This window comes from Gracilimonas sp., assembly GCF_017641085.1.
Classification (GTDB): domain Bacteria; phylum Bacteroidota; class Rhodothermia; order Balneolales; family Balneolaceae; genus Gracilimonas.
In genome coordinates this window covers 115,343-922,351 of record NZ_JAEPPI010000002.1, presented here as the reverse complement: position 1 = coordinate 922,351, position 807,009 = coordinate 115,343, and the positions used below count along the sequence as shown (strand labels likewise).

Sequence of the window (807,009 nt, the reverse complement as noted above, 5' to 3'; positions counted from 1 at the left end):
TTACCATGATCTACGTGTCCAATTGTTCCCACGTTCACATGGGGCTTATTCCGTTCAAAGGTCTCTTTTGCCATGATACTATAGTTTAATCTTAGTGTTTAATTTCTTTTATGTTTGGCTCTCGATGATTTCCTGAGCAATAGCTTCAGGTACTTCAGTGTAATCGTAGAATTCCATCGAATATACCGCGCGGCCCTGAGTAGCAGACCTTAAGTCGGTAGAGTAACCGAACATTTCAGAAAGCGGTACATGAGCCTTAACGACTGAACCTTCATTGTTCGAGTCCATGCTCTGCATGATTCCACGACGACTATTCAAGTCACCGATTACATCTCCCATATATTCTTCAGGAGTAATGATTTCTACTTTCATTACCGGCTCAAGGATTTTAGGCTTGGCCTTACGGGCTGAATTTCTGAAACCGAGTTTTGCACATAACTCAAAGCTCAACTGGTCAGAATCAACATCGTGGTAAGAACCGTCATACAAACGAACTCCGATGTTCTCAACAGAGTAGTTAGCCTGGATACCTGCAGATAACGCCTGCTGGAATCCTTTCATTACAGATGGGATAAATTCACGCGGAATATTACCACCTACAATTTCATTAATAAAAATAAATCCTTCTTCGCGGGTAATTCTGTCTTCATTACCATCGTAATCTTCAAATTCGGCAATTGGCCCAATCTCGAAAGAGATATCAGCAAATTTACCACGACCACCTGTCTGCTTCTTGTAGATTTCGCGGTGATCCACTTTTTGTGAAATGGTTTCACGATAAGAAACCTGCGGGGCACCAACATTAGCTTCTACTTTGAATTCTCGTCTCAGACGATCTACAATAATCTCGAGGTGAAGCTCACCCATTCCGGCAATAGTGGTCTGACCTGTTTCATGGTCAGTTTTAACCTGGAAGGTAGGATCTTCTTCTGCCAGCTTCTGCAATCCAGTAGAAAGCTTTTCACTGTCGGCCTTGGTTTTCGGCTCTACAGCCAGCTTAATAACAGGCTCAGGGAATGTAATTTGCTCCAGAATTACCGGATGATCTTCGTCACACAGAGTATCTCCGGTGTGCACTTCTTTAATTCCGATAATAGCAGCAATATCTCCTGCCTGAATGTAGTCTAAATCTTTTTTGTCGTTAGCGTGCATCTCAAGCAATCGACCAACACGCTCACGATTTCCAGTTGAAGAGTTTAAAATGTACGAACCCTTTTCAAGCCGCCCGGAATATACACGAGCAAACGTAAGCCTACCTACATAAGGATCAGTCATAATCTTGAAAGCAAGAGCTGAGAATGGCGCATTTACATCCGGAGCCTTCTTCACTTCTTCTTCAGTTTCAGGATCTATACCCTTAACTGGAGGAATATCCAGAGGGTTAGGCATGAAATCCAGAACACGATCAAGCAATACCTGAACTCCTTTGTTCTTAAGGGCGGTACCTAACATTACCGGTGTTACATCCTTGGAAATAGTTGCTTCACGAAGAGCTTCAATAATTTCTTCAGCACTAATCTCTTCTTCCATCAGGTACTTTTCCATCAGGGTATCATTATGATCAGCAACCGCCTCAAGCATAATACCTCGATACTCAGCAGCCTTCTCTTTCAGATCTTCCGGAATCTCAACAACCTCATACTTAGCACCAAGAGACTCATCATCCCAAATGATGGCGTTCATATTAATAAGGTCAACAACGCCCTGAAAGTCAGCTTCAGCGCCAATTGGAATCTGAATTGGAATAGGGTTCGCATTCAGTTTTTCATCAAGCTCGTCAATAACATTGTAGAAGTCAGCTCCTACTTTGTCCATTTTATTAACGAAAGCCATACAAGGAACTTCGTACTTATTAGCCTGACGCCAAACTGTTTCTGACTGAGGCTGAACAGCTCCCACAGAGTCAAGCACGAAAACCGCTCCATCCAACACACGCAAAGAACGCTCCACCTCTACGGTAAAGTCAACGTGACCCGGAGTATCAATAATATTAATCCGGTGATCTTTCCAGATACAGTGAGTTGCAGCAGAAGTAATGGTAATACCTCGCTCCTGCTCCTGCTCCATCCAGTCCATAGTAGCAGCACCATCATGCACCTCACCAATTCGGTGACTACGACCGGTGTAAAATAAAATACGCTCGGTTACGGTTGTCTTACCGGCATCGATGTGAGCCATGATACCGATATTCCGCGTCCGGCGGATTTTATCTAAAATTTTTGGATCTGTTTTTTGCTTCGTCTCAGACATAATACTTATTAATCAATAATCTCTTTTAGAATCTAAAGTGAGCAAATGCTTTGTTAGCGTCTGCCATACGGTGCGTTTCATCTTTCTTGCGAACAGCTCCGCCTTCATTATTTGATGCATCAATCAATTCTCTTGAAAGACGAATTGACATCGACTTATCATTTCTGGAGCGTGCTGCTCTAATGAGCCATCTCATTCCAAGAGCCGTTCCTCTTTCCTGACGAACCTCTACAGGCACCTGGTAAGTAGCACCACCAACACGGCGTGACTTAACCTCAACCACCGGTGTTGAATTTTGCAGAGCGTTGCGGAATACATCGATTCCGGTTTCGCCTGTTTTCTCTTCAATAACTTCAAAAGCCTGATATACAATTTTGCGAGCAACATTTTTCTTACCGTCCCGCATCAGGTTGTTCACGAAGCGAGTTACCAGCTTATCCTCAAAGATTGGATCCGCTTGCACATCTCGTTTTTCTGCTGTTTTTCTACGCATGCTCGATTAATCTTAATTTCTTAATGTTACCCTTTCGGCTTCTTAGTGCCATACAAACTACGGCTCTGAGTTCTTCCCTCAACACCCGCAGTATCTAATGTTCCACGAATAATATGGTATCGAACACCAGGCAAATCTTTTACACGACCGCCACGGATCAATACAATACTGTGTTCCTGTAAGTTGTGACCTTCGCCCGGAATGTAAGCCGAAACTTCAATTCCGTTAGTCAAACGTACACGAGCTACCTTACGCAATGCCGAGTTCGGCTTTTTAGGCGTAGTTGTATAAACGCGAGTACAAACACCACGCTTCTGCGGACAATTCTGTAGCGCAGGAGCAGTTGTTTTACTTACTTTGCTTTTTCTACCTTTTCGTATGAGTTGTTGTATTGTAGGCACTGTTCAATTATTTGGTTATTGCCATCGAATCGAGAGCTTGCAAATATAGGCAACGTTACCACATGAATGCAAAAAATTTATCCGAATTATTTCCTCTTTTTTCTGAAATACACCTTGATGCCCCATTATTTAAAAATCGAACCCCAAATTTCGATCTTTAGCATATAGATCGATATATAACTTTATATCAGTTGAAGCTAACCGACTTATCTAACCTGAGTACTAAAAGACTGGATGCTTTAAGCGCTGAGGGCATCCGCTCTGTAAAGGACTTACTTAATTTTTTTCCCCGCCGATACCTGGATCGAAGCAATACCCAGAAGATAAAGCACCTGGCCGGTTCCGGAGAGGAAATTACCGTTGCCGGAAAGGTGACAGATATAAACATGGCCGGCTACGGCAAGAAGAAACGCCTCGAAGTTACCATTAATGATGGATCGGGAGATGTAAAAGGAGTTTGGTTCCGGGGAGTCGGATACTTCCGGAAGTATTTTAAGGAAGGGGATTTCGTGGCTTTTTATGGAGCCGCCAAACGCTACGGCCAATCGATCTCCATTGCTCACCCCGAAGTTGATAAAATCTCTTCCGATGATGACCTCGATTCTTTTTCCCGCATCTTTCCCATCTACCCGGGAAGCAAGGCATTAAGCAAAGCCCGCATTACCAGTAAACTGGTTCAAAGCTGGATGGAACAGATTTTGAACAAGGTAACTCCTGACGAATTTTTACCGGAATCACTTATCGCGGAAATGAAGTTCCCACAACGACCGGAGGCTTACCGGATGATCCACTTTCCGGAAACGCATAATGAATACAAGAATGCCTTGAACAGGTTTAAGTTTGAAGAGCTCTTCTTGTTCGAACTGAGCATGGAGAAGATCAACTATACCGTAAAGGAACGGGCAAACGGTCACCTTTTTAATGAAACCGGCACTTACACTTCCCGCTATTTTAATGAACTGCTTCCGTTTGAATTAACAGACGGTCAGAAAACTTCGCTGGCTGAAATTAAGAAGGATGTCCGCTCCGGCAAGCAAATGAACCGATTGATTCAGGGAGATGTGGGAGCCGGCAAAACCATTGTTGCCATTGGCGCCATGCTCATGGCTTTGGACAACGGCTTCCAGGCTGCCTTCCTCGCTCCAACCGAAATCCTTGCCGAACAGCATTACCGCACACTCCGCGAGCACCTTAAAGAATTAGATGTCAACGTGCGCTTGCTCATCGGTTCACAGAAAAAAGCGTTACGAACCGATATCCTCACTGACATTGAGGGCGGAAATTGCAACATCGTTGTAGGAACACATGCCATCATTCAGGAGACGGTTCGCTTTCATAACCTGGGGTTGGCCGTGATTGATGAGCAGCACCGGTTTGGGGTTAAGCAGCGATCGGATCTGCTTAATAAAGGGAGTCACCCACACATGCTGGTAATGAGTGCCACCCCTATCCCCCGTTCTCTTGCCATGACGGTGTATGCGGATTTGGATGTGTCGGTCATTAAAGATTTGCCGGCCGGAAGAAAGCCTATCAAAACCGCCATTCGATCTCATAAAAAAAGAGATGATGTGTACAGCTTTGTTCAACAGGAAGTAGCTGATGGCGGACAAGTATATGTAGTTTATCCGTTGGTGGAAGAATCGGAGGCACTGGACCTGAAAGATGCAACGGCAGGATTTGAAAAACTAAAAAAGCAGTTCCCTGATTTCAATGTCGGGTTGATTCACGGCCGGATGAAAACTGACGAAAAGGATGAAACCATGAAAGCCTTCATCCATAATGAAATTCAGATTCTGGTTTCTACGACCGTGATCGAAGTTGGGGTGGATGTCCCGAATGCCTCAATTATGATAATCGAACATGCCGAACGTTTTGGTCTTTCGCAGCTTCATCAGCTGCGCGGACGCATTGGCCGGGGGGAACGACAAAGCTATTGCATCCTGATGCCGGACGTGAAAGTGAGCAAAGCCGGAGCCTTTCGCCTGAAAACCATGGAAGAAACCAACGATGGCTTTCGCATTGCCGAAGCCGACCTCAAACTTCGCGGCCCCGGCGATTTCCTGGGCACCAAACAAAGCGGCCTCCCCGATTTCAAGTTTGCTGACATTGTAGAAGACCAGTTCCTGCTTGCCCAGGCTAAAGAACAGGCCAAGGAATTACTGGGAAGTGATCCCAACCTAAAAACTCCTGAGAACACAGATCTTGGTAAAGTGTTCGCCCCCTATTTCAAAGAGAAAGTTCAGTTTTATGGGATGGGGTAGCTTTCTGGTTACCCAAATAGCCTAGGAATATCTTATTAATCAGAATTGCCATTTAATGATACTTTGCTATACTTAGGTATGCTAAGTTAAATGGTCTGCCTGATGAATCAAGAGTTCCTAAATAAATTAGAATCAATTATAGAGTCCAATCTGGATAACGACCAGTTTAGTGTAGAGGATTTAGCGAAAGCAATAGGGCAAAGCAGATCTACCTTACATCGAAAGATTAGTGATCTGACTGGGCAATCTACCAGCCAGTTTATAAGAGAATACCGGCTGCAGAAAGCTCATGAACTACTATTGAAGCAAGAGGGAAATGTATCTGAAATTGCTTTTAAAGTTGGTTTTAATAGCTCCTCCTATTTCAGTAAGTGTTTTCATGATTATTATGGGTATCCACCGAATGAAATTCATTCCAAATCGCAGAAATTTGTTCAGGAGAACCTTGACGAAAACCTTTCAACAAGTATAAACCCTGAAGGTAAAAATAAATTCCGGAGCTCATCCAGGTTACTGATTTTATCCTTAGTAGGTTTTGCCGTTATTCTTTTGACCTTTTTTTCATTAAACCCTATAAAAACCTCTTCTAATCCGCCTTCCTTGGCGGTATTACCGTTGCATAATTTGACTGGTGAAACGGACCAAGATTACTTTGTTGATGGATTACATGATGCGATCACAGGTAAACTCGGTCAGGTAAGTGAACTTCGCGTGATATCGAGAACTTCGACACTCAGATATCGTGATACAGATACTAATATCACAGAAATTGCGCGCGAACTAGGGGTCAGAAATTTAATTGAAGGTTCTGTTTACAAAGCCGGAGATAGTGTTAGAATTCAAATTCAGCTTATTGATGTAGAGCCTGAAGAAAAACACATTTGGGCCAAAAGTTATGCCCGCAATACAGCCAATATCTTTGCTATGCTAAGTGAGGTAACGGTTGATATTGCAGAAGGTGTTCACGTTTCGCTAACACCGGAACAGGAACGGCAACTGGCTGTCCCTCGTGAGGTAAATCCTGAAGCTTATAAAGCTTACCTTCGTGGCAATTATTATCTCAATCAGTATACACCCGAGACTTACGAGAGAGGCATCAGCTACTTACTCGAAGCAACCAGAATCGATCCTGCGGACCCCCTTCCGTGGGCTAGGTTAGCATTAGGATATAATATTGCGGGACACGGCATAACCCCACCGGAAGATGCTTATAAACTTGCTCAGGCAGCCGCAGACCGGGCATTACAAATTGACAGTACGCTTGGTGAGGTTCATTTGGCTCAGGCATTAGTCGATCTTTATGAAACATGGGACTGGGATGCCACAGAAGAAGGATTTAGAAAGGTTTTTAAATACAACCCGAATATTGCAGAAGCATATGCCCATTATTCTTGGTTCCTTGATTTGATAGAGGCAGATTTTCAGCATGTTATTGATCATCAGAAAATAGCTGTTGATTTAGATCCTTTTACTCCTCTTTATTCCACGTATTTAAGTTTTATTTACTCCTCTTATGGTAAATATGATGAAGCCATAAAGGCCGCGGAAAAGTCTTTATCTATAAATCCAGATTATGCTTATGCATATCATGTATTAGGACTCGCATACTCAGGGAAAGAGATGCATAATAAAGCCATAGAAGCTCACAAAAAATCAGTCCAGTTGAACCCAAGATGGACCTATGCACTTGGGGCAGCATATGCCGTTGCTGGAAATGAAGACAAAGCATTGTCTATTGCAGATTCTCTTTCCATGAATCCAATCCCTATCGAGACATGGGGGCTTGCAGAGATTTATGCCACATTAGGCGATTATGAAAAAGCTTTCTCCTGGCTAGATGAATGCTATAGAATCCGTTTTAGCTGGTATCCATGGATCAATCGAAACCCGCGCTTTAACCCACTAAAGAAAGATCCGAGATTTAAAATTCATCTTGAAAGATTAGATTTACCTGAACCTGAAATGCTTACTCTTACACAGTACTGATTTCGTTTATTTGCAACATTTCTACATGTGTTTGCAACAATAGTTAAGCTCATCTAAAAAACTTTAAAGCCTTTTCAACATATGTGAAGGCTTTTCCTTTTGCCCACCTGCATATTGATTTAAGCGTAATTGCTAAGCTAAATCATTTGTAATAAAAGGAACAACATCATTATGAAATCATCAACTATACATACAACCGTAATATTGCTAAGCGGCCTGCTTCTAAGCTGCGCAACAAATTCTGATACAGGGCCAAAACCATTCACCGCTGAATTTTCCACTACCGGAGGAATACAAATGAATATGTCACCTGAAGAAGTCGCCGGATTCTGTGGTGAAGGTCCTTTCGGTTATAACATCCAGGAAGGTACCGGCACTGCTACTGAGTTAGGTACAATCTCATATTACGCAACCTTCTGTGTAGACCTGTCCACATTTGAATCCGGACAAATTGAGTATTTCAGCACCGAAAATACGGAAGCTTATATAATAGCTGAAAACAGCGATACTCTGTTCCTGCCAGCCCAGACCGGAATTATATCAGCCACCCAGGAAGAAGGTTATGATGCTGAATTTGTCGGAGAAATGGTTATCACCGAAGGAACCGGACGTTATCGTGATGTACAGCTCGAAGTCTCTGCAACCGGATTAGTGGTAATGCAACCCGAACGCACTGACCATAACTGGACAGGGACCATCAAATTCTAACTTGACGGGGACACAATAAAGCTGACCAATGGGGGCGCACTTTGATCGGGCACCCCCCTTTCTTAATCGGTCATAATAGGAACTACCTCAAAAAGTCTTTACCCCTTATTTTAAAGAGAAGGTGAAGTTCTATGGGATGGGGTGAGCTACCCGACTGTAATTCCCCTCTTTAATTGTGCCATTCTAAGGCTTAGATAAATCTCTTACTTAAATTGAACTCATTTTGAGCCTTATTTCTATTCTTCTCCGTATGTAAGACTGCCTATTAGTATTAACAAAACTACAACAGTCGACACCATGCATTTTTCGGGATTAAAATTATCAGTTCTCATTTCATTCATTTTTTCATTTCTAATTGTTCATGTAGCCTCGGCACAGCATTGGCAGTCTGCAAATGGAAATATTACTTCGGCAGACTTAAATGAAGTACAGTTCGTAACTGATCTGATAGCCTATGCCATTGGAAATAACGGGACCATCTTAAAGTCAACCGACGGTGGCAGCACCTGGACGGATATCTCTTATGGAGACAGCCGCAATTACCAGGGGCTTTTCTTCTTTGATGCCGAATCAGGTTTTGTAGGCGGACCATTCACTACCGCAGGCGGAGGAAGTTCTGAAATGCTTGCCAAAACAGACGACGGTGGACAAACATGGGATATTCGCTCCTCCTTCAACTTCAACAACTTTAACGATATTGAATTTCTGGATGCCCAAAACGGATGGGTTGCTTCTGCTAATGGAGAAATCCTTTTCACTTCTGATGGCGGAGAAAACTGGAGCTCGGTAACGGCCGGAACTGAAGACCTTTTAGACTTCCACATTGTGAATGATACCACCTTTTGGGTGGCCGGCGAGTCAGGCTCACTCTATAAATCAACCGATGCCGGTTCTACTTGGGAATCTGCCATTCAAATCGATACCGTTTCCTACAGTGGTTTTCAGAACCTGAGAAGCTCGGACGACCTCTACAACATTGCGTTCACTGATGACCAAACCGGCTATGTGATCGGGGAAACATATAACAGCGGATTTGTGGGCTTCATCCTGAAGACGACTGACGGAGGCACTTCCTGGTCTGTAATCGACTATGATTTTGAACACCTCTTTTACGATATCGAACTGGGTAGTAATGGTGAAATCATCCTTGCCGGGGGAGTAAATAACTTTACCGAAACATCACAAAATGCCATCCTTCACTCTTCCGATGACGGCACAACCTGGGGGGTATTATCAGATGGCGCCGGCCCGGTTACCTGGTTTGATATTGATGAGTTTGAGGGAAACTGGCTGGCTGTCGGAGCCTCCGGTGCCACTACAACATTCACTCTTTCCGATGACACATTAAATACTGATTTAATTACCGGGTATAATATTTCTGATGTCTCTTTTGTAAATGAAACTCACGGAGCCTTTGTAACCGAAGAGCGAGTTAATGGAAAAATATTCACCACAACCGACGGCGGTGCTACCTGGGAGAATAACTTAACCCTGGAAGGCAGAAAAGATTTCGCGGCTGTGGCTTATGTGGACAATAACAACATTTGGGCCATTGGAGAGGATCATTTTACCGGCGGTTCTGTATGGTTGATATATCACTCTTCCGATCAGGGGGCAACCTGGAATAAGATAGAGATCGGAATTGCTGAACATGAACAGACCAATAGCCTGGTAGATATCCAGTTTATTGATGATCAAGTCGGTTTTATCAAAGCGGAAGACAAGCTCCTTAAAACTACCGATGGCGGTAGTACCTGGAACACCATATCTGAACCTGATAATATTTCTTACTCCGACTTTGAAATGATTGCTTTTCAAAGTGAAGACAACGGATGGATGGCCGGACAGGAAACGATCGCTTACACTTCGGATGGAGGGGCAACCTGGAGCATAAGGTATGAAGAAGATGGCTTCGCGCCGGAGATCACAAACATATATTTCCTCGACAGCTCTACCGGTTATGTAACCATGGAGCGCGGAGACATGATGAAAACCACAGATGGCGGCGAAAACTGGACGGAACTTACTCCCCTTACCACTTTCGACTTGAATGGTCTGCATTTTTTCTCGGAAGACAGTGGGCTTGTGGTTGGTGAACGCGGCCGGATCCTTAAAACGGTAGATGGCGGAGCGAACTTTGAAACGGACTACAGCCTCACACAAAAAGACTTACATGCTATAGAATTTGCAGGCACTGGTTCCGGTTGGATTGTAGGTGAAAAGGGAACCATCTACTCAACATCAAACAGAGGCGGCATTGCAACTTCAACCGAAGAACCTCTGACCGGCACAATTCCTGTCGATGTTCAGCTCCATCAAAATTATCCAAATCCGTTCAACCCAAGTACCAATATCCGCTATCAGGTTCCATCAAACAGCACGGTCAGCCTGAAGGTGTACGATATGCTGGGGAGAGAAGTAGCCACTTTACTGAACAGGAAAGCACAGCCAGCCGGAGAGTACGAGGTTACATTTAATGCCGGGAACTTATCTTCGGGGATGTATTTATACCGGCTGCAAGTAAACCAAGCCGTAATCACCAAGAAGCTGACACTGATTAAGTAGCGATCAATTTTTATATGCTGAATGTTAAATGGTATCAAGTCCCACTTAACATTCAGCATTCAACATTTAAAATATAGACTAAGCTTTAGCGCTTGCCTTCTGCTTTTCCGCACGCTTGCGATCGTTGTGATCGAGATATGTCTTTCGGATTCGAAGTGCTTTGGGGGTTACCTCGAGTAGTTCATCGTTGTCGATAAACTCAATACATTGCTCCAGGCTAAGCTTTTTGGCCTGATTCAATTTCACAGAATCAGCCGTTTGAGTGGCACGGTGGTTAGTCAGGTTTTTCTTCTTAACCACATTTACTACCATGTCGTCGCTGCGCTTATTCACGCCAACAACCTGCCCCATATAAACGGGATCTCCGGGCTCTACAAAAAACTCACCACGGTCCTGAACACCTTCCAGAGCATAACCGGTTACATCTCCTTGCTCAAGAGCAATGAGTGCGCCACGATTTCGTCCAGGGATTTCACCGGCGTAAGGCTCATAGCCATCAAATTGCTGGTGCATGATTCCTGTTCCACGAGTTTCGGTCAGCATCTCTCCACGGAAGCCAATTAATCCACGGGAAGGTACACGGAATTGAATCCGGTTGTTTTCCCCTTCCTGGCTCATGGAAGTCATGATCCCTTTTCGTTTCTGGAGGTTATCAATCACGCGATTGCTGTAGTCGGTCTGCACATCTACAACCACTTCCTCAACCGGTTCGTGAGTTACCCCATCCACCTCTTTGAAAAGCACTTCCGGTCGGGATACAGAAAATTCGAATCCTTCACGGCGCATGGTTTCAATCAGGATAGCCATTTGTAACTCACCCCGGCCGGAAACTTTATAAATATCAGGACTGTCTGTCGGCTCAACCCGCATCGCCACATTAGTTCGTGTTTCACGGTACAGGCGGTCTTTCAACTGGTTGGAGGTTACATAATCGCCTTCTTTTCCGGCAAACGGAGAGTTGTTTACCCGGAAATACATCGCGATAGTGGGCTGGTCTAAATCCACATATTCGAGTGGAGTCATATCAGCGGTATCCGTCAGCGTATCCCCGATGTTTACCTGTTCATATCCAGCTAATGCAATAATATCTCCGGCCACCGCTTTTTCTACCGGCTCGCGCTGAAGACCATTGAAAGTAAACAGCTTGGTTGCGCGAGCTTTTTCTTTCACCTCGCCTTTGCCATTCATCAGGGCAACTTCCTGGTTTATTTTAATCGTGCCTTGCTCAACACGGCCAACCGCAATTCGCCCCACATAGTCGTTCCAGTCAATGCTGCTTACCAGCATCTTGAATTTAGAATCGGTGTCCTGCTCCGGTGCCGGTACATGCTCCACAATTTTGTTCATGAGCGGGGAAAGGTCTGTGCCTTCCTCCTCCAGCTCTTCCTTGGCGATACCGTCTTTGGCAATGGCATAAAGAACCGGGAAATCAAGCTGCTCGTTGGTGGCATCCAGCATTACAAACAGATCAAAAATCTCATCCAGCACGGCATTGGGACGTGCATCCTTTCGGTCAATTTTATTAATAACCACAATCGGCTGATAGCCTAAACTCAGTGATTTTCTAAGAACAAATTTAGTTTGGGGAAGCGGGCCTTCGGCAGCATCCACCAGAAGAATTACACCATTTACCATTTTCAGAATTCGCTCCACTTCTCCGCCAAAGTCGGCGTGACCAGGGGTATCAACAATGTTAATTTTGGTGCCTTTCCAGTTTACCGCGGTGTTTTTGGAACTGATGGTAATACCGCGCTCTTTCTCCAGGTCGCCGGAGTCCATCACCCGGTCCTCTACCTGCTGGTTCTCTCTGAATGTTCCGCTCTGTTTTAAAATCTGATCAACGAGGGTGGTTTTCCCGTGATCTACGTGAGCGATGATGGCGATATTTCTTAAATCTTGTGACATTTTTGTATTATTTTAAATGAAATTCTCTTCTTGATTAACCCTGTGTCTTCAGCAGTCTATTACCAGAAAAGTTGCAAGCCTTAAAGATACGGGTATTTTGGTCAAATCCTTATTATTAAATTGAGAATTGTTTTAGCTTTTCAGATTGATATGACAAATGTTTAGATAAGATGAATAATATTTACCAACAGTTTAAGTCAACATTTATAAAGCTTTCATTAATTGTATTGCTAAACACTCTCTCCTTCCCAAGTTTAGCCTTAGCACAATCAGTTTTTTCTTTAGATACATTAAAAGCTGGACAAGGTTTTATCCTGCATAGTGATTCTGCAAGAGGTTACGCAGGAAACAGTGTAACTGTGGGTGACATTAATGGAGATAACATTGATGACCTCATTGTTGTTGCATACGTTTTGGAAGTCGAAAAACGCGCCACTTATGTTGTGTTTGGAAGCGAATCAGGCTTCAATCTGAATGTGCAGTATTCTGAACTAGATGGAACCAATGGGTTCAAAATAAATGCTGCAGGTAGAGGTATAACTACTGGAGATATTAATGGAGATGGTATTGATGATATAATTGGCATATCTCCTTCATTCGTTCTATTTGGGAAAAGAGATAGCTTTGAAGCTGAGTTTAATTTGGAAGAATTAAATGGTGAAAATGGATTTACTCTAACCGATTTTTATACCAATATTTCTAGACCTACATCAGTTTCCTCAGGAGATGTAAATGGTGATGGAGTTAAAGATATTATCATTGGTTCACCTAACCCGTCAGATGAATTCACCGGTACATATGGCCAAGTGTTTATCATTTTTGGTAAAGATTCTGCTTTTGATTCTGAATTTAGCCGAAATAGCCTGGACGGTGAAAATGGATTCACAATAAAAGCACCTGAATATTATCTATGGGAGCATTTTGGGCAATTCGTTACCAACGGTGACATTAATGATGATCAAATTGATGATATCGTTATAGGTACAGATAAAACTTTTATACTATTTGGCCGTCAGTCAGGTTTTGAATCTGAGTTTCAGCTGCCTGCTTTAGATGGTGAAAATGGTTTTGTTTTCGGCTCTTCTAAAGCATACTCTTTATACATGGAGGATATAAACGGCGATTCCGTAGATGATTTAATTATCGGGGAACCTTGGATATCCGTAAACAATGTCTTCCTTTCAGGCAGAGTTTCCGTTATTTACGGCTCTGAAGGTGGTTTCCAAGAACTTATTACAATTGATGATATAGATGGTGAAAATGGGTTTTACATAAACGGATCAGACAGTAATGAGTTGCTAGGTATTGTATCTGCCGGAGATATCAATGATGATGGTAAAAAAGACCTTATTGTTTCAGCCGGTAGTACTTACATACTTTTCAATAATGACAAGCCAAAAGCAGAAAATATGTTATCTGATTTTGACCAAAATGAATTATTAGAGATTGTTGGATTTAGCCCAGGCTTTTCGATTGCTAGTGGAGATATTAACAATGATGGCGCTGATGACGTTATCATCGATACATTTGAAAATAAGGGTAACACATATGTTGTTTATGGTTCAGAACAATTAATTGATTCATCGATTAGAAATGCAAACCTACCCTCTGATTTTATTCTGAATAACAATTTTCCAAACCCTTTCAACCCTACTACAAAAATAACCTTTGAGTTACCAAGATCTGCAGAAACTCAGTTAACAGTTTATGATTCTGTTGGTAGAAAAGTCACCACCTTGGTTGATAAAAATCTCAATGCTGGAGCTCATTCTTATAACTTCAACGCTGAGTTTTTAACAAGTGGATTATATGTTTACAGTCTAAAAATCGACGGTGAAGTTGTTAGTACCAAGAAAATGACTTTGATTAAATAATAGATAGAAACATGTTTATTCCCTTTCTATGGCTCACCTTTGGTCTAATACTACTCATCAAAGGAGCCGACTGGCTTGTTGAAGGAGCCACCGTTCTGGCTAAAAAATTCAACGTCTCTGATCTGGCGATTGGTTTAACCATTGTGGCATTTGGTACTTCCGCTCCCGAGCTGGTGGTTAATGTGATGGGCAGCATCGAGGGGCATCACGAAATTGTATTCGCCAATGTAATCGGCAGCAACAACTTTAACCTACTGGTGATCCTGGGTATTTCCGGCCTGATCACCCCACTTGTTGTTCAATCAAGCACCGTATGGAAAGAAATACCGTTCTCCCTTTTTGCTGCGGTGTTACTGTTTTTTCTGGCAAACGACTTATGGCTTCCGGGTTCTTACACGGTATCCCGTTTTGATGGATTCATCTTCCTGGCTTTTTTTGTTGGCTTCTTGTTCTACGTGTATAAACAGCTCTCTTCTGATCCTTCTGAAATACAGACTGAAAACAAATCATATACTCAGTTAAAAATCTGGGGATTTATTATTGTCGGGTTAGCAGGATTAGTTCTAGGCGGACGATTAGTAGTGAATAACGCCATCCAAATTGCGACTGTTCTGGGAGTTAGCGAAAAGATTATCGGTCTAACCATTATCGCCGCCGGCACCTCCCTCCCAGAGCTTGCAACTTCTATTGTAGCGGCTATGCGCAAGAATGTTGACATAGCCGTAGGCAATATTATCGGCTCCAATATCTTCAACATTTTTTTAATTCTCGGGATAAGTGCTGTTGTTAAACCGATTGAATACAATCCGTCCTTTAATTCAGAACTATACCTACTTGCGGGCGGAACATTAATCTTATTTATCGGGATGTTTACCGGGGAAAAGAAAAAACTGGACAGGTGGGAGGCCGGCGTATTACTCATCCTGTTTATCGCCTACACAATGTACCTCATTACCTCTCAGCTATAGATCACTTTAGCCCAACACCCTAAGCGAATCTGGAACGGTTTTCAAAAACCGAATTGTTCTGAAGCCACAAATCAACAGTAACAATTATCCGACTATTCATCCCGATGCGAATTTATTCATTGTTCATCGCCTTAATTATGCTTTCATCCGGCGTGCTGTATGCTCAAACTTCGGGCACCATAACCGGTACCGTTAAAGACGTCAAAACCGGCGAACCTCTGATTGGAGCTACCATCATTCTGGAGGGCACCAATCTCGGAGCAGCTACAAATGCTGAGGGGCGCTACACCATTAATAACATACCTACCAAAACGTATAACGTGAAAGCTTCTTTTGTAGGCTTTATTACGGAAACCAAATTCAATGTTGTGGTCCGCTCGGCCGGAAACATTGAACTGAATTTTGAACTGAAAGAGAATGTCAGCGAATTAGATGAAGTAACGGTAACCCCCAATCCTTTCGAGAAGCTGGAAACCACTCCGCTTTCTATTCAAAATTTGAGTCAGGAGGAAATCGCTGCTTATCCCGGTGGTAATAATGACATCGCGAAGGTTGTTCAATCCCTGCCCGGCGTTTCAGGTTCGGTAGGTGGCTTTCGGAATGATGTGATCATCCCCGGAGGTGCGCCGAATGAGAATGTGTATTTTCTGGACGGAGTGCCTATTCCAAACATCAATCACTTTTCAACACAGGGTAGCGCCGGGGGACCGGTGGGATTGTTGAATGTTTCTTTCTTTGAAGGAGTCACATTAACCGCCAGCTCTTTTGGCGCTGAATATGATAACGTGCTTTCCGGAATCCTACAGTTTAACCAGCGTAACGGAAACCCCAGAGAGTTCACCGGCAATTTGAGAATCAGTTCCAGTGAAGCTGCCCTTACTGCAGAAGGTCCGTTATTCAAAGGCGATCAGGACATAGCAAATACAACTTTCATCGCTTCTGTTCGCCGCTCGTACCTGCAGCTACTTTTTGATGTCATAGGTCTTCCCTTTCTGCCCGATTACTGGGATTTTCAGTACAAGCTGAACCATCAAATTAACCGCGATAATACCATCTACTTAACCGGCGTGGGGGCTATTGACGACCTGGCTATTAATGATCTCGAAGATTTTGATCCTGAGCAGGAAGCCATTCAAAACCAAATTCCGGTTATTCGCCAAAATAGTAACACCGCAGGTATAGGCTGGAAACGGCAATTCAGCGACAATTCCGGATTTATGGAAACCGTGTTAAGCAACAACACGCTGGGTAACCGTTTTTACCGCTACAACGATAACGTGAATGAAACCGGGCTGTATCTCAAAAATGAATCCCGGGAAACCGAAACCCAGCTTCGATATCGAGTGACCAAATTCTTAGGTAACTGGACCGCTTCGGGGGGCTTCCTGCTTATCAATTCAGATTACTCCAACAACACCGAGGATCTAGTCAATAACCGGCAATTTGAAACCGACCTGAACTTCTTTCGCTATGGGTTACACGGGCAGGTAACATCAAATATGCTGAATAACCGGGTTAAATTTTCTCTTGGGTTGCGCGCCGATGGCAACACGTTTACCGACACCGGCAATGAACTTTACCGCACCTTAAGCCCCCGCGCCTCTGCTTCCTATACATTTTCTGAAAACCGTGACTGGACCGTGAACGCCTCGGTTGGCCGCTACTACAAAATCCTGCCTTACACCACCCTCGGATTTCAAGGCAATGACGGATCTTTCGCCAACAAATCAGCTGATTACATCCAAAGTGATCATGCTGTATTAGGGTTAGAATACCTCATCAATCAATCTTCCCGAATCTCTCTGGAAGGCTTTTTTAAAAAGTATGATGACTATCCCATCTCAACTACCGACAGCGTTTCGCTGGCTAACAAAGGCGGGGGATTTGAAGTTTTCGGCAGCGAGCCGGTTATCAGTGAGGGGAAAGGCAGAACCTATGGGGTGGAATTACTATTTCAGCAAAAGTTCACCGGAAATTTTTACGCCGTAACGGCATTCACCTTTTATAAAAGTGAATTCACCAACTTACTGGGCAATGATTATGATCCGGCCGTCTGGGATAATGGAGTTTTAATTTCACTGTTGGGTGGCTATAAATTCGGAAACAACTGGGAGGTCAGCGGCCGCTATCGGTTCCTGGGAAAAGCCCCGTATGCCCCGGTTGATCAACAAGCTACGCTGGATAACTACCCTGCTGTAATTAAAGACTTCAATAAATTGGGGACTGTTCGGTTAGACCCTTTCAGTCAGCTGGATGTGCGTATTGATAAGAAGTGGAGTTTCCAACAATTCAGCCTCGATCTGTTTGTAGAAATTCAGAATGTACTGGCTTCGGCAAACCCCTCTGAACCGAGATATGGCCTTGACAGAAACGAACAGGGAGAAGTGATAATGCCGCGGCAGTTGGTAAGGGTGGATACTTCATCTGAAGGAGCGGTGCTGCCTTCAATTGGAATAGTGCTCAATTTTTAAAAAGAAAAGGGAGTCGTTAAACTCCCTTTTTTACTTTTTAGCTTTAGTTAGAGCTTTCAGTCAAGAAAAGTAACCTTACCTGTTTCCAGATCATAGAAAGCGCCGGCGATTTTTACATCACCGTTCTTTTCCAGTTCAGCAATGGCAGGACTTTCTTTTCTCATCTGCTGAATGGTATGAATCACATTGTTCTTTACAACTTCTGTTACATAGTCATCATTATCTGTTGACTGTTCTCCATCGTAATCAGCAGTCATTTCAACAGCCGGCTTAATCTTGCTCAGCATGGCCGTAATGTTCCCCATTTGTACATCATCGATAGCTGCTTTTACCGCTCCACAGCTCTTGTGGCCCATCACTACGATTACTTTTGAACCGGCAACGGCTGTTCCGTATTCGGTACTACCAAGAATATCCTCATTCACAAAATTACCGGCTACACGGGCCACAAAAATATCGCCCACGCCTTTATCAAACACCTGCTCTACCGGTACACGGCTGTCGATGCAGGAAATGACTACGGCTTCGGGATATTGCCCACTGGTAGTGGCTTTCACTTGTGCCTGGTAATCCCGCGGTGTCAGGTTATTATTGACGAACCGCTTGTTCCCTTCTTTGAGGTTTTGGAGAATTTGTTCGGGCGACAAGCTTGCTTGTTTTTCGCTTGTTAAGACTTCTTTACTTAAAGATGTTTCTTCGCTCATTGTTACGTTTTGTTTATTGATCAATGCTTTTAAAAAATAGGGCAGTTGTTACTGCTTTCACAGTTTAAATCGGTATTAATTTTTATACATACCTAATACTGCCACATGGCCTTGTACTTCTGTAATGGTCAAAAAAAAGGGAGTTAAGAAAACTCCCTTTGTAAATAATTAAGCACTTTAGCTTACTCAAGAAAAGTTACTTTGCCTGTCTCTAAGTCATAGAACGCTCCGGCAATTACTACATCACCGTTTCTTTCCAGCTCGGCAATAATAGGGCTGTTTTCCCGCATTTCGGCAATCGTATTAACTACGTTGTTATTAACCACTTCAGTTACATAGTCATCGTTACTTGTTGAACGCTCGCCCGAATAGTTGGCAGTCATTTCAACAGCCGGTTCAATTTTGTCTAACATAGCGGTAATGTTGCCCATTTCAACTCCGTCGATTGCTGCTTTCACAGCACCGCAGCTTTTATGCCCCATTACTACAACAACTTTTGACCCGGCCACAGCGGTAGCAAACTCAGCACTTCCCAGAATGTCTTCATTAACGAAATTTCCGGCTACGCGGGCTACAAAAACATCGCCAACGCCTTTATCAAAAACTTGCTCTACAGGCACGCGGCTGTCAACACAAGACAATATAATTGCCTCAGGATATTGACCAACTGCGGTTGCTTTCACTTGTTTCTGATAATCGGTTGGCGTGAGGTTGTTGTTAACAAAACTCTCATTACCGGCTTTCAGGCCGTTGAGAATTTGCTGTGGGGTTAATTCGCTCTGAGCCTCACTCGTCAAAACTTCTGATTTAAGTTCATTATTCGATGATTGTTCAGCATTCTGGCTTACACAAGCTGTCGAAAACAAAAGTGTTACTACTAATACCGGTAAAATGTTGGTTAAAAATAATTTTCTCATGGTCTTAAATTTTATTTGATAGCAGATATAATGATTCCATCAAGAGATCATAAACCCTAATCTCCCAGCAACACTTCTATATTCTTCGAGAAGTCTGCTGCAGTTCGTCTTATTCCTTCAGGGAATTGTAGTACAAAATGGATGTATAATTTGCGGGTATGGTCAGACCATGTCGGGTGGCGGGATGAGAACCGGTGGGGTATATAGTTTAATCAATGATATAAACTCACCGGTAAGGTGCCTGTCATTGTAAATGTATGTTGCAGCAATATACTCATGCTCAATTTCATCTTCAGCCCCGGGTTCTTCAACAACATCCGGCATAGGGATAGCCGCTGCCGTTGAGGAAACAGCCGCAGGGTTTGACGGAATCAACCAGTCAAATTCGTGCATCATCGAAAATGCAAAGAACAGCACAGTCGATAGCACCACCTGTAATATGTAAGGCTTTATGAGCTTCATGGGATTTAATTTGCTGTAAGAACTCAGGGTCTGAATCCAGAGTTCCCAAAAAGTTCGGAGATTTTAGTAGGTTATTCAATCCTAAAAAACACAAATTATCTTAAACACGAATGGATCTGAAAATCAACAACCACCTTTTTCTCATCTGCGGAGCGTCCAGCGGTTTTGGACGAGCCGTAGCCGAACGGTTAGTGCAGGAAGAGGCTAAAGTTATTGCCGTAGCCCGGAGGGAAGAGAAACTCAAGGAACTAAAAGATGACTACCCGGAACAGGTTCAGGTTTTTGCCGGCGACCTGACCGACAATCAAACCCTGACCGAGCTGGAGGCTTTGATGAAAGGCCGGAACCTGAGTGGCGTTCTTATAAACGCCGGAGGGCCGCCCGCACTTTCAGCTCTTGAAACTTCCATGGATCAATGGGATGATGCGTACCTCAACGTGCTGCGATGGAAAGTAGATCTCACCAAACGGTTGGTTCCCATCTTCCAGAAACAGAATTACGGGCGTATTCTTTTTGTGGAAAGTCAGTCCATCAAGCAACCCATCCCCTCTTTGGTATTAAGCAATTCGTTGAGGGCTGCCGTGGCCGGTTTTGCAAAAACGCTTTCTCTGGAAATAGCAAAGCAGGGTATTACCGTAAACCTGATCGCGCCTGGATCTCATGAAACGCCAGCCATTCAGAGAGTAATCCAGAAAAGAGCGGAAGAGTCCGGCAAAGCATTGGACGAGGTAATAGCGGACATGGAGGCAAGCATTCCGGTGGGCAGAATGGGAACCGGTGAGGAATTTGCATCGCTTGCAGCATGGCTGCTGTCTCCACATTCCGGATATGTTACCGGCCAAACCATCAGCCACGATGGGGGTAACATTAAAGGGTTGTTTGGGTAAGCTACTCAGACTAACCCACGCAGTTTTTTTAAGGTCAGGCTGAGCGATTAAGTATTTTTCCCTAAAACAGTTTTGCTCATTACGCTTTTAACCTCTTCTGTCTTCTCCTTAACAAGGAGAGGGAGTCTTGATTCTCGGGAGTGCGAAACACAGTCACAGTAATCCTATAATCAAGCTAATCAAGGTTCCTTAGTTTTTGAGTCTTGATTAACAGGATTGAAAGATTGCCTTGATAAAATCTAAGTAGAATACAACTTTGGTCATTGGAGCTTGGAACTTGGGATTTGGGATTTAATCCCTGCAAACCCTCTAATTCAACACCGTAAAATAAGCCACTGCTTTCGGTTGAAAGCTTCGGAGGCGCAGCTCAAATTGTTCGGCTGTCTGTTCAATATCAGGGGTTACGAAACCGGTAGAGTCTTCAAGGATTTTCGCATACGGAACGTACACTTCGTACGGCCTTATTTTTTCTACCTCCGCATACTGCTCGATGGGCACATCAAACCTGATGGTAACAGATGACGGATTATAGTTTACATTCTGTCCACGTGGCAACCCTCTGGTGCGTATATACACAGTGGTTTCCCCTTCGGTAAACTCTGATACATCCGCATTATAGGTAATCTCATTCTCTGAAAGTTCTACCACACCGATTGCATCTTCAAGGGGCAGCGTAACTGAAATATCTTCCCGAATGCCTTCCAACCTCAGCGTATCCTGAACTTCCCATTCCGTAATATCTTCGATGCGTGATTGTGCCCCGGTAACGGTGATACTATCCGGACTGTACGTGGGCTCTCCGACTAATCCAAAACGGGGTTGAAAGTTAAGGTCCGTGTTTATTTTTACCGGGACTCTCTTGGATATCTTTGGTTCCATATTCACCGACAACAACAGGGGCTGAACCTTGGCCACATCTATTTCCTGCAGGTAACTCAAGCGCTGGCGAACCTGATCAAACAGGTTTATCTCACTTTCTTCGATGTTTATGACCACCGTAGGGGGATCGTTATATAAGTTCAGCAGCTGCCAGCCATCACCTGAAACGCTCACCTGCACAAACTCGGGCAGGTCTTCCGTCAGGGCCATGTTTTCAGGCACATTTCCCGGTTCAACCGGAATGTTGATGGTGATGTTAAAGCTCCCGCTCAAATTCACAATAAACCACAGCGAAATTGCCATGATGTAGGCTCCCACAAACACGACCACCTTTTCCCGCCTGATGAAACGCATTTCTGTTTCCTCGGTACCGGGCTTGGTGCCGGGCTTCAAAAAAGCCTTGAGCCGTCTAATAAATTCATTGTCTGTAATGTCAGCCATAGCCGAATATAGATGCAGGATTAAGGTTAATCAACTAACTGCGCACAATGATGTCGCCTATGACATCGCCTTTTACTTTAGCATTCAATTTTTTGGCGATGCTGAACCGGTTTCCGTGAATTTCATGCCGCCACGATGGATGCTTGACTCGCATCACCAATTTATTCCCTTCAAAGTGAAGATCTTCCACCTCCGAGGCCATTCGCTTGCCAACTATATCCTCAAAAGCCGATAAAATCATTCCCTGTTTAAGCTTCTTTTTCTGCGGAAATTTTTCCAGAAACTCTTCAAGAACGGACCCTAATGATTTTGGCGTATCAAATCTCATCTATCTAATCACCTCGTTTATTTCACCGGCTTCTACTTTATACAACCGGTTGTTTGTTCCATCAAAGGTAACATAATCTTCGAAAGGAACCGGATTGGCGGAAGTTATGAATATTTGACCTTTATGTTGTTGAAGGGCATCGAGTAAAATTTCTGTTTTACGGGGATCGAGGTCGCCGAATACATCGTCCAGCATCAGGATGGGCAAGTCGTCCAGTTCATCAGAATAATAGTGAAGCTGGGCCAGCTTCAGCGAAAGTGCAAAAAGCCGGTGCTGCCCCTGCGACCCGTACCGGCGAAGCTCAAAATCATCCAGGTAAAAAACAATTTCATCGCGATGCGGGCCAATGGTGGTGATCTCCCGTTCAATTTCTTTGGGTTGAGCCGATTCCAACTGCTCATAATATTCTTTCTCGATGGCTTCCACATCTTCTGACGGCGAACAAAATGTCTGATATTCAAGGTTCGTAGTAAGGTCCATACCGGATATCATCGCATAGTCTTTCTCCAGGTAAGCCTTCAGATTTTCAAGCACTTCATAGCGTTTGGCAACAATACGGGCTCCTGCTTCCACCAGCTGAACATTCCATGGCTCCAGGTAAGCCTCCAGTACCGAAACCGGACCGCGGTATTCCTGCAGCAACGAATTGCGTTGTTTCCGAACCCGCCGGTATTCAATCAGGTCACGAAGATAGGCAGGCGAAATTTGACTAATGAAGGCATCAATAAAGCTACGCCGTTCTGTAGGCCCTTCCAGCGTCAACTTTTTGTCATCGGGAGTCAGAGTAACAACCGGGACCATACCAATTAAATCTGACAGGCGCTCGAGCGGGGAGTCATTCACGAAAATCTTTTTCCCATCTCCGCGGGAATAGGAGCAGGAAACATCAAATTCCGATCGTATTTGTCCTTCAAAGTGGCCTTTAATCATAAAGTAACTTTCGTCCTGATTAACCACATATATATCGGTATTGGAAACAAAACTTCGCGACATACACAGGTAATGAATGGCGTCAATCAGGCTGGTTTTGCCTGATCCATTTGGGCCGGTGATAACATTGAGATGAGGCGCCCAATCCACCTTGGTTTCCAGGTGATTCCGAAAATTAAGCAGTTCAGTGTGAGTGTTTCGCATACGTTACATGGTACGCATTCTGATGGTTTTACGCAGATTCATTTCACACAAAAAAGAGCCGCCTTTGGCAAGAAAGAACGGCTCTGAAAAAGCTACTATGTATTCAGTAAGAGCGATCTCAAAGCCATTCCTTACAAATTAATTTGTTTTCTCTGCTTTCGGAAAGCTGAAACCGATGCAGCAACCCCTGCAGAGGCAAATAAAATCCCAAACAGTCCTACAAAAATGGAAATGGCCCAATTGAAAATACCTTTATCAATAATGGCATTGTTTGGGTTGTCCGGAGCATGAAGCACTTCTACCACTTCACCCCTGCTGTACGACGGTGGATTGCTGCCGGTATCGTGCCGGAAAGTGATGGCATCAAATGAACCGTTCGGGGAATACTCCACAATGGGATAATACGTATAGCCGTCATCACTTCGGCTTTCATGAAAATCAATTACGGTGCCCGACGCAGGTATTGCTTCCTGTAAAAAATGATAGCGTTCTACTCCTAAATAAACTCCCAATGCCAGCACTCCCAAACCAACAAAGGTAAATACCGGTCCTACGATTTTGGTAGCCTTAGCTTGTTTAGTTTGTACTTCCTGAATTTTTGCAGGTTCTCGGATGATATTCTTTGCAGCATCCTGGGTGTCTTTATTTGCATTCTTTACTACTTCCTTCAGTTCATCCAGCGAGTCGATTCCCTTAGACTTTAGCATTCTTCGGAAAGAAAAGGCAATCAGCATAAAGGTTCCTAGAGAGTACAGGATATTCCATACCGAGAAGTTGAAAATGGAAAAGAAGACAACACAAAAAATACCTCCAAAAACCATCAGGAAAAGCCCAGCATAATAGGGCATATTGGACTTTAAACGGGGAGTTTTACCTGCCACGTAAATAACATCTACTTCCTGCCCTATTTGATATGAAGGATTGCTGCTCCCGTATCTTCCGGTAAATTCCCCAAAATAACTTTGCACTACCGGGTTATAAATGGTGCTGCCTTTGGATCCGGAGGAGGTTTTAAAACCGATTATTTTTCCCCTGGTTTCTGCGGAAATCCGCACATAGCTGATGTGGTCATAAATCAAGTACACCCCAAGCCCGAATACAAAACTTCCGATGATGAAGAATAAAATTTCCATGACCCACATTTAACAAAACTGCATAAAAAAAGCCATCACTAATGTGACGGCTTTCTTTGTGTTAAGTACCTGGGTTTTTTAGAGTCCAAAGGCGTCATGACCCAGGAAAATGGCTGAATCGCCCAGCTGTTCTTCAATACGAATCAGCTGATTGTATTTTGCAATTCGGTCGGTACGGCTCATGGAACCGGTTTTAATCTGGCCGGCATTGGTGGCCACGGCAAGATCCGCGATGGTCACGTCTTCCGTTTCACCAGAACGGTGAGAAATAACGGCGGTGTAGCCATTCTTGTGAGCCATTTCTATGGCATCCAGGGTTTCGGTAATTGTACCAATCTGGTTTACTTTGATAAGAATGGAATTTGCAATGCCCCGTTCAATTCCGGTTGCCAAACGCTCAGTATTGGTCACAAACAAGTCATCACCAACAAGCTGTACTTTATCGCCTACCGCTTCCGTAAGCTTTTTCCAGGCATCCCAGTCGTTTTCAGCTAGTCCGTCTTCAATAGAGATAATCGGGTATTTTTCTACCCACTCACTCCAGAACTCAACCATGGCATCGGTATCTTTTTTGGAACCGTCACTCCATTTGAATTCATACAAACCGGACTCGGTGTTATAAAACTCAGAAGCAGCCGGGTCGAGAGCAATCAGTACATCTTCTTCCGGAGTATAACCGGCTTTCTCAATGGCAGTCAGAATTACCTCAACCGCTTCTTCATTGGATTTCAGGTTTGGAGCAAAACCACCTTCATCCCCTACAGCGGTGCTGTATCCTTTATCAGACAGCACTTTTTTCAAGTTATGAAATACTTCAGCTCCAATTTGAAGGGCGTTACTGAACGACTGAGCTCCTGCCGGCATAATCATAAACTCCTGCAGGTCCACGCTGTTATCGGCGTGGGAGCCTCCGTTAATGATATTCATCATCGGCAGCGGCATTACTTTGGCATTCACTCCGCCAACATATCTCCAAAGCGGCATTCCCAATTCTTCAGCTGCAGCTTTAGCAGTTGCCATAGATACACCAAGGATGGCGTTTGCACCAAGCTTGGCTTTATTCGGGGTTCCGTCCAGCTCCAGCAGCAAGTCGTCTAAATCAATCTGCCCAAAAACAGAAAGACCACGAAATTCTTCAGCTATGATCGTATTTACGTTATCAACCGCTTTTAAAACACTTTTACCCAAATAGTAATCCTTGTCTCCATCGCGTAATTCAACAGCTTCATGTTCACCTGTTGATGCGCCTGAGGGAACGGCAGCCCGACCAACGGTACCCGTATCCAAAGTTACATCTACCTCTACGGTTGGGTTACCCCGCGAATCGATCACTTGTCTTGCATGAACGTCTTCAATAAAACTCATTATAATTTCTCCGATTAATAGTTAGTGAGATTAGTCAATAAAGGTACTACGATTTAACATGTACTTAAAGCCATTTCACATGAACTTTCGTAACTTTGTTGAAGATTATATTAACTCAAAACCATTTTTAGCTTTGTCTTCACATCCCTGGATTATCCTTTTTGATATCGACGGCACCCTTCTCTCAGTAAACAGCAGCTATAACCGAACCCACCTTCGCAGAATTCTGGATGAACTCGGAATTGACTATCCGGATATGGAAAACGATTCATTTTCGGGTAGAACAGATCACGATATCTTCACTTCGTTCTTAGTCAATCATGATTATGATGAAGAATTATATCAGCAGTATAAATCACTCTATCTCGATTATTTGGAGAATCTACTGCTCAAAAAAAAGGAAATGGTAACCCGGCTTCCACATATCGATGAAGCGCTGGAGTATTTTTTTGAAGGGGATTTCATCTGTGGACTTTTAACCGGTAACTACCCACAAGCGGCCCAAATCAAATTGCAGGCAGCAGATATTAACCGGGATTTTTCTTTTGGTGCCTTCGGTGAGTTGGAAAAAGACAGAAATAAACTGCCTCATATTGCAATGGATCAGTTTCATAAACTTTACGATACCAAACCTGATCCATCTCGTTTTATAATCTTGGGTGACACTCCCCGGGATGTTGAATGCGCCAACAAAGCCGGCATGAAGTGTGTAGCAGTAACGACCGGAAAATACAGCAGAGATGAATTAGCTGAACATGAACCGGATTTGGTTATTGACAGCCTATCAAATCCGGACCAATGGTTTGGTAAAGTAGTGGCGGGTGTTTAGGCTACCACATCCACCCGAAGATAAAGGAGATCTGGGCGGTCCCGAAATATTTTCGGGGATCGTTGGCTTTTTCAAGCGGAGCCTGACCTACGCTCCCATCTCCCAAAAGAACCGGAACCGCATTTATATCTGAAAATCCACATGGGTTAACAGGCTGCTGATTGATCCTGCTTAAGTCGGGCTGGCAAGGCTCCAGCACCTGTATTCCATCCGAGAAGTAATTCATCGTATAACCAAACTGTACACTCGACAGGTTGGCAAACTTCTCTCCGAAATCAACCCCTATTACAAATTCCCCGCCAAAACCCCAGTGGGTTTCTGAATCACCCCAACCGGAAAATACATCGTTCACTCTTTCTGACCGGCCATAAATTCCGGTATCATTTTCACGAAAACCATTTTCGGTTACATCATTAAAATAGGCATAGGAAACAGCGAAAGTAGGTCCTGCACTCAGCGAGCTATACACTCTGAAATTGTCGGAAATTTCATCTGCGAAAAACCTTTTCTTCAAACCTATATATAAAGGAACGGCCATCACCCGCTGATACTTCTCCGGAACGGTTTTAAATCCAAAAGTATAGTCAATGAATGTTTGCTCGGTAGGATCTTTGAGGCCTGTCATTTTCAATGTAATCAAGGCTTCGGTATAGGAATTCAACCCAAAACGAAACTGCCCGCCGGCTCCTACCCCGAAATCATTTAGCGAAAAATTAAAGCCAAATCCTGTTCGGTATCCTTCATCATATAAGTTCCTCGGAACTTCCTTTTCCTGCACTTCCGGCTCACCAAATTGCGCAAAAGCATGATTTCCAACCCATAAAAGAGAAAAGAGAAGCGTAAAAAAGATCAATTTTTTCATCAAAAAAGTGGGTTTATGAATGTTTTGAGTGCATTGTCAGTTTTGTAAACGAAAATTTGTCCTTTTTCTTATTGCCTTAAAGCAATAACCTGTTATTTTCAGCACAAATTTCGATATACACACAACATTCCTTTAAAATAATTAATTCAAGCTACAAAGCATGAATTCACACACAACTTATTTTGTATTTGGGCCAACTGCAACGCTTCGCAGAATGTCTTCTAAATTATTCAAAGAACATCCGCCCAAATTTTTGTACGAATACTCACCCGAAGAATCTTCAGAAACGATTTATGTAGCTGTTTATGAAGAGTATGAAAAACAAATCAATTCCAGTGTTACCCTTACCTGCATTGTGGAAAGTTTGGGCAAGCACAACAAAATTGTTCTGAAGAAAACCGGCGGACGTATGGGCTTCCGCGGAAGCTCACTCTCTGAGGAGCGAAATGTAGAGTCTAATGTAATTGACTTTATTTTGGATTTCTCCAAGCGCCATGGTTTAACCCTTCAGGAAGAACAGCCGCCAAAGCAAGCCGAGGAAGAATAGTCCATGCCTAAGGCACCATCCGAATGGACGGTTCTTAGCATGCTGGAGTGGGCTACTGAGTTTTTCGAAGAAAGAAATGTCAAGTCCCCTCGAATGAGCATAGAGTGGCTCCTTGCCGAAGTGCTTTCCGTAAAACGGTTGGATCTTTACTTGATTTACGATCGTCCGCTTACTGCTGAAGAACTGGATGTGCTACGTCCATTGGTTAAACGACGAGCCTCGCACGAGCCTCTTCAATACATCACCGGCCATACCGACTTTTATAATGTTCGCATATTCGTGGAACCCGGGGTGCTAATCCCCAGGCAGGAAACTGAAGAGTTGGTGGCCTGGATTCTGGAACTTTACCCAAAAGGTGAAACATTCTCGGTACTGGATGTTGGGACCGGCTCCGGCTGTATTCCTGTAGCATTGAAAAAAGCCCGGCCGGAATGGGATCTTTTTGCCACTGACATTTCTGACAAAGCATTATCGGTTGCCAAAAATAATGCCGCGCAAAACGAAGTCGATATCAGCTTTGCGCAAGATGATATTTTTAATCCACAAGCTTTTTCGGATCGCACGTTTGATCTCATTATTTCGAACCCGCCTTATATCCTGCACAGCGAAAAATCTACTCTCGACAAAGAGGTAAAAGATTATGAACCTGAAGAGGCCTTATTTTGTGAATCTACAGTTCAAATGTACGGGGCATTAGAGCAGCTGAGTTCGGGGGTATTATCTGCCGATGGAACCGTTTTTTTAGAGCTTCACGAGGATAACAGTGGTGAAGTACTGGATCTGTTTGAGCAGGCAAATTGGTCTGCTGAATTGAAAAATGACTACGGGCAAAAAACCCGTTTTTTAAAAGCAAAAAAAGCTTGATTTAAAGTTCAATTTTATACTCGTTTTTGAGCGGCTTCACATCAACATGTAAATGTGGAAAACTTGTGGAAAAATAATTCAAAATAACTTTTCTGCTTTGTGATTAAGGTTAATTCAGTGTTACGGCATTGTTAACCGCTGTCAAGAAGAACTTTAGAATTTTTTATAGAATCAGCTAAGTGACTGCTGCGCATGCAATTACTTGGTATTTTACAATGTGGATAACTTTTCGGAAATAGGTGCTCTGCCGTTTGACAAGTGCCCGATAAATTGCCATTTTCTCAGCAGAACAAAATCAGCACATACACTTCTTCCTGTGGATAACTGGTTTTGGTTTGATCTGACAATATTAAGTACACCTGTAAGGGGGATTAGGGAAATTGCACGAGCTTTCGGTTGAATCGGCATGGGATAAATGCCTGGATATTATTAAGGACAACATCAGCTATCAGAAGTATAAATCCTGGTTTGAGCCGATTAAGCCGGTGTCTCTGAAAGACAACACGCTCACCGTTCAGGTGCCCAGTCAGTTTTGGTACGAATGGCTGGAAGAGCACTACTATAATATGCTCCGCTCTACCCTCGCAAAAGTACTCGGCCCGGAAGGTAAATTAGAGTACTCTATTGTCATGGAAAAGTCGGACCAGTTTGAGCACAACCGCTCGGTCCGTATGCCACAACGACCGATGGGTCCGGTGCAACCTCAGGAATCAAATGGCTATCCGGAATACCATCCCGATCGCATCGAAAATCCTTTTGTGATTCCGGGCATCCGAAAAACCAAAATCGATTCCAATCTTAATAACAATTACGTTTTTGAGCGCTTTATTGAAGGCGACTGTAACCGGCTTGCACGCTCAGCTGCCATGGCCATTGCTGACAACCCCGGCAGTAATTCTTTTAACCCGTTTTTTGTATATGGGCCTACTGGTTTAGGAAAAACGCATTTGGTGCAAAGCATTGGTAATAAGATTAAGGAGAAGTTCGGAGACGAGAAGTCTGTCCTTTACATATCATCGGAGGCTTTTACGAACGAGTTTGTACACGCCATCCGGAATAACCGCGCCAGCGAGTTTTCCATGTTCTACCGAAATATTGACGTATTAATGGTGGACGACATTCAGTTTTTCAGCGGAAAGGAAAAAACACAAGAGGAGTTCTTCCACATTTTTAACGCGCTTCACCAAGATGGAAAACAGATCATTTTAAGCAGTGACCGCGCTCCTAAAGATGTACCTGATATTGAAGAACGCCTGATTTCCCGCTTTAGCTGGGGATTGAGTGCCGACCTGAAGATGCCGGAATACGAAACCCGTTATGCTATTCTTGAGCGTAAGGCAAACGATAACGGCATAGAGATTGACCCGCAGATTATTGAGTTCATCGCTCATAACTTCAAATCAAACGTTCGGGATTTGGAAGGAGCCATTATCAAACTCCTCGCCCACGCTTCTCTGCAGAATATTGATGACATCGATCTTGCCATGGCCAAGCGCGTGCTTAAAGACATGGTAAAAGAGTCGAACACACAGATTTCTATTGAATCAATTCAGAACTATGTGTGTGATTATTTCGGAATAGACACCAACAAAGTGCGTGAGAAAACCCGGAAGCAAGAAATCGTGGAAGCCCGACAGATTGCGATGTATTTATCCAAGAAGTTTACGAAGTCCAGCTTAAAGACTATCGGGCTTCACTTTGGGGGTCGTGATCACTCTACGGTTATCCATGCCATCTCTACGGTGGAAGAACGGATTTCGACCAGTGCCAAACACAAACGCATGGTAGAAGAACTTCATCAGCGTATTGAAGTAGCCAGCCTGTAATTTATGGATACCCTCACCATCAAAGGGATGAAGTTCAAGGCATTTCACGGAGTGCATGAACACGAAAAAGAAGAGGGCAATGATTTTGAAGTCGATGTAATTTTTGAAGCTGATCTTTCAACGGCCGGCAAAACTGACCGGCTTTCTGATGCCATTGATTATACCAAAGTCCATCAAATTTGTGCTGATGTTATGAGTGGGAAATCGGTTGACCTGATCGAGCACTTATGTTTTCAAATTGGAACAGCTATAGCTGAACAATCCCCTGCACATTCCCGGTTTGAGGTTAGCGTTCGCAAACTTTCACCTCCTCTTTCCTCCACAACCGAATTCACCGAGGCGAGGATGTCATGGCCCAGGTAGTTATTGCGCTGGGTTCAAATCTTCACCATCCTCATCGCCAGCTTCAAAAGGCCGCCTCTTTTCTGGAATCACTTTCTGAGAATGGTATTCTGACTTCCGTGATTTATAAGTCGGAACCCGTTGGTCCTTCCGAGAATGATTTTTTAAACGGAGTGATTGTCATCCAAACCAAATTGCCTCCTGAACAATTATTCAGCGAACTAAAAGCTCAGGAGAAGAAACAGGGACGACCTTCCCGCTACCCGAAGTGGACGGCAAGAACCATCGATTTGGATATAATTGCCTATGATAACTTGGTCGTTGAAACAGATACCCTTATCATTCCCCATCAGGAATATACCCGGCGTTTGTTTGTTCTATTGCCTTTAAAAGACATTTTTCCAGACTGGAAAGATCCCGTTTCCGCTCAGCACGTGGATACCTTGATAGAACAGGCCCCGGATCTCGAAATTGTTAGAACAACCTTGAACTGGTAGCTGATGTCCAATTCTTATGATTTTATTGCCATTGAAGGCGTAATTGGAGCCGGAAAAACTTCGCTCGCGACCTTATTGGCTGAGCGAAGAAACGCCCGATTGGTACTGGAGGAATTTGAAGACAACCCCTTCCTCCCAAAATTTTATGAAGACCGCGAGCGTTATGCCTTCCAGACACAGCTGGCTTTTTTGGCAAGTCGTTTTAAGCAGCAGCAGAATATGATGAGCCAGGATCTGTTCCACCAGTTCACCATCTCTGATTACATTTTTGATAAGGACCGTATTTTTGCCCGGCTTAACCTCGACCAGGACGAACTGGCCCTGTACGACAACATCTTTAATATAATGACGGGTATTGCAGCTCAGCCCGACCTCATTATCTTCATTCAGTCTTCGGTTGACCGGCTCCTGGAGAACATTGAGAGTCGCGGGCGTGATTATGAGCGGAACATCACCCCTGAATACCTTAAAGAGCTAAATGATGCGTACAACCATTTTTTCCATCATTATAACCGGGCTCCTTTAATTGTTCTGAATGCTTCGGAGATAGATTTTGTCAATAATAAAGAGCATCTGGATTACATCGAAGAACAGATTTTTGAAAAGCCGGTTCATACCAATACACACATTCATATTGCACCCTGAGCACCATGCTTAAGTTTATATTTTTTAGCATTGTATTTTTCCTTTTGGTGAGATATATCAATCGATTGTTCTTACCTTCCAACAAGCGCCAGCAAAACTTCAACCCGTTTAGTGGCGGGGCAAGAAACCGGCGAAATCGCTTTGATGAAATTGAAGAAGCCGAATACGAAGATCTTTCAAATAAAGACAATTAAACAAACTCCATGAATTTCGAAGAGAAACTGAATAAAGGATTTGAATTATTAAGGGAAAAAGACATCGATTACGCCCTTGATGTGGCAAGAGAATTACAAAAAGAACAACCGGATTCTCACGAGGCCTGGTATCTTGAAGCTCTGGTTATGCAACAGCTGAACCAGTGGAGCCACAGCATCGAAGCCATTGAAAAGGCACTGGAGCTAGACGATGATAACGCCGCCTATTACAACCTTCGTGGAAATGTTCGCATGCAGCTTGAAAAACTGGATGGAGCTGAAGAAGATTTTGACAAAGCTATTGAACTGAGCGATACCTCAGCGGCTCACCGCAACAAAGTGATGTTGATGCTGATGACCGACCGTGGACAGGAAGCCATTCCTTACCTGATCGAGCGCATCAAAAAAGACCCCAAAGATGCCGAGAACTGGATTCTTATGGGTGATATGATCAATAAAGGCGGCCAAACCGACAAAGCGCGCACTTATTATGAGCAAGCGCTGAAGATTGATCCCGAGAATGAGTATGCCAAGCGCCAGCTTGAAGAAGAGGGCTGAAATTTGAATAATGAACATTCAACATTGAATGTTGAAGTTCATTGTCTTGATCCTGACGGGCTGCGCAGGGACAAATAGCAGAGTATAGAACTTTAGGCAAAAGTGAATCGTCATATGATTGCATAATAACTATTCGCCTAAGCCTGAAGTGTAGTTCTGAACGGATGTACACTCAGCAAAAAACCCATTCATTAAATTGGATGGGTTTTTTTGTGGGAATGCATTGAATTTTGAAAGCTAAAAGTGCTATCTTTGTCGCCCTTCATTTACTACCAATGCTCACGTGGCGGAACTGGTAGACGCGTGCGCTTGAGGGGCGTATGGCCTAACGGCCGTGGAGGTTCGATTCCTCTCGTGAGCACATTTTCAAAAGCCTGTTTCTTTAATAAAGAGACAGGCTTTTTTTATTCATACAATCCCGCCAGTTCCCATTTGGCGATGATCTCCCGGATCAAATTTCCAATTCGCTGATTAACACGCTTGAAATACTCATCGGCCTGATCTTGATCGAAAGTTGGGAACCCTTGCCCCTCTTCATACAAACCAATAGAGGATGGAAATGGGTACCCTGACCATGTACTTCCACTCGGATATGGAGTTGTCATTTCTTCTCCGGAATATCGATCGGGGTGAATATGATCCGGCACAATTGCCTGAACGTAACCGGTTTCATTGTTTCCGGCATGTCCTCCATTTTCACCGAACACCGCAAAGGTATCTTCCGAAGCCACGCTCCACCAGTTAATAACCAGAATACGGACTCGTAGTTTTTGGGATAGTTCACCTGCTACACTTTGAAGAATGGCTGTTTGAGGTCCGCCATGTCCGTTCAGTATAATGATGTTCTTGAATTTATTATTTGCCATCCCATGAATAATATCACCTAAAAACCCCTTGTACGATTCTTCACTTATAGCAAATGTTCCGGGATATCCGGCCATGCTTCCTGTCACACCATAATTGAGAGTCGGTGCAATCATAGCATTAACATCTCCTGCTATTGCCTTTGCCATTGCTTCTGGTGCCAGGTTATCCGAACCATTGGGAATTACTCCATGGGGTTCCAGCGTCCCAACCGGCAACAATACCGTTTCAATTTTATCAGGAACAAATTCAGCAAACTCCATCCAGTTAATCAGGTTCATCTCCCGTGTGGTGGGTTCGTCCTGGGCATGTAAAAATGACGATGATAACACGATGAGGCCGGTCAGTACGAGTATATACTTTTTCATTCCTTTGGGATTTAATGGGAATTCCAATCTGATTTCTGAATGAACGCGTATTTTATGATGAATGCAACGAATTTGATCTGAAACCGGGAAACGAAGTATTGCAGGATAGTTGTTTTGACCACGTAATAGAATCAAGATTAATGTTGTCTAACTCAAGAACCTCAAATAAGTATAGGTTGTTATGGTGAAATCATTTTTTATAACAGGACTGCTATTCAGTCTGTCAACATTATCATTATCAGCTCAGGATATGGATATGAATAAAGAGAAAAATTTAGAGAAAGCTACTTTTGGCGCAGGATGTTTTTGGTGTGTGGAAGCTATTTATGAATTGGTAGAAGGTATCGAGCATGTGGAGTCGGGTTATTCCGGTGGACATGTGGAGAATCCCTCCTATAAAGAAGTGACAACCGGGACGACCGGACATGCCGAAGTGGCCCGAATCCATTTCGACCCGGATGTGATTTCTTACGAGGAATTACTGGAAGTGCTTTGGCACACCCATAACCCAACCACCCTTAACCGGCAGGGAAATGACGTGGGACCACAATACCGTTCGGTGATATTCTATCACAATGAAAAGCAGAAAGAGATTGCCGAGAAATCATTAAAGAAAACCGATGAATCTGACCTTTGGGAAGATCCGATCGTAACCAAAATTCAACCGCTTGAAAACTATTATGTGGCCGAAAACTACCACCAGAATTATTTCGAGAATAACCCCAATGCCGGGTACTGCTCGTTTGTAATTGCTCCGAAGGTGAAGAAATTCAAAAAAGAATTCAGCTATTTGTTAAAGGATGGAGAGAAAGTGAATTAACTTTCTACTCAGTTAATTTTAAGTCCCGCGCTTTAGTAAGGTGCGGGACTTTTTTTATGTCGTAAATGTCATGATCTTTCGGTATTTGGGATAAACTTACTTTAACAGGGAGGTTGACGATCTGTTATACTGATCTCTCTTCTAGCAATTCCAGCAACAAAGCCAGTACCATTTTCAACATTTGAAACTACATCTGGCAGATCAACTTCTAAATCATTGAAATTCATATAATCTGGCCAATCTTCCCCGGCCGTTATTAAAACAAGTTTTCTTTGATTGACCTGAAAACTAAATGGTCCAACATCTAATTTTTCCGCTATTGCCTCTCTATTTATAGATGTAAAACTAAAACTTCCATCTGAACCCTCTGTAATAGCTTCAAGATGAGAAAAACTGACTTCTCTCTCGGGAGTGCACCCAACTTCAACAAATGCTTGTACAATATACCTGGTTTCTAAAAGTATCAAAGAATCTCGCACTACTCCTGAAACTGAAATTTCTTCAAAGTCCTGATCGTATTCAATCTCCGGTACCATAAGCTCAGATGCCGTTCTTACAACCACTGAACTTTGTTTTCCTACCGAATCAGTGGCGGTGATTCTATACTCTTCATCTGCAATGACGGAATCCGGCAACCAATAATTCCAGACGTAAGTGTCGCCACTGAATTTAAAAAGGGAATCATTTAAAACTACCGATTCCCCTGGGGCTTCCCTGGTCAAGCGGACTTGGTTTGAATTGATTGTAGAGTCTTGAGGGAGAAAGGTTTCACCTATTGGCATTACTCGAATCCACTGAGTATCAGCATGTACATCAAGATAGCCATTCATAGAAAAAACATATTTTTCCGTTTTCTCAAAAGGTTCAAATTCATTTTCACAGCTCCCAAAAAAGGCGCTTAAGATAATGAAAGTTAAGAGAGTGCTATTTTTCATTCTATTTATGTCAATCCAAAATTTCAGCCTTTAACATAAAGGTTTACTTAATAATACACTGTATGCTCCGAAGTTCAACTATTGCTTCAAACTAAAAGTAATTTCCTGCCCTAAATACCTGTAACTTTGTACATCACCTTGAATAGTAATAAGAAGCTTTTTTTATAGCTTTTCTACATGTATTATAGGGCGCTGAATTATTTTTTAATGAACTGACTCATGAAGTATTTAATATTTTTGCTCCCCGCCTTGTTTCTCACTACACCGATAACAGCACAGGAAGCTGACACCACCATGACCTTTGAGGAATACGATCCTGAGTCCACCCTTGTGGTTCCGGGCGGGGAAATCACCAAGGCAAAATATCCTTTTGTTGATATCCACAGCCATTTATGGAGAATGGCAACCATGGATCTGAAGGAAACCGCCCGTGAGATGGACAGCCTGAATATGAAGGTGCTGGTAAACTTGAGCGGACGTTCCGGCGAAACTCTAAAAGCCATGGTTGATGCTGCCGAGAAACAGGCCCCCGGTCGATTCATTGTTTTTGCCAATATCGATTTTGATGGCATCGATGAACCCGGCTGGACGGATCGAGCCGTAGCCCAGTTAGAACAAGATTATCGAAATGGAGCCCGTGGGGTTAAGGTTTTTAAGAATTTGGGCCTTACCGTGCTGGATTCAAAAGGAAACCGCGTTCATACCGATGACCCAAGAATAGATCCTGTTTGGGCTAAAGCCGGAGAGCTGGGAATGCCTGTACTCATTCACACCGGAGAGCCCGCTGTATTCTGGGAACCTATTGACAAACACAATGAACGCTGGCTGGAAATGAAGCAGTTCCCAAGCCGGCACCGTGGCGATTCAACCCGTTACCCAAGCTGGGAAGTGGTGATGAAGGAGCAATGGAATGTGTTTCGCAAGCATCCTGAAACTACGTTTATAAACGCTCATTTTGGATGGATGGCCAATGACCTGGAACGACTTGGCAAGCACCTCGATGAATTCCCGAATGTATATACCGAAACGGCAGCCATTATTGCAGAACTCGGCAGGCAGCCTCGTTTTGCCAAAGAGTTTTTCATTAAGTACCAGGATCGCCTGTTATTTGGCAAAGACACCTATCGCCCACACGAGTATCACACCTACTTCAGAGTACTGGAAAGTGATGACGAATATTTTGACTATTTCCGTCGGCGCCATGCTTTTTGGCAAATGTATGGATTGGATTTGCCGGATGAAGTGTTACAAAAAGTGTATTACAAAAACGCTCTGAAGATCATCCCTGATATTGATGACTCTTTATTTGAAACCAACTAATCAAAACTAAAACCAAGGAATCATGAAGAAACTAATACAATGTTCTTTTCTATTAGTACTTGCTACTTTTTTTGTAGCTGGATCTGCCCTAGCTCAAGAGCGGGGTAACTCTGAAACCCGCACAAGCCCCAATGCAACGGTAAGTCAAACCGTTGGAACTACACAAATTACGGTAACATATGGACGACCGGGTATTAAGGACAGAAGTTATTTTACCGATGGTGCCGTTTTAGCTCCAGCCGGATCTGTATGGAGAACCGGGGCGAACGAAGCTACCACCATTACCTTTTCTGACGATGTGATGTTTGGTGGAAAAGAAGTGGGTGCCGGAACCTACACCCTGTTTACGATTCCCGGTGACGACTGGACAATAATCTTAAACAATGACTTAACCCGCGATGATGGAACACCAGCCTGGGGAGCCTATGGTTATGATGAATCACAGGATGAAGTACGTGTTGAGGCCGCTGTAGTTGACACAGATGCCCCTATGGAAGAATGGTTTATGATTTATTTTAATACCCTTTCTGACACGAAGGTACACCTGAATCTGCATTGGGGTAATACTTCAGTCGCCGTTCCGATTACCACCGGTGACATGTAATTTGCTAAACGCATTAAAACAAAAAAGCCCTGCACATAAGCTATGTGCAGGGCTTTTTTATGAAAGCGAATTTCATAAATAAAAAAATGGGCAAGCGACCTATATCACGCCGCTACGACCAGATTACCGCTGCTGCGTTCCCGCCCTGACGGAGTTCAAAGGGAGCTGGCTGTATAGGACTTGCCCAAGGCTTTCAAGATAAGGCTTATTCGGCTCCAGTATCAAGATGAATTTGAAGAAAATTATGTACACTCAATAATGAGCAACCAAAGAAATCTGTTGTGAATGATGTCAGCTTTCGGTAAATGAGAAGACAATATTCACATTTAACGGAGGTGCATTATGTTAGAGGAAATCCAAAGTGTATTAGTAGAGTCGTATAATACTTTTTTCAATGAATTAGCTTCTTTTTTACCCAGCCTGATTGGCGCAATTCTAATCCTGATCGTTGGCTGGATTATTGCCAAATTAGTACAAACAGCTGCAGTAAAACTTCTGAAGTTAATTCGATTAGATGTTGTAACAGAAAAAGCGAAGATCGATAAGTTTCTGAAGGACGGTGGCAGTAAGAAATCGGCCATAGATATTCTCGGCAGTATTATCTACTGGCTTATCATGTTGATCGTAATTTTGGCGGGATTAAATACGCTGGGACTTAGCGTAGCTTCCGAGTTGTTTAACCAAATTATACTCTACATTCCTAATGTTATAGTAGCTGTTCTTGCGCTAATATTCGGAGTGTTCCTGGCAGGTTTTATCGCACAGGTTGTGAGTACTTATTTGAGCAATATTGGGGTAAAACAAGCAAACATGGTTGGAGCTATTGCAAAATATGCCATTATCTTATTTGTTGTTTCTCTTTCTCTTACACAATTAAGTATCGGGGAGCAGTTGGTGACCAATGCCTTCCTGCTCTTGTTTGGAGCTGCTTGCCTGGCGTTAGGCCTTGCCTTTGGGTTAGGCGGTAAAGAATGGGCAGCCGGAGTGATAGAAAAATTAGCCAGTCAGGCTGAAAATAGTCCACCTCATGAATAAGTAAATTCGTATTTTGGATGAGCCTCCCACTTAACCTTGGGAGGCTTTTTTATTATGTTTGAAATCCATTATGACTGAATTATCCTTTTTCGTACTTCCCGTACTCATTTTTTGTGCCCGCATCGCTGATGTATCTCTTGGAACCTTACGTATAACCATGGTTTCGCGGGGTTATAAATGGCAATCAGCCCTTCTCGGTTTTTTTGAAGTGCTGATCTGGGTGATTGTAGTTGCACAGCTTCTCAAAAATCTCAACCACTGGGTAAATTATGTAGCCTACGCTGCCGGATTCTCAGCCGGTACGTTCATCGGATTGTACATTGAAGACAAAATGAAAGTGGGTACCGTCTTAATCCGAATAATCACGCTGGATAAGTCGGATGAGTTAATAGAAGCCTTAAAAGAGGCTGGAGTTGCGATTACCAGTGTGGATGCAAAGGGCGGGTTTAATGACGTAAAAGTTATTTTTACCGTATTAAAGAGGAAAAAGCTCAACAAGGTATATGATATTGTGAAGGAGATTGATCCTGAAGCTTTCTTTTCAACCGAAGATGTAAAGTACTCCAACAAGCATCACGATCATCTGGTTAATCCGAACGACCGGAGCCCCATCGACCGCCTGTTAAGAGTAAGGAAAGGTTTATAGAAGCAGGTGAAATTATTCCCCGCTGAGTGTAACCACCAGCTTCCTGGACCCACCGTGATTGCGGTGCTCGCATAAATAGACCCCCTGCCAGGTTCCGAGATTAAAACGGCCATTTGTGATTGGAATAGAAACAGATGAACCAAGCAAAGAGCTTTTGATATGCGAAGTCATGTCATCGGTGCCTTCCAGTGTGTGCTCGTACAGGGAAGTGTCTTCCGGAACAGCACGATCGAAATGGGATTCAAAATCTCTGCGGACGGATGGATCGGCGTTTTCATTAATAGTAAGTGCGGCACTGGTGTGTTGAATGAAGATGTGCGCCAACCCGGTTTGGATATCTTTTATTTCCGGAATTTCTCTGAGAATTTCATCCGTGACGATGTGGTAGCCTCTTGGCTTAGGCGAAAGTTTAATTTCTTTCTGTATCCACATTTTTCGTTAATTCGTTATTGGTATAATCGTTATTCGTATTTCGCTCCTACCTTAATAACGATAAACCATTCTAAGCTTCTTCTGCTTCCATTTTATCCTCGAATGGAGCTATAACTTCATCTACTTCCCGGGTTCCTTCAAAATAAACGAGCACCTGGAGCAGCACTTCATCTACCAGGATGTCCGGGCAGGAAGCACCGGATGTCAACGCAATTTTCAAAGGTTCTTTACCGGAAGGCAACCATTGGCTGGTCTCCTTCATTTCTTTATCCCACTGGTTGAAGTGTTTGATGGTATCCGGTGAAAGCTCGCCTTTATCCCGAACATGATACGTAGGAAACTGATGTTCTAAAATCTCAACCAGGTGCATGGTGTTGGATGAATTATAGCCACCAACCACAATTGCCAAATCGGCATCAGTTTCAGCAAGGGCTAAGGTTGCCGATTGGTTTTCATTGGTTGCATAACAAAGTGTATCGGATGTGTCTGCAAAATGATCGAGGATATCAGCTTCGCCGTATCGTTTGATGGCGGCTTCCCTTAGAATCTCCATTACCCTTTGGGTTTCAGTAGCCAGCATCGTGGTTTGATTAATCACCCCAAAACGGATCATGTCTTCCAGTGGATTGAATCCGGGGGTTGATTTATGACCAAAGTACTTCTCAAAGTCAGATAAGGGTCGGTCTTCTGTTAAAATGTCTGCCAGGATTTGTGCCTCCTCTGTATTCAAAACCACAACTACTTCAGAGTGATCTGCACTGTGAGAGAAGGTAGCCCGTGTTTCTTCATGCTGATGCTTTCCGTGCACCACAAGGCTATAGTCTTTCTTACCAAGCTGTTTTCCCCGCTTCCATACTTTTTCCACAAACGGACAGGTTGTATTGTATTGATACGGGTCGATTCCCAGCTCTTTCAATTGCTCCTGAATCTCGATGGTAGTCCCAAAGGCGGGCACAATTACAATATCGTCTGCACTAAGTGAAGAAATCGGAATGCGTTCAGAGCCATCTGTATCAAATAAAAACTTCACTCCCTTCTTCAGCAAGTCCTCATTCACCGTTGGGTTGTGAATCATCTCACTGAGCAGGTAAATATTCTTATCCGGGTTTTCGGCCACCGTTCGGTAAGCAATATCAATGGCATTCTCCACGCCGTAGCAGAATCCAAAAAAACGGGGGATATAAAACTGAACCGGACCAAAATCGAGTAAGGTCGGTTCAAGGTCTTTTTTCATCGGATCCATAATTTTTGTCGCCTCTTTCACCTTCCGGATGATCGGCGACTGGTACATTTCCGGTATGTCAAATTTTTTACGTGCCAATATTCGTTAATCGTTTATTTCGTTATTCGTTGGTTCGTTAATCGAGTAGTCGATTTCCGGTTCTTTGACTTTATTCGCTTTCGATTTGTTTAAATAACCAATATATCCGTTAATGAGTTTGATTGTCCTGACGGTTTCTTTTTTAATCTGAGCAACTTCTGATTTGTCGAAATAATTCTCATCAAATCCAACAGACAAATGGTCAATCAATTCATATAAAGAACCACGTGCTTGCCTGCAATATTGAATATTCTCCTGAAAATGAAACCGACCATAGCCTTCCGCTATATTTGCTGTAACCGAGCGCGAAGCTCTAAGCATTTGGTCTTTTAACTTGTAGGTTTCGCTTTTGGGAAGTTTTTCACAAAGTGAAGAAATTCGTTTTCGTAAATCCCTGGAAACCTGCCATACCAGCAAATCTTCAAAAGAGGCTATATCTTTTTTCTTATTTACCAATTACACCACCTTTAACGATTAACGAATCAACGAATAACGCCCGCCTTAACTGCCGATAATCTTCTCCACTTCTTTTCTATCCTTCGGTACATCCGTCAGGTTTTCATATCCGTCGTCAGTTACCACAATGTTATCCTCAATTCTGATGCCACCAAACTCAAACATCTTGGTCAGTTTTTCCGTATTCAGGAATTGGGATTGGTTGTCATCTTCCATAGCCGGTATCAACAGTGCAGGCACGAAATAACAACCTGGTTCAATGGTAATTACCATTCCCGGCTGCAGGTCTCTGCGGGCACGAAGGTATTTAATACCCGGGCGATCAATTCGATCCACTCCTTTTGGATACCCTCCAACATCATGCGTATCCAAACCGAGGAAGTGACCCAGCCCGTGCGGGAAGAAAAGAGCAAAAATATCGTTTTCCATGATATCATCTATTGCGCCTTTCACCAGGCCTGCATCTTTCAACCCCTCCATAATCGTACGGGCAGCATGCATATGCAGGTCTTCCATTTTTACACCCGGCTCAATTTTTTCTATAGATGTATTCAAGGCAGCAAGAACGGCATCATAAACCCCGGCCTGTACATCAGTAAACTTCCCGTTGGCAGGGTACGTCCGTGTAATATCTGACGCATAGCCTTGATACTCGTGTCCGGCATCCAGCAGGAACAAATCACCGTCTTTAATCTGGCTGTTATTTTCTACATAATGGAGAATAGCACTGTTTTTTCCACCGGCAAAAATTCCATTGTAAGCATCTTGCTGCAGGCCGTTTTCATATTGGATTTTTGTGAACAACGCTTTCAGCTCATATTCATACATCCCGGGCTTTATGGCTTTCATTACTTCGGTATGAGCCAGGTTATTCACTGCCGCAGCTTTACGCATGTAGTCCAGCTCTTCGTCTGTTTTCAATACGCGGCAGTAAGTGAGAGCATCATGCAGAGCCTCCACATCAGCTTCAAAGTCCCGATCCAGGTCCTCAATCAGTTCCGCATCGGCCTCGTTCAGGCAGTACACCTTCTCCGGTTTAATTTTATTCAGCACCGTCAGAATTTCATTGGCGTAATGCAGGTGATCCGGCCCGTACTGCTCCTGATAAGTTTCCAGCGATTTCACATATCCGTGCCACACCGCATATTGCGCATCCCGCTTGGGTACAAAAAGGTGATACTCTTCGGTTTTCAGTTCCAGAATAAGGGCACATTCAGGCTCGTTCACACCCGTCAAATACCAGAAATTAGACTCCTGCCGGAAAGGGTATTCGTAATCGGTCTCATTCCGGTACAGGATATCGGATCCCTGAATAAATACCACTCCGTTCTGGCCTTCATCAAATAGTGAAAATAGTTTTTCGCGGTGCTTCTGATGCATCATTGCTGTATAAATTTGATTGATTGTAAGGATGTCAAGAATACCAAAATGCGAGACTAATATCGACTCGCCGGGTCAGGAATATCGGCTCAATACTTCATGAAATCCGTCGGACAAATCCCCGATCTTTTTACTAAAACCAGATTTCATTTCTTCTGCCAGATTCAGCTTGTGAACTCCTTTCCCTGAGTGAACCTCCGCTGCCCGGTTTTCATTCTCTGTAAGCGCATTTAAAGATACGGTACAGAAAGCTGTATTTGCTCCATTCACGTTCAGCACCGTATTCAAACGGGTCTCACCATTTAGATTAGCCGATAAACACAGTCCCACCTTCCGGTTCTCTTTAAACCCAAAAATGCGGTAGTAATGTGCCAGAGCAAACTCGGGAGGGAAATCATCAAACCCCAGATATTTTACGGGTTGATGGGGCTCCTCATACAACTGCATGCATGATTCCAAAGCAAATGATGAAGCTTCCTGATTCAGTTTCTCACCAATGAAACTACGTTCTGTCCAGTATGCTAAATCCCGGGAAACTTTTTTTGTAGAATGGAATAACTCGGGGAGATCCGGTAAAAATTTTACTTCTTCCCCCTCAACTTCAAACCAATAATCAAGGGTTCCGTTGCTGACGAGCAAGTAAGGAGCACCGACTTTCTGGTTATACCTCGCAACTTGTATCGCCGCCTTCTCATCCAGTTTGATATCGGGAGCCTTGCATTCAACCAGTAGTAGTGGCTTGAAATCACTGTCATAACAAATAATATCCGTACGGGAAGAGGATTTGTCGCCGGGAAGTTTTACCGGGCTCTCAAAGGAAATGCGGGAAGCTGACAGCCCTGCTTCTAAAATCAGATAATCCACCAATGCCAAGCGAACTTGCTCCTCCGGACGAATGGCAAACGTCTTTTTCAGAATGGGATTCCAGAGCCGTTTTTCTCCTTCTCTGAACCTGAATTGAGGAAAGTGTGAGAGTGCTTTGCTTAACAATAGTGAGGATTCGGGTTAAAAAAATCACAAAGAACCTACTAATAATTAGAATAGCTTTCAGCACTCAGCTATCAATTCTATTCACTTTACTGATAGCTGAAGTCTGAAAGCTAAAAGCTGACTTACGCCTTGGCTTCTTCTTTGTCTCCATGCAGGCTTCGCTTAATGAAGAACTGCTGGATAATGGAAAGCACGTTGAATACGAGGTAGTATAAACTCAGTCCCGCCGCAAAGTTGTTGAAGATAAATAACAACATTACCGGGAAAATGTATTGAAGCATCTTCATCTGTCCGGCCATCGGGCTGCTTCCGCCACCGCCGCTCATACCGCCGGTAAGTTTACTCTGAACCACCATGGCAGCGGTCATCAGCAATACAAAACCCGCAATTTGTTCTCCCAGAAATGGAATACTGAATGGCAGGCTAAGGATATAATCGGGAGCAGAAAGGTCGGTTGCCCACAGAAATTCTTCCTGTCGGATTAAGATCGAGTTCTGGAAATAACGCCAAAGTGTAATCAGGATTGGAAACTGAAGCAGGTTAGGCAAACATCCGCCGAGCGGATTCACCTTGTTCTTCCGGTACAGATCCATCGTCGCTTTTTGCTGCTTCTGCGGATTGTCTTTGTACTTCTCCTGTATCTCTTTCATCTGGGGCTGCAGCTCACCCATGGCCGCCATACTCTTGTAACTCTTATAAGTTAGCGGAGAGAGAACCAGCTTAACCAGGGCCGCAAACACAATTATGATGACTCCAAAATTGGAAATAAACCCTGACAGAAATTCAAAGAACGGAATCACCAGCCACTTCACAAAAGGATCGGAGAACCAGCGCAACCAGCTCCACCCGATATCCACCATATCGTACGCATGGTCATCCACTTTTACGATTTCACGGTATTTCATAGGACCCACATACAGCTGGAATGAAGTTGCGCCCTGTTCATCCAGGTCGGTACGGATTGATGAACGGTACCGATGCTCAGTATTTTGATTGTCTGCCGCGCCGGTTACTTCTCCAATCAGCATAGCTGCATCGGTTGGCGACATCGGCTTAATAAGCTGCGTAAAAAATTTCGTTTTGGTAGCCGCCCAGTCAATGTTTCCATTGATAGTGGTTTCTTCACGGCCGGCTTCGTCCAGTTTAAATTGCTCCAGCTCGCCTCCGGCATAGACATAGGCTGAGGTTGCGAGTGCATCCTGCGTATGGTCTTTTTCAGTGAAGCGTAGGGGTGATGTCCACCCAAAGTCGATGCTTCTTCCCACCACATAATCCTGAAGGCCTACAAACTGTACATCAACGTCAATCTCATAGTTATTGCCGTTGAGCAAATAGGTGAGAATAACTTCACGCCCATCCTGAAGCTCCAGTTCATAACGAATTTCCCGCTGCTCGCCGGAAGCAATAGCCATACTTGAGCCGGGAGTAACCTGCTCGAATAAAATATTCTGGGTTTCTACGTTGTAATTTTCAGTAGATAAAAATCCGATGTTGTAGGCAGAATGCGCCGTGTCTGCGATTAACTGAACCGGACGTCCATCCCAGGTATCGTAATTGTTGAGGATAAATGAATTAGGCCCTGCCCCGCGATTGGTAAAGGTCACGGTGTATAGCGGAGTAGTAACTTCGATTTCCGTTTCTTCAGTTACCGGGCTGCTGGCAAATAACCCGCGTACTTCAGGTGCATCATCCTGCTCCTGGCTTATGGATTGCTCCCGGGGTTGTGTTTGCTGCTGTTGTTCGTCATCAGCGACCGCTGTGCGGTCTAAAGAGTCCTGTCGGTTTTGTTCAATCTGGGCAAGACTGTCTTGCACGGCCTGCTCTCTTCGCTGGTTTGCCAGTTCTTCTTCGGATGGCATTGTGAAATAAAACCATCCCAGCATGAGTAGAAAAATTAAGACAAATCCGGTTGCGGTATTCTTATCCAAAAGTACAGATGTTTAAATAGGTGAAGGTTTGGAAGTCAGTGTTGAGCGTAACTGCTTGAGTAAGTCGGTGACGCTACGCTCGGCCATATCAAAAGTCAGATTAGCATGTTTTGCCATGAAAACGTAGTGGAGTCCCATTTCTGTTATTTCCGGCAATTCGGTAATGATATGTTGGTTAAGTCGGTAAGCTTCGCGTAGCAGTCGCTTGGTGCGAATACGTTTAACTGCGTTACCGATTTTTTTTGGAGCGATGAAGCCAACAAGAACATTCTTATCGGCATCGGGGTACGTGCGGTATCGAAGGTTTACTTCTTTGGAAGTAAGAAGAGAGGAGCTTGAAAACAGCTCCTCAAAATTTCGCCTGCCACGTAAAATATGAGATTTAGATAAAGTAAATCTGCGATCAGGAGAATCCGTATGGTTACTTGGCTCCTTTTCTCTCATCGCTAACGGTTAGCTTATGACGGCCTTTCTTGCGACGGTTTTTCAATGTCTTACGTCCATTTTTGGTAGACATGCGTTCGCGGAAACCGTGCTTGTTCTTTCGCTTCTTGTTACTTGGTTGGTACGTGCGTTTCATGAATTAGGATATTTTGCATTCAATTTCTTATCCGAAAAAGGCTTTAAATATAAAGAGAATCTCAGAAAAATCAGAACTATTATTTTACTGATTAACCTTCTTCGGGTGTCTTAAGCTTTTCTTGCCTAAATAACTTTAAAAATAACTCAAAATTTGTTCCAATGAGCCGATTGAAGGGCTTAATTCTTACTCAGCTTCACCGACAGATATGGAAACAGTGGTGTTTGGTTTACCCGCTGCAGCGTGTTGATATCAAAATTGAAAAACATACACCCTGTAATAACTTGAGTTATTGACAGCTAACAATCTGGTGGGCATACGCGAGAAGTATCAATTGGTATTGCCAGTGTATCCTCATAATAAGCCCCCAATCTTTGTGTACTCTCAAAAATATCAAATTCTTCTATGAAAATACTTTCAGCAAAACCCTTACTATAATGTGCATAGCTTAAATAGAAATATTCCGAGACAAGATCTGTACACCGGAGCATAGCCCTCGTAAACGGAACTAATTTTAATTCATCTACCGGAATAAATGTTAGAGATAATGAGGTTGTTGTCGAATCAGCACTTAATAAATATTGTCTCGCTCCCCAATAAATACTTCCACTGAGACTAAAACCAATTTTATAAGTAAATGAACTCCCGTTTACAGGATCAAAGCTAACTTGAATGGGAGTGTAACAATCTTGATTAACTGGCTCGGCTACCGGTACCGGATAAGTTGGTGATAATATCGTTTTAGAAACAAAGTGGCCGTCTGGTCGCGTAACTTTAAACTTGTAACGTGTATCAGGAGCGATGGGTTGATTAACTACGTAATTATATTGATACAGTCCTTCATATTCTCTTCGCCGTTGCCCGAGGGTTTCCAAAGATCCATCATCTAAATTTTTTAAAGTAACTTCAAAATTCAATTCACGAGTTGCTTCGGTTGTGAATGGTGCATTTAAGTCCCTCACCCGTATGAAATTGGTTTCTTTATCTAAGTCAAGTGCTCCGTAAAAAGCAATAATTCCATTATTATCAACCGGCTCAAGTGAATTATCACAACTAATCGTGCCAACAAGAAGTAAACAAATAGAAAATGTTTGAATTTTTAGATTACTCATGGAATAAATATAAAGCACCAATTCTAAAGTTTTAGAATTTGTGCTAATTTTTCGTCTAATTATTAGTCAATAGAATCAGCTACGTAATCTACTGGTCCTGTGCTGGCAATAACTACCCCAGAAGAATTTAAAGCCTCAACCCTATAACGAATTTGTTTTAATCCTGTACCCAGCATTGCTCCATTAACATCTACATCAACAAAAGAACTATTAGCAGATACTGAAAACGCTAGCTCTTTATCAACTCCACCCAATGCTGGAGTAGGTAATCTTTTAAAGACATATGAACTAGCTCCTGAATACGATGTCCATGCCAAATCTGGATCACCATAGGAAAGTGTCCCGGTTAATGTAAATGAAGAATCAATATTAATTCTGGGTGAGTCATAGCTTGAACTTGCAGTCGTTATTACCAAAACAGCTGCACTCACAATTACTAAGATTAAATATTTTATATTTCTCATCTGTACCCTTGTATTATTTAAGGTTAAAAGGTTGCATTCTAATTATATATATATATATGTATAAAATCAAATTAAAATTTAACTTTAACCCATAGAGCTAATAATTCATTACCAGGCACCGATTTGAGGCTTTATCAGATCTACATTCAATTCTTACTCAGCTTCACCGACAGATATGGAAACAGTGGTGTTTGGTTCACCCGCTGCAGCGTGTTGATATCAAAATTGAAGACATTGTTCCGGTCATAGGTATTTATCACGCCGGTTTCTGCCTCAAGCAGCCACTGATTGGAAATGGCAAAACCCCTGCCAAGGGATACATCCAGACGATGGTAATAAGGCAGGCGCTCTCCAAACGGGCGACTGTATAGCGTACGTGCCCGGCCCGGTATTTGGGTAACATCCTGCGCCGGAACCAACACTTCAAAATCATACCCGAAAATTTGGGTGTAGGGTTTACCGCTCCCCAGCTCCCACCGGACATTTGCTGTAAATTCCCCAAAGGTGTAGCTGGTTAAAATATTTAGCTTATGGCGCTGGTCGTGCGCCGGAGAGTACTCAAAAATGGGCTCCACAATCCAGGCACCCAGGTCTCCGGTTATGGCCTCGTATGTAATTTTTGACCATCCATACCCGGCCGACATAAAGAAATTTGATTGCTGATAACGGAGCCGGACATCAAACCCATAAGCCAGCCCTTTTGCATTGGCCGTCTCCAGTTGGATGCGAGCCGCGGGCGTCCACTTGGATACCGGGATGTTTTTGTAGGTCTTGGCATAGCCTTCAACATTAGCCACAAAAGCAGCCCCTATTTTTTGTTGATATCCTACAATTCCATGATAGGATTCCGGGACTTTATCAGCCAGCTTAATCGGTTGAAGAACCGTGAACACCGACCCCACATCCCGCTGATCGCCCACACCTGAAAACAGCTGTACATATTTGCCGGCAGCTATACTCAGCTCCTGACGGCTGCTTCCATCCGGTTTCCAGGCAAAGCGTAGCCGCGGCTCCAGCCCGCCAAAATGGTCAACCGAAAAGTGAGTGGTAATTCCCGGCTGCAGCTCAAAGCGGTCACTAATTTCCCAGTTCCCGGAAACAAACATATTCATAATCGGAATCAGGCGGCTTACGGATTCTATTTCGGTAAACTTTTCGTTCAGAATCACATCGTAGGAGCGGAAGTTTACGCCAAAGCCATAAATCAAGGGCACATCCCACAACTGCTCGCGCATATTCACATTCAGGTACACCTGGTTCAGGCTTGAGTATCGTTCGCGCACTTCATTTGATCGCTCTGCATTATAAAACCCGGAATAGCCTGCGGTTATTTCAATAGGATATTTAAGGCCGGGATCGTAGGCAAGGCACCTTCCTCCCAAAACGGTATTCGACCACTCGCTTCGCAGCTGTTGAGAAGGAACCACTTCACCGCTGTCAAATGTATAAATGCCGGTTACATTACAGGTCATATTATCAGCCTGCAGAGTATATCGTCCTACAAAATCAGCAAAATTAATCGGCACCTCATTGTTGATAATGGTCGGTGCCAATCCTTCAATGGTGGATTTCCGGCCCATCAACAGGAACGAATGCCGGTCGTTAACAAGGGGCCCTTCCGCCTGCAGCGAAACCATATACGGACTTACAGCCCCGCTGCCGGTGTATTCCCTGAAATTCCCGGAACGCAGGTTGATGTCGATTACCGCAGACATCGCATTGGTAAATTCGGATCCATATCCCCCGGCATAAACATCCGCACTTTGAATCACCTCGTCTGAAAAGGCCGAGAACAGATTAGAGACATGAAACGGCTTGGCGATGGGCAGGTTATCAACCAAAACAAGATTTTGATCGGGTGTACCTCCCCGAATAAACAAATCGCCCCCTCTGTCACCTGTTGTAACAACGCCCGGCTCGGTTTGCAGGTAGGAAACCAGGTCGCCATCCACGCCCGGGGTTGGAACCCGCGAAATATCTACCGTACTCACTCTCCGTACACCGGCCTCACCGGTGGTAATCACACGCTCGCCCCGCACCGTTAGCTCTTCTCCCATATCGCCTACTGCTTCTTCCAGTTCAACCCGCAGAGTTTTTCGCTCCCCCTGCTCAAAAGTCAGTATTTCGGAATAGCCGGAAAAGCCTACATATGAAATCCGCAGTTCAAGCTCCCGGCCGGCTTCAATGTCCCGAATCTCACAAAAACCGGTGGGATTTGTTACACAATTGAGCAGCAGTTCATCTTCTCCCGGTTCATAGATAAGCACATTGGCGGCTACAAGCGGACTTCCATCTGCTTCGGATATTACCACAATTCGTAACAGTGCTTCATCCTGAGCCCGGAGCTCAGAGAAGCTGAAAATCATCAATAGCAATACGCTGCTAATTGCCTTCATGTATCGGTAATATGTTTGTTTACATCTCATAGAATCATTCATCTTACGCAATCCGGAGGACATACCCGGGAGTCATCGATTGGGATTATCAGCTGATCTTCGTAATAAGCCCCGAAGCGTTGGGTGCTTTCAAAGGCATTGAAAGGATTATCTATTATGGATTCATAAAAACCCGGGCTGTAATGAGCATAGTAAAACTCAAATTGAGGAATTACCAAATCCGTGCAGCGATACCGGCCTAATGTGCCGGGCACCATTTTCATTAAATCTACCGGTGTAAAGGTGTAAGTAGCAGCTTCATTAGCTGACTCAGAGTTGTTCCGTATTACATACGGTCCCAGACGGGTTTTTCTGACATCCCGTGCCTGAAATTCGATAAAAAAAGCGATGGTGCTTTCATATACCGGGTCAAAGGTAACTTCGACCGGTGTATAGCACTGTTCGTTGACAGGCTCGGCCACGGGAGCAGGATAGGTAGGAGTAGTTGTGGTCAGGGTTACCTGCTCTCCGTCAGATCGGGTTACAGTAAGTTGGTATGCTGTGTTGGCTTCAATATTCTGTGTTACGATAAAATTGTGATGATAAACCCCTGCTTCAAAAAAGCGCTCGAAATTGAGAGCCTCCACAAAGCCTGTATTAAGGTTTTCAAGGGTGACTGTAGCATCGATTTCTGTAGTAGCCTCTTCAGTGAACGGAACATTCAAATCCCGAATCCGAATCTCATTGGTACTATTATTCAAATCAAGAGTCCCATAAACAGAATAAACCCCGGTGTCTTTGTCGAGGGGTTCCAGTGAGTTGTCACACCCGGCTACAAGCAAAGCCAAAAGTGAGAAAACAAACCATGCAGCAAACTTTTTCGGGCACAAAGCGGTTTTGATTTAGACTTGAAAGGTCACTGGAATATTAATTGTTTAGCCGATAACTGGCAAGTTTTCAAGTATTTCCTTTGCTTGTAAAAATTAAAGAAACCTGAAGCCTCTGAATCAGTAGAAACACAAAAACCTCTTTATGAAAATTACATTTCGACATTTTATTACGTGTTTTTTGATGTTTTCGGCTGCTGCTACTTCTATTCAGGCACAACAAAGCGCTCACCCGGATTCCCTCTTACAAAAGGCCCATTCTTATTTCAATCAATCTCTTGAGCAACAGGCTCTCGCTGCCTACCTGGATGTCTTAAAAGCAGACGGTGATAACTTCGAAGCTCTTTGGCACACCAGCCTTATTTATGCACGTGTGGGTTACCGCTACGACTCGGAGCAAGAGATGATGGAGAATTACCAAAAGGCGTTAACTTATGCGGAGAAAACGCTTGAGCTCTATCCCGACGAAGGCTATGCTCATTTTGTATATGCTGTTGCCAACGGACGTATTTCTGATCTTTCCGATTCGCAAACACGCATCAAAAAATCTCATGTTGTAAAGAAACATGCTCAAAAGGCCGTTGAGCTGCTTCCCAATTACGCACCTGCCTGGCACCTGCTGGGGTTGTGGCACAGTAAAATAGCAAATGTGGGTTCGGCCCGGCAGTTTGCTGCCGGTTTGTTTTCTGACGGTCTTCCGGAGGGGGCTTCCAACCAAAAAGCAGTGGAGTACATGCAGAAAGCGATCCGCTTGCAACCGGAACAAACCCTTCGCTACAAACTGGATTTAGCCCGCCATTATGAACGAGCCGGAGAAAACAACAAAGCCATTCAAACCCTGAAAGAAATCGTTCAAATCGCCCCAAAGAATGACATTGATAAGTGGAATTTAGAAAGGGCCCGAGATTTATTAAAAAAACTTTCGTAGCAACTTCAAAAAAATACTACTCCTCCATCAATGTACAGAAACCTTTTTGCCATTATCGCTTTATCACTCTTTCTATATTCGTGTGGACCAAGAGTGATGATAAAATATCAAGGCTCCTCCCCTATTTCCCGGCCTTCTTCAACAGTAGAATCAGTAACTCAAGACTCTTCAAAAGAGACACCCCATACTGTGATTGTACTTTCAGTTCCTGTTCTTGAAGGAGGAAACAGAGCTCTGAGAAATAGAATTGAGTATCCAGATGAGGCAATTGAAAACAATATTGAGGGAATTGTAAGTATCCTGTTCACCATAAATGAAGATGGCAGCACTTCAAATTTCGAAGTACTTCAGGAAATCGGATACGGATGTGAAGAAATGGTAATTAAAGCCATTCAGAATTCTAAATTCGAAACAGGTCAACTTAATCACCAGGTAAATGCCCGCTACAGATGGATGGTAAGTGTAGAGTTTAAATTATAGCCAGCTTTTAACCACCAGCTTTGCTGAACCTAAAGCTTTCCTAATGGGGCAGTACTTTCCTTATTCCTTATCTTAATTGTGCATCTGCCGATAAACCTCAGCAAACAACCTGCTAAATAACCCTATGAAAAAATTCTTTTCTACTGTTCTGCTTTTAATGATTGCTTTGAGCACCTCAGCTTTCGCCCAAATTAAAATCAATGAAATTGTTGCCTCTAACGCATCTTCTCATGCTGACCAAAATGGGGATAACGACGATTGGGTTGAGCTCTACAATGCCGGTTCTGTTTCCGTTAACCTTGCGGGGATGTACGTCTCTGATGATTCCTCACAGCTCGACAAATGGCAGATTCCATCCGGACAAAGTGCAACCACCACCATTTCCCCGGGAGAGTTTCTGATTCTTTGGTTTGATAAAGAAACCGAACAAGGCGCACTACATGTGGACATGAAATTAAGCGCCGATGGTGAAGCAGTGATACTCACCGAGCCTGATGGAGAAACCCTTATCGACTCCGTTTCTTTTGGAGCGCAAACGACAGATATAGCCTGGGGAAGAGTGCCCGACGGTAGCGGGACTTTCAAATTCCTGAACCCTACTCCCGAAGCAAGCAATAACGGCAGTCAAATTTCCGAACAAGCCGAGAAACCGGCTTTTTCTCTGGAATCTGGTTTCTATTCAGGCTCAGAAGTCATCGGAATTTCATCAGCTACTGAAAATGCGGAGATACGATACGAAATTGGCGGATCGGCTCCCACTCCCAACTCACCACTATATGAAAACCCTATAACCGTTGATTCCTCTTCCGTGATCCGGGCTATGGCTTTTGCTCCCGGTTTTGCAGCAAGTGAAATCGCGACCAACAGCTATTTCTTTGAAGACCCGCACACCATCCCCCTGGTGTCATTTGTGATGGAACCCGACAGTCTCTTCGATTATGACAAAGGAATGTATGTAATCGGAGATTCCTCAGAAGCCAGTGATGACTATCCGTGGTTTGGAGCCAACTTTTGGGAAGAATGGGAGTACCCGGTGCATATTGAATATATGAAGCCCGGTGGGTCGGTCGAATTTGAATTTGATGCAGGAGCCAGTATCGGTGGCAACTTCAGCCGGGCTTTCCCTAAAAAATCATTCATCATCAATAACAATGCCGATTACGGGATCGATGAGCTGGAGTATGAGCTTTTCCCCGAAAACGATTATGACACTTACGATGGATTTGGCCTGCGGGCCGGAGCCGAAGAACGATCTCGCCTGCTCAATGAATTGATGTACACCATCAACAAACAATGGGGCCACAAAAATGCCATGCAGGCTTATGAGCCGGTGGCAATGTACATCAACGGCAAGTACTGGGGTATTTATAATTTACAGGAGCGCAAAAACGATGATTTTGTTGAATCCCGCTATGGATATGATGACATCGACATGATTAAGGACTACGATGAAGTTAAAGATGGCACCTATGATGCCTACCAGGAGCTACTGGATGTTTTTCAGGATGAATCTCTGACGGAACCGGAATTTTTCATCATGGCGGATTCCCTCATCGACCTGGAAAGCTTTACCGACCACTGGATTTACCAGGTGTACAGTTCTCACGGCGATCCCAACAACTTACGGTACTGGAGGCCGCAAACGGTGGATGGCAAGTGGTATTTTATTTCCCATGATTTTGACTGGTGGAGAAACCTGGACAATGAGCCCGGCACCTACATCCCGGTTTTTACTCAATACTTAAAGAAAGATCCGGCAGGATTCTGGCTCATCGGCCGGATGATGCAAAACCCCACCTACCGGGAAATCTTCCTGAATCGCCTTGCTGATATGCTGAATACCGCTTTTAAGCCGGATTATATGATCAGCTTAATCGATTCCATAGACACCGCCATCAACCCGGAAATGCCGAGAGATATTGAACGCTGGGATGAAGGCTGGTATGACAACAGCGGTCCTACCGATTACAGCATGGAGTATTTTTACTATGGATTGAAAGAAGAAGACTACGGTCTTGCGGTTCCTTATGTGCTCGATTACCCGGACTTCATTTATGCTGAAATTCAGGATACCCTGCAAACCGATACGGTACGGGTGCACCTTGCTCAAACTTCTGAAGGCAGCATACAACTCAATTCCATCACTCCGGATTTATCCAGTCAGGATTGGTCGGGAATTTATTTCGAAGGTACTACCATCACCTTAGAGGTTACGCCGGAGCCCGGACTGGAACTGGAGCACTGGCTGGTTGATGGCGAGCAAGCCGGTCAAAACAATGTACTAACTGTTGAGCTAGGCACAACGCCCGTAGAAATTGAAGCTGCTTTCCAGCCGGTTGTTAACGATGAAATTGTTATCAACGAAATTAACTACAACCCCAGCGATGACTTTGATGCCGGTGACTGGATTGAACTGTACAACTATTCTGAAACCACCATCGATCTTTCTGGTTGGGTGTATAAGGATGAGGACGACGAGCACGAATTTGTAATTCCAAACGGCACTTCTATTGCCTCAGGAGGTTATTTAGTGATCACCAATGATACGGCTGCTTTCAAACAGCTGCACCCAAATGCTGAATTCGTAAAAGGAGAAGCCGATTTCGGATTGAGCGGTTCAGGAGATCAGGTTCGGATTTTTAACCCGAATAATTCTTTAATCGACTTTGTGGAGTATAACGATGAAGAACCATGGCCATTAGAAGCTGACGGAAATGGTGCAACGCTGGCTTTAATAGATTATGAACTTGACAACTCATTGGCCGAAAGCTGGATGGCATCTAAAGAAACAGGCGGCACCCCTTCTGCTTCTAACGATGGAGTCATAAACAGCAGTGAAGAAGATGGGAATGCACCTAAAGCTTTTGCTTTACACCAAAATTACCCAAACCCGTTTAACCCAACAACGCGAATTTCTTTCTCATTGGCCAAGGCCTCGTCGGTGGAGATAATTGTGTATAACATGCTTGGGCAGGAAGTGAAGAAACTTATGAAAGAGCCCATGAAAAGCGGGGAACACACCCTCACTTTTGACGCACGCAACCTGCCGAGTGGAGTGTATATCTACCGACTAACTGCCGGGAAGTTCAGTGAAACCAAAAAAATGATTCTGTTGAAATAACTCACTAAAAAACAAAGAGCGGACAGGCTGTCCGCTCTACGTTTTAGATTGAATAAGTCTGGCAGATCTTAAACTCTACTCCGGTTTCCAGTCCTTCATGCCGTCCCGGATCACTTCTGCAAGTCTGGAAACAGGCACCCGGTCCTGACTCATATCATCGCGGTAACGGATGGTCACGGTATCTTCACCTTCTGATTCCACGCCGTCAAAATCTACGGTTACACAAAACGGCGTCCCGGCTTCATCCTGTCGGCGATAGCGTTTTCCAATGGATCCGGACTCATCATACAGCACTGAAAATTCTTCACGGAGATCTTCTTCAATCTTATGTGCCAGATCCTGAAGCTTGTCTTTTTTGATAAGCGGGAAAATACCAACCTGTGTTGGAGCAATTTTTGGATTCAACTTCAATACAGTTCGGGTATCGCCATCTACCTCTTCCTCACGATAAGCATCACAAAGCACCATCAGCGTCAGTCGATCGAGCCCAACCGAAGTCTCAATCACATAAGGGACAAACCGCTCCTGGTTTTTCTGATCGTAGTAATCCAGTTTTTTACCGGAATGCTCAGTGTGTTGTTTTAAGTCAAAGTCTGTTCGGTTGTGTATACCTTCCACTTCCTGCCAGCCGATGGGGTATTTATACTGAATGTCAGCCGCAGCCCGCGCATAGTGGGCAAGCTTATCTTCCGGATGCGGGGCCGTCCTCAGGTTTTCTTCCCGAATCCCCATTTTCTTATGCCACTCCAGTCGTTTCTCCAGCCATTTCTCATATTCGGCTTCATCGGTGCCCGGTTTCACGAAGTATTGCATTTCCATCTGCTCAAATTCCCGCATACGAAATACAAACTGTCGGGCTACAACCTCATTACGAAATGCCTTTCCGGTTTGGGCGATACCAAACGGAATAGTGGTTCTGGAGGTATCCATTACGTTCTTATAATTCACAAAGATCCCTTGAGCAGTTTCAGGCCGAAGATAAACACCCTCTTCTTCGGTTGAAGTAGAACCAAACTGAGTCTTAAACATCAGGTTGAACTGGCGCACTTCGGTCCAGTCAAAAGCTCCGGACTCTGGGGCACGAATCTCGTTTTCCATGATGATTTCGTGCAGATCTTCCGTTAGGCTTTTTCGGGAACCGCAGGTATCCAGCTTTTCCTGGATAGCATTTGCTTCTTCGTGTTTATCATCTTTTCGCAGCTTCTCAATGTGCTGCTCAATCAGCATATCGGCACGGTAGCGTTTTTTGGACTGCTTGTCGTCGATCATCGGATCGTTAAATCCGCCAACATGGCCACTGGCTTCCCATACTTTGGGATGCATAAAAATAGCTGCATCTACTCCCACGATATTATCGTGGCGGCGTGTCATCTCTTTCCACCAGGCATTACGGATATTTCTTTTGAGTTCTACACCGAGGGGTCCGTAATCATACACGGCACTAAGTCCGCCATAAATTTCCGAGGATTGGAAGATGAAACCACGGGCTTTTGCCAGTGATACAATTTTATCGAGGTTGTCCAGATTCGACATGTGGGTGTTTTTGCAATTCAAAAATCTTGTGAGCATCAAAGATAAGCATATGATCATCGAATGTGGAATATTGAACCGGGAATTTTGAACGGTTCCTTCTCTGTAATGGATTATTTATGTTTGAGGCGTTCATACAATCATCGAATTAAACCTATTCATGTCCAATAAAGACGAACCGAAACTTCCGAAGCTTCCCAGAAAGTCAAATAAGCAGAAAGAGCGAGCGGAAGAAATTCTCCAGGAATTATATGTTCATTACCCAAATCCGCATTGCGAGTTAAATCACCGGAATCCCTTTGAGCTGCTGATTGCAACCATACTGAGTGCCCAGTGCACCGACGTTCGGGTCAACAAAACCACTCCGGCTTTATTTGAGACCTACCCTACACCGGAGCTCATGAAAGACGCACCGCTTGAGGAGCTGGAAGAATTGGTTCGTTCAACCGGCTTCTACCGGAATAAGGCAAAGTCGCTTAAAGAAACCTCGCAGATCTTAGTGGACGAGTTTGACGGTGAAGTTCCGCAAAACATGAAAGATTTATTGAAGCTAAGAGGGGCGGCGAGAAAAACAGCCAATGTAGTATTGGGAAATGCTTTCAATATTAATGTGGGCGTGGTGGTTGATACGCACGTGAAGCGAATTTCGAACCGCTTTGGCCTCACCAAAGAGAAAAAGAATACCAATAAAATTGAGAAGGATTTAATGGCCTTATTTCCCAGGGAGAACTGGACCGACCTTTCGCACCTGATGATCCACCACGGACGTAACGCCTGTAAAGCCCGTATTTCGGAAGCCCCGGATCACCCCTTATGCAAAAAGTACGGTGTGAATTGTGAGTGCCGTAAGATGCGGACGGAAGAACATTGAACAAGGAACACCCAACAATGAACGCTGAAGTATTTTCTTTCTATGGCAGATAAAATTTTTGATTCCTTCACCGATCCCATTCCTCCTCTCAGGTATGAAATTCAGATCATCCCTGTAAAACAGAATGGCGAGACGTTCCTGTATTTTCAGGATCAGCTTGGGTACGCGCAGTCAGATTTTGCCGTTCCTTATTCTGCCCAGTCTCTGTTTTCACTGTTTGATGGCAGCCGGAGCGTGGAAGATATTCTTGAGTTCAGTGACGACCAGATTACCCGGGAACAGGTATTGGAATATGTTCAGTTTTTAGACGAAAAAGCCTTGCTGCATTCTCCTCATTTTAAGGAACACGCCAGGGAAACAGAAAGAACCTACGAGGAGTCTGAAGTTCATCCTTCCAACACCTATGGAATCTCCTATCCGGAAGACCCGGAAGAGCTGGAGCATTTTCTGAACGAAGCTTTTGAGAAACTCCCTACTTCTGAACCGGTTGATTCTGCCAAAGCCCTATATGCACCTCATATTGATTATCGGGTTGGCCTGAACAGCTATGTAAAAGCTTTCTCGGCCATCAAAAACCTGAAACCCAAGCGGGTGGTAGTTATAGCAACTTCCCATTACTCCGGGCTACATCCTGATCTGTATGAAGAGTATCCGTTCGTGGTTTCAAACAAGGATTTTGAGTTGGTAAACGGCACGGTAAAAGCAGACCAGGCGGCCATTCAGGAGATCGAGGATCAAGTCCGCGATGACAAAACTGATAACAAAAGTCATTCCGCGGCGAAAGCCCGAATCTCCAATATTGACTACGGCATCACCTTCCACGACAGGGCGCACCGCATTGAGCACAGCATTGAGCTTCATCTGCTTCTGTTGAATCACTTGTGGGATCATGAATTCAAAATTGTGCCGATAGTTGTAGGCAGCCTGGAAGAGCTTTTCTACAAAGCGGATGGATTTCAGGGGAAACAGGTAGAGAAATTTTCCGGGTTGCTGAATGAGCTTTTTGGAGATGATGAAGATACCTTCTTTTGTATCAGTGGCGATTTAGCTCACGTTGGTAAAAAATTCGGAGATGATAAACCGGCTAAAGAGTTGTTTGAGGAAATCCGCTCTTTTGATGAAGATTTCCTCGATTTTGGGGCTGAAGGAAATCCGGATAAAATTCTTGAGTTGATGAGTCAGAAATATGATCCCTATCGAACCTGTGGCTACCCTCCTTTGTTTTCTTTTCTGAAAGCATTCCCAAACCTATCCGGCGAAATCCTCACCTATGATATCTGGGATGAGGAAGAACGAGAAAGCGGCGTGAGTTTTGGGTCTATTCTCTATCGTTAATTCAAGATGAAAAATTCAGAATTTAAAATTAGTCTCAGCCAATTTTGAATTTTTCATTATTCCTTGATTTCCATTTTCTCAGCGAAATAGTGGCAGAAGTCGCGCATATCGCCGGTAATCCGCTCATCATTTGTAGCTCGTTCTAAGGTATCAGCCATGGTAACAAGGGTTTGGTGGAAGAAAATTTTCATTTCATCCACCGTCATTTCTTTGGTCCACAAATCCAGTTTCAGGGTGTCTTTGTTGTGGGCATCCCAAAGTGACAATAGCATGGCCCGGCACTGTGCCTTGTCTTTACCCTGAAGATCGGAAGCATTCCAAACGATGTCGGTAGGTACATTATCTTTATCCAGTTCAACGGTAATGTTGATTTCTTTCTTCTGCATGATTTCGGTCTTTTTAAATTCACCCCAAAACTAAGGGTTTCTGTATTTATTAACTCACTTCAATTCATAAAAGCATTGCGAAGCCCTGAAGGACTTCGCTTGTGTACTGGAATACGATTGAAACATGTCATTGCGAGGAGCCTCAAAAAGCGAATCCAACTTTGGGATGAATTCCGACGCGGCAATCTCCTGGACACAATATCCCAAACTCTTCAGGGAGATCGCTGCGTCGAAAAAGTTCGGGTTCTGAATATGAGTTATGATGCTCCTCGCGATGACAGTCCTGAATAGATAATTGGGAAAGGATTAATTTCATTCTGAAGACAATTAATCCATATTTTCAGCCTCGCTGCATTTTTTTAACTCATGACTTTCATCAAACTTTGTTAGCACTCGAAAACATTACGTTACATTTGGGCGACCGCGAGCTTCTGGACGGCGTTAGTACGTTCATCAATCCCGGTGAACGCATTGGACTTGTGGGCCCAAACGGCGCCGGGAAATCCACCCTGCTTAAAATTATTATGGGCATCCAAGAATGCGATGAAGGCAGTGTGGCTCTATCTAATGAAGAAAGCCTGGGTTACCTCCCACAGGATGGGGTAGATCCGGATTTTACACTTACCGTAATTGAGGAAGTGGAATCTGCCTTTGCCGAATTATTTGAGCTTGAGATGAAAGTAAAGTCTGTTCAAGAAAAACTGGCCGAGGTTGATCATGACAACAAAGAATATGAGCAACTGATGGAGCGCTACGGCAAGCTTCAAACCGAGCTGGAATCTTCAGGGTTATATGGCTTGCGTTCAGAAGTGGAAAAAGTACTTATGGGACTTGGTTTCAGCGAAGAAGACTTTCACCGCAGTACATCTGAATTCAGCGGGGGCTGGCTGATGCGTATTGCCCTGGCTAAGTTGCTCCTTAAGAGACCAACCTATTTGTTATTGGATGAGCCGACCAACCACCTGGATATTGAATCGCTGCAATGGATGGAAAACTTCCTGAATTCGTATGAAGGCGCTGTAGTTGTGGTTTCTCACGACAAGGCTTTTCTGGACACCATCACCAACCGTACACTGGCATTGAGAAGTGGTGAAATCAGCGATTATGCCGGCAACTATTCATTCTATGAAAAAAAGTGGGAAGAGGAAAAAGAGCTCCTGCAGAATGCCAAGAAGAATCAGGAAAAGAAAATCCAGCAGACCCAGGAATTTATAGACCGATTCCGATATAAAGCTTCGAAAGCCAGTCAGGTGCAAAGCCGGGTGAAGCAGCTTGAGAAAATGGATCGCATTGAACTGGAAGAGGAACAGAGTAAAGTTTCCTTTCGGTTTCCGGAACCTCCCCGAAGCGGACAAGTGGTTATGAAGCTCGAAAATCTTCACAAAAGTTATGATGATACTCAGGTCTTTGAAGGCATTGATTATGAAATTGAACGGGGCGATAAAATTGCGGTGGTTGGACCAAACGGTGCCGGGAAATCAACATTAATCCGGATTCTTGCTGGAATGGAACCCCACCAAAAAGGAGAACGGATTGAAGGGCATAACGTGACGGTAAACTATTTTGCCCAGCACCAGGCCGATGAGCTAAACCCTAAAAAGGATGCCTTGGAAACCCTGAAAGAAGCCGGCTCCGATGCTAAAGAAAGTAGGCTGCGGACCATACTTGGCTGTTTTCTATTTCAGGGAGATGATGTCTTTAAAAAAGTGAAGGTTTTATCCGGTGGAGAGAAAAGCCGGCTGGCACTGGCCAAGATGCTGCTCTCTCCTGCCAACCTCTTGATTTTTGATGAGCCTACCAACCATCTGGATATGAGCAGCAAGAATATCCTGCAACAGGCCATTCAACAGTATGAAGGGACTGTAGTTATTGTATCGCACGACAGGGATTTTCTGGATCCCATCGTTGATAAAGTGCTGGATGTTCAGCCGGGGTACATCAAAACGTATTTGGGGAATGTGTCTTACTATCTCACACGAAAAAGAGAAGAAGCCGAGGCAGCATCAGAGAAGCCCTCACCCCAAAAAGAAACCAAAGAAGACAACCAGCTTTCCCGAAAAGAGCAGCGCCGTATTGAAGCTGAACGCCGGAATGAACTTAGCCGCCGAACAAAACCCATCCGTAAGAAAGCGGAAGCACTGGAGAAAGAGATTGAGGAGAAGGAACTGAGGAAAGCCGAGATTGAAGAAGAGATGACCAAACCGGACTTCTATGACGATGCCGAGAACGTAAAGAAATTCTCATTAGAATATGACCAACTCAAGGCCGACCTTACAGACCATTATTCGAAATGGGAAGAATATCAGAGCCGGATTGAGGTGATTGAACAAGAAATGTCGATTGACAGTTAAAGATTATGGGTAAACAATTCTACATAGCAGGAATTTTATTATTGATGACAGCAATAATCGGTTGCTCATCTTCTGAGAATGCGGTTTCTGTGGCTGATGAAATGGTTCAGGAAGAAGTACAGCCGGATGAGCGTATTTCATTAAACATCAACGAGGCCGTCTATTTTGATTTTTTCAAGAACGACACCACCTGGACCGGTGAATTGACCGTGTACACGCTGAATGCCGAGGGAGAGAAAGTGGTGCAATCGGAATATGTTTCGGCCAACGACAGCTCCTGGAGCGATTTTGACTTGTTTGTTGACTTCCTGAAGCTCTACCAAATTCAGCCTCAAAACGAGATCGAAGGCTGGGTTCCTGATTCCGGTCAGCTGCCCCGTCGGGTGTACAGCTTCGAAGTTTTTAATGGAGACACTACCCGTTCCTATTCTTATCAAGACCCGGAAAAAGACATCCGGGATTACTGGCAGGTACAGAACCTCCTAACCTTTGTTACCTTCATTCAAAACGACCTTCGATGGGTTGAAAAAGAACCTTAAACCGGCAGGCAATCTCCTTAACACTCAAAAGCTTTTAAACTTAACCCTTCCAGGGTTAAACCCCTTTTCCTGAGTCAGGATCATTGCCGTAACCCTGGAAGGGTTATTTGGTTATTCAGGCAACGCCAGTCATCTAATATTAATCGAACTCAGGTTTATAGGTTTCACCCCATCAGCTTTCAAATCCATAGATTTCCGGCAGGTTAAACATATCCCGGAATGCAAACCAATAGCCTGAATAAGATTTGGCAGGAAATAAGCGACCGCCTGCATTCGGGCCGGAAACAGCTTCACCAAACACATTCCACTTAGTACCGCTCTGATCCACCATCACCACGGGGAGCTCGTCCTGCACGGGTTCAAATTCCAGATCTTCGCCATTCAGATCTGATTTATAAGCAATAACAAAACTCAGCTTTGTACTCCCAACAATCACAAATTTCTCTCCCTCAAATTCATCATGAATAGTCTTTATATCCTCACCAAAGGCGCTGTATTCATACACCCGCACATTTGAGTCCTGATCTAAGCCGTCTCCAGTAAAAATGCCATGCACCCTGTCTTTGGCATTCAATCGGGTATCGGTTCTGTTTACGGTTGGAAAAAGGATCACCCCATCCATTTCTTCATACGTTCGGCCATAGGCATATTTCTCATAATCTCTGCTGTAGCCGGTATTGGTATTTAAAACCTTTGACTCAGGAAACATCGACTTCCAGGTTTCCCAGGTCGTATCCAACACATTCAACGGATCAATGCTTGCCCCGAGGTGCTCTCCGTGAATGGCTCTCAGTCTCATTTGCGACCATAACGAGCCTGTTTTCCGGTCATAGGCTATCAGGTTGTTCCTGTATATGAGCCCGGATGTGCCAAAATCGGGGCCTTCTTTGGGGCTCCATGCAATTCCGGTTGCCGTGAGTGGACAAAACGTAATCGTAACCTGACTTTCATCATTCACAATCTCATGCCAGTCCAATATTTGGTAGGGATAGGCGGTAGGTTCTCCATTCTTTATCAATCCAATTACGCGCCTGTTATCCGGGATGAATGTGACTTCTGACGCATCCGAAAACTCAGGTTCTTCGATAGGCGGAATGCCGTCCTTCCCCGGGCCTCCATCAATGATTTCATGTTCAGCTACCAGCCACTCGCTTTCGGTTTGAAAACCGGACCGGGAATCCTCATCACTGCTAACTGTTGTATGATCGCAGGAAAAAACGAATAGTAACAGAACCAGCATTAACGCCTTGCCTGCATTGCCAAAAGTAAATAAGACCAGAGCTTTCATAGCGGTAATTACCTGATGAGAACGTTATCAGATTGTTGACGCATTCAACTACCAATCTCTTACTTCACCCCCCGTCACCTATTCAAAATGTAGAATTTTTCATTTTCAATTCCCCAAAGCGGATTACTTAGCAAAAATCTGATCTTTATTTTGAAAGGCCTTGAACTCCAGCGCATTTCCGGACGGGTCGAGGAAAAACATGGTTGCCTGCTCGCCCGGTTCGCCTTTGAAGCGAATGTACGGCTCTATCACAAATTCGATATCTGCAGCTTTTAGCTTGTCGGCAAGCTTTTGCCATTCGTCCATTTCCAAAATCACCCCAAAGTGACGAACCGGGACTCCGTGTCCATCTACCGCGTTCATGGCGGATTGTTTGGCTTCGTCCGGGCTGAGATGAGCGACTACCTGATGCCCCCACATATTGAAGTCGATCCAGCTGTCGGAACTCCGGCCGGTTTCACATCCCAGAAGATCATGGTAGAACTTATAGGATTCTTCAAGATCTTTAACCGGAAATGCGAGATGGAAAGGATGCGTTGTGTTACTCATAATGTTGATTATCTTAAAAATTACACGCCAATAATACTACACTCATGAAATCAAAGAAAATAGAATTTACCGGCAGTCTCGGGGATACACTTTCTGCCAAACTTGACCTCCCGGAAAATGAACAAAAAGGCACGGTCTTGTTTGCACACTGCTTTACCTGCTCCAAGAACCTGAAAGTAATGAGTAATATCACCTCTATACTCGCCGAACTGGGGTTTGCCACTTTCCGGTTTGATTTTACCGGGCTCGGCGAAAGCGACGGTGACTTTGCTAACACCAATTTCTCATCCAATGTAGATGACCTGGTTGCTGCCTATAAATATTTAGAAGCTGAAGGTAATGCACCCACGATTTTAGCCGGACATTCACTGGGGGGAGCTGCTGTTTTGCAAGCGGCTCATCACATGGATTCTGTGAAAGCCGTAGCAACTATTGCAGCTCCGGCTCACCCCGCTCATGTACGCGAAAATTTCAGTATGCACCTTGCTGAAATTGAGGAAAAGGGAGAGGCTGAAGTCACCCTTGCCGGGCGGAAATTCACCATTAAGAAACAATTTCTGGATGACCTGAAAGAAGCCCGGATGTCGGATTTCATCAAAAAACTGGACCGCGCTTTGATGATCTTCCATTCTCCTCTCGACAATACGGTAGGCATCGATAATGCCTCTATGATTTTTAATGCCGCAAAACATCCCAAAAGTTTTGTATCCTTGGACGAGGCCAGTCACCTGCTTTCCGACGATAAAGACAGCAAATATGTGGGTAAGGTAATGGCCACCTGGGCTGAAAAATACATCTAACGTTAGTATAAAATTATGAGCGAATCGATTGATGCCCTTCAGTTGAACCTGAACAGTGGCGGACTGCACATCATGAATGTGTCGCTGGCGATCATCATGTTTGGGGTAGCTCTGGAACTGACCGTTGAGGACTTCAAGAAAGTAGCCAAGAACCCAAAAGGCACTGTTATCGGTCTTTGCTCCCAGTTTTTTTTACTCCCTGCACTTACTTTTTTATTGGTTGTTTTGATGGAGCCACACCCCAGTTTTGCATTGGGAATGATGATGGTTGCCGCTTGCCCGGGAGGAAATATATCCAACTTTTTCTCTCTTTTAGCGAAAGGAAATGCGGCCTTATCGGTGAGCATGACGGCCTTCGCCACCCTGCTTTCCATATTCATGACCCCCTTTAATTTTGCCTTCTGGGCCAGTTTATACGGCCCCACAAACGCCATCCTTACTGAAATTCACCTCGACCTCTTTGAAGTATTTCGAATTATCATCCTGATTCTCGGGATACCGCTTATCCTGGGGATGACCCTGCGGCACTTCAAAGACACCTTCTCCCAAAAAATATCCCCGTTTATTAAGAACTTCGGAATTATCTTTTTTGCCGGTTTTGTGATTGTGGCCTTCAGCATGAACTTCGAGCACTTTACGAGTTACGTACATCTGGTTATCGCCCTGGTATTTTTCCATAACGCAGTTGCTCTGATGAGCGGTTACGGATTGGGGTATATCTTCAAGCTTCCGAAACCGGATCGTAAGTCCATTGCCATTGAAACCGGAATTCAAAATTCGGGCTTGGGTTTATTGCTGATTTTCAATTTCTTTGACGGGCTCGGCGGTATGGCTTTAGTGGCTGCATGGTGGGGCATTTGGCATATTATTGCCGGTCTCAGTATCGGATGGTACTGGTCAATTGGAAAATCAACTTTACAACGCGTCTTTACTAATGCGTAAAAAAAATTATTTGTGGTACCAGTTTTGGCGACATACTGTAGTAGGAAATGGATTACGCTTTTTTTATTCCACCGTTAAAACTTCCGGCAAGGAGCATCTCCCCAAAGACAAACCCATTCTCTATGTGCCTAATCACCAGAATTCATTCATGGATGCTCTGCATGTGGCAACTACCACCAAACCGGTAATTTACTTTCTTACCCGGGCGCAGGCCTTTAAACCCGATATCATTGGGAAATTCCTATGGTCCATCAATATGATGCCCGTTTACCGTGTGCGCGATGGATTGAAGTCGGTTCAAAAGAACAACGAGATTTTTGAGAAATGCATCCAATACCTCAAAAATAAAGATACCGTTCTGGTTTTTGCCGAAGCCAATCATAATCTAAAACGAAGGATCAGGCCACTAAGTAAGGGTTTTACCCGTATTGCTTTTGGTGCAGAAGAAAAGCACAATTGGGAACTGGATTTACAGATTGTACCGGTTGGGGTGAATTACAGTGAACACCGCACCGGTGGAAATGCGGTTCAGGTTAATTATGGGAAACCCATTCCGGTGAGCAACTTCCGATCTCTGCTTGAAAAAGACGAAAAGGAAGCTGTAGAAACTATGAAAGAGCAGGTTTCAGATGCTATGAAGGAACTTGTATTTCATGTGGAGGACTTAAATGAATATCCCGTACATAAGATTTTGTGGGATGACCTGGAGCCCGATAACTTCAAGATCATTGACCCGGAAATAGCAAATCCAAGAATCCGGAAAACCCACGAGCACATCACTCCTGAACTTATAGAAAAAGCAAAGGAACTGACTAAAATAGCTGATAAACACGATGTGGATCTTAATGAGTTAGCCTGTGGAAAACAGGTTGGGGTGAAAGATTTCGTCCTCTTTCCGTTTTACCTGTTCAGCCTCTTGAACAATATCATCCCTTACCAACCCATTCGTTATTTGATCAGGAATGTGATCAGAGACAATGCTTTTGACTCATCCATAAAATTCCTGAGTAGCTTATTTTTACTGCCGATTTTCTATGTACTGGTCTCTCTGATTTTACTTTTTACCGGAGTTGATGGAGGCTTCATACTTGGATACCTGGCTTTAAGTGTACTTACTGCCCCATTGTTTATCAGGGCTAAGCAGCTTTTTAGTCCGCGTTCCGGGCGCAAATTGAGAAAGAAAAAGCCCGCTTTATATGATAAGCTACAGTCTCACCTTCAATCATTTAAAAAGCTTCGGGAGTCTATACTGAATGAATGAAGCTCTTGGATTTGATGTTGAATTAGCGAATCTCAAAACAACCAAACATTTTATATGAAGCTCTATTCTGTGATTTTCGCTTTCTTACTAATGGTAACCGGATGTACAAAAAACACCGAAACGGAATCCACATCGATGCAGGCAGAGCCGGCTCATTCTGAATTAGTCGCAACTGTAATGCCGGTTGGGGAAAACGATGTCAGCGGGTCTGTAATGTTTTCTGAAGCCGAAAATGGAGTACAGGTCCGAGGTAGTTTTGAAGGGCTCGAGCCCGGAAATCATGGTTTTCACATTCATGAGTACGGAGACTGTACAGCTGATGATGGAACCAGCGCAGGAGGACATTTTAATCCTGCCAATAATCAGCATGGAGCACCATCTGATGCCGAACGGCACATGGGCGACCTCGGAAATATTGAAGCCAATGAAAACGGCAAGGCTACGGTAGATTACACAGACCAAACCGTAACGCTCGATCAGATTTTAGGACGAGGTATCATTATACATGCAGGAGAAGATGATCTCGAGTCACAACCCACAGGAGCTGCCGGAAGTCGCGTTGCTTGTGGTGTGATAGGAGTTGCTCAGAAGTAGGAACTCAGTTCTTCCAGTCTTCAAAAAGTTTTTCAAGCTCTTCAACGGAGGATAGCTCCAGTGCAGATTTTGCAAATTGCTCAAACTCTGCTTTGGTCTTGGAGTGAAGGAGTTCACTGATTTCGGGTATCGACTCAGGCACCATGCTCAACTCCTGAATGCCCATACCGATAAGGCAGGCTGCGCCGATTTCATCACCGGCCAGTTCGCCACATACGCTCACGTCAATGCCGGCTTTTTCCGCTCCCTTAACCGTGTTACTAATCAAGTGCAGCACAGAAGGGTGGTAATGCTGAAATAGATTGCAGATGCGCTCATTTCCGCGATCCACCGCCATCGTATATTGTGTGAGGTCGTTAGTACCCACGCTTAAAAAATCCACTTCTTTGGCAAAGTGATAAGCAGAAAGGGCAACACTCGGTACTTCCACCATCAACCCAAGCGGAATCGATTCACCTAACTCTACACCCTCCGTTTTCAGTTCTGTTATAACGGATTCAAGTTCATTCTTAATCTCAGCTACTTCATCGATCACAGATACCATGGGCACCAAAACCCGAATTCTTCCCGGATATGCAGCTGCAGTTCTAACAATTGCTTTGAGCTGATTTTGGAGGAGTTCTTTTTCGTCCAGCAGCAGGCGTATGCCTCTCCATCCTAAAAACGGGTTCGCCTCTTTCACCGTCCGGCTGCTGGTTTTATCTCCGCCAATGTCGAACAACCGAATCGTAACCGACCCGGTGGATCGTTCTAACACAGCCGAATAAAAAGCTCGTTGTTCTTCCATGCTTTTTCTTAACCGGTGGCCAAATAACAGGCTCTCCGTTCTCAGCAACCCAATACCCTGCGCGCCGTGTTCTTTTATTTTTGGAAGCTCGGCCTCGAATTCAATATTAGCTGTAATTTTCAGGGAAACGCCATCGGCCGTCTCAAAACTGTCGAGGCGCTTTTTCTTTTTCCGGGCAGCTTCTTCAGCTTTTTTACGATATCTGGATATGGTTTTACGCGACGGGTTTAAAATCAAGGTTCCCTCTGCGGCATCCAGAACTAACATCTTATCATTAAGCACTTCCTTGGTCGCTTTTTCGGCACTTACAATACAGGGAATTCCAAGCGATTTGGCGATAATGGCAGCATGAGAGGTTACCCCACCTTTCTCCATGACCAAGCCAATGGCACCGTCTTCATAATAAGAAACCAGGTCGGTTGGGCTGATTTCACGCGCGACGATAAGCGAGCCTTTCTTTACCGATTTCTTTTTCTTTTGATCACAAACCAGGTCTATGAACCGGTCCCGTATGTCCTCAAGATCTACAATGCGCTGCCGGAACAATTCGGAACCACTTTGTTTCAGTCGCTCAATAAACTGGCAGTAGGTTTGATAGATGGCGAAATCAACACTAAGGAGCTTGTCTTCTATGATTTCAAAAACGCTCCTCTCAATTTCGGCATCCAGAATAATTTGCTTCTGCGTATCAATTATTTCTACTGAGCCGGCATCATTCAGTTCATCGGCCATCAGCTGAAGCTCAGCAATAAGACTCTCCTTCGCTTTTAAAAATCGATTTTTATGCTTCTTTACCGCCGATTTATTAATCGAGGTTGGAGTAACCGTCTTGGATTCGGAGCTCAATAAAACAGCTTTACCTATAGCCACACCGGAGCCAACACTTCGGCCTTTTAATGTAATTTCATCGGTGTTTGTGGCTTCCATAGTATATGTATCCGGCTGTTATTCGTCTTCCATTCCAAATTTATTCTCTACCAGATCTACGATGGCTTCCATGGCTTCTTCTTCATCCGGCCCTTCAACCTCCAACTCTAATTCCGCACCGGATTCAGCAGCCAGCGTCATAACTCCCAATATACTTTTCCCGTTAACCCGATATCCATAGCTGTGTATGAAAAAATCGGACTTAAACTTACTGGCAAGTTTAACTAGCTGCGCCGATGGACGCGCATGTAAACCCGCTGAATTTATTATGGTTACTTTCTTTTTGATCATGGAGATAAAATAGTTGCTTAAAATGGAAATAAAATCTGCAAGATGCCAAGTTTGAACCTAAAATATAGAACCTTCATTCTCAAAACAGCCCCTATTTATAACAAATTTAAAAACCGATTAATCTTTCACCCAATGTTTCTTAAATTCAGCCAAAACAAATAAACCATATATATGTCTGTAACTGAAAAAGATGTTCGATACATGGCCGACCTGGCCCGACTCCAACTTTCCGGGGAAGAAGTAAAATCCTTTGCTCAGGATATAAATAAAATTCTGGATTATATGGATCGCCTGGATGAACTGGACACCTCTGATGTTGAGCCGCTGGAGCATGTGATTGACCTAGATAGCCGCCTTCGAAAAGACAAAGCCGAAGCTCCTCTTTCGCATGATGACGCACTCAAAAACGCTCCCGATTCCGACAGCGACTACTTCCGTGTTCCTAAAGTGATTGAATAACCCCTCTTTTATGACAGACCCCAAAAACGCCTCCCAACAGGATTTCTTTGCCAAGCTCCCTGATAGTCGCCAGCATATTATTGCGCTGGTCATTCTATTTCTGATTCCGTTTGTGCTGTTTACTGCTACAACAATAGGAGGCAAAGAATTTAAAAGACACGACATTACCCAGTGGAGAGCCGGTGCGGAGTCTGTAATTGAATACCGCGAAACCTATGACAAGGAGCCGCTGTGGGTTAACAATATGTTTGGCGGCATGCCTTCTTTTGTGGTATCCACAAAGGATGCTGTCCCATATTTAGATCGTATTGCAAGTTTATTTTCCAACATCTACCCGGCTTTTCAATACTGGGTGCTCCTTTCCGGCACCTATTTCCTTTTAGTGATGATGGGTTTCCGGACTTTGACGTCTTTATTTGGCAGCTTGATGTACGGCTTAACCACCTATTTCCCGATTATTATTGTAGCGGGACATACTTCTAAATTTGAAGCCCTGGCCTTTGCTCCCTGGATGATTGCCGGATATTGGCTGCTTACACGAAAAGAAAAGAAACTTCCCGGTCTCCTTCTTTTCTCAGTTGCTGTCACACTTGAGCTTCGGTCTGCCCATCCTCAAATAACGTATTACTTTGCTTATCTGTTAGGATCGCTTTGGGTTTTCGATACCTGGAAGGCTTACAAAGATCACCGGCTTAAAGAATGGGGCTTAACAACAATATTTTTGTTAGCAGGTGGTATTGTTGGGCTGTTAGGCCATGCACAAAAACTTCTTGCTCTTCAGGAATATGCCGAATACAGTATTCGCGGGGGCTCAGCCCTTGATAATTCAACCGGCCTCACCTCCAGCTATGCTTTTGCCTGGTCGCAGGGAATTCGGGAAACCTGGACGCTGATTATGCCCAATATTTTTGGCGGAGCTTCACCGGAATACTGGGGACCCAAATCTGTTACTTCCGGTCCCCACTATTTTGGGGCACTCAGTTTGCCGTTCGTAATCCTTGCATTAATGAAGCGGCGCAGTAAAACCATGTATGCCTTTTTTGCTGCCGGAACGCTCGGCATCCTTTTCTCATGGGGCGGTAACTTCAGATTGCTGAATGAATTTGCCTTCGATTATATCCCCTATTTCGATAAGTTCAGAGCCCCGGAAACCTGGCTGACTTTAGTTGCCTTTTGCTATTCGGTAGTGGCCGTGTATGGGCTTGACTGGTTTGCGGATTTTGTGAGCTCCAAGAAGAATGAATTCAAAAAGCTTTATTTGCCGCTCGGAATAACGGGAGGGGTTTTAGTTGTGCTCTTTATTATGTTGAGTTCAATGGATTTCACTCGCACGGGCGAAGTTTCAAATATTGCCAATCAAATTGCACGGCAGAATCAGGTAAGTGTAGATAATCCTCAGGTTCAGCGAAGAGCTCAGAGTTATGTAAACACCCAGCTTGCTCCCGAACGGGAAGAAAAAGCCAACAGCGACTTAATGAGACTGGCTATTATTTTGATTGTAGCAGCGGGCCTAATGTATCTGACAACCTCAGGCAAAATTCCTGTAAGCGTCAGCCTCATGGGCTTCACCCTTATTCTTGCCGTTGACATGATAAGCGTTGATAAACGCTACATCCCCGAAAACACCATTGTGGCTGGGAATGTCAGCCCGGAGAAAACCCTGGAATCCCAGCGCCGTGATATCGACACTTTTATCGAAGAACGGGTATCAGCTGATACTGAATATCCATACCGGGTTCTACCCATTCTGGACAATCCATACAGCAATGCCACGCCCGCATACTTCTACCCAATGATTGGGGGGTACACCGGAGCCAAGCTGAGTGTGATTCAGGATGTGATGTATGGTCAGGGGCCGTTGAATCTCCAGAATCAGAACTTCAATCCACAGCTACTCGACCTCTTCAATGTAAAGTATGTCACCTATGTTCAGGGGTTACCTTTTGATGGTTACCAGCCGGTTTTTGAAAGCCAGAATGGCGTGGTTTACGAAAACCAAAACGTACTTCCCAAAGCATTTTTTGTGGATTCCGTTATTACGGTTCAGGATCCAAACACAGCCTTCAACTACCTGATGCCTAGGCAACTTGACTTTTCAGAAACAGCCGTAGTTGAAACCAATCAAGCGCTTACTTCATACAATGACACTACTTCTACTGTTGAAGTCACCAACTATACCGGACCGGAAATGACCCTCGAACTTTCGAGAGCCCAACCCGGGTTCCTGGTGCTGAGTGAAGTTTATTATCCCGCTGGATGGACAGCTACATTGAACGGAGAAGAAATTCCGATTTATAAAACGAATTACTTCCTTCGGGGAATGGATATTCCGGCCGGAGAGCATACACTGGAATTGAATTTCATGCCCCGCTCTTATGAAATCGGGGTAATGCTCGGCTGGATTTCTGTAATCATTCAGGCTCTTTTGGCAGCTTTTTGGATATTCACATGGTTCAAAGCCCGCAATTCAAGTGGCTCGTAAAAAAATCCTTATCGTTTCTTACTATTGGTACCCTTTTGCGGACGTAGGTACTTACCGCATTTCCCGTTTTGCAAAGTATTTGGCGAAGTCCGGCTGGGACATTGTAGTTCTCACCTCAAAAAAAGCTGCGGCGGGAATGAAAGGAGAGCCGGATGACCCTGTACTAGAGAACATCAAAGTTTACCGGGCAAACATTATTGAACCCGTGAGTCTTTTGAAGGGTAAAAAAGGGGGTAGTGCTAAAACCAGCAATCCATCTATTTTTTATCAAAAAGATGCCGGCTTTATTTCCCGTTTAGCTGTATGGGCTCGGCTCAATATTATGATTCCGGATGCCAAGTTTACCTGGAAATGGTTTGCTGTACCCCTTGGTAAAAAAGTGATTGAACAGGAAAAGCCTGATGTGATTTTATCAACATCTCCCCCTCCAACTACCAGCCTTATTGCCAGGAAACTGGCTGCATGGAGCGGACTTCCCTGGCATGCTGATTTCAGGGATCCATGGACTAATATCTATTACTATGATGACAATCCACCAAGTGCATGGGCCCGAAAGAGGAATAAAAAGCTTGAGGCTTCTGTCCTCGAAAAAGCTGACCGGTTAACCGTAGTTAATCATGGTTTCTTTCCAAGCTACCATCTTGAGGATAAGCTGACTAAAATCCCCAATGGCTTTGATCCGGATCATGTTCTGAATAAAAAAGAAGTACCTCAAACAAATGATTCCGTTTTTTATATACGGTACTTCGGGAGTATGAAAATCAACCAATACCCTGAAGCCTTCATTAAGGCTTTGCATACCTTGTCTGTTGATTACCCGGAAATAGCCGAAAATATCCATTTTGATTTCTATGGGAATATTGACCCCAACATAAAAGATGATATTAAGTCAGCTTCCCATATCATCAAAACAAGTTTTACAGGTTACATCCCCCATGATGAGATGATGAAGAAAGTGAACTCATCTGATTTGCTTTTACTTCTGATTGGAAGAACGAAGAATAGTAAGTTTGGTCTATCAACAAAAGTATTTGAGTATATGACTTCAGGGAAACCTGTTATGGGTATTGGCCCGGTTGATGGGGCTGCTTCAGAATTAGTTACCAATACCAATATAGGTAAGTTTTTTTCTCATGAAGATGAGAAAGGTGTAGCCAGCTTTATCAAGGAAACCTATCATGCCAAGCAAAAAGAGGAAACCCTTTTTAACCCTTCTCAAAAGGCCATACAGCAGTATGACTTTAGTTATCTTACAAAGAGACTTGAGAAAATATTGGTTGACCTAATTTCGTGACCTATGCCGAACGAGCTTGAAAAACTGAACGAAAAACGAACCGGGAAGTACCACAAGCCGGTTGAAGAGGAGTCTTTCCTTGAAGGCTTGAACAATATCCTCGAGAAAAAGGAAAAAGAAGAATATCAAAACCTTAGCATCAATCACCCTCTGATTTTTGTAATCGGGCTTCCTCGCTCAGGCACTACCTTGTTGACACAGGCTTTGGCACATGGACTTGATATTTCTTATATCAATAACATTGCTGCACGCTTTTGGGCGGCTCCCCTTCATGGGTTAAAACTGTCCGATTCTTTACTTGACGGAAATGATGGCCCTCGCTTCCAATCCGATTATGCAACCACCCATAAGCTTAACGACATCCACGAATTTGGATACTTCTGGAGAAAATGGTTAAAGAAAGACAGTTTTGAGCATATGATTAATGCTCAGGATTATGAGTCAGAAATAGACTGGAATGGGTTAAAAAAAGTGCTGGGCAATTTAACTTCCTTCAGAAACAAAGCATTTATTTTTAAAAACATCTTTGGGGCTTTTCACATATCAAAGCTTAACCAGGTTTTGGGAAAAACACTCTGGATTTATATTGAAAGAGATATTCTGGATGTTGCGGTATCAAATCTGAATGCCCGAAAGAAATTTTATGATGATCCAAATACTTGGTGGAGTACGGTCCCCCCTGAATATCCCAATTTAAAGAGCCTGGATACCTTTCCACAAATTGCCGGTCAGCTACATTACCTGAAAAGGTTTTACCGAAGGGAAATGAATAACCTTATTGCTGAGGGAAATGGACTCCATATTACTTATGACGAACTATGTAAGAACCCTTCTTCTTTTCTGAAAGTAGTGCAAGATAGAGTTGAGGATCTGTATGATTACAAGATCTCAATGAATCATGAGCTTCCAGCTTCTTTCTCTCCTAATAAGCACGATGATGATAAGGACTTAAAAAAAGAATTTGAAAAGTATTTAACTGAATTCCATAAAAATGACCCAATCCCAGAACTCAGCTAAAGTAGTTGGAATCCATCAACCAAACTTTTTACCGTGGCTCGGCTTTTTTGATAAAATTGCCAAATCGGATGTGTTTGTTCTGATTGATAATGTGCAATTTGTGAAAGGCCACATCTGTAACCGAAATAAAATAAAGAACAATCAATCCGAAGCCGTTTGGATTACAGTTCCGGTAAGTAATAAAAAAGGCACGGATGTAAACTTTAATGAGTTGCCCATAGCCTACGAACAACATTGGGGAACCAGTATCATAAATCAAATCAGGGGAAGTTATGGAGGAGCCCCCTATTTTGACCGGTACATGGAAAAGCTATCCCATTATTTTACTGAAAAAGAATACGATTCATTGGGTGATTTAAACATAGCACTCATCAAATTTTGCTGTACTGAGTTGGGTATCACCACTGAACTTATTACTGCCTCACAAATCGATGAAGAATTTGGGACGAATAATGATCTAAATATTGGTATATGTGAGTATTTTGAGGCAGATACCTACTTATCTGGTCAGGGAGCAAAAAAATATAATGACGAAGAACAGTTCCAAAAAGCAGGCATTCAACTAAAGTATCAGCAATTTGACCACCCTGAGTATAAACAACTTTTTAAGGGCTTTATTCCAAATCTGTCGGTTATTGACCTTCTTTTAAATGAGGGGCCGGATGCCGGAAGATTTTTTGAATTTAGTTAGATCTTATAACGAACTACTTCAAAAGCTTCGGCAAAGTCTTCTTTCACCTGCACGCCCCTGACTCTGGCCAGTCCTTCGATAAAGTCGCGTGTGAAGTAATTTCGCTTTTTTATCAGCTGAGATTCGTACACCGACATCATCTCCCATTTTTTACCCATATGCGCTTTGCTTAAGGTAACAAAAGCCTGGGTGGAGAAGTCAACATGGTTCCAGGGCAGCTCATATCCCCAGATACTGCACTCTTTAAAAGCACGCAACCCTTCATTAAATACCACCTGATGATCCTGATGCACATCATTACCGGATGGCAGCAACACCAAATCGGGTTGAATCTCATTTCTGAGCCGCACCATTTCTTCCAATACTTCCTGCCTGAAATAGGAAAGTTTTCTAACCTCGTATTCATAAATAAAATACTGGTCTTCAGGTACTCCCAGGATATCCATGGATGCAATAAACTCTTTTCTCAGGATATCCGGATCAGAGCCCTCCGGCACGGAGGCTCTGGCCGTTGAAAAAGCCGCTACAAAAATTTCAATACCCTCTTCATGAAATCTGGCAAGCGTACCCCCGCATCCTAACTCGGCATCATCTGTATGAGGAGCCAAAACCAATATTTTTTTAATTCCGGTAAATGACATTTTCTAAAATTTTTGGATGTTTGGTATCAAGGATACTGAATTTAACTATGAATTATTACCAAGTTTTAGGCAGGTTTTCTAAAAAAAGAAAAAAGAGTTACTGTATCTTACCCAACGATTTAAATCTAAAAAATACAGCTCGTGAAAACCATATTAACCGTAGTTGGTGCAAGGCCTCAATTTATTAAAGCAGCAGTAGTTTCAAAAGCTTTGACAGATGCGGGCATTACAGAAGAAATCATTCATACCGGTCAACATTACGACCATGAAATGAGTAGCATATTCTGGGAAGAGCTCGACCTTCCGGCTCCAACCGTGAACCTGGAAGTAGGATCCGGACATCATGGTGCTCAAACCGGGATTATGCTTCAAAAAATTGAACAATTTATTCTTAAGTCCGACCAAGCTCCTGATGCCCTTCTTGTTTATGGTGATACAAACTCTACTTTAGCAGGAGCATTAGTGGCTTCAAAACTGCATATACCTGTGATTCACATCGAAGCAGGTTTACGAAGCTTTAATCGTGAAATGCCTGAGGAAACAAACCGGGTTTTAACCGACCACATGTCAACACTTTTATTTTGCTCATCTAAAGGGGGGGTTACACAGCTAGCTAAGGAAGGCATTAAGAAAAATGTTTTTGATGTAGGAGATGTGATGTATGATGCATTGCTTACTTTTTCCAAAATAGCTGAAGAGAAAGTGAATTTTTCAGCTATCATCCCATTTGCCCCTAATAATTTCTACCTGGCTACCGTGCACCGTCCGGCAAACACTGATTCTGAAAATAACCTACGCTCCATTCTGCAAGCATTTTCCGAAATAAATGAACCCGTTGTATGGCCGGTTCACCCCCGAAATAAAAAGAGGCTAAGTAACATTCAGCTGCCTGAAAACCTACACCTGATCGAGCCTGTTTCCTATTTCAAAATGATGACTTTGCTGAAGAACTGCACGAAGGTGATTACTGATTCCGGTGGCCTCCAAAAAGAAGCTTACTGGATGAAGAAGCCGTGCATTACCATCCGGGAGGAAACGGAATGGACAGAGACTTTGGATGGAAACTGGAACCAAATTACAGGAGCTAACACAGACAAAATACTCTCTGCTATACATGCTAACCCGACCTCCGTCTGGAAACCATTATATGGTGAAGGTGATGCAGCTCAAAAAATTGCCGCACACATTAAGAACTATTTCATCTAATTAGAGGCCAGGCTTTTATAGTAACTGATCATAGGCTCTACAGTAGCCTCCCAGTTAAACTCTTTTTCTACAGCGCGCTTTCCGTTTTCAGCCAATATTTTGGCTTCATCAGGATGCGACAATAAATAATTGATTTGATTAGCCAAATCCCTGTCATTTTCGGATTCGAAAATTTTCCCGGCTTCATGTTCGGTTACCATACGTTCGAGAGAGGTACAGTTGGAAGATATAACAGGTAACTCTTCCGACATATAATAACCTAGTTTGTGAGGAATGGACGCATCAGTTTGAACGGACCGAACATGAGGAATCAACCCGATCGTTGCACTTTTCACATAGCTTCGGATATTTGACTGGTCTTGCCACCCTTCGAATATTACAAAATCCCTTAATGCATGTTCATCGGTTAAAGCTTCAAGCTCAGAACGATTTCGTCCGTCCCCAACTAAGAGTAGCAGAGCGTCAGGGTGCTCATCTTTAACAAACTTCATAGCACGGACAGCTGTTTCCAACCCCCGGTGCAGATCAAACCCGCCGGAATACAGCAAAATCTTTCTGTTCTCATACTTTGTGATAATATCTTGCTTGATTGGAAATTCCCGAAATGCCTGGATATTAGGGGTATTGGGAATTACAAGGACTTCATTCTCGCCAAATCCCATCCCTGTATAGCGGTCTTTCATTTCGGCTATAACTGAAATGATACGATCCGATTTTTCCAGCCACTTCTTTTCAAGCTTCTTCCATCTTTCTAAAGAAATTAACCACTTGCCAGGCGGACGTGTACTCCAGGCATACTGCGATAAGGCTTCTACATAATTTTCATGCAGGTCTGCAACCAATGGAATTTCAAATTTTTCCTTTATCATGATCCCCGCTTTCACCAGATATAAATCATGGGCATGAACAGCATCAAAAGGTTTCCTGGCATAAGCTTTTTTTGCATACCGATAGAAAAGGTGGGAGTATAAATCAAAAAAGCCTACTGCTCCCCGCAGCTTTTTTATGATTTTGTTCGATAATTTAAAACGATGAACCCTGACCCCATTCACCATTTCAATTTCGGGCCTGTCATCCTCCGCAAGCGAAAGAACCGTAACCTCTAAACCATTCTTAACAAGTGACTCCGCCTCATTCTCAACTCGCTGATCCGGAGGATAGGCATGATCCAGTAGCATTAGTATATGCATATTACAGTGATAAAAATTTCTTAAACAAGGTTAGTTTTTCCGGTTCAATCAATTCATGATTGTGCCATAAAAGCACAAATTCTCCACCAAGCCGGTTTAATTGATTATGGTAAAACACAATCTTTTGACCGGCCTCCTTTACAGTGTATCCCATATACTTATTTGCCAATAAACTGGCTTCCATTACAATGAGCGGATGAAGTTTAATTTTCAATGATTTTTTTGATTCCCAATCGAATGCTCTGAAAGGAAATGCCACACCAGCCCTGTATCCTGTCCTGTCTGCATAGCCAAGAGTATAATCATGTTTAATACCGGCTTTTTGTAAAATACGAGGCGTATGCCTCCAATCCCACCGTAAATAATGCTTTCTGCTGGTTTCTACAGGAGCATCAATACCAAGCGATTTACATACCTTTTGAAGTTTTTGCACTTCTTTGCGTAGCAGATCAGGATTATGCCTGGTTTTGTAGGAAGGGTGCAACCCGATTTTATGTCCTGCTGTGTGTACCTTCTTTAAAATATCGGATATAGCAGGGTGATTGATATCATAGATAGCATCATATTCACTCTTTGGTTCACCCGAAATAAAAAAGAATGTACTTTTTAAATCATGTTTTTCCAGTAACCGAACAAGCTCATTAAAATTATTATAAGGGTCTACTCGATAATTCCCTTGTTTTACTTTTTTGTAAAGCTGATATCTCTTTTTTGCTTTTTGGGGCTTCTTTCGCACCAGCACATCACCGGCCAGCCTTTTTATTAATCGGGTTTTGGAATAGTTGAGGTATTCAAATGGCTGATCAACATCATGAGAAATATGTTTTGAATAGGCAGGCAATTTCTTTCCCGGCTTTAGTTTTTCATCTCCAAACAAGTGTCCGGCCAATATGGTAAACCATTCCTGAATGATGGGGCGGTCAACCAGATTTTTTTTTACCAGGAATGAAGTAGACCCTATCCGGCGCTGATGCGTATCCTTTTCTGCAAAATGAATATCAGCATACCCGCTCATCAGAAAAAAAGCCATTCCGATAACATCAACGGGTAACGTTCTTATACCGGAGTCATTAGTCCTTTGCTTATTGGCAAACCATCCGGGTAGTTTGTCAAGAGATGCATTGTCATAACCCGTTTGATAGGCTTCTACTTCGGGTAATAATTTATGATCCTTTTTATAAATCTGATCAAAGAAAACGTCTGGTATAAGGATCTGTTTTTCTTCAAAAGTAATGGAATAGTTATCCGCTTCATCCAGTATTTCCAGTGCATAGTCCAGTTTCAGGAAATCCCTTACTAATACATCAAAAACGAATTGCTTTTCTGAAATGTAATCAGGGCTTGAAGTTATCTTAACAATCTGATCCGTCATTCCTTGATTCTCTTTAGCAGTTTCTTTCCATAATGAAAGGGAGCAAATCTCCTACTGACTGCTTGAATATTATGAAAGTATACCTGCTTAGCTCCAAAAGAACTAAAATATCGCTCAATAGATTTAATACTTGAGCCTTCAAAATCAAAGGCATTTTCTCTGCTGTTTGCTTCTTTTATGCCGTTCCAGAGCACCAAAGATACTGCCCCGGGAACATCAGAATCCGGGTCAAATCCCCCCGCCAGATAGTATGTTGCATCATCATCATGAATAAACAATTGAGCAGCATGGAGTTTTCCTTTAGAATCTTTGGCCCCGAAGATACTCGCTCTTTCTCTTGCAGACGCTTGTTTAACCAATTCTGTAATAACTTCTTTTGAATACGATGGCTTTAAACCTTGCCGGTCAAAAGTTTTGACAACCATATCATATAACTCTCCTACTTTGATGTTTTTGCTAACTTCAAGCTCTTCTTCGGCCCGGCGAATATCTCTTCGAACAGAGCTTTTCAATCTCTTCCAGGTTTTGTCGGTATCAAATGGATACTCGAACCTAAACGTAGTTAATGAGTGCTGGGTAAACCCATTCCAAATAAAGGGCAGATAATTGATAATGTCTTCGTTCAGATTGTAAGTAAGTTTATCAAAGGGAGGAAGCTTCCCGATAAGCTTTTCGAGCATGGACCGTTCGGTACTGTGAATCGTTTCAATTTTAGGGCTTGTTTGCTTTATCCACGGCCCTAATTTCTGTGTCAAAACAGGCATTTGTACAAACGTAAAGCCTTTCTCTTTCCTTTTCACTACCGGCCAGCGTGCATAAATTTCCCCGCCTTTCTCAATACGAATATCTTCCCACCGGTTAGGTGCTACAATATCTAACCACCAGGGTTGCATAAATATATTTCCGGGCAACTCATGAGGAGTCATTTCAATCATTCCAGATTTTTTTTAATTCTTCTGCCAATTCATCTTCAGGTGCTTTAGAGTATGGAAAAGATGGAGGTATAAGTTCACCTATTTTTTGAACATAATCATTTAGATGAAACTGATGGGCTACCTCTTCAACCAATTTCCGTGGATTCTCACAAATATCTTTATATGATATTTTCATGAACGATACCCGGGCTTCTGCTAAATCTCTTCGAATAATAGATTCAATTTCATTGATTTGCCAAACCACTTTTTCAATTTCAGGAAGTTTGTTTTTTTCAATCCATCCCGGCGGTTTAACACTCCACCACTGTTCTGATCTAATTCCATTTGCATCCCGTGCATTTATAATCGAATGAGCGGTAGCTACCTTATCTCTTGTTACCCACAAGAAGACAGAATCAGGAAAAAGTTTAGCTAGTGCTTTAATTCTCAGAGAATGGACTGTATTCTTAGAAACAAACAGCTTGTTCGGATAGCTGATTGCTTGTATCACTCTCTTGAATTCTTTAGCATCTTTTTCATCCAAATCATCAGCATCTGTGTATGGATACTCTTTCGGGAAGTACTGGTAAAAAAGCGGACCTCCTTCATGCGGGCCATTGGCAGATTGGGTATATCCATAAGCAGATTCAAATGAGGGAGGGATCAATTTTTTGGAGTAAAGGAATCGTTCTGCCATCCTTGTTAACAGTGCTATCCGATATCTCTTCACAACCCGGTTGCTCAGGTAAGAAGTTTTAAAAGCTGTGCAAAAAAGCTGATAAGCTAATGTAGTTCCTGACCTTGGCACCCCGATGATCCAAACCGGCTTCACATTATGATTATAGGTCAATGATTTTCTGAAATATCTTTCAATCGGCTTCAGTGCTATACTTTGTAAGGATATAAGAAATTGACTGAGCTTCATCGGCTTAAATTAATGAGGCAGCAAAGAAATGATGGTTTCTATATCTGTATGAATAGTCTATAGTATACCCGGCTTCTGAAAGTATCTGCTTAATACTTTCAGTAGTTATATGGTTAATACCTAATTCCCAGTGATGATTCTTTGTATGTATGTATTTGCGTTTCCGTCCAATATGTATAGTTCTTCTACCTAGCTTTGGAATATAAAACTCTGCAAAAAAGTAAGTTTTATACGCATGAGGAATACTGAAAAAAAGCTTATCCACTTTATTCTCAGCTAATTCTTTCCAAACTTTTTTGGCGCTTTCAAATGGAATGTGTTCAAATATTTCGAAGGCTAAATACACGTCAGCCTCCGGCAATTCGTCTTCGATAATATTAGCCTGAATATCAGGATTTTTATTCTCATCAATATCCAGAGTAGTAACCTGGTATCCTTTTCTTCGCAAATAGCTGGATGTTAATCCGCTTCCCACTCCAATCTCTATAATTTTAGCATCTTTTGACAAGCCGCTTGTATTTAATATCAGGTTGAGCTGATGCCAGTAAAGTGTCCAGTGCCCCCTGTTTTCAAGCTTATAAATCCATTCATGGGAAAATGTAATTTCAGAAGAATTTTTCATTAACTTTATTAATCAGGATTTCAGAATGGATTTATATTCGGTAGCTTCACACCACTAAAATAGAAAAAGACAGATAAAATAAAGCCTTAATTAATCAGTTTAAGTCAGCTTGGGAATAATAATAAAACAAAGCTTACGCAATGCAATAATATCCTATATCGGGATTATTATAGGCTTTGTCACCACCATTCAGCTTTATCCGCATATACTTGAGGCTGACCAATTCGGGCTTACCAGGATTTTAATTGCCATTTCTACTATAAGTGTTCAAATCATCACTTTTGGTATTCCAAATTCTGTAATAAAGTTTTTCCCAACACTCTCAAAAAAAACAAATAATCCGTCAGGTATATTTTGGGCCTTTTTAATTCCGCCTGCCATCGGGTTTTTAGCCTACTCATTAATCCTCATCTTTTTTAGAGATTTTGTTATCAGCTTTTATGACTCGGGATCAGGCTTGCTCGGTGAGTACTATCTATACATCATTCCACTTGTATTATTCACCGTATCATTCAGTGTTTTAAATTCCTTCGTAAAGGCCCAATTCAACACTGTTTTTGCCTCTTTTTTGCAAGACATTTTGCTCAGAGTGATGATGATCCTCGATTTAGTTCTCTTCTATTTCGATTTTATTACGTTTGATACTTTTATGCTGATATTTATTGGGAGCTATGCGTTGCTCTACCTGCTTCTTTTTGGCTATGCATTAAAGGAAAAGCTACTGAACTTTGAGCCGGTGTTGCAAATATTTGACAATGATACCCGGCAACAGATACGCAGTTACAGTTTTTACTCCTTTTTCAGCGGTTTAACCATGCTACTAATCGGCAACATTGACCTGATCATGGTTGGTACCTTTAATGGCCTTGAACAAACAGGAATTTACGCTATCGCACTCTATGTTGGTTCGGTTATTACAGTACCCAAAAAATCAATAACCAAGATTTCATTTCCGGTAATAGCAGCAGCTTTTCAAAGAAATGATATACAGAATGTAAAAGAGGTATATAAACAAACCTCTCTCAACCAATTTCTGACCGGTCTTATCATTTATATAGGCGTAATCGCCAATATTGATAATTTATACGAGATGCTACCCAAAGAGTATGTAGATGGCAGCATCGTTATCATCATAATAGGCCTGGGTAATCTTCTGGAAATGGTAACCGGTGCTAATGGACAAATAATAATCGCCTCAAAATACTTTCGGTTCGATTTTTACTCATCCTGGATACTCGTAATACTTGCCATTACCCTCAATGCTGTTCTGATTCCGATGTTTGGATTACAAGGCGCTGCATTAGCCACGGCTGCATCCATTTTTACATACAATATTATCAAGGTGATTTTTGTCTGGGTGAAATTCAAAATGCAACCATTTACATGGAATTTATTGGGATTGCTTGCAACAGGAATAGCCACTCTCCTCCTCTCCTATTTAATACCTCAATTCGAAAACATATATGTAGATATTGCTATCAGGTCCATATGTATGGCTGCTCTCTATTTTGCCGCTGTTTGGATTTTCAAGCTCTCTGATGAAGTGAATAACTTCATATCAGAGCAACTAAAGAGAGTGCTTAAGAACTGATTTGACTCTCCTTCAGCTCAAAGCAATTCACCTTTGGGAACCTTATCTTTAGTGCCAATTAGCACAAGTAATTATCATCTGATTTAACCCATGCCCAAACCCAAATACACTACCCACCTTGGAATGGTGGACATCCTTCCTGACGAATCCCCTAAATGGAGAGCTCTCGAACAGATTATTCAGGAGGAAGCCGCTAAATTTAATTTCGAAGAAATTCGCACTCCCATCATGGAGCAAACCGAGTTGATTGTGCGGGGCGTGGGACAATTGACGGATATTGTATCTAAAGAGATTTTTGCTTTCGAAAAGGGGGACAGTCATTATGTGTTGCGGCCTGAGCTGACCGCTCCCGTGGTACGTGCATTTGTGGAACATCATATGCAGCAGCGCGGCGGTTCTCAGAAGCTTTATTATATAGGACCGATGTTCCGGGCAGAGAAACCTCAGAAAGGGCGACAAAGACAATTCCATCAGTTTGGGCTGGAGATACTGGGCAGCGACGATCCTATCGCTGATGTTGAGTGCATCGCTTTTATGATGCGCATATACCAGCGTATTGGCATTAAGAATTTTGATCTGAAACTCAATTCTGTGGGTGACCCCGAAAGCCGGGAAGCATACAAAGAAGCTTTGCGGGCATACCTGAAGCCAAATCTTGATGAGATGAGCGAGCTTTCTCAAAAACGATTTGAGAAAAACCCGATGCGTATACTCGACTCTAAGGAAGAGGAGGATCAGCCGTTCATCGAACAAGCTCCGGTGATACAGGATTACCTGAATGAGGAATCAAAAGAGCATTTTGAAAAGGTTAAAAGCTACCTGGACGACCTCGGAATCTCCTATTCCCTCGATCCGCATCTTGTCCGCGGTATGGATTACTATACCCGCACAGCTTTTGAGCTTACCAGCCCGGATCTTGGCTCGCAGGATGCTCTGGCCGGTGGTGGTCGCTACGACCTGTTGGTTGAAGAAGTTGGCGGGCCTTCTACTCCTGCTGTAGGATTTGCCGCTGGCATGGAGCGGCTAATGATTGCCTGTGAAGAACTGGGCATTGAACTTGCCGAGGAGAAAGCTGTAGATGTTTACTTTGTGACGCTTGGTGATGCTGCACGAAAATGGGCACTCACCCATCTTCCCAAAACCAGGGAAGCCGGACTTTCAGCTACCATGGATTATATGAGCCGTTCAATGAAAGCTCAGATGAAGGATGCCAACCGGGAGAACGCCCTTTATACACTCATTGTCGGAGACAATGAACTGAATGAAGGCAAGTTCACCCTTCGTAATATGAAGGAAAGTGAAGAGATGTCTCTCAGTTTTGACGAGATCATTGAGAAGCTGACCAAAAAGCTGCTATAGCTTTACTTTAGCAGCTTTTTCAGCTCTTTAATGTCCTCAATCTCTCCGATAATGGAGAGCTCATCCCCTTCCTGGAGTACGGTGATTCCATGCGGGATTTTGATCTGGTCTTTCCTCCGGATAATGGTAATCAGGCTTTGTCCCGGCAAAGACACATCTTTAATCATTTTCCCGATAAACTCATCAGTTTTATCCTCCGGATTCAGGATGAGGCGGATAAAGCGCTCGTCACGCAGCAAAATTTCTTTCAGTTCCGCTTCATTTTCTGCATTCACCCACCGGTCAAGGAAGTTCTTTGTGCCTACCATTTCAGCAACATGAGCCAAAATCCTCAAATGCTGTCCTGAGTTTTCATCTGAACTGATAAAAAATAACAGGCAGCTTAATTTTTCTGCGCCGGCTTTTTTGGAATCCAGATTTTTAAGCTTGTCCACTTCCAATCCGTCTTTTACCCGTACCAGCACCATCTCCGGCTCTACCTTTTCTTTCATCCGGGCATGATTAAGAGCCACCCCTTTAGCAATAGGGATAATTCGGTCTTCTTCCAACTGAGAAAGCATGTCGTACAATTCATTGGGGTTTTTACCCAGTTGTTCGGCAAATTCCTCACTGGTAGCCGTCAGAATTTCATCGTAACTGGTGGATCCTGAGAACTCCAGTACCCTGGCCCTTGAGATCATTTCTTCATAAGGGTCTTCCTGGCGAAGGCCTTTTTCTCTTAAAATGGTTCTCATTTCGTGCTCTAGCCCCTGATCTTTATTTTCCCCCAACCGGGCATGAACATGGAAAATAGCACCTTGACGATCTACCTTGTCAGCTGCATAATACTTGAACCAGATTACACCAAATACACTCACTACAAGAGTAAATAGAATGGAAAGCCCACCCATCTCAAAAATCAATACAATCGACAATATGATCCCGGCAATCTGAATCCATGGGTAGAAAGGTGAATTGAAACCAGGGTCGTATTCCTCAATTTTACTTTCCCGCATCACGATAACGGCAAGGTTCAACAGACCAAATAACAATAACTGGAATGCACTGGCTAACTTGGCCACTTCTGCCACATTAAAAGCAACAAGGAAGAAAATCATCATCAACACGGTTGCTACTACCGACCATAGGGGCGTTCCAAGCTTACTTAGTTTGGCGAAACGTTCATTAATCAGCTTATCTCGTGCCATCGCCATAGGATACCGGGAAGCCGACATAATACCTGCGTTACCTGTTGAGGCAAAAGCAGCCACCGCTGCAATCACTACCAAAATCAGCCCCGTTGGTTCTGGCAGCCAGTCTAAAAATACTTCTCCTGCAGTAGCTACCGGTGTTAAATCCTCACGGAACGCTTCCGGTTCAAGTAGCGCCACCATGATATAAACGCCAATTACATATACAAAAACCGCCGTTGCTATCGCGAGAAACATACCCAGTGGAATATTCCGGTCCGGGTTTTTCACCTCTTCGGCTATACTAGCCACTTTGGTAAGTCCCGCATAAGAAACAAAAACCATCCCTACCGTGGCAAAGAAGCCATAATATCCATCAATAAAGAAAGGGGTGAATTGCTCCCTGGTAATCTTAACGATATCCATATTGAACACAGCAAAAACACCCTGAATAATGTAGAACGCCATTATGGAAACCAATGCAGCAACCAGAACTTTTTGCAAGAATGTAGTCTCTTTGGCTCCTACTACATTTAAAATCCCGAAAACAATCGTCAGGATGATCGCTACAGGAACTATAGGCACTTCATAAAAAATGGAGATGTAGGCCCCCATCCCGATTAAGGCAAACGCACTTTTTAGTACCAGTGCCAGCCACGAACCGTAGCCCCCGATGGTTCCAATCATTGGGCCGAGACTTCTGTCTATGATGTAATAGGTTCCTCCGGCCCTGGGCATGGCAGTAGCCAATTCAGCTACACTAAACATGGTGGGCAATACAATCAACCCGGAAACAAAATAAGCGAGAAATACGGATGGGCCTGTTTCTGCAGCGGCCAGACCAGGTAATAGAAAAAACCCCGAGCTAAACATAGCCCCTGTTGCAATCGCATATACATCTGAGAGGCCTAATTCTTTAGCTAATTTTTCGTGCTTCATATATTATTAAAGTAAGTACAGTTTTTTATCGCGTTTATTTAATGACGTGTTACTTGAAATCCCGATGTCTTAGGGTTATTCGATAACCTCTTTCCCGGTTATATTCGGTAAACTCAAATGTACTATCATTTTTTTACTGGGATAAAATAGGGTGAAAATGAACGTTAAGACATTTCTTTGAGCAATTAAATTTATCAAAGCACTGTATTTTTTTTCGTGCTTGGCCACCACTAATTTCGATCTTTATTATAACATAACCTTATTAGAATTCCATGGAGTTCCACTAAATTCTATTAACCCATTGGTTTTCGTAATCGGTCCGATCAATTATAATTTGTTTAACTTAAAAAGAGTTTCTTTATCTTCGAAAGTGATGTTTGTAAGATTAAAAGCCGTATTCAGCATATACGGCTTTTTATGTTTTAAGATTTTAAAAATTACCGGATAATTTACGCTATAAAGTTCCTCTAAAAATAGAACATGTTTCCTAATATTGTGATTTCTGCGCTACAGGAATTTAAAACCCCTTATTTTTTCTACGATCTTGATGTCCTTCGAAATACTCTTGAACAAGTTAAGAAACATGCCATTTCAAAAGGATTTCACGTCCATTTTGCGCTAAAGGCGAATAACCAAACACGCATTCTTAATGTAATCAGGGAATCAGGCCTCGGCGCCGACTGTGTAAGCGGCGGAGAAGTACAGAGAGCGATAGATTCCGGTTTTTCCCCGGATGAAATTGCCTTTGCCGGGGTTGGTAAAAGTGATGAAGAAATTGAGCTTGGATTGAAGCACGACATTTTTTGCTTTAACTGTGAATCTACCCAGGAACTCGATGTGTTGAATGAACTGGCCGGACAGCATGGGAAGAAAGCACGGGTGGCCTTGCGACTTAACCCCAATGTGGAAGCCGACACTCATAAATACATCACCACCGGGTTGAATGAAAATAAGTTCGGAATTAATGAATCGGATCTGGATACCGTTCTTGACAAATTTCCGGACCTGGAAAACCTGGAGCTCATTGGTATTCACTTTCACATCGGTTCACAAATAGAAAAATTTACCCCTTTTGAGGAGCTCTGCTCCAAAGCCAATGCACTTAATAATTACATTGAAGACAAAGGTTTTAAACTGACCGTGATTAATGTGGGCGGTGGATTTGGTATCAATTATGATCACCCCAATGACCATTCTGTACCTGATTTTGAGCGTTTCTTCAGTCTGTTTGAAGAAAACATCAAGCTTAAAAACCACCAGAGCTTACACTTCGAATTGGGACGTTCAGTAGCCGGGCAATGCGGAAGTCTGATCACGCGTGTTCTCTATACAAAAGAAGGAAAGGCCAAGAACTTTGCTATCGTTGATGCGGGGATGACAGAGCTTATTCGTCCGGCTCTGTATCAGGCCAAACACCGCATTGATGTACTCACCAGCGATAAAGGTGAAAAAACCTATGATGTGGTCGGCCCTATTTGCGAAAGCTCCGATACTTTTCGTAAGGATGTTTCTATACCGGAAGTGCAGCGCGGGGATTTAATTGCCATACGCAGCGCCGGTGCTTATGGAGAAGTGATGCGAAGTGCATATAACCTTCGGGAGGCAAATCCTTCTGTTTATTCAGATGATATTGATGAAATAGAATAGAATCTTTTCAATTCAACTTCCCCGATATATAACCGGTAGTCCATGCAGCCTGAAAGTTGAAACCGCCGGTTACGCCATCGATATCCAGCACTTCACCTGCAAAATAAAGATCCGGTGATTTTCGGCTCTCCATGGTTTTCATATCTACATCCGTCAAACTTATACCACCACAGGTTACAAACTCTTCCTTAAAAGTAGTTTTCCCTTTAACCTGGTACACATCGTTGGTAAGCAAGTGTACCAACCGGTTAATGTTCTTTTTGCCCATGTTTTGCCAGATCATATCATCGCTCAGATCAAGTTTGCCCAGCAGGAATTCCCAAAGCCTTCCCGGCAGCTCAAATGGATTTACATTTGCAATTTTCTTTTTGGGATGGTTGTCTTCCACTTCTTTCAAAATACTCCGCACTTCCTGCTCCGGCCTTTCCCCTGTCCAGTTTAGCAGGATCTTGAAATCGTAATCCATGGCATGAAAGTCCCGTGCCCCAAAAGCCGAAAGTTTCAGCACAGCCGGCCCGCTCATTCCCCAATGCGTAATGAGTAATGGACCACTGCTGCTCAGGTTAGAACCCATAATTTTTATTGCAACCGGTTCCGCCACAACCCCCATTAACTCCTTAATCGGTTCATCCGGCATGTTAAAAGTAAACAGAGAAGGAACCGGCTCTTCGATCTCGTGACCAAGCTCACGCAGCCAATCAAATCCTTTGGTACGTGGACTGCCTCCGGTTGCCACAATTACTTTATCAGCTGATGTACGCCCCCCTCGATGGAATCCCAATTCATACCCATTTTCGGTTTTACTGATGCTCTTAATATTCGACTTGGTTTTGATTCCTATTCCCAACTTTTGCGTTTCCTCCATCAGGCAGTTAATGATGGTTTCGGAATCGTCGGTAACCGGAAACATGCGGCCATCCGATTCGGTTTTGAGCTCTACACCCCGGCTTTCAAACCAATGCACTGTGTCGGTTGGCGACCACATCCCGAATGCCTTTTTCAGAGGCCGCTCTCCTCTCGGATAAAATTTCACCAATTCCCGAATATCAAAACAATGGTGGGTTACATTACATCTTCCGCCCCCGGAAATTCGCACCTTGGCGAGTAGTTTATCCGTTTTTTCATAGATAGTAACTTTGGCTTCAGGATGATGGCGCTTTGCGGAAATGGCACTGAAAAAGCCGGCCGCTCCCCCGCCTATAACCGCAACTTGTAGATTCTCTTCACTCATACCATAAAGATACCGTTTCTTCAGACGAGTATCTTATCTGCCTCAAAATCTCTAAAACACCAATAAATGAACATGGATAAAGGGGATGGGGCAGATGATCGCAGAAAAGTAGTTCAATTATTTCATATTACCTCTGCGAAAATCCGTAAGATCTTCCTCATCCATGTTCTATTCGGAACTTTATTTTAGCAACCTTCTCTCATTTCCTGCTTTAGAGATTTTGTGGCAAACACCCGGAACATAATTCCGGATTTGACATGGAATAGGCAGGGAATCCTCTTATTTTTACCCCTCATTTACAACAAGCCTATTTATGCAGATTAACGTACTTAAATTTGGCGGCACTTCCATGGCCGACCACAAATCCTGGAAGCAGGTATTAGAAATCATCAGCAAATATGAATTTCCGGTAGTGGTGGTATCCGCTACTGCCCGAACCACCCGACTATTGGTGGAGGCCGGTGAACTTGCCGGACAGGGTAAACTAAATGAAGCCCTGGAAATATCTGATGGCATAAAAAACCGACATAACAAAATCGTTGAAGACTTCCTGGAAGAAAATCCGCATGAAAAGAATAAGCTGATTAAAGACAGCTGCCGGAGGAACACAGAAGCTAAAATCGGCAAGCTGAATAAACTACTCACTTACACGGAGCGGCAGGGCACCCTTTCACCGCAAATGAAAGATGCTATAGCCGGGATGGGCGAACAAATCTCATCGTATCTGCTTGCTCAATGTGGACTTGCCCTGAACATGATGACGCAACATATCGAGGCCCGAAAAATCATCAAAACAGACGCTGAGTATGGAAAGGCCAATCCCAATCTGTTGGAAATTAATCAGCGTTGTGGTTCGCTGGAAACTGTTCTTGAAAACGGATTTATCCCCATTATCGGTGGTTTTTATGGGGAATCGCCAAAGAAGACCATTACCACTCTTGGCTTTGAGGGATCAGATTACACCGCCAGCCTGATTGGCGGCGCGGTTAATGCTGAAACCATTGAAATCTGGACCGATGTGAGTGGGATTTACACCAGCGACCCCCGGTTCATACCGGAAGCAAAACCCCTGGATGAGATGAGCTATTTTGATGCCACGGAAATGGCCTATTTCGGAGCAAAAGTGCTTCATCCCTCCACTTTAAAACCGGCGCAGGAGCGGAACATCCCTGTTTTTGTGAAAAACATGTTTGAACCTGAAGCCTCCGGGACTAAGATTATTCGAGAATCTCATCACGACCTGGATGTGCTGGCTATCTCGTTTAAGCAAGATGTAGCTACACTCACTATCAGTGCATATGAAACGGTAATGGGCTACTCTTTTCTCACTAAAGTCTTTTCTGTTTTGGAAAAGCACCGGCTGGCCGTTGATGCCGTAAATACCACCGAAGCTTCTGTTACCATCGCCCTGTCCGATTCTTCTTTACTGGATACTCTTTCCAAAGAGTTTATAGAAGTTGGGAACGTAAGCCTGGCAAAAGACAAGGGTCTTTTAACCTTGATTGGATGCTCTGTAAACTCTGCCCAAAAGCTGACTGAACATATTTTTGGCGCGCTCGGAGACGTCCCGCTTGACCTGATTTCATTCAGCAAGGAAAAACGAATTCTCAACCTGGTGCTAAATAATGAAGAGCTGATCGGGGTTGCTCAGCGAATACATAAAAAGCTGTTTTAAGCTTTCTCGCTCTGCTGTTTTAGCTTTTCCGGAAGAACGATACCGAGGCGTTTAGCCCGCTCTCTCCATTTTTGGCGAGCCAGCTTCTGCATGTCTTCTATGGCGTCAATCTCATCTACGATTTCCATACCCAGCAAGGTTTCTACTACATCCTCCATGGTCACAACACCGGAGAGACCGCCATACTCATCAACCACCACTGCAATGTGCTCCTGTTTCTCGAGAAGGCGTTCAAAAAGGGTTTTCAGGGAAATGGTTTCCGGCACAATCAGCACCTCCCGTTTTATTTCTTTCAGCTTTTTATCCCCGTTCTCTTCCGAAAGATTATAATACAGATCGTTCTTCAACACATAGCCGGTGATGTCTTCATCATCTTCCCCAAAAACAGGCATCCGGGATACCCGCAGCTCGTCTTTTTTATCCAGGATTTCTTTAATGGTTTGATCTTCCTGAAATTTCACCACTACTATACGCGGCGTCATAATATCCTTGACTCGCAGCGACCGAAACCGAATCAGGTTTTTAAAGATATTCGATTCACCTTCTTCAAAAACGCCTTCTTCGAAACCCACGTCCGCCATCGCACTAAATTCTTCGCGACTTACCGTGGGTTGTTTTTCTTCACTGGAAAGTATTTTTGTGATTCCCTGTGACAGCAACACCAAGGGGTATGTAATATAGATGAGTACATTAGTAACACGTGCTGCAAAACCGGATAACTTTTTCCAGTAAGTAGCACCAAGGGTTTTGGGGATGATTTCAGAGAACACCAAAATCAGCAGGGTGAGTATAGCCGAGGTAATACTAACGTAGGCGTTCCCAAATACCACCTGTGCCTGGGCTCCTACTCCGGCAGCACCCACGGTGTGCGCTATGGTGTTAAGGCTTAATATCGCAGAAAGCGGGCGATCGATATCCTGCTTTAAATCGCGCAGTATCTTTCCACTTTTGGCATCTTCCCGCTCCAGCACAGCCACAAATGATGGCGTAATAGAAAGTAGTACGGCTTCCAGAATGGAGCACAAAAAGGAGACTCCAATAGCCAGTATCAAATAAAAAATCAGTAATCCCATGCGTAAAGTATAATTAAATCAGGCTTTGATTGAGAAATGTTAGTATTAGTATTCCTGCTTACAGTTTTCTTGAAGCATCGTTAGTACATGCTGGAAGTCTTTAGGTAACTCCGAATCAAAACTAACCATTTCGCCGGTTGCAGGATGCTCAAAACCAAGGGTTTTGGCATGAAGAGCTTGCCGGCCAAGTCCGGTGATCAGATTATGAAACATGGATTTTCGGGAACCGGTATTGGGACCATAACGTACGGAAGTTCCGCCATAGGTTGGGTCTCCAAATACATGATGACCCATATGGGCAAAGTGCACCCTGATCTGATGTGTGCGTCCGGTTTCGAGCTTTACTTCAACCAGGCTCAGGTAGTCAAAATATTCAAGTACTTTGTAATGGGTGACGGCTGATTTGCCCTGTCCTTCCGGTTTCACGGTCATCAGCTTCCGGTCGCGTTTAGATCTGCCTATATCACCTTCGATGGTGCCTTCTTCTTCCGGTGTTCCCCAGACGATAGCCCAGTAGGTTCGTTCCACATCTTTCTCCTGAAACAAACCGCTGAGTTTAGCCAGTGTTTCATCGTTCTTGGCAACAACCAACAACCCACTGGTGTCTTTATCCAGGCGATGAACGATGCCCGGGCGCAGGTTCTCATCCTCATCATCACCGGCCAGCTCATCCACGTGATACATCAGGCCATTGACCATAGTACCCGACCAGTTTCCATATGCGGGGTGCACCACCATTCCGGCTTCTTTGTTCACGATGATAATCTCATCATCCTCATAAACAATATTAAGATCCATTTTCTCAGGCTTGGCTTCCGGGGGAGGGGGCTGTGGCAGCTCGATGAATATTTCGTCTCCCGGCTGCATGATGTACGACGGTTTTTCCTTATTTCCATTCACTTCCACGTAGCCGTCTTTGATGGCTTCCTGCACTTTCGTTCGTGAAGCATTTTCCACAAAGGAGGTAATATATTTATCCAGACGGATATCAGTATGCTGCCCGTCCGGGACGGTGTGTTCGTAAATTGTACTCTGTCGGTCTTTGCCTGCTTTCTTTTCCATAGCCAAAAGGTAAGCACTTTTAAGCTTTGTTTTATCCGAGAAGATTTTTTGTAAGGAATTGGCTTTTACCTGCTCTTACTTAGTAATTCTAAATTTTAAATGTTGAATTTTAAATTCATTCATTATGGTTAAAAAGAATCTCATCCAGGATAAAAGCTTTGAATTTTCATTGAGTATTATTCACCTTTACAGAAAATTAGTTCAGCAAAAAGAATATATCATTTCAAAGCAACTCTTAAGAAGTGGAACAAGTATCGGAGCGAATATTGAAGAAGCATTAGCCGGATTCTCAAAAAAAGACTTTATCTTTAAGATGTCCATTTCCTCTAAAGAAGCAAGAGAAACCAGATACTGGTTACGCTTATTAAAGGAAAGTGATCTTACAAACATCAACTTAGATTCTTACTTACTTCAGATTGATGAAATAATTAATATTCTAACTTCGATTGTAAAAACCACTCAGAGCAGAAATCCATAATTCCTAATTCAAAATCCATAATTACAATGATAAAAAGCTTATACATAAAAGATTTTGCGCTCATTGATGAGTTGGAGGTCGATTTTGAGGAAGGGTTGAATATTTTGACCGGGCAGACGGGTGCCGGGAAGTCGATTATTATTGGAGCATTGAATATGATTCTGGGTGAACGGGCCGACACCGATGTAATCCGCCAGGGAAAAGACAAAGCCATCTCAGAAGCAACCATACGGGTGGGAGAAGATGCCGACTTAAGAGCCCTGCTTGAAGAAAACGAGGTTGAATTCAGTGAATACCTGATACTGCGCCGGGAAATTCGGAATACAGGAAGTCGTGCTTTCATTAATGATACTCCGGTTAACATAGGTGTACTGAAAGCAGCAGGAGATTTACTGGTAGATTTACACGGTCAGCATGATCATCAGCTTTTGCTGAAAGAAGAGAATCACCAGGGAGTAATTGATGGTTTTGGTGAGGTGGAGCCTATTCTTAAAGATTACAAGGCTGAATACAAGAAAATGACCGAGCTTCAAAAAGAGCTGCGTTTACTTCAAAAGAGAGAAAACGAGCTTCAGGAGAAGACGGAATTGTACCGGTTCCAAGTGCAGGAACTGGAAGAAGCACGGCTTGGGGAAATATACCTGGAACAGCTGGAGTCGGAGATGAATCTGCTGGATAATGCAGAAGTGCTTGATCAGAAGGCAGCCGCTATATCCGAGATGGCGGATACTGATGACGGCAACATCGTACAGCTGTTGAATTTTCTGAAGCTGAACCTGGAAGACCTTGCACGTATTGAACCTGAATTCGAAAATTATCTTAAGGAAATTAACGCCGCAAGGGTAAGTGTGAATGAAGCCATCGCTTTTGCTGAGCGATACCGCAACAGTATTGAGTTCAACCCAAAGAGGCTGGAAGAGCTCCGCCAGCGGCAGTCGGAACTGAACCGCCTTCAGAAAAAATACCAGCGTGATTTACCGGAACTCATCAGCTATCTTCATGAAATTCAGCGTGAGCTTTCCATTGCTGATAACTTCGACCTTGAAATCGAGAAGCTTGAAAATCAAATACAAATGCAGGCGAAGGAGCTGAAAGACAAGGCCATTCTGCTTCACCAAACCCGACTTAAGATTGGAGAAGAGCTCGCTGTTCAAATTCAACAGGAGCTGGCCAAAGTGGGAATTCCTCATTCCAAACTGGATGTACGGGTAGATTGGCTGCTATCCGACAATGGCTGGGTTGAAGTGGAAGGCAAACAGATAGAATGCACCGAAACCGGCTGCGATGACTTGCGCATGTTCATATCCACTAATAAAGGTGAGGAGCCTAAGCCACTGGCCAAAATTGCTTCGGGCGGCGAGATCAGTCGGGTAATGCTGGCGTTGAAATCCATTCTGGCAAAAGAGCAAAGCCTCCCGGTTATGATATTTGATGAAATTGATACCGGAATCAGCGGGGAGATCTCTGAAAAAGTGGGAGCTTCCATGCGTAAATTATCGGAGCACTGCCAGATTATTGCGATCACGCACCAGCCTCAAATTGCAAGTCAGGCCCACAAACACTACAAAGTAGCTAAAGCTGAAGAGGGCGAACGAACCGTTTCGAAAATCATCCCGCTTTCGGATGAAGAGCACATCCATGAAATAGCCAGCTTAATGAGCGGTTCCCAAATTTCAGAATCGGCCCTTAACAGCGCCCGTGAACTTATAGAGAAGAATACCTTTAAAAATTGACAGGAGGTTTTAGGGGCAAGTTTCAAGGTGTTAGGTTTTAGCCGATTCTAAAACCTAACACCTTGAAACTTACACCTATTTGACTAGCGTCATTTTCTCGGAACCCAGCAGGTAGCGTTCGTTAGCGGTAATGGCCACGAGTTGATAAAAGTAGATTCCCGATGGCTGATTGCTAAAACTCACCGGAACCGATGTCTCGCCCGCTGAAGCATTTCCTGCAATCTCCTCAACCAAAGCACCATGAGCTGTATATATTTTCAGCTGATATGAAACCGCTTCGGGTACACTAAAGGTAATATTTGTGGTCGGATTAAATGGATTTGGGTAATTTCCTTTCAGTTCAAAACCGTCGGGTAACTCGGCAATTACTTCATTCGAAGTTGCAACTTCATTAGCTCCCTCAGCTATCCATTGCCTGATGAGACTGATTTGCTGATCACTTAACGACCCTCCCTGTGGCATTCTGGCACCAAACTGTGGGTTCGGTTCAATTTTATCTACCAACGGACTGTTATCCGGTTCTCCCGGTATCACTATTTTCTTGTCATATTGAGAACCTTCACTGTTCATCGTTGCCGAATAGCTGGTAAGGGTGACTCCACTTTGTCCTCCATGGCAACTTGTGCAACTGGCGTTAAAGATCGGTTGTATATCATCCTCATAGTCAACCTGTGCCATAACATTCATGCCGGAAATTCCTAAACATAGAAAAACAGATAGTATAAATCGTTTCATAAACACCTCTCAAATTGGGTTTGTGAACTAAGATTATAAAAATTCGTTTAATATCAAACCATTAATTTGTCAAGACTAACTTTTTAATTAGCCGCAAAAAACGAACAACTCATATCTCTTTAAGACAAGCTACGATGGATAAGTTCCGCCGGATGGTAAGATTTAATATTCACCCCGTCTTTAATTTGATGACGGCAAGAGAAGCCCGGGGCACAAACTAAAGGATCTTTTTGCTTTTGCAGAGTCGGGAATAGAGCCAACCCACCAATTTCCTGAGATACTTCATAATGCTCTTTTTCATACCCAAAACTGCCGGCCATTCCGCAGCAACCTGTCTCCAGAACATCCACGGTATATCCCGCTGCCGATAGGGCCTCAATGGTTGGGTCGTTCCCAACAAGTGCTTTGGCGTGGCAATGACCGTGAAGGGTGACGGTTTGGTTCTGGGCTTTTGGCGACAATCGTGACTTATTCCGGGCTACAAACTCCTCGAAAAGATAGGTTTGACCGGCCAGCTTTTCGGCCAGGGGTAGTTGTTCATCCGAACATAGCTCCAGGAATTCATCCCGGACAGTCAATATTTCCGATGGCTCCAGTCCTACCACCGGTATGCCGGCTTCCACATATTCTGTAAACTCTTCCAGTACTTTCCCGCAAATATTCTTAGCCTCATCAAGAAATCCTTTGGATAGCTGAGGTCGACCGGTTTCCATTGCTTTCGGGATGAGCACCTCATATCCCATATGCTCCAAAACGCTTACCGCTGACTTACCAATTTCAGGATCATTGTAATTTGTGAATACATCCACAAACAGCACTACTTTCTCGTCACTTTTCACTGCTCCATTCCGGCGATGCTTTTTAAACCACCCCCGAAACGTTTGATCGGCGAATTGGGGAAGATCACGCCGGGAATCAATCCCGAATACTCCTTCCAATACTTTTTTACCTATTGCTGAACCCGCCACTTTGTTGGCAATTTTTGGGGTGATAGAAGCCAGTGGAAAAACCTTGGAAGCATCCGCAAAGAAGCGCTCTTTCAATGTTGAGCCATTTTTTTGATGCCAGCCGTTCATAAACTCCGCTTTCATCTTAGCCATATCCACATTGGCAGGGCACTCACTTTTGCAGGCTTTACAGCTCAGGCATAAATCCAGAGCTTCCTTCAGTTCCTCGGATGCATATCCCGCAGGATTTTCTCCCGCAAACACCTGACGAAATACATTTGCCCTTCCCCGGGTTGAATCTTTTTCGTCTTTGGTAGCCTGATAGGAAGGACACATCGTTCCGCCACTTTCAGCCAGCTTGCGGCATACACCGGCTCCATTGCAAAGCTCCATGGCACTACCAAAATCGCCTTCCTTACGCCAGGAAAGTACCGTTTCCGGCTCGGGTTTTTGGTAGGAAGGTGAGAAACGTAAATCCTGATCAATAGGTTTGGGCTTTACGATTTTCCCGGGATTAAAAATATACTCCGGGTCCCAGATTTCTTTTACCTGCCTGAGAACCGGCAGCATTTCTCTGCCCAAAATCTTTTCGATATACGGAGCTCTCACCCGTCCGTCTCCATGTTCTCCAGATAAAGAACCATTGTATTTCTTCACCAGGTCGGCTATTTCATCAGCCATGGTTTTCATGGTATTCAGCCCGGTTTCGGTAGTGATATCAATTTGGGGGCGTAAATGTAATTCTCCAACCGAAGCATGCGCATAAAACACGCACTTTGTGTTGTGCTTATCTAAAATGGCCCGAAATTCCTTTATGTATTCCGGCAAATCCTGAACACGAACGGCGGTGTCTTCACAAAATGACGGAGAACGTCCATCTGATCCGAGGCCCATCAACAACCCAAGACCGGCTCTTCTCAACTCCCATACTCTTTTCATTTTATCTTCTTCCGGGATGATTGGGTAGGCATATCCCAAAGACTTTTCACTCAGCTTAGCCGAAACTTGCTCAGCCCGCTTTTGGAGTTCCTCAGGGTCATTACCTTCAAACTGAGTGATAAGGATATAGTTGGGTTCACCCTCCAAAAAGAACCTGTTCTTGCGCTGTTCTATATTGCCTTTGGTGGCATTCAAAATGATATGATCTACCAGTTCGACAGCTGCCGGATCAAAATTTACAATCTCAACGGCCGCACGCATCGCCTCTTCCAGCGTTTCGAACTGTGGAACGACCACCAGTTTGTGCTGATCCAATGTACTCAGGTTCAGCCTGGCTGAAACGGTCATAGCCAGCGTCCCCTCACTTCCACAAAGCAATTCACAGAGGTTGAATTTTCTACCGTTGGGATCAAACGGCTGCATCTCACAGAGTTTATCCAGAGCGTAACCGGTGTTTCGGCGAATGATTTCCGGATGGGGATAACTGTTCTGAATCAGCTCACGGTTTCGCTCTATCAGCCTGAGCATAGAACGGTAAATATGCCCTTCTAAGTTATCGAGTTTCTTTTTCCCTTCGAGCTCTTCGGATGTCAGCGGTTTAAAAATAGCCGTTGATCCATCACTCAGCACGGCTTCAATTTCAAGAGTATGCTCGCGCGTTGTTTTGTACTTGATGGAATAGGAACCCGAGGAGTTGTTTCCAATCATCCCGCCAATCATGCAGCGGTTGGTCGTAGCTGTGTCGGGCCCGAAAAGAAGCTGATGTTTTGCCGCTTCCCGGTTCAGCGTATCGCGGATAACACCCGGCTGTACATGCGCTATATGTTGCTCGCCATCAAGCGTAAGAATTTGATTCATATAGCGAGATACGTCCATGATGACACCGCCACCGGTAGTCTGCCCGGCCAGGCTGGTTCCCGCACTTCTGGCTGTAATAGTGAACTTATCTTCGTTGGCTTTTATTACCAGTCGCCGGATATCCTCGCCGGATTTGGGAAAAGAAACTCCTTCCGGAAATTCCTGATACATGGAAGCATCCTGTGCATACAGCTGGCGGGTAAGGTTGTCGCGTTGAATCAAAAAAACTCCTGCTTTGTTAGGGCAGAAGTTTGAGGTTAATTCAGGATAATATCAATACTAAGTTCAGTAAACTTTTGTGATTTAAGCAAACACTAAATCATAAACTTCTGCATGTCGAAACCTATCAGTAAATTCATAGCAAATCTAATCAGGAAACAAATAACTTAGGCTGAGGTTTAAAATTAGCTTCCACCCTTTTCACGATTTCATCACCTATAGCAAGGCCGGCTGTAGCGGCCGGACTCGGAGCATTAAGCACATGGATTTGGCGATCAACCACTTCAAAGTAGAAGTCGTCCAGGATTTCTCCGTTCGGTTGAAGTGCCATAGCCCGGATTCCTGCCGGGGATACTTTAAGGTGTTCTTCCCGTACGTCCGGGATTAATTTTTGCAGTCCTTTTACAAAGGCTTTTTTGGAGAAGGAGCGCTTATACTCATCCAAACCCATTCGCCAGTGTTCTTTAGCCATTTTCCAGAAGCCGGGGAAGTTGAAGGTTTCAGTTGTTTCCTTCAGATTGAAGGAAAGCTTTTTATACCCTTCTCTCTTGAAGGCAAACACTGCGTTGGGTCCGCATTCAATTCCACCAAGAGCCATTCGCGTAAAGTGCACCCCCAAAAACGGAAACTCAGGGTTGGGCAGCGGGTAAATCAAATCATTTACAAGATATTCGGCTTCGGGTTTGAGCTCGTAATACTCTCCCTTAAACGGAACAATTTTTACCGGGGAATGAACGCCTGCAAAGCGAGCCACGTGATCAGAATATAACCCTGCACAATTGATTAAGAACCGGGTGCTGATTTTATCGCCGCCGGCTTCGATTATAACTTCATCCCCTTTATTCGAAATATTCGAAACAGCACTGTTAAACCTGACTTTGCCATTTCCCTCTTCCAAAAGCCCCATCAGCTTGCGGCACATGCCTGCGTAATCTACAATACCGGAGCACGGCACATGGATAGCTGCTACTCCCTGCACATAGGGCTCCAGCTCGTTCAGCCGGTCAGCATCAATAAGCTCGATGCCTTCGATTTCATTTTGAAGTCCGCGCTCATAAATCTCTTTAAGTTTGGGTACTTCACTCTCATCAGCAGCAACAATTACCTTGCCGCATATTTCTATGGCCACGCCATGCTTTTTGCAGAAGTCAACCAGCTGATGACGACCATCCACGCAGTTCTTAGCTTTATAACTGCCGGGCTTGTAGTAGATACCCGAATGAATAACCCCGGAGTTTTTTCCTGTTTGGTGAGCCGCCACTTTATTCTCTTTCTCTAAAACGAGAATACGTGCTTCAGGATATTTGAGGGATAATTTATAAGCCGTGGAGAGCCCTACAATTCCGGCTCCAACAATAGTAAAATCGTACATCATAGAGCCAAAGATAAAGTTTATACATAAAAAAAGAGCCCTCAAATTTTTGAGGGCTCTTTAAGCCTTAAATCAACCACATTTGAACTTAAAGTTCAGATTGTGGCCGTGCTATGTATTCGTAAATCTGACCTCCATCCAATGGCAGATCATCCAGACGATCATATCTTCTGGCATCTATCCAGCGATGGCCGCCTTCAAACCACAGTGAGTATCGTCGCTCAAACAGAATTTGATCGATGATATCAGACTGGTTGGCACTTAAGTAGTCACCCAGTCCCCAGGTGTTTCGAACTACGTTGATAGCGTCAACGGCATCAACTAAGTCGGTTCCCTGGTTTCGCTGTGCTAGTGCTTCTGCGTAAATCAGAATCAGCTCCTCATTTCTAAAGAACGGGAATGAATCTCCGGTTCCTGAAAAACGATTATCCTGGTAAGGTGACCCCAAACCCTGAAGGGTTAAGGTATCATTCCTGACAAAGATTTTGTTGTCGATACGCATATCACCTGCTTCTGCACTATCAACCAGTGAAGGATGTGCCATTGGCAACTGAACAGAAGTTGTGTTCGGCACGTAATAGAATGGGTTGAAAATATCAGGTGGATCACCATAAACATGGTACCCGCCTTTATTCATTACATCTGCACCTGTAGCTAACTCAAAGAAAGGAGCAGCATCTTCAACAGCCGTTACTGCTGCATCCCAGTCTTCAGCATAAATTGCAGCTCGTGCTGCGATAGCCCGGTTAAGGTTAACAAATTCAGCCGGTGTGCTAAATTCATCAAAACCATCCGTCAGTACAAAGGCAAAACTTGAGCCTGCTGCATTCAGATCGGTTTGAGCTTCATCCAGAAGATTTCTGATTTCCTGCAGAGCTGCGTCATAATCCAGGAAAGGACCTAAGTCACCCACATTGTCTACATCAATCCGTATACCGTTGGTGTATTGAACATTGAGGGGAATCAGGTAACTGTACGCCTGCAGCGTTTTGGCCACGCCTAAATACCCGTTGCGCTCCTGATCGGAAATCGCATTGGAATTATTGGCAGACTGAATCAGAACATTACCCTGTCTTATAGCCTGATACGGAGTCGTGTATGTTCCGCCTGAGCCAAAGAACGTTGGATCTTCTTCTGCGTTAGCATCAGCACCTACGCCTACCCACTGATTAACAAATCGGGGATCTGAGGCAAAGAGCGGATAAATTTCGCGCCCAAAGGTACTCATGATGTTGTTCGCTCCGGTGGTTGCCCGGTGGCGTTCTGTTAATCCGGTTACAAGGTTTTGAAGCTGTGCTTTGGAAGCATCAGACAATACCCCTTCAATTGATGGATTATTAGGGTCGCTTATTTCATTCGGGTCCAGGAAATCACAGGCCGAAATCCCTGCTGAAAGCAGTACGATTAACAATAGTTTGTTTAAATATTTCATTGTGTTCATTCCTATAAATTAAAAGTCAATATTTACGTGGAACATTACCTGCCGGGAAGTCGGATAAGGAGTTACTTCCACAGAGTTGTTGATGGCCTGAGTACCAAATACGGAGGTTTCCGGATCATAACTTGGGTAGTCAGAGAACAGCAATACATTGTTTGCTGAAGCACCAATCTTTATGTTGCTCACGCTATTGCCAAAAATATTAGTAAGCGTTTCGGTAGGTACGGTGTAGTACAATCCAATCTCACGTAGTTTCACGTAAGACGCATCATATACATATGCTCCGGAACCGCCATTAATTACACGATCAGCTCCTTTTGGAAGGGTTGATCCCTCAACGCTGTCGTTCCAGTCAGGAGATGTACCTCCTGCATCGGTAAGCAGCTGGGAGAGGTTGATATTGTCTCCACCGCTTTTCCAGTGCCACAGGAAGCTGAAATCGAAGTTTTTATAAATGTTGAATTCATTCGAGAATGACATTTCGAAATCAGGCTGTCCGTCACCATAAATAGTGTACAATGAAGGATCACTAACTGCAGGAAGACCTACAATAGTAGATGGTGAGAATCCTTCCTGAATCAGGTAGTTACTCAAACTAGTTCCGAAACCACCGGTTGTATATCCATCAATAGATAGATCTGTGATTTCTGACTCATTCTTCCAGAAAAGTACTGTTGAGAACCAGTTCAGGTTTGGATTGCGAACCGGGTTCAGGTTCAGCGTAAATTCCATTCCTTTGTTTACCAGGTCAGCTGCATTAGTTGCAATCACAGAAATACCGGAAGATGTTGGTACCTGCTCATCCAAAATCAGATCCGCTACTTTTTTGTTGTAATAAGTAGCTTCAAGTGAAATTCGGTTATCAAGCATGGCTACATCAACACCAAACTCAAGCTCCTGAGCACTTTCAGGCTTCAGGTTGGGGTCAATACTACGCCCACCAACTGAAGTGGCTAATAACCCACCGATGTTTCCTGAGTTCAGAGAACTGTAGGTTACACCAAAGTTGGGAAGACCACCCGTCTCGCCATAAGCTATACGCGGCTTCAACTGGTTAAGGAAGTCGCCTTCAATGATGTCGAAGTTTAACAGGTTAATCGCCAACGATGCTTTCGGATAGAAGTAGTATTCATCCTGATCAGCATTTAATGAGGATCGGTCAAAACGACCACCAACGGTAGCAATGATTTTGTCATCCCAGTTAATCTCTTCCTGTCCAAACCAGCTAAGGTCAACAACCTCAACTTCTGTTTGGTTGATTACCGACTGGATAGTGGCATTTGCGATACCGGTTTGTCCGGCAACCAGACCCTGGCCTCGAACTACATTACGTTCCTGGAACTGATCGAACCGGGAAAAACCGAGCTGAGTGTTCAACTGGATATTCGAAGATACCGTTGTTGCATAGCTTAACACAGCCTGCACATTGGAGTTGAAATTATCTTCGATGGTGTGAACCACATCTCCGGGGTTGGCATTACTCTGCTGATTCTGAAGGTAAGTAGGCATCCAAACCATACTCTTAAAGGTCAGGTAGTCAACACCACCGTCCACGGAAAGAGAAACAATATTTGAACCGCTCTTAAACAGGTCAGCATTTACCTGAAGTCCCTGAATCAATCGTTGTACCGTTTGGTCATTCACCGCATTGTTAACGATCGACAACATATTATCACTAAAATATGGGTTGTTAGGATAATCGCCCTGATCGTTCGGGAATAACTGCGCATACGTTGGGGTGTAGGAAAGTGCATAACCAATGGAACCACCCGTACCGTTCTGGTTTCCGGTGAAACCACGCTGGTTTTCGCTGAATGTATAACTGGTGCGACTCGCTACCCTCAGGTTCTCGCTGATACGGTGATCGAGGTTCAAGCGAATGGAGTTTCTGTCAAAACCGGTGTTTTCGATGATCCCGTCTTCGCTTCGGGTTGTACCTGTAATGTAAAAGCTGGTAGCACTGTTACCGCCTGACACGCCCACATTTGTTTGTGTGATCAAGCCTGTGTTTCCATATAACTCTTCTTCATAATCATAAATACGACCGGCATTGGCAGCGGCATTATATGCAGCAATTTCAGCAGCAGTATTACCACCAAAAATGGAGGTATAGGTCGTAATTTTATCGGGATTCCATTCAGCAACACCAACCAGGTTAAGGGCACTATTGAATCCAACATCCTGAGAAACTGAAACCTGAGTATCTCCGGCCTGTCCTTTTTTAGTGGTTATGATAATCACACCGGCATTCGCCCGCTGGCCGTAAATAGCCGCAGCAGAAGGCCCTTTAAGCACCTCGATACTTTCCACGTCTTCCGGGTTAATATCAGAAAGGCGGTTAGCTGAGTTATCTTCCTGGGTACTGTTGGCACCTGTCGTCAGATATCGGGAGTTAGAAATGGCATCGTTGTTCACGTACACACCATCAATGATGTAGAGTGGCTGAGAAGAACCGGCTCCCAGTGTACTTACTCCACGCATCTGTACGTTAATACCACCGCCCGGAGCACCACTTTGTGAACGAATGGATACACCCGGAATCTTCCCTTTAAAGGCTCCATCCAGTGTTTGAGGTTGTGTTCGTTCAACTAAATCTGCAGCATCTACCTTGGTAATGGCATTAGCAAGGTTCTCTCTTTTGATCGAACTTGCTAAACCTGTTACTACCAATTCTTCAAGATTCGCAACATCCGAACGCATCTCAACATCAAGCGTTACTTCCTCTCCATTGGATCCTGATACATCAAGGTTTTGGGTTACATACCCAATAGATGAGAACCGTAAGCTGGTTTCGCCTGTTGGTAACTCAAGAGAATACCGACCATTAATATTGGTTGAAGTACCTGTATTGGTGTTGGCGTCAAAAATAGTAACACCGACCAATGCTTCTCCGGTTGAGGCATCTGTTACCGTACCGGATACTGTATACTGTGCTATTGCAACCTGCGCACAAAAAAATGTGACAGCAAGAACAGCCAGAAATCTTACATAGTAGCTATTTCTCATAGTGTTCTGGTTTTTATTTATGTTTTATTTAATGACCTCATTCAGGAAACGAAAAGCGATTTCCTGTAGATCATGTCCTTTGGCTAATTTTATTAATAATAATACTTGAAGTATGTTAGACTTCACTTCCGAATTAATTAAAATAACATAATTAAATTTAATTGCACCTCCATTTCACTTTTTGTTTAATGAAAAAATAGGTTAGGCATACTCACTTAACTTTTAACCACATTACTGACTTCACCTGTTTAAGAACCATTGCCTATGTTACTATAACTCATCTTTGGCCTTAATAATATGTGCCCGTTTCAAAGTGCTGCTTCGGTTCAATATTTAAAGAACTAAATCGTATCTTGTATTGTTGATGCCAAAAATCAAAAACACGTATATGAAATCTACCTTTTTACCTGCTCTGCTTATTGTAATTTTAACGATTATATCCTGCACCGATTCAACCCGAAAAAATCCTCGCAACCTTTCAGAAGCAAATCAAAAAATTGATGAAGCTATCTGGAATGCCAGCTTTCAGGATCTTGAAGGCAACGAAGTAACAGTAGCAGACCTTAAAGGAAAAGTAGTACTTATTGATTTTTGGGAAACCTGGTGCGGCCCCTGCCTGCAGGTTTTTCCGGCAATGGATTCCCTTCAGAATGAATACCCCGACGACTTTGTTGTAGTTGCCGTAAACCTGAACGATTCAGATACCCTTGAGGACGTCCGGAATTTCAAAGAGAACAATGATTATGATTTCAAATATGTGCTGGACGTCAACAATGTTGGAGATGAAGTCATTACCCTGGGTATCCCCTTTAAAGTATTTGTTGACCCGCAGGGATATTTGATAAAAGCTGAACTTGGATTAAGCGGCAGCGACTATCAGGACACAAAAGAAATTATAGAACAGAACAAAACATCATAAATAACATGCCACAAGTTAAAGAAGAAGAAAAGTTAGCCTATAAAGTTAAAGATATTTCGCAGGCTCGATATGGCCGGCAGGAAATTGAACTTGCCGAGGCGGAAATGCCCGGACTCATGGCCATCCGTGAAGAATACAAAGATGAGCAGCCACTGAAAGGTGCCCGCATTGCCGGTTGCCTTCACATGACCATCCAAACCGCCGTGCTGATTGAAACACTGATTGAGCTTGGCGCGGAAGTAACATGGTCGTCTTGTAACATCTACTCCACGCAGGATCACGCAGCTGCAGCCATTGCCGAAGCCGGAATCCCGGTTTATGCGTGGAAAGGAATGACCGAGGAGGAATTTGACTGGTGTATTGAGCAAACCATCTTTTTCCCGGACGGCCAGCCATTGAATATGATTTTAGATGATGGCGGTGACCTCACCAATATGGTGCTGGACAAATATCCGGAACTGGTGGATGGTATTAACGGGATTTCTGAAGAAACCACAACCGGCGTGCTTCGCCTGATTGAGCGGGAACGCAATGGCACCCTGCCTATCCCGGCTATTAATGTAAACGACTCGGTTACCAAGTCGAAGTTTGACAACAAATATGGCTGCCGCGAGTCTGCTGCCGATGCTATACGCCGTGCCACAGATGTAATGATGGCCGGAAAAGTAGCTGTTGTTGCCGGATACGGTGATGTCGGAAAAGGAACCGCTGCCTCTCTTCAAGGCGCCGGAGCCCGGGTTATTGTAACAGAGATTGACCCGATTTGTGCCCTACAGGCCGCAATGGACGGTTTTGAAGTGAAGAAGATGGACGATGCCGTTGAAGAAGGCGACATCTTCGTTACTGCAACCGGTAACAAAGACATCATCAAAGACCGCCACTTCCTGAATATGAAAGACAAAGCCATTGTAGGAAACATCGGTCACTTTGATAATGAGATTGATGTTGCCTGGCTGAAGAAAAACGCCGAGGAAGAAAACATCAAACCACAGGTAGATGTGTTTACGGTGAATGAAACCGGCCGACAGGTTATTCTGCTGTCGCAAGGTCGCCTGATGAACCTTGGAAATGCAACCGGTCACCCATCCTTTGTGATGAGTAACAGTTTCACCAACCAAACGCTTGCACAGATTGCTCTGTGGAATCGTCCGGAAGAATTTGAGGTAGGCGTTCACGTACTACCAAAATCACTGGATGAGAAAGTAGCCCGACTGCACTTGTCCAAAATTGGCGTAGAACTTGAAACACTGACGGAAGAGCAAGCCGAATACATCGGTGTTCCTATAAAAGGGCCTTATAAGTCAGATCAGTATCGTTATTAATAACGACCCATATTGACAGAAAATAAAAACCCGCATTATTCAGTTAATGCGGGTTTTTTTTGTTTTAGTTTAGTCTTCTTTTCCTTTTTCGTGGAAATAGTCAGCGGCTTCGTCAAGTGTGCGGAAATGGTTAAACACCTTCACAAGCTGGGTTACCATCAAAAGGCTTTCAATTTTCTTGTCGGCCTGGCAGATTACCAACTCTCCACCGGCATTTTTCATAGTCGTAAGTCCGCCAATCAAAATCCCTAACCCGGATGAGTTAATAAACTTCACCTTCCCCAAGTCCACAATGATTTCTTTCTTATCCTTCTCGATCAGTTCATGAAGCTTTTCCCGAAATTGTTCAGCATCGGGTCCACCCATCAAATTCCCCTTAAAAGTAATTACCACACAATTGTACCGTTCCGAAATATCGTATTTCATAATCTTGATGCTTTGTTTGAAATGAAACTAAACAAAGCAAAAAGTGGCATAAAAATCCACTTATCAATATCAATCTTCCGGTTTTGATATCAGAAATTTTCTATTAGCTTACTCAAGCTACTGTTTTGGGTGCAAATAATCGGAAGTGTTTGTTCGTGGTTATAACCAATATCGTTCTTTAGCAATGGGTATTTTTTGGGGACCATGAAGGTGTTGTTGTCCCCGTAACCATCAGCGATGATTATTATCGGAGGTAATATGGGGAAAGAGGTTACTTCAGAGTTGTTACAGCAACGGGAGGCTGAATTAGCTGTAATCAATAATGTTCAGAAAGCTCTTCTTGAACAAAAAGATATGCAGCACATCTATGAGATGGTTGGGGAGCATATCAGAGACTTGTTTGATGCACAGGTTGCAGTTATCTCAACTTTTAATTTGGAGACCGGCACCGAACATTTTCATTATGCTTTTGAAGATGGAGAACGCCATGATCTTAAACCCCGTCCTATCGATAAACTCCGCCAGCGGTTAATAGATACTCAGGAGTTGATTTGCATCAATGAAAATGCAGATGAAGTTTGGACTGAATTGACGGGTGAAGAACCTTCGGTAGCTCCGGGAACAAAACTGACCAAATCTGCTCTGTGGGTACCTATGGTTTCCGGTAAAACAACCTTTGGGTATTTAAGCCTTCAAAATGTTGACCGTGAGCATGCCTTCAGCGATGATGACACCCAATTATTAAGTACTCTTGCAAACAGTCTGGGAATTGCTCTGGAAAGTGCCCGGCTTTTTAACGAAACCGAGCAGCGAAATGCCGAGCTGGCGGTAATAAACAGTGTACAGCAGGGACTTGTAGCCGAAATGGACCTGCAAGGCATTTATAATCTGGTAGGTGATAAAATACGTGACCTATTTGATTCTCAGGTTACCGTTATCGCTGAATTTGATACCGAAAGTAAAATCGAGCACTTCCATTATGTGTTCGAAGATGGAAAGCGGTTCTACCCTGACTCCCGGAAATATGATGGGATTCGGGATTACATCATAAACACTCATCAACTCATTCATATAAACGAAAATGCCCCGGAGGCAACCAAACAGTATGGGGGAACTGGAAAAGCCGCCCCCGGCACTAAGTTTCCAAAATCGATGGTCTATGTTCCGCTCATTTTAGGAGATAAAGTCCGTGGTTATGTGAGTTTGCAAAATCTGGATCGGGAGTTTGCCTTCAGCGATTCGGATGTGCGCCTGCTAAGCACCCTGGCCAACAGCATGAGTGTAGCCCTGGAAAACGCCCGGCTCTTCAACGAAACCGAACAACGGAATGCGGAACTGGCGGTAATCAACAGTGTTCAGCAGGGGCTTGTGGCTGAAATGGATATGCAGGGCATTTATGACTTGGTGGGCGAAAAAGTCAGGGTTTTGTTTGATGCACAGGGCGTTATCATCGGCACCTTTAATCATGAAAGCGAACAAGAACATTTCCAATACGCTTTTGAAAATGGAGAACGTGTTGAGCCCGCTCCCCGCCCCTATGATAAGATTCGCAGACGACTTATTAGCACTCAGAAGTTGATCCATATTGCCGAAAATGCCAAAGAAGCGTACACCACTATCACCGGGGAAGCCCCCAAAGCCGTACCGGGCACAACATTCCCTAAGTCTATGCTCTATGTACCGCTTAAAGTCGGTAACAGCGTCCGGGGTTATGTAAGCCTTCAAAATATTGACAAGGAACATGCCTTCAGTGAATCGGATGTACGGCTGCTAAGTACTCTTGCCAACAGTATGAGTGTAGCGCTGGAAAACGCCCGGCTCTTCAACGAAACCGAGCAACGAAATGCAGAATTAGCTGTAATTAACAGCGTGCAGCAGGGCTTGGTTGCGGAAATGGACATGCAAGGTATTTATGACCTGGTGGGTAACCGAATACACGAACTCTTTGATGCTCAGGTTACCGGTATCGTTACTTTTAATCATGAGGCTAAAACAGAAGATTGGAAATATGCTTTTGAGGATGGCGCCCGAATGTACCCAAAGGTCAGGCGATATGACAAGATCAGAGAGAAGATTATTAAAGAGAAAACCATTCTGAATATCGAAGAAAATGCAGCTGAAATTCTCTCGGAAATAAAGGGTGAGACCATAAAGCCGGTGCCGGGTACCCGACTGGCAAAATCAGCACTATATGTTCCTATGATTGTATCGGACGAAGTGCGGGGATACCTCACTTTGCAAAACAACGACCGGGAACATGCATTCAGCGATTCTGATGTACGGCTGTTAAGTACTCTTGCCAACAGTATGAGTGTTGCGCTGGAAAATGCACGTCTTTTTAACGAAACCGAACAGCGAAATGCAGAGCTTGCCGTTATAAATAGTGTACAACAGGGCCTTGTTGCTGAAATGGACATGCAGGGTATCTATGATTTAGTGGGTTCCCGAATTAGAGATCTTTTTGATGCCCAGGTAACCGGTGTGGTTACTTTTAATCACGAAGTGAAGAAAGAACTATTTAAGTATGTATTTGAAGACGGGGAAAGGCTTTACCCAAAATCAAGATTATACGACAGGCTTAGAGCTAAAATTATTGAAGATAAATCGACGCTGCTGATTAATGAGAATGCAGCAGCTGAAATGGCAAGGATAAATAAGAAACCATTCAAGCCTGTACCCGGAACAAAATTGGCAAAGTCTGCAGTATATGTACCAATGATTGTGGGTGATACCGTTCGCGGGTATGTGACCCTTCAAAACCTGGACCGGGAGAATGCTTTCTCTTCTTCCGACGTAAGTTTACTTACCACCTTGGTTAACAGTATGACGGTGGCCCTCGAAAATGCCCGCCTTTTTAATGAAACCAACCGTCTGCTGGCTGAAACCGAACAGCGTAATGCCGAGCTGGCCGTAATCAACAGTGTGCAGGAAGGATTGGTGCGGGAAATGGACATGCAGGCCATCTACAGCCTGGTTGGCAACCGCATTTGTGAGGTTCTGAATACCCAAACAATGCTCATCCGTACTTTCGACCATGACAAAGAAATTGAGACCTGGGAATACGCCGTTGAAAATGGGGAACGTCTTTATCTAGAACCCCGGCCATTTATCTGGGCAAATAAACATCTCATCAAAACCAAAGAAGCATTACTTATTAATGAAGATTATGTAGAAACGGCTAAAAAATACGGAGACACCGATCATGGTATTAGTAAGGGGTTACCTCCCAAGGCAGCCATCTTTGTACCAATGATCGTGGGTGATAAAGTAATGGGCTCCATCAGCCTTCAGAATGTAGAAAAGGAGCACGCGTTTACAGAATCAGATGTTCGCCTGCTTACCACCCTCACAAACAGTATGAGTGTAGCGCTTGAAAATGCCCGATTGTTTAACGAAACCACCCGGCTATTGGGGGAAACCGAGCAGCGAGCCGCCGAACTTCAAACCGTGAACAGTATCAGTAAGGCGATTGTATCGCAGCTGGAAGTGGATGCGCTTTTTAAACTGGTTGGGGAAAAGATGCGGGAAACATTTAAAGCAGACATTGTTTACCTGGCTATTCATGATAAGAAATCAGACCTGCTTCATTTTCCATATTACTATGGAGATAAATCAGAATCGCGGCCTTTTGGAAATGGAATCACCGAAAAAATCATCACCAGCAAAGAGCCACTGCTGGTGAACCACGACCTCGATGAAACCTACGATAAAATTAAGGCTGAGAAGAAAGGGGAAATGGTGGAGTCTTACCTTGGAGTTCCCATCCTGGCCGGTAAAAAATCACTGGGGGTAATCAGCGTTCAAAGTAAGGAACAGGAAAACCGATTCAGCGAAACTGACCTTCGTTTGCTCTCCACTATTGCAGCCAACGTAGGTATTGCCGTTCAAAATGCAGAAGCCTATCAAAAACTGCAGTCGGCATTAAATGAACTGCGAGCGGCCCAGGAGCAATTGGTTCAGCAGGAAAAACTGGCTTCGCTTGGGCAACTCACCGCCGGCATCGCTCATGAGATTAAAAACCCGCTGAATTTTGTGAATAATTTTTCGGAGTTAAGTGTGGAGTTGATTGAAGAGACGAAGGAGGAGCTGTCAGCTCTCAGTGATCAGCTTTCAGCTGAGGATAAAGGGCGTATTAAAGAGGCTCATGAAATACTGAAGGACATTGACATGAATCTCCGCAAAATTCATGAGCATGGATCACGGGCTGACTCCATCGTTAAATCCATGCTGGAACACAGCCGGGGTGGTTCCGGAAAGATGGAGCCTACCGATTTGAATGCTTTGGTCAAAGAATTTGTGAACCTCTCCTTCCACGGGATGAGAGCAAGCAAGAATCCCATAAATGTAGCTATGGATTTTGAGCTGGATGATTCGATCGGAGAAGTACCGCTGATTGCCGAAGATTTCAGCCGGGTGATCGTGAACCTGTGCAACAATGCCTTTGATGCGATGAGGGAAAAGCTGTCAGCTGACAGACGACAGCATTCAGAAAGTGGTGGTAAAGAATATAGGGCAAAACTAACGGTGCGGACTTCCTTTCAAAACGGGAAAGTATCTATTGAGATTGAAGACAACGGACCGGGAATTCCGGAGGAGATGAGAAGTAAGATATTACAACCATTTTTTACGACCAAGAAAGGTACAGAGGGAACCGGGTTGGGGCTTAGCATCACTAATGATATTGTAAAAGCCCACGGCGGGGAAATACGTATTAATACGAATGGTAATGGCACCTGTTTTATAGTACAATTAAATACAGTGCCATGAATACTTTAGCCATATTTTTCGGGTTACTTCTTTCTGTGGGCATAGCTGAAAACCCTGTCCACCAGGACACAACTTTGACTGCTATCGAAATGGCTGATGTAACTGATACCGGCCGACTGCTTTTAAGCTCTCCCAAGTTCGATAAATCCTGGAGGTACCACCCCGGTGATAACCCGGAATGGGCTGATCCTGATTTTAATGATTCCTCATGGCATAATATCCCGCCGGGCGGGCTCCGGGCAAGCGAAATGCCGGATTCACTCTGGCCGGGTTACGGATGGTGGAGAATTCAGTTTATTGCCGACAGTGCTTTCTATAAAGAAAACTGGAACCTTTATTTTTACGGATTTGGAGCCGCTGAGGTCTATCTGGATGGGAAACTCATAAAAAATTATGGAATCTTCTCGGTTCATCCTGAAAGCGAAACCACTTTTTCACCAAACACTAAGCTCAAAGAGTCTGTCAGTATTGAACCCGGAGGGATACACACATTGGCCGTCAGATACTCATTCCACCAGGCAAAACCATATCAACAGTTATTTGGAAAGACAGCTACAGATTTGGGTTTTACTATGGGTTTTTCCACTGCTTCCTACAATAAGTACTTATCTGCCGAAATTGATTTTAGAATATTTACGGCTTCTTTTACCGGAGGCATTTTATTGATGCTATTTCTAATTCATTTAATGCTCTACCTGAAGTTTCCTGAAGACCCCTCCAACCCTGTAATCATACTCGTCATTTTATGTTTACTTATAGGAAGCCTGACTGTGCACAGTTTTGCTTTCATTGAGTACAAGACATTAGGCTATATTCTTGCAGATTATACCTGGAACCTGTTATGCGCATTTCCATTTACCATTCTTCCTTTTGTGATAGCCCTGCTGTTCCGGTTAAAGAACTACTACCAGGTAATTCATTTTGCCTGGGTTTTTCTGGCTTATGCACTGATTTATCATTTTGATTTTTACCTGGCTTATTCAGCACTGGGTGTTTTATTTATATCGTTTGTATTGAGTGCCTTCCTGATCCGAGTTGCATATCGCAGAAAAAAAACCGGGCTGGTTTATATTGCAGGCGGAATATTAGCGTCTATCATTTGTGTGATCATTTATTGGCTGGAAGTTTTAGGAGTATATACCCTTTCAAGCTTCTTGTCTTATTTAAATACGACATTAGCATTTTCCTCCATCCCTTTTGGTTTAAGCCTGTTTATCTCCCATCGATATGGCGAATTATATGGCACTATGGAAAATCTTGTCAAAAAACGAACCAGGGAATTGGAAGAAAGTCTTGAAAACCTGCAGGCTACACAAGAACAGCTTATACAGCAGGAAAAACTGGCTTCCCTTGGACAACTCACCGCCGGCATTGCCCACGAGATTAAGAACCCGCTGAATTTTGTGAATAATTTTTCGGAGTTGAGTGTGGAGTTGATAGAAGAGACAAAAGAGGAGCTTTCAGCTCTCAGCGATCAGCTTTCAGCGGAGGATAAAGGGCGTATTAAGGAGGCCAATGATAACCTGAATGATATTGACAAGAATCTCCGCAAAATTCATGTACACGGTACACGGGCTGATTCTATCGTCAAATCAATGCTGGAGCATAGCCGGGGTGGTTCCGGAAAGATGGAGCCTACGGATTTGAATGCATTGGTTAAAGAATTTGTAAATCTCTCCTTCCATGGTATGAGGGCAAGCAAGAATCCCATAAACGTAGCTATGGATTTTGAGCTGGATGATTCGATCGGAGAAGTACCGCTGATTCCTGAAGATTTTAGCCGGGTGATAATCAATTTGTGTAATAATGCCTTTGATGCGATGAGGGAAAAGCTGTCAGTTGGCAGCCCACAGCTTTCAGGAAGTGAGGGTAAAGAATATAAGCCAAAGCTGACGGTGAGGACCTATGAGAAGAATCAAGCAACTTTCATAGAAATTGAGGATAATGGTCCGGGTATTTCACCAGATATAAAGGAAAAGATTCTTCAGCCTTTTTTCACGACAAAGAAGGGCACCGAAGGTACGGGGTTGGGGTTAAGCATTACCAACGACATTATTAAAGCACACGGTGGTTTTTTAGAAGTTTCCACTAACCAACATGAGGGTACATGTCTCACCATTAAATTATCCCCGGGGGGATAAACGATGAGCAAAAAAAACATACTATCTTTTAAAACCGGCATTATTTGCCTGGCTGCTTCTGTAGGCCTGGTAACTTCTGTTCATGCCCAAACCGAACAGGAAATAAAACCCACGCTTTTACAAAGTGAAGCTCCTTCCCTGCGCTTTGAGCATACCGGGCTCAGCGATGGGATGAATCAGGCCAGTGCAAATACCATTATGCAGGATAGTAAGGGGTTTCTCTGGATTGCTACTCAGGGTGGTCTCCACCGCTACGATGGCTATGAATTTAAAGTGTACAAGCAAACTCCTTTCGATACCACGTCTCTTTCCGAGAACTGGGTTTGGGGGATGGATGAATCAGCAAACGGGGATATTTGGGTTACAACAGAAGGCGGTGGATTAAACCGACTGAATCAGGCTACAGGAAAATTCACGAAGTTCGTTCACGACCCGAATGACTCTACCAGTATTTCCAGCGACCGTGCTTTTATGCCGTTCGAAGACAGCCGGGGGAACCTGTGGGTGGGCACCTTTGGAGATGGACTGAATCGTATGCCCGCTGGTGAAGACGGCACATTCATACGGTACCAGCATGACCATGAAGATCCAACAACAATTGCAAGCCAAACTGTCTTTTGGATTAACGAAGACTCTGAAGGCAATCTTTGGGCCGGTGGCACTAATGGCATTTCAAGAATTCACCCGGATACTTATGAAATCACCCGCTTTTTGTTTGATATAGATGGCCGTGAGTTTTATGGAGCCCCTCAGAATGTTTTGGATCAATATCTCTCACCTGATATACCCGGTGCTTTGTGGCTGGCAACCGGAAATGGACTGGTATTTTTGGATAGCAAAACCGGGGACTTTGAGCGATATCTGATTGAACCCAATGACGGAGAGAACGTCAACCCGCTTAACTTTCTTCATCAGGTTGTGCCTGATCCAGAGAATCCAAATGTATTATGGGTGGCCGGCCCTGGAACAGGTGTTGCCCGCTTCGACATCGTTGACCGTGAATTCACTTCTTATCGTAACAATCAGCGAGACCCAAATAGCCTCAGCGATAATTTTGCTACATCGATGTATGCCGACCGTTCCGGAACCATCTGGGTGGGTACAGCAACCAGGGGGCTTTCCGCCTTTAATCCCGGCGCGGTAAATTTCACTCACCTGAAGAATAACCCTGATGATGACCAAACCATCTCCCCGGGTATTGTATGGGGTGTTTTTGAAGATAGCGAAGGAACTTTGTGGGTAGGAACAGATATCGGGTCTGCGGGTGATATCCTCACTGAATTCGACATCAACACCGGGAAAGTCTCTCATTATACTTCTAACCCTGATGATACCACATCATTAATATTTGGATCCATACGGGTATTCCATGAAGATGCTAATGGTCGTTTTTGGATAGGCACCAGCGGTGGGCTGAGTTTATTCGATCGCACAACTAAAAAATCTACTTATTTCCGCCACCCGCGGATTGATGGGAACCAGGGCCGAAACAGCCTTTTTGCGATCGTACCAACCGCAACTGATGAGGACGTCTTCTGGATTGGCAGCATTGGCGGGCTCGATCGCTTTAATTCAATCACCGGAGAGTATGAACATATCCCCCTTCCTCAGGAAGAATTAAAAACCGATTTCGGCCCTCCCGTTTTGAGTTTGCATATGGCTGAAGACAGCATGTTGTGGGCAGGTACTACTTTAGGTTTACTCCAAATAACACCCGACGGTATTGCAACTGTAGCTTCTACCTATAAACCTACCGATTCAACAACCATCAACAACAGTCAAATACAAAGCATAACCCAGCTGAATAATGATCCGGGTACACTTTGGCTGGCTACCTCAAATGGTGGGCTGAACCGCTTTGATATACAAACCGGCAAGGCTACGCATTTTACCGAGGAACAAGGTCTTTCTAATAATTCGCTATATGGCTTGTTGGTGGATAATAACAACACCCTTTGGATGAGCTCCAATAAAGGCATCTCTAATTTTGACCCTGCCACTGAGACGTTTAGAAATTACGGGCTCGATGACGGACTTATGGCACTGGAATATTCTCAGAACGGTTATTTCAAAGGAAATAACGGAGTTATGTATTTTGGCAGTGGCGAAGGAGTTACGGCTTTTGTTCCCGAACAGCTGCATGTGAATGAAATCCCACCTCAGGTAGTGCTTTCTGATTTTAAAATATTCAACAAACCCGTAGTGCCCGGACCTGATTCTCCGCTCAAGGATGCACTCAGTAATACTCAAAAAATTACTCTTCCCTATTACCAAAATGAAGTAACTTTTGACTATGTGGCCCTGCATTATGCCAACCCCAAAATGAATACCTACTCCTACCAACTGGAGGGATTTGACCCGGACTGGATTGATGCCGGCAACAAACGTTCGGCAACCTACACCAATCTTCCGGAAGGGGAATATACTTTTAAAGTGAAAGCAGCGAATGCGGATGGAGTCTGGAATCACGAAGGAGCCACAATTGGATTAACCATTTTACCTCCGTGGTACAGAACCTGGTGGGCCTACTCTTTAGGAGTTGGAATGCTGGGCTTTATGGTTTTTGGGGTTGATCGTTTTCAGCGCAGCCGTATTTCTAAAAAGGAACAAGAACGACAGGCACTTCGAGAAGCCGAGCTCCGGGCCGAGGCTGAAAACAAGCGCCGGTCGGATACCGAGCAGCTGAGCCAGATCGGGCGGGCCATTACCTCCACTCTTTCGGTAAACAAAATCATTGACACCGTTTACGAGAATGTGAACGCCCTGATGGATGCTTCCATTTTTGGGGTCGGAATTTATAATGAAGAAAAAAACCGACTCGAGTTCCCGGCTACCAAGGAAAAGGGAAAGATGTTATCTCCTTTTGTAAACAACCTGGACGAAGAAGACCGCCTGGCGGTTTTCTGCTTCAAGAACAAAGAGGAAATTATTGTCGGGGATTACGCCAACGAGCATACCAAGTATGTTAAAACCTATCAGGCGCCTATTGAAGGGGAAGAGTCGAAGTCTATACTCTACCTGCCGCTGGTTCAGCAAGACCGGGTGATAGGTGTTATCACCACTCAAAGCTTCAAGAAAGATGCGTACACCGCTTATCATGTGAACCTGTTGAGAAACCTGGCCACTTATGCTGCCATTGCCCTCGACAATGCTTCAGCCTATCGAAAACTGAATGCAACCTTGAGTGAGTTAAAAGACATGCAGCAACAGCTCATACAGCAGGAAAAACTGGCTTCACTTGGACAGCTTACTGCCGGTATTGCCCATGAGATTAAGAATCCGCTGAATTTCGTGAATAACTTTTCTGACTTGAATGTGGAACTGCTGGAGGAAGCTCGTGAGCTGGCCGGTGATAATACTGACTTAAAGGATCTGTTAGCCGACATTGAAGCGAACCTCAATAAAATTCATGAGCACGGACAAAGGGCTGATTCTATCGTGAAATCGATGTTGCAGCACTCGCGTGGAGGCAGCGGCAGAAAAGAGCCGACCCAGATAAATACGGTAGTCAGAGAGTATGTGAACCTGACTTTCCACGGTATGAGAGCCGGCAAGGAGCCCATCAATTCTGACATCATATTTGACCTGGATGAAAGTATAGATCCAATCCCATTAATAGCCGAAGACTTCAGTCGCGTAATCGTAAACCTGTGCAACAATGCTTTTGATGCGATGAGGGAAAAGCTGAAGTCCAAAGACCAAGCAACAAATTCTAAAGAATACAAAGCCAAGCTTACGGTGAGGACTTCATCAGAAAATGGAAACGTTTTACTTCAAATTGAAGATAACGGGCCGGGAATACCGGACGACATGAGAGACAAAATTATGCAGCCTTTCTTCACTACAAAGAAAGGAACGGAAGGTACCGGACTCGGACTCAGCATTACCAATGATATCATCAAAGCACACGGTGGCACCATTCAGGTAGATTCTGAAAAAGGTAAGGGCACAATATTTACGATCAACCTAAACAAATAGAATAATGAGCGAACCCATGAAATTTTTAGTGGTGGATGATGAAAAAGACGTTGAAATGCTGTTTCGTCAAAAATTCAGAAAAGAAATACGGAGCAATGCCCTGGAACTGGAATTTGCCTTTTCCGGCGATGAAGCCATCGAGATTTTGAGAAGTAATCACCCCCCCGAGGTTGTGTATATATTTTCTGATATCAACATGCCGGGTATGTCGGGACTGGAGCTGCTGGAAAAGGTGAAAACTGATTTCCCGCAAATAAAAGTAAGCATGATATCTGCCTATGGCGACCAGCATAATTACGACAAAGCCATGGAATCGGGCGCAAAGGCATTTTTTACCAAGCCCATCGATTTTGAAGAACTCAGAGAAGAAATCAACCAATTGATTCACCAATAGACGTTTAATTTAACCTAGGGTTATGGAAAAGCACAGAATATTAGTGGTTGATGATGAACCGGATCTGCAAATGTTAATTTTGCAACGGTTCCGCAAACAAATAAAAGAGGATGAATACGAATTTTTCTTTGCCGAAAACGGAGAAGAAGCCCTCGAAATGCTCAGCGAATCGCATAACATTTCCCTGGTTTTATCTGATATCAATATGCCCCGGATGGACGGGCTCACTTTTCTGACGGAGACGCAGAAACTCGAAAACCCCACGTTCAAAACCGTGATTGTTTCCGCCTATGGAGATATGGATAACATCCGCACCGCGATGAACCGGGGTGCTTTTGATTTTGTAACCAAGCCCATCGACTTCACCGACCTGAATGCCACTATCGAAAAAACGCTGAAAGAAATACAACTCATTCAGGATGGCATTCAACACAAAAAAACGCTGGAAGCCGTACAAACCGACCTGGAAACAGCGGCTCGTATTCAGCAGAAGATGCTGCCCCAGGAGTTCCCTCCCTTCCCTGACCGCTCAGAGTTTAGCATTTACGCAGAGATGTACACCGCCAAACAGGTAGGTGGTGATTTTTATGATTTCTTTATGCTGGATGAACACCACCTGGGCTTTGTATGTGCCGACGTTTCCGGCAAAGGAGTTCCGGCCTCTTTATATATGGCGGTTTCCCGGACAACCATCAAAGCGATTGCCTCACAGATTCAGGACCCTGCCCTTTGTCTTTCAACAGTTAATACCATGCTGATCCCGGAAAGTGATCTCACCACTTTTGTTACCGCTTTTTATGGGGTGATGGATGTTCGAACCGGCAAGGTGCAATATTGCAATGGCGGGCATAACCTACCTTACATCGTCCGAAATGACGGGACGATTGAAGAGGTTGAAACTACGGAAGGAATTCTGCTTGGTAAAATTGAACCCTTCAATTTTGAGACGAAAGAATTTACGCTCGAACCGGGTGAAAAAATTCTCCTCTTCACAGATGGCGTTACAGAAGCAACGGCTGTAGATGGCTCCATGTATGAAGAACCCCGCCTTGAAGCCTTTCTGGAAAAGCATAGCAAAGATAACATCAATAAACTGGTGCGCAGCCTGATTGTGGATGTGCTGAAGTTTATGGGCAAAGCCGATCAGTCGGATGATATCACGGTTCTTTCAGTTGGGTATAATGGATAGAAGTATTTTTTTTTGCACATAAAAAAAGCTCCGACGCTGAGCATCGGAGCCAAATTCAGAAGTACTAAGCTGTTGCCTTTCTAACTATCAGTTTTCAAGGCTTAAGCCTGCATCCAGTGCTTTATCTACCCGTGCCTTCACTTCACGCAGATGCGCTTCGGTATAAGCATCGAAGCTGTAAGGTGGTGTCAATCGCCGGGTAATTCGGTTGTTAAGATCCGACAATTGTGCCCGGGCTACCGAACGTGCATCTGCCGGCATATCGGACGGAGCATCTGTAACAATCTCAATCATCAGGTCCAGATATGCACGCTGTACATCACGGCGGTTACTGCTGATGTTTGATCCCGGAGCCGCCCATACTTCACTCCAAACGGCGTTGGTGATGGTTCCCATAAGCTCAGGGATAGTGATCGTGTTTTCTTCCCCAAATTTAACTTCGGTATCCCGAATTCGGGCCAGGCGTGTTCCATCAAGCAGCGCTTCAAGCAGGCTTGATTGCACTCCCAACAAATATTGATGCAACGGATAGTCGATACGGCCGCCATAGGTGTTTGAGTTACCCCAATGGCTCCATCGATCAGCTCCAAATTGCTGATATACTTCCTGAGGAAGTTCAAACGCATCTTCAGCTAAGGCATACTCGATAATCATATCAAGTGCTTCCTGCTGTTTTTCCAGTGGAATTTGTACAAATGGCATCCGCGCATCAGGATCTCCAACATGGTCTCTGTACTGGTATTGGCCCCCAATATATTTCACCGTCGGGCCCAATGCTCTCACATACTGGAAGAAGTACGTGTTGAACAAATCGGTTGCCTCGTAATAAGGCATGTTGTCTGCCAGCGCAATCTCCGGAACTTCCGGAATAAGGTCTCTCAGCAGGGCAGCACGTCCTTTACCCCATGCAAGTGGGTCAGCTCCAAGATCATAAACATTGACATGTGGATCTATTGCACCTGAACCACGGGCATCTTCATCGGTACCGTAGGCATGACCCGGCTGAGCTGCCATTCGGGCAATTTCCGCTGCTTTCTCATCATCCGGCGTGTACCCGTAACTGATTACCCATCGGTCATAAGAACCTACACTGGTGTTATAGTAATGTCCATCATTGTCTTCTCCCTGTGGCGACAAGTTTACCGTTGGATAATCCATCGTTGAACTGAAAACTCCATTTTCCTCAGTCCATTCGGTGTCATATAGTTTGTCAAGAGGAGTATCTACGGAAGAGCGGAAATTGTGACGAAGGCCAAGCGTATGCCCCACTTCGTGCATGGTTACCCATCGCAGTGCCTGATCGGTGAATTCCTTGGGAACAGGGTCGTTGGAAGCAATTTGTCCTCTGGCTACCAGCAGTCCTTTAACCATATCAAGCTGCATGGCCATTTCCGTGTAAAACGACTTCATCTCTGAACGGCTCGACATCGCCACTTCTTCAGCACTCACATTGTAAATTTCATCAATGGCTGCTCTCGGTTCTACCATTTCGCGGTACTCTTCTTTGTCGCCCAGAATCATGTTGGCTTCAAAAAGTATATCCGCATCCAGGATTTCTCCTGTTCTTGGGTCAACCACAGAAGGGCCAATGGCTCCGTACCCCGGCTGGTCCGACACGTTCCATCTCAGGGTTGCATAGCGGATATCTTCCGGCTCAACACCTTCAGGCAACATTTCGGCCTGAACCGCATCTCGGAAACCGGCAGCTTCAAATGCCTTCGACCATTCTTCCACCCCTTCCATCATAGCTTCCCGGTAGGCTTCAGGTACTGTGTGGTCGATATAGTAGGTGATGGGCTCAACCGGATCGCAAAGTCCGTCTGCTCCGGGAGCTCCGTCACATTCCAGTCTCCATTTGTTCACATATCGCTTGAAGAAAGTATCATCGTCATCGTCGGTAAAGTCCTTATGTACCGTCATAAAAAAACCGGTACGGTCATCGGCCATACGCGGACTCATGGGCTCTTCAGGAAGTTCCGCCATGGTATAATGAATGGATACCGGGATATATCGGCTGTCGGCTACGGTTCTCGGACCTCCCAGTTCGCTGTTATTGAATGTAAGCTGAGCGGTCACATTTGTATTCATCGGGAATGACTTAACCGCTTTCAGGTAGCTTCTCGATTTATCAAAAGAAGCACGTCCCGGCTGCCCCGGTCGTGAAGAAACCACAAAGCTCACCCGCTGTCCAATATTGGAAAGGTCGCCTACAAACCAGTCATACACATTTACCAGCATTACGCCGTCATCATTGGTTGTTTCAACCTTGGCGGTTTCCAGAATTGAATTCCCATATCCCAATTCTACCGATACTGCTTCCGGTGTACCTTCTTCAGCCACATAACGGTGTGGTTTTTGAACAAGCATCAACTTTCCTTCCTGCTTTTCAAGTCGTACAAGTAACCCCTCAAACACGCTCAGCATGGTTCCGCCATATAATCCGGATGAACCAATACCTTGCTCAATTTCAAAATTCATGAGAAAGTCATTATTTAGCTGCTCTTCAGTAACAGTCAGGTACAGAGCATCATCTGTTTTATACAGATCAAAGAAACCCTCAATATGTTCGGCATCTTTGGTTAGTTCCGTGAATTTGTCTTCTTCTTTTTTGTCCTTGTCTCCTTTTTGAGCATTCGCCCATGCCGGAACCAGAACAATCAAGCTTAAGAACAGTAGTATTTTCTTCATAGTGTAGCGTCCTGTTTGTTTAAAATTGGTAGTTAGAGTTAGACATTCCTTTACCTTTAAGCAACCCTTCTAACAAAGTTTCATAAAAAAAGACGAAGAGCCAATTTAAATTGTTTTATCTGATTACAGAAAATTTAGGTGAAATACTTTTTAACTAAACGCGATTTTTATTTAACGCGATGCCGTGAACGACTCGCTTGCATACCGGAAATCATTTCGCTTCCTAAATCATAAGCCATTACACAGAAATTTTGCATCAAAAAATCGGTATTTGGCTTTTGCTCTGCAGGTTGTACTTTTGGGATACAAACCACGGGGACAATTTCACCAATTAATTAGGCTAAAGCACATTTGGGGTACTTATGAAGACTTCACTATTTTTTGGACTGGTCATTCTTTTCTTTTCATCGACACACATCACAGCACAAGATGCATCACTCACCTGGGAAGAATACCGGCAGCAACGGCAGCAGCAACTTGATCAAATTCAGGCTGCCCAGGATTCTGCGCTACACCAAAACATCGCCGATTATGAAGCTTTTGTGTTTCAGCATGAAATGGAATTCAACAGCTTCCGGGATGATATGTTACGGCAATGGGGAGATTTTAAAGAGCGAACCAAGACCAACTGGATTGAATACCAAAACGGAGGCAAAGTTCGATGGGACGTAGATTTTGAGGACGGTGAGGGCACTATCGAAGTGTTGGCTGATGAAAACGACACCGAAGACAGCCTGCTCATTACTATAGAAAATACGGTACTGGATTTAATTAGCAGTAAAGGCACCGAATCGGAACTGCCTGATGAAACAGAGAAAGAAGTAATGCAGGAGCCCGTTTTAGCCGGACAGGTTGACATCCCGGAAGACATGGATTCTCTCCAATACGCTAAAGAGGTAGCTGAACAAACCGAGATTAAAGAAGTGGAAGCAGAAGATGGAACCATCCGAAAGGTTGCCGTTTTAAACCTGCAGCTTGTGCCTGATCATCTCCGCACCCGGGCTGAAAAATTCAGAAAAGAAGTGGAAACCTACTCAGATAAGTATGAAATCGATCCTACTCTCGTACTTGCCATTATTCATACCGAGTCGTTTTTCAATCCCATGGCTAAATCTCATGCCAATGCCCTGGGGTTAATGCAAATTGTACCCCGCACCGCCGGTCGGGATGTATATCGGGTATTAAATGGGGAAGACGCCATACCCTCAGCTGAATATTTATTCAATCCCGACCAAAACGTGCATTTCGGTTCTACTTATATCGACATTTTGATGAACCGGTATATGCGCGGAATTGAAGACCGCACGGTACATGAGTACCTGGTGATTTGTGCCTATAACACCGGCGCCGGAAATGTAGCAAGAGCATACATTAACTCCACCAACTTCAATAATGCCCGGGATACCATCAACGGGATGAGCGCCCAGGAAAATTACGATTACCTGCTGGCAAACCTCCCCTGGGACGAAACCAAAAATTACCTGAAAAAGGTAACCGAGCGCCGGGCCCAATACAAGGAGTGGATGTCAACGGATGACTAAAGGAGGCCACAGAAAGCGGAATATATTTCTGCTTTTGAGGCTTTTTTCCTCCTATTAATTATTTTGTGTCTGCAATTCTTCGAAACAAATCTCAGAGTTAAGCAGATCTGAAATCAGGGACCTCATTCGTTCCTGAATATAAAATTCGGCCTCAGGGTACTCTTTGAGTATCATTTCAAGTTGGATTAAAATATGTCGGGATGCATTGTTCATTGTGTTCTCTCCGTGTTAAGGGTTAGCATCAAACCTTCTCTGCCTTTAACAGTTCAACAACCGTGCCAAATGGTTCCTTTGTTAATTGCTGATCATATCCCTCCAACCTCAAAAACTTATTCTTCATTCTGAAGCATAAAATAATTGCCCTGCAGTTATGATCTTCTTATCTTTGATGCTCTCGAATTTTTTGCGCACGTAGCTCAGCTGGATAGAGCGTCTGGCTACGGACCAGAAGGTCAGGGGTTCGAATCCTCTCGTGCGTACATAAATTTTTAAAGCCGCCTTTGTTCAAAAGGTGGCTTTTTTTATACCTCTCCTTCGCGCACAAAAATCCACTTCCCTTTCTTCATAATTCTGTTTGCAAATCCGACTATTTCAAAACAATCGCGCTTAGCAAGCTCACAGAGGCTGATTTTAAACTCAAAATTAATTCCAGAAAAAGTGTAAGGAATTGCTTTGGGATCGCTCTTACTTAATGGTCAAGAGGGCCACTTTGTGGGTTAAGTCGTGGGTACAAATGCAACCATCCTTATCTGCTTTAGATGAGGATGGTTTTTTTATGACGGTAAATTTCTCTTTGTTTGGTTCCCTTAAAATCGTTTAGTGTTAAACATTAAATATTCTTGTGGTTTATTAGAGAAAACAGTTAGTTCAGTTTTGAGGTTTACCATTAAGAGAACGCTAACTATGAAGAGGTTTAATAGACTTTTCCAGCTAAATGCCATTAACATTGCTGTCATTTACGTGGTGTTTGGCGGGTTGTGGATTCTCTTTTCAGACAAGCTATTAAAGCTCTTCATTTCTGACATTGAAACCCTTTCACAATACGGCACCTTCAAAGGTATTTTTTATGTTTTAGTAACCGGAACCCTCCTATATCTGCTTGTCAATTTCAGCAACAAACATATTAAACAGGCTTCAAAAAGAGTGGATAAGGCCCTCGATTCCGTTAAAATTGCCACCTGGAGTATTGATTTGGAAACAGGACGAAATGTTACTTCCAGTCATCACTTTAAACTTTTTGGATTAAAGAAAGAACCAAAGAAGTGGAACGTAAATGACTTCTATAGCCGAATTCATCCCGATGATAAAAACCGGGTTGAACAAGCCTTTAATGAAGCCATAGCAAATAAAGATCCATATAAGGCCGAATATCGTATAATCTGGCCTGATGACAGCATCCGGTGGATGCGAAGCCTGGGCAATGTTCAGAAAAACGCACGCGGTGAAGCTGTTATGATTTCCGGCATCATTCAGGATATCACCGAGCAGGTTGAGCTCGAAGAGCAGCATGAACTTAAGCAAGAATTGTTTGAGCGCATTTTTGAGCAAATTCCTGTAATGGTAGATATCTATGACCCTGAAATAAACGAGATCAGAGTTAATAAAGCATTTGAGAATACCCTTGGGTGGAGCAATGAAGAGATCAAGGAAATAGACTTAATGAGCGCCAGCTATCCTGACCCCAAGGAAAGGGAAAGAGCAGCTAAAGTAATGAAAGAGGCTGACGGACAATGGTATCGGTTTGAGGTTAAAGACAAGCAAGGTAACGCTCATATTCAGGAATGGTCTAATATTCAACTTTCTGATAACAGCATTGTAGGTATAGGACTCGACATAACTGAATTAACTGCTTCGCAGGACAAAATCATTGAGTCGCGACAGTTGCTCCAAAAGACTTTCGAAAGCCTGAAGGAGGCTGTATTTATTCTTGAGCCGTACACCCGCACTATCACCGATTGTAATAAAAGCTGTACCGACTTATTCGGATATACTAAAGAAGAACTGATTGGAAATAATACCCGCCTGCTGCATCTTAATGAGCAAAAATATAATGAGTTTGATGAACTGAGCAGCGGCAGCCTTGAGAAAAACGGGATCTTTCAATCAGAGTTTATGATGCAGAAAAAAGACGGAACCCGGTTCTATTCTGAGCATACTGTTACTTTGGTAAAAAATGAAGCCGGAGAAATTGAGAAGGTTGTAAGTGTGGTACAAGACATCACCAGTCAAAAAGAGTATGAAAAAGAACTAAAGAATCAGATCGATTTTATTGAAACCACGATTGAAAACCTGCCCATTGGAGTGGCTGTAAACCTGATCGATTCCGGAGATGTAACCTTGATGAATAAGAGGTTTTCTGAAATATATGGGTGGCCAAAAAACATCATCAACGATGTACAAACCTTTTTTGAAAAAGTATATCCGGATACCCATTACCGGAAGAAAATGGCGGAAATGATCACTGATGATCTTAAATCCAAAAACCCGGACCGCATGCAATGGAAAGGGATCAAAATAACAACACAGACCGGAGAAGAGCGCATTATTAATGCAAAAAATATTCCTGTTTATGATCAAAACCTGATGATTTCTACAGTAGTGGATGTAACGGCACAGGTTGAGGCCGAGAAAAAACTAGCCGAATCAGAACATAACTACCGCCTGTTATTTCAAAAAAGCCCTCAGCCCATGCTCATTTATAATCCGGAGAACCTGTCAATCGTGGAGGTAAATGAGTCAGCCGTTCGACATTACGGGTATACACGGCAAGAATTTTATACCAAAACGTTACTGGATATTCGCCCGGAGGAGGATAAAGATGAATCGAAGCAGATTATTCAGGGCGACCGAAAGACCGCTTTGTCCGAGTCTTTAGAATCCAGGCATATCAAAAAGAACGGAGAAATCATCAATGTGCGAGTCACCGGTTCAGCTATTAACTATTTTGGCAAAAGCTACCGATTGGTACTGGTGAATGATATTACTGAACAGAAGAAAGCTGAGGAAATGGTGTTGGCTTCACTGGTTGAAGGTGAAAATAAAGAGCGGGCTCGTATTGCTCAGGAACTTCACGACGGGCTCGGGCAGTATCTTGCCGCAGCCAATATGAATTTGGATGCTGTAGAAAGTCAAATTTCTGAGCTGGATGAACGCAAACAAGATCAGTTTAATAAGGGTCTGAATTTGCTGAAGCATGCGGTTAATGAGACAGCGCAGATTTCCCGCAACCTGATGCCCCGCGTGGTTGACGATTACGGGCTGGGATTAGCCATCGAAGCATTGGTGGATAATTACAGCACCGGCAATGAAATGGATATTAGCTTTTATCAAAACATTGACGGCCTGAATTTACCCCGTGAAGTACAATTTAACCTTTACCGCATTGCACAAGAAGCTCTTTCAAATGCCGTTAAATACTCTGAGGCCTCAAAAATTAATGTTCAGCTCATTAAAGATGAGCTTGATTTGATCCTTACGATTGATGATAATGGAATTGGTTTCGACACATCTGATCCGGATTTTAAACCGGGATTGGGGTTACAAACTATTAAAACGAGAACAGGGGCGCTTGGTGGTGACTTTGAATTTGATTCAAAACCCGGAAAAGGAACACTTATCAGCGCAATCGTTCCTATCAACAAACAATCAAATGCTTAATAAATGGCTAATATTAAGATTGCAATAGTCGATGATCATCAGATTGTTAGGGACGGTATAAAAATATTGATTGAAGACGAACCCGGCTTTGAAATCTCATTTGAAGCTGAGAACGGGGAACAAGCAACCAGGCTTTCAAAAGAGCACAAACCGGATCTTATCATCATGGATATCACCATGCCGAAAATGAACGGTATCGAAGCTACTGAACAAATCAAGAAAGAACAGCCGGATGTTAAAGTCCTCGCCTTAACCATGCTCAGCGAAGACCAGCACATCAAGAAAATGATTAAAGCCGGCGCTTCCGGGTATATATTAAAAAGTTCGGGCAAAAAGGAGCTCATTAAAGCCATAAATACCATACTGGATGGTAAGCATTACTTTAGCGATGATGCCACCCAGGCCATATTACAAGAGCTGGTTGAACCTTCTGTTTCAAAAAACAGGGAAGCTAATGAAGTCAATATAACTGAAAGGGAATTGGAGGTTTTAAAACTGATTGTAAACGAGTGTACTAACCAAGAGATCGCCGATCAGTTATTTGTAAGTGTACGAACTGTTGACGCCCATCGCCGCAACCTTCTGCAGAAAACAGGGGCAAAAAATACCGCCGGGCTTGTCAAGTATGCGATCAAAAACCAGCTTTTCGAGAATAATGGAGAATAACGCACATACATTTTGTTCTGCTTCCCTTTGCCACCGGGCGTTTACAGCAATTCTGCTTTTTTTACCTAGGTAAAAACACCTATGCAAATATAGGTGTTAATACTGATTTATTAAGACTTACTAAAGAGTACTTTTGCCATAGCAAGTAATAGTAAAGCTCGTTCACCATTGGCAAAAATAATCTTCATAGGCAAAATCAACCAAACCAACGATATCGTATCGGAGATCTTGCAATCTTCGTTAAACGCGACTGTTGATTTTATTGTACCATCCCAATTTTTTTTGAATAAAGAGTCTGTAACCCGGGATAATGCGGAGATTATAATTTATGACCTAAATACATCACATGGTTACGGTAATGCCCCCGATAATATAAAGGGCATAAAAAAAAGCTCCCCTGACATTCCCGTTTTAGTTTTGAATAATCACGCCGATAAAAGGTTTATTCAGCCGTTAATAGAAGCGGGTGCATCCGGGATCATTTCACACACCCCCACTGAAGCTGAATTGTTTGAAGCGGTATCCCAACTCATGAATGGTAATACCTTTACTGATTGTCCGGACTAATAAGGTCGTTGTTTTACCTTGCCGGGAAAATGAAACATAGGTCTTTTCACCTATTCCCAAAATTAGGCCTTTCACGTCATTCATGGGAAATGAGAGTTGGCTAAATTTACTCTCAGAAAAAAGAATCAATAGCTAGCAACCTGTTGTAGTACAACGAGAGTAAGATTTAAGATTTCATATACATCTACCCTATGAAAAAGAATAATGATAATGTACACACCTTAATTGAATTAGACAGCCTTAGCTCGGCCGTTCTAAATTCGTTAAGTGCCCACGTTGCCATTATGGATTCTGAAGGTACTATAGTTGCTTTCAACAACAACTGGAAGATACACCGGGAAGATTTTGAAGAAAAGTGGACCCATCCTGAACTCAATAAAAATATCTTATCAGTACTTCAACAGCCTCTTGCTGAAGGAAATGATTTTGCCCTGAGACTATTACTGGGTATCAAAGACGTGCTTCATGAAGAAAGAGAAAGCTTTGAGATGAAGTGCCACATTACTTCTTGCGCCCACCGGAAGACTTTTGCTGTTACGGTAAAAACTCTGGGCGAGAATAATGGAGCTATACTGATTTACGAAGACATTAGTGCCCAAATACAGAATCAAACCTACCTGAAAGAAACCCGGGAAAAATTCGAAAAACATTTTCAGAATAGTTTATATGGAATTCTGGTTGCCGATGAATCCAATTCTGTAATCGAAGCCAATAATGTAGCATGTGAAATTCTTCAGGTAAGTCAGAAAGATCTTGTTTTTTCAGATATCACAAACTACCTGAACATTAATATGGATGTTGCTGATATTCAGAAAATGATAAACCGAGAGGGGAACTATATCGGGGAATATGAGATAAAGACAGCAAATGGTTCAATTATTCCTATTGAGCTGTCAGTTACAATATTTCGAAATGAAAACGGGAAACCGGTTACTAGCTGGGCATTTAAGAACATCTCTCAGAAGCGCAATGCAGAGCAGGCTCTTAAAGCTACCGAACAACAGTATAAACTGCAGTTTAATAACACCCTGGAAGGAACAATCATAGGTAGACCGGATGGCCTCATTATTGCAGTCAATCCGGCTGCCTGTGATATGTTGGGGTATGAGCCCGGAGAACTGGAAGGAAAGTACCGGGATTTAGTTTTTGACATGAATAACCCGGTTAATAAAGAAGCCATAGCAAACCGGAGAGAGAATGGGTCTTTCACGGGAGAAGTTGAATTTACCCACAAAGACGGACATAAAATCCCTGTTGAGGTAAGCTCTGTTATATTTGAAGCAGAAGGCGGAGAAGAAAAAACCATTATAAACATCAGAGACATCTCTTCTCGTAAAGCCATACAGCAACAACTTCTTGATGAAAAGGAATTCACGGAATCTGCCATCTCCAGCCTGCCTACAGCATTTTTTGTATTTAACCTGAAGGGAGAAATGATCCGGTGGAACAATATGCTTGAGCAGGATCTGGGCTACACATATGAGGAAATTGCCAATACTAGTGTCACTGAACTTGTTCACCCCAAGGATCAGCCTTTACTTTCGAAAATTCTGGATGGCGTACTACTTGGGAAAAAAATTAGTGTGGAAGCCCGCTGTATAACAAAAAGTGGACAGGTCGTTCATTATTTGCTACAGGGAACCAGTTTTGAGCAAAATGGCGAACATTATATAGTTGGAGGGGGTCTGAACCGCAACAACATCATTGAAATTGAGAATGAACGGCAGCAGGTAAAGAAAGAGCTTCAGCGTACCAAGCACTTTAATGAACTTGCCGTTGATGGGGCAAACCTTGGACTTTTGGAAGTAGATCTTGTTACAGGCTATACCTATTTCAATGAGCGCTGGTTTAAATTACTGGGCTATGACTATGATAAAGACAGTAATGCGTTTACAAAACAATCCTTCTTTTCCATTTTGCATCCCGAAGACAAGGAAATTCCAGAAAGCGAGTTCCTGAGATATAAGAAAGAAGGAGGTAGATATGAAGCTGAGTTTCGCTTAAAATCTGCTGATGGCTCTTACAAATGGATATTGGCCATTGCGAAATTTGTAGACTGGGATGAAGATGGAGAACCTACCAAGCTTGCCGGTTCTCATATGGACATCACCGAACGTAAACTGGCAGAAGTTGAAAGTAAAAGAACCCAGAAGCTTCTGAACCAATTGTTTTTCAATTCTCCAATTGGGATTGTATTGGTAGATGCTGATGGAAGAGTTCAAAAAATTAACCAGAGCTTCAACCATATATTTGGATATACAGATGCAGAAGTCATCGGTAAAAACCTCGATGAAACCATAGTTCCCAAGGCTATGGATCAGCAGGGAGAAAAGCTTTCCAGATTAAGCTTTACAGGAGACAGTTTCCAAACGGAAACTATACGGCTAAACAAAAACGGCAAAGAGATTCCGGTATTGGTAGGGGGCGTACCGGTAGAAATGGACGGAGAAGTGATAGCCATATATGGAATGTATGTGGACATCACTCAAAGAAAATCACTTGAAAACCAGATTGTGAACCTGCTGGAAACGGAGCAGAAAGCCCGGGTTCAAATGCAGGATATGTTTGAAGAGTCTCCTTCAGCCATAGCCATGCTGGAAGGGAAAGAGCATATCTACAACTTTGTAAATCAAAAGTATAAAGAGTTGGTTGGGAAGGAAGATCTGGTCGGCTTATCGGTAAAAGAAGCCCTCCCCGAGATGGATGAGCAAGGCTTCACGGATCTGCTGGATACATGTTATAATGAGGATAAATCGTTCTATTTTAACGAGAAGAAAATTTACTTTAACAATGGAAGCAATGGTGCTTCCAAAAGTCATTATCTCAACTTTGTATATAAGCCCATTCATAATGAAAATGGAGATGTGTACGGCATTTTCGTAGAAGCCATTGATGTGACTGAACAAGTTGAGGCTCGCAATATTATTGAGAAATCGCTTGCCGAGAAAGAAACACTGCTTGGGGAAGTGCACCACCGGGTTAAGAATAACCTGGCCATTATTTCAGGACTGTTAGAACTGGAGATTCTGGATAATCAAGATCAGAAAATATCCAAGCACCTGCATTCAACCCAATCGCGAATTACGACGATTGCCAAAATTCACGAGCTGCTGTACAGAAATGAAAGCCTGACCCATGTGAGTTTCAGAAGATTTATAGAAACGGTTGTTAAAGAAGGTGCTGAGGTGAACGACAACAATGCCTATAAACTCATTACCAGCTTTGATTTGGACGAAGTTGAGCTAAATGTGAACCAAGCCATTCCCGCCGGAATGCTACTTAACGAGGTGCTTGATTACCTGGCCCTGATTAAAAGCAATGAAGGTATGGAGAACGTCAGCCTTTCCTTAAAAATGAAGACTACTAATGATTGCGTAAGAATTGAACTCGAAGACCCATCTGCAACGTTACTTCCTTCGTATGAAGCAGACCACCCGAACACTAATCTTAGAAAGGAACTTATTGATGTATTATCGAGCCAGATTGATGGCTCCGTTATATTAGATAGTGATACAAAAAGCACATTGTCGATTCATTTTGCAAAGAGAGAACTGAAAGGCCCACACAGCGCTCTGAAAAATTAGTGGAGATTGTATATGTCCGAAATTATAGAACAAAAAATAGTCAGCGATTATCCGGTTCCTGAAAACGAATCTGAACGTCAAAAGGAAGTTGAGAAATATGATATACTCGATACATTACCAGAAGAAGAGTTTGATTCGCTGGTAGAACTGGCTGCCATTGTAACGGAAAGCTCTATGTCTCAGATGAATATTCTGGATCATAACCGGCAGTGGACCAAATCGGCTCACGGTCTCGAGTCTGGCACAAATTGCGACCGCTCAGAAGCCGTATGTGCACACACCATTCTTGCTGATGGCAGCATGGAAATCACTGACCTCTCTAAAGATGACCGCTTTAAAAATGCCTCTTTTGTTCAACGTGATCCTCATCACAGGTTTTACAGCGGATATCCGCTAAAAACAAAAGATGGCTTTAATATTGGAGCGCTTTGTGTGCTCGACTCCACCCCAAAAGAGCTCAACGAGACCCAAAGACGAGCACTTAAGACCATTGCCCGTGAAATTGTTTCCCGGCTGGAAATCAGACGCACACAAATAAAGCTGGAAAAATTAAACAGGGAAAAGAATCATTTCCTTCGGGTGGTTAATCACGATATTAAAAGTCCGCTCAGTGGCATCGTAAGTACTGCCCATTACCTTCAGAATGTTTGGGATGGAGATCACGATGAATTGAAAAGTATGCTTTCCATGATTGAAATCAGTGGAAGAAAGCTGGTTACTTACACCAGTGAGTTAGTCTCCAACTCTCTGGAAGAAGGAGATTCCCGGTTAATTGTGGATGAAGTTCAGGTTGATGAACTCATTAAAGACCTGATTCTCATTTATACCCCACTCGCTAAAACCAAGCAAGTGGACATTACAACGAATTTCAATATTTCAGACTCATTTGAGCTTGATAACGAAAAATTTAAGCTGATTGTCAGTAACCTGATTTCTAATGCTCTGAAGTTTAGCTCGGCCGGTGACACCATAACGGTTAAAGCTGAAATTGTGGATACCAAAGAAAACCGGATTCTTCATTGTTCTGTATCTGATACCGGCATTGGCATTCCGGAGCAATATATGGATGGATTGTTTACTCAAAACGAGAAACACCGACGCTCAGGTACACAGGGTGAAATCAGTACCGGGTTAGGCCTTCCGCTTGTAAAACAATTTGTAGAATTACATGGTGGCGGAGTTAAAGTTGAAACGGAAGAGGGCGTTGGCTCTACCTTCTATGTCACCATCCCTGAAAAACAATAACTGTTTGTTCATTTTCATTTGTACCCCGAAAAACCAGGGGCTGTGTTCCGGAAGGAAGGCAGCCCTTTTTTTATAAAAATATTTTTTCCTACGCTCCCTCACCTATTGCTTAATGTCAAAAAAGGTGCGAATATAGTTGTAATGTTTCAGGGTGCTCATCTGCCTGAACATGGGTTAGGGATTTGCCAAAACGGGCGAAAGAACATAACCACAATCTTTTGTTTGGAGACCGAAACCATGGCTAACAAAGAACAAAAACCTGCTCCTAAATCTGCCCCCAAAGCAGCTGCCAAAAAGCAGGCTCCTCAAGCTAAAAAAGCAACCAAGAAGTAATCCTTCCTAAGCTTTTTAATCAACTGTAGATTTAAAGAAAGCCGCTTCTGATTTCAGGAGCGGTTTTTTTATTTTGAAGAGCGGTGCCGGAGAATCAAACAGATTATATCAGCAAAAAAATTAACCGGGCTGTTCTAAATTACTTCTCTATAAACTGAAACAGCTTCTGCTCAAGGTCAGCCGGGTTAAAAGGTTTGGTCACAAAGTCGTTCATGCCCGAGGCATACACTTTCTCCCGCACTTCTTTTAGTGCAGCAGCCGTGAGGGCAATAATCGGCGTGTTTCTCTTGTACGGATCATCCAGTTTTCGAATATGCTCGGAGGCTTCGTATCCATCCATGGTTGGCATCTGAAGGTCCATCAGCACCACATCGTAATTATGTTCTTTAATAGCTTCTACAGCTTCTTTGCCATTATCTACCACCGTCATATCCACATTCCAGCGCTCGAGAAACCTCAGCATTACCTTTTGGTTCACCAGGTTATCTTCAGCAAGCAGAACACGCAGACCGCTTAAACTTTCTGCATTATCTTCATTTTTGGTAATTGCCTTAGCCTCGTCAGTTGAAGATCCTTTTTCGAAGGTTAACTCTACAAAGAAGGTGCTTCCTTCTCCTTCCTCACTTTCAACCGAAATTGCTCCACCCTGAAGTTCCGCCAATTGTTTACTGATGGTAAGCCCAAGCCCCGTACCGCCAAACAAGCGCTTCGTATTCTGGCTGGCCTGAGTAAAGCTTTCAAATATAGTATTTACTCGATCTTCTTCAATTCCAATACCCGTATCTGAAATGGCAAACTGAAGGCGTATTGAGTCATCATCATCCTGAAGAGCATTTACCGATAACCTTACATCTCCCTCTTCAGTAAACTTCAATGCATTACTTACCAGGTTATTCAGGATCTGTGTGAGACGCGCCGGGTCGCCGACTAAGATATTCGGTATCCCTTCTCCTATCTCTGTTTTAAGCTCAATGCCTTTGTTTTTAGCTGTAATTTTGAAGCTCTCTACAATGACATTTACAAGTTTATTCAGCTCAAATTCAATGCTTTCGAATTCGATTTTTCCGGCTTCTATTTTTGAGAAATCAAGGACGTCATCAATCAGCGAAAGCAGCGTTTTACCGGAAAAGTCAAGAATGTTGATCGGCTCGATTTGATCTTCGCGCGGACTGTCTTGCTTCAGCAGGTGCGTCATCCCCAAAATAGCATTCATCGGAGTTCTGATCTCGTGACTCATGGTAGCCAGGAATTCCGATTTGGCTTTTGTACTTTTTGCGAGTTCTTCGGTGGCCACTTCAAGCTGCTCAATGTAGGTTTCCAGCTTTTCCTGTTTCAGGCTCAACTCCTGATTCAATTCCTGCTCTTTTTGCAAAAGCTCCAGCGTCTGGTGCTCGGCATCTTCTTTAAACTGTGAAAAGGTGTTGAAAATTAACCAGGTAGTTACGAAAGAGCCCGTCAAAACACTCCATCTTACCAGCGAGAAGCTGCTTTCAGAAATACTGATTCTCTCGAAGATGATATAATCCAGGATGAAGTATGAAAGGATAGATAACAGAATACCCATATTGCGCAGGTGCACCTGGGTATTATCAAAAAGAAGGATGGAAAGCCCCATGGCGGGTATAAAAAATGCCTGAATCATGGCATCGCCACCGAATACGGAACTAAGAATAATAATACCGACATCGGCATAAGCGATAAGCAGAATCTTAGCGGCTTTCACAAATCCCTGCCTGGCCAGCAAAGGAATTAATAAAAAGGCGATAGCTTCAGACAGAAAAAACCACGTCAGGGATACGGATTCGTTGATCTGAAAGGCAATGAGAAAGAGAATGGAAACGCCGGCTAAAAAGAAAGAAACCGAATTCAGGACGGTCATACCCGCCTTTTTGCCAACAACCTCGTTTTCCGATCTCAGGTCTTTACCCAGAGCGATATCAGAAATGCCGGTGAGAGAAAATTTTGAGCTCATATTCATTGCTTATCCCCGTTAGAGGGGGAAATTAAATGATTTATTATGAGCCTTACAATTAGATTACGATAACGTTTTCTGAGATTTAAAGGCCATGGCATAAATCTTCATCTGTTTTACCATAGAAGCAAGTCCGTTTGCCCGCGTTGGCGAAAGGTGCTGTGCCATCCCGATTTTATCTATGAATTCGGGTTTTTTATTCATGATAACTTCCGGCTCCCGACCTGAATAAAAACGTACCATCAGCGAAACCAGCCCTTTGGTGATCGCTGCATCACTGTCCGCCTTAAATATCACATTCCCATCTTTCATTTCTGCGGTAAGCCAAACCTGGCTCTGACAGCCTTTTACCAGATTCTCTTCGACCCGGGCTTCTTCCGGCAGTGGATCCAGTTTGTCGCCCAGCTTAATGATATACTTATACCGCTCGGGCCAATCCTGCAGTAATTCAAACTCTTTGATAATTCGTTCTTCTGTCGCCTGAATATCCATTTTTATTTTCAATATACGGGTTAACCTGCTCTACATAAAGAAAAAGCCCGCACGTTGGCGGGCTTTCCATATCAATTTTGCTGAAACTTATTTTTCCACTTCCAGCTCTATCATAGCTACGCTTTTAACGCTTTCAACCTTTTCCTTGTCTTTACCAAAATCGGGCTTAAACGACTGTATTACAGACACGTAGTTGTCATCGGAAGTTTTATACTTACAGCTGATGCTGGATGAAGTACCGTTAAATGCTTTCTCCAGAGCTTTTTCAGCTTCTTCCAGATCGTCGGCGTGGATTACGTTCTCAATACCATCATCAAGAATAAGCTCAGGATTGAGGCCGGTGATATTTGTAAAGTTTTCCGATACAAACTTACAGCCTGTTTTGCCGTCACTTCCTGCTACAAACCGAAGGGTGAATTCATCTTTCTTGCCGACAATATTCTCCAGGCTGCTTTTTTTCTTTTTAAGCGTTTCGATAATGCGATTTCTGAGTGAAATATTATCGAAGTGTACCCGGATAACGGTTTCATCATTACTTACAAAGTAATTGATGGTTCCTTCCAGCTTCACGGTTTCGCCATCTTTCTGGATAAACTCCCATGGATATTCTTTGTCTTCAACCATTTTGGAATCAAAATCACCGAACAAGGATTTCATTTCATCCTGGTCCTCGTCAACAACCAAATCCCAAATTTTAACAGTTTTCAATTCATCGGCATCGTAACCCAGTAAACTCTTAAAGGAATTATTGGATGAAATGATGTTGCCCTGAACATCCAGGTCGATAAACGTTTTCTTAGACTCTTCTACCAAATTGTCAAAATCCAGATTAGCATCAAATATCAGCTTACTCGATTCTTTTCTGTCGGTGATATCTCGCTGGTAAGAAACCCAGTGCGTTATTTCACCCTTGCTGTTTGTAAGCGGATGAATGTCCCATTGGTTGATGAACTCCGAGCCGTCTTTCCGGTAATTCACGGTATGCCCAAAAAATGCCTGCCCTTCTATCAATCTTTCTTTGAGCCTGTCGAGCACGTGGCGGTCTGTCTTTTCACCCTGCAAAATTCTTGGTGTTTTGCCCAGCACTTCTTCTTTAGTGTAGCCGGTCATGCGGGTAAAACCTTCATTTACATATACAATTTTTGGCCCCGGCTTTTCTAAATCTAAATCTGTAATGAGTATTGAATCGTAATCGTGTTTTATAGCTTGCTCAACCAGTGAAAGCTGTTTTTTTGTGTTTTGGTATCTCTGAAAAAGTTCTCCAAACAACTCTTCAAGTTTTGAGAATGATGCCTCATCCTTACAACACTTTTTAATTTGTTCTATCACTTCCGGGTCTAACTTCTGATCCATCTTACTACTTTAGGTTTTACATTTTTGACGCACTGATGCCTAATTTTACCACAATAAAACTCTTACTAAATCAACATCATTCCAATTATTTCAGAAATTTTCCCCTATTAATACTATCTTTTTAGTATGTATTATTTCAAGCTATCGCTATACCTGTTATTAATAATCATATTAACCTGTAGCTGCTCCACATTCAAAAAAACACCCCCCATACCCAAGCCTGAAATGGTTAAAGTTGAAGGCGGGACTTTTTTAATGGGAGATATCATCGACAGCACTAATACCGATGCCCTGCCAATTCATGAAGTAAGCCTGGATGACTACTACATCGGTAAGTATGAAGTTACATTTGCCCAATACGATACCTTTGCCAGAGCAACAGACAGGGAACTTCCCCCGGATGAACATTATGGGCGCGGAGATCGCGCCGTTGTTCGTGTAGACTGGCATGATGCCCTCGCTTATTGTAATTATTTTGGCTGGCGGCTCCCCACCGAAACCGAATGGGAATATGCGGCAAGAGCCGGGGGGAGAGCAACCCTATTTGCGGGCACCAACAATCCGGACTCTTTATCGAACTATGCCATTACCGAACAAGATGACCTCTCATTTTCCTTCAGGGTAGGAACCAAAAAGCCAAACAAACTTAGTATTTATGATATGAGTGGAAATGTTTCGGAATGGATCGGCGAGTATTACCAATTCTACCAGCGACCGGAAGAAATGCACGACCTTGAAAACAGTATGGTGCGAATAATCCGCGGCGGAAGTTTTAATTCCTGGGTGAATACCGCTAAGGTGTACTGGCGGGTTGGCGTGTTAAGCGATGCAAAGTTTTATGAGGTGGGATTTCGATGTGCCGTATCCCAAGAAGAGCTCAATAAGCAGCGGTTTTTGAATGGGGCTTTTCACTTCAAACCGGCAAAGCCTTAAAATAAAAAGGGGGCCGAAGCCCCCTTTTTCTCACTCACTCATCGAAGTAGCAACTTAGCTATGGTGCTGAGCTGCATGTTCGTTGTACCCTCGTAGATCTTACCGATCTTAGAATCACGGTAATATTTCTCTACGGGATATTCTTTCACATATCCATATCCTCCAAATAAATCGACCGCTTGCGAACTCACACGTTCAGCAACTTCAGAGGAATAAAATTTTGCCATTGCAGCTTCTTTCAAAAAGTTTTGGCCATTCATTTTCATTCGGGCTGCATTGTAAACCAGTAAACGAGCGGTTTCAATATCTGTTGCCATACGGGCCAGCTGAAACTGAACACCCTGGAATTCAGAAATTGCCTTCCCGAACTGCTTACGTTCCTGCACGTAAGCCAGAGCCGCATCAAAAGCACCCTGGGCAATACCAATCATCTGGGCCCCGATACCGATTCGACCTTCATTCAATGTTTCGATGGCTACTTTATATCCTTTTCCAACTTCACCCAGTACATTTTCTTTAGGCACACGGCAGTCTTCCAGTAAAATTTCGCAGGTGGAGCTCGCTCGAATTCCCAGCTTATTCTCTTTCTTGGATATTGAGAACCCTTCCATTCCGCGTTCAACTACAAACGCTGTAATTCCTTTATATCCGGCTTCGGGATTCACATTAGCCATCACCAAAAAGATGTCTGCCTCGTTGGCATTGGTAATCCACAACTTGGAACCGTTCAGCACAAAATCATCACCGTCTTCTTTAGCGGTGGTTTTAAGGGCAAAAGCATCACTGCCTGATCCGGCTTCTGATAGGCAGTAAGCACCTACTTTTTCGGTGGCTAAGAGAGGTAAATATTTTTCTTTGAGATAGTCGGAGGCAAAGTTTACAAAAGCGTTATTTACCAGGGTATTCTGCACATCCATGAAAACACCCGCCGAGGCGTCAACGCGAGAAATCTGCTCGATAGCTACGATCGACATCATAAAGGTTCCGCCGCCACCGCTATAACGTTCAGGAATGTCAATTCCCATCAAGCCCATTTCAAAAAATTCTTTTACCAGATCTGGGTCGAGCTTGGCATTTTCATCCATTTCTTCGACCAGGGGTTTGATGGAAGCTTCAGCAAAATCAGCTGCCGCTTCTTTAAGCATTTGCTCATCTTCAGTGAGCTGTGTTAGAGGTGGAATTAGTTGCTCGGTTTGTTCCATCTATAAAACTGTGTGAGTAGGTTTTGAGTGAAAGTGAAACAGAATATACAAATTGTAAGCGCTTTTTTACTAATTAAAACCGTATTTTTTGCATCCCGTTAGTAAAGAACTCTCGACCTCTTTATTTTCGTTATAATTACTAAACCTCAAAAATTCTTTAGTCACTCTTGGAAAATTCAGACTTCGAAAAAGCCCTTCATTTTGATGAGTTTCCACCCATATCTACTGAGGAATGGGAAGCCGTAATTGAGAAAGACCTTAAAGGAAAAGATTACAAAGATGTGCTTCGCTGGCAATCCGGCGAAGGGGTCAATCCTCTTCCGTTTTACCGGGAAGAAAACGTACGTGATCTTTCTCTTTCACCTGAGACTGTTGCAGCCCACGGCTCATGGAATGTTATAGAACCCGTGGAAAGTTCGGCGGTATCGGAAGCAAATAAAGAAGCCCTGCATGCACTCGAAAATGGAGCTTCCGGATTATATTTCTGTCCGCCCAAAAACTACCTGCAATCCCGTGAGGATTTGGAGAACTTATTAAAGGACATTCAAATTGAACTTATCGCTCTGAGATTTGGCAGTGCTATTTCTTCAACTGATGCATCTGTTTGGCTAAAGGAAATATGTGATGAACGAAAACTTAATACAGAAGAATTATCGGCAGGCTTTAATTTCGACCCGATGGCAAATGGAGCTTTAACCGGAAATCTGGTTTCAAAAGCTGAGATTAAAAACACGGTTAATACCTTTGATGAATCATTTTCATTTTGTGCCATCGATAGTTCAGTTTTTGCAAACGCCGGTGCGACTATCATTCAGCAGTTGGCCTTTTCTATGGCAGCCGGTAATGAATATCTCGGATTTAACTCAAAACTGGCCGGCAACATGCATTTTAATTTTGCGACCGGTCCCAATTACTTCCTTGAGATAGCAAAGTTCAGAGCTTTTAAGCGAATGTGGGGCCAGGTATTAGGCGAATATGGAGTGGATATCACTCAACCCTCCGTCCATGCTGAAACCAATTTTTGGAATAAATCCCAATCGGATGCCCACAATAACATGCTTCGAACCACGACGGAAGCCATGTCAGCAGCAATCGGGGGTTGCGATACCATCACGGTCCATCGTTATGATGAGCATTTTTCCGATGACTCCGGTTTTGCCTCCCGTATTGCCCGAAATATTCAGCTTATACTCCAGGAAGAGGCGTATTTGGATAAAGTGGCCGATCCAGGTGCCGGCTCATATTATATAGAAGTGCTTACTGATAGCATGGCCCAAAAAAGCTGGGTGTTATTCCAGGAAATTGAAGCCAAGGGTGGTTTTCATGAGGCGCTTAAATCAGGATACATACAAGAATTGGTAGCTGCTTCACGAAAAGAAAAAATCGAGGCTTACCAACAAAAAGAGAAAGTTTTGGTAGGGGTGAATAAATATAAGCCCGACGAAAAGATTCAAAATTTAGAATTCAAAATTCAAAATTTTGCCAGCTTTGACCAAGATATGAATGAATGTATTACGATCGACAAAATATCGCTTTTGAATATTGAAGCAGAACTTAAAAACGGGGAAGGATAATGAAGAAGGATTTCTCCAACATAGATTTTAAAGCAAATGTAAATTCAGAGCATAAGTCCCCAAAGAAAGACGCGTGGGAAACTCCTGAACAAATTCCGGTGAAACCCCGGTTTTCCGCAGAGGATATCGAGAAGCTTGAACATCTCAATTACGCTGCCGGAATTCCACCTTATCTGCGCGGCCCTTATTCTACCATGTATGCTGTTCGTCCGTGGACCATCCGTCAGTACGCCGGATTTTCAACCGCCGAAGAATCCAACGCTTTTTATCGCCGCAACCTGGAAGCCGGACAGAAAGGCTTGTCTGTTGCTTTTGACCTTGCCACGCACCGCGGGTATGATTCCGATCACCCCCGGGTTTCCGGTGATGTAGGCAAAGCCGGGGTAGCCATCGATTCGGTGGAGGACATGAAGATTCTTTTTGATCAGATTCCGCTGGATAAGATGTCGGTTTCCATGACCATGAACGGGGCCGTTATTCCGGTGATGGCATTCTATATTGTTGCAGCTGAAGAACAAGGCGTGAAGCCGGAACAGCTTGCAGGAACCATTCAGAATGATATCCTGAAAGAATTCATGGTTCGGAATACCTATATCTATCCACCCGAACCATCAATGAAAATTATCGGGGATATCTTTGAATATACTTCTCAGAATATGCCTCGCTTCAATTCCATTTCTATCAGTGGTTATCATATGCAGGAGGCAGGGGCTACCTGCGACATTGAGCTCGCTTATACCCTGGCCGATGGCCTTGAATACCTCCGAACCGGAATAGAAGCCGGAATGGATATTGATGATTTTGCCCCGCGGATTTCTTTTTTCTGGGCCATTGGCATGAACCACTTTATGGAGATTGCCAAGATGCGGGCAGCGCGTTTATTATGGGCTAAAATTGTGAAGTCCTTCAACCCAAAAAACCCTAAATCGCTGTCTCTCAGAACGCATTGCCAAACTTCGGGATGGAGCCTTACCGAGCAGGACCCATTCAACAACGTAGCGCGCACTACGGTTGAGGCCATGGCAGCAGCGCTTGGGCATACACAGTCGCTTCATACCAACGCACTGGATGAGGCTATTGCTCTGCCTACCGATTTCTCTGCCCGTATTGCCCGAAATACCCAGCTCTTTCTGCAGGAAGAAACCGGTATCACCAAAGCGGTTGATCCCTGGGCCGGTTCTTATTATGTAGAATACCTGACCGACAAAATTGCACGGCGGGCTTGGACACTGATTGGTGAAGTTGAGGATTTAGGAGGTATGGCCAAAGCAATTGAAACCGGCATCCCTAAGATGCGGATTGAAGAAGCAGCTGCAAGGAAGCAGGCCCGCATCGATTCCGGCAAAGACACCATTGTAGGAGTCAACAAATTCCAGACCGATGAGAAATCGGAAATTGATGTACTGGAAGTGGATAACGTGAAAGTGCGTAAATCCCAGATTGAGCGCATCAACACGATGAAGCAAGAGCGCGATGACAAAGCTGTAGAAGCTGCGCTGAATAAACTGACCGAATGCGCGGAATCGGGTGACGGAAATTTATTAGCTTTAGCCGTTGACGCTGCCCGAAAACGAGCTACTCTTGGCGAAATTTCAGATGCCATGGAGAAAGCATTCGGGCGTTACAAGGCAACCATTAAATCTATTTCCGGCGTGTACTCCTCAGAACTCAAAAATAACGATCAGTTTAAAGCAGCACTGAACCTGGCGGATAAATTTGCTGAGCTGGATGGCCGGCGTCCGCGAATCATGGTCGCTAAAATGGGGCAGGACGGACACGATCGCGGGGCGAAAGTTATTTCAACCAGTTTTGCTGACTTGGGATTTGATGTGGATATCGGGCCTCTTTTCCAGACACCGGAAGAAGCCGCCCGACAAGCCGTGGAAAATGACGTTCACATCCTCGGGGTTTCCAGCCTGGCAGGTGGACACAAAACATTGGTTCCACAGGTCATCAAAGAACTCAGGAAACAAGGGCGCGAAGATATCATTGTTATAGCCGGCGGTGTGATTCCCCAGCAGGATTATGATTTCCTTTATGATGCCGGAGTTACGGCCGTATTCGGTCCCGGAACGGTTATCCCCAAAGCCGCCAAACAAATTCTGGAAGTGCTGATTGAGAATTATTCATCCTCATGAAATTAACTGCAAATTTTTTGTTTAGATCTTCACCCTTAATAACTTTTCCAAAGTTGTTAGGCGACTTTTTCCAGCTAATTCCCCTTTATAACTATGGAAAAGTTAGAGGAGGAAGGGCGCTTTGAGTAAACAACTTCCACCCGCTTCCGAATTTATTGAAGGTATTTTAGATGGCGACCGAATGTTGCTTAGCCGTGCTATTACTTTAATCGAAAGCACCAAACAGGAGCATCAGGAACTGGCTCAGGAAATCATCGAAGGATGTCTTCCTCATTCCGGAGATTCTGTTCGAATTGGTATCACCGGTGTTCCCGGGGTTGGGAAAAGCACCTTTATTGAAGCTTTTGGCAATTATGTAATTGATGAACAGGACCGGAACTTAGCCGTTCTTGCTGTTGATCCCTCCAGCTCCAAAACGCGGGGCAGTATCCTTGGGGATAAAACACGCATGGAGACGCTATCAAATCATCCGAATGCATATATCCGCCCCACCCCCACTTCCGGCTCTCTGGGGGGCGTAGCGAGAAGCACACGGGAAACCATCACCCTTTGTGAGGCAGCAGGCTTTGACACCATCCTCATTGAAACCGTAGGTGTGGGTCAGTCAGAAACAGCTGTTCATTCCATGGTCGATTTCTTTCTATTGTTGATGCTTGCCGGTGCCGGAGATGAACTTCAGGGCATCAAGCGAGGTATCATGGAAATGGCCGACTCCATCGTTATCAACAAAGCCGACTCCGGGAATGAAGATGCTGCCAAACGCGCTATGGCTGAATACAAAAACGCCCTGCACCTCTTCCCACCTACTGAATCTGGCTGGATTCCCAAAGTAACAACCTGTTCTGCATTTCATAACAAAGGCATTCCCGAAGTTTGGGAAATTGTGGATGAGTATGTGCGCCACACCAAAGCCAAAGAGTACTTTGATCACCAACGAAAAGAACAAGCCAACTACTGGCTGAATGAAAGCATCCATCAGGAACTGCACCAGGCATTTTATGGAGATGCTGATCTCAAATCTAAACTGGAAGCCTGCCGAAAGCAGGTTCAGGAAGGAAAAATATCTTCCTACAAAGCCGCCAAAGATTTGATGAAAGAGTTTTTGGAAAGATAGTTCGTTATTCGTGTAATCGTTATTCGGTAACAACCTCGGATTCACGAATAACGATTAACGAAATCAACTAAGCTTCATGTCGGCCTGGGCAGAACTGAAGGCAACGTCTTCATCAAACTTCTGGCTGCCGAAGGTTTCTTCCATTTCAGCTCGCAATTTCTGAATGGTAAGTCCACTGGTAAGAGCCCCGTTTCGGGCGATGGAAATTCGTCCGGTTTCTTCCGATACCACAATTACGAACACATTATTCGACTCACTGATTCCTACTGCAGCGCGGTGCCGTGTCCCGAATGAAGAAGAGATGTTCGGGTTTTGTGAAATGGGCAGATAACAACTTGCTGCCACAATCCGGTTCCCCCTTATGACAACAGCCCCGTCATGAAGCGGGGTTTCCTTTTGGAATATGGTTGTGAGGAGTTCACTTCGGATTTCAGAGTCAATATTTACACCGGCATCTACTAAATCCTGCAGCGAAGAAGTCCGGGCAAATACAATAAGTGCCCCGGTTTTATTTTTCGACATTTCCTTGACGGCGTCGATAATTTCATCGATGGTACGATCGGAATTGGACGTAGAGAAAAAGCGATCCAGACTTGTATTGGTCCCCAGCCGGTACAGCAGTTTCCGGATTTCAGGCTGAAAGAGAATGATGAGCGCGATAATACCGACGTCCAGAATCTGGCTCAGAATGGAATTGATGGTGGTAAAGCCCAAAAGCCCAATCACAACATTAATAATCACCACAAACAAAATTCCCAGGGCCGCTTGAATGGCAAACGTACCCTTGACCCACCGGTACAGATATACCAGCACGAGCGCAATAATGAGCGTCTCGGCAAAATCTTTTAAGCCGAATTCAAGGAAACCAATGGGAAACAAGGCCGCCGGATTTGGTTATTGTTGGGATTGAACTGCGTTGAATATACGAATTGAATCGGAAGCTTCCTTCACATCATGCACACGTAGAATATTTGCTCCTTTTATGAGTGCGTGGTAGTGCAGCGCAACGGTCCCGGTTATGCGATCGTCTGTAGGCCGGTCGTCTAATATTTTACCGATCATGGACTTGCGTGAAGCTCCAACTAATACAGAGAAACCAAATTTTTTGAATTTGTCAAGGTGGGCAATCAATTTAAGGTTGTGCTCCAGCGTTTTCCCGAACCCGATTCCCGGATCTAAAATAAGATGATGGACTCCCCTCTTTTTTGCTTCCGCAGCTTGCCGCTCGAAAAATCCCATCACATCTTCAACCACATCGTTGTACTCCGGGTTTTTCTGCATCGTCTTAGGATCACCCTGAGAATGCATCAAAACATATGCGGCATCATGTTCAGCGCAAAGGTCGGCAAGGCGGGGGTCTTTTTGCAGCCCGCTCACATCATTGACAATTTTAGCACCTGCCTGAAGTGCTTTTTTAGCCACCTCATACTTAGTGGTGTCGATAGAAAATATGGCATCGCTGAAAACCGGGATGGCTTTTTCAAGTAGTGGAATAACCCGGTCTATCTCTTCACTTTCGGAAACCGGATCGGCTCCCGGCCGGGTTGATTCCCCTCCCACATCTATAATCTGTGCCCCGTTTTTAAGCATCAGGTGAATGCGGTCCATAGCCCGGCTATGGTTCAGATATTTACCTCCATCACTGAAGGAGTCGGGCGTAGCATTGATGATCCCCATTATTTTTGGGGATGAAGATGCGCTTAAAATGGAGGTATCGTCAGGCAATAATGAGTGATTCTTGGGAATCGTTAGAGGCTGTGTGACTCAGGGAAAACTCCGGTTACTTACCAGGTTTCTACAAGCTGATCAAGCTTATCTTCTTTGGTGGCCCAATCGTCAGCATCGGGCAGTGCATCCTGAGTTTCATTGATGATGCGGTCTTCCCAGGCTTCGGATAGTCTTTCATTCAGGTCGATGTAATCTTCCCATTTTTCAGGTACTTCATCATCGGGGTAAATAGCTTCTACCGGACATTCAGATACGCATGCATCACAATCAATACATTCCATCGGGTCGATAACCAGGAAGTTAGGTCCTTCGCGGAAAGCATCAACCGGACATACGGCTGCGCAGTTAGTGTATTTACATTGAATGCATGGTTCAGTAACAACGTATGGCATATTTTTAAAACTCTGTTAGGTTGTGAAAGACTGAGTATTTCAGCAAGGGAATATCCCCTCACTTTTAGACAGATGCAATCTTAATAAAGCCCTTGAACCTGTTTTTTTGGCGAAAAAGTTTCCAATTTCACTTTAAAAGTACCGACACACTGTCCAGGCTTCCATCGTTTTGTGCCGGTGTGATCTCCAAAAGATGCGCCATCAAAGAGTACAGGTGTACATTCTGAAAAGGCTTTGCTGTATATCCTTTTTTAAAATCAGGACCATTGGCTACAAACAGAGCGTGCATTTCTTTTGCCTGATTGTCAAAGCCATGGGTTCCTCCTGATGGATAATTCTCACGTTCCTCAAAAAACTCCCTGGTTGTGATGGTATAGCCCACATCGGCAACCAGCAAGAGTTCCGGTACCCTGAGGTGATTCTTCAGGTGATAGCGTTCAGGGATATCTTCCTTTTTATATACTTTAAAATGCTCTTCATTGGCTTTTAATGCCGAATATACTCCTTCTAAATTATCACCCTTTACATTTGTCATCATCGCCGGACTGTAAGAAATAACCTGCAGATCATCCGGGTTTATCATCTCATCAAGAATCACAACCCGGTCCCTGGAAATTTCTGCCATGCCGTGGTCCGATACAATCATCAGGTTCGTTTTGCCGGACAGTCCTTTTTGGTTTATAGATTCTACCAGATAACCCACTAAATTATCCGCCCGCTCAATAGCTTCAACCACTTCCGGGGAATTGGGCCCGAAACGATGACCACGAGCATCCACAAAACTGAAATAGAGCGTGGCAAAATCGACTTCTTTTTCATTGCCGTAAGAGAGCCATTTTACAACCGTGTCGATACGGGCTGAGTCAGGCATGCTTTCATTATATCGTTTCCAGTGGGTGGGGCGCATATCCTGTATGGGAGTTTCTGAACCTACCCAGAACATGGTTCCTGATTTTTTGCCAGCCTTTTCAACCGTATTCCAGATCGGCTCACCCTCGTACCAATCGGGGTTTTCTACCGCATCCCGGTTCGAAATAGTAAATCGGGCATCCATCTCAGGATCGTACATATTGTTGGCAATAAAGCCGTTGTTCTCCGGATACAGACCGGTAGCCATAGCATAATAATTCGGAAACGTTTTTGACGGGAAAATCGGAATCAGGCCTTCACTAAATACGCCGGTTTCCACGAGTTTATCAAAATTTGGGGTATGGGTTTTGGAAAGATAGTCGTACCGAAAGCCGTCGAAGGAAACAAGCAAGACTTTTGCATCCCTTGATTTTTCTTCTTCGATGCACCCCATTAAGACCATCGAAATTAAAGCGCAGACAAGTAGTTTTTTCATGATGATGTACAATAAAAAAGCAGCCTGTCAAAAGACAGGCTGCTTTCAAAATTTAACGTAAAATTGATGATACGTTTGTATTGTTAGAAGTTGATTCTAACTCCAAAGTTGTATCGTCGAGGTAGTCCAAAGAATACTTCCGCGTCATCAGCATCGTGATCGCCGTCATATCCGTTGAATCTACTGTTATCCGTAGCATCCTGAATGTATGTGTTATCAAAAAGATTGAACAGGTTCAGGAACAATGAACTTCCTTCAAATACACCAGGAAGAGCATAATTCAAGTGAGCATTGAACACCGTGTAGTTGGGCACTTGCCATGTCTGTGCACGATCACTTGGGTCGTCTCTGTCAAGCGGATCAAAATCTGACCAGTGGCGCATGAATGTAGTACCTACAAGGGTAACATCCAGATTCTGCATTGGCTCTACTGTAAGTGTATAAGCAAACTGTGTTTGTGGTGCGTTACCTACTTTCAGTCCTTCAACAAAAAGGCTTACGGTATCCTGTACAGAAGGGTTATTCTGATCAGGGGTGTAAAGCGCAGTTACATCATTCTTGTACTCCCACAAGTTGTGAGAAGCAGCCACGTCAAGTCGGGCCCATTCAGCCAGTTTAGCAGATGTTTCAAGCTCAACCCCGGTGTGCATTTGATCCAGGCCGGTGATGTTAATCAAGCCTTCTGTTCCATCCTGAAAGTTGATTCCTCTTGTGAACGAACGGTCGCGACGATCGGTCAGGTAGTAGTTCAGGTTAAAGCCAAATCGTCCGCTTGGGTCTCTGTAACGAGTACCTGCTTCGTAGAAGTAGAACTTCTCGTTTTCAGGGTCTTCGTTGATCGCACCGGTTCCGTCGTTAATAACGTTGTCAAAAATCGGCACTTTAGAGATTGCGCCAACATTCAGGTAAAGGTCCAGATCATCACTCAATCCATAAAGAACACCTGCTTTAGCCTGGTATCCAACAAGATTGTCGCTTTCACGTTCTGTTTCCTGCAATCCTGCTTTGTTAGGATCATCCAGGAAGTAGTTCAAGTGGGAGTATTTTACAGTTGAGATCCCCACCGTAGCATAGGTGCTGAAGTTGTCTTTGGAGTATTCACCCTGCAGGTAACCGCCTAACCAATCTACTGTGTTGTCAAAGTTGTAAGCAACTTTATCTCCCAGACGAGTTTCACGGTTTGGGTTCAGATCGTTGGAGTTGTCGATGTAATAGCGGCCACCGAGAAGGTCACGTACTTCACGATAGTGCTCAATTTCAGCTGTTCTCCAGTCTAAACCGGCTTGCAGTTCAAGGTTTTCATTAGCCTGGTAAGAAAGCTTCAAAATGTCACCTACTGTCCACTGGTTGTTTCGGCTGTTTCTGATAATTCCATTTGCAACAGCATCTCCACTTCCATCCAAATTGGCCAGGTTATCAGCGATAGTCGCATTCCAGTCAACAATTCGCTGAGCGTGGCTGTAATCATACTCGATGTCACCAAGCGTTCCTGTTCCTCCACCTTTACCACCGGAGTAGTACAATACGTTAGTTAGTGTAAGCTTATCAGTCAGTTCACTGTACCAGTTTAAGTTAACCTGTGGCTTATGAAAGAAGTTTTCTCGCTCGTTAAGGAAGTTTTTAGAGTAGCGACTCTGGATGCTTGGATTTAACCATCCGTCTCCTACATATTGATTTCCATCATAACTGTTGGATACTCCGGAAACATTAGAGTTAAACAAACGCCCTTTTTCCCAGAATACATCAGCGGCAGCAGGATCATAGCTATCCAGACCCAGCGCATAACTTCGGTCGTAGGTTGCAATATTTTGGGCATACAGGTTTTGACCGTGACGCTGAGGAGCTCCCAGTGCAAACAGGTCAAGCCTGTTCTCGTCATTAATTTGGTATGAAGCCGCAATATGATAAGCCCAGGCATCTGTCCATGTTCCGTCAACAATACCTTCGCCTTCTTTTCGTACACCCACGGCGCTGATGGCAAACTTGTCGTTAATAAGGCCGGAGTTCAGCATCAGGGTAGTTTTGTTGAAGGCTCCACTACCGTTCTCAAACTTCACCATGCCGCCGGCTTCATTGTTGCTTGGGTCAGTAATAATGTTCAGGGTACCACCCACAGATGGCACAGCCAGGTTTACATTTGAAATACCGCGCTGAACCTGAATGGATCGGGCAGCATCACCAACGCCATCCCAGTTAGACCAGTACACCCAGCCGTTCTCCATATCATTTACAGGAACACCATTAATCATTACAGCCACGTTTCTCTGGCTGAATCCACGAACGTTAATACGGGCATCACCTGCACCGCCACCTGAGTTGGTTGAGTAAACCGAAGGTGTAACGTTTAACACTTCAGGAAGGTCACGAGAACCCAACTGAACTCTGATTTCTTCCTGACTTACATCAGAGAAAGCAACCGGAGTGGTTTGGTCTGAACGAGAAGCAAATACCTCAAGTGAAGTCAATGACTCACTGGTAAGTTGCATTTCAAAATCGAGGGTAAGGGTTCCTTCTCCAACCGTGACTTCTTCCATCAGGGTTACATACCCGATATTAGAAACACGCAGGTTGTAGGTACCCGGATCAACATCGTCAATCTCATATTCACCGTTAAGATCGGTGGCAGCACCTTGGGTGGTTCCCATCACTAATATGTTGGCACCAATAATGGGTTCGCCGGTGCTGGCGTCCGTAACTTTACCCGTAATAGTTGATTGCGCAAGGGCAGAACCTGACACAATCAGACTTAAAAAAACTATAGATAAGTAGCGTAACATTTGTCCGTTTTATTTGAGGTTTTCAGTAGAACCCAAAAATAAAAACTATAAGATTAAGATAATGTTACGATCAGGTTTTATTATAACTTAACAGCTTGACTGAACGGGGATTAAGCCCTATTCAAAGTCAGTAGTAAGCTTATATCGTGCGATACGATTATTGCCTTTGTCGGCTACATATACTACCTGGTTGAAGTAAGCAACTCCGCTCGGGGAATCAAATTCTTTTGGCCCTGAACCAAGCTCACCAAATGACACCAATACTTGTTTGGTTTGATTTTCAGCACCGGGAGGTGGAGGCACTCCTTCTTGACCATTCGACTGGAACTGATATAGTTTATGCTGGGCAGCATCTACCACAAATATGTAGCTGTCATCATCACCGCCGAATGCCACATCGGTTGGCTGCTGAAATTTATCCGGCTCATATAGAAAGCCATCGGCTTGGGTAGTATCCTGGGCAAGCAGCTGTGAGTTTTGTTGAAATACAAGTCCGTCGGGAGTTTCAACAGCATTAATCCATAAAACTCTAAAAGAGATATCCTTTGTCTGATCGGCCTGGGTAATCAGGAAGCTCCGATCTTCTGTAAAAGTATCGCGCTGTGGAGGAGCTACAAAGGTAGCCACTGAACTTAAACCAATTCCACTTCTCAAGGATGGCGTAACGGGATTCAGCGTCCGTATTTGGCGAACGTTTTCCATCTTTCCGGTCAACTCACCGTTTTCCGAAATTCTTCTGAATTCCAGTACGGTATTATCAGGAGCTGCTACCTGATTTGTTTCATTAAAAGGACCTCTTCGTGTGATGTATATGGAGTTATCAGCCATGGCTGAAACCCCGGTAATTTCAACGCGTTCGTAATTGATATTTGAACCGCGGTTGAGGCGGGCATTTTGGGCCGCAGAGGTACTCAAACTGGCATCATCAAATGGGAAAATAAGAGTGTCCACATAGGTGAGAGGTCCGGTCCCGTTCATGTTCTTAATTTTATAAACCGCCGGCAGGTTCCAGGTTATGTTGGGATCAACCGATTCGATCACAGTATCGATGCGGGCAGATACATAAATATTTAGAAGACGGTCTTGCGTAACGGCATTGGCTCCGTCCAACTCAATGGTGATTCTTGGATTCAGGTCGGCCCGGTCCAGCAGGTGGACACCCTGCGCATCCGTTACATATACAAAACGGTCAAAGCCAACGAATACATCGGTTGGAGCATCAAATTCACCCCAGAAAGGAAGCACCGGAGCATATCCTTCTACGGTTTCCAATGTTGGGTCAATACTCCCCTCTTCGAAAATTTCATCTGTTGTGTCGTTATCCTTGGCTCCAAAAATGTTGTCACATCCATACAGAAAACCTGCTGTCAGGATTAATGAACCAATAAAAATTCTGTTTACTGCTTGTTTCATAGCGCTACACTTAAACCAATTCTGTGAATTCCACCTAAACGTTCAAACACGGTGTATCCGTAATCTGCTTTTAATACTTTTTCCATAAATGGGACCTGAACGCCCGCCCCGAAGCTTGGCCAAACTCTTTCTTCAACACCGAATTCGTATCCGCTTCTCACAAAAAACTGGCCGATAAAACCATACTCAACACCCATATTCAACTGCTCAGAGTTATCACTTGGATTAGTGATCTGCGCCGTTACCAGAAGCTCGTGATTTTCATTTTCGATGACATTATAAGCTGCCGCGATATTGAACCTTGTTGGCAGTGATAAATCGCTGGTTGGCTCTTGCTCCACCATACCATCGAGGGTTTCATATTCAGCAGTACCTGAAGGAGCAGCTTCAAAACCAAAGTTATTCAAACTCACTCCAAACCTGAGACCGGTATCGCCCACATAGTAGAGAAAACCAAAGTCAATGGCTCCTGTTTGATAGGTAATGTCGATATAATTTTCGGACAGGTATCTCAGGGTAATTCCATAACTGAAAAGATCCGTAATCTGGTGCGAACCGGTCAGCCCCGCGGAAATGTGGTGCGTACTAAAGGTTCGGCCGGTTCCCAGGGGTTCAAATTCGGTAGTCTCATTTATCTCCCCGGAATTCAGGTATTGGATACTGCCACCAATGGCAAAACGTCCGAGTTTGTGGATATAGCTCAAATACTCAAGGTTGATATCGGCAACATATTGGGTGTGATTCAGCATCACATTGGAACTGCCGAGTACCGATGCATTGGCCGGATTCCAATACAGGCTTGATCCATCAATGGCATCGGCCATATTTGAATTACCCATTGCCGCACTTCGGGCATCTATGGAAATCTTGGCAAACTGAAAGCCTTCCGTCCCTGCCCGGTCATCACCATAGCTGGTTTGGGCATAGGCACTTTGGCTGTAAAGCAACCCTCCGATAAGAAACAACAAACAACTTTTTATCAATGCTTTAATGAATTTCATAATTAAAAGTTTATAGATACTCCAAATACGATGTGTCTCTGTTCCAGGTAATTCGCCGGATTTTCATAAGCCGGCAGGTTATTGTCGGTAGGATCCAGGTAACGCGGGTCTCTTACATTATTGGGCACATCGTAACTTCTGTTATCTCTCAGAGCAATTAAAGAAGACTGATCGGAAGGGTAATTTTTGTATCCTTTGCCGGTTACCGGGTTAATAATTACTGAGCTTTGATTATTTAAAATATTTGTGATTTCGAGGAAAGCCGCGATCCGGGTGTCGTTCACCTCAAACCACTTTCTAATGTTGAAATCCATGTAAAACCAGGCCGGACCTACTTCACTGTATCGTTGAGCAGGATCGTCCAATCGCTCGTAAATAGGACGCCAGTCGCGAACACCGGTTACCGGATTTCTTTCGAAGCCTACAAATTCATAGGGTGTATAACGCTGACCACTTCTCCACACGGCAGACAAAAACATCTGAAACTGATTCAGTGGATTTAAATCAAACAGGGGTTCATCCCGGTCGTAAGTAAAACGGATATTTCCTTTTATATCGAACGGGCGATCCCAGGCCAGCGGGGTCTCAATATTATTACCCACATTTTGGCGGGCATTGATGGCGTTCAGATTATCATCGTTGGTTGAACTCAAACCTTCGGCACGGGAATAGGTGAATGAAACCTGACCCTGCAGCAAGTCCTTATACCGTTTGATGTAACTCACCTCAACCCCACGGGACCGGGCATAGTCACCGTTAATTCGAAATGCCTTGGTGGTTGGTCGGCCATCAATATCCGGTACGGTGATTAGCTCGGAAGTCACAAAATCATATTTATCTCTCCAAAAGGCCGATACATTTAAGGCATCATTTGCTGTAATCTGATTCCGAAGACCGATTTCATACGAGATATCAATTTCACGGTCTAAGTTCGGGTTACCAAGGTTGGGTAGATCTGACTGATCCTGGTAAAAAGGATCGAGCCCGGCATACACAAATCGTGGGTGAGGAATACGTGCCGAATGACCATAGTTAAAGAACAACACCTGGTTCTCTCTCACCGGGAAAGAAACGTTTACCTTTGGCAGGAAAATGAACTTATACCGATTGCCGAAAATCTCGGTCGTCTCATCAAGATAGTCCTGTGCAATAAATTCGGGGATGGTGGAATAGGTATTTGGATCCAACGCCTCTTTCACCCTTTCATCTACATATGAGCCGGGAGACCAATACTCAAATCGCCCGCCGATGTTTGCAATCAGTCCGTTATAACGGATCTTATCTGTTATAAAAAAGGCCCCTCTCGTCGGTTTAACCCTCCAGGCATCAAAACTTTCACCTACACGGAATGTTTCTGAAACCGTGTTTTCATCAATCCGGATAGGGGCACCAATCCATGGGCGGGTGATGTCAATCCACTGGTAGTCATTGAATTTCATTTCAAAGCCAAACACCAGCTGATTATTACGCTCATTGAAATACTTGGTGAGGCTTGACTTCAGCGTAAGTTCTTCTGCAAAGTGATCGTGCCATAATGTTGCGATACCACCGTTATTGATATAACCCGGACCGGCAAGCACATAGGTGAAGTCGTCTGTTCCCTGAAACTCTTCTCCAGGATAGGTGTTGATACTGCCCGGATCAAATTCCCCATCCACATTTTCAGGTCTCCAGTTTCTACCATTGGCATCTGCCCTTAAGCGGGTAAACAACCGACTTGCCTGCACTTCATAAAAAGCGGTTTGAGAAATGGTATGTGTCCACTTCAGGTAGGAAAGGTTGCTGTCGTGAGTGTAGGTGTTTGCGTTGTCGAGAAAGCCGTTTGAGAAAGCAAACTGGAAGCCGGGCTGAATCTGGGTATCAGCACCGGTAATCTGAAGCATCCGCGTATTCTGGTTGATAGTCAACGATCGCTGGTAAGCACCCTGCAGGCGCATCCCCGGCTTGATGTTGTAGGTCAGTTTCATCATCCCGTTCCAGCGGTTCCCTTGTCTGGGCGACCAAAATTCATTGTCAACAATGGATGACCTGATTTGGTCTGCAGATAATTTGGTATAACCGTCGGATGTAGCGAACTGCCCGGTGGCAAAGAAATACACATCACCCGGGATATTGAGGCCTGCCAGCGGCAATAATTTTTGTGTGATAGGTTCCGGCCCGCCGATACTCAATTCATAGACGTCTTCAAAAAAGTTAGACTCGTGAGACATCACGTTGGAACCGAAGTTATCCCGTTTATGAGAAAAGCTGCCTTCGTAGCGGTCGCCACCATCACGGGTTTGAACCGATACCACACCGGATGTTACGTCACCGTATTCAGCACCTACCCCACCGGTTATCACTTCCACATTACTAAATGAGTTGGAACCCAAGTCTAATCCAAATCCGGTTCCTGCCAGCGGATCCTGAGCAGAAACACCATCAACTACATAGCCGGTTTCGTAAGCCCGCCCGCCTTTGATGTATAGTCCGGTTGGATCCTTAACCACTCCGGACTGCAAGGCAACCGCATCCTCCACTTTTTGGATGGGAGCGGCCTCAATATCCGATCGGGAAATGGTGGATGAAGTAGAGGATTTTTCCACGTCAAAAATAGGAGCTTCACCTACTACAATTACTTCTTCCTCAGCACTTAAAACTTGCTCACGCAGTGCATAGTTTAATTCTGTAGTTTCGCCCGCCTCAACCTGAATACCGGTAAGCAAAACGGTCTCAAAACCCACATAGGTGATTTCAATGTTATATTGACCGGGGCGGATATTTCGTATCACATATTCCCCATCAAGATTGGTAGCCGAACCGAAAGAAGTACCAACAATTCGGACATTAACCCCAATAAGCAGCTCTTCAGTTTCATCAGCTGTAATGGTTCCGGAAATAGATCCTGTGTTTTGAGCCCACACCGAAGCCGTTCCCAAAAGCGTAAACAGTAATAAAATCAGATTAAATCTTTTCATAATAACCTCAGTTGCTGAAACCCAGTCTTTGGATACAGATATATTCAATAAAATCGGCCAAATTATTGTTGCCATTTAACAACGTTAGATCCATACCAAAATAGATTACGTTGCCCTCCGGATTTTCAATACCTACCCCTTCGAACTCAGTATAATCCTCAATTCTACCGGTCAACGTTGTTGTTTGAAAATCAGTCTGGTATAGAAGGGTAGCTCCGGGTATTGGTTTTAGTGGAAAGATACTCGTTTGAGTTCTTTCCGTAAGAAGTGACGGCCCGCCGGTCAGGCTGGGAACCTCTGTATTGTTATTGATGATAAAATTAGTACTTCTTGAACTGGCAGAACTATAATCCCCGATGGAATCTACCGGTATGAAATTAAATACATCGTCATCCTGGCCAATTTCCTTCATAGGAATAGTGACAAACATGTTTCCGCCCTGCTCGAAGAACTCTCTGGTAATTTCCAATGCATGTACGATGTTTCTGTCTATATCATTGGATACCCAATAAATATGATCCCACTTTGCAAGCGTTTTCTGTAGTGTTGGATCCACTACCGCAGGAAATTGATCTGAAAGCTCTATAGTACCTAATGAAGGAGTCCCGGTATTAATCAGCCACTGATCCGGCTCAATACCATAGCTATTAAGGTATGAAAGGTGCTCATTTTGTTTTTCCAGAGAATTGTTTGAGCCAATATCATTTAAAAATAGCACTTTTGATCGTTGGGGTTTAATGTACCAACTCACACTATCTAACTGGCTTACAGCACCTGCTGCGTCAATGGAGCGAACGTAAGCTGTATTAGTAGCTCCCACCTCAACACCTGCTATTTGGATAGGATCGCCGGATTCATCAACTCCTCGATTATATGATCTACCCAGAAACACATCAGCTGTTTTTGTACCTGTGCTGCTATTATCCACTTCGAGTGATATAAATATTCGCCCTTCATTTTCTGATGAAACCGGTATTTCTGTCCACCCGTTTATGGTGTCATTAATCGCAATTTCAGTGCTGCGAATGTTTAATAGTCCGTCCGGATCATTGAATCTCCAGCCAAAACTGCTTATTGAAAACAGTGTATCAGGCGGAGTTTCCGTTTCAGAAAATGAAACTGTAGGGTCAGAATTGACTATTGGGTAAACCAGACGTGCGCCCACGGGATCTTTTGCGCCTTCATTATCAACAGCCCTTACTTTGAAAAGAACATCATCAACACTTTGACCTTCAGTAATCGGCAATATAAAGGTACTGTCGGATCGCTCCGTAAAAGTCCAGGCTCCTTCGCTGGTATCGTTTATGGCATACTCATAGCCTACAACATACCCGTCAGGGTCGTTGCCCCACCAGGAAATGTTAATCTGGCTGGATAACCTGAAATCATCTCCCCTGTTAATTCTCTCAACCGTTAAATTAGTTGAAGGAGGCTGATTTTCTGAAGCCGTACCGGATAAACCAGCATCACAGCCCGAAATAAAAAGGCCGGCTGACAATACCGCTAAAATTAAAATGAAGGACTTGTACATCTGAACTATTTAGTTTTTAAAAAAATAGGAATGAGGAGTATTCCATCCTCATTCCAGGAAAATCTAATTTGTTACTTGATCAGCATCATTTTCTTAATGCTTTCGAAAGAACCGGCTTCGATGCGGTAGATATACATACCACTTGCCAGTCTTGAGGCATCAAATGCTGCTGTATGACTACCCGCATTCATTCTTTCGTTCACCAATGTGGCTACTTTTCTACCCAGCATGTCATACACCGTCAGGCTTACATCTGCAGCACGTGGCAGATCAAAGGTGATGTTGGTTGTTGGGTTGAAAGGGTTCGGGTAATTTTGCTTCAGGTCAAAGCTCTTAGGCAAGCCTGTTTCAACTTCACCGGATGTTTCCATAGCTCGTTGCAAAGTCAAGCTGTAGTACAATGTAGAGAATGTATTTGTTTCTACATCATAATCTTCAGCAGCAGCTACAGTATCCACACCGTCGCTTACTCGAACAGTCCATACGAAGTCTTCGCTATCGCCTACTTCTAGGCCTGCTGAAGCTAATAAGCCATCTACGGTTTCGTAGGTCAGAGTTACGGCAGAAGCCGTTGAATCGTCATTTGATGGCACTGATGCAACAACGTTAGCCGTATCGGCTGAGTATAGCACCCATTCGTAAGTTATATCGTTGCCGTCAAAGTCTGATGTAGCTTCCCACTCAACGGTAATATCACCGGTTACTTCAACAGTGGCTTCATCAGCCGGTGTTTCCAGATCAAAACCGGTATCTGGCAGCGTCCAGTCATCAGCCACAACATCATCGAGGGTTCTCAAAATCATTTTCGGATTACCGAAAGAATAATAAAGAACACCTGACAGTGACTGCATTTGAGCACCAACTTTAACATGATCGTTTAAGTCAGAACCATAATTGATTGTGAATGCATCATCTACACGTAGTCCGTCTCCGGCCTCCAGTGTATCTGCAGCACCACCACCTTGAGTAGAACCAAATTCCCACTCACCGAAATCGCTGGAACCATCGGCCTGGTTGGTAGTCACTTTTACGTCGTTAAATTTCAGGTAAACACCTTCGTATTCTTCATACGCAGTAGTAGATCCTGTGATGTCCTGAGTAATAAGCTCTACCGCTAAACTTGCTACAGAATTCCCAGAAGATGCTACTGTAAATTCGTCAAGCGTAGCAAAGGTAACGCCAAACTCCTCAGAGATGGTCAGTTCAGTAACATTAATTTCATCTCCAATATTCAGGCTTTCGGTTTCGCTGTCTTCTTCTACATAAATACCAGACCATGCGGCGGCAGCATCCTGAATGGTAATGAAACCACTTTCGCCGGCACTAGAAACAACTGTGGCCGTGATATTTACAGGAATAGCACCCGCTCCTAATAAAGGACTTGAGCCTGGTTGTCCATCTCCTGTTTCCTGTAGCACTGAAATCGATGAAATCGGATCATCAGCAACGAAGAAACTGAAACCTCCAGAGAAAGGAGCTCTACCAGTCAACCCGTTGTCATCCGATGCTTCGATGTAGAAAGATACGGGTGTGAAGTTATCAAATGTTGGCAGTGTAGCTGAAAACTCATTACCACTTGTGTTTGACATTGTCAGCGTATCCGTAGTATCAGGAGATGTGTAGATTAAACTTACACCAGTCAATGTAGCTCCATCAACAGCTTCGGCACTTGCGGTTACAGTAACCGCATCACTTGAAGTGATCGTAGAGTCTGAAAGTGACACATTCGAAATTACCGGAGGCAGTCCGTTAACCACAAGGTCATTAGGCCACTCAAATCCGTCCTGTCCATCAACGTTTCGGACACCGTTCAGCCAAACAACACCGTCTTCAAATGGGTTGATGCTGAATGCACCGTTTCCACTCGGAACCAGACCATCAGGGTCATCACCAACGTAGTTTACAAAACCACTTATATCTACATTTGCTCCGGAAGCAGGTGCTTCAAATGGTCCGTCCTGGTTAGGATCTATTCTACGAGCGTTATAGGATGGCAGATATCCTTCAGCACCAATGGCATGATCATTTCGGTATCTCAGAGATGTATCATACACATAAATTCTGGAACCGTCTTTATTGATAGCCCAGTCTACACGGTTGCCCTGCGCTACGTTACTTACCGTAGCAGAATTGATTTTAACATAGGCTCCGTTATATACATTGTAGTTCTGAAAATTCATCGATAGCTCGCCATCTTCAAAACTGTTTATATCAGTCAGATCAACTTCCCATGGGTCAAGTAGACTTGCATATTCAGGGAATTCCTGATTTACGTTACCAAGCCTGTTCACTGACTCAACGGCAACCTGAGAAGTTCCACCAAAGAAGCCTAATACTGCATCCAGGGTTACAACATCTCCACGGGTGAACCCATCAAGAAGTGAGTAATCAGACTCAACAAGCTGAATAGACATACCCTGGCGACCCATGCTTGCTGCATTGGTATCTGTAACAAATACATGAATTCGTGAGATTTCATCAATGGTACCGTCATCGTTGGTATCATCCGGGTTAGATAATCCTGAACTTTTCGGATAAGAGGTAATAACAACCGTTAAAGTTACTGTACTATCCGCAAGCGGGTGGTCTTCAATAGCCGCTTCTGAAAACTCAGGCACATTCTGATAGGTGTTAAGATCACGAATAGTAATCGGGGTACCATATTCTCTATGTGCACCTAAGCCACCAAAATCATTTTGAGGATAAACTATCCATTCTGAAGAAGCGTCATCAGTTCCAAAAGAACCAAGAGCAGTAGTATTTCCGGTTGAAACATTAGGCTTTCGAACTAAAGTATGATCTTTAGTAGCCTCAGCAGAATCTCCAACTGCCCAATCAGCATCAGAGTTTGGATCTCCAAATACATCTAAAAAAGTAGTATCCGTTCCTGATATATGAATAAGTGCCCTTGCATCATTCCCATTGTGATGTGTAACACTTGGCCAGCCAAGCACCTCATCTGCAAAATCGGCATTGAATAAAGATGAACTCACTTGGTCGGTAGTAATTACATACGTACCATAACCTGGAATTGAGGCTCCATTTGGAAATGTATGGTAGAATTCCCACCCGTCTCCATTTGAAGATTGCGCAATTTGATAGTTGTCAAGATTTACGGGGGTACTGTTTGGGTTGTAAATCTCCCACGCTTTGTTATTACTCGAGCCTTCAATGTACTCCGAGAAAAACAAGTTGCTCTGTGCATAAGCTGCACCATAACTGAAGAGAAAAGTCAGCACAAACAAGGCTGCACCTTTCACTCCTATTTTTGTAGCATTAATCATAGTTGATCCTCTGTCTTTTGATTATTTGATAATAAGTAGCTTACCCGTTTGTACTTCTCCTGAATCCAAATCCTTAACGGAAAACAGGTATAAACCCGTTGATAAGATTTGATTAGCATCGGACTGTAAATCCCACGCATGCTCTCCCCCGGCCATTACTCTTGGGTCGTCACTAAAATTATCGAACCAAGATATATCACCATTGTATGTAGCCGAGTTATGTTCCAATTCAGCAACAATATCTCCGGCTACGGTATAAACACGCACTTCTGCTCTTGCTGGTAAATTATAGAAATAAAGTTTTCTTGTATTTTCATTGGATCCGTCCCAGGCAGCTTTAATGCGATAGGGGTTTGGATACACCCCTACTTTATACTCCTTGGCATTACTACCAAAATTTTCGTTCACAGGTGTTCCGGGAAAAATCCTAACCGAGTTTGAACTTGTCGAGCTTTCAAGACTCCCTATATCGAAAGTCTCACTACCGCCATCAAAAGCTGTTACTGAAATCTCGTATTGCCATCCACTTAGTAGTCCATCCAGCTCATATCGATACCAGTATTCAGAGGTATCACCCTCAAATGTAACCGGTTCGTCAAGCTCTACTTCTTCAAAACCCGTATCAAAGGCAATCTGGTTTGCAGGTTTGTCAAATTCTCGAATTAACTTAGGGTCTACACCCGGTCCATCTCCAAGCTGAGAGCTATAAATTCTATATCCTTCAAAGTCCATCTCCCCGGATACCCGGTCCACTGAAAACTCGGCTGTTCTGTCCCAATAAATAGAAGCCTTGCCTTCCTCCAGCTGAATACGAACTTTGGGATTGTCTGGTGGGGTGGGGAATAAATACCGGGTAAGCTGACCATCTCCATCTGTATCCTCACCCGGATCCAGAACCCCATTGTCGTTCACATCTTCTCCCTGAAAAACTCTGTTTGCAGAATTAATAGTCTGAGTTAAGATGGCACGCGAATCTTCGGTATCAATTTCTTTAATGCTCTGTATAGTCCCCTGAAATTCCTCCGGCTTTCTGGCCGCTGAGTAAACAAAGTAAACCGTTATGGTTTCTCCGGGCTCAACTACCGGAAATGGCCCCATTGAAAGAAATGATATGTAATTACCCGCAGCATCCTGACCGTCCGTCCTTAAAGCTTCTCGGTATGTTTCACCTTGGGCATTTGTAGAATCAATTGGAAACTGCTCGGCCATTCTGGTGTATCGATCTATGTCATTCGAAGGGGAATCAAACACACCTGTTCCTGCACTAAACAACCAATAACTTGGCCCTACCTGTGGCACGTTAAATCCCTGCTGCTGTAAGTATTCTGAATTTTTGGGATGATAAAACTGATTGCGATATTCAGCCCCAATTAATGAGATTGCACCATATGTGTTAATTGCAGGTTCGCCTGCAGGAGACCCTGCATCAAAAGCATAGGTAGTATATAGAGAGTCCATATACCCTATTCCGTTTTTATTGAAGAATGCTCCACCTGTTTCATTGGTCGTAATATCCCGAACTACTAAATCAGCATACATCCCAACAAATACACTGTCCCAGGTCGCAGCACCGGCATACTGATCGCTGTTATTGGTAATCTCATATTTAAGAATGGAGAAATTCTCTGTAAACGGGAAACCCCAGTTATAGCTCTCTAACCTGACATCAGCGTAAAGAGGGGTATCATGCCCGCTTATAGGTGTTCCCTGAATATCTCTGCGCCGATCTGAAAATTCAGTGATAATATCCTGCTCCCCAACAGATTGAGCAGAGAAAAACTCATCATTCGGGTTGCTGCTTCTTCTCAGAATGATATTATCAGCTGTAAACTCAAAACCGGCACCACCCCTCGAATAGCCACCTGATGTGGTTATAGAAGAAGTGGAAACCCGCAATTGAGAGTTATTGTACAGCGCCCCTATCCAAATCCCCGCTTCAAACAAATGCTCAATTTGGGAGTCGCTTGGGTAGCGCATACTGAAGCCTCCTTCAGGGTTGTTGCGCACATCCGGCTTTCCAATGGTTCCGTAATTTGTGATAGACAGGCCGATAGTCCCAACATTGGTTTCGGCTCTTTCGAATGATGCCTGCGCGTAAAGATTTGCGGCAAATAAAGTTAGGAAAAAAGCGGTTAATCCTGCTCGGATAATTCTCATATAGATTACTAACGGGGTTTTATTTGGGGCCGGTAAATATAGCGATAATGGGGGCCAACCTCTGTGATTACCCTACCTCTTAACACTAACTTAATATGACGAGCCCATCATAAACGATTTATAAAAGTGTGCTATTACCTCTTGGCTAACCTTCAAATAAAAGAGGACCACTATAATAGCAAAAATGAACTGTAATCTGAAAACCCCAAACCGTTGATATTTCCTTGCCGAGGTAACAACCGTCTTTTTAATGATCACAAATTGTGCGCGACTTTTAAGCCGGCTCACGATCTCCTGATCTTCCATAACCAGCAATTTATGATCAAACCCTCCTATTCTTGAGAAAAGCGCTTTTCTGACAAACAAACTCTGATCGCCAAACCTGAAAAAGTTGAGGTCGAAACGGGTAAACCAACTGTAAATTCTCAGCGCCGGATGGTGGTCATCAAAGGCCAGGCGGAAGCAACCGCAATCAAATCCGGCTTGTATTTTTTTTGTGATATCGGCAATAAATGTCGGAGGTGGTGTAGTGTCGGCATGAAGGAAATAAAGCCATTCCCCCCGGGCCTTTTCAGCCCCAAAATTCATTTGATTTGCCCGGCCTCTTAAGGGGCTTCTCACTACTTTCGCTCCCTTTTTTACTGCCACTTTAACTGTATTGTCCGAACTGCCTCCATCAACCACAAGAATTTCCGCCTCCTGCCCCTCACTGTGTTTCCTCAAAAAAGAAAGCAGCTCGCCAATCTTGGCCTCTTCATTATAAGCCGGAATAATAATGCTGATCATTTACTCTATACTCTTTTTGGACCGGATACTTACAAACCGGACTTAACTCTATTCCAGTCTTCGATGGTATCTACATCGTTTAATTCTTTCAGCGTGGTGTGATTTGACCCAATATCCCGAATTTTTTCAACTGTTTTCTGAAATACAGAGCCCGTACTCCATTCGATTTCTTCAAAAACTTCCGGGTGGTAGCTTCGCATGCCTAACAGATAATACCCTCCATCCTCAGCCGGTCCGATTACAAATTCATGTTTTTCCAGCTCCTGAAAAGCCTGCTGAATAATGTCAGAAGTAAGCTCTGCACAATCACTGCCAATGATTACCACTTTTTGGAAAGACTCTTTTAAAAAAGATTCCTGAAAAGCATTCGACATCCTCTTTCCCAGGTTTTCCCCTGACTGAAGCTGCTTTTTAAAATCACCGCCTTCCCAAATGTCCTTTTCCGCGATGAACCGGGAATACCATACTTCTTTGGCCACTTCTAAATTACGGGTTTGCTCAAAGGTCCAGCCTAACAATTTCTGATATACCTTAAGTGCCTTCTCATCTCCGATTGTAGCTGCCAGCCGGGTTTTTGTTTTCCCGGCCTCCTCGTTCTTCACGAAGATGATCAGCTTTTCCCTCGTTCTTCCTTCCTTGTTCAATGTTCCTTGATGGGTGTTCAAGTAGTCGCGCCCCCACAACTGCTGCCTGCTCCGGCTGTGCATCCAAAACAGTGCTGGTTGATCTTAATTTCCCTGTTATTTAACGATTCAAGATCAAAGTCTTTGATGTGTTGAACACTGTCTTCATGGGTTTCCATATCAAGCATTTGGTTGAAATCGCAATCAAACAGGCGGCCGTCCCAGCCAATGGAAATGGTATTGCGGCACATCACCCCGGCTGCAGCTGCCGGATTGAATGACTCAATCAGCTTTTCCATGTACTCTTCCAGGTTACCTGACATCAGCAGAAAATTGAGGAATCGGCTGATGGGTAAATTGGTAATCGTAAAAAGGTCATTGAATACGATGTCATGCTTTCTCTTAAGCTCTTTCTTAAACTCCTGTTTAATTTCTTCCTGATCTCCCGGCAAAAAAGCCCCCACCGGATTATAAACCAGGTTCAACATTAACCCGGTATTTTCGTCTCCATAACCGATTTCATTCAGCCTTTTCAACGCTTTGATAGACTTATCGTACGTGCCTTCTCCCCGCTGGCGATCAGTTCGTGATTTACTGTAGAAAGGGAGCGAACAGGTGACTTCCACACCATGCTTCTTAAAAAACTCGGGGAGGTCGCTGAATTTATTGGTAGTGAGGATGGTAAGATTTGATCTTACAATAACATGTTTCCCTAGCTTTGAAACTTCCTCCACAAACCACCGGAAATGCGGGTTCATTTCGGGAGCTCCTCCGGTCAGGTCCACCGTATCAATGTCGGTTCCCTTCAGCGCTTCAAGACAATGCTCAAAGGTCTCCTTCGTCATGATTTCCTGCCGATCGGGACCGGCATCCACATGGCAATGCTTGCAGGTCATGTTACACATGTAGCCCACATTCATCTGAAAAATATCGATCCCTGTAGGTTTCAGCGGGAATAATCCAATCGGATCAATTTTATCCCTGAACTTCGGCAGGGATTTAATCTTTTCGTTGTGATTGTTAATGATATCGAGTTGAACGCTGGGCTTGGCCAACTCATGAGATTCTGCCAATAAGCTTTTCATAAAACTTCCTTCTGTTATAATATAATATGAGTCATCAGCCCGGAGGAAATAGGGCTGAATCATTCTAACTCTGCTAAATAAAATTACATGGAAAGGTCTTTCACCTTATTCATCATTTGCACGCCATGTACGAGCGATGAACCACCGCGAATGGCTGCCGCAACGTGTACGGCTTCCATCATCTGCTCTTCACTGGCCCCTTTTTCGAGGCTGTCGGTAGTGTAGGCATCAATGCAATATGGGCATTGAACCGTGTGGGCAACGGCAAGTGCAATCAGGGCTTTTTCTCTTTTTGACAGGGCGCCTTCTTCAAAAACCTCACCGTAGTATTCAAAAAATTTATTCCCCAGTTTTTCCTGGAATTCTGTGATATCGCCAAACTTTTTCAGGTCTTCTGCTTTGTAATAAGGATTGTCCATAATGCATTGATTTTTTTAATAGTATTGATTTGAGTGAATCAGCTTAGTTATTCTTACGAAATAAATAGATATGAAGATTGATTTGACTGAATCGACCCTAAGAAATGATTTATCATGCTAAAATTGAAACAATTTCGCCCTATTTTGTATTTAAGGAGGTAGTAAACATAAATAATCAACCAAATATGAACATTAAGAAACTACTTTCTATCCTAACTATAATTTTCGGAGTAGCTATTACTCTGCCAAACACTGCCCAGGCCCAAGCAAACGGTGAAGGCGGAAATCTCGGGCTGGGTGTAATGCTGGGAGAACCGACCGGTATCTCCATTAAGGCGTGGAACAATTCCAAGTCTGCTTTTGGCTTTGGTGCTGCCTGGTCTTTTGGCCGGTATGATGCCATTCACCTGCACAGTGACTACCTGCAGCATTCCTGGCTAAGCGGTGTAGATCAGGGCAGATTGGCTTTTTATTATGGAGTAGGTGCCCGACTGGTTTTAGCAGATGAAGCTGCCATTGGTATTCGCGTTCCCCTGGGACTGAATTACCTGGTCGAAGATGCGCCTATTGACTTATTTGTTGAAGCGGTTCCTATTCTGGATTTAGCTCCCAGCACCGATTTTGATGCTAACGGAGCCATCGGTATCCGCTATTACTTCTAACGAGTAGCTTATCTTAAATTTCAACTGGCTTAACCGGAGGGCAGGGTAATTTCCTGCCCTTCTTTAGCCAGACATACCCTTTCAAAAGAAGACCCGTATAGGTCCTGAATCAACTCTTCTCTTTTTCCCAGAACGTCATCACTGTTATCCGGGTCATGGTGCGTTAAAAATAGTCTTTTAACATTTACTTCCTTAGCCAGTTCCGTAACGGTTTCCCACGAGGAGTGCCCCCAGCCAACGCGCTGCTTATAAAGTTTTTTCGAATACTGGGCATCGTGGATAAGCACATCCGCTCCGCGAATGAATTCTTTAAACTCTTCTCTGAATTGCCGGCTTTTATCGGTATCGTCGTCCATCAATTCATTATCAGGAGCAAAGATGATGGTTCTGTCCTTAACCCTGATCTTATACATAGCTGTTGGAACCGTATGAGTTGCCCACATATACTCAACCGAGTATCCGTCAAAATCTCTTTTTCCGGGCTGAAAGGTTTCACAATCTAAATCGGCCTCCAGCATATCTATGGATACCGGGAAAAAGGTGCTGGACATATGGCCTTGCAAAATTTCTTTACATCCAATTTCACCTTGTGGCGGCAGGTAAATCCGAAACCAGTTATCCCCGTTATAAAACGGTTTAAAGAAAGGAAAACCTTGCAGATGATCCCAGTGGGGGTGTGTTATAAATACCCGTCCGCGAAGCGAAGATCCCCGACCCTGAAGCTCGTTTCCGAGGTTTCGAAATCCGGTTCCGGAATCTAAAATCAGCAGCTCGTCATCACCTTTGATCTGAATTTGCACACACGTTGTGTTACCCCCATAACGCATGTTTTCACTATTAGCGCAAGGTGTAGAACCTCGGACACCCCAAAATTTTATATGTATTGAGCCTTTCAAATTACTTATACACCTCTGCTTACCTATCTATACATGTTCAATCGTGCACCCCTTAATATGTGTAAATCGAACGGTATTTTCTTCCCTGTTAATGTTTTCTAAAACTAAATGAATGCAGGATAATCAGTTAGAATCCAACGCCCAACATTGTATAAAAATATTAAACAAACGGAAAGCGCTTGTTATTCTTCTTCGTCGCTGTCTCCGGTTCGTTTAAGCTGGTCGATTTCTTTATTGATTTCTTTTAGCCGTTCTTCTTTCTCAGCGATTGAGTTTTCGGCTTTATCAATTTTTTCCTGAAGCTCATCCTTCAAGGCATTTCCCCGGTTGGTTGGCTTGAAATAAGTTTTAGCTTCTTGGTACTGGATCATTTCACTTTCCAGTTTAGAAACATCTTTTTTGAGCTTGTCCCGCTCTTTCTGGAGCTTGATAATGTCTTTTCGGGTATCCGGATCAATTCCCTGGTTAGCCAGCTTTTTCTCCATTCCAAGATCGGATCCCAGCGCGCGATAGCGATCATAAATTACATCACACGCTTCCCGATACTGCTTCCAGATCTTGTTCTTCATTTTAATGGGAACGTAGCCAATGTCTTTAAAGTCCTGCTGCAACTTCTTGGCTTCCTGAACAGCCAGTGCGGGATCGTCGTGCTTGCCTAACTCTTTCAGCTTTTCAAGAATTTCCTGTTTTTTCTCCAGGTTTTCCTTCTGGTCTTTTCGCTCTCCTTTGAAAGCTTCCCGGCGGCGATCATAAAACACATCCATCGCGCCTTTAAACTTCTTCCAGATTTTAGAAGATTGTTTTCTGGGAACCGGACCAATTTTCTTCCACCGGCTCATCAGGCTTTGCATTTTCTGGTGGCCAGCATCAAAGTCGTCAGTGTCTTTGGCTTCTTCCGCTTCTTTAATCAGTTCGTATTTCTTTTCGAGATTGGCCTCTTCCTGTTCACGCAGCTTATCAATGTTATCCGACTTCATCTCATTGAATTTGTCGGTGGCTGCTTTAAACAGATCCCACATCTCATTTTCATCTTTCTGCGGGAGGTTACCTGCGTTTTTCCAGGCTTTGTGAAGCTTATTCACCTTACGGGCAGCTTTTGCAATATTTTCCTGATCAACCAACGCTTCGGCTTCTTTCACCAATTTCTTTTTCTTAGAAAGGGCTCTCTCAATCTGTTCGCGGTATTCTTTATCAACTTTGAAGCGAACTTCGTTGAATGTATCCTGCACAGCGTTGAACCGATCCCAGAGCGGCTGATTTTTCTCGGAAGGCACACGCCCCACCTTTCTCCACTGAGAAATCAACTTATTAAACTGATCTTCTAATTCTTCAAAGTCAGGAGTATTCTCATTGAGCTTTTGAGTGAGCGCATCCATTTTATCAAGCAGAAGCAGCTTCAGCTCTAAATTCTCTTCTTCTTTCTGAAGTTTCTTCACGAGCCGATCTACTTTATGATCTTCAAACTCGTCCATCAATTCTTTAAAGCGCTTATCTAAAGCTTCGGCTTCGCCTTGTGGCAGCAGCTTAATGTTTTCCCACTGGCCTTTAATTTTGCCCACCTCTTTGGTTGCCGTCCAGTTTTCCTCATTTATAATGTCGGACAGGGACTTCAGCAGCTCTTTTTTCTTAGCAAGATTTTCTTCTTTCTTGCGGTTCAGCTCTTCGTAATGCTCTTTTTTCTTCTGCTCAAAGTTATCCCGCAGCTCCTGGAATTCATCAATTAGCTGACTGGCCTTTTCACTGGTGGACTTAGGTCCTTCTGTAACATTCTGGGCAAGATTAGCCAGTTCTGTGGTAACAAAGGCCCAGTCTGTCTGTACCACCAGTTCTTTAGCCCGCTCTACAATCTCAGCATAAAACGACTCGGCATCCTCAGCAGTCTCTTCACTTTCTTCCTCAGCTACTTCTGCCTCTGCTTCATCTTCCTCTGTCACCTCATCAGCCTCCGAATCCGGCGCAGCTTCTGATTCCGGCTCACCCGTTTCCTCTGCTTCATCAACGGTCTCTGAATCTTCGGCAGGCGTCTCTTCTTCGGCTGTATTCTCCGGCTTTTCTACCGGCTCGGCTTCTTCTTCTTTTGGAGGCGCAGCCTGCTCCTCATTATCAACTGAAGTTTCTTCTTCGGAAGTAGCTTCTTCAGCACTGTTTTCAAGTTCGTCTTTCTCGGTCTCTTTTTCAGAGTTTGCGTTTTGTTGCTCCAGGTTCTCCACAGTAACCTTCCTTTCCTCGTAGGTCTTTTGATTAACGGCTCGTAGCCTTCTTGCTTAGATTAGTTAAGATAATATATCTGCCTAATCTTTGGCAATATAAAGCAAAAGTCCGGCAAAGTATTTCAGATCAAACAGATAAGCAGGAAAACTTTGAACAAACGAAAATGATTGATGCGTTTTGCAGAGTTGATGATTTGCGAATGATCGAAAGACCGATTTACGATTTTTGAAACAGTCTTGGCATCTGAGTAACTGCAAGCAACGCTCAAAGGACCTTCGGACGCTTTGAGGTGCCATGAAAAATCTGCAATCAAAAATCGATCATTCGACAATCATTCCTTTTCCTGGAATACGTGGATGTCGCGCTGAGGGAATGGAATTTCGATCCCTTCTTTATCCAACTCTTCTTTTATTTTTTCGAGATTATCCCAGAAAAAGCCCCAATAATTTTCGGTTTTAGTCCAGGCGCGGGCAGATAGATCCAGCGAACTGTCTCCAAGGTTTGTGAGCACAACAACCGGAGCCGGGTCTTGCAAAACTCGTTCATCTTCATTCAGCACCCGCAAAATAACTTCACGTGCTTTTTTTACATCCGAACTGTAGCCGATGCCAACCGGGAAAACAGCACGCCGGGTTTCTTTGGCTGAGTAATTGGTTACGGGAGAATTGGCAAGCTGCCCGTTCGGAATTACAATAAGCTGATTATTGGGGGTTTGAAGATGCGTATGCAGAATATCAATCTTTTCAACAGTCCCCGACTCGCTTCCTCTTTCAATAAAATCGCCCACTTTAAACGGCTTAAAGAACAAGATCAACACTCCACCTGCGAAATTCGATAAACTGCCCTGCAGTGCTAACCCCACCGCTAAACCGGCCGCACCCAACACGGCAATAAAAGACGTCATTTCTATGCCCAGCATACCCAGCGCGGAAATATAAACCATGACCTTGAGCAACATGGAAATAAGGCTTCGCAAAAAAGAAACCAGAGCCTCATCCACGCTACTTCGATTCAATACTTTGGTGGCTCCTTTCACAATAAACTTCACAATCCATAGCCCGATTACCAGAGTCGCAACCGCGGCAAGCAACTTTGGACCGAAAGTGGTCACGAGATTCATGATGTCTTCTGTGGTAATGTTAAAATTGTCCATGCTTATTTTTATGATCTTTAATTTTTAATGAAGTGAATATCCTTAAAAATTCACTTACAGTCAGGTTTTGATATACATATAAAAAAGGGAAGGCGTTAACCTTCCCTTCAAGCTACTATGCGATTCTTTTCAGAGCTCTGCTATTTCTTTCTTGATCTCGTCTTTCGTTTTACCAAGTTTGCCTTGAAGACGGCCCAAAAGCTCATCTTCTTTACCCTCGGTAAAAGCGAGATCATCATCAGTCAGCTCTGAATACTTCTGCTTTAATTTTCCTTTTACTTCGTTCCATGTTCCTTTAATGGTTAAATCATTCATGGGATCTCTCCTGTTTATTTAGTTAAAATTCGTGGTGTAGGATAACTGCTTTAGTCTTCTAAATGACTTCTTAACATCCATGCGGTTTTGGAATGAACGGTCAGCCGCTCTGTTAATAAATCAATCGTGGCTTCATCATCAGCTGCTTTAGCGGGCTCTAAGGCCTCTCGTGCTGTTCTGATAACCTGCTCATTCGCTTCTGTGAGGCGCTTGACCATATCCAGTGCTTTCGGCCGGTCGGTGTCTTCTTCGATAGAAGCAATTTCGTTGAACTCCTTAAAAGTACCCGGAGCCCTGAATCCTAACGCCCTGATGCGTTCGGCAATCTCGTCAATAGCTTCCGCGAGTTCAGAATACTGCTCTTCAAACTGCTCGTGCAGCTGATGGAATAGCTCACCGGTTACATTCCAGTGATAGTTATGTGTTTTCAAATACAGCAGGTAAGAATCGGCCAAAACCTTTGACAAGCCTGCCGCAATTTTCTCCCGATGGTCTTCAGAAATTCCAATGTTCACTTTCATTTTTTCGACTCCGTTTAATGTTTCAATATCCATCTGAGTATCATTTTATTCGTGAATATTCAGTTATCAAAACAAAACTGAGCGGCCACGGTTCCAAAATGTAAGTGAATAGTAAAAAGGATTTACAATCAGCATCATCGAGAGTATTTATCACAAAAAAATCCCGCACACTGTTAAGCATGCGGGATTCAATTTGTTTAAATGAAGAATGCTGTTATTCTTCTATGCCATACACTTCTTTCAGTATTCCTTTGGCGTTAGCATCTTTGCCCTGCATCACACGATGCTGCAGGTTGGTAATGATTTCCTGCTCCGCCTTTTCGTAAGCTAATTCCTTAGCTTCATTCTCGGTTCCGGTTCGTACCAGTTCATAAATATCGTCTGCTCGAACTACACTATAAATATCATCATCGTTAAAAGCGTGAGAGCGATATTCTTCATACTCCTTGAACACCCGGGGGAAATCTTCGCTGTTTTCGGCGCGGGTTATGATCTCAACATGTTCAGGACCTTCGGCGCTTAACGGGGTTTTGCAAAGGTAAAAGTAATTTTGTTTGTATTGCATCTGCTGTAGATGTGAGGGTTGAATTTATTTACTTGGCTAATATAACAATTCGTTAGAAAAGTGTGGACTGGTTTTGAGGGATAGGTTTTAGTTTTTAGATGTTAGGTTTTAGGGTTGTTCGTGTTGATTCAAATAACTTAGGCTGAAAGCAGTCGCCGTGTTATATAAGGCTTAATTGTCTGCCCTATTCGCTTATCCTAAAACCTAACACCTAAAACCTTGCCTCTAACACCTCTATAACTTTTTAACCACCTTGGGTATCATCATCCATTTTATCTGACAGGTGCCGGGAGCAATGGTTTCCCAGGAATCAGCAAAACTTTCTAAACACACAATGGCTGCTGTTGGCATGCGAACCGCCGTTTTATCCTGACCGCCTGCCAATACTCCGGTTGTGCTTTCCATTAAAGGATTATGCCCCACCAACATAATTCGCTCAAACTCATCCGAAGCCGATTGTATAGCCCCGAGATAATCCCGCACCGAACCAAAGTAAAGATCGTCATTCCACGTGATCTGTTGTTCATCAAGCTTGGCCGCCTCCATACTCAACTGCGTGGTTTCTTTTGCGCGTTGAGCCGGCGATGAAATCACCAAAGCAGGTTTATACTTAATTTTCTTCAGGTATTTGCCCATTCTGGGAGCGTCATTCAGGCCCCGTTTGGCAAGCGGCCGGTCAAAGTCTTTCAAATCCGGGTTTTCCCAGCTCGACTTAGCATGTCTCATTAATAAAATCTGCTTCATAATTTGTCGGACTCCTTCTTTGTTCCCGGCATTTCCACCATCTTTATTTTTCGGGCAAACCGGCCGGCTTTGATTTCCCCTTCGCCATATTCGGCGAGGGCTTTCACTAACTCAATCCCAAAAAAGATAATATTACTGGAATAGTACACCCACAACATCAAAATAATGATGGAAGAGGAAGCCCCGGAGAGTTGATTCAGCGAGCTGTTTCCAATAATCATCCCCACCCCGAATTTTCCAATCGCCAAAAGCAGCGTAGTGATCAGGCTTCCTATCAATAAGGGTCGCCATCGTACTTTGGCATCCGGCAAGGTGTAAAACATAACCAAGACCGCAAAAAAGACCATGAAAAGCGTAAGAATGTTGCTTCCGAACCCAATCAAATAGAGCTGAGCTGTCTCAAAACTGGAAAGCAGGAATTCAAAGAGCCATACCAGGGTTGAGTCGAGGATCAATGAAAAGATCATGGCTATACCCAATAGCATAATCATTCCAAAGGCCATAACCCGGTCGATCAATACTTTTGAAAACCCGATCTCCGGCTTTGCTACCACATTTAAAACCCGGTTAAAAGAATCTTTGAACTGAATGAACACCGTTGTGGCAGAAATGATGAGAAAAGCGATACTGAGAAATAAGTACAGAATATTCCGCGAATCTGTTTGTATGGTTTCAACCAAAAGCATGACTGCCTCTGAACTTGCCTGACCGATGTTTTTTTCAAGAAAGTTCGTCAGCTCCCGCATCACACTGGCATCACCTATAAAAAAACCTGCGATGTAAACGGCTATCATTACGATGGGAGCAAGAGAAAAAAGCGTATAAAAGGAAACTGCTGCACTGTATTGAAAACAGTTGTCTTCTATAAATGAATTAATCGCACTAAGTACGATTTTGGATGTTCTCTTAAATAGTTTCATCACTTGATTACCTTTTACCAAATATTCGGGACGGTGCATAGACAGACAGCACTACACCTCGAGCTACCATAAATGCCGTCATCGCCATCCATAACGCATGAATGCCTGCAAACGGTTCACTTATAAAATATACCGGAATAAATACCAGAACCGTGGCAACAAGCATGGAATTTCGCATAGCACCGGTTGCTGTCGCTCCTATGTAAATCCCATCCCAAATAAAACATACGCTGTTAACGACCGGAGCTACAATCAGCCAGATGACAACACCCATGGCGACGGTAATCACATTCTCTTTATCTGTAAAAAGGGATATAATTTCTGCATCAAAGAACGCATAAGTGATGGTACCGAGCAGGCCCAGGCCCAATCCCCAAAGCATGTTGGCAGTTACCGCTTTCTTTAGCTTGTCGTCGTCTTTTGCTCCCTTAAACCGACCAACCAAACTCTCAGCTGCGTAAGCAAAACCGTCGGTTCCGTATGAACTGATGTACCACATTTGCAGCAGAATCGTATTTGCAGCCAGCACCACATCTCCCATCGCTGCCGATTTTGCCGTAAAAAAAGCATAGGAGAAAATGAGACATAAGGTCCGGATTACAATATCGCGGTTCACCGAAAAGAATTTTTTCAATTCTTCGGCTTCAATCAGTTCATCCCATTTTATATTGAGCTTAACACCACCGTATCTCCTCTTATATAGAATGAAAGCCAGCCCGAGCGCCAGAAAGCTGGCAACCAAACTACCCGTAGCCACTCCATCCACCGTCATATTGAACCGGAACACAAAAATCAGGTTCAGCGCAATATTTACAAGGTTTAAGAAAATGGTGACGATCATGGGGTAGGTTGAGTTCTGCATTCCCAGGAACCAACCGTTCAACCCAAATAAAGCCAGGGTGGCCGGTGCGGCAAAAATGCGGATGTGATAGTACAGGCGGGTATATTCCTCCACTTCGGGAGAGGCATTTACCAGGTACAGCGAAACTTCAATCAGTGGATACTGAATGAGAAGGATTAACAAACTGCTGGCCGCAGCTACCAGCAATACCCGAAATAGAATGATTCGGGTTTTTCGCTCCTCCTGAGCACCATAAGCCTGCGCAACCATGCCGGTTGTTCCCATCCGTAAAAAGCCGAATCCCCAAAAAATAAAATCAAATATGATGCTCCCTACCGCTATGGCCCCCAGGTAATAAACGTGCTCAAGGCGCCCTACAACCGCCGTATCAATGGCCCCGAGCAGGGGTACCGAAAGATTACTTATGATGTTTGGAATGGCAAGACGGAGTATTTTCCGGTTCAATTAAACGGGGCTTTAGAGATTAATAACGGCAGCCTGAAAATAAGGGCTGAAAAAGAATTATGAATTCATATTTTTCAATCGCCTATAAAGTTGCATATCTATGGGTGTGCGTGTATTTTCTTTTTCCGAAATTTCTTGGGATAAAACTTAATTAATTAACTCATTTGCTTTTCACATGGACATTGAATCGCGTAATAAAATTTTGACAATTGTATTCGGAGTAATCATTCTTGGTCTTTCGTACTATCTGTATGATTCTCTGGTAACCCCTTATCAAGAGGTTAAAGAGCGGGAGGCGTTGGAAGAGAAAGTCAGGCAGCGCCTTATTGACACCAAAGATGCTCTCATCCAGTACCAAACCCGAAACGAGACTTTCCCCCCAACCGAAGGTGGCCTCGACAGCCTTGTGAAATTCCTGAAAACCGATTCATTAATGATCGCAATGGGTGATTCCCTGTTTGGCACTACTTTTGACGTGTACAACCCCGATTCCCTGGTGTATTCTCCTCGTTCTCCGTTCCCAAAATGGGAATACACGTTGAACGATACGCTCAGACCGCAAATTTACCTGCTTGAAGATCCGGGATCTGATGATGCAGTGGGTAGTCTCGAACGTACGACGATGCGTAATGCTCCAAACTGGAATTAATGGATGACGCTTCTGCAAATTTAGGTGTTTGTTTTTTTTCGGATCGCCTGTTCTACTCGATCAATGATCCGGAAAACGACAAACACCTTTTTCGTATAGGCTCCTTTGACTTCAACTTCAACGTGATTGACGCCATCACGCGTCAGCACGAAGATCATTTCCCCCACGTCCTTTCCACTTTCGAACGGTTTCGTACCAATCACAACATAAAGTCGGTGCGTGCGCTCACCCACCCCGCCCACGAATGCTGGACCGTATTTCCCAAAGTTGTTTATGACAATGCCGATGAGCGCGAAGATCACCTCGCTATTTTAATGAAAGGGGTAGAACGCGAACACATTGAACCCACCTGGCATACTGTTCATAATAATGAGTACAAGTTTCTATCGATTCGGCGGCGCAATTTGATGTCCGGCTTTGATGAACTCACCACCCAGGTTGCCACTACCGACTTCAGCAGTGATTTCGAAATGGCCCAGAAGTGGTCCGCCTTTGCTAAACCGGGCGGTTCTTTTTTGATGATCGGCTGCCATGAGAACATAATTTCCATCACTTCTTTTTTACTCGGGAAATTCAGAGCTGCCACCTACATCTCTTTCGATCAACCCGAAGACATGCCTTACCACTGGCTGCAGCATGCCAAGCACTCCAGCTGGATGCGTGGTATACATGAAACCATCTATCTTTTTGGGCACAACTGCCATGAAATTGAGCAGTCTCTTCAGGGTTTTTGGGATGATTCAGCTGAAATCACTAAACTCAATTCCCTGGAAACCATCGGGGTGAAAGCAGAAGAAAAAACCTATGGCTTTGACCTCGCCGCTGCTTTCCCTGCTATTCTATTAAGCCTCGATTTTTAAATATCTGACCCGTATCTATTAGCGCAAAGCCCGCAAAGAAGTCGCAGAGTACGCTAAGAGTATGTAACTTTGCGAACTCTGCGCATCCATAGCGTTCTTTGCGTGAAAAATTACATGTTTGTGATTTCTGATTAAACCCTGACACGTTCGGGAGAATTGCGAGATTATGAATATCTTTATGGATGGTTTTCGATTCCTAATTTCTAATGTAAAACTCCAAACATCCCATGCGGATAATTACCGGAAAACTGAAAGGCCGAAATTTCAACATTCCGAAAGGACTGGATGTCCGCCCTACCACCGATCGCACCAAAGAAAGCATCTTCAACCTGATTGAAGCTCGTGTTTTTATGGAAGGTACCCAGATTCTGGATCTCTTTGCCGGATCGGGGAACCTTGGCTTCGAAGCTATTTCACGGGGAGCGCGGCACGTAACTTCTGTTGAACTGGACCCCCAGAACGTGAAGCAAATTGAAAAGACGGCCGCCGAATTTGGCATTGATGACCAAATGAGGATTGTATGCTCCGATGCTCAACGCTTTCTGAATGGCATGGCTATTCCCTATCACTTTATTTTTTGTGATCCTCCCTACGACTACCCTTTTATGGATGAACTCATCGACCAGGTTTTTGAAGAAAATTGGTTGACGGATGAAGGCTGGTTTATCCTGGAGCACGACAAATACAAGGATTTCACCGATCACCCCAAGTGCACTTTTTCAAAGGCATATGGCCGAACTATCGTTAGCATCTTTCAAAAGCATCCGGTAGATTCGGAATAAATACACCCTATGAAAACAATCGCTTTATATCCCGGGTCGTTTGATCCCATCACCAATGGCCACCTCGACATTCTGGAACGTGCAACCAACCTGTTTGATCATGTGATCGTAACCGTTGCCGTTAACAAAAAAAAGAAAGCCGTTTTTTCAGGGGAAGAACGAGTCAACCTTATTGAGGCCTGCATAGCCAATAAAGCATGGTCAGAAAATGTGGAGGTAAATCAGTTTACGGGTTTGCTGGTTGATCATGCCCAAAAAATGAATGCAGATACACTGGTGCGAGGTGTTCGCCAAATTTCTGATTTCGAATACGAATTCAGGATGGCCCTCACCAACAAGCGCCTCGCCCCCAATGTGGACACCGTTTTCCTGATGCCTGATGAAGAGTTCACGTTCATCTCTGCTTCTATTGTAAAGGAAGTTGCATACTGGGGCGGCGACCTTAGTTCTTTTGTCCCCGAAAATGTAGCCATGGCTCTTAAAGAAAAGTTTAAGGATAAGGGATAGAAACTGCTTTAAACTTGACCAAAGTTACTAAGGCCCCGTTTTATTGCAGGCGCACCACCTGAACTAACTTGTCCAAAGTTATTTAGACACCGTTCTATGGCAGTCGTTCCATTTTAACTTTGGACAAGTTAATTTGGGAAAAAATAATCTACTTTTCTTTCTTTCAGCCTTTATATTTTTATCGTTCTGAATCTCACTCCCACACCATTTTCGAAATTATGATTTCAAATCGCGCACAAAATTTACAGCCATCTGCAACGCTAAAAGTTACCGGCCGGGCCAAGGAGTTAAAGCGACAGGGAAAGTCTATCGTCTCGCTGAGTGCCGGTGAGCCGGATTTCAAAACGCCCAAGCATATTTGCGATGCAGCCATCAAAGCAATTGAAGATGGCTTTCATGGATACACCATGAACCCGGGAACTCCGGAATTACGCGAGGCTATTTGTGCGAAGCTGAAACGCGATAACAACCTGGATTACGACCCTTCCCAAATTATCTGCTCGAACGGGGCTAAGCAGTCGGTTGGGTTCAGCCTGCTCGCGCTGGTCAATCCCGGGGATGAGGTGATCATTCCCGCCCCTTACTGGGTTTCCTATCCTGAAATGACCCGATTGGCCGAAGGAGAATCCGTCACGGTTCGCACTTCCTTCGAGAATAATTTCAAGCTGACTCCTCAACAGCTGGAAGATGCCATCACCGAAAAGACCAAAGCTTTGATTCTGTGTTCCCCATCCAACCCAACCGGGGCCCAGTATACCGCCGATGAGCTTGAGGGATTGGCTGAGGTACTGCGCAAACACCCTCAGGTGTATGTAATTTCTGATGAGATTTATGAGTACATCGTTTTTGAAGGCGACCATGTCAGCATCCTGAACGTGGCGCCGGACCTTAAAGATCGCGTATTGCTGATCAACGGTTTTTCTAAAGGATTCGCGATGACCGGCTGGAGACTGGGCTATCTTGCTGCTTCAAATGAAATTGTGAGTGCAGTTTCGAAAATTCAAAGTCAGGAAACGTCTGCTCCTTCTTCCATCTCCCAAAAAGCAGGAGAGGCCGCTTATAAAGGCAGTCTTGAGGAGGTGGAAACTATGCGGGAACAGTTTAAAAAACGACGTGATTATTTGGTGGAAACGCTCAATTCGCTGGAAGGGGTAAGCTGTTTCACTCCAGGCGGTGCGTTTTACGTGTTCCCGGACATCTCACATTACATCGGCTCCCACAAACCGGATGGTTCAGACATTGAATCTTCCACCGATCTGTGCCTGTACCTGCTGGATGAGTTTGGTCTAGCCCTCGTTCCCGGTGATGCCTTCGGTGAGCCGAGTGGCGTCCGGCTTAGCTACGCAGCCTCGATGGATGATTTGGAAGAAGCGATGAAGCGTTTTGAAAAGGGGTTAAGCAGTTTAAAGTAAGCTACATTAAATAAGTGTTGTCATGCTGAACCTGCCTGCAGATAAGCAGGCTGGATTCAGCATCTGAAGAGGGCAAAATAATGATGGATTTTCCCCGTAGCAAGATGGTAGCCCTATTCAGAACCTGAATTAAATTCAGCTTGACGGTTGACGACCACAACTCATCTTATTATTGATGTAGATTAACCTCTAAATCTTATCAATCGCCAGCTTGTAGGTGGGGTCTTCCATCACATTCACGTCAATGATGGCATCCGCATCCTGAAGGAGTTTTCGACAGTCTTTGCTCAGGTGTTTCAGGTGAACGGTCTTCCCAACTTTGTTATATCGTTCAGTGATTTTATTCAATGCCTCAATGGCTGACATATCTACTACCCGGCTTTCCTCAAAATCGATGATCACTTCGTCCGGGTCGTTCAGTACATCAAACTTTGAATTGAAAACGGTTACGGAACCAAAGAAAAGTGGCCCGTAAATTTCGTAATGCTTAATACCGTCTTCGTCGATATGCTTGCGGGCACGAATTCGCTTGGCATTATCCCAGGCAAAAACGAGAGCAGCGATAATCACCCCAACAATAACGGCCAGCGCCAGGTTATGCAGAACTGCTGTTACTAACGTCACCGTTACCATCACAAATATATCGGAAGCCGGCATTCGGTTGAAGGTCCGAAAACTTGCCCATTCAAAAGTACCGATAGCAACCATAATCATCAGTCCTGTAAGAGCTGCCATTGGCATCAACTCAATTACCGGCGCTCCAAACATGATAAAAACAAGCAGCATCAGCGAGGCAACAATACCCGAGATTCGGGTTCGGGCTCCGGAAGACACGTTAATCAAGCTCTGGCCGATCATGGCGCAACCGCCCATTCCAGAAAACAATCCGGACAGAATATTTGCTGATCCCTGAGCGATGGCTTCCTGATTTCCGCTTCCACGGGTTTCGGTGATTTCATCAATGATGTTCAGCGTTAGCAAACTTTCAATTAAGCCAACCCCGGCAATGATAGCTGAGTAAGGAAGAATGACCATAAAGGCCTCCCAGGTGAAAGGAATTTCAGGTATATGAAACGGAGGAAATCCACCTGAGATAGAAGCAATATCGCCCACGGTCCGGGTTTCTATTCCGAGAACTACCACCACTCCGAAAACGGTTAAAATGGCAACAAGAGATGCAGGCACCGCTTTGGTTAATTTCGGCAGCCCCCAGATAATGAGCATGGTTAAAGCAACCAGACCTAATAACACATACATGCTTTGTCCGGTCATCCATTCCCCTGAAGGTGTTTTAAACTGAGCCAGCTGCGACATAAAAATGATAACTGCCAGTCCGTTTACAAACCCAAAGATTACGGGGTGAGGGACAAGTCGCATCAGTTTACCGAGCTTCAATGCTCCGGCAGCTATCTGAATGATACCGGCTAAAATTACTGCCCCGAATATATATTCCACTCCATGAGATTGTGCAAGTGCAACCAATACCACGGCAATAGCTCCGGTTGCTCCGGAAATCATTCCCGGCCGGCCACCAATAATGGAGGTTACCAACCCCATCATAAAGGCAGCGTACAAGCCCGTTAAAGGAGAAAGGCCGGCAATCATCGCGAATGCCACGGCTTCGGGAATCAGTGCCATAGACACCGTGATACCCGCTAAAATTTCAGTCTTATAGTCTATTTTATCGTTGAGACCGAACAGGTCTAAATACTTCTTCATCTATTTTTTTGGAATACTAAATGGGTTAACTAAATCGATTTTATTGTAGATGTCCGTGCGAAAAGAAAGGCGTATTGGGAAAGGAAAATGCCGGACTGATTCTTTATTTGAAGCAAGTTAAACTACGGACTTTAACTTTCCGAGAGTACCACTTTCTAAACTTTTCGTGTTATGAAATCATGAACTTAGTTGTATCTGTTCGTTTTGAACATGGAAGCGGTTTTCTGAAGAGATAGCCCAGTTCTTTAAAAACCCTGATTCGATTTCATCCTCAAATCGTGACATTAATTCCAAAGTTTCACGACTGTTTTCCTGCTCACCGACTTTCTTTTTCCTGTCTTTTGTGCGAGCCCGCTCCTATGTGTCTATCAAAATTACCGACCAGTTTTCATTGGCACAGAATTTGATAGAAATTGGTTCGTATATTCGACCCGAATTTAAATCAACAGAACAATGCCTACATACGAGTACAAAAGAGAAGACGGAACTACTTTTGAAATCATCCAAAAGATGAGTGAACCTGCTTTGGAAACCTGCCCTACAACCGGACAAAAAGTGAAGCGCATTATTTCCGGTGGCGGAGGCGTGGTTTACAAAGGTGATGGCTGGTATGTAACCGATTACAAGAACGGAGGTAAGAAATCAGCCTCAACTCCTCCCGCCGAAAGTTCAGATAAGGATAATGGAGCTCCGGAAACCAAAGCTGAAGCACCGAAGGCAAAAGCCGACAAAGAAACCAAATCGTAAGTCGTTTATGGTTCATCGTTATTTGTATATTCTGTTTTACACAAATAACGATGAACCCATAACCATTGGATAGCATCATCCCATGGAGCACAGCAAAGCATATCAGGAAGCGTTAGACCAATTTGTCCTACTCTGGGGTGAAATGGCATCGGCATGGGGAATCAATAAAACCATGTCTCAGATTCATGCATTGCTGTATGCGGAATCTCATCCGCTGGATACCGACTCCATCATGGATACGCTCGACATCAGTCGCGGCAATGCCAACATGAATCTCCGCCGGCTGCTGGATTGGGAACTCATCCATAAAAAGAGCTTTCCCGGGGATCGCAAAGATTATTACTCCGCCGAAACCGATGTCTGGAAAATCGTTTCCACCATTATCCGGGAGCGCCAACAGCGCGAAATAGCGCCTATCCGTGAAAACCTGGAAAAGTGTATCCAGACGCTGGAATCGGGAGGACTGACAGACGAGGAAAGCAAAGAGTTCAAAGTCCGCATTGAGAACTACATGGAGTTCCTGGAGATGTTTGAGCGTTTTACCGGAGCCCTTCTCCCCTACATCAACAAAAAGAATTTAAAATTCCTGAAGCAGCTCGTTAAACTTGTAGAAGTAAAAGAATCGCTGACCGGAAAAAAGGATACTGATGACTAAGAAGTCGCACCGAGAAATTGGAAACGATGGGGAAGATCTCGCCTGTGCCTATCTGGAATCCAAAGGATGGAGAATTTTAGAGCGGAACTATTTTTTTGAACACTCTGAAGTGGACATCGTGGCGTATGATGACACCGCTATCGTATTCGTTGAAGTTAAGTACCGTACTAATACAAAATTCGGACAGCCTTTCGAGCACGTAACCGAAGAGAAAGTTCAGCATATCTTCAAAGCTGCCGAGGCATGGATGTACGAACGAAAAATGGAGGGGTCTCCCATGCGATTTGATATCGTCGGGATTGTGCAGAAAAAGAATGAAGCTCCGGAATTCAATCATATTGAGGATGCGTTTAGGTAGAGAGGTTTTAGGTGCAAGGTGTTAGGTTTTAGTGGTAGTCTGAGTGGAAGCAAAGAACCTTTGCCTGAATTGCTCACCAAGCTTCAAAGGCCAAGACCCTAAGACAGTAGCTTCACACTAAAACCTAACACCTAAAACCTTGCCCCTAACACCTACCGAACCTTTTTGAATGCAAATCCATTAGTTACTATCATCCGATAAATTAAATTTTAGCTCATACTTTTTATGCCCTACACCAATCAGGATATCGCCGCCAAACTCCGTGAAGTATCTCAGCTTATGCAGCTCGCCGGAGAGAATCGATTTAAAGTTATTGCCTTTGATAAAGCCGCACAGACGATTGAGGGACTTGGGGATGACATCAACGAGTACATCAAAGAAAAAAACCTGACGGATATAAAAGGGATTGGTAAATCCATTGCTGAAGACATTTATGCGCTGGAAGAAACCGGGGAAATGCCCGTACTGGAAGCGTTCAAAGAAAAAGTACCGGAAGGTTTGATCGATTGGCTGGGAATTTCAGGACTCGGCCCCAAGAACGCTTACAAAATCCATAAAGAGCTGGGTATCAGTACTATTGATGAGCTGAAGGAAAAAATTGAAGATGGCTCGGTGGCATCACTTTCAGGATTGGGGCAAAAATCGGCGGAGAAAATAAAGAAATCCATTGAATGGATGGAGAAGTTTGATGAACGCTGCCGTTTAGATCAGGCCCAAGAAATCGCCAGCACCATTTTTGACAGCCTGAAAGATCAGGAAGGAGTTCAGCAGATCGAAGTGGCCGGCTCCTACCGTCGCGGACTGGAAACCATTGGCGACATCGACATTTTGATTGCCGCTGACGAAAAACACATTAACCCGTTATTCGATGTGTTCACCAATCACGAACGGGTGACGGAAGTACTTGGCAAAGGAGACACCAAGAGCTCGGTTAGAACCAAAGAAGGCCGCCAGGTGGATTTACGCATCGTTAAGCCTGAGGAATTCCCGGCCGCACTTATGTATTTCACCGGAAGTAAAGAACACAATGTGGTGTTAAGGCAGCGTGCCCGCGACCGCGGAATGAGCCTGAATGAATATGGTTTGTTCAAGCTGAACGACAGCGGAGACACCAACTTTGATGCTCCGGTTGAATTTTCGAGTGAGTCGGATATTTACGAGAAGCTGGATATGCACTTTGTGCCGCCTGAGCTTCGCGAAGACCGTGGTGAGTTCGACATCTACGAAGAACAGCAGGATTTTGACCTCGTTTCTAATGAAGATATTCGGGGTGTTATTCATGCTCACAGCACCTGGAGTGATGGAAAGTACTCCATCAAAGAAATGGCCGAAGCATGTATGGAGCGGGGGTATGAATATCTTGGGCTAACCGATCACTCCAAAACGGCGGCTTATGCAGGCGGACTTACAGTGGATGAAATTAAACAGCAGTGGGAAGAAATTGATCAGCTGAACGAGGAGTTCAGGGATGCCGGCAAAAGTTTTGTGATTTTTAAAGGCATTGAATCCGATATTCTGGCCGATGGTTCTTTAGATTATGAGGATGACATCCTGGAAGGCTTTGATTTCGTTATCGCCAGTGTGCACCAGTCACTGGAAATGCCCCGGGATAAAATGATGGAACGGATGCGAAATGCTATCAAAAATCCATACACAAGAATTCTGGGTCACCCAACCGGCCGGTTGCTACTGAAAAGAAACGGCAGCGATTTAGACCTTAACGAACTGGTTGCCCTGGCAGCCGAACATAATACAGCAATTGAAATCAATGCCAATCCGCGCCGGCTTGACCTTGACTGGAGATTTGGCAACAAAGCCATGGAAGTCGGGCTTATGACTTCCATCAACCCTGATGCTCACTCCACCGATGGCATTGATGATATACCCTACGGTGTGCGCATTGCCCGAAAAGGAAAGTATGGGAAAGACCGTGTACTGAATGCGAAAAGTGCGGAAGAGGTAAGGTCATTTTTTGAGGCAAGATAGATAAAGTGTCTATCTCAAAAGCTTCATTCCTTTCAGTTTAGATGCTTTTTTATCGAAAGTATAGGTTGGATCATCTTTCGACGCATTATTTAATTCACTAATTAAACAATCTTCAAAACCTGCATTTGTTTCTTCAAACTCATCAAGTGCTTTTTGAATAACTCTGTCCAACTGAACTTCAAATCCTTGAGTATCTAACAGCATCCGAAAAGTCTCTATGAATTTCATCTTAGAATAGCCGTAAGTAGTAGTAAGTACCCAACAAGATTCCATTATTACAGGCAGATTAATTTTCAATGGAGATTCATGATATTCTTCAAACAAGGTCCGTACTTTTTGAAATTGTTCTTCATCATCTCTAACTAAGAAACGGATCAGGATATTGGTGTCTATTGCAGGCATTACTTTTTGTATTTTTTTCTGAAATACTCCGCAACACCTTTGTTCATTTCTTCAATAGTTTTTGCTTTTTGCCCCGGTCTATGAAGAATACCTGCCATATCCATAATGGAAAATTTCTTTTTGGACACCCCAATTTTTCCTTGTTCATCTATTTCAAAATCGAGCTTATCACCGGGCTTCAAACCCAATTCATCCCGGATTTTTTTGGGGATGGTTACCTGACCTTTGGATGTGATGGTTGCTGTAGGCATAATTCTTACTTTTTGTTCGATATGTAAGGAATTTGTTTATTTCAAGAACCAACTGCAACTACCTTTATTATGCAAGCTTTCCAAAAATAGCTACCTTCGAACACCGATTTTTTAACTCAAAATCTACTTCCGTGATTATAGAAAAGCCTCAGTTTTCTGAACATCAGATTGCCAAACTAGTAAAGGCATCGGTGGTGCCCCGGCCTATTGCATGGATTTCATCGGTTGGCAAAAGCGGGATTCCAAATTTAGCTCCTTACAGTTATTTCAATGTGATTTCCCATAACCCTATCATGTTTATCACCTCCATAGGCCGGGGAGCGAATGTGGGGAAAGATGGCGACAAAGATACCCTGGCGAACATCAAGGACAGCGGTGATTATGTCATCAACCTGGTTTCGGCCCGGCTGGTTAATCACATGCACAAAAGCAGCACCATTTATCCTAAAGAAATCAGTGAGTTTGAGAAGACAGGCCTCACCCCAATAAAAAGCAATCTCGTTACTGCTCCGAGAGTTGAAGAAGCCGTTATCAGTATGGAATGCAGGTTAGACCGTGTGATGGAGCTGGGTGATTTCAATCAGGTGATCGGGGAACTGGTTTGCTATCACATTCAGGATGATGTGTATATGGAAAATGACAAGGTAGATTACGCCAAGTACGATCCGATCGGAAGAATGGCGGCTAATTATACCTATGTGAGAGATCTCTTCTTTCCCGAAGAAATTTAGTCGTAGCTCTCCCTCTTAATCTCATTCCCCAAACTGTCATATTCAATCCAAACCCCGGATTGCTCCCCATCCTTGTACTGTCCGGTTACCTGAACCTGGCCATTGGGGTGCCATCTCCTGACTTGTCCGCTGCGCGGACCCACTTCGGAATAAGGAAATTTAAAGCGCGGCTGGCCGTCGGCATAATACTGAACAAATGAGGTGTCGGTACGAACCGTATAGCTTGTCAGCTCCCCGGATTTGTTGTAATAGCTGGTCATGGTGTCGGTTCGAATTTGAGTGATTTTCTGCGTGGCCGGGTCTATAAAATATAACTCATCGGCATTCCAGCTTATAGCCAGCCGACCCAGTTTATCCCAAATGCTTCCGGTGTTTTTCCGGTAATCGGCATCCATTCCCAACCTTCGGCTTGCGTACCAGTACCGCAGCCGAAACATTTCCCCGTTTTCAAATTCACCCTGCAGGTTATAGTCCCTGCTGTCAAAGGTTCTGATATATCCTCTGTATGGCTCTTTCGCCCGGGTATTAAACAGAATAAGGGTGGTATCTCTGATGTCATACATCCGCACCCCATTTACCTGGGTAGAGACTATGTATTGATTGGGAGGAACCGGCAGCCCGGTTGAATCCCGGAATTCCAGATGATCATACCCATCCAGAAAATAATGCTCTTCCTTAACCTCTTGATCCGAACAAGCGCCGACAATAAGCAAGCATATAAGTGCAGCGAAAAACGATATTACCGGGCTTTGTGCTTTCAAGGTCTAATCTTCATAGTTAACAGAATTACCCAATAAGTATCCATAGGGTTTCATTTCCGGTATTTGATCAAAAATCACTTTCAGAATACCGATTAACGGTACGAACAAAATCATCCCTGAGATTCCCCATAACTCCCCGCCAATAATCAAGGCAATCATAGCTACAAACGGATTGATAGATACTTTAGAGCCGACAATACGGGGAGTGATAAAGTTACCTTCAAGGAATTGCACGGTTCCAAATACAGCCACCACCAACACCGGGGTAATCAGCGAATCGGTAAGCAGCAGGGCAAATAACAACGGCGGCAATGCTCCGATAATAATCCCGATGTAAGGAATGATGGCTAACAGGGAGGCAAAAACTCCAAAGAACAGTGCATGCTCCAGCCCGATGATAAAAAGTCCGGTTGTATTTAGAATGGCTAAAATCCCAATCACCGAGAGCATGCCAACCAGGTAGTTTTGAGTTACATTCTGCACCCGCCCTAATAAATTGTCCACATTGGAATAATCGCCTTTTCTGGACACAAACAGCTTCTGAAAAAAGGTTTGATACATCTCCTGGTAGTACAGCATGAAGAAAATGAAGATGGGCATGAGCGTCATCACCGTAAATATATTAGTGGTAGCACTTACGATGGAACTTACATAATTCCCGCTCTGATCGATGAGGTTGTTTATGCCCTGCTGCAAGTATTCACTTTGTTCTTCCTGGGAAATCCCGGCTGTTTCTTCCAGGTATTGAATGGCATTATTGGAAACGGTCTTCAGCTTTTCGGTTACTTCCGGTATGCGCTCAGCAAACTGCACAAACTGAGCCGATATCAGCGATAAAATGCCTCCAAGAACAACCAATACCACCAACAACGTAAGAATGATGCTGAACGCCCTGCCCAGTTTCCAGCGCTCAAAAAGTTTTACTATAGGACTCAAAAGCATCGCGAAAAATGCCGAAAAAGCAAGCGGCATCAGGATAAACTTGCCATAGCTCATAATCAGAAACAGTAAGTACAGGCCAATTAATGTAACGGTAGTCTTAAACCAGAATGGATATTTTTCTGTAGATTTTATTCGATGATGTGGCATAAAAAACTATATTGTTCAGGGTTCATCGGTGCTGCAAAGGCAATGATAGTTAAAGCATTTCTAAGATGTCGTATAAATAGTGTTGACATCAGCAGCAGCCAATGATATTAAACGATAAGCTATAAAGTGCACAACAACACTGAAATTCTTATTATAGAAATCTGTTGTTCGCCTTGTAATTCGGGTACAAAATGAAAAAAGGAAGAAAACTTAGTAAAGCAGCTCTAGTGAGCTTGGTGTACGCCGCCGTAATCTGCTCACTTTTTATTCTGCAATATGCGGGCTTTTTCAACCCTATTGAGGACTCCCTGCTCGATCAAAAATTCCGTTCTTTCGAGCGGGATGTTCCCAAAGACCGGGTTTCACTGGCTATGATTGACCAAAAAAGCCTGGATACCTTCGCTAAAGAACATGGCATCTACTGGCCCTGGCCCCGTGAAGTGTATGGAACCGTCCACAATTATCTGATGGCCAAACAAGCACGGCTGGTTGTTTATGATGTGCTTTTCGATCAACCCGACTTTGACCGAAACGGCCTTTCCGGTGCGCGGAGTGACCTGTACCTGGAGCAAATGTTTGGCACTTATCAAAACTCTGTCCTGTCTGCACAAACCATTGAAAGTGAAGATGGATATAACCGATCAGACTTGTCCCGCTTTACCTACCCGCTTGCTTTGGAAGACAGTTCGGAGCTCTATTCCGTACATAATGTTCCGATCCCGCGGTTTCTGAATACCGCCCATAAAATTGGATCTGTTGCCATCCCAACTGAAAATGAGTCCATCATTCGCAGGGTGCCTATGTTTTTTAATATTTCCGGGGACCGTGCTCTTCCCTCTCTGGGAGTGGCCGCTTATCTCGGGTATCAACGAGGACAGGTTTCGGTTGAAAGAACCGGCCGTTCGCTTTTACTTGACTCGCTAAAGGTTCCGCTTCAACCCGATGGTAAGTATCTGATTAACTGGTACAAGAAAGGAGGAAGTGAAGACGGTACATTCCGAAACTATTCTTTTTACGGATTGTTTAAAGCCGGGCTCGAATTTCGGCAGACCGGCGACCCCAAAGCTGATTCTTTAATAGAGCTAAAAGACAAAATTGTATTTGTCGGTGCCAATGCTGCCGGATTATCCGATATCAAGTCAACCCCCATGAGCCCGATTGAACCTTTTCCGGGTGTAGAAATTCATGCCGCTGTTACCAACAACCTTCTGGAAAGTGACTTCATAACCACGGTTTCTCCTTTTACCAAAAACATCCTCATTCTCATTTTCACAGCCGTCCTTCTGATCCTGATTTTCTGGACGCCTTCAAAAGTGAACATTTCTTTTTCTGCTGTATTGATGGGAGCAATCATTATTGCCGGGTTAATTCTCTTCAGTGTGTACCGGGTTTGGTTTCCTACAGCTGAAATATTCCTTTCCTCGTTGTTGATGATTATCGTAGGATACACAACCAAATATGTAAGTGAGGATGCCCAGAAGCGTGCCATTCGCAGTGCCTTTGACCTTTACCTTCAAAAAGAACTTGTTGAACAAATAATTGAGCAGCCTGAACTGCTTAAATTAGGCGGGGAGAAAAAAGAACTTACTGTTTTATTCAGCGATTTAGCCGGATTCACTTCGATTTCTGAAGATACCCCTCCCGAAGAGCTGGTTACCTTCCTGAATGAGTATTTAAGTGAAATGACCGATATCGTTTTTAGAAACAAAGGCACGCTGGATAAATATATTGGCGATGCCATCATGGCTTTTTGGGGAGCTCCGGTTCCGGAAGAAGATCACGCTTACTACGCCTGTAAATGTGCCCTGGAGATGGAAGAAAAACTGGCCGAATTACAGGCAAAATGGACGGGTGAAGGGTTACCTGCTCCCCATGTGCGCTATGGTTTAAATTCCGGGCCTATGGTTGTGGGAAATATGGGCTCCAAAGACCGGTTCAGCTATACGGTTTTAGGTGATAATGTGAACCTTGGCGCCCGCCTCGAACCTGCCAACAAGGATTTTGGCACCCGGATTTTAATTTCACAATCAACCCGAGAACAGGTAAAAGACCGCCTTTTGACGCGTGAAGTCGCCCTAATGAAGGCAAAGGGTAAAACAAAACCCATCCGGATTTTTGAACTTATTTGCGAAAAAGGTACAGAAGAGTCCTCAAAATGGGAATCGTTTGTAGAGCTTTTCCATGGTGCGTTAAATCATTATTATAATCGTGAATGGGAAGCGGCAGAAGTTAAGTTCGAAAAAGCACTGGAGCTTAAAGACGGGGACATGCTCTGCCGAATTTATTCAAAAAATATCGAGGTATTTAAAAAGAATCCGCCCGGCGCCAACTGGGAGGGTAGCTATCAACAAACAAATAAATGATGAAAAAACTACTTTCTTCTTTTGGGGTGCTATTGTTTTGCACAGTTATGTTCGGCCAATCTGCTTTGGCCCAGGTAAAATACACGAACCAAACGGCAGATATGCGTAAAGGCCCTGCGGCCTATCATGAGTTTTTACTGCGTCTCTACATCAACAATAAAGTTGAGCTGGATTCCACACAGGGATACTGGGATCGCATCTGGTTCAAAGAAACGTTGGGATGGGTGCCAAGCTACACGCTTTCTGACACTAAGATTAGTGAAGACAAACTTCAGTCCGATTCCCTCCAAAGCCGGATGAACCTGATGTTCTCCCAAATTGACGGTGACGATGCAGACGTAGAAGAGGAACTGGTGGCTTCACCAACTCAGGTGTCGGCTGCAGTAAAAGGCTTTGCTGAAAAATGGCGACGCGCTCGAAACATCGAATACACCGTTGATTTCGAGAAATTTCAGATCGAACCTGCTTCTCCTACTGAGTTTCAAAACTTTATTGGTGTGAGAGAACGGAAAATGAATCCCCAGCAAGAACGAAGACTCTTGTACCCGGATGCTATTTTTGTTCCTTATACCGACCCTGCCATCGACCAGGTGGGCTATGCGGTTGCCAGTGCGGTAGCTCAACGAGGGCTGGTGAGCAACTACCAGCTGCAACGGTATCTGGATCTTCTTTCCGGGCTGATTGTAGAGAACAGCCACAAGCCGGAACTGGACTTTAAAGTCTTTATTCTTGATTCGGAAGCCGTTCAGGGATATTCACTGCCCGGTAACTACATTTTTGTTTCCAAAGGAGCCCTCAAACAAATGCGCTCTGAAGCGGAATTGGTTCACTTCCTGGCTCACGAAATCGCCCACCTTGTATTCAGTCATGGCATGGTTGAGTATAAAGAGCAGGAGCCACGGGTAAAACGCGAGAGCCTGCTGGACGAGATGCGTCGCAAACTGGCTGAAGAAGGAGCTGAAGACCAAGCCACTGAGGAAGAGCGGGAAAATGAGCAGCGCATCACCGATTGGACCGATGGTTTTTATGATGCTGCCAACAGCGAGCGGCTGGAGTCCTATGAGTTTGACGCCGACTACTGGGGTATCATTTATACCTACCTTTCCGGCTACAATCCCAATGAGGCGATTAAATACCTGGACCGAATTCAGATTTCAGAAACCGAAGCCATTACCGAATGGAGCGGTCTTTCCCTGGAACGAAGGATTGAAGCCATTAACGAGCAAATTGATGATCTCAACCTCGGAAGCGGTAACACCAGCAGTGAATTGTTTCAGCGCCTGATGAATTCATTGGATTAACGTAGAAACATATTTGTACCATCTTCTTTACGGGGTAGATAAAAAGTTTTATAACGTCATTGTTTCTTACTTTTTATTTACCCTTTTTTTTGTGTGAAACTTAAACCTCAGTCCTGTAACCATGCCACGCACTCTTCGATTAGCTGTTAGCATCAACAGCCTGTTTCTGTTCTCTGTTTTCTTCGTTTTTTCTGCTTCTTTACAGGCTCAATCTTCAAGCTGGAATCAATCAACCTTAAAAGAAGACCGGGCTTTGTTTTCTGAACACTTCACCCCGGCTGAATTTGCAGAACGGCGAGACAAGGTTTACGAGGCCATCGGAGAAGAGAGCATCGCTATTTTACAGGGTGCCCCAAGCCCGGAAGGATATCTTGATTTCAGACAAAACAACGAGTTCTACTATTTATCCGGTATAGAATCGCCCGATGCCTTCCTGATCCTGAATGGGCAAACCCGGGAGGCCACCGTTTATTTGTATAATCGTAAAGAGCGCCGGGAGTATGGGGAGGGCAAAATACTTTCTTTCGAAGACGCTGAATTAGTAACAGAACTTTCCGGTATTGAGAATGTGGGATCGTACTCAGATTTAATGACCGACCTGGAGTCACTGAATCAATCTGCGGAAATTACCACTATATATACACCTCACAGTCCTTACGAGGAAGTGGCCATGACGCGCAGTATGGCCAACCGCCACATTGAGGATATGAAAGCCAATCCGCTTGACACACGCTTACCCCGTCATCAAAACTTCATTCAGGAAATACAGGAAGCAGCACCGAATTTAGAAATTGAAGATTTAGATTCCGTTATCGACGAACTTCGGAAAATAAAGAGTGTGAAAGAGCTTGAACTTATACGCCGCTCCACCCGCTTGCAGGCAGAAGTTATTATCGAATCGATGAAATCGACCGAACCGGGAGTAAAGCCCTATGAACTGGAGGCTGTCTCAAAATACATTTACTGGAAGCATAATATTCAGGATGATGCCTACTACCCGCTTATCCATGTTGGTCCCGACGCGTACATGAACCACTATCACAACAGCGAGCGAACGGCAAAAGCCGGAGATATGATATTGATGGATTACGGAGCATATGACCGGTACTACTCCAGCGACCTTGGTCGGATGTGGCCCGTTAATGGCACATTCAATCCTGTACAAAGGGAGTTGTACTCATTTTATCTGAAGTTTTACGAGGCTATTCTCTACCATATTAAACTCGGGCTTACACCACAGCAAGTGATGCAAAACGCCCTTAAAGAAATAGACGTCATTTTAGAAGAACACAAGTTTTCCAAACCGCTATATCGAAATGCTGCCGAGCAGTTTGTAGCCGGCTATCATGAAAGAGCCAAAGACCCGGACATGCGATTGGGGCACGGAGTGGGGATGTCCGTTCATGATGTTGGGGACTATGCCGTTCCCATTGAGCCCGGAATGGTATTTGTGATTGAACCTCAGTTTCGGGTACCAGAAGAACGAATTTACATCCGCCTGGAAGACATGATTATTGCTACTGAAGATGGAGTCGAGATTTACAGCGACTTTCTCCCGCGCGATATTGAAAGCATCGAAAAGCTTGTCCGGGAAGATGGGCTGCTTCAGAAAAACCCTATTTCAATCGATAATTAATCTAACGTTAAACTCTTTTTTCATGCATATTGATCACATTGGCATTGCCGTAAAAGACATAAAGAAAGCCACGGAAACCTATTCGAAAATCTTTAACGCCTCCCCCACCAAATCCGAGACCGTAGAAAGCGAAAAAGTAGAAACGGTCTTTTTCCAGACTGGCGAATCGAAAGTGGAACTGCTGGGCCCAACCAGTGATGATTCTGTTATAGCCAAATATGTGGATAAGAAAGGTGAGGGCATTCATCACGTAGCCTTCGAAGTAGATGACATCCATGCCGAACTGGATCGTCTTCGCAAAGAAGGATTCACCATTCTGAATGAACACCCCAAAGACGGAGCTGATAACAAGCTGGTAGCCTTCGTTCACCCTAAAGATAATCACGGAGTTTTGGTGGAATTGTGCCAGAGTAAGAAATGATTGAGTTTTGCCTGATTTGATGCGTATCTTTAGCGCTCATTGATCGGGGCGTGGCTCAGCTAGGTAGAGCGCTCGGCTGGGGGTCGAGAGGTCGCAAGTTCAAATCTTGTCGCCCCGACAAGTATAAGCCTTCAAATGGCCTTTAGGGGTCATCTGAGGGCTTTTCTTTTTTGCCCATTTCTGCTTTTCTCTCTCAAATTGGGGTAAATCTGATCATTTGTTATCCCATTGTTACGCAGAATATTCTCCTAATAAAAATATAAAACCTCCACACGGGCAATAGCTTGGCTTAACAAGCGTGGCTCAGGTGAGTAGAGCGCCCCGACGGTTAGAACAAGGGACGTTGGTTTAAACTGACGTCCCTTTTTTTGTTTGCTCAAATATTTGAATATATAGGCTTACTCAACACTCAAACTATATACCCGGCCGCTTTCAAGGGTAGTTTGAGACAGGTTGATGGTTAGTGGCTTTTTCCCGGGCATGGAAATCCGAAGCTCCTGAACTTCGGGTAGTACATAGACCAGGTAATAGTTTTCCCCTTCCTGAACCTTTAACAATTTATCCGGGTCTGAAACAGAAATTTCCAGGTTTTCCCAGTCTGAATAAATCTTTAACCCTGCAGCCAAAATCCCTTCCGCATTTTTATTATCTCTCCGATTGGCTACCAGTTCATTTTTAAGATATTCCAGCTCCTTTACAATGCTCAACTCATCAGAAGTATTCTTCTTTAGCTGCTCTGTTACCTCAATTTCCCACACTTTACCGCTCTCTAATTCTATGCCCGCCTGGCTCAGTAAAATATCCAGCGGCTCGAGTCCTTCTTTAATGATGGTTACTTTATCTTCCTGTGGTGAAAGGAGAACCAAAACTGAATTTTTGTAACCCATTATACTGAGCACTCCTAAAGTCGACTGTATGGTCAAGTCCATCTGGGAAGCTTTAACTAATAGCCCCGCCGCCAGCTTTCCGTTTACATCGTAGTTCACGTCCCGGTCAGCAATGATCTGGTCGGAAGAAATTACCGGTTCACCCCGAATTACCAACTCTTTCTTATTTGTGTTCTGTGCCAATATAGAGTGGCTTATACAGAACAGAACCCCGGCTATCATAATTTTTTTCTTCAGCAAATCCATGTACCCTTCCCGCTAATTATTTAGTCGTTATGATCACAATCACGAGAAATAAATTTCTAAAATCAATACGTGTTTTCACCTATCTGAACAGGCATTGTATTCCTATGAATCGTTATAGTATATTGACTCTTCTTATTTATATTGAAGTGCTTCTTTTTGGGGTTTGATGCAATTTGATCAAGGTGAGAAACGCTTTGGAGTACGCTTCAAAAGGGGTGAATCTCAAAGAGCTTAACAGAGTAAATTATTATGTACGGGTATCGGGTATGAAAACGACATCACAATCTATCAATATTGAACAGCTTAACCTGCTGATGGAATTGGTTGGAAAAATAAATTCTAACCTTGAGTTGGATAAGCTGCTCCGTGAGATTATGGATTCCGCCAAAATCATTATGGACACGGAGGCAAGCTCGCTTTTTCTGCTTTCCGAAGATAAATCAAAACTCACTTTAACTATACCAACCGGACCTGCTACAGCAGAGTTATCCGGGAAAAGTATGCCCTCCAATCAAGGGTTAAGTGGCTGGGTGGTACAGAATGTGGAACCGGTGTTGGTCAGGGATGTTCAAAAAGATCCCCGGTTTGCCGGAGAGCTCAGTGTGAGTTCTTCATTCACCACCAAAGACCTGATCTGCGTGCCCCTGATAAACCATAACGGAAAGGTGATTGGGGCCCTTCAGGCTATCAACAAAAAGAATCCCGAAGAGCTTTCCGAAGATTTAATTCCTGTTTTTCAGACCATGGCCAATCAGGCCGCTATTGCTATTGAGAATGCCAAACTGCAGCAAGAGCGCATCGAGAAAGAGCTGATGGATAAAGAGCTTGAAGTTGCGCGCACCATCCAATCCGGCTTTTGGCCCAAGGAGGTCCCCAATATTCCCCATTACCGTATTGCCGGATGCAGTAAACCTGCAAAAAGCGTTGGAGGCGATTACTATGATTATATCCCCATCCCCGGGACCAAACGCTGGGGTTTTACCGTGGCTGATGTAACCGGCAAGGGTGTTCCCGCTTCCCTGTTAATGGCTACCATGCGTGCCTCCCTTCGTTCTCATGTGGAGAACAACAAAAATGTTGGAGATTCCATCAACAGCGTAAATAAACTTATCTACGAAGATTCTCCCATCGACAAGTTTATCACCGCTGTTTATGGTGAACTTGATACCGAAACTCACACCTTCAATTACGTGAATGCCGGCCATAATAACCCCTATTTGCTGGATGTACACAACCATAATCTTAGCCAACTCGAAGTGGGTGGTGTGATGCTGGGAATTATGGACCCTGTGGATTTTAAAGGAGATTCGATAAAACTGTATTCAGGCAATAAGCTAATTCTCTTTTCGGATGGAATCCCTGAGGCCCGTAATACGGAGGGAGAATTTTTCTCAGACGAAGGTTTTGAGCAATGGCTTCTGGAACATAAATCCCTCACTCCTTCTCAAATGATGATGAACCTGCTAAAAACAATCGATAATTTTAGTAAAGGTCAGCCCCAAAGTGACGATATAACACTCATCATCATTGAACGCGTACAGTAAGTAATAAGAAACCGCTGAATCAGGAATGGTTCAGCGCATCTGCAAATGAAATAAAAACCTGAATGATCTTTTCAGGCTAAAATAATTTGTAACAAATCAGCTGTACGGAACTTTTACTATAGGCGAAAGTATATATCTACGAGGCAGGCAATATTATGTATATCATTAATAATAAGAGACAAATAGAGCGTATAAAAGACATGGTTACCGTGCGAAAGAATATGGATACCTATGAAGTCTTTTATCACGACCCCTCTACCGGAGAGCTTTGGAAGAGCTTTTTTCCTCGCGGATACCGAAAACACCAGGGCCCAAAATTGCTCCGCCCCGAACCGCTTCCTGAAAACCTGGAACTGCAACTGGAGATTTGCCTCAACAGTCCCGACGACTCAGATGCAATCGGGCTTGGAATTGAATGCTCCGTTAAGCCCAAAAAATGGGAAGAGATCATTGAGGTCCTGGACAAGAACCGGAAGAAGTATCTTCGAAGCAACCTCAATACCTTCATCAAACATCTTGGGATACTCCACCCAATGGACTCCCTTCAAGAGATAGAACTCCATCCGGACGACCTTGAACTGGATGAGGAAAAACTTACCGCTCTCAAAAAGAAAGCAAAAAAGATAAAACTGAAGAGATTCTTCAGAATTTAGTCCCGCCCCCTTCATATAAAAACCTCTGATACTGTCGGGAATCAACGATTCCTCAAGGCAGGCCTTCCTAACATTAGAGAGTTTTAATTTCTAACATTTGTAAATATCCCTCTCCAGGTGTGCTTCAGGGCAGTTTTGCTATAAGCATAGGGAAATTATTTCCGCTTTATTAAAATTAAGATTTTTTAATATTAGAGGAAATTAATATTATTTGGGTGAGATAAATAAAAATGAGAGTAGCAATCACCCACATATTAATTCTCCTGGTTTCCGGCTTTTGGGCTTCCCTTCAGGCACAAACAACTGCTGTTATGCAAGTTCGGGTAGAGATCGTAAGCGGAGCCGGCTTGTCTTCCATTGAAGAAGGGCTTATTGATTTAAGCTCCGTGGATGCAACTAACAATAATGTTAAAGCAGGCGGGTTCTCGCTTCAAACCTCACCGGGCACTGATGTAAGTGTTTCAATCGTTGAAAACGCCGGCATAAAGAATTATGACGGAGAAACCATAGAGTTTGAATCACTTCAGGTAGATAAAAGAACTACGGAGACCGGTGAACACCACATCTCCCTGAACGGTAAAATCAAAGACCTAAGCTCATTAAGAGGTCACTACCAGGGCGATGTAACCGCTGTTATTGAATACCTGTAAGGAATTCCTAAGCACTCAATACCGGTAACCATCACCTCTTCCCCTTGCAGGGATTCTGTACCCGCTTATCGTCCCCTCTTGCAGAATCTTAAATAGTTTTTTCCAATCCGGCGGCCTTTGATTCTCGTACTATTTCAGTGCTGATTTTAAGTGATTAGCAAACATATACTCCGAATAACTCAAATAAAGCCCCGGTTTTGATCGACCAGGGCTTTTTCTATTTCCCCTGTTCAGGCTTGTTTGCGGTGATGAGGTACAAATTCCAATACATGTAGTGCCAGGTTTGTTTGTGCTTAATGTTGAAATGAACTGAACTGAGTAATTTTTCAGCATCATTCACGGAAACGGTTTGAATGGTTTCACGGGTAAGCTTATCGATCCAGTAATTGACTGCCCTGAATAGCCCTTCTTTGTTCCAATCCAGCAAATAAAACATCCCGCCGGGCTTTAGCACCCGATAAACCTCCCGGATGGCACCCTCCTGATTCGGGTAATTGTGAAACGCATTCATTGAAATGACCCGGTCAAAGGAATTGGACTCAAAACTCATCTGCTCTGCACTGTATCCGGTAAAACGATAACGATCATCAGAGCCCACCTTTTCCCGGGCCTTCGCAAGCATTTCAGAGGACACATCATTCAGCACAAACTCACCGAATTCCCGGTCATTCTGCTGAAGATACCTTGCCAGGTAACCGGTTCCGGCACTTATATCCAACACCCGATCGGATGGATGTATTCTAAGCTGACCCAATAATTTTTGATGTGTATTCTCGAGGTACCCCTTCCACCGAACATCGTATTTGGATGCGAGGGCATCGTAGCTCTCGGCGGTTTCATCTTTACTCAACTCTGTTCTGTTGGCCACTTCTCTTGGTTCTATGACTTTAATCTTTTTCTATTTTTGGGACACGACCTTCTGAAAGCATTTTCTTTTCTCATTTACCTGCACACCAAACAGCGGCTTTTCATGTAGCAATCCCTCCAATTATTTCTGAGGGAAAACCATTTTAAATTTTTTGCAATCTGCTTTAAAGATCCGCTCGTATTCTCGAGTGAACAAGTAATAAAATTCATCAAGTAAAAACTATTATGAAATCACTAAACAAACTATTCATTATGCTGGCTGCTGTTGGGCTATCCTTCACAGCTTGTGAAAATAACAATTCGTCGGGAGAAGACGATACAGACATCCCGGCCGTAGAAGCCAATACACAGGGCACCAGTAATGGTAACCAGGTTACCATTTCAAATGTGGTATCCCCCGAAAATGGATGGATCGTTATTCACCGCTCAAACGCTGAGGGCAACGGACCTCAGGTTCCTGAAATCATCGGAAAATCTATGGTTGAAGCCGGTGTAAATACCGATGTAACCATCCAGCTTGAAGAAGGCGTTTCTAATGAAGAAACCCTTTGGGCCATGCTGCATGAAGACACAGGAACTCTGGGTGAATACGAATTTGACGGGCAAAACGGATTAGACCTGCCGGTTACCTTAAATGACGAAATCGTGATGACATCTTTCATGATTTCCCAAACCGATCCGGCTATTACAGTCAGTGATCAGGTTGATCGAGGTAATATTTTCGTTATTGGATCCGTATCTGCTGCTGAAGACGGCTGGATTGTAATTCACGGACCTAATGCCAACAACGATGGACCTCAAATTCCGGAAATCATTGGTAAAGCACCGGTTTCTGCAGGCGTAAATGAGAATGTGGAAATTGTGCTGAATGAAGGTGAAGAAGTATCTACCGGAGACAACCTCTTCCCAATGCTTCATTATGATACCGGAACAGACGGTGAGTATGAGTTTGACGGCCAAAGCGGTTTAGACCAACCTGTTATCACTGCAGAAGGTGACATCGTTCTTGCTTCTTTTGAAGTAATTGAAAATATGTCAACACTGATGGCGGAAGACCAAACCGTTATGAACAATTCTATCATGGTTGATGTGGAATCGGATACCGACGGATGGGTGGTTGTGCATGCTTCTAATGAAGCCAATGACGGTCCCCAGATTCCTGAAATTATTGGTAAAGCACCAATTCAGGAAGGAATGAACACAGACGTTCAAATTACTTTTGATGACGGCGTTGTAGTGGAAGATGGCGACGTGCTATACCCTATGGTTCACTATGATACCGGAACAATCGGTACCTATGAATTTGACGGACAAGGACCGCATGACCAACCGGTTATTACAGCTGATGGAATTCTGCTGACCAGCATTACCGTAAGTGGCTCCGCTGCTCCGGCTGTAGTTGCAGAAGACCAGGCTGTGGAAGACGGAACACTTACCATCTCTGAAACCATGACCGGCCAGATAGGATTCGTAGTACTTCACAGAGATACCGGAAACGATTCTCCTGTAGTACCGGCAAGTATTGGCCACGGACAAGTTTACACCGGCCAAAATACCGACCTTGTTATTGAACTTAACGACGACGAAACCCTGGAGTCAGGAGAGAAAGTATGGGCGATGTTGCACATCGACAACGGAACAATCGGATCTTATGATTTTGATGGTTCTGAAGGAAGTGACGACCCACCCGTATTTGATTCAATGCAAAACATTGTAATGGTTCAGTTTACTATTCAATAAACTGAGGCGTTAAGTGGTTGAGGCTGTCGGAGGACCCGGCAGCCTTTTTTTATTTGAAGGAATTTCAGGGCTGAACCTGAAGCTTTCTAACAACCTCACCGGCTCCTGCAAACTTCAATCTTATAGCCACGGAATCGCCGGCTTTTAATTCCTGGTTCAAGCCCATCAGCATGATGTGAAGGCCTCCCTGCCGGAACCGGATTTCTTGTCCGGGCTGTACCATAACTTCTTTTTGTTCCCGCATCCCCATCATCCCTTCTTCTGTTTCGTAAGACTCATGCACCTGCACCATATCTGCAAAATCTGCCTCAACCGAACGTAAGGTGTCCGCTTTGTCCAGTGAATTTGTATAAACAAAATAAGCTGCACTTGTTCCACCGGAAGCGGCCGGACGAACCCGCTCTCTTATCACATCTGGTTCCTCACTCACATTTTCTTTCTCCGCTTTTTGGTTGGTGCAGGCCACTGAAAGCATCAAACCACTAATCAATAAAAGGAAAACTGTTTTTCTCATCGGACTTTATTTAGATCTTCAACTACAAGAGAAGGAATTATCGGCTGGCTTCCTCCATATTCAAAAATTACCCGCGCCTGTTTATCTAACACCATTATTTTATCGGAGTGATTGATGAAGTAAAGCTCTTTTCCGCTTTCGGTTTGCTGCGTGAAAGAAACCTGGCTTCGAACGCGGGCGCTGTCCATCAAGGCAAAAACCTCGGTTGAATCGCCGGTTATAAAGGTGAAGTTTTCATCAACCTCAAAAGCCTTCCCGTACTGTTTTAGCTTCGATGGAGTATCCCGGACCGGATCAAATGTTGCGGCTACAAATTGCACATCCTCCGGGTAATTCAGCTCTTTCTGAATTTTGACGAGATTTTGCGTGATGAGCGAACAGATATCCGGACAGTTGGTGTATATAAATCCCATCACCACGTAATCGCCTTCAAAGTCATCCGGAAAGACGACTTCGGCACTGTCACTGTTAACCAGCTGAAAAGAGGCGTCACCCATATCCTCAATAACCTCGGGGTTATTGCCACAAGCGATTATAAAAAGGGGGATAAAAAGCAGTATTAATTTCTTCATAGGTTGAATGTAAGAGTATTCACAAATAACTTAGCCATTGTTCCCTCAATTAATCAATATTCATCATTTATCATGGAGTATCGCATCAAGTTAGGTGGCTTTTTATTTTTAGTTTCCACTGTTTTCATCGGCATTTCCTGCCAAACGGATCAAGCTAAATCCAATGATCACCCGGATACCGATGAGCAATATGAGGATACGGTTCCTTTGATTTACCACATGTCTTTTATGCAGCGGTATAGCCATAAATTATATCTTGCAGGTAAGGAAGAAAATTGGGAGCTGGCCTATGTATATTCTCATGAAATCGAAGAACTATCTGAAACCATCATTGACGGCAACCATCTGGATGATGGAGTGAATGTGAGCAAACTGCTCGAAACCATGCTCATTCCCCAAATTGAAAAGGTTGAAGCTGCAATAGACGCCAAAGACCAAGCTATGTTTGAGGACAATTATCAAACCATGATTCAAACCTGCAATCAGTGTCATGAGGCGGCTAACTATGGAGCCGTTAAGGTAACGGTGCCCAGCGGAAATCCATACAATCAGGATTATTCTCCTGCTGCCGATGAATAATTAGCTACTGAATTATCAGGGCCCGAAATACCAAATAGCAAAACTTGCTAGAAGGGAAATCAAGAACAGAAAATAAGCTTGCTTCACCGGGCGGTCGGGCAGGAAGTTATACAATGGATTTTCCCGAAAGAATTCTTCAAGCTGTTCCCGGCGTGTTTTTTCTTCCGGATCCAACTCATCCTCTTTTTTAACCAGCACTTCTGCGTCACCATCAACCTCTTTAAGGCTTTCGTTCAAAAACCCAGCGATGGTGTATTGATCAACTTTCCCCAAATTACTGACAATGAGGTAAGCGGGCGTTCCCACCATAAAAATGGCAATCCCCACAATAGATTTATCCAACACGGTAAGCTCGAGAAATATCCCTAATGCCATACTTATTAGTATCCCCAGCCCGATTATACATAGCAGTGCGCTTAACACAAGACGCAGCTTCCAGTTGTAAATCCCTTCCAATAATACTTGCGAACCCTTCATGCTTTTCTATTTAGCTTTTATTTGAATATGTGTATCCCTGAATTAGTTTTCAACACTTGTTTTATCCCAATTTTCGAGCAGAACTCTCATCAATGATTTTGCAGCCGATCGCGAAACCTGCCCAAGCTTTTCATCACTGATTTGATCATCTACCTCATAGGTCAGTGCATCAATGCCGAAGGCATGATAGAACCAGTTTTTAGCGATAGGCGATGAGGTGTCGAACGGCTCAATGTTAAATTCAACCTCTTCATTGTCTTCCTGAATACGTTCTACCCACTGCTGGGTAATATTATCCGGATTGGTTTTTACCTCCTCATTTATGGGATAGAAAATATTTTCGTTGGTAGAGTGAAAATCGATGGCATAGAACATCTGCCGTAAGTCAGAATTTTTTAGCGGCTCCAGAGTTTCTTTCACGATTCTTGTTTCGGGCTGATTGAAATTTTCCCAGTCGCGATTTAAATCAACCCCGCCGGCATTATGTCGCCAGTGGCCCATATCAACCCCGTCAGGATTTAGCATTGGGAATGCTTTTACCACGAAGGTCTCCCTGAACTCCCGGGCTAACGCATTGTCGGCCGTCAATTCTTCCAGGAAAATTAGCGAAGCAAGATAACCCGTTACTTCCGGCGGATGCTGACGGCTCACGATAGCTAAAACCGGAGCTTTTTGATTTTGCTCAACTTCTGTGATTCCAAGCTCCCAAATCGGCCGCCCCAATTTTGATTTACCCACTTCTTTCATCTCAACAAAAGAATTACCCAAAACCCCGCGATGGGTTAAAGTGGAAAGTAAATCGGATGAGGTATGAAGCGGTTGCCCGCTGATAATTATGGGGTCCGGGGCCAATAACACTTCAAAGGTAGCTGTACCGGTGGCAGAATCGTACTGAACGGGCAGCTCCATCTGCTGTTTCCACGTGCTGTCGGGCTGAACCCAACTTTGCAATTTTGGGAGGTATCTATGCGTTGCATCCAGGTAATTAAGCCGTATCTTTGCCATCCGGACGGTATCACTCCATATTTTGAAGGCGTACCAGGGACTATTATTGATTGGGCCATTTTCAGGTGCAATAAAAACCTCAACCGCTGAGTCACTATACGCGTAAACATCATTCATACGAGCTCCATCAAATTCATTGCTAATCCAGACCTTGGGCGAATCTACCCCAATGGTCCGGCGAGCCTGTTTTTGAATGACTTTGTCGGTGGTGTTGGTTACATCCGGAGGATCGTAAGAGAAGCCTGAGAACTCTTCCGTGCTTTTGCATGAAACCAGTATCAAAGAAACAATAAGGACCTGAAAATACTTATACATATATAAGCGCAATTAACGTTATGGCTCATTTAAAAACTGAGCAGTACAACTAAGATTTCAAAGATAGCAAACATTCAGTTATACTTATCTTTATTAATATAAATCACTCACTTGGTTACTACTAATTTAAAACTTCTAATCCATCTCTTCACGCTGCTGGGTGTTTTCCATCTTGTTACCGTACAAGTGGCTGCCCAGGAAGAACCTGACCCCGCACGGGTTTGGAGCATTAACATTGAAGGAAACCGAACGTTTGAAGCGTTAGTAATTAAAGATGTGATTTATAATGAGCCACCTTCACCATTTAAGAAACTCCTGTTTTGGCGACAGCCGGGAATGATCCTCAACGAGAATGATGTAAAACGTGATGTCATCCGAATCAAACGCTTTTACCAGCGAAGGGGATTTGACGATGTAATTGTAAACTACCGCATTGAAACGCTGAGTAAAGAATGGCGAAAATCCATCATATTTGAAATCACTGAGAACACCCCCATCAGGATTAAGAAGGTGGACTTCCTGGTTTCCACAAGCAGCGAAGACCGGGCTTTAATTACGGATGATGAGGATTTCCAGGATATAAAGAAAAATCTACCATATAAGGTCGGTCAGCGCTACGAAACCATCAATAAAACAGAAGTGGAAGGAAAGCTTGTGGGGCGGCTTCGCAACCTTGGTTATCCTTATGCAACAAGTGAGGTTAATGCTCAGATAGACAGCATTTCCAAAGCAGCGAACGTAACTCTGGTAACCAACCCGGGGCCACGAGCACGATTTGACTCAGTAATTGTAGAAGGAGAAGAGAATCTTGCTGAAAAATACATTATCAGAGAGACAGGTATAGAGCAAGGTGAAATGTTCAGCGAAAATAAACTTAGAGAGGCCCAGCGGGAAGTCTTCAGTCACCACATGTTTCGCTTTGCGCTTATCAACATTCCTGAGCAGCCGCAAGACTCTACCATAAGTGTAAAGGTGAGGGTGAAAGAAACTCCCCTGCGCACGGTTCAGCTTCAGTTTGGAATCGGAAACCTAACCCGTATCGATGATGGCTGGGCCGACTTCTACAAGTTATTTCGGGGACAGGCTTCATGGACCCACCGCAATGTTCGCGAACGCGGAGAACGATTCAGTATTACCGGAAATGCCTCGGCTATTGAACAACGCCTTGGCGCCAATTACCTGTTCCCTTATGTGTACAACACAAAGACTTCGATTATTTTATCTCCATTTTTTGAGCATAAACTGGAGCCTTCCTATGAGATTGTTCGCGGAGGTATAACCAACAGCTTCATCTACCAGTACAGCTCTAATTTAACCGGTACAATATCTCACGAATTTACACTGAACAACGAGATTAACCGGAATTCCCAGGAAAGCCTGCCCGACAGTATTCAAGCTTACAATGTTTCTTCTTTTAACCTGAATGCATTTTATGCCCGAAACTTGCAACGAGGGAAAAAGGGCTGGTCGATACAGCCATTTTGGGAATTGTCCGGCTTGTTTGGAGAAGCAACCTACAGTTTTCAGGAAGCGGGAATGGACATCCGTAAATTCTCAGCCCTTAACCAAAATATTGTATTTGCAAAACGCATAAACTTCGCCGGAATCTATTATGCAAAACAGGATTCCCTGCCTTCCGACATCCGCCTTTACAGCGGTGGCACCAACTCGGTGCGTGGCTGGAGCCGACAAGAGCTGGGCCCTAAACGGCCCATCATAAATGAGCAGGGTGAGTTTGAGCAATTTGTGCCTGTTGGAGGACGAGGTATGTTTAGCTTCAACACCGAGCTCAGGTTTCAGCTTAACCAGCTAATCAAAGGCTTTGGCGTTGCTACCTTTGTGGATGGCGGACAGGTTTGGAGAAATTTCAGTGATATCGGCACCACCCCCATTCAGTTTGGGGTTGGAGGCGGACTTCGTTACCAATCGCCCATAGGCCCTATCCGTATCGATATAGCGTATAAAATCAACCCAACTGATGAAGACCTTCAAATTTATCGGGGGCGAAATTTCGGCAGTGCCTGGGATCGGTGGGGACTTCACTTTAGCATCGGGCAGGCATTTTAGCATATGAGTGAAAAGAACACACATATCATGGTTCGTATTTTGAAAGTCACCGGCTGGACTCTGCTCGCACTTTTCATTCTGGGTGCAGCACTGCGTCTTTCCCTGAAAACCTCACCGGTTCACAATTTAGCCAAAAATAAAATTACCTCGCTGGCAAACCAGCAACTCAATGGCACCTTATCTATTGGAGATATCGATGGGGATTTATGGAATGATTTTATCGTAACCTCCATCACCCTACAACAAACCGATACCCTCGCAAGTATAGACACGCTGGGTATCCGGTATAATATTTGGTCGCTGCTGAACAGCTCATTTCAGGCTCAGCAGATCCGGGTAAATGGACTGAATGCGTCAATTATTGAAGAAGCCGACACAACCTTCAATGTTCAAAACCTGGTTAAGGAAGCCGAGCCGACTCAGCCTTCTTCAGAATCGGCATTTGGTCTTTATCTGGAAAAAATCCTCGTAGAAAACAGTTCGGTTTTCGTGCGCTCGTCTTCCTACTTACCCGACTCTGCCCTGACTATTGAAAACCTTAACGCCTCAGCCGGCTTTTATTTAGACGAAGAGATTTCCGGTTCCCTGTCTTCTCTTTCTTTTAAGGTGAAGGAAGGGCGGCTCCCGTCAGCCATCGCTGTTGAAACAGCCGGATCCTATCAAAATCAGGAAATAACTTTAAACCGACTGGTTGTTGAAACCGGCCGATCGTTGCTTAACGCCAGTGCCTTTGCAAACCTTCAGGATTCTACCTTTAATGCCCGGGCCGAAACCAACCCCTTCTCGCTAATAGACCTACAAGCGTATCTACAGAATGACATTCCTGCTCAGGAACTACAATTAGGCTTAAAAGTAGGAGGCAGTGCCGACTCCCTCCATATAGAAGTGACCGCAGAAGGGGAAGGCTTTGATGAATTTCTGGCCATTACTGATCTCTCGTTTTCCGGAGCCCCCACACTCAAAAAACTCGGAATAAGTGCTCAAAATATTGATGTCGGCTATTTTACCAACGATTCTGTAAAAGCATATGTCGAAGGGTTTCAGGCCACCGTTGAAGGACAGATTACACAGAACTATCAGAATATGAATGCGACCTGGGGATACACACTCAGCGGCATTCGTTATCAGGATTATGTGTTTGAAGAATTTTTTGGTAGCGGAACTATCGCAAATGAAGAACTACGTGCCAACTTTGAGTTAAGCGATGGCGAAGATAGGATTATTGCCAACCCATCTGTTCAACAACTTTTTGATGAGCATCCTTCATGGCAAGTGCCCGTTGTTGTTTCAAACCTGGACATTGGTTGGTGGTTACAAAACCCTGAACTCAATGGGAAATTAAGCCTCAGAGGCCGGTTTGATGGGAAGGGATTTCAACCCTCGGAACAACCATGGACATTCCGGTTATATCCGAGTTCGTCTGCCAAGAGCCGACCTGCTTTTGTAAATAAACCCGGCGAACCAAAGCGCATGATTCCTCACGTGGGTACTGATACACTTACAATCAATGGTCAGGTAATATCGGATTTCAATATTCAGGGTTCCGTCACCAAAGACTCTCTAAAAGCCGGAGGTTTTGTACAGCTGATTGATAGTAAGATTTCGTTTAACAGTGCCGTTGCGGATTATCTCGGTGAGGCGCCTTCTTATTCATATAATGTAAACACCTTGTCGTTTAATGCTTCAGAAATTGCCGGGGTTGAGGATTTACCCACCAGTATCAATCTCAAAGCCGATGGGTTCGGCCGTTATTTTGATCCTGATAAGATCGAACTGCAATCCAATCTACTCATTGATTCAAGCTATGTAAACGGCGCTGCTTTCGACCGCCTCAACATCATGGCCAACCTGAACGGGAATATTCTCACTATCTCGGAAGGTGACCTTAACAGCGAGGTTATTGAAGGAACTTTTTCCGGTCGCCGTAACCTTCAGGATCAATCGGACCCGATGAATAAGTTGGCGGTGGATATGAAGATCAAAAACCTGCAGCCTTTAGCATCCGTGCTTGGCATACAGCTACTGAGTGCGCAAGGAACCGTGACCGGAAACATCACCGAAAAAGAAAAACGGCTTCAGTTTGACGGCAACGTGGACTTGCAAGACTTCAAATACGACACGCTCCTTTCTGCACAATCCATTGAAGGAAACACGCTGATAGGTATTGGCGATAATTACAGCTACGATCTGACGCTCAACTTCGGTCAGCCTGCTTACTCTGACTTTGCCCTGCAAGACATTCATTTTGAAACCATTGGCATTGCTTCTCCCGACTCCATGAATGGTACATTTATGCTGGATATTGAAAGTGACGATGCCGGGGAAATCACCCAGTCAGGAAATTATGAAATCAATCTTGCGTCACTACGCACCCACCTGATGTGGCAGAAATTTGATTTTACAACCCCTGCCCGGGTGCTTTCTCTCCAATCTCCATTCCGGCTGACTTACCAGGATGCAACCATTCAAACCGATACCCTTCACCTGCAATCGGATGGCGGCACCTATTTAACTATGGCTATTCCCTATGCTGATTCTTTGAAACAGGAAGGCTGGATTCGCGGCCGGGACTTTGACTTTGGGGTGATACAGGAAATTATTTTTGACGAGCGTTTTGTGGATGGCATTCTTTCCGGAAATATGCGGTTCGCAAACAGTCCTCAGGATCTATCCGGTGACGGGCTCCTGACGTTCACTAATCTTGCCTATCAGGGTACCGAAGTTGATACCATGAATTTGAATTTCAGCCTGGTTGCCGAGCGGTTGAAGGCTGAACTCGGGCTAAAAATGAACGGGGAAGAAAAAGTATCAGGCCGTCTGGATGTCCCTTTTGTAGCCGCCGATCCCGCTTCTCTTGACGATTCCTTTTTTGAAGAACCGGTAAGCGGGCAGTTTGTAATAAACCCTGTTCAACTAAGTGAGTTCCAGAACCTGCTGAATGCTTTTGGTATAACCGGTACCCGCGGAATACTCTCCTTCAATGGAGTTCTTTCCGGTACAGCAGGGGAACCTGACATGGAAGGAATTTTTCAACTTGCCGACCCCACGCTTTCCGGGATTAAAATTGACTCCGCCTTTGCCGAATTCCGATATCATCACCAGCAAAAAAATGTAACGGCAAATGCTGAAATCCGGGCACAAGGGCAGCAAGCGGCTTCTATCCGTTCTGAACTACCGATCTCTGTTGATTTCCGGACTTTATCCATGAATATGCCGGATGAAGATGATTCGCTTTACATCAGTATGGTTACCGATGATTTCAACTTATCGGTGTTCAACGATTTTCTGGATAAGCAGTACATGAACAAGTTGAGGGGCATGCTTAATGCTGACATCAAAATTGCCGGTACCAAGAGCACACTTACACCTGAGGGATATCTGCGGCTCGACAAAGGGGAGCTTTCCGTGCCCATAGCAGGCATTAAATTAACTCAGATTAAGTCTGAACTGGATTTCAATGAATCCGGCCTGCGGCTAAAAGAACTAACCGCCAGAAGCGGAAGCGGCCGGTTTAATGCCAATGGGTCCATTGCCATGGAGGGTATAACCCCAACAAACCTCAATATTGATGCTAAAGCTACTCGCTTCCGCCTGGCCAACACATCTGATTACAACCTTACCATTGACCTGGACAGCAAGTTGTCCGGCAAGCCAACACGCCCGGAAGCCTCGGGTGAATTGCGCGTTAAGAATGGATTTGTGTACCTGCAGGATTTTGGTGAAAGATCAGTAGAAACCGTAGAGCTGGAAGGGGAAGAAACCTCCTCATTCAGTGCCTACGATTCATTGTCCATTGACATGCGTTTCGTAATTGAGCGAAACTTCCTGATTCGTAACCGTCGCTACCTTGACATGGAAATTGCTCTAACCGGCGAATTGGATGCGCAAAAACAGGTTGAGCAGGACCTGCAACTGTTTGGGACACTGAACGCCCAGCGTGGATATGTTCGACCTTTAGGCAAACAGTTTACCCTTGATGAAGGAACCTTCACATTCAGCGGTCCGGTTACAAATCCCGACTTGTTCATCAAAACCAGTTATGTTCCACAATCTTCCCAAAAGCAGGGCGACCCCATCATCCTATATTACATCATCGAAGGGCAAGCAGAGGATCCTGATTTCAGATTTGAAAGTACTCCTCAAATGGAACAGCAGGATATCGTTTGCTACACTCTCTTCAATAAGCCGTGTTATGCTTTAGAGTCGTGGCAGCAAGTGGTAAGTGGAAGCAGTGGTTCATCCCCTACTGATTTACTGGTAGATGTGCTGCTGGATGAATTTGAAACACTAGCTACCCAACAGCTTGGAATTGATGTGGTCCAGATTGATAACTCGGGGGCAAATGGAAACCCATCCATTAAAACCGGCTGGTATCTGAATCGCCGAACGTTCTTCGCAATCGTGAATGAGATAAGCGGAGCAACGCCGGAAACCCTGTTTATCCTCGAATATCTGCTCACCAAGAATCTTGACCTCATCCTTACACAGGGCGACGACAACCGGCAAGGCATCGACATCCGCTGGCAGTATGATTATTAAGAAAGTGCTAATGTATTTACGTGCGAAAGTTGCAGTGTTAACACTTTCGAACTTTAACACGTCAGCACGTCAGCACATTAACACTTTACCTCTCCCCGGCAGCATTCTTCGGCATTGGTCCCGCAGGCAGCACATTGTCCGTGGCCATGAACCCAGACTAACTCTGCCTCCTGCCCGCAGAATAAACACCGGCGTTTTGCTTTTTTAGGTGGTTCAGTTTGGGGTGGTGAAGTATTGTTATCCATTGTCTTCTGTTAATTCAGCATAAGCCACTTCTATATTCGCGCTTAGCGGAAGTCTCCAGCCCGGAGCCTTGAAATCCTCAAAACCGTCCAGCGTTTCTTTATTCATCAGTTCCTCTTTTGACATCCCGGCGTCCATTCCTTTTTGGGTATAATCTAAGAGAGCTGACAGAAAATCGCTCATTACTTCCAGGTCTTCCGCACTTCCCGTAATTCCGTAATTTGAATTGCCATGCCCGAAAATATACATCGCATCAGACGGGAGGTCATCCGCTGTTCGGCTCAGTGTGGTAATCCAGTTTGAAATGGAAGCTCCGGCTCCGCGATCAATAAAGGGATGAACACGGTTAAACATCAAGTCGCCCATGTGAGCTATATTCGCTTTCTCGAAATAAATGACTGAGTCCCCTCCGGTGTGCGCCGGGCCGTAGTGAGTCAGATGAACGGTCTCATCCCCCACATCTTCCGACCATTTTTCTTCATAGGTGGTGTCCGGATAAACCTGAGCATCCAGTGCTTCCTGACCACGTGATTCCGCTGAAGCTTTCTGCAGATCCGGTACATTTTTATGAGCACCAATACGCTTCACTTTTCCTTTGAAGACCGGATTACCTGCTGTATGATCGCCATGATGATGCGTATTAATCAGCATATCAAAAGCTATGTCCGTCATTTCTTCCAGTCCCGAGATGCAGGTTTGAGCCGACTCAGGAAACTGAGAATCTACAATCACCACTGCATCGTCATTTACCAGCCAGCCAATGGTTCCTCCCTGGCCAACAAAAGTCCCCACATTTCTTCGAAGGGTGGTAAACGGACTTTCCTGCACGGCCGCAAAAAATTTATGGAGTGGCAATGTAGCGGCAGCTCCCATTAAGGCTGATTTCAGCAAAAATTCCCGGCGTTTCATAGGCTTTGATTAGGTTGAATATAGAATGATCAGTCAACGCAATATAAAAGACAAAACATTCCGTGCAAGTTTGGAGATATTGGTTCTCCAATCAGCAGCGTAATTCGTGCCAACGCAGAGCCTCAGGCACGAGGAGGCTGCAAGAAAGTATTAGAAACCTTTATTGAATGGCGATAGATCGAGCGACCGACTTTAGATGGACGATTTTTCTATACCCCTCGCTCCGACCTATCACTCGCTCTGACGCTCTGCGTCGGAGCGTACCTACAAGTCTACTCTAAACCGCAAACATCTGCTCCACCCGCCTCATCGGCGTTCCATTCCCAAGGTCGAACAGGCTTCTAACTCATTCCGCGATAGCGGCCGGGCTTGTGATTAATGGCCAGAATGATATTCAGAGCAACCGATGCCAGTACCGAAAAAGCGAGAGCTTTCCAGTCAACCACGAAAAAGGCCGCCAGGATGATGAGGGTATCCGCCACCATTTGAAACTTACCGGCACTGATTTGAAAATATTCCTGCACATAAATGGACAGGATATTCAACCCACCCAGGCTGGCTTTATGCCTGAATAACATCAGCAAGCCACTCCCGATCAGGAAGCCGCCGAAAATAGCCGCAAACCAGGGATTAATTTCCCCGAACTCAAAGATCATTGGAATGAATTCGGTAAGAAATGAAACTCCAAATACTGCCAAAAAAGTCTTGATGGTAAACTCCCATCCCAGCTTTTTCACAGCAAGCACATAAAAGGGCAGGTTGATCACAAAGAAAACGACTCCAAAGCTGAAGTCCGTGGTGTACTGTACTAAGAACGACACCCCCGCCGTACCACCAATCAGGAAGTTCATATGCGAAAAGATGGCGATACCAAAAGCCGCCAACAGCGAGCCAATTACAATGCCCTGGATGTCATCAAAAACAGAGTGTTTCGGTGGTTCCGGTTGGTCGATTTCGTTTGGTTCTTGTTGTTCTCTCTTATCGTCAGTCAGTGTTTTCTCTTGGTCCATTTAAGTGATTTGTTCATCCCTGATGAGCAACAGGATAGCTGCGTGCGGGACGATTAAATATTTTTCGTTTTCAAATTCAATTTCGTAGGCCTGCTTTTTCAGGAAAATGGCTAAATCTCCTTCAATAGCCTGCATGCCAATGTACTTAGTGTCGGTACTTCCCTTCCAGGTCTCCTCAATATCGGTGTTTGGGATGGGATAACCCGGGCCGGTTTTTACGATATAGCCACTTTGAATTTCCTCTTTTTCCTTTACGGAAGCCGGGAGCACAAGGCCGCTCCGGGTGTGGGTTTCCATCTCCCGCGGCTTGATGAGTACCCGGTCGCCCACAACCACAAATTTCTCAATGGAGTTCAGATATTCTTGTATCATAGCTTGCTTCGAAATTTTCTGTAAAGATACGGAATTTGATGCTTTGGTAAACCGTTTGCATACATCAATTATACCCCTGATTATTCCTTTGAAACTTTCGAAGCTATTAACCCGATAAAGTCAGGTATAAACGAAGGACATTCTCTATGAACAACAAATTATGTGTGATTACCGGAGCCAATTCCGGTATTGGATTTGAAACCACCAAAGCGCTGGCAAAAAAAGGTGCCTACATTGTGATGGTTTGCCGGAATGAAGACAAAGCCGTGGAAGCCCGGCAGCAAATCATCGACCAAACTTCAAACCCCGGAATCGATATTGTACTCTGCGATTTTGCCATCCAGTCAGAAATACGGGACGCTGCAGAGAAGATTAAAGCCGATTATGATAAAGTGGATGTGCTAATCAATAATCACGGCTTTTTGGCTTCCGACCGGGAAGAAACAGTGGACGGGCTTGAAAAGACCTTTGCAGTAAATCACATCGGCTACTTTTTGTTTACCAACCTGCTTTTGGATCACATCAAAGCCTCTGACTATGCCCGTATAATCAGTGTGGCCTCAGAAGCCCACCGCCGCGGAGAGTTTGACCCGGAAAACCTGCAGCTTTCCGAAGCATACAAACCCATTAAGGCCTATGGAAATTCTAAGCTGTTCAATATCCTGTTCACCAAAGAACTGGCCCACCGCCTGGTTGATTCCCATGTTACGGCAAACTGCCTTCATCCCGGTGTCATAGCCTCCAATTTTGCCAACAGTGCCAGCTGGATTATGAAAACGCTCTTTACAATCGGTAAGCCGTTCATGGCCTCTTCCCGTAAAGGAGCTCAAACATCCATTTATCTTGCTGCCTCAGCGGATGTAGAGAATGTGAATGGCGCTTACTTCAAAAACAAAAAGGCAGCCACCCCCAGTAAAACCGCCCGCGATGCCGATGCAGCCCGGGAGTTGTGGAAAATGAGCGAAAAGCTATGTGGTTTATAGATCTTTGCCATTGATTAATCGACCAACTAAAGAAAATTTTCAACCTTTTCTTGGAGATCGCTTCGTCGACGAACACTTCAAACCAATTCAAGCATTGGGCTCCTCGCGATGACTGCTCTTTTTATTCTCGAGTTATTTCAGGTTCAGCTTCGAAATTACAATGCCGGCAACCATTACAACTGCTGAGATGATAATGGGAGTGTAGTCTCCGGTACTGATGGCAACATCTGCACCAAAGGCCTCAAAAGATTCGGATTCCTGCATATACTGGTATCCAAAATAGATAATTCCTATTAATCCACCTGCGGTTAACATGCCGCCTATAGTCTTTTTCATATGTCTTTGTTTTGTTTGTATTCACCTTATTAAAGACTTTCAGCGGTATTTTGTTTCATTTATTTTGCAAAATCATTGTTAAATAATTTATTTCGTGTATCACACATATAAAAAAAGGCTTACCGGTTATCGGCAAGCCTTTTATAATTACCTAAATGCTTTTTTAGTGTGATGCATATACGCTGGTGGTTCCGTCCTTTTTCAGGAGTAATACATCATAATTGTCAGCGGGACGCCCCGGCATTTCCATTCCGGGTGATCCGGTCGGCATTCCCGGAACTGCTAAACCAATTACATCTTCCGGTTTTTCCTGAAGCAGGCGCTCCACATCTTCGCGGGGCACGTGTCCTTCCACAACATAATCGCCAATCATCGCGGTGTGGCAGGAAGCCAATTCACGGGTAATTCCGTTTTGCTGTTTCACCTGCATGAGGACCGGAGTCGGAACTTCTTCTACAGAAAACTCCCCCTCTTCCATATGATCGCCCCACTTAGTGCAACACTGGCAGCCTTCATTTTTATACATCACCACTTCGGTTTTATCGGACAGGATGCTTTGCGGAGAATTACCCGGCCAGAATAAAAAAGCAGCAACACCTACCGTTACTAATAATCCAACAACTAAAATTTTCGTGTTATTCATATTCTTCGTTTGTTTAAAATGATTTGCGACAAGATAACTTTCCTGAAGCAATTTTGTTTTACCGGATTTAGTTCAATTTTGCCTTCCCAAGTCTGCGGGAATTAAACACCACGTTGATGGAACTGAATGCCATCGCGGCTTCGGCCAGCAGCGGATGCAGCCATCCCACAAAAGCCAGCGGTATCATAATCAGGTTGTAGAAAAAGGCCCAGAATAAATTCTGCTTAATTTTGGTGAACGTTTTCTTACTCAGGTTAATCGCCCGGATCACTGCTGAAAGGTCGCCTTTCACCAGCACAATATCACCGGATTCTATCGCTACATCCGTTCCGGTTCCAATGGCAATTCCGACATCAGCCAGGGTAAGTGCCGGAGCATCGTTGATGCCGTCACCGACCATAGCTACTACATCTCCGGAATCCTGAAGGCGTTTCACTTCATTGGATTTTTGATCAGGTAGTACTTCCGCGATTACTTCATCAATACCAACCTGATCGGCAATTGCCCGGGCTGTTTTCTGATTGTCTCCCGTAAGCATAATGGTTTTGAGTCCCAGTTTTTTGAGTTCATCAATGGCTTGCTTACTGTCTTCTTTTACTTCATCGGCAATGCCAAGCAGACCGGCTACTTCGCCATCAAAACTGACCAACACTGCTGTTTTAGCTTTTTCTTCCAACTGCTGTTTCTGAGATGAAACATCCGAAGATATTTCTACCCCCAGCTTTTCCATCAGCGATGGCGTTCCAACCCCCACCTTTTTGCCATCCAGTTCAGCATAAACTCCCTTGCCCGTCATAGATTCAAATCCCGAGACTTCCGTCGGTTTAATGTCTTTCTCGGAAGCATAGTTTACAACTGCCCGGGCGAGCGGATGTTCGGAATTGTTTTCTACTGATGCCGCCCATTTCAACAGGTCAACTTCTTTGGTTTCGCCAAATGGGATCACATCTGTCACCGTTGGTTGTCCTTTTGTGATGGTGCCCGTTTTATCCAGCACAATGGCATTCACATCTTTCATGCGCTGAATGGCTTCCCCTTTTCGGATAAGGATTCCATTTTCGGCTCCAAGTCCTGAGCCCACCATCAGGGCCGTTGGAGTTGCCAACCCGAGTGCACAGGGACAGGCAATTACCAGAACGGCAATCATCGCATAAAAAGCCAACGCGGTTGACCCTAAATCCGGATTTACCCAGGGAATAAAAGCAGAAGCCCACTCCACAATTCCTCCGAAAAAGTCCGGAAATAGCAGCCATGAGGCAAGTGTAACCAGCGCCAACAATAAAACTACCGGGACAAATATACTGGTGACCCGATCGGCAAAATCCTGAATAGGAATTTTACTTCCCTGCGCTTCCTCTACCAATTTTATGACCTGGTTCAGGAAAGTCTCATTTCCCACTTTTGTTGCCTTCACCTTTAACACGCTGTTGGTATTCAGGGTGGCGCCGATTACTTCATCTCCTTCCGATTTTTCCACGGGCATCGATTCTCCGGTTGCGATGGACTCGTCCACGCTGCTGCTTCCTTCAATAACTTCTCCATCGGTTGGGATTTTTTCTCCCGGCCGCACCAGCATGACGTCCCCAACTTGTAATTCTTTAATTGGGATTTTTACTTCTTCCCCCTCTCTCAGAACGGAAGCTTCTTTGGCACCCAGCGTCAATAACTTCCGGATGGCCTGTGAAGCACTCCCTTTGGCTTTCGTTTCAATAAACCGGCCGGTTAAGTGAAAGGCCATGATCATCCCTCCGATCATGGCGAAGCTGTGGAAATCAGGCCCATATCCCAGTTCATGGGCCAGCTTTACAAAACCGGTAGAAAGCGAAGCCAGGGCTCCCATGGCAATCAACACATCCATATTGGGACTCAGGTTTACCGATGACTTCCACGCACTTTTGATGGTTTCCCATCCGGGTACAAAAATGGCAAATCCGGAGAGCAGGATCATTCCCAACTCCATTCCCACCGGCCCTAAAAACATATAATGGGCAATCCACATCGGGAGCATCCACAACAGCATCACTGCGGTAGGGGCCCACGACCACACCATATTTCTTCTGGCGGTCTCGTACTTTTTTTGCTCCCTCTCCTCCACCTTGTCTGCTTTGGATTCCGAATCAGAGTCATCGCGAATAAGTGTATAACCCGCTTTTGATACTGCTTCCCCGAAATCATCCATGGTAAGGTCGCCCTCATATTCCACCACCGCTGATTCTGTAGCCAGATTTACGCTGGCAGACTTTACCCCTTCCAGGTTCTCAAGCTGTTTATCCACTGCATTGGCACAGCCTGCGCAATGCATCCCATCAATTTGAAGTGTGACTTTCATGGTTATGCTTTCACTCCTTTCATAGTATAACCAGAGTCATCAATAGCTTTTTCGAAATCGGTCAGCTGAACGCGGGAATCATCATACAAGACCTCAGCCGTTTCCTTATCGAGTTCCACTTTTACAGACCCAACTCCTTCTAATGATTGCAGTGCAGATTCAACGGTGTTTACACATCCGCTACATCCCATTCCTGATATATTTAATGTGATTGTCTTCATAGCATTGGTTTTTGAATTTTATTCAAGATAAGTCTCTCACCACTTCCTGAAATGCTGAATATTGACTGATGTTTACACTATTCTGTCATCTCAACATATTTAGTGACGGCAGGGTTTTAGCCTGCGCACCAAAACAGACATCAAGGCCATCCTTCAATCCTGCAAATCATGGTTCAATGCCGGTTATCAAAAATGTGCCCTTCGTTGGCTAACCCATCCTTGTTCCTTCCCTTTTCTGAAGGGAAGGAGACTCCATAGCTGCTATGCCAAAGAGAATCAAACCACTTGCTTATGTAGTGCAATACATCGGTGCTATAAATGAAGTCCAACCATACCCACAATATCTTCCGGTAAACAAGCATGCCCTTCAGAGCTGAGTTATAGGCTGAACACAACCAAAAAAATCCCCGCAATCCTTATATCCTAAAAATCATGGCTCCCGTTAACTAACAATGATGACACATAAACCAATTTTTGCAATTTTTCTCCGTCAAAGTTTTTATTCTCATGCTTCATTCTTAACACCGATTTATCCATGAAAAAACTGATTTCATTTACTCTCGTTCTGTTATTATTTGGCGCTGACCTCAACGCCCGGCAGTTTCCCAAACAGCTGGAATTCAAAGACATTTTTCACGAGCCGTTTATTCCCGGTGCCCGTCCATCCTTTTCTCATTTCTCACCGGATGGCAAAACCATCTATTATACCTGGAGCGACTCGGGCACTTCAGATACCGATCTCTTCCGTGTTGGGTTAAGTGGTAAAAATCAGCAGAAGGCCGAGGATAATGTAGTCCGAAATTATGAGCTGTCACCCAACGGTAATCACGTCCTTTACACCAAAGACGGAGACTTGGTGCTGGCGGATAAAAGCTTCGAGAATGAACGAGTAATTGTGGCCTCAAAAGGTTTTGATTACGATCCCGTTTGGAGTGCCGATGGCTCACGCTTTGCTTTTGTTCAGAACGGAGACGTCTGGGTTTCCGGTGTTGAACAGGCTTTTATGAAGCAAATCACCAATCGTAAAGAAGGCCGGCCTTCTTATAATGTGGAACACTGGGCCGGCAACAAATTAGTACTCACACAAACCGACCGTTCAGATTACCGGGAGGTGTTCTTTCCCGAATACGCGGACACCTTCGTAGAGCCCGGAGGTGATGGCCGCGGCATCCCAACCCGAATGGTATCTATTGCCGGTGTTGATTCGGGAGATGTTGAAATCATTTTTACTCATAAAGGATATCTGGATACCGATGTAAGTTCATCAGGAAACCATCTCGCCATCGACTACCTGGATCCCGCCATGAAAAACCGAACCATCACTGTGTATAACGTGAACACCCTGGAGGCCAAGACGCTTTTTGAGGATGAAACAGAAGGCTGGATGTACAACACCAACATGGAATTTGCCCCCATTACCGACCGGCTGATGTTTCAAAGTGAGCAGGACGGCTGGAATCATATCTACACCGTTAACCCGGACGGTACCGGATTTGAACAGCATACGTTTGGCCAATATGATATCCCGTGGGCAACCTGGATTGATGAGCGCACCATTGTGATGGCCTCTTCTGAAATGGATCCCGGCGAGCGACAGCTATACAAGCTGGACATCATCACCAACCTGCCAACTAAACTCACCACAGAAGAAGGCTACCGAAGAGATTTCGAAATCAGCCACGACCGCAGGTATGTAGTGTATGAAAAAACCTTTTTCAACGAGCCCTTCGATTTGTACGTGGTAGATACCATGATTCCCCAAAGAGAAACTCAGCTTACCAACACCGTTCCCGATTCTTTTTATGAATATGACTGGCAGCAAGAGGATTATGTGCGATTTAACGGCCGAGATGGAGAAACCCGGCTGTCTATGTCGGTATTGAAACCGGCCAAAAGAAATCCGGACGGCAACCCGGTGGTAGTTTTTGTACACGGTGCCGGATCACTTCAAAATGTGTACAAAGGCTGGTCAAATAATTACTGGCGGGAGTATATGTTTCATCAATATTTAACCCTGCAGGGGTATTATGTGATTGAAGTGGACTACCGACACAGCACCGGATATGGACGCAAATTCCGCGAAGACGTCACCAACTGGATGGGCAAATACGAAACCGAAGACATCGAAGACGGACTCGCATTCCTGGCTGATAATTATGACAAAGCTGATACCTCGCGCGTAGGAATTTATGGCGGAAGTTACGGCGGCTTCATGGCGCTGTATGCGGTGGGCGTTTCTCCTGAACGCTTTGACGCAGCAGCCGGATTGCGGTCGGTCACCAATTGGGAAAATTATTATTACGCCAACCCCTGGTACACCCTGCCGAGATTAGGAACTCCGGAAGACCATCCCGAGAACTACGCCCGAAGCTCGCCCATCACCTATGCAGATTCGCTGGAACAACCGGTTATACTGTTACATGGGTTGATTGATGATAATGTAGGTTTCCAGGATGCCGTGCATTACATTGAGATCCTCATCCAAAGTGGAAATGAAGAATTCGAGATGATGATGTACCCAACCGAGCGACACAGCTTCCGGGATGAAGATGCCTGGTATGACGAATACCGCCGCATTTATGAATTCTTTGAAAAACATTTGAAGTAAGCGGAACCGTTCTGAAATTTATTTCGGGTAATTAAAGTTATCATCCGGAGAATCACTTATTACTGCCATGAACCTATTTAAGAAAATAATGCTCTGGATTGCCGGCCTTCTGATTACCGCCTCCTTGTTTATAACCATTGTTGGCTGGGCGGTTTCCAAACCCGGGTATCAGGGGCCGGAATCGGACCATTTCAATGGAACTACCTTTGAGAATCCCGGCGATGTACCCTCCAAAGACTTTTTCGATGTAATGAAGTGGTATTTCCAGCGGGAGCAGGGTGAATGGAATGAAGTTCCTGAAGAAGAAATCACCTTTGCCGAGCGCCCTGATGATAATGTCACATCAGGCTTGAAAATCACTTATGTCAACCATTCCACTTTTCTGATTCAAACAGCCGGGGTTAATATTCTCACCGACCCTGTTTGGAGTAAGAGGGTAAGCCCGATGTCGTTTACAGGCCCAAAAAGATTTCGCCCACCCGGAGTACGGTTCGAAGACCTTCCGCCCATCGACCTGATCATTATCAGTCATAATCATTATGATCACTTGGATATCAGCACCCTGAAGAAGCTGAATGAAAAATTTGAACCACGAGTGATTGTACCGCTTGGCGTCGATGTTTACCTGAATCAGGAAGGCATTCAAAATACCATTCCCCTGGATTGGGAAGAGAATCAGCCCATCGACAGCGACATTACTGTTCACTCCGTTCAGGCACAGCACTTTTCAGCACGCGGTTTATTCGACCGGGATAAAACCCTTTGGTCTGGTTATGTAATCGACACTCCCTCAGGCAGCGTGTACTTTGCCGGAGATACCGGTTATGGAGACTTTTTCACCAATATCGGGGAGAAACACCCGGAAATTAAAGTTGGGCTGATACCCATAGGGGCCTACAAACCCCGCTGGTTTATGAAGCCGATGCATGTAAACCCGGAAGAAGCCATCCAAATCCATAAAGATGTTGGAGCTGAAATATCCTTTGGTATGCACTTCGGCACCTTTCCCCTTGCCGACGATGGCATGAAAGATCCCGAAAATGATTTTGCCAAAGCCATGCAACAACCCGAAAACAGCGGAGTGAACTTTAAGTTACTTACTGAGGGGGATAGTTTTCAGGTTCAATAACCCACGCGAATGGTCTATATATGACTCGAAATGATTCAACATTTCCACCTAATTTTTAGTCGATCATTTTGTACATTGTCGCAGAGTCAAAGCGACCTTTAGAATGTCAGAAACGTACCGCGCACTTACCCGAAAATATCGACCGCATACCTTTGAGGATATTGTCTCGCAAGAGCATGTGAGCAATACCATAAAGAATGCCATTAAGCAAAACAGGCTGTCTCATGCCTATATGTTTTGCGGTCCCCGAGGTGTTGGGAAAACCACCATGGCGCGTGTGCTTGCCCGAACGATTAACGAAATTGACACCAGTGTTGATGGCGAGTCGCTGAACCAGACGCTCAACATCGTGGAGATGGATGCCGCTTCCAACAACAAGGTTGATGACGTTCATCACCTTCGGGAAAGCGTTCGTATTCCTCCTCAAAATGGCCGCTACAAAGTTTTTATTGTGGATGAGGTTCATATGCTCAGTAAAGCAGCTTTTAATGCGCTGCTGAAAACGCTGGAAGAACCGCCAGAACACGCTATCTTTATCTTTGCGACTACCGAACCTCACAAGGTGCTGCCTACCATCCTTTCTCGTGTTCAGCGATTTGATTTTAAGCGAATTTCCGTAGATGAAATCGTACAGCGCTTGCGTAAGATTTCCCTGGATGAGGATATTTCCATTGATGAAGAATCCCTACATGTAATCGCCAAAAAAGCCGATGGAGCGCTTCGTGATGCTCTTGGACTAATGGATCAGGCCATCGCTTTTTGCGGGGATACCATCACCCACGATGAACTGCTGCAGGCACTGAATGTGGTGGGTACCGACCGCCTGTTTCAGTTTATGGATTGTGTGAAAGAGCATGATGCCGACAAAGGACTGGAACTTATCAACACCTTACTGCAGGAAGGATACGACATTCAGGAATACCTGATTGGGCTGACTGAACACCTGCGAAATTTATACATCGCCCAAGAGTCAGCACAGCTTTATTTGGTTGAGGCTTCTGAGGAAACGAAGAAACGGTATCAGCAAACGGCCAAGGATTTTTCCCGGGATGATTTAATGCGGATGCTGCACATTATCAGCGAAGCTCAGATTAAGTTAAAAGATGCGAGTCAGCCACGTATTCAGTTTGAAATTACCTTGTTGAAGCTGATTCACATGAAGCGATCTGAGCAGCTATCCGAGTTATTGGCCGGTTTGGAGGAGTTAAAAAAAAACTCCGGTAACTTCGTAAGCTCTTCTCAAAACGGTTCAACCCAAAAAGAAACTGAGCCTGAGTCTGCACAAAATCCGGAATCTTCTTCCAACGGGCATCAGGTTGAACAAAATGAGCCTCAGAAACCGGAGACCGAAGAACCCAAAAGCGAGGCTGTTCAAGAGGAAGATGCACAGGAGGAATTAGAAGAAGAGTTTGAGGCCGGGGAAGTTGATTATGAAGAACCTGATCCGGAACCGGTAGAGGAAGACGACGATTTTGATATTGGCACCCCGGCACTTATGACCAGTCTTTCCAGAAAAACGGCGGCGGCTTCAAAGAAAGCATCTACCCCAAACGGAGCTGCTGAGTCGCCCTCAAAGCCTTCTCCAAAAGAGCCTAAAAAGGCACCCGAGAAACTCACGCTTGAATACATCCAAAACTCCTGGCCGGAATATCTGGACTCTCTGAAAGGCGATTTCCCCATGTTGCTGCACCTGCAAATGGAACGGGTAAAAGTAGTAAAGCTGAAAGGATCTGAGCTGTTTTTGGAGTGTGATAATCAGTTTGCCCAAAAAATGCTGGATGAGCAGAAATCCGAACTCCAGAAGAAGTTAAAGGAATGTGTGGGCGCATTGCTGCGTTTTAATGTGTCGGTTGGTGAGCAGCAGGAACGCGAAAAACCGATGAGCGTGTATGAACGCTTCAAACAAATACAACAAAAAGATCCCATTATCCGTGATATCGTTGAGATTTTCGGGGCCGAACTTGAGTATTAGATAGCTATCAGGTAGCAGCTTTCAGCTCTCAGTCCATTTATGCTGATGGCTGAAAGCTGAAGCCTGACAGCTAAAATAAATTTTAAATCCAATTCAGAATTATGAGCAACTTCAATATGGCCGATATGTTTGGCAAGATTCAGGAAATGCAATCCAAAATGCAGGAAGCCCAGGAAGGCTTACAAGATGTGATTGTGGAAGCCGAAGCCGGCGGCGGAATGGTGAAGGTAAAAGCCAATGGCAACAAACAAATCGTATCTATCGAGATGGATGACGATGTGGTTGACCCACAGGATAAAGAAATGCTGGAAGACCTGATTGTAGCCGGCGTAAACAAAGCCCTTGAAAAAGCCGAAGAAGCCTCTAAAGAAAAAATGCAGGAAATGTATAAAGGCATGATCCCCGGCGGCGGAATTCCCGGAATGGATATGTCAAAATTTGGACTATAATTTAGGTTTTAGTTACAAGGTGTTAGGCTTTAGCATACCTAAAACCTAACACCTGACACCTTGCCACTTAATACATGCAGATAACCTCAGAATATTTGGAGCGGGCCATCGAGCAGCTCGCCAAGCTCCCGGGAACGGGACGTAAATCAGCCCAGCGCATTGCCATTCATTTATTGAAACAGAATGATGAGTACGCTCAAAAATTGGCTCAGGCCATTGTAGATCTGAAAGAAAAAGTTACCCGCTGCTCCGTTTGTGGAAATGTGAGTGACTCCGACCCCTGTAAAATCTGTGATAATCCGAAAAGAGACCCGTCCGCCATTTGTGTGGTTGAGGAATTCAACGACGTGTATATCATCGAAAAATCGAATGAGTTCAGAGGCCGTTATCACGTGCTGGGAGGGGTCATTTCTCCCATGGATAACATCGGCCCGGATAAACTGCGGATTCAGGAGCTATTGAAACGAGTGGGGGAAGATGATCAAATTAATGAAGTAATCCTGGCCCTGAACCCCGACGCTGAAGGGGAAGCAACTTCTTATTACATTAACAAACTTCTGAAGAACTATGAAGTTGACGTGACCCGTATCGCCTACGGCATCCCGATGGGAACTGAACTCGAGTTCATTGATGAGGCAACCCTAAGCCGTGCCTTCGCCAGCCGTAACAGTTTTTAAAAGAAATTAAGAATGAAAAATTCAAAATTTTAAATTAGCGTAACAGCGATCCTAATTTTAAATTTTTCATTTTGAATTAACCCAACCACCAAACATGAAACAGTTAATATCTTTTTTTCTGGTCACTTTGTTGGCCTTTTCGACCCTTAACGCCCAAAACCGAACCTACTGGCAGCAGCATGTTGATTACACCATGGAAATTGACGTGGACGCTGAAAACCACCAGTATTCCGGTAAGCAAACTCTGGTTTATACCAACAACTCCCCTGATGTATTAGACCGGGTTTATTATCACCTGTATTTCAACGCGTTTCAGCCGGGTAGCATGATGGACGTCCGCTCCCGGACTATTGAAGATCCTGACCGAAGAGTGGGTGATCGTATTGCAGGATTATCCGAAGATGAAATTGGTTACCAGCGGGTTAATTCTCTTACACAGGATGGCAAACCGGTTGAATACGAAACTGACGGCACAATATTAGTTGTGGAACTGAATAAGCCGATTCAACCCGGAGCTTCCACCACTTTCAAAATGGAATGGGATGCACAGGTGCCTCTTCAAATTCGCCGATCCGGGTGGAATAATGCCGAAGGTGTAGAATTCTCAATGAGCCAGTGGTACCCTAAACTGTCTGAGTATGATTTTCAGGGATGGCATCCAAATCCTTATGTCGGACGTGAGTTCCATGGAGTTTTTGGTGATTTTGATGTCAAGATTTCCATCGATAAAGACTATGTGTTAGGTGGAACCGGAGTCCTTCAAAACCCTAATGAAATTGGATATGGATACGAGGAGGAAGGGGCTGAAGTAAACCGACCCCGGGGCGATAAAATGACCTGGCATTTTAAAGCTGAAAATGTCATCGACTTTTTCTGGGGAGCCGACCCCGATTTCAAACACGTTACTGCTCAGGTTCCCAACGGACCCAAACTTCACTTTCTGTATCAGCAGCCTGCTGTAGTTGAAGGAGCTTCCGATGAACAAAATGCGCAGTACACCCAGAACTGGGAGCAGCTGGTGGACTACACTATTCGTGCTGTTGAGTATGCCAATGAAAACTTCGGCGAGTATCCTTATCCGCAATACACCAACCTGCAGGGCGGTGACGGCGGCATGGAATATCCCATGGGAACATTGATTACTGGTGGCAGAAGCCTCGGAAGCTTGGTGGGCGTAATGGTACACGAAATGTATCACAGCTGGTTCCAGAATGTACTGGCCACCAACGAAAGCTTGTTAGAATGGATGGATGAAGGCTTTACCAGTTATGCTTCCGCTGAAACCATGGCTCATTTATTTGGCCGAAATTCCGACTTCCCATATGCCGGTTCTTACAACGGCTATTACTCACTGGTAGAATCAGGCCTGGAAGAACCCATGACCACCCATGCCGATCACTATGAAACCAATTTTGCCTATGGTCGGGCTGCTTACTCCAAAGGAGCCGTATTCCTGGGGCAAATGGAATACATTATTGGGAAGGAAGATTTCCGAAATGGAATGCTGAATTACCATAAAGAGTGGAAGATGAAGCATCCAACGGCGCTCGACTTCCTCAGTATCATGGAAAAAGAATCCGGCATGATCCTGGATTGGTATTATGAATATTTCGTTCAAACCACCAAGACCATCGACTACGGCATTACTTCTGTAATCGGAAATGAAAATAAAACGTCCGTAAAAATTGAACGCATTAATTTGATGCCGATGCCGCTCGATATTGTGGTTGAATATCAGGATGGCAGCCGTGAATTATTTTACATACCCTTACGCGTGATGCGTGGCGAAAAGCCTAACGAAATGGATATGAAGCGAACGGTACTGAAAGACTGGCCGTGGGTTGAACCAAGCTATACCATGACCATCAACAAAGCCGCTTCTTCCATTAAAACAATCACTATAGATCCTTCTCAGCGACTGGCTGACATCAACCGAAAAAACAATTCTTTTGATGTATCAGCGATGCTGAACGATTAATTCTGACTTTAACTTTAAGGTGTCGTACCCAAGTGCGACACCTTTTTTATTTGATAAAATTCTTACCCGAAACAAAACCACATGTCTAAAAAAGACTACGCGAAATTAGCTATTGAAGCCCATCAAAAGCATAAAGGAAAAATCTCTGTTGAGCCTAAAATGCCTCTGGAGACCAAAGATGATCTCAGCATTGCCTATACGCCCGGAGTAGCAAGGCCCTGCGAAGAAATAGCAGAGGATAAAGAAAAAGCATACAACTACACCGCTAAAGGAAATATGGTGGCGGTGGTCAGCGACGGTTCTGCCGTTCTTGGATTGGGTAATATCGGGCCGGAAGCTTCCCTACCGGTAATGGAAGGAAAATCGGTGCTGTTTAAAAAGTTCGCTAATGTAGATGCTTTCCCCATCGTACTAGACACGCAGGATACCGACCAAATTGTGCAAACGGTAAAAATGATTGCTCCCGGATTTGGAGGCATTAACCTGGAAGATATTTCAGCACCCCGGTGTTTTGAAATTGAACGTCGCCTCAAAGAGGAATTAAATATCCCCGTTTTTCATGACGACCAGCACGGAACGGCCATCGTAACACTGGCAGGTATGTATAACGCTATGCGACTCACCGGCAAGAAGCTGGAAGATATGTACGTAGTGGTGAACGGTTCCGGCGCAGCCGGAGTGGCTATTGTAAACCTGCTGTTTGAAGCGGGCGTAAAAGACGTGGTTATGTGTGACAGCCGGGGCATTATCCATAAAGAGCGGACCGACTTAAATGACACCAAGAAGCGTATGGCTGAAATCACCAATAAAGGCCACCGAACCGGACAGCTGAAAGATGCCATTTCGGGCAGTGATGTATTTATAGGAGTTTCGGTGCCGGGTGTGTTAACACAGGATATGGTGAAAACCATGAATAAGGACCCGATGATTTTTGCGATGTCGAACCCCATCCCCGAAATTATGCCCGAAGACGCTAAAGCCGCCGGTGCCGCTATCGTAGCAACAGGGCGATCCGACTTCCCTAATCAAATTAACAACGTTCTGGCTTTCCCAGGAATTTTTCGCGGAGCCCTGGATGCACGAATCACCAACCTGACGACCAAGATGTTCATCACCGCAGCCAAAGCCATTGCTGATTGTGTGGATGATCTCTCAGCTGATAAAATCATCCCCAGTCCATTTGATGAACGGGTTCCTCAGCAGGTAGCAAATGCTATTCGGGAAAATCAATAATATTCTTTATGTGTGATGAACAAATCTCATAACCTTGGGCTTCCCTTTTCCATACTTTTAATAATAATTGCTCTTGGCAGCTGTGCTATAAATTCAGAAAAAGAGGATCATTTTGAACCTATATTCAAAGCCGAAATAAATGGTGAATCTTTCGATGGTACCGATTTTGAGGAAAGTGCTAAAGCAAGCATGACTCAACAAGGAGATTATCATTATTTGACTATAGCTGCTTACCAATATAATAAAAACCTTTTCCCATACAACGAGTACATAGGGATTTCTTTGATATACCAGCAAAGTAAAAACAGCTTTCCTACAAAAAAGGATACAATTAAAGTAAATGAATACTATGACAGATATCCTGGTGGAAAATATTCTGAAAGTGACGGGGACGCCAAAATTTCCTGGTATGAAGCCTTTGATGAAAACGGTTATATCACGGTAGAGATGAAAGAATTGGAAAATGGAGAAATAGTAGTTTATGGAACCTTTGAAATGAAGGTGGCCGTTCAATCCAGGGCTGATCAATACAGCCAGCGTGTTAATCAGGATACTTTATCTATTACTAATGGAGAATACCGTTTAATGTTAGAAGACCGGAGGTAAAACTACATTTTCTGAATATTTTTACCACTAATATAAAACCCTACGACCCTTTATACTTTTTAACACCCTGACTATTGGTTAAATCAGTAATTTCCGGCTCTCGCTCAACGAGTTACAAATAAATAACCGGGTCGGAATGAGATCGATATTATCAGCACTTACTATATCTGTATTATGTGGAATTGGAAACGGACATGTTCTGGGGCAAACACCGGATGAGCTGGTTCCCCCGCCAACCAACAATGAAGTAACCGCCGTTTTTGCTGAAGAAGCTCCTTACATCGATGGTAACCTGGATGATGAAGTTTGGGAAGATATCCCTCCCATCACCACCTTTACACAGGTTTGGCCGAATGATGGTGCCTCAGCAACCGAAGATTCGGAAGTAAAAATTGCCTACGACCGCGACCACCTATACTTCGCTTTCCGTTTTTATGATGATAACCCGGAATTAATCCGTGCCAAGAATCTCGAGCGCGGAGGTCGAAATAACCGCGATGATCACGCTTACATCGGCATCGACACCTACCGGGATGGCCGGAATGCTTACCTGTTTGAAATGAATGCACTGGGCACTCAGGATGATGCCCTGATCACCGATGAAAGCATCAGCTACGACAGCTTTTCCTGGAATGCCGTATTCATAAGCGAAACAAAAATTGACGATGATGGCTGGACCATGGAAGTCTCGATCCCCTTTCGACAGCTTCGGTTTCCGGAGGGAGAAGAACTCGAGTTTGGACTGATGATTTCCCGGATGATCAACCGCAAAAACGAGCGGGTACTATGGCCGGCCATCGGAATGGAGTACGGAGGCAGCTTTGGAGCATTAGCTGCCGTCTCTCAGTATGGAATCCTCAAAGGAATTAAGAACATCCGCCGGGGAAATAATATCGAGATTAAGCCCTATGTAATTTCCGGGGCACAGGAAGTCCGACCAGATCTTCAGAATGAACAAACCGACGTTGAATATACCTATGATATCGGTGGGGATATGAAATGGGGTATCACGTCAAACCTCACCCTCGACCTGACCGTTAACACAGATTTTGCACAGGTTGAAGCCGATAATGTACAGTTAAACCTCTCCCGTTTTAATCTTTTCTTTCCGGAAAAACGGGAATTCTTTCTGGAGCGCGCCGGACTTTTTGAACACGGAAATACCCGTTCCACACAAACTTTTTTCTCACGCCGAATCGGCCTCACCAATGATATCCTGACCGGTGCCCGCATGACCGGGCAGTTGGGGCGTTTTTCCGTTGGCGCGATGAACATCGAAACCGGAAATGAAATGGGAGATGTTTTTGGCAGCCAATCTACAAATAACACAGTTGCACGAATCAGAACCAACGTATTTCCACGCGCTACCGTAGGTACCATCATCACAAACGTTGAATCACCAAATGGATATAACCGCGCCCTCGGTTTTGATACCAAGTACCGATTCTGGAGCTCCAGCGAGTTTAACGCCTGGTACACCAGGGTTTGGGATGATACCGATGCCCTTAACGATGCAGCGGGCCACGGAAGCCTTCAGCTGCAGAATGAAACCTATTCAGGCGGATTTTCTTACACCAATGTGGGAGAAAACTACAACCCGGCCCTCGGATTTGTCCGCCGCCGTAACATGAGACAATATTCCGGGAATCTTGGGTACAATCCTACCGTAGAATTTGATGTTCTGCCATCACTGCGAAGGTTCAATTTTGGTACTTCCTACAACTACATCGAAGGGCAGGATGGTGTTAAACAAACCACCCAACTTAGCGGGTCTGCTACCGCTGAGTTTGCCAGCCGGCAAAGTATTCGTATCAGCGGAAACCAACAATTTGAACGGCTTTTTGCAGATTTTCCGATACGGCAGAATGCCATCATTCCCGCCGGGGATTATACCTTTAATTCAATAGGCATTCGCGGGGTTACCGATGAAAGTAAACGCGTGTTCGGCACCGTTGAAGCCAGCACGGGACAGTTCTACCATGGGAACCGCACCGACCTGGAAGGCAGCATCGGGTTCCGGCAATCCAAACATCTTCACATTGAAGGACGCCTGAGCCACTCCATGATCGACCTGCCTATACCTAACGGCGAGTTTGATGCTACCACCGTTTCCACTTCCATACTCGGAGCTGTAAGTCGCAAGTTATTCGCCAAAGCCCTTATTCAGTACGACAATTTCTCCCGTGATCTTCAAGCCAACATTCGCATCGACTGGATTCATACACCCGGTAGTGACCTGTTTCTCGTATTCAACACCTCCTACCACCTCACCGGAGATAATGAAACGCTTTTTGATCCCCGAAAAGATGTGATCATGAACAGCCAGGCCGCCGTGGTGAAGCTGACGTATTTGATTCTGCTGTAGAATTTTGCTCCGACTCAGAGCGTCAGAGCGAGTTGCGGTAACTGGAAATCTACCCATTCAAAAATCTTCGACCTCCTCTGCCTCCTCCTTCAAAAGGAGGAGGACTCCTTATTATAACCTTAAGCAATAATCAGGTTCCCCTCAAAACAAAGCCCTCTCCTTGCGAAGGTGTCCCGATTTCCTGGAAAGTGAGGTCAGTTACACGGCTTTGATATCAGAACTTGATCTGTTTTTTGTATTAATTATCCCCCGAAGCCCTTTCAGGTCGCTTCCATCTTACCGGATCTTCAGGTGTTGGAATGATGGGGTTATCGTAATTCTGAAGAAGTCGCATGGCTTCGTTGATGGCTGCTTCCAGCTGGGGGTCGTGTCCGTTTATAACCTCTTTAGGTGTTTGCATTACTTCTATATCCGGAGCGATGCCTTCTCCTTCCACGGCCCATTCTCCGTCCATGTTATAGAAACCACCACGGGGAGCTACAAACCGGCCACCATCTACAAACGGAGGAGTATCCCAAGTTCCTACCAGTCCACCCCAGGTTTTAGCCCCAACTAATGGACCGATTTCCATCTTACGGAATAAGTATGGAAGCAGGTCTCCACCCGATCCGGCTCGCTCGTTGATCACCATTACTTTAGGTCCCCAGATACCGGCTCCCGGTGTAGTGAATGGCTTGCAATCGCCGGCCTTACTGTTAAAAAAGCCATGCAGTTCACGATCCATAACATTAACCATGTAATCAGCTGCTGAACCTCCTCCGTTATTTCGTTCGTCAATTACCGCACCCAGCTTATCCTGTTGGGCAAAATAGTATCTGTTAAAATATTCGTAGCCGCTACCACCGGTATTTGGCACCCATACATAGGCCAGCTTTCCATCTGACATTTCATCTACCTTGCGTCTGTTACCTTCTATCCAGGCACGTGTTCTCAGGCCATATTCACCGGAAACCGGAACTACCGTCACCAGGCGAGCTCCTTCCGTTCGAGGCCGATTATTGACTAACAACTGTACCTGACGATTAGCGGTTCCTTCAAAAGGCTTGTAGAAATTCTCTTCCGCCGAAATTTCTTTTCCATTTACGGCAAGTATATAATCTCCTTCATTCACGTCTATGCCCGGACCTGAAAGAGGTGCTCTCAGGTCTGGATTCCAGCTTTCGCCGGTATATATCTTATCGATGCGATAGGCTCCGTTATGATGAGAAATATCCGCTCCTAATAACCCGGCTTGTACTTCTTCAAGATCGGGATAATCTCCTCCGGCTACATAGGAGTGACCAACGGCAACTTCACCACTCATTATATCCAGCACATAATTGAGGTCAGAGCGATGTTTAGCATGTTCTACCCAGGGAGCATACCATTCATATATCTCTTTCCAGGGTGCTCCGTGCATATTATCAACGTAGAGAAAATCTCGCATAAACCGCCAGCCATCCCGGAATATTTGAACAAACTCTTCCTGAGGATCTACTTTTATCTTAATATCTGAGATGTTCAAACTGCCATCACCGGCTTTCTTTTCACTGCCATCGGTACCGACAATTCCCCAGGTTCCGCCACTTCTGTAAAGCAAACTCTTTCGGTCCTGAGAAACTACACCTTCATTGAAGTTAGCCATGAACAAACTTCCTTTTCGATCATCCAGGCTGAATTTGTGAAGCCGGATTCCTTCATTTTCCACCAACTCCATATAAAATACATCTCCGCCCGGCCCCGGCATCAGTCCTGTATAATTTCGTTGGGGGATATCCACAGCCAAAGTACGTTCATCAATTCCTTCCAAATCGATTACCACTTCTACCTCTCCGCTTTCATCGGAGGAACTCCCTTCTTCGGAAGTTTCTTCGTCATCGCTTTTAGGAAGAAGTGGAGAAGGCTCGTTATCCGATAACACAATCATATACAAGGCACGGGTTACCGGCATGTTGTAGGAACTCATATCCAGCCAGCCGGTATTTAATCCATAATCGGTGCTGGCGAGGAAATAGAGGTATTTTCCATCTTCACTCCATACCGGTGTGATTGTATCCGACATTCCGTCAATCAGTTGATGTGTTTTCCCGGATTTCACATTGTGTACCTTCACTGCCTTAAATTGATTGTCCAAAATTTTGACGTAGGCAATCCACTTACTGTCGGGCGACCAAACCGGGTTCATGGTTCGGTTAGGATGTGCATATCCATCGGTATCTACTTTTTTGGCTTCTCCGGATTCTACATTCACATACCAAAGATTATAATCGGTATCGGTATAGGCTATGTATTTACCATCGGGCGACCAGTCCGGCCGGAAATAGAAAGTAGGGTTTGGGAGTGATATTGACTTCGGTTCTTCCAGCCCATATTGATCACCAATCATCAGAGTATATTCTCCACTTTGATCGGAGAACCAGGCTACCTTACTACCATCAGGCGACCAAATTGGATAGCGCTCTGCACTTGCCGATGAGTTACTCAGGTTTCTCCACGTTCCCATTTCTTTTGGAACCGTAATAATCTCCCCCCGAAACTGAAAAACCGCTCGTTTACCGGTTGGGGAAATAGCCGCATTATCCAGCGAGTAGGCATTGGGTTCTTCCCAGCGAGGTCGACCCCAATTCATGTCTCCGGCAACGTGAATTTCGACCTGTTCGGTTTCTCCGTTTTCGGGATTCAGCAAATGCAGATACCCACCTTGTTCATACACAATCATACCAAAACCGGCATCAAGGCTTTTAGCGTCAAAGTCAGAGTGAAACGTCCATTGTTTTTCTTCACCGGATTCCGGGTTGAAAGACCAGATGTTATTTGCGAAATCCCTTTCGGATAAATAAAACACAGAACCCTCATGCCATACCGGATCGGTATGACGTTCGTTATCGGTTCTTGGTGTTTGGATTAATTCGTAATTATTCAAATTCACAATCCAGATGGGCTGCGCTTGTCCGCCCCGGTAATTTCTCCACTCGGGATCCCAAAATGTAATCGGGTTATAGGCCAGGTATTTTCCATCGGCCGACATCTCCCCCGTAGCAGCTCTTGGAATTGGCAACACTTCCGGCATTCCACCTTCCGTACTCACTTTCCAAATGCGGTTTAGTTGTGTGGGGTGAGCCGTACGGGTTGAACGAAACAGAACTTCACCATCAGAAGTCCATCCCGTTACCACATCATCAACAGGATGCCAGGTAAGTCTTTTTGGTGATCCGCCTTCAGTCGGAATTACAAAAACATCGGAGTTCCCATCATACTCTCCGGTAAATGCAATCATGCTGCCATCCGGTGAAAAATGCGGGTTCGACTCTCCTCCGATATTGCTGGTAAGACGAACCGCATCGCCCCCGGCTTTATCCACCTTCCATAGATCATTGGCATGAACAAATACGATACTGTTTTCTGAAATAGTAGGCTCACGCAAAAGTTGCGTTCCCTGAGCAAAGAGTTCAGCTGTAAAATTTAGGGTTAGTAAAAGTGTTAATGTATATCCGAATAAACGTTTCATAATATCCCGTATTAATTGATGTGCTTGCGGAATATAATCAAACAAAGAGGAGAGTAAAGAAGAGGTGATAACTCTTTACAAGTAGTGGTTTAAAACAAACTCGTTTGCTCGCGGTCTTCTTTTTGGGCTTGCTCTATCTGGGGTTCTTCAGTTGGGGTGAAGGTTTTGAGCATTTCAGGCATGAACCGTTTTTCATAGATGCGGCGTGCAATTCCGTGCAGGGCTTTTTCACCACGGGGTGGGATTCGGAGAAAACCGCTGTCATCTTCATCCAGGAAACCAAACTGACGTAAGTCGTTGACAATCAGGTAAGCCAGCTTTTCCGTTACGCCGGAGTTTTTCTCTACATATTCACGATGGGGTGGCTCTTCTTCACTTACATACACCAGGCCGAGCACATTTAGTTCAACATCAGTGAGAGGGAATCCTTCGCTGCCTTTGGTAAGCAGATTGTCCCAGGTTTTTTGAGAGTAGTACAGCCCAAACCAGGATTTGGCTTCACGAAGTAAATGACCGCTCATTGCACAGGCAAAATGTTGGCCGGGTCCGGCTTTGCGCGGCTCGCCCCGGGTACGAAACATATTCACCATGGTGGCGAGATCTAATTCTCCAATGTTAGGAGGATACCTGAAGTAAAAATCGCTTCGTTTTTGCATGTACCTGTTTCCTGTCTATTTGGTTTGACAGCATCGGTAAGAAATCTACAAAAAAAATTTCAAAGCCACTTCGACATTGAACATTCATTATTGACTATTCAATGTTCCTTCAGCTATTACCCTTTTTCCTTAATCAGGTCAACCGCTTTGTCCATGGTGAAGTCTTCAGGAGTTTCCCCTTTGGGAAGGCTGATGTTCTTCTTGCCATGCTTGATGTATGGACCATACCGCCCGGTCATCACCCGAACCTGCTTGTCGGTTTCCGGGTGTTTGCCTAAGTCTTTAATCTCGTTACTTCCGCGGCGGGATTTAGATTTTTGATTGAGCAGCTCCACCGCCCGATCCAACTCAATATCCAGTACACTGTCTGATTTAGGAATGGACTTAAACTTACCGTCATGCACTACAAAAGGGCCGTAACGTCCAACACCGGCTTTCACTACTTTATCGTCTTCCGGGTGCTTACCGAGTGGTCGTGGTAGTTCAAGCAGTTGCAAAGCCAAATCGAGACCCACATCCTTTGGTTCCATTCCCTTCAGCAGAGAAACACGCTTCGGCTTTTTGTTTTCCTCGGTTACTTCACCCCTCTGCACATATGGACCGTATCGGCCGGAAAGCAGAAATATGGGTTCTCCGGTTTCAGGATCTTCACCAATGGGTTTGTCCTGTTCCTCAGAAATCTTAATCAGCTCTTCCAGCTTTTCTGATGAGATATCGCTTGGATCCATATCGTTGGGGAGCGAAGTAGTTACTTCTTCCCCGTTTTTCTCCATGCGGGCATAGGGACCAAATCGGCCCACCGCAACTTTGATTCCCTCTAACCCCTCTAAAGGCAGATCAAGCAGTTTTGCTTCCTGTGGGTCAATCTTGTCTTCCTGCGTATCCACTTTGGCTTTGAGGCCATTTTCACCATTGTAAAAATCTTCGAGGTATTTCACCGGGTCTTGGTTTCCGGTAGCTACCGCATCCAGCTTATCTTCCAGCTCGGATGTAAAATCACTATCTACCAAGTCCGGAAAATGTTTTTCTAAGAGGGATGAAACAGCAAAGGCGGTGAAAGTCGGGATCAGTGTTTTGCCTTCGCTCTTGGCATACCCGCGATCCTGAATGGTACTGATAATAGAAGCGTAGGTACTCGGGCGACCTACTCCTCTTTTCTCCAATTCCTTAACCAGCGTTGCCTCCGTAAATCGTGCAGGAGGCTTGGTTTCGTGGCTCACAAAGTTCAGATCATCCAGCGCCGTGGCATCACCTTCATTCATTGCAGGAAGAAAGTTTTCCTGGTTCTCAAGAGCCGCTTCCGGATCATCGCTTCCTTCTACATATGCCCGAAAATATCCCGGGAAAAGAATTTTCTTACCGCCCGCACGGAAGTCTGCATCGGTTCCATTATTGGTTGCCCGAATGGTAACGTTTGTGAACTCAAGTTCAGCTTCGGCCATCTGAGTAGCAATGGTTCGCTTCCAGATCAGATCGTAGAGCTTAAACTCACGGTCCCGCAGCCCGGCTTTATCCGGCTTCACAAAACGGGAGCCTGACGGACGAATAGCTTCGTGAGCTTCCTGTGCCGACTTCCCTTTCTTGTTGTAATTCCGCACGCGCTCAAACAGGTAATCTTCGCCGTATTCTTCGGTCACCGCATCACGGGCAGCACCAATGGCCTGACCTGATAACCGGGTAGAATCCGTACGCATGTAAGTGATAAATCCTTTTTCGTACAGCTTCTGAGCAACACTCATGGTGTCGCGGGCAGAGAATCCAAACTTACGGTTAGCTTCCTGCTGCAGGGTTGACGTAATAAACGGAGGCGCCGGATTTCGCTTCTGTGTTTTCACATCCACATTAATCACCGACCAGCTTGCAGACTTCAGGTCATCAACCAAAGCCGATGCCTTGTCTTCGTCCAGCAGAACTACCGAATCCGGCTTCTTCAGCTTGCCGGTATTTTCATCAAAGTCTTTTCCGCTGGCAAGGCGTTTTTCGTTGAGGTGAGTCAGGTCTGCATCAAACTTGTCATTCTCTCCCTCTTTATGAAGCTGTGCTTTCAAATCATAATAGGTAGCGCTTTTGAACTTCATACGTTCGCGTTCGCGCTCAACCAAAAACTCAACAGCCACCGATTGTACACGTCCGGCTGAAAGTCCGGGAGAAATCTTTTTCCACAATAAAGGTGAAACGGTATAGCCCGCCAGCCGGTCCAGGATTCTTCTGGTTTCCTGGGCATGCACCAGGTTCATGTCAATATCCCGGGTATTTTCCAGTGCGTTCAGAACGGCCTCTTTGGTAATCTCCCGAAACGCCATTCGTTTTACCGGAATCTTAGGCTTCAACACTTCCATCAGATGCCATGAAATAGCCTCTCCTTCCCGGTCCTCATCCGTTGCGAGAATGAGTTCATCCGCATCTTTCAATAACTTTTTGAGCTTGGTAACCACTTTCTTTTTGGAAGAAGGAACCACATATAAAGGATCAAAACGATCATCTACATTAATTCCTAAATTTGACCAGCTCTCTTTTTTATACTTGGCGGGAATTTCTTTAGCTGAGGAAGGAAGATCACGGATGTGACCCATAGAGGAGTCCACTACGTACCCTTTGGGCAGGTATTTTTTAATCGTTTTCGTTTTTGTAGGGGACTCTACAATGACAAGGCTTTTCATGCGATAAGGATAATTATTTCAAACTTTCGACCAGCTCTTTTAGCTCTCCAGCGTGGTCTTTGGTATTCACTTTTTCAACAGTGCCCAAAATAGTACCATCTGTATCAATAACAAAGGCCGAACGTGAAGGGGCCTCATACTCATTCCCAAACATCTTTTTCTCAACGATGGAATCTGTGGCTTCAGCAAACTTATAATCCGGATCAGATACCAGTGTAAAATCAATGCCCTGCTTCTTGGCATATCGCTTGTGAGAACCACAGGTATCTTTACTGATGGCCACCAGGTTATAACCATGTTCTTTAAACCAGGATGATTCGTCGGCTAAGTCTTTAGTCTGCCGGTCGCAACCACTGGTATTGTTCTTCATATATACCGAAACGATAGTCGGCTTATCCAGCAATCCTTTGAAGTTAATTTCTTTTTCCTCTCCATTATGCACCGCTTTAACGGTGAAATCAAAATCTGCTTTTGCTCCTGTCTCAATCATGAATGTGAATATTTGGTTAGTTTTTCGGTTGGGTTGGGATAACTACATTTTGAGCGAGAATCGTTCAGTGGATCACAGATTTGGTGATTGAGGGATTCCGCAGATTTTTCCGCCCTCTTTTGTTTTCTCCTTCAACAAGTAGAAAAACTCGTTGTTTAGAATTGTAGTTAAAGAAGATATCAAAGCTATTGCATGTCACGAAAAATCTGTGAAGATCCCTCAATCTGAGCAATCTGTGATCACCGACGCCACAACAAGAACTTAGCCACGGCCGCCACTACCAGCGAGTGATGCACTGCTCCCCGGCTCACAAGTTCTAAAAAATCATCCAGCGGCATTACATGTACATTAATGCGTTCATTACCATCCAGCTGTTGTTCCTGAACTTTTTTGCAGTTTTTGATCAGGTAAGTATGGGTGTAATTGGTAAAAATTGCCGGGTTCGAACTCACCCGCCCTAAGTTAATGCACTCATCACCTGCATAGCCGGTTTCTTCCAGCAGCTCTCTCTTTGATGTCTCCAAGGGCGACTCTCCGGGATCAACCATTCCACCGGGTAATTCCAGCGTAGGCTGTTCAATTCCATACCGGTATTGCTCCACCAACACGATTTCATCATCCGGGGTAAGCGGGATTACGTTGATCCAATCGGGCGCTTTCAGAATCGAAAATTCAGCCGAATGATCTTCAGACTCGATTTTCATCGTACGACTCAAAAGTTTGAAGATATTCGTCGTATATTTGACCTCTTCATCTGTGGTAACCCACGGTTCAATTGTAAATGTAAAATCACCACTACTCATATGTCAGATACGCTCAAATTAGTTAAAGATCAGTTTTCCTCGGAGGCAGAACTTAAAAAAGCTATTGATAAAGCGTGTGACCTGATGGAAGAAATTTACGATTCGGGCAAATATCCCCAGATGATTGTGGAGAGAATCTGGAGCAAACATAACCCGGTTATCGACGGAGAGCTTGCTCAACCCAAAGCTTACCGCTGGTATCTGAAGCGCGAAATTGAACGCCTGGTAACTAATGGAGCCACCGTTTTTGTGAAACCTTCGCGGGAAGCACTGCCCATGAACAACCCGGATCTTTTTGACAACCTGGATGAAAGTGACTGGGACATCACCCAAAAGAAATTGTTTTTGTTTCGGGCTGAGCGCATCGATATTTCACTCGACCGCCTTCGGCATTACACCGGAACTAAACCCGCCGATTTCCAGCGATATATCCTGTTTACCAACTATGATATGCATGTGGAAGTATTCCTCGACAAGTTCCCCGATTGTGTTAAACCGGAACGAGAGGGCGTACAAATGCCGGCCTATCATCACAAGATGGACAATAATTCAGGGCTTACGCTCATCAACATTGGCGTGGGGCCTTCCAATGCTAAAACCATTACCGATCATGTGGGGGTGCTTCGGCCTGATGCCATGGTGATGGTGGGTCACTGCGGCGGACTCCGGAACCACCAGGATATCGGCGACTTTGTGCTCGCAAATGGGTACTACCGTGCCGACCGTGTTTTGGATGACTTATTCCCCATCGGGATTCCGATTTCCCCGAATTACATCCTGAACCGTTATCTGAAAGAAGTGCTTGATCAGCATGATATGAACCACCGGATCGGGACCGTTTACACCACCGCCAACCGAAACTGGGAATTCTCGAAGGCTAAAACGGTGGAAGAAATTCATATGAGCCGCAGTGTGGCTATTGATATGGAGTCATCTACTGTAGCAACGAACGGATTCCGGTATCGCATTCCACACGCCACCCTTCTTTGTGTGAGTGATAAACCCTTGCACGGCAAACCTAAGCTCACGGACGCCGCTCAATCGTTCTACCAAAACTCCAAAGAGATGCACCTCGAAATGGTGATTGATGCCCTGCAAATGGTGAAAGATTCCTACCCGGAAGGACTGCCCAACTCCAGCATCCGTGCCTTCAACGAGCCACTGATGGGTGGAAGCGGGTGATGAATATCGAACATTGAGCAAGGAACATACAACATTGAACTGTTGAGGGTTTGGTTCTTATATGGATCAGCCCTCTTCTTGGTCATTCCTGCGGAGGCAGGAATCTGGTTGTTGCTACTTAAACCCTTAAGGCACCTTCAGGCAGTAGACCGCTTTGCTGCCCACATTCACCATGTAGCCTTCGCCCACCCCCAGCGAGGAGATATAAATGTCGTGGCTGTCAGTTTGATAGCCCGGGGGTAGCTTGTTGTAAATGACCTTTCCGGTGGAAGTATCCAGCACCCAGATATCTCCGCCCCCCGAGTTCGTAAAATATAACCGGCCGTTTTGCACTGTTGGAATACTGGTGTTGGAATAGAAAATATCCTTTCGCCAGAGTTCCTCACCGGTTGTAAGATCCAGTTTATGGGCATTGGTACCAACAGAGGCGGCATAAATAGCCTCGGCATCTACAGCCAGGCCCACATCAAACCCGCTGTCAAAAAAATTATTCACCCAGTTAATTGCTCCCTTTTCCCGGTCAACCGACACAATGGCTTTGCCCTGAAGTAACACAATGGCCGACTCCGTAACCTCAATATCATATATGGGCGGGCTAACCAACACCGAATCCCCCGGCTGTTCAGTTCTGATATCATCTATAGGAAACTCCACCGGAAGCTCCCAAATCAACTCCCCGGTTGCGGCCTCGAAGGCAAATAAGTTTCCCCGATATCGTTCTTCTCCGGGGATAGTACGGTCAAATGACGAACCGGGCACGTATAACATCCCATCTCCAAACGGGGAGTAAACGGGTTCAGTTGCTCCCTGGCTTACCCCCTCAGGAACCAGCCGGTCGATAGAGTAGCGGCGGGTAATCGCTCCGTCGCTCTTGCGCAGCTGCAGAACGTAACCCCGGCGACCGGCATACAGGTGCTCCTGGTCTTGGCTCATCACAGGGCCTCCCATACCGGAAAACTCAGTAGCATCCTGGGTTACCGGATTGCTCCATATAATCCTTCCGGTTGATTTGGATACGGCTTTGATATTGAATCCCTCATCAAGGTATAGCGTGTTTTCACTGGAAAGGATCGCCCGAGAGAAATTTCCGTTACTGGTGTTAACACTCCAGAGGCGCTTTCCTTTATTCAGACTGTAGGCTTTCAGCTGTGTATCCTGAATAAAATATACGGCCCCATCCTCTATTAGCGGCTGTGTACTCACCAACCGATCGGTTGAGTTTTTCAAGTTCCAGACCACCTCACCCCCTTCGGGACCGGTATCGCGACCGCCAAACAGCTCACAGGATGAAAGCAGGGCTGCACACATAAATAGATTGATTATAAAATAGTGGTAGTTCATCTTCGATTTCAGCTAGAAAAATTAGGTTCTCCAAACTTATTATGTATTACACATTCATAACGATTATGTAATAATGATATTCAATTTAATACCGGCTGGCTGGCGAGGTTCCCAGCCGGTATCGTATAATTATTGTAAACAGGGACTAACTTTAGAGTCGAAAGAGAATGACTCGGATTCACACCCCGATACATCTACATAATGGATGTCGATTGCCGTTTCTCCGGCACTGCTTACTACTAGTTTTACAGCTGCACGTGCCGTTTCCCCATCTGGAGCAGCATAAAAGATTTGTTGCAATGTGGTACCATTACCTACACTCACCCAAGAACTACCCTGATCTCTGCGATAATGCCACTGATAGCTAACTGAACCCCCTGCATTGGAGACACTGCTGGAGAAATAGGCCGACTCGCCACCACTCACCAGTCTCGGACCACTGATATTTACATATAATGGCTTTTTAACTTCTGGGATGCTAACATCATCATTTCTAAATATCTCAAAGAGCCGTTGTTTCACTGCCGGGTGTGCCGTTTCTTCGAGGTGATTGGCTCCTCTTGCTTCTAAACGCCTAACAGTGTTATCTCCGAATCTTTCAAAAAAGGAAGGAGCCTGCGTTACAGCGGTTAATAGTCCATCATTTGTGTCTTTACAATTCTGACCTATGTTACCGCATATAGTTCCTGAATAATAGTTAGCACCCACTACATATTTATCCCAATCTCGCTGTTGAAAATACACCAATGAAAGAAAGCCTTTGTACCACTGCTGGGCTATCGTGGCAAAATAAACAGCACTATTGTAATAGAAGAAGTGATTAGGGTCATATGTATTCGATGTAAGATATAGATAAAAATACTCTCCAGATAAATATGTGTAGTAAGAAGCAGCTGCAAAGTAAAATGAATACAGATATCGATGCGCTTTTATAAAAGTACCATTTTCAATAGGAGACTCCGGACCTCTGTACGCTGATTCAGAAATGCGTACATATTCGTACCTGGATCCTGATTCATTCCCAAAAATTGCATAGCGAGCAGTCGGCAGAGTATTGTTTGGGGAGGCATTCAGGGTATTGAGGAAGGAGCTCCCAGGCCTCATATCGCTAACTGAAGCTTTTTGTCCATACGCAGTTTGTAAACGAGCATTAATATAAGGCCCGGTAAGCTGGTCTATATAACCAATTTCACTTAGTACAGCCCTTCCAAAATCACGGCCATACACTGACCCAAATGAAGCTATCGGTCCGGCAGCAACATCTTCCACCCAACCAGCGATAACATTAGCCAGGTTCCCGTTTTGAACATTTACTGCAGCAGGAGCACCCAAATTGGGGGTTCCCACCGTAATGAGTGCATTCATTTTTCCTGTTCCTTTTTGTCGCAGGTGTTCTCGTGCTACAAGCCCTCCAAGGCTATGAGCCAAAGTAACAGTACCGGAAGGAATATAGACACTAGAAGCTGTACTACTTACAGCATTAGCAGAATTATAGGATACATTATCCCGATAAAAAACAAATTCAGATGACAGTTGCCCTGCCATGTTATTCCAAATCGTATAGTTGTCTCCCAGTCCATGTATGAATGACACTGTATTCGACTGGCTAAATCCGGCTACTGAAAAGCCTGCTAATAGGACCAACACTAACATAAAATTTTTCATGATGTACCTCCTAATTATGTTGCTTTTTGGGGGTGGTCTGGAGCAATAAATAACCTTCATCACCCCGCTTCATTTTTACTGCCTTTGAGTTACCATCCTTTTTAGCAGCATTTCTGGCAATTTCTTTTCCATCTTTAGAAGCAGTAAAATTTGGTTCCATCCTACCGGTGTTGGCATCAAATATGCTCGCAATGCTCATCATTTTTGACGGAGTATCTTCCTTATACTTATATATGACTTCGAAACGGCGGTTGCCTAATTCTTTAACTTTGTATCCTTTGTCTTTCAGCCACTTTTTTATCTCTCCGTCGTCCATAGCCTCTAAAGGTTTTTCATTTTCAGGAGTATTAGAATTGTTTGAACTTTTAAGTAATTGTCCGGGTCTATCTTCTCCACTCCCATATGATTGTAAAATGTCTAATTCCTGCTGTATCTCAAACAGAATGTTTTTTTCGTCCGCAGATAATGCAGTCGAGTAATTAGAGCCATTCAGCGTATATTGCAGCGATGAATATCCGTCATAACGAATACTACTGGGCATATTTTTGTAGGTCTGGATTACTGGATTTATTTTAAACGGATCGTCGATTGTACTTTCGGTTCCGGTAGTAATAGAAAGGTTACCCGTTACACTCAGTTGATTTGATGAATACACATCAAAGAGCAAATGTTCGGAGGTATTAATATTATCTGCATTCAGATCAATATCTGAAGCGGAGTAACTTGCCTCTAAAGTAAACTCTGCTGAGCTTGGCTCTGTATTGGTTTCAAGCGCTGAAAGTTCTGGTACATTCATACCCCCACTGAACTCATGATTGTTCGTCAAAGTGGAAGTGCTGTTAGTTTCGCAGGCTATAAGACCAATCATTAGTAGAAAGGCCACAATCGGTACTGGAATAAATGTTAATTTTTTCATTATAGTAATATTTTTATTACAGTTACATGCAAATAATTATTTGTTTTTTTTACTACAATTACGCACATTATAAAAGAGTCAACAGATTGTTTTTTGTTACATTTATTTACAAATAAACAGTCAGCAACCTGTCCTAACCCGGGGAATCATGGATTGAACCCTCCAACCTGACTCCGACACCACCCATTTTCCTTTATTAGATCTCTCACACCTTTATTCGGCAACTATTTATTGTTTATCAATAAATAGTTATTGCTTTTCAAAAAATTATTTCTTTTGTTAAAAGCAGATTGAAATTAAATGATCTATTATGAAACTCAGAAAAGACTGGTCGCTCGCTTATTTACTGCTTTATATATGCCAAATCGGATATTGGCTGATCATCATTAGTGTAGCTTTGGAGCTATTCATTTCATTCGCCCAACTTTCCGGCAACCATATTGTGATAAGGGATGTCTCCGTTAACCTTGAGCTCCGGCAATTTGAAGAATACAACGATATAGAATTAGACAATATCCGGCTGAATATTCCCGAAAGAATGACTTCAGATTTACAAATTTCCGGGCCTTATGAGGAAGTGAAAGGTGGTTTTTACTTTTTTAATGGACTGAAACTGTATGAAAATACCGTGTTCTTTCTCATGCTATTTCTGTTCTCAAAAGTATTGAGAAACGTCGCGGAAGGTGATCCCTTTCACGCCAAAAACCCCTCTTACTTATATATGATTGGCTGGACGCTTATTATCTCTTCGCTCATCAATATTTCTTTTCAGTTTTTGAATATGGGGCATTTTATTTCCCTGCCTCTTTTAAGTGATTTGTCACTTCCGGAGGGTATTGACATCACTTCGCTGGATATGTTTGGTAAAGACTTCATGATCGCCGGTATTTTCAACATCGTCCTGGGATATGTGTTCAAAGAAGGTGCCCGCATTTATGAAGAACAAAAACTAACTGTGTAACCATGGCCATAATCGTTAACCTGGATGTGATGCTGGCCAAACGGAAGATGAGTCTTACCGAGCTCTCGGAAGAAGTAGGCATCACCATGTCGAACCTTTCCATCCTTAAAACCGGCAAAGCCAAAGCCATTCGTTTCTCTACCCTCGAAGCTATCTGCCAAGCCCTCGATTGTCAGCCGGGAGATATTTTGGAGTATTCTGAAGAATAGTTCGTTAATTGTTATTCGTTATTGGACCTTCGACTATTAACGAATAACGAATACACGAACTTAAGTTTTTTTGTAAGGAATGGTCTTCAAATCGCTCTAACTGTAAAATGAATAAAACCAACAGAGCGATATGTCACACGAAGAATCCTTTTCGATCGAGCACTTCCACAGCCGGACTGTCAAAGATATGCAGCCGGATGAACAACCCCGGGAAAAACTGATGCGCTACGGCGCCGACTCCCTTTCCGACTCCGAACTGTTAGCCATCCTGATCCGGACCGGCACCCGCAAGTTAAACGTAATAGAAACCGCCAAGGCTCTGCTCACCCAATTTGACGGACTTCATAATCTTTCCCGCAAAAACTGGCAGGCGCTTAAAGTGATTCCTGGAATAGCGAAGGTCAAAGCCATCACGCTGGAAGCCGCCTTTGAGCTGGCGCGCAGAATTGAAGTAGCAGGACTGGGTGAAGAAATTCAAATAACCTCCCCCGAAGACGCCAACGCCTATTTTGCCCCTAAACTCCGGCATCTCTCCAAAGAAACCTTTGTTGTAGGATTTCTGAATAATGCTAAAATTCTGACTGGCTACCAGAAAATCAGTACCGGAGGTAAAACAGCCACCATTGTGGACCCGGCCGAAGTAATGCGACAGGCCGTACTGAATGAAGCTGAATCCATTATCCTGATCCACAATCACCCTTCCGGGCGGAATAAAGCATCGAGCGCCGATGTCCAGCTCACCAAGCGACTGGCAGAATGTGGCAAGTTGTTTTCAATCCCCGTTGAAGATCACCTGATTATTGCCGGATATAAGTACACCAGCCTGAAAAGTGAAAGGCTTTTTTGAATGTACATTTTTCAACGCCCAACACCGAATAATGAATCTCCAATATCCAACGAATTTCCATCTGAAAATTGAGTGTTGGATATTGATCATTGAATATTTCCTTACCTAATAATCACATAAAAGTTCACGATCATGAAAAACCAAATATTTGACTTGCAAAGGCGTCTAATAAACTTTGCAATTTCGATAATGGAAATTGTAGAACTCCTTCCAAAAACATATACAGGAACCCATTTTAAGAAACAATTAGTCCGCTCCGGCACAGCGCCAGCTTTACTTTACGGAGAAGCACAAGCAGCTGAATCAAGAAAGGACTTTGTTCACAAAATGAAAATCGGCCTGAAAGAGCTAAGAGAATCCTACATAACGCTGACGATAATCTTGGAAAAACCATTGATTAAAAACCAGAAAGCTATTGGCACGCTTAATGAATGTGATGAACTAATCTCTATTTTTTTCACCAGCATTACTACGGCAAAACAAAATATGAAAAAGAGGTGAGGTGACTGTCTAATATTCAGGCAACCTTAATTCATCATTCCTTGTTGGATATTGGCTATTGGATATTCATACCTTTCTGAAAACACAAACCTCACCACATCTCCCATGATTTACGAATTCCTGAAACGTTCTCCGCAATTTGATGATACAGTTTTTGTGGCTCCCAGTGCTGATATAATAGGTGATGTTACCCTGGGGAAAGAAAGCAGTGTTTGGTTCAACGTAACGATTCGCGGGGATGTGAACTACATTCAGATTGGAGACCAAAGTAATGTTCAGGATAATGTATGTATCCATGTGATGAATCAGACCGGCCCGACCATTATCGGTAATAAAGTGACTATTGGCCATGGGGCTGTTGTTCACGGATGCACCATCAAAGACCGTGTACTGATCGGCATCAACGCCACCATCCTTGATGAGGTAACCATTGAACCGGACGTAATTGTGGCAGCCGGAACCCTCGTGCCTCCCGGCAAAACCCTCGAAAGCGGTTATATGTATATGGGCTCGCCGGCTAAAGCGGCACGTAAACTAACGGATGAGGAAATCGCATCCATTCCCGAATACGCAACCAACTATATTAAATACTCGCGGGCCTATCAGCAGAAGGATACATATGACAAAAACCCTTTTTATACCAAGTAATTGAAAATGTTGAATTATAGATTTTGAATGAAACCCATTCAAAATCCATAACTTCTAATTCAAAATTTCAGCATGAGCGGCCTTTATATCCACATTCCCTTTTGTAAACAGGCCTGCTCGTACTGCGATTTTTATTTCGTAACCCGGCAGCAGCATAAGCAGGATTTTGTGGATGAACTTATCCGGGAAATTCACGCTAAAAAGGATTCGGTGTTTACCGAAGAACCCGTACGATCCATCTACTTTGGTGGCGGTACTCCATCTCTTTTAACAGCTGAGCAGGTGAATGCTATTCTCGATTCCATCCGGGATGTTTTTGACACCGACCTTAAAGAAATCACCCTGGAAATGAATCCCGATGATGTGAGCCGGGAGTATTTGGCGGGATTGAGGTCTGCCGGAATTAACCGCGCAAGCATGGGTGTTCAGTCATTCAACCCGGAGCTGCTGAAGTTCATGAACCGTGCGCACACTTCCGAAGAAGCGCTGAAGTGCTTGGAGATACTGGAAGCTTCTGAATTCAAGGTTTTTACGGTTGATGTAATCTATGGTAATCCCGGACAATCTTTGGACATATTGGAACAGGATCTGGATACCATTCTTGAGTTTAATCCCCCTCATATTTCGGCTTATTCACTAACAATAGAACCTCATACCCGACTGGGAAAACAGGTTAAGCTGGGGCGCATCACTCCCCCTGAAGACGATACCGTTTCCGACCATTTTGATCTGGTTGTTGATAAACTTGCAGCAGCTGGTATTCAACAATATGAAGTGAGCAACTATGCTAAACCGGGCAGCGAAGCGGTTCACAATTCCAACTACTGGAGCCATGAAAATTACCTGGGACTTGGACCCGGAGCACATTCGTTTTGGTGGAATGAAGATCACATATCAGCAATCCGCTGGAATAACCGCAGCAACCTGAACGCCTACCTTAACGGAGACTGGAAAGAACAATCGGAACGCGAAGAGTTAAACCTGGCAGACTTAGCCGAAGAGCGACTGATGCTGGGACTCAGGACCAAAATGGGACTTGAGAAGAACGAACTGAAAAGCACCTACCACTTTGAGTTCAATGACCGGCAGTTACATTACCTTGAAAAGCTGGAAGAAAGCGGGAAGGCCAAAACCGGAGGTCGAATTCACCTGACAAAGGATGGACTCAAAATCGCTGACTCCATTTTACTTGATCTGATAACGATGACATAAACCCGATTACCTTACCTGAAGATCAGCTCCCCAGGCCTTGCCACTTTTTTGCGAAGCGTGCATACTCCCCGGCCTTCTCGTTCAAGCCGAACTTTTTATACGCATCCGATACCATTTGCGAAGCTTCCGCCAGCCGGCGGTAATCGGCTTTGCTTGGGTTGGCTGCCGTTCCTTCCAGAGCGGGAACCTGTAAGGAGGTATTATCCTCCAGCGAATCAGGGTGAGTATCCATTGTGAAATTCGCCTGATAAATAAGCGGCCAGAACTGTGATTTTCCATACACTTTCTTTCCGATCACCCAATACCATTCGTCTTTCTTTACCGTGTAGGTAGAAGTACCTGTTTTACCTGTTGGAGCCGAAGTCTTTTCTTTCACGGTCCCGGAAGAAGCAGCCGTTTGTGTTTCACTCTGCACGGGGTTTTGCAGTTTTTCAGATTCGTTAGTTTCCTGAGCGGTCTCATTACTTTCTGCGCTTTCTGAAGACTGATTATTGGGTGTCTGTTGTACTCGGGGCTGTTCAACCTTAGCCTGTTGTGCGGGCATATTGGTAGGCTCGGTACGCAAAAAGAACCACCAAACCGATACAAGTGCTACCGCCAGCAACGCTGCCAATATCATAATCAAAGCTAAGTTATTACCCTCTTTCTTTCCTTCTCTTACGAAAGGTTTATCCGCAGGAGTTTCTAATTCAGGTTCAGGTTCAGGTTCAGGTTCAGGTTCAGGTTCAGGCTCCGGATCCAGTTCAGCTTCTTCTGGTTCCTGCACATCAAAAGCAAAGGGATCCTCGTCGCGTGTATCTTCCTCAACCGGCTCTTCCTCAGAAGTTTCTTCTGCCTTCTCTTCTTCTAATTCGTCGTCTTCAGGTTCCGAATCATCTTTGGGCTCATCGTCAAACTGAAAAATCGTTTCTTTTAATTGCTCTTCCGGTTCCTGCTCCTTTTTTTCTTCGGCAGAAGTTATCGGCTCAGCGGATTCTTCGTCTTTTTCTTCCGCTTTCTCCCCAAGCAATTCGGTTTCCAAATGGGCAAACTTGGCATTCACATCTTCCTTGAGTGCTTTGTAAGGTGTGAACGAAACCCGTTTATGTGCCGGAATGGTAATCGGCTCTCCGGTTTGGGGATTTTGCCCCTGCCTTTCAGCAACTTCCTTAACTTTAAAGCTTCCGAAATTGGTAATAGAGGCTTTACCAGTTTCTTCCAGCTCCTGCTTTACCCTGGAGATCAGCGCTTTTGCAAAGGCCTCACTTTTCTGTTTGCTGAAGCCCGTTTTCCTCGATAAGGCTTCAATAATCTCGCCATATGTAACTTTGTTACTCATTTTCACCCTCATTTATTTGATCGCGCAGTGTGCTGCTTTGGCTGTAGTGCACCACTCTTTTTTTGGGGATAAGCATCATTTGCTCATAATGAGGGTTGTACGACTTATGCTCTTCCCTCACTTCCGACTTAAAACTGCCTAAACCGGGAAGGGTAAACCCTTTGCCGTTGGAAAGAAGCATGGTCAGGCCTTCCACAAAAGAATCATACAGATCTTCCGTCTCAGTCTGCGTGAGCTCAAGCTCTTCCGCTAATTGTTTGAGTACCTCCGACTTTGTCATAATGAGTATGTACTAAATTTGAAAACCAAGTATCCATGAATAAATGCTAAAACAATGAAATAAGCAATTTTCAGCAGATTTTAGTAAATCAATGTGGGTTAACGATTTCACTGTTACCTGAGGATGCTTATCATCCGCTATCATCAAAGTGCCTGAAAACCGGACAACCGTTATGCTCAAATCCTTTATCGAAGTAGATGCCGATTCCCATTTCCCCATACAAAACCTCCCTTATGGAGCGTATGAAACCGAAGAGGGTGAAATCCACCTTTGCTCAGCAGTTGGTGAGTATATCATTGATTTGTTTGCACTGGATGAAGAAGGCTTATTCGACGGGCCCGTACTGAATAACCAGTACGCTTTTCAGGACTCTACCCTCAATTACTTTATGAGCCTGGGAAAATCAGCATGGACAGAAGCCAGGGAAACCCTCCAATCTCTGTTGTCTGCCAACAACGAAACCCTCAGGGATGATGCCCTTCTTCGCCAACGCGTATTCAAAAAAAGAGACGATGTTCGCCTGGTGATGCCGGTGCAGATTGGGGATTACACCGACTTTTACTCCTCTGAACAACACGCCCGTAACGTTGGGTCCATGTTTCGCGACCCGGATAACGCTCTATTACCAAACTGGAAACACCTCCCGGTTGGTTACCACGGGCGCGCAAGCTCTATTGTTCTTAGCGGTACAGATATCCATCGCCCCAAAGGACAAACAAAACCTGATATTACCGGTCAGCCGATATTTGGCCCTTCACAAAAGCTGGACTTTGAACTCGAAATGGGATTTTTAACCGGACCTGGAAATAAGCTGGGCCATAATATTACGGTGCAAGAAGCGGAAGATCATATTCTCGGCTTGGTTATGGTGAACGACTGGAGCGCCCGTGATATACAGAAATGGGAATATCAGCCTTTGGGGCCCTTTCTTGCTAAAAGCTGGGCCACTTCCGTCTCACCTTGGATTGTAACGATGGAAGCTCTGGAACCCTTCCGCACTGTATGCCCGCAGCAAGATCCTAAACCTCTTGATTACCTGAATCAACCCAGCCGCACTACTTTCGACATTCAGCTCGATGTGCTTCTGAAAACCGAAAACCAAAGTAAACCCCATCGAATCTGCTCCACTAACTTTAAGCATTTATACTGGACTATGGCTCAGCAGCTGGCCCACCAAACCGTTTCGGGATGTAATGTGAAACCCGGAGATTTATACGCCTCCGGCACCATCAGCGGACCTGAAAACGAATCTTACGGAAGTATGCTTGAATTGACCCGGAACGGCACGCATCCTCTTACATTACCTTCCGGTGAAGAGCGGTCTTTTCTGGAAGACGGGGATGAAGTAATCATGAGCGGTTTTGCTCAGGGTAAAGGCTTCAAAGTGGGTTTTGGGGAAGTAACCGGCAAGATTTTACCTGCTACCAAATAAGGCTATTTCAGCAAGGTCATCTTTTTGGTGTAAACTTCATCGTTAATTTTCAGGCGGTAAAAGTACACCCCTGAACTTAGTCTTTGTGCGTTAAAGGGGATGGAATAAGAGCCCAACCGGTAATCCTGAGCCGTAAGCGTCTGCACTTTTCTTCCCGTGATATCATACACTGTCAGTTCCACAAAAGCAGAGCGAGGGAGATCAAAATTGATATTGGTTTCCGGGTTGAAGGGGTTGGGATAGTTCTGATAAATTTTCACCGACTTGGGTAAATCCGCATATTCAGGATCACGAATCGTGATAGTATTGCCTTCTTTGCCAATCAGTAATTGAATTTCTCTTGTTGAGCCGCTGTTGCTGTAGTTCGCTATCACCACCCCAACTTTTTCCACTTCCTGCCAGGTTACTTCCGAGGGTACATATACCTGAGATTTATTTTCTCCGGTTGCGATAAGCTCCGTCATCCCGCCATTGTTCATATATAGCAAAACGCCTAATCCCACCTGGGTGCTGTCGAAGTCCACGGCTACTTCAATAAAGCCATCATCACCGGCTGATGGTTCAATTTCAAAATAACGGGCGGCAAGGGGCCTTATAAAGTTTACTTCCAATGCTTCCTCAGGTACTGAATTAAACTTGGCTTCAAGATTAGCATTGGGATACTGCAACTTCTCCCCAAAACCGTAATTATCCTGCCCCCCACGCGAACCCGAGGCAAAATGCCAAAGATGATTTCTTACAAAAGAAGTTTCAAAGTCTTCTCCGCGACCCGGCAACAGATCAACCAACGCTTCGTCAATGCTTAGGTTATTCTGCCCTTCTATCATTTGCCAGACATCACTCCACAATTCATCCCCGAAATATTCACTGTAAAAAATCATCCAGCTTACATGCCAATACGCGCCGGGTGTGCCGTCTTCAGGAGCAAAAAAGATAGAGGCGGAATAAGGATCTGAAGAGTTCAGTCCATTTTTGATGTAGTTATAGTAATCGTTCACGTCGTCGTACACCACTTCTTCAAAAAGGGTGGCATCCATTTCAGCCCAATCAAACGCCCCGGATGGAGAGGCCCATTCATTTTGAGCAAACTGAATGGCATGCTTCAGTTCATGGGCAACCGTTGCATAAACCGCTCCAACCTGATCTCCCTGCGGATGAGTATTAGGTGGAAAATTCACAAAATCATTTTCCATCACTATATAGGTTTCCGGGCCTGAGCCTCCCTGAAAAATGGTTTCCCCATAGTAAGAAAGGTCTTCCAGTTCTATGGTATAAGTGGTACCGTTGGGAATGGGATCTTTAAAGCCAAGATTGATGACCTCGTGCCGGTACGAAGAATCTGCTGATTCGGCTACTAAATCCACATAATCGGGCACGCCATTTCCATCATTATCCTCCACTGAAACCGAGTCGGCTCCACTGGTTACATACACAATCTCAAACTTCCCGGATGGCGATATATAAGTTTGAAGCGCTTGTTTCTTTTTGGAGGATGAATTATCCGACCGTATGGATTCGATCTTTGCCAATGCATTCGGAGAAATTCGATCCCGGTGGGCATGAAGAAACATCTCGGCCGGGGTGGCACATTTGTGGGGTGAGATTCCCGGCAATTCATATAGCACCCTGAACTGTTCCAAAGCAGCAGTTTCAACATCCATTTCCCCTTCCGAAAAAGACCGCTGGATTTCCAGAAGATGACGGGGCGAGTCAGTCCTCGTTTGTCCTAACAATGCAGAAGGCATACTCAACAAGGCCAGAATAGTAACAACTACTCCCTTTTTAATTTGATCCCGATACTTATGCATTGTTTGGATTTTGCTTAACTTTAGGGTTCGCAAATGTTGAACGCAGTAAATCTACAGTTCTTACAATTTAAGAGAAAAAATGTACCAAGTAATACTTTATTATAATTTTGAGCCGATTGAAGATCCCGATCGTTTTTGTAAAGCCCACAAGAAGTTTTGCAAGGAAATTGAACTGAAAGGGCGGATTTATATTTCGGAAGAGGGAATAAACGGAACGGCAGCCGGCACCGAAAAACAGATTGAAGAATACAAGAACTACCTGTGGTCGCTACCCGGTTTTGAAGACACTGAGTTTAAGCAGGAAGAAAGTGATTACATCCCATTTGCCAAGCTTATCTGTAAAACGAGGGATGAAATTGTTGCCCTTCATGTAGATGATGTAAACCCCGAAAACGGAGGCAACTATCTGGACCCGGCCGAATGGCGTAAAGTGATGGAGTCTCAGGAAGACTACGTAATGATCGACGTTCGTAATAATTACGAATCCAAAATCGGGCACTTTAAAGGCGCCCTTACACCTGACGTTGACAATTTCTACGATTTTCCAAAATGGCTGGAAAAAGCCAATATCCCTAAAGACAAAAAAGTTTTGATGTACTGCACCGGGGGTATTCGTTGTGAGAAATTCTCCGTACTGATGAAGGAAGAGGGATGGGATGATGTAAATCAGCTTCACGGCGGAATTCTCAAATATGCCAAAGAAGAGGAAGGGAAGCACTTTGAAGGCAAATGCTTTGTCTTTGACGACCGACTGGTAGTTCCCGTAAACCCCAACGACCTGGAACCCATTGCCCGTTGTGAAATTACCGGAAAACCCGCAGATACCTATATCAACTGTGCAAACATGGAGTGCAATAAACTGTTCGTTTGCTCGGAAGAAGGGGCCCGGAAAATGGAAGGATGCTGCAGTGAGGAATGCCGCCAAAGTGAATATAAGCGCCCTTTCGATCCTGAAAATGCGTTCAAACCATTCAGAAAATGGTACAATTACTTTGGAGATGATTTCAAGGAACGAGAAGTAAGCGCTGCTGATAAATAATTATGGCTGCATTGTTTCGTCCGGTTCGTATCGTTCCGCCTTACCCTATTACCTACCGCTTTAAGGTAAAGTCGGAATTTGAGGGGAAATCTTTGCTGGATTTAATGCTATCCCGTTTTCCCTTTCATGGGGTAAATGTCTGGAAGACAAAAATCAATAAGGGTCATGTGGGAGTGAATGGAGAGGCAGCTGAGGCAAAGCACATCCTTTCCCGGCACGATGAGGTTTATCATCATAACCCGCACGTGATTGAACCTTCAGTCCCTGATGAAGTACAAGTTCTGGAGCAGGCCGATGACTACCTCATCGTTTACAAACCGGCTCCATTACCCATGCATCCCGGCGGGCGGTACAACAAAAATTCGCTGACCACCATCCTTGAAGAAAAAGGTTTCAAAAACCTGCGCATTGTCCACCGGCTGGATGCCGTCACCTCAGGACTCGTATTGTTCGCCCGCAATAAATCCTTCGCTCAACAAGCGATGATCTGCTTCAGTGAATCCAAAGTTCAAAAAACCTATTACGCGCTGGTTTCAGGGAATCCTGAAGAAAATGCCATAACCATCGATACTCCGGTACGGCGAAAAACAGGATTCGTGTTTGAAAGTGAATTAGGGTTGAAGCATGCCAAAGAAGCCATCACCCATTTTGAAGTTTTTAAGTGCAACCAGGATTCAGCCATCGTAAAATGCATGCCAAAAACCGGCCGGACTCACCAAATCAGGCTGCACCTGGAGCAATGGGGACATCCCATTATTGATGATCCGATCTATGGTCTTAATGGTGACAAGAGCAGTAAACGAGCTCAAAAGGCCGGAATCAGCTTACTAAATGCCGGGTTGGAAATTGAAGAACTTGGAGTGAAGCGAGAGTTGGAATTTCCTGTGGGATGGTCAAAATAGTAATTAAGATACTATTCAGATTTGAACACGGTTGTTCGCTGTTGCTCAAATAGAACGTTTCAAAAATCAGGTAAAACAAATTCCCTAAAGTTATCCCGATTAATTCCTTTCACGTCTTCCGAATAATTTTTGGTGAACGTTTTTGGAAATCGAATACTTCTTTTTGGATTCCATTTGAATTCAAAACCCGAAATGACCTTTCCCGATACTTCAACATAGTCAACTTCCTGATGCTGTTTTGTTCTCCAGAAATACATGTCCGACTTATTTTTGGCATATCGCAGTTGCTTGAGGCGTTCACTTATTAAAAAATTCTCCCAAAGTGCTCCTTTATCAGTTCGGGTGGCAAAAACTCCGTAATCATGAATCACCGCATTTCGAACCCCATTATCGTAGAAATAGATTTTCTGATTTTTCTTGATCTCATTTCGAAGATTCCGGCTATATGCTGGCAACCTAATAACGACATAGGCTTTTTCTAAAATATCAATATAGCTTGCTACCGTTTTGGGATCTAACCCTACTAAATCCCCTACTTCTTTATAAACCACTTCCTGCCCAACCTGATATGAAATTGCCTGCACTACCTTCTGAATCACTTCTGGCTTTCGGATCCCGGCATAGTTCAATATGTCTTTATACAGATAGCTTTCAACCAATTCATCCAGCACCTCCGATTGATGGTCAGAATTATTCAATACATCTGGATAGAAACCGAAAACCAATCTGTTCTCTAAATCCTGCTCTGATTTCAAATACCCAACATGATCCTGCCATTCTTTCCAACTTATTGGAAACAAGTTGAATGACCATTTTCTTCCCGTCAAAGGTTCCTGAATACTGCTATTTAATTCAAATGCTGATGAGCCACTCAAAATGAGCTGTTTTTCTGGGAACTGATCGGTAATTATTTTCGCCGTTAGACCGATCGTTCCCATCCGCTGAGCTTCATCGATAAATACAATTTCTGCATCACCGATTAATTGTTTTATTTGTTCAGTGTTAGGCTCGTCCAGTAATCTCCGCACCGTTGGATCGTCTCCATCCAAAAAGCGGACAGTGTATTCTTTATCTTCCAGAATGGTGTGTATTAGTGTCGTTTTCCCCACTTGCCTTGGCCCAGTCAAAACAACAGCCTTACCGCTGAATAATCTTTCTTTTACCAACTGTTGTAACTGTCTTTCAATCATTAGCTTAACCTTTCACGATATAATTTATACCAAATATATAACTATTCAGGAATACAATCCATTTTAGTTATAACTATACAGGATCATAATACGCTTTAGTTATAACTATTCGGGAATAGAAGATACTTTATTATAATTGAATGCTTGAGCAGTCCGACTCTTACACTCAGTATTGGAAGCAGGAGGATTCAGTGCTATCCACTTTTACGAACCAATGCCGATCATCAGGCACGAGGTATATTTAAGACGGCAAAAGCCGGAATACCTTAGCCTTTAAAAAAGGCCTCTGCAATTCTCGCAAATTGTTTCGGCTTATCCAGAAAGGCATAATGCCCGGCATCTTCGATAATTACCAGTGCTGCATTTTTAATTCCTTTCTCGATTCTCTCTCCCTGGTAAACCGGAGTGGCATCATCATTTCTGCCCCATAGCAATAACACTTCATGCGGAATTTGTGGTAACGAAGATTCTAGGTATTCCGTCACCGATTTCACGAAAGTCTCCCTCATAACTCCGGAAAGTTTACTGTAATCGCTGGATCCCAGGCTCTTCCACAGTGATGTTGACCGTAACCAGCCCAGAGCTTTTTCACGAAGTGAACCGGGTAAAATCATAAACGGTGCTTTCAGAATTTTAGCGGTGTACTTTCTGACGTAAAATTTCACCGAGCGCTTGGGCTTCATTCCGGCACCGCCCGTTATCAGTACTTTATCGATGTGAGCTTTACCAAAGTCTCGGGCACAAAGCTTAAGAATAACTCGCCCTCCAAAAGAATGAACCAGAACGTCCACTTTTTCTTCACCAAGGGACGCTATGAATTCCTCAACGGCGTCAGCGTAGTCATCAATACTCCAGGCCCGGGATGGTTCGGGAGAATCACCGAAACCAGGTAAATCCAATACATAACTTGTTCGAAGGTGTGCCAGGTTTCGGGCAACCGGCATCATCACGCGCTTACTGCTTCCCCAACCGTGAAGAATTACCAGCGGCTTTCCCTCGCCCACTTTTTCAAAGACAATTTTTTGATGCTGATAGGTAAATATGTTCTGTTCGCTCATGAAATAAATTTTTCCAAACTTCCCACTTCTTGTCTTTGGAAACAAGGGAAGAATTAGATGTGCTAACCTTATTCAGAATGAATTTCTGAATTATGAATAGTTCAAGCGTCCGCTTGGACTTTTATATACAGGTTTGGATTACCAACCGCACAAGCGGACGCTTGCGCTATTTTGTTTTTTAACCCCGTAGAACGGACAGCCTGTCCGCTCTACGGGGGTTATTCTGAATATTTCTATTGAGTTTTTGTCCTGCCTCAGCCATATTAGTACATGAAATTTAACGACCTAAAACGCAAAGCATTCTTCTGGATAGAACGACTCCAGATTTCAAGAAGTGAGCGGATTTCCATTTCTGTTCTGCTTGTGCTTTTAGCCGTACTCTTTACGGTGAATTTTTTCCTTACCAAAACGTTCAACTACAGCCAGGAAAAATATGATGCTCTTATTGCTGAGTTTGAAAAGCGAAGTGAAGAACTTCGACAGGAACAAAAAGAGCTGGATCAAAAATATAATCCACAGCTGACAGTTAGTGAAACTCCAGCTTCAGAAGAGGTGGAGCAGACGGTAAAAAAAATGGAAAAGGTTCCTAAACAGGATGAACCGGCATCCCTTAAAATCATTAACCTGAATACCGCAACGAGCGCTGAACTTCAAACCCTGAACGGTATCGGAGAAGCATATGCCGGCCGAATTATTGAATATAGAGAAGCCAATGGCGGTTTTGATTCCATAGAGGAACTGCTTAATGTAAAGGGCATCGGTGAAAAGCGGCTGGAAAATATCCGCCCATACATAAAACTTATAGATTGAATATTATTAACGCCACTAGAACACGAACGTACAATAGATAAAGAACGAAGTGCGCGAATTTAATGCATTTCGTGTTTTTGAGATTTCGTGGCAAAACTAAAGGAAGACTATTTCATGCCAAAAATACTTTGGGCAGATGATGAGATCGATCAGCTGCAATCACATATCATATTTTTAGAGAAAAAGGGATTCGAAATCACTCCGGTTGCCAACGGAGATGATGCAGTGAGCATGATTTCCTCCGAGCCATTCGATATCGTTTACCTGGATGAGCAAATGCCGGGAATGGGCGGTATCGAAACCCTCGAGAAAATCAAATCCATTCAGCCCTCTCTTCCCGTGGTGATGATCACAAAGAGTGAGGAAGAATCGATCATGGAAGACGCCATTGGCGGCAAGATCTCTGATTACCTCATCAAGCCGGTGAACCCAAACCAGATTTTACTCACTACAAAACGATTGCTTGAACGGAGCCGCATACAATCCGAAAAATCGGCTCAAACCTACCTGAAGCAGTTCAACGAGCTCTCATCACGCATTCACCCCGGCACTCACTGGAAAGAATGGATTGACATCTACAAAGAACTTACCAACTGGCAGATTGATTTAGGCTCCGGTGACGAAGGGCTCATTCAGGTTCTGGATGATCAGTTTCAGCAGGCCAACAAGGAATTCGGCAAGTTTGTAAACCAGGAGTACAAAGACTGGGTAAAAAAAGATGAGGGGCGGCCGTTGCTTTCGCAGGAGATTTTTAAAAAGTATGTGAATCCGCATCTGGAGAAAGACGAGAAAGTGATGTTTTTCCTGATCGACTGCATGCGGTACGACCAATGGCTGGTATTCGAGCCTTTCCTCTCTAACTATTTTTCCATTGATACCGATTTCTACTACTCCATTTTACCTACAGCCACCCCGTATTCCCGAAATGCCATTTTCTCTGGATTGTACCCTTCCGATATAGAACGCATGTATCCGGAATTATGGCAACAGGGGCAGGATGAATCTTCCCTGAACCGGCATGAAGAAGAACTGTTACGCAAACAACTGGAGCGTGATGGCATCGACATCAAATTTAAGTATGAAAAAATTCTGAATGCCGAAGCCGGACGGAAAGTGGCCGATAAAATTGGAAGCTACGCACAGTCCAAACTGGCTGCTTTTGTTTTTAATTTTGTGGATACACTGGTTCACTCCCGGTCCGACTCCGACGTGATTAAGGAATTAGCCCCCGATGTATCGGCTTTTCGCTCGGTAACAGAGGCGTGGTTTCAGCATTCCTCATTACTGCAGATGTTTAAAGGATTGGCCAAAGAGAATGTCACCCTGATCATTACTACCGACCACGGCTCGGTTCGTGCGTTGCGTGACACAAAAGTGTATGGCGATAAAGACACCGCCACCAATCTTCGGTATAAATATGGCCGAAATCTTAAGGCCGATGAATCCGATGCAGTTGTTTTTATGGATGACCCGGAACAATACCGCCTGCCAAAAGTAGGAGCTGTGAATAATTACATCATCGCCCGGGAGGATTATTACTTTGTGTATCCAACCAACTATCACAAATATCAGAACCGGTACCGGGACACCTTCCAGCATGGAGGGGCTTCAATGGAAGAGATGATATTACCCGTAGCCACTTTAACTCCCAAGTAACGTGCAGCAGTTCCAAAGTTCATCGGTTGATGAAACCATTCGCATTGGTTTCGAGTTTGGTAAGCAATTGACACCCGGAGATGTAGTTTGCCTGGCCGGAGACTTAGGCGCCGGGAAAACCCATTTTGTAAAAGGAGTAGCTTCTTTTTTTGGAATTGAACCTGAAAAAGTCAGCTCTCCTACCTATACTTTAATTCATGAATATTCCGGTGATACTCCCGTTTATCATTTCGACTGTTACCGGTTGAAACACGAACAGGAAGCTCTGGAAATCGGAGCCGAAGAATACTTTTATGGCGATGGCGTTTGCCTGGTTGAATGGCCTGAAAAAATAGACGGGCTGATTCCTGAAGACGCCATTTGGGTTGAGATGTCGCATCTCCCTGAAAATAAACGCAAAATCATTATTCATCAGAAGCAGTAAACTGATGGGAAGTTCAAAAAAACGAAGACTTTCTTACCGACTTGATCTACTCCCTGTGATCCTTCCCTATCACCGCCGGGCAAAGAACACGCTCCGCACGGGCGACTTGGTGTACTACGGCCCCAGCCCGGAATATTACGGTATTGGTGAAGTGGTACAAACTGCCGAAAAAGTGTGTATGGTTGACTTCCGCGGAACCGGTGAACTGGGCATCCATAAAGACGAAATGCTTTCCACGTATCTCATTCCCATTCACAAGCTAAATCTTTCAGGCGTATTAAAGGGGCGATAGCCTGACATTTATAATGGTCATTCTGAGTGATAACGAAGAATCTTTACAAGCTTAATTAAAACCAACTGCCTGCTCTTGCTTGTGAAGATCTTTCGGGGGTACCCTCAAGATGACTTCTGATTGGCATTTATTTGGATGACACGGCACACATCTCTTTCGTTACAAGTTCAAGAGGGCAGTGTTTTTCTTGGCGGCCATTCTCCAAGTACTTCTTTATTCAAAAATTTCCATTCCGGGTTTGTCTCTGCTATTAATTGCTCCTTCCATGCCCTCGTCTTCCCCTTCAATCTTTTTTCTGCTTCAATCGCTTCGTACATGGTAGGGAAAACATCATACCAAATCAGACAATAACAAAAGTACCGACCCGCATAGGACTTCTTATTTCCGCGGTTCAGGTAATGCTCAACAATTCTCCGCGGAAGGTTACTTGTGACTCCAGTGTACAGCACTTTTCTTGCAGGGTTAGTTACAATGTAAGTTGCATTATCCATATCAATAGTGATTAAAGTCATTCTGAGTGATAGCGAAGAATCTTCACAGATATATTCTAAAGTAGATACCTGTACTTGCTTGTGAAGATCTTTCGGGAGTACCCTCAAGATGACTTCAATCATTCAGTTTTTAGGTAAGAGCACTGAAGCCCATATTCCTTACAGAATTTTTCTATTTTTGCCGCTCATCAGAAAAGCACCCTATGGAATACATCATCGACGGCATTATAAACGGGATCATTCAAACCACCGCACTTGAATGGATCGCCGTAACAACCGGACTTATGAGCGTCTGGTTTTCTATGAAGGAAAATATCTGGGTGTATCCCACCGGTATCATCAGCGTGTTAATTTATGTATATCTCGCTTTTCAGTACAAGCTGTATGCCGACATGGGGGTGAATTTCTATTATTTTATAATGAGTGTATACGGCTGGTACTATTGGATTCACCCCAAAGACGACAGCCGGGATCAGGTGCGGGTTACTATCAACAGTGCAAAAGAAAACCTGATTACCATTGGAATTCTGCTTAGCTCTTTTGGGATACTGTATTTCGTGCTCTCAAATTTTACCGACAGCGATGTAGCCTTTTGGGATTCGACCACCACCTGCTTTGCTATTGCCGGCATGTGGTTGATGGCACGTAAAAAGCTTGAAAGCTGGATCGCATGGATTATAACGGACCTGATTTCCATCCCCCTCTATTTTTACAAGGAATTGGTATTAACCAGCTTTCAGTTTCTGGTCTTTACAGGACTCGCTATCGCCGGGTACCTGGCCTGGAAGAAATCTCTGGAAGAGCAGCAGGAAAAGCAGGATCCATCACCCGTGTAGATTCTGACAGTATTTAAAAATTTAAAATTAAGTCGGATTGGTTAATTTTAAATTTTTAATTCTGAATTTTTAATTTTCAATAAAAACCACCAGGTCTCCGCTTTTAATCTCGATGGAGAATTCCGGTTCCACATTCTCATTAGAGGTTCCGTCCCGCTCTCCATTTTCCAGAATCTCATCATTCAACGGGTACTTCAGTCCTTTTGTGGTGATGCCGGTTACTTTCCCGGAAAGAGGAAATAAAGAGATAATACTTCCAACAGGCAGTTCTGCCGAAAAGCTTGAATTGACCATTTGAGCTATTAATCGTTCATCCTTAAAAACAAGCCGGCCAAACGCAGGATCAAACCGTTTCAGAACAGACAGGTTTTTCAGGGAATGATCCATTCTTCTGCCAAAGGCTCCCAGCACTGTGCAGGTTTCCACGTCCCGATAAAGTGCGAGAGACAATGCCTTTTCCAGGTCATTGGTTTCCTGATCAACATCATGAATAATTTCAAACTCAACCGAACCGGGCTTTTCAAAACTATCCATATCTCCGATAACCACATGGGGGGTTAGTCCGTGGGAAAGCAGCGTATTTCCCCCGCCATCCGCACCGATGATCAAATCTGCAGATTTCAATTCTTCCTCAAGTAAATCTTTGGAAGGGGGAAAACCATTACTGACTATAACTGCATGCATGCCATTTTCTTTGATGATAGATTTTCCCCTTAAAATAAATGGATTTGTGGCAATGTTCGCCTATTTTTGACGCCAAGGAGATTTTATGTTTAAAAACTTTATTTCAAAAATAGTACAACATCAAAAAGTAGCTGTTTTTTCTCACGTCCGCCCCGATGGTGACTGTCTGGGCTCGCAAGTAGCACTTTGCTTATGGCTACAAAAGAACGGGATCGAAACATCGGCTTTCAATGAAGATTCGATACCGGAAAATATGGCCTGGTTGCTCGACTTTTTCCCCATTTCAAAACCTACAGAGGCTGAGCTTTCGGACTTTGATGCCTTTATAGTAGTTGATGGAAATGCACTTCATCGTTTTGGTGGAACCGCTGAGAAGATTTCCGAACTGAGCAAGCCGGTTTACATGATCGATCATCACCCTGACCCGGATGATATTTTCGAGGAGTTTGTTTCTGAAGTGGAAGCTTCTTCAACCTGTGAACTGGTGTACAGGCTGTATGCCGAACACGATCCTCAGCAAATTGATGAACATGCAGCAAAAGCCATGTACCTCGGTCTCGTTACCGATACCGGCTCGTTCCAGTTTGACAGTGTTAAACCCGGAACCCTCCATGCTGCGGCCGACTTACTGGATCGGGGCGGCTTCACCCCAAATCAGATCACAGAAAAGATTTACAGTTCACGTCCATTGCGACAGCTGAAACTGCTAAGCCTTGCCCTGGATACTATTGAGCTTCATGCCGGTGGTAAAATTTCAACCATCACCATTACCCGCGATATGTTCGAGCAAACCGGCACTTCGAATGAAGACACCGAGGGCTTTGTACAATACCCACTGAGCGTGGAAGGCGTGAAAGCGTGTGTATTATTCCGGGAAGACGGAGACCGGGTGAAGCTGAGCCTGCGTTCTCAAAGCGATATTGATGTAAATAAATGGGCCCGTAAATTTAATGGTGGCGGACATAAAAAAGCAGCGGGTGCGTGGCATTCCGGTCCATTACAAGCAGCAGTTGATGAAGTCATAAATGCCGGCAAAGAACAATTATAGTTCCAGTTCTAAGTTTTTGCTATTATATGGCGACCTAAACGGTTAGTAATAGAGAGTAACATGGATAAGGATTATACCCTATTAATTATCGATGACGATACCCCCATTCATCTTATACTTAATAAGATGCTGGGTGATGAGTATAACATCCTGATGGCAGGTACCGCCCAGGAAGGCATTGATATGCTTGCCGAAAAGAAAGTCCATTTCATCCTGACTGATATCCATATGCCGGGGATGTCGGGCCTCGATTTCCTGCAGGCCCTGATGGAAGATGCCGACCGTAAAAACATCCCGGTTCTCATCATGACCAGCCTGCCTACTGTAGAAAAAGAGCAAATGGCACTTGGGCTGGGAGCCGCCGATTTTATCGATAAATCCCTTTTTAATGAGAAGCCGGAAGAACTGAAGAATCGGATCAGGGCCAAGATGGTGTCCAATGTTGATATTCCGGACTTACCCCCTGAATTAGATCTTGACCGGAAAGCCATCACCAAAAGTATTTTATTCGAAGTATCATCTGGAGATTTTGTTCATACCACGCAAAAGCTATGCAAAATTTTGGGTCAGAAACTGCAAACCGATCATCTCTCCTTCTGGATGATTAAGGGTGATAAGGTTCAAATGCTGCTTGCTAACGGCGTTCAGCCCCCACCAAGATATGGCCCTCGTGAACTTAAACGAGAGGAGACCTTTCAACGACTGCTTAAGAAGAAAAGGCCATATATGGTTAACAATGTGTACACCACGGGGAGAGGAATCTTAATTGAAACTTCTCAGGATGAAGGGCTTCCTGCTGAAATTGGTATTCCTTTATTTGCCATCACAGAAAAGCAGCTTATAAAGAATAAAATGAAAATTCCGCCTACTGTTCCGTTATTTGGCTATGTGGTGCTGAAGCGAAAAAGGGTTTTTACATCCAAAGAGTATAAAATGACTTCTGTACTTATGATGCATCTTGGCACCATTTTATTTCGCTTGTTCAGAAATATGTAACCGGATTTTTAAACCGGATATACGGGCAATGGAAGCGACGGTCGCTTCGTTAGCTTAGTCCATTTGAACTTACTTATTTATTCTAATCGAAAACTCAGTCTATGGTTAGACACGCTACTATTCTTTCTCTGCTGATCTTATTGTTTACAGGGTGTAATCCCGACCAAAAGGCAACGATTCCGGATAAAGCTCCATTAGCTTCTTTAAGCACTATTGCTCCGGCAAAAGCTCAAAAACAATCAGACCCGGCTCAAAATCAAACCCAGCCAACCGTCGATGACTCCCGCAAAAATGCCATCACCAATGCTGTGGAAAAGGCCGGCCCGGCGGTTGTAAGCATTACAGTTACCGAACTTCAACGGGGATATACCCGTGAATTTGACTCTTTCTTTTTCAGATACTTTGATGTGCCGGTTCAGCGTGAAGTTAAAAGCTCCGGCTCAGGATTTATCATCAGTGAAGACGGACTGGTTGTTACCAATGAACATGTAGCCAGTAAAAACTCCAAAACCATTATGGTGGCCCTTTCGGATGGCAGCAAACATGAAGCTGAATTGCTGGGCTCTGATGAACTCGCTGATTTATCCCTGCTGCAAATCAAAGGCGACCGAACGTCTTTTCCCCATGTAGAATTTGCGGACTCCGATGATATCATGGTGGGTGAATGGTCCATAGCTATGGGCAACCCATTCGGGCTTTTTGCAGACGGACAGCCCTCCGTTACTGTAGGAGTGGTAAGTGCCAAAGAACGTGACTTCCGCCCTGACCCCCAGGACCCTCGCGTTTATGTTGAAATGATTCAAACCGATGCTGCTATTAATCGCGGTAATTCCGGTGGACCTCTGGTGAACAGCAACGGCGAGGTGATGGGCGTCAATACCTTTATTTTTACAGGAGGAACCAGTTCCGGTTTTGTGGGATTAGGCTTTGCCATTCCCAGTAACCGTGTTCAAAAAATTATATCACAGCTTCAGGAATCCGGCTCTGTTTCTTTGGAATATGATCCGGGAATGAAATTCGTGCCCGTTACCCGACAGCTGATCATGCAGTATCCAAGCATCCCGCGGGTTCTCGGCTTATTTGTGACTGAAGTGAACAAAAGCGGACCTGCCTATGAATGTGGCATTATGCCCGGTGATGTAATTGTCCAAATTGGAGAAGAGCGCGTAACCAGCGACATGCATGCCTGGGCCCTAATGCGGGAATACGAAGAGGGCGAAGAAATGACCCTCCACCTAATCCGCGATAACAAGCAATATAAAACCAGCATGAAGCTGAGAAAACGCGTTCAGGGTCGGTAAAAAATTACAGCGCACGCAGGAACTCAGCATTTCACCAGTCTCGCTGCTATCTCAAGTGAAATTATACAAAACCTGTTTCTACTCAAGATGACAATTTGAAAAGTTGATTACTCTACCGTTAGAGTTTAGAATTACTTTGTATCACTCCATTTTTTAAAGAACACACCTACTGTCCGGCCATTTCCGGCATCGAATCCGATTATTTCACCGGCATCGTTTCTTACAAATTTAACCTCAGAAATCGGAAATCCTCCGCTAAATGAATCGGCACTTCCGGGTAAAAGCTTGATATCATCTTCCAGCTGATAATTCTGTAACGACAAGGAGCTGTCGGCCAAGGCAATATCATATACCGTTTCTATTTCGTCGCTGAAGTAGCGGCCGGTATATTCTTCCATTTCTTCCAGTGAAAGCTCAAATTCGATTCTCTTCGCAATGTGATTTCCATTTTGATGCAGCGTGAGTGAATCAACCGTACCGTCTTCATTCTGGTGAAAAGTCACCGACGCGTTCACACCTATCAGGCTAAAGGTAGAGTCAGATGTAGCTGTAATATTTATTTCCGGCTGCCCGGTCGCCTGTGTGTAAATACGATCTCCGTCTCTTGAGAATGTGAGGATAAAGCCGGGCATCACCTCCAGCTCGTAACGTCCTGTCAGCGGCTCAAAATCGGCCGGGTTGTACACAAAGGTTTCTGTTTCTTCAGCTGGCATTTCTTCTTCGCCGCCTTCTTCGTCAGAAACCGGCTCCATAAAATCTTCAAAAAAGGTTTCCGAGATTTGGTTTGCAATACTTCCGTCAAAAGAGGCAAAATTACTTTGGGTTACCACTGCCCCCCTGATAGCCGGAACAACTCTCAACATAGATCGGTGGGCCATATCTGCTCCTCCGTGTTGTATAAAATCCAGCCCCCTGTGTTTACCGATCATCAAGCCCAACCCATAGTTTGTTGGGTTTCCATTTTTTAAAGTGTCTGACGTGGACATTTCTTTTATCATAGCTTTAGTGCCCACTTTTGGATCCAGAAGGTGATCTATCCATTTGGCCAGGTCGCCCATTGTAGTGTGAATGCCTCCGGCCCCCATAGCTCCGCCTAAATCTGTTACTTCTTCCACTCCTCCGTCTTTCGAATTTTGATATCCGAGAGATCGATTTGGAACTACCTGTTTTTGATTGGCTCGTACCACGGTATGATTCATCCCAATCGGTTTAAACACATTTTCCAGCATCCACTGCGGAAAGGTCATATTTGTTACCCGCTCTATTACTTCCGTCATAAGTGCATAGCCGGTGTTGTTATAATTCCATTCCGTCCCCGGCTCATTTTGGAGCTCCGGCTGTCGCTGAACGATTTCTATAATTTTCTCCTGACTTAGACTGGTGCTTGGATTTCTTCCCGTCATCGCAACCAGATTCAAAAATTCACGGTAACCGTTGGTGTGATTGATCAGATGCCTGAGCGTAACGGTGTGTTCAAACTCCGGCAGCTCCGGGATGTAATCACGTACATCATCATCCAGATTAAGCTTGCCTTCCTGTTCCAGCAAAAGGGATCCAAATGCCAAAAACTGTTTTGATGTAGAACCAATATTATGACGGGTGTTTTCAGACATCGGGATATCATGCGTCAGGTTTGCCATACCATATGATTTTTGAAATACGACTTCCCCATCTATTATCACCATAGCCGCTGCACCCGGAACATCATTCCCGGTATACGGCCTCATCATTTGATCTACCTTGCCGTCAGGTTCTGTGGCTATCGGCTCCACAGTTGATACCAAAATGGAGTATTCTCCTTCTTCGTCTTCAAATGGTGCGATTTCAAAACGGTATTCCCCGGCTTTTTTTGTATTAAACTGAAAATTTTCTTTCCCTCTTGCTGGATTATCATAGGTTCCAATCTGCTCACCTTCCGGTCCATGCACTGTAATAACCACATCTACCGTTTTTTGATTGGCAAATCCATATACAAACTGATCGGTGTCAACAGTAAGGGTAAACACATCTGTTTCACCAGTTTTCAGCGCACCTTCAATTTGTTCACCTATTTTTAGAGGGGTTGAATTTTGAGCAACCGTTAAAGGTGCCGTTAACAGAAATGCACATAGTAGCGTAGTCAGTTTTTTCATTTTTTTTAGTTGATTAGCGTTCCCGATACAAATTTCCGAATTATTCACTCAAGTTAACAGAAAGTTAAACTTCTGCAATCGAATCCAAGAGTGGGCTTATTCGCGACATCCTGACCTTTGTTACAGTGAATGAAAGTATTCACTTCCCGATAATACTCATATAAACTGCCCACCCTGCATAGTTTATTCAGACATGTATCCTTTCCCGGTTATTAATGCACCACTATCACTTTGTGTGAAAGACTAACCCTAAAAAAACTGCAAATCTTTTTTACCTTCCGACATTCACTCACACTCAAAATAAATGTATGCCTACTGCTAACGAAGATCTTTCTTATCCCAAAGAAAATATTAAAGTCCTGCTTTTGGAAGGAATTCACCCCACTGCGGAGGAAAATTTCAGAAAGCATAATTTCCTGAATGTTGAAACGCAGGATGAAGCCTTAAGTGAAGAGGAGCTGTTGGATAAAATTGAAGATGTCCACCTGATTGGGATTCGCTCCAAAACCCAGATCACGGAGAAAGTCATCAGTAAAGCAAACAAGCTGAAAGGCATCGGCTGCTTTTGCATCGGCACCAATCAGGTAGATCTGCAAGCCGCGATGATGGCCGGGATTACCGTTTTCAATTCTCCGTATTCCAACACCCGCTCGGTAGCTGAGTTGGTTATTGCCGAATCCATTATGCTAAAACGCCGGATTCCCCTTCGTGATAAAAAAGCCCATGAAGGGACCTGGCTAAAAGATGCGAAAGACAGTTACGAGGTCCGCGGTAAAAACATTGGCATTATCGGGTATGGACATATTGGGTCTCAGGTTTCCGTGCTGGCCGAGAATATGGGCTTCAATGTGCTCTTTTATGATGTTGAGCCGAAGCTCCCCATGGGTAACGCCACCCGGGTGGAATCACTGGAGGCACTGCTTAACAAATCGGACATTGTAACGCTGCACGTACCAGCCACACCGGGTACCAATAAGATGATAGACGCCGAACGATTTGCCCAAATGAAGAAGGGCAGTGTGCTGCTTAACCTGTCGCGGGGTTCGGTGGTTGATATACAGGCACTGAAAGAGGCCATTGAATCCGGTCATATTTCCGGAGCCGGAATTGATGTATATCCTGAGGAGCCGGAGTCGTCGGGAGAGAATTTTACAACCGCCCTGCAGAATTTACCTAATGTGATTTTAACGCCGCATATTGGCGGCTCCACCATCGAGGCGCAGTATAATATCGGGGATGATGTATCCACCAAGCTCATCAACCTTATTGATAACGGAACTACGGTTGGATCGCATTCGGTGCCACCGCTGAATCTGCCCGTTCAAAAAAATGCACATCGTATACTTCATATTCACGAAAACAAGCCGGGCGTTCTTTCCGAAATCAACAAATGCCTGTCCGATTCCGATATTAATATTCTGGGGCAGTACCTGAAAACCAACGAGCACATCGGCTATGTGGTACTGGATGTGGATAAAGAATACGACGAGCAGGTGATTGAAGAAATCCGAAATGTGAAGCATACCATTAAAACGCGGATTTTGTATTAATAGCTGGCTTCAACTAAATCAATGCAAGTCACCTCGCTGCACTCACCAGCTGCTTGAAAATATTACGCTGGCGGGCAATCTGGATCAGGTACTCCGGGTGCCACTGCACACCAATCATAAACGGATATTCGGTGTGTTCTATGGCTTGAGTGATCCCGGTATTCAGTTCTTCGCAGGCGATCTCAATTCCCTTTCCGGGTTCATCAATGGCTTGATTATGCAGGGCGTTTACATTGCAGATATCGGTCTGCAGCAGTTCGCACAGCTTTGTGTGGTCTTTAATGGTGATGCGTTTTTTCGGGAAGATGGACGACACCTGCGCTTTTTCTGCATAGAACCCGCGGATGTCCTGATGCAGCGTTCCTTTAAAATGTACGTTCATCAACTGCATGCCCCGACAGATGCCCAGCACGGGAAGTCCCCGCTCAATGGCCTGCTTCAGCAGCTTAAATTCAAGGGCATCCCGTTCTAAATCGATCGGTGATCGTTTGGTGTGCTGAAAATACCGGGCCAGCCAGTATATCGGGAAAAAGAGAATCGACAGGATCCATTCGAATACCGTACGTTTATCACGGGCCAGCTTTGCTTTTACGATTCGCTGCTGCCCGTATTTCATGGGTTCCACATCCGCACCTCCACCCAGAATCAATCCGTCTATCTGATCGATGCTTCTCGGGGTATCCGGGTTGATACGTAGCGGTTTCCCACCCTGCAGAATTACTGATAAGGCCGTGAATATCCAAGCACCGGTTCCACCCTCGGTTGGACCTGTAATACCAATGACCGGTTCTCTATCGTACATTTTGCACCCAGCGATCCATCAGCTTTATCCATTTCCTTTTTACACTAAATAAGGTCTTCTCGTCCATTTGCAGAAATCTTCTTGAGTATTGATTTAGCGTTTGTTCATCAGCAGCTAAACGTTCAACCAGCCACCAACGGTTCCATTCCTCCCCCAGCGACCAGCTTTCATCCTGAATGGAGCAGTTCGGAAGCCGATAATGAAAGGTGGGGCGGGCGGAAGTCAGTTTCTCATCCAAAAGTTCTTCGGTGAGTTCTTCTTCCAAAAACCGGAACACCGGGAGCATATCCAGCGGGCGGTTTCGGGAGTTATCGAATTCAAAGTAATCCCGGATCAGTGTTTCCAAATCCGGAAGGTAGTCTTCCTGCAAAATGTGACGGATATATTTCATTTCGTACTCGTTAATGTAAGGCGTCAGCTTCCGGCTGATATCAATATCCGCATCCTGACGAATCCAGGCGTCCAGCATCACATAGGCTTTCAGGTGACGCAACAAACTTTCCGCCGTCAACTCAGGCACCTCCGGGTTCAGATGCAGGCCAAAGGCATAGAAAAATGAACTCCCCGTTCCCTTTGCTTTCCACTCCCGGAGTTTATCTACCAATTTGTTAAGTGCGTCCAGTTGAGAAAAAGGAATAGGCGGAGTGATGATTTCGAAGGGAACAACTGTTGATGCCATCTCCCGCAGCGTATCCTCCAGCTTGTCCTTGTTCTGAAGCTTTTCCACATCCAGCCCAACCGATTTCAACACCCCTTCATATTTTTTGTTGAGAAAGAGGCTGGCATCCAGCTCCAGGGAGAAGGTTCCGTAATCAGAGTCCTTCACTTTAAACTCATACCCGCTAACCTGCTCTGTTTCTCCGCCATAAAGGTCCACGACCATCTTAGCTGCATCGGCCATTTCGACGCCGGTGAATTCAAATTCGAATCCGACAGAGCGCTCCTCGCCTTTTTGATTTTTCGTGACCGGTGGTGTTTTAAACTTCAACTATTACCTCTTTTGATTTGTGAATTAGCTTAAACAGATGTCAGGTCAGTTTCAATCCTGAATTTTTAGCCTCAAAAACACTAAATCTCAAAAGAGTGATTTAGTTTTTGGCCTCATGCAATCACTTTTAGATTTCTTATTCCATTCATCATTAGCAACCTTTCAGCGTCCGCAGGACATTGAGCAAGGCTTTAGGTTATCAGACTCAAACTCATAAATGGGTTCCCGCTATAAAATCCTTATTTTAGGTATTCATCAATTGAGCTCTAACTTTTTATAGCGTACATGACCTACCTTTCTACCGAGAATCTTTCCAAAAATTTTGGGATTAAGCCTCTTTTTGAGGACCTGACCTTTGGCATGTCCAAAGGAGATAAGACAGCTCTGATTGCTCCCAATGGTACGGGGAAGTCCACCTTGCTGAAAATTCTTGCCGGAGAAATGGAGCCTGATTCCGGAAAAGTGATGACACAAAAAGGCATTCAAGTTGGATTTCTTGCACAGGAGCCGGACATGGAAGACAGCATGACCATCAGTGAGTTCATAGCTCATGGAAATTCTGAGAAAATCCGGGTTGTGCAGCGTTATGAAAAAGCTGTTCGGGATCAGGCTGAGGATTTCAACCCCCAAACCCAGCAGGCTTTTGAGAAGGCTTCTGCTGCTATGGATGCCGCCGAAGCCTGGGACGTAGAGCAGCAAATGGAACAGATCCTGGGCGTGCTCAATATCTATGACCTGGATCAGTCTATTGCTTCACTTTCGGGTGGAGAGCGAAAACGGGTGGCCCTCGCCTTTGTGCTTCTGGATGAACCGGACCTGCTGATTCTGGATGAGCCGACTAACCACCTGGATGTGGAAATGATAGAGTGGCTGGAATCGTATCTCGCCAAAAGTACCATGACCTTGCTGATGGTAACCCATGATCGCTATTTCCTGGACCGCGTTTGTAATCATATCCTTGAGCTGGATTACGGCAAGCTCTATCACCATAAAGGGAATTACGAATATTACCTGGAGAAGAAAGCCGAGCGGGAAGAGATTGAGGCTACCGAAATTGCCAAAGCCGGCAAGCTGATGAAGAAAGAGCTGGAGTGGATGCGGCGCGGACCCAAAGCCCGCACCACCAAATCCAAGTCCCGGATCAAGGATTTTTACAAGACTCAAGAAAAGGCGCAATCAGGCCGGGAAGAAACCGAACTGCAGCTGGATGTGAATATGAGTCGGATGGGCGGAAAAGTGCTCGAGCTCAAGAACATCTCCAAAGCCTATGATGACACCGTTATCCTGGACGATTTCAGTTACCAGTTTTTGCAGGGCGAGCGCATTGGTGTTTTGGGGAAGAATGGGGTCGGCAAAAGCACCTTTCTGAAAATACTGCTGGGAGAAGAACCCGCTGATTCCGGCGAGATTGAAACCGGCGAGACCATTGTATTTGGTCACTATCAGCAGAAGGGAATAAAAATTGATGAGTCGAAGCGGGTGATTGAAGTCATAAAGGAAGTGGCGGAAGTCATCGAACTCGCCAATGGAGACAGAATAACGGCGTCGCAGTTTCTGGAACATTTTATGTTTCCATCCAAAATGCAGTACACACCTGTTGAAAAGCTGAGTGGCGGTGAAAAGCGCCGGCTGGGCTTGATGATGGTGCTTATCAAAAACCCTAATTTCCTGATCCTTGATGAGCCTACCAACGACCTGGATCTGCTCACCTTAAACAAACTGGAAGATTTCCTTCAAAACTTCGGTGGCTGCCTGATCATCGTTTCTCACGACCGCTTTTTTATGGATAAGTTAGTGGACCACTATTTTGTGTTTGAGGGACAAGGGGTGATTGATGATTTCCACGGAACCTATGAGGAATACCGTGAGGAAATGCTGAACCGTATGGCTGCCGCTTCATCCCCGAAAAAAGAGAAACCGGCTCCAGAAACAAAACCTGAGCAAAAGAGCTCATCAGATCAACCCAAAAAACTAAGCTATAACGAGCGAAGGGAATTCAACAAGCTGGAGAAGGAAATCGCCAGAATGGAAAAAGAGAAATCCCGCCTTGAAGAAAAAATGAGTGGCGGCGATTTGGGTTATGAGGAGCTGAATGAGCTGTCGAAGGAATTTGAAGAATTGAAGGAGTCATTGGAAGAAAAGGAACTGCACTGGCTGGAGCTGGCAGAGAGAGCGTAGAGAAGCTGTCAGCTTTCAGGATTTTGCCGAGAGTCATTCAATTGTGATGTAAAGGCAAATCAGGTTATCTTTGGCAAAAATTCAGCCCATAAATTTAATTCATCATGCCTACTGTAAAATTGTTGAAAATTGCTCATGGCCGCAGCGGCGATAAAGGAAATGGAAGTAATGTGGGAATTATTGCCCGCCACCCGGATATCTACCCTTTTCTGAAAGAAACCCTAACGGCAGATCGCGTAAAAAATCACATGAAAAATGTGTGTAAGGGTGAGGTTGAGCGGTATGAGTTGCCTAATATTGGGGCACTTAATTTTATTCTGAATGAAAGTCTCGGCGGTGGCGGAACTGTTTCCCTGAAGCTTGATGCCCAGGGAAAAACACATGCTTCGCAGGTTCTGCGCATGGATGTTGACGTGCCGGAAGATCTGCTGGAACTGGTTGAAAATTAGAACGGCTTTAGTGATTAACTAATAAAGTCGCGATGCCGTAAACGACTCGCTTGCTTACCGGAATAGATTGATCCGTAGCAACCATCATTTCCAGTACACAAGCGAAGGGGTTCAGCCCTTCGGTAGCAAGTTAGGAAAGGACTTTTCCAAAACTACTCCCCGTAAAACCGAATGGGGATATCTACTCTTACCACATCCCATTTCAGCGTCATCGTGGTCATGCTGTATTCGGGTTCAGAAAACTGAATGGTAAAAGCCTCAACCGGTGTTTCTAAATTCTGAACGGGAAATTTCATCCGTTTGTAGTCGCGCTCCGGCTTGTATTCAAACGCTCCCCACTGTCCTAATTCATGGTTGAGGACAACCGTAAAAGAATCCGGCTCCGGAATGGTAAACAAAGCATAGGTTCCGGGAGTTATCGCCTGATCGCCCATTAGCACCGGTTCGGTAATGGTGATTTCAGTCGCTTCATTTGCACCGGTTCTCCATACTTTTCCCCAGGGCTCCCATTCCCCGAAAATTGTACGTCCGCGCCGGTATGGTTGTCCGTAAACTACTTTTATGTAGGTGCTGTTATGCTTGATGGAAGCAATGGCGATCGGGCTTTTGCGGTTGCCATTTTGTGCAGGCTGTGGATCTGCGGGCTTTTTGGATTCACAACCAAAAGCGGTTAACAGAAAGGCCCCACAAAATGCCAAAACAAAAACGCGAAGAACAAATGATTTTATCAAAATTGGCCAAATATAAATTGAGTGTTATTCCGGGTTGGCTCGTACGCAAGCCCTACCCCTAAATCAAACAATAAGTTAGACACTTTGAACTGAACATGGAAACCGGCCCCGAAAATACTCCGGCTCGAAGCCACTAAGTCGTTGGCGTCCATGTCGGTTAAGGTATGTGTAAAAGTTGTTAAATAGATGCTGCTCAGGTACAGAGGCAGGGTCAACCCGCCGGTATCAGGATACCAAAGCGGAATGGTATAACGGGTGCTGAACCGACTCAGGTTTTGAAACCCTCCATCTTGTCCGGATCTGAAATTAGGAAATGCACCGGATTTAAAACCCATCGGGATGATCGTGTCGTTGGAGTAAATAGGTGATGCACTTTGCTGAAGAAACTGAAGATCGAGCCGTAACGATTGGTTCCACTTCCTCAACGGCGATACAAAACCGAACACTCCGTAATAAGCCGACCATTGATTGGCAAAGCTTGAATTGAAAGTGCCGATCGGAGTCGGTATTGATATCTTCGGCTCATTGAGCGTTTGCTCATAAAGCCCGAAAAAGGAAATTCCGGAAGAGGGCTGAATATCTCTCTTAAAATTTAACACACCGATATTCAGCTGAGAAAAGAATCCGGCTTTATATCTTGTGGCAAAGTCGGTCAGGCCCGAAGGCTCCAGATCATAATACTTAAACTGTTCGGCTGAAATTTCCGGAGAGAGTGAGAAAGAAGTGAGCCTTGTATCTCCACGGAATGTATAATCAAAAGGCATCGACAAGCTAATCCCCCGATCCTGTCTCATCAATGAAAACCGCTCGCCGGTATCACTATTCTGTATAGCAAAAAACTGTGGGTCGCTATATCCATTCAGCTCAAAGCCCGGATAAAACATTTTGTTGGTGTAGGTAACATCGTACCAAAGCCTGTTTTGTATCCCTGTAATTTCGGCCGAATACGCCTGACTGGAAAGGGCATCAATACTTGAAAATCCAGCTCCGTACTGATAGGTCCCTCCCTTCTCTTCCAATACCGGATAAACCGCCCGGGGCCTTAACCAGGAAAAATCAGCCCCATAAGGTGTTGCCTCTATGGTGGAAATTGAGTCCATTGCAGATGCTCCCAACAATGGCCTTGTTAATTCTTCATTCAGCGCATCGCCTGTTAGTCTTAATGAAACCGGAACCGGAGCATTCAAAAAATCATCCCGATTCAATACAGCCAACTTCCGCTCATTAACTTTCTGCACAACATATGCGATTTGACTTCCATCCGGAGAATAGGACGCTTCAAATGCATTATACAATGAGCTGGTTAGCTGGGTGACTTCATCGGACTGCAAATTATACTCATATACGTTCATGGCCGCACCGGCATCCAGGCTAAACAACAAATGATCGCCATCCGGATGCCATTGAGGGTCAAATACAGAGGCATTTTCAAAAGCCAGATCAGGAGCTTCATTCAGGTCTTCGGACAGGTTGTTCAATGATGTTATCCAAAGTGCCTGAACGCCCCTTCGTTTCAAAACCACGGCCAGTTGTTCGGGGTTTGTCGGGTTGAACCGAAGGGCAACCGGAATAGCCCCGTCAAAAGTTTTACGTACTTCAACCTCTCCGCCCTCGGCTATTTCTACAATCTTGCCACCGGAGCCATCAGCCTGAATAGCCAGCACCAGCTCTCCATTTGATGTGGGAGCATAAACCCGGGCATTCTCTGTAAGCCTTGTTGAAGCCCCTGTTTCCAAATTCAGCTTTTGTACATCGGCAATGTATTGAGAGGGGATGAGCGGGTCGCGGGAATAATTGCTAAAGTAGAAATCAGATGCATTTTCAATCTCATAGTTATAATCCTCTACGCTGAACACTTCCTTTAGCAGCTTCATTTTTCCTGATTCTAAATCGTATTCATAAAACCCAATCCGCCCATTGTAAAAAGAACCGTAAAAAAGCAGCTTTGTATCTGATATCCATTTGGGACCGTGAATTTCTTCCCCTTTATAGGGAGTGTCGATGATGCGGGACTTTTCTGTAGTATTGACTTCAATTTCTGCCAACCGCTGTTCTTCTTTTTCCGCCAGGTCTTCCTCATACAACGCATACAACTGACCCGGCCACTTCCCTGTCTTGGCCCTTAACGCAACTCCATATCCCAAAAAGAAATTATGGTAGTGATAGCGAATCGCCTTTTTTGAAATGTCATCGCCGTAATTATCATGAAGCCAATCAATAAACGTATATCCCGAAATATAGTGGCGGTTATAAGGCTGAGTGTAATCTGAAGGAATGAGTGTTTGCCCCATATTCCATCGGCCGGAACTTGCAAAGTTTGCGTTGAAGCGATTGTTGAAGAAGCTGTAATTCCCCCGGCCTCCCTGTGGTGTCACCGATTCCGTTTCATAATACACTGCAAGTCCTTCATGTAAACCCACCGGGGCAAATCCATGAAATGTACGGGCGATATCCGGGGAGAATAAACTGATGAAATTGGGGATACTCACCTTTTTATCTTCAAGAGGCTGCTGAATATTGAAATGTGTGGCATGAATGAGCTCGTGAGGAAGCACCGTCTCCAGCCAGTCGCCCGACTGTGGGTTCATTCCCTTCCCTTTTATCGCGGCTAATTCTATTTCGGAACGGAAATTGAAGGAGGTTACAAAACCGTTTGAAAGATCATTGTAGTTATTCAGAATCACCGGGAAATTGGTCAGCGTTCCTCCTGTCAGCTTCGAGGTTTTGGCATACTCACTTTCCAGTATTGCAACCGATCTGTAAGCCAGAGAGTCTTCCCCTTCCGGAAAAATAATGCGAAAATGTTCGGTCTTAATTTGCTGCCAGTTTAAGCCACCGGGGCGATTTATAACCGAGGTGTTATACAGCTGTGCAAACGTTGAGACAGGTGCAATCGTCAGACTAAATAGTACAGCAAATAAAATCCTTTTCATCATCCTGTAATACTAAACGGAGGTAAATAGTTGTAGATCGCCCAATAATGGGAAAAAGCACCGCCCATTACAAACAGGTGCCAAATTTCATGAAAGCCGAATGCCGTTGGAATCGGGTTTGGTTTCTTAATGCCGTAAATTACTGCCCCAATTGTATAGAACAACCCACCAATGGCAATCCAGTACACAAATCCGTGTGGCAGCATCTTCCAAACCATCGGAAGAATTATTACTGAAGCCCAACCCATAAACAGATAAATAACCGTTGAAAACCAACGCGGAGCATTCATCCAGAAAGTCTTTTTCAAAATACCTGCAAGGGCAAACAGCCAGATGCCCAGCAACATCCCCCACTGCCAGGCCCCTTCCAAAACAATAGCACACATGGGCGTATAAGAACCGGCAATGACAATATATATGAGATAGTGATCTACCATCCTGAAAAATTCTTCGATGTTATTTTGCACATTTATGGTGTGGTAGATAGCACTTGAGAGAAACATCAGAATCACAGAAATACCATAAACCAGATAGGCCGCCTTGTGTCCGGTCGGGCTTTCGGAAGCTGCCGACATCAAAAAGAAAAGCCAAATGGTGGCTATAAAAGCACCTAAATAGTGAGAATAGGCATTAAAAGGCTCTCTTGGTGGAAAGAATGTTTTCAATGGAGATACTTGTCGTTTTATTACTTGGGATATAATCCTTATTAATTTACCAAATCCGAATGAGCAATTAATAAATTATTTCTCAGCCTATCCCACAAACCTCCAGTAGAAAAACAGCAGTGCAAATGCGGAAAGGAATATCATACCCAGCCAGCTTAATACTCTAAGCCATGTTTTAGGGTGATGGTCTTCGGGCGTGAACCGCGACATGATGAGCCTGTAGTTAATATAAGCCAGCGCCGGTGCTGTCAGAAAGGAAAGAGAGGTGGCCAGGTCTATAATGTAGGTAAACTGACTACCCGTTAGCCAAAGAACCAACATGGATATCGTTGAGATCAGAAACAGCAGCCCCTTATAAGAGAAAAGTCCCGACTCGTTAACCTCGCTCTTCATCACCCGGATAATTTCGCGGGTTACCCGGGGGTAAGAATCCGTCACCGTAAGAGTGGTGCTGAACATGGTTGTAAACGCACATATGATGATAATCCAATGAGCCCAGCTGCCCAGCGTCTGCGTGTACAGGTCGATGAGCTGTTGGGCAAAACCGGCACCTGAGGATGAAAAACTTACACCCGAACCAAACATCACCAACGCTCCGAGCGACAAAAAGATCAGCGCCAGAACAGATGCTCCCACATATCCGATATTGAAATCCAGCAGACTTTCTTTCAGGCTCGATTTATGTTGGGTCTGCTTTTGTCGCTCCAGGCTCCACAGCGAATGCCAGGCCGCTGCATCAATGGGAATGGGCATCCATCCCATCAGGGCAATCAGGAAGGTGACTCCGGCTACGTCCCATATAGACGGCGCGGCGGGTAGTTCGGCAGGAGAGGCATCAAACAACGCAACCAAAAAGGCAGCCAAGGTTGAAAGTGAAAGAACTACCATCACTACTTTAATCAGGGAATCGAGAGCTGAATACTGACCACGAAATAAAACACCAATGCAAATCAGTAAAATAATGATGCTCCACACCAGTAGCGACAGCTCGATTCCGGTTAACTCTACCGCCAGGCTTGCCGTAACGATGGTGACTGCAGCCTGGATAGCGAACATTGTCCCAATAGTGAAAATGATGTAGATCCACAGCGCCCAGCTGCCCAGTTTTTTGTAGCCGGCAATCAGGCTTTCTCCGGTGGCTGTGGCATAGCGTGGGCCGTATTCCAGGAAGGGATACTTCATCAGGCTGGCAATGATGACCGCCCAGACCAGGGTGAATCCATAATCCGCACCGGCACGTGTAGATTGCACCAAATGCGAAACCCCGATGGCGGCCGCAGCCAGAATCAGTCCCGGCCCGAATGCGTACTTAAAGGTAGATGTAACTTTATCCGAATCCATTTCCCGTTCTGTTGCTTTCCATTCGGGCGGATGATAATGAAAAAATAGTTTGTGCGTGAACTGAGAAAGCCTACAATCACAAATCGATCATTCGGTCGCTTGGTTCATCGCTATTCTTTTTGATGGGCGAATTGTGTGCTCATCATTCGGCTCTGCCTAATTAAGAAAGACTTGCTAAATAAAGCGAGAGCCGGGTGATGAAATAGATACGGGGGCAGGCACCTTTAGGTCGAGCCTATCCATCACCCCGTTTATCTTCTCTCCGGCAGTATAGTCTTTACGCCACGAAATGGAATGAAGGATTATCCTCTTTTCATTACAACTTTGTGCTTTAGCGCTTTCGTGGCAAAATCTTATCGCTCAGCGAGTCGATATACGCCCCGGAACTTTTAAAAACTTTTTTCATTTTGAACTGGTACCATTCAACGCGTTATTGAAGTATCAACCAGTATAAATCAAACTAACTATGAAAGCTCTCTTTACTGCTCTTTTCTCTTTGCTATTCGGGATGATGACCCACGCCCAGGTTCTAAACCCTGAACCCGTCACCCTTGATTATTACCTGCCGGACGGCGTTACCTATAATTCTGAAATTCCCACCCCTAAAGAAGTTCTGGGAGCTGAGCTGGGTGAGTGGCACGTGCGCCACGATCAGCTGGTGAAGTACATGTATGCGGTTGCCGAAGCCTCCAATCGAGTTACCATCACCGAGTATGCCCGGACTTACGAAAACCGGCCGCTATTGATGCTTACCATCACCTCACCCCAAAACCAGCGCAATATCGACCAAATTAAAGAAGAGCATGTAAAGCTAACCGACGCTTCTGTATCTGATGAGCTGAACCTTGACGAAATGCCGGTTGTGGTAACCATGAGCTACAGCGTACATGGAAATGAGCCAAGCGGGTCTAACGCTTCTTTAGCTGTCGTTTATCACCTGGCTGCTGCTCAGGGTTCTGAGATTAATGAGATGCTTAATAACACTGTGATTCTGATTGACCCGAGCATCAACCCGGATGGATTAAGCCGATTTGCTCACTGGGCGAATATCCACAAGAGTAAAAATGTATTGGTAACCGACCCGCAAAGCCGGGAGTTTGACGAAAACTGGCCGGGCGGACGAACCAATCACTACTGGTTTGACCTGAACCGCGACTGGTTGTTGATGCAGCATCCCGAAAGCAAAGGTCGTGTAGCCAAGTTCCACGAATGGGTACCACAGATTCTGACCGATCACCACGAGATGGGAACCAATGCCACCTACTTTTTCCAGCCCGGTATTCCTTCGCGAACGCACCCTATCACCCCGCAGCGAAACCAGGACCTGACCGGAGCGATCGCTGAATATCACGCCGATGCGCTGGATGAAATCCAGTCGCTCTATTATTCCAAGGAAAGCTTCGATGACTTTTACTATGGAAAAGGCTCAACCTACCCTGATGTAAATGGCTCTATCGGCATTCTGTTTGAGCAGGCCAGTTCACGCGGGCATGCACAGGAAAGCATTCACGGAATTCTTGAGTTTCCGTTCACCATCCGCAACCAGTTTACGACCTCTCTTTCCACACTGGAAGCGGCGCAAAGCCTGAGAGAAGAACTGCTGGCCAACACCCGCGAGTTTTATCAGGAAGCCGCTGAAGAAGCGGATGATGCATCCATCAAAGCATACGTATTTGGAGAAGAAGCTGATCAAGCCCGAACCAAGCACCTTGCTGAGATGCTGAAGCGAAATCAGGTTGAGGTGTACGAACTGGCAAGAGACTATAACGACTTCAAAGCCGGAAAAGCGTACATCGTACCTACCAACCAAAAGCAGTATAAGCTGATTACCGCGCTTTTTGAGCGACGAACCGAATTCACCGACAGCCTTTTTTATGATGTTTCTGCCTGGACCATGCCCTATGCATTCAACCTGCCGTTTTCGGAGCTGAACCGGGGCTACAACAAAAATATGCTGGGCGACGCCTTTTCTCTGGACGACTTAAACCTGACCGGATCCTTGAATGGTGGCAAAGCTAATTATGCCTATGCTTTTGAGTGGGATGAATATTATGCACCACGGGCACTGTACCGACTGCTGGCTAATGGAGTGAGAGCTAAGGTGGCCTCCCGTACTTTCAAATCCATTACCGAAAACGGGGCAAAAGACTTTGATTATGGCACCATTTTGGTTCCTATGGGCGTTCAGGATGATCCCGAAAAAGTACATGAGCTTATTCAGACCATTACTAAGGAAGATGGCATTACCGTGTACAACCTCACCACAGGTTTAACTCCGGCAGGTATGGATCTTGGAAGTAATAATTTCGAAAACCTTCAGGACCCTAAAGTGGCCGTTATTGGCGGATCGGGAACCAGCTCGTATGAAGTTGGTGAAGTATGGCACCTATTCGACCAGCGGTACCATATGCCGGTTACCATTCTTGAATATGAAGAGCTTGACGGAGCCGATCTCGATCGATACAATGTGATTGTTTCCAGCGGCTACGGAATGAACGACCGCGCCGCAGAAAACCTGAAAGAATGGGTTCAAGAAGGTGGAACGTTAATCGCTTACAGAAATGCACTTGATTGGGCAGAATCTCAGGGCTTCGCCAACATCGAATTTATTGACGATGAAGACAAGGAAGATGAAGAAGGCGAGGAAGAAGAAGTTGAAGTACGGCCGTATGTAAAACAAGGCCCGGATTCAGGAGCTGAATATATCGGTGGCTCAATCTTTAACGCCAAACTCGACCTGACCCATCCTCTTGGCTACGGATATAATGATGACGAAATCACTGTATTCCGTAGTACCACCACTTTTATGAAGAAAGGAGAAAATCCGTATTCCACTCCGCTTTATTACACGGATAACCCGTTAGCCAGCGGGTACAGCAATGATGAGAATCTTGAAAATGCCAAAGGCTCTGCAGCTATTGTTGTGAGTCGGTTAGGCGGAGGACGAGTGATTGCCATGGCTGACAACCCCAACTTCCGTGCCTTCTGGTATGGCACCAATAAGTTGTTTGCCAATGCCGTTTTCTTCGGTCATACCATCAGCGGGAGTACGACTAATTAATGTTTAACACCCAACAAGGAACAAACAACACCGAACTTTTAACATAAATGCTTCAAAGTTCGGTGTTCCTTGTTCGATGTTCTATTCCCTGGGCGGAAGGCCCATTAATTTTCGCATATCAAATTCATCTTCGGGTAGAGCTTTCAGATTATTAATCAACATGATGGCCCGGTCAATTTTCTTTTGGCTGCTTTTTACCTGAGATACATAGTGAATGATATATCGCTGTTTGCTTGGAGCCAGCATCTCAAATCGTCGCTCTCCTTCCCTGTCCTGTTCCAGCAGTGCCTCTAACTCTTCCGGCATTTCCATCCCATATTTGCTGTGATCAAGTTCTATGGTTACTTCAACTTCTTCTCCTTTATTCACCCCAAACTTTTTCATCCGCTTTTTATTAACGGTGATGTAAGCATCTCCACCACCCAGAGCTACCATTCCACCATGAAAAGCTTTTTCTCCGTTAATGGAAACCATCAGCCGTGTTCCAATGCCTCCGGCTTTATCCACGATTTCAGAAGGCACCGTGATATGAGTAAGCTTCAGCTTTGGCAGGTAATCAATGTGAGATTTGAAGGTGATGGGTTTCATTGATTTCTATTTATCTATTGTCATCGCGGACCTGATCCGCGATCACATTATTCAATATCCCAAATATTTCAAGGAGATTCCGCATCAAGTGCGGAATGACTGTTTGTTTTCTTACTTCCGGTAGTTCACAGGTTTAAAGTTACCCTTTTCATCAATAATATTTGTTTCAGCGCCGGGGACAATATCGGTGTTGTGTGCCGATACACATATCCAGGATTCTTCCAATTTCTGAACCACGAAGCTGAATATATTTTGGCGTAGTGAAGGCGCTTTTGTTTCTCCTGTTGCGGTTTGATCTTTGAGCCGCATACGGGCGTGAACTACGGCAATATCATCAGACAGGTATTTCACGGTTGTTTTCCGAAGCACCAATTCCGAGTCTCCGAATATCTTATCAAATCCATAATCATGTGCTTCCCGGATATCATCCCGGTTATGCCACCAGAGTCCGACTACATTTACGAATTCCGCATCCTCGGCAAATAATGAAGCCAGCATATCCGCATCCCGCTGCATCCAGGCTTCTGTAAAAAGAACTGGTATTTGCTCCGGGGTTGAGGCTTTTTTATAAGTCTTTGACATGTGATTAAGTTGAGGTTCTTATCTGTTCTCAAACCAAAAGTCTTTTTCAGATTCTGAATCCGGCCAGCCTCAGCCGGCAGGTTCAGAATGACGACTATATAAACGCTGAGCCATTCGCTACGACGCAGAGCGATCGTAGCGAGGCCGTTTTGTTATCCTCCAATCTCTGGTAATGACGCTCTGCGTCGTTACCAACTGTCGATTTCAGCAGTTTTACTTCACTTTCACGCCATCAATAATCACACCGGTTACATTGGTAATGTATTCCAGCGGATCACCGTCAAACATCACAACATCGGCATCTTTGCCAGCTTCGAGTGAGCCCACCCGATTATCAATGCCCAACAGTTCGGCTGCATCAATCGTCAGCACTTTGAGAGCATTTTCCATACCCAAACCGTTTGCCGCTGCAACTCCGGCTTCAAACAGTACCACCCGGGTTTTGGGCACATAGCCTTCATACCCGCTTTGGAAAGCAATCGGGATTCCGGCTTCATACAATTTAGCCGCTGTTTCAAACGTGGCATTTTTGCTATCGCCGTAAGTGCGGATCATCGTTGGGTGAACGATTACGGGATGTCCGGCCTCTTTCAATTCGTCAATGATCAGATAAGCTTCAGCTGCGCCATCCAGTACCATAGGGAATCCGAACTCTTCCTGTAACCGAACTGCCGTCATGATGTCGTTGGCTTTATGAACCGTAACCAGTGCGGTAAGTTTACCTTCCAGCAAATCAGCCAGCGCTTCCATACCTAAATCAATGGAATAGTTTTCATCGCCATTGCGCTTCTCAAGGTAATCCTGAGCTTTTACAAGTTCCTGACGGAGCATAGCCACGCCTTTGGATCGTGTTCCGGGCTTGGTGATGGCACGACTCATGTTATTGCCAAGCGTGAAGGCCAGCATTTTTGCCGGGACTACCGTTGACTCTTCTACAGTCTCGCCTGCCGTTTTCACAATCATCGTCTGTCCGCTGATTAATGCGCCGGGTCCGTGTCCGGTATGAACCGTTGTAATTCCAAGGTCCCGTAAATGGCCTACCAAAGCCTCCCGAGCATTATAAGCATCAATAGCTCTGAGTTCGGGTTGAATGGCGCTGGATGTTTCCAGCTGGTCCTGGTCGTGATCCTGATTCAGGTGTCCTGCTAAACCGACTACGGAGTGAGCATCAATCAGGCCCGGAGTTACCACTTTGGCTTCATGCACTTCATAACCGGATGGAATATTTACGCTGGATGCAGAACCAACGCGCTCAATCTTTCCATCTTTGATCAATACCACACCATTGGGAATCGGATCTCCGGCCATGGTATATACCGTTTCACCTTTAACGGCTATTTGTGCCTCAGCCGTGTTAATACTGAATACCAAAAGCAGTGCCGGTATCAATAATAGTTTTCTGAATAATCTCATTTTGAACCTCCCATTTCATGATGCGTGTGAACTTCGCCGCGGAAAATTTCATATCCGCCGGTCGCGTATTTTCGGTCTTCTACATCGGATCGATCCCAGACTTTGGAACCTTCAATCCAGGTTTGTTCTACATGCGTGTACACGCTGAACGGGTCTCCGGAGAGGATGATGAAATCCGCATCTTTTCCTTTTTCAAGTGTTCCGGTGCGATCGTCAATGTCCATCATAATGGCGTTGGCAATCGTTACAGATTCAAGCGCAGCTTTCCGGCTCATGCCTTCGCGTACCGCCAGTGCGGCTGATCGCAGAAACAGACGTGAATCAGTAATCCCATCATCGGTATGCAGCCCCACCAAAACTCCGGCATCTTCCAGATACTTTCCATTGGCATTCTTGATTTCGGCAGCTTCCAGTTTCCCGCCAAATGAATCAAGTGTAATAATGGACGCAGGAACCCCGGCTTCGGCAATTTCATCTGCTACTTTCCAGGCTTCACTCACATGCTGAAGCACCAGATCATATCCAAACTCTTCAGATAAACGGATAGCCGTTAGAATATCATCGTGCCGGTGGGTATGATTGTGTACCGTACGCTTTCCTTCCAGCACCTGCACCAGGGTTTCCATCCCAATATCACGGGGAGGCATCTTGCTTTCATCACCATCGGCGGCCTCTATTTTAGCCTGGTATTCCTGTGCCTTCACAAACAAAGCTCTTACCATAGCCGCAGACTTGGCGCGTGTTCCCGGAAATCCACTTCCTCCCAAAGGATTGGTTCCGTTGGCCATCTTCAGTCCGCCATAAATGGTTTTATCCTCATCCAGGTAAATCAGCATATCCTCGATAGTGTTGGCTTCACGGAGTTTCAGATATACCGTTTGACCACTCATCAAATGACCTGAACCCGGCATGATGTTTACCGAGGTTATTCCTCCGGCTCTTGCTTTGCGGAACGTATCACTGCGCGGATCAATAGCATCCATAATGCGGACATCCGGATGCAGGGCTGACGACCGGTCGCCTCCATCACCTTCACCGATATGGGAATGGGTGTCAACAAGTCCGGGCATAATTACCTTACCCGTCATATCATGGACATCAGCTCCGCGGGGAATCCGGGTGTTTGGACCACCAACGGCCGTTATTTTTCCATCTTCAACAACAAGAACTCCGTTATTAATTGGCTCGCCGGAGATAGGTATGATTTGAGCTCCCTTAAATGCCTGTGGCGTAGATTGAGAATATCCATTCACACCAAACAAAAGAGCACAAACCAAAGCGAGCAAAAGGCTTTGGATAGGCTTCATAGTAGAAAAGTAGTTAGTTAAAATTGAAGAGCTCAATTTATAAAAAAAGAGGTGGGAGTAAAGCGGGTGTTCGTAAAAAGAAATGAATATTTGGTATTTAACCTTTCCAGAGTTAAACCGGATACAGGCTTCAGCTGACAGGCTTTAATAACTCTGGAAAGGTTATTTCTAATTAATTCGCGTAATACTCTTCGATCTCAACCAGCTTTTTATCGATCATCTCCCGGGAATACCATTTGCCCTGAACCATGACGCCGGAGTGATTTTTAATAGCCGATAAATCCTGCAGTGGATTTTCATTGAGTAAGATCAAGTCTGCTCTTTGACCTTCAGCTACGACTCCAAAATCATCCCATTCAGCGAAATACTCTCCCACATTTTTGGTTCCGGTTTCTATGATTTCATAGTTGGTCATATTGGCTTCCTGCATGAGCGGAAGTTCGCGATGGATGGAAAAGCCCGGCACGCTGAATAACTGCGGTGCGTCTGTACCCATCAGGATTTTTACGTCCGCTTCGTTCATTTCCTCCAGCAGCTTTCTGCGCAGTTCAGCTTGTGCCTCCGGGTTTCCGGTTGAATAGCTGCTTCCCGGATTCTCTGCAAAATTGAAGTAGTTCTGCTTCACGGCATCCGGGATATATTTCAGCTCATCATACTGCTTCATGGCTTCGTAATCTGCCGCCCCGATGATGGTTTCCCAAAGCGCCTGTGTCGGCACTATCCAGACACCAGCTTCTTTCGTCATCTGAATAATATCTGCCATTCGCTGATCCCGTTCCTGCTCCTCAAAAGCATTCAGGTAGGCTACGTATCCGTCAATATGATCCATGGTAAGCTGACCCATTTCTATGGCGTGAACAATACCCACCTCTTGCGGCACATGTCCTCCAAAATGAATCCCGATCTCATTCGCAGTTTCGGCCATCGCATCGTATTCCGGCCGGGTTAATCCGGGGTGAACTTTTAACAGATCCCACCTTTCTTCTTTTTGCTGCTTTACTCTTTCTCTGGCTTGAGCCGGGGATGAAACGGTATTGCCGTTAAAACTGGGTCCGGCCAGATATAAATTCGGGCCTATCAGCTCGCCGTTATTCACTTTGTCTTTCAGCTTAAGCTGATTGGGATAACCCAGCATTCCGCGAACGGTTGTTATACCGGCCGACACATACAGGAAGAGCGTATGTTCTACATATTTATCATTAAAATAAGATGGAGCCGTTGGCCCCGGATCGGTTGGCGGAACATGACCGTGCATTTCAGCCAAACCGGGCATCAGGTATTTCCCTTCAGAATCAATCACATGAGCATCACCGGGAATTTTCACTTCATCGGCTGGTCCAAGCTTTACAATTCGGTCTTCCTCGGTAATAACAGTATAATTCTCCCACACCCCTTCAGATTCCATTGAAATAACATGAACATTGGTAAAAGCATAGGGAGCGTGATGGGATTGCGGGCTAATGGGTTGACCGGCATCGAAATAAACGGCAAAAACAAATAAAGGCAGGCACAGGAGAGGCAGTATTTTTTTCATAATCAGTTTATGAATTACAGGATGCCTTAATTAAATAGAATGTATGGATATAAACCAACTGATTTTATCTTTATTTAGATACTAAAACGTATTAGCCATTATTTGCTTATAATAGTCTTAAGGGTGCATACGCTAAACCATAAAACCATGGTTTTTAAACCACTTTTTTTAAAACTGGCCATACGTAATATTCGAAAATTTTGGGGTATTACCGTTATCAATGTTTTGGGGTTAATTATTGGCCTGACTTGTACAACATTGATTTTTATTTTTGTGTATGACGAGTATTCTTTTGACCGCTTCCACGAAAACAAAGACAAAATCTATCGCCTGGGTTGGAATATTAAAACTCCTTCCGAAACAACGTATCTGGCACCCACTCCGGGACCACTCGGACCTGCTTTAATTAACGACTTTCCACAGGTTGAAAAAATGGTCCGGTTCACCCCGGCCAGACTTAACATAACCTTTAGAAACAATAGTTTTGGCAATTTAAAGTCATTCAGCACCGATCCCGGTGTTTTTGAAATCTTCAGTTTTGACCTAATAATGGGGAGTCAGAGTCAGGTACTAAGCAATCCTTCAAGTATTGTTTTATCAGAAGAAATAGCCCAAAGAATTTTTGGGAAAGAGAGCCCCATAGGAAAACGGCTTGAGTTACCTGATTTAACAAATGAACTAACGGTTACAGGAGTTTTCAAAAATCTGCCGCGCAATTCTCACATTCAGTTTGATGCACTTACTTCGATGAATGTTCATTATGAATTAAGCGGCTGGGATGACGGCACTGATTGGTATACCAGCATTTATTATACCTATCTCCAGTTAGCTGATCCAAGCTTTGCCGATGAACTCGAGCAACAACTCCCTTTCTTAATCAATCGATATATAGATAATGAAGTATCGGTAACTGGTATAGAATACTCCGGCTCCCTCGTTCCTTTATCTCAGTTGTATTTGAATTCAGACCGCAGATATGAAATAGGCCCTACTTCTGATAAACGGTTGCTTTTCTTTTTTTCTGTAGCGGGCTTATTTGTCTTATTAATAGCTTGTGTAAATTATATTACTCTGTCAACAGCCCGCTCTATAAAACGATATAAGGAAATAGGTATTCACAAAACCCTGGGAGCGGATAAGTCGCAGCTATTCGGACAATTTATTGGTGAATCAGTGGGCATTATTTTGTCATCACTGTTAGCTGTTTATGTCTTAACTGTGCTTCTGCTACCCTCAACAAACAGCTTTTCAGGTAAAACAATAGCCCCCTCTTTTTTGTGGTCAGCCGAATTCTTACTCGCCTTTATTTCCGGGGGTCTGTTAATCGGAATACTTTCAGGTCTGTACCCTGCTTTTGTTCTTTCTAACTTTCAACCCGCCAATATACTTAAAGCGTCTCAACCTAAAGGAATAAGCGGAAGCCTGGTCAGGAAAATACTTACGGGTTTTCAGCTCTTTATTTCCTTGTTTCTGATCATAAGTTCCCTTGTCATTTACCAGCAAACAAATTTCTTGTTATATGGTGAAACCGGCTTCACTAAAAGTGATATGATGGTTGTTGCCATTTCTGAAGATGCATTGGGCTCTCAGGTTGAAAGCTTTGAACAAGAACTTCTCAATCATCCGGATGTTGTAAAGGCCACCGTTTCTGACCGCTATCCCGGTGAGCAAACTAACCGTACACAAGCAACAATCAGGCTTGATAATGGAGAAGAATTAATCTCTAACATTGGTACATATTTTGTTGGATATAATTTCTTTGATACCTACGGAATAGAACTTATTGCAGGAACGCCTTTTTCCCCGGACCTACGTTCGGATTCATTATTTAACATTATAATAAATAGAAGCAGCCTGCGCCTTCTACAAATTGAATCCGGCCGTCCTGATTTAGCCTTAGAAAGAATAATAACTGTTTTTGGTACTGATGGATTCGTGCAGGGAGTAACAGAAGATTTTCATTTTCGCCCTTTCACCGAACAGATTGAACCCATCGCTTTAATACTGCTGCCAGAGGCATTCAGCTTTATATCTTTAAAATTAAACGCCCAATTTAATGCAGAGACTATTGATGGACTGGAAAAGATCTGGAATAAGTTTGCCCCGGGTCACGACTTTAATTATTTCTTTTTAGAGGACAAACTTAGCCAAAACTACACTTCTCAGTCTAAGCTCAGACAAGTAATTTTTGCTTTCTCTTTTTTAGCCATACTTATTTCTTGTTTGGGATTACTGGGACTTACCAGTTTTACCGCAAAGCAGAAATCAAGCGAAATTGCAGTACGAAAGGTGTTGGGAGCCAGTTATTTTGAAATTATCCAATTGATTTGGAAAGAATTACTCCTCCTCATTCTGTTGGCTTCTGTTTTCGCTATTCCCGTTTCCTGGATCTTTTTAACAGAGTGGTTAGGTAATTTTGCATACAAAGTGGAACCTGGAGTGGCCCCATATGTATTCGGAGTATTGGCGATTTTAATACTGTCTGTATTAGTTACCAGCTATCATTCCCTTAAAGCAGCAATGGTTAACCCAACAGATTATTTAAGGTCGGAATGACCTTTCACTTTTTGGCTCCCTTTAAAACCATCTTTTAACGCGTCCCAAAACGTGCCTTTATCTTCCTTGATGTCTTCCGGTTTGAGGATCTCCAACTTCAATGCACCGCGGTAGAAACAATACATGCTGATCGCCATCACGGTATGGGCTACATCCAAATGATTGAACCATTTATGAATACCGATTTCGCTGGTATAAAAGAAAGCGGCCAGCGTGGCAAAAATAACAGTGAGGAAGAATATACGGCTGCCTTCATTACGGGTACGCCAGTACACCAGAAAATGAAGCGGGAGCACCACGAGTCCCAAACCATAAGCCGAATGCACCTGTATGAAAAAGAAGTTTAAGGTGGTAAAGGTGATCACCGCAAATGTGAGCAACTCCACTACGTTTGCAACCTCCAGAAACTTGCCGAATTTATCATTAATCACGGGCTGAGCATGCATAATGGAGGCCCGCTCAATGGCCATCACCGCCAGCATGCTTATCAGCCAGCCCGGAAGCTTCCACGATAATCCCACCGCATATTGAAAAGCATGCCCCAGAATCCCCCCAAGAAAAGTAGCAATAGCCATAATCAGGAAGTACCACCGAATGTACTGGTGAACTTTCCCTTTTTTATCCAGCTTCACCAGTTTGTAGAATGCATACACGCACACCGAGGTAATCCAAAGATCGGTGAAGGTAACCATCGGCTCCATGATGGTGATATCAAATACTTCAATCGATGGCTGTCCTGAGTCTGACTGCATGTCTCCCTGTTTTGAATTCGGTTAATTAATCCTTTAAAAATAACAGAAATGGAATAATTCCCGAATCTTTAAAAACCCGGGGACTTTTCTGCCCTTAAATTATCCTGATATTATTCCAAAAGGGACTGCGATTTGACTCATTCTTGCCTTATTTTGGCTTGATCGAATTTTAAATACCAAATCAGCTGTAAATGAAGCAAGTATATGTAGGGATGGGTACAGATATTATCCATCACGGCCACATAAATATTATTGAAAAGGCAAGAGAGTTAGGGGAAGTGACCGTAGGTTTATTGTCGGACGAGGCAGTTACCAAATTCAGCCGCATTCCTTTCCTGGAGTATGAAGAACGAAAACGTATTCTGGAAAATATTAAAGGCGTCAGCAAAGTTGTTCTCCAAAAAACACTGGACTATGAGGAAAACCTGCGAAAGCTAAAGCCTGATTATGTGGTTCATGGAACTGATTGGAAAGTAGGTCCCCAAAAACACGTCCGCCAGAAAGTTATTAGCATACTGGACGAGTGGGGAGGCAAGCTGGTTGAGCCGGATTATACCGAGGGGATATCATCATCCGGGCTTCGGGAGGCCTTACGTGAAATTGGCACCACCCCCGATATCCGCAGAAAAATGCTGCGACGTCTTTTGTCGGCGAAGCCTATCGTACGGGTAATGGAAGCTCACAACGGCATCTCAAGCCTTATTGTCGAAGAAACCAAAGTAGAAGCCGAGGGTGAACTCAGAGAGTTTGATGCCATCTGGGTTAGCAGCCTCACCGACTCTACCGCAAAGGGGAAACCAGATACGGAATACGTGGACCGGACATCCCGAATTCAAACCATCAGCGATATTCTCGATGTAACCACTAAACCCATCATTCTGGATGGGGACACCGGTGGACCCATTGAACACTTCGAGCTGATGGTAAAGAACATGGAGCGACTGGGAGTTTCTGCCGTCATTATTGAAGATAAATCCGGCTTGAAAAGAAACTCGTTATTCGGAACTGAAGTGAAGCAGGAGCTGGAAGATATTGATGTATTCTGTGAGAAAATTTCCAACGCCAAGAAAGCTCAGGTAACTTCTGACTTCATGATTATTTCCCGTATCGAGAGCCTGATTGCCAATGCAGGGATGGATGAAGCCCTGAAACGCGCGAAGGCTTACATTGAGGCTGGTACCGATGGAATCATGATTCACAGCCGTAAAAAAGACGGCGAAGAGATCTTCGAGTTCATGAAGGAGTATCAGAAGTTTGATTATAAAGTACCCGCCATTTCGGTGCCCTCTTCCTATAACCAGTTTACCGAGCAGGAGCTGATTGATGCCGGATTTAACATTGTGATTTATGCCAACCACCTGCTGCGGAGTGCCTTCCCGGCGATGAAGAAAACGGCTGAATCTATTCTTACTCACAAACGCTCACTTGAAGCAGACGAATACTGTATGTCGATCAAAGAAATTCTGGATATCCTTCCAAACTGATACCTATGCTAAAACCCGCTTTTTTATATGAACAGCTGGAAAAACAGGACGTCGAGTTTATGCTGGGCGTCCCCGATTCCCTGCTAAAGCACTTTGGCTCCTACGCTTTTGATAAGGGTAATACCTTAATTGCTGCCAACGAAGGCGGGGCATTAGCGATTGCCTCCGGTTATCATCTTGCAACAGGAAAAATTCCGCTGATTTACCTCCAGAATTCAGGCTTTGGCAATATTGTAAATCCGCTTACTTCACTAACCGACGAGGAGGTTTACTCCATCCCCGCTTTGATTATGGTTGGCTGGAGAGGGAAGCCGGGAACCAATGATGAACCCCAGCACCTCAAACCCGGGAGAACGCAGGAAGAGCAACTGAAAGCTCTCGATCTGCCCTACACAATTTTAAGCAGCGATGAACAGCAGGTAGAGAAACAGCTTGGCACAGCTTTTGATACCATGAGGAAGAAATCCTCTCCATATGTGCTTCTGGTTCCCCCTGATACTTTTGAGAAGCATGCATTTCAGGGCGACTCCAATACCCATTCATATTCATTGAAACGGGAAGAAGCGCTCGAGCAGCTCGTTCAGAAGTTTGGGGAGAAGGACATTATTGTATCAACCACCGGAAAAACTTCGCGGGAGCTTTTTGAACTGAGGAAAAAACACGGGCTCGGACACCACCGCGATTTCCTTACGGTAGGCAGTATGGGGCACGCATCCCAGATAGCGCTGGGTATCGCTTTGGAAAAAAACAACCGGCGGGTATTTTGCATTGACGGTGACGGAGCCATGATCATGCACATGGGAGCCCTTGCGATTATCGGGGAGCAACAGCCTTCTAACTACTATCATATTCTGATCAATAATGGAGCACATGAGTCGGTTGGTGGACAGCCCACTGCGGGATTTCATATAGACTTTGGAAAGGTTGCAGAAGGCTGCGGATACAAACAAAGCTTTCGGGTAAGCGACCTCTCTTCTTTGAACAACAAGTTTGATGAGTTTGTGAATGCTGAAGGACCCGTTTTGTTGGAGATCATGACTAAAACCGGAGCCCGGTCAGATTTAGGCCGCCCCACGCTTTCGCCCACAGAAAACAAGAAAAATTTCATGCAATTTCTTTCAGAGGATTGACACATGCAGGATCTTGAACGAAAAATTTTACTAAACCCCGGCCCCGGAACCACCTCCCAAAATACAAAGGAAGCTCTGGTGGTGAATGACATCTGTCCCCGTGAGGGAGAATTCGGGGCGATCATGAATGAAATTGTGGATGGCCTGTTGGCAATCGGTAATGGGCAGGATGATTACGAAGCCTGTCTATTTGCAGCCAGCGGAACAGGGGCTGTTGAAGCCATATTGACTTCCGCCCTTGATGCTTCAAAAAAAGTGCTCATTGTTACCAATGGTGCGTATGGCATCCGAATGAGGCAGATTTGTGAATCTTATCAGCTGCCTCATGAAACCATTCATGAGTTTGGCGATTATCCTGACGTAAAAGCTATCCGACAACGATTACAAGAAGGCGACTTTACGCACCTGGCTGTTATCCATCACGAAACTTCTACCGGCATGATGAATCCACTGGAAGAATTCTGTGAACTTTGCGACGAACTGGATATCACCCTGATCGTGGATGCCATGAGTTCATACGGGGCCTATCCAATGGACCTGAAAAAGCTGAACATTGATTACCTCGCGGCTTCCTCCAATAAATGCATTCATGGGGTAGCAGGACTTTCGTTCGTGATTTTCAACAAAGAACAGAAACAATCTCTCAAGAAAAGCTCCGGAAGCTTCTATTTTGACTTATACAAACAGTGGAAGTATCTGAAGGAGAACAATCAACTGCGCTTTACACCTCCGGTTCAGGTCTGTTATGCCTTTAAACAAGCCATTGAAGAAACGCTGAAAGAAACACCGGGAAAGCGATGGGAGCGCTATCAACGGAATTGGCAGATTTTATACGATGGGTTAAAGCAGATCGGATTCGAATTTTACCTTCCTGATGAGCAGCAATCAAAAATTCTGATCGCTGTAAAACGTACCGGGATTCTGCCGGAGGGTTTTGATCATTTTCATGATGCATTGTACGAAAGAAACATCACCGTTTATCCGGGCGTTATACCGGAAACGGACACCTTTCGCATGGCGGTAATTGGAGATTTATACGAAGAGGATCTGAAGTATGTAATTGCTGAGATTCGATCATACCTCAAAAAATGATGAGTTCAGCGAAGACGCGAAACATACTGTTCGTTCTTGTTATCGGTTACCTTCTATCCTTTGGGTTCCTGTCGTACAGGGCATTGAACCTTCAGTTCAACGGCGAACTGATTGCCCTGCTTCCCGATGACAATAACCACCTTTCCACCTACAAAAAGCTCGAGCAGCTCAATTCAACCGAGGGTGGCTTTTCACTCATCATTCACTCGAATAATGGCGAATCGGTAATTGAGCCCGCCCATGCTATTCGCGATAACCTATTGAAGCTTACAGCTAATGGAAAACGGATTTTCCGGGGAGCTGAATTAGAGAATGACTTATACGATATCCGGGAATCGGCTTTATTTTTAATGACGGAAGATGAGCTGGACCGGCTTTATCAAGAGGTGGATGAGTACGTTACCCAAAAGAAGCTGGAGGCCAATCCTCTGTACGTGGATTTTGAGGAAGATGGGGCTGAAGAAGAGTCCAATTTAGAATTAGGGGCTCTTTCTTCAGTTTTACTTGAGGAAGTAGCCAATACCCGCCGCTACAAAATTAATGAGGACAGCTCAGTCATAAGCATGCTGTTTTTGCCGGACTTTCCAAAAAGTGATTACACAAATGTAGAGCAAACCTATCAGCTGCTGCTGCAAAAGAAATCTGAGATCCAGCAGAATTACAACGGATTGGATCTGTTTTGGGGCGGCTCCTACGTAGATCACTACCACAAAATTAATGACATTCAGGCTTCCATCACCAAAGCGCTTATCATTGGCATCCTCAGCCTCATCGGCTTTCTTGTGGCATACATGATACTTATAAACCGAAAATCGGCATATAAAGCCCGGTATATTTTGATGGACCTCGGACTGATGTTTTTTGTGTTGTTCTCCGGTTTCATCATTTCCATTGGCCTGTCTTCATTCTTGTTTAATGAAATCAATGTATTTACGGGCATTATTTTCAGCATTCTGTTCGGCATTAACCTGGACTATATTCTGCACCTGTATTCAGCGAATAAGCAGCATCCACCGAGTCTCACCTCCATTCGCAGGTTGTTATCGACTTACCTCTTTTCAACCCGCCCCATTCTTTTAAGCTGCCTGACAACCGGACTCGCAATTATGAGTCTGATTTTTGCAGAGTTCAACGGGTTCATCCAATTCGGCATCATATTTTTTATCAATATTTTGGTGAACCTCTTTTCTACCTACCTGTTTTTGCTCTTTTCTCCTTCTGTTTCAAAACGCACGGCCGGCAATCAGGAGTCGGTGAGCTTATTGGATGGGTCTTTGCCCGGACTCAGCAGGCGAACCCGTTCTTTGGCACTTCCTTTGGTGCTGACTGTAATTTCCATTGGGGCTTTTTTCGGGGCACAGTCGCTTAGTTTCAACTTTAATTTTTCTGATCTGGAGCCCGATTCCGGCCCTTCCGCCTTCGATTCATTAAACTCAGAGACCGAAGAAGGAGGTGGTTACCATGAGCCCTCCTACTTTATCACCGATAACATTCAGCAATCTAAAGACTTGTTCTTTGAAATCAGTGAAGGCATTGGGAATGAATACAAAGATATTGAACGAGTGGAATCCTTCTCAACCCGCTACCCGGTAAGTGATCAAGAGTTAAGCATGAAATCCCGTAAAGTGGAGGGCATTCAGCAGCTATTAACGAATAATGAAGAGTTTCTCGCAAATCTTGATTCCGAAGAAAAAGAAGTGATGCAGATCGTAGAGAAAACGGTTCCCCCCACCATTGAGACCCTTCCCAATTATATAAAAAACCGATTCTTTTTTAAGGATGGCTCCATTGCCCCTCTTGTGATTATCTACCCTGCCATGAGTTTGTCGAACGGAGAAACTTCCATTCAGTTTAGAAAAAGCTCCGGCTCTATCAGTATTGATTCCGGGAAAACATTTTATGCCGCCAGTACTTCTATTATTGCATCCAGCATTTTAGAGTTGTTGATCCGCGAATCCACCTTTCTTTTCGTGGCTCCCCTTCTTACCATTTTCGGAATCCTTTTGGTTTACTACCGTTCGTTATTACAGGCTTTGATGGCTGCCGCCCCACTATTGATTACCATTGGTATGCTGCTCACCATCCGGTCTGTTTTTCCTTTCGATATCAACCTGTACAACGTCATCGTTTTCCCCATCATCATCGGGGTGGGCGCTGATAATGGAATTCACCTGGTAGATTCCTGGATCAAAAATAATTCAGGGTTCTTGTCCTATTTTCTGTCGGAGCGTTTTCCCGTATTAGCAGCCTGCTCAGTGACGACCATCTTAGGTTTTATAGGACTCATGTTTATAGATCATCCCGGGATGGAATCGGTAGGCATACTTGCCATAGCGGGGATTACCACCACGTTACTGGCCACTTATTTTACTGCACTTCTGCTGCAGACGTACGTTCTAAAGAAGTAAGATCCCAGTCTTCAATCTCTTTCAGAATTCGCCGATCTACCTGATTTTGCTTCTTCCCAACTAAAAGATATAGCCCGTATGAGGCGATATTCGCGATTACATAGATGTCGATGCGCCCAAACAGACTGGATACCAGGATACCATTCCGCATTACATTAGAACCACACACCCAGGCCCATCCTGCCAGCATTTTTCGACTATTGCGCTCGTAGATTTCTTTGAATTTTTGAGGATCCTGCTCCCTCGCTTCTTCAAAGATTCGGGTTGTTTCATCGCTTCTGAATTTGATCTTGTTTTGTCGCTTCACATAATCAATCAAGACGGGATAGGTAACCTTTCTAAGCAGAGAAGATGTTCTGTCAAAATTCTCTTTAATGTGATCAACGGGCGGATTCCGGTGTTTGGAATCTGTCAGGCTAAAGTGAAGGAACTCCCCTTTATAATATTCATACAAGTTCGATTTGATACTGTGTACATAGCCAGAAACAAGCCCTAAAGCTAATATACCGGCAAGGGTGTATGTATCCGTAAAATAGAGCAACCCGAACAGGTAGCAACTGATAAAAACCAGCATATCATTAAAGAAATCGAGGTACTTCCCCATTTCCGATCGCTGATCATAAATGCGGGCCGCTTGTCCGTCTGCACTGTCCATTAATCCTGCAAATGTAACCAGCACAAACCCGATGGAAGTGTACAACAGAACATCCTGCCAATACAGTAAAATCCCACCGGTTACTCCGATCAGCATCCCCAAAACAGAAATATTGGTGGGAGTAAATTTTAGCTTATGAAAAAATTTGGCAAGCACATACCCACAGGGGCGACTAAAATAAAGATCATAACCTTCCTCAACAATTCTATTCTTAATCGACTTGTCGTACTCGCTGAAAAAACCCTTCGAAGACATCTATGGTTATTTATTTATTAACTGTGAGGTAAATGAAGTTAGCTGTTTTATCAGTTCAGGATTTTTATTCACCATTACCACTTCCTTTTCAAAAAAGTAACTGATGACATCAAAATTTGAAGACCCGTACACAGCTACTTCGTCATCTAAAATAAGCATTTTTGCATGAACCATTTTCCCTGATACGTATTTAAAATTAATTTCAGAATACCGCTTAAGGTTATGTATATAATGCATTAGTGGTTTGTTATTCGCCTTCGGAAGGATCACCTGATTATCAGGAACAGAGGCAATCGCATCCAGCATGGGGTAAGAGATATAGGGTGAGAGCGCAACCACCTTACGACTGGAAGTAACGCGCTCCAATAAATTTGTATAAGCTTCCTTTGTCTTCCACCCGTTTAACAGGTAGAGCACTGTCTTCGGGTTAATTTCGGTAATTGGTGGGGGCGTTGTCTCATTCAGGTCTGCCTGAAATGATGCCTTGAGCGCAGCTGCGATATCAGGGTTGGTATGGCGAACCATGGCATCACTCCACTCAAAATTATGTTCCGTAAAATTCATCCCACCCAGGTAGGATATCTCCTCATCGACCAGTACCATTTTTTTATGATTACGAGCCGGGTATCGGTACATCAAAAAACCCATGGGATTGGTGAATTTTACCCGAATTCCGGACTGTCTTGCCTGCTCCAATAATCCGTCTAAAGCCTGCCGCTCTTTGCGGGCGTTGTTTTTATTCAACCACCCCTGAGGGGCATTCAGAAATGTATCATTCACAACAAACCGCGAATAATCGTCAATTAACAAAGTTCGTTCGAGGGTTGGCTTGCTGCCGAGCAATTCAATAAGTTTGGTACCAACCTGATCGGCCTCAAAACTCATGCATTGGATGGAAACTGAATGCCTGGCATTTTGAACATCAGCGGTTAGCTGCTCAAAAAAATGATCGCTATCCATAAAAACACGGATTTCACTGGCAGCGTAATTTATACACATATACTATCGACGCGGTTTTAATATGAATATCATTCAGGTGTGCCCTTACGATTTATCGATTCCCGGAGGGGTTCAGACCCATGTTACGCAATTAAGTAACGAATTAGTGAGGAAAAATAACAAGGTGGTGATTCTTGCGCCACGGCCAGCCAATCCCAACTCAGAAAGAGAGGCAGACTGCGAGGTAAAGCATATAACAAGCAGTACGCGTATTCCCTGGTGGGGAACCTCCATTGATGTATCGGTGCTGAAACCGAATGAAAAAAGCCAGCTCCGCCAATTTTTTGATGAATTTGAGCCGGATGTCATCCACTTTCACACCATCTGGAACCCGGTGATGCAAACCCAGCTGCTTTGGATGTTACCGGATTCGATAAAGAAAGTCGGCACCTTTCATGATACCCCACCTGATCGTGGGCTGGGGAAACATATCGGTGCAAACCTGATGAAAGTAGGGGCCAAATACTACCTCCCCAAAATGGATGAAATCATTTCTGTATCCGAAACTCAGACAAAAGCCATGGGTGCTGACCCAGAGAACCTTCCCCAAAACTTTAGAATTCTGCCCAACGGGATTGATGCTGAAGCCGGCCAAAATATGGAAAAGAAATCAACCCCTGACGATGAGTTCAGGATCATTTTTATAGGTCGTTTTGAAAACAGAAAGGGTGTCTTTGAGTTGCTGGAAATCTACCGGAGATTACAAAGTGAATCGCTAAATCAAAAAATTTCACTCACTTTAGTAGGGAGTGGTCCTCAGCTATCGGAGATGAAGAATTTTGTAAATGAGCATGGGCTGAAAAGAGTATCTTTTCATAATGGCGTGAATGATAATGAGAAGAACAGGCTGTTATCGGAATCAGACCTCATGATTGCTCCTGCATTGTATGGGGAAAGCTTCGGAATTGTACTGCTGGAAGCGATGGCACTTGGTGTACGGGTGATCGGGTATGGAAATGAAGGGTACCTTAACATTGGAAGGAAGTACGGAGAAGAAAACTTTCCTACACCCGGAGACACTGAGGCCCTTTTCGAGTTGGCAAAACAGCACCTGAAGATGTCTGCCGAAGAGCAAAGCATTCTCATAAAAAAAGGATTGGAAATAGCTTCTAAACACGACTGGAAACTGATTGCCCAACAAATTGAACACATTTATTCACAGTGAAATGGAGATAAAAACAGCAATTATACTGGCTGCAGGTAAAGGCACAAGGCTGAGAAGCGTAACCGGGGACGAAATCCCGAAGCCTTTAACCCCGTTAAAAGAACAACCCCTCATTGAGTACTCCATACAAGCATTGAGAGGCGCGGGGATTCAAAGAATTCTGATCGGTTGTGGTCATTTGCTGCCAGAATTCAACTACCTGGAGAAAAAGTATAGTGAAGTAGCGATCGTTGAGAATCCATTTTATGATACCCGGGCAAGCATTTATACGTTGCTGATGTTTGAGTCGCTGATGGATAAGCCATTCTATTTATTGGAAGCCGATATTTTGTATGACCCCACCATTTTTGAACGGTTCACCCCGACAGATGACAATCAAAACCTAATCCTCACCTCTGCTCCCCTGAACCTGGACGACAATGTATATTTCAGTTCCAAAGCGGGCCGGCTGACCAAGCTCACAAAAAATGCTGAGAAAATAGTGGATCCGGAAGGAGCAATGACAGGAATATGGGCATTTTCGGCTGGGTTTATGAAACGATTTACCACATTCTGTGAACAGATTAACATCGATTACAGTGAGGATTACGAAGTGTTATTGGCACAGTACTCATCAGAACAGGAGCCTATTAATATTGCCCATTTCCGGGAACTGAACTGGTGTGAAATAGATAATGAAGATCACCTTGAGTTTGCTCTGACTGATGTGTTGCCCAAAATCATACAATGATTTTCAGGTTGCTGTTCTGCAGGGGTTCAACTAACCCTAAGGCTTTTCCCAGTAGCCTGTTTCAGGATTTCTAACAGCATCCTTATCCAAACATCCATAAATGGTTTTCAGATACGCTTCTGTCTTGTCAGGTATGCGTGTTTGCAGCCCCCGAATCTCGAAGTCTTTGGTTGGAAAAACCAAGTCCTTCGGGCTTGGAGAATTATAGTTTTCCCAGTCCGTTTCTTCCGTACTAAATAATTGACCTTCTTCCTCTCTGTAAAAATAGATATCAGCATCAAAGCCTTTATAACTCATATACAGTTTGGGGCCGTTATGCCGGTTAGAGGTATCATGCATAGTAAGTTCCGCAGGCAGCTTATCCAGATTATTCAAAATATAGGGATAGTGTTTTTCATGGCAACCATAATCGATATCGATATCGTGGGCAATGATATCATTCTCCCTGTAAAAGCCCAGCAAAGTGCCGAAATCAACCCAATAATCTACCTTTATATCCTGCAAAAACCGGTTGGAAGACTCGAACAGTTCCCAAAGTATTTGTTGCCTTAAGTCTCCGTTATTCATTCTCGTATGAACTAATCTTTGAGTATATTCCTGCAGTCGTCTGAAATGGTAACTTATGGGGTTTAACAAAAAGTCCTCCTTATAATCACTGAATGAATTTTGATGTAGTTTACACGTGGGTCAACGGATCAGATCAAGAGTATGCAAAGACCCGTGATGCCTATGCATCCAAAAAAAAAGATACCAATCCTGAGCGCTATCGTGACACCTTTCAAATGATCCGTTTTAGCCTGCGTTCACTCGAAAAGTACTTTAACAGATTTAACAAGATATACATTTTAACGGCAAGACCACAGGTACCCGAATGGCTTGATGTAAGTAATGAACGAATAGAGCTGGTACATCACGACCAGGTAATTCCGGATAAATATCTCCCTACGTTTAACTCAAATGTTATTGAAAGTTTTCTTCATAATATTCCCGGATTAAGCAAGAATTTTCTCTACATGAACGACGATTTTTTGTTTGGAGCCCCCGTTAGCCTGCAATCATTTTATAAGGATCATAAGTATCGAGTGTACAACACCTTTTTTGGAGAGAATCTGAAATGGAGAATCCATGACGGATACAGAGATATTGTCGGATTGGGCATCATTGAACATCAGCCTATTCTGATAAATAAGAAATACTGGGAAGAAGCCTTCTCGGTATTTCCCGACAAAACCGAGAACACGCGTCAGCATAAATTTCGGAATGACCGCGATTTATTTCCTTTGAAGTTATATCGGTACCACATGCTGAAACATCACCGAGATGAATCGGACCCTGTATGGATTACCGAACTAATTAAAATCTTCAGATTTCATAAATTGACCAACAATTTCAGCAAACAACAATCTTTCTTTGATAAAATGAGAAGAAACAGCCCGGAATTTTATTGCTTGAATGATGACCTCCGCGGGAACCCGAATCCAAAGGTTGTGGAGCTGGTGAAAGATTTTTTGGAACAGAAGTATCCGGCACCTTCTTCGTTTGAATTAACTGATTAGTACACGCCCTGCTTATGCGGTTTATCGCTTTACTTATAAAATCCTCAATGCCCATATTTCTGGTATCCAGTATATCCAGTGCATTGACGGGACTGTGTTCAACTTTTTTAATTAAAACAATACATCAGGCGGTTACGTCTGCTGATTTCACCTTAGATCAGTTTCTGTGGAATTTCGGTTTATTTGCTTTGGGGTATATGATTTTTGCCTTCATAGCTTCTTACTCAGTATCAAAACTCATCCAATCGATTGTCCATAAACTTCGTGAAGATCTCTCCCGCAAAATCCTGAAAGCTTCTTTTGAATCGGTTGAAAAAAAACAGCCGAAGCTTCTGGCAATACTTACGGAAGACATCAAAACAATTGCCTACTCGCTTGACAGACTCCCCGGTGTAACAACCGGTATCGCTACTGTTTTGGGGATTGTAGCCTACCTTGTGTTTTATTCTCCAATCCTTACCGTTGCAACAATTGTACTATTCGCCCTGGTCTTTCTATTTACGAAAGTCACCTTACCATTCGTTAAAAAATATTCTGACCTGGCCCGTGAACAACTCAACGATTTGTACCAGCATTTTGAAGGCTTAGTATTTGGAATAAAAGAACTCACTTTGAATAAAGATTTCAAAGAATCTTACCTGAATAAGGAGATTATTCCTACGAGCAGGATACAGAACCTGCATGCCCTGAAAGAAAATGTTATCGCTTCTTTTTCCAATCGTATGACGGATATCGTATTGCTTATGGGTTTGGGGGGAATGATAATCGCTATATATAAAACCGGTTTTGTTGATCTGGAGTTTTTTGGGCGTTACCTGACACTCGTTTTGTTTACGCTGGCCCCTTTATCCACTGCAAGTGGTTTTTTAAGCAATTTGAAACGTATCGAAACCGCACTGGAGCAAATAGAATCGATTGGCCTCACTATGGAAAATACCGATGGCTCTATAAATGAAATTACATTAGATGACACAAAAACCGGGCTACCCCAAATTGAGTTAGAAGCAGTAGTACATCAGTATCTCAATGATGATGGAGGGAAAGTATTTGAGCTTGGGCCGATTGACTTAAAAATTAATCAAGGTGAAGTAATCTTTCTTGTAGGGGGAAACGGTTCCGGTAAAACCACTCTTGCAAAAATTATTACAGGCTTATATAAACCGGTGGGTGGCAATCTTAAGTATTATGGTCAGCCTGTTAACGACCGAAACCTGAAACACTACCGTTCACATTTTGCTACCGTTTTTTCAGATTCCTATGTATTTGATCACCTTCATCATATCTCTGTAGGAAAAGTTGACAGAGAAGGTGACTATTTGATTGAATTGCTGGAACTAACTGATAAAGTTTCTATCGTTGAAAACAGATTCACCACAAAAAAGCTTTCGGACGGCCAACGTAAAAGGCTCTCATTAATTCAGGCCATACTCGAGGATAAAGATATATATCTACTGGATGAATGGGCTGCTCATCAGGACCCTCACTTCAAGACTATCTTCTATAACAAGATTATTCCCTTCCTTATCGAAAAAGGGAAAACCGTTATCGTAATTACTCATGATGACCGGTATTTTGATACCGCGGATCGTGTGGTGAAAATGCAAGATGGGAAAATTGCAGCAAAAGACTCACTCGTTACTAAATAGAACATAAGCCTTGGGGACGAATCCTAACTATATTATTTCTGCTGCAGATGAAAGATACTTCCGGAGTTTCCTTCAACTCTACCATTCTTACATTCAAACAGAAGAGTTTAATAACAGTGGATTTATATTTTATGACATCGGCTTGAATAGCGAACAGAGAGTCTATCTGAAAGAACTACAATCAAAAAGCAGTCATAATTTCATCTCTCATAAGTTTGGTTTTGAGAACTATCCTGAGTTCGTGAAACTGAAATACAAAACTTATTCCTGGAAGCCAATCATTATACAAGAGGTTATTAATCAAAAAGAAGCAAATATCCTGTGGCTCGATAGTGCCAATATTATCCTCAAGAACCTGAAGTCGATATGGAATGTGATATCTGAAACCGGCAGTTATGTCCCGTTCAGCGGTTCGGGTACGCTTGATGAGTGGACGGTTCAGGAGACCTTAGATTACATGAACGTTCCTCAGCATTGGTACGGGAAACGTAATCGTGCCGGTAATACCTGTGGGTTTTCGCATTCCAATAAAGTGATTAAAGAGGTTATTGAAAAGTGGAGAGAGTTGGCATTAATTAAAGAGTGCATTAAGCCGGAAGGCGCTAATCGAAGCAATCATCGTGATGATCAATCCCTGCTTTCCATTTTACTAATGGAAGCCGCTGAAAAGGATAACCTCACCCTCACAGATGACGAAGTTGACATCAGTTCATGGAATCCGACTTCATTTATTAGCGTCAGAAATTTCGTTTCACCAAGTATTCCCGAAAGCCTGAACGTACTAACCATTCCTTACTTCAAGGTAGTCCGCCAAATTGATATGCTCATTAACCGCCTTTTCTGATATGGATGGCATGATATACATACCGATTTTAGTGGTTTTTGCCTTGATGGGATTATCAGTATGGATCTACAACTATCTGTCAGGAAAAAACCTGATAAAAGACTTTGTGCATTTCATCAGGTTGAACTCAAAGTCACTAAAGGAATGGGACCGCTATCACTCCGATCTTTCCAAAAGTAATGACATCGTAATTTCCTTTACTACCATTCCGGAAAGAATTGATAAGCTGGATCTTACTCTGAAAAGTTTGTTGTATCAAAACACGAAACCGGCAAGCATTAATATTTATCTCCCATATCGGAGTTTCAGAAATAATAAGCCTTATAACGTTCCTACTCATTTAAATGAGTTGAGTAACATTCACATTCACCGGGTTGAGGTGGATTACGGGCCGGCCACAAAATTTATTCACGCATTGGCTCAGTTTCCGGAAAAACAGCATATTTTAGTAGTGGATGATGACAACATCTATCCGCCCAATTATGTGGAACAGTTTGAACAGGCTTCCCGCCATCATCCTGAAAAAATATTAGCTGCCAGTGGATGGAGAGTACCCGATGATCTCATCGACAAACCGACCACCCTGAAGTCAAATATCTTTAAAATTCCACCCACCCCGATACCCGGAACTCGAGTAAATAAGCCATATCCCATAGATGTTATACAAGGGTATTCTGGTTATCTTTTAAAACCCGAGTTTTTCAATTTAAATGAACTTCAGGATTATTCCTCAGCTCCGAAAGCGTTAAGGTTTGTGGATGATGTTTGGATAAGTGCACACGCATTGGTCCCAAAAATTGTATTCCCAATGCATAGATTTTGTTATTCACCTTTTTTTAAGCGCCAGGATTTCAGTTCCAGCAGCCTTGCTAAAATCAATAACTGGAACAAACCTAAAAACGAAGACCGTAATAACACCATTGGCATTAAATACTTTGAAGAGAGATGGTTAAACTTCCAAGACAACAAATCAGGGTAACTACTCTTTAATATTGATATAAACGGGCTATCATTCTAACCTGACTTAAACATTTTTCGAAACTCATATGTCAAACAACTATTCAACCAAATATCGAGTACTAAAAACTACTACGTACCTATTCACGATATTTTTGTCCCTTACATTACTTTCCGGTGTTTCAGCTCAGACAATTATTCTTGACCAACAAGACCTGCTCGATAATTACGAAAACTCCTGCTACGATGACCACATAAGCTTTTTCCCTTCGATTGCTTGTACTGATGATATCAAAGGCTATTTCAATGTTTTGCCATTTTACACAAACACCGTTTATAATTCTGAATATGCCAGAGGCTTGAACGATGGTCCTGCCTGGCAAGGTAAAGGAGTGAATTTTACTACAGCTTTTGGTTTTTCCGGAAGGTGGGGAAATCTCACTTACGTTTTTAACCCTATCATTCAATACAACCAGAACCTCCCATTTAATACCGGTGTGCAATACACTAGTCGTAATAATCCATACCAGTATCCTTTTGATGACATTGATTATGTAATTAGATACGGAGAAAGTTCAGATGTAAAACTCTATCCTGGTCAAAGCGAAGTTGCACTGTCTCTTAATAAAATAAAGTTTTCACTGTCCACCCAAAATATGCGCTGGGGTCCTGCTATTTATAACCCCATTCTTATGAGCACTAACGCAGGTGGCTTTCCTCACTTCAGGATTGGAACCAGTGAAGTTTTGGAAACCTCTATAGGTGACATTGATGGCCAAATTATTTGGGGGTTAATTGATGAGTCTGAATACTATAATGACGACCCTGAAGATGACCAACGATATTTAACGGGGATTACTTTAGGATACAGCCCTCATTTCTTTAAAGAATTTTCTGTAACCGTTCACCGTGTATTATATACTCAAACCCGATATCTCACTGGTTTCTTTGATAATGGGTTAGCCGTTTTTTCTGGTGTGATATCTCCCGATAAAGGCAAGACCATAAATGGCCGGTATTTCGCCAATGATGTCTATGATCAAATGATGACCCTTTCTTTGAAGTATTTAAACACTGATGACCGTTTCAGTTTATACTGGGAATGGGGATGGGGTGATTTCGCTGCCGGAATTTCAAACTTCCTCGAGCATCCAGATGATTACGGTGCATTCACTATAGGATTTTGGAAAGAATTTACCCTATCCAATGATAACAGATTTCGCTTACTCTTTGAGCACTCGGCTCTTGCTGCTTGGGATCTCCGATATACTGCCGGATATGGTGCGCCTTCTTTCTACACTCATGGAGTAAATAAGCAAGGGTACACCAAGAACGGTCAAATTATTGGGGCGTCGATAGGGCCCGGTGGGAATTCAGATGAAATAAGACTTACTTACTTCTGGGAAGAAACCTCTTTATCCCTGGAATATCAGCGCACCCGATTTAACGATGATTACTTTTTAACTCAGGTGGCTGGAGATCAGAAAAGACCCTTTGATCTGGAACATCACGTAGGCTTTCAATACACCAGCAAACAATTCAACAAGCTTACATTTAATGCTGCCTTTTTTACCGGGATTAGAAATAACTACCTGTATCAAGACCCTATTTTAAAAGTAAATATACACTCGAAGGTCGCATTTAGATATCATTTCTAAATAGTGAATGACCTAAGAAGCAGTGTATAAAATAAGATCTTTAAATCACCCCAACTCATCCACAAAATCCAGCTTCTCCCAGGGGAATTCTTCTCTTCCGAAGTGTCCGTAGGCGGCTGTTTTACGGTAGATTGGGCTTTTAAGGTTGAAGCGTTTGATAATCCCTTGTGGAGTGCAGTCAAAGGTTTTGGCTACTTTATCGGCCAGTTCAACATCGCTCATTTTACCGGTACCGTAGGTGTGTACATTTATGGATACCGGCTCAACCACGCCGATGGCATAGGCAAGCTGTACAAGACATTCTTCAGCCAGGCCGGCAGCTACAATGTTTTTGGCGATATGCCGGGATGCATAGGCTGCACTACGATCCACCTTCGATGGATCTTTCCCGGAAAAAGCCCCGCCGCCATGGGCTCCTCGTCCGCCATAGGTATCCACGATGATTTTTCGGCCAGTCAAGCCAGTATCACCGTGCGGACCTCCAATTACAAACTTCCCGGTTGGGTTTACATGATAAATCGTTTGATCATCCACCAACTCCACGGGTATTACATTCCCAATCAGGTGTTTTTTAATGTCGGACTGAATCTGAGCCTGCTCCACACCCGCATCATGCTGGGTTGAAAGTACAATCGTATGAATGCGGGCCGGCTTTCCGTTTTCGTCATACTCAATGGTAACCTGGCTTTTACTGTCCGGACCCAGGTAATTCATCTTATCCGTTTGTTTACGGATTTTTGCCAGTTCCTTCAGCAAGTTGTGTGAGTACTGGAGCGGCATGGGCATAAACTCCGGGGTTTCTTTAGTCGCATAACCAAACATCATGCCCTGATCACCGGCTCCGTCTCTATCTACCCCCTGGGCGATATCAGGACTTTGATTATGGATGGTGGAAAGCACACCACAACTCTCTGAATCAAATCGGTAGGAAGCTTTAGTGTACCCAATTTCACGTATTACCTCCCTTACAATTTCCTGCACATCAATATATGACTCAGTGGTCACCTCACCGGAAACCACAGCCAAGCCGGTGGTCACAAGGGTTTCAACAGCAACACGGGATTCAGGGTCGTCAGCGAGGAGAGCATCTAAAATGGCGTCTGAAATTTGATCGGCTACTTTATCCGGATGTCCTTCGGATACAGACTCAGAGGTAAAAAGATTTTTCATGCGTAAACTAAATTCTTTGAAATAATAAGGTGCTTTCGGTTAGGAAAATGTGATGTTTGGGAATCTCCCCGCTTCACAAAGGCTGCAAAGTTAAAAAGATTTGACGAGAAAAAAGCTATGTATATCGACTTTCATTTCTTTTTCTACTCAAGCCTCTCGGATATCATTCCAGGATCTCTTCTACAATCAAGTATGGCGTGAACATATACTAAGTCCTCATTCATTTTATAGTAAATCGCAAATGGGAACCGCTTAGCAAACATGCAATGGTAACTTCCAAACTTTTTGGGATGTACTCCGGCATATAACATTAGTGAATCTATGTCTTAATAAAGGGCATCAAGAAAGTAGTCTCCCAGGCCCTGTTCCTGACTTTCATAGAAGTAAAACCCATTTACTAAGTCTGATTTGGCTGAATCCAGAATCAGAATCTTCATGATATCTGTCTTCTAATGTCCTCTTTGGCTTTCTTCCAATCTGTAAATGAATCTTTTCCCTCTTTAAGCGCCTGCTCTCTATTATCCAACACATTCTTATGCCAAACAGGAGGAGTATAATCAGCTTCTTTACTAATATCTTTCCATAGATCTTCCATTAGCAGAAGCTTTTCTTTCTGTGTAAGGTGTTCTATAACGATTTGATTACCCATGATGCAAGAATTTAACAGAATGCACTAATTAAACAAATCACGGTCGGTCTTAGAAGGATCAACATTCAAATACTGATACGCTTTCTTCGTGCCAATCCGGCCTTTGGGGGTTCGTTGCAAAAAACCTTCTTTAATCAGGAAAGGTTCATATACCTCTTCAATCGTACCTTTATCCTCTCCAACGGCTACGCCCAGCGTACTTAAACCGACCGGACCTCCATCGTAATTTTCGATGATTGCTTTCAGAATCCGGATGTCCATTTCATCCAGTCCGTTGTTATCTACATCAAGAGCGTTGAGGGCTTTATCTGCAATTTTGTCGTCTATGGTATCCAAACTTTCCACCTGCGCAAAATCCCGGGTGCGGCGGAGCAGCTTATTGACGATACGTGGAGTTCCGCGGCTTCTTCGGGCAATTTCATGAGCGCCGGCTTCGGTTATTCCCATCCCCATAATGTCTGCCGTTCGGAGGGCAATTCGCTGAAGCAATTCTACATCGTAATAATCCAGTCGCATGTCGATACCGAAACGTGCGCGGAGTGGGGCCGTCAACAGTCCTTTACGGGTTGTTGCCCCAACCAGTGTAAAATGGTTTAGCTCAATCTGAATACTGCGTGCGTTGGGCCCGGAGTCAATCACTATATCCAGCTTATAGTCTTCCATAGCTGAATACAAATATTCTTCGATCACCGGGTTCAGCCGGTGAATTTCATCAATGAAAAGCACATCCCCTTCATCCAGATTCGTGAGCATGCCTGCCAGATCTCCCGGCTTTTCAAGTACTGGTCCAGTGGTGGGGCGAATTTTGACACCCATTTCATTCGCAATAATATAGGAAAGCGTGGTTTTTCCCAGCCCCGGTGGACCAGAAAGAATGACGTGATCCAGCGCATCGCCCCGCTGTTTAGCTGCCTTTATAAAAACTGAAAGATTAGAAATGGCCTTTTTCTGGCCAATAAATTCCTGAAGCGATCCCGGACGAACCGTCTGTTCAAATGCTTCTTCTTTTTCTTCAGGATTTAATAGTGGATTATTCACGTTATAGAGATAGTCTAATTGTTAACGCTAAGTTTACAGAATTATACTTAGTTTTATAGCGAATTGCGCATGCTAATTAATGAATGCCCTTTATGAAAAAGACGTCCTTATCGCCCGATGAAGTTAACTTCGACCCATCGGTTACAGAAAAATCGAAGATTGCCAAGAAAAGGGCCAATCCCAAAAAGAACGAAATCCTTAAACAGAAAGGTATGCATAAGGATTTGCGATCCAGCAACCTGAAAATTTTCGGGAGCGATTACTTTTTCAATTACGAGTTGAGCTGGCTAAAATTCAACGAGCGTGTGCTGGCCGAAGCCCAAAATGACAAGAATAAAATCCTGGAGCGGGTAAAGTTTCTTTCTATCGTCTGCTCTAACCTTGATGAGTTTTTCCAAAAGCGGGTAGGTGGACTCAAACGACAGTTGCTGGCCGGAGTCAAAGAATTATCAGTAGATGGCATGACCCCTTCCGATCAGCTTAAATCGGTTCGGCATGAAGTACAGAATATGATTGAAGCTTATCGGAGCTGTTTTTTTGAGGATCTCGTTCCCAAACTTTCCCAGAAAGGTATTCAGATAAAATCCTATTCCGACCTCACCGACTATCAGCAAAGCGTAAGCGACCGGTATTTTCAAAAACAGGTTTACCCAATCGTTACCCCGCTGGCGGTTGATGAATCCCACCCCTTTCCATTCATCTCGAACAAGAGCCTCTCTTTTGCTATCGAGTTGGTAAACCCCAGAACCAAAGAAAAATCGTTTGCCCGACTTAAGATTCCTGCTAACAGGAATCGTTTTGTGCAGGTGCACCGAAAAGGAAACAAGGTGATTCTTGTGCCTATCGAGGATATCATCCGCGAGAAAATGGATCATTTTTTCCCGGGAATGAAGGTGCTTTCCGCGCACATGTTTCGGGTAACCCGGAATGCCTCTGTTGACCGCAATGAGGAAGAAGCCGAAGATCTGCTTGAGACCATTGAGGATGAGCTGAGAGAACGAAAGTTTGCCGAAATTGTGCGGCTCGAAATTGATGCCGAGATGCCCAAACATCTGAAAAAATATCTCATCAAAAACCTGAACATCAACTGGCAGGATGTGTATGAGATGAAAGGAACGATCGGTCTGGCTGATTCTATGGAAATAGCCAAGCTCAGTGGGTTCAACAGACTTAAAGAGCGGGTATGGACTCCGGTTTTACATCCTTCCCTCAAACATAACCCTGAAGAAGAGATCCCTAGCATTTTTGAGGTCATCAAGAAAGGTGATTTTATGGTACACCATCCCTACCACAGTTTTGAACTTTCAACGCAGCGGTTTGTAGAAGAGGCAGCACGAGACCCCAAAGTACTTGCCATAAAACAAACTTTATACAGAACCTCGAAAGACTCTCCATTAATGCACTCCCTGATGAATGCCGCTGAGGAGGGAAAACAGGTTGCTGTATTGGTTGAAATTAAAGCCCGGTTTGATGAAGAACGAAACATCAATTGGGCACAAAAGCTGGAGAACTTTGGTGTGCACGTGGCCTATGGCATTCCCGGGTTAAAAATTCACACCAAGCTCACCATGGTTGTTCGTGAAGAAAGCGACGGCCTCAGAACCTATTGCCACATCGGAACCGGGAACTACCACCCTGACACGGCTCAACTCTATGAAGATCTGGCTCTTTTCACCTGTGATGAAAAACTCTGTTCCGATGTTACCGACATCTTCAACCTGCTAACAGGCTACGCTCCCGAACAAACTTTTGAAAAGTTATTGGTTGCTCCCAACCATATGCGTAAGCAGATGAACGAACTGATTGAAAAAGAGGTGAAAGAAGCACGGAAAGGGAATCCTGCTCGTATCATCGCCAAAATGAACAGTCTGGAAGACCCGATGATTATCCAAAAGCTGTATGAAGCCTCTCAGATTGGGGTTAAAATAGATCTGATTGTCCGTGGAGTCTGCCGACTTGTTCCGGGTAAAGCAGGAATGAGTGAGAACATAACCGTACACTCTATCATTGGACGGTACCTGGAGCATTCCCGTGTCTACTATTTCCACCATGGTGGGGAGCATAAGTACTTTATCGGTTCAGCTGACTGGATGCACCGCAACCTGGATGCCCGTGTGGAAGCCATTACCCCTATCGAGAAAACCGAGTTAAAAAAATACCTGCAGTTTGTGATCAATATCTATTTTAATGATAACAAGCAGCGATGGCTATTAATGGAAGACGGAAGCTATCAGCGGGCTCAAAAAGAAAAAGGCGATTCCAAGCTGAGTGCTCATGATTTCCTGATGAATCATATGAAGGAAGGAGCCGAACCTATTCCTCAGGTACACAGTGAGTAATTGCTGGAAATTACTCTAACTGCTGGGCATCAAAGCCTTCGTAGTCTGAACTGCCAAGGTCGTCGTTAAGCTTCTTCAGCAAACGGAAAGCCGGCTGACGAAACATGCCATCCAGTTGATAGGCTTCGAATACTGCTTTTTGAGCTTCCTCGAGTTCTCCTACATTCACAAGGGCATTGCCCATATACCAATACGCTTTTTCGAGAATCATGCGGCTGTCTTCAACCCGTTCTGCCGCTTCCCGGAATGCAGAGATTGCCTCTTCGTAATTAGATTCGTTGTAAAGTATAATCCCTTTATTGAGATATGCTTTCGATCCATAGGGCTCTTCATCAAATCGGTTTATAACCTCATCAAACAGCTCAAGTGCGCGGTCTTCGTTTCCTGAGACGATGGCTTCAAAGCCGAGGTTCAGGAGAGAATCTGCTGTGGTAATGCGCATGTCTTTAGCCCGAACACCATCTGACGTTTCCACCTGATCGGGTCCGATTTGATTAATTACAAACTGGTCGATCTGAGTTGGAGTTTCTATCCTGAATATTTGCACCAAAGCAATGATCACAAAAACGGCCGCTGCCGCTACATGCCAGGTGTAAGAAGGAAGTTTCCTGATGGTAGCCGACCCTGAATCCGGTTTTGAGTTTAATGCTTCACGTTCAATCAGTTCTTTTACGTTTACCTCAACTTCAAGAACATCCAACAGTTCCGGGTTTTTCGCGAACTCATTCCACAGAGCCTGAATCTCTTCCTCCGAAAGTTGCCCTTTTATGTAGGCATCTATCTGCTGTCTAATTTCTGTTTCTCTCGAATTTTCCATACTAAAGCTTTTCTATTACTTCAGAATGTATTCTATAAATACATTCTGATCTCACATAGTTAGAGCGATGAAAAAGCAATTCCTTACAGTTAAAGTTTAATTTTTTTTTCGAAGCATTCTTTGAGCACATTTATCACCCGGTGTTTCTTGGTCCAGGCATTGTTCACAGAGATATTAAAATGATCGGCAACCACCGAAGTTTCGTAGTCAGGATTCTGAAACCAATATTCAATGTATTTTTTATAATCAGCCTTTAACGACTCCATACAGCGTTTCAGGATGTTCATTTTCTCATTATCGAGCAATCGGTTAAGCTGATCGGCCTTGTCTGAATGGTGCTCGGGAAGGTCCTCATAATTGACCTCACGGTCTTTGGAAAGCTGCTTAAAATACTCGTGTTTGGCCGTGGTAAACAGGTAGTTTATTACCGCATCCGGGTTCGAAATCTTGTCTTCGCGAATTTTTTCTATGGCAATCAGGAGCGTATTTTGTGCGCAGTCCTGAGCATCATGAACTGTGGCATCCAGGCGTACCATCAAAAACTTAATAAGCACCGGAGTGATTACATTCACCTGTTCCGTGATTGCAGCCTCATTGTTTTCCAGTATGGCATCTACAAATTTCGAATAATCCATGCCCTTATTTTTGCCTAAATTAAGTGAATGCTAAAATAACATTCACCAACCAAAAGAAAATAAAGAAATTTAGTTTCTAACAGTGTAGTTTTAAGGTATGTATCGCGTACAGCTCAACAACTTTGAAGGCCCGCTCGACCTGCTCCTTTTCTTTATCAAAAAGGACGAACTCGATATTTACAATATCCCTATCTCCTACATCACCAAGCAATTCCTGGATTACATTCATATGCTGGAAGAACTGGACCTGGATGTAGCCAGTGAATTTATTTTGATGGCCAGTATGCTGATGTCAATCAAAGCCAAAATGATGCTCCCTCGGGAAGACTCTGACGATGAAGAAATGGATGAGTCTGATCCGCGATATGAACTGGTGCAACGGCTGCTGGAATACAAACGATACAAGGAAATGTCGGAAAAAATGGCCGACATGGACGAAGAAGTCCGCAAACAGTTTATGCGCGGATACCCGGAAGCCGACGATGTGGAACAACAGGCCACCGGAGAAGCTTTGCAGGACGTAACTATGTTTGACCTGATCGCCGCCTTCAAAAAAGTACTACAGGATATTGAGCGAAAGAACATTGTTCACCACGTTGAAAAAGTAAGCACTACCGTTGAAGAACAAGCCGAATTTGTACTGAACCGCTTACAAGAGCACGGCCGGCAAACCTTTATGGAAATCTGTTCAACCCTGAAGAACAAAATCTATGTGGTTGTGACTTTCCTGGCAGTTCTGGAAATGATTAAGGAGCAACAAATCAACCTGTTTCTCGAAGAAGACCCTACGAAATTTTATATCGACCTAAAGCCGGTGGATGAAATCATCGGCGCTAACTAAACCTGATTACCTTAATGACTAATAAAGCACTACTTTTTTTACTCGCATTATCCCTTTCTGCATGCAGTATTTTCAAGAAAGGACCTGACACACCTCCTCCAACCATTTATTCGTTTTCTGAAGAAATCACCAAAGATCGCTTATACAACGACCTGGCCGTATTGGCCCACGACTCTCTTCAGGGAAGGGAAACCGGAACCATTGGTGAAGAAAAAGCCGCACGCTATTTGTCCAAGCGATATGCGGAAATAGGACTGAAACCTGTAGGTGACGATAACTCCTATTTTCAACACTACGAACTTACCCAACCTGCCGTTGAAGAGGTTACCTACCGCCTTGCTGATGGTGATGAAGTAGTTGACAATTCAACTCATAACGCACAAGAAATCGGAAACTTTGTTACGCTTTTTGGCGGTAGTGACACCGTAAGCGGGCCTGTTGTTTTTGCAGGCGCCGGCATGTATAACGAAGCGGAAGGCATCAATCACTTTCCGGAAGATGTATCCGGTAAATGGTTGTTTGTGCTGTATGAGCGCTCTAACACCAACATGCAATACTTGCAAAGAGCACTTACATCTGGTGGCGCGGTAGGTACCATCCTGATTGTAGGAACCGACACCACCGACTTTCTTCAGGAAGCAAAAACACGCCAGAATTATTTTGGGCGCGGACAAGGACTGAACCTCAAGTATTTGCAGGAAGATGATGGCAGTACGGCTCCGGCATTCAACCGTGTTCACCCTGAACTGGGAGCCCGGATGCTTGGACTTGAAAACCTGGAGGCCTTAGCCGAAACACAAAGAAAAATTCTCGAAGAGCCTGCCTCTTTCCAAGCCAAGCCTTTGGAAGGACAAACGTTATACCACAATCCTGTTGTGAATGAGAATACGGTTCATACCAAAAACGTGGTTGCTTTACTGGAAGGAAGCGACCCGGAGCTGAAGAATGAAGTGGTAGTACTTAGCGCACACTACGATCACGTTGGTGTTGGTCAGCCCGATTCAACCGGAGATAACATTTACAACGGCGCCGATGACGACGGAAGTGGAACCGTAGCTACGCTGCATACCGCACAAGCCATGGCTGAGGCAAAAGCCGCCGGTGTTGGGCCAAAAAGAAGTGTTTTATTTTTGAGTGTATCCGGTGAGGAAAAAGGACTCTTAGGTTCCCGCTATTATTCCGACCACCCTATTTTCTCCATCGAGAATACGGTGGCGAACATTAACATTGACATGATTGGAAGGGTTGATCCTGAACACCAAAACAGTGACAGCAGCTATGTGTACATCATTGGTGGGAAAATTATTTCCTCACAAATGGACAGCCTTACTCAAATGGCCAATGTGATGGGGCCAAACCTGGTACTTAGCGACCGATATAATGATCTTGAAGATCCAAACCAGTTTTATCGCAGAAGTGACCACTGGAACTTTGGGCGACTTGGAGTGCCTTTTGTGTTTTTCTTTAACGGAACGCACGAAGATTATCACCGCCCGCAGGATCACATCGAAAAAATTACATTCGAGCCTTATTTAAAGCGCACAAAACTCGTTTATAACCTTACTGCTCTTTTAGCCAACTCCCCGGATCGCCCACAGGTTGACAACCAGGAGTTCATCGAAAAGACACAGGTTGATCCTCGGTAGAACAAAGAACATCCAACACCAACCTTCGATCTTTTCTGCTCTAACGCAGAGCGATTGGAGCAAGGTAAGAGAACTTCAAACTTGAGCCTTTTTTGTTCGAAGTTAGATATTGAGTTTAAAAAAACGCTCCGCACGCTCGACGTCGGAGCGTTTTTTATTTACCGATCAGAATAAACGGAGCCCAGTACACCGGGTGGTTGTAATAAGGGTGATCGATCATCGCCAGTTTGGCATCTCGGATAGCTTTGGTTTTGTAATCAATCATCGGGTGTTCATACATGCCAAACCAATCCAGGGTTTGATTCCACATACCGTAATCCTCTTGCTGATGAGCTAACATGCTGCTGTAAAAGTTCGACATAAACACCGATGTACTTCGGTCAAAAACTGACCATAAGCTTACCATCACCGATGAAGCTCCGGCGGAAAGAAATGAGCGCTGTAAGCCCAGCAGTCCCTCGCCAGTCACCAGTTTACCCATACCGGTATTACAGGCGCTTAGCGTTACCAGATCGGCATTCAGTTTCAGGCTGGAAATTTCGCGACTATTCAGGTGGCCGTCTTCCCCAAATAACGATTCCACTTCAGCTTTTTTGGAAAGTATGAGCCCGCTTCGAAACGGATTGGTTTCATCCACATTGGCGTGAGTAGCAAAATGCAGGATTCGATAATTCCCCAGATTATGGGATTTCAAAGTGGCTTCGGTAACATCATCATTCTTAAGAACCTTAACCTTACTGAAATTCACCGATATGGAATCCACCTCCAGCAAAGTTGAAGGCAATGAAGCAAATGAGGCCTGCGAACGCGCCGGGTAAGCTGCGCTTTCTTCACTTTCAAAACCGGAGCCGGCCAGAGCCAATAAGTCATATTCCGTATCCCGGTGAGGAGGTTGTATAAAAGAATAAATGGATGCAGAGGGCAGGTATTTAACCTGGAAATCCTGGATCAGATACCGGGTGTTTCTGCTTAAAGCTTCAAAGGGCAGGAAGCTCAACGGACCGTCCGGAATGATAACAAGGTTTGCTGTTTTCGGGCCTTCGACTTCTTCAAAAGCCGGAATCAAATAATCATACAAGTTCGAACCCTGCTCATATATCGTGCTTTTCTCTTCTGATTCAGTTATGGATTGGCGGAAACGGCGCACGTGCTCTGTAAAAAATGACCGGGCATCCGTTGAGCTCACTGAATCTATATAGGAAGCAGAAATATTATCTCGTTGTACCACCAACCTGATTATGCCGGTGTGGGTAAAAGCATACTCCACAACGGCCGTTTCTTTATTCAGCAATTCCTGTACTTTGCCGAGGGTTACCGGTCTCGGATAATCAAAATTCTTTAATTCTCTGCTGTTTAAATGAAGTTCGTTCAGAAAAGATTGGTACTCGAATTCCAGATCTTTGAGTTCTTCCCTGATTGCCGCAGCCCCCTCTTTTGAATCTGCTTGTTCAAGCTGACTGTATAACCGGTCTATTTGTTTAGCTTTCTGCTGCTTTTTGATCAGGGTAGCTTCGTCCAGCGTTTCGTACACTTTTTTACGGGCCTCGGCTAACTCATCCATCAGCACACGAGCTTTAGCAGCCTCAACTAAGTCAAAAGCCTTCTCCGGGTCATTCTTTTGGGTGACATACCAGGAAGCCACCTCGTTATAAAACCCGGCATAATCCCGGAAAAAGCCTGATCTGAAAGTAAGTCCAGCCACATTCGTTCGGACAGTATCGATCAAAGCAAAAGCCTTGTCGGCTAATGTAAAGGCGCTGTCCGATTCGATTTTACTGTAGGCCCCCGCAAGGTTTATGGTTGGCTCTATTTGTGAAGAAATACTTTGACCGGTATACAAGGTATACGCCCTTCTGTATTGATTCACGCTTTTACGGAATGCCCCTTGTGCCTCGTAAATTTCAGCAAGTACAGTATGAGCCTTTGATTGCTGCAAAGCATAATTACCCATGGAGATGTCTTTTGCTTCCTCAACATACTCTTTGGCTTCGCCGAACTTATCCTGCTTTAATTTTAACCCGGCAATATCCACATAAAGCTCAGCCAGCTCTTGAGGGGAATCCACTTTTTTCATCCAGTTCAGTGCTTCCCGGTAGAAACTATCAGCGTTATTCAGGTCATCATTCAGAATGGCCACTTCTGCCAGCTCTTTCAGGTTGTTGGCAATGGAACGTGGCCGTTCAGTCTGATAATTGGTTTCAAGGGCCTCATTGAAATAAGCCAGTGCATTATCATATTCACCCGAGCGCTTATAAAGCTGACCAATATTGATTAGCGTCTGCGTGATGTCATACGGGTTCTCCAGCATGCGGGATAGTTCCAGTGACTTTCCATAGTAGATGATGGCACTATCCGTTTGCCCCATATCATTAAAACTAACGGCCATATTATGATAAGCAACATCCATAAAGTCTGGGTTACCCTTCCTTTCCCTTATATCCATACTGTGCCTGATGTATTTATTAGCCTGTTTATGGAGTCCTAAATTTCTGAGCGTCAGAAACATGCCATTCAATACAAAGGATAAATTATACTCTTCTCCTATAGACTCATAAATTTCTTTTGCTTTTTTCTGATAAGAAAAGGCCTTTTCATAATCTCCGGAGTACAGGTAAGGGTAGGAAATATTATTATTTAGTTGCGCAATAAGGGATGAATCCTTAGTGACAGCCGCAAAGTCAATACTTTTTTGGTAAAACCCGGTTGATTTCTCGTATTGCTCCATCTGCCGGTACACCCTCCCCAAATTTTTAAATATTTGGGCTTTTAAAGAGGGCTCCGCGTTTCTTGGGTGATGTTCACTTACATATATAAAAAGTTCCTCCCCTTTCCTTACTTCACCCTGATTCAAGAAAGCATCACCTTGTCTCAAAATGGAAAGTGCCCAGTCTGCAGAATCACCAACCGATAGGTAACTTTCAGATGCTTCCTTAAACAGATCAGCCGCCTGCTCATACTTGGCCTGCCGGTACAAATCATGGGCCTGATTGTACAGCGAATCTGAAGCGGTATCTTGCGCCTTAAGTCCCGGAATAAATCCCGATACCATCAGAATAGCGGTTAAGTAAACGGTCTTCATGTACACTCTCATTATTGCAATTAATGCCAATATATTGTTTTTTTTCGATGAACAAGAAATAATCAAACAAAATGAAAGATACGTTGAGCAGCAATAGGGCAAACAATGCCGTGGACGATGACAAGCCCGGAGACGGCACCGATAACCCAGACGATGGAGGTAAAACAGGGGGAGGCTAAAAACTCTTTATATATAAAGATATAGCCACGTGATAAACGTGGCTTTTTTTATTCCCCAAACAGCGCATTCACAAAACCGGCCCGGTCAAATACCTGAAGGTCTTCGATTTTCTCACCCAGCCCGATATATTTAACAGGAACGCTAAGCTCGTGCGATACTCCGATTACGATCCCTCCTTTAGCCGTTCCATCTAATTTAGTGAGAGCCAGCCCGGTGATATCTACCGTTTCAGTGAACGCTTTTGCCTGCTGCATGGCATTCTGTCCGGTGGAAGCATCCAGTACTAAAATCACTTCATGGGGAGCTCCTTCCACCACCTTCCCCATCACCCGCTTTATTTTAGCGAGTTCTTCCATCAGTGCTTTTTTGTTGTGAAGCCGGCCGGCTGTATCAATCAAAGCAACATCACTTCCCCGGGCTTTAGCTGCTGCAACCGTGTCGTAGGCAACGGAAGCCGGGTCTGCATTTTGGCCCTGCTGGATGATGGGAACATCCGCTCGTTCGCTCCAGATTTTAAGCTGATTGACCGCCGCCGCACGGAAGGTATCTGCAGCTCCTAAAATCACTTTTTTGCCTGCTTTTTTATATAGGTGAGCCAGCTTTCCGATGGTGGTCGTTTTCCCGACTCCATTCACCCCAACCACTAAAATAACGTGTGGGTTGATGGGGAATTCAGCTTCAAATTCTGCGGGTTTATCAGGGGCATTGTCTTCCAGCAGGTGTACAATTTCTTCCCGGAGCATTGCCTGCAGCTCATCCTGCGTTACATACTTATCTTTGGCAACCCGGGCTTCAATTTTCTTAATAATTTCGATGGTGGTGTTAACCCCTACGTCCGAAGTAATCAGGATTTCTTCGAGGTCATCCAGAATGGCATCATCAACTTTATCTTTCCCGACAAAGGCCTTCCCGATTTTATTGAGCAGGCCATCGCGGCTTTTCTCAACACCTTCGTCAAGCTTTTCTTTTTTCTTCAGTCCTAATTTTTCAAGAAATCCCATATAAATAATAGCTAATTGAATTCTGCTCCGCTCATAATCAGGCGGTAGCGATTAAAGTAATCGATCCAGGAGATAATCATTAATGTGAGTGAACATGCCATCAAAAACATATGAACGCTTCCGGCATCCGGAAAGAAAAACACAGCGATCCAGTACAAGGCTAACACGTTCACAGAAATTTTTCCGGACATAATGGCCATGGCCACCTTATTATATTTCTTTTTGATATAGTACGAGCCCAGCATGATCATACTGTCCCGGATTACTGCAAATATCAAAAACCAAAGGGGAATCCACCCTATCCACACAGTGTACACGAACAGAACGAGAGCACACAGTTTATCGGCAATCGGGTCAATCATCTTGCCCAGTTCTGAGATGGTGTCGGTCTTTCGGGCAATAAAACCATCCAGGTAATCGGATATCACTCCATATACAATTAATACCATAATAGCGGTATTCACCTGCAAATCATTCAGGTAATGTAAATATACCACCGGAAAGGCCACTAAAATACGGCTGAACGAAATGGTATTGGACCAGGTAAATACCCGTCCTGTTACCTCCACTTTCTTGCCATCTATATTTTTGGTTGTATTAGCCAAACCTTGTTTTTAATTGCGATATTGCCTGTCCAAATTTACAGTCCTTAAGTCTCTAAAACCACCATGAACGAGCACAAATTACTGGTAGAGAAAACCCTGACATCGAAAGAAGTTTTTAACGGAAAGCTGTTGCACGTTTTCTATGATGAAGTCCGGCTGCCGGATGGTTCGACTTCTACCCGGGAATGGATTAAACATCCCGGTGCCTGTGCTGTGGTTCCAGTTTTTGATAACGGAGACCTGATGATGATCCGCCAGTTTAGATATCCCATGAAACAGATTTTCTGGGAAGTCCCTGCCGGTAAAATTGATACCGGAGAGCAGCAAGATACTACCGCTATGCGGGAACTTGAGGAGGAAGCCGGCGTTTCTACAACTGATTTCACCTACGTCGGGCACTTTTACCCCGGCATCGGATATTCCGATGAAGTCATCCATATCTATGTGGCCTGGAACCTGAAGCCGGTTCCGCAGAAAGTAGATGAGGATGAGTTTGTTACCCGCCAGCGTATTCCTTTCAAAGAAGCAGTCAATATGGTTCACTCCGGAGAAATCAACGATGGGAAAACCGTGATCTGTTTACTCAGGGCATGGCAGTGGTGGCAGAATAATGAGCCTTTCAAGTTATCTTAAAAACTAAAACAGGAAGCTTTATTTAATAATCCCTTCATCTTTAGCAAGCTCATACATGCTTTCATGCAGGTTTTCATTGTCCAGCTCGCCACGCATGCATAACTCGGTGACTTCCACTCCATTCAGCATCAGCACACACCCCATATCAGAGAGTACCTGATCAAATTTCCGGGGGTCGGTCTTGCTTAGTTTGTCCACATCTATTCCATCGGGACTGATCTTCTTGTTCACTAAAATATAGAATTGATCATCGGGTCCGTCTCCAAACGAAAATTCCTCTAATCCGGTATCTTTCAGTTTAAGCATGGCGTTCTAAAAATTCTCTGGCTTTAATAATTTCTGTGATTTCATCTGATTCTTTATCCACAATCCGAACCTGGAATAAGCTTATGATCGCCTGTTCCTTCAGCGTGGATATTACTTCATCAATAGTTTCGCATTCTTCGGTTTCACTCACAAGGTCGTTAATGCCTTGCACAATATACCGGTACTGCTTATCACTTTTCTTTTTTGAAGTTTGGAGTGATGGCTCCTGAGGCTCATTAAAATACTCGCGGATGGCTTCTTCCGTAACATACCAGCTAACCCCCAGCTTTCGCCCCCGGATTCGTCCTTCCCGAAGGTAAGTTCGCAAAGTCATCTTTGAAATTCCGAGTTGCTCATGCAGGTCATCGACCGAATACAGCGTTAAATCTCCTACTGTCTTGGGCATTTCGCTTTTTAATTATCAAATTTTGATTACTGTTTATCACCTTTAAACTACAAATAATTTATTATTAGTTGCTATTAGTTATCGAAAAGAAATTAGATTTGGTCGAGGCACCGGTTCCGCCGTATATTGGAAGCAGTTATTCAAAAAAACAAGCCCGGCAGCTAAAACCTGTGCGGGATTTTTTATGCCTGCCTCTCACTAATCCTTGCTTCTAATCCGGTTACATTCCTTTTCATTCCCGGTTTTTTGTTAGGATGCGGTTCCCTAATTTATCCCGATGATTAATAAGTGTTACGCCCTCTTACTCCTTTTCCTTCTTTCTTCTTGTTCGGCCAGCCAAACATATATTAACCGGGAAGACGGCGACCCCTTTTCTCTTTCTCCCCCCGACAGTAATGACTTAGTCTATCGGGTATTCCTGATCGGTGACGCCGGCGCCCCTTCCTTGGATGTTCAGGAACCAAACCTGAAGTTCCTTCAGCAACAACTTGAAAAGTCCGGCGAGCGAAGTGCTGCTGTATTTTTGGGTGATAATATTTACATGAATGGACTCCCTGACTCTGCTCATCCGCGAAGAGCTTTTTATGAGCAGCGATTAATGGAGCAGCTCAAAACCGTTGACAACTTTAAAGGACGTGTGGTTTTTATACCCGGCAACCACGACTGGGATGATGGTGGACCTGATGGTGTAGAGGCCGTAAAGCGACAAGAACGTTTTGTGGAATCGTACCTGAATCGTGGCAATACGTTTTTGCCCGACAATGGCTTCCCTGGACCGGTATCCGTTAAACTTCTGGACGACAATGACGACCCCCGGCTTCGCGAAGACATCCGGCTTATTGTTTTAGATACGCAGTGGTGGCTTCACAAATACGACAAACCATATGGCGATACCGGAGAGTATGAACTCTTTGATGCCGGCGATATCCTTATCGAACTGGATGACATTCTGAAAAAGCAACGAAATGATTATTTGTTGATTGCTGCCCACCATCCTTTAAAAACAAATGGGAATCATGGCGGATATCTGCCTCCTTCCACCCACCTGAAACCGCCCGTTTTTGGGAGTTTATATGCGTTGTACCGCAGAGTGTTTGGCAACCCACAGGATGTTCACCATCATCAATATGCAAAAATGGTGGACGCACTGGAGAACTTATTTCACACCTATGAACTGGAGGATTTGATATATGCTTCCGGTCATGCACACAGCCTTCAATATCACCGCGAGGAAGGCACCCGCATCAATCATCATTACCTGATCAGCGGTTCCGGCACAAAAGAGAATTATGTAGCCTCCGGGCGGGGCGCTGAGTTTATCCACTCCGGAAACGGATTTTTGACTATTCAATATTATGGGGATGGGTCTGTCTGGCTGGAAGCGTGGACTCCCCAAGGAGATGGGTCTACCGGAAAATTACTGTATCGAAACCAACTTAAGCCCCCTTTCGAGGAGGCCTTTCCTGATCAGGATTCCATAGAGGATGTGGCTGACATTGATTACACCGACAGCACAAAAGTGGCTGCTGCCAACCATGATTATGATGGTAAGAACGGCCTGTTCGAGTTTTTTATTGGGGCACATAACCGAAAATACTGGTCGGTTGAACATGAGTTCCCTGTGTTTGACATCACCGAAGTGGAAGACGGGTTAACGCCCGTACGAACCGGGGGGAAAGGACAATCTACCACCATTCACCTTGAACGCGAAGACGGCCGGGATTTTGTGCTCCGCTCAGTTGACAAAGAAGCCGGCCGGATCTGGGATGAAGAACTCAAGAAAACCATTGCCCGGGATTTAGCCCAGGATCAGTTCTCTATCATCAATCCCTATTCCGCATTGTTGATCCCAACACTTGCAGATGCCATCGGCACTTATCATACCAACCCCGAGATCTATTATGTGCCGGACGACCCCAAGCTTGGCGTCTATGCCGATGAAATAAGCGGGCAACTTGCTCTGTTTGAAGAACGCCCCAACGGCGACATGAGTGATGTTGCCAGCGTTGGATTTACTGAAGAAGTGCTCAGCAGCACGGAACTACTTCGCGAGCTGGATAATGATATAGATCATCGTGTGGACCAACAAGCTTTTGCCAAAAACCGGCTCTTAGATATGCTACTGGCCGACTGGGATCGGCATGAAGACCAATGGCGATGGGCTTCTTTTGAACCGGAAGACGAGAAAGGCAAAATCTACAAACCCATTCCACGCGACCGGGATATTGCACTAATGAACATGACCGGTGTAATACCTTCACTGGCTAAAGTGCTGGGGCCTTTTTCCCAGTATCAAAATTTTTCTGACGACTATGGATATCTCAAAGGGTTAAATAATAACTCGCTGGCTATGACGCGCCGGTTCACAAATCAGCTTACCAAAAAAGACTGGCTGGATATTGCGGAAGACATCAAAAACTCCCTTACGGATGAAGTGATAGAGGAAGCCGTTCGAAACTACCCGGCACCGGTTTTTGAGAAGTTTGGAGATGAAACCATCCGAACGTTTAAAATCCGCAGAGACAAAATAATTGATGTTGCTGCCGACTACTATGAACTGATTTCCGGTGTGGCTTCAATTCAGGGAAGCAACGAGCGGGAGCTATTTGAGGTGCAGGTGCTTAGCGCCGATGAAATACAGGTAAAAGTGTTTAAGCTATCGGGAAAAGGAGAGGTTCGGGAGCAATATTATGAACGTGTTTTCTCCCGAAATGAAACCCATGAATTACGCCTGTATGGAATGGGCGATGACGATATTTTCCGATTGAATGGAGAGGAAAAGAATAATACCAAAATCAGGATTGTCGGCGGTTCGGGAAATGATGTGTACTCGGATTCAACCTCCCGTAAAGGCTTGTTCCGCCAGGTTGAAATTTATGATACAAGGAATGGCAACTCCGTATCGAAAGGCTCTAACACCGATGTAAACCTCTACGACAAAGCCGAAAATATTCATTACAATTACAGCAAGGATTTCCGCTGGAATACCATCCGTGCCAGCCTATTTTTTGAATACAATAACGATGACGGTTTGTTCCTGGGCGGCGGGCCGAACATCATTCAAAATGGCTTCAGAAAGCAACCGGCGTCTGTTCATTATCCGCGGGCCAATTACGCCCCGCTTACCGGAGCTGCAAACGTACGCTATAATGGAACCTGGTATGATGTGATCCAAAAGTGGGATGTCAAATTGGAAGGGGAGTTTTTATTTCCCAAGAGTTATAAGAATTTTTTCGGTTTCGGAAATGAAACGACATTGCAAGACCGCTCTTTGAATTATTACCGAGCCCGCCTGTATCAGTACTCCATTGAACCGGGAATGACCATCCAAAAAAACATCCTGGAGCTTTATGCCGGTATTAACCTGCGTGGTACCAATGTGGAGAAAGACCCGAACAACATTGTCACCGACCCAACACAGGGAATCCCACGTGGCGATTTTGACGAACAGTGGTTTACCGGCTTGGTAACTTCCCTTCACTTTTCTGATTTAGATAATGGCCTTAACCCAAAACAAGGATATCGACTTATTCTGGATGGGGAGTTAAATGTGGGAGTTCTGAATACGGACGAAACCTTCAGCCGGCTTCAGTCTGAACTGGAGCTGTACTTCTCACCCCGGCTTGACCCGCAAATTACCATCGCCAACAGAGTCGGCTCGGCCCATAACATTGGAGACTTTCCATTTTACGAGGCCAATACCCTTGGAGGCACCACCAACTTAAGAGGATACAACGGGCGTCGTTTTTCGGGGAGAACCAGCTTTTTCAATAACACCGAGCTGCGCGTGGAGCTCTTCGATTTCTACAACTACCTGTTAGGCGGAAAGGTGGGAATCAGTGGCTTTTTTGATGTGGGCCGCGTTTGGTTTGAGGGAGAGAATTCCGAGCTTTGGCATACCGGCTATGGCGGAGGCATTTGGTTTAATGTGTTTGAATCTTTTTTAATCAATTCGAGTATTGGTGTCTCGGAAGAAGGAACCTTGTTTTCAGTGAAAGCAGGATTTTTATTCTAATGCCCATATTCTTTAAGGCTTAATTATTGAGTATATTTATACAGGTCAAACCTATCTAAATCACCAAGTCACAATGCCATAACTGATGGCCAAAACTAATAACATACGATTGCTCGCTGCCATCATGTTTGCCGATATTGTCGGTTATTCAAAAATGATGCAGGATAATGAGGCGAACGCAAAAGAGCTTAGAGACCGTCAGCGATCTGTAATCGAGAAGTCTTTACTGAAGTATCACGGGCAGGTGATGCAGTATTATGGGGATGGCACGCTCATCATGTTTGGCAGCGCCCTGGATGCCGTAAACTGCGCCAAAGAAATTCAGGAAGTACTTCGAAGCGAACCGACTGTGCCCCTTCGCATTGGCATTCATATCGGGGATGTGGTGTACGATGATGAAGGCATTTATGGAGACGCTGTAAATGTAGCTGCTCGGGTTCAGGCGCTGGGAATTACAGGCTCGGTTATGATTTCCGGGAAGGTGTTTGATGAAGTCAAAAATCACCCCGGTATTCGCGTAGAGGCTTTCGGTGAACATGAGCTTAAAAACATCTACATCCCTATAAGCATCTATGCCCTGGCCGATCGCGGCCTCGAAGTCCCCAAACAAAGCTACATCGAAGAGCTGACCGGAAGTTCTCAAAAGAGCATCGCTGTTTTACCCTTTACCAATTTCAGCTCCGAAGCAGACAACGAATATTTTAGTGACGGCATCACCGAGGAGATCATCAACACCCTCACAAAAGTAAAAGACCTGCGCGTTGCCTCCCGAACCTCTGTATTCGCCTACAAGAGCGTAACCAAAGACGTCCGCGATATTGGCAAAGAATTGAATGTAGCGACTCTTCTGGAGGGCAGTGTGCGCAAGGCCGGAAATCGAATCAGAGTTACCGCCCAGCTTATCAATGCTGATGATGGCTTCCATATCTGGTCTGAAAACTTTGACGGGGAAATGAAGGATATTTTTTCGGTGCAGGACGAAATTGCTCTTAAAATCGTAACCCGATTGGAGGACAGTTTCACTGAACAGGAAAAAGATCGCCTTTATGAATCTTCCACACAGAATATTGATGCCTATAATTATTACTTACAGGGGCTTTTTTACTGGAACAAACGGTCTCCCGAAGCTGTCAAAAAAGCCATTACCTACTTTGAGAAAGCCATCCGTGAATGCAATACCTACACCAACGCCTACTCCTATCTTGCAAATTGCTATACCTACCTCGGAACCATAGGACATATGCCGGGCGAAAAAGCGTTTACCAAGGCAGAAAAGAATGCGCTGAAGGCTATTGAGATTAACAATTCCCGGGCCGACTCTTACATTGCCCTGGGTTTCGTGAACCTGTTTTTTAAGTGGGATTTTTACACAGCCGAATCCAACTTCCGGAAGGCCATAACCATGGAGCCCAACAGCAGCGAAGCCCGGCAAGCTTTGTCATTTTATAACCGGATTGTCGGTCGGTTTGATAAGATGCTTCAACAAGCGGAAGCAGCTGCCAAAATTGACCCTCTTTCTCTACCGGCACTGCTCGAATTAGGCCGCTCCCATTGGGTGGTTGGCAATTATGAAAAAGCCCTGAACTCATTTAATGAGGCACTCGATTTAGATCCTCTTTTCCGTGCTGCGTTGGAAGGAAGGGCGTTGGTTTATATGAGCCAAAAGAAATATGACAAAGCCTTGCGGGCCGCCAAAAAGTACATCGACCTCATCGATTCTAAGTACAAAGGAGGCTCTCAGCTTGCCTGTATTTACGCTTTGATGGGAGATAAAAAACGGACGGAAGAAAGTATCGAACTCATCAAAAAAAGAGAAAAAGACCAGCCTAACCAAAACCTGACGCTGGATTATGCCATGGTATATGCCGCTCTTGGCGATAAAGACCGGGCCTTCAAGTACCTGAATAAGGCGTATAAACAAAAACTCGGCTCGCTCCTTTTAATACAAACACTGCCCGTCATAAAAAACCTGAAAGGCGATCCGCGGTTTGAAGATCTGGTTCATAAGATCGGACTTCCTAAAGAATCAAAAGTGAGCCTCAACGCTCATTAATTCATTGCCTTTTCGTATCTTAGCGATTCACAACTCGGGAAAACCATGTCAGACACACAACAAGAAAACCCTCAACCGGAAGAGGAAAAGAAAGATCTCGGCTCACGCAAGCGGGGTGTTTCAGATATGTTTCGGACTTCGTACCGCACTCACATTGAGCTGAGTGCCATTGCAGATAACAAGTCCAACATCATGATCAGCATCAACGGGATTATTATATCTATTATCCTTGCATCCATCTCCCCTAAAATTGATTCAAACCCCTGGCTACTCATCCCGACTTCTATTTTACTGGTAACCTGTATGGTTGCCCTGGTGTATTCGGTTTTGGCAGCCCGCCCGAGGGTTAGCAAAGAAGAAGTATCGCTGGAAGATGTGCGTTCAAACCGGTCGAACATTCTGTTTTTCGGAAATTTTAATAAGCTGAACCGTGAAGATTATGTAACCGGCATGGAAGAGCTGATGACGGACAGCGAACGTCTGTATGATACCATGGCCCGCGATTTATATGGATTGGGATCTGTTCTTTCTGAAAAATACCGGCTGATCAGGATTGCCTACAACGTATTTATGGTTGGGCTGGTGCTATCGGTAAGCAGCTTTATTTTGGTTTACCTGATAATTTCGGGAGGCTTCGGTTTTTAACCTTCCTCTTCTCCATCGATGTTTTTGTATGCCTGAGTGATGCGCTGGTTCATCAGGCGACGGTAGTTTTTAAACTCATATTCACTCACCGTAAACTCAGAGCGATACTCCCCGTCAAAACATTCTACTTTTAGTTTGTTGGGCTTGTCCGTCTCCGAGATAGTAACCTGAACATTTCCGAGCCTGTATGAATCTCTTTCTTCCATGAATTATTTTTTTCAGGAAGGTAAAAAAATCTGCTTTCAGCTGTTGAACTTTAACCGCTTTTAAATTGGTTTCATGCATAACAAATGCCTCAGATTTACTATTTTTCATCTTTAACCAATTTATTTCGTTAATGAAGAAGAAAGTTGCCATTACTATCGTGGTTTGTGCGTTCCTTGGGATTTTTATGTACAACTCCCTTTCCAAGGTTCAACCCAATGTAATAGAAAACGCCCCTGAATGGATTCCGATTAATGAAGCCCAGAAAGTAGCCGCATCTACCGATAAGCTTATTTTTGTGGATGTATATGAAATCGGCTGCAAATACTGCCGGGCAATGGACCGGGAAGTATTCCCGGACTCCACCGTGCGCCAGGTACTGGATGCCAACTACATCCCCGTTCGTATCGATGGGAACTCAACGGAACCTATTCAGTTCAACGGACAGGAAATCCCCTCCAAAGAATTCGCCCAAAGCAAAGGGGCCTATGTATTTCCTACTTCCCTGATCCTGGACACACAGGGAAACGTTATCAAGAAAAAAACAGGTTATATGGGCGTAGATGAATTCCGACAGTTCTTATACCAATAATCAGGATTAACCAAAGACTTATTATGATTTTCAAAAAACTGACCCAACACTTACTGCCTGTTGTTGCGCTGCTTGTATTTTCTACCGGGTGCAACAGCCAAACCAACGACACCAAGACCCCTCCGGCCTCTGACCTTAGCGTTGAGGCCCAATTAGTTGTAGAAGGAATCCGTATTGGCTGGGGAATTGGCTTTCTCCCCAATGGAGATATGCTGGTAACCGAGAAAGGCGGAACCCTGTACCATATCAGTGACGGTGAAATTGTTGCTGAAATTACCGAAGGCATTCCTTCTGATCTTGATGTGAACGGACAGGGAGGTTTCCTTGATGTAGAAACCCATCCGGATTACGAAGAAAACGGCTGGATTTACTTTTCCTATGCTTCCAGCCAAGGAGAAGGCTCAGGCAGTAACACAAAAATTATACGCGCCAAACTGGATGGAAACAGCCTGACTTCCATTGAAGAAATTTATAAAGGAACGCCCAACTCCCGCCGCGGACAGCATTACGGAAGCCGCATTGTTTTTGACGATAATGGATATCTGTTTTTCTCCATCGGAGATCGCGGAAATCGTGATGTTAATCCCCAGGACATCAATCGTGACGGCGGTAAGATTTATCGGTTGAATGCCGATGGCTCTGTTCCGGCTGACAATCCTTTTGTAGGCAAAGACGGACTTGATGCCATGTACACCTATGGCCACAGAAATCCCCAGGGAATGGCTGTTCATCCTGAAAGCGGACTGGTTTGGTCGCACGAACACGGCCCGCGTGGTGGGGATGAAGTCAACATCATTGAACCGGGTAATAACTACGGATGGCCGGTTATCAGTTATGGTATTAATTACGATGGAACCGAGTTTGCCGAAGACACCGCCCGCGAAGGCATGGAGCAGCCCATCACTTATTGGGATCCATCAATTGCACCATCCGGAATGGCATTCATCACCAGTGATAAATATCCGGGCTGGGAAGGAGATCTTCTGGTAGGTTCTTTGAAATTCGCCTATATCGCCCACTTAGATTTGAATGGCGATGAAGTTGTAGGTGAACAAAAACTGGTAGAAGGTGCCGGAAGAATCCGCGCCGTTGAGCAAGGTCCTGACGGCTACATTTATTTTTCTGCGGAAGGAGATGGAATTTACCGGTTAGTCCCCACTGAAGACTAAACACTTCTTCTTATATTTTTTTCTGAAAGCCTGATTGTTTGGTCAGGCTTTTTTTATTGGCCACCCATTTCTCATTTGCGATAAAATTTTTTGTAAGGAATGGGTGATTTATCGCTCTTACTTACATGGGAGCCCGTACAACATACCAATTCCCCTTTAGCCGCTATCCGGCCGTCAGAATTGTTCTGCTGATCATTGTCGGCATTCTGCTTCATGAGTACTATAAGCCTGCTCTGCACTTCTCCCTCATTCTATTTACCCTGCTTTGTCTGATTTTTGGCTGGGTTGAGTGGAAGGTTCAGCAGTCCTCAATCTCTGCTTTTCCAAAATTGGGGATCTCACTTTTTCTCTTGTTAATCGTCTCATTCGGGATATTCAGAAATACTCTTCATTCCGCACAAGAAACTCCGCTGATTATTAAACTGATTCAAGTTTCTGATTGGGAGCCGGTCTATGTAACCGGATCGATCACCTCTATTTCAACAACCTCCTCAGGTAAAGAACGCTGGGATGTTGCCATTTCTGAAACAAAAATAAACCACCTGAATTCTGATCTGAACTATAAAGCACGGATATTGGCAGACGAAGCGGCGCGAGCAGCTAAATTGGGAGATAAGGTGAGCTTTTCAGGAACTATAATCCCCATTTCCGAAAAGCGTAATCCACTCGGCTTTGACTACAAAGCATACCTCCATGCACAAAGCATTTCTGCTCAATTCAAGCTCGACAGCCTTCACCAGGTACAACCAAACAGCAACCCGGCTGAATGGGTGTGGTGGAGAGAATGTGCCTTAGAACTTGTCGACAAAAACTTTGACACTCAAACCTCCCCGATAGCCAAGGCCTTACTGGTTGGATACAAGCAAGAATTAGATAGCGAATCAAAAACAGCTTTCGCCCGCGCCGGACTCTCTCACATTATGGCGGTTTCGGGTTTACACGTTGGGTTTATCATTGCTCCCTTCTGGATCATCATTCCCTATTTCTGGACCAAAAAGCATGGAAGCAAAATCGGGTTACTTCTTTTGATCCTGATCCTATTCAGTTATGCGGGCATCACCGGGTTTTCTCCATCTGTGATGAGAGCATCTGTAATGGCCGGTTTTCTGACCTACGGTAAACTTTTCCATAAGATTAACGACTCCATTAACCTCACGGCAGCGGCCGCTCTTGTTCTCTTAATTATCAACCCATCGCAGCTATTTGATATCGGGTTTCAGCTTTCCTTTTCGGCAGTACTGATTATACTGCTCATTCTGCCGGTCATCCAAAACCTACTGCCGTATTGGGTTCGGGTTCGGTGGTACAGCAAACCCCTGATGGTCGTCATTGTTTCACTGGTGGTTCAATTTGGGTTATATCCCTTACAGGTATATTACTTTGGGGAAATTTCTTTAGTAAGTCCTATTGCCAATGCCCTGTTCGTCCCCTTTCTTGGAATTGTGGTTCCGCTGTCTCTTGTCGCTCTGTTTATCACCGCCATTATTCCTGCTGCCGGATTTATCCTCAATTATCCTTCTTATATTTTTCTTGGGTGGATGAGCGACTTTGTGAATATGGCCGCAGAGTGGGACTGGGCCTGGACCACCGCTTCCCTAAACAATAACCTGATTTTCATCCTATGGCTTTTTCTGATATTAGGAATCGCCGCCTGGCACACCTCTGCTTTACGGTGGAAATTAACGACTTTTTTTCTGGCTACAGCTTGCCTGATGGCATCACTTAATGCAATCGAGAGGTTAAAGCCGGCCACACTGAGCGTCACTTTCTTTGATGTTGGTCAGGGTGATGCCGCCCTCCTCCACACTCCGAACGATAAATACATTCTGATTGATGCCGGAGTTTGGTCCCTGGGGTACAATAGTGGAAAGTCCGTTATCATCCCGCATCTTAAATCAGCCGGAATCAAAAAGCTGGATGCCGTTGTTCTCAGTCATCCCCATGCCGATCATATCGGAGGCATTCTTGAGCTGATGAACTCTATCCCCATCGATGTAATTTATAATTCCGGTTATGAATATGATTCCAACCTATATCAAACCTACCTGAAATCAGCCACCGAAAAATCTATTCCTGTACAGTCATTGGTATCCGGAGATACACTCGCGCTGGATCCATCCATGCTGTTTCTCGTACTTGGCCCGGATGGTAACATCTATAACTCTGACCCGAACGAACATTCCATTGTACTGAATGTGATATATGGGGAGTCGGAGTTTCTATTTACCGGCGATGCGGGCGAAGACCAGGAAGAACGCCTGGTGCATGCTTACAATCACTTATTGGATACTGATCTTCTGAAAGTAGGTCACCACGGAAGCCGGACCAGTTCGGGTTCAGCCTTCCTGAGTTCTGTGACTCCCGAAATTGCTGTGGTGTCACTGGCTGAACGAAACCGGTTCCGGCATCCACATCGCGAAGCCCTGAATCGACTCCATCGCACAGACGCCCAAATACTCTTTACCAGTCGGGAGAGAGCCATCATTTTTGAATCAGACGGCAAATCCATTCAACGCATCCACTGGTGACTGTGATCGGTGAGATAAATAGCCCCGTCCTTTAGGGCGGGTTAAAAAAGGAGCGAACAAAAAAGCTTCGCCCCACAAGCAGAAATGAAAATTTTCTGGTATCCGAAGCTTTGACTAAGTAGCCGACTAACGTGTATGTGCCCAACCCTGCGAAAACCATATCTTCCGCGTATTCTTATGATGCTTGGGTTTTGTGTTACTCTCAATGCCCCCGCCCTAAAGGACGGGGCTATTTATTCATAATCATCACATCCAACACAGTAAACTGTGCCTTTTTCCTAAAAAACCGGTATCCTTCAGGGCTAAACTGTATTCAAAAATCACCGTACCAAAAAAATCTTAATGGCAGAAAAGGAACGACTCAGCTTTGAAGAGGCTTTAAAGAAATTGGAATCGATAGTGGAACAACTTGAAGACGAAGAGATTACACTGGAAGATTCCGTTAAGCTGTATGAAGAAGGCGTTCAACTATCTAAGTTTTGTACTGAAATCTTAGAGCAAGCTGAACTTCGTATAGAACAAGTAAACGAAGCGAATACGCAGTAAATTTTTATAAACCTATGGAACAGAAACAGCCAAAACCGGGAAAGTTACTCGCTCAGATTAATTCTCCTTCCGATTTAAAAAAGCTTGAGGCCGATCAGCTTCAGGAAGTTTGCGATGAACTTCGCCAGTACATTATTGACATGGTTTCTGTACATGGTGGTCATTTTGGTGCCAGCCTTGGGGTAGTGGAACTAACCACCGCGCTTCACTATGTGTATGACACCCCTAAAGACCTGCTGGTTTGGGATGTTGGACATCAGGCCTATGGGCACAAAATACTAACCGGCCGAAGAGAACAGTTTCATACCAATCGCATCTATGGCGGTCTTTCAGGATTTCCAAAAAGATCGGAAAGCGAATATGACACTTTTGGTGTAGGTCACTCCAGCACTTCAATTTCTGCTGCACTGGGCATGGCTGTAGCCCGCGATTTAGACCAATCTGACAAGAAAGTTGTGGCCGTGATCGGTGATGGCGCCATGACAGCCGGCCTCGCTTTTGAAGCCATGAATAACGCCGGCGCGATGAACAGCGATATTCTGGTGATCCTCAACGACAATAACATGTCGATTGACCCGAATGTTGGTGCCCTGAAAGAATATTTGGCTGACATCACCACCAGCAAGACTTTTAATAAAATGAGGGACGAAGTGTACGATATGCTCGGGCACTTTAAATCTGCCGGTGAGAAGATGCGCAAAGTAGCCTCTCGCCTGGAAAAAGCCATGACGGCTGCACTCACCCCCGGCTCTCTGTTTCGCTCTTTAGGATTTAAATATTACGGCCCGGTTGACGGACATGACGTTGACGGACTCCGCAGAATGCTGGAAGACCTAAAAGATGTGAAAGGACCGAAATTGCTTCATGCCGTTACCGTAAAAGGCAAAGGATTTGCCCCGGCCGAGCGAGAGCAAACCAAGTGGCACGCTTCCAGCAGTCCTTTTGACAAAATTACCGGCAAATCACTTTCCACACCATCCAAGCCAAATCCTATTCCAAAATATCAGGATGTGTTTGGGGATGCTTTGGTTGAGCTGGCCGAAAAAGACGAACGAATTGTAAGTATGACTCCGGCCATGCCCAGTGGTTCCAGCCTTTGGCCGATGATGAATACCTTTCCCGAGCGAGCCTTTGATGTTGGTATCGCTGAACAGCACGCCGTTACGTTTGCAGCCGGATTAGCTGCCGAAGGGAAGAAAGCCTTTTGTGCTATCTACTCATCATTCTTACAACGCGGTTACGACCAGCTTGTTCACGATGTAGCCATTCAAAACCTGCCCGTAGTTTTTTGTATTGACCGTGCCGGACTTGTTGGAGCCGATGGCCCCACTCACCACGGGGCATATGACACCGCCTATATGCGGGCAATCCCCAATATGATTATCTCGTCTCCACTTAATGAACAGGATTTACGCGATATGATGTACACGGCCTCCAAGTATGATGATGCCGCCTGGGCCATTCGCTATCCACGTGGAAGAGCGACCGGAATGGATGTTCGGGAGAACTTTGAACTGATAGAAATCGGAAAAGGGATAGAGCTCAGAGAAGGTGAAGACATTGCCATCCTGAGCTTTGGCCCGATTGGAAAATATGTATTTGAAGCCGCCGATCAGCTTTCTAAAGAAGGCCTTGAAATCGGGCATTATGATATGCGCTACGCCAAGCCCCTTGATACGGAATTAATCGATCAGGTTTGCAACAAGTACAGCCACATCATCACCCTGGAAGACGGTTCTAAGATGGGTGGATTCGGAAGTGCTGTTGCTGAATACATTGCCGACAAGGAAGATAAGCCCACACTTAAAATAATGGGCATTCCCGATCGTATAGTAGAGCACGGCACCCAGGAAGAACTTCATGATGAAATCGGAATTGGCGTTGCCGGCATTATTGAGAATGTTAAGCAAAAAGCAAAGGTAAAGGTTTAGTTTTGAGATACACATCCCTACTACTGTTAGTCATTTCATCCTTAACCCTGACGGGCTGTTTTTTTAATAATGACAGCACGCCGGTTTACCGGGAAGCAGAAGGTGTAGTGTTGGAGAATGGCGAAGCCGTTGCCAATGCTGACATTCATATCCGCAATAAATTTGATCCCGGAGGATTTTCCCAAGAACCTGCAGCACCCAGTTATACAATTAACTTCAGCGTACAGATTGAAGCTTTATATACCCTCTCACTATTCCGCATTGGTTCTGATAGTGTCTATAATACTTTTTTCGAAGATACTTTGGGCGCAGGGGAACACTCTATTCTAGTTCCCGATTCTCTTCTGACCAATGGAATTTTGGGCTATGAAGTCAGATCTAATTTTGACATGTTAACCAGCAGCCTTTTCCTGGTCAATAAGCCCGACAGCTTGCTTCCTGGTTCCTTTCCGCTTACCCAAACCAACGCTAACGGAGAGTTCACGCTGGATCCGGAACATCTTGCCTTGGGTCGTTCTTTTACCTCCATTGCCGGTAGTTTTGAAGTAAAAGACAGCCTCAAAATATATGTTGTTCAGGACAGCACCATTCAAGCTATAAAGCCTGTCAAATTCAAGCCCAACCAGGATAATTTCTTTGAGATTGTTGTTGATTAACCTGATTTTTTGGGCATGAATTTTACCCTTTCTGATTTTGACTACAACCTTCCTGAAGAACTTATCGCCCAGTCCCCGGCTCAGCCCAGAGACCATGCCCGCTTGCTGGTTTACAGCCGGGAAGACAAAACCATCACCGATGACCATTTCTACAATATCGGCGATTACCTGCCGGGCGATACCACAATGGTGGTTAATAACAGCAAAGTTGAGAAGTGCCGGCTGTTATTTGATGATGGAAAAAAGGAGCTTTTTGTAACCTCCGTAAGTAACAATAATACCATTGAAGCTATGGTCCGGCCCGGCAAGAAGTTTAAGCAGGGCAAAGAACTTCAATTGACTGAAGACATCTCTGCGAAAGTAATCAATATTGCCGAAGACGGGTTACGAACCCTGATGCTGTCCTGTGATATGGACGACCCAAAGCTGGAACCTTATAAACACACGCCCTTTCCTCCTTACATCGAGCAGGATGAATCTCTTTCCGATGAGTATCAAACCGTATATGCAAAGGATTTGGGAAGTAAGGCAGCCCCTACGGCCGGACTTCATTTCACTGATGAATTGCTTGCCAAACTGAAAGAAAGTGGGATAAAGAAAACGGAAGTCACCCTACATGTCGGCTTAGGTACCTTCGCCCCGGTAAAAACGGAAAACCTGGACCAACACAACATGCACAGCGAATGGTTTCAGCTAACCGAGTCAACCTGTGAAGAGCTGAATGCAGCCCGTCATATAACCGCGGTTGGGACCACCAGTATCCGCGTGCTGGAGACTGCCTCAAACTCCGAACAAGAATTCACTCCCGAAAGCAGGGAAACCGACATTTTCATCACTCCGGGCTATTCCTTTAAAGCAGTGGATGCTTTGATCACCAATTTTCACCTTCCAAAAAGTACCCTGCTGATGCTGGTCGCTGCTTTTATGGGATTCGATGAAATGAAACGGGTTTATGAACACGCCATCAGCGAGGAATACCGTTTCTACTCCTTCGGCGATGCCATGCTGATTCTTTAATAAATTCAGACTTGTTTTTTGCTGTTTCTGAACCCTACTCTTCTTATATTTGATGCCCTTTTGAAAATATCACTCGATGTTCACCCTTCGGTGTTCCTTGTTCGATATTCAAATGCGCCCGTAGCTCAACCGGATAGAGCGTCTGACTTCGGATCAGAAGGCTGAGGGTTCGAATCCTTCCGGGCGTACTTATTATAGGCCGTTAAGTTGCTAATTTACAATACTTAACGGCCTATTTTATTTTTAGCTTGGCCAACATATGGCAAACATTTGCTTTTTCCTGCCCTATTTTGCTCAGACCGAGCTTTTATTCCAAATCCCTCTTTTATTATTAGACCTCCAGCCAAACCGCAGCTTTTTTTGAGGGTACAAATAAGGGTACATTTATTACTAATATTTAAAACTCGATCGACTTTGTTTTGGGTTTGTGAAAGTAATAGGTCTCTCCCTCCGATGTAGTAAAATGACTTTCAGGAGAAACTTTCTGAAGCTCGAGAATCTGTTCAACAATTTGGTCCACCAAAGCCCTGCTAATTTCTATCTTTAGCTTTTTGCCCTTATGGTTGTGCTGTTCAACCCCATCAACCTCAAAAACATATCTTTCTTCGCCCTCTAATACATGATCACATAACTTGATAATATCCACCTTACCATTTAAAGCCTCAATGCTATAAGTATTTAGGTTTTTTGGATATTGAATTTCAGCTTTGATAGAACTCATAATTTAACTTATATAGGGTAATTATCTGTTTTTATGGTATTTGTAGACACTTAAATATACATGCAGTAAACGTTTACCGCAAATAATCTTGTAAAAGCTATAAATGTTGATTACATTTATGCAGAAACACTTTACTGCATAAAAACCGCGTGAAACTTAAAGAAATAGCTGAAATATCGACTGGGTACTCGTTTCGCACCAAGATTAAGCACCACCCTTCTGGTGAAACCAAGGTTATACAAATGGGTGACGTAGATAAGTATGAGGGAATATTGGTAGAAAAATTACAAACTCTTCGTGACTTTGACCCCAGGAATGACCGGTATTTCTTGAAAGCTGGTGACGTAATTATGATCAGCAAGGGATATAATATCGATGCCTTTGTTATACCTGAAAACCTTGGAAGAGCTGTTACAATTAACAGTTTTTTGGTGATGAAGCCAGACTTACATCGTATTCTACCTGAATATTTAGCCTGGTTTCTGAACTCAAAACGAGCCCAATATTTCTTTAAAGAGATGGCCGCCGGGACTAATGTCCCAAACCTTTCCATCAAAGCCCTGGAGGCTCTTGAGGTTGTATTACCATCATTGGACGAGCAGCAAAGGATTGCAAATTTAGACACGCTTAAGAGAAGGGAAATTTATTTACACAAAGAGATTGCCGCAAAAAAAGAACAACTCATTGATGAGTTACTTCAACAGCAAATTGACAAACTGAATTCTAAATAAGCCAAAGAATACTTAATAGCACCAATTTTATGACAGATTACAAACCAACTCAACAGGAAATTAACAATGCTTTATGGTCTGCCTGCGACACCTTTCGTGGGGTAGTAGATCCTTCGGAGTATAAAAATTACATCCTCGTATTTCTCTTTCTTAAGTACTTAAGTGATGTATGGAAAGATCACTACGATAAGTACAAAGAGGAATATGGAGACGATGAAGAGTTGATCCGTCGCCGAATGAAGCGAGAGCGCTTTGTACTGCCTGAGAACTGCTCCTTTGATTACCTGGTAGAAAACCAGAATGCCGATGATCTCGGGAATAAGATCAACAAAGCCTTGGAGAAAATTGAAGAGGCGAATTATGAGAAACTGGAGGGGGTATTCCGAAACGTTGATTTCAACTCAGAAAGTAACCTTGGGAAAACCAAAGATAGGAACCGCCGACTCAAGAACCTGATCAATGATTTCAATAAAAAAGAACTGAACTTCCGCCCTTCTGTGATTGGTACGGAAGACATTATTGGTAATGGGTATATGTATCTGATTGAGCGCTTTGCTTCAGATGCCGGTAAAAAAGGCGGGGAATTTTATACCCCTCATGAAGTCTCTGAATTATTGGCCAAGCTACTGAAGCCAAAGTCCGGTGATCGTATTTGTGATCCGGCCATTGGTTCAGGGTCTCTTGCTATTACTGTTGCCGAAGAGGTGGATGGAAAAGATTTTCGTATTTACGGACAGGAAAGTAACGGGAGCACCTGGGCACTAGCAAAAATGAACATGTTTCTTCATGGTATGGATGCCGCTGATATACGATGGTGTGATACCTTGAACAGTCCTGATTTAGTAGAAGATGACGAGCTCATGAAGTTTGACATTGTTGTGGCTAATCCTCCCTTTAGTTTGGATAAGTGGGGAAAGGAAGATGCCAAGGATGATCCGTACAATCGTTACTCCAGGGGCATCCCTCCTAAGAGCCGCGCTGATTACGCCTTTATCCAGCACATGATTGAAACGGCGAAAGAGAAGAAAGGCAAGGTTGGGGTGATTGTCCCGCATGGAGTATTATTTCGAAGCGGGGCTGAAGGGCGTATTCGGGAAGCGTTGATTAAAGAGAACCTGTTGGAAGCCGTGGTTGGGCTTCCTGAGAACCTCTTCTTTGGTACCGGAATACCGGCAGCAATTCTGATATTCAACAAAGCCAAGAAAAAAGAAGATGTGCTCTTTATTGATGCCAGCAAAGGCTTTGAGAAAGGTACCCGACAGAATAAGCTACGGCAAGAAGACATTGATAAAATTGTAGAGACCTATGAGGCCGTTGAGGAGAAAGACAAATACTCGTATGTGGCTTCACCGGATGAGCTCAAGGAAAACGATTACAACCTGAACATACCCCGTTATGTGGATACGTTTGAACCAGAGGCTGAAGTGGATATTGAAGAGGTCCAAAATGAATTGGACACTCTTGAAGATGAGTTGACCAAGGTACAGAGTGAGTTGAAGAATAAGTTAGCAAACCTGAATCTGTGATTATGGTTAGTAACAAAAAATATATTGGCCCTGAAATAAAGAATACCCCTGAAGGCTGGAGTGTTGCTCCTTTGGGAGAGTGTATAAAAGGAAATGGCAGGTATGGAATTAATGAATCTGCTTCAGATTATGATCCCCAAAAACCAAGATATCTTAGAATAACCGATATAGATGATTATGGTAATCTAAAACAGGATGGTGAAAAATCCGTGGATAGTGAGGATTACGCTAAATACTTATTAGAAGAAGGTGAAATAGTATTTGCCAGAACCGGAAACACTGTAGGCAAAACATATTTGCATAAAGAGGAAAATGGGAAGTTAGTTTATGCGGGCTATCTTATTAAATTCGAACCTGACCCAAATATAATAAGACCAAAATTCTTGAAACTCTATACTGATACAGCTTTTTATAGAAATTGGATACAGGCGATTTCACAAAGAAGTGGTCAACCAGGGGTTAATTCCAAGGAGTATAGGAGGATGCCAATATTGTTACCTCCTATTAAAGAACAAGATCTGATTCTTGAAGTGATAAATGCTTGGGATAAAGCTATTTCTAAAGTACAAAAGCTCATCCAAGCCAAGAAGCAGTATAAAAAAGGCCTCATGCAGCGGCTGCTTGCCGGCAAAGTTCGCTTTCCGGAATTTGAAGGAGAAGATTGGGTTGAGGTGAAGTTAGGTGAGGTATTTGATAGAGTCACTGAAAAGAACGAATCAGAATCTGTAAAAAACGTATTAACTATTTCCGCTCAGGATGGTTTAGTAAGTCAAACAGACTACTATAATAAATCAGTAGCAAGTAAGGACTTGTCCAACTACATCGTTTTAAGACAGGGTGACTTTGCTTACAACAAAAGCTATTCAGAAGGTTATCCATTAGGGGCCATAAAAAGGCTTCATGATTATGAAAAGGGTGTATTGTCTCCTTTATATATTTGTTTCAAATTAGCCTCAGATAATGTAGATAGTGATTTTATTACCCACTTCTTCGAATATGGTGGGTTGGACCACGGCATTTATAAGATTGCCCGAGAAGGAGCCCGCAATCACGGCTTACTGAATGTAAGTGTGAAAGAGTTTTTTGAGATCAATCTCACATTACCTCAATATAAGGAGCAAAAGAAGATAGCTTCAATATTAAATGAGGCTATGAGTGAAATTGAGTTGTTAGAGGAACAACTTGAAAAGTATCAGCAGCAGAAGAAAGGTTTGATGCAGCAGTTACTGACTGGGAAGGTGAGGGTTAAAGTGTAAATCAAAAACTAAGAGGTACTATGACTACATATAAAACAAGAAGTACTTCACGAAATTCAGTGGATGTTGAGGATATTATTCTTGATGAAGCCCCTGGACATACCAGAAAAATATTCCGACCTCAAATTACCCGGAAAGATGGCAAAGTATATGTACGGGGCTACATTATACATCAACGAAAAAATGTAAATGATGATTGGGAGGATACAGAGTCAATCAACCTAAATACCTTAAAAGGAGGTGAAGGTGTAAAACTTCTCTTGAGAAGCAAACAAATGAATAGACTTTTTGAAGCTCTAAATCATTTATATGAAATTGCCAAAGATGGATTGCCAAGGGGTGAAAAAGAATGGACGGTAGAAAGAGCTGATCAGATTATAAAAGTTGATGCCAGCCGAAGAGTTTTTGTTCAAAGACTACTTGAGCAGGATTTTGGTGATGAAATTTGGCAAGAGCTATTAGATCAAAAGCCTGATTTGGCAACCAAGCTGGCTAACGCGAGGATTCAGCAAAACCGTGAAAATTCGCTTAAACATTTTACACAATCTCTTGAGAGAACATCCCAATTAGATGAGCAATGGTGGCAAAAATACTTTGAAAAGAATACTTGGATTTTCGGATATGGGTTGAACTATCGGTTCTTGCATTTACTGGAAGATCAGCCAGATTATGGAGGCAGAGGGTATACCGGGAAGGGATCTCAGAAAGGTGATTTCTTAATGAATACAGAAGCAAAAGTCCGTTTTACTGTTCTTGTAGAAATCAAAAAACCTGATACTCCATTTTTTCAAAAAAACTCAAAAAAAGAGTTGAAAAGACATAGAAATGGTGCCCTTCTACTTCATGATGAATTAACCGGAGGTGTCTCCCAGCTTCAATCAAATTGCCACCGATGGTACACAGAAGGTTCAAAAAGAACTGATGACTTTGAACAACTTACATCGCAGGAGATATTCACCTATCAACCAAAAGGTATCTTAGTTATTGGAGATACAAATCAATTACAAGAATCTGTAGACGCAAGATCTACTTTTGAACTTTACAGAAGAAATCTATCAAATCCAGAAATCATCACATTTGATGAACTTTATGAGCGAGCAAAATTCATTGTGAACCAACAAGAATTAAATAGTGTAATGGACTCCAAAGAATCATTCAATAATGTCGAAAATGATGAATTTGAAGATTGGGATAACGATTTACCTTTTTAAAAAAATATAAGACTATGACCAGTGATGAGTTATATACCCTATTAATAAATTTCGAAGAAGAAAGCCTGATTGAATTTGGAATGGAAAAGGATGGTGAGTATTGGTTTCATCCACATGCAACAGATCGCTTTCGAGTAACAGACAACAGGCTACTAGTCAATCGCGGAGGTACTGATATCGGACGATTGAACGCCTCTTTTGATGATCCTGAAAGCCTATATAGAACATTTATTGATACAGAAGTTATTGAACCAGCTACTCATCTGCTTTATTTGAGGAATAAAGGGTTAAACGTTTAAACATCCATAAAGGAAACATGATGTCTGATTTAAAAACAAAAGTAGCTAATGAAGCTTCACGCATTGAAGAAGATGTTGATCATTCTGCCCGCAGTCACTTTAATGCAGGTAACCGGTGGAAGAAGTATCACTATACAATTGGACTGCCTTCGGCTTTAGCAGTTGCACTTTCAGGAGGGGCATATATTGGAGAAGAAACGGTACTTGCCCTTATTCTTGCAGCCGTTTCCACGGCACTTACTACAACATTGACTTTTCTCAAACCATCTGAAAAATCTGAGCTTCACAAAAGTGCTGGTAACCAATATTTAAAGCTCAGAAATCAAACAAGAATTTTCCGGGAGATTGACTTAGAGCATAGTTTCGATGAAGATTTCGCCAAAAAAAGGATTAAAGAATTGGGTGAAATAAGGGATGATTTAAATCAAAACTCACCTTCAATAAGTAGAAAAGACTATGACCAAGCTAAGAAGGACATAGATGAAGGTCGTAGTACACACCGAATAGATACTAAAGAATAATGACCATCAATAGTTATTTAACGAGTATTGCAAACCAAGCTATCGTCAGAGATGAGGAAAAGCAAAATATCAAGAGGTCAATTTCGACACTTTCTGATAGATTGAATCAATATTTTGGATCTGATTTAACTGATCACTTCCAGTTTGGCTCTTCAAATAGAGATACAATGATGCCTAGAAAAATGGATAGCAACTCTGATGTAGATTACATGATTGTTTTTAAAGATGACAACTACAAACCTCAAACCTACTTGGATAGACTGAGAAGGTTTTCAGATATGAAATATTCCAGATCAGAGATAAAACAATCACATCCTACTATCATTTTATCCTTAAGTCATATCCATTTTGAGCTAGTCCCAGCACTATCAAGTTTTTGGAGAGCAGCAGAATATAGAATACCAGATAAAGCATCATCCTATGATGACTGGGTTAGAACAAGTCCATTGGAACTTGAAACTGACCTTGTAATATCAAACAAAGAAAATAATTCCCTCATCAAGCCTTTGATTAGGGTGATTAAATACTGGAATGCAGTAAATAAGTATCCTTTCAGGTCATTTGACTTAGAAGAAAAAATACTTAAAGCCTTCTATGTAAATCCTTTCATGTACCAATATTTCTCAAATGAAAAGTTAGAGGATTATTTCTATGAATTTGTTAATGGCATTACCAATTCATGGAATGACCCTGACTGGAAAAGAGAAAAAATTGGGCGTCTCAAAGATCGTGTGGATGTGATTAAACGGTTTAAAAAGAAAGGACATGAAAGTGATGCTGTAGACATACTAAAAAAAATATTTCCACCCCTAAACTGATACCATATGGATTGGTTTAAATCAATCGAATTAGGAGTACAAATTAAATAAATAGATTTGTAGTAATAGGAGCAACTTATGAGTGAATTTTGGTTGGAGATAATAAAGTTTGGAATTCAAGGTATAATACTTGGTGGGGCTGGACTTTGGGTCACATATAAGTATTCAAAAAGCCAACATAAATTGGCTGAAGATGAATTTAATCATACCCTTTTAATACGGTTTAATGATTGGTATGATGAATTAAATGATAAGTTACATGATATCAAGACCCTTGAAAGCAATAATCAGAATGTTGACCTAAACTTTCTTAGAGAGAATAAGCCAGAGCTGTATAGCAAGCTCAATGATTATCTAAACTTATGTGCTGAGGAAAGACTTTGGCACTCAAAGGGCAGGATTGATCCAAAAATATGGAGTTCTTGGCAAGCGGGGATGAACTATTGGTATCAGAAGCTCGATACACTAGAAGAATTGTGGGAGAAGGAGAATACCACCACTAATAAAGACTCCTATTACCTGAGTGAAGGTGAACAACTGTTTATAAAACCAAAAAATTAACAGTATGAGTCAATCAACATACCTTGAAGACAAAGACTCTCAGCTGCCAGCTATTCGCTTGTTGCAACAGATGGGATATACCTACATCTCGCCAGAGAAAGCACTGGAAATGCGAGATGGGTTACTGACTCGGTTTGTGCTCACGGATATCATGGAAGAGCAGCTATCCAAGATTAACAAAATAGAATACAAAGGGGAAACCCTGCCCTTCCCGGAATCTGCTGTTAGCCGGGCGGCTTATGATCTACAACAACAACTGGATGAAGGACTGGTCAAAACAAATGAAAAGATTTATGACCTACTCACTTTGGGGAAAAGTTATGAACAGGTCGTTAAAGGAGATAAAAAAAGCTTTCCGTTCAACTATGTAGACTGGGAACATCCCGAGAATAATGTTTATCACGTCGCAGATGAATTCGAGATCAAAGGGAAAACACAGGTTCGACGAGTTGATATCGTCCTATTTGTGAACGGTATCCCCTTTGTGGCTATTGAAAATAAGCGTAGAGATAAAAAACATGCTTTAGACGAGGCCATCTCTCAACATCTGCGCAATCAAGGGAAGGAAGAAGTGCCTGGCTTCTTTCATTTTACCCAGTTGTTAATTGCTTCCTGCGTGAATGAGTTATCGTATGCAGCTACCGGAACAAGTAAGAAGTTCTGGTCGATCTGGAGAGAAGAAGAAGACATAGAGAAAGTCGTGAAGGAGTTGGTATCTCAACCAGATGTCAATGAAGATTGGAAGACAAGACTTCGAAGCCATTACTATGAAAAGCCACTCACAGCTTCTAAAGACCGGCAACCCACTACCCAGGATTTAAACCTATACAGCCTATGCAAACCTGACCGACTACTTGAGCTAACTCGCAACTTCACTGTGTTTGATAATAACACCCGTAAGATTGCTCGATATCAGCAGTATTTCGGGGTTAAACGAATGATGAGCCGGGTCCGTCAAACAGATTCAGACGGTAGTAGAAAAGGCGGTGTTATCTGGCATACTCAGGGTAGCGGAAAATCGATTACAATGGTGTTTATGTCTAAAAACCTGGCCGTCGCGGATGACATTCCCTCCCAGCGTATTTTGCTGGTTACAGACCGCACAGATTTGGATGATCAGCTCTATAAAACATTTAAGAGCTGTGGTAAAAGTATCACCAAAGCCAGAAGTGGTACACATTTGGCTAAGCTTATTAAAGATCCGGGCGCTGAAAACGTATCTACCATTATCAACAAGTTTAAGGCAGCTCTAAACCAAAAAAATCTAATCAATAAGTCTCGCAACATCTTTGTGCTCATAGATGAATCTCACCGTACCCAGTACGGATTGCTGCATGCACAAATGAAAAAGATTCTGCCCAATGCCTGTTACCTGGGATTTACCGGAACTCCTCTCATGAAAGATGAAAAGAATACTGCCAATAAATTTGGAGGTATTATTGATTCCTATTCTATGGATCAGGCCGTAGAAGATGGAGCTGTGGTTCCTATCATCTATGAAGGTCGTGCTGCAAAGCTGGACACCTGGAAAGAAAAACTGGATCGGGAATTTGAGCGGGACATGAAAGATATGTCTGAGGAGCAGGTTGCTGATTATAAACTTAGATATTCTACGCTGAATAAAGTGCTAACTGCTCAGTTAGTCATTGAAGAAATTGCCCGTGATGTAACCGATCATTTCTTGAAAAACCTCAAAGACACCAAGTATAAAGCACAGCTTGCCGTACCGGACCGCAAAACCGCTGTACGCTATTACCGCTATTTTAAGGAACGAGGCCAAATCAATGCAGAACTTGTCATCTCCCCCCCTGATACGAGGGAAGGTCATGATGATACCTATGACGATCCAAATGATGAAGTTCAGATATTCTGGCAACAAATGATGGATCGGTTTAGTAACAAAGAAGACTACGAAAAGAGCCTGGTTAACCTATTTAAATCAGACAGCCGGGAAGTGGAGCTGGTGATTGTTGTCTACAAACTCTTAACCGGTTTTGATGCTCCAAATAATACGGTGCTTTATATGGCTCGCTATTTGGAAGAGCACAACTTGCTTCAGGCAATTGCACGGGTAAACCGCCTTTTTGAAGGAAAAGATTATGGGTTCATTATTGACTATGTAGGGATTTTGGGAACCTTAACCGATGCTATTAACACGTACTCGGCGCTCAGCGGTTTTGAGCAGAAAGACTTACAAGGAATGGTAACTCCAATCAAAGAAGTTGCGGAAACCCTACCCAAACTCCATCAAGAACTCTGGGATTTATTTGAGGACTGTGAGGATACTTCTGACAATGAGGCAATGGAGCGACATCTTAGGCATGATGACTTGAGAGATGAATTTTATGAGAAACTCTCAAACTTTGCTCGCACCCTTCAGGCCGCTTTTTCTGCAGACAAGCTGTTTGATTATATCGATGAATCCAAGATCATCACCTATAAGAAAGACCTTAAGTTTTTTGAAAACCTTCGCAGGTCTGTGCGAATCCGATACGGTGAGGCCATTGATCACCGAGAATATGAAGATCGGGTGCAGAAGCTCATAGATTCCTATGTAGGCACTGAAGGCATTGATCAAATCGTTGATCCGGTTGATATATTCAGCGACAACTTCTTTGAGATGCAGAATAAGCAAAAAGAACGCTCCGATGCCTCTAAAGCGGATGAAATAGCCAGTAAGACTAAGAAGGTAATCCAGGAGCGTATGGATGAAGACCCGGCATTATATCGTAAATTCTCTGACTTAATTGAAGAGACTATTCAGAAGTTTTTACACGACCGAATATCGGAGAAAGAGTACCTGGAAAAAGTGAAAGATATTAATCAGGGTGTGAAGCAAGGAATTTGGGATGGCACTCCAAATGAACTTAAAGAACGTCCGGTAGCACGGTCCTTCTACAATAGCGTTAAAGAAGAGCTGGAAGAAAAGTTTGACGGTGCTTACCTACCTGTTGATGAAGAAGAACGAGAAGAATTATACACTAAAGCTGGTCTTGAATTGGATAAAATAATGGAAAAACTGACAATTGTGGATTGGGAAACTAATCCCGATGTCAAAAATCAGATGTTCATTGCTATTGAAGACTATATGATTGAATTATTCAGAGAATTAGACCTTAAACGAGATTTTGATGTCATCGAGCGCATTGCAGAAACCATCATCAAGTCAAAGCAGTCCTTTAGTACACGATAATATTCAGACGATTGAATATGGCACCACGTCTATTCAATTTAATCTGAGCTACTCAAGTCGTGAAACATTGGAAATTGCTGTATATCCCGATCAAACGGTTTGGGTTACGGCACCAGAGGAAAGCTCACTTGATAAAATTTATGAGAAAGTGAGACACCGGAGACGGTGGATCACAAAACAGATCAAACATTTTGACCGGTTCGAGAATGAACAGATAGAGTTTGAATATGTAAGTGGTGAAACTCATCGATATTTAGGCAAACAATACAGGCTCAAGGTATTACAACCTGAAAATGAAGAAGAATCGGTCAAGCTAAAGAGAGGCTACTTCTTTATTCATTCTAAACAGAAGGGGAACCCAAAGCATGTAAAAGCTCAATTGGATGCCTGGTACCGGGAAAAAGCCGAGGAAAAGTTTAGAGACCGACTCCAGGATTGTTTAGATATGGTTCAGAAGTATGGTATTGGAAAACCTAACGAGCTCAAAGTGTATCACATGGATAAACGCTGGGGAAGCTTCACGGCCTCTGGTAATATCTTACTAAATCCCGATTTAATTAAACATCCGGTTTACTGTATCGATTATGTGATAATTCATGAGCTTTGTCACATCAAGCACCCTCAGCATGACAGCAAGTTTTATGATTTACTGAAAAAGGTGCTCCCGGACTGGCAGAAGCGAAAGCATAAGCTGGAGGGATATAAGTAAACTTACGATTTTCTGTTTTTTTGAAAGACTTAACCAGTAATCACGTGGTCTTACTAATTGTCTGAAATTCAAAATGATTATTTGACAATATTGAAGAACTGCTCATTGACGGCGATGCAATTTTCATATTTTTAATTTCTGATTGATGCGATACTCATTCAAAAATCTGTTTTTCAAAATCTCAACTCTAAAGCCTGGTTTAAAAAAACAGAAAATCGCCCTTTTCTTTCCGTATATAGCCTCATATAAGGCCAATTTTCTGTAAATCACTTGTTTTCTACCGGGATATAAGATCCCCTATTCCTTTCACCAGGCCTCCTATGTTTAAAATTTTCTGTTTTTCTTTCACACACTGTTCAATTTTATGAAAACTGTAATTCTGTATATCTGAAATACTGATAAATTTATGATTCTCTTTAAAGCACTTACATGATTTTATGAAAATTTCACCCTTTGGTCCCTTAACGGTATGATTGGGCAGTAAGGAGCAAATATTTTTCAGTTTTTCAACCAATTCAATTTTCTGTTTTTCTCTCTTTTTTTGCATGCGACATCGCGAACTACAGTATTTTGCATCACATCTCTTAAATGATATGTCTTTTCCACATGTGACACATACCTTGGGTGCATTGTTCATACTTGTTCGGAATAGAAGTGAAAATTATGATTTGTAGACCAAGTAGAGCATGTAGACTTCTTCCAGTATTAAATTTTTAGCTGATAATCTGATTTTTCCTCTACATCCTCTACTTCCTCTACTTCGTTTCCTAAGACTGGGGTTATGCCTTTCCAATGTACTCGGCCATTGGAATAATACTTTTTGAACCCTTTCTGCTCTAGTTTCGGGTTGATGGTTTTGTTACTCATCACCTGTAATCCATTCTCCGAGCACCACAGCTCATAAGCAGATCGCAATTCTTTATTGCTACACGAATAAGTCACACCCTCCTTACACGTTTCCTGAATAAACGAAGTGAGCACATCCATTTCTCCTCGATAATTCAGGGTTTCCCTTTTTACTTTTTCAGGAATGGCTAACCTTCTACCATTACCCTTCCATTTTTCAAGTCCCTCGAGGGCCCAGTTAAAAATTCCTGGTAATTCCTTATACAACTTCTCCCGCAGATGCCGATCTCTTTCTTTTTCTGAAAATTGCCGGGCAAACTTGATCAGCCGAAGTCTTCTCCAAATGCCATCATCTGTTCCGGAAATTAATGGTTTGTGATTGCCAAATAGCCAAATGGTATGAGAGGGTTCGAAATCAAAAAATTCCTGACGAAGAAAACGAGCCGTTATGGTATCTCCACCGGTCAAATTCTTAACCTTTGCCTCATCAAGCCTTCGACCTTCTTGAATTTCAGAAAAAAGCACAAATCTGTGTCCATTCAACCTGGCTACATCGTTAGGGATAGCTGATGAATTACCAACATCCATAATCATTCGATTTTCTGCTTTGCAAGCATATTCATCAAACAATTTCATTAAAACTTCCACAAATGTGGTTTTACCGTTTTTCCCCTGGCCATATAAAAAGAAAAGGCATTGCTCTGACGTAAGTCCGGTTAGTGAATAACCAACCGCCTCTTGTAGGAAGGAAGCCATTTCCTCATCCCCATTCATTATCTGTAGAACAAACTCTCTCCACCTTTGCCCCCTTGCTTTTGAATCAAAAGAAAACGGAAGTTTTTTTGTGATAAAATGATTGGGATTATGCTTTAATTTTTTTCCAGAGTCCAGATCATAAGTAAGGTTTTCCAGGGTAATCATCATCAGCCGTTGATCGAGCTGATTTTCTGTAATTCTAATCCGTAGGTCTGTTCTTGCAATCGTAAGAATGGCATTTATTCCTGTTCCTTTAGCTGATTTTTTAATGTGTTGAATTTTTTTGTCTCTTAATTCTGTATCCTTGATTTTGGAGGCCTCCTCGTACATTTTCTCTATCAATTTCTTAGCATATCCTGAGACAATGAGTTCATTTGGGTCTTTTTTCCATCTTGCTCCATCCCAGACCAGCCAATGCTTTCCGTCTATGTTATATCTAACCTCCTCAGTAAACCTTTCTACAAACTCATTAGCATTACCAAATTCGGTATCCCAGAGACCATACTCTTCGTTTTCTGCATTTTTCATAAAATTACCATTAACTGAACCAGGCCCCTTACTTGCACTGTTTGCAATAGACTTAATTTCTGAATTTTCTAGAGGGGGATTACAGCGTAGTCTATTTATATCTATGAGTTCGGACTCAATTTGTATTCGGTTTGCCCCTCTTTTTCGTAATTCTACGCCAATACTAAATAATGTATCGTTGCGCTTACCCTCCCATATTGGGTCTGATGAACTCAGGTCCGGTTTATTTTCAGTTTTACGATGGTTCCTTAATCTCTTTACCAACTTGTCTGGAAAAGGCTTGATTTCTTCCAACCCAAACAAAAAGTCATATTTACTGCCAGATTTATGTAAACTACCTGGTGCGACCACATAACCACCGTCTGTCTTCACATCTAAGCCTTCTCCCAGTTTTCCACTGCTGTTCCTTATTTTATTTTCTCCGGGATAGAGATAATAAAAATGCTTCCCTCCTCCACCAGTCATTATGGTAGTTGTTTGCGTGAAGACACCTAATTCTTGTTCTAGTGCTTCTAATGACTCCTCACCTTTATGCCGTGGGTCCATATCAAGAACAACAATGTTGGATAACCGGCCACAAACAATTCCAATATTTGCCTCCGGCCATTTCTGCCACCATTCTCTAATTTGGCCGGGGTCATTACTTGCCTTTTCCGTCCAATTGCGTATTCTGGGATGCTTACCTTGGCTGTCACACCGTTGCCCACAAGAGCATTGGCCATTTGGAGTAGGTGTATGCAAAGGAATAAGCTTAAAGTTGTTATCTATCAGCTCTAATGCTTTTGAAAGATTACCCATCTGCTGTTACCGGTAGGCTTTTATCATATTATCTTGCAGGAACTCCTCGATTCCTTGCCTGGGATATAAGATTTTTCGCCCCTCTTTGGTATACGGTATTTTACCTTCGTCTCTATAGTTCTGAACGGTTCTTCTGGAAACATTCATCATTTCCATGACTTCCTCAGTCGTCAGCCAATCTTTTTTGAAGTCGGCCAAGATTGGGAGTTGCTCTTTAACGGCTTCTTTTACAGCTGAAGTAATCTCTTTTAGGGTATCTTCATCCAACTGTATGGTTATTGAATTCTTCATAACGAACGTGGTTTATATGATGAGAATTAAAGTTCATTACGAAGTTATAAAATGAAGCAAATAACACTTTCTTGGTTAACGAGATGGTTTTCTCGCTATTTGTTTTAATTCTTCCATTCTTTTCTTTTGGAAACGATTAGACCGGTCTACCATATTTTTTGGAGAATCAGGTAAGTAACAACTTTCATCAGGATCAATTCCAAGTTCTTTTAGTTCGTCATAGATGACATAGTAAGCCTCTTTAGCACCTTTATCCTTCTCCCCGATTAAATTGATGAATTTAATCTTACAGGCTGTCTTAAGTGTATGACCATAATTTACTAAATCTCTCAGCGTTTTATCTTGCTGGACAGACCATTTCAAACCACTACTAAGATTACTTGCTTTAGCTCTGTACTCTTCAAAAGTAATAAGGTGTCCCTTGATAAGAGCATAACTATGAGCATTACTTAATCCCTGGAATACTTTGTATTTCTCTGCAGCTTCAACCAGCTTCTCCTCGATTATTTTTAGGCCATCGAAAACTAGTGTATTAATATCTTCAAAATCTTCTATTACTAGATCATTTGGTAAGCACATACAGATAAAAGAATAATGTATTCTTATTAGTTCAATTCCCTCTCGGAGGCTGTTACTTCTTAAAGCCTCATCCAATGTTATGTGTACAAATTTCAGAAAATCACCTGCATCGGTGTTAGTCTTCATTGCTTCATTTTTAATAATATTTAGAAAATTATTTGAGAAGTTCATGACTTGAAAGCAATTCGCAACTGCCCTTTGGTGAAGTATTATTAAGTTATTCCCCGCTTTTTCTAGAATAACATGAAAACTAGATGGACTTTTCTCCGCGTTTGTTTTCTGTAAATCTTTATAGAGCATCTCATACCCTCTTTTATAAGCTTCATACATAGGGTCATCATTCTCATTCTTTATCACTCCATACCCATGGGTTATTTCTCTTATTAAGTATGGGTCAAATCTATCTGTTTGACTTCTGCTTGTAGATGTTTGCATAGATTTTCTGTTTGGTTTTATTTTAGTTGAATAAGCCCTCTACCGTTTTGTCTAAATGATCATTGCCAAGAGACTCTAGGTATTTGGTGGTTGTTTCTACACTTGAGTGTCCCAGCATTTCTTTTATCTCCAACAACCTTACCTTTTTCTTATTTGCTAACTGGGCAAAGGAGTGACGAGCTATGTGGGTAGTGATATTCTCATTTATATCCGTCTGACCTTTAATTTCTTTCAGGTACTTATTTACTATGGCTGTTTTAGAGGAAATCTGTGCGGAAAGAAAATTTTCATCACTGTAATCTTTACGATTATCTAATAATGGGAATACAAAGTGCTTGGGATTAGGTTTGGTCGTTCCTCTGTATTGCTTTATTATCCTTAGCGCCTTGCCGGTAAGTTTTAAATACATTCGCTTACCTGTTTTCCTCATTTCATAATCCAGATAACCCTCTTTTATTGAACTCCACTTGAGTGTTACTGCATCTCCAAAGCGCATACCCCGGCAGTAATAGGCAAATAGAAAAATGTTTTTGGAATCGAATATTCTAGTACCTGGCTTAAGATCAAGGCATTCAATGGCACTTATTTCATTTTGAGAAAGCTTTGATTTTGTGACAGGTTCACTTGGGATTTTATATATCCGAAATGGATATAGGTCAGCTGGTATCTTTCCTTCATTTATAGCAACATTAAACACCCTTTTAATCTTCTTCATATTGTTACCCACCGTATTCACTGCATTTCCATGTTTCGAGATGAGGTGGGTTTCAAAGCGTCTGAGAAACTGGACATCCATATCAGTGAAGTAGAGTTTATTCTTTGGCCAAAAACCCTTGAGCTTATTAAGTACGGTTCCATAGTTCTTATATCTTTGCAGTGAACCTTGAGCTTTGAAACCAGCTCTTAACTCTTCGGCAAAGCTTAAAAACTCTACTCTACTGGATTTTTTAACTCCATCTAACGAACCGGTTTCAAGAACTTTTTGCATTAAGTCTATATCAGCTTCTGGCTTGAATTGTTTAAGCTCTAAAACTAGAGTGTCCGAGTCTAGCTTCTTGACTTTGAGATATCGATTGATCTTTTCGTAGTGGGGGTGCGATTTACGAACTATTTCTTTTTCCTCATTCCAATGCTCTTTCTCCAGACCAATATCCAGTCGTATATACCTTGATTCCCTGTCATGGGTAACTCTGAGATATAAAGGGTGTTCATTCTTGTTCTTCCGCTTTTTTAAGTAGTATGATAATGTGGTCATAACAGTAAGCTTATATCAACTATCGATATTATGCAGTAAAGCTTACTGTAAAAAATAAGAAAAGCAAGGTTATTTCTGAATAAGTATGGGTAATTATTACAGTCTATTTAGAATAGTCTGGAGACTATAATCTAATAGCTTAAAGAGTTTCGGTAGGTTTTGCCGGTTGAATCATCATCATCCCAAGTAACTTCAATGTATTGTGGAACTGGTATTTGGAAGTTTAAACTTACTCTAAATGATATGTGACTATGAGGCCCTATTAAATAATCTCTTCCAACGGGAACTTGTATGCCTGGGGCATCCAGTATAGGATTATTATCTACTCGAATAGAGATGTTACGCGCTTCTGAGTTCCCAATATTTTCTACCACTAATTTTCCGGGATCTCGTTCAAGATGTGCCCTTAAAACCACACTATTCTGATCACTTTGCTCATCATCTCTTCGGGCACGGTCAATCTTATGAGACCTATACCACGTGAAAATAGATAGGATTATCGCAAGAATGGATATGATTAGTGCCCAGAATTCTAGTGATTTTGGCATGGGAACTAAATTTTCAATTGATAATAGTTTCAGAGGAGTCAATAACTTCAAATCCCCATTTAACCCATTTTTTAGAATGGGTATTAAAATGGTTTTCAGGTAACGAAACAAAAAGAAAATGTCGAGCTCTTGTCATAGCCACATATGCTAACCGTCGATCTTCTGTATTTTCACCATTTTCAATTGCATCCACAACTGAGTTCCAAAATCTAGTACTCCCAACGGTCATAACTGCATCAATACTTTCACCTTTAACTTTATGTATTGTCTCTGTTCTTATTTTTGGAAATTCATTTAGTACCACAAATAATGGTAAGCTCAGTTGATCATTCGATAAACCTCTTTTATTTATTTTATACCCAAGTCCGGATATAGGATTTAGACCAATTTCAACAATTAAGTCTTCAATATTTTTTTTAACAGTGGATATCCAATTACTCCCAACCAAATTAACTGATGGAAGTTTATTCCCATCCTTAACAAATCTCCATATACATAGTGCCATGTGTCGTGCTTCAATTGAATCCGGTTTTTCATTAATAATTTCCCAATAAGGGTCATCCCCAGTAATCTCCCTAAGAACTTTCTCAACAGTCTTTGATGCTTCATGGAAATCATTCATAGAATCTCTAAGAAATGCAGCCTTAGCCAGTCGTTTAGCACTTCCTTGCAAATCCTTATAATTTACCTTTCCCCTCATTAGCTCAAGTTCTTTATGACCTCTGCAAACAATTGCTGATTTATCCCTATCTAATTTTAAACTTTTCAATTTCCCCTGAAAGGTGTCTACACTTCCTTGATAATCATCAGAAGATTCACAGTAAACATATGCTTTATATTCTGCCCGGTTGCTTGGACCATAACCAGTAAAACCTTTATTACCACCAATCACCTTGACTACTGAAGCTATTTGATCATTACATCTAAAAGACTTGCTTAACGGTTTCTCTGGAATTTCCCACTTGTCCTTTAAGTTTAGGAGTGATGTAGCATCTGCCATACTAAACTCATAAATACATTGGTCCGGATCGCCCACTAATGTAATTTTCGAACCTTTCTCTCGTATTAGATTTAATAATACAATTAACCATGCATTTGTATCTTGAGCTTCATCAACAATAATTACTGGAAACCTTCTTGCCAGTAATGATGCAATATGTGGTCTTTTGGATAGTAAAATTACACCCCAGAACGCTCTTTGGGCATGAGTGTAATATCCCGATCCCAACAAGCTTAAAACAGCGTTTTTTGCTTGCTCAAAGGGTAAAACCTGATCATTATAAAAGTTAGATGTTTTGAATTTAATTTTATCATCTTCAGGGAAAGGAATTACCTGCCAAGCATGCTTTGGAATATTTCTCCCATTCGTCTTAACCCATACTTTTAAATTCGGGTCATCCCAATCACTTGGTCGAGGTGAACTAAATAGCTTCGGGCGTTTAGTTGTATCTGAAATTAAGTGTCCAAATGGAGTAATAATGAACCGCTCAACAAAGGAATCAAAGGTGCCAACATAATTTGGATCAGATAGTAAATCACCACGCCCAACCCTTGCGGTTGCATTTTTAAATTCACGAATAGCAACATTGGTAAAAGACATTAATGCTATTCCACCCGATTCATAATCCCATTGTGCTCCACGCCAGATAAATCTTCTGCAAGAAGTCCATGTTTTTCCACTACCCGGGGCCGCTCGTAGAAGGAATTCCTCGTCTTCTGAAAAAATTGCTTCCGTCTGCTCTTCTGTTGGGGATTGAGCAATTATTTTTTCTTTTAGGTTATGAAGGTTGCGCATCATTCACCTCGTTTTTTATTACTCCCAAATGTCGAAGAGCTTTTTTTATATACTCAGGTACAAACTCAGGTCCTAATTCAGTTTTACCAAGAATATAAGCAAGCTCCTGTGCAAACTTACCCTTTGAAACTTTTTTCTCTTTGAATACCTCAAGAAACCGATTAGCTTTTTGGTCAATACCATTTATACTATTTAATTCTTGTTCCAGGGTCACTCCAAGTTGCGGGTGAACTTCCTTGAAAGCGTTAATCAAATGAGATAGCATTACTTCAGATCTGGCTAATTCATGTTCAAATGTAATTATTGGCAATTCTACACTTAGATTGTGTACTACTTCTTCCTTTTCTTTTAACCCTTTTGCTGTTGCTGAAATATCTCCACCAATTTCATCTGCATCACCATCTGTTAATATTGCTATTGGCATATTTTTTTCATTCTGAACGAACAAGGATAAAAAAGCATCAAAATTAATACCCTGAGTATTAATTACTGTTATTGCTGATTCTTTCAGATCGCCACCAGCAAATTGAGTTAAAATAGGGAGCAATAATGCCTCAGAAATTCCTTCAACCATCAATATGCGTCTGGCAAAAAATAATTCTCCTCTTGTAGCATCCAAATATCGTTGTAATTTCTTTTTTGTCTTATCTTCAATTTTAATTTTATTTACACAAATTGTTGATACTATTCCATCTATATCGGAAACTGATATGACCGAATCTATCGGTGCCTGACTTGCAAGTATTGGAGAATGCGTGCTTGCAATAACTTGAACGTCGATTTCATCCTTCTCAGTTACCTTAGCTAAATGCCTGAGCAATAGTACCTGAAGTTGAGGATGGAGATGAGCTTCTGGTTCCTCAATCAGAATTGATTTATGTGAAAATTGATCTCCACTACTTAATGTAGCTAAAGTTGTTGCTGTAAAAATTAGATTGTTATATCCCAGCCCATTCAAAGAGAACGGTAGGTTATCTATCTCAGGTTGAAGGCCAGCAATTATGCGTCGGAAATTAGGATCATTAAATATTAGATCCGTTTTTTGTGATAGCTCATCACCGGTTATTTCCTTCAATTTATTGTTTATACTTCCAACAGCACTTTCGACTTGATCTAGACTGCGAATAGCCTGATTAGCAGTCTTAACTATCTCTTCATAGTCGGCTTCTTTGTCTTCAGATGTTATAGTTGAAAGCAATCGAGCAATTTGTGAATATTGACTTGGTCTAAGTCCTTTTTCAGGGTCTCGAAGCGGCTGCAAATACACCGTTTCAAGCCTATCATAATGATTACTTGGCAATGAGCCTCCCTCAGTCTCCCCTCCCCACATTTTAAAATTAGGCCTATTAGAAATAGTACTAAATTCAATTCTTAGATTAATCTGTATTTCAAACTTTCCATCACCAATATCTACAAGACATTCACTGAAATGAACTTCATCAATCTCACTAAGATCTGTGAATCGGCAAGAAATTTCGATTGGTTTGAAATCTGTACCGTATCTAAAGTCATCTTCTGAAATTTTTAAAGAATCGTAATCCCTACTTGGAAATAAAATAAGTCTTAAGGCATCAATAATTGCTGTCTTACCGGAATTATTCTCACCAACTAATATTGAAAGACCTTTCTGAAAAGTGACATTTAAAGATTCTATTTTTCTAAAATTCTTGATACTAAGATCACGTAGCCACATAAACCCCCTTGGTATTTTGGATTAATTAATATTTTAAAGCCGTTGTATAATTAATTTCTGAAGTTGTTGATATGCTTTAACCTGATCATATTCAATTTCAGGTCTGAGTAAAGCCATAATATCCCCAGTAAACTCATCATCTTGCATCTTCTCTTCCAGATTAAGCTCGAATTCACGGGCTGTAGGGGCTTTGTTGTCTTCCTGTTCCATGTAGGCATGAAAACACTCAATTATTTTGTCTATATCTACATCAAGGTTTTCCAAAGCATAGTGGAGGTCGAATAAATCCCGGCCTTTTTTTCGCTGGTATAATGCTCTGAGTTTGGTACCTAAAAGCTCTTCTGGCTGATAAGTCGTTACTTCCGCACTTCCCTGATACCAGGGATTATCTACGGAAAAAGTTTCTTTCTGTAACCCCAACACATTGAAATGTTCTCGTGTATTGATTTCAATTTTTACCCGCATGCTTGGCGGGGGACTCATTTCCGTTTCAAATTGATAGTAGACCGTGCAGTTATGCTCATTCAGTTTTACTTGCCGGTCATCTTTCCCACCCAGGAAAATTAACTGATCCCGAATAGCTTCAAGCATAGGTTTGGCTGGCCCAGAATGTAGCTGTACTAAATCAATATCTTCCGAATACCTCGCCTGAGGATGCAGGTAGAGTTTGTGCAACGCTGTACCACCTCGGAATGCGAGGTTTTCCTTCAAAAAATCATTGGAAAAGATCTCCACAACGGCCCTGGAAATAACCAAATCCTGTTCAACCTGTGAAGATTCAGTCCATGGAGCTACAGACCGCCATGCATCTATGTATGCTTTAGGGATCATAGTTAGTCAACCTCTACATTCATATTTGGGATAATTTTCCAACGGTTAGGTGCTTTTTGGTTTTCGGTGTCTGTTTTGGGATTTAGCTGAGTTGGATAGTAATTCCGGTTGTCTAATACACTATATATGGCATCAGCCAGTGTGGTTTCCTGAAGAACCTCATCAAACAAATAACCTAAACGTTGAAGGGTTGTGGTTTGAGAGAAATCCTCTGCTGCTTTTGCCATTGTGTCTGGTTTCAGCTCAATGACTAATTCAGCCAGAACCGTGGCGGCTCGGTTTATACCACCAATACGGTCTGAGTAAGAGACCAAGTCAAGAGCCGTTAATGCCGGATTTGAAATATTAATATATCCCGCATCTGTTTTCTGTTGAGTTACAAAATCAGCATTCCAGCCTTTTTTCAGGCAAAAGACAATAGATTGCTGTCTGTTTTTGATTGGTCTTAAATAAGGAGGCTCTGAGACCACGAATTGTGTTTGTGGTTGTTGATGAGCAGCTCCATGATACATGGCTGCGGTTAGTAGCCCCACATAATAATCCCTTTCCAGGAATTTCATCAGATCATCAATGAAATAACCCAAGGGTAGGGTTTGGCGGGATGCGTATTCCGGAGGAATGATTAGGTAAAAATTTTGTCGGAGCCTTGATATTCGATCTTTATCGGAAAGGCGCTGAATAACTTTTTGATAAGCCTCATCAGATAAATTAAACTCCGAAATGACATCATCCCCAGTAAATGTATATCGCCCTCTGCTTCGGAGTTGGTCTAAGTAGCGGCTAAGGTATTCGTATGTATTCCCGTTGTTCATTTTAGTTTTCAACTGCATTACTGGACGGAATTCATCCAGTTATGCAGTTAAGAACTAAAAAAGCATAATTAAATACAAGTATTAAGTGATTGGATAAGATGGCGTTATTTACTAACTGCATAGCTTATCCCCTTTAGTCTCTGTATTCTTACATTATGCAAAGCAGATAAACCCAAAAAATTAATTCATGCCCAATCAAATCTTATTAGATAACTGGACCTTGCAGGAAATCTCCCATTTAGGGCAATCAGGACTTTCAAGTGAACAAACAGACAAGTTAGTTGTGGATCAGAAACATGATTCACACTCTTTTGAGAAAATCTCTTCAGGCCTGATACAGCTACAGGCACTATTTAGTTTTCTGCAAAATTTAATTCTTCGTGAAACAATTATCACAGATAGTAAATTTATTAATGTTTGGGATGAAAGCAGCTCATTAAAAAGAATCCAATCGGATGGGTTAATTAAGGTTCACGACTTTCAAGAAGAAAAGCTTAAAGAGGTAAGAAAAGCAATTGTTTACCAACTATGTGTCACTTCCAGTATTCGAGAAATACAGCTGCAAAATGAACAGGAATGGGTAAAAAACAAAAGAAATGTTGATCAGTTCATGTCGCAACTTATTTGGGGCGGTGCCGGTATGCTGGCCAGAGGTCATGTATATGAAACCTTCTATTTACCCCATCCACTTCGAGGTCATGCGTTCAAACAATCTCCGATCGCTAAAAGAGATGCCTATACTGAAACATTAAGTTTCATTTCAACAAATCAAACCAAATTACTCTACTTCGATAATGAGGGCTTAGAGTCGATTCAAGCTAAATTCTCACTCCCTCCACTAATCTCAATAATCATTGAGGAATCAAATAGCTTTGAAGATTTATTTACAGTCGCATTACAACTAAGAAAAGAATATGAAGACCTGAGGTCATGGCTAAAAAAGTTTCAGGAAGCTATAGATCATGATGACACAAAAGAAATATCAAAACACACAAAAACTCTGAAGTCAATTCAAAAATATATTGAAGCCAAGTACAGCCCAGATAAGTTTGGCAGCCTTGATTTAAGTTTTGACATACTAAGTCTAAGTCCAAGTCTTTCAATACCTCTCTCGGTTAATAAAATTAGAAATAAGATTGGTGTTCGTTCTACTATCAATGATCTTATTCTAACAAGTGCAGGTTACTCCTCAATTAAAAAGCTTTTGAAGTTACTTGGAGAAGAAAATTCCACCCTTGGCAAGACGGTTTACGATGATTTAGTTAGGAGTTTTCAAAATGATGATAATAGATAAGACCTTATAATCCCGCAAACAAATCTTTCATTTTCCTATTTTTGACCCATTAAAACTAAAAGCATATTCTACTTTAATTCACATTAAAGTGCATTTTAATACCCTTGAGTGCAGATTTTCGCTTTCAAGAAAGAATAATATTTTTAAGCATTAAAACTCCTCAAAATCCGCATCAACTAGCCCATCTTCATTACCTGTAAACCCAACAACCCCATCTTCTTTATAATATGAAAACTTTAAAAATGGTATAAAAATCGAGTCATACTCGTGTACAAATGTTAACTGAGTATTTGATGTAAACTCAAAATTAAACCCTGCCTCGATGAATGCTGCTTGATTAGATTCAACAATAGCTTTTATACGATTAATATTATCTTCATCGAACTTTAAGCTTGCCTCTATACCTTTTATTGACACTGAAGTAGTAGCAATAAATCTTCTAACAGAACTAGCTCTAAAAAATCTATTTTTTTTAGAAATAATATCTTTTACATATTTATTATTCGGAGAATCTTCAAGCGCATTTTCAATTTCTCCCAGAGAAACCCTTCCAAACCACCACTCATTTAGCTTAACAACAGTAGATGTATTATTCTTAAGCAATGTAAAAATATCAGCATTAATACTTCCCATTTTTTGAGAATCAACTAGTGTTGCAAATATTTCAAGCTCATATGAAATTGAGTTATCAATAGTAAAATCACAGCCAGGACTTGTAGAAGTGCTATCTACTTTTAATGGAAATTCGGGGATTTCCTCCTTCAATGTTTCATAGCTATATCTAAGATTTGGATTACTTATTTTACCTGAAAACCACTTTTTTTCTATATCCCAAACATCAAGAGTCCCATTTTTATTAGCCATCGACATAAATTGGCTATTATTTTTATTAATGTTTAAGCCGGCAAAACATTTATCTGTAACTCCCCACCAAAACTCTTCAATATCCTGTGCAAACGCTATTTGGCAAGATAGAACTAGTAATAGAATAGATAGAATTGATTTCAACATTGCTTACCCCGGTAATTTTTAATGTTTAAGCATATATGCTTATCACCTTAATTTAATTATTTCTAATACTCAATGGGTATAATCACGTATTTCTACCGATCTTAACAATTCCTCTCCAAAAAATGCGTATTCCCCTTTACCCGGTGTAGGGTACTAGCCTTCGTAATATACTTTTGCCCAAACCGGTTTTTGATTTCATCCATGGCTTTGACCCGAGCCGCTTTGTCTTCATCATCCTGGAAAAATACATTTAGCTGATTCGTCTTATCAATCTTATGTGTGCCCAGCATAATGTTTCTGATTTCGATACCGTGCTCACAGGCTTTTTTAATTGCCGGACCAACCTTATTCATTAATGCCTGGTACACGTAATCATCAATATTGGTATGGGCCGGGGTGACAAACCGAAAGCCCACTCCCGGCTTATCTGGTTCGTTAAAGCCAAACATACCGGAAAAGGAATTAGCCCGGATGCCGTAGGCTCTTAATCGATAGCAGATGTGCTGCACGGCTATCGCATACTCGCCTTTTATCCGGTCTACATCAGTTGAGCCTTCCGAGAAAGTATGCCCGTAGCTTACGCCTTCTTTGGGCTGGTAGTCCTCGGAGATCTCTTCCATTACACGGCCTTGGTCTTTCCCAGTGATGGTCTGAAAAAGCATCTTGCCAAAGTTGGCTCCGAAGAGCCGGATAAAGGTTTTCTCGTTGCCACGCTCGGCTACATCGCCAATGGTCTTGTACCCTTCAGCCAATATATGTTCATGCCGCCGCCGCCCCACACCCCATACCTCTTCCACATCCAGGGGCCAGATCTCCGAGCGTTCTTCTTCGTCCGTTAATATCAGTGTCCGACCTTTCGGCTTATTCAGGCTGCTGGAAAGCTTGGCATAGGTTTTAGATCGGGCTATCCCAACCGAACCCACCAAATGAGTAGCCTGATAAATGCGCTTCTGTAAACGCTGGGCAAACCCGTCAATCTCTTTCCGAGAACGACCCCGAAGGAAGTCGATCTCCATGAAGTATTCATCCATCGAGTAGCGCTCGACTACCGGGGCAAATTCTTTAAAGATAAAATGCACCTGCTGGGAGATTCCGGTATAGGTGTCATAGTCGACCTGTAGCATACATACGTGCGGGCACAACTGATACGCCTCAAAAGCACTCATGCCTGTTTTGATGCCAAACTTGCGGGCTTCATAAGAAGCCGTTGCTACAATACCTTTTACCTGACCGCTCTCTTTTCTCCATCCTCCAACGATCAGGGGCAACCCATACATATTCCTCCGAAGCTGCTCGACCTGTGCATAAAAACAGGCGAAGTCAAAATGCAGATACAGGCGCTCTTTTTTGGAGCGGTGCTGATGCTCAGGGTAGATCGTATTGTACAGGGTAATCCGATGGACATCTTTCTCTGGCTGGTAAGGATGGGGCTTTTTATGGGGCATATTTTTCGGTATACATATTGATATGTGTAATATATGTGTGTAGTTTAAAATGACCAAATAGATTTGATGGTCATGAACAAATTTCCACTTGTAGATATGCTGGCGGTTTTCACACGGTACGGAGGGATTGAACCTCCGTATTGGCGCAAGCTATATCAGCGGGATGTCGCCCACGTACGGTCATGCCACAGCAAGGTGCAGGGAGGGATTAGAAAATCGTTCTATACCGTAGAAACAAAGTCCGGGGATATTCTGGACCTGGTGTTTGATGAGGAAGAATTACTCTGGAGCCTGATTCCCCAGCCGGGCTATGAAGGGAAAACCATTGACCGGATGCTCGTCTACGTGCAACGGCACAAACACCTGCCATCCCGGGCCCACCGGATTGTGCCTTACCGGTTTGAGTTGCTTCCGGAAGAGCTGGCTAAGAAGCATTATGATGGAACCGAACGACCGCTTATTCAACGCATGCAGCCTTATAGGTTTCAGTCGGGGAAGATTAACTCCGCCCAGGTTATAGGTATCCCCACCCGGCATACCGAAAACGTCATGATCACCAAAGAGCTAAACTACGTGGTGGAAACCGATGAACACCGGTTCTTTCACCTGGTGTATATCCTGGATCAGTTAGACTGGCGGATGATGCAGGAAGTGGATGAGGAGTTCTTTTTTGTTAAATAACGACCCGGCGTTTAAGCGGTTTTAACCAATTAATTTTTAACAACGGCAATAATTCTCAAAAACTTTTTAGTGGCAACCCGTGCTACGTTAAAATCCACTTGAAACGCCTTGATCTTTCCAAAAAGGACGTCCTCACGTAGATTGGATATTCCACAATAACACAACCCACGGAGGACATCATGACCTATTTAGGAATAGACCTTCATACACGTAATATGACAATTTGTGCGGTTTCATCCAACGGGAAGAAAATCGGTGAGTGGAAACTCACCAACCAGACCGATCAACTCGATGCGTTGATCCGGGAAATCAGTGGACCCACCAAGGCGGTGGTGGAAGCCACCAGCAGCTGGTACTGGCTCGCCGACTGGGCCGAAAGCCGGGACATAGAGCTCGTGCTGGCTCATGCCAAAATGCTCAAGGCCATTGCTTATGCCAAAGTAAAAACGGATTCGGTGGATGCCCACAGGTTGGCTCAGCTGTTAGCCGCCGATTTGATCCCGGCCGCTCATATGGTGATGGGCACCCGGAGGGAACTTCGGGAATTGCTTCGGGCGCGGCTTCGTATGGTCTGGCGCAGATGTAAGGTACAGGATAGCCTGTACAATCTGTTCTTCAAGTACAATGTGCCGATACCGAAATATCCGTTTCGTGATTTGAACCGATTGGAAGAGCATTTGAGCCGTCATCTTCCTCCCGCATCCAGCCTGGAAGCAAGCCTTCAGATCGATCAATTCAGACTGCTGGAAGCCCAGGTGTACCGCATTGAAAAACAGATTGATGGGTTTCGGTCGGAATTTCCTAACTACGATCGCATTTCTCAGGTGCCGGGCATCGGCAAAGTGAGTAGCTGGAGCATCCTGGCAGAGATCGGAGATATTTCACGCTTCAAAAGCGATAAGAATTTTGTCAGTTACTGCCGGCTGGTTCCGGGAGCCGCCGATAGTGGCGGCAAGCGACGCCATAAATCCCGCAACAAAGATGGCAATAAGTACCTGAAGGTGGCCTTTAGTCAGGCGGCAATCGGAGCAGTGAGTTTTTACCCACCGGTACGGCAGTTTTACAACAAGATCCGCCGACGGAGCGGTAAACATGTCGCTTGGACGGTTGTCGCCAAAGAACTGGCTCGTATTGTGTATTTCATGCTTTCCAGAAATGAGCCGTACAAAGGCTTTAAAGGGAAGGAAACACCCAAAGACACCTATTTAAACTGGCCTCATTCGGTAAGCCCGCGCAGCCTAAGAGGGCGTGATCGAGCAGATCCCTCACAGCCCGACGCAATTTGATTGGGACTCCGAATGGGTAATCGATGTAAGATCCGGGATGGTAACCCCACAGGTTACAGTCCCGACAAACGTGTCGGGAATAAGCCCGAAATGGTGTTGGATGGCCGGTTTATTACAAGGACCATCCCTTAGATTGAAAGAAGCAGGTTTAATTACCCAGTTAAAGTATCAATGAGGAAAAGAAAATTTAGTTTTTAAAGAAGTGCATAATCGCAGATGGGAAAAGACTATCTACTTGACAAAGTCCTTTTTAATGGTGTTAGGTGGCTTCTTTATTTTAACAAAATCATCTTCTTTGTTTTATTGAAGAACTCTGTCTTAATCTGATAAAAATATATACCACTAGATAATTCTTGAGCATTCCAAACGACTTTGTGTTCTCCTGATATCTTTCGTTCAGATATCAATGTTCTAACTTCTCTTCCAGTTATATCAAAAACTTTCAAAGTTACAAATGCGCTATAAGGTATATCGAATGAAATAGTTGTTGATGGATTGAATGGATTCGGATAATTTTGATTTAGAGTTAGCTCATTCGGAATATCGTTTTTATCAACTTTAATTGATGTAATTATATCTGATAAAGGCCGTTTAAATAAACCGATTTCTGTTCCAGCATAGATAAAATCATTATCTGTTTCTAAACTCCATACGGTTGTATCTGGAAGGCCGATATTTGAACTTTGCCAATCTTCACCTTTATTAGTTGTATAGAATACACCTTGGTCTGTTCCAGCAAATAAATTACCTTCGTTTACTGTTAGATCGTGAATCTTATTATTAGAGAGTCCTTCATTAACTTCTTGCCAATTAGTACCTGTTAATTCTCTTCTGTAAACCCCACCAAGTGTTCCTACAAAAATAGTTGAGTCCATCGTGGCGAACGACCAAACAAATAAGGTATTCAAGCCATCATTTATTTGTTGCCAATAATCTCCATTATTTGCAGAAAAGAAAACTCCGTCTCCCCATGTTCCTACAAAAATACTATCTCCTAAATAGGTAAAAGATTGAACATTTGTGTTCGGGGGACGAGACAATCCGCTATCCGCTTGAGTCCAAGAATTTCCATTGTCAGAAGAACGGTAAACTCCATGATTACTACCGGTAAAAACATCATCATCCTTCAATAATAATTTATAACCAATATTGTGAACTTTTGTCCAAGTATTAGCAGAATCTGACATTCTATAAACCCCACTTCCTTCGGTTGAAATAAAGATATCAGGATCTTTCAATAATATATCTAACACGGGAACTGGTGTTATGCCTTCATTGAATAAAGTCCATGTTTCTCCACCATCCTCTGACATAAAAATATTCTCATTTGAATACACTCCAACGAAAATATTTTCGTCTTGAATGGCAATTGCCCGAACCTCATTATCATTTAATCCCTCGAATTTGCTCCATTGCGATTTCGCATCAAAGCTAAAAAACACGAAATATATAACAGTAAAAAAGCAGATTTTTCTAAAAACCATTTTTTCCTCACTTTAATATTTACGGTTACTGTACTAAAGCCACCTAACATATAATTATATGGAATGAAGGAATGTGTGAAAATTCAGCATAAAAGTACAAGCCATTAATTAATACGTGTCTAACGGATAATACAGTATTTAATCAGAAATTCTTGACCAGGATAATTGTAGATAATATTTACTGATAAAAACCTTTAGGTCAGGAGTTAGTTTATCCAAACAGATCAGCCTTCTCTATCAACCCTGGCCCATTGTTTCTCACATTCCCTACTGCTTTTGATACAATATACTCTTGAATGCCATCTTCCGGATACGGCGCCAAAAACTCTTTCAGGAAGTTGGGATCATCATTTTCCGGGTTCAGCCAGTCATCAAACTCTTCAGGATGTAGGATCACCGGCATACGGTCGTGGATATCTTCCATCACTTTATTAGGATCGGTGGTTATGATGGAATAGGAGTATTCAGCATCTTTGTCCTCTGGGGCAAGGTCATTGTAGATCCCAGCAAATCCCATCAGTTTTCCCTGAGTTGGGTAAATAAAGTGTGGGGTTTTATTTCCTTTGCTGCCCGTCCACTCATAAAACCCATTAGCCGGAACAATACATCGCTTATGCTGAAAGGGGCCTTTCCACATGCGGCTTTTAATGACTTTATCGTCCCTGGTGTTGATAGGTAAAAACGGACGATCCCCTTCTTTGGGCTTCCAGCCCATGAAACCCCAGTGCATCGGCATCAGTATTCTTTTCCCATCTTCTCCGGTCATAGCTACCGGCATAATATTGGTAGGGGCTACATTGTAGTTTGGGTGGAAAATAAATTCTCCCTGTTTACCTGGTGCTCGATATTTGCCACTATCAATTGAGTTTAAGAAATCATCGATCTCTTGAATCTTACTAAACAATACATATCGACCACACATATGCCTGAGTTGAATTAGTGATTACCAAAATGTACTATTTGATTTCCAGAATATGAATTATTGCCAATACTCATGGAAATTCAAGACTTAATAAATCACAGATTCGCCCATATTGAACGGTCCATGCAACTTGGACTTATTCACTTATCTGAGCCCAGAGTTATATTTTGGTACGGCACCGTTTTAATAACCATCATGTAGAGTGGATTGATCGCCCGACAATTAAAGAGGGAGCTGAAATTCTGTTAGACATGGAGCTCAAGACAATTCAACTCGGTTGTGAGGGGACAACAGGCTTCCCGTATCTGGACTATTTTGAGTACATGGAGCTTATAGAAAAAGGGATTCTTTAGCTCTTTTAACAGAACTAGGATATATAATATTTCTAACAACAGAGCCTAAATTATAGTGAGAGGCTTTATTTCTCACGATAGTTCAAGTCTTTATCTTTCTTTTAAATTTAATAAGGTGATTATAAAGCCTGGCAAAACAGAACTTTCTTTTTCCTTCCCTTGACCCGCTTTAGTATAAACAAGAATCTGCCGTTAATGATCATTAAAGTGTATTTTAACCTATTAAAGTGAAGAATATTCTTTTCTTCTGGGCGTACATATGTAAACCATTGCCTTGTAATTTCTTAAAGGGGCAATGGTTTTTTTATGATTATCAATTCTTCATCAAATTGAGTATTTGGGGTAACGATGGGTAACATAATTTTTTACTTCAAATTTTAAGTTTTGTTCATTTAGACAGAATCAATTATTATCTGAGTGCAATACCTATCTATAATGTAAATAGAGGTTTTAGTGGGACAATATTCAAGTGATACAGACTCGATAAAGTTTTATCAGAAACTTGATGCTTTTACAACGGTACTTGATATAATTGCTTTATTAATTGTGTCAATTTATGGAATTTTTACTCTGCAGGATATTCCGAAGACACATATTGATTTTATTGACGGAAATATAGCTTGGTTTTTCGATAATAAACTATGGATAACCCTTATAAGTATTTCAGTAATAGTTTTAAAAAAAGCTTTTTACAGATACTTCTTAATAAAAAAACAACCGTCAGATTTCCGAAAAGCAATAATGGAAGAGCTTCTGGAAGATAAATTTGACAACAATAGGGATATGCGTGTCACGTTATTTGCAGACATTGGCAGGATAAAACCTTACTGGTACTATTGTAAGGGATTTATATATTATGTATATAGCAAAATAGGGACAGCGTTTTTCAATTGGTTTGGAGATCCAAATGTAAAGTTTCCTCAAAAAGGGCGATACATTAAGGTTATTCAAAGAGCTGGTTGGGAAATTAAGGACTCAGATACTAAATTTTTTTATACTCCTAATACCATAGACAACTGTGAAGGGATAGCGGCAAGGGTTATACAAAATTACGAAAGTATTCAAATAACCTCGCTTCCAAAAATTAACGACATTGATTTAAATAAAATAAATCTAAATGATCAAAATGATCCTGAAGCCGTAAAGGTTAGAGAATACATGGATAAGTCATACATATCTGATATAAACACATTAAAACGTCTTAATTCTCGTTCTATACATTTTAAAGCAGATGCTATATACGGCAAAACTGGACCAGTCGGAGTATTAATAATTGATTGCATTAAAGGGATCAATCCTTTTACGGATTTAGAGTCAGATGAATTAAATCCATACCTAAATCTAATCGGGTCAACTTATGGAGGAAATATTTATGAATGAGACAATTGATATTACAAAAAATGAGATGCCTTCTATCAAGAATACGGCTGATCAAAAAACGAATGTCTCTTATGCGCTAATTCCTAAGGAAGCAATTATAAAATCGCATAACGGCGGAAGGTTTATAAAATTTAAATACCCAATAAGTGAAGACGATATTGTAACAGAGAAGTTTGAAAATGAAGGAATTGATTATTTTTTAGAAAAGAGTACAAAAAAAATTATTGGTATAGATTTTAAGAAGTTTACCGTTGATAAAAGACATTTCGATGACTTTGATAAAACAATCAGATATTTAAGAGCGAAACAATTCAGAAACTCAGTTAAGGGTAATTATAATTTTATAAGAGAGATTATACACACTCTATTTGAGGAAAATGAGCCTTGGATAGGGAAAAAAATGTAATGAAACTGAGTATCAATCAGCAGGATTTAATTCTTCGTAGTCGGCAAACAAATCTTTCATTTCCCTCCCCTTCACCCACTTAAACAAAAAATAGGATCTGCCTTTAATCATCAATAAAGTGCGTTTTAAGGCAATAGTGTGAAGACTTGTGCTTTCTTCCGGGCGTACTTTTATTTATATGCTTTTCCTTCTATTCTACAATTTTCCCACACCTATTATTAAAGGTTTCTAATATTATTATATTACTTAAAGTGTAATAACCCTCTTTAGGTTTTATAAAAGCTTTAACAACCTAATCCACATCAACTTTGTGTGGTTAATTAACCCTGTAAATAATGGGAAGTAACTTTACGGAACTTGAGCGTTCAGAGAATTCAACGTTGAATCTCGCGATGAAATTAATTCACGAGATCACCCAACTCAATGATTATGAGCTTTCGGTTTCTGACCTCATTCGCAACGCTTCTCATCTTATATCTAAATTCTGGCCTGAACAGGCAGGCGTTTTAGTAAGCGTAAGTTTTGATGACATTTCTCATCATTCAGGGCACGAATCCTCAAACACTGAATTTTATAAAACCGGTTATGAAGCAGGCGGGCTTCCTGTGGTGGTTTCAGTTTCTGCGGAGAGCGACCATCACTTCAATGAAGATGATACCTATTTCATTGAGACTGCATGCATGCTTGTAGCATCAAAAATAGACCGTATTCTATCGAAACAGAGAATACAGGAAGAGCAGGAGCTCATTGATAAGGCTTACCAACTCGCTCACATTGGTACCTGGGAATATGATATGATTAACCATGAGCTACACTGGTCCGATATCACCAAACAAGTTCATGGTTTTGAAGCGGATTACCACCCCGATGTAGAAAGTACGATTCAATTGTTTAAGGAAGGTTACCATCGCGAAACCTTTGCCAAAGCCGCCTATGACGCTATTGAACATGAGATCCCATTTGATGTTGAATTAAAAATTATAAGCGGCAAAGGTGATGAACGATGGATAAGAGCTACCGGTGAGCCTGAATACGCTGACGGACAGTGTATCAGGTTTTATGGTATCAGCCAGAATGTAACGGGGCGCAGAAAAGCCGAGGAAGATCTTGAACTTAATGAGAGAAGGTTTAAAGCTTTAGTACAAAACGGGATGGATATGATTGCCATCCTTGATGAAGAAGGCAACTATACGTACGCCAGTCCGGCATCAAAGAACGTACTAAATCTTCCTCCGGAATACTTCATGGATAAAAATGCATTCGACCTTATCCATCAAGATGATAAAGACAGACTCTACACATTATTTACTTCTCTATCTAACAACGAAACAGTTCAGATTAACCCTTTTCGTTTTTTGAATAATGAGAAACAATGGAGGTGGCTGGAAGGCACGATCACAAACCTTAGCAATGACCCTGCTGTTAAGGGATACGTTGTGAATACCAGGGATATAACGGAACGGCAGATTAAACACGAGCAAATTCTGGATTCGCTCAGGGAAAAGGAAACCCTGCTTTCAGAAATCCACCATCGTATTAAGAACAACCTTTCCGTCTTAGTCACCATGCTTCATTTACAAGCTTCTGATGAACAGAATGAAGCTGTTTTAGACCGGTTACTTGACAGCATAGCCAGAATCCATACCATGGCCAGCATTCATGAACAACTTTACCAAACCAAAAACTATGCGGCCTTAGATTTTAGTGAACGCCTTAAGCTTCTGGCTCAAACAATTAAAAAAACATTACAGACAGATGTTGAGGTTGAATTAGTGTTTAATTGTCAACCACTCTCCATCCCCGTTGAGTATGCTTTAACTTGTTCGTTAGTTGTTAATGAAGTACTTACTAATGTTTTCAAACATGCTTTCAGTGGCATGGAGAAGGGCCGTGTGAATTTGGATTTAAACCCTGAAGCAGCCGAGGATAAACCTCACCTTAAAATTTCAGATAATGGTGTCGGGTTACCCAGTAATTTCAATCCCACTGAAAGTGACTCATTAGGACTGTCACTAATAGATATGTTATCTGAACAAATAGCCGAAGACTATTCTTTTAGCTCTTCAGATAAAGGCACCGTTTTTACTCTTACCTTTAGCAAAGAGGTGCTGGAGTCGGATTAATTATTTTCGCCTTAAAGCATTCACTTACAATCTCGGGTTCACCACATTGTTGTAAATAGAACCAAAGCTTAGCTCCAGGCCAAAGCTGAGTTCATAAGAATAGGAGGTTGCCCGTTCTCGCAGGTTCAGCAGCTGCTCCTGTTCGGTAATACCTCCGGCCGGGATAGAAAGTTGATTGTTAATCCAGTCATATTCTCCCCTGAAATAGACCGACAAGCCACGAAAAATTCTGAAGTCCAGTTGCAGATCGGTTCCTATCCTGTTTTTGGTAAAATCATGCAGAAATGCGGAGCCAACAATCCGGGCCTCAAATTCACCCCAGGGTTGCGTAAACCTGATTTGGGAACTTAGTTGTTGCTGTAATAATTTCTCAGAGGTTTTACCGTACACCGTTACTTCATTGTAATCATAATACCCACCTGTAAAGCGATACATAAAAGTAATTTCCCGTTTGGTAAATTCGCTGTACGGGAATACGCTGTACTCTATCGCCGGACTTCCTTCCAGTAATAAATCATAGTTACTTCTTGTAGAATGGCGAGCTTGTGATGAAATACCGGCCGACCAATGGTCTCCCAGGCTTTTAACTACTAGTGCTTCGGCGTCTCTGCTTTCGCGGGTAAAGGTGTCGGTTTCTCCGTCATCTTCAAACGTTTGCTTTTCGTAGTACTGCTGTACCTCAAGCTCAAACTTCCATTCCGGAGTTACCCTTTCTGCACTTAGCCGACCGTTTAGCGAAAATTCATTTTCAGACTTCTCTCCTTCCAGATCCGTATCGGCGTTTATATCAAACACCCAAAAGTTCCAGTCATCTCTTTGCTCTTGTTGTTTTCCTTCATTTGCAGCGTCGAAATCAATAATTAACCGTTGGGCTACCGGCCGATCTTTTAAGTAAGGAAATAAACCCAATTTAATGTACTGGTTTAATCCATTTCTCCTTTCATCCTCGGTATCCGATTCCGGAGAATAGAATATCATTACATCGTTTACCCCTGAAAAGTCATTTTCTCCAATAAACTCAAGCGTATATTCCTGCCCCTCGCTTCCGGTTTGTTGACGGGTGATCAACAAATGCACATCTGCATCTTCATTTGTACGAACGTAATTAACGAACTGAATTTCATCACGGACAAAACTCTCATCACATGTTCTTCGGCAATCCAAAAATACATTGATGGTTGATGTTGAATCCTGAGCCGTTACAGATCCGGGATATATAAAACCGGCCAGCAGCAACAAATACGTTAGTTTCTTTTTCATTTGATGGAATAAATTAACGTTGGTTTTAATCTTGGAAGCATGATTAAGGTAAACAGAGGGTACTGCCTTTTCTGTAATTCTTTATTAAAAAGAGCCTTTTTGCTTACATGACAGTGGACTAACCCACTTGCCGGCCGGTTCATTCAGTCTATGAAAGTCAAATATCAGGGCAATAGGAACTTTCTATTTCCGTGGTGAGTTATATGTGCATACATTTAGTTCAACATTAAACTATTTAATACTAATCTAACTTATATTATTATGGCAACCTGGAATATTGACCCTACTCATTCAGAGATACAGTTTAAAGTGAAGCACCTGGTTATTTCGACCGTAACCGGAAATTTCAAAAGCTTTAACGGAGCGTTAGAGACGGAAGGCGACTCTTTCGAGAATGCATCTGTTACCTTTGAAGCTGACATCGACAGCATTACCACCAACAATGAAGACAGAGATGCTCACCTCAAGTCTGACGACTTCTTCAACGCCAAAGAATTTCCAAAGCTCAAGTTTGAGTCCACTTCATTCAAAAACACCGGTGAGGATACGTACGAATTGACCGGAAACTTAACCATCCGAGACATCACCAAAGAAGTGACCCTGAACGCTGAGCACGGCGGAACTGTGGACGATCCCTACGGACAAACCAAAGCCGGGTTTGAAATTAATGGCTCCATCAACCGAAAGGAATTCGGGCTTAAATGGAGTGCAGTAACCGAAGCCGGCAGCGTGGTTGTGGCTGATGAAGTTAAGTTGCACCTGAATGTACAGGTCGTAGAAAGTGAACCCGTGGAAGCATAGGCTCGCTTAGTTATTATTTATTTAGGTATAGAGGGCGGTCTTTGCTGAGGCCGCCTTTTTTTATGCAATCACGCGATGTACTTCTCCAGAAAGGCTTCTTTGTATGCCTTCCCAACCGGCAGGGAATGATTTCCCAATTTGATGAGGCTCCCTTCCAAATATTCAATTTTTGAAAGGGAAACCACATAGGATTTATGAACACGACTGAACAGCGATTCAGGCAGCTGGCTGTAAAAGTCCTTGAGTGTTTGATTGAAGGTGAGTTTCTTTTCGTTGGTGTGAACCGTGATGTAATCGCCCTGGCTTTCTGCAAACATAATATCATTCACCCCAACCCTGTATAACTTCCCATCCGCTTTGATGGTGATGACCTGACCGGCTGCTTGACTTATCTCCGTTTTATCCCACGCTTTATCCACTGCTTTCAAAAACCGCTCAAATGAAAACGGTTTAAGCAGGTAATCCACCACATCCAGTTCATACCCTTCCAGCGCATATTCTGAGTAAGCAGTGGTCAGAATTACCCGCGGTGCGTTATTCAGCGTTTTAAGAAACTCAATGCCGGACAAACGCGGCATATTGACGTCCAGAAACAGTAAGTCTACTTCCTTTTCCTTTACCACTTTCCGGGCCTCTAAGGCATTTTTACACGATTCTGTCAGCTGCAGTTCAGGAGTGTCGGCAATGTATTGTTCCAGAACGGATCGAGCGGCCGGTTCATCATCGATTATTACACAACGCATCATCCTGTCCCCAGTTTTAATGTAAGTTCATACAGGTTTTCCTGTTGGTTAATGTCGAGGCTGTAACTTCCACCGTAGGCGAGATCTAATCTTCTTTTGGCATTCTGAAGGCCGGTTCCTGAAGTCTTTTCCTCCTTATTTCCCTTTTCATAAACGGTGTTATTACAGTGCAGAATTAGTTCCTGTGCATCCTGTTTTATCTGAATAGATATCAGAGCTTCCTTATCCGTGAGGTCTGCATGTTTGAAACAGTTTTCAACAAAAATGATTAACAGCAGCGGGGCAATTTTCTTCCCAGAAAAATCACCCTCTGTGATAAAATGTACTTTTTCAGGCTCATTCAACCGCTCTTTATGTAAATCTACAAAGTGAGTAAGATATTCTATCTCTTCTTCCAGCAAAACCTGCTCCTGGTCCATCTTATCAACCACATGGCGTAGCATATCCGATAATTTCAGAATCAGCGCCGGCGCTTTATCGCTTTTTTTGAGGGCTTCACTGTAAATCGTATTCAACGAGTTAAATAAAAAGTGCGGATTTACCTGTGCCCTCAGGGCTTTCAATTCTGATACCCGTTTCTCGGATTCCAGCTCAGCAATTTTATTTCTGCTCCTCAATACCTCAAACCAACTTCTTCCGAACTCAAGCGTTGAACTTAAAATCAAATAAAGGACAGCGAAACCTGTTACCTCGATAAAGCCATAAACCCCGACCAAATAGTATCCGGGAAACAGCCAATCAGAAAGCAGCAAAAAAGAGAAATTATAAGCGGGGTATGCCATCCCTAATAATACTATAAGGGTTAGCCCGTACAACCAAAAGCGAGACTTAGCCAGGTAGTTCGGAATTAGAAGAAAGGCATGCAATGAAACGATGATAACCAAGGGAACATGGAACAGAAAGGTGTAAATAACATCGATGGTTCGGATGTCGCCTGTACGGCTGAACACTTCCAATCCGGCATAAAAAGAAACTGCCCAGAACACCAGGTACATAAGCAGTTTCTTATTAAACAGTTTACTGAACCGCATTTGGCACCCTTTTCAGTGTTAACGGCTCCTGGTAAGCATCTTCTTCTTCCCCATATTTCTCTACAAACTGTTGCAGTTCAGGGGTTGAAGCTGTGATTAATATCTCCGTAGAATCATCATAATCGGCTTGTACCACTTCGTGCTTTATACGAACACGGTTATTCAGAATTTGATCTTTGATCCAGCTGCTTTCAAGGTGCTCCATCACCAACTTCGAGTCCTGCACATCAATCCTCGAGAAAGTATTAATGTTAAACCTGTGAGTAATAACCGGGGAAGCAGACATCCCCAAATCAACATCAAAAAGCTTAAGATTAAGATAATAGTGGCCATTCAGCTTGCCCACCTTTCCTAAAAATAACACCGGTGTAATGTTAGGTTCATCAGTCTCCTCAAATAAAATCAGGTATGCGTTCATTTTTAGCGAGTCTTCATCTCCGGGATCAAAACTTATATCTTCATCAGGATATTTCCGAATCAACTCCGCGAGCATTTTCGGGTTATTATCTGAAGCGAATGTCCACCGCTGATCTCCATTTTCAAAAGTACCATCCAATCCTTCTAACAGGATGGCTTCTTCAGCTGTAAATAAGGGGTGAACCGATTTCAGAAAACATCCGGACAGGCTGAGCACCACCAACGGAAGGATCAAAACTTTAGTTATCGTCTTTTTCATAATTTCAGTGATTAATTAAGATTGCACACCAAAGAAATAAAGCTTTTAACCGGCATTTAAATTTATTCGATGAACGCACATGATATCTCGATGAACGTTTTGTTTGCTGTGGTTTTTTATCTGCTAAAATAGGTAAATGAAACAAACGGCACTTTAAAATGGAATTTATGTGAGTTATAATCCCTCTTAAATCTAACTAACTACCTGTTATGAAAAACATTTTCTTTGCTCTTCTTTCACTATTAGTACTTAGCAGCTGTACACAACCTCAGAACACTAATGCTCCTCAACCTGAACAAAAAGAGTGGGCTATCGCTTTACATGGCGGGGCGGGATATGTTTCTAAAGATATGCCCGAAGACCGCAAGCAAGCTTACATGGAATCCCTGGAGGAGGCGCTGAACATCGGTGCCGAAATTTTGGAGAATGGTGGCTCAGCCCTCGATGCTATTGAGAAAACGGTTAACTACCTGGAAGACAACGAATTGTATAATGCCGGAAAAGGTGCCGTTTTCACCTCGGAAGGAAAGAATGAGCTGGACGCCGCAATCATGGACGGCGCAACACTGAATGCCGGAGCCATCACGGGAGTTACAACGGTTAAAAACCCGGTTTCACTGGCTCGCAAAGTAATGACTGACTCCAAGCACGTATTCTTTTCTGCGGATGGAGCCGAAACCTTCGCCGATGAAACAGATGTGGAACGTGTAAACCCCGAGTATTTCTACACTGAGCGCCGCCTACAGTCTCTGAAAAGAGCCCAAGCCGCCGAGCAGGAATCGAACCTGATTGAAACCAACCAACAAAAAGCATGGAAATACGGTACCGTTGGCGCTGTTGCCCTTGACAAAAACGGTAAACTTGCGGCCGCAACCTCTACCGGCGGCATGACTAATAAAAAGTATGGGCGTGTAGGTGATGTTCCTATCATCGGGTCCGGAACCTATGCAAACGACCTTGTTGCCGTTTCTGCTACCGGATGGGGAGAAAAGATTATGCTGAATGTATCGGCACACACATTGGCGGCCTACATGGAATTTAAAAATGCCACATTACAGCAATCTATGGATTACCTGGTGGATGATGTACTTGAACCGGGTGATGCGGGCTTCATTGCCGTTGATAAGTATGGGAATTTCTCCATGAAAACGAATACCGGGTCTATGTTCCGTGCGGCAACCGATTCGGACGGAAATAAAGAGGTAGGAATCTGGGAATAATTTCAAATAAACATCGTAGAGACATAAGATTTTTTGTCTCTACTTTTTTTGGAAATTATTCTAACCCGAGGCGAAATTGGTCGCGCAGCTCTTGGATATAGATTCCGATATCATTTCTCAGTTCAAACAATACGGAATGAAATTCCAGGTACTCTTTTTTTGCGAAGAGTGATTTCTTTTTAAGAGACTGTAATAATTCAAGGGCATGATTCGCACTGGCCAGCGCCTTTTTGGAGTATGCGATATTGGCCCCAATGTATTCCGGTTCAAAGCCAAAGGAATGTCCGCCGGCAAGCTTGGCGCCAATTTTTAGGCTTTCATCCACAAAATCCTGGAAATCTTTTGACTGCTGTTTTACAGGAACTGTTTCTGCCCACTTAAGGATGTCAACGGCAAACTCTTTAGCTTCATAGAAAGCATCCAGATCTTCGAGTGAGCCGTAATCGGTGTACATGTACTGGTCGCTCAGACTTTTCCATTCTTCACCTTCGTCAAATTCATCGAAATCTTCATCGGCTTGATCCATAAAGCCGTCTTCATTCAGGCCAAACAGGAAGTCTTCGTCATCCCAGTCATCATCCTCGTCGTCCCAATCATCTTCGTCTTCCGGAAAATAGGCCTCGTCCATAAGCAACTCTTCCTCGACATACGCTTCGAATGCGTCGTCTTCATTCTGGCTTTCCTGAAGCAAGGTCAGCCACCTTGGTATATTCCCTTTGGGGTCAGAGGCGATAAACTTGCGTAGCTGTTCGCTCTTTTTCTCTACTTCATTTAAGTGAGCTTCCCACTTGAATTCGTCCCACTGTTCGTCATCGAATCCATCAAAATGCTGGTGCATATAGGCAGGCTATTGGTTGCTGTTTATTATAAAAAAGGAATTGTCGGTAGTAATGCAATACTTTGTGGAAAAGTAACGCTTTTTGTGGATAAAAAGTTGTTATAACCGCTCCAAAACATTAATAATTACCTGTGTCATTTTAGGCTCGGCCATTGCTGCTGCCGCCAGTACATCTTCAATATCCACCGGCTCTAAGGCATCCGGGAAGCACTCGTCTGTAATTACTGAAATACCAAGTACATCCATTCCCATGTGAACAGCAGAAATCACTTCAGGAACCGTACTCATTCCCACTACATCTGCACCCAGCTGGCGCATATAGCGGTACTCAGCTTTGGTTTCCAGCATAGGCCCGGTCACGGCAAGGTACACTCCCTGATGCATCTTGATGGAGTTTTCGAGGGCTACATTCTCCGCCAGTTCCAGCAGACGTTCGGTATAAGGCTCGCTCATATCCGGAAAGCGTGGACCGAGTTCATCATCATTGGGGCCGATAAGAGGATTATCCCCCAAGAAGTTGATGTGATCCTTAATCAGCATAATATCACCCCGACTGAAATTTGGATTCAGTCCGCCACAAGCATTACTTACAAACAGCGACTGAGCTCCGATGGCTTTGGCTACCCGCACAGGGAAAGCAATCTGCTGCATGGTGTAACCTTCGTAATAGTGAAAGCGCCCCTGCATGGCTACCACATCTTTTCCGCCAAGGCGTCCAAAAATCAGCTTACCGGCGTGGCTTTCTACAGTTGAAACCGGGAAGTGAGGGATGTCGGCATAACTGATTACATGCTCGGTATCTATTTCATCGGCAAGTTGACCGAGGCCGGTTCCCAGAATAAGTAAATACTCCGGCTGGAATTCTGTTTCTCCCTTAATAAACTGAACTGCTTCGTCTCTTTTGTTGCGAAATTCCTCAACCGTATCGTATTTCATAGAATATAATTAGGTGGTGCTGTTGATTAAATACAGATGTGCAAAAATACGATAACCGCTAATCTATTTCATCAAGAATGTCATCAAGACGGTCGCTGCCGGGAGGGAATGCGTGATCTTCTTCTTCCTCATCTTCATTGCCTTTGCCGGCTGAATTCAAACCACCCGATTCATTTTCTTCATCAAGCATAAACTTCGTAGGCCGGGTTGGGTTTTCCAGCGATTCTTCTAAGCGCTCTTCTTTGGGAAGCTGAAACACTTCCATTTCATCTTTACTGAATTGCTCCACGGACTTCTTGGCGTTCTCGAGATAAGATGAAATGCCATTGATAATTTCTTCCCGGCGATCCAGCAACCTTAAAATGCTTTGGCGAATTTGCTGCCGGTTGTGGTTGGCTTCTTTGATGATGGCATCGGCTTCCATCTCGGCTTTTTCCAGGGTGTTCTTTGCCTCCTGCTTAGCACCGGATACCTTTTGCTCCATCGACTCTTTGGCGGTCTGCAGCGTTTCGTGAAGCGCATCTTCCACCCGTTCGTAGTGTTTCACCCTTTCCGTCAGCTTGTCAATTTGCTGCTCAAGCTCTTTGTTCTTGTTAATCAGGTGTTCAAATTCATTAGATACCAGCGTTAGAAAAGCCTGCACATCTGCCGTATCGTACCCTCGAAGTCCCTTTTCAAAAGTTTGTTGTTTTATTTCAAGCGGAGTGAGTTTCATAACCAAATGTTTTTCGTGGACCTTAAAGCTTAATAAAAATACTATTTATTCATTTAACATGTTCCGCAGATTTCCGTCATCATCTTTTTCTTTTTTTGATGATGAACGCACTTCCTCTTCTTCTATTTCAATTTCCGGCATCGACTTTTCACTGTCGTCCACCAGGTATCGCTCCTCTTCAATATCCGAAACTATTTCTTCGAGATTAGAAAGCCGGCGCTCCGTATTCTTTTTAAACTCTCCCAATGCCTTAAAAAACTGTGGATTAATCTCACTGCTTCCACCACTGTCTTTATCAATTTTAGCCTTTATGAGCTTATAAATCCCCGTCAAAACAAGCCCCACCAGCCCGGTTCCAAATACGATAGCAACGATGGATATAACCATTATTTCAAAAGGCATACTTGCTCCTGTTGTTAAGCTCTTGTTTTACGTTTTGAGCCGGTATTATCGGAATTTTGCCCTTCAACTTCATCATCAATTTCAATGTCGCTTAACGAGTTTGCCGGCTCTCCGGATGACTTCCTTTCTTCTTCAGTCACAATCGCTTCCAGGTTTTCAATTCTGGATTTAAGGCTATGAACGATCTTTCTCATCTCATTCAGCTCGCGGGAACTGCCCATCCGCTTTTCTTCCATTTCCAGTTCTTTTTCTTTGTATGCATACACCAGCCCGCCAATTATGGCGATCATAGGAATCAATGCAAACCATGGTAATCCAAATAACATAATGCCCTCAATGTTTTGTTTAGTAGTTCAAATATAGCTGAAAATTACTACGCGTCAAGCTAATCATAGTTGCGCTCGCCGAAGATTGCACTACCGATTCGCACCATAGTTGCCCCTTCCTGAATAGCCACTTCCATGTCGTTGGTCATACCCATAGATAGGTGCTCCAGGTTCACACTTCCTTCGTTGTATTTCTGGTGGGAATCGAACAGCTCTTTCAGCAGCTTAAACTCTGAGCGAACGTCTTCCGGGTCATCCACAAAAGTTGCCATTCCCATCAGCCCCCGAACTATAACGTGATCGTAATTCTGAGCTGATTCTAATATTTTTGCCAAGTCCTCCGGTTCACACCCGCCCTTTTGTTTCTCCCCGCTGATGTTCACCTGAATCAAAGCGTTTACTACCCGGTTGGCTTTGCCGGCTCTCTTCTCAATTTCTTTCAAATACTTTGCCTTCTCTACAGAATGAATCCAGTTTACCCGGTCTGCAATATATTTGATTTTATTGGTCTGAATGTTTCCGATGAAATGCCAAACCACATCCGGGAGCTCAATTTCAGCCATCTTATCCTCAAGCTCTTTCATCCGGTTTTCCCCGAACTGCAGTTGCCCGGCGGTAACGGCTTCTAAAATATCCTCATTTGGCTTGGTTTTACTTACCGCAACAAGGGTAATCTCTTTGGGATCTCTGCCGGCGTCTGTTGCAGCCTTTTCAATTTTTTGTTGAATTGATTTAAGATTTTGGGCGATATCTTGGTCACTCATTGCAAAAAATGTTCTTTTTTAGCTCTTCAATGTAATTAACCATAAGATAAGCTTTTATCATTCATCAATAAGCCTTATTTTTGGAAGCTCTAAGGTTATCGTAATTAATGGTTACTGATTTATTGAACGTATTCAAACTCATACTTTTCATACATCATCCGTCCAGAAGGTCGTCGGGTTTCAAAGTGCAAGGAGATAGATAGCATGTCAACCCGAATCCGGCAAATATCTACTTTCCTCAATCAGTGGGCTCCTCCCAAAGTAAAAATGGATTATGATAATGTCGGATTACTCGTAGGAGATCCGAATGCGCAGGTAACCTCTATTCTCACCTGCCTTGACGTAACCGACAGCGTGGTAGCTGAAGCCATCGAAACCGGATGCGAACTTATTGTAGCTCATCACCCGCTTATTTTTAGCAAGATTGGAAGTATCAATCCCACCGATGAGCAGGGACGCATAATTTACAAGCTTATCAAGAACGATATTGGATTGCTTGTCGCTCACACCAACTTAGATGCCGCGCTCGATGGCGTATCTTTTGTGCTCGCTAATATGCTGGGGCTCGACAACCTTAAGTTTCTTGACAAGAATTATTCCATCAGCCGAAAGATTCGCCTCATCACCTCTCATAAAGACAGTGACGCTGTACTGAAGTTGCTGAATTATCACTCTGCGGAAGAGGCTCACCACTTTGATGTAAACAGCCGAGAAGACGGGCTGAAGTGTTTTGAAGCCATCATTGACCAACATAACGTGTCTGTCCTGAAAAAAGCCCTGAACAAAGAAGGGATGCTTAAAGAGGGAAGTTTCCAGGTGATAGACCTTGCTTCAACCTCTCAGAATTTTGGGATGGGAGTTTTAGGAGAATATCCCGAAGAAGGAATTGGTAAAAATGAATTTTTGCACCTGGTATCGAAAGCATTGAATGTAAAAGCAATTCGATATTCCGGTGATGTTGACCGAATTAAAAGCGTGGCCGTATGTGGCGGGTCCGGCGTATTTTTGAAGAACAAAGCCATTGCAGCCGGAGCCCAGGCTCTGGTAACCGCCGACATTAAGTACCATGATTATTTCACTGAAGCCGATGACTTCCTGCTATTGGATGTCGGCCATTATGAAAGTGAATTTCCTGTTGCTGAAGCCCTGAAAAACGAGCTGTCCGAAGCCTTTGAAGAACTTACTGTTTCTGTAACCCGAACCGTAACGAACCCGATGCAGGTATATGTGTCGGAGCCTGAACCGAAAACTATTCAACCAAGCTGAAACTCACTCCATGAACGAAGTATTACAAAAATTAGCCAACCTCCAATACATTGACAGTCGCATTGACGAGCTGAAACAGCTTCGGGGAGATCTTCCGGAAGAAGTGCTGGATCTGGAGACAGACATCGCCCGAAAGCAAGCGAAGCTCAATAACCTCGAAGAAGAAGATCAAAACCTCACGGTCGAGTACGATAACCTTAAGCTTGATCTGCAAAGCTCTGAAGAGAAAATTCAGAAATACGAAGATCAGCAATTGAGCGTACGTAATAACCGTGAGTATGATGCTCTGACCAAAGAGATTGAAGCTCAGAAGCAGGTTATTGAGAATGCAGAATCACGACTCAAAGAGATCGAGAAGCGTAAGGAGGAAATTGGCCCGGAAATTGAAAAGGCCAAGGAAGAACTCGACGCTGCTCAAAAACTGTATGATGAAAAAAGCGAAAGCCTTGACGACGTTGTAAAATCAACCGAAGAGGAAGAGAAAAAGCTTTTGAATAAACGCGAAGAGGTAGAAGAAGAAATTGATGACCGCTATCTGCGAAGCTACAATCGCCTGCGAGATGGATTGAACAACGGTATGGCTGTTGTTGCGATGGATCGTGGTGCTGCTCTTGGAATGGCACTCCCTCCACAAACCCAGGTTGAAGTCCGCAGAAAAAATAAAATCATCATTGATGAAAACAGTGGACGTATTGTGGTAGATCAGTCATTCTTTGACAACGCTAAAGAAGAACTCTCTATCTGATAAGAACAGTTTTCGGATCAGCACATTGTTTAAAAAAGGGAAGTCGAGCACTTCCCTTTTTTGTTTCTGCTTCTCTGGGTAGTTCTGAATTTAGAAAATGCCTTGTTCAAGCAAATCTATCACCGTAGGGGCAATTCATGAATTACCCCTACGGTGATAGGAAACGGTTTACAGGAGCTGTTCTCAGTTCAATACTATTCAAAAAAAGCCTATCTTTAGTTTACAGGAAAGCCGGGTAATCGCTTGGTACAATTATGTGCCGGGAGGAAAGTCCGGACACCAACAAGTACCGCGCTCCCCGATTCGGTTCAGCCGGCGAAGGGGAGGCTTCCCGTCAGGAATGGCGGGATGACAGACAGTGCAACAGAAAACAAACCGCTTCAGCGCGGAGCGCTGAGAAATTCCAAGCCACAAATTCCAATGACCAAATAGTAAATTAAACATTGGAATTTGATTTTTGGTGCTTGGAGTTTTCAACGCTCCGCGTTGGAGTCAGGGTGAAAAGGTGAGGTAAGAGCTCACCGCCCCAAAGGCAACAATGGGGGCACGGCAAACCTCGCGGGGTGCAAGTTCATGCAGATGGTATACGCCACTTGTCGTGACGCCATCGGGTGGAATGCGCCAGATAAATGATTACCCCCGACAGAATCCGGCTTACAGGCTTTCCTGTTGAATTTACATGAAAACCCTGCTCTTAGCTGAGAGTGGGGTTTTGTTTTATTGAGAAGTTTTCGATACTCTAAATTTAAAGTTGGGGAATAATGAATGAAATAAGATATACTAAAGACGGGCGGCTGGAGGATATTTTAGCTTTGATACAAGTACTTGCTTTGCATGAATTCTCCCATAGAAGTGATACCGGATTACAAAACGAGTTACCAGAAAAACCAAAATCAGCAAAAAATTGGTTAGAACTTGCAAACGAACATCGAGAATTTTTCAGGGTAGTTGAAGGAAAGTCTAACTCTATTTCATTAGTAGCGAGGCATCTATCAAAAGATGAAAAAAACAATAGACCCCCACTTTCACCAGAACAGACTCAAACGCTACTCAATACTGCCATAGAACTTCATGATCGGCAAATTAAAAGGGAGAGCAGATGGGCTATTCTAATTCCCATTTGGGTAGCGGTAATCGGAGGCATCATTAGCGTTATTAATTACTTTTCAAACTGATTTATTAAGATATGGACTGGTTACTTATAGCTATTACTATTCTTAGCCTTGCTTCAAGTATAGTAGCATGGATTGCTAAGATTAAGTGGAGCAATGAGTTTAAAGAAGCAAAGGAAGCTCAAATAACTTTTTTAAAAGAAAAAGTTCAACACTATAAAGAACTTTCTTCAAACCAACTGATCGAGTATTTCAAACAAACAAAAAGTGAATATGAGGAAAGCTTTAAAGAGCTTAAACTTAGATTAGAGAAAGAAAAATCGAAAAAATTACCCCCTCCCGCTGAAAGATCAGAAGAAGTTCAAAAACTCATTCAAGAAAGAACAATCTTATTTTCTGAAATGAATCGTCGAGTAAAGAATAATCTAGCTATTGTTTCAGGCCTATTACAACTTCAATCTTTTGACACAGAAAATAAAGAAGTTCAAAAACAATTAGAAGTAGCTGAAAAAAGAATATCAACGATCGCATTAGTCCACGAAGTATTGTATGAAACTGACTCTATAAATGAAGTTGATATAAATGTTTGCATTGAAGCCATTGCACACATGCGGTCATTAGAATTAAATCTAAATTTAAAAGAAAACAGCAATATTACTTTGACCGTCAATCAAGCAACACCTTTGCTGATTTTACTTAACGAACTCTTTTCTGAACTTTTTTACCTTGAAGTCAAGTTTTTAAATATTTCCTTAAAAAGAAGAAATGATCAATTTAGTGTCATTCTAAAAAATAAAGATATACCTACTCTAGAAGATATGAATTACTTATCTCAGGAACTAATTCAAGCAGTTACTGAACGGCTAAAAGGGGAAATTAGAAATGATGCAAATTGTCTACAAATAACCTTTCCAATTACTACATATTAATCTTGTAGTTCCCCTTCACATTGCGCTCTATCTGTCGCTTCACGTCTTTTTCTTTGATGGAGTCTCTCTTATCGTATTGCTTCTTACCTTTGGCTACGCCGATCAGCACTTTGGCGTTTCCTTTTTTGAAGTAGAGCTTTAGCGGCACAATGGTATAGCCCTTTTGTTCGGTTGCTTTTTCAAGCTCGCGGATTTCCCGCTTGTTGAGCAGTAATTTTCGGGGGCGGGTTTCATTGTGATTGTAATAGGAACCGTGCTCGTAGGGCTTAATGTACATATCCCGCAAATACACTTCACCATTCTGGATAAACGCAAAGGTATCAGCGAAACTGGCTTTGCCCTGGCGCAGCGATTTCACCTCGGTTCCCTTCAGAACCAACCCTGCTTCGTAAGTCTCCTCGATATGGTAATCGTGGCTGGCCTTTCGATTTTTTATGGTAGGTGTTGTTTTCTTATCGCTCATTGGACCACAGGTTAGTGTGATTACGCTGATTTAGCTGCTTTCTGACACGCCGGGCGTGCCTAAAAATTAAATTTCGAAGCCTAATTCTTTAAGCTTTTCCATGATTTCCGGCTCCGGACTGCGGTCAGGAAATGTTCGGTAGATGCCCAAAATTTGTTCGGTTTCAGCAATGGCTTTCTCATTATCCGGGTTGATTTCCAGTACGGCAATAAATTCACGCAGTGCATTATTCGCATTTTCCCGCATTTGCGAAGGGTCCGAATTATAGATCAGGTAAATACCGTGTTGCAGGTGCACATTTTCTTTCAGAGCCACTACTTCCGGGGAAGTCGGACGGCCATCCAGAATAGCCATAGCATCTTCGAACCTTGCTTCTTCCACCAAACTGTTTACCTGCTGCTCAAGCGTTTGTTGTTGTTCAGCTTTTTGTTCGGATTGATTACAGGCCGTTAAAAGCCCTGCTGTAAGGATTACAAAAAGTAAAGTTCTCATTGATTTCATCAGTTCATATAAATTGGATTCGGACTAATACAGAGCAGAAAGATAAGCATACTCAGCCAGCCTATCACGCGCCGGGCCGGGGATAATTTTTCTTCAATATCGACCGGCGGATGTTCCACCCCAACCACAAAGGCCATGAAAAAGCTCCATACAACCCATATATACGACGCCTGACCGGCCCCCACACCACCCACAGCATAATCATAGACAACCGATCCTATAATTGAGGCTGCCATCATCGCAAAAATCCAATAACGATCTGAGCGGAAGGCGCGATTCATGAGCACGAATAAGATGAATCCCCACACTACATATTCCGCTAAAGGCATGGTGGTATAGCCGGCAATAAATTCCCGGAGCAAGGGAATGGCTTCCGCCCCACCAATAGCAGTAATCATGGTAAAAAACAGCCTCGCCACTACCCTGTGCTTTTTGTATCCAATAAGGGAATACAAAATATGTCCGCCATCCAGCTGGCCCACTGGCATCAGGTTCAATGCGGTAAAAAACAGGCCGAGCCATCCCGCAAATAAAAAGGGATAATGATACATCTCCCACATGGGCGGAACGTTATCAAACATAGATGCCAACGCAGAATATAACAACGTGTTCCCGACCGTTAATACCCCCTGACCTTCCACTTCATCTGTAATAAACTCCGGATAGGTTCCATTTTGAGCAACATATTCTTTCAGCTCCTCATGTCCGGAAAAGTTCTGTACATAATCGGCCGGTTCGGGTAAAGTGGCAAAGCCAATCATTAGTACAACCAATGCCACGATGAAACCGGCTATAGGGCCTGATGCCCCCACATCAAACAGCTTATGCATTTTTCGGATTCGTTCTTTAATCCTGATCACCGCCCCTACTGTGCCTATCCCGATGGGAAGCGGAATGTAATAGGGCAACGTCACTTTTATGTTGTGGCGAACCGCGGCAAAGTAGTGTCCGAATTCATGAACCGTAAGGAAGGACAGAAACAACCCGGCAAATAAGAGGCCTCTGAGTATGTCGGTTGTGTTGGGGATGGAAAATGGGAAAAGAACCGGTTCAAAGCCTACAAAATTGGTGCCGGTCATAGTCACAAAGAAAAATGTGAGTAAGAACAGCCCCAGATGTTTTAGAATCGTCTTGGTGTCGGGTTTGTTTTTGGGCTCCTCTTTTCTGGAAAGGACTTCAAAATCGCTCGTAACTTCCTCTTGATATGGATTTGAACTCAATCGTCTCTTGTTATTGGGTTAATGGCTTTCTTGAAATCGGAAGGGTCATACACCGCGCCCCGCCTCTTCCACGGCATAGCTCGTGGCCCTGAAAGCTGATGGCTATCTTCTGCCCGGCCTTTGGGGTAAATCCTTCTTTGCCATACTCTTCGATAAACTCAAACTGGTTCATCAGGTCATAGCCGTGATCAACCAGGGTATTGAAGGTATTGGTATTGCGCTCGTAACCTACAATTACACCGGGCGCCAGAGCAAAAACGTTGGCGCCGTCGGTCCATTGTTCACGGAATTGATTCGTTCGGTCTTCGCCACCACACTTGATGAAATTAAAATCTCTTCCGGTTTCTTCTTCCAGCGCAGATTGTAACGAGCTTTTCATTTCTGTTTTGATGGAGTCTCCATCCTTAAACAGGGCAACAACATTGTTTTTCTGCTCTAAAATAGCCGGGGGAAATACAATACACTCACTTACATCAGCAAACGTAAAAATAGTATCAAGGTGCATGGACGAACGCTGTTTGGGGATATCTACCGCCAACACTGTTTCCACTCCACTGTTCAGCAGACCTTCTGTGCCCTTCATCAATCCGCTGAAGGACGTTCGCTCGCTCATCCCGATTAGCACAAGCTTGTTTGAAACCACCAATACATCTCCGCCTTCTATCGACTGATGCCCGGATATTTTAATAGCATCTTCCCTTACGCTTTCAAACAAAGGATGAAACTCCACCAACGTTTCCATAAGCAGCGACTCTCGCAAGCGGGCTTTTTTGGCAGCTCTTGAAATAAGAATATTGTCTCCTACAACTGCTGCCAGGTCCCGCGTAAAAAGCAGGTTGGGGGAAGGATTCAGGGAAAACCCTTTTGAGCGTTCCAGATATCCCTGAGTAACAAACACCAGCAGCTCTTTGGGATCAAGTTTCCGAAGTTCCTTTTCCACCACATGCAGGTTTTCTTCTGGAAACTCCTTAATCAACTGTTCAATAAAAAATAGCCGGGCGTCTTCATTCTTAAATACCTCTGTCAAAAGGTCCAGAATCTCGATCACATTTCCACCTGCCGGCATGGCCGTTTTAAAAACCTCCAGCATATCCAGATGCTCTATCCGTGCATCTTCCTCAAAGATTATGTCGTCGAACAACAGTTCGTCTTTAAGCTCGGGATTTACCAGGGAAACTTCGTGTCCGGGCGTGTGAACGATTACTCCCTGCAGGTGACCTATTTCTGAAGAAACATTTATATCCATAAAATGGTTGAGTGGTTGATTGTCAGAGCCGTGAAATATAACGGTTACAATCGGCATTTATAAGAAGTAATTGGCTGAGTGAATCAATATCTTGACCGCCAAGCAAATGAAATGAGAGTATGACTTCAAAGACAGAAATAGAATCGTTGCTTTTTTTAATGGATGATCCTGATCCGTTTGTTCAACAAAGTGTGGAGAGCCGGCTGCAGGAACTTGGAGAGAAAGCGGTGCCTCTGCTAGATGAGTATCGTTCAGAAATTAGCGGGGAAGACGCCAAAAGCCGGGTGAATGATGTAATTCACAAGCTTACTTTTGACACGCTTGAGTCAGATTTTATAGAAATTCTCGAAAATGGCATTAAGACCCGAAAATCCCTCGAGACCGCCATTTTTACCCTTGCCCGTTTTGGGAACCCCACGCTTCGCATTTCAGAATACCAAAAGAAGCTGGATCATTTTGCCCAGATGATTGAGCCGCAGATTAAGTATAAGCTTGATGAAAAGCGCAAGATGAAGCGCATGCTTAAATTCATCTTTGAAGACCTGAACTTTCGGGGAGATACAGAATTCTATCACGCCCCCGGGAACTGTTTTTTAAACCAGGTGATTGATCGCCGTAAAGGGCTGCCTATTTCACTAAGCCTGATTGTCATGTTTATCGCCCGCCGGCTGGAAATGCCTTTTTTCGGGATCAACATGCCTATTCATTTTATGCTGAATTACGTGGGAGATAAAGAAGAGCTTTTGATTGACCCCTATGATGACGGCGCCATCGTTACGTACGATCAGTGCTATTTCTTTTTGAAGAAGAATAATATCGATCCCCGCCCCGAACATTTTCAGATAGCCACAAACCTGGATATTGTGTTGAGATGTATTCGGAACCTCATCCACAGTTATGAACGGCAGGAAGAGCCCGAAAGAGTTGAAGACCTTCGCAAGCTGCTGAACGTAACAGAAATGTATCAGGACTGACCAATGGCCGGCTATTCAGGAACTCCTCTCCTGAAAAAACTGGGCATCAAGCCCGGTTATGCAATCCTGCTTGTTAACCCTCCTGACTACTTTCAGAAATTATTAGGCCCACTACCCGAGGCTTCACGCTTTGTTGATATTAACCACTCAAAGCCACTGCCTTTCATTCACCTTTTTTGCCGTAATGAAAAAGAGCTCCACAACTTGCTTCCTCCATTAAAAGATAAGTTGGCTAAAGACGGAAGCCTTTGGGTTTCCTGGATCAAAAAATCGTCAAAGCTTACCACGGATATTACCGGAAATGAAGTTCGTGCACTGGGCCTACAAATCGGACTGGTTGATGTAAAGGTGTGCGCGGTTGATGAAGACTGGTCGGGCCTGAAGTTTATGTATCGAAAAGAGGATCGTTAATCAGTCGTTTTACCGGAAGGAAACTTAAAGATGTACTCAGCTCCACCCACTTCTCTGTTATTCACCTGCATCTTTGCCTTTAAGTGAGATGCAAATGAGTCGATAAGCATTTCTCCAAGACTCTCGTCATCGGATTGATCAAATCCGGGTGGCAAGCCGGGGCCATTATCGGAAACGATAAGCACGATGTCATCGCCAATCTGCTTCAATCGTATGCGAAGTTCTCCGCGCCGGTTTTTACTGAACGCGTGTTTGTAAGCGTTAACCACCAATTCGTTAATCAGAAGCCCACAGGGAATTACCCGTTCGGTTTCAAGCAGCACTTCTTCCATTTCAAATTTGAGCTCAACGGCTTCTTTATAATCCGTAAAGGTTCTGTGTATGGCCTCTACTAAATCTCTGATGTAGGTATTGAGCTTAATATCAGATAGAGACTCCGTTTTATACAGTTTCTCATGCACCAATGCCACCGATTGAATACGTGCCTGGGTGTCTTGCAACACTATTTTTGCTTCCCGGCTTTCCGTATTTCCCTCCTGAAGGTGAATAAGGCCCGATACTATAGCCAGGCTGTTTTTTACCCGGTGATGGATTTCCCTCAGCAAAACTTCTTTCTGCTCTAAGTTGGCTTGAATCGTCTTTGTTTTGGCGTTCACGCTGCGCTTTAGGCTAATCACCCAGCCCACTACCATAATGATTAATAACGCGGAGGCACCTGCAATCAAATACAGATAAAACTGCGGAATGCCCCGAAAGGTCAGGTCCTCCGGGGTTCTGAGAAATAATTTAAAGGTTCGTTCTTTGGGAAACTCCGGGTTGTACTCTGTTATAATCCCTTTCACGGAAATTCTATCTCCAACCCCCAACACATCGAAGTCAAAACGGTCATACAAGCTGTGAAAATTGGACACATATACCATCATGCTTTTGGATGACCCTTCAGCAGAAATTCGCACATACTTGCCATTAAACGTGCTGCCTTTTTCAATAATTTTTCCTTCTCCCTCTGCCAACATCCCGAGATAATTCTGTGGCGACTCTATGACTACTGATAACGGACGTACTTTAATCGGAGATGAAGTCTTATAAACCCTGTATGAATCAATGTGAACTTCCGCCAGCCCATTGTACCGTTCAATTTTTCCTGTGGCTACGATGCTGTCGCCGACTTCGAATGGTGTTTCTATTTCCATCGCAAATACGGACATGCCCGCAGAATCATTCTGCACAAATGCCTGAAGATAGTGCTCATGAAGTAATCCGGTTTCAATATTAGCGATGCCGGTTATGCTTACTTCCTCCCCAAAATAATCCAGCGTGTTATCGATATTTGTATCGGAGCGGATTTCAGAAAACGTCCAAAAAGAATCGTAGTCAGACTGTGCCTTTACTTCGAAACTGAAAAAACCTGCCGATACAACTAAACCTAAGAGAAACCACCCAAGGCGAGTACCAAAATTTTCAATCATTATTCACACTAAAGTTAACCTAAAGCCGGTGGGTTTTAATGACCCTGTTCTAATTAGAAAATAATGTTTTCATCTTTATATCTATAATATTTTTATGACTTTTTATCCAACCATGCATGTCCGTCGTTAATTCTATTACGATCAAATCTTCCTCACCACGGCCCAAACAAAGATACAGCCACCCAGTAGAAACCCGATTCCGGTCCCTGCATTAAAGAAGAAAATTTGCCCCAGTCCATATAGGAAAAAGAAAATAGCTCCCAGCGACATTCCAATATTCACAAGCTGAGGCAGCAAGCGGTCGGTCGTGTAGTTTCCACCCCTATATCCTGACCAGCTGCCCATCGGGGTTACTTTAGCATAGAATTTTTTAAGTGTCTCTTCCGATTCCGGCTTGGTCACAAAGGTTGCTGCCAACCAGATTATTGTTGAAAAAGTGGTTGTAAATATCATGCTCCCGGAAAAGTCATAGCCCATTTGACTCGAAAATACCGCCCCGATAAAGGCTGCTACCATTGCTGAAATTTCGCTCCAGGCATTAATTCTCCACCAGAACCATCTAAGTAAAAGCACACCTCCAATTCCGGCACTAAGAGACAGGATAAACTCCCACCCGCCCGAAACGGAGTCAAAGAAGTAGGAAACACCGACCCCCAGGGCAGCCATCAGTAATGTGGCGACCCGAGAGATGAACACATAGTGCTTTTGGGCCTTCTCTTTGTTTTCAAATTCTTCTTCGTTTTTTATGAACCGCTTATAGAAGTCGTTTACCACGTAGGAGGTTCCCCAGTTCAACTGCGTGGAAATAGTGGATACAAATGCGGAGAGAAAAGCCACCATCAACAAGCCCATCCAGCCAACAGGAAGAACTTCAAGCATCATTAATGGGTAACCGGTTTCAGGATCTTCAAGACCCGGGAATACAACCAGAGCAACCAAGCCAACTAATATCCATGGCCAGGGACGAACGGCATACATCAGAATATTGAACAATAAGGTTCCGCCGACCGCATTTTTCTCATCTTTAGCGGAAAACATTCGCTGGGCAATATATCCTCCGCCACCCGGCTCAGCTCCGGGATACCAGGCCGCCCACCAGTTCATCCCCAGCCAAATGAACGCCGTAGTCAGTGCTATTTCAGGATTGGTGAAGGGGTTGAAACTCAAAATATCATAATTAGCCACCTCACCAAGCTGTGACTTAAGCTCGGATAACCCGCCAACATGATCTACAGAAAAGTAAGCCAGAGCTATTGTCCCTGCCATTGCGAGGATAAACTGAACAAAGTCTGTTACCATCACTCCCCACAAACCGGATATTGCTATGTATATGCCAATCAGCCCATACAGCACCAGGATAGCCACCCACTGATCGGCGCCTGTAACAACCGTTAGAATTTTAGCCATGCCAACCGTAACCCACCCCATAATGATGCAGTTGAATGGAAAGGCGAAATACAGTGCCCGAAATCCCCTAAGAAAACTGGCCGGCTTCCCGCCGTAGCGTAGTTCAATAAACTCCACATCGGTTATTACGTCCGCCCGTTTCCAGAGTTTGGCGTAGATGAATACGGTCACAATACCTGAAATCATCCAGTTCCACCAGAACCAATTTCCCGCAATCCCCTGTTTTGCAACAATTCCGGTAATAGCAAGGGGAGTATCTGCTGCAAAGGTAGTGGCCACCATCGAAACCCCAACCAGCCACCAGGGCAGGTTTTTTCCACCGGCGAAGAAATCGTCAAGTGACTCTTGCCCTCTTACCTTAGCTGCCCACGCAACGGCTATCATTAATAGTATATATCCGGCAACAACGAGATAATCGGCTGTCTCAAAGGGCATATTTCGATCTAATTTTGTTTTCTTGATTCCATGAATATCAATGAGAAGAGTATAGCTAAAAATATTTTGTCTATTTCAACCTGAAGAATAATAACAACACTGGTTTTGTTAATTATTATTTATTTAGTTGGACTTATTGCTCCCGTTCTGTTATTCTCCGAAAAGGTAAGGCAATGAATGGTTTACGGACTTTAGGGTTTCAGCTCAGTATATAAATGGATACTAACAGAAGTTTTGCAAAAAGCTCTTTCAGGCGGCTCCATATAGACAGAAAGATGATGGGCATCCTCGTCGTTTTTACGGTCTTGGGGATTTTTCTTACAATATCGGTTATTGTAGCCACCAACACGCTCTCTGGGCTCAGGGGTTACTCAACCTTTCAGGTAAACTGGACGGAAGCTCGCAAAGATGCCGCTTTTCACCTTCTCAACTACATCAACACGGGGGACGATGTTTACCTGGTCGGATTTAAAGACGCAATGCAGTTGATCGATAATGCTTCAAATATTCGAAGTGAGCTTAAAGCGGAGGATACAGACACTGCCTATCTGCGCAAGCTATTTATCGAGTGCCATACCGTTCCTGATGATATTGACAATATGATCCGCACTTACCAATGGTTTCATTCTTTTGGGGATTTTCAAATTGCTATTCAGGAGTGGATAGATTCTGATGGCACCATGAGAGAAATGGAGGAACTGGCTAATGAGGCACAGATGCTTGTCAACACAAATTCTTTGACTCTTGAACGGCAACAAGAACTCACAAACCAAGTATTAGCTTTAGATCAAAGGCTAAGAGGATCTAAACTCCGGCTGGCTGCCGCTCTTTCTTCGGGAACACAGCTTTTAAATTTCATTATGCTGTGGATTGCTGTCTCTCTTGGGTTAATCTTGTTGATCACCGGTGGTATGTTATCTTTTCGATTTTTGAAAAGCATTAAAAACTGGGAAAGAGAGATCGAGATTAATGAGCAGAAGTACAGATCACTGTATGAGCAAAATCCCAATGCCGTATTCTCACTATCCAGAGATGGGCTTCTAATTTCTGCCAATCAAGTATTCGAAAAAGCTGTAGGCATGCGGGCAGAAGTATTGAGAGGGTCAACTATTGACCGGTTTGTAGAGAAATCAGATATCAAAAAACTCCAGTTCCATTTTCACCGAACGCTGGAAGGAACCCCACAGCATTATGAGACAGCTGTTGTTTTAAAAAAATCAGCTCCTATGCATGTAGAGGTCACAAATTTGCCTATGGTTGTTGATGGTGAAATTATTGGCGTTTACGGTATTGCCCGCGACATTACTTATAGAAAGGAAGCAGAACTGAAAATAAAAGAGCAGCTGGAAGAGAAAACTCACCTTATAGCAGAAGTCCATGACCGGGTGAAGAATAACCTGGCTTTAGTTTCCAGCCTGATACAATTACAACAAAATCTATCAAAACAACCAAGTTCCGGAAGCTTCTTTGATAATACGATTTCCCGAATCCACTCCATGGCGATGGTGCATGAGCGATTATATCAAAACGAAACTTTTTCAAGCATCAGAATGGATGAATATGTAAATGAACTTTTAGAAACCATTCAGCGAAAATACTCTTCTCCTTCGGCCAATGTTGAATTAATAACTCAAACCAACCCTGTTACATTAAGCATCAAGCAGTCCATCCCAACCGGACTTCTACTGAATGAACTTTTGGTGAATGCATTTAAACATGGCATAACTGAGGATAAAGGAAAGATTGAAGTCTATCTTTCGCAGGAAGATGATGAGGTTGTCATCAAAGTTTCTGATACAGGCCCGGGACTATGCGAAGACTTTGACCTTAAACAGGCCAAAACCCTGGGGATGACTTTAATTTCGGTGTTACTCCGGCAACTGGATGCCGATTACCAATTATCTAATGAAGAGGGAACAACATTTACTATCCGCTTTAATGGTAAAGACGCGCTTTCCAGGACGGGCTGATAAGACTGATAAATTCTTTTTCGAAAACCGGTGTTCATAGGAGGAGTATAATAGAAAAATTTAGTTACTTCTTACTATGAAAATGAGCTTGCCATATCACTTGGGTTGTACCGTCTGGAGTTTGACAGAGTGGAAGGGAAGTTTTTTTAGTGATGATGCCAGGCCCGATCGGTTTCTGTCTCAGTATTCGTCCGTATTTAATTCTGTGGAAGGAAACACCACCTTCTATTACACCCCTGACCCTGAAACTATATCGAAATGGGGGGAACAAACCCCGAAAGGATTTAAGTTTTGTTTCAAATTTCCCAAAAGTCTCACCCATGAGCGCCAGCTACAGAACGTGGAAAATGATGCGGTGCATTTCGTAAAGTTGTTTGAACCGATCAGAGAAAAAACCGGGCCATTTATGATTCAGCTTCCTGACAGCTTTGGTCCTCAGGATTTATATAAACTGGAAAATGTGTTCTCCGTTCTTCCAAAATCATTTAGCTATGCCGTTGAGGTTCGTCACCGTGACTTTTTTGACCATGGCAAGCATGAACGAAACCTGACTTCTCTCCTGAAAAGCTACGATGTGGATCGGGTTATTTTTGACACCCGTAAACTCCATTCGGTTAAAGCTACCGAATCTTCCATTGCAGAGGCACAAAAGAAGAAGCCCAAAGTACCGGTTCGATTCGATACCACCGGTGCCCGGCCTTTATTAAGATACGTGGGTACCAACGACATCCTTAACAACGAGCCCTACCTGAAGGAGTGGGCTATCATCGTGGCTGAATGGATTGATGAAGGGCTTCACCCCTACGTTTTCATCCACGCTCCCAACAAAGTGGATCAGCCTAAACTATGCCGGCATTTTCACAAGCTGCTGTCGCAGTTGATTGAGGTTCCTGCCTTGCCTGATTGGCCTGCCAATAAGCAGGATAAACAACTTGGGTTGTTCTGATTTAATTACACCGGTTCGTTCACATTGATTTCGGTATCGGCTTCTACATTATTAGCCGACTTTACCGCTTCCACACTGTACCGGGCGTGGGGTTTAATCTCAAGTCGCTCTTTCTTGATGGGGTCTCCGGTTACATTGCAGATTCCATAATTACCAGCTTCTATCCGATCTTGCGCCATCTTAATCTCTTCGATCTTCTCTTTTTGCTTTTCGATCATTGAGTAGTACTTCTCTCTTTCTTCCTCCGAGGAAGCAATATTGCCCTGATGGTGGGCAGAGGAGGAAGTAGTATCATCAAGCTTACTCTCAATTTCACTTAATCGATCTTCGAAAGAATTTATTTTTTCTTCGGCATCTTGCAGCTCTTCGTTTAGCCGTTCTTCAAAATGCTCAAGTTCTTCTGATGAAAAGGGAGTGTTGTTTACCGGTGCTTCTTGCTGTGTCATAATACTCTCGTTTTATCCAACTTCATTCAGTTATTAAACGAGATATCTGTTTTCAGCATTTCGATGGTTCAATTGAGTCTATTCAAGGTTGCCAACCATGGCCGTGTTTTTCACGAAGTCCAGTTTCTTCAGTTCATCCATAGCCTCAAGCTCTTTATCTTCTTCCGTTTTGAGTATTGCTGAACGCTGACTCTGTTGCAGCACCTCAAATTTTAGATCCGGGTAAGCGGCTTTAATATCTTCAACCGTTATTTCCGTAGCATTATAGGTTAACGCTACTACTACATATTCGTACTCTTTACTATAGGTCAGCTTTGCCAGCAGTTGATTTACCTTGTCACTTCCAAGTGTATCGCTATCATTAATCTCTTCCATCTCTTTGTCGGAATTCCCTGCGGCTTCACTCATCACAAACTCTACCCATTCACTTTCTTCCAGTTCTTTCAGCTGTTGGGGGCTTGGGTTGTTTTCTATGGAAAGCACAATGTTTTTAATCTCGCTACTCAGAATTTCATATCCCAGATCGTCCAGTTTCTGTTCAATAAAGGTTGGGGAAACTGTATCAGAAAAGGTTACCTGGATTTTACCGGCTTCAATGTTGTATTCGCCCTTCTCAAGTTTTTTGATGTCGGTATCGTCCATCACTTGTGCGAAACCGATAAAAGGAACCAACACGCTAACTATTATGACTACTAACTGTTTCATGAAAACCCGTTTTATTTATTATTACCTGTAGCTGTAACGGGAATTTTTGATATTTGTTCCCCGATGAACTTTCTCTGTGTGTCCGTTAGCTCCGGCTACTTTTTTAAAAGCCTGGCCTTTTGACTTCCGGCACCTACCGCCAACATACAAATACAAATAAATATAAACCCACCGGTGAGTGTAAAATTATCCACCAGGTAACCCATTATGGGCTGAGAAAGCATCCCACCCAGCGCTCCCATTGTTGCCACAGTTGCAAGTGCCACAGCTCCTTCTTTTCCGGCAGCACTGAAGATCATGGGGAACGTGAGCGCAACACCGGCACCTGCCATAACAAAGCCAATTGAAGCAACCATCAGGTTTGGAGATAGGATGGAAATGATTATGCCCGAAGCTGCTATCACAGAACCGCCTGTGATTAATGCTTTTGCCCCAAACCTTGGTTTCAGGCGGTCCCCTACCAAACGCATAATTAACATGGAAACTGCATAAGCGGTGTATCCAATGGGGGCCAGTCCCTCTGATGCTCCCACATAATCTGTGAAGAATAAGGTTACCCAGTTCATAATCGAGTCTTCGATGGAAGCTGCAACAAAGCAGATTACCCCCAACCAAAGTAAACTCCCGTGTGGAAGTTTGAAGCGTGCTTTCACAGCCTGTGGGTCCGGACCGTCTTCCGGCAGGTAGCTATAGACCCCCATCAGAACAACCAACAACAACATGGCTACTCCCCAAAAATGAAGGACCACTGAAAACTGCTGTGATGCCATGGCTGTTCCTGCCAAAGCCCCGGCAACATTCCCCACTCCAAACCAGGAGTGGATCATGGACATGTGAGACCGGCCGGTACTTTCTTCGATCCTGGAACCGAGAGCATTGATGGAAATATTGTATCCGCTGGCTCCCGCGCCGGTAATAAACAGCACAAGTGTAAGTACAATCCAGTCCGGTGCCACCGCCATGGGAATGAGTGACAGAATCAACAGCACACCAAAGAGCATAGATGCCTTTTTCGCTCCAACACGATGTATGAGACCGGTAACTGCGGGCATAATAACTATGGTGCCCAGTCCCCGCCCAAGCAGAGCATATCCCAGTGTAACCGGGGTGAGCATAGATACATCACGAATGGCCGGTATCCGTGAAGCCCAGGTTGCAAATACGGCTCCCAGAATAAAAAAAGCTGCACAAGTAGCTATTAGCTGTCGCCTTGCTGTAATGTCTGGAGTATTTGAGCCGGATGAAGAGATCGTTTTTTATCTTGAATTTAGAAGCAGCTTAAAAATACGGGCAATGGTCAAAACATCATAAACTTAGTTCTTGGTTTTGGTTATTGGTTTTTACTGAATATTTGTATTCCTTAGGATTTATTTTTGCAATGAAAGCCCGCTTCCTATGCCCCAACCTGATTTTGATGTTGTCATACTTACTGACTCTCGATATGTAAATCCTTCTGCTCCCGGCGGGTATGTTCAAAATATTCTTACGGAAGACCGTATCGTGAAAGAGGCTTTGCAGAACATCGGCTTGAAAGTGGACAGAAAAGATTGGGCTGACCCTGACTTTGACTGGTCTTCAACCAAGGCCGTTCTTTTCAGAACAACCTGGGATTATTTTAATCGGTTTGATGAGTTCAAGGGCTGGATGGAAAACACCTCTTCAAGAACCCATTTCATCAATACTGAACAGCTGATCCGCTGGAATATGGACAAGCATTACCTGGATGATCTCAGCGGGAGTGGCGTTAACGTAGTTCCTACCCGATATCTCGACAGCGGAAATGGACTATCGATACACCAGATTCACACCATTACAGGATGGCAGGATACCGTGATCAAACCAACGGTTGGTGGAGCCGGCCGCCACACTTATCGCATTCACCCTAAAAACATGGACACCGTTGCCCAAAAGCTTGAAGAGGTAATGCTGGAAGAAGATTTCATGCTGCAGCCTTTTCAGGAATCCGTTATTACCAGTGGAGAATGGTCGTTTGTCTTTTTTGGGGAAACCTTTAGTCACGCAGTGCTGAAAAAAGCTAAACCGGGCGACTTCAGAGTACAGGATGATTTTGGCGGAACCGTACATGCATATTCGCCTAAGGAGAATGAGATTGAATTTGCCCGACGAGCATTACTAGCCTGCCCCGAGCTTCCGGCATATGCGCGGGTTGATATGGTATTCAATAATTCAGGAGAGCTGGCTGTTTCTGAGCTGGAGCTTATTGAGCCGGAACTTTGGTTCCGTATGAAGCCGGAGGCTGCTAATTTATTAGCAGAAGAAGTCGCAAAACGTATCCCCTGAAATCAACCGTCTTATTTCTGATAAGCTTCAAAGTAGGATTTAATGCGTTTTGCATTCACCCCTAAATCGCCTCTTCCAATTCTTGACTTCGATCGCACATCTATCTTGCTTCCCGTTGCGGTGGTATCAACCCTAATCACAACATCATCAATAAACCCAAACCAGGGCAATTTGTGGTAAGCTTCTATTCGTCCTTCCTGCTTATTTTCACCTACAACTTGCCAGGGCATTTCACGCGCTGTTTCAAGAGCACGGTTATAAGCCACATCATAATCCATTGAAACGTTCAGCGTTTCCAGCCCTTCATAAAATTCTCTTTGGGCTTCGGCCGGGCCGTCCACATGAATATATTGCGGGGGATTTGGAGCATCTTGCCGGAGAGGAACAATGGCATCAAACTCTGGCGGGTTTACTGTATCCGTTGTGATATCGTGGATAGGTGGGTATCCTTTCTGAACTTCCAAGTACCAGTAACCAAAATTTGATAATGCAGCCAACCCGATAATCATTGCAGTGAAACCGGCGATGGTATAATTCTGACCTCGTTCTTTCATCCTGAAAAAACCGACAGTTCCTATAATTCCACCTAAAATGGCTGATCCAGTTCCCCAGGGTATGATTGAAAAACCGGTACTGAAGTGCCACCAACCCCACTGATATCCATAGCCGGAAAGGATCACTGCCAGTCCGCCCAAAACGGCTAAAGAAGTCCCCCATTTTAATAAGCCGGATCCTTTTTTGTTTGTTGCTGCCATTCACTTACTCCTACATTTTGTTATGCCTTTAGTATTATACACAAGAAATCCCGGTAATCGTTCCGAATGACGATTCCGTTAAATATCTGTGGCCCAGCGTTTACAGAATAGCAGAAACAAAAAATCCCGCTCGGTGGCGGGATTTAAATACGATTAGGAAAGAGCGTTTTTAATTCGCCCGAAGATTTCATCGATGGTTCCGATGCCATCTATCTCCTGAACTTTACCCTGTTTTTCATAATGCTTCATTACCGGCTGGGTTTCTTCCCGATATACCTGAAGGCGGGTTTTTACTTTTTCTTCGGTGTCATCCGATCGACCTTCACCCCGGGATAGAATTCGTTTAATGAGTTCCTCCTCAGGAACCGACAACAGGATGAAAGCATCGAGCTCGTCGTTGTTTTTTTCAAGAAAAGCATCAAAAGCTTCAGCCTGAACTACCGTTCTTGGAAAACCATCCAGAATGTACCCTTCCTGGTATTTGTCTTTACTCAATTCATCTGCAACCAGGTCAACAACGGTTTGGTCAGGCACTAATTCACCGGAATCCAAAATAGATTTCACCTTAACCCCAAGTGGCGTTTTATTTTTGATCGCTGCCCGAAAAATATCTCCGGTTGAAAGATGTGGAATGTTGAACTCGTCTTGTAATAATTTAGCCTGAGTCCCTTTTCCCGCCCCCGGAGGGCCAAACAGAATAATATTCATTCTTCGTTAGTTAGATTGATCTGATAAATAGCCATAACAAGCTGACCTGCAATCTTAGAACGTTAACTAAAAGTCTAAGATCGCAGTAAAATTCAGCCGGCGAATTTATTGTTTCTTCGCGCCTTTTTCCTGAATACGAGCAGCTTTACCTCGCAGGTCGCGCAGATAGAATAGTTTTGAACGTCTTACTTTTCCTTTTTTCTTCACTTCAATTTTAGCGATGAAAGGAGAGTTCAGCGGAAATACACGCTCAACACCAACGTTGCTGCTGATTTTACGAACAGTAAACGTCTTGTTCGGGCCGCTTCCTCTTTCAGAAAGCACAACGCCTTCGTACTGCTGAATACGCTCTTTCTCACCCTCGCGCACGCGGTAGTGAACATTTACAGTATCTCCGGCTGTAAAGTGAGGAACGTCCTCATTTATCAGGCTTTGCTCTACAAGTTTTAACTTATCCATGATTTCTAAATTTAATCCCGATAGCTATCAGGATTGTTATTAATGTTCTTTCTTAAATTTTTCGTACAAATCTTTTCTTCGTTCTTTGGTCCGTTTTTCGGATTGCTCCTGTTTCCATTCGGCCACTTTTTTGTGATCGCCGGAAAGCAGCACATCCGGGACTTTCATCCCCTTAAACTCTGCCGGACGTGTATAAACCGGACCTTCCAGCAGTCCATCCTGAAATGAATCATTGAGTGCGCTTCCTGCATCTCCCAACACACCGGGGAGCAGGCGAACAACAGCATCAGTAATAACCATTGCCGGGAGTTCACCTCCTGAAAGCACATAATCACCAATGGAAAACTCTTTGGTGATGAGTTCATCTCTTACCCGCTGATCAACGCCTTTATAGTGCCCACATAAGATGATGATGTTTTTCTTGAGCGATAATGCGTTTGCATCGGGCTGTTCAAAAACATCGCCATCGGGCGCAGTGAAAATGAGTTCGTCATAATCACGTTCGGACTGGAGCTTTTCGATGCAGCTGAATATCGGCTGCGGTGTAAGCACCATTCCGGGTTCGCCACCATAGGGGTAATCATCTATTTTCTTGTGCTTGTCTTCGGTGTAATCCCGAAGGTCGTGCACATGAATTTCAACCAGCTCTTTATCGACAGCCCGCTTCACAATACTGTGGTTTAGCGGCCCATCCAGCAAAGCCGGAATGGCGGAAATAATATCAATTCTCATCATATTCCCTCCAGTTCATCCAGGTTCTGGCAATAGATGTTACCGTCGCGCCGGTCTTCTACAAAATGATCGATGTATGGAATCAGGCGGCTTCCCGATGTAGTAGCTACTACTAAAATAGGGTGAGCCGGATTGTTCATCACATCAACCACCAACCCGATTGATTCATCTCCGTCATATACTTCATGATCAACTAATGAATCGTCGGTTTCAGCTTCTGCATATACAAAAGGCTCGGCTTCCTCTGTTTCCAGAAATATACCTTTGCTTTTCAATGCTTCTGCGCCGGTGCGATCAGCGACATGGTCAAATTGTACAAAGAACGAAATTTTATTTCTTTTTCCCTCTACCCGAAAATCCATGATTCGGGCCGGGTAAAAATCGCCTCGTTCATTCCGCAAATACACCACCTTCAGTTCTTCAACCTTCTGCGGGTCATCGACATCAAAGAAAACTTTGACCTCGCCCTCAAGTCCATGGGAGCGTTCAACGTGCCCCACCTGAACAAAGCCCGGTGTATTGGCGTCCTGATTCATCGGCGCCGGATATTAATTTTATCCTTCTTGTTTGCTTTCCCAGGCACGCTGAACCGTCACGCGGTCTTCGTCTTCCGGGACAAATCCTTTAAGGTCGTCAAGATCGGTGTTGTTGATGTGATCTATCGCCTCTTTGGCATTCATGTCAGTGGAAACCTTATCAGAAGTTGCCTCTTCAGCTTCTTCTTTCTCTTCTTCAGCCGGCTCTTCGTCTTTGGTTTCTTCCTCGGCGGCTTCTTCCGTTTCCTCTTCAGCAGCTTCAGCAGAATCTTCTTCTGTTTCTGCTTCGTCTTCTGCAGGTGCTTCTTCTTTTGCTTCGGTTTTTTCTTCAGCTTCATCAGCTGCTTCTTCCTTAGCTTCTGCTTCCGCTTCTGTAGTTTCTTCTTCGGCAGCTTCTGTTGTTTCTTCCGCAGAGTCATCAGACTCAGCTTCTTCTAATGCCGCTTCAATTTCTTCGGCTTCATTTTTAGGAGCTTCATCTTCTTCTGCATCGGCAGCTGCTTTTTCAGCTTCTACTTCAGCAGCAGCTTGCTTCGCTTTTTTCTGAAGCTGCTCTTTGTATTCTCTTTCTTCAGCAGCAAGCACTTCCTGGTAGTCTGCTTTGCGGCTGGTGGCATCTTCTTTCTTAGAGTCTCTGTACTCTTTCCATTCTGCCAGTGCTTTTTCAATTTCTTCTTCGCTCTTGCCCCAGTTCATGAGGTGACGCTTGTACAGTACCCCTTCTTGGCGAAGGATTTTACGTACGGTGTCGGTAGGCTGAGCGCCGGTGTCTAACCAATAAAGAATGCGGTCTTCGTTGAGTACCACTTCTTTTTTCTCGGTTACGTTGTCGTAACGACCCACACGCTCTACGATACGTCCATCACGAGCTTCGTGTCTTTCGGCTACTACGATATGCCAAATCGGGCGTTTTTTACGTCCTTTTCGTTGTAATCTGATTCTTAACAATGCTGTTCTCCAATGTGTGTTTAAATTATAAGTTCTTATCGGCCGATAGGCAGATTCTTCAATCCTTGAAGAGCACGTCCGGCTTTACCCATTTTTGACATGGTCTTCATCATTTTTTTCATTTGATCGAACTGCTTCATGAGTTGATTGATCTCACGAACAGTGGTGCCAGATCCTTTGGCTATTCGGCGTCTTCGACTTCCGTTTAGCAGCTCGGGCTCCTGGCGTTCCTCCGGCGTCATTGATAAGATTATAGCTTCAATTGGTTTGAAGGCATCATCGTCGATTTCAGTATCGTTCAATGCTTTGCTGGCGCCGGGTATCATAGAAACAAGATCACCGAAGTCTCCCATCTTCTTGATCTTCTGAATTTGCTCGAGAAAGTCGTTCAGGTCGAATTTATCCGACCGAATTTTTTGCTGAAGTTTTTCTGCTTCCTTCTCGTCAAATTCTTTTTGAGCTTTTTCAACAAACGAAACCACATCTCCCATGCCCAGAATACGCTGAGCCATACGGTCGGGATAAAAAGGAGAAAGAGCATCCAGCTTTTCGCCGGTACTCACAAATTTGATGGGCTTGTTTACAACGGTCTTAATGGAAAGGGCAGCACCACCGCGGGTGTCACCATCCAGCTTGGTTAAAACCACGCCGTCGTAATTAATGCGTTCGTTAAACTCTTTGGCTGTGTTAACAGCATCCTGCCCGGTCATGGAATCGACCACAAACAGGATTTCGTGAGGATTTACGGCCTTCTTAATTTCCGCAACCTCATTCATCATCTCCTCATCTACGTGTAAACGACCCGCGATATCAATGATAACCGTATCGAGCGCCAAACTTTTAGCCATGGAAACGGCTTCTTTGGCAACACGAACCGCATCTTTCTGCTCGATGGAATACACCGGAACATCAATTTGCGAAGCGAGTGTCTTAAGCTGGTCAACAGCGGCAGGGCGATAAACATCGGCGGCAGCAAGAAGAGGATTCCTTTTATGCTCCTGCTTTAAGTGTCGGGCTAACTTACCGGTAAAGGTCGTTTTACCCGAACCCTGAAGTCCAGCTATAAGAATTACTGTAGGAGGAGTGTCAGCTTTAGCAATGTCGGCCTTTTCGCCACCAAAGGTCTCAACCAGCTTGTCGTGCACAATTTTTGTGAACTGCTGGCCGGGATTAACACTGGTGAGTACATCAGAACCGAGCACCTGCTCTTTGACATCTTCCGTAAACTGGCGGGCAACCTCATAATTAACGTCAGCATCCAGCAATGCACGGCGAATTTCGCGGACAGTCTCCGCTACATTCACATCCGTGATGCGTGCTTCTCCCTTCAGTGACTGAAAGGCTTTGTCTAATTTTGAGGATAAATCTTCAAACATAATGTTAACAGGATTTTTCTCCGCCAATTACAGAGCCTGTAAAAATACGGGTTCTTTTCCGTGTTATCAACAACAATGTGGATAAATGTTTTTGAGTGATAATTGTAGCCGGAAGTAACGGTTCGATCTTTCCCTCTTTTAAACCGGAGGTTCAGGCAAGTATTACGAACGGGACGTTCGTAACGAGAAAAAGCCGGGGCCCTGCTGAGCGAGTTGATAATATTATTTTATGGGTTGTTTAAGCCTCCATTTGGACGAACTTACTGGTCAATCACATTAACCCTCCTTTGATCAACACCACACAAGCGTTCGCTTGCGCTATTGCCGGCATGGAACAACAACTGAGATAAAAGGTAAAAACTATTGAAGTTGTTTCGCAACGTACGGAATAGCTTCATACGCGAAGAGAGATAAGGGGGAAGGTTGATCACTTCCCCCTTTTTTATTGTTGAGATTTATTGGGATGACATGACTCTCCCAACGCTGAGTAACCGAGAATACAATCCATCATTCCGCTTCCGCTTAGCAGGGCCATGTGCATTAATCGGCAGAAGCGGGGTGATGGGTGTGACTGTATTCGGCTGGCAAAGCTCCATCACCCCTCTACTTTCAACTCTCACCTATCAACTTTCATTTCTTTTAAAACTATATTCCCCTTCTCCTCGTCTTACTTTCAGAATGAACTCGGGACAACACGAACACATGGAAGACGCACAACTGGTACAGGATTTTCGTGGTGGAAATCACCAGGCTTTTAATACGCTGGTAACGCGATGGCAGGATCGCATTCACCACTTTGCCTACCGGTTTTTTGCCAGTTCCGATGACGCCGCCGAGATCACTCAAAAAACATTCATCAAAGCATACCACAAACTGGATACACTGGATGATGTAAACAAGTTTGGGTCGTGGTTGTACACCATCGCCAACAACCTTTGCCTCGATGAATTGAAGCGTGCGGGCCGAAAACGAGCCACTTCTTATGAAGCGCTCAAAATTGCCCCACAAACCGAAACGGCCACTCCTGCTGATGGCACGGTTCTCCGAAACGAAGGACTGGTGCTGCTTCACAAAGCGCTCCTTCAACTACCGGTAGAGCAGCGGGTAGTGGTAATTATGAAAGAGTATGAAGGGTTAACCTTCAGAGAAATAGCAGAAATTTTAGATGAACCCGAAAACACAGTAAAGTCAAGATTGTATTACGGGTTGAGCGCACTCAAAAAGACGTTCGACTCCTGGAACATCAACAAAGAGGTGTTTGATTATGAATAAAGAAACCGCACGATCGCTCTTCATGGATTATCTGTATGATGAACTGGAGCCGGATCAACGAAACGAATTAGAACAATTTTTATCTCAAAACCCGGGGCTGAAGAAAGAGCTGGAAGAACTGTCGAATGTACGCTCGATGCTTTCTCACCTACCGGTTCAGGACCCGGCCGAGCAGCTGGTAATGGTTGAACCCCACAAATCCGGATTACAGGAGTGGTGGAATGAGTTAATCGGAGGGTTGCTTCCTCAAAACGGATTTGCCCGCACCGGCTTTGCTATGGCCTCGCTTCTGGCGGTCTTCGTTGTCATAGGGGCCTTCACAAAATTAAACATCACTGTTGACGATGGCAGTTTTAACCTGGCCTTTGGAGAGAAACAGGAAATTATCCAACAAGGATTCACCCCGCAGCAGGTTGAAATGCTTTTGCAACAAGTCAGGGAAGATAATGCCATCATGATTTCGGATGCCATTCAGCAGGCACAACAGCAACAGGAAAACCGGATTGAAAAAACACTGGTTAACTTTGCGGATTACATTGAGCAGCAGCGGCAATCAGACCTGCAAATGATCACCTCCGGGCTCTATAACATGGAAGAAACATATTACGACCGATTCAGACAAACCGATCAGGTATTAGGCGAACTCATACAAACGGTAAGTACCGGAAATTAAATTTACAGGACAAAATTATGAATATGAAAACGAACACTTTTAAAAACCCCGTCATTGCGAGGGATTCCGCGACCATCGGGAGCAAATCCCGCGGCAATCTCCATAAATCGACTTTCGAGCTTAATCAAGGAGATTGCTTCGTCGATCAAGTTGACAGATCAAATTCAAATTACGCGGCTCCTCGCAATGACAGCCCTAATTTTCTTTCCAGAATAATTCTGTTTGGGTTGATGACACTTTTGCTGTCTTCCCTTTCCTTTGCTCAGGATTTTGATACCAACCGCATGAACCGCGACATCAAGATCATGGAGAATATTCTGGGCGAAATGTTTAAAACCCAGTTTACCTCTAATGAAGGCACCGTGCAGGTGCGCTCACAGGGATATACGATTTTTGGAAGCGGCTCATCCGGAAATGTAAAGGGAACCTACATTCCGGGCTATGGAGTCATTTTCATGATTCCGGCAACCAGTAACAGATACATTATATCCAGCGGAAGCTCGGGCTCGAACCGACAGGTTGTTTTCCAGTACAGTTCCGATGATTCCGATCGCACGATTGATAAGGAGTCTGTAACCACCCGAATTGGTGAGTTTTTACAGGATTATGCTTCAACAATCGGCCAGCTTAAAAATAATGAAAGCATCCTTGTTATCTATGGCTCGGCTAACGCTACCGGAAACCGCACTGCTGTTTATAGTATAAGAGGAGATGAAGAAGACCGACCTTCCTCGCTTCCTGTTATTTCAGTTTCTGCAAAAAAATCGGATTTGGATGCTTTCAGAAGTGGCAGAATAAATTCAGAGGCTTTGCAAAGCCGCCTGTCTGTTTCAACCTCTGAAGACAAAGAACGACTCGACCTTAAAGTACTTGGCAACATTTTTGGAACGGCTTTGGGTGAGGGTGATGGAAATGAGTATCACCTTATTAGCAGCAATTCTCTGTCCTACATGTATCTGGACAACTTTGGAGCGCTTTACTCCTTAGATCTACATCGTGGACATGGGTTATCCGGAACACTTAGGTTGGGTTATCTGAATAATTCCCTTTCAGAGGAAAAAGAAAAAGAGGTTCAGGATTTAAGAGTTGAGCTGGAAAAGCGGGAGCAGAAACTTAATGAGACCTTAGAGCAAGAGTATGATGAGCTCGTTGCAAAAACCAAGGAGTTCATTATTGATTATGGTCGTACGCTCAGCTCTCTTGAAGACGACCAATACTTGTTGGTTTCATTGAACATCAATGAATCAAGCGACATCATTCCCGAGCGGGTCGATTTCCAGGTTAAGAAATCAACATTCAATCAACTCGATAAGGGACAAATTTCCAGGGAAGCGGCATTAAATGCTGTAACCCTCACCGAATACTAAAGTGTAACTAACATCCTATCCAGAAAGCTGCCTTGGATACCGGTCATGAATTTCATCGATCCGTATTCGGGGTGGCTTTTTTACTTTAACGTGCGATTGTGTTTAGGTGTGAATGTGTTAAAGTATCTTCAGAAGTGGCACTCTCATTCAAGCCCCTCTCGTTCAAGCGGACGCTTGCGCTATTGCCTGAACTTTAACACGGTAACACCTTCGCTCATTTACCCTTACAAAAGGAAATTACACTCTTTATTCAGAGCTCTATCCAGTATTTCTTCATATTCAGCAGCATCAATTTCGATACAGCCAAACTGAGCCAGGTGATCGGTGTAGAACTGGGTATCCCAAAGCAGGAAGCCGTTCTTATTTAAGATCTCGTGGCAATGATAAAGTGCGGCTTTGTCTGCCCACTTTTCTTTTTTAAACATACTCTCGCCAAAGAAAGCAGCTTTTAACTTTACCCCGTACAATCCTCCCACCAGTTCGCCATCCCGATAAGCCTCCACACTGCAGGCGTTGCCATATTGGTTCAGCACATCATAGGAATTGATGATCAGATCATTAATCCATGAGGTTTCCCGGTTGGCACATTGTTTCACTACGTCACGAAAGTTTTCATTTACCCGAACCTCAAACCTTCCCTGCCGAATAATCCGGGCGAGGTTATCTGATGTGTGGAACTTGCCAATGGGAATAACGCCACGCTTTCGGGCCGTGTACCAGTTTACATCTTCGGCCTTTTTATGCTCAGCCATGGGGAATATTCCCTGACTGTAGGCTTCCACCAAACTTTCCGGCGGGATGATTTTCATGAATGGATTAAGTGAATATTCTGAAGGTCTTTTTCAAAAAACCGTGCTTGTACCATCTTCGCTGATTTTTCTGATGCGCACGGAATTGGAATTTGAGAATTCAAGTAAAACAACGGATCCATCTTTCGCAAACGCTCCGCCCGTAACCGACCAGTCTCCTTCAGAGCGATATACCACTTCTTTGGCCCCGCCCTCATAAACCTTAATCACCCTCTGCCCTGAAAAAAGGGCCACATACAATTCTTTTTCACGGTCAAACCACATCCCCATCAATGCGTGATGATCACCAACCCAGTCAAATTCAGGGGTTCGCTCAATAAGAGATTCCGTTAACTTCGAGCTGCTTTTTTCAGAAACCTTCACAATAAATCCTTCAAAAGAAACAAATAGATTTCCGGACGGACTGAGCGTGTGCCAGCGCGGGCTACCCTCAAACTTTGAAAGAGAATATGAGTGAACCACTTCCTGATTCCTGTAAATTTTTATCCGCTTATTGGGTCTGTCTAGCACATAAGAATGGCCTTCATTGTCACGGACAAACGAATAGTCGCTATACTCATCCGGATAGCCATTTCTCCAACCCATTACGTCTTCAACCGTGCCATCCGGGAGCCGCATCCATACTTTGTGGCGATAATTATCTCCCTGATTTCGCACATCTTCTCCGAAGAGTTCATCGTCAGGGGAAAGCCAAAGCTTATGGGTGTGAACGTTCTCTACAACAACTTTTTTGTCTCCATCGGGAGATATCATCCAAACCCGGGAAAGATCGCTGTAGAAAATATTACCCTTCGAGTCTATAACTACTGTTACCGAAGGATGTGCCACTATAGATCCCAACACCCCAAAAAGGAAGAAGAAAAGTAAAGTGGCAGATATTCTCTTTCTGTTATTCATACTTCTTTAGAAATCACAATAGATCATGCTGCCGGAGCCGATCGGTGATCCGGGAGGCGGAGCCGGGGCATCCTCGACCTCAAATTCTTCGGGATTGGTTAAAAACCGGCCAATGGTATAAACAGCATATTGGCTGTCGGCATCTTTTTTACCGGATAATTTGGACTGAAGATCGGTTAGTTTTTTATGCGTGATGGCTTTTGTAACCGGATTGGCATCATTATCTGCTGCCAGTTCAATCATGTTCTTCAGCACCACGTGGTTAACCACACGTTGAATAGATCCCAGGTATCCGTTTTGAGATTTTCTGTTCCAGCTGGCATCGATGAGTTCATCCAGAACCGTTTCCAGGCTCAGGTTGTTATCACGAGCTCCGTATTCAACTAAGCGATTGGCTCGTTCTGCATTCAGAATCAGGCTGACGGGTAAGTCGGCAGCTGTTTCAGCAATGCCTAATGCATCCATGGCCGGACCTGCATTACCATTAAACAGTTCACGCGAATAGCCCAATGAAGAAGGCCGCGGGGGTATAAGCTCCAGCAGATTTTCAGGAATAGCCAGTGTGGCCGGCTCAATAGCTTTCAGCATCTCATCCAACGCTTTTTGCTGAGTTGATTTAGCCACTATTTTCGGGGCAGATAAATTATCTCCCTTCATATTATAACTGTAATCCAGCCCGCCAATTAACTTCACGGTGCCTTCCAGCTGATAGCGGTGAAAAAAGTACATTGGCACTAAAGCATCTTCCAGCTCTGCCATTGGCTCTCCGGATTTCAGATTCGCTTCCCCGAAATTCTCAAGTGCTTCCTTCCTGATTTCCAGGATGGTTGATAACTGGGTAGCCGGATCTGAACCAAAATCCCAGAGATGGGCATCGGGGTGTGCTCCGCTTTGCGGGCGGGCATCGGTATCCGAGATATACTTCAGGCCGGAGTCATAGGCTTCTTCCAAAATTTCATCGAGCGCCTCTTTCTCATCGGTTCCTTCCGGAAAATCCTGATAGCCGTAAGCCACGGCCACTTTATCCCACTCACCAATTCCCACATCGTATGGTTCAGAAAGGTCTATTTCTCCATTCACGAGCTTAGGTTGCGGGTGTGGATAATCCATCACGGAAGCATCGTTGGTAACGCTGGCTGCAAAATTGTGAGCTATTCCAATGGTATGACCTACTTCGTGTGCAGAAAGCTGCCGGATTCGGGCAAGGGCCATTTCCTGCATGGTCGTGTTGAGCTCGTCATTACCATAAGGGGCGAGCAATCCGACCGCGATCAGGAAATCCTGCCGTACACGCAGCGAACCCAGTGATACATGACCTTTTATGATTTCACCGGTGCGCGGGTCGGTTACTGAGGAGCCGTACGACCATCCGCGAGTTGAACGGTGAATCCATTGAATGACATTATAGCGGACATCGAGCGGGTGCGCATCTTCGGGGAGAATTTTTACGATAAATGCATCTTTATAGCCGGCCGCCTCAAAAGCCTCATTCCACCAGCGGGCACCGTCAAGCAGTGCACTTCTGACCGGCTCGGGGGTTCCATTGTCCAGGTAGTACACAATCGGTTCAACCGGTTCACTCATTTCGGCTTCCGGGTTTTTCTTTTCAAGTCGATGGCGAGCTATAAATCGTTTGGTCAAATCCTGATCAATGGGTGTTCCATAATCCTGATATGAAATGCCGAAATATCCAGACCGGGGATCCATCGCTCTTTTCTCATAACCATCATCCGGCAATTCAATAAACGAGTGGTGCTGACGTACGGTGATGGCTTCCGGTGTTGGCACTACCGAGCGAACGTATCCGCCGGGATTACTCCCATCAAAGGTAAGAGTGGCTTCAAACTCAGTGTTTTGGGGGAAGTTCATGGTGCCTTCTTTGTATAAAGCAGACCGGCTTTTATCCAAACTATAGGACCCCTGATTTGATCTACGAAGCGTGTTAGTTACTCCATGAGCATCTCTGAGTAAAAAGCTTGTTAAGTCAATTAACACCTTCCCGTCTTCTTCGGCTGCCACTTCAAACCCGGCAATAATGGATGAGGCAAAAGCCTCCCGAACCGATTTCTTTTCCAGCTCATTATCTGTTTCTGCCCGATATTCGTAGTTAGGCTGAACCATGAGAACTTTCGGTCCCCGGCGCTCAAAATAAACTACCCGGGTATCCCCAAGTTGTCCCCGGTCTAACCCAATATCATTAGAACCGATACCTGCCGTTAATGAATTCACGTATAAGAATTCGGTATTCAGTTTATCGACCTCTAACCAAATCTGGTCTTTTGATTCATCGAAGTAGTAATCAAAATATCCTTCGGTTTTAGTAAGGCCTTCTGTTTTTTCGGATATAGACGGGATTTGTGCTGATACCTGGCTGGCCACAAGCATCATCACAACAAAAGTAAACGCTCTTTTCATTAATGCAGAGTTTTGTTTGGGTTGAAGGGTCGCTAAATAACGGTTTCAGCCAATATCTGAAAGAAGAGCGGATAAGAAAAATGTTAAAGTTTTAGAGGATTGCCGAATCTTTAAGGGCTCCTATTAAAATAAATTCAAAGCCCTACTCACTTTTAGCAACCTTTCAGCGTCCGTAGGTCCTGGAAGCGTTGCGGATTCGTAGTTGAAATTCAGTTAGCTTTAAAAAAACCAGCGAACGCTCCAAGGCCTTGGGGGCGCTTGGAGGTTCTTAAAGGGCTAAAGCCCTGTCCCAAGCCGGGTCAGTGCCTTTCACCGCCCTGAAGGGCGGAGTAATTTTTACTTAGAATGAAAACGATAGTTTTTGATAAACTCCTCATATTCTTCTGAAAAAGGCTTTACCTGATGATGCTTTTCTTGTTTATCAATGTAGCCGTTTACTCTTTTCAGTTGTGATTCCCCTACTGACACAGCGAAATACTCTTCTTGCCAACCAAACTTCTCAGGAAGCGAGAGGTTTCTGTTTGCCCAATATGAAGACTCCCCTTTTATCAGGTTCATGATCGTCTGAATGTTCTGATCAGACGATATTGAAATTAAAGCATGAAGATGATCATGCCAGCCATTAATATTCAAGAGGTGAATCTGCTTGGCTTTTGAATACTCCCGAATGTGTTGGCACAGAATATTTTTATTATCCAGACTTAAAAGCTTTTTTCTACTTTTTGTAGCCCAAACAAAATGCCCATACATTTTTATAAATGGCATGTCTCTTGGTTTAATTTTTAGCTTCCCCTTCAGAAAAATAGAAAGGATTAGATAAAATCAAAGCGGGTGAACCATTTAATTGCACCGACCTTCAGGCCGGTGAATGAGTGGCATAAACCGGAAAAAGGGCTTTAGCCCTTTGTATAGACGTGAATGGCAGAGTTTGTTTATTTCTTCTCCAAATACTCTTTAAACTCGCCGTTTTTCAGGCGGGTGAAGTAATCTTTCGAGGCCAGCCTTACTTTCTTGGAAAGTAATAAAGCGGAAGTCACCGTAGGTATGGCCATAAGGGCAAACATACCATCAATCAGGTTGATGACCGCATCCAGCGAAGCCACTGCTCCAAAGATTATGGAGAACACATAGAAGTAATTGTAGAGATGCTGCCTTTCCGCACCTAACAGGAAGCCCAAACATTTTGAGCCATAATAGGAGTAGGAAAGCATGGAGCTTACGCTGAAAGTCAGTACGGATATAATCAATAAGTACGTACCGAATGCAGGAAGAGCTTCGTTAAAAGCGTTGAGAGTAAGCGTTACCCCATTGGCTTCCGTGGATTGCCATACACCGGTTACCAAAATCGCAAGGGCCGTCATGGTACATACCAGCAATGTATCGATGGCAGGTTCCATCATAGCTACCAATCCTTCCCGAACAGGTTCTTTGGTTTTTGACGCACCGTGTGCCAGCGACTCTGTCCCGATTCCAGCTTCATTTGAAAAAGCAGCCCGCTGAACCCCGATAATAATCAACTGTCCTACAGCTCCGCCCATCACGGCTTTTCCGGTGAAGGCGTCTGTTACAATCAGCCCTAAATAGTAGGGAATGTCTGCAATGTGAACGGCTAAAATAAATAGTACCGAAACCACATAGATCACAACCATGGAGGGAACCAGCTTTGAAGCTACCTTCCCGATTTTGGTAATCCCACCAAAAATGACCAGCGAAACCAGACCAACAAGCACAATTCCGGTGATCAGGTTTCCGGTAAAGGCGGCATCTGCTTCAACCCATCCGTTCGGTATGTAAATAAAGTCTCTTAAAATCTGTACCAGCTGGTTGGTTTGAAAAATCGGCAGAGGACCAAATAACCCCGCCATCGCGAACAGGTAAGCCAGAGGCATCCATTTGCTGCTGAGTCCTTCCCGGATTACATACATCGGTCCACCCTGAATTTTGCCCTGGGTGTCTTCTCCGCGATACATAATGGAAAGTGTACAGGTGAAAAATTTGGTTGCCATTCCAACAATGGCGCTCATCCACATCCAGAACAGCGCGCCGGGACCACCCATAAAAATCGCAACTGCAACACCACTGATGTTTCCCATCCCCACGGTCGAAGCCAATGCTGTGGAAAGAGCTTCAAAGTGGTTAATATCGCCGGGATCATCCGGGTTGTCATATTTACCCCGAACCAGGTCTATGGCATGAAAGAAAAACCGAAAGGGAGTGAATCCGGATGAGATCAGGAAAAAGAGTCCGCCCCCCACTAATAAAATGACAAGGGGATATCCCCACATGAAAGAGGAAAACGCTGCGAGAAATTCTTCGATGAGTGCCAGGGTATTGTCCGTTTAATTGATGTTAAGCGTAGAAACTAATGAATAGACGGGTTAATTGTGTACTGTCCTCAGAAAAAAGATGTAATCAGTGCCGGGGGGAATTTGTCCGGCTTGTCGAATAAGCGTGGCTATTTGTGCCCGGTGGTGTTGCCCGTGGATAATAAGGTGAGTCAAAATATCACCTACAACATTTCCGAATTCCTTGCCTTTGGAGTTTTGGTAGGTGATGGCATTATCACTCTGTGCAACCAAGTCTTTTAGCTTCTGGATGTTCTCCTGTATAATTTGGCTCATCTCAGCTATCGAAAATTGTGGCCAAATCTCCACCGCTGTTTCTTTGCCTGTGATTCTGTTCATCCAAATCTGTTGGGCTGCGAGGATGTGAGAAAGCAAGCCCGTGACTTCTTCTTTTGTTTCGCTCTCATCAAGTTCCCGAATAGCCTGAAGTATTTTTTCGTTGGCCCATCGGTCGTATTCGAAAAGCTTTTCAAGGTCCATGAGACTATCCAATTCCAAAAAATTTGGATATACCATTGATCACAAATTGCACACCAATAGCCAGCGCGATGAAGCCCATCATGCGGGTGATGACCGTCATTCCGGTTTTACCGATATATTTTACGATGGCGGGTGCTACTCTCAATATTCCGTATGCAACCAGCGCCGTCATAAATACAGCCGCTCCGTTCACCAGGTAATCGGTAATACCCTGCGCATCAGAACCGAATCCGATTACAACCGCAATACTTCCCGGCCCCGAAAGCATAGGGAGTGCAAGTGGACTGAATGATACATCTTCTTTTTCTTTGGCTGCCTCCTGATCTTTCTTGGTCAACTTTCTACCACCGTTATCCGGGCTTAGCATCGAAAAACCTGCTCTTACAATCACCAACCCTCCGGCTATCTGAATGCCCGGGAGGCTGATTCCAAAGAAGCTGAGAATGTAGGTTCCAACCAACAAAAAGGTGATCAGAACAAAAAACATGTAAGTAGTAGCCTTGCGAGCGGTCCTGATTTTCTCTTCATCGGCATGCCCTTCCATTAAAGAAATGTAGATAGGCATTGCTGCAAAGGGGTTAACGACAGAAAATAAAGATGAAAAGCTTGCAAAAAACAGTGCTGCTATGCTCATAAATACAGTAGAAAAGGGGATTATATCTTTGAAAAATTCTTCCATGATGGCCCTAAAGATACACAGCTTTTTACCAATTTTTAGTTTGTGTTTTTACTTAAAACAAAGCTTAACTTTTATATCGGATATATTGTTTTATTTTCTGTTCCAACAAATTTTATTAATGCTATGAGCGCTGTACAACTTATTTCTTATGATCAATTAATTTCGGATACGGAAAGCATTTTAAAGCGAAATGTTACCCGCGATGAAAAGCTTTTTGCGATTTGTGAATTGTTAGCTGATGAAATCCCCTCTTTCAGCTGGGTGGGTTTTTATCTGCCTGATCCTGAGGGGAAACAGGAACTTGTTCTCGGTCCATTTGTGGGCCCTTCTACCGACCACACCCGGATTCCTTACGGCAGAGGTATTTGCGGACAGGTTGCCCTTAGCCACGAAACCTTTGTGGCACAGGATGTGCACAGCGAAGAAAATTACCTGGCCTGCAGCACCGATGTACAATCCGAAATTGTTGTCCCCATCATGAAAGACGATGAGTTTGTAGGCCAACTCGATATCGACTCAAACACAAAGAACTCCATCACCAAAGAACAGCGTGAGCTTTTGGAAGAAATTTGTGAGTTTCTGTCGGACGAATTTTAATCAATTAGTACCACGAGAAACTTTTCTTTTCAGACGAAATGGACATCGATCAACTCCGGCGGCTCGAGTTTTAAGGCGTTTTCTTATCCTGATTTATGTTCACGCTCACCGGTAGCATGTCTATAGCGGTAGTCACATTAGAGCTGTAGGTAAATCCTTTTTCAGCTAATGTTTTGTGGCAGCCGTCCATCACCTGCGACCGTATTTCACCTAATCCGCGATCGTTGCTGAACGTATCAATCCAAAAGAAAACCTCCAGCTCAACATAAGCTGCCGTAAAACCGGCTATCTGAATATTGGGGGCAGGATTTGCAAGCGTGAGTTTATGACCCTGTACGGTTTTGAGAAGAGTCTCTCTTACTTTCTGAAGATCGTCCCCATAGTCAACCCCAATGGTGAAGCTGCCTCGTCGCAACCCATCTCTCGTAAAATTGTGAAGCGGGTTTTTGTAGATGGTGGCGCTTGGAATAAAAATATCACACCCATCGGCAGTCCGTATGTGAACGTCCCGTATCTCTATTCTCTGCACAATTCCTCTTATTCCATTGCTTTCAATCAGGTCTCCGACATCAAAAGAGCGGCTGAAAGAAAGGAATAACCCTGCAAGTAAATTTTCACCTATCTCCCGGAAAGCGAACCCAAGTACCACGGCAACAACACCACCCGCAGCTAAAAAACTGGTGGCAACTTGTGTTAATCCAACAAGGTGTAAGGCAATAATCAGGCCCAGAACATTAAACGCCCAACGTACCAGGCGCTTAATCAGCCGGACTTGCTTTACGCCTTTGGTTTTATCTTCGCCAAGTAAACGACCAACACCGCTGCTGGCAAGCCTGCCGATAAAAATAAGCACAACCAACGATGCTATAGCAGCCAAAATTTGAGGCGTTGTGCTTATTATTCTGTCCGACAAAAGCTCAAAACTTTCTTGCATGTTTTGTGTCTTAGTTCATGTTTTGCGTATAAAGTACATGAAATAAAACGATTTTAGCGAAGCTTAATTCCGTACTTCTTTTAAAGCAGCACCAACGGCTTGGTTTCTGATGGAATTTTATCGAGAGCATACACGGCTATTGCTTTAACCTCTTTGGTTACCGAGACTGACCCCTCATCTGTTTTATTCTCAATAAGAATTACTCCATTCCCTCCTAAGTTTTTTGCTTCTATTTTCAGCATTTCAATCATGTTTTCAGTGGAACTTTCTCCGGCTGTTTCCTGAATTTGAACCGTGGCAAGCTCCAGATATTCTCCTTCAACTTCATCCGGTGAATTGTAAACGATGATTTCCTGACTATACGCCGGTAGTACGCCAAATACATCTGACTGTACCAGGTCTTTAACATGAGTGGTTGTGGACTTTGTTATTGACGTGCTGCAAGCTGCCGTCATCATTCCGATTATTACTAAGATCAATACCGCATTAACTTTTCTCATCTCTCTTCTCCTTTTATTTATTTGTGAGACAAGAGCTAATACGCCGGTTTCAGAAGGGTGTTACGCCTTTCAGGCAGTATTTTCTTTATGATGAGTAAAAATTTGTTACTACAATTTCGATAAGCTCAAATCCGAAACATGAAGGTTCACGCTATGGTTAACACGCAGTCCGTAAATGCCATCATTGTTCATACCTGATGCATCAATATCTGCAACCTCTTCATCATTAATTGTAAAGCGAACACGCTCACCCTCAACCCTTACCTGCAGTACATTCAAAACAGAGGATACTTCCGGGTCATCGTATATGTTGATTGCATCGCTGGCCGTCCAGCCCTGAATAACCTCGGTGTCTTCCCCCGTCCTTTTTTTGATGAGAAACTCGCCGGTATTCCGAAGTAAAAAATACATATATGTCTGAGCATCTCCATCCAGCTTGGAGCCTCCCCAGAATAGGCCATATCCCTCCCGGTTTCTTTCGCCGGGATTAAAAAAGTGCAGTTCCGTTTTTACACCAAATGAACCGGAGGCTGTATTAGCCGGATGATAAAAGATGCCGGCCGGTCCGGTGGTAATATGCCAGCCCGGGGTCATGTTCACAAAATAGATATCAGAAGAGTCCGGCTTAGATCCTATGACAACATCATCCATGCCGTGATCAAGGCGAACCTCCCATCCATCCGGGACTTCAAAATTTGTGCCTTGCGGAATATTTGGATCGGGACGATCCTGTGCTTGTGAAAAGCTGAAGAGACTACACACCATAATAACCGACGTAAAAAGCACTTTCATAAGAACCCCCACTTTATTTCTATTACTAACCTTCCTGATTATACAATAAATGATTGAATAGGAGAAATCCCTATTTACAGGCATCCTGGCGGCCTGCTTTTCCCCTTTACGCTACTTGATGGAGTTGTATGCTGATAACGTTCTGCGGTAAATTACATTTGTGGTGTCGAAGAACTGCTCTCCCATGCTCAGGGCTCTTTCAAAATATTTTATGGCCTGCTCATTTTTTCCCAGCTGCATGTAAACAGCCCCAATATTACTCAGCTCTCGCATATGATCAGGATGTGTTTCTCCTTTCACCTTTACATTACTTTGGTGGGCTTTAATAAACCACTCCAGCGCTTTCTCCTTTTGGTCATTGTAGAAATATACCAGCCCCATGTTTCCTTCACTGGTCAGGGTCAGGGGATGCGTATCCCCCAACAAATCCTTCCGCATGTAATAAGCCTTTTCAATTAACTCTCTGGCCTCTTCATACTCACCCTTTCTCTGAATGATAATCCCTAAATCATTCATTGCACGGGCTCTTTCTATACTTGGATTTTCACCAAATATGTCAGTATACATGGATAAAGCTTTTCTGGAATATTCTTCTGCTTTGTTACTCTGTCCCAGCATATGATGAGCCCAGCCCAGGCTGGCATAAGCCCCGGCAATTTTGGTAGGAGTATAATGAGCATAGCCTATCTCATAACCTTTTGTGCGGGCTTCCAACACTTTATCAAAGGTTGAAATAGCCCTGTGATATTCTCCTTTTTCCAGTAATAGCCAGCCATAGTCGTGGCGTCCCACCCAATATACATCCGAAGTAGTGTCATTTCGTGCAGCGTACCCCTCAAAAAGCTCAGTATACATGCTGTCCGCTTTCTCAAATTCCCCGAAAAAGCTATACACTTCTGCCTTATATGATTTAGCAGCCAAATAATACGCATCCCAGTCGAGAGGCACGATTTCCAGATTCCTTATTTCCTGTTCATTTTTATCTAAAAAATGCTGCAGGGAATCTGCATAAGCCAATGCTAAGCTATCCTGCCCTCTGGCTCGAGCCAGATCGGCCTTTACATTAAACACATCAGCCAGCCAGTATCTGTATTCATTTTCAGTATCTAATGCATGAAGAATGGCAGTAGCTTCCGTCAGTAATGAATCAGCTGTTTTAAGCTCCCCCAGGTTAAATTTTATGGAGCCGAAATTCATCAGCAAACGAGCTCTTTCTCCGGGCACATTAGCAAACATATTGTCCACTGCATTCAGGGTTTCATCAAGGAACCGGCTGGTTGCCAGGCGGGGATCTTCCGTCTTAGTATAATCTACCTCTTCAAATACATTCACCATTACATCACTAACCATTTTGGCTCTGCTTAACGCTTCCAGTGCCCGGTTTTTTTCTTTGGTGATGTTGATGCTGTAAATAACCCCAAATGTGACGATGGCCACAAAAAATACAGCTGCCACCGAGAGCTGATACTTATTCCTTTTCAGAAATTTCCCGGTCTTATACCGGCGGGTGTTTCTTCGCGCCGCAACCGGCTTTTTATTCTGAAGGTTTTCCAGATCATTCAAAAGCTCCCGTACCGATGAATACCGGTATTCGGGTTCTTTTCTAAGACATTTGTTTACAATGGCATCTAAATCTTTAGCATCAATTTTTTTGAGCTTTACCTTCGCCTTTGCGCTTATATTCTCAGTCTCTCTGTTGAGGATTATTTTCTCGGCTTGTTGCAGGGTCTTCCCTGAAAGATCGAATGGTTTCTCCCGGGCGAGCATCTCATACAGTACCAAACCAAGCGCATACACATCCGTGGCTACCGTTATCTTTCCCATATTAACCTGTTCCGGCGCTGCATAGCTTAAGCTCAGCAGCCGGCCCGATTCCATGGTCTGTATCACTTCTTCTTCAGAAAGCTCTTCGGAAATAATTTTGGCAATACCAAAATCCAGCACCTTGACGTGCCCCTGCTCATTAATCAACAGGTTTTGCGGTTTGATATCCCGGTGCACAATCAGATTACGATGGGCATATTCAATCGCTTCACAGATCTCTTTAAATTTGGAAAGGCATTCTTTCAGTTCCGGTTCCTCTTTTTGAATGTACTCTTTCAGCGACATTCCCCGCACGTATTCCATAACCAGGTACGGACGGTTTCTTTCGGAAATCCCGGCATCATACAGCTTGGCAATATTGGGATGTTCCAAACTGGCGAGAATCACCTTCTCCTGCTTGAACCTCTTTTCCCAGTTTTCACTGACCAGTCGCCTGTTTAAAACCTTGATGGCGACTTCTCGTTCAAACTCTCCGTCCGAGCGCTTGCCCTTATAAACAATTCCCATTCCTCCCTGGTCAATCTTGCCGGTGGTTGTATAAAACCCAAAGGTCTCCGGGGTAAAGTCACCTTCTTCCGTTTCGGGTGGGGCTTCGGTATCGGAAAAATCGTCGAGAAAAGACTTCAGGTTCTTCTTTTGATCATCCAGAAAGGTCTCACTATCATGAATAGATTCCAGCAGTTCTTCGGCTTGTTCCTGCAGCTTGCTGTCTCCCCCGCAAAGTTCTTTGATGCGGTCTTTTTGCTCTTCTTTTGGATGGAGCAACACGTCATCAATGATTTTTTCCAGCTTTTCAAACTCCGACTTTTCCATAATACTGTCTGTTCTTGATTTCCCGAATTTCTTTTAAGCTAATAAAATTAGTGGATTGATAAAGCTACCTTCTTATTCATCATTTCTTCATAAAGATTCTATATGTATCAATAGCGCTTTGCAACATATTCAGATGGTTCCACTATCAAAAAGGTTTGATCTTTAACTTTGTAATTGGGGGTTGTTATGGCTAAGAAAGCAGCTCAGATCATCGAACAACAAGTTCAGTTTTGGATGCGTAAAGAGGCCGCCCAAAAAGGCGTTCCCGTCTCTAATTCTAAGCGTCCTATAATCACGATATCGCGGGAATTCGGAGCTAAAGGCGCTGCCCTGGCAGAAGAATTAGGACGGCGGTTAGAATTCAAGGTTTGGGATAAGGACTTACTGGAGTTAATAAGTAAGAATATTGGCAGCAACAAAGAGTTTATAAAGTCCTTAGATGAGAGTCGCCGGGGATTATTGGAAGATACCATTTTCGGGTTTATACATCATCGCGAAACAAACCTCAGCTATCTTCTTTTTCTGATTAAAGCTGTTCGGGCTCTGGAGAAGTTTGGCAGTAATATTATTGTAGGAAGAGGTGCAAATTACATCTGCAAAATACCGGACTCTTTTCATATCCGTGTGGTCTGTCCTCTTAATAAGCGTATCCAGAACTATGCTCGCGCCTATCAAATCACAAAGAAAGAAGCCTCCGAATTTATTTTGAAGAAGGACGCAGATCGTCAACATTTCAGTAAGTATAACTTCAATCAGGATTCTGGAAATGCAAGCGATTATGACCTGATTCTTAACTCAGGCACTTTTTCTTTATCAGAGATGGCTGAAATAGCAGTGCAAGCCTATGAAATGAAAACCGGAACTAAGGTTGCTGAAATGGCTCAGCAGGAGTTGTAAAAACCTATCCGGAAATTACAACCAGTCCACGATTTCTTCTTTCTGCTCTACTTCCACGTACTTTTCAAATATTTCGTGGAGGCTGGAATCTTTTTGTAGTTCTTTGCGGCTCACAGAATCCAGGTAGGCTTTAATGTGGCCGTGATGCAAAATGGCGATATCGTCACAGAGGTTTTCTACCACCTCCAGAATATGGCTGGTTACGATGATGGTCACCCCTTTTTGCTTCAGGCGCCGGATGATGTTTTTCATCCGCTCGATAGAAATTACATCAACGGCTTCAAAGGGCTCGTCCAGCAGAAGCAGCTTGGGCTCAACCAAAACGGAAGTTACAAACGCCAGCTTTTTGCGACTCCCGGAAGAAAGCTTGTTCACTTTAATTTTGGCAAAATCCTTGATGTCGAAATAATCCATCAGCGAGTAGGCCTTCTCGATCAGCCCTTCTTTGTTTACTTCGTAGATTTCACACACATACTCGATAAACTCCAGGCTGCTGAACTGCTCAAACAAGAGCGGCGGCTGCAACACAGAGGCAGTCAGCTTTTTAATTTCCAGCTCGTTCCTGGCGTTTAGTTTCATCCCGTGAATAATCACATCCCCGCCTTCGAAGCTCAGCAAGCCCGTCAACACGCCAATCAACGTGCTCTTCCCGGCACCATTCGGGCCAATCAACCCAAAAACCGTTCCTTTCGGAATCTCCAGGTTCAGGTTCTTGAGCACCGGTGTATCCTCGTAGCTCTTATCCAGATTTTTTAACTCTACAGCTCGCTCCATAATCTCATCAATACTCGGTTTTTAAACAGGTTAACCAATACATCCATGTGCCGCCACAGGTAAATGGCCATAATTACAATTACTGTCCCCATGATCGTCAGCCGGTACCATTCCAATCCGTTTAAAGGCACAAAAACCATGTATCCCATCGAAAAGATCAGGAAGGATATGGCAAAGGTTACTTTTTGCGGGATGATAGGGTGCTTATAACTAAAAGAAGAATAGGTGGCCTTCTGGTACTGAAAGTAGGAACTCCACACAAACAACAACATGAACATGAGAAAGAAAAACGTGTTGGCTACAAATATTTGCAGGGGTGAACCGATTTCGGGAATCACCAGCAGCTCAAAAACCGTGATCAGATAAAACACCAGTAAAGGGAGCAAAATCACTCCCAAAAATCGTTCTTTCAGCTGCTTTTCTAAATTGATGGGAAACTGAAGGTGAAGCAGAAACTCCCGGTTTTCATAGCCATACATATTGGCCATTCCCATCGCCAGCAGAGCCACCGGAATACCGGCAAGGATGGTGGGAATCAAAATGGTTTGGGCCACTTCGTAATCTACATTCAGCAACAGCGGTACATACACAATCGGGATGATGGTAAGCGTTAAAACCTGCAGCCGGTTGTAAGGGTGCTTCATCACGTAGAAATAATATTTGCCGGCATTGCGCCCCAACACTTTCCGAAGCACCTTCCAGAGCTTGCTGCTTTCCTCTTCGGCTTTCTTCAGGCCGGGATTCAACAAACCTTCTTTGGTTTTATTGAAGTGATCTATCACCGTCAGGCCAATCAGCACAATGGAGAAGAAGAGGATGGTTAGAGCATTCATCCACCCGTAGTCTTCCGTCACTGTTTGGATCAGCATCCCGCCCGGCAACCAAGATAAAAACGCATTCACTGTTTCCACCTGTGGCAGTAGTTCCGCAAAAATTCGTGTCGAGTTAGACGCAAAAAGCGACACCAACTGAAACAGCCCAAACACCAGGAACAAAAACCCTACCACTACGGCTATAAATCGTTTTTCAACCACACGGATAAACCGGTGTTTCACTGAATAAATGAGAACGTAGTTCAACGCTACGGCTGCTATGGCAACCGGCACCTGGTAGGCTGCATGTACCTGTATCAACAAAAAAACCAGCCAGGTTAAATTGTAGATTATATTTACTGGGTGACAAAATCCGATGATAGTCAGATACTTAGCCAGCCTTTTTAGCGGGAAGCCGAAACCCAACAGCTTTCGGTTTTCCTCAATATTCATCAGCCGCATGTTAGTGAAGGAAAAGTGCATCACCCAGTAGGCATTTGCAAACACCAGCAGGATAAAGGAATATATATCCGGTGTTAGCCACGGAAGCTGCACCTGCATCCAGGGGTCGCTGTCCATCAGTACTACCACAATAGCCGTTCCGGCGAGGTTCACCAACATAATCCCCAGAAACAGAATATACCCGATGGTCAGCAGCAGCTGAAAGCGGTTCAGGTTGGAGATAAATATTCTCCAGTTCAATGTAAGCAGCCTGTAGAACAAGGGCGGTTAATTAGTTGATGAATAACAGGATGCTATTATAACAGTATCAACGTGATTTTACTATTTGAAAGTTTTAAACCTTCCTTGAAGTGATGTTCTTTTACCCCAAATATTCTTTTAAAAATTTCCCCGTATAACTTTCTTCTTGTTTCATAATGTCTTCCGGCGTTCCTTCAGCTACAATCTGTCCTCCGCCAAATCCACCTTCCGGTCCGATGTCAATAATCCAGTCAGCGCACTTTATAATATCCAGGTTATGCTCGATGATAATTACCGAATGCCCCTGCTCAACCAATTCATTAAACGAATCAAGCAGTTTGGCCACATCTTCAAAGTGCAGGCCGGTTGTCGGTTCGTCAAAGAAATAGAGGGTGTGGTCGGTGGAGGTTTTGGCAAGGAATTTTGCCAGTTTCACCCGTTGGGCTTCCCCTCCGGAAAGGGTGGTCGCACTTTGGCCTAATTTCAAGTATCCAAGCCCTACATCTTCCAGCGGCTGCAGTTTGTTAATGATGGTGGTTTCGTCAACAAAAAACTCAATGGCTTCCGAAACCGGCATCTCCAATACGTCATGAATATTCTTGCCTCGATATTTCACGCTGAGTACGTCCTTACGAAAGCGGGTTCCGTTACATACTTCACAGGTCAGCTCAATGTCGGCCATAAACTGCATTTCAATCCGCTGAACACCTTCTCCCTGGCAGTTTTCGCAGCGACCGCCGGGCACGTTAAAAGAGAAGTGACCCGGTTCGTACCCCATGATTTTGGATTGCTTGGTATTGGCAAACAGGTCTCGAATACCATCGAAGGCCTTGGTATATGTAGCCGGATTTGAACGGGAAGACCGGCCAATGGGACTTTGATCTACCATCTCCACGCCGTGAACTGCTGCCATTCCGGACAGGTCCGAGAAACGTCCTACTTTATCATTATACGACCCAATATGTTTCTGAATGCCCGCGTATAGCGTATCGTGAACCAGCGTTGACTTACCGGAACCGGAAACACCGGTCACTACCGTCATCATCCCAAGTGGAAAATCCACATCTACATTCTTTAGGTTATGCTCTGAAGCTCCCCGCAATTCAATCGTTTTCCCATTTCCTTTTCTTCGTTTTTGAGGAACCGGGATTTCCTTCCGGCCGCTTAAAAACTTCCCGGTTAGTGTGTCGGCATTAACGAGTTTATCTACAGAACCCTGAAATACCACTTCTCCTCCATGGGTGCCGGCAAAAGGACCAATATCAATTACATTATCCGCCGCTTTTATCATTTCGGGATCGTGCTCTACCACCAATACGGTATTTCCGATATCCCTAAGCGACTCCAGAATTTTTATCAACCGGTCGTTATCTCTGGGGTGAAGTCCGATCGTCGGCTCGTCCAGTACATACAAACTTCCTATCAAAGAGCTGCCAAGTGCATTAGCCAGGCTGATTCGCTGCGACTCCCCGCCACTCAGGGTATTTGCCAGCCGATCCAAAGTCAGGTAATCCAGCCCCACTTCATCCAGATACTTAAGGCGCTTTCGGATTTCGTATAGAATTTGCCCTGCTACGCCTTCCTCAAACTCTGTAAGCTCCAGATCTTCAAAATAATCGCGGGCATGGCCAATCGTCAGCTCAGATACTTCGCCCACATGTAAATCCCCAACTTTCACATACAGTGCATCCTTCCGGACACGGTAACCCTCACATTCCTGGCAGCGGCTGTATCCACGATAGCGGGAATACAACACGCGCATGTGCACTTTATAGGACTGGTTCTTGATCTCATCAAAGAACTTCCAGATTCCGATATACTCATCTTTCCCTTTCCAGATTACATCTTTGAATTCTTTGGAAAGCTCCGCGTATGGCGTGTCGATAGGATATTTTTCACGGGCTGCAACTTTTATTAAATCCCGCAGGTGCATACTGAATTTCTGGGAATCAAAAGGGGCGATAGCTCCGTTCCTAATCGTTTTTTGGTGATCTGGAATAACCAGGTCTTCGTCGATCCCGGATACTTTCCCAAAACCTTCGCAGTTATCACAGGCTCCAAATGGATTGTTGAACGAAAACATCTGGGGAGTCGGCTCGGTAAACTCGATGCCGTCTTTTTCAAAGCGTTCGCTGAACCGGAGTTCTTCCCCGCCTCTCATCTTAATTGAGCATCTTCCGCTGCCTTCCTGAAAAGCCGTTTCCAGTGAATCGGCAATTCGGGTGCGGGTGTCCTTATCATCCTTTAAAACCAGGCGGTCAATCAACACCCGATGCTTGTCTGCTTTGAATTTTTTCAGGTTGACTTCATCCGTTGTTAAATCCACCATACTCTCGTCTTCGATGTTTAAAAGACGAGTCAGCCCTTTTTCTTTAAGCACTTTAAGCTCTTCATCCAGCTTCTTTTTTTCGTGTTGTGGAATTGGATGAAGCACATAGAACCGTTCGCCTTCATCCTGACTTTCAAACAGCTTCTCAATGGCGGTGCGAGGCGTATCTTTTTTTACCACTTCTCCGGAAACCGGTGAAATCGTCTTCCCTATACGGGCAAACAACAGCCTAACGTAATCATAGATTTCGGTCGTTGTACCTACAGTTGAGCGAGGATTGGAAGTGGTTGTTTTTTGCTGAATGGCCATGGCTGGCGATATTCCCTGCATAAAATCCACATCCGGCTTATCCATTCGCTCCAAAAACTGGCGTGCATAGCTGGAGAGACTTTCCACATACCGGCGCTGACCTTCCGCATAGATGGTGTCAAAAGCGAGACTCGATTTCCCTGAACCCGAAACCCCGGTTACTACAGTCAGCTTATTGCGGGGAATTTCTACGTCAATGTCCTTGAGGTTGTGTGTCCTCGCCCCCTTGATAATTATCGGACGCTCTTCTTCTTTCTCTTTTGCTTCTTTGCTTGCCGTTTGAATTGTGGACATAGATTTGTTGAATCCTGATTTAGTCGAACCCTGAATATAAACATTTGTTGGGAGTGAACCGACAACATCAGCAAACAAAAAAAGCGAGAGATTCTATCCCTCGCTTTCTGATTTTATTAGTGTATATCGTAATCGCCCTATTATAAATATTCTAAGCGAATCGACCCGCCGCTGGTTTTGGCTTCGATAAGGGTTCCGCCTCCGTTCATGGTGCCGTTGATTTCATCTTTCTCAGCTTGTCCGCTGAAATTGTTCAGGTCAACATAAACGCGGTTTCCATCCAGGTCTAAGTTATATCCATTTTCCTGGGGCACTCTAATGGTGATACTTCCACCGGAGGTTTTCAGTTCTATATAATCAGATGGAGCAAGGATTTCGGCATTGATTGAGCCTCCGCTTGTTTTAGCGTCCACATTACCTTCAATACCGGACAGACGAATACTGCCTCCGCTGGTTTTGGCATCCAGGTTCCCAACGATGGTTTCTGCACGGATGGTACCGCCACTGGTATTCGCTTCCACATCACCCTGCACTTCCGTCATATTGATGCTGCCGCCGGAAGTTTTTAAAATCATTTTCCCCCGAATTCCTTCCGCTGTTATGCTTCCACCTGACGTTTTCAGCTCCTGGGAACCACTTAGGTTACGGACGGTCAGGCTGCCGCCGGAGGTCTTCAGCCGGCTTCGTGTTTCTTCCGGTGCATACACCACAAAAGAGATAGAGTACCCGTCGTTATTCCAGTTCCAGCTGCCTGACCTTCTTTCCACAATTGCCCTGACGTTATTGCCATCTTGCGCAATTTCTATTTCATAATCGTCAAGGTCAGCATCACCGGGCTCCACGTAGTCGCCCCTTTTTCGCACATACATTTCCACAATTACTTCGTCCTCATTAGATCCTACTACCGAAATACTTCCCCCTGATGTTCTTACCTCCAGGCTCACCTGTCCTGATACGCGGAACTCTTCAACCCGATATACATCATCACTTGATTGGGCTAACGCGGGTTGAGCCGCTGACAAAAAAAGTCCGGCCACTAACGCGCCGGATAGCATCAATTTCTTCAAATATTTTCCTGTTGAACTCATATTTTCTCCATTGGTTTTCACTCACTCTCTTTACACGAATGATTTTTGCAGTAGTTACATTTTTATGTGGGCACTGATGTGAACTATTGATTAAATTTGCCCGCCATCAAAATTTGGAGTTTCATGAAGTTACCTTTCATTTTAGCAAAACGCTTTGTAGCCGGAGAGTCTTTTACCGAATCAATTCCGAAAGCAAAAGAATTAAACAAAAAAGATCTCAAGCTTACCTTGGATCTTTTGGGTGAAAATATTGACGATCGCCAAACCGCAACGGATACCGTTGATGCTTACATTCGCCTGCTTGAAGGCATCAAAGAGCAGGATTTAATCAGCAGTATTTCCATTAAGCTCACCATGATGGGGCTGGATATCGATCATGATTTCACCCGGGAAAACCTGTTTCGCTTGCTGGATGTAGCTAAGGCTCAAGATCAGTTTGTGCGGATTGATATGGAGGGTTCTGATCATACCCAAATCACACTGGATATCTTCAAAGAAGCCTTCGAAAGGTACGGCAAGCATGTGGGTACTGTGATTCAGGCCATGCTGCATCGAAGCCATAATGATATCCACGAGCTGGCTGAAATGGGAGCCGATATTCGTCTGGTGAAAGGCGCTTACAGCGAACCTTCCAAGATTGCACTCCAAAACATGCCTGCCATTCGGGAGGCTTTCAAAGAACAGGCGAAAGTGCTATTAGAAAAAACACCTTTTCCCCGTTTTGGTACTCACGATGACGAACTAATTGACTGGCTTAAGAGCTACGCCGCCGAAAATGAAATTTCCAAAGATCGTTTTGAGTTTCAGATGCTGTACGGGCTTCGGGAAGAAACCATGGTTCAGCTTAGTGATGAAGGCTATTCTGCCCGCGTTTATGTTCCGTTTGGCACCGACTGGTTTCCCTACTTCAAGCGCCGATTGATGGAGCGTAAAGAAAACGTTTGGTTTGTGCTAAGCACCATGTTTAAGAAGTAACGTGATGAGGTGATAAAGTGATAAGTGATAAGTATTTTCTGAATCACTTTATCACCTCATCACCCTCCACTAAATGTCCTTTCTTTTCGAGCCTTCTTTCCACCGATACCTTATTGGCGTTTTGTTTATTCTTGCCGGTCTGCTTCACTTCCTGAAACCCGGTATGTATATGAGCATCATGCCTGACTATATTCCTTTTCACAAAGCGATGGTTCTCATCAGCGGGGTGGCTGAAATATTGGGAGGAATTGGAATCATGGTACCTGAATTTCGCACTTTTGCAGCCTGGGGATTAATTGTATTACTCCTCGTCGTTTTTCCGGCTAATATTGACATGGCCTGGAGCGGATATAAAAACCATGGCCTCACCCTTTATACCTGGGCGCTGATTGCCCGGCTGCCTTTACAATTCGTGCTAATATGGTGGGTATATTGGGCAGGGGTAAATTGATTAGTGATTAAGTGACAAAGTTTTTGATAACTTACTTCTTCACTATACCACTACATCACCTAACCGAACTTGCTTAAAAAGGCACTTCCATATCTGATTCCTGTTTTACTTGGGATAGCACTACTGCCTGTCCCGTTGCTCCGTGATTTCCATTTTGAATCAGCAGCCCTTGCCGCTGTAATTGGTTGTTTTTGGGCGGGTCTCAGAGCCGCTAAAGCAGCTTCTGATCGGGATTTTTTCTACTCTTTGAACGTACTGGGCTTTTTATATCTCGGCGGGCTTCCGCTTTTCATCACATCACTTGTTACGGGTTGCCTGACTTTTGACGGGTTTGGGTTCTGGATATTCATTCCTCTTCCTTCTGTTTTTCTGGGAACAGCGATTGGGCGAATTATGCGTACTTACAAGTTTCCATTTCCGGGATTATTCACCGCTGGCGTTCTACTTTTCTGCGGGGTTGGTGTCTGGGTGATTGAGTTTTTCAGCTTTCCCCAGGTGTATTTCTATAATCATATATGGGGAATTTGGCCAGGACCTATTTATGATGAGGCTGTTCAGCTCTCCGGTTCTTTCCTCTACTTTCGCTGGATTACTTTTCTATGGATTGTCCTGCTCTGGGTGCTTCCCAACTGGAGCCAGAACCTGCAAACCAAACTCATCACAGGATTTACCCTCATTAGCTTACTGTTCAGCTACCTCAATCTTGACGAGGCCGGTATCATCAGCCCAAGAGAATCCATTAAAGCGCAGCTGGGAGCTTACCACCAAACCAAACACTTTGATTTTTATTTTGATGAGGATTTCTATTCACCGGAAGAGATTCAGTATTGGGCAGCAAAGCATGAATTCTACTTCCGAGAAATTAATGACCTCTTCAACATTGAGTGGCCGAATGACCGTAAAATCGAAAGCTTTCTGTATGCCCATGCCTGGCAAAAGAAGAAAATCACCGGCGCCAAGTTTACCAGCTACGTGCCCATTTGGCTGGAGCAGGACCAGCTTCACATCGCCAAACAACAGCTGGAAGGCGTTTTGAAGCACGAGATGGTACACGTGCTTTCCAAGCAGTTTGGAAACGACCTGTTTAACGGAAGCAGAAGTATTGGATTGATTGAAGGTCTTGCTGAAGGAATTGCCAAAGATGCCTCCTCCCAATCCACTCTGCATCAAATTGTGGCCGCGGAGAAACCCTACCCATCAGCGGAAGACATGCAATCTGCGCTTTCATTTTCCGGGTTCTACAGCAGCGCCGGAGCTATCAGTTATACCACCGCCGGGTCTTTTGTCGAATATCTGCTTTCAAATTACAGTGCGGATACCTTCAAGAAAGGCTATGCTTCCGCCGACCTGTCGTCTGCCTATGATACCTCCTTTTCTGCATTGGTAAGTAGTTGGCATCAGACGTTAGGCAGCACTGCTCTCGATTCTGTTGATCAGCAAGTATCAGAGTTTATTTTTGCACAGCGGTCTTTATTTGAGAAGAATTGCCCGCATTCCATTTCAAAAGAAATGAAGATTTGGGATGAATACCGGTTTTTATTAGCTGACCAGGACACCTCCTCCGCTTATCAAAAGCTGGGTGATCTGTACCGCCTTTTCCCTCAAAACGATTTGGTAAAAGATGCCTGGGTTCGGGCTCAGCTGATGCAGGGTAACTATGAGCAGGCTTCAGACGCCATCACCCCAAAAGACTCCCTGCTTGCTTTACAGGTACTCAAAGCGGATGCGCTGTTTCTTGCCGGGCAAATCCAAAAAGCTGATTCAGTATTGGATCACATCTCCCCAAAGATTCAACAGTCGGAAGCCCGAAACTTCCGGTTTACCCTTCAGCTTCGGGCAGATTCTGTGCAGTGGAAACATCATGTTCAGCGCCGATACCAAAACATTTTTCCCGATAGTTCTGCTTTTGTTGAGCTGAACCTCCCCAACCGGATGCTAAACCTGAATAAGGCCCTCATGGAAAACAGGGAATCACTAGCCCGGCTTTACGCCACACTTTTGCTTGATCATAATCCTGACTCCCATTGGTTTAATATTTATGAAACCACGATCGATCAGCTTGCTTTCTGGGGAGCCTTTGATGCAGCCGAGCAATGGATAGATTTGGTTGGTAAAGAGAGCCTTCGCCTGCGATACAAAGAACGGCTTGAGGAACAGCGAAAGTGGCTTCGGTTTTTAAAGGCTGAATCAACAGTTGCAGATTAACCGTTTTATAATCATGTTTGATCATATTCACAGAAATACTTTGGGTTGATGGGTTACTATAGTAAATCGATACTTACTGCAGCTGTTTTTTTTACATGCCTTACCATGCTGATAACCATCCCTCAATCAGCTGTTTCTCAAGACTGGCGACTTTCCGCAACCTATAACATGCAAAGTGTAGGCTTTAACTACGTGCCTAATCGTACCTATTCAGGGGAAATCAATAAAGCCGTAAAGGGAATGCTGGAAGTTGAGCTTGAACGGTATTTATTATACCGGTTGTATGTAGCCGGAAAAGGTGAGCTTTTAGTCCAAAACCAGGAAGATTTTTTGATTGGCGGTCCGGTTAATTTTAACCAGATCAATTTTGGGGCTACAGCCGGTTTGCAATGGCCCAAGCTTGGAGTCTATGGCGGAGTAAAAGCCGGTGGCGTGTGGAATTTTAACATCAAAGCAACAGACCCCAATGGAAATCAATTCTGGGTGAAGCCCACCGAAAATGCCGACCGTTTTACTACTTCAATAACCGGAGGTGTAAAATATTATTTGTTGAATTTCGTACGACTGCAGGCCGAGATCACCAAAACCCATAATCTTCCCCAAAACATAGTGCCTGAAAGCAGCTTCACCGAAAGCCCGGCTTTTCGGTCATTCGATTTCAGTCCTGTTACCTTTTCAGTTGGGGTCTCCATCAGTATTCCCTGGAATGAGAGAGAACGCCCGGAAGGAGATAAAACCAAATTACCTCCGCTCATGCGGGTCACGGCCGTCAACTTTGACAAGCCCATGGACGATACGTTCGTCACTTCTAAATTCGGGCCCCGCTGGCGAAGCACTCATGAAGGTGTGGATCTGGATGCAAACCTGAGAGACAACATCTATGCAGCAGAGCAAGGTGTTGTTGTGAAAGCAGGAAATGGCCGGGGATATGGAAAAATGGTCCGCATAAAACATCCGGGCGGATTTGAAACCGTATATGCTCACATGAGCAAAATTAAAGTGAAGGAAGGTGACCGCGTTAAAAAAGGGCAGGTTGTTGGCAAAGCGGGAAATACGGGGACTTCCAGCGGAGTGCACCTGCATTTTGAAATCATCAAAGACGGTAAGCCTGTTAATCCTCAATCCTATATTCGTTTTTGATTTCAGAGTTCTTGCTATCCAACAATTCACAAAAAATATATGCTATGAAGAATGTTGCCCTTACCCTCCTTTTTGCACTGCTTTCTCTTCCTCTTTTAGCCCAGGAAGCTGATTCTACGGCTCAACCCGAAACCTTTGAGTATGAATGGGCGGGAGAAAAAATGACCATGCAGAAATATTTTATCGTTTTTCTGAAATCGGGCCCGGAGCGGAGCCAGTCTGAAGAAGAGGCAATGAAACTTCAGCGCGAACACCTGGCTTACCTGGGCGGACTGTATGAAGAAGGCATCATTAATCTGAACGGACCCACAGATGGAACAGGAGATATCCGCGGTTTTTCGGTTTACAATGTAGCTACCATCGAACAGGCCCGGAAGTATGCGGAAAATGACCCGATGGTAAAAGCCGGCCGGCTGGCTGTGGAAGTTCACCCCTGGTGGTTGGCAAAAGGCTCGGGAGTGAAGTAGATTATTTATTCATTTTCATTGTAGTACCATTTAAATCGAGTTCCTATAACTTGAGGGGTATATTGTTCTAGATGGACAAACTCGATATTATTTTCTTCTATGTTGTAATATCTGACTTCATTTGCTAAATCTGAATTTTTGGATGCTTTAACAGCAATCATCGAGCCTTTTCGACTCCACTGTATACCGAAAGAAGTTCTAAAACCGGGCAATAGTTGGGTAGTACTGTTATTTTCTAAATCATAGATGTAAGATTGTTCACCCCCAACAGAAGTTTGATATGCAATAAATCTTCCATCAGGACTCCAGTTTGCAGCAGAAGCGTTTCCTGTGTTAGTTATTCTGGTAAGCGTTCCGTCTTCGAGTGAAATAGTGTAGATATCTTGTTTAAAACCACGGATATTCGTGTCTGCATAAGGAAGCTCTGTTGAAAAAGCCAACTTAGTGCCATCTGGGCTCCAGGAAGGATGTCGATCGGGCCAGTGATTATTGGTGACTCTAGTGATCGAGTCGGTCTCAAAGTCATACACCATGATCTCAAAATTTCGCCCGCCGGCACCTCCGCAATTAGAACATACTTCGTAAGCTATCCTGGAACCGTCTGGACTTAAAACAGGAGAGTCTCCACCAATGGCAATTGCCGGATACTCCGGGTACACTTTCATCGGCCTTTTGTTCGAACCATCTGCATTCATTAAAAAAATAGCCGGTTCACCGTGGATACCCATTTTTGCTGATGTAAAAACAATTTGCTGGCCATCAGGACCCCAGGACGGTTGAAAAGAACTGAGCCCGTTAAAATCAACAAGTTTCTTCACTCCTGAGCCATCCGTATTCATTTTAAAAATTTTTAAATAATCACCGGATTTATCACTTTTAGAAAAAACAATTTTACCGGGAACAGTTGGTTTAGACTCTTTTCCTCCAATCAAATCACAACCTGCAAGAAGAACTATGCTTATAGCAGCAAAAATAAATGTTATAAATCTCACTATATCTCTTAACTTTTTTTCTTTATTTATTAGCAAAGTATCAGATACACAAAGACTTTAAATGTTACAAATTAATTCAACCTTCCACGGTTTCTGTCCTGAATGGCATAGATCTTTGTTTTCATAGTGCGACTCTTAATGGCTGGCAAAAGGTTCGGGAGTGAAGTAACTTCCGGTATAATCCAAAAAACAACAGACTATGATGCGTGAAGCCATCTTCGTACCCCTCGAATCTTATAAGGAACTCCCAAAGATTGAAATGAAACAAAAGGCCTCGGAGTTCTACGAACTGGTGAAACGCCGGCGCACGGTTCGTGAATTCAGTTCCAGAGCAGTGCCCAAAGAGGTTATCGAGAACTGTTTATTAGCCGCAGGCACCGCCCCGAATGGAGCGAACAAACAACCCTGGCATTTTGTGGCCGTCAGCGATCCGGACGTGAAGAAAAAGATTCGGGTTGAGGCAGAAAAAGAGGAGCATGAGTTTTATAACCGCCGGGCTCCGGAAGACTGGCTTGAAGACCTTCGCCCTCTTGGAACCGATGAGAACAAACCCTTTCTGGAAGAGGCCCCTTACCTGATCGGTATTTTTGCCCAAAGCTATAACCTGGATAAGGAGGGTGAGAAAGAAAAACATTATTACGTAAAAGAGTCCGTCGGCATTGCCACCGGAATTTTGATTACGGCTTTACATAATGCGGGTTTAGCCACACTAACTCACACCCCAAGCCCCATGGGTTTTTTAAATGAGATTATGGGTCGGCCTTCACACGAAAAACCATTTCTTTTGTTAGTGGTTGGATATCCTGCAGAAGGGGTGACGGTTCCGGACATCACCAAAAAGTCGCTGGATGAAATTTCAACCTTCATCTGACCACCTTGTTGTTACTACAAGCTCTTTTAATTCTTAAATCCTTCTGATCTTGTGACATGAATGAAAAAGAGCACAAGGCAAAAAAGACATCCTCCTTTAAAAAAGAACTCCTGCAATGGGGAGCTATATTTCTGATCGGGGCTGTTTTATACGGAACCGGGTATCACACAGAAGTAATCGGAAAGCTTCAAAGCGTGATTTTATACACCGGCCTCTTTCAGCCCGATGTTGAGGAGTCTGTTGTACATGGAAATAACGCGGATTACAACATGCACCTGCTTACCCTTGATGGTACCCCTGTTTCTTTTTCGGACTTCAAGGGCAAAACCATCTTCCTGAATTTTTGGGCGACTTGGTGTCCGCCTTGCATTGCTGAGATGCCGAACATCCAGCGGTTGCATGATGACATTCAGAGTGAGGATATCGTTTTTGTGATGGCCTCATTGGATCGGGATCCCCAGAAAGCCCGGGATTTTATAGAACGGAAGGAGTTTAGCTTTCCGGTGTATTCTGTACGTAGCAAGCCCCGCGTTTATGACGCATCCATTGTTCCAACTACCTATGTTATCTCCCCTACCGGTGAAATTGTGCTAAAGCATCAGGGCATGGCCAACTATAACACGGACCGCTTTAAGGATTTCTTGAGTGCCGTCTCTTCCCTGCAGCCTGCTGAATGGAATGCGGCAGATACTGATTCTTCCGATAGTCGCTGATCTGCTTTTTTTGTGACATCGAAATCAAAAAAACGTACCTTGGCGCCCTCTAACCTTCATCCATTTCACACTAATTTTATGGAAAAAGTAATTTCAGGTATTCAGCAAATTGGAATCGGTATTCCGGATGTCCACAAAGCCACTGATTGGTATCGCCGTCATTTTGGGATGGACATCAAAGTGTTTGAAGACTCTGCCACAGCTGAACTGATGACTCCATACACCGGCGGCGAAGCGCATGACCGAACGGCCGTGCTGGCTCTGAATATGAAAGGCGGGGGTGGATTTGAAATCTGGCAATACACCAGCCGCACTCCTCAACCCGCTGACTTTGACTTAATGATGGGTGATTTGGGAATCAACGTCGGCAAGATCAAGTCCATTAACGTGCCCGGAACCTATGATGAGATGGAAGCTGCAGGTTTGGACATCCTCACTCCTCTTAAGAAAAACCCCGCAGGTGATTATAACTTCTTTGTAAAGGATTTGTACGGCAACATCTGGCAAGTAGTTAAAGGGCTAGATTTCTTTAAAACCAAAACACCGACTTCTACCGGCGGAGTTGTTGGGGCCATCATCGGCTCCACGGATATTGAAAAAGCCCGTAAGCTTTATTCCGATGTTTTGGGTTATGATGAAGTCGTGTATGATAAAACCGCTGCATTTGATGACTTCAAAGGATTGCCCGGTGGAGAAGACCGGTACCGGCGTGTTTTACTGCGTCATTCCCAGCCACGGCAGGGTGGGTTCAGCCAAATGTTTGGTCCTACTGAAATAGAACTCATCGAAGTTCAGGAGCGCGAACCTCGTAAACTTTTTAAAGACCGATATTGGGGAGACCTGGGTTTTATCCATCTCTGTTTTGATGTACAGGGAATGGATGCCCTGAAAGAAGAGCTGGAATCCAATGGGTTTCCGTTCACCGTAGATTCTGCCAACAGCTTTGATATGGGCGAAGCCGCAGGACGTTTTACCTATGTGGAAGGTCCCGACGGAACCCTCATCGAGTTTGTGGAAACGCATAAAGTCCCGATCATCAAAAAGATTGGGTGGTACATTGATATGACCAAGCGGGACCCCAAAAAGAATCTTCCCAACTGGATGATCTCAGCCCTTCGGTTTAGCCGAATGAAGGATTAATCAACCGCTGTTTAATTCCCTTTTTCATTGGGCGTGACAGGAGCGCTGCCCGGGAGTACGTCCATATCTTCAGGATTCATCAGGCTGAGGTAGTAAGAATTCATAGTGCTATCGTAACCAAAAGTATATTTCTTCTTTTGATCAAACAGGTCAATAATGCCGGATACTTTTTGCCCCTTCACCGTGAGTGTGGCCTGTCCCTTTTCACTATTTTCTACAAATGCAGAAACGGACGTAATTCCGGGAATCGTTTCCTGAATGCGCCGGATTTTAAGGTTCATGTCATCCCCTTCACCATCAGCCATCTTAATCTGTAAAGTATCCCCTTTTTTTAATGAGGGGATAGCTTCCACATCCATTTCCACATACAACTTCTCCGGCTGGGTGGTTTCTTCATTCAATACTTGGGCTTGGCCGTTAGGTTCTGCATCCTGACCTTTCTTTTGCTCTGTTTTTCCACAGGAAATAGCCAACAAACAAGAAAACCCAATTACAAAGATCTTGATAGCGCTCTTTTTTTGAGTATTCATATTATTTAATTAAAACCATTTTTCGGGTTAACGTTTGAGCGCCGGCTTGTAACCTGTAAATATAGATGCCGCTGGACAGGTTTTGTGCATTAAAAGTAATTCGGTGTTCCCCCGCTCTTCGGTTTTCGTTTAGGAGCGAAGCTACTTTCTGTCCCTGAATATTAAATACTTCCAGCTTCACCTTGCTTGCTTCGTTCAGGTTAAACTGAATGCTGGTAGTTGGATTAAATGGGTTTGGATAGTTCTGCTGCAATGCCACCTGATTCGGCACTTCCTCTGTTTCATTGGAAACTTCCTGGTTCACATTCAAAGTAACCGGAACCTCAATGATTCTGTTAACAGGATCATTAGTGCTCACCTGAAGAACGGTTTCATACGTACCGGCAGAGATACCCCGGGTATTAAAGACCAATTCCGCATCACTGCTGCTGTCCTCAAAAGCTACCCCGCTCATGTTATTAACAGCAAGCCAGTTGTATGGACTACTCAACTGCTTCAGTTCAATATTATCCACATCAAAGTGCGTATCGGAAACTTCATTTCTGTGAAGTACCTGTAGCTCACTTGGTGTTCTTCCGAATAGGAAACCGGTTTCTAAAACCATATTTCCTTTGTAATAATATTGTATCACCTCGTCTTCCGTATTGTACACAATCCTAAGGTTGGAATACGTGTCTGTAGTCATGACTACATTCGTGCCAAAAAATACCAGCTGGTCATTTTCATTTAGTCCTGCAGCATACAGTGTACTGTCGGAGATAATCACACCACTTGAAAACTGTCCGTTTTTTCCATCAAAAATGTAGAAGTCGAAGGTTTCTGACCGAGCCGTTGCGCCTGAAATTTTGAAGTCGAGGCTAAGTTCGTAGTTCCCAAATGGCAGATATCCAAAAAACGGGGCTGACACATATTGTGTGTTGTCAGAAGTTGGATCATGGCTTAACCGAAGGTTCCGGCTTCCATCGCTGGCATTGCCCTGCTCAATAATAAAGTCCGTATTAGTTAACGACCTCCATTCTCTATATCCTCCAAATTCCCCGGATGGGAAGTTTTCGAAAGAGGTACTATAAAGCACTTCTTCATTCAGGGCTGATTTTTGCATAGACCTTTCATAAACAGAATAATTTGCCGGGACTCTTACCGGATCCTTAATAAACTCCGGTTCAAGATTACTTACCGGGTTTGAGGCTGTATTAACTTTGCTGACGGTTTGTCCTGGAAAGTCGAAATCTATATCCCAAACCAGCCCGCTGTTTCCATCGTTTATAATACTGAATGGAATCGTGATCTCGTCTTCACGGTTCAGTGTAACTTCGATTTCATTTGTGGAAACGGAAACAACAGGAGAATCAACCATGGTAGCACGGTATCCGGCAATGGACCTTTTAATCTGTTTTAGGGTCAGCGCACTGTTTGCCGGCGTGTTTCTGTCTTCAGAGCCTGCCCGGGATCCATTAAACGTTAAATTTGGACTGGCAAATATAGGAGCCTCCTGCAGCTGTTGTCCCGGCTCATTATATGCCATTACCGTTACGTAACTAGCAGGTATATTTTGGAATCCTACAGAGTAATGAAAAAGTGCTCCGCTTTCTGAGGCGGCTGCCTGGGATTGTGTTCTGGAATGAGAATTACCCATGTTATGGCCTATCTCATGAACAAGTGTATAATTTGAAGCTACCTGCTGAACCCTGTTCACTGAAAACCCTCTGATCGGAGATCCTTCTACACTATTCAGCACCCAGGCAATGCCACCGGTATTCGGCTCGCTCATAATAAGTGCTACAAGGTCTGCTCCGTACTCATCTCTAAGGTCATGAACCTCTTCCATATATCCATTGTATTCATCATTACTTTGCCCAAAGGAAGGATTGTCTTCATTCTGTGTAAATCGCCTTAAATGGGTTACGGCATCTATATCTTCATTATTGTCGCCGCGGTATATGGTTTTGTGAACATGAGCCAAGCGAAGCTCAATACCTGTTTCACTGTTATCCAAGGCCGTTTGAGATAAATTCATAGACTGAGCCAACACAAACTCGATGTTTCCAAAACCGGAGTTGTTGGCCCATGATTCTGCACTGTCCGTATATACCAGCATTAAATCAATCGTGATACTGTCCTCAACCGAAGCGTAAGCAGGCGCCCCATAACTAACCGCATTCTTTTGTTTGGCGCGACTCATTTTATCTCGATTGAAACGAGTCTTGTAATACGGGATGTCATCTAAATTCTCGCCTTCATGAACAGCACAGGCTTTTGCCTCCCCTAAAATCGATTTGTTTCGGGTTAAGAAAGGCTTTCCAATTTCGTTATCCACGGCGAACATGACGGTGCTATTATGAGCTTCGTGGTACATTCCGACAAGTCGGCCATCACCGTAAGAGAATGAAAATTTATTCTCCGGATTTTCTATATCCGCTGCCATATAAGAAGTTATTCCCGGACGGTATGATCTTTTCTTCACCAGTCTCAAAACATCAGCCTGATCGTTCCCTGTTTCCAGCTCAAAAAGAACACCTTCCTGAAACTGATCGTTTTCAAGAACATCTTCACTTAAACTGAAGTACGTTTTGTCTGCATCATCGCCCGAAGCTTTCTGTGCGGAAGCGCTTTCAATACTATTTATTTTCAGAACAGGCTGATCTTGAGCTATTGCAATCCCCGAAAATAATAACAGGCTTAATACGGTAAGTGGTAATAAATTTTTCATCTCTACTTTACTAATAGTTATCTGTTTCTTCTGTAAATATCACAAATCTATATGAATAAAACCGATTTTAGGCAAAACGGTCTGCCAGGCGATTTATTAAATATCCGCTCTCGTTAAGTGCTTGGGTCGCAAACTTTCCAAAGAAATCGGTTACCCCCTCAAACTCTTTGATGAATCCTTCCCGGTCATTTTTTTCTACCATTTGCACCAGTTTTTTGTGATGATCAAAGAACTTTAGCAATAACTCCCGGCGCTCTTTATTGGCAAATACAATATCGGCATACAGCTCGGCATCCTGGGCAAAAATCCGGCCCGTCATCATCAATTCTGCGCGATAAATGGGGGAGGAGTAATCGAGCATATCAGCCGGTTTCAAATCATACTCTTCCATAAACGAACCGTGCAGGAGCGCCACAAAGTGTCGCAGCCCCTGAACCAGGTGCATCACATGATCGTGTTTTTCGGGATCTGCATGTATAACCCGCATTCCCCAAAGCTCACATTGGTCCTGGAACCACTTTGCCTGCTCTCCATCGCGGGCATCGCAAAAAACCATCAGCTGCTTGGACAAGTTCTGAACATCCGGGCCGTGCATGGGGTGTAATCCAACTACCGGTCCCTCATGCGCCTGTAGCATAGCCTGAATAGGGTTTGATTTATTACTGGTGAAGTCGGCAAGAATGGTGTCTTTTTTCAGACGTCCACCCAATCTCTCAATAACGCTTTCCGTTACGTTGATTGGTACCGTAACGATTACCATATCCAGCTTTGGCGACATTTCTTCCAGCTCATGCCAGTTCTTTTTGTCTATAGAATAGGTTATGTGCCCTGTTTGATCAGCCATTCTCTTATACAGCTTACCCATTCCACCTTCGCCACCTATAAACAGAATATGCTTCGGCTCTTCGGTAGCAATGGGAAAGGTTTCCTGCGATTGCGTTGCCCGCGAGGCCGTCATGATCATCCGCAGAAAGTCTTCCGCCCATTCCGGGTCAATCCCTTTGTTTTGGGCAAGCTCTTTGAAAGCTTTCGACTTTTCCTCTTCCCTGGCCGGCACAAAAACAGGCAGCTGGTTCTCTACTTTTCGTTTAATGACATCCCGAACAATTTCACCCCGCTCGGAGAGTAAGTCCAGAATTTGTTCGTCAATTTCATCTATTCGCTTTCGGGGCGATTCTAAATCTTTATGTCGGTGGGACATTTGCGTCGTTTTGTTGGCCACGAAAGCTCTAAAACACAAAAATTGTTTTTGATTTGCAGATTTTGCTTTATCGGGCTCGTTTACCCAATGGAATTTTAAAACCCGATTCGTGCTTTAGTGATTTGGTGGCATTAATTTTTCACAGTTCTTGTTTCCTAAGTTACGTTACAGTTTGTACCTTTAAAAGCTAATTATGGCTCAATTTAAACTTCACTCACCTTACAAACCCGCAGGCGACCAGCCCACTGCCATTGCCGAACTTACGGAAGGCATCAATGCGGGCGACAAGTTCCAGACCTTACTTGGGATTACCGGTTCCGGAAAAACACGAACCGTTGCCAATGTGATTGAAAATGTGGAGAAGCCAACCCTGGTGATGAGCCACAACAAAACGTTGGCTGCACAGCTTTACCGGGAGCTCAGTGACTTCTTTCCCGAAAACCGTGTTGAGTTTTTTATATCCTATTACGATTACTACCAGCCGGAAGCTTATATCTCAACGCAGGATAAATACATCGAAAAAGATTTGTCCATCAATGAGGAGATTCAGCGACTGAGGCTGCGGGCAACCAGTTCCTTGCTTTCCGGGCGGCGGGACGTGATCATTGTTTCCTCTGTAAGTTGTATTTTTGGTATCGGTTCTCCTTCAGAATATGAAAAGCTGATTCTTACTCTAAAAAAAGGACAGGAAATCCCGCGTAATACCATCCTGTATGATTTAGTAGATCTGCATTACAACCGAAATGACCTGGATTTTAAAAGGGGTACTTTTCGGGTGCGGGGTGATGTCATTGATGTGTACCCGGCTTATTCGGATGAAGGATTGCGCATCACTCAATGGGGAGATGAAATTGAATCCCTCCAGCTTTTTGATGTAAATGACGGCACGGTCCATGATTCGGTTGATGAATTCCGGGTTTACCCGGCTTCCCATTATGTAACGTCCAAGTCCCGTCTTGAGCAGTCTATAGAACAGATCAGGGAAGAACTTGAATGGCGCCGGCAGGTTTTAATTGATGAAGAAAAATTTTTGGAAGCCAAGCGCATCGAACAGCGCACCTTGTTTGATATTGAAATGATTCAGGAGATTGGCTATTGCTCAGGTATCGAGAACTACTCCCGTTATTTGAGTGCCCGAAAACCCGGCGAGCGCCCATATTGCCTGCTCGATTATTTCCCAGACGATTTTCTTGTAGTTGTGGATGAAAGCCACCAGACCATCCCTCAAATTTCCGCTATGTATGGGGGTGACCGATCCCGTAAAGTAGAATTGGTTGAACATGGATTCCGACTTCCTTCTGCTCTTGATAACCGCCCCCTTACTTTTGATGAGTGGGAAGGGTTGATCAATCAAGCCATATTTGTAAGTGCTACCCCCAGCGATTATGAGCTGGAGAAATCCGGAGGGGTTTACACCGAACAAATCATTCGTCCAACCGGACTTATGGAACCTGAAATCGAAATCCGGCCACTCGGTAATCAGGTGGATGATCTGCTGGCTGAAATTCAGGAGAAGGTTGAGAAAAAAGAGCGTGTACTTGTAATCACGCTTACTAAACGATTAAGTGAAGAGCTCAGTGAATACCTTAAAAACCTGGGCATCAGTGCGGCTTATATGCACAGTGAGTTAAATGCTCTTGAAAGAATCGAAGTTTTATATAAATTCCGCCGCGGAGATTTTGATGTTCTTGTGGGCATTAACCTGCTTCGGGAGGGAATTGATATTCCTGAACTGAGTCTGGTAGCCATCATGGATGCGGATAAGGAAGGATTCCTGAGATCAGAAACTTCGTTGTTCCAGATAGTTGGCCGCGCAGCACGTAATGTAGGTGGCAAAGCTATTCTGTATGCAGATAAAATCACAAACAGCATTCAGAAAGTAGTGGATGAAACCAGACGGCGGCGCAAACTGCAGGAAGAGTACAATGAGAAGCATGGAATTACTCCCGAAACCATTAAGAAAGAACTGAAACCATTGGTTGATCCGGCGTTGATTTCAAATCAAAGTTTTGACTTTGCCGGCAAGGACGAGGAAGCGGATAAAGACGCACTCGAGGTGGTGAAAGTTGCTGAGGATGGCATTCAGTATAAAGCCAGCCCGGCAATGAAGGAAGTAACTTTCGAAAGTAAGGACAAGCTTATTGAACATCTTCGCGAAACCATGGTTCATGCAGCCAAGAACATGGAGTTCGAGGAAGCGGCTCGTATTCGGGACCAAATAGCACAATTAGAACAAGAATTATAGTTACCAATGAAGAACACGCTTACGTTTTTGAAATCATTTGCAACAGATAAAGACGTTGCTTCTATAACTCCTTCTTCCAAATACTGTGTGCGAAAACTCTGTGAGCATATCAACTTCACCACTACAAAAACCATCGTAGAATATGGTGGCGGTACCGGTGTTTTTACCAAGCATTTCCTCAAAAAAATGAGCCCCGATGCTCGCCTTTTTGTATTCGAAACCAATGATAACTTCTACAAGAAGCTGAGTGAAATTCAGGATGAACGTATCACCGTTTTTCATGAAAGCGTGGAAGAGATCATGAACCTGCTTCCGGAAGAAGTAGTCGGTGCTGTTGACCATGTGGTTTCCGGTATACCCTTTTCCTTTTTTGATTGGGAGATGAAAATCGACATCCTCGGGAAAACTCAACAAGTTTTGAGAAATGAAGGCTCTTTTCTGGCTTACCAAACCTCGGGTCATCTGAAAAAACCCCTAACCGAAGTCTTCGATAATTATACCACCGATTTCTGCTGGAAGAACATACCGCCTTATTTCATTTATGAGTCAGTTAAGGACTAACCTGCTGGATTACAGATCACAATAAACGGTTGCTAAGATAAAAACCCCTATTCCGGTTTTTGGCCCAGCTTTTTACAGATGCCGGCCAGCTGTTCTTTTTCTTTAATGCTTAGGCAGCTAAACTCTTCTTTGATTTTATCCAGATGCTGAGGAAAGAATTCTTCAATAAAAGAACGCCCTTTTTTAGTTAAGTTGATGATCACCGCCCGGCGATCATTGGGATCTGTTTTCTTTTCAACCAGGCCATTCTTTTGGAGGTTATCTATTACCAGCGTAATGTTGCCCCCGCTTTTTAACAACTTTTGGCCAAGTTCTCTCTGGTTTAACGGGCCAAGGTGTAGCAGGGCTTCGAGGGTTCCGAACTGACTGACGGTTAGATTGCCATCTGATAAGTGACGGGAAAGACGGCCATTCAAGCTTTCTGAAGCTCGCATCAATTTGATAAACGCGTTAAGCGTCGACTTTTCTTCGTCCGTACCGTCGTAATGTGTTCCCATAGTGTCTCACCTGTTTCGTGAAGTCAAAACTTTATGCAGGTTGGCATCGTTCGCTCATACATCATATACAACACTGACAGGAGCATGATCCGAAATATCCCACTTTTTTTCTATTTCAGCCACCGTTGCTTTTTCTGCTAATTCATTGGTCGCCAGATGATAATCAATTCTCCAGCCTTTATTCCTTTCTTTGGAAGCGGCGCGATAACTCCACCAGCTATACAGGTCTGTTTTTCCGGGGTGAATTTCCCTGAATACATCATTGTAACCAACCTCCAGGAAGTCGGTTACCCAAGCCCGTTCTTCGGGCAAAAACCCGGACGTTTTGTGTTGTTTATCCGGATTATGAATATCTATTTCGGTGTGGCAAATATTGAAATCCCCACAAAAAACGGAGGGCTTGTCGTCTTCCGCAAACTTCTTTCCAAAACGAATGAAGTTATCCAGAAAATCCATTTTCATATCCTGCCGGATATCACCCGTGGTTCCGCTGGGCGCATAAATGCTGAATACTCTGAAGTCATCATACTCCGCCATAATCACACGGCCTTCACTGTCAATCCAGTCAACCCCGATTCCTTCTTCAATTTTCTTCGGCTTTTCCTTGGAATAAATAGCTACACCCGAATACCCCTTTTTCTCAGCTACATGATAATATTCGTGATATCCCAGCTCTTTTATTTCTTCGGGAACCTGATTTTCCAGGGCACGAAGTTCCTGTATACAAATGATATCCGGGTCACTTTCTCCTACCCAATCAACAAAACCTTTTCGGTGAGCGGCCCTGATTCCGTTTACATTGTATGAACTGATTTTTGTCAAACCGATTTATTTCGCCTTTAAGATTCCGAAATTTCTTTTTCCAACTTTCAGGGCAAACTCATCCCCTTCTGAGAACGTGATGGAATGGTTTTTGTCGGTGACTTTTTTGTCATCGATGCTGATACCACCCTGCTTAATCATGCGTTTGGTTTCGCCATTACTTGGGGAGAACCCTGTTTCTGCTACAATATCCAGAAGGCGGATTTCCTGCCCGGTTTCAAAGAAAAATTCTGGAGCATCGTCCGGAACTTCCTTGTTAATCACCGTTTGCTCAAAATGTGTTTTTGCACCTTTTGCCGCTTCCTCTCCGTGGTACATGCGTACAATGGTGAACGCCAGGTCGTGCTTCGCATTCCGCGGATCCTTCTCAATTTTTTCTTTGATCGCCGGAAGCTGCGCTGTTTCCACATCGGTAACTAACTCATAGTAGGTGTAAATCAGATCGTCCGGAATAGACAGCGCTTTACCGTACATATCATTCGGCTTTTCATTTATGCCGATGTAGTTATCGTAGGATTTGGACATTTTTGCTGAACCGTCGGTACCCACAAGCAATGGCATCATCAGACAAACTTGTGGCTCCTGTCCATCTTCTTTTTGAAGCTGACGGCCCACAAGCAGATTAAATTTCTGATCTGTTCCGCCTAACTCAACATCAGATTTCAGATGCACCGAATCCTGCCCCTGAGCCAATGGATACAGGAATTCATGCAATGAAATCGGCTCGTTCTTTTCAAACCGTTTTGAGAAATCATCCCGCTCAATCATGCGGGCAACGGTCAGTTTTGACGATAGCTTGATGACATCCATAAAATCCATCTCACCCAGCCAGTCGTAATTGTTGGTAAGGGTGAGTTTGCTTTCGTCTAAAATGCTGTTAGCCTGCTCGATGTAGGTTTGGGCATTTTCTTTAACCTCTTTCATCGTAAGAGGCGGCCGGGTTTTATTCTGCCCGGTTGGGTCGCCGATCATGGCGGTAAAGCCACCAATAATCAGTATAACTTCATGCCCTAAATCCTGGAACTGCCTCATCTTTCTGAGGATAACAGAATGACCTAAGTGTAAGTCGGGCCGGGTTGGATCTACCCCCAGCTTTATTTTCAGGGGCCTTTTTTCCTTTTTGGATTTTTTAAGCTTTTCAATGAGTTCTTCTTCAGGAACAATTTCTACCGTTCCGCGGCGGATGATTTCAAGTTGTTCCTCAACAGGTAAAAATGACATTTAGTTATCTGTATTATCGTTTAAAAATGGAATGTTTTCTAAGGGATTGTGGTCGCTGATATTAGCCTTCAGCGTTTCGGTGTAATTTTCGGCACCCGGATAAACCAGGGCTACACCATTGTAGGTTAAGGGGGCCAGGTAAATTACATAAGGGTATAAATAGGATTCATTTCTGGCTTGTTCGCCCGGTACATTAAAACCGGCTAAAAGCAGTAGGACGGCACTTACCACAAGTCCGCTTTTCAGAGCTCCAAAGGTTGCTCCCAAAATACGATTTACCATGCTTAGTTTAACTGCTTTCAAAAGCTCTTTTGTACCATACGCGATTAAAGCAACAATACCGATGGTGCCTATAAACAGAATAGCGCCCGACACGAAAGGCACATACGAAGCCCCTTCATCAAACAGCGGCGCAATGATTCCGGTAAAGGCATCCAGGTAGTTAAAAGTCAGGAAAACAGCGAGTATAATCGCTACAATATTAAGCACTTCTTTTACCAATCCATTTACAGCCCCTTTGTAGCCAAAGTAAAGTATGGGTGTGGCGATAATCAGGTCAAGGATCAGCATTCACTATCCTCCGAGTTCTTCTTTCACGATGCGGCTAACCATTGATCCATCGGCTTTACCTTTTAGTTGACCCATAAGCGGGCCCATCACTTTGCCCATGTCTTGCATGCCGGAAGCTCCAAGGGCTTCTATCTTCTCCTTTACTATGCTGCGGACTTCATCTTCGTCCATCATTTCCGGGAGGTAAGCCTCAATAATTTTCAGCTCTTTTTTCTCATTCTCGGCCAGGTCTTCTCTGTCACCGTCTTCAAACTGCTCAATGGATTCTTTCCGTTGCTTGGCAGCTTTCATCAGTACTTCAACGGCCTGCTCATCGGTTAGGTTTGCTTCCCCGTCTTTTCGCTCGCTGATTTCTTTCTCCATCAGCTTGGCTTTTAAAGAGCGTAAAACCCGCAGCTTATCCTGCTGTTTGGCTTTCATCGCATCCTTGATGTCTGAAATAATCTGTTCTTTAATTGTCATAGTAAATTCCTCCGAGGCTGAAAATAACCAAAAAAAAAGGTTACACAATCATAATTGCGTAACCTTATATATTCATTATGAATGTAGTATCTATCAGGCTTTATTTTGCTGAATAAATTCTTTCACATTTTCCTGGTCGATCATCACTTCCTTGTAGGCAAATTTGCCTTTATCGTTCTTGGTAGAAATGATAACCTTTGCCATTTTGCGGTGAGCCGCTTTCGCTTGTAATGCTTCTTGTCCAAATGATTGCTTCTTAGCCATAACTCTGGTTATTTAATTTCTTTGTGAACGGTGTGTTTACGAAGAACCGGGTTGTATTTTTTTAGTTCAAGTCGATCCGTGGTTGTTCTTCGGTTTTTAGTCGTAACATAACGAGATGAACCGGGTTTTTCGGTACACTCTAAAATCACCTGAACTCTGTTTCCTTTTGCCATTTTTCTACACTTCTTTTATAAGAGTTCCTTTTTTCCGCGCTTCTTTCAATACCGCAGAAATTCCTTTCTTGTTAATTGTTCTGACAGTTTTCGCAGAAACTTTAAGGGTTACCCACTTATCCTCTTCCGGAACGTAAAAACGTCGCTTTTGCAAGTTCAATTGAAAGCGATGTTTTGTCTTATTATTTGACTTGGAAGAACGGTACCCGTTCAAAGCTCCTTTACCTGTAATATCGTCTTTTCGCGACATCGTTGTAATCCGTTAATTCGTAATGAAAATAGACACCAAAGATAGAAGTATAATCATCAAAGTTCAACGGTTTTAGCGATGAAAATTCTAATTATTAACATTTTCCCGAATTATCCACATTTACACCTGCTTTTCTTAGCGGGAATTTAACCCCAGAAACGACAGCTCTAATATTTTCAACAAAAACCCTTCCTTTTTTTGATTTTGCTTGTGTAAGCTCTATTTTCAGGCGTTAATAAACTCATCTTACAAAGCTATCACTCCATAATTATGGCAAAAAAACAAGGTTCCGACTACAAGGCATCAAACATACAGGTTTTGGAGGGTCTTGAAGCGGTACGAAAACGCCCTGCAATGTATATTGGGGATACAGGTCAGCGCGGCCTTCACCACTTAATTAACGAGGTGGTTGATAACTCCATTGATGAAGCGCTTGCAGGCTATTGCGATCACATCATTGTAACCATTAATGAAGACGGTTCCATGACCATTGAAGATAACGGTCGTGGTATCCCGGTAGACACTCATGAAAAGCTCGGTATTCCCGCCGTGGAAGTCGTGCTTACCAAACTGCACGCCGGTGGTAAATTTGACAAGGATACATACAAGGTATCCGGTGGACTCCACGGGGTTGGTGTAAGTTGTGTGAATGCACTGGCCACCAACTTCCGGGCTGAAATTCACCGTGATGGTGAAATTCATGTAATGGAATTTGAACAGGGTAAAACCACCATTCCTCTTTCCGTAAAAGGAAAAACGAAAGAGACCGGAACAAAGATTTCTTTCACTCCCGATCCGACTATTTTTACTCAGACGGTTGAATTTAAGTTCGACATTATTGCTGAACGCATGAGAGAGCTCGCATTCCTGAATCCCGAGGTAACCATCGAATTGGTTGATGAGCGGGAAGAAGACGAAGAGCTAAGAAAGGAAGTTTATCACTACGAAGGTGGGGTAAAAGATTTTGTTGATTTCCTTGATGAGCACCGCGAATCGATGCTTACCACCCCAATTCATATTACCGGAGAAGTTGAGAATGTTCCTGTTGAAATTGCCATTCAATACAATAGCTCTTTCAGCGAAAACGTCCATTCTTATGTAAACAATATTAACACCCGGGAAGGTGGGTCTCACGTTTCCGGTTTCCGAAGAGCACTTACCCGTTCTTTAAAGTCTTACGCTGAAAAGAACAATCTTATTAAATCTAACAGTAAGATTTCCATATCCGGGGAAGATTTCCGGGAAGGAATGACAGCTGTGTTGAGTGTAAAAGTTGCTGAACCTCAGTTTGAAGGCCAGACCAAAACCAAATTGGGTAACTCCGAAGTTCAAAGTGCCGTTGAGGTTGTAGTTTATGATCAGTTAAACGAGTACCTGGAGCAAAACCCTAAAGCAGCCAAGAAAGTAATTGAAAAAGTTGTTCTTGCTGCAGAAGCTCGAGAGGCGGCAAGAAAAGCACGTCAACTCGTTCAGCGCAAAAGCGTTATGAGTGGTGGCGGGCTGCCCGGAAAGCTGGCTGATTGCTCTATAAAAGATCCCGAGCATAGTGAAATTTACCTCGTTGAGGGTGACTCTGCCGGTGGTTCTGCCAAGATGGGCCGTAACCGAAGTTTCCAGGCTATTCTTCCATTAAGAGGTAAAATCCTGAATGTTGAAAAAGCCAAGATTAACCGGATTTTGGAGAATAAAGAAATTCAGGCCATGATTACGGCACTGGGTACCGGTGTTGGTCATGGGGATGAGGATTTCGAGCTGGACAAACTCCGATATCATAAAATCATAATTATGACGGATGCCGATGTGGACGGCTCTCACATTCGCACACTTCTGTTAACGTTTTTCTATCGCTATATGCGTCCGTTAATCGAAAACGGGTTCGTATATATTGCTACCCCACCTCTTTATAGAATTACCACCAGTAAAGATCTGGAATATGCATGGGACGATGAAACCCGTGATAAGTTGGTGAAAGAACTCAAGAAAACCCGCAAGAAGTTTGATGTTTCCCGCTATAAGGGTCTTGGTGAGATGAATCCCGAGCAGTTATGGGAAACCACAATGGATCCGGAAACGCGTACGCTTCAACAAGTAAATGTTGAAAGTGCTGCCGGCGCCGACAAACTTTTCTCAACCCTGATGGGTGGAGATGTGGAACCTCGTCGTGAGTTCATTGAGCGGAATGCCAAGTACGCCAACATCGATATTTGATCTAACTAATCTGAATACAGACTAACCTTTTTTATTACCTGATTTATGGCCAGAGAAAAAATTATACCTATTACTATAGAAGACGAAATGCAATCGTCCTACATCGATTATTCGATGTCGGTGATTGTGTCCAGGGCGCTTCCTGATGTTCGGGATGGATTGAAACCCGTTCACAGAAGAGTTCTTTACGGGATGAATGATCTCGGAATGCTTCACAACCGCAATTATAAGAAGAGCGCCCGTATTGTCGGTGAGGTTCTTGGTAAGTATCACCCTCATGGTGACTCTGCCGTTTATGATTCTATCGTTCGAATGGTGCAGGATTTTTCACTCAGGTATCCGCTCGTAGATGGGCAGGGAAACTTTGGTTCCATTGACGGAGACAGTGCAGCGGCCATGCGTTATACGGAGGTTCGCATGGATCGGCTTTCGGAAGAACTCCTTGCCGACATTAATAAGGAAACCGTTGACTACTCCCCCAACTTTGATGACACGCTTGAAGAACCCACGGTTCTTCCAAGTATGCTTCCCAACCTTTTATTGAATGGTGCTTCCGGTATTGCCGTAGGTATGGCTACCAACATGGCACCTCATAATATGACGGAAGTTATTGATGGGGTCACCGAATATATTGATAACCCTGATATTGAGATTAAGGAGTTGATGCAACACATCAAGGCTCCTGACTTTCCAACAGCCGGTATCATCTATGGATATGAGGGGGTTAAAGAAGCTTACGAAACCGGACGGGGAAAAATCACCCTCCGTGCCCGTGCTAATACTGAAGAGCTCCGTGGCAACCGTGAGCAGATTGTAATTACAGAGATCCCATATCAGGTTAACAAGAGCACGCTAATTCAAAAGATTGCATCGCTTGTTAATGATGAGAAAATTACTGAAATATCTGAAGTTAGAGATGAATCTGACCGTGAGGGTATTCGCATTGTTATCATTTTAAAACGTTCTGCTAACGCCGGCGTTGTACTCAATCAGTTATACAAGTACACGCAAATGCAGACCACCTTTGGTGTGATTAACCTGGCTCTTGTTAAGGGCCGCCCTAAAGTGATGGACCTTAAAGAGCTTATTCATCACTTTGTTGAGCATCGCGTTGATATCATTATTCGTCGTACCATGTATGATCTCGATCAGGCGGAAGCCAGAGCTCATATTCTGGAAGGGCTTAAGATTGCTCTTGATAACCTGGATGAAGTAATCAAGACCATCCGGGCTTCTAACAGTCCTCAAGAAGCGAATATTGAGTTACGCAAGAAATTTGCTCTCACCGACATTCAGGCCAAAGCCATTCTGGACATGCGTCTTCAGAAGCTTACAGGATTGGAGCGAGAAAAGATTGATGGTGAGTACAGAGAGATTATCGACAAGATTTCTGATTACCGCGAAATTCTAACTAACCGCGATAAGCAAACAGCCATCATTAAAGAAGAGCTTGCAGACCTGAAGAAACGCTATGGTGATGAGCGAAGAACACAAGTTGTTCACTCTGCCGACGACTTCAGCATCGAAGACATGATTGCTGATGAAGATGTGGTTGTAACCATTTCCAATAAAGGCTTTATCAAACGGATGCCGGTAAGCGGCTATCGCAGACAGCGCCGTGGCGGTAAAGGAATGAAAGGAACAACCACGCGAGATGAGGAATATGTAGAACATTTATTTGTAGCCACAACCCATAATTACATTCTGTTTTTCACAGAAAAAGGAATGTGTTACTGGTTGAAGGTCTATGAAATTCCGGAGGGTGGCCGACTCGCAAGGGGCCGCGCTATTGTGAATCTCATTGAGCTTGACAAAGACGACTCCATCAAAGCTTTTGTTCCGGTTAAAACCCTTGATGAAGAAGACTACATTAACAACCACTCCATCATCATGGCGACCAAGGACGGGCTTGTTAAGAAAACAACCCTCGAGGCTTATAGCCGCCCTCGACGTGATGGTATTATTGCCATCAACATAAAAGAAGGTGACAGTTTACTTGCCGCCGAACTTACCGATGGCGACAGCCAAATTATTCTTGCCAACAAAAACGGCCGAGCCATCAGGTTCCACGAAGAGGACGTCCGGGATATGGGCCGAAACACTTCCGGTGTGAAAGGAATGAGCCTCGGCAAAAATGGTGAGATCGTTGATATGGTTGTGATCCGAAACGCTCACGAAGCCACCGTGCTCGCAATGTCTGAGAATGGATATGGCAAACGTTCTCTTGTTGATGATTACAGGGAACAATCCAGAGGTGGTAAAGGCGTGATTACACTCAAGATAACTCCGAAGACAGGAGACCTGATTGCGCTTAAAGAAGTAACCGATCAGGATGATCTTATGATTATCACGGAGCGAGGTAAAGTTATCCGAATGAATTGCGGAGGCATTCGAACCATGGGTAGAAATACTCAGGGAGTTCGCATCATGCGTCTCGATTCTGATGGCGCCATTGCAGCTGTAACGCGAGTGGTTAATGAAGAGGAAGGAGACGAAGAGGATGAAGATTAATTCTTAATCCTTTCTCAAAATAATTAAAAGAAAAGGGCTTCAAAATTGAAGCCCTTTTTTATTATCTGAATTTTCTTGGCCAGTTAGTTGTCCAGCATTTCCCGGAGTAACTTCTCTCTTTTTTCGATAAGCTCTTTGGGCTGTTCAATTTTAACTTTTTTTCCAAACTGAAGAAGCCATTCGTTTATAAAGTCCAAATTATCGAAATCAAAACTCACCTTAAAAATTTTAGAATTTAAGCTGGTTTTCTTAATTATTTTAGCCGGTAAATTTGTCTCCAGACGCGTTATCTCTTCTTTTTTGACCTGTAGTATTATTGATTGAGAACTCTCCTCAGATCGGAAGATAAGGGCCTCTATGTCCAAATCGCTGTTAAGGTGGTAGTTTTCGTCTAAGATTTTCACTTCTTCTACCTTTTCAAGAATAAAATTCCTGATTTCACCCCGAAGATGAGATTTTCCAATTACGTTCCAATGATCCTGGTAAAAAACCAAAATGTAGGGATCGATTTTTCGAATTCCCGTTTCCCCTGATTTTGTGGTGTACTCAAATTGCAATCTTTTTTGCTGAGCGATGGCACTACTAATGAGATACCAACTCCCCCCTTTCTTTTTTTCTCCTCCAAATCTCAAATAAGGATCGACGATTGTTCTTCCCTCTAATGAAGTCATGAATTCTTTTAATTCATCCGGAAGAACATTTTTGATTTTTACCTCCACCCCTTTAGCATCTTCCACCAGCCCCTGGTCAACCTGAGACTTCACAAAATTCAGCCCAACCATGATGGTTGCTAGCTCTTTGGAAGTGAACATGAGCGGCGGCACCTTATAACCCTCGATTAATCCATAGCCTGAATAACGATCCCAGGTTACCGGCACGTTAATTTCCTGAAGCGCATTAAAATCTCGGAAAATCGTTCTTCGGCTTACATCAAACCGTTCCGCCAATTCATCTACCGTTAAGCGTTTACCCGGCTGCTGAAGCAAAAGCATCAGCTTCAGCCTTCTTTCTGAACTATTCATGACTGGCTTATTCTTGAGATTTCTACCATAGCCTTTCCTTTATAAAACTCTTCTTCAAATCCTTGCATCAGATCAATGATGTTAACCTTGAGGAGCTCTTTTACTCTTTCAAGTTCGGACTCAACCTCATCCCTCCCTTTTAGCAATATAATTTTTCCCCACGGCTTTGATTCAAGCATTCGCAGCAAATCTCCTATCTTAAAAGCATGCTTTGAAACCAAGAGCTCATCCCCAGCAAAGCCAACCTTTTCTATAGAACAGGAACTTGATGATATGTTTTCAAGGTTAAGAACGGAGGCAATGTTCTTACAGGCCATTATCTTTTTTGTTACCACATCATTCAGATGTATCTGCTTCTCTCTATAACATATCGCAAGTGGTATTCCCGGCAAACCACCGCCGGTGCCCGAGTCTATAACTTTCTCAGCCTTTTCAAACAGTTCAGACTGAGTTAGAACTAATGAGTGCTCTACGTGGTTTTTTATAGTTTCACGTGAAACATCTCGGCTCACAAGATTAATTTTCTTGTTCCACCAAAGCAGGCGGCTTATATATTCTTCTAATTCTTTTTCGTGACGATCAACTAAAACCCGAATATTCTCAGTCTTTTCGTGGGCTAATGGAGTATATAGAATCTGATGTTCCACGTGAAACAGTCCTAATTTTTCAGATAAACCATGAGCACAGAGAGGTCGCTGGCTGAAACCCCACTTATTCTACTTGCCTGACCAATCGTTTCCGGACGTATTTTTGAAAGTTTTTGCGCTCCCTCTGTAGAAAGGCTTTTGATGCTTGAATACTCTACCTGCTCCGGGATTGACATATTTTCCTGCTTCTCCATCTCCTTCACCATCTCGAACTCTTTCTCGATGTAGCCCGCGTATTTTATTTGAATCTCTATCTGCTCCAACACCTCCTTGTTGTCGCTGATATCTTTTACCTGATGGGCAAACTCTTCATCATAGTCCATCATGTCCTGCAAAGAAACCTCCGGGCGAAGTAGGATTCTCTCGGCTTTCATTGGCTGACTCATGGTCGAGCTTTCCTTACTCTCGAGCATTGGGTCCATCTTCTCAGGGTAAACTGTATAGTCTTTAATTAGATCGTCGAGCTTATTTATAGCTTCTTTCTTTTTCTCAACTCGTTGCATTCGTTCATCCGAAGCCAGGCCTATACGATTTCCGATCTCAGTCAGGCGAAGGTCTGCATTGTCCTGGCGGAGCAAAATTCTGTGTTCTGCTCGCGATGTAAACATTCGGTAAGGCTCTTCTGTGCCTTTATTAATAAGGTCATCGATCAAAACGCCGATGTAAGCCTCAGACCTTTGAAGAATTAATGGTTCTTTATCCTGCACGTTAAGAGCCGCATTGATGCCGGCCATCAGTCCCTGGCAAGCAGCCTCTTCGTAACCGGTAGTCCCGTTAATCTGCCCGGCAAAGAATAACCCTTTTACTGACTTAGTTTCTAACGAACGCCTTATCTGATGCGGCGGGAAATAATCGTATTCGATGGCATAACCCGGGCGAATCATAATTACATCTTCAAAACCGGGAATAGTTCGTAACGCTTTGTACTGAACATCTTCCGGAAGGGAGGTTGAAAATCCATTCAAATACATCTCATAGGTATTCCATCCTTCAGGCTCAAGGAATAATTGATGTCTGTCCTTATCTGCAAAGCGATTAATTTTATCCTCAATGCTTGGGCAGTACCGGGGGCCAATGGATTTAATACGTCCATTGAACATCGGGCTTCGATCGAAGCCTTCCTTTAAAACTTCGTGTACCTCTTCATTGGTATAACCAATCCAGCAAGACATCTGCTCTTCCAAAGAAGGCAGCTTCTCTGTCAGAAAAGAAAAGGCTGTTGGGTTCTCATCCCCAAACTGCTCCTCCAGTTGAGAATAGTCCACGGTTCTTCCATCTACCCGGGGAGGTGTTCCGGTCTTTAACCTGCCAACTTCAAAGTCAAGTTTTTCAAGAGCAGCGGAGATACCGATGGAAGCTCGTTCTCCAGACCTGCCCCCTCCATAATTACTTTCCCCGATATGAATCAGTCCGTTTCCAAAAGTACCGGTCGTTAAAATGACAGACTTAGCAAAAAACTTTTGTCCTGTTTGGGTAACTACCCCCTTAATCTCATTATCATTTTCTGATATTAAATCGACTACATTATCCTGACGGAAAAACAAGTGCTCTTTATCCTCGAGCTTCTCCCTCATTTTCTGAGCATATAACATACGATCACTTTGGCAACGCGGGCTCCACATAGCGGGGCCTTTGCTCATATTGAGCATCCTGAATTGAACGCCGGACTCATCGCTGACTATTCCGGACAGCCCGCCCAGGGCATCAATCTCTCTTACCAACTGGCCTTTTGCTACCCCACCCATGGCCGGATTACAAGACATCTTAGCGATAGCTTCCAGGTTCATGGTAATCAGCAGGGTTTTTGCTCCCATTTGAGCTGCGGCTCCGGCCGCCTCGCTACCGGCATGGCCTCCACCAACCACGATTACATCATATGTAGGATCTAAAACGGACATTACTCTCTGTTTTTTAAGTATTTATAAAAACTAATTAATCCTTAGCTATAATAAAGATAAGAAATTGTAGCCCGCTGAACTATAACCTGCATTGGGTTGATTTGCCGAAGATTCGCGAATACGGGAAATCACATTTACATAGTGGCTACAAACAAAAAAAGCTTCCAACTATGTGGAAGCTTTATTGCGATCCGGAAGGGACTCGAACCCTCGACCTCCTGCGTGACAGGCAGGCGTTCTAACCAACTGAACTACCGGACCTTTTTGAGAGCATCAAATATACAGACCATATCGATTGGAAGTCAAGCCTTTTTCCGAAAAAGATTAATTAAAAAAATGAGGATCACGAACTCAATCGTGATCCTCTTATCGGGATGGTGATGGGATAAAGTTCTTAACGATTCAATTCCTTTTCAATGGCTGCAACAAGAGTTTCGCTCTGTGGCTCTACGCTGCTTCTGAATCTCCTCTTTAGTAAACCATTTTTATCGATCAAAAATTTCTCAAAATTCCATTTAATCTCTCCGTCAAAGTCATCATTCGGTACTGAGGTCAAATATGAAAACAAGTCAGCCTGATCTTCACCTTTAACGGATACCTTCGAGAACATCGGAAATTCCACTCCGTACTCAAGCGTACAAAATTGTTTTATTTCCTGATCTGTTCCCGGCTCCTGCCCATTAAAGTTATTAGCGGGAAACCCCAATATCACAAACCCATCATCTTTATAGGTTTCGTATATCTTTTGAAGTCCTTCGTATTGAGGGGTGTATCCGCATTTTGAGGCCACGTTGACCACTAAAACAACTTGTCCTTTATATTGTTCCAGCGAAATCTCCTCTCCGTCAATATCCTGAACGGTAAAATCGTATAATGATGTTTGGTCTGATGTTCCCATAGTGGCTGTGAGTGATAGAAGCAGAGCTGTAAATAAAATTTTCATTGAAATATTTTTTTCTTCGGTCGTTAGTCTTTAAACTGATTCACTTAATAAAATCATTCCCCATGATACAATCTCTTTTTAAGCGGTTTCTGTTGTTGGTTCTTATTGCCTCCCCTGCCTTCTGTTATGCACAAATGTTTTCCGTAGGTGATGAAGTGGAACAGAGGTCTAATCCTTTTGCCCCATACATCCGGGTTGGCATACAGCCTATCGACTTTAGTTATACCGGAAACCCGGCCGCCCTCAACTCACATCAATCATTGGCATTTACCGGGACGGCTGCTCACATCTCTTTTGAATCGGGTGGATTTAATATTGGTGCAAGCCTGGGTAACGACATGACCGGCCTGGACGACAGAAACTACTTTGACCTGAACATCAACTTTACAAATCCTTTCTATTTTGTGAGAAGACCTAACTTTGGTCTAGGGGTACCCATTCAATTAGGTTCAAAGATAACCAGCGTTCGGAGTGATGATATAAGTGAAGAGTTTTCTCAAACCAACCTGCATGCCGGAGCAGGAGGAATAGCACAACTCTACTTTCCTGATAAGCTTGGTGTAACGGCTCAATTTATACCCAGCTTTGGTTTCAGTACTGCGAGTGGGGGGTTAATTGGAGGTAATGTTTTTTCAATGAGAGGGAAAGCAAGGGTGAATTTCTACAACCTGATTTTTGGAAGAAACATAAGTTTGGGCTATGATTACATATTCGACTCCTACGATATTGACGGTGACGAATTTGATTACGATTTTTCAGGACATATACTAACACTCGGAATTTCCCTTTGAAGCCAGAAAAATTTCTTCTCGAACTCGAACAAATCCTTGAACAGGCGGGCTACACCCTCCGCAAAGAGCGGGGTTCGTTTCGCGGGGATGAGTGTATAATTGAAGGACAGAAGCTGGTGATGGTTAATAAGAACAAGCCGGTAGCTTCGCAGCTTGGAACTATGGGGCGGGTGCTTGGCCAAATTGATTTGACGGGTGTGTACATTAAACCGGCCGTCCGTAAAAAACTGGAAGAACTTTGGGATCAGTTGGCGGTAACCCCTGAAGAAACTTCTGAGGATTTTGAGTTAGAATGAAAATTACTTTTCTGGGTACGGGTACGTCTATGGGAGTTCCTGTTGCGGGAGGCTTTAGGCGCGAAGAACTTTCACATGATCCAAGAAATGAACGCACTCGCTGTTCCGTATGGATTCAGGTTCACGGAAAATCGATCCTGATTGATGCCGGGCCCGAATTCAGAGTACAAAGCATTCGCTCGCGCATCAAAAAGATTGATCATTTTCTCATTACCCACGAACACATGGATCATGTTTCCGGGATCGATGATCTCAGAGTTTACTCCTATATAAATAAAGCCCCCATTCCCGCATACACTTCCGGGCAATGCATCGAGTCTATCCACAAGCGCTTTGATTATATGTTTGGGGAGAACAAGTATCCCGGATCTACTTCTCTTGACCTGAACGAAGTAACCTCTTCTTTTAAATTAGATGAAGAAATCGAGGTTACTCCTTTACCGGTACAACACGGCGATTTGGATATTCTGGGATTTCGGGTAAATGACTTCTCGTACCTGACGGATGTAAAACATATCCCTGACGAGACACTTGAGCTCATAAAAGGCTCCAAAGTGATTGCGCTGAGTGCGCTGCGATGGGAACCGGAACACCCCACTCACTTAACCATTCCTGAGGCTGTTGAGGTGTTGGAGAGTCTGAATATCCCCGAAGCTTACCTCATTCATATGAACAGTTATGTGGACCACGAGCCTACCAATAAAAAGCTGCCGGATCATATCAAGTTGGCATACGACCAGCTTTCGATTCAGGTGCCGGATTAAAGAAACTTCCGATAATCTTCGTTCTCTTTTAACTGCTGAACGATCTCCTTCACATTTTGAGCTTTATCCAGCTTGCACACCAGAATAGCATCCTCCGTTTCAACTACAGCCACACCTTCCAGTCCAACAACCGAAATCATTTTTCCGCTTTCTGTAGAAATGTAATTTTTTGATGATTCACTGAACGTTGCCTGCTTGGCATTAATAACATTTCCATTGCTGTCCTTATCCCCCAAATCATAGGCGGCTGTCCAGCTACCCACATCATTCCACCCAAACTCACCGGGTACTACAAAAACCTGCTGCGCATGTTCCATAATTCCGTAATCTATGGAAACAGATTCACATGCACGGTAAAACGTATTGATAGATTCCTCGTGATCAACTCCATAAACTTCCTTGCCGGCTTGCTTAACCTGCTCGTACATGTCAGGTAAATGCTTATCAAATTCTTCCAGAATAGTTTTGGCCGACCAAATGAACATTCCGCTGTTCCAATAATAATCTCCTGAATCTAAAAACTCCCTGGCTGTTTCTATATCCGGCTTCTCTTTGAAGGCCTTAACCGGATGAACCGTTTTATGCGCAAAAACTTCTTCTGATTCATCATCACCGTGGATGTACCCATACCCTGTTTCCGACCGGTCCGGATGAATTCCTATAGTAACCAGGTTCGATCCTTGTTTCGCCTTTTCTATGGCCGCCTTTAAGTATTTATTGAATGCTTCCGGATTTGTGATGTGATGATCGGCCGGCAGAACCACCATAACGGCTTCCGGGTCTTTTTTATAAAGCATTTCTGCAGCAATGGCCACACAAGGAGCCGTATTCTTAGCAACCGGTTCACCAACAATATTCTCAGCCGGAACTTTGGGCAGTTGCTCTTTAACGATGTCCACATAGCTGTCGTTAGTAACCACCATCACATGCTCCTGAGGAATAAGCCCCTCTATACGTTTGGCCGTATTCTGGATCATAGTTCCTTCCCCAAAAAGAGAAAGAAATTGTTTAGGAAGCTTTTTTGTGCTTTTTGGCCAGAACCGTGTACCCGACCCGCCGGCCATTATTACTGCATATACCATAAATTTTATACTTGTGTCACTGTTGGTTTAGGAAGGAAAGTACGATTTATATAATCAAACCTGAACCGGATCCAGGCGCCGAAGACTGATGGTGAAGGTTGAGCCTTTGTTAGGTTCACTTTCAATGCTGAACTTTTCTCCGTGCGCTTCCATAATATGCTTGACAATAGCCAGGCCGAGCCCTGTTCCGCCCCGCTCTCTGGATCGGGATTTATCAACCCGGAAAAATCGCTCCGTTACCCTTGGGATATCTTTTTCATCGATACCAATGCCCGTATCTTTAACCGAAACAAAAACACGCTCCGGTTGTTTGGGCTTCGTAAACACATTCACCTCTACTTTTCCATTTGGCACATTGTATTTAATGCCATTTTCCACCAGGTTAATCAAAACCTGCTTCACCTGATTTTTATCCGCCTTCACCTTAATGTTTTTGTCAAAGTCGTGCACAATCAGCTTTATATTCTCTTTCTCTGCTTTGTAATTCAGGCTTTCGATAATGTCGTGCAGTACTTCATAAAGGTAAATTTCCTCGATCTCCGATTTTAGCTCACCGGTTTCAAGCTTGGAGATTTCCATCAAATCTTTGGTGAGATAAATAAGCCGGTTTACATTCCGCATCGCTTTTTTCAGGAAATCCCGGTTTACCTCTTCATCCTCTAATGCCCCGTTCAATAACGTTTCTATAAACCCCTGGATGGCAAAAATGGGAGTTTTCAACTCGTGAGAAATGTCGCCGATAAATTCTTTGCGATAGTTCTCTATACGGTTCAGTCGTTGAATTTCGCGCTCAATGGTTCGGCTCGATTTGATCCCCTGCTTCACCAGGTAGTCAACTTCATCATTGTGGGTTGATGTTACATTTTCGTACTCCATGAACCGTTTGCGCGCCATGTTCTTAAACAAGCGCTCGATAGTATCAATTCTCTGGTGAGAAACAAAGTAAATGACGGCATAGGATGTCAGGAATATTAGACCACCCACAAGAGCAGAAACAGACCCGGCGTCTTTTGGGGTGAAATTATACCCCAACCACATCAGCAGAAAGATAAGCGCTGCTGAAATCAGTGAAATGTAGATGGCTGCACGAAGGCCAAAGCGAAAAACGCCTCGCTTCTTCTTTTTAGATTTACTCATTCTTTAAATCTGTAGCCCACTCCTTTTACTGTTTCGATGTAATGATCTCCCAATTTCTCCCTGATTTTTCTCACGTGTACATCAACGGTACGATCTACCACATAAATATTATCGCCCCATACTTTGTTGAGCAGGGTTTGGCGATCTCTGACTTTTCCCTTGCGGCTGGCCAGGTAGTATAAAAGTTCAAACTCTTTGCGGGGAAGCTGAAATTCTTCGTCGCCGCGCGTTACAATGTATCGATCTTTGTCAATGGAAAGATCATGAACATCGAGCCGGTCAACATCTTCCGTGGTTTCATCAAACCTGCGCATCACGGCTTTGATGCGGGAAATCAATTTTGTGGTACTGATGGGCTTGGTTATATAATCATCACCACCTTTATCGAGACCTTCCACTTCTGTTTTTTCATCACTGCGGGCGGTCAGGAAAATAATAGGGATTGATTTCAGGTCTTCATCGGCGCGCATGGTCTCCACGGCTTCCATCCCATCCATTTTCGGCATCATGATATCCATCAAAACCAAATCCGGCTTATGCTCTTTGGCAATTTTGATACCCTCTTCACCATTTTCAGCCTTCAAAACGGCAAAGCCTTCTTTTTTGAGATTATATTCGATCAGGTCGAGCAGATCCTTTTCATCATCTACTACAAGTATGGTTTGTTTAGCCACGGCGTCAGGTTTTTGTGAAGATTTTCAGATAAACAATGGTACTAATGTACCATGTTAATAGAAAATGAATGAGGATTAAGAAATTGTTACCCGATTCCCTTTAAAATAAGCAGTTTTTAGCGTTTTTCTCTTTCTTTGCTTATCGCAGTAAATAACCGACATTCGCCGGTTGATGCAGCAACCATCCCGTTAAACTGTACCGGGGCACATTTGTGGTTAACACCTCATGCTCAATGGTATCACTTTTAAAAAGTAACAGCCGTTTGGAATGGGGCTCAACTGTAATCTCCTCTCCATCTTTGTAAATAATAAGTTCCCCGCCATCTCCCTTTTTCCAGTCTTTGTTGAGATATATAAGAACGGTTATCTGCCGGTTGGTACGTTCATTAAACTGATCCAGGTGCCGGTGATAATGAGTGCCGGCCGGGTACTTGGCTATATGAAATTCCGACCCCGATAAACTCAGGTAGCAATATCGTCTCAGGCTTTGAACCAGCTCATCTTTTAAATCAAAGAAAAAGGAGAGCTCCTGATCTCTTTCTTCATCCAGCCAGTAAATGAAATCTCCACGGACTTCTGCTTTTAACTGGAAATCATTCTTAGCCCCGATTCCGGCTTTCTTCAGTTTGTCACTTTCCTCCGCTTCAGTGAAAAAAGCCATTATCCTATCGTAGAACTCATCAGAGATGAAATCATCCACAATAACATAATCTTGTTCTGCCAGCTGATCCATCCAGCTAACCCATGTTTCATCTGTAAAAGTCATACTATTCAATAAATTAGATAAGCTTGTTCTCTCTTCAGATAATGAAATTACCCTTAATTTCAGAATAAAAGAATAGGCAGAATCAACGAGTGTATTATTTAATTTTGAGATGCAAAAATCAAAGAAATAATTTCATACAAACGCTCTTGTTTGAACTCATTTTCACCTTCGGTATCCACCCGATGAACCATTACCAGCTTTGAACCAGGATAAACCCCCAACATGTGAGCCCCTGCTCCGGTATGATAGAACGATTTCGTTTTGCGTTGCTCATTGGGAATCAAAACACTCCACAACATACCATATCCAATATTTACATACCTGTTGGTAAGCGAGTAAGAAGTGGTGCTGGCCTCAACCCAACTTTCGGGCACAATCTGCTTTCCATTCCACCGCCCTTCATTCATATATAAGACACCATATTTTGCCAAATCATGAGCCGACATTCTGAAGTGATACGCCGGATATTTTGATTTACTTTTTTCGTACTGATACACACCATCTGTATCCGGAAGCTTAGCCTTTTCATCTTCTCCATCCAGTTCTGCAAACTTCCCCTGGTAGTGGAGCATTCCCAATGGAAGGGCAATTTCTTCATAAAAAAGATCGAATATGGATTCTCCTGTTTTCATTTCGAGAATGTAGCCAAGAGTGTTGAAATCCCAATTGTTATAGTAAAAATGCTCATTCGGTTTGAACGATCCCCGCTCCGGTTTTCCAGCCAACATACCACGGGAAACAGCAGCAGCATTATGGTACACCCCCGATCTGGATTTTAACAAGTCTGCAACTGTGGCCTGCTTTTCCATCGGGGTTAAGGAGGGTTCAATATCATCAATGCCCAAGTCTGCTAATGTAGCACTGGTATCTATCACCCCCTTCTCCACGAAAATTCCGTATAAAGAACTCAACAACGCCTTTCGTATGGAATGTATAACATGCTTTCTGTCCGTTTTGCCCCAATCAAAAAATACCTGCCCGTCATACACCAGCAAAAGTGCCGAAGAGCCTGAGCTTTCCAGATAATGTTCCAGTTTTTTAAGAGAGTCAGCATTAAAGCCCGCTTGTTCTGCCGACATCTCAGAAAGTCGGGTTTTGGGAACTTGCGTGAACGCAACCGAATTGAGAACAAAAAGAACAACTAAAAATACTGATGAAAACTTCATTAACTTTTGCTGGTTATCTGTGACCGTAATAAGACTTAATTTTCAGAAGAAAGTTACGACCGGCTCAAATAAACAACATCCTTTCTTTTAACTTCTCTTTGATTAATATTGCTGCATGAAATTTTTCACTTCCCAGATCAGCTACTTCGTTTCTAACCGAAATACCCGCACCAACATCCGGCGGCTTATCCGCTTTATGCTCATTTTATTGGGGATGATTATCTTATACGGGGTACTTTTTCATGAAATCATGGAGATGGAGGGGCAAAAGCATTCATGGATGACCGGTTTTTACTGGACCCTCACCACCATGACCACCCTCGGTTTTGGCGACATCACATTCACTTCTGATTTAGGCCGGGCCTTTTCCATTCTTGTGTTGATTTCCGGGGTGATTTCCCTGCTCATCATGCTACCTTTTACCTTTATTGAATTTTTCTACGCCCCCTGGATGGAGGCTCAACATCGTGCACGAGCCCCCCGGGAGCTTCCCAAAGGCACCAAAGATCATGTTATCATTACCAGCTTTGATGCCGTAACCAAAGCACTGATCGAAAAGCTGGACCAATACGGACATGAGTATGTGCTTCTGGTGGATGAACTGCAGCAAGCCCTTGATTTATATGATCAGGGATACCGGGTGATGCTTGGTGATGCCGATGACCCGGAAACCTACCGTAAAATGAATGTGAAAGATGCAGCCCTGGTAGTTAGTGGCGGCACCGATATGTTTAATACCAATGTGGCCCATACTATCCGGGAATTCAGCGATGATGTTAAAATCATCTCTACGGCCAACTCATATGATTCCATTGATATCCTGAAATTAGCGGGGAGCAATCATGTGCTTCATATGGGGAATATTCTGGGGCGAGCCCTCTCCCGGCGAACATTAGGGCAGGATGCCCGGGTGCACCCGGTGGGCAGATTTGGTAGGCTTGTAATTGCAGAAGCCACCACCTATAACACTCCGCTTGTCGGCAAAACTCTGCGGGAAAGCCGGTTACGTGAAGATATTGGTATTAATGTAGTAGGAATATGGGAGCGCGGTACTTTTGTGGGCTCCCACCCCGAAGTGGAGATAAAAAGTCACAGTGTATTAGTTTTGGCGGGCTCGGTCCAGCAATTACGTAAGTATGACGAGCTATTCGGTATTTACAGCATCAGTGATGACCCGGTTGTAATTATCGGTGCCGGACGTGTAGGAAGGGCGGCTGCCTATCACCTGAAGAGAAGAAACATTAAGTTTAAAATTGTTGATAAGAATCCGGAACGCATTCGTAATTCTAAAAACTTTATACTCGGCGATGCCGCCGACCTGGAAACCCTGAAGAAAGCAGGTATTGAAACCGCCCCAAGCGTTATCATCACTTCTCATCTGGATGATGTAAACATTTATCTCACCATTTACTGCCGCAGCCTTCGCCCTAATATCCATATTATTTCCCGTTCAACTTTAGAAAGAAATGTACATACCCTGCACCGCGCCGGAGCTGATTTTGTAATGAGTTATGCCTCAATGGGTGCGAATGCCATCTTTAATATTTTTGAAGAGAATGATATTGTGATGATTGCTGAAGGGCTGAACGTATTCAGCCTTAAAACTCCCTCTAAAATTCAGGGTAAATCGCTTATTGAATGCGACATCCGAAATAAAACCGGCTGTAACGTGATTGCCTACCAAAAAGACGGAAAGCAGGTTATTAATCCGGATCCAAAAGAACCGATTCCTTCTGAGAGTGAAATTATACTAATCGGGCAGGCGGATGATGAACAACGATTCATCAGCCATTACAAAAAACAAGACGATTAACCGGTCGGTTCTTCCTTACTCATTTTCCGTGCAAGGACCATGGCTTCGAGTATAATCCAAATCGTGAATCCAAGAATGACAGCTCCGAAAATAAAAAGCAGCATGTTTCCTTCCGAATCACCGTAACCCGACCAGTCAAAAATTACCTGTTTACTCATGGCCCAAAGCGTCATGATTAACAAGAAAATCATAGGTACCAGGGTGTACACAATACTTCGTCCATTTCTCTTCAGCCAGATGCTCACCAACAGTAAACTAATTCCCGCCAACAACTGATTTGATGTTCCAAACAACGGCCACAGCAAGTACCCCCCGGAACCCAGGCCTCTTGGTCCTTCGGGGAGCAGAACCAATGCTGCACTGGCTCCAACGGCAATCAGCGTAGAGGTGTGAAGTTTAGTAAGGGGCTGTACTTCATACTCTTCACCCAACTCGTTAATGATATAGCGCATCAGCCGAACGGAAGTGTCCAGCGTGGTTGCCGCGAAGCTGATCACAATAACAGCAATAATCGTCTTTGCCGCTTCGAGAGGAATGAGCAGTGCTGTTGCTAATTGGGCGGCTCCTTCCACAAAAATAGTTAACCCAACGGCTCCCGCCTCCGAAAAGGAATGATAGACATCCGTAAATTCGCCGGTGGTGTTGAAATAGGTTACAATTGCCACAATGGTGATAAGCGCCAGTGAACCTTCCCCTATAGCCCCGATGTACCCAACAAAGCGCGCATCGGTTTCATTATCCAGCTGCTTGGCAGTTGTTCCTGAAGAAACTAATCCATGAAATCCGGAAATAGCACCGCAGGCAATGGTTATGAATAGAAGTGGGAACCAGCTCACATCCGAAGTTTCGGGATTGGTTGCCGGTGCAGTAATTTCCGGACTGCTCACAAATAATCCCAAATATAAAATACCCAAACCCAGAACCAGCTGATAAGCGTTAATTAAATCGCGCGGTTGTAATAATAACCACACAGGTAAGGTTGAAGCGAAATACACATAGATCATTAAAATGACAATCCAAACGAAAAAAGCCATTTCAATACCGCTCAATCCGAATAAAACGGCATTATCAGCTCCCCCAAAGTATTGTATCAGGTCTATTTGAAGAACCGGCACATAGCTGGCGATGATTGCCGTGAAGTACATCACAAAAAGCACCAGGATGGTAGGGATGATCATACCCCCTGTTTTTTTGAACGACCGATAGCCTATCCAAATAGCCAGGGGAATTTGGATAAAAATGGATAGAACCGTTGCCGGGAAGCTTATAAAGAGATTAGAGATCACCCAGGCAAACACTGCATTCACCATCAGCACCAGAATCAGAATGATAAAGAGAAACAAGAGTTTTGCACGTGAACCGATTAGTTTGTCAGCCAGGGTACCTACCGATTGTCCTTTGTGGCGAACGGATAAAACCATGGTACCGAAATCATGGACTCCGGCCGCAAAAATGGTCCCTAAGACCACCCAAAGCATAGCCGGAAGCCAGCCCCAGTATACCGCAATAGCCGGCCCCACAATAGGCGCAGCCCCTGCTATAGAAGTAAAGTGATGACCAAGCAACACCCACTTATTGGTGGGAACGAAATCTACCTCATCGCTGAACTCATGAGCCGGCGTCATAAAATCAGGGTTGAGCCTATAGATTTTTTCTGCCAGGAATCTGGAGTAATACCGATAGCCGATAAAAAATAACACTAACGATGCCGCTGCGACCCAACTTGCCTGCATAATTGATTCCGGTTAATTATTAAGTTCCAACAATCTGCGACTTAATTACTATTTTTCATTTTGTGATGCAAGCCAACCTGAAACACCAATGTACCAGCGAGATTTTCTTATAAAACTTGTACAGGCCCGAATGCCCTTCGGCCAATACAAGGATCGGTATATCACGCAGCTTCCCGTTCACTATCTGGAGTGGTTTTCTCGCCAGGGCTGGCCCAACGGTCAGCTTGGGCAATATCTCGCCACCATGTTTGAGATTAAAACAAACGGGCTCGATGATGTACTTAAACCTATTATCCGCCAACACCGATAAAAAATTTCATTTTGTGTGTAACATATTTTTTACACTACGTAAAGAACTTTTGACATCTAACTAACTCCATTTATTATGTCAAAACAAGAAATTTTATCGTGGACCTCTTTAGGATTCTCTCTATCCGTTGTATTCTTTTATGTAATGTTCGTTTTTGGCTGGCCTGATACGATTCCTGATTATTCCGACCGGTTTGTTAAGATCTTCTTTAATGTATTCTGGGTTGCAGTAATTGTGGAATTTATAATAGACCTGACGGAAAGTAAGAACCAGGTCAACAAAGATGAACGGGATGAAAAGATTGAAGCTATCGGCCATAAAAGAGCCTATCCTTATCTTAGCTATCGCTGTTATTCTGTTCCAGGTGTTACTCTCCAATCTTATTGGCATGGGCGATAACAACTACCTGTTACTTGGACAGCCCAACATGATTTTCCATGCCTTATTCCTGGTTCTATTTACAGCCAGTATTGTGAAGCGAAGCTCCATGCTTTACTACTATCGAAAGAGCTATTGATATGGAAGACGGACAAATTGTAAATCAGATTCGAAAGCTTCGGTTTATGCATGATGAAATGACCCAGGCTGAACTGGCGGAAAAAGTCGGGGTAACGCGCCAGACCATCAATGCCATAGAAGCCGCTAAATACTCTCCTTCTTTAGAGCTGGCTTTTAAAATTGCGGCCGTATTTGATAAACCTTTGGAAGAGGTATTCAAATATAAAATGTAAGTTCTACCAACTTTTTCATTATAAGGCTTTTTTATTCGCAGCTTTTCTCGCTCAATCCAATAAGCTGTGGATAACTTTTATTTTCATAATGATGCTGATCCTTCCCCGGTCTTCCTGAGCTATGTCTTCTCATCAATACATCAATACCTCAATAAACAACACCTTAGCTAAAAGCCTTTCTCAGATAAGAAATCCCTCATCCGTTCAATAAAGAATAATCCATTCCTGTCGATAAACAATTCGAATCGGGGTAAAAAAGCCCCTTAACAAATGAACCCGGATTTTGATGTGGATAAGTCGAAAGAAGAGTTCAATACAACAAACATAAATTTATTCATCATGTTAAAAATGAAAATTTCGGCTTTAGCAACTTTTCTTGTGTTGGTGGTTGGTTTGGAAAACGCTTATACACAAGGCTTTTGGGAGCCGGTAACTAATATTACAGGATACATTTCCACAGAGTTTAATTATTTCGATGACCTTGATGGTTATGAAGTAAGCTACGGTGCCGCCGTATCTGAAGCAGGCATGTTAGTAACCTACCGGCCTACTTCAAATTTCAGTATTAAAAGTGTATTTGTTTACCGTCCGGGATATGACTTCGACCTTATGCTCAACGAAGCGTTTGGTGAACTCAATACCTCAGATGCTTTAAAAATTAAAGTAGGACGTTTCCTGACTCCATTAAGTCCGATGAACACCTACTACTATGCACCGGTAAATACCAGTGCAACTCTGCCAATCATTATTACCAATAATGAAAACTTTCCTCTGAACATAGATGGTATTTCTCTGAATGGTTCACTTGGTGAATCATTTAAATTGAAATACGATGTTTTCGGAGGCGGATATACCAACTCAACCTGGAAACCTTCCGGAGCCATTAGCTTTTTTGGGCAGGAAGTTCCTTACTACAAAGCTCAGATCAATTCCCAGTTTACCATTGGTGAATCTTATAATGGATCTTACAATGTAGGCGTTGGCGGTAAAGTCAGTGTAGCTTATGAAAGCTATGTTGAAGTAGGTGCCGGCTTCTTTAATCCTAAAAAAGAAACCATGCCTATTGCTATAACCTTGCCCCAAAATGCATTAGGTGCAGGCTCACCGGCTATGAATATTACCTCACCTACAGGCATTAAACGACCTACATGGGGTTATAATGCAAAACTTAAATACGGAAATACCGAAGTGAATGCAGAGTATTGGACCGGTGATATACAGCTGGATGCCATTGCTTATGACTTTACCGGAGGAGCAGGAAGCCCAACCGTGCTTCAGGCAGAAAGTGAAGTTGAATTAGAAGGACGTTTTATTCAGTTAAGTCACCGCATAGATAAATTCATTCCTTATGCCCGGTACGAGTTTCAACATACATCTGACGCCAAGTACAAAAGATATTCTGCAGGGATTAACTACAAGCCCAGCTTTACCCGTACTGTAAAATTAGAGTATGTGCATTACGAACATAAGTCCGGCAATATCAATGGACTTGTTGCTGCCTTAATCTATTCATTCTAAAGGAGTAAAAATGAACACCATGAAAAAAATATTTATCACAGCTGTCCTCCTCCTTGTTTTTGGAATGAGTGAACTGGCTGCGCAATCTTTTAAAGTGATTGTGAACGAAGCGAATGCTACCGAAAGCATTTCCAAAAAAGACCTCTCAGACATTTTTCTGAAGAAGAAAACCAAATGGAATAGTGGTTCTGATATTACACCTGTTGATCAGGGTATCCGTTCTACAACACGTGCTGCTTTTTCTTTGGAAGTGCACGGACAGAGTATCGGATCCATCCGAAGTTACTGGCAGCAAGCGGCCTTTTCAGGTGCCGGAACTGCACCTTTGGAAAGATCAAGCGATGCTGATGTAATTGCTTTTGTGAAATCGTACCCGGATGCGGTTGGTTATGTATCTGAAGCTGCGGATGTATCCGGAGTTAAGGTTCTAACCATCGAATAATCCTGATAAAAATAGAGTAGTACGATCTTATCTTTTACGATTAAGAAAAAGCCGGTTATAAAATTAATCGGCTTTTTTTATATCCAAAGCTCAAAAAGTTCGACTGGATAAACGGTAAGGCTGGGCAGTTGAATCAATATCTATTTCAAAACTTATGATTCCCAGTACCAGTCCTTCTTTGGTGATTACGTCCACCTTCCACTCTCCTTCCATCATCTTATTCTTGTAGGTATATCCCCGAAATCCTTCATCCCGGCCGCCTGTTATTTCGAAACCGATTTCGTCTATTACTTCCCAATTATTGGTATGTGGACTATACCATTTCCACCGGTGCAATACATCTTTTCTGAAATCAGATGGAGCAAAAATGGACGTAAATACATACACATTAGATCCCGGTTCATATTCAAACTGATGTCGGTTATCCTTCCAGATTTTATACCAGGGCTCACGCTCATAGGTCACAACATACGTGTCATCGCTGCGCTCAACATGATGAGCAACCAAGCCTTCATCCAGTGCAAGAGGAACCGGAGGAATTAAGTTGAAGAAGTAAAACGTATGGATAAGCAGGTATATTCCAAAAATGAAGCCCAGCATCTTACCAAAACTTATTTCTTTTCGGGTTGATGGGCTGACGTTGTAGATATAAATAATCAGCCCAAGCGTGATCCCTAAACTAATGGCACCCGACAGCATAAAAATAAACTGATTTATGGTTCCAACTACCATCGGTACAAAGAAGGTGAAGAAGGTAAAGTTCACAAAAAAGTACGCGCTGAACTGAAGGTACTTGTTAGAGATCCGTTTCTTGAGCAACTCATTTGCAAATAACAACACCACAAGGATGATGAAGAAAATGACCGTTTTGGAAAAGGATACGCTTCGGGAAAAGTAAATCACGTATGCGCTGCATAATCCTCCCAAAAAAAACTGAATGGCTAACGGCAGATAATCCTGATATTTCTCAAAAAAGGTACCTTCCCATTTTCCATCATCAGCAAGATTGAATAGGTACAGACAAACGGTAAGTGAACTAAGGTATGTACATAAAATGATGCGATCGTATAAGCGATCAATTCGTCCAAGAGTCAGCGAATCCCACACAAAACCGGCCATAAAAAAGACCACCGGTAAATACCGCTGGTTAGCACGCACAAAATCCCGAAACCTGTTGATCATGTAAGATGCATTAATACTTCATTTAGAATTGACATCTAAGATAGGGCAGAAGGATGTTTTTATCAGAAAATATGTTGAACCATGATTAGAAGGATTATGAGATTACCTTGATTTGACCTTTACAATCCTGGTCATTCTTTTATCCCGTAAATTGTGGTTCAAAGATAGTTGGCTTTCCCTATTTTTTTTACTTAATCAGTGTCATCTTTTTTCTTTCTACAAAAGAGGATGTTTTCAACTCGTAGAAGTAGATACCGCCGGAAAGTTGGGAGGCATCGAAGGTGATAGTATGATTTCCTGTCGATTTTAGTCCGCTATACAATTGATCCACTTTTCTACCCAGAATATTATAGACAGAAATCACAACGCTGGAAGGTTGTAATAAAGTAAACCTAATATTTGTGGTAGGATTAAAAGGATTGGGATAGTTCTGTTCTAAACTGATACCGTGAGCTTGGGTTGGGTCTTTATCCTCAGAAGAGGTTATCACTCTAAATCGGTTGTTTCTGTAAATCCGTTGATTGGTAACCAGGTACCCTGTTTTATTTTTTGTGAAAAGAACATCATTAATTTGCGTGTCGGGGTCGATAACCGTTTTGGTCCAGCTGTTAAATCCATTTGTTGTTTCCAGCAACACACCCTTATCCCCGGAAACAAATACCGTATCCTCACTGATTCCATTAATGGATATATAATCATTAAGAGGGAGCTCGATAACCTGCCAGGTATTTCCTAAATCATGAGACTTAAAAAGCTTTTTTGGATATCCGCGGGAATTTGACAGAACATACACCGAATTTCCCTCTATATAAGAATCCACAAAATAATGGGAGAGTATATTTTTCTCTTTTACCGGAAGGGGAAGCGGATTTAAATTCTCGCCGTCATCCGAAGTTCTGTACACAAAATAATTAGTTATAAACAAGTTTCTCTGTCCGCCCCCTAATTTGAAATCGATCAGGGTTTCCCGCTCATACATGGTTTCTCCATGGTTACCGAACAAAGTGCTATAATCAGCTATGGTTTCCCACGATTCTCCACCATTGGTCGATCTCAGTAATTTTCTACCACCCACATAAATGGTATCCCGGCCTATGGTGAACATAGACTCCAGGTAAAGTGGCTCATCCACCCCAAGCAGATCTACCGACCATGATTGTCCCCCATCTTTGGTTCTATGGAGATTGTCTTCCGGGCCTAAAGCCAGTCCGTTTAAAGAATCATAAAAAGTGAATTCTTCAATGTTATATACTTCCGGTATTTGAAGAAATTCGCTGGTCTCAAAGCCATCATTTGTTTTGTAGAAATGATCGTACCCGTTGTAAAGGGCAAAACCCAGGTCATCATCCAGAAAGTAGAGTCCGCCAAAAACGTACGAATCAGTTCTATACACCTCTTCCCATTGAGCAAAGGCTGTGCTTGTACTGAAAAGACATAAAAAGAAAAGCAGAAATTTTTTCATACAGACTGAATTTTTTATCGGCTTCTCTCAATAACAGCACATTCAGCCAAATAGTTTAACAGCCTTAGAAATGAAATATAAGTGGTTTTTTTAAGGCAGAGCCACCTCTGCTTCAAAATTTCCCTTTATCGAAATCTCATCACCCGGTTCATAACTGTTGAAAGAACGCTCTACAACCACTCTAAAATTAAAACTTCCCCTGATTTTATTAGATGAAGTATTGTAATTGGTAACCGTGACGGAGGGAACCACACTATCGTAATCAAGGCCGGCATAAGTTCCGATAGCATCACCACCGGTAACAAAATAATAAGAAGGTTTTCTAACCTGGTATTTACCTAAGCTTCCATCAAAATCAACAATAGAAAACTCAAGGTTTTCTGAATTTTCCCATTCTCCTTTTCTGCCAATGATAACAATGTCTGCATTTCCCACATCATTCTGATAGGCAAGAGCCTCAGCTGAAAAGGATTTAGATCCTATATTCGCTTCAAAACTTTTACCGTCTGAATCGGCATTAAATATGGAACACCCGCTAATGAGTACAACAGTAAATAGTAAAAGTAGTTTTTTCATGAGGTTGGTAACTATAGTTCGTTTTAAGTTAAACTAATCATTAACCGATTTATTATCTCACAGTTCCAATCTTAAAAACCTCTTCTCCCAAATTTTCCGCTCTTTTAGTAACAGCATCCACCTGATCTTCAGAAACCACGGCAATCAGTCCAATTCCTAAATTGAAGGTAGCTTGCATATCCTCTTCCGGTACGTTCCCGATTTCCTGGATCAGGTTATATACCGGAGGACGTTCCCAGCTGTCCCAGTTTATATCCAGTTTGAGTCCTTCCGGGAGAATACGCTTGGTGTTCCCTACAATTCCGCCGCCGGTGATATGGGAGAAACCATTCACCCCGTTCATTTCTTTCAACTCAGTAATTAATGGCAGATAGGACTTGTGAACTTTGAGCAGTTCATCCCCTACCGTACTTCCCAACTCTTCTACATAGTTTTCTACTTTATACTTACTGAAAAGCACTTTTCGGGCAAGAGAATATCCATTGGTGTGCAGCCCGGTGCTTTTGAAGCCCAACAGTACGTCATCTTTTTCAATGTCGGATCCATTGATCACTTTGTCTTCATCCACGATACCTACGATAGTGCCGGCCAGGTCAAATTCACCGGAATCGTAAATATCCGGCATTTCGGCTGTTTCACCTCCAATCAGAGCTACACCATTTTCTTTGCAGGCTTTGGCAAATCCTTTTACCACATCCACACCTACATGCTGCTCCAGCTTTCCGGTCGAAAAATAATCCAGAAAGAATAAAGGCTTGGCTCCGCAAACAGCAATGTCATTTACGCAGTGATTTACTAAATCCTGCCCAACGGTATCATACTTACCGGCTTTAAAAGCCACAATGAGTTTAGTCCCTACACCATCAACAGAACTCACAAAAACCGGTTTCTTGTAAGAGCCTAAATCCGGTTTAAAAAATCCTCCAAAGCCACCAATGTTAGAAAGCACTTCCGGTCCGTGAGTATCTTTAACCACGCCTTTAATGGACTCTACCATTTCTTCCCCGGCTTTGATATCTACTCCGGAATCTTTGTATGTAATTTGTTTCTTGTCACTCATGTAATCGTTTATTTGAATTTGCCATGAAGGCTCTAAAACACTAAAGGTTAAGTATTACTCATTCCTCACTTTGGGTAACCAATCGGATATGTGCTAAATGATGATTGGAATGCCAGGCATAGTGATAAGCAGATCTTGCCAGCGTAAATGTTTCTCCGGATTCTGGGTTCGTATAGGTTCGCTCCCATTGGTTTTCATTCAGGCTTTGATAAATACGAACTATCATTTCATGGGTATTTTCAAGCATATCCAGCGTGAGTTCCAATGGAATTTCGAACTGAAAATCTACATGGGCCCATCCATCCTGTTTGTAAGGTCGAATCGTGGGGTTATCTTCCGTCAGGGCTGTTTTTAAACGAACTATGGTGTTTAAATGACTATCAAGCAAATGACTGATTACTTGCCTGACTGTCCAGCCGTTCTCCCGATACGGAGTAAGTAATACATCATCCGAACATCCATCAATTTCTTCTCGGATACGCTCTGGCAATAAAGCAATATCATCAAGCCATTGATCCAGATCTTCCTGAGTGTAGTCCTCAGAAAAAGAAGGTTTACCTATGGGAAATTGGTTATTCATTTTGGAAGAATATATTGCTTAAAGAACAATCTAAATATAGAATCTTTAAGAGAGTGTTTTAAGAACTTTTTGGCTTTCTTTTCCACAGCATAATACAATAAGTATGAGATTTATAGTTTTTGTAGTAGTAGTAGAGACTGTGGATAAGTGGATAACTTTTTTATCCTGAATTTTACCGGCCACCTTAAAAACATGTGGATATTTTTGTGGGAAACCTGCTGATAAAAATCAATAAGTTAAACCGGTTATGAAATTGTTGTTCACATACGCATATATTTTTTACATAAAACCGTGTTCACAACCGTCAACACCAAAAGTTATTCTTTTTGAATGTTGATTATCCGGTTTGATTGTGGAAACTTGTGTACAACTTTGCGGCATTTTAGTTATCCAACTTTTGTTAATGAGTAATCCACATAGTAATCCACATATCCACAGTTTATGAAAGCAGTTATTCAGCGCGTGAAATCATCATCCGTTATGGTCGATAATGAAATAACAGGGGCCATTGATCAGGGACTTTTAGTATTACTTGGAATCCACGAAGACGACACCGATGAACAACTGGAGTGGATGTGTAACAAGATTGCCAAGCTACGAATTTTTGAGGATGAAGAAGGAAAAATGAATCATTCGGTACAAGATGTGGGTGGCGGTATTCTGGTGGTATCTCAATTCACTTTATATGCCAATGCTGACAAGGGCACAAGGCCAAGCTTTATAGAAGCAGCGCGACCCGAAAAAGCCCAACCGATGTATGAGGATATGATAGAATGGTTTAAAACCAATACTGACCTGGGCATCCAAACCGGAGAATTCGGAGCCATGATGAATGTGAAGCTGGAAAATGACGGACCGGTAACCATCATCCTGGAGAAATAAATGGCGGTTATATTCATATTTATAGATGGAGTTGGGCTTGGTGAGAAAGATTCTTCTAATCCATTTTTTGAAAACAGGTATGAGTCGTTTGAAATTCTTACCGATGGTCATTTCAGCAAAGAAGCAAAGCCGGTACAGCAGAAAGATCATCTTTATAAACCGATAGATGCCAACTTGGGAGTAGAAGGATTACCCCAAAGCGGAACCGGGCAAACGGCTCTTTTTACCGGACGAAATGCTGCCAAAGAAATTGGAAAGCATTTTGGTCCTTTCCCTCACTCAGGGATCAAGCCTTTCCTAAAGAAAGAGAGTGTTTTTCATGGGGTGAAGGAGATGGGCAAGAAACCATATTTCATGAACGCTTATCCGCCCATCTTTTTTGAGCATGCTCAAAAAAGAAACCGATGGAGCTGTACGACGTTAATGACCAAAAGTGCAGACCTGAAGCTGAATTCCACCGAAGATGTTCTGAATGAAACTGCTCTTACCGCTGAAATTGTGCAAAATGCCTGGCGTGAGAAACTGGGCATTGATATCCCGAAAATCACCCCAAACGAGGCCGCAAATCGCCTGCTGAATGTAGTACCTGATTATGACCTGGTGCTCTATGAATATTACCTGACCGACAAAGCCGGCCACAACCAAAGCCCGGAAGATGCCGAACGGGTGCTGAAACCGCTGGATGAGTTTCTTCTGCAAATCATTAAAGAAAAGCGCAGCTCAGATACCCTGGTTATCACCAGTGATCATGGCAACCTGGAAGACCTCTCCACAAAAACACATACACGAAATAAAGTGCCCTTGTTTATATTGGGTGAAATCAGCGCAGATTTTGATCAGGTAGAAAGTCTCACTGATGTTAAAGAGATAATGTTGAAATCAATATGAAGAAGAAAGTCCATTTAGTTTTAGGAAGTGGCGGTGCACGCGGGATTGCTCATATTGCCGTTATCGAGGAACTGGAAAAACAAGGATATGAAATCATCGAAGTAATTGGCTGCTCAATGGGTGCTGTTGTTGGGGGTATCTATGCAGCGGGGCAGCTACCGGAATACAAAAAATGGCTCACCAGTCTTTCCCGCAGGGATGTTTTTGAACTGCTGGATTTCACCTTCACCAAGCAGGGATTTATAAAAGGAGAAAAGCTTTTTGCCAAGCACCTGGAGGTAACCGGAAAATTCAGTATTGAGGATTTTGAAATTCCCTTTACGGCTGTTGCCACCGACATGAAGAACAACGAGGAGGTCCATTTTAAGTCGGGAGATTTATATAAGGCACTGAGAGCCTCCGTTTCTATTCCGGGATTTTTTGTTCCTGTAGTTGATAACGGCCGGGTGTTGGTAGATGGCGGCGTGCTCAATCCCCTTCCCATAAATCTTGTGGAAAAACGGGACGATGCTATCATTGTAGCGGTAAACCTGAACGGAAGGTACAATCCGGCATATGACAGAAAACCCGGCCCGGATCGTATTCAGGAAGTACAACAATGGTTTGAGAACCTGTTGCCTGATGCGGTAAGAGAAAAGCGGAAAAAGAAACAAAAAACAGAGCAGGAAGAAGAGTCTTTTTCACTCATTGAGCTCATGGACAGCACCTTCAGTTTTACCCAGGATCGGCTCACCGAACTGATGATCGATATCCATAAACCAGACAAGCTGATTGAAATACCCCGAAATGCCAGCGGCATGTTCGATTTTGATCACGCCAAAGAAATATTGGAAGTCGGCAGAGAATCGTATAATAAAGTCATGAATGAGTAAAGGGGAGCATAAATGAAAAGAGCAGCATTTCTTAAGGAGATAAAGAACTACAACGACTTTTGGGATATAGTGGTGATCGGTGGCGGGGCTACCGGTTTGGGGTGTGCCGTTGATGCCGCTTCCCGCGGTTATAAAACGCTGCTTCTTGAAATGCATGATTTTGCTAAAGGTACATCCAGTCGTAGTACCAAGCTGGTACATGGCGGCGTGCGGTATTTGCAGCAGGGAGATGTTTCGCTGGTAATTGAAGCCCTGCACGAGCGCGGACTGCTTATTCAGAATGCCCCGCACCTGGTTAACCATCAGTCCTTTATAGTGCCCAGTTATGAATGGTGGAACGGTCCGTTTTATGGGGTTGGGTTGAAAGTATATGATGCGCTGGCCGGAAAGCTTGGGATCAAGAAATCTGAAAACCTCTCCAAAGAAAAAACCCTGGAAAAAATCCCCACGCTGGAGCCCAAAGATCTGCGCGGTGGGGTAATGTATTATGACGGCCAGTTTGATGACTCCCGCCTTTCCATAAATCTCGCCCAAACGATTGCTGATGAAGGAGGCTATCCGCTGAACTACATGAAAGTGACGGGGCTTAAAAAAAATGGAAAGGGTTTTATAGAAGGACTCCAAGCCCGGGATATGCTGAACGGGGAAGATCATGAAATTAATGCCCGGGTGGTGATCAATGCTACGGGCATTTTCACCGATCATATTGTGAAAATGGATGAGCAGAACCATGAGAACATAATCCAGTGTGCCCAGGGAATTCATCTGGTGCTGGATAAAGATTTTCTGCCGGGCGAGTCGGCCATTATGGTTCCCCATACCGATGACGGTCGGGTTTTGTTTGCCGTTCCGTGGCACAATAAGGTGATTGTGGGTACTACTGACACCCCAATTAAAAAACCCACGCTGGAACCAGTGGCACTCGAAGAGGAAATTGAATTTATATTACGGCATGCTGCCCAGTATCTCACCAAAAACCCATCCCGTAAAGATGTGAAAAGTGTGTTTGCAGGTTTACGCCCCCTGGTAAAACCTCCGGATGTTAAAAAGACCTCTGAAATATCCAGAAGTCATCACCTGCAGGTATCTGAATCGGGGCTGGTAACCATAGCCGGTGGAAAATGGACGACGTACCGCAAGATGGCGGAGGACACTATCGACCGGGCAGCGTTGGTAGCTGGTTTAGAGGTAAAAGAATGCCCGACCAAAGACCTTCGGATTCACGGCTGGCTGAAGAATGTGGACCGTAAGGATCACCTGTTTGTATATGGATCGGATAAGGTAGCCCTGCAAAAACTGATTGACGAAAATGAAGAACTGGGTGAACAACTTCACCCCGATCTCCCCTACATAAAAGCAGAGGTGATTTGGGCGGTGCGTAATGAGCTGGCTCAAACCATCGAAGATGTACTTTCACGACGGACAAGAGCTCTGCTGCTGGATGCCAAAGCCAGTGTGGAAATGGCCCCTGAAGTAGGCCGGCTGTTGGCGCAGGAATTCGGCAAAGATGAAAGCTGGGTGGAACAGGAAGTGAAGGAATACAAGCAGGTGGCGAAAAATTATATCCTGGAATGATTGTAAAATGAACAAGCAGTAATGAATACGGAAGAAGCCATACAAAAACGCCGGACCCTGAAATTGAGGGCAAATCCGGATGAACCTTTGCCGGTTACTAAAGGAGCAGATTTTAACAAAACCATCGAGCGGCTGATTGAGCTTGCCGGGCAGGCACCCTTTCATTATCAAAGTGCGGAAAGTCATCAAAAAAAGAAGCTGACCGGCGCGGAACCGTGGCGGTTTCACGTATTGGATGGGGATAGTTGTCGTCATTTACTGAAAAGCCTGAAGAAGGACGAGCCCATGAAAGCCAGCGATGGCATTAAGCAAATGCTAGCCGCAGCCGATGCATTGATCTTATCTACCTGGCTGCCCGAGCGGCCAAGATCTTTGTCCAGAAAATTTCATCCTAACGTGAAAAACATGGAACACATTGCAGCCACCGGAGCGGCCATTCAAAACCTGCTTCTGGCAGCCACGGCAAAAGGCATTACCAACTACTGGTCGTCTGGAGGATGCTTGCGAAAACCTAAAGTGATGGAGTTTTTAGGAATTCCCAAGCAGGAAATTTTGCTGGGTGCCGTCTTTTTATTCCCGGACGAATACCCCGATTCCGTTCAAACCAAACCCGGCAAAAACACAGACGCCAGAGGAAACCTGACAGACTACATGGAATGGGTTAAGCTATAGAATATTGAACATTGAATATTCAATATTGAATGTTCGATATTCTTTACTCTTCCTTAATCAAGGTCAGCAAGTCATCATTTTCCGATCCAGCGCAGAGTGAGTTTCTAACTTTTTTTGTAATATAAGGGTATGCCAACGGTTTTAAGAATAGACGGATACAGGTTCTTTTTCTTTAGCAACGAAGGAAATGAACCCGTTCATGTTCATATTGAGAGTGGTGATGGATACTGTAAGTTTTGGATTAACCCTGTTTCCATTGCATATTCTACTGGTTATCACTCTACTGAGTTAAATAAGATCAGGAAACTTGTTGAGGAACATAGAGAACATCTCGAGGAGGCATGGAATGAATACTTTAGTAAAAAATAAACCTACCAGGGCAACGGAAATTTGGTTCGATGATAGCAAGTTGTATGCGCTTCTTGAAGATGGAAGAGAGATTGCTGTGCCCTTAGAATGGTATCCAAAATTAAGAGATGCGAAAAAAGAGGATCTGAATGAATGGCGTTTTATAGGCGGCGGGGTTGGCATCCATTGGGAAGAGCTTGACGAAGATTTATCAATTGAAGGCTTTCTGCATTAAAAAGCCAAAATACAGAATTCGCTCCTACGCAGAACGTCAGACCGAGATTTTGAGTGAAGCAACAATGGTCTAAATTCATCAAAAACTCCTAACCCCCGCTCTTGTTCCGATCGCTCCGCGGCGGAACATATAACTAATACCACTGAGCCCTAATACACTGGAAGAAGCAACTCTACCCCCTCACTTCAACAATGAATGATTCCCCTTACCCTTCATTCATTAGCGCCAGCAGGTCATCAATTTCATCCTGATTGATCAACGCTGAACGCAGCCCAAGTTCGTTCTTCATCCGGTAGTTTCGTTGCGGACCCAGGGTGAAAAACATCCGAAGCAGTTCCAGTTCGTTATCAAAATAATTTTCAGTAAACCGGTCCTTGAAGTTCAGGCTCAGAATATGTTCCTCCAATTGATCGGCCAGCAGGCTGGAAGACCCTTTCAGAAACTGATCTACTAAAAATCCGGATTTCTCATCCAGCCGAAGCTGAAATTTTTGCGGGGTTATTCGGTTTAAAAGCTGGCTGGGCAGATAATGAGCGCTGGTGATGCTCGTTTCCTGCACAAACAGCAGCTTTAGCAGGGCGCCGAGTCCTTTACGTGTTTTAAGGTGACCTTTAAAGCAGCCGTACACTTCCGGATAATCATCCAGCACCCGCATCGATAACCGAAATTCCTTTTTATTACCTCTCCGCGCCGTGGAAATATAATAATAGGTCTCTGGTTTTTTATTGGCGTGATTAAAGGGCGGCCGTAACGAACGAATAAGCAGGTTTTCGAGCAGAATGGCATCCGTTTCCGTATTGCACACTTCGTAGCTGATGCGCTCCAGGTGGGCAATCATCCGCTGTACTTTTTTGGACTTCGAATACCGGTACGAAGTAATGCGCTGCTGCAGGTCTTTTCCCTTTCCCACATAGAGAACCTGATCGTGCTTGTCGTACATGGTATAAACGCCCGGCTCATGGGGAGGAAGCTCCCCTCCCATGGCTTTGTTTACCCGCTCTTTTTGGGTGATGGCAGTGGGTTCAAACAGGTCTAAAGTCACGAACGGAAATTTATTTGATTGCTAACAACAAAAGCTAAAATAGAAGAATAGCGACTAAAAGGGGAATGGGATTTTTTGGAAAAAAACTTAGAGTCGAACTCATAGATTAAATGAGGCTCTGCCTCAAACTAAAAAGATCGATGCCCTACTTAATCAGCGTAACCCCGCCGGAAATATTCTCGATAATATAATTACTGATTCCGCCGGGACCTTCGTCATTGATATCCCACTTAAAATCGGCTCCTCCTATAAAAAGGTGATCGGCTTTCAGCTTTTGCATTTGCTCCACAATCACTTTTCCCGGCTCGCCCGTTTCCACATAAGGAGTAAGCGGGCCCTCTTTGCCGGCGATGTCTTCAAAAGAGTATTTGGCCATCTCCAGAATAGCTTTGGCCTCGGTGAGGGAGTTATCATCGATGGCTACCACCAGAATGTAAACTTCCGGCTCGGTGCGTAAATCCCGAAAAAGCTCGGCTGCATATTTAACCGCCGCACTGGCATATTTTGTACCGTTGGTAGCAATTACCCACTTTTTTGCATTTCCCATAGACTATTTATTTGTTAAACGGTCTTTAATGTATGAATTAATATCCTTGAAAATATCTTAGTTCTCCTCTGAAAGCAATCGCTAACATTCCTATCTTTGGCATGCTTTGAAACACATGCAAAACATACCGCCCGAACATCAAAACGTATTTACTATCATCAGCGATGCTGCACAGGAATTGGACTGTCCGGTGTATGTGGTTGGCGGTTACGTTAGAGATTATTATCTCAACCGCTCTAAACAAGGAGAGATAGATATCGACTTTGTTACAGTTGGGTCCGGGATTAAGCTGGCCCGCAAAGTTTCGGAAAAGATAAAAGGCTCCTCGCTGGCTGTATATAAGCAATTTGGAACCGCACAGGTTAAAACCGGAGATCTGGAGCTGGAGTTTGTGGGCGCCCGAAAAGAAAGCTACCGGAAGAACTCCCGCAAACCCATTGTGGAAGACGGAACCCTGGAAGACGATCAGCTCCGGCGCGATTTAACCATCAACGCCCTGTCGTGGTCGTTGAATAGGGAGAACTTTGGAGAGCTGAACGATCCTTTTGGCGGGATGGATGACCTGGAACGGGCGCTCATCCGCACTCCCATCGACCCGGAAAAAACCTTTGATGACGACCCCCTGCGTATGATGCGGGCCATTCGTTTTGCCTCTCAGCTGAATTTCCGGATTGAGGAAAACACCTTTGATGCCATTACCGAAATGTCGGAGCGCATCAACATTATTTCCAAAGAGCGCATCATTGAAGAGCTGAATAAAATTATTATGAGTGATAATCCCTCGCTGGGTTTCACCATGCTTTTTAAAACGGGATTGCTGAAAGAGTTCTTCCCTGAAATGCACAACCTGCATGGCGTGAAGGAAGTGAAGGGCGTTCGCCATAAAGATAATTTCTGGCACACCCTTAAGGTGCTGGACAATGTGATTGAGATGGATGCAGATTTGTGGTTGCGATGGTCGGCCATCATGCACGATATCGCCAAACCTCCAACTCAGCGCTTTCAGGAAGGGGTCGGGTGGACGTTTCACGGTCACGATGCCCTGGGAGCCAAGTGGACCAAAAAAATATTCCGCCGGTTGGGTCTTCCGCTGGATGAACGCATGCGTTATGTGAGGAAGCTGGTGCGATTGCATCTGCGTCCCATTGCCCTGGTTTCAGATGAAGTTTCGGATAGTGCGATACGCCGCTTAATTTATGAGGCTGGTGATGACATTGACGATCTGATGAAACTGTGCAGGGCTGATGTGACCACAAAGAACGATTACAAGCAAGAGCGCTACCAAAAGAACTTTGATTATGTGGAGCGGCGCATTAAAGAAGTAGAAGAAAAAGACCGCATCCGCAACTGGAAGAACCCGCTTTCCGGGGAGGAAATCATGGAGGCGCTCGATATTGAACCCAGTCGCACAGTGGGTGATGTAAAAGATGCGGTGAAGGAGGCGATCCTGAATGGCGATATTCCCAACGATCACGATGCCGCGTTTGACTATATGATGAAACATAAAGAAGATTTTTTGAACTGATGGCAGAACTCTGGATTTCAAATTCACACGCAAAAATTAACCTCGGGCTGAATGTACTCGAGCGGCTGGAAAATGGATATCACACCATTGAAACCGGCTTTTGTTTTATAGAATGGAACGACCGTTTTGAAGTTAAACACGCCCCCCGCATGGAGCTGGTGATGAGTGATGAAAAAATTCCGGTGGACGATTCCAACCTGATTGTAAAAGCCATCAAGCTGCTGCAACAAGAAGCGGGCCTTAAAGATGAGTTCTATATAGAGGTGGAAAAGAACATTCCGGCGGGTGCTGGTTTGGGGGGCGGAAGCAGTAATGCGGCCACTACCCTTCGCATGATGAATAAGATTGCAAATCTCGGCCTGAATGAGCATGACTTAATGCAGCTCGGGAAAAAGCTGGGCGCTGATGTTCCCTTTTTTATCAAGGGGAAGCCTGGTTTTGCAACGGGAATCGGAGAAGAAATTGAAGAGCTGGACATTCAGCCCGATGCCTGGGTTGTAACCGTTTTCCCGGATATTGAAAGTAGCACGGCCGAAGCCTATCAGTTTTGTGAACCCAATCCGGAGCCTGAATTCTCCCTTAAAAACGTGCTTCTTGATGAAGAGCCGGAAGAATGGCGTTACCTGCTGATGAATCAGCTGGAGCCTGCTGTATTCCCCCGTCACCACCTGGTTGGGAATTTGAAAGATCAACTGTATGAGTTCGGCGCCGACTATGCCAGTATGAGCGGAAGCGGTTCCAGTGTTTTTGGCGTTTTTCAGCAGGATTTTGTTGCAATTAACGCCTATGAGTCGTTTCATAAGCTCGGATTTCCGGCGAATCTCACCCGGCCAAAGTTTGAGCCTGATACCGGCATTTATGTAAAGGAAGAGTGAGAGTGATAAGTGACGAATGATGAAGTATCCATATTATGAATGGGATACATTATTAACAGATAAAACTTCATCACTTCATTAATCATCACCCGAAAAAAGATTTAAGATTATTTATTAAGGACCAGCATTTATGAGTACCAAAAAAACAAATGGAGTGAATATCAGATCCGGGATGGATAAGGATTCGCTTCGCGAAGATATTAAACTGCACCTGCGTCATACCCTGGCTAAAGATGAGTTTTCAACCACCAGCTGGGATAAGTACAGAAGCGTGGCGCTTACCATTATGGATCGCCTGAACGACCGGATGCTGAAAACCCAGCAGCACTTCTATAAATCCAATGCTAAGCGGGTGTACTATCTTTCCATGGAGTACCTGATTGGTCGTCTCTTGGACAACATGCTGGTAAACCTGGACGTGCGCGACCTTGTAGCCGAAGCTCTCGACGACCTTGACCTTTCCTATGAAGAAATACGGGATCAGGAATGGGATGCCGGACTTGGAAATGGAGGCCTTGGAAGACTTGCAGCCTGCTTCCTCGATTCGATGGCAACATTGGGGATTCCGGCAATAGGTCATGGCATACGGTACGATTACGGAATTTTTTATCAAAAAATTAAGGATGGTTACCAGATTGAGCGGCCGGATCTATGGCTGAAATATGGCAACCCCTGGGATACGGTTCGGCCTAAAGTGCAGTACCCTGTAGAATTTTATGGGAATCAGACCACCCTACAATCCAGCAATGGAAATACTCATTACGGATGGGAAAATACGCATCGTGTTAAAGCAGTGGCTTACGATACGCCCATCCCGGGATACGACAATGGCATTGTTAACTACCTGAGATTATGGAAAGCGGAATCATCGGCCGGGATCGACCTGAAGAGCTTTAACCAGGGCCAATACATTGATGCGGTTCGTGATAACCAGCTGGAGCAAAATATTTCGCGAGTACTTTATCCGAACGACAAAGTATTTGTAGGGCAAGAGCTACGCCTTAAGCAGGAATACTTCCTGGTTTCGGCATCCATGCAGGATATCATCCGTCGCTTCAAAAAGCAGTCATCTGATTTCACCAAGTTCCCGGAAAAAGTATCCATTCAGTGTAATGATACCCACCCAAACCTGGCGATACCGGAACTAATGCGTTACCTGCTGGACGAAGAACACATGGATTGGGATAAAGCCTGGGATATCACCGTAGATACCATGGCGTACACCAACCACACGTTACTTCCGGAGGCGCTCGAAAAATGGCCGGTTTCCTTAGTAAGGAACCTGCTGCCCCGCCACCTGAATATTATTTACGAAATTAACCGTCGCTTCCTCGACGATGTTAAGATTAAGCTGGGGGACGATAAAAACCGTCAGAGTCGCATGAGTATTGTGGGCGAAGGCGAACAGCCGGTGGTTCATATGGCGCACCTGGGAATTGTAGGATCTCACAAAGTAAACGGCGTGGCGGCGATGCACTCCCGCCTGCTGAAAGATTCCATGTTCCGTGATTTTGACGAGATGTATCCGGATAAATTCACCAACAAGACCAACGGGATTACACCCCGCCGCTGGCTGAAGCAATGCAATCCCGCCCTGTCTGATCTCATTTCAGACAAAATCGGGGACGACTGGATTACGGCACTCGATGAGCTGAAAAAAATCAACAAGTTTGCCGACGACAAGAAATTCAGGAAGAAGTTCGCAGAGATTAAGCTGGAGAACAAAAAGCATCTGGCTGAATACATTAAAGAGCATAATGACCTGGATGTAGATCCTGAGTCGATGTTCGATATTCAGATTAAGCGGATTCATGAGTACAAACGTCAGCTGATGGCTGCCCTGCATGTAATTACGTTGTACAATCGCCTGAAAGAAAATCCGGACCTGGATATGACTCCACGCACCGTGATTTTTGCCGGAAAAGCGGCCCCGGGCTACACCATGGCCAAACTTCACATTAAACTAATAAACAGCATTGCCGAAGTGGTGAATAACGACCCGGAAGTGAATCAAAAACTGAAGTGTGTATTCCTGCAGAACTACAGCGTAACGCTGGCAGAAAAACTGATTCCGGCAGCCAATCTCTCCGAGCAAATTTCAACAGCGGGAATGGAAGCATCCGGAACAGGTAACATGAAGTTCGCCCTGAACGGTGCCCTTACTATCGGTACGCTGGATGGCGCCAATGTGGAAATCAAAGAAGAAGTGGGCGACGAGAACATTTTCATCTTTGGGCTGGAAGAAGAGGATATCGATCAGCTGCGCCGCGAGGGATACAACCCGTGGGATTACTACAACGCCAACGAAGAATTGAAGCAGGCGCTGGATCAAATCCGCGATGGCTTCTTCAGTAATGGCGATAAAGAACTTTTTCAGCCGATCATTAATGCGCTGCTGCATGAGGGAGATTACTTCATGGTGCTTGCTGATTACGAAGCCTATGTGAATAAGCAGAAAGAAGTGTCGGCTTTATTCAAAGATAAGGACGAATGGAACCGCAAGGCCATCCTGAATACGGCGAATATCGGGAAGTTTTCGAGCGACCGAACCATCAACGATTACAACGATGAAATTTGGAAGGCACCGAAAGTAAGCCTCGATAAATAAGTAAAAAAATGAAAGCCGGGTTATGGCTTGCATGGCCCGGCCTTCGATTACACATTGAAAATATTTGTGGGTTTTTTGTTTCAATCCATTACATTTGGCTCTATGAATCAACTTCCTACAACAGCGCCTTCTCAAATCGATTCTCTTGCTCCCGACAGCGGTCTTATACAGGCAGATTCGGTAAATATCCCCAACCCGACGGATTACTCTCTGTCTGAATTTTTTATTTATATCTGGGACTTGCTTCAGGTACAGCTGTTTTCTATTCAGAATACGCCGGTTACCTTTCTGAAGCTGATTATTTTCATTCTTCTTCTGGTGGGCTTTTCATTTCTGGCGTCTTTCACAAAGAGAATGCTGAACCGCAAAATATTGCCCCGCTTCGTTAAAGATGGCGGACTTCGTTACACCCTGTCGAGGATGTCTCAGTATGTGGTGGTAGTTATAGGGGTGTTTATATCCTTTCAGTTTTTGGGTATAAACATGACGGGGCTGGCGGTAATTTTTGGTTTCCTGTCGGTTGGTATTGGTTTTGGATTACAGAACATCACTTCAAATTTCATTTCGGGTTTGATTGTGCTTTTTGAACGTCCGATTTCAGTCGGCGATCGCGTGATGGTTAATAATATTGAAGGGGATATAGAGGAAATAAATATCCGCTCTACCAAAGTAAAAACGCTGGATAACATCTCCATCATAGTTCCGAATTCAGAGTTTGTGTCCAAAGATGTGATTAACTTTTCCCATGGTGATCCCACCTATCGGTTAGGCATCAATGTAGGCGTGTCTTATTCCTCAGATCTTGATAATGTGTTGAAGGCTCTCAATGAAGTAGCCGAAGAGAGCGAGGATGTGCTTAAAACCCCCAATCATGAAGTGCAGCTCCGCAGTTTTGGAGATTCCTCCTGGGACATGAAATTACTGGCCTGGATCCCGGATGTGAAGAAAAGGTATCAGGTTCAGAATTCGTTGAATCAGGCGATCGTCAGAAAGTTTGCCGAATACGATATCGAGATCCCCTTCCCGCAAAGAGATTTACATGTACGCTCGGGACTGAATTTTGACAAGGATGATGTTAAACACGGCTCCGAAGACTCCAAAACTTCGAAGAAAGAATCAGGGGAAGATTAGGGTGAGGTCAACACTTCTACAGAAGTCACTTGTTTTGTTGTCATGCTGAACTTGATTCAGCATCTGAAAAGGGTGAGCAGTTAGCGAAAGATTCTCAATATATCGGACAGATATCCCCCTCAGACCCTGAATCAAGTTCAGTGTGACAACTCTTAATGTCGTGGGATTTAAATGTTAATCAAACACAAAACGAAAAGTTATAGTACCCCACTGGGTTTGCTGTGGCACACCGCCCGGTAGTCGTGAAAAGCGCCAGGTACGGAGCGTACTCATTACTTCTCTCTCTAATTCCGGGTTCATTTTTTTGATGGGGATGATTCGTCCAACGGTGCCATCGGGACGAACTTCAAACCGAACGGTAATTACGCCCTCGGTATTGGAGGTGTTTTCAGGAAGAGGCTGAACCATCGGTGAGCGGTCAATTTCTCCCTCCCACTTCAGTTCATAAGGAGAGGTTTTCTCTTCATCATTACCAATTCCCTGGTCAGAATTCATATCGCCACGGGCACCGTCCACATCACCGCTTTCTTTTGCACCATCGGTAGATGTCTCATTCTCTTTGGCTACAGGCGGCACTTCCACCTCTTCTTCCTCAGGTTTGTTTTCTTCCTGATTTGGGTCAATCTTTTCTGTTTCCGGGGTTGAAACCGGATCTTCCTGAACGTCTTCTACCTGGTCAGACAGGTCAACGGCCTTAGTTTGTTCTTCGGTTGTTTCCTGCGGGGTTACTTCCGGTTCCGGCGCTTCTTCAACCGGCTCTTCGGGTTCTGTTTCGGAGGGATTGGGACGCTGTGCAACCTGCTCATTCTTCACTTCTGAGTACTCGGCAAGCTGGCCGGTTTTAAACTCTCCGAATTCCACTTCAATGTAAGACGGGCGCGCATTTCGGTTCATATCTAAGGTGAACCAAAGGGAGAACAGCAATAAAGCCGTATTTAACCCGAAGGTTACGTACAATGCTAAGCGATCGTCTTCCGTGAAATTCATGGGGTGATTATGAGCCTTGTTCGGTGGCCATTATAATTTTAAGATTCAAAGCCTTGCTTACATTCATAACGCGAACGGCATCATCAACTTTGGCATCTTTGTCAGCTCTCAATACAACGGTTCCCTGGGGCTTATTATTTCGGGCGTTTCGGATAGCCGTTGCCAGCGATCCGCGGGCGGTTAAATCACCGTCCACATAAAACTCACCGTCTTTAGTAACGGCTACCGATATGAATTGAGCCTCTGTTGCCGCGCTGCTTTCTGCCTTGGGTACTTCAACACGAATACCAAAATTGGTAACGAAAGAGGAGGTCAACAAAAAGAAAATAAGCAGCAACAGTACAATATCCGTCAGCGACGACTGTGAGAACAGCGACAGCGGCGGCAGCTTTTTATCTCCACGTCTGAAATCGCGCGACATAATTAGTTATTCTCTTTTTTTGCTGGTGATTGAAGCAGATCAAGGAAATCAGCCGAAGCATTTTCCAATTCAAAGATAGAACGGTTTATTTTGCCCAGCAGAAAGTTGTAGAAGCCGTAGGCAATCAAACCGACAATCAGTCCTGCAGCGGTGGTAATCAAGGCTTCCCATATACCTCCGGCCAGCACGCTCGGGTTTACATTTCCCTGAAGCGACTGAATATCCATAAAGGCTTCGATCATACCGGTTACGGTACCGGTGAATCCCAGCAGCGGCGCCACACCGGCAACGGTAGCCAGCCAGTTCATGCGTTTTTCCAGGAAGAAAATCTCTTTCTTTCCGGCATTATCAATAGCATCCTCGATATCACGAAGGGGCCTTCCCAGCCGTTTAATACCCGCTTTAATAATTCGGGCAATGGGCTTATCAAACTCATCACAATAATCCATAGCGTTAGAGGCACCCCCTTTTCCGGATTTAAGCATGCTTTCGATGGTGGAAAGAAATTTTTCCGGTTCTACATGAGACCGGTTCACCGCGCTCCAGCGTTCAACGATTACATAAACCGAGATGGCGAACAGAAGAAAGATGGGGATCATTAAAACGCCACCCTCGATCAAAAGGTCGAAAAAGGTGACGGTCTCTTCCTGCATGGCCATCAGAGAATCAACCGAGGCCGTGTCTTGCAAAAAAATCAGCAATAAGTGCATGTAGATGATATTCGTTTAGTTAATTTTGGTTATGAAATAATTTTCTGAAAGGGGTGAATCGAGGGTTTCTGCGGCAATGGCAGCATTACGCATCGATTCGAACTGCCCTAAACTTACGCGCCAAAGTCGTCCATATTGTTGTGAAGTTATGGTGGCCAAAAGCACACGATAACCGTCATCGCTTAACTCTTTCTCTATGGACTTGGCATTGCGTTCGCTGCTCAATGAGTAAACCACGATGGTATAGCCGTCATTAGCATTCGGGTTTACGACACCATTCAACCCATACATAGGTTGTCCGGCAGGAACCGCTTCACTTTGTGATACCTGATTATCAGTTGCTTGTTCCTGAGGTGGATTTTGAGCTTCCTGTGGGGCGGGTTCGTCATCAGACGATGTTTCAGAATCACCCTGCCCCTGGTTGGTTTGATTGTTTTGTTGAGCGGGCTGAGTCGGGGTTTCATCAGCAGGAGGAAGTGGAACCGGATCAGGTTGAGTTGCGGAAGCCTGTTGAGGTGCTTGTGGGGTGATTCCCGGAATGTTTACCACTCCGAAATATCCCAGCCCATAAGTTCCTCCGGCCAGCAGAACGATAATTAACAATACCCAAAGCAGTACCGGTGCTCCCTGGGAGTCCCTCGATGTAGACGGGCGATTCGGTCTCTTGGAGGATTCGTCTTCCTTTTCAGCCGTCTCTTCTTCTTTTTGATCGGGCTGCTCTTTTTCCTGTTCAGCGCGTTTCTTTTTGGTTTCTTCAGAGGCGAGGTTGGTAATAACCGGGATGATTTCATCCTGATCCTCTTCTATAACATCTGAATCTATAAGCTCGTCCGGGGTTTCTTCCGATTCTTCTTCATCTCCGGCAAGGGCAGCGAAAGGATCGTCTTCACCGCCACTCTCGTCATCCAGTTCTTCTTCTACATCGGCATCCCCGAACAGAGCATCCAGAGAATCGTCTTCATCGTCTCCTTCAGACAGTTGCTTGTTCAATTCAGCCGCCAGGTCAGAATCATCAGTTTCTGAGGATTCTTCTGCTTCCTCATCATCTTTATCTCCTAATAAGCCGGAGAAAGTGCGCTCTGCCGAATCATCTTTATAGGTATCAATTCCCCACTTATCGGGACCCGGTTTGGGTTCTTCGGCATCCGAAATTTCTTCTTCCGTGTCGTCCTCAAGGTCTTCATCAGCAAAATCAAAAGGTGCTTCTTCCTCTTCATCGGCAAATTCTTCAATGTCCTCGGAGGTGTCTTCATCAATTGGTTCATCGTCGCTGTCATCCAGCTCAAAAGAAGGGGGTTCTTCGTCCTCCTCGCCTTCATCTTCAAGGAGTCCGCCAAAAGGATCATCATCCTCACCGGCATCAGCTACAACCTCATCCGATTCTTCAGAGGCATCTTCATCTTCTTCTGGTTGAGGGGCTTCTTCGGTGGTTTCCGGAGCCGCGTCATCCATCTCTATCGGCTCCATGCCCACGTACTTGTAATTTATTTCGGTGGCAAAATCATCCGAAGGGATAAAGAGAATATTATTTCCTATTCCGCTAAAAACCCCCAGCCCGGATACTTCGTAAGCATCGCCTTCGGTAATGGCTTCTTTAATTTCTTCAACGAGTTCTTCGAGCTGACTTTCAACCGTCTCTTTTTCAATTCCCGAAGTTTCGGTGAGCAGCTCTACCAGTTTTTGATGATCTATATGCATGACTTACCCCTTATTTTCTGCTGTAAATTCAACGGTGTCTTTTGGGGGGATCATCACATTGGTACCATCGGCCTGTTTTTCTTGTTTTTGATTGTGATGAACGGCTTTAAATGTACCCAAGCCTTTTATTTCTACGGAATTCTTCATGATTATTTGATCACGAATCACAATTCCCAACGCTTCTAAAAACTCGTTTGTCATGTTATTAGAATTTTATGGTTAAACCTCCGAAAACCTGGAATGGTCGTTCCTGATATCCATTCCAAATTTCATATTCCTGTCCCAAAAGATTTAATAGTTTGGCATAAACGCCAAAGGTATCATTAATTTGATATTCAACTCCGGCATTAAGCAGTACGTAAGCACTTAAATCTGAGTTTGCCGCCGGCGCTTCCCGTGAGCCAATATATTCTGCCCAACCGTTAATTGTAAGTTCTTTTATCACTTTATATGAAATAGCTCCTTCTACCCCAAGCTTCTCTTCATAAGGTATAAATCCGCCCCCGCTTAACTTTGGGCTGCGAACATACACTTTCCCGTCAAACCAGAATTTCTCAGGAAGTAATTGCTGGCTGGCTCCGGCGTAGAGTTCAAAGATGTTAGCTTCTGCATAGTTAATTTCATAAAAGCCTGCGGTATTGGATGGCGGGAGTGTCTGACGCCGGTAATATGCATAATCTTTAACGTGACGGTAATTAACTCCTCCAAAAATCCGGTTGCCATCAAACAGCTGGAAATTGACTTCGCCGGTAGTCCCAAGGTGATAAGCATGACGAAGTTGATTCTGAACATTCAGGAATCGATTGTACTGGTGGTGTGATTGCTGAGTATGCATTTCAGGTTTAGCAAAGACTGTTCCTGAAATAGAAAGAGCGTTGCTAAAGTTATGTTTAATTCGGATCTCAGGAGTAAAATAGATCTTGCTGGTGGTTGGATCTGAGATATACTCAATTCCTCCTTTTCCACTGATTCTGGTACTGAAGTTCAACAATCGCTCATACTCAAAAGAAGCTTCGGCATCTACCCAGCTTTGATCGGATGATACAGGGTTGGAATAGTTTCCGGCTTCAATAGAGGCGCTAATATCAAAGGTTTCATAAAGGCGATTACCCGGCCAGTAGTAAGAAAATGTAGCATGACCAATCTGCTCATCCAAATCTCCTGAAAGGCCGGAGTTTCCGGCATCTAATGAAGTATTAAATACATTTCCTCCTAAAGCGGCTCGCCATCCGGTCAGTGTATTCCTGGACTGTTGAAGCGAAATCTGCGCAGAGCCTCCGGTATAACTTTTGTTGGATGTTTTACCAATAAAATTCTGCTGTAAATTATCGGAGAGGTTAAACAGATCATTATAATCGCTTAGCCCTCCCACATCAATGGTAAGCCTGAGATCATCCTGAACCCTGGTTATGTAACTTACATTGGCATCCAAATATCGAAAGGAGCTTACCTGATTGTCTAAGTGTCCATCTGAAGCCCGCATGTTTACATCGGCAGAAATCAGGCTTTTTTCATTCAGCTTATAAAACCCATACCCATTCAGCTCCGGCGTGATAAAACTGCCAAAACCACCTCTTATGTAAGCATTTATGCGATCCGGATTGGTGAGAACAGATCGTTGAGGGGGTGCTGGGCGGCCGAGTTGAGTGATAGAGATATCGGCTACGGCTTCTTCCCTCGTCTCCATAAAAGGCATGCGGTTGGGATCGATCTGGAAAACCCGCGGCTTTGGGTTGAAGCCCAAAATCGGCTGTCGTCTGAGGCCCGGAAAGCGTGCCTGGAATTCACTTCGAATCTCAATATCCTGAGGGTTAATTTCCGGTAAAAGGGAATTATCAGCCCCTTGTTGTCCGCCCTGTGCAAAGGCGAAAATCGGGCAAAAAAGAATAAATAGGGTAAATAATAGCGGTCTTGATCTCATCATGGAACTGCGTTTCCTGAATGTACTAATTTTTATAGGAAGGATTAAGCGTTTACTAACGAAAAGATGTACCGTGAAATGTTGGTTTGTGTTCCTCATAAAACGCGAATGGAAGTCTCAAAGACTACTATTCCCTGATTGAAAACAAAATGATCTTAGCTCAGAGATTCCTCATCAAGTGTGGAATGACGGGGTTGATATCAAGACCGCTCCAGCATTCGGTTTAATGCAAGCACCGCATTTTTTGCCACGGCTTCAGGCACGGTTATTTGATTAACCACTTCTCCCTCTTCCAGCTTCTCCAGCGCCCACAGTAAATGTGGAAGATCAATGCGATTCATCGTCAGGCAGGGACACATAAACGGGTTCAGGGAAACAATCTCTTTATCCGGGTTTTCCTGTGCCAGCCGGTTCACCAGGTTCATTTCGGTGCCGATGGCCCATTTTGTACCGGGCTCAGCATTTTCAACGGTATCAATGATAAAACTGGTGGAGCCGTTGAAGTCGGAAGCCTGAACCACATCATAGGTGCATTCGGGATGAACCAGAATTTTTGTGTCAGGTTCCTGCTTGCGAAGATTTTCGATGTGCTTAATATTAAACTTCTCATGAACAGAGCAGTGCCCTTTCCAGAGAATAACTTTCACATCTTCAAAATCGCCGTCATAGATGAACTCCCCTTCAATGGGAGCCCAAATGGCCATCTGATCGAGAGGAACTCCCAGGTCGAAAGCCGTATTTCGGCCCAAATGTTGATCTGGTAAAAACAGAATGCGCTCTTTTTGGGTGAAGGCCCATTCCAGCATTTTTTTGGCGTTAGAGGAGGTCACCGTGGCTCCGCCATGTTTGCCTACAAAGCCCTTGATGGCTGCGGTAGAGTTGACGTAGGTAAGTGGCAAGATGGTATCACCCCAAATTTCCTGCATTTTCACCCAGCCCAGCTCGGTTTGATCGATATCGGCCATATCTGCCATCGAACAACCGGCGCGCATGTCAGGGAGAATTACTTTTTGATCTGGTCCGGTGAGCATATCAGCCGTTTCGGCCATAAAGTGAACGCCACAGAATGCAATAAATTCAGCATTGGGCATTTCGGCACAGATTTGAGCAAGTTTCAGGGAATCGCCCCGGGCATCCGCAAACTGTATCACTTCATCCTTTTGGTAATGATGACCCGGAATAAACAGCCGTTCGCCGAATTTGGCTTTTATTTCCAGGATACGAGCTTCCATTTCTTCCTGGGAAAGCTCACTGTATCGCTTGGGAAGGGATACTTCGGATTCAATCTCTAAAACATCTAAAACTTCCATAAAACTCACATTCGCTGCGATGTCACAAAACCCGAAGGCATGATAAAGTCGAGCTGATTTAATTCAAGTTATTGAACAACCACAAAGTTAAGAAAAAATTCAATGAATTCGCGTTTTCGCCAAGCCACTCACTCGAGGTTAAAACTGATATCCAGGGCCTTAACAGAATGTGTCAGCCAGCCCAGAGAAATTACATCTGCACCACAATCTTTATAACCGGCGATGTTCTCCGGGTTGATGCCGCCGGAGACTTCAACAACAATCTCGTCAGGGATTAATTGCATCAGTTCTTTTACTTCTTCCGGAGAGCGGTTGTCGAGCATGATAACATCTGCTTTTGCTTTTACTGCCTCCAGCACCTGCTTTTTATTTTCCGTTTCTACTTCAATTTTAACCATATGTCCAATCTGGGCTCGTACCAGCTCAACCGCACTTTTTATGTTACCCGCAGCTTTAATGTGATTGTCTTTGATCATGACCCCGTCATCCAGCCTGAAGCGGTGATTTTTGCCCCCGCCGCAGCGTACGGCATACTTCTGCAATGAGCGCAGGCCCGGCAATGTTTTTCGGGTATCGGTTATGGTAATGTTGGGATCTCCAAGCAGCTCAATAACCTGCCGGGTAGATGAGGCGATTCCGCTCAGGTGCTGAATCAAATTCAGAATAACCCGCTCGCCCTTCAGTAATACCTGAACAGGGGCTTCAACTTCGGCTATTTTCTCCCCTTCTTTTACAGGCATACCGTCATTTTTATGAAGGGAAATCTTAGCCGACTCATCTAACATTTGGTATCCGGCGGTTATAACTTCCAGCCCTGCCAATACCCCATCAGCCTTAGCGGTGTAAACGCCCTTCCCAAGCTGGTTTTTGGGAAAAATAGAATCGGAAGTCAGGTCGCCCATTCCAATATCTTCACGAAAAGCGTTGGTCAGAATTTCTTTTAGCTCAAGATGGTTCATAAAAGTGAATCAGCCGTTTTATTTGTCTATTTTCAAAGGGCAACAAAGATACCTTTTTTTAAACATAAGAGCGATCGTCGATGATTTACCTGGACCATGCCGCTACAACGCCCATAAGTGACAAAGCGCTGGAGGTGTACGTAAATGTCTCGAAGCATTATTTTGGTAACCCCAGCAGTATGCACGATGAAGGCTCTTCGGCAAAGCAAATACTGGAAGCATCCGCAAAAACCATTGCCGGGACTTTAAACGCCCGACCTAAAGATGTGTTCTTTACTTCCGGAGCATCGGAATCGAGTTTTCTGGCAATCTATTCATTGTTGAATTCGCTGGGTGAAAAATCGGGACACCTGATTACCACACCCATCGAGCATTCTTCGGTGAGAAACCTGTTTTTAAAGCTAAAGCAGGAAGGGTATGAAGTATCGGTAGTTTCTGTAAATGAGTTTGGGGAAGTGGATTTTGAGGAGTTGAAAAACCTGGTTCGGGAAGACACCGTGCTAGCCTCAATTCAGCACGTGAATTCGGAAATCGGAACCATTCAGGATTTAGCCAAGATAGGTGCTTTTCTTCATGAAAAAAGCGTGATGCTTCATAGCGATTGTGTGCAAAGCTTTGGCCGGATCCCGATAGATGTACAAGCCTTAAACGTGGACGCCATTTCCCTTTCAAGCCATAAAATTTATGGGCCGAAAGGATGCGGGGCGGTTTGGATGAACCCCAAATTGGAATGGAAACCGGTGTTCCCGGATACAGATAATCAAAAGAAATTTAAGCCCGGAACAGCAGATGTTCCCACTGTTGCAGCTTTTGCAACGGCAGCCAAGTTAATCACACAAAACCGCGAGACTGAACAACATCGAATTCTAAAATTTAAGGAGCAGCTATTAGCCGAATTAGCAAAGCTTGATTATGAGGTAGTGGTAGAGCAGCATCCGCGTGAGTATGTGCCCAATATTTTAGGCTTGCGGTTTCCAGGTATCGAAGGGCAGTTTTTTATGCTGGAATGCAGCCAGGCCGGACTGGCAATCTCAACCGGGAGCGCCTGTCAGGTTGGTTCAGAAAAACCAAACAAGACCATGACGGCCATTGGAAAAGATGAACAAGAAGCCCAGGAGTTTGTGCGTTTATCGTTCGGAAAGGAAAATCAAATGGAACAGATTCCACAGATAATTGAAAAAATGAGTGGTATCTTGAAAAGACACTTTGAAAAGGTAAATCATCATAAGAAGAAAGAAGGGATGACGACATGAAACGAGGATTATTCTTACTCACGCTATTTGGGCTTTTATTCAACAGCACGGCATTTAGCCAAGGTTCAGGAGAGTCGGAAACGAGAATCAATATTGTGAAATACAGTGATTACCAGTGCCCGGCCTGTAAATACTTTGTATCCATCGAAGAGCAGCTGAAGGAAGAATATGGAGCTGAGATTTCCATCACTACCAAGCACTTTCCGCTGAATATGCACGAATATGCGCAACTGGCATCACGGGTTGCCGAGGCCGCCAGGGAGCAGGACAAATACCAGGAAATGCATGACATGATTTTTGCCGGGCAGGAACAATGGGCCCGTGGAAATGCAGAAGCCATTTTTATCGGATATGCCAAAAGCCTGGACCTGGATATGGAACAGTTCAGAAATGATATGAACTCCGCCGATATGCAGCGAAAAGTGATGGCAGATAAACGGGAAGGGTTGAGTCTGAACGTAAATTCAACGCCTACATTCTTCATTAATGGAACCAAGTTGGAGAACAACCCGCGCACCTTTGAGCAGTTCAAGCAGCTTATTGAGGCAATGGTTAAATCGTAACCGTTTCCTTTGATTTTATTGCTACTAAATCGTGAAAGCACAAAAGGCTTAGTGGTTTTTATGCCGTACTGTGCTTGAAATAGCAAGTAATGAAGTTGTAGGGTCTCTTCGCTACGACGCAGAGCGTCAGGAGCGAGATTGTCTCGTACACCAAATAGATTTTTGTGCATCCTTCAAAATTCAGTGTTTGATGTTCAATATTCGACGTTCTTTTCCCTTATCTTTGGGGTGAATTTTGAAACCCATTTTTTTCATGAAAGAATATTTAGTTGAGATCCTTAGTAAGTCGCTGGATCAATTTGAGCTGGAAGAACAACCGGAGATTCGTATTGAGGAACCCAATCAACCCGAACACGGGGATGCTTCCACAAATGTAGCGATGATGTTGGCCAAGCCTTTGAAGAATAATCCCCGGGCTATCGCTCAGCAAATTGTAGATGGACTGCAATATGACGAGAAGAAAATTTCAGCTGTTGAAATAGCCGGTCCCGGTTTCATTAATTTCCGATTTGCCGAGGATTATTTGTTTGATGAACTGGGAGAAATTCTGGGCACCGGGTCTGAATACGGGAAAACAGATGCCTATAAAGGGAAAAAGGTGCTGGTTGAATTTGTGAGTGCCAATCCGACCGGCCCGTTAACGGTGGGTCACGGCCGAAATGCCGTGTTAGGCGATACCGTTTCCCGTCTCCTGGAATGGACCGGCGCTGACGTAGAGCGTGAATATTATTTTAATGACGCCGGCCGTCAAATGCGTGTTCTTGGAGAAAGTGTTCAGGCCCGCTATTTGGAGCTGTTAGGCAAAAGTGACGAATTTCCGGAGGGCGGTTACGAAGGTGAATACATCCGGGACATCGCCCAGGCTTTGGTGGATGATTACGGAGAGGACCTGGTTGATGCTGAAGATGAAAAGCCGTTCAAAGAAAAAGCCGAAGAAGAAATTTTTGCGGACATCAGCAGAACTCTGGATCGGATGGGCATCAAGATGGATTCTTATTTCAATGAGCACAGCCTTTATGAAGACGGCAAAATTGAGGAAACTATAGAGAAGCTGCGAAAGCTTGAATTAGCGTATGATAAAGACGGGGCCGTTTGGTTTAAAACCACTGAATTTGGTAAAGACAAAGACACCGTTCTGGTAAAAAGCACCGGCGAACCCACCTATCGTCTCCCGGACATTGCCTATCATGCGAATAAACTGGATCGTGGTTTCGACCTGTGTGTGGATGTATTTGGAGCCGATCATATTGCTACCTATCCGGATGTGCTTTCGGGGATAAAATCTCTGGGCTACGATCCTGATAAAGTGGACGTGGTGGTTTACCAGTTTGTGACCATCGTTAAGGACGGCAAGCCATTCAAAATGAGTACCCGTAAAGCGAACTTTGTCACCCTCGACGAACTCATGGACGAGGTGGGGGCCGATGTAACCCGCTTCTTCTTCCTGATGCGTTCACCCAACACGCATCTTGAGTTTGATATCGCCCAGGCGAAAGAGGCCGGAGAGAAAAACCCGGTGTTTTACCTGCAGTATGCACATGCCCGAATTTCCAGCATTCTCCGAAAAGTAGAAGATGAATATGATTTTTCAGGTGAAGTTGATCTAAGCCTGCTCAGCCATCCGGCGGAAATCACACTCATTAAAACCATGCTGAAGTTTCCTGAAACCGTTGCGACAGCGGCCAGGCTTAGGGAGCCTCATCATGTAATCACCTTTTTAAATCAGCTGGCCTCAGATTTTACGAGCTTCTATCACGACTGCCGAATTCTGGGAGAAGATGAAGAACTGGCGCAGGCCCGAATGGAACTAGCCAAAGCCGTAGCGCAAGTGTTAAGAAATGGGTTGGGTATTTTAGGTATCACCGCTCCGGAACAAATGTAAGCAGATGAGCAAAATTATAAATGAAAACGTAGGGTTAATCGCATGTCTTCTATTTGTAGCATCAGGCTGTGGGTACTTTGACTTTAGTGCAGACCCGCGCTTTTGCGATGAGGTGAATATAGTGGTGGAGAAAATGCCACAATTGATAGGCGGAATGTCTCAACTTCAGGAAAGTGTGGAGTATCCTGCTGAAGCAAAGGAAGCAGGAATTGAGGGTAGGGTCACTGTTCAGTTTGTGGTAAATAAATTAGGACAGACGACAAGGGTTCAGATAATCAGGGGAATTGGCGGCGGAGCAGATGAAGCAGCTGTCAGTGCTGTTGAAGAAGCTAAATTTGAGCCTGGCAAACATAACGGTAAACCGGTCTGTGTTCAGTATGCTTTACCCATAAATTTTCGTTTAGAGAGTTAGGCAAGAGTTAGTTCTCCGCTTGTGCGGTTTAGTACTAAAAACGGTTTATAAAGGTAATGTCCAAGCGGAAGCTTGAACCAGTTTGTACAAAGATTAATAATTTAAGCCGGCGTCAGCTTCGTAAAGCACACAATGCCTTTTACTAATTGCTCTTCTACGTTAAAGCCGGCTTGATTAAATAGCTTGTTACTTTCATCAACGGTCCAGAAGTGAATCCCCCCAATAGCTGCTGATTCTTGCAGCAGCCGGCCGTACCAGGCATCAGATTTAATCAGGTGCATCATGAAGAAAACGCCATCGTCTTTAATAACGCGTTTGGCTTCATAAAGGACCTTCAACACTTCGGTAAGCTCATTAAGTGTTCCTCCCATCACAATGCCGTCAAATGTCTTAGAGAAAAAAGGCAGCTCCCGCCCATCGGCCCTTAAAAAATACATATCGGTTTCATCGGCTTCTGCTTTCAGTCGGGCTTCTTCCAGCATCTGGTACGAAAAATCGAGAGCTACAATATTGGCTTTCTTTTGTGCAGCTTTCAGTGCCCTACCGTAAAGCGCCGTCGAGCATCCAAGGTCTAAATAAAAGCCATCTTCTTCGGGAGCAGTCCAGTCGATGAGAAGCTCATGCTCTTTTTCAATGGGGAACTCTTCACCGGATAAAAGAGAGAGAGAGCGTTTGCGCCAGATATCCTCATAAATAGCAGCGGTCAGCTTCCAGTGATTTGTGCTTTGAGCGATAGAAGTGAATTCGGGTTCTTTCCCCAGCAGATCTATAATATTGTTTTTAACCTGATACTCATCCCCTTCTTTGGACCCTACGGTACCATTAAACGGTGTGGAAAGGGTGGAAACTTCATCAGGGATGGAAATGCCTGCTCGTTCATCTATGGGGGAGCGTAATTCAAGAGTCATAAAAACCAATCATTTTTTGTGGTGAATACGCTTAATCACCGCTCGTGTTACAGGTTCTTTCTATGCCTTAGTAACTTTTCCAAAGTTATTAAGGAAAAGTAGTTGGCGTTGCTTCCTGTTAACTTTGGAAAAGTTAATTAGGGTTCCACTACCGACTACTTCTGAAGCACGATTGAGATTTGCGCACCCTTATCAACACTTAACATCTGTCCGGCATTTCCTTTATTGATACCAATTTCGAGCATCCCCGAACTGCCTATAAATGCGGCAGGTTCTCCTTCTTCAACATCTCCAAAAGTAGATACGATCTTTTTGAGCATGGTATTACCCACATAAATTTTCACGTCTTTCTTTTTAATGTGTTCTTCAAAAAGTTGCTCAGAAATATTGGTAATCAGGTTGCCAAAACGGTCGATGTGAACAACCCAGCCCTGAAGGCCATCCTTATCAGCGATGGGAACGGCCCAATGATAAGTAACCAGCTCTTCTATCGGCTCCCCGATTTCGTCAAAGGAAACGCCGTTGCTGAGGTGAGCAGTAACCGGGGCAAAAACATCCCGTCCATGAAAGGTTTTGGATAAGCCTTCCTGCCGCCAATAATCTTTGTTGTTAATCTTTACGGCTTCGTATTCAAATTCATCAAAGAATAGAGAAAAGATGCCGTTATCGGGCCCCACAAAATATTGATCACCCACTTTTAATGCGATGGGATGGCGGGGAGTGCCTACACCGGGATCTACAACAACAAGGTGAACCGTGCCGGGCGGGAAAAGAAAGGCTGCATTACGAACAACCCATGCTCCGGCCATTATATCCTGCGGGGGAATGTCATGAGAGATGTCGATGAGTCGGGCATCGGGAGCAATTCCAAGGATGACCGCCTTCATAGCGCTCACATAATGGTCTTGCAGACCAAAATCAGATGTGAGAGTAATTATTTGACTCATCAGGCATAGCTGTTGAGCATCACCGGCATAACCAGCATTAGAATATCTTCGTTTTCATTCTCTTCCGAAGGCTTTACAATACCGGCGCGATTAGGTGAAGAAAATTCAAAAGTTACCTCTTCATCATCGATGTTGCTGAGAACATCACCCAGGTATTTTGCATTAAAGCCGATTTCCATCTCCTCGTTGGAATACTCGCATTCGATGGTTTCTTTCGCCTCGCTGCTCATATCAAGGTCTTCGGCGCGAATGGTGAGTTTGTCGGAGCCCAGCTGTAAACGGATTTGTCGGGTAGTTGTGCTTGAGAAGATAGCCACCCTTTTTACGGTAGAAAGCATCTGCTCTTTGCTGATGGTCAGGAATTTGTCGTTATCGCGCGGGATAACGGAATCATAATTTGGATACTGCTCATTAATCAGTCGGGTAATAACGATGGTGCCACCGCTTTTAAATCGGGCATGATCTTCGGTTACGGTCAGGTCGCACTCATCACCGTCAATGGTTTTCTGTATGAGGCTCAATGCTTTATCAGGAACAATGAAATTCACGTCATTGTCGGCAGTAATTTCTTTGTTGGTGTATTTAACCAGGCGGTGCCCGTCGGTGGCTACAAATTTGCTTTCATCGGTTCCGATCTGAAAATATACACCCATCATGGCCGGGCGAAGGTCGTCACTGGAAACAGCAAATAATGTTTTATGGATGGCATTATTCATCAACTCCGTGGTGGTATTGATGCTGGTTCCCTCATCAAGGTTGGGCACTTCCGGGAACTCATCCGCATCATCACCTACCAGCTTATAGGTACCTTTATCGGTGCGGAAGTTGATGTTTTTTCGGTCGTCCACATCAAAGAAAACCGGGATGTTGGGCAGCTGACGTAAGGTTTCGAGCAACCTGCGTGCCGGGATGGCAACCGCTCCGTCTTCTTCTATATCTGCATCGATGTACTCGATGATTGAAATCTCGAGGTCGGTAGCGGTGAGTTTGAGTTTTCCATCTTCGCTTTCAAAAAGGATGGTTTCCAAAATAGGAAGCGTAGCTTTTGAAGGCACGGCTCCAATCACGGCCGAAAGCCCTTTATTGAGTTCGTTGCTCGATACAGAAAATTTCATAAATGCATTATTTAAATGGGTTAAAAGGCAATTTTCAACCAACAGTTGCCCTTTCAGTGGAGTGTGCTTATACTAAGAAATACTGGCTCTCTCTGCAACCGCAGAAAGCGCAATTTTCATCCCAAATAAGTCACAGAATATATCGTTTAAAGCGCTACAGTAACTCTTAATATATCGCTGTTTTTTTGATGAACCGATCCTTCCCCGCGCTTTTACTTTTTGTGATGATTCCTGCCCTCACCTTTGCACAAGCTACACAAGCGAAGTATGGAAATGATTTCCTTACAACAGGAAGCGGATCCCGCGCCCTTGGAATGGGGAGCGCTCATGCAGCTCTAACCGCCGATGTGACCTCTGCATACTGGAATGTAGCAGGATTGGCAGAAGTCGAAACTCCGCAAATCATGTATATGCACTCCGAGCGATTTAGCGGTATTGTGGGGTATGACTATGGTGCAGCTGCTCTTCCGCTGAAGTCAAACAACGGGGTGGTTTCAATCAGTTTTTTCCGTCAGGGAGTGGATAACATTGCCAACACGCTGAATGCCTGGGACCGTGAACGGGATCAGCCCAAGCAGGATGTGGAATCTTATATTACCCGGTTCAGCGCGGCCGATATGGCACTTCTTTTTTCGTTTGCTACACAGAAAAGCGAGAAGTTGTCTTATGGTGCTTCAGCTAAAATCATCAATCAGAAACTAGGCCCCTTTGCTGAAGCGTGGGGATACAGCCTGGACATTGGCGCAAAGTACCGTGCCGATTTTGCCAGTTTTGGGGTCACGGTTCACGACATTACCACCATGCAGAAGATGTGGGATGTGAACGAGTCAGCCTTTGGTGATTATGAAGCTCAATTCGACAGTCTCGGAGCCTCTCTTCCAACCGGACAAAACGAGTTCGTGCTTCCGTCAGTGAAATTGGGTGTAGCAAAATTATTCCCAATCGGGGCTGATTTTTTGGTTTCGGCAGCAGCAGATGTGGACTTGCTTTTTGAAAACAGGCAGGCTTATTACCTCAACCTGGGCAGAATGAGTATTGAACCACATGTGGGCAGTGAAGTTTCATATAAAGATGTAATTGCCTTTCGTGCGGGCGTTACCGACTTCATCACGGATCCGGTTTCAGGTTTTTCCGTTTCTCCTACTCTCGGGCTTGGCCTTAAGCTTTCCTCCTTTGTGCTTGACTACGGCTTTAGCAGTTTTGCCGGCGCTTCCAGCGATTTAGGCTTCACCCATCGCATTTCTCTGCGGTTTGATATTTGATGTTTTTTGAATAACTGAACAGGTAATCATCAATTTACATCAGTCCATTTTTTTAGAACCTGGAATGTTTGCTCAACGGTTACTGGCTTAGTTAAAAAATCATTCATTCCGGCTTCAAAACAAAGTTCCCGGTCTTTTGTAGTTGCGTTGGCAGTAAGAGCTATTATGATTGAACGTTGAGATTTGCTTCCCACTTCACTCCTGATTTGTCGGGTAGCGGCCTCCCCGCTTAGTACAGGCATGTGCATATCCATAAAAATTAAATCGTAGGATATGGAGGATGCTCGTTTAACAGCCTGTTGTCCGTTTTCCGCAAGGTCTGCCTGAATTCCCAGCCTTTCTAAAATTTTAAGAGTGACCCGTTGATTAAGAATATTGTCTTCAACTACTAAAACCTTCAGGTGTTTAAAATCATCAACAGGTTTGGATTTATGTAGGGTTAGGTTTTTGGATATGGTGTTATTTGTGGATCCGTATTTATCCTGCCAGTCAGCCTGAATGGTAAAAGTGAAAGTGGTTCCCTTACCCCGAAGGCTTTTAACGGATATTTGTCCCCCCATAGCTTCAGCTATTTCCTTGCTGATAACAAGGCCGAGTCCGGTTCCACCATACTTTCGGGTGATTCCTGAATCAACTTGCGAAAAACGCTTGAACAACTTCTTAAGATCCTTCTCAGCAATTCCAATACCGGTGTCTTCAACTTTAAAGAGAATGTTTCCGGACATTGAAGAGTCACTGTTAAGTCCGGCAGAAACGGTTACAGTGCCTTTATCAGTAAATTTAATAGCATTATTAATGAGATTAATAAGTACCTGCTGGAGCCTTGTTTTATCAGTTGAAATAAGATTGGGAAGGTCATTTTGAAGATCCATAACCAAATTAATCTTTTTCTCACTTGCTACCGGTGATAAAAGTCCAAATACGGACTCAATGAGTTCTTTTGGGTCAACCTCTGAAAGTATAATCTGAAGTTTCCCTGATTCAATTTTGGAGTAATCCAGGATATTATTAATGATTCCCAGCAAGTTCTCACCGCTAAGCCTGATGGAGTTCACAAACTGTTTCTTTTCCCTATTCAAAGTACCGTCATCAAGTAAATCCGAATATCCTATTACAGCATTCAGAGGAGTCCTGATTTCATGAGACATGGTCGAGAGAAACTCGCTCTTAGCTTTGGAAGCTGCCTCGGCATTAATACGTGCTTCTTTTAAAGACTTGGTAAAGCGGAAGGTGAGAATTTGTGACTGAAGAAAGATGAAAAGCAGGTGGCCTGAGTAATCAAAAATTTGATACCTGTTTACATATCCAAAGTAGTTGGCTATTTGATATAAAAAAATAGCCAGGGCGACTCCGGTACTTGCCAAAGCGAAGGCGGAACCGGGCCTTTTTCGGAGCATTCCCAATAAATAGATATAAAAAGCGTACGTGATATATAAGCTCAGGATGATAAAGAAGGGCAGAATGCTTAAAGAAAATATATGTGGCGGGAAAAACAGTGTTACTGAGGTAAATACAATGCATATGCCACTTAGAATGTTTACGAGCAACCGCGATGCTTCTTTTGGATATAGGTGGTAGGTATATAAACCAAAAAAGAGGACCGAGATAAACAGTGTAAGGTATTCAAGTCGGAGGGTTATTATCCACGGTGCTTCGGGAATAAGGTCGTGAAGCGGGTACACCCCAAAACCTACTACTCTGTAAGTGTAAACCAGGCAAAACAGACTAAAATAGAGGATGCTCCGATCGGTACTGCTGTAAATAAACAACCCCATAAAAAAGAGCCCGGCCAGTAACAGCCCCCCGGTAAGGATCCATGAATAAGCTTGGTCTTTCAGCTTTTGCGTTTCCAGCACCTCAGCTTCGCCCAATAGTATCTGCTGAGATGCCCCCCCTTTGCTGTGATCGAAATTTGCTATATGCAGTACCAGCTCAAACTTATTTTCCGGAAGTGAGTCAGGCAGCTGACTTATTGATTTAAGAGAGTGATTCCAATATGGGGTATAGGCCTCCTTCTTCAGGGCCGGGGTTCCGTTTTCAGCGAAAAGAATCCCGTTAACATACAGATGGTAAGAACTGTAAACATCAGGAATGCTTAAAGCAAGTTCCGGGTGCTGTGTTGGAAGAATAACCTGGAGTCTGAAGGTAGCTGCTCCGAAAGAGGGGTAACCATCCGCTGTCCACAGGTATGGATATTCGACAACCTTTTTGTCTGCACGGGCTGTAGAAAACTCACCGGGCATAATGAGCTGATTCCAGTAAAAAGCCCAATCGCCGTCCAAAAAAAGGACAGAGGTTTCTTCAAAGTTGTGGGCTGAAAGATCTTTAACGGCATTTTTCTTTTGATTCTGAGCCAAGATTTGCCATGGTATCAAAAGAAATAACATCCATAATAAAAGCGCTCTAATAGCCATCTTGACCCCATAAAAAAAATTTTTATGACTGAATGTACATAAAAACAAGTTTTGGCTGAAATCAGCCTTTAAAAAAGAAGGCCCAAAAATAATTGATAGACATTATTTATCAGCTCCTATCTTTATATTGATTCAGTAAAATCAATATTCCAAAACTCCACATTTTGCGAATCATACTTTTAGGTCCAACAGCGGCCGGTAAAACCGAACTTTCTCTACAACTTGCCGAGAAGCTCAGCACATCTATTATCTCGGCAGACTCCCGCCAATGCTTTAAGCATATAAATATTGGAACCGCAAAGCCTTCATCTGAAGAATTAGATAGGATTCAGCATTATAACATCTCCCTGCTGGGCTTGGATGAAGAGGACTCGGCTATGGACTTTCAAAAGCGGGCTGAGCAATGGGAAAAAGAAATTCTGCAGAAATCGGAGCATGTGATTTATGCCGGAGGTAGTACCCTCCACCTCCAAAGCCTGATCCAACCTTTCAACGAGATGCCGGAATCGAATGAGCAAAATATAGAGGAGCTGGAAAGCCGGATAGAGAGGGAAGGACTTGAATCACTTTATGGGATGCTAAAGGAAGTGGATCCTGAATACGCCCAAAAAATGGACGGAATGAACCGGCAACGCATTATCCGTGCGCTGGATGTGTGGATGCAAACCGGTAAGCCTTTCAGCAGTTTTCATAGCAACGATGAAATTCATCCCGATGAAGACACCTTGGTTTTTGGTTTGAAGTGGCCCCGGCAAAAACTCTACGATCGCATCAATCTACGAGTGGATAATATGATAGAGCAAGGCCTGGTGGACGAAGTGAAATTAATTTTGGAGTCGGGACATTCGAAGGAACTACAATCACTGAACACGGTGGGTTATAAAGAGATCATCAAGTATTTGGAGGGAGAGTGGACACTGGAAAAAGCAGTGGAGAAAATTAAAACAAGCACCCGACGATACGCAAAGCGACAGATTACCTGGTTTAAGCGGTGGGAGTTTATCCATTGGCTGGATGCGGAGGAGTTATCAGTTGAGGAGATGAAACAAAGGGTTTTGGGAGAGCTTGATTAGAAGAGAAAAGCTCAGAAGTCAGTAGCCAAAATTCAGCAGAAGCTTCTGAGTCCTGATTCCTTATGCCTGCCCCAAACAGAGTTAGCAGCTAAGTTGCAGAAAGGTTAACTTTGGCACTCACTTAAACGAAGCCCAACTATGTACAAAGCGAAAGTAAATGTAACGCTCCGTCCATCTATTTTGGACCCTAAAGGTAAAGCCGCTCATCATGCTCTGCAGAATCTTGGTTTAAATGAAGTTCAGCAAGTTCGTATTGGTAAATTTATTGAGCTTGATGTGGATGCAAAGGATGAATCTGCGGCTAAAGAAATTGTAGAGTCAGCCTGTGCGCAGCTGCTGGCCAATGAAGTAATGGAAGATTTCGAAATTACTATCGAATCCTGATCCATGTTTCTGCTTGCTCAACATATCGATGAACTCGTGTTGTCTGGGACCGAAGTAGAAGAAACCACAGAAACCAAAGAGAAAGAAGAAGTCAAAGATGCGGTGGATACGCCCTGGCGACTGATTCTATATGATGATGATATTCACACCTTTGATGAGGTCATTTCCCAGCTGATGAAAGCTACCGGATGCAGTTTATCAGAAGCTGAAGATAAGACATGGAAAGTCCACAACGAAGGTAAAGCGCTGGTGCATGAAGGCGAATTTGAAGAGTGCCTTCGCATTGATGGCGTGTTAAAAGAAATTCAACTTGTTACCGAAATAAAAGGATAAAAATGGCCACATTTGGCGTAGTAGTATTCCCCGGCTCTAATTGCGATCATGATGCCTATCATGCGATGAAGCACGTGATGGGTTGTGAGGTGAAATTCTTATGGCATAAGGATACCGATCTGTCAGGGATCGATTTTTTAATTATTCCCGGCGGATTTTCTTATGGCGATTACCTCCGCTCGGGAGCTATTGCCCGCTTCTCTCCCATTATGCAGGAAGTGGTGAAATTTGCTGAAAAAGGCGGGCCGGTAATGGGCATCTGTAACGGCTTTCAGATTTTGCTTGAAGCCGGTCTGATTCCGGGAGCCATGATGCACAACCAAAAGCTGAAGTTTGTGTGCAAAAATGTATTTATTCGCTGCGAAACTAAGGATTCCCTGTTTACAAATTCGCTGGAAAAAGGAGGCGTTTTTGATATTCCCGTTTCTCATGGAGAAGGTAATTATTTTATTGATCAGGCCGGACTGAAATCGCTGCAGGATAACGATCAGGTTTTATTCAGGTATTGCGATGCGAACGGAGAGCTCACCGAAGGCGCCAACTTTAATGGCTCAATCGATCATATAGCCGGAATTTGTAATGAAGGGCGGAATGTGCTGGGGATGATGCCTCACCCTGAACGAGCCATGGAAAAGCTCCTGGGTTCTGAAGATGGAAAACCTATTTTTGAGTCTATTCTTAATTCTCTTTCCGTAGCTTAATCACACCGATATGAGCACAGAAACCCAACCGGAATTAAAACTGCACAGCGAAGGCCTGGTAAAGCGCTATCGCAAGCGAACGGTTGTGGATGATGTGTCGATTAATGTACGGCAGGGTGAAGTTGTAGGGCTGCTGGGCCCAAATGGTGCCGGAAAAACCACCACCTTTTATATGATGGTTGGCTTGGTACGCCCCAACGCCGGAAAGATATTTTTGAATGAAAAAGACCTGACGGGCGAACCCATGTATAAAAGAGCCCGCATGGGAATTGGATATCTTGCCCAGGAAGCGAGTGTATTCAGAAACCTGACCGTTCGTGAAAACCTGGAGTCGGTGCTCCAGTTCCTATCTATCCCTAAAAAAGAAATTGACCTTAAAGTTGATAAGCTTATTGAAGAATTCGGGCTTCACAAAGTTGTTGACAGCAAAGGGTATAGCTTGTCGGGCGGAGAAAGGCGGCGGACGGAAATAGCCCGCGCTTTAGTTACAGATCCGAAGTTTATTTTACTGGATGAACCGTTTGCCGGAGTCGATCCGATTGCCGTAGAAGACATTCAGCAAATTGTGTCGGGTCTCCGTCATCAAAACATTGGTATTCTAATTACCGACCATAACGTACATGAGACGCTGGCCATTACCGACCGCGCCTACCTTATGTTTGAAGGAAAGATATTGATGGAAGGCTCAGCTGATAAGCTGGCCGAAGATGAAAAAGCCAAACAGCTGTACCTCGGAAAACAATTTAAATTAGATCGTTACACCTCAGAATAATCAACCATGAAAGAAGTAACCGTACAAGAACTGAAAGAGAAAAGAGAATCAAACGAGGACTTCTTCCTTCTAGATGTTCGTGAAGATGTGGAATACCTTGTTTCAAACCTGGATGGAGAGCACATTCCTTTGGGCCAGCTCGAAAACCGGATGAAAGAGATTGAAGACAAAAAGAACGAAGAAGTGATCGTGATGTGCCGCAGTGGCGGGAGAAGTTCCAAAGCCGTTTCTTACCTTGCAAATAACGGTTTCGAGAACGTGGCGAACCTTAAAGGCGGAATGAAAGCCTGGGCTTCTGAGATTGATCCTTCGGTTCCGGTGGCATAGTTGTTCGTTCCGACACAGAGCGTCAGGAACGAGGTAGGTTAGGTTTTAAAGGCCGATCAACAGTTGTTTCTTTGAAAGGGAGGCGTTGATGCTGATGCAATTCGGAGTCTCTGAGTATAAATGGTAAGACCGGTGTGATATATTCAATATCCGCAGAAAAGCGAACTCTCTATAAGGTCATTCTGAACGAAGTGAAGAGTCTTTGCCGTGAAATATTTACCAAATTAGTTCAGGCAAAGATTGTTAGCGAAACCCCAGGATAGTTATTAAGCCAGCGCAGCAATTTGGTTAAGCAGCTCTTGGTTGCTGTCGGTGTTCTTAAGCACTTTCAACAAGCCAAGCATAGACTCTTTTGGAGATTTCTTAAGCAAATACCTTCTCACCATGTTACGCTCTTCAAGAGAGTCGGTGATAAACTTGTGCTCATTTCTGGTTCCGGACGCAGCAATATTAATGGCCGGGTAAATTCGGTCGTTCGCCAATTCACGATCTAAAACTAGCTCCATATTTCCGGTTCCCTTAAACTCTTCAAAAATCAGGTCGTCCATTCGGGAGTTTGTTTCAATCAGACAGGTGGCGATAATGGTTAAAGAGCCTCCCCCTTCAATTTTTCGGGCAGACCCAAATATCTTTTTAGGTATTTCGAGTGCACGGATATCCAGTCCACCGGAGAGAGTTCTTCCACTATTGGATTGAACGGCGTTGTAAGCACGCCCAAGTCGGGTCAGGGAGTCAATCAGAAGTACGGAGTCTTCTCCCATCTCGGCTTTACGCTTGGCGTAACCAAGGGCCATTTCGGTGATTCGGATATGGCTTTGTGTGTCTTTGTCGTTAGAGGAGGCAAAAACCTCGGCCTGTGTTGAACGAATAAAATCGGTCACCTCTTCCGGGCGCTCATCAACCAGAAGAACGCTTACATGAATATCATCTGAGTAATTATCATTGAGGGTTTTGGCGATCTTCTTCAATAAAACAGTTTTACCGGTTCGAGGAGGGGCTACAATAAGTGAGCGCTGACCTTTCCCGATGGGAGCAACTAAATCCAGAACACGCATTTCAACATCGTCTGCATTGTGCCCCATTTTAATCCAGTCAACGGGCATGATGGGGGTTTGCCGCTCAAAACGGCTGGACTTCGTCCAGGCTTCCACCGGTCGGCCATTTACCACATCTACCGAGGCCACGTGCTTATGGCCTTTGTTATCTTCTTCAAACTCTCCTTCTAACACCAGACCGGGACGGAGATCAAGCTCCTTTACTTCATCGGGCTTCAAAAAAGGATCTTTCGGCTGATAAGAAAATTCGTAATCGAGCTTCCGGATGAAGCCCCAACCTTTAGAGTTGATTTCTAAGACTCCGGCATACTGCCCGGCAATTCCCTGATTGTTTTTCCAGTAAAACTTGGGAATAAATACGTTTCCGCCTTTATTATTATTATTACGGTTTCGTTTGTTTTTATTACGATTTTTTCTACGTGCCATTAGCTTATGTGTTATTTATCCTTCTCCCGAAATCGAAAAGTGAGATTCAAATGTGTATGTGACTTGAAAAGGAGGGAAGGGAAAAAAGAGGTGCGGATTTAAATATCCGCACCGTTGAATTTAGTAGATAAGAAAAAGATACAAATGTTTTTGTTGATACCCAATCCAATTACCGTACAGTGGTAGTCTCGTTTATCCAGCTGTAGCAAGGCATCAGAGAGCCATCAACTTTAATTTCTTGTCCGTTTTCGAGGTTTAAGGTAAAAAACTTATCCTCTGTTGTTGGGGTTACAGCCTCATAATTAGGAAGCTGCCGGTTTACGGTAGCAGCAACAGATGGATCTTCTTTTTTGGCTCTGTTGAGGTAGTCAACCACTAACCAGTAAACAACCCGGTCTTGGGCTTCAAGCTTACGGTCGCTGGTACATTTTGTAATGCCTGCGCCATAAATGGTTGCCATTTTGATGTACGCATTTCCGTTTTTAGGCTCAATTTTCAGTGCGTTTTGCACATGGCCCTTGGCAGCACTAAGCTTCTCAAGGTTAATGTTAACATCAGCAAGATCAAGGTAAAGCTGTACTTTGTTCTTATCTGAAGACGCGCGCCCTAAAGCCTCGTTAAAGTATTTAGCTGCTTCGCTGTAGTTGGCATTCCCTTTTGCAAGCTCGGCAAGCTGTAATGCGGAGTCATAAGTAGGCTCCAGCTGGTTGATTTTGACAAGCGCTTCTTTCCGCTTCTGACGGTTTTCAGTCTCCTCATACGCACTTTCCAGCGCTTTCCAGGCCGCAAGATCGTCGGGGTTTTCTTTTACAATTGGAGTAAAGTATGCGATTTGCTCTTCAGGCGATCCCAGTATTTCCTGCTGCTGTTCCTCTACATATTCAAGCTTTTCGCCATCAACAAGAGGCTTCACGATATCTATTAAAGCCTGAGCCTCTTCCTTGTTACCTCTGTCCACAAGGTTGCCTAGGGCCTGACGCATGTAGTATCCATCGCCCATATTAATAGCGCGCTCGGGGTTGATTTCAAAGAGTTCGGCATAATCAGCATAGGCTTTTTGCAAGCCATCTTCTATGTAGTCATAGTTCTGCTGGTAGAAGCGGCCTCGTTTGAAAATAATATCAAATCTGCTTTCCTGATTAGTTCCAAAAAGCTCAAGACTTTCATTTAAAAGGGTAAGAGCTGTGTCAAGATGAGCAGATCGAACACCGGGGTCTTCTTTTCCTCGAGCAATTTCTTCATAAATGGTTACTAACCGGTTGTACTGAGTTTCCAGCTTAAACTGGGGATTACCGTCCAGCTTTTCCGGTTGGGCACAGGCCATCCATTTTCCATATTTGAGGGCAAACTCATAGTCTCCATTTTTATAGTTTGAATAAAAAAGAGAATAAGCTGCCAACGGTGATAGCCCGTCAGGAGGTGTTTGTTTACAATTTGCTTGCGCGTGTGTAAGGGAAGAGCTAACAAAAAGAATCCCTATAAGTGTTATTAGTTGCTTCATCGATCTTGTGTTGTTTATACCTTTTGTCTATTAAACTAACTAAATAGTTTAATTATTATATCAGTGAAATTGTAGCTTAATTTAGTTTTTGCCGGAAAAACATAAGTTCGGACAAATTGATGGACAAATTTAAAGCCCAAATATTTTCTCTTATTAAATCATTATTCGTCGTTCCTCTCAACCCGTAGCGGATACTGATATCCACAGAAGAGCGTGTTCTTGGATTTGGAGAAATTATTCCTAAACCGGCAGAAAACCAAAGGGTGTTTATGTCTTCCCCCTCTATATTAAGGTGTCCGGAGTCAAAAGTAACCCCACCACTGTATCTGAAGTTAGACAGAAACCGTGTGGAATTGGTTCTGTAAGGGTGATACTCGACTCCCAGGCCGGCTTTTACACGATCTTTCATATAAGATAATTCAGTGCCCCTGTCGAAAGCGGATTCGTAATCACTCCACTGCTCATACAAGCCCTCAAGCGAGAAATTCACTAAACTGGTAGGATAATAAGTCAATCCGGCATTTAATTCTACCGGCAATGTAATTTCACCCTGTTTTGGGTCCCGTAAAAGCACTTCTTGCTCCCGCCCATTCACGAATTTGGTAACGGTTGTTTTTTCTTTGGCATCTATGGTAACAGGCAGGGTAGCTGTGGCTCCAAAACTGATCCGGTCATTAGCGCGAAACAGCTCACGGAATGTCAGTAACGTACCAAAGCGATGCCCCATAGCGGTACCGGTAATTCTTGCATCGGAGTTGCTGGTTCCGTAGCCCGACTCGCTGAAGAACACGTCTTCGGAGTTATTCTGTGATACAAATGTAAGTGAAGGGGCATAACCGACGGCAATATTCTCATTAATCTTCCAGCCAAGCCCAAACTCAAGCTTATTTACACCACCGGAACCACGAATATCGGACGCATATTCAAGCATATTTGTGGGTGATGTAGCGGTAGAATCTAACGTGACAAACCGGTAATTAGAGCGAGTTACGGAATACAAAGATGCCGATATCCCCACCTTTTCTCTGACGATGGGAAAGGTAAACTGCAAATAACCGGCTTCCAGAAGCTGGTTTATACTGTTGCTTGACTCGCTGGAGGCTCTGAATTGCGTAAGATTAAAACCGGAAGAAGCCGATGTAAATACATTGGTTCCCCATAAGGCCGGATTTTGAAGGGTGTTGGAATCATCACTATGCAGAGAGACACCTAAAATTCCCATTCCGAGTTCTCTGGGATTGCTGTTGTCGGTAGGGAAACCGACTCCAAAAAGCGAGTAAAAAGACCCGCTTCTGCTTTGGCTGGCGCCTTCAACCTGAGCGAATAACTCTTTAGCGGGTAAAAGGAAAAGAGCTAATAGTATAAGTCCGTTAATAGTCTTCATTATTGTTGATCAGCTAAGGAGGTGATAATTAACTTTGGCCGAAGGTTTTCCGGTGCGGTAAAGTCGTAGATCAGTGTTGATCTCAACTGCGCGGCGGTGTTACGAGTACCAATAACCAACTTATCTTCCGATTGATCACCGAAAAGCACGCTGTTCACATAATTGGTAACGTTGATTTTAAAGACACCGTCACCGACATCAGAATCGGAGCCTCCTATAGTAGCGCCGAATTGATATTCATAAACCGGTTCAACATCAGGCTCTATATACAAGTTCAGGAAGTCGACAGGAGGTCGGTTGTGATTTGCCGGAAGGCTTTGGCTCATCTCGTCTTCAGCCTCGTAAAAAACAAGGTCGGCCCGGATTATATTCTCTGATTGACTCTCTTCTTTCAACACATCATTAGGCATGGTGATTTTCATCAAGCCCTCAAGGGTAGAATGCAGCGGAAATGTGTTCGGAGAGTTTACAGCTCCGGTGCGCTCCATGGTAAATCCCCAGTCCATAAGCGGAACGGTGACAGTATCGGTGGTGTCAGATTGCACGCCGTTCACAATGATGAAGTTAAAACTTCCCGTTCGGGCAATTGAAATTCTGGAGTTATTTTGATCGGCAACCAACGCCAGTCCTTTCATTTGATTTGCGTAGAGCGAGTCGGAGCTGGCGCTTTCATTGAAATAGAAGTTTTTGTAGCGATCCACCCAATCCTGACTTAAATCCACAATGATGTTTTTCTCATCGCCAACGGTGAAAGAGCCTACCTGGTTGGAATACTGAATTTCGTCATCGATGCGAATGGAACGACCCCGCCAGTTTGAAGTGATTTCGTAAAGGTTGAAATTCGACTGCGAAAGCGTATCGCCGTAATGGGGCAAGCTGTCGAGCTGAATTCGCATTTTAAGCTGGAAGTTTTCATCAACCTCAATGGAATCATCCACGGATGGGTTTATAGATGGTTGAACCAGGCTGAGCACGTCAACTTCTCCAAAAAGTTGATCGCTGTACTTTCCGACCGGAATAAAGCTAAGCCTTCCGGAATATGCGTTGTAACTCAGGGCCTCAGTTTGTGAAATAGATAAGGTATCGAAGGTTAAACTGGGTCGCTCAACAAATTCGCTGCCAACGCTTCCGGGATCCTCACATCCATTAAAAATTATAACTAAGGTTAACAGTGAAATACATAAGGAAAAAAAGCCCTTATTTGTTCTGCTCATTAAATAAGTATTTAAATTGTTCTCTATCTATTATTCGGCGTCAGAAATAGACCGATAGTATTCGGCAAACTTGTCAGATACGTCTTCCGGGGAACCCTGAATCTTTGTAGGGTTAATACCCAGCTCATCAAACATGTCGTCAAACTCATCTTTGAGGTAGTTACCTGTAACCACATGATCGCTGTATTTTAATCCAAGTTTCAGAAGATCGACTCTGCCTTCTTCCGTCAGGTTGTCGATATCGGTATCGGCCGGAAGCCCGAGAAGTTCTAACACTCTTGCTGAGTCTGAATCGCCCTCATTAATAGGGTGATGCAGGTTATATACAATCTGAGTGTTTTTAAAGATTTTCTCGTCCTTGTATTTAGTTCGCACTAAAAGCGGAATCAAACCAGCAGGCCAATCATGGCAGTGGATGATGTCCGGTTCCCAGCCGAGCTTAATAACTGTTTCCAGCACGCCTTTATTGTAGAAAGCCAGGCGCTCATCGTTATCCTCATAAAACTCATCGGTATCCGGCTTTTTGAATAGCCCTTTTCTCTTGAAATACGTGTCGTTATCTAAGAAATAAACCTGCAGCTTCGCATTAGGAATGCTGGCTACTTTTATTTTCATGCTCTCGGTATTTTCACCCACCTCAACCTCAATTCCGGAAAGGCGAATAACCTCATGGAGCCTGTTGCGCCGGTCGTTAATGGAACCGTATTTAGGTAGCAGAATCCGAATTTCGAATCCTTTGTCTTGAAGTGATGCAGGCAAGAACCGAAGCAAATCGGCGGTATAGGTCATGCGTGCAAAGGGGGAAATTTCTGCTGCAACGTAAAGAATTTTCATAAATATATGCTCTCAGTGATTACTCTTCGTTAGAGATTGCGTTATTGTCTTTCATGACTTTGTTGAGGTCCTCATCGTCATCCAATGAGTAAAAGTCTAATAGGGTATCGCCGCGGAGGCCAAGTCTGAGTGTTTCTACAGAAATGACATCAGCCGGCTGGATATTTCCTAAATTCACATTACTTCCAAACTTTCGAATAAACCAAACCTGCTGCTCTTTTTGAGGAGCTTCGAAAATCAACTTTTCTTGGGGAATCTGGTCGGTTATTTCTTCTATTAAGCCGGATCGAACTTCACCATTGGGCCGGAAAACACCAACCGTTCCGCTTTCGCGTGCCTCACAAATAACTTTCTCGGCACCGGCGGCTAATTCTTTTTCAATAATACGCACCCACTTGTAAGGAGGGATGATATCATTCGGGTTTTTGCTGCCCACTTCAGAATAAACGGTGAAATCTGTACTTAAATCTTTAATGATGGCCTGCTTTCTTTCATCAGAAAGCCAAATGGTGCCGTTGGATACTTCTACATTTTTAATGCCGTACTTATTCATCAGCTCTACATATCCATCCAGCTGATCGCGCAGTACATAAGCCTCAAACAGGGTTCCGCCAAAATAAACGGGGATGCCGGCATCATGATAAACAGCAATCTTTTCTTCCAGGTTTTGGGTTACATATGAAGTACCCCAGCCGAGCTTCACAACATCAATATAGTTGGAGCAGGCTTCTACAAAGTCTTCTGCCTGACGAACGCTGTATCCTTTATCCAGCCCCATGGTAAGGCCTTCATTTCTTGGTTTTTCAGTTCGCTTTGGTAAGTGATTTAGTGAAAACGCCATATGTATTTTTTGAAATATCTAAGCCTGAAATATACAAAAACACCGTCTGTATATGAAATCAAGCATTTTAGATTACGAATTGGTGTTAAATCGTCTGTTACTAAGTTCTGCCAGATGTCGAATTTGGTCTTCGTCAACTTCATTTAACATGTCCGGGGTGTACCTCCAAAGCCAATTGCCTGATGAAGTGCCCGGTATATTCATTCGGTGAGTACTGTCTAATCCCATAAAATCTTGCAGCGGGAATATAGCCTGATCTGAGACCGAAAGCATGCCCAGCCGGATAAATTCCCAATGGATGTTTTCGCCGGATGAGCGGGTGTATGTTCGTGCCCGGTGCTGCTCTTCAGCGTTGGTGGTGTTGTACCATCCAAGGGCTGTGTCGTTGTCGTGCGTGCCAGAGTAGGCCACGCTGTTCTGTGAATAGTTGTGGGGAAGAAAGCTGTTGGTAGAGTCTGAATCGAAGGCGAATTGTATAATTTTCATCCCCGGAAAGTTATACTTGTCGCGTAGCTTTTCGACTCCCTCGGTCACAAAGCCAAGGTCTTCAGCAATAATGGGCAGCTCGCCGCATTTTTCTAAAATAGTATCAAACAGTTTTTCTCCGGGACCGGGCACCCACTTCCCTTTTTCAGCTGTTTTTGCCGAGGCCTTCACTTCCCAGTACGCATCAAAACCACGGAAGTGATCTACACGGATGGCATCACAGGCATTAAACATGTGCTTAAAGCGGTCAACCCACCAAGAAAAACCGTCTACTTCAAGTTCGTCCCATTTGTATAGGGGGTTGCCCCAAAGTTGACCGGTTTTACTGAAGTAATCCGGCGGAACCCCCGCTACTAATTGCCGGTTTCCCTGCTCATCCACTTCAAAATATTTTGGGTTGGCCCATACATCGGCGCTGTTGTGATCCACAAAAATGGGGATATCGCCCACAATGCGAATTCCCCGGTCATTAGCGTACTTCTTAAGATCAATCCACTGGTTGTTAAACTCATATTGTAACCAGTATTGAAGCTTTATTTCCTCATGGAATTTCTCACGGTAAGCCTTCAGTGCTTTTGGCTTTCGCTGGGCAATGTCTTTATCCCATGTGTTCCAGGGCTGTTTATCGTAATGAAGAGAGCAGGCCATGAAGAGCACATAGTCATCCAGCCAGTGCTTGTTTTGCTTTTTAAATGCGTTGAAGGCTTCTTCCTCTTCTTTCTTCAGGTTCTTGTAAAACCGATCTGAAGCAAGCTTGTAAACCTTGTCCTTGTTTTTAAATGAAGCCTCATAATCTGCACTAAGCCCCGAAGGCAATTGAATGCCTTTAATTTCTTCTTCTGTAAGCAACCCTTTTTTATGAAGTACATCGGGGCTGATCAGGTGCACATTGCCGGCAAAAGCGGAATAGCTGGCGTAAGGGGAATTTCCGTAACCGGTTGGTGTAAGTGGAAGAACCTGCCAGATGGTTTGATGTGTGCGTTCTAAAAAATCGATGAATGTGCGGGCTTCAAATCCAAAATCACCCATCCCATATTTTCCGGGAAATGATGTTGGATGAACTAAACAACCGCAAGAGCGTGGAAACCTCATCTATGTGTTAACTCTTTGGTTTTAAAATTACACCGGCCAGGGGTGGTATGGTGATTGAAATATTGGCTTTTTGGTTATGCCAGTCTCCCCACTCAGCATGTATTTTATTGTCTCCGGCATTACTGCCTCCGTAAAATTCTGAGTCGCTGTTAATCAGCACTTCGTATTCTCCTGCATGGGGAACCCCAATTTTATATCCATAATGAACAGTGGGGGTAAAGTTAAGAATCACGACCACAAAATCTTCGGGATCTTTTGCGCGGCGAACAAACGAAATAATGCTGTTGTCGGCATCACTGATGTCAATCCATTCGAAGCCCCGCCAGTCAAAGTCGACTTCATGGAGTGCTTTCTCTTTTTTGTTAATGCCGTTTAAATCCTTAATCAAAAGCTGAACGCCCTGATGCTTTTCCCATTCCAGCAGATGCCAGTCAAGCGAGCGCGACTCACTCCATTCCGCCCACTGTGCAAATTCACATCCCATAAATAGCAGGTTTTTTCCAGGATGTGTGTACATATACAAATAAATGAGCCGGAGATTTGCAAACTTCTGCCAGTCGTCGCCGGGCATTTTGGCAAGCATAGACTGTTTCATATGCACCACTTCATCGTGAGAAAAAGGAAGAGTGAAGTGCTCTGAAAAAGCATAGATCAACGAAAAGGTAAGTTGATCCTGGTGGTATTTTCGGAAAAGAGGGTCCTTCTCGATGTAGGAAAGAGTGTCATTCATCCACCCCATGTTCCATTTAAAATCGAAGCCGAGTCCGCCGGTTTCCGTTGGCCGCGAAACGCCTCCCCAGGAAGTGGATTCTTCAGCAAAGGTAACAACGCCGGGAAAATGATGGTGAACGGAGTCATTAAAGCTCCTCAGAAAATCTATGGCTTCAATATTTTCCCGCCCACCGTATTGATTGGGAACCCATTCGCCTTCATCGCGGGAGTAGTCGAGGTATAACATGGAGGCAACAGCATCAACCCGAAAGCCATCAATGTGAAATTTTTCGCACCAGTAAATAGCGTTTGAAATCAAAAAGTTTTGAACCTCGGTGCGCCCATAATTAAAAATGCAGGTTCCCCAGTCTTTGTGTTCGCCTTTGCGGGGATCATCATGTTCAAAAAGGCCGGTGCCGTCAAAACGGCGAAGACCATGATCGTCTTTGGCAAAGTGAGCGGGAACCCAGTCTATAATCACACCAATGTCATTCTGGTGGCATTGGTCCACGAAATACATGAAATCCTCAGGAGTGCCAAAGCGACTGGTGGGCGCGTAATAACCGGTAATCTGATATCCCCAGGAAGGATCGTAAGGATGTTCGGCCACCGGAAGCAGTTCAACATGAGTGTATCCTAAATCTTTGAGATATGGAACCAGCTGGTCAGCCGTTTCCCGGTAGCTTAAAAAGTCGGGGTTCTCACCTACTTTACGTTTCCAGGAACCAATATGCATCTCATATATAGAGATGGGCTGATCCGGCGCTTGTTTTTCCTGCCGAGATTTGAGCCACTTTTCATCGCCCCAGTTGTAGCTGTCAATATCGGTAACAATAGAGGCTGTTCCCGGGCGTAGTTCAGAATAGAATGCAAAAGGATCCGATTTTTTTAGCGGGGGGTCCTGAACGGGAGTTTTAATTTCGTATTTGTAGTATTCTCCTTCTGTAACATGAGGGATGAAAATCTCCCAGATTCCCTGGTCATGAAATTTCCGCATTCGGTGGACCCGTCCGTCCCAGCTGTTAAACTCACCTATTACACTAACACGATCGGCGCTGGGAGCTGTCACAACAAAATGAGTTCCATCCACCCCTTCAATAGTTCGCTGATGGGCCCCCATAAATTCATACGCCTGGTGGTGATTTCCTTCACCCCAAAGCTGTAAGTCAAAATCGCTTATTAAAGAATCGAACTGATAAGCATCAGTAATGGTAAATTTTTTGCCTTTATGAGGTACAATCTCCAGCTCATAATTAAACTTATTTTTTCTGCGGGCAAAAACGCGCTCAAATAATCCCTTGTCCGAAATACGATCCAATTCATATTTCTTCTTACCTATAACAACAGTGGCCGTTTTTGCTTCGGGACGAAAGGCACGCAACACCAATTTGGTTTTGCCATCAATGTCAGCCTCATGAAGTCCGAGTACGGAGAAGGGATCGCCGTGGGACCCATCTGATATTGATGCAATAATTTCTTTTGTAAGCGTTGAACCCATTGGTGTTTTTGAATTCGAAAAGGGCGCTAAAGATACTAAAACTTTAACAAATGTCTGTCTTCATTTAAAGTGCTTTCAATTGCTTGATTCTATATTTTGTGTCTATGAAGAATTCCGGATTTATTGCAAGGCGGTACCTGTTTTCCCGAAAACATATTTCGCTGATTTCCACCCTTACCTTTATCAGTATCACCGGCATTACCATTGGCACGGCTCTTTTAATTGTGGTTTTGTCGGTTTTCAATGGGTTTTTTGATGTGATCAAAAACTTCCTGCTCTCCTACGATCCGGATGTAAGAATAGAAGCTTCAGGGGCGGCTACCTTCGCACAAAATCAGGAGATGATGGAGCAAATAAAGGCACTTCCTGAGGTGCGGGTACTCTCTCCTTATGTTGAAGGAAAGGCGCTGCTGGCATTGGAGGGGGTTCAAAATGAAGTGGTGGATGTGAAAGGCGTGGAGCGGGACCTTTTCTTTCAGCTGGTGGATATAGAAGAAAGCATTACAACCGGTGTTTTTGATATTTCTGTTCGGGATCGCACCCCGGGCATTATCGTGCATGAAGAACTTAAAAACCGGCTGCGGCTGAATATCGGGGAAGATATTGCCCTGCTGAGTGCCGCCGGGATGAAGAATGCACTCACGCAAATCACGGTTCCGCAAACGTATCGTTTTGACCTTCGCGGGGCGTACTTTTTACAGCAAGTAGCGGGCGGACCAAAAGTGTTCGTAGATATTGAAGCAGCAAAGCGATTATTCCGCGCCCGTAACGAGATTACCGGCATCGATATTAAACTTCATAGCAATGAGAAAGCCGAGGGTGTTAAGAAAGAACTTCAGGCTATGCTGGGGGATGATTTTGAGATTTCAACCTGGTACGATCTTCAAAAACCGCTGTATGATGTAATGTACCTGGAGAAGTGGGGCTCCTTTGTAATCTTGATTCTTATTGTGATTGTGGCCGTGCTGAATATCATCGGCTCCCTTACCATGATTGTGATTCAAAAACAGCGGGATATCGGCATCCTTATGTCGATGGGATACAGCAAAGCAGGCATCAAATCAATTTTCAGAAAACAGGGATTATACATCGGACTAATTGGCTGTGGAATTGGTGGGGCGCTGGGCTTGCTGCTGAGCTGGCTGCAAATGAATTATGGATTGGTGAAGCTTTCCTCTGCATTTATCATTGATGCTTATCCCGTGCAGGTCAGTCCTTTGGACGTGATTATTATTTTAGTTGCCAGTTTGTTGCTGTGCATTTTGGCGAGCTGGTATCCGGCGCACCGGGCGTCGCAGGTTCAGCCCGCGGATGCGGTTAGGTATGAGTGATGTGGTGATGAAGTGATATGGTGATCTTAGTGATTCCTTTAACATCGCCATTGTCAGTGCTTTTTGGATGCGCTATACTTTACTCGGTACTATAAAGAAAAAAGGAAGCCCTTTTAGGCGGCTACCGGTAAATGGGCAAAAGAGTCACCTCATCACCTCATCACCATATCACTTTATCACTCATTATACACATCAGGGAGGTCGTTTTCGTAGAGGATGATATCACCGGAGCGGGCATGTTTTTGGACGAGTTCGTTCGCCTCAAACAGGGTGTTTACCACGCGGACATTCATGGCGTTGCTGTCAAAGTTTTTGATACCTTCCAGAATGGGTTTGGCTCTTTCTTCCCCCACCAAAACAACCAAATCCAGGTTAGCCTTACCAATGGTTTCTCCGAACTTCCTGTTTTCCTCTTCTTCAATCTCACCCAGTTCCACCATTCCCGGCGTGATGATAATGCGCTGGCCGGAATTAAACTGACTCAGGATTTCCACCGCATTTTTTGCCCCAACCGGATTTGAATTAAAAGCATCATCAATCACATAAAGGTCGCCCTGTTTTTTGAGCTCAAGGCGATGTTCTACGGGTTCAATCTTTGCTGCTGCCAGGGCCATGGTTTTCAGGCGCAGGCCAAAGTGATGCGCCACTCCTACAGCCAATAATAAGTTTTGAGCATTGTGGGCACCCAGCAGTTGGGTTTGAAAGCGCTCGGTCTCTCCATCTATTTCAACATCAAATTCCATTCCTGAGGTGTCGTACGAAATATTGGAGCCACGAATTTTACCGCTGTTCAATCCGGCTAAAATACGAGTGATTTCAGCCCGCCCGGCCCCCATTTTGGAAACACGAGGGTCGTCGGCGTTCAGAATGGCGGTATCGCCTTCAATCAGATTATCCACCAGTGTTCCTTTTTCGCTGGCAATAACATCCTGAGAGCCAAAAGTTTCTAAGTGGGCAACACCGACATTGGTGACTACAGAAATATCAGGCTTGGCAATATCACACAGCTCCTGAATATTCCCTTCGTACCGCGCCCCCATTTCAAGTATAAGTATCTGGTGATGCGATTGAAGGTCGTTATTAATGACTTTGCAAATTCCCATCGGGGTGTTGTAGCTGCCGGGTGTTGAGCAGACGTTGAAGCGCTCTTTCAGTAAATCCCGAATCATGAACTTGGTGCTGGTTTTTCCATAGCTCCCGGTGATGGCAATCACTTTTAGATCGGGCATGGAAGCCAGTTTACGGCGGGCCTGTTTTTTGAAGCCGTTTTGAATAAAAAGCTCGATGGGTTTGGTAAGCAGTCCGGCCATGAAAATAAAAAAGGGAACGATCATAGCGCCAAAAGCCCAGCCGAATACGAGGATGGTCAGGTCAAAACGCTGAAGACCGGAAAAATAATTGGGCAGCTGAATGTCCAGAAAAGGAAGCATTCCTGTAAAACCCAGGTAGGTGAAAAGCACCGGGAAAAAACTGCAAAAAAGCACGTATGGAATCATCAGCCGGATAACTCTTGGGGTAAACACCAGGGGCTTCTTCACCTTTTCGGGCTTGTAGTTAGAAACCGACCCAAACCAAAAATAGCTGACCACAAAAAAGAAAACAGCTAGCGAAGAGTGGGTGAACGTGTCGAGAAACCATCCATCAAACCAGATAAAAATAAAGATGATTACATTGAGAACGGCGATGTTTGCCGGGATCACTTTTTCGTCCCAATGACTTTTCAGCCACTGCCAGAACTCGTTGTTTTTATATCCCACCTGTTGATAAGTGTGCAGGAAAAAGCGCATCCGATACCAGGTATATCGCAAAAAAATGAGGCAAAACAGAACAGCGCCGGCATCAAGAAGTGTATAGTACCAGTTCAATATGTTTGGTTTTAGTTAGTTATGCAGATGATATGATATTCAGGGGCGTTAATAAGAGGTTATCATCAAAACAGAAAGTCGAAATTGGTCGATAACCCCCCTATATTCACCGCCACTAAATTAAATTGTTTCAAGTAACGCAGCCAAATATATGAAATTAATTATCCCAATGGCCGGACGTGGAACTCGTGTTCGTCCTCATTCTCATACTGTGCCCAAGCCCCTTCTGCCTGTTGCGGGAACCATGATTATAGAACGCATTATAGAGACGTTTAATCGTACCCTGGATCGTGATATCACCGAGATTGTGTTTATTCTGGGGCCTGATTTTGGGGAAGATATTAAGCAGCCGCTCCGCGAAATGAGTGCCCGCCACAAAGCGAAGCCCATTTTTGAAGTACAGGCCGAGGCTTTAGGAACCGCCCATGCCGTTGCCTGTGCAAGCGATCACCTGGATGGTGAGGTTATCATCGCCTTTGCAGATACGATTTTTGACAGCGAAGAACCCTTTGAGTTGGGTGATGCCGACAGTGTGATCTGGCTTAAGAAAGTTGAAGATCCATCCCGTTTCGGTGTAGCCGTGTATGAAGGGGATACCATCACCGGTTTTGTGGAGAAGCCGAAAGAGTTTATCTCAGATTTAGCCATTATCGGGGTGTATTATTTTAAGAGCGGTAAAGCCCTGAAAGAGAAAATCGATAAGGTTATCGGCGATGATATGCGCGGCCCGGGCGGTGAGTATTTCCTGACCGCTGCCCTTGATATGATGATTAAAGAAGGCAAAGTATTTAAAACAGCCACGGTTGATGAATGGCTGGATTGCGGAACACTGCCGGCCTGGCTGGAAACTACAGGCATCATCACCGAAAAAGAATTTGACGGTGTTGATGAAAGCAAGTATCCCGGATCAACCATTATTCCGCCGGTATTTATTGGGGAAGGTGTGGAAATTGAGAACAGTACCGTGGGTCCCAGGGTAAGCATTGAAGCCAACACGGTGATTAAGAACTCAAAAGTTGAGAACACCATTATCCGAGATCATGCCACACTGGAAGATGTAGAAACGGAAGGCTCAACGATAGGCGCCCATACGCATCTCAAGAATGTAAAGGGCAAAGTGGATGTGGGCGACCATAGCGCGCTGGATATGGAATAGAGGTAAGACCATATTCTGATAAATTAAAAGCCCCGGATTGCCGGGGCTTTTTTATGTTCCAAAGAAAAACAATTTTCTGTACAGACAGTGAATTAAACTTATTAACCAGCCTTTTTATTTGTTCAAGCTGGCAAGGGCTTTCTTAATAATCACAGAAGGATCATCACTGCCGGTGTTTTTGATGGCTTTTAGAACGGCTTGCTCAGATTCTTTTTTCTTGAAGCCCAATGATTCAAGGGCAGATATAGCTTCTCCGGTTACCCCTGCTTCTTTCGGTCCGGTTGGAGTTACACCGGCTGATACGGCATACTCAGCGAGCTTGTCTTTCAGTTCCACGATAATGCGTTCGGCTGTTTTCTTTCCAATTCCGGGCACTTTGGATAGGGTGGCTGCATCAGAGCCGGTAATCGCACCAATAAGCTGATCGGCGGGCAGACCCGAAAGAATGGTAAGCCCGAGTTTTGGTCCCACCCCCTTCACGGTAATCAGTTTTTCAAAAAGAGCTTTTTCATCGGTAGAAAAAAAACCAAATAAACGTTCATCGCTATCGGTGATATGATGGTAGGTCAGCAATTTAACTTCCGAGCCGGCGCTTTCCAGCTGTTCCTGGGTGATAGATGAAATCTCAACCCGGTAGCCTACGCCCTGAACGTCGAGCACAACAACGCCGTCTTTCTTTTCTTCGATGTACCCTTTTAAAAATGCGATCATCTTCTATAATTATTATTTAATCGATAATGAGATTCCTGCTTTCGCAGGAATGACGGTTTGGGTTGGTATTTTAAGCCCCTCCTGCACAGGTTGGAACTTACTTGGATGCAGAGCACCTTCAAGCGTCTGCCTGGACGAACTAAAGGCCCTTCACCCTGTCCGGGTTATCCTGCACAAAACTGGCCCAATCCCCTTTTTTATTGTTTTGGTGCGTTTTCTTTTTAGATGAACCGGGAATGCCCTGCCCTTTCATCAAATGACACCATGCTACAGCCAAAGCATCCGTGGCATCATTGGATAGTTTCTCATCCGGTATCTTTACCATTTTATTCAGCATAAAGGCCACCTGCTCTTTGCTGGCGTTTCCGTTTCCGGTAATGGACTTTTTCACCACTTTTGGGAAATACTCGGTTACTTCCCGGCCGGAATTTTTAATGGCCAGCATGGCGGCCGCCTGGGCTCTTCCCAGCTTCAGCATCGCCATGGGGTCGACCCCATATACCGGGGTTTCAACCGCACACGATGTGGGCTGGTTAGAACGGATGATTCCGGAAATCTGGTCAAATATCACCTGTAATCGCTCGGCATGATCATCAATATCGGCCATTCGGATTACATCACACCGCAAGGCGATCAGTTTTCCGTTTTCTTCCGTCAACAGCGCATAGCCGGTGTTTCGGGAGCCGGGATCAATACCGAGGATTATGTCAGGCATAAATTATTCGTCGTCGTTTGAATACAGCTTGGCAAGGTCATCAATCATTTCCTCAGAAATACCTGCGGTCACAAAACCACCATCATGGTACAGGTTCTGCATGGTTACTTTGCGGGTCAGGTCTGAGAATAAAGTCACACAGTAATCGGCACATTCATCAGCAGAAGGATTCCCCATAGGGGCAATTTTCTCTGCAAAGGTGTACATGCCGTCAAAGCCTTTAATACCGGTTCCGGCCGAGGTTTTGGTAGGGGCCTGCGAAACGGTGTTTACACGAATGCCGCGATCAGCCAACCGGCTGCCATAGTTCCGGGCGATGCTTTCCAGCAGTGCCTTAGCATCGTTCATATCCGAGTACTTGGAGAAAATACGCTGTGCCCCTATATAAGAAAGAGCCACAACACTTCCGCCATCATTCAAAATCTCGGATTTCTCGGCATGGTGCAGTACCCGGTGCAGCGAAATAGCTGAAACATCCAGTGTTTGCTGATACCAGTTGTAATTCAGGTCGGTATATTCTTTTTTCTTTCGAACATTGGGGGACATCCCGATAGCATGCAGGATAAAATCAACACCGCCCAGGTGTTCTTTAGTTTTGGTCATCAGCTCTTCAATTTCATCATCGTTGGTTACATCACAAGGGATGATGGGGGCACCGGTTTCTTCCCCGAGCTTATCCAAAGCACCAAGCCGTAATGCAATGGGGGCATTTGATAGTACGAAGTCAGCTCCTTCTCGTTTACAGGCCAGGGCGATTCTCCAGGCGATGCTTCGATCGTCCAGCGCTCCGAATATGATTCCTTTTTTTCCTTTTAGTAGTCCGTAACCGTCACTCATTTTATGTCAATTTCTTTGGGTTGATTGTAGTGTGGGGAAATTCACGATTATCTCGGTAAAATGATAGTTGGCTATTGATAAAGTGATGAAGTGAGGAGTGATAAGTAAATTATTTGAAGAATTTTTGTAAGCATCAGATTTGAGGTTGCTCCTACTTTGTAATAAAAGAGTGCTATGAATTTGAACTGAATCACTTTATCACTCCTCACTTCATCAATACAGACTAAGCTCCAATTGCTCGTACGCGGTTTTCTCATTCAGGTTTAAATTTGACAGGGTGATGCCCAGCAAGCGCACCGGGCGACTTCCCACTTCGGTATCCTCCAAAAGTTTACGCACTACTTCGGTGATGTCGGTATATCGGTTGGTATAATGTGGCAGGGAATAACTCCGGGTAATGGTATCAAAATTTTTATAGCGGACTTTCAGAGTGATGGTCTTTCCGGCAGCATTGATCTTCTTCATCCCCTCAGAGATGGTTTGCGCCAGCTCGTCAAGAAAATTGTGGATCCACTCGAGGCTGTCGATGTCTTCAGAAAAGGTTCGTTCTTTACCATACGATTTTCGAACCCGATGCGGCTTTACCTCACGATGATCAATCCCCCTAACAATACGGTAATAGAACCGCCCGGATTTGCCGAAAGCTTTAACTAGATCAATTTCACTCCACTTTTTTAAGTCAGCCCCGGTCTTAATACCCACGGCATGCATCTTTTTCTGTGTCGCCTTACCTACTCCAAAAAACTGTTTGATATCCAGCTCTTCCAGAAAAGCTTCAGCTCTATCAGGAGTGATTAAGGTAAGTCCGTTGGGCTTGTTGATGTCGGATGCGACCTTGGCCAAAAACTTATTGTGAGCCACACCTGCTGAAGCAGTCAACTTGGTGACTTCATAGATCTTTTTCTTAACCTCTTTAGCAATCAATGTGGCTGAGGGAATGTCTTTGTGGTTTTCGGTTACATCGAGAAAGGCTTCGTCCATAGAGAGGGGTTCCACTAGATCGGTGTATTCGAAGAAGATTTCGCGAATTTGCCGGGAGGCTTTTTTGTAAGCATCAAAATTAGCTTTTACAAAAATACCGTGCGGACAAAGCCGGATTGCCTGAGAAGCAGGCATTGCCGAGTGGACCCCAAATTTCCGGGCTTCATAACTGGCGGTTGCCACAACTCCTCGCCCGCTGGGTGAACCTCCTACAATCACCGGCTTCCCTTGCAAATCAGGATTATCCCGCTGCTCAACGGCGGCATAAAAGGCATCCATATCAACATGGATAATCTTTCGGATGGGTATCTCAGAACTCATAACATAAATTACACATATGCATTCATATTAAAAAGCGTTTAATTTTTCTAAACCGGAAGAGTGGCAAAGATTTGGAGGAACAATTACTACCCACAATTCATTTAAGGGAATGAACCGAAAACAACGAAATATTAACCATGAAAATATTGACATCTAAGACCATACTAAGCACGCTAATAGTAGCATTAACCGTATTTAGTTCTGGTTGCCTGGATAACTCTACGGGCAATGACGATGACAAGGATATTGTTTACTCTCACATGGAGAATCCGGGCCATTCTGCCAATGATTTTCTTTCGGGAGAAACCTTTACTTCTCTGGAAGTAGAGATAGATTACATGCAGGGTTATGCACCCAATGCCGAGTCGGTGGATAGTCTTGAGGCTTTTTTAGAGCAACGACTAAATAAACAATCAGTTGTAATAAAAGAACCAACGGAGATTCCGGCAGTCGGTCAGTCTTCATATACCGCAAGCGAAATCCGAGCGCTGGAAGAAGAGCATCGAGATGAGTTTACATCTGTTGAAGACGGCACGCTCAGAGCTTACATGATTATCGTAGATGGAGAGTTTGAGAGTGGAAACGTGCTGGGTATTGCTTACTACAATACTTCAAATGCCTTTTTTGGAGCGACTTATGAAGAAGTAAGCGGCGGGTTCAATCAGCCCTCAAGAAGATTGACAGAGTCTGTCTCTTATCGCCATGAATTCGGACACTTGTTTGGACTGGTAAATATTCCCGGATCAGGAACTGAAATGCAGACCAACCATCAGGATACGGAGCACGGACGTCACTGTGATAACGACAGCTGCCTGATGTATTATGCCATGGAAAATGCAGGTGTATTCGGTCAGTTTTTAGGAGAACAAATTCCTCCGCTTGATGAAAACTGCATTGCCGACTTACAAGCTAACGGTGGCAAGTAAGTTGTAGAGAACATCGAACAAGGAACATCCAACTTCTAACATGATAAGTTGGGTGTTCGGCGTTCGAAGTTCTTAGCCTTGTTTGAATTTGTAGAGGTTTTCGGCTCCTGCTTTTTCTTCGCCTTGCGAAAGGGCGTATTGGGAATCGAAAAGCACGATGGGATTTTCTTCCATGTCTTTGGTGACGTGGGTGGAATAGCTGGCTTCCAGTTTTTCAATCACATCATCCCGGTCGTTGGGCAACCAGCGGGCACAATGATAGGATACCGGGGTTTTGATGAGCTCAACCCCATATTCAGTCAGCATGCGGTGTTCTACCACTTCAAATTGAAGTACACCCACTGTTCCCAGCAGCAGCTCATTTCCTACTCCGTTTGGCACTTCAAAGACGTGAACCACCCCTTCTTCAGAAAGCTGTTTCAGACCTTCTCTAAGCTGCTTTCGCTTGAAGGGGTCTTTGGTGGCTACTTTTTGAAAATGCTCGGGGGTGAAAAGGGGGATTACATCAAACTTAACTTCATTCTTCTCAAAAATGGTGGTTCCGATACGGAATGAACCGGGATTGAAAATAGAGACAATATCACCGGGATAAGCATCTTCCAGCAGCTGGCGGTCATCACCCATCAAAGTATGGGGGGTCGACATCTTCACTTTCTTGCCGTTTCCGGCGATGGTTACCTGCTGTCCGCGCTCAAATCTACCGGAAGCCACACGGATAAAAGCGGCACAGTCGCGGTGATCTGGATTCATGTTGGCTTGCATCTTAAAGATGAAGCCGGAGAAGCCGTCGTTTAAATCACGGGCCACACCGTCGGGTGTTTTGTATTGCTGTGGGTGCGGGGCAAGCTGATGGAAGTAGTTAAGAAACACATCCAGCCCGAAGTTGTGCAGGGCCGATCCAAAAAATACCGGCGTTACTTTACCGGTTGCATATGCTTCCCGATCCATGTTTTCATACATGTCGTCAATCAGCATCACCTCTTCTTCGAAGGCTTCCTTTTCCACGCTCGACATGGACGAAGCTTCAATAGCATCTTCCAGATCAAGAACTTCCGTGACGGCCTTTTTGGCTCCGTGTTCCGTCTTTTGATACATGTGTACTTTCTTCTCAATCACATCATAGATGCCCTGGAATTTCTGTCCGTAGCCCATAGGCCAGCTGGCGGGCACGGCTTCAATCCCCAGCTTATTCTCGATGTTACTGAGAATTTCCAATGGCTCCATCCCGGGGCGGTCACATTTATTCACAAAGGTGATGACCGGCACTTCACGGAGCTTACATACTTCAAATAATTTCTCGGTTTGCTCCTCCACGCCTTTGGCTACGTCAATCACCATCAGGCCGGAGTCGGCAGCTACTAAAGTTCGGAGCGTATCTTCAGAAAAGTCTTTGTGACCCGGTGTATCCAGCAGGTTGTACTTGATCCCTTCTTTCTCAAACCGAAGTACGGATGATGTCACTGAGATACCACGCTCTTGCTCTATCGACATCCAGTCGGAGGCGGCGTGCCGGGTAGCTTTTCTCGCGCGGATAGATCCAGCCTCGTGCAGCGCTCCGCCATACAGCAACAGCTTTTCCGTGAGGGTGGTTTTACCAGCATCCGGGTGAGATATAATGGCGAAGGTTCGTCGCTTTTTCGCCTCTTTGATGATGTTTGATTCGGCTGTGGCCGTGCTCATAGTACTTTTTGACTGCTTGATTAAGCTTTAAAGATACGGCCTTTTGCTTGAAGTTTGTAGTGAATGATTTTCGGAATAAGTGATATGGTGAAATGGTGATGTTGTGATGTGGTGGAGGGGATGATAAGTATGCCCGTGATTGAGACTGATTGAACCTCGTGCCGGACGCTCTGCGTCGGCACGAAGACTTACCGGGCAGGATTTGCTTTCCTTTTCCAACGGGTGGCTGGGAAAGTGGTGAAAATTTTAAACCTGTAATACAAGTTCAATATAGGGTCAATCAATTCAGATAATCACTCAAATCAAGAGTAATAGTTTTACCAAAAGTTCTTCCTTCTGCTATTATTTCTATGTAGCCGTGATACAGGCTTTGCAGCGTATCATTTTCAGGTACAAAGTAAAATTCGTTTCTAGGTCCGAGATGAGTTATCAGATCATAGATATATTTGTTTTGTTTACGAAGAACTGTTAGATCCAAAGTAGGGGTAAGCGTGACCCAAGAGCTAAAGTTTGTGTAGTTCATATTTTCCACCAATGGTGAATAATGGGTCAGCAATCTAACCCGGGGGAATTCAGGGTCAACATCTAAGATTTCAAGACGTTCAATTCTTCCGGTTTTAGGAAAAACGGCTCTTTGTCGGCCACGCTCAACCGGCTCTTCAACTACATGTATATTAAAAGGAAGAAAAACGGTGTGAAGGTCATTTGAGTCATTTCTTCTAATATCAGCACTGCCAACAATAGCCCCTTCAAATTGTCCTGTTTTTTTCCCGATTATAAAGACATAGTCTTCCTGTCGATGAAATTCGACATTCTGAGAATTGGTAATAAAAGTTTCTAAATAGGGCTCTGTTCTGCGGTTTCCTTCACAATCATAGTCGTATTCCCAATAGGGATCGGTGTTAAAGAATACCGTATCTCCCAAAGTAACATATTGATCGGGTATTGGAGAAGTAGAGACGGAACCTATATCCGGGCTCAAAAAAGGAAATCCGCATTCTATACCCTCTACTATAAAACACCCCGGAAGAAAAAGCACAATCAGCAGTAAATAGACAGCTCTCAACATCTTTTACCTCTCTGTTTTTTTCAGAATGTAATTAAAATGAGGTAAATAAGGAACTTAGACCGTAATTATCTCAGCTCCCAAACGCCGGTTGTTTTTCCTGGCACTTCGAAATCTCCGGAAACGTCTATTTTTTCTCCTGAAACCACATTTACCCCATGTTCAAAACCATTTAGAATTTCGGCAAAACGAGTGCTGTTTAAAGTATAAGACCCTTCATTGGCATTCATGACCACCATCACGGTTTGCTTTTCGTGAACCCGAAAATAGACATAGGTATTATTTTCTGGCACAAAGTGAACCAGCCGCCCTTCATGAATTGCTGCAGCATTTTTGCGCCAAGTGGTTAGTTCACTGATCCAATCCAGGATCTCGTTCTCCTTGTCGGTGCGACCTTTTTCGGTAAATACGCTGCGGTCGTCATCAGGCCAGCCGCCGGGCATGGTTTGTCGCCAGGCCTCATCATCACCACCCCGGTTTTCGTGCCCCATCATCAGTTCTGTGCCATAGTAAACCTGTGGAATTCCACGTGTGGTCATCAAAAAAGCATAGGCCATTTTGAAGTAGTCTTCGTCTTTGCCCACCGTTTCGTAGATGCGGCCCATATCGTGGTTATCCAGGAAGTTTACGTTCAGCATGGGGTCGGCATACACAAAATCCTGAGACAGCACGTAATACAATTTGCTTAGTCCGTTCAGCCAGCCAAAGTCTTCATTAAAGGCCTGACGGATAGCATTGGCAATTTGGAAATCGGTTACGCTGGGAAGGTTTGAATCATAGCCATCATCAACTCCGGGCTTATCGTATTGCCAGTAGGCTTCAGCAGGAACGGTGTTCACCCATGATTCTCCCACAATGTTAAAATTGGGATAGGCTTCCAGCACTTCTTTCGCCCAGCGCGCCATATACTGCTGGTCGGGATACACGTAGGTATCCATGCGGATGCCATCGATTCCGGAGTACTCAATCCACCAGATGGTGTTTTGAATCAGGTAATCAGCAAGCAACTCATTCTTCTGATTCAGGTCGGGCATTTCCTTCACAAACCATCCATTCATCAGTTTGTCGGAGTCGTATTCCGAGGCATAAGGGTCGGAGGCCACGGCTCCCCGAAAATTCGTGGTTCCATATTCTTCGATATCATGTACCCAGTCGGAAGTCGGCAAATCATCCATCCACCAGTGCCGGTCGCCGATGTGATTATGAATCATATCCATGATCACTTTCATGTCTTTTTGGTGAGCTTCTTCCACCAGCTTTTTATACTCCTCGTTGCTTCCATAACGGCGGTCAACCCGGTACAAGTCGGTGGCGGCATAACCGTGATAAGCCCCATAATCAGCGCTCATATCATTTTCGATAATCGGCGTGAACCAAATGGCGGTCATTCCTAGATCTTTGATGTAATCCAGATGATCCATCACCCCCTGAATATCCCCGCCCTGTCTCCGTTCGGGGTTAGATCGGTCGGCTGCTTCCAGCATTCCTTCTACGCTGTCGTTGGATGGGTCTCCATTGGCAAAACGGTCGGGCATCATCAGGTAAATTACATCGGAGGCATCAAAGCCCTGATGGCGACCTTCCTGAAATTCCCGGGTTTTTAGCTCGTAATTCAAGGTGATGCTTTTTCCACCCCGGGTTAAAGTGATGGGCATGGTTCCGGCTCTGGCATCCTTCGAAATATCAAAATAGAGGAACAGGTAATTGGGAGAATCAACAGCATACTGAGCGGTAATTTCCACGCCGGGATATTCAACGGATGCGCGGTAGTGACCAAGTTCCTCGCCGTACAGCTGAAGCTGGAGTTCATTAACGGGCATTTCTACCCACCAGAAAGGCGGATCAACAACCTGAATTTCTTGTGGAGTCTGAGCCTGAGCAAGTATTGATAAAAGGAATAGGGACAGAAAAAGGGAACAAATTTTCTTCATGATGAATAGGATCTTTACTTAGTGCCAACGCCAACTATAATAAAGATCAGTTCACACATTTTCTTATGTAAATGCTTACATAGGGAAATACCCGCCTATTCAATAAAAATTTTAGCCAGCTCATTTCGAAGTTCGTTCATTGGCGCACTTGATCGGTTAATGGCAAAGGCGATGATAACTTCATTTTCGAGATGCATCAGAAACATGGTGCTTCCGCCTACCGAACCTCCGCTGTGTCCTTTCCATGCCGTGCCGCCAATTTCCATGGTTGCCCAGCCAATACCGTAGTTTGTGGATTCTCCATCATCGGTTTCAAGAGGCTTCATCAAGCGATCTTTTGTTTTCTGATTCAGAAAGTCGGAAGAGAGATGGGCTTCCCCAAACTTGATCATATCTTCGGTTGTGGAGAGGAATCCTCCGCCGGCCCATTTATAACTGTTGTCCACGTAGGGTGCTTCTTCGTTTTCTCCGTCTTCGTAAATGTAGAACTTGGTTCTGGCCGGAATATCACGGTAGGCATAATCGGGCATGGTGTTATTCATTCCCAGGGGTTGAAAAACTTCGGTTTCCATAAAAGGAATGAACTCTTCACCTGATGCGCCTTCAACAGCAGCACTTACCAAATTCCATCCATAGCTGGAATAGGAATAAGAGGAACCGGGTTCAAACAAAAGGGTGTCTTCCTTAAAAATTTCGAGTCCTGCTGTAACGGTGTTATATCGCACGGTACTCATAAATTCATTATCCCGATAATGCCTGACCCCAGCCAGATGCCCGGCCACTTCTTCAACGGTAAAGTCGTATTTCTTTTCAGGAAATTCCGGTACGTAGGTGTGAATCGATTCATCCAGATCCATTTTTCCCTGCTGGTACAGTAACCCGACGGCAGCGGCGGTATAAGTTTTGGATACGCTGCCTACCCGAAACAAGGTGCCGTCAGGATCGACCGGCGTTCGGGTGGAAAGATCCGAATAGCCAAAGCCGCGCGACCAAATAATTTCTCCATCCCGGTACACACTTACGCTCATCCCGGGGATGTTATAGTGCCGATAGTAAGACTCTACGAGTTTTTCTGCTTCGGCAATGTCGGCCTGAACAGCCACTTCCTGCCCAAAGACAGTGAGAGTCAGGAATGAGAATAGAATCAGAAAACTAAGTCGCTTTTGCATAAGTATGGTTGAGTTGGTTTTGGGATTTATTCCGATATATCAACAGTTTACATCCCGGCGGAATTCATATAATCAATCACCAGGTTGCTCATGGCCCGAACACCTAATTTCATCCCGCTTTCATCAATGTAGAAATCCGGGGTGTGGTGTCCGGAAGCCTCCCGGTTGGGAGCTTTTCCGCCAATAAAAAAGTACAGCCCGGGCACCTCCTTCTGGAAAAAGGAGAAATCCTCTGCTCCGGTGATGGCATCCATAATCACAGCATTTTCCTCTCCGGCTAGTTCTTCAAGGGTGGGAGCCATCATGGCCGTTAATTCCGGATCGTTATAAGTGATCGGATATCCTTTATGGATGGTCAGGGTCGCTTCGGCCCCGTTGCTTTCTGCTGTATTCTGGACGATGGTTTCCAGTCGTTTAAAAATAAGTTGACGCATGTCTTCATCCAGGGCGCGAATGGTTCCTTCAAGATGAATGCTTTCCGGGATGATGTTGTGACGAACACCTCCCTCAATAACGCCAAAAGTAACAACAGCCGCTTGTTTGGTGAGTTCCATATTCCGGCTCACAATGGTTTGGGCATTGTTGATGATTTGAGCGGCCGTCACAATCGGATCAACTCCATTCCATGGAGCTGAGCCGTGAGCTTGCTTCCCTTTAATATCGAGGCTGAAGCTGTTCACGCTGGCCATAATTCCTTCCGGCCGGTAACGGATAGTTCCAACCGGGGTGGCATCATTAATATGTAACCCAAAGATTACATCTACATCCGGGTTTTGGAGAACGCCTTCTTTAACCATCAGCTCGCCACCGCCTTCTTCTCCCTGTGGCGCTCCTTCTTCAGCAGGTTGAAAGATAAACTTAATAGTTCCCTTCAGGTCATCTTTCATTTCCGTCAGTATTTTAGCCACGCCCATCAGGATGGCCATGTGGGTATCGTGACCGCAAGCGTGCATGACCCCAACTTCCTTGCCCTGATACATTCCGGTTGCTGTCGATTTAAAGGGAACATCGGTGCGTTCAGTAACCGGGAGGGCGTCCATGTCGGCCCGTAAGGCGATGACCGGTCCGGGCTTTCCGCCTTCCAAAAGTGCAACTACGCCGGTATGGGCTACTTCGGTTTCCACATCTAAGCCCAACTCATTCAGGTAATCAGCAATGTAAGCAGCTGTTTCAAATTCACGGTTAGAAAGCTCCGGGTTTTCGTGGAAGTGCCGGCGCCAGTCTATGACCTGTTGTTCAATCTCATCAGCGCGCTCATCGATAATTTTTTTTAGGTCGGCTGTGGATTGAGCAAAGCTGCTTAGGGTGAAAAGTGAAACGAAAATCAGGGAGAGTACTTTTTTCATGCGGATAATGGACTTGTTTATAATGTATCCGATTGTAACCATTACCCGTCACTTTCAAAAATAAAAAACCCTCCGGAAGAGGGTTTTAATGGATACAAGTAAGCACGCTACCAGGCAGTTGCCCCAAATTGAATGGGCGGCAGAATCATGTCGTTACCTGATAATCTGAGTGAGCGCGGCCGTGGCTCCTTATATTTTTTTGATTGTGTATCAAGAACAAAATTATAGGATATCTGATCTCCATCCAGGTAGCGTTTAAATGTTACCTCGGCGGTAAAAATGCTGTCGATGGGTTCCTCATCCCGAAGATAAATTTCATTGATCTCATTCAGGGGACGAACATCCCCAACAAGAATTACCTTATCTGTTGAAGGGATGAAGAGGCTGTCCTGCAGAGCTCTTTTCATATCAAGATTGAAGGTAACGGTAGTTTGAGCAGCTGCTGATACATAACCTGTGATGGTGAGCAGCAGAATAACGGTGAATTTGATGATGTATTTATACATGAAAGTAGGTTTTATTAGATAAGAGAGTTTAGTTTTTAACAATTACGCGGTCTTTCCAGGAAAGAATGGAGAACACACTTTCACGCGGGAAGTACGGAGGGATTGAGTACCGGAGCCGGGTGTCATACTCATAGTTTTTTGAAAATCCGGTGTCTCCAAAGAATCCACCGAAAGTACCAACCGGTCCCCTGTTCTTTTGAATGATGCCGCCCAGTAAGTTTATTTTTCCGCGATAGCCTCCCGAGCTGTAATTTTCAACCCGGAATGAAGTACCCATCGCCATGATGGAAGCGTGAAGGTTTACATCAGCGGAGCCCTTATAGGTATGCGCGTTTTTGTCGAGAATCACATCTTTTTCACTCACCAGTCCAAGCAGGTCAGCAGACACCTCATTGTTTCGCGGGTCGTCGAAATATTCCAGATCGCCCATAATTTCAATGTCGTCTTCTGAGTGCAGGGTTAACGGACCGGAAACAGTGCCTTTGACCGATGCTTTTTTGGTAGTGGAAATAATCCCGTTGTGTTCGGTTGCAGCATATTCCTCAGCCGGCCGCCAAACTTCCGCAGCCTCATCATATTCCGAAATAGAAACGGAGCCGTCATCCTGAAAGGTCACGTCAATTTGATTGGTAAAAGTTAAGCCGGTTGCCGTGGCTGCACTCTTCAGGTCATTAATTTGGGTTTGGGTAGGTAAAGGGCGTTCCGGAGAGTTAAAATCAGTAGTACTCCGGAAGTCAGGGTTATCGCCAAACAAATTTCGGCTTTGCCAGTTGTTAGGGCTGGAAACATGTCCATAAAAGGTAGGTGTTCCAGATATTCTGAATGTGCCATTCGTGTGAATGGGGCCGGAGATGACATCCGAGGAGTAGAAGTAAATTTCTGAGTTACCCAGCAGGCTGCTTCGCTCTTCATCCGAGAAATAGGAGTATTTGGAATAAGAATCCCGGCGCATCATCACCTCAATAACCGCGGTGTAATCTCCATAGGTGGCTTCGCTGTACAGCAGCACTTTATACTCATCCCAGCCGCCCTGACCTACCGATATTCCTTCGGGATAGGAGGAGCTTTGTGAATCGTAAAGTTCGAGAGAAGCTGTTCCGGGGAGTGCGCTTACATCCGAAATCTCTCCATCCCATTCATTATCGATGGTGATTTTTTCTATGGCCATCTTGATCATGCTGACGGCTGAATTTTTGGCTTGTGCCTCGCTGATGTTCTGTGCAGATTTCTGCGGCAGCATCATAGCCCGGCGATTATTCGAGTTTGTAATAACGCCGGCAATAATCATAAATCCGGCCACTAAAATTAACATGGATCGTCCCATAACAGCAGGTTCTTAAAAAGTTAAATTGTTTGGTACAATGGTTCGGTTCCACACCGAGCGGTAATATTTTTCAGACCCTTTGGTGCTGACGTAGTAGGAGTTTTTTGACTCGTGCACCAGCTCGATGGAAACCTGTTTTACAAGTTCGGGGTCATTGGTTTCGCTCCCGTTGGCATCCAGGTATTTAAATTCCAGGTGAGTGACGTAAAAGGTCAGGTCTTCACTGTCTCCGCTAAAAAAAGGATCGGGGTCAAAGGTGCGGGTCAGGATATAGTCGTTCGGGTTGTCTGTGGAAGTAGCTTTGTTTGATGTCAGCTTCCACTCCACGGTGTTGTATTCAGCAACGGTTCCGCTTCCATCTTCATCATAAATGTCGCCCTTAAATTTGAACTCGCCATCTTTCATGGTAAGGATATTGTCGGCCGTGCCGGTGTTGTAGCCCAGGCGGTTGATATCATTCTGAAGGATTTCAACGATGGTATCGAAGGAGTTTTCAGTAATAACCCCCGTGGTGGTTTCAACAGCTGAGTTGAAAACAAAATTATTGAAGGCCAGCAAAGTGAGCAGAAACAGGCCGCCGATTACGAAGCTTGTGAAGATATTCAAATTCATTTTTCAAAGGATTTAATGAATAAGAGAGTAGCTTCAGACTTATAGTCTTTAACGGTGTTGGTTACCGTTACGGTAACCAGGTATCGGTTAAGCAGCGGATCAGGTTCCTGAATAAGTTCGGAAGTTGCCTCTACCCGAAAGGTTTCTTCGTACTGGTTATCCGAACCATAAACATTGGTTTTGTTTTTGGGATAACCAGCGAACATATAGTTGCTGCTCCCTTCTTTTAAATAATCCTCTTTGTCGCGGCTCAGCAGTTTAACCTGTTCAATTTCATCCTGGGCGAGGGCAATAGATCTGTTTTCAGTACCCGCGGTAACCATGCTTTCGGAAGCTGCCAAAAAGCTTTTGGAAATATTGGTGGACATCAAAGAAAAAAGCAGCATGGCTGCCATCAGGTAAATAATATCGGAATAGTCGGTCATAAGTATAGCTTCAGTTTGTTTGGCTATACATACGACGGTGGTTATGTGGGGGATTGCCGGGAAAGGGTTAGTTTTTCTTAATGTATGCTACAAGTAAAAAATCTCGTCCAGCTCAAAGATATGATATCCCTTGGGGCATTTATGCAGCGAGTTGATCATCCCTTCAGCTACCTTTCCCGCAAAGATAGGCCGGTACTTTTTGAGTCCAGGAATTTTGGTGAAGAGTTTTGCCATATATATACCGATGGTTTCCCCTACTCTGTTTTCACTTCGGTCGCCATCCAGAAAAGAAGGCCGAAGAATGGTGATAACCTCAAAAGGCAGCTCTTTCACGGCTTCATCAAGTTCACCCTTAAGCTTGGTATAAAAAGCACGGGACTGAGCATTTGCTCCCGCCGAGGAAACCAATGAAAACTTATCTACGTCGTTTTCAGCTGCCGATTTAGCTGTTTCATATTGATAGGTGAAATCGATAGTGTATTGCTTTTCCTGGCTGCCGGCTTTTTTGATGGTAGTACCCAATGCAGAATACAGCTCGTCTCCGGTTAGCCGGTGTTTCCATTCCTCCATGTTGTCGAAATCAACAATATGCTCTTCCAGTTTGGAATGCTCAACGCTTGTATTTCGCCGGTGAAACACTTTCACGGTTTCGTAGCGATCATCTTCCAAAAGCTGCTTCAAAATATGAGAACCTACCAGACCGGTAGCACCAATAACGATCGCTGTTTTATTCATCGGTTTCTTTTCTTCCACCTTCGTCGTTCAAACCATCCCATTTCCTGGGTGATGATATCTACCGGATGTACGGCCCTGTAAATATGATCGGGCTTAAGTTTAGCATTTTTTTCAACCGAAGTACGAAACCGGGGAACGGCATAATTCCAGTATTTATCGTCAGAACCGCTCCTGTAATCATCGTTTTTGTAGGCAAGGGTGAACCGGAAACCGATTTCAGTTTCGTCTTCTTTCGACGCTACAATCCCGATCGGATCTCCTGCAACTACCTCATCTCCTTTTTGCACAAGAATGCCGCCTTTCTTTAAGTGAGAGTAGGAACCGAAGGTGCAGTCTTCATGGACAATTTGTACATAGTTATAATTTGAAGTGAAGTAATTTTCTGTCTCAGAGTCATCGTTGTCAACTTCAATATCAGTGATAACTCCGCCCCTGCTTGCATAAACGGTGTCTCCGGCTTCGGCCCTGAAACCGAGCGCATAGAAATCATCGGGAGTTTCTTTATCAAACAATTCACCAATATGGCTGAGTCCGAATATTTCAGTGGCTTTTCCTGTAGCAACGGGGAGTAAATACTCCAGCTCATCCGGTTCTGTATCCAGGCATCCGATATTATAAGAGTAGGTGTATGAAAACCTTACATAAGAATCAGACAATCCTGATTTTTTGATCTCAAGAAGGCGTGTCTTTCCAAAGCGCGCTGTTTTTTTATAGGGATTTGGATTGGGAGGCATGGCGTTACTTACCGACGAGAAATCAAGGCTTACGGTATATGGAGTCAGCGACTTGTTCTTAGCATAAAAAGTGGGCTCACCTTCATCGTTATACTCCACTTCGATGGTAATAGGCAAGTCCGCATATTGAGCGAAGACATTGGAAAAGGTAAGCGCAAAAAAAAGGAGAACTAAACCGCTGAACTTGGATGCAGGCATGGGTACAATTAAATGATCTTATTAAAATTTACCTGAGTAGGGTAATTAATTTAAAAATAAGAAGGTAGTGCTAATTAAGATTAATCATTCAACAGCTTCTAACACACGTTTTACAACCCCATCCATAGCGCTTCCTTTAATCCATCGTGCGACAATAACCAGATCATTTTCCTGATCTACATAGACCATGTTTGTGCCGGCGCCAAGGTGAAAGAAAGCGGTAGTTGGGGCACTTGGAAGCCGGTCTTTATTCACATTTAAGAACCAGTTCATAAAGCCATAATTAGAATTGGCTTCGGTAGGAGTTTGGGCCATTTTATTCCATTCTTCAGAAATAATCTGTTCATCTTTCCATCGGCCGTTCCTTAATGTTAACAGTCCAAACCGGGCCTGGTCTCGGGCGCTGATAAACATGCCTCCGCCCCAATGCCCTCCACCGCTTACGGCTTGCATTTGTTGTCCGTCTATAATTACCCATGAGTTTTCATATCCCATCCAGCGCCAGGTAGGAGATGCTCCGATTTTATCCATAACCTCTTCACGAAGCACTTTAGGTAGCGGCTCTCTTAGCACATTCATTGCGGCAAGAGCCAGCAGGTTCACGCGATCATCATTGTATTCCCATTCGGTTCCGGGTTCATGCCGCTCGCGGGTCATCCACTCCGATCGATCGCCGGATGGTCGGTCGGCCCAGTCAGGTTTGCCCCACAGGGTTCCTTCCCAATCAGAAGTTTGACGTAACAGGTGGTTCCAGGTGATTTTGGAGTTATGTTCTCCTTTGAATGGTTCAAACACTTTTGGCTCTTTAAGCCGGTCGGCTTTGTTTTGGTTGTTATCCCACTCCATGAAATAAATCGGAGCCATGTAAGCCTCTACTTTGTCGTTTACATCCCGGATTAAGCCGCGATCATAGGCAACCCCAACGGTGGTGGTTAAGAAGCTTTTGGTGACGCTGTGCGTCATATCAACCCGGAACGGTTCACCCCATTCTGCAATGATGTACCCGTCTTTTACAATAATACCGGTTTGTTCGCCGCGGTCTTTAAACGGCCCGATTCCATCCCCAAACGGCTCACGACCAAAAGTGCCGTAATGGTTTTCTTCCATGCTGCGGGGATTATCGGTCTCTTCGGCCAGGGCATATTCAATGGCTGCCTGAATTTTTTCAGCATTCATGCCCACTTCTTCCGGTGATTTTTTCTCCCAATCACCCCAGCTTCCGGGATAATAGCTTTGGGCTTGCAGGGTTGAAGTGGAGACAAAGAACAGGACAAACAGTAATAACCGGCGCATAGATTTCTATTGAGTTAGATAATGATCGAATCTACAAAAATGATTTCTAATCCCAAGTTAAAGTCTGTTTGCAGCGGGGAAAGTCAATTATGGCTATGAGTCGCTGATCTTCTTTCTCCAGAAGTCGGTAAAGAAGCTAAGCCATCGCTGTACTTCCAGAAATCCATCGGTGTGTAAAGAACAGTGACGTTCCCTTCCCTTATTTGTGATAGTGATAAAGCCGTTATCGTGAAGGATATTTACATGCTTGGAAATGGCGGGTCTGCTGATGTCAAAATTTTCGGCTAAAGAGTTTATCGTATGTGTTTCCCGGGTTAGCATTTCAAGAATTTTTCTTCGACTTGGGTCGGCTATTACCTGGAAAACATCTAAATCCGGAATATTCATAAGTATCCCCATTGGGTGTTAAAGGCTGTTTATGGAATAACAGGTAACTCAAAAGTTACTTTAATATATATGTAACTTATAAATTACACAAAATTAAAGTCGGTTTTAAATCCTCAGGTTGGTGACTGGTAATTAATCCAGGTCCTGAACAAAGATAATTGCATTATGAGCCGGGGAGTAGAAGCCAAATTCATTGGTTCCCCATGGAGTGTTATCTCTTCGCTTGATGTCGAAACCTTGTTCTCTGAACTCTGACTCCAGGGCATCTAAATCATTTACCCAAATTTTGATTTGTTGGGCGGCATCTTTCGCGGGCATGTCCTTTTCAAATTGAAACTGAAGATGGACATTCTGCCCATCCCGGTGAAGAACGGCATAGTCTAATTTGTCGGAATAATTCAGAGAATCGTAAACGTTTTTAAATCCCAGCCGCTCAAAAAATTCAATTTCAGCTTTCACGTCATTGGCAGGAAGAACCGGAGATATATTCAGAAAGTTTTTCATAGCCGGAGGGTTAATCCTTCTGAAGCAACTTTGAATCCCAGCTTTTCTACTTTCCTGCGCTCGGGGCTATCCAGAATAAGCGGATTTGTATGATTAAAATGAATGAACATCACTTTGGCTTTTTCGGATTCGGGCAGGTCTTTGAAAAGCTCAATGCTTTCCTCTACATAAGGGTGCGGGATTTCACTCATATCCCGGCCAGGTAGTTCTGCAGAATCATAGAAAGTACCATCAAGTAGAGCGAGATCCACATCGGCAATTTCTTCGATGATGTTCTTTTCCCAAATATGCCATTTATTAATATCCGGAATGAATAGCACATCCTTATTTGGGGAACTGATTCTATAGCCAACTGTTTCAGAGTACTCATCCCGGTGAGGAACTAAAAACGGAGTTACGGACAGGTTTGGAGTTAGTCGGATGGTAGAATCAGAGCGAAGTTGTTGGAATGAGATATTATCCATGGTAACCAGTTGGCTCCAAGGTCCGTTGGCTTGCAGGTAGGATTTCATCCGTGGCATAGTATAAACCGGCACTTCTGATGCACCCATCACCTCATGACCGAGATACATCAACCCGGTATAGTGACCAATGTGCGCATGAGTTAAAAACACACCGGAAAGATCTTCATTGGCGCTAGTTTTTTTAAGCTGATGCAGCTGAGCGGTGAAATCAGGAGTGGCCTCAAACATCCAGTTTTGGCCGGTGGATTGATCGGTTAATCCAAGACTTACAACAAGCCGCTTCTTTACCTCTCCTTTCCAAAATTGTTGGCAATGCTCTTTTTGGCAATCAGCCTGCGGGAAACCGGCATCCTGTGCAATGCCCAAAATGGTGATGAACTGTCCAGTCTGTTCAGTTTCATCTGGAGTGGACTTTTCGGTGCACCCGGAAATAAAAAGCAGGGATAAAAGTAAATATCTGATCATGAAGGAATGAAGCAAAAAGAGGGGTGAATTCAAAGCAACCTTTCAGCGTCCGTAGGTCCTGGAAGCGTTGCGGTGTTTGCAAAGGGATAGAGAGCTTAATTAGCCATCGAACGCTCCAAGGTCATCCGGCCGCTTGGAGGATCTTGAGAGTAGCTGAAAAAAGTGAAAGTTTTCAGAAATAATTACTACACTCCCACAGTCATTTTTTGATATAACCGGATCCTTATGTTGTTGATGATTTTTATTCTAATTACGGCTTTTTTGCTGAATCTCTTTTTGCCCTGGTGGAGTATCGCCATACCAGGGCTTGTATTTGGTTGGTGGTTTAATGAGAAAGCAGGTCCGTCTTTTGTATTTGGTTTCCTGGCGCTGTTCATCCTTTGGGGCGGGCAGGCTCTGTATATTCACTTTGCCAACGATGCCATACTTTCAACCCGTATTGCCGAAATGCTCCAGGTCGGCTCGCCATTGCTGGTGGTTCTGATTACCGGGATGTTAGGAGGATTGGTAAGTGGCTTGGCAACCTTGACTGGTGCTTTGGTTCAGAATAAACCCCGGCAATTCAATTCCTGATCGCATGTACATGTAATTTCATCAATGCCCGAAAAGCGATATCTCTTCATAAAAAAGAGGTGCCCGATGCAATTACGATTAATTTCCCTATCCCTTTTTCTGACCACTTTATTTATAGCCGGATGTGCAACATCTTATCACCCTGAAAACTGGCGAGGCCATGGTTTTACCGAGAAGCAGCTTACAGAGCAAAGCTATTTGGTTTCCTTTAGCGGAAACTCCCGCACTTCGCCAACCGATGTGCAGCATATGTTACTCCGGCGTTGTGCAGAACTAACCATACAGAATGGCTACAGCTATTTTTTTATTCTGGACAAAGACTCGGATAAAAAATCTGAGATCTCACACAGCGAAATTTCGGAAGAGTACAATCACAGCGAATCGTTTACGAAATCCGTCCAGATCTACATGGCTCACGAAAAGGATATAAGTTCCGAGGGACGCCAAAAAGCAATTAATGCCGGTATTTACCTTCGGGATTAATCGTCAGAAGATTATTCCTTGTCACCATAAAAATCCCGCCCGGTATAAGTTTTATGGATGATTTTCCAGCCCTCTTTCAACTTCAGGAGCAGGAAATAATCGGTATATACACCACGATTCGGCATTACAATTTCCACTTTGGCAGTTGCTGCATTGTTCTCATGATCGATAGAAATAATCCGGCCAATGCGGGTGCTTTTTCGTCCCTCCCGGAATCCCGAAATATAATCCTGGCCATCCCAAACCCTGAGACTGTCGTCACCAATCACGGTATATAAATTAAAGTCGGGATGAAAAGCTTTATGCAAGCGGTCCGGTTCTCCGTTGGCGGTTCCTTCTATATAATCGGTTAGGGTTTCCTGGATGAGTTCTAATTCTGTTTGAGCGAAAGCTGTAAAGCTGATAAATAAGCAGATTAATAACAGGCTAAGTTTTTTCATGGCGAATTGAGGTTAGTACATGATTAGATAAATCTTTACATCAAGAACGACCTACGGACAGAGACATTATTGGTTTCGGGTTGGTGAGGAGGGGATTTTGTAGAAATACTAATCATGATGCTCTTTATAAAATACCTTTTGTCAATTTCAGCCGCCTTTCGTTTCTTTGCAGCCATGGATAAAAAGATCCCTGCCCACATACTTCCTGTAATTGTACTGGCCCAGTTTGCCGGCACTTCACTCTGGTTTGCAGGTAATGCCGTGGTGGATGAGTTGATCCTTACGCTAGCCCTTCCGGAATTATTTGTGGGATATATAACCATGGCGGTACAGGCGGGGTTTATTGCCGGAACACTGCTCTTTGCTTTCTTAAATATTGCCGACCGGTTTTCGCCGGTGAGGGTGTTTTTATTTTGTGCATTGGGGGGATCTGCCGCTAACCTGTTGGTGATGGGATCAGCATCGGGCTTAGGCATCATAGCTGCCCGTTTTGTAACTGGCTTCTTTTTAGCCGGCATCTATCCGGTGGGGATGAAAATAGCTTCTGATTGGCATAAAGAGGGGTTGGGGAAGGCGCTGGGTTATCTCGTCGGAGCATTGGTTGTGGGAACAGCATTTCCTCATTTTCTTAAATTTATGGGCGGCGAACTACCCTGGCGCTATGTGATTACGGGCACCTCAGTTATAGCTTCAGGCGGTGGATTGCTTTTGTTCTTTACCGTGCCCGATGGGCCAAACAGAACGCCATCGGCCGGATTTAAATTTGATGCTGGGGCCATCCTGAAACTGTTCAGGAATACGAATTTCAGGTCGGCCGCTTTCGGGTATTTTGGTCACATGTGGGAGCTATATACTTTCTGGGCGTTTGTACCGGTAATGCTTGCCTGGTATGCCTTACAAAATAATCAGCCGGGCCTGTCTGTTTCATTCTGGAGCTTTGTGATTATTGGTGTTGGAGGAATCAGCTGTGCCATAGGCGGATATTGGTCGCTGAAGAAAAGCAGTAAGTGGGTATCAAAAATTTCATTAGCCGGCTCGGGGCTGTGTTGTCTGCTCATTCCTTTCTCTTTCAACCTTCCCCTCGCTTTATTCCTGGTGGTACTCATCACATGGGGAGTACTGGTGATTCCTGACAGCCCCCAGTTCTCAACGATGGTGGCCCGGTCTTCAGAGTCCTCCTATGTAGCAACAGGCTTGACGATTGTAAACAGCCTGGGGTTTGCCATTACTATCGTTAGTATTCAACTGGTAAACCTGAGCTGGTCGGCTACCGATAACCCGTATGTTTTTTGGTTCATGGTATTCGGCCCGTTGATGGGATATTGGGCGATTAGTAAATACAAAAAGGATTAAAAATTTAGATATGAAATAAAAAAAGGTGAATCATTAATCGCCCAAATTTATTCTAATATCAATTATTAGTTCTTCGGCTTGATTCCTTACGACTTTTAAAGTTGCAACAGATACCAGGCTTGAAAGGTATCTGCTGGTTAACAGGTTGTTCAGTCTCATTATGCCATCGTCACTGAAAATGTTTTCCATTGCAATCCGGTCAAACTTATTTTGATTTTTAATATCCTGTATTGGGTTATACACCGGAATGCCGGATGTTTTAAGAAAAGTTGTAAGTCCGATGTCATAGTCCAGGTTAAAATTAACCAGTGAATATCTGATCATTTCTTCTCTGATTTGATTCTTAAACCCTTCATTTTTTAAAAGCACGCGGTCTGCACGCTCCATTGACTGATAGAACGCTGTTAATTTCTGTCTTAAATGCTCATCATCAATAAGTTTTAAGTTTCCAGTAGATTTCAAATCCTCAAAAGTAGCATCAAAAATATTTACGGATCGATTGGCAAGCAGGTAGGAGAGGTTAAGATTCAATGTTGGCATGTCTTCGGGCGTCAACCCTTCCTTTAAAAGGTCTCCGACTGCTCTGAGTTTTAATGCTACAGTATCTTCCGCCTGAATAGTGCTGTTGAGCTCGTCGATCTGTAAATTGATATCATTGATTAAATTAACGAGGTAAAACTCTTCGTTGGCACGATTTATACGATCCTGATTCCAATTATTAATTTGCAAGGCAATTAAGATTCCAATAACGACTAAAATGATCTCACCCATAGCATAAAGAAGATATTTCCGGGCTTTTTCTTGCAGGATGAGTTTCTGGCGAATTTGTCGAAAGTAGTGAAGCATGTATGTGCACCCATGTTTCTAATTAATAAACCCAAAAAACCGGAAACTTGCTCTAGCCAACGAAATATTGATTAAAACACAGAATCAAAATTGAATCCAATCTTTGCACTGCGTATCTTAGGAAAACTTCAAACAAGCTTTGACTCACATTACCATTTTAGCAATCCATAGTTTCGAAGCACTGCCACCGCGCACCCAAAAATGGAGGTCGCGCGATTGATGGCTTTTCCATTTCTCAATATCATTTTCAAAATCCGGCGCGGTATTCGCAGTCGGATTTTTTTTGATCTGAAAATTTTACCGAACGCCTTTCCCGTTGCAAACACCGTGTTTGTGACCTCTTATCAACCAAACTCACTAAACCCGAAATACATCTAATCCATGTCACTACGCCCACAGAAAAAAGCCATACTTGCACTCAGCGATGGTACCGTTGTTCACGGCCAGGCCGTTGGACACGAAGGAATAACCGGCGGCGAGTTGTGCTTTAATACCAGCATGACCGGCTACCAGGAAATTTTCACCGACCCGAGTTACTACGGTCAGCTTATGATGATGACCTACCCGCACATTGGAAATTACGGAACCATGCCACGGGATGATGAAGCCCGCAGGGTGATGGTGGCCGGTGTTATCACCCGAGCCTTTTCATGGGAGTACAGTAATCCTATGGCCGACCGAAGCCTCCAGGAATACCTCGAAGACAATGAAATTACCGGAATATCAGGTGTGGACACCCGAAAACTGGTTCGACATATCCGCGAAAAAGGAGTGATGAACGCTGTGATCTCCAGTACTGAGCTTGATGAGGATAAATTAGTTCAAATGGCAAAAGACTGGGACGATATGGAAGGCCTGGAGCTGGCTTCAAAAGTAACCCGGTCGGAAGCCCAAACGGTAAACGGAGAAGACGAATACCGCGTAGCTGCATTTGATTACGGCATCAAACAAAACATTATTAACAATCTCAATGAGCGAGGATGCACACTCCGGGTGTTTCCGGCCAAAACCCCGGTTGAGGAAGTAGAAGCGTGGGAAGCAGACGGTTACTTTTTTTCGAATGGCCCGGGAGACCCTACCGCAACAGCGGAGTATGCTCTTGAAGTGGTTGACTTTGCCAAAAAAAGCGGAAAACCGGTCTTTGGGATTTGCCTAGGCCACCAGCTGATGGCGCTGAATGAAGGGCTGAAAACCAAGAAAATGTTTGTCGGTCACCGCGGGGCTAATCAACCCGTAAAAAACCTGAGTACCGGACTGGTTGAAATATCAACCCAGAATCATGGCTTTGCGGTAGATGAAGACTCCCTGGATGACAAGATCGCCGAGGTTACCCATGTAAACCTGAATGACGGGACGATTGAAGGTCTGAAATTCAAAAACTTCCCCGGCTTCTCGGTGCAATATCACCCCGAAGCATCCCCCGGCCCTCATGACTCAGCCTACCTGTTCGATCAGTTCATCGACATGATGAAAGAACAGAAGTGAGCAAATGACGGTCGGCGGTCAATCGTCCTTCGTCAAAAACCATCTATCACCAACAATCTATTTACCACTAACAAATAATTACGACGAAACTCATGCCAAGACGCGACGACATCAACAAAATTCTGATTATCGGCTCCGGACCCATTGTAATTGGTCAGGCCTGCGAATTTGATTATTCCGGATCTCAAGCTTGCCGTTCGCTGCAGGAAGAAGGCTACGAGATTGTACTTATCAACTCGAACCCGGCTACCATTATGACCGACCCGATTATGGCCGATGCGGTTTATATGCTGCCGATGACTACCGATTCCATCCGGGAAATTGTAGCCAAGGAAAAACCCGATGCGGTACTTCCAACTATGGGTGGGCAAACCGGGTTGAACCTGTGCCGTGATCTGGAAAAAGAGAACTTCTGGAAAGATAATAACATCCATATTATTGGTGTGGATATTGATGCGGTTGAGCTGACCGAAGACAGGCAGCTGTTTAGGGATAAAATGGAAGAGATTGGGATTGAGCAGTGTCGCAGCCGGACTGCCCAATCGCTGCTGGATGCAAAAGAAATTGTTGAAGAGCTGGGCGGCTTGCCGATTGTTATTCGACCTTCCTTCACCATGGGTGGAGCCGGTGGCGGTATCGTTTGGAATGAAGATGAGTTTGAACGAAAAGTACTGCGTGGCCTCGAGCTGAGCCCGGTTCACCAGGTGCTTATTGAGGAATCAATTTTCGGGTGGAAGGAATACGAGCTGGAGCTGCTACGCGATGCCAACGACAACGTGATTATCATTTGTTCCATCGAGAATATGGATCCAATGGGTGTTCACACCGGAGATTCCGTAACGGTGGCCCCGACACAAACGCTCACCGACAAGCAATTACAGCACATGCGGGATTCGGCCATCAAGATGATGCGTTCGATTGGAACCTTTGCAGGGGGATGTAATGTGCAGTTTGCCATGGAGCCCGGCTCCGACCGGCTTGTTGCCATTGAAATTAACCCCCGCGTGAGTCGGTCTTCCGCACTGGCTTCTAAAGCTACCGGGTATCCGATCGCTAAAGTAGCCACCAAGCTGGCTGTGGGATATACGCTGGATGAGCTGAAAAATCAGATCACCGGAACCACATCTGCCTGCTTTGAGCCAAGCATTGACTATGTAGTCTGCAAAATTCCACGCTTCAACTTTGACAAATTCCCGGGTGTGGATGAAGAGCTCACCACACAGATGAAAGCCGTAGGTGAGGTGATGTCGATCGGCCGGAATTTCCCGGAAGCTTTGAACAAAGCCTGGCAATCGCTGGAAGTTGGCCGCGATGGCTTAGGCGCCGATGGCTACGAAGAATTTGATCGAAAAACGGTCCGCGAGCGATTACTGAAGCCCTACTGGGATCGCTCCATGCAGATACGGAATGCGTTCAAGATGGGAGCTTCTGTGGAAGAAATTGCGGATATCACTAAAGTAGATCCGTGGTTCCTGCAGCAAATCCGATACATGGTTTCGCTTGAAAACCGCACGGAAGGCCAAGCACTGAAAGAGATTTCAAAAGACGATTTCTTTGAGCTGAAGCAAGCCGGTTTTTCCGACTCTCAAATTGCTTTCCTGCTAAGTAAAAGCGGAGAGAAAGTAGATGACAAAAAAGTGCGCGACCGTCGTAAAGAACTCGGAATTACCCCGTCATTCAAGATGGTTGATACCTGCGCGGCTGAATTCCCGGCACAAACACCATACTACTATTCTGCCTATGAAGGTGAAAACGAAAGTGAAGTAACCGACAAGAAGAAAGTGCTAATATTGGGCAGTGGCCCGAACCGAATCGGACAAGGGATTGAGTTTGATTACTCCTGCACCCATGCTGTGCTGGCTGCGAAGGAAATGGGCTACGAAGCCATAATGGTTAACTGTAACCCCGAAACGGTATCCACCGATTTCGACTTTGCCGACAAACTGTACTTTGAGCCAGTGTATTGGGAACGTGTGCTGGATATCATCGACCATGAAAAACCAGAGGGAGTGATCCTACAGGTGGGCGGACAAACAGCCCTTAAGCTTGGAAAACGATTTGTGGAAGAAGGCATTAAGATCTTCGGAACCGACTTCGGCATGATTGACTTTGCCGAAGACCGAGGCGAGTTCTCCAAATTCCTGAAGAAACTCGACATTCCGTTTCCCGAGTACGGAACGGCTCGAGAGGTTGAGGAAGCAGTTAAGATTGCCGGAAGAATTGGCTACCCGGTTCTGATCCGCCCGAGCTATGTACTGGGAGGACAGGGAATGCGGATCGCTGTAAAAGAAGAAGAGCTGCGCAAATATGTAGCCAACATCCTGAAAACACATCCCGAGAACGCCTTTCTGATTGATAAGTACCTGGAGCAGGCTGTTGAGGTAGATGTGGATTCGGTTTATGATGGCGACCAGCTTCACATAGCCGGGATCATGCAGCATATAGAGCCGGCAGGTGTACACTCAGGTGACTCCACCGCTGTCCTTCCGCCTTACTCATTGAGTGATGAAGTCATCAAAACGATCGAAGAATACCAGGAGAAGATAGCGGAAAACATGGAGATTCTCGGATTCCTGAACGTGCAGTATGCCGTCAAAGATGATAAGGTGTATGTGCTGGAGGCAAATCCAAGAACCACGCGCACCATCCCGTTCCTGGCTAAGGCAACACAACGCCCGGAAGCAGCCATCGGTGTCAAGGTGATGCTTGGAGCAAAGCTGAAGGAATTCGATCTGGAATCGAAACTGGAAAACTGGGCGATCAAAGAGCCGGTATTCCCATTCGACAAATTCCCGGAAGTGAAGAAGGAGCTGGGGCCGGAGATGAAATCCACCGGCGAAAGCATCTACTTCGCCAAAGACTTCAACGACGATCACTTCAAGAAACCGTATGAGTTCAAGAGCTTGTATCTCTCGAAGTAAGGAATCACAGATTTGGTAGATTTATCGATTGTGGGATTTCATATGAAATTTATCATGTCCAAAAATCTCATTAAATCTTTGTTCCGGGTGTAAGGAATTGGTTTGAAGTAGCTCTAACCATTGAATGAGAATAAAGTGGTAGAAAATGAATCAAACCAAAACACCAAATTTTAAGTACAAGCAATTGACGGGTAAGATCATTGGAGCTGCAATGCAGGTGCATTCCGAATTGGGAAATGGCTTTCGAGAAATTGTTTATCATCGATCAATGGAACATGAATTATCTCACCAGGGATTGAATTATAAAAGTGAATTAACCATGCCTTTGTATTATCGAGATGCAAAAGTTGGAGCTAGAAGGGTTGACTTACTTGTGGAGGAAAAAATCCTTGTTGAGCTAAAAGCGGTGGGCGAAATTAATGACCAACACATATCTCAGGTATTGAATTATCTGAAGGCCTATAAGCTTGAAGTAGCATTACTCTTAAATTTTGGTGAAAACAGCCTTAACTTTAAGCGTATCGCAAAACTAAAAAACTATAAGAATTAAAGAGTGAATTCACAGCAAATTATAAATCTGTGAAATCCAAAAATCAAAATAATCTGTGATCAAAGAAGCAAAAGCTACCCTAAAGGAAACATTTGGCTACGACACCTTCCGCCCGCTACAGGAAGACATCATCGACCAGGCCCTCAAGAGAAAAGACGCACTTGTAATAATGCCCACCGGTGGCGGTAAATCACTATGCTACCAAATTCCGGCGCTGTTGTTTGATGGATTGACCGTGGTAGTGTCTCCTCTTATTTCACTAATGAAAGACCAGGTAGAGCAGCTCCGTGAATATGATATTAATGCGGTGCATTTGAACAGCTCGCTATCACCGGAAGCTTATGGATACAACCGCCGGCAGGTGCTGCAGGGAAAAGCCAAGCTGCTGTACATCGCTCCGGAAACGCTGCTTATGGATAAGACTAAAGACCTGCTAAAGGATATCAAGGTAGAATTGTTCGCAGTAGATGAAGCGCACTGTATTTCAGAGTGGGGGCATGATTTTCGGCCGGATTACCGCCAGCTGGCAGAGGTTCGAAAGGAATTATTCCCTGATGCTACCTGCATGGCTCTGACCGCTACGGCTACTCCGCGTGTACGAAAAGATATTATGCGAACGCTGGAGTTTGGGGAGTCTGAAGAATTTATAGCCAGTTTTGACCGCCCCAACCTGTTCCTGAAAATTGCCGATAAAGACGATCCAACGAACCAGGTTTTAGATTTCCTTTATACACGAAAAAATCAGTCCGGCATTATATACTGTACTTCCCGCCGGCAGGTAGATGAACTGTATCAGGAGCTTGAAGATGAAGGCTATTCGGTGAAACCCTACCATGCGGGCTTATCCGACCGCGACCGCGCTATCAACCAGCGTAAGTTTATCCGCGATGATATACAGATTATCGTGGCAACCATCGCTTTTGGGATGGGGATCAACAAGCCGAACGTCCGTTTTGTGATGCATTACGATATGCCGCAGAACATCGAGCAGTATTACCAGCAAATTGGCCGGGCAGGACGAGACGGCCTCCGCTCCGATTGTGTGATGCTATTCAGTTATGCGGACACGCAGAAGATTAAATACTTCATCAACAAAAAAGAAGGGCAGGAAAAAGAAATTGCAGAAAAGCACCTTGATGACCTGCTCAAATTTATCGAGTCTAAAAAGTGTCGCCGTGTGCCGCTGATGAAATATTTCGGAGAAGAATATCCGAAGGATGAATGTGGCATGTGTGATAACTGCCTGTCTAAAGATGAAGATGTGGAAGACTTCACCCTGCAGGCTAAGAAGCTGCTTACCTGTGTGAAAGAGCTTGAAGAAGGCTACGGAAAAACGCAGGTGATTAATGTGTTGCGTGGGTCTAAAGCTAAAAAAGTTCTTGAGCTGGAGCATGATAAACTGGATTCCTACGGCTCCGGAAAGGAGTGGTCGAAAGATCAATGGGAGCAACTTTCCAGAATGCTGGTTCGTCAGGACTATCTATCCAAAGGAGAATACGCGGTTCTGCAGCTGGAGGATAAAGCCGATGCGGTTCTGAAAGGAGATGAAAATGTGTACGGAACCTTAGACCGAACCAGCACTATGCTCAGTGACGAGGAAGCATCGCGTGTGGCTACGGAAGTGGAAGCATCCTACGATGAAAACCTGTTCGAGATTCTTCGCAAAGAGCGGAAGAAAATGGCAGATGAGAAAGGAATACCTCCCTATACTATCTTTCCGGATACCACACTGATGGAAATGGCTTATTACTTCCCGAAAGATAAAGAGCATTTGCTGCCACTTTATGGTGTGGGTGATGTAAAACTCAAAAAATACGGCTCGGCTTTTATTGGGATTATCAAGAAGTACACCTCTGAACACGGTATTGAAGCCAAAGAGGAAACGCTGCAGGAGAAAGCCGAAGAGCTGGAAAATGTGGAGCTGCACCAGAAAATCGGAAAGGCTTTCAACGACGGGCAGCGGATTGAACACCTGGCTGAAGAGCATGGTGTGAAGGAAGTTACCATCCTCAACCATCTGAAGGATTATCTGAATGAAGGCCACGATCTTCGGCTCGATGGAATCACGGAAGCTACATCACTTTCACTACGGCAGCAGGATGAAATCATTAAAATCTTTGACGAAAAGGGATCTCATATGCTGAAGGTGGTTTACGACCGGATGAACAAAAAAATCGGCTACGACCAAATTCGCATAATGCAGCTGTATTACATGGCCAACGAAAAGAATGGCTAACTAACAGTCGTCTTTAACAGGAAGTGTGATTTTGAATCTGGCTCCACCCTGATCAAGGTTTTCAGCTTCAATGTTACCGCCCGAGCGTTTTATGATTTCGTTGGAGATGGGTAAGCCGAGGCCAAGGCCAAACTTGGCGCCCTGATTTTTAGTGGTGAAGTTGGCTTCAAAAATACGATGAATAATATCCTCGGGGATGCCGGGGCCGTTATCTGAAATTTCTACCACAATGTTGGCAGCCACATGGTTGGTGGAAATGGTGATTTCACCGGAGTCGTTGAGGGCGTCACAGGCGTTTAACAGAATATTAGTCCATACCTGATTTAAGTCGCCCACCTGAATACAGGTTTTGGGAATGTCGTCCAGATCGAGGTTCAGGTTTATATATTTGAGCCGATTACTTAATACCAAAACCGTATCCTTTATACCGTCTCTGATATCGGTAAACTCTTCTTTATTGCGATCCTGGCGGCTATAGCTTTTCAGGCTTTTCACCAGGTTGGCAATCCGGTTACTGGCAATACGGATGTTGTGGATCATGCGGCCGGCTTCAAAGTGATTGATCAGGTTTTCGATATCCTGTTTTTTTCGCTGTTCTTTAATGATTTGAAGGGCATTGCCGGGCATTTGAGCCAGTTTACGTACCGAAGCCCGGTCATGAACCCAGGGAAACTGTTTCTCGATTTGAAGCATTTGCTTACGCAGTTCAGTACTATCCAGTGGTTCGCTTTGTAATCCCAGTTTGAAAAGTTGATAGGTTGCATCTGATTCCTCGAAGGTGGAGTAAATTTCGATCAGGTTTTCTGCCGACCGCATCAGCGCCGAGGCCGGGTTGTTTACTTCATGGGCAAAACCCGCCACCAACTCACCAAGCGTAGCCATTTTTTCCTGATGAATCAGCTGTTGATGGGTTTCTTCCAGACGCTTGTAGGCGTTTTTCAGGTCATCCCGTTCTTTTCCAAGTTCTTTGTTTAAAAGGTGCGTTCGGGTGTGAAGCCGAATGTTACTTTTATATCGCTGAATCATGTTGTTCAGCATCAGCTGCTGGAGCGGATGCTTTAACCGTGGGTGGTCGCTGAGATACTGCTCAAACTGCTGGGGTTTCATCTTAAGGGCCATCCCTTTTTGGATGATTTTAGCCGTCGTAAGCGTAGGTTCACCGGTTGTAAATGCAATCAATCCCACAAAACTTCCGGGATTCAACGTGGTTAATGTGATGTCACTGTCATCAGCCTGCGTTCGGGTCAGCTTAACCTGCCCTTCAAGCAACAGATAGACGTCTTCGAGGGGATCTCCCTGGCTGAAAAGAACCTCTCCCTCTTCCAATACCAAAAGATGTTCTTTCAATTCATCCAGCTCATGAACAAGCCGCTGTATGAACCGGAGAATAGTCTCGGTATCATTAAGCCACGATATGCCCTGTTGAAATTCCATATACGGTTAGTGGTCGGTCATTTGGTTATTACGCATGGCTGCTGAAAGTTTTTCGGCATCCAGAATCTGCATGAATGGAAGAAGGTTCTTTTTGTTGGCGATCACGTAGTCCGTTAGTTCGGCTAAAACTACTTCTTCCAGCTGCTCTTTCGTCCATGGTTTTGCAATATAATGGTCAAGGTCAGCTTTGTTGATGGCGAGTATGGTATCCTCATGTCCGGCCTGACCGGTAACCAACACCTTGCGGCTTTTGGCGGATTCCGGCAGTTGCTGAAGTTCAATCAACAAATCCACTCCATTTTGTCCGGGTAATACATGGTCACATAAAATTAACCCGACTTTGTGGCCATGATCCAGAATGTAGTCTATGACGTCCCGGGCTTCGTCAGCGTTATTGGCTGCTTCAACGGGAAAGAATTCCTCGAACTTTTCAAGGTCTTTAATGAGGGCGTCCATCACTTCAAGCTCATCTTCAACAATCAATATGTAAATTTTTTCATCCATGGCAGAGTCCTCATCAATTTAAGATTAATGGCCAATAAAACAGGGCATAAAGCGTCACCATCATCAGCCCGAAAATTCCTATGGCAAAACCGGCTTTGGTCATTTGATTTGTTTTTATAGTTCCGGTACTCATAGCAATGGCATTTGGCGGGGTTGATATAGGCAGCATCATTGCGAGGCTGGCACTCACCCCAATCACCAAGCTGATCAGCACCAGGCTAAATCCTTCACCGGCCGCCCCGGAAGTGGCAAGGCTCACGGCTAACGGGATCAGTAATGTGGCTGAAACGGTGTTGGATAAAAAGTTAGACATGACAATAGCCACCAGGCTGAATGCGATAATCAGGAAAATGGAAGTAAACATATTCCAGCTGATACTGGTAATAATCCATTCGGCCAGCCCGGTGCTTTCCATGGAAATTCCCAATGAAATACCGCCGGCAACCAGCCATAAAACCTCCCATGGAAGCTTGCGAATGCGCTCCTGATCCAGAATGCCCGTTAAAGAAAGAGCCGCTACCGGAAGAAGGGCTACGATGCTGCTGCCAACTCCGTGCAGCGACTCTGTTATCCAAAGCACAACGGTAATTCCGAAAATGAGATATACAAAGATTGCTTCCTTATTTTTCTGGAATGAGCCGCTCATGTCGAGCTCAATTATTTTGGATGCCGGTTTGTATATCCAAAGTATAATAACCCAGCTGGCCATTAAAACAACGATGACAAGAGGAGCAGCGAGCAGCATCCATTCAGTAAAAGCAATATGAATGCCCTGTGTGGTTAGAGCACCAATTACAACGGCATTGGGCGGGGTTCCGATGGGGGTTGCAATCCCCCCGATGTTAGCTGCAAAAGGGATGCTCAAAGCGAGACCAATTCGAAGCGGGTCGCCGGGCTTGGTTCGGGCTATAATGGGCAGAATGACGGTCATCATCATGGCGGTGGTAGCGGTGTTACTCATAAATGCTGAAAGCAGAGCAGTAACCACCATCAACCCAAGAATGATGAACTTTGGGTTGGCTCCAAAAGGTTTTAGCAAAACCCGGGTAAGGTTTTTATCCAGATCGAATTTTACGGCGGCATCAGCCAGCACAAATCCCCCCAAAAATAAAATGATAATCGGGTTTGCCAAGGTGCCAATGAATTCAGTGTACGAGTTGGGAGTGTATTCGGCCGAGACTTCCGGAAAAAGAACCCCTTGCTTGCTGAGGAAAAACACCTGGAGTAAAATCACCAGCATGGAAGTAGCGTAGATGGGAACAGGTTCCAGCATCCAGAAGATGGCGGCAATACAAAAAATGCTCAGGGCCACATGTCCGGCTTCCGAAAGTCCGGGGATCTCAATGAAGAACGGAACCAGGAAACCGACAAGGCCAATAATTATCGAAGTGAGTTGTTTATAGGTAGCATTCATGAAAGAAAGCATGTAGTGAGTGAGTGCCGGTATGTTACCGGTTCTATGCGAAGTAATTGTGAAGAAATTAGCTCAGAAGTAAAGAATCCGCCTTTCAAAAAAAGATTATTAATAGTACCATAAATCATGATTTTAGAACCGAGCATACTGTCGAAATTATCCTCGCTTGAACTGCGGGCAAAGAAGATTGTAGAGGGATTTATTTCCGGGCTGCATAAAAGTCCGTTTCATGGGTTCAGTGTGGAATTTGCGGAACACCGGCCGTACAATCCCGGCGATGACTTCAAGCATATCGACTGGAAAGTATATGCCAAGAAAGAGCGGTTTTATGTGAAGCAGTATGAGGAAGAGACAAATCTGCGCTCTTATGTGATGCTGGATACAAGCTCGTCCATGCTGTTTAAGCATTTTGGGGAATGGACAAAGCTTAGGTATGGAATTCATTACGCCGCCTCGCTTATGTATATGATGCACCGTCAGCGGGATGCCTGCGGACTCATTCCTTTTAATTCAAAAATCGATGCGTTTATACCCGCAAAATCAACCTATGCCCATCTTCGCCAGATTTATACCGAGCTGGAGCGGGAACTGATCCGTGAGGAAAAGAACGACCCCGAAAAGCGTAAGACAGCCTCAGCCCAGGCTATACACGAAGTGGCCGAACGGTTAAATCACCGTAGCCTGGTGGTCATCATCACCGACCTCTTTGAAAATATCGATGAGCATGAAGAGATTATTTCTGCCCTGAAACACCTTCGCCACCGAAAGCATGAAGTGCTGTTATTCAACGTGCTGGAAAAGAAAAGTGAACGCGATCTGGATTTCCCCGACCGGCGCTTTGTTTTTGAAGACATGGAAGTTGATGAGGAAGTGGAAGTGCTACCTGCTCAGGTTCGGGAAGATTACCGGAAGAAAGTGGAAGAGTACACCAAGAAATTTCGCATGGCCTGCAGTGAGTTTGAAATCGACTTTGCCGAAATGGATACGCAAGGGCAGTTTGATCAATCCTTGCTGGCTTATCTTATAAAACGGAAGCGGTTAGGGTGAGTTCGTTAATCATTATTCGTGTAATCGGCTACTAATAACGAATAACGATTAACCAATAATGAACTACGTAACTTTCTGGTTTTTCAAAATCTTGTTTAATAACGTTGGGGAGAACCGCTGCACCCAAAGGGCTAAGCGTTCTTTGAAGCCAGTCACATAAATTTCTTCTTTTTGAGACTTAATCTTTGGCATTACCTTGGCCACCATTTCATCGGCCGTCATGGCATTGGAGTGAGCGTCTCCCATCTTGTCGAATTTGGAACCGTCTCCGGTTAAGGCATTTTTGGAGATATCGGTTTTGATGAATCCCGGGCAAAGTAAGGTCACGGCTACATTATGCTCATACATTTCCTGCCGAAGTGAGTTGAAAAATCCCTGAACCGCATGTTTACTGCCTGCATAACCTGACCGAAATTTAGTGCCAATTTTACCCGCCACGCTGCTGGTTACGATGATATGCCCCGATTTCCGATCCACCATATGCGGGAGTACTTCTTTAGTCAACCCAACAGCCCCGAAATAATTGATCTCCATCAGTCGTCGAAACGTGCTCATTTCAGACTCCATCACGGTTGAACGCTGACTCACCCCTCCGTTATTAATCAGTACATCAATCTGACCAAAGGCAGCCAGCGCTTCCCTGGTTTTTTCGGGAAAAGAGTCCCCATCCATCAAATCGAGAGTGATAATCTTCACATTGGAAGTGTCTTCTCCCAAACTGTTCTTTACGTCCTCCAAAACCTCTTGTCTGCGCGAAGATAGAATCAGGTTGGCCCCTTCTTTGTAGAATGCCCTGGTGAAGGCCTCTCCGATTCCTGATGAAGCTCCGGTAATCCAGATGGTTTTTCCTTGGTAATTCATGCTTAAATTCTGATTTTTTGCAGTAATAAGTGTTACAGTATGAAAGTGTTGGAGTGTTAAAGTAATGCTAAAAAACGTACTTTAACACCCGAACACTTAAACACGTTTATACATAAAAAGTGAATAAATGAGCAACAAACATACAATCCTGTTGGTGGAAGACGAGGAAGAATCCGGCGAAATGCTGGCAAACTTTCTGGAACTTAATGACTATGATGTCTTGTGGGCAAAAGACGGCAAAAAAGCCATTGAGCTAATTGATGATAACGCCAATGATCTACACCTGGCAATTCTAGATATCATGGTTCCCCATCACGATGGGAAAGAAATATGCAGACACATTCGCAAACATCCGGTGGTGTACGAAATTCCGGTGCTTTTTCTGACAGCTCGGGATGAAGAGAAAGACGAAATTGAGGGACTTGAGCTTGGGGCGGATGATTACATCAAAAAGCCGGCAAGCCTGAATCTGGTAAAAGCCCATGTTGAAACACAACTGCGCCGCCGTTCACCTGAAAAAAGTAACTGGATACAGTATGGTCACGTTTATTTGGACCTGGATTCTAAGGAGCTTTATATCAACGAAGAGTTGATCGATTTGACGCACACCGAATATACCATCGCGGAAATGATAATGCAGAACCCCAAACTGGTGTATAGCCGACAGCAGATTCTGGAAAAGATCTCCGATGAGGAAAAGTATGTATTTGACCGAACCGTTGATGTACATGTCAAAAATCTGCGCTTAAAAATGGGTGATGAAGGCAAGCTCATAAAAACATACCGTGGCGTAGGCTATGGGTTCAACAAAGAGTTTCTGCATTCATGAAAATAAGATCCAAATTAGCGTGGACCTACATCATCCTGCTTATCATCGGGATCATCACAATAAGTGCTTATTCCATATTAACCATCCGCAGTTTTTTGTTGGATGAAGGCGTGGAACAGTTTGAGAGGGATGCACTTTCCCTGGCTCTTGCGGCCGGCAGTTTTAAAGATAATGCTCTGTTTGATGATAAAATTCAGCGGCAGGCCCGACTTTCTAAATACGAAATGGCGGTTTATGACAGAGGCGGGGTTCGCTTTTTAACCTTTCCTGATTCTGCTTTTGAGGATGTAGAACCGTATTTGAACGAAGATTTATTAACCGAGCTGGAGCGTGAAGATGGTGACCCTATCGTCCGGTCTGACGAGAACCCGGAAAAGCTTATCGCTTATGTAGATCTGGGGCAGTCGGATAACGCCGCTCAGTACCTCAGAATCAGTCAGAATAAAAAGCAGTATTATGCTGCAGTGGCCAGTATTCGTCATATTATTTATGCGGGGATGTTCTTCTCCATAGCGGCTGTGATCGTTGTTAGTATTTTATTTGCGCGGTACATGGCGGCACCCATTCAGCGGTTGAATGAGGCAGCACTTGATATTGCAAAAGGAAACCTGGACCGCAAAATTGATCTGAACAGAAATGATGAGTTCGGCACATTGGCTGATTCACTAAACCATATGGCTCGCACCCTTCGGGCAGATAATGAGAAGCTGAAAATGCTCAACGAAAAGCAGAGCCAGTTTTTCGCGGATATAACTCACGAAGTCAGAAATCCTCTGCACACCATTTCCGGAGCACTAGAGATGTTAGAGCTGAAAAACCTTCAGCCTGAAAAGAAAAAGCAGTATATGGTGACGGCTCAGAAACAGATAAAAAGAGTCGCACGATTATTCGAGGATATCAAAACGCTGCAGCGGTATGATTTTGACGAAAACTTTATCAACCGTGAGGTTTTTGATTTAAAGGAAATTATTGACGAAGTGATGATGGTGTATGAGCCGATTGCACAGGAAAAAGGACTTCAGCTAAAAGCAGCTAACCTGCAGTCATTTATGGTAAATGCCGACCCAAATAAAATGGAGCAGGTGGTAGATAACCTGATTTCGAATGCCATCAAATACACCCAGGAAGGCGAGGTGGAAGTGGGACTGAAGCAAATGGATGAGCGGGTAGAAGTGTACGTAAAAGATACCGGACCCGGAATTGGCAAGGAGCACCTGGATCGTTTATTCGATCGCTTTTATCGCACGGATAAGGCGCGGTCAAGGGATAAAGGCGGGACAGGTTTAGGCTTATCGGTTGTTAAGGGAATCCTCAATGCACATCAAAGTGATATCAAGGTAGAGAGTGAAGAAGGAGTTGGAAGCCGGTTCTATTTCAGAATTCCGATCTATGAAAATAGCTGAACGCAAAAGCAGCCAATGCTCCGCCGGTTAATGGAGCCAGTGTATAAAGCAGAGAGTGAATAATAGAATTTCCTCCATTGATAAGATCGAAGCTGGCTGTGCCTATGGAGGTTGCCGGATTTAAAATACCGCCTGAAACGGGGGTAGCCACCATCAGCATTCCGCCAAAAGTAAGTCCAACAGCTAAACCGGATAGGGAGTTTTTACGGAAGCTTTTAGTGAATGTGAGGGTAAGCATCACCAGTACAAAAATGAAGGTGAATACAACTTCGGCAAATACCTGTTGATATAAATTAGTAGTTGACGGAGGTTCAATGTAAAAAACAGAAGTGGAGAGAAAGAAAATAGCTGCTGCTGCCAGAAATGCTCCGAAAAGCTGTGCGATCAGGTAGCCTGCCAATTCAGCTCCGGAAAGCCTTCTTTTCAAAAAAAATGCGAGGGAAACGGCAGGGTTATAGTGAGCTCCCGAAACGCGGGAACCAATATAAACCAAAGCCATTAAGGTTAAGCCGATAGCGAGCGGATCTCCTGTAAAGCCAAAAACCAATACAAGAAAAAAGGCACCAATCGCCTCCATTACATATGAATGCATACCCTGATTGTAAGTCTTCAAATAAACTCCGAGTGTCCTTCCTTTCAGCTGAAACTACCTGCCGGAAGAAGGAATTGCAAGAAAGCACATTAGTATTTTTGTAAAAATTTCCTACAAATAAATCTAACTATTTAACTTCATATAGGTTTAGAAAAAGGATATTTTTTGACAAATAAAACTTTTGTGATGAAAATACTTCAACAATTAAAATCCCGGTGGGGAATAACCAGCAACTGGCAAGTGCTGGTGATACTCATCGTTTTTGCTTGCACCGGCTTTACGGCACTTTACGCCAGACGTTTCGTTTTTAACCTGATAGGGATTATCGACACGGATCCGTTCTGGCTTAAGGCGGTTGTTTGGCTGGTAACTATCCTTCCGCTGTACAATATTTTCCTGCTGATCTATGGAGCCTTGTTTGGCCAATTTGAATTTTTCTGGGCTTTCTTTAAGAAGATGATGAGCCGCATGGTGCCAGGTAAATCGGGCTCAGGGGGATAGAGCTTCACGATCTTTTTTGGGAAGCCTGGCTACTACTAAGTCATAAGAATGTTTAATCAGCTCAAACAGTAGCTCATCTCCTAAAGCACCGGTAGTACTCACCGTGTTCCAGTGCTTTTTGTTCATATGATAACCGGGCTTAACCTCTTTATAGGATGCTCGAAGTTCGAGTGCTCTCACCGGGTCACACTTAAGGTTAATGCTTTCAAAGCTCTCAATGTCGGTAAGGGCAAACATCTTGCCCATGACTTTAAAAACCAGGGTTTGTTCTCCGAAAGGAAAGTCCTCGGAAACCCCGGGCAATGACAGGCAATAATCGTAGAAAGCCTCAATATGCATATCGGATTATCTAAGTGAAGGTTTTCGGCATTCCAAAAACTAAAACAAATCGATAGTCTCTGAATCTCCATTACCCTGACAGTCGGTCCACATAAACCAGGCCGTTTCAGCGTCTTTATTAAAACCGAGTATTTGCTCATAAGGGAGGGTGAGTGTGCTTCCAACTGGCAAGTTGGGCTGGAAGTTTTCGCATGGATCAGCTAAATCAACAAAAGCTAAAGTGTTGGATTCAATCAGAAAATAAAAAATGGGTTTCTCCGTGCCATTATAAATTTCTATAACCGGAGGGTTTGTGGTGGCAGAGACAAAACCGGGGGTTTCAGAATCGCATCCAAAAAGAAATAAAGAAACCAATAAGAACGGTAAGAAAGTCTTCATGAGTATAACGGTTAGTGAACTCCTGAAGCAAATATTATGGATTTATTTCATTGAAAACCATTTCTCAAAACCTGCACTCCAAGGAGTACCCATCCGGCAATAAAAGCGACACCACCAATGGGGGTGATAGCTCCGAGCCAGCTTGCTCCGGACAGGCACAGTATATACAGGCTGCCGGAAAAAATAAGGATTCCTGACAGAATCAGTGAAGCCGGCAAGGTTACAACCATCTGAAACTGAGCTCCGATTAGGGCAATCAGCATCAGTCCCAGCGCATGCCAGGCATGATATTGAACAGCTGTTTGCCAGGTTTCGAGTCGCTCTGCACTCAGAGTATTTTTTAAAGCATGGGCGCCGAAAGCACCGGCTGCAACAGCAATGGCGAGCAAGAAAGCCGCAACAGCAAGTATGATTTTAGGATTGGACATCTTGATAACTGTTATTCGTTATTTTGAGAATAGGTCAATATCCCTCATAAGTTAATAATTACACGAATGATCTTTAGTCAGAAACAAATCCGACTTTCTTGTGAGTGCCGTCGCAAAAGGGTTTGGTATGGGATCCCCCACAGCGACAAAAACTCATTTTCTTGCTGCAAGTTTCCCTCCCCGTTTCTTCACCTACCAGGTCGTAATTACCTTGTACCAGAAAGGGCGCGTTATCAAACAGTTTGATGGAAAGCTCTCCACCCTTTCCGTTTACCGGTTCAGTGCGCAGTCGTTCCGGGTTGTAGGAGGTATCGGCTTTGAACTCAGCCTCAATATGTGAGTTATCGCAAAGAGGTTTATTCTTGGATTTGCCGCAGCGGCACATGGCTACGCGGGTATCTTTGAGCACGACGTTTTCATCCATATCCCGAATCACCACTTCGCCGTGTATATAAATGGGCCCGTCTTTCTCAATGGTGATGACATTCTGTTCCGGCGCCTCTTCCTTTTCAGCGGATTTCTTTAATTCATAATGTAAGGCTCCTGTAGGGCATCGCTCAATCACTTCTGTCAGATCCCCGGCTTCGGCTTGCTCAGGTTGTATCCAGGGCTTTTGGTTGGGGTCAAATACATCGGGCAGCCCGTGCACACACTCTTCAGCGTGGATACATCGCTTCAGGTCCCAGGTGACTTTGATGTCTTCGTTTTCGTAGGAAAATATTTTCTCTTTCATGATGAATGTCCGGGTTTAAGATTATCAGATGATAATGAAGCAGCTTCACCAAACCAAGTTTGTTAAACGGTACACACTTCCTCTGCTTCCTTTATAATTTTTGATCTTTTACTATGGCTGAATTGCAGTTGATTCAAGACCTCTTGCTGATCCAGCAGCTGCTTGCAATGAACGATATCCTCATTTAATAATGACTGTTTCTCTTTCCTGGTCAAGCTTAATAAAGCTGTAATCGGGTGGATTTGTGCCTCTTCAATCAAACTGCGCAAACCCTGTTCTTTTGGGTAATTCCAGCTCAGTAATTTCATTCCGGAGCATACCGCGTAATCAATAGCGTCCTGAGTAAACCGGGTGTTGGTTGCGATATAACCACAAGGTTTTTTGTTTTTTAGGTTTGAGTCAGTCTTCCAGTTTTCTGAAACATCCAAAAAACGGGACTGCACATATAAAGGTATAGTGACATTACAATGATGATCTTTCCGGTTGTGGAACTTGCATTCAATCATGAAAATCTCCTGTTCATCTTGTGCAATTACGTCTATTTCATGAGAAACACACTTACCCTGAACGGTTTCCCCAACCTCAGTTTTGTACCCTAAGCTCCTGAATACTTCAGATATCAAAACTTCAAAAGGGTATCCTGAAGGACCCAGTTCGAGCAACGATTCTTTCAGCTTATATCTGCGTGCCACTCGCTTCGAGTTCTTTTTGAGAAGACGGTAAGCCTCGCGGTAAATTTCTTTTGTAGTGATATTATCCCGAAAGTAACCGGTTTCTTCTAAATGATTCACTACAGCTTTAATAACCGGCGGCTGAGCACCGGCGTTACCCAACGACTGCTTTAACTTGGACAACTTAAATTTTTCTCGCTCCCCGGTCGACTTTATAACATCAAATGATTTCATAGAAACAATTACTTAAAGTTTCTCTTTATTGTACCTAAAAAAAGCATCAATATTTGATACTTATCTGTGGTGGAATATATTAATGGAGACGGCTTAAAATGCCCTCAACCACAATTGAACGAATCAAGATGATATGAGCAAACACGAGAAAATAGATTATGTAGAATTCCCATCTGCGGATCTTGAAGCTACTAAAACCTTTTTCAGGAATGTCTTTGGCTGGGAGTTCACGGATTATGGCCCGGAGTACTGTGATTTTTCGAACGAGGGGATTAACGGAGGGTTTTATAAGTCGGAAATGAAATCAACAACGGAAACCGGTGCAGCCCTGGTTATTTTTTATAGCGAAGATTTGGAAGCCACATTGGAAAAAGTCAAAAATGCAGGGGCAGAAATTGTAAAAGACACCTTTCCCTTTCCCGGCGGCCGGCGCTTTCATTTTACCGAACCCAGTGGCAACGAGTTCGCGGTGTGGTCAGATAAATAGGATTAATGACCTCGCACCAAATCTCAATGACCAATATCCTTGAGCTTGGAATTTGGTGCTTGGTACTTGAGGTTTTAAATTTACCTTGATGCTATGGAAAAAATGACGCTGCATATAAAAAACATGGTTTGCGACCGCTGCGAGATGGTCATAGAAACCGCGCTTACGGCACTGGGGCTTAAAGTAGATCATGTTCAGCTTGGAAAGGCTGAAGTAACCCGTCAGGGCGATCATCCCACCCTTAAAGAGATTGAAAAAGAACTGGAGCGCTTCAACTTTGGCCTGATTAAGGATGAAGATTCCATTTTAGTGGAAAAGGTGAAAACAACACTGATTCAATGGGTAGATTCGGGAGAGCTGAAAACGGATGAGACTTCATTATCAGACTACCTGGCTAAGAAACTCACCAAAAGCTATGCAAGCATATCCCGCGTTTTTTCCCGGAAAGAAGAAATTACGATCGAAAAATATTTTATCCGCCTGAAGATTGAAAAGGCCAAAGAACTGGTGGAGTATGAGAATCTCAGCTTCAGCGAAATTGCGTATCAGTTAGGATATAAGAACCTTCAACACTTATCGCGACAGTTTAAAGAAATAACCGGGATGAGCATGAGTGAATACCAAAAACTGCAAAACCCGGAGCGCAAATCGCTTGATAAAATTTAGAACTACCATGAATGGGTTAAAACTGAAAATCCCCCCGGCTCTTCTGTTCCTGCTGTGTGTGGTATTGATGTGGTTGACAGATCGCTGGCTTACTCTTGAGCCATTAGTTCTAAAAACTCCGGAATGGGTGTATGGCTTGCTCATTTCTTCAGGTGGTCTGGTAGTTCTTTTGGGGGTGATTGAGTTTAGTAAAAAATCAACCACCGTAAACCCGCATAAACCACAGGATACTTCTGCATTTGTGAAGTCAGGGATCTATCGCCTTACAAGAAACCCGATGTATCTGGGGATGGTTCTTATTCTTTGTGCGGCTGTGTTTAAATTAGGGAATTTACTTACAGTGCTGTTCATTCCATGCTTCATCTGGTATATGAACGAGTTTCAGATAAAGTCTGAAGAAGAGGTAATGGAGCAAAAGTTTGGGGATGAGTTTCTGGATTACAAGAAGAAAGTACGGCGCTGGGTGTGATGAAATCTGAAATTGTGCAAGCTTCATAAAATAGTGCAAGCGTCCGCTTGTAAGATGTATGATTTTAAAAATGAAGTGTGGTTTCATTCTGGTCCAAGCGGACGCTTGAACCAGATATGAATTTAAAGATGAACCAGGGCATGGTCGTTATAGCCAGATTTTAGCAGGCATCACAACAGGAAGCGGCAGCCATCTTTGGTTCCGACACCTCATCGCTTTTCCTGAACAAATCTAAAATGGAGCCCCCTTCAGAAAAAGTGTTTTGAATACGAATGGCATTGGCTATAGCAATAAGGGCCACACCCACATCAGCAAAAATGGCTTCCCACATAGAGGCCAGGCCTATGGCGGCAAGTCCCATCACCAGCACTTTAATACCCAGCGCAAACACGATATTTTGCCAGACCACCTTGTGGGTGAACCGGGAGATGTCGATAGCTTTGGCAACTTTGGAAGGCTGATCGGTTTGAATAACGATATCGGCAGTGTCAACGGTTGCATCTGATCCGATTCCTCCCATGGCAATACCTACATCAGCCAGGGTAATTACCGGCGCATCATTCACCCCGTCACCTATAAAGCCGACGGTATTCCCTTTGCCCAGAGCCTGCTCAACAAGGCTGTATTTTTCATCGGGAAGCAATCCGCCGTGGGATTCATCAAGCCCCAGCTCGTTAGCAATAAACGAAACAACATCCGGATTATCACCGGATAGCATCACCAGTCGCTGAATTCCCCTTTCCCTGAGCTCCTGAATAGCCTGTTTACTGTCCTCCTTAATTCTATCGGAAATCCGGATGGTTCCCGCATGTTCTCCGTCCACCGCTACATGGACAAAGGTATAAGGCTCAGAAAGGTTGTCTTGAGTTACCATTACTCCCCGTTCTTTCAGCAATTCTGCATTTCCGACTAAAACCTCTTTCTGTTTAATGAACCCCTTAAGTCCCTTTCCGGAAATCTCTTGTTGCTGCTCAACTTCAAACAGTTCCTGCCCGTTTTTAAATGCGAGAATGGCCTTGCCAATCGGGTGTGTGGAATGTTGTTCAAGCGAGGCGGCATAGGCAACGACCTCTGCTTCAGTTAATCCATTATGGGTGGTCACCGATTGCACTTCAAAAGTTCCTTCAGTGAGCGTTCCGGTTTTATCCATAAACAGGATATTCATTTTTCGAAGTTGGTCCAGGTAATCCGAGCCTTTCAGCAAAATACCGTTTCTGGAGGCGGCCCCGATTCCCCCGAAATAACCGAGCGGTATAGAGATTACGAGTCCACAAGGGCAAGAAACCACTAGAAAAACGAGGGCTTTATAGAACCACTCCTGAAATACATACTGTTCCACAAATAAATAAGGGACAAAGGTGACGGCAACTGCCAGCCATACAACGATAGGGGTGTACACTTTGGCGAATTTTGTCATAAAGCGCTGAGTGGGGGCTTTTCGCTGGGCGGCCTCCTGTACCATTTCAAGAATGTGGGAGAGCTTGGTGTCCTCAAATACACTGTTTACCCGGATGCGAACAAGCCTGTCCTGATTAATGGAGCCGGCCCAGACTTCTTCGCCAGAAGTTCGGTTTACAGGTTTGGATTCTCCGGTAAGGGCTGCAGTGTTAAAGGATGCCTTCTCGGTGAGCAATTCACCATCCAGCGGTACTTTTTCTCCGGGCCGCACCTGAATGATATCCCCAACTTCAACCTGACCGGGATGAACCATGATGGTTGCTCCATTCCGCTCTACCGTTGCAATATCAGGCTGCTGCTCAATCAGCTTTTGGATGGAATGGCGGGCCTTGGTAACCGCACCGTGTTGTGCATATTCTCCAATCATGTAAAAGAGCATGACCGCCACGCCTTCTGCGTATTCTCCCAAAGCAAAAGCTCCAACGGTGGCAATACCCATCAGGAAAAACTCACTGAACAGGGTTCCTTTTTTTATGGACCGATAAGCTTTCATCCAAACGGGCCCGCCTACAAACAGGTATGAAATAACAAAGAGGGATATGAATACATATTCCTGTCCGGTAAAAGTAAAAGCGTGCTGGGCAATCAGTGCGGCAATAAGGAAAACGGAGGCAATAGCAACCTCCCGGTATTTTTTTAGGAACGAGATCATAGCATATCTGTTAATTTGATCTCAAGATAGCGGTATCTGCATCGGGTGGATTGCAGTATTGTGTAATTCTTGTGCAGGATTTTGTCAGAGCTTGTCGATGGAGATGCGTTTGTTCTCCTTCACGTCCTTAAAGTGAGAGGGTGACAGTCCGGTTTCTTTCTTGAACTGTCGGGAGAAGTGCTGCTGACTGCTATATCCAAGCTCATAGGCGATTTCAGTGAGGCTTTGTTCGCCATAAACAATAAGCTCTTTGGCCCGCTCAATTTTCTGCAGGATGTAATACCGCTCAATGGATTTCCCCTCCACATTGGAAAATAACCGACTGAGCTGCTGATAATCTTTATTAATTTTTTTGGAAAGATAGGCAGATAGGTTACCCTCCAGCTCCTTGTCGGTGCGGATCAACTGAATGATAAGCTGTTTAATTTGCTCTACAATCCGGCTGCCTTTGTCGTTAATCAGCTCAAACCCGTTGTTGCGCACTACCTGAATCAGGCGTTCGTATTCATCTGCGGTAACCGGGTGTGATAAGGTCAGCTGTCCGAGTTCGATTTTCTGAATCTCAAAATCAGCAGCCAGCAGCTTTTCTTCCAGAACTTCCGCGCAGTGACTGCACACCATATTTTTTATGTGAAAATGTTTTTCATCCATATGCCCTAAAATTAGTAAAGCCGTAAGATCGTTCAAAGAAACCTGAAATATAAAGTGAGAAAACCTCGAAAGACCCACACAGCAAATCCATAATATTTCAGCTTTGGATATATTTTAGTTATTTGTAGTGAGGTGTTATAAAACCAAATCAATGAATAACGAAAAATGAAACCATGCTGATTGGAATCATATCTGACACGCACGATCATATCCCTAACTTGCAAAAAGCCATCAGGATCTTCAAAGATCGAAAGGCAGAGTTGGTTTTACATGCCGGAGACTATTGCAGTCCGTTTATGATTCCGCATTTTGAAGGGCTGAACCTGAAAGGGATTTTCGGCAATAATGATGGCGACAAATATCTTCTGATGTCGAAATTTCGGGAGATTGGAGCCGAGTTGGCCGGCGATTTTTTGAGAACGGAACAGGATGGCTTAACCATAGCCGTATATCATGGTACCTATGCTGAAATTACGGACGCTCTGATCGAATCAGGCAGATATGACGTTGTAATCACAGGACACACTCACGAAATGGTGTATAAAGAATCCGGAAAAACCATCGTTATAAATCCCGGCACGGCAAACGGCTTTGATGGAAAAGCATCCATCGCTTTTTTGGATACCGAGAGCAGAAATGTAGAATTCGTGGAGCTGGATTAATGCAATTTGCCAAGGCTTCAATGTCATTGCGGAATGGTTTCAGAACCCTCCGTGCAATTAAAGAAAATTTATTAGACAATTATGTTTGAAAACTATCAGAATCGCTTACAAAATAAATCGCGGCAACGACAGGTTTTTAACGCGGTGCTCACATTGGCTACGGGCGTTTTAACGCTTGTTTTCCCAAACTTTCTCTACCTGATTGCCGGTGCCTATCTGCTTTCTCTGGGGCTGATGTTCCTGGCGTTTCGGTTGCCATCCCCGATGATTGCACTACCGATCGTTACCGGAGTCCTGATTTTTATCTTCCCCGAACTTATTCCCATTACCTTTGCTTCTTTTCTGGGGCTATTCGGCCTGCTGATGTTATTTGCTATGCAGCTCTCCATTCTTGGGGTGATTACAATCATCACCGCGGTGCTGATTATTATGAACCCCGATTCAGTAGCATATCTGATCGCCTTTTTTATGCTGACTTACTCGGTTTCAAATCTGGTGAGCTTCTACAAAGCCTGGAAAAGCAGCAAAGACGATGGTTTTGATGATGATAGTGTAACCATCGAATAGGGTTTTTTTGATTTTCAATTAACCGAGTGACCGAAGGACCGATTTGCGAGTATTGATAACCATTCAACGAATCAACGAAATCACGGAGCACTTACCAGCACGATACTTTCAGCTATCAGCCCCTTATCATTTTCCGTTACATCAAACTCGAAAATGAGTTCCCGGCTGGGGAGGTAATGCGTGTCAAAGTCCTCCTCGAACTGTGATACATGAGCAAATACGGTTTTATAAGGAGAGTTTTCATCGCGGGAATCTGTAATCCAGAGGCAATCATTTTTCCGGGTTAGGAAGCGGAGGAACCCATAGCCTTCATCCTGAGAGAAATCATAGCAAACCCCGCGAACACGAGACCCATTTTCCCCCCACTCATACGGAGATTCGATAGGTAATAATCCGGGAATAAGGTAACCGGATACCGATGAGTCTACGGCTCGTTTCAGGGATGAGGAAACATTGTCGAAACCGACCAACTCCACCCGGCAGCCTTTATTTTGAATGGCATTCACCACGCTTACATAACTCCCGCTGCTGCTGAGTAACACAATTTTGTCGAGGTGATCGGCCTGAACCAACATATCCACGGCCATATCCATATCAATGGTAGATTTTGAAATCTTTTCGCCGGTCTCGTGATTGGTGTAGGTTTGAACCGGCTTCTCCGTCACTTTATATTCGAAATCACGAAGGACCTCACAAAAGCGCTGGGTTTTCTGGCGATACTCATGGTCTTCTTTGAGGCGATCTGAATCATAACAAAGATACACATTCAGTCGTGAAGCAATTCCCCCGCCCCGGCAGGCAAACATTCGCAGGGTATCGTAGCGCAGCCCGTACCCTCCATTCATTGTTACGTTAACGGCATCTACATATATCCCGACTCGTTCTTTTGTATTCATAATAATATCCCGGTACGCTATCCAATTAATTAATAATATCTGAAGCGGGAGCCGGAAACCGTTTTTGGTTAACTTCAACTCCACCAAAGAATTAACTCATTTTTTTGGGATAGAATCAAATGGAAAATATGTAGCGCTATTCATTCGAAAAAACAGTAGTGTAAGTGATAAACCCGATGCTTAATAAGCCGGCAAGAAGTAACAGAAAAGAAGCTGCAAGTTCTGAAAGCCCGATTGATATTATAGTTGGTTTCAAGTAAAACAAGGCCGCAGAGATACCCATCACGGCAAAACCGCGCACCAATTTATAGGGCACTTCAAAGGCATTGGTTGAGTAGTAATAAATCAGCAACGCCATAACGGCATAGCTTGCAAGGGTAGCCAGGGCCGAGCCCATCATGCCGAAGAAGGGAATCATAATAAGATTGGCGATAATGGTTATTCCGGCACCGATCAGGGTGATCTGTGGAAGGCGTTTGGTGGATTCACTAATAAAAATTCCCGCCGAAAAGTTGATGTACCATCCCTGAAACCAGTAAGCCAAAAGCAGAACAGGGACAATAGTGAGGCCCTCCCAGAACTTTTCATCCACCAGGTAAAAACCCAGAATGGGCACTTTGATAGAAACAATCTGCTCGGCAAATAGAGCCACAGTCAGGAAAACAGCGGAGGCGGCTGCGTTAAATAAGGTGAAGGTTTGAGAGAAGGTTTGAGGGGCAGACTCTTCTTCCGACTGCCGCATAAAAAATGGCTGCCAGGCCATCCTGAACATCTGCACAATCAAAAGCATGAAAACTGCCAGCTTATAACAGGCGCTGTAAATCCCCACAATATCATCAGAGCTGTAATCGGCACCGTATAAAGCGTCTATGGTAGATTGGTCCATGGCTTTCAGGAAAAAACGGTCAACCAGTTCGTTGATGGCATGACCGAAACCAGCCGGGATAAAGGGAAGCCCGAACAGCAAGGCTTTTTTAAGTAAAGAGGTGTTCCAGCTTCCCATGAACATAGGAATGGTAAACACCCAAATTGCCAATGCGGTAAGAAGCGAGGCCACCAGGTTACTGATAAACACAGCCTCGATGCCATAATCCAGTCCCAGGATGAGATAAAAATTCAGCCCGAGGTTCACAATTACATTCCCTGTTTTTAGTACTGCAAATAGCACAGATCGGCGAACGAGCCGGAGTTCAGCAAAAGGGACGACAGCCAGAGTATCAAAAAAGAGAATCCCCAGCATAATCCAGAGAATAGGGTCGCCGGGCTCCAGTCCTATGATTGGGGCCACAACGGGTTCAGCTCCCCAAATGATGAGTGCCAAGATGCCGGAGGTTGTCAATAGGAAAAGCTGTACCGTTTTGAAAATATCCTTCGCCTTGTCGCGGTCTTTGGCGTACCGAATGTAGGCCGATTCCATACCCATTGTAAAAACCACATTGAATAATGCAATGGCCGCAAAAATCAGGCTGATAATTCCGTACTGATCTTCACTGAATACACCCGTATGCAGCGGAACCAGCAGGTACCCGATAAACCGGGCAACCACACTGCTTATCCCGTAAACCAACGTGTCGGAAAAGAGTTCTTTAAGTTTAGTCAATGCGAGCGGTTAAGTTGAAAGAAAGTAGCGATAGGCTCATTCAGTCATGTTCTCAAGAGCCTGAATGCCAAGCACGTAGCTGTACTTTCCAAATCCTGTGATAATGCCATCCATCACGCCCCCGGTTATAGACTTCTCCCGAAATTCTTCGCGGGCATGAATGTTGGATATATGAACTTCTACTTTGGGAATACCCAGCGGTTCCAGTGCATCACGCAGGGCAACGGAGGTGTGGGAATATCCACCGGGATTAATCACGATTCCATGCAAATCGCTTTCCATAGCTTGCTGCACCTGATCAATCAGCTCTCCTTCAATATTACTCTGGAAAAAATCCAGGTTGTGTTTTGGAAATTCATCAATCAGAAAGTATTCCAGATCTTTCAGGCTTTTTGCTCCGTAAATTCCGGGATTACGTTTTCCAAGCAGGTTCAGGTTAGGGCCGTTTATAATCAGGATGTTCATACGTTTACCTTTTCGCTGATGATTTTAGCAAGCTCCATCATTCGGTCCTGGCTTACCCCTACCTGCATGCCCAGGCTAAATCGTTGCGTTTCTTTATAAATGGGAATCAGGTGGATGTGAGCATGAGGCACCTCCATTCCCTCCACGATAATTCCGGTTCGGATGGGCTGGAGAGCCTCATCAATTCCCCTGGCCACTTTTTGGGCAAAGAGATTCAACTCCGAGAGTTCCGAAGGCTCCAGGTCAAAAATATAGTCCACATCTTTTTTAGGGATACACAAAGTGTGGCCTTCCGCAGAAGGATTGATGTCCAGAAAAGCGTAATGCTTGTCATCCTCTGCTATTTTATAACTTGGAATATCTCCTTCAATAATTTTGGTGAAAATGCTTGGCATAATTGACTATGAAAGATGGTAATTTGACTGAAGATACTATCCAAAAAACAGAAATCCTTATGAACTCTGCAAGGTGGTTTGTATTTGCTGTACTCCTTGGCTTCGGGTTGATGTGGCCCGCTGCCTCAAAAGCACAGCAACAAGATTTAACAGGTCCGGTTACAAAAGAAGAAATTCTGGCGAACGACCGCATCTACAAAATATATATCGACCGGTATGAACCGGACCAGGAGGCGATTGAGTATCTTTCAGCTTACCGCGATTCGGTGCAATTGATGGTATTTGTGGGGAGCTGGTGCCGTGAATCCAAGAAATACATCCCCGGACTTATGAAAACACTGGAGCTTGTGGAGAGTGGTAGTATCGACATTCAATACATTGCTGTGGACCGCCAAAAAAAACTTCCCAAATCATTTTTAAATAAGTTTGATATCAAATATATTCCCAGCGTGTTGGTTTTAAAAGGCACTACAGAGGTAGGACGAATAGAAGAAAAACCACACCGACTGATCGAAACTGATTTAGTTCAGATTCTGGATGCAGGCAATGAAAAAAAGGAGTAGAAAATTCATTTTTTCCTTGTACTCTAATTGATAAATGCCTTATCTTTGGAATCTACTTGAGAATCGGTAGCTCAGTTGGTAGAGCAACGGCCTTTTAAGCCGTGGGTCGAGGGTTCGAGCCCCTCCCGATTCACACAATTTTATGGAATTTTTTTAATGACTCTCTCTTGACCAGCCCCATACGATTGATCTCGGATGGGGTTTTTTTATGGCAACTATTCCAGCGTAATAATTGGCCGTAGCTTCTGCAGTGTTTTAGGACCGATGCCCCGAATGTTTGTAATCTCATCCACACTTTTAAAACTTCCGTTCTCCAACCGATACTGAACGATGCGTTTTGAGTAAGCGGGGCCGATGCCGGGCAGCAGCTGCAGGGTTGCTTCATCAGCTGTGTTAATATTGATGGGATACATAACATTTGTCGGGCTTCCGGTATCAACTTCCTCGGCTCGCAGCGTTTTCGAGCCTATTTTTTCAGAATGTTTCCAAAGACCCTCTTCTTTAGCTTTGGCCGATTCCTGGTAGCGTTTAAAGGCGGCAACAGAATCATCATTTTGGCGATAGTACACCGAGGTTGTTCCGAATCCTTTTTCCAGAAGCATTTTATTTAAGCTGACCGGCCCATCATCGTATTGCATTTCTACATAGGCCTGAAAGGCATTATACCTGGCCTCGGGTTTTCCTCCGTCAAACCCTTTAAGCCGCACCTTCCGCCCTTCCAGCAGATTGTGCAGGTAATCGGCTGCTGCTCCGGAATAAAACTCTGCCGAATCCTGCCCGGCATAGATGGTTGGTACATCCACGCCAAGAAATCGAACACCGTAACCAAAACCGGGAGCTATCTCAATTTCAAAGCGGCTGCCATCGGTAATGGAAAAGACTTCATACCACCGGTCGGTTTCCAGAGGAGGGGCCGGAGGGTAGGCCTCCTCTTTGGCTCGTTTCATCACGCCCATAAAATCCTGGTAAAACTGGTTGGTAATTTCATCAGAAAAAATAATGACGGTATTCTCGTCATTGTTCATTTCCGCATTCATGGAAAAGTTGTAGGAACCGGCAACGGTAACACCGATGTCGGCAGAATCGGGATGTTCAGCATCAAGTAATATGACTTTATGGTGAAGTTTTCGGAGTTCGTTGGCCGGTAAAATCATCCGGTTGTTCATTCGGGCGGAATCTATTCCCCATATCTCACCGGCACTTTGATACCGGCTGTAAAAGCTGCGGTCTATGGCTCCGCGAAGCAGCACTTCTCCGGTGGATGACTGCTCCCACATTTGGCGGCTGATGGGGATGTCCGGGGTGATGGCGAAAGCCTGAAAGTTAATGTCGTGCTGGGCTTCATCCCGAATCAGGGAAACCAGACGTTCGCTTACACTGGGTTTGGAGCGATCCCGGTTCACCGGCGCAAAATAGACTTCAACCCGGGTTCCGCCTACATCAAAAACATTCTGACTTACATTTCTTTTGTCTTTATGAAATACAGCCCGGTTAGCTTCCGGCGTTTCATCGGAGTCGCCCCACATTTGTTCAAACTCTTCGGTATAGGCTTTGGCCACCTCCGTATCTTTTATAACAAGGGTGTGATTGGTGTTGTACGCCCCGGTGAGAGTCATGTTGGTTGAACCTGTCCACACGTAATCATCATCCGGGGAAGGACTCAGGTAATCAATAACGGCAAACTTATTATGCATGTCAGAGCCGTCGTTCACCAGGTCATTGTCGGTAATGGTTCCGTCGGGGTTATAGATATCGCCGTCATCATCCATCGAAAGGATGCCACCTGTAGCTAGTATAGTCCAGATTTCAAGGTCGTAATCACCGCCGTCAGTTCGGTTGTGATCGTCGGTAACCACGCGGATGCGAACCCCCCGGTTTTTGGCTCGAACCAAGGCATGAGCTATGCGCGGATGTTCAAAATCATAAATACAGAAATCGATGCTGGTTGTAGCTGAATCAATAAGTTGCTCAAGGGATCCGATCAGGTCCTGGTTACTGTTGCTGAGGTTATTGCCGGCAGCAACGTTGTGATCGGCTGGCATATTAAAGTACACCTGAATCCATTCATCACTCTGAGCATAGGCCGAGAGGGTTGAAAACATCAACGTAAAGGATCCAATCAAAACAGTCAGCTTTTTCATAGAATACAAAACACTGGATTGTACTTAATAGCCAAATTAATGTATTTTGACATGCCAACGAAAATCTACAGGCTTATATATGAACCTACAATTTTTAAATCCATTACGCTGGAAAAAGTCCTTTCTTGCACTTTTGCTGACAGCGTTTGTAGTGGCTTGGTTTGCTTTTATTGATTCATACAGCCTGAAGACAAGGTGGGATTTATATAGTGAAAAGCAAGAGCTCAAAGAACGTACAGCTGAACTGAACGAGCGATCCGAAGAGCTTAAAACCAAAATTGAAAACTTGGATAACGATCCTGCTCTCCTCGAAAAAATTGCCCGGGAAGAATATGGGATGAGAAAGCCCGGAGAAACTGTCTATAAAGTGAAACGTGAGAAATAGTGCCGTTTGGCTTAGGGAAGTTAGCCTGTTATCTTCTCGAAAATACCGGAACCGTAAGATTCTAAATGTAATTGAATGAAAGCCATTGGTGTTGATCTTGGTGGTACCAACATTAAAGCCGCCGTTGTTGATGATGAAAAAGGAATTGTAGAGCAGGTAACAACCCCCACGCAGGCAAAACTTGGAAAAGATCATATCCTGAACCGCATTGCAGAAACCATCGGGGACCTGAACAGGAAGTATGAAATTATCGGGATTGGTATGGGTTTACCAGGAATGGTTTCGAAAGATCAGACTACGGTTAAGCACCCACCGAATTTACCAGGATGGACAGTCGTAAACGCCGCTGAGGAAATCACTCAACGAACAGGCATTCCCTGCAAAATAGAGAATGATGCCAACATAGCTGCTATTGGCTCATTACACTTTGGTGTTGGAAGAAACTTCGACAGCTTTATCATGATCACCCTTGGAACGGGGGTAGGCGGTGGAATTATCATCGACCGGAATATTTATAAAGGCACGCAAGGAATGGCCGGAGAGCTTGGCCATGTGATTATCGATTATCATGGACCGCTATCCAACAGCGTTACCCGCGGGACGGTTGAAGCCTATCTTGGCCAGCGTTTTTTAAGCCGGTTTGCCACTGATTTGATCACTCAAAATCCTTCTAATGAGTTGTATGAAAAATTCTCCAACGATTTCGAAAAACTGGAACCGATAGACCTGACTAATGCCGCAAAAGAAGGCAATGAGCTGGCGATAGAGATATTAGCCAAAAGTGGTCAGCGGCTGGGATATGCCATCATCAACTACGTACATATGATGGATATTCGTAAAATCGTGGTAAGCGGCGGCGTATCCAAAGCGGGTGATTTTCTGTTTGAGCCTGCAAGAGACATTGTACGAAAACACATGATGGAGCCGTTCAAAGAAGGATTTGAGCTGGTTTATGAAGATCTTGGTAACGACAGTGCGTTACTTGGAGCTGCAGGGCTGGCTTTCGACTCTTTTTCCTAATCAAAGAAAAACATGCTTACCGTCATTAAGACACATATGGGCAAATACGCGGCGGGTATTTGCCTGTTTTTTTTGATGACAGCTCCTGTGTTTGCTCAACAGACAGATACGACATCTACGGCTGCTGATACCTCGCAGGTACAGCCGGCTTCCTCAGCTCCCGGGGGAAGTAGCCCCGTTCCTGATGATGCCGTACAGTTTCAATCTTCTGATTCTCTAATCATCGATTTTTCTAAAGGGAAGAAGGCTTTTCTGTTCGGATCAGCTAAAGTAAAGCATACATCCGGGGAGCTAAATGCCGGCGAGATTAATATGGATATCGAAAACTCTACCGTAGAGGCAACCACGGAAACCCCGGAAGACACGCTTTCCCGCCCGATATTAATCCGCGATAATGATGAAATAAAAAGCACGCGCATTCTCTTTAACTATAAAACCAAAAAAGGGAAATTTGAAGCGGCGCAGGTGCAGGTTTCAGAAGGGCACTTAATCGGCTCCAAAATCAAAAATGTAAGTGAGAGCGAGGTTTTTATAGAAGACGGGATATACTCAACCTGTCCGCCTGAATATCTCTACTACTACATCAAAGCCAAAAAGATGAAAGTGGTAGATCAGGATGAGCTGTTTTTTAGCAATGCCCGGCTGTATATACTGGATATTCCCTATCCACTGATTTTTCCATTTGGCTACGTGCCTACAGATATTGAAAAGAAAAGGTCGGGGTTGTTAACGCCAACCTATGCATTCCAAAATCAGAACAACCGTGGATTGGGACTTCAGAATGTGGGGTGGTTTCAGTATTTCAATGATTACCTGACCGGGCAAGTGGATGGGGATATTTACACCTCCGGCACCTTTTACCTGAATGGGCGGATGCAGTACCGGAAAACCAACTGGTACAACGGATCGTTAGATATCGGGTATTCAAAAGACCGGGGTCTGGAACCTACAGACCCTGATTTTGAACAACGGGTGCAAAAGTCGATTGGCATTCAGCATAACCAAACGATTTCACCATATGCGTCGGTATCTGCAAACGTAAACCTTCGGACAGAAGATTATCTGAGAAGAAATTCCTATGACATTAACGACCGGGCCGAGACGAACTCAAGGTCAACAATGGCGTACAATTACAAACACCCGGAGAACCTGTTTACCTTCAGCACTAACGCTCAGCTGAACCAGAACTTTAGCAATTACTCAACACAGCTAAGCGGTCCATCTGCGAATTTCAGATTTCAAACATTTTCTCCTTTTCAAAACAGTTCATCCGGCAGTGGTCAGCAGCGATGGTACGAAACCATAAACATAAACTACGACAACACACTCCGATCAAGATTCAATTATAACCCTATTGACGCCGATAGTGCCGATGTCACGTTTTTTGAAGCACTGACCGACCGGGACTTGTACGAAGAGGCGACCGGCAATCAAAACTATATTCAGGCAGGGTTCCAGCAGTCGGCAAGTATACAAATCGGGCAACTCGTACCCAGCCAGTTTTTAAATATATCTGCCGGCATAAGCGGAAATGAATACTGGTACCCTTCTTCCATTCGGAAATCATACAATGCTGATTCCAACCGGGTGGAAACGGATAAAATGTATGGTTTTGAAGCGGCCCGCGATTTCAGCACCAACCTGAATTTCAGTACTACGGTATATGGAATTTCCAACATGCGGATCGGGAACCTGCAGGGATTCAGGCATACCGCACGACCGAGGATTGGTTTTAGCTACCGGCCGGATTTTAGTTCGGAAAGATGGGGTTATTACCGAACAGTACAGACCGATAGCCTCGGGAATACACGGAAGTATTCCATTTTTGAAGATGAAATTTTTTCCGGACCGGGCAGAGGAGAGCAGCGATCTATTAACTTCTCGCTCGGAAATGTATTTGAAACGAAAATCGTAAAACGTGACAGCACCGGAGAGGTCACCGAGAAGAATCTGCGCTTTATTGATAACCTATCACTAAGCACTTCCTATAACTTTGCGGCCGACAGCTTGAACCTGAGTCCGCTGAGTACATCCATTAGTTCGAATGCTATTTCGGGACTGAACCTGAGCGCGAACGCCAGTTTTTCATTTTATCAGACAGATTCTTTGGGTCACGAAATAGACCGCTACTACATTGAAGACGGTGACAAACTTGCTCAGCTTCAGTCATTCTCACTGAGTGCGAGTACCTCTTTTCGGGGAGGGAACGGGGTTGAAGTGTACACTCCGGAATATCGCCGCCGCTATGATCCTTATAACCAATCCATATTCAACCCTGTCGATTCCCGGTTCGGTTTGGAGCCGGTTCCGGATTTCAGGTCGCCATGGAGTGTATCCCTGAATTTCAGTTACAGCTGGAATTATCGCTTTAATCAAAGCCCACGGAAAAGGGCAACCATACGTGCAAGCAGCATTTCGTTCAACTTAACGCCGAAATGGAAATTCAACACCAATGTGGGATATGATTTTATTGCGAAGGAATTTACTCCGTCTCAGTTTTCTTTAACCCGAAACCTGGAGTGCTGGAACCTATCCTTTCAGATCAATCCGTTTGGAGAATTTCAATACTACTTCTTCCGGTTGAGTGTAAATAGTTCGCAGATACAGAGCCTGTTCCAGAAGCTTCCGGTACTCAAGAATTTGGAAAGAAGTTCAAGTCCTACGGGCGCAGGATATGGACGTTAAAGAGAATCCCGGCCTATTTTAGCCAGGTATTTAACCACGTATTTCCCAATCACGTCAAACTCGAGGTTAACAGAATCGCCTGCAGATTTTTCTTTAAGGTTGGTGTGTTCCCAGGTGTAAGGGATAATGGCAACGGTGAACTTGTTATCCGATTCACGTGCAACGGTGAGGCTGATGCCCTCCATGGTGATGCTGCCACGACCTACAATCATGTCGGTGAACTTATCGGGGTATTCTACAGTAATCAGCCAGCCGGTTTCTTCTTTTTCAATTTCCGTGATGGTGCCGGTGGTATCTACATGGCCCTGCACCAAATGCCCTTCGATGCCTTTTTGAAGTGTAAGTGATCGTTCCAAATTTACCGGGTTGCCTTTTCCCAGCTCACCGGTAGAGGTTTTGCGCAGGGTTTCTTCCACGGCCTGAACGGTGAAGGTTTCCTCATCAAAAGCAGTGACAGTGAGGCACACTCCATTCACAGCGATACTTTCATCCTCATGGCAGCTACCTGCAAAAGAGCATGCAATTTTCAATTCCTTGCCACCGCCGTTCAGGGATTTGACGGCAGCTACTTTTCCAACTTCTTGTACGATTCCGGTAAACATGATTTTAAAAATATCCGGTTAATAATATATCATCACCGACCCGGGTCCAGCTGACCTCCTTCAGTTCGGCAATTTCTTTCATTTTGTTGATGCCAATGTTAATTAGCGATCGGGTTCCGGCTCCCAACAACTTCGGGGCTATAAATAGTTCGAGTTTATCCACAAGGCCCTGTCGGATTAAGGCGGAAGAGAGCTGCTGACCACCTTCCACTAAAACCGAAGAAATTCCCTTTTCGCCAAGCAGCTTAAACGACTGCCGTAAATCTACATGTCCATCTACTTTGGAAACCTGCAGCACTTCTCCGCGAAAATAGTTCTGCTGCATAACTTTCAGCATGGGGTCGGCATCGGTGGCAGAGGCTTCTTTATTCCAGGTGATGATGGTGGTCTTTTCCTCAAACTTATCTGAAAAAAGATTCAGATCTTTGGGCAGTTCATAGGGGCCGTCAATCACGATGCGCTTGGGCTGACGACCGGAAACATGACGAACGGTTAGGCTTGGATTATCGACCATGGCTGTTGTTCTGCCAACCAAAACGGCATCATACTCAGAGCGCCATTTGTGAACCAGCTTCCGGGATTGATCTCCGGTAATCCACTGCGATTCCCCGTCGGCAGCTGCGATAAAACCATCGGCAGTCTGGGCTACCTTCAGCGTGATAAAAGGCCGCCCGAAAGCTTGATGGTGGATAAAAAACTCATTCAGTTTTTCTGCCTCTCTCTTAAGCACGCCCGTTTCAACTTCAATTCCATTGTTACGGAGATGCAGAATTCCTTTTCCGTCCACCTCCGGATTGGGATCCTTCATGGCAACCACTACTCTTTTTATGGGAAGCTTTGCCAGCATGGGGGCGCAAGGTGGGGTTTTACCTTTATGAGAGCATGGTTCAAGGGTTACGTAAACCGTGGCGTCTTTGAGCTGTTTCTTATCCTTAACCGACTCTACCGCATTTACTTCCGCATGAGCTTCCCCAAATTTTTTGTGATAGCCATGCCCAACGGGTTTCCCATCCGATGATACAACTACGCACCCCACCAGTGGATTCGGGGCAACGTGTCCTTTAGCCTGTTCAGCCAAATCCAGAGCTTGTTGCATCCAGTATTCATCGCTATGCGGAGCTTGTTCGGGCATGTAGAAATGTAACAGATTTGTGTGAATCGAATATGAGCTAAACAAAAAAGGGTGAGAAGAAACTTCTCACCCCAAAAAATAAAAATGTGGTTCAGACTATTGCTGAAGCAGTCGGTCGCGGTTGTCCACGATGTTAGCGGCTTCGCGAAGTTGTTCTAACCAAATGGAGGTAAACTCCTGAGTTTTTTGCTGCTCCAGACGCTGACGAATAGTTTGTCGCTGGTCGGGAGTTAAGTTGGCTAAATCAGCGTCCATTTTGCTGATTAACTGAACTACAAAAGCTGCGCTGTTTCCGGCAATAACTCCGGACGTTTCGCCTTCATCGAGGGCAAAAATGGCACCTACTACTCGAGGTTCTCGGCCAGCTCCGGGAAGTACCGTTGCGCTGGCGCGGAGGTTGTCTTCGTTGCGAATTTCTTTATCGGTGCTTTCAGCTAAAGCAGAAAGTGTTTGGTTCTGAGCTAAAAGATTTTCCACTTTCTCAACGGTCAGTTCTTTGCGTCGCTCAACCTTTACCAGGGTTTCTACCTGTGACTTCACTTCCTCAAAAGGACGATAGCCTTCCGGGGTAATCTCTTCAACCCGAAGCACAACAAAATCGGAGCTTAGCTCCAATGCGTTGGAAATGTCGCCTTCATCAGCTGTTTCCAGGAAATTCATAATTTGCTTACTGCTTCCAAGGCCGGAGATAAAATCATTCCCCTTGGTTGCAAACGCTTCTTTCACTTCAAGTCCGCGGGTTTCAGCTTCTTCATCGAATGAGGATTCCTCAGAGGCAAAGAATTCAAAGTCGGCGGCAGCTTCGTTAGCTTCATCTATGGTAGATGGCAACGCCTGAATGTTATAGCTCATGATTTGAAACTTAACTTCATTACCCTGCTCGGCTGTTTTCTTAAGAATAGCGGCCTGGTTAGAAGTCAGGATTACGTCAGACACTTCTCCAATTTCAAGATCCAGAACGGGGGTGTATTCTTCCCGGATGTCATCTTCAGACACAAAAGCATTTTGATACTGATTAGAGGAACCCTGGCGAGCCAGAAACAATGAGTCGTTTTCAGAATTCTCAAAAGGTGTTATCAGTTCACGAACATCTTCCACAATTTGAGCCGTATCGCTGGCGGTTGGAAGCTTACTGAACGTAACATACTGAATACGGTAGCTTTCGTCGCGGCTGTAGCGCTCTCTGTTTTTGTTGTAGAATTCGCGAAGCTCTGCATCAGAAACTTCCAGCTGTTGCTCGGTTACTTCACTGTAGGGAAAGCGAATGTAATTTACGTTTGCCGTGCTGTTATTCTTTACAAACTCTCTTTCCACTTCTCCCTCAGTTACCTGGAGTCCGGCCGAAATATAGTTGTTCAGCTTTTGCTGACGACGCTGTTCGCGGAGTTGCATCTCAAGGGCAACAGCTTGTTGAGAAAACTCACTGGAAGAAAGAACCTGCTGAACGGCTGCTCGGTCAATGGTGCCGTCTTCGCGGGTAAAGTTTTGACGAATTACAGGGGCAGGATTCTCTCCATATACCATGTCCAGCACTTCCTGGTCGGAAACGGTGATGCCTAAGTCGTCCATTTTTTGGCGGAGTAAGCGGGAGTTAACCAGCTCATTCCAGGCCTGAGTTTCATAATATGCACGCATTTCCGGTGTCATTGAATTTCCGGTTTGCTGGCTGTATGCATTAGAATAATACTGGATACGGCTTTGATATTCTTCATTGGAGATCTTATCACCATTCACACTACCTAATGAACTTGGTCCGGCCTGCATGGCTTCAAAAAAGTTTACATCAGACAAAACCCACAAAAGGCCAAAAGATCCAATCAGCACCCACAAGATGACACCGGTGCTGTTTCTCATTTTTTCCATTACACCCATAAAAGGTTACCTCTAAAAAACATTAATTAAATTGCGATTTGATTACTGCAGGTGTCTTTTTAACCTCTGGCAGTAAGCTTGGAAATATAAGTGAATACCCAAGGAATTGAAAGCAAATTAAACAATAAGGTTGGGGTTAAAATACCTCAATGAGTCTCATATGCTTCAAATATTTTCCGGGCTCATCGTTCATATTTTTGATCAGCCGGTTTAAATTAAAGGATAAGCTGTCCACATTATTGTATAGAGAAGGGTCGTTGACCATTTTTCCAAGGGTTCCTTCTCCGTTATTAATCTTGGTTAACACCTCATTCAGCGTAAGATTGGTCTCGTTTAAACCAGAGCTCAGCGTTTCCAGTTCAACACTGGTGGCTTCCAGGTTGGTGATGAGTGAGTTCAGCTTATCTTTGTTTTCGGAGCTAAGATCATCCATGTTTTGCATGGTCTGTTTTGCTGAAGTAATCATTGCATCCAGATCCGATTGCTTACTCTGGATCAGCTGATTTAAAGATCCGGTGCTGGACTGAAGGTTTCGGATGATCCCGGTAATATTCTCTTTGTTTTCATCATCCAGTGTTTCATTGAGGCTGGTAACCAGTTTTTCGACTCCACGGATGGAGGCAGAAATGTCATTACTGAGTTTGGCGCCTTCTTCAGCAAAGGTATCCATCATACCCTGTTCAAAAACGCCTTCAATCGATCCTTGGTGCGGAACCATTTCAGTCGAGTCGGATTTCTTTATTTCGATAAACTTACCACCAAGCACCCCGCTTGACTTCAATACCGCAATGGATCCTTTAGGTATCTGATACCCTTCCTCAATATTCATGGTGACCAGGGTAGAGTCTGAAATTAACAACTCCATTTGTTTCACACTTCCAATTTTAAAGCCTTTCACATTCACCACATTTCCGGGAATGAGCCCATATACCTGATCAAACTTAGTATAGATAGTAGTGGAAGTACGGAACAGGGGGATATCTTTCATTACCCGGTAGCCGATAAAGGCTACAATAATAGCCACTACTACCGTGATCCCAATTTTTAGTTCGTTGGACACTTTTGCCAAAACAAGTTCTCCTATGCAGTTTTTTTAGTTATTTGATATTCACTTGCTGAAATGAAATCAATCAAATTTTTATTGTCGCTGTGCTTCATGTCTTCCGTTTTACCGAACCAGCTTAGTTTTTGTTCGTCCAGGAAAGCCACTTTCTCTGCTACTTCCAACACGCTATGCATATCGTGAGTGATAACAATGGAGGTGATGTCCAGGTTGTCGGCCATGGTATTAATCAGCTCGTTAATTTCTTCTGATGTGCGCGGGTCGAGGCCGGAGGTTGGCTCATCATACAATAAATAATCCGGCTTCAGGATAATAGCGCGCGCCAGGCCCACTCGTTTTCTCATCCCTCCGGAAAGCTCTGAGGTCGATTTTTCCCCGGCATGTTCCAGGTTCACCATTCCCAGGGCTTCCATTACATTATGCTCAATCTCTTCATCGTTTTGTTCGGTAAAATAGCGAAGGGGAAATGCCACATTCTCATAGGTACTTATAGAGTCGAATAAAGCGCCTCCCTGAAACAGAATCCCAAAACGCTGGCGGACTTTTCGGAGTTGAGAATAACTCAGCTCAAAAACGCACTTTCCGTCGATTAAAACCTCTCCCTCATCCGGGTATAAAAGGGCGTTCAGGTGTTTCAGTAACACTGATTTTCCGCAACCGGATTTCCCGATCACAGCCGTAGTTTCTCCATCCTCGATTTTGAATGAAACATCACTCCAAACCAGGTTGTCACCAAAACTTTTCGTAAGATTTTTAATCTCAATCATGATCTACAATAATATTGCGGCCAGTGCAAAATCGGCCAGCAGTACAAAGATACAACTTAAAACTGTTGCTTGTGTAGTTGCGGTTCCCACCCCTTCGGCTCCGCCAAAAGCAAAATATCCTTTAAAACAGGAAATGGATGTAATCACAAAGCCAAAAACAACGGACTTTAAAAGCCCGAAAATAATATCCGATTCAAAAAAGAAAGCGCGGGCGCCTTCCATGAATTCAGCTGCGGGCAGAATGCCATCCAACGCTCCGGCTGTGACACCCCCGATAATTCCAAAAACGGCCGCGGTAACATAAAGCACAGGAAACATCAGCAGGCCGGCTAAAATGCGCGGCACTACTAAAAAAGAGACGGAGTTAAAGCCCATCGATTCCAATGCATCTATCTGCTCGCTTACACGCATGGTTCCCAATTCCGTGGAAATTCGGGCGCCTACTTTCCCGGCCAAAACCAGTGCACTGATTACAGCCGCTAATTCAATAACAATAGACTGGGCCACAATTGAGCCAATGATGGAGCTGGGATAAATGTCGGTATCCAGCTGGTAAGCCGTTTGAAGGGTAAGTACGGCACCTGTAAAAATACCCACCAAAAAAATGATGGGGATAGACTCATAGCCAACCTTCACAAATTCCTGGAACAGGTTGTTGCGATAAGTACTAAACTCGGTGGATGAACGTAATGCCTGGTATAAAAGCTTGGCGTACTGGCCAAATTGTTTTAAACCGGCCGCGCCTGGGAAGTTGGAAATCATTTCTTAATCAATAATCTTGACGTATTGCCGAAGCATTTGATTATATTACAAAAGATTTTTGCCAATTGTGATTTATAAATAGTTAAATAACGTGCGATTCATATTAACCGTTTTGGTGTTTTTAGTTGGTGCCCAAAGTACGGTGGCACAGTCGAATACATCAAGTGTATTTCGTTTTTTGGATGTGCCCCCAACCGCCCGCACGGCCGCTCTTGGTGGAAATCATGCAGGATTATTCAACGCCGACTTCAGCCTGATCCACATAAATCCGGCATACCTGAATAGCGATGCATCCGGATCAATTTCAGTATCCTATCTCAATTTTTTTTCGGATGCCAATATGGGCTTTACAAGTGGAGCTTACAAGTTTGAAAAGATCGGGACTATTGCGGCCGGAATTCGGTTTGTCGGTTATGGTGAATTTGACCGGCTGGATGAGGACGGTAATGACATCGGCAATTTCAACGCAAACGATATAGCCCTTACCGGAGCATATAGTATCCCGATTGGGAAGAACATAACCGCCGGGGCGGGTGTCGATTTTATTCACTCTTCCTATGCTTCTTATAAATCAAGTGCAGTGGCTTTTTCCGGTGGGTTTTTCTACCAGGATACCGCCAGCCATTTCAGTGCCGGGATCTCAATTCGTAATTTAGGTGGGCAGCTAACCGCATACGCAAATGACCGGGAGCCTTTGCCGCTCGATGTATCCGTGGGTTTCACCAAAAAACCGGAAGCCTTCCCATTTCAGCTTAGCCTCACCCTTAAAAAATTGAACGATTGGGATTTACGTGTATTCGGAGAAACCGGGCAGCCCTCTTTTGTTGATAATGTATTCCGTCACGTGATTTTTGGTGGTGAAACCTATTTTGGGGAAAATGTAACCGTCAGGCTGGGGTACGATCATTATTTACATGAGCAGACCCAGACCGGGCAAGATTTTGACTTGGCCGGCATCGCTTTTGGAGTGGGAATCAATATTAAATCTATTGTGATTGACCTGAGCCGAAATTCTTATTCCCGGCTGGGTGGTGTAACAAGAATTAGTTTGAAGACCGACTTAGATTAAGCGAATTATATAAGGTTCTATTCCTGCAGTTTAGAGAAACCGGGCTTATTTCAGATTAAAGTTTAAATGGGTGATTTTTGAACCACCATTAGCGTTATTTTGTAGTAGTAATGTGGTTATCTTAAGAGATCCAGATAAAATTCAGAACGGAAGTATGTAAAGATAATCGCACGCTTTCGGAACGAGCAGAACAAATTCAATAGGTTACATAAAACGAATGATCAGATACATTACAGCCGGAGAATCACACGGGCCGTCACTAACGGGAATTGTAGAAGGGGTGCCGGCAGGATTGCCTCTCACCGAAGAAGAAATTGCCACCCATCTGGTACGTCGCCAACAGGGATACGGGCGTGGCGGACGAATGGCCTTTGAAAAAGATTTTGCCACGATAAGCTCAGGTCTCAGGTTCGGAAAAACCATGGGTGGCCCCATAGCCATGAGCATGCCCAACCGCGCTTTTGAAAAAGATGATGCCGGCTGGCCTACCGTGATGAACAAGAAGGAAGAGGCAGAGGGAATTGAGAAAATAACGCTTCCCCGCCCCGGGCATGCCGATTTAGTGGGTGCTCAGAAGTATAAGTTTGACGACATTCGCCCGGTAATAGAACGGTCGAGTGCGCGTGAAACAGCCATGCGTGTGGCTTGCTGCAGTATTGCCCGCAAGTTTTTAAAACACTTCGGTATCGAGATTGGAGGCCATGTGTTACGGATCGGTTCTGTGGGTTTTGAGGGATGGGAAGAGGTTAGATCTATTGCTGACCCGCTGGCAGAAAATGGAGCCGAAGCCATTTACAAAGCGGCCGATAAGTCGGATGTGCGCTGCCTCAATGAAGAGTTATCCGAACAGATGAGGGAAGAAATTAAAGTCCGGCGGAAGGAGGGTTCGTCTCTTGGCGGTATTTATGAAATTGTGATTACCGGCTTGCCCGTTGGTTTGGGCAGTTATGTACACTGGGATCGTAAACTGGATGGTCAGCTTGCCCAGGCCATCATGTCAACCCAGGCGATGAAAGGTGTGGAAATCGGGCTTGGGTTTGAGGCCGGACACCGTCCCGGCCATGAAGTTCATGATGAAATTACGTACGAAGAAAATGACTTTAAGCGTCGCACCAACCGTATGGGCGGTATCGAGGGCGGCATGAGTACCGGAATGCCGATTATTCTCCGCGGTGTGATGAAGCCCATTCCCACCATGCTGAACCCGTTGAGTACTGTGGACATGAAAACCAAAGAAGAAACGGAGACGCGGTACGAGCGGTCGGATGTGTGTGCGCTGCCCAGAGCGGTTGTAGTTGCAGAGAGCGTGCTTGCTCCTGTGCTTGCCAATGCATTCCTGGAAAAGTTTGGCGGCGATTCCATTGAAGACATAGAAGCAAATGTAAAGGCTGCTACACAATGAGTTCGCGAATTTCCACGTTGGCACAAAAAGTGAAAGATCATCCGGATGACTCTTTCTACAAGTTTGCCCTGGCGCTGGAAATGCTGAAAATAGAGGAGACTTCAAAAGCGAGGGTGTTGTTTGAAGCCATCCGAAACAGTGACCCGGATTATGTGGGGGTGTATTATCACCTGGCAAAGTTATATGAAGCAATGGATGAGAACAAAAAAGCGCTCGACACCTATAAAGAGGGTATAAAAGTAGCCGAGGCTCAAAATGACAATCACACAAAGTCTGAGCTGTCCGGGGCATTATTGAATCTTGAAATTGAAATGGACGAACAGTCATGAAGAATACACCTGGTTTTCTGAGAATACTATCTGCCCTTATTGTTATTATGCTTTTCACCGGCGCGGGACTGCTTGCACAGGAAAGAGCAACCTACCAGGTTAAACAAGGTGACACTCTCTACGGAATCTCAAAGAAGCTGAACGTCACCATTGCTGAGTTAAAGCAGTGGAATGAGCTGACAGGAAATGAAATTGAACTTGGGCAGGAGCTGGTTTATTTCATTCCGGAAGAGGAAGAAATCCAAACCGAGCCTCCGGCTGATGAAGAAAATTCTGACCCGCTGGTTAACCAGTCTTCCGAGTCACAAAATGTTTTTTATATCGTGAAAAGCGGAGATACGCTGTATCAGATTGCCAGGAATCATAATATGACGGTGGCCCAACTCAGAGAGTTGAATAACATTTCCGGTTCAAACCTGAGTATTGGTCAGCGACTGGCGGTGAAAAAGAAAGTAAGCGCGGCTCCTTCGGTTTCTGAATTCTCCGAGGAGTCATCGCCACAGGGAGTCTTTTCAATTTATGAAGTGCAGCAAGGGGAAGATTTATCAGACCTGCTTTCGAAATTCAAGATGACGGGGCAGGAGTTTCAGTCCCTGAATCCCGAACTTCAACCCAATTTATTGGCTGAAGGACAAGAAGTAACGGTGTTGCTCCCCCCATCCCGAAAGTATGAGAACCCCTACTTGCAGAAGGCAAACCTGCAGGACCTTGGCGAGGTGAATGTGATGAAATATGAGGAGTCTGAGATTGGGGAAACTACCACAAATGGAGAGCTCTATGATCCGGAATCCTTAACAGCTGCGCATTCTAATATTGCATTGGGAAGCATCATCTTTGTGGAAAACACCCAAACGGGAAATGGATTGTACGTGCGCATCAACGATCGTATAACCGGGGCGGGATTGAAACTTTCCGGGAATGCATTTAGTACACTCAGGCTCGATGAATCCAGCCGTCCTGCTGTAACTATTTACACAGAAATAAATGACTAATCCTGTTAAATCATATTTCGAGAACACCAATACCTTACTGTATAGCTTTCTTGTAAGCTTGCCGCTGTTTCTTCTCTATGAGCTGCTGATTGTAATTTCACAGCCGGTGGGCGATTCCATAGTTCGTATTAGTGTGGATGTATGGATTAAAAGCTTATTTACCTACCTCGGTGTAAATGCAGTCTCGTTTTCATTGTTGATTGTCGTTTTTATCGGGCTTTTTATCGTATATAAAGAGCGTGAACGTCTCAAAACCATTCGCTTTTCATACTTTCCGGTTTTGATTCTGGAATCGACGATTTATGCTATTGTTGTAGCATTTATCAGCCAATCGTTGGTTTCTCTTATGCTGAATATGGCTGCTTCCGATCCGATTAGCAGCTTGTCTTTAACGCAGCAGTTAGCGCTCTCATTAGGGGCGGGTTTGTATGAGGAGCTGTTTTTCAGGGTAATTCTTGTTACGCTATTTATACTCCTTTTTACAAAAATTTTAGGAAAAAAATGGGCGGGGGTAACAGCAGCCGTTGTTCTTTCAGCGCTGTTATTCTCTGCGGTACATTATGTTGGCTCAATGGGTGATGCCTTTACATTAGGCTCTTTTTTATATCGCTTTTTATTTGGTTTAATACTGAATGGAATTTATGTTTGGAGAGGATTCGGCGTGGCGGCCTGGACTCACGCTCTTTACGATATCATGGTAATAGCATTTTTATCGTAAGAAAGGTAACAGTTAATGGGTCTATCAATACAATCTATTTAACATTAAATCTTTCTTTAGGTAGTATTGGCAATCCGATGAGGATAAAGAAGCGTAATAAAAATATTACAAGCGCTTATAGTTATTGAAATAATAAGGGATGGATGAATGTCTCAGTTGACGAGAGATGAAAAGCAAAAGCAGAAGGATTTCGATGAAGAGATTATACCTCACATGGATGCGTTGTATAATTTTGCCCTTCGACTGACTACTGACCCCAACGATGCTGAAGATCTCGTTCAGGATACCATTGTCAAAGCCTATCGTTTTTTTAGCAGTTATGAGAAGGGGACTAACGCCAAAGCATGGATGTTCCGCATTCTCAAAAACTCCTTCATCAATAATTATCGGAAAACCTCTAAAAAACCCTCACAAGTAGATTATGATGAGGTTTCTTCTTACTACGAGTCCATAAGGGCCGAGCGAACTGATACTTCGGATTTAGAAAGCCTGATGTTCCGGGAAATGATGGATGATGATTTGTCTAATGCACTGAAAAGGCTGCCGGAAGATTTTCGAACGGTCGTTCTGCTATGTGATGTAGATGGATATACCTACGAAGAAATTGCCAACATGCTGGATGTACCGATCGGTACTATTCGTTCAAGGTTGCATCGTGGTCGTAATTTGTTGAAAACAGAATTGCTGGAATATGCTAAAACGCGCGGTTACACCGGCGACTGATCTAACAGCGGATACACTTCTTCTTCACTTTTCTCGATATTCAACGTAACCCGCATGGTGGTTCCCTCATTAAGCTCTGAGCGTAGCACAAACACGCTTCCATTGTGATAATCTTCAATAATGCGTTTGGTAAGGCTTAAGCCTAATCCCCATCCTCTTTTCTTGGTACTAAACCCGGGCTTGAAGATATTCTTCACATTCTGAATCTCGATACCGCTCCCGGAGTCTTCAATATCAATAATCACTTCTCCTTCCTGAACTTTGGAAGTAACGGATATGTAGGCCTCTTTTTCAATTCCTTTCAATGAATCCATGGCATTCTTAACCAGGTTCTCAATCGCCCATTGTAGCAGTTCCGGATTTGTTTTCACATTGGCGGTGGCATTCAGTTCTTTTTTCACTTCAATGGCTTTCCCTAAACGGGGGAGGCGGCGCTCCATATATACCATCACCTGCTCCAGTATGGGCTGAATATCCATGGTTTTGAGTTCCGGCTCCGAGCCGATCTTCCCAAATCGTTCTGCAACACCCCGTAAACGCTGGATATCTTTTTCAATCTCGTTGGCGATATTAGTGGCAGTTTCTTCGTAGCGGTATTCATCCTTTAGCAGTTGCAGCCAGCCATATAAGCTAGATATAGGCGTTCCCAGCTGGTGAGCTGCTTCTTTTGCCATTCCCACCCATAAATTGGACTGCTCAGACCGGGTAATACTCCGGTAGGTTGTATAGCCGATTCCCAACAACAGCCCAAGCAACAAAATCTGGATGTACGGGAAATATCTCAGCATTTGTACCGTCGGGCTTTCACCATAATACACAAACTGGGTCATTTGCCGTTTTTCATCACCAATCACAAAGTCGATGGGGTTATTCAGGCTTTTAAACTCACGGACAAGCTCTTCCCGCTTTTGTTCGGAAGCCATAGTGAGGGAATCAATGTTGCGCTGGTGAAGAATAACATCCTGCGAATCAATTACAATGGTGGGAATTTTAAATCGGTCTTCAAGAATAATTTCCTCCGTAACAAAATCAGAGGAATTACGGGTGGTTTCCGCATCTTCAATCAGGCTGATGACGCTGTCGGGAACCTCCTCAATGCCTTCCAGAATATTAATGGCTTTCAACAGCATGGTGCTTGCCTGTTCATCAACCGGCTGGCTGTTAAACTCAATAGCTCGCGTCCACAACTCCACACTGGCACGTTCCTGTTCCAGGATTTTTGTTACCAGGTATTGGTTGTAAACCACAGATCCCACGCCCAGAAATATGAGCAGCAGCACAAGTATAAGCTTAATCCTGTTGGATGGAACAAAGAGTTTCATAGATGAAGAATAATTCTTTGGCTGAATATAGGAAAGGAGCCGAAACAAAAAAGCCTCTCTGAAAAGAGAGGCTGATGGTTAAGCAGAAGCTTTTTGTTTCTCGTAAACCGGAGGAGCTTGTTTCTCGATGGTCTCCTCAGTAATTACACACCGTGCTATATTCTTCATAGATGGAAGCGAAAACATGATATCCAGCATGGCTGCCTCCATGATAGAACGTAACCCACGGGCTCCTGTCTTGCGGGCCTTGGCTTTTTTGACGATAGCTTTGAGTGCTTCTTCTTCAATCTCCAGCTCAACGTCTTCCATGTTAAACAGCTTTTTATACTGCTTAACGAGCGCATTTTTTGGAGTTTGAAGGATGTCGAGCATGGCGTCATCAGAAAGTTCGTGCAATCCACAGATGACGGGCAATCGACCAATCAGCTCGGGAATGAGTCCAAAGTGCTGAAGGTCTTCCGGTTCAACGTGCGTAAAAATCTCTGGATCTTCTTTGTTGAACTTAACCTGATCAGATGCATTGAAGCCCATCACGGTTGTAGAAAGACGACGCGATATGATTTCTTCCAGCCCTGAAAAAGCACCACCGCAAATAAACAGAATATTAGCCGTGTCCAGTTGAATAAAGCTTTGCTCAGGATGCTTTCTTCCACCTTTTGGCGGAATATTGGCTACTGTTCCTTCTAAAATCTTCAATAAAGCCTGTTGAACGCCCTCTCCGCTTACATCGCGGGTAATAGAGGGGTTATCACTCTTGCGGGCTACTTTGTCCACCTCATCGATATATACGATTCCACGCTTGGCGCGCTCTACGTCATAATCAGCGGCTTGTAGAAGGTTGCTTAAAATGCTTTCCACATCTTCGCCAACATAACCGGCTTCCGTTAATACGGTGGCATCGGCGATAGTGAAGGGAACATCGATAATGCGAGCTAGGGTACGGGCCAAAAGCGTTTTACCGCTACCGGTAGGCCCAAGCAACATGATGTTAGATTTCTCAATCTGAGTATCATCAATTTCCGCTGTTTCAGCAGAAATCCTCTTGTAGTGATTGTAAACCGCTACTGAAAGTGTCTTTTTGGCAAGCTCCTGACCGATTACGTAATCATCAAGTTTGTTCTTGATCTCGACCGGCTTAAGCATAGGCTTATAGCTCTTTTCCCGTCGGCGGGCTAAAGAAGCTAAATCACTTTGGATGATGCTGGATGCATCTTCCACGCAACGGTCGCAAATATAAACACCGGGACCGGCTACCATACTGTTCACTTCCAGGCTCGAACGGCTGCAAAATGAGCAGTGTACTATGTCACTATTTTTCTCTTTATCGCTCATAACAAGCTAAATTTAATGAAAATGCCGCTTATTTGGAATCTTCAGACTTGGACAACACATTATCGACCAATCCGTAGTCTTTCGCTTCCTGAGCCGTCATCCACTTGTTACGGTCAGAATCTTCCATAACCTGCTCAACAGACTTTCCACTGTGGTCGGCAAGAATCTGGCTTAACTCCTTCTTAACACGGATAATCTCTTTGGCTTCAATCTCAATATCACTGGCCTGTCCGCGGGTTCCACCCAAAGGCTGGTGAATCATGACCCGGGAGTGTGGAAGGCAGCTTCTTTTTCCGGTAGTGCCTGCTGTCAGTAATACGGCACCCATACTTGCGGCCATACCCATACAGGTAGTGGCAACATCACACTTGATGTGCTGAATGGTGTCGTAGATTGCTAATCCCGCAGAAACAACTCCGCCCGGGCTATTTATATAAAAGTTGATGTCTTTCTCAGGATCTTCAGACTCAAGGAACAACAGCTGAGCCATGATTGAACTGGCCACGGTGTCGTTAACCGGCGAACCCAAAATCACAATCCGGTCTTTAAGCAGCCGTGAATAAATATCATAAGCACGTTCGCCACGGCTGGTGGTTTCCACAACCATTGGTACAAGGTTGTTCTGTACAGGTTGAACGGAATTTAAATTCGGGTCTTCAAATAGCGGTTGATCAGATATCATAATGTCCTGGATGATCGGTTATTTTTTCTTCTTCTTGTCGTCTTTCTTTTCCTGCTGTTCGCGGTACTTCTCTTTGCTGATTTCTTTGGTTTTCACCTTGTCTTGCAAAATATCGAACACTTTTTCTTCGCGGATGCTGCTGCGAAGTTGCTCAAGCATCTGTGGTTGCTGTGCATAATACTGCTTCAGTTGATCCACAGGCATGCCGTATTGGGCTGCCTGACCTGCGAGATGCTCGTCGATATCTTCGGGTTTTATTTCGATATCTTCAAATGTTTCTTGCAGTTTTTGGCTGATGAACGACCACTTGGCTTCACGCACGGCACGGTCTTTCATGCCGGCCTTATACTCTTCTGCATCAAAGTGATCCGGCAACTCTCCGCCTTGCTGCTGCTTCAGCTGATCCACATAGGACCCCTGAATTTGAGCCACAAATGTTTCCGGTACTTCAAAGTCATGTGCTTCAACAAGAGCATCGGCTACATCATTCTTGAATAAATCATCGGATGTTTGATCGTAATACTGTTGCATGCGGCTCTTGATGTAACTCTTGAACTCATCCAGGTTTTCCGCTTCGCCGTTGCTTTGGTCTTTGATGATGTCATCAGTAAGCTCAGCTTTGTGCATTTTCTGCACTTTCTTAAGGGTAATTTCGAGCTCATCTTCATGATCGCCATGCGGGATAGTCATCTCAACAACATCACCGGCTTTTTTACCTTTGAGCGCTTCAAGAAACTCGGAAGCATCATCTTTTCTGAGGTCGATACGCTGATCTTTGTCTTCATCGCCGTGGGTTTTAGAAACAACATCCACCAATACCTGGGTTTCTTCAGAAGCGGCTTCGTCAACATCTTCCCAGTTTCCTTCCCGCTCCAGGGTTCTCTCAACTTCTTCCTCAACCTCTTCATCGGTAACATCGTGAACCATTTTGTTCACTTCAATTTTGGAAAGATCAGCAACTTCAATTTCCGGTTTTGAACCGATTTTGAATTTCACTTCCAGCTCATCATTCTCCCAGGTAAAATCAACCATCTCCGTTTCGCCAACCGGCTCATACTCAGGTACTACTTCTTTTTCAAATACCTTTTGGATGATGTTACTGATTTCCTCTTGTTCAATCTCTTTGCCAAACCGCTTTTTAACCAGTCCCATTGGTACTTTGCCCGGACGGAATCCCGGAAGCTGAATTTGGTCTTTATATTTTTTGTATGCTTTGTCGAAATCTTCCTGAAGGTCTTCTCTTTTTGCTTTCAGGGTGACTTCTTTATCTACAGATGTGAGCTCTTCTACAGAAATATCCACGTGTTCTCCGCTTTAATTACTTTTATTCAATAAATGAACAGGATTACAATTATGATTAGGAAGGAAGTACGAGAGGGGGGACTCGAACCCCCACATCGGTTAAGATACTAGATCCTAAATCTAGCGCGTCTACCAATTCCGCCACTCTCGCAAAATTCAGAGCTTGCAAAGATAAGGTTTTCAATTTCTGAATTCAACTCTTTACCCATATAAAGTGGTCATCGAACATACTTCGTAAGCTTTTACATGTTTAGCGTAAAAAAGCATTGGATATTGGAATTTGAAATACTGAATTTTGAATCACTATGTATAAAAACCTACGTCTCCTCTACATCACTACCCCAAATAAAGAAGAAGCTCAGAAAATAGGCCGAGCTCTGGTTGAAGAAAACCTTGCGGCCTGTGCCAATATTTTTGATGGCATGAATTCCATTTACAAATGGAAGGGTAAAATTCAGGAAGAAAACGAGTGCGTGCTGATTGTTAAAACGCATTACTCACGGGTTAAAAAAGTTACCCGCCGCGTGATAGAAATGCACAGCTACGAAGTACCGGCCGTAGTATCCTTTACCATTACCGAAGATGAAGGTAACCAGGAGTACCTGGAGTGGCTGGAGGACTCATCCAAACAGCCCTTTGAGCTTTAATAATTGCTGAAAGCAATTCTATTATTTAAGCAGCGTCATTTTTTTAACACGAACCTGCCCTCCCGCTTCCAGCCGGTAAAAATAGATTCCGCTTGATAACTGACCGGCATCAAAGTCAATTTGATACGATCCGGCAGATTGCCTTTCGTTAACCAAGGTGGAAATTTTTTGCCCCACCAGGTTATAAACGGTCAGGCGGACATCTCCTGCCTCGGGAATTGAATAACTGATGGTTGTAGTGGGGTTGAAGGGATTGGGGTAGGCATTTTTAAGAGTAAATGAATGCGGTAGATTTTCATCTTCTGTGGAAACATTGGTATTCTGCTGCGGGCGTTCAACAATAGTGAAATCACTGAAAGAGGTAATTCCTGATGCACAAATCGATTCTTGGTTGTCCGTCAAGGAAGAGGACAACAAGTTCCATTCGGATTGATCAGATTCTCTTTTCGCGATTGATAACAATGCCGTATCAATGTTAGAGAGGTCTATTTGTTGCAGAGAAAAGCAGACCTCAGCATTAAACGCAGAGGTCGTTTCGGTATGGAAACCCCACAGCTTATTTGAAACCATAGAAAGCGTATCGGGGAGGTTAATCTGCTCTGCCTCAGCACCAAGGTTCATGGTAGCGTTGATGGTAAACGGCTGGGTCATTTCATTAAAGTTTACTGTTGCACCAAAGTTTGGAAATTCAGCCAGTCTCAAAGTGTCTTCAATTTGAGCCTGTCGCTGAGGGATGCCGTTGGTCATCCAGATTTCCCTTCCCAAAGAGTCACCTTCAGCGGTGAAGTATAACTTTCCATTCAGTACACGCAGTTCTTCCGGGTCAGAGCCATCGGGTTCGCCACGGTCGATGCCGGTACGCAGGTTGGCTACATACATAGTACCCTCTTGAGTGCCGTCGGTCATCCATAGTTCACGGCCGGCTACATGGGCCTGCCCGTACCCATCATCCGATGCAACAAAGTAGATGCGTCCGTCATATACCGCTGCAAATTCAGTATGGTGAAAATCAAACAGGTTGAAAATAGACTCTACCGCTTTTTCAGTTCCGGCTTTGGTACCATCGGTTTTCCATAGCGTATAGGTGCTGAAAAAGTAAAGCTGATTATTTAGCTTGAAAATTTTCGGGCTAAGATCAGAGCCGTCCTCAATTACATAATTATCGATCGCCATATCAATAACAAGGGATGTTCCCTCCGGGGTGCCGTCACTTTTCCATAATTCAGCACCTGAAAAAAAGTACCAGCTTCCCTTGTACTCAACGGGCTTATCCCTGATATGTATTTCCTTATCTAAAAACTTTATAGTGCCTTCTTCTGTACCATCCGTGGTGTATAAGTAGTAGTTGTAGGAGGTGTCACTTTTGGCGTTAAACAATACGGTGCCATTGATAGATGAAAAATTAGTAGGTGAGCTGTCATTTTTGTTATCGTCAGAATCTTCATACAACCCCGGAAAAATGTCCTTTACCATATAAGTGCCGTCGGCGGTTCCATCCGTAGCCCACAGTTCTTCTCCATATTCATGATGGCGGGCTGAAAAATACATGGTACCATTGTGTGCAAAAAAGTTATCGGGACGAGAGCTGTGGTTGGTTTCTTCATTACTCCAGGAATACTGTAAATATTGACCCGGATCTAAATCTTTAAGCATGTAGGTGCCTGACGAAGTACCATCTGTGACCCAGAGTTCTTCGCCGTTATCGGCATCGGGGTAGCGTCCGTCTTCAGCAGGGAAGTAGGCTTTGCCGTTCATCACTCCAAAATGCTCGGCATCCGAGGAGTAATCGCCCGGGTAAATATCTTTTAGTAAATATGTGCCTGAAGATGTTCCATCTGATACATACACTTCATCAGAATGTTCTTCGGTTACGGCTGTAAATATGAGTTTATTACCTAAGGGAGTTAGTTCTTCGATATCAGGATAATCATCATCCGGAGCCAGGTCTGTAATTTTCTTGGTTCCTTCCGCCGTACCGTCTGTTATATACAGCTCGCCTTCATCTTCCTGATTGTCGGCCACAAAGTACATGGTGTCTCCGACCATAGTCATGTATTCAATATCCGCATCACTGATGCCGGGGTTTATGTCTTTTAGCACCGTGGTTTGCGCAGATAGCTTAGCTGGTGATAACAACAGCAGGATGATGGCAGAATAAGCAGAAATTCTGAGGGCAGAACGATAAGTGATTTTGGCGGTGGTTCTCATTTCTTTATATGGTTGGTACTTTTAAGAATAGTGTACCATTACCTACGGGAGCTAAATGAAAATGAGCTCAAATACCCGTAACTATACATGCAGTAAACATTATGTTTTACCGGTTTCACCCCAGCAGCCCGCGCCTTTTTTTGTGCAATGGGTGAAGCGATAGAGTTAATCTTTTTTAAATCCTTCCCTTTCTAAACGACAATAATTTCTATTTTGAAATAAAAAACAGCATATGAGCATTACCCAACAACGTATTTCTTCCCACATTTTATGGGCGACGATAAACCGACCTGAAGCCCGAAATGCCATCGACTTTGATGTGATGGATGAGCTGGAGCAGCTGGTTGAATCTCTTGAAAAGGACGATGAGATCCGGGTTTTCATTTTAAGCGGAGCCGGAAGGCAGTCGTTTGTAGCGGGTGGTGATCTCAAAAAATTTCACACCATACAATCCAAAGAAAAGGCAGTGGAGATGTCGAAGCGAATGCATGATATCTTTAACCGGATTGAACGGCTGCCCTGCTGGACGGTCGCCTGCATAAATGGAGATGCGTATGGAGGAGGCATTGAGCTGATGCTGGCTTTTGACTTACGGGTGTCGGTGCCTGATGCCAAATTCGGCTTTACACAGGGTCGTTTTTATCTGGTTCCCGGCTGGGGAGGTTTGACAAGGCTTGTCGAAAAAATAGGTAAGGCCAAAGCATTGCAGTGGTGTGGAAAGGCCGAAGTACTTTCTGCCAGCAGCGTACTGGCTCATGGTTTAATCGAACATATTTTAAAGGGTGAAGATTTAGAAAGTGAAGTACTTGAGTGGACAGAAAAGCTCACCAAAAACGACCGGAAGTTTATACAAACGCTGAAAGCGGGTGCATCAAGATTTTCCCACCAAAGAACAGAATCGCTGGAAGCAGAAGTAGAACCTTTTGCAGAGCTTTGGGTTGATGCTGAACATATACAACGTGTTGAAAAATTTATGAGCAGAAAGAATGATGATTCTGGCTAAAAAGAGATTCAGAAAACATAACATTCTGGAAGCATAGTCAGTAGCTTCTTGATGATATTTAGCATAGTTCCCGAGTTCCAATCTTAGTACGCAGTCACAAATTAAGATTGCCCATGTTTGTCCGATAAACCATGAAGGGGTTTTCTTAATTCTAAACATTATCTACACATTTTTTGAGTTAATTAAGCCCCCAGCCCGATTAAAATAATCGGCATTTTAGGTAAGCTAAGTGAGTAATGACTATAAATCAGGAAAAAAGAATTTCAATAGACTCCGTCAAAACTAAGTTAATTGACAATTTAGGGCTGTATGGGGCTATTGTTGCATTGGTGGCTTTTTTGATCCCTCAAATTCCTTTTAAACCTGGGAACCTCGATGTATATAATTATATCGACCTTACAGTCATAATATCAGTTTTTGTTTTTTACTATCACAGGGATAAGTTCTCACTTCCTTTTAAAGGGTTCATAATTATCGTAATCGTGTATTTGTTTTTCGTTATGGACCTGTACCAGCACGGTCTCAGTTCTACGGTAAAGCCGGTATTTGTATTTATCCCATTTACGGGCATACTGGTTTTTAAAGTTCGTTGGGCCATTTTTATCTATTTAGTATCCATTCTTACCTATGCAATAATAGCCTATGGATATTTGACTGGTCAAATACCACCCGGCTTGATGGACCCTGCACTAAACGTACCCTATAAATGGGCTGTAAATGGTGTTATACTGTCTTTGGTAGGCATTATCATTGCCATGTTTGTGCATATCTTCATACAGTCTATAATTCAGATTATTGAGCAACAGGATCAAAGCTATGAGGTTCTCGAGCATCAAGACCGGGAGCTGAAACAAAATATAGAAGAGAAAAAGGTGCTGCTGCAGGAGATACATCACCGGGTAAAAAACAACTTGGCAGTGGTTTCTGGCTTATTGGATTTGCAATCGGGAATGGCCCCTGATGATTTCTCAAGGTCAGCTCTTAAATTGAGTACCAACAGAATTTTATCAATTTCAAAAGTTCATGAACTGCTATACCAATCGGAAGATGTAAGCAGGATTCATTTCAAAAAATACATCAAAGAATTAGCGGGTATCATTCTTGATAGTTTTAATAAGACCGGGTTAGAAATAAATTTAAAGTTAGATATCGACATTCAATATTTAAATGTAAATCATGGAGTTCCGATCGGCATCATTTTAAATGAATTGATTACAAACAGTCTGAAGCATGGTTTTAATGAGGCTCAGGAAAGCTACCAAATTCATATTTCTGCTTTTGAAGAAGATGAGCACTATAAAATTATCTATCAGGATAATGGAAGTGGGGTTGTTGTTAATAAATCGGAAAAATTATCCGGTTTGGGCATCACATTAGTAGATTCGCTGTTAACCCAAATTGAAGCAGAATCACAACTTAAAACAGACGGGATGTATCACCTTTCATTTCGTTTCCCAAAAGAATTATCCTGAAAAAGTTTAAACAACTCCTTCTATTTACTGAGAGAAAATAAAAAAGGGCGCACCGTTAAAGATGCGCCCTTCTTAAAACAAGTATGCTTAAGTTTATTGAATCGTAAAGTCTGCTTTAAAAACGGTGTTACCCCAAGCCAGGTTCAACTCGCCGCCTTCTTCTGTTTCTTCAACCGAAATGGTGAACGCCTCAATGGTTTCTACCGTGGTTGAAATCTCCATGGGTACGCGGCCTAAATCACGGCTTTCATCATAAGAACGTCCGTTCTGGCCGGTTTGCTTATTGATGATGAGCGTGCCGCCATCAGGCTGGGGGATTGTGAACAGCGTGTATTCTCCGGCAGGAACTTCAAGATCGCCGAACATTAAATCTTCAGAAGTATAGAAGTGAGTAGCTCGGTTGGCTCCTGTTCTCCAGCGCTCACCCCAGGGGACGATATTTCCAAATAAGTCGCGCCCTCGTTTTTTAGGGGAACCGAAATCTACGCGGAAATTGGCGCCTTTAAATGAATACTCAGCACTTACAGCTCCGGAAAGCTCACCAACGGGATCATTCCCAAATCGATTGGCCAGTGCGTTCATATCCAACTGTCCGGTTCGGTGTACTTTAAGCTTTCGGGTGGTAAGTCCGGCATCCAGGTGCTGTATGTCTCCGTCCGAATTTACCCGAACTCCCATCACTCCGCGGAAAGGGTGACGAACGGTCATGGAATCACCCTCAATTTGAGCAATGGTGAAATCCATAATCCTGTTACCCGACAACAGTGGCTGAATGATCGTATCCTGATCTGCTTCAGCAGCTTTATTGAAGGCTAACTCATACGGCCAGTGAACCATATCGATGAAAGGAAGCAGGCCTTCTTCAAAGGGTGCCCGATAGGTTATATACTCTTCGTCTCTTAATACGCGAACCGACAGACTGTCTCCCACTTTCGTGATGTTACGGACGGTGGCTCCATCTTCCTGGAAACCATTTACCGGAGAGTGATCGGTTTGTACCATACTTTCAATTCCGCCTAACTCGTCAAAATGCAGAATGTAGGTTGAGATTTGAACCTCAGGACTTCGAAGGATAACCTGAGCTGTAATGCTGGAATCGGTTTTAACAAACTGCTCCACGGCAAGGGTGTCATTCCCTAACAAGGTTACAAACGATCCTTGGTTGGGATCATCCGTACTGCACGACACAAACAGAGCAGCTGTTATAAGTGTGATGAATAAATTTCTCATAGGTACTTTAATTTTTAATTGGGTGCAAAAATCTATTTCAAAAAAAGTGTTCTGGCAACTGCGATAAATTAAACTTTGAAAAAGCTTACAAGTTTTATCGCACTTGCAGATCCAATAACATAAAATGCGGCGTAATCATTTGGTGGAAAGGAGCTTAGGGAGGGAGAGCCGATTTGGTTAACTTACTTTCTCTTCCGCAATTTTCTGGAGTGCCTCGGTGAAAACTTCTACCGGCTGTGCCCCGGAAAGCCCGTACTTTTCGTTGATGTAAAAGAAGGGCACGCCCTGAACGCCAAGTCGGTGAGCTTCCTCCACGTTATTGACGACCTGGCTGGAATACGTGTTATTTTTCAATACCTCTCTCGCCTCATTTTGGTCAAGCCCCACATCCGAAGCTATTTGAACCAGCGTTTCTTTGTCGCCCACATGCTTGCCTTCCACAAAGTAAGCAGACAACAGCGCCTCTTTCATCTCACCTTGTTTGCCGTGCTTGCGAGCCAGGTGGATAAGCTGGTGAGCGTTGAAAGAATTAGTGGGTTTTACTTCATCCATGTTAAAGTCTAACCCGGCGCCGGAGGCCATTTGAACCATGTTGGCATTCATTTGTTTGGCCCAGGCTCTGTCGCGACCGTATTTTTTGGCGAGCGTGTCATAGATATCAAGATCGGAATCGACAGGAGCATTGGGGTCGAGCTCAAAGCTTTTCCAGACGATATCAACATCCAGGTCCGGTAGTTTTTGGAGGGCTTCTTCGAGGTGTCTTTTTCCGATGTAACAAAACGGACAGGCAACGTCCGACCAAATTTCGATCTTCATGAGCGGGAATTAGTTAAGTGGTATTCTATTACTATTAACTTATCCTGTCAGAAGAAGGTTCACATCAACCCAAAACAAAAAAGCAGTACCGGAACCAAGAGTCACAGGAGGCTTCAGGTGAGAAGACTCTTAAGCGCCTCAACCTGAACCGGCTTTTGAATGAAGTCATCTACTTTTTGATCCCATTCCACCCGGTATATTTCCTGATTTTTATGATCAATTCGGGAGCTGATTACGAAAATCTGAATCTCTTTATTCACCTTTTCTCTTATTGGCTGAAATTCATTCAGGAAGTCCCAGCCATTCATTTCCGGCATATCGATGTCGAGCAGGATTAAGTCAGGCAATTCGTCATTGTTCTGCTCCATTTCTTTGATGGCAGAAAGTGCCTTTTTCCCATTTTCGAATGACATGACATCGTTTCCGGGCAGGTAGTTTTTAATAATTTTGGATACCCCGTAGGTGTAAATTTTATCATCATCTATAATACAGATACTCTTCAATGAACTCATTGTAATTGTATTTTAAAGGTTGTTCCCTCTCCGGGATTACTGTCAACGGCTATGGACCCACCCATAGACTCAATTTGGTTTTTTGTTATGTACAGCCCGATGCCTTTGGCGTTATCATTTCCATGGAAGGTATTATACATGCCAAACAACCTGTGTCCGAATTTTTTCATGTCGATACCTAAACCGTTATCGGATATTTCAAGAAATACTTTATCACTTTCTTCCCATGCCTTTATGGAAATTTTGGGTTTTCGGTCGGGATGCCGGTATTTGATGGCATTAGAAAGCAGGTTAAGAATAATGCTTTCGAGATAAGCGGGGTTATACTCAAGGGAAAGGCCGGGAGGGACCTGTTCTTCAAATTTAACATTATTGGCAAGAATATCGGTTGTCAGAATTTCTTTGATTTTCGAGATGGTTTCCTGCAGGTTCAGCTCTTTAAGTTCGTCTCCGGTCTTGTACTGCTGATCTATGATTTCATTCAGGTCGGCAATAGACTCATTAAGGCGGTCGGAAGCAGAACTCAGATGGCTTAATAGTTCTTCTTTTTCTTCCTGAGATTCTTCCATGTCATAAAGAGAAAGCAGCATGGAAATGTTACCTGCATGGTTGCGAAGGTTATGAGATACGATATGAGCAAAATTCTGCAATCGCTTATTCTGCTCCCCGATAATATCCATACTGTTCTTCAGGTTTAGTTCATTTTCTTTTCTTCGGGTGATGTCGGTTACAATGGAAAGAACAGCCGGTTTACCTGAATCGGTATTTAGGAAAGGAACCTTAATGGTTTGATGCCACACTTCACTGCCATCCTCTAAAATGGTTTTATCCTCAGGGATGAACATAGGTTCATTTTTTTCTATAACCTCTTTTTCTACAGAAAGGTAGCGTTGCGCTTTCTTTTCTGATAACCCAATGTCAACATCGGTTTTGCCAACCATTTCTTCGGCGGTCAAATTGAAAAAGTCTGCTGCTGATTCATTTGCCATCAGGTAGTGACCGTCAATATCCTTAACGAAAATCAGGTTGGGGGCAGAATCGATAACCTGCTGAAGTTGTTCCTGAAGCTGGGCTGTTTTCTTAAACTGTTCTTTTTCTTCGGTGATATCTGTGATATATCCGTAGCCTATAACAGTGCCATCAGGCTGCTTTTCGGGCTTTGCTTTTCCACGAACCCATCGTAAGCCCTTTTCAGGGAGGACTACCCGGAAGTCAATATTCCAGGGCTCAAGGTTTGTTGACGTATGTTGAATTGATTGCACAACACGATTAAGGTCATCTTCATGAATACGGTCAATTATTGGGTCGATGCTTTCTTTTACGTCCTCAGGCTCTAATTCATAGATATCGTTTATGCCTTTACTTGCATATGGGAAGCACGCGTTTCCATCCGATTTGTAGTGAAATACATAAAAGAAACCAGGCACCTGTTCTGAAAGTCGGGAAAGGGTGGCCTCCGCCTGATGAAGTTCCAGCTCCGTTTGCTGTTGCCCTGTCACATCTCGGGTAATACCGAAGGTTCCTGCAACGGTTCCATCTTTTCCGTAAAGAGGCAGTTTTGTAGTAGAAGCCCAGGCTGATTTCTCTCCATCCCGGGAAACTTCTTTTTCAGTTTTGTTGACAATGGGTTGTTCGGATTCCATTACCTCAACTTCATCCTCACGGGCTTGCCGGGCATGTTCGTCATCAAAAAAGTCAAAATCTGTTTTACCAATAGCCTCCTCAGGATTTTTCAATCCCAACTTGCTTGCACAGGCATTGTTGATGGCAATAAACCGACTTTCTTTATCTTTGAAGAAAATGCTGTCGGGAAGGTGGTCCATTAATTTTTTAAAGAGACTTGCCTGTTGACGCTGTGACAGGTTGTTCCCGAATAATGAAACTTTTTGAACCTGACCTGCAATTAAAATAGGTTTTCCTTGTTCCGCCTCAATTACCTCTCCTTTCCATTTCAGGTTGAATGGTTTCTCTTCATGGTCCGCATTATGAGAGGTTTCAAAATTAAACTGATGGGCTTCTTCGCATTCGTATTTTGACTCTAAAACTTTGACGAATTTAGAACGGTCACTTTCTTCCAGGAAGCTTGAAAGTTCTTCAAAAGTTGAAGGGAGCTCTTCACCAGGACAATCAAAGAAATCTGCAAAAGATGCACCAAAGGTCAGACTGTCGCTCTTTATATTCCAAGACCAAAAGGCCGGTTTAAGGTCTCTCCTAACAATTGATTTCAGTTGTTCCATATTTTGTGATTTTAAAGGCACCACCACTAAACACTGTTAAGTAGTTTTTCGGCATAAAATCAGTAAACTTTAATGGCTTAAAGATACAAAATAGTCCCCTGAATTTAAGCAGGCCGGGCTTGCCTGTAATGTATTGATTTGAGCAAGGTTAGCGAGTCGGGGAAAATTTGGAATGAAGGATTTCGGGGTTTAGCGAACTAAACCCCGTGTAAATTCCAGTTTAGTCACTATTGTCCTTGAACCCGCTCAAGCATGCGAAGCCGGGTGGCTTCAAACTCATCGCCGGAATCCCAGCTTTGCAGGTTCTCAGAATTAAGAGCCCGGAAGCCGGTCATAAAAAACAGGCGGGTGTCAATTTCGGCACCGCTTAAATCCCAATACTCGTTGATCTCATCGTTTACGGTATGGTAATTGGCATCAGCTACACTGTCGCGAACAGCCAGAAAGTTATCCCCCTTGTCAATGTATTCCGTTCCGGGATTGGGAAAGATTGCCGGGATACCAACCTTGGCCATGTTAAAGTGATCGGATCGATAGAAGTAGCCGCGCTCAGGATATGGATCCGGTTTTATGGTTCGGCCTTGCTGCCGGGCTTCTTCTTCCAGCAAATCACTCAGCGAAGTTCTCCCGTATCCCACTACCACAACATCGCGGGTTTTGCCATACACATTCATCCCGTCCAGGTTAATGTTTGCGGTAACCTTGCCCGGCTCAACGGTTGGGTTCTCTGCCCAGTATTGGGAACCCAGCAGCCCAACTTCTTCAGCGCTCACAACCAGGGCCAGCACACTTCGCTTTAGAACAGGCTGTATAGATTTGTAGGCTTCCATCATTTCCAGCAGGGCACTTACTCCCGCAGCATTATCGGAAGCTCCGTTGTTGATTGAATCGCCTTCAACGGGAGTTGTTACTCCAAGGTGATCGAGGTGGGCGGTGAGGACCAGGTATTCATCTTTGAGCTCAGGGTCGCTTCCTTCCACTTTAGCGATTACGTTTTGAGATTCAATTTCCCGGTAATCAGCGTCCATGCTCACATTCATGCGAACGCCGGAAAGCTCGACCGGTTCAAAGTCCCGGCTGTCGGCGGCATCCATCTGTTCGGCTAAATTCAATCCGGCTTCTTCAAACAACAGGCGACTTGCTTCCTGAGTAAGCCAGCCATTGAATTTGGTTGGAGAAGCAGAAGCATCGCCTTCTCCTTTCAGATAAAAACGCTCGCGGCTCCATCCATTAGCAACTACATTCCAGCCATATCCGGCTGTTTCGGTAGTGTGTATAATTATGGCTCCCAGTGCTCCCATCTCTTTTGCTTTTTCATACTTATAGGAATAACGGCCATAGTAAAGCCGGGTTTTTCCGGCAAAAACACCAGGAGAAAATTCCGGGTCGTTGTTTTTGATGACTAAAATCTTGCCTTCTACATCAACGCCTTTAAAATCATCCCACTCTTCTTCCGGGGCCTGGATTCCATATCCTACATATACCAGTTCAGCATTGCGTACATCTACTTCCTCAGCCTGATTTGCCGGCCAGGCCATAAACTCATCATAATACTGAAGGGCGAAAGGAGTACGTCCGTCTGTACGCACCGACATTTCCGCATTGGAAGTGCTTTGTCCCAACAGCGGGAATTCCTGGGTATAACTGTTACCTTCCGCTGCAGGCTCAGCGCCCATGTCTTCAAATTCTGAAATCAGGTAATCCACGGTCATTTGCTCACCTTCCGTTCCGGTTGCCCGTCCCATAAAGTCATCCGAAGAAAGCGTTTCAATATGTCTGAGTAAGGAATCTTTGGTTATGCTATTTGCGGCTTGGTCCGCCGGGGAAGAACTGCAGGCACCAAGGAGGATCAGAGAAGCGATGAACAGATATAATGATTTCATAGTCATGTGAGGATATTTATGTCTTTCTATTTGTGCTGATGTGAAAGCGTTAAGATACTTCAGAAAATGATTCAATAAAAAAGCGAAAGGCAGTTACGCCTTTCGCTTTGGTAAAGTAAAAAAAGATTCGGATCAGTTGGCTGCTTCCAGCTCAACGGTGAATTTCTGAACCATGTCGGTTACCCGTTGGTCGTTAACCATTCCGCCAACCAGGTAAAACTCGTCACCTGCTCTGGCAATGCTGCGGTGATCCATGCTGGCCGTTGGCATTTCACCTAACTCAACCCACGCTTCGGTATCCAAACGATAGGCGAAAACGGTACTTTCAGCGAATGCGGGTTTGGCATTATAGCCAATTCCGTTGTAGTTATAGGGGTTGGTTGATCCGCCCACAAACACAACCATTTCTACCGGAGATGATACACCGACAGCCGCCATACGGTAGCGTGCCTGCCCCGGGTGCTGTTTGATGCGTGTCCAGTTAATTTCTTCCGGGTTCTCGGCGTTAATCTCACCTTTGATACTGCCGGGAGACATCATGAAAATCTGTTCGCCCTCATCAACAACAGTTTGAACACCGTCAGAAAGAACCATCGTGTTGCCAACAATACCACCGGAATGCCCAAATACGGGAGGGCCGGGGTACGGTGTGGCGTGTGACCATGAATTTGTCTGGGTATCATACACCTGCACATTCGAAACGTTGTTGGTGTTATTCCATCCGCTAACCAGGTAGATGTAGCGGTCTAGGTAAACCAGGGAAACAGCGTCTTCAACAGGAAGCAGCATGTCGGCAACCTGCTCGTAAGAATTAGCATCAGGATCATACCTGAATACTTCTTGTGTTGATACTTCAGAACCATCTTCAGCTACGGTATATCCGCCAAAGATGTAAATCTGTCCGTTTACGGTTTCAGTGGTGCTGGCTAACCGGCCGGTTCCGTCAGGGACACCGGGAATTTGCTCCCAGATTCCTTTATTGACGTCGAATCTTGCAGCGAAATCACTTACATCGGCGTGTGTTTTGCCTTCTTCCAGTCCCAGAAAGGTGTACACAAACCAGTCACCGTCAACCTGAGCAGCTGTTACGGCATTGTTGGAAATTCCCATCGGTAATGACTCGGCTTCCTCCCAGTTGAGCGCAACCTTTTGAGGTGCTTGCTGGCAAGAGGCCAACAAAATTGAAAGGGTGAAGAGTAATAATATTCTTTTCATTGTATGAATAATTGACTTATAGTCTGATTTTTAATTTTGCCTGAACACTTGCACATTGGCAACAACATTTGCGTTCAGTATTTGTTTAATTTCAAGCTTTAAAGATACGGTTTTTATATGTCTTCTTTTAAAAATAAAATTGTTTTAATAACCGGCGGAGCCAGTGGTATTGGCTATCTGATGGGGGAAAAATCGTTGCAAAGAGAAGCACGTAAATTGATCATTTGGGATATAAATGAAGACAAATTGCTTGACGCCGCAAAACGTCTTTCCAAACAAGGGTATACTGTGGAGACGGGCGTTGTGGATGTAAGTGACCCTGAGCAGGTTCAGCAAGAGGCAAAAAAAGTTTTAGATGAGCACGGGTCCATCGATATGTTATTCAACAACGCAGGAATTGTAGTGGGTAAAAAGTTTGAAGAGCACTCGATAGAGCACATCAAAAAAACCATGAATATTAACAGCCTTGGTTTGATGTATGTAGCCCGGGCTTTCTTGCCGGCTATGATTGAGAACGGATATGGATATATCATCAATATCGCTTCGGCAGCAGGACTCACCCCAAACCCCGGCATGACAGTATATGCAGCCAGTAAATGGGCGGCTGTGGGCTGGTCGGAATCGTTGAATCTGGAGCTTAAGAAAAATGAGGACCCGGTGAATGTGCTTACCGTAATGCCCAGCTACATAAATACCGGAATGTTTGCGGGGGTTACCGCTCCGTTACTTATGCCCCTGCTCGATCCGGATGACATTTCAACCAAAATACTGGATGCGGTAGAGCGGGAAAAAGAACGGCTCAGAGAACCATTCATGGTAAAACTAACTCCTTTTATAAGGGGAATTCTCCCTGCTAAATTATACGATTTTGTAGCAGGCAAAATTTTTGGTGTTTATGATTCCATGAATACTTTTATTGGCAGAAAAACAGATCATTGATGGACGGAAAAGAATTGTTAGAGCGTCAGCGTACTTACTTTAAGTCCGGGGCTACGAAATCGGTAGAGTTTAGAATACATCAGCTTCAAACGCTGAAAAAGCTCCTCACCGAACACGAGGAAGAATTTATGCAGGCCGTGCATAAAGACTTTAAAAAGCCCGAGCTGGAAATGTATGCCACCGAGCTCGGCATTCTCCATAATGAGATCAGTTATGTGCTGAAAAACCTCAAAAAATGGACGAAGCCGCAAAAGGTCTCAGGCGCTCTGGTCAATTTTCCCTCCAAGAATTATACAGTTGCCGAACCTTACGGATCCGTTCTTATCATTGCGCCATGGAATTACCCGGTTCAGCTGGCTTTGCTGCCTTTGGTGGGTGCTATTGCGGCCGGTAATACGGCGGTAATAAAACCGTCTGAGTTGACGCCCCATACCTCTGCGGCCATCAAAGAAATTCTCGGGAAATGGTTCAAAGAGGAGTTTGTAGCCGTGGTGGAAGGCGGAGTGGAAACAAATCAGGATTTACTTGCCCGGGATTTTGACTACATCTTTTTTACGGGCAGCACCCGGGTTGGTCAAATTGTGATGGAGGCGGCGGCAAAGAACCTGACGCCCGTTACGCTGGAGCTGGGAGGAAAAAGCCCTTGTATTGTGGACGAAACGGCCGACCTTGAAACGGCTGCCCGCCGCATTGCCTGGGGGAAATTTGTGAATGCAGGTCAGACCTGTGTAGCCCCGGATTACTTACTCATTCAGTCAAAGGTGAAAGTTCAGTTTCTGGAACATTTTAAAGAGTCGGTTCGGGATTTTTATGGAGTGAACCCGAAGCTGAGCCCTGATTATCCGCGGGTAATAAATGAATCACATTTTGACCGGCTGGAAGGTTATCTGGATGATGGAAAGATCTATTGTGGGGGCAAAACAGACCGGAATGAACTATACATTGAGCCGACGGTTTTAGTGGATGTCAAAGAAGATGGCAGCGTAATGGAAGAGGAAGTTTTTGGCCCCATTCTTCCGGTGTTGACCTTCGAAAAAATCCCTGAAGCCATCAATGTGGTAAACTCAAAAAGCAAGCCATTGTCGCTGTACCTGTTTTCGAAAGACAGCGATGCAGAATCGATGATTACAGAGAAATGCTCCTTTGGGGGTGGTGCAATAAATGATGTGCTTGCTCATCTTGGAAACCATCACCTGCCATTCGGGGGCGTTGGCAATAGCGGAATGGGTGCGTATCACGGAAAGCAAAGCTTTGATACATTTTCGCATACCAAAAGCATTATGAAGAAACCATTTTGGCTGGATATCCCTTTTCGGTATGCCCCTTACAAAGGAAAATTAAAGTGGATTAAACGAGTATTAAAATGAGTGAAGAGAAATTCAGAGCATTTTATGTAGAAGAGAAATCGAAAGGGGAATTTGTGTCATCAGTAACGGACGTGCCACGCACCTTTTTGCCCGACCACGACGTGCTGATTCAAGTTCACTATTCATCACTTAATTATAAAGATGCCCTGTCAGCTTCGGGTAATAAAGGAGTGACCCGAGAATACCCACACATTCCCGGCATCGATGCTTCGGGTGTTGTTTTGGAAGATAGGTCCGGCGCGTTTTCCGAAGGACAAAAAATAGTGGTTACCGGTCGTGATTTAGGCTCCAATACCCCCGGTGGATTTGGAGAGCTTATTCGCGTGCCCAAAGATTGGGTAGTGGAGCTTCCGGCCGCTTTAAATATGGAAATGGCTATGAAGTATGGAACAGCCGGCTTTACTGCTATGTATGGGGTGAAGCGGCTGCAGCGCGAACTTATCAAGCCGGAGGGCGGAAAAGTACTCGTGACCGGAGCGACGGGTGGTGTGGGTTCACTTGCCGTTTTCTTTCTTTCACAATTAGGATATGAAGTTGTGGCAGCCACCGGTAAAATAGATAAAGAGGATTTTCTGAAAGAGCTTGGCGCGGCTGAAGTCATTCACCGGGATGAAGTTTCCGGGGTAAACGAGAATTTTTTGCTGAGCAGTGAATGGAATGGGGCTATAGAAACGGTTGGTGGGGAAATGCTGGATGCGGTGATCCGCCAAACCAATCATGACGGAGCGGTAGCCTGCTGTGGGAATATTTTGGGGCATGAACTGAAGACAAATATATACCCATTTATTCTGAGGGGGGTAAGCCTGTTGGGCATAGACTCCGCCATATGCAAAATGCCGATGCGGTTAAAAATTTGGAATAGCATCGCTGGAATGAACCACGGAAAACTACCGGATGATCTCGCCCGAATAGTCGGTCTGGAAAACCTTAAGCCCGAGATTGAAGCTATATTGGACGGGAAACAGGCCGGACGTGTAGTGGTGCAGCATCAAACCTCGGGATAAATAAAAAAGCCGACACAAAAAGGATGTGTCGGCTTCGGAAAACAATAAAGCAGCGGTCAAACTACTTTATGTGGGTTATGGGTATTTGTTTGATCTAAGTTCTTATGCTGCGTACTGAGATTTTGAATTAATCTTGTTCTCAGCTTTACCAAGTGAATTAGACAGATCAGATTTGGTTACAGGCTTCAATAAAAAATCGATGTAATCTACATCTTTAGCTTGATTCAATACCATCGGGCTGTCATCGCCAGAAAGAAAAATTACCGGGATATCAATTTGGTCGGAACGCAATTGTTTTGCTGTTTCAATGCCATCAAGGTCACCGGAAAGCTGAATGTCCATCAAAAGTATAGAAGGATTAATGTCGGCGATGATCCCGAGGACTTCTTCTCCACTGCGGGCCATGCCAACTACTTCATAGCCAAGCTTGGTAACCAGCTTCTTCTCTACTATAGATAGCAGCGGGTCATCTTCAACAATCATTACCTTTCGTGAAATCACGGTAGCCCTGTCCGATTCATATTAAAAACTTCTAATGTTAATATATTAGAATATTTTAATAGGGTCAATAAGCTTGCGAAACTTTTTTTACTGAGGGTGAATTAACAGATTCAGCATATATTGAAATACACAACTCATAACATTTGAACCATGATAAAACTACACAGGAAGCGACAAGATACGGCATCTGACCAGCTGGAGCAGCAGCTGAACAACCTCGTGATTTCTTTCAAAAAGGTGAACTATGAGGAGGAAGGGGAGCAGATAAAGCTCCCATATATTGAAGAAGACGGAGTGGAGTTTCATACTGAAGAGGAAATTGCCGGGTGGATGAGAGACTTGGAATCACAATTAAACTGGCAGCGGTCGTTAAGCGGAGATGGGTGTTTTATAGATCCGAAAAGCGGGAAAATATGCTGATCTTAAATCCGGATTATTCTTGAATTCGCTTCCCTTTGGGATTGTAAGGCACCGTTTCATCAAGAAAAAGAGCCTCGTTGATGATTTCCCGGATGGTGTCTTTAGGAATTTCATCAACCGTTCCAAAATCTACACTCAGTACTTGTTTACGTCCTTTGCTTTCCAGCAATCCTTGTTCGTTTGAAAGTTCATATCCCCGAAGAAAACAGAGCGACACTTTTCCATTCTTGAGAGGGTTGAGGTAGCAAACCCAGGTATTTTGGTCGTAAAAAGGAATGCGGTATTTAATGGCAGAAGATACCGTGGGAAATGAAGTTAACAGGTTGTGGAAGTAGAGCATGACCTCTTTTTGATTTCCCTCATGCCGCAATATGAAATCTTCTGCCGCATTCATTGATCCAGAGAGTCTGCATTAAGGTGATGGGTTAAAAACCAGGTGTACAAATCACCCCCACGATAAACTCGCTTCCAGGTGTCATGCCCGAGGTCTTCATGATTTGTGAACCGGACATTCGTGTGCCCTAACTCTTCCAGCCTGTTCAATCCCGGGTAAAAATGTGATGCCCGAACCACCGGGTCCCTTCCACCGGCAAATGCCCAGACCGGTATTTCATGTTCGGCGACAGGAGCCATTAAATCGGGATGTCCCCAACCTACTACCGGAGCGATAGCAGCAAATCGTTCGGGATAAGCACTTGCCAAATACCAGGTGCCAAAGCCTCCGTAGCTCAAGCCGGTTAAATATATCCGACTCGAATCTGCCCGGTAATTTTCAATCACATAGTCAATCATCCCGATGAGATCCTCTTCTACCCGCTCCCAGCCATTTGGTAAAGTAATATAATCGGGGAGCTCACTTTCATCTCCATTCATAGTCTCGGAAGTAGGTGCAATAGGTGTTCGTTCGGGAATTCCTTCCTCCATTCTTTTTGGGATAGAAGTGGTATCACGATTTTGCAGATATGAAACGCTTTCATCCATCCCAAACATATGCAGTTGTGGAGAAATGATAATAAATGGCAGGTCTCTTTTATGAATCCATGCTTCTTTTAATGGGCCGTGCATCAGTACAAAACCGAGCTCATCTTTTCCATTGCCTCGTTCTCCGTTTCCATGAAGAAACATCATTACCGGCCAGTTTTTGTCTGACACTTCATAACCGTTAGGAAGATACAGGTAAAAGTCCCGTTCCTCGCCGGCAACCTGACTGGTGTAAGAAATGCGTTCCAGTTTATCGGTCTGGCAGCCTGTAAGCATGAGGATAATGAGTATGAGTAGGGTGTGGGAGAAACGAATGGTAGTCATGGTAAACACAGTGTTCTTTCCCGAATATAGCAGAATAAGAACTAAAGGGAAGCCCGCCATTCATTTAGAAAAGAAAACGCCTTTGTCATTCGCGAGCCATACCAGCTGAACCATTCCCCGTTAATGAGTTCCACTTTTGAATCAGGACAAACCGCTTTGATTTCATCGATGTGTTTTTCTTTAAAAGGATAGGGCTCGCTGCTGAGGAAGATTAGTTCGGGAGCATGTTCTGAAAGCTGATTGAGAGTGGTTTTGGGATATCTTTTATGAAGACCGTACACATTATCCAGCCCATATTTATGCAGCACATCATGAATATAGGTGTCATTTCCAACCGTCACCCAGGGGTCTTTCCAAATGAAATAGGCTACGGAAAGAGGAGGTTTTGCAGGGCGATCATTTAAAAGAGCCGTAATTTTCTTAACAAGTATTCCGGCCTGTTTCTTAACCCCAAGCACTTCTCCCAGTGAGCTTATTTCCAGAATGGCATCCTGAATAGAATCAATTTCTGTAACCCGAACCTTAGCATACTTGTCGAGCAGATCGATGTCTTCTTTTCGGTTTTCCTCTTTGTTTGCAAGGATGAAATCCGGCTCAAGCTCCACAATTTTCTCAAGATTCGGATTCTTTGTCCCCCCGATAATATCAATATCCTTAATCTCCTTGGGGTGCACACAAAACCGGGTGCGACCAATCAACTGATCTTTTAATCCCAGTTCAACCAAGAGCTCGGTTAGGCTTGGAACCAGTGAAACAATGCGGGTGTAAGGTAAATCAGGCATAACGGTTGATGATGTTCTCAGCCTGGCGACAATAACTTCCGCCAAACAAATTGGCATGAACTAAAATGGGGTACAGGTTGCAGATGGTAACCCGGCTGTCGAAGCCGCCCTCAGGTGGGTATTCTTCATTGTATCCTTCGTAGAAATTAGCTGAGAATCCACCAAAAAGACGAGTCATAGCCAGGTCCATTTCCCGGTGGCCATAATAAACGGCGGGATCATAGATGCTTGCTTGTCCACTTTTGGTGAACATGTAGTTTCCGCTCCAAAGGTCTCCGTGAAGCAGTGAAGGTTTTTCAGTAGGAAATATAGACCCGAGTTTTTTATACATCCCTTCCACATTTTTCAGAATAGACCGGGTGAGTTTGCCGGACTCAACGCCCATACGCACTTGGGGCTCAATCCGCTCCAGGGCAAAGAAGTCGGGCCAGTTGGAATGCCGGGTATTAGACTGAGGTAGCTTGCCAATGTAATTATCATGATCCAGCCCGAACTGATCAGCGGTTTGTTTATGAAGCTTCGCCAGCTCTTTACCGAAATCTTGGGCTGAGTGTTGTTTTCCGCCACCTTCCTCAACCCAGTCAAGAACAAGAAAATCTTCTTTGACTAAAACCGGAGAAGGAATTTGAAGGTCAGTGTCGGCTGAATTCAGTAATTGAAGCCCTTTTGCCTCGGCTTCAAACATATTTTCGGGAGCAGAATTATTCCACTTTACGAACAATTCTTTCTCATCATCCAATACAATTTTGGCAGCCTGATTGATATCGCCACCATGAACTGACTGAAGAGATTGAATCTCCATGTTCAGCTCTTGCCGGATTTGTTCTTTGATAGCTTCGGGAAGCATAAATTATTTTTCGATGAGGGGTTCTAATTCTTCAAGCAGGGCTTCGCAGCTTCGGTTCAACACCTGGAATACATTTTCGAATCCTTGCAGCCCGCCATAATAAGGGTCGGGTACTTCTCCATCTCCGGGATTGGGATCAAACTCGCGCATCATCTTTATTTTATCCGAAAATCGATTTTTTCGGTCTAAGGTTTTGATATTTTTGAAATTTTCGGAGTCCATGGCCAAAATGAGGTCAAACTCTTCCAGGTCGGCATACTCAAACTTTCGGGCTTTGGAGGGAAGGTAAATTCCATGCTTATTTGCGGTAGCCTGGCTCTTACTGTTAGCCGGCTCTCCTACATGATAAGCGGCCGTTCCGGCTGAATCGATATAGAAATAATTTTCCAAGCCGGCCTCCCTCACTTTATGAATAAAGATGCCTTCGGCGGTAGGACTTCGGCAGATATTACCCAGGCACACAAAAACGAGTTTATAAGGATTTTCTTTAGAAATGGTTCGGTGATAGGTTTCAGTCACAATAATTGAATTATTTTTTCCCAAAGGTATGTGTTGCTAAACAGCTTTTCATCCCTTTTCATTTAGTCTTCCTAAAACCAATTGCTCCTTAGCTACAAGTGTCAGATTTTTTTGAACGAACTGAATACATGGTTTTCTCTGATATTTTGTATATTTGAGGCTTATAAATGATTCGCCGGAACTAAGTTTTTTATGGCAAAAAAATTCGAAGAAATAAAGCAGTTAAGCTTTCCCAAATCAGAAGTTGAAACCCTGAATTGGTGGAAGGACCACAAGATTTTTAAAAAGAGCCTCAAGACTCGTGAGGATGGTATTCCCTATACCTTTTTTGAGGGGCCGCCCACAGCCAATGGCAAGCCGGGTATTCACCATGTGATGGCCCGTACGGTAAAGGATATGTTTTGCCGGTATAAAACATTGAAGGGCTTCAGGGTTGAACGAAAAGCGGGCTGGGATACGCACGGTTTACCCGTTGAGATTGAAGTTGAGAAAGAATTAGGGCTCGAAGGTCGCGCACAAGTTGAGGAATATGGCATCGAAAAATACAATGCCAAGTGCCGCGAAAGTGTGCTCAAATACAAGGATCTTTGGGATGAATTAACCTCCCGAATGGCTTATTGGGTAGATCAGGATAACCCGTATGTAACCTTCGAGAATAATTATATCGAGTCGGTTTGGTGGGCGTTTAATAAGCTCTTCGAAAAGAATTTAGTGTACAAGGGATATAAAATTCAGTGGTACTCACCCGGCAGTGGAACCGTACTTTCTTCCCACGAAGTAAGCTTGGGTTATAAGGAAACGCAGGACCCTTCTATCTACGTGAAGTTTCCGGTTGAAGGAGAAGAAAATACCTATTTCCTTGCTTGGACTACTACCCCTTGGACTATCGTATCAAACATGGCGCTTGCCGTGAATCCGAATCTGGATTATGTGAAAGTGGGGCATTTTGATGAGACTTTCATCATGGCCAAAGATTGTGTGGAAGAGGTTTTGGGTGAGGATTACATCATCCAGGAAGAAATGAAAGGTTCAATGCTGCTGCACCGCACTTATGAGCCTGTATTCGATTTTGCCTTCAAAGAATATGACAAGTCGCAGGCCTGGAGGGTGATTCCGGCTGAGTATGTGACAACCGAAGACGGCACCGGCGTGGTTCATACCGCACCTGCCTTTGGTGCTGATGACTTTGACTCGTGCCAGAAATCTGACATTCCGATGTTCAACCCGATTGACCGGGACGGTAAGTTCACCGAAAAAGCTCCTGATTTTCAGGGGCAGTGGTTTAAAGAAGCCGACAAAGATATTGCCCGGGCTATTAAGGAAAAGAACCTCATGTACAAGCATGAGACGATGGTCCACAATTATCCGTTCGACTGGAGAAAAGGAACCCCGTTGATGTCGTACCCGGTAGAATCCTGGTTTATCGAAACCACTAAGGTTAAAGACCGGATGGTTGAGCTGAACAAGCAAATCAACTGGAAGCCGGAAAGCACCGGAACCGGTCGTTTTGGAACCTGGTTGGAGAATAATGTGGACTGGGCCGTTTCTCGTCAGCGTTACTGGGGAACACCCATTCCGATTTGGGTGAGTGATAAAAATCCGGAGTATGTGGAATGTATTGGCAGTATGGCCGAGCTCCGTGAAAAAGCCGGTTTGGATGAAGATGCCGAAATCGATCTGCACCGTCCCTATATAGATGAGTTAACCTGGGAAGGCCCGGACGGCGGAACTATGCGTCGTATCCCTGACCTGCTGGATGTTTGGTTCGACTCCGGCGCCATGCCTTTTGCTCAGTGGCACTATCCTTTTGATAACGACCACGAATTCAGCTATAACTACCCGGCCGATTTTATCGCGGAAGGTGTAGATCAAACCCGTGGCTGGTTCTATACTTTGCACGCCCTGGGAACGATGCTGTTCAACGAGCAGGCGTATAAGAATGTAGTATCCAATGGACTGGTTCTCGACGAAAACGGTGAGAAAATGAGTAAATCGAAAGGAAATACGGTAGATCCTTTTGAGGTTATTCAGGAATATGGAGCCGATACCGTACGCTGGTATATGATGAGTAACTCTTCCCCGTGGGAGAATCTGAAGTTCAGTGATGACGGACTGAAAGAAGTTCAGCGGAAGTTTTTCAACACCATCGTAAACACCTATTCTTTCTTTGCGATGTATGCGAATATTGATGGGTTTACCTTCTCAGGAACGGCTATTCCTATTGCTGATCGCCCCGAAATTGACAAGTGGGTGATATCGAAGCTGAACTCAACCGTTAAGCTGGTTGAAGAATATTATGAAGACTACGAGCCGACCAAGGCTGCACGCGAACTGGAAAGTTTTGTGGAAGAGCTGAGTAACTGGTACGTGCGCAGGAACCGGCGGCGTTTCTGGAAAGAAGGAAACACGCTGGATAAAACAGCTGCCTATCAAACCTTATATGAATGCCTGAGCAACCTCAGCAAGCTGATCAGTCCTATTGCTCCATTTATTGGCGAGTGGTTGTATCAGAAGCTGAATAGCGTGACTCAGCAGGATGAGGAGTCGGTGCATATTGCCTTCTTCCCGACCGTGGAAGAGACAGCGATCAACAAGGCGCTGGAACATAAGATGGAAATGGCCCGGTTGATTTCCTATATCGTATTACGTGTACGTAACCAAATTGAGATGAATGTTCGTCAGCCACTTTCGCGAATTATCCTTCCTATAAAGGATGAAAGTGAACGGCAGGCCATTGAATCGGTTCGCGACATAATATTAGAAGAGGTAAACATTAAAGATATCCAGTTTGTGGATGACGATTCCGGAATTGTTCGGAAATCGGCGAAACCAAACTACCCGGTTCTGGGTAAGAGGTTGGGCCCAAAAATGAAGCCCGTAGCCGCCCGGATTGGAGAACTGACCACGGAAGAAATCACCGAGTTTGAAAAGAACGGATGGATTGATCTCGAAGTTGAAGGTGAAACCATTCGTATTGACTCAGAAGGATTAGAGATTATCCGCACCGGACTTGAGGGTTGGACGGTAGAAACTGAAGGTGGTTTAAGCGTTGCTGTAGATACGGACCTCAGTGAAGAACTGATTCAGGAGGGTATAGCCCGTGAATTTGTAAACCGTGTGCAGAATATGCGAAAAGAAGCGAACTTTGACGTGACGGATCGCATTGCGATTGGTTTTACCGGAGCAGACAATATTAAGGAGGCCGTTGTTTCTATGAGTGATTATATTAAGAAGGAAACACTGGCGGAAGAAATTCAAATCTCAGAGCTGGAAGTATCAGACTTCACCAAGAGCTGGGAAATTGGAGAGGAAGAGTGCACCATCTCCATCCGAAGAAATATTAATTCATAACCAAGCAGCTATGGCTAAAGAAGAATCAAAAAACGAAGAAAGAGTATCTCCCTACAGTGATAAAGAACTGGAGTACTTCCGTGAGATTATTATCAAGAAGATGGAAGAAGCTGAAGAAGAGCTGAATGCTCTGCAGCGAACCCTTCGCGAAAGCATGGAAAATGCCTCGGATGAATCGGCCTATTCTTACCATATGGCGGATGCCGGAACAGATGCTCAGGAGCGGGAAAAAACCTACATGCTCTTTAACCGGACCCGTAAGTTTGTAAAATATCTGGACGACGCCCTCAAGCGCATCGACAATAAAACATACGGCGTGTGTAAGGTAACCGGGAAGAAGATATCCAAAGGCCGGCTGGAAGCTGTGCCCCATACTCAGTTGAGTATCGAAGCAAAACTGAAACGCAGATAACCCTACCGGTTTGACCCGAAAAAAACTGCTCGCTTTATTAGTACCGGCTGTTATTGTGCTGGTTATTGACCAGATTACGAAATGGCTGATCCGGACTACCCCTGAATTGCAGAATAAAGTCCTTATAGACGGGTGGCTGCAATTCTATTTCACCAAGAATCCCGGGATGGCTCTGGGTATAGACGTACTCTCTACGCCCGTTATCAGTGTCATAGCAATTCTGGCCGTCACCGGAATTATGATATACATAATTCGACACCTCGAACAGGCGAGCGTCGGCTACCTGGTGTGTATGGGGCTGATAGTAGGGGGGGCTTTCGGCAATATCACCGACCGGCTCTTTATGGGGTTAATTATGGATTACGGTGGTGTGCTGGAAGGTCACGTGGTTGATTTTATTTACTTCTCCCTTCAAATCGGGGACTGGACTGTTTTCCCTTATATCTTTAACGTGGCCGATATCGCCATTTCCTGTTCCATCATCCTGCTACTGATATTCAACAAGCGCTTCTTTATTACACAAAAAGCAGAAGATGGGTCCTCCGAAGTACCGGATGATGTAACAATGGATGAGCCTACCAAACAGGAAGGGATTATTTAGTTCGTTTCCTGATTACTACTCGTACAACTCGTTCCTAACGTCCCGTTAGGAACGCCTGCCTGAACCTCTGGTTCAACATATTTTAGTGAGATAGAATAGATTGACGGGCTGAAAATGGAATGGAACCAGTGGTTCCGTTATGCATCACAAACCGGAGGTTCGTGATGATGAGAGGTCGAGAAGTAGTGAGAAAGTATTTTAGCTATCTGGGTTGCCTTCTTCTTTCTCGAAAGGATACTTCTGAGCTGAGAAATCAAAGTTGTGCTCAATAGGAACCTGATCTACAATCTCGAGCCCAAAACTTTTGATTCCAATTCTTTTTACAGGATTATTCGTCATCAGCTTCAGCTTACGGATGCCGAGTGAGCGAAGAATTTGAGCGCCGACACCGTAATCCCGGGCATCACCTCGTGGGGAGATATCCTCTTCGTTGTCGTCCATCTTGCCTTGCTGTAAGGCTTTCAATGTTTTCAGCTGATTTACGAGTACAGAGCCGCGTTGATTCCGGTTCATGTATAAAACCACACCTTTTCCTTCACGCTCTACCTGAAGCATCGCCTGGTGAAGCTGTTCGCTGGTATCTTTATTGCGTGCTCCGAAAATATCCCCAATCAAATCGGAAGAGTGAACACGGGTAAGCACCGGTTCTTCTTTCGTCCAGCTGCCTTTGGTTAAGGCTAGGTGAATATCGCCTGTGAGCTTTTCTTTGAAAGCGCGTAAGCTGAAATCGCCATACATGGTGGGCAGGTTCACATCCATCACCTCGTGGACAAGCGTCTCGTTTTCGTTACGATAAGCGATAAGATCTTTTATCGTGATGATCTTCATCTCAAACTCATCGGCCATCTTGATGAGATCCGGAACGCGGGCCATCTCACCGTTTTCCTTCATAATTTCACAAATAATACCCACCGGTTTTAAACCGGCAAGTCGGGCAAGGTCGATGGCTGCTTCGGTATGGCCGGCTCTTCGCAGAACCCCGCCTTCTGCTGCAAGCAGCGGGAAAACATGTCCGGGGCGACGGAAGTCAACCGGCTTAGAATCGTCACTGGCTAATTCACGAATGGTGTTAGCGCGATCGGCAGCAGAAATTCCGGTTGTGGTCTGCCGTTTGTGATCGATAGAGATGGTGAAATTAGCTTCATCAGGATCGGCTCCCTCCTGCACCATATGCCGTAAATGCAGCTTATCGGCTTTTTCTTTGGTGATGGGAGCACAAACCAGCCCACGGCCGTGGGTTACCATCAGGTTAATGGCTTCGGTGGTAACCATTTCGGCCGCCATCAGGAAATCACCTTCATTCTCCCGGTCTTCATCATCCACAACGATGACCATTTTGCCATTTTTAATGTCTTCAATGGCTTCGGGGATGGTGTTAAAGTGAAATTCCTGATTCATGGTTTATTGAATTTGGGGTATGATATAACTAATTGTCATCCTGAGCGATTAGATGTTAAATATTGAACCAATGTTTAACGCGAAGGATCTCAAATTCAGAACAAGGATAGTTGTCAAAACTTGAGACTCTTCGCGATGACTTTTTTTCCAATAATATTCAAATTGAGTGCTCAGAGTGACAACAAAAATAGGATCAGTTAGTCCTTATCCTGTTTGTGTGGATTCACATCGGTTACGGCCGACTTCAACATGCGAAGTTTGGTGCCGCTGTCGATATCGAGCAGGAATTCATTCTCTTCGATTTTGTCCACAATACCGATGATGCCTGAAGACGTAACAACTTTGTCGCCCTTTTTCATGCCCTCAACTTGCTCTTTAATTTCCTTTTGTCGTTTACTTTGCGGGCGAATAATGAATAGGTAAAATACCAGGAAAATAGCACCAAGAAACACCAGGTTAATGATGCCGGCATTCGGGTCATCAGGATTACCCATTAAAAAAAGTGGTAAAAAATGCATAGTCATAGATTAATGTGCGATTAAATTATTGCGGGGTGAAGATACGAATTCCTGTATTCAATGACGATATTAAAACGGTTTGCCAATGTGCTGTCATTCCCGTGGGGTGCATTGTGAATATCATAAAAACAAACGAAGAGTTAGAGGTAGAGCCTCGCTTTGGTATTGCGGAGCAGAGCACCTTAACGAGGATAAAATGGAACCAGCGGTTCCGCTATGCATCACGAACCAGAGGTTCGTGACGAGAAGTATGAGGACAAGTGTGTTACTTACAGCAACCTCAAAGCGTCTGCAGGTCCTATGAGCGTAGCGTCAGGACCGTTTATCCCGAACAGTCAGCTCTTAACTAAACAACGTCTTCAGGAATTTCTGATGCTTCTCTTTGTTCTTGACGACCAACAGCGGAATCCCGAACGAGTAGTAGGTCATTTTATCGGTGAAGTCGTCCCGCAGAATGCTGGTGATTTTCTTATCCGACTTGGAACCTACAATGATAAGGTCGGCCTGATTTCTCACGGCCTCGTCATAAACCTCATCCCCGATTCGCCCTTCTTTGTGTAAGGTGAGGGTGAAAGTAACATCCTCAGGGAGGTCATATTCATCAATAAACTCCTTCTTCTGCTCTTCGATGTGACCACGGATTTTGTCTTTGTCATCCTCCGTTGGCATGTACGGGAAAAAGTGAGAGGGATACTTAAAGATATGCTGTGCCTGAACAGTTCCATTCTGTGGTTCCACAAGATTCCGGGCCAGTTTAACCGCATTCGCTGATTGCCTGGAGAAATCGACCGGCGCAAGAATGGTATTCATAGCGTAACGGCTGTTTTCCGGCACAAACAGAATGGATGCCGGCACATATTTAACGATGCGGCGGGCAATCACCCCTTCTCCCACATACCCGGTTTTCTTACCCATCATAAGCAGGTCGGGATCCATGGTATTCATCAGCTCAATAATCTGATCGGTGGGGCGTCCTTCTTTTATGATCAGTCGTATTTCGATGTCATTCTCTCCAAAGTGTTCTTCAACCTTTTTGTTGAGTTCATCCCTGATGACGTCTTCGAAATCCTGATCGGTTTCAATATCAGGAAACAATTCCGCCATTTCCTTTGCCACATTTCCGGACTCAACCACGTGCAAAAAAGAGATGGTTTTAGGTTCAATGACAGAAGTTAGAAAATGGGTGTATCCAATCAGGATGTCGTCCATATTGGATAAGTCTAAGCAAACAAACCAGTGTTCGAAATTCTTCATAATTCTACTCTTTTAGTCCTCTTGTTTTTGATTCTTGATGGTATCTTTGACGAGGTCTTCGTACGAGTCGCGCTCTTTGTCTTTTATTTTCTGTTGATTCTCTTTGTACTCGCGTTTTAATCCCCTGTGCAGGCTGTAGCACATAATCAACAGTATGAGTGCGAACGGTAAGCCGGTACTAATGGAAGCTGTTTGCAGGGCACTTAACCCTCCGCCAACCAATAAGATGGCAGCTACCAGTCCCTCGGTTTGAGCCCAGAATATACGCTGACCTACCGGGGCATCCAGTTTACCACCGCTGGTTAGTCCGTCGATGACCAGTGAGCCAGAGTCGGAAGAAGTGACGAAGAAGCTCAAAATAAGTACGATGGCAATGATGGAGGTAACCATCTCAAGCGGGAATTGTTCAAGAAATACAAACAGAGCAGTGGCTACGTTTTCATTTACGGCATCACCGATGGCTCCGGTTCCGCTCATTTCCAGGCTGATAGCGGTTCCGCCAAACGCAGACATCCACAGGAAGGTGATGATGCTGGGAACAATCAGCACGCCCAGTACAAATTCTTTTACGGATCGTCCTTTCGAAATACGGGCAATAAACATTCCTACATATGGAGACCAGGAAATCCACCAGGCCCAGTAGAATATAGTCCATGAACTCTGCCAGTTGGTTCCGGCATACGATTCCGTCCAGAAACTAAAGGTGGCAACAGAATTGAGGTAACCGCCAAAGTTTTGAATGAAGGAATCGAAGATGAATATCGTCGGGCCAACCAAAATCACAAACACCAGGAACAGGGCAGCGATTCGGACATTCATTTCACTAAGCACCCGAACACCCTTATCAATTCCAAGCACTACCGAAACGGTGGCAACCCCGGTAATGGCTACGATTATCCCGACCTGCAGGTAGATGTTATCCGGTAAGCCGAATACATGATCGAGCCCGGCGCTTACTTGTAGCACGCCTAAACCCAATGAAGTCGCTAATCCAAATAAGGTGGCCAACACGGCAAGGATGTCAATCACATCACCCATCCAGCCTTTGATGCGATCTCCAATCAACGGATAAAATACCGAGCGGAAGGAAAGGGGAAGTCCTCGGTTGAAGGCAAAAAATCCAAGCGATAAACCCACTACCGCATATATCCCCCAGGCGTGAAAGCCCCAGTGCAGATAAGTGAGGTTCATGGCTTGCTGGGCAGCTTCAACAGTTTCGCCGTCAGCCATAGGTGGGGACAGATAATGAAAAATCGGTTCCGCCACACTCCAGAACATAATGCCGATACCCATCCCGGCACTGAACAGCATGGCAAACCAGGCAAGGGTGCTGAAGTCCGGTTCGGCGTCCTCACCACCCAGCCGTATATTCCCAAATCGACTGAAGGCAATGAATAAAGAAAAGATGATGAACACGTTAACGGCGATCACAAAAAACCACCCGCCATTATCGGTAATAGTAGATTGAATGGTGCTGAATAATGATTCAGCCTGGTCGCCGAGTAAAAGTGTTGCGGCAATCATTGCGGTAATCAATATTACTGACGGCCAGAAAACAGGTTTATGGATGTCAAAATATTTATTGATACCTGTTTTTTTTGCAGGCTCTTTTTCTTCTCCTCTAATTCCCATGATGTAGTTGTTACAAAGTTAAAATTGACTCGCTTTTTACATGAATAAGCGGTTGTCAGGGCGGCACACATTGAAAGGCTAAGCAGCAGTAAACTAACATCTGCTTGAGTTGAAGTGCTCCCAAATTGCGAATTTCGATGACTTCATGTTCTCCGGTTTCGGAGATTTATAACTTGCAGTTAGCACCAGGCTACTGAAATAGCTGGCTCTACAAGAAAAAGCAATACGCTCAATAGCTCATGAAAGGCTACCGAAAAAGCAGGGGATTATCAAGTTGGAGGAGGTCAGAGCACAAAATCACTCATTCTCACTCCCCATAAAACCTTTTCCCCTCTTTGGCATAATCCACCAAAATTTGGGCAGGTTTAAATCTTGGGCCGAATTTTTCGGTGAACTCATTGAGCTGATCTACCACTTTTTGAACGCCGGTTTGATCGATGTAGCGGAAAGGGCCGCCAAGAAAGGGCGGGAACCCAAGCCCGAGAATGGCACCGAGGTCACCATCTTCCGGGGATTTCAGGATGCCTTCTTCAAGGCACCAAGCGGCTTCGTTGATCATGGTTAAAGCCATGCGCTGTTGGGCGGTTTCTTTGTTGCGATTGGTTCGGCTTGAGCCTCCGAAGTACTCATAAATCTCGGTGTTTACTTCTTTCTTTTTGCCGGAGTTGTATTTGTACATGCCGCGTTTGTTTTTTCGGCCGCGATACCCGGCGTCCAGGAGTTCATCTGCTTTGTTGGACGATTCAACGCCGCGCTCGGCAAACTTCGGCCCCATCGTTTCGGCTACATGGGCACCCACATCAAAACCGACTTCGTCCAGCAGCGCCATAGGTCCCACCGGGTAGCCATAGTCTTTCATGATTTTGTCGAGGAACTCGATGGACGCTCCTTCGTCCAGCAGCACCAATGCCTCATTCATATACGGAGCCAGAATGCGTGTGGTATAAAAACCGGGCCCGTCATTAACGACAATTACATTCTTGCCCTGATTCACTCCAACCTGATAAGCGGTCTGCGTAACCCAATCGGCCGTTTGATCGGTGGTGATGATTTCGAGCAGGGGCATTTTTTGAACCGGTGAGAAGTAATGCATCCCAATGATATTCTCCGGCCGTTGAGCCCCCTCAGCTATTTTTGAAATAGGCAGCGAGGAAGTATTGGATGCAAAAATAGTATGGTCGGGACTACTCGACTCGATTTGCTGGACGATGTTCTGTTTGAGTTCCAGGTCTTCGAATACCGCCTCAATCACCAAGTCAACAGAGCTGAATCCCTCGTAGGAATCCACACCGGTAACACGACTGGCGGTTTTGTCCCGCTCAAATTCCGATATGATTTTCTTTTGAGCTTTTTCATTCAAGGATTTCCAGATTTCCTTCTCGCCTTCAGCGGCATTTTCAATGGTTTGATCTTTGAGAAGTACGCGATAATCGCCTTTGTCGATGCTCACTTCAGCAATCCCGGAACCCATGAGTCCTGCCCCAAGAACCCCGATTTTTTTGACTTCCCTTACCAAATCAGGATTCGGAACTTTCTTGGATGCATTCATCCCAAAAAAGAGGTTCACCAGGTTTCGGGATTCCTGCGTAGCCCCCAGTTCACCAAATAAAACGGTCTCGTTTTCCAGTCCTTTTTCGAGGCCATGCTTGTATCCATACTCAACGGCATCGATGATTTTAGGAGGAGCCGGGTAGTTCCCCTTGGTTTGGCCTGCTGTTTTCTTACGGGCCTGGGAAAAGATGACTTTTCGACCCAGCGGATTTCCCTCCAGAAGTTTATGCAGAAACGGCCGTTTATCTTTTCGGTCGAACTTGCCGTCCGATATTTTATGCACGCCCTTAATCGCAGCTTTTTCGATGGCGTCTTTATGAGTCACTTCATCCACCAACCCCATGCGCTTAGCCTGACGGGTATATATATTTTTCCCGGTCAGCATATAGGGAAGGGCATTTTGTATGCCAATTAAGTGGGGCAGCCGTTGCGTTCCTCCGGTTCCGGGCAGAATGCCGAGTTTGACTTCTGGAAGCGCAAAAACGGTCTTGGAGCTATCCGAACATACCCGGTAATGGCAAGCGAGAGACAGCTCCAGTCCGCCCCCCATGCAGCTTCCATGAACAGCCACGGCTATGGGCTTGGAAAAACCGGCAATACGATTGAGGATCTTATGCCCGTCTTTACTGAGTTGCTCTATCTCTTTGGCCGTATCCCGGGCCTGAAACATATCGATATCAGCCCCGGCAATGAAGTTGTCTTTCTTCCCGGAAATAAGAACCGCTCCCCTCAGGTCATCATTTTGTTCAAGCTCTTCAAGGAATTCCGAGAACTCGTCCATCATCGACTCATTGAGTTTATTCACTTTCTCGTCGGGTAAATCCAGCGTGATGATGGCAACGGAATCTTTATGTGTTATGTGTAGGTAGCTCATGTTTTTTGAACTTGTCATCCCGCACTTGATGCGGGATCTCGTTGTTAAAGTTGTGATTTAAATAATGGAGATTCCTGCTTTCGCAGGAATGACTGCTATTTGTTAGGGTACCTCTCCAACACCACCGCATGCCCCTGCCCGCCGGCGGCACAGGCCGAGACCAGCGCAAACGTACCGTCTTCACGAATCAGGCGATTGGCGGCGGTTGTGACGAGCCGCACGCCGGTGGCTCCAAACGGATGCCCTAAAGAAAGGGAGCCTCCCAGCGTGTTTAGCTTGTCCATAGGAATTTCACCTACTTTTTGATTCCGGTTCAGAGATTCTTTGGCGAATGTGTCAGAATTCAAGGCAGTAAGTACAGAAAATACCTGTCCGGCAAAAGCCTCATGAAGTTCGATGACATCCATGTCGCCAAGTTTAAGTTTCATCGCATCCAGCACTTTGGGGATGGCATAGGCCGGACCAAGCAGCAATTCTTCACCCGGATCCTGGGAAACAAAATTATACTCACGGATATACGCTTTTGGTTTCAGGCCAAGCTCAAGAGCGGTCTGCTCCTCCATAATAAAGCTGGCGGAAGCGCCATCCGTCAAAAAAGACGAGTTACCGGCCGTCACGGTTCCGTGTGGTTTAATGAAAGCCGGTCGGAGTTTGCCGAGTTTTTCCATCGAGGTGTCGTCGCGGAACCCGTTGTCGTGTTCTACCACATTAAATTTTGGTGGGACTTTGGCCGGAATCAGCTCTTCACCCAGTAAGCCTTCTTGGGTTGCTTTGGCTGCCAGTTGGTGGGAGCGTAAAGCGTATTCATCCTGATCCTCACGGCTCACTCCAAAACGGGCAGCCATGCGATCGGCACTTTCGCCCATCACTTCTCCGGTTGAAAACTCGGCAATAGCAGGAAGTTCAGGCAGAAAATCTTTGAAGCCCAATCCTTTGAAGAACTTCAGGAAATCCAGTGGCGACTTATACTTTCGGGCCTCCAGTACTTTTTGGCGAAATTTCTTTTTGAACCGAACCGGGATGTCGGACATGGTCTCGGTTCCGCCGGCAAGAATAATCTTTGCCTGTCCCGAGCGAATCAAATCAACGCCGCTGGTGATGGCCTGGTTTGATGAAATACATGCCATGGTTGTGGTGAAAGCCGGCACCGAATTCGGGATGCCGGCCCCGAGGGCACTTTCGCGGGCCACGTTGCTTGTTTTCACTTCCTGTATAACCGTTCCCATAATCACCCGGTCGATTGCAGACGGATCTACTGCGTTTCGTGCGAGCAGCCCTTCGATGGCCATGCGACCGAGATCGTAAGCCATAAGGTCATTATAGTTGGTTCCTGAGCGTTGAAAAGGGATTCGGCAGCCATCTACAAGAACGGCAACCGATGAATGTTTTGTGTTGTTTTCCATAAAATCAGCCTCTGATTGAACCCATAAGTTAACAGTGTTAACTAATAAATCAAGATAGGGTGTATTTTTTCTTTGTCAGAGATTGAAATGTTCTTATATTTGTCGCCCTTCGAATAAGTCGGGCGATTAGCTCAGTTGGTTCAGAGCACCTCGTTTACACCGAGGGGGTCGGGGGTTCGAGTCCCTCATCGCCCACCAAAAAGCCAGTTAGGTCATATATCTAACTGGCTTTTTTATTTTTTGGTACAAACGCGCCAAATTATTAGTAAATCTTTTTGAGAGTATATATTCGATTATTTGGTGGTAATGTTATTATTCAACATTAACCCCAATCAGTCGCCAGTATTCAGGTTCAGCCAATATCTTTATTCCATATTTTTTGGCTTTCTTTGCCTTTCCTGACTGAGTGTGTGGATTAGCTACAACTAGGTAATCTAGCTTTTTTGAAACATTCTTTTTGATAATCATCCCATGTTTTTGAGCAAGACTTTGAGCTTTTGATCTATCAACTTCTACTCCATTTATTTTAGACTGTAGAGCACCAGTAAAACATATCAATTTGCCTTCCACATCATTTATTGGCTTTTGTATATCATAAAAGGTGTCTTTTTTTGCTGACTTGATGAGTTCATTTAAATCGTCTGAATTAAGCCCGAGTAATTTTGTTAAATCATCTAAGTCATTTTTTTCAAATTCAGATATGCTATCGTCAAGGAGATACTCTTCAATTACTTCATTTAAATAACGTTTATGTAAGTGAATTATATTCTCTTTTGTTAAACCAAATTCTTGTGCTAATTCCTCAAGCTTAGTAAGCTCTGTATCACTGATTACTCTATCAGATAAAACTTCATTTAATGTGTCAAGATAATTCAGAGAATTTTCATTATCAGAAATGGTATCTGTAGGTAGCCTTTCTATAAATACCTGTAGTTTACTTTTCTCTTTTTTATTTGAACAAATAGCATCCTTCCGTTTGTATTCAACCCTTTTAAGTGAGATGCTGTTTTTAAGATTTAAAGAAAGAGGATTAGCCATTTGATCTTGAAACTGGTGGCTTCCAAAAAGATTTGAATATTCTTTTTTTAGAAATAAAAAGAGCTTATAAGTTGCGAGAGCATCTGATAGAGCTTCGTGAGTGTTTTTAATTTTAATGTCATAGTAAGTGCATAAATTTTCTAGGCTTCTCGAAGGTGGAGAGGGATCAACTATTCTTGACAACTTAATAGTGCAAATACCATTAAGCTTAATTTCTTCGTCTATAAGCTCATTTTGTAAAAACCTAAAATCAAAAGGGGCGTTATGTGCTACAAGAGTTGTTCCATTAATGAATGACTTTATATAATCTTTTACTTCATCTAGCTTAGGGGCCTTTGTAACTAAACTAGGCTTGACTCCATGGATATTGTAATTTGATATATCCCTATCAGGGTTTATTAAGGTCGAATACTTATCAATCATTTGACCATCCTCCTGGATTTTTATAACACCAAGCTCAAGAATTCTGTCACCTTTGGCAGGTGAAAACCCAGTTGTCTCTATATCAATAATCGAATACATAATTTTTAATTCTAGCTAATATGGAGCTTATTATAATGTTTCATCTTTACAGGATCATTTTTTACAAATCTATAAACTAGTGAAAAGAGGGTATTCTCTGTAATTATCCTTGTTTCAGGTATCGTATTTTTTGGCTTAGATTTTTTATCAGATTTATTATGTATCAGTGAAATTATATTCTCTGTGATACTATCAACATTCCCATCTAATAAATTCGAATAAACACTCTTAGGAATTACACAATAATCTATATCCTTACTGAGCTCTTTGTTTGTTCCAGATGTAGCTCCTATGTAACCAATTAAAGTAGTTCGATTTATCTTAGGACCAGTACAATTATCGCTAAAGAATATCTTTTTTCCGTAGAACGGGTTCGATAGCTTTGAATTATTAACCTCATCAGTGCTATCCTTTATAATATTGATTAGCCTCTTTTTTGCTTCCATTTGAAGTGATTTTGTTTTCCATTTTATAAGCTGATTTTAGCCATCAAGATTTAACTTATCAAATTATATATCAGTGAGTTATAGGACAAATAACAAGCCCAGTGATTAGTCCTATTGATTAGCTTATGTTCGCTTACTCACATGAGGGAAACATTTTTGTTTTAGCCATTCTTTTCATCCTCAAATATCACGAAATGGCATAGAGCTCCATACATCTATGTCTTCCTCCTACCAGGATTTGTGATTGTTTGTAGCTTTAAGCAAACATTAGAATTTAGGGCCACCATTGACTATAAGAGGTAAGCGATTAAATTGGGTCTTACTGTAGTCTTCATGATTTGAAAATCAAATTAATGATGGGTTTAAAAAAATAACCTAACGGGGATCAAAATGAAAAGATCGATCAATTTACTTGCAATGACCCTAATTATGTCTATGGCATTTGTAGGATGTGAAAATCAGGTCACTGAACCAAAAAACTCGCTGGATGAACCGCCCATAACTTATAAGGGAAAAGCCCTTAACAACTCGGGGCAAACATTGAGTGATGAAGTCAGCCTTGCTGATATCATGGATTCAATGAATGAGTATATGGCCATTAAGGAACAGAACTATCGTGTACTTATGGCTGAGTATATAACAGCAGAAGGTAGCGGAGAAGTTGGAAATACTGTTATCGCCAAAGATGTTGGTAACAAACAGCTTGGTGCAGATTTTGTACCTAATGACGCAAGAAGAACCTGGAGCAATAACGGCCCGATTCCGTTAGCGAATGATGATATCACATACGCAATTGACCAAACCGGAGATGCGGTACCATTCTTTGGCGGGTTAACTGCTGCGGCTGCCACTAATTCCATTCAAAGTGCAATGGGAACATGGGATTCGCAGTCATGCTCTGATCTTTCACTTTCACAAAATGCTGATTTTGGCCTTGATATAGGTTACATCGCCTTTCTGAATGGATTAGGTGGCAGTCCATTTGTGTTTGCAGATGTACAGCATGCCGGCTTCAGAGACATTAATTTTGGGGGAGGTATTTTAGGAGTTGCATTTACTTTAGTATTTGTTGGACCTGACGGCCCTACTGATATAGATAACAATGGAAAAAGTGATGTGGCCTTCAGAGAGATCTATTACGATCCAAATTATGCATGGACTAATGATGGTTCTGGTGTTGACCTTGAAACAGTTGCTCTTCATGAAGCAGGTCATGGATTAAGTCAGGCCCATTTTGGTAAATTGTTTATCACAAAAAACGGCAAGTTTAAAGCTGCTCCATTAGCCGTAATGAACGCAGGTTATACCGGACCTCAAAGAGAACTGAAAGGAACAGATAAAGGAGGACACTGCAGTAACTGGGCTGAGTGGCCAAATAACTAATCTTCATAAAATTATGATATAAAAAGGAGGCCCAAAGTAGCCTCCTTTTTTTGGATGTAAGAATCATTTAAACATCCTGACAAAATCGCTTGGGTCGAATTAAAAAAGATAAGATTCTGAATTGTTTTTTAAGTAGAAAGTGAAGTGAACTAAAAAATAATTTCAAAAAACAGATGAAATTTACAGAGATGTGAAAAGTGGAATTCTATCTATCCGAATAAATCATTATAATTATTTGTATAGATATTTTTAAAAAAGCGGATCACTCATGGATATTAAATTTGTAAAACGATCGAATGTAAAGTCGTCTAAGAAAAGAACCTCGAAATTCAAGCCACTGCTGGACGCCATTGAAAAGCTGAAGCCCGGCGGACAGGCGGTAGAAGTCAGTTATACGAACGAGAAGAACATCAACTCCATGAGGACGGCCGTTTATCAATTTGGAAAGAAGAATGATTTTAAGGTGAAAAGCCGAAGGGACGCAGACAATAAGAAGATTTATTTTTATCGCGATAAGTAATAAAACTAAAATTTTGGCTTTCGTTTTCATTCGCTAAATTCTGTAAAGCCGAACAGAACACGTATTAGCGATGACTACAACTACCCAGGAATCTATATCAGAGAGCACTGATTCCCGCCTTTCCAAAGCCCACCTTCTACAGCATTTTAAAACCGTCCGGTCTTTTAGCCTGTACCTATGCGAGCCTCTGGAAGTAGAGGATTTTGTGATCCAGGCTTCGGAGTTTGCCAGCCCCACCAAATGGCACCTGGCCCACACCAGCTGGTTTTTCGAAACCTTTGTACTCGAAAAGTTTGATGAGGATTTTGAAAGCCTTCACCCCCAATACGCCTACTTCTTTAACTCCTATTACCTGCAAACCGGGGTTCCGTTTACGCGGGCCAAACGTGGAGTATTGTCACGCCCAACCGTTAAGGAAGTGTTCGAATACCGGCAGTATGTGAATGAACAGCTGGAAGAGTTTATTGAGTCGGCTTCAGAAAAAACCTGGAAGGAAGCGGCGAAAGTTATTGAAATTGGTATTCATCACGAGCAGCAGCATCAGGAACTTATACTGACGGATCTGAAGTATATGCTTGGGCAGAATCCGCTGTTGCCGAAATACCGGGAAGGAGATCATAAGCCGCTGCCGGAAGCCGAACCCATCATCTGGGTTCCGTTCGAAGAGCAGGTTACTGAGGTGGGTAACGCCGGCGGAGAATTTACCTATGATAACGAACACCCGAGGCATCGAACACTGGTACAGGATTTTGAACTGGCCGACCGGCTCATCACCAACGGCGAGTACCTGGAGTTTATGAACGACGGTGGTTATTCACGGTCTGAGTTATGGCTGGATGAGGGATGGTCGGCCGTAAAAAATAATGAGTGGAAGGCTCCGCTGTATTGGTTTCAGCGGGAGGGCAATTGGATGCAATTTACCTTGACCGGGGCCCGGGAGGTTGACCCGAATGAACCGGTTACCCATGTCAGCTATTACGAAGCAGATGCCTTTGCCCGCTGGAAGGGAGTCCGCTTACCCACCGAACAGGAATGGGAACATGCTTGCGGAGATTTGCCGGTAAAAGGCAACTTTGTGGAAGACGGAAACTTTCATCCCACAGCTCCGGAAAACTCTCCTGAAAAGCTGAAGCAGATGTATGGAGATGTATGGGAATGGACGATGAGTGCGTATGCTCCCTATCCCAACTACAAACCACTGCCGGGTGCACTTGGGGAATACAACGGGAAATTCATGGCCAATCAATATGTGTTAAGAGGCGGATCGTGTGCCACTTCTCAAACCCATATCCGTAAGACTTACCGAAATTTTTTCCATGCGGATGCCCGCTGGCAGTTTAGCGGAATCCGGCTTGCAAAATAAATTGCTCCGTAATAAATGATTGGATTGAGACATCTGTTAGAGGAATGTATCAGAGAAACAGCTACAGAAATAAATGACCAAAGTTAAAGAGCGGAAATCTATGCGGGATGAAGTGCTGTATGGATTGACCGGGCCTCAGAAATCACTGCCCAGTAAATATTTTTATGATGAAAGAGGCTCAAAACTATTTGATGAGATTACGGAGCTGGAGGAATATTATCCAACGCGGACAGAACGGGATATCCTGAAGCAGAACGTAGAGGAAATCGGGTGCTTTTTGGGCGATGAAGTTATTTTGATTGAGCCGGGCAGCGGAAGCAGTGATAAAACCCGGATCTTGCTGAAAGGCCTGAACAATATAGCCGGCTACATTCCCATCGATATTTCCGGCGACTATCTGTTTAGCGTAGCATCCGAGTTGCAAAAAGCATTTCCGGAAATCACCATCGAGCCGCTGCAGGCAGATTACACCCATTCCATAGACTTTCCCGATTCATTACCTGAGGGGAGAAAGGTGGTTTTTTTCCCGGGATCGACCATTGGGAATTTTAAGAGAGACACCGTAGATCGATTTCTCAGTGTGGTTGCTGATATTGTTGGCCGGGAAGGAGCTTTTCTGATTGGAGTTGATCTTAAAAAAGAGATTGATGTTCTGCTTGCCGCTTATAACGATTCGAAAGGGGTAACGGCTGCATTCAACAAGAATATTCTCCGGCATATAAACCGGGAATTAGGCACCGATTTTGATCCGGACCTGTTCGATCACAAAGCGATTTGGAATGAAGAAGAAAGCCGCATCGAAATGCATTTGGTTTGCAAGGAAGATCATGAGGTGGAAGTCAACGGAACGTGCATTTCTTTCAGGGAAGGTGAATGCATTCACACCGAAAACTCTCATAAATACACCCTGGAGGAGTTTGGCGAAATTGTATCTCCCTGGTTTGAAGTGAAGAAAGTATGGACCGATGAAAAAGATTGGTTCAGCCTTCAGTACCTGGAGCCGAAATAGCTACTCTTCCACTCCGGCCCATTCGAAGTACATATTTCTGACCTCGTCAATATGCTCATGAAGTGTTTCCCGCTTCCAGTCAGAAGTATCCACCGGTTTGTGAATGTGTGCATTAATAGTTCCGCTTTTGGACAGCAAAGAACCGCCAAGACTCAGCTCCTGATTCCCGTCAAAGTAGATGGGGACAATGGGAAAGCCCAGGTTAATAGCCATGTGAAAAGCTCCCTTTTTAAACGGACCTATGACACCGGGATGTTTTCGTGAACCTTCGGGGGCAACCATAATGGAAAGTTTATCCCTTTTAAGCCGATCGTAGGCACTTTGGATGCGCTTGATGGCTTTTTCGCTTTTTTGGCGCTGAATGAATACCTGTCCGGTCAGTCTTCCTACAATAAAAAACAGCGGATTGTACTGTAGCTCCCATTTCGCTACAAAACGGATGTGGGGAAGTCCGAGGGCAATCATAGTCACCAGATCGAGTGTGGAGCTGTGGTTGATGGTGTAAATCACCGGTGGTTCAACCGGTTCCCCATGCTGGACGACATTGAAACTGATGCCGAGTGTCCATAAAACCGGGTAAGCGATAAAAGGGCCAAATTTTTCTACCACAAAATTCGTTGCCTTCCCCAAAGAGAACAGCAGCAAAAGGGCAATCAGCGGCGTGGAAATGGCAAACATGATAAAGAATACCACAATGGCCAAAACGCTTCGTATGTATTCTATTGGTGTGAGGGATGTTGCCATAGGAATAAATTTGAGTCCGAATATAGGGTAAGCTGGGGTTGACTGAAAATCGGAAATGGAATCCGTCCTCATTTCTGTATAGTTTTGCCGGGAAATCATTCATCATGCCTGAACAAAAAAAGAAGAGCATCTCCCTTGAGCCGTTTAAGCCTGCCTGGTGGGCGTGGAATGTGCATGTGCATACCATTGTGGCTTCACAGTTTTCGAAAGTTAAAAAGCCACCGCATCAGCGAATGGAGATCGACACTCCCGATGGGGATTTTCTGGAAGTGGATACCTGCATTCAGGATACAGACAAACCGGTAGTGGCGCTGTTTCATGGCCTGGAAGGATCTACCGACCGCTACTACATCGCCAACCTGATGTCAGAGTTAAAAGAGGCGGGGTTTTCATCTGCAGCATTAAATTTTCGGGGATGCGGGGAGCGAATGAATAACCGCCCGAGATTCTATCATTCCGGGGAAACCGAAGATTACCGAACGTTTTTTAAGTGGATTTCGGACACCTTTCCCAATAAAGATATTTATGCGGTGGGTTTCTCGCTGGGTGGAAATGCGCTGGTCAAATACCTGGGTGAAGAGGGAAATCAAAGCCGGGTTGAGCGGGCAGCTGCCGTCTCTCCTCCCTACGATTTGAAGGAAGGGTCGCTGAGGCTGAACCAGGGATTTAACCGCCTTTACGAAATTAATTTTTTGAACACGCTGGTGCAGAAGCTGGAAAAGAAGCGGCAAAAAATGGAGATGCCGGAATTCAACGGTTCCTCGGTTTATGAATTTGATGATCAGGTGACCGCCAAGCTGCACGGGTTTAAGGATGCCGACGACTATTACCATCAATGTTCGAGCAAGCATTTTTATGGTGATGTGAAAACCGACCTGCTGGTTATTCACAGCAAAGAAGATACGCTTTGTCCGTTCGAGTTTGCTCCTTTTGGCGTGATGGAGGCTAATTCCTATATCCGAACCTGCTTTACGGATGAAGGCGGTCATGTCGGTTTTTTAAGCTCTCCCAAAGACTGGCTGTTCCGGGTGATATTGCAATGGCTGGGTCATTCTTGAAGAACAATCTTCTTTTTGAATATTAACAAATTAAGTCAAAACCAAGCTCAACCGGAGTAACCTTTCAGCGTCCGCTAGGTCCTGGAAGCGTTGTGGGAATGTGCCCCTAATTATAGCGAACGCTCCAAGGTCCTTCGGACGCTTGGAGGTTCTTCTCGTTGTTTTAGTCCGCTCAGCTCTTTCACAAGTTCTCCGATCCTTTACGAATCAAAAATAAATAGCCCCATCCTTCAGGGCGGGGAATTGAAATCAAAAAGAGAAAACCCAAGTATCTATAGGTTAGGAGCCCAGTTGTTTCCGCAGGGTTGGGCTCACCATCTTTTTATAGAACGGTTTGCCAAAGCTTCGGAGGCAGCTTTAGCTTTTATCAATAATGGGGCGAAGCTTGGTTCTTTCTCTTATTCTACCCCGCCCTGAAGGGCGGAGCTATTTTGCGTCATCCTTTAAGAATTTTTGATTCCTTCATTTTATGCTCCTGTGTAATCACTTTCCATTGGGGAAAAAGACCAAAAACCAGAAAGCCGTCAAAGTTTGATGATCAGCCCGTTGCTGAGTTCATACGTCCAGTTGGGGATATCGATGACCGGGTCGGCATCATAAGCGGCCGAGAACTGCACACTCATTGAAATGCGCCGGGTGATTTTAACCTGAAGCTGCGTTTCCAGAATAGACCGGGCCTGAAAAAACTGATTGGGGCGGGCCTGGTAATAACCGATCAGCAGGAAGGTGGTTTGGGAGTTGAGATTTCCCCGAAGGGATAGATTACTGGTGCTTTTGATGAACCTGTTGTCGATAGCCGGCGCACGGTCCTCCTGCCATTGTTCGTACTCAGCCATCAGTCCGGTTGAAAAGCTCCCTGTCCAGTTTTCCCCATCAAACAGCGTGTATCGAAATCCGGCTCCGCCCAAAAAACGATTCTGAAGTCCCAGGTTATTGTTGTACTGATATTGGAAAAACACTTCAGGTGAAAAACGGTTCTCCCGATTAAAAGTAGAGCGTAGGTGACTGTATCCGCTGCTTATGACGGAAGCGCCATCCAGGTTAACCAGCTTCAGATTGTTCAGGAACAGGTATGCGTGATGGTCAGAAAAATAGGAGAGGTTAGCTTTGTTGGTAAACTGAAGCACACGGTCGTTATACTGGCTCAGGGATAAGTTAAAATTAAGCTGCCCGTACCAACCGGCAGAATCGGCATCAGACCGAACGCTTTCTACATTTAGTAATTGAGCCTGAAGAGCCGAAGGTGAAATCATGATCAGAAAAAGAGACAGAATGGAGAATTGGAAAAATCGAAGCATTAATCAGGTTGAATTTTAGAGAGTTCAGTGATTCAAAGATACTTCATCCGGGAAAGTTCCTGCAATTATAATTTGAAAAACGGCAGCCTACCTAAGAGTTAAACGATTCGTATCTTTGGGCTGTTTGGAACATTCACTTACGTACTCAAACTTATAACTACAAAAACGGATATGGTTATCATAATAGGTGCGGGTCCGATTGGGCTTGCAACCGGAATTGCACTTCAGGAAAAAAACATACCTTTTAAAATAATTGAACGCGGTTGCCTGGTGAACTCACTGTACCACTACCCGACCAACATGACGTTCTTTTCCACATCAGATAAGTTGGAAATCGGGAACGTGCCTTTTATTTCTCACGGACCAAAACCTACACGAGCCGAAGCTCTCGAGTATTACCGCCGGGTAGCCGAGCACTATGAACTGCCCGTCAACCTATACGAAACCGTAACATCGATGGAAGGGGAAGACGGCAACTTCACCGTAAAAACAGATAAAGACGAATATAAAGCAGAAAAAGTGATTGTGGCTTCCGGCTTTTACGGTCAGCCCAACATGATGGGTGTGCCGGGCGAAGATCTCCCTAAAGTGAAGCATTATTATGATGAACCTCACCCCTATGCCTGGCAAAAAGTGCTGGTGATTGGCGGTGGTAATTCCGGTGCCGACGTAGCCCTGGAATGCTGGAGAAGCGGTGCCGATGTAACCATGCTGTTGAAGTACGACCAAATCAAACCTTCAGTAAAATATTGGGTAAAACCGGACATCGAAAACCGGATTAAGAATGAGGAGATCCCTTGTTTCTTTAACTCAGAGGTGAAGGAAATCCGGGAGAAAGAAGTCGTCATCACCACACCGGACGGTGAGGTCACCATCGAAAATGATTTTGTTCTTGCGATGACCGGCTATCATCCCAACTATAAGCTAATGGAAAGTTTGGGAATTGAGCTTACCAATGATGAAAAATGCATGCCTGTTCATGATGAGGACAGCCTGGAAACCAGCCGAAAAGGTGTTTACGTGGCCGGCGTTGTTTGCGGAGGAATGGATACCAGCCGCTTATTCATTGAAAACTCGCGCGTGCATGCCGAGCAGATTGCGAATCATATTGAAAAGAGTTTATAGAAAAAGCCCCGCACATAGTTTATGCGCGGGGCTTTCGTATGTTTAGGAGCTACTATTGCTCTTAATGAGTTGCGATTGGGTCGGGTGTTCCGTCAGGATCGCCGTTGGCTGTTCCATCAGCAACAGGGTTCCCTCCGGTTACGAGTAACACACCGGCCACATGAGGGGTTGCCATAGAAGTACCGCTTATGGTATTCACACCGCCGTCTCTCCAAAGGGATTCAACATCCACACCGGGTGCAGCATATTCAATTGGTGGGTTTCCGTAGTTAGAGAAAGAAGCAAAATTATCGTTGCTGTCGATGGCAGAAACGGTCCATACATTGTTGTACTCAACCCGGGCCGGAGAAGAATTATTGGCATCGGCGCCGTCGTTACCGGCAGCAAGGGCAAACATGATTCCGTTATCCGCTGCGTTTCTTACCGCATCATCCACAGCCTGAGAAGTTCCTCCTCCCAAACTCATGTTGGCTACATCACCGGAGGATCCGTTAGCGGCCACATAATCAATTCCGTCAATTACACCGGAATAAGATCCGCTTCCGTTGCTATCTAATACTTTTACGCCAACAACGCTTGCACCGGCAGCTACACCTACCACATCAATGTCGTTATCTAAAGCCGCAATGGTTCCGGCTACGTGGGTTCCGTGTCCGTTACCGTCATCAGCAGAGCTTTCCGTGGATACAAAAGAAGTACTCATCTGCGTGTTAACATTCAGGTCGTTATGGTCCAGATCCACGCCGGAATCAAGCACCCAGGCTGTTAAACCAGATCCGTCAACAGAACCACCTACACGGTTGATGCCGTAAGGGGTAACCTGAGGATCTCCGCCGCCATAATCACAACCGATTCCGAAATAAATGCACCAGAATGACTGCGTAGCTTTAGGAGGAGACAAGATTACAATTCTATCCTGCTCGATGTAATCAACGCGTTCATCATTTCTCAGCGCATTAAGTTGGTTATCGTCCAGCTCGGCAGTAAAACCACTAACAGAATATTTATAGGTACTTCTGATCTTTTCCTGCGGGATGTTATTCTCAGTGGCAACGGCGTCAATTTTTCGCTGAATCAACTGCGCCCGCTGAGCCTTGGCCATCCTTCTTTCATTGCCTTCTTCTTTAAAAACCACAATGTATTGACCATCGATAGGCTGGTTCTGTTTAGCCAGAATTTGTTCGGCTTTCTCTTCCTTGGTGAGTTCGTCTTGTTTATTTACACTTGTTGTTTGGTCACATCCTGTGACGACTAAAGCCCCGATAATTAATAAAGAGCTTAGCTTTTTTAACATAGTACTTGACATAGATTACCTCTGTTAATTGGTGTTCTTTTTATAACACAGCAATTAAGAGTTAGCTAACTATCTATGACCGGTCATTTTTTAACTGCTTGCATACACAAGAGTAAAAAAATGATAAATGTTACAAATTAATGTTGATTTAACTGTTTTTAGGGGTAAAAATTGATTTTTGAAGTACATAAAATTGTAATGAGATCTCCAGCGATTATTTAAGAGGTTTTTGTTTTTTTGAATTTTTATTCTACATTTGTAGAAACAATTCTAAGATTGTAGAAGAAAATGAGTCTTACCCAAACTGAAGAAGAACTGATGCAGTATTTGTGGAAGCTGGAAAAAGCTTTTATGAAAGACTTGCTTGAGCTATACCCGGAACCGAAGCCGGCCCCCACCACGGTTGCCACCTTGCTAAAACGAATGACGGAAAAGGGATTTGTAGGATATGAGCAAATGGGTCGCTCCCGACAGTATGTTCCATTGGTGAAAAAATCCGAATACTTTTCAAAGCATGTAAACGGGATCATCAAAAAGTTTTTTAATAACTCGGCTTCTCAGTTTGCCTCATTTTTTACTTCAGAAACGGATCTTTCAGCCAAGGAACTGGAGGAACTCAAAGCCATTGTCGAAAAAGAAATAGAGAGGAAAAACCAATGATTATCTATTTAGTTAAATCCACTTTACTGCTCGGGCTGCTTTTCGGGGTGTATAAGCTGCTGCTGGAAAATGAAAAGATGCACCGCTTCAACCGGTTCTTTTTGTTATTTGCTCTGATTTTTGGGTTGACAGCCCCGCTGATTTCATTTGGAGTTTCACCTGAACAATCCATCGCCGGTATAAAAATGCAACAGATGGGACGCATCGTGAATGCTCCGGCAGAAGCCGTAAGTAAATCGGTTGAGCCGCTGATCACTCCTGAGCAAAAACCTTTGCCAAAAACTGACACAAAAATCACCCCGGTTACTACAAGTGAACCAAGCTGGTCGATAAATGTCGCAGGTATCTTGTTTGGGATCTATGGCTTGACCACGCTTTTTCTGCTGATCCGATTTGCAGGCGGCTTGATGGAAATACGAAATAAGATCAAAGCCGGAAGCCATCAGAAAACGGAACATGCCACGCTGGTTTTACTGGATGAACCGATCACTCCGCAATCATTCTTTAGCTATATTTTCCTGGAGAAAAAGCAATTTGAGTCCGGAGAAATAGAACCGGAAATCCTGGATCATGAGATCACGCATGTACGGCAACTCCACTCTCTGGATGTTTTGTTCACGGAGTTCCTGAAAGTCATCTTCTGGTTCAACCCGCTGATGTATCTCTACAAACATGCCATTCAATTAAATCATGAATTTTTAGCCGACGATATGGTAGTGAGCAACGGCTCTTCTGTAAGCGATTACCAGAACATGCTGATTCGGGTTTGTGCCGGGAGTAAACCAATGAAAACAACCAGTAGTATTAGTTATTCGCTCACCAAAAGACGACTACTAATGATTGGGAAAAGATTTTCAGCACTTCGATCCGGATTAAAACATCTGTTTTTATTTCCTCTGCTGGGCTTAATGGCTCTGATGTTTTGTACTCGTGCAGACGATACAAATAGTTATTCAGCTTACCCGGATATTGACCTGACTGTATCTTCAACAGAGATTCAGTCAGATGTTTTAGGCGGTACGGTACTGAGATTTAAAGCACCGGACAGTAGTTACTTTACCGGCACTCAAAACTATTACAACAAGAAAACCGATAAAAAGGTATCGAGTTTTATTTTCGAAAATGGATTTAAAACAGCTTCCATTAGCTATAATGAGAATGGAGAAGAGACTTTAGAACATAGCTTTGAATACGCCGGTTCTACAAACTCTATGGTCGCAATGAGAATGTTCAACGATGATGGAGTACAGGTAGAGGAGTGGTTAGCCCCGGGCTATGACGGCAACACACTTGGGTCTATTAAGGAATGGCATCCGAACGGATCTCTCAAGTTTGAGGTAAAATGGAAAGAAGACCTAAAGTACCAGGGCATAATGACCTTATATGATGAGGAAGGAATTATTCTGGAACAGGAACGCTACCAAGACGGTGAGCTCATCGAGAAGATTAAATAAAGAGCAATGAAGCAATTTACCTCCAAAATCGACTTTAAATTCACCAGCAAGCGACTGAAGATGATGAATTCAAATCTGTCCATCTGGAGAGCTTTCCCTAAGATTGTTTTTACGATTTCCCTGCTTACCTTGCTCGGCCTGATTTCATGTACAGAAACGGAAGAGTGGCCAGACCGCATGACCTGGCAAGAGGTTCATGACAAGGTTCCTCCAAAAACCTATGTTGATGTTGAACTGAAATCTGATGGGGTCACCGGTTTATATCACCCACTCGATGAACATACCGGTAAATTCATCGGCCCAAATGGAGAGCCCTATACCGGAGAACGAAACACATATAGTGTAGATACAGATTTAGTAATCTATAAGGAGACCATTGTGGATGGAAAAGTAACCCGGAGAGAGTTTCCCAGTTATGATAGTACCGGGATGTATCAATATAAATCTGTAAGCATTCCTTCTTTAGATGAAGACGGAAATAAAGTGACTACATATTATAGTGACCGGCTTACTGATAGCCTGACACTTAATTTTGAAACAATAAAGGAATCAGAACTTCAGACGCATAACTTTTACTACCCTGATGGTCAAATACAGATCTCTGCCTCATACTTGTGGAATCCTACCGAAAAAGATTTGCTGAAACATGGCCTGATGTCTGAATATGACGAAGAGGGGAATATCATTTTGCAGGAACGGTATGAAAACGGTGAGCTCGTGGAAAAGATTAAGTAGCTGAAACTTAAAAGCTATCTCGGAGCCAATTTTAAATCTACTTCTCTAAATATTGTTCAAGTGTACTCATAAGGTTTTCCTCCGATAGCGCCATTCCGTACTCCACGATTTCACCTTCCGGATCAATCAGGTAGTAGGTTGGGTAGGCGTTGACTGAATACAATTCCTGAACGGTGTTGTTTTCTTCATAGATCTCCAGAATCTGTGGCCAGGTTATGTTTTCCTGATCCAGAAAGTCCTCAAACGGATCGGCCCTTACTTCATTGGCTATTCCAATAATCTCGAATTCAGAACCGCCGAATTTATTATAGGCTTGCTTTAAAACAGGCAGGGCATCAATACAGGGACCGCACCACGTTCCCCAGAAATCAAGCATCACATACTTGCCCCGAAGTTCTTGCAGGCTAAGTTCATCACCACTTACCGTTTGAGCGGTGAAATCAGGAGCTTCTGTTCCGGGACGAAGAGCGACTTTGGGATCTACTTTCTCCTCAGATACATCAATGATTACAGAACTTCCATCGATGGCGATTTCAGTAACCTTCCAGCTCTCGCCGGCTATGTTAAAAGGTTCGGTAACGGGATAAGCTTCCATGCCGTCCGGCATCACGTCAAATTTTCCGTCTTCATCCAGGTCTATATACAAATAAGTGTATAATTCTTTTCTGTAGGGAGGAGCACTATCTTTGGAAAGAAGAACATCGAAAGTTTGATCATTAACGGTCCACGTGCCCATCCTGATTTTGTGGTAAAAAAGCTGCAGGCTTTCGGATGGAGAGGAATCAGACAGGTACATCAGGCTCGCCTTTCCTTCATGCCATACCGCCTCTTCTCCGTTAAAATATTCAAAGGGAGACGGAACTACAGCCTCCATAACGTTAAAAATCTGATCCTGAAACTCTACCGTTGTGGAATCAAAATAAATTGGGTCATCCAAAAAGTTTCCACTTTTGCCTTCTACATATACCACAGGTTTACCCTGCTCGTCTTCCCCGACGGCCACCGTAAAAATTACATCAACCCATTCATCGGTGATGGCCACAGAATCAATCAATGCACTGTTTCGCTGAAAAATCGAGGAATTGATAAAACCTGAAGCATGCCCCTGGCTCACATATTGATACAGATCAATGATGCCATGAAAGATCTCCCCATTTTGAAGTCCTTCGGGAATATCGGCAGGCTCTCCCGGGTATTCAGGTTCAAAAATAAATCCCCCTCCCATTGATATGGCCAGCAACGGGGGAACCTGCCCGGTGTTTTCCTTCAAATTCAACTCTACCTTAAAAGGAGGGCCGGTATGTTCTTTGGCGCAGGATGCCAACAACAGGCTTCCGGCAATCAGTATCAGTAATCTTTTCATTCGTTTAAGTGCAAGTGAATACAATGGCGAATGAATATGGGAAAAACCTTCAAACAAAAAAAGCCTCTTCCGCTAAGAAGAGGCTTTGAAGTTTTAGGCTGATATCAGAATATCAGTTCAAATTCTTCGTCATGAAGTACCACTTTGGATCGCCATACTCAAAATCTTGTTTCTCGTACAGGCGTCGTGCCGGATTGTCTTCCCGCACTTCCAGGGTAATTTTGGAGCAGCCCATTTCCTGAGCTTCTTCCTCAATGTTTTCCAGCATCATGGTTCCGATTCCCATCCCGCGTGCATCGGGGTGAACGGCAACATCATGAATTTTGAATACCTTGCTGGCCGTAAAGGTTGAAAATCCTACAAAACAGGTTACAATGCCCAACGCCTTATTGCCGGCATAGGCGATGTAGGTCATGGTGGTGGGTACTTTTTTCATCTCTGCGATCATATCAACGCGGACTTCCTCGTCCAGCGGTTCATCCTGCCCCATAGGATCTCTCGCAAAGAGGTCTACAATCTTGACTATATCTGAGGCGTGTTTAGGGTTGTTTAAGTCAGCTTTTAAAATCTTGACGTCGGTTGAAACGTCTGCTTCTGCAATCACTCTTTTATGATTTTGTTTAAATGAATTTTATGAAGCGTAAAGTTAAAAAGATTAGGCGGATGTTTAAAGGAATTAACCTTTTTCTAACTTTTCTTTGCAAAAAGATAATTTGGCTTTAATGTTTTCACCACAGTTTAACATCCAATAAGGAACTCCCAACGTTAAAAGAAAAAGTGAAACGTTCGGAGTTCAATGTTCCTTGTTGGGAGTTCGCTACTCTTCTTCGGCTTGAATTTGGGCGGCAACCGCTTCGGCTTCATCCAGCACGCGCAGTAAATTTCCGCTCCACAGCATTGCGATTTCTTCTTCACTATACCCGCGTTTTACCAGCTCATGCGTCACATTGAAGGTTTCGGAGGCATCCATCCAGTTGTAAACGCCACCACCGCCATCAAAATCAGAGCTGATTCCCACATGCTCTATCCCAATTAAATCGACCATATAATCTACATGGTCAACCAGGTCGGCAACATTAACCGGCGGGTACATGTTGTTGACTTCTTCCACAATTCGGGGCTCGGCATTATCCTGAGCGGTGCGATACATTTCCATATATTCGTCACGTTCTTCTTCGCTCATTTCGCGAATATCACCCCAATTTAAAAGCTCAAAACCCAATTTTCCGGCTTCTTCTTCCAGAACTGTGCGCGAGGCATCCTGCCAGGCGGCGTGTTTTTCGGAGTCTAAGTAACTGCGAAAAGCCACGGTCTGAACCACTCCGCCATTCTCTTTCAACAGCATCAGTTCTTCATCGCTCAGGTTACGGCTTACATCATTCATCGCTCTGGCTGAAGAGTGCGAAGCAATGACCGGCGCCCTGGATAATTTCATCGTTTCGATGTTTGCTTTTTTGGAAGGATGGGAGATATCAATCAGCATTCCCAGGCGGTTCATCTCGGCGATGGCTTCTCTTCCTAAATCACTCAGGCCGTCATGCATCCATTCGTCATTGCGCTCGCCGGTGTTGGAGTCGCTGAATTGACTGTGACCATTATGAGAAAGGGACATATACCGGGCTCCGCGCTCGTAAAACTCTTCTATTCTGGAGAGATCGGTTCCAACCGGATAGGCATTCTCCACTCCAATCATAGCTACTTTCTTTCCGTCAGCAACTATACGTCTCACATCCTCAGAAGTAGTTGCCAGTTCTATTTTGTCAGGCGCAATTTCTTCTGTTAACCGATGGATGGCTTCAAACTTGCTGTCTGCATTATCATAGGCATCAGCATAGCCTTCTTCCGTAAGTGTATCCTGGCCGGTGTACACAACCAGCCAAACCACATCCAGGCCGCCTTCTTCCATTTTAATCAAATCCACCTGGGTATCTAACCGCTGGGTGTAATTGGTTTCTTCGGTAAAGTTATTCACGTTTATATCCACGTGGGTATCCAGGGTGATGACCCTTTCATGGATGTCCATGGCTTTATCAAAAATTTCTTTTTCGCTTGGGGCGCATCCCACTAACAGTAGTAATGCAAGAATGGAAGAGCTGAGTAGTTTTTTCATAGCAGATTTTTTTAAGTGATTTTTGCAAAAGAATCTATACTAAATTTTGGAAAGTTGTGAAGCGTCAAGGAACGCATACCCTCTGCATCCCATTTATTTAATAGATATTAACAAGTAAAGGAGCGTATATGACCCTTATGTATTTATTAAGTTATATCACCATTGGATTAGTAATTGGATGGCTGAGCCGCGTTATCACTCAGGATCGGGGAGTGACCATGTTACCCAGCATCGCCTTTGGAGTGCTCGGAGCATTGGCCGGCACCTTTATTGTACAGGCGGTAGGATTGGCTGGTACGGCTTTCTATGCGGTAGTTGGTGCGGTTGGTGTTTTATTTACGGTGAATGTATTTCGCCAGGATGATCCCATTTTTGTGGATGCTGAAACGGTTTAAATACAGAAATCTAAATTCTGCAGGAACAATTTTTGGGCTTTGGAATTAGGGTATAGTGAGAGCCCTGTCTAACCCTAAATTTACTTTCGAATGACCCTTAAAGACCGCAGAATTCACCTGTTCCTGCAACTCTTTTTCCTTCTTGTTGGCTTGTACCAGTTTGTGGAACTGATAGGTTCTCTGCAGAGCGGTCAGTTTTCCGGGAATCTTTTTGAGTTTCAATACAATGACTTACCCGCCCTCACCCTCGGCACATCCATTATTGTAGGGGTTGCATCACTGTTAAGTAGCTTCTCTCTTTGGCCTCGCGCAAGCTGGGCCTACGGTTTTTCCCTGTTTACCTCCGGTATTTTGTTTTCTTATCACCTGATGAACCTGAGCAGTGCCATCCACCAGAACTCGTATGAGATTATTCCTATTGTGTTGGTATTAGTCGTTATTCTGCAGAGCTTTCCCTTTCTTTTGCGCCGATCGTACCGCAGCATGTAACACCGGCGTATTTAATTCGTTCAAGCAGCCATGGACAAGATTTCCCAAAAAGATATTGACTGGCTGCTGAATATGGACAAAAGCGGTGCAGCGCCCGCTACTTCTCCAACCGGTTTACCCCCCAAAAAGAAGAACACCGGCTTCAGGATTTTATTCGGACTTTTGATGATCATCGGTCTGGTTATCCTTCCATTTTTTCTGCTTGTCCGAACCTCTGTTTTGCTGAATCTCTCGTACGGCTGGAACGGCTGGCTGTCCCTGGGCGGCGGGGTTTTTGTTACGGTACTGCTGATTCTCTTTTACATCCTCTTTTTGTTCAGGCGGATTGAGAATAAAAAAATGCTGTTGAAATTCAGCTTGGGCGGTGTTGGGGCGCTCGTTTTTGCATTCTGTTTTTATGGGGTGATGTACCTCTCGTCCGTTAACGCCAAAAGTAATGACATCCGCGAGGTGTACCGGTCGATGCACCCTATTTTGCGGGTAGCCATTGCCACCACCACCCTTGCCGATAACGACCTCGTGATCACCGACATTCAGCGCCAGCCCGAAGATTATACAGCAATGGGGCTGCCGCTCAACCAGCGCTCGCTACATTACACCCAGGAAACCGGGTACGTGCATGCTATCGACCTGAGAACCATTGGGAGGAATGAAATCAGGAACATTTTGCTTCGCGGTTCTCTAGAAATTATGGGGCTCAACACCATTCGGCACACCGGTACTGCCGACCATCTTCACGTTTCCCTTCCGCTTACCGAATAGGGCGGGCTTTTCCTTGTTTCTCTGTGATATAATTGCGACCATCAGGTACTTCAAAATTAGCTAAGGAGACACGGAACATGTCCACATATAAATTTTATGAACAGGTAAACAAAAACTTTGATAAAGCTGCCAAATACACCCGCTTCGACAAAGGTATTTTGGCCCAGATCAAAATCTGTAATACCGTTTATCATGTCACTTTTCCCGTTCGGCGAGATGACGGCTCTATCGAAGTTGTTGAAGGCTGGAGGGTAGAACACAGCCACCATAAACTGCCAACTAAAGGCGGTATCCGTTACAGTCATAAAGTGGACGAAGATGAAACCATGGCGCTTGCTGCTTTAATGACCTACAAGTGCGCCATTGTTGACGTACCTTTCGGAGGAGCCAAAGGTGGTATCAAAATCAGTACCCGTGAGTATTCGGAAGACGAGCTGGAAAGAATTACCCGGCGCTACACATACGAGCTGATTAAGAAAGGATTTATTGGTCCGGGAGTGGATGTGCCCGCACCGGATTACGGTACCGGCGCCCGTGAAATGGGATGGATTCTGGATACGTATCGCCAGATGAAAGATGATCTGAATGCCGAAGCCTGCGTAACCGGGAAGCCAATTCAGCAGGGCGGTATCCGCGGGCGAACGGAAGCTACCGGCCGCGGTGTCTATTTTGGGATTCGCGAAGCCTGTAATAACAAAGAGGACATGGAGAAAATAGGCCTCGACACCGGGGTTGAAGGAAAAACCTTTGTGGTGCAGGGTCTGGGTAACGTAGGATATCACGCATCCAAGTACATGACCGAAGCCGGAGCCAAGTTGGTAGGTGTTGCCGAAATTGAAGGATCTATTTACGATGAGAATGGCATCGACATTGAAAAACTGATGGAATTCCGTAAAGACACAGGGTCTATCATCGGTTTTGAAAATACCAAAGAGCTCAAAGATCGTGACAATGCATTAACTGCTGAATGTGATATTCTTATTCCTGCGGCTCTGGAAAGCCAGATTACCGGTGATAACGCAGCCGATGTAAAAGCGAAAATTATTGCCGAGGCCGCCAACGGCCCAACCACGGCCGATGCCCACGACATCCTGAAAGAACGCGGTGCTTTAATCTTACCTGATACCTACCTGAATGCGGGCGGTGTGGTTGTTTCTTACTTCGAATGGCTGAAGGATATCCAGCATGTGCGGTATGGGCGTTTAAGCAAGCGCTTTGATGAAACCAGCCTGAAGAAAATTCTGCGGGTCATTGAAAATATTTCAGACCGTGACTTTACCGACGCCGAACTGGCCGATCTGGCTAAAGGTGCCGGTGAGTATGACCTGGTGGATTCCGGCCTGGAAGAAACCATGATTACCGCTTACGAGCAGATTGCCGAAGTTCGGGATAAACATAACCTGGATGATCTAAGAACAGCCGCTTTTGTGGGTGCCATTGATAAGATTGGCATCATGTACGAGCAAATGGGCATTTTCCCGTGATACATTGAATTTTCAAGCTCCAAATCTCAAATTCCAATGACTCTGTTTATTGGAAATTGGAGTTTCTTCCTGTGGATGAACTGAATACCATATCGATTGACGGAGGCGGCTATGTGTTGGCTGCTTTCATTGGCTACCTGATTATCCTGTTTGGGATTGGAATATATTCGGCCCGCTTTTCATCTGAAGGAATTTCCGAATTCTTTATAGGCGGACGGAAAATGAACCGGCTGGTTGTGGCTCTTTCCGCAGTTGTATCCGGTCGCAGCGCCTGGCTTTTACTCGGGGTTACGGGCATGGCTTATGCTCAGGGTGCTTCCGCTCTTTGGGCAGCTGTAGGGTATATTGTGGTCGAGTGGTTTCTGTTCATGTATTACGCCAAACGGCTCCGGCAATTTTCAGAACGCTACGACTGCATCACCGTTCCTGATTTCTTCGCCGAACGCTTTGATGACAAATCCGGAAGCCTTCGGGTCATCCTCGTAATCATCTTCCTTGTTTTTATGGTGAGTTACGTCTCCTCCCAGTTTGTGGCCGGGGGAAAAGCTTTTGCTTCCAGCTTTGGTATTACCCAAAACATGGGCGTGATTCTTTCTGCCGCCATTATTCTGTTGTACACCGTAGTAGGAGGCTTTATGGCAGTAAGCCTGACCGACACCATCCAGGCGTTTTTCATGATTATCGCCCTTGTATTTCTGCCCATCATCGCGATTTATGATATGGGTGGGTGGAGCGTTGTTTCCGCAGAGCTGAACCTGTATGACGCCGCATTTGTCGACCCCACAGCACTCGGCTTCGGGGCTTTTATCGGGTTCATCGGTATCGGACTGGGTTCCCCGGGAAATCCTCACATCCTATCCCGGTACATGTCGATTGATGATGCCAAGCAGCTGAAGTACGCTGCCGTAGTTGGAACCATATGGAACATACTGATGGCCGGCGGTGCCATTTTGATCGGGCTGGTCGGCCGCGCATACTTTCCGGAGGTGGATATGCTTCCGGCATCCGATACCGAAAATCTGTATCCGCTCTTAGCTCAGAACCAACTTCACCCCGTACTGTTTGGTGTGGTAATTGCCTCTATTTTTGCAGCCATTATGTCCACTGCCGACTCCCAGCTTTTAGTGGCTGCTTCCAGTGTAGTCCGGGATATTTATGATAAGCTGCTTAAGAAAGACGAAGAGATTCCGCAAAAAACACTGGTTCTCTACAGTCGCATTGTGGTTGTCTTGCTGGTTGTTGTTTCTCTGATTTTCGGGCTGGTTGCACAGAATATTGTGTTCTGGCTGGTGCTTTTTGCCTGGGCGGGATTGGGAGCCTCCATCGGTCCGACCTCCATTCTGGCTCTTTACTGGAAAAAGACCACTAAGGCAGGTGTCATAGCCGGACTTTTGACCGGAACGGCCGTGACCATCATCTGGTATTTTATCCCCGTTTTGAAGAACAATCTATACGAGCTGATCCCTGCATTTACCCTAAGCCTGCTGGCCACCTGGGGCGTTAGTAAACTCACCCAAACACCCGATAAGCTGGAAGAGCATTTTGAAGAGATGACGAAGGAGTAGGCTTTTAAGTTCCAAGCTCCAAGTCTCAATGACCAATGACCAATGACCGAGGGTAGAATTTTATTTTGGAAATTGAGATTTGGAGCTTGGAGATTACACCTTTTTCATTTTGGGAAGGGATAGATTCCATTTTATCGATACGGTACGGATGGTGATAATGACGGCCGTTGTAAACAGGTAATTCAGGTTTTCGGGGAGATTCAGTTTCAGTCCAAGATAAAAGATGATGGCTCCGGCCAGGCAGGCGGTTGCATAAATTTCTTTCCGGAAAATGAGCGGAACCTCCCGGCAGAGCACATCCCGTGTTATCCCGCCAACCACCGCTGATATCATCCCCATCATCCCGGCAATGAAAGGGTTAAATCCAAAGGAAAGAGCTTTCTCCATCCCGATGATGGTGAAAAGAGCAATCCCGATGGTATCGAAAATGAAGATGGTTTTGCTGTAGTTATTCAGTCTTTTGCCCATCAGAAAAGTGAAGGGCACGGCCGCCAGTATAACCAGCGGATACGTCATGTCGGCCATCCAGGTAATGGGGTGACTGTCGAGCAGCAAATCCCGGACGGTTCCGCCTCCAATCGCAGTTACAAAGCCCACCACCGAAGCACCAAACACATCCATATTGATTCGGGAAGCAATCCTGATACCGCTAATGGCAAAGACGAACGTACCAATAAGGTCTAAGAGGTAGATAAGGTCCATAGATGGTGTGGCAGTTAGATGGCAGGGAAGTTACAAGCTCTAAATTTCAAATCACAATGACCAGTGACCAGTGACCAGTGACCAGTGACTAACGATGTACGAGTTGGGATTTTGAATTTAATATCTAAATAACTAAAATGGATTAAACTTAAATCAAGCACTGTCTATTACTTAAGGCTACCATTTCTTTCATAAACCTTAAACTCTAATCAAATAGACAGAGCTATGAATAAGTTCATTTCTAACCCTTTCCGCCTTCTTGTTCTTTTCGGTTTGGCCTTAGTGCCCAATCTTATTTTTGGACAAGCATCAACTGATATAAAGTTCAGCGTCAGCTATAAGGTTACTGATTCAGCAGACAACGAACGGCTACAATATGCAAAGAAGCAGTTAACGAAAGCCTTTGTTGCCAAGGGCGGTACCTATAATGAGAAAGAAGGTTTTCTTTTCTTTATAGACCTTACCGAATCGGATGCCAATAATAACATAGCCCTCTCCATCTCTACCCTTTTAAAGGTGCCTGAAGAAGTGGTGAAGGCCGGGGTAAAAGAAGAGGTATTTCACAAAGCTGTAGCCTCCGACAGTCCAAAACCTGCAAGTGACGACAGTAGGGAAATTCGGGCGTACATAAACGAAGAATATATTCGCCAGTTTACCATGATTCGGGATAGCCACCTCGAAATTATTAATCAAGACCAATTACCAGAGGCCATTCAACGCTTCGTGGACGGCTTCAAGCCACTTTAGGGTCTGAACTTAATATCTACCTTTTTAGTCGGTGACTGCTCTTTATTCCGGAGCGCCAGCTGTTGCTGCATATTCCCGGTGGCTTCCATCAATGCGGTTGCCGCTGGGGATTCACTGTCTTCCAGCACAATGGGCTTTCCGGAGTCGCCCCCTTCGCGCAAGGTTTGCTGAAGTGGTACTTCGGCCAACACGGGCACGTTCATTTCCTGTGCCAGGTGAGCAGCACCGCCTTTTCCAAAGATGTAATATTTCTTGTCCGGCATATCCGGTGGAGTGAAATAGGCCATGTTTTCGACCATCCCCAGCACGGGTACGTTCACTTTCTTGAACATCGCCACGCCTTTGCGGGCATCATCAAGGGCTACCGTTTGGGGGGTTGATACAATCACGGCTCCGGTCAGTGGTACGGTTTGCACAATGGTAAGCTGGATATCGCCGGTTCCCGGAGGCAAGTCCAGAATCAGGTAATCGAGTTCGCCCCATTCCACATCGGTCATAAATTGTTTAACGGCACTGGTTGCCATCGGTCCGCGCCACACCATTGCCTGGTCTACATCCACCAAGAAGCCCATGGAAACCAGTTTAATGCCAAACTTCTCGTGCGGAACCAGTTTCTTTTGCGTGGTGATATTCGGCCGCTCATGGATATTAAACATGGTCGGGATACTTGGTCCGTAGATGTCGGTATCCATCAAGCCAACTTTCTCCCCTTTCTTGGCCAGAGCTGCAGCAATATTCACGGCTACGGTAGATTTACCTACCCCGCCTTTACCGGAGGCAACCGCGATGATGTTCTTCACTCCCTGCAGAATTTCCTGTTGTTGTTCTTGCTGCTGTCCGGGTTTGGAGGCTTCCATTTCCCGTTTTTTTGACAAGTTTACAGCGGTCTGAATATCAACAATGGCTTCCTTGTCGATAAATTTCTGGATGGCTTCTTCACACTTCTGCGTGACCTGCTTTTCAAGGCCTTCATTCTTCTCAGGAAATTCCAGCGTAAAAGAAATGTATTTGTCCTGAACAATCACATCCTGAACCATATCCAGGGAAATGAGGTCGCGTTGTTCTTCGGGGTGTAAAACCTGGCTGAGTGCCGATTTAACCTGCTCTTTATTGATAGACATAAATGATTTTTAAAAACCTAAATCTGATGAACGGTCATTAGTTTCAATTTTGGGCGCTTAAGATAAGGATTCTTATGGAGAATAAATTCCGGGAAGGAATGTTCAAATGCCACGAATTGTCGAATACAAAAAATGGAACATGGATAAAACAGATTGAGACAATAGTAGCGGACAACACATTAAATGAGATGTCAGCATTCTACGACTGGTTCCACTCATTTTTGCGTAGAACAAGAAATTCGTATATATAATTATACTTTGGAGGTCGATTTAATGCAGGGCTTAACTCCAACTCTGACATTTTAAATGAAAACGATATCGAGCACCTGAAATAGGTGAAGTATCATAATAAATGCCCAGCCTTTGATCTCGATAGTACCTGTTTTCGTAATAATCTAAGCGGTTTTCTGCCCATTCTTTCTCTTTCGAGTAATTATAATTTCCGCTACTAAATTCATTTTCTATATACTTATCTCTTTCCGAATCATATACAGCTGGAATTATGAAAAGAGAGTTGCAATGACTCCCCATGTCTTGGTTCGCCTGGTCAAGCGCTGCATCAAACTCTGCACATCCACTAATCAACAAAAAAATAATTGCTAAATATTTCATACGAATATGTTTTAAAACAAAATTTTTGCTCTCATATATACTATGAATAGAGGAAGAAATAATAACTACATAACCATGCGGTTTTCAGAATATGATTTTTACTTCTTCATTTAAAAATTGTTAATTATTGTAACTTTTATTTCAATTTTATTGATTATGAATCGTATTTTTTTCTTTCTCGTTTTTATTTTTTTCCCGATAGCTGCTTTTCCTCAATATGAAGTGGACTGGTCTGTAGCCCCTGTTAACCCTGTTCCATATAAATACACCCTTGATCATTATAATATCAATGGTGATGTTACGAAGCGAACTAGAGTTTACTCAATTATGTCAAGTTCGATAGATTTTGACACTGAAGGTAAACAAACTTCATCTGACGGTGGGAGCTATAAGTATAACTCAAGTGGTGCGCTTAATAAATATACCACCATGGGATATGGAACCTCATATGATATTGAAACAGACTCCCGCAATCGAATCATAAAAATGGAAAGCGACGATACTATTCTCCAGTTCAGCTATGATGGTAACGGGAACCTAAGTAAAGAGTATGAGAATGGAAGCTTATCTAAAAGTTATTCTTATGATAACCAGGGAAGAGTTATTGAAGCTGAGTTATACTCCACTGAAGATGGTATGTTCGAGAATAAAATTGAGCTTGCTTACAGTAATACAAATAATTACACAAAAGTACAGATAGCATTTTATAACGACGAAGATGAGCTTTTAAGAAGAGAGGTAGAATACTATGACGAACAGGGACACTTTTTTGGCAGGACTAACCCCGGTGACCCAGTCCCTGAAAACTTCATTGAGAAAGACCTGTTGGGCAATGTACTCTATGAAATTTCTGGTAATGGCGAAGAATATACATACGCCTATTCTTATTCCAACTGGTACGGAATGCCCTCCGGGCTAAATACAAAAGACCGATTCCGGCCTGACCTTGCCTGGAACTCCAAGGAACTGCTGAATGATATTGCAGGACTCTACAGTGACCTTTGCTTCAGTTTTAGGTGGGAAGAAGCACAGGCATTTATGCATGACAATCCTGATATGTTTAGCATTGGACAATCAAGCAGAGATGACGAGACATATGCCAAATTAAAACACCCATCTGTACTAAATCAGGGAAAAGAGGTCTCTTTTAGAATTAATCAAGATTATTGCCAAGTGGCTTACTTTCCTAATACCGGATCTTTATATGAAAACTTTAAAGATGCCGTAACACAAAATGCATCAGTAGAGTTGGAGTATGATTATCTCACAGACTATATCGATGAGAATAAAGATGGCGATGAGGAAGTACAAACCTATTACAAAACTGATGCCTGGGATTTTCCAAGTATAAATGGGTTAAGGGTCAGAGTGAAACGGTTTAATCAGGAAGTAAATGGTGAATGGGATAACTGGGTAAACGCCCGTGTTTATAATTATGACCGCTCTGAGGCTACACAAATGATAAAAATTAAAGGACAACCATGGGAGGTTGTAGAACCTTATGGTGAAGAATATATCACCCTGAACCAGCGGTCCTTATTTAAAACAGGCGCAGGTATACAGGTGGATACCGGAGAAGGCATACTATCTATTTGGACCAGCGATAAGGAAGGGGTGGATGATGCCTGGACGTTTATTCCAAACTTTTACTCAAGGTCTGCTTCGTCTGATAGCTACTTTAAAATACAAAGTGACATTTTTGTTGATGATAGCCCCGAATCTCTGCCGGCCTACGAAAAGTGCAAGCAACGAATTGTTAAATGCGCAAAATATGGCAACGGCTTTAGTATGCCTGTGGACGAGCAGTCCATTCAGGTAATGAAATCCGGAAATAAGATTGAATTTCAGGCAGAAACCACTGCGGGTGAACGGTATCATATCATCATTTCTTTGGATGGTTTTACAGCAGCTTATAATGAGGCAAAAAGCACCAGTTTGTATGGGTATTAGGATACATAATGGCAGTTGCATTAACTTAGAATTAAATAATCCAATGGCTTAAATAAATGGAAGACAGAATACGAAGTTTGAACAGCACATATTTATTACCCACCATTGTTATTATCAGTCTTCTGGTAATGCTATGCACCCCCTCAGCCCATGCCCAAACACCCGGCGATGGCAGTGATGTAGAACTAACTGAGTCAGATATCATTATTTTTTGTTCAGGGCATGAGGGAGGTTCTATTAAAGCAGCCAGGGGTCACGGAAAAAAACGATTTGGATCACTGGAAAACTTCTACAACAATTACCATCGCATTCAATGTCCGCCTCACTTCCCTTCCCCACTTTATATGTCTATATCTGATCACCCCTTTAGTATACAGGTTGACAAAGAAATTGAGTTTATCTCCAGACTCTCCCCGGAAAAGCGCCACCTGATACTCAACCGTCCCTCTAAAGGATTTTTTAAGCAAACTGTTTTAGGTGTTGTTGAGAGAAAACTAAAAATAAATAGAGAAGCTGGGAACGATGAGGCGATAGCTCGCTATAAAGATTTGAGGGAAATGCTGCGAGATGCCGGGGCAAAACGGTTAGCGGAGTTAACTGAGGAAGAAAAGGCCGCTTTTAACTAAAATTAGGTGCTTATGAATAGTCTATTGTTTCCCAAATATGCTACCGTTCTCCTCCTGGCAATGCTATGCACCCCCTCAGCCCATGCCCAAACACCCGGCGATGGCAGTGATGTAGAACTAACAGAGTCGGATATTATTATTTTTTGTGCAGGGCATGAGGGCAATTTAATAGAGGAAGCTCGAGAACATGGAAAAGAGTTGTTTGGGAGTTTCGTAACTTTTTTTGAAAACTACCACCGCATTCAATGTCCACCAGCATTTCCTTCCCCTTTATATTTGTCCGTATCTAAAAGCCCGTTTAGTATACAGGTTGACAAAGAAATTGAGTTTATCTCCAGACTCTCCCCGGAAAAGCGCCACCTGATACTCAACCGTCCCTCTAAAGGATTTTTTAAGCAGACAGTTTTGGATGTTGTGTATAGAGCCTTGAAGGCAAATCAAGATGATGGTAATGAAGAGGCAGTCATTCGATATAAAAAACTTAAAAAAAATCTTGAGAGCGCTGGTGCAAAACGGTTAGCGGAGTTAACTGAGGAAGAAAAAGCCGCTTTTAACTAAAACTTTGGCTCCCAACGGCATGCAAATGCATTCCCTCCATTAGCATACACAGGCATATTAGGAGGAATAAGGCTAATATTATTGTACCGAATATGATTAAAAAATTCGTGCGGATTTTCCCCTAATTTCTCCATCACTTCAGGGACCAGCCCAGGCATAGCAAATAAGATAAATTCCCCAAAACTAACGGGCAGCCATTCATACAAATCTCCCTTCCAGTGTGGGTTAGGCAACACATCTGAGGTGCAATATTTAGCAAATCTTTGATGATCTTCCTCCGTCCAGTTGTAAAATACACAAATTGAGGCTGGGTCAGCAGGCAACAAAGGCTGGATTTTCTCTAACCAGTCTTCAGTCACTTTTTTCAGAGGAAAACGATTAACACTCAGCTCTGGATTTAACAACGGTTCCAGGCTAAATTTTAAAAAAAGAGCCACGGCTTGTGACGAATCCTCCACAACCATAGCAGGATGTTCACCACTCCCTCCGCCCAAAACCAATTGACCGGGGTTAGCTTTAAAATCTCCTTCAATATCTTCTAATGGGTGATAAACCGGAATAGAGCCAAAAAGCCCAATAATCTCGTGCTTAAATGAATCAATGTGGCTCATATATTTACTAGGCTATTATTCCTGTGCTGGTTGAAAAATAAGGACTGACTATAATTCCCTTTAAGATTTCTTGCCTATAAATCTTTTTTCAGCATATTTCCTTTTTATCAAGCCTCCTACCAACAGTATGAAACCCATAAATACGGCCCCGTAAGCAATAATACCCCCCTCAAAAAGTGAAGGAATAGTAATCGCGGCACCAACTAAAAACATGATGGTACCAAAAATCGAACTTCTAAGGCCACTTTTCCTCTGATTTTCAATAAGTGCGGTTGCAACATCATTAGAAATAAACTCAGCATCTTGCTGGTTAAACCCTTCATCAATGAGTTTTTGTGTAATCTCATCCCTTTTAATGTTTTTATAAAGCATCAGATTAGCAACATTGTCATATACTTGTTGTAATTCTGAATTAGTACTGTTTGTTTTTTTATTTCCCGAAAACATAACTATATGATTTTATTTATATCGAAGCTGAAGTTATATTAATAAAGGGTTATTATGTCTATAATTCAAGATATTTAGAGATAACACCATGTTATCCTACATTATATTTAATCATCAAATATATTTGATTAAATAATTATTGGTGAAAGGTTATTAACTACAAATAACTTATTTATATGAGCATTCTGCGTTCAATCACTTTAAAAAATTGGGTACTAATTATTGTTGTAGTCTTGCTATCAACAATAACTTTTCTGTTTACCTCTCCCTCATATTTTCGAACAAATCAATCTGAACTTTTCAATCAAAATGAATGGGAAGAAGGTGATAAATCCACCAGATCAAGTATGGCTGACCATATCGTTACATCTGATACTCTCGATGGGTTTACACATGATGAAGTCATAAAACTTCTAAATAAACCAGACTTTGAACACCAGGAAATCTATAGATATGAATTAGATTATGGACACAGTATGTGGCCCGGTGAGTCTTGGATTTATTATTTGAATATACACTTTGATAGTACCGGACATGTTATAAGTGTTGGTATCTCAGATTAGTATAGTTACGCTCACTAAGTTCCAAAAACAGACTTTAGCTTTTCAATAACATTCCCAATAAATCACTAAGTTTGGGGCAATGAAAAACGTAGCAATACAGGTTTGATGGGTAGTAATTAAGACGTTGGTACAATTCGATATACTCTCTAACCACTAATTTGAATTCAGTACATTACATGTCAAAAAAAACACCTTTTTACAGCATTCACGAACAGGCCGGCGCCAAGCTGGTAGATTTTGCCGGATATCAGATGCCGGTTCAATATGCAGGAATTAAAACTGAGCATGCGGCCGTTCGCAAAGCCGTAGGGATATTCGATGTTTCCCACATGGGCGAGTTTTTTATAAGCGGACCGGAAGCCCTGGATTTGATTCAGAAAATAACGGTGAACGATGCCTCCAAGCTGGTTGAAGGAAAGGCGCAATACACCTGCATGTGCTATGAAAACGGTGGCATCGTGGACGACCTGATTGTGTATAAGCTTTTTGATGATGCCGGGTATATTGTGGTTGTAAATGCATCCAATATTGAAAAGGACCTTGAGTGGATCAACCAAAACAACACTTTTGACGCGAATGTCCACAACCAATCGGATGATACCTGCTTGTTGGCCGTTCAGGGACCAAAATCCGTAGAGACGCTCCAAAAGCTAACGGATTTGAATTTGAGTGACATCGGATTCTATTCCTACAAAATGGGAAGCCTTGCCGGTATGGATAACGTTGTGTACTCCGCCACAGGTTACACCGGCGAAAAGGGGTTTGAGCTATATTTTGATAAAAGTCATGCCGACCCCGAAAAAGTATGGAATGCCATCATGGAGGCCGGCGAAGAATTCGGTATTGAGCCCTGTGGGTTAGGCGCCCGCGATACCCTCCGTCTTGAAATGGGCTATGCGCTTTATGGTAACGATATCACCAAAGATACGCATCCACTGGAAGCCCGATTAGGCTGGATTACGAAATTTGAGAAGGGTGATTTCAATGGAAAAAAAGCCCTTTTGAAGAAAAAAGAAGAAGGCTTAAACCGCCGGCTTGTGGGCTTTGTGGTTGAAGGTGAACGCAATATTCCACGTCAGGGCTATGAGCTCCAAAACGATGCGGGAGAAGCCATTGGAGAAGTAACCAGCGGAACAATGTCGATTACTTTGGGTAAAGGTATAGGGATGGGATACGTTGCTACTGACTACGCGGAAGAAGGAACAGAAATAGAGATCAGCATCCGCAGGAAGACGGCTAAAGCAACTGTAACCCGCCCACCATTCATTAAAAAATAATAAAGAGAGAATATGCCAGAGATTAATTATATCGACGTTTTCTTTTCCGTTCAGGCTTTTCAGGAAGAAGAGCTGCGTGGGAAAACAGCGGTTATTATAGATGTGTTAAGAGCATCATCATCCATTACCACAGCGCTGAGTAACGGGGCCAAAAAAATCATTCCCGTAGCAGATATGAGTGATGCCATGAAGATCGCCAATACGATGGATCAAAAAGATTTTTTACTGTGTGGCGAAAAAAACGGAACCAAAATAGAAGGGTATCACCTTGGCAATTCCCCGGCCGAATATGAGCCGGAAGTGGTAAAAGGCAAAACGCTGATTTTCAATACTACGAATGGCACCAAGGCAATTAAAAAATCATCCCTTGCCAACCAGATTTATGTAGGCACCTTCCTGAATCAGGATAGCATATTGAATGCCCTGAAGGATCATGACGATGAAGTAGTATTAGTCTGCTCCGGATGGCAGGGTCGTTTGTCCATTGAAGATACTTTGTTTGCCGGCTCTCTGCTGCATGCCATTTCCGGAGGAGAGCTGCCTGACTCGGCTAAAGACGGGGCTAAAGTAGCATTTGGTCTTTTCCAAAAATTTGGGGATGATTTAGAAGGAGCCATCAGCAAGAGCGATCATGCAAAAAGATTGGCTGAACTGGTTCCAAATGGCGATATTGAATTCTGTTGCAAAGTAAATGAATTTGATGTGCTTCCCGGCATGCGGGATGGCATCCTGACCAATTTGAATGGCTAAAAATAACCTAAATACATCTACAACTACGGGGCTGGATTCCAACCGTAAGGTCGAAATTATCGGTATCATTGTGATGTCGATTGCGATTTTGCTTGGGCTGAGTATTATTTCTTACAATCCGGAGGACTACCAGTACGCCAAAAGCATTTCTTTCCTCGATTTGTTTAACCCTGACGCTTCATCACGGTTGGTGAAAAACTGGCTGGGTCCGGTAGGCGCTTATCTTTCCCATTACCTGGTGCATAGTTTATTCGGATATACCAGCATCATCCTAGCGCTCATAACCGGTTATCACGGCTGGCATACCTTTCGCCGTCGGGATTTCAAAGAGCTGAGCTGGCTAACCGTACTATCCATTTGGGGCATGGTGTTGCTTTCCACTTTCATTGGCTGGTTAAACACCAATGCCGATTTCCCTTCCGACTCTATCTGGAGCGGCTCAGCGGGAATTGCTATCTCGCAAGTACTGCAGAACATCACAGGGATTGGATCTATTTTTATTCTGTCTGTTTTGATGATCGTGACTTTGCTCATGTTTGTAGATCGTGACCTTCAGAAAACCATCGACAGCGTTAAGATCTGGATGGATAACCTGCGGGATAAAATGGAAGACTGGCGGGCTGAACGTCAGCTTCGTAAAGAGCAAAAAGCCAAAGAGCGGGAAGAACGCATAGCTGCCAAGAAAGCTGCGAAGGAAGAGAAAAAAGCTGAGCAACAAGCGAAGAAAGAAGAAAGCAGTTCTGATAACGAAGAGGAAGAACTTCAGAAAAAAGAAATCGCCGAACCTCAGGACGACAAAGAACCCGTGAAGCCGGCACCATCCATCGATGAGTTGGTGGAGAAGTCGGAAGCGGAAGAGCGCAAGCAGCGTGAGAAAGAGCAGCAGGAAGTTAAGACCTTAGATACTCGCCAGAGGGCTTCGTTAGAAAAAGAGGAAGTGGTTGATGAGGAAGAAGACGATCTGGAAGTTTCCGTTTATGTAGGGAAGGGCGAAGAAGAAGCTGATGAGAAAGATCTGGACAAGCAAAACCGGGAAAAAGCCAAGGAAGTCCCGGTCATAAAATACAAGTTCCCGAAAGTAGATCTGCTGGATCCGCCGCCCAATGAAGGTAACGAAGTGGATCTTGAAGAAATTAAAGAGAACAAGCGGATCATCCTTGATAAGCTGAAGCGCCACAAAATTGAGATTGTAGGCATTAACGCGATTGTTGGACCTACCGTTACGCTTTATGAACTGGAGCCGGCTCCCGATGTGAAAATTTCCAAGATTGAAAGCTATTCCAACGACCTGAAAATGGCTACGGCTTCCAAAGGTTTGCGTATGCTTTCGCCCATTCCGGGGAAGTCGGCTGTGGGAATTGAAGTGCCGAACAGCACGCGTGAAACGGTGTACATCAAGCAGGTTATTAATACCAAGAAATTTGTGGAAACCGACTTCGTGCTTCCGGTGGCCTTTGGGAAAACCATTGAGAACGAAGTGTTCATGATCGACCTGACCAAAATGCCTCACTTGTTGATTGCAGGTGCAACCGGGTCGGGTAAGTCGGTTGGGATTAATACCATCATCACCTGCCTGCTGTATAAGTGCCATCCGGATAATCTGAAGTTCGTGATGATTGACCCGAAGAAGATCGAGCTTTCCTTGTATCGTAATATTCAGAATCACTTCCTGGCTATGTTGCCGGATGCGGATGAGCCTATCGTCACGGATACTACCAAGGCCCAGGAAACGCTGGAAAGCTTGTGTAAGGAAATGGATGACCGCTACGACCTGCTGAAGATGGCGATGGTTCGCGACATCAAATCTTACAACGAAAAATATGCAACCGGCGAACTGGATGAAGAGCTGGGACACAGGCACCTGCCTTATATAGTCGTAATTATTGATGAGCTTGCCGACCTGATGATGACGGCCGGAAAGCAGATTGAGGAACCCATTGCGCGACTGGCACAGCTGGCACGTGCAATCGGAATCCACCTGGTGGTGGCTACACAGCGCCCATCGGTAAATGTGATTACCGGTACTATCAAGGCGAATTTCCCGGCACGAATTGCCTATCAGGTGGCTTCCAAAGTTGACTCCAGAACGATCCTGGATCAGGGCGGAGCCGATCAGCTGATTGGAATGGGTGATATGCTGTTTAACAACGGAACCGGGCTGGTCCGAATCCAAAATGCTTTTGTATCTACTGAAGAGGTGGATAAAATTAACTCCTTTATTGGCCAACAGGCGGGATATAAGGAACCTTTCCATTTGCCTATCATTAAAGAGGATGTAGCAGACATCCCGGATCCGCTGGATGATATTGACGAGTACTTCGAAGCCGCTGCCAAGCTGGTGATTTTACATCAACAAGGATCGGTTTCTCTGTTGCAACGGAAATTGAAAATCGGCTATAACCGCGCCGGTCGAATTATAGATCAGTTATTTAATGCAGGAATTGTTGGACCATATCAGGGCAGTACCGCACGGGACGTTCTCATTCAGGATGAAGATGAACTTCAGGAACTATTGGACAATCTTGATGAGTATGATTAGGAAGAGCTTTCAGCTGACAGGCTTCAGCTCTCAGCTAACCGGACGACTCGTTCTCGTTCCGAACCTCTGGTTCGGAACGCCTGTCAGAACCTCCGGTTCAAAAAAATTACTTAGGGTTCTGTCTGGGCTATTTTTTTTCAGCCTGATATTTAGCTTAACCGCCGTTGCCCAAACTCCAAACTTTGATCAGCTCAAGGAAAAGTTTGATGAGGGCCTGGTGTTTCGTGCTATGTTCAACCAAACATTTACGGATTCCTACACGGGAGAAGTAACCCGGAGTGAAGGACAAATCTGGCTCGATAAAGTCCGCTATAAACTGGAAGCCGATGGACAGGTGGTTGTGGTAGATGGAGAAACTTCAAAGGTATATGATCCATCCAGAAACCGCGTCATCATTGACTTGTACAACGCTGATGAAGACGATTTTGCCCCTTCCCGCATGCTCAGTGGCATTGACACGACTTATACCGTCAGTGAAGGAAAAATGGGTGATCAGACTATAATAACGCTGATATCTAATGACGATTTTGCTGTTTTTGTGGAAGTTGAAATCATTATAGATGAACAGTTTCGTCCAACAAAAATCACAGCATGGGATATTTCGGACAATGAAATCGTAACTACTTTTTCTGACGGCGCTTTTCTTAAACCGGAAACCGGCCTTTTCCAGCTCGATTATCCCGATGATGCCGAAGTTGTAGATATGAGATATTAATGCAGACTAAAAAGGTTCTGAAAATTGCTGCAAGTGTTCTGTTAGGAATACTTTTTCTTTGGCTGGCTTTCCGTGAAGTTGAGTTTTCTGAAGTTGTTGATTCAGCCCGGGGCATGTCCTGGTCGTGGATTCTTCCCTTTGCCGCAACCACACTTTTTGCCCACTTCATAAGGGCATTGCGTTGGGAAATGCTTTTTACCAATAAAGATAAGGTCCCCTCCAAAACCACTTTGTTTACCGGGGTAATGTTCGGGTATCTCGTCAACATTCCACTTCCCAGGGTGGGCGAAGTAGCGCGTCCGGTTTATGTAGCCCGTCAGGTTGATGAAAGCAACAGCAAAATTATCGGTACTATTGTACTGGAGCGTGTGGTCGATTTACTGGGCATGTTACTGTTGATGGCATTCGTGGTTGTTTTTTTGGTTGCCGACCCACAGGTGCTTTCCCGTTTATTCGGCGTTGATATCACCAGCTCTGAGACTCAAATCAACTTTATCCTGACGCTTGGTAAGTATGGATTGTTTGCTGCTGCCGGGTTGGGATTACTTCTTTGGCTTTTCAAAAAAGCAGAAGAAAAGACCGAAGGTAAAATTGCCGATTTTGTACACAACATTCAGAAGATCATCAGAACATTTGTGGACGGATTGCTGGCCATCAAAGAGCTAAAAAACTGGCCACTTTTCATCTTTTATTCCCTCCTGATTTGGGTGTTCTACATCACCATGACCTACATTGGTTTTTGGATGTTTGATATGCAGAATGTGTATGACCTGGGAATCACGGAAGCAGTTGTACTTACGGTTGTAAGCGCGGTTGGCATTTCGATTCCCACTCCTGGCGGCGTTGGCACCTATCATCTGTTTATTACCAAGACACTTCTGATCTTATACGCGGTTCCCGGAGCAACCGGACTTGCCTACGCTACTATCGCCCACGCCGCCACGCTTGTCATCATCATTACCAGTACGCCCGTTATGCTGGCTGTTGATAAGTACCTGCTGATGAGGAAAGAAGGGGAAGAACATTGAACAAGGAACATTCAAAATTGAATGTTGAAGTGATATGGTTTGGTTTTTATAGAAGCAGAGATTCACTTAGATAAAGCATCATTCTTGTATAGGCGTCTTTATTCTTGCTAAGGAGAAAACAAAAGAGGTTGAACTATTAGGCGCGATTATAGATGTAGAATTAATCAGAGCCCGGGTTTTTAAGGCTGATCTTATAATTGAATTCGGAGGGCTCTTCCTGGAAGAAATTCAGTTCGAAAAGGCCGCCGGTTCTCCAGGTTTCAATCATGGAGTCGTAATTCGGTGAGCCGGGATTTCCGGAAGCGCCCCCGGGATAAACGCCCCAGCCTTTTACTTCAGGTCCCAATTCAACCACCATCCTCCAGGATGGTCCAAAGCCTCCTCTAATCGCATTGATAGCATCTGATGAACCGCTGCTATATATATTTTGTTTCCCCATTCCTGGAACATTTGCCAGGTGATCGATATCGTTATTTATGGCAACGCCCCATTTCCATCGGTCTCCAGGTTCACCCCAGGCATTCGTCAATTCAGAGACAGACTCTTTAAGGGTTGCCGTTGCAATGTCTTCTCTTGTTTCCCTGGCTTCGGTTTCAATATTGTCGATAAATGAAAAATCGGGGTCATTTTTTACCACCTCTACGAAGATGTCTCTGGAAGGATATCTCAGGAGCGCGTCTGTAGTTTCATACTCATCATACATCACAGCCCGGTAGAAATTCCCCGCCCACTGCCGGAATATGGCGGGGGCCATTTCTTCAGCATCCATGTAGTAATTCCATTGGGTCATCAGGTCGTAGATGGTCTGCTCTTCTTCCGTCAGGCTATCCGTATCAGTCCATGCCAACAAGCTCGGTAAAAAGGTAGATGCATAATAACTGTAATCATCCATCTGCATATCCTGCATGTCTTTTGGGGTGATGTTTTCCATAGACTCCAGCAGGTCATTGATTCTCCGTCCGCGCTCAAATGGAGCGAAGTCATCATCCAGGTAGTAGGGATAATCGGGAGCAGCCGATTCCTGATTGGCCGAGCTCACAAAACCCCGATCCGGATTTTTTATGTGGGGAATCTGATCTCGGGGAATCCAGCCCTGCCAGTCATAGCTCGGGTCAGTACCGTCACTAACAGTGCGCCCCTGATGCTCCCACTTTTTTGGGAGTTTTCCATTCACCCATATAGCGATATCCCCTTCGTTACTGGCAAATACAAAGTTTTGAGCCGGTGCGGTGTATTCCTTTAAGGCAGCTACATAATCATCGTAATTTTCAGCGCGGTTCAATCCATAAAAAGTCTTGAGATCATTGGAGGGTTCATGGGCAATCCAGCGCATGGCGTGATAAGCCGGAGCCCGATCTTCATTTACACGGGACTCTACCTTGGTAACCGGTCCGTGATGGGTGTAAATCACCGTATCCATCACCGTTTCTTCCCCTCGTACTTTTACTTCTTCGATGCGGGTTGATGTGGGTTTCCACTGCCCATCGTGCCGGTATTCCTGCATGGTTTCATCACGAAACTCAATCTCGTACCAGTCCAGCACATCGGTGCCTACATTCGTCACGCCCCAGGCTACATCTTCGTTAAAGCCAATAATCACACCGGGGGAGCCCTGCAAACTCACACCATAGGTATTAACGCCGGGAGCATGCAGTTGCACCTCATACCAGATAGAAGGCAGGGTAAGTGAAAGGTGGGGATCGTTTGCCAAAATAGGATATCCGGAGGCAGTTTTTGATCCGCTTACCGCCCAGTTATTGCTTCCTATTCCTTCTTCGGTTGTAAAAGCCTCAATTTCTTTAGCCGAAGCCGGCACGTATAAACTGTCCGGTGCTTCCGGAATATCAGCATCAAAATCCCATTCTCTGCTGGGTGGAATGATAGGGTCGTTGAGTTCGGGTTCCCGGGTGAAAAAACGGTTTACAAAGTCATCGCCGAAATAAGCCAGGGTGTTGCTGGTTCGGTCATCCCTATTGCCGGCAGCCAGTGTCCGGGTCATGTTCTTAAGCAGTAAGGCCGTTTTGATAGGCTCCCATGGCTCGGGGGTAAAATCCAGTATTTTATATTCCAGGGGATATTCATCTGGCGAAAGTTCGTCAATGTAGGCATTTACCCCATCGGCATAAGCCTCGATGACAGCCAGCATATCCGGGTCTTTTTGGATTTCCTGCCAGGCTCTTTCGGCCCCAAAGGGCATTCCCCATCGGCGGGTTTGTTTGTCTCTGTTCAGCAAAGACGGACCGATAATTTCAGCTAACCTGCCGGCAGCATCGTAGGTCTGCATTTCCATCTGGAAAAGGCGGTCGCGAGCAACAATATATCCCTGAGCCAAATAAAGGTCATGCTCATTTTGAGCAAAGATATGGGGAACGCGACGGTCATCGAAATACACGGACACAATGTCCTTTAATCCCGGAATATCCAGTTCTTGTGATTGCGGAGCAGTTGTTTCGGCATTGGCCCAAAACCCGGCATGAGGATCAAAAAACTTACCCAGAGGCGGAACCGATCCAAATTTTGTATTCAAAGAAATGATAACAGCGAGAAGAATCAGAAAAGAAATTCCGGCTTTCAAATAATTCATATAAAAAGTGCTTTGTGCGATGTGCGTGGTCAGATGCACATACTTGAAATAATTTTGTAAGGAATATATTTGAAATCGCTCTTAACAAGAAAAGAAAAAAATGAAAGTTATGGGTACAGCACAAAAATTTGAAGAACTTGAATGCTGGCAATGTGCCAGAGAATTAGTTGGGATGGTTTATACATCTTCAAGAGTTGGTCCACTATCAAAAGATTATGGGTTAAAAGATCAAATCAGAAGAGCATCAGTTTCGGTTATGAATAACATTGCTGAAGGCTTCACCAGATTTGGGAGGAAAGAAATGGTCCGCTTCTTCAATATTTCTCAAAGTTCAGCATCTGAAGTACAAAGTATGACCTATATTCTAGCCGACTTAAATTATTTACCTAAAGAGAGGTGTGAAGAAATTAGATTAAAGGCGCTGGAGTGCAGAAATAAAATTATTGCTTTCATGCGCTATCATAAGAACCAAATTTAAGGCAATAACATCGCACATAGCACAATTACCAAAGCAGCATTTTCATGCAGAAAACAGAGCCGCCACTTTTCAGGAACTGGTAGGTGCTGAACTCATGCACTTTAAATCCGGATTCTTTCAGTTTATGATTTACATCCACACAGCCCTGTTGTATAAAAACATTCTTTCCATCCGGACAGGTAGCATTACAGGCAAAGAGCTTCTCCGCCTCATATTTTGATGCTTCAATCACATTCGTAAATAAGGTGTGAATCAGCTCCAGCCCTTCATCGGTAAAAGCTTTGGGGTATATAAGTGCGGTATCGGAATCAAGGATGCACAAGCAGGTGTCAAGATGGTAAAAGCGCTCATCGATAAGCTCAAGTGCAATAATCGGGGTGCCGAACGTCTCTGAAATCACATCATATACTTCTTTGGAAGAGCGGTACCCATATCCTCCCCAAAGCAGCCTTTTCTTGAAATGCCAAATCGCATCACCCATTCCCTCAAAACTGGAGAACCGGTCGCCATCGAGGTGTACAATTTCGTAGCTGCTGTCCTCATATACTTTTTGAATGGTAGGCACTTCCCCCTTCCGCTGATCGGAGTTCATCACGCTCATAATCACTTCCTTTTTGCCATCTTTAGTGATATTTGGCAGGCTTTGATTGGCACAAAAAACCATGTCCGGGTATCCACGCTGGCCCTCTATCACATGCACGTATAATCCAAGTTCCTCATAAGCCGCTCTCAGGTGCTCCCATTCATTTTGGGCAGCCAGCTTATCCACATCCCCGATGTTACCTTCCATGTGCGGGTTAATCACATATTCCACCGAAAAATAGGTGGGCTTCACCAACAGAACTTTCTCCGGTGCCGGCATCGATTCCAGCTCCGAAAGCTTAAAATTCAATTGATTTACAGATGTGATTACCATACTCATAAGCGATTGATTTAAAGATTCCACAGAACAGCAAATATTGAAAATATCATATTGAGGAACAAGATCAAGTTTTAAAAGATAGGTATTAGTTGGAAGATTTCAGGTGTTAGGTTTTAGCAGAAAGCTAAAACCTAACACCTTGTCACTAAAACCTTTCAATCTATTAACAATTAAGCGGAAACAATCCTATTTTCGGCTTCAACAATACACTCAGCTATGACTCAAAAAAACCTTATTGTCGCTTTTGGAGGCGTTTCTACGGAACATGAAGTTTCGGTGCTAACAGCCATCCAGGCTATCTCTGCACTTGAAGACAGTTCCTACCATTGTATCCCCTTGTATGTCACAAAATCAGGGCGCTGGCTGACCGGAGAAAAGCTGCTGGATCTCAGTAACTTTAAAGACCTTCCCTCCCTTGAAAACGACAGTGTTTCCTGCGCCTTTGTAAAAGATGAAACCGGTAAGACTCATCTTAAAGAACAGGATGGTGGTGGAATATTCTCAAAGCCCAAAAGCTACCCGGTTTATGCCGTGTTGTGTGCTTTTCATGGAAGTGAAGGGGAGAACGGTGCTTTTCAGGGAGTATGCGAAATGATGAACGTGCCCTATTCGGGAAGCGGAGTGTTGGGCTCTTCGTTAGGGATGAATAAAGTGAAGGCAAAGCTGGTTGCAGCCGCAAACGGAATTCCGGTGACTAAAGCAGTTAACTTTTATGAATCTGATTGGGAAAAAGAGCAGAACGATATCATCACCATTGCCGAAGGGTACGATTACCCTCTAATCGTGAAGCCGGTGAGCCTTGGGAGCAGCATTGGTGTGGCAATAGCAAACTCCCGCGATGAACTGATTGATGCTGTAGAAACAGCTTTCCGCTATGATGAACACTTGCTGATTGAGGAAGCCGTAAATCCACTTATGGAAATTAACTGCTCGGTAATGGGCACCCCGGATGATTGCCGGGCCAGTGTGTGTGAAAAACCTTTGGGTCAAACCGAAACGCTCTCTTTTGAGGATAAGTATCAGAGCGGAGACGGAGCAGATAAAGGTATGGCCTCGGCAGACCGGGTTATCCCGGCGGATATTTCCGATGAACTCACAAAAAAAATTCAGAATCTTGCTACAAAAACTTTTTCAGCTTTGGATGCTTCCGGTTTGGCACGATTAGATTTTCTGGTGAATGCGAACACCGAAGAAGTGTACTTTAATGAAATCAATACAATACCGGGTTCTTTCTCATTTTATCTGTGGGATAAATCGGGGCTTAACTTTACCCAACTGCTCAATGAACTTATAGAAATCGGGTTGAAGCAGCATCGTGCAAAAAATGGAAGAGTTCGCAGTTATGAGACTAACTTACTTAATGAAAAAGCCATTAAAGGCATTAAAGGGTTAAAAGGCAGTAAAAATTGACTTCCGATTGCTAATAAGGGAATGATTTCCATCGTTCATATTTTGTTTTACTAAAACAGACAGACACAACTCAATGAAAAAATTTGTCCTCCTTATAATTTCAGTATTTGTTTTCATTTCCTGCGGCAAGGAACTTGAAACGGTCACCGTTAAGTCAGACACCTCTGAATTGCTGAATGCCCCGGCAGATTCCGTTTATACCGAAATTGATCCCGCCCAGGACGATTTTGTTCATATTCGGTTTGGTGAAATTGCTGCCATCGAATCTCTTGATCCGCTTTTTGCGTCCTCAAACAGCGAGTGGCGGGTGATGAATCTTATCTATGAAGGGCTCACCGGCTTGAACAGCTCCGGCAATCCTTCACCCGCACTGGCCAAAAGGTGGGAGGTAAATACCGATTCTACTCAGTTCACCTTTCACCTGAGAACCGATGTGTATTTTCATGATTCTCCTGCCTTCGAAAACGGATCTGGCCGAAGATTTGTGGCAAGTGATGTGCGCTATGCATTTGAGCGCATGGCAGATAATGATGTACCGGATTTCACTGCGAATCACTTTAGTGATATCAGAGGATTTGTGGCTTATCACAGTGAGCAGACCCTGGTAAAAAATCCCGATAAAAGAGTCTTCAATACTATCGAAGGGCTGAAAATTCGAAATGACTCAACCGTCGTTTTCTTTCTGAATAAACCTTCCTCCGATTTTCTTGAAAGGCTTGCACACCCCATGGCTTCCATCTATGCCAAACAAAGTGTACCGGCAGGGAATAGGCTTATACAGAAAGCAGCAGGAACCGGACGATTCACCTTTATTAAAAAGGAAGGGAATGCTCATTTATTAACGCAGAATAAGGCGTACAGAGGGTTCACTCCAAAAATAAACCGGCTGGATATTGTTTCGGGATTAGAGGAAAAGGATTTATACCAGCAGCTCGCCAGGAAAAATTTAGATGCACTCATTGAGGTTGGAAGTTCCACGTTGATGTCTGTTACAGACTCCACAGGTACACTTTTAGACAGTTTTACCAACACATTTCAACTCAATCAAACTTCAACCTATTCTGAATATTCGTTCTTTTACAATCGGAATTCCGGCCAACGTGCTTCTGTGAATGAGTTAATTTCAAATGCTGATCTTGAAAATCTGTTGCCACTTTCTGCCATGGGAACCGTTACCACCAATACGGTAGGATCAGCAGATGGAGCAGAGCCTGATTCGAGCCGGCAGTTGGTGATCACACAAACCGTGCATCCGTTTGAAGTATTCTTCCTGGATAGGCTTGCGACCCGGGCAACAAACATGGATTTCTCCTTTTCGATGAACGCTTCTTTTGCCCTTTATGACGATATCAGTCTAACCACCCGGCCTTATCCCGATACAGAAAAATTCCTTAGCTGGAAATCTCCGGTTTATATTTTAAGCAGCCCGGCGATTTCCGGAATCAGTATTACCCATGAGCCGTGGAACATTAGCCTGGTATCGGTCAAGAAAAATGGGGGAAGTGAATGAAGCTCGGAATCGTTGCAAACCCGCAGAAGTATGAGGTCAGGGAAGTCCTTTCCGAAACCATAAAATGGGCGGAACGGAAGAACATATCCCTTTTCATCAACAAAGAAGTTTGTGAGGAAACCGGACTTAACAACACGGAGATTCTACAAAAAACCAATTCCGATACTGATTCCATCAAAGCCTGTGACATCGTTTTGGTGATGGGTGGAGATGGAACCATTCTTTACACGGCCCGCATTTCAAAAGATATCAATAAACCCATTCTGGGGATTAACAGCGGTCGACTTGGCTTCATGGCGAACACACAGATTGAAGACCTGGAACGAGCACTCGACTGCCTGCTGAACAACGATTACACCCTTGACAAACGCTCGTTTTTGTTGGCAACCGACACGAACGGTAATAAATATCACGCGCTGAATGAGTTTTTATTTACCCGGAAGGATTCCATTTCCATGGTAAATGTGACGGCTGAATATGATGGAAGCCTGATTAACACATACTGGGCCGATGGATTGATTGTAGCATCCCCGACCGGTTCTACAGCTTATAACCTGGCGTCTGGTGGACCGATAGTGGCTCCCGGAACGGAAGTTTTTTTGGTAACTCCCATTAATCCCCACACACTCACGACCCGGCCACTGGTATTAAACTCAGCAAAACCGCTGAGGGTTGTTATTGAAAAACAGCAGAGCGAGGTTCAATTCTCGTATGACGGTCAGGTTCATGAAATTGAAAACTTCCCTTTTGAAGTGGAAATCTTGAAATCCGATTTAACTTTTGATCTCGTGCACCTGCCGGGCCAGGATTACTTTGAAACCCTGCGTAATAAATTGATGTGGGGAATGGATAAAAGAAGAAGTTAGAACCCTGGCTCCTGAGCTCTGATTTCTTATCTTCTACACAAGAGGTTCACAACAGGATATTATTTTAAATCGAAAACTGAACACTAAAAACCAAATATAATGAAAGTAACAGTAGTTGGAGCTGGAGGTAACGTTGGCTCAACCGTAGTTGACGTACTCGCACAACGAGACATTTGCAAAGAAATCGTCGCCGTAGATATTGAGAAGAAAGACGGAGATAAAACTTTTTACCCATCCAAAGGCCGTGGTTTGGATCAGTGGGAATCAGCGCCTGTCCACCTTTTCGATACACGCATAAAAGGCACCGTTGATTATGCCGACACCGCCGGATCTGATGTATGTGTGATCACTGCCGGTGTACCGCGCCGACCGGGGATGAGCCGCGACGACCTGCTTGAAATTAATGCCAATATCGTAAGTGGTGTTTCTAAAGAGCTCGCCAAGCATTCTCCTGATACCATCATTATTGTGGTCTCCAATCCTTTGGATGTAATGGTACAGGTTGCCAAAGAAGCCAGTGGACTTCCTTATGAAAGAGTAATGGGAATGGCCGGAATCCTGGATACTGCTCGCTACCGTGCTTTTATTGCAGACGAGTTGGATGTATCTCCAAAAGACATTCAGGCGTTGTTGATGGGTGGCCACGGAGACACGATGGTGCCATTACCACGGTTCACCACGCTTTCCGGAATGCCTATCACACACTTCATTGATGAAGATCGGCTGAATGAGATCGTAGAACGCGCCAAGAAAGGCGGAGGAGAGATCGTAGGCCTGATGGGAACCTCAGCCTGGTATGCTCCCGGAGCTGCTGCTGCCCAAATGGTTGAAGCCATTCTCCTGGATCAAAACCGAATTTTCCCGGTATGTGCACACATCGACGGACAATACGGAATTGATGACCTGTACATTGGCGTACCTGTGAAGCTGGGAACCGGTGGCGTAAAAGAAGTGATAGAGGTTGACTTAAACAAAAAAGAACATGACCTTTTAGAGGAATCAGCTAAAGCAGTGCGCAGTACTTTAGATGATTTCCGAAAACTAATGAACAAGTAAACTAAACAACGAGGACTAAGGTCTTCACTACTTGCATTAATCCCTCACGTGAATTCGTTCGCGTGAGGGATTTTTTTTTGGCAGAGAATTACACTTGTACAATTGTTATATTCAGCCATGGATATTGTAATTGACACATCAGCTGTATTGGCTGTTCTATTAAATGAAGCCTCAAGAAATTCAATCCTTTCGAACAGCAAGGGAATGGATCTCATTGCACCGATAAGTATTGATGCCGAAATCGGTAATGCGATATCGTCAATGTTTAAAAGAAATCGTTTGGTATTTGATGAAGCTCTAAAAGTTTTGAGTCAGTACCATCTTATTCCAATCAGAAAAACGAGTTTGGACTTAAAGGAGTCTATATCGTTAAGTAAAGAATTGAATATTTATGCATACGATGCGTACATGCTTTATTGTTGTATTAAATACAATTCCCCACTTTTGAGTTTAGACACAACACTCCTCAATCACGCAAAAAATAAAGGGATAAAAACAATAGAGGTTTAGCCATGAAAGTATATACCTACTCACAAGCCCGGCAAAACCTTGCCCAACTTCTGGATGAGGTAAAAAAAGATGGTGAAATTCGTATTAAGCGAAGAGATGGGAGAACCTATGTTGTAAAGCAACTTGAAGAGGAAAAGTCTCCATTAGATGTTGAAGGTGTAAACACCAACTTTACCAGAGGCGAATTAAATGATATTGTCAGGGAAGGCCGGCAACGCTATGATCTGAATAAAGAATAACCGCCTACATTTTTCGACAATTACTTAAAGATATTCCATTACATTCCTTCATTACATCAGCTCAGATTTAAAATTATGAATACACTTAAAAAACACCTTTTTACCCTCACTGTCCTGACCTTTATTTTTCTATGGGGCAGCGAGCTCATCGCGCAGGATGTCCAAATTCCAGTCATCGAAAATGGCCGGGCACAGGTAATTCCCGAACTTGAAAATCCCGAAAACTGGATTCGGGAAGATCTTTGGGTTGAAACCGAGTTTGACTCAGACCGTGATGGTAAACTTGACCGCATGCATGTGGATGTAACCCGTCCTAAACAAACGGAAGAAGGCCTTAAGCTGCCTGTTGTTTATGAAACAAGCCCCTATTATGCAGGAACTGCTGGTATGGTTGATGGTTTGTTCTGGAATGTGCGCCATGAGTTGGGAGAGCTTGGATCCAATGAAGTGGGTGAAGGAAAAAGCCGCCGGGCACACCCGGAAGTTATTCGACGGGGAGAACGGCCCATCATTTCAAATTCACAGATAAAAACATGGGTTCCCAGAGGGTACATTGTGGTTCACTCATCCTCTCCGGGAACCGGACTTTCGGATGGAGCTCCAACGGTTGGTGGCGATAATGAATCCCTTGCCCCCAAAGCTGTTATTGAATGGCTGGCAGGCAAGGATAATGGATACACCAGCCGGGATGGAAATGAAAAAGTGATGGCCAGCTGGTCGACCGGTAAAGTGGGAATGACCGGAACCTCTTACAATGGTACGCTTCCATTGGCGGCTGCAACTACCGGTGTGGATGGCCTGGAAGTCATTATTCCGGTTGCTCCGAATACATCGTATTATCACTATTATCGTTCCAATGGGTTAGTTCGCAGCCCAGGGGGCTATTTGGGTGAAGATATTGATGTGCTTTATGATTTCATCCATAGTGGGAGAGAATCGCTGCGGGAGCGAAATAACCTGCGAATCCGGGATACGGAAATGGCAGAAAACATGGATCGCCGGACCGGAGATTACAACGAATTTTGGGCCGGCCGCGATTACCTTAACGACATGCCCGCCATGAAGGCTGCCATGTTGATGAGCCACGGCTTTAACGACTGGAACGTGATGCCTGAACACAGTTATCGAATTTACGAGGAGGCTAAAGAAATGGGGCTTCACACTCAGATCTACTACCACCAATTTGGCCATGGCGGACCGCCACCGGTGGAAATGATGAACCGCTGGTTTACTCACTATTTGTTTGGAGTGGATAATGGAATCAGTGATGAGACCGGAGCCTGGATCGTGCGTGAATATGATGACCCTGCAAATCCTACCTTCTACCCGGACTACCCTAACCCAGAAGCTGAACCGGTTACCTTATACTTGAACAGCGGAGCTCCACAGAAAGGAAGCCTGAGTCTGAATAAGCCCGGAAAACAGGGTACAGAAACCTTAGTGGATAATTTTTCTTTTGATGGGGAATCTCTTGCACGGGCTGAGATTACAGATCACCGGTTGCTGTACGTTACGCCACCTTTAAAAGACTCTCTCCACATTTCAGGATTGCCAACTATCAACATAAAACTGGCCAGTAGTAAGCCCGCGGCAAATCTCTCGGTTTGGTTGGTTTCTCTGCCTTGGGATGAACGCAGAAATGGACGAATTACGGATAATATCATCACCCGCGGCTGGGCTGACCCGCAGAATCATGAATCCTTAACCGAAAGTGAGCCGCTTAAACCCGGTAAATTCTATGAGCTGACTTTTGAGCTTCAGCCTGATGATCAGATTATACGTCCTGGCCAGCAGATTGGGTTGATGGTTTTTAGTAGTGATAAAGAATATACCATTCATCCTGATCCGGGCACAGAATTGACCGTTGATTTGGATGCAACCACATTAACACTGCCGGTTGTTGGTGGAAAAGCAGCCTTTAGTTGGTAGAAAATACATGTAGAGACACAAGATTTTGTGTCTCTACATGTATTTTGGTGGTGGACTATTAATTACAGCTGCAAATCAAAGCTCAGTTCTTCCCCATCGCGGAGAACGGTTACGGTTGTTTGCTGTCCGGCCTTGAGCTCATTCAAAGCTTCCATGTATTTGTAGATGTCGGCTATATCCCTACCACCTATATTGATGATAATATCACCGCCCTGCAGCCCGGCATTATCGGCAGCACGGCCTTCACTCACACCTGTAATTCTAAATCCCTCTCCGTCATAGCCGTAATCAGGCAATACTCCGAGGGTAGGTCCGTCCATCGTCATGTTTCGTTGCTGTTCGCCGGGGGCTTCGGTAAATGCCATATCTTCTTTATCCAGTTCATCCAGGCGTTCAATTACCCGCTTTACATGTGTAAGAAGCTGTTCCTGCCCTTCTGCATTAATCCATTCCGTGTCATCAGAAGGTCGGTGATAGTCGGCATGCGTATCTGTGAAGTAATGCAAAACCGGAATATCCTGATAGTAAAAACTGGTGTGATCGCTGGCTCCGGTTCCATCGGGAACCAGGTCTAACTGAAGAGAATCTGTGTTGGCTTCAGTAAGAATAGATTCCCAGCTATCCGTAGTAGCTACGCCGAAAATCATCAGGCGGCCGTTGCTCATTCGTCCCACCATATCCATATTGATCATAGCCAAAGCGTTTTCCAGTTCAATGGTCGGGTTCTCCACATAATACTGAGAGCCCAGCAGGCCCATTTCCTCCCCGGAAAAAGCGAGGAAGAGAAGATCTGTTTCCGGGCGATTAGCTGAAAAATATTCGGCCAGCTCCAACACGCCGGCGGTTCCGGAAGCGTTGTCATCGGCTCCATTGTGTATGCGCGGCTCCTCACTACTGCTCAGCGAGCCAAATCGTCCCATTCCTAAATGGTCATAATGTGCTCCCACAATTATTACTTCATCCGAATCTCCGGTTCCCTGTAATAATCCGGCAACGTTCTTGCTCAATCTCTTTTCACCTGAAGTATCCGATTCACTCGCATGTGGATTATTCAACACCGCCGTGTTGATGGTGAATTCCTGAAAATAGGTTCCTTCCTCGCCGGCAGGATCAAGACCATAGCTTCGGAATAAATCGGCGATATAATTAGCAGCGGCCGCTTCTTCCGCCGTACCCGCTTCCCGGCCCCGCATTTGATCGGCAGCCAAAAAGGTGATGTGTGATAAAACATCCTGATCAGAAATTTCGGGAGTTGTTGATCGCTCCTTTTCGGAAGAGGAACAGGAAACAAACACTACAGCCAGCAGTAAAATTGATAAATATTTGGTCATGATGATGGATCATAATATGGGTTAATAAGCTTAGCTAAGATAACATTTGGAACGGGTTTTTAGAATGAAAATCGTATATCCAGAATAGGAGCTGTCTATGTTTTCCGCATTCAATGTTGAATGTTCCTTGTTGAATGTTCAAAACCCTCGTATCTTTGAAGCTCACAACCAAGGTTGGGGGTGCTTGCATAGCGGGCTGAGATTACACCCTAATACCTGAACCGGATAATACCGGCGTAGGGAAACCTGTTTACCGCACAGTTACGCAAGTTAACCTCCTCCATTAATCAAAGAAGTATCAAATGGAGGATTATGTTTAATCTATTCTTTAAGAAGTCGTTGCTAACGGCTTTTCTGTTAACAATACCACTACTCTTTTCTCAGGAAGTTCAGGCGCAAACCGTTACGGGAAAGGTGCTTGATGCCCAATCCAAAGAACCGCTTCAGGGAGCTGCTGTACGCCAGCAGGGTACATCCCGTGGCGTAGTTACCCAGGATGACGGCTCTTTCGACATCCGGCTTTCTGAAAACGGAGAAGAAGCTTTACTGATCACCTATCTCGGGTATAAAGACGAAGAAGTTGGTGTGTCTGATGACAAGAAAGACCTCGAAATCTATCTCTTTCCGGAAACGTATATCGGAGATGATGTTTTTGTAAGTGCCACTCGCGCAGATGAAGCATCGCCCATTACCTATACCAATATTGATGCGGAGGAGATTGAAAGGCGCAATCTCGGGCAAGATGTGCCTTACCTGCTGCAAAGTGCCCCATCGGTCACCACCACCTCTGATGCCGGTGCCGGAATTGGCTATACGGGCATTCGAATTCGTGGTGTTGACCCGGCGCGGATCAATGTAACTATTAACGGAATTCCGGTGAATGATGCAGAGTCTCATGGCGTATTCTGGGTGAATTTACCGGACCTTTCTTCCTCTACAGAGAATATTCAAATTCAGCGTGGAGTGGGAACATCTACAAATGGTGCCGGTGCATTTGGAGCTACGGTGAACTTGCAAACCAGCTCTTCACAAGCCGATCCTTTTGGGGAGGTGAATACCGGGCTCGGTTCCTTCAATACCCAAAAATACAACGTTAAATTAGGCTCCGGATTGATGGAAAACGGCTGGCAATTTGAAGGCCGCTTGTCCAAAATTGATTCCGATGGTTTCATAGACCGTGCCAGCTCAGACCTTGATTCTTATTTTCTTTCCGCTTCACACCACGGAGACCGCAGCTTGTTACGTGCAGATGTATTTTCCGGGCGGGAGCGTACCTACCAGGCATGGAATGGTGTGCCTGAACCCATTCTTGAAGGGGATCAACAGGAGCTGGAGCGCTACATTTCAAACCTCGTTTTCAATCCAGGTGAACAGGAACACTGGAGAGAAAATCTCGGAAACCGGCAATTCAATCAGTTCCGGTACGAAGACCAGCTAGATAACTACCAGCAGAACTATTACCAATTGCACTATTCATACCAGATTCGAGAAAACTGGAATGCCAATGTCTCCGCCTTTTACACCAAAGGGTTTGGGTATTTTGAGGAATATGAACGGGGTGAAGATCTCTCAGAATACGGAATCGAGCCACTTAATTCCGGCGACCCGACTGAATCAGATCTCGTCCGCCGACGATGGTTAGACAATGATTTCTACGGAACCATATTCTCTACCCAATACACTCACTCAGAAACCTGGGATGTTACCTTTGGTGGTGGCTACAGCTACTATGACGGAGCTCACTTTGGCGAAGTGATCTGGGCACGATATGCAGGCGACAGTGAAATCGAAGAGCGCTACTACGACAATGACGGCATCAAGAATGATTATAACCTGTACTCCAAACTTCAGTACAAACTCACTGAAAACCTGAATTCGTATGTTGATCTTCAGGTGCGCGGAGTGGAATATGATTTCCTTGGGAACGGGTTTGTCCGCAGTGCCGGCAGCAATGTTCGCGATAGCCTGGTTGCCCTTCAGCAAACCGACAACCTGTTGTTCTTCAATCCGAAATTCGGTTTTGTGTATAGCTTGCCGGAAGACCAACGGGTGTATGCTTCATTCGCTGTTGGCAGCAAAGAGCCCACACGGGATGAGTATGTAGATTCAAGCCCTGAAAGCCGGCCCAACCCTGAGAAACTCTACAATGTAGAGCTTGGGTATCGTGGCGATTTCAACCGCTTTTTTACCGGGGTGAATGTGTATGGGATGTTCTACCGCGATCAATTAGTGCCTACCGGGCAGATCAATGATGTGGGGGAAATCGTGCGGGAAAACGTTCCTGAAAGCTATAGAGCCGGTATAGAATTGCAGGGCGGTTATAGTCTGACCAACAATCTGAGCATTTCTGCGAATGCCACTTTCAGCCAAAACAAGATTGTAGAATACACCCAGTACACTGATCTTTATGACGCAAGTTTCAGCTACCAGGGGCAACAGGAAACGGTGTATGAAGATACCGATATCGCTTTTTCACCTTCTGTTGTTACCAATGGAATCATTAGTTATCAAAACAAGGGGTTAACAGCCGAAATCATATCGAAATATGTGTCCCGGCAGTACCTCGATAATACTCAAACGCAGAGCAGGTCTATCGATCCATACTTTGTGAATGATGTTCGCTTAAGTTATGGGTTCGGTGATGTACCACTATTGGAAGATATCACCGCTACGCTGCAGGTGAACAACATCTTCAATCACAAGTACGTGACTAACGGCTATACCTTCGGGTGGATTTATGATGGGACCCCGGCTCACTTCAATTATTACTACCCACAGGCGGGAACCAACTTCTTGTTTCAGGTGAAGTGGGAGTTTTAATCTAAAAGTTTAAACAAGAAGTTTGACCTTCCAGAGCCTTCAGCTTGAACACTGAAGGCTTTTTTGTTTAAAGGAGGCACTTTTACCTTGTCTTTTCCAGCTTCCGCGCTTCCTCAGCCAGCTCCAGTACCACTTTGGTGTACATGGTGCTTGGATTATAGCGCATAACCGCCTTCTCCATGCTGCCCGTTATTTCGTAAAAGTGAGACAGGTAATTGGCAACAGAGAAAATGTTATTGGGCATATAATAAAGATCAGAGCCCACCCACCAGCGATTCAGTGAATAGGGAATAAATTGGGCATAAGACATTGCCCCGGCATAACTGGATTCCAGCGATAGTATATCCAGGTCATTCTTTTTTGCAAAGATAAGAAGCTCTTCCAGCTGAGCCTTCGACCATTCACTTCTATAGCCTTCCGCATACATCGAAACGTAAGCATTAAATGGATTGTAGCTTCCTTTGTACTTCCCAAACTCAGATTCAATCCCGATAATCCCTGCAATCACATGCTTGGGGATGCCGTATTTTTCCTGGGCGGCGTCTAATTCCGGGGCGTATTTAACTAGAAAGTCTTCCAGCTTTTGCTTTTTAACATCGTACTTAATAATGCCCTGGTAATCCTCAAAACTTTCGATCTTGATTTCGACCGCTCGTGTAAACTTCCCGGTGATGTCTTCAATCAGTTTAAAGCGGGAGTCTTCCAAAAGCTGATTAAATGCATAACCTTTGCTTTCAAAGTATTCGGAAAGCTCATCGATATTGGCTTTCATTTTATCCGGATCGGAAGGGTCAGCTGATGCCGTAAATGGAATCGTTAGCAGGAATAACAGGAATGGGATGATGGTCTTTTTCATAATAGTCGCGGTTCGTTTCGCCTCTCTGAGCTCTATTATAACAAATTCAGACAGCTTTGAGTATTAAAGATTGTAGAGTTGTTAAGAAATTTATGTGTGCTGAGCTCAAATCTATCCAAAATTCAACATTCCTTGTTCAATATTCGAAGTTCAAATCAAAAACCCTTACCTTTTAGGGCTTTAAAAAGTCCGCTTCACGGTTTTGTTTGAAATGAAGCGATTAACTTCAAAAACTATTATCAAAAAGTACCATGGCAAAAGAATTTGATGTATGTGTAATCGGGTCAGGCCCCGGCGGATATGTAGCCGCAATTCGTGCTTCTCAGCTTGGCTTTAAAACGGCAATTGTTGAAAAAAGACATCTTGGTGGTGTTTGTTTGAATATCGGTTGTATTCCAACCAAAGCCCTGCTTCGTTCGGCTGAAGTGTATGAATCTATTGAGCACGCCTCTGATTACGGAATTAACGTGAAGGACTACTCTGCCGACTTCGGCGGTATGGTGAAGCGTAGCCGTGGTGTTGCCAACAAAATGAGCAAAGGCGTTCAGTTCCTGATGAAAGCCAATAAGATTGAAGTATTCATGGGAACGGGTGTTTTCAAATCCAAATCTGAATTGTCGGTAAATGATGATAAGGGCAAAGAGCAGGAAAGCATCAAAGCGAAGCATTTCATTGTAGCTACCGGAGCACGTCCTCGTCAGCTTCCAAACCTGGAAATTGATGGCGACATGATCATCGATTCTGAAAAGGCCATGCAGCTCGACAAGCAGCCTAAGAAAATGGTGATTGTCGGAGCCGGCGCTATCGGAGTTGAGTTTGCGTACTTCTACAATGCCATCGGAACAGAAGTGACCATCGTAGAGCTTCAGGACACATTGGTGCCTGTTGAAGACAAAGACGTTGGTAAAGAACTTGGCAAGATCTACAAGAAGAAAGGCATGAACGTGATGACCGGAAGCACGGTCGAAAACGTGAAGAAGAAAGGTAAAGGTGTTGAAGTAACCGTTAAAACCAAGAAAGGCGAAGAGAAAATTGAAGCCGATGTGGTTCTTTCTGCGGTAGGTGTAACCGGAAACGTAGAAAATCTTGGATTGGATAAAGCCGGTGTTAAAACCGAGAAAGGCGCCATCGTTGTTGACAAGAAAACCTACAAAACCAATGTTGACGGAATTTACGCCATTGGTGATGTAATTGGCGCTCCGTGGCTGGCTCACAAAGCTTCTCATGAAGCTGTGGTACTTGCCGAACAACTGGCCGGCGAAAACCCACACCCGGTGAATTACAATAACATTCCGGGCTGTACGTACTGCGAACCACAGATTGCTTCTGTTGGGTTAACTGAGCAGGCAGCCAAAGATGAAGGTTATGATGTGAAAGTCGGAAAATTCCCGCTTTCAGCATCCGGTAAGGCGACCGCTCTTGGTCATGAAGAAGGCTTTGTAAAAGTGGTATTCGATGCCAAATACGGCGAGTGGTTAGGTTGCCACATGATTGGATTCGGCGTAACGGAAATGATTGCCGAAGCCGTTGTAGCCCGTGACCTTGAAACGACCGGCCATGAAATTATCAGTGCGGTTCACCCACACCCAACCCTCTCTGAGGCGGTAATGGAAGCTGCAGCTGAAGCCTATAATGAAGGTGTTCACTTAGGAACTCCCGTTAAGAAGAAATAGAACATCGAACAAGGAATTCCGAACTTCGAATGTTGAACTATATGGCTCCTTCGGGAGCCATTTTTATCTGTGAATGTGATGAGCAAAAAAGTCGAACTGTACGATTTGGGTTCTGCCTCATATCAGCCGATATGGGATTTACAGCATGCCGTGCAGCAACGCATCATAGAAGAAAAGCGCGCCGAGCAAGAGGGGGAGTTCGAAGGAGAACGCCTGGATGATATTCTGTTTTTTGTGGAACATCCACATGTGTACACGCTGGGCAAAAGTGGTAATGAAGAGCATATGCTCCGGTCCATGATGGAGCTTCAGCAATTAGAAGCGGAGTTCATAAAGATCGATCGTGGCGGTGACATTACCTACCACGGGCCGGGACAAATTGTAGGCTACCCGATTTTAGATTTGGATCGCCATTTCACTGACGTGCATAAGTACCTTCGCTTCCTCGAAGAAGTGATTATCCGCGTCTGTGCCGACTATGGATTTGAAGCCGGGCGTATTGAAGGCGCAACCGGTGTTTGGGTTGATGATGCCAAAATTTGCGCCATGGGCATTCGGTGCTCCCGGTGGGTAACCATGCATGGTTTTGCGCTCAATGTGAATACCGATCTCAGATATTTTAATAACATCGTTCCCTGCGGGATTGATGATAAAGCCGTTACCAGTTTACAGAAGCTGAACGGCAGGGAAATTGACCCCGAAGAAGTGAAAAAACGGATTGTTTCTCATTTCGAAAACGTTTTCAATGTATCCATTTCTCCCAAGGGTTCTCTGCAGGAAGTGGAGCATAATATTTTGTAACTTTACACATAATTTGTCATCGCGAGGAGCTGAAATAGTTAGAATGATTGCTTAACTCTTTCGACGAAGCGATCTCCCTTAAATGGCAATGAAATTGAATAGTGGAGATTGCCACGGGAAATGGCTTCCTTCGGTCGCCGAATTCCTCGCAATGACATGCTGAAATCACAAAGAAGCACCATGATTAAAGAACTTCAGGTAGTAGATAAGCCATCCGAAAATCGCAGACCCGATTGGCTGCGTGTTAAACTTCCATCAGGGGAGAAATTCAAGGAAGTTTCGGAGAATATCCGAAAACATAATTTGAATACGGTATGTGCTGAAGCCCGTTGCCCGAATATGGGCGAATGCTGGGGAGCAGGAACGGCTACCTTCATGATATTGGGAGACGTTTGTACCCGATCGTGTGCTTTTTGCGCTATTAAGACAGGACGCCCTCCGCAAGACCTGGATTGGGATGAGCCCAAACGAGTGGCTGATGCCGCTGCCAAAATGGGACTGAAGCACGTGGTGCTGACCTCGGTAAACCGGGATGAACGTAAAGATGGCGGTGCCCCAATTTTTGCCGAATGTCATAAAGAAATCAGAAAAGCTATTCCGGGTGTGACTATTGAGTCTCTCATTCCTGATTTTCGTGGCGAATGGGATGCAGCTCTTCAAATTGTTTTTGATACCCCGCCGGATGTACTTAGCCACAACCTGGAAACCGTGCCAAGTAAGTACCGAAGAGTTCGCCCTCAGGCTCGTTACGAGCGCTCGCTGGAACTCCTTCAGCGCACCAAGAATGCCGGGCTTAGAACCAAAACCGGGATTATGGTTGGCCTGGGCGAAACCCGGGAAGAAGTCATTGAACTGATGCAGGATTGCGTGGATCACGGAGTGGATGTACTCACTATTGGTCAATACATGCAGCCTACCAAAATGCACCATCCTGTAATGGATTGGGTGCATCCTGATCAATTTGCGGAATACAAGGAGATCGGTGAAAAATTAGGCATAGAGCATGTGGAAAGTGGTCCGCTGGTTCGTTCTTCCTATCACGCCGAGCGTCACGTTTAATAGCCGTTACTTAGTTATTCCATTTTGTTGAGTGGTCAGTCAATTTCAGCCAAAAACCGTTAACTAATTTGCCACGGTTGTAGTAACTTGGAGCAAAGAAATAGCTATGGTTTCATTACTTGTTGTTTTATCAGTCAGTTTCGTGTTGGGATCGATTCCATCCTCGCTGTGGGTGGGTCAGATATTCCACAAAACGGATATTCGGACTCAGGGAAGTGGCAACCTTGGAACCACCAACGCATTTCGAATTTTAGGCTGGAAATCAGGTGTATCGGTACTGGTACTCGATTTTATGAAAGGTTTCGTAGCCTCTTTCTGGGTCAGCCTTTATGCTTTTGAAATTGGAAACGGCCCCATCGCTCCTCCCGGCTGGGAAGCCGATGCTTTTCTGAAAATCACTTGTGGGTTGATGGCTGTGGTAGGTCACATGTTCCCCATCTTTGCCAGCTTTAAAGGTGGCAAAGGGGCAGCGACCGCCTGTGGTATGCTCTTTGGTATTGAACCGATTTCTATCAGTGTTTCTTCCGTTGTATTTATCATTATTACTTTTTCTACCCGTTACGTTTCCCTGGCTTCCATCACCGCCAGTTTTATTTACCCCATCAGTTTGGTGATTATGCGGTACGGTTTCGGATATTATGTGGATGGAAGCATCATCATTTTTGCCACTTTTATTGCAGCCGGTATTATTTACAAGCATAAATCAAATATTCGGCGTTTATTGGACGGAAATGAAAACCGTGTGAATCTTTACGGAAAGAAGAATAAAGAAGAAGAGGAACAGGCTGCTGAGAAGTTGGCTGAGGCAGAAGCATGAGTAAACGAAATGTTACTATAGTTGGAGCGGGAAGTTTTGGAACGGCCCTCGCCCTTGTGTTGGACACGGCCGGGAATAACGTTCAAATGTGGGCCCGCGAGGAAAACATCGCCAACCAGATTAATGAAAAGCACATTAATCCTTCTTATCTGAATGATATTGACCTGCCGGAAGGAATAAAAGCATACAACGATTTAGAACAGTGCCTGAAATCTCAGGATATGGTCGTTTTTGCAACGCCTTCTCACACCTTAAGAGAATTAGCCGGAAAATTGAAGCCCTGCCTCGACGGACATGAAATTCTGGTAACCGTTGCCAAGGGAATAGAAAACGACACCTTCAAAACCATGTCGCAAATATTGGTGGAGGTGATGGAAGGTACTACCTATGAGGATAACATCGGAGTGCTGTATGGGCCAAGCCATGCCGAAGAAGTGGGCAAGCTGAAGCCAACAACCGTGGTGGCAGCCGCCTATTCAACCCGGACGGCACGCATTATACAGGAAACGTTTCTCACCCCAATGTTCCGTGTGTATATCAATAATGATGTGATTGGCGTGGAAATCGGTGGCTCGGTAAAAAACATTATGGCGATTGCTGCCGGAATTGTGGACGGAGCCGAATTGGGAGACAATGCCAAGGCCGCACTCATCACCCGCGGACTCCATGAAATGAAACGAATGGGACTCATGATGGGAGCTCATTCCGATACCTTCTCCGGGTTAACCGGTATGGGTGACCTGATCGTTACCTGTACAAGTACACACAGCCGGAACCGTTCGGTAGGATTTCGCATTGGTAAAGGAGAGAAGCTGGACGATATTATCGACAGCATGAATATGGTAGCTGAAGGTGTGAAAACAACAAAATCGGTGAGGGACTGGGCCATCAAGAATAATGTTGAGATGCCTATAACTCACGCCATCTACAGCGTTTTATTTGAAAATGTTGACCCGCGGGATGCGTTGTATGAACTCATGACCCGCGACCCTAAAGATGAAATCGTGATGTAGCAGGTTTCATCCAGAGTTCAACCTAAAAATCATCTACAGTCATGGAAGACGAACTCGAGTTTTACTTACAGTACACCGACAGCGTTCAGGTTTCGAAGCTTACCCCGGGTGACCTGAAAAGCCTGATCCAAACCGGTGAAAGCAGCTTTTTGGAATTCAAGCATAGCGTAGCATCTCCCGAAAAAATTGCCCGGGAAATAGCGGCATTTGCCAATACAAAAGGCGGCACCATTCTAATAGGTGTGGAAGACAACGGCGAAATGATTGGCGTGGAAGGATACCACGAAGAGGAATTTTGGCTGAACCAGGCTGCTTCTGAAGAATGCATACCTGAGGTGCCGATCAGTATAGAACTGGTAAACCTCGGCGAGCGTGATGTGCTGATTGTAAAAGTACCGGAGGCCGAAGAAAAGCCGGTGTATGTGAAAGGAAAGAACGTTAGGCAGGTGTACGTCCGCCTGGAAGATGAAAGCGTGGTTGCCAGCGATGAATATATTGAGGTGCTGAAGCAGAATTATTCTGAAGAAGGCTTCACGTTTGAGTATGGGGAAAAAGAACAGCAATTGTTTCGTTTTCTGAATGAATACGGAGACATCACGGTTAAGAGGTTCTCGTTGCTGATAAGTGTTACGACTTATCGTGCAGCTAAGATTTTGGTGAATTTAGTGAGTGCCGGCATTCTTGATTTGTTTGAGAAAGACGGGGTTACGCATTATACATTTTCCAAAAAAAGTTCGTAATTTTGACTCGTTCTAAATAAAGGGAGCGACATGAGTGTTCAAGAAGAAAATTTAGATGATGTAATTTCCTCACTGATTGATGTGGATGAAGAAGAGGAAACGGCTACACCTCAGCCTATCACCGAAAAAGACTACCAAAAAGAAGAGCTGACCGGCGAACCTGTAATGCTTACCGAACGGGCCGCCCGGCAGGTAGAGAAAATCAAACAGCAGGAAGAGATGGATGAAAACCTGTATCTGAGGGTTGCTGTTGATGGAGGAGGCTGCTCCGGTTTAAGCTATAAACTTGGCCTCGACTACCGCACCGATGAGGATAATGTGTATGAAAGCCACGGAGTGGAAATTATCGTAGCTCCGAAACACCTCATGTATTTAGAGGGAATGCAGATCGACTACCCCGATGGATTAGACGCCCGCGGTTTCACCTTCGACAACCCTAATGCCGTTGAAAACTGTGGCTGCGGTACTTCTTTCGCTATTTAAAGATGATGGTCATTCCTTCGAAAGCAGGAATCCGAATCTTATAAAAGACCCGCAGTAAAAAATCATACCATAACAAGATTCAGGGCTTTCGTCGCGGAACGATTAATTACTATTTTCCGGCGAGGATGTCAATCCCAATTGCTCTTTCACCCGCTTGATGCCTTCCGTTGCTTTCAGTTTCCAGTCTTCTGTAACGTAGCGTCGCACCATTAATACTGAACAAGGGGCTCGATCAGCAATGATGTCAGGAATGGTTCCAAACAATACATTTCGAATGCCCCATTCGTGGGAGGCGCCGATAATAATCAGGTCATCCTGATGTTCTTCCAGCTCTTCCAGAATACCACCGGTTACGTCTGTGGACTCTTTAATGGTGAATACCACTTTATCAAAACCCTCCAGCAGTGGGTTTACACGATCCCGGAGTTCCTGCTCTTCTTCCTCAACATCGATGCCCGGCTTAACAAGTCGAAGCACCCGAAGCTCAGCATCAATAGCTTGGGCAATTCGGATACCTATTTCCATTCCAAGGCGGGCATGCAATCCACCGCCCCATGGAACAACTACAGATTCAATATGCTCAAGTTCACGATCCTTAAGCACCGCGAGGTCAGCCTTCAGGTTTTTAATGATGGGTTGAATAGGGGTGTTATAAATCCGCCCGAGACTAAATCCACCCTGCCAACCCATAACCAGCATGTCGGCTTCCCGGTTTTCCGTTTCGTTGATCAGTCCTTTAAATATATCGTGAGAAGCAGCCGAAGCAGAATCAAAGGTAGTGGAGGCAAGTACTTCCTTATTTCGGTAATCGAGGTTTTCAACTCTGGAGGCCTCACTTATTTTCTGGATACTTTCCCGAACCGGTTCCTGCTGCTGAATCATTCTTTCAACGGTTGAAATCGGGGTTTGAAAAGGAACCTTGAGCATGCTTAATCCCGTCACGGAACCACCCTCTTCTTTACCGGTGGCGATTAGTTGAGAGACTTTTAGTAAAGCCTGCTCGTGAATGGGATTTGCCAGCGCTGTAATAACTTTGCGACCTTGTTTGATATCAAGTGCACGAATAGCCGGCGCCCATTCTTCAAATTCAGAATCATGGCGTTCCGGAGCTTCGAGAAGAACTTTAATTCCTTTTTCTTTCCAGTTTTGTTTGAATTGAGGAACCGCATGTTCAAACTCAACGCGAGAGCGTCCCCAAATCATGTACCAGGCCAAGCTCACCACAATAAGTACAACCACAGCAACCTGCGCAAAGGTGCCCGAAGAAACGATGATGGACAAACAGCCGATGGCAGCAAAAACCTGTAACCAGGGAGAGCCCGGCGTTCGGTAAGTGGGTTTGTACCAATCCGGATTGGAAACCCGAAGTACCACGCAGCCGATATTGAGGGCGGCATAGCTGTATAGCTGAAGTACACTGGCAATCTTAGCCAGGTTTTCAAGGCTGTCGAGTAGTAGAAACAGCAGCGCCAGGATGCCTGTAAGCACGATGGCCCGATATGGAGTCAATAGTTTGTTGTGAATAGCGCTTAGCCAGTTCGGCACCATACGGTCGCGGGCCATGGCAAGGTTTATCCGCGATGAAGCCATGATACTTGCATTGGCCGAAGATAAGGTAGCTAACAGTCCCGCTACGATAATGGCGATGGCTCCGGGATTGCCGAGGATGGTACGCGCTGCAGTGGTCAGCGGATCACGAACGTCGGCAATGGTGGATTGCGGAAACATCCCGCCAATCACCAACACAATGATTACATATAAAAGAGTAACCAGCGCCACAGATCCGATTAAGGCACGGGGCAGGTTTTTGGAGGGGTTTTTAATTTCTTCGGCTACGGCTGCAATTTTCACAAATCCTAAAAAGGAAACGAAGACAAGAGCGGTGGTAGCAGAAATGGAATCAAAACCGAAGGGCATGAACGGATCGTAGTAGTCAGCCTCGATATGAAACAGCCCGAGAATGCTGAAGCCTCCAAGTATTACAAACAGAATGAGAACCACAACCACCTGTGTGCGGCCGGATTCTTTAGCGCCCACCACGTTCAGGATGGTAAGTAAAACACCGCCAATCACGGCTCCCCAAAAAGCAGAAAGTGGTAAGAACTGAGACATATACTCCCCCAGTCCATACAGGTAAAAGGCAATGGCAAAAGTAAGGCTCAGCCAAATTCCCACACCTGAAATCGCTCCGAAAGCCGGGCCTAAAGAACGGGACACGAAAAAATAATCGCCTCCCGACTTAGGCATTCCGGTGGCCAGTTCGGCAGCGCTGGAAGCCGTAATCATACAAACCAACCCTGCTGATAAGTAAGCGAAAATTGCGGCCGGACCGGACATCTCCAAAGCAATACCAGCCAGCAAGAAAATACCTGCGCCTATCATGGTACCTGCTCCGATGGTTAAGGCGTCCCAAAATCCGAGCTCACGTTTTAAATCTGCCATAAAAAGTCTTAACTAAGTTGAGGAGCTAAGCTACCATCTATTCGAGAGAAGTAAAATCCCAATCAGCCTGTTTTTTTGGTTTTAATATGGGATAATCAGGTTGTTAGTTAAAACTGAAAAATGCTTTTTATCGAGTGTAGCGATTGGCACACCCTGTTGTTCAGCTGTAGCTGCAATAATCGCATCCGGTATTTTAATTCCGTGGCTTTTGTGGTATTTGCGCCTCAGGAGCCCTGCTTTTCTGGCAATAGCCTCAGTTACATCAATTTTGTTTACAAAGGATAAAAATGAGCCCAATTCATTCATTTCAGCCTTAGTCTTCACTCCGGAGTATAATTCTGAAACAACAACTACTGATGTAGAAACAGGCTGATTCTTTTGGATAAAGTGTACTGCATCTTCATTTCCCTTCAGGAAATCAATAAAAATATTGGTATCAACGATCATCTTTGTCTGCATCTAAGCGTTTCACTCGCCCTTCCCAGTCTTCTCTGAGTACATCAACCCGGGGAATATCTTTCTTGTGTTTCCAAATACCGGCAAAATCCATGATCGATTCTCTCTCTTTTCCGGATTCCATTTTCTTTTTAGCGACATACTCATCAATAGCTTCCCGGATAATATTGCTCTGAGTTGTTTTGCGCTCACCGGAAAGCTGTTCGATAGCCTCTTTTTCTTTTTTGGTAAGATATATTTGTGTTCGAATCATGAGTCTTTCTTTAAATATGATGTATGTAAATATACATCATTTAGGTTGTTTGCTCAAAATTTCTGTATCAGGGAATGTCGTCTTTTTTGGCAATCAGGCGTACACCGCGCTTAAAGGTGATGTAGTGCCAGGTCCACTCAGCAAACACTCTTAATCGGTTTCGGAACCCAATGAGAAAGAAAATGTGGATGAGTCCCCACAGCAGCCAGGCAAAGAAGCCGCTGAATTTAAACCCACGTATATCCGCCACAGCCTTGGCACGGCCAATGGTTGCCATGGTCCCTTTATCCACATAGCGAAATGGAGTTCGGGTGGAAGAATTCTTTTTAATCAAATTTCCCAAATACTTGCCCTGCTGAAGGGCTACGGGTGCCAGGCCGGGAAGCGGCTTTCCTTTGTCGTCTTTAACATGAGCTGCATCACCGGCTACAAATATATTTGGAGATCCGGCAATGGAAAGATCCTGCTCTACCCTTGCCCTTCCGATCCGGTCTGTATCAACGCCGATATTCAGAATGAGAGGCGAAGCTTTTACCCCGGCTCCCCATATGATGTTTGGGGTTTCAATGAACTGTCCGTCCACTTTCACGCCATCTTTTTGCACTTCTTGCACGGGAGTATTCAGCATCACTTCCACTCCCATATTCTCCAGGGTTTGCAGGCCCTTTTCCGGGAGCGGTTCATCAAAGCCATTCAGGATACCATCCGCAGCCTCTACCAGATATATCTTGGTTTCGTCCGGTTTAATATTCCGAAAGTCCCTCATCATACTACGTTTGGCAATTTCAGCTATAGAGCCTGCCATTTCCACACCGGTTGGTCCGCCACCAATAACCACGTAGGTTAAAAAAGGTTTTCTCTTTTCAGGATCAATAATCTGTTCAGCTTTTTCAAGCGAGAGCAGAATGCGTTCCCGGATCTGAAGGGCATCAGAAAGAGATTTTAAGCCCGGAGCGTGTTGTTCCCAGTCTTCATTGCCGAAGTAGTTGTACTGTGCACCGGGAGCTAAAATCAGGTAATGAAAAGGGAGGCTGGATCCGTTCTTGAGATGAATACGATTGCTGGTTTTATCAACCTCGGTTACTTCACCCAGAATGACCTGTACATTTTTTTGTTTGCTGAAAATAGCCCGAATGGGCATGGCAATATCTCCCGGAGAAAGAGCCGCTGTAGCAACCTGATATAGCAGAGGCTGAAACAGGTGGTGATTAGTCTTGTCAACAATGGTGACATTGAATGAAGTGCCTGCCAACTTTTTAGCAACCGAAATGCCGACGAAGCCCCCGCCTACTATTACTACGTTTTTACCCATATTATGAAAAGTGAAGGTGGTTATTATTTGATTCGTGGTCGTGAATCTTTCTCAACACTTTCTTCTTCATATTCATTTTCAGGAATGTCGATTTGTCCTTTTACCTCTTCCAGTTCCATCTCTTTAGATTGGATGGTAGATTTAAGATGCCGTTCAATTTTACCTAACAGTGTTTCTGACAATTCCTGTAGGTCTTTTTTTCGTTTCTTTTTACGGCTGTTTATAAACCGGGCATAAAACACGGAAGCAGTAAGAATAAGCAGTGATACAATGAGAGGAGGAGCGACTTCATTGCCTGTTTGACCAAATATGGTACCGGCAAACAGCATAAATCCACCAAAGGCAACGGCAATTCCTGGCAGATACAATTTGTTGAGCGTTTTCAGGCTTTGGGAAACCGTTACTTTCGTATTTCCATCAATTTGTTCAAGCTCAATTTCGGGAGAGTTAGCAGAGGCAATGAATTTCGAGGGCCCCACAGGCTTGGCTTTCCAAATGTACTTATTTCTTCGCCGGGTCACCTTCCCTAAGGTATTAAAGTGATACTCTGCCTGACCTTTTAACTCATCGAAAAGCTCCTTGTCTACCGTGCCTCTGGCATATCCTACAACCGAAGTACTGTTAAAATCATGATTGTCGATTACCATCGGTTCCTGAACCGGGATTCCGCCCAGTTCCATATAAGCTTCGTATGCAAACGTGCGGGGGATTCCTATCTCGTCGGTGATCTCATACAAAGATTGGATTTCCTCGTTGGTGTCAGTGGCTTTTCCGGGAGAGCTTTGTTCTCCATACTTCTGTAAAAGGGTGGCTTTTTGGACAATTTGCCGGATTTCGTCGTCGGAGAGCTTTCCCATAAGATCAGATTATTTAGTTCATTTTAGCCTGAGCATCCATCACAATTTTCTCAATCTCTTCTTTCGAAATAAACTCTCTATTGTTGCAATACTGGCAAACCATTTCCTGCCCTTCTCCGTCCATTTCTTTCAGGTCTTCGTAATTCAGCATAGCCAGGGCATTCAAAAAACGCTTGCGGGAACAGCGACAGAAAAAGTCCACCGGCTGGCGGTTCAGCTCTTTTGCTTTCAGCGGTGATACAGCCTTATTCATGATTTCATCGATATACTGATCATCGGCCAGCAGTTCGTCGATGGGCGGGAATGAACCCAATCGCTCCTGAAGCATATCAATTTGACCATCAGGGGCGCCGGGCAGTCGCTGTATCATCAGTCCGCCTGCTTCGGTAACGTTACCATCTTCATCAATGCCCACATCAGTAAGCAGTGCGGAAGGAATTTGCTCGGATTGCGCCAGGTAATGAGCTACATCACTATTCACATCTCCTTTGATAAGCTCAATGGTACTTGTTTTAGGTTCGGCTTCGTTGTAAAGCACCTTTGAAAAAGTCATGATGCCTAAGCCGATGCCATCTCCAAGTTCTGTTTCGGGATTAGAGTAATCCAGCTCGGCGACCGGGTTTTTAACATAACCACGGATCTCGCCCACTGAATTTGCCTCAGCAACTATAAACCCAATCGGGCCGTCTCCATCCATGCGCATCCGGATGCGCTCTTCCCCTTTAAGTTCAGAGGCCAGGAGCATGGTAGCTGTTAGCGCTCTCCCTAAGATGACGGTATTTAGTAATGAAAGCTGGTGATTATCTCGTGCCGTTTTTACGACTTCAGTGGTTTTTACGACAGATATTTTAAAATGACCGTCCGTTGTGATTCCCTTGATAAGGCGGTCTTTGAAATTAAATTCTTCGATGTTCATAGGAGTAATAAAAAATCTCTTTTATAGAAAAATGTATCCCCAAAGATACACAGAAAATTGCGTTTTATTTGGATGGAGGTGGGTAAAAAATATAGCCGGATGTGCGGTTGAGGATTGTGGAGCAATATTATTGAAAGTGCAAAGCCCTTTGCCGGCATTAACCCACCCCACAATCCCCGCCCGAGCGGGGAGGCTCGTTGGTTGGTTTATGAGTGAGGAAAAAGAATATACCCATTGGCAATAGCCTTAAATAAATCACAACTATCACCAACGAGTCTTCCTCTCCGCGGGAGAGGAAACAAAGGAGTGGGTCAATGCTCGTGAAGGCCTGAAAACTTGCCATTACCTTATTTTTTATAGTATTTAAAATAAAAGAGGGTACAATGAAAAAGAGAATACCAATCATTCCATACAGGGAAGATCTTATAGCCAAAGCTCGCTGGCTTAGAAAAAACTCGACTCCAGGCGAAATCGAAATCTATAAAGCAATTAAGAAAAAGAAACTGCTTGGTTATAAATTCCGGAGGCAGCGTCCAATCCATCGTTTCATCGTTGATTTCTATTGCCGTGAACTCAGGTTAGCAATAGAGATTGATGGAAGAAGTCATGACTATAAAATTGAATATGATAAACAACGACAGGAAATAATTGAGCAGTTGGGAGTGAGTTTTCTGCGGTTTAGTGAATTTGATGCTAAGCACTATACGGAGTCGGTAGTGATGGAAATAGAAAGGTGGATACTGGAGCATGAGGGAGTCTAGGGCATGAAATCATCATGTCCTTAGCTAACATTGACCCGCCCCTGAATCCCCTCCCCGGAGGGGAAGCTCTTTAGTTGGTTGGGTTCTAAGTTAGTAAAAGAATATACCCACTGGCTAGTAGCATTGAAGAAGAGTCAACTATAACCAACGAGTCTTCCTCTCCGCGGGAGAGGAAACAAAGGAGTGGGTCAATGCCCGCGAAGGCCCCTAAAACTTAGCAGCACTCAAGAACTGAAACAAAAAAAAGGGGTGCCTCAAACCGAAGCACCCCTTTCACTCACTCAAAACTCAGCAGCTGAATCAATCGATAAAGCGCTTGTAAACTTCACCCAGCCTCCCGGATACATTGGCCTTGGATGAATATTTATTCTTGATATGCCCTATGGTTTTGATACGCTTTTCAGCCAGATCATTGGAAGCTACATGAGCAGGAATGCCATGGTCTTCCGAATAATTCAGGATGTCGGTGATCGTGTTATAGATATTACCGGCATTTTGGAGGGCGCGCTCTTCGTTGTACCCTTCCAGTTCGCTGGCAATATTGATGAGTCCACCCGCATTAATCACATAATCAGGAGCGTAGATAATGCCTTTGTCGAGCAGCTGCTGGCCGTGCTTGTCTTCATCATCCAACACGTTATTAGCTCCTCCGGCAATGATATCACACTTAAACTGATCCATGGTGTCGTCATTGATCACACCGCCTAAAGCACAAGGAGTATAGATGTCCACATCCAACCCATAAATGTCATCAGGGTCAACAAGTTCACCCCCCACTTCCTCAGCAAGTTCTTTAGCTTTGTCTTCGTAAATATCGCAGATGTAGAGCTTGGCTCCTTCTTTAGCTGCATGACGTGCAAAATAGGAAGCTACATTTCCGGCACCCTGTAAGGCAATCTTCTTGCCCTCGAGTGAGTCGCTGCCGTAAGCTTTTTGAGCACAGGCTTTAACTCCCATGTACACCCCATAAGCGGTCACCGGAGATGGGTTTCCACTTCCACCAAGTGCCTTGGGAATACCGGTTACATACTTCGTTTCAGAATAAATCCACTCCATCTCACGCTCGGTCATTCCCACGTCTTCAGCGGTGATGTACCGTCCGCCAAGTCCATCCACGAACCGGCCAAAAGAGCGGAATAAAGCTTCGGTTTTCTCGGTATGAGGATCGCCGATGATCACAGCTTTTCCACCACCCAGGTTCAGTCCGGAAATAGCCGCTTTATACGACATACCGCGTGAGAGGCGCAGCACATCTTTGATGGCTGCTTCTTCGGATTCATAGTTCCACATACGGGTTCCGCCCAAAGCCGGGCCCAGCGTGGTATTGTGGATAGCGATGATAGCCTTCAGCCCAACTTCAGGGTCAGAGCAAATGACCACCTGCTCATGTTCGTAGTTAGCAAGCTGATTAAAAAGGGAAAAATTCGGGTTTTCTTCAGTCAATTTCTTGGAGTTTTTAACAGGTGCGTCAATCATTTTAACTTGGGTAAATTATACAGATGGTCCGTTATGGAACCGCTTCCAAAGTTCGGGATTTATTTGACGGTTCTCAACCAAATAAATTGGCTCAATCATAAATACTTGTAATTATTTTTTGGGGAGTTGGGGCGAATTTGAACGATCAGAGAGGTTTAGATTTTTTATGTAAACAAAGATGCTGATTTTCTCTTGTTTAATAGTATTTTATATAGGTAATAAGAACGCGATTTGCGTTGGCGTCCCGGCCTGACCGCCGATCTGCCTTTATGTATAAAAATAAAGCACAAAACAATCATGTCATTCCGCTGGGTATACGCGCAGCCGGACGAGCCAAAGTACGTCTCCAAGTTAGGGGACATGCTGGGAATTCCGGACAAAATAGCCCAACTACTGGCTATACGCGGCATAAAAACATTCGATGATGCAGAATACTTTTTCAGGCCAAAGATAGAAAACCTCCACGATCCTTTTTTAATGAAGGATATGGAAGCCGGTGCAGAACGTTTAGCTCTGGCCATACGTAAAAGTGAGAAAGTACTCGTTTACGGCGATTACGACGTTGACGGGACTACAGCAACTTCCTGTGTCTATACATTTTTGAAAGAATTTGGCGTAGATGCCGACTACTACATTCCCCATCGCTTCAAAGAGGGATACGGGATTAACCCCGATGGCATTAAATATGCCGAAGAAGTTAAGGCCTCTCTGATTGTATCGGTTGATTGTGGCATTACTGCTATTGAAGAAGCTAAAGTAGCCCGTGAAAAAGGCATCGACCTGATTGTGTGCGACCACCATACTGTAGGTAATGAAATTCCGGATGCCGTAGCCGTACTCGACCCCAAACGCCCGGACTGTGATTACCCCTTTGACGGACTTTCGGGAGCGGGTGTTGGGTTTAAACTCATTCAGGGAACCATAGAAAAGCTGGGATTGCCCTCCACGATCTCGTACAAATTCCTGGACCTGGTGGCCATTTCGATTGCTTCCGATATTGTACCCATCATTGATGAAAACCGTGTGCTTATGAAGGCCGGACTACAGATGATTCAGCGAAGCCCGAGGGTGGGTATTAAGGCATTGCTGGAGCTGATCAAGGTTTCCAAAGAAGATGTAAACACCTCCAAGATTGTGTTTTCTATCGGCCCGAGAATTAATGCGGCCGGACGAATGGGGGATGCGAGCACCGCGGTTAAGCTCATGATCTCCGAGACGCTGGGAGAAGCCAAATCGCATGCTTATGAGCTGGAGTCCGTAAACCTGAAGCGACGAGATACCGACTCCAAGACCATGAAAGAGGCGATGGAGCAGATTGAGAAGGATTTTAACATGGAGGAGACGTCCACCATTGTGCTGTACAGCCAGAACTGGCACCTTGGGGTGATCGGGATTGTAGCTTCCCGACTGGTGGATTTATATCACCGCCCGGCTATCATGCTCAGCAATGTGGATGGGAAGATCAAAGGGTCGGCGCGGAGTATTAAAGGGTTTAATATTTATAATGCCATCAAAAAGTGCGATGACCTATTGGAACAATTTGGTGGGCATGAGTTTGCAGCCGGACTTACTCTGGAGGAAGGAAACCTTTCCGAATTCCGTCGCCGGATGAATGAGCTGGCCTATACCGATTTGTCTGAGAATTCTTTTGAACCGGAACTCACCGTAGATGCCAAACTGGAGTTGGGTGAGGTGGATATGAAATTCTGGAAGCTGCTTAGTCAGTTTGAGCCCTTTGGGCCTGGTAACCTGCGGCCCGTTTTTGTAAGTGAAGGTGTAAAAGTAGTCGGTGTTCCGACCATTGTAGGAAACGGCCACCTGAAGATGAGGGTAAGCCAAAATGGATCCGGTGTTTTTGATACCATCGGTTTTAATATGCACGAATACCTGCCCGATGTTCGAAAAGGAGATCCGTTTAAAATAGCCTATGTGCTTGAAGAAAATAACTGGAACGGCCGGCGTACGCTTCAGCTGAGATTAAAGGACATTCACATTCCGGGGAGGTAGGTATTAGGTGCAAGGTGTTAGGTTTTAGGGTCATCTTGATCGGAAGCGAAAGATCTTTGCCCAAAATGATTGGTAACTAACTATAACAAAGATGCTTCGCTTCCGCTCAGAAAGACTTACTAAAACCTAACACCTTGCCCCTAACACCTAAATACCTTTTTCCCCAATTTATTATTGTATAAAGATTACAAACCCTGTATCTTTGCCGTCCTTGTTGAAAGGGACTGTAGCTCAGTAGGTAGAGCAACGGACTGAAAATCCGTGTGTCGGCGGTTCAAATCCGCCCGGTCCCACATCAAGTAAAGCCTTGTGCACTTTTTAGATGTACGGGGCTTTTTTTTGTTTATGATTTTTGACCTTTTATCTGGTCATTTTGCTTCGTCTATCTAAAATCTGATCGAAAATGCTACTGCGCTTGTTGTTAGGAAGCCATTATAGATCCGATACCTGAAATCCCTAAGCCGTACATTGAAAGCTTATTATGATAGACGAATTCACATCGATTTTCGAGAGTTAAGGCATGCCACCAATTGAAAAAGATGGTTCCCGAAGAAACCGCTTGCAAACCGGCTTATTAATCTCAGGCATAATACTGATTGCTCTCAATCTGAGGCCGGCCCTGGCATCCGTCGGGCCTTTGATAGCTGAAATACGGGAGAGTACCGGACTTTCCAACTCTTTACTGGGCTTGCTTACGACTCTCCCGTTGATTGCATTTGGCCTGGTTTCGATGCTTACTACTTTATTTACACGGCGTTTTGGTATAGAAAAAACATTATTCGGGGCGTTAATTTTACTTACCATCGGGATTTTAGCCCGATTGATCCAGTCACCGGTGGCCTTATTCGGAGGCACCTTGATGTTAGGTATCGCCATTGCTTTGGGCAATGTGTTGTTGCCCTCTTTGGTAAAGCGCGATTTTCCGGATATGTCGGGCCCGCTCACCAGCCTGTATTCCAGCATGATGGGGATCGGAGCCTCCATGGCAGCGGGGCTAAGTGTTCCACTATCAAAAGGAATGGGACTTGGCTGGAGGTACACTTTGGCATTGTGGTCTCTTCCTGCTTTTATCGCATTATTAATTTGGATCCCTCAGTTGCGATACAATACTAATAGCAGCCGGCTCAGTAGCTTTCGAAAAGCTCTCAAAAAAATGGCCGGCTCAGCTACGGCATGGCAAGTGGCTGTATTTATGGGATTACAGTCTTTAGCCTTTTACGTGATTTTGGCCTGGCTGCCTGATATACTGCAAAGCAGGGGGCTATCGGAATCCTATTCCGGATGGATGCTTTCATTATCACAGGGGACCGGAGTGCTGGGTACACTGCTTATCCCATACTTTGCAGGAAAAAAGTCCAATCAGCAAAGTATTGTATGGATGTTAATACTCATGGAAGGTGTTTGCCTTGCGGCCCTTATGCTGACGGATACATTTGGGGTAGCCGTATGGGTATCTGTGTTGGGTTTTGCACTCGGAGGGTCTTTTGGGTTGGCACTGCTATTTATCGTACTTCGCTCGCACGACACGCAGGAGGCAACCGAATTAAGTGGAATGGCTCAATCTGCAGGGTATATTCTCGCAGCCATCGGTCCCATTTTAATCGGGGCTCTTTATGATTTGACCGGTAACTGGAATGTTCCCTTGGGGTTTTTGTTAGGGATTTTAGCGATCAAAGCCGGCTTTGGACATTTTGCCGGTAAACCCAAAAAAGTGGAATTATAAGAGGGTTGCACTCCTTATGTTTTTTCTCTTTCCGCTGCTCTGCTCGGGGATGCCCTATAGAGACTCCGCCTCAATGGAATAAACTCAAGCTGAGAAGTCAAGTTCCTATACCAAATCTTCGATTCGCCATCTTTGCCTCCCATCTACAATTGTTTTTTATATAGGTTAATGAAGAGTTGAAGCACTATATTAATCAAAAGTGCTAGTAAATAAGAGGGGTAGCACTAATCTGGTCTGAAAACTAATAAGACATAATCTAATCATTAGACGAGGTACAAAATGAATACTACCATAAAACAAATACTTGTAATTACAATAATTTTTGGAGTTTCTGCTGCTTGTTCAAATACAAGTACAGATACGCAGATGGAAAATGAGATTCTTCCGGAACCAAGTGCCCTGAATAAAGCGGCAAAAAAAGCGACACCTAATACTTACGATCCCTTTGCGGATGCGGTAGCTATAGACGGACTCATAAATAACGGACAGGGTTTTCCGTTTGCTGCAGGAGGGCTGGATGCACCTCAGTTACTGAACCCTTTGAAATCACCACCTGTCACAGGTATTGGAGGAGGTTTCGTTGTCTATGATATGGGGGAAGGTGAAAGTATAAAAGATCAGGAAGGGCCGGATCTTATTGTCATTGAAGCTGACGGATCCCTGATTGCGTCAGGCTTCGGTTTTGCAGAAGGGATGACTGTTTATGCCAGTAACGACCCTGCCGGTCCCTATAAGCTTTTAGGCTCTTCTACTGGAACGGGCCTGTATGATCTTAATGCTGCGGGTTTATCAAATGCGCGATATATCCGCATAGAAGATACTGGTGGTGTTTTCCCATCCGGTGTTGATATCAATGGCCTAATTGGCGTTAATCTTGAAAGTTCGCATTTAAATTTCAGTCCAAAAAAGCTGCGAAGTGATAAAAAAGCCAGCATAAAGGCTCATGTCCAGCTTCCGGGTAATGATTCAATTATTGAAGCCGCCATAATTCTGGCTACATATAACGGGCAGCCTTCTCCAACTCCTCCTCCATATTATACTGACCTGAACATAGCAGGGAACGTAAAAGGTAATGGCAGCGTGATAGACTTTGATAGTCAGGAGTTCTTTTCTGAAGTACCCACCGGTGATGAAATTATCATTGGATTAGAGCTGATATCCGACCAGGGCAATACTTACTACTTATTCGATATTGTCTCCGTTGAGTAAATAGAAATATCAGGCCAGCAAATCTTGAAGAAGTATTTTAAAAGGAGAGCATACAACTCTCCTTTTTTTAGTTTATAAGGGCAAGCTCATCAAATAAAGTCGTAGTAATAAGCGCAATTTTTGTTTTTATTGATGTCGGTATTCACAACTCCACAGTGTGGAGCAAACAAAAAGGTAGTTAGAGGAGATTATGGAATATCTGATTATGGCATGTAAAGTAATTGTAGGGCTTAGCATTTTAAATGTATGGCTGTTGCGATCGGGCAAGGAAACTCAATGGCGGGGTGGAGACGCCGGAAGTCTGGAAGAAGAATTTAAAGCCTACGGGCTTCCCATTTGGTTTATGTGGACTGTAGGCGGGCTCAAAATTCTGTTTGCATTGGGGCTTCTGGCTTCCATTTGGTTTACAGGCTACCCGGAATTAGAAACTTATTCTGCTTACGGCATAGCCGTGTTGATGCTGGGTGCTGTGAGTATGCACATAAAGGTTAAGGACCCGTTAAAAAAATCTCTCCCGGCTTTTACTTTCCTGGCTCTGTCGCTGTTGATTGCTTTTCTATAGATCATAAAGCATCAGCAACAGGAATTTGTAGGCCAAAAAACCGTTTACCAACATAAAGAAAAAAGAAGGTAGCGTTTGGTTCAGAGAATCCCGGACCTTTATGCGCGTGCCAAAGGCTACCGCCATCATCACTGTCAATCCGGTGGCCGCGAGAAAACCCAACAGGCTAATGTATAAACCGGCAAGCAGCCCGGCGGCTCCTGCCAGCTGAGCCGTGCCGGTGAGTTTTCGTACAGTATCGCCCATTCCATAGCGAATAAATTCCTCTTTCATAAAAGGGGACCGGAAGCACTGTATGCCATAGATCAGAAAAAATCCGGCAACAATTACCGAAAGAAATAAAATGGGATTGGTCAAGAGGCTTCCGGTTTCTATTTAAATAAAGATGTTTGTTGATGAGCACCCAAAAACATTGGCAACATAAACATTCGTTCGTTTTATATGATACCGGCCAAGTAAAGAATCCCCCCCGGACCTGAAATCCTGCCTTTCATAGATTTATTTCTTCTTTTTTCCCTATAATTTTAGGCAACTCTATAATCAATAAAAGATCCCTTGAAGCTTAATTACATTATTTGGCTGCTACTATTTCTAGCCGCTTGCCAGTCAACAGAAAAGAAAAACCTAAATATTAATAATTCTATGTTCGGAGATCGTGTGTTGGTGTTTGATGATGGCATGGACCAGAAAGAAATTCAAAAAGCATTGGATGAAATTCATCAAGAGCAGGCCGGTGAGGAGTTTTCTGATCAACGATATGCATTGCTGTTTAAGCCGGGGACCTATGAGGTGGATATTACGGTCGACTTTTATGTGCAGGCTCTGGGACTTGGAAAAACCCCGGGTCAAACCACGGTGCATGGAGCGGTGCAATCGGTGGAAACCAGCAACAACAACAACGTAACCACACAGTTCTGGAGAGGGGCTGAGAATTTCAAAGTGTATCCCGATACTGCTGAGCCCTGGATGTACTGGGCTGTATCGCAAGCAGCGCCAATGAGAAGAATGCATATTATCGGCAATGTAAATTTTGATAAAGGAGGATGGGGCAGTGGGGGCGTGTTAGCGAATTCCATCGTAACCGGTCGGGCCGGTCTGACAACAGGACAGCAATGGTTTACACGAAATTCAGAACTGGGTTCCTGGGAGGGCGGGAACTGGAACCGTGTGTTTGTTGGGGTAAAGGGAGCCCCGGAAAAAAACTGGCCGGAGCAGCCGGTCACGGTAGTAGATGAAGCCCCTGTTATCCGGGATAAGCCGTTTCTGGTATTTAGTGAAGAGCATGGTTATTTCGTCTTTGTTCCGCAGCTGACCAAAAATAGTACAGGAGTAAGCTGGAAAGATGGAAATGAATCCGGCAGAGAGATTCCTATTGAAGATTTTTATATAGCAAAGGCTGGAAAAGATGATGCCGCTAGTATTAACGAAGCCCTGAGTTCAGGGAAGAACCTGTTGCTGACTCCGGGAATTTATGAGTTAAGTCAGGAAATAGTGGTAGGGAAAGAAAACACAGTAGTACTTGGTTTAGGACTTCCTACTTTGGTTCCTACCCAAGGCAATAAAGCACTTGCAGTCGGAGATAAAGAAGGCATTATTGTAGCAGGAATCATGGTTGATGCAGGGGTGCAATCTTCCGATGTCCTGATTCAGGTTGGACAGGAAGGGAGCGATAAAAATTATTCAGGTAATCCCATTAGCCTTCATGATTTATACTGCAGAATAGGTGGAGCCATTGCCGGTACAGCTAAGACATGCCTTGAGATTAATGCAAACCGGGTAATAGGTGATCATTTTTGGTTATGGCGGGCCGATCACGGTACAGGTGCCGATTGGTTTGTCAATAAAAGTGACCACGGCCTGATTGTTAATGGGGATGATGTAACTATTTATGGGCTCTTTAATGAGCACTTTCAGCATTATCAGACATACTGGAAGGGGGAGAGAGGCCGGGTGTATTTTTACCAGTCTGAAATTCCTTATGAGCCCCCAAGCAATGAAGTATGGAATGATAATGGAAAGCCGGGGTATGCATCCTATAAAATAGCCGACGGTGTAGAAGAGCATCAGGCTTGGGGATTGGGGATTTATTCTTTCTTCAGAGGTGAGGAAACAGAAAAAAATAATGTTCGTTTGGAAAACGCAATGGAAGCCCCTGAAAAGCCGGGAATTAAAATCACACATATCTCTGCTTTTGCGGGAAGGCTTGGAGGGATGAATCATATTCTTAACGGAAAGGGCCCGGCTACAAATATTGGGGAATTGAACTTGTATAATGGGTGGAATTTTGAAAACTAATTTTGTGCTGGCATGAACTGATGAAACCCCACCGCCCGCTCATCTGTTATAGCTTTTGATGCATTAGACCTGTGAATCAAAAAAGAGGACGCGATTATTATGAGTATAGAAACGATGACAGCCGAAGAAGTAGCAGAAGGTAAATTAAATGAGGCCGAAGTCGTGAAAGAAATCATGGCTTCCGGCGAAGATGTAGGGCTCAGAATCTGGAGAGAGGAAGAGCCGGATGCGGACAAAGAATTTCATACTAATTCTTATGAAACGGTAGGTTATGTACTAAAAGGTAAAGCCGAGCTTCACTTGGAAAATGACCAGGTTGTCGAGTTGACGGAAGGGAATTCATATCTGGTTCCTAAAGAAACAGAGCATACCTACAAAATCATCGAAACCTTTTCGGCAGTGGAAGCCACTTCACCTCCGGCGCATCTGCAGTAAATTATTTCTGAATTTCAAAGAGGTTAAAGCCCGGTGGTTTCATCGGGCCTTTTTTATTTATGCATAAAAAACCCCGATTTGTTTTAACCAAATCGGGGTTATAAAGTTGTTCAACAGGTCGAAATGAGGCTATTTAATCAGCATCATTTTTTTGGTGATGACTGTTGAGCTTGTTTGTATAGAGTACAGGTAAAGCCCACTCGACATTGCCGAGGCATCAAATACCACCTGATGCGCACCGGCTTCAGTAAATCCATCAACCAAAGTGGCTACTTGCTGCCCCAGCATGTTGAAGACGGTAACTTTCACGCGCTGCGCTTCCGGCAGGGTGTAAGCAATCTGAGTTGTCGGGTTAAACGGATTAGGGAAGTTGCCCAGGGTAACTTCTGCTGGAAGCTCTTCGCCGGGTCCTTCTTCAACACGGCTTTCTGTATTGTCATTTACAGAAGCGAAAAAGGTTCCATCGGACTGGGTCATGGGTGAACCGAGATCGGAGGAGGTTGTCCAATCGTTATAGGTATCGGTATCTGTTCCCAGGTCACTTCTATAAATACTGTTACCTTCTCCGGCTGATGGTAACGAGGTACTTCCCCATCCTGAGACCAAGCTATTGGCACCTCCTTCCCAGGCAACGGCGTCAATTACATTTCCGGAAGCATCTTTAAGAACTAATACATCTCCGCCGTTATTAAGCGGGGGCAGATTCACGAAGTCATCTGCATTTTTATTATACAGTGCTTTGAAATCCTTGCGATCGAGTGCGAGAGTCATAAAAGTATTCCCGCCGATCTTATGTTTGTTCGCAAAAGTAAATGACTGGCTGTTTCCATTGTCATCAACCAAAGTCCATCCGTTAAGTTGGATTTCTTGTCCGGTCGTGTTGTAGATTTCTACCCATTCTTCCTTGGATTCATTTCCGGGAGTATCATAAAAAACTTCACTGATAAGAATGTCAGGAGTGGAAGAAGCAGGCGGACTGGCCGTTGTGAACGAATAAGTTTCATCCACTGCGGTATTTCCGGCTTCATCAGTAGAGACAACCTGGTAGAAGTATTCGGTTCCTGCCGTTAAACCGGTCAGGGTCTCGGAGTGAGAGGTCACATAACTACCGCTTCCTGCTGAACTTCCATAACTGGTAGTAGTGCCATAATTCACCTGTGAATTGGCAGGCTCATCCGTTGTCCATGTAATCGTAGCTTCGGTTTCAGTAATATTGGAAGAGTTTACAGCGGTTATAACCGGAGCGGTGGTATCGGTTGCCTGTAGTGTGGCGGGGTCACCATTGTTAGCGGCTGTCGTCCAGTCGCTATCGTTGTCACTATCGGTATCAAAAGAACTGCGAACGAGGCTTTCTCCTGTTGAAGCCGTTGGTCCCGATCCCCATCCTGATGGGACACCTGCAGATGCGCCGCCTTCCCAGGCTACTTCATCCACAGTGGTTCCGGAGCCGTCATTAAGAAGAAGGGCATCCCCTCCATTATTGAGAGCCGGTATTCCACCATACTGATAAGCATCGTTGGTGTAAAGAGCGTTAAACCCAGCCTGATTGGACGCTACTGTAAAATAGGACTGTGCGTCAATGACGGTGCCTGATGGGAAAGTATAGGAGGACCCGGTACCATTATTATCTATAATGGTATAGCCCGTCAGATCAATTTGCTGTGAAGTGGGGTTGTACAGTTCAATCCATTCTTCATCAGCATCAGTGCCGGGAGTATCATAGAAGATTTCAGAAAAGAGTACGTGATCTACAGTGGCATCTGTGATTTCAGCAGTAGTTGTTGCTGTAGCTGTTGCCCCCTGATCATCCGTTACCGTTAAAGAAACACTGTAAGTGCCTGAACTTGTGTAAGTATAACCTGGGTTAGCGAGGGTACTACTTCCTCCATCCCCGAAGGTCCAACTGTATGACGAGATCGATCCATCACTGTCAGAAGAGCCGGCACTGCTGAATGTGATGGAGTTTCCGGTGTTCCCCGAATAAGGACCATTGGCCACTGCCGTAGGTGCCTGATTCTGAGGAGCCGAAGCTTGAGTTTGCGGGTCGCCATTATTGACAGCTACTGCCCAGTCGGTGTAGGAGTCAGAGTCAGATCCCGGCGAGCTTCGGTAAATAGATTCTCCGGTTGACGCGGTAGGGTCGGTACTGCTTCCCCATCCTGAAGGCAAACCAGCAGATGCTCCTCCTTCCCAGGCCACAATATCGACTTCGTTACTTTGAGTATCGGTGAGGATTAAAACATCTCCACCATTATTTAAAGCGGGAATGGATCCATATTCATCGGCGTCAAATCCATATATAGCCTGAAAACCGGTTGAGGCTGATGCAACAGTAAAATAAGAACCAGGGGTTATGTTGCTTCCGGCTGGGAAGGTATAGGAAGATCCGGTTCCGTTGTTATCCGTAATGGTATACCCACTTAAATCTACAGTTGTGGAAGTCCCGTTATACAGTTCAATCCATTCTTCATCGCTGTCGGTACCGGGAGTGTCGTAGAAGATCTCCGAGAATACAATAGCACCCGCACTTGTCCCTTCTTCAGCAGTGGTAAAAGTGAAGTTAGAAGAACTTGCTGAATTACTGGAACCATCTGTACTGCTTACCTGATAATTGTAAGTAGCGTTGGCGGATAGGCCAGTAAGGGTGATGGAATGAGAGGTAGTGTAACTTCCGCTGCTTTCAACAAAACCATAGGAAGTTGTTGTTCCGTAGTTAACCTGAGAGGTGGCAAGTTCGTCCGTACTCCAGCTTACAGTAGCTGAGTTTGCTCCGATATTGGTGGACTGTACCGAGCTGATGACCGGAGGCGTGGTGTCGGTTCCACCGGTATTCCCATCCGGAAAGAAAGCTCTTCGAACCAGCGAGGTATCCAGAATAAATGGGTTTTCGTTACCCTGATACCCGGCAATGGTACTGCTTCTGTTTAGTTCGTCGGCATCCACTTCATCCAAATAATGCCATTGGTATAAATCGTTCTTCTGTTGATCAAAGAAGTTTTGATCGGCTTGGGCTTGGTAGATTGCTACAAAATAGAATACGGCCCGGGCGGCATTTCCCTTATGTTGTTCTCGGGGTTCAAAGGTGGTGCTTCCGTAATTCTCGGCATATAAATCAATATTGCTAGACGGGATGGATGATTGAGATTGATCGAGGTAATACCAGGTATCGGTCAGGTTGTCGTCAATTTCACCTAAAGGGTCATTATTCCTGGCACTGTTTACATTCGATTTTGTTGGGAACAGATGATGAATATCTGATTTCGCCGGTTCATTCCCGGCCCCCATACTTTGAGGCCACGTGTGCTCGGCATTAACGCCTTTATAAAAAGCATCAGTACTTGGGTCTTCATTAGGATCTAAAGTAATTGTATATCCTGTATAAACACCGGTAAGGTTTCCATTGTCATTATCGATAACTGCATACATGGTATCCCGGGCAGTGTCATATCCCAGCGTTTGGGCAGGGGAGTAGTTTTGCTGCAGGTAACCGATCAGGGCCTGACCTTCCAGTCCGGCACCAATGGTTTGATTCTGAGCAATTGCAGGTTGTATTGAGAAGATGAGAGCAAAAAGGAATGCTGTGAAATAGCCGTACACATTCCTGGGCACATTATTGCCTTGGGTTAATCCTTCCATAATAGATGATGGGGTTTGATTATGTGTTACCGACTTCAGGGTGGTGACAGCAAATTTACGGTTCGCTGGTGGATGCTCCCTGACCATATTTCAGGGATTACACATAATAGCCGTTTGTCGAGTGTAATAAATATTGATCAGCTTTGCGTTACCTAAGTATTAAAAATCCCGGATTCTAATATTGCTGACTCAGAGAGTTGGCCTCTTGATAAAAACTTATCATTAAGTTTTTACTGCTTATGCCATTAAAAAACCCCGGCCTGTTTATCTAAGCCGGGGTTAAAGTCTATCCAATAAGTAAACTTATTCAGGGAGTAATCACCAGTTTACCCCTCGTGTGCAGCGATTCAATTTTCTGAAGTGCTTCACCGGCTTCTTCTAAAGAAAAAGTATCGGTGACCGGTACGGTAATTTTACCACTGTCGGCAAGCACGGTGATATGCTCCAGCTGTTCGGCATTAGGTTCAACAAACACGTATTTAAACTCAATGTCATCGCTGATTTCAGGATTGCTGTTGGTTATGGAAGCCACTTTTCCGCCCTCTTTCAGCACGCCGGTTTCCATAACCTGGCTAAAGGAGTCGCCCCGGGAGCAATGGAAAATCAAATCCACTCCATCGGGTTGAGCTTCTTTCACGGCTTCGCCAACATGATTGTCGTTATAATCAATGGTGATGTCGGCACCGAGCTCCTTCATATACTCATGGTTGGATTCACTCGCTACTCCAATCACTTTTGCTCCTACCGATTTTGCCAGCTGAATGGCCAGGGTTCCTACTCCACCGGAGGCTCCTAAAATGAGTAGAGTTTGCCCTTCTTTCAGTTCTCCGAAATCAAAAATGGATTGGTATGCCGTTAACCCTACTAAAGGAATTCCTCCGGAGGCCTCCATGGAAATATTGGTTGGCCGTTCTGCAAGGTAGGACTCGGGCAAGCTTATATACTCAGCATAGGTGCCGTGTTGAATTTTTGGTCGCCGGGCATAAGCATATACTTCATCTCCGGTGCTAAATCGACTTACGGAGTGACCGGTTTCTTCCACAACTCCTGCCACATCCCAGCCGGGCACAAGGGGAAATTCACCGGGGATGGCATCTTTCAGCATGCCCCTTACAACGGCGGCATCCACAGGGTTTACACCGGCCGATTTCACCCGTACTAAAACTTCGCCTTCACCCGCTTCAGGCTTGGGCAATTCTCCGGTAGTTACATTGGTTAGCTCTCCGTACTCTTCTATAAAAGCAGCGTTCATTTGTTCGCTCATAATCTCTTTTTGATGAATGTTTTTCAATTGGACTTCCAAAACGTGAGATAGGAGAAATGCATTCCTGTTTTAACAGCAACTTTTGGAGGGCGGATAACATTTGCAAGCCATGCCCCATGCCCTTACTATAAGATAGGTTTAACAGCTAAATACCTTGTCATGAAGCAATGCCTGCCTCTCTTAGTCATAGTCTCTTTGTTCTTTGTTGATTGTTCTAAAAACAGCACCGGACCTGACATACCGGAGTTGTCGGATATACTGCTGGAAGAGAATGTGACGGTAAATCCTTCGGGATATGCTCCTTTAACGGCTATGATAAATATTGAAACCCAGGTACCTGTAACAATCAGGATTGAAGTGATGGGCAAGGACGAGCACTCCGGAATCTATCATGCCATTGAAGGTCACCGGACAATGCATGAATTACCAGTTTTAGGTTTATATGCAAACTCCAAAAATATAGTGAGGCTAACTTTTTATGGTAATGATTGGAAGGAAATTGGCTCAAAAGAATACTCTGTAGAAACGGAAGCACTCTCGCCAGATATGCCTCAGGTAGAGATTGATGTTGCAAGCCTTTCTCAGATGGCAGAGGGTTGGACATTTGTGAGCTATTTTGGATTTGAGAAAGGCGGTACGGCAAATCCTCAGCGACCTTTTATTTTTGATGCAAATGGTGATATAAGATGGTATCTGGATTACTCAACCCACCCGGTACTGGGGTCTTTATTTTATGATGACGGTATGGAGCGGCTTCAAAATGGGAACCTGTATTTTGGAGATGGAAGTTCCGATAAAATTTATGAGATTAATATGTTCGGAGATGTTCTTAACAGCTGGGACATGCCCGGGTATGGATTTCATCATGAGGTTACAGAAAAGCCGGATGGTAATTTCATTGCCACGGTTAATAAATTGGGGGCGGATACCATTGAGGATTATTTGATTGAGATAGACCGGGAGAGTAATGAAATTACCACAGTTTGGGACCTGAATGTGTCTCTGCAGTATTCCCGCCGCACCCTTACCAACGACGACGAGGATTGGTTTCATGCTAATGCCGTAGAATATAGCGAGGCCGACGATTGTATAATTGTTTCAGGGCGTACACAAGGAGTGGTAAAGCTTACAAGGGAGAATGAGGTGGTGTGGATTATGAGTCCCCATCGTGGATGGGCAACATCGGGGCGTGGTGAAGACCTGAACCAATACCTGTTACAGCCACTGGATGCAGAAGGGAATCCCATTAATAGCATAAACGTGATGGACGGTTTCTATAACCATGCTGATTTTGAATGGAATTGGTATCAGCATGCCCCTCAGCTTATGCCCAACGGAAATATCATGCTGTTCGACAATGGCGATAATCGAAACTACAGGAGCAGCGGACCCTACAGCAGGGCAGTAGTGTACGAAGTTAATGAGTCGGATATGACCATACAGCAGGTCTGGCAATATGGCAAAGAACGGGGAGCTGAAACGTACTCTCGAATTGTATCAGATGTGGACTATGATCCGGGTTCCGGCCATGTTTTCTTTTCGCCCGGTGCTGTCCATAACTCCAAAACGTACGGTAAGGTAGTAGAAGTTGATTACCTGAGTGGAGATGTTTTGTTTGAGGCAACGATTACGCCCCCTGCTCCTCTGTTTATAATCACATTTCACCGAACAGAAAGGATGAAGATCTATGCCGACTAAGAGCTTACCGCTGAAAACTAACAGTTATCGTTAAAGGGAATAGGAGGTTACGACTTTCCACCGTTGTCCGTCATGCTTAAGCAGGTAAAGAGCATCGGCCGTAAACGAATTTTCAAAAGTTCGGCTCTTAAACTCCTTCCATGCCTTATAGAAATTCTTTTTTGTGAGATCTTTGAATGCTAAGGTGAGGTGCGGATGATAGGGGCGCTCGTCATAGTTGTAGTTGAAAAGCCCGGTATTAGAGCGGGCCAGCTCTTCCAATTGTTTTTGCATATCCATAAGGGCATCCGATTTCTCAACATCAATAAAAATAACGCTGGGCGGAAAGGTTGAAAAATTGTTGAGCCGGATTTCAAATGGTTGAAACGACTGGGTGAACACTTCGAGCAGGGAATGCAGTTTGTCTTCGTTTTGATCTTCCAGCCGAAAAGGGCTCAGCAGGGTGATGTGTGGCGGTGCATTCAGGGAATGCGAGCTGTCGAATTTCTCCTTTACTTCCAGCTTCAGCTCCTGAACTTCATCCTTCAGCGGACTTGGAGGAATGAGCGCAATGAAGTAGAGTTGGTTCATGATGGATGATAGATGTTAGATTTGAGATGTAAGATATAAGATCGGTGGTGAGGTATGTCTTAAATCTTATGTTTTACATCTCAAATCTCAAGTCTATTATATCTCTCCTTCAACAGATAATTCCCCAAGTTCCCGATACTTCCTTCATGAGTGTGATTCAATTCCGTAGGGGGGGCAAAGCTTCCGTCTTCAATTTGCTGTGCTACTTTTTGATAGGCATCTCTGAATGGCACTCCTTCTTTAACGAGCTCGTTTACCGCTTCCACAGAAAAGATCAGCTTATATTTCGGGTCATCGAGAATGTTATGATTTACCTCCATCTGTGCAGCTGCATATTCGGTGATGAACAAACAGTTCTTCAGTTCTTCGATAGCCGGGAACAGCTGCTCCTTCAATATCTGGAAATCGCGATGATAGCCGGAAGTCAGGTTAGTGGTAGCCATCATAATTTGATTGGGCAATGCTTTCAGCGCGTTGGTTTTGGCGCGGATCAGTTCAAACACATCCGGGTTTTTCTTATGTGGCATGATGCTGGAACCGGTCGTGAGTTGGTCGGGCAGCTTCAGGAATTGAAAATTCTGACTGTTGTAAAGGCACACATCGGCAGCAAGTTTGTTGAGGGTTCCCGCCAGCCCGGCCATGGCAAAAGACAAAGTCTGTTCTGTTTTGCCACGCCCCATTTGGGCATACACGGAGTTAACGTTCAACCCTTCGAAGCCAAGCAGATCGGCCGTCATTGTTCGATCCAGTGGAAAGGATGAGCCGTAACCGGCAGCCGAGCCGAGCGGGTTCCTGTTGATGATATGATAAACGGATTCAAGCAAAGCCAAATCATCGACCAGGCTTTCGGCATAGGCGCCAAACCACATCCCAAAGCTGGAGGGCATCGCAGCCTGGGTGTGCGTGTAACCCGGCAGCAGAACTTCTTTGGTGGCTTCACTTTGCTTAATGAGGGTGTGAAACAACGTTCCGGAAAGTCCGGCAATTTCTTTTATTTGATCACGGAGGTACAGGCGGATATCCACCAACACCTGGTCATTTCGCGAGCGGCCTGCGTGAACTTTCTTACCAATATCACCCAACTTGCGGGTCAGCATTAATTCAATTTGTGAATGAACATCTTCCACGCCATCCTCGATTTCAAACCGGCCGGCTTCGATCACTTCATTCAGAATCCGGTTCAGTTCTTTCGTCAGGATTTCGAGCTCGTTCTTTTCCAGCAGCCCTACCGACTCCAGCATGGCGATGTGAGCGAGGGTTCCCTGCACATCATACCTGGCAAGTTCGAGATCCAGATCTCGGTCTTTGCCCACCGTAAATTTCTCGATGAACGCATCGGTTTGAATTCCTTTTTCCCAAAGTTTCTTGTCAGGCATTTTTCCGTTTTTATAGTTCAGCGTAAATATTAATTAGCTTAAATAAGCTAATATGTAAATATGCAAAAGCATTTTCTTCGTTTAGAACGTCTGGAAGTCGATTTTATCATCTAATCCGTTATAGAAACTACCGTATGTTCCACTGGTCTAAAAGGGATATGTACGTATTGATTCCATTTCTGATTTCTTCCAGCTTAATATATTCATCTGCAGTATGAGATCGGCGGGTATCTCCGGGACCGATTTTCACACTGTCGAACGGCATGTGAACCTGGTCCGACATCGTTTTTGATCCATAGGTTTTGAGTCCCAATTCTTTTGCCCTCTGAATTACCGGATGGCCAGACTCCACACCCGAAGCATTCAGATTGGTGGACCGGGGAGTTACTTCACAATCCACATGTTTCCGGATCAGCAGCACAACTTCTTCGTTCGTGTAAAATTCATTGGGGCGAACATCCACCACAAACCGACATTCATCAGGCACCACATTATGCTGACTTCCCGCCTCGATCATTGTCACGGTCATGTTTATAGGACCCAGTACTTCCGATACTTTTTCAAACTGGTGAGAACGAATCCAATCAATATCTTTCAGGGCTTTATAGAGAGCATTCTCGCCTTCATTTCGGGCAGCATGTCCGCTTTGGCCATGACTCACACAATCCAAAACAATCAATCCACGCTCGGCAATGGCAAGGTTCATAGAGGTCGGTTCGCCCACCACGGCAAAATCAATTTCCGGCAATTCAGGAAGCACAATGGGAACGCCGTTCTTTCCGGAAGTTTCTTCCTCCGCCGAGGCCAGAAAAATCAAATTATATGGCTGTTCTTTTTTGGAGAGAAAAACGAAGGTTGCGAGTAAACTCACCAAAGGTCCGCCGGCATCGTTGCTTCCCAACCCGTAGAGTTTGCCGTCTTCCAAGGTGGGAGTAAAAGGATCTTTAGTCCATTTCGAAGTAGCCCTCACCGTATCATGATGCGAGTTCAGCATGACCGTTAGTTTTTGGGGATCAAAATCAGCCGACCAACTCCAGATGTTATTCCCTTTTCGGTGAGGATCAAACCCAAAGTCCGAAAGTACACCGGAAAGTAAATCAGCTGTCTGATTTTCCTGTCCGCTGTAGGATTGAATGGAAATCAGCTCTTTAAGTAGCTCGGTGGCCTGTTCTGTAAGTTCTTGTATGTTGTTCATGTTTCTACCTTTGTTATCATACTGTTTCAAAAGGAGGAGGACGCTTGAATTATAATGTACTCATTTAATTGACCTGCGATTATCTGCATTATTCAGTCATCCGTGTTCAATCGTCTATCTCAATAAAGTTCATGTCATTCCGGTCAAACGGAGTGCAGAACCGGAATCTCCTGAACTATATCGGAGTTTATTCCTGGAGATCCCGGATCAAGTCCGGGATGACTTAACTTTTATATATCTGCGAAAATCCGTCAAATTTGTGTCATCCGTGTTCAAACAATTATGGTACTTGTATGGGTTGAAGCTAATTCCAACATTTCGACCTCCTCTGTCTCCTCCTTCAAAAGGAGGAGGACGCTTGAATTATAATGTGCTCAATAAATAAACCTGCGATCACCTGCATTATCCTGTCATCCGTGTTTAATCATTTAACTAAGCTCGTTCCTGATTCCGGCTTGGCCACATCTTCAAAACTACGAATGCTCACCTTTATTCCTTTTCTAAGTGCTGAAAATCCCAGATCAAGCTTTGGAATCATGCCATCGGTAATAATACCCCCATCTTTCAGGTATCGGTAAAGCAGCAGGTTCATTTTTGTGATCAGTTTTCCATTGTTCATCACTCCGGGCTGTTCGAAGCAATACAAGAGTTCCGTCTCGAAGTCCTTGCTCAGAGCCGTTGCCACCGATGATGCAATCGTGTCCGCATTGGTATTGAGTATATGGCCCTTTTGGTCGTGTGTAAGTGGAGCCAGAACCGGTACCACGCCGTTATCCAAAAAATAGGATAGCCATTCGGTGTGAATGGTTTCCACATCACCGACCCAGCCAAAATCTACCGGTTTGGAATTACGTTTTTTGGCAGGGATGATGTTCAGGTCGGCCCCGGAAAGACCCACCGCTTTTGCTCCAAACGACTGAAGTTTCGCAACAATCTTTTTGTTAACCAGTCCGCCATAAACCATAGTGATTACCTCCAGTGTTTCCGCATCGGTAATTCGCCTGCCCTCAATCATATTCGGTTTGATGCCGAGCCGTTCTCCCATTTTGGTGGCAATGGATCCGCCTCCATGAATCAAGATTTTCGGACCTTTAACAGAAGCAAAATCATTCAGAAAGTGATCCAGCTTTTGATCATCGTCAATTACCTTCCCACCAATCTTAATAACTTTCAGTGACTTCATTTCAGTTCCTCCAGAATGTGTCTCAAAACTGTCTGCATGGAGTAAATCCGGTTAGTGGCTTCGGGAATCACCAGACTGTTTTTACTATCAATGACAGCATCTTCTACGATTACATTTCGGCGAACAGGCAGACAATGCATAAATTTGGCATTGTTGGTGATCTTCATCTTTTCGGCCGTTACCATCCAGTTTGGATCTTTGGAGAGCACTTGCCCATATTGTGAATAGCTGCTCCAGTTTTTGGCATAGATGAAATCAGCTCCTTCAAAAGCATTTTTTTGACTGTACTCCACCCGGGCATTACCAACGGCTTCATCTACCAGTTCATAGCCTTTAGGGTGAGTGATTGTCAGATCAAAATCAGCGGCTTGCATCCATCGGGAAAAGGAATTGGCTACGGCCTGGGGCAATGCTTTCGGATGTGGCGCCCACGCTAAAACCACTTTGGGTTTATCGACGGTTTTATGTTCTTCTATGGTGATTAGGTCGGCCAGTGCCTGAAGTGGATGCCCGGTTCCCGACTCCATATTAATAACCGGGGCAGGGCAGAATTTTTTGAACGATTCCATTACCTGCTCGCTGTAATCATCTTCGCGATTTTCCAGCTTGGCAAAAGCACGAATGGCAACGACATCGAAGTAGGAGCCGATTACGGCAGCAGCTTCACGGATATGTTCGGCTTTGTCAGAATCCATTTTGACTCCATCCTCAAACTCAAGCTGCCAGCCCTGGCTTCCAACATCCAGTACCGCCGTTTGGAGCCCAAGGTTGAAGGCCGCTTTTTGAGAACTTAATCGCGTTCGCAGGCTGGGGTTCAGAAAAATGAGGCACATGGATTTATCCCGGCCCAGCTCTTTATAGACATGAGGATTTTTCTTGATTTCCAGAGCGTCTTTTACAAGCGCCGAAAGGTTTTGAACATCTTTTATAGACAGGAATGATTTCATATTAGATAAATTGGCTTTAGTTGGAGATTTCTGATCAAGCCAGAGATGACTGTCAAATCATGAATAAATAAGGAGTGCGTCATCGCGAGGAATCTCGTTCTATGGATTTGGTATATGATGTATATTGACGTGGCGATCTTCCTGAAAAACCTGCCTTCTCTGTACAAGGAGATTGCTTCGTTTGACAGCCTGATCTTTTCTCATAGGCAAGGGCTCCTCGCAATGACTGATACTTCATTTCAGAACCTCCTTCAAAGCTTTGATTAATTCATGGCATTCTTCTTTCCCAATACTCAGGGGAGGAAGTAAACGAAGAACTTTTTTATTGGAAGAAGAACCAGTGAAAATGTGATGTTTGTATAGTAACTCTTTTCGCCATTCGGCAACCGGCTGATCAAACTCCACACCTATCATCAGCCCAAATCCGCGTACGTCCTGAACTTTTGAAAGCTTTGTCAGTTCCTGTTTCAGGTACGTGCCCAGTTGTTCTGCGTTCCTCATCAGGTTCTCCTGCTCCAGCACCTCCAGTACTGCAAGGGAAGCGGCACAAGCCAGGTGATTCCCGCCAAAAGTGGTGCCCAGCATCCCGAAAGAAGCTTCAAACTTAGGATGAAATAACACGCCACCAACCGGAAACCCATTGCCCATGCCTTTCGCCATGGAAATGATATCCGGTTCAACCCCAAAGAGCTGATGGGCGAAAAACTTTCCGGTGCGCCCAATTCCGGATTGGACTTCATCGAGAATGAGAACCGTTCCGGTTTCATTACAAAGGGTACGCAGGTGGTGCAAGAATTCCGGAGACGGACTTTCAATACCTCCCACACCTTGAATGCCTTCGATGATTACCGAACTGATGTCTTCCTGCTTCAAGGCTTTTTCAACGCCCTCAAAATCATTGAATTCAAATCGCAGAACTTCCGCTCCTTCATTTACCGGGAAAACAATGTTTGGGTTGTCGGTAACGGCTACCGCCAGCGAGGTTCTCCCATGAAAAGCTCCGTTGAAAGCCATGATTTTCTTTCGTCCGTTGTGAGCCGAGGCTACTTTCAGCGCATTCTCATTGGCTTCGGCCCCGGAATTGCACAGGAATAAATTCCAGTTTTCATAGCCCGAAAGTTTGCCCAGCTTTTGAGCCAGCTCCTGCTGAATGCCAATGGGCACAGAGTTGGAGTAGAAGCCAATTTCATTCAGCTGAGCAGTTACCCGATTCAAATAGTGCGGGTGTGAATGGCCGATAGAAATCACGGCATGACCGCCATAGAAATCGAGGTATTTTTGTCCGGCGGCATCATACACATAGCTTCCTTTTGCTTTTACCGGCTCAACATCAAACAGGGGATATACTTGAAACAGGTTCATCAGAATGCGGTGGCTTTGAGGTTAAGTCCGAGCGTCTCATCCAGCCCAAACATCAGGTTCATATTTTGCACAGCCTGTCCGGAGGCCCCCTTCAGTAAATTATCGATCACACCGGAAATCAAAACCTGCCCGTCTTCTGTTTGAACATGAATCAGGGCTTTGTTGGTGCTTACCACACGCTTTACGTCTGGTGAGGAATCCGAAACAGTTACAAATGGATGGCCGGCGTAGTATTCTTTGAAGAGTTTTTTGATCGTATCAGCCGATTCATCCAGCTCCAAATAGCAGGTAGCGAGGATTCCCCGGGTAAAGGCTCCGCGCATCGGGATGAAATGAACCGGTTGATGAAAGCCTTCCTGAAGCTGTTCCAGGCTCTGCTTTATTTCTCCCAGGTGCTGGTGTTTCAGTGGTTTGTAGATGGACGCATTGTTACTTCGCCAGCTGAAATGGGTGGTATCGGTAGGGTTTTGTCCGGCGCCCGTGCTCCCTGTGATGGCCGTTATATGAACCGGTTTGTTGAGTAAGTTCTTGCTTGCCAGAGGGAGCAGGCACAGCTGAATGCAAGTTGCAAAACAACCGGGGTTAGCAATGTAGCTGGTTGTTTTGATGATATCACGATTCAGCTCAGGCAGCCCGTAAATAAAATCATGTTCGCCTTTGATGCGATAGTCTGAACTTAGGTCAATAACTTTGGCTGACTGAGGCAGGGTATTTCCTTCAACAATCGCTTTGGACTTTCCATGGCCCGAGCAAAGGAAAACCACATCTGAATGCTGAGATAATTCGGAATCAAATTTCAGATTTGTATCCCCTTCCAGGTCAGGGTGGGCTGTATAGAGAAATTCCCCGTTATGACTTCGGCTCACAACACTCAGTAATTCCACTTCCGGATGAAGAAGTAAAATTCGGATCAGTTCTCCGGCCGTATATCCGGCTCCGCCAATAATGCCTGCTTTAATCATGGTTCTGTATTTTTTGTTGGATGAGCATGGAATTGGCCAGGATTTTGGTGAACCCTTTTACATCTTCACCACTCCAGGCGTTGTTCATTTCTCCGTACTTCCCGGCTTTACTGCCCATAAGATCATTTTCAGATTCAATGCCTTCCAGCTCAAATCGTTTGGGCCCCAGTTTTACAAAAACGTTACCGGAAACGGTTTTTTGGGTGTCTTCGAGAAAAGTCTCGATGTTGCGCATCACCGGGTCCAGGTATTGCCCTTCGTGCATCAGCATGCCATACCATTCTGCCAGCTGGTCTTTCCAGTACAGCTGCCATTTTCCCAATGTATGCTTCTCCAAAAGCTGGTGCGCTTTGATGATGATCATAGGAGCGGCGGCCTCAAACCCCACGCGGCCCTTAATCCCAATAATGGTATCACCAACGTGGATGTCTCTCCCGATACCGCAAGGTGCAGCGAGTTCGTTCAGTTTTTTAATTACTTCGACCGGGGTTAACCGTTCACCGTTAATTGTTGTTGGTTCACCTTGTTCAAAACCGAGCTTAACCTCTAACGGATCAGGATTAACGAACTCCGTTGGCCAGGCTTCATCAGGTAGTGCCTTGTGGGAGGTCAGCGTTTCGGCTCCTCCCACCGAGGTTCCCCAAAGTCCTATGTTGATGGAGTATTTAGCCTTTGCCCATTCCTGGTCAACACCATGAGATTTCAGGTATTCCACTTCTTCTTCACGGCTCAGTTTCTGATCGCGGATGGGAGTGATGATCTCGAGATCGGGAGCCACGACCTGAAATACCAGGTCGAAGCGAACCTGATCATTCCCGGCACCTGTGCTGCCGTGAGCGATGGCATCGGCACCAATTTCTTTGGCATATTCAGCGAGAGCCACCGCCTGGAAAACGCGTTCGGCACTCACCGAAAGCGGGTAGGTATGATTCTTCAGCACATTACCAAAAATGAGGTACCTGATGCCTTTTTGATAGAATTCATTTTCTACGTTCAGCATCACGTGGTTTTTAATGCCCAGGTTGTCGGCCTTTTCAGCCAGGGCTTGTTCTTCGGATTCATTAAAACCACCGGTGTTTATGGCAGCAGTATGAACTTCATAGCCATGTTTTTTCGCCAGCCAAATAGCACAATAGGTGGTGTCGAGTCCGCCACTGAAGGCAAGTAAAACTTTTTTCTTTTTATTCATGATTGAACCGTATTTGAATTAAGAATTGTCATCGCGAGGAGTACAGATGCCGAAATGATTTTACCATTTCCTTTCGACGTGGCGATCTCCTTGAAATACCTGGAATCTTGTTTCCGGAAGATTGCCACGTTGTTATGCTTCTCGATTGTGCGATCGAAGACCGGGCTCCTTTTAATGTCAGCTTTGGATGAGTTCATAGAAATAACTTCAAAGGGTTAATGATTTTTTTAATGAAAGATGCGGTCTTCAACCTCACCGAGCGGTGAAATTTCTGAATATTCTGAGCTCGCTCTGCCTTTGGCTTCGTATTGGGTCTTTCGGGATCAAACAGCATTCCCGTGCACATGCAATTCTTGCGCTCATTGCGGGTCAGGATGTCGTAGTTCGGGCAGCTTTGGCATCCGCTCCAGAAGGTCTCATCCTGGGTCAGCTCCGAGAACGTAACCGGTTTGTAGCCAAGGTCGGAGTTGATCTTCATTACCGGCAGGCTGGTGGTTATTCCGAATAATTTTGATTCCGGGTATTTCTTTCGGGAAAGCTCAAATGCTTTAGCCTTTATCTTTTTGGCGATTCCCTGTCCGCGATAGTCCGGGTTTACAATCAGCCCGGAGTTGGCCACATATTTTTTGTTCTCCCAAATTTCGATGTAGCAAAAGCCGACCAGCGTTTCCCCGTCCAGGGCTATCACCGAGTTTCCATTTCTGATTTTCATGGTAATGTACTCGGGTTTACGCTTGGCAATTCCGGTGCCGCGCTGGCGGGCAGCCACTTCGATCATGGCACAAATGTCATCGGCATAAGCAGTATGAGGCTCGGAAGCGATATGAATCTTTACGGACATGTTGGTAAATAAATAAAGTGAATTAGGGAATGAATAGACTTCTGTCGGGTAGAAGAAGTTATAGGTTAGGATCTCGCGGTTGTAAGATGAGAGCTGCTATGAAGCAGCTATAAAAATATGATTACCGCCGTCGGAGGGGCCGCCGGAGTGTGGTAAAATTGATCCTATGTGCGCATAAAATTTGCATGGCTCTAATGTAATCAATGCAGCAGCTTTAAAACAACCCCTGAGATAGATTTTAACATTTGGGAAGAGTTCTGCTGATTTCTTCCTTTAATCCATCTCTCCAATCCGTTGCTGAAGGTACTCCGCATTATAGTAAAGCAGAGCATAGCCTTCTTCGGTGATGTGTTTTCCCCGCTGGGCACTTAACTCATTGAGAAAAGCATTCAGCACGTTACCTGCCTGCTTGGGCTTATTCCTTTCAAGATGTCGTTCTACATTTCGTAGTTTAACATCCAGGCTGTTACAAATCCCCTTGTTGGTAATCCATCCCAGTTCTTCACAAGAACGCCGGCGAAAGGTTTGGAGGGTGTCGGTAAAATCCTGTAGGCTCAGGGAGGAGTCGGGGAGCCAAGGGCCGAGGGTATTGACAGATATAGAATTAGTTTGAATGTCCTCTTTATGTTCTTCATCGGTTGCATTCAAACTTACAGCAGGAGGAATATCGTTAAATGATTGTGCATATAAGTTTGAAATACCTACTAAAGATTCTGTAGAAAAAGAAAAAAACAGGCTATCTCCTGGAGCTAATGAAAAATTGCCTTTTTCGAGTCCGTCCACAGTAAGGCTTAAAACTTCATATCTGGAATTAAAGAAGTCTCTGTTTTTTGGAATTGATACCTTTCTAAAAATTGAAAATGGAGGTTTAATATGTACATCTTCAATTTTCTTCAGACTGTTATCCTTATTAAAAATATTGTATTGAAAAACAAATTCTCCACTTTCTTTTTTGATGTCAGCATTTACTAAAAAAGAAAACCCTTTTCTATCGAATTGAGAGAGAGTAAGGTTTTTTTGTTGTACTTTTTGAGTTAGTTCATAGTTTATACCATCCCATTTTAAAAGATAGTATAAATCATTTGAGTCATCTTCATCTTCGTCATAATAGTCGTAAGTCATGACTTCAAAGATGCCGTCTCCTTCAAAGTCGGGGTAAAAAATAACATCTCCCCCGGCATAAATTTTTGGCCTTCCTCTTTCATCAAGCTTATTAATGATTTGTCCAGTATTTCCGTCCCAAGAAACAATCCACAAAAATGAGCCCCGCGGGTTCACTCCCAATTTCCATCCAAAAATCAGTTCAACTTTACCATCCCCATTCAATTCTCTTGACCCTAAAAAATGTCTGTAGGTAGATCCTGCTAAAATCGGGTCTGTATTCCAAATAAGAACTCCATTCTCATAAACTCCAATCAGCCCATGTTTTATAGATGAACCTGAAGCCATAACTAAGTAGGTTCCAGTCAAGGTGTTATATGGGTCTTGATAAGCGTATGTATTGCGCCCATCAAAAGCTTCCACATCTACCAAAAAGGAAATATCGTATTTTGAATCCAGTTCTGATTTCACTTGTTGTTTGATGTCATCTATGGTTTGTCCATAACTGGCAATTGTTACAAAAAGCGAAAGAATTAAACTTAGAGTAAATTGTTTTTTCATGGGTTTTGGGGTAAAAAGTTCTTGATGTTTTTATAGATACTAGAACTATATTCACGTTTACTATTCCAGTTTGAAACAAGTTCAAACCACACCTGTTCATATCCTTTTTCCCAGTTGGAATCCGCAATTTCGTTTAGGAGTTCATTATATTTTACCATAGCTACTCTGAAATTAGTCTCTACTTCGTTCAGTTTTTCAGGAAGTTCAGTTCTGGGATAATTTGCTCCTCCAGATTTGATGGATAAAATCCCCGTAGTATATAACACTTGAAAATAACCATATGAACTGGCTATTCTTGTCTGTGCATATAAATTATCAAGCCCACCTCTCCAATCACTTTTTAAATATGCAACTAAAGAATCATTTGCCTGGGAGTATACTTCTTCAACTTCAAGATCTTTATTCTTTTCCCTTACGGCTCCAATAATATCCTCATAAACTTCTCTTGGCTGACTATAATAAAATTGTAACCGACTAGAGGTATCTTTCTTCTTGTAATAAGAATTCCATTCTCCAGATGGAGAGGAACCTGAAATAGAGGAATATTTATTAACCATTTTCCAAATTGTAACCGGATTAGAAGGATAGGTCTGTTTTTCTGTATACAAATGCACAGGAACTGCAACTCCTGATCCCATTGAACCAGACGATACACTAAAGTCATTATCCTCCCATTCCTTTTTTAAGACGTAGTCATCTTGAATGTCTCTTAACCACCATTCAACAGTAAATGGTTCGTATAAGTAGCCTGGAGTAAATCCTTCTCCAACTCCAGCGCCAAAGTCTTCAGTATATACTTCTCCACTTATATGAGCTTTCAATAATTGCGGCGGAATCCCATACTTTCCGGCATTGGCAATGATGAGGGAATCCACGTTGATTACCTGATCGAAAACATCTCTGGCTTTCGCATACATATCTCCCAGCTTATCCGGCTTCACCACTTTAATTTCCAATTCTCCCACTCGGTTTCCAGAAGAGGCTTTCAATCTCACGTTGTACGCCTTCCCGTTTTCCCAATACCGCCCTATGACACGCACGATTCCATCAGGTAAGTCCTGAACGGTTATGGAACCATTATTATCAATTATAGCCCGCTTCCGCTCCCAATATACTCCCGACTTGCCACCGGAAATCACTTCAATTAGATCGTCACCCGAAAAACCATCTGCTAAACCATCGGAAGGCAAGGTTAGGGGATCTTCTGATTGTGGATCAACTTCCAATTCTTTGATCAGCAGGTTGGTGCTATCATCAGGGTCTTGAATAGCATAAAAGTATTTTGATTCGCCCAACAAAATTTCAGTAGAACTGCTGCCTATCGTAAACTCAAAGCAATTTACAAATACTCCATTCCTGGAAACATAGGCTTCGGTTAACCCGCAGTAAGGATCGGATGCGATGTTGCTTACTGTTTTCCCCGGGAATATTGCTTGCACGGTTTCTTCAACTTCAGAGGTGTCATAGCCCTCGGGTTTGGCTTTCCCAAGCGTAAGCCCTTTTTTGAATTCCCCCATTACCCGTAGCTTGAATTTTTTGCCTTGGGTCTCCGGGCGGTTAAGTACCAAAATGTCAGTCCCTGCGTCATCGTACAAGGCCTCACTTCCATCGGGATACCCGTCCAAAAGTGCAACAAATTTTTCCTGAGACGAATTAGATAAGGCTACAGAGGGTACATCATAGAGCTCCATGCGGTACGAAAAATCAAAAAGAAAACCGGATAATAAAAGGAGAACGGACCTGAGACTGCCGACTCAATCCCGGGATCATGAGTTTTCTGACCGTTTGGTTTTATCTCAAGTTTATCTTTAATCACAACCTGTCCCATGGCATTTTGGATAGAAAGGAAAAGAAAGATCGTAAACCCCAAAAGAACGATTTTTGAATAAACTTGTATCATAAAGCTCGTATTTATTAGAGTACCCACCTAAAGAGAGGAAAAACAAACGGGCTTGTTACAGTTTTAGTTAATCATTTTTGTTCCGGAATGATATGTCGGCTAAAAAGAATCCTGAATGGTTACTCTTACGGGAACGAAAACCTGCTAAACTTTCATTTTACATGCACTATTCATTAAGAGAGCAACAGCTTTTTAACAGAAAAAGCAGAAGAGCCGGACATCCCATCCGGCTCTTTTTTTGTTGAGCAAGCAAGTGAGCATAAATCACACTTTCCTGTTATACTTACCGTTGATATGAATGCCATGAAATTTTTCCAGACCACCTTATTTTCTCTGTTGCTTTTGGGATGCGCTCCGGCGCTTGCCCAGATCCAGTCCGATACCCAGCTTACCGGCAAGGCGGCTTACATTCAGGGTATGGAAGCATTTGAAAACGAGGAGTTTGAAACAGCCAGGGAGTTATTCCTGGAGGCGCGGCGTAATCTGGAAGCACCTTCGGGTGTAAATTACGCACTGGCTGATACCTATCTGCAGCTGGATGACCTTCCTAATGCTGCTCTTTATGGAAAGCAGGCCGTAGAAACCGAGCCGGAAAACAAATGGTACCGCCTCAAGCTGGCCCAGATATATCGAGCAGCAGGCCGAAACCAGGCTACGCTGGATGAGCTAACCACTCTGCTGGACTTTCACCCCGATGATTTTGACGCTCTGTACATGCTCGCCGACACCTATAACGACTATGGTGAGTTTCTGAAATCGAATGAGGCACTGGATCAAATCCTGAAGCTGACCGGGCCCGATATCCAGGTGCTGCTGATGAAATTTAGAAATTTTGAAGCGCTGGCGGTTCCGGATTCGGCCGTGGCTCAGCTGGAAAAGGTGCGCGAAATTGACCCGGATAACCTGGAAATGCTGAATATGCTGGGCGAATATTATGTGAGAAACGGTGAGCGCGATTCAGCCAAAAAAGTATTGTCTGATGCGCTGAACAGAAATGCCCGTGATCCGCAATCACTCATAAACCTGGCCGGCATTTACCTCGACGAACAACGATGGGACAGTGCCGGCACCCTGTTAACGGATTTTATCGGTGACCCACTTATTGAGCCGGTGGACAAAATGAACATCGCCCGGTTTCTGTATTCAAGAGTTCAGCAGGATTCCCAGAACATTCAGCTTAGAATTGAAACCGAGCGTGTCTTAGATACCCTTACCGAAAGTGAATCTGGTTACGGTCCGGCGTTCACCCTTGCTGGAGAGTTTTATGCCCAAACGGCTCAACCCGAAAAAGCTCTTGAGAATCTCGAGCGGGCAAACGAGTTGCTCCCTGAAGATGACATCGCGTGGAGGCAGCGCCTGCAGTTGTTGATGAGTGAGCAAAGGTACGAAGAAGCCATTGAAGTAGGTGAAAAAGCAGATGAGTCGGTTCCGGATGATGCCTTTGTCCAATTTTTTGTGGGCAGTGCCTATATGCTCAACGGTCAAAATCAGAAGGCAGAAGAGTGGTTGGAGAATGCAACCCGCGCCCCGGCTCGCCGCCCATTCAAATCGATTGTGTACAGCACACTGGGAGATGTGAGGGCGAATCTCGAACATCATGAAGCATCGGATGAAGCCTACGAACTGGCCCTGCGCTACGACCCCGAGAACGACAATGCGATGAATAATTACGCGTATAATTTATCGGTTCGGGGAGAGAACCTGGAACGAGCCAAGGAATTAGCACTAAAAGCCATTGAAGTAGCTCCGGAAAATGCTGCTTACCTGGATACCGTAGGCTGGGTTTATTTCAAGCTGGGCGATTACGACCGGGCCAAAAGATTCATTGACGCCTCCATTAAAACCGGGTCGGCCAGCGCAGAAGTATTGGAACATATGGGCGATGTGGAAGAGCAGCTCGGCAATATGGATGAAGCCCGGGACTGGTGGCAGCAAGCATTGGAAAAAGATTCAACCCGAACACATTTGCAGGATAAAATAAATTAGCGTGAAGTTTAGATCCCGTCTTTCACTTATAGCAGTCATGGGCCTTGGGTTTATCATAAGCTCGTGTACTTCAACCCGAACGGTTACCGAAGGGGATTTTACCCGTGTTGAAATCCCCAAAGAAGAAGTGGTATCCCAAATACCAAACTATGCAACCGAACTGGATGCCATAAAAGGCAAGGGAAGGGCTTTGGTGAGTGAGCCGGGGAACAGCGATCGGGTGACCATCGATTTTGAAGCCAATCGGGAGCTGAGTTTACTGACGTTTCAAAACCGGATCGGGATTGAAGGCGGGCAGATGCTGGTGGACAGCGATTCTATACTGATCTATAATAAGCTCGACAAAATCGCTCAAAAGATTTCTATCTATGATGGGCGAATGACCACCCTGAATGAACTCGCTTCCATTAACATCCTGGATCTGCTGAATTTTAAAGTGTATGCGGGGGATGTGCAGTCTGTTTGGGAAAGCAATAATTCCTATCAGCTGAGGTTAAAAAACGGAGCCCGGGTTTTTGTGAATAAGGAAAAAGGCTGGGTTCAGCAGGTAGATCAAACCCGGAGAGGACTGGCTCCTTATTCCCGAATTATTTATGAAAGCTACGGCGAGTTGAATGGATTCACTTTACCAAGAAAAATAACGATCTTTAGCGCAGACGGAGATTCACGGGTCGTGTTTTTGGTGAGAAGCCTCGAAGTAAATCCGGGTAAACTAAATCTGGAAATCGATATTCCTAACGACATTAACATTCAAAGGATATGAAAGCGAAAAGCTGCATCCGCATTATTGGAATTCTGATTTTGGCCCTGCTGATGGGTGCTGAGTCTTTCGCTCAAACGTATCAGGAGAAAAGAGAGGAGCTGCTGAAGCGTCAGGAAAACACCCGAGCCGAGATTAACGTGCTGGAGGCCCGTATCAGGAACTATCAGCAGCGGGTTAGCCAGGCTGAAGAACGATTTGATAAGTCTTTTGAGCAATTTCAGTCATTGAACAACCTGATAGCCCTTCAGGATGATAAAATCCAAAGCCTGCAGCAAGAACAAAGTCAGATTGAAGCTGAAATTGAGCTGACCGAAAAAGAGATCGAGCTTAGAGAACAAGAGCTGGAACAGCTGATCGATAATTACAAGCAGATCATTTTGTATGCCTACAAAAACGGTAGGGCAGGAAACCTGGAGCTGCTACTGACGTCAGAATCCATTAACCAAATGGTGGTGCGGTCGAATTACCTGCAGCGATTTGAGGAGCAGAAGACCAAGCAGGCCGGGCTAATCAGAAAAAACAAGAAGGAGCTGGACCAGGTAAAAGATGATTTGCAGGACAGTTACAAAAAGAACCAGCAGGTAATCAGTGAAATTCGCGAAGAGAAAGAGGAGTTGGGTGATCAGCGCCAGCAGCAGCAGCAGACGGTAGAGAAAATTAAACAGGAACGAAGCACCTGGCTTGAGGAACTTCGCAAAACCCGGCAGGAAAAAGAGAACTTGGAAAGCACGTTCACCAACCTGATTGCTGAAGAAGAAGACCTAAGGGAAGCTGAGAACGAACGTTTACGACGGCTGGAAGAGGCTCGAAATATTGCAGATGCTGCCCGCCGGGCCGATGAAGTAGAGAAATACTCCCGCCCGATAGTGCGTGAAAACTTTGTTAGCGATGAAGTTTTGCTGACCTATGAAAATTCCTTTGCTCAGGCCAAAGGAGATCTTCCGTGGCCGGTAAACAGCAAGACGGTAGCCAAGAAATTCGGCCGTGTACGGAACCCGCTTTATGGAACTGTTACCGAACACCCCGGTATTGATATTGTAGCTGATGCCGCCTCACCGGTAAAGTCTGTATCTGATGGGTATGTATTCCGCATCCAGCCCTTACCCGGTTATGGGGACGTGGTGTTTGTGAAGCACGGTTCTTATTACACCGCATACGGAAACTTAAGCCGCATCGATGTGGAAGTGGGGTCTATTCTTGAGCGCGGGCAGCAACTGGGCTTGTCTGGGACCAGTCAGTCTGAATTAGGTGAAGTTATCTTTTTCCTCGTACGCCGTGGTAACGAGAATTTGAATCCTGAAAATTGGTTGACTGCCAAGTAGTTTTACCTTCTGGTAATTCAGGCGTTAAAAGATATGTTAGCATTGGAATTTGGGGTGCGTTTTTAGGAATTTCAGCTTATCTCAAAAACCCCAATTCAACCACTGCAAAACGTTTTGGATAATTTACCACGGTTTATTTTTTACGCTTCCGGCATTTTAATGATTTCAGCTGCCTTCACGCTCATCTCTTCTGAGTTTTTAAGCATGATCAGTAATCCTACCTATGTAGGCCTGCTTGTACTTTTAGGCTTTGGGCTGGTTTATATGAATTTAGTCTTTCTCTCAGGCCGCCGATTTATGAGGCGTTTACAGGGACCGAATCCCGCCCCTTATGTTTTCGCTCTTTTGGTTGCTGTGGCTCCGTTGGTATGGGTTCAGATTTATGATGCCGGACTGGGAGACTCCAGGCTTACTTTTATGTTTACAGTGATTGTAGCCTGTGGATCGGGGGCTTTTTTCGGCCACCGTGCCGGACTAAAGGCTCAGGCTAAGTTCCAGAAAAACCTGAAAGAATATTTAAATCAGGACGAAAAAACTCCGGACGATTTAAAGCGTTCGCATGATAACCTCAACAAAAATTAAATTTATGAAACCATTTAAAGCTACTGCTCTTTCTCTTCTTTTTATTATTGCTTTTTCAGGATTCGCCCACGCCCAAACACCCGAAATGGAAGTGCTCAGGGAAATCGGAGCGGCTCCATCTGCCGACCGGATTGAAGCCGATATCACGAAACTGGTTAGTTTTGGAACCCGACACACCCTTTCCGACACAACCTCAGATACCCGCGGCATTGGTGCGGCCCGGCGCTGGATTAAGGCTGAATTCGAACGGATCTCCGAAAATTGCGGAGGTTGCCTCGAAGTTTTTTATGTGAGTGATGTTATTGAGGGAACGCGTCGTATCCCGGAGCCTACCAATGTTGTTAACGTGATAGCCATTCAGCGTGGCACTGCTGATCCTAACCGATTTGTGGTGATGAGCGGTGATATTGATTCCCGTGTATCCGATGCGCTGGATGGTGAGTCAGAATCTCCCGGTGCCAATGATAATGCTTCCGGAGTGGCCGGGGTGCTGGAGTCTGCCCGGGTTTTGACGAACTATGAGTTTGAAGGATCTGTCATGTACGCGGCCCTTTCCGGAGAAGAACAGGGCTTGTTTGGAGGTCAGATTCTCGCGGCTCATGCCAAAGAAAAAGGCTGGGATATTAAGGGTGTTTTAAACAACGATATGATTGGAAACATCCAGGGTATTAACCAGGTTATTGATAATACCACCGCCCGGGTTTTTTCTGAAGGAACCCGCTATGTGGAAACGGAGCGGGAGGCAACCATTCGCCGTTATACCGGGGGAGAAGTGGATTCACCGTCACGAAATCTGGCCCGTTATGTAGATAAAATGGCCGATTTGTACATCCGTAATTTAGATGTAATGATGATTTATCGGCTTGATCGTTTTGGGCGTGGAGGACATCACCGCCCGTTCAATGAAGCCGGCTTTCCGGGAGTACGAATCATGGAAACCAATGAAGATTACAACCGCCAGCACCAGGATTTACGCACCGAAGATGGTGTAGAATATGGCGATGTACTGGACGAAGTGGAATTTGATTTCGCAGCCAAACTAACCGGCCTGAATGCCGTGGTTATGGCAGCGATGAGCTGGGCGCCAAGTCCACCGGCAGAAGTAGAAATTGAGGGAGCCGTTCGCCCAAGTACCACCCTTAAATGGAAAGCATTGGACCCTGAGCAAAACCCTCAGCTGGCCGGATATAAAATTTACTGGCGACTCACCGATGCCAACCAATGGCAAAAAAGCGTGTTCGTACCCGCAGATAAAACCGAGCACACGCTGGAGAATGTAGTTATCGATAATTACTACTTTGGGGTAGCCAGCGTATCAGAAGACGGCTTTGAAAGTCCGGTTGTATTTCCGGGTCCTGCCGGCTCTTTCGGTGACTAAGTCATTGTGAATAATAAGAAAATAGCGCAAGCGTCCGCTTGTGCAGTTTTCCATTGGGATGATGTCTCAAAAACCGTAGGTCGGACAGCCTGTCCGACCTACGGTTTATTAGAAACTTGATATCGCTCCGACGTTCAGCGTTGGAGCTTTTTTTATTAACCGATATAGGCCGGTTCAATCACCCGCTCAATATTGATCTTCTTCCCTGTCACTTCTTTAAGCAAGTCAGATTTACGTTCTGCTCCCCAAATCTCCAGGTAAGGCTCTCCCTCGGTACGGATATTCAGCTTGATCTGATCCTTTTCAGAATAAACCTGCAGGTCTTTCACATTCTGGTAGTGACTTCGGTCCAGCCCATCTGCCACCCGAAGAATGCCTGATAGCTTTTTGATTCGCTTTCGAATAGACGGTGGCATTTTCCAGTACTCACCATGTCGTTTTTTGGGGGTTGAACGTCGGTGGTATCGGGCCACATTGGCAATGATCTCAATCTCGTCTTCCTTAAAACCCTTCAAATCAGAATGGCGGATGATGTATAGAGCGTGTTTGTGGTGCTTGGAGTGAGAAATATAGTATCCGATGTCATGGAGATAGCTGGCATATTCCAGCAGTTCACGATCGTTCAAACTGAGGTCAAGTTCATCTTCCAGCGCATCAAAAATAGTGAGTGCCATATTGGCTACATGGCGGGAATGCGCTTCATGCCAGTTAGTTTTTCTAAGCAGTTCAAACACACTGCGTCGCCTCGGATCTGCAAAAGCGCCTGACCACTGTAACCCAATCATGTCTTTCTTCAGGTAGCGGATTACAATCCCTTCGCGCAGCGCCTGGGAAGAAATTTTCACCGTTTTAATGCCAAACTTCCGGATCAGAAAGTCCAGCAACACCACCCCGGTATTGATAAAGCCTACCCGCTTGGTATCGAGTCCGGCTACGTTTTTTCGTTCTTTTTTGGAGAGTGTGATAAACCAGTCATAGAACTTTTTGAATTCTTCAGCCGAAAACTCCATCTCGTTCAGCGTAACATCGATGGACTTATCCTTGCGGGCGGCAATCATCTGCGCAATGTTTTCCATGGTACCCGATGATCCGATAATGGTATCCGTACGGTGCTGGGCAAATGCCTGGGCCACATCCCGGAGTTGTTCTTCATAGTGGGCTTCCAGCTTTTTAATGTCTTCATCGGTAATAGGGTCGGCGGGTTTGAAGATTTCTGTCATCCGGGAAACCCCGATTTTCTTACTGGCCGTGAAAAAGAATTCCTTTTCATTTCCGATCAGAAACTCCACGCTACCGCCACCCACATCAGCCATCAGGACCGGTTCTTCTGTGAGCTTCACTCCATGTCGGACCGCCAGCCCAATCAGCTCGGCTTCAACACGGCCGGGAATGGCATTCATTTTAATACCAATATCATCAATGCTTTTTTGAATGAACTCTCCGCCGTTTTCTGCTTCCCGAATGGCACTGGTTGCGTAGGCCAGAATTTCTTCACACTCGTAGCTGTCAGCCAGTCGCTTGATGTTTCGGAGAGCGGTTAGCCCGCGCTTGAAAGCTCCATCCGAAAGGCGTTTGCCCATTCCGCCTTTGGCAAGCTGAACCATTTCCTTGAGTTTGTCGAGCGTTCGGAAGCTGCCGTCGGAGTAAACATCAACTATAATGGCGTGGAAGGAGTTGGTGCCAATGTCGATGGCGGCGATGCGTTTGATGGGGGCAACCTGGTTGTTACTACTACTGATGATCACGCTAGATAATTGATTTGGAGCTTTGGATTAATCATACACAAAAGATAACCATTTTGATAATGGGGAATGACTGCCATTCTGTAGAAAAAACGGGCAAACACATTGCATGAGTGTTGAAGAGTTTACTATTTGCTCACTTTTAGCATGCAATTATTTACTGCTTTAGCAGTGATAAAGTCTTTTTTAAGGGATTGTTCAGGGCAAATTGCTGTTCAAGTTGTAAAATTACTGTTTAAGCGGTAATTATTTTTATTTTGCATTGTTTTTAGGATGTTCGAGTTGTATAATAAGATTAATAACTGCTATAACGGTAAATAAAATTATTATGAATTATTTTGCAAAACTTATTCGCTGTCATAGAAAACAGAGTAATTTAACACAAGTACAATTAGCTGATTTAGCAGGTGTAGGTAAGACGGTAGTATTCGATATCGAGCATGGCAAAGAAACAGTTCAATTTGAGAGCTTTCAAAAAGTATGCAGCGTACTCAATATTCATATAAAATTAGAGAGTCCGTTGATGGAATACTGTGTGAAGGAGGTGTCAAATGAGAAAGGCTAAGGTTTATATGCATAATAATGAAGCCGGTTTGCTAATTGAGGATGAGCTAAACCAAAAATATCGATTCATTTACGATGATTCATACAAAGGGAAAGCTATATCAGTAACGATGCCTGTTGAAGACAAAGAGTTTAAATTTGAACACTTCCCGCCTTTTTTTGAGGGACTGCTTCCGGAAGGCGTAAACCTGGAGGCTCTTTTAAGAAGTAAAAAAATTGACAGAAACGATCGGTTTGCACAATTGATGGCGGTAGGTGAGGATACCGTTGGGGCAGTAACTGTTAAGGAGGTTAAAGCATGAATCGATGTCCGATAACCTACGAGAGAATCGCCTCGGGACGGTACAGTAAAACCGGTCTTAATAAGCTCAACCCTGCACTAAAGGAGTTAAAACCTTTGCCTTTTGACCGAAAGGAGCAGGTTCAGGAAGCCCAAAAGAGAATGACGAAAATGTCGATAGCCGGAGTACAGCCCAAACTAAGTGCACAATTAAGTATTAAGAACGAATCGTTTAAAATTGTGGACAGGCAGGGAAGTTACATACTGAAGCCTCAGTTATCAGACTATGATGAAGTTCCTGAAAATGAAGATGTAACGATGAAAATGGCTAAGGCAGCAGGTATTGAAGTGCCATTACATGGATTGATCTATGCGAAAGACCAGTCGCTGCTTTACTTCATTAAGCGGTTCGACAGATTCGGGCAAGCAGGTAAAGTTCATGTTGAAGATTTTGCTCAGGTAGCAGGAATGAGCCGGGAAACAAAATACAATTACTCGATGGAGAAAGTAATTTCACTAATTGATAAGTACTGTACTTTTCCCATGGTGGAGAAAATGAGGCTATTTCGAAGGACTTTGTTTTGTTTCTTATGCGGAAACGAAGACATGCACTTAAAAAACTTCTCCTTTATATACAGAGATCAAAAAACAGAGCTTTCTCCGGCTTATGACCTTTTAAATACAACGATCGTAATGTCAAACCCCGTGGAAGAGATGGCACTTCCACTGAAGGGGAAGAAGTCCAACTTCACTCAGGCTATTTTTTTCAAGTATTTTGGAGAAGAACGAATGGAGTTGAATAATAAAGTGCTCACAACTATTAAAAAAGATCTTTGGGATGCACGCCAGGAATGGGAAAGGCTAATTAAAATCAGTTTTTTAAGCGACGAAAAAAAAGAAGCCTACTTTGAAATTCTGGAACAACGGTTTCAGGCTCTGAACTGACTTACCAAAATTTACTTGTGCACTCGGTTTTGAATACCTACCATTAACCAACATTTAAAAAGGAATAATTACCTCGTAAGTATGAAGAAATTTGTTTTTACAGCTGTTGCAGCTTGTTTTTTAGTTACCGGAAGTGTGCTTGCCCAGCTTCAGTCACCGGCTGAATTTTTAGGGTATGAATTGGGTGAAAAGTGGACGCCCCATTATAAAGTGATGAATTATTTCCGGCACGTAGCTGATGAATCCCCCATGGTTTCACTTACCCAATACGGAACCACCAACGAAGGGCGTGAGCTGATGTATGCGGTGGTTACAACCGAGGCTAATCACCAAAATCTGGATGAAATCCGTACTAATAATTTAAAACTGGCTGACCTTGAAGCCGGTACTCCGAGTCCCAATCAAAAGGCGATTGTATGGCTGAGTTATAACGTGCATGGAAATGAAACCTCATCCAGTGAAGCTGCCCTGAATACCGTTTATAAACTGGTTACGGAGCATGCTAATTGGCTGGAAAACACCGTGGTAGTTATGGACCCGATGGTAAATCCGGACGGTCGTGATCGTTATGTGAACTGGTACAGAAGTGTGGTTGGGGAGAAAAAGAATGTACATCCTGAAACGCGTGAACATGATGAACCGTGGCCGGGCGGCAGAACCAATCACTATTATTTTGATCTGAACCGGGATTGGGCATGGCAAACGCAGGTTGAGAGTCAGCAGCGAATCCGCGTTTATAACGAGTGGATGCCTCATGTACATGTCGACTTCCATGAGCAGGGATACAATTCACCGTATTATTTCGCTCCGGCAGCCGAGCCGTTTCATATGGCGATCACAGACTGGCAGCGGCAGTTTCAGACCATGATTGGTAAAAACCACACCAAATATTTTGACGAAGAAAACTGGCTGTACTTTACCCGCGAGGTTTTTGACCTGTTCTATCCAAGCTACGGGGATACCTGGCCTACATTCAATGGGGCTATCGGGATGACCTACGAGCAGGCCGGCCACAGTGCTGCCGGGCGCGGAGTAATCACCGCTGAAGGGGATACGCTTACTTTACTTGATCGGCTAACCCATCATACCGTAAGCGGACTTTCTACAGTGGAAATTACCGCTCAAAATTCGAAACGGGTGATTCAGGAGTTTTCGGATTATTTCACCAATACAAACCGAAATGGAGCCGGCGAATACAAAACCTTTGTAGTGAAAAAGAGCAGCAACCTGGATAAAGTATCCCGGCTGTTGAGATACCTGGTAAATCAGCGCATCGATTTTGGAGTGGCAAGCCGTTCTTCCAATGCAAACGGATACGATTACAGCACGGGTGAAACGGGTCGGGTTTCCATCGAGGGAGGTGATTATGTGATTAGCACGTATCAACCCAAGGGGACGCTGGTTCGGGTGTTGTTTGAACCAAAGCCGGAGCTTGCAGATTCACTCACTTATGATATCACCGCCTGGGAAATGCATTATGCCTATGGAGTGGATGGCTATGCAATCAAAGGTCAGCTTGATACCGAGCCCCTTTCAATGAGTATGGAAGACGAGCTCACTCCGGTTATCGACAAGCCGTATGCTTATCTCGCAAAATGGAATTCTATTGAAGACTTGAGATACCTGGCGCGTCTGCTGGATGAAGGTGTTGCGGTCCGGTATGCTGAAAAGGCCTTCACTCTGAACGGAAAAGAGTATGCTCCCGGCACCTTAATCATCACGCGTAATGGCAATGAAAAACTGGGAGATAAGTTTGACGAAATTGTGAAGGATGAAGCGAATTTGCTGAACCGGATTGTGACTCCTGTTACTACAGGATTTGTGGATTCCGGCAAAGATTTTGGGTCATCTTCGGTCCGCTATATTGAGAAGCCTAAAGTGGCTTTGCTTTCCGGTGAAGGAACCAATTCTAACATGGTGGGGCATATCTGGAACTACTTCGATCAGCAAATCAACTACCCGGTAAATCTGATTAATGCAGATGATGTGGGTTCTGTAAACTGGGATGATTATCACGTGCTAATTTTGCCGGATACCTATGGCAGTGCTATCGGAAGTGGAGAACTGGATGCTATTAAAGAATGGGTAAGTTCGGGCGGAACCTTAATTGCCGTTGGAAGTGCCAATAATGACTTAGCCGGAAAGGATGGCTTCAGCCTCAAAAGAAAAGAGCGAGACAATGAGGAAAGTGAAGACCCTGAAGACAAGCTTCAAAAGTATGGAGAAGCTTCTCGCGAACGGGCACAGTACTTTAATCCCGGCAGCATATTCCAGATTTCGATGGATACCTCACACCCTTTAGCTTTCGGGTATGATGAAGATTACATGTCACTGAAATTGGGTTCTTCTGCTTTTGATTATCTTGCAAACGGGTGGAATGTTGGGGCGGCCAAGCCGGGAGCTCACCGCAGCGGTTTTGTGGGAAATAAAGCGAAGGAATCTCTGGAGCACACGCTTGCTTTCGGTGTTCAGGATATGGGGGCAGGTCATGTAGTGTATATGATTGACAATCCCCTGTTCCGCGGTTTCTGGCACAACGGTAAACTGCTGTTTGGGAATGCTGTTTTCTTTGTGGGGAATTAGAATAACGTCTTAAAGTGCGAAGGTGTTAACGTGAAGTACGCTTTGATTTACGTTAGCACCTAAATATGTTCACACTTTAAGGGCATGATGGGAGTTCTAAATCTGGCGAAAAACCTCAAATGCCAGCCACCAATTAAGCTGATGGGCTAAGTCATTATTCTTATTATCATAAAAGCCGGTTATCAATTGATCGATTTTTCTATGGTCGTAGGCTGAAAACTCTTTAGCTGATTTAGAGTTATGAAGGTCTCGGATGTATTCTTCCATAGTCATCAGGAAGTCAATGGTTTGCGGGCTTTCATACTTCATCCCAAACTTTTGTTTTAACCTCATCCAAATTGCTGAGGTATAGTCTTTCATCCAATATGGATAGGAGTAATCTCCTTTTATGAGAGGGGCGCTCTGGAGTTTTGGAGTGTTTCTTTTAATAAAAGTTCGAAAAATTCGTGCATTCTTACGGTCCTTAACGGGTAAACTAAGAGCCAACTCGATTAAATCGGGCTGTAAAAAAGGCATGTAATTAAGCAGCTCATTATCAGAGCGAGCTTGCTCAGGACCTGCCGCATTTGGTACTCGGGTCCTAACAGTAAATAAGTCCAGCCAGTTTTCTATACCGATTTCAGTGATATCCGGCATGGCATCGATTTCTTCCTCAAGTTCCTCTCCCAAACCTGAAATCATCGAGTTATTGCATTCTTCAGTAAAGATGTCAGACCGATCCAGCCGCAAAAAGGGAATCAAGGCCGATATGTCTTTTTTTAGTAAGGCGGTTTTGGATCTTAAGAGAATGTTGTTCATGAAGCGGCGCCTGGCTATTTCTCCAAAACCTCCATCTATTACTGAAAAACCTAAATCCTGAATTTTCTTATATGCTTGAAATCCTACAAAATGTGAAGGGGTTGATGTTAACATAGTTTGCCCGATAAAATCAGGAAGTAGGTCTTCGATTTCTTTGGCTTCAGGAATCCTTTCCTCAAAAACGTAATGTTCTTTGTTATAAAAACCGTTTAATAAAGTTGCGGTTTTTAAATCCGGGTGGCTTGCTTCGCCAAAGGTATGTGTGGTCCAATTTGAATTTGATTGCTGAAGAAGGATAGCAAAAAGGGTTCGTGAGTCCAGCCCACCTGAAAGTCCTAAAGAGAGAGGTTGCCCATGTTTTAAAGGCAGAGTGCTAAAATTCGACAAAGCATTCATGAAGCTTTGAGGTCCGACTTCCCTTTGATTATAATTCCACCTTTGATTTGAAACCGATACTCCTTCTGGGGTTATGGTTGCATGCCCACCCTGAGAAATACGTTCAACACCCTGTATAAAACTACCGTTAGAAAACTGGTTAATGGCCAGCCAGCGGCTTCCAAATTTTTCCCAATCGATGGTGGTGTGTGGAATAAGTTTTTTAATCCAGTCGAGCCTGGTAGAAAACAGGACAAAATCATTTGCCGGGTGAATAAACACATTCCGGATTCCCAGCTGGTCGGTGATCAATTCGGCCGTCTGATCATTCCACCGGCAGACCGAAAAATGACCATTAATTTGATGAAGATGATTAACTCCTTTCCCAATGGCCTGATCCCAATCATCTAAATCGTACAACTTAGGCTCTTCACAGGTCGAAATGCCGATACCGGATGCTACCCATCCTGCCTTCTGATCTTCATCCAATTGGTAATGAGTGGTTTGATGATGACCTCCGGCAAGCAAGAAAAAGGACTCAGACTCTACATTAAAGTCATTGCTTGAAGTAAGAGAAAGAATAGAATTCTTTAGTGATTGGTTACGACCTGCTATGCCAATAAACCAACCCATTAACTTTGCGCCAACTCAGCCTCGCTGGCAATGTACCCGAAGGCAGCCCAGTTGCCGACTTCATATACTCCCTGCCAGATTTCTTTGGCTCTTTCTCCCCTGCCGTTAATATGGTGCCAGAAACCAAGCCCGTAACCCAATGTAGCATTATCAAGTTCGGAGTTCTCTTCGGTGATGATTTCATCCGGAGAAAACACACCTTTGAATACCATCAACAATTCGTGATAACTGGTGTTTTCAATCAGTTCCATATCCGGTGAAACTTGCTCGAGTAATGCCCCGGCTTTCGCATCCCGGCCTAATTTCCTTAGGGTCATATACTTCCAGTATAAAAAAGCCACACGCATATCTGTATTATCGGAAACCTGAAGTCCATTTTCGTAAGCCAGGTTAGCCTGATCGTATTCTCCTTTCAGATAATGAGCTAACCCTAAGTGATACCAGGTATTGGTTTGAAGAGTGCTGAGCGGAATGTTTTGCTCATTGGGTAAGCCATCTTTTTCAGTGATATCGGGCTGACCTTCAAAAAGTTTTGCAGCTCGCTGAAAATCATCGATGGCTAAGTCAAAAGCCCGGAGAGTGATGTATCTGTGCCCGCGGTGCCGGTACAATCTCGGTTTATCAGGAAATTGGTTAATGGCATCGGTAAAAAGCTGAACGGCCTGGCGGTAATCTCCGGCATAGGCAGTTTTTCGGGCTTCCCCAATCATGTGATCCACCATCCGGTCTTCCTGATAAGTCAACTTACTCAGCGAATCAATCCGAATTAAATATCGCTGGGGAATAGCCTGAATGTCGGTCTTCAATGTATCGCCCAATAAAGAAATGGTTTGAACCGAAATTGGGAGAGACTCAAAATCCGGTTGCTTTTTTTCGGGCTGACAGGAAATTAGAAGAAATGATAAAATCAGAAAAACCGGAATGAGAGACTTCATAACTATTTGGTTAATTCAGGAAATGATGATGACGGGAATATATTGTTTTGGAAGCATTTTTAAAGAACCTGGCGAAAATTCGCTCCGACGCAGAGCGATCGGAGCGAGGCATGGAGTTAGAATTAGTGATCGGAGTTAGGTTTGGAATTAGGATCAGCAATCTGCTGCAAACCAACTAAACTTCAACATTCAATGTTGAATGTTCCTTGTTCAATGTTCTATAGCACATCTTCCACTTCGTCCAGCTTCACACCCACCAAACGACTGACACCTGTAGTTGGCATCGTAACCCCGTACATCATCTCGGCTTTGCTCATCGTCTTTTTGTTGTGGGTAATGATGATAAACTGAGTGTCTTCACTGAATTCTTTGATCATTTTGGCAAAACGTTCGATGTTGGCGTCATCAAGCGGAGCGTCCACCTCATCCAATACACAAAACGGCGAAGGCTTCACCAGGTAAATGGCAAAAAGTAGGGCGATGGCGGTCAGCGTTTTCTCCCCACCGGAGAGCTGTGAAATACCGGATGGTCGCTTACCGCGAGGCTGTGCCTTAATTTCGATACGGGCTTCCAGCGGATCTTCCACATCCTGCTCAATAAGAAGATCACAATAATCATCGGCTTCAAACAGGGTTTTGAATACTTTCTGAAAGTTTACCCGTATTCGTTCAAAGGTCTTATTGAAGCGCTCGGTAGCCGTTTCGTTAATCTCATCGATGGTTTCGAGCAGCTGTTCTTCGGCTTCTTCCAAATCCTGAATTTGTTCTTCGTAGAAATCCAGCCGCTCTTTCTCCTCTTTATATTCTTCAATCGCCAGTGGGTTCACTTCCCCTATACTATTCAGCTTCTGCTTAAGCCAGCTGATTCGCTCCTTCACTTCCTCGGGGGTCTTGTCTTCAGGCATTTCAGCACGTTCAATCTGCTTCATCAGGATGCCATAGGTTTCCCAGATATGGTCTGATAAAGCCTGGCTTTGCATTTCCATTTTTTCCCGGGCCATATCCAGGTGATGCACCAGCTCCATGTTCACCTCTTTGCGGCGGCGGACTTCCTTCAGCTCTTTCTCAATTTCGTTGATTTTTCCGCGCTGTTTGGCGGCTGCCTCTTCCGCTTTCTCCAACTCTTCATCAGCTTTTTTCTTAGCCTCGGCATTCTTTTCAATGCTGGATTGCAGCTCTTTAATGCGGGCACTCAGCGTATCGATTTCCTCCTTACTCTCTTCGGTCATAGAGGTTCGGTTTTTGATCCGCTTCTCTACATTCTCAATTCCGGTCTCTGCCCGCTGAACTTCTTTTTCCAGGTTCTCCACTTTGTTGCGAAGGTCCTGATGTTTAAGCTGCGTGTCGTTATAACGGCTTTGAGCAATTGACCGCTCGTCTTCCAGCGTTTCGAGCAGGTCTTTCTTTTCCTGCTGTTGTTCATCCAGCTCCAGCATTTTCTGCTGCAGTTCCTTTTGCTTGGGCTGAATGGAATCGAGTTCTTCTTGGGCGGTGCCTTCGCTGCTTTTCAGGTTGTCTTTACGGTTAACCAACTCCCCGATATTCTTCTGATATACCTGAATTTTTGAGCTCAGGCTGTGTTGCTGCTGTTCCAGCCGGCGGACTTCCTGCTCTTTTTCCTTCAATGATTTGCTGAGCTCGCCTATATCCAGCTTCTCGTATTTCTCAACAATCTGTTGCAGGTAATCTTCCAGCTTGGAGATTTCTTTGGTGGTCTTGGCCTCTTCTTTTTCGAGCTTCTCAATTTTGTCTTTCAGCCCAACACGAATTCCGGCATTTTTGCTCTTGCTTCCACTCTGGAAAAAGCGGGAATTGGTAACCACTTCACCCTCAAAAGTAACCCCTACCAGTTCATTATCTTTTTTGGTGGCGGAATAAGCGTCTTCAACTGAATCAAAAACTTTGGCATTACCCAACAGTAGTTGCTTCAGCGCCGAGTATTCCCGTTTAGACTTCACCTCATCAAACAAGCTACCATCTTTAACAGGGTAAGTGGCTGAAAGCTGGTCGAGCGGAATGAAGGTGGCGCGTCCTTTATCATTTTCTTTCAGGATTTTAGCCGCTCGCCTGGCTTCATCCAGGGTTTTAACAACCACGAAATTCAGTACATCACCCAAAACGGCTTCAAGGGCAACAGCGTGTTTTTCATCGGTATTGAAAATCTCAGAGACCGTGGTCATATCCTTAAAGTCGAACCGGTGATTTTCAATCAGGTATTTTACACTTCCCGGAAAAGCTTCGTTCGAGCTGGCGAGGTCGTTCATCAGCCGGATCTCAGACTCCAGCGACTCTTTTTTACTCTGAAGGGTACGGAGCTCGTCTTTAATCTCGTTCTGCTTTTCGGCAAATTGCTCTCGTTTCTCACGGGCCGATTCTAATTCCTCTTCCAGCTCATCCCGTTCAACAACCAGCGTCTCAAGCTTTTTCTCAATCAGTCCCTGCTCGCCGTTCATGTTGTCGATCTCATCATTCAGATCCACAATCTCATCGTTGATGCGCTCCAGGTCACCTTCGGTATTTTCCAGGCGGCTTTCAATTTTGATGCGCTTGGTTTGAAGCTGATTCAGCTCATTATTTGTGGCGCTGATCTGAACCTCAATTTCATACAACTCAGACCGTTCGCGATTGTACTGCTGCTGAATCTGACCGTATTTCTTTTTGGAATCCTCGAGGGCCTTCTCCGACTTCTCCAGGTCATCATCAAACGATTCCAGCTTCTTCCGGCTCGAATCAAGCAGCTCATTCAGTTCCTTTAAGTCCTTTTTGCCCTGCTCAATGTCTTTGGCATATTCGGCTATCACCTTCTTTTCGTTCTCAATTTTCTCTTTGGTGATGCGAAGGTTAGTGTCTGCCTCGCGAATGGCATTATGCAACTGGCTAACCCGGCGCTGGGCTTCGGCTTGCTGTTTTTCCTTTTCGATGAGTTCTGCCCGGGCTTTTTCATCAGCCTCTTCCAGCTCCTCCATCGACTTATTGATATCCTTCTTTTCCTTATCCGCATTGGTAATGCGTTCCTGCAGAGGCTCCAGCTCAGTTTTAATTTTGTTGAACTCGTGCAGCGTTACCGCTTTGTCTTTAATCTCGAGTTCATCCTTATAAACCTTGGCTTTCTCTGCCTTTTCGGCCTGAATTTCGAGCGAGCGGGCTTTTTTGCGGAGCTCAACCAGCAGGTCATCAACCCGCTGTAAATCCTTGCGGGTCGATTCCAGCTTTCGAATCGTCTTTTTACGCTGATCTTTGTATTTGGTAACTCCGGCGGCCTCTTCAAACAAGCGGCGGCGGTCGTTGTTCTTGTCGTTCAGGATTTCCTCAACCATCTTCAACTCAATCACCGAATAGGCATCTGAGCCCATCCCGGTATCCATGAACAACTCCATAATATCCTTAAGCCGGCAGGAGGTATTGTTGATCAGGTACTCACTGTCTCCCGAGCGATACAACCTTCGGGTAATGGTTACCTCACTGTATTCGATAGGGAGGATGCCTTTGTCATTTACAAAAGTCAGCGAAACCTCAGCCATCCCCAGAGCTTTCTTTTGAGCGGTTCCGTTAAAAATCACATTCGACATGGCCGAGGAACGCAGCAAAGAAGGGCGCTGCTCACCCAGAACCCATCTCAGGGCATCTACAATATTGGATTTACCACAGCCATTGGGGCCTACGATAGAGGTAATCCCACTGTCAAACTTCACTTTTGTTTTGTGAGCAAAGCTTTTAAATCCCTGAAGATCAAGTTCGGATATATACATTTATGGGTTGCGGGCTGTGTGTTACGAGTTGCGGATTGTATGTTTTAAGTTTGCCAGCTTGTTTCAACATATTTGATAAAGCTGTTCAATTTTCGGCCTAAAGTATCATATTTATTAATCAAACCAGTCAATGGTTCTTTAGAAAAGTGTATGTCACTGATCATGTTTAGTTGTGAAATGGTTTCATCGCAGGAAGAATGAGCAAAAATCAAGAATCGAACAAATTCATCTTTATAACGCCTTCTTCCGAAACCTTCAGCTATGTTGTCTTTTATGCTTTTTGATGATCTTCTTATTTGGCTTCCCTGTTCGTAAAGCTCGTACTTAGGTAACTTCATAGACATCTTATGAATTTCAATAGCTAATTCATAAGCAAGCTGATAAACCTCTAAGTCTGTATAACTTTTCATAAATCCCGCAACGCGAAACTCGCATCCCGAGTCTCGTTAAACCGTCATTATTTCTTTTTCTTTTTTCTCGAGGAGTTCGTCAACTTTGGCGGTGTATTTATCGGTGAGGCTTTGCACTTCATCTTCGGCCTCGTACTTGGAGTCTTCGGAAAGGGATTCGCTCTCTACTTTTTTCTTGATGGCGTCGTTGGCGTCCCGGCGGGTGTTACGGATACTGATTTTCGCTTTTTCAGCAATATCTTTAGAGTGCTTAACCAGCTCTTTACGTCGTTCTTCAGTGAGTACAGGAAGCGGAATCAAAATGCGTTCGCCGTCATTGTTGGGGTTCAGCCCGAGTCCGGCCGACATAATGGCTTTCTCGATGTCTTCCATGCTGGATTTATCATAAGGCTGAACAACCAGAAGCCGGGCTTCCGGGGCGCTTACATTGGCCAGCTGCTGAAGTGGTGTTTGTGAACCGTAATATTCAACTTTAATGCCTTCAAGCAGAGCAGGATTGGCTTTTCCGGCACGTACGTGAGAAAGTTCCTTTTTGAAGTAAGCGGTGGCTTCATCCATGTTGATTTCAGCTTCATCGATGATTTCCTGTAATTCTTCCGATATCATAAGGCCAAGACTTTTATTTATGCTGATTGACTAACTTTGCGAAGTTAATAAAATCAGAACTGAGGACAAACCGAAAGAACATTGAACAGTGAATAACGAACTTTCAATGATGAAATATTCTCAGGGTGAAGTAAAATATAACAGGTATAAAATAATCAAGATGTATGCAGCTGCTGAAAAAGCGCTTTTCTCATTTTTAAATGAACGATACTTATTTTGAACTAATTGGAATTATCCTGAACTTTAGAGTCCGTTTAATTTTCCTTAAAACCGCCTTACAGGCAGTAAAACAAAAGAATTTATGGCGAAGGTAGAAGTGGTTATGCCCCAAATGGGCGAATCGGTAATGGAAGGCACAGTTATAGAGTGGGCCAAGAGCGTTGGCGACACGGTTGAAGTGGACGAAACTCTGCTGGAAGTAGCCACCGATAAGGTGGATACAGAAGTGCCCTCACCCGAAGCAGGCGTACTTGTGGAAGTACTTGCTGAAGAAGGAGATGTAATTGAAGTAGGCAAACCGATCGCCATTATCGAAACGGATAAAGATGCTGCCGGCGACGTATCCTCGGGTGGATCTGATGAAGCCGAAGAAACGGCACAGGAAGAAACGCAGGAAGCCGAAGCCCAGGAAGAAACGGAAACTCAGGAAGAAACTCCCGCTGCTTCATCCGGCGGTGGTGACGAAGGTGAGCGCATCGAAGTGCAGATGCCTCAAATGGGAGAGTCGGTTGTAGAAGCCACTGTAATCGGATGGTCTAAGCAGGTTGGCGACAAAGTTGAGGAAGATGAAACCCTGCTTGAGATTTCTACTGATAAAGTTGACAGTGAAGTCCCTTCCCCGGCAGCAGGCACCCTCGTCGAAATTTTCGCTGAAGAAAATGATACGATCGAAGTGGGGCAGACAATAGCTGTTATCGCAACCGGAGAAGGAGCATCCGCAAGTTCCGGTTCAAGTAAGTCCGCTCCTAAGAAGGAAGAGAAAAAAGAAACTAAAGCTGAACAGAAGCAGGAAGCTCAACCGGCAGCGGCAACAAATGGTACCTCCGGCGGCTCTGAGCCACAGCGTGTGGGCAGTGACGGACGTTTTTATTCTCCACTGGTTCGCTCCATCGCCAAAGAGGAAGGAATCAGCCAGGAAGAGCTGGAAAACATCGATGGTTCCGGTCAGGGCGGACGCGTTTCCAAGAAAGATATTCTCGCATATGTTGAAGACCGAAAAGCCGGGAAAGTGTCCGCGCCGGCTCAGCAGAAACAAGCTGCTTCTGCAGGACTCAGCAAGCCTTCATCAGGTTCAAAATCTTCCGATGGTTCTATTTCTGCCGGCCAGCTGGACGTGAAGCATTCTCCATCCGGTGATGTAGAAGTGATCAAGATGGACCGAATGCGCAAGATGATTGCCGAACACATGGTTCGATCCAAGCAAACTTCGGCGCATGTAACCACTTTTGCTGAAGTGGATGTAACCAACATGGTAAGATGGAGAAATGCGAATAAAGTTAAGTTCCAGGAGAAAACAGGAACCAAGCTTACCTTCACTCCACTTTTTGTAGAGTCTATTATTAATGCTATGCTGGAGTTTCCGCTTATTAACAGCTCGGTTGTAGATGATGAAATTCACCTTAAAAAAGACATCAACTTTGGCCTGGCGGTAGCGCTTGGAACCGGCGGCGAAGGCGGGTTAATTGTGCCTGTCATCAAAAAAGCACAGGAGAAAAACCTGGTTGGCCTGGCGAACTCTGTAAATGAGGTAGCTGAAAAAGCCCGAAGCAAGAAATTAAGTCCGGATGATTTAGTGGGCGGAACCATCACCCTCACTAACTACGGAAGTGTGGGTAACCTGATGGGAACGCCCATTATTAACCAGCCTCAGGTAGCCATTATCGGAACGGGAGCAATTGAGAAGCGACCGGTTGTAATGGAAACCGATGCCGGGGATGTAATCGCAATCCGCCATATGATGTACCTCTCTATGAGTTACGATCACCGTATAATTGACGGTGCCCATGGTGGTGCTTTCCTGAATCGTATTAAAGAGATTCTGGAAGACTTCGACACCGACCGTACTGTATAGCATGTATTTTTCATTTCCTACATTCGGAGACGCCCCCACACAGGCGTCTCTTTTTATTTGAATATGAAACAAGTTTCTTCCATATCGGATATTCGTTCCGGTGTAGCTGAATTGAAAGCTGCCGGCAAAACCATTGCTTTTGTACCTACCATGGGTGCACTGCATGAAGGGCATCTGTCCTTAATGCGCCTCGCCAAGAAAAAAGCCGATGAAGTAGTCGTTTCAATTTATGTGAACCCGACTCAGTTTGGTCCGAATGAGGATTTTGACAGCTACCCGCGTCAAATGGAGAAAGACCTGAAAGCTTGTGAAGAGGAAGGGGTTTCAGTGGTCTTCACCCCAAACGACGAAATCATGTACGGTTCCGGGAAACGGTATTTTGGCATCACCATTGATGAGCTGAATGAACATATGGATGGTGGAAGTCGCCCCGGTTTTTTTGAAGGAATCGCACTGGTGGTAAATAAGTTCTTCAACATCATAGAGCCGGATGTTGCTGTTTTTGGCCAAAAGGATATTCAGCAGTTCCAGATCCTTTCACGAATGGTAGAAGAGTTTAATCATGATATTGAATTGGTGGCGGCACCCATAGCACGCGCAAACGACGGGCTTGCCCTCAGCAGCCGAAATGCCTATCTGAGCGATGAGGAGCGGAAAATTGCTCCGGGCTTATACCGGGCACTGCAATATTTGGAAAAGCAAATCCGCGATGGAGTGGATCAGCCAAAGTTATTGTTAAAACATCAACAGGATGAACTGGAAGCGAAAGGCTTCAAAAATGATTATCTTAATGTGTTTTCCATGGATAATATGCAACCGGTTCAAAAATTGGAGTCCGGCACAACATATATCCTTGCCGGCGCTGCTTATTTAGGTAAAACGCGCCTGATTGATAATATAATTTTAGATCTCTGAGTGAAGTACGATGAAAATCACGATGTTTAAATCAAAATTGCACCAAATGGCGGTAACCGAAGCCAACCTGATGTACGAAGGTAGCATTACCATCGATCAGGATTTATTGGATGCAGCCAACCTGTTGCCTTACGAAAAGGTGCAGGTGTTGAATATCACTAACGGTTCGCGCCTGGAGACTTACACCATTCCTGGCGAAAGAGGAAGTCGTGTTTGCTGCCTGAACGGAGCTGCTGCAAGAATGACCCAGGTTGGAGATCGTATCATCGTTATCAGCTATGCAGAAATGACACCCGAAGAAGCCAAAGACCATAAGCCGCGGGTTGTTATCGTAGATGAAAATAATGATCCCAAAGAGATTTTAGATAACACCCAGCCGGGGAAAAGCTATGACCTGGAAACAGGTTTGGTTGATAACACCCTGGTAGAAGAATAGCTTCTGCTTACATTTACCTGTTCAAGAGAGCCAATCTTTACAACCGTCTCCTTCCCATTTCTTTGATGCTTTTTGAAGCATGAGAGCCGGATCATAGATTTTATTTAGGAAATAGGATAATAAAATCAATACATTAGCGTACTTGTAAAACTATTTACATAGTATATTCGTCAATAGGTAAAAAGGGTATATTCGTGCTCATTTCTAAATTAGTTATCACATGAAGAAAAAGTATTTGATTCCGGGTATCATTATTGGGCTTTCCATGATCGCCTGGTTTGTTTTTGGAGGAGAATCATCCGAAACCGTAGAGCTTACCACCACCCCGAAGAAAGGGGAATTTGTAGTAGATGTTACCACTACCGGGGAGTTGCGAGCCAAGCAATCCGTTGAAATTAAGGGTCCACAGGGAGTACGTGAGATTCGTTTATTCAATATGAAAATTCAGCGCCTGATACCCGAAGGCACCATCGTAAAGGAGGGAGATTTTGTGGCCGAGCTGGACCGATCCGAAATTACGGGTCGCCTACAGGATGCCATGCTTGAGCTTCAGCAGGCTCAGTCTCAGGTTACCCAGGTATCTCTGGATAGTACGCTTACCCTTTCGCAAGCACGTGATAATCTCATTAACCTGGAATATGCACTGGAAGAGCGACAGATTGCTGTGGATCAATCCAAATATGAATCCCCGGCCGTTCAGCGTCAGGCTGAAATTGATCTTGATAAAGCCCGCCGACAGCTGGCACAGGAAAAAAAGAATTACATCACCAAGGTAAAACAAGCGGAAGCTCAGATGAGTGAAGTGGAAGCTGATTTGCAGGAAGAGCAAAACGAAGTAAATAAAATCAGGTCGCTTCTACAGCAGTTTACGGTAAAAGCCCCGGCCCAGGGAATGGTGATCTACAAACGAAACTATGATGGCAGCAAAGTGACGGAGGGTAGTGATATCAGTGCCTGGAACCCAACAGTTGCTGAACTTCCTGATTTTTCCGTAATGGAGTCTATTACCTATGTGAATGAAGTCGATGTTCAGAAAATAGCGAAAGACCAAAACGTGGAAATAGGCCTGGATGCCATTCCCGATAAAAATCTTTACGGAACCGTGACCAGCGTAGCCAACATCGGGGAACAACGACCCAATTCGGACTCGAAAGTGTATGAGGTTATCATCGAAATTGCAGAAACCGACAGTGTTTTGCGCCCGGCTATGACCACAAGCAACCGGGTAATTGTAAACCGCGTGCCTGATGCCATGTATATCCCGCTGGAAACTATTCACGTGCAGGATTCAACCAGTTTTGTCTTCAAAAAAGACGGATTGTCTCCGGTAATGCAGGAAGTTGAGCTCGGACTTATGAACGAAAATGAAGTGATTGTTCATCGCGGGCTTTCCATAGATGATGTGATCTATTTGTCGGTTCCCCAAGACACAGCCGGCATTGAGCGATTATACCTGGAAGAAGAAATCACATCCAACTAAAGAAGGACTGAGCGGTGCTGCAGAAAATACTCTACAATCTTGATATTGCCCTTGAGGCTATTCAACGCAATAAACTGCGGGCTTTTCTAACTTCATTAGGCATTATTTTTGGCGTTTCGTCGGTAATCGCGATGCTGGCCATAGGTACCGGCGCTCAGCAGGAAGTGCTTCAGCAGATGGAGCTTTTGGGGACTAATAACGTCATCGTACAACCGGTGGTAGAGCAGCGCGAAGGAAATGTGGGTGATGAAAATTCAGCCAAACAAGAGAAGAAAAAATTCTCTCCGGGCTTAAACCTGGAAGACCTTGAAAGTATTAAGCAGCTGGTCCCCCAGGTTGAAAAGCTCAGCCCGGAAATCATGTACGAAACAACATTTATCCGTGATGCTCGCATTCGGACGGGGAAACTCATTGGGGTGAATAAAGATTATTTTGGCATCTCGAACCTGGGCATTGTTGAGGGAAGCAACTTCAGCGACCTTCAAATCAAGAATGCGGACCCGGTTTGTGTGATTGGCTACGATGTGAAAACCCGGTTTTTTGCCGGTGAAAGTCCGATTGGAAAGAAAATTAAGGTAGGCCATCTATGGCTCACCGTGGTTGGGGTTATCGAGAAGAAAGAAGTATCTACAGAAAACATCGAGAACCTGGGCATCCGAAATTTTAACCTGGATATTTATTCTCCGGCAACAACAGTTCTGCTGAGGTTTAAAAACCGGGCTGTACTTACTGGTAAGGACCTGCAAAGCAGTGGGGGAAGGTCTGTAATATTTATGGGCGGCGCTATGATCAGCAGCTCAGGAGGAGGGAATAATAACTCCGGCGATGGAAATTACAATCAGCTGGATAAACTCATTGTGAAAGTTACGGATACGAAATATAGTGCTACCATCGCAGATGTAATTTCAAGAATGCTACAGCGCCGGCATAATGATGTGGTCGATTTCGAGATTATTGTTCCTGAACAGCTATTGCAGCAGGAGCAGCGAACCAAACGTATTTTTAACATCGTGCTTTCCTCCATTGCATCCATTTCACTGATTGTAGGAGGTATTGGCATTATGAATATCATGCTCGCTTCGGTGGTGGAGCGTTACCGTGAGATCGGAGTGCGCATGGCCGTTGGAGCTCAGAAAAAAGACATTGAACTTCAGTTTCTCACTGAGGCTCTGACGATCAGTATTACCGGTGGTTTTATCGGAATTATTCTGGGGATGGCTTTCAGTTATGCCATCGAAGCAACCGCAGATATCGCCACTATTGTAACCCCAATTTCCATTTTCATCTCATTCGGCGTAGCACTTGTTATCGGTGTAGTTTTCGGATACTACCCCGCCAAACGAGCCGCTCAACACGACCCTGTACACGCATTACGACATGAATAAACGTTTTTTCGGATTTCTGATTATTGCCCTTGCTTTCTTTTCTTCGGACCTGGAAGCTCAATCTCAGCGAACATTAACCCTTGAAGAAAGCATTGAAATTGCCAAGCAAAACAGTCCATTAGCACGTGCAGCTACGTTCGAGCTGGTTTCGGCCAAATGGAGATATAAATCCTTTCGGGCTGATTTACTTCCCAGCCTCGATTTAGATGGCGACATCCCAAGCTATAGCCGGGCAATTACCGCAAACAGATTGGATGACGGTTCCACGACCTATCAGGAAGAAAGCCAGTCACAGTCTTCGGTGAATCTTTCCATCAACCAAAACATCATGCCTACCGGGGGGCGCTTATCACTGTCGAGTGGTATCAACCGGCTTATTTTGTTTGATGGGGGAATTAACGGAGAGAATATTTATCGCTGGCAAAGTACTCCGCTGGTAGCAACCTACTTCCAGCCGTTATTTCAGTTCAATAGCCTGAAATGGAGAAATAAGATTGAACCGCTTCGGTATCAAATTGCGCAGAAACAGTATGTGGAAGACATGGAAGACCTCGCCTTCAATGTAACACAAAGCTTCTTCGATTTTCTGCTGGCAAAAATTAATGTTGAGGTGGCCGAGTTCAACGTTACCGTCAACGATTCTATTTATAATATTTCGCAGGGACGTTACCAGGTGGGCAGTATTGCAGAAAACGATCTTCTTCAAAGTGAACTTGCCCTTCGAAATGCAGAGACCTCCCTAACCACAGCCAACCTGAACTTTCAGCGAGCAGAAGAAAACTTCAAGGCGTTACTGGGAATCCCGGATGAAACTGAAGTGGAAGTAATTATCCCGGAAGAAGCCCCCAATCTGAACATTGATGTAGACAAGGCTCTGGAGCTGGCCCGGGAAAATAACAGTACATCGCTGGAGTTTGAGCTGAGTGAAATTCAGGCCAATCAATCATACGACCAGGCCCGCAAAGAAGCCGGTTTTTCAGCTTCTTTACAGGCAAGTTATGGGTTGAACCAAACGGCGGAAGATTTCAGTGACGTGTACAGCGACCCGCAGAATCGCCAATTTTTTACTGTGGGATTTCAGATTCCCATTTTTAACTGGGGAAAGAACACGGCCGAGATTCAGGCCGCCCGAAATCAGCAGGCAGCAACGGCTAATACCATTGCCTACCAAAAGCTGCAGTTTGATCTGAGTGTTCGCAGTACGGTCCGGGAATTTTCACAGCTTCGCAGTCAGGTTGAGTTGGCAGAGACTTCAGATGTAATTGCTGACCGGCGGTATGAAGTAGCCAAGAATCGCTACCTGATTGGTAAGATTGATGTAACAAACCTGTTTATTGCCCAAAATGAAAAGGACAGTGCCCGACGAAGCTACATTCAGGCCCTCAGGAACTACTGGACAGGCTACTACAACCTTCGCCGACTCACCCTCTATAACTTTGAGCAAGGCCGGCCCATCGTATTAGATACGGATATTTAGGACATAAAAATGGCGGTTCGCCAACTCTTTTTTACCTAAAAAGAAATTGGAATAGAACACGGATGATAGGGATAGGTCAGATAATCACGGATATAAAGTGATTGATTACCTTAATCCGTTATATCGATGTTATCCGTGTTCCATTGAGAATATAAATGCTACCAAGAACTTCTTATTTACGAAGCGTAATCAGGCAGCAATTCTAAAAATCTGGCTGAGGTTTTGATTCCCCGATGGAAGTCTTTCAGCGAGAAATTCTCATTAGGAGAATGAATAGCATTGCTGGTGAGCCCGAAGCCCATCAGGATAGATTCAACCCCAAGAACACGTTTGAAGTCGGCTACAATAGGAATGGACCCACCTTCGCGTGAGAACAGCGCTTCGGTTTCATATACATCTTCAAATGCCTGCGCCCCGGCTTTGAGGCCATAGAAGTCAAGATCGGTGACGGAGGCAAACCCACCGTGGTGCTCATTAACTGTAACTTTAACGGTATCGGGTGCAAGCGACTCCACGTGCTTTTTGAACAACTGTGCAATCTTATGCGGATCCTGATCCGGCACAAGGCGCATGCTAACTTTGGCGTTCGCTTTGGAGGGAAGCACCGTTTTAGCTCCTTCTTTGGTGTAACCGCCCCAAATTCCGTTTACATCCAGGGTCGGGCGGGCTGAAGATCGTTCAAGCGTTGTATATCCCTTCTCGCCGTGTAGGGCTTCTACATCCAGCGTCTTCTTGTACTCTTCTTCATCGAAGGGGAGCTGAGCAAAAGCCTCACGGTCCGCTTCTGTCAGGGGAACTACGTCATCATAAAAACCGGGAATCTGGATTACTCCATCTTCATCCTTCAGTTTGGCAATAATTTCACACAATACATTCGCCGGGTTTTCAACGGCACCGCCATATACGCCGGAGTGAAGATCGCGGTTGGGTCCAACCACTTCAATTTCCATGTATGCCAGTCCGCGCAGACCATAGGTAATGGAAGGCTGATCTTCCCCAAACATGGCCGTATCAGAAATAAGGACCATGTCGCAGGCCAGTAACTCCTGGTGCTCTTCCAGAAAAGGAACAAGGTTGGGAGAGCCGATTTCTTCTTCTCCTTCCAGAATAAATTTCACATTCACAGGAAGTTCCTGTCCGGTTTTTACAAAAGATTCTACTGCTTTCACGTGCGTAAAAGCCTGGCCTTTATCGTCGCTGGCTCCGCGGGCGTAAATCAGTCCGTCTTTAATGGTTGGTTCAAATGGCGGGGTATCCCAGAGCTCTTCAGGATCAGAAGGCTGAACATCGTAGTGGCCATAAATTAATACGGTGGGTCGATCATCATGAGGGCAGTGCTCGGCATACACAATCGGGTTGCCGGGAGTCTCATAGGTCTTTACCGTGTCAAGGTTCAGATTATTGAGCTGGCTGACTAAAAATCCGGCCGCTTTCTTAATCTCCTCTTTTCTGCTGGAGTCGGTGCTGACGCTGGGTATTCTCAGTAAATCAAATAACTCTTCAACAAATTTGTCTTTATTCTGATCAATATACTCTTGAGTAGTACTCATTAATAAATAGGAATTATTTTGTGTTTTGTCTGTGTGAATTTTGAAGCCCCTATATACGTAAAAATAATCAAGCGTAGTATAAACTTCTGCGAGGATTGAGGGCTTATAATATTTTTACTCCGTTATCCTGAATCCAGCCGTATTGGCCGTTGCCGAGCCGTACATAAAGCCAGTCAGGTTGTTCTTCGCTTTTCCAGTGATCAACGGTCAGGTCGTACCCCTCGTAAGCGATACTTTCCAGCGTTGAATCTGGGTTTGGGGCCTGCAATACGCGTTGGGAGTTAGAAATCAAAACGGCGGCATCGTACCGCTGATTAACGTAATCGGCATAGAAAGCCAATCCGGCTAAAGTTGATCCCGCTATCACTAATGCGATGACGTAGCTTGAAATATTCTGAAAGCTCAATTTGTTGAACCAGGTTAGGTATAGCAAGATCAACCCGGCGGTTGTGATAATAAATCCTATGAGAAATAACCCGGCAGCGGTTGGCACCTCATTGATCCACTGTACCGCCCGATCCCAGGGTAACTTAGGCAGCATAGCTGATTGCCTGCTGAACTGACTGTTCACATAATCCAGGGCGGTTTCTGCCCGTGATGCCGTGGTATTGAAATCGGTTGCTTTCAGGAAATAGAATTTGGCAAGGCCAAGGGAGTCGAGTTGTACGGCTGCAATCCCCATATTCAGGTAAAGGGCTCCTGAAACATGGCCCAATTGTTCGATGGACCGATAAAGTGTTAAGGCCTCAGTGAGATTCCCATTTTCAAAAAGGGTATTGGCTTCATCGAACGTGGCCTGAGGCGATTGCTGTGCAACCGAAGCCGTAAAGGAAAACAAAAGCCAAACCGAGCAGAGCAAAAGTTTCTTCATGCCAGCTTACCTATTTTTTTGATTAATGCTTTTGTCTTTTCAATGTCAGAGTCGAGGGTTTCCTGAGTGGCATTGGGAGCGTAGGCAATGGTTTCGCACTTGGTAAGTAACCGCTTCAGCTCAGCGGTGATTTCTGCATCAGCAATCTGCTCTGTTTCCCGGGTGATATCCTTATGTGAAAGTCCGGCCGGGGGCAGATTCAGTTTATCTGTGATAAACTGTACCAAAGCTTTTTCAATCAGGTGATACCCTTCTTTGATGTCTGTTGCTTGTTCAGCCTTGGTTAAGGTTTTGGCGGCTGTATCAGAAGCCGTTCGGGACCTGGCAAAAGCAGTGTCTGTGTTCATGCGAGTGTGATATTGCTTATATCCATAAGCCGCTGCCGTTAGCAATATCGGGAAGAATATGAGCGTCCACACCCAGCTCTTCTGATGCAGTGGGGTGCCGGAACTCGTTGTCCACTGGGCCAGACCAGTGATAGGTTGAACGTCTAATCGTAAATCATTTTGAGCAACGGTGCTTGCATTGGGATCGCGCTTGGCGGTAAAGGTTAATGCAGGCAAGCGGGTAATTTCGTAGCGGTTGGAGTTGGGGTTAAAATGGGCAATTCGCGTTTCGGGGATAGTGAAGGTGCCTTCATTCCGCGCAATGATGATATCCGTAAAGGTCCGTGTGCCGGAAATTTGGCGATTCCTTCGGTCTATAGTAGAACCTTCCTGCGGATTATACTTTTCAAGTTCTTCGGGAAAAGCATATTCCGGTTTATTTACAAGAGGCACATTCCCGGCTCCGGTGATGCGGGTAGTGATTTCAATGGTCTCCCCGACAAAAGCGTTTTTCGGAGAGATTTCCCTGCTGATTTCAAAATCACCAACAGCTCCGATAAATTCTGCGTTTTGGGCTTCAGGAAGAGGCCGTACATCAAGAGTTACCGGGATAGATTCAATGTTAAGCCGCTCCTGCCCAAAGCCCAGGCCAAAAGGATCGGAGTTGCGCTGTTTTCGAACCGACACGGAAATCTCAAACGGACTCAGTGTCAGTTCTCCAGATTTTGTAGGGAAAAGAGCATACTGAATCAATCGCGCTCGTTGATAACGAATGCCATTTACAATGGTCGAAGTAGTTTGAGCTCGCTGTGGGTATTCAAGTTCTTCTTTCCAGAATCCCTCTGCCTTCCATCCCGGTGTTGGTTGATAGGAAGAAACCTCAATATCATTTTTGAAGTACAGCACCACATCGGCAATCACTTGCTGCCCCACAACGGGGTTCATGGTGCTCGGTTCCAGTCGCACATAAATATTGGGAGCCCGTTCTGCATCGCCGGAGTTGATGGTTGAAGGATCCAGTACTTTAAAATCAATAGGAGCCGTTTGAAAGGTCTCATTATTTACGTTTACCGTTATGGCCGGAACGGTATAGCTGCCGGCTGTTTGGGCAATCAGGGCATATCCGAACGTGTAGGTAACGGTGGGACTTCCATTAACGAGAGAATATTTTTGACCACGGGAAGTACTGCCTCTGAGCCAGCGAAGGCCGTCAATTTCAGGAAGTACCGGTTGCTCAACCGATCCCATGCTGGTACCTGAAATGGTAATCTGTAATCTAACCTGTTCACCGGAATAGATGTTGACCTCAGAGAGTGAAGCTTCAACATTTATATCCTGTGCCTGACTTGTGGCAAAACAAGCCAGGGCAAAAACCATCAATAAGGATTGAAGAAGAGTTCGTTTACCAATCTTTGTCATGCTTGGCGCTTCCGTCCGATTTTTTCTTCTTGAATTCTTTCAGTAATTCTTTCTCTTTCTGGGCCAGGGCCTGCAGGATTTTCTCCGCATCTTCCTTACTGATTTGCTGAGAGTTCAGGTCTTCGGGGTTCATTTCCTGAGGATCTTGATCCTGCTGTTCTTCCCCTTCACTTTGCTCTTGCTCCTGATTTTCCTGTTCCTGCTGCTCTTCCTGATTTTGCTGCTCTTGTTCCTGCTGTTGTTGATTCTGCTGGTTTTGTTGTTGCTGCTGATCCTGGTTCTGCTGTTGTTGCTGCTTTTTCTGTTCTTCCTGAAGTTTTTGCATCAGGGCATTCAGCTTTGGGTTATTCGGATATTGGTTAAGTCCGGTTTGAACCTGATCGATTGCAGCTTGCAAATCAGACTGTATGAACGACTGAGCACCGCCGTGGAAGTAATCCTCAGCCGTTTGAGATTGTGCAAAAACAGCGGTTGTAACCAAAAGGGAAAAAATAAAAGCAATCAGTTTCTTCATGGTTAATTCGAGTCTATATCTGAAACATTCTTAATTCGTTCGATGAAATCGTTAAAAGCCCGAACGGTATCATCAGCATCGAGGGCGCGTTGCATTAAATTATACGCCTCGGAATACTTGCGCTGTGCCACCAGTTTCTCAGCTTGTTCTTTCATGGCTAAGGCATATTCGCTCGGTTCCGGTGGTGGCTGGTTTTGTTGATTCTGATCCTGCCCTTCCTGTTCTTCTTCCTGCTCTTGTTGTTTGGCAAGAGCTTGTTCGTAATTATGTTTTGCATCTAAATCATCCGGATTCAACTTCAGGGCATTTTTGAAATGAGCAGCAGCAGGCTTCCATTTTTGCCCTTGAGTAAGCAGGGTGCCAATGTTATACTCTGCTTTGGCTTTATCTTCAGGCGATTCCGCCAAACCTCTGAATTCCATATAAGATTGAATGGCATCTTCCACTTTTCCTTGTTTTGCCTGAGCATTTCCAAGGTTGAAATACAACTTTGCGTTATCAGGGTCTTGTTCAATCGCAGAAAGATAAAGTTGTTCCGCTTGCTTATAATCACCGTTCTCATAGGCTTTGTTGGCTTCCCGGCCATCTGTTACCGCAGAAGCGGTCAGCAAAAATAAAAGCGCTATGTATGAAAACGTTCGGATCATTCTATATTACAGGTTTTCAGCGAGAGCAACGGTTTCATCATCCATCAACATATTGGTGAATACGTTGTTGACGTCGTCATTCTCTTCAAATTTTTCCATCATTTTTAAGTTCGAGATGGCCGTGTCTTCATCTACTTTAGTTTCGGTTACGGCTTCCCGTATTAACGAAGCATTTTCTATTTCAAACCCGGACTCTTCAAGACGATTACGCACCTCAAAAAGTTCTTCACGGGTTGTGTAAACCACAAACATTTCATCGTCGGTATCAACATCGGTAGCACCGGCGTCTATGGCTTCAAGCATAAACTCCTCATCATCGAGTCCTTCAGAAGGTACCTGAATCATACCTTTTTGTTCAAACATATAACCAACGGAACCATTGGTGCCCATATTACCTCCGTGTTTGGTAAAAATGTGGCGGATGTCGCTTACCGTTCGGTTGTTATTATCGGTAGTGACTTCGATAAAATAGGCAATGCCTCCGGGGCCGTATCCCTCAAAAGTGGTTTCTTCATAGCTGGCTCCGCCGGTATCCTCACCGGTACCGCGTTTAATGGCTCTTTCAATATTGTCTTTAGGGACGTTATCGGCTTTGGCATTTTCGATGGCAAGGGATAAGCGGGGGTTGCCATCCACATCACCGCCGCCTTCGCGGGCAGCTACGGTAATTTCCTTGATGTGCTTGGTAAAAATCTTAGAACGCTTAGCGTCTTCTTTAGCTTTTTTGTGGCGAATGTTCGCCCATTTCGAATGTCCTGCCATAGGAATTGTGTGCCGTTTTTTATGCTGTTACAATCCATAAATATACAAAAATGAATGCTTGTATAAGAAATGCTTGCATAGTTTTTTCTTTTGGGCGACAGGGAAATCAATTTGTTTGAAACCAAACTGTTAAACCTTGTGTTGAGCTGCTAATCACTGCAATAGTTTATGTATTTTTGAGTTCAATACATCTAACCCAGTAACCTTAATTGTTGGAATGAATATAGGAATTGTCTGTTATCCTACTTTTGGCGGAAGTGGTGTTGTAGCTACTGAATTGGCGAAAACACTGGCTAAAAAAGGCCATAATATCCATATGATGAGTTATGCCAAGCCGGCCCGACTCGATACCTTCGAAACCGGTATTACCTACCACGAGGTGTCCATCAATTCTTATCCGTTATTTGAATACCCTCCTTACGATCTTGCCCTGGCAACGCAAATGGTAAACCTGATTGAGTACCAGGATCTGGACTTATTGCATGTTCATTATGCTCTGCCTCACGCAACCAGCGCGTATTTAGCCAAGCAAATTATGGCCGAAAAAGCCCGCCATGTTCCGGTGATTACCACTCTTCACGGAACGGATATCACATTGGTTGGCAGCGATCCAAGTTATAAACATGTAGTAGAATTTTCGATTGATAAAAGTGATGGCGTTACGGCCGTTTCGGAATATCTGAAAAAAGAAACCTATGAACGGTTCAACATAAAGCAGGATATAAAAGTGATTCCCAACTTCATTGACCTGGATCGCTTCAAGAAATCTAATAAAAGTCACTTTAAGAAAGCGATTTGTCCGAATGATGAAAAAGTAATCGTTCATGTTTCCAACTTCAGAAAAGTGAAACGGGTACCGGAGGTAATCACGGTTTTTGCCAAGATTTTAGAATCCGGTATTGAATCCAAATTATTACTCGTTGGAGATGGCCCTGACCGGCAAAAAGCCGAACAACAATGTCGTGACCTGGGAATTTGTGAACATGTTCGCTTTCTGGGGAAGCTGGAGCAAGTAGAAGATGTGCTATCTATCGCTGACCTGTTTTTGATTCCATCCGGCTCGGAAACCTTTGGACTTGCCGCACTGGAAGCCATGAGCTGCAGCGTACCGGTAATCAGTTCCAATATTGGCGGACTACCGGAAGTAAATATTCATGGAGAAACCGGATATCTGTGTGACCTGGATGATGTGGACTGTATGGCCGAGTATGGAGTCAAAATTCTTTCTGATGCAGACCTTCATGCTAGGATGGCTGCCAACGCCAGAAAGCAAGCCGAGAGATATAATCAGGATGTAGTGGTTGAGGAGTACGAGAGGTTCTACGAAGACGTAAGCGCAAAACTATTGCATAGCGTGTAAGTAATTAGAAGATCCCCCACTTTTTGGTGGCAGAGCAAGTGCCATCCGCTACATATTTTATCTTTTGAAGATTTAAGGTCTTATCTGAGGTAACCGAATCATCCAGAACGTAGGCAATGGCAATGATTACCTCTTTCATATCCTTCTCTATAAACTGGCTCTTTTTCTTTGTACAGATTACAATATGGCTTATTTCCGTGTTGATGTCTTTCTTCTTATCAACCCAAAACACATTGTTCTCCAATTCGGCTATAAAATAATCGGAGCGGTTTTTAGCGGGCACCTGCTTCTGAACGGTAGCATTTATCGGAAGCTGATAGGTAAGCTCTTCAGGTCCTTTTGAAATGGATGTTATTTCTATATCAAATGGTTTCATAGGCGGTGTATGAGATGATAGTTAAACCATTATAAATAAAAAAAGCCTGATCTTTTTACAGATCAGGCTTAGAATTGTTTAATTCTTGACGGCTGCTACTGTTAAGCCAGCACTTTCGAAACTTCTTCAGCAGCTTCCTTAAGCAGTACAGCAGAAATCACATTCAAATCACTGTTGTCGATGATTTCTTTGGCTTCTTTTGCATTGGTTCCCTGAAGACGTACAATAATCGGTACATTTTTCACTTTTTCGGCAATCTCAGGGTCTTTTACCGCTTCGATAACACCGTTTGCGACACGATCACAACGTACAATTCCACCAAAAATATTGATCAGGATCGCCTTCACATTTTTATCTTCAAGAATAATGCGAAATCCATTCTTAACGGTTTCAACATTTGCGCCACCGCCTACATCCAGGAAGTTAGCCGGCTCGCCACCTGAAAGCTTGATGATATCCATGGTTGCCATCGCAAGTCCGGCGCCGTTTACCATACACCCAACATTACCATCCAGTTTGATGTAGTTAAGGTCATATTTTTGTGCTTCAAGTTCCGAAGGATCTTCTTCAGCTTCATCTTTAAGCTCCGCAAGATCCTTATGACGGTAAAGCGCATTGTCATCAAAAGTCACCTTGGCATCCAGTGCGTAAACCTCGTTGTCCGGAGTTACAATCAATGGATTAATCTCGAACATATTGGCATCGGTCTCTTCGTAGGCCTTGTATAATGCCTGTACAAACTTAATACCTTTTTTGAGCGCATCTCCTTCAAGCCCTAATGCAAAAGCAATACGACGTGCCTGATTTGGCTGGAGATCCATTCCCGGCTCAACCCATTCCTTAACAATTTTTTCTGGAGTTTCTTCGGCTACCTTTTCAATTTCAACGCCACCCTCGGTAGAGGCCATGATTACGTTTTTGCTCACTGCGCGATCCATCAAAATACCCAGATAGAACTCGGATTTGATATCAACACCATCGGTTACGTACAGGCGCTGCACCAGCTGCCCTTCTTCACCGGTTTGGATAGTCACGAGCACATCACCCAGTAAAGATTCAGCTGCTTCTTTAACCTCATCAATGCTTTTACAGAGGACAACTCCTTTGGCGTTATTCTTTTTGGTTCGGCCTTTGCCTCGACCACCGGCATGGATCTGAGCCTTCACGACAAAAAGTGAGGCTCCGTCTTCTTTCAGTTTTTTGGCAGCCTCAACCGTTTCTTCTACGGTAGTTGTTGCAATTCCGGCCGGAACGGCGACATTGTATTTTTCAAGAATTTCTTTGGCCTGATACTCGTGTATTTTCATGGATACATTTTTAAGTATTAAAAGCGATTTTTCGGGTGCCAATAATACCGAGATTAGGAGCTAAAAGAAAGGTGACTTTAGCCGACCGGTATTATTAGATATCCTTTTACATTACACTTTATTTCAAAATTGTTAAATCATAACGCTGTAACCGATTGAAAGCGTTTCATTGCGGATATTCCTATTTGAGCTTTCTATACTTTCCTTTGGCATTTACAGCATACAAACGCTAACTTTAGCGTTCAAAAAAAGAAGGTATCCCCGCTTGAAGAAAGCACAAATCATGACGGCCGAAGATCTGGATCGCATTTACCTGCGGTTTGCCCATCAATTTTTGGAAGGCTATGATGATGTTGGGCGCCTTGCCATAGTAGGAATGCAGACGCGCGGTGTCCACATGGGGAAACGCATCGTGGAAGAAATCAGGAAATCCTTCAATACAACCATCGATTTTGGGGTGCTGGATGTAACCTTTTACCGGGATGATTACCGCTCCAAACTGAAAATGCCCGAGGTTAAAGTCACCGAAATTCCCTTCGATTTATACGACCGTGACATTGTGTTGGTTGATGATGTGCTATACACGGGACGAACGGTACGCTCGGCAATGGATGCCCTCATGGCCTATGGACGCCCGAGAAGCATCAAGTTTTGCTGTATGATTGACCGCGGGCATCGGGAGCTGCCGGTAGCCGCAGACTATATGGGAATGTACGTTCCCACCTATGAAAACGAAGAAGTACGAGTAAAAGTAAATGAGTTAGACGGTGAAGATGCTGTGTATGTAGTAGAGGTGGAGGTAACTGAGAATGGATAAACCTTCCGGAGAATATCCCTTCAAACAAAAGCACTTGCTGGGGCTTACCGACTACTCAGCAGATGACATCCGCTATGTATTGGAACAGGCCAAATATTTCAGAGAAATTTTAGATCGCCCGGTGCCTAAAGTGCCAACCCTTCGGGATAAGACTATTGTAAACCTGTTCTATGAAAACAGTACCCGAACCCGTCTTTCTTTTGAGCTTGCCCAAAAACGAATGGGTGCAGATGTGGTGAACTTCTCAACCAGTTCATCCAGCACCAAAAAGGGTGAGTCGCTAAAAGATACCATCCGCAACATCAGCTCCATGAAGATTGATATGGTTGTGGTTCGGCATGAGAGTCCGGGAGTGCCCCACTTTCTAACAAAGTGTGTGGATGCAGCAATATTGAATGCCGGGGACGGAGCTCACGAACATCCCACCCAGGCTTTGCTGGATATGTTCACCATGCAAACCATTCACCCCGATCTGACAGGCAAGAAAATTGCTATAATCGGGGATATCGCTCACAGCCGGGTGGTGAGGTCAAATATCATCGGACTGAAAAAATTGGGAGCCGATGTGGTTTTATGCGGGCCGAAAACACTGATGCCGGTATTTGTAAGAGACATGGGCGTTGAGGTTTCTTACGACCTGGAAGAAACCCTGGCCTGGTGTGACATAGCCATGGCCTTGCGCATACAGCTGGAGCGGCAGGGATCAGGTACGGAGTTTTTCCCGTCCACAAGAGAGTACCATGAGCGGTTTGGAATTAAACTTTCTCATCTGGAAAAATATCCCGAGTTTAAAATCATGCACCCCGGTCCTGTTAACCGCGGAGTGGAAATGGAAAGTGATGTCGCCGACAGCGACCGTGCGGTTATACTGGATCAGGTAACCAACGGAGTAGCGGTGCGGATGGCAATTTTATATTTATTAAGTGGTGGGAACCGAGTTTAATTAAACAATGAGCGAAGACAGAAAAGTAGATATTTTAGATGTAGCCACAACGCTGGCTTTAAGAAAGAAGACAATAGCGATAATCGTGCTGACGGCGACCGTTATCGGCACTATTTTAGCTTTTGCCTGGCCGAAGACCTATCGGTCAGAAGTGTCGTTTGTAGTTACAGACGGGAATTCGATTAACCTCTCAGGCGGTGGTTTACTCAGCGGCTTGGCAGATATTCAGATGGGTGGAAGCAGTATTTCTGCCGAGCAAGTTCTGGTTTTGCTGAGAAGCACGGAAATTCAGGATCAACTGATTGATGAGTTTAACCTCGGGGAAGTTTATGGAAATGACATCCCCGAAGCCCAGCGAAAAATGTTTGATAACAGCATTGAAATTGAAGACATCCGTGAGGGAGGAATTGGTTTTAACTCCATTATTGCTTTAAAATTGGCTCACCTCGGGGATGATCCTGAGCGCGTCTATAATCTGGTTAAAAGGTACTATGAAGTGGTTGATTCCACGGTTCAAAAGCTCAACAAAAAGAATGTTGAAGACGGTTATCTGCTGATCAAAAACCGGCTGGAGCAAAACCTGGCCGACATGGAAGAAGCTGAAGACAGTCTGGTTGCTTTTCAAAGCCGGTATGGAATTCTGGAAGTGGAAGAACAGGCGGCAGCTCAGATTGGTGCGATCGCAGAAGTAAGAACCGAGCTGGTGAAGTTGGAAATTCAAATCAACTACCTGCAGGATGTTCTGGGTGAAAACAGTTCAAAGCTTACCGATTTAAGAACTCAGAAAAGAGCCCTTGAACGACGCTATAATAACCTCATTAAAGGCTCGGGTGAAGGATTGGAAACGACCGACGGGCAATTTGATATTTTCCAGCCCGTGGAAAAAATGCCGGCCCTATTTGTTGAGTACTTAAGGAGATATCGTGAGGTCATGGTTCAGGAAGAGATTTATAAGGTGCTTTATCCGCAGTACGAGCAGCAAAAGCTCAGTTTTGAAGAAGCCACATCCGGACTGATGGTGATTGATAATGCCGTGAAGCCAACCTATAAGCACAGCCCCAAGCGAGCATATATCATGATTGCGGCTTTCCTATTTGGCTGTATAGTAGCATTCATAAAAGTTTACTTTGATAAATGGAAAGAAGAGAATCCCGAAGATTATGAGCGGTACCAAAAATTTACTTCGGCTTTAAGTTTTAGAAATGCTGACCATTGATCGGTTATTTAACGGGGTGGTACTTGTAGCGCCGCTTGTTGTAGGGGCTTTATTTACCGGCGTTTTTCTTGTGGCAGAGGACGGTAGTTCTGTGTTACCCATTACGTTTTTTCAAATTGCTCTCATCTTTTCATTGGTAATTTTTTTGGCAAAAAAGCTTATTCATGGAGACGTTACTATAGATGTTTATGGTCTTGAGGTTCTGTATGCGCTTTTTGTCGGTCTGATTTTTTTATCTATAGTTTATACCCCTGATCGGGAAGAAGCACTGTTTTACGTTTTCAGGTTTATTGCGTTGATAATAATGACATACATAGTTTATGGAAGCATCAACTCCTTTGAACAGCTTAAGAAAATATGCTTCATAATTATAGGAGCGGCTTTATTGGTTGGAGCCTATAATCTATTACAAGTCTATATAAACCCTGAAATAGCAGCCTTTAATTATGCCGGTCAGGGGCAGAAATTAATGCGTTCTTCTGGCGGTGCACTGGACCCTAATATTTTTGCAAGCAACTACTTCCTGCCTATAATGATTTTGATGGGCTTTTTTAGTAAAGAAAAATCATTTTTTAAAAGATTGGTTCTATTCGGGTTCATAGGTTTATTGATAGGCTCTGTATTACTAACCTATTCAAGAAGTTCTTGGGTAGCCATTGCTATCGGGACGTTTGTGATAATTTATTACACAAAGAACTACCGCATTTTAGTGTATATGATGGTAGCGTTTTTAATTGCAATAGCAGTAAGCGAGACAGTGCGACAGTTGGCTTTCAGTTTTTTAGAAAGATTTATAAATATTTTTGCCGGTTCTTCTGAAGACTCTTCAAAATACAGAATCTTACTTGGTGTAACAGCGATTTATATGATTTTGGACAGTTATTTAATGGGGGTTGGTTTTCAGGGATTTTCAACCGTTTTCAAAACTTATCATCCGCCAGAAACAACATTAGGTATTTATCAGCCACATAATCAATTTTATTCAGTTTTTGCAGAACTTGGGATCATTGGATTTATACTATTTATTGGCATTCTTTATGTGATATGGAAGACATCGACTCAAACAATAAATGATATGCCAAAAGGGTCAAGTAAAAGGATTATATCAGTTTCACTTTTTGCTACTTTCATTGCTTATCTTGTCTTTTACAACTTTTTGGGGGGTATGTATTATAACAGTATCCTTTTTATAGTAATTGGATTAATATTTGTATCAAATAAATTCATCGAAACTTCGGCAAGCACACAAACGAATTTAGAAACAACTTAGAAGGATCAGAGGCCCTTATCGAAGAAGAAAAGAATCATACTGAAGATTACACAATCTCTGGTGAGCTACCATCGGTAACGGTAGGAATACCGGTACTGAATGAAGAAGATCATATCGAGAGAGTCATATCAGGTTTCCAATCAACCGAATATCCTAATTTGATTGAAATATTAGTCGCCGATGGAGGGAGTTCCGACCGAACACAGGAAATTGTTAATAAAATGTCGGAAGGCGACAGTAGAATAAAATTGATGCAGAATCCAGAAAAGTATCAATCTTTTGCTCTTAATAGAATGATTGAGGAAGCAAAAGGAGATATTTTTGTTCGTGCTGATGGTCACTGTTTATATCAGGAAGATTATCTTGAAAAAAACATCAAGGTATTTCTAACTACCAAGTCAAAAAATGTGGGGGGCTCCCAGCGATATGTAGCTTCCAATAGAGCACAGGCCGGTACTACGCTGGCAGTGAAAAGTTTTTTGGGGAATGGTGGGGCAAAGTATATGAATGAAAATTATACAGGATATGCTGATACTGTTTTTCTTGGATGTTTTTGGACAAAAGACCTCAGGCAAATTGGTGGGTTTAGCACTAAAAACATTACCAATCAGGACTCGGAGCTTAATCTTAGGTTTATTGAAAAGTATGGAGAAGAGAGTATCTATATAAGTCCGGAAATAAAAAGCTGGTATTATCCGAGAAGTACATATTTGGGTTTATTTAAACAATACTTTAGGTATGGAAGGGGACGACTACTTACAAAGCTGTTACATCCTAAGAGCTCTCCTATCCGTGGATTGATCCCCTTTATGTTTATCTGTGGTTTGATGATTTATGGTTTGTTAGACTTTTTTTTAGAACAAGATCTATATTTTTTCATTTTCCTTTTGTTTCTCATCGTTGTACTGTTGGGAGAGTCAATGAGAGTGGTAACTAAGCACAAAGACAATTTTATTAAGGAAAATTGGACCGGAGAATCCCCCTCGCCGGGACTGCTGTCTTTATGGTTACACTCTATGGGCAGCATATTAGTAATGCAGGTAGGTCATTTTAGCGGGTTTCTATATCAATTGATCCGCAAATTCTTATTTCGAGTCAAGGGCTGGTAAACTACAATCACTAATCAGGAATCGTTGAAGAAAATCATTTCCATAGTTGGAGCTCGTCCGCAGTTTATCAAGCTTTCGGCTTTAACCAAAGAGCTGAACAAAAAGTATAATGAAGTCATAGTCCATACAGGTCAGCATTATGACAACAATATGTCTGAAGTATTTTTTGAAGAATTAGGTATTCAAGTGCCTAAGTATAATCTGAATATCGGCTCTGGCTTGCATGGTGAACAGACAGGGAAAATGATGGGCGCTATTGAAGAGGTTATTCATAAAGAGGAGCCCGACCTGGTTATTACCTTTGGGGATACTAATTCAACCCTGGCCGGTGCTATAGTAGCGGCAAAACTTGGAGTAGTAACGATACATATAGAAGCCGGATTGAGAAGTTTCAATAAGGCTATGCCTGAAGAAATCAACCGAGTGCTGACCGATCATGCGTCAGACTATTTGTTTGCGCCCACTCAAGAAGCAGTTAGCCATCTTGAAAGAGAAGGTTTGGGCGAAAAGACGGTTCTTACCGGGGATATTATGGTAGATACGGTATTGAATAATGTTAAAATAGCTGCGGAAACTTCGAATATTATTGAAAAGTATAATTTACACTCCAGCGGTTACTACCTTGCCACCCTGCATCGGCCATACAATGTGGATGATCCCCAAATACTCTCATTGACTTTAGAACAGCTGAACCTATTAGATAAAAAGGTTCTGTTTCCGATGCATCCAAGGACGCAAAAGTCTATCAGCGATTCTATTATTTCAGTAGGTGATAACATAGAAATTATTGAGCCGGCGGGTTATTTAGACTTTTTGCAACTGATGAGCAACAGTTATAAGATTATTACTGATTCGGGGGGGATTCAAAAAGAAGCATACATTCTTGAAAAACCTTGTATCACGCTAAGATCTGAAACCGAATGGACAGAAACAGTTGATGCCGGTTGGAATTTGTTAATTAATATTGCAGAAACCAGTGATTTTCACCGTCAAATAATCGGTTTTAGTCCCAAAGAGTATCATCCTGACCTTTATGGAATTAATGTAGGGAGCAGGATGGCAAGAGAAATTGAAAACATACTATCTTAGATAAATGGATAGTTCGTTTCCTAAAATCGTTCAGTTAAGTTCGGTTCATACCCTGTATGACACCCGGATATTTTATAAGATCTGCCGTTCTTTGGTAGATGCCGGGTATAACGTGGATCTTTTAGTGCAGAATCCCGGAAATGAAGTGTTGGATGGTATAAAGGTTTTAGGGCTTCCTGTTGCTGAAAAGAAATGGGATCGATTTCTGAAAACAATACCGGCTTTATTCAGAAAGGTTATTCAGTATCCTCAGGGTACAATTTTTCATTTCCATGATCCGGAACTTATACCGATCGGACTTTTCTTGAAAAGTTGTGGTTACAGGGTAATTTATGATGTGCATGAAGATGTACCGGCCAGTATACTCGATAAGGAATGGATTTATAAGCCTCTCCGTAACCTTTTTTCCAGAATTGCAGATAAATTAGAAAAGCTTGCTAACTCCAAGTTAGATGCTACAGTCGTAGTTACGAAATCAATAAGAGACCGATTTAAGGAATCCACTTATTTGATTCAGAACTTTCCACAGTTATCTGAGCTTGAAATGACATCACAACGAGAAGCCCGGTTAGAATCACCTCAGGTATTTTATGTTGGCCGGATTTCAAAACAGCGATGTATTGTTGAAATGATTGAGGCGATTGAAAGAACTAATGCCGAAAGAGAGATTACTTTTCTGCTGGCCGGAGCATTTGATGACAATGAGCTGAGAGAATCAATAGAAAATAGAAAGGGCTGGAAGTTCACTGATTTTAAAGGGCTGATTAACCGAAAAGAACTTTCTAAATATGCGCAAAACTCATTTGCGGGCCTGGTTCTATTTAAACCGGTCGCAAATCACATAAACGCTCAGCCTAACAAGCTATTCGAATATATGGCTCAGGGGTTGCCGATTATAGGCTCGGACTTTCCTCTTTGGCGAGAAATAGTGACGGAAAACCATTGTGGTCTTTTAGTTGACCCGGAAAAAGCCGAAGAAATATCTAAGGCTATATTATGGTTAGACAGTCATCCTGAAGAGGCGAATAAGATGGGAGAAAATGGAAAGAAAATGGTGCTTAAAAAGTATAATTGGTCGATTGAGGAAAAGAAGTTGTTAAATTTATACAGTATAATCTGCTAATACTTCAGTAAAGTTGCCAAGTAATCTTTTTTTGAATGCTTCACGTCCATATTTAGATGTTACTTTACTATGGATAACATTTCTATCGTAAGATTTATATTGCTCAGCCATTTTCCGGAGTTCATCGCTGAGTTTTCCGGAAGTGCCATTATTGATTAATAGGCCGGTTTGGTCATCAATGAGAAACCTGTTGCCTCCAACATCAGTGCAGATCACAGGAAGTCCACAAGCCATTGCCTCTAATATGGCCACGCTAAAACCCTCTCGCCGGCTTGGCTGGGTAAAGAAATCTGCGGCATGATAATACTTAATAAGCTGGCCAGGAAGAACAGGTTGATGAATGGTGATATTATCAAATGAATTGGCTTTAAGAAGCGAATGGATTTCGGTCATATAACTTTCCGGCCCTGCCGCTCCAATAATATGGAAGTGGGTATTTTTTAATCCCATTTCTTCATTTATGGATTTGAGTAAGAGGTCAATCCCTTTTTCATGACGAATATTTGCTACTGTTAAGCTATGGGTTTTTTCTGTGTCCCAGTTCAACTCCTTTTTCGCAGAATCCTTTTCTTCTACAGCCGGGACATCATATAGATGTTCATCCACCATATTGTAAATGATTTCAGATTTTCGAGACAGAAATGGAAAGTGAGATTCCATGTCTTCTTTAAGCTTTGGGCCAGAATATAAAACCCTATCTACGTGATGAAGAACCTCTCCAAACAGCTTGCTCAACGTTCTATTATTTTTACTTTGATACCAATCACTTCCATGTACAGTAAGTACTGTTTTAAAGCCCAACTGCTTCAGTTCAGGTATACACAGTGCATCCGGATAAATCCAGTGGACATTAATGACATCATAAGTTTGATTCTTAAAGTAATTCCCAACGACTTTAGAAAGGCTTGCTGAAATGAGTGTCGGGAATCTTTTACGTGGAAATGATAAATATCGAAGGCGATTAGCTTCACAGTTAACAAGTAAATCAGAATGGTTCTTCCTTTTTCGCTTGGTAAATGGAATGGAAAAAGGGGTTGGTACAATTAAATCCGCCTCAATTCCCGGCTCACTATTGAGCATGGTCAATTGGTCTTTTATGAACTTTCCTGAAAAAGGGTGAAGTTCTGTTGGGAAAAGGTGACTAATTAAAGCTATTTTCAAGAATTATTTGGTCTAAGTGAGAATGAGGACAAAAGTTTATACGATTCGATTAAAAATGAAATTTCTTTTCAACATATGAAAAAGCTTTATAAAAAAATCCCCAGTGAGTTGAGGGATATTTTTACTTTGGTTGTTGGAAATGGTTTTGCGCTATTTGTCCCTGTGATAGTTTCTCCGATAATAAGCAGGATGTATGATGCTACTGATTTTGGAGTATTTACTATTTATTTGGCCATGCTTTCTCTAATTAGTTCTTTTGCAACCGGGAGGTATGACTTTGCGATTTTAATAACCAAGAGTCGCTATAATGCGCAGCATTTGTTTAAAGTTGCTATGCTATTAACCATTGGCGTTGCAATGGTTGTAATGTTGATTACTTTGGTATTTTGGAAAGAGATTCTCCAGATATTCAATAGTCCCTCTATGGGGGCATATTTATTTTTAGTACCTATAAACATTCTTTTATTTGCTGTTATAAAAGCTTCACAGAATGGGCTAAACAGAGAAAAAGAGTATAGTCCTATATCAGTTAGCAAAACGATCAGGTCAGTTTTAGTGGGGGGCTTCCAGGTAATTCTTGGGGCAATGGGGTTTTTAAGTGGAGGGTTAATTATTGGCAAGCTATCCGGGGATCTATTTTCTTCAGGATACCTTTTAAGAAAATTGAATAAAGTAGATAATTATTTAACCTCTTCTTTTTCATTAAAAAGGGCTTCTTATTTGATGAAAAAGTATGAGAAGTTTTTGAAAGTAAATGCTCCCCATGCATTTGTAAACGCCCTCTCATTAAGTGTAATACCAATACTTCTGAGTTATTTTTTTAATGAAAAAACGGTTGGTTATTACGGTCTGGCCTATATGGTCTGTATTGTACCTGTACAATTAATAGCCAGTGCTTTTTATCAGGTATTCAGTCAAAAAGTATCTGAAATGTATAACGATAAAATTAGTTTAAGAGGTTATACCAAAAAAACACTTAAACAACTTTTTATGTTATCAGTGATTCCATTCGGTATTCTTACTTTTTTCGGGCCGGAAATTTTTCAGTTTGTTTTTGGGGTAGAATGGTTAGTGTCAGGTGAGTTGGTTCAATTATTGGCGCCTTTTTTATTTGTTGTCTTCCTAATTTCTCCTGTAACCTATATTCCTTTGATTTATAACGAGCATAATAAATCGTTTTATTTTGAGATAGCTCTCTTCATTATAAGAGTGGTAGCTATAATTGCAGGAGCAAATATGGGTGGTATTTACCTTGCTATTGGATTATTCAGTGGAGTCAGCATATTAATACAGGTAATAAACTTAATTTGGATAATTAATTTAACAAAAAAATATAAGGTTGAGTGATGTTTAGATGGCAATATATAATACCCATTATCTTGATTATTTCAGGGTGTAACCTACTTTCTGAGAAATCTGAAAAAGTAAAAGATTTGTCGGAGGTAAACCTAAAAGCTTATTCAATTCAAGAGCTCCCCTATCATGAAATGCCATATATAAGAGAATATGTTCGCTCCATGACAATGGATGCTTTTGACCAGGATTCAGTACCGATGTATGTGTACGATGGTACGCCCTATTACCACCCGGTATATATATCTGCTTTAGGAATTAGCTTTGTAGACGGATATGTACGAACCGGTGATCCGGATTACCTCAAACTTTCCAAGCGCATCGCAAATAGGCTGGTCGAAAATGCTAATCAAGCAAACGATAAGTTCCTTTTCCCTTATAACTTTGATTACACCTATTCGAGCGGAGATTTCCTAAAAAGCCCGTGGTATTCAGGGATGGCACAGGGCCGGATTTTAACTTTTTTTACCCGCCTATATAATGTAACCGGTGATCCTAAATATTCAGAGTGGGCTTCTAAAACTTTTGAATCTCTTAAGCTGCTTAAAAGCCAGGAAGAGCAATGGATTTCGCTTATTGATGTTGAAGGTTATTTTTGGATTGAGGAATACATAATAGAAAAACCTGTACATGTACTAAATGGATTTATCTTTGCAACATTTGGGCTTTATGATTATTACCTAATGACGCAGGATGAAGAAGTATTAAAGTTGCTTCAGGCCTCTATTACAACTATAGAGCGGTACATAAGTGATTACCGTAATCCTGGTGGGATTAGCTTTTATGATTTAAATAATAAGCCTACAAAAGAGTTCTACCATGGAGTGCACATTTCACAACTTAATACTCTACACAAGATTACAGGGGAGCAATATTTTAAAACGATGGCTGACTCGTTGGAAAATGACTACCCAGCCCCTGATTAAAAATCTATTCAAAGGGAAAACAACCTAACTCGGTCTTAATTCCTGATATTCTGAATAGCTACATACGTAGTTATAATTCCGGTAATGGTGCTGATACCGGTCATAATCAGCTGTATGCGGGTGTTTTTGATGCTCTCTTTCTGAATTTGATAGCTTCGTAACGCATTCAGTTCTTCTACCGGCTGGCGGTCAACAAATATGCGGTCGCCGGACTGGATTTCCGTTTCGCCCGGTCGGTACCAGGTGGCATTGCCTGCTTTGATCACGAATACACGGTCTTTGTCGGCCGACAGGGCAAATCCACCGGCGCGGCTCACATAATCCATGGCATTGGCTCCCGGCGTGTAAGGGAAGTAACCAGGATTGTTTACCTGACCAAATACAAAAAGCGTATTCTCGTCTCTTGGGATGTACAAACGGTCTCCATCAAAAATCTTCAGGCCTGCAAGCTGACTTTCGTCTTTCAGGTCGATATACACTTTGTTTTGGCTGAGCTTGGTTTCCGCTTCCAGGTATTCCAACCCTTGAATTACCTGATCGGAAGTTCGGCGCATCAGGTCTGCGTTGAACTTATTCGGAATTTCATTTCTAAAGCCGCCACTTCTCATCAGGTAGGCTGCTTGGGGGAGGGCATTGTTCGTCAAGCCACCGGAGAGTTCCAGCAGTTCAAGTGCGGTAGTTTCTCCGGAATAGACCGGGAAGTTACCGGGAATTTCAACTTCACCATATACCCAGGCCGAGGCGGAAGTATTTTTTTCGTCACTGAATGGAGCTACTACCCGGTCATTGGGCTGTAGTTTGAAAGTGTCCCAGTTTTCAGGTTCTACGATAATTTTCTCAGCTCCGGTATCCGTTCTTCGGAATACCATCAGGTAGCTGGTGTCGGCAATTACTTCAAAACCGCCGCCTATTTGTAACAGCTTTTCCGGAGTGTCCCCTTTAATAAACTGGAACTCATAATCTGCTTTCACAGCACCGGAAATACTGACTTTCGGAGTTTCAATATTCTGTTTTTTCAGGGTGATGATATCCCCGTCTTTAACTTTTGGGTTGAATTCAGCATCCCCGATCCTGAAATAGGATACCAAGTCTGCATACTCTACAGAACCGTCTTCCCGTTCGATTTTGATGTTCCGGTAGGCATAATTACCCTTTGTTAAAAAATCACTGGAATTGGAAAGGGAGGCATTTCTCAGGTCGCGACTTCCGTCCGTAACGGATGAATAAATGGCTTGATCAACCCGCGATTGGGAAGGAATCATATACTTCCCCGGATATGGTACACCACCGGTAACCTGAATGTAAATCGGTCGGGGACTTTCAAGTGTGATAACCACGGAGGCATTTTTCACATAACCTTCTGATTCCTCTTTAATCTTTTGTTCGGCTTCGGTGATGGTGAGCCCGTCTACATTTACCGGTCCGATAGATGGAATAATGACATCACCGGCGGGGTTAACCATTACGCCCCGGATAAAAAAGTTTTTAGAAGCTTCTACTCTTATCGAAAGCAGATCATTTACTCCCAGCTCATAAGTGCTTTTGTCGATGGTGCCATCATAAGGAAGCTGCCGTGCAGCCAATTGAATGCCAAGCGGATCTGAATAATAACTTCCGTCAAAAATATCGAAATTCAGGTTTAGTCCGGTCCCGCTTTGGTTGTTGCTTTGATTATTTTGCCCAATGGCAGGATGCATCGCGCCTAGTATTAAACTTAGAAAAAGAAGAGCGCTGAACAGTCGTTTTGTAATCGATTTCAAATTGGTTCTCACTTTGTTTTTACAGATTTCTTAAAGGAAGTTACAGTTAATCGTGCTAACACTATTCCGGTAATAACTAATCCGGCCCCAATATATTGAAGAACGGAGAGTTCTTCACCTAATAAAACCAGTCCGAATATCAGCCCTAATACCGGCACCAGGTTTTGGTAAGCGGCTGTGCGAACCGCGCCGATCATTTTTACGCCGTTATTCCATATAATGTAAGCCAGGCCGATCGATAAGGCCCCGCTATAGAAAATCCCGCCATAGCCAATGTATGAAATTTCACTCCAGTTCAGTTTGATCAGAAAGGGCAGTCCAACGATCAGCAAGGCAATAAGCCCGACAACCGACATAAATGCCGAATACTGTATAGGGCTGTAAATAGCCAGGTATTTTCTGGAAAGGATGGTGTAGGTAGCCCAGCACACGGCGGCAACAAGAGTGATGATATTTCCAAGGAATGTTTCGGATTCAAAGGAAAGGGTATCCTGTCCGCCCATAATGATGAGTGTCACTCCGGCAAAGGCAAATAAAACGCCGAGACCTTTCAGTAGCGTAAGTTTTTCATCCGTAAAAAACTGAGAAAGCAAAGCTACCCAAATAGGAATGGTGCCCAGCATCACGGCGGCATTTGCTGCATAGGTGTAATTCACCCCGATGATGAAGAACAGCTGGTAAAACAGGTTGCCGACTATCCCGATGCCCACTAATTTCCAAAAATGCTCTTTCTTTACTTTTAGAGAATGTCCTCTTTTGCGGGCTACATACCATAACAAGGCGGTGGCGAAGATAAACCGCAGTGCATTGAAGCTGTAAGGATCCATCTCGCGCAGAGAAACTTTTACAATGCTGAAGTTCAATGCCCATATAATGGCTACAAGGATCAGGCTGAGGTCAATTAAATACGGTCGCTTCAAAGACTGATTTTTTTGGTGAGGCAAAAGGTAAGGGTTAAGCAGTTTTAAACCGAACTTTTTATTGAACCCCAACACTGTTACACCCAATGAATCGGGATCTGAGTAACGAATTCGTGGTCATAATTTTTTTACCCGAAAAAGTTAGGAACTATTTCAGAATGTCTGTAGTTTTGTGACCTCAATTCAAAAAATGACTTGAAGTCAATATATGGGAACATCGGAGCGCAAAGAGCGCGAAAAAGAACAGAAAAAGCTGCTGATCCTGGAGTCGGCCGAGGAGTTGATCCTTGAGAAGGGACTTGACCATCTCAATATGGATGAAGTGGCTGAGCGGGCAGAGGTTAGCAAAGGCTCGCTGTATCATTATTTCAAAAATAAGACCGACCTGGTACTGGGTATTTGTAATAAAGCCACCAATATGCTTTCCGGGCAGATTTCGGATGTATTAATCCGAGACCTTCCCGGAATTGAAATGGTATATACCATCGGGGCAACCTTCCTGAATTTTGTACGATCTCATCCGGAGTTTTTCCGGTCTATGCGCTTTTTTGATAACCTGAAAGACACTGATCAGCTTGGTGAAAGTGAATACATCGAAATGTGTCAATCCAATATGGATACTTCTTTTACAAGCATGGTTCGCGCTATTCAGATAGGTATGCAAGACGGATCTATAAATGATTCTTATGATGCAAAAGAGCTGGCTGTTCTTTTGTGGAGCACCTCTCATGGAATGGTAAACCTGGCTTATTTACATCAGAATACTCCGCATTTTCATCTTTTGGAAAAGAACAAAGTAGAGATGAATTCTTTGTTCGAAGGCTATATGAAACTCATCGGTTGCGGAATTGCAACGGATGAGAGTAAAAAAGATATTGACTCGAAGTCAATTTTTGAAACAGAATCTAAATAGAACCGTAGAAGCTCCCGCTTTTTTTGAACCAATTTTCAGAACCACTTAAACTAATGACAACTCACTCACCCATGAGATTTACTTTCCTTGTAACAGGATTGCTTTTGCTCTTACAATCAACGGCATTTGGACAGGTAAAAGGCGACTCACTATTTGCTGATGCAGAACTAACACTGGAAGATGCCATCAAGGTGGCCGTTGCCAACAATCCACAGGTTAATCGGGCACTGCTTTCCGTAAAAGATGCGGATGAACTCGTTGATATTGCGTACAGCGAAGTGTATCCGAATATCTCTTCAAGCATGAGCTACACCCGGAACTTTGAAGTGCCTGTAAACTTTATTCCGGCCATCATATTTGATCAGAATGCAGATCCCGATGAATTGGTGCCCGTAGCATTCGGAACGGATAATAACTGGCAGGGTGGATTTACGGTTACCCAAAACATTTTCCGGGGCGAGGTTTTTGTAGGACTTTCCACTTCAGAAATTTTCAAGACTGTTCAGCAGGAAAACCTCCGGGCCACAACTCAGCAGATTATAACACAAGCCCGGGTAGCTTACTATCAGGTGTTGGTTGCTAAAGAGCAGCTAAGGCTGCAGGAAGCTCAGATCAGGCGAATTGAGCAGAACCTGAAAGAAAACCGTGCCCGTCAGCAGGCCGGACTTGTTGATGAATACGCCGTGCTTCAACTTGAAGTGCAGCTGAGCAATCAGCGTCCACAGTTAATCGAAGCTAAGTATGCGGTTGATGAAGCTTACCGGGGGCTGAAGTTGGCGCTGGGATTACCACTACAGGTTGATTTTGAAGTGAAGGGAAATTTCAACGCTTTTGATATCGTATCAGAAGATGCAGGTGCTGAGGAGAATGCCCAGATCAAAAGAATCGACCAGATGAACCCCTTTATTTATCAGAGAGAAGAGGAACCCATGAGCTCGTTTGTGGATGAGCGCGGCGATCTTCGTATTCTGGATGCACGACTAAACCTGAATGAAAAAGAAATTCAGGCGGTGAAGAGCCGGTTTCTGCCAACCATCACAGCATCCTACAACTTGCAATGGAGCGCAGCCGAACCGGGCAGCCCCACCTTTTTCGAAAACAACACAAGATTTCAGACACTCGGGATTAATGTAAGCCTGCCCATATTTGAAGGCTTCAAAAGAATGGCTGACGTTCAACGCGCCCAGATTGCCCGGAAGGATATCGAAGAACAAATTCGCGCAGCTGAGTTGTCTGCTGAAAATGAGGTTGCATCTGCAGCTGAAGAGCTGAACAAAAGTTTTGAGACGGCAGAAGCTCGCAAACAAGCTCTTGAGCAAGCCGAGGAAGGATATCAGCGGGCGCTTGCAAGACTGGAGAATGGTATCGGTTCACAATTAGAAGTTACAGATGCCGAAGTACAGGTCCGTCAGGCGGAAGTAAACTATGCGCTGATGGTTTTTGAATATCTGAGTGCCAAAGCTCAATACGATCTGGCAACCGGTCAGGTACCTTATGTTGATACTATGGAAATGGAAGTAGAATGATTTTTAACAATAAAGACACGAACTCAATCGAAATGAAAAAATTTAATCTGATTTTAATAACTGTTTTTGCAGCCCTTATTGCTGCCTGTTCGGGAGAAGCCCCTGAAATTGCCAATGATGAAGTTGTGGGGAAAACGGTGAACGTAGAAACAAGAACGCTTCAGCCGGAGACATTCAGAAGTCAGCTTCGGGTAGTGGGAAATGTGGAAACCAAAAACGACATCATGATTTCCGCTGAAGTGACCGGGCGTATCATGGAGCAGTCAGTTCCGGAAGGTGCTATCGTTAAAAAAGGCCAAACCATCCTGAGGATTGATGACGCTAAACTGAAGCAGGAAAAAGCCCGCCTTGAGGCTGCAACCGAGCAAGCCCGTGAAAATTACGAGCGCCTGCAGCGTGTGTATGAGGAAAGTGAAATCGGCTCGGAAATTGATGTGTTGAATGCGAAATTCAATTATCAACAGAACAAATCCGCGCTGGAGTCGATTAAGGTTGATCTGGAAAACACCACTATTTCAGCTCCTTTTGCCGGCACGGTAGAGCAGTTCATGCTGGAAGAAGGCGAAATGGCAAGTCCCGGAACACCTGTGGTTAGGCTGATCGGTACCAACAAGTACATTGTGACGGCCGGTGTGCCTGCCCGCTATGCAGATGTGGTGCAGTCAGGTGACGATGTTGAAGTATGGTTCGACACTCAGAATGCAGATACCCTTCAGGGAGAAATTTCTTTTGTTGGAAACAGTATTGACCCGCAAAGCCGCACATTCCGAATCGAAGTTCTGCTTCCGGTTCAGCAAAAAAGCTATAAGGTAGATATGATTGCCAACCTGCGCCTGAATACACTGATGGAAGAAAACGTGCTGATTGTAAGCGAAGAATTCATCTATAAAGAAGAAGACGAGTTCATTACATATGTAAAAACAGAGAATGAGTCCGGCGCTCCGGTTGCAGAAAGGAGAGTTGTGGAATTAGGGCCGTCTTACCGGTCGGATGTAATTATAAGAAGCGGACTTGCTCCCGGTGAAGAGTTGATTACCATCGGGTCGGCCTTTCTTAATGATGGTGTGAGACTGAATATTGTGGAATCTCGTGAGAGCGATCTTGCATCCAATTAATGATTTTAAAAACGATTTTGGAGAAATAGTACGATGAGTACCGACGATATAACAAATGGTGCCGGCGCAAAACGATCTATTCCGGACAGTTCAAACCGGAAAGAGTTTTGGCTTTCCTCATTTTCGATAAACAACCGCATCAGCGTGTTGGTGTTGATTATGTTGGTTGCCGTTTTAGGGATTGTGTCTTATATCACCATTCCTAAGGAGTCTTTCCCGAATATTACAGTTCCGAATATTTTTGTGGTTACGATCTATCCCGGAGTATCTCCCGAGGATATGGAAAGCCTGATTACCCGTAAGCTTGAGGATGAACTGAGCAATATCAGTGATGTGAAAACGATGACGTCCACCTCTTCGGAAGGGTATTCGAATATCAACCTGGAGTTTAACACCGGGATTGATATCGATGAAGCCCTGCAGAAAGTGCGGGAAAAAGTTGACCTGGCAAAACCGGAGCTTCCGGAAGATGCCGAAGACCCGACTATTCAGGAGGTAAACCTCTCCGAGTTTCCCATTATGCAGGTGAACCTGTCGGGCGATTACAGCCTCGACATCCTTAAAGAAATTGCCGAGGATTTACAGGAAGACATTGAAGCCGTGCCTTCCGTTTTAGGAGTTGATTTAACCGGTGGTTTGGAGCGCGAGGTTCAGGTAGATGTGGATCTGCCCAAGATGAAGTATTACAACCTCAGCTTCACCGACATCATCGCGGCCATACAGCAGGAAAACGTAACGGTACCCGGCGGCGATATTACCGTAGGTACAAAGAACTTCCTGTTACGAGTGCCCGGGCAGTACGAAACAACAGCTCCGCTTGAAGATATTGTGGTTAATGCGGATGACGACAAACCGGTTTACATCCGGGATGTAGCTACCGTTACTTTTGGATATAAGGAGCGGGAAACCTATTCCACCCTCGATGGGTCGCCGGTAATCACACTCGGGATCAAAAAACGAACCGGGCAAAATATTCTGGATACTTCCACCGAAGTGAAGTCTATCCTCGAAGAGGCACTGCCAAATCTGCCGCCAAGTACCGTTTATAAAATAACCAACGATCAGAGTAAAGACGTGGTAAGCATGGTGTCAAACCTGGAGAATAACATCATCTCGGGCCTGATCCTGGTAGTAGGTGTCTTGCTCTTTTTCCTTGGGGTGAGGAATGCCTCATTTGTAGGGGTATCCATTCCGCTTTCCATGTTTTTATCGTTTATTATACTGAGCGCGTTGGGAATCACCATGAATATGATTGTGCTGTTTTCCCTGATACTGGCACTGGGGATGTTGGTGGATAATGCCATTGTAGTGGTGGAAAATATTTACCGTTACCTGGAGGAAGGTTTTGATAACTTTGAGGCCGCCAAGAAAGGAACCGGTGAGGTAGCGCTGCCCATTATTACAGGAACCACAACCACTATCGCAGCTTTTGCCCCTATGATTTTCTGGCCGGGTATTGTCGGTGAATTCATGGGATACCTTCCTAAAACTTTGATTATCACCTTAGGTAGTTCATTGTTTGTCGGGCTGATTATCAACCCGGTAATTTGTGCTCTATTTATGCGGGTAGATACCGAGCAGGGTAAAGCGGTGATGACTAAAAAAGGGAAGCGAATTCTTTATGGCTTCCTTGGAGTGATTGGGGTGGCATTGGTGGTTTCAAGCTTTGTTACCTGGACCATGCTCATCATTCTTGGGGTGATACTTTGGGCTACTAACAAATACTTCCTGGAGCCAATCGGAAACTGGTGGCAGCTTAAAGGGCTAAATAAAGTGCTCGATAAATATGAAGACACCCTCGAGTGGGCATTAAACCATCGCCTTTCAACCATTGGAATTTCAGTAGCTGTATTGATTTCCAGTTTCGTTGTGTTTGGTGTGTTTTTCCCGGGATCAGAATTCTTCCCGGAAGACATCCCGCCAAGAGACATCTACGTTCAAATTGAAACACCTGTTGGTTCGGATGTGGAGTTCACAAAAAGCGTAGTGGATAAAGTAGCCGCCCGTGTTGAGCAAATGCCCTACAACGTGGATTACAATACTATTCTGGCAACATCGGGTGCGGCAATTACCAGCGACCCGGCCGCCTCGGGAGGGAATTCAACCCATCTCGGAACGGTTGCCATTAATTTTGTGGATTATGAAGAACGCCAGAAAGGCGTGTTTGAAGCCATGGAATACATGCGGAATGATTTGTCCGGGCTTGTTGCCGGCGCAAAAATCACCGTAGAAAAACCACAGGACGGCCCGCCCACCGGACCTCCGATTAACCTCGAAATCTCCGGTCCTCAAATGGATCAGCTAACACGCATCTCAAACCGTGTGCTGGAGATTATGGAAGAAGATTCCATCTTCGCTAAATTGGATGGACTTGAAACCGATTTACCGGAAGCCAGACCAGAAGTGAAAGTCGAAGTGGACCGTGAAAAAGCAGCACTTTTCGATTTAAATACCAATGAAGTTGGGATGACGGTGCGACAGGCCATCAACGGTGTAGAGGCTTCAAAGTTCCGGGATGGAAAAGAAGAATACGAAATTATCGTCCGCCTATCGGATGAGTACAGAGATGATCTCAGCACCCTGGCAGACCTGACTATATTCCAGGAAGGAATTCAGGTCCCTCTTTCAGAAGTGGCCACCTGGGAAGTGAGTGATGGCTTCGGCGGAATCCGTCATAAAGAGTCAGAGCGGGTTATTACCGTTAGTGCGGATGTTCGCTCCGGTTACCAGTCAAATGCCGTGCTAGCCGAAGCGCAGGTGCTGTTACAGGATTACCTGGATGGACTTCCCGGCGGCTACTCGTACGAATGGACAGGGCAGCAACAGGATCAACAGGAGTCGTTTGAGTTCCTGGGCAAAGCCTTTCTGATAGCTTTATTCCTTATTGCGTTTATTCTGGTTTCACAGTTCAATTCAGTAGCCAAGCCGGTCATTATTTTAAGTTCGGTGATTATGTCCACCGCCGGAGTATTTTATGGATTGGTGACCTTCCAGATGGCTCTTGGTCTGATGGCTATACTTGGAATTATATCGCTGGCCGGGGTAGTGGTGAATAACGCCATTGTACTTATTGACTATGTTGATATTCTGCGAACCCGGGACGGACTCGACTTACGTAGCGCCTTGATTGAAGGCGGGAAAGTTCGTTTCCGGCCGGTAATTTTAACGGCTATCACAACAACTCTTGGTTTAGTACCGCTGGCAATCGGTTTCAACTTTGACTTCATAACTTTAGTCAGCAGCCCGATTACCTTCTTCTCAAATCTCAGTGAATATATTTTCTGGGGTGGTGAACAGGCAGCCTGGTGGGGCCCGATGGCAATCGCCGTTATTGTTGGGTTGATTTTTGCCACTGCCTTAACGCTTATCCTTGTCCCTGTACTTTATAGCGTCATTGAGCGAGGCAGAAGAAAAGTGAATACCATTATGTTCGGAACTACAGAGCCGGGTATTATAAAAGACCAAAGTGAGTTGAATGGTGAGTCTAAAGGCAAGCCTGCTTTAGAACCTTCAGCCGGCTAAAGCTCGAATAAAGAATAGTTAAAGCCCGTCATCTTTTTAAAAGGAAGACGGGCTTTTTTGTTTACGAAAACTTTTATCTTATAAGAAAAATTAAAAACAACATTCTGTGATACAACGACTACAAACGGTATTTCTGGCACTGGCATCCATACTTAATCTTTCGGTTTACTTTACCCCCATTTACGAGAAAGCCATGAACGATCCTCAGCTCTGGATTGGCATTGGCCTGGCAAGTTCGTTGTTAGTGGCTTTAATCATAAACGTCTTTTCCATCTTCCTCTATAATAACCGGAAAAATCAGATAGCTTGGGTGAAAAGAGCTGCGCTGTTTCAGGTAATCGGTCTTGGGTTTTGTGTGGGTGTTTTATTTTCACTGGGAGGAATCGGAACCTACCTTTGGGATGAAGCGCTTGGAACCGGGCTTGTAATTGCAGGACTCCTGTTTCAGATTTTAGCACTTCGTTTTATAAAAAAAGATGAGGAATTAGTCCGTTCAATGGATCGAATCCGATAGGAGTATTTTGAGTCAGGATTATTCAAAAGCTAAAGTTTATCTGATCCTTATAGTTGGGCTCACCACCTTTGGCTTTGCCCCCATTTTAGTGAAGTTTGCTACCGAACATTCGGCCCTTTTGTTAGTGGCCATACGTACGGTAGGCGCTTTTCTGATGCTGCTGCCTTTTTATATCTATCAAAAAAAGAGCGACAAATACGATGTAAAGCCGGTGGGTAATGAAACCAAATGGATGGCCTTTGCCGGGATTGCCTTAGGGCTTCACTTCATACTTTGGATCAGTTCACTTTATTACACCTCGGTGGCTTCAGCTTCGGTGCTGGTTACCATTCACCCCATTATGTTGATTGTAGCCGAACGGGTGTTGTACAAAATGGAGTTTGCTCCCACCGTATGGATTGGAGTGTTTATCGCTTTTGCCGGATCCGTCCTTTTAGGAATCTCTGATTACAATACGGAGTCAACCTTTGCCAACCCCTTGCTTGGAAATGCGATGGCTTTCGGAGCAGCAGCTATCTTTGCCGTTTATTTTCTGATCGGGAGAAAAATCCGGCAAAACCGATCCTGGCTCGGGTATGTATTCCCGGTTTATGGCTATGCGGCAGCAACCTGTGTTACTATTTTGCTGATTGTGGAAGGAATGCCCCAGCACATTTCCCCGGTGGTGATTTGGGTAGGGCTGGGATTGGCCATAGGTCCGCAGCTGATGGGCCACGGTTCTCTAAACTACGCCGTTAAATTCGTTTCACCCACATTACTTTCCACCTTAATTCTGACTGAACCCGTGTTTGCGACCGTGCTTGCGTTTTTTATCCTCGGAGAACTTCCGGCGATTCTTTCCTTTGTGGCCATTTTTGTGACCTTAGTAGGGGTTGTGCTTACCTGGAAAAAGAAGCCGAAGCATAAGAGAGAGATCGATGAATAACCCGGGTATTTCGACTCAATTTATCCAATAAAAAGGGTTAGTGTATAGGAATTTGATATAGAGAATATCGGTAAGTCAATACAAATCAGGGGTAAAAGGCATTTCGCGAACCTTTTCGGTTATTTCAACGTTAGAAATGCTGAATTAGATTAAACATTACTAAGAATTCAGGAATTCAGCTTAAATAGGTGTATCATTACTTCCGGCAGATGGAATTGTGACTTCATTATAGAATTGATTTCAAACAATAATGAAACCAACATCACTTAATGCTATTTGAAAGAGACAACATTATTGGAGTGTCTAAGTATTTGCTCCTCACCGGCTGTGGAGCTATGCTTTTCTTAAGCTGTTCGCAATCTTCAGACACACGCGAGAACAGCGAAACCCTCCCTGTTTCTGTAAGTGAACCCGTTGAAAGAGACTTTGCAGAGATTAAAAGGAACGGCGTACTCCGTATGATTACCAGCTACAGTTCGGGCTCCTATTTTCTGTATAAAGGAGTTCAGGTTGGTTTTGAATACGAGCTGCTGAAAGCCTTCACAAAAGAAAATGACCTTGCCCTTGAGGTTGTGATTACCGGCCCTGATGAAAGTCCCTATGACCTGCTCAATAGCGGTCGCGGTGATATTATAGCGGCCAATTACACCATCACCCCCGAAAGAAAGCAGGTGGTAGAGTTTACCCGTCCGTACAACATGGTTGATCAGCTTATTGTAGTTTCGGATGACCTGGGTTTTAAACCGGAAAGTATTTCGGATATGGAGGGAATTCCCATCAGTGTTCGCCGGAATAGTTCATACTACGTTCGCTTAAAAGAGCTAAAAGATGAAGGCTTCCCGGTGAACATCAACATTATCCCTGAAGATATGGACACCGAGTCGGTATTATTTCAGGTAGCCGATGGCACGTATGAAGCTACCGTTGCTGACGACAATATTTTTGATGCAGCCGATAAATACATGAATGGACTTATAAAAGGACCACTAATTGCCGAAAGTGATACCATTGCCTGGGCAGTCCGCAAAAATGCTCCCGATCTTGAGTATCAGCTAAACCGTTTTCTGTACAAGCATTTTCGTTTTGATGAGGATGGGGTTCCCAAACGCTCTGCATTTCTGAATGTATTACGGAAAAAATACTTTGAGTCGGGCAACCAAATAGCTGATTACTACAGCCCTACTTATCAGGGAGAGCAATACGGCACTATTTCTCCCTATGATAATATGATTCGTGAGGTAGCCGATGAAATGGATGTCGACTGGGTGATGCTTACCGCTATAGCTGCGCAGGAATCGAAATTTAATCCAAGCTCGGTGAGTTGGGCAGGAGCCGTAGGGATTATGCAGGTGTTACCAAGGTTCTCAGAAATCTCATCTGACTCATTGTATATCCCGGAAGTGAATATTCGTGAGGGTGCTAAAATTCTGGCTTCTCATCTTGACCATTACGCCTATATGGACTCTACCAATAAATGGTCGTTTGCCCTGGCTGCATACAATGCCGGTTCCGGCCACCTTGCTGATGCCCGCCGGCTCACTATCGATCACAATAAAAACCCCAATGAATGGGAGGATGTGTCGGAGTCTTTATTAAAGCTGATGCAGCGTAAATACTACCAGCATGCACGCTACGGTTTTTGCAGGGGTATTGAGACGGTCCGGTATGTAAATGAAATTATGAACCGGTACAGCACGTATCAGACTATATTAGCGCATAACAGAGAGAAGACCGCAACGGGAACCGGAGTGCTGGGTTTAAAAACCTTTAATTAACCTTCAGCACCAGTAGGGTGATGTCATCGTACTGAATGCCATCCGAAAAGTCCATAATGTCATCGATAACAGCATTCATTATTTCGCTTGATGATTTTTCAAGATGGGATTGAATGCATTGAACAAGCCTTTCTTCCTCGTACTCTTCGGTTTGTTCTGGGTTCATCGCTTCGGTAACGCCATCGGTATAAAAAATCAACGTATCGCCGGTTTCCAGGTTAATGGAGGCTGAATCATAAGGCATCATGGAAGGCATGGCGCCTAAAATCACGCCACCCGCATCAAGTTCAACCGGTTCTTTGCTGCCTTTTTTGAATAGCATTGGGTTGTTATGGCCCGCGTTCACATAATCAAATTGCTTGCCGTCGGCCGATATTTTTCCCCAGAAGAAAGTGATGAATTTGTCAGCCGGTGTATTTTTATGAATGATATCATTAATGCTTCCGGTAGCCTCCGACAGGGTTATGTCAATCGGGGCTAAGGCATGTAACATCGATTGCAGGTTGGCCATCAACAACGAAGCCGGCACTCCCTTTCCGGTAACATCGGCAATGGCGAGTATATGCCCGTTGTCGGGAGTTTCAAGCACATCGAAATAGTCGCCACCCACCTGACGGGAGGAAATGTTAGTAGCCTCTAAATCAAAACCTTCGATGGTTGGAATTGGGGATGGAAGCAGCCCTTGCTGAATGGTTTTGGCAAGGTTGAGCTCCTCTTCCATTCGCTGCTTTTCTATCTGCTCTTCGAGCAATAATGTCTTTTGGATGGTAAGCAAAGCCAGGTTTCCCAGCGACTGTAAAAAGTTGACCTGCTCTTTACCATAAGGCTCTTTATTGGCGGGAGCTCCAACCCCTACAACACCAATTTTTTCATTTTGAAAGCGGAGCGCGATTAGCAGTTTGATGCCATTTTTCTCCAAAAAGGGACAGTCATGTTCTTCATCACAATAGAAAACATCTTCGAGTTCAAAAAGTGTATTCAGTTCTTTATCAGTAGGCTGTTCCTTTAACCCGCTGCTGGCTACAATAGATTTTTCTCCGTCAACATCCAGTACAAAAAAGAACGTTCGGATCAACATTTGCCCCAGCATGGCAAACTTGAACGTTCGGGCAATTTCATCCCGGTCCACCATCATATTGAAATCTTTACTGAGCTCCAGAAGGGTGTTCAGATCGTGTACTTTGCGATCAAGCTTCCGGTTTATCAGTCGAAGCTCCTGGAACATTCGTGAGTTGGCAATAGCCACCGAAGAAATGATAGTCAGGCTTTCGATGAACTCCAGTTCACTAGCTGTAAGCGGCTGTTTATTTCCCTTTGGCCCCAGGCATAAAAAACCAAGGTGATGATTGGTGGTTCTCAGGTTAAAAAAGATGCTGCCTTCAGCCAGCCCCAGTTTTTTTGAAATCTCAGGAAATTCTTCCGCTTTAAGTACCGTACGATCCAGCTCGGCCTCAGGAAATTCAAGCTGAACTGAATCATCCTCATCAAGATCACTCTTTCCCTTAATCTTGCTTACCAGGTAAAAATGATTCGAGCCTTTATTGATGAGAATCATTCCCTTGGGCACCAGCAGCTTCCCCATGGTAATCAGCAGAAGATTGTTCAGTACAAAATCCGGTTCCTGCGACTCGATGAGCATCCGGCTGGTTTCCAGCAGGGTACGAAGCTCAAATCGGCTTTGGCGTTCTTCAGTATTCGAAAGAGAAGTTTTTATATCCACGATGCGTCAAAGGTTTTTGACCATACGTATTTCGTTGGTATGTCCTTTGCGGTTATACTGTACCTGATCCATGAGCTTACGGATCAGGTAAACGCCCATGCCGCCGCGTTTCTTTTCTTTGATGCGTTGCATAAGGTCGGGTTCGCTGTAAGTGCTGGGGTCAAAACTATTCCCTTCATCCATCAATGAAATCCATAGCTGGTTGGCGTTTGAGCCAATTTCTATATTCACTTTTTCAGTGGGGGAGTTTTTATAGGCGTGTTTAATGATATTGGTGTAGGCTTCATCCACTGCCAGCCTTATTTCTGAAATATCTTTTTGGCTGAGCCCGATATTTTCGGCGTGGGCAGCAACAAAATCCCGCACTTTGGCGAGATGCTCTGTAGAAGCTTCAACAGAAAGGGTTTGTATGTTATTATTTCCAGCCACTCTCTTGGTTATTTAATTGTCAAAGCTTTCTAAGGCTTCTTTTTCATCTTCCAGGATATCATACAAAGTTGGAAAGCCCAACAGATCGAATACGTTATAAACGCGGTCGTTCATATTTGTCAGTTTGATGTCGCCGCCTAAACTTCTCACATCTTCGATGTAAGCCATAAAAACACCTAAACCGGCACTGGCTATATAATCCAGACCGGAGCAGTTGACGATGATAGCATAGCTTTCTTCATCAATTAACGATTTTAGTGCGTTCTCAAGCTGAGAAGCAGTATGCGCATCAAGCTCTCCACTGATATCCAGTATACTTACGTGATCATGTTGGCGTGTAGCAATACTGAAATTTTTCATTCCACTTTTATTGAGGTTGGTGAATGATGTTGAAGCTGCATAATAACGTAAACCGTAGAATTAGGAAAGTTTTTCGGAGTGGAAGGTTACGAAGTTGGAATAAAAAAGATGCAAAAAAATAGCCCCGCACATTTATCTAATGTGCGGGGCTGACTATTCATCAAGAGAGACGCTACTTGAGCGCATCTGTAATTAAGCAAATGCTTGGGAGAGATACAACTATAAATTATTTAAGCTTAAAATAGTATTAGCTTCCTGATCTCTGAACTTTAGAAACCCAGTAGCCGGTATTCAATTCACTACCCAGCTCAGCTCCAAATTCTTCAGCTTCGGCTTTCTCAGCAAAGAAGCCAACCCGCAGCCGGAACCAAACATCACCGGTTTCTTCCTTCCCTATTTTAACCGTATATACATGAGGATAATCACGATCGGTTAAGGTGTTTTTATATTCGTTTGCCTCTTCTTCCGACCGGAAAGCTCCAACCTGAACTACATACGTTCCGTCTTCAGCAAACTGAGGACCCTGTTGCTCTTCCACCATTTCCTGTTGTTGCTTGGCCTGTGCAATACTGTCTTCCCGGGCCTGCATCATCTCAGCGATTCTTTGTTCCTGAACTTGTCTGAGAGAGTCAAGTCGTGCTTGTTCTTTAGCTCTTCGTTCTTCTTCGCTTGGTCCGCACGCCTGGAAACTCACCAAAGCCACTGCCAACAACAATGTGTAGATGCTTACTTTTTTCATAAGAATAGTAGTTAGTTGATAATTATCTGTAAATGGTATTCCCGAAACGAATTAAACTTACATTATCCCAACCTGTTTCACAAATATTCACGGGGCAAAACTTTCAGAAGTATCAGATTAGTCCGTATCTTATATAGACTGAATCTAAATGAATATATTTTGGTTCAGCAACTACATGAAAAACTCTCTGTTAAAAATATCCGGATTAACGAAGTCATTCGACCAAAGCGGGCCCGTTGTAAACGATGTCAGTTTTGAAGTTAGTAAGAATGAAATATTCGCACTGTTAGGCCCCAGCGGATGCGGGAAGACTACAACTCTGCGCCTAATCGCAGGTTTTGAACAGTGCGAAGCCGGCGAAGTACACATCGAAAATGAGCTGGTTGAAAGTACCCGGAAACGTCTTTCTCCACAGAAAAGAGAGATAGGTTTTGTGTTTCAGGATTACGCACTTTTCCCACACATGAACGCGCTCGAGAATGTGGCTTTTGGCCTTCGGGAAGTAGAGAAAAAGAAGCGCCCGGTTTTAGCTGAAGAAGTGCTTTGCCGAACGGGTATGGAAAAGTACAAACACCGTATGCCTGATGAGCTTTCCGGCGGGCAGCAGCAGCGGGTAGCGCTGGCCCGGGCTATCGCCCCCAAGCCGCGGCTCGTGCTAATGGATGAGCCTTTTTCAGGACTCGATGCCATGCTCCGCGACACCACCCGAAAAGAAGTTCGTGCTATTCTCAAGAAATCCGGGATGAGTGCAATTCTTGTAACTCATGATCAGGAGGAAGCCCTTTCTTTTGCCGACCGGATCGCAGTAATGAATAACGGGCAGATTGAGCAAATCGGGACTCCGGAAGAGGTGTACTATCATCCCAAAACACAATTTGTAGCCCAGTTTTTAGGCCGAACGAACTTATTCCGAGCTCATGCTGACGGATCTGATAATGTAGAAACCCGGCTGGGTCCGGTTAAAATAAACAAAGAAGCCGAAGGCCTGATTTTATGTTCTATCAGGCCGGAGCACCTGACCATTGAGCGGTGCAAAGAAAATGGAAATGAAAGCGGCATCATTGTTGGGCGGGAGTTTCGCGGGCACGATATTACCTACCACGTACTTTTTAAGGGAGATAAGTACATTGTACATACCGATAACCGGCTTCTGTTTGATGTGGACGAGCATGTAATCGTGAAACCTCTGGAGCCGGCTGTAGTATTAGAACAGAAAGCCTGAACCGAAATTAAAATCTAACTGAAGTATTATGTCATTTTTTGGATTTCTATTGTTACTGCTGATCGCCGCTATTTGTGGAGGCATTGGGCAAAGCATCAGCGGATATAGTTTTGGAGGCTGCCTGATCTCAGCCGGGGTTGGTTTTATTGGTGCCATCATTGGCAAGTGGATTGCCAGCGAACTGGGCCTGCCTGAACTTTGGACTATTGAAATCAGCGGAAGTCCCTTCCCCGTTATTTGGTCTATCATCGGGGCCGCATTATTCACCGCTATTCTCGGCGCTATAATGAGGGGCAAGGAAAAAGCGATCTGACGTTTTCACTCTTATCATAATTGATAAGATTTGTGAAGCCCCTTCCATTTGCCGCAGGTATTTCGTAATTAGCAGCTTCTTATTAATGCTAAAATCGGGATATATGTATAAGCCATTTATTTATGCGGTGATTCTTTTTTTAAACGTGAGCGGGTTTACAGCCTTGGCCCAGGTAAACGATGAGCTGCCAAAGCGGAGTGATAATCTTGAGGTGCTTTCTCATGTGCCACTGGGAGCTCCTTTAAGTGTTACGGATATTGTAATTGAACAGGAATTAAGCCGCCCATATGCTTATGTGGGAAGGATGCAGGCCGAGAAAGGCTTCGACATCATTGACTTATCAAATCCTGAAAAAGCTGAGGTAATTTACCGCTGGCGAATGCCAAATGAAGAGCTGCATGTTGGGCTGGGCGGAATGGATCCCAAATACTTCAAACATAAAAACCGCTACTATGTGGTACAGTCGCTGCAGTTTTTTCAGGGCGGACCAAATACCGATGCCGGTGCCGTTGTCGTTGATGTAACCGGATTACCGGATGTGAGCAAAGTGAAAACCGTGGGTTATGTTCGCAATGCAGAACACCCGGGTGGCTTCCACAATATATTTATGTACAAGCATTCTGATGGCCGGCCCCTGCTGTTTGCCACCACCTCTGGAGATGATGCCTATGTATATGACCTTGGGAAATTTGTTGAAGGGAAAGAAGATATCCTTGCCGGAACCATTCCTAACCCGGACACTCCCGCTCGCATGGCCGGTGCTTCTTTAGGGTATCATGATTTTTACGTGGGATATCATCCCGATAGCCAGCAAGATCGCTTTTATGGCGGTGGAGCCGGCGGTTATTTTGTGTTTGATGTGACTGAGATGGATTCGGTCAGCTTGCTGGCTTCAGTGACCGGCGTGAGCGGAGTTGTTTGGGGACACACGGTTACTCCATCACCGGATGGCCGTTATATTGTTGGGGAAACAGAATACATGCATGCCCCGCTACGAATTTTTGATTTGAAACCTGCTCTTGATGGTGACGTTCAGAACATCAGCGATCCCATAAGTTCCTGGAATTTTGACTATGAAAACCTGGTGCACAATCACGAAGTGAGGTGGCCGTATCTATTCGTGTCCGGTTATGAGGATGGCTTACTGGTTGTGGATTTATTCAGCCCGGATGAGCCAAAAACCGTTGCCTATTATGATACCTTTCTTGGAAAGCATCAGTCCGGAATGTGTGGAGATAATACCTGTAACGGAGCTTTTGGAGTAGATGTGCGCAATGAAGACGGCCTTATCGTAGTTAGTGATATGGGAACCGGATTCTGGGCATTCCGCTTGGACGACTTCCAGGGCTGGAACGGCCGCGGCTGGGGGCTCCCGAATATCTCCAGTGCTCAAAACTGGGATGAAGGTCCTACAGAGAACTAATTTCTCAAAGTAAAAGCATTAGATCGGTTATGATCAGAAAGAGATATCTCATTATTGCCTTACTGTTTGTTGGTTCGGCTTTAAGTACAGAGCTTAAAGCCGGAACCGATGCGTGGGATATTTACCCACCTTTGGTATGTGCAGAGCGTGGTTCTGAATATTACACCATCGACCTGGTAACCACCAAGAATGTACCCGGTACAGGTTTGGCCAAGGGTAAGGCCGTCATGAAGTTCAATCCCAATCCATTTGGTATTTCCATCACTAAAGACGGTTCCTACCAACACCGGCTGGATATAAAACTGAACAAAGTGAACAAACCCCAAAAAGGAACCTTTGTGGCCTGGGTGACGACCCCATCATTAGATAAAGTAAAGCTGCTGGGGGCTCTGGATAAAAACCTGGAAACAAGCGGCACGGTGGATTGGAATAAATACATAGTGGTGATCACATTGGAAGAAGGTGTTTCGAAAAGCAATTCTTCTACGTGGTCGGGGCCTATTGCCTTTCGCGGACTATCCCGGAGCGGGCTTATGCACACCATGGCCGGCCACGGCCCATTTGCCCAGGAACCCTGTGCTAAATACGGATATTATTAATGCAGAAGTTGTACCCTAAGATTTCTTTCCTGCTCATGCTGTTTGCAGGGCTTTCCTTTTCAATACAAGCACAGCACGAGCATCATAATATGGCAGGTCATTCCATGGATACTTCCAAAGCCGTATGGCGCATGCCTCCCATGAACATGGAAATGCCCATGCTGCCCGGAATGCATAATGAGCTGCCACCAGTTGAACCGTTTATCGCCGGGCTGGGGCTTACCAAAGAAGATATTCCCTTCGCAAAACCCCAGGAAATTCTGGAGCTGGCCGATGGAGATACCGTTGCCTTACAGGCTTCTATTGTCCGCCGGAATTTAGAAGGAAAAGATTACGTGATGTATGGCTACAACGGCCAATATCCGGGGCCGCTGTTGAAAGCACCTCAGAACAGTACCGTGGTGGTAGAATTCAATAACCAGATTGAATTTCCGACTACGGTTCACTGGCACGGGTTAAGGCACGATTACCGGTTTGACGGAACCATGTTTTCACAAGATCCTGTGATGATTGGTGAGTCTTTCACTTACGAGTTGTTTTTCAGGGATGCAGGTGTGTACTGGTATCATCCTCATGTGCTGGAATATATTCAGCAGGATCTCGGGCTGTATGGAAATATGCTGGTGGCTCCGCCCGAGGAAGATTATTACAATCCGGTGAACCGGGAAGAAATGCTGATCCTGGACGATATCCTGATTGATGATCAGGGGATGATTCCCTGGGGGAAGTCGAGTCCCACTCACGCTCTGATGGGACGGTTTGGAAATGTGATGCTGGTGAACGGGAAAACAGATTACAAGCTGAATATTGACAGAAATGAAGTGCTACGGTTTTACATCACCAATGTGGCCAACACCCGAACCTTTAATATGGTATTTGAAGGGGCAAAAGTTAAAGTAGTCGGTTCTGACGTCAGTAAGTTTGAGGAGGAAGTGTACACCGAGAACGTGCCCATTGCCGTGGCCGAGCGCTACATTGTGGAGGTGTTGTATGAGGAACCGGGAACTTACCCGATTCTGAATTCCATACAGGCCATCAATCATTTTCGGGGAGAATTTTATCCTCATAAAGATACCCTTGGGATGGTGACGGTTTCTAAGAAAAAAGCAGACGAGTCTTTTACCGAAGCGTTCAACACCTTACGTGTAAATGAAGATGTGAAAAAAGACATCGCCGGGTTTGAGCCTTACTTTGACAAGCCGGTGGACAAAGAGCTGGAGCTTACGGTAGCCGTTAAGAACTTGCCCATTCCCATCATGCAGTCTATGCAGTTGGACACCGCCTACGTGCCCCATGTAGAATGGAATGACACCATGCCGATGATGAACTGGCTTTCGACCGGAAAGCAGGTGGAATGGATTTTACGTGATCCTGCAACCGGCAAAAAGAACATGGATATCTACTGGGATTTCAAGAAAGGGGATGTCATCAAGCTTCGCATTTTTAATAATCCGGATACTTTTCATCCCATGAATCACCCCTTTCACATTCACGGTCAGCGCCACCTGGTGTTGAGCATGGACGGCGTGGAAAACCCCAATATGGTCTGGAAAGACACCTCAATTATACCTGTCGGCTCAACGGTGGACTTACTGGTTGAAATGTCGAATCCCGGAAAGTGGATGATGCACTGCCACATTGGTGAACACCTGGATGCCGGTATGATGCTGGGTTTTGAGGTTGGGGAAACTCCCTAATAGACGGGGCAAACCGGTTTGGTAATTACCCAGGAGTATTAAAAGGATGAAAACCGCAAAATAGCCTTCACTTGAACATTCAATGTTGAATGTTCATTATTCAATGTTCAAGTGACCCCGCCGGGAATCGAACCCAGATCTAGGACTTAGGAGGTCCCTATTCTATCCAATTGAACTACAGGGTCGGTTTGGTTTGAACAATCATTCCTGAAAATATACGTACCTAAACGTAACTAATCAGCTTCAGACAAGTAGAAGTTTACCGATAGTTTACACTAAAATAAAATTCGAAAGGGATGCAGAAGATTTCCGTTCTTTTTCTTTTTCTGGTACTGGCAGGCAGCGTTGAGAGTGAGGCACAATCACAAATTACAGGTAAAATAGTGGATGTGGAAACCGGTGATCCGCTTCCGGCTGCACACATCATTGTGAAGGATACTTATCGGGGAACCATTTCGAACCGGGAGGGAGAATTCAGCATCATAGTCCGGGAATTTCCGATAACGCTGGTTGCCCGGTTTATCGGTTTCGAAAGCCAGGAGAAAGTGGTGACCCAGGATTCCGGTCCGGTTGACTTTCTGCTTAAGCCATCCGTGGCAACCATGGGGGAAATTGTGGTAACCGGCGAAGATCCAGCTATTGCCATCATGAGAGAGGTCATCCGCAGAAAGAAAATCTGGAGGGCCAGTCTTGAAACCTACAAGGCTGAAGCTTACACCCGCCAGCAGGTTAAAAACGACACATCTATTGTTTCCATTTCGGAGAGTATATCCGTGGCGTACTGGGATAAGGAGCGTGGCTCCCGAGAGGTGCTCAAATCCAAGCGGCAAACGGCCAACATTGACGCCACTGATAACTTTGCCGGGGTCAGCTACCTTCCCAACTTTTATGATGATAATCTGGATATAGCCGGTTTCGACATGGTGGGCGTCACCCACCCGGATGCGCTGAAGTATTATGAATTCCAACTGGAAGATATTCAGTCGCTGGATGGACAAGTTGTATATGAGCTGTCGGTGACTTCTGATCGTAAGCTGCAGCCTCTTTTTGAAGGGACGATTTTTGTATTGGGGGAAGAGTACGCTTTGCTTGAAGTAGATTTAAGGCCGAACTCCGTGGTTGTGTTTCCGCCGCCGGTGCAGGACTTCAACCTTACCTATTCTCAGCAGTTCAGCAATTTTGGCGGAGATTATTGGCTTCCGGTTGATGTGCGTATCGAGGGGTTGATTGAAGTGGGGCTGGTTGGCTTACGATTTCCACCCATTGGGTTTAAGCAGGTGGCGAAGATGAATAATTACGAGGTGAATTTAGATCTTCCGGATTCACTTTTCAGAGAGATGGACAGGTTCAGTGTAGATTCCACCACCATCAATTCCGGCGATTCTCTTTTTGTGAATGAAATTGATATCATCCCGCTGGATACCCAGGAAG

711 protein-coding genes, 10 tRNA genes, 2 other RNA genes, 2 pseudogenes and 2 riboswitches (1 of these 727 running past the window's edge) are annotated in these 807,009 nt (G+C 44.2%); of the genes and pseudogenes, 350 read left to right on the top strand and 375 right to left on the bottom strand.

Features of this window, described 5'->3' with window-relative positions; translation table 11 throughout:
• The 4 genes and pseudogenes from JJ941_RS11035 to rpsL all read right to left on the bottom strand — a co-directional run.
• Nucleotides 1-74, bottom strand: a pseudogene (locus JJ941_RS11035) (elongation factor Tu); the annotation flags it as partial.
• A gap of 34 nt (nucleotides 75-108) precedes the next feature.
• A complete protein-coding gene (fusA, locus tag JJ941_RS11030) occupies nucleotides 109-2,250 on the bottom strand; it encodes an elongation factor G (RefSeq protein WP_290965057.1) in 2,142 nt (713 codons plus the stop codon).
• Nucleotides 2,251-2,275: 25 nt separating this feature from the next.
• A complete protein-coding gene (gene rpsG, locus JJ941_RS11025; RefSeq protein WP_255133415.1) occupies nucleotides 2,276-2,743 on the bottom strand; it encodes a 30S ribosomal protein S7 in 468 nt (155 codons plus the stop codon).
• Nucleotides 2,744-2,769: 26 nt separating this feature from the next.
• Nucleotides 2,770-3,144 (bottom strand): 30S ribosomal protein S12, encoded by a 375-nt coding sequence (gene rpsL / locus JJ941_RS11020; RefSeq protein WP_020404630.1) that lies wholly within the window; start codon nucleotides 3,142-3,144, stop codon nucleotides 2,770-2,772.
• Between the two features lie 191 nt (nucleotides 3,145-3,335).
• Between rpsL and recG the strand changes: the two genes are divergently transcribed.
• The 4 genes from recG to JJ941_RS11000 all read left to right on the top strand — a co-directional run bounded on the left by recG (nucleotide 3,336) and on the right by JJ941_RS11000 (nucleotide 10,664).
• Nucleotides 3,336-5,405 carry an ATP-dependent DNA helicase RecG gene (recG, locus tag JJ941_RS11015; protein WP_290965048.1) on the top strand — a complete coding sequence of 690 codons (2,070 nt, stop codon included), beginning with the start codon at nucleotides 3,336-3,338 and terminating at the stop codon, nucleotides 5,403-5,405.
• 102 nt (nucleotides 5,406-5,507) lie between these two features.
• Nucleotides 5,508-7,391 carry a helix-turn-helix domain-containing protein gene (locus JJ941_RS11010; protein WP_290965045.1) on the top strand — a complete coding sequence of 628 codons (1,884 nt, stop codon included), beginning with the start codon at nucleotides 5,508-5,510 and terminating at the stop codon, nucleotides 7,389-7,391.
• Between the two features lie 171 nt (nucleotides 7,392-7,562).
• Nucleotides 7,563-8,099, top strand: coding sequence for a hypothetical protein (locus JJ941_RS11005; RefSeq protein ID WP_290965042.1), 537 nt, complete (start codon nucleotides 7,563-7,565; stop codon nucleotides 8,097-8,099).
• A 297-nt stretch (nucleotides 8,100-8,396) separates the two neighbouring features.
• The gene (locus JJ941_RS11000; RefSeq protein ID WP_290965039.1) at nucleotides 8,397-10,664 is read left to right on the top strand and encodes a YCF48-related protein; all 2,268 of its coding nucleotides are present in this window, start codon (nucleotides 8,397-8,399) and stop codon (nucleotides 10,662-10,664) included.
• Nucleotides 10,665-10,742: 78 nt separating this feature from the next.
• Here JJ941_RS11000 and typA read toward each other — a convergent pair whose 3' ends face one another.
• The gene (gene typA, locus JJ941_RS10995; RefSeq protein WP_255133420.1) at nucleotides 10,743-12,569 is read right to left on the bottom strand and encodes a translational GTPase TypA; all 1,827 of its coding nucleotides are present in this window, start codon (nucleotides 12,567-12,569) and stop codon (nucleotides 10,743-10,745) included.
• A gap of 170 nt (nucleotides 12,570-12,739) precedes the next feature.
• Here typA and JJ941_RS10990 point away from each other — a divergent pair, with 170 nt between their 5' ends.
• The 3 genes from JJ941_RS10990 (at nucleotide 12,740) to JJ941_RS10980 (ending at nucleotide 17,882) form a co-directional block, all read left to right on the top strand.
• Entirely contained in the window at nucleotides 12,740-14,443 is a 1,704-nt protein-coding gene (locus JJ941_RS10990; RefSeq protein WP_290965035.1) for a T9SS type A sorting domain-containing protein, read from the top strand.
• Between the two features lie 11 nt (nucleotides 14,444-14,454).
• Nucleotides 14,455-15,411, top strand: a complete 957-nt coding sequence (locus JJ941_RS10985) for a calcium/sodium antiporter (protein WP_290965034.1) — start codon at nucleotides 14,455-14,457, stop codon at nucleotides 15,409-15,411.
• Between the two features lie 104 nt (nucleotides 15,412-15,515).
• Nucleotides 15,516-17,882 (top strand): TonB-dependent receptor, encoded by a 2,367-nt coding sequence (locus tag JJ941_RS10980; RefSeq protein WP_290965033.1) that lies wholly within the window; start codon nucleotides 15,516-15,518, stop codon nucleotides 17,880-17,882.
• A gap of 56 nt (nucleotides 17,883-17,938) precedes the next feature.
• Here JJ941_RS10980 and JJ941_RS10975 read toward each other — a convergent pair whose 3' ends face one another.
• The 3 genes from JJ941_RS10975 to JJ941_RS10965 all read right to left on the bottom strand — a co-directional run bounded on the left by JJ941_RS10975 (nucleotide 17,939) and on the right by JJ941_RS10965 (nucleotide 19,965).
• Nucleotides 17,939-18,586, bottom strand: a complete 648-nt coding sequence (locus JJ941_RS10975; protein ID WP_290965032.1) for a carbonic anhydrase family protein — start codon at nucleotides 18,584-18,586, stop codon at nucleotides 17,939-17,941.
• A 182-nt stretch (nucleotides 18,587-18,768) separates the two neighbouring features.
• Entirely contained in the window at nucleotides 18,769-19,503 is a 735-nt protein-coding gene (locus tag JJ941_RS10970; RefSeq protein WP_290965030.1) for a carbonic anhydrase family protein, read from the bottom strand.
• A 162-nt stretch (nucleotides 19,504-19,665) separates the two neighbouring features.
• Complete coding sequence (locus tag JJ941_RS10965; protein ID WP_290965027.1) at nucleotides 19,666-19,965, bottom strand: hypothetical protein; 300 nt, start codon at nucleotides 19,963-19,965, stop codon at nucleotides 19,666-19,668.
• Nucleotides 19,966-20,075: 110 nt separating this feature from the next.
• Between JJ941_RS10965 and JJ941_RS10960 the strand changes: the two genes are divergently transcribed.
• On the top strand, nucleotides 20,076-20,852 hold the full coding sequence (locus tag JJ941_RS10960; protein ID WP_290965024.1) for an SDR family oxidoreductase: 777 nt from the start codon (nucleotides 20,076-20,078) through the stop codon (nucleotides 20,850-20,852).
• A gap of 309 nt (nucleotides 20,853-21,161) precedes the next feature.
• Here the strand turns inward: JJ941_RS10960 and JJ941_RS10955 are convergent, their stop codons facing one another.
• The 5 genes from JJ941_RS10955 to eno all read right to left on the bottom strand — a co-directional run bounded on the left by JJ941_RS10955 (nucleotide 21,162) and on the right by eno (nucleotide 26,132).
• Nucleotides 21,162-22,172, bottom strand: a complete 1,011-nt coding sequence (locus JJ941_RS10955; protein WP_290965021.1) for a YbbR-like domain-containing protein — start codon at nucleotides 22,170-22,172, stop codon at nucleotides 21,162-21,164.
• Between the two features lie 34 nt (nucleotides 22,173-22,206).
• A complete protein-coding gene (locus JJ941_RS10950) occupies nucleotides 22,207-22,500 on the bottom strand; it encodes a DUF721 domain-containing protein (RefSeq protein WP_255133433.1) in 294 nt (97 codons plus the stop codon).
• Entirely contained in the window at nucleotides 22,501-23,634 is a 1,134-nt protein-coding gene (locus JJ941_RS10945) for a DNA replication/repair protein RecF (protein ID WP_290965018.1), read from the bottom strand.
• A 131-nt stretch (nucleotides 23,635-23,765) separates the two neighbouring features.
• Entirely contained in the window at nucleotides 23,766-24,767 is a 1,002-nt protein-coding gene (locus tag JJ941_RS10940) for a DUF3592 domain-containing protein (RefSeq protein ID WP_290965015.1), read from the bottom strand.
• 78 nt (nucleotides 24,768-24,845) lie between these two features.
• Nucleotides 24,846-26,132 carry a phosphopyruvate hydratase gene (gene eno, locus JJ941_RS10935; RefSeq protein ID WP_290965012.1) on the bottom strand — a complete coding sequence of 429 codons (1,287 nt, stop codon included), beginning with the start codon at nucleotides 26,130-26,132 and terminating at the stop codon, nucleotides 24,846-24,848.
• A 79-nt stretch (nucleotides 26,133-26,211) separates the two neighbouring features.
• On the opposite strand from eno, the gene JJ941_RS10930 reads away from it, so the two are divergent.
• Nucleotides 26,212-26,961 carry an HAD hydrolase-like protein gene (locus JJ941_RS10930; RefSeq protein WP_290965009.1) on the top strand — a complete coding sequence of 250 codons (750 nt, stop codon included), beginning with the start codon at nucleotides 26,212-26,214 and terminating at the stop codon, nucleotides 26,959-26,961.
• 1 nt (nucleotide 26,962) lies between these two features.
• Here JJ941_RS10930 and JJ941_RS10925 read toward each other — a convergent pair whose 3' ends face one another.
• Complete coding sequence (locus JJ941_RS10925; RefSeq protein WP_290965007.1) at nucleotides 26,963-27,823, bottom strand: hypothetical protein; 861 nt, start codon at nucleotides 27,821-27,823, stop codon at nucleotides 26,963-26,965.
• A 160-nt stretch (nucleotides 27,824-27,983) separates the two neighbouring features.
• On the opposite strand from JJ941_RS10925, the gene JJ941_RS10920 reads away from it, so the two are divergent.
• From JJ941_RS10920 to JJ941_RS10880, 9 genes are all read left to right on the top strand, one after another.
• On the top strand, nucleotides 27,984-28,370 hold the full coding sequence (locus JJ941_RS10920) for a hypothetical protein (protein WP_255133443.1): 387 nt from the start codon (nucleotides 27,984-27,986) through the stop codon (nucleotides 28,368-28,370).
• 3 nt (nucleotides 28,371-28,373) lie between these two features.
• Nucleotides 28,374-29,234, top strand: coding sequence for a peptide chain release factor N(5)-glutamine methyltransferase (gene prmC, locus JJ941_RS10915; protein WP_290965004.1), 861 nt, complete (start codon nucleotides 28,374-28,376; stop codon nucleotides 29,232-29,234).
• Between the two features lie 380 nt (nucleotides 29,235-29,614).
• A complete protein-coding gene (gene dnaA / locus JJ941_RS10910) occupies nucleotides 29,615-31,060 on the top strand; it encodes a chromosomal replication initiator protein DnaA (protein ID WP_290965002.1) in 1,446 nt (481 codons plus the stop codon).
• Between the two features lie 3 nt (nucleotides 31,061-31,063).
• The gene (folB, locus tag JJ941_RS10905; RefSeq protein ID WP_290965000.1) at nucleotides 31,064-31,423 is read left to right on the top strand and encodes a dihydroneopterin aldolase; all 360 of its coding nucleotides are present in this window, start codon (nucleotides 31,064-31,066) and stop codon (nucleotides 31,421-31,423) included.
• Nucleotides 31,411-31,899 carry a 2-amino-4-hydroxy-6-hydroxymethyldihydropteridine diphosphokinase gene (folK, locus tag JJ941_RS10900; RefSeq protein ID WP_290964998.1) on the top strand — a complete coding sequence of 163 codons (489 nt, stop codon included), beginning with the start codon at nucleotides 31,411-31,413 and terminating at the stop codon, nucleotides 31,897-31,899. The genes folB and folK overlap by 13 nt, the downstream gene beginning before the upstream one ends.
• 3 nt (nucleotides 31,900-31,902) lie before the next feature.
• On the top strand, nucleotides 31,903-32,544 hold the full coding sequence (locus JJ941_RS10895) for a deoxynucleoside kinase (protein WP_255133452.1): 642 nt from the start codon (nucleotides 31,903-31,905) through the stop codon (nucleotides 32,542-32,544).
• Between the two features lie 5 nt (nucleotides 32,545-32,549).
• A complete protein-coding gene (locus tag JJ941_RS10890) occupies nucleotides 32,550-32,738 on the top strand; it encodes a hypothetical protein (RefSeq protein WP_290964995.1) in 189 nt (62 codons plus the stop codon).
• A gap of 9 nt (nucleotides 32,739-32,747) precedes the next feature.
• Nucleotides 32,748-33,296 carry a tetratricopeptide repeat protein gene (locus JJ941_RS10885; RefSeq protein WP_290964993.1) on the top strand — a complete coding sequence of 183 codons (549 nt, stop codon included), beginning with the start codon at nucleotides 32,748-32,750 and terminating at the stop codon, nucleotides 33,294-33,296.
• Between the two features lie 277 nt (nucleotides 33,297-33,573).
• A tRNA-Leu gene (locus JJ941_RS10880) sits at nucleotides 33,574-33,657 on the top strand.
• A gap of 43 nt (nucleotides 33,658-33,700) precedes the next feature.
• Here JJ941_RS10880 and JJ941_RS10875 read toward each other — a convergent pair.
• Entirely contained in the window at nucleotides 33,701-34,528 is an 828-nt protein-coding gene (locus tag JJ941_RS10875; RefSeq protein WP_290964991.1) for a creatininase family protein, read from the bottom strand.
• 181 nt (nucleotides 34,529-34,709) lie between these two features.
• On the opposite strand from JJ941_RS10875, the gene msrA reads away from it, so the two are divergent.
• Nucleotides 34,710-35,348 carry a peptide-methionine (S)-S-oxide reductase MsrA gene (msrA, locus tag JJ941_RS10870; protein ID WP_366069244.1) on the top strand — a complete coding sequence of 213 codons (639 nt, stop codon included), beginning with the start codon at nucleotides 34,710-34,712 and terminating at the stop codon, nucleotides 35,346-35,348.
• A gap of 101 nt (nucleotides 35,349-35,449) precedes the next feature.
• Here the strand turns inward: msrA and JJ941_RS10865 are convergent, their stop codons facing one another.
• Nucleotides 35,450-36,283 carry a hypothetical protein gene (locus JJ941_RS10865; RefSeq protein WP_290964986.1) on the bottom strand — a complete coding sequence of 278 codons (834 nt, stop codon included), beginning with the start codon at nucleotides 36,281-36,283 and terminating at the stop codon, nucleotides 35,450-35,452.
• Nucleotides 36,284-36,502: 219 nt separating this feature from the next.
• Here JJ941_RS10865 and JJ941_RS10860 point away from each other — a divergent pair, with 219 nt between their 5' ends.
• Both JJ941_RS10860 and JJ941_RS10855 read left to right on the top strand, forming a co-directional pair.
• Complete coding sequence (locus tag JJ941_RS10860) at nucleotides 36,503-37,603, top strand: amidohydrolase family protein (protein ID WP_290964985.1); 1,101 nt, start codon at nucleotides 36,503-36,505, stop codon at nucleotides 37,601-37,603.
• Nucleotides 37,604-37,625: 22 nt separating this feature from the next.
• Nucleotides 37,626-38,207: a DUF2911 domain-containing protein gene (locus JJ941_RS10855; RefSeq protein ID WP_290964984.1), complete on the top strand. Its 582-nt coding sequence runs from the start codon at nucleotides 37,626-37,628 to the stop codon at nucleotides 38,205-38,207.
• An 85-nt stretch (nucleotides 38,208-38,292) separates the two neighbouring features.
• On the opposite strand, the gene ffs is transcribed toward JJ941_RS10855, so the two are convergent.
• An RNA gene (ffs, locus tag JJ941_RS10850) (signal recognition particle sRNA small type) lies at nucleotides 38,293-38,393 on the bottom strand.
• 156 nt (nucleotides 38,394-38,549) lie between these two features.
• On the opposite strand from ffs, the gene JJ941_RS10845 reads away from it, so the two are divergent.
• Together JJ941_RS10845 and JJ941_RS10840 are read left to right on the top strand one after the other, a co-directional pair.
• Entirely contained in the window at nucleotides 38,550-39,242 is a 693-nt protein-coding gene (locus JJ941_RS10845; protein ID WP_290964982.1) for a hypothetical protein, read from the top strand.
• Between the two features lie 70 nt (nucleotides 39,243-39,312).
• Nucleotides 39,313-39,888 carry a DUF2179 domain-containing protein gene (locus JJ941_RS10840; RefSeq protein ID WP_290964980.1) on the top strand — a complete coding sequence of 192 codons (576 nt, stop codon included), beginning with the start codon at nucleotides 39,313-39,315 and terminating at the stop codon, nucleotides 39,886-39,888.
• Nucleotides 39,889-39,900: 12 nt separating this feature from the next.
• Here the strand turns inward: JJ941_RS10840 and JJ941_RS10835 are convergent, their stop codons facing one another.
• From JJ941_RS10835 to JJ941_RS10780, 12 genes are all read right to left on the bottom strand, one after another.
• Complete coding sequence (locus tag JJ941_RS10835) at nucleotides 39,901-40,320, bottom strand: secondary thiamine-phosphate synthase enzyme YjbQ (protein WP_290964978.1); 420 nt, start codon at nucleotides 40,318-40,320, stop codon at nucleotides 39,901-39,903.
• A gap of 70 nt (nucleotides 40,321-40,390) precedes the next feature.
• On the bottom strand, nucleotides 40,391-41,641 hold the full coding sequence (locus JJ941_RS10830) for a 4-hydroxy-3-methylbut-2-enyl diphosphate reductase (RefSeq protein WP_290964976.1): 1,251 nt from the start codon (nucleotides 41,639-41,641) through the stop codon (nucleotides 40,391-40,393).
• 6 nt (nucleotides 41,642-41,647) lie between these two features.
• A complete protein-coding gene (locus JJ941_RS10825) occupies nucleotides 41,648-42,097 on the bottom strand; it encodes a four helix bundle protein (RefSeq protein WP_290964973.1) in 450 nt (149 codons plus the stop codon).
• Between the two features lie 45 nt (nucleotides 42,098-42,142).
• The gene (locus JJ941_RS10820; protein ID WP_290964970.1) at nucleotides 42,143-43,480 is read right to left on the bottom strand and encodes an aminopeptidase P family protein; all 1,338 of its coding nucleotides are present in this window, start codon (nucleotides 43,478-43,480) and stop codon (nucleotides 42,143-42,145) included.
• 72 nt (nucleotides 43,481-43,552) lie between these two features.
• Nucleotides 43,553-44,467 (bottom strand): type I restriction enzyme HsdR N-terminal domain-containing protein, encoded by a 915-nt coding sequence (locus JJ941_RS10815; RefSeq protein ID WP_290964968.1) that lies wholly within the window; start codon nucleotides 44,465-44,467, stop codon nucleotides 43,553-43,555.
• Nucleotides 44,468-44,589: 122 nt separating this feature from the next.
• Nucleotides 44,590-46,395: a membrane protein insertase YidC gene (gene yidC / locus JJ941_RS10810; RefSeq protein WP_290964967.1), complete on the bottom strand. Its 1,806-nt coding sequence runs from the start codon at nucleotides 46,393-46,395 to the stop codon at nucleotides 44,590-44,592.
• A 12-nt stretch (nucleotides 46,396-46,407) separates the two neighbouring features.
• Nucleotides 46,408-46,839, bottom strand: a complete 432-nt coding sequence (gene rnpA, locus JJ941_RS10805; protein ID WP_290964966.1) for a ribonuclease P protein component — start codon at nucleotides 46,837-46,839, stop codon at nucleotides 46,408-46,410.
• Nucleotides 46,817-46,975, bottom strand: coding sequence for a 50S ribosomal protein L34 (gene rpmH / locus JJ941_RS10800; RefSeq protein WP_255133485.1), 159 nt, complete (start codon nucleotides 46,973-46,975; stop codon nucleotides 46,817-46,819). Before rpmH ends, rnpA begins: the two co-directional genes overlap by 23 nt.
• A 299-nt stretch (nucleotides 46,976-47,274) precedes the next feature.
• Nucleotides 47,275-48,087, bottom strand: a complete 813-nt coding sequence (locus JJ941_RS10795) for a hypothetical protein (protein ID WP_290964964.1) — start codon at nucleotides 48,085-48,087, stop codon at nucleotides 47,275-47,277.
• A 62-nt stretch (nucleotides 48,088-48,149) separates the two neighbouring features.
• Complete coding sequence (locus tag JJ941_RS10790) at nucleotides 48,150-48,551, bottom strand: hypothetical protein (protein ID WP_290964961.1); 402 nt, start codon at nucleotides 48,549-48,551, stop codon at nucleotides 48,150-48,152.
• Nucleotides 48,552-48,697: 146 nt separating this feature from the next.
• Nucleotides 48,698-50,947: a TonB-dependent receptor plug domain-containing protein gene (locus JJ941_RS10785; protein WP_290964959.1), complete on the bottom strand. Its 2,250-nt coding sequence runs from the start codon at nucleotides 50,945-50,947 to the stop codon at nucleotides 48,698-48,700.
• 38 nt (nucleotides 50,948-50,985) lie between these two features.
• Nucleotides 50,986-51,816: a hypothetical protein gene (locus tag JJ941_RS10780; protein ID WP_290964956.1), complete on the bottom strand. Its 831-nt coding sequence runs from the start codon at nucleotides 51,814-51,816 to the stop codon at nucleotides 50,986-50,988.
• 142 nt (nucleotides 51,817-51,958) lie between these two features.
• Here JJ941_RS10780 and JJ941_RS10775 point away from each other — a divergent pair, with 142 nt between their 5' ends.
• The 3 genes from JJ941_RS10775 to JJ941_RS10765 all read left to right on the top strand — a co-directional run bounded on the left by JJ941_RS10775 (nucleotide 51,959) and on the right by JJ941_RS10765 (nucleotide 56,342).
• A complete protein-coding gene (locus JJ941_RS10775; protein ID WP_290964954.1) occupies nucleotides 51,959-52,741 on the top strand; it encodes a tetratricopeptide repeat protein in 783 nt (260 codons plus the stop codon).
• 96 nt (nucleotides 52,742-52,837) lie between these two features.
• Nucleotides 52,838-53,221: an energy transducer TonB gene (locus JJ941_RS10770; RefSeq protein WP_290964952.1), complete on the top strand. Its 384-nt coding sequence runs from the start codon at nucleotides 52,838-52,840 to the stop codon at nucleotides 53,219-53,221.
• Between the two features lie 124 nt (nucleotides 53,222-53,345).
• Complete coding sequence (locus tag JJ941_RS10765) at nucleotides 53,346-56,342, top strand: lamin tail domain-containing protein (protein WP_290964949.1); 2,997 nt, start codon at nucleotides 53,346-53,348, stop codon at nucleotides 56,340-56,342.
• A 75-nt stretch (nucleotides 56,343-56,417) separates the two neighbouring features.
• Here JJ941_RS10765 and JJ941_RS10760 read toward each other — a convergent pair whose 3' ends face one another.
• Nucleotides 56,418-57,875, bottom strand: a complete 1,458-nt coding sequence (locus tag JJ941_RS10760) for a glycine--tRNA ligase (RefSeq protein WP_290964947.1) — start codon at nucleotides 57,873-57,875, stop codon at nucleotides 56,418-56,420.
• Between the two features lie 157 nt (nucleotides 57,876-58,032).
• On the opposite strand from JJ941_RS10760, the gene nth reads away from it, so the two are divergent.
• Both nth and amrB read left to right on the top strand, forming a co-directional pair.
• A complete protein-coding gene (nth, locus tag JJ941_RS10755; RefSeq protein ID WP_290964945.1) occupies nucleotides 58,033-58,743 on the top strand; it encodes an endonuclease III in 711 nt (236 codons plus the stop codon).
• Nucleotides 58,744-58,785: 42 nt separating this feature from the next.
• Nucleotides 58,786-60,078 (top strand): AmmeMemoRadiSam system protein B, encoded by a 1,293-nt coding sequence (amrB, locus tag JJ941_RS10750; RefSeq protein ID WP_290964942.1) that lies wholly within the window; start codon nucleotides 58,786-58,788, stop codon nucleotides 60,076-60,078.
• Between the two features lie 56 nt (nucleotides 60,079-60,134).
• Here the strand turns inward: amrB and gldC are convergent, their stop codons facing one another.
• Nucleotides 60,135-60,464 (bottom strand): gliding motility protein GldC, encoded by a 330-nt coding sequence (gene gldC, locus JJ941_RS10745; RefSeq protein ID WP_290964939.1) that lies wholly within the window; start codon nucleotides 60,462-60,464, stop codon nucleotides 60,135-60,137.
• A gap of 383 nt (nucleotides 60,465-60,847) precedes the next feature.
• Here gldC and JJ941_RS10740 point away from each other — a divergent pair, with 383 nt between their 5' ends.
• Nucleotides 60,848-62,815, top strand: coding sequence for an ABC-F family ATP-binding cassette domain-containing protein (locus JJ941_RS10740; protein WP_290964936.1), 1,968 nt, complete (start codon nucleotides 60,848-60,850; stop codon nucleotides 62,813-62,815).
• Between the two features lie 5 nt (nucleotides 62,816-62,820).
• On the top strand, nucleotides 62,821-63,354 hold the full coding sequence (locus JJ941_RS10735; protein ID WP_290964934.1) for a hypothetical protein: 534 nt from the start codon (nucleotides 62,821-62,823) through the stop codon (nucleotides 63,352-63,354).
• 172 nt (nucleotides 63,355-63,526) lie between these two features.
• On the opposite strand, the gene JJ941_RS10730 is transcribed toward JJ941_RS10735, so the two are convergent.
• Nucleotides 63,527-64,642, bottom strand: coding sequence for a DUF3179 domain-containing protein (locus JJ941_RS10730; protein ID WP_290964931.1), 1,116 nt, complete (start codon nucleotides 64,640-64,642; stop codon nucleotides 63,527-63,529).
• 123 nt (nucleotides 64,643-64,765) lie between these two features.
• A complete protein-coding gene (locus JJ941_RS10725) occupies nucleotides 64,766-65,191 on the bottom strand; it encodes a VOC family protein (protein WP_290964928.1) in 426 nt (141 codons plus the stop codon).
• Nucleotides 65,192-65,235: 44 nt separating this feature from the next.
• Here JJ941_RS10725 and JJ941_RS10720 point away from each other — a divergent pair, with 44 nt between their 5' ends.
• From JJ941_RS10720 to JJ941_RS10705, 4 genes are read left to right on the top strand one after another with little or no spacing between them, the layout of a single operon-like run.
• A complete protein-coding gene (locus tag JJ941_RS10720; RefSeq protein WP_290964923.1) occupies nucleotides 65,236-65,991 on the top strand; it encodes an alpha/beta fold hydrolase in 756 nt (251 codons plus the stop codon).
• Nucleotides 65,992-66,006: 15 nt separating this feature from the next.
• Entirely contained in the window at nucleotides 66,007-66,933 is a 927-nt protein-coding gene (locus tag JJ941_RS10715) for a bile acid:sodium symporter family protein (RefSeq protein WP_290964921.1), read from the top strand.
• Nucleotides 66,926-68,194: a 1-acyl-sn-glycerol-3-phosphate acyltransferase gene (locus JJ941_RS10710; RefSeq protein ID WP_290964919.1), complete on the top strand. Its 1,269-nt coding sequence runs from the start codon at nucleotides 66,926-66,928 to the stop codon at nucleotides 68,192-68,194. The genes JJ941_RS10715 and JJ941_RS10710 overlap by 8 nt, the downstream gene beginning before the upstream one ends.
• Nucleotides 68,195-68,248: 54 nt before the next feature.
• Entirely contained in the window at nucleotides 68,249-68,788 is a 540-nt protein-coding gene (locus JJ941_RS10705; protein ID WP_290964917.1) for a superoxide dismutase family protein, read from the top strand.
• A 4-nt stretch (nucleotides 68,789-68,792) separates the two neighbouring features.
• Here the strand turns inward: JJ941_RS10705 and ptsP are convergent, their stop codons facing one another.
• Both ptsP and JJ941_RS10695 read right to left on the bottom strand, forming a co-directional pair.
• On the bottom strand, nucleotides 68,793-70,502 hold the full coding sequence (gene ptsP, locus JJ941_RS10700; RefSeq protein WP_290964915.1) for a phosphoenolpyruvate--protein phosphotransferase: 1,710 nt from the start codon (nucleotides 70,500-70,502) through the stop codon (nucleotides 68,793-68,795).
• A gap of 18 nt (nucleotides 70,503-70,520) precedes the next feature.
• Nucleotides 70,521-70,793, bottom strand: a complete 273-nt coding sequence (locus JJ941_RS10695) for an HPr family phosphocarrier protein (protein ID WP_255133503.1) — start codon at nucleotides 70,791-70,793, stop codon at nucleotides 70,521-70,523.
• 171 nt (nucleotides 70,794-70,964) lie between these two features.
• Here JJ941_RS10695 and gatC point away from each other — a divergent pair, with 171 nt between their 5' ends.
• The 5 genes from gatC to JJ941_RS10670 are packed head-to-tail and all read left to right on the top strand — an operon-like array spanning nucleotide 70,965 to nucleotide 76,736.
• Nucleotides 70,965-71,252, top strand: a complete 288-nt coding sequence (gene gatC, locus JJ941_RS10690; protein ID WP_290964913.1) for an Asp-tRNA(Asn)/Glu-tRNA(Gln) amidotransferase subunit GatC — start codon at nucleotides 70,965-70,967, stop codon at nucleotides 71,250-71,252.
• Nucleotides 71,253-71,262: 10 nt separating this feature from the next.
• Nucleotides 71,263-73,734: a YfhO family protein gene (locus JJ941_RS10685; protein ID WP_290964910.1), complete on the top strand. Its 2,472-nt coding sequence runs from the start codon at nucleotides 71,263-71,265 to the stop codon at nucleotides 73,732-73,734.
• Nucleotides 73,724-75,028: a glycosyltransferase gene (locus tag JJ941_RS10680; RefSeq protein ID WP_290964907.1), complete on the top strand. Its 1,305-nt coding sequence runs from the start codon at nucleotides 73,724-73,726 to the stop codon at nucleotides 75,026-75,028. The genes JJ941_RS10685 and JJ941_RS10680 overlap by 11 nt, the downstream gene beginning before the upstream one ends.
• Before the next feature lie 3 nt (nucleotides 75,029-75,031).
• On the top strand, nucleotides 75,032-76,045 hold the full coding sequence (locus JJ941_RS10675) for a sulfotransferase (RefSeq protein ID WP_290964904.1): 1,014 nt from the start codon (nucleotides 75,032-75,034) through the stop codon (nucleotides 76,043-76,045).
• Nucleotides 76,020-76,736, top strand: a complete 717-nt coding sequence (locus JJ941_RS10670; RefSeq protein ID WP_290964901.1) for a WbqC family protein — start codon at nucleotides 76,020-76,022, stop codon at nucleotides 76,734-76,736. Before JJ941_RS10675 ends, JJ941_RS10670 begins: the two co-directional genes overlap by 26 nt.
• On the opposite strand, the gene JJ941_RS10665 is transcribed toward JJ941_RS10670, so the two are convergent.
• Nucleotides 76,733-77,377, bottom strand: coding sequence for a PIG-L family deacetylase (locus tag JJ941_RS10665; protein WP_290964899.1), 645 nt, complete (start codon nucleotides 77,375-77,377; stop codon nucleotides 76,733-76,735). The genes JJ941_RS10670 and JJ941_RS10665 overlap by 4 nt on opposite strands.
• 141 nt (nucleotides 77,378-77,518) lie before the next feature.
• Between JJ941_RS10665 and wecB (JJ941_RS10660) the strand changes: the two genes are divergently transcribed.
• Entirely contained in the window at nucleotides 77,519-78,583 is a 1,065-nt protein-coding gene (gene wecB / locus JJ941_RS10660) for a UDP-N-acetylglucosamine 2-epimerase (non-hydrolyzing) (protein WP_290964896.1), read from the top strand.
• Here wecB (JJ941_RS10660) and JJ941_RS10655 read toward each other — a convergent pair.
• The 5 genes from JJ941_RS10655 to JJ941_RS10635 are packed head-to-tail and all read right to left on the bottom strand — an operon-like array spanning nucleotide 78,580 to nucleotide 83,606.
• Entirely contained in the window at nucleotides 78,580-79,773 is a 1,194-nt protein-coding gene (locus tag JJ941_RS10655) for a glycosyltransferase family 4 protein (RefSeq protein WP_290964893.1), read from the bottom strand. The genes wecB (JJ941_RS10660) and JJ941_RS10655 overlap by 4 nt on opposite strands.
• Before the next feature lies 1 nt (nucleotide 79,774).
• Nucleotides 79,775-81,145, bottom strand: coding sequence for a polysaccharide deacetylase family protein (locus JJ941_RS10650; RefSeq protein WP_290964890.1), 1,371 nt, complete (start codon nucleotides 81,143-81,145; stop codon nucleotides 79,775-79,777).
• On the bottom strand, nucleotides 81,142-82,080 hold the full coding sequence (locus JJ941_RS10645; RefSeq protein WP_290964888.1) for a GNAT family N-acetyltransferase: 939 nt from the start codon (nucleotides 82,078-82,080) through the stop codon (nucleotides 81,142-81,144). Before JJ941_RS10645 ends, JJ941_RS10650 begins: the two co-directional genes overlap by 4 nt.
• Nucleotides 82,073-82,984 carry a sulfotransferase gene (locus tag JJ941_RS10640; protein WP_290964887.1) on the bottom strand — a complete coding sequence of 304 codons (912 nt, stop codon included), beginning with the start codon at nucleotides 82,982-82,984 and terminating at the stop codon, nucleotides 82,073-82,075. The genes JJ941_RS10645 and JJ941_RS10640 overlap by 8 nt, the downstream gene beginning before the upstream one ends.
• Nucleotides 82,985-82,988: 4 nt before the next feature.
• Nucleotides 82,989-83,606: a methyltransferase domain-containing protein gene (locus tag JJ941_RS10635; protein ID WP_290964885.1), complete on the bottom strand. Its 618-nt coding sequence runs from the start codon at nucleotides 83,604-83,606 to the stop codon at nucleotides 82,989-82,991.
• Nucleotides 83,607-83,715: 109 nt separating this feature from the next.
• Here JJ941_RS10635 and JJ941_RS10630 point away from each other — a divergent pair, with 109 nt between their 5' ends.
• Nucleotides 83,716-85,197, top strand: coding sequence for a polysaccharide biosynthesis C-terminal domain-containing protein (locus tag JJ941_RS10630; protein ID WP_290964883.1), 1,482 nt, complete (start codon nucleotides 83,716-83,718; stop codon nucleotides 85,195-85,197).
• Nucleotides 85,198-85,287: 90 nt separating this feature from the next.
• Nucleotides 85,288-86,556: a histidine--tRNA ligase gene (hisS, locus tag JJ941_RS10625; protein ID WP_290964881.1), complete on the top strand. Its 1,269-nt coding sequence runs from the start codon at nucleotides 85,288-85,290 to the stop codon at nucleotides 86,554-86,556.
• A 2-nt stretch (nucleotides 86,557-86,558) separates the two neighbouring features.
• Here the strand turns inward: hisS and JJ941_RS10620 are convergent, their stop codons facing one another.
• Nucleotides 86,559-88,664, bottom strand: coding sequence for an amino acid permease (locus tag JJ941_RS10620; RefSeq protein WP_290964878.1), 2,106 nt, complete (start codon nucleotides 88,662-88,664; stop codon nucleotides 86,559-86,561).
• 480 nt (nucleotides 88,665-89,144) lie between these two features.
• Here JJ941_RS10620 and lysA point away from each other — a divergent pair, with 480 nt between their 5' ends.
• A complete protein-coding gene (lysA, locus tag JJ941_RS10615; RefSeq protein WP_290964876.1) occupies nucleotides 89,145-90,311 on the top strand; it encodes a diaminopimelate decarboxylase in 1,167 nt (388 codons plus the stop codon).
• Between the two features lie 7 nt (nucleotides 90,312-90,318).
• On the opposite strand, the gene JJ941_RS10610 is transcribed toward lysA, so the two are convergent.
• Nucleotides 90,319-91,542: an NAD(P)/FAD-dependent oxidoreductase gene (locus JJ941_RS10610; RefSeq protein ID WP_290964874.1), complete on the bottom strand. Its 1,224-nt coding sequence runs from the start codon at nucleotides 91,540-91,542 to the stop codon at nucleotides 90,319-90,321.
• 313 nt (nucleotides 91,543-91,855) lie between these two features.
• On the opposite strand from JJ941_RS10610, the gene JJ941_RS10605 reads away from it, so the two are divergent.
• The gene (locus JJ941_RS10605; RefSeq protein ID WP_290964872.1) at nucleotides 91,856-93,217 is read left to right on the top strand and encodes an aspartate kinase; all 1,362 of its coding nucleotides are present in this window, start codon (nucleotides 91,856-91,858) and stop codon (nucleotides 93,215-93,217) included.
• Here JJ941_RS10605 and JJ941_RS10600 read toward each other — a convergent pair.
• Both JJ941_RS10600 and JJ941_RS10595 read right to left on the bottom strand, forming a co-directional pair.
• Complete coding sequence (locus JJ941_RS10600) at nucleotides 93,214-94,290, bottom strand: hemolysin family protein (protein WP_255133543.1); 1,077 nt, start codon at nucleotides 94,288-94,290, stop codon at nucleotides 93,214-93,216. The two genes, JJ941_RS10605 and JJ941_RS10600, sit on opposite strands and share 4 nt — an antisense overlap.
• A 45-nt stretch (nucleotides 94,291-94,335) precedes the next feature.
• A complete protein-coding gene (locus tag JJ941_RS10595) occupies nucleotides 94,336-95,352 on the bottom strand; it encodes an RluA family pseudouridine synthase (protein WP_290964868.1) in 1,017 nt (338 codons plus the stop codon).
• A gap of 124 nt (nucleotides 95,353-95,476) precedes the next feature.
• Between JJ941_RS10595 and JJ941_RS10590 the strand changes: the two genes are divergently transcribed.
• On the top strand, nucleotides 95,477-95,830 hold the full coding sequence (locus JJ941_RS10590) for a four helix bundle protein (protein WP_290964866.1): 354 nt from the start codon (nucleotides 95,477-95,479) through the stop codon (nucleotides 95,828-95,830).
• A gap of 26 nt (nucleotides 95,831-95,856) precedes the next feature.
• Nucleotides 95,857-97,563, top strand: coding sequence for a DNA repair protein RecN (gene recN, locus JJ941_RS10585; protein ID WP_290964864.1), 1,707 nt, complete (start codon nucleotides 95,857-95,859; stop codon nucleotides 97,561-97,563).
• Between the two features lie 75 nt (nucleotides 97,564-97,638).
• Here the strand turns inward: recN and JJ941_RS10580 are convergent, their stop codons facing one another.
• The 5 genes from JJ941_RS10580 to JJ941_RS10560 form a co-directional block, all read right to left on the bottom strand.
• Complete coding sequence (locus JJ941_RS10580; protein ID WP_290964862.1) at nucleotides 97,639-98,298, bottom strand: T9SS type A sorting domain-containing protein; 660 nt, start codon at nucleotides 98,296-98,298, stop codon at nucleotides 97,639-97,641.
• 119 nt (nucleotides 98,299-98,417) lie between these two features.
• Entirely contained in the window at nucleotides 98,418-101,264 is a 2,847-nt protein-coding gene (locus tag JJ941_RS10575; RefSeq protein ID WP_290964859.1) for an FAD-linked oxidase C-terminal domain-containing protein, read from the bottom strand.
• 148 nt (nucleotides 101,265-101,412) lie between these two features.
• Entirely contained in the window at nucleotides 101,413-102,633 is a 1,221-nt protein-coding gene (gene lhgO / locus JJ941_RS10570; RefSeq protein ID WP_366069250.1) for an L-2-hydroxyglutarate oxidase, read from the bottom strand.
• 88 nt (nucleotides 102,634-102,721) lie between these two features.
• Entirely contained in the window at nucleotides 102,722-104,065 is a 1,344-nt protein-coding gene (locus tag JJ941_RS10565) for a RagB/SusD family nutrient uptake outer membrane protein (protein WP_290964852.1), read from the bottom strand.
• An 18-nt stretch (nucleotides 104,066-104,083) separates the two neighbouring features.
• Nucleotides 104,084-107,077 carry a SusC/RagA family TonB-linked outer membrane protein gene (locus tag JJ941_RS10560; RefSeq protein ID WP_290964850.1) on the bottom strand — a complete coding sequence of 998 codons (2,994 nt, stop codon included), beginning with the start codon at nucleotides 107,075-107,077 and terminating at the stop codon, nucleotides 104,084-104,086.
• A 388-nt stretch (nucleotides 107,078-107,465) separates the two neighbouring features.
• On the opposite strand from JJ941_RS10560, the gene JJ941_RS10555 reads away from it, so the two are divergent.
• Both JJ941_RS10555 and ahcY read left to right on the top strand, forming a co-directional pair.
• Nucleotides 107,466-107,996 (top strand): TlpA disulfide reductase family protein, encoded by a 531-nt coding sequence (locus JJ941_RS10555; RefSeq protein WP_290964847.1) that lies wholly within the window; start codon nucleotides 107,466-107,468, stop codon nucleotides 107,994-107,996.
• Between the two features lie 5 nt (nucleotides 107,997-108,001).
• A complete protein-coding gene (ahcY, locus tag JJ941_RS10550) occupies nucleotides 108,002-109,318 on the top strand; it encodes an adenosylhomocysteinase (protein WP_290964845.1) in 1,317 nt (438 codons plus the stop codon).
• Between the two features lie 69 nt (nucleotides 109,319-109,387).
• Here the strand turns inward: ahcY and JJ941_RS10545 are convergent, their stop codons facing one another.
• Entirely contained in the window at nucleotides 109,388-109,744 is a 357-nt protein-coding gene (locus tag JJ941_RS10545) for an STAS domain-containing protein (RefSeq protein ID WP_290964843.1), read from the bottom strand.
• A 237-nt stretch (nucleotides 109,745-109,981) separates the two neighbouring features.
• Here JJ941_RS10545 and JJ941_RS10540 point away from each other — a divergent pair, with 237 nt between their 5' ends.
• The 5 genes from JJ941_RS10540 to JJ941_RS10520 are packed head-to-tail and all read left to right on the top strand — an operon-like array spanning nucleotide 109,982 to nucleotide 122,213.
• Nucleotides 109,982-114,511 (top strand): GAF domain-containing protein, encoded by a 4,530-nt coding sequence (locus JJ941_RS10540; RefSeq protein WP_290964841.1) that lies wholly within the window; start codon nucleotides 109,982-109,984, stop codon nucleotides 114,509-114,511.
• Nucleotides 114,508-116,652, top strand: coding sequence for a sensor histidine kinase (locus JJ941_RS10535; RefSeq protein WP_290964838.1), 2,145 nt, complete (start codon nucleotides 114,508-114,510; stop codon nucleotides 116,650-116,652). The genes JJ941_RS10540 and JJ941_RS10535 overlap by 4 nt, the downstream gene beginning before the upstream one ends.
• A 3-nt stretch (nucleotides 116,653-116,655) precedes the next feature.
• Nucleotides 116,656-120,630 carry a two-component regulator propeller domain-containing protein gene (locus tag JJ941_RS10530; RefSeq protein ID WP_290964836.1) on the top strand — a complete coding sequence of 1,325 codons (3,975 nt, stop codon included), beginning with the start codon at nucleotides 116,656-116,658 and terminating at the stop codon, nucleotides 120,628-120,630.
• A 16-nt stretch (nucleotides 120,631-120,646) separates the two neighbouring features.
• On the top strand, nucleotides 120,647-121,024 hold the full coding sequence (locus JJ941_RS10525; protein WP_255133572.1) for a response regulator: 378 nt from the start codon (nucleotides 120,647-120,649) through the stop codon (nucleotides 121,022-121,024).
• Nucleotides 121,025-121,046: 22 nt separating this feature from the next.
• Nucleotides 121,047-122,213, top strand: a complete 1,167-nt coding sequence (locus JJ941_RS10520; protein WP_290964831.1) for a SpoIIE family protein phosphatase — start codon at nucleotides 121,047-121,049, stop codon at nucleotides 122,211-122,213.
• Nucleotides 122,214-122,300: 87 nt separating this feature from the next.
• Here the strand turns inward: JJ941_RS10520 and JJ941_RS10515 are convergent, their stop codons facing one another.
• Entirely contained in the window at nucleotides 122,301-124,901 is a 2,601-nt protein-coding gene (locus JJ941_RS10515) for a zinc-dependent metalloprotease (RefSeq protein WP_290964827.1), read from the bottom strand.
• A gap of 362 nt (nucleotides 124,902-125,263) precedes the next feature.
• On the opposite strand from JJ941_RS10515, the gene JJ941_RS10510 reads away from it, so the two are divergent.
• The 7 genes from JJ941_RS10510 to JJ941_RS10480 all read left to right on the top strand — a co-directional run bounded on the left by JJ941_RS10510 (nucleotide 125,264) and on the right by JJ941_RS10480 (nucleotide 136,161).
• Nucleotides 125,264-126,442 carry a murein transglycosylase domain-containing protein gene (locus JJ941_RS10510; protein WP_290964824.1) on the top strand — a complete coding sequence of 393 codons (1,179 nt, stop codon included), beginning with the start codon at nucleotides 125,264-125,266 and terminating at the stop codon, nucleotides 126,440-126,442.
• Between the two features lie 405 nt (nucleotides 126,443-126,847).
• Nucleotides 126,848-126,921 (top strand) — tRNA-Arg (locus JJ941_RS10505).
• 424 nt (nucleotides 126,922-127,345) lie between these two features.
• A complete protein-coding gene (locus tag JJ941_RS10500; RefSeq protein ID WP_290964821.1) occupies nucleotides 127,346-130,099 on the top strand; it encodes a PAS domain S-box protein in 2,754 nt (917 codons plus the stop codon).
• A gap of 3 nt (nucleotides 130,100-130,102) precedes the next feature.
• On the top strand, nucleotides 130,103-130,765 hold the full coding sequence (locus JJ941_RS10495; protein ID WP_290964819.1) for a response regulator transcription factor: 663 nt from the start codon (nucleotides 130,103-130,105) through the stop codon (nucleotides 130,763-130,765).
• Nucleotides 130,766-130,933: 168 nt separating this feature from the next.
• Nucleotides 130,934-131,332, top strand: a complete 399-nt coding sequence (locus JJ941_RS10490; RefSeq protein ID WP_290964816.1) for a hypothetical protein — start codon at nucleotides 130,934-130,936, stop codon at nucleotides 131,330-131,332.
• A gap of 191 nt (nucleotides 131,333-131,523) precedes the next feature.
• Nucleotides 131,524-134,916 (top strand): PAS domain S-box protein, encoded by a 3,393-nt coding sequence (locus tag JJ941_RS10485; protein WP_290964814.1) that lies wholly within the window; start codon nucleotides 131,524-131,526, stop codon nucleotides 134,914-134,916.
• A 12-nt stretch (nucleotides 134,917-134,928) separates the two neighbouring features.
• Nucleotides 134,929-136,161: a GAF domain-containing sensor histidine kinase gene (locus JJ941_RS10480; RefSeq protein WP_290964812.1), complete on the top strand. Its 1,233-nt coding sequence runs from the start codon at nucleotides 134,929-134,931 to the stop codon at nucleotides 136,159-136,161.
• Between the two features lie 472 nt (nucleotides 136,162-136,633).
• Here JJ941_RS10480 and JJ941_RS10475 read toward each other — a convergent pair whose 3' ends face one another.
• The 3 genes from JJ941_RS10475 to JJ941_RS10465 form a co-directional block, all read right to left on the bottom strand.
• On the bottom strand, nucleotides 136,634-138,466 hold the full coding sequence (locus JJ941_RS10475) for an ATP-binding protein (RefSeq protein WP_290964810.1): 1,833 nt from the start codon (nucleotides 138,464-138,466) through the stop codon (nucleotides 136,634-136,636).
• A 63-nt stretch (nucleotides 138,467-138,529) separates the two neighbouring features.
• Complete coding sequence (locus JJ941_RS10470; RefSeq protein ID WP_290964807.1) at nucleotides 138,530-138,958, bottom strand: SufE family protein; 429 nt, start codon at nucleotides 138,956-138,958, stop codon at nucleotides 138,530-138,532.
• 87 nt (nucleotides 138,959-139,045) lie between these two features.
• A complete protein-coding gene (locus tag JJ941_RS10465) occupies nucleotides 139,046-140,311 on the bottom strand; it encodes a PAS domain S-box protein (protein ID WP_290964804.1) in 1,266 nt (421 codons plus the stop codon).
• A 225-nt stretch (nucleotides 140,312-140,536) separates the two neighbouring features.
• Between JJ941_RS10465 and JJ941_RS10460 the strand changes: the two genes are divergently transcribed.
• The gene (locus JJ941_RS10460) at nucleotides 140,537-141,244 is read left to right on the top strand and encodes an SUMF1/EgtB/PvdO family nonheme iron enzyme (RefSeq protein ID WP_290964802.1); all 708 of its coding nucleotides are present in this window, start codon (nucleotides 140,537-140,539) and stop codon (nucleotides 141,242-141,244) included.
• A 38-nt stretch (nucleotides 141,245-141,282) separates the two neighbouring features.
• Here JJ941_RS10460 and JJ941_RS10455 read toward each other — a convergent pair whose 3' ends face one another.
• A complete protein-coding gene (locus JJ941_RS10455) occupies nucleotides 141,283-142,446 on the bottom strand; it encodes an acyl-CoA dehydrogenase (protein ID WP_290964799.1) in 1,164 nt (387 codons plus the stop codon).
• 167 nt (nucleotides 142,447-142,613) lie between these two features.
• On the opposite strand from JJ941_RS10455, the gene JJ941_RS10450 reads away from it, so the two are divergent.
• From JJ941_RS10450 to meaB, 3 genes are all read left to right on the top strand, one after another.
• A complete protein-coding gene (locus tag JJ941_RS10450; protein WP_290964796.1) occupies nucleotides 142,614-144,020 on the top strand; it encodes a methylmalonyl-CoA mutase subunit beta in 1,407 nt (468 codons plus the stop codon).
• Complete coding sequence (gene scpA / locus JJ941_RS10445) at nucleotides 144,020-146,158, top strand: methylmalonyl-CoA mutase (protein ID WP_290964793.1); 2,139 nt, start codon at nucleotides 144,020-144,022, stop codon at nucleotides 146,156-146,158. Before JJ941_RS10450 ends, scpA begins: the two co-directional genes overlap by 1 nt.
• A 121-nt stretch (nucleotides 146,159-146,279) precedes the next feature.
• Nucleotides 146,280-147,272 carry a methylmalonyl Co-A mutase-associated GTPase MeaB gene (gene meaB, locus JJ941_RS10440; protein ID WP_290964791.1) on the top strand — a complete coding sequence of 331 codons (993 nt, stop codon included), beginning with the start codon at nucleotides 146,280-146,282 and terminating at the stop codon, nucleotides 147,270-147,272.
• 63 nt (nucleotides 147,273-147,335) lie between these two features.
• Here the strand turns inward: meaB and cdaA are convergent, their stop codons facing one another.
• The 15 genes from cdaA to JJ941_RS10365 form a co-directional block, all read right to left on the bottom strand.
• Nucleotides 147,336-148,151, bottom strand: a complete 816-nt coding sequence (gene cdaA / locus JJ941_RS10435) for a diadenylate cyclase CdaA (protein ID WP_255133610.1) — start codon at nucleotides 148,149-148,151, stop codon at nucleotides 147,336-147,338.
• A 15-nt stretch (nucleotides 148,152-148,166) separates the two neighbouring features.
• Nucleotides 148,167-148,997, bottom strand: a complete 831-nt coding sequence (folP, locus tag JJ941_RS10430; protein ID WP_290964787.1) for a dihydropteroate synthase — start codon at nucleotides 148,995-148,997, stop codon at nucleotides 148,167-148,169.
• A 59-nt stretch (nucleotides 148,998-149,056) separates the two neighbouring features.
• Nucleotides 149,057-149,392, bottom strand: a complete 336-nt coding sequence (fdxA, locus tag JJ941_RS10425; RefSeq protein ID WP_255133614.1) for a ferredoxin FdxA — start codon at nucleotides 149,390-149,392, stop codon at nucleotides 149,057-149,059.
• A 127-nt stretch (nucleotides 149,393-149,519) separates the two neighbouring features.
• A complete protein-coding gene (locus JJ941_RS10420) occupies nucleotides 149,520-150,737 on the bottom strand; it encodes an ectonucleotide pyrophosphatase/phosphodiesterase (RefSeq protein ID WP_290964785.1) in 1,218 nt (405 codons plus the stop codon).
• A gap of 83 nt (nucleotides 150,738-150,820) precedes the next feature.
• On the bottom strand, nucleotides 150,821-153,514 hold the full coding sequence (locus JJ941_RS10415) for a TonB-dependent receptor (protein ID WP_290964782.1): 2,694 nt from the start codon (nucleotides 153,512-153,514) through the stop codon (nucleotides 150,821-150,823).
• Between the two features lie 117 nt (nucleotides 153,515-153,631).
• A complete protein-coding gene (locus JJ941_RS10410) occupies nucleotides 153,632-154,927 on the bottom strand; it encodes a hypothetical protein (protein WP_290964779.1) in 1,296 nt (431 codons plus the stop codon).
• Nucleotides 154,924-155,928, bottom strand: coding sequence for a PorV/PorQ family protein (locus JJ941_RS10405; protein WP_290964777.1), 1,005 nt, complete (start codon nucleotides 155,926-155,928; stop codon nucleotides 154,924-154,926). The genes JJ941_RS10410 and JJ941_RS10405 overlap by 4 nt, the downstream gene beginning before the upstream one ends.
• Before the next feature lie 2 nt (nucleotides 155,929-155,930).
• Complete coding sequence (locus tag JJ941_RS10400) at nucleotides 155,931-158,885, bottom strand: TonB-dependent receptor (RefSeq protein WP_290964774.1); 2,955 nt, start codon at nucleotides 158,883-158,885, stop codon at nucleotides 155,931-155,933.
• 7 nt (nucleotides 158,886-158,892) lie between these two features.
• Nucleotides 158,893-160,416 carry a hypothetical protein gene (locus tag JJ941_RS10395; RefSeq protein WP_290964771.1) on the bottom strand — a complete coding sequence of 508 codons (1,524 nt, stop codon included), beginning with the start codon at nucleotides 160,414-160,416 and terminating at the stop codon, nucleotides 158,893-158,895.
• A gap of 71 nt (nucleotides 160,417-160,487) precedes the next feature.
• Nucleotides 160,488-163,700, bottom strand: a complete 3,213-nt coding sequence (locus tag JJ941_RS10390; RefSeq protein ID WP_290964768.1) for a lamin tail domain-containing protein — start codon at nucleotides 163,698-163,700, stop codon at nucleotides 160,488-160,490.
• A 21-nt stretch (nucleotides 163,701-163,721) separates the two neighbouring features.
• Nucleotides 163,722-165,857, bottom strand: coding sequence for a hypothetical protein (locus JJ941_RS10385; RefSeq protein ID WP_290964767.1), 2,136 nt, complete (start codon nucleotides 165,855-165,857; stop codon nucleotides 163,722-163,724).
• A gap of 90 nt (nucleotides 165,858-165,947) precedes the next feature.
• Entirely contained in the window at nucleotides 165,948-166,643 is a 696-nt protein-coding gene (locus tag JJ941_RS10380) for a TIGR04283 family arsenosugar biosynthesis glycosyltransferase (protein WP_290964766.1), read from the bottom strand.
• A gap of 29 nt (nucleotides 166,644-166,672) precedes the next feature.
• Nucleotides 166,673-167,308: a TIGR04282 family arsenosugar biosynthesis glycosyltransferase gene (locus tag JJ941_RS10375; protein WP_290964764.1), complete on the bottom strand. Its 636-nt coding sequence runs from the start codon at nucleotides 167,306-167,308 to the stop codon at nucleotides 166,673-166,675.
• A complete protein-coding gene (arsS, locus tag JJ941_RS10370) occupies nucleotides 167,305-168,351 on the bottom strand; it encodes an arsenosugar biosynthesis radical SAM (seleno)protein ArsS (protein ID WP_290964762.1) in 1,047 nt (348 codons plus the stop codon). Before arsS ends, JJ941_RS10375 begins: the two co-directional genes overlap by 4 nt.
• Nucleotides 168,352-168,434: 83 nt before the next feature.
• Entirely contained in the window at nucleotides 168,435-168,770 is a 336-nt protein-coding gene (locus tag JJ941_RS10365; protein WP_255133638.1) for an arsenosugar biosynthesis-associated peroxidase-like protein, read from the bottom strand.
• Between the two features lie 185 nt (nucleotides 168,771-168,955).
• Here JJ941_RS10365 and JJ941_RS10360 point away from each other — a divergent pair, with 185 nt between their 5' ends.
• A complete protein-coding gene (locus JJ941_RS10360; RefSeq protein WP_290964760.1) occupies nucleotides 168,956-169,432 on the top strand; it encodes a hypothetical protein in 477 nt (158 codons plus the stop codon).
• A gap of 29 nt (nucleotides 169,433-169,461) precedes the next feature.
• Here JJ941_RS10360 and JJ941_RS10355 read toward each other — a convergent pair whose 3' ends face one another.
• The 9 genes from JJ941_RS10355 to JJ941_RS10315 all read right to left on the bottom strand — a co-directional run bounded on the left by JJ941_RS10355 (nucleotide 169,462) and on the right by JJ941_RS10315 (nucleotide 178,063).
• Complete coding sequence (locus tag JJ941_RS10355; RefSeq protein WP_290964758.1) at nucleotides 169,462-170,232, bottom strand: MBL fold metallo-hydrolase; 771 nt, start codon at nucleotides 170,230-170,232, stop codon at nucleotides 169,462-169,464.
• Between the two features lie 278 nt (nucleotides 170,233-170,510).
• Nucleotides 170,511-172,538 carry a DUF349 domain-containing protein gene (locus tag JJ941_RS10350; protein ID WP_290964756.1) on the bottom strand — a complete coding sequence of 676 codons (2,028 nt, stop codon included), beginning with the start codon at nucleotides 172,536-172,538 and terminating at the stop codon, nucleotides 170,511-170,513.
• Nucleotides 172,539-172,870: 332 nt separating this feature from the next.
• Nucleotides 172,871-173,692 (bottom strand): mechanosensitive ion channel domain-containing protein, encoded by an 822-nt coding sequence (locus JJ941_RS10345; protein ID WP_290964753.1) that lies wholly within the window; start codon nucleotides 173,690-173,692, stop codon nucleotides 172,871-172,873.
• 129 nt (nucleotides 173,693-173,821) lie between these two features.
• Nucleotides 173,822-174,007: a CsbD family protein gene (locus JJ941_RS10340; protein ID WP_255133649.1), complete on the bottom strand. Its 186-nt coding sequence runs from the start codon at nucleotides 174,005-174,007 to the stop codon at nucleotides 173,822-173,824.
• Between the two features lie 50 nt (nucleotides 174,008-174,057).
• The gene (locus tag JJ941_RS10335; RefSeq protein WP_290964749.1) at nucleotides 174,058-174,561 is read right to left on the bottom strand and encodes a Dps family protein; all 504 of its coding nucleotides are present in this window, start codon (nucleotides 174,559-174,561) and stop codon (nucleotides 174,058-174,060) included.
• A gap of 181 nt (nucleotides 174,562-174,742) precedes the next feature.
• Nucleotides 174,743-175,093 (bottom strand): hypothetical protein, encoded by a 351-nt coding sequence (locus JJ941_RS10330; protein WP_290964746.1) that lies wholly within the window; start codon nucleotides 175,091-175,093, stop codon nucleotides 174,743-174,745.
• A 234-nt stretch (nucleotides 175,094-175,327) separates the two neighbouring features.
• Nucleotides 175,328-175,837, bottom strand: coding sequence for a histidine phosphatase family protein (locus JJ941_RS10325; protein ID WP_290964743.1), 510 nt, complete (start codon nucleotides 175,835-175,837; stop codon nucleotides 175,328-175,330).
• The gene (locus JJ941_RS10320) at nucleotides 175,834-176,757 is read right to left on the bottom strand and encodes a YihY/virulence factor BrkB family protein (RefSeq protein ID WP_290964741.1); all 924 of its coding nucleotides are present in this window, start codon (nucleotides 176,755-176,757) and stop codon (nucleotides 175,834-175,836) included. Before JJ941_RS10320 ends, JJ941_RS10325 begins: the two co-directional genes overlap by 4 nt.
• A gap of 7 nt (nucleotides 176,758-176,764) precedes the next feature.
• Complete coding sequence (locus JJ941_RS10315; protein ID WP_290964740.1) at nucleotides 176,765-178,063, bottom strand: MATE family efflux transporter; 1,299 nt, start codon at nucleotides 178,061-178,063, stop codon at nucleotides 176,765-176,767.
• 202 nt (nucleotides 178,064-178,265) lie between these two features.
• Here JJ941_RS10315 and JJ941_RS10310 point away from each other — a divergent pair, with 202 nt between their 5' ends.
• From JJ941_RS10310 to JJ941_RS10290, 5 genes are all read left to right on the top strand, one after another.
• Nucleotides 178,266-178,712 carry a hypothetical protein gene (locus JJ941_RS10310; RefSeq protein WP_290964736.1) on the top strand — a complete coding sequence of 149 codons (447 nt, stop codon included), beginning with the start codon at nucleotides 178,266-178,268 and terminating at the stop codon, nucleotides 178,710-178,712.
• Nucleotides 178,712-179,572, top strand: a complete 861-nt coding sequence (locus JJ941_RS10305) for a hypothetical protein (RefSeq protein ID WP_290964733.1) — start codon at nucleotides 178,712-178,714, stop codon at nucleotides 179,570-179,572. Before JJ941_RS10310 ends, JJ941_RS10305 begins: the two co-directional genes overlap by 1 nt.
• A 227-nt stretch (nucleotides 179,573-179,799) precedes the next feature.
• Nucleotides 179,800-180,354, top strand: a complete 555-nt coding sequence (gene rsmD, locus JJ941_RS10300) for a 16S rRNA (guanine(966)-N(2))-methyltransferase RsmD (RefSeq protein WP_290964730.1) — start codon at nucleotides 179,800-179,802, stop codon at nucleotides 180,352-180,354.
• Between the two features lie 9 nt (nucleotides 180,355-180,363).
• The gene (gene coaD, locus JJ941_RS10295; protein ID WP_290964726.1) at nucleotides 180,364-180,861 is read left to right on the top strand and encodes a pantetheine-phosphate adenylyltransferase; all 498 of its coding nucleotides are present in this window, start codon (nucleotides 180,364-180,366) and stop codon (nucleotides 180,859-180,861) included.
• Nucleotides 180,862-181,079: 218 nt separating this feature from the next.
• Entirely contained in the window at nucleotides 181,080-182,273 is a 1,194-nt protein-coding gene (locus tag JJ941_RS10290; RefSeq protein ID WP_290964723.1) for a pyridoxal phosphate-dependent aminotransferase, read from the top strand.
• Nucleotides 182,274-182,462: 189 nt separating this feature from the next.
• On the opposite strand, the gene JJ941_RS10285 is transcribed toward JJ941_RS10290, so the two are convergent.
• A complete protein-coding gene (locus tag JJ941_RS10285; protein WP_255133671.1) occupies nucleotides 182,463-183,992 on the bottom strand; it encodes a SulP family inorganic anion transporter in 1,530 nt (509 codons plus the stop codon).
• Nucleotides 183,993-184,445: 453 nt separating this feature from the next.
• Here JJ941_RS10285 and JJ941_RS10280 point away from each other — a divergent pair, with 453 nt between their 5' ends.
• The 4 genes from JJ941_RS10280 (at nucleotide 184,446) to polX (ending at nucleotide 187,738) form a co-directional block, all read left to right on the top strand.
• Nucleotides 184,446-184,739 carry a zinc ribbon domain-containing protein gene (locus JJ941_RS10280; protein WP_290964718.1) on the top strand — a complete coding sequence of 98 codons (294 nt, stop codon included), beginning with the start codon at nucleotides 184,446-184,448 and terminating at the stop codon, nucleotides 184,737-184,739.
• Nucleotides 184,740-184,821: 82 nt separating this feature from the next.
• Entirely contained in the window at nucleotides 184,822-185,394 is a 573-nt protein-coding gene (locus JJ941_RS10275; protein WP_290964715.1) for a hypothetical protein, read from the top strand.
• Entirely contained in the window at nucleotides 185,387-185,752 is a 366-nt protein-coding gene (locus tag JJ941_RS10270) for a YraN family protein (RefSeq protein ID WP_255133677.1), read from the top strand. Before JJ941_RS10275 ends, JJ941_RS10270 begins: the two co-directional genes overlap by 8 nt.
• A 225-nt stretch (nucleotides 185,753-185,977) precedes the next feature.
• Nucleotides 185,978-187,738 carry a DNA polymerase/3'-5' exonuclease PolX gene (gene polX, locus JJ941_RS10265; protein ID WP_290964712.1) on the top strand — a complete coding sequence of 587 codons (1,761 nt, stop codon included), beginning with the start codon at nucleotides 185,978-185,980 and terminating at the stop codon, nucleotides 187,736-187,738.
• A 9-nt stretch (nucleotides 187,739-187,747) separates the two neighbouring features.
• Here polX and JJ941_RS10260 read toward each other — a convergent pair whose 3' ends face one another.
• Together JJ941_RS10260 and JJ941_RS10255 are read right to left on the bottom strand one after the other, a co-directional pair.
• A complete protein-coding gene (locus JJ941_RS10260; protein WP_290964708.1) occupies nucleotides 187,748-188,140 on the bottom strand; it encodes a type II toxin-antitoxin system VapC family toxin in 393 nt (130 codons plus the stop codon).
• A complete protein-coding gene (locus tag JJ941_RS10255; protein ID WP_290964706.1) occupies nucleotides 188,140-188,391 on the bottom strand; it encodes an AbrB/MazE/SpoVT family DNA-binding domain-containing protein in 252 nt (83 codons plus the stop codon). Before JJ941_RS10255 ends, JJ941_RS10260 begins: the two co-directional genes overlap by 1 nt.
• A 131-nt stretch (nucleotides 188,392-188,522) precedes the next feature.
• Here JJ941_RS10255 and JJ941_RS10250 point away from each other — a divergent pair, with 131 nt between their 5' ends.
• Nucleotides 188,523-189,122, top strand: a complete 600-nt coding sequence (locus tag JJ941_RS10250; RefSeq protein ID WP_290964702.1) for a flavin reductase family protein — start codon at nucleotides 188,523-188,525, stop codon at nucleotides 189,120-189,122.
• On the opposite strand, the gene JJ941_RS10245 is transcribed toward JJ941_RS10250, so the two are convergent.
• Both JJ941_RS10245 and JJ941_RS10240 read right to left on the bottom strand, forming a co-directional pair.
• Entirely contained in the window at nucleotides 189,119-189,883 is a 765-nt protein-coding gene (locus JJ941_RS10245) for a hypothetical protein (protein WP_255133687.1), read from the bottom strand. The two genes, JJ941_RS10250 and JJ941_RS10245, sit on opposite strands and share 4 nt — an antisense overlap.
• Nucleotides 189,884-189,886: 3 nt before the next feature.
• The gene (locus JJ941_RS10240; protein ID WP_255133689.1) at nucleotides 189,887-190,972 is read right to left on the bottom strand and encodes an AI-2E family transporter; all 1,086 of its coding nucleotides are present in this window, start codon (nucleotides 190,970-190,972) and stop codon (nucleotides 189,887-189,889) included.
• A 191-nt stretch (nucleotides 190,973-191,163) separates the two neighbouring features.
• Here JJ941_RS10240 and JJ941_RS10235 point away from each other — a divergent pair, with 191 nt between their 5' ends.
• From JJ941_RS10235 to JJ941_RS10215, 5 genes are all read left to right on the top strand, one after another.
• Nucleotides 191,164-193,335 carry an adenylate/guanylate cyclase domain-containing protein gene (locus JJ941_RS10235; RefSeq protein ID WP_290964697.1) on the top strand — a complete coding sequence of 724 codons (2,172 nt, stop codon included), beginning with the start codon at nucleotides 191,164-191,166 and terminating at the stop codon, nucleotides 193,333-193,335.
• Nucleotides 193,332-194,636, top strand: coding sequence for a M48 family metallopeptidase (locus JJ941_RS10230; RefSeq protein ID WP_290964693.1), 1,305 nt, complete (start codon nucleotides 193,332-193,334; stop codon nucleotides 194,634-194,636). The genes JJ941_RS10235 and JJ941_RS10230 overlap by 4 nt, the downstream gene beginning before the upstream one ends.
• A 121-nt stretch (nucleotides 194,637-194,757) precedes the next feature.
• Entirely contained in the window at nucleotides 194,758-196,272 is a 1,515-nt protein-coding gene (locus JJ941_RS10225) for a Xaa-Pro peptidase family protein (RefSeq protein WP_290964690.1), read from the top strand.
• A 22-nt stretch (nucleotides 196,273-196,294) separates the two neighbouring features.
• Nucleotides 196,295-196,693: a methylmalonyl-CoA epimerase gene (mce, locus tag JJ941_RS10220; RefSeq protein ID WP_290964688.1), complete on the top strand. Its 399-nt coding sequence runs from the start codon at nucleotides 196,295-196,297 to the stop codon at nucleotides 196,691-196,693.
• A gap of 44 nt (nucleotides 196,694-196,737) precedes the next feature.
• Nucleotides 196,738-196,811 (top strand) — tRNA-Pro (locus tag JJ941_RS10215).
• Between the two features lie 280 nt (nucleotides 196,812-197,091).
• Here JJ941_RS10215 and JJ941_RS10210 read toward each other — a convergent pair.
• Nucleotides 197,092-197,763, bottom strand: coding sequence for a hypothetical protein (locus JJ941_RS10210; RefSeq protein WP_290964686.1), 672 nt, complete (start codon nucleotides 197,761-197,763; stop codon nucleotides 197,092-197,094).
• Between the two features lie 329 nt (nucleotides 197,764-198,092).
• Here JJ941_RS10210 and JJ941_RS10205 point away from each other — a divergent pair, with 329 nt between their 5' ends.
• From JJ941_RS10205 to JJ941_RS10195, 3 genes are all read left to right on the top strand, one after another.
• Nucleotides 198,093-199,370, top strand: coding sequence for a GAF domain-containing SpoIIE family protein phosphatase (locus JJ941_RS10205; RefSeq protein ID WP_255133700.1), 1,278 nt, complete (start codon nucleotides 198,093-198,095; stop codon nucleotides 199,368-199,370).
• 155 nt (nucleotides 199,371-199,525) lie between these two features.
• Nucleotides 199,526-200,023, top strand: coding sequence for a hypothetical protein (locus JJ941_RS10200; RefSeq protein WP_290964682.1), 498 nt, complete (start codon nucleotides 199,526-199,528; stop codon nucleotides 200,021-200,023).
• Between the two features lie 230 nt (nucleotides 200,024-200,253).
• Nucleotides 200,254-200,673: a hypothetical protein gene (locus tag JJ941_RS10195; RefSeq protein WP_290964679.1), complete on the top strand. Its 420-nt coding sequence runs from the start codon at nucleotides 200,254-200,256 to the stop codon at nucleotides 200,671-200,673.
• A gap of 217 nt (nucleotides 200,674-200,890) precedes the next feature.
• Here JJ941_RS10195 and JJ941_RS10190 read toward each other — a convergent pair whose 3' ends face one another.
• Nucleotides 200,891-201,541 carry a methyltransferase domain-containing protein gene (locus JJ941_RS10190; protein WP_290964676.1) on the bottom strand — a complete coding sequence of 217 codons (651 nt, stop codon included), beginning with the start codon at nucleotides 201,539-201,541 and terminating at the stop codon, nucleotides 200,891-200,893.
• 224 nt (nucleotides 201,542-201,765) lie between these two features.
• On the opposite strand from JJ941_RS10190, the gene JJ941_RS10185 reads away from it, so the two are divergent.
• Nucleotides 201,766-203,280 (top strand): hypothetical protein, encoded by a 1,515-nt coding sequence (locus JJ941_RS10185; RefSeq protein WP_290964673.1) that lies wholly within the window; start codon nucleotides 201,766-201,768, stop codon nucleotides 203,278-203,280.
• Nucleotides 203,281-203,344: 64 nt separating this feature from the next.
• Here the strand turns inward: JJ941_RS10185 and JJ941_RS10180 are convergent, their stop codons facing one another.
• Together JJ941_RS10180 and JJ941_RS10175 are read right to left on the bottom strand one after the other, a co-directional pair.
• Complete coding sequence (locus tag JJ941_RS10180; RefSeq protein ID WP_290964671.1) at nucleotides 203,345-203,794, bottom strand: copper chaperone PCu(A)C; 450 nt, start codon at nucleotides 203,792-203,794, stop codon at nucleotides 203,345-203,347.
• On the bottom strand, nucleotides 203,791-204,366 hold the full coding sequence (locus JJ941_RS10175; RefSeq protein WP_290964670.1) for an SCO family protein: 576 nt from the start codon (nucleotides 204,364-204,366) through the stop codon (nucleotides 203,791-203,793). The genes JJ941_RS10180 and JJ941_RS10175 overlap by 4 nt, the downstream gene beginning before the upstream one ends.
• A gap of 72 nt (nucleotides 204,367-204,438) precedes the next feature.
• Between JJ941_RS10175 and JJ941_RS10170 the strand changes: the two genes are divergently transcribed.
• Nucleotides 204,439-204,945 (top strand): hypothetical protein, encoded by a 507-nt coding sequence (locus JJ941_RS10170; RefSeq protein ID WP_290964667.1) that lies wholly within the window; start codon nucleotides 204,439-204,441, stop codon nucleotides 204,943-204,945.
• Nucleotides 204,946-204,960: 15 nt separating this feature from the next.
• Here the strand turns inward: JJ941_RS10170 and JJ941_RS10165 are convergent, their stop codons facing one another.
• Nucleotides 204,961-205,422 carry a hypothetical protein gene (locus JJ941_RS10165; protein ID WP_290964664.1) on the bottom strand — a complete coding sequence of 154 codons (462 nt, stop codon included), beginning with the start codon at nucleotides 205,420-205,422 and terminating at the stop codon, nucleotides 204,961-204,963.
• Nucleotides 205,423-205,464: 42 nt separating this feature from the next.
• Entirely contained in the window at nucleotides 205,465-206,742 is a 1,278-nt protein-coding gene (locus tag JJ941_RS10160) for a M14 family metallopeptidase (protein WP_290964661.1), read from the bottom strand.
• A 111-nt stretch (nucleotides 206,743-206,853) separates the two neighbouring features.
• Between JJ941_RS10160 and JJ941_RS10155 the strand changes: the two genes are divergently transcribed.
• Both JJ941_RS10155 and JJ941_RS10150 read left to right on the top strand, forming a co-directional pair.
• Entirely contained in the window at nucleotides 206,854-208,809 is a 1,956-nt protein-coding gene (locus JJ941_RS10155; protein WP_290964657.1) for a BamA/TamA family outer membrane protein, read from the top strand.
• A 3-nt stretch (nucleotides 208,810-208,812) separates the two neighbouring features.
• The gene (locus JJ941_RS10150) at nucleotides 208,813-213,348 is read left to right on the top strand and encodes a translocation/assembly module TamB domain-containing protein (RefSeq protein ID WP_290964655.1); all 4,536 of its coding nucleotides are present in this window, start codon (nucleotides 208,813-208,815) and stop codon (nucleotides 213,346-213,348) included.
• Nucleotides 213,349-213,585: 237 nt separating this feature from the next.
• Here JJ941_RS10150 and JJ941_RS10145 read toward each other — a convergent pair whose 3' ends face one another.
• From JJ941_RS10145 to JJ941_RS10135, 3 genes are all read right to left on the bottom strand, one after another.
• On the bottom strand, nucleotides 213,586-214,500 hold the full coding sequence (locus JJ941_RS10145) for an MBL fold metallo-hydrolase (RefSeq protein ID WP_290964653.1): 915 nt from the start codon (nucleotides 214,498-214,500) through the stop codon (nucleotides 213,586-213,588).
• Nucleotides 214,501-214,841: 341 nt separating this feature from the next.
• Entirely contained in the window at nucleotides 214,842-215,510 is a 669-nt protein-coding gene (locus JJ941_RS10140) for a YitT family protein (RefSeq protein WP_290964650.1), read from the bottom strand.
• Nucleotides 215,511-215,882, bottom strand: a complete 372-nt coding sequence (locus tag JJ941_RS10135; RefSeq protein WP_290964648.1) for a co-chaperone GroES family protein — start codon at nucleotides 215,880-215,882, stop codon at nucleotides 215,511-215,513.
• A gap of 146 nt (nucleotides 215,883-216,028) precedes the next feature.
• Here JJ941_RS10135 and JJ941_RS10130 point away from each other — a divergent pair, with 146 nt between their 5' ends.
• Nucleotides 216,029-216,865 carry an SDR family oxidoreductase gene (locus tag JJ941_RS10130; RefSeq protein WP_290964645.1) on the top strand — a complete coding sequence of 279 codons (837 nt, stop codon included), beginning with the start codon at nucleotides 216,029-216,031 and terminating at the stop codon, nucleotides 216,863-216,865.
• A 132-nt stretch (nucleotides 216,866-216,997) separates the two neighbouring features.
• On the opposite strand, the gene JJ941_RS10125 is transcribed toward JJ941_RS10130, so the two are convergent.
• From JJ941_RS10125 to JJ941_RS10110, 4 genes are all read right to left on the bottom strand, one after another.
• A complete protein-coding gene (locus JJ941_RS10125; RefSeq protein ID WP_290964641.1) occupies nucleotides 216,998-217,201 on the bottom strand; it encodes a hypothetical protein in 204 nt (67 codons plus the stop codon).
• A 163-nt stretch (nucleotides 217,202-217,364) separates the two neighbouring features.
• Nucleotides 217,365-217,844, bottom strand: coding sequence for a DUF411 domain-containing protein (locus JJ941_RS10120; RefSeq protein ID WP_290964637.1), 480 nt, complete (start codon nucleotides 217,842-217,844; stop codon nucleotides 217,365-217,367).
• 67 nt (nucleotides 217,845-217,911) lie between these two features.
• Nucleotides 217,912-220,173 (bottom strand): heavy metal translocating P-type ATPase, encoded by a 2,262-nt coding sequence (locus tag JJ941_RS10115; protein ID WP_290964633.1) that lies wholly within the window; start codon nucleotides 220,171-220,173, stop codon nucleotides 217,912-217,914.
• Between the two features lie 2 nt (nucleotides 220,174-220,175).
• The gene (locus tag JJ941_RS10110; protein WP_290964631.1) at nucleotides 220,176-220,394 is read right to left on the bottom strand and encodes a heavy-metal-associated domain-containing protein; all 219 of its coding nucleotides are present in this window, start codon (nucleotides 220,392-220,394) and stop codon (nucleotides 220,176-220,178) included.
• Nucleotides 220,395-220,929: 535 nt separating this feature from the next.
• Between JJ941_RS10110 and JJ941_RS10105 the strand changes: the two genes are divergently transcribed.
• The 9 genes from JJ941_RS10105 (at nucleotide 220,930) to JJ941_RS10065 (ending at nucleotide 233,411) form a co-directional block, all read left to right on the top strand.
• Nucleotides 220,930-223,002, top strand: coding sequence for an alpha/beta fold hydrolase (locus JJ941_RS10105; protein WP_290964628.1), 2,073 nt, complete (start codon nucleotides 220,930-220,932; stop codon nucleotides 223,000-223,002).
• 67 nt (nucleotides 223,003-223,069) lie between these two features.
• Nucleotides 223,070-224,131, top strand: coding sequence for an MBL fold metallo-hydrolase (locus JJ941_RS10100; RefSeq protein WP_290964625.1), 1,062 nt, complete (start codon nucleotides 223,070-223,072; stop codon nucleotides 224,129-224,131).
• A gap of 103 nt (nucleotides 224,132-224,234) precedes the next feature.
• Nucleotides 224,235-226,103 carry a DNA polymerase III subunit gamma/tau gene (dnaX, locus tag JJ941_RS10095; RefSeq protein ID WP_290964622.1) on the top strand — a complete coding sequence of 623 codons (1,869 nt, stop codon included), beginning with the start codon at nucleotides 224,235-224,237 and terminating at the stop codon, nucleotides 226,101-226,103.
• A 101-nt stretch (nucleotides 226,104-226,204) separates the two neighbouring features.
• Nucleotides 226,205-226,552, top strand: a complete 348-nt coding sequence (locus JJ941_RS10090; RefSeq protein ID WP_255133726.1) for a YbaB/EbfC family nucleoid-associated protein — start codon at nucleotides 226,205-226,207, stop codon at nucleotides 226,550-226,552.
• Between the two features lie 74 nt (nucleotides 226,553-226,626).
• Nucleotides 226,627-227,229, top strand: a complete 603-nt coding sequence (gene recR / locus JJ941_RS10085) for a recombination mediator RecR (protein ID WP_255133728.1) — start codon at nucleotides 226,627-226,629, stop codon at nucleotides 227,227-227,229.
• Between the two features lie 94 nt (nucleotides 227,230-227,323).
• Nucleotides 227,324-229,207, top strand: coding sequence for a M1 family metallopeptidase (locus JJ941_RS10080; RefSeq protein WP_290964615.1), 1,884 nt, complete (start codon nucleotides 227,324-227,326; stop codon nucleotides 229,205-229,207).
• Nucleotides 229,208-229,288: 81 nt separating this feature from the next.
• A complete protein-coding gene (locus JJ941_RS10075) occupies nucleotides 229,289-230,440 on the top strand; it encodes a malic enzyme-like NAD(P)-binding protein (protein WP_290964612.1) in 1,152 nt (383 codons plus the stop codon).
• Nucleotides 230,441-230,455: 15 nt separating this feature from the next.
• Nucleotides 230,456-231,046 carry a hypothetical protein gene (locus tag JJ941_RS10070; protein WP_290964609.1) on the top strand — a complete coding sequence of 197 codons (591 nt, stop codon included), beginning with the start codon at nucleotides 230,456-230,458 and terminating at the stop codon, nucleotides 231,044-231,046.
• Between the two features lie 136 nt (nucleotides 231,047-231,182).
• Complete coding sequence (locus tag JJ941_RS10065; RefSeq protein WP_290964606.1) at nucleotides 231,183-233,411, top strand: DUF5916 domain-containing protein; 2,229 nt, start codon at nucleotides 231,183-231,185, stop codon at nucleotides 233,409-233,411.
• A gap of 238 nt (nucleotides 233,412-233,649) precedes the next feature.
• Here the strand turns inward: JJ941_RS10065 and JJ941_RS10060 are convergent, their stop codons facing one another.
• The 5 genes from JJ941_RS10060 to JJ941_RS10040 form a co-directional block, all read right to left on the bottom strand.
• Nucleotides 233,650-236,898, bottom strand: coding sequence for a S41 family peptidase (locus tag JJ941_RS10060; protein WP_290964603.1), 3,249 nt, complete (start codon nucleotides 236,896-236,898; stop codon nucleotides 233,650-233,652).
• A gap of 89 nt (nucleotides 236,899-236,987) precedes the next feature.
• Complete coding sequence (locus JJ941_RS10055; RefSeq protein WP_290964599.1) at nucleotides 236,988-237,554, bottom strand: hypothetical protein; 567 nt, start codon at nucleotides 237,552-237,554, stop codon at nucleotides 236,988-236,990.
• A gap of 116 nt (nucleotides 237,555-237,670) precedes the next feature.
• Nucleotides 237,671-240,214 (bottom strand): type I DNA topoisomerase, encoded by a 2,544-nt coding sequence (topA, locus tag JJ941_RS10050; RefSeq protein ID WP_290964596.1) that lies wholly within the window; start codon nucleotides 240,212-240,214, stop codon nucleotides 237,671-237,673.
• A gap of 13 nt (nucleotides 240,215-240,227) precedes the next feature.
• Nucleotides 240,228-240,704, bottom strand: coding sequence for a peroxiredoxin (locus tag JJ941_RS10045; RefSeq protein WP_290964594.1), 477 nt, complete (start codon nucleotides 240,702-240,704; stop codon nucleotides 240,228-240,230).
• Between the two features lie 239 nt (nucleotides 240,705-240,943).
• The gene (locus tag JJ941_RS10040; RefSeq protein ID WP_255133744.1) at nucleotides 240,944-241,408 is read right to left on the bottom strand and encodes an NUDIX hydrolase; all 465 of its coding nucleotides are present in this window, start codon (nucleotides 241,406-241,408) and stop codon (nucleotides 240,944-240,946) included.
• A 99-nt stretch (nucleotides 241,409-241,507) separates the two neighbouring features.
• Here JJ941_RS10040 and JJ941_RS10035 point away from each other — a divergent pair, with 99 nt between their 5' ends.
• Nucleotides 241,508-242,689: an AMP nucleosidase gene (locus JJ941_RS10035; RefSeq protein WP_255133747.1), complete on the top strand. Its 1,182-nt coding sequence runs from the start codon at nucleotides 241,508-241,510 to the stop codon at nucleotides 242,687-242,689.
• Nucleotides 242,690-242,815: 126 nt separating this feature from the next.
• Here the strand turns inward: JJ941_RS10035 and JJ941_RS10030 are convergent, their stop codons facing one another.
• From JJ941_RS10030 to JJ941_RS10020, 3 genes are all read right to left on the bottom strand, one after another.
• The gene (locus JJ941_RS10030) at nucleotides 242,816-244,030 is read right to left on the bottom strand and encodes a PQQ-binding-like beta-propeller repeat protein (protein WP_255133749.1); all 1,215 of its coding nucleotides are present in this window, start codon (nucleotides 244,028-244,030) and stop codon (nucleotides 242,816-242,818) included.
• A gap of 129 nt (nucleotides 244,031-244,159) precedes the next feature.
• Nucleotides 244,160-245,695 carry a hypothetical protein gene (locus JJ941_RS10025; protein WP_290964585.1) on the bottom strand — a complete coding sequence of 512 codons (1,536 nt, stop codon included), beginning with the start codon at nucleotides 245,693-245,695 and terminating at the stop codon, nucleotides 244,160-244,162.
• A 10-nt stretch (nucleotides 245,696-245,705) separates the two neighbouring features.
• A complete protein-coding gene (locus tag JJ941_RS10020; RefSeq protein WP_290964581.1) occupies nucleotides 245,706-246,611 on the bottom strand; it encodes a hypothetical protein in 906 nt (301 codons plus the stop codon).
• Between the two features lie 310 nt (nucleotides 246,612-246,921).
• Between JJ941_RS10020 and JJ941_RS10015 the strand changes: the two genes are divergently transcribed.
• The 6 genes from JJ941_RS10015 to hemW all read left to right on the top strand — a co-directional run bounded on the left by JJ941_RS10015 (nucleotide 246,922) and on the right by hemW (nucleotide 250,989).
• Nucleotides 246,922-247,572 carry a DUF2975 domain-containing protein gene (locus JJ941_RS10015; protein WP_290964579.1) on the top strand — a complete coding sequence of 217 codons (651 nt, stop codon included), beginning with the start codon at nucleotides 246,922-246,924 and terminating at the stop codon, nucleotides 247,570-247,572.
• Nucleotides 247,573-247,574: 2 nt separating this feature from the next.
• Complete coding sequence (locus JJ941_RS10010) at nucleotides 247,575-247,781, top strand: helix-turn-helix transcriptional regulator (RefSeq protein WP_366069243.1); 207 nt, start codon at nucleotides 247,575-247,577, stop codon at nucleotides 247,779-247,781.
• A 130-nt stretch (nucleotides 247,782-247,911) separates the two neighbouring features.
• Nucleotides 247,912-248,628, top strand: a complete 717-nt coding sequence (radC, locus tag JJ941_RS10005) for a DNA repair protein RadC (RefSeq protein WP_290964577.1) — start codon at nucleotides 247,912-247,914, stop codon at nucleotides 248,626-248,628.
• A gap of 132 nt (nucleotides 248,629-248,760) precedes the next feature.
• Nucleotides 248,761-249,129 (top strand): four helix bundle protein, encoded by a 369-nt coding sequence (locus JJ941_RS10000; RefSeq protein WP_255133760.1) that lies wholly within the window; start codon nucleotides 248,761-248,763, stop codon nucleotides 249,127-249,129.
• A gap of 105 nt (nucleotides 249,130-249,234) precedes the next feature.
• A complete protein-coding gene (locus tag JJ941_RS09995) occupies nucleotides 249,235-249,777 on the top strand; it encodes a gamma carbonic anhydrase family protein (RefSeq protein WP_290964572.1) in 543 nt (180 codons plus the stop codon).
• A gap of 72 nt (nucleotides 249,778-249,849) precedes the next feature.
• On the top strand, nucleotides 249,850-250,989 hold the full coding sequence (hemW, locus tag JJ941_RS09990; RefSeq protein WP_290964568.1) for a radical SAM family heme chaperone HemW: 1,140 nt from the start codon (nucleotides 249,850-249,852) through the stop codon (nucleotides 250,987-250,989).
• 22 nt (nucleotides 250,990-251,011) lie between these two features.
• Here the strand turns inward: hemW and JJ941_RS09985 are convergent, their stop codons facing one another.
• Both JJ941_RS09985 and JJ941_RS09980 read right to left on the bottom strand, forming a co-directional pair.
• Nucleotides 251,012-252,307: an HU family DNA-binding protein gene (locus tag JJ941_RS09985; protein WP_290964564.1), complete on the bottom strand. Its 1,296-nt coding sequence runs from the start codon at nucleotides 252,305-252,307 to the stop codon at nucleotides 251,012-251,014.
• On the bottom strand, nucleotides 252,300-252,587 hold the full coding sequence (locus tag JJ941_RS09980; RefSeq protein ID WP_290964562.1) for an HU family DNA-binding protein: 288 nt from the start codon (nucleotides 252,585-252,587) through the stop codon (nucleotides 252,300-252,302). Before JJ941_RS09980 ends, JJ941_RS09985 begins: the two co-directional genes overlap by 8 nt.
• 172 nt (nucleotides 252,588-252,759) lie before the next feature.
• Between JJ941_RS09980 and fahA the strand changes: the two genes are divergently transcribed.
• Nucleotides 252,760-254,019 carry a fumarylacetoacetase gene (fahA, locus tag JJ941_RS09975; protein ID WP_290964558.1) on the top strand — a complete coding sequence of 420 codons (1,260 nt, stop codon included), beginning with the start codon at nucleotides 252,760-252,762 and terminating at the stop codon, nucleotides 254,017-254,019.
• A 2-nt stretch (nucleotides 254,020-254,021) separates the two neighbouring features.
• On the opposite strand, the gene JJ941_RS09970 is transcribed toward fahA, so the two are convergent.
• Nucleotides 254,022-255,827 (bottom strand): T9SS type A sorting domain-containing protein, encoded by a 1,806-nt coding sequence (locus tag JJ941_RS09970; RefSeq protein ID WP_290964556.1) that lies wholly within the window; start codon nucleotides 255,825-255,827, stop codon nucleotides 254,022-254,024.
• Between the two features lie 79 nt (nucleotides 255,828-255,906).
• Between JJ941_RS09970 and JJ941_RS09965 the strand changes: the two genes are divergently transcribed.
• Nucleotides 255,907-256,866: a rhodanese-related sulfurtransferase gene (locus JJ941_RS09965; protein ID WP_290964553.1), complete on the top strand. Its 960-nt coding sequence runs from the start codon at nucleotides 255,907-255,909 to the stop codon at nucleotides 256,864-256,866.
• A gap of 2 nt (nucleotides 256,867-256,868) precedes the next feature.
• Nucleotides 256,869-257,768 (top strand): RNA pseudouridine synthase, encoded by a 900-nt coding sequence (locus JJ941_RS09960; RefSeq protein ID WP_290964551.1) that lies wholly within the window; start codon nucleotides 256,869-256,871, stop codon nucleotides 257,766-257,768.
• Nucleotides 257,769-257,827: 59 nt separating this feature from the next.
• Here the strand turns inward: JJ941_RS09960 and JJ941_RS09955 are convergent, their stop codons facing one another.
• On the bottom strand, nucleotides 257,828-258,958 hold the full coding sequence (locus tag JJ941_RS09955) for an ATP-binding protein (RefSeq protein WP_290964548.1): 1,131 nt from the start codon (nucleotides 258,956-258,958) through the stop codon (nucleotides 257,828-257,830).
• A gap of 266 nt (nucleotides 258,959-259,224) precedes the next feature.
• Nucleotides 259,225-260,016, bottom strand: coding sequence for an alpha/beta hydrolase (locus JJ941_RS09950; RefSeq protein WP_290964546.1), 792 nt, complete (start codon nucleotides 260,014-260,016; stop codon nucleotides 259,225-259,227).
• A gap of 270 nt (nucleotides 260,017-260,286) precedes the next feature.
• On the opposite strand from JJ941_RS09950, the gene JJ941_RS09945 reads away from it, so the two are divergent.
• The 4 genes from JJ941_RS09945 (at nucleotide 260,287) to JJ941_RS09930 (ending at nucleotide 263,198) form a co-directional block, all read left to right on the top strand.
• Entirely contained in the window at nucleotides 260,287-260,826 is a 540-nt protein-coding gene (locus tag JJ941_RS09945; protein ID WP_290964544.1) for a helix-hairpin-helix domain-containing protein, read from the top strand.
• Between the two features lie 114 nt (nucleotides 260,827-260,940).
• Nucleotides 260,941-262,482: a response regulator gene (locus tag JJ941_RS09940; RefSeq protein WP_290964542.1), complete on the top strand. Its 1,542-nt coding sequence runs from the start codon at nucleotides 260,941-260,943 to the stop codon at nucleotides 262,480-262,482.
• 1 nt (nucleotide 262,483) lies between these two features.
• The gene (gene tsaE / locus JJ941_RS09935) at nucleotides 262,484-262,906 is read left to right on the top strand and encodes a tRNA (adenosine(37)-N6)-threonylcarbamoyltransferase complex ATPase subunit type 1 TsaE (protein ID WP_290964539.1); all 423 of its coding nucleotides are present in this window, start codon (nucleotides 262,484-262,486) and stop codon (nucleotides 262,904-262,906) included.
• A gap of 4 nt (nucleotides 262,907-262,910) precedes the next feature.
• Nucleotides 262,911-263,198 (top strand): hypothetical protein, encoded by a 288-nt coding sequence (locus tag JJ941_RS09930; RefSeq protein ID WP_255133787.1) that lies wholly within the window; start codon nucleotides 262,911-262,913, stop codon nucleotides 263,196-263,198.
• Between the two features lie 167 nt (nucleotides 263,199-263,365).
• On the opposite strand, the gene JJ941_RS09925 is transcribed toward JJ941_RS09930, so the two are convergent.
• The gene (locus JJ941_RS09925) at nucleotides 263,366-263,812 is read right to left on the bottom strand and encodes a GIY-YIG nuclease family protein (protein ID WP_290964533.1); all 447 of its coding nucleotides are present in this window, start codon (nucleotides 263,810-263,812) and stop codon (nucleotides 263,366-263,368) included.
• An 80-nt stretch (nucleotides 263,813-263,892) separates the two neighbouring features.
• Between JJ941_RS09925 and pnuC the strand changes: the two genes are divergently transcribed.
• Complete coding sequence (pnuC, locus tag JJ941_RS09920; RefSeq protein ID WP_290964530.1) at nucleotides 263,893-264,525, top strand: nicotinamide riboside transporter PnuC; 633 nt, start codon at nucleotides 263,893-263,895, stop codon at nucleotides 264,523-264,525.
• A gap of 69 nt (nucleotides 264,526-264,594) precedes the next feature.
• Here the strand turns inward: pnuC and JJ941_RS09915 are convergent, their stop codons facing one another.
• A complete protein-coding gene (locus JJ941_RS09915; RefSeq protein ID WP_290964527.1) occupies nucleotides 264,595-265,209 on the bottom strand; it encodes a thiamine diphosphokinase in 615 nt (204 codons plus the stop codon).
• Between the two features lie 85 nt (nucleotides 265,210-265,294).
• Here JJ941_RS09915 and JJ941_RS09910 point away from each other — a divergent pair, with 85 nt between their 5' ends.
• From JJ941_RS09910 to JJ941_RS09900, 3 genes are all read left to right on the top strand, one after another.
• Nucleotides 265,295-266,257 (top strand): bifunctional oligoribonuclease/PAP phosphatase NrnA, encoded by a 963-nt coding sequence (locus JJ941_RS09910; RefSeq protein WP_290964524.1) that lies wholly within the window; start codon nucleotides 265,295-265,297, stop codon nucleotides 266,255-266,257.
• Nucleotides 266,258-266,317: 60 nt separating this feature from the next.
• On the top strand, nucleotides 266,318-267,253 hold the full coding sequence (locus tag JJ941_RS09905) for a response regulator (protein ID WP_290964521.1): 936 nt from the start codon (nucleotides 266,318-266,320) through the stop codon (nucleotides 267,251-267,253).
• Between the two features lie 101 nt (nucleotides 267,254-267,354).
• Nucleotides 267,355-268,554 carry a trypsin-like peptidase domain-containing protein gene (locus JJ941_RS09900; protein ID WP_255133799.1) on the top strand — a complete coding sequence of 400 codons (1,200 nt, stop codon included), beginning with the start codon at nucleotides 267,355-267,357 and terminating at the stop codon, nucleotides 268,552-268,554.
• A 131-nt stretch (nucleotides 268,555-268,685) separates the two neighbouring features.
• On the opposite strand, the gene JJ941_RS09895 is transcribed toward JJ941_RS09900, so the two are convergent.
• Nucleotides 268,686-270,686 carry a serine hydrolase gene (locus JJ941_RS09895; protein ID WP_290964516.1) on the bottom strand — a complete coding sequence of 667 codons (2,001 nt, stop codon included), beginning with the start codon at nucleotides 270,684-270,686 and terminating at the stop codon, nucleotides 268,686-268,688.
• A gap of 308 nt (nucleotides 270,687-270,994) precedes the next feature.
• On the opposite strand from JJ941_RS09895, the gene serA reads away from it, so the two are divergent.
• On the top strand, nucleotides 270,995-272,236 hold the full coding sequence (gene serA, locus JJ941_RS09890; RefSeq protein ID WP_290964513.1) for a phosphoglycerate dehydrogenase: 1,242 nt from the start codon (nucleotides 270,995-270,997) through the stop codon (nucleotides 272,234-272,236).
• A gap of 28 nt (nucleotides 272,237-272,264) precedes the next feature.
• Here serA and JJ941_RS09885 read toward each other — a convergent pair whose 3' ends face one another.
• Together JJ941_RS09885 and JJ941_RS09880 are read right to left on the bottom strand one after the other, a co-directional pair.
• Entirely contained in the window at nucleotides 272,265-273,038 is a 774-nt protein-coding gene (locus tag JJ941_RS09885; protein ID WP_290964511.1) for a type 1 glutamine amidotransferase, read from the bottom strand.
• Complete coding sequence (locus tag JJ941_RS09880) at nucleotides 273,028-274,026, bottom strand: amidoligase family protein (protein ID WP_290964508.1); 999 nt, start codon at nucleotides 274,024-274,026, stop codon at nucleotides 273,028-273,030. The genes JJ941_RS09885 and JJ941_RS09880 overlap by 11 nt, the downstream gene beginning before the upstream one ends.
• A gap of 285 nt (nucleotides 274,027-274,311) precedes the next feature.
• Between JJ941_RS09880 and JJ941_RS09875 the strand changes: the two genes are divergently transcribed.
• The gene (locus JJ941_RS09875) at nucleotides 274,312-276,204 is read left to right on the top strand and encodes an ABC-F family ATP-binding cassette domain-containing protein (RefSeq protein ID WP_290964505.1); all 1,893 of its coding nucleotides are present in this window, start codon (nucleotides 274,312-274,314) and stop codon (nucleotides 276,202-276,204) included.
• Nucleotides 276,205-276,308: 104 nt separating this feature from the next.
• Entirely contained in the window at nucleotides 276,309-276,653 is a 345-nt protein-coding gene (locus JJ941_RS09870) for a hypothetical protein (protein WP_290964502.1), read from the top strand.
• Nucleotides 276,654-276,805: 152 nt separating this feature from the next.
• On the opposite strand, the gene JJ941_RS09865 is transcribed toward JJ941_RS09870, so the two are convergent.
• The 4 genes from JJ941_RS09865 to JJ941_RS09850 form a co-directional block, all read right to left on the bottom strand.
• Nucleotides 276,806-277,384 carry a DUF2911 domain-containing protein gene (locus JJ941_RS09865; protein WP_290964500.1) on the bottom strand — a complete coding sequence of 193 codons (579 nt, stop codon included), beginning with the start codon at nucleotides 277,382-277,384 and terminating at the stop codon, nucleotides 276,806-276,808.
• Nucleotides 277,381-280,320 carry a hypothetical protein gene (locus JJ941_RS09860; RefSeq protein ID WP_290964498.1) on the bottom strand — a complete coding sequence of 980 codons (2,940 nt, stop codon included), beginning with the start codon at nucleotides 280,318-280,320 and terminating at the stop codon, nucleotides 277,381-277,383. Before JJ941_RS09860 ends, JJ941_RS09865 begins: the two co-directional genes overlap by 4 nt.
• Nucleotides 280,317-280,982 carry a hemolysin III family protein gene (locus JJ941_RS09855; RefSeq protein WP_290964496.1) on the bottom strand — a complete coding sequence of 222 codons (666 nt, stop codon included), beginning with the start codon at nucleotides 280,980-280,982 and terminating at the stop codon, nucleotides 280,317-280,319. Before JJ941_RS09855 ends, JJ941_RS09860 begins: the two co-directional genes overlap by 4 nt.
• A gap of 87 nt (nucleotides 280,983-281,069) precedes the next feature.
• Nucleotides 281,070-282,323 carry an Nramp family divalent metal transporter gene (locus tag JJ941_RS09850; protein ID WP_290964494.1) on the bottom strand — a complete coding sequence of 418 codons (1,254 nt, stop codon included), beginning with the start codon at nucleotides 282,321-282,323 and terminating at the stop codon, nucleotides 281,070-281,072.
• A gap of 466 nt (nucleotides 282,324-282,789) precedes the next feature.
• Between JJ941_RS09850 and JJ941_RS09845 the strand changes: the two genes are divergently transcribed.
• Nucleotides 282,790-285,384 (top strand): M14 family metallopeptidase, encoded by a 2,595-nt coding sequence (locus JJ941_RS09845; RefSeq protein WP_290964491.1) that lies wholly within the window; start codon nucleotides 282,790-282,792, stop codon nucleotides 285,382-285,384.
• Between the two features lie 81 nt (nucleotides 285,385-285,465).
• Here JJ941_RS09845 and JJ941_RS09840 read toward each other — a convergent pair whose 3' ends face one another.
• From JJ941_RS09840 to JJ941_RS09820, 5 genes are all read right to left on the bottom strand, one after another.
• Complete coding sequence (locus JJ941_RS09840; RefSeq protein ID WP_290964488.1) at nucleotides 285,466-285,972, bottom strand: YdeI/OmpD-associated family protein; 507 nt, start codon at nucleotides 285,970-285,972, stop codon at nucleotides 285,466-285,468.
• A gap of 111 nt (nucleotides 285,973-286,083) precedes the next feature.
• Nucleotides 286,084-286,554 (bottom strand): SgcJ/EcaC family oxidoreductase, encoded by a 471-nt coding sequence (locus JJ941_RS09835; protein ID WP_290964485.1) that lies wholly within the window; start codon nucleotides 286,552-286,554, stop codon nucleotides 286,084-286,086.
• 213 nt (nucleotides 286,555-286,767) lie between these two features.
• Nucleotides 286,768-287,967, bottom strand: a complete 1,200-nt coding sequence (locus JJ941_RS09830; protein WP_290964483.1) for an amidohydrolase family protein — start codon at nucleotides 287,965-287,967, stop codon at nucleotides 286,768-286,770.
• On the bottom strand, nucleotides 287,964-289,274 hold the full coding sequence (locus tag JJ941_RS09825) for an amidohydrolase family protein (protein ID WP_290964481.1): 1,311 nt from the start codon (nucleotides 289,272-289,274) through the stop codon (nucleotides 287,964-287,966). The genes JJ941_RS09830 and JJ941_RS09825 overlap by 4 nt, the downstream gene beginning before the upstream one ends.
• A 172-nt stretch (nucleotides 289,275-289,446) precedes the next feature.
• Nucleotides 289,447-290,808: an amidohydrolase family protein gene (locus JJ941_RS09820; protein ID WP_290964479.1), complete on the bottom strand. Its 1,362-nt coding sequence runs from the start codon at nucleotides 290,806-290,808 to the stop codon at nucleotides 289,447-289,449.
• A gap of 147 nt (nucleotides 290,809-290,955) precedes the next feature.
• Between JJ941_RS09820 and JJ941_RS09815 the strand changes: the two genes are divergently transcribed.
• Nucleotides 290,956-293,364, top strand: a complete 2,409-nt coding sequence (locus tag JJ941_RS09815; protein ID WP_290964474.1) for an ABC transporter permease — start codon at nucleotides 290,956-290,958, stop codon at nucleotides 293,362-293,364.
• On the opposite strand, the gene JJ941_RS09810 is transcribed toward JJ941_RS09815, so the two are convergent.
• Entirely contained in the window at nucleotides 293,346-294,116 is a 771-nt protein-coding gene (locus tag JJ941_RS09810) for a hypothetical protein (RefSeq protein WP_290964471.1), read from the bottom strand. The two genes, JJ941_RS09815 and JJ941_RS09810, sit on opposite strands and share 19 nt — an antisense overlap.
• A gap of 191 nt (nucleotides 294,117-294,307) precedes the next feature.
• On the opposite strand from JJ941_RS09810, the gene aepX reads away from it, so the two are divergent.
• The 4 genes from aepX to JJ941_RS09790 are packed head-to-tail and all read left to right on the top strand — an operon-like array spanning nucleotide 294,308 to nucleotide 300,230.
• Entirely contained in the window at nucleotides 294,308-295,600 is a 1,293-nt protein-coding gene (gene aepX / locus JJ941_RS09805; protein WP_290964468.1) for a phosphoenolpyruvate mutase, read from the top strand.
• Between the two features lie 5 nt (nucleotides 295,601-295,605).
• Nucleotides 295,606-296,730 carry a phosphonopyruvate decarboxylase gene (gene aepY / locus JJ941_RS09800; protein WP_290964465.1) on the top strand — a complete coding sequence of 375 codons (1,125 nt, stop codon included), beginning with the start codon at nucleotides 295,606-295,608 and terminating at the stop codon, nucleotides 296,728-296,730.
• A 3-nt stretch (nucleotides 296,731-296,733) separates the two neighbouring features.
• Nucleotides 296,734-297,822: a 2-aminoethylphosphonate aminotransferase gene (locus JJ941_RS09795; RefSeq protein WP_290964462.1), complete on the top strand. Its 1,089-nt coding sequence runs from the start codon at nucleotides 296,734-296,736 to the stop codon at nucleotides 297,820-297,822.
• Nucleotides 297,819-300,230: a hypothetical protein gene (locus JJ941_RS09790; protein WP_290964457.1), complete on the top strand. Its 2,412-nt coding sequence runs from the start codon at nucleotides 297,819-297,821 to the stop codon at nucleotides 300,228-300,230. The genes JJ941_RS09795 and JJ941_RS09790 overlap by 4 nt, the downstream gene beginning before the upstream one ends.
• On the opposite strand, the gene JJ941_RS09785 is transcribed toward JJ941_RS09790, so the two are convergent.
• Both JJ941_RS09785 and JJ941_RS09780 read right to left on the bottom strand, forming a co-directional pair.
• A complete protein-coding gene (locus tag JJ941_RS09785; RefSeq protein WP_290964453.1) occupies nucleotides 300,190-301,140 on the bottom strand; it encodes a CDP-alcohol phosphatidyltransferase family protein in 951 nt (316 codons plus the stop codon). The two genes, JJ941_RS09790 and JJ941_RS09785, sit on opposite strands and share 41 nt — an antisense overlap.
• Before the next feature lie 6 nt (nucleotides 301,141-301,146).
• Entirely contained in the window at nucleotides 301,147-302,139 is a 993-nt protein-coding gene (locus JJ941_RS09780) for a phosphatidylserine/phosphatidylglycerophosphate/cardiolipin synthase family protein (protein ID WP_290964451.1), read from the bottom strand.
• A gap of 22 nt (nucleotides 302,140-302,161) precedes the next feature.
• On the opposite strand from JJ941_RS09780, the gene JJ941_RS09775 reads away from it, so the two are divergent.
• Both JJ941_RS09775 and JJ941_RS09770 read left to right on the top strand, forming a co-directional pair.
• On the top strand, nucleotides 302,162-303,304 hold the full coding sequence (locus JJ941_RS09775) for a glycosyltransferase family 4 protein (RefSeq protein WP_290964449.1): 1,143 nt from the start codon (nucleotides 302,162-302,164) through the stop codon (nucleotides 303,302-303,304).
• A gap of 1 nt (nucleotide 303,305) precedes the next feature.
• Nucleotides 303,306-304,034 (top strand): phosphocholine cytidylyltransferase family protein, encoded by a 729-nt coding sequence (locus JJ941_RS09770; RefSeq protein ID WP_290964446.1) that lies wholly within the window; start codon nucleotides 303,306-303,308, stop codon nucleotides 304,032-304,034.
• Nucleotides 304,035-304,070: 36 nt separating this feature from the next.
• Here the strand turns inward: JJ941_RS09770 and JJ941_RS09765 are convergent, their stop codons facing one another.
• Nucleotides 304,071-304,601, bottom strand: coding sequence for a LicD family protein (locus JJ941_RS09765; RefSeq protein ID WP_290964443.1), 531 nt, complete (start codon nucleotides 304,599-304,601; stop codon nucleotides 304,071-304,073).
• Between the two features lie 92 nt (nucleotides 304,602-304,693).
• On the opposite strand from JJ941_RS09765, the gene JJ941_RS09760 reads away from it, so the two are divergent.
• The 5 genes from JJ941_RS09760 (at nucleotide 304,694) to JJ941_RS09740 (ending at nucleotide 310,695) form a co-directional block, all read left to right on the top strand.
• Nucleotides 304,694-305,590, top strand: coding sequence for a Stealth CR1 domain-containing protein (locus JJ941_RS09760; protein ID WP_290964440.1), 897 nt, complete (start codon nucleotides 304,694-304,696; stop codon nucleotides 305,588-305,590).
• Between the two features lie 14 nt (nucleotides 305,591-305,604).
• Complete coding sequence (locus JJ941_RS09755; RefSeq protein WP_290964437.1) at nucleotides 305,605-307,236, top strand: cyclic peptide export ABC transporter; 1,632 nt, start codon at nucleotides 305,605-305,607, stop codon at nucleotides 307,234-307,236.
• Between the two features lie 10 nt (nucleotides 307,237-307,246).
• A complete protein-coding gene (locus tag JJ941_RS09750) occupies nucleotides 307,247-308,080 on the top strand; it encodes a DUF1647 domain-containing protein (RefSeq protein ID WP_290964434.1) in 834 nt (277 codons plus the stop codon).
• A 10-nt stretch (nucleotides 308,081-308,090) separates the two neighbouring features.
• Entirely contained in the window at nucleotides 308,091-309,059 is a 969-nt protein-coding gene (locus tag JJ941_RS09745; protein WP_290964432.1) for a hypothetical protein, read from the top strand.
• 133 nt (nucleotides 309,060-309,192) lie between these two features.
• Entirely contained in the window at nucleotides 309,193-310,695 is a 1,503-nt protein-coding gene (locus JJ941_RS09740; RefSeq protein WP_290964430.1) for a capsule assembly Wzi family protein, read from the top strand.
• A gap of 45 nt (nucleotides 310,696-310,740) precedes the next feature.
• On the opposite strand, the gene metK is transcribed toward JJ941_RS09740, so the two are convergent.
• The 4 genes and pseudogenes from metK to ruvB form a co-directional block, all read right to left on the bottom strand.
• Nucleotides 310,741-311,865 carry a methionine adenosyltransferase gene (metK, locus tag JJ941_RS09735; protein WP_290964427.1) on the bottom strand — a complete coding sequence of 375 codons (1,125 nt, stop codon included), beginning with the start codon at nucleotides 311,863-311,865 and terminating at the stop codon, nucleotides 310,741-310,743.
• 143 nt (nucleotides 311,866-312,008) lie between these two features.
• Nucleotides 312,009-312,302 (bottom strand): annotated as a pseudogene (locus JJ941_RS15310) (type II toxin-antitoxin system RelE/ParE family toxin).
• A complete protein-coding gene (locus JJ941_RS09730) occupies nucleotides 312,299-312,514 on the bottom strand; it encodes an addiction module protein (protein ID WP_290964425.1) in 216 nt (71 codons plus the stop codon). The pseudogene JJ941_RS15310 and the gene JJ941_RS09730 overlap by 4 nt, the downstream one beginning before the upstream one ends.
• Before the next feature lie 24 nt (nucleotides 312,515-312,538).
• Nucleotides 312,539-313,552: a Holliday junction branch migration DNA helicase RuvB gene (gene ruvB, locus JJ941_RS09725; protein ID WP_255133875.1), complete on the bottom strand. Its 1,014-nt coding sequence runs from the start codon at nucleotides 313,550-313,552 to the stop codon at nucleotides 312,539-312,541.
• A gap of 92 nt (nucleotides 313,553-313,644) precedes the next feature.
• On the opposite strand from ruvB, the gene ppk1 reads away from it, so the two are divergent.
• Nucleotides 313,645-315,891 carry a polyphosphate kinase 1 gene (gene ppk1, locus JJ941_RS09720; RefSeq protein WP_290964422.1) on the top strand — a complete coding sequence of 749 codons (2,247 nt, stop codon included), beginning with the start codon at nucleotides 313,645-313,647 and terminating at the stop codon, nucleotides 315,889-315,891.
• A gap of 10 nt (nucleotides 315,892-315,901) precedes the next feature.
• Here ppk1 and JJ941_RS09715 read toward each other — a convergent pair whose 3' ends face one another.
• Both JJ941_RS09715 and JJ941_RS09710 read right to left on the bottom strand, forming a co-directional pair.
• Nucleotides 315,902-316,708, bottom strand: a complete 807-nt coding sequence (locus JJ941_RS09715) for a tetratricopeptide repeat protein (RefSeq protein ID WP_290964419.1) — start codon at nucleotides 316,706-316,708, stop codon at nucleotides 315,902-315,904.
• A gap of 89 nt (nucleotides 316,709-316,797) precedes the next feature.
• Nucleotides 316,798-317,343, bottom strand: a complete 546-nt coding sequence (locus JJ941_RS09710; protein WP_290964416.1) for a sigma-70 family RNA polymerase sigma factor — start codon at nucleotides 317,341-317,343, stop codon at nucleotides 316,798-316,800.
• Between the two features lie 97 nt (nucleotides 317,344-317,440).
• On the opposite strand from JJ941_RS09710, the gene JJ941_RS09705 reads away from it, so the two are divergent.
• A complete protein-coding gene (locus JJ941_RS09705) occupies nucleotides 317,441-318,184 on the top strand; it encodes a segregation/condensation protein A (RefSeq protein ID WP_290964413.1) in 744 nt (247 codons plus the stop codon).
• Between the two features lie 14 nt (nucleotides 318,185-318,198).
• On the top strand, nucleotides 318,199-319,830 hold the full coding sequence (locus tag JJ941_RS09700) for a M28 family peptidase (RefSeq protein WP_290964410.1): 1,632 nt from the start codon (nucleotides 318,199-318,201) through the stop codon (nucleotides 319,828-319,830).
• 154 nt (nucleotides 319,831-319,984) lie between these two features.
• Here the strand turns inward: JJ941_RS09700 and JJ941_RS09695 are convergent, their stop codons facing one another.
• The 3 genes from JJ941_RS09695 to JJ941_RS09685 all read right to left on the bottom strand — a co-directional run bounded on the left by JJ941_RS09695 (nucleotide 319,985) and on the right by JJ941_RS09685 (nucleotide 324,695).
• Nucleotides 319,985-322,909, bottom strand: a complete 2,925-nt coding sequence (locus tag JJ941_RS09695) for a CHAT domain-containing protein (RefSeq protein WP_290964407.1) — start codon at nucleotides 322,907-322,909, stop codon at nucleotides 319,985-319,987.
• 227 nt (nucleotides 322,910-323,136) lie between these two features.
• Nucleotides 323,137-324,090: a signal recognition particle-docking protein FtsY gene (gene ftsY / locus JJ941_RS09690; protein ID WP_290964404.1), complete on the bottom strand. Its 954-nt coding sequence runs from the start codon at nucleotides 324,088-324,090 to the stop codon at nucleotides 323,137-323,139.
• A gap of 11 nt (nucleotides 324,091-324,101) precedes the next feature.
• Nucleotides 324,102-324,695 (bottom strand): CDP-alcohol phosphatidyltransferase family protein, encoded by a 594-nt coding sequence (locus tag JJ941_RS09685; protein ID WP_290964401.1) that lies wholly within the window; start codon nucleotides 324,693-324,695, stop codon nucleotides 324,102-324,104.
• A gap of 63 nt (nucleotides 324,696-324,758) precedes the next feature.
• Here JJ941_RS09685 and JJ941_RS09680 point away from each other — a divergent pair, with 63 nt between their 5' ends.
• Nucleotides 324,759-325,328, top strand: a complete 570-nt coding sequence (locus JJ941_RS09680; RefSeq protein ID WP_290964398.1) for an NUDIX hydrolase — start codon at nucleotides 324,759-324,761, stop codon at nucleotides 325,326-325,328.
• Nucleotides 325,329-325,346: 18 nt separating this feature from the next.
• Here the strand turns inward: JJ941_RS09680 and JJ941_RS09675 are convergent, their stop codons facing one another.
• On the bottom strand, nucleotides 325,347-325,634 hold the full coding sequence (locus JJ941_RS09675; protein WP_290964396.1) for a hypothetical protein: 288 nt from the start codon (nucleotides 325,632-325,634) through the stop codon (nucleotides 325,347-325,349).
• Nucleotides 325,627-326,040, bottom strand: a complete 414-nt coding sequence (locus JJ941_RS09670; RefSeq protein WP_290964394.1) for a helix-turn-helix domain-containing protein — start codon at nucleotides 326,038-326,040, stop codon at nucleotides 325,627-325,629. The genes JJ941_RS09675 and JJ941_RS09670 overlap by 8 nt, the downstream gene beginning before the upstream one ends.
• 277 nt (nucleotides 326,041-326,317) lie before the next feature.
• Here JJ941_RS09670 and JJ941_RS09665 point away from each other — a divergent pair, with 277 nt between their 5' ends.
• The 3 genes from JJ941_RS09665 to JJ941_RS09655 all read left to right on the top strand — a co-directional run bounded on the left by JJ941_RS09665 (nucleotide 326,318) and on the right by JJ941_RS09655 (nucleotide 332,753).
• Nucleotides 326,318-330,055: a BamA/TamA family outer membrane protein gene (locus JJ941_RS09665; RefSeq protein ID WP_290964391.1), complete on the top strand. Its 3,738-nt coding sequence runs from the start codon at nucleotides 326,318-326,320 to the stop codon at nucleotides 330,053-330,055.
• A gap of 85 nt (nucleotides 330,056-330,140) precedes the next feature.
• Complete coding sequence (locus JJ941_RS09660) at nucleotides 330,141-332,108, top strand: tetratricopeptide repeat protein (RefSeq protein WP_290964388.1); 1,968 nt, start codon at nucleotides 330,141-330,143, stop codon at nucleotides 332,106-332,108.
• Between the two features lie 45 nt (nucleotides 332,109-332,153).
• Nucleotides 332,154-332,753: a Pycsar system effector family protein gene (locus JJ941_RS09655; RefSeq protein ID WP_290964385.1), complete on the top strand. Its 600-nt coding sequence runs from the start codon at nucleotides 332,154-332,156 to the stop codon at nucleotides 332,751-332,753.
• On the opposite strand, the gene JJ941_RS09650 is transcribed toward JJ941_RS09655, so the two are convergent.
• Entirely contained in the window at nucleotides 332,750-332,959 is a 210-nt protein-coding gene (locus JJ941_RS09650; protein WP_255133907.1) for a hypothetical protein, read from the bottom strand. The genes JJ941_RS09655 and JJ941_RS09650 overlap by 4 nt on opposite strands.
• A gap of 131 nt (nucleotides 332,960-333,090) precedes the next feature.
• Here JJ941_RS09650 and JJ941_RS09645 point away from each other — a divergent pair, with 131 nt between their 5' ends.
• From JJ941_RS09645 to JJ941_RS09610, 8 genes are all read left to right on the top strand, one after another.
• Nucleotides 333,091-333,549, top strand: a complete 459-nt coding sequence (locus JJ941_RS09645; protein WP_290964381.1) for a thioredoxin fold domain-containing protein — start codon at nucleotides 333,091-333,093, stop codon at nucleotides 333,547-333,549.
• A gap of 23 nt (nucleotides 333,550-333,572) precedes the next feature.
• Nucleotides 333,573-334,718 carry a PQQ-dependent sugar dehydrogenase gene (locus JJ941_RS09640; protein ID WP_290964378.1) on the top strand — a complete coding sequence of 382 codons (1,146 nt, stop codon included), beginning with the start codon at nucleotides 333,573-333,575 and terminating at the stop codon, nucleotides 334,716-334,718.
• A gap of 125 nt (nucleotides 334,719-334,843) precedes the next feature.
• Entirely contained in the window at nucleotides 334,844-337,246 is a 2,403-nt protein-coding gene (locus JJ941_RS09635; RefSeq protein WP_290964375.1) for a DNA internalization-related competence protein ComEC/Rec2, read from the top strand.
• 342 nt (nucleotides 337,247-337,588) lie between these two features.
• Entirely contained in the window at nucleotides 337,589-337,792 is a 204-nt protein-coding gene (gene xseB / locus JJ941_RS09630; RefSeq protein ID WP_255133915.1) for an exodeoxyribonuclease VII small subunit, read from the top strand.
• 14 nt (nucleotides 337,793-337,806) lie between these two features.
• Nucleotides 337,807-339,723 carry a 1-deoxy-D-xylulose-5-phosphate synthase gene (dxs, locus tag JJ941_RS09625; RefSeq protein WP_290964364.1) on the top strand — a complete coding sequence of 639 codons (1,917 nt, stop codon included), beginning with the start codon at nucleotides 337,807-337,809 and terminating at the stop codon, nucleotides 339,721-339,723.
• Nucleotides 339,724-339,725: 2 nt separating this feature from the next.
• Entirely contained in the window at nucleotides 339,726-340,379 is a 654-nt protein-coding gene (locus JJ941_RS09620; RefSeq protein WP_290964361.1) for a hypothetical protein, read from the top strand.
• A 15-nt stretch (nucleotides 340,380-340,394) separates the two neighbouring features.
• A complete protein-coding gene (queA, locus tag JJ941_RS09615; RefSeq protein WP_290964359.1) occupies nucleotides 340,395-341,396 on the top strand; it encodes a tRNA preQ1(34) S-adenosylmethionine ribosyltransferase-isomerase QueA in 1,002 nt (333 codons plus the stop codon).
• Nucleotides 341,397-341,510: 114 nt separating this feature from the next.
• Nucleotides 341,511-341,584: transfer RNA gene (locus tag JJ941_RS09610), tRNA-Arg, on the top strand.
• 209 nt (nucleotides 341,585-341,793) lie between these two features.
• Here the strand turns inward: JJ941_RS09610 and JJ941_RS09605 are convergent.
• Nucleotides 341,794-342,117, bottom strand: coding sequence for a hypothetical protein (locus JJ941_RS09605; protein WP_290964356.1), 324 nt, complete (start codon nucleotides 342,115-342,117; stop codon nucleotides 341,794-341,796).
• Nucleotides 342,118-342,266: 149 nt separating this feature from the next.
• Between JJ941_RS09605 and JJ941_RS09600 the strand changes: the two genes are divergently transcribed.
• The 10 genes from JJ941_RS09600 (at nucleotide 342,267) to JJ941_RS09555 (ending at nucleotide 352,942) form a co-directional block, all read left to right on the top strand.
• Entirely contained in the window at nucleotides 342,267-342,848 is a 582-nt protein-coding gene (locus JJ941_RS09600) for a restriction endonuclease subunit S (RefSeq protein ID WP_290964354.1), read from the top strand.
• Nucleotides 342,849-342,877: 29 nt separating this feature from the next.
• Nucleotides 342,878-344,374 (top strand): type I restriction-modification system subunit M, encoded by a 1,497-nt coding sequence (locus JJ941_RS09595; RefSeq protein WP_290964353.1) that lies wholly within the window; start codon nucleotides 342,878-342,880, stop codon nucleotides 344,372-344,374.
• Nucleotides 344,375-344,376: 2 nt separating this feature from the next.
• Nucleotides 344,377-345,630, top strand: coding sequence for a restriction endonuclease subunit S (locus JJ941_RS09590; protein ID WP_290964351.1), 1,254 nt, complete (start codon nucleotides 344,377-344,379; stop codon nucleotides 345,628-345,630).
• Nucleotides 345,631-345,650: 20 nt separating this feature from the next.
• Complete coding sequence (locus JJ941_RS09585) at nucleotides 345,651-346,841, top strand: Shedu immune nuclease family protein (protein WP_290964349.1); 1,191 nt, start codon at nucleotides 345,651-345,653, stop codon at nucleotides 346,839-346,841.
• Between the two features lie 14 nt (nucleotides 346,842-346,855).
• On the top strand, nucleotides 346,856-347,140 hold the full coding sequence (locus JJ941_RS09580; RefSeq protein ID WP_290964347.1) for a hypothetical protein: 285 nt from the start codon (nucleotides 346,856-346,858) through the stop codon (nucleotides 347,138-347,140).
• A gap of 17 nt (nucleotides 347,141-347,157) precedes the next feature.
• Nucleotides 347,158-347,661: an SLATT domain-containing protein gene (locus JJ941_RS09575; protein WP_290964343.1), complete on the top strand. Its 504-nt coding sequence runs from the start codon at nucleotides 347,158-347,160 to the stop codon at nucleotides 347,659-347,661.
• Complete coding sequence (locus tag JJ941_RS09570) at nucleotides 347,661-348,479, top strand: hypothetical protein (protein WP_290964341.1); 819 nt, start codon at nucleotides 347,661-347,663, stop codon at nucleotides 348,477-348,479. The genes JJ941_RS09575 and JJ941_RS09570 overlap by 1 nt, the downstream gene beginning before the upstream one ends.
• 78 nt (nucleotides 348,480-348,557) lie before the next feature.
• On the top strand, nucleotides 348,558-349,040 hold the full coding sequence (locus JJ941_RS09565; RefSeq protein WP_290964339.1) for a hypothetical protein: 483 nt from the start codon (nucleotides 348,558-348,560) through the stop codon (nucleotides 349,038-349,040).
• Between the two features lie 4 nt (nucleotides 349,041-349,044).
• On the top strand, nucleotides 349,045-352,233 hold the full coding sequence (locus JJ941_RS09560; protein ID WP_290964336.1) for an HsdR family type I site-specific deoxyribonuclease: 3,189 nt from the start codon (nucleotides 349,045-349,047) through the stop codon (nucleotides 352,231-352,233).
• Nucleotides 352,187-352,942 carry a SprT family zinc-dependent metalloprotease gene (locus JJ941_RS09555; RefSeq protein WP_290964331.1) on the top strand — a complete coding sequence of 252 codons (756 nt, stop codon included), beginning with the start codon at nucleotides 352,187-352,189 and terminating at the stop codon, nucleotides 352,940-352,942. The genes JJ941_RS09560 and JJ941_RS09555 overlap by 47 nt, the downstream gene beginning before the upstream one ends.
• A 705-nt stretch (nucleotides 352,943-353,647) precedes the next feature.
• Here the strand turns inward: JJ941_RS09555 and JJ941_RS09550 are convergent.
• From JJ941_RS09550 to JJ941_RS09510, 9 genes are all read right to left on the bottom strand, one after another.
• Nucleotides 353,648-355,870 carry a phage/plasmid primase, P4 family gene (locus JJ941_RS09550; RefSeq protein WP_290964329.1) on the bottom strand — a complete coding sequence of 741 codons (2,223 nt, stop codon included), beginning with the start codon at nucleotides 355,868-355,870 and terminating at the stop codon, nucleotides 353,648-353,650.
• A 6-nt stretch (nucleotides 355,871-355,876) separates the two neighbouring features.
• Nucleotides 355,877-356,161: a helix-turn-helix domain-containing protein gene (locus JJ941_RS09545; RefSeq protein ID WP_290964327.1), complete on the bottom strand. Its 285-nt coding sequence runs from the start codon at nucleotides 356,159-356,161 to the stop codon at nucleotides 355,877-355,879.
• A gap of 75 nt (nucleotides 356,162-356,236) precedes the next feature.
• Nucleotides 356,237-357,175, bottom strand: a complete 939-nt coding sequence (locus JJ941_RS09540) for a hypothetical protein (RefSeq protein WP_290964325.1) — start codon at nucleotides 357,173-357,175, stop codon at nucleotides 356,237-356,239.
• A 22-nt stretch (nucleotides 357,176-357,197) separates the two neighbouring features.
• Nucleotides 357,198-358,430: a site-specific integrase gene (locus JJ941_RS09535; protein ID WP_290964323.1), complete on the bottom strand. Its 1,233-nt coding sequence runs from the start codon at nucleotides 358,428-358,430 to the stop codon at nucleotides 357,198-357,200.
• A 131-nt stretch (nucleotides 358,431-358,561) separates the two neighbouring features.
• Complete coding sequence (locus JJ941_RS09530) at nucleotides 358,562-358,978, bottom strand: hypothetical protein (RefSeq protein ID WP_290964319.1); 417 nt, start codon at nucleotides 358,976-358,978, stop codon at nucleotides 358,562-358,564.
• A gap of 13 nt (nucleotides 358,979-358,991) precedes the next feature.
• Complete coding sequence (locus tag JJ941_RS09525) at nucleotides 358,992-360,776, bottom strand: ATP-dependent helicase (RefSeq protein ID WP_290964316.1); 1,785 nt, start codon at nucleotides 360,774-360,776, stop codon at nucleotides 358,992-358,994.
• Nucleotides 360,757-362,466 carry an AAA family ATPase gene (locus JJ941_RS09520; RefSeq protein ID WP_290964313.1) on the bottom strand — a complete coding sequence of 570 codons (1,710 nt, stop codon included), beginning with the start codon at nucleotides 362,464-362,466 and terminating at the stop codon, nucleotides 360,757-360,759. Before JJ941_RS09520 ends, JJ941_RS09525 begins: the two co-directional genes overlap by 20 nt.
• A 33-nt stretch (nucleotides 362,467-362,499) precedes the next feature.
• On the bottom strand, nucleotides 362,500-363,297 hold the full coding sequence (locus JJ941_RS09515; protein ID WP_290964309.1) for a nucleotidyl transferase AbiEii/AbiGii toxin family protein: 798 nt from the start codon (nucleotides 363,295-363,297) through the stop codon (nucleotides 362,500-362,502).
• 2 nt (nucleotides 363,298-363,299) lie between these two features.
• The gene (locus JJ941_RS09510; RefSeq protein ID WP_290964307.1) at nucleotides 363,300-364,127 is read right to left on the bottom strand and encodes a type IV toxin-antitoxin system AbiEi family antitoxin; all 828 of its coding nucleotides are present in this window, start codon (nucleotides 364,125-364,127) and stop codon (nucleotides 363,300-363,302) included.
• A 169-nt stretch (nucleotides 364,128-364,296) separates the two neighbouring features.
• On the opposite strand from JJ941_RS09510, the gene JJ941_RS09505 reads away from it, so the two are divergent.
• On the top strand, nucleotides 364,297-365,403 hold the full coding sequence (locus JJ941_RS09505) for a hypothetical protein (RefSeq protein ID WP_290964305.1): 1,107 nt from the start codon (nucleotides 364,297-364,299) through the stop codon (nucleotides 365,401-365,403).
• 150 nt (nucleotides 365,404-365,553) lie between these two features.
• On the opposite strand, the gene JJ941_RS09500 is transcribed toward JJ941_RS09505, so the two are convergent.
• A complete protein-coding gene (locus JJ941_RS09500; RefSeq protein WP_290964303.1) occupies nucleotides 365,554-366,414 on the bottom strand; it encodes a hypothetical protein in 861 nt (286 codons plus the stop codon).
• Between the two features lie 101 nt (nucleotides 366,415-366,515).
• Nucleotides 366,516-367,859 (bottom strand): DNA polymerase IV, encoded by a 1,344-nt coding sequence (locus JJ941_RS09495; protein WP_290964300.1) that lies wholly within the window; start codon nucleotides 367,857-367,859, stop codon nucleotides 366,516-366,518.
• Nucleotides 367,860-367,931: 72 nt separating this feature from the next.
• Here JJ941_RS09495 and JJ941_RS09490 point away from each other — a divergent pair, with 72 nt between their 5' ends.
• Together JJ941_RS09490 and JJ941_RS09485 are read left to right on the top strand one after the other, a co-directional pair.
• Nucleotides 367,932-368,540 carry a hypothetical protein gene (locus JJ941_RS09490; protein ID WP_290964297.1) on the top strand — a complete coding sequence of 203 codons (609 nt, stop codon included), beginning with the start codon at nucleotides 367,932-367,934 and terminating at the stop codon, nucleotides 368,538-368,540.
• A gap of 179 nt (nucleotides 368,541-368,719) precedes the next feature.
• A complete protein-coding gene (locus JJ941_RS09485) occupies nucleotides 368,720-369,826 on the top strand; it encodes an IS110 family transposase (protein WP_290964294.1) in 1,107 nt (368 codons plus the stop codon).
• Nucleotides 369,827-370,098: 272 nt separating this feature from the next.
• Here JJ941_RS09485 and JJ941_RS09480 read toward each other — a convergent pair whose 3' ends face one another.
• Complete coding sequence (locus JJ941_RS09480) at nucleotides 370,099-371,310, bottom strand: T9SS type A sorting domain-containing protein (protein ID WP_290964291.1); 1,212 nt, start codon at nucleotides 371,308-371,310, stop codon at nucleotides 370,099-370,101.
• A gap of 211 nt (nucleotides 371,311-371,521) precedes the next feature.
• Complete coding sequence (locus JJ941_RS09475; RefSeq protein WP_290964289.1) at nucleotides 371,522-372,232, bottom strand: SOS response-associated peptidase; 711 nt, start codon at nucleotides 372,230-372,232, stop codon at nucleotides 371,522-371,524.
• A gap of 806 nt (nucleotides 372,233-373,038) precedes the next feature.
• Here JJ941_RS09475 and JJ941_RS09470 point away from each other — a divergent pair.
• The 3 genes from JJ941_RS09470 to JJ941_RS09460 all read left to right on the top strand — a co-directional run bounded on the left by JJ941_RS09470 (nucleotide 373,039) and on the right by JJ941_RS09460 (nucleotide 376,494).
• The gene (locus JJ941_RS09470) at nucleotides 373,039-373,965 is read left to right on the top strand and encodes a hypothetical protein (RefSeq protein ID WP_290964286.1); all 927 of its coding nucleotides are present in this window, start codon (nucleotides 373,039-373,041) and stop codon (nucleotides 373,963-373,965) included.
• Nucleotides 373,958-374,371, top strand: coding sequence for a hypothetical protein (locus tag JJ941_RS09465; protein ID WP_290964283.1), 414 nt, complete (start codon nucleotides 373,958-373,960; stop codon nucleotides 374,369-374,371). Before JJ941_RS09470 ends, JJ941_RS09465 begins: the two co-directional genes overlap by 8 nt.
• Before the next feature lie 392 nt (nucleotides 374,372-374,763).
• On the top strand, nucleotides 374,764-376,494 hold the full coding sequence (locus tag JJ941_RS09460; RefSeq protein WP_290964281.1) for a histidine kinase dimerization/phosphoacceptor domain -containing protein: 1,731 nt from the start codon (nucleotides 374,764-374,766) through the stop codon (nucleotides 376,492-376,494).
• 24 nt (nucleotides 376,495-376,518) lie between these two features.
• Here the strand turns inward: JJ941_RS09460 and JJ941_RS09455 are convergent, their stop codons facing one another.
• Nucleotides 376,519-377,754: a hypothetical protein gene (locus tag JJ941_RS09455; RefSeq protein ID WP_290964278.1), complete on the bottom strand. Its 1,236-nt coding sequence runs from the start codon at nucleotides 377,752-377,754 to the stop codon at nucleotides 376,519-376,521.
• A 261-nt stretch (nucleotides 377,755-378,015) separates the two neighbouring features.
• Here JJ941_RS09455 and JJ941_RS09450 point away from each other — a divergent pair, with 261 nt between their 5' ends.
• Entirely contained in the window at nucleotides 378,016-378,555 is a 540-nt protein-coding gene (locus JJ941_RS09450) for a YceI family protein (RefSeq protein WP_290964275.1), read from the top strand.
• 68 nt (nucleotides 378,556-378,623) lie between these two features.
• Here the strand turns inward: JJ941_RS09450 and JJ941_RS09445 are convergent, their stop codons facing one another.
• Genes JJ941_RS09445 through JJ941_RS09435 form a run of 3 tightly spaced genes read right to left on the bottom strand, consistent with a single transcriptional unit; the run spans nucleotide 378,624 to nucleotide 381,005 of the window.
• On the bottom strand, nucleotides 378,624-379,301 hold the full coding sequence (locus JJ941_RS09445; RefSeq protein WP_290964274.1) for a LytTR family DNA-binding domain-containing protein: 678 nt from the start codon (nucleotides 379,299-379,301) through the stop codon (nucleotides 378,624-378,626).
• Entirely contained in the window at nucleotides 379,298-380,329 is a 1,032-nt protein-coding gene (locus tag JJ941_RS09440; RefSeq protein ID WP_290964271.1) for a sensor histidine kinase, read from the bottom strand. Before JJ941_RS09440 ends, JJ941_RS09445 begins: the two co-directional genes overlap by 4 nt.
• On the bottom strand, nucleotides 380,316-381,005 hold the full coding sequence (locus JJ941_RS09435) for a hypothetical protein (RefSeq protein ID WP_290964269.1): 690 nt from the start codon (nucleotides 381,003-381,005) through the stop codon (nucleotides 380,316-380,318). The genes JJ941_RS09440 and JJ941_RS09435 overlap by 14 nt, the downstream gene beginning before the upstream one ends.
• A gap of 209 nt (nucleotides 381,006-381,214) precedes the next feature.
• On the opposite strand from JJ941_RS09435, the gene JJ941_RS09430 reads away from it, so the two are divergent.
• Nucleotides 381,215-382,225 carry an isoaspartyl peptidase/L-asparaginase gene (locus JJ941_RS09430; RefSeq protein WP_290964267.1) on the top strand — a complete coding sequence of 337 codons (1,011 nt, stop codon included), beginning with the start codon at nucleotides 381,215-381,217 and terminating at the stop codon, nucleotides 382,223-382,225.
• Between the two features lie 55 nt (nucleotides 382,226-382,280).
• Here JJ941_RS09430 and JJ941_RS09425 read toward each other — a convergent pair whose 3' ends face one another.
• The 6 genes from JJ941_RS09425 to JJ941_RS09400 all read right to left on the bottom strand — a co-directional run bounded on the left by JJ941_RS09425 (nucleotide 382,281) and on the right by JJ941_RS09400 (nucleotide 386,206).
• Nucleotides 382,281-383,063 carry a hypothetical protein gene (locus JJ941_RS09425; protein ID WP_290964264.1) on the bottom strand — a complete coding sequence of 261 codons (783 nt, stop codon included), beginning with the start codon at nucleotides 383,061-383,063 and terminating at the stop codon, nucleotides 382,281-382,283.
• 99 nt (nucleotides 383,064-383,162) lie between these two features.
• Nucleotides 383,163-383,999 (bottom strand): purine-nucleoside phosphorylase, encoded by an 837-nt coding sequence (locus JJ941_RS09420; protein ID WP_290964261.1) that lies wholly within the window; start codon nucleotides 383,997-383,999, stop codon nucleotides 383,163-383,165.
• A 58-nt stretch (nucleotides 384,000-384,057) separates the two neighbouring features.
• Nucleotides 384,058-384,714 (bottom strand): DivIVA domain-containing protein, encoded by a 657-nt coding sequence (locus JJ941_RS09415; protein ID WP_290964258.1) that lies wholly within the window; start codon nucleotides 384,712-384,714, stop codon nucleotides 384,058-384,060.
• 45 nt (nucleotides 384,715-384,759) lie between these two features.
• Nucleotides 384,760-385,116, bottom strand: coding sequence for a hypothetical protein (locus tag JJ941_RS09410; RefSeq protein WP_290964255.1), 357 nt, complete (start codon nucleotides 385,114-385,116; stop codon nucleotides 384,760-384,762).
• A 14-nt stretch (nucleotides 385,117-385,130) separates the two neighbouring features.
• Complete coding sequence (locus tag JJ941_RS09405) at nucleotides 385,131-385,442, bottom strand: hypothetical protein (protein ID WP_290964252.1); 312 nt, start codon at nucleotides 385,440-385,442, stop codon at nucleotides 385,131-385,133.
• A gap of 59 nt (nucleotides 385,443-385,501) precedes the next feature.
• Nucleotides 385,502-386,206 (bottom strand): YggS family pyridoxal phosphate-dependent enzyme, encoded by a 705-nt coding sequence (locus JJ941_RS09400; protein ID WP_290964249.1) that lies wholly within the window; start codon nucleotides 386,204-386,206, stop codon nucleotides 385,502-385,504.
• 204 nt (nucleotides 386,207-386,410) lie between these two features.
• Here JJ941_RS09400 and JJ941_RS09395 point away from each other — a divergent pair, with 204 nt between their 5' ends.
• The 5 genes from JJ941_RS09395 (at nucleotide 386,411) to JJ941_RS09375 (ending at nucleotide 390,258) form a co-directional block, all read left to right on the top strand.
• The gene (locus tag JJ941_RS09395) at nucleotides 386,411-387,472 is read left to right on the top strand and encodes a Nif3-like dinuclear metal center hexameric protein (protein ID WP_290964246.1); all 1,062 of its coding nucleotides are present in this window, start codon (nucleotides 386,411-386,413) and stop codon (nucleotides 387,470-387,472) included.
• 10 nt (nucleotides 387,473-387,482) lie between these two features.
• A complete protein-coding gene (locus JJ941_RS09390) occupies nucleotides 387,483-388,217 on the top strand; it encodes a hypothetical protein (RefSeq protein ID WP_290964243.1) in 735 nt (244 codons plus the stop codon).
• 223 nt (nucleotides 388,218-388,440) lie between these two features.
• Nucleotides 388,441-388,890: RNase P RNA component class A (gene rnpB, locus JJ941_RS09385), an RNA gene on the top strand.
• An 88-nt stretch (nucleotides 388,891-388,978) separates the two neighbouring features.
• Nucleotides 388,979-389,392, top strand: a complete 414-nt coding sequence (locus tag JJ941_RS09380; protein ID WP_290964240.1) for a hypothetical protein — start codon at nucleotides 388,979-388,981, stop codon at nucleotides 389,390-389,392.
• Between the two features lie 11 nt (nucleotides 389,393-389,403).
• The gene (locus tag JJ941_RS09375; RefSeq protein ID WP_290964238.1) at nucleotides 389,404-390,258 is read left to right on the top strand and encodes a sensor histidine kinase; all 855 of its coding nucleotides are present in this window, start codon (nucleotides 389,404-389,406) and stop codon (nucleotides 390,256-390,258) included.
• Here the strand turns inward: JJ941_RS09375 and smpB are convergent.
• From smpB to JJ941_RS09355, 4 genes are all read right to left on the bottom strand, one after another.
• On the bottom strand, nucleotides 390,248-390,721 hold the full coding sequence (gene smpB, locus JJ941_RS09370) for an SsrA-binding protein SmpB (protein ID WP_255133955.1): 474 nt from the start codon (nucleotides 390,719-390,721) through the stop codon (nucleotides 390,248-390,250). The two genes, JJ941_RS09375 and smpB, sit on opposite strands and share 11 nt — an antisense overlap.
• A gap of 66 nt (nucleotides 390,722-390,787) precedes the next feature.
• Nucleotides 390,788-391,213 carry a hypothetical protein gene (locus JJ941_RS09365; RefSeq protein WP_290964234.1) on the bottom strand — a complete coding sequence of 142 codons (426 nt, stop codon included), beginning with the start codon at nucleotides 391,211-391,213 and terminating at the stop codon, nucleotides 390,788-390,790.
• An 8-nt stretch (nucleotides 391,214-391,221) separates the two neighbouring features.
• Nucleotides 391,222-392,442, bottom strand: a complete 1,221-nt coding sequence (locus JJ941_RS09360) for a site-2 protease family protein (RefSeq protein WP_290964232.1) — start codon at nucleotides 392,440-392,442, stop codon at nucleotides 391,222-391,224.
• Between the two features lie 10 nt (nucleotides 392,443-392,452).
• Nucleotides 392,453-393,688, bottom strand: a complete 1,236-nt coding sequence (locus JJ941_RS09355) for an arginine deiminase family protein (RefSeq protein ID WP_290964230.1) — start codon at nucleotides 393,686-393,688, stop codon at nucleotides 392,453-392,455.
• 119 nt (nucleotides 393,689-393,807) lie between these two features.
• On the opposite strand from JJ941_RS09355, the gene JJ941_RS09350 reads away from it, so the two are divergent.
• Together JJ941_RS09350 and JJ941_RS09345 are read left to right on the top strand one after the other, a co-directional pair.
• The gene (locus JJ941_RS09350) at nucleotides 393,808-394,662 is read left to right on the top strand and encodes a transglutaminase-like domain-containing protein (RefSeq protein ID WP_290964228.1); all 855 of its coding nucleotides are present in this window, start codon (nucleotides 393,808-393,810) and stop codon (nucleotides 394,660-394,662) included.
• Between the two features lie 3 nt (nucleotides 394,663-394,665).
• Nucleotides 394,666-395,073, top strand: coding sequence for a hypothetical protein (locus JJ941_RS09345; RefSeq protein WP_290964226.1), 408 nt, complete (start codon nucleotides 394,666-394,668; stop codon nucleotides 395,071-395,073).
• Here JJ941_RS09345 and JJ941_RS09340 read toward each other — a convergent pair.
• Nucleotides 395,070-396,542, bottom strand: coding sequence for a histidine kinase dimerization/phosphoacceptor domain -containing protein (locus JJ941_RS09340; protein ID WP_290964223.1), 1,473 nt, complete (start codon nucleotides 396,540-396,542; stop codon nucleotides 395,070-395,072). The genes JJ941_RS09345 and JJ941_RS09340 overlap by 4 nt on opposite strands.
• 141 nt (nucleotides 396,543-396,683) lie before the next feature.
• Nucleotides 396,684-398,384 (bottom strand): sodium:solute symporter family protein, encoded by a 1,701-nt coding sequence (locus JJ941_RS09335; protein WP_290964220.1) that lies wholly within the window; start codon nucleotides 398,382-398,384, stop codon nucleotides 396,684-396,686.
• A 215-nt stretch (nucleotides 398,385-398,599) separates the two neighbouring features.
• On the opposite strand from JJ941_RS09335, the gene JJ941_RS09330 reads away from it, so the two are divergent.
• Both JJ941_RS09330 and JJ941_RS09325 read left to right on the top strand, forming a co-directional pair.
• On the top strand, nucleotides 398,600-400,354 hold the full coding sequence (locus JJ941_RS09330) for a histidine kinase dimerization/phosphoacceptor domain -containing protein (protein ID WP_290964217.1): 1,755 nt from the start codon (nucleotides 398,600-398,602) through the stop codon (nucleotides 400,352-400,354).
• 121 nt (nucleotides 400,355-400,475) lie between these two features.
• Entirely contained in the window at nucleotides 400,476-401,300 is an 825-nt protein-coding gene (locus JJ941_RS09325) for a DUF72 domain-containing protein (RefSeq protein WP_290964214.1), read from the top strand.
• A 5-nt stretch (nucleotides 401,301-401,305) separates the two neighbouring features.
• Here JJ941_RS09325 and JJ941_RS09320 read toward each other — a convergent pair whose 3' ends face one another.
• The 3 genes from JJ941_RS09320 to JJ941_RS09310 form a co-directional block, all read right to left on the bottom strand.
• Nucleotides 401,306-401,746: a TraR/DksA C4-type zinc finger protein gene (locus JJ941_RS09320; RefSeq protein WP_290964211.1), complete on the bottom strand. Its 441-nt coding sequence runs from the start codon at nucleotides 401,744-401,746 to the stop codon at nucleotides 401,306-401,308.
• A 78-nt stretch (nucleotides 401,747-401,824) separates the two neighbouring features.
• Nucleotides 401,825-402,451, bottom strand: a complete 627-nt coding sequence (locus JJ941_RS09315) for a hypothetical protein (RefSeq protein ID WP_290964208.1) — start codon at nucleotides 402,449-402,451, stop codon at nucleotides 401,825-401,827.
• A 95-nt stretch (nucleotides 402,452-402,546) separates the two neighbouring features.
• Nucleotides 402,547-403,581 carry an MFS transporter gene (locus JJ941_RS09310; protein WP_290965069.1) on the bottom strand — a complete coding sequence of 345 codons (1,035 nt, stop codon included), beginning with the start codon at nucleotides 403,579-403,581 and terminating at the stop codon, nucleotides 402,547-402,549.
• Here JJ941_RS09310 and JJ941_RS09305 point away from each other — a divergent pair.
• Both JJ941_RS09305 and JJ941_RS09300 read left to right on the top strand, forming a co-directional pair.
• A complete protein-coding gene (locus tag JJ941_RS09305; RefSeq protein WP_290964205.1) occupies nucleotides 403,559-403,762 on the top strand; it encodes a hypothetical protein in 204 nt (67 codons plus the stop codon). The genes JJ941_RS09310 and JJ941_RS09305 overlap by 23 nt on opposite strands.
• An 84-nt stretch (nucleotides 403,763-403,846) precedes the next feature.
• Nucleotides 403,847-404,752, top strand: coding sequence for a hypothetical protein (locus JJ941_RS09300; protein WP_290964202.1), 906 nt, complete (start codon nucleotides 403,847-403,849; stop codon nucleotides 404,750-404,752).
• 11 nt (nucleotides 404,753-404,763) lie between these two features.
• On the opposite strand, the gene JJ941_RS09295 is transcribed toward JJ941_RS09300, so the two are convergent.
• The 7 genes from JJ941_RS09295 to ffh form a co-directional block, all read right to left on the bottom strand.
• Complete coding sequence (locus JJ941_RS09295; RefSeq protein ID WP_290964199.1) at nucleotides 404,764-405,507, bottom strand: DUF1499 domain-containing protein; 744 nt, start codon at nucleotides 405,505-405,507, stop codon at nucleotides 404,764-404,766.
• 153 nt (nucleotides 405,508-405,660) lie between these two features.
• Nucleotides 405,661-406,215, bottom strand: a complete 555-nt coding sequence (locus JJ941_RS09290; protein ID WP_290964196.1) for an adenylate kinase — start codon at nucleotides 406,213-406,215, stop codon at nucleotides 405,661-405,663.
• 105 nt (nucleotides 406,216-406,320) lie between these two features.
• The gene (rplS, locus tag JJ941_RS09285; RefSeq protein WP_255133988.1) at nucleotides 406,321-406,674 is read right to left on the bottom strand and encodes a 50S ribosomal protein L19; all 354 of its coding nucleotides are present in this window, start codon (nucleotides 406,672-406,674) and stop codon (nucleotides 406,321-406,323) included.
• A 39-nt stretch (nucleotides 406,675-406,713) separates the two neighbouring features.
• Nucleotides 406,714-407,406, bottom strand: a complete 693-nt coding sequence (gene trmD, locus JJ941_RS09280) for a tRNA (guanosine(37)-N1)-methyltransferase TrmD (RefSeq protein ID WP_290967658.1) — start codon at nucleotides 407,404-407,406, stop codon at nucleotides 406,714-406,716.
• A complete protein-coding gene (gene rimM, locus JJ941_RS09275) occupies nucleotides 407,406-407,942 on the bottom strand; it encodes a ribosome maturation factor RimM (protein ID WP_290964188.1) in 537 nt (178 codons plus the stop codon). Before rimM ends, trmD begins: the two co-directional genes overlap by 1 nt.
• An 18-nt stretch (nucleotides 407,943-407,960) precedes the next feature.
• A complete protein-coding gene (rpsP, locus tag JJ941_RS09270) occupies nucleotides 407,961-408,890 on the bottom strand; it encodes a 30S ribosomal protein S16 (RefSeq protein ID WP_290964183.1) in 930 nt (309 codons plus the stop codon).
• A 35-nt stretch (nucleotides 408,891-408,925) separates the two neighbouring features.
• On the bottom strand, nucleotides 408,926-410,266 hold the full coding sequence (ffh, locus tag JJ941_RS09265) for a signal recognition particle protein (protein ID WP_290964180.1): 1,341 nt from the start codon (nucleotides 410,264-410,266) through the stop codon (nucleotides 408,926-408,928).
• Between the two features lie 702 nt (nucleotides 410,267-410,968).
• Here ffh and JJ941_RS09260 point away from each other — a divergent pair.
• The 3 genes from JJ941_RS09260 to JJ941_RS09250 all read left to right on the top strand — a co-directional run bounded on the left by JJ941_RS09260 (nucleotide 410,969) and on the right by JJ941_RS09250 (nucleotide 413,578).
• Nucleotides 410,969-411,538, top strand: coding sequence for an RNA polymerase sigma factor (locus JJ941_RS09260; protein ID WP_290964176.1), 570 nt, complete (start codon nucleotides 410,969-410,971; stop codon nucleotides 411,536-411,538).
• Nucleotides 411,531-412,211: a hypothetical protein gene (locus tag JJ941_RS09255; protein WP_290964173.1), complete on the top strand. Its 681-nt coding sequence runs from the start codon at nucleotides 411,531-411,533 to the stop codon at nucleotides 412,209-412,211. Before JJ941_RS09260 ends, JJ941_RS09255 begins: the two co-directional genes overlap by 8 nt.
• Nucleotides 412,212-412,441: 230 nt before the next feature.
• The gene (locus JJ941_RS09250; protein ID WP_290964171.1) at nucleotides 412,442-413,578 is read left to right on the top strand and encodes a hypothetical protein; all 1,137 of its coding nucleotides are present in this window, start codon (nucleotides 412,442-412,444) and stop codon (nucleotides 413,576-413,578) included.
• 224 nt (nucleotides 413,579-413,802) lie between these two features.
• On the opposite strand, the gene aat is transcribed toward JJ941_RS09250, so the two are convergent.
• From aat to JJ941_RS09215, 7 genes are all read right to left on the bottom strand, one after another.
• On the bottom strand, nucleotides 413,803-414,387 hold the full coding sequence (aat, locus tag JJ941_RS09245) for a leucyl/phenylalanyl-tRNA--protein transferase (RefSeq protein ID WP_290964168.1): 585 nt from the start codon (nucleotides 414,385-414,387) through the stop codon (nucleotides 413,803-413,805).
• A gap of 33 nt (nucleotides 414,388-414,420) precedes the next feature.
• Entirely contained in the window at nucleotides 414,421-415,284 is an 864-nt protein-coding gene (locus JJ941_RS09240; protein ID WP_290964165.1) for a hypothetical protein, read from the bottom strand.
• A 6-nt stretch (nucleotides 415,285-415,290) separates the two neighbouring features.
• Complete coding sequence (locus JJ941_RS09235; protein WP_290964162.1) at nucleotides 415,291-417,699, bottom strand: zinc-dependent metalloprotease; 2,409 nt, start codon at nucleotides 417,697-417,699, stop codon at nucleotides 415,291-415,293.
• A 336-nt stretch (nucleotides 417,700-418,035) separates the two neighbouring features.
• A complete protein-coding gene (gene tnpA / locus JJ941_RS09230; protein ID WP_290964159.1) occupies nucleotides 418,036-418,464 on the bottom strand; it encodes an IS200/IS605 family transposase in 429 nt (142 codons plus the stop codon).
• A gap of 167 nt (nucleotides 418,465-418,631) precedes the next feature.
• Nucleotides 418,632-419,984, bottom strand: coding sequence for an alanine/glycine:cation symporter family protein (locus JJ941_RS09225; protein WP_290964156.1), 1,353 nt, complete (start codon nucleotides 419,982-419,984; stop codon nucleotides 418,632-418,634).
• A gap of 93 nt (nucleotides 419,985-420,077) precedes the next feature.
• Entirely contained in the window at nucleotides 420,078-420,524 is a 447-nt protein-coding gene (locus tag JJ941_RS09220; RefSeq protein WP_290964153.1) for a DinB family protein, read from the bottom strand.
• A 4-nt stretch (nucleotides 420,525-420,528) separates the two neighbouring features.
• The gene (locus JJ941_RS09215) at nucleotides 420,529-421,203 is read right to left on the bottom strand and encodes a MarC family NAAT transporter (RefSeq protein WP_290964150.1); all 675 of its coding nucleotides are present in this window, start codon (nucleotides 421,201-421,203) and stop codon (nucleotides 420,529-420,531) included.
• 123 nt (nucleotides 421,204-421,326) lie between these two features.
• Here JJ941_RS09215 and JJ941_RS09210 point away from each other — a divergent pair, with 123 nt between their 5' ends.
• Entirely contained in the window at nucleotides 421,327-421,800 is a 474-nt protein-coding gene (locus tag JJ941_RS09210; protein ID WP_255134026.1) for a GAF domain-containing protein, read from the top strand.
• A 70-nt stretch (nucleotides 421,801-421,870) separates the two neighbouring features.
• On the opposite strand, the gene JJ941_RS09205 is transcribed toward JJ941_RS09210, so the two are convergent.
• The 4 genes from JJ941_RS09205 to JJ941_RS09190 form a co-directional block, all read right to left on the bottom strand.
• Nucleotides 421,871-422,677, bottom strand: a complete 807-nt coding sequence (locus JJ941_RS09205; protein WP_290964146.1) for a mechanosensitive ion channel family protein — start codon at nucleotides 422,675-422,677, stop codon at nucleotides 421,871-421,873.
• Nucleotides 422,678-422,814: 137 nt separating this feature from the next.
• Nucleotides 422,815-423,234 carry a hypothetical protein gene (locus JJ941_RS09200; RefSeq protein ID WP_290964143.1) on the bottom strand — a complete coding sequence of 140 codons (420 nt, stop codon included), beginning with the start codon at nucleotides 423,232-423,234 and terminating at the stop codon, nucleotides 422,815-422,817.
• Nucleotides 423,235-423,342: 108 nt separating this feature from the next.
• Nucleotides 423,343-424,026 (bottom strand): hypothetical protein, encoded by a 684-nt coding sequence (locus tag JJ941_RS09195; RefSeq protein WP_290964140.1) that lies wholly within the window; start codon nucleotides 424,024-424,026, stop codon nucleotides 423,343-423,345.
• 111 nt (nucleotides 424,027-424,137) lie between these two features.
• The gene (locus JJ941_RS09190) at nucleotides 424,138-426,663 is read right to left on the bottom strand and encodes a serine/threonine-protein kinase (protein WP_290964138.1); all 2,526 of its coding nucleotides are present in this window, start codon (nucleotides 426,661-426,663) and stop codon (nucleotides 424,138-424,140) included.
• A gap of 186 nt (nucleotides 426,664-426,849) precedes the next feature.
• Here JJ941_RS09190 and JJ941_RS09185 point away from each other — a divergent pair, with 186 nt between their 5' ends.
• A complete protein-coding gene (locus JJ941_RS09185) occupies nucleotides 426,850-427,560 on the top strand; it encodes a cytidylate kinase-like family protein (protein ID WP_290964135.1) in 711 nt (236 codons plus the stop codon).
• Nucleotides 427,561-427,575: 15 nt separating this feature from the next.
• On the opposite strand, the gene JJ941_RS09180 is transcribed toward JJ941_RS09185, so the two are convergent.
• The 4 genes from JJ941_RS09180 to JJ941_RS09165 all read right to left on the bottom strand — a co-directional run bounded on the left by JJ941_RS09180 (nucleotide 427,576) and on the right by JJ941_RS09165 (nucleotide 433,868).
• On the bottom strand, nucleotides 427,576-428,334 hold the full coding sequence (locus tag JJ941_RS09180; RefSeq protein WP_290964132.1) for an ABC transporter ATP-binding protein: 759 nt from the start codon (nucleotides 428,332-428,334) through the stop codon (nucleotides 427,576-427,578).
• Entirely contained in the window at nucleotides 428,319-429,848 is a 1,530-nt protein-coding gene (locus tag JJ941_RS09175) for a hypothetical protein (protein ID WP_290964130.1), read from the bottom strand. The genes JJ941_RS09180 and JJ941_RS09175 overlap by 16 nt, the downstream gene beginning before the upstream one ends.
• Nucleotides 429,849-429,969: 121 nt before the next feature.
• Nucleotides 429,970-432,780, bottom strand: coding sequence for an excinuclease ABC subunit UvrA (gene uvrA, locus JJ941_RS09170; RefSeq protein ID WP_290964128.1), 2,811 nt, complete (start codon nucleotides 432,778-432,780; stop codon nucleotides 429,970-429,972).
• Nucleotides 432,781-432,920: 140 nt separating this feature from the next.
• Nucleotides 432,921-433,868 (bottom strand): DUF4097 family beta strand repeat-containing protein, encoded by a 948-nt coding sequence (locus tag JJ941_RS09165; protein ID WP_255134046.1) that lies wholly within the window; start codon nucleotides 433,866-433,868, stop codon nucleotides 432,921-432,923.
• Between the two features lie 123 nt (nucleotides 433,869-433,991).
• Between JJ941_RS09165 and JJ941_RS09160 the strand changes: the two genes are divergently transcribed.
• The 5 genes from JJ941_RS09160 to JJ941_RS09140 all read left to right on the top strand — a co-directional run bounded on the left by JJ941_RS09160 (nucleotide 433,992) and on the right by JJ941_RS09140 (nucleotide 439,106).
• A complete protein-coding gene (locus JJ941_RS09160) occupies nucleotides 433,992-434,843 on the top strand; it encodes a proline dehydrogenase family protein (protein ID WP_290964125.1) in 852 nt (283 codons plus the stop codon).
• 73 nt (nucleotides 434,844-434,916) lie between these two features.
• Nucleotides 434,917-435,294 (top strand): DoxX family protein, encoded by a 378-nt coding sequence (locus JJ941_RS09155; RefSeq protein WP_255134050.1) that lies wholly within the window; start codon nucleotides 434,917-434,919, stop codon nucleotides 435,292-435,294.
• Nucleotides 435,295-435,363: 69 nt separating this feature from the next.
• Nucleotides 435,364-437,499, top strand: coding sequence for a hypothetical protein (locus JJ941_RS09150; protein WP_290964121.1), 2,136 nt, complete (start codon nucleotides 435,364-435,366; stop codon nucleotides 437,497-437,499).
• A 105-nt stretch (nucleotides 437,500-437,604) separates the two neighbouring features.
• The gene (locus tag JJ941_RS09145; protein WP_290964118.1) at nucleotides 437,605-438,639 is read left to right on the top strand and encodes a M23 family metallopeptidase; all 1,035 of its coding nucleotides are present in this window, start codon (nucleotides 437,605-437,607) and stop codon (nucleotides 438,637-438,639) included.
• A gap of 44 nt (nucleotides 438,640-438,683) precedes the next feature.
• Entirely contained in the window at nucleotides 438,684-439,106 is a 423-nt protein-coding gene (locus JJ941_RS09140; protein WP_290964115.1) for a YciI family protein, read from the top strand.
• A gap of 5 nt (nucleotides 439,107-439,111) precedes the next feature.
• Here JJ941_RS09140 and JJ941_RS09135 read toward each other — a convergent pair whose 3' ends face one another.
• Nucleotides 439,112-440,134, bottom strand: coding sequence for a hypothetical protein (locus JJ941_RS09135; protein WP_290964112.1), 1,023 nt, complete (start codon nucleotides 440,132-440,134; stop codon nucleotides 439,112-439,114).
• A gap of 166 nt (nucleotides 440,135-440,300) precedes the next feature.
• Here JJ941_RS09135 and JJ941_RS09130 point away from each other — a divergent pair, with 166 nt between their 5' ends.
• The 3 genes from JJ941_RS09130 to JJ941_RS09120 all read left to right on the top strand — a co-directional run bounded on the left by JJ941_RS09130 (nucleotide 440,301) and on the right by JJ941_RS09120 (nucleotide 442,822).
• Nucleotides 440,301-440,969 carry a nitroreductase family protein gene (locus tag JJ941_RS09130; protein ID WP_366069249.1) on the top strand — a complete coding sequence of 223 codons (669 nt, stop codon included), beginning with the start codon at nucleotides 440,301-440,303 and terminating at the stop codon, nucleotides 440,967-440,969.
• 56 nt (nucleotides 440,970-441,025) lie between these two features.
• Nucleotides 441,026-441,682: a TlpA disulfide reductase family protein gene (locus JJ941_RS09125; RefSeq protein WP_290964106.1), complete on the top strand. Its 657-nt coding sequence runs from the start codon at nucleotides 441,026-441,028 to the stop codon at nucleotides 441,680-441,682.
• A 78-nt stretch (nucleotides 441,683-441,760) separates the two neighbouring features.
• Nucleotides 441,761-442,822, top strand: a complete 1,062-nt coding sequence (locus tag JJ941_RS09120; RefSeq protein WP_290964104.1) for a VOC family protein — start codon at nucleotides 441,761-441,763, stop codon at nucleotides 442,820-442,822.
• An 11-nt stretch (nucleotides 442,823-442,833) separates the two neighbouring features.
• Here the strand turns inward: JJ941_RS09120 and JJ941_RS09115 are convergent, their stop codons facing one another.
• The 3 genes from JJ941_RS09115 to tyrA form a co-directional block, all read right to left on the bottom strand.
• Nucleotides 442,834-443,352 carry a hypothetical protein gene (locus JJ941_RS09115; RefSeq protein ID WP_290964103.1) on the bottom strand — a complete coding sequence of 173 codons (519 nt, stop codon included), beginning with the start codon at nucleotides 443,350-443,352 and terminating at the stop codon, nucleotides 442,834-442,836.
• 1 nt (nucleotide 443,353) lies between these two features.
• Nucleotides 443,354-446,062, bottom strand: a complete 2,709-nt coding sequence (locus tag JJ941_RS09110; protein WP_290964101.1) for a zinc-dependent metalloprotease — start codon at nucleotides 446,060-446,062, stop codon at nucleotides 443,354-443,356.
• A gap of 67 nt (nucleotides 446,063-446,129) precedes the next feature.
• Complete coding sequence (tyrA, locus tag JJ941_RS09105; RefSeq protein WP_290964099.1) at nucleotides 446,130-447,263, bottom strand: bifunctional chorismate mutase/prephenate dehydrogenase; 1,134 nt, start codon at nucleotides 447,261-447,263, stop codon at nucleotides 446,130-446,132.
• A 193-nt stretch (nucleotides 447,264-447,456) separates the two neighbouring features.
• On the opposite strand from tyrA, the gene uvrB reads away from it, so the two are divergent.
• Both uvrB and JJ941_RS09095 read left to right on the top strand, forming a co-directional pair.
• Nucleotides 447,457-449,508, top strand: coding sequence for an excinuclease ABC subunit UvrB (gene uvrB, locus JJ941_RS09100; RefSeq protein WP_290964097.1), 2,052 nt, complete (start codon nucleotides 447,457-447,459; stop codon nucleotides 449,506-449,508).
• 6 nt (nucleotides 449,509-449,514) lie between these two features.
• Entirely contained in the window at nucleotides 449,515-450,069 is a 555-nt protein-coding gene (locus JJ941_RS09095; protein WP_290964095.1) for an rRNA adenine N-6-methyltransferase family protein, read from the top strand.
• Nucleotides 450,070-450,116: 47 nt separating this feature from the next.
• On the opposite strand, the gene JJ941_RS09090 is transcribed toward JJ941_RS09095, so the two are convergent.
• From JJ941_RS09090 to rpmB, 8 genes are all read right to left on the bottom strand, one after another.
• The gene (locus JJ941_RS09090) at nucleotides 450,117-450,566 is read right to left on the bottom strand and encodes a MarR family transcriptional regulator (protein WP_290964092.1); all 450 of its coding nucleotides are present in this window, start codon (nucleotides 450,564-450,566) and stop codon (nucleotides 450,117-450,119) included.
• Nucleotides 450,567-450,620: 54 nt separating this feature from the next.
• On the bottom strand, nucleotides 450,621-451,388 hold the full coding sequence (locus JJ941_RS09085; protein WP_290964090.1) for an exodeoxyribonuclease III: 768 nt from the start codon (nucleotides 451,386-451,388) through the stop codon (nucleotides 450,621-450,623).
• A 6-nt stretch (nucleotides 451,389-451,394) separates the two neighbouring features.
• The gene (gene tyrS / locus JJ941_RS09080; protein WP_290964088.1) at nucleotides 451,395-452,609 is read right to left on the bottom strand and encodes a tyrosine--tRNA ligase; all 1,215 of its coding nucleotides are present in this window, start codon (nucleotides 452,607-452,609) and stop codon (nucleotides 451,395-451,397) included.
• Complete coding sequence (locus tag JJ941_RS09075; RefSeq protein WP_290964085.1) at nucleotides 452,610-453,179, bottom strand: CvpA family protein; 570 nt, start codon at nucleotides 453,177-453,179, stop codon at nucleotides 452,610-452,612.
• Between the two features lie 3 nt (nucleotides 453,180-453,182).
• Nucleotides 453,183-453,641 (bottom strand): GatB/YqeY domain-containing protein, encoded by a 459-nt coding sequence (locus tag JJ941_RS09070; protein ID WP_290964082.1) that lies wholly within the window; start codon nucleotides 453,639-453,641, stop codon nucleotides 453,183-453,185.
• A gap of 93 nt (nucleotides 453,642-453,734) precedes the next feature.
• A complete protein-coding gene (locus tag JJ941_RS09065) occupies nucleotides 453,735-453,905 on the bottom strand; it encodes a DUF4295 family protein (protein ID WP_255134079.1) in 171 nt (56 codons plus the stop codon).
• A gap of 8 nt (nucleotides 453,906-453,913) precedes the next feature.
• Entirely contained in the window at nucleotides 453,914-454,078 is a 165-nt protein-coding gene (gene rpmG, locus JJ941_RS09060) for a 50S ribosomal protein L33 (RefSeq protein WP_103664281.1), read from the bottom strand.
• 4 nt (nucleotides 454,079-454,082) lie between these two features.
• Complete coding sequence (gene rpmB, locus JJ941_RS09055) at nucleotides 454,083-454,328, bottom strand: 50S ribosomal protein L28 (protein ID WP_255134081.1); 246 nt, start codon at nucleotides 454,326-454,328, stop codon at nucleotides 454,083-454,085.
• Nucleotides 454,329-454,598: 270 nt separating this feature from the next.
• On the opposite strand from rpmB, the gene gyrB reads away from it, so the two are divergent.
• Nucleotides 454,599-456,536, top strand: a complete 1,938-nt coding sequence (gyrB, locus tag JJ941_RS09050) for a DNA topoisomerase (ATP-hydrolyzing) subunit B (protein ID WP_290964077.1) — start codon at nucleotides 454,599-454,601, stop codon at nucleotides 456,534-456,536.
• 45 nt (nucleotides 456,537-456,581) lie between these two features.
• Nucleotides 456,582-459,047, top strand: coding sequence for a DNA gyrase subunit A (gene gyrA / locus JJ941_RS09045; RefSeq protein ID WP_290964074.1), 2,466 nt, complete (start codon nucleotides 456,582-456,584; stop codon nucleotides 459,045-459,047).
• Between the two features lie 83 nt (nucleotides 459,048-459,130).
• Here the strand turns inward: gyrA and JJ941_RS09040 are convergent, their stop codons facing one another.
• The 5 genes from JJ941_RS09040 to JJ941_RS09020 all read right to left on the bottom strand — a co-directional run bounded on the left by JJ941_RS09040 (nucleotide 459,131) and on the right by JJ941_RS09020 (nucleotide 463,557).
• Nucleotides 459,131-460,069 carry a YafY family protein gene (locus JJ941_RS09040; protein ID WP_290964071.1) on the bottom strand — a complete coding sequence of 313 codons (939 nt, stop codon included), beginning with the start codon at nucleotides 460,067-460,069 and terminating at the stop codon, nucleotides 459,131-459,133.
• Nucleotides 460,066-460,716, bottom strand: coding sequence for an RsmG family class I SAM-dependent methyltransferase (locus tag JJ941_RS09035; RefSeq protein ID WP_290964068.1), 651 nt, complete (start codon nucleotides 460,714-460,716; stop codon nucleotides 460,066-460,068). Before JJ941_RS09035 ends, JJ941_RS09040 begins: the two co-directional genes overlap by 4 nt.
• A gap of 11 nt (nucleotides 460,717-460,727) precedes the next feature.
• Nucleotides 460,728-462,614 (bottom strand): tRNA uridine-5-carboxymethylaminomethyl(34) synthesis enzyme MnmG, encoded by a 1,887-nt coding sequence (gene mnmG / locus JJ941_RS09030; RefSeq protein ID WP_290964064.1) that lies wholly within the window; start codon nucleotides 462,612-462,614, stop codon nucleotides 460,728-460,730.
• Nucleotides 462,615-462,801: 187 nt separating this feature from the next.
• A tRNA-Asp gene (locus tag JJ941_RS09025) sits at nucleotides 462,802-462,875 on the bottom strand.
• A gap of 133 nt (nucleotides 462,876-463,008) precedes the next feature.
• Nucleotides 463,009-463,557, bottom strand: a complete 549-nt coding sequence (locus JJ941_RS09020; protein ID WP_290964061.1) for a glutathione peroxidase — start codon at nucleotides 463,555-463,557, stop codon at nucleotides 463,009-463,011.
• 62 nt (nucleotides 463,558-463,619) lie between these two features.
• Here JJ941_RS09020 and JJ941_RS09015 point away from each other — a divergent pair, with 62 nt between their 5' ends.
• The 3 genes from JJ941_RS09015 to JJ941_RS09005 are packed head-to-tail and all read left to right on the top strand — an operon-like array spanning nucleotide 463,620 to nucleotide 465,408.
• Entirely contained in the window at nucleotides 463,620-464,348 is a 729-nt protein-coding gene (locus JJ941_RS09015; protein ID WP_290964058.1) for a hypothetical protein, read from the top strand.
• Nucleotides 464,345-464,644, top strand: a complete 300-nt coding sequence (locus JJ941_RS09010; RefSeq protein WP_290964056.1) for a hypothetical protein — start codon at nucleotides 464,345-464,347, stop codon at nucleotides 464,642-464,644. The genes JJ941_RS09015 and JJ941_RS09010 overlap by 4 nt, the downstream gene beginning before the upstream one ends.
• Entirely contained in the window at nucleotides 464,641-465,408 is a 768-nt protein-coding gene (locus JJ941_RS09005; RefSeq protein ID WP_290964053.1) for an MBL fold metallo-hydrolase, read from the top strand. The genes JJ941_RS09010 and JJ941_RS09005 overlap by 4 nt, the downstream gene beginning before the upstream one ends.
• On the opposite strand, the gene JJ941_RS09000 is transcribed toward JJ941_RS09005, so the two are convergent.
• The 5 genes from JJ941_RS09000 to JJ941_RS08980 all read right to left on the bottom strand — a co-directional run bounded on the left by JJ941_RS09000 (nucleotide 465,405) and on the right by JJ941_RS08980 (nucleotide 470,233).
• The gene (locus JJ941_RS09000; RefSeq protein ID WP_290964050.1) at nucleotides 465,405-466,490 is read right to left on the bottom strand and encodes a mannose-1-phosphate guanylyltransferase; all 1,086 of its coding nucleotides are present in this window, start codon (nucleotides 466,488-466,490) and stop codon (nucleotides 465,405-465,407) included. The two genes, JJ941_RS09005 and JJ941_RS09000, sit on opposite strands and share 4 nt — an antisense overlap.
• A 54-nt stretch (nucleotides 466,491-466,544) precedes the next feature.
• The gene (locus JJ941_RS08995) at nucleotides 466,545-467,627 is read right to left on the bottom strand and encodes an ATP-binding protein (protein WP_290964047.1); all 1,083 of its coding nucleotides are present in this window, start codon (nucleotides 467,625-467,627) and stop codon (nucleotides 466,545-466,547) included.
• Entirely contained in the window at nucleotides 467,624-468,301 is a 678-nt protein-coding gene (locus JJ941_RS08990; protein WP_290964045.1) for a response regulator transcription factor, read from the bottom strand. The genes JJ941_RS08995 and JJ941_RS08990 overlap by 4 nt, the downstream gene beginning before the upstream one ends.
• Nucleotides 468,302-468,440: 139 nt before the next feature.
• Entirely contained in the window at nucleotides 468,441-469,067 is a 627-nt protein-coding gene (locus tag JJ941_RS08985; protein ID WP_290964043.1) for a 2OG-Fe(II) oxygenase, read from the bottom strand.
• Between the two features lie 98 nt (nucleotides 469,068-469,165).
• A complete protein-coding gene (locus tag JJ941_RS08980; RefSeq protein ID WP_290964040.1) occupies nucleotides 469,166-470,233 on the bottom strand; it encodes a serine hydrolase in 1,068 nt (355 codons plus the stop codon).
• A gap of 115 nt (nucleotides 470,234-470,348) precedes the next feature.
• Between JJ941_RS08980 and JJ941_RS08975 the strand changes: the two genes are divergently transcribed.
• The gene (locus JJ941_RS08975; protein ID WP_290964038.1) at nucleotides 470,349-472,046 is read left to right on the top strand and encodes an NAD-binding protein; all 1,698 of its coding nucleotides are present in this window, start codon (nucleotides 470,349-470,351) and stop codon (nucleotides 472,044-472,046) included.
• Here the strand turns inward: JJ941_RS08975 and JJ941_RS08970 are convergent.
• On the bottom strand, nucleotides 472,043-473,779 hold the full coding sequence (locus JJ941_RS08970; RefSeq protein WP_290964035.1) for a carbon starvation protein A: 1,737 nt from the start codon (nucleotides 473,777-473,779) through the stop codon (nucleotides 472,043-472,045). The genes JJ941_RS08975 and JJ941_RS08970 overlap by 4 nt on opposite strands.
• Nucleotides 473,780-473,867: 88 nt before the next feature.
• On the opposite strand from JJ941_RS08970, the gene JJ941_RS08965 reads away from it, so the two are divergent.
• The 5 genes from JJ941_RS08965 (at nucleotide 473,868) to JJ941_RS08945 (ending at nucleotide 476,780) form a co-directional block, all read left to right on the top strand.
• Nucleotides 473,868-474,089, top strand: coding sequence for a DUF3820 family protein (locus JJ941_RS08965; RefSeq protein WP_290964032.1), 222 nt, complete (start codon nucleotides 473,868-473,870; stop codon nucleotides 474,087-474,089).
• Nucleotides 474,090-474,381: 292 nt separating this feature from the next.
• Nucleotides 474,382-474,606: a hypothetical protein gene (locus JJ941_RS08960; protein ID WP_290964029.1), complete on the top strand. Its 225-nt coding sequence runs from the start codon at nucleotides 474,382-474,384 to the stop codon at nucleotides 474,604-474,606.
• A 1-nt stretch (nucleotide 474,607) separates the two neighbouring features.
• On the top strand, nucleotides 474,608-474,820 hold the full coding sequence (locus tag JJ941_RS08955; RefSeq protein WP_366069242.1) for a helix-turn-helix transcriptional regulator: 213 nt from the start codon (nucleotides 474,608-474,610) through the stop codon (nucleotides 474,818-474,820).
• A gap of 270 nt (nucleotides 474,821-475,090) precedes the next feature.
• Nucleotides 475,091-476,338: a hypothetical protein gene (locus tag JJ941_RS08950; RefSeq protein ID WP_290964026.1), complete on the top strand. Its 1,248-nt coding sequence runs from the start codon at nucleotides 475,091-475,093 to the stop codon at nucleotides 476,336-476,338.
• Between the two features lie 19 nt (nucleotides 476,339-476,357).
• Nucleotides 476,358-476,780, top strand: a complete 423-nt coding sequence (locus JJ941_RS08945) for a substrate-binding domain-containing protein (RefSeq protein WP_255134123.1) — start codon at nucleotides 476,358-476,360, stop codon at nucleotides 476,778-476,780.
• 90 nt (nucleotides 476,781-476,870) lie between these two features.
• Here the strand turns inward: JJ941_RS08945 and JJ941_RS08940 are convergent, their stop codons facing one another.
• From JJ941_RS08940 to JJ941_RS08920, 5 genes are all read right to left on the bottom strand, one after another.
• The gene (locus JJ941_RS08940) at nucleotides 476,871-477,962 is read right to left on the bottom strand and encodes a DUF2914 domain-containing protein (RefSeq protein WP_290964022.1); all 1,092 of its coding nucleotides are present in this window, start codon (nucleotides 477,960-477,962) and stop codon (nucleotides 476,871-476,873) included.
• A 187-nt stretch (nucleotides 477,963-478,149) separates the two neighbouring features.
• Nucleotides 478,150-479,424: a YCF48-related protein gene (locus JJ941_RS08935; protein ID WP_290964019.1), complete on the bottom strand. Its 1,275-nt coding sequence runs from the start codon at nucleotides 479,422-479,424 to the stop codon at nucleotides 478,150-478,152.
• A gap of 90 nt (nucleotides 479,425-479,514) precedes the next feature.
• Nucleotides 479,515-480,000: a hypothetical protein gene (locus JJ941_RS08930; RefSeq protein WP_290964016.1), complete on the bottom strand. Its 486-nt coding sequence runs from the start codon at nucleotides 479,998-480,000 to the stop codon at nucleotides 479,515-479,517.
• A 52-nt stretch (nucleotides 480,001-480,052) separates the two neighbouring features.
• Nucleotides 480,053-481,060, bottom strand: coding sequence for a phosphoribosylformylglycinamidine cyclo-ligase (gene purM, locus JJ941_RS08925; RefSeq protein WP_290964013.1), 1,008 nt, complete (start codon nucleotides 481,058-481,060; stop codon nucleotides 480,053-480,055).
• Between the two features lie 58 nt (nucleotides 481,061-481,118).
• Nucleotides 481,119-481,640 carry a YfiT family bacillithiol transferase gene (locus JJ941_RS08920; protein WP_255134132.1) on the bottom strand — a complete coding sequence of 174 codons (522 nt, stop codon included), beginning with the start codon at nucleotides 481,638-481,640 and terminating at the stop codon, nucleotides 481,119-481,121.
• Nucleotides 481,641-482,081: 441 nt separating this feature from the next.
• Between JJ941_RS08920 and dtd the strand changes: the two genes are divergently transcribed.
• The 7 genes from dtd (at nucleotide 482,082) to JJ941_RS08890 (ending at nucleotide 487,112) form a co-directional block, all read left to right on the top strand.
• Nucleotides 482,082-482,522, top strand: a complete 441-nt coding sequence (gene dtd, locus JJ941_RS08915) for a D-aminoacyl-tRNA deacylase (protein WP_290964007.1) — start codon at nucleotides 482,082-482,084, stop codon at nucleotides 482,520-482,522.
• Nucleotides 482,523-483,410 carry an alkaline phosphatase family protein gene (locus tag JJ941_RS08910; protein WP_290964004.1) on the top strand — a complete coding sequence of 296 codons (888 nt, stop codon included), beginning with the start codon at nucleotides 482,523-482,525 and terminating at the stop codon, nucleotides 483,408-483,410.
• On the top strand, nucleotides 483,407-484,282 hold the full coding sequence (locus tag JJ941_RS08905; RefSeq protein WP_290964001.1) for a patatin-like phospholipase family protein: 876 nt from the start codon (nucleotides 483,407-483,409) through the stop codon (nucleotides 484,280-484,282). Before JJ941_RS08910 ends, JJ941_RS08905 begins: the two co-directional genes overlap by 4 nt.
• A gap of 12 nt (nucleotides 484,283-484,294) precedes the next feature.
• Nucleotides 484,295-485,857 (top strand): glycerol-3-phosphate dehydrogenase/oxidase, encoded by a 1,563-nt coding sequence (locus JJ941_RS08900; RefSeq protein ID WP_290963998.1) that lies wholly within the window; start codon nucleotides 484,295-484,297, stop codon nucleotides 485,855-485,857.
• A gap of 21 nt (nucleotides 485,858-485,878) precedes the next feature.
• Nucleotides 485,879-486,529: a nitroreductase family protein gene (locus tag JJ941_RS08895; protein WP_290963995.1), complete on the top strand. Its 651-nt coding sequence runs from the start codon at nucleotides 485,879-485,881 to the stop codon at nucleotides 486,527-486,529.
• A 129-nt stretch (nucleotides 486,530-486,658) separates the two neighbouring features.
• Nucleotides 486,659-486,898: a DUF4160 domain-containing protein gene (locus JJ941_RS15305; protein ID WP_366069241.1), complete on the top strand. Its 240-nt coding sequence runs from the start codon at nucleotides 486,659-486,661 to the stop codon at nucleotides 486,896-486,898.
• The gene (locus JJ941_RS08890; RefSeq protein ID WP_255134151.1) at nucleotides 486,876-487,112 is read left to right on the top strand and encodes a DUF2442 domain-containing protein; all 237 of its coding nucleotides are present in this window, start codon (nucleotides 486,876-486,878) and stop codon (nucleotides 487,110-487,112) included. Before JJ941_RS15305 ends, JJ941_RS08890 begins: the two co-directional genes overlap by 23 nt.
• A gap of 205 nt (nucleotides 487,113-487,317) precedes the next feature.
• On the opposite strand, the gene JJ941_RS08885 is transcribed toward JJ941_RS08890, so the two are convergent.
• Complete coding sequence (locus JJ941_RS08885) at nucleotides 487,318-488,154, bottom strand: nucleotide excision repair endonuclease (RefSeq protein WP_290963992.1); 837 nt, start codon at nucleotides 488,152-488,154, stop codon at nucleotides 487,318-487,320.
• A gap of 145 nt (nucleotides 488,155-488,299) precedes the next feature.
• Entirely contained in the window at nucleotides 488,300-488,701 is a 402-nt protein-coding gene (locus JJ941_RS08880; protein WP_290963991.1) for a universal stress protein, read from the bottom strand.
• A 115-nt stretch (nucleotides 488,702-488,816) separates the two neighbouring features.
• Between JJ941_RS08880 and JJ941_RS08875 the strand changes: the two genes are divergently transcribed.
• The 4 genes from JJ941_RS08875 to JJ941_RS08860 all read left to right on the top strand — a co-directional run bounded on the left by JJ941_RS08875 (nucleotide 488,817) and on the right by JJ941_RS08860 (nucleotide 494,840).
• Complete coding sequence (locus JJ941_RS08875; protein ID WP_290963989.1) at nucleotides 488,817-490,226, top strand: HD domain-containing protein; 1,410 nt, start codon at nucleotides 488,817-488,819, stop codon at nucleotides 490,224-490,226.
• Nucleotides 490,226-491,101, top strand: a complete 876-nt coding sequence (gene ispE / locus JJ941_RS08870; protein ID WP_290963986.1) for a 4-(cytidine 5'-diphospho)-2-C-methyl-D-erythritol kinase — start codon at nucleotides 490,226-490,228, stop codon at nucleotides 491,099-491,101. The genes JJ941_RS08875 and ispE overlap by 1 nt, the downstream gene beginning before the upstream one ends.
• 130 nt (nucleotides 491,102-491,231) lie before the next feature.
• The gene (locus JJ941_RS08865) at nucleotides 491,232-493,709 is read left to right on the top strand and encodes a glycogen/starch/alpha-glucan phosphorylase (protein WP_290963983.1); all 2,478 of its coding nucleotides are present in this window, start codon (nucleotides 491,232-491,234) and stop codon (nucleotides 493,707-493,709) included.
• Between the two features lie 102 nt (nucleotides 493,710-493,811).
• Nucleotides 493,812-494,840, top strand: a complete 1,029-nt coding sequence (locus JJ941_RS08860) for a mechanosensitive ion channel domain-containing protein (protein ID WP_290963980.1) — start codon at nucleotides 493,812-493,814, stop codon at nucleotides 494,838-494,840.
• A gap of 174 nt (nucleotides 494,841-495,014) precedes the next feature.
• Here the strand turns inward: JJ941_RS08860 and JJ941_RS08855 are convergent, their stop codons facing one another.
• The 8 genes from JJ941_RS08855 to nadC all read right to left on the bottom strand — a co-directional run bounded on the left by JJ941_RS08855 (nucleotide 495,015) and on the right by nadC (nucleotide 502,846).
• Nucleotides 495,015-495,827, bottom strand: a complete 813-nt coding sequence (locus JJ941_RS08855; protein ID WP_290963977.1) for an energy transducer TonB — start codon at nucleotides 495,825-495,827, stop codon at nucleotides 495,015-495,017.
• A gap of 7 nt (nucleotides 495,828-495,834) precedes the next feature.
• Complete coding sequence (locus JJ941_RS08850; RefSeq protein WP_255134179.1) at nucleotides 495,835-496,248, bottom strand: biopolymer transporter ExbD; 414 nt, start codon at nucleotides 496,246-496,248, stop codon at nucleotides 495,835-495,837.
• Between the two features lie 2 nt (nucleotides 496,249-496,250).
• Nucleotides 496,251-496,958: a MotA/TolQ/ExbB proton channel family protein gene (locus tag JJ941_RS08845; protein WP_290963973.1), complete on the bottom strand. Its 708-nt coding sequence runs from the start codon at nucleotides 496,956-496,958 to the stop codon at nucleotides 496,251-496,253.
• 15 nt (nucleotides 496,959-496,973) lie between these two features.
• Nucleotides 496,974-498,656 (bottom strand): SPOR domain-containing protein, encoded by a 1,683-nt coding sequence (locus tag JJ941_RS08840; protein WP_290963970.1) that lies wholly within the window; start codon nucleotides 498,654-498,656, stop codon nucleotides 496,974-496,976.
• A gap of 3 nt (nucleotides 498,657-498,659) precedes the next feature.
• Complete coding sequence (locus JJ941_RS08835; protein ID WP_255134185.1) at nucleotides 498,660-498,857, bottom strand: HU family DNA-binding protein; 198 nt, start codon at nucleotides 498,855-498,857, stop codon at nucleotides 498,660-498,662.
• 4 nt (nucleotides 498,858-498,861) lie between these two features.
• Nucleotides 498,862-500,580, bottom strand: a complete 1,719-nt coding sequence (locus JJ941_RS08830) for a hypothetical protein (RefSeq protein ID WP_290963968.1) — start codon at nucleotides 500,578-500,580, stop codon at nucleotides 498,862-498,864.
• Nucleotides 500,581-500,777: 197 nt separating this feature from the next.
• Nucleotides 500,778-501,887, bottom strand: a complete 1,110-nt coding sequence (gene nadA, locus JJ941_RS08825) for a quinolinate synthase NadA (protein WP_290963966.1) — start codon at nucleotides 501,885-501,887, stop codon at nucleotides 500,778-500,780.
• A gap of 128 nt (nucleotides 501,888-502,015) precedes the next feature.
• Nucleotides 502,016-502,846, bottom strand: coding sequence for a carboxylating nicotinate-nucleotide diphosphorylase (gene nadC, locus JJ941_RS08820; RefSeq protein ID WP_290963963.1), 831 nt, complete (start codon nucleotides 502,844-502,846; stop codon nucleotides 502,016-502,018).
• Nucleotides 502,847-502,926: 80 nt separating this feature from the next.
• On the opposite strand from nadC, the gene JJ941_RS08815 reads away from it, so the two are divergent.
• The 4 genes from JJ941_RS08815 to JJ941_RS08800 all read left to right on the top strand — a co-directional run bounded on the left by JJ941_RS08815 (nucleotide 502,927) and on the right by JJ941_RS08800 (nucleotide 506,956).
• Complete coding sequence (locus JJ941_RS08815) at nucleotides 502,927-504,099, top strand: IscS subfamily cysteine desulfurase (RefSeq protein ID WP_290963961.1); 1,173 nt, start codon at nucleotides 502,927-502,929, stop codon at nucleotides 504,097-504,099.
• Nucleotides 504,096-504,662 (top strand): thioredoxin domain-containing protein, encoded by a 567-nt coding sequence (locus tag JJ941_RS08810; RefSeq protein ID WP_290963958.1) that lies wholly within the window; start codon nucleotides 504,096-504,098, stop codon nucleotides 504,660-504,662. Before JJ941_RS08815 ends, JJ941_RS08810 begins: the two co-directional genes overlap by 4 nt.
• 253 nt (nucleotides 504,663-504,915) lie before the next feature.
• Complete coding sequence (gene argS / locus JJ941_RS08805; RefSeq protein WP_290963956.1) at nucleotides 504,916-506,544, top strand: arginine--tRNA ligase; 1,629 nt, start codon at nucleotides 504,916-504,918, stop codon at nucleotides 506,542-506,544.
• 4 nt (nucleotides 506,545-506,548) lie between these two features.
• A complete protein-coding gene (locus JJ941_RS08800) occupies nucleotides 506,549-506,956 on the top strand; it encodes an energy transducer TonB (protein ID WP_290963954.1) in 408 nt (135 codons plus the stop codon).
• A gap of 101 nt (nucleotides 506,957-507,057) precedes the next feature.
• Here the strand turns inward: JJ941_RS08800 and JJ941_RS08795 are convergent, their stop codons facing one another.
• From JJ941_RS08795 to dnaN, 3 genes are all read right to left on the bottom strand, one after another.
• Nucleotides 507,058-507,864, bottom strand: a complete 807-nt coding sequence (locus JJ941_RS08795) for a class I SAM-dependent methyltransferase (RefSeq protein ID WP_290963952.1) — start codon at nucleotides 507,862-507,864, stop codon at nucleotides 507,058-507,060.
• A 155-nt stretch (nucleotides 507,865-508,019) separates the two neighbouring features.
• Nucleotides 508,020-508,811: an SAM-dependent chlorinase/fluorinase gene (locus tag JJ941_RS08790; protein WP_290963949.1), complete on the bottom strand. Its 792-nt coding sequence runs from the start codon at nucleotides 508,809-508,811 to the stop codon at nucleotides 508,020-508,022.
• Nucleotides 508,811-509,926: a DNA polymerase III subunit beta gene (gene dnaN / locus JJ941_RS08785; protein ID WP_255134210.1), complete on the bottom strand. Its 1,116-nt coding sequence runs from the start codon at nucleotides 509,924-509,926 to the stop codon at nucleotides 508,811-508,813. The genes JJ941_RS08790 and dnaN overlap by 1 nt, the downstream gene beginning before the upstream one ends.
• A gap of 188 nt (nucleotides 509,927-510,114) precedes the next feature.
• On the opposite strand from dnaN, the gene JJ941_RS08780 reads away from it, so the two are divergent.
• Complete coding sequence (locus JJ941_RS08780) at nucleotides 510,115-511,188, top strand: PorV/PorQ family protein (protein ID WP_290963945.1); 1,074 nt, start codon at nucleotides 510,115-510,117, stop codon at nucleotides 511,186-511,188.
• Nucleotides 511,189-511,217: 29 nt separating this feature from the next.
• On the opposite strand, the gene JJ941_RS08775 is transcribed toward JJ941_RS08780, so the two are convergent.
• A complete protein-coding gene (locus tag JJ941_RS08775; protein ID WP_290963942.1) occupies nucleotides 511,218-513,545 on the bottom strand; it encodes an ATP-binding protein in 2,328 nt (775 codons plus the stop codon).
• 221 nt (nucleotides 513,546-513,766) lie between these two features.
• Here JJ941_RS08775 and miaA point away from each other — a divergent pair, with 221 nt between their 5' ends.
• The 6 genes from miaA (at nucleotide 513,767) to JJ941_RS08745 (ending at nucleotide 517,192) form a co-directional block, all read left to right on the top strand.
• Nucleotides 513,767-514,675 carry a tRNA (adenosine(37)-N6)-dimethylallyltransferase MiaA gene (gene miaA / locus JJ941_RS08770; protein ID WP_290963939.1) on the top strand — a complete coding sequence of 303 codons (909 nt, stop codon included), beginning with the start codon at nucleotides 513,767-513,769 and terminating at the stop codon, nucleotides 514,673-514,675.
• Between the two features lie 138 nt (nucleotides 514,676-514,813).
• Nucleotides 514,814-515,059 (top strand): phosphoribosylformylglycinamidine synthase subunit PurS, encoded by a 246-nt coding sequence (gene purS / locus JJ941_RS08765; protein WP_255134217.1) that lies wholly within the window; start codon nucleotides 514,814-514,816, stop codon nucleotides 515,057-515,059.
• Between the two features lie 3 nt (nucleotides 515,060-515,062).
• The gene (locus JJ941_RS08760) at nucleotides 515,063-515,392 is read left to right on the top strand and encodes an ATP-dependent Clp protease adaptor ClpS (RefSeq protein ID WP_290963935.1); all 330 of its coding nucleotides are present in this window, start codon (nucleotides 515,063-515,065) and stop codon (nucleotides 515,390-515,392) included.
• Nucleotides 515,393-515,394: 2 nt separating this feature from the next.
• Nucleotides 515,395-516,093 carry a phosphoribosylformylglycinamidine synthase subunit PurQ gene (gene purQ, locus JJ941_RS08755; RefSeq protein WP_290963932.1) on the top strand — a complete coding sequence of 233 codons (699 nt, stop codon included), beginning with the start codon at nucleotides 515,395-515,397 and terminating at the stop codon, nucleotides 516,091-516,093.
• Nucleotides 516,094-516,103: 10 nt separating this feature from the next.
• Nucleotides 516,104-516,865 (top strand): LPS export ABC transporter ATP-binding protein, encoded by a 762-nt coding sequence (gene lptB / locus JJ941_RS08750; protein WP_255134219.1) that lies wholly within the window; start codon nucleotides 516,104-516,106, stop codon nucleotides 516,863-516,865.
• Between the two features lie 6 nt (nucleotides 516,866-516,871).
• On the top strand, nucleotides 516,872-517,192 hold the full coding sequence (locus JJ941_RS08745) for a rhodanese-like domain-containing protein (RefSeq protein WP_290963928.1): 321 nt from the start codon (nucleotides 516,872-516,874) through the stop codon (nucleotides 517,190-517,192).
• Between the two features lie 266 nt (nucleotides 517,193-517,458).
• Here JJ941_RS08745 and rho read toward each other — a convergent pair whose 3' ends face one another.
• The 8 genes from rho to glgB form a co-directional block, all read right to left on the bottom strand.
• On the bottom strand, nucleotides 517,459-518,673 hold the full coding sequence (gene rho, locus JJ941_RS08740) for a transcription termination factor Rho (protein WP_290963925.1): 1,215 nt from the start codon (nucleotides 518,671-518,673) through the stop codon (nucleotides 517,459-517,461).
• A gap of 169 nt (nucleotides 518,674-518,842) precedes the next feature.
• On the bottom strand, nucleotides 518,843-520,174 hold the full coding sequence (locus JJ941_RS08735; protein WP_290963922.1) for a hypothetical protein: 1,332 nt from the start codon (nucleotides 520,172-520,174) through the stop codon (nucleotides 518,843-518,845).
• A 76-nt stretch (nucleotides 520,175-520,250) separates the two neighbouring features.
• Complete coding sequence (locus JJ941_RS08730; protein ID WP_290963919.1) at nucleotides 520,251-521,558, bottom strand: hypothetical protein; 1,308 nt, start codon at nucleotides 521,556-521,558, stop codon at nucleotides 520,251-520,253.
• Entirely contained in the window at nucleotides 521,558-522,772 is a 1,215-nt protein-coding gene (locus JJ941_RS08725) for a DUF4270 family protein (protein ID WP_290963917.1), read from the bottom strand. The genes JJ941_RS08730 and JJ941_RS08725 overlap by 1 nt, the downstream gene beginning before the upstream one ends.
• 30 nt (nucleotides 522,773-522,802) lie before the next feature.
• Nucleotides 522,803-523,606 (bottom strand): glycogen/starch synthase, encoded by an 804-nt coding sequence (locus tag JJ941_RS08720; RefSeq protein WP_255134225.1) that lies wholly within the window; start codon nucleotides 523,604-523,606, stop codon nucleotides 522,803-522,805.
• 19 nt (nucleotides 523,607-523,625) lie between these two features.
• Entirely contained in the window at nucleotides 523,626-524,447 is an 822-nt protein-coding gene (locus JJ941_RS08715) for a phosphosulfolactate synthase (RefSeq protein ID WP_255134226.1), read from the bottom strand.
• Between the two features lie 72 nt (nucleotides 524,448-524,519).
• Complete coding sequence (gene malQ / locus JJ941_RS08710) at nucleotides 524,520-526,025, bottom strand: 4-alpha-glucanotransferase (RefSeq protein WP_290963915.1); 1,506 nt, start codon at nucleotides 526,023-526,025, stop codon at nucleotides 524,520-524,522.
• 7 nt (nucleotides 526,026-526,032) lie between these two features.
• Nucleotides 526,033-528,234: a 1,4-alpha-glucan branching protein GlgB gene (gene glgB / locus JJ941_RS08705; RefSeq protein ID WP_290963913.1), complete on the bottom strand. Its 2,202-nt coding sequence runs from the start codon at nucleotides 528,232-528,234 to the stop codon at nucleotides 526,033-526,035.
• A 104-nt stretch (nucleotides 528,235-528,338) separates the two neighbouring features.
• On the opposite strand from glgB, the gene JJ941_RS08700 reads away from it, so the two are divergent.
• Nucleotides 528,339-529,565, top strand: coding sequence for an FtsX-like permease family protein (locus tag JJ941_RS08700; protein WP_255134229.1), 1,227 nt, complete (start codon nucleotides 528,339-528,341; stop codon nucleotides 529,563-529,565).
• A gap of 176 nt (nucleotides 529,566-529,741) precedes the next feature.
• Here JJ941_RS08700 and murF read toward each other — a convergent pair whose 3' ends face one another.
• Complete coding sequence (murF, locus tag JJ941_RS08695; protein ID WP_290963909.1) at nucleotides 529,742-531,430, bottom strand: UDP-N-acetylmuramoyl-tripeptide--D-alanyl-D-alanine ligase; 1,689 nt, start codon at nucleotides 531,428-531,430, stop codon at nucleotides 529,742-529,744.
• Between the two features lie 151 nt (nucleotides 531,431-531,581).
• Between murF and JJ941_RS08690 the strand changes: the two genes are divergently transcribed.
• Nucleotides 531,582-532,586, top strand: a complete 1,005-nt coding sequence (locus JJ941_RS08690) for a sugar phosphate nucleotidyltransferase (RefSeq protein WP_290963906.1) — start codon at nucleotides 531,582-531,584, stop codon at nucleotides 532,584-532,586.
• A gap of 114 nt (nucleotides 532,587-532,700) precedes the next feature.
• Here JJ941_RS08690 and ruvA read toward each other — a convergent pair whose 3' ends face one another.
• From ruvA to dinB, 4 genes are all read right to left on the bottom strand, one after another.
• Nucleotides 532,701-533,297, bottom strand: a complete 597-nt coding sequence (gene ruvA, locus JJ941_RS08685) for a Holliday junction branch migration protein RuvA (RefSeq protein ID WP_290963903.1) — start codon at nucleotides 533,295-533,297, stop codon at nucleotides 532,701-532,703.
• Between the two features lie 139 nt (nucleotides 533,298-533,436).
• Nucleotides 533,437-534,012 carry a crossover junction endodeoxyribonuclease RuvC gene (gene ruvC / locus JJ941_RS08680; RefSeq protein WP_290963900.1) on the bottom strand — a complete coding sequence of 192 codons (576 nt, stop codon included), beginning with the start codon at nucleotides 534,010-534,012 and terminating at the stop codon, nucleotides 533,437-533,439.
• A gap of 3 nt (nucleotides 534,013-534,015) precedes the next feature.
• Nucleotides 534,016-534,849: an enoyl-ACP reductase gene (locus tag JJ941_RS08675; RefSeq protein ID WP_290963898.1), complete on the bottom strand. Its 834-nt coding sequence runs from the start codon at nucleotides 534,847-534,849 to the stop codon at nucleotides 534,016-534,018.
• A 213-nt stretch (nucleotides 534,850-535,062) separates the two neighbouring features.
• Nucleotides 535,063-536,151: a DNA polymerase IV gene (gene dinB / locus JJ941_RS08670; protein WP_290963895.1), complete on the bottom strand. Its 1,089-nt coding sequence runs from the start codon at nucleotides 536,149-536,151 to the stop codon at nucleotides 535,063-535,065.
• Nucleotides 536,152-536,288: 137 nt separating this feature from the next.
• Here dinB and JJ941_RS08665 point away from each other — a divergent pair, with 137 nt between their 5' ends.
• Entirely contained in the window at nucleotides 536,289-537,077 is a 789-nt protein-coding gene (locus tag JJ941_RS08665; protein ID WP_290963892.1) for a hypothetical protein, read from the top strand.
• Nucleotides 537,078-537,149: 72 nt separating this feature from the next.
• Here the strand turns inward: JJ941_RS08665 and JJ941_RS08660 are convergent, their stop codons facing one another.
• From JJ941_RS08660 to JJ941_RS08590, 15 genes are all read right to left on the bottom strand, one after another.
• Nucleotides 537,150-538,757, bottom strand: coding sequence for a peptide chain release factor 3 (locus JJ941_RS08660; RefSeq protein ID WP_290963890.1), 1,608 nt, complete (start codon nucleotides 538,755-538,757; stop codon nucleotides 537,150-537,152).
• 280 nt (nucleotides 538,758-539,037) lie between these two features.
• Nucleotides 539,038-539,682, bottom strand: a complete 645-nt coding sequence (locus JJ941_RS08655; protein WP_290963887.1) for a hypothetical protein — start codon at nucleotides 539,680-539,682, stop codon at nucleotides 539,038-539,040.
• Nucleotides 539,683-539,891: 209 nt separating this feature from the next.
• Complete coding sequence (locus JJ941_RS08650; RefSeq protein ID WP_290963885.1) at nucleotides 539,892-541,754, bottom strand: glycoside hydrolase family 13 protein; 1,863 nt, start codon at nucleotides 541,752-541,754, stop codon at nucleotides 539,892-539,894.
• Between the two features lie 95 nt (nucleotides 541,755-541,849).
• A complete protein-coding gene (locus tag JJ941_RS08645; RefSeq protein ID WP_290963883.1) occupies nucleotides 541,850-542,923 on the bottom strand; it encodes a serine hydrolase domain-containing protein in 1,074 nt (357 codons plus the stop codon).
• A 47-nt stretch (nucleotides 542,924-542,970) separates the two neighbouring features.
• On the bottom strand, nucleotides 542,971-544,269 hold the full coding sequence (locus JJ941_RS08640) for an amidohydrolase (RefSeq protein ID WP_290963881.1): 1,299 nt from the start codon (nucleotides 544,267-544,269) through the stop codon (nucleotides 542,971-542,973).
• A 107-nt stretch (nucleotides 544,270-544,376) separates the two neighbouring features.
• On the bottom strand, nucleotides 544,377-544,775 hold the full coding sequence (locus JJ941_RS08635; RefSeq protein WP_290963879.1) for a hypothetical protein: 399 nt from the start codon (nucleotides 544,773-544,775) through the stop codon (nucleotides 544,377-544,379).
• 28 nt (nucleotides 544,776-544,803) lie between these two features.
• On the bottom strand, nucleotides 544,804-546,099 hold the full coding sequence (locus JJ941_RS08630) for a DUF4900 domain-containing protein (RefSeq protein WP_290963876.1): 1,296 nt from the start codon (nucleotides 546,097-546,099) through the stop codon (nucleotides 544,804-544,806).
• 12 nt (nucleotides 546,100-546,111) lie between these two features.
• Nucleotides 546,112-546,711 (bottom strand): hypothetical protein, encoded by a 600-nt coding sequence (locus tag JJ941_RS08625; RefSeq protein WP_290963873.1) that lies wholly within the window; start codon nucleotides 546,709-546,711, stop codon nucleotides 546,112-546,114.
• Nucleotides 546,708-547,136, bottom strand: a complete 429-nt coding sequence (locus JJ941_RS08620) for a hypothetical protein (protein WP_290963870.1) — start codon at nucleotides 547,134-547,136, stop codon at nucleotides 546,708-546,710. Before JJ941_RS08620 ends, JJ941_RS08625 begins: the two co-directional genes overlap by 4 nt.
• A gap of 87 nt (nucleotides 547,137-547,223) precedes the next feature.
• Entirely contained in the window at nucleotides 547,224-547,871 is a 648-nt protein-coding gene (locus JJ941_RS08615) for an NAD(P)H-binding protein (protein ID WP_290963869.1), read from the bottom strand.
• Nucleotides 547,868-548,803 carry a M23 family metallopeptidase gene (locus tag JJ941_RS08610; RefSeq protein ID WP_290963866.1) on the bottom strand — a complete coding sequence of 312 codons (936 nt, stop codon included), beginning with the start codon at nucleotides 548,801-548,803 and terminating at the stop codon, nucleotides 547,868-547,870. Before JJ941_RS08610 ends, JJ941_RS08615 begins: the two co-directional genes overlap by 4 nt.
• Before the next feature lie 84 nt (nucleotides 548,804-548,887).
• A complete protein-coding gene (locus JJ941_RS08605) occupies nucleotides 548,888-550,096 on the bottom strand; it encodes a serine hydrolase (protein WP_290963864.1) in 1,209 nt (402 codons plus the stop codon).
• Nucleotides 550,097-550,189: 93 nt separating this feature from the next.
• Nucleotides 550,190-550,495: a metalloregulator ArsR/SmtB family transcription factor gene (locus tag JJ941_RS08600; RefSeq protein WP_290963862.1), complete on the bottom strand. Its 306-nt coding sequence runs from the start codon at nucleotides 550,493-550,495 to the stop codon at nucleotides 550,190-550,192.
• A 120-nt stretch (nucleotides 550,496-550,615) separates the two neighbouring features.
• Complete coding sequence (locus JJ941_RS08595; RefSeq protein ID WP_290963860.1) at nucleotides 550,616-550,987, bottom strand: hypothetical protein; 372 nt, start codon at nucleotides 550,985-550,987, stop codon at nucleotides 550,616-550,618.
• Nucleotides 550,984-551,916: an MBL fold metallo-hydrolase gene (locus JJ941_RS08590; RefSeq protein ID WP_290963857.1), complete on the bottom strand. Its 933-nt coding sequence runs from the start codon at nucleotides 551,914-551,916 to the stop codon at nucleotides 550,984-550,986. The genes JJ941_RS08595 and JJ941_RS08590 overlap by 4 nt, the downstream gene beginning before the upstream one ends.
• A gap of 234 nt (nucleotides 551,917-552,150) precedes the next feature.
• On the opposite strand from JJ941_RS08590, the gene JJ941_RS08585 reads away from it, so the two are divergent.
• The gene (locus JJ941_RS08585) at nucleotides 552,151-552,489 is read left to right on the top strand and encodes a hypothetical protein (RefSeq protein WP_290963855.1); all 339 of its coding nucleotides are present in this window, start codon (nucleotides 552,151-552,153) and stop codon (nucleotides 552,487-552,489) included.
• 66 nt (nucleotides 552,490-552,555) lie between these two features.
• Nucleotides 552,556-552,972: a hypothetical protein gene (locus JJ941_RS08580; RefSeq protein ID WP_290963853.1), complete on the top strand. Its 417-nt coding sequence runs from the start codon at nucleotides 552,556-552,558 to the stop codon at nucleotides 552,970-552,972.
• An 11-nt stretch (nucleotides 552,973-552,983) separates the two neighbouring features.
• On the opposite strand, the gene JJ941_RS08575 is transcribed toward JJ941_RS08580, so the two are convergent.
• Nucleotides 552,984-553,412 carry a nuclear transport factor 2 family protein gene (locus JJ941_RS08575; protein WP_290963851.1) on the bottom strand — a complete coding sequence of 143 codons (429 nt, stop codon included), beginning with the start codon at nucleotides 553,410-553,412 and terminating at the stop codon, nucleotides 552,984-552,986.
• Nucleotides 553,413-553,586: 174 nt separating this feature from the next.
• On the opposite strand from JJ941_RS08575, the gene JJ941_RS08570 reads away from it, so the two are divergent.
• A complete protein-coding gene (locus tag JJ941_RS08570) occupies nucleotides 553,587-554,765 on the top strand; it encodes an MFS transporter (RefSeq protein WP_290963849.1) in 1,179 nt (392 codons plus the stop codon).
• 33 nt (nucleotides 554,766-554,798) lie between these two features.
• Here the strand turns inward: JJ941_RS08570 and JJ941_RS08565 are convergent, their stop codons facing one another.
• Nucleotides 554,799-555,611: a DUF6090 family protein gene (locus JJ941_RS08565; RefSeq protein WP_290963848.1), complete on the bottom strand. Its 813-nt coding sequence runs from the start codon at nucleotides 555,609-555,611 to the stop codon at nucleotides 554,799-554,801.
• Between the two features lie 381 nt (nucleotides 555,612-555,992).
• Between JJ941_RS08565 and carA the strand changes: the two genes are divergently transcribed.
• The 4 genes from carA to recQ all read left to right on the top strand — a co-directional run bounded on the left by carA (nucleotide 555,993) and on the right by recQ (nucleotide 562,803).
• Nucleotides 555,993-557,096 (top strand): glutamine-hydrolyzing carbamoyl-phosphate synthase small subunit, encoded by a 1,104-nt coding sequence (carA, locus tag JJ941_RS08560; protein WP_290963845.1) that lies wholly within the window; start codon nucleotides 555,993-555,995, stop codon nucleotides 557,094-557,096.
• 92 nt (nucleotides 557,097-557,188) lie between these two features.
• Nucleotides 557,189-560,017, top strand: a complete 2,829-nt coding sequence (gene carB, locus JJ941_RS08555) for a carbamoyl-phosphate synthase large subunit (RefSeq protein WP_255134260.1) — start codon at nucleotides 557,189-557,191, stop codon at nucleotides 560,015-560,017.
• Between the two features lie 145 nt (nucleotides 560,018-560,162).
• Complete coding sequence (locus tag JJ941_RS08550) at nucleotides 560,163-560,567, top strand: GxxExxY protein (protein ID WP_290963843.1); 405 nt, start codon at nucleotides 560,163-560,165, stop codon at nucleotides 560,565-560,567.
• Nucleotides 560,568-560,622: 55 nt separating this feature from the next.
• Nucleotides 560,623-562,803, top strand: a complete 2,181-nt coding sequence (gene recQ / locus JJ941_RS08545) for a DNA helicase RecQ (protein WP_290963842.1) — start codon at nucleotides 560,623-560,625, stop codon at nucleotides 562,801-562,803.
• On the opposite strand, the gene JJ941_RS08540 is transcribed toward recQ, so the two are convergent.
• Genes JJ941_RS08540 through JJ941_RS08530 form a run of 3 tightly spaced genes read right to left on the bottom strand, consistent with a single transcriptional unit; the run spans nucleotide 562,804 to nucleotide 566,155 of the window.
• A complete protein-coding gene (locus tag JJ941_RS08540; protein ID WP_290963840.1) occupies nucleotides 562,804-564,237 on the bottom strand; it encodes an ATP-binding protein in 1,434 nt (477 codons plus the stop codon). It lies immediately after the preceding gene.
• A gap of 6 nt (nucleotides 564,238-564,243) precedes the next feature.
• Nucleotides 564,244-564,741, bottom strand: coding sequence for a response regulator (locus JJ941_RS08535; RefSeq protein WP_290963838.1), 498 nt, complete (start codon nucleotides 564,739-564,741; stop codon nucleotides 564,244-564,246).
• Between the two features lie 13 nt (nucleotides 564,742-564,754).
• Nucleotides 564,755-566,155 (bottom strand): DASS family sodium-coupled anion symporter, encoded by a 1,401-nt coding sequence (locus JJ941_RS08530; RefSeq protein WP_290963835.1) that lies wholly within the window; start codon nucleotides 566,153-566,155, stop codon nucleotides 564,755-564,757.
• A 126-nt stretch (nucleotides 566,156-566,281) separates the two neighbouring features.
• On the opposite strand from JJ941_RS08530, the gene JJ941_RS08525 reads away from it, so the two are divergent.
• Entirely contained in the window at nucleotides 566,282-567,202 is a 921-nt protein-coding gene (locus tag JJ941_RS08525; RefSeq protein ID WP_255134266.1) for a DUF58 domain-containing protein, read from the top strand.
• A gap of 63 nt (nucleotides 567,203-567,265) precedes the next feature.
• Here the strand turns inward: JJ941_RS08525 and JJ941_RS08520 are convergent, their stop codons facing one another.
• A complete protein-coding gene (locus JJ941_RS08520; RefSeq protein ID WP_290963831.1) occupies nucleotides 567,266-568,063 on the bottom strand; it encodes an SDR family oxidoreductase in 798 nt (265 codons plus the stop codon).
• A gap of 127 nt (nucleotides 568,064-568,190) precedes the next feature.
• On the opposite strand from JJ941_RS08520, the gene JJ941_RS08515 reads away from it, so the two are divergent.
• Together JJ941_RS08515 and JJ941_RS08510 are read left to right on the top strand one after the other, a co-directional pair.
• Nucleotides 568,191-568,892 carry a response regulator transcription factor gene (locus JJ941_RS08515; protein ID WP_290963828.1) on the top strand — a complete coding sequence of 234 codons (702 nt, stop codon included), beginning with the start codon at nucleotides 568,191-568,193 and terminating at the stop codon, nucleotides 568,890-568,892.
• Complete coding sequence (locus tag JJ941_RS08510) at nucleotides 568,889-570,295, top strand: HAMP domain-containing sensor histidine kinase (RefSeq protein WP_290963826.1); 1,407 nt, start codon at nucleotides 568,889-568,891, stop codon at nucleotides 570,293-570,295. Before JJ941_RS08515 ends, JJ941_RS08510 begins: the two co-directional genes overlap by 4 nt.
• Here the strand turns inward: JJ941_RS08510 and JJ941_RS08505 are convergent.
• A complete protein-coding gene (locus JJ941_RS08505) occupies nucleotides 570,267-570,887 on the bottom strand; it encodes an aquaporin (protein WP_290963824.1) in 621 nt (206 codons plus the stop codon). The two genes, JJ941_RS08510 and JJ941_RS08505, sit on opposite strands and share 29 nt — an antisense overlap.
• Before the next feature lie 186 nt (nucleotides 570,888-571,073).
• Here JJ941_RS08505 and JJ941_RS08500 point away from each other — a divergent pair, with 186 nt between their 5' ends.
• Nucleotides 571,074-571,388, top strand: coding sequence for a DUF6787 family protein (locus tag JJ941_RS08500; protein ID WP_255134273.1), 315 nt, complete (start codon nucleotides 571,074-571,076; stop codon nucleotides 571,386-571,388).
• Here JJ941_RS08500 and JJ941_RS08495 read toward each other — a convergent pair.
• From JJ941_RS08495 to JJ941_RS08475, 5 genes are all read right to left on the bottom strand, one after another.
• Nucleotides 571,377-571,727, bottom strand: coding sequence for an MmcQ/YjbR family DNA-binding protein (locus tag JJ941_RS08495; protein ID WP_290963821.1), 351 nt, complete (start codon nucleotides 571,725-571,727; stop codon nucleotides 571,377-571,379). The genes JJ941_RS08500 and JJ941_RS08495 overlap by 12 nt on opposite strands.
• 39 nt (nucleotides 571,728-571,766) lie before the next feature.
• A complete protein-coding gene (locus JJ941_RS08490; RefSeq protein ID WP_290963818.1) occupies nucleotides 571,767-572,105 on the bottom strand; it encodes a hypothetical protein in 339 nt (112 codons plus the stop codon).
• Between the two features lie 47 nt (nucleotides 572,106-572,152).
• Entirely contained in the window at nucleotides 572,153-572,533 is a 381-nt protein-coding gene (locus tag JJ941_RS08485) for a DUF423 domain-containing protein (protein ID WP_290963815.1), read from the bottom strand.
• A 73-nt stretch (nucleotides 572,534-572,606) separates the two neighbouring features.
• Nucleotides 572,607-573,266 (bottom strand): CDGSH iron-sulfur domain-containing protein, encoded by a 660-nt coding sequence (locus JJ941_RS08480; RefSeq protein ID WP_290963813.1) that lies wholly within the window; start codon nucleotides 573,264-573,266, stop codon nucleotides 572,607-572,609.
• Nucleotides 573,267-573,328: 62 nt separating this feature from the next.
• Complete coding sequence (locus JJ941_RS08475) at nucleotides 573,329-574,120, bottom strand: restriction endonuclease (RefSeq protein ID WP_290963811.1); 792 nt, start codon at nucleotides 574,118-574,120, stop codon at nucleotides 573,329-573,331.
• Between the two features lie 184 nt (nucleotides 574,121-574,304).
• Here JJ941_RS08475 and JJ941_RS08470 point away from each other — a divergent pair, with 184 nt between their 5' ends.
• The 3 genes from JJ941_RS08470 (at nucleotide 574,305) to JJ941_RS08460 (ending at nucleotide 575,793) form a co-directional block, all read left to right on the top strand.
• Nucleotides 574,305-574,658: a VOC family protein gene (locus JJ941_RS08470; protein ID WP_290963808.1), complete on the top strand. Its 354-nt coding sequence runs from the start codon at nucleotides 574,305-574,307 to the stop codon at nucleotides 574,656-574,658.
• Nucleotides 574,659-574,751: 93 nt separating this feature from the next.
• Nucleotides 574,752-575,324 (top strand): helix-turn-helix domain-containing protein, encoded by a 573-nt coding sequence (locus JJ941_RS08465; protein WP_290963805.1) that lies wholly within the window; start codon nucleotides 574,752-574,754, stop codon nucleotides 575,322-575,324.
• A 7-nt stretch (nucleotides 575,325-575,331) separates the two neighbouring features.
• Entirely contained in the window at nucleotides 575,332-575,793 is a 462-nt protein-coding gene (locus JJ941_RS08460; RefSeq protein ID WP_290963802.1) for an isoprenylcysteine carboxylmethyltransferase family protein, read from the top strand.
• 160 nt (nucleotides 575,794-575,953) lie between these two features.
• On the opposite strand, the gene JJ941_RS08455 is transcribed toward JJ941_RS08460, so the two are convergent.
• Both JJ941_RS08455 and JJ941_RS08450 read right to left on the bottom strand, forming a co-directional pair.
• Nucleotides 575,954-577,903: a heavy metal translocating P-type ATPase gene (locus JJ941_RS08455; protein ID WP_290963799.1), complete on the bottom strand. Its 1,950-nt coding sequence runs from the start codon at nucleotides 577,901-577,903 to the stop codon at nucleotides 575,954-575,956.
• Nucleotides 577,904-577,987: 84 nt separating this feature from the next.
• Nucleotides 577,988-578,554: an AraC family transcriptional regulator gene (locus JJ941_RS08450; protein ID WP_290963796.1), complete on the bottom strand. Its 567-nt coding sequence runs from the start codon at nucleotides 578,552-578,554 to the stop codon at nucleotides 577,988-577,990.
• A 173-nt stretch (nucleotides 578,555-578,727) separates the two neighbouring features.
• Here JJ941_RS08450 and JJ941_RS08445 point away from each other — a divergent pair, with 173 nt between their 5' ends.
• Both JJ941_RS08445 and JJ941_RS08440 read left to right on the top strand, forming a co-directional pair.
• Complete coding sequence (locus JJ941_RS08445; RefSeq protein WP_290963793.1) at nucleotides 578,728-579,216, top strand: metallophosphoesterase; 489 nt, start codon at nucleotides 578,728-578,730, stop codon at nucleotides 579,214-579,216.
• 81 nt (nucleotides 579,217-579,297) lie between these two features.
• On the top strand, nucleotides 579,298-579,783 hold the full coding sequence (locus JJ941_RS08440) for a hypothetical protein (RefSeq protein WP_290963790.1): 486 nt from the start codon (nucleotides 579,298-579,300) through the stop codon (nucleotides 579,781-579,783).
• Nucleotides 579,784-579,863: 80 nt separating this feature from the next.
• On the opposite strand, the gene JJ941_RS08435 is transcribed toward JJ941_RS08440, so the two are convergent.
• The 4 genes from JJ941_RS08435 to JJ941_RS08420 all read right to left on the bottom strand — a co-directional run bounded on the left by JJ941_RS08435 (nucleotide 579,864) and on the right by JJ941_RS08420 (nucleotide 583,139).
• Nucleotides 579,864-580,679, bottom strand: a complete 816-nt coding sequence (locus JJ941_RS08435; RefSeq protein ID WP_290963788.1) for an NYN domain-containing protein — start codon at nucleotides 580,677-580,679, stop codon at nucleotides 579,864-579,866.
• 136 nt (nucleotides 580,680-580,815) lie between these two features.
• Complete coding sequence (locus JJ941_RS08430; protein ID WP_290963785.1) at nucleotides 580,816-582,279, bottom strand: oligosaccharide flippase family protein; 1,464 nt, start codon at nucleotides 582,277-582,279, stop codon at nucleotides 580,816-580,818.
• Nucleotides 582,280-582,315: 36 nt separating this feature from the next.
• Complete coding sequence (gene aroQ, locus JJ941_RS08425) at nucleotides 582,316-582,744, bottom strand: type II 3-dehydroquinate dehydratase (protein WP_290963782.1); 429 nt, start codon at nucleotides 582,742-582,744, stop codon at nucleotides 582,316-582,318.
• Nucleotides 582,741-583,139, bottom strand: coding sequence for an HIT family protein (locus JJ941_RS08420; RefSeq protein ID WP_290963779.1), 399 nt, complete (start codon nucleotides 583,137-583,139; stop codon nucleotides 582,741-582,743). Before JJ941_RS08420 ends, aroQ begins: the two co-directional genes overlap by 4 nt.
• Before the next feature lie 8 nt (nucleotides 583,140-583,147).
• Here JJ941_RS08420 and JJ941_RS08415 point away from each other — a divergent pair, with 8 nt between their 5' ends.
• Together JJ941_RS08415 and JJ941_RS08410 are read left to right on the top strand one after the other, a co-directional pair.
• Nucleotides 583,148-583,702, top strand: a complete 555-nt coding sequence (locus tag JJ941_RS08415) for a thioredoxin family protein (protein WP_290963776.1) — start codon at nucleotides 583,148-583,150, stop codon at nucleotides 583,700-583,702.
• Nucleotides 583,703-583,762: 60 nt separating this feature from the next.
• Nucleotides 583,763-583,835, top strand: a tRNA-Lys gene (locus JJ941_RS08410).
• A gap of 82 nt (nucleotides 583,836-583,917) precedes the next feature.
• Here the strand turns inward: JJ941_RS08410 and JJ941_RS08405 are convergent.
• The gene (locus JJ941_RS08405) at nucleotides 583,918-585,843 is read right to left on the bottom strand and encodes a phospholipase D-like domain-containing protein (protein WP_290963774.1); all 1,926 of its coding nucleotides are present in this window, start codon (nucleotides 585,841-585,843) and stop codon (nucleotides 583,918-583,920) included.
• 79 nt (nucleotides 585,844-585,922) lie between these two features.
• Between JJ941_RS08405 and JJ941_RS08400 the strand changes: the two genes are divergently transcribed.
• The 3 genes from JJ941_RS08400 to JJ941_RS08390 all read left to right on the top strand — a co-directional run bounded on the left by JJ941_RS08400 (nucleotide 585,923) and on the right by JJ941_RS08390 (nucleotide 589,933).
• Nucleotides 585,923-586,228 carry a septum formation initiator family protein gene (locus JJ941_RS08400; protein WP_290963773.1) on the top strand — a complete coding sequence of 102 codons (306 nt, stop codon included), beginning with the start codon at nucleotides 585,923-585,925 and terminating at the stop codon, nucleotides 586,226-586,228.
• 75 nt (nucleotides 586,229-586,303) lie between these two features.
• Nucleotides 586,304-587,248, top strand: a complete 945-nt coding sequence (locus tag JJ941_RS08395) for an ROK family protein (RefSeq protein WP_290963771.1) — start codon at nucleotides 586,304-586,306, stop codon at nucleotides 587,246-587,248.
• 12 nt (nucleotides 587,249-587,260) lie between these two features.
• Nucleotides 587,261-589,933 (top strand): putative LPS assembly protein LptD, encoded by a 2,673-nt coding sequence (locus tag JJ941_RS08390; protein WP_290963768.1) that lies wholly within the window; start codon nucleotides 587,261-587,263, stop codon nucleotides 589,931-589,933.
• Here the strand turns inward: JJ941_RS08390 and JJ941_RS08385 are convergent.
• The 6 genes from JJ941_RS08385 to JJ941_RS08360 all read right to left on the bottom strand — a co-directional run bounded on the left by JJ941_RS08385 (nucleotide 589,930) and on the right by JJ941_RS08360 (nucleotide 596,131).
• Entirely contained in the window at nucleotides 589,930-590,535 is a 606-nt protein-coding gene (locus JJ941_RS08385) for a riboflavin synthase (RefSeq protein WP_290963765.1), read from the bottom strand. The two genes, JJ941_RS08390 and JJ941_RS08385, sit on opposite strands and share 4 nt — an antisense overlap.
• Nucleotides 590,536-590,539: 4 nt before the next feature.
• Nucleotides 590,540-591,667, bottom strand: coding sequence for a bifunctional diaminohydroxyphosphoribosylaminopyrimidine deaminase/5-amino-6-(5-phosphoribosylamino)uracil reductase RibD (ribD, locus tag JJ941_RS08380; RefSeq protein WP_290963762.1), 1,128 nt, complete (start codon nucleotides 591,665-591,667; stop codon nucleotides 590,540-590,542).
• Between the two features lie 96 nt (nucleotides 591,668-591,763).
• Entirely contained in the window at nucleotides 591,764-593,521 is a 1,758-nt protein-coding gene (locus JJ941_RS08375; protein ID WP_290963759.1) for a SurA N-terminal domain-containing protein, read from the bottom strand.
• 154 nt (nucleotides 593,522-593,675) lie between these two features.
• Nucleotides 593,676-594,599: an MlaD family protein gene (locus JJ941_RS08370; protein WP_290963756.1), complete on the bottom strand. Its 924-nt coding sequence runs from the start codon at nucleotides 594,597-594,599 to the stop codon at nucleotides 593,676-593,678.
• Between the two features lie 20 nt (nucleotides 594,600-594,619).
• Entirely contained in the window at nucleotides 594,620-595,369 is a 750-nt protein-coding gene (locus JJ941_RS08365) for an ABC transporter ATP-binding protein (protein WP_290963754.1), read from the bottom strand.
• A 3-nt stretch (nucleotides 595,370-595,372) separates the two neighbouring features.
• Nucleotides 595,373-596,131 carry an ABC transporter permease gene (locus JJ941_RS08360; RefSeq protein WP_290963753.1) on the bottom strand — a complete coding sequence of 253 codons (759 nt, stop codon included), beginning with the start codon at nucleotides 596,129-596,131 and terminating at the stop codon, nucleotides 595,373-595,375.
• A 91-nt stretch (nucleotides 596,132-596,222) separates the two neighbouring features.
• Between JJ941_RS08360 and porQ the strand changes: the two genes are divergently transcribed.
• The 6 genes from porQ (at nucleotide 596,223) to JJ941_RS08330 (ending at nucleotide 601,364) form a co-directional block, all read left to right on the top strand.
• On the top strand, nucleotides 596,223-597,200 hold the full coding sequence (porQ, locus tag JJ941_RS08355; RefSeq protein WP_290963751.1) for a type IX secretion system protein PorQ: 978 nt from the start codon (nucleotides 596,223-596,225) through the stop codon (nucleotides 597,198-597,200).
• A gap of 220 nt (nucleotides 597,201-597,420) precedes the next feature.
• Complete coding sequence (aroC, locus tag JJ941_RS08350; RefSeq protein ID WP_366069248.1) at nucleotides 597,421-598,602, top strand: chorismate synthase; 1,182 nt, start codon at nucleotides 597,421-597,423, stop codon at nucleotides 598,600-598,602.
• Complete coding sequence (locus JJ941_RS08345; RefSeq protein ID WP_290963748.1) at nucleotides 598,599-598,931, top strand: hypothetical protein; 333 nt, start codon at nucleotides 598,599-598,601, stop codon at nucleotides 598,929-598,931. Before aroC ends, JJ941_RS08345 begins: the two co-directional genes overlap by 4 nt.
• On the top strand, nucleotides 598,928-599,923 hold the full coding sequence (locus JJ941_RS08340) for a LysM peptidoglycan-binding domain-containing protein (protein ID WP_290963747.1): 996 nt from the start codon (nucleotides 598,928-598,930) through the stop codon (nucleotides 599,921-599,923). The genes JJ941_RS08345 and JJ941_RS08340 overlap by 4 nt, the downstream gene beginning before the upstream one ends.
• Nucleotides 599,916-600,641 carry a CPBP family intramembrane glutamic endopeptidase gene (locus JJ941_RS08335; RefSeq protein ID WP_290963745.1) on the top strand — a complete coding sequence of 242 codons (726 nt, stop codon included), beginning with the start codon at nucleotides 599,916-599,918 and terminating at the stop codon, nucleotides 600,639-600,641. Before JJ941_RS08340 ends, JJ941_RS08335 begins: the two co-directional genes overlap by 8 nt.
• Nucleotides 600,642-600,788: 147 nt before the next feature.
• Nucleotides 600,789-601,364: a sigma-70 family RNA polymerase sigma factor gene (locus tag JJ941_RS08330; protein WP_255134308.1), complete on the top strand. Its 576-nt coding sequence runs from the start codon at nucleotides 600,789-600,791 to the stop codon at nucleotides 601,362-601,364.
• Here JJ941_RS08330 and JJ941_RS08325 read toward each other — a convergent pair.
• The 5 genes from JJ941_RS08325 to JJ941_RS08305 form a co-directional block, all read right to left on the bottom strand.
• The gene (locus tag JJ941_RS08325; protein ID WP_255134309.1) at nucleotides 601,349-602,686 is read right to left on the bottom strand and encodes a HAMP domain-containing sensor histidine kinase; all 1,338 of its coding nucleotides are present in this window, start codon (nucleotides 602,684-602,686) and stop codon (nucleotides 601,349-601,351) included. The genes JJ941_RS08330 and JJ941_RS08325 overlap by 16 nt on opposite strands.
• A gap of 78 nt (nucleotides 602,687-602,764) precedes the next feature.
• Complete coding sequence (gene clpX, locus JJ941_RS08320; RefSeq protein WP_255134310.1) at nucleotides 602,765-604,018, bottom strand: ATP-dependent Clp protease ATP-binding subunit ClpX; 1,254 nt, start codon at nucleotides 604,016-604,018, stop codon at nucleotides 602,765-602,767.
• Between the two features lie 28 nt (nucleotides 604,019-604,046).
• The gene (gene clpP, locus JJ941_RS08315; protein WP_290963740.1) at nucleotides 604,047-604,700 is read right to left on the bottom strand and encodes an ATP-dependent Clp endopeptidase proteolytic subunit ClpP; all 654 of its coding nucleotides are present in this window, start codon (nucleotides 604,698-604,700) and stop codon (nucleotides 604,047-604,049) included.
• A gap of 18 nt (nucleotides 604,701-604,718) precedes the next feature.
• Nucleotides 604,719-606,002, bottom strand: a complete 1,284-nt coding sequence (gene tig, locus JJ941_RS08310; protein WP_290963738.1) for a trigger factor — start codon at nucleotides 606,000-606,002, stop codon at nucleotides 604,719-604,721.
• Between the two features lie 67 nt (nucleotides 606,003-606,069).
• Nucleotides 606,070-606,153: transfer RNA gene (locus JJ941_RS08305), tRNA-Leu, on the bottom strand.
• A gap of 154 nt (nucleotides 606,154-606,307) precedes the next feature.
• Here JJ941_RS08305 and cutA point away from each other — a divergent pair.
• A complete protein-coding gene (gene cutA, locus JJ941_RS08300; protein WP_290963735.1) occupies nucleotides 606,308-606,649 on the top strand; it encodes a divalent-cation tolerance protein CutA in 342 nt (113 codons plus the stop codon).
• Between the two features lie 21 nt (nucleotides 606,650-606,670).
• Here the strand turns inward: cutA and JJ941_RS08295 are convergent, their stop codons facing one another.
• Nucleotides 606,671-608,857, bottom strand: a complete 2,187-nt coding sequence (locus JJ941_RS08295) for a T9SS type A sorting domain-containing protein (protein ID WP_290963732.1) — start codon at nucleotides 608,855-608,857, stop codon at nucleotides 606,671-606,673.
• Nucleotides 608,858-609,089: 232 nt separating this feature from the next.
• On the opposite strand from JJ941_RS08295, the gene JJ941_RS08290 reads away from it, so the two are divergent.
• Together JJ941_RS08290 and JJ941_RS08285 are read left to right on the top strand one after the other, a co-directional pair.
• Nucleotides 609,090-609,860, top strand: coding sequence for an enoyl-CoA hydratase/isomerase family protein (locus JJ941_RS08290; protein ID WP_290963729.1), 771 nt, complete (start codon nucleotides 609,090-609,092; stop codon nucleotides 609,858-609,860).
• A 500-nt stretch (nucleotides 609,861-610,360) separates the two neighbouring features.
• Complete coding sequence (locus tag JJ941_RS08285; RefSeq protein WP_290963726.1) at nucleotides 610,361-611,332, top strand: sensor histidine kinase; 972 nt, start codon at nucleotides 610,361-610,363, stop codon at nucleotides 611,330-611,332.
• Between the two features lie 93 nt (nucleotides 611,333-611,425).
• On the opposite strand, the gene JJ941_RS08280 is transcribed toward JJ941_RS08285, so the two are convergent.
• The 6 genes from JJ941_RS08280 to JJ941_RS08255 all read right to left on the bottom strand — a co-directional run bounded on the left by JJ941_RS08280 (nucleotide 611,426) and on the right by JJ941_RS08255 (nucleotide 619,225).
• Entirely contained in the window at nucleotides 611,426-612,562 is a 1,137-nt protein-coding gene (locus JJ941_RS08280; protein WP_290963723.1) for a DUF2911 domain-containing protein, read from the bottom strand.
• Between the two features lie 177 nt (nucleotides 612,563-612,739).
• A complete protein-coding gene (locus JJ941_RS08275) occupies nucleotides 612,740-613,378 on the bottom strand; it encodes a DsbA family oxidoreductase (protein WP_290963720.1) in 639 nt (212 codons plus the stop codon).
• Nucleotides 613,379-613,491: 113 nt separating this feature from the next.
• The gene (locus tag JJ941_RS08270; protein WP_290963717.1) at nucleotides 613,492-613,890 is read right to left on the bottom strand and encodes a response regulator; all 399 of its coding nucleotides are present in this window, start codon (nucleotides 613,888-613,890) and stop codon (nucleotides 613,492-613,494) included.
• A complete protein-coding gene (locus JJ941_RS08265; RefSeq protein ID WP_290963715.1) occupies nucleotides 613,887-616,127 on the bottom strand; it encodes a PAS domain-containing protein in 2,241 nt (746 codons plus the stop codon). The genes JJ941_RS08270 and JJ941_RS08265 overlap by 4 nt, the downstream gene beginning before the upstream one ends.
• A gap of 227 nt (nucleotides 616,128-616,354) precedes the next feature.
• Nucleotides 616,355-618,010 (bottom strand): M28 family peptidase, encoded by a 1,656-nt coding sequence (locus JJ941_RS08260; protein ID WP_290963712.1) that lies wholly within the window; start codon nucleotides 618,008-618,010, stop codon nucleotides 616,355-616,357.
• 132 nt (nucleotides 618,011-618,142) lie between these two features.
• Nucleotides 618,143-619,225: a kelch repeat-containing protein gene (locus tag JJ941_RS08255; RefSeq protein ID WP_290963710.1), complete on the bottom strand. Its 1,083-nt coding sequence runs from the start codon at nucleotides 619,223-619,225 to the stop codon at nucleotides 618,143-618,145.
• A gap of 117 nt (nucleotides 619,226-619,342) precedes the next feature.
• Here JJ941_RS08255 and JJ941_RS08250 point away from each other — a divergent pair, with 117 nt between their 5' ends.
• The 3 genes from JJ941_RS08250 to JJ941_RS08240 are packed head-to-tail and all read left to right on the top strand — an operon-like array spanning nucleotide 619,343 to nucleotide 622,535.
• Nucleotides 619,343-620,164, top strand: a complete 822-nt coding sequence (locus JJ941_RS08250) for an SDR family oxidoreductase (RefSeq protein ID WP_290963708.1) — start codon at nucleotides 619,343-619,345, stop codon at nucleotides 620,162-620,164.
• Nucleotides 620,164-621,531 (top strand): aldehyde dehydrogenase, encoded by a 1,368-nt coding sequence (locus tag JJ941_RS08245; protein WP_290963707.1) that lies wholly within the window; start codon nucleotides 620,164-620,166, stop codon nucleotides 621,529-621,531. The genes JJ941_RS08250 and JJ941_RS08245 overlap by 1 nt, the downstream gene beginning before the upstream one ends.
• A complete protein-coding gene (locus JJ941_RS08240) occupies nucleotides 621,528-622,535 on the top strand; it encodes a YhdH/YhfP family quinone oxidoreductase (protein ID WP_290963706.1) in 1,008 nt (335 codons plus the stop codon). The genes JJ941_RS08245 and JJ941_RS08240 overlap by 4 nt, the downstream gene beginning before the upstream one ends.
• A gap of 102 nt (nucleotides 622,536-622,637) precedes the next feature.
• On the opposite strand, the gene JJ941_RS08235 is transcribed toward JJ941_RS08240, so the two are convergent.
• Nucleotides 622,638-623,036: a response regulator gene (locus tag JJ941_RS08235; protein ID WP_290963704.1), complete on the bottom strand. Its 399-nt coding sequence runs from the start codon at nucleotides 623,034-623,036 to the stop codon at nucleotides 622,638-622,640.
• A 150-nt stretch (nucleotides 623,037-623,186) separates the two neighbouring features.
• On the opposite strand from JJ941_RS08235, the gene JJ941_RS08230 reads away from it, so the two are divergent.
• A complete protein-coding gene (locus JJ941_RS08230; protein WP_290963703.1) occupies nucleotides 623,187-623,456 on the top strand; it encodes a hypothetical protein in 270 nt (89 codons plus the stop codon).
• Nucleotides 623,457-623,469: 13 nt separating this feature from the next.
• Here JJ941_RS08230 and JJ941_RS08225 read toward each other — a convergent pair whose 3' ends face one another.
• Genes JJ941_RS08225 through JJ941_RS08205 form a run of 5 tightly spaced genes read right to left on the bottom strand, consistent with a single transcriptional unit; the run spans nucleotide 623,470 to nucleotide 626,933 of the window.
• Nucleotides 623,470-623,850 (bottom strand): DUF1801 domain-containing protein, encoded by a 381-nt coding sequence (locus JJ941_RS08225; RefSeq protein WP_290963701.1) that lies wholly within the window; start codon nucleotides 623,848-623,850, stop codon nucleotides 623,470-623,472.
• A complete protein-coding gene (locus tag JJ941_RS08220; RefSeq protein ID WP_290963699.1) occupies nucleotides 623,847-624,761 on the bottom strand; it encodes a prolyl oligopeptidase family serine peptidase in 915 nt (304 codons plus the stop codon). The genes JJ941_RS08225 and JJ941_RS08220 overlap by 4 nt, the downstream gene beginning before the upstream one ends.
• A gap of 41 nt (nucleotides 624,762-624,802) precedes the next feature.
• Nucleotides 624,803-625,543 (bottom strand): helical backbone metal receptor, encoded by a 741-nt coding sequence (locus tag JJ941_RS08215; RefSeq protein ID WP_290963697.1) that lies wholly within the window; start codon nucleotides 625,541-625,543, stop codon nucleotides 624,803-624,805.
• Complete coding sequence (locus tag JJ941_RS08210; RefSeq protein WP_290963695.1) at nucleotides 625,536-626,390, bottom strand: fructosamine kinase family protein; 855 nt, start codon at nucleotides 626,388-626,390, stop codon at nucleotides 625,536-625,538. Before JJ941_RS08210 ends, JJ941_RS08215 begins: the two co-directional genes overlap by 8 nt.
• A gap of 3 nt (nucleotides 626,391-626,393) precedes the next feature.
• The gene (locus JJ941_RS08205; RefSeq protein ID WP_290963692.1) at nucleotides 626,394-626,933 is read right to left on the bottom strand and encodes a low molecular weight protein-tyrosine-phosphatase; all 540 of its coding nucleotides are present in this window, start codon (nucleotides 626,931-626,933) and stop codon (nucleotides 626,394-626,396) included.
• Nucleotides 626,934-627,101: 168 nt separating this feature from the next.
• On the opposite strand from JJ941_RS08205, the gene ileS reads away from it, so the two are divergent.
• From ileS to JJ941_RS08190, 3 genes are read left to right on the top strand one after another with little or no spacing between them, the layout of a single operon-like run.
• The gene (ileS, locus tag JJ941_RS08200; RefSeq protein ID WP_290963690.1) at nucleotides 627,102-630,260 is read left to right on the top strand and encodes an isoleucine--tRNA ligase; all 3,159 of its coding nucleotides are present in this window, start codon (nucleotides 627,102-627,104) and stop codon (nucleotides 630,258-630,260) included.
• A 10-nt stretch (nucleotides 630,261-630,270) separates the two neighbouring features.
• Complete coding sequence (locus JJ941_RS08195) at nucleotides 630,271-630,672, top strand: TraR/DksA C4-type zinc finger protein (RefSeq protein ID WP_255134336.1); 402 nt, start codon at nucleotides 630,271-630,273, stop codon at nucleotides 630,670-630,672.
• 10 nt (nucleotides 630,673-630,682) lie between these two features.
• Nucleotides 630,683-631,273, top strand: a complete 591-nt coding sequence (locus JJ941_RS08190) for a signal peptidase II (protein WP_290963686.1) — start codon at nucleotides 630,683-630,685, stop codon at nucleotides 631,271-631,273.
• Nucleotides 631,274-631,471: 198 nt separating this feature from the next.
• Here JJ941_RS08190 and ribB read toward each other — a convergent pair whose 3' ends face one another.
• From ribB to JJ941_RS08160, 6 genes are all read right to left on the bottom strand, one after another.
• Nucleotides 631,472-632,671, bottom strand: coding sequence for a 3,4-dihydroxy-2-butanone-4-phosphate synthase (ribB, locus tag JJ941_RS08185; protein WP_290963684.1), 1,200 nt, complete (start codon nucleotides 632,669-632,671; stop codon nucleotides 631,472-631,474).
• A gap of 197 nt (nucleotides 632,672-632,868) precedes the next feature.
• On the bottom strand, nucleotides 632,869-633,189 hold the full coding sequence (gene yajC, locus JJ941_RS08180; protein ID WP_290963682.1) for a preprotein translocase subunit YajC: 321 nt from the start codon (nucleotides 633,187-633,189) through the stop codon (nucleotides 632,869-632,871).
• Between the two features lie 342 nt (nucleotides 633,190-633,531).
• On the bottom strand, nucleotides 633,532-634,443 hold the full coding sequence (locus JJ941_RS08175) for a universal stress protein (protein WP_290963680.1): 912 nt from the start codon (nucleotides 634,441-634,443) through the stop codon (nucleotides 633,532-633,534).
• 12 nt (nucleotides 634,444-634,455) lie between these two features.
• Entirely contained in the window at nucleotides 634,456-636,075 is a 1,620-nt protein-coding gene (locus JJ941_RS08170; RefSeq protein WP_290963678.1) for a BCCT family transporter, read from the bottom strand.
• A 307-nt stretch (nucleotides 636,076-636,382) separates the two neighbouring features.
• A complete protein-coding gene (gene fadJ / locus JJ941_RS08165) occupies nucleotides 636,383-638,500 on the bottom strand; it encodes a fatty acid oxidation complex subunit alpha FadJ (RefSeq protein WP_290963677.1) in 2,118 nt (705 codons plus the stop codon).
• A gap of 95 nt (nucleotides 638,501-638,595) precedes the next feature.
• Entirely contained in the window at nucleotides 638,596-639,903 is a 1,308-nt protein-coding gene (locus tag JJ941_RS08160; protein WP_290963675.1) for an acetyl-CoA C-acyltransferase, read from the bottom strand.
• Between the two features lie 120 nt (nucleotides 639,904-640,023).
• Between JJ941_RS08160 and JJ941_RS08155 the strand changes: the two genes are divergently transcribed.
• A tRNA-Val gene (locus tag JJ941_RS08155) sits at nucleotides 640,024-640,101 on the top strand.
• Between the two features lie 114 nt (nucleotides 640,102-640,215).
• Here JJ941_RS08155 and JJ941_RS08150 read toward each other — a convergent pair.
• On the bottom strand, nucleotides 640,216-641,463 hold the full coding sequence (locus JJ941_RS08150; protein ID WP_290963672.1) for an exonuclease domain-containing protein: 1,248 nt from the start codon (nucleotides 641,461-641,463) through the stop codon (nucleotides 640,216-640,218).
• An 11-nt stretch (nucleotides 641,464-641,474) separates the two neighbouring features.
• On the bottom strand, nucleotides 641,475-641,909 hold the full coding sequence (locus JJ941_RS08145) for a hypothetical protein (protein WP_290963669.1): 435 nt from the start codon (nucleotides 641,907-641,909) through the stop codon (nucleotides 641,475-641,477).
• A 390-nt stretch (nucleotides 641,910-642,299) separates the two neighbouring features.
• Between JJ941_RS08145 and JJ941_RS08140 the strand changes: the two genes are divergently transcribed.
• From JJ941_RS08140 to egtD, 4 genes are all read left to right on the top strand, one after another.
• Nucleotides 642,300-643,292: a hypothetical protein gene (locus tag JJ941_RS08140; RefSeq protein ID WP_290963666.1), complete on the top strand. Its 993-nt coding sequence runs from the start codon at nucleotides 642,300-642,302 to the stop codon at nucleotides 643,290-643,292.
• 268 nt (nucleotides 643,293-643,560) lie between these two features.
• Nucleotides 643,561-643,812 (top strand): hypothetical protein, encoded by a 252-nt coding sequence (locus JJ941_RS08135; RefSeq protein WP_255134354.1) that lies wholly within the window; start codon nucleotides 643,561-643,563, stop codon nucleotides 643,810-643,812.
• A gap of 70 nt (nucleotides 643,813-643,882) precedes the next feature.
• Nucleotides 643,883-645,175, top strand: coding sequence for an ergothioneine biosynthesis protein EgtB (gene egtB, locus JJ941_RS08130; protein ID WP_290963661.1), 1,293 nt, complete (start codon nucleotides 643,883-643,885; stop codon nucleotides 645,173-645,175).
• 73 nt (nucleotides 645,176-645,248) lie between these two features.
• The gene (egtD, locus tag JJ941_RS08125; protein ID WP_290963659.1) at nucleotides 645,249-646,184 is read left to right on the top strand and encodes an L-histidine N(alpha)-methyltransferase; all 936 of its coding nucleotides are present in this window, start codon (nucleotides 645,249-645,251) and stop codon (nucleotides 646,182-646,184) included.
• Here the strand turns inward: egtD and JJ941_RS08120 are convergent, their stop codons facing one another.
• Nucleotides 646,185-646,928, bottom strand: coding sequence for a lysophospholipid acyltransferase family protein (locus JJ941_RS08120; protein WP_290963658.1), 744 nt, complete (start codon nucleotides 646,926-646,928; stop codon nucleotides 646,185-646,187).
• Nucleotides 646,929-647,032: 104 nt separating this feature from the next.
• Between JJ941_RS08120 and JJ941_RS08115 the strand changes: the two genes are divergently transcribed.
• Nucleotides 647,033-647,986 carry an alpha/beta fold hydrolase gene (locus JJ941_RS08115; protein WP_290963656.1) on the top strand — a complete coding sequence of 318 codons (954 nt, stop codon included), beginning with the start codon at nucleotides 647,033-647,035 and terminating at the stop codon, nucleotides 647,984-647,986.
• 524 nt (nucleotides 647,987-648,510) lie between these two features.
• On the opposite strand, the gene JJ941_RS08110 is transcribed toward JJ941_RS08115, so the two are convergent.
• Nucleotides 648,511-649,284: a DUF481 domain-containing protein gene (locus JJ941_RS08110; protein ID WP_290963654.1), complete on the bottom strand. Its 774-nt coding sequence runs from the start codon at nucleotides 649,282-649,284 to the stop codon at nucleotides 648,511-648,513.
• 171 nt (nucleotides 649,285-649,455) lie between these two features.
• Here JJ941_RS08110 and JJ941_RS08105 point away from each other — a divergent pair, with 171 nt between their 5' ends.
• Entirely contained in the window at nucleotides 649,456-650,409 is a 954-nt protein-coding gene (locus JJ941_RS08105) for a YpdA family putative bacillithiol disulfide reductase (RefSeq protein ID WP_290963651.1), read from the top strand.
• A gap of 61 nt (nucleotides 650,410-650,470) precedes the next feature.
• Here JJ941_RS08105 and JJ941_RS08100 read toward each other — a convergent pair whose 3' ends face one another.
• On the bottom strand, nucleotides 650,471-651,715 hold the full coding sequence (locus JJ941_RS08100; protein WP_290963648.1) for a S8 family peptidase: 1,245 nt from the start codon (nucleotides 651,713-651,715) through the stop codon (nucleotides 650,471-650,473).
• A gap of 276 nt (nucleotides 651,716-651,991) precedes the next feature.
• On the opposite strand from JJ941_RS08100, the gene JJ941_RS08095 reads away from it, so the two are divergent.
• Genes JJ941_RS08095 through JJ941_RS08085 form a run of 3 tightly spaced genes read left to right on the top strand, consistent with a single transcriptional unit; the run spans nucleotide 651,992 to nucleotide 654,552 of the window.
• On the top strand, nucleotides 651,992-652,363 hold the full coding sequence (locus JJ941_RS08095; protein WP_290963646.1) for a BlaI/MecI/CopY family transcriptional regulator: 372 nt from the start codon (nucleotides 651,992-651,994) through the stop codon (nucleotides 652,361-652,363).
• Complete coding sequence (locus tag JJ941_RS08090; protein ID WP_290963643.1) at nucleotides 652,360-653,817, top strand: M56 family metallopeptidase; 1,458 nt, start codon at nucleotides 652,360-652,362, stop codon at nucleotides 653,815-653,817. Before JJ941_RS08095 ends, JJ941_RS08090 begins: the two co-directional genes overlap by 4 nt.
• 6 nt (nucleotides 653,818-653,823) lie before the next feature.
• Complete coding sequence (locus tag JJ941_RS08085; protein ID WP_290963640.1) at nucleotides 653,824-654,552, top strand: hypothetical protein; 729 nt, start codon at nucleotides 653,824-653,826, stop codon at nucleotides 654,550-654,552.
• Nucleotides 654,553-654,589: 37 nt separating this feature from the next.
• Here JJ941_RS08085 and JJ941_RS08080 read toward each other — a convergent pair whose 3' ends face one another.
• The 3 genes from JJ941_RS08080 to JJ941_RS08070 all read right to left on the bottom strand — a co-directional run bounded on the left by JJ941_RS08080 (nucleotide 654,590) and on the right by JJ941_RS08070 (nucleotide 658,025).
• A complete protein-coding gene (locus tag JJ941_RS08080) occupies nucleotides 654,590-655,915 on the bottom strand; it encodes a TlpA disulfide reductase family protein (protein ID WP_290963638.1) in 1,326 nt (441 codons plus the stop codon).
• A 112-nt stretch (nucleotides 655,916-656,027) separates the two neighbouring features.
• Nucleotides 656,028-656,519, bottom strand: a complete 492-nt coding sequence (locus JJ941_RS08075; protein WP_290963637.1) for a GNAT family N-acetyltransferase — start codon at nucleotides 656,517-656,519, stop codon at nucleotides 656,028-656,030.
• 213 nt (nucleotides 656,520-656,732) lie between these two features.
• A complete protein-coding gene (locus JJ941_RS08070) occupies nucleotides 656,733-658,025 on the bottom strand; it encodes a dipeptidase (RefSeq protein WP_290963635.1) in 1,293 nt (430 codons plus the stop codon).
• A 137-nt stretch (nucleotides 658,026-658,162) separates the two neighbouring features.
• Between JJ941_RS08070 and JJ941_RS08065 the strand changes: the two genes are divergently transcribed.
• From JJ941_RS08065 to JJ941_RS08045, 5 genes are all read left to right on the top strand, one after another.
• The gene (locus JJ941_RS08065; RefSeq protein ID WP_290963633.1) at nucleotides 658,163-658,420 is read left to right on the top strand and encodes a hypothetical protein; all 258 of its coding nucleotides are present in this window, start codon (nucleotides 658,163-658,165) and stop codon (nucleotides 658,418-658,420) included.
• Between the two features lie 90 nt (nucleotides 658,421-658,510).
• The gene (locus JJ941_RS08060) at nucleotides 658,511-658,909 is read left to right on the top strand and encodes a hypothetical protein (RefSeq protein WP_290963630.1); all 399 of its coding nucleotides are present in this window, start codon (nucleotides 658,511-658,513) and stop codon (nucleotides 658,907-658,909) included.
• 30 nt (nucleotides 658,910-658,939) lie between these two features.
• Nucleotides 658,940-659,671: a hypothetical protein gene (locus JJ941_RS08055; protein ID WP_290963627.1), complete on the top strand. Its 732-nt coding sequence runs from the start codon at nucleotides 658,940-658,942 to the stop codon at nucleotides 659,669-659,671.
• A gap of 77 nt (nucleotides 659,672-659,748) precedes the next feature.
• Complete coding sequence (locus tag JJ941_RS08050) at nucleotides 659,749-661,155, top strand: Glu/Leu/Phe/Val dehydrogenase (RefSeq protein WP_255134368.1); 1,407 nt, start codon at nucleotides 659,749-659,751, stop codon at nucleotides 661,153-661,155.
• 56 nt (nucleotides 661,156-661,211) lie between these two features.
• Nucleotides 661,212-662,720, top strand: coding sequence for a sodium/proline symporter (locus JJ941_RS08045; protein ID WP_290963625.1), 1,509 nt, complete (start codon nucleotides 661,212-661,214; stop codon nucleotides 662,718-662,720).
• 93 nt (nucleotides 662,721-662,813) lie between these two features.
• Here the strand turns inward: JJ941_RS08045 and JJ941_RS08040 are convergent, their stop codons facing one another.
• Nucleotides 662,814-663,422: a trimeric intracellular cation channel family protein gene (locus JJ941_RS08040; protein ID WP_290963622.1), complete on the bottom strand. Its 609-nt coding sequence runs from the start codon at nucleotides 663,420-663,422 to the stop codon at nucleotides 662,814-662,816.
• A 225-nt stretch (nucleotides 663,423-663,647) separates the two neighbouring features.
• On the opposite strand from JJ941_RS08040, the gene JJ941_RS08035 reads away from it, so the two are divergent.
• Nucleotides 663,648-664,169 carry a hypothetical protein gene (locus JJ941_RS08035; protein ID WP_290963619.1) on the top strand — a complete coding sequence of 174 codons (522 nt, stop codon included), beginning with the start codon at nucleotides 663,648-663,650 and terminating at the stop codon, nucleotides 664,167-664,169.
• Here JJ941_RS08035 and JJ941_RS08030 read toward each other — a convergent pair.
• Nucleotides 664,166-665,290, bottom strand: a complete 1,125-nt coding sequence (locus JJ941_RS08030) for an Mrp/NBP35 family ATP-binding protein (protein WP_290963617.1) — start codon at nucleotides 665,288-665,290, stop codon at nucleotides 664,166-664,168. The genes JJ941_RS08035 and JJ941_RS08030 overlap by 4 nt on opposite strands.
• A 282-nt stretch (nucleotides 665,291-665,572) precedes the next feature.
• Nucleotides 665,573-665,902 carry a hypothetical protein gene (locus tag JJ941_RS08025; protein WP_290963615.1) on the bottom strand — a complete coding sequence of 110 codons (330 nt, stop codon included), beginning with the start codon at nucleotides 665,900-665,902 and terminating at the stop codon, nucleotides 665,573-665,575.
• 327 nt (nucleotides 665,903-666,229) lie between these two features.
• Between JJ941_RS08025 and JJ941_RS08020 the strand changes: the two genes are divergently transcribed.
• Genes JJ941_RS08020 through JJ941_RS08010 form a run of 3 tightly spaced genes read left to right on the top strand, consistent with a single transcriptional unit; the run spans nucleotide 666,230 to nucleotide 669,036 of the window.
• A complete protein-coding gene (locus JJ941_RS08020; RefSeq protein WP_290963613.1) occupies nucleotides 666,230-667,852 on the top strand; it encodes an invasion associated locus B family protein in 1,623 nt (540 codons plus the stop codon).
• A 56-nt stretch (nucleotides 667,853-667,908) separates the two neighbouring features.
• Nucleotides 667,909-668,478, top strand: coding sequence for a hypothetical protein (locus tag JJ941_RS08015; RefSeq protein ID WP_290963610.1), 570 nt, complete (start codon nucleotides 667,909-667,911; stop codon nucleotides 668,476-668,478).
• 12 nt (nucleotides 668,479-668,490) lie between these two features.
• Nucleotides 668,491-669,036, top strand: a complete 546-nt coding sequence (locus tag JJ941_RS08010) for a hypothetical protein (protein WP_290963608.1) — start codon at nucleotides 668,491-668,493, stop codon at nucleotides 669,034-669,036.
• Here JJ941_RS08010 and JJ941_RS08005 read toward each other — a convergent pair.
• Both JJ941_RS08005 and JJ941_RS08000 read right to left on the bottom strand, forming a co-directional pair.
• Nucleotides 669,033-669,647: a hypothetical protein gene (locus JJ941_RS08005; RefSeq protein WP_290963606.1), complete on the bottom strand. Its 615-nt coding sequence runs from the start codon at nucleotides 669,645-669,647 to the stop codon at nucleotides 669,033-669,035. The genes JJ941_RS08010 and JJ941_RS08005 overlap by 4 nt on opposite strands.
• 60 nt (nucleotides 669,648-669,707) lie before the next feature.
• On the bottom strand, nucleotides 669,708-670,094 hold the full coding sequence (locus tag JJ941_RS08000) for a hypothetical protein (RefSeq protein ID WP_290963603.1): 387 nt from the start codon (nucleotides 670,092-670,094) through the stop codon (nucleotides 669,708-669,710).
• A 739-nt stretch (nucleotides 670,095-670,833) separates the two neighbouring features.
• Between JJ941_RS08000 and gcvT the strand changes: the two genes are divergently transcribed.
• Genes gcvT through JJ941_RS07975 form a run of 5 tightly spaced genes read left to right on the top strand, consistent with a single transcriptional unit; the run spans nucleotide 670,834 to nucleotide 676,966 of the window.
• A complete protein-coding gene (gene gcvT / locus JJ941_RS07995) occupies nucleotides 670,834-671,934 on the top strand; it encodes a glycine cleavage system aminomethyltransferase GcvT (RefSeq protein WP_290963601.1) in 1,101 nt (366 codons plus the stop codon).
• Between the two features lie 12 nt (nucleotides 671,935-671,946).
• Nucleotides 671,947-672,684, top strand: coding sequence for a 2-phosphosulfolactate phosphatase (locus tag JJ941_RS07990; protein WP_290963599.1), 738 nt, complete (start codon nucleotides 671,947-671,949; stop codon nucleotides 672,682-672,684).
• Entirely contained in the window at nucleotides 672,677-675,223 is a 2,547-nt protein-coding gene (locus JJ941_RS07985) for a DNA translocase FtsK (protein ID WP_290963596.1), read from the top strand. The genes JJ941_RS07990 and JJ941_RS07985 overlap by 8 nt, the downstream gene beginning before the upstream one ends.
• Complete coding sequence (locus tag JJ941_RS07980) at nucleotides 675,216-675,938, top strand: outer membrane lipoprotein carrier protein LolA (RefSeq protein WP_290963593.1); 723 nt, start codon at nucleotides 675,216-675,218, stop codon at nucleotides 675,936-675,938. Before JJ941_RS07985 ends, JJ941_RS07980 begins: the two co-directional genes overlap by 8 nt.
• Complete coding sequence (locus JJ941_RS07975) at nucleotides 675,938-676,966, top strand: lysylphosphatidylglycerol synthase transmembrane domain-containing protein (RefSeq protein ID WP_290963590.1); 1,029 nt, start codon at nucleotides 675,938-675,940, stop codon at nucleotides 676,964-676,966. The genes JJ941_RS07980 and JJ941_RS07975 overlap by 1 nt, the downstream gene beginning before the upstream one ends.
• Before the next feature lie 160 nt (nucleotides 676,967-677,126).
• On the opposite strand, the gene JJ941_RS07970 is transcribed toward JJ941_RS07975, so the two are convergent.
• Nucleotides 677,127-679,550, bottom strand: coding sequence for a penicillin acylase family protein (locus JJ941_RS07970; RefSeq protein ID WP_290963588.1), 2,424 nt, complete (start codon nucleotides 679,548-679,550; stop codon nucleotides 677,127-677,129).
• Between the two features lie 109 nt (nucleotides 679,551-679,659).
• On the opposite strand from JJ941_RS07970, the gene JJ941_RS07965 reads away from it, so the two are divergent.
• Nucleotides 679,660-680,028 (top strand): four helix bundle protein, encoded by a 369-nt coding sequence (locus tag JJ941_RS07965; protein ID WP_290963585.1) that lies wholly within the window; start codon nucleotides 679,660-679,662, stop codon nucleotides 680,026-680,028.
• Nucleotides 680,029-680,053: 25 nt separating this feature from the next.
• On the opposite strand, the gene JJ941_RS07960 is transcribed toward JJ941_RS07965, so the two are convergent.
• On the bottom strand, nucleotides 680,054-680,950 hold the full coding sequence (locus tag JJ941_RS07960; protein WP_290963583.1) for an arginine deiminase-related protein: 897 nt from the start codon (nucleotides 680,948-680,950) through the stop codon (nucleotides 680,054-680,056).
• A gap of 216 nt (nucleotides 680,951-681,166) precedes the next feature.
• Between JJ941_RS07960 and JJ941_RS07955 the strand changes: the two genes are divergently transcribed.
• The 7 genes from JJ941_RS07955 (at nucleotide 681,167) to JJ941_RS07925 (ending at nucleotide 688,470) form a co-directional block, all read left to right on the top strand.
• Nucleotides 681,167-682,360: a D-alanine--D-alanine ligase family protein gene (locus JJ941_RS07955; protein WP_290963581.1), complete on the top strand. Its 1,194-nt coding sequence runs from the start codon at nucleotides 681,167-681,169 to the stop codon at nucleotides 682,358-682,360.
• 73 nt (nucleotides 682,361-682,433) lie between these two features.
• Nucleotides 682,434-683,870 (top strand): ABC transporter substrate-binding protein, encoded by a 1,437-nt coding sequence (locus JJ941_RS07950; RefSeq protein ID WP_290963579.1) that lies wholly within the window; start codon nucleotides 682,434-682,436, stop codon nucleotides 683,868-683,870.
• The gene (locus tag JJ941_RS07945; protein WP_290963577.1) at nucleotides 683,867-684,736 is read left to right on the top strand and encodes an NAD(+)/NADH kinase; all 870 of its coding nucleotides are present in this window, start codon (nucleotides 683,867-683,869) and stop codon (nucleotides 684,734-684,736) included. Before JJ941_RS07950 ends, JJ941_RS07945 begins: the two co-directional genes overlap by 4 nt.
• Before the next feature lie 99 nt (nucleotides 684,737-684,835).
• A complete protein-coding gene (mdh, locus tag JJ941_RS07940; RefSeq protein ID WP_290963575.1) occupies nucleotides 684,836-685,792 on the top strand; it encodes a malate dehydrogenase in 957 nt (318 codons plus the stop codon).
• A gap of 117 nt (nucleotides 685,793-685,909) precedes the next feature.
• On the top strand, nucleotides 685,910-686,302 hold the full coding sequence (locus tag JJ941_RS07935) for a type II toxin-antitoxin system VapC family toxin (RefSeq protein WP_255134383.1): 393 nt from the start codon (nucleotides 685,910-685,912) through the stop codon (nucleotides 686,300-686,302).
• 2 nt (nucleotides 686,303-686,304) lie between these two features.
• A complete protein-coding gene (locus tag JJ941_RS07930; protein ID WP_290963573.1) occupies nucleotides 686,305-686,541 on the top strand; it encodes a type II toxin-antitoxin system Phd/YefM family antitoxin in 237 nt (78 codons plus the stop codon).
• Between the two features lie 75 nt (nucleotides 686,542-686,616).
• Nucleotides 686,617-688,470, top strand: a complete 1,854-nt coding sequence (locus JJ941_RS07925) for a Xaa-Pro dipeptidyl-peptidase (RefSeq protein ID WP_290963570.1) — start codon at nucleotides 686,617-686,619, stop codon at nucleotides 688,468-688,470.
• A gap of 62 nt (nucleotides 688,471-688,532) precedes the next feature.
• Here the strand turns inward: JJ941_RS07925 and JJ941_RS07920 are convergent, their stop codons facing one another.
• A complete protein-coding gene (locus tag JJ941_RS07920) occupies nucleotides 688,533-689,801 on the bottom strand; it encodes a M28 family peptidase (protein ID WP_290963567.1) in 1,269 nt (422 codons plus the stop codon).
• A gap of 166 nt (nucleotides 689,802-689,967) precedes the next feature.
• Nucleotides 689,968-690,061, top strand: a riboswitch (TPP riboswitch).
• A gap of 52 nt (nucleotides 690,062-690,113) precedes the next feature.
• Between JJ941_RS07920 and JJ941_RS07915 the strand changes: the two genes are divergently transcribed.
• Nucleotides 690,114-692,621 carry a TonB-dependent receptor gene (locus JJ941_RS07915; protein ID WP_290963564.1) on the top strand — a complete coding sequence of 836 codons (2,508 nt, stop codon included), beginning with the start codon at nucleotides 690,114-690,116 and terminating at the stop codon, nucleotides 692,619-692,621.
• A gap of 82 nt (nucleotides 692,622-692,703) precedes the next feature.
• Here the strand turns inward: JJ941_RS07915 and JJ941_RS07910 are convergent, their stop codons facing one another.
• Nucleotides 692,704-693,477 carry a lytic murein transglycosylase gene (locus JJ941_RS07910; RefSeq protein WP_290963561.1) on the bottom strand — a complete coding sequence of 258 codons (774 nt, stop codon included), beginning with the start codon at nucleotides 693,475-693,477 and terminating at the stop codon, nucleotides 692,704-692,706.
• A gap of 251 nt (nucleotides 693,478-693,728) precedes the next feature.
• Between JJ941_RS07910 and lpdA the strand changes: the two genes are divergently transcribed.
• The 7 genes from lpdA to JJ941_RS07875 all read left to right on the top strand — a co-directional run bounded on the left by lpdA (nucleotide 693,729) and on the right by JJ941_RS07875 (nucleotide 700,063).
• Nucleotides 693,729-695,150 (top strand): dihydrolipoyl dehydrogenase, encoded by a 1,422-nt coding sequence (gene lpdA, locus JJ941_RS07905; protein ID WP_290963558.1) that lies wholly within the window; start codon nucleotides 693,729-693,731, stop codon nucleotides 695,148-695,150.
• A gap of 78 nt (nucleotides 695,151-695,228) precedes the next feature.
• Nucleotides 695,229-695,951 carry a lipoyl(octanoyl) transferase LipB gene (gene lipB / locus JJ941_RS07900; RefSeq protein WP_290963556.1) on the top strand — a complete coding sequence of 241 codons (723 nt, stop codon included), beginning with the start codon at nucleotides 695,229-695,231 and terminating at the stop codon, nucleotides 695,949-695,951.
• Between the two features lie 180 nt (nucleotides 695,952-696,131).
• Entirely contained in the window at nucleotides 696,132-697,010 is an 879-nt protein-coding gene (gene lipA / locus JJ941_RS07895) for a lipoyl synthase (protein ID WP_284700193.1), read from the top strand.
• A gap of 106 nt (nucleotides 697,011-697,116) precedes the next feature.
• Complete coding sequence (gene plsY, locus JJ941_RS07890; protein WP_290963551.1) at nucleotides 697,117-697,827, top strand: glycerol-3-phosphate 1-O-acyltransferase PlsY; 711 nt, start codon at nucleotides 697,117-697,119, stop codon at nucleotides 697,825-697,827.
• Nucleotides 697,824-698,840, top strand: coding sequence for an NAD(P)H-dependent glycerol-3-phosphate dehydrogenase (locus JJ941_RS07885; RefSeq protein WP_255134393.1), 1,017 nt, complete (start codon nucleotides 697,824-697,826; stop codon nucleotides 698,838-698,840). The genes plsY and JJ941_RS07885 overlap by 4 nt, the downstream gene beginning before the upstream one ends.
• 41 nt (nucleotides 698,841-698,881) lie before the next feature.
• Nucleotides 698,882-699,580: an ATP-binding protein gene (locus JJ941_RS07880; RefSeq protein WP_290963547.1), complete on the top strand. Its 699-nt coding sequence runs from the start codon at nucleotides 698,882-698,884 to the stop codon at nucleotides 699,578-699,580.
• A 30-nt stretch (nucleotides 699,581-699,610) separates the two neighbouring features.
• On the top strand, nucleotides 699,611-700,063 hold the full coding sequence (locus JJ941_RS07875; RefSeq protein ID WP_290963545.1) for an iron-sulfur cluster assembly accessory protein: 453 nt from the start codon (nucleotides 699,611-699,613) through the stop codon (nucleotides 700,061-700,063).
• A gap of 102 nt (nucleotides 700,064-700,165) precedes the next feature.
• Here JJ941_RS07875 and JJ941_RS07870 read toward each other — a convergent pair whose 3' ends face one another.
• The 6 genes from JJ941_RS07870 to hslO all read right to left on the bottom strand — a co-directional run bounded on the left by JJ941_RS07870 (nucleotide 700,166) and on the right by hslO (nucleotide 706,299).
• Complete coding sequence (locus JJ941_RS07870) at nucleotides 700,166-702,505, bottom strand: amino acid permease (protein ID WP_290963542.1); 2,340 nt, start codon at nucleotides 702,503-702,505, stop codon at nucleotides 700,166-700,168.
• An 81-nt stretch (nucleotides 702,506-702,586) separates the two neighbouring features.
• A complete protein-coding gene (locus JJ941_RS07865; RefSeq protein ID WP_290963539.1) occupies nucleotides 702,587-702,964 on the bottom strand; it encodes a type II toxin-antitoxin system VapC family toxin in 378 nt (125 codons plus the stop codon).
• The gene (locus JJ941_RS07860) at nucleotides 702,942-703,214 is read right to left on the bottom strand and encodes a CopG family transcriptional regulator (RefSeq protein ID WP_290963538.1); all 273 of its coding nucleotides are present in this window, start codon (nucleotides 703,212-703,214) and stop codon (nucleotides 702,942-702,944) included. Before JJ941_RS07860 ends, JJ941_RS07865 begins: the two co-directional genes overlap by 23 nt.
• A gap of 67 nt (nucleotides 703,215-703,281) precedes the next feature.
• The gene (locus JJ941_RS07855) at nucleotides 703,282-704,526 is read right to left on the bottom strand and encodes an NAD(P)/FAD-dependent oxidoreductase (protein ID WP_290963536.1); all 1,245 of its coding nucleotides are present in this window, start codon (nucleotides 704,524-704,526) and stop codon (nucleotides 703,282-703,284) included.
• A gap of 23 nt (nucleotides 704,527-704,549) precedes the next feature.
• On the bottom strand, nucleotides 704,550-705,383 hold the full coding sequence (locus tag JJ941_RS07850) for a TMEM14 family protein (RefSeq protein WP_290963535.1): 834 nt from the start codon (nucleotides 705,381-705,383) through the stop codon (nucleotides 704,550-704,552).
• Between the two features lie 13 nt (nucleotides 705,384-705,396).
• A complete protein-coding gene (hslO, locus tag JJ941_RS07845; RefSeq protein WP_290963534.1) occupies nucleotides 705,397-706,299 on the bottom strand; it encodes an Hsp33 family molecular chaperone HslO in 903 nt (300 codons plus the stop codon).
• A gap of 383 nt (nucleotides 706,300-706,682) precedes the next feature.
• On the opposite strand from hslO, the gene JJ941_RS07840 reads away from it, so the two are divergent.
• On the top strand, nucleotides 706,683-707,060 hold the full coding sequence (locus JJ941_RS07840) for an endonuclease domain-containing protein (RefSeq protein WP_290963532.1): 378 nt from the start codon (nucleotides 706,683-706,685) through the stop codon (nucleotides 707,058-707,060).
• 300 nt (nucleotides 707,061-707,360) lie between these two features.
• On the opposite strand, the gene JJ941_RS07835 is transcribed toward JJ941_RS07840, so the two are convergent.
• The gene (locus JJ941_RS07835; protein ID WP_290963530.1) at nucleotides 707,361-708,536 is read right to left on the bottom strand and encodes a Glu/Leu/Phe/Val dehydrogenase; all 1,176 of its coding nucleotides are present in this window, start codon (nucleotides 708,534-708,536) and stop codon (nucleotides 707,361-707,363) included.
• 297 nt (nucleotides 708,537-708,833) lie between these two features.
• On the opposite strand from JJ941_RS07835, the gene recJ reads away from it, so the two are divergent.
• The 5 genes from recJ to JJ941_RS07810 all read left to right on the top strand — a co-directional run bounded on the left by recJ (nucleotide 708,834) and on the right by JJ941_RS07810 (nucleotide 714,037).
• The gene (recJ, locus tag JJ941_RS07830; RefSeq protein WP_290963528.1) at nucleotides 708,834-710,543 is read left to right on the top strand and encodes a single-stranded-DNA-specific exonuclease RecJ; all 1,710 of its coding nucleotides are present in this window, start codon (nucleotides 708,834-708,836) and stop codon (nucleotides 710,541-710,543) included.
• Nucleotides 710,544-710,763: 220 nt separating this feature from the next.
• Nucleotides 710,764-710,836, top strand: a tRNA-Phe gene (locus tag JJ941_RS07825).
• 227 nt (nucleotides 710,837-711,063) lie between these two features.
• Entirely contained in the window at nucleotides 711,064-712,266 is a 1,203-nt protein-coding gene (locus JJ941_RS07820; RefSeq protein ID WP_290963526.1) for an MFS transporter, read from the top strand.
• Nucleotides 712,267-712,545: 279 nt separating this feature from the next.
• A complete protein-coding gene (locus JJ941_RS07815; protein ID WP_290963524.1) occupies nucleotides 712,546-713,475 on the top strand; it encodes a hypothetical protein in 930 nt (309 codons plus the stop codon).
• A 190-nt stretch (nucleotides 713,476-713,665) separates the two neighbouring features.
• Nucleotides 713,666-714,037: a DoxX family protein gene (locus tag JJ941_RS07810; protein ID WP_290963522.1), complete on the top strand. Its 372-nt coding sequence runs from the start codon at nucleotides 713,666-713,668 to the stop codon at nucleotides 714,035-714,037.
• On the opposite strand, the gene JJ941_RS07805 is transcribed toward JJ941_RS07810, so the two are convergent.
• Complete coding sequence (locus JJ941_RS07805; protein ID WP_290963521.1) at nucleotides 714,032-714,394, bottom strand: DoxX family protein; 363 nt, start codon at nucleotides 714,392-714,394, stop codon at nucleotides 714,032-714,034. The genes JJ941_RS07810 and JJ941_RS07805 overlap by 6 nt on opposite strands.
• Nucleotides 714,395-714,592: 198 nt before the next feature.
• Here JJ941_RS07805 and JJ941_RS07800 point away from each other — a divergent pair, with 198 nt between their 5' ends.
• Entirely contained in the window at nucleotides 714,593-716,332 is a 1,740-nt protein-coding gene (locus JJ941_RS07800; protein WP_290963519.1) for a coagulation factor 5/8 type domain-containing protein, read from the top strand.
• 99 nt (nucleotides 716,333-716,431) lie between these two features.
• Nucleotides 716,432-716,767 (top strand): cupin domain-containing protein, encoded by a 336-nt coding sequence (locus tag JJ941_RS07795; protein WP_290963518.1) that lies wholly within the window; start codon nucleotides 716,432-716,434, stop codon nucleotides 716,765-716,767.
• 129 nt (nucleotides 716,768-716,896) lie between these two features.
• On the opposite strand, the gene JJ941_RS07790 is transcribed toward JJ941_RS07795, so the two are convergent.
• Both JJ941_RS07790 and JJ941_RS07785 read right to left on the bottom strand, forming a co-directional pair.
• The gene (locus tag JJ941_RS07790; RefSeq protein ID WP_290963516.1) at nucleotides 716,897-720,403 is read right to left on the bottom strand and encodes a lamin tail domain-containing protein; all 3,507 of its coding nucleotides are present in this window, start codon (nucleotides 720,401-720,403) and stop codon (nucleotides 716,897-716,899) included.
• Between the two features lie 21 nt (nucleotides 720,404-720,424).
• A riboswitch (purine riboswitch) is annotated at nucleotides 720,425-720,528 on the bottom strand.
• 182 nt (nucleotides 720,529-720,710) lie between these two features.
• Complete coding sequence (locus JJ941_RS07785) at nucleotides 720,711-721,667, bottom strand: NADP-dependent oxidoreductase (RefSeq protein ID WP_290963514.1); 957 nt, start codon at nucleotides 721,665-721,667, stop codon at nucleotides 720,711-720,713.
• Between the two features lie 159 nt (nucleotides 721,668-721,826).
• Between JJ941_RS07785 and JJ941_RS07780 the strand changes: the two genes are divergently transcribed.
• Nucleotides 721,827-723,365, top strand: a complete 1,539-nt coding sequence (locus JJ941_RS07780; protein ID WP_290963512.1) for an aryl-sulfate sulfotransferase — start codon at nucleotides 721,827-721,829, stop codon at nucleotides 723,363-723,365.
• Between the two features lie 30 nt (nucleotides 723,366-723,395).
• Here the strand turns inward: JJ941_RS07780 and JJ941_RS07775 are convergent, their stop codons facing one another.
• From JJ941_RS07775 to JJ941_RS07725, 11 genes are all read right to left on the bottom strand, one after another.
• A complete protein-coding gene (locus JJ941_RS07775) occupies nucleotides 723,396-723,935 on the bottom strand; it encodes a 2'-5' RNA ligase family protein (RefSeq protein WP_290963510.1) in 540 nt (179 codons plus the stop codon).
• An 80-nt stretch (nucleotides 723,936-724,015) separates the two neighbouring features.
• Nucleotides 724,016-725,311 (bottom strand): argininosuccinate lyase, encoded by a 1,296-nt coding sequence (gene argH / locus JJ941_RS07770; RefSeq protein WP_290963508.1) that lies wholly within the window; start codon nucleotides 725,309-725,311, stop codon nucleotides 724,016-724,018.
• A 127-nt stretch (nucleotides 725,312-725,438) separates the two neighbouring features.
• A complete protein-coding gene (locus JJ941_RS07765) occupies nucleotides 725,439-726,506 on the bottom strand; it encodes a M20 family metallo-hydrolase (RefSeq protein ID WP_290963506.1) in 1,068 nt (355 codons plus the stop codon).
• Nucleotides 726,507-726,930: 424 nt separating this feature from the next.
• Nucleotides 726,931-727,689 carry an acetylglutamate kinase gene (gene argB / locus JJ941_RS07760; RefSeq protein WP_290963505.1) on the bottom strand — a complete coding sequence of 253 codons (759 nt, stop codon included), beginning with the start codon at nucleotides 727,687-727,689 and terminating at the stop codon, nucleotides 726,931-726,933.
• The gene (locus tag JJ941_RS07755; protein ID WP_290963503.1) at nucleotides 727,686-728,636 is read right to left on the bottom strand and encodes an N-acetylornithine carbamoyltransferase; all 951 of its coding nucleotides are present in this window, start codon (nucleotides 728,634-728,636) and stop codon (nucleotides 727,686-727,688) included. Before JJ941_RS07755 ends, argB begins: the two co-directional genes overlap by 4 nt.
• A 234-nt stretch (nucleotides 728,637-728,870) precedes the next feature.
• Nucleotides 728,871-729,998 carry an aminotransferase class III-fold pyridoxal phosphate-dependent enzyme gene (locus JJ941_RS07750; protein WP_290963500.1) on the bottom strand — a complete coding sequence of 376 codons (1,128 nt, stop codon included), beginning with the start codon at nucleotides 729,996-729,998 and terminating at the stop codon, nucleotides 728,871-728,873.
• Nucleotides 729,998-730,960, bottom strand: coding sequence for an N-acetyl-gamma-glutamyl-phosphate reductase (argC, locus tag JJ941_RS07745; protein WP_290963497.1), 963 nt, complete (start codon nucleotides 730,958-730,960; stop codon nucleotides 729,998-730,000). Before argC ends, JJ941_RS07750 begins: the two co-directional genes overlap by 1 nt.
• Nucleotides 730,953-732,149 carry an argininosuccinate synthase gene (gene argG, locus JJ941_RS07740; protein ID WP_290963494.1) on the bottom strand — a complete coding sequence of 399 codons (1,197 nt, stop codon included), beginning with the start codon at nucleotides 732,147-732,149 and terminating at the stop codon, nucleotides 730,953-730,955. The genes argC and argG overlap by 8 nt, the downstream gene beginning before the upstream one ends.
• 193 nt (nucleotides 732,150-732,342) lie before the next feature.
• Complete coding sequence (locus JJ941_RS07735) at nucleotides 732,343-732,990, bottom strand: GNAT family N-acetyltransferase (protein WP_290963491.1); 648 nt, start codon at nucleotides 732,988-732,990, stop codon at nucleotides 732,343-732,345.
• A gap of 273 nt (nucleotides 732,991-733,263) precedes the next feature.
• Nucleotides 733,264-734,652 carry a hypothetical protein gene (locus tag JJ941_RS07730; protein ID WP_290963488.1) on the bottom strand — a complete coding sequence of 463 codons (1,389 nt, stop codon included), beginning with the start codon at nucleotides 734,650-734,652 and terminating at the stop codon, nucleotides 733,264-733,266.
• Entirely contained in the window at nucleotides 734,649-736,343 is a 1,695-nt protein-coding gene (locus tag JJ941_RS07725; RefSeq protein WP_290963485.1) for a hypothetical protein, read from the bottom strand. The genes JJ941_RS07730 and JJ941_RS07725 overlap by 4 nt, the downstream gene beginning before the upstream one ends.
• Nucleotides 736,344-736,855: 512 nt before the next feature.
• On the opposite strand from JJ941_RS07725, the gene JJ941_RS07720 reads away from it, so the two are divergent.
• From JJ941_RS07720 to JJ941_RS07700, 5 genes are all read left to right on the top strand, one after another.
• A complete protein-coding gene (locus JJ941_RS07720) occupies nucleotides 736,856-738,538 on the top strand; it encodes a tetratricopeptide repeat protein (protein ID WP_290963482.1) in 1,683 nt (560 codons plus the stop codon).
• Between the two features lies 1 nt (nucleotide 738,539).
• Nucleotides 738,540-739,301, top strand: a complete 762-nt coding sequence (locus JJ941_RS07715; protein WP_290963479.1) for a DUF4292 domain-containing protein — start codon at nucleotides 738,540-738,542, stop codon at nucleotides 739,299-739,301.
• The gene (locus JJ941_RS07710; protein ID WP_290963476.1) at nucleotides 739,298-740,623 is read left to right on the top strand and encodes a peptidoglycan DD-metalloendopeptidase family protein; all 1,326 of its coding nucleotides are present in this window, start codon (nucleotides 739,298-739,300) and stop codon (nucleotides 740,621-740,623) included. The genes JJ941_RS07715 and JJ941_RS07710 overlap by 4 nt, the downstream gene beginning before the upstream one ends.
• Nucleotides 740,624-740,737: 114 nt before the next feature.
• A complete protein-coding gene (locus JJ941_RS07705; protein WP_290963475.1) occupies nucleotides 740,738-741,205 on the top strand; it encodes a hypothetical protein in 468 nt (155 codons plus the stop codon).
• A gap of 4 nt (nucleotides 741,206-741,209) precedes the next feature.
• Nucleotides 741,210-742,583 (top strand): M28 family metallopeptidase, encoded by a 1,374-nt coding sequence (locus JJ941_RS07700; RefSeq protein WP_290963472.1) that lies wholly within the window; start codon nucleotides 741,210-741,212, stop codon nucleotides 742,581-742,583.
• Nucleotides 742,584-742,738: 155 nt separating this feature from the next.
• Here JJ941_RS07700 and JJ941_RS07695 read toward each other — a convergent pair whose 3' ends face one another.
• Nucleotides 742,739-744,328 carry a Ppx/GppA phosphatase family protein gene (locus JJ941_RS07695; RefSeq protein ID WP_290963469.1) on the bottom strand — a complete coding sequence of 530 codons (1,590 nt, stop codon included), beginning with the start codon at nucleotides 744,326-744,328 and terminating at the stop codon, nucleotides 742,739-742,741.
• Between the two features lie 325 nt (nucleotides 744,329-744,653).
• Between JJ941_RS07695 and JJ941_RS15300 the strand changes: the two genes are divergently transcribed.
• The 4 genes from JJ941_RS15300 to JJ941_RS07680 all read left to right on the top strand — a co-directional run bounded on the left by JJ941_RS15300 (nucleotide 744,654) and on the right by JJ941_RS07680 (nucleotide 748,697).
• Entirely contained in the window at nucleotides 744,654-744,890 is a 237-nt protein-coding gene (locus JJ941_RS15300) for a helix-turn-helix domain-containing protein (RefSeq protein WP_290967723.1), read from the top strand.
• Nucleotides 744,877-745,191: a HipA N-terminal domain-containing protein gene (locus JJ941_RS07690; RefSeq protein WP_290963466.1), complete on the top strand. Its 315-nt coding sequence runs from the start codon at nucleotides 744,877-744,879 to the stop codon at nucleotides 745,189-745,191. The genes JJ941_RS15300 and JJ941_RS07690 overlap by 14 nt, the downstream gene beginning before the upstream one ends.
• Nucleotides 745,188-746,114, top strand: a complete 927-nt coding sequence (locus tag JJ941_RS07685) for a HipA domain-containing protein (protein ID WP_290963464.1) — start codon at nucleotides 745,188-745,190, stop codon at nucleotides 746,112-746,114. The genes JJ941_RS07690 and JJ941_RS07685 overlap by 4 nt, the downstream gene beginning before the upstream one ends.
• Nucleotides 746,115-746,195: 81 nt before the next feature.
• On the top strand, nucleotides 746,196-748,697 hold the full coding sequence (locus JJ941_RS07680; protein ID WP_290963462.1) for a M14 family metallopeptidase: 2,502 nt from the start codon (nucleotides 746,196-746,198) through the stop codon (nucleotides 748,695-748,697).
• Between the two features lie 96 nt (nucleotides 748,698-748,793).
• Here JJ941_RS07680 and JJ941_RS07675 read toward each other — a convergent pair whose 3' ends face one another.
• From JJ941_RS07675 to frr, 5 genes are all read right to left on the bottom strand, one after another.
• Nucleotides 748,794-750,503 (bottom strand): asparagine synthase-related protein, encoded by a 1,710-nt coding sequence (locus JJ941_RS07675; protein ID WP_290963459.1) that lies wholly within the window; start codon nucleotides 750,501-750,503, stop codon nucleotides 748,794-748,796.
• Nucleotides 750,503-751,438 (bottom strand): tetratricopeptide repeat protein, encoded by a 936-nt coding sequence (locus JJ941_RS07670; RefSeq protein WP_290963456.1) that lies wholly within the window; start codon nucleotides 751,436-751,438, stop codon nucleotides 750,503-750,505. The genes JJ941_RS07675 and JJ941_RS07670 overlap by 1 nt, the downstream gene beginning before the upstream one ends.
• A gap of 218 nt (nucleotides 751,439-751,656) precedes the next feature.
• The gene (smc, locus tag JJ941_RS07665) at nucleotides 751,657-755,187 is read right to left on the bottom strand and encodes a chromosome segregation protein SMC (protein ID WP_290963453.1); all 3,531 of its coding nucleotides are present in this window, start codon (nucleotides 755,185-755,187) and stop codon (nucleotides 751,657-751,659) included.
• A 44-nt stretch (nucleotides 755,188-755,231) separates the two neighbouring features.
• Nucleotides 755,232-755,597, bottom strand: a complete 366-nt coding sequence (locus JJ941_RS07660) for a four helix bundle protein (RefSeq protein ID WP_255134433.1) — start codon at nucleotides 755,595-755,597, stop codon at nucleotides 755,232-755,234.
• A gap of 36 nt (nucleotides 755,598-755,633) precedes the next feature.
• The gene (gene frr / locus JJ941_RS07655; protein WP_255134434.1) at nucleotides 755,634-756,203 is read right to left on the bottom strand and encodes a ribosome recycling factor; all 570 of its coding nucleotides are present in this window, start codon (nucleotides 756,201-756,203) and stop codon (nucleotides 755,634-755,636) included.
• Between the two features lie 301 nt (nucleotides 756,204-756,504).
• On the opposite strand from frr, the gene sucB reads away from it, so the two are divergent.
• From sucB to JJ941_RS07625, 6 genes are all read left to right on the top strand, one after another.
• Nucleotides 756,505-758,274: a 2-oxoglutarate dehydrogenase, E2 component, dihydrolipoamide succinyltransferase gene (gene sucB / locus JJ941_RS07650; RefSeq protein WP_290963448.1), complete on the top strand. Its 1,770-nt coding sequence runs from the start codon at nucleotides 756,505-756,507 to the stop codon at nucleotides 758,272-758,274.
• Nucleotides 758,275-758,337: 63 nt separating this feature from the next.
• Nucleotides 758,338-759,189 carry a pantoate--beta-alanine ligase gene (gene panC / locus JJ941_RS07645; protein WP_290963445.1) on the top strand — a complete coding sequence of 284 codons (852 nt, stop codon included), beginning with the start codon at nucleotides 758,338-758,340 and terminating at the stop codon, nucleotides 759,187-759,189.
• Between the two features lie 10 nt (nucleotides 759,190-759,199).
• Nucleotides 759,200-759,625, top strand: a complete 426-nt coding sequence (gene panD, locus JJ941_RS07640) for an aspartate 1-decarboxylase (protein WP_255134438.1) — start codon at nucleotides 759,200-759,202, stop codon at nucleotides 759,623-759,625.
• 220 nt (nucleotides 759,626-759,845) lie between these two features.
• Nucleotides 759,846-761,105 carry an efflux RND transporter periplasmic adaptor subunit gene (locus tag JJ941_RS07635; protein ID WP_255134439.1) on the top strand — a complete coding sequence of 420 codons (1,260 nt, stop codon included), beginning with the start codon at nucleotides 759,846-759,848 and terminating at the stop codon, nucleotides 761,103-761,105.
• A 14-nt stretch (nucleotides 761,106-761,119) separates the two neighbouring features.
• A complete protein-coding gene (locus tag JJ941_RS07630) occupies nucleotides 761,120-762,490 on the top strand; it encodes an ABC transporter permease (RefSeq protein WP_290963441.1) in 1,371 nt (456 codons plus the stop codon).
• Nucleotides 762,483-763,967 carry a TolC family protein gene (locus JJ941_RS07625; RefSeq protein WP_290963438.1) on the top strand — a complete coding sequence of 495 codons (1,485 nt, stop codon included), beginning with the start codon at nucleotides 762,483-762,485 and terminating at the stop codon, nucleotides 763,965-763,967. The genes JJ941_RS07630 and JJ941_RS07625 overlap by 8 nt, the downstream gene beginning before the upstream one ends.
• A 176-nt stretch (nucleotides 763,968-764,143) precedes the next feature.
• Here JJ941_RS07625 and JJ941_RS07620 read toward each other — a convergent pair whose 3' ends face one another.
• The 6 genes from JJ941_RS07620 to JJ941_RS07595 form a co-directional block, all read right to left on the bottom strand.
• Nucleotides 764,144-765,517, bottom strand: a complete 1,374-nt coding sequence (locus JJ941_RS07620) for a dipeptidase (RefSeq protein WP_290963436.1) — start codon at nucleotides 765,515-765,517, stop codon at nucleotides 764,144-764,146.
• Nucleotides 765,518-765,620: 103 nt separating this feature from the next.
• Complete coding sequence (locus tag JJ941_RS07615; RefSeq protein ID WP_290963434.1) at nucleotides 765,621-766,388, bottom strand: SH3-like domain-containing protein; 768 nt, start codon at nucleotides 766,386-766,388, stop codon at nucleotides 765,621-765,623.
• Nucleotides 766,385-768,133, bottom strand: a complete 1,749-nt coding sequence (locus JJ941_RS07610; RefSeq protein WP_290963430.1) for a BatD family protein — start codon at nucleotides 768,131-768,133, stop codon at nucleotides 766,385-766,387. Before JJ941_RS07610 ends, JJ941_RS07615 begins: the two co-directional genes overlap by 4 nt.
• Entirely contained in the window at nucleotides 768,117-768,647 is a 531-nt protein-coding gene (locus tag JJ941_RS07605) for a hypothetical protein (RefSeq protein WP_290963427.1), read from the bottom strand. The genes JJ941_RS07610 and JJ941_RS07605 overlap by 17 nt, the downstream gene beginning before the upstream one ends.
• Nucleotides 768,648-768,649: 2 nt before the next feature.
• Entirely contained in the window at nucleotides 768,650-769,294 is a 645-nt protein-coding gene (locus tag JJ941_RS07600) for a tetratricopeptide repeat protein (RefSeq protein WP_290963424.1), read from the bottom strand.
• A 6-nt stretch (nucleotides 769,295-769,300) separates the two neighbouring features.
• On the bottom strand, nucleotides 769,301-770,056 hold the full coding sequence (locus JJ941_RS07595; RefSeq protein WP_255134447.1) for a YebC/PmpR family DNA-binding transcriptional regulator: 756 nt from the start codon (nucleotides 770,054-770,056) through the stop codon (nucleotides 769,301-769,303).
• Nucleotides 770,057-770,273: 217 nt separating this feature from the next.
• Between JJ941_RS07595 and bshA the strand changes: the two genes are divergently transcribed.
• Nucleotides 770,274-771,416, top strand: coding sequence for an N-acetyl-alpha-D-glucosaminyl L-malate synthase BshA (bshA, locus tag JJ941_RS07590; RefSeq protein WP_290963420.1), 1,143 nt, complete (start codon nucleotides 770,274-770,276; stop codon nucleotides 771,414-771,416).
• A 4-nt stretch (nucleotides 771,417-771,420) separates the two neighbouring features.
• Here bshA and JJ941_RS07585 read toward each other — a convergent pair whose 3' ends face one another.
• Together JJ941_RS07585 and sucC are read right to left on the bottom strand one after the other, a co-directional pair.
• A complete protein-coding gene (locus JJ941_RS07585) occupies nucleotides 771,421-771,792 on the bottom strand; it encodes a hypothetical protein (RefSeq protein ID WP_290963417.1) in 372 nt (123 codons plus the stop codon).
• 101 nt (nucleotides 771,793-771,893) lie between these two features.
• A complete protein-coding gene (sucC, locus tag JJ941_RS07580; protein WP_290963414.1) occupies nucleotides 771,894-773,099 on the bottom strand; it encodes an ADP-forming succinate--CoA ligase subunit beta in 1,206 nt (401 codons plus the stop codon).
• A 265-nt stretch (nucleotides 773,100-773,364) separates the two neighbouring features.
• On the opposite strand from sucC, the gene pyrR reads away from it, so the two are divergent.
• From pyrR to JJ941_RS07545, 7 genes are read left to right on the top strand one after another with little or no spacing between them, the layout of a single operon-like run.
• A complete protein-coding gene (gene pyrR / locus JJ941_RS07575; protein ID WP_290963411.1) occupies nucleotides 773,365-773,916 on the top strand; it encodes a bifunctional pyr operon transcriptional regulator/uracil phosphoribosyltransferase PyrR in 552 nt (183 codons plus the stop codon).
• Nucleotides 773,909-774,859, top strand: coding sequence for an aspartate carbamoyltransferase catalytic subunit (locus JJ941_RS07570; protein WP_290963408.1), 951 nt, complete (start codon nucleotides 773,909-773,911; stop codon nucleotides 774,857-774,859). Before pyrR ends, JJ941_RS07570 begins: the two co-directional genes overlap by 8 nt.
• A gap of 7 nt (nucleotides 774,860-774,866) precedes the next feature.
• Nucleotides 774,867-776,075 (top strand): GNVR domain-containing protein, encoded by a 1,209-nt coding sequence (locus JJ941_RS07565; protein ID WP_255134453.1) that lies wholly within the window; start codon nucleotides 774,867-774,869, stop codon nucleotides 776,073-776,075.
• Nucleotides 776,062-777,345, top strand: a complete 1,284-nt coding sequence (locus JJ941_RS07560) for an O-antigen ligase family protein (protein WP_290963404.1) — start codon at nucleotides 776,062-776,064, stop codon at nucleotides 777,343-777,345. Before JJ941_RS07565 ends, JJ941_RS07560 begins: the two co-directional genes overlap by 14 nt.
• Nucleotides 777,346-777,362: 17 nt before the next feature.
• Nucleotides 777,363-778,454, top strand: coding sequence for a glycosyltransferase family 2 protein (locus tag JJ941_RS07555; protein ID WP_366069247.1), 1,092 nt, complete (start codon nucleotides 777,363-777,365; stop codon nucleotides 778,452-778,454).
• A gap of 24 nt (nucleotides 778,455-778,478) precedes the next feature.
• Complete coding sequence (wecB, locus tag JJ941_RS07550; RefSeq protein WP_290963401.1) at nucleotides 778,479-779,543, top strand: UDP-N-acetylglucosamine 2-epimerase (non-hydrolyzing); 1,065 nt, start codon at nucleotides 778,479-778,481, stop codon at nucleotides 779,541-779,543.
• 4 nt (nucleotides 779,544-779,547) lie between these two features.
• Nucleotides 779,548-780,666: a glycosyltransferase family 4 protein gene (locus JJ941_RS07545; RefSeq protein ID WP_290963398.1), complete on the top strand. Its 1,119-nt coding sequence runs from the start codon at nucleotides 779,548-779,550 to the stop codon at nucleotides 780,664-780,666.
• Here the strand turns inward: JJ941_RS07545 and JJ941_RS07540 are convergent.
• Nucleotides 780,646-781,827 (bottom strand): glycosyltransferase family 4 protein, encoded by a 1,182-nt coding sequence (locus tag JJ941_RS07540; RefSeq protein WP_290963395.1) that lies wholly within the window; start codon nucleotides 781,825-781,827, stop codon nucleotides 780,646-780,648. The two genes, JJ941_RS07545 and JJ941_RS07540, sit on opposite strands and share 21 nt — an antisense overlap.
• Nucleotides 781,828-781,902: 75 nt before the next feature.
• Between JJ941_RS07540 and JJ941_RS07535 the strand changes: the two genes are divergently transcribed.
• On the top strand, nucleotides 781,903-783,174 hold the full coding sequence (locus JJ941_RS07535) for an oligosaccharide flippase family protein (RefSeq protein ID WP_290963393.1): 1,272 nt from the start codon (nucleotides 781,903-781,905) through the stop codon (nucleotides 783,172-783,174).
• Nucleotides 783,174-784,106: a D-glucuronyl C5-epimerase family protein gene (locus JJ941_RS07530; RefSeq protein ID WP_290963391.1), complete on the top strand. Its 933-nt coding sequence runs from the start codon at nucleotides 783,174-783,176 to the stop codon at nucleotides 784,104-784,106. Before JJ941_RS07535 ends, JJ941_RS07530 begins: the two co-directional genes overlap by 1 nt.
• 35 nt (nucleotides 784,107-784,141) lie before the next feature.
• On the opposite strand, the gene JJ941_RS07525 is transcribed toward JJ941_RS07530, so the two are convergent.
• The gene (locus tag JJ941_RS07525; protein ID WP_290963380.1) at nucleotides 784,142-785,803 is read right to left on the bottom strand and encodes an SLBB domain-containing protein; all 1,662 of its coding nucleotides are present in this window, start codon (nucleotides 785,801-785,803) and stop codon (nucleotides 784,142-784,144) included.
• Between the two features lie 71 nt (nucleotides 785,804-785,874).
• Nucleotides 785,875-786,786 (bottom strand): DMT family transporter, encoded by a 912-nt coding sequence (locus tag JJ941_RS07520; RefSeq protein WP_290963376.1) that lies wholly within the window; start codon nucleotides 786,784-786,786, stop codon nucleotides 785,875-785,877.
• A gap of 208 nt (nucleotides 786,787-786,994) precedes the next feature.
• On the opposite strand from JJ941_RS07520, the gene JJ941_RS07515 reads away from it, so the two are divergent.
• The 7 genes from JJ941_RS07515 (at nucleotide 786,995) to JJ941_RS07485 (ending at nucleotide 797,076) form a co-directional block, all read left to right on the top strand.
• Nucleotides 786,995-787,699 carry a TetR/AcrR family transcriptional regulator gene (locus JJ941_RS07515; RefSeq protein ID WP_290963373.1) on the top strand — a complete coding sequence of 235 codons (705 nt, stop codon included), beginning with the start codon at nucleotides 786,995-786,997 and terminating at the stop codon, nucleotides 787,697-787,699.
• A 71-nt stretch (nucleotides 787,700-787,770) separates the two neighbouring features.
• Nucleotides 787,771-789,225: a TolC family protein gene (locus tag JJ941_RS07510; protein WP_290963370.1), complete on the top strand. Its 1,455-nt coding sequence runs from the start codon at nucleotides 787,771-787,773 to the stop codon at nucleotides 789,223-789,225.
• Between the two features lie 32 nt (nucleotides 789,226-789,257).
• Nucleotides 789,258-790,340 (top strand): efflux RND transporter periplasmic adaptor subunit, encoded by a 1,083-nt coding sequence (locus JJ941_RS07505; RefSeq protein WP_290963368.1) that lies wholly within the window; start codon nucleotides 789,258-789,260, stop codon nucleotides 790,338-790,340.
• Nucleotides 790,341-790,373: 33 nt separating this feature from the next.
• A complete protein-coding gene (locus JJ941_RS07500; protein ID WP_290963364.1) occupies nucleotides 790,374-793,862 on the top strand; it encodes an efflux RND transporter permease subunit in 3,489 nt (1,162 codons plus the stop codon).
• A gap of 106 nt (nucleotides 793,863-793,968) precedes the next feature.
• The gene (locus JJ941_RS07495; protein ID WP_290963361.1) at nucleotides 793,969-794,376 is read left to right on the top strand and encodes a DUF4293 family protein; all 408 of its coding nucleotides are present in this window, start codon (nucleotides 793,969-793,971) and stop codon (nucleotides 794,374-794,376) included.
• A 7-nt stretch (nucleotides 794,377-794,383) separates the two neighbouring features.
• Entirely contained in the window at nucleotides 794,384-795,301 is a 918-nt protein-coding gene (locus tag JJ941_RS07490) for a DMT family transporter (RefSeq protein WP_290963359.1), read from the top strand.
• Between the two features lie 269 nt (nucleotides 795,302-795,570).
• Complete coding sequence (locus JJ941_RS07485; protein WP_290963356.1) at nucleotides 795,571-797,076, top strand: transporter substrate-binding domain-containing protein; 1,506 nt, start codon at nucleotides 795,571-795,573, stop codon at nucleotides 797,074-797,076.
• Here the strand turns inward: JJ941_RS07485 and JJ941_RS07480 are convergent.
• The 4 genes from JJ941_RS07480 to JJ941_RS07465 form a co-directional block, all read right to left on the bottom strand.
• Nucleotides 797,069-798,796, bottom strand: a complete 1,728-nt coding sequence (locus tag JJ941_RS07480) for a SpoIIE family protein phosphatase (protein WP_290963352.1) — start codon at nucleotides 798,794-798,796, stop codon at nucleotides 797,069-797,071. The two genes, JJ941_RS07485 and JJ941_RS07480, sit on opposite strands and share 8 nt — an antisense overlap.
• Nucleotides 798,797-798,802: 6 nt before the next feature.
• Entirely contained in the window at nucleotides 798,803-799,225 is a 423-nt protein-coding gene (locus JJ941_RS07475; protein ID WP_255134470.1) for an ATP-binding protein, read from the bottom strand.
• A 12-nt stretch (nucleotides 799,226-799,237) separates the two neighbouring features.
• Nucleotides 799,238-799,585, bottom strand: coding sequence for an STAS domain-containing protein (locus JJ941_RS07470; RefSeq protein ID WP_255134471.1), 348 nt, complete (start codon nucleotides 799,583-799,585; stop codon nucleotides 799,238-799,240).
• A gap of 247 nt (nucleotides 799,586-799,832) precedes the next feature.
• Entirely contained in the window at nucleotides 799,833-800,324 is a 492-nt protein-coding gene (locus tag JJ941_RS07465; RefSeq protein WP_290963347.1) for an SPOR domain-containing protein, read from the bottom strand.
• A gap of 175 nt (nucleotides 800,325-800,499) precedes the next feature.
• Here JJ941_RS07465 and JJ941_RS07460 point away from each other — a divergent pair, with 175 nt between their 5' ends.
• The 5 genes from JJ941_RS07460 (at nucleotide 800,500) to JJ941_RS07440 (ending at nucleotide 805,578) form a co-directional block, all read left to right on the top strand.
• The gene (locus tag JJ941_RS07460) at nucleotides 800,500-801,546 is read left to right on the top strand and encodes an ABC transporter ATP-binding protein (protein ID WP_366069246.1); all 1,047 of its coding nucleotides are present in this window, start codon (nucleotides 800,500-800,502) and stop codon (nucleotides 801,544-801,546) included.
• 28 nt (nucleotides 801,547-801,574) lie between these two features.
• The gene (locus JJ941_RS07455; RefSeq protein WP_255134474.1) at nucleotides 801,575-801,859 is read left to right on the top strand and encodes a hypothetical protein; all 285 of its coding nucleotides are present in this window, start codon (nucleotides 801,575-801,577) and stop codon (nucleotides 801,857-801,859) included.
• A gap of 103 nt (nucleotides 801,860-801,962) precedes the next feature.
• Nucleotides 801,963-803,282 carry a hypothetical protein gene (locus tag JJ941_RS07450; RefSeq protein ID WP_290963343.1) on the top strand — a complete coding sequence of 440 codons (1,320 nt, stop codon included), beginning with the start codon at nucleotides 801,963-801,965 and terminating at the stop codon, nucleotides 803,280-803,282.
• 29 nt (nucleotides 803,283-803,311) lie between these two features.
• Nucleotides 803,312-803,881: a hypothetical protein gene (locus JJ941_RS07445; protein ID WP_290963341.1), complete on the top strand. Its 570-nt coding sequence runs from the start codon at nucleotides 803,312-803,314 to the stop codon at nucleotides 803,879-803,881.
• Nucleotides 803,881-805,578 (top strand): multicopper oxidase family protein, encoded by a 1,698-nt coding sequence (locus JJ941_RS07440; RefSeq protein ID WP_290963339.1) that lies wholly within the window; start codon nucleotides 803,881-803,883, stop codon nucleotides 805,576-805,578. The genes JJ941_RS07445 and JJ941_RS07440 overlap by 1 nt, the downstream gene beginning before the upstream one ends.
• A 112-nt stretch (nucleotides 805,579-805,690) precedes the next feature.
• Here JJ941_RS07440 and JJ941_RS07435 read toward each other — a convergent pair.
• Nucleotides 805,691-805,763: transfer RNA gene (locus tag JJ941_RS07435), tRNA-Arg, on the bottom strand.
• A 111-nt stretch (nucleotides 805,764-805,874) separates the two neighbouring features.
• Here JJ941_RS07435 and JJ941_RS07430 point away from each other — a divergent pair.
• A protein-coding gene (locus JJ941_RS07430; protein ID WP_290963337.1) for a DUF5686 and carboxypeptidase-like regulatory domain-containing protein crosses the window boundary here: on the top strand, nucleotides 805,875-807,009 show its 5' end (the start). Its footprint extends 1,307 nt past the window's final position; 1,135 of the gene's 2,442 nt are visible here — the first part of the coding sequence; the start codon lies at nucleotides 805,875-805,877; its stop codon lies beyond the right edge, outside the window.

Excerpts from the sequence above, each read along its gene's own strand:
- fusA (WP_290965057.1), bottom strand. The coding sequence starts at position 2,250 with ATGTCTGAGACGAAGCAAAAAACAGATCCAAAAATTTTAGATAAAATC.
- rpsG (WP_255133415.1), bottom strand. The coding sequence starts at position 2,743 with ATGCGTAGAAAAACAGCAGAAAAACGAGATGTGCAAGCGGATCCAATC.
- JJ941_RS11010 (WP_290965045.1), top strand. The coding sequence starts at position 5,508 with ATGAATCAAGAGTTCCTAAATAAATTAGAATCAATTATAGAGTCCAAT.
- JJ941_RS11005 (WP_290965042.1), top strand. The coding sequence starts at position 7,563 with ATGAAATCATCAACTATACATACAACCGTAATATTGCTAAGCGGCCTG.
- JJ941_RS11000 (WP_290965039.1), top strand. The coding sequence starts at position 8,397 with ATGCATTTTTCGGGATTAAAATTATCAGTTCTCATTTCATTCATTTTT.
- typA (WP_255133420.1), bottom strand. The coding sequence starts at position 12,569 with ATGTCACAAGATTTAAGAAATATCGCCATCATCGCTCACGTAGATCAC.
- JJ941_RS10990 (WP_290965035.1), top strand. The coding sequence starts at position 12,740 with ATGAATAATATTTACCAACAGTTTAAGTCAACATTTATAAAGCTTTCA.
- JJ941_RS10985 (WP_290965034.1), top strand. The coding sequence starts at position 14,455 with ATGTTTATTCCCTTTCTATGGCTCACCTTTGGTCTAATACTACTCATC.
- JJ941_RS10980 (WP_290965033.1), top strand. The coding sequence starts at position 15,516 with ATGCGAATTTATTCATTGTTCATCGCCTTAATTATGCTTTCATCCGGC.
- JJ941_RS10975 (WP_290965032.1), bottom strand. The coding sequence starts at position 18,586 with ATGAGCGAAGAAACATCTTTAAGTAAAGAAGTCTTAACAAGCGAAAAA.
- JJ941_RS10970 (WP_290965030.1), bottom strand. The coding sequence starts at position 19,503 with ATGAGAAAATTATTTTTAACCAACATTTTACCGGTATTAGTAGTAACA.
- JJ941_RS10965 (WP_290965027.1), bottom strand. The coding sequence starts at position 19,965 with ATGAAGCTCATAAAGCCTTACATATTACAGGTGGTGCTATCGACTGTG.
- JJ941_RS10960 (WP_290965024.1), top strand. The coding sequence starts at position 20,076 with ATGGATCTGAAAATCAACAACCACCTTTTTCTCATCTGCGGAGCGTCC.
- JJ941_RS10955 (WP_290965021.1), bottom strand. The coding sequence starts at position 22,172 with ATGGCTGACATTACAGACAATGAATTTATTAGACGGCTCAAGGCTTTT.
- JJ941_RS10950 (WP_255133433.1), bottom strand. The coding sequence starts at position 22,500 with ATGAGATTTGATACGCCAAAATCATTAGGGTCCGTTCTTGAAGAGTTT.
- JJ941_RS10945 (WP_290965018.1), bottom strand. The coding sequence starts at position 23,634 with ATGCGAAACACTCACACTGAACTGCTTAATTTTCGGAATCACCTGGAA.
- JJ941_RS10940 (WP_290965015.1), bottom strand. The coding sequence starts at position 24,767 with ATGGAAATTTTATTCTTCATCATCGGAAGTTTTGTATTCGGGCTTGGG.
- eno (WP_290965012.1), bottom strand. The coding sequence starts at position 26,132 with ATGAGTTTTATTGAAGACGTTCATGCAAGACAAGTGATCGATTCGCGG.
- JJ941_RS10930 (WP_290965009.1), top strand. The coding sequence starts at position 26,212 with ATGAACTTTCGTAACTTTGTTGAAGATTATATTAACTCAAAACCATTT.
- JJ941_RS10925 (WP_290965007.1), bottom strand. The coding sequence starts at position 27,823 with ATGAAAAAATTGATCTTTTTTACGCTTCTCTTTTCTCTTTTATGGGTT.
- JJ941_RS10920 (WP_255133443.1), top strand. The coding sequence starts at position 27,984 with ATGAATTCACACACAACTTATTTTGTATTTGGGCCAACTGCAACGCTT.
- prmC (WP_290965004.1), top strand. The coding sequence starts at position 28,374 with ATGCCTAAGGCACCATCCGAATGGACGGTTCTTAGCATGCTGGAGTGG.
- folB (WP_290965000.1), top strand. The coding sequence starts at position 31,064 with ATGGATACCCTCACCATCAAAGGGATGAAGTTCAAGGCATTTCACGGA.
- folK (WP_290964998.1), top strand. The coding sequence starts at position 31,411 with ATGGCCCAGGTAGTTATTGCGCTGGGTTCAAATCTTCACCATCCTCAT.
- JJ941_RS10895 (WP_255133452.1), top strand. The coding sequence starts at position 31,903 with ATGTCCAATTCTTATGATTTTATTGCCATTGAAGGCGTAATTGGAGCC.
- JJ941_RS10890 (WP_290964995.1), top strand. The coding sequence starts at position 32,550 with ATGCTTAAGTTTATATTTTTTAGCATTGTATTTTTCCTTTTGGTGAGA.
- JJ941_RS10885 (WP_290964993.1), top strand. The coding sequence starts at position 32,748 with ATGAATTTCGAAGAGAAACTGAATAAAGGATTTGAATTATTAAGGGAA.
- JJ941_RS10875 (WP_290964991.1), bottom strand. The coding sequence starts at position 34,528 with ATGAAAAAGTATATACTCGTACTGACCGGCCTCATCGTGTTATCATCG.
- msrA (WP_366069244.1), top strand. The coding sequence starts at position 34,710 with ATGGTGAAATCATTTTTTATAACAGGACTGCTATTCAGTCTGTCAACA.
- JJ941_RS10865 (WP_290964986.1), bottom strand. The coding sequence starts at position 36,283 with ATGAAAAATAGCACTCTCTTAACTTTCATTATCTTAAGCGCCTTTTTT.
- JJ941_RS10860 (WP_290964985.1), top strand. The coding sequence starts at position 36,503 with ATGAAGTATTTAATATTTTTGCTCCCCGCCTTGTTTCTCACTACACCG.
- JJ941_RS10855 (WP_290964984.1), top strand. The coding sequence starts at position 37,626 with ATGAAGAAACTAATACAATGTTCTTTTCTATTAGTACTTGCTACTTTT.
- JJ941_RS10845 (WP_290964982.1), top strand. The coding sequence starts at position 38,550 with ATGTTAGAGGAAATCCAAAGTGTATTAGTAGAGTCGTATAATACTTTT.
- JJ941_RS10840 (WP_290964980.1), top strand. The coding sequence starts at position 39,313 with ATGACTGAATTATCCTTTTTCGTACTTCCCGTACTCATTTTTTGTGCC.
- JJ941_RS10835 (WP_290964978.1), bottom strand. The coding sequence starts at position 40,320 with ATGTGGATACAGAAAGAAATTAAACTTTCGCCTAAGCCAAGAGGCTAC.
- JJ941_RS10820 (WP_290964970.1), bottom strand. The coding sequence starts at position 43,480 with ATGATGCATCAGAAGCACCGCGAAAAACTATTTTCACTATTTGATGAA.
- rnpA (WP_290964966.1), bottom strand. The coding sequence starts at position 46,839 with ATGAGAGAAAAGGAGCCAAGTAACCATACGGATTCTCCTGATCGCAGA.
- rpmH (WP_255133485.1), bottom strand. The coding sequence starts at position 46,975 with ATGAAACGCACGTACCAACCAAGTAACAAGAAGCGAAAGAACAAGCAC.
- JJ941_RS10795 (WP_290964964.1), bottom strand. The coding sequence starts at position 48,087 with ATGAGTAATCTAAAAATTCAAACATTTTCTATTTGTTTACTTCTTGTT.
- JJ941_RS10790 (WP_290964961.1), bottom strand. The coding sequence starts at position 48,551 with ATGAGAAATATAAAATATTTAATCTTAGTAATTGTGAGTGCAGCTGTT.
- JJ941_RS10785 (WP_290964959.1), bottom strand. The coding sequence starts at position 50,947 with ATGAAGGCAATTAGCAGCGTATTGCTATTGATGATTTTCAGCTTCTCT.
- JJ941_RS10775 (WP_290964954.1), top strand. The coding sequence starts at position 51,959 with ATGAAAATTACATTTCGACATTTTATTACGTGTTTTTTGATGTTTTCG.
- JJ941_RS10770 (WP_290964952.1), top strand. The coding sequence starts at position 52,838 with ATGATAAAATATCAAGGCTCCTCCCCTATTTCCCGGCCTTCTTCAACA.
- JJ941_RS10765 (WP_290964949.1), top strand. The coding sequence starts at position 53,346 with ATGAAAAAATTCTTTTCTACTGTTCTGCTTTTAATGATTGCTTTGAGC.
- JJ941_RS10760 (WP_290964947.1), bottom strand. The coding sequence starts at position 57,875 with ATGTCGAATCTGGACAACCTCGATAAAATTGTATCACTGGCAAAAGCC.
- nth (WP_290964945.1), top strand. The coding sequence starts at position 58,033 with ATGTCCAATAAAGACGAACCGAAACTTCCGAAGCTTCCCAGAAAGTCA.
- amrB (WP_290964942.1), top strand. The coding sequence starts at position 58,786 with ATGGCAGATAAAATTTTTGATTCCTTCACCGATCCCATTCCTCCTCTC.
- gldC (WP_290964939.1), bottom strand. The coding sequence starts at position 60,464 with ATGCAGAAGAAAGAAATCAACATTACCGTTGAACTGGATAAAGATAAT.
- JJ941_RS10735 (WP_290964934.1), top strand. The coding sequence starts at position 62,821 with ATGGGTAAACAATTCTACATAGCAGGAATTTTATTATTGATGACAGCA.
- JJ941_RS10730 (WP_290964931.1), bottom strand. The coding sequence starts at position 64,642 with ATGAAAGCTCTGGTCTTATTTACTTTTGGCAATGCAGGCAAGGCGTTA.
- JJ941_RS10725 (WP_290964928.1), bottom strand. The coding sequence starts at position 65,191 with ATGAGTAACACAACGCATCCTTTCCATCTCGCATTTCCGGTTAAAGAT.
- JJ941_RS10720 (WP_290964923.1), top strand. The coding sequence starts at position 65,236 with ATGAAATCAAAGAAAATAGAATTTACCGGCAGTCTCGGGGATACACTT.
- JJ941_RS10715 (WP_290964921.1), top strand. The coding sequence starts at position 66,007 with ATGAGCGAATCGATTGATGCCCTTCAGTTGAACCTGAACAGTGGCGGA.
- JJ941_RS10710 (WP_290964919.1), top strand. The coding sequence starts at position 66,926 with ATGCGTAAAAAAAATTATTTGTGGTACCAGTTTTGGCGACATACTGTA.
- JJ941_RS10705 (WP_290964917.1), top strand. The coding sequence starts at position 68,249 with ATGAAGCTCTATTCTGTGATTTTCGCTTTCTTACTAATGGTAACCGGA.
- ptsP (WP_290964915.1), bottom strand. The coding sequence starts at position 70,502 with ATGGAAGCCACAAACACCGATGAAATTACATTAAAAGGCCGAAGTGTT.
- JJ941_RS10695 (WP_255133503.1), bottom strand. The coding sequence starts at position 70,793 with ATGATCAAAAAGAAAGTAACCATAATAAATTCAGCGGGTTTACATGCG.
- gatC (WP_290964913.1), top strand. The coding sequence starts at position 70,965 with ATGTCTGTAACTGAAAAAGATGTTCGATACATGGCCGACCTGGCCCGA.
- JJ941_RS10685 (WP_290964910.1), top strand. The coding sequence starts at position 71,263 with ATGACAGACCCCAAAAACGCCTCCCAACAGGATTTCTTTGCCAAGCTC.
- JJ941_RS10675 (WP_290964904.1), top strand. The coding sequence starts at position 75,032 with ATGCCGAACGAGCTTGAAAAACTGAACGAAAAACGAACCGGGAAGTAC.
- JJ941_RS10670 (WP_290964901.1), top strand. The coding sequence starts at position 76,020 with ATGACCCAATCCCAGAACTCAGCTAAAGTAGTTGGAATCCATCAACCA.
- JJ941_RS10665 (WP_290964899.1), bottom strand. The coding sequence starts at position 77,377 with ATGTCATTTACCGGAATTAAAAAAATATTGGTTTTGGCTCCTCATACA.
- JJ941_RS10655 (WP_290964893.1), bottom strand. The coding sequence starts at position 79,773 with ATGCATATACTAATGCTACTGGATCATGCCTATCCTCCGGATCAGCGA.
- JJ941_RS10650 (WP_290964890.1), bottom strand. The coding sequence starts at position 81,145 with ATGACGGATCAGATTGTTAAGATAACTTCAAGCCCTGATTACATTTCA.
- JJ941_RS10645 (WP_290964888.1), bottom strand. The coding sequence starts at position 82,080 with ATGATTGAAATGACTCCTCATGAGTTGCCCGGAAATATATTTATGCAA.
- JJ941_RS10640 (WP_290964887.1), bottom strand. The coding sequence starts at position 82,984 with ATGAAGCTCAGTCAATTTCTTATATCCTTACAAAGTATAGCACTGAAG.
- JJ941_RS10635 (WP_290964885.1), bottom strand. The coding sequence starts at position 83,606 with ATGAAAAATTCTTCTGAAATTACATTTTCCCATGAATGGATTTATAAG.
- hisS (WP_290964881.1), top strand. The coding sequence starts at position 85,288 with ATGCCCAAACCCAAATACACTACCCACCTTGGAATGGTGGACATCCTT.
- JJ941_RS10620 (WP_290964878.1), bottom strand. The coding sequence starts at position 88,664 with ATGAAGCACGAAAAATTAGCTAAAGAATTAGGCCTCTCAGATGTATAT.
- lysA (WP_290964876.1), top strand. The coding sequence starts at position 89,145 with ATGTTTCCTAATATTGTGATTTCTGCGCTACAGGAATTTAAAACCCCT.
- JJ941_RS10610 (WP_290964874.1), bottom strand. The coding sequence starts at position 91,542 with ATGAGTGAAGAGAATCTACAAGTTGCGGTTATAGGCGGGGGAGCGGCC.
- JJ941_RS10605 (WP_290964872.1), top strand. The coding sequence starts at position 91,856 with ATGCAGATTAACGTACTTAAATTTGGCGGCACTTCCATGGCCGACCAC.
- JJ941_RS10600 (WP_255133543.1), bottom strand. The coding sequence starts at position 94,290 with ATGGGATTACTGATTTTTTATTTGATACTGGCTATTGGAGTCTCCTTT.
- JJ941_RS10595 (WP_290964868.1), bottom strand. The coding sequence starts at position 95,352 with ATGGAAAAGAAAGCAGGCAAAGACCGACAGAGTACAATTTACGAACAC.
- JJ941_RS10590 (WP_290964866.1), top strand. The coding sequence starts at position 95,477 with ATGGTTAAAAAGAATCTCATCCAGGATAAAAGCTTTGAATTTTCATTG.
- recN (WP_290964864.1), top strand. The coding sequence starts at position 95,857 with ATGATAAAAAGCTTATACATAAAAGATTTTGCGCTCATTGATGAGTTG.
- JJ941_RS10580 (WP_290964862.1), bottom strand. The coding sequence starts at position 98,298 with ATGAAACGATTTATACTATCTGTTTTTCTATGTTTAGGAATTTCCGGC.
- lhgO (WP_366069250.1), bottom strand. The coding sequence starts at position 102,633 with ATGTACGATTTTACTATTGTTGGAGCCGGAATTGTAGGGCTCTCCACG.
- JJ941_RS10565 (WP_290964852.1), bottom strand. The coding sequence starts at position 104,065 with ATGAAATATTTAAACAAACTATTGTTAATCGTACTGCTTTCAGCAGGG.
- JJ941_RS10560 (WP_290964850.1), bottom strand. The coding sequence starts at position 107,077 with ATGAGAAATAGCTACTATGTAAGATTTCTGGCTGTTCTTGCTGTCACA.
- JJ941_RS10555 (WP_290964847.1), top strand. The coding sequence starts at position 107,466 with ATGAAATCTACCTTTTTACCTGCTCTGCTTATTGTAATTTTAACGATT.
- ahcY (WP_290964845.1), top strand. The coding sequence starts at position 108,002 with ATGCCACAAGTTAAAGAAGAAGAAAAGTTAGCCTATAAAGTTAAAGAT.
- JJ941_RS10545 (WP_290964843.1), bottom strand. The coding sequence starts at position 109,744 with ATGAAATACGATATTTCGGAACGGTACAATTGTGTGGTAATTACTTTT.
- JJ941_RS10540 (WP_290964841.1), top strand. The coding sequence starts at position 109,982 with ATGATTATTATCGGAGGTAATATGGGGAAAGAGGTTACTTCAGAGTTG.
- JJ941_RS10535 (WP_290964838.1), top strand. The coding sequence starts at position 114,508 with ATGAATACTTTAGCCATATTTTTCGGGTTACTTCTTTCTGTGGGCATA.
- JJ941_RS10530 (WP_290964836.1), top strand. The coding sequence starts at position 116,656 with ATGAGCAAAAAAAACATACTATCTTTTAAAACCGGCATTATTTGCCTG.
- JJ941_RS10525 (WP_255133572.1), top strand. The coding sequence starts at position 120,647 with ATGAAATTTTTAGTGGTGGATGATGAAAAAGACGTTGAAATGCTGTTT.
- JJ941_RS10520 (WP_290964831.1), top strand. The coding sequence starts at position 121,047 with ATGGAAAAGCACAGAATATTAGTGGTTGATGATGAACCGGATCTGCAA.
- JJ941_RS10515 (WP_290964827.1), bottom strand. The coding sequence starts at position 124,901 with ATGAAGAAAATACTACTGTTCTTAAGCTTGATTGTTCTGGTTCCGGCA.
- JJ941_RS10510 (WP_290964824.1), top strand. The coding sequence starts at position 125,264 with ATGAAGACTTCACTATTTTTTGGACTGGTCATTCTTTTCTTTTCATCG.
- JJ941_RS10500 (WP_290964821.1), top strand. The coding sequence starts at position 127,346 with ATGAAGAGGTTTAATAGACTTTTCCAGCTAAATGCCATTAACATTGCT.
- JJ941_RS10495 (WP_290964819.1), top strand. The coding sequence starts at position 130,103 with ATGGCTAATATTAAGATTGCAATAGTCGATGATCATCAGATTGTTAGG.
- JJ941_RS10485 (WP_290964814.1), top strand. The coding sequence starts at position 131,524 with ATGAAAAAGAATAATGATAATGTACACACCTTAATTGAATTAGACAGC.
- JJ941_RS10480 (WP_290964812.1), top strand. The coding sequence starts at position 134,929 with ATGTCCGAAATTATAGAACAAAAAATAGTCAGCGATTATCCGGTTCCT.
- JJ941_RS10475 (WP_290964810.1), bottom strand. The coding sequence starts at position 138,466 with ATGAGCTCAAAATTTTCTCTCACCGGCATTTCTGATATCGCTCTGGGT.
- JJ941_RS10470 (WP_290964807.1), bottom strand. The coding sequence starts at position 138,958 with ATGGATATTCAGGCGACAGAAGAACGAATTATCAAAGAGTTTGAATTA.
- JJ941_RS10465 (WP_290964804.1), bottom strand. The coding sequence starts at position 140,311 with ATGGATCAGAAGTTAGACCCGGAAGTGATAGAACAAATTAAAAAGTGT.
- JJ941_RS10460 (WP_290964802.1), top strand. The coding sequence starts at position 140,537 with ATGGTTAAAGTTGAAGGCGGGACTTTTTTAATGGGAGATATCATCGAC.
- JJ941_RS10455 (WP_290964799.1), bottom strand. The coding sequence starts at position 142,446 with ATGGAACAAACCGAGCAACTAATTCCACCTCTAACACAGCTCACTGAA.
- scpA (WP_290964793.1), top strand. The coding sequence starts at position 144,020 with ATGAAGAAGGATTTCTCCAACATAGATTTTAAAGCAAATGTAAATTCA.
- fdxA (WP_255133614.1), bottom strand. The coding sequence starts at position 149,392 with ATGCCATACGTTGTTACTGAACCATGCATTCAATGTAAATACACTAAC.
- JJ941_RS10420 (WP_290964785.1), bottom strand. The coding sequence starts at position 150,737 with ATGAAAAAACTACTTGTCTGCGCTTTAATTTCGATGGTCTTAATGGGG.
- JJ941_RS10415 (WP_290964782.1), bottom strand. The coding sequence starts at position 153,514 with ATGTTACGCTACTTATCTATAGTTTTTTTAAGTCTGATTGTGTCAGGT.
- JJ941_RS10410 (WP_290964779.1), bottom strand. The coding sequence starts at position 154,927 with ATGAAACAAGCAGTAAACAGAATTTTTATTGGTTCATTAATCCTGACA.
- JJ941_RS10405 (WP_290964777.1), bottom strand. The coding sequence starts at position 155,928 with ATGAAATTCATTAAAGCATTGATAAAAAGTTGTTTGTTGTTTCTTATC.
- JJ941_RS10400 (WP_290964774.1), bottom strand. The coding sequence starts at position 158,885 with ATGAAAAGATTTAATCTGATTTTATTACTGTTTACGCTTTTGGGAACG.
- JJ941_RS10395 (WP_290964771.1), bottom strand. The coding sequence starts at position 160,416 with ATGTACAAGTCCTTCATTTTAATTTTAGCGGTATTGTCAGCCGGCCTT.
- JJ941_RS10390 (WP_290964768.1), bottom strand. The coding sequence starts at position 163,700 with ATGATTAATGCTACAAAAATAGGAGTGAAAGGTGCAGCCTTGTTTGTG.
- JJ941_RS10385 (WP_290964767.1), bottom strand. The coding sequence starts at position 165,857 with ATGAGAATTATCCGAGCAGGATTAACCGCTTTTTTCCTAACTTTATTT.
- JJ941_RS10380 (WP_290964766.1), bottom strand. The coding sequence starts at position 166,643 with ATGATCAGCATTATTATTCCGGCTTATAATGAAGAGGCCAAGATTGGC.
- arsS (WP_290964762.1), bottom strand. The coding sequence starts at position 168,351 with ATGAAAAGCTTATTGGCAGAATCTCATGAGTTGGCCAAGCCCAGCGTT.
- JJ941_RS10365 (WP_255133638.1), bottom strand. The coding sequence starts at position 168,770 with ATGGACAATCCTTATTACAAAGCAGAAGACCTGAAAAAGTTTGGCGAT.
- JJ941_RS10360 (WP_290964760.1), top strand. The coding sequence starts at position 168,956 with ATGAACATTAAGAAACTACTTTCTATCCTAACTATAATTTTCGGAGTA.
- JJ941_RS10345 (WP_290964753.1), bottom strand. The coding sequence starts at position 173,692 with ATGGACAATTTTAACATTACCACAGAAGACATCATGAATCTCGTGACC.
- JJ941_RS10340 (WP_255133649.1), bottom strand. The coding sequence starts at position 174,007 with ATGAATGATTTAACCATTAAAGGAACATGGAACGAAGTAAAAGGAAAA.
- JJ941_RS10335 (WP_290964749.1), bottom strand. The coding sequence starts at position 174,561 with ATGGATATTGAAACATTAAACGGAGTCGAAAAAATGAAAGTGAACATT.
- JJ941_RS10330 (WP_290964746.1), bottom strand. The coding sequence starts at position 175,093 with ATGCAATACAAACAAAATTACTTTTACCTTTGCAAAACCCCGTTAAGC.
- JJ941_RS10325 (WP_290964743.1), bottom strand. The coding sequence starts at position 175,837 with ATGAAGCAGATTTTATTAATGAGACATGCTAAGTCGAGCTGGGAAAAC.
- JJ941_RS10320 (WP_290964741.1), bottom strand. The coding sequence starts at position 176,757 with ATGAAACTATTTAAGAGAACATCCAAAATCGTACTTAGTGCGATTAAT.
- JJ941_RS10305 (WP_290964733.1), top strand. The coding sequence starts at position 178,712 with ATGGATGACGCTTCTGCAAATTTAGGTGTTTGTTTTTTTTCGGATCGC.
- rsmD (WP_290964730.1), top strand. The coding sequence starts at position 179,800 with ATGCGGATAATTACCGGAAAACTGAAAGGCCGAAATTTCAACATTCCG.
- coaD (WP_290964726.1), top strand. The coding sequence starts at position 180,364 with ATGAAAACAATCGCTTTATATCCCGGGTCGTTTGATCCCATCACCAAT.
- JJ941_RS10290 (WP_290964723.1), top strand. The coding sequence starts at position 181,080 with ATGATTTCAAATCGCGCACAAAATTTACAGCCATCTGCAACGCTAAAA.
- JJ941_RS10285 (WP_255133671.1), bottom strand. The coding sequence starts at position 183,992 with ATGAAGAAGTATTTAGACCTGTTCGGTCTCAACGATAAAATAGACTAT.
- JJ941_RS10280 (WP_290964718.1), top strand. The coding sequence starts at position 184,446 with ATGCCTACATACGAGTACAAAAGAGAAGACGGAACTACTTTTGAAATC.
- JJ941_RS10275 (WP_290964715.1), top strand. The coding sequence starts at position 184,822 with ATGGAGCACAGCAAAGCATATCAGGAAGCGTTAGACCAATTTGTCCTA.
- JJ941_RS10270 (WP_255133677.1), top strand. The coding sequence starts at position 185,387 with ATGACTAAGAAGTCGCACCGAGAAATTGGAAACGATGGGGAAGATCTC.
- polX (WP_290964712.1), top strand. The coding sequence starts at position 185,978 with ATGCCCTACACCAATCAGGATATCGCCGCCAAACTCCGTGAAGTATCT.
- JJ941_RS10260 (WP_290964708.1), bottom strand. The coding sequence starts at position 188,140 with ATGCCTGCAATAGACACCAATATCCTGATCCGTTTCTTAGTTAGAGAT.
- JJ941_RS10255 (WP_290964706.1), bottom strand. The coding sequence starts at position 188,391 with ATGCCTACAGCAACCATCACATCCAAAGGTCAGGTAACCATCCCCAAA.
- JJ941_RS10240 (WP_255133689.1), bottom strand. The coding sequence starts at position 190,972 with ATGCCACATCATCGAATAAAATCTACAGAAAAATATCCATTCTGGTTT.
- JJ941_RS10235 (WP_290964697.1), top strand. The coding sequence starts at position 191,164 with ATGAAAAAAGGAAGAAAACTTAGTAAAGCAGCTCTAGTGAGCTTGGTG.
- JJ941_RS10230 (WP_290964693.1), top strand. The coding sequence starts at position 193,332 with ATGATGAAAAAACTACTTTCTTCTTTTGGGGTGCTATTGTTTTGCACA.
- JJ941_RS10225 (WP_290964690.1), top strand. The coding sequence starts at position 194,758 with ATGCCACGCACTCTTCGATTAGCTGTTAGCATCAACAGCCTGTTTCTG.
- mce (WP_290964688.1), top strand. The coding sequence starts at position 196,295 with ATGCATATTGATCACATTGGCATTGCCGTAAAAGACATAAAGAAAGCC.
- JJ941_RS10205 (WP_255133700.1), top strand. The coding sequence starts at position 198,093 with ATGAAAACGACATCACAATCTATCAATATTGAACAGCTTAACCTGCTG.
- JJ941_RS10200 (WP_290964682.1), top strand. The coding sequence starts at position 199,526 with ATGTATATCATTAATAATAAGAGACAAATAGAGCGTATAAAAGACATG.
- JJ941_RS10195 (WP_290964679.1), top strand. The coding sequence starts at position 200,254 with ATGAGAGTAGCAATCACCCACATATTAATTCTCCTGGTTTCCGGCTTT.
- JJ941_RS10185 (WP_290964673.1), top strand. The coding sequence starts at position 201,766 with ATGAAATCACTAAACAAACTATTCATTATGCTGGCTGCTGTTGGGCTA.
- JJ941_RS10180 (WP_290964671.1), bottom strand. The coding sequence starts at position 203,794 with ATGAGAAAAACAGTTTTCCTTTTATTGATTAGTGGTTTGATGCTTTCA.
- JJ941_RS10175 (WP_290964670.1), bottom strand. The coding sequence starts at position 204,366 with ATGAAGAAATTAATACTGCTTTTTATCCCCCTTTTTATAATCGCTTGT.
- JJ941_RS10170 (WP_290964667.1), top strand. The coding sequence starts at position 204,439 with ATGGAGTATCGCATCAAGTTAGGTGGCTTTTTATTTTTAGTTTCCACT.
- JJ941_RS10165 (WP_290964664.1), bottom strand. The coding sequence starts at position 205,422 with ATGAAGGGTTCGCAAGTATTATTGGAAGGGATTTACAACTGGAAGCTG.
- JJ941_RS10160 (WP_290964661.1), bottom strand. The coding sequence starts at position 206,742 with ATGTATAAGTATTTTCAGGTCCTTATTGTTTCTTTGATACTGGTTTCA.
- JJ941_RS10150 (WP_290964655.1), top strand. The coding sequence starts at position 208,813 with ATGAGTGAAAAGAACACACATATCATGGTTCGTATTTTGAAAGTCACC.
- JJ941_RS10145 (WP_290964653.1), bottom strand. The coding sequence starts at position 214,500 with ATGAAACGCCGGGAATTTTTGCTGAAATCAGCCTTAATGGGAGCTGCC.
- JJ941_RS10140 (WP_290964650.1), bottom strand. The coding sequence starts at position 215,510 with ATGGACCAAGAGAAAACACTGACTGACGATAAGAGAGAACAACAAGAA.
- JJ941_RS10135 (WP_290964648.1), bottom strand. The coding sequence starts at position 215,882 with ATGATACAAGAATATCTGAACTCCATTGAGAAATTTGTGGTTGTGGGC.
- JJ941_RS10130 (WP_290964645.1), top strand. The coding sequence starts at position 216,029 with ATGAACAACAAATTATGTGTGATTACCGGAGCCAATTCCGGTATTGGA.
- JJ941_RS10125 (WP_290964641.1), bottom strand. The coding sequence starts at position 217,201 with ATGAAAAAGACTATAGGCGGCATGTTAACCGCAGGTGGATTAATAGGA.
- JJ941_RS10120 (WP_290964637.1), bottom strand. The coding sequence starts at position 217,844 with ATGAATAACACGAAAATTTTAGTTGTTGGATTATTAGTAACGGTAGGT.
- JJ941_RS10115 (WP_290964633.1), bottom strand. The coding sequence starts at position 220,173 with ATGAAAGTCACACTTCAAATTGATGGGATGCATTGCGCAGGCTGTGCC.
- JJ941_RS10110 (WP_290964631.1), bottom strand. The coding sequence starts at position 220,394 with ATGAAGACAATCACATTAAATATATCAGGAATGGGATGTAGCGGATGT.
- JJ941_RS10105 (WP_290964628.1), top strand. The coding sequence starts at position 220,930 with ATGAAAAAACTGATTTCATTTACTCTCGTTCTGTTATTATTTGGCGCT.
- JJ941_RS10100 (WP_290964625.1), top strand. The coding sequence starts at position 223,070 with ATGAACCTATTTAAGAAAATAATGCTCTGGATTGCCGGCCTTCTGATT.
- dnaX (WP_290964622.1), top strand. The coding sequence starts at position 224,235 with ATGTCAGAAACGTACCGCGCACTTACCCGAAAATATCGACCGCATACC.
- JJ941_RS10090 (WP_255133726.1), top strand. The coding sequence starts at position 226,205 with ATGAGCAACTTCAATATGGCCGATATGTTTGGCAAGATTCAGGAAATG.
- recR (WP_255133728.1), top strand. The coding sequence starts at position 226,627 with ATGCAGATAACCTCAGAATATTTGGAGCGGGCCATCGAGCAGCTCGCC.
- JJ941_RS10080 (WP_290964615.1), top strand. The coding sequence starts at position 227,324 with ATGAAACAGTTAATATCTTTTTTTCTGGTCACTTTGTTGGCCTTTTCG.
- JJ941_RS10075 (WP_290964612.1), top strand. The coding sequence starts at position 229,289 with ATGTCTAAAAAAGACTACGCGAAATTAGCTATTGAAGCCCATCAAAAG.
- JJ941_RS10070 (WP_290964609.1), top strand. The coding sequence starts at position 230,456 with ATGAACAAATCTCATAACCTTGGGCTTCCCTTTTCCATACTTTTAATA.
- JJ941_RS10065 (WP_290964606.1), top strand. The coding sequence starts at position 231,183 with ATGAGATCGATATTATCAGCACTTACTATATCTGTATTATGTGGAATT.
- JJ941_RS10060 (WP_290964603.1), bottom strand. The coding sequence starts at position 236,898 with ATGAAACGTTTATTCGGATATACATTAACACTTTTACTAACCCTAAAT.
- JJ941_RS10055 (WP_290964599.1), bottom strand. The coding sequence starts at position 237,554 with ATGCAAAAACGAAGCGATTTTTACTTCAGGTATCCTCCTAACATTGGA.
- topA (WP_290964596.1), bottom strand. The coding sequence starts at position 240,214 with ATGAAAAGCCTTGTCATTGTAGAGTCCCCTACAAAAACGAAAACGATT.
- JJ941_RS10045 (WP_290964594.1), bottom strand. The coding sequence starts at position 240,704 with ATGATTGAGACAGGAGCAAAAGCAGATTTTGATTTCACCGTTAAAGCG.
- JJ941_RS10040 (WP_255133744.1), bottom strand. The coding sequence starts at position 241,408 with ATGAAAATCGAGTCTGAAGATCATTCGGCTGAATTTTCGATTCTGAAA.
- JJ941_RS10035 (WP_255133747.1), top strand. The coding sequence starts at position 241,508 with ATGTCAGATACGCTCAAATTAGTTAAAGATCAGTTTTCCTCGGAGGCA.
- JJ941_RS10030 (WP_255133749.1), bottom strand. The coding sequence starts at position 244,030 with ATGAACTACCACTATTTTATAATCAATCTATTTATGTGTGCAGCCCTG.
- JJ941_RS10025 (WP_290964585.1), bottom strand. The coding sequence starts at position 245,695 with ATGAAAAATTTTATGTTAGTGTTGGTCCTATTAGCAGGCTTTTCAGTA.
- JJ941_RS10020 (WP_290964581.1), bottom strand. The coding sequence starts at position 246,611 with ATGAAAAAATTAACATTTATTCCAGTACCGATTGTGGCCTTTCTACTA.
- JJ941_RS10015 (WP_290964579.1), top strand. The coding sequence starts at position 246,922 with ATGAAACTCAGAAAAGACTGGTCGCTCGCTTATTTACTGCTTTATATA.
- JJ941_RS10010 (WP_366069243.1), top strand. The coding sequence starts at position 247,575 with ATGGCCATAATCGTTAACCTGGATGTGATGCTGGCCAAACGGAAGATG.
- radC (WP_290964577.1), top strand. The coding sequence starts at position 247,912 with ATGTCACACGAAGAATCCTTTTCGATCGAGCACTTCCACAGCCGGACT.
- JJ941_RS10000 (WP_255133760.1), top strand. The coding sequence starts at position 248,761 with ATGAAAAACCAAATATTTGACTTGCAAAGGCGTCTAATAAACTTTGCA.
- JJ941_RS09995 (WP_290964572.1), top strand. The coding sequence starts at position 249,235 with ATGATTTACGAATTCCTGAAACGTTCTCCGCAATTTGATGATACAGTT.
- hemW (WP_290964568.1), top strand. The coding sequence starts at position 249,850 with ATGAGCGGCCTTTATATCCACATTCCCTTTTGTAAACAGGCCTGCTCG.
- JJ941_RS09985 (WP_290964564.1), bottom strand. The coding sequence starts at position 252,307 with ATGAGTAACAAAGTTACATATGGCGAGATTATTGAAGCCTTATCGAGG.
- JJ941_RS09980 (WP_290964562.1), bottom strand. The coding sequence starts at position 252,587 with ATGACAAAGTCGGAGGTACTCAAACAATTAGCGGAAGAGCTTGAGCTC.
- fahA (WP_290964558.1), top strand. The coding sequence starts at position 252,760 with ATGCTCAAATCCTTTATCGAAGTAGATGCCGATTCCCATTTCCCCATA.
- JJ941_RS09970 (WP_290964556.1), bottom strand. The coding sequence starts at position 255,827 with ATGCATAAGTATCGGGATCAAATTAAAAAGGGAGTAGTTGTTACTATT.
- JJ941_RS09965 (WP_290964553.1), top strand. The coding sequence starts at position 255,907 with ATGTACCAAGTAATACTTTATTATAATTTTGAGCCGATTGAAGATCCC.
- JJ941_RS09960 (WP_290964551.1), top strand. The coding sequence starts at position 256,869 with ATGGCTGCATTGTTTCGTCCGGTTCGTATCGTTCCGCCTTACCCTATT.
- JJ941_RS09955 (WP_290964548.1), bottom strand. The coding sequence starts at position 258,958 with ATGATTGAAAGACAGTTACAACAGTTGGTAAAAGAAAGATTATTCAGC.
- JJ941_RS09950 (WP_290964546.1), bottom strand. The coding sequence starts at position 260,016 with ATGAGCGAACAGAACATATTTACCTATCAGCATCAAAAAATTGTCTTT.
- JJ941_RS09945 (WP_290964544.1), top strand. The coding sequence starts at position 260,287 with ATGAAATTTAACGACCTAAAACGCAAAGCATTCTTCTGGATAGAACGA.
- JJ941_RS09940 (WP_290964542.1), top strand. The coding sequence starts at position 260,941 with ATGCCAAAAATACTTTGGGCAGATGATGAGATCGATCAGCTGCAATCA.
- JJ941_RS09930 (WP_255133787.1), top strand. The coding sequence starts at position 262,911 with ATGGGAAGTTCAAAAAAACGAAGACTTTCTTACCGACTTGATCTACTC.
- JJ941_RS09925 (WP_290964533.1), bottom strand. The coding sequence starts at position 263,812 with ATGATTGAAGTCATCTTGAGGGTACTCCCGAAAGATCTTCACAAGCAA.
- pnuC (WP_290964530.1), top strand. The coding sequence starts at position 263,893 with ATGGAATACATCATCGACGGCATTATAAACGGGATCATTCAAACCACC.
- JJ941_RS09915 (WP_290964527.1), bottom strand. The coding sequence starts at position 265,209 with ATGCATGCAGTTATAGTCAGTAATGGTTTTCCCCCTTCCAAAGATTTA.
- JJ941_RS09910 (WP_290964524.1), top strand. The coding sequence starts at position 265,295 with ATGTTTAAAAACTTTATTTCAAAAATAGTACAACATCAAAAAGTAGCT.
- JJ941_RS09905 (WP_290964521.1), top strand. The coding sequence starts at position 266,318 with ATGGATAAGGATTATACCCTATTAATTATCGATGACGATACCCCCATT.
- JJ941_RS09900 (WP_255133799.1), top strand. The coding sequence starts at position 267,355 with ATGGTTAGACACGCTACTATTCTTTCTCTGCTGATCTTATTGTTTACA.
- JJ941_RS09895 (WP_290964516.1), bottom strand. The coding sequence starts at position 270,686 with ATGAAAAAACTGACTACGCTACTATGTGCATTTCTGTTAACGGCACCT.
- serA (WP_290964513.1), top strand. The coding sequence starts at position 270,995 with ATGCCTACTGCTAACGAAGATCTTTCTTATCCCAAAGAAAATATTAAA.
- JJ941_RS09885 (WP_290964511.1), bottom strand. The coding sequence starts at position 273,038 with ATGTACGATAGAGAACCGGTCATTGGTATTACAGGTCCAACCGAGGGT.
- JJ941_RS09875 (WP_290964505.1), top strand. The coding sequence starts at position 274,312 with ATGACCTACCTTTCTACCGAGAATCTTTCCAAAAATTTTGGGATTAAG.
- JJ941_RS09870 (WP_290964502.1), top strand. The coding sequence starts at position 276,309 with ATGCCTACTGTAAAATTGTTGAAAATTGCTCATGGCCGCAGCGGCGAT.
- JJ941_RS09860 (WP_290964498.1), bottom strand. The coding sequence starts at position 280,320 with ATGATGAAAAGGATTTTATTTGCTGTACTATTTAGTCTGACGATTGCA.
- JJ941_RS09850 (WP_290964494.1), bottom strand. The coding sequence starts at position 282,323 with ATGGATTCGGATAAAGTTACATCTACCTTTAAGTACGCATTCGGGCCG.
- JJ941_RS09845 (WP_290964491.1), top strand. The coding sequence starts at position 282,790 with ATGAAAGCTCTCTTTACTGCTCTTTTCTCTTTGCTATTCGGGATGATG.
- JJ941_RS09840 (WP_290964488.1), bottom strand. The coding sequence starts at position 285,972 with ATGAAACCCATCACCTTCAAATCTCACATTGATTACCTGCCAAAGCTG.
- JJ941_RS09835 (WP_290964485.1), bottom strand. The coding sequence starts at position 286,554 with ATGTCAAAGACTTATAAAAAAGCCTCAACCCCGGAGCAAATACCAGTT.
- JJ941_RS09830 (WP_290964483.1), bottom strand. The coding sequence starts at position 287,967 with ATGAGATTATTCAGAAAACTATTATTGATACCGGCACTGCTTTTGGTA.
- JJ941_RS09825 (WP_290964481.1), bottom strand. The coding sequence starts at position 289,274 with ATGAAGCCTATCCAAAGCCTTTTGCTCGCTTTGGTTTGTGCTCTTTTG.
- JJ941_RS09820 (WP_290964479.1), bottom strand. The coding sequence starts at position 290,808 with ATGAAAAAAATACTGCCTCTCCTGTGCCTGCCTTTATTTGTTTTTGCC.
- JJ941_RS09815 (WP_290964474.1), top strand. The coding sequence starts at position 290,956 with ATGGTTTTTAAACCACTTTTTTTAAAACTGGCCATACGTAATATTCGA.
- JJ941_RS09810 (WP_290964471.1), bottom strand. The coding sequence starts at position 294,116 with ATGCAGTCAGACTCAGGACAGCCATCGATTGAAGTATTTGATATCACC.
- aepX (WP_290964468.1), top strand. The coding sequence starts at position 294,308 with ATGAAGCAAGTATATGTAGGGATGGGTACAGATATTATCCATCACGGC.
- aepY (WP_290964465.1), top strand. The coding sequence starts at position 295,606 with ATGCTAAAACCCGCTTTTTTATATGAACAGCTGGAAAAACAGGACGTC.
- JJ941_RS09795 (WP_290964462.1), top strand. The coding sequence starts at position 296,734 with ATGCAGGATCTTGAACGAAAAATTTTACTAAACCCCGGCCCCGGAACC.
- JJ941_RS09790 (WP_290964457.1), top strand. The coding sequence starts at position 297,819 with ATGATGAGTTCAGCGAAGACGCGAAACATACTGTTCGTTCTTGTTATC.
- JJ941_RS09785 (WP_290964453.1), bottom strand. The coding sequence starts at position 301,140 with ATGTCTTCGAAGGGTTTTTTCAGCGAGTACGACAAGTCGATTAAGAAT.
- JJ941_RS09780 (WP_290964451.1), bottom strand. The coding sequence starts at position 302,139 with ATGTGTATAAATTACGCTGCCAGTGAAATCCGTGTTTTTATGGATAGC.
- JJ941_RS09775 (WP_290964449.1), top strand. The coding sequence starts at position 302,162 with ATGAATATCATTCAGGTGTGCCCTTACGATTTATCGATTCCCGGAGGG.
- JJ941_RS09770 (WP_290964446.1), top strand. The coding sequence starts at position 303,306 with ATGGAGATAAAAACAGCAATTATACTGGCTGCAGGTAAAGGCACAAGG.
- JJ941_RS09765 (WP_290964443.1), bottom strand. The coding sequence starts at position 304,601 with ATGAATAACGGAGACTTAAGGCAACAAATACTTTGGGAACTGTTCGAG.
- JJ941_RS09760 (WP_290964440.1), top strand. The coding sequence starts at position 304,694 with ATGAATTTTGATGTAGTTTACACGTGGGTCAACGGATCAGATCAAGAG.
- JJ941_RS09755 (WP_290964437.1), top strand. The coding sequence starts at position 305,605 with ATGCGGTTTATCGCTTTACTTATAAAATCCTCAATGCCCATATTTCTG.
- JJ941_RS09745 (WP_290964432.1), top strand. The coding sequence starts at position 308,091 with ATGATATACATACCGATTTTAGTGGTTTTTGCCTTGATGGGATTATCA.
- metK (WP_290964427.1), bottom strand. The coding sequence starts at position 311,865 with ATGAAAAATCTTTTTACCTCTGAGTCTGTATCCGAAGGACATCCGGAT.
- JJ941_RS09730 (WP_290964425.1), bottom strand. The coding sequence starts at position 312,514 with ATGGGTAATCAAATCGTTATAGAACACCTTACACAGAAAGAAAAGCTT.
- ppk1 (WP_290964422.1), top strand. The coding sequence starts at position 313,645 with ATGAAAAAGACGTCCTTATCGCCCGATGAAGTTAACTTCGACCCATCG.
- JJ941_RS09715 (WP_290964419.1), bottom strand. The coding sequence starts at position 316,708 with ATGGAAAATTCGAGAGAAACAGAAATTAGACAGCAGATAGATGCCTAC.
- JJ941_RS09710 (WP_290964416.1), bottom strand. The coding sequence starts at position 317,343 with ATGGATTATTCGAAATTTGTAGATGCCATACTGGAAAACAATGAGGCT.
- JJ941_RS09705 (WP_290964413.1), top strand. The coding sequence starts at position 317,441 with ATGTATCGCGTACAGCTCAACAACTTTGAAGGCCCGCTCGACCTGCTC.
- JJ941_RS09700 (WP_290964410.1), top strand. The coding sequence starts at position 318,199 with ATGACTAATAAAGCACTACTTTTTTTACTCGCATTATCCCTTTCTGCA.
- JJ941_RS09695 (WP_290964407.1), bottom strand. The coding sequence starts at position 322,909 with ATGAAGACCGTTTACTTAACCGCTATTCTGATGGTATCGGGATTTATT.
- ftsY (WP_290964404.1), bottom strand. The coding sequence starts at position 324,090 with ATGGGATTTCTTGAAAAATTAGGACTGAAGAAAAAAGAAAAGCTTGAC.
- JJ941_RS09680 (WP_290964398.1), top strand. The coding sequence starts at position 324,759 with ATGAACGAGCACAAATTACTGGTAGAGAAAACCCTGACATCGAAAGAA.
- JJ941_RS09675 (WP_290964396.1), bottom strand. The coding sequence starts at position 325,634 with ATGCTTAAACTGAAAGATACCGGATTAGAGGAATTTTCGTTTGGAGAC.
- JJ941_RS09670 (WP_290964394.1), bottom strand. The coding sequence starts at position 326,040 with ATGCCCAAGACAGTAGGAGATTTAACGCTGTATTCGGTCGATGACCTG.
- JJ941_RS09665 (WP_290964391.1), top strand. The coding sequence starts at position 326,318 with ATGATTAATAAGTGTTACGCCCTCTTACTCCTTTTCCTTCTTTCTTCT.
- JJ941_RS09660 (WP_290964388.1), top strand. The coding sequence starts at position 330,141 with ATGGCCAAAACTAATAACATACGATTGCTCGCTGCCATCATGTTTGCC.
- JJ941_RS09655 (WP_290964385.1), top strand. The coding sequence starts at position 332,154 with ATGTCAGACACACAACAAGAAAACCCTCAACCGGAAGAGGAAAAGAAA.
- JJ941_RS09650 (WP_255133907.1), bottom strand. The coding sequence starts at position 332,959 with ATGGAAGAAAGAGATTCATACAGGCTCGGAAATGTTCAGGTTACTATC.
- JJ941_RS09645 (WP_290964381.1), top strand. The coding sequence starts at position 333,091 with ATGAAGAAGAAAGTTGCCATTACTATCGTGGTTTGTGCGTTCCTTGGG.
- JJ941_RS09640 (WP_290964378.1), top strand. The coding sequence starts at position 333,573 with ATGATTTTCAAAAAACTGACCCAACACTTACTGCCTGTTGTTGCGCTG.
- JJ941_RS09635 (WP_290964375.1), top strand. The coding sequence starts at position 334,844 with ATGGGAGCCCGTACAACATACCAATTCCCCTTTAGCCGCTATCCGGCC.
- xseB (WP_255133915.1), top strand. The coding sequence starts at position 337,589 with ATGGCAGAAAAGGAACGACTCAGCTTTGAAGAGGCTTTAAAGAAATTG.
- dxs (WP_290964364.1), top strand. The coding sequence starts at position 337,807 with ATGGAACAGAAACAGCCAAAACCGGGAAAGTTACTCGCTCAGATTAAT.
- queA (WP_290964359.1), top strand. The coding sequence starts at position 340,395 with ATGAATTTTACCCTTTCTGATTTTGACTACAACCTTCCTGAAGAACTT.
- JJ941_RS09605 (WP_290964356.1), bottom strand. The coding sequence starts at position 342,117 with ATGAGTTCTATCAAAGCTGAAATTCAATATCCAAAAAACCTAAATACT.
- JJ941_RS09595 (WP_290964353.1), top strand. The coding sequence starts at position 342,878 with ATGACAGATTACAAACCAACTCAACAGGAAATTAACAATGCTTTATGG.
- JJ941_RS09590 (WP_290964351.1), top strand. The coding sequence starts at position 344,377 with ATGGTTAGTAACAAAAAATATATTGGCCCTGAAATAAAGAATACCCCT.
- JJ941_RS09585 (WP_290964349.1), top strand. The coding sequence starts at position 345,651 with ATGACTACATATAAAACAAGAAGTACTTCACGAAATTCAGTGGATGTT.
- JJ941_RS09580 (WP_290964347.1), top strand. The coding sequence starts at position 346,856 with ATGACCAGTGATGAGTTATATACCCTATTAATAAATTTCGAAGAAGAA.
- JJ941_RS09575 (WP_290964343.1), top strand. The coding sequence starts at position 347,158 with ATGATGTCTGATTTAAAAACAAAAGTAGCTAATGAAGCTTCACGCATT.
- JJ941_RS09570 (WP_290964341.1), top strand. The coding sequence starts at position 347,661 with ATGACCATCAATAGTTATTTAACGAGTATTGCAAACCAAGCTATCGTC.
- JJ941_RS09565 (WP_290964339.1), top strand. The coding sequence starts at position 348,558 with ATGAGTGAATTTTGGTTGGAGATAATAAAGTTTGGAATTCAAGGTATA.
- JJ941_RS09560 (WP_290964336.1), top strand. The coding sequence starts at position 349,045 with ATGAGTCAATCAACATACCTTGAAGACAAAGACTCTCAGCTGCCAGCT.
- JJ941_RS09550 (WP_290964329.1), bottom strand. The coding sequence starts at position 355,870 with ATGGGTAATCTTTCAAAAGCATTAGAGCTGATAGATAACAACTTTAAG.
- JJ941_RS09545 (WP_290964327.1), bottom strand. The coding sequence starts at position 356,161 with ATGAAGAATTCAATAACCATACAGTTGGATGAAGATACCCTAAAAGAG.
- JJ941_RS09540 (WP_290964325.1), bottom strand. The coding sequence starts at position 357,175 with ATGCAAACATCTACAAGCAGAAGTCAAACAGATAGATTTGACCCATAC.
- JJ941_RS09535 (WP_290964323.1), bottom strand. The coding sequence starts at position 358,430 with ATGACCACATTATCATACTACTTAAAAAAGCGGAAGAACAAGAATGAA.
- JJ941_RS09530 (WP_290964319.1), bottom strand. The coding sequence starts at position 358,978 with ATGCCAAAATCACTAGAATTCTGGGCACTAATCATATCCATTCTTGCG.
- JJ941_RS09525 (WP_290964316.1), bottom strand. The coding sequence starts at position 360,776 with ATGATGCGCAACCTTCATAACCTAAAAGAAAAAATAATTGCTCAATCC.
- JJ941_RS09520 (WP_290964313.1), bottom strand. The coding sequence starts at position 362,466 with ATGTGGCTACGTGATCTTAGTATCAAGAATTTTAGAAAAATAGAATCT.
- JJ941_RS09515 (WP_290964309.1), bottom strand. The coding sequence starts at position 363,297 with ATGATCCCTAAAGCATACATAGATGCATGGCGGTCTGTAGCTCCATGG.
- JJ941_RS09510 (WP_290964307.1), bottom strand. The coding sequence starts at position 364,127 with ATGCAGTTGAAAACTAAAATGAACAACGGGAATACATACGAATACCTT.
- JJ941_RS09505 (WP_290964305.1), top strand. The coding sequence starts at position 364,297 with ATGCCCAATCAAATCTTATTAGATAACTGGACCTTGCAGGAAATCTCC.
- JJ941_RS09500 (WP_290964303.1), bottom strand. The coding sequence starts at position 366,414 with ATGTTGAAATCAATTCTATCTATTCTATTACTAGTTCTATCTTGCCAA.
- JJ941_RS09495 (WP_290964300.1), bottom strand. The coding sequence starts at position 367,859 with ATGCCCCATAAAAAGCCCCATCCTTACCAGCCAGAGAAAGATGTCCAT.
- JJ941_RS09490 (WP_290964297.1), top strand. The coding sequence starts at position 367,932 with ATGAACAAATTTCCACTTGTAGATATGCTGGCGGTTTTCACACGGTAC.
- JJ941_RS09485 (WP_290964294.1), top strand. The coding sequence starts at position 368,720 with ATGACCTATTTAGGAATAGACCTTCATACACGTAATATGACAATTTGT.
- JJ941_RS09480 (WP_290964291.1), bottom strand. The coding sequence starts at position 371,310 with ATGGTTTTTAGAAAAATCTGCTTTTTTACTGTTATATATTTCGTGTTT.
- JJ941_RS09475 (WP_290964289.1), bottom strand. The coding sequence starts at position 372,232 with ATGTGTGGTCGATATGTATTGTTTAGTAAGATTCAAGAGATCGATGAT.
- JJ941_RS09465 (WP_290964283.1), top strand. The coding sequence starts at position 373,958 with ATGAATGAGACAATTGATATTACAAAAAATGAGATGCCTTCTATCAAG.
- JJ941_RS09460 (WP_290964281.1), top strand. The coding sequence starts at position 374,764 with ATGAAATTAATTCACGAGATCACCCAACTCAATGATTATGAGCTTTCG.
- JJ941_RS09455 (WP_290964278.1), bottom strand. The coding sequence starts at position 377,754 with ATGAAAAAGAAACTAACGTATTTGTTGCTGCTGGCCGGTTTTATATAT.
- JJ941_RS09450 (WP_290964275.1), top strand. The coding sequence starts at position 378,016 with ATGGCAACCTGGAATATTGACCCTACTCATTCAGAGATACAGTTTAAA.
- JJ941_RS09445 (WP_290964274.1), bottom strand. The coding sequence starts at position 379,301 with ATGATGCGTTGTGTAATAATCGATGATGAACCGGCCGCTCGATCCGTT.
- JJ941_RS09440 (WP_290964271.1), bottom strand. The coding sequence starts at position 380,329 with ATGCGGTTCAGTAAACTGTTTAATAAGAAACTGCTTATGTACCTGGTG.
- JJ941_RS09435 (WP_290964269.1), bottom strand. The coding sequence starts at position 381,005 with ATGAAAAAGACGATAACTAAAGTTTTGATCCTTCCGTTGGTGGTGCTC.
- JJ941_RS09430 (WP_290964267.1), top strand. The coding sequence starts at position 381,215 with ATGAAAAACATTTTCTTTGCTCTTCTTTCACTATTAGTACTTAGCAGC.
- JJ941_RS09425 (WP_290964264.1), bottom strand. The coding sequence starts at position 383,063 with ATGCACCAGCATTTTGATGGATTCGATGACGAACAGTGGGACGAATTC.
- JJ941_RS09420 (WP_290964261.1), bottom strand. The coding sequence starts at position 383,999 with ATGAAATACGATACGGTTGAGGAATTTCGCAACAAAAGAGACGAAGCA.
- JJ941_RS09415 (WP_290964258.1), bottom strand. The coding sequence starts at position 384,714 with ATGAAACTCACTCCGCTTGAAATAAAACAACAAACTTTTGAAAAGGGA.
- JJ941_RS09410 (WP_290964255.1), bottom strand. The coding sequence starts at position 385,116 with ATGCCTTTTGAAATAATGGTTATATCCATCGTTGCTATCGTATTTGGA.
- JJ941_RS09405 (WP_290964252.1), bottom strand. The coding sequence starts at position 385,442 with ATGTTATTTGGATTACCATGGTTTGCATTGATTCCTATGATCGCCATA.
- JJ941_RS09400 (WP_290964249.1), bottom strand. The coding sequence starts at position 386,206 with ATGAGTGACCAAGATATCGCCCAAAATCTTAAATCAATTCAACAAAAA.
- JJ941_RS09395 (WP_290964246.1), top strand. The coding sequence starts at position 386,411 with ATGTCAACCCGAATCCGGCAAATATCTACTTTCCTCAATCAGTGGGCT.
- JJ941_RS09390 (WP_290964243.1), top strand. The coding sequence starts at position 387,483 with ATGAACGAAGTATTACAAAAATTAGCCAACCTCCAATACATTGACAGT.
- JJ941_RS09380 (WP_290964240.1), top strand. The coding sequence starts at position 388,979 with ATGAATGAAATAAGATATACTAAAGACGGGCGGCTGGAGGATATTTTA.
- JJ941_RS09375 (WP_290964238.1), top strand. The coding sequence starts at position 389,404 with ATGGACTGGTTACTTATAGCTATTACTATTCTTAGCCTTGCTTCAAGT.
- smpB (WP_255133955.1), bottom strand. The coding sequence starts at position 390,721 with ATGAGCGATAAGAAAACAACACCTACCATAAAAAATCGAAAGGCCAGC.
- JJ941_RS09365 (WP_290964234.1), bottom strand. The coding sequence starts at position 391,213 with ATGAGAACTTTACTTTTTGTAATCCTTACAGCAGGGCTTTTAACGGCC.
- JJ941_RS09355 (WP_290964230.1), bottom strand. The coding sequence starts at position 393,688 with ATGGATATAAATGTTTCTTCAGAAATAGGTCACCTGCAGGGAGTAATC.
- JJ941_RS09350 (WP_290964228.1), top strand. The coding sequence starts at position 393,808 with ATGACTTCAAAGACAGAAATAGAATCGTTGCTTTTTTTAATGGATGAT.
- JJ941_RS09345 (WP_290964226.1), top strand. The coding sequence starts at position 394,666 with ATGGCCGGCTATTCAGGAACTCCTCTCCTGAAAAAACTGGGCATCAAG.
- JJ941_RS09340 (WP_290964223.1), bottom strand. The coding sequence starts at position 396,542 with ATGATTGAAAATTTTGGTACTCGCCTTGGGTGGTTTCTCTTAGGTTTA.
- JJ941_RS09335 (WP_290964220.1), bottom strand. The coding sequence starts at position 398,384 with ATGCCCTTTGAGACAGCCGATTATCTCGTTGTTGCCGGATATATACTA.
- JJ941_RS09330 (WP_290964217.1), top strand. The coding sequence starts at position 398,600 with ATGGATACTAACAGAAGTTTTGCAAAAAGCTCTTTCAGGCGGCTCCAT.
- JJ941_RS09320 (WP_290964211.1), bottom strand. The coding sequence starts at position 401,746 with ATGACACAGCAAGAAGCACCGGTAAACAACACTCCCTTTTCATCAGAA.
- JJ941_RS09315 (WP_290964208.1), bottom strand. The coding sequence starts at position 402,451 with ATGAAACAGTTAGTAGTCATAATAGTTAGCGTGTTGGTTCCTTTTATC.
- JJ941_RS09300 (WP_290964202.1), top strand. The coding sequence starts at position 403,847 with ATGCCCCAACCTGATTTTGATGTTGTCATACTTACTGACTCTCGATAT.
- JJ941_RS09295 (WP_290964199.1), bottom strand. The coding sequence starts at position 405,507 with ATGGCAGCAACAAACAAAAAAGGATCCGGCTTATTAAAATGGGGGACT.
- JJ941_RS09290 (WP_290964196.1), bottom strand. The coding sequence starts at position 406,215 with ATGAATATTATTCTGTTTGGCCCTCCGGGGGCGGGAAAAGGGACTCAG.
- rplS (WP_255133988.1), bottom strand. The coding sequence starts at position 406,674 with ATGGATAAGTTAAAACTTGTAGAGCAAAGCCTGATAAATGAGGACGTT.
- trmD (WP_290967658.1), bottom strand. The coding sequence starts at position 407,406 with ATGAGAATTGATATTATTTCCGCCATTCCGGCTTTGCTGGATGGGCCG.
- rimM (WP_290964188.1), bottom strand. The coding sequence starts at position 407,942 with ATGAATCAGGACGCCAATACACCGGGCTTTGTTCAGGTGGGGCACGTT.
- ffh (WP_290964180.1), bottom strand. The coding sequence starts at position 410,266 with ATGTTTGAAGATTTATCCTCAAAATTAGACAAAGCCTTTCAGTCACTG.
- JJ941_RS09260 (WP_290964176.1), top strand. The coding sequence starts at position 410,969 with ATGGAAGACGCACAACTGGTACAGGATTTTCGTGGTGGAAATCACCAG.
- JJ941_RS09255 (WP_290964173.1), top strand. The coding sequence starts at position 411,531 with ATGAATAAAGAAACCGCACGATCGCTCTTCATGGATTATCTGTATGAT.
- JJ941_RS09250 (WP_290964171.1), top strand. The coding sequence starts at position 412,442 with ATGACACTTTTGCTGTCTTCCCTTTCCTTTGCTCAGGATTTTGATACC.
- aat (WP_290964168.1), bottom strand. The coding sequence starts at position 414,387 with ATGAAAATCATCCCGCCGGAAAGTTTGGTGGAAGCCTACAGTCAGGGA.
- JJ941_RS09240 (WP_290964165.1), bottom strand. The coding sequence starts at position 415,284 with ATGAATAACAGAAAGAGAATATCTGCCACTTTACTTTTCTTCTTCCTT.
- JJ941_RS09235 (WP_290964162.1), bottom strand. The coding sequence starts at position 417,699 with ATGAAAAGAGCGTTTACTTTTGTTGTGATGATGCTTGTGGCCAGCCAG.
- tnpA (WP_290964159.1), bottom strand. The coding sequence starts at position 418,464 with ATGCCATTTATAAAAATGTATGGGCATTTTGTTTGGGCTACAAAAAGT.
- JJ941_RS09225 (WP_290964156.1), bottom strand. The coding sequence starts at position 419,984 with ATGTGGGGATATCCCCTTGTCATTTTATTAGTGGGGGGCGGACTCTTT.
- JJ941_RS09220 (WP_290964153.1), bottom strand. The coding sequence starts at position 420,524 with ATGGACCTTGAAAAGCTTTTCGAATACGACCGATGGGCCAACGAAAAA.
- JJ941_RS09215 (WP_290964150.1), bottom strand. The coding sequence starts at position 421,203 with ATGGAAGAATTTTTCAAAGATATAATCCCCTTTTCTACTGTATTTATG.
- JJ941_RS09210 (WP_255134026.1), top strand. The coding sequence starts at position 421,327 with ATGAGCGCTGTACAACTTATTTCTTATGATCAATTAATTTCGGATACG.
- JJ941_RS09200 (WP_290964143.1), bottom strand. The coding sequence starts at position 423,234 with ATGAGAAAAGTTAATGCGGTATTGATCTTAGTAATAATCGGAATGATG.
- JJ941_RS09195 (WP_290964140.1), bottom strand. The coding sequence starts at position 424,026 with ATGAAAGTGCTTTTTACGTCGGTTATTATGGTGTGTAGTCTCTTCAGC.
- JJ941_RS09190 (WP_290964138.1), bottom strand. The coding sequence starts at position 426,663 with ATGGAAAAGTCGGAGTTTGAAAAGCTGGAAAAAATCATTGATGACGTG.
- JJ941_RS09185 (WP_290964135.1), top strand. The coding sequence starts at position 426,850 with ATGGCTAAGAAAGCAGCTCAGATCATCGAACAACAAGTTCAGTTTTGG.
- JJ941_RS09180 (WP_290964132.1), bottom strand. The coding sequence starts at position 428,334 with ATGGAGCGAGCTGTAGAGTTAAAAAATCTGGATAAGAGCTACGAGGAT.
- uvrA (WP_290964128.1), bottom strand. The coding sequence starts at position 432,780 with ATGTCCACAATTCAAACGGCAAGCAAAGAAGCAAAAGAGAAAGAAGAA.
- JJ941_RS09165 (WP_255134046.1), bottom strand. The coding sequence starts at position 433,868 with ATGAGTTCAACAGGAAAATATTTGAAGAAATTGATGCTATCCGGCGCG.
- JJ941_RS09160 (WP_290964125.1), top strand. The coding sequence starts at position 433,992 with ATGAAGTTACCTTTCATTTTAGCAAAACGCTTTGTAGCCGGAGAGTCT.
- JJ941_RS09155 (WP_255134050.1), top strand. The coding sequence starts at position 434,917 with ATGTCCTTTCTTTTCGAGCCTTCTTTCCACCGATACCTTATTGGCGTT.
- JJ941_RS09145 (WP_290964118.1), top strand. The coding sequence starts at position 437,605 with ATGCTGATAACCATCCCTCAATCAGCTGTTTCTCAAGACTGGCGACTT.
- JJ941_RS09140 (WP_290964115.1), top strand. The coding sequence starts at position 438,684 with ATGAAGAATGTTGCCCTTACCCTCCTTTTTGCACTGCTTTCTCTTCCT.
- JJ941_RS09130 (WP_366069249.1), top strand. The coding sequence starts at position 440,301 with ATGCGTGAAGCCATCTTCGTACCCCTCGAATCTTATAAGGAACTCCCA.
- JJ941_RS09125 (WP_290964106.1), top strand. The coding sequence starts at position 441,026 with ATGAATGAAAAAGAGCACAAGGCAAAAAAGACATCCTCCTTTAAAAAA.
- JJ941_RS09120 (WP_290964104.1), top strand. The coding sequence starts at position 441,761 with ATGGAAAAAGTAATTTCAGGTATTCAGCAAATTGGAATCGGTATTCCG.
- JJ941_RS09115 (WP_290964103.1), bottom strand. The coding sequence starts at position 443,352 with ATGAATACTCAAAAAAAGAGCGCTATCAAGATCTTTGTAATTGGGTTT.
- JJ941_RS09110 (WP_290964101.1), bottom strand. The coding sequence starts at position 446,062 with ATGAAAAATTTATTACCACTTACCGTATTAAGCCTGTTATTATTTTCG.
- tyrA (WP_290964099.1), bottom strand. The coding sequence starts at position 447,263 with ATGTCCCACCGACATAAAGATTTAGAATCGCCCCGAAAGCGAATAGAT.
- uvrB (WP_290964097.1), top strand. The coding sequence starts at position 447,457 with ATGGCTCAATTTAAACTTCACTCACCTTACAAACCCGCAGGCGACCAG.
- JJ941_RS09095 (WP_290964095.1), top strand. The coding sequence starts at position 449,515 with ATGAAGAACACGCTTACGTTTTTGAAATCATTTGCAACAGATAAAGAC.
- JJ941_RS09090 (WP_290964092.1), bottom strand. The coding sequence starts at position 450,566 with ATGGGAACACATTACGACGGTACGGACGAAGAAAAGTCGACGCTTAAC.
- tyrS (WP_290964088.1), bottom strand. The coding sequence starts at position 452,609 with ATGTCATTTTTACCTGTTGAGGAACAACTTGAAATCATCCGCCGCGGA.
- JJ941_RS09075 (WP_290964085.1), bottom strand. The coding sequence starts at position 453,179 with ATGCTGATCCTTGACCTGATTATCGCCACACCCATACTTTACTTTGGC.
- JJ941_RS09070 (WP_290964082.1), bottom strand. The coding sequence starts at position 453,641 with ATGACAATTAAAGAACAGATTATTTCAGACATCAAGGATGCGATGAAA.
- JJ941_RS09065 (WP_255134079.1), bottom strand. The coding sequence starts at position 453,905 with ATGGCTAAGAAGCAATCATTTGGACAAGAAGCATTACAAGCGAAAGCG.
- rpmG (WP_103664281.1), bottom strand. The coding sequence starts at position 454,078 with ATGGCAAAAGGAAACAGAGTTCAGGTGATTTTAGAGTGTACCGAAAAA.
- rpmB (WP_255134081.1), bottom strand. The coding sequence starts at position 454,328 with ATGTCGCGAAAAGACGATATTACAGGTAAAGGAGCTTTGAACGGGTAC.
- gyrB (WP_290964077.1), top strand. The coding sequence starts at position 454,599 with ATGGCAAAAAAACAAGGTTCCGACTACAAGGCATCAAACATACAGGTT.
- gyrA (WP_290964074.1), top strand. The coding sequence starts at position 456,582 with ATGGCCAGAGAAAAAATTATACCTATTACTATAGAAGACGAAATGCAA.
- JJ941_RS09040 (WP_290964071.1), bottom strand. The coding sequence starts at position 460,069 with ATGAATAGTTCAGAAAGAAGGCTGAAGCTGATGCTTTTGCTTCAGCAG.
- mnmG (WP_290964064.1), bottom strand. The coding sequence starts at position 462,614 with ATGTCCGTTTTAGATCCTACATATGATGTAATCGTGGTTGGTGGAGGC.
- JJ941_RS09020 (WP_290964061.1), bottom strand. The coding sequence starts at position 463,557 with ATGAAAATTTTATTTACAGCTCTGCTTCTATCACTCACAGCCACTATG.
- JJ941_RS09015 (WP_290964058.1), top strand. The coding sequence starts at position 463,620 with ATGATACAATCTCTTTTTAAGCGGTTTCTGTTGTTGGTTCTTATTGCC.
- JJ941_RS09005 (WP_290964053.1), top strand. The coding sequence starts at position 464,641 with ATGAAAATTACTTTTCTGGGTACGGGTACGTCTATGGGAGTTCCTGTT.
- JJ941_RS09000 (WP_290964050.1), bottom strand. The coding sequence starts at position 466,490 with ATGGTATATGCAGTAATAATGGCCGGCGGGTCGGGTACACGGTTCTGG.
- JJ941_RS08995 (WP_290964047.1), bottom strand. The coding sequence starts at position 467,627 with ATGAGTAAATCTAAAAAGAAGAAGCGAGGCGTTTTTCGCTTTGGCCTT.
- JJ941_RS08985 (WP_290964043.1), bottom strand. The coding sequence starts at position 469,067 with ATGACTTTTACAGATGAAACATGGGTTAGCTGGATGGATCAGCTGGCA.
- JJ941_RS08980 (WP_290964040.1), bottom strand. The coding sequence starts at position 470,233 with ATGAAGTTTTCATCAGTATTTTTAGTTGTTCTTTTTGTTCTCAATTCG.
- JJ941_RS08975 (WP_290964038.1), top strand. The coding sequence starts at position 470,349 with ATGAAATTTTTCACTTCCCAGATCAGCTACTTCGTTTCTAACCGAAAT.
- JJ941_RS08970 (WP_290964035.1), bottom strand. The coding sequence starts at position 473,779 with ATGCAGGCAAGTTGGGTCGCAGCGGCATCGTTAGTGTTATTTTTTATC.
- JJ941_RS08965 (WP_290964032.1), top strand. The coding sequence starts at position 473,868 with ATGTACCAGCGAGATTTTCTTATAAAACTTGTACAGGCCCGAATGCCC.
- JJ941_RS08960 (WP_290964029.1), top strand. The coding sequence starts at position 474,382 with ATGAAAAGATTGAAGCTATCGGCCATAAAAGAGCCTATCCTTATCTTA.
- JJ941_RS08955 (WP_366069242.1), top strand. The coding sequence starts at position 474,608 with ATGGAAGACGGACAAATTGTAAATCAGATTCGAAAGCTTCGGTTTATG.
- JJ941_RS08950 (WP_290964026.1), top strand. The coding sequence starts at position 475,091 with ATGAACCCGGATTTTGATGTGGATAAGTCGAAAGAAGAGTTCAATACA.
- JJ941_RS08945 (WP_255134123.1), top strand. The coding sequence starts at position 476,358 with ATGAAAAAAATATTTATCACAGCTGTCCTCCTCCTTGTTTTTGGAATG.
- JJ941_RS08940 (WP_290964022.1), bottom strand. The coding sequence starts at position 477,962 with ATGATCAACAGGTTTCGGGATTTTGTGCGTGCTAACCAGCGGTATTTA.
- JJ941_RS08935 (WP_290964019.1), bottom strand. The coding sequence starts at position 479,424 with ATGAAAAAATTTCTGCTTTTCTTTTTATGTCTTTTCAGTACAAGCACA.
- JJ941_RS08930 (WP_290964016.1), bottom strand. The coding sequence starts at position 480,000 with ATGAAAAAACTACTTTTACTATTTACTGTTGTACTCATTAGCGGGTGT.
- purM (WP_290964013.1), bottom strand. The coding sequence starts at position 481,060 with ATGAGTGACAAGAAACAAATTACATACAAAGATTCCGGAGTAGATATC.
- JJ941_RS08920 (WP_255134132.1), bottom strand. The coding sequence starts at position 481,640 with ATGAATAACCAATTTCCCATAGGTAAACCTTCTTTTTCTGAGGACTAC.
- dtd (WP_290964007.1), top strand. The coding sequence starts at position 482,082 with ATGAAAGCAGTTATTCAGCGCGTGAAATCATCATCCGTTATGGTCGAT.
- JJ941_RS08910 (WP_290964004.1), top strand. The coding sequence starts at position 482,523 with ATGGCGGTTATATTCATATTTATAGATGGAGTTGGGCTTGGTGAGAAA.
- JJ941_RS08905 (WP_290964001.1), top strand. The coding sequence starts at position 483,407 with ATGAAGAAGAAAGTCCATTTAGTTTTAGGAAGTGGCGGTGCACGCGGG.
- JJ941_RS08900 (WP_290963998.1), top strand. The coding sequence starts at position 484,295 with ATGAAAAGAGCAGCATTTCTTAAGGAGATAAAGAACTACAACGACTTT.
- JJ941_RS08895 (WP_290963995.1), top strand. The coding sequence starts at position 485,879 with ATGAATACGGAAGAAGCCATACAAAAACGCCGGACCCTGAAATTGAGG.
- JJ941_RS15305 (WP_366069241.1), top strand. The coding sequence starts at position 486,659 with ATGCCAACGGTTTTAAGAATAGACGGATACAGGTTCTTTTTCTTTAGC.
- JJ941_RS08890 (WP_255134151.1), top strand. The coding sequence starts at position 486,876 with ATGAATACTTTAGTAAAAAATAAACCTACCAGGGCAACGGAAATTTGG.
- JJ941_RS08880 (WP_290963991.1), bottom strand. The coding sequence starts at position 488,701 with ATGGGAAATGCAAAAAAGTGGGTAATTGCTACCAACGGTACAAAATAT.
- JJ941_RS08875 (WP_290963989.1), top strand. The coding sequence starts at position 488,817 with ATGCAAAACATACCGCCCGAACATCAAAACGTATTTACTATCATCAGC.
- ispE (WP_290963986.1), top strand. The coding sequence starts at position 490,226 with ATGGCAGAACTCTGGATTTCAAATTCACACGCAAAAATTAACCTCGGG.
- JJ941_RS08865 (WP_290963983.1), top strand. The coding sequence starts at position 491,232 with ATGAGTACCAAAAAAACAAATGGAGTGAATATCAGATCCGGGATGGAT.
- JJ941_RS08860 (WP_290963980.1), top strand. The coding sequence starts at position 493,812 with ATGAATCAACTTCCTACAACAGCGCCTTCTCAAATCGATTCTCTTGCT.
- JJ941_RS08855 (WP_290963977.1), bottom strand. The coding sequence starts at position 495,827 with ATGAATTTCACGGAAGACGATCGCTTAGCATTGTACGTAACCTTCGGG.
- JJ941_RS08850 (WP_255134179.1), bottom strand. The coding sequence starts at position 496,248 with ATGTCGCGCGATTTCAGACGTGGAGATAAAAAGCTGCCGCCGCTGTCG.
- JJ941_RS08845 (WP_290963973.1), bottom strand. The coding sequence starts at position 496,958 with ATGCACTTATTGCTGATTTTTTTGCAAGACACGGCCTCGGTTGATTCT.
- JJ941_RS08840 (WP_290963970.1), bottom strand. The coding sequence starts at position 498,656 with ATGCATATAGATCATCAAAAACTGGTAGAGCTGCTCACCGAAACTTCG.
- JJ941_RS08835 (WP_255134185.1), bottom strand. The coding sequence starts at position 498,857 with ATGACAAACGAGTTTTTAGAAGCGTTGGGAATTGTGATTCGTGATCAA.
- JJ941_RS08830 (WP_290963968.1), bottom strand. The coding sequence starts at position 500,580 with ATGATGAGATCAAGACCGCTATTATTTACCCTATTTATTCTTTTTTGC.
- nadA (WP_290963966.1), bottom strand. The coding sequence starts at position 501,887 with ATGGAAGTTTTAGATGTTTTAGAGATTGAATCCGAAGTATCCCTTCCC.
- nadC (WP_290963963.1), bottom strand. The coding sequence starts at position 502,846 with ATGAACCATCTTGAGCTAAAAGAAATTCTGACCAACGCTTTTCGTGAA.
- JJ941_RS08815 (WP_290963961.1), top strand. The coding sequence starts at position 502,927 with ATGATTTACCTGGACCATGCCGCTACAACGCCCATAAGTGACAAAGCG.
- JJ941_RS08810 (WP_290963958.1), top strand. The coding sequence starts at position 504,096 with ATGAAACGAGGATTATTCTTACTCACGCTATTTGGGCTTTTATTCAAC.
- argS (WP_290963956.1), top strand. The coding sequence starts at position 504,916 with ATGAAAGAATATTTAGTTGAGATCCTTAGTAAGTCGCTGGATCAATTT.
- JJ941_RS08800 (WP_290963954.1), top strand. The coding sequence starts at position 506,549 with ATGAGCAAAATTATAAATGAAAACGTAGGGTTAATCGCATGTCTTCTA.
- JJ941_RS08795 (WP_290963952.1), bottom strand. The coding sequence starts at position 507,864 with ATGACTCTTGAATTACGCTCCCCCATAGATGAACGAGCAGGCATTTCC.
- JJ941_RS08790 (WP_290963949.1), bottom strand. The coding sequence starts at position 508,811 with ATGAGTCAAATAATTACTCTCACATCTGATTTTGGTCTGCAAGACCAT.
- dnaN (WP_255134210.1), bottom strand. The coding sequence starts at position 509,926 with ATGAAATTTTCTGTATCGAGCAACGAACTCAATAAAGGGCTTTCGGCC.
- JJ941_RS08780 (WP_290963945.1), top strand. The coding sequence starts at position 510,115 with ATGAACCGATCCTTCCCCGCGCTTTTACTTTTTGTGATGATTCCTGCC.
- purS (WP_255134217.1), top strand. The coding sequence starts at position 514,814 with ATGTACAAAGCGAAAGTAAATGTAACGCTCCGTCCATCTATTTTGGAC.
- JJ941_RS08760 (WP_290963935.1), top strand. The coding sequence starts at position 515,063 with ATGTTTCTGCTTGCTCAACATATCGATGAACTCGTGTTGTCTGGGACC.
- purQ (WP_290963932.1), top strand. The coding sequence starts at position 515,395 with ATGGCCACATTTGGCGTAGTAGTATTCCCCGGCTCTAATTGCGATCAT.
- lptB (WP_255134219.1), top strand. The coding sequence starts at position 516,104 with ATGAGCACAGAAACCCAACCGGAATTAAAACTGCACAGCGAAGGCCTG.
- JJ941_RS08745 (WP_290963928.1), top strand. The coding sequence starts at position 516,872 with ATGAAAGAAGTAACCGTACAAGAACTGAAAGAGAAAAGAGAATCAAAC.
- rho (WP_290963925.1), bottom strand. The coding sequence starts at position 518,673 with ATGGCACGTAGAAAAAATCGTAATAAAAACAAACGAAACCGTAATAAT.
- JJ941_RS08735 (WP_290963922.1), bottom strand. The coding sequence starts at position 520,174 with ATGAAGCAACTAATAACACTTATAGGGATTCTTTTTGTTAGCTCTTCC.
- JJ941_RS08730 (WP_290963919.1), bottom strand. The coding sequence starts at position 521,558 with ATGAAGACTATTAACGGACTTATACTATTAGCTCTTTTCCTTTTACCC.
- JJ941_RS08725 (WP_290963917.1), bottom strand. The coding sequence starts at position 522,772 with ATGAGCAGAACAAATAAGGGCTTTTTTTCCTTATGTATTTCACTGTTA.
- JJ941_RS08720 (WP_255134225.1), bottom strand. The coding sequence starts at position 523,606 with ATGAAAATTCTTTACGTTGCAGCAGAAATTTCCCCCTTTGCACGCATG.
- JJ941_RS08715 (WP_255134226.1), bottom strand. The coding sequence starts at position 524,447 with ATGGCGTTTTCACTAAATCACTTACCAAAGCGAACTGAAAAACCAAGA.
- malQ (WP_290963915.1), bottom strand. The coding sequence starts at position 526,025 with ATGAGGTTTCCACGCTCTTGCGGTTGTTTAGTTCATCCAACATCATTT.
- glgB (WP_290963913.1), bottom strand. The coding sequence starts at position 528,234 with ATGGGTTCAACGCTTACAAAAGAAATTATTGCATCAATATCAGATGGG.
- JJ941_RS08700 (WP_255134229.1), top strand. The coding sequence starts at position 528,339 with ATGAAGAATTCCGGATTTATTGCAAGGCGGTACCTGTTTTCCCGAAAA.
- JJ941_RS08690 (WP_290963906.1), top strand. The coding sequence starts at position 531,582 with ATGAAATTAATTATCCCAATGGCCGGACGTGGAACTCGTGTTCGTCCT.
- ruvA (WP_290963903.1), bottom strand. The coding sequence starts at position 533,297 with ATGATCGCATTTTTAAAAGGGTACATCGAAGAAAAGAAAGACGGCGTT.
- ruvC (WP_290963900.1), bottom strand. The coding sequence starts at position 534,012 with ATGCCTGACATAATCCTCGGTATTGATCCCGGCTCCCGAAACACCGGC.
- JJ941_RS08675 (WP_290963898.1), bottom strand. The coding sequence starts at position 534,849 with ATGAGTGACGGTTACGGACTACTAAAAGGAAAAAAAGGAATCATATTC.
- dinB (WP_290963895.1), bottom strand. The coding sequence starts at position 536,151 with ATGAGTTCTGAGATACCCATCCGAAAGATTATCCATGTTGATATGGAT.
- JJ941_RS08665 (WP_290963892.1), top strand. The coding sequence starts at position 536,289 with ATGAAAATATTGACATCTAAGACCATACTAAGCACGCTAATAGTAGCA.
- JJ941_RS08660 (WP_290963890.1), bottom strand. The coding sequence starts at position 538,757 with ATGAGCACGGCCACAGCCGAATCAAACATCATCAAAGAGGCGAAAAAG.
- JJ941_RS08650 (WP_290963885.1), bottom strand. The coding sequence starts at position 541,754 with ATGAAGAAAATTTGTTCCCTTTTTCTGTCCCTATTCCTTTTATCAATA.
- JJ941_RS08645 (WP_290963883.1), bottom strand. The coding sequence starts at position 542,923 with ATGCAAAAGCGACTTAGTTTTCTGATTCTATTCTCATTCCTGACTCTC.
- JJ941_RS08640 (WP_290963881.1), bottom strand. The coding sequence starts at position 544,269 with ATGAAAAAAGTACTCTCCCTGATTTTCGTTTCACTTTTCACCCTAAGC.
- JJ941_RS08635 (WP_290963879.1), bottom strand. The coding sequence starts at position 544,775 with ATGTATAAATACATCATCAAATTCACCGTTATTCTGCTGCTCACCATC.
- JJ941_RS08630 (WP_290963876.1), bottom strand. The coding sequence starts at position 546,099 with ATGGGACGATCCATGTTAATTTTAGTGGCCGGATTTATGATTATTGCC.
- JJ941_RS08625 (WP_290963873.1), bottom strand. The coding sequence starts at position 546,711 with ATGAATTTGAATATCTTCACAAGCTTCGTAATCGGCGGCCTGTTTCTG.
- JJ941_RS08620 (WP_290963870.1), bottom strand. The coding sequence starts at position 547,136 with ATGACCGACTATTCCGATATTATTTACCTGATGGCAGCCATGCTGCTT.
- JJ941_RS08615 (WP_290963869.1), bottom strand. The coding sequence starts at position 547,871 with ATGAATAAAACAGCGATCGTTATTGGTGCTACCGGTCTGGTAGGTTCT.
- JJ941_RS08610 (WP_290963866.1), bottom strand. The coding sequence starts at position 548,803 with ATGCCTGCATCCAAGTTCAGCGGTTTAGTTCTCCTTTTTTTTGCGCTT.
- JJ941_RS08605 (WP_290963864.1), bottom strand. The coding sequence starts at position 550,096 with ATGCGCCGGTTATTACTGTTTGTCCTGTTCTTTGTCTCCACTTCAACC.
- JJ941_RS08600 (WP_290963862.1), bottom strand. The coding sequence starts at position 550,495 with ATGGGGATACTTATGAATATTCCGGATTTAGATGTTTTCCAGGTAATA.
- JJ941_RS08595 (WP_290963860.1), bottom strand. The coding sequence starts at position 550,987 with ATGAAAAACTTTCTGAATATATCTCCGGTTCTTCCTGCCAATGACGTG.
- JJ941_RS08590 (WP_290963857.1), bottom strand. The coding sequence starts at position 551,916 with ATGATCAGATATTTACTTTTATCCCTGCTTTTTATTTCCGGGTGCACC.
- JJ941_RS08585 (WP_290963855.1), top strand. The coding sequence starts at position 552,151 with ATGATTTTTATTCTAATTACGGCTTTTTTGCTGAATCTCTTTTTGCCC.
- JJ941_RS08580 (WP_290963853.1), top strand. The coding sequence starts at position 552,556 with ATGCAATTACGATTAATTTCCCTATCCCTTTTTCTGACCACTTTATTT.
- JJ941_RS08575 (WP_290963851.1), bottom strand. The coding sequence starts at position 553,412 with ATGAAAAAACTTAGCCTGTTATTAATCTGCTTATTTATCAGCTTTACA.
- JJ941_RS08570 (WP_290963849.1), top strand. The coding sequence starts at position 553,587 with ATGGATAAAAAGATCCCTGCCCACATACTTCCTGTAATTGTACTGGCC.
- JJ941_RS08565 (WP_290963848.1), bottom strand. The coding sequence starts at position 555,611 with ATGCTTCACTACTTTCGACAAATTCGCCAGAAACTCATCCTGCAAGAA.
- carA (WP_290963845.1), top strand. The coding sequence starts at position 555,993 with ATGTCACTACGCCCACAGAAAAAAGCCATACTTGCACTCAGCGATGGT.
- carB (WP_255134260.1), top strand. The coding sequence starts at position 557,189 with ATGCCAAGACGCGACGACATCAACAAAATTCTGATTATCGGCTCCGGA.
- JJ941_RS08550 (WP_290963843.1), top strand. The coding sequence starts at position 560,163 with ATGAATCAAACCAAAACACCAAATTTTAAGTACAAGCAATTGACGGGT.
- JJ941_RS08540 (WP_290963840.1), bottom strand. The coding sequence starts at position 564,237 with ATGGAATTTCAACAGGGCATATCGTGGCTTAATGATACCGAGACTATT.
- JJ941_RS08535 (WP_290963838.1), bottom strand. The coding sequence starts at position 564,741 with ATGGATGAAAAAATTTACATATTGATTGTTGAAGATGAGCTTGAAGTG.
- JJ941_RS08530 (WP_290963835.1), bottom strand. The coding sequence starts at position 566,155 with ATGAATGCTACCTATAAACAACTCACTTCGATAATTATTGGCCTTGTC.
- JJ941_RS08525 (WP_255134266.1), top strand. The coding sequence starts at position 566,282 with ATGATTTTAGAACCGAGCATACTGTCGAAATTATCCTCGCTTGAACTG.
- JJ941_RS08520 (WP_290963831.1), bottom strand. The coding sequence starts at position 568,063 with ATGAATTACCAAGGAAAAACCATCTGGATTACCGGAGCTTCATCAGGA.
- JJ941_RS08515 (WP_290963828.1), top strand. The coding sequence starts at position 568,191 with ATGAGCAACAAACATACAATCCTGTTGGTGGAAGACGAGGAAGAATCC.
- JJ941_RS08510 (WP_290963826.1), top strand. The coding sequence starts at position 568,889 with ATGAAAATAAGATCCAAATTAGCGTGGACCTACATCATCCTGCTTATC.
- JJ941_RS08505 (WP_290963824.1), bottom strand. The coding sequence starts at position 570,887 with ATGCATTCATATGTAATGGAGGCGATTGGTGCCTTTTTTCTTGTATTG.
- JJ941_RS08500 (WP_255134273.1), top strand. The coding sequence starts at position 571,074 with ATGAAAATACTTCAACAATTAAAATCCCGGTGGGGAATAACCAGCAAC.
- JJ941_RS08495 (WP_290963821.1), bottom strand. The coding sequence starts at position 571,727 with ATGCATATTGAGGCTTTCTACGATTATTGCCTGTCATTGCCCGGGGTT.
- JJ941_RS08490 (WP_290963818.1), bottom strand. The coding sequence starts at position 572,105 with ATGAAGACTTTCTTACCGTTCTTATTGGTTTCTTTATTTCTTTTTGGA.
- JJ941_RS08485 (WP_290963815.1), bottom strand. The coding sequence starts at position 572,533 with ATGTCCAATCCTAAAATCATACTTGCTGTTGCGGCTTTCTTGCTCGCC.
- JJ941_RS08480 (WP_290963813.1), bottom strand. The coding sequence starts at position 573,266 with ATGAAAGAGAAAATATTTTCCTACGAAAACGAAGACATCAAAGTCACC.
- JJ941_RS08470 (WP_290963808.1), top strand. The coding sequence starts at position 574,305 with ATGAGCAAACACGAGAAAATAGATTATGTAGAATTCCCATCTGCGGAT.
- JJ941_RS08465 (WP_290963805.1), top strand. The coding sequence starts at position 574,752 with ATGGAAAAAATGACGCTGCATATAAAAAACATGGTTTGCGACCGCTGC.
- JJ941_RS08460 (WP_290963802.1), top strand. The coding sequence starts at position 575,332 with ATGAATGGGTTAAAACTGAAAATCCCCCCGGCTCTTCTGTTCCTGCTG.
- JJ941_RS08455 (WP_290963799.1), bottom strand. The coding sequence starts at position 577,903 with ATGATCTCGTTCCTAAAAAAATACCGGGAGGTTGCTATTGCCTCCGTT.
- JJ941_RS08450 (WP_290963796.1), bottom strand. The coding sequence starts at position 578,554 with ATGGATGAAAAACATTTTCACATAAAAAATATGGTGTGCAGTCACTGC.
- JJ941_RS08445 (WP_290963793.1), top strand. The coding sequence starts at position 578,728 with ATGCTGATTGGAATCATATCTGACACGCACGATCATATCCCTAACTTG.
- JJ941_RS08440 (WP_290963790.1), top strand. The coding sequence starts at position 579,298 with ATGTTTGAAAACTATCAGAATCGCTTACAAAATAAATCGCGGCAACGA.
- JJ941_RS08435 (WP_290963788.1), bottom strand. The coding sequence starts at position 580,679 with ATGAATACAAAAGAACGAGTCGGGATATATGTAGATGCCGTTAACGTA.
- aroQ (WP_290963782.1), bottom strand. The coding sequence starts at position 582,744 with ATGAACATCCTGATTATAAACGGCCCTAACCTGAACCTGCTTGGAAAA.
- JJ941_RS08420 (WP_290963779.1), bottom strand. The coding sequence starts at position 583,139 with ATGCCAAGCATTTTCACCAAAATTATTGAAGGAGATATTCCAAGTTAT.
- JJ941_RS08415 (WP_290963776.1), top strand. The coding sequence starts at position 583,148 with ATGAAAGATGGTAATTTGACTGAAGATACTATCCAAAAAACAGAAATC.
- JJ941_RS08405 (WP_290963774.1), bottom strand. The coding sequence starts at position 585,843 with ATGAAAAAGCTGACTGTTTTGATTGGATCCTTTACGTTGATGTTTTCA.
- JJ941_RS08400 (WP_290963773.1), top strand. The coding sequence starts at position 585,923 with ATGAACCTACAATTTTTAAATCCATTACGCTGGAAAAAGTCCTTTCTT.
- JJ941_RS08395 (WP_290963771.1), top strand. The coding sequence starts at position 586,304 with ATGAAAGCCATTGGTGTTGATCTTGGTGGTACCAACATTAAAGCCGCC.
- JJ941_RS08390 (WP_290963768.1), top strand. The coding sequence starts at position 587,261 with ATGCTTACCGTCATTAAGACACATATGGGCAAATACGCGGCGGGTATT.
- JJ941_RS08385 (WP_290963765.1), bottom strand. The coding sequence starts at position 590,535 with ATGTTTACCGGAATCGTACAAGAAGTTGGAAAAGTAGCTGCCGTCAAA.
- ribD (WP_290963762.1), bottom strand. The coding sequence starts at position 591,667 with ATGCCCGAACAAGCTCCGCATAGCGATGAATACTGGATGCAACAAGCT.
- JJ941_RS08375 (WP_290963759.1), bottom strand. The coding sequence starts at position 593,521 with ATGAGAAACAGCACCGGTGTCATCTTGTGGGTGCTGATTGGATCTTTT.
- JJ941_RS08365 (WP_290963754.1), bottom strand. The coding sequence starts at position 595,369 with ATGATTGAGATTAAAAATCTTACGAAAAGTTTTGGTGACAACCTGGTT.
- JJ941_RS08360 (WP_290963753.1), bottom strand. The coding sequence starts at position 596,131 with ATGATTTCCAACTTCCCAGGCGCGGCCGGTTTAAAACAATTTGGCCAG.
- JJ941_RS08345 (WP_290963748.1), top strand. The coding sequence starts at position 598,599 with ATGAGTTCGCGAATTTCCACGTTGGCACAAAAAGTGAAAGATCATCCG.
- JJ941_RS08340 (WP_290963747.1), top strand. The coding sequence starts at position 598,928 with ATGAAGAATACACCTGGTTTTCTGAGAATACTATCTGCCCTTATTGTT.
- JJ941_RS08335 (WP_290963745.1), top strand. The coding sequence starts at position 599,916 with ATGACTAATCCTGTTAAATCATATTTCGAGAACACCAATACCTTACTG.
- JJ941_RS08330 (WP_255134308.1), top strand. The coding sequence starts at position 600,789 with ATGTCTCAGTTGACGAGAGATGAAAAGCAAAAGCAGAAGGATTTCGAT.
- JJ941_RS08325 (WP_255134309.1), bottom strand. The coding sequence starts at position 602,686 with ATGAAACTCTTTGTTCCATCCAACAGGATTAAGCTTATACTTGTGCTG.
- clpX (WP_255134310.1), bottom strand. The coding sequence starts at position 604,018 with ATGAGCGATAAAGAGAAAAATAGTGACATAGTACACTGCTCATTTTGC.
- clpP (WP_290963740.1), bottom strand. The coding sequence starts at position 604,700 with ATGATATCTGATCAACCGCTATTTGAAGACCCGAATTTAAATTCCGTT.
- cutA (WP_290963735.1), top strand. The coding sequence starts at position 606,308 with ATGTATAAAAACCTACGTCTCCTCTACATCACTACCCCAAATAAAGAA.
- JJ941_RS08295 (WP_290963732.1), bottom strand. The coding sequence starts at position 608,857 with ATGAGAACCACCGCCAAAATCACTTATCGTTCTGCCCTCAGAATTTCT.
- JJ941_RS08290 (WP_290963729.1), top strand. The coding sequence starts at position 609,090 with ATGAGCATTACCCAACAACGTATTTCTTCCCACATTTTATGGGCGACG.
- JJ941_RS08285 (WP_290963726.1), top strand. The coding sequence starts at position 610,361 with ATGGACCTGTACCAGCACGGTCTCAGTTCTACGGTAAAGCCGGTATTT.
- JJ941_RS08280 (WP_290963723.1), bottom strand. The coding sequence starts at position 612,562 with ATGAGAAATTTATTCATCACACTTATAACAGCTGCTCTGTTTGTGTCG.
- JJ941_RS08275 (WP_290963720.1), bottom strand. The coding sequence starts at position 613,378 with ATGAAGATCGAAATTTGGTCGGACGTTGCCTGTCCGTTTTGTTACATC.
- JJ941_RS08270 (WP_290963717.1), bottom strand. The coding sequence starts at position 613,890 with ATGAGTTCATTGAAGAGTATCTGTATTATAGATGATGATAAAATTTAC.
- JJ941_RS08265 (WP_290963715.1), bottom strand. The coding sequence starts at position 616,127 with ATGGAACAACTGAAATCAATTGTTAGGAGAGACCTTAAACCGGCCTTT.
- JJ941_RS08260 (WP_290963712.1), bottom strand. The coding sequence starts at position 618,010 with ATGAAATCATTATATCTGTTCATCGCTTCTCTGATCCTCCTTGGTGCC.
- JJ941_RS08255 (WP_290963710.1), bottom strand. The coding sequence starts at position 619,225 with ATGAAAAGAATATTATTACTCTTCACCCTTTCAATTTTGTTGGCCTCT.
- JJ941_RS08250 (WP_290963708.1), top strand. The coding sequence starts at position 619,343 with ATGTCTTCTTTTAAAAATAAAATTGTTTTAATAACCGGCGGAGCCAGT.
- JJ941_RS08245 (WP_290963707.1), top strand. The coding sequence starts at position 620,164 with ATGGACGGAAAAGAATTGTTAGAGCGTCAGCGTACTTACTTTAAGTCC.
- JJ941_RS08240 (WP_290963706.1), top strand. The coding sequence starts at position 621,528 with ATGAGTGAAGAGAAATTCAGAGCATTTTATGTAGAAGAGAAATCGAAA.
- JJ941_RS08230 (WP_290963703.1), top strand. The coding sequence starts at position 623,187 with ATGATAAAACTACACAGGAAGCGACAAGATACGGCATCTGACCAGCTG.
- JJ941_RS08225 (WP_290963701.1), bottom strand. The coding sequence starts at position 623,850 with ATGAATGCGGCAGAAGATTTCATATTGCGGCATGAGGGAAATCAAAAA.
- JJ941_RS08220 (WP_290963699.1), bottom strand. The coding sequence starts at position 624,761 with ATGACTACCATTCGTTTCTCCCACACCCTACTCATACTCATTATCCTC.
- JJ941_RS08215 (WP_290963697.1), bottom strand. The coding sequence starts at position 625,543 with ATGCCTGATTTACCTTACACCCGCATTGTTTCACTGGTTCCAAGCCTA.
- JJ941_RS08210 (WP_290963695.1), bottom strand. The coding sequence starts at position 626,390 with ATGCTTCCCGAAGCTATCAAAGAACAAATCCGGCAAGAGCTGAACATG.
- ileS (WP_290963690.1), top strand. The coding sequence starts at position 627,102 with ATGGCAAAAAAATTCGAAGAAATAAAGCAGTTAAGCTTTCCCAAATCA.
- JJ941_RS08195 (WP_255134336.1), top strand. The coding sequence starts at position 630,271 with ATGGCTAAAGAAGAATCAAAAAACGAAGAAAGAGTATCTCCCTACAGT.
- ribB (WP_290963684.1), bottom strand. The coding sequence starts at position 632,671 with ATGAATCAGGAATTTCACTTTAACACCATCCCCGAAGCCATTGAAGAC.
- yajC (WP_290963682.1), bottom strand. The coding sequence starts at position 633,189 with ATGCATTTTTTACCACTTTTTTTAATGGGTAATCCTGATGACCCGAAT.
- JJ941_RS08175 (WP_290963680.1), bottom strand. The coding sequence starts at position 634,443 with ATGAAGAATTTCGAACACTGGTTTGTTTGCTTAGACTTATCCAATATG.
- JJ941_RS08170 (WP_290963678.1), bottom strand. The coding sequence starts at position 636,075 with ATGGGAATTAGAGGAGAAGAAAAAGAGCCTGCAAAAAAAACAGGTATC.
- fadJ (WP_290963677.1), bottom strand. The coding sequence starts at position 638,500 with ATGAGCTACCTACACATAACACATAAAGATTCCGTTGCCATCATCACG.
- JJ941_RS08160 (WP_290963675.1), bottom strand. The coding sequence starts at position 639,903 with ATGGAAAACAACACAAAACATTCATCGGTTGCCGTTCTTGTAGATGGC.
- JJ941_RS08150 (WP_290963672.1), bottom strand. The coding sequence starts at position 641,463 with ATGTATTCGATTATTGATATAGAGACAACTGGGTTTTCACCTGCCAAA.
- JJ941_RS08145 (WP_290963669.1), bottom strand. The coding sequence starts at position 641,909 with ATGGAAGCAAAAAAGAGGCTAATCAATATTATAAAGGATAGCACTGAT.
- JJ941_RS08140 (WP_290963666.1), top strand. The coding sequence starts at position 642,300 with ATGAAAAGATCGATCAATTTACTTGCAATGACCCTAATTATGTCTATG.
- JJ941_RS08135 (WP_255134354.1), top strand. The coding sequence starts at position 643,561 with ATGGATATTAAATTTGTAAAACGATCGAATGTAAAGTCGTCTAAGAAA.
- egtB (WP_290963661.1), top strand. The coding sequence starts at position 643,883 with ATGACTACAACTACCCAGGAATCTATATCAGAGAGCACTGATTCCCGC.
- egtD (WP_290963659.1), top strand. The coding sequence starts at position 645,249 with ATGACCAAAGTTAAAGAGCGGAAATCTATGCGGGATGAAGTGCTGTAT.
- JJ941_RS08120 (WP_290963658.1), bottom strand. The coding sequence starts at position 646,928 with ATGGCAACATCCCTCACACCAATAGAATACATACGAAGCGTTTTGGCC.
- JJ941_RS08115 (WP_290963656.1), top strand. The coding sequence starts at position 647,033 with ATGCCTGAACAAAAAAAGAAGAGCATCTCCCTTGAGCCGTTTAAGCCT.
- JJ941_RS08110 (WP_290963654.1), bottom strand. The coding sequence starts at position 649,284 with ATGCTTCGATTTTTCCAATTCTCCATTCTGTCTCTTTTTCTGATCATG.
- JJ941_RS08105 (WP_290963651.1), top strand. The coding sequence starts at position 649,456 with ATGGTTATCATAATAGGTGCGGGTCCGATTGGGCTTGCAACCGGAATT.
- JJ941_RS08100 (WP_290963648.1), bottom strand. The coding sequence starts at position 651,715 with ATGTCAAGTACTATGTTAAAAAAGCTAAGCTCTTTATTAATTATCGGG.
- JJ941_RS08095 (WP_290963646.1), top strand. The coding sequence starts at position 651,992 with ATGAGTCTTACCCAAACTGAAGAAGAACTGATGCAGTATTTGTGGAAG.
- JJ941_RS08090 (WP_290963643.1), top strand. The coding sequence starts at position 652,360 with ATGATTATCTATTTAGTTAAATCCACTTTACTGCTCGGGCTGCTTTTC.
- JJ941_RS08085 (WP_290963640.1), top strand. The coding sequence starts at position 653,824 with ATGAAGCAATTTACCTCCAAAATCGACTTTAAATTCACCAGCAAGCGA.
- JJ941_RS08080 (WP_290963638.1), bottom strand. The coding sequence starts at position 655,915 with ATGAAAAGATTACTGATACTGATTGCCGGAAGCCTGTTGTTGGCATCC.
- JJ941_RS08070 (WP_290963635.1), bottom strand. The coding sequence starts at position 658,025 with ATGAAAAAACTACTCAGCTCTTCCATTCTTGCATTACTACTGTTAGTG.
- JJ941_RS08065 (WP_290963633.1), top strand. The coding sequence starts at position 658,163 with ATGTATTTATTAAGTTATATCACCATTGGATTAGTAATTGGATGGCTG.
- JJ941_RS08060 (WP_290963630.1), top strand. The coding sequence starts at position 658,511 with ATGACCCTTAAAGACCGCAGAATTCACCTGTTCCTGCAACTCTTTTTC.
- JJ941_RS08055 (WP_290963627.1), top strand. The coding sequence starts at position 658,940 with ATGGACAAGATTTCCCAAAAAGATATTGACTGGCTGCTGAATATGGAC.
- JJ941_RS08050 (WP_255134368.1), top strand. The coding sequence starts at position 659,749 with ATGTCCACATATAAATTTTATGAACAGGTAAACAAAAACTTTGATAAA.
- JJ941_RS08040 (WP_290963622.1), bottom strand. The coding sequence starts at position 663,422 with ATGGACCTTATCTACCTCTTAGACCTTATTGGTACGTTCGTCTTTGCC.
- JJ941_RS08035 (WP_290963619.1), top strand. The coding sequence starts at position 663,648 with ATGAATAAGTTCATTTCTAACCCTTTCCGCCTTCTTGTTCTTTTCGGT.
- JJ941_RS08030 (WP_290963617.1), bottom strand. The coding sequence starts at position 665,290 with ATGTCTATCAATAAAGAGCAGGTTAAATCGGCACTCAGCCAGGTTTTA.
- JJ941_RS08025 (WP_290963615.1), bottom strand. The coding sequence starts at position 665,902 with ATGAAATATTTAGCAATTATTTTTTTGTTGATTAGTGGATGTGCAGAG.
- JJ941_RS08020 (WP_290963613.1), top strand. The coding sequence starts at position 666,230 with ATGTCAAGTTCGATAGATTTTGACACTGAAGGTAAACAAACTTCATCT.
- JJ941_RS08015 (WP_290963610.1), top strand. The coding sequence starts at position 667,909 with ATGGAAGACAGAATACGAAGTTTGAACAGCACATATTTATTACCCACC.
- JJ941_RS08010 (WP_290963608.1), top strand. The coding sequence starts at position 668,491 with ATGAATAGTCTATTGTTTCCCAAATATGCTACCGTTCTCCTCCTGGCA.
- JJ941_RS08005 (WP_290963606.1), bottom strand. The coding sequence starts at position 669,647 with ATGAGCCACATTGATTCATTTAAGCACGAGATTATTGGGCTTTTTGGC.
- JJ941_RS08000 (WP_290963603.1), bottom strand. The coding sequence starts at position 670,094 with ATGTTTTCGGGAAATAAAAAAACAAACAGTACTAATTCAGAATTACAA.
- gcvT (WP_290963601.1), top strand. The coding sequence starts at position 670,834 with ATGTCAAAAAAAACACCTTTTTACAGCATTCACGAACAGGCCGGCGCC.
- JJ941_RS07990 (WP_290963599.1), top strand. The coding sequence starts at position 671,947 with ATGCCAGAGATTAATTATATCGACGTTTTCTTTTCCGTTCAGGCTTTT.
- JJ941_RS07985 (WP_290963596.1), top strand. The coding sequence starts at position 672,677 with ATGGCTAAAAATAACCTAAATACATCTACAACTACGGGGCTGGATTCC.
- JJ941_RS07980 (WP_290963593.1), top strand. The coding sequence starts at position 675,216 with ATGATTAGGAAGAGCTTTCAGCTGACAGGCTTCAGCTCTCAGCTAACC.
- JJ941_RS07975 (WP_290963590.1), top strand. The coding sequence starts at position 675,938 with ATGCAGACTAAAAAGGTTCTGAAAATTGCTGCAAGTGTTCTGTTAGGA.
- JJ941_RS07970 (WP_290963588.1), bottom strand. The coding sequence starts at position 679,550 with ATGAATTATTTGAAAGCCGGAATTTCTTTTCTGATTCTTCTCGCTGTT.
- JJ941_RS07965 (WP_290963585.1), top strand. The coding sequence starts at position 679,660 with ATGGGTACAGCACAAAAATTTGAAGAACTTGAATGCTGGCAATGTGCC.
- JJ941_RS07960 (WP_290963583.1), bottom strand. The coding sequence starts at position 680,950 with ATGAGTATGGTAATCACATCTGTAAATCAATTGAATTTTAAGCTTTCG.
- JJ941_RS07955 (WP_290963581.1), top strand. The coding sequence starts at position 681,167 with ATGACTCAAAAAAACCTTATTGTCGCTTTTGGAGGCGTTTCTACGGAA.
- JJ941_RS07950 (WP_290963579.1), top strand. The coding sequence starts at position 682,434 with ATGAAAAAATTTGTCCTCCTTATAATTTCAGTATTTGTTTTCATTTCC.
- JJ941_RS07945 (WP_290963577.1), top strand. The coding sequence starts at position 683,867 with ATGAAGCTCGGAATCGTTGCAAACCCGCAGAAGTATGAGGTCAGGGAA.
- mdh (WP_290963575.1), top strand. The coding sequence starts at position 684,836 with ATGAAAGTAACAGTAGTTGGAGCTGGAGGTAACGTTGGCTCAACCGTA.
- JJ941_RS07935 (WP_255134383.1), top strand. The coding sequence starts at position 685,910 with ATGGATATTGTAATTGACACATCAGCTGTATTGGCTGTTCTATTAAAT.
- JJ941_RS07930 (WP_290963573.1), top strand. The coding sequence starts at position 686,305 with ATGAAAGTATATACCTACTCACAAGCCCGGCAAAACCTTGCCCAACTT.
- JJ941_RS07925 (WP_290963570.1), top strand. The coding sequence starts at position 686,617 with ATGAATACACTTAAAAAACACCTTTTTACCCTCACTGTCCTGACCTTT.
- JJ941_RS07920 (WP_290963567.1), bottom strand. The coding sequence starts at position 689,801 with ATGACCAAATATTTATCAATTTTACTGCTGGCTGTAGTGTTTGTTTCC.
- JJ941_RS07915 (WP_290963564.1), top strand. The coding sequence starts at position 690,114 with ATGTTTAATCTATTCTTTAAGAAGTCGTTGCTAACGGCTTTTCTGTTA.
- JJ941_RS07910 (WP_290963561.1), bottom strand. The coding sequence starts at position 693,477 with ATGAAAAAGACCATCATCCCATTCCTGTTATTCCTGCTAACGATTCCA.
- lpdA (WP_290963558.1), top strand. The coding sequence starts at position 693,729 with ATGGCAAAAGAATTTGATGTATGTGTAATCGGGTCAGGCCCCGGCGGA.
- lipB (WP_290963556.1), top strand. The coding sequence starts at position 695,229 with ATGAGCAAAAAAGTCGAACTGTACGATTTGGGTTCTGCCTCATATCAG.
- lipA (WP_284700193.1), top strand. The coding sequence starts at position 696,132 with ATGATTAAAGAACTTCAGGTAGTAGATAAGCCATCCGAAAATCGCAGA.
- plsY (WP_290963551.1), top strand. The coding sequence starts at position 697,117 with ATGGTTTCATTACTTGTTGTTTTATCAGTCAGTTTCGTGTTGGGATCG.
- JJ941_RS07885 (WP_255134393.1), top strand. The coding sequence starts at position 697,824 with ATGAGTAAACGAAATGTTACTATAGTTGGAGCGGGAAGTTTTGGAACG.
- JJ941_RS07880 (WP_290963547.1), top strand. The coding sequence starts at position 698,882 with ATGGAAGACGAACTCGAGTTTTACTTACAGTACACCGACAGCGTTCAG.
- JJ941_RS07875 (WP_290963545.1), top strand. The coding sequence starts at position 699,611 with ATGAGTGTTCAAGAAGAAAATTTAGATGATGTAATTTCCTCACTGATT.
- JJ941_RS07870 (WP_290963542.1), bottom strand. The coding sequence starts at position 702,505 with ATGGCAGATTTAAAACGTGAGCTCGGATTTTGGGACGCCTTAACCATC.
- JJ941_RS07865 (WP_290963539.1), bottom strand. The coding sequence starts at position 702,964 with ATGCAGACAAAGATGATCGTTGATACCAATATTTTTATTGATTTCCTG.
- JJ941_RS07860 (WP_290963538.1), bottom strand. The coding sequence starts at position 703,214 with ATGATTCGAACACAAATATATCTTACCAAAAAAGAAAAAGAGGCTATC.
- JJ941_RS07855 (WP_290963536.1), bottom strand. The coding sequence starts at position 704,526 with ATGGGTAAAAACGTAGTAATAGTAGGCGGGGGCTTCGTCGGCATTTCG.
- JJ941_RS07850 (WP_290963535.1), bottom strand. The coding sequence starts at position 705,383 with ATGGGAAAGCTCTCCGACGACGAAATCCGGCAAATTGTCCAAAAAGCC.
- hslO (WP_290963534.1), bottom strand. The coding sequence starts at position 706,299 with ATGAACATCGAAGAATTTAATTTCAAAGACCGCCTTATCAAGGGAATC.
- JJ941_RS07840 (WP_290963532.1), top strand. The coding sequence starts at position 706,683 with ATGAAAAAGAGAATACCAATCATTCCATACAGGGAAGATCTTATAGCC.
- JJ941_RS07835 (WP_290963530.1), bottom strand. The coding sequence starts at position 708,536 with ATGATTGACGCACCTGTTAAAAACTCCAAGAAATTGACTGAAGAAAAC.
- recJ (WP_290963528.1), top strand. The coding sequence starts at position 708,834 with ATGTCATTCCGCTGGGTATACGCGCAGCCGGACGAGCCAAAGTACGTC.
- JJ941_RS07820 (WP_290963526.1), top strand. The coding sequence starts at position 711,064 with ATGCCACCAATTGAAAAAGATGGTTCCCGAAGAAACCGCTTGCAAACC.
- JJ941_RS07815 (WP_290963524.1), top strand. The coding sequence starts at position 712,546 with ATGAATACTACCATAAAACAAATACTTGTAATTACAATAATTTTTGGA.
- JJ941_RS07810 (WP_290963522.1), top strand. The coding sequence starts at position 713,666 with ATGGAATATCTGATTATGGCATGTAAAGTAATTGTAGGGCTTAGCATT.
- JJ941_RS07795 (WP_290963518.1), top strand. The coding sequence starts at position 716,432 with ATGAGTATAGAAACGATGACAGCCGAAGAAGTAGCAGAAGGTAAATTA.
- JJ941_RS07790 (WP_290963516.1), bottom strand. The coding sequence starts at position 720,403 with ATGGAAGGATTAACCCAAGGCAATAATGTGCCCAGGAATGTGTACGGC.
- JJ941_RS07785 (WP_290963514.1), bottom strand. The coding sequence starts at position 721,667 with ATGAGCGAACAAATGAACGCTGCTTTTATAGAAGAGTACGGAGAGCTA.
- JJ941_RS07780 (WP_290963512.1), top strand. The coding sequence starts at position 721,827 with ATGAAGCAATGCCTGCCTCTCTTAGTCATAGTCTCTTTGTTCTTTGTT.
- JJ941_RS07775 (WP_290963510.1), bottom strand. The coding sequence starts at position 723,935 with ATGAACCAACTCTACTTCATTGCGCTCATTCCTCCAAGTCCGCTGAAG.
- argH (WP_290963508.1), bottom strand. The coding sequence starts at position 725,311 with ATGCCTGACAAGAAACTTTGGGAAAAAGGAATTCAAACCGATGCGTTC.
- JJ941_RS07765 (WP_290963506.1), bottom strand. The coding sequence starts at position 726,506 with ATGAACAACATACAAGAACTTACAGAACAGGCCACCGAGCTACTTAAA.
- argB (WP_290963505.1), bottom strand. The coding sequence starts at position 727,689 with ATGAAGTCACTGAAAGTTATTAAGATTGGTGGGAAGGTAATTGACGAT.
- JJ941_RS07755 (WP_290963503.1), bottom strand. The coding sequence starts at position 728,636 with ATGAAATCATTCCTGTCTATAAAAGATGTTCAAAACCTTTCGGCGCTT.
- JJ941_RS07750 (WP_290963500.1), bottom strand. The coding sequence starts at position 729,998 with ATGAACCTGTTTCAAGTATATCCCCTGTTTGATGTTGAGCCGGTAAAA.
- argC (WP_290963497.1), bottom strand. The coding sequence starts at position 730,960 with ATGATTAAAGCAGGCATTATTGGCGGAGCCGGATATACGGCCGGAGAA.
- argG (WP_290963494.1), bottom strand. The coding sequence starts at position 732,149 with ATGAATAAAAAGAAAAAAGTTTTACTTGCCTTCAGTGGCGGACTCGAC.
- JJ941_RS07735 (WP_290963491.1), bottom strand. The coding sequence starts at position 732,990 with ATGTCCGTAAAGATTCATATCGCTTCCGAGCCTCATACTGCTTATGCC.
- JJ941_RS07730 (WP_290963488.1), bottom strand. The coding sequence starts at position 734,652 with ATGAAAAAACAATTTACTCTAAGTTTAATTCTTTCGCTTTTTGTAACA.
- JJ941_RS07725 (WP_290963485.1), bottom strand. The coding sequence starts at position 736,343 with ATGGAGCTCTATGATGTACCCTCTGTAGCCTTATCTAATTCGTCTCAG.
- JJ941_RS07720 (WP_290963482.1), top strand. The coding sequence starts at position 736,856 with ATGAAATTTTTCCAGACCACCTTATTTTCTCTGTTGCTTTTGGGATGC.
- JJ941_RS07710 (WP_290963476.1), top strand. The coding sequence starts at position 739,298 with ATGAAAGCGAAAAGCTGCATCCGCATTATTGGAATTCTGATTTTGGCC.
- JJ941_RS07700 (WP_290963472.1), top strand. The coding sequence starts at position 741,210 with ATGAAACCATTTAAAGCTACTGCTCTTTCTCTTCTTTTTATTATTGCT.
- JJ941_RS15300 (WP_290967723.1), top strand. The coding sequence starts at position 744,654 with ATGAATTATTTTGCAAAACTTATTCGCTGTCATAGAAAACAGAGTAAT.
- JJ941_RS07690 (WP_290963466.1), top strand. The coding sequence starts at position 744,877 with ATGAGAAAGGCTAAGGTTTATATGCATAATAATGAAGCCGGTTTGCTA.
- JJ941_RS07685 (WP_290963464.1), top strand. The coding sequence starts at position 745,188 with ATGAATCGATGTCCGATAACCTACGAGAGAATCGCCTCGGGACGGTAC.
- JJ941_RS07680 (WP_290963462.1), top strand. The coding sequence starts at position 746,196 with ATGAAGAAATTTGTTTTTACAGCTGTTGCAGCTTGTTTTTTAGTTACC.
- JJ941_RS07675 (WP_290963459.1), bottom strand. The coding sequence starts at position 750,503 with ATGGGTTGGTTTATTGGCATAGCAGGTCGTAACCAATCACTAAAGAAT.
- JJ941_RS07670 (WP_290963456.1), bottom strand. The coding sequence starts at position 751,438 with ATGAAGTCTCTCATTCCGGTTTTTCTGATTTTATCATTTCTTCTAATT.
- smc (WP_290963453.1), bottom strand. The coding sequence starts at position 755,187 with ATGTATATATCCGAACTTGATCTTCAGGGATTTAAAAGCTTTGCTCAC.
- JJ941_RS07660 (WP_255134433.1), bottom strand. The coding sequence starts at position 755,597 with ATGAAAAGTTATACAGACTTAGAGGTTTATCAGCTTGCTTATGAATTA.
- frr (WP_255134434.1), bottom strand. The coding sequence starts at position 756,203 with ATGATATCGGAAGAATTACAGGAAATCATCGATGAAGCTGAAATCAAC.
- sucB (WP_290963448.1), top strand. The coding sequence starts at position 756,505 with ATGGCGAAGGTAGAAGTGGTTATGCCCCAAATGGGCGAATCGGTAATG.
- panC (WP_290963445.1), top strand. The coding sequence starts at position 758,338 with ATGAAACAAGTTTCTTCCATATCGGATATTCGTTCCGGTGTAGCTGAA.
- panD (WP_255134438.1), top strand. The coding sequence starts at position 759,200 with ATGAAAATCACGATGTTTAAATCAAAATTGCACCAAATGGCGGTAACC.
- JJ941_RS07635 (WP_255134439.1), top strand. The coding sequence starts at position 759,846 with ATGAAGAAAAAGTATTTGATTCCGGGTATCATTATTGGGCTTTCCATG.
- JJ941_RS07625 (WP_290963438.1), top strand. The coding sequence starts at position 762,483 with ATGAATAAACGTTTTTTCGGATTTCTGATTATTGCCCTTGCTTTCTTT.
- JJ941_RS07620 (WP_290963436.1), bottom strand. The coding sequence starts at position 765,517 with ATGAGTACTACTCAAGAGTATATTGATCAGAATAAAGACAAATTTGTT.
- JJ941_RS07615 (WP_290963434.1), bottom strand. The coding sequence starts at position 766,388 with ATGAAGAAACTTTTGCTCTGCTCGGTTTGGCTTTTGTTTTCCTTTACG.
- JJ941_RS07610 (WP_290963430.1), bottom strand. The coding sequence starts at position 768,133 with ATGACAAAGATTGGTAAACGAACTCTTCTTCAATCCTTATTGATGGTT.
- JJ941_RS07605 (WP_290963427.1), bottom strand. The coding sequence starts at position 768,647 with ATGAAGAAACTGATTGCTTTTATTTTTTCCCTTTTGGTTACAACCGCT.
- JJ941_RS07600 (WP_290963424.1), bottom strand. The coding sequence starts at position 769,294 with ATGATCCGAACGTTTTCATACATAGCGCTTTTATTTTTGCTGACCGCT.
- JJ941_RS07595 (WP_255134447.1), bottom strand. The coding sequence starts at position 770,056 with ATGGCAGGACATTCGAAATGGGCGAACATTCGCCACAAAAAAGCTAAA.
- bshA (WP_290963420.1), top strand. The coding sequence starts at position 770,274 with ATGAATATAGGAATTGTCTGTTATCCTACTTTTGGCGGAAGTGGTGTT.
- JJ941_RS07585 (WP_290963417.1), bottom strand. The coding sequence starts at position 771,792 with ATGAAACCATTTGATATAGAAATAACATCCATTTCAAAAGGACCTGAA.
- sucC (WP_290963414.1), bottom strand. The coding sequence starts at position 773,099 with ATGAAAATACACGAGTATCAGGCCAAAGAAATTCTTGAAAAATACAAT.
- JJ941_RS07570 (WP_290963408.1), top strand. The coding sequence starts at position 773,909 with ATGGATAAACCTTCCGGAGAATATCCCTTCAAACAAAAGCACTTGCTG.
- JJ941_RS07565 (WP_255134453.1), top strand. The coding sequence starts at position 774,867 with ATGAGCGAAGACAGAAAAGTAGATATTTTAGATGTAGCCACAACGCTG.
- JJ941_RS07560 (WP_290963404.1), top strand. The coding sequence starts at position 776,062 with ATGCTGACCATTGATCGGTTATTTAACGGGGTGGTACTTGTAGCGCCG.
- JJ941_RS07545 (WP_290963398.1), top strand. The coding sequence starts at position 779,548 with ATGGATAGTTCGTTTCCTAAAATCGTTCAGTTAAGTTCGGTTCATACC.
- JJ941_RS07535 (WP_290963393.1), top strand. The coding sequence starts at position 781,903 with ATGAAAAAGCTTTATAAAAAAATCCCCAGTGAGTTGAGGGATATTTTT.
- JJ941_RS07530 (WP_290963391.1), top strand. The coding sequence starts at position 783,174 with ATGTTTAGATGGCAATATATAATACCCATTATCTTGATTATTTCAGGG.
- JJ941_RS07525 (WP_290963380.1), bottom strand. The coding sequence starts at position 785,803 with ATGCATCCTGCCATTGGGCAAAATAATCAAAGCAACAACCAAAGCGGG.
- JJ941_RS07515 (WP_290963373.1), top strand. The coding sequence starts at position 786,995 with ATGGGAACATCGGAGCGCAAAGAGCGCGAAAAAGAACAGAAAAAGCTG.
- JJ941_RS07510 (WP_290963370.1), top strand. The coding sequence starts at position 787,771 with ATGAGATTTACTTTCCTTGTAACAGGATTGCTTTTGCTCTTACAATCA.
- JJ941_RS07505 (WP_290963368.1), top strand. The coding sequence starts at position 789,258 with ATGAAAAAATTTAATCTGATTTTAATAACTGTTTTTGCAGCCCTTATT.
- JJ941_RS07500 (WP_290963364.1), top strand. The coding sequence starts at position 790,374 with ATGAGTACCGACGATATAACAAATGGTGCCGGCGCAAAACGATCTATT.
- JJ941_RS07485 (WP_290963356.1), top strand. The coding sequence starts at position 795,571 with ATGCTATTTGAAAGAGACAACATTATTGGAGTGTCTAAGTATTTGCTC.
- JJ941_RS07470 (WP_255134471.1), bottom strand. The coding sequence starts at position 799,585 with ATGAAAAATTTCAGTATTGCTACACGCCAACATGATCACGTAAGTATA.
- JJ941_RS07465 (WP_290963347.1), bottom strand. The coding sequence starts at position 800,324 with ATGAAAAAAGTAAGCATCTACACATTGTTGTTGGCAGTGGCTTTGGTG.
- JJ941_RS07460 (WP_366069246.1), top strand. The coding sequence starts at position 800,500 with ATGAAAAACTCTCTGTTAAAAATATCCGGATTAACGAAGTCATTCGAC.
- JJ941_RS07455 (WP_255134474.1), top strand. The coding sequence starts at position 801,575 with ATGTCATTTTTTGGATTTCTATTGTTACTGCTGATCGCCGCTATTTGT.
- JJ941_RS07450 (WP_290963343.1), top strand. The coding sequence starts at position 801,963 with ATGTATAAGCCATTTATTTATGCGGTGATTCTTTTTTTAAACGTGAGC.
- JJ941_RS07445 (WP_290963341.1), top strand. The coding sequence starts at position 803,312 with ATGATCAGAAAGAGATATCTCATTATTGCCTTACTGTTTGTTGGTTCG.
- JJ941_RS07440 (WP_290963339.1), top strand. The coding sequence starts at position 803,881 with ATGCAGAAGTTGTACCCTAAGATTTCTTTCCTGCTCATGCTGTTTGCA.